Origin of the sequence: Mucilaginibacter aquaedulcis, from assembly GCF_030409325.1 — a bacterium.
Lineage (GTDB): Bacteria > Bacteroidota > Bacteroidia > Sphingobacteriales > Sphingobacteriaceae > Mucilaginibacter > Mucilaginibacter aquaedulcis.
Genome location: NZ_JAUFPR010000002.1, coordinates 576,717 through 1,499,462, shown reverse-complemented (window position 1 = coordinate 1,499,462; position 922,746 = coordinate 576,717). Strand labels below are relative to the sequence as shown.

Here is a 922,746-nt window from a genome sequence, read left to right as displayed (position 1 = left end):
GCGCTGGGTGGTTTGTCCATAAGCCTGTACTACCACCTCGTCAAGCGCACTGGTGGCCTCCTCCAGGCGTATGTTCAGAAATAAAGGTTTTGTTATCGGAATGACCTGTGTTTTGTAACCGATAAAACTGACGATCACCGTATCGCCAACGTCGACATCCTTCAATGAAAAAATGCCGCGCACATCAGTAGTGGTACCGGTTTTTTCATGTTTTTTGATGATCGTTGCGCCGAAAAGCGGTTCGTTATGTATATTGATCACCGCCCCGTTGAGTTCGTTATTCTGATCTGGCGCAGTGCTATGCCTTTGCTTAACACGTTCGGACTGTATTTTTTCACTGATCACTACGGTGCGGTCTTCGATCGTATACGTTAAAGGTTGGTCTTTGAATACTTGTTCCAGTACTTCTTTTAGTTCAGCTCCCTTTACATTGATATCTACCGGTTTGGCGCTTTGAAGTAATTCCTGCGTGTATAGAAAATCATAGCCGCTTTGCTTGCGCAATGAGGTGATAATATTCTTTAGAGGTGCTTTTTTTTGATTCAGCGTGATCTTTTGAGCAAAGGCTGCAGCGCTGACCTGCATTATGGCTGCTGTTAGGATGAAAATAGTGATCTTCATGATCAGTAAGGCATTAGGGATGTGCCGTAGTGGCGCGCAAAGTTTCTTAGTATAATTTTTATACATTTGTTAGTCTGGTTTAGGATTGATATAACCGCAAGTTGGATTAATATGATCCCAGGCATTGGCCAGTAGTGTTGGTAGCACTTCTGGCTTTTTTGTACGGGATCCATAAGGGGAGTTGTAATTATCTGCTTACAATGACCCTCCTTTCTTTTATCCTGAAGTGTACTTTCTGAGTTAACGCGAGCTTATTAAGTACCTGGGAGACACTGGCAAAGCGATTAACGGTTCCACCAAACCTGTCGGTCGGGACAGGACCTTCATAAACTACTTCAACATCGTACCAGCGGCTGATCTTGCGCATGGCTGATGTGATCGTTTCGTCGAACATAAAATAGCCGTTCTTCCAGGCCAGGGCTTCTTCCGTGTCCACAGTGGAAATATTCAGGGATTTTTTGGTCAGTACCGCCTGTTCGCCCGGTTTTAGAATACCGCCCTTGTTGTTTAAGATATCATTTATCCGCACACTCCCTTCGATCAGGGTTGTTTTTACTGCCGGTTCATCAGCATAACTGTTGATGTTAAAATGAGTCCCCAATACCCGTACCGTCTGGGTAGCCGTTTGTACGATAAAAGGATGGGCCTTGTCTTTGGCTACTTCAAAATAAGCTTCCCCGGTCAGTTCAACCTTTCTCAGCGCTCCAGCAAAGTTTACCGGGTATCTTAACGAGGAGGCTGCATTCAGTAGTACCCTGGTTCCATCGGCCAGGCCTACCCAGTACTGGCCGCCTTTAGGCGTGGTGATCGTATTGAATTTTGGGCTTTGGTTGTCTGTGCCGTTTTGCTCATACACCAACCGTCCGTTATCGCTTTTGGTGATAGCCATGTGCGCTTCCCGGGCAACAAGCCCTTGGCTCGCATCCGTCAGGCTGATCTGTTTCCCATTAGCCAGCGTGAGTATAGCCTTATTGCTGCCGGGAACGATGCGGGCAACGGACCTTTCCACGTTTTCTTTACGATTCAGTGCCAGCCATCCACCAACGCCAATAGTCAGTAAGATGATAGCTGCCGCGGCCACCCTTGCCCAGGTAAAGATGCGTATAGGTATTCCTTGCGGGATATTTTCGCGTTCAACGATATTCCGGTACATCCGGTCGCTTAAATCCAGGGGGGAACCTGTCCCCGTGGTTTTTAATTCTGTATCGTCAAAACTATTGTACCATTGGTCAAACTCCCCTTTTTCTTCGGCAGTGATATAACCCTCACGCCATTTCCTGGCAAGTTCTTCGTAACGTTCCTGGTTAATATGCTCGGACATTTTAGGTGCTTTTTATAGAATAGCCAAAGCAGGGTCGAAAAACCCTTAGTCTAATTGGATTTTTTTTTGATTTTGTTAAAATGAAGTTGATTTAGTTAAGAAAGGTATGTTCGGTTGAAGACAAATAGTGAAATGAGCCATAAATTACGGCTGGGTGGTATCCTTTTTTAAGGTAGAATTTAAAAAAGTTAGAAATGTCTATAATAAAAGGCCTAAAAAGTTACCGAAGGTGGCTTTTAATATCTTTTTTGCTTTTGATAAGTGAGCCTCTACCGTTTTTAGAGAAATATCAACTCTTCAGCGATCTGTAAATGGGAATATCCCTGGTCATGCCGTAATTTAAAGACGATGCGGCACTTTTCCGGGAGTTGGCTAACGGTCAGATCGAATTGGCGCTGAAGTTCCAAATAGTCCAGTAGTTCAATCGTACTATCATCGATCTCGGATAATGCTTTGGCCGCTTCTTTCTGATAACTGTCCGCGACCGCCCTTTTGGCCAGCCGGTTGATTACTTCAAATTTTACAGCGATTGAGAAGTAATTGTCAAAACCTTTGACCAATACTAATCGTTCCCGCTTGCGCCAGAGATTGCAAAAAATATCCTGCACTACCTCTTCAGCCTCGGTATCATCATTTAGCCGTTTCCTTGCGATCACGTACAGTTTGTCCCAATGGCGCTCATAAATTAAACGAAATGCAGCTTCGCCACTGGTCCTGAGCAGGTCCGCGAGTTCAATATCTGTCATGTTATCGTATCGGCTCAAAGCTAAATTATTACGAAAGTAACAATAATTTAATACAAGATCGTTATGCGAAATCGATAAAGGTACAATGCCCTGGTATTGATAAAAATATCAAATTATAATACTGATAAACGGCCCCCCTTTAAGAACCGGACCGTTCGCCTTTGGCGGACCGCTGACCCAGCGATATAATCAAGGTATTAACCTTTCCCCCGCCTTATATACTTTTGCCGCTACCTTCATCTTAAGCAATAGTGTACCGAATGAAACCGTTGCAAAAGTGACTCTGTTACTAACGAAATTCGCTGCCGGTATACAGGAATCTGAATTGAAAGGCGAGGGGGGCGGAGCCGGTTAAACAGGCCCTTCGCGCCTAGTAGGTGCATGGGGGCTTTTTGTGCTTTTTGTTATCTGTATACCGATTATAAACTACTTCAATCGCCGCCTGCACAAGAAATTCGATCGCATGTTTATGGTTGAGGATCATCTGCGCTTCTTTGGCTGATTTCGTTTCGTTCGCTGTACCCTGGTTAATTAAGCATACGGAATCCAGGACCCCTGTAGGTATTAGCCACTAAGCGGCACAATTATCAGTGGAAAGACGCTGAATTAGATGAGATCTTTCTGGTATTCAAATTCGTTTTCAATTTTCTCCGCATCACCTTAGGTCGGGTAGACGAAAGCGTCGAAAAAATCGCTGCGGCCGTCAGGTCGCACAGATAAGAGGTGCTTATAGGCACTTCTCCGCCGGCTACCCTTTCCTCACCGAACACGCACAATAATATTATTAACCGTCTTTCTAATTGCTGACATCTGTCAATATTTCTGTCGCCAGCAGTCCGCTTCGGCCATTGATGAGTGAAGCTCCCTTTTTAGAAAGCTTATAATCCTGTCAATAACTTGAGGAAGCATTTATTTTGTTGTCACCGGATATTATTGCTTTGCTATTTGACTGAACTGCAAGCATCATTTCTGGTAATCCAGGCCAGAACAGCTTTTGCTGTATCTTCATAGAACACCCGGTAGGTATCTTCCGTAACGTACCCGATATGTGGTGTGGCCAGTACATTATCCAGCGTTCTGAGCGGGTGATCAGGCGGGAGTGGTTCCTGGTCGAATACATCGAGGGCGGCTCTTATGTAAAAAGCCGGTTGTAGTAATAATTTCAATTTGCCGATGCCGCTTCGTCGTTTAACCCATCAAGCATTGCTTGCCACCAGGTCGTAGGCCTGTTTTTTATAATTTGTTTAATTCTTTCCCGCAGTTCGCCTGATTCCGACAGTAAATTACTTATTTTTCTTCCAATGACCCTTGAACAAACAAGTTGTAAATAATCGCTTTGATTGGTTTCATACATGTTCATAATGTCAAAGTGTTCCTCGTAAATATCTCCCGAATAAAGGTCGAAATAAACACGGATGATATGTTCAATATCCGTAATATCTTTCGTTCTTTGAGGTCTGTCATTTTTGGATATCAGTTTAAGCAGAATAATTCCCTCCATCGTGTAAACCTTGATGCTCATCCTATCAGTAATCTTTATATCGTCAACGAAGGGATAGATTTCCAGGAAGCCGGGCATATTCAGGACAAACGATGGATTTGTGAGTTTTACATGACGGTTGGGTTCTTCAATATCCCCAAAAGGTAAAAGATATACTTCGATTGAATTATGGTAAAGCAATTTGATTGTTTCGTGAGAATGCGCAGTAAAATTTCCTGTCGAAATCAATGCAGCCTTTAATTGATTGAACTGGCCTTCACTATTGATCAGGATCGCGAGATCTACATCTTTTGTTTTGCGGATCGCTGCTGCACCCAGGTCAGCTGATAAGTGGATGTCACGGCTACTGCGCCTACCAGGTAGTAATCGATTCCGAATATGCTAAACACTGGTTCCATTTCTAGCAGCATTTCGATAATGCCCGGATGTAAGATCAGTTCAGTCAAGGTATTTCATTTTGATGCGCTCCGCGGTTTCCTGATTGCGGCTGTCGAAGCTTGTGATTAATTCAGCGTAGGCCAACAAGGCAGGCACGGTAGGTATGTGAATGCCTGGCCCGTTATCTTTCCAGAATTGTTCCAATATCTCGATATTTCCGTTAAGGTCGGGTATCAGGTGTAATTTTTTCATCAGAACGGCCTTAGGCTCCCTAGTGTAAATGGTGAATTTTTCAGGTCGCAGAAAATCGGTTAACAGTGCACCGGCATTTTCACCGCCCCACTTAAACTGGTTCGTCTCGAGTTGATCCCAGTGATTGACCTGATCTTTGACGATAAACCGGAAATTGCCTGCCAATAATTTGGGCCTCAGGGTTGCCATGTATGCTTCAGCCCACCGGTTGATCAGCCTTTCTTTATACCCGATGAAAAGCCCCTTATTTTTACCACCATCCAGTACGTAACCTTCTTTTTTTAGCTCTTCCAGCAAACCGCCAACATTTCCTAGAGCAATATCGGCTTCCTCAGCGATCTGCCGGTATGAATGATTCAGGAGTTCTGGTTGTATCAATATCGCAAACAGGAATTTCAAGCCTGCAGTCTTCCATAACTTACCCTCCACCGGCACACGGGTCCCGGTCACCTGCTGATCATTAATGTATATAAATAATTCCGGGGTCTGTATGAAACAGTTTCCTGCAGCATCGAGATAGTTATAGTTGATGCTTTTCAATTCCTGTTTGAGCGGCTTTGGTATGTACTGTGCAACCAGCAGATTTGCTATTCCCTTTTGGCGTTTAGCTGGCAGATATTTTTTATTTCGCAGCTCGTTTTTAATCTCTACAACAAAGTGCACTTTGTTTTTGGCGCTACGGATTTCTATTTCTGCATCACATCTGTCATCCAGGGTCGCTGTGCCGGATTTCAGGGTTTTAATCGTGACCCCTGTCAGCAGCGCCAGTTTTTCAGTTGCCTGATCAAGTATTTCCTGTTCTTTGGTGTTCATTAAATTTGGTTGTTCATGAAGTATGAACAATCGAATTTAATGAACAAATTATTAAAAAACAAATGTTGGATAGGATTTGTTCAATTAAAAACAATGTTCATGCCTCATGAACAAATTATTAAAAACAAATCCTATATTGTAAATCATCGGATTTTGCAACCATTGCCTTGTTAAACGCGAACAGTGTAGTGGTAATGGTTGCATTCATACTTTCCAGCATACGTCTCGCTTGTTTATCATTGAAGGGCGACTTTTCTTTTTCAAGTAACTTACCTATCAGCGATTCTGGGGTCGTGGACAGCTCATTACCTGGACTGCTTAAAGTTTGTTCATAAACTCTGACCCGGTATTTATTTTCTTTACAGTCTACCTGAAAAGATAATTTGTCATTATAAATGACATTGCTGCCAAGAGCACCCCTGAAAGCAACAAATAAAATGCCTTTTCCAACAATCTTACCATCTTCCTTATCTTCATTTTGAATAACATACTTTGAGCTTTTGAAATAATCAACAAACCATTGTTTGGCGTTTTTGTAGAGATCGGCTTTAGATTTACCGGGAGCATCCATAATTCTTTCATATACCACGGCGCCATCTTTTACCGGTATATTGAGGCCCGTGGTGTCTTTTTGTACGAATGCTGCAGTGGTGCAAATAAGAGCTGCGATGCTTAGTATTGTTTTTTTCATGTGATATGGTTTATGGGGCATGGACATAATAACTTGTTCTGACAAATCCAATCTGAAACATAAACTTATACTGAATAGGGTTCGTTTGCTGCAGATGCTTCCTTAAAAAGTTAAGAGATAAACAAGATAAGAAGCCCGCCAGTCCATGTAGAACGATATCAATTCCGCTGAAAGCTTCTCTGCAGTTCTTGTTTCACCCCGCTCATATCCCTGCTCAATAACTCATAAATGGCTTCGTACTGTGCGCACAGATCAAATATGCTTTGGTTATACCGACCGTAGAGTTCTTCTTCATTTTCTTCCGTGGAGTTCAGCAGTTGGTCTGCAAGGTCAAGGTTTTGAAGGAAGATCAAATGAGTCCTGGTATTGGCAGTAATGATTTCTTTATACGAAAGACGCACATCAAAATAAAGGCTGATCAGGTTATGCTTCCAGTTTTCTTCATTCAGTTTTTGCAAATTCGCATCCACTTTCTTAATCTCTTCGCTCAGAAATTTCAGGCTGGATTCACTTCGGGCATTATTGCGGTTCCTTCGATAGTTGATATTCTTCCTCAGGATGGCCATGGTTTCACCAGTTACGAAGTAGTAGCTTTCTGCGATCTCGATTTTCTTCGTCCGGTACTGGTTTTCGATATCATTGCGATGTTTGCGCCTATCATTGATGAAGGAAAACAGACCGCTTAAAGCTTGTGTAAGCAGGGCACCTGCCAGACCGGAGAAGGCGCTTACAGCTATAAGAGTGTTGTTGTTAGGCATAACGTGAAACTTTTTCGAATTTAAACATTAAAATCGTTATTTGCTAATTTAATTAGCAAATCGGTATGGGTTTGATCACGATAGATAGAAACTGCAAATCAGCCAAGATGTCTGCAAATATTGGCTTTATCAAAGACCGGTTTTACCTTTTCTTTCCCCCAGATTTTCTGGCCAGCCCGTTTGGGGTATCGAAGGAAATGCTGGTTTCGGCGATTAAAATACCGGTCAATCGCCGCGGTGCATTCGTCCACGGACTGGTAATCGCTATTATGGATGACCGATTTTGCAAGGCCGCTAAATACCGATTCGATCACATTCAGATGCGGCGTTCTGGACGGTAGGGGAACCAGCTCTATTCTTGGCGTTTTTAACTTCTCTCTATACTCCGGTTCATTGATTTCTGCAAGGTAATCCCGTAACTGTTGCGAGTCGTGCCAGCTTGCCGCGTCCCACGATAAGTATAGCCGTTCCTGATTTTGGTATTGCAAAGTTAGCACATCGATGAGCCTGATCATTTCCGAGGTGTCTTTTTTAAGGGAATAGAACCAAGTGAGCTGGTTAGTGGACAATTCCAGCGCGCAGGTACAGATGAACCAGCCCTTGCTTTTGTCTACTTTGTAATAAACTGGCAGTTCGCCTTTTCTGACCAACTGGCGCCCGCCTTTCGGCCGGACAGACTTCGGGCCGTATTCATCTATGGAGAAAAATTTTTCATTTCTGCCCAGCCCGGCGAGTATGTGACGAATGTGGTCGTACTTTTCCAGGAACCGCGGATCGTGGCTGACAATAACTTCGCGGGAGCGTTTGAACCTGATTCCCCTTTTTCTCAAATAGCATCCTACTGTGCTGAAGCTGATATCCTTTCCGGATACTTTGCTATAGGCGTAGGCCAGGTCAGTGATTGTCCAGGATATTTTATCGAAACCGTATAATTTCGGGCTTTGTCGTACTAGGTGCACGACCTCGTCCATACGTTTTTCAATGGCCTCGCGCCGCTCCCTGCATATGGGTTTTTTGTTACCCGGGCGACTCAACGCCGCCAGGCCTTCGCGCTGATAGGTTCTCAACCAAATGAGCATGGTAGCATAAGCGCACTCGATACGATATCCTAGTTTACTCATTGAATTGTATGTATAGGTGGTCATCAGCAATACGGAAACCTGCCATAGCCGGTGATCGTTTCCTTTTCGCCAACGCCGCAGGATTGCCAGTTCATCTGAGGTAAATTTACTTTTGAGTTTCGCTGCACAGAGTTCATTTTCATTTGCTTCGAACCATCTCTTAAATACATGATAAAAACGAGGCTTACTGAATTCTTCCGGGAACAGGCTATGATATTTTTGGTAAAGATCTTCTGCAATCAGCACCGGTCCTGGCTCGGCAAGTACCAGTCCTGGCATGACGGAGAGGAAATTCAGGTACCATGGTGACGACTTGAAGATTTTTTCCTTGCCGATGTAAAAGTCGTAATCTTGTAATTTGTCTGGATGTTGCTGATCCAATATCCTAAAATCATTTAAATAACTGCGTACAGTGGCCTGCCGGAGTTCAAGCTTCTCAGCTATGTGCTGAACGTTTACCTCTCCAGTTATGTAATGGCGCCGGATAATATCCTTTTTTGCCTTGGTAATGGCTGGCATATCCCTTTGATATGAGTTAGTTAAATATAACGGATTTCTGGCGTTGTTCCTGTGATATCATCAATAATATATTTACCGATCAGGTCAAATGGAGAAACTTACGGTTAATAGATAAGAGTATACCAACCCTGCTTATTCTTTCAAAGGAGCAGAAAAAGCTGTTTAGTGTGGATAATTTAGCAGGCATGCTAGTTGATCTTCGATATTTGCTACGGTAAACTGAATCGGGTATGGAACAACTACATATTGGTGAGAGATTACAAATCCGAGAAAAATCAGCTTTACTGACCTATGCGCTTTATTGCTGTTACAAACAAAAAATGACCCGATGTCAGCAGTTTTACCAGATTGGCAAATTGCTCGTAGCGCTTCTTCAGAATTCAACGAGATTAAATTGAAATGGCCGCAAAAAGGGTATTGAACTTATCATCCTTAAATTGTGAAATGTCGATTTAAGCTTTCGAATAATAGGTCCGATGGAGCAACGTAACTTATCTGCGTTGCGTGTAGAAGAACAGGTTAGAAGGTATCGGGAGTAAGAGCTATATCTTATCGATCCGAAGAGTCCGGTGTCAGTTAATGTTCGCATTCGCGCGGTTGTGTTCGCTCGCGTTACAATATTATGATCTCTTTGGTTCTTAATTATTTGATTAATAATGATTTATTGAATTGGAATATGAATTGTTGTGATATGTTGTTTGAATGCGGCTATGTTCGATATAGGTTTTATAAAACTGCTGTTCCTTGGGGTAGTCTTTATTGGCTGCACCCTGGCTTTGCTTTTATGGTTTTCAAAAAAAGCAAACGGTGCTGCAAATAGATATTTAAGTTTAGCCCTGGTTGTTAATGTGCTGCAGATCAGCGGTGTATGGTTTTCTGTATGGTTGGCTATAGGGCCACTCATGTACTTCTATGTGTTAAAGCTGTTACAACCAGACCGGCGGTTCGGCCGAAAAGATTTGCTGCTTTTTTGCCCTTTGATATTGGTTCCCGTAATTCCAAACTGGCTGACACTGCTTGTAATGGCCGGATACTTTGTATTATCTTTTCAAGCGTTACAACGCTGTAATCAACAACGACAGCCGGTGTTGATGGACAGACCACGCTATACTTTTGGCAGACTTGACGTCGTGCTGAAGCTGCTGATCGTATTCACCGCCCTAAGCCTCGTCAACGGGCCATTTGTTGTTGGTCTGTCCGTGGTGTTGATAGCTACGGCGGTCAGCGCTATTCTGAAAACAGAAAAAGACACCTTGGTGGACCCCTTGTTATTTACGCCGGATGAATTGCGTGAGAAAGGCAGGCGGCTGAAAAGAATGGTTATAACAGAGCGGCTTTATGAGGATGCCGAACTTACCCTGGCCTCGCTGGCGCAACAATTGGCATTGCATCCCCACGAGGTGTCGCGTATCATCAATATGGTGTTTAAAAAGAACCTTAATGATTTTATTAATGAATTCCGTGTGAGGGCAGTGATCAGGAAAATGCATGACCCTGCTTATAACCGGTACAACCTGATCGGTATCGCTTACGAGTCGGGGTTTAATTCCAAGACAAGCTTTAACCGCGTTTTTAAAGAAATAACCGGTCAGCGCCCTGCTTCGTTCAGGGAAAGTACAAAAAAAGAAGTGCCAAATGATAAGTTGGTACTTCAGGATCCGGTAAAGCCGGTAATCTTGCGTAAGAAAAGCCTGCCGGAATGGGCTGCCGAAATTTCTAAACGCCATATGATGATCAAAAACTATCTAAAATCCGCTTACCGGAGCCTGCTTAAAAATAAAGCTTTTACCCTGCTGAATATGTTTGGCCTGTCGGTAGGTTTGGCTACATGCCTGCTTATCCTATTCTATGTGATCAACGAACTGGGATATGATAAATACAACGAACATGCGGACCGGATATACCGGATAGGGCTTGATGTGAAGCTGAATGGCAACACTAACCGGTACGCTACTTCAGAAGAACCGCTACCTGCAGCCATGAAGGGTATTTTTCCGGAGGTGGAACAAATGACCCGCATGATCGATGTACAGGGGCTGTTTCTTTCGCCCTTAAAATTCTATATCAGGAAAGGGGAGGAGAAAATACAGGAAAAAAGGGTGGTTTTTACCGAATCCTCACTTTTTAAGGTATTTACCTTACCCATGATCGATGGCAGCCCCGCTAACGCGTTAGATGCTCCGCATCGTGCCGTGATCACAGAAAGCACAGCGAAGAAATACTTTAACCGCGTCAATGTTGTCGGACAAACGTTGACCGTCAATGATACCAGCAAGTATCAGATCACCGGTGTCATCAGGGATATACCGGAACAATCGCATTTTCATTATGATTTTTTCCTGTCCTACAGTTCGCGTCCGGAAAGTGCTCAACATGGCTGGGGGTATGGCGGCATGCATAATTATTTGTTGTTAAAGCCCGGTGCTGACGTGCAGCGGCTGGAAAAAGAAATCGCTGCGATAGAGATCAAAAATTCGTTCAACCCAGATGCCTGGACAAGCGGCGATAATTACCTGAGATCAGTATTAACGCCGGTGACTGATATCCACCTTCGCGATCATGCCAAATACCAGCTTGAAGCCGGCAGCAATATGCAGTATGTTTATATATTTTTAATAATTGCGGCATTTATACTGCTCATTGCCTGTATTAATTTCATGAACCTGAGTACAGCCCGCTCTGCCAACCGCGCCAAAGAAGTGGGTGTCAGAAAGGTATTGGGTTCTGCACGTAAATTCCTGATCGCACAATTCCTCGCCGAATCCATATTGGTTACGCTTTGCTCCGCGGTAATCGCGGCTGTGATTGCCTGGCTGCTATTGCCCATGTTCAATCACCTGGCGGCAAAACAATTAGCGATCGGTTGGGCACAAGTAATGTGGCTGCTGCCGGCCTTGCTTTTAATTGCTTTAGTGGTTGGTATTTTGGCGGGCAGCTATCCGGCTTTTTTCCTTTCGGCCTTTCAGCCCATTGATGTACTCAAGGGTAAAATAGCCAAAGGTTTCAGGAACAGCTTTCTGAGGAGTTTTTTAGTGGTATTTCAGTTTTCCATATCCATTTTTTTGATCATCAGCACGCTGGTGATCTTTAACCAGCTCACCTTTATTCGTAACAAAAGCCTTGGCTTTGATCGCAGCCAGGTACTGGTTATTAAAAATACCGATGTGCTGGGTAAGCATGCGGCTTTGCTGAAAAACGAACTGAAGCAAATGAACGGCGTGGTGAATGTAAGTATGTCCGCCTTCCAGCCTACAGGCGATCTGCGGCTGAGAACGGGGCTTTTTCCAGGGCTGCCCATTGACATTAAACAGGTGCTGCTTACCGAGTTCTGGCCTGTAGATGAAGACTATATACGAACGATGGGACTGAAACTCTTAGCGGGGCGCAACTTTTTAAAAGATATGGCGAGCGACAGCGCAGGCATGATTGTAAATGAAGCATTTGTGCGAAAATATGGCGCGGATCAACCGCTGAATAAGACTTTGTATCGTGATTCCTACGGTATTCAGCCTTACCATATCATCGGCGTAGTGAAGGACTTTCACTTCGCAACGCTTCATGAGGAGGTCATGCCACTCGCTTTATATTATGCGCCGGATAACGGCGCGATAAATGTTCGGCTGCATGTGCGGGACATGTCCAAGGCAATCGCCATGATGGGCAAAAAATGGAAACAGTTTTCGCCAAACCAGCAATTCAGTTATTCCTTTATGGATGCTGATTTTGATGCGGGTTATCGTGCCGAACAGCGCACCGGAACAATTTTCCTGTGTTTCAGTTCGCTAGCTATATTGATAGCCTGTCTCGGACTTTTCGGCCTTGCAGCCTACGCTGCCGAACAGCGCACCAAAGAAATTGGTATTCGCAAAGTGCTTGGCGCAAGCATTTCTAATATCACGGCCATGCTCTCTGTTGATTTTATCAAACTGGTACTGATCTCGATATTGATCGGAAGCCCGCTCGCCTGGCTGGCCATGCAAAAATGGCTTCAGGATTTTGCTTATCGCACCACAATCAAGTGGTACATACCGGTAGCAGCTGCAGGAGTGGCAATTGCTATTGCAATAATTACTGTAAGTTTTCAGTCCATTAAAGCAGCTTTTGCTAATCCGGTTGAGAGTCTCCGAAATGAATGATAAGCCATTAGATACAAGAACAACATGCCTGGAACTCGAAAATTATTAAAAAAGTGATAGCGAACAGATCAATTCTAAACTGTTGACATAAACGTGAAATTAATCAGGGCAATAACCGAATTTCAACTTTAGCATTAATCAACGAATATGTTCAGTAGTCAAGATAACTTATGATCCATGAAACCTGTAGTTTGCATCAGGATCTACCTATTCGCTAAATAATGAAACAGCTCAAAACTTCGCTGAATTTATCATGTCGGATTCTAAGCTGCTTCAGTCGCATGATATATCCCCGAAATGGAGATTCATGCTCATCATCCTGGCAAATATCCTGCAAGAATGTCCGGATCATGGCAGGTTAATCTTGTTAACGGTATGAACATAGTTTACACCTGGAAAATTAGGCAAGCTGGTAGGCGGATAAATTCGTATTTCATAAAGGTCAGATATCGCATGATAATTATTGTTTTTTAAATAATCCATACCTTGAGGCCGTTTGAGCCATGTATCTGCCTTTGCTCCAATTAAGGCCTAAACTTCAGAATTGTATTGTGCCCAAATTTGTACCCGGTTTCTGCAAAGTGCAGAAACTCGGGCAGATCATCCATGGTGATCAGCTCAGATAACTGGGGATAGTATCTGGGTGTTCTGGGGCAGTACTTGACATAGGTGTTAATTTTTTATAGGTAATTTTTCTCGCTGATAAATGCGAGCCACTCTTGAAGTAATTCTTTCAAATTTGTCATAGATATAAGGAAAACATCGTTGATGCTTACTTTCGGGTACTCATAGTTTACAGTCATGTCTTCGAACGAGTCAGATATAAAGTACCCGTCTATATTGATAGATTTGGCTATACATTTGGCAATGTCGTTGATTAATCCTTCGCCATCAAATTTGTCAATCCGTTTAAGGAAATTGACAACAGAAGACTCTTCATTGGAAAATGATTGGCGAAAATTGTATTGTTCTCCATCTATTATTTTTGAATGGAAAGTAAGATGACATTTGTCTTTTTGTGACATAGGTATCATGATTGACTATTTAATCTTCTTTTGTTTTGGTATCCAGTAATTTCAAAACAGTAGGAACTCTGTAATCCCCCTTCATTTCTTTTATTAAATCTGTCGCTTTATTTAGCATAACCAATTAATGAAATGTATAAGGGGTTTTTACTCTCGCCCCGGTATAATGCAGTGACAGTTTCTTTGTTTTTATAGAACGATGTTTTAGCTACTCCGATAACAGGGATTTTTTCCTCTAAAGCTTCCCATAGAAAGGCACCTAATCCAAATGCTTTATTGTTATCTACATACGCATAGCCGTCAATTATAATGGCTTCAATGTCATTCAAATTTATTTGTTCAATGAAAGTTGTTATCGTTTCATCACTTCGGTCGAATAACAAACCAACTGCTTTTGCGCTATCTTCTTTATAATGTACATCTACGGATAGAATCATTTCACATTCCTTGAGGTTCTGGTCCCAAATCAGACTGTTTTATCAGGTTTCCATTCTCATCCCATTGCTTATAAAGGCCGTATTCGAGGTTATATTTAAAGTAATATTCTTCCATCATCCGACCATTTGGATAGTATTCTCTCCAAACACCTTCAGGATATCCATTTACGCAAGTGACTTCCGTTTGTAAATTTCCATTAGGGTATGAATATTGTAATACTCCTGTAAATGGAGTACCTCGGTAATTATATACCTCACCTCCACCGATATCAATATCAGCTAATGTTAAATTTGGGTCGTTCCAATTTATTGTTTGCATATCCTTTAGTTAATACTCATGAAAGTAATCAAGTCCGTAAAGTAATAACAATGTATACAGGTGTATTTAATCTGGTTAAGGCCTGTTGTTTTATCAGGTTTGATTTGTCTTACATATCCTAATACATTATTTTTTAGCCAATCGTCAAAGACCTGGGGTGAAACAGCACCATTTTTAAATGTTAGTGTTGCTAGGCTATTTAAACTTCGAAATTCAGCATGACAAGCTACTGGACCAGCTCTAATAATATCAAAGTGATTACTAAAATGCGATTTGCTGTGACTTTTCGTTTTGGCTATTTATTAAATTCTGCCCAAAGAAGGTCTATATCTTCTTGTTTTGGAATATTTTGAGGCCCGTAGATTTTAATAGGATATTGCTTATCAATTAGGCGTAAAAAATCATCATTTAAAGAGGGTAATAAAAACTTGTTTTGTCCCTTTTTTAAATAAATAATATTGTCGATGTGAAAATGTCCTTCAGATAAACTGATAAAGTGGTTGTCTTCGATAATTTTGAATGCTGATTCATAGGGATTTCCAAATTGTGAAATTTCTTTTATTTCCTTTTTGTCTTTAAAAACCTCCCAAGTAATAAATAGATAGATAAATAAACTGTTAAATAAAGTTCTACTTAAATTGTATTGACTGGATTCTTGTTTTAAGATTGATTCAAAAAAGGTATCCATTGAAGGCATTTCATCTTTCCAGCTCGGATTTATATCTAAAAATAAATTATGAAACTCTTCGTAATTAGAATAAAATTCCTTTATTCCCAATAATAGTTTTAAGTGCTTTAAACGACTGAGATAATCACGAAATAATAAAATGCTCGAAACTGTTGCTGAATTATTAAAATTCATTTTTGGGTTTTTAAGCATTAGTTTTCTGAATTCGCTTGTATACAAAGATTTATCGGTCATGTTTTTTTATTAATTTAGTTTTAAAAAAAATGCTATCCACTTTACAATTTCATCCAAATTGTCCCAAGTTGTTAAATGCGGGTTCGGAGCAGAATTCAGAGCTCCTAAATCTGCGTAGCCTGAGAAGCCCGTACGTGGCGCAACTTCATGTGCGCCAAAATCATATACTGTTAATTCGAAGCTCACTAAACTACGAAAGTTCATGCCGTAGTCGTCAATTAAGCGTCCTTCGACGTATTCATGGGCTATTAAGCGTTTGAATTCTTCAAGCGTCTCTCCATTTCTTGGCTAAATTTTCCCATTGTAAAATATCTCCTTTAGTTTTAGTGAATCTACCTACTTGAAATGCCCTAATCTTATTTGAATCATCTATTTCAATTTCATTATACAAAAAACGTTCTTTAATCCAAAAATTTTGTTTAGCAAGCTGAATTATATTTTCAGGTATTCCGGTATTGGCTGCAATTAATGGAATGTCATCCGTACGGATGGCAATTTGAGCTGCATCTTCAAAAATACTTATTGGAATAGAATTGTCGGTAACATAGTTTACACCAGGAAAATTAGGTAAAGTAGTAGGTGGGTGAATTGGTATAGTATAAAGGTCAGATATTGCCTGATAATTATTGTTTTTTAAATAGTTCATAGCTTGAGGCAGCTTCAGCCAAATATCTGCCTTTGCGCCGATTATGGATTGAGCTTCAGAGTTGTATTGTGCCCAAATTTGTACTCTGTTACTATTACTATAAGTGTTGAATACTTGAAGCGTTGCATCATTTATTTGTTTAAACGCTGTGAAGAACCGCACCTTTATTGGATAGCTTAACGATTGAAATTGAGCCTTTAACAAAGGATAAATACTGAATTTTAGAATAGTGTCAACCAAATTTTGATTCGTAATAAAATCAAGTTTACTTGCCTCTGCAATTCCATTATTGTAAAGCTTTAACCAGTTATTAACCCCGGCGCCGTTATTCAGATATTGCCAGCTACGGGGCGAAAGTCTGCCGAAACTGGTCCAGAATGCCAGCTTCTGTGCATCGGTAAACCGGTTAAATATGGTACAAATATTATTGGCTGCAACTCCCAATGGCAGTGTTTCTACAACTGCTTCGATGCCTGATAAGGTTTGTAATGTGTTCCCGATCACGTAATCAACGGATTGTTCTATTGCAGTCGGGAAGCCGGCGGGAGGTGGGTCAGGGATTTGGGGTTTAATGATATTCGCTTGGTTGGCAATTCTGACACTGGTAAGTTTTGCTCCGGAAATAGCTGCTGCGCCCCCGCTCAAAATCATGGCCAGTAACATCAATTGCTGGTACTGTAACAGGCGATCCCTTTCATTTTGATCGTTAGTGACAGTGGCCAGATACTTGTTGGTACTGGCCAGTTCACCTATAGTGGTTGTCAGCCCCGCGGCGCCCTGTTGTATACCCGCCCATATCTTAATCTCCTCTACAGAACTTACAGAACCCTGAAGTGCAGCCCCAATATCCGTGAACTCCTGAAGATAGGCTAATTCTGCTAAAACACTTGTTCCTCCAGGAAAAAAGGCGCCTAAAACAACCACGGTTAAATCTGATAGGATCTTATACTTAAACCGCAGCACATAGCCAAGGCCTCAGATAGTATTACCAGGCAGGCATCTGCGCTGTATCGGGGTGGGTTTTCATAAAATGATTATTTCACTACTGCCTTTAATCAGGCTTTTGATTACCACCTACAGAAACACTTACAAGCCGTAACTGCTTGATGATACTTCAAAACGATTCGTTTTGCTATTGAAATTTCCGTACGACATGGTCCGCGCCGAATCGCCCGGAGCATCATCACATTAGTTTTTACTGATGTCGATAAACTGAGGGAGCATTCCACTCGTATCCATGAAAGTGTCGTTGGAAAGACCTCTCATGGAATTGGTTATATATAAAAGCGACTGCAATGTTTTTCGATGATAATAAGGTCTAACATTGAAGCTAATTTCCCATAGCAAATTGGTCAACCCCTTATGGTCTAATGTAAACTTCAAACTCTCAAATGAGAACAGTTCCAAAAGTAACCGGATAATCACCTACAAACCTGTCAAGTTATTTTAGCTGTGCCTTCCTTTAACTGAATCCATATTCACTGATTGATAAGCAAATTTTATGCGCTTAAAATAAAACTCGATTTTTGCCCTGGTATTTATCAATACGGCTTTCCTTAACGTCGGCTTCACTTGAGGTTTACAAAATGGAATGATAAATCACGATATATTATTCATGATGCTTACTCTAAGGTTATTACAGGAATTTAATAGGGATAGTTAAGTTACATTTTTGCAATAACAAACGGCGTGTTGTAAATCTACTGTCGAATTTTAGCAAGCTTGGCAGTTTGACAAGTTTTGTAGAAATACCATCGCAAAAATTGACAAGGTTGATATGCGTCAGCAAGTTCGCTAAAGTTTTAGGCTGTGCTTTCCTGATTCTGCTCATTATAATGAAAACGATCTGCCATCCTGTTTGACTTTCGGGTATCCATTCCTCCGTGCAGGGATCGAACTATTGATATTAGTTTGCAAGGATGTCAGCTATTGTAATAATCGGACTTTTAATCTTAGATCATAGCTGCTGTAATGTACTTAATATTTTATTAGTTATTATTTAATATTAAATTAATATTAAATCGGCATTATTTATATTTCTTTGCGCTAATGAGTAATATGTCTCAGAATTAATATATATGTTTCAAATCGACATCATACCCTTACGTGTAGTCTTTATTGGGGTAGTCATATCAGTAGTTCTATTAATGCGTTGCAAAAATACACCGATAATTAACTCGGCTGATGTCTCAGTTGAAGTAAATAAAAGATTTGCCGCGCGACGAAACTGTTCTTGCGCGGCTTATGCACTTGCAGATGGAGACAAGTATGATGCTTATATTATCGAGAAAAAAAATAATGTAAAAAAATCAAGGAAAATCAAATTTTCAGACGAAAAGAATTATCTGCCCCAATCTGTCTCGCATGATTGCAGGTATCTTTCGATTGCTGCCTCTAAGACAAATTCTGAAAGAACTGATCTAGTTATTTATGATATTAGCAATAACAGCAAAAATATACTGACAACATCTGAGTCTCATCCTTCTAATTTTTCTACATTTTCTCCTGTTGATAATAAACTCGCTTACATATCAAATGGCGAGATACATATTTATGATCTTTCAACAAAACAAACAAAAAAAATAGCATCTCCGGAAAATAAGTCTTTTAAATACTTGACCTGGTCCTCAAAGGGTAAATTTATCTTTGCGGAGGACAAGGAAACCGACATTTGGGAGTACAGGACACAAAATGGTTCGTTTCGATTAATTTGGAAAGCGCCGAAACTTATGCAGGGCTACCGTTTTATCACCCCTTCGGAAAACGATGATGATTTGTTTTATTTTATTTCGGATCATGAATCTCAATTTAAACAAATATATAAATATCAGCAGGGCGAAGTAAGGCAGATATTCAATTCCAATTTTGACAAACTATTATTACAAAGGCCCGTGATAAATGGTTATCTATATTACAGGAGCAATGAATATGGGAATTATAAATTGAAAAGGCTCAAAGATAGTATCGAAGAGACAATTCTGGATCATGGTGTAATTTATGATTATGCGGCTGATTTTGGAGGAAGTGGAATCGCTACCTATACGAATCAATATATAGCCCCCTCTTTATTTGAGATAAAAAAAGATTATGCGAAAAATCTTTTGGAGATTAATAAACCGGATTCCTTGCCTTTGCCTCAAGTATTTATCAATAAAGATAAGGCCTGTAGTTTTATATATCAGCCTAAGATTAGCCCTAAAGGGTGGGCGATTTGGCTTCATGGTGGCCCTAAAGAGCAGTTTTCGAACAGATACTTCATTTGGGTAATCGCTATGGTCAAAGCTGGTTACGGCGTGATAGCCCTCAACTACCCGGGCTCTATTGGATTTGGACATGACTATGAAGCGGTGTCATTATCACCATCCGAACTTTTAAAAAAAGAGGTATCGGGAATGCGTGAAGATATTGTTGAAATTAAAGAAAAATATCATATAGCATCCTACGCTATTGTCGGTTTGAGTTATGGTACTTTTCTGGGACGAGCATATGTCAGCAAATATGAAAAAGAAGTTTCTAAATTTATTGAAATAGCTGGTCTCAATATTACCCCCAATTATAATCCTAAAATACCGATTTTGTACGTATATGGTGAACAGGACTTCGCCATGAAAAACGAACAAAGGTTGGAAATGATGAATAAGACGAGGCTTGCAGGGAACTCCAAAGAATTGCAAATAAAAGGGGAGGGCCATGTAATATTAAAGCGTGAAAATATAGCAGTAGCGCTGAATGCCATAAACAAATTTTTAGACCGTTAAGCATTCTGAAACGGTAATAAGAAAATTAGCTCAATTATTCATGATCATGTTTTTGTCAACCTTATGAGAGATAAGTTAAATTATTCTGATATTATTAATGACCTGCTTTTCTGCTTTTCATTGTTGATATTATCAACCGTTGTATTTTCAAATTCCCGTGTGAATGATAATTTCCTCAATGGTTCAAAAATTACCGCTCTTATAACCGGTACAGGTTTTTTTTGCTTCGCTAAATCTATCCAACTCTTAGTTGATCCCTCCAAAAGAATCAGCTACAAAATTGCCTTTAACCATGTAGACATTATTCTTTTTTTTTGGGGGAGCTTTATTAATGTTCAATCACTTGTTCATGTAGGTTATTTGTCACAAGCGGCCATGATTTTCGATTTAGGGCTGATTCTTTACTTACTTACGAAAGGAAGTATTACTACTCGTAATTATCATAGGTCTGAATCGCTCATTGGTTATGGTATTATCATGATATCTACAATCGAAGCACTCATTGGGTTATTTCAGTATGAAGGTTTTTCTATGCCATTTAGTGAATCATTCAGGTTGACAGGTACTTTTAAAAATCCCGCTCCTTTCGCATTATTTTTAGCAGCCTGTTATCCTGTTCCGTTGGTGTTGGTTTTGTTTGCAAAAAAGACGGGTATTCAAAAGTTAGTCTTTCTGATCAATATCACGTTGACGCTTGTGGTCCTTTTGCTTAGCCAAAACCGTGCATCGTGGGTCAGCATTACATTGGTGACCATCCTGGCGTTATGTTTCAAATACAAAGTGTTCTATAAATTTTTTGGTGACAAATCGTACAGTAAGTGGAAAATTGCGTCCATATTGGCCGGGGTGGTTATTTTAATGGGAGCGGCGATTTGTCTGTATAAATTCAAGCCAAAGTCAGCAGATAGTAGGTTATTCATTTGGGAAGTTTCACTGGCTAAGGGAACAGAAAAGTCAGTTTTAGGTTTTGGTTATGGTTCTTTCCGAAGCGACTATAATAAATGGCAAAGTGAGTTTCTGGTAAGGCACCCTGATAAATTATCTGATAAAATGGTAGGTGAAAATACTGTTGGAGAATTTGCGGGTCAGGTCAAAATGGCGTACAATGAGTATATAGAAATATTTGTTGAGGAAGGATTAATTGGCTTAGGACTTTTTTTGACTTTGATTGTTTTGATGTTACGGAACTGTCTAAAGGCTTTTAGTATTGAATCTCACATAATCCCGATAGGAATATTATTGGGTTGGATAAGTGTGCTAATTCAAGGTTTTTTTTCATATCCACTTTATTCGGTTCCTACTTTTATTTTATTTTTTATTTATCTGGCAATTCTAAGCAAATATTATCCGGCGTTAGTAGATCTGCCTATTGTTTTACCAATTCGTATCGCAGGAGCAGTTTTGTTACTGATGTTTTCTGCTGTCGTTGTTCTTAAAGCGAGAAGTCGATTGGCTTGCTATGATGAATATCAAGATGCCTATATCCTATTCAAGAAGAATGATTTGAGAGGCGCTGAACTCAAATATGAGCAGATAAGTTCGTACATGATGCATGACCCCGCATTTCTATTAGACTACGGCATTTGCTTAATTGCCAATAAGAAAAATGAAAGAGCTTTGAGGTACCTCATGTTGGCTGAAAATAAAGACAGCGATCCTAGAATAGATATGTTAATCGGTAACATATATAAAATGGAAGGGAATTTCGATAAGGCCGAGGAATATTACACAAAAGCCAGTTTTATAATTCCGTCAAGAATTTTTCCAAAATATCTCCTGGTCATGTTGTATAAGGAATACCATTATTGTGGTAAAGCAAAATCACTAAGTAAAAGTATACTACAACACTATCGTGGAGTCGAGAGTTCTCTCTCTGATCAAATTCTTAACGAACTTCAGGCCATACAGAATTTTGATTGTTCGGCGCTCAATAAATTGCGGCCAACGAAAAAATGAGTCATCGCTGTCATATTTTGAAAAGGCAAAGAAAAATGACTTATAGTCATCAATAGTCCTTTCGATCGATCGCAATAAATGACACCGCACGATTAGACCGTTAACAGAAAAAAAATCTGTAAAAGATACAACCGCGCAGATACAGCCTGCGTCTAATAAAAAAAATAAAAATATGAATTTCGTAGCATTAATTTGGTTTCTATTGGCTCTAGCCGTTTTAGTTTTGGTATTTGGCATTCGATACCTGAGAAATAAAGAAAATATGGCTTTGATTGAGCGAAACATTGACATTAGTCAAACACCTAAATCATCAAGGTTTTTATTGACCTTCGGTATCATTTCTATCAGTATTGCACTGGGTTTTTTATTCGGAATGATTTTATCGCGTTTCGTGGATAGGGAAAATTTTAAAATATTGACTTTTTTAATATCAATATTATTCTGTGGCGGAGCAGGGTTAATCATTTGTTCGTACGTAGGTACGAAAAAATCAAACAACTAATATTTTAATCTAATCTTCCTACCTAGCCTTTTAAAAATATAGTGAAATTTTTTTTAGTGATTTTTATGCTCTTTTCCTTAAATATTATGACGATAAAGGGACAGGACCGCCAAATCAAAGGTCGTGTTCTGGATGGGGTAACACATCAGCCGATCGAAAATCTATCAGTTTGCATTTTGAAGGGTAAAGACTCCATTTTGTATAAGCAAAGCCGTACGATAACTGGTGGTTATTTTTCTTTTCAGCATGTTGAAAAGGACGAGTACATTCTTTTATTGTCGTTTCCTGAATATCCTGATTATGTTGACAAGTTTTCATTGAAATTGGATACAACAATGAATTTCGGGGACATTGTGTTAACTGCAAAAGTTAGATTCCTCAGAGAGGTTGTAGTTAAAGGACAGAAAATTGCCGCAGTTACAATTAAGGGGGATACAACAGAGTTTCTTGCCGACAGTTTTCAAGTGCGGCCAAATGCAAGAGTAGAGGATTTACTGAAGCGGCTTCCCAATATACAAGTGGATAAAAACGGAGCGATTACTGCAGATGGACAAAATGTGCAAAAGGTGCTTTTAGATGGAGAGGAATTTTTCGGTGATGACCCAAGTTTGATTACAAAAAATATAAGAGCTGATATGGTTGACAAGGTGCAATTATATGATCAGTCATCTAAGCAAGCTACTTTCACCGGCGTAAATGACAGTAAAAAAGTAAAAACGTTAAACATTCAGCTGAAGGCAAATAATAACTCCGGGTTATTTGGAAAAGTTAAAACAGGAGTAGGGGCACCCGGAATATATGAAACACAGGCGATGATCAATAAGTTTAATGATCGTGAGAAGTTCGCTGCTTATGCCGTTGCCAGTAATAATGCTGTCATTGGTTTAAATGGTATGGATCAGACAAGTTTCAACAGCATTAAAATCGGTGGAAATAATGGATTGGACAGCTGGAACGGTACTTACGATGGACAGGGAATCCCCGTCGCAGAAACAGGAGGAACTCATTACGAGAACAAATGGAATCAGGGTAAGTACCGAATGAGTGGAAATTACAGGATCGGCAATTTGACGATCAATGGTAATAATAGCGCTATCAGTCAAAATGTATTGTCGCAGTCAGTGCAGGTTACCAATACAGCAGGGGACTTTACCAGGCACAACCTCAGTAATAAAGCAGACTTGAACTTGAATGTGCGAATTGACGAAAAATCCGATATCAACGTTTCGCTATCGGGTGCAAATCATCATATTCATTCTAACGATAATTATACGCAGCGTACGAAAAATGAATTTGACAGCCCGCTCAATGAAGGTTCGCGAACATTGACGACGACCATGGATAGGCAAGATTTCAACAGCAGTGTTCTATGGAATACAAAATTCCAAAAAAAAGGGAGAGCACTATCCATCAACATCGGTCAAGCGGTTATTATAAACAACTCACGTGGGACGTTAAATTCTAAATCCGTTTTTAAAACCCCGGAATACTATACTGATAGTATTTTAAAGGTTGATCAATACAAAGATAATAATAACGACCTATACAGCTTTGACTTCAAAGCTATCTATAATGAACCTTTATCGCCGGTATCGTTTTTATCAACTAATATTTATCTTTTTTTTCAGAAAAACAAATCCTTCTTAGACTCCTATAATCGGACCGGTGAAAGCTATACCTTACTCGATAGTCTGAATAGCAGTCATTACCAATTGAAGCAAAATACAGACAGAGTCGGCGAATCTTACAACCTGAACACAAAAAAAATAAACTTTATAATCTCAACCGATTTTGGACTAACTGATTTTATACAGGATAATGAATACAGAAATCAAACCATAAGCAAAAAATTTGTTGACTGGTTTCCTCAGGCAACTTTCCGCTATTATTTCAAGCCACAAAAAAGGCTGACCTTATCCTATAACGGTCAAACCCTTCATCCGGAACTTAATCAGCTTCAGCCTGTGGCTAGTAATGACGATCCCCTGAATATATATGTCGGTAATCCCAAGTTAGGTACCTCTTATCAAAGTGATATTAATCTGATCTATCGAGATTACGCGCCGCAGACTAACAGAACGTTTCTGATCAACAGTACTTACACCTTTACGATGAGTCCGATCGTTACGAACGTGATCACAGACGAATCAGGTAGAAATAGTGTGGGTTATATCAATGCCAACGATGCAACGACAACTCTAGTAAATACTTACGTCATCTATAGTAAAATGCTGAAAGAATACGACATGTTTATCAGCAACAGCGTCGGGATAAAGTATTCCAAGTATGTTAATTACATTAATGACAATTTGAATATCAATCATTCTAGTGCATACAATGCCGGGGTTGTATTGTCTAAGAGGCATCCTGAAAAATATGAGTTGTCACTAGCTATTACAGGAGCTTACAACACCAACATTTCGTCTTTACAATCAGCGTTCCGCGTTAAATATTGGATTTACAGCGTTTCACCGGATTTTAGTTTTTTTCTACCTGCTAATTTCGTCTTACACTCTGATCTCAACTATAAATATCAACAACAAACGATTGCCTTCAATCGGCCATTCAAGCAAACTATTTGGGATTTTTATGCTGAAAAAAGTTTTTTTAAAAATGCGGATGTGACTTTAAGAGTAGCCGTCAATGACATTCTTGACCAGAATAAAGGATTTAGTAGGCTAGCTTACAATAACCTTAATGTACAAAACAGCTATCTCACCATCAGCAGAAATCTCTTAATTTCTCTGGTATGGGATATTAATAAAATGAGTCGAAAATAATAAAAATCGAGACAGATATGAAGAAAATTGCTCGAATGGCCGTGCTGATTTTGTTAACAGCCGCAAACTATTCCTTTGGACAAACATCTGAAATAATTGATCATGGTTTGATCGAATATGAAAAGCAGGTTAATAACTTTCCGCAACTAAAAAACATCTTGCTGAACAATGGTGATTTTGATCAATATGTGAGACGAAATCCCCAATTCGAAATCTTCACGTTTAACCTTCATTTTTCCGGTGATCGGTCGCTTTATATATCAGGAAGGGAAAAGGAAACAGAAAATATCATCAGCAAACTAACTGCTAACAATTCATTTTATATGGATCTCAGACAGAGATCCTACACCGGATACAAGGAGGTATTTGAGCAATCATTCATTGTGAAAGATACAATCAGGCCGATTAAATGGAAAATAACAAACGAAAAACGTGATATTTTAGGTTTTGAATGTAGGCGAGCAAACGCAGTTATCCTTGATTCAGTTTTTGTCGTAGCATTTTATACAACCCAGATATCCACATGTGGAGGACCCGAATCCTTCAACGGACTGCCGGGAATGATATTGCAAGTATCACTGCCCCATGAACACATCAGTTGGGTGGCTAGAAGGGTGTCGCAAACCGTAGATAAGAATCTAATACAGGCACCGCATAAGGGCATGATTGTCAACTATGACTTATACAAGAAAAAGTTGTCCGATGTACTGCAGCCTATGGGCAGACCCGGACAGCTTATATTAAAGGACTTACTGTTATGATTTCAGCAATTAAAATGCAATTTAAGACTCATATTTTCGATGCCGGAATATAATAACGACGAGATACTTATTTGTGCTGTACTTTCCGGGAGCAGAGGAGCTTTTGCACAACTGATTGATAATTATCAGGGCTTTGCTTTTAATTTGGCGATGAAATTTACGGGAAATAATCGTGAGCTCTCGGAGGAAATCACACAGGATGTTTTTATAAAGGTGCTAAATAACCTAAAAAGTTATAGAAACAAATCTCGTTTTTCTACTTGGATGTATAGAATTATTTTCAATACTGCTATGACCGAATTAAGAAAAACGAATAAACTTGTGTTCTTCGAAAAATTAGAAGATGAATTTGATATACCTGCAGAAGAAGATTATTGTAAACTATCTGGTAGTGACAAACAATTAATGAAAATTCAAATCGCCAATGCAATAAAAAACCTATCCCACGTCGATGGGTTAATTATTGAACTGTATTATTTTCAGGATCAAACTATTGATGAAATCTGTTTAATTTTAGAGTTGCGTAAAGAAAATATTAAATCGAGATTGTTTCGGGCCCGTCAAAAACTCCGGGAACAATTATCTGGAGTTTATAAATCTATGTAATATGAAATTCATCACCGATCAGCAGCTGTGGGACTATATTGAGGGGGCTTTGCCCACTTCAGAAAGAGAAGAAATTCGTTTTTGCATTGAACAAGATGAAGCACTTTTTCAACGGGTGGAGGCCATTTTAAATATTCATAAGCTTTTACAAGAGCAAATGAGTTCGTATCCGAATCCACCTGACACGGTAAAGGAAAATTTACTAATGCAGTTCGATTTACATCATCGCAGCAAATCAAAATGGATACTTCCTGGAAAATTGGATATAGTGATTTTTGCTATTTTTAGTTATGTTGTCATTGTCATCGTAGCACTCTTAGTTTTCCTGAAGAAAATATTGGGTACTAACGAAGTCTCTCCATATGGAAATGTGGGTTTTCTCGCATTAATCGCAATTTTTGTGGTACTCTTGTATTCGTTTATACGCAGTTTTTTGGATTACAATAAAAAGGCAACGTTAAATTATAATTAAGGGATATTAAATTAATATTAATAAGTAAAATAATTTATTATTTTACTTATTAAATGCTGTAATATTTGCATTTTGCTGAATAAATCAATATTATTGTTGTTAATATTTATCTTTTAATCATATATTATGAAATCAAAAAAAACATTAAAAGTTTTTCTTCCAGCTCTTTTCCTCGGACTGACTGTTGCCAATTTTTCTTACGGATTTTCTTTATCAAAAATCTACTCGCCAAAAATTGCACTGGGTTCTGAATCTGTTATCTGTGATTGCGCTTTATTAGGTGGCAATAATAACTGTGCAGCAAACAACTATGGTGCCGATTGCGCACCGACTTCTGATTCTATGTGTGCTGATTATAACACTAATTGCGAAGGGTAATCTTAGCCGAAATAAATAATCTTTACAACAATAAAGGTCTCTTGATTTCGATAATTTGACTTCGGCATAGGAGACTTTAATATTAATATTGCTGTTATCGTTATTATTTAGTAAAGTAGAAACCTACGCATTTGTGGATACGACAACGGCTGATTCAGTCGCCGTTCGTACTTATTGTTAACCTAAAATTTTATCATTCATGATCTTCAAAAAAAACTTTAGAAAATCAGCAGCTCTTTTCGTTACGGCTTCGGCTGTTTTTACCCTCACCTCTGCATTCACATTGCCCAAAATGTTCTCATCGAAAATCGCTTTAGGCGCTGAGGCTACTATTTGTGATTGTGCGCTTTTAGGGGGGAACAATAACTGTGCAGCAAATAATTACGGCGCGAGCTGTGCCGGAGTAGTTTTGTATTGCTCGGATTACAATAGCAACTGCGAAGGGTAACCGATAAACAAATCCGATATTGCTTTTTGGGAACTATAACGTCAATATCCTTTGACGTTATAGTTGACCAGCCAGTTTGTAAATATTTAATTGCAGCTGACAATATGTTTAATTTACACGGCATTCCAATGTTCCCTTTTGCCGCTTTACTAGAGCCGCTATACACTTGTTTACTTGAAATTTACCTTAAAGGCCTATAGCCGTTCAACCATCCAAAATCAAAACTCCGTCCCAATTATACGATAGCTTTACACACTATTAGCCGACCCCGGCTACATGATTGAGTTATCATGGACGATTTCTTTCAACAGTAATTATCTTCATCTATTTCATATGAAATCAATACCTTATTTTCTTTTTAGCATAGTGGTTTGCGTAGTGTTTGGCTGCAAAGGTCCTTCAGTCTCCTATAATGAATCCTTGGTTGTGAATAAAACCAACCTTCAATACACAAAACTAAAACTGGATTCACTTATGCTGGATTCCGTCAACAGTTCTTATGTAGGTGATATTGCTTTATTTAACGATAATATATTTTTCATCGATAAGAAGTTTTCATATTTATATAAATTTTCGTCAACGGGTAAATTCTTAAACAGATATCTTGGACAAGGAAACGGGAAGGACGAATTGCCAATCAAAACGGTGGCTTACTTTTCATTTTTGCCTAATGGGCGCTCTATTGTGATAGGCCCTGGGTGGGACTGTTACATATTCGATAATAATTTTAAAAGAGTCGATGGTTATCAGGCTAACTGGCATTTAGATGTGCCTAAAGACGTGATGTTAAAAGAACCAGATCCCGAAAGGTCGCAAATGTATTCATTTATATACGATGGAAACATAAAGGCAAGCAACGATAAAATTTTGTTTCCCATTCTGTCGCAGCATCCAAAGTTTAACCCAACACGTAAGGAATATGCATCTAAAGCATTGGCCTTGGGTGAAATGAGTTTAGATAATGGATCTGTTCGGACGTTTGGCAAATTTTGTCCAAGTTACAACCATGACTTTAACTCGATGGTGTTTTGTTATTCCTACCCCGACTGGTATGAAAACAATAATATGGTTTTGACCTTTGCAGCGGATCCTAAATTATATATAGCGGATGAAAAATTTAACATCATAGAAACATTTGGTCAAGCTGGCAGAGGGATGGATACGAAATATACCAATACGACTAAACTCCAGGATTTCAAAAAGAATTGGTTTCATCAGGACGCTGCCAAAGGACATTATACTTTTCTGAAATATTTGAAAGATCAACATCTTCTTTTTAGAGGCTATCACAAAAGTATTAATGAAAAAACTGACGGTCTGCAAATTTATAAAAATGATGTACTCATTGGAGATGTGGATGTACCCTTAGGATTCAAAGTCGCCGGATATATTAAGCCTTACTATTACTCGTCTCCATATATCAACGAAGATAAAGGAGAGATTAAAATATATAAAATGACCTTATGATATCTTTTACAATGAAAAAAAACTACTATTTAAACATTATGGGAACAGTTATGCTAGGCATGATTATAGTTTCTTGTCAAACCAAGTCTAAAGGTCAGCAGGTCGCTGACAGCTTATTCCGTGATCCTAAAAAGACAAAAGCGGTGCTGACATTTGACAAAACCAAAGTGGATTTCGGAAATGTTTCTGAAGATACTTTATTAACAGGCAAATTTACTATTCGAAATTCCGGAACCGAGATGCTTATCATAAATAATGTTCAGCCTGATTGTTCTTGCACGTCCTATCACTTGACTAAAAGAAAAATTCTTCCAAATGATACAGCAAGTCTTTCATTAAGCGTCATGACAAAACATAAAAGTGGGAAAATTATGCTTTATTCTACGGTGAGTGCTAATACCGAAAATCGTCTCTATAGTTTAAGGATTTTAGCTAACGTGAATTAATCAATGAGTAAATTCTCAAAGATATTTTTGGTTTTTAGTCTCATCACAGGGGGCGTTGTATTTGGAACCTTAGATTTTTATAAGGTTCCAACTGGTTCAATGCAACCTAGTATAAAACCGGGGGATTATATAATAATTGATAATTTGCCCAATTATTTCCGCAGTAGTGCACTACATGCCTTTTTTCTTGGGAAAATAAAAAAGGACGATATCTATGTTTTTTACCAGCCTCGTTGGGATAGTGTAGGTCAACAATCAGGGCACTCCTTTTTGGGCGACGTCATGGTAAAGAGATGTACAGGGTTACCTGGTGATACAGTAATTATCGACAAACCGAGCGTTAGTTCGATAAGCGGGTATCCCTCGAGAGTCAAGAACCAAAGCTTTGATTTAAGCATATATCCTCACGATTCCACTTTTAACTGGACTTACAATAAGATTGGCCCCTTATTAATCCCCAAAAAAGGGAGTAGGATAAAACTTAGTCTGAAAATGATTAAACTGTATGGTCGTATCATGAATTATGAGGGGGTTACCGTCTTGAACAATAATGACTGCTTTTATTTGAATGGGAAGAAACAAGAATATTATACCTTTTTAAATGATTACTACTTTATGCTCGGCGACAATTTCTACGGTTCCAAAGATTCGCGACTTTGGGGTCTAGTTCCTCAAAACAATCTAATTGGGCAAGTAGTGATGATTTTTTAACATTGACGCAGAGGTAGATAAGTGGCGATTATCCAAGACTGCGTAGGGAAATCAGAAAATAGATCTTGATTTATGACGGTAATCTATAATTAAAAATAACTTGCTTTAGTGATGAAGTCGCCGCAGTGGTTCCCTTCATCGCATAAGGAAGAATCTAATACGTATCGGTACTGCGGACACTTCAATTAAGTACGAGCCAAACTCGTACTTAATTGAAATATTCATATATTATATATTATATAAGGTGTATATTTTCAATGTTTCACAATTTATTAAGAACAAATATGGTTCGCTAAAGTATCTGGGCAGTATCTGTTTGGATCCCGGTTTTAAGAAGGTACATTGATTTTCTATAGTAATATTATTTGTTGTCGATAATGTTCAGCGAAAAATATAAAACTTTGTGATAACTGTTCTTTAGTTAACTAACAATCACGAAAGGATCCAAAAAAGTTTAGTTTTTGGCTTTAAAATATTTCAAAACTCCTTGCAATAAACTCTCATAACCTGCAATGTTGAACACTAAGAACTCTTCGTACTCATGAGATGATCGATTATCTAAAAATAATCATTAATGTCTTGAAATCAATCACGTGCAATTAACTGCCCTGGTTGTATAAACACAACCTTAACCTATTTTTCTCCGCAGCCTTGGGGTGGACAGCATTAGCCTATCTTTTGATTCGATTGTTAATATTCCTCCGAATGTCTGCCTTTATCTCATCGGACTCGTCTATTGACAGTTTATAGTCCGTCAATGTCACTTCATAAGAATTATACCATGCATTGATTAGGTCGGCCTCTCTTTGGCTGGAAGTTCCTTTTAAATAATTTTCAAGAAGACTGATAAATGTAACTGTATTCATGTTTTTATGTTTAGGATAAAAGGACGCTGAAATTAACGATTTGAAGCGCAATTAACCTGATGTTTACTATAATAACCAAGAGGGCTTAGTTAATTTATGGAAAAAGGGTTTAATAATTTAGGTTTTAAGCTGCTACTGTTGTCCTGTTCCTGTGAATCTTCTTACTCATCAAAAATGCGCGCCCGTATCATTAGCGCATCGATGCTTTTTCTATAATAATATCACGTATCACGGAAAAAAGAACTTACGGATATGGTATGGCAGATTTAGTAATTTATCGCCACTACCGCCATAAACCATTGTCGTAACATTTCCATCGTTGTACATGTATAATGTTTGCTTTGAGGGACGATAGACAGCGGGGTGAGTTTTTCCGTCTCCGAAATAATCTCCTGGTGCCGGTATATCGCCAGATGCTGGTGTTAAAACAGTTACGTTGTTAATACCTGTGTTGGCACTATCCAGATGCCATATGCCTGTGGCGGGATCAAAAATAGCAACATCCGTTTTGCCATCGCCGTTATAGTCGCCTGGTACAGGTATGTACCCTGTATCTCCGTAATGTTTGTTTATGATTAATCCCTTCACATTCCACATTCCAGTTGATATTTTATAGTAAGCGGCATCTACCTTACCATCACCATCATAATCACCCGGCACAGGTATTACGCCTTCTTCCCCGTAATCATAACCTGTTTGGCCTTTTATATACCAGTGGTAGGGGCTGGTTGGTCTGAACATAGCAATATCAGCTTTTCCGTCGCCATCATAGTCGGCGGGCACAGGTATATCGCCAGGTTCACCATATGTTGCCGTCAACTCTGTAGGCAATTTAATATACCAGGTGAGGTTGTTGGGGCGCCATACAGCAAGATCGGTTTTACCATCGCCGTCATAATCCATTGATACAGGTAGATCGCCCTGGGTTGCGCTGCCATAAGTCACGTTCGCCATGCCCTGAACCTTCCAAATACCTAAGTTAAAGAAGGATAGATTGGAGAAGCCATTACGGTCAAAGTCGGAGGTACGGGCTGCAGTTTCCGAATGAAAAAAAGGTGTGCTAAACTGACTGTCACTATCTGTTTCAAATTCAGAAATATAAGGCGAATACGTTTTCACACTGATTAGGTCTTTCGCCGGCGAAAATTTCATTAACCGCATATAGCCATTGCCACCCAACGTCCTAAACTGATAGTCGGAAACAAACGTTTTTATGGTTTTACCGTTATAAGTGTCTTGCCGGAAGCCTTCACCATTTACGTGTCCGCCTAAAAACATAAAGACATTAGGGCATGATTTTATCTTGCTGTAAATTTCCTGGGTTTGCGCAGAATAGGTAGATGGCGTAGCTGGGCTGCCCGCATAATGAGTAACAATAATAGCTTTACGGTTGACATAAGGCCCGGTTAAAAGTCCCTTTGCCCAGTTGTTCATATTATCCCGTTCCGTTACTGAAGCCGCGTCGGTACGGTCATCATATTCAATATAAATGGCTATAAAATCATGACCACCTGCGCTGAAAAGGTCATAATGATTGTCGTTATTTACCCCGTAATGACCTCCATAAAAGGTCATACCGCTAAAGCGTGGTGTAGAGAAACCAAAATATTGATTATAATAAGTTGTTGTACTGAAACAACTTCCCCTGTCGTTATTGTTAACACCGCCACCTACTGGGTCATGATTGCCCTGATCATGGTTACCAACTGCCATACCGTATGGCACATGGGCTGCATCGAGCTTGGCCATAGCGGTATCTGCGCGTCGCCATTGTACAGGGCTGCGGGTGGGGTCGTCGCCATTTTCGGAAATGTCGCCCAGGTGAACAACATAGACAATATTTGAATCTATGCGGTGAGTTACGATCCAGTTGGTTTGAGCATAAAACATGCCGATAACAGAATGATAAGTTGTGCTTTGCCCCGTATAAGTCTGCGTGTCAGGAATAACGGCAATCATAAAATCGGCTCCTGACGTGGCATTGATAGCAAGTGCCGACGATGAGCGGGCGGCATTAGCTTCAGCAAGAGCTCCTGGAGAGGTTAAAGCCATCTTTTGACAACCGGAAAGAATGACGTATGGGATAAGCATTAGCGCTAAAACCCTCTGCACAGAGGTGTACATATCGATACGTACCTTGTTTTTCCTTTTCTTAATAACATTACTTGAATGCTTAAGTCGTGAAGTAAATTTCATGATAATTGTTAATTGGTTTAGGTGTATTAATATACCCTACTTTGTAACTTGAAAAACACCAGACCTGAAAAGGATAGTGTTGTGTTTATATTTATTAGAAATAACCAGGATTTTGAGTTAATTGAGGGTTTATCTCTCTTTCTGATTGCGGTATAGGAAACAATAATCTGTTGATGTTAATGCTGAAGGCGTTTGATGGCAGATCTTTATAGGTTCTTTTTGCCATAATAGCATAAGTAGTCATCACCTTGATCGCATTGCCGGTGCGAACCAAATCATTCCAGCGATGGTTTTCAAAGGCCAGTTCTACCCTTCGTTCATGCATAATTACGTCCCGCAGTTTTGCCTGGCTACTTTCTGTACATACCGCTAGGCCGGCCCTGACACGCACAACATTCAGGTTAGTTAGAGCCTGACCGGCATTGCCCTGTTCGTTCTCAGATTCTGCCAATAATAATAGCGCGTCTGAGTAGCGGTATATTGGCCAGTTATCATCTGTGTTATTAACTATCGAATGTGGATGCAGGTATTTTTTTATATATGGAACGCCTAGCTGTCCGGCTGCCGGAGTATAATTTATTATACTTTTGTTTGCAGTTACAGCAAACAGGTCGCTGGTATTATAGGTACCTTCGGCAATTCCTATGGAGGCATCCAGGCGTTTATCGTTCGGCTCATAGGCGCTTATCAAATCCGGCGACGGGGTATTCCAACCTCCCGTACCTGAATTATCGGTAGCGATAACGGTTGCCCCAAAAGTGGTGATTATACCTGTGTTTTTAGTTCTGGGTAAAAACTGATAAATAAAAGTACTTGGCTGTGAACCACCGTCGGTTCCTTGCAGGTATTGAATTTCAAAAATAGATTCTTTGCTGTTTTTATTCGTAGTTAAAAATGCGTCGGCATAATTGGCATTTAGCGCGTAACCCATTGTGGTCAAGGAATTAAGCAGTTGCTCGGCGTCGATATATTTCTTTTGCGTCATATATACCTCTGCCAGTAACATAGTAGCTGAGCCTTTCGTGGCCTGACCACTTTGAGGGAATTTTGGAACAGTTAGCTCTATAATGGCGTCCTTTGCATCGGTAATAATCTGGGTATAGACCTGATCAACAGTTGCACGGGCCAGAAACGCATCATCAGCCTTTGAAACTTCTTTTAGATATAAAGGAACGGCTCCAAAAAGCCGCACCAGTTTAAAATAATTCCAGGCCCGTAAGAATTTCGCCTGGCCTTCAATGTCATTCTTTGCAGCCGGGCTTAAGGTGGCATTATCAATGTGATCTAAAACAATATTTGACCTGGATATACCATTATAGCAATGAAAATATACTGCGTTGGTGTAAGCATTGGTTGGATCGTCTAGCCAATCGGATATGCTTTCCCGTTGTACATAAGCTGTACCTACGTTTGACGGGTAAGGCTGATAATGGGTATTATCAGACCGCATTTCGGAAGTAAAGTAATCATTTACGGCCAGGTCATGCAGAGGTGCGTAAGCTGCTGCAAGAGCTTGTCTCATTTGCGACTCATTTTTGAAAAATGTATTGGGCGAAAGTGAATCTTGAGGATCGAGGTCAATAAAACTTTTTTTGCAGGATACCGACACCAGGGTAAGCATCATTGCGGATAAGATATATATCTTTTTCATGTTTCGTTATAAATTGAAGTAATCTTATTTAAAGGCGGTTTGTATGCCAATTGAAAATGTTCTTGGCACCGGATAAGCGTTTTCGTCCACCCCAATACCTTGCGTAGCATCCAGGCCCGACAGGCTGATTTCAGGATTCATACCTGAATAGCCGGTTATAATAAAAGCCTGCTGAACAGAACCATATACCCTCAGGCTTTTTAACAACAGCTTACTTTTTTTCAATTTAAAGGTGTATCCCAAGACAATGTTTTTCACGGTAAGATAAGTTCCGTTTTCAACCCACTGCGTATTTACTTCACGACCAATAGCAGTGGTATTGGTTTCCGTACGCGGATAAATACCAGAACCCGGAGCTTCTGCCGATCTCCAATGATCCAGGGCGGCAGCAAGAGGCAGCCTTGAACCATCCATATTGGTTTGATAAGCCCATTTAGCGGCATTCAGTATTTTACCACCGATTTGGCCTGTCATCGTAATGTTCAGATCAAAGTTTTTGTAGGTAAAGTTGTTGGTAAAACCAAAAGTAAAATCAGGTGTCGGATTACCAATGAAGGTACGGTCATTCACATCATCGATCTTACCGTCGCCGTTAATGTCCTTCATTTTCAGAGTGCCGATATCCGAAAACTGTGCGCCTGAGTTGTATTTGGGTGAGTTGGCTAAATCCGCCGCGTCTTTATACAATCCCTCATGAACAAAACCATAAAATTCGCCTAAGTGATGCCCAACCTGATTACGGAAATAATCGGAAGTAACGGTATTATTTCTGCGGATGAATCCTGGAGAAACCATTGATTTAATGATATTTCTATCAACAGATACATTCAGGTTTGAACTCCATTTTATTTTGCCAGTTGTATTCACCGTATTTAAGGTAAACTCATGTCCCCAGAATGCAAAAGCTCCAACATTGTAGTTGATCGTGGTAAAGCCAGACGCCCTTGGAAGAGGCCTGGCCTGTATCATGCCATCAGTTATTTTATGGTAATAATCATAAATAAAGCCGATGCGACCACGCAATAAACTCACGTCCACAGCTAGATCAAGCTGTTTGTTACGTTCCCAGGCGAGATTGGGGTTGCCTAATGTTCCAATGGTTTGGCCAGGAGCCGAAACCCCATTAAACACGTAATTATAATTACCTAACTGTGATATGGCAGTGTAGTTACCAATGTCATTATTACCGGTTATACCATAGCTGGCTCGTACTTTTAACAAGTCTATACTTTTGAGCTTTTCCATAAATGGCTCATCACTGATGATCCAACCTGCGGATACCGAGGGAAAATACCCATACTTACGATCTTCCCCAAACCTTGATGAGCCGTCACGGCGTATGGCGCCCTGTAACAGGTACTTTCCTTCGTAGTTATAATTTAAACGGCCGATAGCTGAAAGTAGTGAATACGCTGTTGTGAAGCTTCCTGTTGCGGTGGCTCCCGAACCGGCTGGATAACTTGTTGCCGCGCTTAAGTAGGTTATATTATCATCCGGAAAACCTGTCCCATTGAGCAAGGTGCTGACTTGATTGAACCTTTGAGCGGAATAACCTACCAACGCTTCAATGTTATGATCTTTAACAATCGTTTTATGATACTGCAGATTGGTTTCAGCTGTCCAGGAATAGTTATCTACCGAACTGGCTATACCAGTAGCTTGTGTTGTAATGATAGCAGACGGAGTAAACTGGTTGCGAGTTTCGGCACCTTTATCAACACCAGCATTCGTTTTGAAACTCAGCCCCGGTAAAAGCTCATAGTTAAAAAAGGCATTACCCAATATTCGGGTAGTAATATAGTCGTCCTTGTTTAACATCAACTGGGCGAGCGGGTTGATGTAAGAGACCATACCGTTAGAATAGGCATTTTTATAATAGCTACCATCCGGGTTATAAATGGGACGCAAAGGGCTCGCCTCAAAAAAACGCTCAAATAAACCGCCAACACCATCGGTGGCTAACCTGTTGTTATGATCTAAGCGGTAACTTGGCGCCAAATTAAAGCCGATCTTTAACTTACCATCAGTTAACGTCAGGTCTTGATTAATACGCAACGAAAATAATTTAGTACCAGAATTAACAATTACTCCATCTTGGGCTTGGTAGCCGGCTATTACGCTTGAAGTTGATCTTTCGTGCGCAGTTAGAATGGTCAAGTCATAGCGCTGTATAGGAGCCTCGCGGGTAAGCGCCTGAAACCAGTTGGTACCTGCACCATACTTGCTCGGATTGGCGTAGGTTGTATCTATAGGAGTTTTAACACCTTCATATCTTACCTGGTCCTGATACCTTTCGTTCATGAATGTTGCAAACTGATTTGCATTCATCATTTTAGGAACTTTGTTCATTGGGATGGCTTGTATGCCAAAATTACTGTTAAGGGTAATTTTTGAATCACCCGGTTTGGCATGTTTAGTAGTGATCAAAACTACACCGTTTGCCGCACGTGAACCATATAGGGCTGTCGATGCGGCGTCTTTCAATACAGTGAATGATTCAATCTCATCAGGATTGATATTGTTAATACTGCCTGTAATTGGTAAACCATCAATTACAAATAGAGGCTGATAACCTGAAGCAAGAGAGGCTGCCCCGCGTATACGGAAAGCCATACCCCGACCGGGTTGACCACTGGTTTGAGAAACCTGGACACCCGCTACTTTTCCCTGTAATTGTTGGGCAAACTGCCCGACAGGCATATCCTGCAGAGGCTCGGCGTTAATTTGTGTAATTGCTCCGGTAATCTCGCGGCTGCGTTGTTTACCGTAACTAACGTTAACTTCCTGAAGACCGGTTATAGTCATTTTTAGGTTAACGTCGACGATCTGGCGATCTCCGACAACTTCTTCTTTTGTTTTATAGCCCAATAGTCCGAATATCAAAATAGAAGGAGCATCTGCGTTGATAAAATATTCGCCATTAACATTCGTTGTGGCACCTATGCGGGTACCTTTAACTAATATAGCTACGCCTGGGAGGGGGGCATTGCTATCATCAACTACTCTTCCTCTAATTTTTCTCGCGCTCTGGCCTAATGCAACGTTTGTGGATAGGAGGGCAAAAATTAATAAATAGAATGATTTTTTTCTTAAAATAGCGTCGTTGCTTGTTTTGCACATGGTGTAAAGTTGTAAACAGATAATTCCGTCTGTCTAATCGATTGAGAATTGATAATTTAGGTTGAAAGGAGGAGCAGCTGCGTGACCTGACTAAGTTTGAAGGAAAGGTTATAGGGTGTTATGTTTTAGCATTATTAATATTATATTAAACAGATAAATAACTAAAAATGCAATATTAAATTTGCTATGTTAAAATAAACTTAGTTTGATGTTATTATTAAAAGTGATAACTGATATTATTATATGGATATTATAATGTTATTAAAGCTTGATTATACAGAGATAGGTGTCTATATTCATGTTATAACCTTCTCCTGCTATTCCCCTTTAGCTGTTGTTTGAATAAGCCCATTCTTCAAGTTAAGATACAGCTCACTCAAAAATTCGTCACATGTATTTCATTTACCCTGGTGTTGCTTCAGCTATAAATCCTTTATTTTTTAAAGTTTTATACGTAAGATAATTGCCGGATACCGCTCCGTGAAGAAGGCCATTCATCGCATTAATAGAGGCCCTACAGAGCGACTTTGCAGGCACAGCGAAGCTCCCGGTCAACTCATTCATCTGGCAGCTGAATTTGGTATTCAACCAGATAACTATTGTTTAAAACATAACTGCAAAAAAAGGTGTCAATTTCATCCGGAATACTCTGTTCACATTGAATCTGGAACTTAAATCGGAACCAAGTGATCAGTTTAAGTCAAATCTCCAGTTAACTTATTCTTTAAAGTTATTTGATATCCATTTTTAAATTGCCGTTTGAGAAAAGTGAGTTTAATTAATGACTAAGTTTAGACCTCTCTGAGTTTCTTTAATCAACTTATGATCAAAACGGATTAATACCTCTTTGGAGATAACTAATTCTGGCATTGACGAATGATGACAGACTGGCCTGTAAGTTTTTTAGCCAGGAGTATCCTGAAGGAAGATTTTTGTCTAAATTAGCTTCATATACAATGGGGTCGTTTATCCCTTCATCTGTATACACAAAGAGAAATATATCGCTTCCCCTATGTACGTCAATCACAAAAAACGGGCGTGTTATACTAAACCCATAATCCACTAACCACTCGCGGGCATCATTCTGCATTTCTTCCTGTGTGTCAGTTAGTCCGTAGTCTAAAACGTAGCAATCCTGGCCGGCAAGAAATAATAGTTCCCTTAAAGAAGTTGGGAATTGATTGCTATTGTTATAGGTAGTCTCTAAGTGGACAATCTCATCAATTGTTAACGGTTTAAGAGTGAAAAAACTAATTAGACCATTAGCCATCTCAACTGTTGACTTAATTACAGGATTATTGTTAAGAACGGTTTGATATTTTATTTCCATGAATTATAGTGAACTTTTTAAAAAGCAATTTTTTGAATTTGATCATCAATGAAACAAGTTATTTGAATTGCGTCTGATAAATCATCGTCAAAATGGATTTCTCCCTTCTTGAAGTCGTGCAGTTCTGGCATTGACAAATGATGACAAACTTGCCTTTAAATTTGTTAACCAGGAATATCCTGAAGGAAGATTTTTGTCTAAGTCAGCCTGCCATACTACGGGGTCATTTGTCCCCTCATCTAAATAGACAAAGAGAAAAATATCACTTCCCCTATGTACGTCAATCACAAAAAATGGTCGTGTGATACTAAAACCATAATCTACTAACCAGTCACGGGCATCGCTCTGCATTTCTTCCTGTGTGTCGGTTAATCCATAATCTAAGACATAGCAATTTTGGCCGGCAAGAAACAACAGTTCTCTTAAAGAAGGTGGGAATTGATTTCCATTGTTGTATATAGCCTCTAAGTTGACAATCTGATCAATTGTTAACGGTTTAAGAACGAAAGCACGAATTAAGCTATTAATCATCTGACCAGTTGGCTTAATAACAGGATTAGTTCTAAGTGCAGTTTGATATTTTATTTCCATAATTAATTTAGTTCAAGTAGGTTTCTAGCATCTACCATTTTATCAATAGCAGGATCCGCAATAAAGTTAATTTTAAGAATTTTTCCATCAAGCATTGCTTGATTTTGAAGGGCTTGCAAATAAAGTTTGCAGTTGTCACAAGCGTAAAGAATAGATTTTAAAGTGATTGTAAATTGATCTCCCCGGTTATAATGTTTTTCAAGAAAATTAAATATATATTTCATTTCCGTATCATTCTTGGCAGTCGTTCCTTCTTTGAAATTGGTTTTTAATGAGAAACTCTCAAATTTGACCCAACTTGATGGCTCCGTAATAATATGGGACATTTCGTCACTTGCCCCGCTAATAATAGTATTAAACTTAGCTTGGTTTCCCGAAATAAATATTTCCGATACTGAATCGACAATATCTTCATTAAGGCATATTTCTGTAACAGCAAATAATCTGTTACTTGCCAAGAATTCTTTTAATCCTTTTTTGCCCCCAGTCGTCGTTATGTCAAAGTAATTCTGAAGCTCATTGTATATCTCGGTAAGTCCATCGAGATCAATGTCTGAGGTATTAATATTCTCTGCAAATCGCGAAACGGTGTCCTCCCAGGGTAACTTTTTTGCTTCCACAAGAACCCTAAATGATCTTCGCTCAGATCGGCACTGAGGATTTTTTGAATATCCTCAGTAGTGAAAACATTGAAGCCGGTGGTTAAAGGGTTTTGTGCGTTTATGAGTAATTGAATACCTTCTGCCTTTGTATCAAGACTTATCGATGAACCGTAGGTATCCAAAAATAATAGTCTTGAATTATAAGACAATGCTTGTAAAATAGCTTTTATTTGAGGTGCATCGTAATAATAAGTGATGGCGTCTACCCTTCGCTGATTCGTAATAACATCAACTTTACTTGCCTTTGCAATTCCATTATTGTACAGCTTTAACCAGTTATTAACCCCGGCACCGTTATTCAGATATTGCCAGCCACGGGGTGAAAGATTGCCGAAACTGGTCCAGAATGCCAGTTTCTGTGCATCGGTAAACCGGTTAAATATGGTATAAATATTATTGGCTGCACCTCCTCCGTCCTTGATCTGTGCGGTAAGTCTGTTAAGGATGACCCGGCTCAACTGCGGAAGGGGGCGGTGGAGGATTTTTGCCGGTTCCCGGGTATTGGGATGGCGAAGGCGGCCACGCTCATAGCGGCACTGGAACTGGGCCGCAGGGCTTTCCCTCCCCAGGGCATGAAGTGTTTTTGTCAGCAAAAATAGCGCGGGCACAACCTGCCGTCAAGGGTTGATAAACCACGGCTCCGCCGCGGCCCCTGACAGCAGTCCGTGCCGCGCTGCAGGGCCTTAAAAACTTAATGCTTGTGTTATGGAAAAGTTTGAATTATCCCTGCGGTCCCAACCCATTATCGATGCCTATATGGCGGAGCACCATCTGATGCCTTATGAGCAGGCTATTTTTACAGAGATTGCGGAAGCAATTGCCGCCGGTGATACCGATAAATTAGGATGGTTTTCCGGCTTCGGCGATTGCTTCCGTGCGGTGACAATGAATTTAAATCAACACCGCCGGGCGCTGGAGTTTGGCTTTACGGAAATCGCTTTTACAAAATATGGTTGGTTCGCCTCCCCTGAATTCCTGGACCGGGAAACTATTAAACTGGAACAAAGTGAAATCCGGATAGGTCGCGGTCCAAACGGTATCTGGGCGTATGCCCTGAGCTGTAGCTATGGCACGGCAGGTAGCAGCGGACCCTTAGGTGTTTTCTGCACAAAATATCCCCACCGTGATGCAGCCTTATCCGCTGCGCTGGCGGATATGAAAACACAGATGACCAAGTATCTGGGTAATTCAGATACCATGAATTACAAACAGGATGTATTACTTAAAACGTTGAAAGCGATTGCTGCGCTGCAGGTTGCTCAGGTGCAATTCAGCCTGTTTTAAAAGGATGGCGGGTATGCACCCGCTTTCCTTTTACTTGCCGGTCAGCTGCTTCATTTTGTCGCTCAGTTCTTTTAGTCCTGCCTTGCTCAGGCATTCATCGGCGAACTCTTTGAGCTTTGTTACACTGTCAGCCGGTACCAGGTTTAGTAGTTGCTGGCTTTCGGCGTTCGGATGGGTGCCCGCTTCGATCACACTGTTCAATAGCAATATGGCCTTTCGATCCATTTTGACCTCAATCTTCACCACTTCATTCATTCCCGGGCTGCATAATAAAGTTTCGTAGACCGTCCCTAACACATTTGTCGTTGCCATAAGCATTTGTTTTTATTGTTAACTGATAGTTCAAAGATCGGTTATTGCATGGGAACGATCCTCATTAAGATATGGGGAGGATCGTTGATTGTCGTTTACCCGCTTTACATTTGATTTCAGAATGGAAAGCGATGAGTGAGATGAAATTGAAGGATGACGAATTTTCCCTGTCAAAGATCAGGGGGATGGATCTGGCCGGCTTTATAGAGCAGTTGGGTTTTCCGGTAGCTGCGCGGAAGAAAAATGATACCGACTATTGGTACCGTTCGCCATTGCGGGAGGAGCGCACGGCGAGTTTTCATGTGAACAGGGTAAGCAACGAATGGTTCGATTTCGGGCTGATGGCCGGCGGAAATCCGGTGGACTTTTGCCTGCGGTTCTTCGATTGCGGCATCGGTGAGCTGCTGGCTAAATTTGATGCTTCTTTTTCCCCTCACCGGCTGCCGGTTTTCGACCGTAAACTGCAGGAGGGGCAGGCCGGGTTGGATAGCAAGTTAACGGTGAAAGAAGTGCGTTCGCTGTATGCTTACCCGCTCAAAAATTACCTGCACGAACGGTCGATACCGGTGATCGTTGCGGACCATTTTTGCAAAGAGATTTCCTATGAAATTAACGGACGTTCTTACTACGGTATCGGCTTTCAGAATGACGCGGGCGGCTGGGAGATCCGCAACAGAAATTTTAAGCAAAGCAGTGCGCCGAAGGACATTACCTGCCTGGGTTCCGGCGCCGCTTCGGTGCATGTTTTCGAGGGTTTTATGGATTTTCTTTCTTACCGGGCTTTGCACCCTTATGAAGACCAGTGTACGGTGGATTTTGTCGTGCTCAATGGTGCAGGTTTCTTCGACAGGGCGCTGCCATTTTTAGAGGCACATTCCAGTGTTCACCTTTGGCTGGACCGGGACGTGACGGGACTGGCGTATACTAAATATGCCTTGTCCTTAGGTAGCCGGTTTGTCGATGAAAGCGGGCTTTATGAGAAATTTAAAGATTTGAATGATTGGCTGCGGCAGAAGGGCGAAGTCAAAAAGCCGGGTTTGAGGCTGGGCGGAGGCTTGAGGAGCACAGGCTAGGTTTGGCCTGTTTTGGTTGTTGTCTTGGCTGTCGAGAGACGGCCGGGAGATTGCCAGTTTGCAATCGGCAAGATGTACAATTGTTTAACAACAATTGCATCTTGCCGCCCCTCTCCGAAGTCGGGGGCGGTTGGGACTGCTGGTTTTGGTTAGCGTTGGATGTATGTTTGATGATGGTTTTTGATAGTTTGAGTTTGGTGCGGAGAATAGTGATGGAGAAAAAAGACAAAGGCAGGAAGCGGATTGTCGGCCTGAGGCTGACGGCCGGTGAATACGGCGAGCTGGAGAAAAACTGGAAACGTTCGACCATACGGAAATTGAGCGAGTATGTGCGCCGGTTGCTGTTTGGTCAATCATTTACCGTGTTTACGCGCGACCAGTCGAAGGATGAGCTGCTTGCAGAAATGGCTCTGCTGCGCCGTGAACTGAATGCGATCGGTGTGAATTTTAACCAGGCGGTTCACCGTTTAAATATGCTTGATCATTCCCCGCAGATGCGGGAATGGGTACGCCGTTTTGAACATGATAAAGAGCGGTATTTTGTGGCGGTGGAAAGTATTCAGGCACGCTTAAAAATGATGAGTTCGGCATGGTTGCGGTGATCCATCAGTCGACCAGCCTGCGCAATATTCTGAACTACAATGAGCAGAAAGTTAAAGCAGGTTTAGCTGTTTGTTTAGAGGCTGGCTTTTACCCGGTGGATGCGGCTGATCTGAACTTTAACCAGAAGCTTCGGCGGTTGGAAATGTTGACGGAATTGAACCAGCGGACGAAGTATAACAGTGTTCATATTTCGCTTAATTTCGACCCCTCTGAAAAGCTGCCTGATGATGTGTTAAGGGAGATCGCAGAGGTGTATCTGGACAAGCTCGGCTTTGTCGGTCAGCCTTATTTATTATATCGTCATGAGGACGCAGGGCACCCGCATTTACATATGGTCACCACAAATATCCAGCCGGACGGCAAGGCGATACACCTGCATAATCTGGGCAAAAGAAAATCGGAACCGGCCCGTAAGGAACTTGAAATCAGGTATGGTTTAATGAAAGCGGAAGAAAGCAAATTACAACGGACAGAAAAATTAAAGCCCGTCAACGCTGCACGGGTACTTTATGGTAAATCAGAGACCAAACGGGCAATATATAACGTATTGCAAACCGTATTGCCGCTTTATAAATATGCCTCACTGGCTGAGTTGAATGCGCTGCTACGGCAATATAACATTGTCGCTGACCGGGGTGAAAAAAACTCACGGATCTTCAGGCATAGCGGTTTGGTATACCGGGTGCTCGATGAACAGGGTAATAAGGTAGGGGTGCCCATTAAGGCAAGCTTATTTTTCAAAGACACGACGCTGAAATTTTTGGAGGGGAAGTTTGAAGAAAACAAAGTAGCCAAAGAGGATCCGAAAGCAAAGCTGCGGTTAAAAAATGCGATCGACCTTTACTTCCTGGGCCGTAATAAAAGCCTGGAAGGTTTGGTGGGGGCTTTGAAAAGGCAGGGCGTGGATACGATTATACGACGAAATGAAGAAGGTTTAATATATGGGATTACCTATGTTGATCACCAGAGCAAATGCGTTTTTAATGGCAGCAATTTAGGAAAAGCTTACAGCGCCAATGCCATTAGGGAACGCTGTCTGAACATAGCGGCAAGTGAGGGAAAAAAACAAAACGGCGAAGTGGAAAATGCGGCGCGTGACGGCCACGCGATTGGGGTAAAAGAGCGTGATTTTTCTGAAAACTGGAGTAGTCATGAGCAGCATACTAGCTTAGATATGCCTGGATTGGCTGAAGTACTTTTGGAAGCGGACGGAAGGCAGCGAGCCATGGATTGGGAATTCAAGCGCAAACGAAAGAAAAGAAAGCGCATGCGGCTGTCAACGGGTTAATCTTTCAGAGAATTTTTAAGGTTTTTGTTGTCCATTTTCTCCGCGTGGAGCGGATGGTTGGCCATCGCTGTGCCCAAATTTTCAGGTTGGGTGCGGCTGATTTTGTGTAAGGGTTTGAGTGTGGATGATTAGATAAAGTTCCGAGGCATATCGGGATTGGGAGGGATGTAATGCAAACTGGGGAAAACGATCAGGCGATGCGCAAGATCCTGGATATGACCAGACTGATGAGCATAGCGGTATTGCTGTTGCATTTTTATGAGGTGTGTTACGGGGCGTTCGCCGGCTGGCATTGGGTATCGGCGCTGACCGACCGTTTGCTGGCCAATATCGTCCGGACGGGTCTGTTCAGCAGCTTTTTAAAACCGAAGCTGATCGCGCTGGCATTTCTCGCCATCGCGCTGATCGGTGTGCAGGGGAAGAAGGATGAAAAGCAGACCGCGAAATCTGCTTTCATATACTTACTTACCGGTCTCTTTTTTTTCCTCATCAGTTACCTATTTTTATGGCTGCCGCTGAAAATGGGAAGCGTCGCGATTCTGTATATGGGCGTGACCGGTCTGGGGTATCTGCTGATGCTCAGTGGGGGCACGATGATCTCCCGCATCATCCGGGACAAACTATCAGGTGACATTTTTAACCGGGATCAGGAGACCTTCCCGCAGGAAGAACGCTTGCTGGAAAACGAATTCTCCGTGAACCTGCCGGTGAAGTATATTTTGAAGGGTAAAGAACGTCACGGCTGGATTAACTTTATTAATTTGTTCCGGGCACTGCTGGTGCTGGGCAGCCCGGGATCTGGTAAGAGCTACTTCATCATCAGGCACGTGATTACCCAGCATATCCGCAAGGGTTTCGCCATGTTCGTCTACGATTTCAAGATGCCGGACCTGGCGGTGATCGCCTATAATACCTGGCTGAAGTATAAGGATAGCTATGAAGTCGCACCTCAATTCTTCTCGATCAATTTCGATGACCTTTCGCGCAGCAGCCGCTGTAATCCGCTGGATCCATCGGCTATGCTTGACCTTACGGATGCGGTAGAGTCGGCACGGACGATCCTGCTGGGCCTTAACCGGGAGTGGATCAAAAAGCAGGGTGATTTCTTCGTGGAATCCCCGATCAACTTTTTAACAGCGATCATCTGGTACCTGCGGAAGTATAAAGGTGGCGAGTTCTGTACGCTGCCGCATGTGATCGAGCTGATGCAGGCAGACTATGACAGCCTGTTCACGCTATTGAGTACACAGAAGGAGATCGATGTGCTGATCAATCCATTTATCAGCGCCTATAAGCGGGATGCGGTGGAGCAATTGGAGGGGCAAATCGCTTCGGCCAAAATCACGATGGCGCGCATTGCCTCGCCGCAATTATATTATGTGCTGTCAGGCAATGAGTTTACACTGGACATCAATGATCCGGCAGCGCCGAAGATCATTTGCATGGGGAACAACCCGCAAAAGATACAGATTTATGGCGCGGTATTGTCGCTGTTTACTAACCGGCTTTTGAAGATCATCAACCAGAAAAATAAGTTAAAATGCAGCCTCATATTTGACGAATTTCCAACGCTGACAACGGACATTATCCCCACGATCTCAACCGGTAGGTCCAATTTAATTTCAACCTGCCTGGGCATCCAGGATGCCAGCCAGCTGCGCAAGGACTATGGCCGTGAGCAGGCAGATGTGATCATGAACATTACAGGCAACATGGCAGTCGGCCAGGTATCGGGGGATACCGCTAAATCGGTATCCGAAAAGATAGGCCGGATCATGCAGGACAGGGAAAGTCTTTCCATCAACCGCAGCGACACATCGATCAGCCGTTCCAAACAATTGGAGGCCGCCGTGCCACCGTCGCGCATCTCAGCGCTAAGTTCAGGTGAATTTGTCGGAATGGTAGCCGATAATCCGGACTGCAAAATCGAGCTGAAAGCTTTTCACTGCGAGATCATCAACGACCATGCAGCGTTGAAAAAAGAGATCGATGCTTACGTACCGCTGCCTGAGCTTAGGAAGATAAATAATGCCATTGTGGAGCGAAATTATTTACAGATCAGGCAGGATATCCGGGATATTATCAATTTGGAAATGGAACGGCTACTTAGCGATCCGGCGTTAATGCATTTGGTGATCAAAAAGAGTTAAGGAGATAAGAACATTTTAAAAAAATAGCGATAATAATTGGTGAAATTAAACACTTGTTGACCTGGCACGGTCTATAAAAGATCATGCTGATACTTAACTTATTTATTCAAATTTAAGTGATATCCTATTCCCTGTATATAAATGTTAATGTCGGTTTGAATCAGTGATGAGGATCACGAGTTGATCCGGAAAACTTTCGGTTTGGCCCTTGACAAGACTTGTAAATCTTGGGTTATGAAGATTTAAACTTTGGGATTTGAAGCAGCTCAATTGATTTTAATACCCGGGCTTTCAGTAATTAATGCTATTCATTACTATTCGCACTTGCAACAATGCGCTGATCCGCTACCGGGTTTAATCCGATCTGAACCCTTCTAAAGTTCAAACTGTCGGAGTTTTCCACCGGCAGTCGCAGGCTGTTCTTTCCTAACAGCGTTCCAAAAATTTGAAATCCCTGATCTTTAAGCGCAATCTTATCTGACAATGCCGCAAAGGTATGTCTATCTATTACTTTATTTTTGAAAGTTAATGGTCAAAGACAGGAGAGGGCCGACCATTCGTTTTCAACTGTTGTTATGGCCGGTTAACGGATGCTGACTTTAACACCCCATCATATAATCAATATGTAGAAAAGCGGTTTTTGACTAAGCGTGTAATGGAATATTACTGGAACAGTTATATCCTTAACCCGGCTGACCGGAAAAATAAGTATGCGTCGCCATTGCAAGCCACACATGCTGAACTTTCGGGGCTTCCCCGGCTTTCGCGCGAATACGCCGATACCGGTTATAGGGCATTCGCGCGCAATTTGACTTATTTTAAATGATTTTAATTTCACCATTCTTGGCGTTTCTGCTGATAAATTACCGGCAAAAAAAGATTGGTTAAAAGCTATCCATGATGATCATTTGCCTTGGGCTCAAGTAGCGGATTTGACCAAGGGTTTCAAAAATGATGCAATGATCTTATACGATATTAAAAATATTTCGCAAAATGTTTTAATATCACCTCAGGGAAAAATTATCAAAAAGAATCTTCGTGCCGCAAATTTCATCAATGAACTTAAAAGACTGTTAAATTAGATTTTAACGGATAGACGGTCGTAGTATCATGTTTCATTATACCTGGTCGCAGATGAATACTTTGGTATGCTATTAAATTCAATTATCCCCGCACCAAGTTAATTACTGGTACGGGGATAAGTAGGATCCAAAATCTAATTAGTCACGAATGTATTTATATTAGATACCTTCCCATCCAGGCCGTTGTGCGCGTGGTAGGTAACTTTTACGTACGCATCTTCATATGACTGTTCAAAAGTATCCAGCTCGTATAGATCAAAACTGTGGATATCCTGCTTAATGAGTATCTCCACCCAATCATCGCTTTTGCTACCATCCGGACTATCATAAAGCTGAATAGTACGACCTGCCGTCACTCCCTGCAAAGCCATTGACCTGGCTTCGTCATTCGGGCCTTCCATCAAAATAAATTTCACGGCGATTTTAGTAAAGATGCTGCTGCCATAAGAATTTGCGTCTTTATAATTAATATTAAAAGCCATGTTGTCCGCATTCAGTTCGTGTCTTAACACCTCATCCTGCGTACAATTATTGCCTTCATACATAATGATTGCGTTGCCCGTATGATCTCCGCCGTTCGGGATAAAGTGCCCATAGGCAGTCGGCCCACCACCGCCAGGAGGGCTGCACGGGTCACATGGTTGAAGATTCATCGTCTGAACTTGGGCATGTGAAGAGAGACTCAGAAACATTGCGCAGATTGAAATGAATAAAAATGATATGGATTTCATTTTAATTTAGATAAATGGTTATTGTAAGATTGTTTATTCAGGTTCTGGATTATATTTAACGTCACAGTTCACCTCAAACATTTTTTGAGAAATGAAGACGGGACTTAGGAAAAGCCGGACTAATTAAGCCGAGAAAATCAATGTTTTTACGGTGCGGATTATATTGTTTCAGGCAAACTAGTTAGTCATATATGTTCTCAGATAAGAAACCTTTCCGTCTAAACCGTTATGATAGTGACTGGTGACCTTAACATAGTCATCTTCATACGATTGTTCAAATGTATCAAGCCGATAAACGTCAGTTGCGGGTATCGGCTTTTTGATAAGTATTTCAACCCAATCGTCGTCTGTTTCCGCCGATGGACTGTCGAAAAAAATTAATGAACGGCCAGCAAGCATTCCGTTGAATTCCAATGAACGGGCTTGATCATTTTGTGGCAGATTATCAGCTGCTGTAAGCTGATCGCTATCATTGTAAAAAAAGTCATGGATGAATTTGTCAAAAAAGCTAGAATCGAATCTGTGATCCCAACCTGCAGTAATCGCACCGGAAATTCTTCCACCGGAAATCACATCCTGGGAACCATTGTTCCCTTGAAATAATAAGATCTGGAAACCCGAATAAGTGTTACCGGGCTTGGCATTCGCAAAAAAAATGCCCGTAAGCTATGGAACCGCCACCACCCGGAGGGCTGCATGGGTCACATGGTTGAAGATTCATCGTTTGCACCTGAGCTTGAAGCGTTTGTCCAAAAAGCAAGCCACCGGCTAGAAGTAATAAGGATAAGAGTGATTTCATAGTAGTAAGATTTAAGTTGTAATGTATAAAAAGGATATATTTATAATATATATTCCACATAGCATAAGTAACAATACATATTATTCGTCTGATTGAATACTATGTATGTAAAGTGATTTGATATTTTTATTCGATATTCATAAGAACAGATTATTGCATCAGCTGTAAAAAAGACATTCACGCTTGATCAATTTTGTAGATCCCGCAATACTCCGGACAACAGACCTCCTTTCATGAATAATTTTCGACAATTAATATAATTATTTGTAAATCAGATTATTAAAATAAGGTGTCTTTAATTGCTATATATGCTATGTGGCGATATTCTGCTATCTAATAGCCGATCTGCTGAATAAAAATTAACAATCAAAGCTGAAGTGATTTGGGTGAACGGTTCTGGTAAGGCTATTACGGAGCCAAAAAATAAGTGTTTCAATTGTGATATGATTTCGTTGGTGTCGCGAAGATAATATTTGGTATTGGAACTTACTAATAAATATTAAAATATTCTTTCGGCAAATAAACATACCTCGTCTTTTATTGACATTTAGTAAAAAACAGATAACGAAAGGAAACTTATGGGGCTTGATTTTTTGGACCGATCCGAGGCAGCATGGCTCCCGAAAAGACAAAAAACGATTATGCTTATTAAGCATCCGAATGAATTACGGTGTTCTTACGTTAATTAAAAGTAACATAAATACGAGTCGCATGAAGTCAAGTAACTGAAAGATTTTTTAAGGAGAGCTAATGTTGAAATTAAATAAAGTCTGGCAGTTTATTTATGACGGGCGAACTTACTAAACTTATAATTCATGCCCAAAGTGAAAAACCTGGTTATATAGGTTGTCTTATTGTTAACTATACTATTACCAATCATCGTTTGGCTTATTCTATTAGCTTGATTCAAAATATCGGTAGCCTGCAGGCGCAGGGAAAGTTGTTGTTGTTCTAAGAATTGTTGGTTAATAGATGCGTTAATTATCAAGGGATTGTTGGCTTCGATATTGGTATAGCCACGAATTAGGCTTTTGTTAACTTCTGTAATTAAAAAGTTATGGGGGAATAATGTCAGATTTTCGTTCAGAGAAAAGCTCCAGCTTTGCACAATACTTAAAAGACCCTGGCCAATTTGATATTTATTAAGGGAACGGGAATAGGTAACCCTAATGTCAGTATTTGTACGACCAAGTTTGCCAACTGTCTTTATTGTCTGCGAAAAATTATGTCCGTAGTTGAAAGCTTTGGTATTATCCGTGTAAATAACTTGCCTGGTCGCATCCAAACTACCGGAAATACTGGTTGATAAACTTAGCTTACTGAATTTCATAGGAATCGAATATCCATAATTCCCCCCCAACCGGTATGAACCGTTCGCATTCACAAAGCTTGTCAATTGTTTTGGTACATTTAAAGTGTCCATAACAATTAAGGTATTGTTAACAATCTTGTTTTGCATTACCGAAGCTGATAAGCCGGCATTTAAATATTGGTGCGACTTTTCACCGAAATATCGAAAATTTATGTTAAGGATATGATTGAACTCCGGTTTTAAATTAGGATTTCCAATTACCAGATTTTGCAGATTTCTGATATCCTGTACTGGTCGTAATTCATCGACTGAGGGGGCACGGCTACTTCCGGAATAGGTAAAATTCAAACCAAAAGACGAGGTAGGGTTAAAGTTTAGGCTTGATGTTGGTGAAAAATTATAATTCCGTTGGCTAATCTTGTCAACACGTGATCCATAGATCCCTGAAAGTGAATTTTCTTGTAAACTCAAGCCATTACTGAGACTAAATTTTTTGGCCCTGAAATTATAACTGGCATCGATTCTTTGAGTGGTAAAAAGATTGTCAGAGCTTTGACTGAGAGAATCAATCCTTAGCAATTTTCGCTGAGGTAAATTTACCTCCGTTAAAATTCCAGTATTTTGATTGACTGATGAAAATTCATAACTTAAGTTCAAGGTACTTTTCTCTGATAGCGGTTCACTGTAATTTAAAGTCAGGTTTGTTGAAAACGACTTTGACCTGTTGGTTATGAAATTATTCAAGATCGAATCCGTCAAAAAGTTTCCGAGAGTGTCATTATAAATGATATTCCTGTACAACTGCTGAGTGTTATTGACCTGGTTGCTTCTCCCCTGAAAACTCATGGTGATTACCCTTCCTGATTTCCCGAGCCGCCTACCTAAGGTTACATCAATATTCTGTGTAAAGGCCCGGTTGTTACTCAAGTCGCTCGAGATCAGACTCTGATTAATAAGCCCGCTTTGGACTGAATGAGATGCAGAGCTGCCTTTGGAAATATTTCTGTCCAGAACGAAATTTATTTTTAAATAAGTTGCCTTATCAGGATCGTATCTCAAGCTGAAATTAAGATTATTTGTGCCATTGTTCCCCGTGGACGAATTTTGGATATCATTTCTGATTACGCCCATTGAATTTACGGTTTCCGAAAAACTATTATTTTGCGCACCTGATTTGGCATCTGTAAATCCGTAACCGCCCGCGATTTTCAAATGAGGCCCGGCCTGATCAGCATAATATAAATTAGCCCTAATCGTAACATTAGTACCGACAGTGCTGGATGATGTTTTTAGATCAGCGGTAGCAGAAAGTTGTTTGGGGCCCTTCCAATAATTGGCACTTACACCTGCGCCAAATTGCTCGTTTGTACCTGCATCAGCTGTAACACTTCCAAAAATCCCCTTGTTCATTCCGGGTTTTGTCACCAGGTTAAGTTGCTTGGATGCTGTACCTTTTTTGATTCCGGAAAAGGCTGCCTCTTCCCCGTAATCATTGACAATTTGAACTTTGGAAAAAATGCCGGCGGGTAATTGCCTGACAAACTCACGAACGTCCCCCGTAAAAAAATCCTGGCCGTCTATGCGAAGTTTCTGAACCGGTTTTCCTTCTGCGGTCAAATTTCCATCCTTGTCCAGCTCCAAACCAGGTAGTTTCTTTAATAGCTCCTGAACAACATCACTATCGTCAACGCTAAAAGACGAGACATTGTACTCCGTGGTATCTATCTTATAAACTACAGGTTTAACCTTATACCGAATCAGGACCTCTTTAAGTTCCTTTGCGAAAATATTTAGCTTAATGGGTTCAAGAATGATGTCTCCGCTTTGTTCAGAAATACTGATAAGTCTGCTAAATTCTTTAAGTCCAACATAACTGACGTTTAATCGGATTTCTGCTGAGAATTTAAAGGAAAAACTGAAAGCTCCATCAACACCACTCCGTGTTTTTAGCGTATCACTTTTGTTTAATAGCACCACGTTAGCGCCATTTATTGGAACATATGCACTATCCACTACAGTACCGGTAAGCTTAATGAAGTTTTGTGCGAATACCTGAAAGGAAGATGTCAACAAGCAAACAGATACCACCAACAAAAATTTATAGTACATATATAGGTCAAAGGTTTAGGTAGAAGGATGGCTTAATAGTGACTCGATGATAATTTTATCAACCGGCTACTGGATGGTAAAAACCCGAAATGATCCTGAAGTTTTTAATATAGAAGTGACACTTACATTAAACAATTACCATATTCAAGATCGAAAGACATTCAACAATTATTTTATCGATTACACTTATTTTCATTAATCTGATGACTTTATCTGCTTAGAATATGAAATGGGGGTTCTACTCGTTTCATATAAACGCACTGGATATCGCTGTTAACAATTTTGGCAAAAATAATATAGAATTTCGAAAAAAGAATTATTTAATACAAGGAGTTATGTTTTTTATTACATAGCTTATTAGAATTCCATCAAAAAGATAAAGTCACAGCGATAAATATCAATTACTTGAATCTTAAAATTAACTAATAGTTATTTTTTCGTTATAAAACTTTTTAGCATCTGTTGTTATATTTGACAGCCCGATAGTCATACTGTCTCTAATCAGAAGACCAATAGCCTCCAAATCAGGTAAGTAAATACATTTCGCCAGTAATTTATAATATGTGGAAATTTGCATGGCTTCGTAAAAAAACACGTTTTCAGAGTACATGGCATATAATTGTGCTTCTTTTTTACGAAATTTATTGTGGACTCAGCTCAAATTTAGGATCCTTGGTCATTTCCATTACCAGGTTAGGTTCAATTAGAAATGAGAGATGATTTATCAAAGATGATTATAAAATTATCTTAAACACGAAAAATACGTGTGAAACAGAATTTTATTTATTAACTTTGTGTTAATATTGTATTTGAATTAATCTAAACTATTATAAGGTCTAAATATCAGTATATCGTTATAAATTATAATTATGATATACACTAAGCTAACTTATCAGTATCTATGTTTTTCACTTTATATTTCACAAATCGAATAAAATCATCTGTATTATTATATACTTTAAGGATGGGGTTTTTGGATAACGCTTTCTCCTGATTTAACTAATTCCTCTTTTCCAGCTTGCTATAAAATCACATTAACTTATCTTAATACTAAAACACTGAATGAAATCTACATTAAAATTACTATCTGCAGCGGTTATTTTTATTTTATCTATGACTTGTTTGAACGTAAAGGTTAACGCCCAAACTATCTCAAAAGGAGTATTTCGTATGGGAATCGGCGCTGATGGCTTAGTGCCTGTGGGAGATTTGAAGAATGCTGTTAATTTCGGTTTGGGGGTAACTCCAAGGTTGCAATATGGCTTAACAAAAGATCTGGCTTTGACTTTTACTACAGGTTATTATCATTTTTTTACAAAAGACATATATATCCAGGACGGATTGGGTGCCGGTCTGCCGATCGAAAATTCACTGGAAATCATTCCTGTAAAAGCAGGACTAAAAGCCTTTGTAATACCAAATTTTTACATTGCCGGTGAAATCGGCCTTGGGTTAGAAGTTCAGGACGGTGGAGGCCCGGCAGATCTACTCTTATCTCCAGGATTCGGTTATGCTTCGAAGCATTGGGATTTTGGAGCGCGATATGAAAATTTATCCGAACAAGGGCATTCTGTTGGAATGTTCGGATTGAGAGTGGCTTACGGATTTGGTTTATAAACAACCGCCCGGTTTACAATGGTGAAGAAAGAGTTTTCTTTCAAGTCCTAAGCATCGATTTATCTTACTTTGTTTAACCAATAGCAAAGCTGGATATTCCGGAAACGTTGATCAATGCGTTCCGCGAAACAGTTGATGGAGTTCCGTTACGCTTGGATCATCCCGGCGGATGCCAAGTCAAAATGGAGTAAAAACCCGTAAATTATATAGATTTGCGGGTTTTTTTTGTTTTTATTCCCACCAAAAAACACCAATCAGTATCAAGGAAGATGTGAGCAATTGCATGAGTAAATTCAATGTTTTACATTTATTTATAGAGATAGATTTAACTAAGTATAAATCGATTAATTAAGTCATTTATTTTGATTGCTTTTGATGGGTTTTAACCCCTCTTTTTTTGCATAAAATTCATGACCTGCGTCAATGATTATCAAGTAAAATTAAAATGGATCGATATGAGGAGCAGTAATACATTTGGTATTCAGTTTGTAATCAGGCAGTCCAAGCTAATATGGGCTTATCTGATCTTTGACACCAGGTCTACGGCGGAAATCGGACCGTCATTCAAGTGTTGGCTTCATTAAATTGCCGGATCGTATTTACTGAATACCAGTTGTAAGGATAAATGCTTGAATAAGATAGTTTTTCTAATCGGATAAGAGAATCCCATAGTTCATTGAAGTCATCCACCCTGCTTACCAGTCTATTGATGATCGCCGGGTTTAAAAGTTGAATGCCTGAGCAATATTGTTGAGAAATGTTCGTCCGGCCTAAGGAGGCGACAATATTATTTCCCCCAGTGATGTAATCCCCGTCAATACCTTTTACCGGTTTTACCGGAATAACCATACAAGGAGGCGAATTGAGCCTTAAGTATTCTGTTAAAATAAAATCTAGATCTAACCTGACTATATTGTCACAGGTAAGCACTAAGACTGGTTCATCCAAATGTTTCATTAACGTGTTAAATAGCCACCAGCAATTGCCCTGTCCGTCCGTATTAAAGACCAAGGATGCTCCTTCTTCAATGACATGCTTTGCCAGGGCTGCACCCTGGTATCCAACCGTTATCCCTATTGTCGGAATACGCGTCTTTAATTGAATCAGGGATTTGCTGATTAGCGTTTCACCTTCGATCTCAATCATCGGTTTGGGTATTGATGTGGTCATTGGCATCATGCGCAGACCTCTTCCACCTGCCATTATTAATGCGTAATTTATCATAATATGCCTTTGGCTTCATGCAGAATTATCTTTTCAATCTCGTCCCTGGTCAGCCTTTCTGCGGTATTGGTATCGACTTGATCTTTGATGCAACTAGTTGACTTTTGGTTATAATTAATTAGGTAATAGTGGTTATCGTTGATCGTTTCCTCGGATGTATAGTCCACCTCGGGAGCCCCTATCATAATTTCATCGACTTTTTCGCCTGTTCGTGCGCCTGTTTTTGTGAAGACGGCATCATGATTCAAGGCTGCGAATACTTCTAAAACATCCAGCATATAGGCATATTTCATCTTTTTTGCCAATATCCGGCCATGCAATATCCCAGCGTTGTCGATCGCGTCAATGACCATCTGACATGCCTCATCGATCGTGAACATAAATCTTCTCATATGGGAGCCGGTGCTTTCTATTACGCCTTTTTCGTCGAGCATTTGACGCCAAATAGGAAATACCGATCCGGTTGACCAGGCGATGTTGCCAAAGCGTAGACAAAAGAAGTTGGTCGCGCCCTTGCCATCCATTAATAAAAACAATTTCTCCATGATCGATTTTGATTTGGCGTACATCCCCGTAGATGGTGGACTTGCTTTGTCTGTAGATATGCCAATAACCAGTTTGATCTGCTTATCAATTGCTGCCCGGACGACATTTTGCGAACCCCGGATATTGATATCGATACATTCATTCGGAAACAGTTCCGAAAGGTCTACATATTTTGTAGCCGCCGCATGGATCACGATATCTGGTTTATAGAGTTCAAAGACCTCCCTTATCGCATCGATATGGGTGATATCCATCGGTACGACTTCGCAACCGGTCATTAACTTAGCTGCGTTATTTAAAAGATTGTTCCTTCCGGTTAGAATGATGCGATAGCCGTCCTTTAACTTTAAAGCAAGGCTTCTTCCCAAAAATCCGGTTCCACCGGTAAGTAAAATAGTTTTCATATATATATATTAGGCGGGGAGTGCTAAAGCATAATTATTATTGCCAATATATAACATACTGTCATATGCTGTGAAGTAGTAGTTATTATTTAATATAATAATAAATTAAACTTAATATTATCCCTGTTTAATGATATATGATTATTGGCTAGCTTCGGCGCTTGAACAGATAACGTATCAGCGTTGCATCTAATCTCTATATTAAATAATAAATGTATGATATAGAAATTATAGACTTTTGCTGGTCTTATTAATATTAATATTCTTCATGCAAATTTATATCATCAAAACCGGGCAGTTTAATGAAGCGTATCCATTGGCAAATGGTAAAGATCAAAGTTCGATGATTGAAATATCAACAGCTGATATGCGTCTTGATTCGCATTTGATCGATTACGATTACATGAAAAAAAGGTATAACATCAATATCTCCAATGAGGAAATACTGATATTTTTAAGCAATCGCCAGGCATGGCTTAAATTTCTCGAATCAAACGCTGAGCATTGTTTAGTTATGGAAGACAATGTTAAACTGTTGGGAGACCTGTTTGAAATCAGTAATTCAATATCATCCTTTGCAGAAGACTGGGATATTAGTTTTCCTTTTAATAAGCTTGAAGAAAAAGATATAAAAAAAGGGCAACCTTATTTCTTGAACTTCTACTGGGGGAGTAGTGTTTATTTTTTAAGCAGAAGCGGCGCTGAAAAGCTGCTGAGCATAAATGCGATAAAGCAACCCCTGGATGATGAAATCCTTTCCCTGACTCATACCGATACTTTAGAGACCTATTATGAACAAACAGCTTGGTTTCAAATTGAATTCGATAAAGCGTTGGTGCACAAGGGAAGAAATAGGGAAATTAAGGAAACTCTACTTCGGTATAACGCGTGGTCGGAACACAACAAAGAGCTGATTCGTAAGGCGTTAAATATCATTTCCTCGGTGGCATCGGAAGCAGGTGCGCGATTGATCCTGCACGGCGGATCGTTATTGGGATATGTGCGGCATGGACAGATACTTCCCTGGGATGATGATGTTGATTTAGGCATTGATGAAAATGATCTTGAAAAATTCGAGAACGCGATTATTAAAGATGGCAGATTAAAATGGATGGAGGGATTCGAAAACCATACGAATACTGTCTACTATAAACTTTGGCTGGAGGAGGGTGAAGAAATAACAGGTTTCCCTTATAAATTTCCATTTATAGACTTATGGTTATATAGGGGAGAACAAGATGATATCATTTTTCATAATGGAATTATGTTTCCTAATGCATTGAACAGTGGCTTTGAAAAAGTATTGTTCGAAGGCGCCCAATATAATATTCCCGGAAATAGTTTGGAATGTTTGGACAGCTGGTACACCGGTTGGCGAACACAGATCAAAGTCTATCCTTATTGTCACCGTCTGGAAGGATATACCAACAGACCCTTTAAAACGGACATAATTACAGATGAGCATGGCCGATTTGTCGATTATAAAACTTGCTGATATAATTTTCTAAAAAAAATCAACCACCGACGAAACACTCATGATACTATCCGGCATGCAATTACGCGTGTATCATGATGACCTACAGCATATACTTATACAATGAAAAACTACTTCGTTATTTTCTTTCTTTTTATGATTGGTTCCGTATTTGGACAGGCATCTATTCGGGGCAAAGTATTGACACCCTCCAAAGTGTCTTTAAAATACGCGACCGTGCAACTCAAAAAAGATTCTGCGATATTGTTTACAACGAGCACGGATAGTTCGGGAAGATACGAATTAGTTAACGTTAGTCCCGGCAGGTATACCATCAAGGGCTCCTATTTGACTTATGAGCCTGTCTACTTATCATTCAAACTGGTGAAAGACACGGTGATTAATATTGGCTTACAGGACTCATTAAGACAATTAAAAGAAGTGACGATACTCGCGCAACGGCCATCATTTGTGCGTAAAGACGACCGGTTTATTTTCACGCCAACCAATTTATTATCAAAAGGCAGCAATGCCCTGGAGGTGATGGAACATACACCTTTAATTAATTACGACAGAAATGGTGATAGGTTCTCGATCCTGAACAAAAAGGATCCGATTATCTATATCAATAATGTGAAAAGCAGCCTGCCTAAGCAAATGATCGTGGAGATGCTGAAAGCATTGCCTGCCGGAAATATTAAAAGCGTGGAGATCATTACAAATCCAGGGAGTGAATATGATGCCAACAGTACCAATGGCATTATCAATATTAATATCAAAAAGCAGCTGGATGAGGGTTGGCATGAAAACCTGTCCTTAGTGAGCCAGCAGGGGAAATATAACACATCGATCTTGAACGGCTCCGTGGCCTACCATAAAAATAAAATAACGGTACAGCTTATCCCGTTTATAAATGATAGTTATAATTATAATACTAAAGACAATGATTTTAGCTATGTTAATGGGCAAAATGAACAAATAACCAATAGCAATTACCGACGTTACCTGGTATTGGGCGGTGGATTAAATTTCGATTATGCTATCGACGAAAAAGATTTCCTGAGCTACAAAGGTTTCTTCTCTTCTGTAACCGGAAATTCAAATTCAGCTGCGCATGGCGAATATTTTAGTAAAAATACCGGTCCTGCAGACTCCGCGCAAACATCACCAACCAAAGGTCACGACACCTACATATACAATTTTGGTAATATCAATTACCATAGAATGATTGACACACTGGGAAAAAAGTACCTGGATTTCAATATAGATTATAATCAATATCAACAGGTCAATAATTACACTGGCTATTTTGATAAATTTGATAGTGATGGCAATTTTCTGAATGAGTACGGCGCTTACCAAAATCATTTGCCCCAACATTTCTTTAACCTGTCTGAAAAGCTGGAATTCGTCCAGCCCGTCATTAATAAAAGTACAACCTTAAGTACAGGTATACAATACAGCAATACGACAGTTCACAATGATCTTAGCTATAGAAATTTAAACTACGCCACCAGTGCTTATGTGATTAATGATTCATTAACAAACTCATTCAGCTACAAGGAAAATTATTTTGCCGCGTTTGCAAAACTCAGTACCAATTTTAATAAAAGGCTGAGTGCGTCTTTGGGGCTTCGGTTGGAAAGATCACATTACAGCACATCGGAAAATAATAAAGGCCTGTCCCTTGATACGACCTATTCAAACCTGTTTCCAAGTTTTTCCTTAAGCTACTCGCCCGATCAATCTGATCAATTCGGAATAAGTTTTACGCGAAAAATAAACAGGCCCAACATCGCTTTGCTTTTTCCGGGCAGGACATATGTTACCAGCAACTATTTTACTCAAAATAACCCCTTCTTATTACCCATTATATATAACAATGCGGAGTTCACCTATACCTTAAAGAACCAGTATAATTTTATAATAGATTACTCGCATGGTGCCAATAACTATGGCAATTTTACTATTCCTGTCGAAGAGGATGGTACGAACCAGGTGAAAAATACTTACCTCAATTATGGATCATCCGATAGCTACGATTTTACAATAAACCTTAACCAGACCATAATTAAAAAAATATGGGACAGCCATTTAACGCCTTCCGTGGATTATTCATTATACCATAGCAAGACCGCGCTTCTTCCTGAATCAATTACAAACGTTAGCTTTCATCTGACTTTTGACAATTCCTTTTACCTATCCCAGAAACATAACCTTACCGGTTCACTAACATTTAATTACAGCACCCCATATCAGGATATCAGTGTTAAAAGAACCAATCCAAGTTCACATCTTGATTTTGGGTTGAGAAAGGCAATTGGCAAATATAGTTCCATATCCTTATATGTCTATGATATCTATGCCGGTAGCGCTGTTATAAAAGAATTTCAAACACCTAACGCGTTCATCAGTAGCAATTATATTAAGTATAACTCGTACTCACGGTCAATTTCTTTATCATTCCGAAGCAGCTTCGGGAACGCGAAGACAAAATCTACCAAAAGCCGGGGTACCGCGAATAATGAGTTAAGACAAAGGGCAGGTAATTAATCGCCCCTAAAGGCCGGATCCCGAAAAGCCTATATCAAACAGAGTAGGGTAAACTTAATTGACTAAAAATGAAAAAGTTAAAATTAAGCTTTGACAATTTTGAAGTTCTTACAGAAAGCGCCGATGGAAAATTGGTTAGCGGTTTTTCCGACGCGTTTTTTGGAGATGCTTTGATGCAACTGGGGGGCAGCGGAAACAACAATAATGCCCTGGGTTGCACCAACAACTGTAATGGTGGCAATTGTGTTTCTGGATGCGGCGGGTAACTTACAGTTAAAAGCAGAGGCAGTGACCATGAGAAATTATTGTCTCTGCTTTTCTTCATAAATAACATTAATAACCACATAGGGTGGGGTAGGCCGTGCGGATATACCGGTGATCGAACATCTAGTGGTGAAAACAGCGGGTACAGGCATATAGGCGCGCTATCGCTATTACCTCCGGAAGCAGCATTGGAGCCTCGGAATCCAAAGCTGACAAATGCCCGGGCACTGCCCAAGATGAGTTAAGACAAAGGGCAGGTAATGAAATGCCCCTAAAGGCCAGATCCCGAAAAGCCTACATTAAACAGAGTAGGGAAAATATAAGTAACCTAAAATGAAAAAGTTAAAATTAAGCTTTGACAATTTCGAAATTCTTTCAGAAAACTCGGAGGGGAAATTAGTAAGTGGTTTTTCCGACGCTTTTTTTGGAGACGCTTTAATGCAATTCGGCGGGGGCAGCAACAATAACAATGTGAGCTGCACCAACAATTGTGCCGGCGGTAATTGCATTTCGGGATGTGGCGGCTAAATTAAAACGCAGAGCCAGTAACCCTATAGCAGTTACCGGCTCTGTTTTTTAGGTTACCTGAATGATCAAGTGTACACACGCCTGGTTTTTATTACCCTCAGAAGCAGCTTTAGAAACGCGAAGAAAAATCGACCCCAAGCCGACCTGCTGCAAATAAAATTTAAGACCAAGGGCAGGTATGAATTGCCCCTAAAAGGCCAAATCCCGAAAAGCCTATATTCAACAGAGTAGGGGAAACTTAATTAGCTTAAATGAAAAAGTTAAAATTAAGCTTTGACAATTTTGAAGTTCTTTCAGCAGATTCGGAAGGAAAATTAATAAGCGGTTTTTCCGATACTTTTTTTTTGGGGATGCTTTGATGCAATTCGGTGGGGGCAGCGGAAACACGAGCAATTCTGGCTGCACCAACAATTGTGCCGGAGGAAATTGCATCGCTGGCTGCGGTGGCTAAATTTAAGGCAAACAGAGACAGCAACCATCAATTGGTTACTGTCTCTTGGTTACTGTCTCTGTTTGCCTTGGCGCTAAGCTACTCTTATCTATGCGTATGAACGATATTGATTATCCAATCCATATAACAGGACGGATAGCGTAAACATCGGCTATTGATCATGATATCAATGAGCATAGGTCGATACATTCGGTTTTATACGGTTCATGCGCTGCTTTGGGAACTTGAAGACAAGGTCAGCCAGGGCCGGTAGCCATGATGAATGAGCGAAAAAAAAGGACGAATAATGAATCGCCCCTAAAGGCCGGATCCCGAAAAGCCTATATTAAACAGAGTAGGGGGAAGTTAAATTAACTTAAAATGAAAAAGTTAAAATTAAGCTTTGACAATTTTGAAGTACTCTCGGAAGACGCGGAAGGAAAATTAGTAAGTGGTTTTTCGGATGCGTTTTTTGGAGATGCTTTGATGCAGTTTGGTGGGGGTAGCGGCAACACGAGCAATGACAAGTGCACCAACAATTGTGCCGGGGGGAATTGCATTTCCGGATGCGGTAATTAGCTTAATCGCATGGACAGTAACTATCTAGAAGTTACTGTCTGTGTTTCTATGCCGATGAACACGTAGTTCTAAGAAGAAACGAACAAGCGGGAGGTTTGTCAACGGTCCTTTAGCTCCTGTTCCCTTTCTGCAATGACTACTTGAATAACAATATTTCAAGATACAAAAAATTAAAATTATGAAATTTAGTCAATTTAACGCTGTTCTTCCCTACGGGGAGAAATACGCACTATATAACGCCTTTACTCAAAAAGTTATTTTCATGGAAGGTGTTCTTAACGACCTTTTGCAAGCGGCTGTTGTGGAGGGTGTAGATGAATTACACGAAGTGCATCCAACATTTTATCAATATCTGAAAGATCAATCATTTCTTGTCGATAATGATGTTGATGAAGTAGATAAAGTAAAAAAGCTTAGCAAAAGCTATGATGAAAACTTGAATAGTTTTTGGTTAACGGTAAATCCCAGCATGAATTGCAACTTCAAATGCTGGTATTGCTATGAAACGCATGTTAAAAGCTCCCGCCTCAACTCGGAAATGATAGGTAAAATAAACATGTTTATTGAAAAAACAGCCGCTAAACCGGGGATGAGATATTTTCCGCTTTCGTTTTTTGGAGGTGAGCCATTGCTTTACTTTAAGAAGGAAGTGACGCCCATTATTGACGCTTATGTTGACGCTTGCAGGCTACATCAAATAAAACCTAGTGTCTCTTTTACTACAAACGGATATTTAATTGATGAAGAATTCATCAGTTATTTTAAGAATAAAGGTATTTCATGCAGTCTTCAGATCACTTTAGACGGCTATAAAGAACAGCACGATCTAGTAAGGTTTGTGAGTGCCAACAAAGGCTCTTATGACCAGATCATAGCGAATATAAAACTATTGGTTACCAATGGCTTTTTTGTACGCATACGTATCAATTATACGGATAAAAACGTAGTGGGCACTTACCAGATCGCACAGGAATTTGTTGAACTGGGAAGTGAAATTATCGAGAAACATTTGTTGATTGACTACCAGAGGGTATGGCAGAATGACCAGATCGATAATACTTTTCATGTGGTCAACGAAAATGCTGACAAGATCGCTGAAACCGGGATAACAGTAACAACTACTTATTCGCCGGATAATGTTAAGAACTCTTGCTATGCGGACAAGCGGAACAGCGCGGTGATCAATTATAATGGCGACATTTTTAAATGTACTGCCAGGGATTTTACCACGGTAAAAAGAGCAGGATACCTTACCGACAAAGGCACCTTGTTTTGGGAAAATGATTACTTGGAAAGGAGAATGAACGCGAAGTTTAATAACAAGCCATGCCTGACCTGCAAAATCATGCCTCTTTGCAATGGCGGTTGCTCTCAACACGCCATGGAACACATAGAGTCCGGACAGGATTATTGTGTTCATCATGGAGATGAGAATGAAAAAATGCGCATTGTCAAAACCAAAATTGATGAAATTGTCGGGGCATAAAAATAAACTGAAGTTTTTTCATCAATTGGAGGGTTCGGATTGTGGTCCGGCTTGCCTGGCAATGGTTACTTCATATCACCAGAAAAAGTACTCTGTCAAAGATATCAAGCGAGTTTGTTCAGTCACGAGAACGGGCGTGACCGTCCAGGATATTGTAAACGGAGCGCGAAAATTAGGATTTGAGTCAGTCGGTATCAAGGCAACATTGGCTGAATTAGAAGACGTTCCGTTACCGTCGATCTTATTTTGGAAGCAAAATCATTTTGTGGTTTTATACGACGTGGTAAAGTCTAAGGATGATGTTTGTACCTATTACCTAGCGGATCCGGGTTATGGAAAAATCAGGCTGGACAGGGATACCTTGACAAAAGGCTGGCTAGGAACCAATACACAGGGAATCGCCATACTCATCAATCCTCCTGAGCAAGGTTTTACAGCAGACCTCAGGCCGGATCCTGTTGTAAGGTTTTACAAGGAAGAGTTCATTCAATCTATCTTCCGGTTCATCGGCCTGCACAGATGGAAATATATTTTTTCATTTATCCTGACGGTACTGGGATTAATTACCAACTGGGCAATCCCAATCGTCTTTCAACAAACGATAGACAAAGGCATCGGCACCAAATCATTACACATTGTCTGGGTGCTATTGCTCGCCCAGCTGGCATTGTTCCTGGGAAATTTTGTTTCCCAGACTTTCAGTACATTAATCCGTACCAAGGTGAATTTCAAGCTTAGCGTTTCTCTGAAGGAGAATTTTTTAAACAAATTGATGAGGCTGCCTATAACCTACTTTGATACCCGGATGAACGCCGAAACTTTACAACGGTTGGGAGACCAGGGCAAGATCCAAACTTTTGTAACCTGGCGCGGATCAGATATTATCTTGAGCATTATCAATATCATCGCTTTCAGTATTATTCTAGGCAATATCAATAAGTATGTATTTTTGATCTTTTTTTTATTAAGCATAATCTCAGTTGTCTGGGTGAGCTTTTTCTTTAAAATCAGAAAAGCGTTGGAATATTCTCTCTTTTTGCGGCAGTCGGAGAATAGCAACAGCTTATATGAGTTCATCATGAACATGCCCGAAATCAAAATAAATAATGCACAGAACACGATTATTTCTAAACTGACAACCCTTCAGGAAAAATTGAATGAAATAGAACTGCGTTCTCTTTTTCTCAATATGTATCAGAATGCCGGCATTTCATTTCTTTCAAAGTTGAAGGAACTTATCGCCATCGCGTTATGCGCTTTTTTGATTATTAAAGGAGAACTTACCATAGGGGCGTTGTTGAGTATCTCCTATATATTGGGGCAATTAGCCTCCCCGATTACGGGTTTAGTGAGCTATTTAAAAGATGCGCAGGATGCAGATATGGCCCAAAAAAGGATCAACGAGGTTTACTTAGAAAAAGATGAAAATGATGCGAGCAGAATATCCGTGCCCACGGAGATAGAAAAAATTGCGGTTGAAAACGTTACCTTCAAATATCCGGGTTCTTTTAATCCTTTCGTACTCCATGATATTTCCTTTGAGATCCCCAAAAATAAAGTCACTGCGATCGTGGGTGCTAGCGGGAGCGGAAAGACAACTTTATTAAAGCTTTTATTATCTTATTACAACCCCTCAAAAGGCAATATTCGCATTAATGATAGCGCGCTTTCATCCATAAATAGCGAAGCGTGGAGAAAGAGGTGTGGGACAGTGCTACAAGACGGACATATTTTTGCAGGAACTATAGCGGAAAATATTGCCTTAGCTGATTTAACCATAGATTCAGAACGCGTCATGCACGCCGCGAAGGTAGCTTGCATCCACGATTTTATTTACGGTCTGCCCATGAGGTATAATACAAAAGTAGGCTCAGTAGGCATTCATTTAAGCGGTGGTCAAAAGCAAAGAATGTTGGTTGCGCGGGCAGTATATAGAAATCCGGAGTTTATATTTTTTGATGAAGCGACAAGTAGCCTGGATGCCAATAATGAAAAGCAAATCATGGAAAATCTGGAAACCTTTTTTCGGGGAAAGACGGTAATAATCATCGCACACCGGCTGAGCACTGTAAAAAATGCAGATCATATTATTGTTTTACATAAGGGTCAGATCGTAGAGCAAGGAAAGCATGAGTCTCTCGTAGATGCTAAAGGGGATTATTTTGAATTGGTTAGAAATCAATTGGAATTGGAAAAGTTATCTTAAAGTATTTGCGGATTGCAGGCAGTACATCGGGGAAAATTGTTCGTTTTTTGGACATGTTTCGGTAAAAAACCAAAGCATATGATCTGCAACAATGCGATGCAAATTACAATACCATTTGAACTATGAAGAACAAAATTATTGATACCTATATTATAAATCTAAGGAGTAGGATTGAAAGAAAGGAGCATATCTTAAACGAATTTAAAACACGTGAAGAATTTGCTGTAAACATAGTGGAGGCTTGCGAACACAAAATCGGTGCGGTCGGATTATGGAATAGTATAAAAAAGATCATCCGGGAGGCAGAAAGAAAGGAGCTTGAATATGTGTTAATATGCGAAGATGACCATCTGTTTACGAGTGATTACTCAAAAGATATTTTATTTGAGCGCATTGCTTATTCCATAGATAAAAACGCAGATATTTTATCAGGCGGTGTAAGCTGGTTTGAAGACGCATTATATATTGCTGATGGAATATTTTGGGTGAGAAAATTTTCGGGAGCCCAATTTACAATAATTTTTAAAAAATTTTATAGAATCATTTTGGAAGCCACATTTGAAGATACCGACGCTGCTGATTACAAAATGGGTACTTTGACAAATAATAAATTCTTTATTTATCCTTTTATTTCAGTTCAACAAGAATTTGGGTATTCTGATGTAACCGATAAGAATAATGAACCTGGTCACGTAGTAGACTTATTTAAAAGAAGTTCCGCAAGTGCGCTGGTAGTAAAAAGCATAAGAGAACGCTCCAAAAAAAGCATGGTGGATATGCCTTATAATGACACTTTCGAGAATATAACGATACCCACATATATTATTAATCTGCCGGAGAGTAGGGATAGGAGAAGGCACATCGAGCAGCAATTCGAAGGGAGATCAGAATTTGATGTCAAAATTATCGCGGCGGTCAAACATGAAATAGGTGCTGTTGGCTTATGGCTAAGCATTCGTAATGTAATTGAGATGGCCGTTGAGAACGACGATGACGTAATTATCATTTGCGAAGATGATCATGAGTTCACAATGGACTACACTAAGAATGCCTTACTGCAAAACATTATTACTGCCCATAAACAAAGAATAGATTATTTGTCTGGGGGCGCTGGAAATTTTGGACTAGCGATACCGGTTACCACCAATAGCTATTGGGTAAATCCCTGTTTTTCCACACAATTTATTGTCGTCTATAAGAGCCTTTTTCAAAAAATACTGAATCATCCATTTGATGAAAATGTAAGAGCAGATATTTTATTATCCAATATAACTTTCAATAAACTGATATTATATCCCTACATATCGACACAAAAAGATTTTGGTCATTCTTACGTTACGCCCATTCACAATAGCAGTAGGGATTTTGTGAAAAATATGTTTACCAATGCGGCAAACCGGTTAGAAGCAATTAAAACCGCTTATCTGAATTACGATCAATGAACCTGTTTACATCCGGACCAGTGTTAAGAGAATTTTAATCACTGTAGGACAGGTGGTTTGCTTATGATTTGACGAAAAGCATTATTTTATATTTTGTTTCCAACAATTTATTTCCACTCAACATCTTCACTTTTTCTTTTTCACTTGCTACCAAACGCTCATAAAGCTTTTTATTTTTTTCAACCAAATCCAACAGTTTTTCTAAAGGGCTGAAAGTACAAGGATAATTTTGTTCTTGATTAATTCTGTTACCATTAAAGTTATTAAAATATGTAAATCGATAAGCAAATCATACTTTATTGTAAACAATGTACCATATACAACCACGATTTAAATTTTTAAGTCAACTGAATAATTTAGCTTAGAAAAATAAGCTAACTGATTAACAATAGGTTGTATTAATAATAAGGCGAATGTTTAATATCTGCTTGCAAATCCCATTTCTTTAATGCTACTTTGCTAATATTATTAGTAATTCTTGTACGCCTTAATCATGAAACACAAAAATATCCTCACGATTTATATTTCCGGTTGAAAAGCTTTTTTTAAATATAATTAACTTTAAGTTAATTATAAAGTTTTATTATTGTTAAATATTCATTTATTACAAGTTATTGAAATGGTATTTAAAGTATTTCTATAGTGCAATTTTTGCATGTTGAAGTTGCCTTTTAATGAGAATTTTGAAGATCGCTAACAAATAACAGCAAATTGAAACTATAAGAAAACGTTCTTATGGTCTATTATTCATAACATTATAACAGTTATTATAACTGTATTTACCGAACCAAACACAGATCAATAGATGCCAAATAATACGTTCTCTTCAGGGCCAGTATTTTCAATCAGCGGAAGCAAATTCTTCCCAGGCCAACAAGTAAATTTTACTCTGTCATTTGAAAACCAGGACGATTTAAATCATATCAGCGCGACAGAATGGTATTTAAATAACATACCGGTACTCGACAATAATATATCTTCATTCAGCGCCTTGCTGGATTGTGGTGCCTACACTATTGGTGCCAGGGTACTGCGTAACGATGAATGGTCGACAATAAAACATCTGAGTTTTTCCACCTGTAAAGTACCGCTCGATACCAATATTTTTGGGCCAGATTCTGTAAAAGAAGGTGAAACAAGGGTTTACCGGGTATTCACAACTTTTACAGACGGCGGAATGGAAGAAATGACTGATGATTATACCTTCATTGCCGATTTTGGGGATTTTTCAGACAACAATTACACCGCGCCTCAAAACAATACCCTAAATGATAGCCGGCAGGCGACCATTACAGCGACAAAGAACGGTGCGGGCACCATTACCAAGGTAGTTAATATTATTGACTACACAGGAATCAACCTGACTTCCCTTGCAATTCAGGGACCAGACGAAGTCGATGAAGGTCAGACTGTCGATTATGTTATAATCGGAACCTATGCTAATGGGGCTATTACCGATTTCACAGATGATTATGTTTTTAGTTGCCCTGACGGCACGTTTTTAAATGGCAGCTTTCAGGCATCTGCGAATAATACAGTAAACGATTCCCGTCAGAGCACTATTGTAGCGTCCCGAGGAGGGATTCAGCGGCTCCGCAAGCAAATTACGATAAAGGATAAAACCCATTACACCTCGATTGATATTACAGGGCCTAGTATCGTTTACGAAGGCAGCAGCACCGAATATCACATAATCGGAAAACTGGGCGACGGCACTAATGAAGATATTACCGCACAATACTCATTTTCATGTACTAGGGGAACCTTTATAGGTTCAACACTGAGAGTGTCAGAAAATGATACGCCTGGAGATTCCAGGAACGCGGTAATTACCGCAAGCAAGGCAGGCAGTGCACCGCTGAGCAAGTCCATTATTATCAAAGACACCACCTCCGCTGTCGTCCCGGCCATGTGGGTTGAGGATCCCAGTCAGAGTTATTGTGAGGTAGAAATTGTCCAGCAAACAGTTATCAGCAAATTCGCTTCTCCTACTTCCCCAATCGTATCTGCAGATAACGAACTTTTTTACGTCGATCCGACGCTCGACGGCGTTATTTATTTTGACCCGAGGGCTTTAACAGACGGTAGCCTTGCGAACATCATCAGCATGGGTAAAGGGGCAAGACCGACCGGTTCATATTATCATGCACCATCAAACAGGTTATATGTAAACGCCTTTTTCAGCGGCGGCCTGACGGTGATCGATTGCGTCGCCAAAACCAAAGTGACAACGATTTCTTACGGAGAAGATACGGTTTATTCCAGGGGGAATGTCTATTACATTGCTGCATTGGACGAAATATGGGCGGTTGGTAACACCGGCTTCCTGCGGATTAATGCCCATACCGATGAACCCATTGCCAATACCAATTTTACTGCACAGGGCAGCGTGTACGTCACCCAGGTCAACAATAAGATTTATGTCTTTTTTGACAAGAATGGCAATATGGTCAAAGTATATGATACCAACCTGAACCTGCTGAAAACAATTACCGGGATACTGTCTGATATATTCATCGGTGGGGACTATGTATCCAGGGCTTATTATACCGACCTTCCTAATAATAAAATTTATCTGGGCGAAAGTTCAAAGGCCGGAGGAATTATCGTGATCGATACGGTGTCTGATACCCTGTTCAAGCGCATACGACTTGACAAAGAAGGCAAGACTTATGTAAGCCCTACCGTTATCGGTTTTCACCCGCTCCGAAACAGCATTTACATAGGCGGGGCGATACAGGATACCGCCGATGCTCCTTTTGCTCGTCTTTGGGCGCTTGACGCAGCCTCGGAGACCATTACTCAAACCATCAGCCCAACAATTAACAGTGGTATCGATGGGTTAATTTATTACCCGCCAAACAATAGTGTGTATGCATCCAGCTCCGGCAGGGTGCCGGAAAGCAATCCGAATACTAATCAATTAACAGACGGTATCATTTTTAAATTTAATTAATATGGCTACAGTAAATACAGGAAATGTAATAGTGGTAAGACTTAAACGGGTACGGGCTGACATAACGGACACAACCGATCCTCATTACCGGGAAGCCGTTGATGCCAACGGCGTTCCATGCAGAATTTCCGACCAGCTACAGGCTACTAAACCTAACATCCAGGGAGACGCGGACTATATAGCTCCTTATCAGAATTTAAACATGTGCCCTGTTGAACCACAGGGATAAACTTTATAACACGCAAAACAAGATGGCAGCCAGTTCCTCCAATTTTATTTCACTGTTTGCGCCGCAATCGCATTTCTTTACTGATCCGGCGGTCGTTACCCAATCAGCTGTGCAGGCTTTCGGGCCTGCGTCGCCCAACATTTTTCATACAACCAGTAGTTTCAACATAACTGCTGACGCACTGGCTTTTGCCATTTGCTCCGGCGTAGTATCAGTACAACCACAAACCGGAAATAACAACCTTGTCAATTTAATTTTACGCCCTTTTAAACAACCGATTATAGGCATCAATATTAAATATTTTATTTATCGGGGTCTGAAGAAGGTTGATTTTTTCAACGGCGACAAAGTAATACAACCCAGAGCAGGTACATCTGATTTTGTTAACAGGATCAATACCGCATTCGATTCGTACTATGCTGCAAATCCTAAATTGATTAAACCCGATTTTTTAGCCAAATTCATTGGCTTTGATCCGGTTAATCAGCCAGACAATTCGCCGATATCCGATTTGTTTTTCAAACAGTCGGAATATGTCACCAACAATGGTAATTCAACCGAAACAACGCAAACATCATTTGAATTACCGATGATGCCTGCAGGAGCATCTTTAGGCCGTTTTGCTGTGGGAGAGTGCGGACTGGATATTGTTTTGAATTATGGCGATTACCAGTTACCTGCATCAAACGATCAGTTTGTTTTTGACCTGGCCTATGCCCGGGATAATGATTATTCAATCGACCTGACCCAAATAACAGATGCTTTCCAAAGAAAACTGACGAAAGAACAGATTTTTCAGTTTCTGGATGTTGCTGCTTATTTTGGTTTTCACTGCACTGATCAGGGAACGGTTACGGTCAACAACAACGGAACAAAAGTAAAAAAGACAGGACAGGCCATTTACACAGATGTCATTCAAAATTTTCAGACCAGGAACAACCTGTACCTGTATATCCAAAGCGACCGCACCCGTTCCTATAACTTTTATGAAAACTATGGCATGAGCGATACTGACGATCACTCTTTGTTATGGGGATACACTGAAACCTCACTTTCTCCTTCCATTTACAGTAGCAACGGCTGGCCATTAATAATAGACAATGCCGCTCAGTCCCATAATGAAACGAGCAACCGCATTTATTTGCAGCTGGTTACCGACAACAACGTTAACACGATGCTTTATGGGCAGATCGGCCGGATTGAGAATGCGCAGAGCAATAATTTTTGCGGTGCAGATAGTCTTAAATCAACGGGAGGCAGCACCAGTGTATCGCAAAATCTTACCAGGACCATTATTCTGACCAATCCTAACACCGGTTCAGATGGGGCAAAGTTGAATATTGCGTCATTCAATATACTGATATATCAGGGCGTTGTTTATGATTACATTTCTGCGCAGGTAACAGACGCTCAGGCGGTAACAACCAATACATTCGCACAACCCGCTTTATTTGATGATATTTTTGATTTGATCAATGCCAGACCTTTGTTCAAGACAGATCAGGATGCACAGTATTCATCCTTTACTTCGCAAAAATTAAAGCTGATCAATCATTACTATGATAATACCCAATATGGGATTTCAGCGGTTCAAACTTCTATAGTAAACGACACTATCGATACAGGAGATACAACCAACCCTAGAATGAGCAGGGTGACTTACATAACTGACTCTATCGATATTTTGAATAATGTAGTAGCCAATGCTGGGAGAATTACGGCAGATACCAAGTCCTCCCCATCAGTATCAGCGTCTATAACAGGAAGTAAAACATACCAATTACCTAATCCCTTTTATTTTGATATAAAAACTTTTACGGAGAGTTCACAAAACATTGTAGGGATAAAGCTACTATCAACGGAGCGAGTAGTGCCTTCCAAAGTACTTTTGGGAATAACGAAGAATGAAAATGATCAACTGAAAAATTTGATTATTACGGCTGGATTGATTAATTCAAGCTTGTTCTTAATTAATTTATATGAAGACGGCAGTGCGTTAGTTTCTACAGAAAACATTTTGTATCAAAAATATTATGCAGGAGTAGTTGGTGAAACCCTTGCCGGTGAGCTAAAATTAGCAATAACTGACAACAGCATAATTATCTACTCATTAGACAAAACCTGTTACTTTTCTAAAGGCTACTCAGATTTTATCAAAGATACCCCTATAACAACATTATTTTTAGATCTCGAAATTTCTATATAATATGACAGATGCAGCAATTTTTATTGATTTTAAAGTCAGGAAACTAACAAGTGTATCCGAAGTTTTATTTCAAAATAAAACCGGGTTCGTAACAGGGTTTGTTTTCGATAACATCAAATATTCTCATATTTATTCAGGTGATTTTCGACCAGAAGACATTGATAAGAAATATGCTACGGCTGGATTTTACGATCAAGCCAAATTTCTACAGTATTTAGCTAAAAAGATCAAATTAAAAGAATTGCCCGCAGCTAAATTAAGTGAAGATCGTATCCCACTCGCTGTTGACGGGGACACAGTAATTGTTCAAAAGTTAAGGTCTAAGTCGCCTTATACTGATTTTTGTAAAGTAGATAAATATACTTGGGATTTTATTGGAACTGAAAAAATCCTGGATGATGACTTAGGTACTATTTTACTTCCTGCAAGAACAGTTAATGTAGTTCCCCCGATAGATATTCTTTTAAATCCCAATGCTAAAGATTTCTATGCGAATAATATTCATCTTATCACAGATAGTAGTTTTCAAGAAGATAAAGATACAGGAGCTTATTTAATATCTTTAATCGCCTTACAAATACACAGAATAAACAAAGACATCTTTCCAATATTAAATACAGATGCTGATCTAAGTTTATATATAACTAATCAAAATTTTGAATGGACAAATGGTAATCTATTTATCAATGCAACTCTACAATCTTTCCAAGAATATCTCGATGACTTGACGGCATTTTATAATAGTGCTTTTGCCAATCAAGTTATAATTTCAAGTCCTGTTAATGAAAAAATCGAAAATAGGCTGTACTGGTTGGGTTATGTTTTACCAATAAATGGCTTAAAAATTATCCCCGTATACAATAAGATTTTAATATTAAAGCTTATCGCGGCAGGAACAATTTTAGGTGAAATAAGTGGTGTAATCCCCAATATAATAAATGAAGAAGAATATGTTATCAAAATAGTTCAGTCTATTGATTCTACACAAGCCAGCGAATTTTTAGCAGGTTTGACAAATTTCTCTATTATCGATGACACTAAAGACATTTCATTATTTCAAGCCTTATATGACAAAGTTAATGATAGAGGGATTGGAGCTGAAAATTTAAAGATCTTGATTAACGAGTTATATAAGATTTGGCTATTGAGCACCTATAATCCATACAATTTGGATGGAACCGTGAAAGACAACCTAATAAACTCATCAAATTATACATCAAAAGCGGTTAGTCTAAACTACGAGTCTGAAAAAGTTTTTTGGATATTTAACTTAACCAACTATAACTTTTATTTCAATAAAAATAAGATTGATGTAATCTACCCACGAGATGAGCCTGACGGCGAATTATTACAAACCTACGATTACTTTGTAGGAAGTTATGATTTGTATCAAACGCTAACAATAACCAATAGCCATACAGATACTAATGAAAGTAATTTTATATCTGTTTTAATAGATGGTCAATCAAATGCTGCTTTGCCAATTTTTTATCTTAAATACTTGGACGACAAGAAAGAGACAGAAAATTTGGTAACTACAATGAAAATTACATTCGATTTAGTATTACTATTTTCCGGAATTGGTAACCTGGGTAAATTGGCGCATCTAAGGGAACTCAATGCATTGGGAAGAGTTATATTAGGCTTGGATACAATTGTTGAAGGACAGACCTTAATAGCATATGAATTAGCGCAGGGAATTGGTGCCGTAATTCAAATTGGTAGCTCCGTGGCAAGTATCATAGTAGATTATTTCATTAATTATCAATCAAGATATTGCGATGTAAACAGTCCTAAGTTTAGCCGTGCTGATTGTGAATTCTATACAAAATTCCATGATATACTTTTAGTATTGCAACTTTTCTCGGGAGCTTTAGACGTCGCAACATCCGTACAATTACGAAAAGCTTCTCAAAATATGTTAGCAGGTCCAATCCCAAATGATTTTCATCCGGACGCGCTTGCTATTTTGCAAAAATTTGCGGGCGATGTGGCAGAATTGACCGAAATTTTCAGAGTAAAACTTTTTCAAAAGTTTGGTAATAACGACTCGGCCATTTGGCAGAAACTAAATGACATCCCGGGAAGTTCCATAACACCCTTACCAGCAGGAAACAGGGCAGACTTTATTTACGATTTTTCGAACGCAGATAGTCAAACATTTGACGCTTTAAATGCGAATAATGGAGAATTAATCGATTTTTGGAACCAGGTATCACGTAATAAAGCGTCGAGAGTCAATTTTAAATTTCTCTTGAATTTCAAATATGCACTTCAGCCTGTGGTTATCGAAAAATTAAAAGGTATCGTTGAAATAAATGGAGAATGGATGGGAGGTCATTTAGGTTCTGTTTTATTTGACACGACAAAACCTATTTATGGAGAATTAGATCCAGCTGCAAACGTTTTAACCAAGTCATATGGGGGCCAAATTATCTACAAGCAGATAAGAAAAAGCCCATATTTAAAAATGATTTCAGGAAATATCACAAAAACTAAAGCTTCATGGCACACTTGGGCAGACGGCCTGACGGAATCTGAATTTGCTGAAGAAGTAGCTTATGCCATCACAAAGGCTAAGAAAGGGGCAGAAAACCTAAACAAAGCTGGCGCTCGCTTAACTCGATACAAATCTTCATTTAGTGATGGTTGTCCAGTAACGTTAGTTCGTGAAGACCCTTATTTAATTGGAGATGATCCTTATGATAACCATCTTTCGGCAGTATTAATTAATCCAGAGTTTTAATTCGAACAAACAACACCTAACATTATGAATACAAGCATTTTAAACAAATACGACATTGAATTCAGAATCGTCTCTGACTCGGATGGAGATAAAACCTTAGATGTTTCTCAAAAGATACCAACTGATCTTAATTATTTTATCAGTTCTTATTTTCTGGCAATGTCTCCTGAAATATTTCTGGAAGATATCTTACCTGAGATTAACAAAGCTCTCAATGGACAACCATTTAATAAAGAAGGAGGTGGCTTTATGACATTTTTAACCATTGGTACATCGATATCAAGCTTTAAAAGCTCGAATGCATTAGCCGGGACAGCAACAATCCCAACACAGGATATAAGAGATGTTATTCAGGCCTGGTGCGATTGGATTACAGATAACAATTTGGAAAAATATCTTGGGTCATAGAGCTTGCTAATGCAGGTTTTATTCCGGCAAGATTTGCCGATAGGAAATTCTTTGTTTTACCAAAGTATGGTTGATGCCTGTGAACCTTACACTGGATTTAAAACAACAAGTAAAGGACCCAAAATTACCTTTGCTATTTTAAAAAAAGGTGGTAAGTATGATAATTTACCCGAATACAAATTAAAATTCTAAACTATGAGCACTCAGATTAAATATACAAACATCTTCGGAAACCCAATTACTGCCCAGCAGCAGAGTACCCTACTCGATTTCAAAAAAATGACTTTCCTTTCAAATGACATCAAAACTATTGAAATATTTGAACAGGTGGGCGATATTAGTTATAAATCAGTTAAATATTTTATCGATGCAACTGAGAATAAACAAGATATAATCCAGAAATACGTTGATCCTAGTACCAACTCCAATCTCGTGATTTTCTCAAATAGAATACAGGCAAACGGTTTCGATTTATGGGACTGGGAGAGCTATGAAAGATCTTCCGAAATTTACTTTAAAGGAAAAGAGGTATTTGATGGTCAACTACGGACTGTATTTGTTTGCTCATTCAATAAATCCACAAACGCCTTACTACCTGGTAGTCAAAAATATTACCACGGAAATCAATTTGTAAGCCCAACCGAAGATTTGTTGTTAGAATTCATCTATGATGCCAATGGAAATGTTGATTTAGTATTCGATTCAAATGAGAACTATGGATATATCGAGGGTATATCTTTAGCCACGTTCTTAGATGATGCCAATCTCTCGCAAGATGTTTTTCCATGGGACGAACATCCATATTATCACTCCGTGTTACCTTATTTGCCGTTTGGTAATTTATAGGAACCTGGCCAAATAATACAGCATGGGCAATCAGAATCTTCGCTTGACTGCGATAAGACGGGGATTCCGTTGCCAATTTTTAACATCATATAACCGACCACACAAATCTAATCATGGCGACATCAACATCTATAACACAAAGATATTATCCCCAATTGTCCGAATTGATAACCGTGGATGACCTGCCGGAATTCTTACATTTCGCCGAAACCGGGTTGGATGATTTATTAAATAAAATCCATTACAAAAACCTGCAATATTCTAAAAGCCATCGGGGCGACAGCGCTTTTTACAGCATGGACATTGTGACCAATAATATTGGTATTGACCTACCATTAGGGCTTCGTTTTGTACTTAACCCGGATCTTGAGGGTGACAGCACAATATCGTCCTTTCCGATATCGCTGCAATATCAATGGGGAGTGCTGGCCTTTTTAAGATCATTTAACCCGCAAAGCTTTTCATTTGATCCTGAAGGCTTTTTTAACCTCGGCCTGCAAATATTTAAAGTTTCAGACGCACAGGTAATCGCCCATTCGCTGAACTATTTTGTAAATCCTGTAGATACAAATGTTTCGGTATACCAGCAGTTAATTGATGACATCAATGCATTTCGCCCCACTGCCGGCATAATTTTACCGGCAAACCAACTGCCTTCGGTTGAGCTGATAGCCACGCTGATCAACACGAGTCCCAATATCACGGAAAGTATCCCGGCTTTGATTTTCAACCTGTATATTTTCAATGCGGATATCGCTGTTAGCCAGGACCGCCTACAGCAATTTTACAATCTCCTAGTTCCGGGTGGTATTGAAGAGTATATCAGCAGTTTAATCAAACCGAGGGTAAAAGCAACCTTAACGCTTTCAGCCGGACTGGAGTTCCCGACTGAAATTTTACAGCCTGTAAATCCGGATGGTTCGGTCATCGCTGATACCAAAACTATTTTCCGGTTTGCCGAAGCTACTTTTTTCGCTGATTCCGAAACCGGTATTGGCTCAGAACTGGAATTATCCGGATCCCTTTACCCGCAGTTGTCACGCATCGGTAAGACTCCGCTGCTTATCGGCTTTACCAATGCCAAGCTTGATTTAAGTCGCACTACCAATATCCCCGAAGCGGATGCTGCCGGCTACCCTGTTGACTTCATGGGGTTGTATGTGCAACACGCCACCATCGGTTTCAGTAATTTCGGTACAGAAAGTCCGGGTAAACCTGCTCCCGCCATTGTTGCGGATGATCTGCTGATTGGTACGGGAGGGATTAACGGTACCATATCATTGCAGACGGGCGGACAAATAAACCGTGATTTCGGTTTGTTTGCAGCAGAGCTGGACAAGTTCTCCCTTACCTTTAAACATAACCATATCACCAACTGCGATATCAGCGGTAAACTTACGCTGCCCCGCTTCACAACGAATGGGCAACCGTCGGTAGTTGATATCCAGGCTCATATCGGCAATGGCGGCGACTTTGTTATTACGGCCCTGCCGAGCAATAATTTTCCGCCGATAGAATTTCCTGGTGTTTTCACCTTCAATGTCCGCAGCCTGAGCGTAGGGGATAAAAACGGTCGCTTTTTTATGGCCGTTACCGGAAAGCTTGACTTTATAGCAGACATTCCGGGCCTTGGACGGGTGTTGCCCAAAAACATAGAAATAAGAAAACTGGTGATCTGGGACAACGGCGACATTGAATTTGACACCGGTTCCGTGACACTGCCTATCGCTTTCACCCTGAATGCAGGTCCGGTAAACATGGAGGTGAGCAATATCACAATAGGCCCGTATACCAGGTCTGTCAATAATATCAGCCGCCGCTACCTGTTTTTTGGGTTCGAGGGCATGACCAATCTCGGTATTGGCGGCGTTGGCCTAAGTGGAGACGGGATCAAATATTATTTTACCATCGACGACGATGGAATAGACAGGAAATTTGATTCGTTTATCAGTATCGATGGCATCGGTATAGACCTGAGTATCCCGTCCAATGATCCGTCGATCATTATAAAAGGCCACCTCCGGGCTCATAACCCGGATACTGCCGCAACAACCTCGAGCGCAGGTACGGAATACTCGGGTACGGTATCCGTGACCATTCCCAAACTTGACCTTAATGGCAGTGCGGGCATGCGCTTAACACCAAGTATCCCATCTTTTGTGGTAGACATTGGCTTGGAACTGGGCACACCGTTGCCGTTAGGGGCTACTGGGCTGGGCATCTACGGTTTCCGAGGACTAATCGCTGAACATTATCTCCCGGACAAACAGGCAGTCGATCTGCCCGAATCTGCCAGCTGGTGGGATTATTATAAAGTAAAAAGCAAAGATACCAAACAGGAAGGTATCGAGATCGATAAATTCGCCAACAAACCCGGGGTAGCGCTGGGAGCGGGCATCTCTATCGCCACGGAGTTTGATTCAGGCACTGTGTTTTCCAGCAAGTTGTTTGTAATGCTTGGTTTACCGGATGTGTTCCTGCTCCAGGGACAGGCTGCTATCCTCGCTTCCCGGATAGGGTTGAACGACCATGTCGACCCACCGTTCAGCGCCTTTATCGCCATTGATGATAGCTCCTTTCGGGGAAATCTTTCCGTCAATTATAAATTGCCTTCAAGCGGTTCTTTAACAGGGGCAATTTTTAAATTGCAGGGTACGCTGGATATGGCCTTCTTCTTTAACAATGCCTCCGGCTGGTACCTCAATATCGGTAAAGACCAGCCTGAAAGTGCAAGGGTAAGGGCCAGCGTGCTGAATTTATTTGAAGGTTATGCCTACCTGATGATCTCCTCTCAAGGCTTTAAGGCAGGGGCAGGGGTGAGCTACAGCTTCAATAAACATATCGGGCCGGTAAGTGTAAACTTAAACGCATCCCTGGAAATGGGTACCTTTGTTTCCTTTAAGCCCATCCAAACCGGTGGTTTCATCCGCGCAACAGGGGAAGCTTATCTTAAATTTTTCTGGCTGAAACTCGGTGTCGGCATAGGAATTACCCTGGCGGTGGAGGCGCCGCATCCGTTCAATATCAGCGGAAAATTTGAAATCAGACTGCATGTCATTTTCCATACATTTAACCTTTCCCTACCGTTCAGCTGGCACTTTAATGATGATCGGGGCCCGCTGCTGCAGCCTCAGCCAATATTGGAATTACCGGATCCGGCAAAACAATATTCGCCCGCCGTTGCCGTGAACATCCTGTCTAATGAAACATTTCCGCTTAATTATGTTACGCATAATCTCGGTAATGGGGAATCCATACCTGCTCCTGGATCGGGTCAGTGGGCCCACAATTTCAATGACACTGGAGACGCGAAGCAGGTAACTATACCCCTGGACAGTTTTATTGATATTGAATTATTAAAACCAGTTAAACCCGGCACAGTGCTGCTTGGTGGGGCAAACAACCAACTTCCGGCGGGTTACAGCGAACTTATCCCGCCTGTCAAAGGTCTTAGTAATCAAGTAAATCATGAATACACACTGACCGGCCTGGATATTTACGCGTGGAATGACACCGGAAACGGATCCTGGGTTCCTTATCATATTTATGAAGCGGTAACAGCCATTGTCCAGGAAAACACCGGTGAAGGTGCGATAGACTTAAGCAAGCTGGTGCAGGGCTACTGGCAATTTACAGAGCCGAATAAATATAACAAAATCCGTTTATTGTCCCAGCACATGTTCAGCTACGCACACAATTCTGAAACCGTGCTTACCGGCCTCGACGCTAAAAACTTTGTCAGAAAAGATATATTTTGCTATGAATCCATTTTAAAAGAAATTGATACCAACTGGAAATCGGAAGCCCTGGATACTGTATACCCCAAAAACAGTAGTTTAACATTAAATGGTGTTACCTTCAATTTTGTCGACATTCAGGGAGCAGTAAAAACCAATACTGGTTACGGGGATAAAAGCCTGTATATAGAGAGTACTGGCGGTAGCATCCTGATCGGACTTCCTGCGCCGGTAACTGTTTTTACACTTGACTTCGGGCCCAACCAGCACGATATCAGTATTACCCCGTTGACGACAGTCTACACCCCGGGTGATTATGGACAATCCGTAGCTCAGGAAAAACACTTACCTCCGCTGTATTTTACCAGAAACCAGCAAAATCAGAGTATCCAGTACAAAGACATCAATCAGCCGGTGATCGGGATTCTTATTCATATCACATCAACCATTTTGCCAGACTTCGACGGGGACCTTGTTATTGGCGGACATTTACAGTTGCCGTCTGAGTATCTCTCTCAAGGTACACCGCAGATTTATCATGAAGTTGAAGCCAACAAGGCTATGCAATCTGTAACCTTGTTTCAAAAAGCATTTGACGAACAGGAAGTTCAAAGTCGGCAGAATGGAGACCTGCAGGATGCTGTTGGGCATTGGTCAATGGATTCTACCGCCGACACATTAAATCATAATAAAGGCCTGATTGGCGGGAGCCCCGATCTGATTCCCGGTTTTTACAGTGGTGACTCCTCCGGCGTACTGAAACTGCATCCCATTTATGCATTTACGGCTAATAATGATGCCCTTATTGTTCCATTCAATGCGTCACTAAAGGTTGAGACTGCAAATTTCGCTGTAGAACTAACCGCCGTATTTGACCCGTTTTCGGCAGGTGTAAGTACCCTGTTTTATAAAGTGAAAACCGATCCGTTAACCGGCTATAAGAAAGGATTTGCCATTCATTTGTACCGGGAAGCAGCCCCCAAAGGCGTTACCTATACAAATCAGGCATCTGTGCCGGGCTTTGATGTCTGGTTTACCTGTTACGAAGGGATTAGCCATTCTGGCATTAAAGCAAGCGGTAAATATACGGTAGATGCTTCTAGTTCTGCATTAACAACAATGCAGTACAAACAGATTTTAGTATCTGTAGACCGTACCAACGCGACGGTTGATATTTTCATCGACAAAATAAATACGGCAAGTGTGCCCATTATGCAGGAGTTGGCGTTAATTGACTTCTTACCTAAAAAGACCTACCTGAACCAGTTAAGTTATCTGACTCAGAGCCTTCAAAAAAGACAGACAGACAATCCTATCGAACAAGACCAACTGATAACTGATCTGGAAATACTCAACAATAACCTGAATAAAACGATTCAGCCAGTCTGGCGCCCGAATACCACTTTTGCCATAGTTGTTAAATCTACTGATGTGGTTGACCAGAATTCGGCCGGCGCGGTTACCCAGTCCCAGGTATTCGGATTTAAGACCGCGGGCCCCGTTGGACACTTTCAGCAACAGAGCGCGGTTTATGAAGCCTTGGAAAAACAGGATCGTACTGCCGAGTTCAAGCTGGCTGATCTGAAAAGTTATGTTGATTATGAACGCTCTTTCCCCGATGCGCTGGGTAGGTACGAACTAAGTAAACCGGTATTTTATCATAATCCCGAAATCAGCTTGTTTTTTCTTAAACCATACATCAATGCCATGTACGCCAACTGGGACACCTATAATGGTCTGCCAGCCATTCAAAGCAGCCTGGAAGTGCAGTTGCTTGACCTTTCCGGCAAAGTATTGAGCCCGCAACTGGTTTGGACACAATTACCCGATGTTGTTATTGACAAAAACAATTACAAAATCCTTCCGCTTGACCAACAGATACTTTTCCTGATGGGTGAAGCCGCGTCGGAGGATCAATGCAACCCGCGTCCTCTTGATCTTAAAAGAAGAACCAAACAGGGCTTATACCAATTTCCCGACCTTGAACCAAATAAAGTATATACTGCCGTTTTTAATGCAATTTACCAACCGTCGGGCCAAACGCAACAAAAAAACGAGGTACATCGCTTCAGTCTGAAATCTTCTAGGTTTGCCAGTTTTCAGAGCCAGGCATCCAGTTTCATACTTTCGCCGACCGACGGACCGGGCCAATTCGCCTTATATACACATGATGTTTCCCTGGGTACAGATACGATAATCAATGTCCTATTTCCGCTGCTTGATGATGACACATCAAATGACCCGGCTTTAGTCATGAGCTATGCCGTGAAATTCGACAGGTTGGTGTTTGGCGGCTTACAACTGAAAAATCTAAGCGCCGCCGAAAACAGTACGATTACTCTGATCAGAAATATCAATCCTACCGATGCAAACGAGAAAAGGTTACTGGGTATTTTAATCACAAACCCCGAACCTTTTAACGATCCTAAACTACCGGCCGAGCTGCTGGCCGATACGCTTAAGCTAACGTTAAAACGAACGGACGGTACAATCATCAGCTCTGATCAGTTCATTTATGTCCATTCCCGTGATACCTCGTCAGTCTTCATTACGAATAAAGGGATGGACCTGCCATCGGGAGACATTCAGCTCAGCTTCCGGTATAAAATATTCAACGGGAACGACTATCAGACTGATCACGACGATTACAACAGTCCGGAAATCGCCATTACCTCGTATTTATAAAGGACAACCTGTTTACAGTTATCATTTAACTTTTAAAAATCATGACCCAGAATTTGTCAGGAACACCACTATATCCATTTTGTGCTGATTACAGCGCGATTGCAACCTGCCTGTTCGCTATACAAGATGCCGAAGCGGCAGGCACATTAAATAATGACTCCACTGCTCAGGAAATGCTTCGTATTTTTGATCAGGACAGTTTACGAAAATTATACCTGCGCACTTTGCTGATTCTGCGAAACATCAGTGGAGGTACGGCCATTTTACCAGGAGACTTTGACCCGGTTGATTTTTTAGAAAAGGATTTCGATTCGAATGAAAGTGCAGACGGACAGACATCAATTTTTCAGAATGTTCTTGAAAATGATGTATTCTTTCAGCAGGCTTATTTCAGCGCTTTTCTGGATACCAGAAATTCCGGATATAGTTCCCGCTTCCAAACCATACTGAATATATTTGCCGAATTCTGCAGCCGTTCCTCAGAGATCAGCAACGTGGAAAACATGGCATTGTCCAACGCACTGGTACTTGTATTGGAGGCCTTCGACGATATACAGCAATACTTAATTTCGGCTGGCCTTAACCCCTGTAATTCAGTTGACAACTACCTGAATAACTCATCTTCCCTCTATCTTCAAGCCGCCGGTTCAGACGGAGCCGGGGGAATTCCGGAAGGCATACATTTGCGCTGGAGCTTAGCCGGCAACATCGGCTCCAACCACTTATTAAAAGGGGATTATGATAGCGCAAGCGGATTCGGCTACAACCAACCGAATGACTACATACAGGTGTCGAGAACGCCTTACGCTAATGCCGTGCGTACAGTTATTGATTTCGACAAAGATGTTCCGGTAATTGACCAGATGAATAAAACCTGGAACTATATTATCACGCAAGACATCAATGGTCAAACGGTCTACAATCGCATAAGGCTGAGTTTCACAGACGCGGACCTCTACAACCAACTGGCGGCAATAATTGATCCACAGTCCAACGTACTTGGTTTCTTATCGCGATACACCGGCATTATCTTATTGGAAATAAAGAATAAATCCCTGTACATGGCCGGTTTTGATTTCCAAAAGGATGCGGGGTCGGGCATCGCTGTTTTGAAAATTGAAACCGAAAGCGTTATAGAAAATACAAGCGATGCTGCCGGAGGCACTATTTACAGCAGGAAGACAATGTTGCTGGATGACGTTTCAGGCGCTGACGAATCGATCAGTGCGGAAAATATCTGGAAAATACGACTAAAAAAATCCGCCAACGGATATTTGCAGCGATTTTATTTTGAAACTTATCACGATTTCCTGATAACACGCACGGAAACAGCCTGGTCGCCTGTGGGCGATCGTGGCTTTAGTCTGTCATTAATCGATTCGGAAGTATTTGACAGGCTGGAAACTTCGGCATACCCGGTTGATCAGGTATGGCCGCAATTTAATGAGGGTACCACGGTTAAAGTGGCCAATTACAGGGATAAGTGGCTGACCTCAAGACCGGATGAACCATCGATCAAGGAAATTGTAACACGATATCTCGATTTAAGCGATACTGATTCCAGGGCAGAAGATATATTTAAGCAGGAGGATGCCGGTCCTGGTGATCCGGGCTTTATTGTGAGCTATTTGGATGTGCTGCATATGCTGGCGATCGATTATCACATTGCCAGGATGCTGGGCATGGCCCATATCGATGTGTTTAGCGGAGGCGCTGTAACAGACAAGTTTATCTACCGCGTCACTTACAGTAACAGGGTGAGCATGGGCTCCGAACAACGCGCCATCTACACTTATATGAGCCTTCCTACCTCAAAGCTCGATAAACTGATACCCGAGAAACCTGCTATAAACCCGATAAGCTATACTGCACCAGCTGATGACGAGATCGGCAATAATACTTTTGACGGTGATGGGTATGCTAAAACTGATGACCTTCGCTTCATTAACATTAGCAGGGCGCCGTTCAGCGATGAGATACCCGGATACGATTTCTTCGCGGATATCGCGTCTGTAGATAATCATAACGTTTTTATTACGCCCAAGCCAGTGTTCTATGGCATTGAATACCGGCCCGCTAATCAAAGTAAATATGTTAAGCCCGAAATTACGGCTGCACCCGCCAATATGGGTACAGTTTATCATGCCTATGATATTGACTACCCCCAAACCGGCATACCCGAAACAGTACCTGTACCTGACAACGTTACGAGCCTGTATCATCACCTCGAGCGCCAGGAAGGTGTGCATTTTTACGCCATTTACGGAATCAGCTGGTTTGCGCGGGCATCAGCGTTAAGTGAGGAGGCCGCTACAAATGCCACTCATTTTACGCCTAAAAACCGTTTGCTGCCCCCCTCAGACGTGGCTGTCCAGTACATTCAAAAAGAGAACACCTTATTGTTTACTACGGCGACGGAGCAGGCCTGGTACCAGGGACGTTCCCTGGCTTTTCCGGGGCAGGATACCGGCCTGACCAGGGTGACGTTCAACTGGGTAGATATCATAGATATAACGCAATTGCAGGGTAGCTCAGTACAGGAACTTGCAACTGTGGTGAGGCCTGATAAAATCGATGTGTTTTTTGGTTTGCAAATGCCATCGGAAATCACAGGGCTTATCAGGTATATTCAACCTGTCAGCGGCGCTGCTTTGCAACTAAGTTTGTTCACTGCCGGGTACCAGCAAATTGACGGTACCACAATTAGTCCTGTGATAGCCCAGGGTGATTTTTCTAGATTTACAGATAGCCTGCTGACAACACCGGAAGGTAAATTCAGGGTGATCAGGGTCGATCCTGGTACTGACGGACCGATAATTACCATTGAAAAGGCGGCCATCCACCAGAACACAGAAAGCGAGGATGTTGCTAACTACTACGGGCTGCAAACCTCCTACCTTAGCCCGGGAATCAACAGTCGTTTTTCCATGGTCGAGAACCTCAACAATACTGCCAACTGGAAACCTGTTAACGCGGACATTGCTTTGACCAGCCTCACGGATATCAACAATCCCGTGATCGAAACATCTGTTGATACCGCCGGAAATATCAGCAAGTACTGGATCGGTGGAATCAACGCCAACGCCATTATCACACCACTGTTCAGTCAGATCGGTAGCGATGATGATATGCCGGGCTACTATAAGGTAGAATTCGGGACCGGGGTGACATTGGCGACAAACCCGCAGTTCAATCTCCCTTTTGATCCCCAAAACCCCTTGTTGAATCCCCCGGGGCAATTGAACAAAGCCCATGTGGAATGGTATAAAGGGAACATCAGAATCCCTTTTGGTACCGGCGGCGCTGCCAAAAAAACGATTGAGGTGATGCGCATCGAGCAAAGCGACACCTTGATACTCTATGTTTATGATCCTGAGTATCTCGATACGCCGATAATGACTTCTTCAGTATCAACACCAACCGTAGCGGTGAATTTCCACCCGGGTTACAGAGCGTATTTGTTTGCCGAACCGGCATCTGCCTCTGTATTTAACCAATCCAATATTTTACCGACTGGTGCAGACAACAGCAGAAAAACACTGATCGGATTACAGACCGTGGGGACTAAAATTAATGAAAGCTGGTTTCGTTCTGGTGTTTCCATCCCGGCCGTAATGCTCGCCAGAAAAATGGAAACCCCCGTACAGCCAGATGCTCCGATCACTGCCAGATCGGGTGTCTCGTCCCAGCAGCCTAACTTTGCAAAGACCTCTGGTACCTCAATACTAAAAACCAACGCCTTCGCCAGATCATTTGCTACTGTGATGGAAGCGCCGACTATTGTAGGTTTGAAGGTAAGACCAGATGCCACCTCCAAAGCGGCTTTTACTTTTGATATCAGAATTTCGGCAGGAACGGACGGATTACCAAGATCACCTTTTGGCTTCGTGTTCTTCCGGACGAGTCAGGACGACATTTTAAATGCCCTATATAACAGCACAACGATCACCCAGATCAAAGCATCATTGGCAGGGCCCGATACCGACGCATATTACGATCAGCGCTTCTGGGAACTGGCGAGCCTTGTATTTAATCCCGGTAACCCAGGGCAGTTTAATGTTTTAGGCGTGGAACCGCATGTTTACGGATTTCCTGCTCCTGACAAAACCGGGCTGGTCATTGATAGCGACAGTATTCCGGTAAAAACAGCCAAATACCGGGCGGCGATCGAAAGCACATTTTTACCGCTTACGCAGCAGACCCCAATCAATGCATTCATAAAAGAAGGTTTACAGACTGAAAATAAGGAGCCGAAGATCAGGGATATCAATGGTAATATGCTCGATCCGTCCAATCCGGATTTTGATCCGTTCCCGATGATCAGGAAATACAGTACCGAAGCGGAACCCGGTACAACGTTTATACGGTTTACTGACTACAGTCTAAGGGCTTCGTCAGATAAGTTATATTTTTACGCTGGAGCGGAAGTAACCAGCCAGCTGGTGCGTGGCACGTTGAGCGTTTTTACCGAACCGGTTTACACCTTGCAGTCTTTGCCGCCTGAAACACCTTTGATCAGAACATTTACGGTTGGAAATGCTGTGTCTGCAGGAACGCCACCACTTTTCATAGACTTCCAACTGTCCCCGTTTTCCCCAGAAGATCGGATTTCCCTGATCCGGATTTACCGCACGAATGACATGAGCAAAGCGGGGGCCTTGCAAACGATGGACTCGCATGTTGATATTCCTGTCAATGGAATTTCAACTACCGGTTATCAGATAAGGGATACCTTGTCCGATATCGTACCCTTTCCGGCAGGCGAAACGTTTTATTATAGGTTGGCCGCAGTACGGATCATTAACAACGAGTTTGATCTGGCGGAGGAAATAATTTCTGCGGGCTCAGCCATAACAGCGGTAAAAATAATAGACACCGTTAATCCTCCTGCCCCAAATATCATATATCATCCGGAATCCAACAGCCTATCCTGGACGGCGACTACCAATAATGGAATTTATTATTTATACAGGCAAAACAAAAGTGGCAACTGGGAAAAGATCTCTACCATTCAACCTGGTTCCCAGGTAATTGATGTTACCTATCCGTTCAGTGCTCCACTGTCCTTTATCGACACGGATGGTAACGCGATCTATCCCCGTTTCAAAGTTAAGGTAGAAAACGCCTCCGGCCTGCTCAACCTGACCGACAAAGAGTTAACTATTAAACCCGTCAATATCAATTAGCAACTTCTATCGAATTGAAAATTATGACAAATATAACACCGATTAGGATGAACAATAGCTTTAATCACGCTCGTGGCGGGCTTATCAATTGACTTGTTAAAGTTAACACAGCCAGGATTATGGACAAATGTTACCGTGTTGTACGGTTCCTGTATCTATTAAAAACCAATCTTATACTCTATAAAAAATTAAAATATGGCAAATATTCCTCCTATTACAGATGGTTTTATTGATGGAATAATCAAATCCATCGTACCAGACAGTGAAAACAACCCAAAGACGACAGGAAGCGGCTTGCGGCTATTAATCAAATTGTTAAGGGATCGTTTTGAACAGGGTTTGACCCAATATGACTTCAAAGTCATTCAGCCTGACCTTACCGGAAGATTGCTTGTTTCCGGTGGTATTGAAAACGTTGTGGCGACTACAAGCATATTGCTTGACGTAGGAGATAAAACTCCTGGCCGTTACGGGATATTAATTGTTCATAATCAGTCACCCGGACAAAATCAGATTCAACTGGCGGATAAGAACGTGGGGCTTACAGACATGATGAATACCAGCACCGGAACCATCGCTAAACTTGCCTGGTATAATTTGCCCGATCAGACAGTTTGGACTAGTGAAATCATTATGACCACAACCGGCAGCACTACGCCCCCATCAGGTGGTGACAATCCTTCTTTTACCTATATCGTTCCGGATGCCGATGGAAATGCACGGATCGAAGACGGAATATAAATTAAAAAATCTTAAAAGCTCATGTCAAAATTAAATAAAATCAAGTTAACCAAAGATACCACTCTGATTGTAAGTACTCCAACCAAAGGCGAAGTCGGGAAGCTGCTTGTTGTTCAGGACAGCGTTGGCGGACATCAAGTGTTGTTACCGGAAAATAATTTTGGTAAGGTGGTGATCGAGACGGCACCCAATACAACAACGCTTCTGGAATATTATGTAGATGACACAGGTATATTCTGGAGTTCTACAATACTCACTCCGGCTATAGCGTTTCTCAATCCGCAAAAGATTACCGATTTGTCACTTTATATTGTTGATAGCAACGGTGCTAAAATTAAGTGGTCTGCACCGATGGGAAATCCCGCAGACCCTGCTGAACCAGCAACAAGATATGTAGTTTATTATTCTGAAAGCGCAATCGATATTAACTACAGTATTAATGACCTGCCACGGTTCAGGCAAAACATGGTTCCGCAGGCTCCCGGGTCACCAGAACAGATTGTGATAACCGGGCTTCTTCCCAATCATAAATACTATGTAACGGTAGTAGCCGAAACAATAATTAACAGTAAGTTGAAGAGTTCTCTTGCTTCTAACATTATTTCATTCACCACACCAGCTAATGACGTGGTTTCAGCTTCGGCGTCAGCAATTATTCCCTTAAATCCAGATGCGATATTTGGCAATGCATTAGTAATTGATAAAGATCCGGATACCGGACAAAAAATGTACGAATATCATTTAGCCGATCTGACAGGTATTGTTGATAATGCTGGTATACCTGAAGGCAGCCCGCCTACCGTAGGGTTCGGCATTATCAATTTCGGTGTGGGTGATATGCCGCAATATAACCGGCCATCGTGGGACTTACTGATCGATCTCGAGGCGCAATGGGATATTGATTATATCTATGTCTGGCTCGAAGCCAATGGTGAATGTGATATTAACACATCAAACAATGGTGTATTTTGGAATACGGTTACTTCGTTAAGTACTTCAATTGCTCACGGAGTTTGGACAAAGCTATCCGTAAATTCCTTATATTCCTCCAATATCAGGTACGTGCAGCTGGCTTTCAGAACCAAGCAATACTCTATTAAAGGATTGCTATTTTATGGTAAGCGGGCTCAGCGTGGAACAGTTTCCGGAATTAAATATAAGAAAACTGTTCCTGTCCGCACATTCGAACAATACTTGGGTACCAACGGCTTCGTGCAGGAAGATCCGGATATGACACGCCAGGTGTCAGGATTTTTTAGATGTTACGTAGAATCGGATTGGATATTTCGGCAAAACGGGAATTGGCACGCGCAGGGGCAGGGTTACAATAAAACAGCCGATGAGGTCCGTTTTGTGTTTGCGTCCTCTCACGTTTGGAACTGGGATACTGAACTGACTGAATATAAGTCCAGGAATCAGAAAGTGTTATTTACCTTAAATAATTCACCTTTATATTTGAGAGATACCGGTTACGCATCGGCCGGCTTGGCGAAACCGGTAGATCCTGGGCTGAATCCTATGGATTTGAATGTGACGACGTCTCCGTTTAGCTACACCCATTATGCCCGGCTTGCCTATAATGTGGCTGCAAGATATGGTCGTAATAAGGAAGTAGATCTGAACTATGTGCAATATGAAGCCGATGAGCCATTTGCGGTAGGACTTGATTTGCTGGAGTATGTAGAGTTTGGTAATGAAAAAGATGCGTATTGGACCGGAGCAAACGGATATCATTCGGCAACTGAAATGGCCGCTATCATGTCGGCTATTTACGATGGTCATAAAGGACAGATGGGTGCAGGCTATGGGTTCCGCGCCGCTGATCCTACGATGAAAATGGGTAATGCCGGTTTGGCTATTTCTGATAATATAGGTTATATTAAGATCATGATGCTCTGGTGGGACACCAACAGAGGTTATGGGGATTATCCTATTGATTTTATCAGTGTTCACTACTATAACTCAACGGGAGGTTCGCAAGCCGGGGGAACAGGTTCAGGCGATGCACATGGTATCCCGCCGGAGCAGGGAGATTACATGCCTACTATTCAAAAATTCATTGATTTCAGAAACAGGCAATTACAGAAGTGTGAGTTCTTTCTGTCAGAATATGGCTACGATGAACACTACGGTGGAGTTTATTCGCCGAACTACCGCGATTTACCTACACGCCAACGGCACAAAAGCTTTTGGCTGATTCGCTCCTTTATCATTGGCCAATGGATGGAAATTGACGTATTTAATCAGTATTGGTATGCCAACACACAGGTAGTTGTACACATTGATACCGATGGATCTGCCAACTATTACAATACTGCACCGTTCATAACTTCCGGTTATGTTGATGGTATCGATGTCGCCTCTAACCTTACCCGATATCCACTGCCTTCCTTTTATTATGTCACGTCGTTTATCAATGTGACGGATGGATATCAGTTTTCTCACTTAGTTATCAAAAAGGGGGAGAGGTTAGTTAATGAAATTACATTTGTCGAAAGTGATCCGCGGTTATGGGTTGCGGCTTACAAAAAAAGCGATACAGATACTTTATTAATTGCATGGCTGGATTCAACATCTTTTCAAACATTACAAGCTACTTTACGAATAACTCCATCAGAAAATACTATCACGGTTACTCATTTCGAAGATGCTGAATTCCGCAAAGACAGCACTCCGCTCAGCAGTCTTGTTCAGGCTGCATCGGATAGCAACGGAAAATTTGTTAATGTTGAAATAACAGAATGTCCGCGCATTTTTAAAACAATAAATATAGGTGTGCCAAGATTGATAGACCCGCAAAAAGTAGAAGTCGAAGCGATATCCTATAATACCATTAAATTAGCGTGGATTGATAGGAACATTGGAGGTAATCTTACCAAAATTTATCAAAGTAACACTCCTGACGGAGGTTTTGAACAGGTGGTAAGTGAGTATATTGACAACGGCGAATACGTATTGACCAACTTGTCGCAGGGTGAGAACTACTTCTTTAAAATCGGTTTCCAATTAGGGGCTTTTACCTCTGAATTATCAGATACTATCGGCATCACCACACTGAGTACTTTGGCATCTCCGGATAATTTCTCCGCCGCGGAAGTTACCAGCAATGGTATTACGTTGAAGTGGAATTTGTCGGCAGCGGAACAAAGTAAAATAGATAATTTTGAAATATACAGGTCATTAACATCAAATGGAACTTACCAGTATTTAGCAAGCCCGCCTTCCACCTCCAGAAGCTATACTGATTTCGGTTTAACAGCTGATACAACTTATTATTATAAGATAAGGACCAAAAAAGATTTTGGATACTCCGAATTTGCTTTTTCGCCGGGAGAAACAACACAAACAGTTAATCTGGATCCTCCTGTATTACAAAGTGCTAAAACCAACTATTCGGGCGATCGGATTAAGTTGAAATTCAATAATCAAATGGCGAATCCTGCGGGCCAGGTAGCTGGATTCAGTATTATTGAAACTATTACAGCCGGTTCTTCACAATCAAACGGATCTTTTTCCTATAATGTATTGAAGTGCGTAATTGATGAGGTAGACAAAAGTGTAATATATCTGTATTTAGATCATTCTATTCTCTCAGCAACCAGCCCATCATTAACGCTGAGCTATGACGCTACAAAAGCCAGCATCCAGTCTTTTGTAGGCACCAAACTCTTAGACCTGCAAAATTTTTCTGTTATTAACAATAAAAATAACACGACCTTATTGTCCAAGCAAATTCAGATTAATCTGACTGATCAGCTGCATTTAGCGGGCAGCGGATGGAATGACGTTATCATAAATCCGAATGGAAGCAATACCCCTATAGATCAACAGGCGTATACGGTTGCGTTGAAAGACCGAGATAATGTAACTACCAACATTGAATTTTTGATGCCTTATCAGCAAGGGGTTGTGTCTACTAATGGTTATTCGGAATCAAACATGCTGAACGTAAACGATGACTATTTTCCGTCGGTTGTCAATGACATTGGTGTCGGCATCGCTAACCAAACCTATGGTAATTCAACCTCACTGGCTATTTTCCAAAATCTTGATCCGCTTAAAGAGTACAACGTTAGGCTGCTTTTAACGGTTAATGAATATAATACTGGCACGCGGTCGGTTTACTATAAAAACTGGCAGGAAACAAATTATTTTTCTGCGAATTTACCGGGAAATAGCATTTCCCTTACATCTCTTAAAACAGTGACATCCGCTTACATTGCCGGAGACCCGGACTTAGGCTATGCTGTAATTAATAACCAGCAGACACCGAAAGTCGGCGTGAATTTCAGATACAGCGACCAGCCGGTTTGGATTGCCGGTTTAATTTTGGAGGAAGTCTTTCCAGAGTAATCTATAAAATGATTTAACAGTTACAGTCGGTAACTGTTAAATCATTTTATCACTGCATCTATATTTTAATTGAACACCTAAAATACCCGGAGCAATCGGATATTTCAGGTGTTCTCTTTTTTCTTTAACCAGCGCTGTTCACCAACGGTGTCGAATTCCCAAAGCCTGGCTATATCTTCCAGTTTAACTTTTGTAGTTTCCATCTTAAGTTTGCCGACAGCTGTTACAATGAATATTTCAGGAAGTATCTCAGAGAAAGGAAGGCCGCCCTGTTTTTAGCCGAGGTGCCGATATTAAATATTTAACAAGTTATTACTAATAAACGAAAATACTATTTACGCCAGTTTAGAAACAGTTGAGCTGTAATTGCCAAAGCGATTCAAATCATCCATTTGAGAGCTGAGTGTCTCAACTTTCTAAGGCTTTAAAAGTGTTGGTTATCAATACATAAGGAAATTTAAAAACCGTTGCCAGGTTCGTAGAAGCCTTTGCGATAGGTGTTAGTGATGAGGCTGAATTAAAGCAACAAATTCGCAGCATTATCTCGGGGGATATTTTTTTGTTTATTATACTGCCCAAATTAATTATATTGTAAATTCTTAGTGTATCTTCGATGCATTATATGTTCCCCGTTTATGAAAATGATTATTACCGGCGCGGCCGGATTTATCGGTTCAAACCTTACAAAAGAATTATTAAAACTTAATTACGAAATAATTGCCATTGATAATTTTTCTACTGGCTCGGCTGATAATTTAAGCGCTGTTAAAGATCACCCCCAATTAACCACGATAACCTGTTGTGTACAAGATCAAGCATCATGGAGTGATAAGGCGGCAGAAGGCGATATCATATTTCATTTAGCGGCTACTGTAGGCGTAAAAAAAGTTTTCGCCGATTCGCATCATACCTTCACAAACAACTTGGATAGTACGACAGCCGTGTTAGACGTTGCACACAAAAAAAAATGTAAAGTCTTTTTCGCAAGCACATCTGAAGTTTACGGGCAATCCAAGGGCGTTCCTTTTGCGGAAACAGACCCTTTGAGTGCTTACACCACTAACGAAGGGCGCAGCGCCTATGTGATATCAAAGATGGCCAATGAGGTAAGTTGCCTTAATTATAATAATCTGAAAGGTGTCCCGGTAATCATAGCCAGGCTCTTTAACGTCATTGGCCAGGAGCAGCGTAAAGAATTCGGTATGGTGGTACCCACATTTATAGAGGCAGCTCTATCAGGCAACCCATTGACATTGTACGGCGATGGTTTACAAACACGCGGGTTCTGTAACATTAAAGATTTTTTAACCGCGGTAACGGCATTAATTCAGGAACCCAAAGCATGGGGCGATGTATATAACATCGGTCAAAATATAACTACAACTATTAAAGAACTCGCCAGTTATATTATTAAGACAAGCAATAGTAAATCGGAGATATTATATACAAAGTTACCGCCGGAGAGGATTGGCAAAATTGAAATTTACAGTAGGCAGCCCAGTATAGAAAAGATCCGGGCATTAACAGGTTGGTCACCCGTTATCTCATGGCAAACATCTGTAAATGAGATAATAAACGAATTGTATGCAAAAAGTTATCCTGTTTATCAAATATGAAGAATGCTTTTACTATTGATTTAGAGGATTGGTTTTGCTCCCATAACCTAATAAGCGAAATTAAATATGAAGACTGGGATAATCTGGAAGGGCGTGTTACAATGCCTACTCTACGCCTGTTGGAATTATTAAAAAAGTACGATTGCAAAGCAACTTTCTTTGTTTTGGGGTGGGTGGCAGATCGCTACCCGGAACTGATACAGAGAATTGCTGTTGATGGACACGAAATAGCATCTCACGGGTATTCACACAAACTATTAACTGGTATAACTCCCTGTTTTTTTGAAGAAGATTTAGTAAAGTCGGTTAATGCCATAGAGCGCGCCTGCGGCATTAAACCAGCAGGCTATCGTGCCCCTGCATTTACGATTGTAAATTCAACAAAATGGGCCTTTGATATACTTAAAAAACTTGGTTTTGCATATGATTCATCGGTATACCCAACTAACATACATCCTGATTATGGCATCGGCGATGCACCCCTAACCATTTATTCGCCACAAAGCGGGTTAATGGAAGTTCCCCTGTCATGTGCAGTGTTATTTAACAAAAATATACCTTGCAGCGGTGGCGCGTACCTGCGTTTTTTACCTTATTTTTTATATAAGCAATTAGTTAACAATGTAGTAAAATCAGGAAGGGCCTACATTTTTTATATCCACCCCTGGGAGATAGACCCGGAGATGCCACGTGTAAAATTGCCTTTCTTAAAGGCGATCAGACATTATACAAATCTTGCTTCAACCTTCGGTAAAATTGAACGGCTTTTGCAGGACTTTGAGTTTACTTCGTTACAGGCTGTACTTACTGAAGAACAAATCGGTTAAAGGCGATGAACGGTTCACAAAATAAAGTAAACACGGCATACCTCGTTTTTCGCAGAATTATAGAGTTACTTTTAATCTTTTTGTTTTCTCCTTTTTTAATTGTATTGTTCCTGCTTTTATCTATCTGGATCAAATTCGATTCTGCAGGATCCGTGCTTTTTAATCAATTCCGCCCAGGTAAAAACGGCAAACTTTTTAAGATATATAAATTAAGAAGCATGTATATGGATGCGGACTCCTCCTACCTTACCTCAAAGGCAGATGACCGGGTTACCCGTAGCGGCAAATTTATACGGAAGTACCGCTTGGATGAGTTACCACAATTGTATAATGTACTGATGGGCGATATGAGTTTGATTGGCCCACGCCCTGTACCTGTTAATTTTTACGATTACTATTTGCAAAACATCCCCCTTTATAATAATCGGCACCAGATACGGCCTGGCATAACGGGACTTGCTCAGGTTAGGCAGGGATATACTACCACATTGGATGAGGAACGTATGAAATTAAAATACGATTTGTTTTACCTGCGCTCCGTCTCGCTTAAATTAGATTTGGCGATATTACTGCAATCTATAAATGCCGTCAATAAACCTTAATTATTTCGGTGATTCGGATCCAAATTCAATCCCATGTTTAATCAATCATAATGAGTAGAAACCCAATAAAAATTGCAGTTTTGGGTGCAGGGCCCGCTGGGCTGACCGCTGCCCATCAGCTTACAAAAAGCGGCTTTGTTGTTGATGTTTATGATACGGCTAAAGAAGTTGGTGGTTTCGCCAAATCGATCAGATTATGGGATAGGAACGTCGAAATAGGACCTCATTTTTTAGATATCGGTAATAAGGCTAACGTTAAGGAATTGGTATTAACAGCACTTGAAGGCAAATACAGGCCCTATCAGCGCCGAACATTTATTCATAGTTTAAATAAGCTTTTTAGTTACCCTCCGGGCCCGGCAGATCTTATCAAAAAACTTAGCACTAAACAATTATTAGCAGCTACAGCTGGTATGCTAAAACAAGTTTTCTCTGTCCCAACGCCTGACAATGGTACCGCAGGCATATTTGTTAAAAAACATCTGGGCGAATTTCTATACAAAAATTTTTTTGAAAGTTTTTGTATAAAGTTATGGTCACTAAACGGTGACCAGTTATCAGATGTTTTTGCCAAAGCACTTTTAGGATTTAATGATTTTTCATCACCGGTACGTTTAATTGCACGCAAGTTAACTCAGCGGTTTCAACTCAAAAAAGAGCCGGCAAATTACATTTACCCCACTAATGGCTTCTCCGATCTGTGGAAGGCATTAAAATGCCAGGCCGAGTTACAAGGCGGAAAGTTTTATTTAGGCGTGTCCATAAATAAATTGGTATGTAGTGGATCTGGAGACAGCATAACTCAATTGATTTTGGCAGACGGGGGTACCAAGGAATATGACCTTATTATTTGCACTATCCCGGTTCTATCGCTAATTGGCCTATTAAAAACGCAGGAAGGTCTCCCTATTATGCCAAGCGCAGCAATGAACTTCAGAAGTGACATCCTGGTATATTTAAAAGTACAATTTGAAAATGCCGCCAAAGGGCAATGTATTTATATCTATTCAGATCTGATCAAGATCACAAGGGTAACCAATTTCAACGAATTTAGGCCTGACGAGCCGGATATCTTCAACATACTTTTGGTTGAAATATGGTGCGATAAAACTGACCTGATATGGGATTACAGCGATGATGATTTAATGCGTTTTTTGGAGCAGGAAATTAAAAAAACGAATTTGTTCATCAATTTAAGCATAATCGATTATGCCGTAAAGAAGGTTGCAGATGCATTCCAAATTCCCGATTTAAATCTTGAGGATAGCCGGACTAAACTATTTGATCAGATGCTCGGGTTTAGAAACCTTTACATTACAGGTAGGATAGCATCGTTGCATTTTAATTATGGAATGGAAAACGCCATCGAAGACGGCATTATCCTCGCGGATAAGATCACCAAACAGTATCGGCCCGAGCTGCTATAACCGGATTTGAGCCTAATGGGATCAAGCCAAATGGCGGGGGGGAATAAAATAAGTATAGATATTTGCCAATAAAAAAAGGTAAAAATCTATATTTCTTGAATCAGTAGTTTTGGTAGCTTGCGGAGTTGGCTAATGGCGGAGACACAGTTCAAGTTATAGTTAAGACAATATTAAAAGTCAAACTAGGTAATCTGTTATGCTTGATTATGGTGTTCCGTACCCGTTTGACCAATGAGTTTCCGCCAGCAGTTTGGAATTTGTAACTACATTGAATGAAAACGTTACTGCATAGCGGCAGAAATGAATTTGTTTGACAATTAATATCAAAAAACTATATTTACAACCACCTTGGCTTATTACAATGCGTATTAATTTTTTACCAGCGTACAATGGAGATGCAATCTGCATAAATTACGTTCACCAGAATGTCGCTGTCAACATCCTGATCGATGGCGGGACAAAACAGACCTACCAAACTAAAGGAAAAAAGAATACTATCATAAGCGGTTCACTTAAATTACTCGTCGAAGCCATTAGAGAACGCAAAGAAAAGGTCGACCTTTTGATCCTGACTCACATCGACGACGATCATGTAGGAGGTATCCTTAAATGGTTCGAAATTGACCAGGGTGCAACTGGCCTGATCGGCAAAGTTTGGTTTAATAGCGGGAAGATCATCGCCGGCTATCTGAAAGAGCCGGAGATTAAAATTCCAGAATTGTCATTAGTGCCACAGGATACGACGGACACAGGGATAAATCAGGGCGTTACCTTTGAGAAAGTTATCCGCGAAGCCAAAATATGGGACGAAGGCATAATAACACAAGGGCAATGCCTAAACTTCAAGGGCTCAACTTTCAAGATATTATCACCATCCAAAGATGGGCTGAAGGCCTTGCACGACAAATGGTTTAGAGAAGCATCTGATTCGATGACCTCAGTAGCAACTGACTACGACCAAAGTTTAGCATACTACCTCACTGCCTTGGTCTCAGATCCCGACGGAAGCATACATAACGGCAGTTCGATCGCTTTCATTTGGGTGTACGACGAAAAAAACTACATTTTCCTTGCTGATGCCCATGCTGAAACGCTGATCAACGGATTTAAGATATTTGAATATGACCAGGAACACCCAATTCCGGCTGAGGTCGTTAAGCTCAGCCATCATGGTAGTAACCGCAATATCAGCCTGGAGCTTTTGGAAATGATAGATACCGACCAGTTCGTGGTGACCACAAACGGCAATAAACATGGCCATCCGGACAAAAAAGGCCTTGCCAAGATCCTGAAAAGTAAAACGAACCCGCTGATCAGGTTCAACTATCCAAACCGTATCGACGATATCTTTACAGCAGAGGATCGTAAATTTATAGGGTTCAGGACAGACAGCGCCCTGGACGGAATTGTTATTGAAGAAGAATGAAACACGACTATATTGATTTTTCGCTGATCGTCTGTGGGGGAAGTGGTTGCATTTTCAAAGTTTACGGGGGCGACTATATGTATGTACTGACCGCGAAACACTTGGTCGAAGGTCAAAATATAACTGTTAAGAAGCGTTTCATCGATGAACATGGGAACCCAAAGGAATTACCAATAAAAGTACTGGCCGGCCCGTTTCTGAACGACAATATTCACAAAGATGCCGCAATATTAAAGGTGGAGACCTTCCCTCAGATCGAATCTCTTGCGAGGTGGGAAACACCATTGACCATCGAAAAGGAAATGACGCTCGCAGGTTTCCCTAATAGCCGTTCAAAAAAAACTTATGGCTTCAGGATGGATAAATTGACCTCCCGGAACATAAAGGAATACAACTATGTTGAATGCAGGCTTAGCACACCGTCCACATACGGCGAGATCGTTGGGCTTTCAGGAGGTGGTATCTTCCATTCTGCTAACGGACAACACTATCTTGTGGGGATTCAGTCCAAAATGGCCACTGACGATGATGATGAGATGTTGAATAACGTCGACATCATGCCCTTGGCGTTCTTTGACGAGATCATAACAAAGCACGAAAACCTTGTGCCATTGATATCTGAGCACCTTCTTTGTTTTTCAACCTTAAAAAGTTATGCGTTGAAGTTAGAAGGATGCTATGGCGGAGCGCAAATGGATTTTACCCGAGCATTCTTGCAAGATATCACTGAAGAGATTATCGAAAATAAGCTCACTCCGACGGTGATCAGGGACTTTTTTACCGATAAACTGCTGGTGTACGAGGAAGTTGAGACAGTCCTCGGCAGCCGTGGCCTTTGGATCGCATGGCTGGAGTTCCTGGTGATCCTCCGAATTATTAAGGAAGAACAGATCAGCGATCAAAACATCGAAAGTCTTTTTAATGAGTTTCGCCTGATCTATTCGGATACAGATGGTGACTGGACGGACGAATTACCAAAAATATTCCGATCGAACTTTTATGGAATGGCTGCGAACGCAAAGGTGATCGTTGCCACTCAGGCGCCGCCAGTAAAATGGGTGATTGCCAATAAAATGATCCCAAACATCATCAATGCGAACCCGGTGACGAAAAAACAGATGCAGATCGACATCGGCCTCACACACCCACTGCAGAATTTCAAACTGATGCATTTATATGCCTTTCAGCGTATGGGGATCATCGATAAAGAAGACGAATACTTTAATTTCTCTGCGCTGAACGAAGCTGACCTTTTTGAAAAACTTAAAACTGAATTCAATGCTATCTTCGCATAACCATGATATTACGAAATTCTTCCGGGAACGTTATCCAAACGAGTTCGTCACCTTCAAGCTGATCGAATACAAAGGGAATGTCAGCGTTTTTGTCTTTTATTTTGAAGAAGAAAAGCAGCTTGAAAAGACATGGAACAATGTATCCGGAAATGTTGCCGGGCTGTACCAGGCAGAGCTGACTGAAGATTTCGATATGTGGAATATATACATGTTCCACATATGCAGGTCAGAGATTTCACTAGCCCTGAAGTACAAGATCGAGAACGATCGGTTTTCCAGCAGAAAGATCGTATTGGATAACTACGATGAAGAGATCTCAGATATCGGCATCAACGATATCATCAATGAACACATAACGAATGTTGATATTATTTACAAGCCGAAAGAAACAAAAAAGATCACGCTTTCGCTTGATGCCAGTACTGATTCGGCGATCTGGGACCTGATCAAAGATATGGCCCTCAGACCCGGCAAACAGTCTATAACTGAATCAGAACAGATCCTTTCACAGATAGCTCAGAACATTAAAAATGAAGATCAGCAAAGTTGAGATACAGGCCTTCAGGGCCTATGACGAATTAAAAGATTGTACTTTCGACTTTACGTTGCCCGATGGGAAGACGGCCGACTTTGTATCGCTGTACGCGCCGAACGGATTTGGAAAGACATCTTTTTACGATGCCGTCGAATGGGGCGTCACCAATAATATCTACCGTTTCATCAGGCAAAACCGCATCAAAAGTTATGCAAGTGATGAAAAGCACCTCAATTATGAGTTAGCTAACAAAAAGTCTCCGCAATTTATCCTGCGCAATAAAAATAGTCCCGCCGACCGTGAGAGTTTCGTGCGACTTCATTTACTCAATCAACCTCTGCCAAAATTCCGCTCCCTAAAAAAGGGAAGGATAGACAGCTCTGATTATCATTTCGATGAAAAGATAACGGAGGCGATCAAATTTCGTGATGTCATCCTGACGCAGGACAATATCGATGCATTTTTGCGTGAGGATGATCCCGGTGAACGTTACGATAAGTTCATGAAGCTTTTCGGAGACGCTGACCTGAACAGGATCTATACGAATATCCTCTGCCTGATAAAGGTCAATGAGAACGAGATCGAACTGCTTCGTAAAGAAGTAGAAAAGCTTGAGCTCGAACTTCCAAAAGATGTGGACGACCAGGTACTTGAAAAGATCAACCTTCGTATAGCTGAACTAATCAAACAAGGCGAAGTGATAGAGAAAATTACGCCCGAATTCTCCGAGACCGATTTCCTTCAATTTTCAGATACGATCGCAGAAAGGGTAGTAGAGTTGCAAAATCATCTCGCCTCGACCACAACCGATCTTGATCAGATCCGGGAGCAGCAACTCAAAAAGGATGAATACGGTATGCTCCGGAAAAAGAAGAACAGCGATGAGGAAAGGTTAAAGGTACTGAAGGCAGCGCAAGCACGGTTCCAGGAACTTAGCAAAGCAAAGAATCGGCTTGCGCATATCGTGATATTGCTTAACCAGACCGCCGCAGATCATAAAGAAGGAGAAGACATATCAAGACAATTTCCACTTTACCTGAACAGCACCCAAAGGATCAGCGAGCAATCAGTGGAGATGGACAGCCAAAAGCGCAAAGTTTTGGACGCCGAGAACGAACTTACCCGGATCAATACGCTACTGACCAATGCGCAGGCGGAGTTAAAGGCGATCAACGCTACTCTGTTCGATCTTACGCAGCGCCAATCTGACCTCCCAAACATTGAGCGTTCGATCAACGAGTTGACAGTTGAGATCGAACAGATTAACGAACAGCTAAAAACACTCGTTCAGAATATAGATACTAACGATAAGGAGACTCAGGCAAATACTGAACAGCAAAGGAAGAGCTCCACCTTTCTTGACCTGATCTCGAAAAATGATTTCGAGGCCAGGGCCGATCATGCATCTGAGATCGCCCAACGACTTTCGGGGATCAAAACACTTGAGGAAGATCTCAAAAAATTGAATGCTGACCTGAAGCAGATAGAAGAAGAGATCGCCAGTCAGACAGACCTCAATAATGAGCTTAAACAACTTGTTGTCCTTTCCTCAGCATTCGTCAATAAAAGCAACACCAATACTTGCCCAGTCTGTCTGCACCAATACGAAAGTTTTGAAATACTTTTCGAGCGGATATTGAAGAATCCATTACTCAATGATGCTGTACAGGAAAAGATAGTCGCAAAAAACGAATTGAACACTGCTATATCCGCTAAGGTCAACGGCATTAGCGAAGCGAAGAGGGCAATACTGGATATATTGAATAAGGAACTCGCTGCTTTGAAAAACAATGCCACCCGTCTCAATCTTCAGAAAGGCCAGTGGATAGCACAAAGGGAACAAATCAAGGCACGTCTGGCATCATCAGTTGCGAAACAGAAAGACCTGTTTGTAAAGATCAACGGTGCAACGATAACGGATTATTCAGCATTGCTTGAACAGCAGCTCAGCGAGCAACAGAAATCATCCAAATCTAAATTGGATGCTATCGCGGAGTTGCAGAAGAAATTGGATGACCAAAAGACCTTCATAGAATCGTGGCGAAAGACGATCCAGAACCTCGAGAATGGCATGCGGGCCTTCCGCCTTACCGAGGAATTCATTAACGTTGACCAGTTCCTCCGTAAAAGGGGTTATACTGATTATGGCGCTGAAGAGATCGCCTCCTTGCTGGCAGCGCTCAATAAAGATCTGGAGACCGTCATACTTGATGAGAAACAGGTATCTGACGAGATCCGTACACTTTCTGAAGGGTTGAAAGAGTACAACGAGCTAAAGCTTAGCACCGATATAACGACTTTGGAAGAGCAGTTGCGTCAGAGCAGCGAATTTGTGAATGGGTTTGAAACCTTTCTCTCCAGATACCTATCGCCGCAATTTGATCAGGTGACCGGGAACGAAATAGATTTATTGAACCAAGCCGAGAACAACACCACGGAAAGTGCAGAACGCACAAAGGTATTGATCGAAGAACTGGAGAAAATAGAAGGGTTTAAGAACAACGTGATGCCATTACTCCGTTATACTGCCGGTCGGGACAAGATAGAAAAGGTCAACGAGCGACTTTCGTTCTTAACTGAAAAATTGAACGAACGCCTTTACAGCGAGAAGAATCGGTTAGCTGCTATCATTGACGAACAGATCCAATCCTTCTTTTACGAGGACCTCATCAATCAGTTGTACCAAAAGATAGATCCGCATCCAAACTATAAACGAATAAAATTCAAGTGCGATTTTAACGATAATAAGCCGAAATTGAACGTGTTCGTTACCGGATCGGAAGATGAACACATCATTCCCAACTTATATTTCAGTACGGCACAGACAAACATCCTTAGCTTAAGCATCTTTTTGGCGAAAGCACTGAATGCACGCGATGACGATGGGGAACAGATCGATTGTATCTTCATCGACGACCCAATCCAGTCGCTTGATAGTATCAATATTTTGTCGACAATAGATCTCATTCGCAGCCTGGTAGTGAACTTTGGTAAACAAATCATTTTGTCGACCCACGACGAGAACTTCCATAGCCTGTTGCAGAAAAAGATACCGTCAGGCGTATTTAATTCGAAATTTCTGGAACTTGAGACGTTCGGCAAGGTTAAAGGTTGATCATTTCCTTTTATATTTTTGATCAACAGGTACAGGTAGTTATGAGCTAAAAAAAGGCAGGGATAGATCGATTCATTCCCTGCCTTTTGTGTTATCGTCTTGACACGTATTTCCGTAGTCTATTGACCATGACGGCTAGACCATTAGGTGCCATAGCAATTTAGGAAAAGCTTACAGCGCCAATGCTATTAGGGAACGCTTCCTGAACATGGCGGCAAGTGAGGGAAAAAAACAAAACGGTGAAGCGGAAAAAGCGGTGCTTGGCGGTCACGCGAACGGGGTAAAAGAGCGTGGTTTTTCAGAGAACTGGAGTAGTCATGAGCAGTATATCAGCTTAGGAATGCCTGGATTGGCGCAGGTATTTGTTGGAAGCGGACTGGGTGCAGCAAGCCATTGATTGGGAATTGAAAGCGCAAACGAAAGAAAAGAAAGCGGATGCGGCTGTCGACTGGTTAATCTTCTGAGAATTTTTAAGGTTTTTGTTGTCCATTTTCTTCGCGTGAAGAGGACGGTTAGCTATCGCTATGCCCAAATTTTCAGGTTGGGTGCGGCTGATTTTGTGTAAGGGTTTGAGTGTGGATGATTAGAAAGTGCCGAGGATAGCTCTCCAAATTTATAAATATCTACTTAGTGAATCAACATGGATTACCGGCATTTTCTGATTTGAATCAGGAATGCTTGTCGGAATTGTGTCGATTGAACGCGCTGAATCACGTGCTGTTTGAATGTCTTTTACTGTGCCTTTCCTAGAAAATTGATTCTTTATGCTATCATCTGTTCGATTATTCTGTTTATCCGAAGCATGACATGCACTTAATAAAATCAAGATTGATAAGTGGAACATAATTAATAAACGACACCTCATTCTGATTGAAAATTTATTTATCAACATAAAAAAAGCTTTAAAGTTTTCAAGTTCTGTCTCCTAGTTTATTCTCGAATGCGCATTGACTCTATAGGGAAATTATGAACCATGATTATATCAAAACACCAATAATACGCATTATTTCAAATATGATTATATAACTGAGATATAGTATTCTCTATTGTATAAAAATATTATTATTATTTCTTTTTGATGCAAAAAGACTGAGTGTTAATGTTATTTGTAAATATAAGTAAGAATTAAATAGTCCAATTTGGGAAATTTTCAGATTTTTTGTCCCAATTATTTAAATCAGCCTAGTTATTAATTTATTTAATAGTATTAATTGACGCGTTTTTTTGGAAAAATATAAGCTGGTTTTTATGAAAAACAACTATTCACAGCCCTAAACTTAATCAATGAGCAAACGTGTGTTTAAATCAAAAGTCCTGCAATACAGACGGAATTTGAATTCAACACTGCTTTAAGTGCAGCAGAATATGTATGTGGAGCAATTACTGAAAGGTTATCAGATAAAATCAACAATATATCAGACTTTGTCAACTCAGGTAAGATCACTAACCTAAGCTTAGAAACTACTCAAATATTAAATCTGCTATCAATAGAATTGATATCGGTTATTTCACGGGCTTTCACTATAGAAACGCCAGATGAATGGTATGTTGTAAATAAATGGATGGCAAGCTTTGCCGACCATGTGGTTATTAGCTGGTAGGTTATTCGTTGTGAGCGGCGAAGGAATGCTGCTGGCTGGATTTTTACCTTAAGTTTCCGAACCATTAAGGGTGGTATGTATAGCCTTGTTCATAGTTTGCTAAACAAATAGACTCCCACTAATAGGAATTGTTTGTTTCCCAACATGGAGTTGGAGTTGCTTAACCCGGTCTACTTTTGGTTCGTTTACTAAATTTCCGTAACCACTAAAGCTCCTTTGTGCAGCGATATATATCATCAACACGCAGATGGCTGTCGCGATGGAGAACTCTATTTTACTGTATTTCATATCTTGATTAAGATTATGCCTTAAGCATAAGGCAACCAGGATAGCTATAAAATAAATACGATCGCCGTACCGAAAAATGTGACGAAAAAGTCTGGAAACCTAATTTATATATCCAAACTGGATTTTTTTGGAATGTGTCGCTACAAGAGAACTGTTCCTAATTAAAGGCGAATGTTCAACATGAATAGAAAATTTTCTATCTTTATTCAGCGACAGCCGGGACGCTGACGCTCGTTAATTAATTTTATACGGTAGCTGGTGTGTATGAACATTGTTTTACCATAAAAAAAGGAAAGTAGCTACATTGTTGTGTAACTACTTCATTTTCAAGTAGCGGTAAGGAAGATCGAACTGCCGATCTTAGGGTTATGAACCCTGATTTTATTTGCATAATTTATCAGTTCCGTTTTTATTAATATTCTGTCGATCAAAAAACATGTGTGCTAAGTTGAAATTTTAAATTACAGCGCGTTTTACTCTTAAACATCAGTTCGCTTGCGATGCAAACGCATTTTGTCTATCTTTACAATAGACAACGATTTACAGTTATAGGAAGGCTTGAGCTTAAGTAGCCTGGATATTTGATAACTGACGATATAATACTGGGAGCATTGTGCTTATTAAGAGTGGGTTTTAGACTCATGGCAAATACGTGGCAATGGAGAAGTAAATATAACTTAACCTGTTGATTTACAGAATAAAAATCGGTAGGGTTCAAGTGCCTCCCTCACCGCCAAGAGTGATTACAAAAGACAACAAAAGCCTGTAAATGAATAACTTACAGGCTTTTTTTATTTTGGTCATTTACCCAAAAAACACCAGGAATGCACATAAGTTCGTAGCAAAATCGTGGCAAAATAAAATTTTATGAAATTGCCACGAGTTGAATGCAAATCGGCATAATTGCGAATCGGAATCGACAACAAATGTTGTTGATAGTAATTAAAAGAGTTTCCGCGATAAAAGTTAAGAAAGACGAAAAAATGTGCCTGCTCTCCTTAAGCAGACACATCTTAAATATTAACTTTTCATCTTATAACGTAAATGAAGAACGAAGGAGTATTTTTCAAGTGGAGTTTTAAGGAAGGGAATAAATGCAGGCTCGCGAACCATATAAGTCACGACTTTGCATTCGTATAACCACACTTTTTATAAGTAGTATCTTTCCTGTAACCATTTGTATTTGGCTAATCACCGGCAATTAAGTTTTTATGAAAAAAGGGGGGGATTATATTTAATATAATTCCCCCTTTTTTAGCTTTGGGATAATTATCTGGATCCTTTATAGGTCAAAGTTCCTACAACAATTCTTTTGTTATTGTCATCGGCACCCCAATCAAAACCTAAATGGAAGGTTTTGGTTGCCGGGTCATAATAATTATCTACTCCCGGAGTATTTTTAAGAACAGCGTTACCGCTCGCAGTAACGGTTACTTTATTGGTTGCCGGGTCAACAGCTAACTGTAAGCCCGCCACCCCGCCAACACCGCTACCGTCATGCCAGAATATCTGGAAAGTATTAGCATTGGCTGCTATAGTTGCAACTTCCGATTCCTGACCATCAGGGAAATCTCCGCCTAAACTGACATCTGCTACACCATTTGCAAATCTTTTGATGTTACCGGCAAGCGTATAAACACCATCGTATTTATTTTTAACACTATAAAATGCATACAAAGTGTCCTTTGAGGCCGCATGTACCGCTAAGCCATCAGATTTGGTGATTTTGTAAGCCAGGGCATAAGTTTTTGAAAGATCTAACTTACTACCGTCAAGCTTAATTGCAAATTCCTTTTGAAAGTCACCCGGGGCAAAATTAAAGGTAAGGGAGCCGTCAGCTGCCTGAGTTGCATTGGTATTTGCAAGTGTATAAAATGATGGCGGCAAAAGCTCGTATGATGCATCGTTGGCTTCGTTGTAAGCATCAATAGCGCCTGGCAATGCAGTTACTACTACAGACTGGCCTGTTGCCAGATCAGCAGGTTTGGCTGCGTCTTTCTTTACAGAAAATACGCTGATGGTTTTTAAATCAGTAAACGGATCAAAAAACGTAGCGCTTTCCATAGAACCGGTAAAGCCGATGTATGATGTTCCTGCCGTTGGGTTCTCGTTTGACAAGTCGCCTGCAGGCACTTTGCGGCAAGCAGAAAACATCGTCAGAACAGAACAGGCAATCAGCATATGTTTTAGAAATATATTCCTTTTCATGTGTTTTAAATTAATAGTTGCAATTAGTTCTCTACATCCCACCATACGTGAGTATCTTGCGTATCACCACCTGTTCTGGCAACCGAAGCTTTAACATTAACCTCATTTGAGCTGTATTCGCTGGTAGGGTATACAAAGCGGCTTACAATCAATTTTGAAGCATTAACCGCATCCGGCGCCGGATTCAATGCAGGATAACCTTTTGGGTTGGCGGCGGTGGCCGATTTTCTCCAGACGTTCCATGCCTGATGACCATCAGGGTAGCTTGCAATCCACCTTTGAACAGTAATGTTGGCAATAGTTGGAGGCGCATTGGTAATATAAGCGGCGGTTGGCGCTGCTAAACCCCATTGATCATTTGAAGCGGTAATACCTTTAACGTAAAGCGTTGCTACTTCTTCAGAAGTCCATCCTAAAGATGCGGCTTCGGCCCTGGCAAGAAAAACCTCGCCAGCGGTAATGATAGTTACAGCGCCGGTAGTTGTGCGAAAATCGCCACGCATTACGCGGGCCCAATTGGGGTTCGCTTCAATAAATGCAAGTACGTTATTACGTGCCAAACCGTAGGTTACACCAATATCAGATGATTCGACATTGCCAATGACCTCGCTTTTACCTCCATAAACGCTAAGCCGCGGATCGTTTAGCCCTTTAAGCATATCGGTCATGGTTGCAGATTCTGCAAAATCTTTACGACCATCGTAAATGTTATACCATGGGCTTTTAATACCGCCACCGGGGAAGGTAACTTTCATATTTTGGCTGTTGGTTTCGATTACACCGGCTGCTATAGCTTCCTTGGCGGCAGTTGCCGCGTAAGCGCTGGCGCTGGGAACCTTTGAAAGCTGAACAGCAGCTAATAATTTAATGGAGTTTGCAGCACGTTTCCATGATGCAACATCGCCATTGTAAATTACATCTCCCGCCAGGGATGAGCCGTCAAGCTCGGCCTGTGCCGATGTTAACGTAGCGATAATACCCTTGTAAATAGTTTCCTGGGTATCGTATTTGGGTTGAATGGCCTGCAATCCTTTCAGGGCTTCGGTATACGGAAGTTCTCCCCATGAATCTGTCAGTACCCAAAATATGTATTGTTGTAAAATTTTGGCAACTGCAGACGAGGCTTTGCTTTGATTAAGATTAATAATGTTTTGCAGGTCATACAACGGGCCAGAATAATAAGGTGTAAAATCATTCTGGGGTAAAGTATATAATGATGTGCCTGAATACTGCGTTTCCGTAAAAAATTGCGCGTACTGGCCGCCTGCAATGGCAGGAGTACCTGTTGATGACAAACCGGTAGCGCTTACTTCTGCATTGGTAAGTAAACCAGCTATCAGAGGTTGGGTTGTAGCGGTTGGGTTTTGGTTAACATTGCCAAAGTCTTTCAACTTGTTACAGCCCGAACCAATCCAAACAAACGCGGCTGCCAGTGTATAAATATATCTTTTTTTCATTTTCTTTAAATCTAATGGTGTAGTTAGAATGTTACTTTAAGATTAAAACCTAAACCTCTTGTACCTGGTAACTGACCTGTTTCACCTTGTTGTGTGCTGATCTCTGATGGATCGTAATCTTTTGATTTGGCGTACATTAGCCATAAGTTACGGCCGGTTATATCAAAACGGGCCGATTGTATAACTTTACCTAAGCCTAATTTATCAACCGGAATTTTGTATCCGATAGATACCTCACGAAGTTTAACAAAGGTTAGATCGTAGATGTATGAATCGTAAGTTTTGTTGTTGGTTAGTCCCTGGAAATAGGTTTTAGCATCAATGTAATTAGTTACCGCGACTCCTTTCTCGTCAACACCACTAACTTTAACACCGCCACCGTCAGCAACAGGATCACGCACAGGAACACCTTTATCATTAAGTGCAGCGGTTGCAGCGGTTAACCCGCTGAATTGTCCCCAACGGTTTGATAATGAAACAAATTTACCGCCAATCTGATAATCAATATTGGCATTAATTACAAAGCTTTTGAATAGCGTGAATGAGTTTTGGATACCGCCGGTCCATTTTGGAAGCACACTGCCAAAGTATACGTTTGGATCATTGGCATACATACCGTTGGCAGCAATAATCGGAACACCGGCTGCATTACGTTTTATACCGTTGCCATAAATCTGCCCCCACTCTTTACCTTCTTCAAACACCATATAAGGCATATCAGTTCCCCAAACCTTATCGTCGGGGTTTGTATAGCGTGTTACGCCATATTTCTTACTAACCTCTATAACCTTGTTCTGCAACTGGCGGGCGCCATTGATGGTTACATCCCAATTAAAATTATTGATCCTTACAGGCGTGCCGCTTATGGTAAGCTCAATGCCTTTTCTCTTGATTTTTCCAAAGTTTGTCAATATGCTCGAAAAACCGCTGGCTGGGTTAACGGTTACTGATGCAGGGAAATCAACATCGGTACCTACGTAATAGGTAGTTGATAAAGCTAACCTGTCATTAAGAAAACGCAGATCCAAACCAAATTCTGTTTGTTTAAACACGGCACCGTGTAATTGAGGATCAACACTCTGATCTGGAGAGGTCATTAATATGTTGGGGCCAAATTTGTATTGGTTAACACCATAAACAGTATTGTTTCTGTAGCCACCATAATTATCATTTGCTGTTGCAAGAGCCTGCGGGGTTTCACCGTATGATACCCTTACTTTACCGAAACTTAACCAGTTGTTAAATTGCGGTAATAGTTCGCTGAACACAAATGAACCGCCAAATGACTTTGCCAATACGCTGTTATCCTGAGGGAAAAGGGAGGAGTACCAATCATTGCGCACCGTGCCATCCACAAATAAGAAATTTTTGTAACCCAATGTCGCCTTGGCAAATAAAGCCCGGTATTGCTCATTTGTACGATTGTTAAACACTACCGGCGCGCTAACAGAGTTGGTTATGCTGTAAAGATCGGGAATGCTTAAGCCATCCACCGTGTTACCGCCGTTATCTTTGTAGCTTCTGTTGTAAATATCGCTACCCGCGTTCACGTTAATGTTAAAGTCGGCTATCTTTTTGTTATAAGTTGCCAGCAACTCGTAATTTTCCCTATTCTCATAATAATTATAGGTACGATAATAGTTTTTTACACCGGTTTGTGAACCGCTTTGCTGAAGTATAGCCGGTATGAATTCTTCCTGCCACTCGTTTTTTGCGTTTTTGCGGTAAGTTGCTTTTATGTTAAAGTCGTTATTAAGCTTATATTGTAAATATATGCTGCCATATAAACGATCGCGTTGGTTGTCTTTAGTGTTAAGCTCGGCTATTTTGTACATGTTGTACCAATAGTTACCCGCGTAAAAATAACCGGGGTTATCTTCGGTGTAAGATGTTGGATTTTGGTGGTTCCAGCTTACATAAGTACCGTCGGGACTTTTAAGGTCTTGAAGTTCCTTTATAATGCCCATATCCAGGTCGCGGTGCATCCACTGATTAAAGTTACCTGAAGAAGCATTGGCATAACCATCGCTGATATTACCATGCACCTGCTGACTAACAAAATTAACATTTGCACCAGCAGTAAAATGTTTACCTAAATCATAGTTAACGTTCAGGTTAAATACATTTTTCTTTAAATCAGAGTAGGGTACTATACCATTTACATACTGATTATTGTATGACATCCTGATGTTATAATCATCGGCTGACTTTGTAAAGGCAATACCATTATTAAGAGCAGTACCTGTTTCAAAAAAGTCGCGGGCATTGTTTGGTTGCGCTACAAGCTTTGCCGTTTTAAAGGAATATTTAGTTCCCGCGGCCCATGCATACCAGGGAATATATTCTTGTCCTACCATTTTGGGACCCCAGCTGCTGTCATCAGTATAGTCCGGATAAAATTTGCCATCCAGTGCTTTCCAACCTTCCGGGTCTCCGGCTTTGTAGTGGTATTGCATCAGATCTGCAGCGGCACCACCGGCATAAGTGTTCTGGTAGTTAGGCAAAATATAAACCTTATCAAAGTTTACACCTGCGTTTAGCTCAATACCAACCCCTTTAACTTTTCCGCCTTTTTTTGTTGTGATTACAATGGCACCGTTTGCACCGGCTGAACCAAACTGGGCAGACGCGGCAGGACCTTGCAATACCGTGATATTTTCAACATCATCGGGGTTAAGGTCATCGGAGTTAGGTAAAATGGTACCGTCAACAACATAAAGTGCACCTGCACTGTTGCCAAAACCTGTAGCACCGCGCAACCTTACCTGTGTGTTACGACCGAGCGCACCTACAGATTGGCTGCGTACCTGGAGACCTGCAACCTTACCTGCCAAGGCGTTGTTGACATTTGGCTGGCGAATAGTGTTCAGTGCATCAGACTTTACAACCTGGGCAGCGTAAGAAACCGAGCGTGAAGTTTGCTTGGTGTTAAAAGCGCCTGTTACAACAACCTCGGCCAGTTGGTTGTTCACAGGCGCGAGAGCCACGCTCATTGGATTAGTGCTGGCCGCCATTTCCAACGGAGTGTAACCAATAAACTTGAAGGTCAGGATAGCGTTGGCCGGAACGCTTACGGAGAATTTGCCGGCGGCGCTGGTTTGCGTCCCGATTGTCGTACCTTTTACAACTACAGATACGCCAGGCAGGGGTAATCCGTCGTCTTTTGCAGTTACCGTGCCGGTAACGATCGTGTTTTGTGCAAATACGGCGTTAATAAATAACACAATAAAGCAAAAACTTGTGAGTAAGAGTTTTTTCATTGTATAAATCAGTTATAGTTAATTATCAAAATTATATTATTAACAATAAAAGCAAAATAAAATTTAAAATATTTTAAATTTTAATGTTTTTAGTTGATAAATAATAAATTTATGTGGTATTTTTTATGAAAATTTATAATAATTATTGAATTGACTAATTCTTCATCAATAATTCATGTTATTATTATAAATAATGAGTGAATAATTGGTTTTTTTAGGAAAATAGAGGTGGAAATTAAACTGTAACGGAAATATTACTCTTAAAATTGACTAAAATGTCAAAAATTTGGTGTGAAAAAACATGAAACGCGTCTATCTAACATGGATTTTATGTTCATGAGTCGATGGGATTGTTCGAAGAAGAGAGAGTTTTTTCAAAAAAAATGCAGATTTCATGAAAAAAGTGAAATGATAATACCTTTTACCAACAAAATCTGAACAAACAGGGCTCACGTTATAACCCAACAAAAGCTTTAGTTGATGCCTATTTATGTACAGATGGTTTACCAATAGGTAAATCACCTGTATACAAAGAAGATACCTACGAAAATGTATGGGCAAACAGGGATCCCCGCATGCGGATGACAATTCTGGCTCCGGGAGAATCCTGGGGTGAAAAAAAAAGATGGTAACCCTGCCAACACCAATCCATTGATTTTTACGGCACCTAAGTTCGTGTCTGATAAACTGGGTTCTGTTACCATAACCGGGTATAATTTCACAAAATAAGTTGAACTGACCACTGTATCTCAAATGTCAAAAGATCAGAACGATATTTACATATTACGCCTGGCCGAAATCCTGCTAAATTATGCTGAAGCTAAGTTGGAGGAGGGAACGCTTACCCAAACTGATATTGATGTTACTATTAATAAATTAGGAGACAGGGTAGGGATGAAAAGAATGTCAATCACCGAACTTGCTGCTAACGGGCTTGACCTGCGTACTGAAATAAGAAGAAAACGTGGAGTTGAATTAGCACGTGAAGGCCAGAATTGGTTTGATATGATGCGCTGGAAACAAGGTGCATTGCTTGGTGACGATGTAATGGGAGTGAAAAGGTCATTAGTGTTATCTCAAAGCCAGGTAAGTAATGTGGCTGTTGATAATGATGGTTACGTGATTGTTCAAACCGGAAGGCAATTTGGTGATCCTAAACATTATCACTGGCCGGTTCCGTTTATTCAGTTACAAAGAAATCCGGCATTGAGTCAAAACCCGGGTTGGTAAATAAGTTTAACGATGAGTACACAGCAAATGAGAATATTTAAATATGTAGCCTGACTTGTAATCATCTGCCGGTATTAGCATTGATTCAAATATCCGATAAAAGAAATAAAGCGGATTTTGTACTTGTAAATCCAATAACAAAAAAAGCTGCAGATATCATATCTGCAGCTTTTTAGTTAAATAACAATTTTAGGTCGATAATTATATCGAGAAATAATTATCCCTCCAGCACTTTCATTATCAACTTATCGCGGGTGAGAAATTAAATTGGGATAATGTTTGTTCGAAGTGTATTGACTGGGAAGAGGGCATTATATTCAACAAGCATTATTATCCCTTTTAACCCAGCTATAGATGCTCACCATCATAATAATATAAAGGATGATATTAAACAGGGTATGATGATCGATTGCTTGATTAGCTTTTCGGTTCCAGAATAAGGCCAGTATGACAAGTCGTGCTATGTTGAGCAACTGTATAACCAGGATTGCCGGGAGTAAAAATAAAAGTTTTTGGCTTAGTTTTTTGGGATATGCTATTACAAAGGCTGTGATAAAACTCATCAGACCAAAACCCAGGCAATCATAAGCCAAACGAATGGCGTCCCTTCCAACAACCAATAAGTCTATATGATTGTGAATAACTGTAAAACCAAACCAGTTAATGACGAGTGAGGTCGCTGATAATAAAATAGAGCGCAGTCCCTCAATATAGTTCAGGTGTGTTGCTAAAAAAGAGTTGTAATGGTTTCCAGGACTGGTAATACCCAGAAACAATAGATTAAAATAATAGAAAACAAAAAACAGTACTGAAAATTTCAATACGAATTTGAAAGGTGATAATTGATGATTTGAAACCTGATTTGGATTGCTTTTAAGGAGTTCCTCAATTTTAATGTCAACCACAAGCCGGAACCAGAAAGCCTGCAGAAAATGAAATATTATACCAGTGCGCCCTTCAAGTATGCCCAACTGAAATATCATTCGATAGGAAAAATATAAGGCCGGCCTCACATAGCGCGGCAACTGCCACCATAGCCGCTTGAACCACGCCTTACGTTCATCAGGCGTGCCAATCAGATTGGGTTGAAGCGTTTGGCCTCTGATATGCATCAAGCGTTCTACTTCCTCCTGGGCCACCAAATCGCTATATCGATTATGTTTATCTATCCAGAAAGATATGTTGTTTTCCTTTAAGTTTTCTTCTATAAGATAACCCCTTTTCCAGGTTAGTTTTTTACCTGGAACGATGAACCGGTGATCCATATTTTCGTTCAGATCAGAATGTCCTATACCAAACCGGAATATTTTGAGTTGGTAAAAAGGATAATAGCCGCCGTGCCGGATCCAGCGCCCCTTGAAAAAGTTTTTACGATTAACGTATATGCCATTGATCTCCGCTGGATTTTCTTTCTCAAAGCTGTTCAGCATTCCCATCAGCTCAGAGCTGACTACCTGATCTGCATCAAGGCAAATAACCCAAGGCGTGACGATGTCGAAATTTCGTAAGGCGTAATCCCATTGCATAGGGTGATTAACAAACTTATGCATAAGAATAGTAGCCCCTGCCAGTTTTGCAATTTCTAAAGTTGCATCTGTACTGCCCGAATCCAGGATGAACAATGGCGCATTTAAGCCATTAATGGAAGCCAGCAGGCGGGGTAAATGTTGCTCCTCATTATAAGTAAGAATGATAACGGAATAGAAAGGATTCATTGATGATTAGCCGTTATCCCATTGTAAAGAGCAATGTATTGTTTAAGGAGCTTCTCACTATCAAAATCTGCAAGGATTTTGGCAGGAGCTATTTTGCGAATGCGGTCCAATTCATCAGTATCATTAAGAATATGATTCAATTTATTGCTGATATCACCCGGATTAAGCTCACAGTCCCAGCCTAAACCGCCTTTCGTAACATAGTTGGATAAACCCACTTTTTTACTAAGTAATACTGGCGTTCCCTGACTTAGGCTTTCAATTACCACATTGCCGAAGTTTTCATCATGAGAGGTCAGCACCAGCAGATCATGCTCTCGCAGCAGTTCAAACTTTTGCTCATTTTGAAAGCCTATCCAGGAGATGTGGTGGTCCACCTGGTTTTCTTTGGCCAGCATTTTTAACCAGCTGATGTAATTTTTATCCCCGTCACCGGCAACTGTGAGTGTGTATGGGAAAGTTAGCTCAGGTAATGAGCGGATCAATATATCCAAGCCTTTTTTTTCTTCTATACGCGAAAGGAAAATTAATCGGGAAGGGGATGAAATATGCCTGATCAACTTATTTTCCAAAGGAGAGGATTTTACAAAATTAGCTATATTGGTGATGCTCTTTGGGGTGATGATAGCACGAACGGCTTCGTTTTCCCTATCCGAAGTAGTATGGAAATGGCATTTTTTTAACAATGATATGCCAAGCAGGCGATGAATAAGTAATTTGACACCCTTATGTTTATTTTGAAAGGAATAAGGGCTTAAAGTTCCTCTGGCAGATATTAATACAGGTACCCCCCGCCACACTGCTATAACACAGGATAATACGGATACAAGGTTCCACCAGGCGTGGATATGCACTACATTATAATTTTTTACGGTTTTCCACAAAGATTTTAACAGAGCAGGCGAAAAATGGCTATGGTCTTTAGTGATGCGCTTGAAATAGTTCACCTGAACTCCATCAATAAATGCACTGCTCCCGGGTATCACATCAAGCTCATGGTCTCCGTTTGCTGTTGTCGTGAATACATTCACTGGGTGGCCCGCTTTGGAAAGTTGCTCACAAAGCATGGCAACAGACATGATTGGGCCGCCGTAAATAAACGCGGGTTTGTATGAGGCCGATATTTGAAGTATCTTCAAATTTGCTTTGATGTACAAATGTTATGCGATGTTTGCTTTGACATTTATACCTTATCTATGAAGGTTTTTTCAACCCGGTTAAATATAATTGTACCTACCAGCAATATGATGAGTGTAGTTATCAAACTGTAGCCTATAAGCTCCCAGCTGAAAGCTCCGCGCCCTAAAAAACCATACCTGAAAGTTTCAATGATAGCCGTTACCGGATTAAATCTGATCAACCAACTGTAAGCCGGGTATTTTTGTTCAACAACAGATAGGGGAAAGATAACGGTTGTTGTATACATTAAAAGTGGGACGCCAAAAGATACAATGAATGCAAGATCGCGGTATTTGGTGGTTATAGCTGATATAATCATACCTGCACCCAAACCCAGAGCGGCAATCATGGTAATTAGGAACGGAAGTGCTATAATGAAAATATTAGGGCTAATAAGCGAACCTTTCAACCAATAAAAAAGATAAAGCAGAAGAAACAAAATAAACTGGACCCCAAATTTTATCAGGTTTGATAATACAATGCTCAGGGGCATGATTAAACGGGGGAAATAAACCTTTCCAAGCAGACCTGCATTATCCCTAAAAACGGTCGAGGTTTTTGTAAGACATTCTGCAAAGTAACTCCAGATAATAGTTCCGGCAAGGTAAAACAACGGTTTCGGAAGACCATCTACAGGTATAGCCGCCAGGTTGCCGAAAACCAAAGTATAAAAAAGTATAGTGATGACCGGCTGTATGAAAAACCAGATTGGGCCGAGTATCGTTTGTTTGTAAAATGATACAAAATCACGGCGTACGAGCAATATGAGCAAGTCGCGGTATTGCCATACATCTTTAAGTTTTAAGTCTAAAAGCTTGCTGTTCGCAGTAATTTCTATATCCCAGTTTTCGTCGTCAGTTAACGTATTCATTCATGTAAAAGCTCCTGTAGTTGATCAATATATTTTGCTTCGTTGAAATAACCCAAGCATTGTTTTTGTAACTGTTTACGTTTAGCCGGTGTTAATGGCTTATCCAGGTAATCAGCTATGCAGGCATGCAATTCCGTCAAATTATCTGTATTGATAGCTTTGCCTAATTCTCCGTCGCGGATAGCATCAACACTACCATCGGCGTTGCCGCAAATAACCGGCAATCCGCAGGCTAAGGCTTCAATAAATACAATCCCAAACCCTTCTTTTTTACTGGGTAAAACAAATAGATCCGCAAGTAAAAAATGATCAACGAGTTCATGTTCTTCTATAAAACCGGTAAGTATGATATGCTCCGACAAATCATACTGGCTAATAAGGTCATGAATTCTTATATCCTCCAGTGGGTCATATTTACCCGATAATACATACCTGATGTCAGGAAATTGTTTTTTTAAATAACTAATAGCTTCTATTACAAGCTCATATCCTTTATATTTTTCTGTGGCTGCCATACGAGTCAGGGTGAAAATAACCCGGTGCTTATCGTTTAGACCATAACGCTCGAGTAAATAGGCTGCTTTTTCAAAAGTATCAGGTAGTTTCATGAACGGATCGATAGCATTGTTCAAGACCACGCAAGCTTCTTTTGCTACTTGCTGCCTTTGAATCATCTGCTGCCTTGTGTATCTACTTACGCAAATAATTTTGTCACAGCGTTGTAACAGACTTTTTTGGATGAACGAAAGTGGTCGCCAGATTTCTATACCATGGGCTATTGCCCATACTTTACATTTGGGATTGGTGAGTTTAATGAGCAATCCTATGATGGCGAGATTAATGTGGCTTAATATGATAATATCAGGCGGCTTTATCAGCGCCTGCAAAGCGAATTTTACCTTGTTAATGCCAAATCCTCTGAAGTTTTCCCTGGGCACATATTGACTCATCAGATCTGCCGGGTTGTCGTAAGCGGACCATAACTCAGATGTCCAGTTGTTGGCCGAGGCGATCTTTTGGAGCGAATGCCCCAAAGTACGGGTCATTTTTTGAATGCCGCCTGTCGTGCTAAAAGTTTGTAATGTAAAAAGTATTATTTTTTTAGGCATGGCCCTGTATCTGGTAAAGTGCGAAAATCTTAGACCAGTGTATTTCGTTGTTGCTGAATTTGCCAATCAGGTTTTTGGCCATCTTACCCCGGTAATGATCAACGTTAATGATAGCATGGTGCTGCATCATCCACTGTTGGAGGGGGAAGGTAAAACCCATTTTAGGCCTGTTCCATATATCAGTAGGCAACATGTCTTTAAAACTGTCAACAAGTAGTTTTTTGGGCTGCCGGTTATCAAATCTTAGAGCAGGATCAATGCTTGCCACCGCAGCGGTAAAATCTTCATCTAAAAAAGGTACCCTGACTTCGAGGCCATGACTCATGCTCATTACATCGGTGTCACGGAGTAATTGATTCTGCATATACAAATTGGTTTCAAGCCATGAGGCATGAACTTTATCGTAAGTGTTTGCGGGGATTACAGGTACGGCGTTAAAAAGTGTTTCCTTTATCTCATTACTATCTGCATCCAGCAACCTGGCAATTTCATTTGGTGAAAATAGTCCCCTTAGCAAAAGATGGTCAGCCAGTGGGTGTTCGTTTGTCAGAAAAGCCAGTTTTTTATATTTATCCGGCAGAAATACTGAAAAAGCTGAAAATAAAGATGGATTAATTTTTCGCAGATATTTCAGATATTTTATCCGGTTAAAGGATGGGTATCCGCCAAAAAGCTCGTCGGCGCCTATGCCAGACAATACAGCTTTCAATCCGTTTAAACGGGCATACTTGCTAATAAACCAGCTGTTTATGCCATCGGTTGTAGGCATATCCATCGCCTTCATGATATGTGGAAACGCGGCTTCAAAATCCTGCTGGCGTACCAAGTGCGAAAAACTTTCAGCATCCAGCTTATCGATGACTTTGCGTTGATATGACTGCTCATCATATTTTTTTTCGTTGAAAAAAATGGATATCGTTTTGAGCTTTTTTTCTTTTTGCCCATTGGCAATTAACGCGATGAGGCTTGAATCGATACCGCCGCTTAAAAATACGCCAACAGGGGCGTCAGCTATCAATTGCCTGCTTACGCTTTTTGTCAAGGCATTGTACACAATTTGCCGGGCCTCATGAACATCTGTGACCAGATTTTTTGTTTGAGGTTCACCATATGCAGTTATATTATACGATGATGAAGCATTGTCCCAGCGTAAAAAATGTCCCTTGGGTAAGCTGAAAACATCTTTCAGTGTAGTACAAGGTTCCGGGATATGGCCGTAAGCCAGGAACCTTATGCTCCACTTGTGGTCTTTTTCTGTATTGATACCGGCAGCGGAAAATGCCCTGATCTCTGAAGCAAAAACCAAAGCGCCATCCCGGGCTAAGTAATATATGGGTTTTATTCCGGCGGTATCTCTTACAAGATACGTTAGCTGGTTGAGGCGGTCATATAACGCGAAGGCGAACATGCCTCGTAGTCTTGCAAACGCATCAACTCCCCATTGAGAAAAGGCCGCAAGGATAATTTCTGTATCCGTGCCCGATCTGAATACCGCGCCCAGCTTTAATAATTCATTCCGGAGTTCAGGATAGTTGTAAATTTCACCATTAAAAGTAATCCAAAACTGGTGCAAATTATCAGCCATCGGCTGATGTCCCTTGCTGCTTAGGTCAATAATGGAAAGCCTGCGGTGACCCAAACCCAGGTGGCCCCGGTCATCGAGGAAAACACCTTCATCGTCAGGACCGCCATGCTGTAACATTCGGCACATAGTCTGTACCCTTTGATCTATTTCCGAAAGGGGAAGCCGGCTGTCAATTATTCCTGCTATCCTGCACATGCTTTATGATTTTTCATAGCTTCGCCTCATGAGTTACATTTTAATTATGTAATTCATTGATCTTTAATGCTTTTTATATTTATTTATAAAGCAGTGTCTTACGTTATTTCCGGTTAGTGTATAACTGGAAATTTATTACTGATCTGTCTAAAAACGTTCAATAAACGATGCCGCAACATGTACTATAATAGAGCGACCTATACTTTCCAATCTTAAAATAAGTTGTTTTTGAGACCGGCGTGATACCACTTCTCCAATCATTCCTTTTAATGGACCCGCTTTAATGATTATTTTTTCACCAGGCTGAAGATCTTCTTCTACAATTTCAAGCTCAAAAGAGCTTGCCATTAATAGTTTTAATTCGCTGATCTGTCGGTCAGGCATCGAAGCAGGTTTACCCGAAAAATATAAAAAACGGGAAATTCCTTTGGTCATTAATACGGCAGCCTGTTCATGTTCGGCTATGTTTACAAATACATAAGACTTGATCAATGGCTCTTCTACCCATTTGTTACGGTCACTCCATTTTTTGAGCTGACGGTGAAGAGGAAGGTAGGTTTGAATCCCTTTACTGGTTAATGCCTCAAGTGTTTTTTTTTCAGCACGTGGATGTGTATATACAGGATACCATTTTTTTGCCGTTACGCTTGTTCTTAAATTCATATTAAATGATATATATTTATTTTTTAAACCATCGTCCTATTTTCCACCATGGGCTCTTTTCATCGTTCAGATAATAGCCAGAATCTTCGTACCCACTGTAATCGGAATAATAATAATAGTGAGAACCAGCGCCCTCACCGCTAAATTTTGTTGTATAATACCTGGAATGCAGAACTTCTTCTGCATACGCGTTGAGTACAATCACTGTGTTGTTGAGCTGATACTCCTGTGATATACGCTGTGGTATAGAGGCTGCATAAAATTTTGATTTACCTGATCTTATCACAAATACATTAATGTCGCTCATACTAATAAGCGGAATGGCATCAGAGACCAAGCCGATAGGAGCGGTATCTATCATGACGATATCATACTTTAACTTTAACTGGTCAATCAGAACACGCATTCTCTCGCTATGTAATAATTCAGAAGGATTTGGTGGTACCGGACCGGAAGGTATAAAATCAAGATTTTTATGCTCTGAATGGAGAATGATATCTTCCATTTCAATTTGATGAGCCAGGTAATTACTTAATCCCTTATCATTATTAACCCGGAAGGTTTTATGAAGTCGTGAACGCCGTAGATCCGCACCAATAAGGATAACTTTTTTGTCAATAAGAGAAAGCGTGCTTGATAAATTAACAGCAACAAATGATTTCCCTTCTCCGGCAACTTCTGATGTGACACATATAACTTTGTGCTGTTTTTCGGAAGAAAGAAAGTTTAGATTAGTACGTACTGACCTCACCGACTCTGCAAATATAGACCTGGGTTTAATGAGTGCTAAGATTTCACTGTTGTCCTCATCAATAGGGTCCTGGAATTTCCTAATCACACCAAGGATGGGTATAGTGGTAAGGCTCTCGATGGTTTCCTTATCATAAATATAGGGATTGAGCACCCTTACAACGATGATCAACCCGAGACCTATGGCCAGTCCCAAGATAATAGCGGAACGATGTATGTCCCGCTCATTAGGTGATACTGCTGCAAAGTTAGGCTGCGAAAGCTCGATGATCGTGGCACCAGGCAATATACCGGCCCGACTTATCTGGGCTTCAAGTTTCTTTTCTGATAAGAACGAATAGACTTTGTCATTGATCTCAAAATCACGTTGCAGGCTTACCATATCGCGCTGGGCCGCCGGCATGGCCATTAAAGCCTCATTTACTTGGGCAAGCTGACCGTTAAGAAAATCCATGTTTTTTTCAATACCGCTGCGCATATCTTTGATATTATTAAGCGCGGTAACCTTAATTTGTAGCAATTTTTGGTTGATATCAATTATCGGTTTAGAATCAGCGTTATATGTTTTTAGCAGGGCATCTCTTTCCTGAATTAGATTATCAAGTTTAGTTATAGCTAATTCCAGTGTAGGATTAGTTGTACCGATATTAGTAAAGTTAAAGTTTACATTATTTTTTTCTCTTGTGATTTGATCCTTGAGCTGGTCGAGTGCGATGAGTTGTATTTTTAATAGCGCCTGGCTTGATTCTATTTCAGCAGCCTGGGTTGTTGATTTACTGGATGCTGTGGATATATCAACGATCTTTGATTTTTTCTTATACTTTTCAATGGAGTTTTCAGAACCCTTTACTTCGGTTGAGAGGAAAGATAGCTGGCTGTCAATAAAATCTATCATCTGCGAGGCCGACTGCGCCTTTTGATTACGATCGAAAGTAACATATTCGGTCATAATATTATTTAGTATATCGGAGGCAAATTGCGGGTTAGAGTCGGTTACCTGCAGCCCTATGATATTGGAGTTTTTTGCAGTTTCACCCATCTGCAAACCCCCTCTCACACGATTAATATAGTCTTCAGGTATGTTGAATTTGAATAAATAAGTTGTGTTTTTACTCAGAACACCTGGGTATTTTATGGAAAAACTTGTTGGGCCGATGTCTACAGTTGAACCGTAATCATATTTTTTTTGAACTTCTTTACCCGCAATGGCATATGTTAGTTCAAATGAGTTTTGATTTACAGATTTAAAACTGATTTGATCATGATAAAAGTTCAAACTGTCAAACTTAATTAGGTCAATGTCGAGTGGTTTTGCGGGGTATAGTTCAGTCGTTCGAACACGCCCCATGAGATAAAAACTAATCCGATAGTCCAGTTTTTTAATAGCATTTAGTATTAGATTACGGCTCTGTAATACCGTGGTGATACTTTGTATTTTTGAAGGTCCACGGTCTGGAACACTCATTACAGTGATGATGTCCGAAATTTCTGATTTCTTCTCTTCAATTTTTAATGTGCCTGAAGAAGCATACGTTTTGGGTGTATACCATAAATACGTATAGGAAATTATCACAGTTAAACCAACAGATGCAGCTATCCAATACCAGCGGCTCAACAATATTTTGGCGATCTTAAAATAATCGATTTCCTGGGTAAGTAGCTTTCTTTGCGTTTTTGAAATTTCTTCCATTAGCGATGTGAGATCGTGAAACTAATCAAAACAGTATTTAGTGAAAGCAACGCAGGTCGAGTAACAGTCAAAAATTTTCTAAGGCTTTCATTGTGCATAACCTGTTTGTTTTGATTTATACTTCCAATATAGCTGCTCTGAAGGGCAGGATAGAGGTTATCGATAAGCCTGCTATTATTGCGGCTGATTAATTTTATCCGCATATTGAATTGTTCTCCGTACACATGATGCGCACGTTTAAAGTTTGCTTTTGCTGTAAGGCCATCTGCTTCACTTATCATTTCAACCAAAGTAATTCTGTCTGTTGTTAAATTTGTAATTGCATTGCCTTTTTTCAAAAACCGTTAATTTCAAGTTTACGATTTTTAATTGACTATGAGTTTTTTTAATCAATTTTTACGATAAATCATCTTAATTTGTTTAGCTGTTTTAGTATTAAAAGCGCTCTCAAAGTAAATTCTTCACTCAGAAAAGACAAGCAGCTATTTATCTATCTGCATGCGAGACGTTAATTTAAAAAGAAGAGAATGTCGTGCAGACTGGTTCAGGACACCTTGCTTTTGTATTGAATAGAGCAAGCGCTAAACTGTATTCCTGATAATAGTGACTGAGCTGAGGAGGCTCTCTGACTTGATATTTTAGGCAAAGTAAGAATGCTCAAATGGCAAATTATCTAAGTAATGTCTATATACTACTTTTTGACTACCTCTAATGGAATATTACCCATCCACGCTGCTACTTCGGCAAATGAACTCCAATAAGAACCGAGTATTTTCTGAGTTCTTGACAGCGTGAACAAATCCGTAGCAGCATCTTGCATACCTCTTACCGTATTACGGCTCAATTCTTTGGCGTGGGAAACAATATATTCGCCAAAAATGTTAATAACCTGCCTTTCCACGTCTTGGTCATCGGTTGTCAAAAAAAAGGTAACGGATTTGTCCTTGGCAACTTCTTTATGCATTTGGCTAATAAAGAGCTCAATCGGGCTATTAATTATAGACATCTCGTTGTCCGTCCTCCTAATTTGTATGCCAATGGTGTTTGGAGAAAATTTTTGCAATGCGTTATCTATCTTATAGGCAACTTCAACAGCAGGCTTGAACAATTTAAAATTTTCCTGATTATCGTTGAGACATTGGCAGGTTTGGATGTAAATATCTCCATAACCCAAGAGTCTTTCGGTTATGTTGTCCATTGGAAAATCTCGTTCAGTAATGACATAATCTACTCCGGTAAGTCTATTTTTTAGAGCTGCCTTGATTCTGCATTTCAAATCTGGTTGTACAGAACTACAGATGTTTCTATAAACGCGTTTTTTTGATACTATTTTAAACTCGTGAATTGGTTCAAACAACAAATGAAAGGCGCAGTTCAATTCATGATTTTCGTTCCAGACCACAGATAACGGTTGATTCAATTGTTTCTTTAAAGAAATTGCCGTAGCAATTACCCTAATGCGATTAGCTAAACCACCAAGTGGTTCTAATATTATCATTGCAGAATTGTTAAGATTAATATAATAAAATTGAAATATTGAATCAATTTTTCAGGTATTCAGCACTTTCGTCATGACCTACTCAAATCAGTTACTGATTATTGTAAATATATTTAGAACGAGTTCTTCCAAATTAGTACAAAAGCAAAAAAGCATCTTGGATAAGAGCATTTAAAATCTTAAGTTCTCTGATATTTTATATGGATCGTGTAAAAAGCACAGGGATCGACCTTGTGATTATTCGTAGCTGTAGATATTTCTAAGTTAGCTTGATTTTGCCGTACCTCGTTAAAAACGAACAATTTTCATAAATAAGCTCCTATGATTGTTAGCAGGATCACTGCTTTAGTAAATAAGTTAAAAGCCTAAGAAATTTGTATGCTAAGCCTCTTTTTTTATGGTGAACTTGAATATTTCCGCAAAGCTATATTGTCTTTACTGAAACAGCGTACAAAGAACTGCTTTGGAAACGCAATGCTCTTTAGATCAATTAAAGATAGTCCGAGAATAGGGTGAACATCCAGAACTATATAGATCACCAATTACGCATATAGATGGGAATGAGCCGCGATTTTAGAAACCAGACCAGAATAACTGATCTAATTGGGGGATTTTGTGACGGTCTGATGATGGTTGGTGAGAACCAGAATAAGATTAGAAGTTTAATATAGGAGCAGCTGTGTTTATTCACTTCAAACTATCAGCAGATTTCCAAATTGTAACTGAATTTAAATGATATTTCTGACAATTTCTACCAATTGGAAAGACCGTGCTGAATCTAATCACTGATTATGTAAAACTACGACGCTTATCCAAAGTGATTTGTTCGGTTCCGTGTGTTGGTGCTGTAACAAAGATACCAGTTCTTATCTGCACTGACGAATTCCATGATATTAATTGTCTGCAAAAATTAGCTGTTTGGGTTGGTATGCTTCAATTGTGAATCAAGTAGGACAACCGAGAAAGGTCATGAGAAAGTTTCGAAAATTACCCATGTATAGAATTTTAAAAAGCTTCTCAACAGGAAATAAGGCATCTCACCTAAGTTGATAGTCAATACACTGAATTATTCACCTTTGGTTTTTGGTCAGAAGTTCTGCTTTGATAGTTGAAGTCTAATCGACTTCTTTTAGTATGTTTTTGTTGCGTAATATATCGGCAATAAGGATCATGGTGCAATATCCCCAAAACACGTTATTAAAAATGAATTCAAAACTCAAACCCCTCCAGAAGATTTGAAAGAGTCCGGAAAAGATTAGCGCTGTACCTATTTCATAACCGCCAAAGAGGGATTCTGCTCTTAAAGAAATTAATTGAACTATGGCTCCGTAAATAAAGAGACTTAAAAAGACTCCTACCGCCCCTCCCGATAAGTAGGCATCGACAACATAAGCTGGTTTAGCAGAAACAGTCGAGTTCGGATTGATGACACCGGCGGCGTAAACGCGTTGCATCACAAGTTGTTCAGTGTTCGGTTTTGATGACCAAAAGATCCTGGGAACCAAAACAATAAAAGCTTGTTTGATCAGGTCAAAGTTATAATAATGAATTTTTGCAGGTGTAGTTTCGATGAACTGGGTGAACATATCAATTTCACTTAGGCGATAAACCAAAAAATCCCACGTAGTTTCGTCGGCTACAGATTCTTTATTAAGGGCCGCATCCAGTGCTTCCGATTTGGCTTCTTCTGCGTTTTCTGCCCCCGTCCAGGCACTCTGACGGAAGACAGCAGCATACGTCGGCAAAACCAGAAAGAGAAAGAGTATTGCAGGTACAAATGTGATCAGAACCATTCGTTTATAGGTCGGATATAAGAAAATGCCGAGAACTAATACGCTTAATAAGATAGGCTCCTTAAAGCCCGAGGTCAAAGCCGTAAGGAAGTTTGAAATATAAAGGAACAAGCAGATTAGCGTGTTTAAAATTTTTTTTCTAGGAATCGCAAAAGCAAGTGCAACTGTACAACCAATAAAACTGAGCGAGGTAAACTGATTTGAAAACTGAGACAGTCCGGGAATGACTAGAAAGATAATGGACAAAGGAAACGAGATGACCGCTGCCCAAAACAATAAATCTGCAAAATCCAGTTTGGCTAATGCATAATTTTTTTTAAAGCGATAATCGATAAAACACAGCAAGCCGGTCGTAAATGAAGCATGACCAAGGCAGTAGTAGCGTTGACAAGCCGCTGCCAGTGCAAGTTGATTTTCATCCACTACAGCATATATCTTCTGAAAGTTATGATAGCCATAAATGTTCATCACGTAGAAAATTGACGTACAACACATATAACCCGCAAATATGATTTGCACTAGAAAGATTGGCCTCATGATTTGTCTGGAAATTGGGAGATCATCAGGTAATGGCTTCATTGATCCGGAATAACTCATGAAAAAAATAAAGAAGGAGCCAAGCCATGCCACCAGATAGGATACAGTTGACGATCCAGAGATTAATGTAGCAATGATCCATGGCAAAAATAGCGGCAAATATTTAACCGGCGCTTCTTTATTTTTCATGTATTTAATCCTCGATTAGTTTGCGCTCAATTTCAACGGCTATTGCAGTAAAGTTCCAGTCCTGAATAATTTTTTGAGAATTTCTTCCAAGATTACGTAGGAATTCCAGCGATGGGGTCATCATTTTTAATTGTTGGGCTAACGCTTTTCTATTATTACTTGAAAAGATCGCTCCGTTTTTTGAAGAAACCAAATCAGTGGCACAACCGGTCTTGTCGGAAACGAGCACTGCTTTGCCAACAGCCATCGCTTCATTTACTGCCAACCCCCAGCTCTCTTCGGGTCCACCTGATGGGAGGCAGAATAGATCACAGCAATTATAAATAACCGGCATGAAAGACTGTGTTTGAAAAGGCAAAAAATGTATATGAGGGTGTCCGTTTGCCAAATGCCGTAGCTTGCTTTCGAGCTTTCCGGCTCCGCAAAAAAGCAAATGCGTACCTCGAACGGATGATTCTAAGTATGCCTGAAGTAGTAGGATAGGGGATTTTTTCTCTTCGAACTTTCCCGAAAACAGAATTACGATCGCTTCTTCAGGAATGTTTAGTTGTGTACGCAACTGGCGGGCTTCTTCCAACCTCTTAAGGCTAAAGCGTTCGTTATCCACCGCATGAGGGGTAAAACTCAACTGTTCGTCTTTGAATCCGTATTTCTGGAAATAAGCTTTATTTGCTGTACCTACATAAAAAGCATGGTCAACGTGACGATATATTCGACGGAGCAAAAGGTATTTGAGCTTTTCTTTTAAGTTTTTATCTTCATCCAGTAACGTTGAATCACCACGAAAATAGATGGGAAGCTTGCCGCTAAAATGTCTGAGTGTTTGCAAATGACTTTGAAAAGCCCAGCCAATAACTAGCAGTGCGTTTGGTTGCCAAGAAGTGATCTGGGCCGGAAGGCTAGGAGTGATAATTCCTCTGAAATGGTGCGTGCCTGGTTTCGAGGCGTTGTTCTCTGCCCATTCGTATTCATAGCCATCCAGCAAGGGAATATCCCAGCGGATATGCTGTCCAAAACCTGGATCATAGAATTGGTCTCCGTAGTTACCTGCAGAGTAAAAGACACGGATGGAAATGCGCTTCCTTTCTTGTAGGAGTCGGAAAAGCGGTGCATAATATTGAATTGGATGAGTTGTAACGATAGCTAATCTTTTCACCTTTTTATTGTATAACCTGATCAAATAAATTTGATTGGACATTAGTCATTACTTCGGCGGAATATTGGTGTATAACGGCAGCATTATAATCTGGATTTTTGAGTGTTCCACAGCGCAGTTCCTCAAAAAACAAATGAACTTCTCTTAAGCTGATATGTTCATAATTGTAAACATGTGCTGCCCCACATGCTTTTAGAATCTGACCTGCCGAGCTTTCTTTATGCAGAATTGCCAGTAATGGCTTGCGACAGAGCAGATAGGGGTAAATTTTCGACCCTGTGTAAGCAGGATCATCTGATCCCGGAATGAATAGTGCGTTAGCTTTAAGTAGTGTGATAAGCGTATGATAATAGCTGATCCGGTCTGTCTGTTCGATTACGAAAGATTCCAGCCCGAATTGTCTCGCGAGTGGCATAATGGTGGGCCTGCCTTGACCCGATGTCGCGTAACTTGTGCCGATGAAATGGAATCTAAAATCGGCATACTGTTTCGGATGATTTTTAATCGCTGCACTGAATGCTTCAAAAAATGGAGAAATGGCCAAATGAAAATCCTTACCTCCCCGTCCGATATAAACGATATTAATAGTATGTTCAGGTAATAGCGGTTTAAACAAGCCGCGATTGCTAAGAGCAACACCCATATCTGCAGCGAAACCTCCGAAGGTAATTACTGCCGTAGGAATAGACGTAATTTCGGGATAGCGGGTTTGGATTTGCACAATATAAGCTTGAGAGACGCTAATCAATCCATCAGCGTTTTTCAACGCTATTGGTTCCAGGTATTTATTCAGTCGGTAAGAGAACCAATATTTTGGAGGCCGGTCTTTCTTATTCTTGTGCAAATAATAATCAGAGTGCCATGGGTCCTGAAGGTCAATGACATAAGGTATCCCGAATCGTTTTTTCCAATAGGCACCTAAAACACAGACTGGAAATTGTGTGGTCGAGAAATAAATAAGGTCGTAATGTCTAGTTTTCAATAAGTGATTGACCTTTTGCTTGTAATACCAAAAAGAACGTAGCGCAATACTTCCCAGGCCGAGCTTCGAAGTAAACTGCTTGCGCAATGCCTTAACATGGTGAACGATAACGGAGTCTGGTACCGTTTGTAAAAGTAATTCATCCTGGTTAATATCGGTATATTGAGGAGCGACGGCAACCACTTCAACGTCCCAGCCGTTTTCGGCAAAATATGGGAGACTCATCCGTACTCTTTGCATATCGGCCGCATTGACAGGCGGGAAGTATGGGGAAATTATAAGCAGTTTTTTGGACAATTATTTGATTTATTGAGGAATGTATAAAAAAAGTTTCATAAAAAGGTCATAGTCATATGATATTGAAGAAATATATTCTTGCTGATAAGCGAATCAAGGTGTATACCATGTTGATGCTACTCAGCAAAAAGACGCCGCTGGAAGAGTCTATACCTTTAAAAGAATCTCGTCAACCATGTTGTAAAGTATCTCAAGCTGATCCTCGAGTAATTGCTTGGCCAAAGGATAATTTACCGGGGAAAGATTGATCTGTAAACTAGCTGGTTGATTCAATAAATAGTTTTGATGAGCTTAACAAGCTTATTAACCTCAATCTGCCATGAGAATTTGGATCGGTAATGCTCGAGCATTTTTCTTTTTAAGCCAGTCAATTCATTGTTCTGCAATTTAATACCCATAATGTTCAGTATTTCAATCAGCTCATGGGATTGATTCTGTTTGTACAAAAATATTAAACCTGGACATTGCCTAGCTATTTCTAGTTGCCCCATCGTGTGTGAAGCGATGACCGGTAAACCTGCTGCCATGTAATGAAACAGCTTATTTGATATTGTCAGGTATTTATTCGGCGGCTTTTCTAACTCAAGAGCCAAACCTACATCGTATTTTATCATGTCTGCCTGGATTTCATTGTTTTTTAACATTGGCAAAAATTCTATGCTATCTTTTGCCGTGATCAGTTTACTCAGGTTTGCTTGATAAGCTTCAGTTACAATCCCTCTCAAACTCAGCCTGCACCGGGTGGTACTTTCTGCCATGCATTTGATAAAAAACTCTAGCCCTCGACCCTCACCAATGGTTTGGGAAAACCAATATAGTTGTAAAATATCCTGCCGGGGTTGTCTAACAATACTTTCAGTGTAGTTAAATGAATTGTAAATAACCGCAGGTTGTCTCAAGGTTCGATAATAGGATTGCATGGTTTTTGCCATAGCAATAGAAGTGGTGTAACATGCTGCACCTGTTTCAATGGCTGTTTTTTCAGCATTTTTCAAAAGCTTTATAGGCCGGGTCTTGTAAGCTTGGGATAACAAATCTTCGGAATACCAGTCCTCCATATCGAATGCTACACGCTGGTTTTTCACCAGAACGCTTCCGATAACAGTTGCCAACTCCTGGTGCATAATATACAAACCGGCTCTTCGTAGTGCTATCGTTTTTTTTAGACGATAAGCATCATAACCTAAAAGATAAATGCTTTCGATACCTAGTTTTTTCATATACAGTGCCGCTCTTTTAATTAGCCGCGCTTTGAACGAACGGAAATTCCGCTGTCGTAAGTCACTGTAAATCTCGTATCTTATTTTTTGACCGGCAAGTAAAGACAGGTCTTCGCGATAGAGATCATCGCTATAAATAGCTGTTAGAATGGTAATATGGTAACCAACTCCAGCCAACGCCAGCGCTTCTTTCAACACTCTTGGATTTCGACATAAATGACTTTGAGATACAATGATAATATTTTTGCACATGTGCTCGCGGAGGAAATAAAATTTTTATAATTTATCTTTTACTGATTGCGCAATTTCTGCAAACTTAAGCGCTTGTTTCCCCAGTTCAAGGTTTTCCGTAATGTAATCGCGGGGTGCGAAGATTCCATTGTTCAGATTTTTGATAAATGGAAATAATTGTTCTTTAAAAGTATTCAAATCCTTGAATTTCATTCCGCAACGATTGTCCCAGTACGGTACAGAGCTAACCTCTTCAAACTGTATGTAGTGGGGATAAAATGCCGGATCTTTCCACATACCACCTTTGTCCCATGCCAAAATCGGAGTGCCGGTTGATAATATCTGCTGATAGGCGAGGCCTTGGGTTTCATGCTCGCAAAGGAAAATAACAGCCTTGCATTTGGATAGTTTTTCACTCAAAATGTCATGGTCATAATGCCCGTACTTAATAACATCATAGGTGAAATTTTGAGCTTTCAGTTCAACAATTAAAGGCGATATCAATACTTTTTCGTAATGATTGTGTTCCCATCTTATTTTATCATAAATTAGAAAATCGTAAGTCGTTTTTGTTTCTTTTAGTAAGGGATTCCATCTTTCAGTATCAATGCCTACCGGCCAGATAATTAGATTTTCAGCGCCATAATAAGGTAAAAACATCTGATACATCCAATTACATGGCACGATAACTTTTTTGACAGTTGGATAACGTGCGAAAAGGTCAGGGCAATCTAGGGGATGAGAATAAGTTGCCGGACCGAATATGATAGGATTTTTCCAATTTTTGCTTAATAAGACTTGTGGTTTGCCGACAATACAAACAGGCTCGCAGATATGATTGGCAGCGTACTTAAAATTATTAAAACGATATGGGTGTGCAGTTTTATTCAGTCCCTGAAGCAACTGAAGGGCAAACATCATCATTCCGCCAGGTTTGGATTTACCACGGACAATCCGCCTGATCACTTTTCGGGGATATCGGTCATATTTTATCCATCTATCCGGATCGGGTTCTTGATAAAAGATATTTAAAGGAGTCATCATCTTATCTTCTGTGCCAATACAGCATAGCTCATACCACATGAAGAGGGATCCATCCCTTCAATCATCTTTTTTAATGATCTGAACCCGAACTGCAGTGGGAATCTGGCGGGTGATAACGGCTTGGCAAACATCTGTGTGCGTCCATCCAATGTTACGGCCTCAATGGGTTTAAGCCCATTATCGAATAACATCTTTTCTAAGATATGTGGCCACGGCGTAAAAACGTGATGATTTAAGTCCAGATCTTTTTGTGAAAAACAACTTAATACGCCTTTCATCAATAGGTTTATCCTGGAATTGCTCCATGATGGGTTGGGAGTAGTTAGTAAAAGATAGCCACCTGGATTTAAATGTTCTGCCAGATTTTTCATGCCTAGCCATGGGTTTGTCAAATGCTCAACTACTTCGAGCAATGTAACAATATCAGCTTTGGGATCTGTATAAGGAAACGGCTGTTCGATGTTCCATTTCCGACAAGCTTCACCCATTGGTTCAAGATCAAACCCTCGATAGTTGACAGATAGAGGATCGCAGTAATCTTTCAACGCCCCATCTCTACCACCTATATCGGTCAATGAACTTGCCTCAGATCGGTTTTTCGATAGCATTTCAATAATGTTACCAGCCCATATATATCGATTTATTGAAAGATTTTTATCAAATTTCATAAGTCATTAAAATAATATTTATACAGCTTCCGTAATAACTGCATTCTTTTCGCGAACTTCCAACCCATCATTTTTGCTAATATATTTATTGCGACTCCGCCCATATTTTTTTTGAATTTATACATGGGTAGATGTTTTAATTCTGCATCAGCACATTGGAAAACTTGTGGACTGACAAGGTAAGCAATCATAGCGACCTCTATCAACTGGCGATATGCGGCGCGTAAAGCCTTGTCATCTGAACGTAGTTCAAATAAATATTTTTTCTTTAATAATGTTGATTCAAGAAGGCTTTGGAGGCCGTCATTTCCTGCAAAGGATGATAGATTATCGTTTGAAAATTGATATTTCCGGTAATAATTAAAGCCTTCAGTTCGCACAACACGGTCGGCATTGAGGACAACTCTTGCAAAAAACTCACCATCGTCATCTAAAGTGAGACATTCATTCCAGGAGCCCTTGCTATCAATCAGTGATTTTGGCGTAAGCCAAGCATTAGGTTGCACCATTGATCCCTTAAAGTCGTATCCACCCCAAAGTCTTATCATAAAATCTACAGGATCATTTGTACTGTTTAAAAATTGTTCATCATAGGCTGATGGTACACTCCTAGAAGGCAGCGTCCCGTCAAAAAAATTTATGGTACTGCATACAGCCACAGCGTTGTCGTTGCTGGATGATAGGGCAGTTACTTGTTTTTCAATCTTATCGGGACTTAAAAGATCATCTGCATCCATAAATTGGATGTAAATTCCCTTCGCGATGGTTAATGCTACATTCCGTGCTACGGCAGCACCTTTATTGGGTTGATGAATAATTTGTAGCGCCGAGTGAGCATGTAACTTTGCTGCATTGTTTGTCCCGTCAGTTGACCCGTCATCAACCACAATAATCTCGATATTTGGATAAGTCTGATTAATGATGGATTGCAGACATTCTCCAATAGATTTTTCGCAATTAAATGCCGGTATACAAACCGATACTAAGGGATTGTCTTTTGCCATGCCTTTTTATAATAGCCTTCTTTTGAAAGGTCAACATAATGATGTAAAACACTTTGTTGATTTGTGATGTCAGCTTCGCACGGATTAACGATGTAACGGCTTGCATCAAGCACAATTGTATGTCGTTCTCCGATAATCATAGCAGTAAGGGCTTGTTCCAAATAGTAGCTTGTGCCTTGTTTTTCCTCGAGTAACCCAATCCATTGTTCAAGACTATCCCAGTTGATGCATGAACTGTCAAGTCCTATAGCGCCTACATTGATAAGTGGTTTAATTTCTTCACCGCAAAGGTCTTTCATCAAACCTGATGAGTAGCCATATGCTTCGTCGCAATCTATCAAGTGCAATGGGCCAGTAGGCTGTGTTAACCAATCCGTGAGTGCAACCGGATCATTCCAAAAAAGCATATCTGAGTCAAGTACAAGTTTCCAAGGAGTACCCGAGAGCGTATGGATGTCAGTCAGTTTTTTGATATGCGGGTAGATCGCTCTTTTATGATGAAGCTGGGGATATTTATGAAGAGGGATAATATTTTGCAGGTTGTGTAATATCTGGCCCTTGGTAACAATCGTTGCACCGGGTAATTGTTGTTTTATACGATCAATCAGCTGACCATCAAAGCTGCCATCGTCAACTAAAATGAACCTGAAACAGCATTTACTGACTAAATGTAATGAACGAATGCAAAAAAGAGTTTGGTAAAAGTACTTGTGACCTGTTAAAAAATAAATCGGTAACCCATCTTTTGATGAAGATATTGGCGGCAAGTATGTGGAAGCTTGTTCCATTTGCCTTTGTGCACGTATTATTTTTCGATAGTTAGAATAGCCACCGAAACGGTTAATCTGCCTGAACTTTGCCTTAGGATTACGGTACAAAAAATTTATGAGCGACTGCATTGATTTAACTATGAATTTCCTCTGCCAGTCCTTCGAACAAACCGCACGCTCCCCGCCAACGAATGTAAGAAGCATGATTTTTCCACGCTTTATAAGTAAACCATGCTTTGATCTTTCTGGGCAAGATACCGCTCTTCTTTATTGTTTTCCATGGATTGATCCGATGGCTTTGCAATAACTTCGCCCACGACTTGCTGGAGTCATTAGCCAAACGCGCTAGGTAAGTTGGGGTCAGGCGCTCAGCAGGAATTATATGTTTTAGTACCAATTGCGGAAAATAACCAATTTGCCAACCTGACTTCATTATCTCTAATATAATATCATTATCGCCACCCGAAGTTAGTGAGGTAGGTGTTCGATCACTAATTGTATTTGTTCCCAAGCTTATTTTTTTAATGTAGCTATTTAATGCTGTTCTACGGATAGCCATACCTGCTCCGATAGGAGCAGTATCCGGATAGGTATGATCCCAACTGGTCGTAAGTGCCTCGTCTCCAAAGTCTCTGAGTGCTAAAATGCTGTAAAATTCAGAAAGCCAATCTGGAGGGGATATTTCAAAGGAAGGCACTGATTTTCCACCAATTGCGCCAATGTAAGGATAACGGTTGAATATATCATACGCCTGTTCAAGATAATCGCTTTTGAGGACATTATCATCATCAACCATCAAAATGAACTCTGCATTTGATTCACGAAATCCCTTAAGTCTTGCATAAGTTAAGCCTTTTTTATTTTCATTCACGAGACGGGCTGACGGATGCCAATCGAGATTCAGATTTTGCTGAAAGTTATTGGAAGAATTGTTATTAATGATTATTAGTTCCCATAGATCTAATTTCATTGTCTGTCGCTTTAAACCAACTAACGTTCTTGACAAAATGTCCTGATGGGGATTATAAGTGGGAATAATAACAGAAAATTTCATTTATTTATCAGTATATCCGCCTTCATGGGTATTCCGGTGAACTTAAGTTGCGCGGAAATAGCATTTTGAACCACCTGAGTAGAAATGAGCTGCATGCATTTCCTATGGTGAGGGCATGCATTATGGAACCAGCAGGGAGAACATTCAACATGTGAATAAATATTTGTAAAACAGTCATATCCGGACTGGTCCGGCCTTTCGCGACCTCCATAAATGATAACAGCACGGCAGTCTGCTGCCCGAGCTAAATGCATCATAAAACCCACGTGCGAAACCAATAGAGCCGCGTTGCTTAAAATAGCGGCTGATTGGCGAATAGTTGTTTTCCCTCGTAAGTCGATCACATTGCTGAGCGGTGTATCCGTTGACGCGCCTAACTGTATCACTTCATATCTCCCAGTCAGGCTATTAACAACTTGCTGATACTTTTCAACCGACCATTCCTTATTGCCCATCGGGAAAAGAGCCGCAGCTGTTGAGGTAGTGATAATGATTTTGTTTTTTGCCCATTTAGCATCATGCTTCTCTTCTATTGTAAGCTCGAGCACGGGTTTGACCTTGATAGCCCCATACAATTGCACATGATCGGCCATTTTTAGAGCAATGTGTTTATTGGGTATTTCATCCCTGTCCGTGTCTTTATGATAGAACGTATATTTAGGAAATACTATTTTTACTCCAAGTAAGCCAAGGATGGTACTTGACAATAGCGTACCGAATGGCATCACATGCTTAATATTGTTGTTTTGTAAAAATATATTATCGTGATCACTTTTAATCCAGATATTTTTGTATCCATTTTCATAAAGTTCACGTGTTAAGATAGTTAGTATTAGATTGTCTCCCAACGCTTGGCCGAATGCGATTATATGCGAGGGTACTCCATATTTTAAAATTCTGGATAGCGTATTCAAAATTGTTTTAAAATTACTGCTCAGATTAGTTCTTGGTTTATGAATAGATTCCGTCATTTAATTTAACTGCCTTTTATCTGTACTAACGATATTCAATGAAGCTGGAACTCAGACGCTGAATATGTAACTCAACAATATAAGTACGCATTGAAATCGCATGTATGTTAGCAAAATGGGGTTAAAACGCATCAGTATCAAACAATTCAGTTTATAGAATTCCAACGGATTAGTATTTTTAGTCGTAATAATAATCGAGTGCGATAATTGGACTGGCTAAGCGCTCGCTGGAAAGCCTCTTCATTCAAAACAACAAGTTCCCGCAAATATTCAACAAATTTTTCTTGATGATAAACCTGATGAATTTCGTTGGCGGCGATCAACTTGCTGACCCACTGTTTGATTTTGGGCAAGTAATCGTAACTTATGATAATCATAGGATAGAACATTTGATCATGAATCCGTAATTCAAAAGGCAAGGGTGCAATATTCAATAACAATAATTGTTCCTGAATAAACTCCAATTTATTATGCCGTTGTTTTTCATTGTGTTTTCCCGAGACTTGATTTTTGCTGATCCGGTAATGCAGCAACCTTTCAGGAATGTTGGCCAGCTTTAATTCCCTCGATAGCGAGATCCACATTTCATAATCTTCACTTGGTTCATAATCAACTTTATATTGTATTTTATGAGTACGTAAGTGATTCTTCCGCAGTATTACGGTAGGATGGCAAATCGCGCAATCAAATAATAAGTTAATTTTTATCCTGTCGGGATCGGCTTCTGAAACCCAGTTGAAATTCCTTAACTGACCATCCGCTCCAGTAAAATTAAAAAAAGTACCACACACCGTTATATCAGGGTTCTTTTCCATAAAGGCGTACTGGAGTTCAAACCGGGCAGGTAAAGCGATGTCGTCGGCATCCATGCGCGCGATGTATTTTCCGGAAGCTAAAGCCAGTCCTTGGTTCAACCGCCTTGTATAACCCAAATTGATATTGTCATCAAAAAAACGAATACGTTGATCGGTGTACGAAAGCACAATTTCCCGGGAATTATCCGACGAACCATCGTTAAAGATCAAAAATTCAAAATCTCCAAAAGACTGGGCTAAGATACTGTCAATAGCTTCTTTCAGATAGTCTTCCGTATTGTAAACGGGCATAATGACAGATATAGTCGGCATTATGGTGTTAATAAAGTTTTTTATGGTTAACTGCGTTGATCCACTTATCGAAGCCGTCGGGATTCCAGTGAGTATCACTTCGGTAAAACAAATTTTGCTTTGTTTTCTTGAAATCATCAAATACAGAGATGACGGGCAGGGTGGTGGTTTTTTCAAGGCGTTCCAGCAAATGGTTATACTGCATTCGCTTATCTTCATATATTGAAACTGGGTTGGGTATCACCGATAAAAAAATCTTTTTAAATCCTATAGACCGGTAATATTTTGCGGCATTGTTCAGATTTTTATTCAATACAGTCAGTTCCATATTATCAAATTTTCTAAATGATGATAGCTGATTTGTCATGTCAACTGTGGCATTCATCAATAGTCTTCGCTGATCGGTACTTATTACCACTTCTTTCGGTAAACTGCCAATCAGTTTGTAATTAAGCTCAGCTTTCAATTCTTTGGAAGGTGTAAAAATAGTGTTTTCGAAGAGAAGGGTTTCCAGATTGCGGCTGATATCCTTATTGAAAAATATATTACAAAACCGCTGCCAAAACGAAAGTGCTTGAACTGTACCAGAAGGCTTGTGCAACAGATCCAAGTTCTGCCCCGTTTGCAATTCGGGGGGGAGGCATTTTGTTTCCGTCGTCTTATCAAAGTCATATTCGTTTAAGTTGCGCTCAGCAAATTCAAGAACAAGATAGCTTTGCCTCGATCTGTCAAGCACTAAAGGGCCAAAGGGAAAACGGTCATCCAAAAAAATAACCCTGTCAAAGCCTTTGAATGCACCGTCCATTTGTTTATCAGCAAGATAACTGTCACCGATCAGATAAAGATCGCGCCCTGTAACTTTTGTAGTATCGCTTTTGAAGTATTTCTTATACGGTTCGAGTTCAAACCTATATTGAGGAAGATAACAAAGTCCATACAAATCGCCGAAGCGCCAGCGGTCAGATTGCACCATCAATCTATGATAAAGCGAGTTTGTATATTGGAAACTATCGGTTGATAAATGATCAAAATACCTGTCTTGCTTTAGACGGTTGATAAATGAACGATCCATTGCAAGGAACAGTATGGAAACGTTTACGAGTAAAACCGACAGGGAGATTATTTTTCGCACTAAAATTGGAAATAAATGAACTGCGCTTCACTAAACACGCCCAAGAAATAACATCCAATACATAAAGCCACACCAATGATCATTTTTTTAAAATTGGAAAATCCGCTGAGATTACGCAGTGACCATTCCAGCGCGGTCAATCCCCCGATGATAGCACAGCAATAGACTATGCCTTTCAATGGAATAATATTTTCTGCAGTATAGTTAAAGTTATTGACAGTGATAATCCTATGTAAAATGGCCCAACCATCCTTCAGTGTATCGGCGCGAAAAAAAATCCAGGTCAAGCTTATAAGATTAAACGTGATCGCCCAGCGTAGCCATTTAGAGGATATTTTCAACTTAAAGCGGTTAAACAATTGATGCGCGATCAACAGAACACTATGGATCATTCCCCATATAAGATATTTACAGTTTGCCCCGTGCCACAGTCCGCTGACTAAGAAGACAACAACGATGTTTAAACTGGTGCGTAAGTATGTGCCCCTGTTTCCACCTAAGGGGATGTACAGATAGTCTCTAAACCAGGTTGAAAGCGATATGTGCCACCTTTTCCAGAATTCAGCAATGTTTAGAGACAAATACGGCATGTTGAAATTTTGCATTAGCCTGATGCCAAGCATTAAACCAGCTCCAATAGCCATATCGGTATAACCGCTAAAATCACAATAGATTTGAAACGAAAAGAAATAGGTTCCCAAAAGCAGGTCCAAAGCCGAGTGATGGTTCGGGTTGGCAAAAACACCATCAACAAATATCCCAAGCCGGTCGGCGATCACCACCTTTTTAAATAAGCCTAAAATCATCATCATCACCCCCTGAATCAACAGGTCTTTGTTAAAACGTTGCTCGTTATTTAACTGTGGCAACAATTGCTGTGGTCTTTCAATAGGACCAGCAACCATTTGCGGATAAAATAGCACATATAAGCTGTAGCGGCCAAAATGAAGTTCAGGTTTTTGATTATTGCGGTATACTTCTATGGTATAACTCATGGCCTGGAACGTATGAAAGGATAGTCCGATAGGCAAAACTAAGTCAAGCAATGGGATTTGAGGACCGCCCAGATGACGGGATAATGAATTAAAGCTTTCGGTGAGAAAGTTGAAATACTTAAAATAAGTCAATATCCCAATATTAGTTACTAGGCTGATAATCAAAAAGATTTTTCGTTTTATACCAGTGGTCAAACTGATCAGGATAGCAGTCGAATAATCTACGATGATTGTGAAAAAAATAATAAGGATATATGTCGGTTTGAAATACATGTAAAAATAACAACTCGCAATCAGCAGCCAAAACCATCTTATCCGGTGCGGCAGTAAATAATAAAGTGTTGTGACGATAATAAAAAAAAAGAGAAATAGGAGTGAGTTAAATGACATGTAAACGTTTCAAGAGTAAGTGAAATAGTCTGCTGATGATTTGGGGATCAGCCTTCATCGCATAATGGAAAATTTGTCGGTTTTCTTTCCTCCAAAATAGCCTGAACGAAGGATTCCAACTCGTAAATAATTCAGTAAGCTTGTTTTTGTGATTCTTGACATCGGACAACGGATGAATCATTTGACTAAGCGTATAAATAGCTTCATAATGTTCTTTTACATTCAATAATCGTGTATTCGTGTCTGATCGCGTCGTAGCCTGATGGTATCTGAAATAGTTTAGGGGACGATGGCAATAGCAAACATTCGTGTGTTGCAAAATCGAAAACCACATTAGCCAATCCCCCGTGCATTTTAGTTTTTCAATTCTTTTAAGAAAAGGGGATTTCATATAAGCATTGCGTCTAAATAAAACACAGCTTGCGTTGGGGATAATATTGGCTACACGGTTATAGGTACTGTTTAAATGTGGGCCACTGATCACAAAATCTGATGTCCATAGGTTTGGCGATAATTTTTCTTGCCATCGACTCCACCGGCCAGCGATGTTGTCCTGTTCATCAATCTCTAAGGAGTCACAATACGCTAAATCAGACGATGGCGATGTCATAAGTGCATCAAGACAACTGCTTAGCATGTTTTGATCTGCGTAATCGTCGCTTTCTGCAATCCACACATAATCGCCCTGAGCCAGTGCGACACCTTTATTCCATTGTATAAAAGGACTTCCGCTGTTTTGGGCATTGTAAATAATCTTTTTAACGAGTGGATGGATACGGTATTCTTCGATAATAGCTCTACTGTTATCGGTTGAACAGTCATCAAGTATAATCACCTCTAAGTCCTGATAGGTTTGCTCTAAAATAGATGCTAGCCGTTTTCTCAAAAACTTTGCGTGATTATAGTTAGGTATAATTACAGAAATCAAAGGCGGCTGAAAAGTTGTTTAACAGCATGAAAGGGGTTGATGAAGAACCTGCCTATCTGCCATGTTGCCGATGCCTTGAACCGTGCTTCGATTGCGGTCGATAATTTACTATACAATTGGTCAGCAATGAAAATACTGGTTGCTGGCAATTCGTAATAGCCATCAGAAGCCACAACCAAATTGTAAACCGGCGTAAAAAGCATCATGTTCTCGATTTTGTTATAATCACCACAATGAATCTGGGCAGCTTGAAGGCTGTCCTCGGCTATCATAACAGAGCCAGTCAGAAATCGTTGGTTAAGGAAAGTCGTATTCTTGAAATATCGCAGGATCAGTTTGCGGAACTGGTCGGCATATAATTCTTTGACATGAAATGGATTGTTATAACCTGTTTCGTCAGTGTAATATTTTCTATCGGGTGACGACATGATGAGGATACCATCTGGTTTTAAAATACGTTTGATTTCAAGCAGCATTTCGTCATGTCTGTCATGGTGCTCAATGGTCTCAAAACTAATGACCACATCTATAGAGGATGGTTCAAGCGGCACCTTTTCTGTCGATCCGGTAAGAAAAGATAAGTTGTGTCGTTTATATTTGTTCCTAGCCGCCTTGATTGCCACTTCACAGATGTCAACCCCAAAAGCAAATTTTGCAACTTCGCTAAGTAGGTTAGTTCCGTAGCCCTCTCCACAAGCAATATCAAGTACGACTTTGTCGCAGGCATATGGGAGCGACAAGCTATACCGATGTAGATGTTCAACCGTGTTTTCATTAAAAACAAATGTTTCCAGGCGTTCGCCTGACCAGTGTTGCTCCATATATTGAAAATCTAAATTTAAATCAGCCCCAATATTTTGTAGATATTGATTCTGATTCGGTTAAAAAACACAATCTTTTTCCATTCATAAACTCGACCATGAGCATCCTCTGACCAAATTTTGAAGTGATCTTCTTCCCAGTGAGATTTCATTTTCAGGTCAAAAGTTTTCGCACTGTCATGAATATGTGCCACAGAAAGTGATTTTCTGATCATCACCCGACGTTTACCTTTAACAAGCCGTAACCATAACTCGAAATCGAGTGCGCAATGTAATTCCTCCCAGATCGGTTGATGAATGGTTGAAAGCCAAAATGTCGACGGTTGTATAAGAGAAGGTATTTTTATAAAATAATCAGTATGCGGAAGCATCCTAGATAATTCGTATCTTTTGGTGGCAGGTATGAAATTAAGACCATATCCATAAACGAATTCGGCCTTCTTTTTCAAAAAAGTTTTTGCTACCTGTATAAAAGTATCTTTTAGGTAATAGTCATCACTATTGATCCAGCCGTAAATTGCCCCTGAGGCTATGCTAAAGCCCATATTAATGGCCTGTCCTTGTCCTTTGTCCTGTTTAGTTTGCCAGTGACTGATCCACGGTTCATATTTTTTTAGAGTATCAACGGTTGAATCGGTGCTTCCGCCGTCCATAATGATATACTCGAGGTTAGGATAATTTTGTAAAAGAACCGAACGGATTGTTTGTTCGATGAAACGGTCCTGGTTGAAAGATGGAGTAACAATGGTGATTTTCGGCCACGAAATGCTGGGATCATATAACAAAGATGATGTTTCTTCAGTGAATGGCCATCCGGATTGTGCATTTGCGGGAAGTGGTAATCCTGCCATCAGCCCGGTACTGGAATCAGGAATAATGGGAAGGGGTAATTGAACGCCCTCTTTTTCAAACTCTGAACGATATTTGTGAAGATCAGGGAGATTCATAAAACAGGATTTATAAGGTGTGATCTGGCAGCAGATAATACTTGCTGTACGCCGATTTCATTTATGTCATGCTCAGACCAACTATCATAATATTGTTTGTTTGGTTGAAAATCAGGTGGTAAGACCACACGGAGTTGGTCAAATATTTCTTTCGGGTATGGAACGAATCTGCCGTAATGATTACCTTTTGAGATACAAATAGCGGGGGTTTGCACGCTTGCAGCAATATGAACGGCGACGGTATCACCCGTGATTAGAAGTCGTGCACCGGTGATCAGTTCGCAAATCTGAATGAGCGAATATTGACCAGTCTCGTTAGAAAAAAAAGTACAAGGAAGCCCGTCAGTGATTTTTTTGCTTGCAGCTATTTCATCTTTGCCACCGGTTAATATCACGTGGACACCCATTTCTTCGATCAATTGCCTGCAAAGGTTCTGAAACTTGGCAGGGTCCCAACGCCTGGTAAAATTACTGGCACCACAAAATACGACGATATAGTTACTTTGTTTGCTGATTTGAGTTGTCGTTTCTATAGCTGGTCGGCTAAAGTTCGAGACCGGCCCGATAAGATATTCTACTATCTGCTTGTTTCTTTCAAACTCATGAACTACTTCTTTTTTTGTGAAAATGAGCGACGTGTAGTAGGTATCTGTTTTTAGCTTTAACTCGGCAGGTTCATTAACTGTATCGCCATCAACCCCGATTTTGACTAGCGCTTTCACATAGCGAATAAGCCAATCCACAGAAAATTTTCTAGAATAAGAAGGATAGAAGATGGTATTCAGGCGCAGGTGGTTCAACTGAAACAAAAGACTAACCAGTTTCCATTTTAAAAAGAAATCGTCCTCATACCAAAAACACCCGTCAATATATTTTGCATCAAGATTTTGAACAAAATTTCCACAAGCTGGAGTTGTCAACAAATAGATTTTCCAGCCGGAAAACCTTTGTGATTCTCGAATCGCTTTTAAATAATTTCTAAAAAGTATATAGTCACCTATACCATCATTTTTAATGATAAGTAAGCTTTTTCGCTGTATAGGAGCAAAAAAGTAAATTGTGCGGACAAATACCGGAATAATTTTCCTCAAGATCAGAAATTTGAATTTTGAATACCCTCTTTGTAATAACATTTTATTCGCTTTTGTCAAATGCTTTTTGTCTTGCCGTTTCTATATCACCTGCAATAAGACTGGGTAACTTTTTTTTGGACAGACAATAGGGAAGTAACTTACCGGTTATTTTGTCAAAGATCGTATTACGTCTTAATAGTGGATTTTCAGAGAATAATCGAATAGTAAAAAGATGAAGATCTTGACCATTTGAATAAAAGTTCAAATTTAATTGGTCAGCCAATATCTTTAAAGATCTATGAGTATAGAATGCAATATGCTGACCGGTTTCAGGCGCAATGTACCACCAGTCGTTAGGTGATGAAATTTCGTGTTCGGGAACGATAAGCGTGGAGATAAGGACATGAGGTGCAAAACAGCTTAACGTCTTCAGAAGCCGAAAGGGGTCATAGGTATGTTCGAGAACCTCGAAACAAGTTACCAACTCGAAATTTCGGCTGTCGGTCGGGAGATCGGACAGGTCATGGTTTATAGCAAAAATATTTTGGCAATAAATGTCCTGCCGGTAAAAGTCCAAACCCTTATCTCTTAATAATCTCACTAATGTGCCGTATCCGCCGCCATAATCCAGCATACGCCCTTTGGTATCTAAATGTCTTGTTACGAGTTCAAATACCCGCTTGCTGTCACGTATGCATCTACCCAACAAGCCGATGTCTAATGAAGCAATTGCTGTCTGATAAGCTTCATCAAGCCAGTACGGCTCATCTGTTTGAAGCTGACCGCAATTCAAACAATGGAAATAATTTACATTATATCGAAACAACACGATAGCCTTGAACAAGGGTACAGAAGGATGGGCGCAAGCAATACAATTCATTTAGTTTGACATTTTTTTTAATTTAAGATAAGTTTGCTTTACGATAGGTAATTTTTGGCCTATGTGAAATTTTATCTTTTTAAAGCGTGTGTTACCTTGTTGAAATAGATTCTTAAAGGTGTTCCGATCAAACTTTTGATTTATACGAATAATTGCGGGATGAATAATAACTGTCAACTTGCTTGTAGGACGGTTTGCCATTTTAGAATCACTGTAGGTGGTGTGTGTCGCATTTGGGCCGAAACCAATATTCGACACCAGATTGACTACAGGTGTGACGGCAATACCGGAATTTTGGTAAAGGCTGTATGACCATTGAATATCCCATGTGTCTATTTCATGCCTGGCCACTTGTCCGAAGGTGGTTTTCCAGTATGCTCTTTCATCTTTATAAAAGAATGGAAGTTTTAATTTTTGTTCAAAGGTGTCAATAACATTTTCCGGGATATTGAAGCTGTAAAGGCACCAGGCTCTTTTCCAAGTTGCCCAACCCCAGATATGAATATAATTACTAAAATAATAACTATCTTGCCTAACCTGACGTTTTGGTTGGAAATTAGCACCTCCTACATGCATAATTTCTGGATGATCCTTGTACTTTTTCAATAGTTCGGAGCAAAATCCAAAAAAATCAATATTCGGCAGGCAATCGTCTTCAAGAATGATACCTTCTTCAACGTGCTCAAAAAACCAATTTATAGCACTCGAAACAGCCTTTCCACAACCTAAATTTTCGGAACGGAATAATGTCCTTACATCACATTCCCAGTCAATTCCGTCAACAACGACACTTCTGGATTCAAGACAGAGCACTTCTTCGTCCGGTTTTCCGGACCGAGGTCCGTCAGCGGCCACGTAAAGGTATTTTGGTTTAACTGCTCTGATCACCTCAAATACGCTGGAGGTGGTTTCCGGACGATTGAAGATCAGAAATAGTACTGGTGTCGAAAAGCTCATTTGGCTGAATGTAATGTTAAAAACTGCTTTAGTAGTTTGTGATGTTTAATAAGCCGGGATTTATTTTCGACAAGTCCCCTGAACCTTCCGTATAAGCTCATGAACGCAAATTGACTTTTAAGCCATTCATTATTGTTTTGTTTGAGCTTGCGGATGGGCATGAATAAAATCTGTTTAATGAGATCACATGTTAGATTTCTCACCCAACCATTAAGCATTGGTGCGATCGGTCTTGTATCATTTGCTAGCTGGAGATGGTAGTTAATCAGCAATATGTCGCTGTAGCTTAGCCAATATGAAAGTTCTTTAAGATACTTGAGGCGTTGACGCTTATGAGGTACAAAATGATGGAACAACAGATTGTTCGACGCTATAATTTTATATCCAGTAAGATAAAGCATCATGCATATTTCCACATCTTCTCCGCAAATTAAACTTCTTCCTTTTCTACCGGTCGTAATCTGTTGCCAGCCGCCTTCTATTAAGGCAATGAAAGCCGATCTGCGATAAACGGAACCTGCGCCATACACCCAATGTTTGATTTCTGAATCGTTTTGTGGGCCATTAACGTATTGGTTTGATAAATCGGCTATTTCGGGATTTGAGGGCTCTTCAGGCTTAAAAATTCCACACCCGCCTAATGCACCAATGCGGACATCACTGACCATAATTGCATGTGCGCGGGCAATATAATCCTGTGCTAGCCAATTGTCATCGTCACAGGTAAGCACATAATCATGTTGAGCAGCCCGAACAGCTTTTTCAAATGCGAAATTCTTTCCTAACCGAGGCTCTTCCAAAATGCGAAACGTACTATTGGGGATTTCAAAACGTTCCCATAAATACATTGCGGTAGCAGCAGTGCGGTCCGTTGATGCATTGTCTACAAGAATAACCTCCCATTCAACGCTTTTTGGAACTTGCTGGAGGGCAAGGTGATTTAAAGTTTCAGAGAGTCTTTTCTCACTATTATAACAACATATGATAACCGACATTCCCATACTATTCTAACAATAGATCCTGTCCATTTTTTCCTTGAATTGCGGATAGCTAAACAGATTTACATATCGTTTACGAGCGTTTTTACCATAAATTTGGCGAAGAAATTCATTCTCTAAAAGCTGTTCGATGGCCGATACGTGTACTTCTACGTCTATCGGCTTGACAACCTTGCCGTCTATTCCCTCTTGCACTGATTCAGGTAACCCTCCGGTTTCGGCCACGATACAAGGAAGCCCCGCTGACATGGCTTCCACGACGGCAATACCATGTGGTTCGACTACGCTTGGCTGATAATAAATGGTTGTCTCCTCTAGCCAGGCTTGCACGTATTCTACCTTTCCTGCAAAGATAATTCTGTCCAGACTTGCTGTTGAGCACTGATATTCTTCTAATAAAGCTCCATTTCCGAGCCAAATAAATTCGGTTTGAGGGTGATTAACGGTCACCAATTTCGCGACTTTTAACCATGTAGAGGGGTTTTTGCGGTTATCGACATGACCCATTGTCGTAATTCTGAATTTTTTGGATGATGATTTCTTTAGATCTGTATTTGGAAAGAAATCCTTCAAAAGACAATTATAAATAACCGTTATTGACTGTGCTTTAGACTGACGAAGGCGCCATGCTGAACAGATCGCCTGCTTCATCGAGTAAGATACTGTGATAATTTTTTTTCGTCTGCCTAGCCGAAGATTGCATGTGAAACGGGTGAAATGAGACATTAATATCATCGGTTCACTGTGTAATATATAAAATACCTTGGAAAATGGCAGCCAAAACAAGTATAGGTATTTTTCAGGCTCTGCGGCGGAAACGGTGATGGTGGCAAATTGATTAATGATGCTTAGCCATAAAATTTGGATTAGCGAACGGATAATCAGTAGTGATTCTCTAATATTCGTGGTTGGCCGATATGCAAGATGTGCATAGCGATGTAGGTAAGGCATAACATATACTGCCTTGCAATTATTCAGCTCTAAATTCTGCAAAAAATCACGTTGTTGTTGATTTTCTAATATCAGAATCACATTTTCGGCTCCTAAATAGTGAATCAGCGTCTTGAAATGCGTGTTTACTCCTCCCGAATCGAAAAGTTTAACGATTACAATATGCTTTTTCCTACTCATTTTTATGCGGATGCAGTAAAATAGACTTTAAGAATGAACGATCTTTGACCGACAGCAAAAAACGCTTTTTTAATCTGAGATTGTCCTCCAGTAAGTGAGGATCCGTTTGCTCAGGGCTATTATGAATCCTGCTAATGACATTTACCAATTCGTCAACATCCCGGCAAATGGTTGCATTATCAAAGCTGATCGTAGTATGTTTTTTATCAATATTGTAAAAGATAGTTTTATAACCAAGACTAATACTTTCAACTCCAGAATAGCCTGTAAAATCAGCAATGGTGAAATGAATAAAATATCCCTTTTTTACATTTTCAGGCAAATCTGTAATCCGTACAGACTTTCGGGTAAAATGTACATTTTGAGACAGACCGAGCAGTTCTGCCAATCTACAGCAATTGTCCAACACAGCGCGGCTTAAAATATCGCCTACAAATAAAAGCTGAATATCATAAATGTTGTATATCTTCAATTTATGCAATGCAAAAATGATATCAAAAAAGAAATTTTTGTCTTCATTTACCCGACTAACTACTGTGAGCTGTATCATAGTTTACTGTGAAAAGCTTAAACACTTTTAGTTTGGCGCGTATATTTTCAAGACCATATTGTGAATAAATTTCGTCAACTTGATATGGGTTAATACAAATAATTGTGTCACACGGGTTGGCGAACAGGGCATCCGGAAAAGGGTAAATAGAGTCCAAATACTGGGCCGAGTTGGTTACGTGCCAGAAAACACGATCACCATGAATAATCAATTTATATATTTTTTGAACGTTATATAAGCCGATCACCTGTACGCTTGCATAAAGTCTGTTGATTCGATTTTTTAAAATAAAGTTCCAATAAAATGTTCGGATCATATTCGCTGGATTCCGAAGCCCCTTGATAGAACCTATTCTGCTTCTAATCACTTTTACATTCATATCCCGAAAAATGACATCATAATATTCGATAGCATAATTGTTCAAAATGAAAATAACAGGTTCGATATGATTGGCTCGAGCGAAAGAAACCAATTCAAAGATAAGCCTTTCTGCTCCAGCCATTAAAAGATGGTCAGTTACGATGAGTGTTTTTTTCATAAAAGCAATGGACTGATTCAGCGATCTTGTGAATTTGTCCCTCAGTTATTCCTGGGTAGAGTGGTAAACTTAGGGAGGTGATGGCTAGTTCTTCTGCAACTGGAAAATCACCTTTAGCAAATCCCAAGCCTTTATATGCTTTTTGAAGATGGGGCGGTATCGGGTAATGTATTGCTGTCGAAATACCCTCCTCTTCAAGATGTGTTTTTAATGGATTCCGGTGCTTTGTGCGCACAACATACAGGTGGTAAACGTGTTCTGCACCATTCGCCGTTTTAGGTAATGTTAAGTCCTCAATATCCTGCAAAAGATCAAAATATAAAGTCGCTATACGTTTTCTTTCCAATAACCATCCTTTAAGATATTTAAGCTTAACAGACAAAATTGCTGCTTGGATCTCATCCATCCTTGTATTATAGCCGATCACTTCATACTCATATTTTGTTTTTGATCCATAGTTTCGAAGCATTCGCGCAGCATCAGCAAGGTCAGGGTCCTGTGTTGTTAACGCTCCGGCATCACCCAATGCCCCTAGGTTTTTGACCGGGTAAAAGCTTGTTGCGTTGATAGCCCCGAACGTCCCAGTAAGCTTCCCATTAAATGTCGCACCTTGCGCCTGAGCATTGTCTTCAATAACGATCAAATGATGTCTTTGGGCAATTTCCATAATCTGATCCATCTCACACGCCTGGCCGTATAAGTGTACCGGCATGATAGCTTTGGTGCGAGGGGAAATAAGAGCCTGAATGTTAGCCGGCGATATATTATAAGTTAAAGGATCGGGTTCTACGGGAACTATAGTCGCACCCGTATAAGTTATGGCCAGCCAAGAGGCGATAAAGGTGTTCGATGGTACAATAACTTCATCACCTTTTTTAATATCAGCCGCTTTTAAAGCAATATGCAGTGCGTCAAGACCGTTTGATGTACCAATACAATATTTAACGTCGTTAAAGTGCGCATATGCCGATTCAAATTCCTCCAGCGATTTACCAAGAATATACCAGTTATGATCCAAGACAAATTTAAACGCGTTCAAGATTTCTTCCTGAATTAAGCCATGCTGATTATCAAAGGAAAAAAAAGGAATTTTTGACATGGGTTATATCTTAAAAGTAAGTATGGTTGCTGCCCATGAATAACCTACACCAAATCCTGCAAGCAACCAGTTGTCTTCAGAAGATGGTCTTAATTTTTTCATGGCACAATAAAGCGCTATCGGAATGGTCGAGGATACAGTATTGCCAGTGTTGCTCATGTCTGCATAGAATTTCTCTGAGGGAATTCCCAATTTCTTCTGCAGATGAGTCAGCATAAACATATTTGCTTGATGAAAAATATATTGACTGATGAGTTCAGCACCAATACGGTTCTTATTTAATGTTAAGGTGATTAGCGGCGGAATTTCTTTAGAAGTGAAATTGAATATTTCAGTTCCGTTCATAAATAGGTAGTCGCCTGGGCTACCATCTCGCTGAAGGTGCTTCATAGCACCGTTTCTGATGATAAGATTTTCAGCCCCTTTTCCATCCGTTCCAAGTATAAACTCACCGATACGGGCGAAGCCATGATCAGAAATTAATGTTGCAGATGCACCATCGCCGAAAATTGTCCGGTTGCTTTTATCTTCAGCGTAAATAAACTTAGAATAAGTATCGGCAGTAAGCAGCAAGATGTTTTTTGCAATATGGGCGCTTATCAAACCCTTGGCCAGAGCCAGACCGTAAACATAACCAGAGCAGCCCAAATTAAAATCTAAAGCACCTGCACTTACAGGTATTCCCAAACGTTCCTGAAGAATACAAGAGGTGGCTGGCAGAAAATAATCTGGTGATTGGGTACAGTATAATATAAAATCAATTGATGATGGTTGTATCGCATATTCCTTAAATAGGTTTTGTGCGGCAAGGTAAGCTAAATCAGCTGCAGATTCACTTTCACTGGCAATGTTTCGCGTGCTCACTCCGACCTTGGAGGCAATTTTGTCGGGGCTCCATCCCGGAAACATGCCTGAAAGCATCTCGTTTGTCAATTTCCCTTTAGGAAGATAATAAGAGAGGGCATTTATATAAATATCTGACATGTGGATTTAATCTGTTGTAGATTATGATGATCGTTAAGAATGGCTCATTTTTGAGGTAATAGCATCAAAAACATCTTGAATAGTTTTTGCATGTCGAACGTCATCACCAGTAAGTATTACGCCATAGTTTTCATCAGCCATGGCGATGACTGAGAGAGCGGTCATCGAATCCCATGCCTCATTTTCCTTAAACAAAGTTTCAGGCCTAAATACGGTCGATTCGGTTTCATCAAACTGCTCTGCAAATTTTTTTAGAAAGATTTCAATAGCTGTCATATTATACCCAAGATCTTACTTAAAAAATGTTTCTTGTACTGGTAGTGTGCCCAGTCGATTTCAAAATAATAATTTTCGCGATCTTCATGTGTCTGTTTCGCGAATATTCGATGATACCTGACCACCTTTTTATTAGCTTTTCGAGTATCAAATATACACCTCTGCTTGTTGAGGGTTTCAAAACCCAATATCATCGCAAATAGATCTGAACCTGGTGCAGCAAATTCATCAGACCGCGGACGTATCAGCCAGCTTCCGCAAGTAAAGGCATCAGCGGTTATATTATATAGCCTGATTACACCACATGGGTCTGTTTCTTTCGGGCCGAAGATGAAATAGTATTCCACTCTCTTTGCTTCCCTTGTTTTGTAATTGCGGATCCAGGTTCGTTGATTATCTATATGATCACCTATTGGTGATAAATGTCTGGCCAGTTCAGGATTCGTCCGCAAATCCCAAATAAATTCGGCATCGGTTTCTTCAACCATTCTGAACCATAATCCATATATATAAACCGGAAGTTTCAAGATGATAATTTGTACATTTTAAATTCATCATAATTTCTAATGTAATCCTTCTCATCATAAGGTAAAGAAGCCAATACCAGGCAAATAGCACCTGATGAAAAATTCGAAATATCGCGCCAGATCCCTCTTTTGATATGTAGGCCCATATAAGGGCGGTTTAACAATACGGTTTTTTTACTTATACCATCGTCAATGGTCAAATCAAAGCTGCCACTTGCCGCTACGATAAATTGTTCTAATTGTCTGTGGCCATGTGCTGCTCTTGATTCACCTCCTGGAATATCATATAAATAATAGACACGCTGTATATCAAAAGGGATATGAATATTATTCTCCACAGGGGTGATATTGCCTGCACGATTATGAATCCGGTTCAGGTGGATAATATTGCAATCAAAGATTGTGGAAGTCTTACTGATTATGCACATCGTTTGCAAACTCATCAAAATCTCGGATATAGTCCAGTTCGTCATATCCACCATTAGAAAGGATGAGCGCCAGGGAGTTAGTCGAGAAATTCTCGATATCCCGCCACATCATTCTGGGAATATAAAGACCGTAGTAGGAGCGGTTAAGACTAAATTTCATTTCTTTGTGCCCATCATGCAGCACAACGTCAAAACTGCCGCTCAAAGCAACAATAAATTCGTCTAAGTGTCGATATGCATGTCCCCCACGATGTTCACCTCCCGGCACGTCATAAATCCAGTAGGCTCGTTCGATTTTGAATGGGATATGATTTTTTTCTTCAATAAATGACAGGTTACCGCGATTATCTAGAAACTTTGGGAGGTGTATTAGTTGCGGGCTATTCATGACAAATTATGACTGATAATCAATAATAAAATCAAATTTAGGATGAATAACGCCAGGAACTAAAGCACTATTGCTTCCTTTTATTTCGTTTTCAACCTCAAAGCCGATGAAATCATCTGCACTAAACAATAGATAGCGTTGATTTTCACCGAATATCAGTTTGAATTTATAGTTACCTGCGTTCAGCAAATATGGTGGAACATGACATCGTACGGTATAGAGGCCTGTTCTTGAATCACCATTGGTTGATATTAACACGCCATTATGAAATACCTGTATTTCGTCACTGTTTTTCAATTCGAAAGTGGCATCTAGGTTGATATTGGATTTTTGGTTAAAAAAAGTCATTTCAAATTCAAGGCCAGTTGAAATAGTGATGCCATAGTTTCCGCTGGATTTTATAGCGAATTTCAGTATCCGAATATTTTCATTGCCTGGTGCTGAATGCAAATCACCATGGTGTACGAACGCTGACCTGATATTATTATCCTGTTGATAAAAGCTCACTGCTTCCAATTGCGCTCCTTTATAAATGAGTTGTCCATTGGCAAGGACCAACCCTTTACTGCAAAGTGTTTTTACTGCTGCCATATTGTGACTGACAAATAAAACTGTGCGTCCTTCGCCCTTGCTTACCTGCCCGATTTTGCCAAGGCATTTTTTCTGGAATTCTGCGTCGCCCACAGCTAAAACTTCGTCAATAATAAGTATCTCTGACTCAAGATGAGCAGCCACAGCGAAAGCAAGTCGTACGTACATGCCTGAGGAATAGCGTTTTACCGGTGTGTTAATATAGCGTTCAACGCCTGAAAAATCGACAATCTCATCAAAATTTCGTTTAATTTCGGCCCGACGCATACCAAGTACAGCACCATTGAGATAAATATTTTCTTTGCCGGTGAGTTCAGGATGAAAACCAGTACCTACTTCTAACAAGCTTGATATGCGGCCTTTTATTTTTATTTTACCAGCAGTAGGGGAAGTAACTCTGCTCAAAATCTTCAATAACGTACTTTTACCCGCTCCATTACGCCCTATTATACCAATAATATCGCCCTTTTCTACTTCAAAGCTTAAGTCTTTGAGACTCCAAACAATATCGCTTTTATCCTGAAATTTACAGTCATTAAGTTCACGAATGATTGAGAATGGATCGGGTTTGCCGCGCATTTTTGCCCAGTATTGTGCTAAATCGCGGCTGAGGGTCCCGCTTCCGAAATCACCCAGCTGATAAGCTTTAGATAATCCTTCAATACTGATTACTTTTGAGGAAACTGTCAATTAAAAAAATTAGCGATTTGATCTGTACAGAGCTTCGCTTCGTCAGTTACAATACAAGTCTGTAACTGATTGGAGAATAGTCTCTTAAGAAAATTGGTTTACCAATTTATTCTTTGTCGTGAATGTAGTCAAAAAAATGACTTGGAAAACTTTGACCAAGTGAATTTAAAAAGATAAAATCTCGAGGAATATTATATCTAAATATATTTTCCTTTTGATTAAACGGATTTACGCTCTTTAGGTTACAGAAAAAGGATATTGAATATGCATCTTATTGATGATCAACCTGACTTTTTTTTTGATACTCTTGATTGTACAGATAAAATTCAAATTGGTGTAAGCCTTATATTGAAACTGAACTTCAAAGACTTTATGAAAATACTGATATGCCGACTACTGCAGTCTAAGATACGTGATAGTTAGGAATCATATTTCTTAATGGATAGCAAAGGAACAAAACTGATGATGTTTGCGTTGTGAAGATGTTTCTTGGTCAAAACAAATCCGTTTTTAATGAACTTTAGCCTGGATGAAAGTTTTTGAAGCTGATCATATTGATAAAGAAAATTACACAATCATTGAGTATTTAATAGTAGAAGCGGTAAAAAGTTGCAGCGAATTGATCATATCTAATATCCGATAATTTTTATGATAGCAGTATGGATGATTTTTTGCATCACTGTATCTCACTCCTTTAGATAATAAACTGATTGAAGTTTTACTGGAGAATAACAAAGCTTTACGAATCCCTTTTTATAAATGAGTTCGTAAAATAGAAGTTCTATAAAACTTAAAAAAAGGATCACTTACAGTTCAAATATCTTTCCCACATGCTTAACACAAACAACTATTTACAGTTATAGGAAGATCCAAGTTTAGATAATCTAAGTATTTGATAAATGATGGATATGGATTGCGGAAGGTACAGGACTGTATAGAGATCTCGTTTCAAATGCTCATTCCAAATAAGTCGCAATGTAGTGACCAAAAAATTAATTTATTATGTTGATTTACATATTAGAATTATATGGTATCGAATCTCTCTTTCGCTGTAACTTATATTGTTTTAAGATAACAAAATCTGCAAATGAATTGTTTACAGATTTTTTCATTTTTATAATTTTCTATTGTATCGTTTCGTAGACTATGTTGTTCGACCATATAGATCCCCAATTAATGGAATAGTAACAAGTTACTCGCAAAAAATCAGAAAGCTATATTGCATAATATGCAACTAAGTATAAAACTATTTGATATTTAAACGTGTTTTAAAGGCTTCGGGAACGATTGCATAGTTTTTATTACGAGTATTTTTCTTTTGATGTTCAATAGTAAGTAATCTTGTTTTAGGGTTTCAAATGAAGCTTTAAATTCTGTCACATCTGCCAAAAATTACCTTTAGTGAAAAAAATATTTTTGTATTTATTATTCATGAGTATCTCCTGCAGTGCTATGTCGCAGGAGACTATAATCAAATATCTTTCTGGAACGGATAAGGATCATACCATACAATGGGATTTTTATTGTACTGGCGGCAGAAATAGCGGTAAATGGACCAAGATCTCTGTTCCATCAAATTGGGAATTACAGGGTTTTGGCACCTACAATTATGGCCATGATAAAAATAAGGCAAATGAACAGGGATTGTATCGATATTTTTTTCCGACAAATAATTGGAGCGATAAAAAAATCTATATTGTTTTTGAAGGCTCCATGACCGACACAAAAGTGCTGATCAATGGTAAGCAAGCAGGGCCGGTGCACCAAGGTAGTTTTTATCGTTTTAAATATGATATTACCAACCTGATCAAACACAACGCTCAAAATTTATTAGAAGTAACTGTAGATAAAACATCGGCAAACGCTTCTGTTAATGACGCGGAAAGAAGGAATAGTGATTTTTGGGTTTTTGGAGGCATTTTTCGGCCCGTTTATCTTGAAATAGTACCCAATACTTTTATTGAGAGAGTAGCTGTAAACGCAAAGGACGATGGCTCATTTGCCATGGATGTGTACACACAAAACTTAAAAGGAAACGAAACCTTTGAGGCGCAGGTTCAAAAACTGAATGGCGAAAATGTTGGCAAGCCCTTTTCGGTTAAGGCAGATACTTCTAATGAGTATCAGCAGATAAAGGCTAATTTTAATAGACCTTTATTGTGGAGTGCCGAATTTCCTAACCTGTACCAGGTAATAGTTAAAATAAAAGGGAAACAAGGTCTTATCCACCAAATCAAACAAAAGTTCGGTTTCCGCACGGTTGAGTTAAGAGTTAACGATGGACTTTATGTGAACGGGACAAAAATTATCATGAAAGGCTGCAACCGCCACAGTTTTTGGCCCGAGAGCGGCCGTACGCTTAGCCACGGCATTCAGATAATGGATGTTAAGCTCATGAAGGAAATGAATATGAATGCTGTACGCATGTCGCATTACCCTCCAGATCATAATTTTTTAGATGTATGCGATTCTTTGGGTCTGTATGTTTTGGATGAATTGACCGGTTGGCAGGCAAAATATGATACTGTTGTAGGGCGAAAATTAGTTAAGGAATTGGTTGTGCGTGATGTAAACCATCCCGCTATCCTGTTTTGGGACAATGGTAATGAGGGAGGCTTTAATCGCGGACTGGATAATGATTATGCACTATACGATCCTCAAAAACGTACCGTGATCCACCCATGGGAAAAGTTTAACGGTACCGATACCAAGCATTATCCTGATTATAACTACATGGTTAAAGCAACTGAAACAGGGCAGGACGTTTTCTTCCCAACTGAGTTTATGCATGGTTTGTATGATGGTGGGGCTGGAGCGGGACTTGACGATTTTTGGGTTCAAATGATGAAACACCCGCATGGAGGAGGAGGTTTCATATGGGCGCTTTTGGATGAGGCTGTTATCCGCACCGATAAAAACGGGATATATGATTCGGATGGAAACCACGCGCCCGACGGAATTGTTGGCCCACACCGCGAAAAAGAAGGCAGCTTTTACACCATAAAAGAGATCTGGTCACCGGTTTATATCAACCCTAAACCGATTGACGGAAATTTTGATGGAAAAATACCTGTAGAGAACAGATATGCTTTCACTAACCTTAACCAATGCACATTTAAGTGGAAGCTGGTTAAACTCCCCGTCGCATTAGCTAAAAATACAGCTCCTGTTGTAACTGGCAAAGGTATTTACTCGGCACCCGATCTTAAACCGGGCCAAAAAGGATTTCTTAACCTGGCGTTACCTTCTTCATGGAAAAAAAATGACGCATTGTATCTTACAGCTTACGGGCCCGACCAAAAAGAAATATTTACCTGGAGCTGGGCTATAAAATCACCCATAGATATTGTACATCAGTTAGCGCCATCACCAGCTGTTAAGTTGGCAATTAAGACCGAAGAAACAGATCAGTCGCTTATTGTGAAGTGTGATGGTAATACTTATTATTTTGATAAGGCGACAGGGTATATTCAAAAAGTAGTGAAAGCCACAGGCACCATATCATTATCCGGCGGGCCGGTGCAAGCTGGTGTTGATGCCAGTTTAAAATCATTCACACACGGCGTTCACAACGGGCAATATATCATTACTGCCAATTATGATGGAACCGGAGCCTTAGGCGCAAAATGGACCTTTGCTCCGGGACATCCGGTTAAGCTGGAGTATCAATATACGCAGCAGGATGATGCCGATTTTATGGGCATTACATTTAATTATCCTGAAGAAAAAATTACCGGGATGAAATGGCTTGGCCGCGGCCCTTACCGGGTTTGGAAAAACAGGCTCAAAGGTGAGCAATTTGGTGTATGGCATAAGGCTTACAATAATACCATAACCGGTGAAACATGGGGATATCCTGAATTTAAGGGTTACCATGCTGAAGTGAATTGGGTGGTGATTGAAAACATGGAATCGCCATTTACGGTTTATACTGAAGATAAAAATATGTACCTGCAAATGCTGCAACCAGCCAGGGAGCAGGCAGCCCTCGCTAATAACAATGTAGAACCGGCATTTCCACAAGGTAGCATAGGCTTTTTAAATGCTATTAGCCCTATTGGTACTAAGTTTCAATCAGCTTCCGAAATGGGGCCTCAAAGCCAAAAGAACCACGGATACAGCAAACCTGTTAAAGGAACCTTATGGTTTGATTTTACCAGCACCTACCAAAAAAAATAAGCCAATACTAATAATCTATCATGACAAAACATTTTTCTTTATTAAAGCTTTTGGGGGCAGGCATCGCTATATGTGTATTGCCCTCCTATGTTTTACATCAAAGCAAAGCTTACCAAAAAAGTACAGAACCACCGGTTATTACAGTGAATGTGAGTCAGGTTGCAGATAAGCTGCATTCGCCTACGGCCCTTACCTTTCCTGGCAATGGTGATATATGGGTAACAGAGCAATCCGGATTAATACGCGTTATTAAAAACGGAAAATTAGCAGAAGAACCTCTTCTTGATTTGCGAAGCAAAATGCTGAAAGTAAACAAAGGTTATGAGGAACGTGGTTTGTTAGGTATTTGTCTGCACCCGCAATTTAAATCAAATAAAAAGATCTACGTTTTTTACAGTGCTACCACAACCGGCAAATTTGATCATAAAGATGTAATTGCGGAATATAAACTATCTGTAAACGCTGATAAGATTGACCCTAATAGCGGCCGCATTATACTTGCTGTTGATAAGCCTGATGGAAATCATGATGGCGGCTGCATCCAGTTTGGGCCTGATGGTTATTTGTATATTTCATTCGGTGATGGTGGTGGTCAGGGTGATAAACATGGAGATTTTGGCAATGGCCAAAATATAAATACACTGCTTGGCAAAATATTGCGCATTGATGTTAATGCAGGTTCGCCATATAATGTACCTAAAAGTAATCCCTTTGTTGGGAAGCAAGACGCAAGGCCAGAGATTTGGGCTTATGGCTTCCGTAACCCGTACCGCTTCTCGTTTGATAAAACATCTGGTGATTTATTTGCAGGTGATGTAGGCCAGGATCTTTGGGAAGAGGTCGATATTGTTAAAAAAGGCGCTAATTACGGGTGGCGCTTAATGGAAGGCACTCATTGCTACAATCCGGCAACCGGCTGTGATATTAGAGGGATCACCATGCCTATTACCGAATATAGCCATAAAGAAGGGATATCGGTTATAGGCGGATATGTTTATCGGGGAAAACAGCTACCCATATTACAAAGTAAATACGTGTTTGCCGATTGGGTAGGCAAAGTATTTTATCTGCAAAAAACGGGAAGCAACTGGCAACGTGGTAAAATATCATTTCAAAATATCCCCCCTGATTTAAAAATAATAGGATTTGGTGAAGATCAGGCGGGAGAGGTTTATGTACTCACCAATGCAGATACCGGCCCGGAGAATGCAAAGGGTAGTATTTATAAGATTACAAAGAACTAAACTCTACAAGAGAGAATTTATAATTATGAAGATTAGAGAGCGCCCCTTAAGGCGCTTTCCGTCGTTATAATGATGTGTAGAGTGATAGATATAGTTCTTTTTATAAAATCATGTTCGGAAAAAAGTACAAAACAGGGAAGAGTTTCGCGTTGTTATCAGGGAAAAATGAAATGGCATGATATTATAGGGGAGTATGCCTGAACCTATAATTATGTAAACAGTTTTTATCATTTAAGTCTTGGCCGCCGCTAAATATCTCCCGAAACTAATTTTAATCCTTGGTCTGTCTGTTTTGCTTGGCCTGGAAGGTTTTTTCAGCTTTAGGCTGCACGAGTTATCGGCGCAGCAGGAAACCATCAAACTGGATCATTCCACCATCAACAGCATTTCCTACGGGCTTTTATCGGTTGATCAATGGAGAGATGAGGTAGCCGGCATTGTGAACCGGCAGGTGAAACATTTTAAACTTACGCCCAAGCAAAAGCAGGAATTACAGAAAGAAGTGGAATCGGTGCTTTATGCGCTTATCAGTAAGGCCGAAGCCATGGTTGAAAAGAAACCGCAAAGCCTCGCCGGAAAAATCAGGAAACTGGCTGTAAAAACCTTCGTCAAAACTGATAAGATCAAGGCGCAGGTGCCTGATTTCGCCCGTACTATCATTGCTAAGGCCGATAATCCTAACCAAAAAAATAAATTGAGTAATATGGCAATGGGTAAATTTACCCAGTTGCAGCGTAGGGACAGTATAGATAGTACGCTTCGGGCCAATCGCGCCTTGTTTAATGGTATGTACCATAAATACCAGGTCCAGTCAAAAGAACAGTTAAATGCAAAACTCGACAGACTATTACAGGATATCCGTGTGGAGATGTACCGTTATTGCTTTTTAATGCTGGGCTGTATAATAATAGTACTTGGTTTATGGTGGATTTTGCGCAAACGGACAGAACTGCATGGCACACTGTTCATCTTATCTCTGCTGTTTGCCTTTATATTACTGGCGGTGGGTCTTAGCGCTTCCATGATAGAGGTTGATTGCCGTATCAAAGCGCTGGATTTTGTACTATTGAGTGAGCACGTTTCATTTAAGGATCAGGTGCTTTTTTATGAAAGCAAAAGCATTTTGGGTGTAGTTGAGGTTTTGGTTAAACAGCCAGCTGTTGACTCTATAGCTGTAGGTATACTTATCCTTTGTTTTAGTATCCTATTCCCGGTCATGAAGTTGAGCTCTACCGGTATCCATTTATTGAGTAAAAAGAAACTGGCCGAAAACCGGGTGATCAAATACTTCGCTTTTCAATCAGGAAAATGGAGCATGGCCGATGTGATTGTAATTGCCATACTGATGACCTACATTGGCTTGAATGGCTTGTTAGATAAACAACTTGCTATGCTCAACATACGGGCCCAGGACCTTACGCTGATTACCACCAATAACACGGCGTTGCAGCCGGGCTATATCATTTTTATCAGTTTCGTATTATACGGACTCATCTTATCAACCATTCTGAAACATATTACCCCGCATGATGCCCACTAAATGAAGTATACAATTTTAAATATAATCGTGCTTATCGGGCTAAGCTTATTGCTGGCAGGAGCAGTATATTCGGGTTATCGTTTGGCCGGGATCTCTGCCGAGCGGGAACAGGTAAAGGAGGATTACAGCTTATCTAACAGCGTTACCTTTGGTTTATTCTCCATTGATCAGTGGCGCGACCGTATTACTGATGTGCTGAGCAACCAGATACAGGGTTATCATATCACAAAATCCCAGCAGCGGGATATCCTGTTGATGGTAGAAAAGCAAATGCATGAACTGGTTAGTAAAACTGTAGCTGAAATAAACCAGCCGAAAAAAGGGCTGGGCGCCAAACTTAAAAAACTGGCGTTTAATACCCTGGTTGATTCTGCTGAACTACAGGCCCAGGTAAGGCCCTTTGCAAAAACAATAGTAGCTAAAATAAGCAGCCCAGAAAGTGAAGCCCGGTTGAAAAATATTGCAGGTAGTAAAGTTAATCAGCTAACCAGGCAAATTTACGATAGTGTGAGTGTAGCTAACTACGCGGTTACTAAATACGTTTATAAAAAATATAAGGTGGCTGACCCTGTTACCTTTAATAAACGCATAGATGAAAGGCTTTCCGAATTGAAAGTACAGCTTATACAATATGTATGCATCATGCTGGGTTGCGTATTAGTAGCCTTGTTGCTTTGGCTCAGCTTGCGCAAACAGGTGCATCTGCAAACGCCGCTTTTTGTATTCGCTTTGATGTTTGCATTGGTTATGCTGATCACGGGTAGTTTTTTACCGGTAATAGAAGTAGACGCCCGTATCCAATCGCTGGAGTTGGAGCTGCTCAACGGGAAGGTTGAATTTAAGAATCAGGTGCTTTTTTATCAAAGCAAAAGTATTTTAGGGATTGTTGAAACATTAATAGCTCAACCTAAACCCGACGCTATAGTAGTTGGCGTACTGATCCTGTTGTTTATACTGATCCTGCCGCTGTTACGCCTGATTGCCAAAGGGATTTACGTACTGAGCTCAAAGAAGATGGGGCAGAATGGCATAGTTCGTTACCTTACATTTGAACTTGGAAAATGGGATATGTCTGATGTAATGATTGTTGGTATGCTGATGACCTACATCGGGTTGAACGGTATTCTGAAAAGCCAGTTATCTGGTCTTAACATGCACACCGAATCACTAAACGTAATTACAGCCAATGGTACCTCGTTACAGCCCGGTTACTTTATTTTCGCTGGTTATGTGTTGTTCGCTATACTGCTTTCCTACATTTTGAAAAGGGTATCACCTCATGATGAATTATGATCGCTACTTCCACATTTGGTCTGATTACAACTGCCTGTTAATTATATAATTTGTGTATCATTCCACCGCTTTTTTGATAAATAAGATATTTTAATTAAACCCTTCCTTGTTTCTTTTGATTATAGCTTCTTCCGTTTTTGGGATAAGTATGTCAAGGCCAAATTCAACTACCTCTTGCTGTACCTGATCAATAAAGGGGCGAAAATCTGCATTATATGCCTGAAAAGCCTGTGTAAAATCGCCATTGCGCTTTTCAAAAGCATCGGCCAGTGCAGCTGCGCCGTCAATAGCCAATGATCCGCCGCGGCCTGCAGCAGGCGAAGCGCAGTAGCCCGCATCGCCCACCAGCGCTACACGCCTCTTTGTCCATGATGGCATCTTCATCTGGCATAGTTTATCAAAATAAAAAGTATCGGATTCCCGCACCTCGTTCAGCAATTCAGGGCTTCGCCAACCGGCTTCTTTAAACTGCTCTGTGATCATGTTCCGCATTTGCTCTTCATTCCGATAATCATACGAAACCTCATTTTCAGAAAAATAGGCAAAGCAAATATCCGTTTTGCCATTATAGGCATTCAGCATAATAGTTTTGCCAACCTCGCTATACATCTGAGTGGTGTTTTCAGGGATCAGGAGCTTATCAACAATAGTGATGGAGAAATAGGTTTGCAGAAAATGTGAAAAATCGTTTTCGGTGCCAAACCAAAGTTTCCTGACTACAGAATGAATGCCATCGCACCCGAAAACGAGGTTGAACGATTGTTGTGCGCTGTTTTTAAAAGATACCAGCATCCCGGCTTCATGTTCGGTTAAATCTGTAATGCTTTCCTTGAAAATAAATTCAACGTCGTCTTTAATCAGTCCGTACAGCATATCCAGCAATACATCCCGCTCAATCTCATATTCTTCCGTTTCGCGGTGCTGGTGATAGTCAAGTCGTTCGGTGGTATCGTTGGCATTTTTAAACTCTATTCTTTCCATGCTGAGCCTGTTGGCGTATATCTGGTCGAATAGGTCCATGCGTTTTACAATGTCGATGGTGTTTTCAAGAATATTTACAGGGGTACCGCCTTTTTTCAAACACGGAGCAATTTCCACGATAGTTACCTTATAGCCCAGCCTGTTCATCCAGTAGGCGGTTGATAGTCCGGCAAAGCTTGCGCCGGATATGAGTGCTTTTTTATGATTGGTAGTTTCCATTTCAAGTGCATTTTTTATTGATGCAAATGAACAGCGAATAGAACAGCTTGTATAGGCTTAAACAATGAAAGTGTTGGACTAATCGAGGTTTTTCCGACGGAACACCACAGGAGATACACCTGTAACTTTGGTAAATAGCCTTGAAAAATATGGATAATCATCATAGCCCAAAGACGCCGCAACCTCCTTGAGTGATTGGTTGGAATGATAAAGCAATCGTTTAGCTTCTAAAATAACGCGCTGCTGAATATGGTAGGATATCGGCTGCCCGGTTGTGTTTTTGATACATTCGTTGAGGTAGGGGGTAGAAATATGCAAGGCTTTCGCATAATCGGCTGGACGTTTTATATGGGAAAAATGAATCCCCAACAAGTTACGAAATGCTTTGGTGAGCTGTTCCTGCCTGGATAAATGATCGGGAGGGGCAGTGTTTTCGAGAAACAGCGATATTACCAGACCAACAAGTGCATTCCCATAGTCTTTGAGCAGCGAATGAAAAAGAGGTGCATTTTTTCTTAGCCAGAAAGTAAGGCATAATGAAACAGCCTCAGAGATCAAACTGAACTGATTTTCATTTAGGAGCATAGGAGCTGATGGCGTAATATCATCAAGCAACTTTAGGTAATCAGGGTTAAGCTGCTCGTTGTTCATTGCCCAGGCGCATACTGTTACATCTTTAAAATCAATAATGCGGTGCACCTGATCAGGATGCATATAAATTAGTGATGGAGATTGAATAGCATATTTTTGAAAATCAATTTCCATGTTCACACATCCCTTTTCTAATAAAAAGAATGTGTGACGGTCATGTCGTTCAGGTTGTTCCCATTCGCCTAAAGGGGGTAAAGCCTCAAAAGAAACCCGATCGATAGTAAATCCTTCATCTGCCTCACTGCCAAATGTGTTCACAGGAATTGAACCGGTTTTTTTGCCCATTGTTGATCTTTCCCGCAAAGATATATGATTCAGAGGACAGAAAAAGATTTGTCATCGGGATGGAAGAAACGTTGATATATATATGTTTCCGAATCGCTCTTGGGCCAACAATTTTTCAGGATCAATGATCAGATATAATCACCTTTTGTGGTTTCTTATCTGCCGAACGTTTCTTGATGGTAAAAATCACTAATGGTATACAGCAAGCGTTCATTAAGGCTAAAAGAAAAAAGGCATCCATGTAACTTAATAAATAAGTTTGCTTAACCACTGTATTTTCAAGCGCGCCGATGGCCTGTTGGGCGGCCCTAAGATAATTTGCACCATGGGTCATCAGGTTTCCGATTACGCCCTGTAACCTTTGATGGGTAACCGGATCGCTATCTGTTACATGGGTTATTAATGCTGTTCTGTTGGCTGCCGCGCGCTGCGCGATGTAAGTATTGATCAATGCGATACCGAATGACCCACCCATTTGCCGCATCATGTTGTTGAGGGCTGCCCCCTGTGGAATATCCTGCGGTTTCAACTCTGAAACGGCAAGCGCGGTAAGTGGAACAATCAGTAATGCGGCTCCTAAACCCCGAAAGATAAGGGGAATAAAGAACCATGCATCGCCCGTTTCCAAATTAGATTTCGACATGAAAAATCCGAAGATGGCTGAAAACAGGAAGCCTGTAATAATGAGGTATTGGGGTCGCAATCCGCTTTGCAGCATTCGGCCCAAGAAAGGCGAAACCATAGCGGCCATTAGTGTACCCGGCAATAACATGGTGCCTGTTTGGAAGGCTGAATAGCCGATAATCCGCTGGGCATATAAAGGGAATACGAATACAGCACTAAATAAGCCAAATCCTAGTACAAAGGTCATTACTGCGGAGATAGATAAGGTGGTGCTTTTTAAAACCCGGAAATTAATCACGGGATGTTTTACTTTCAACTCCCACCAAACCAGGACGCTCAGAGAAATTACAGAGATGATGCTTAACACCGTAATGTAAGTGGCCGAAAACCAGTCATCTGTTTCGCCGCGTTCCAATACTACCTGTAATGAACCTATGCCAACTGCAAGCAAGCCTATGCCCAACCAATCGATCTTCCTGTCATCCTTTGAGCCTTGAGATGGTCTTAGATATATAAACGATAGCATTGCGGCCATCAGGCCGATAGGGATATTTACGTAAAATATCCATTGCCAGCTCAAATTATCAACGATATAACCACCCAGCACAGGCCCGATAGATGGACCGATAATAATACCTAAACTAAAAATCCCACTCGCCAACCCGCGTTCTTTAGGCGGAAATGTTTCAAATAAAATGGCTTGCGATGTGGATAGTAAAGCACCACCGCCTACACCCTGTAAAAAACGGAATGCCACTAACTCCCACAAACTTGTTGAAAAGCCACAGAGCGCGGACGACAGGGTAAACAACAATATGGATCCGATATAATATTGTTTTCGTCCGATCTTCTCGGCAAGAAAACTTGTCATCGGAATCACGATAACGTTCGCTATTGCGTAAGAAGTGATCACCCAGGCGGTATCTTCAAGTGATGCCCCGAGGTTGCCGCTCATTGTATTTATTGATACGTTAACAATAGTAGTGTCAATCAGTTCAATAATGGTCGATGTGATAATCGTAATAACGATGATCCATTTTCTGAATCCTGTTTCCATACCGCAAAATTATGGCTCAGGTTATTTTAACCACTTATAGTATTCAATCAGGAATTTATAACATTCAAACATTTATAGGTTTTATTATCATGTTTTTGTCATATTGAGTTATAATAATCAAACATTGTATTTCAATAAGACTTAACTTTGCATTATGGAACCAATAGAAACACTGGCTGATTTTTATCTTCGCCATCCGGTAAATAACCAATCGGCATTTGCTGAAAATAATACAGGACAGGGACACTTCAATGTTTTTAAGCGACAACTTTGTGTGCAGCGTTCGCCATTTGGGCGTAGGGATTTCTATAAGGTTACCTTGATAATAGGTCAAGGTAAAATGATTTATGCAGATCGGGAAGTGCAGATAGACCGGCCTGCACTGGTATTTTCCAGCCCGTCGGTTCCATCGGCTTGGGAGTCAGGACCCGGCCCTCAAACAGGCTGTTTCTGCCTTTTTACACAGACTTTCATTGAATCCGGTGAATATAAAGGCAGACTGCCTGATTTTCCTTTATTTCAGCCGGGTGCATCTCATGTTATTTTTTTAGATGATGACCAATTGAGCTTGATATCCGGGTTGCTGGAGCGCATGCAGAAAGTGATGGCTTCAGATTACCGGGCTAAATATGATATGTTGCGCAGTTACCTGCGCGTTTTGATGCATGAAGCTTTAACACTATCACCAGTAAATACTATTGAAACGCATGCAGGCTCGGCCGCTCGTATTACGGCACAGTTCCTGACATTGCTTGAACGGCAGTTTCCAATTGATTCCCCGGAACAATCTGTGCGACTAAAGGCTCCGAAAGATTTTGCCGTTTCCCTGGCGGTTCATACCAATCACCTGAATAGATCGGTAAAGGCGGTAACTGGTCGTACAACCAGCCGACTTATAGCTGATCGTATTCTTCAGGAGGCGCAGGCACTTCTCAAACATACAGACTGGAGTGTTACCCAAATTGCCGGAGGGCTCGGTTTTGATGAACCCGCGTACTTTACCAACTTCTTTAAAAAATATACCGGAGCATCACCCGGACATACACGTACAGTAATATAAATTTTGCTGATTGTATTGGGTTACAATTAATACTTTGACTCAAATTATGTATAAACAGTTGGAGTGTTTTGGTATCGGGTTGTAATAAATGGGATCGTTGTTTTTAAAATCAATTCTGCTGGCACGGTGTTTTTTACTAACTTGATTTAAAATGATAGGGTTACATTTTGAATGATAGCTTTTACTAATTGTTGTACTATATGAAAAAAACCGTGTTGCATTTCTCCGATGAGGAGTTAATTGATACGTTAAAGGATGAACAGGTAAGCAATTCGGTGATCAGCTTTTTGTATCGGAGTAATTATGCCGTATTAAGCAACTATGTGAGGCAAAACCAGGGTTCAGAACAGGATGCGCAGGATATTTTTCAGGAAGTAATAGTGACGTTTATCGAGATTGTGAAAAAAGGAAAATTCCGTGGAGAATCGAGCATTAAAACGTTTTTGTTCACGCTTAATAAATATGCATGGCTTAACGAATTAAAAAAGAGAAACAGAACCGTGCTCAGAGAAGAACGATATGGTCATGAGATGGAGGTAGATGAAAAAGATGTTAGTCATTTTTTAGTTGAACGGGATGCCCGCAAATTGGTGCAGTCACTGATGGAAAAACTTGGAGATGCATGCCGCAAAATTTTAACAGCCTATTATTATGATAATTTGCCTATGAAGGAAATATTGGCCTTGGTAAATTATGAAAATGAACAGGTACTCAGAAATAAGAAATATAAATGTTTAAAAAGCCTTGAGCAAATGCTTAATGCCGATAAGGCCCTGGCACAACGATTTAAAAGCGCATTAACATATGGACAATAATGCACAAGCAGACGAAAGACTGATTCAGTACCTGGATGGAGAATTAACGGGTGAGGAGCTGACTGCTTTTGAACAAACATTGGCAAACAGCCCTGAATTACAAGTCCGGCTGGAGAACCTTGAGCTGGCAAAAATGGCTGCCATGCATTATGGTTTAAGGCAGCAGGTAGCCTCAGTTCACCATCACATGATGGATGAGCTTAGGGGCAAACAGGGTAATCAGAATAGCGGAAGGATTTATTCGCTTTTACGCTTTACTATGAAAATAGCTGCAGGGCTAATTGTTTTTATGTTTTTATTTGGAGCCTATGAGTGGGTGAATGTATCATCGGCAGAGTTGGCTCAAAATAATTATCAGCCGTATGAACTAAGTGTAGACCGTGGGGTAGAAGGGTCTTCGGTTATTGAAAAAGCCTATGCAAACCACAACTTCAAAACAGTTATAGCAGAACTAAGCAAAAGCCCAGGTCCTGGAGAAAAGGACCGTTTTTTGGGTGGTCAGGCATATTTGTCAATGCATGAACCGGCTAACGCCATCCGTGAATTTAATGAAGTGCTTCTCGACCCGGCAAGTCATTATCGGGATGATGCTGAATACTACTTAGCCTTAAGTTATTTACAGTACAATGAGCCGCTGAAAGCTCAAAAATTAATTGATCAGATATATAACGATAAAGATCATTTGTATCATGACAGGGTGAGTTATTGGACTGTAATTAAACTAAAATTGCTGATCCTGAAAAAAAGAGGCGAGTAATTAAAAAAACTTAAATAAACGGTTACATAATCGCTGTTGGCGACCACCAATAACAAAAACACGATTATGAAAAGTTTAAAGACTAAAACCCGCCTTATCCTTACACTGCTATTTGTAGTAATTATAGGTTTAATAAGCTGTAAAAAAGAAAGTACAACAAATCCGGCCGCGGGTTCTGCTGCTATTTTGTTCGGTGTAAAAGCAGACCAGGTATCTTCATCTCTGGTGTCTGCTTCTGTTTCGGCTGTTAATGCAACAACTGCCATGGTGAACTGGACTGAAGGTATAGCAAACGTGAGTAAGTTTGAATTTGAAGCCAGGAAAAATGGAATAAAAAAAGAAATAGAAGTAAAGGGCTTAACAAATGTTGATCTGTTTGCCTTAGCCCCTTCATTTGCAAACGCCCCGATTGATACAGGTGTTTACAATGAGATTGAGGTAAAAGTGGTACTCGCAAAGTCCAATGCCGCTATTCCACTAACATTGAAAGGAAACCTGACCAAAACGGACGGAACGGTTATCCCGGTTGAACTTTACTTTAATGAAGATCTGGAAATTAAGGCAGAAGCAAAGAACGTGACAATTGAAAAAGCATCCGACCTGAAGACCACCATCATGCTTCATTTGAATGGAATATTCCAGCAAATAAGCATTGCCGATCTGCAGCAGGCCACCCTTACCGATGGTAAAATTATCATTAGCTCAACTTCAAATAATGTTATTTATAACAAGGTGAAAGTTAATATACAACAAATTGCCGAAACCGAATTTGAACATAGGCACCATGATGGTAGTGATGATAATGGTGGTGATGACAACCATGGCGGAACGGAAGGACACGGATAATTGATATTTACCCCTGATTATAAGTCCGGTTCCGTTTTATACGGTTCCGGCTTATTATTATCATGGCGATCAGGAAAATAGCAGCGATTAATAGCATATAAATAATAAACCTATGATGATCATGTTGCTTCTCAAAGCCACCTATCAGCCTCATGTGAGTCCAATAGGCGGGCAATTTTTGTGTTGATGGTATATGATCATCATTAAGGTAGTCGAGTTTTGCTTGTTGAAGGGCCCGGGTAATTGTAAAACCCTTTTTCAGGTAAGTATGGAATTTTTTAGCAATGTAAGCTGTAGCATTATCATCGGCTTTCCACATTGATGCTACGATATTATTACAGCCTGCGTAAGAAAATGCCCTGGATAAACTCATCAGGCCTTCGCCATTAACCAGTTCACCCGTTCCGCTTTCACAGGCGCTGAGCATTACAAGCCTCGTTTTATCCAGTTTTAAATTATAAATTTCCGGCTGGAATAACTTATAATTTATGTCTGTGTTGTTTGATGAGGGATAAAAAACAATGAATGATTGATCTGGATTTTTATCATTAGCATAGGCATGAGTAGCTAAATGAATGGTGCCAAATTGATGGGCCGCATCTACAAATGCTTGTTTTGTGGCTTTTGGGCCGAATAGTAAATAGCCTCCCATTGCCTCTATTTCTTGTTTTGAGGCAGGTAAAGAAGCCCATTCAGAGCCTGCGATCTTTTCATCAAAGGGGGCCATGCCCAGGCTGCCAGGGTGTTTAGCCTGGGCAGCATTATTCCCCAGTAGTATAGTGCATGAATAGTTATAGGTGATGGTGAATTGTTTTAAAAGTGATTTAGCTTTATTATTGATCAATAATTCAAATGGGAGATAATTCAACTCATCATCAGGAATTATCATCAGATCTTTTTTGTCTTTAATGAATGGCTCTGCCTGCTTAATAAGCTTTGAATACAATGATTGGCCAATGGCACGCATTTGTTTGTTATTGTTTCCGGTCTTGTTTTGAGCCAGCAGATAAGTGCTTTTAACAGATGCTTGAAAATCTGCAGGTGTAGTACTCGTGAAAAAATTGAAAGTATTTTTAGTGATCACAAAGCACAACACATACTGCTTACTCAGGTGATAAGAAAGGATAGCACCTTGCTCAGGTATGATCTTTTGAATGGATATTAGGCTAACGTTATCGCTATGAGAATTAAACTGGCTAAAACCTGTTTGTTGGTTTACCTGCTGCTGAACCGAAACCAGTTTAATAACTTCATCATTTACTGTTCTCTTTAACTTAAGCAGGGCCAAACTATCTGTTTGCCCCGATGCCTGCAGGGTTAGGCGGGTTATATTTGCTTTCAGGTCGATTTCCTGTTTCAGCAGCATCGGAGATATGCCGCTTTTAACTTTTAGTTTTGATTGTTCCAGATAAAGGGCCAGCGTACTGGCTTTATTTTCCTCATCAAGGCGGTAAGCCTCCTCTATGTAATTTTTATTGTGAGTTAGGCGATATAATTGCAAGCATAAATCAATCGGCTGCTGATGCAAGGCATATTTTCGATTACTAATGAGGTATCGTGCTTCATCATTTTCGTAAAACCGTTCCACATGATCTGCCAGTTTGTAAAAGGACAAATAGGTTTTTAATGCCGCGTCCAGGTCTTTAATACGGTGGTTTTGTGTATACAATGACTCTAAAGCGGCGGCTTTTGATGATAACACATCCAATAATTCGGCACTATTAAAAACGGTGTTAAAATTATCAGGGTTGGCATAAATGTCATTACTTTGGAAATCTAAAAGCAGGTTATTGATTGACTGCTGATAATAAATCAGACCTTGTTCCATTTGCTTTTGAGCAACCAATACATCGCCCAAATATTTCAGTGTGATGCCATGATCGCTGTTTTTATGATCATGATTTTTTTGCGTATTTATGGATTCGGCTTGCTTTAAATAGCTTAATGCGCCATTGAAATCATGCAACTGCAAGCTGGCTTTTCCAAGGTCATTCAGTTTTTTTTGATCCTGATAGTTTACTTGTTTTAAATAAGATATGGCCAGCCTGCTTTCGCCCATAGCCAAGTATACCGAACCAATATTGTGTAATAATTTATCAGTTTGTTCATGAAGCTGTAAGGCCTGTTGATATAGTTTCAGCGCGTCGTTATATCTTTTCAGTTTGCGGTAGGCCGAGGCAAGGTTGCTTTTATAGCTCACCATAAGCGAATTTTCGATGTTGCCGCGGCTTTCAAGTGTACTGATTGCACGCTCATAATAAGGAATGCTTTTAGTATAATTACCTCCCGAATAGGCAATAACACCCAGGGTATTGTACAACCTTTCTACCTCATTTATTTGGGGGTATTTTTCGGCGATGACCTTTGCGCGGTTATAAAAGATCTCGGCTGAGTCGAGCTTGTCCTGCTGATAGTAGCTGTTCCCGCAATAAATGAGTGGCCTGAAAATGGCTGAGTCAGGAATAGATAAAGTTATATTTTTAACCTCAAACGCTTTTGTAAAGTAGGTAATGGCTTCTTTCGGGCGATTTAGCACCTGTAAAAAGGCGCCTGTATTTATGCAGGCTTTTAACAAAAAGGGTGCGTCGGTTCCGGTCTTCGATAAAATGCTAATAACCTGTTGATATAAAATGAGAGCCTGCTGATCTGTTTGATCAGTTGGCTTATCGGCAGTGGCAAATTTTTCTGCCCTGGCAAATAATATTTTATATTCGGGTTGCTGAACAGGAGCAGCAAGAGCTATAGATTTAGCCGCCAAGCAGCTTAAAAAAAAATATACAATTAGCCAGGCCCGGTACATGAATTAAATATATGTAAAAAGCCGTTAGCAAAAGTTACCTGCTTACAACTATAATGCATGGCGGCCTTGCACGGGTTGCTAAACGCTGCACCGATAAACCGGCTAAAACGAGCGAACCTGAAATTCCCGATGATTGTATTAAATTTTGACTGAAAATAGTTGTTTTGCGTTCTTCCAGTAAATCGGTGAGATATTGTGGGATTTCTTTTGCCGTACGGTAAAAATATATTTTAACGTTTAGTCCATTGAGGGCTCGATTACTGCCATCATTTAAGCGATAGGCCAGTTTAACTTCTGCCGTGGCGCCGGTGTCAATTCCCTGGTTACGTACAGATTTTGCCAGGTTTATGCGCGCATCATCACCATTTATACTGATGCCCACTTTTTTACAGCTGCCATCTTCGTCAAAAATATTGTTTTTGCCGGTGCCGGGGAGCACCAGTTTGGTATTGGCATTATAAATTGGGGTTGCGATACTGTCGCCTGCCGATAGGTTATAGATCTTATCCTGATAGTTTATGCCTGATATAATTACGTATGATGTAAGCGTATTTCCACCAACTTTGGCCGGAGTAAATGTAACTTTATACATAAGCCCTGTTTCGCTTTTGTTTACATTAATCTCTCCCGTAGCGTCTTCAATTTTAAGTCCTTCAGGCGTACTACTGTAGGTGCCGGCCTCGGCGCTAAGAGGTTTAATGATATTTGCCGCCTCCTGAACAAAAAATAGAGAATCGGCATAAATATGATTGTTTGTTCCTCCTTGTCCGGGAGAAACAGGCGTTTCTGGTGGGGTACCTACCGGGCTATCGGTAAATGGTGACTTATCCTTAGAGCATGATAAAAACAAGCACATTACACAGGCAAGCAGCACAAAAAACAACCTCTTGATCATAGTCTGGTTTAATTTTCAGGATATTTTATTTAATAAAAATAAACAAAAATCGGGTTTACAAAAAGTACGCCGTAGTTTGGATTAGTATAATAACCCTTTATTTGCTAAAACCTGTTGAATTATAGGTTTTAGCAAATAAAGGAGAAAGATATTTATGAGGCTCTTTGCGATTTTATAAGTGTTCCGTTAGCTTTGAATGAAGCCTCGTACGCCACACCGCTTTTTGTAAAGTGAGCCTTATACAAACCATCGCTGGTAAGTTTCCATTCTCGTACTGCAACACCCGGAAATGCTTTGTTAAAAGCTGCTAATACCTTTGCCGGAACAGTAATATTTTTATCATCATTACCACTGTGTTTGGGCTGGTTATCGTCATTAACATCATGTTTTACATTGTCATCAGCGCCATCATGTTTGGCGGCTGTAGTACTAATTTCAGCAGCTGGACTAACCGGTGAAACCCCAGCTGTTTTGCTGCAAGATGCAAATGCCAGTGCAGCTGCCGCAAGAATTAAAGTTGACTTTTTCATAATAATTTGATTTAAATTTTAATGTTAGTAAACGCTGTTTGGGATGATGTAACCTCAAATTGAATTTTTTTTGAAAAAGGTTAAGCAAATTGATGCAAATGAACCAATGGGCATGGAATCACATTGATGTGTGTGTGCGTTTTTTCATCATACCAACCTCTTTAGAAACGTTGGGTAGGGGGTATCAAAGAGTCCTGTTGGTTGACTCCATTCATCAATTACATCAGATAAAAGGTATCTGGTGAAACTGATTGAACAGGCTTGGGAAGATTGGCCATCTCCATCAAATTTCGCTCAATTGTTTTTGAAAGAGCCGTCATTGGGGTATCAGTAGGTTTGTTTTGAAAAGGATCCTGCATCAATATCGCGGTGCGTTCAATAGCTATAAACAATACAGGAATGATAGTAGCAAGAAAAATTACAATTACCCAATGATGGTCGTCAAGCCCAAAAGGGAAGATGGTGGTCAAAACATATATCAAAAAATGTATTAAAACGCTGTAAGCACGAGGGAAAACTGTGTTTTTAATACGTTCGCATCTTCCCATGGAGTCTGTTAATCGCTGAATGGTACTGTCCAGCTGTACCTGTTTGTTTGCATTTAGTTGGTAGTGTTCGCTTATGGCCGCTAACTCTTCCGCATGTTTGGATAGTAACATATTAGGTCTGTTGTCACTATCCGCACCAAGTTCATTTATGTATTGGGTGACTTTTTCAGACGAGGGGCATTTTCTCAAACTTTCTGCCAGAGTATAACACCATATAGACTGTCTTATGGCCATTTTTTCTATATATCCGGCCTTATTTTCGTCATTAGGCAAAAACTGAACCAATTGCCTGATTAGGGTACGACTATCGTTAACAATAGCTCCCCATACTGTTCTTGCTTCCCACCATCGCTCATATGATTGAGATGTTCTGAAGGCAAGTAGCAGAGATAGTAATGTGCCTACCATTGCCGATACACCGAGAGGAATGGTAAGATCTTTAAAGAAAGTGAAATAATCCAAAGCTCCCACAATGCAGGCATACAGAAAAATAGCGATCACATCCCATTTAATAAGCCGCAGGAAATAGGTTATGGAAATTGGTTTAGATAGTAACATAAGTTTTCATTAATCATTTGATGTTCAAAACGTTTCTGAACACTTAAGATGCTTTACGGTTGTTTTAAAAGTTTTTTAACAGTAGAAATAAGCTTGTATATATCAAAGGGTTTTGGCAGATAAGCATCATAGTTCAAGTTGGCCAATGATACGGCCATTTTGTGATAGGCGGTCATTAATATAACCGGTATATGTTTTGTTTCCTTTGTGTTTTTAATAACCTTGCAAATTTGCCCTCCCGACATACCTGGTAGCATATAATCAGTTAACACTAAATCAGGTTTGAAATTTTTTATGGATAATAATATATCCTCAGTTCGTTCAATTCCTTGCACCTCGTATTCTTCCGAAAGAATCATCGTAGTGACACTTAATATTTCAGGGTCATCTTCAATTATCAGTATTCGTTTATTCATACGTTAGATTAAAAGTAATAAGTTAGGCAATGGCCATGATAGATTTTAACCGATGTTCATCAACCGGTTTTGATAAATAGCCTTTTACATGCGGATAAAGGATACATTTTTCCCGGTCACGTTTATTAAGCGATGAAGTAAGTACGTAAATTTTACTGATTTTAAAAAGGGCAGAGCTTAATTGGTCGAATTCTTTTAAAAAAGCCCAGCCATCCATTACCGGCATGCTTATATCCAAAAATATGTAGTCGGGAAGCTCAGAAGGATCACTTAATAATAATTCCTTTAACTTATCTATTGCCAGCTGTCCATTTGTACAAGATTCGATCACGTAGTCTGATGATACACGATATAAAAATGCTTTCAATATCACATTGTCAAGTTCAGCATCATCTATTAATAATATCTTTGGTGGCATTGAGCTAAGGTTGGTTAAAAAATTAATACTTTATTATCGTCAATGCTTCAAATGTTGCCATTTGAGCCTTTAGATTAGTTTATAATGTTGGCTACAATTTAAATCAAAGTTCAGTTGTTGTATTTAGGTTTGGTTTAACTAATTGCTTTAACATTTTAATCCGAGGTTTGTTCCGGATTTTTATTCGCTGATGCTAATTTAATCAATTCGGCAACAAACACTACGGTTATCAGAAGAATCTTCCTCCAATTCTGAATCTACGCACGAACATATTTAAACCGATTGTTTTCAGTGCTTCTTTCTCTTTTAAGGCGATTTTCCTTAACAAGTTTTAATAATATGCCAGAGAGTTCCGTAGTTTTTATATCTGCATTAAAGTGTTCGTTGCAGTATTCAACTATTTCTGATATGGAACGATACTCATTAAAGAAATCAGTTTGAAGTAACTGATGCAGGATTTTAGTTGCACCATTTTTTTTAGGTTCGGTTGCTGCCGTACTTTCATCATTGCTATGGCTATTTTTCGTGCCGAATTCATATTCATGCTTGTTAGTCGATTCTGTTAGCAGATCAAGCAATCGGTCAAGGATTCGAACCTGTACAGCTTCAGATTTAAAGGAATTTACAATTGCTGCCAATTCAATAAGTTCCTTTTTTAGTTTTTCTATGTGTTTGCTCATGGCTCAGCGTAAAAAATATGTTATCTTATTGGATTTTTTCGCGTATAATTTAGTGTTATTGCTATAATCAAATTTGTATTAAGTATTGTAACTGATTAATTACTAATGACTTGTATTTATGTTTCTGGTTTTTTATGTTTCTGTTGGTAGAGTTTGATTTAATAATAAGTAGTGGAATAGCAATTTTGGATTGAAAGTCGGTTTGGTTTATTTGTAAACTCTTGACTATTATAGCACTATGTTTTTAATTTTATGGAAATTGCGAAGGAGATAATCGCATATTGATATTATTGTGTGAATTTCTGTAAATATGGTTAATACTATTTTTCTGTATTTACTACATAAATAATATTCTATCCATTCGGGTATGAACCAATACACATTAATTCTTAAATTGACGAGAAAGTTATTAGTACGCAGTCAATATTGAGGATTCATAGAATTTGCAGGGAGAACCCGATTACAATACAATATTTAAGCCCGCTGTTTTGCTTTTGTTATATCGTTAAATATTTTATTGAATGCTCTGATACATTCCTTTCGGATATTTTGGGGAAGGGTAGAGTTATGAAGAAAGCCGAATATGATATGCTCATCTTTAAGCGCTATAAAACAATGATTTGTAAGCTGATCTTTAACCCGTTGAGACCGGTTTATGGTTCCTTTTCTGAACCAAGTAGTGTATTTTTTTTGTATGCCTGCAAATTCGGTTTTAAATTGTTCAATTTTGGCAGGAAGATCTGTACTTAAATTACCTTTTATTAGTGTCATCAATGGCTAATAACACATCTTATGCTACTTGGCTTTTGAGTTTGATTGTTTGGGAGTTTTACGGGAAAAATTGTATAGGTAGTGATGAGTTGTAGAAATATATTATTGTAAAAACGGCATATCAAACGGTAAAAGTGGCTGGGTTTCATCAATGCTAACCCAGCCATTCTAATTTTCATAACTGTTACTTAGTATAAATGCCATTCTCAATATCGGCAAGTAGTGTTGAGTTCATCGGATGCCAGCTTAAACGTTCCTGGGTTAGTTCACTTGATGCCGGACAATCTATTGCAGCAAAGTGCGAAAACCAGCCGAAATGTTCAGCCGCGGCTTCAGGCGCTACCGACACTACCGGGATATTCATTTGATTGCCTATAGCTTCGGCAATGCTTTTGAAAGTGATGGCCTCTTCTGCAGAGCCGTGAAAACGGGCTCCCGGTGCAACGTTTTCCAAAGCCAGTCGGTATAAATGTGCGGCATCCAGCCTATGTACGGCATTCCAGCGGTTTTGGCCATCGCCAATATAGGCAGAAACACCTTTCTCCCGGGCTATGTTAACCAGTATTGGTACAAAGCCATGTTTATCATCCTGCCCGTGAACTGAGGGTGACAGGCGTATTACTCCCGCGCGAACACCTAAAGCTGCTACGGCATCAGCTGTATGCTCGGAAGCTCTTGGGAAATGTGGGTTAAACGGTGGAATAATTTCTTCTGTGGCCAGTTTTCCGGGACTAACCAGCGCGGTACCCGAGGTAACAATAAATGGACGATTTGATCCGGCCAATACTTTGCCGATGGTTTCGATAGCCGTTTTATCTACCTGACATACCTCCTGAAACCGGGTGAAGTCATGTATAAAGCCCGCATGGATTACGCCATCGGAACTTGTAGCTCCGCTGCGAAGGCTGTCAAGATCTTCCAGATCACCTCTATGAACTTCTGCTCCAGCCTTGATTAGTTTATTAGCTGATTCTTCAGAACGGGCTAAACCTAATACCTGGTGACCAGCCTTTATTAATTCCTGCACAATGGCAGTACCTATGAAGCCTGTGGCCCCTGTAACAAATACACGCATAACTGATTCTTTTATTTAATACAAAGATGCTGTGTATTGGTGTGGATGATTTATCCAAATCTGCGTTTGATTTAGCCAAAATCATGAAAAGCTTTTTACAGCATTACTTGTACCTGTTCAAATCATTGTTGGTCAAGTATTGTAATGGCTTGGTGTAATTTCTTTAGGTTCCTGCAAGCAATTAGCTTTTTTTAAACCATAATTCTTTGGACGGTAAAAAAACGAGTTCTGTCTGAGAGTTATACAAAAATTAAACTAATGGTTCAGATATGAAAACACAATTAATGATGAAGCCAGCACTAATGGCTGTAGCAACTGCCTTAACAATTTTTTCCTGTAAAAAAGGAAACGTAACCACAATGCCGCCGACGACACAATATAACGTTAGTCAAACCAATTTAATAGCCGACGCGGCAGGATTTAATGCAGCCAAAATTGATCCTGATTTGGTTAATGCCTGGGGGCTGGCCGCCAATCAGATCGGGATAGTATGGGTAGCTTCAAACCACAAGGCACTAAGTACTATATATGATACCACGGGGCAAACCCTTCGGTTGCCGGTAAGAATTCCGTCAAATGGTAATCAAACAGGTAAACCTACCGGCATGGTGTTTAACAACTCATCTGATTTTGGTAATAACAAATTTATTTTCGCGGATGAAAACGGAACTATCTCCGCATGGATCAGTAACGACGATGCGGCAATAGTAGCAAACGGAGGGCCGGGGGCGGTGTACAAAGGCCTTGCAATGGCTACCAATGCTGGCGCTAATTTTCTGTATGCCGCCAATTTTAAAGCAGGGAAAATAGATGTGTTTGACAAGGAATTCAAACATGTAGACACTAATGGATTTACCGACACTACCATCCCTGCCGGGTTTGCACCGTTTAATGTTCAGAACATTGGCGGGATGCTATACGTTACTTATGCTAAATTGGCCGGCCCTGATAATGTAAATGACAGCCCTGGCCCTGGCAATGGCTATGTTAATATTTTTAAACCAGATGGCACGCTGGTTAAACGCTTTGCTTCACAAGGCTCACTCAGTTCTCCCTGGGGGGTTACGCACGCACCGGCTGGTTTCGCCGCCCAAACGGAAACTATTCTGGTAGGTAATTTTGGCGATGGCAGAGTTAATGTTTTTGATACTGATGGAAATTATAAAGGACAATTGCAGGCCAATGGCCAACCTTTAACCATTGAAGGTTTATGGGCACTTGACTTTGTTAAACCAGACCCGGCGGCCAGTAGCAGCCTGTATTTTACCGCAGGACCTGGCGGAGAAGCGCACGGACTTTTTGGATTTCTTAAAACTTCAGTTGCCACTAACAATCCTAATAATGGGAACAACACCAATATGGGTCTTCAGGATATTGATGTTTAATAATTAATTTTTTAGTGTAAAGTTGGGTGTAATCAGAGGGTGTTAGTTTCATTACTGGCGCCCTCGCTTTTTAAAAAAACGGTATAATTTTCAATAATTAAAAAACCTGAACTCAAAGCTTTAAATCTTATCATTTGTTCGGTTGGCGGCCATAATAACCTTAGCACGTTGATAAAAACTTTGCAGCTCCATTTGCTGTTCCACCTCTTCAAGGGCTTTCATCAGGTTGTTTTTTGTCTCGGTTAATTGAGCAGTGGCAGTGATCATTATCTGCCAAACAGGTTTCATCTGGTTAATAAGTTCCTGACCTTTTTCTGTTAACTGAATTAAGCGTTTTCGTTCATCGGCTTTATCTTTTTTTGATTTAACAAGCTTTTGTTTTTCCAGTTCCTTTAACAAACTGATGGTTGAGGGATGTGAGTATCCAATTTCTGCAGATAGCTCAACTATACTTAAAACATGTTTAACATGCAAAGTATACATAACAGGAAACCACTTAGGCTCAAAATCAATACCATGAGCTTTATAAATCAGCAAACCATCTTTACGCATTTGCTCGGCAAGGCGCTGTAAGCGCGTGGCAATGGCCAGAAGGCCTAAATCGTTTATAACATTCATCGATGCATTTATTGAGTTAAATGTAGCTGATAAAACATATTATCTGTTTTCATGAGCGGGAAATATGAAGGCAGATCATTAATATCAATGGAAGAAAAACCATTGCGCTCGTAAAACCTATGCGCCGCTTTTAATTGGTGAACGGTGCCTAAATAGATATGTACTATCTCGTTGTCGCGGCAAAATTGCAATAGTACATCAAGCAGCCGCTGGGCTGTGCCAAACTCCCGGCCACGATATTCCTTTTTAACAAACATTTTGCGGATGCAGCCTGTATTGTTTCCACAATTGATCAGCGCGATAGTGCCAACCAGCTCATCGCCCAAAAACGCGCCCCAAAATTTACCGCCTCCCTGGTGGTAGTTAGCTTCAATATCTCGAAGATCAGGCTGCTGATCGATAGTGATAGGCAGGCTAAACTCAACCTGCTGAATAGTTAAGATAATATCTATAACCTGATTACAATAGTCGTTATAAATAGGCCGGATAGCCAGTGAATGTTCCATGTCAAATTATTTGTATACAAATATACGTAGTTAACTACATATATTTGTACTTTTTTCTATTTAATTGAAAAAATGCCCAGCTGTAATGCAATCCTGAATGCGTTGAAAAATGAAGAATAGAGGAGGAATTTACAATATCGTGTAGCTTAAAATCTTTGCAAATTATTTATTGCAAAGATTTTAAGTTGGGTTTTAATAAATATCAAAAGAGATATTCAAATCAGGGCAGATTGATTTTGTTAACCGTATGGTGAAGGGAACTTGTAAAAAAGAGAACCTTTTCACTATTAGATAATGCCAGCCCTGTGGCATCTACATGAGCAGCTAAAACGGTAAGTAAAGTTGGGCATGTGGCACAACGGGTAATTACTTTGATATCACCTTTATCAGCCAAATACAATTTTGTTCCATCTTTATTAACAGCGATATCGGTGAGGCCGTCAAACGTTGTTGGAGATAAAATATTAAGTACGGAGCCGGAGTGGGTAACCTCAAACACACCATGAGGGAGCGTTACAAACTTATTGTCATTACTTGTAGTGCTTACTGCTGTTGCATATACAATAGCACCATCAGCGCCATCAGTGCTGGCTATGGCGCCACCAGCACCGGCTCCAGGAGTGCCGTCAGGTTTAATGCTTTCTAAATAAACTACCGATTCACCATCATATAAATTGTTTGGGTACCAAAAAAATGTACCGTCGGCGCTTTTACTTAACCCGCCTGTGGAACAATGTTGGCAACCCAGAAAGCTGATATAATTTAATGGCCCGTTTTTATATAGCACTGTTGTTCCCTGATCATTCATTGCTATGGTTCCGTCGTTTGTGCGTGCCAGGTTGGAAATACCCACAAGACCGGTGTTTTTAACTACAGTTGATACAACGCTGTTGCTAATTTTCCTGACAGCGCCGTTACGCTGATCGGCCACTAACAATGTTCCATCAGGGTTTACAAAAATCCCGTAAGGTTGATTAAATCGAGCGCTGCCACCAGTGGCATTTACATATCCTGCATGATCCTTTGATCCGGCTACCACCGTCGGGACAGCGGCAACTGCCTGGACAGCAGCTATTGAACTAACTGAAGTTGTTTCGGATGAATTTGTTGGTGATGAAGGTGGTGTTATCTCATCTCCACGCTTGCAGGCAAACAAGCCGATCATAAATACGGCAAACAAAAAAAGGCTGATCTTTTTCATGGCTAAAAATTTAATGAGGTTAATGTTTTATATACTATTAAGAAATTATTTTTAACAGGAATAAAATGGCTGATATTGCTAAAGAACTATTCTTCGCTTATTAGTCGGATTAAAAAGAAAGAAGGAAACAACTGTACTATATTCCTGACTCTTCAGGATATAAGAGCCGCGGATCAAGTCTGGTTTCAAAACCGCATTCCCTATATCATTGTAATGAAAATGTTGCACTTGCCGAACTTTTGTGTAGATTCGGTTTTAAAAAAACCAATTGCCCTCTTTAACAGCTTTAACGGATCTTGAATTGCTCGACCTGATGCGGTCTGGCAATCAGCGTGCTTTTACGATTATTTATAATCGTTATTGGCGGCTCCTTTACGGTCATATCTATAAAATGTTAAGAGATGAGGAAGATGCAAAGGATATCCTTCAGGATGTTTTCAGCAGCTTATGGCTATCTCCTGAAAAAATACCCGATCTGTCAAACTTTGCCGGCTATCTGTATACTATGGCCCGGCATAAGGTATTAAATGCCATCAGGAAGAATAAATATAAAAATGATTATCTGGAATCGCTGGCGGTTTTTGTAACAGAGTCAAGCGAAGATACCCTGCAATATATAGATACCCGCGACCTGATGGCCGCGATTGAAAAAGAAATTGCCGCTTTGCCTCCACGAATGCGGCAGGTGTTTGAGATGAGCCGCAAAGAAAACCTTTCGCACAAGGAGATCGGGAAATTGCTGGGTACTTCTGATGAAACCGTGAAAAAGCAGATCAGTAAATCTCTTAAAGTAATACGCTACAACTTAAAAGAATCTGGCGGTGCCGCGCTGCTATTGCTTGCCTTATGGCGTTAATGCAATTATTAAAAAATTTATTTTTAATAACGATACCCCCTTGGTGATTCCCGTGTGTCTTACTCTTAAACCGACCAAGTAAGACCTAATTTCATGAACCAGCAGCAAGCAGATCAACTTATTGAAAAATATTTAAATGGCACCGCTACGCCTCATGAACAGCAACTTGTTGAAAACTGGTACGCCTCACAAAGTGAAAAAAGATTTTTATCTGATGCTGATGATTTTGAACATCTGCGTGCAGAGCTTTTTGAAAAAACGCTGATGAGGGCAAATATTAAATCACCGAAAAGGATAATGCGGTTGTGGCCAATGATTGCCGCGGCAGCTTCTGTTATTTTGGTGATCGCTGTTACAATTCATTTTTATAAAAAAAACCAACCGGTTTTAACTGCGGGTGTGCTGCACCATAAAACTCCTGCCCGGGAAGTGTTACCCGGTGGCAATAAAGCTATACTTACGCTGGCAAACGGACAGCAGATCATGCTTACCGGAGCAAAGAACGGACGTTTAGCAAATGATAACGATGTAGCGATTGATAAAACAGCCGATGGGCAGTTGAGGTATCAACGAGGTAATGCCAATTCGGAAAAGGTAAATTATAATACTATGACCACACCGCGGGGAGGGCAATATAATGTAACCCTCGCTGATGGTACAAAGGTTTATTTAAATGCTGAATCGTCCATTACTTATCCAACAGATTTTAAGGGGAATGACCGCACCGTACGTCTTGATGGTGAGGCTTATTTCGAGGTGGCGCATAACGCGTTAAAACCTTTCAGGGTTGTGAGCAATGGCCAAACAATAGAAGTATTAGGAACCCATTTCAATGTACACAGCTATCGTGATGAGCAGCTTGTAAAGACAACCCTGTTGGAGGGAAGTGTGAAAATTATTTCAGGATCAAATACAGCAATGCTTAAACCAGGCCAGCAGGCTCGGTTAGATCCATCTGCAAAGCAAACGCGGATAAATATCAGCGAGGTAAATACAGAAGAGACAGTAGCCTGGAAAAATGGCTTGTTTGAGTTTAACGATTCTTCTATTAAAGAAGTAATGCAAAGCGCAGCCCGTTGGTATGACCTTGATGTTAGCTATGCAGATCATCCGTCAGATATTAAAATTACGGGCAGCATGTCCAGAAATGTTAATCTGTCAGGCCTCATTAATCTATTGGAGTTTGAGGGAGCAAAATTCCGCATCGACGGAAAAAGTATTAAAGTGCTTAATTAAGCGGGGCGGCACATGAGAAGGCCGGGGTCCCGATTTTACAATAAAACCATTTATTAACCTAAAAAAAGTATTATGACAAAAGAGATACAACACTCCTCCTAAAAGAATTGGGGCTCTGTCGGTACAATCAATATTGATCCTGTACAAGCGACATAAAAAAGCCGGAATGTGTTGCACCACGTTCCGGCAAATGGTCTGGGCCCCAAATCATCAGTATTGACGAATTGAACTTAAGCGTTTAACCCAAACTTTACTAAAGTATGAAAATTAAATTAAAGCCCGGGGCTATATGGCCCGGTATGTCCAAACTATTGCTGGTTATGAAACTTATCGCTATTATATTGTTTGTAGCATTTACACAAGTACACGCCGGAAGCTTTGCACAAAACATTACGATACACGAGAGCAATGTACCTGTTGAGCGGATATTGCAGCAGATAAAAAAACAAAGCAACTATCATTTTATTTATGACAGCAAGCTTAATCTGTTGAAAACTCAGATGGTATCGGTGCAGGCCGATGGTGCTACTATAAACCAGGTTCTGGATCAATGTCTTAAAGATTTGCCGGTGAGTTATACCATTATTCAGCAAACCATTGCTATAAAGGGTAACGCTGAAAAAAATCAGATAAAAGCTGCCGAAAAAGTACCGGTTACTATTACAGGTAAGGTAACAGATGCCAAGAATCAACCCTTACCGGGTGTTAATATTGTGCTGAAAGGCAGCACTCAGGGAACTGTAAGCGCATCCGACGGTAGTTATCAGTTGAAATTGGCTGATAACAAAGGGATTCTTGTCTTCAGTTTTATCGGATTTTTAACTACAGAAGTAGCTTTAACTGCCGACAAAACCGTAATAAATGTACAGCTGAGGGATGAGCCTCGAAACCTTAACGAAATTGTTGTGGTAGGTTACGGAACCCAGCGCCGTGGCGATATTACCAGTGCTATAGCCAGTGTTAAGTCTGAGAGTTTTGTTAAAGGTTCGGTAACCGACGCGGCACAGCTTATTCGGGGTAAAGTAGCAGGTTTATCGGTTGTAACTACTGACGGTAACCCAACCGCTACCTCTCAGATTAATTTACGTGGTATAACAACACTCTTGTCTGGCACAGCTCCCTTAGTTTTAATTGATGGTGTACCAGGAACCTTAACAACTGTTGCTCCTGAAGACATCGAATCAATCGACGTTTTGAAAGATGGTTCAGCCGCGGCAATTTATGGTACAAGAGGAACAAATGGCGTAATCCTTATCACTACCAAAAAAGCTAAAGCTAATACCGCACCTTCAATCGAACTCAACACTTATTTTTCAACCCAGCGAATTACAAAAAAGCTCGATTTTATGAATGCTGATGAATATCGTCAGCTGGTTGCAGAGAAAAAACCCGGAGCCACAGATTATGGTTACAATACAAACTGGCTTGATCAGGTTACCAGAACTCCATTTTCGCAGGTTTACAATATTAGTTTAAAAGGTGCTACTCAAAACACCAATTATGTAGTTAACCTCAATTATCGCAGACTTGAGGGAATAATGAAACAATCGGACAATAACATTTTATACCCCCGAATTGAGGTAAACCATAGCATGTTTGACGGTAAGTTAAAACTAAATGCCAACCTGAGCGGCTTTGAACAAAATTATTACGTAGGCACCTCCGGTGATCTTAATAATGCCAGCGGTATTTCGGATGCCGGTTTTAATACTGCTGTATACAGAAATGCACTAACTTATAATCCTACAGATCGTATTAAAGACGATAGCGGAAAATTTATTGAACATCCTGATAAAACGGATTATCAAAACCCGGTGTCGCTGCTACAAAATACTATCGGGTTAAATAAGAGCAGCAATTTACGCACAATTGGAACAATAACTTACCTGCCAATAGATGACCTGAATATTAAATTGTTAGGATCAAGAAATCTAAATAACTATAATGTTGGTTACTACGAAACAAAAGATCAATATTCAACGGTTCACGACGGCAAAAATGGGTACGCTGCTGTAACTAATCTTCGCAATCAGGAAGACTTGATTGAATTGACCGCAAATTACAATAAACGATTTAATGACCATCAGATCAATGTATTGGGTGGTTATAGCTGGCGGCAATTAAATGCTCAGTTTTCAAGCATGTCAAATTTTGATTTTCCGACAGATGAGTTTACCTATAACAACATCCGTGCTGGTTTGGCATTATCACGTGGTCAGGCAACATTGTCTTCTAATCAGTCTGAAAATAAGTTAATCAGCTATTTTTCAAGGGTAAACTACAGTTATAAAGATAAATATTTACTTACCGCGAGTATACGTCGTGAAGGTTCATCAAAGTTTGGTGCAAATCATAAATATGGAAACTTTCCTGCTGTTTCCGGCGGGTGGAATTTAATGAAGGAATCCTTTCTTGGAAATAGTAAAACATTAAGTAATCTGAAATTAAGAGCGGGATATGGTATAACAGGAACAGAACCCGCATCAGCTTATCAATCACTGGATAAATTGAATTTTAATACTTATAGCTATTTTAACGGTCAGTTTATTCAGGTTGTGAACCCATCAAGTAACTCAAACCCTGATCTTCGTTGGGAGAAAAAGGCGGAGATCAACATCGGTCTTGATTTTGGCTTCCTGAACAACAGGTTAAGCGGAACTATTGATGCTTATAGACGCAAAACTACCGACCTGTTATTCAACTATCCGGTAGCTTCGCCGCCATACTTATATAGCAATATAATTGCCAACGCGGCTTCTATGCGAAACGAGGGCATTGAGGTGCAGATTAATGCCATTCCGATTACCACTACCAATTTTCAATGGAATACCTCTGTTAATTATTCAACCAACAAGAATAAACTACTCTCGCTGTCTGATAAAAACTTCCAGCTGGCCAGTGGCTTTTTTGACGTAGGCTACACTGGCGAGCCAATTCAGCAACAAACCGGTCGTGTACAGATAGGACAGCCGCTTGGTAACTTTTATGGCTTCAAGAGTGTAGATATAGATGAAACCGGCCACTGGATCATACAGGGTGCGGATGGTAAGCCCAAACCAATAGCCAATCAGCAGGCAAGTGACAAAACTATTCTGGGTAACGGCTTGCCTAAACACTACCTGAGCTGGAATAACTCCTTCAACTACAAGCGTTTTGATCTTAATATCACCATGCGTGGTGCTTTTGGTTTTCAGATCTACAATTCGGCGCAATTGTTTTATAGCGCGCCGGTTATGTTAACCAGGGGTAATTTGCTGAAGGGAGCGTATGATAAAATTTATAATAAGGTTCCTCTCGCAGATGATCAGTCGCTGCAATATGTTAGCTATTATATAGAAAACGGTAGTTTCTGGAAAATAGACAATGTTACGCTAGGGTACAATTTGCCTGTTAAAACTAAGGCCATAAAAGGTATCAGGATATATGCATCGGCTTCTAATTTGAAAACCTTTACTGGTTACAAGGGGATAGATCCGGAAGTTTCTATTCTAACGTCTGACAACAGCTCTAACCTGCTGGCTCCGGGAGTTGACGATAAGAACAGGTATCCTGCAACATCTACATATACATTAGGCGCATTTTTTACCTTTTAATCAGACATTTTTATGAAAACTATAAAAAACACCATGGTTGCAGTATTACTGTCGTTAACGGTACTCACAGCCTGTAAAAATAATCTCAACGAAACCCTTTATTCTGATGTCACCTCATCCACCTATAAATATGATAATCCTTATGCGGCAATAGGCATTGTTTACGCCAACATGCGCAACCTGTTTAGCCATACTAATTATTACATGCTACAGGAAACTACCAGCGACGAGTTGGTGATGCCGGCAAATGCTTCCGGATGGGATGACGGTGGTATATATAAACACATGCACCTGCATACTTATAATTCACTTGATCCGCAGGTGAACAACATGTTCAATACTTTTTATAACGGTATAATTAATGCTAACCGCATTATTGTCCAAATTCAAACTGATGTTATTAAACCACCCGCAGGCGTAACTAAAGAATCATTTCTGGCTGAGGTTCAGGTTGCACGTGCTTTTTACTACTGGCTGGTTTGCGATAATTTCGGAAACGGTCCGCTGGTGACCAATACAGATAAAACTTTGCCCTCCATGACCAGCCGCAAAGACATCTATAATTTTATAGTTACCGAAATCACCGCGGCCTTACCTAATTTAAGCGAAGCGCAGGATAAAGTAATGTATGGCCGCTTCAACAAATGGGCAGCCAAGGCTCTGCTGGCCAATGTTTACCTGAATGCAGAGGTTTATAGCGGTGAGGCCAAATGGACAGAATGTTTGCAGCAATGTAATGACATTATTGGTAAATACTCACTGGAAAACAACTACTCCGATATCTTTAAAACACAAAATGAAAGCTCGCCAGAAATAATATTCGCTATTCCTTTTGATCAAACGCTGGCACAGGGGTTTTTCCCGGAGATGTTTTCATGGCATGGTGCGCTTAAAGGCAAAAAAAATATGCAGGCTACACCATGGGGTTCAGGCTCGGCAATGGGCGTTTCGCAATTTATTGATACCTACAGTGCCAATGATGAACGCCTGGCTGATACATGGCTCATTGGGCCGCAGCTTGGTACAGATGGCAAACCTTTACTGGGTTCTTATGACCAGGCGGGTAAGCCACTTAACTTTACCAAAGATATTCCAAACAGTTTGTTTACCGGCGAATCTGAAGGCTATCGCATGAACAAATTTGAAGTGCAGTTAGGTGCCATGTCAAACCTGAGTAACGACTTTCCATTTTTCAGATACGGACAGGTGCTGATGATGAAAGCAGAATGCCTTTTACGCACCGGCGATGCCGCGCAGGCAGCCACTTTGGTAACCAACGTTAGGAACCGGGCCTTTAAAACAGCACCCGCGGAAGCAATCGTTACAGCAGCCGACCTGGTTAAAAACTCCGTTTATAAATATGGGTACGTTGAGAATTATAAAATAACCGACGCAGGCGATCAATCGACTATTCAGTATGGCAAGTTTCTGGATGAGCTTGGTTATGAGTTTGCGTGGGAGGCCTTCAGGAGGAGGGATGATATACGCTTTGGTGTGTACACCAAGAAAAGCTGGCTTTCTCATAAGCCACAGGGCGATACCAAGATTATTTTTCCATTGCCTGAGCCTGCTTTAAACTCTAATCCAAATCTTAAACAAAACCCTGGTTATTAAAAAATATACGGCACCGCTCATTCATTGGCGGTGCCGTAATAAACATTACCATATGAATATTCTTAAAAGAAAACTTGTTTTACTTGCTCTTCCGACATTGATGCCTTGTGTAACCAACGCACAGCAGAGCATAGTAAAAATGACTCCGGTTAATTTTTCACAAGTGCAGATCAATGATAACTTTTGGTCGCCACGAATAAATACAGTTACGAATGTTACCATTCCCGTTTGTATTCAGCAAACCGAGGTGGTAACTCCCCGTATTCGGAATTTTGAAAAAGTAGCGCGCAAGCAGGGCGAAAAACATGAAGGCATATATTTTGATGACTCAGATGTTTACAAAGCACTGGAGGCCATCGCATACTCCCTTAAAAACCATCCCGACGCTAAACTGGAAGCAAAGGCCGATGAATGGATAGATAAAATAGCTGCCGCACAGCAACCCGATGGCTACCTGAACACCTACTACACACTTTCGGGATTGGAAAACAGATGGTCGGACATGGAAAAGCATGAAGATTACAATGCCGGCCACCTGATTGAAGCTGCGGTAGCGTATTATAACACTACAGGAAAAAGAAAATTGCTTGATGTGGCGAGTCGTGTTGTTGATAATATTGACAGTACTTTTAAACAACAAAACCGTCATTGGGTTTCGGGCCACGAAGAAATAGAACTTGCACTTGTTAAATTATATAAAGCAACAGGCAAAGAAAAATACCTTGACCTGGCCGATTGGTATTTGCAGCAGCGCGGGCATGGTTATGGCCGGGGCGCTATCTGGACTAACAGGCACATGGGCGAAAAATATTGCCAGGATGATGTGCCTGTAAAGGATCAGTCACAAATTGAAGGTCATGCGGTAAGGGCCATGTATTTGTATACCGGTGCAGCCGATGTTGGCGCAGCCCGTAATGATCCGGGATATTTGAAAGCCATGAATAATGTTTGGGAAGATGTAGTATACCGCAATATGTATATTACCGGAGGCATTGGCTCATCAGGAAGCAATGAGGGTTTTACAGTTGATTATGATCTGCCAAACAAAAGTGCCTATTGTGAAACCTGTGCTTCGGTGGGTATGGTGCTTTGGAACGAACGCATGAATTTACTCACTGGCAACGCCAAGTTTGTTGATGTGCTGGAGCGCAGTCTTTATAACGGAGCGTTGGATGGTTTGTCATTAAGCGGCGATCATTTCTTTTACGGCAATCCGCTGGCTTCGGATAATAACTATCAACGGAGTGAGTGGTTCGGTACCGCTTGCTGTCCTTCCAATATCGCCAGGTTGGTTGAATCATTGGGTAATTATATTTATGCATCCAGTGATGATGCCATTTGGGTAAACCTTTTTGTTGGCAGCAGTACTGATATTGCGCTAAAAAAAGGAAAGGTACAATTGCAACAGCAAAGTAATTACCCGTGGAACGGAAATATCAAGCTGACTGTAAATCCGGTTTCCAAAACTAACTTTCCATTGCATATACGTATCCCGGGTTGGGCCGTAAATCAACCGGTGCCGGGCGAAACATATCAGTTCACCGATAAAACCGACAGTACATTTACCATTGCCTTAAACGGTAAACCTGTAAAATATAGCATGCAAAACGGTTATGCGGTAATTGCCCGTGACTGGAAAAAAGGCGACTTGCTGACTCTGAATTTACCAATGCCTGTTCGTAAGATCAAAGCGATTGATAGCGTAAAGGTAAACGTGAATAAAATAGCACTGCAAAGGGGGCCGCTTATGTATTGCGTTGAACAGGTTAACACCGATCAAAATAAACAGAGTTACATAGTTCCGGAAAATACCGCCTTTAACACTGTTTACGATCAAAACATGCTGAATGGTATAGTGATGATCAAAGCACAGGTTCCGGTTTTAACGCCTACGGCAGACGGAAGCGGTATAAAAACCGAACAAGGTACTCTTACTGCTATACCTTATTACTCCTGGGCAAATCGCGGTAAATCGGAAATGCAGGTTTGGTTGCCAACGCGTGTAAGCAGCGTAAATATCAAGGCTAATAGTAACGACCAATAAGACTTTAACCGGTGACAGTAATAAAAAATAATGAGGCTAAGGCAATAAAACAGGTCAGCAAAAAAAAGATACTCTTTTTTAAGCTGACAGCTATTGCTATGCCTTTTTTATTGCTGGTTTTGCTTGAAGGTTTGTTAAGGCTTTCAGGCTATGGGCATAACCTTTCATTATTTGTAGCTGATAAAAATTGTCAGGATTGCCTGGTTATGAATAAATACGTTTCTGAGCGTTATTTTACCAATAATGCAAACGCCACTGTAGGCAATTTTGAACCCTTTAAAGCAAAAAAGCAGAAAGGCACTATCCGCCTTTTTGTTTTAGGCGAGTCTACAACCATAGGTTATCCATACATGCACAATGGTGCTTTTCATCGCTGGTTAAAATACAGGTTGCTGCAAATGTACCCTGATGCCGAGTTTGAGATCATTAATCTTTCACTTACCGCTGTAAACTCTTACACCGTACTTGATATGGCGAAAGAGTTAGATAAGTATGAACCAGATGCGGTGCTCATTTATAGCGGCCATAACGAATACTATGGTGCCCTTGGTGTTGGTTCAACAAGCAGGTTGGGTAGTAAACAGTGGATGATACAATCACTTATATCCCTCAAAAAATTGAGGGTGATTCAGCTTGCATTCAATACAGTATCGGCATTAGGAAATATCGTTCGGAAAAATGAGATCAATGTAAACCAAAGCCTGATGGAAAGGATGACGGCCGATCAGCATATTGGTTATGAGTCGGTTAAATTTAAAACCGGAGTTACGCAATTTGCCAGGAATATTGATGCAGCATGCGGCTTACTCTCGGCTAAAAAAGTTCCGGTTTTTATAAGTAACCTGGTAAGTAACGAAAAAGACCTGCCACCGTTTGTAAGCAATCGTGATCCGGATAATTCTGCCGCCATAACTTATCAAAAAGGAATGGCAGCCTATCAACAAAAAGATAGTCTTAAAGCCAAACAATTATTCATCAAGGCGAAAGATCAGGACCTGCTGCGATTCAGGGCGCCTGAGCAGATGGATAGCGTTATTTCAGCAGTGGCTAAAAAGTACTCGGGTGTTTATTTGGTTGATACAAAAAAAGCATTTGAAAGCAGATCTCCCTTTGGAATACTGGATAAAAGCACACTGCTTGAGCACGTGCACCCCAATTTGTTGGGTTATTCGCTCATGTCTGAAGCATTTTTTCAATCACTTATTGCTCATCGCATCATTACGGCTAAGCCGGTAAATGGCATCTCTGTTGAACAGTTGCAACAACAGATGCCAATAACCAAAGTCGATTCTCTTTTTGGCAATTATAGTGTTGTGTTTTTAAAAAGGGGATGGCCATTTAACGATTTGAAAATTGCCGATCCTGCTCCCAGTACACCTGAAGGACTTATTGCTATGCGTATGCTCAAAAATGGTTTGCCCTGGAATGATGCTATGGATCAGCTCATGAACTATTATCAGCAAAAGAATGATAAGCAGGCCATGTTAAAAGTAGCTGAAGCCGTAATGCTTGAATATCCTTACGACCCTACATTTTACCTTTTTGCCGGGCAGCTCGGTGCCGAAACAAATGATAGCTTCAAAGCAATTAACTATTTGCACCGGGCTTTTATATTAAAGCCCTCGATAACACTGGCGCAAAAGCTTTTTGCATTAGAAATAAAGAACAATCGTCCCGAAAGGGCAATTGCCTACATCGACTATGCAATGAAAGATAACCCCAGCAACAGCATGTTAACGGATGTTAGAAAGAAGCTTATCAACATTATAAGCATTAAAAATGCACTTAGAAAAGACACGGCCAATATTCTGCTAAAAGAACGGTTGACAAAAAACTATACCAGCCTGGAAAACAGGAGCAATTAATGTTACTGAGTATGATAAATGATGCACAATCAAACAATAAGAACAACCGTAAATTCGGATTGGTGCTTGGTGCTGTTTTGGCCGTAATGGCTTTATACCAGTACATTAAAGCCCAACCTGCCTGGCCTTACTTTGCCTGTTGTTCGCTGGTTCTGCTTGCTTTGGGGAGCATTAAGCCGTCATGGCTTTCGGTACCCCGTATGCTTTGGGAAAAACTATCGCATTATCTGGGGTACATAAATACTCACATATGGCTTACCCTGATCTACATACTCGTGTTTGTGCCCATAAATTTGATTTTTAAAATGATAGGCCGGGATCCGCTGAACAGAAAATACCTGAACCGGCATAATTCATATTGGCTTACCGAAGATAAGCCGACAGTTTCCTCTTCATTAAAAAAACAGTTTTAAAAATATGGAACTACTGGTAGAATTTTGGGAGTTTTTAAAACACCGGCGTAAATTCTGGCTTTGGCCTTTATTTATTTTGCTTTTGGTTTTGGGAGTATTGGTAGTATTGGCACAGGGTTCTGTTTTGGCCCCGTTTATTTATTCCTTATTCTAAGCTCATGTATATATTAGGCATATCTGCTTATTATCATGACAGTGCGGCCTGTCTGCTTTACAACGGTGACATCGTAGCAGCTGTTCAGGAAGAACGCTTTACACGGATAAAGAATGATGCCTGCTTCCCGGGTTATTCTATAAAATATTGTCTTGAAGAGTCTGGTATTTCACTGCATCAGGTTGACTTTGTAGTGTTTTACGAAAAGCCGTTTATCAAGTTTGAACGATTGATTGAAACTTATCTGGCTACGGCACCAACTGGTTTACCATCTTTTTTAAAGGCAATGCCATTGTGGATAAAGGATAAGATATTCATGAAGAAGCATATCATTAAAGAACTTAGTCAGATAGATAAAAGGTGGGTTTATAAAGACGATAACTTGCTTTTTACCGACCATCATCAGGCTCATGCGGCTTCGGCATTTTTCCCGTCACCATTTAAAAACGCATTAGTGCTGACTGCCGATGGTGTAGGCGAATGGGCTACCACCACTGTTTGGAGAGGCAGCGATAACAAGCTCCAATTACTCAGAGAGATCAGGTTTCCGCATTCTTTGGGCTTGTTTTATTCTGCATTTACCTATTACCTCGGCTTTAAGGTTAATAGCGATGAGTATAAGGTAATGGGTTTGGCCCCTTATGGCAAGCCTGTATTTGTACCCTTGATTCTTGAAAAGCTTATTGATTTAAAGTCCGACGGATCATTTCGGCTTAATATGAAGTATTTTAATTACTGCGCAGGTTTAACGATGACCAACAAAGGCTTTAACAAGCTTTTTGCCAATGCCCCTCGTAAAGCGAATGAACCGCCTGATCAATTTCATATGGATATCGCCTGTTCTGTACAAAAAGTAGTAGAAAAGGTGATGCTGAATATCGTTGCTGAACTGGAGCAATCCTATCCAGAAAAAGATTTGTGCATGGCTGGTGGCGTGGCTTTAAATTGTGTAATTAACGGGAAGATACAAGCACAAACCGGGTTTAAAAACATATGGATACAACCTGCTGCCGGAGATGCAGGTGGTGCCTTAGGCGCGGCCTATTTTGTATATTATCAGTATTTAAATAATCAGCGTAAGGCAGAACAAGACCTGATGAAAAATGCATTGCTTGGGCCTGCATTTACAAAAGAATACATTGCTGAAATGCTTGCAGACAGGAATCTGCACTATGAGATTCAAGATGAAACCGAGTTCAACAAAACCATAGCCCGCTATCTTGATGAAGGTAAAGTGGTGGGCTATTTTAAAGGCCGTATGGAGTTTGGCCCACGGGCTTTGGGTTCTCGTAGTATTCTTGGTGATCCTCGAAAAGCAGATATGCAGTCGGTCATCAATCAAAAGATCAAGTTTCGGGAATCTTTTAGGCCATTTGCTCCGGCAATACTGGAGGAATATGCCCAGCAATACTACAATTTATCCTGCCCAAGCCCTTATATGCTTTTAGTAAGCTCTATTAAAGACAGGTATCGCCTGCCGGAAAGTGATGCAGTAAATAAAGCAGGGCTGGAGTTGCTAAAGGTTAAACGTTCAGTATTGCCTGCGGTAACTCATGTTGATTATTCTGCGCGGCTTCAAACGGTTAACAAACAATTGCACCCCGAATTTTACAACGTAATAAAAGCGTTTTTTGACTTAACCGGTTGCCCTGCAGTAATTAATACTTCGTTTAATGTAAAGGACGAACCGATTGTGTGCACGCCGCAAGATGCCCTGCAATGTTTCATGAAAAGCGATATGGATGTACTGGCCATAGAGCAAATAATTATTACCAAAAAACATATGGTTAAGAGTTTGAAACAAGAATTAACCTTAAAACAAATTTTATAAATCAGCATACCTAAGTGCTTAAAGTATTTTATTTAAAACGGCTAACTATGAACATAAAAATTAACCTCCTCATTGTTTTTCTGGTGTTATCCACCTTTGTATATGGACAAACCAGCTCCAAAAATCAACCTGTGACTTATTTAAATAACAGGGCGCCTTTAAGGCAAAACCCTTATATAGAGTTGCCTTTGGGTGCCATTAAACCCCAGGGATGGTTAAAGGAAATGCTGATCAGGCAAAAAGATGGTGCCACAGGTAACCTGGATAAACTATATCCGTTGGTGATGAATAAGCGCAATGGCTGGTTAGGTGGCGACGGCGACCAGTGGGAACGCGGTCCTTATTGGATAGATGGCCTTTTACCATTGGCCTATATATTGAATGATAAGGACTTGATAGCCAAAACAAAGCCATGGGTAGAATGGGCCATCAAGAGCCAACAGCCCGACGGTTATTTCGGCCCCGCCAAAGACTATGGCCCTGAACCTGGCTTACAACGGGATAATAGCCGTGATTGGTGGCCAAAAATAGTCATGCTTAAAATATTAAAGCAATATTATTCTGCCACCGGCGATAAACGGGTTATTGGTTTGATGACCAATTATTTCAAATACCAGCTAAAAGAATTGCCTGAGTACCCTCTTGATCATTGGTCTTTCTGGGCACGTTACCGTGCCGGCGATAACCTGATGGTGGTTTACTGGCTCTACAATATTACCGGTGATAAATTTCTGCTTGATCTGGGCGATTTGTTGCACAAACAAACTTTTGATTTTGCAAATGCCTTTTTAAATACGCCTTTGCTTTCTCAAGCAGGCAGTATTCACGGTGTAAACTTAGCTCAAGGTATGAAAGAACCTATTATTTACTATCAGCAGCACCCTGAACAAAAATATTGGGATGCCACCGAAAAAGGATATGCCGATCTGCATAAGTATGATGAAATGGCTCATGGACTTTTTGGTGGAGATGAGGCCTTGCATGGGAATGACCCTACCCAGGGCTCGGAGCTGTGCACTGCCGTAGAGATGATGTTTACCCTGGAAAGCACGCTGGAGATTACAGGAGATGTGGGTTATGCCGACAGATTGGAAAAGATAGCCTTTAACGCTTTACCTGCGCAGGTAGCTGAAAATTTAACTGACCGCCAGTATTTTCAACAAGCCAATCAGGTAATGCTTACCCGCCATACCCGTAATTTTGACGTAAACCATAGTGGGACTGATGTTTGTTACGGTTTACTCACAGGTTATCCTTGCTGTACATCAAATATGCACCAGGGTTGGCCAAAATTCACACAAAATCTTTGGTATGCAACGGCCGATAAAGGGCTGGCTGCCTTAGTTTATTCGCCCAGTGAGGTAACTGCTTATGTAGGTGAGGGTAGCCAGGTATCATTTAAGGAAGAAACTAATTACCCGTTTGATGAAGGTATTAAATTCACATTAACAACGCCTAAAAAGAATAAAACAGTATCATTTCCGCTGCATCTGAGGGTGCCTCATTGGTGTACGCAAGCCTCTGTTAAGTTAAATGGGAAAGTATTACAGGAAGCTGCCGGAGGGCAAATAATTAAAATACAACGTAACTGGAAAACAGGCGACGTAGTAGAATTGGATCTTCCGATGCATATTTCAAATAATACCTGGCACGAAAATTCGGTTTCGGTTGAGCGTGGCCCCATTACTTATGCCCTTAAAATTGGCGAAGCGGTAACACATGTGAAAAATGATAAAGATTCCATTGATTATGGCAGTGCCTATGATGAGATAAGACCCACCACGCCATGGAATTATGCCTTAATTAAAACAGAAATCAATAAGTTAAATGAAAGTTATCAGATAGAAAAAACAGGAAAAGTTAGTGATTACCCCTGGACGATGGGCAATGCGCCAATTACCATCAGGACAAAGGCCAAACGGATACCATCATGGCAACTATATAATGAAATGACCGGCCCTATACCTTACAGCACAACCTATGGGCAGGAAACAGAAAAGGAAGAAGAGATCACATTAATTCCGTACGGCTGTACGAAACTGCGAATTTCCCAGTTTCCTGTAGCAGGGCATTGAACCGTTTTTATCAATGATTAGCATGTATAAAAAAATAATACTCCTGTGCATTTTATCCGCGACCTTTTTTAAGCTCGGAGCCCAGAGTCATTTTGTTCTGCACAGCGATAACTATAAAGGATATATTGATCAGTTCAATAAAGACGACGTGGAATTGTATAAGGGATATTTTCCCAATGATTCTGCCTGGGCATTTATGAAATCGAATGTTCCACTTTTAGATTGCCCGGATAAAGACCTTGAGTTAACTTATTATTTCCGCTGGTGGACATTTCGTAAGCATATTAAGCAAACGCCAGATGGATTTATCTTCACCGAATTTCTTCCGGATGTTCATTGGGCCGGGAAATACAATGCCATTAGTTGTGCTGCCGCACAGCATATATATGAAGGCCGGTGGTTAAAGGATAACAGGTATGTAAAGGACTATGCCACTTTTTGGCTCAAAAAGGGTGGAGCAATAAGAAGTTATAGTTTCTGGATTGCCGATGCCTTATGGGCTAATAACCTGGTAAAGCTCGATGATAAATTTATTACTGATCTTTTACCTGACTTGGTTAATAATTATGCGGCATGGGAAAAAGGTTGGCTTTATCAGGGAAACTTCTTTGTAGGTAAAAATCCTGATGGCCTTTTTAGCCAGGCTGATAATCGGGACGGCATGGAAGTTTCAATAGGGGGGAATGGCAAGCGCCCTACTATAAATTCATATATGTACGGTGATGCAGTAGCCATTGCTCATATCTCGGGCTTGAAAGGGAATAAGAACACCGCTGAGCTATTTTTAAGAAAGGCTGATACGATTAAAAGAGTCACTTTAAGTAAATTATGGGATAGCGAATCAGCTTTTTTTAAGACACTACCTTTAGGTAAAACACAACTGGTAGATGTTAGAGAACTTCATGGTTATACACCCTGGTATTTTAATTTGCCGCCCGCAGGTAAGGGATATGAAAAAGCCTGGCAATTCGTCAAATCTGACAGTGGATTTTATGCCCCCTACGGCTTAACTACCGCGGAGCAAAGTCATCCCGGTTTTGAGATCTCTTACGTTGGTCATGAATGCAAATGGAATGGGCCAAGCTGGCCATTTGCCACCTCGGTAACACTTACCGCAATGGCCAACGTTTTAAATAATTATCAGCAGTCTGTAATTACCCAAACGGATTACTTTAAGCAAATGCTGATATACGCTCATGCGCAACGCAGAGCCAATGAGCATGGAGCTATTTTACCATGGATTGACGAAGTAATTAACCCTTATACCGGCGATTGGATTTCCAGAACCATACTGAAAGAAAGAGGCTGGCAAAAAAATAATGGAGGCGAGGAGCGGGGTAAAGATTATAATCATTCCTCGTTTTGTGATCTGGTAATTACGGGATTAATTGGTTTAAGGCCGCAAGATGATAATACAGTGATTATAAATCCGCTTATCCCAGCAAAGGCATGGGATTGGTTTTGCCTGGATAATATTGCCTATCATGGAAAGACACTTACAATTATGTATGACAAATTTGGATCAAGGTACGGGAAGGGTAAGGGCCTTATGTGTTTTGTGAATGGTGAACTACGTGAAAAGGCGGAGAACCTTCAACAGATCAGCTTTAAAATGTAGATGGGGTATTTGGATCAAACGGTCAATAAAATAATATATTTGTTAGCATAACTGTCATCCAATCAACAGCCAATATTGATAACATCAGTTTTGGCTGTTGATCTGAACACAAACTATCGAAGAAAACTAATACTCAATGACAACTTTAGCTGAATTTAAAGCATCATTAAATTTAGAACAACCCAGTGACCAGCTTTCTGTTTATTTAAAAAGCCTTTGGTATGATGGTAAGGGCGATTGGCATCAGGCACATGCGCAAGTTGATCATTTGAAAGATCCGGCATCGGCATGGGTACATGCCTATCTTCACCGGAAAGAAGGCGATACCTGGAACGCCGACTATTGGTATGGTAAGGCTCATAAAACCAGGCCAAGTCTATCTTTAGAGGAGGAATGGGAGCAATTGGTTCTACAATTTCTTTAATGAAAAAGGTTTTAACATTCAGCGTTTAACGGTGATGCCTGCAGGTGAACATTCTGCCGGCTCAGAATATCAGAAGGTTTTTCCCCTATCAATTAATAAAGAAGCTTTTTGCTACAGTTTTATAATCCCAGGTGGTATAGGGTACTGTCCATTTTATAAAGCCGTAATGTCCTTCTGCTCCGGTTCTGAATGGTTCATCAAACATTTCATAAAATAATCCAGCTTTTACCTGGCTGTTCGCTTTCATTTTTTTATTGAAGGCGTTAATAAAGTCACTTTGAATTTGATCAATGTTGCTCACATTAGTCCACCGTTGCCCAACTTCGGTAAACCAAATAGGCTTGGTAAACAAACTGGAAAGTTTTTTGGTAATATCAGGGGAAGAAGAAGATGCTATAGCATTTTCCATATCAGAATACCAATGCCAGGCCACAATATCATAAGTTACCCCGTAGGTTTGCATATATTGTAAAAAGTAAAAGTGTTTCCAACTGGCATTGATCATGGTTTTAGCACCCGGTTGTTTCAGTTTTATGCCATCATTCATGCCTTTTAAATATGCGGCTGAAGCTTTTAGTTTCTGAGTATTATAATCGGTAGCGAGATCTCCGTTACCACTGACGATAGCTTTATTATCAAGTTCGTTACCTAATTCATAGTAGGTGAAATAACTTGAGTTTTTTGTGGCAACGTTGGTGCCAAAAAGTTTCCCTGCAGCATAATTCTGACTTTCAGAGCTATTATAATTAAGTGTGGTGATGTTGATCATAGCCAAAATGGTTATGCCATTAGTATTTGCTGCAGTTATCAACTGGTTTAATGTAGCAGGGCCCGATACCGAACCATCACTGTTGATATTAAAATTTTGGCGAACAACTTTCATCCCCATCTTTTTCATAATGCTCATTTGGGTAGTCATGCTTACCGGTGAATATGCTTCATTGCCCATGGAGTGAGCATTAATACCTAACAACAGGCTTGATGAGGTGGCTGTATCTGCCGAACCTGATGTTGTTGATGCCTTAACTGCAACAATATACTGACATTGAACACCCTTTGCAGGAGAAGCCATATTGGCGCCTAAGGTCACTGTACCGGCTGCATAGGTTTTGCTATAAACGTTAAATGATGCAATCTGGGTATCGGTAACTCCAATTTTATAGCTGGTTTTAGTCCATGTGCTTAACCATGATGGCAAAGCTGTTGCACGCGGATCATAAGCTACATACACCGTAGCCGGGGCTGAAAGTGTGAAAGTGATGTTTGCAGAAGTATTTGGCTTATCATCGCAAGCCGTTTTTATGAGCGAGGCACCTGAGAGAACTGACGGAACAGAGGTGATCTTATAAGTCCTGTCAGTGTAGTAGGTAATGTTTGTGGTTATGGTTGTTTGGGTGTAAGCATGGCTGGTGCCCGATTTTAAGTTGGTAATCAATGCGGTGGATGCTACCGTGCTTGTTGCCGCAGTAGCATCCATGGTCGCGACTACGGTAGGGTTAGCAGCAGGCTCAACATAATTGTCCTTTTTACACGAAAAAAATACTAAAAATAGTAAGCTTAAAAGGGTTATTATTTTACAAAGTTTCATAGATAAATAAGTTAGGGACTTCTTTAAAATCAACGATAACTAAAGTGAAGGTAATTAAACGAGGTTATAAATGAAAATATTGTATCCAAAAAGGCTATCTATTGATAAAATAGCAATTTAAAATTTGGTAAATCATTGGATAAAATTGCTTTTGGAGTCTAATTATTCTTATTAGGTGTAGGTTTTTGATTGGGTTGATAGATCGTAATTAAATAAAATCTGGTAAAAATGACTTTTCAGCGTTTTCATTTTCGCTTCCGGTTCAAAAAATCATGATGTATTGAGGGCGAGAATACAAGTTTTCATTTGCTTATTATTTGTTACGCGTTTGACGTTATATATTAAAATATGTAAAAAAATTATCGCTTCATAACGAAAGTTTAAAGAACGAGTAAGCTTTTGATCACGCTGAATAGTTATTGAAAATAAAGTAACTGCGCTTAAAGTCATTAAATACCGGTTAAGTACATTTGAGATAGCAGTCCCGCACTAAGCACTCCCGGAAGTTTAAGGGTTGATATAGAACTATTACGCTTTACCTTGCCGGTATTGTTTCCTTTAATTGGATATCAATCACATCAGCAAATAGGAGGTATGGTTCTTAAATAAATCAAAGCAGCATAATTGAAGCTTTATGGAGTAAATGAAACAAGATCAGAAAGACGTAGGCCTGAAAAGCAAGTGATAATAAGCAGGCAGAAAAATTTTGCTAAGCAATTGTTTTCCAATAAAAGGAAAGCAGATGTCTTGGTAAACTATCAGACTTTGAAGGCTGATTTTATTTGGTGACTTATATTAATAATATCATAATAGGTATAGGTGTCTGATAATATCTGTAATGGCAAATCACGGCAGTATTTTGGCGTTAGTAGAACGCAGGAAAATCAGATGTAGATTAATTAAAACTGTACAAATTACATTTTATGACGTTTTTTAACTGAGTATTACTTTATTTTAACCAGCTGTTGTTTTGTTTTAATCAATTATTGTCCAATTAAACCCTTGGTATAATTAAGAGTTTTTTAAAATGAGTTAAAAAAAAGCTTCTTTTTATATCAATTTGTTAATAATGATCGATTGTTATTCATTAAAATAATAAAAATGTATTATTTTTTTATTATTACTTGCTTAAATATATTTGATAATTATATTTGTTAAAACCAATTATTAAAATATACTGCTGCTCAATATTTTAGTCTACCTGACGGGCTTTCTTTTTGAGATTATGTACTTGTTAATTTAACCAATATCACTAACATGAAAAACCTGATTTACCTGAACTACACTTTTCGAAAATCCGCGAACCCGAAAATTCGGAGATACCTATCCTGCTGATTTTTAGGCATCAAATATTTATTAATTAACCTGTTTCACTGAGAAGTAAAAAGAGCACTCAGATTGCATCGTTTTGATGGCAAACCTGAGGGTGCATAACTATGCACTGTTATCAAAAATATTCCTGCAGATTGTTTTTGATAACATCGCTTTTTTACTTCAATATCACACCACTATGAAAAACAATTACTACCACTTCATCTGAAGGCATTTACCCTTGCATAAATCAAATGCAGGAAAAAGGGCATGACCCTTTAAATCATAAATTTTTATTTCACCAATCTAAAAGATCCATTAATTATGCGATACTTATGGCTGTGCCTTGTTGTTTTTTCAGCAATAACCACCTGTGCACTTACTGGCTTAGCGAAGGGAAATGAGCGTAAAATAAGCAAAGCTAAATATATAGTTATTCATAACAGAGCTCATGTTCACCGTGATACGGTAGCTAAAGATTCATTGTTGAATGACAGTATTTATGTTGTTAAACAACGTTCCATTTACAATAAACTGGCCGAAAATGTTATCAAATCACCGTATGAATTAGCCAAATTTCCTGCTGTTTCCTTGCAACAACTATTAAAAGGACAATTTGCCGGTTTGTACATACAGGAGCCTTCTGGAGAACCTGGTACGGTGCAGAATATGTTTATTAGAGGTGTTCCCATGCCACTGCTTTCTCCGCGTGATGTTTATCAATCACAGCCTTTAGTTGTGCTTGATGGTATTCCGCTTGTAACAGAGCACCCATTTGCATATGACATGCAGCTATATAACTATAATAGAATGGGCACGGCTACCAATCCTTTTGCTGATATCGATATGAATAATATTGCATCGGTTGAAGTGTTGAAGGATCTTGCTGCCACAGCAGTTTATGGCCCAAGGGCAGTTAATGGCGTTATTGTTTTAACATCTAAAACACCTGTTGCTGCCAAATCCATCACTTTTGATTCCTATATAGGTTTGGCGCAACGATCGCATGTAACCACTATAAACGGAAAATATGAAAATGCATTCAGGCAGCGGTTTTATGACCTCTATACTACCAACGGCAGATATTCTGACGATGAGAATTACCCGATATACCTGAGCGATTCATTAAACAATGTTTATAGCGGAAAATCAGACTGGAGCGATCTTTACTATCGTAATGCGGTAGTTTATGGAGTTAACTTTGGTATATCAGGAGGTACCGATCGTGCTAACTTTCGCTTCTCTTTGGGTGATCTGAAAAATGATGGTGTTGCTGACGGAACAGGGCTAAACCGATATAGCGCGATGTTTAATATCAATATGAAACCCATAAAATGGCTTCTTTTTTCGGCTATGGTAAATGCCAACCGGGTTGAACGCCAACGAAATAAGTACCTGCGTGACCGCTTTGCCCAAATCAATTACTTTCCTGATTTGAGTGCCCCATTGCCTCCCAATAAAGATTTTTATGCCGATTATCTTAATCAGTATAAGAAAGGCTTTGATAACAATAAGATCAATATTATTGATGGTTACGCGAAAATAGGGGTTGACTTAGGAAAGTTCAGGTTCATGACCACCTTTAATGTTGATTACAATGAAGGGTACCGTGATATATTTTATGCGCGCACCCTTTTGCAGGGCAATAGCTATGCCTCAAACTATTTTGGTTTTAGCCAAAGAATAATGGCTGATAACAAGGCTACCTATGATTTAACTGTAAACAAGATAAATGATTTTCATTTTGAGCTGGGGCAATCAACTCAATGGGATATTTATAAGTATAGCAATGCCTACGCTTACAAAGGAGTAAACGATTATATAAAAATTAACCTGTTAGATTCAAATCCCAAAAATCCGGATGGTTCTGATAACGTCAATTACCTGAATCCTACCGCTTTTCCACGCGAGTTAACCTATCGGTCGCTGGATAAGATCAAAGATAATTTGGTTTCTTTTTATGCTAAAACGAATTATGCATTTAAGGATAAATACTTTTTTTCGGCAATGCTGCGCACCGATGGTTCATCAAATGCGCAACCAACTAACCGCTGGTTTTATTCGCCGGTAATATCAGCAGCCTGGAATATTAAGAAGGATGTATTTAAAAGCAGTACAAGTATAAATGATATTATTTTGCGAGCCAGCGCTGGCAGGTTAGGCCGCCTTAATGCATTTGATAATTACGCTCAGGGTCCTCAATATACCGCATCAGTAGGTTATACGGGCAATATAACAGTACCGGGTTATAATGCCTTTGGCGTGCTAACAAGACCATACTCCACCGGTTGGATAGGATATGGGATCCCATGGTCATACTCCAATCAGTTAAACCTCGGTGCCGATGCAACGCTGCTTGACAACCGTTTGAACCTTTCGGTTGATTGGTACCTGAAACAAGAGAAAAACCTACTGATAGGGGTGCCTGCATTTGCTGAATATGGTTACAAACAGTCAATTGAAAGCGGTATGGCCGTGAATAATAGCGGTTTTGACGTAGCCATATCTGCCAACATTATCAAAAATACAAGATTGGGATGGTCATCATCCATAAACCTCAATCATAACAATAACAAGTTAAAAGCACTGCCGAGAGGGTTAAATCAAATTATTATTGATAATAAACTATTAAAGGTTGGAAGCCCGGTTGATCAATACTGGTTATTGACTAACGATGGTATCTATAAATCGGAGAGTGAGATACCTGTTGTAAATGGCCAGCCGCTAAAATACAACGGAATCCCTTTACATGCCGGAGACCCTAAATGGCGGGATATAAACGGGGATAATGTTATTGATAATAACGATAAGGTATTAAAAGGGCATTCATTCCCTAAAATATCTGGCGGATACGATAATAATTTTACCTGGGGTAATTGGAATTTAAACATAAATCTTTATTTCAATCTGGGCCGCGACCTCATACACCAGGAAATGGCCAACCGATTTGATTTTATTAATCGTGAAGGCAACAGTGATGTTAACTCTGTTAAAGAGATCACATTTTGGGAAAAACGCGGCGATTATAGTAAATACCCATTATATAACCCATGGAGCACGGTTATCCCGTATCGTGTTGATCAGGATCTTTTCCTGGAAAATGCATCCTTTCTTAAGCTAAGAACAGTTTCTGTGGGGTACGACCTCGCCAAAGTTATTCGCTTAAAAAGGATCAAACTCAGCAAATTTTATGTGTACGCAACGGCAAACAATGTATTCACGATAACACCATACACTGGTCAGGACCCTGAGTTGGTGAATTATGATGGTTACGATACAGGTTACGGCCTGCCCATACCAAGAACCTACACATTAGGTGTAAAAATGGAATTATGATATGAAAAACCATCGCAAAAAACATATAATAAAAATGAAAAGGATGTTATGTATTGCATTACTGCTGTTGGTGACAGCAATGATGGGTTGTAATAAAACATTGGATATTGATTCAACAAGAGCGGTTGGCGAAAAAAATATGTGGAATAAGCTTGAAGACGCACGCGCAGGCTTATTTGGGGTGTATGCACTTACCCGGGCTGCTTTGGTTGACAATGATGGGCATTGGCTTTATGGCGATGTCAGGACCGGCGAGTTTGTTAGTCCTAACCGGCAGGATTTAAAAGCATTGGCAAGCAACCAGCTAAATGCTTCGTATCCAACTATTGATGCTTTATCTGACTGGACAAGATTTTACGCGATAATCAATGCGGCAAATATTTTTCTGGAACGCATAGGAGATGTAAAGGCTGCCGATAAACGCTATACTGAAAACTACCTGACCGTTGATGTTGCCCAGGTACGCTTTTTACGGGCCTTCGCATATTTTTATATGGTGAGGATATGGGGCGATGTACCGTTTATCACCGCCTCACATGATGGCCAGTTTGAAAACCAACCACGCGAGAGTGGTAATAAAATATTGGTGTGGGCCCAGCAGGAAATGCTTAAAGCAGGGGCTGATCTGCCTTTTGTTTATAGTGGTAATGATGTACAGCAGCCTGGTAATTATTATAATGAAGATGCCGGCAGGTGGGGAGGAGCATTAGCTACGAAAAATTCAGCCTATGCTGTTTTAGCCCATTTGGCCGCATGGCAGGGTAACTATACGGATGTTGCCACTTATGCCAAATTTGTTGAGGATAATTACAGCAAAAGCGGAATCAATTATCAAAGTACAGATGATCTTACCAAAGCAAACGGATTCTTTTTTAATAAGAATAACAGCCAGATGTTTGGCTTTAATTCTGACTGGGGGCATATAGACGGATCTGTAACCGGCCACCTCGAGGAACTGACCCTTGCCGAGCCTGTGGTTAATAAAAAAGTACCGGATATTTATATTCCTAAAGATTCTATTCTGCGGATATTTGATCAGCCTAAAGATGAGCGATTTAATATAGATACGTTGGGTCAGCCGCGATCAGAAAGGTACTTCACTAATATCAACGGGAAATATCCCATTTTCAGCAAGATCAAAGTAATTCAGGGCGGTGTTTCTGACCCTACCTTCCGGTACTTTACCAGTGCTTTAATTTTTACCAGGATAGAAGACATCGTATTGCTCAGAGCCGAAGCTTTGGCTGTGTTAGGTGATGTGAATGGGGCTTTAAATGAAGTAATTACGATAATGGGCCGCAGAGGGATCACCAATATAGATGCCTCGCAGGATATTATTGATCTGGTATTTGCGGAACGCCATCGTGAGTTATTAGGCGAAGGTCACAGATGGTATGATTTGATACGCTATAACAAGATCAAGCAAAATAACCCTGCATTTCTCAAACTCATCAATTCGCAGGGCATATACTGGCCCATATCGCGCAAGCTTATCTCACAAAATAGTCTGTTAACTCAAAACCCATTTTGGAAGTAACCACTCGATATATGAAAAAAGTAATAAAATATATAAGCGCTTTAAAGCCGATGTTGGTTGTAATGCTTTTGCTGAGCGCCTGTACCAAGGATGGCGGTTATCATGATGTTAAAGACAGCAACTCTAAATTTTCGGGTAATACTTATGAATATTTAAAAAGTAAACCTGGAGTATATGATTCATTGCTGGCTGTAATTGATCGTGTGGGCCTGAAACAAACCCTGATGGATAGCAATGTTACCTTATTCGCTGTTCCCAACCCGAGTTTTCAGCTTGCTATCAAAAACTTGAACACACTGAGAAGGCAAAGCGATAAGGATCCTTTGTTTTTGGCTAATGTGGATGGTGTGCAACTGGATACCATGGTGTCATACTACATTATCAGAGGTAAACGGACAACCGACTCCCTGCTTCTGCAAGATGGGCTCGACCTTTATAGCGTACGTTTCGGCTATCCGATGCATGCAAAGGTGTCAAAGATCCCGGCATCAGGGCTTACAGGTGGCGGTCCTGATATTATTGAATATAGCAATACCAAACGGAGCAAGTTTGTCAGAAACTGGTCAACCACCACAACCGGATCAAATAACATCAATACGAGCAACGGTGTGGTTCATGTGGTGAGCCCTGATCATATTTTTGGTTTCGATGAATTTGTATCCCGCTTAACATTTGTTTTACCGCCACCAAACCTGATGACCCTGATTGGGGGTAAGCTTACTGTTTTAAGGGATAATGACGGAGGGCCAGACAATGGTGAGGGTTCTAAAAAAGTAATTGATGGCGATGATCACACCAAATTCCTGGCCGATCTTCAGGGTCGTCTTTGGATGCAGTTTGAGTTGAATGAGCCTGCTGTTTCCGGGGTTTATACACTTACCTCTGCCAACGATGCCCAGGAACGCGACCCTAAAGCCTGGACTTATGAAGGTTCAAATGATGGTAAGAACTGGACTGAGCTCGACCGCAGAAGCAACTTCTTTTTTGAAGAACGATACCAGACCAAAGTTTTCAGGTGTGCTAATACCCAAGCCTATAAATTTTACCGCGTAGATATTACCGAATTGCGTGATGGTGGCCTGTTCCAACTGGCCGAATGGACAATAAACAAGGCGAAGTAACCCTATGAAAGATCAAAATATCAGTACAATTAAATATAAGCAGATGAAAATATTTGTAAATAAAGGATTTATCGTGCTCTTGTTTGCCGTAGCTATTTTCAGCAGCTGTAAAAAGATATACGGTATTCCTGATGAAAAGGATTACCTGAGCCCCAACATCAACTTCAGCAATAAAATTTTTGAACCAATTTTAGGGCGAACTACCTTAATGGGAGGGTTTAATGGAGATAATTCAACCCAGCCACTCCATTTTGAGATTGTTAACGCTCGTTTTGGCGACGGTAAGCCTGTAACCGATCTTTTTCAGAAAAAACAGACCTACGTATGGATAGCGCCTTACAATGGCCTTGAAAAAAGTCTTGCCGAAATAGAGGCCAAAAGGAAACTGGAGGAACATTCGCTGTTTGAGGTGCGGTCATCAGGAGAATTTATCATGTGGGCCTCATCTACCAATGATCTGATCAAACCAAGGCCGGCAGATAGCACCAATTTTCCGCAGGATACACGGTATTTTGATTTGAAGATCAGTAATACCGGGGGAAGCACCGTTATCCGCGATTTGCAGGTGCGTCCGTTTCGTGAGCGCCCCTATGAGCCATCTGATGATTTTAATATATACTCCGGAGCACCTGCCACGCATCCTAAAACACCCAATAATCCATCGAGCAGAAATTATATAAGGCCATTTTTAAATGGAGTTATTGGTGCGGCCTCTGAAATACCGCTTCAAAGTAACGATGATAAAAAGGATGTGGTGGTTTATATACGGCCTTTTAGTGGCGGTAATGGAAATTCGCTGCGCTTCAAGTTTCTGAATAAAGATTCTGTTGAAATGAATCCTGCCTTATTTAATGAAACTGCCTGGGATAAAATAGTACACGGGTTTAACATGCAAAAAACGCCAACCTATGTACAGTATGACGTTGCATATCCTATTCCCCTGGTTGAAATACCAACCGCTTATGCTCCCGGCGGAACAAGGGATCATGCTGAGTTTAAATATTCAAGAATAGGATTTGGTGGTGGTAGAGTGGTAGCAAGTTTTGGGATCGATTTCGCCATTTATAAAAAAGGCGACTGGGAGGTGGTGTTCCACTTTTTGAAAGAGAATCCAAAGTTTGAAGACGAATAACCGAATTTAAAACTTATCACAATGAGAAAACGCATACTGTATTATATAGTGCTGGTTATTTACGCAATTTTTTGCACAAACGTTCATGCGCAAACGCAAAGTATTACTGTTACCGGTACAGTGGTTGAAAAATCAACCAATAAGCCATTACCGGGAGTAAACGTATACATGGGTAACAAAGGCCTAACCCAAACCGACGTAAAAGGGAAATTTACCATTGTAGTGCCCGAAAATTCTACACTGATGTTTACGTTTATTGGTTTTGTTTCGGAAAAAGTAAAGTTAGAATCTGGCAAAAAAAATATAACCGTAGCATTAAGTGAGGATAAAAAAGGGCTGAATGAGGTAATTATTGTAGCCTATCAAAACAGGAACAAGGAAACAACTCCCGGGGCTTCTGTAACTATTCCAGCCAAGGAAATCCAGGATATCCCGGTTTCAAACGTCGAAAACTTATTGCAAGGAAAGGTAGCCGGGTTAAACGTTCAAAATAACACGGGTGCTCCGGGTTTCAGAGGCTCAGTTCAGGTACGTGGTTTATCAACATTGAGTGTAACGGGCAGTGGCAGCGAGTCATTTCTGCAGCCTACATCTCCCTTATATATTATTGATGGGGTGCCTTTGGATGCCGATAAGGCATCAGAGTTTGGTTTCCAAACCCAGGGGCCTGGGGTAAGCCCATTATCATTAATACCTGTAGAGGATATCCAAAGTATCCAGATCATGAAAGATGCGCAGGCAACCTCCATGTATGGTTCACGAGGCGCCTACGGTGTAATTATCATTACTACCAAACGCGGAAATTCAAAAGTGCCAAGGGTACGGTATACAGGCAACTTCTTTGTAAACGCCACACCACAACTACGGGCAACGCTGGGTGGTAATGCAGAGCGGCAGGCCAAAATTCAGCAAATATTATCAAATGCAACATTAGTCAGTGAGTTAAGAGCACTCGGTATGACCGGTTTCCTGGCTGATAGCTTAAACGCATACTGGAATAACTCTACCGACTGGCAATCTATTTTTTACGCCACGACACATAACCAGAGCCATAACGTAGCACTTGACGGCGGTAATGAACGCTTTAACTACAAAGTGAATATGGGTTATTATTCAGAAAAAGGGGTGATCAAAAACACCGGTTTCGACAGGTATAACCTCAACATGAACATGGAGTTTAAGCCAAACGATAAATTCAGGTTCTTCGGCTCATTATTCGGCTCATTAGGCAGCCAGGCCAAAGGTGATGGTGTGGGTTTATTACAAAAAGGTGTTGCCGAAAACGGTCAGGCATCCACATTGTTGCCGCCGCCTTCATTTTACCTTTCACCTGATGGGGTAACATCTGCCCTGCAAACTCAAAACAGTAATAGTACAAGAAACATACGTACCAATGTTGATGGCCGTTACGAGTTTATTCCAGGCCTTGCCTTATCATCAAGCATCAGTTATGATTATACCTCAGATGCCGAATCAACATTTACACCGGCCGCAGCAAATGCTCAGTTTGCTCAGTTGTATGATTTTGAAGGCCGTAATTTTACATTGTATAACCGAAATGCTATCACCTATGCCAAAACATTTGGTGCCGATCATACTATATTCATTAACACCTTTAATGAAATATATAAGCAGGGCGGTCAAAGCGGTATTATAAAACAAACCCGGATCCCTAATGATCAGCTGCAGGGGCCGATAGGGTACGACTCCTACAATTCGAGAGGTGGGGGCGTGCTGTCAAATTACAAGAATGCAACCATCGCGTCATTTGCCGGATCGTTCAATTATGATTTTAAGAAGAAATATGTGCTGGAGCTATCCTATCGTTTGGATGGTACATCATCAAATGGCCTGGAAAATCCATATTCTAAAAATCCAGCCGCAGGTTTAAGGTGGAATTACTATAAGGAAAGTTGGTTTAAAAATTGGGACTGGCTCACCTCCGGAGGTTTAAGACTAACCTGGGGCCAAAACATTGTACCAACAGGAAGTTTATCAAGTATTTATGGCTTATATAACCTGAACGGTAATTTTAATAATAACCCAACCATCGGCGTTAACTATGAATTTATACCCAACCCTGCATTAAAGCCGACTACCACAACGCAGTACAATCTGGGTTTTGATATGACGCTCTTACAAGGTAAGGTTGATCTGAATTTTGACACCTACTATAAAAAGGTAGATAATTTGTTGTTTGACAGGTTTTTACCAAATAGTACCGGTTTTCAGAAAAAAACCAGCAATGATGTATCCATTGCCGATTATGGCTATGAACTGATGTTAACCGTAAGGCCGGTAACGGGTAAGGATTTTAACTGGTCAATATCAGTTAACGGAGCCATAAACCGCGACTATTTGCTGAGGTTGCCTGCTGAGTATGCCGGTCAGTACATCAAATTTGATTATAATAACCTTCAACATATTGTTTTCAGAGTTGGTAAAAACACACTGTCGAACTATTTGCTGATCAACCAGGGAGTTTATTCAACCGATGGAAACGTGCCGGTTGATCCTGTAACCGGTAAAAAATACCAGACTAATGGACTTGCCTTTAAAGGCGGAGATCCAATTTTTAAAGATGTTAACGGCGATTATATATTGGATAGCCGCGATTATGAAATAACAGGTAATTCGCAGCCATTAATTACAGGGGGGCTATCAACAAATATCAATTACAAAAATTTCGGGTTAAATATTTACGCCAGTTACACAGCCAAAAGAACAATTTTAAATAATGCGCTTTCTGATAGGCTATCCATTATGCGTGATCCCTATAAGTTGCTGGCCGTAGTACCCTTAGACGGGCTTAATATTTGGCGCAACCCCGGTGATCATGCGGTTTATCCAAATCCATATTCATTTTCAAGGTTTGCTCAGATAAACCCGCTTCGTGCCGACCAAACTTTGTGGCAGGAGGATGGCTCTTATTTAAAGATAAACACGGTAACATTCTCCTACATGTTTAACCGGCATTTTGTTAGGCAAATGGGGTTCAACAATGTAAGGGTTTATTTCTCAACCAATAACCTGGTCACATTTTCAGGCTATAAAGGCCCCAACCCCGAGAACGTAACCTCACTTGGCCGGGATATCTCCAGCGGCTACCCTGTACCTCGCACCTACAACTTAGGATTAAATATTGAACTCAATACAAGTAAATAAAACTCATGATCATGAAAAAAAGTGTTATATACATTTTAGCAGCGGCAGTAAGTTTATGTTTACCTTCCTGTAAGAAATTTTTAAATGTTCAACCCATAGATAAGTTGACCGGCAACAACTTTTACCAGTCAAAAGATGATGTTGTGGCCAATATCTATGACATGTCAAGAACCTTCTTCGGGAAAATTAACGAAACGCACTTTATTGGCGCAACCGGCGAATATCGCTCTGGCGAAGTAATGCACGAGGCCCAGTCTGATCTTGGGCCGGCCCGCGCGTTTGTTGAAGTACTTGGCCACAATGATCTGATTACTTTGATCAACGGAAACCCACCCTGGAATTTCTACAATTTTGCCTTAATTACCGATTGGACGGGTTATTACCAGGTGATACAAAGCGCCAATATCCTGATCTCAAAACTGGAAACAGGTGTACCCGGTGTAACAGAAACGGAGAAAAGGCAATTTGAAGGGGAAGCAGCTTTCATACGTTCATTGGCATACTTCTACATGGTTAGGCTTTATGGAGATGTGCCTTATTATACAGATGCATTTCACTCTACAGCTTTACCACGCGAAAACATGGTGTCGGTTTTAAATAAATGCATTACCGATCTTAAGAAATACAAAGATGGCTTACCCTGGAATTATACCGACCCCGCGTTAAAAGGTGTAAGGGCAACCAAAGGCAGCCTCATCGCGCTCATCATGAACATGAACATGTGGAATGCCGGCTTTGATAAACCCAATGCAACTAAATATTACCAGGAAACAGCTGATCTGGGGCAGGAATTAGTGAAGAGTAATGCCTACAGATTATTACCGCTAACTGAGTGGGCAACGGTAATAAAAGGACGATCGGACGAAAGCCTTTTTGAGTTTTATCGCAGTATTAACTATGGCGATCAGAACGCCAACATTGCACCAATAGGCGATATGTTTTTGCACTATCCTTACAAAAGACCCGAGTATACTCACCGGATAAGCTTTGCCTATTATAGGGGCGAGTACATGCAAAAACTTTATCCTGGTACTGCCGATAAACGGGTTTCCATTTGGTTTAACCAGGATATTTATGCCGATAACGGAAAGTTCATGATGCTCAAGTTTGCGCAAAATGCCTTTGCAACAGGTGAAGAAGACGCAAATCCTGACAATACGTTCATGATATTCAGGTATGCCGGCGAAATATTACTATGCGCCGAGGCCATGGCAGAACTTGGGCAGGACGATGCCGCCATTGCCATGGTTAACAAAGTTAGGGACAGGGCCGAGGCTACCCGTTACACAGGCGGAGGAGGGCAGGACCTTAAAGACTTTATCTTCCTGGAAAGATCGCGCGAGTTGATGGGAGAGGGGCACCACTATTTTGACCTTGTACGTACCCGCAGGATCATGAACAGCGAATGGTCATACAACGTACTCACTTTAGATAAGTTTAACCGTGGCGCCTGGACATGGCCGCTCAATGGCAACGCGCTTGCCAATAACCCGTTCATGACCTTGAATATGTATTGGGTAAACGGCGGTAATTAACCTATTCCGAAAAATTAATAATAAAACACATGAAATATATAATTATAGTTTTTGCCGGTTTATTGCTGGTATTAAACAGCTGTAAACGGGATGAGTATTATAAAGATGGAGGTAAGGCCAATGCTGATTATCCGGGCGATATGCTGCAGTATTTGCAGGATAAAGCCGTACCATTTGATACCATTGCTCAAATAGTAAAGCTGGCCGGGATGGAAGAAACATTTCGCAAAAGTGACTTTACCTTTTTTGCTCCTGATGATGATGTAATTAAAAGAACCATCGGTAACAATAAAACCGTCGGCTCATTAAATAAGTTTTTGTTTGATGTCGGGCGCGATACGGTAAAAAAGCTGTCAGACATTGATTCAACCATATGGAAAAAATATTTGCAGCGGTACATGTTCAAGGGCGTCAACCGGCTCAAAGATTATCCGCAGATAGACCTCACACTGCAAAACCAGTATCCCGGTGCTCTATATTATTCTTACAGCAATGATGTAATGAACATTGGGGTAATATATGGAGACGCCAATAATGTGAAATACATTGGCCCGCGTACACTGGTTATTGGTTTTATATATGATATCAATAATGCAGAAAACGCTGTTTTCCGCAACCTGATATCATCTTCAGACATCAAGCCTAAAAATGGAATAGTGCACACGCTGCAATATAACGCTGCATACTTTGGCTTTAATGAAAGTGATTTTTATGAAGAGATCTATTTCGCTGGCCTCCATCAATCCAATTAAACTATGAGAAGAATTATTTACAGCATATTGTTTGCCTTTGCATTATTATCAATGGAGGCATGTAAAAAGGATAAAACAGTGTTTTCTGATCCCTACGGAGATGGAAAACCGCCCTTAGGTATTACTCTTAGTAAAGATGCGTTGCCTACTCCATCAACAGGAGCAGTTGGTACCGAAGTGACTTTTAAGGCTACCGGGTTAATGCCTTTTAAGGATAAAATAAAGTTTATGTTCAATGGTGAGGCAGGGCAGGTTACCGAAGTAACAGAATCAACCATTAAAGTTAAAGTGCCGCCTTTTGGCAGCACAGGCATCACCTCTATTGCCATTGACGATCAGTTAGTGATTGGCCCGGTATTTAAGGTAGATGGCCTAATCAAGATTGACCCTTCTTTCAGAGCCACAGCAGGTGCCAATAACTCTGTGAACCAAGTATATTCACTTGCCGATGGCCGCAACCTGGTACTTGGCTGGTTTACCAATTATGATAATAAAGGAATAATAGCTCCCCTTAACAGGATTGTCAGAACATCGGCTGATGGCGAACTTGACCGCACATTCAGAACAGGTAAAGCTGCAAATGGAGGATTATCAAGGGTTATAGAACTTGGTGGAAAGTATATTATAGCAGGAGGCTTTAGCGGCTATAATCAACGCACCGAAAATATTAGCAATATTACCAGTTTAGGCGTTGATGGAAGCGTTGATACAGTTGGTATAAAAACGTACAGAAGGCCATCACAAACCGATACTACCAAGTATTTTCCAAAGTTTAATGGGGGAACCAATGATTTTATAAGTAAGATTTATAAACAACAGAACAAGATTCTGGCCACTGGGAACTTCAGATATTATGTGAGCCGGGTTTATACCGGGCATAATCATGATTTTAGCCGTGATACAGTGATACTTGACAGTACAGAGGCAAGACAGATAATTCGTTTAAACCAGGATGGATCACTTGATAAAACCTATCGGTTTAATGTTGCAACAAACAAAGGGCAACCATCTGCAAACGGACCCATTGACTCATACATGCATACAGATGCCGATCAGTTTGAAAAATTAGTGGTGTTCGGGAATTTTACCACTTTTGATCAAAAAGCTGCCGGTCGGCTTATTCGCTTAAACCCGGATGGTACAATTGATGAATCGTTTAAGACAGGTGTGGGTACTGACAATGGCATCTCCTCTTTAACATACAATACGGTAACCAAAAAATATCTCCTAACGGGGATATTCAGAACATATGACGGAAAGCAGGCCATAAGTATGGCTTTGTTGAATACAGATGGGAGCCTTGACCAATCTTTTACAGCCAATGTATTTGAAGGAGGTTATCCCGGTTTTGCCCGCCAGCTTGATGATGGCCTCATAGTAGTTACCGGAAGCTTTAAGAAGTATAATCAGGTTACCCGTAATGGTTTTATGGTGCTCAACACCAAAGGTGAGCTCGCGGGGAATTACAATACAACGGGCCCATTTTCAGGAGTTTTATCAGATATTATAGAAACCAGATCTGCCGATGGGAAACGGGCATTATTGCTGATAGGTGGAATTTATCAGTTTGATAATACGCCGGTCAATAATATCATACGTGTAACTATCGAATAAATTTAAGAAACCCATAACCTAAAAAAGAGATGTGGAATAGATATAAAGGAATAATTTTTTCTGTCATTTTTGCTTTGGCCGCAGCGGCAATATCATGTAATAAGGATTTTGTGCGCACCCTGCCCAATAAAGATTATACAGACACTGCCAAAGCGCAGTTTGGTGACCGCAAGGTGCTATACCTGATTGTTGACGGTGCAAGGGGCGCATCAGTCAACAGTGCCAATATACCCAATATTAAAGCCCTGTTGCCCAATTCAATTTATAGCTGGGTGGCACTGAGCGATCCGGATTCAACTCGAGATGTGAGCAATTGGGCCAACATGCTTACAGGTGTTAAAAAAGATAAACACAAGGTATTATCTGATGATTTTGCGGGCAACAACCTGGAAACCTATCCTGTATTTTTTCAGCGTATTAAAGAGGAGAAACCGAACGCTAAGATCGTATCTTTTTCATCCTCGGCTATTTTTAAAGATAAGCTAACGCAAAGCGCTGCTATAAACCAATCGTTTGATACAGATGAACAGATCAAAGCTGCGCTTGTAAACAATTTAAATACAGATACGGCGCAATTGATCCTGGGGCATTTTAATGATATTGACGAAGCCGGTGCCAGGTATGGCTATGATAATTCCCGCGCTCAGTATAAAGCTTCGATTGAAAAATTTGACGGCTACGTAGGTGAAATTATTGACGCGCTGAAAAAAAGGAAAAATTTTGACAAGGAAGACTGGTTGGTTGTAATAGCCTCAAGCGGTGGAGGTAAGTTTGATATTCCTGCTAATCAAAATGACAATACGGTTTTCAGTAATACTTCTGCAAATACGTTTACCATTTATTATAACCCCAAATACAGGCAACGAATATTAGCCAAGCCATTTACCGGTAACAGATACCTGGGGCGTACAATACGTTTTAAAGATTCAAGTGTAAGAGCACAGATAGATACTGCTGATATTTTTAACCTGGATGACACCACTAAATTCACCATTGAGTTAAAAGTTAAAAAAAACGAAGACAAGTTTTTTTGGCCAAGCATTTTGGGTAAAAGAAAAGAATGGTCAAGTGGTCACCCTGGCGTAGGTTGGGTAATTTATTTGGAAGATTCTTACTGGTATTTTGAAATGAGGGGAACCAATGATAACGACTTCAGGCAATGCCGCGGCGGCGACCTGCAAAAAGGCCGGTGGCAAACCCTAACCGCCAAATGTGAGATACGTGCGGGCAAGCGATACATCAGAACCTATACTGATGGGATTTTTAACAACGAACTGGAAGTAACTACATCAGGCAGCTTCAGTAACAATAGTCCGCTTAAATTGGGGTACTTAAATGGTACCGGGCATGGTACGCCCGATGTGTATGTAAGCGATATCAGGTTTTTTAAAGTTGACGTACCCGATGCCGTGATCGGTAATTATGCCTGCGAAACTTCTATAACCGAGGGGCATCCTTATTACTCTTTCCTGGCCGCATATTGGCCCGGTACCGATGGACAGGGTGATAAAATCAGGGATATTGGACCCCAGGCCCGTGACTTTCAGTTAAAAGGAAATTTTAACTGGGAAGATTTTAATGACCTGATCTGCCCACCGCCAACAGAGGCACTTGCCACATTTGTACCCCAAACTGCAGATATTCCGGCACAAATAATAAACTGGTTCAGAATACCCAACAGGCAATCCTGGGGCCTTGATGGCCGTGTTTGGCTTGATCAATAAAAATTAACCATTATAAACTAATTTATATGATGATGAAAAAATACAGGTACGGTTTAATTATCGGGCTATTCATTTTGATAGCAGGAGCCTGCAGGCAAAATAACCTTGATGATCTGAGCTTAATTAAAAACACAGATAGGGACATATCCGGTGCGGGGGCTAATACCGGGGGGATAACCGCCAACAATGAAACTATTAAAGTTCCATTTAAAATATCATTATCCGGCCCAGCAACAAAAGCTTTTCAGGTAGGGATAACACTTAATAATGATACTGTAAATAAGCTCATTAATAACGGAACATTAAAAAATACGGTAATATTACCTGCAAGTGCAATTGATTATACAAGTGTTATCAATGTTTTATATGGGGCCGATACTGCAACATCTGTGGCTGCTGTAAGATTATCGACCATTGAGGCTAACTACGGTAAAAACATAGCTTTTGCATTTAAACTTACAGATCCCGGCAAGGGTAATCAGATAAAGGGAGCACAGTCAAATATCCTGGTAGTGCTTGATACCAAGGCTCTGGTAAAGGAAAGTGATATTCATTATATATCGCTCTTGAACGGTGGTGGGATACTTAATGTAGATTATCAAAAAAATTATACTACAAACCCGGCCGGTGTTACCATTCCATTAACCATAAATCTGGCAGGTGTACCCGCAGGCGCATTTAATGTTAAAGTGAAATTAAATATGGATACTGTTGCAACTCTTGTAAACAGTAAAGTATTGCCCGATAATGTTATTGCACTTAAGCCTGATCAGTTTACTATGGATACATTGATCAGGGTAAATTCAAATACGAGTACCGCGCAAATACGTTTATCTATAGGCTGGCCCGTTTTTGATGCAAACATCACTGCTAATAAACGCTTTGGCTTTGCAGTAAGTTTGGTTAGTACCACAAAGCATATCCTGCATCCTACAAATAGTAAATTGATTGTTTTGGTGCAGCCTGAGGTAAACCTCGATAATAACTCATACATAACCGGTAACGGCACAGGCCTAAAAGCAGAATATTTTTCAAACAATCAGCAATTGGATTTTGATGGCAGAAAGCCTGATCTGGTACAAATAGAGCCTACTATTGATTGGCCAAATGATGGGGTTTGGCAAGCCGCGATACCTAAGATAAGCCATGATAATTTTTCAACCCGCTGGACAGGCGAGTTTCTTGCACCTGTGCGGGGCGAATACGTGTTCTGGCAAAATGAATGGGACGATGGTTCAAGATTGTATATAGATGGGAAAGCTATTATTAATGATTTTACTACCGAATGGGATAAAGACAGCCGTACAGCCAAAATTTTCCTTGAACGAGGGAAACGTTACAAAATAGAGGCTGATCATCGGGAAAATGTTGGCGGGCAACGGGCAAGGTTAACCTTTGAGGTACCATCAGCCAATATTAATGGGCGGCGTATAATACCGCAAAGTCAGTTATTCCCTGCCCCATAAATCAATTTGCTTACCGTTAAATGAAAACTAAATACATGAGAAATAAATTAGTCATTATAGCCGTATTTGCAACAGTTGCCATACTATTTGCAGGCTGTAAAAAAGATAAACCGGTAACTCAGGTTGAACCGGATGTGCCAAAACCAACCGCGGGATTCACAGCTGTGCGTACAGATAGTGTAGATTTTTTAAGTTATCAATTTACCAGCACCTCAACCAACTACCAGGATATACTATGGCAATTTGGCGATGATAGTACTTCTGCAGAAAAAGCGCCAAAACACAGGTACGCTTTTGACGGCATGTATCATGTAACATTAACAGCCAGAAATTCGCAAGGTTATTCAGCGGCGCGCGAAATAATTTTAAACGTAGCCGATCCGCATTTCGACAGAACCAAGGTTGGCGAAAGCTATTTCGCTACTATAGGCGGCACTTTCACCGTTTCGCGCGATAATGGTGGTGGCCCTACAGCAAATGAGGGCTCATTAAAGGTAGTTGATGGCGATTCCAATACTAAGTTTTTTCAGTCGGGTTTTTCAGGTGATCTGGTTATGAAATTTGAGCTTAAATCGGCGGTAGTGGCAGGTGCCTACACAATGACATCGGCAAATGATTCACCAGACCGCGATCCCAAAAGCTGGGTATTGCAAGGATCAGAAGACGGGATACGATGGATAGATTTGCACAGTAAAAACAATGAAACTTTTGCAAATCGTTTTCAACGAATTATATATCATTTTAACAATAATGTGGCTTATAAATTTTACAGGATAAGCATAAAGGCAAATAACGGCAGCCGGGATTTTCAGATGGCAGAATGGACAGTTAATAAGAAACAACCATGAAATTTAGTTTGAGAAATTAGGCAAAATGATCTGCTTTTAAATAAAGCAAATAGCACGGCGCGAAAACTGTGCCTGTAAAGGTTGCTCATCTACAACAGATGGGCAACCTTTTCTTTATCCACTAAGTTGCCGTATCGTGCTATTAGTTCCCGTAATTTAGGATTAACTATGTTTTCACAAAAAGGCTTTTCAGGATCTTTAAAGTAATAGTTCAGGTAATTTTGTGAATTGATCCTGAAATCTCCAAACATAACTACTTCGGTAATTATTGGGGCTTTAAAGTCATGTTGATACTCTTGAATGGCATTTAAAACCGGGAGTTCTTGTGCATTATCCATCAGGTATACAGCCGACCGATATTTCGATCTCATGCTGTGTGTAGAAGTGCAACTGTGGGTATGCAGATGAATACCTACAAGTGCATTTAATGAAACAATGCGCGAATCGAACTCAACTATTACTGCCTCAGAAAACGCCTCCTCATTTTTGGGAGATATCCAACCCTGATCAACACTCAAAACGCCTTTGATCGACAAAAAAATAGCTTCGGTGCACCAATGGCAACTACCCCCAAAACCGATCTTTTGTAATGTATTCAATTTTAACCCGCTTTAATAAGCAAAATAACAAATAAGCCATACAAATGTGTTATTAAATGAACCATGAGTAAAGCATAACTGCTAAATCAATTGGAATTTGTTTTTTCAACAACATACCTTAATATTGTGAAGCTCTTTATTAGTAAAAAGTTCAATGAACAGAAAAACGGTAAATATATTGGTATTCGGCATAGGAATGTGTATGTTCTTGCTGCGTCCATATTTAGTTTACCGGCTTACAGGGTATTCAAGCACAGATAAAAATCCCGTTAAATCTGCACTGCTACAACGGTTGGTAAAGAAAAAAGATGATCATTATGAATCTTTTGAGCACACGGCAACAGAGGCCCGTTCTTCTAAATTCAGCTTTCAGTTATTAGTAAAGCAAATCTCCTTTTTTCATTTCCAGAGCTTGTTATCGGCTATAGCTTATTGTTTAACAACATTTGCCATGGCAATAAATACAATGCTCTTATGGCGAAGCAATCATCGATACAGCCTTTTATCCTGTTTCCGTATCTGATACATCATCAATCAGCAAATACCTGGTCATAAACTGCACCAAGCCTGTTTTAACAGGCTAAATAACAACCTGTATTTATAATGCAGTGAATTTCTTTTATTGTTCATAATTCATCTAAGGTTCATTAGCGACTTGTAAATTATCTGGCGATACAGCAGAACGATATATTGGTCACTATTTTAACAAGCAATGGATTATGTAACAAACTCATCCCTTTAAAAGCACAAAAGATTTAACTTTATACACATCAATAACCAGTAATGAAAAAAAGATTTTTAAACAGCAGATCATTATTAATCCCGGCGGCAATTTTGGGCGTTGTAACGTGCCTGGGTATTTCAGCATATCGATTTCCCGATGCGCCAGCTATAAACCAGGTTCAGCACGTTGTGGTCATTTATATGGAAAACCATAGCTTTGACAACCTTTACGGCCAGTTTAAAGGCGCCGATGGCCTTAATGATGCTAAACCGGAAAACATTATCCAGGTTGATACAGAGGGTAAACCTTACACTACTCTCCCGCCAATACCACGCAGCAGCGCTTTCCCTACCAATTTATCCAACAACTATTTCAATATTGATCAATATGTAGCTGCCGATCAGGTGAGCCCAGACGTTACCCATGCTTTTTACCAGGAGCAGTTACAGATCAACGGTGGAAAGATGAATAAATTCGCGTTATATAATTTCACTAAGGGGCTTACTATGGGTTATTATAATACCGCAGAATTGCCTTTGTATGAGCTCGCTAAAAAATATACACTTTGCGACCATTTCTTCCATAGCGCCTTTGGCGGATCGTTCCTTAACCATCAATGGCTCATTGCGGCGGCATCTCCTGTATTTCCTGATGCGCCTTCCACTATCAAAGCCCAGGTAGATGTATCGGGTAAACTGATCAAAGATGGTGCAGTAACACCTGATGGTTATGCAGTTAATACTTCAAACTCGGTAAATCTTCATCCTAAAGGTTCAATTTGGGCAAATCTGGTGCCTAACCAAAACGCACCTAACATTGGCGACCGCTTATCTGATAAAGGCATATCCTGGGCATGGTATTCAGGAGGGTGGAATGACGCTATAGCCGGCAAACCTGATCCTACATTTACCTACCATCACCAGCCATTTGCTTATTTTAAAAGATATGCAGAAGGTACTGCTGAAAGAAAAAAACACCTGAGAGATGAAACAGAATTTTTGGCGGCAGCAAAAAAGGGAACTTTACCTTCTGTATCATTTGTTAAGCCAATAGGTTTGGAGAATGAGCATCCTGGTGAATCAACTGTTAAAGGCGGTGAAAGTCACGCTGTTGAGTTAATTAATGCAGTTTTAAATGGCCCTAATGGCAAAAATACGGTTATCATTTTAACTTATGATGAAAACGGAGGTTTCTGGGATCATGTTGCCCCTCCTGTTATTGATAAATGGGGGCCAGGTTCACGTATCCCTGCATTGATCATTTCTCCATTCGCTAAAAAAGGATATGTGGATCATACCAATTATGAAACGGTGAGTATCCTGGCATTTATTGAAAAAAGATGGGGGCTGAAGCCGCTTACCAGTCGTGACCAGCACGCTGATCCTTTAAGCCATGCGTTTAACTTTTAAAATAATTACAGCAGGCCTGTTGGTCATTACCGGCCTTGGCCTGCTGAGTTTTCATAGGCAGCCAGAAACGGTATCTGAAAATATTCGCGAAAGGCTGGTTTTACAGGCTGATACATTCTTAACAACTGTTCGCCGATTACAGGCTACACCTGTAAATAATACCACTATTTTAAAAAACAGGTTCAGAGAAATGCGCTTGGCTTACAAGCGGATGGAATGGGCAGCTGAGTATTTTGATCCGCTAACTACCCGACGGGTAAATGGCCCTCCTGTACCAGAAACTGAACTGAACGGGCAGGTTATTCAGCCCGAAGGCTTGCAGGTTGTGGAAGAATTGATTTTTGCTCCCATTACTGTTTCTGCCAGGAAACAGCTCAGTACTTCATTGAGCAAACTCGCAGTTAATGCAACAGAATACAGGGACTATTTTAAACACGCCGACTTGAAAGACTGGCAGATCATGGATGCCGTGAAACTGGAGGTGTTCAGGATAGAAATATTGGGGCTGAATGATTTTGACGATCCGCTTGCAAAACAATGTTTTAAAGAATCGGCCGTTGCCCTAAGTAGCGTTGGGGATGTTACTGCGTATTATCAAAAGAATAGGGATAATAATTTAAAGGAAAATTTTCATCAAGGGATAGCGTATCTTTCCAAAGCGGTGACCTTTAATAGTTTTGATAGAGCCGACTTTATTATAACTCACGCCAATCCTATCACGCAGGGGATAACACATTTGCATAAAGAGTTGAACCTGCCAGATATTCGCTACAATCGTTTACTTAATCAGGAAGCGGAAAGCCTGTTTGATAAAAATGCCTTCAACAGGAATGCTTATATTGATGCTCTTGAAGATTCTGCTACAGCACAAAAGATTCAATTAGGGAAAAAACTCTTTTTTGATACCAGGCTTTCCGGAACTATGACCCGTAGCTGCGCTTCCTGTCATCAGCCTGGCAAAGCTTTTACAGATGGGCTGATCAAAAATCTTGACATTACTGGCAAGAAAACAATCTTCAGAAATACGCCAACGCTGATCAATGCGGCACTGCAGCCTGCACAATTCTATGATCTTCGTGCCTCGTCACTGGAAGACCAGGTTCATGATGTGGTGGGTAATAAAGATGAAATGTACGGCGATATCAAACTTTCAACAAGAACATTTTGGGATGATAAGACTTACCGCCAATTGTTCGCTGATGCTTTTCCAGGCAAAAGCCGGGCTGCTATTGATACTTCAGAAATTATGAATGCGCTTGCCAGCTATATTAGAAGCTTCACCGCGTTGAATAGTCGTTTTGATGAATATATGCGTGGCAACAAGGCAATGCTCAATCAGGCGGAGATCAGAGGTTTTAACCTTTTCATGGGAAAGGCCCGCTGTTCAACTTGTCATTATATGCCGCTGTTCAACAGTGTATTACCGCCCCGGTATGTACAGATGGATGCTGAGGTTATTGGCGTGCCTAAGAAAAAAAACAGTAAGATAATTGATCCTGATCCCGGATTGTTTGCAATTCAACCAATGGAATTTAACCGGCATGCTTTTAAGGTAACTACGGTTCGCAACAGCGCTAAAACTGCACCATATATGCATAATGGAATTTACACATCTTTAGAAGAGGTGATTGATTTTTATGAAAAGGGTGGAGGGAGGGGCATGGGATTAAAAGTCCCAAACCAAACATTAAGTAGTGAACAGCTAAAGCTTTCATACCAGGAAAAAGAAGCATTGATCGCATTTATAAAATCCCTTGATAGTCATTAAATAGTACTAAATCAATGCACCCCTTGTTTTGCTCATCGTATATTTATTGACTATAAAATCTACAGAAGTAATAGTTTTTATTTTAAAATTATACTTTTGCCGGGAATCATTATTATTTGGATCATTTAATTCGCAGCTCATAATATCTTGATTAGTGTAACCATATTACCAAAAGCGTTTTTTGGTGTTACTGAGCACGAATCCTTTATAAGAAGAATGAAGAATCCTTACATTAAATGATTTACATTTTATAGTAAATGTTATATTCGTGTTAATAAATATGTCTGTTACAAAGCTTGATGATAATGAACTAATTGAACTGTTAAGAAATGACAGCCATGCTGCATATGCTGAACTTTATCAACGTTATTATCGCTTGCTGTTTATACACGCTTATAAACGCTCTAATGATCAGGAACAGGCTAAAGATATTGTGCAGGAGTTTTTTATTTCTTTATGGGATAAGCGAAGGTCAATTTCCTTACAATCAAATTTGGCAGGATATTTCTTTACGGCTATCAACAATCGTATAGTTGATCACTTTTTACATCGGGAAGTGCAGGATAAATATATTGCTTCGTTTGCAGGTTTTTTAGGCACAGAACAAGTTAAAACAGATCATTTGGTTAGGGAAAAACAATTAATGGAATTAATTGAAAGGGAAATTCAACAATTACCTCCCAAAATGCGTGAAGTTTTTGAATTAAGCCGAAAGGGAAATCTTAGTCACAAAGAAATTTCTGAAAAATTATCAATTTCTGAAAAAACTGTAGATAGGCAGATATCAAATGCTCTTTTTAGATTAAAAACGAGGTTTGGTATATTCACTTTTCTTCTTTTTCTCCTGAATTCCTGATTTTTTTATTTGTTTAACATAAGTAACATAAAAAAATATATTTTTTTTTATGTTTTGTCTACATGTTAGGCATGGGGTTCCTCGTCATAGCTTTAAATAATGTAAATATTAAAGCTGCTTGATGCTATGTCATACCAAAAAGCTAAAGAACTATTAGAAAAATACAGGTCAGGAAACTGTACAGATGCCGAAAAGGCATTGGTGGAGCAATGGTTGTTTCAGTATCAGCCTAATAAATTTGACCTTTCTGAAGAGAGGATTGAGGAAATAGGCCAAGAAATTTGGAGCAATTTACCCAAGCCTGCTGCTAAAGTTATTAAAAGTAATTTATGGCTTAAAGTTGCCGCGGCTGCAATTGTCCTCATATTTTTATCTGTTGGCTCCTATCTCTTATTCTTTGGAAAAGAGATTACCAATTATTCGGTGGTTTATAAACACGATGTGGCTCCCGGTAGTAATAAGGCTATATTAACATTAGCTAATGGAAAAAATATTGTTTTAGAAAATGCCCCGAGCGGCAGAGTGACGAATGAGGGCCAGGCTCTTATCAATAAAGCCGATGACGGTAAACTGGTGTATCATAACAATGATAGCACCTCTAAAACACCAGCCTATAACACTTTGACCACTCCTCGTGGCGGGCAGTACCTTTTAGTATTGGCCGATGGTACCAGGGCTTGGCTCAATGCAGCCTCATCAATCAAATATCCCGCGTTTTTTGCAGGCAACGAACGTAAGGTTGAAATTACAGGTGAAGTTTATTTTGAAGTAGCACACAATGCTGCTAAACCATTCAAGGTGATTGTTAATCAGCAAACTATTGAGGTTTTAGGTACACATTTTAACGTGAATGCCTATACCGATGAGCCAGCTACGAAAACCAGCTTACTTGAAGGCAAGGTAAAGGTAACACATCTTGATAAAACTGCCTTGCTGGTTCCAGGAGAGCAGGCACAGGTAAACAATAGCATGGCCAGTGCGAATATCAACGTAGTTGAGCAAGTAGATATGGACGAAGTTTTAGCCTGGAAAAGCGGTTTATTTCAATTTAATAAGGCAAGTATTGAATCTATTTTGCGCCAGGTGGGCCGGTGGTACAATGTAGAGATAAGCTACAGTAACAATCAAAAGCCACTTAAAACATTCACCGGTAGTATTTCCCGAAGCAGCAGCCTTGCCCAGTTGCTCCAAATACTGAGCTATACCGGAAATAGCTTTGAAATAGATGGCAAAAAAATAATTGTAAAATCAGAATAACTATTACAACTAAATATTAACCCCCTTAACATTCAAAAGATGATTAGATATTTACGATCCCAGCTTTAACCTCACCCTAAAAGGAACTCATAAAAAAAGCCGAAAAGTGGTGGTACACTTCCCGGCATATGTTTGAGCTAAACCCTTTTCCTGCCTTAAGTTTCAGCACAAAGCAGGAGTTTAAACTATTTGAATCACAGATTAACGAACATTAACCCAAACGTTTACAAAAGTAATGAAATTAAACGCTATCTCTATAGCCATGCCCAAAGTATGGCTTCCCCCTAAAATATTGCTGGTTATGAAAATAACTACATTGCTATTGATAATAGGCTTTACCCAGGTAAGTGCGCGCGCATTTAGCCAGCGGGTTACTTTAAATGAAAAAAACGCGTCGCTTGAGAAGGTATTAAAGATCATTAAAAAACAAATCGGTTATCGCATGTTTTATAACGATCAGGATCTGCGGAGTGCTAACACCGTAGATGTTAATTTTAAAGACGCTGCACTTGAGGATGTTTTAAACAGTTGCTTTGCTAATCAACCCTTAAATTATTCTATCATCGATAAAACTATAGTGGTGCAAAAAAAGAATGCTTCACTTTTTGACGCGCTGAAAAAGAGTTTACAGATTTCGTTAGGTATCAGGGGTAATGTAAGTAATGAAAAAGGAGAACCACTGGCAGGGGTTATTGTGAGGGTTACTAAAGGTGGTAAAAATGTGAATAAGGCAACATCAACTAATTCTGATGGAAGTTATTACGTTGAGGCAAATCAAAATGATGTGCTGATATTCAGCTACCTCGGTTATAAAAACAAAGAAGTTACCGTTTATTCGCAAACAGCAATAAATGTGAGTCTTGATCCGGTAGTTTCGGGGCTGGAACAGGTTGTTGTAGTTGGGTATGGAACCACAAAAAGGAAGGATCTTACCGGTTCTGTATCATCTGTTGATGTTAAGGAGATCAGGGATGTGCCTTATGCCACGCTTGATCAGGCTTTGGCAGGTAAAGCTGCCGGTGTGCAGGTTGTACAATCAGACGGTTCACCGGGTGGGGTGGCTAAAATCCGTATCCGTGGCGGTACCTCTATTCTTGGCGGTAATGATCCGCTGTATATTATAGATGGGGTTCAGGTAACTATTCAAAACAAATACATTCAAAATTCAGCCGAGGTGGTGAATCCCATTGCCGGTCGTGATATAGCAGGCGGAGCCGTTAGCGATGCATTTGTACGTGGTTTAAATAGCCTTGGTGGACTCAATATCAATGATATTGAATCAATAGATATTTTAAAGGACGCCTCTGCCACTGCTATTTACGGTTCAAAAGCAGCTAACGGTGTAATTATTATCAATACCAAAAAAGGTAAATATGATCAGAAGCCAATTTTAGAGGGTAACTACAGCGTTGGTTTCTCTGACCCTAAAAAGCTTGATCTTTTAAATGCCGATCAGTACCGAATGGTGATGAAGGAAGCTGCTCAAAACTTGCTTACCGAGCAAAAAAGGGTAGGCCGGCCTGCAGAACAGATAGCTACAGGTATAGTAAATAACCCTAACTTTTTGGGCAACGCCAATACCGATTGGCTTGGCTTGGTATTACGTACGAGTGTTACACAAAATGCAGATCTTTCAGTACGCGGTGGAGGGCAAAATTCCAGGTATTATACTTCGCTTTCCTATTCTAAAATGACGGGCACAATACGCGGAACCGACTTTCAGCGCATATCCGGCAAAATTAATTTAGATAACAATATTACTACCAAGTTACGCACCATTACCAACATTGATTACGGTTTTACAACGCAAAACCTTACCAATGGAGCCTACAAACAAGCGCTTTTGGCACCACCAACATATGCACCTTACAATCCCGACGGGTCCGTTAATACTTTCACTAATGAATCTACAGGTGCGGCATTATCAAGTGGGATAAGGAACCCGCTGGCGTTGTTAAATGGCATCAATCGCGGACAAATAGCTTCTTTATTAGGATCTCTTGCACTTGAGTATGACATTTTGAAGAATTTAAAATTCCGAAGCGTGGCATCTGTTAATTACAATCAGTATCATCAAAGAAATTACGCGCCGGGTAACGCGCTCAGCAATGATGGTGACGATGGCTATTCAAACGGAGGCATAGCAGCACAGGGACAAACAGAAACAGTATCACAGCTATTTGAGAACACGCTGACTTACAACAAGGAGTTTAATGAAGATAATCGCATTGATGTGGTAGCCGGTACTTCATGGCAAAAAGATACCAATCACTCGTTTTTAGCTCAGGGACAATATTTTCCTGATGATTTTGTACTTAATGATCTTTCGTCGGCAGCGGTAACCTTACCTTCAACATCTTCGGCAGGGCAAAACTCGCTGTTAAGCTTTTATGCTCGTGCTAATTATGCTTTTAAAGACAGGTACCTGTTTACATTTACCGGTCGTTCAGATGCCTCATCAAAATTTCCGAAAACCAACAGAACTGCTATATTTCCATCAGGTGGTGTAGCATGGCGCTTATCGCAGGAAAAATTCATGTCAAAAGCTTCATGGATTGATGATATTAAACTGCGTGCAAGTATTGGTTATACAGGTACGCAGAATATTGGCGATCACCTGTTCCGTACTTTATACTCTCCGGGCACTTATGGAGGTACTAATGCCTTGTTCCCATCGCAGTTGGGTAATAACTCCATCAAGTGGGAATCAACCTTACAAAAGGATGCGGGTATTACATTTTCATTTCTTAAATCGCGCTTATTGGGCGAGGTTGGTGTATACGAAAAAAGAACCAAAGGCTTGTTGTTCGGCGAAAGTCTTGCACCGAGCTCTGCTTATGGCAGCGTAGTATCTAACCTGGCCAGTATAAGAAATCGTGGCCTGGAGATAGACCTTAGGGGCGATATGCTGAAAAGCAGGAATTTTACCTGGAATGGTGCTGTCAATTTCTCCTTTAACCGAAGCCTGGTAACTAACATCAATAAAGATTTTTCAGACCCTAACCAATCATCTCAATATATAGGTAACACCATCATCCGCGAAGGGCAACCTATTGGTTTGTTTTATGGTTCACGCTACCTCGGCATTATTCAAACACCCGAGCAGTTAGCGGCTTACAAAGCCAAATTTACTTTAGCTCAATTTATATCTCCATACCTGAACATTGGCGATCCGATGTATGAGATAAACCCGCTTGGTGGTTTCCCTACAAGTGAACTGGTAATCGGTAACGCAGCCCCTAAGTTTACAGGGGGGTATACCAATACATTTACTTATAAAAACATATCGTTGATCTCCTTATTTACCTTTTCATCCGGTGGGAAGATATTTTACCTGTCTGATTTCAACAACCAGGTTATTAACGATCTGAGCAACAAGCAAACCACAGTTTTAGGAAGCTGGACGCCGCAAAACACCAATACCAACAGGCCAAGGTTAATTTATCAGGGTAACACGGTTGCTTCTTTATCAAGCAACAATATATATGATGCCTCTTACATCAAACTAAAGTCAGTTGTGCTGTCATATCAACTACCTAAAAAACTGATGGATAAATTTAAAATACAGGCAGCATCAATTTATGTATCGGCGCTTAACGTATTCACAATAACTCACTATCCCGGTAATGATCCGGAAGTTAGTAACGATCCTTATAGCTTAATAAGCGGTTACAGCGATAATAGTGGTTATCCTACTACCAAAACTTATACTATAGGTGTGCGGGTTGGCTTTTAACAATTTGATTATTCAAAAGATGAAAAAAATATTTTTATACGCTTTAGTAGCATTCGGAGTGTTGATTAATACTTCGTGTAACAAACAATTGGATGCATTACCACAAAATGCCAGGGTTGAAGGCAATGCCATAACCGATCAGCCCTCGGCAAACGTGGCACTTAATGGTGTTTATTATGTTTTTGCCAATGGCGATAACTCACAAACTAACTGGAAGGCTAACAAAGTTTTTGGTTCAATGGCAGCAGGCTATATAGCCTATGGCTCCGGTAGTATCAATGAAGAGGTAGATAATTTCAACAATACTACTTTTGGTGGTGAGTGGGACCGGAATTATCGCCTGGTTAATGCCGCGAATGGTGTTATCTCAGGCGTGCAAACAGTTGCTGATAGCAAGTTTGTAGGCGTCCGCAAAGTGCAGATACTTGCCGAAGCACGCTTTTTGAGAGCCTATGCTAATTTTAAATTATTAACCTTTTTTGGCCAATGGTTTGATATCACCAGTAAATACGGAATAATCCTGGAAGATCAGTTTAATAACTTAACCAACATTAATAAACCGCGCTCATCTGTTAAGGATAGTTACGATTTCATTATTGCCGATCTGGATTATGCTATAGCTAATGGTGCTGCAACAAGCAAAGTCATTTATGCTAATAAATGGACAGCTATGGCCCTTAAAATGCGCGTATTGCTAAGCAGGGGCAACGGGAATGATTATGCCGATGCCGTTACGCTTGGCAATACCATTACCGGCAGCAGCCCGTATGTACTGGAAGATAACCAAAAGGATATTTTTTACACCAAAGGCCAGGAAAGCAGTGAGGTAATGCTCGCCGTACAGCCGCAGCCTAACCAGGAGTTTATGAATAATAATACCAGCCAGGACTTTGCCTTCACCAACTCATCAAGCCCTTATCAGGCAACCCAAGCATTGAAAGACCTGTATCCGGCAACTGACCCGCGTGGGGCATGGGTTGTTGGCCCGGCGGTTAAAAGCAACAAGAACTATTATTTTATTAAGTATGTACAACCTGTTTTACAACCTACCTCGCTATCTGAGGTTGCCTATGCCTTCAGGCTGTCTGAAGTTTATTTGATGCTTGCCGAAGCTACTGTTCGCTCTGGCAGCAGCAATATTGCTGCAGCAAAAATTTTATTGAAAACAATAATGGGCAAAGCGGGTATAACAGATTTTACCGCTATTGATAATGTAACAACAGCCGATGCCTTGCTGGTACAGCTTTATTATGAATATGCCAGAGGCTTTGTTGGTGAAGATGCCATAGAGTGGCTTGCATTATTACGATTACCTTTTAATACTGTAAAAACACTGAGGCCAACCATTACCAACCAAATACAGTACATTTTACCCATCCCGCATTCTGAAATTGTAAATAATATAAATTTCGGAGATCAAAACCCTGGTTATCAGAGATAATAAATTAATGTAAATATAATAGCAGCCTTGTAAGCTGCTATTATTTAATATCAATTATATGCAATCAAAAACAATCAGGCTGTTAGCTGTAGCTGCATTAATTTTTGCTTTCAGCGGCTTTAAAATAAATAGTTGCAAAGCGCAGGCCATCGGTAAGCCAGGTTCACAGGCCGCCGGTTTTACTACTGTTGACATCAACGGCAAAACAATAAAGCTAAGCGATTTTAAAGGAAAATATCTATTACTTGATTTTTGGGCCAGCTGGTGTATACCATGCCGGCAAAGCAATCCGCATTTATTGGCCTTGTACCATAAATATAATGCGAAGGGCTTTGACATTATTGGTGTATCTGATGATGATACGCGCCTGCAGCAATGGCATAATGCAGTAAAAGCAGATAGCACAGGTATATTTCACCAGGTACTCAGAGGGGCCGGAAAAACCACAGCAAATAAAAAAAGTTTGGCCAATACCAAAGACCTGCATCAGCTGTACAAAATTCAATCGCTGCCAACCAAAATTTTGGTTGATCCATCCGGTAAAATCATTGGCCGTTATGGCGATAATGATACTACAGACGATGATCTGGATAGGGCACTTGCCTCCGCATTTAAATATTAAAAGACCATTTATCACATTAAAAACAAAATAGATGAAAAAAATCATGTTGCTCCTGCTGGTTTTTGCTTTGTGCGGAAACCTCGTTCATGCATCAGAAGGAAATAAAATACCCTTAAAGGTGCTGTATGTAGGCTACGATCCGGAGAAACCCATGCCGGCTAAGCTTGTTTGGTATATGCCAAGCGAAAGCCGGTACAAAGAATTTTATAAAACCCGGATGCCGGCCTTTAAAAGCTTTCTGGAGAAAAACTTCACCGTTGTAAAAACGGTAGACTGGAGAGATTACAACTCCAAAATGTCTGATGATGTTGATGTAACCATTATTGATGCCTACCCGGTTAATTTACCTGTCAATTTTAACCGCCCGGCTATTTTGATAGCGGCCGTAGCTCCGGATATTGGTATCCCCATCGGCCTTAAATTTGATTGGTATTGCCAATGTCTTGAAAATGACGCGCTCAACATTAAAACCCAGCATGAAATATTTAATACACCTAATAAGGTTAATTTAACCATGGTAACGCGCCCTACACCCGGTGGTTTCTTTAATGGTTTTCAAGGAGCCACTACTCCTAAAACTATGCCCATGTGGCGGGTAGTGACCGAAGGATTTGACCGTAAGAAGCCTTATTTAATTGGTATGGTTGCCCATGGAGAAGGTTTTGCCGATTCGCCGGATGCAGAGGTGATATCTGGCGGGGTATGCCTTAAAAATGCTGAAGCCGTTGCCTTGGGTAGGCATGGTAATTATTTTATGTGGGGCTTTGCAGCTTCTCCGGAATATATGACTGACGAGGCAAACAAGGTTTTTGTAAACACCATTTGCTACATCAATAAGTTCGACAAAAAGATACCCATTGTAAAAAAAGTACAGCAAGCTACCCGTGAAGAAATTGACGAGAAAATTTACCGTGCCGATGAGGATCTGTATAAAAGATCGTTAATAGCCCGCAAAGAGGGTAACGAGCGCTTAAAACGAATGCAGGATTCCATACGGGCATTAAAGGCATCCGGTGTAGATATTGGCCGAGGAAACGAAATGTTTTTAAAGATGACCTTAACAAACGACGTACAAAGCTTTGAAGATTATTTGAAAGACTGGCAAGGAGCAGACCTGGTTAAGCAATTTGGTACCGATACTAAATTATATGTAAAATATTATCGGGATAACTACGAGTATTTTTATCCGGGCGGTTTTCAGAGTGTGCAGTTAGACGAGGACGCGCAAAAACTGGGCATCTCAAACAGAAGCTTGCAAATGCTTGAAAAATGCATCAGCCTGTTAGAAAAAGATGAGCATGATGCATTGGCACATCGCCTTTTAGATCGTTATACCAATGAAAAATTTACAACGGCTAAAGAATGGCGCAATTGGTATGAGAAAAATAAAAGTAAATTATTCTATACCGAAAGCGGCGGCTTTAAGTTCATGGTGAACACTTATGAAAATCCGGTAATAAAAGCTAATCCATCGGCGGCTGTTTCCAAATCAAAGGAAACCGCCGGCCCTACACAGATCGATCCGGTAAGCGTTACCGCCAGTTTACAATATGCCGAAGATAAAAAGCATGCAGACATTATTGTGGAAGCAGATATTTTAAAGGGATGGCATATCTATGCTTATCTGCCCGCAAATAGTCCGTATATCCAAACCGAAACATTGCTTGAATTACCAAAAGGGGCCAAAAGCAGTAAAAGCGGGTGGGATAGCACCTCGGGTATTCCTTATCCGGGTTTTGCCGATGTGTTTGTTTACGAGGGACGGGTTACCTTTAAACTAAATTTGGATATGACCAATGTTAAAAAAGGATCTCCTATAAAATGCGGGCTGTATTACCAAACCTGTAATGATAAAAAATGCATGCAGCCACAGCGTAAGGTCATCGTACTTAAAGCGTAACGGTGTAAATAATTAAAGATCATACTGACTATAGCAACCCTGAATTTAAATGGTTAAGCTATAGTTATGCCCAGTTTTTACTAAAAAGAAATAGATACTGTAAATAAAATAGATGAAAAGAAATATTGGAAAAGCCATTTGGACAATGGCTTTAAGCACCACCTTATCGGGTGTTTTAGCGCAGCAGCAGCAACCTGCAAAACTAATTGAGAAAGTGGTAAAAAAGGGAGATGAAACTGTGATCCCTTACCAGAAATATGTACTGCAAAATGGCCTTACACTAATCCTTACTGAAGATCATTCAGATCCTATTGCTCATGTTGATGTAACCTATCACGTAGGTTCGGCGCGTGAGGAAATAGGCAAATCGGGCTTCGCGCATTTTTTTGAACACATGATGTTCGAGGGGTCAGACCATGTGAAAAGCGGTGATCATTTTAAAACTGTAAATTCTGTAGGAGGAACATTGAACGGTTCAACTACTTTAGACAGGACTAACTATTATGAAACCGTACCCAGCAATCAGCTTGAAAAAATGCTGTGGCTGGAATCTGACCGTATGGGATTTTTACTGGATGCAGTTACGCGCCCAAAATTTGAAATTCAGCGCTCAACCGTAAAAAACGAACGCGGCCAAAATTATGATAACAGGCCATATGGACTGGCCTCTGAAGCACTATCTAAAGCGTTGTACCCTTATGGCCATCCTTACTCATGGCTAACTATTGGTTATATCGAGGATTTGAATAAGGTTGATGTCAATGATCTGAAACGTTTCTTTATGCGCTGGTATGGGCCAAATAACGCAACCTTAACCATTGGTGGTGATATAGATGTTAAACAAACCCTGGCTTGGGTTGAAAAATACTTTGGCTCTATTCCGCGCGGCCCAGAGGTGAAAAATGTAACGTTGCCGGCACCTGTATTAGCAAGTAACAGGTATGTATCATTCACTGATAATTATGCCAAATTGCCCTTGTTGCTGATTGATTACCCCGGTGTTAAAATGTATGATAAAGATCAGTCGGCCCTTGATGCGCTTTCGTTAATTATTGGTCAGGGTAAAAACTCCATACTGTACAAAAATTTCATCAAGAGCCGTAAAGCAACGGATGCACAGATGTTTTCAACCAATTCGGAGCTTGCCGGTGATATTGCCATAGAAATGATGCCTTTCCTTGGGCAAACAATGGCCGATATGAAAAAATTACTTGATGATTCTTTTACAGAGTTTGAAAAAAGAGGAGTAACCGACGAAGACCTGGAACGTTTTAAAGGCAGCGCCGAAGCTAACTTTATCAATGGGGTGGCAAGTGTTTCTGGTAAGGTAAGTGAACTTGCCGCATCGCAAACATTTACAGGCAACCCTAATCAGATAGGCCGCGAGCTTAATGATATCCGTAAGGTAACCAAAGAAGATGTAATGCGTGTTTATAACCAGTACATAAAAGGTAAAGCAGCCGTTATGCTAAGCGTTTTACCTAAAGGTAGTACATTGCAACCGCTTGCTAAAGATAACTATACATCTGATAGCAAAGGTTATAAAGCTCCTGATTACGGGTATGATAAACTTACCTATCACAAAGCTGTTGATAATTTCGACCGCAATATTCAGCCTCCAACCGGACCTAATCCAGTAGTGAAAGTACCACCGTTTTGGACTGCAAAAACAAGTAACGGTATTAAAATGATAGGTACTTACAACAATGAAATACCTGCTGTTTCTTTATCTATAAAAATTAAGGGCGGCGGCTTGCTGGCGGCTAAAGACCCATTGAAGGCCGGTTTACCAGTAATGGTTGGGCAAATGCTGAACGAGGAAACGGAGAAATATACTGCCGAGCAAATTAACGCGATGCTTGAAAAAATTGGCAGCCACGTTTTCATATATACCTCAGGTGAGGAAACCGTATTTTATGTGTCGTCATTAACCAAATATCTTGATCAGACACTGGCTGTGGTGCAAGAGCGATTATTGCACCCTAAATTTACCCAGGACGTGTTTGATCGTATTAAAAAGCAAGATATTCAGAGTTTGCAGATAGCCAAAACGCAACCTGCCGGTGTTGCCAGCAGTGTATACAATAAAATTTTGTATGGTAAAGATAACGTACGTACCTATGGATTATCGGGCACCGAACAAACTGTAACAAACATTACCCTGGCCGATATACAGGCATATTACGATAATTATTTCTCTCCGGAGTTGACATCAATAGTTGTAGTTGGCGATGCTAATGAAACAGCCATTAAAGCCAAACTTGCATTTTTAAATAATTGGAAGGGCAAACAAGTTGATGTTCCTGCAGCAACGGCCAATGGCCCTGCAGCTAATGGAGATAAAATTTATTTGGTGGATATTCCGCATGCTGCTCAATCTGAAATCAGGGTGGGATATTTAACTGGGTTAAACTTTGATGCCACCGGCACTTATTATCGTTTAGGATTAACCAACTATATTCTTGGCGGCAGTTTTGACAGCCATTTAAATATGGACCTGCGCGAAGAAAAAGGCTGGACGTATGGCGCCAGCTCAGGCTTTGCATCTGGTAACTACGGCGGCAGTTTTACAGCATCGGCTGGCGTACGTGCATCTGCTACGGATAGTGCTGTAGTGGCATTTGTGAAGGATATAAAAACTTACGCAGAAAAGGGGATCACGACATCTGAACTGGCTTTTACCAAAAGTTCCATAGGGCAAAGCGATGCAAGGAAATATGAAACTAATGACCAAAAAGCCGCTTTTTTAGGCCGTATACAACAGTATGACCTTAAAGCTGATTACGTTGATGAGCAAAACAAAATATTGGCGAATATTACACAAAATGAAGTTAATGATCTGGCAAAAAAATATCTGGATGTTAACCACATGGCCATTTTAGTAGTAGGTGATAAAGAAAAAGTTATGCCCGGATTACAAAAATTAGGTTATCAGATAGTGGAGCTTGATGCCGATGGAAATACTAAATAAAGTTCGGGTCCAATCTAAACCTGTTTTATATTCATTTTTCACTGAAAAAGAAAAAAATATTAATAAACACCCTGTAAGTCGTCTTACTTACAGGGTGTTATTTTTTGGGGGATTATGCTTTATTAGTGCATGCAGCACTTTACATTATTAACCATTGTAGGCCTCTTGTAAGGCAGTAACATCAACTTTTGTCATTGTCATAAAAGCCTGCGTAACACGTGCAACCTGTTCTGGGCTTCCGTTTTTCAAGGCTTCAAACATAACTGTTGAAGCTACCTGCCATGATACGCCAAATTTATCCTTCAACCAGCCGCATTGGTCAGGTGTGCCGCCTTCTGTGAGCGCAGACCAGTAGTAGTCGACTTCTTCCTGGGTTTCGCAAGGAATCAGCAGTGATACAGCCTCGCTAAAACCAAAACCATGTGCATGGGCACTGTCCATAGCTGCCAACCAGGTTTGGTCAACATGATAATCAGCAAACATGAGTGTGCCCGCTTTATCAGGCCCCATATCTTCAGGACGTGGGGCAGTGGTGCCGCGCTTCCCATCTTTAAATACTGAACAGTAAAAGTCAATAGCTTCATTGGCCTTGCCTGCTACCGGCTCGGTGAACAGAAGAGAAGGTACAATCACCGGCCTTTCCTCGCCGGCTGGGTTGGTCAGGATCAGCTGCCAGGATACACCGTATTTATCACTCACCCAGCCATAGCGTTCGCTGAATGGATAACGATCCAGAGCCATCAATACCTTTCCGCCTTCTGATAGCTTTGCCCAAACTTCGTCGATACGCTTTGCAGCGTCAGGATCGCGTGATAGGTCAAAATTGATCATGAAAGAAATAGAGGGATTAATGTTGCGCCCGTGCCCAGCGCTGATGCCGAAAAAAGGCTGACCGGCAAAGGTAAATTCTACTACTTCGCATTCTCCGCCACCCATTGTGAAATGGTTAGCATAACTTACAGCTGAATCAGGCATTAAGGTTGCATAAAATTCGGCAGCCTCTTTGGCTTTATCCTGGTCGAACCAGATGTGTGGTTTGATAGGTAACATAGTAATGGATTTTAGTGTATTATAATTAATAATGGTACAGGTTAATTGTTTTGATAGATTGCACTTCCGTCTAATACTTCACGGTCATATGCGGTATCAATATATGAACTCATCGTTTTGATCAGGTCATCTTCAAAATAATAAATATCACAAAAATATTGTCGGTAAGCCTTCCCTTTTAAAGTTTCGGCTTCAATGATACCTTCGGCAGCGGCTTTAGCACCATCTACTAAAAGGGTATTTATAGTTATTTTAACTGAATTATTCTTCAGAGGTGCTTCACTGCAGCATTTCAAAAAGTCATCTTTACCATGAATTGGTTTACTTCCAATAATCTGCCAGGTAACATCATTATGGAGATGTGTAGCCAAAAGTTCAAGATCATTTTTTTCAAATGCTTTGTTAATTGCTGTAACGAGCTGATAATAATTCATTTTCATGATTAGCTTATTTGGTTAACTCAAAAATAGGAGGTTCTTCACCATACAAAAAGGGGGGATCATGACATTTTAAGGGCAAATTGCGACAGCATTCAAAGATCATTCGCGAGAGACAATAAGGTTATCATCTAAATGATGTGCCGGCTTTATGAATTTAACTATTCTGCTTATCTAATTGGTTAAATAGTATCAAGACTATAAAGAATATTGTGTTAATGCGTAATATATTATGAACTTATGTGCCACACATTGCAAAGTCTTCTTAATTTCACAGGCAAAGTGCAATTTTGAAACTAAATAAATAATACAACCCCCAACTTCTACCGGCATTCATGACCAATTCAATTAATAAGATACCTGAGATCCAGCTCAGAGCTTTCCGGGCAATAAATGAACCCCGAACCTGTGAACAATTTGTAAAAGGGCACACCGATGTTTTAGCGAGTATAGGCGTTACCAAGGTTACGTCATCTAAAAATGAATGGACCGAAGACCCAGCCGTTTTCGTGATCGTAGTAGAATCTTTGGATAGTCAGGAAGTTTATGGCGGCGCCCGCGTACATGTTTCTTCCGGAAAAAATCTGCTGCCTATTGAATCGGCAACCAAAGATATGGACCCCTATGTATTGCAATTAGTTGCCGATCACGCCCGCAAGGGTACCGGTGAGGTGTGCGGCCTGTGGAATTCTCCATATTTAGCCGGCTACGGAATAGGTTCACCTTTGCTTATCCGGGCAGGTGTAGCCATATCGACTCAAATTGGGATAGAGTCACTTTTTGCGCTCTGTGCCCCCTATACGGTAAAGGCGGTTGTTAACTGCGGTATGGTTTTAGAAGAAAGTATAGGCAATAAAGGTACCTTTTATTATCCAAAGCTTGATTTAGTAGCAACGGCAATGGTTTTAAAAAATGTTGCTGATCTGCATCTGGCGTTGGATGAAGATAAAGAAGCAATACAGCACATGAGAAATGATCCTAACGATTTTCAACTGTTTGAATTGAAGCAAAAAGAGATCATGATAGATTTTAAACTTAGTATACCGGGCCTTGACCAATGGCAATTACCTACACCAGGGAATTCATAAGCGGTTTGGCCTAAAATTACTTTAACACGAACTATTTTTTCAATATTTAAATTTACTCTAACTTATTTCTGCTTTTCCCGTATAGCAGATGATAATAATTTCTGTGATGAAACAATTATTAACCGAACGAGCTAAACTAACAACGTCAAAAGATATTCATAAACCTGTTTTTTTTAGGTTAACAAATGCAGAGGACAAGGCAAAACTGCAACGGTTGCTTGAAGAAAACAAGTATATAACCGTATGTGACGAAATAGAGGGGCAATTGCGCGAACTCATCAAAAGCCTTAATCCTGCTATTAAGATCAAGACCGAAGAATATCCTCCGCTTATTGAAAAGCATATTTCTACAACAGCTATGGAGGATTATGGAGTATGGGTTTATTACCCCTGGAGCCAGCGGTTGGTGCATCTTTTAGATGAAGAAGAATTTGTAGCGGTACGTACCAACAGAAACCAGTATAAAATAACCAAAGCCGAATCGGCGATACTAACTACCAAGAAGATTGGTATCATCGGGCTTTCGGTAGGACAATCAATTGCACTTACCTTAGCCATGGAACGTGGTTTTGGCGAACTCCGGCTGGCTGATTTTGATGAACTGGAGTTGAGTAACCTGAATCGGATACGTACAGGAGTACAAAACCTGGGTTTGCCCAAAGTAGTGATCACAGCCCGCGAAATTGCCGAAATTGATCCTTTCCTGAATGTAACCTGCTTTTTTGAAGGATTGAACACAGACAATATGGATGATTTTTTCACGGGTAACGGAAAACTCGATGTGCTGGTTGATGAGTGCGATGGGTTGGACATGAAGATCATATCACGTTTTAAGGCCCGGGAATTGAAAATTCCGGTAGTGATGGATACCAGCGACCGCGGAATGCTTGATGTTGAACGTTTTGATCTTGAGCCGGAACGCCCGGTTTTGCATGGCCTTGTTGAAAATGTGAATACCGAAACCATTAAAGACCTTACTAACGAGGAAAAAGTTCCGATAGTGCTGCAGATGCTGGGTATTGAAAATGTTTCACTACGCATAAAAGCATCAATGATCGAAGTTGAACAAACGATCAATACCTGGCCTCAGTTGGCCAGTTCAGTTGTGTTGGGCGGAGCTGTAGGTGCCGATACCTGCAGGCGCATATTATTGAACCAGTTTCATGATTCGGGCAGGTATTATGTTGACCTTGACGAGATCATTGCGGATAAAGCACCTAAGATTCAACCGATAGAAGTACCGGTTAATCCTTTTTTACCCCTTGCAGAAGAGGAAATGGATCTGCTGGCCAGCCGTTATCAGCCACAAAACGATCCTGAGACCATTGTGCCCGACCTTGCATTGATAAAAGAATTTGTTACAGCCGCCTGCGCAGCGCCTTCTACTGGAAATGATCAACCGTGGAAATGGCGGTATCAATCGGGCGTGTTATTTCTTTTTCATGACCAGTTCAGGTCGTTTTCTTTTGGAGACTTCCATAAAAATGCCTCTTTTATATCATTTGGCGCAGCCTTTGAAAACCTTTACATTCATGCGCAAAATAAGGGAATTGAGGCTTTCTATGAATTTATGCCCGACAAAGAATCGGAGGAATTAGTAGCGGCTATTCGTTTCAAAACCAGTGTGAAAACACCAGAGCCTGAGATTATCAGCCTGGACAGCGTTATTTTTAAAAGGCATACTAACCGCAATCCTGCACCAAAAACACCCGTTACGGATAATGTTCTGGAGCGCCTTGCCGCCATCACAGAAACTATTCCGGGTGCGCGTTTTCAATATTTTACAGATGAAAATGAGTTAAAGGAGCTTGGAGATATTATTGGTGCTTGCGATAGGGCAAGACTTTTAAACCCAGGCGGGCATCATGATTTTATTCATCATGAAATGAGATGGACCCCGGAAGAAGCGTTGGACAAAAAAGATGGTATCGATGTACAAACACTTGGTTTTAGCAACGGACAGCTTGCAGCCTTAAGTATGATCAGAAATGAGAGAGTGATTCAAACCATAAATCAACTGGAGGGTGGCTACGGCTTTGATTCGCTGGCGAAAAAAATTGTAAAAACCGCATCTGCCTTGTGTATGATAACCCTTCCGAAATATAACTGGCTGAATTTTTTTGAAGGCGGGCGCGCCATGGAACGTTTTTGGCTGGAGGCTACCAGGCTTAACCTGGCCGTTCATCCGGTGATTTCTCCATTTTATCTGTTTTCAAGAATACTTCATGGCAACGGAGAAGGGCTTAGTCCAAGGGTTAAACAGGAACTTACCACATTAAGAAAACGTTTTGATGAATTGGCTCATTTAGGAGATCAGCGTGCTGAAGTGTTTTTTACCAAAATAGCTATCGCGGAAGAACCTGCTATTAAATCATACAGGTTACCATTGGAACAAGTATTAACAGCAAATAAATTTTAATAAGGATGTTCCGCTATAATTCACCTTATCCTGATCGGATTATTTTTTGAACATGAAGAAACACCTGTTTTTGTATATCTTATTTCAGTTTATCGCTATATGCAATTGCATGGGCCAGAAAATCATTCATTTCAATGGAGAGAATAAGATTATCGGGCAATACGTTTCAATCCTTGAAGATTCTACAAATCGTAAGGATCTTCAGTCGGTGATCAAATCGCCTCATTTTACAATGTCGCATACGCAGGTGCCCAATTTGAAATTAAGTACCTCTGATTTCTGGCTGCGTTTTACAATTAAAAATGAAAGCCAGAGCGAGTTACTACTATTAAACCTGGAATATCCAACGCTTGAGCTCTGTTCGTTCTATTACCCTGTTAATGGTGTTTATTATTCCAAAACGTTGAGTGATACCCTGATGTTTAACGACCGCAAATACAAACACCAGGATTTTATTTTTGATGCTCAAATTCCGAAGGATAGTACGGTTACCTTCTACCTGAGGGTTAGAAGCAATGAACAGATGGTACTTCCGCTGGTAATTGGTACACCGCAAAAGATAGCTGAACTAAAATTATCACATGATATGTTTTGGGGCGGACTGGTGGGGTTATTGCTTGTTATGACTCTTTATAACGCCTTCGTATTTCTTTCTACAAGAGATATTAGTTACTTGTATTATGTGTGTTATACGGTGTTGATCTGTTTAACTCAAACATCGCTATCTGGCTACACCTATCGTTTTTTATTTGCTGATTCACCAGAAGTTTTTAATGCAGGTATTATTTTGTTTCCAGCACTGGCGGGTATTGCGCTGTTGCTTTTTACAGAATCTTTTCTGGGTGTAAGTGAAAAAATACCATTGATGGGTAAAGTGTTTAAATTCATCATGCTGTTTTATGTAGTGGCCATGGCAGGGCGCTTGCTTGGCTTTAAGCACACCAGCTACCGGATGATTGATATATGCGCGCTGTTATTAACGGTTTGTGTTTATATAGTGGTTGTTAGGCTTGCCATTAAAGGTTTTAGACCCGCCCGACTTTTTTTACTGGCATGGACAATGTTTTTGGTGGGGGTCATTTTATTTGTTTTAAGAAATTTAGGAGTATTGCCCTATAATAACCTAACCAATTACACCATGCAGACCGGCACGGCATTAGAAGTAACCTTACTATCTCTTGCACTTGCCGACAGGATAAACATCTTTAAAGCCGATAAGGAAAAATCGCAGGCAGAAACGGTAAGCGCATTGCAGGAAAATGAGCGGATAATCCGGGAGCAGAATGCTATGTTGGAGCACAAAGTACAAGAGCGTACAGGCGAGCTGATTGCCTCCAATGGTGAATTGAACCGGGCCCTTGATGATCTTAAGCAAACACAATCACAGCTGGTTGAAGCTGAAAAGATGGCCTCATTAGGTCAGCTTACTGCAGGAATTGCGCATGAAATTAATAACCCGATAAATTTTGTAAGCTCCAATATAAAGCCCCTGAAAAGAGATATAGATATGGTTTTAGATGCCATAACCGAGATTGAAAATATCGGTTTGTCTGCTATTCCTGCAGAGGAAAAGAAAAAACAATTGAAGGCATATAAGGATGAGAATGATTTTGATTATGTATTGGCCGAAATAAAGCATTTATTGAAAGGGATCAATGAAGGAGCCAGCCGTACCACCGAAATTGTAAAAGGGTTGAAAATATTCTCGAGGTTGGACGAGGATAATCTTAAATCTGCCGATTTGAATGAAGGAATGGAATCTACTATTCTGATTGCCAACAATATGCTTCATGGTATTGAGGTTATTAAAAGTTATTCTGAACTTCCGAAAGTTGAGTGCTTTGCCGGTAAACTTAACCAGGTGTTTTTAAATATTATCTCTAACGCGGCATATGCCGTCCGGAAAAAGTATGGAGAAGCGCCTGGAGCCGAAATTGAGATTACAAGTACCTCGGATGATCAATATGCCATCTTCAGCATTAAAGATAATGGTATAGGCATGAGCGAAACTACCAAAAACAAAATATTTGAACCTTTTTTTACAACGAAAGAAGTAGGGGAAGGTACCGGGCTTGGAATGTCTATTGCCTATAACACCATTAAAAAGCACCATGGGAAAATACTGGTGGATAGTTATTTAGATGAAGGGACAGAGTTTACCATATATATACCGTTAGTAGCCGACTGGAGTATTGTGGAATGAAAAATTTGATCAAATAATTGTAAATTATATATTGAAATATTTTGTAGATTTAGATTAACCTATGCCCACAAAAATTAACATATTATATATCGATGATGAACCAGAAAACCTGGTAGGGTTCAAAGCCACCTTACGGATGGACTATCAGGTATTTACTGCATCGAATATACCAGATGCGCTTGCTCATCTGGAAAACAACCCTGATATACGCGTAGTTTTCTGCGATCAGCGGATGCCGGGAATAACCGGAGTAGAATTTTTTGAACAAATATGTACCAGCTACCCATTGCCGGTACGAATTCTTCTAACTGCTTATAATGATATTGGTTCCATGATTGATGCTATCAATAAGGGCAATATCTTCAGGTACGTAACAAAACCATGGAATGAAGCTGAAGTGGTATCGGCCATAGAGGAAGCCAATAAATTTTATTTGGCTAACTCGATGCTACTGGTTAAGAACGATGAATTGCAAAAAGCCTATAATGAGCTTAATAAGTTTGCTTACAGCGTAAGTCATGATATCAGGGGCCCCATATCAGGTATCCTGGGAGCAATTGATGTAGCTCGTGGTATTGACGATTTGCAAGAGGTAAAAGAAATGTTGTACCTCATGGAAAAGTCATTGAAAAAACTTGATGCCTATGTGATCAGCATGCATGATTATTATAATTTGCAACGGGGCGAACTTCATATTGATAGCATTGATTTTAACAAGATCATTGAAGAAATGAAGGCCATATACAACGTTGTATCTATGGTAAAAGGTGTCAATTTTACAGCGGTTGTAAAGCAGAATGAGGTATTTAGAGGGGATGAAGTGCCTATTAAACTGATCTTGAATAACCTGCTCTCAAACGCCTTTAAGTATCAGGACAAAAACAGTAAAAATAAATCTGTTGATGTTTGTATAGAAGTGGAGAACAACATGGTTACCATACATGTGAAAGACACGGGTATCGGTATCTTAGGTACTCATGTGGGAGAGATTTTTAACCTTTTTTACCGGGCTAATTCGCAGGAGTCTGGTTCCGGTTTTGGGTTATATAATGTAAAAAGCGCATTGCTTAAACTTAATGGTCAAATAGAAGTGAGCTCTGTAATGCATAAAGGTACTACGTTTAAAGTAAATATCCCCTCAGTTTAAATTAAATGAAACTTTCGTACATGCTCATCGATGAAAATGACCTTGACCGCTTTGTGGTACGAAAGGTTATTGAACAAACGGATGATCGCTTCGGTAATATAAAAACGATGAATAACGCAAGGGATGCCTTGAAGGATATCGAAACCAAATCCGAAGAAACAAACGATATTACGCTGATTTTTCTGGATTTGTATATGCCTTTAATCAATGGATTTCAATTTGTACAGGAATTTGAGAAGCTGCCATCTTTTGTTCGTGAAAAATATCTGATTTATGCATTGACCGCATCCATTGATCATAATGATCATTCCCGCATGATGCGATTTGATTCGGTTCGGGATATAGTTGAAAAGCCTTTAACCAAAAGCAAATTGACAGGTATTTTACAGGAATTGGATACAGTTACAAAATGATTCAGGAAAGGAGTCTTTGCCTCAGCATAAATTCCAACTGATCGTTTGATACCGCAAGCTTATCATTTGTTTCTTTTAAAAGTTTATTTTCCAGGTATTTTTGGTATGCTGCATTAATTACCGAGATCACCTCATCCTCGTTCCAGGGTTTGGTTAAATAATGAAATATTTTCCCTTTATTAATGGCTTCAACTATGGCTACCATATCTGCATATCCTGTAAGTAGTATTCTCATAGGGTCGGGATATTTTTCCAATATTTGTCCCAAAAAGTCCACTCCGGTCATACCCGGCATCCGCTGATCGGTAATAATAATCACAATGGGATGTTCTTCCAATATTTTTAAGGCGTCTGTTCCGCTGATAGCGGTAAATACCTTATACTTGATCCTAAAGGCAGCCTTGAAGGAAACGAGGTTGTTTTCCTCATCGTCGACATATAATACACTAATCTTTTCTGAAGTCATGACTGTTCCTGCTAATGTAAGGATTCCCAAAAGTACTCATAAGTCAAAAATCGTGCAAATCTGATCAATTGGGGAAATAATATTAGGTTGAATTTGGCGATTTGTTTTAAGATACACTTTTTCATCATGCAGTTTTTGTTGTTGGGTGTAAAAAAATTCTCCAAATCGGCGTGAAGCATCATTTTCGGATAAGAAAATTAGTTGGCAATTATTATGATGCAAAATTTACTTCGATCAACCTTGATTGTTTTTGTAACTGTACTCATTGGCTCATGCCGCAAAACCGAAATTAAGCCAGGGACTGCAACAAGTATACCTGTAACTAAAGGGCTATATATATTGAATGTGGGGCAAATTGGTGAAAGCTCGCTCTCCTTATATGATTTGGATACAAAACAATATATGCCTGATCAGTATCTAACCATTAATGGCAAACCTTTAGGACTCACAGCAAATGACATGGAGATATACGGTTCAAAAATGTATATCGCGGTCACCAATTCAAATGTTGTGGATGTTGTAAACCCTAAAACCGGAAAGCTGATCAAACAGGATAGTTTGCTTAATGCCACAATTGAATCTCCCTGGTTTAATTATAATAAACAGCCCAGAAGCATGGCCTTTTATAAAAGTAACGTTTATATAAGCTGTTATGATGGCACAGTTGCGGTCATGGACACTACAACCTTATCAGTAAGCACCAAAATTACTTTGCCGGGATTTTTTTACCAGGAAGGACTTGTTGTGCAGAATAATAAGTTATATGTGGCAGATTCAGGCTTCGGGGTTACCAATACGGTATCTGTGGTTGACCTGGCAACCAATAAGGAGATAAAAAGGATAGGCGTAATCCCTTATCCCGTAAGTTTAGCAGCAGATGCTTACGGTAATGTTTATGTGTTTTCAAGTTACACCGATGATTTTCAGAACTATATTGTAAGCCCTGGTGGGGTAACCATTATCGACAGTAATACCGATAGCGTAAAGCCAGCCATAATAACTGGCAAAGGGACTGTAGAGAAAAGCAGTATTCCGATTAGCATAAACGGCGATTTAATTTATTACGCTACGGGGGATAATAAAATAGCTGTATATAACGCCAAAACCCAGACTCGGGTAACTGATAGTTTTGTTACCGATGGCACAGCTATTCAATACCCTTATTCTATATGTGCAAATCCTGTAAGCGGTGAGGTTTATGTGGGAGATGCTAAAGACGGTTTATCGAATGGGTTAGTTGATATTTTTGACCGAACAGGTAAGTTAGAATATTCATTTGCTACAGGTACTTATCCGGTAAAGATCAAATTACAGGATTAAGAATGCCTGGCTCCAATATTCTGACCGATCCAATAAAGCAAAGAGGTGGCAGTTGGACTGTGTTTTATATTATTGTTTTACTAACAGTTCTTCAATTATTTGTAGGCTTGTTCACTAATGGATTTGCTCTGTCGCAGGAGGAGGCTATGTGGCATTACATTGGCCGCAACTGGTTTAGATATGGTCTTGTGCCATATAGTGGGGGTGCTGATAATAAATCACCCCTATTTTATGTGATATTTGGCTTATCAGATTGGCTTTTCGGTGTAAATTATTGGTTTCCACGAGTACTTGGAACCATTGTACAGTCGGTTGGCTTATTCTATATTTATAAAATCGCTGTTAGGATTTCCGGAAAACGAGCAGGGGTGTTTACTCTTTCGTTATTTGGGCTTTCTGTATTATGGCATGGCGCCGATGGGAGGTATGTTTCTTTCACAGAAACGTATGAGGTAGTTTGCAATATCCTGTCATTTTATTTCTTGATATGCTCGAAAAATAATGACAAGGCTTTTTTAAGCGGCTTTATTGCCGCAATTGGATTAGGTTTTCGATTATCGGCCATTTTCGTTATCTGTACCTTACTGATTACTGCGCTTTATAAAGGCCGGAAGGCTACTTTACGATTTTGTAGTGGCATTTTAGTTGGTATAGGAACTTTGGTTCTTTTTGTGCATTTCACGGGGATAAATTTCAAGGATATCGCGTTTTACATGTTTGAGGATAATTTTGGGCCCGGTAGCATAAATAATAGTGATTTAGTTACCAGAATGGTTCAATTCCATAATATGTTCTTTTACTCAGAGATCATATTGTTTTATCCCCTCATACTGGTTTATATTTTTATCAAAAAAAAGATTGACTGGCTGTTGCTATGGATAATTTTTGTTTTTATAGGTATAAACGTTGTTGGTAATTATGCCCGTGTCGATCTGAAAGAACTGATACCAGCTGTATCGCTTGCCGGAGGTCTGTCGCTTGCTCACTTGATCAATGCCTTTAAAATCTCCATGCGAAATGTAATGCTGATCATATGGATCTGTTTTTCGCCCAAAACGGTTGAACCCATCGTTAACGTGGGGAGGTTGTTCAGTGGTGAATTTCAATTCGCCAGGAACTTTTGCCATGAACCATATATTGAGCCTGATGAAAGCGCGAGCAGGCAATTAGGCTTATGGGTAAAAGCCAATACCAACCAATATGATAAAGTATATGTAGCTGGGTTTGGTTCGCAGGTACAGGCATATTCGGAAAGGATATCTCCAAGTATCTATTTTAATGTTACGCAAACCAAGGTAGCCAAACAGCGACTATTTCAGGATCTGAGAAGAAGTAAAGCAGAGATGATACTTGTACCGTTATTTCCTGAATATAAGCAGTGGGTTGATCAGGATCTGAGACTTTTTATTGATAGCCTTACCAACAAGAATTACGTATCGGTTCAATGTATGTTTAACTACAACGTCTTCAGGCTCAAAGCTGGTGAAGGAAACTAAATGCGATTATTGAGAGTTCGGGAATGTATCTGTTGTTTGTTGGCCTTCTGAACAAAGTTAAATAAGCCTTTTAAACAAAGCATAGGGTTTAAAACAGGCTTAGTTTTGTGCTGTTAATTAATAATCAAATTAAAACAGCATTATGTCATTACAATCATTCAGAATATTAGGTAAATCCGGACTGAGAGTAAGTCCACTTTGTTTAGGTGCTATGACCTTTGGCGAAGACTGGGGGTGGGGAGCAAGCGTAGTAGAAAGCACCAAACTCATTAATAACTATGTAGAAAAAGGTGGCAACTTTATTGATACAGCCAATATCTATACTAACAATCATTCGGAAAAAATCATAGGTGATGTTATTGGTAAAAACTCATCATTACGTACGCAAACAGTTATAGCTACAAAGTTTGCTAATAACGTTTTTCCCGGTAACCCCAACACTTGTGGCACAGGAAACAGGGCATTGATGACCAATCTTGAAGCATCATTACGCAGGTTGCAAACAGATTATATTGATCTGTACTGGATACATTCCTGGGATTTTTTAACACCGATGGAGGAAACTATGCGCTCGCTCGATAATGCGGTAAAAAGTGGAAAAATACGTTACATAGGTATCAGCGATGCTCCGGCCTGGAAAATTGCACAAGCACAAACAGCTGCCTGGTTTAAAGACTGGACCCCATTTATAGGTTTGCAGATAGAGTATTCACTAATGCAACGTACGGTAGAAGATGAGTTGGTGCCAATGGCGCTGGAGTTGGGTTTAGGTATCACACCCTGGTCGCCATTAAAGGGCGGATTACTATCAGGGAAATATAACCGGAAAAATATGGGAAAGGCTGAAGGCCGCTTTGCCACTCGTAATGGTGGTGCAGAACTGACCGAGAAACAGTTGAGTATTATTGATGAACTGGAGCGTTTAGCTGAAGTACACAGCACTACGCCTGCAGCTATTGCACTTTCATGGGTAAATAATAAGCCAGGTGTTACCTCAACTATTATAGGTGTACGTACTGCGGAACAATTGGAAGCAAATATTGCTGCCACAGATATACATTTATCTGCCGAGGAGGTTGCATCGCTCAACCAACTTTCTACACCGCCCGCTACTTTTCTTTCTGAGTATAAAGACATGATACCTATGATGCAGCATGGTGGTGTGGAGATAAATGGGTTTAAACCGGCGCCTGTTCCGTTGATAGCAAATATGCAACCTGGTAAATATTGATTTTATCATAAATTTGCATGATGATCAGCCATACTATTCAGGCCGTTTCAAAGGCCAATATTTTTTTGACTTGTACAGAGGGGAAATACCACAGTAATCAACTTGTTGTTCAAAAGAATACGCTGATCAGGATGCTGTCGGGCGAGATGAGGATCATCTTACCCGACAGCACACTTATTGTAGGAGCCGGCGATACCATCTTTTTTCCGCGATTGGAGCTGGCTAAAATAATGAAATTACCTAAAGATGGTCAGCCTTATAAATCTGCGGCAATCTATTTTACACCCGAATCCGTGCAGCATTATTTTGCTAAATATCACCTTAAACCAGAAACCGGCGACCATAAACTAGGTATAAGTTTATTGAATCCACATCCGCTGCTTGAGAGCTTGTTCAATTCCTTACTGCCTTACTTTGACCTCAAGAACGAATTACCCGAAAATATTGCCGAGGGAAAGATAGATGAAGCAATATCTATTCTGAAAGAAATGGATGTGCGCTTATTTAATACTTTGAGCCACTTTGGAGAACCCGGAAAGATTAACCTGACTGAGTTTATGGAAAAGAACTACATGTTCAATATGCCGATGGATCAATTCGGCTACCTTACCGGCCGAAGCCTGACAACGTTTAAACGCGATTTCAAGAAAGCATTTTACACTACTCCGCAAAAATGGCTCACACAAAAACGCTTAGAACTGGCCCATTATCAACTCACTGAAAAGAAACGAAAAGCCGCAGATATTTATATGGAAGTAGGTTTTGAAAACCTGTCGCATTTTTCATACGCCTTCAAAAAACAGTTTGGCTACTCTCCGTCAATGCTTTCTGCTTAATATTATTGGTCAATTATTTTGTCACGTTATGTGATTAATTAGGAGGTGAGTTCAAGTTTATTCCATGAAGCAATTATAATGGGGGGAGAAAGTGTTGCGTGAGTATCAATATTAAAAAATAAAAAAGCCCCGCAGAGATACGGGGCATAAATTTTCGGTTTGACGAACTGAAAATTTATTGATAGTTAATGGAACAATGAAATGATCTACAAAGTCAACAGTATCAAGCTGGATGAGTTTTATTCATTTCATTCAAATGTTTGCTTATTTCATAACCTCAAGCGTCACCGGCCCCGTTAATCCGGAAGCCTGAAGCTTGCTTGATGGTTTGTAGGGATCATAGTTTAACCATGTTTTACGTTCTTCAACCGGAAGCTTACTATCGCCAATAAGCCGGTTAACCCAGGTGTTCACTACTTTAACCTGAATATTATTAACACCGTTTTTCAATGCCTTGGTAATGTCTATTTTATAAGGAGCCGTCCATACACCACCCACATCAGCGCCGTTGATTGTTACTTTGGCTATGGCCTTCACCATACCGAGGTTTAAATAAACTGTTTCGCCGGTTTTTAACTTGCTCATATTTATTTTATTACTATAAACAGCCGATCCGGAGTAATAACGAATACTGTCATTCGAGTTTACAGACCAATCAGTTAATTCATTAAATATAACAGGCTTTGCAGGGCCGCGTTGCTTAGCATCAAAACTAACCAGCCAGGGTGTTTTTATCGGTACTGTTTTAACAGGTAAAAGGTAATTTGTTTGCCCGTTAACTGGTGCTACATCATCCTTTTTGCGAAAGATAACAAATGTGCTTTCTGCAGGCGATAAGGATAAAGTTATCGAAGTGCCTTCCTCTGTTTGTGTAAATTGAGGCAGATCGCGAATACTACCGTTTACAGGGTTCCAAAGCTGAGGAACATAGCCTGTTGTGCGGAATGTTGCAGTAAAATTTACATTTTTATCTTCCTGATTGGCAATAAAGTAAATTTCACCCTCTGGCAATGTACGGTGCGTATACAGAATGTTACTCCCGGCCACCGTTGGTGTAATCTTACAATCTGGTACCACTTTAATCAACTTTAAAGCTTCCTGCATATCAATGCCGCTGATCACCATTCCCTTGCCAAACTTGTTAACTTTTATGGTTTTACCATCAATAGAGCCCCAAAGCTCATTTGCTAATTGTTTAATTTGTTGATCGGCATTAGGATAGTTCTGTAAACTTGGAGAGGTTTCTGGCTTAGGTCCCCAAACTATAGCACCATCGTTTACCAGATCTTTTATCTTTGTTAATACCTCGGGCCTTATGGTGGTTAGGTTAGGTAAAACAAGTATACTGTAACTCATGCCATCGGGCAATACCAATTTGCTATTTTTTACAGAAAGCCTGGTCATGATAACCTCTCCGTTTATGTAATCAAAAGTGTGACCCTGTGGTAATTCCGGGTTTTGCACACCAGTCATTTTAGGGGCATCTTCTCCAATAAAATACGCGGCATCTGCCACATATTTGCCTTGCTGCAACATCATATTGGTTCTTTTAATATATTTTAAAAAGATGTCCATATCATAAAACCAGGTGTTTTTACGGTTAAACTCGGTGCCGAAATTGGTATTGATACCCGGAGTTTTATTTTCATAGGGTTGTTCTATATAAACATGAAGCAAGGTGTTGTTGATTCCTTCGGTAAAAAATCTATCGCCTCTCTTTTTCAATAAAGCAGGATACCTGACATAAGCTTGTGCACCTGCAGTGAATGATTCGGCCGAAACCTTGGTTTTTCCGTAAATGTGCGCGGCTGAAGAAGCCGCTTTGTTTTCAATATTGCCCAGGTTGCCTTCGGCCCAAAACTCACCTCCAATTTCATCTGACTGGCCGCCATACTGCAAAAATTCTCCTGGAAATCCCCAGTGCCCATAATTCTCCAACCATGTATGTAAGCCATACTTATGGCTGATATCCCGAAGACCACCAACATATTTATAAGCAACATTATCGGCAATTAAACGTCTCAGATCCCATAAAAAGCGATCCGATATATCCTGACTGCCAACTACCTTTCCGTGAAGTACAGGAATGTATGGTGTAGGATCATAACCGTAAGTTTCTTTAAATTGCCTGTCAAAATCATCGGTCCAATTCTCACCTCCGGTTTCATAACTATCCTGTACAGCAACTTTCCATGTTTTACGGTCCTCTGCGGGTATGCGTTTTAGGAGCTCGCCTAAATAAGCATTAAAATGCGCTGCAACATTTTCTTTGCTCATTTTGTCTACTTCTAAACCGGTGCCCTCTGGCGATGCGGGCCCGTTTTTTACCTGGGTAGGAGTCATGCCGCTTCTTTCTATTACCCAGTTCCCGGCGGGGATGTTCCATTTTAAGGTACCATCAGACTGCATATATTTTGAAATATCTACAACTTTAGCCGGATCAATTACATATTTATTATCGTTAACAACAGGCTGGGTTTTCCATAAATAGGCGCCCCAAAGCGGAAAAGGATCCTGCCACATTTTGGCCAATGATTTTTCAGCAAATTGCTCTACATAAGGAGTTGATGATAACTTGATCTCAGCTATTTCCCCGTTTGATGTATTTGAAAATACAATGCGAAAGTTTTGAGACGTTGTTTCAGGCAAAGAGATCACACCTGGCGCCTTCGGGTTAAAACCCACATTCAGGGCATCATTGCTCCGGTTTATTGAAAATTGTCTGATAGTTTTATACTGTCCGTATACCTCTGCCTGGATATCGCCATTAACGTTCAGTGAACTTGACTTAGGCACTATGGTAAAACTGCGTACCGTATAGCTTGTTTTTGATTTTATAGATAACGCAAAAGATTTGTCTTCTTTTAATTTTACACTGGTTTGTTCATTATTATCAAACGCGTATTTGATATTTTCAATAGCAGGTACAGCGGATATCGCTGGATTTAACGATGTAATATTATTAAAGTAATCTGGTGCCACTGGATAAGCAATAACTTTTACATCCTGGAAATCAGGATTAGGTTTCGCCAGTACTTTAACCAACTTGCCGGGGCCTTTTACCATTATTTCGCTTGAAGTAAGGTAACGCATGGCTTGCTCAGGCTTAACCCAAGGGCCGCCAGATTGGCTCCAGCCTGGGCTATTGAATATGCCTACCTCAATATTGAGTTCCGATGCTTTCTTTAGGGCAGTGTGCAGGATAGTCCACCATTCGTCAGAAAATATTTTAACTTTTCCCGGTTTAACATCATCCTGCCAAATGTTACCGATAAACACCCGGTTGATACCAACCTTTTTCATGGCCTCTAAATCCTTCACCACTCCATCAACCGACATATTATCAGACATCCAATACCAATAAACACTTGTTTGTACGGAATCAGGTATGGCGCTGAAATGTTTCTGCAGATTAGTTAATGAATCGGCTTTCAAAACCGTTTGCTTTTCAATCTGCTTTTTAACTGTACATGCAGTCACAAAAAAAACAGCAAAAAATATCATACCATATCTCTTTTTGATATTTAGGAATTTCATTGGCGATGAATTAGTATTTGAATAATGTTACCGGCTTAGAACAACAAATTGAAACTGAATAGTGCTGATCCAGAACTACGGCTCCTAAATATAGGTTTAACTTTGATAAAACAATGAAATTGAACAAATGCTTATTCGCTCGCTTTAATAATAGCATTTATTGTCAACAAAAAGGCCTTCCAAACAAGCACCAAAATTTATGATATGAATCATTTGGATCAGATACTTCAATCGGCTTAATGAAATTTAATTTCAATAAATACAACTTTTAGTTGTAAGGGTACGTTAAATGAATCAATATGGACTAATGTAAAAATCTAATGGAGAAGCAGTTATTTATGTGCCAAACGCAGATTTGCCAAACGTATCATATTTCGGCGAAGCGCTTGAAGAAGATTTTAATGTTAAATTACGTACCTGTAGTCACCCACATTATCAAACACAGGGACCGGTATTCGGTATACGTTGATCGATACCTGGTTAGCGATATTGAAAATCTGTTCAACAGGCTAACCTCTAAAGCCGAAAACCGGATCAGGCATTAATCCGAATTGATCGATCTTCTCAATCTGAAGCGTATTGTCAGCCTTTTACGCTATACCGGGATAGTTCCCTTTCAATCAGATCTCTAATTGCTCCACTCCTTAAAATCAGACCCTCCTGGGCTAAATTTTCTGAATAATCGAATATTAATCGATAGTTAAGTATAAAATACCGGATGGCTTTGCATTTTTTCTATTTAGCTTTAAAGTTATCTGCCATTCATCTAGTAGATTGTTAAAATAAGCGCAATATTATTCAGGTTCTCTGTATCAATTTCATTAGTCTCTTTTTGTAATGTCTTTATTTACAAAATGGCAATAAATTATTTTATTTATGGCTCTAGATTTTATAAAATTTAATTTTTTAGACGTTTAAAAGTATTTAATGCCATTATTTTTTAACTTTTTATCAAAATTTTTAATTTTTTAAATAAAATATCTGACAAAACTTTTGCTAATTACATAAAACACTTAAAATAAAAAATAAAAACTCGTAAAAAATAGATGTTAAAACATTATTCATTTGAAAAAATTTTAAAAAGAATCATTTTTTTAAATTTAACACTATATAATGAAAATTTATTAACAAAAACACATATAATTGTTACACGCCGTAAGCGTTTTGGCAATTTGTGGTGATTTTTTCGATGCTTCTTCTGAATTTATTCCCAATTACTCTCTTTGAAGGCCGATAAACGTGATAAAGTGTGCCTCAGGATAAAAACTGTATAAATAAAATCCTTAATAACACGAAACAGACACTCGAGCTACTATTAACTGAACTATTAACTAATTCAAAATTCAAATTCATCTGTATGATAAAAAAATTATCTATCACGTATTTATTTATTTTCTTAGGCATAAGTGCTTTTGCAAATAAAAATACCCGTGTACTCGGGAAGAATAAATATAATGCCGGGAGCCGTGGGGCTTTTGGTTATACTAATTTAAAACAAGCTGGGCCGATAACCGGAACGGTAAAAGATAGCACAGGCCTGGCTTTGGTTGGCGTAAACATTAGTATTAAGGGTACTAAAACGGGCACGCAGTCAAATGCAGATGGTAAATTCAGTTTACAGGCCAATCCTGGTGATATTTTGGTTTTTACATACATAGGCTATGCCACTAAAGAATTAACTGTGGTTAATGCTGCGGCTCTCAACGTAGTACTGAGCTCGTCGGCGAAGGGGTTGAATGAGGTAGTGGTAACTGCGCTTGGTATTAAAAGATCAGAAAAATCACTTACCTATGCTACCCAATCAGTTGGTGGGCCGGAACTAACGGCTGTTAAAAGTGATAACTTAATAAACTCGGTTAACGGTAAGGTTGCGGGTGTTACCATTACCCCAAGTGCATCTGGCGTAGGTGGCTCTTCAAAGGTTCTATTACGCGGTAACAGATCGGCTACGGGTGATAACCAGCCACTTTACGTGATTGATGGTGTGCCGATGAGCAACAGTGCAAATGCTAACGGCCAGCCTAACAGCACCTACGGCGGTACCCCTGATGGTGGTGATGGTATATCTAACTTAAACCCTGAAGATATTGAAAGCCTAACCGTTTTAAAGGGTGCTTCGGCAGCCGCATTATATGGCAGCCAGGCTGCTAACGGTGTTATTGTTATAACTACCAAAAAAGGTAAGTCCGGCAAAACTACCATAAACTTTTCATCAGCGGCATCAATAAGCAAAAATGCTTATGAGCCTGAATTTCAGAACAACTACGGCGCTACTACAGCGGGCTCTACAACAAGTTTTGGTCCTAAATTGGCTACGCCTGCAAAAAATTACCTTTCAGACTTTTATCAAACCGGTAATAATTTTACAAATGCACTGAGTTTATCTGGTGGTAATGAAATAGCTCAAACCTATTTCTCTTATGCCAATACAGATGCAAGAGGTGTTGAGCCCGGCAACAAGCTCACCAGAAATAACATTAACTTGCATGAAACTGCTAAGTTTTTAGATAGTAAGCTAACAGTTGATGCAAACGCTAATTATATAACCCAGCAGATCAACAATAGCCCAACCATAGGTTTTTATACCAACCCTTTAACCGGCTTGTACCTGTTTCCGCGTGGCCAGGACATATTACCTTACAAAAATAGCTATGAAGGCCCTTTAGGAAGTAATGGCGTGCCTACCCAAAGCTGGCCTTTCCAGGAAGATCTGCAGCAAAACCCATGGTGGATCATCAATAGGAATACAAATATCTCCAAGCGTAACCGTATCATTATGAATGCCAGCGTAAAGTATGATTTTACAAGCTGGTTATATATTCAGGCTCGCGGAACGGTTGACCGTACTGATGATGCCTATGATCAGCGCTATTATGCCGGTACGCTTGCTCCGCTTGCAACCAGCAATAATAATGGTAGTTATTCAGGCTCAGATCAGGTTTATAATCATAAATATGGCGATGTTATCGTGAACTTTACTTTGCCCGGTAAATCTGATTTCAAATTAGATGGTTTAGTGGGAACAAGCATCACCGACAACTTTACCTCTGGAATTAACTGGGGTACAGGAACTGGCGGGTACGGACTTATTACACCTAACTTGTTTACCATTCAAAATATTCAAGTATCAAATAAAGCGCAAGGCGTAAATTCAGGAAGCAATGTTAATACACTGGCCAATAACCATAATCAAATACAGGCCATATTTGCCAATGCCAACCTTTCCTATAAAAATTGGGTTTATTTAACGCTTACCGCACGTAACGATTGGTCATCAAACCTCGCATTTACACCAACAGATCATTATTTTTATCCATCAGCAGGTTTATCATTCATTGTAAGCCAAATGGTTAAACTGCCAGAAGCTATTACTTATGCCAAGGTAAGAGGTTCGTACGCACAGGTTGGTAATACCGTGCAGCAATACGCATCTAATCCCGTTAATAACGCGGCAGACCCCAATAATCCTCCAAGCTCAAACGGTGTAACCCTGGCTAACAGGCCACCTTATCCAACCCTTAAGCCAGAAAAAACCAAAGCGTTGGAGTTAGGTACTGATTTAAGATTTTTGAATGATAAATTGAACTTTAGCTTTACTTATTACAAATCAAATACATACAATCAATCCATTCCTATTACTCCTGATCCTACTACAGGGTTTGGTGCTGGATATGTAAATGCAGGTAATATTCAAAATACAGGCCTCGAGTTTACTTTGGGTTATAATTTTGTTTCAGGCTCTGATTTCAACTGGACCTCAACATTAAATGGTTCACGAAATGTAAACAAGATCATTGATCTGGATTCAAAAGATGGCATTAACATCTATCAGCTCAGTAATACAAACAGCTATCGTGCTTACCTCACAAAAGGCGGCTCATATGGAGATATTTACGGCCAAACGCTACAGACAGATGCGCAGGGGCGTATCCTTATCACAGCAACCGGATCGCCTTTGTTGAGCACCGATTTTAATAAAATAGCTAATCCTGCTCCTAAATTTCAGTTGGGTTGGAATAACAGCTTCAACTACAAAAATGTATCATTGAATTTTTTGGTTGACGGCAAATTTGGAGGACAAGTTGTATCAGTAATGCAATCATTGCTTGATGCTTACGGCGTATCAAAAGTTAGCGGTGATGCACGCGATGCCGGTGGTGTGAAAATTAACGGTGTTGATCCTGATGGTAAAGCTGTTTCAACATTAGATGCTCAAAAATGGTATACATCCATAGGTGGCCGTAACGCGGCGTTGGGTCAGTATGTTTACAGCGCTACCGTAGTAAGATTACGTGAGGTAGCTGTAGGTTATACATTTGCTTTACCAAAAACCGCCGCTATCCGGGCAGTGAAACTATCACTAACCGGTCGCAACCTGATCTATTTCTATAAAAAGGCACCGTATGATCCGGAGGTTACTTCTTCAACAGCTAACGGACTTGGCGGGGTTGACGTATTTAATCAGCCAGTCACTCGTAACTACGGTTTGAATTTAAATGTTACTTTTTAATTGTACACCCTTAATTGAAAGCAATGAAAACAAATTTTAAGATATATACCTTCATTAACCGCCACTGTTACTTAGTTGCACTGTGCTTGTTAGTCACACTGGGATTAAGTAGTTGTACAAAAAACTTTGAAAAATTTAATACAGATCAAACAGGTATTCCAGATAAGGACTTAAAAGTACCTACACTGTTTATCCCTATAGAGCAGCAAATTTTTCAAAACTACCAAATAGCTCAAAATCTGAATGCCGATGCATATGCTGGCTATTCCTGCCCACCGCAAACTTTTGGCAGGGCTTTGTATAACATGAACTATGTGTTTGTTGATGGCTGGAATAATTCAGCTTTTAATCAGATATACACTAAAATTCTTGGCCCTATAAAAAACAAACTTGCCCCTTTAGGCATCAAAACTACTTTACCCGATTTTTGGGCAATCGCATTATTGCTGGAGGTTGAGGCAATGGATAGGGTAACCGACAAGTTTGGCCCGGCACCTTATAGCAAAGTTGGTACTTCGCTGGTTTCTACACCGTATGATAGCCAGCAAAGTATTTACCAGCAAATGTTTTTGCAACTTGATACAGCCGCTACTAATCTGCAAAGCTATATAGCGGCCAATCCTGGTAAAGCACCTTTTGCAAACTCAGATGTTGTTTTCGGTGGCGACTATACCAAATGGTTAAAATTTGCTAACTCGCTAAGATTGCGTTTGGCTATGCATATTGTAAAGGTTGATCCCGCAACTGCCAAAATAGAAGCCGAAAAAGCCTTAAGTGCGCAAGGGGGCTTATTAGCAACTGTAGCTGATGATGCTGCTATAGCCGGCAGTGGTCAGAATGATTATTATGTAATCACAGCCAGTTATACAGATAACTCTATGAATGCATCCATACAATCATATATGGTTGGTTACAAAGATCCCCGGATATCTCAATATTTTACACCCATAGATGAAAAATTTGCTCAGCCGGGAGCTAAATATGCCGGGCAATATATCGGTATTCGCATAGGTTCTGATGTGGGCGCCAAACCAGCTTATTCTGGTTATTCAGTATATAACTATACTAATACCTTTACTTCTACAGCTCCTCAATTGATCATGACAGCGGCCGAAGTATGGTTTTTAAAGGCCGAAGCAGCAATACGTGGCTGGGCAGGGGCAGGCAATGCACAAACAGATTATGAAACAGGTATACAAACCTCAATGACCCAATATGGGGTAGCCAACGGTGCTGCCGCTTATATTGCTGATGCAAGCAGTTCGCCTATTGCGTATGTTGATCCTCAGAATGCTACCAACAATTCTCCTGCGCTTTCAAACATTACCATTAAATGGGATGAAGCCGCGGCTAATGAGGTTAAGCTGGAGCGCATCATTACACAAAAATGGCTGGCCATGTTCCCGGAAGGACAAGAAGCCTGGACTGAGTTCCGTCGTACAGGTTATCCTAAACTTTTCCCTGTAGTTAATAATAACAGCAACGGAACAATAGATACCAAAATACAGGTTCGTCGGTTACCTTATCCTATTGACCAGTACAAAACAAATGCTACAGCTATTAAAGATGGACTTACGCTTTTAGGTGGCCCAGATAATGGAGGTACCAGATTATGGTGGGATGTAGACAAAGGAAATTTCTAAGTAAATAAAAGCCTTCGGTTAAACCGAAAATACCCCTATCAATGTTAAAAATGCGTTCCGGTATCGGAACGCATTTTTTTTAGAATCATTTTACGAGGTGAGAATATTTGTATTTGATATTGAACTGTTGTTATGCAGGTTTGGCAACACGTATAAATACAATTACTGTTAGGACACCAGAGTTTGAGGCTACGTTGTTAACTCGTTGTTGAATAGAATGAATAAAGTTAGTATAGCTATATGTTGTAAATTAGCAGAAACATTTATGTTTTCCACTACTTCAAAATTTTCTGTTCGTCAAACTGAAATTTATGCCTCGCTGTCAGCGGGGCTTTTTTATTAATGCACACTAATCAGCTTTGCCCGATTTCTTATCTTTTAATTTTTTCTTGTATTCTTTATCCTCTTTTTCTTTATTCTTCTTCGCTTTTTTTAAAGCCTTCGCCTGTTCCTTTTTTTCTTTTTCTGTTAAAGGTTGCTTCGGATTCTTTTCATCGGCCTTGCCAACACCTGCACCGCCTTTAAGGCCATTAAGTAAGGTTAACCATATAGTTTTAAAAAAAGGAAAACTCTTAGGGCGGATAAAAACCACGTCGGCTACCCTTGGCAGGCTTTTGCCATCGTCAGGGTTATTCTTTTTCAATACCACGGTATTCGCCAGCAGGGAGATCAATCCGCGCTTGGCATATCCCTTATTATCGTCTTTCTTCAATACATCTACCTTAAGGTCCCGGTACAGGAATGTCACTTTCCCTTTTGAAATCCTTTGTGTGCCATTTATGTTGAAGTCTAAACTTTGTATGTTACCAGAAACAATTTTTACCAGACCTAAAGGCATTACTGCCGGATTGGCAACTGACATTTCCATAGGTGCTAAATGACCTTTATAACCGTAACTATAGTCCTTATCCGCAAGATTAAATGTGAAATTAAGATCAAGTTTTCCCTTGCCCATAAACAAGGTGGATAGCCCGATCCGTGCAATAGGGTTTTTCAATAACAACTTCTTGTCATTAGTGAGGTTTAGGAACCGACCAGAAGTTTTTTCAAATCGTACAGTTCCGGTTTTACCCGAGCTTGTTTTAAACTCACTATAATTAACATCAAGCGAATGGATATCTAATGTGTCTATCCGTAAATTTATTTTTAGCTGCCTGATGGCCCAGTTAGGAAAAGTAACCAGCCTGTCTGTTGTTGGCAATTTACCATCAGGGTTGGCAAATACCTGAAAGACTCCTTTGTTTAATTGTACACGGTTAATAGTGATCCCAGCGTTTTCATGGTACATAAGGTAATCGAAATGTGAAAGGCTAACTGCATCCAAATGAAGCGTAAATCGATCGCTTTTACTTTTCTTGAAAAAGTTTTTGGCATCTATCGGGCTTACATTCAAATCGCTGATATCTACTTTTGAGGTTTGTGTAGATAATTTAATTGAGCCTATCTTATACCGGTACAACTTGTCGGCCGAAACTCCGGAATATTGTTTGAGTGTGGCATCAATATCCTTGCAATACAGAGTGCGCGAGGTATCACTTTGGCTTGTGGCATCTAATAAAAAGTCGGAGGCTTGTACCTCCATGTGCTTTAACACAGAAACCGCTTGCTTAGGCTTTGATTTATCACGATAAGTTAGTGTAATTCCGCTTAGATTGATGTTATTTACCTGTACAAACTCAAAGGTTTTGGAAATTTTTTGATAAAGGGTTTGGTGAGCATGCTTAGGTTTTTCGGCGTTTGATCCATATTTGGCAACATATATTTCAGGGTCTTTAACAGAAATGAGCCCGACTTCAAGCTTTTTATGCAACCAAACTTTTAAAAGATGGGCACCGGATACTTCTAACCGTTTTACACGAAATTCATACAACGAACCCGGTGCATCGCCCAGCTTCTTTAATTGCTGGTAAACATTAGTGTCGGGAGTGAAAGAGATATCGTAAAGTACAGCAGCGCCTTTGAAGATATGCAATTCGGCCTTGCTGAAATCAAGTTTATATAAACTGTCGGTACCTTTGGTTACAGCATATTTTAACTTGCCCGACAGATTAGCAGTAAGGAAACTATTTAAAAAGAATACGGCTACCAGTACTATAATGGTAATGGCACCCAAAGTGATAAGAAGAAATTTTAGCCAACGGCTTTTGAAATTAAAAACAGCCATTTAGTATGCTTTTTAAAAAGCGACCAATTGGCTGCTTCACTAACGATAACATTAAACGGGCTATTTTGTTAAGATAATTTATCCAATGATAAAATAATTAAATAAGCTTGTTCTGAATCATTATAAGAGGCCTAATTCGTTCTATACTTTCATTTAAATATAAATTGTAACGTAAAAAACATGTTGCATTTAAACTTATGGGTGTTAACATTGTATCTTACTTAGCATTAACCTAAAATAAAAAGAATGTTTTTAAAAGCTAATAAACCGCTCATCCTAAGTGTTTTCCTGTTATCATTAACCACGGCCGGTATTGCGCAAACCGGCGAACCTGTAGAAAAAAATAAGCCTAACAGCAATTACAAACCGGCATTTACCGGGCAAACACGCATCGGTAGCGTGAAAACTAAAACCCCATATACGGTTAACGTGATCAATACCGAACTGAAAAGTCCCTGGGGGATGCATGTTTTACCCGACGGTCGTTTGCTTATAAGCAGTAAGCCGGGAACTATGCAAATATTAACAACCGACGGTAAAGTTGCCAAAACCATTACCGGTTTCCCCGAGGTTCAGTACGCGGGGCAGGGGGGCTTGCTTGATGTGAATATCGACCCTGATTTTACTAAAAATCGTATGGTATATTGGACTTACGCACAGCCCGGCAAAGGTTCAACACTGGCAGTGGCTAAAGGCAAATTATCGGCCGATGAAACCAAACTGGAAAATGTGAAAGTTATATGGGAGGCTTACCCACGTTATCAGGGTGCTGGTCAGTTTGGTTCGCGATTGGTTTTTGATAAGCAAGGTAATATTTTCGTAAGCTCTGGCGACAGGCAGGCCGACGATATCCGCGTAAAAGCACAAGATCTTAACGCAACCACCGGTAAGATCATTCATATCACTAAAGAAGGAAAACCAGTTGCGAATAATCCTTTTATTGGCAAAGCTGATGCTAAACCGGAAATATATGCTTATGGTTTCCGTAATCAGGACGGCCTTTCCATTAACCCCGTTACAGGAGCGCTTTGGGAAGTTGAATTTGGTCCTCGTGGCGGCGATGAAGTTAACCTGATAAAACCGGGTAGCAACTACGGCTGGCCATATGTAACTTACGGTATAGAGTACAGTGGAGAGAAGGTTTATGAAGGAATACAACAAAAGGCAGGTACTGTTCAGCCAGTTTACTATTGGGATCCGGTGATTTCACCAGGATGCATGATGTTTTACACCGGTAACATTGAAGAGTGGAAAAACAACATGTTTATAGGCGCATTAAGCGGGCAACACATCATTCGTTTAGTTATCAAAAACAACAAAGTGGTGGGTGAAGAACGTTTGCTGGCTGATAAAAACGAACGCTGGCGCTGCATAGCTACCGGTAAAGACGGTGCCATTTATGCTGCTACCGATGGTGGTAAACTATATAAAATAGCTAAGCAATAATATTAAAATCCAGAAAGGCCTGTTTGCTGGTACCATCTACCAGTTAACAGGCCTTTCTTTATACCTTTATATTGAGGTCTATACGCTACTTAAATAGCTTTTTTTAAGGCTTTTTATTAAGCCAAATCCTATTCAATAGCAGTTTTTGATTTTCTTTTGCATCTGCCGTTAAGGTAATGTTATAATATCCTTCTTTGGGGAAGTTTAACTCACCTAATCGGTTGTTTACAAATTCATCGGTGTAACTGTCATGAGGTTCAACTACAACTTTTCCTGTTGGCTTCAGTAATTGTGAAAGGTTTTGACTCCCAGTACTGATTTTTACAGATGTGCCTGTTTTTGAACTATTATGGAATGACACATCTGCATTATAAGTTCCGGGTGTTGATATGTAAACCCGCCAGGTTAACAAACCAGCTTTATCAATAACCAGGTGAGATGGACGTAATCCATCAAACGGTACACTTTTATAAAGCTTTTCTGAAGCATTAGCTCCCGTTAAAGCCAATCCTCCGAAAGTAGATTCAGCAGCCGCTTTTTCATCAAGTTCTACCGGTTGAGGGTACTCTAAAGCTATGACAGATACAAAATGGTCACCGGCAACATCAGGTAATTGAATATGAGTATATGGGCCTGCCTGAGTAAAGTTTAATGCTACTTTGCCCGCATCTGTGATCAATTCAGCCTTTTCAGGCTTTGATAAAATCCCTGTTAAGCGCAGTACTTTATCTAATGGCCAGTTATATACCTGAAGATATACGATCTGTTTGTTGTTCAGTTTTTTGGTAGTGATCCGTCCCCAATCGTGCTGATCAGGGCGTAATTTGAGGCCGGTGCACCCGTAAACGGATTCGCCGTTTTTGGCCAGCCAGGTACCCATTTCATTCAACCTTGTTTGGTCTTCATAGGGAACGGCACCATCTGCCCGCGGGCCAATATTTAAAGTAAATCCACCATTTAGGCTAACGTTGCTAATAAGTGATTGTAACAGCTGGCTGGTTGACTTATACTCATTTTCAAGCGCATTATATCCCCATGAATTAGCAATAGTTCCGGATGTTTCCCATGGGTGATCTGTGTAAACAGCTCCCAGTTGGTTATCGCCCATTGTTTCAAAATCAATACCCGGGTAGTTTGCCGGAAAACCCAATCTTGAATTGATTAAGCAAGCTGGTTGTAGCTTGTGTATGAGGCTAATTACCTGGTCAAGTTGTTCCTTTTTTACGATAGTTGATTTGTAATCTACCCACATATCAAACCATATCATGGCAATATCGCCGTAGTTGGTTAGCAGCTCACGCAGTTGGGGCAAAACTTTGCTTTGCCAGTATTTATTATATTGCTCATCAGTAATACGGCCTGTAATTTCCTGGTTATGATCCCAGCCATCAGGATGTTCCCAATCAAGCCAATGTGAATAGTAAAAACCAAGCTTCATGTCATGTTTTTTACAGGCCGCTGCCAGCTCTTTTAATACATCACGGTTTGTACCACTCAATTTACTCAGGTTGTTATCACTTACTTTAGAGTTCCAAATGGCTGTGCCATCATGGTGTTTAGCAGTTATGAGAATGTATTTCATGCCTGCCTTTTTAGCCAGTAATACCCATTGTTCAGGGTTTATTTTGGCCCAATCGAATCGTTTGGCCAAGCCTGTATATTCTGCTTCGGGTATGCGATTGCGATAGCGGATCCATTCTGCATAATTGTTACTGTTTCTCAGTCGTTCGCCTTCCCATATCCCTTCGGCAGCACTGTATAACCCCCAGTGAATAAACATACCAAAGCGGGCATCGGTAAACCATTTTACCTTTTCACGTTCATCTGCTGTGGATTGTGCATGAGCAGCAAATATGGTTAGGCATAACATTAAAGAAAGCATTGTGCGTTTCATCATTTTTGATGTATAGGTGTTTTAAAATTGAGGAATATTTATAATGGTCAGTAAAAGTACGAATCGCTTGCAGCTTAAAATTTCTCAAAATTATCATTTGATTCAGGGAGATTGGCAGGGGAGAGATATTGACATTATTTTATTAGTATAAGCCATGATGATAAATTACTTATCATCTGTTCAATAAGTAACCATTTTTTCACGATTTAACAATGTATTTTGAAAATATATAAAAATATTTTACTTTAGTAATACTCCACTACGCGTTTTACCTATAACAATTTTTGTTTTGATTGATAATCCAAATATCCTGCCTCAAAGGAGATTTGCTTCTCTATCTGACACCAAAAATGAGCACCTGCATTTTTTGGAAAACTACTTTGAATCAAAAAAAAATATTCCATCATTCCCATTCGTGATCTTTTGTGACCATGCCCCCGGAAGACAGGAGTTAGAAGATGTTTTGAATCACTGGGATATCTACGAAAAGAAGGTGAAGCCTTATGTGCTCATTTTGAATAAAAGGCTTATCAACGATCTCGCCAATCACCTGGATCTGTTAGCCATGGGGATAGACGATATAATTGAATGGACAGATGAAAAGGAAATTATCTGTTACCTCGAAGCAAAATACACGCGTGATAATATTATTAAGGAAGCCCTGGAATCGCCCGAAGTAAAGGATAACCTGATTGGTGACAGCCCGGTTTGGAAAAGTTTTTTATATGAAATAGTAGAAACAACATTGTTTTCAAACGCATCGATCCTGCTTATCGGCGAATCGGGCACCGGTAAGGAATTAATATCACGATTAATCCATACACTTGATAAACGCATTGATAAGCGAAAATTTGTTGTGGTAGACTGTACTACGATTGTGCCTGGGCTTTCGGGCAGTGAGTTGTTTGGGCATGAGCGCGGTTCATACACCAATGCCATACAATCACGTGAGGGTGCTGTTGCCTTAGCTAACGGCGGAACGCTTTTTTTAGATGAAATAGGGGAGTTACCCGTCAGCCTTCAACCCGAACTGTTGCGTGTATTACAGGAAGGTACATATAAAAAGGTTGGCAGCAACAGCTGGCAAAAAACCAGTTTCAGATTGGTATGTGCCACTAACAGAAATTTACAATCATTGGTTGATGAGGGTAAATTTCGTCAGGATTTGTTTTTTCGTATTTCAGATTGCCAGTTTCACGTTCCCTCGCTGGATGAAAGGCGGGATGATATACCTTTGTTAGTAAAATACTTTTTATCAAAGTTTTTTAACCAGGGTGATTGTCCTGACCCGGACAGACCGGTTTTAGAATATCTTGTTAATAGAAAATATCCGGGTAATGTACGTCAGTTAAAACAACTTGTACAACGTTTATCCCTGAAACACATAGCACACAAAAAGATAACCATTGGGGAGGTGCCACCTGATGACCGGAGTGCCCTATGCCGCAATATTCACCCGGCAGAAAAAAGCGATATCGATAGCTTTATCCGAAAGGCATTACTCACCGGCGAAAACTGGTGGAACCTTAAAAATAAAATATCTGAAACGGCTATACAGGTAGCATTAGAGCTGGAAAACAATAACAAACAAAAAGCCGCAGAGCGGCTTGGTGTAGATGTACGAACAGTGCAACAGTATGTAAAGAAGAAAACAATGACAACTTAAGCCGGCATAATATTTTTATGCAAAGTTTTATTGATCAGTAGCCGCAGGAATATATACTGTTTTTGTCTTTTGCCCTTTGTGAAACCCATTTAAGGGTATTAAGAATGGTTTGGTTTGTGGCAGCATTGCCTAAAAATGGAATACCCGCATCATAGTCTTTTATGCGACTCAATTGTGCGATACCTTCATTTATCTGGTTGTCGATATTTACCAGCTGTTTTAATATGTCGGTATCACTAAGCTTCACCCCAAAAAATGATGAATTGGTAAAATGGAACCGGAGGCGCGGCCATTCATTTTCTTTCGGAAATGGCGACATTTTAAGCTGTTGAACATAAGAACCGATGATGTAACGATCGTCGGTATTTGTATTCTGCATTTTAGTTAAAACGCAAAGGATTCTTGACCTGGTTTCTTTTTCCAGAGAGGTGTTTCTTTTTATTATTGAGGTAGAACGCTTTATTACATCATCTAAATCCAATGGTTCAGGTATGGGTGTATTGATAAATTTAAGTGTTATTTCAACCCGTCTGTTTAGAGCATAATTTACTGGTGGCTTTATTGAAATTGGTCTCGATTCGCCAAAACTTATGATGTTGTATTTGAGCTTTATTTTACTTTCATCCCATCCGTTTGCCTTCGCTATTTTACTAATTTTGGCTTTGAGAGCTGCTGCTGCGGTTGTGGCGCGCTTTTTACCAAGTTCCACATTATAGGCCTCGGTACCACGACTATCTGTATGCCCGGCAAAAGTTACTTCGGTATATCGTATAGAAGAGGAGGGTAACCAACTCTCCAAAATGTCAAAGGCGAGCGTTTCAATAAGCTTATCCTGATATGGGAGAACATCTGATTTGTTAAAATCGAATTTATCAACATTTGTCCACTGAACCCGCCTGAAGTGGGTTTTAATATCATCAGGAAATGTGGCATAAACATGCCAGTACAAGCTATGATACATATCCGGGGCGCCCGCCGAGCCGGTAAGTTTACCCACCGAAGTGTTCGCCATTTTTTCAATCGCATTTTTTGCCGAAACGGGGGCGAAGATGGAAACTGTGTATTTGTTACCTTTATTTTCAAGGTATTTTTTTAATGGTAATAAAACTGACCTTTGATTGCCTGCCGGAACAGTGATAAATCTCCATAACTCAATGGTTAGTTTTACTTTAGGATATAAGCTCTTTAATAGTGTATTCGGATCAACGTTTAAAAGCTTTATCCACACCGGTCCCGGATTGGCCTGAAATGTTTTTTCAAACAGGTATGCGGTATTTGCTCCGGGTACTATGGTGTTTATACATCCAATCAGTTTTGGATCAAGGTGTTTCGGAATAATATTTACACCAGCTGTTTGGCAATTGGTTGAAGTGTTAACTCCTCCGGATGAAGTTCCTGGCATGTTTTTGCCTGGTAATCCGGAGGTTTCATATTCATTTATCCTATTGTTATATCTATAAGGAATGAAACGTTTTTTCCGATCATGATTACCACGTGTATTCAATATCACTTCCAACTCCGGAAGTAATTCAAATTCATTGTTGTTGCAATTGCACATAAGTCAGTTTTTTAGAGAATACATTAACAATCAGCTTTAAAAAATTCTTATAAAGTATTTTATCTTCCTCTTCCTTAATTAAATGAAGGGCGAATATCTTGGTTAATTCCACACCGGGATGAATCCATGGGCCATCACTGCCAAACAAAATTTTATCCGGGCCGGCTCTTTGCAAAGCCTCCTGCAGCACATCAAACCGCCTTACAGCCGAGGTATCTGTATATACGTTTTTATACCTTTCTAAAATACTGATGAATGCGATCTGCGATTTCCAGTCGTCGGCAAAGCTGCTTAAATGCGGGATGATAAAATTTACATCAGGGTATTCTTGAGCAATTAATTCAACCGGCCCCAATTCTCCCATTGGATCATACAAAACCGGGACTTTAAACCTTTTGGCTGCCTCGGCTATTTCCCGAGAAATTCTGGCATCGTAGCGATGTACCTTTATACCACAAAATCCATAATTTAAAACTGCAGTTTTTACCATCTCATAAACCTTACCGGCATCGCGCAGGGCGTGTATAAAAGCAAACCCGTAGAAACGACCTGGGTTTTGGCCAACGATTTTTGAAACCTCATAATTTGCCTTTGAATAATTGGTATGAAATGCCGCGAAAAGATTAGTCCTGGTAATTCCATATTCATCAGCCCATCTTAAGTAGCTTTTTAATGGTGCATTGGTATCCCAGGGCCCGGTTAAACCGTCTCCTTTTCCGGCATGACAATGGCAATCTATGATCATAACAGTATCAAAAAATCAAGCATCGAAACTCATTAATACTTTCTTAGAAATTGTTTTTGCCTCATGCGTTTTTGCTGTATAAGCATGCCTGGCAACAGATACCTTTCTTCTGAATTGATATGCACACTTTGTGCAGAAAGATCAATACCGGTTACAGTATAATAACTATGGATATACCGTTGAATAGCATCCCTGAACGCATCTGCCCAGTTGGTGGCATGATCCCGGCGGGTTATGTTTGTCCAATCGCCATAGCGGATTCCGAGTATGATCTTTTCTCCATAAACCGCAAGATCTCTGTAAAAACTTATATTGGTATTATCCCAGCCTTGCAATGTTTTCATGCTGTCTACTCTATCCATCCAGGGCTCTTCGTAAGGTACCATTACCCTGCCGCCTAAAAATTCACGGATCTCAGGGCGTGAAAGTATCCATTGTTCCATCAATGTTTCTATCCTGGCCACTGTTGGCAAATCACCAAACTGGTTGTGGGCACCTTCGGCCAAAACACGGTGCGTATCCCTGAGCGCGTTCAACAGTTTAAAGCCATCCGGACGTATAGTGGTATTATCAGCCTGTACAAAATATTCTGTAGCTTCATATATTAATTGGTGAAATGACTGCAAGAAGTTAGAACTCCGGTCGGCCGGGTTAAAGCCTGTTTTCATGTTGCTCAATACACACAGATTGTATTCACTTGCATATTCGTAATTTTTTCGGGTAGGAGTTAAACGATGTTGAGCGTCCTGGATATAACCCCACAAGATGTTATTTAATGGGCGCAGAGGATCTAACGCGAAATTGAGCAGAGGGTCTTTGAACCCGTTTTTTATGTTTTGGAACCGTCTGGCTATAGCCGCCATAGATTGATTAACCCTTCCTTCCTCGTACCAATAATTCCAGATCAATTCAATAAGCGTGGCATCGGCGTGAGCTTGAAGAAAACCGGTTTCATGGGCGTTGGGATCGGTAACAAAATACTCTTTGATCTTTGATTTGATCAGGTCATAATAAGGTATGATTTTATCCCGGCCGAGGTAATCTCCAAGGTCAGGTTTTTCAAGATCATGATCAAATAAGTGATTCTTTATTTTGTACACCTTTTCAACATACCGTTCTGTTGCAAACTTTAATAAGCTATAAGCCTCTGTACGGTTAAATGGTAACCGCCGGGCATCAGCCTTTCGTTCAGCACCGGGATATTCCTGTGGTTGTCCTTTGCTTTTAGCGTTGTTCTGCGGTTCAAAACTGAGCACATCATCAATAAAATTACGATAGTGGTTAAAGTCAAACTGATAACTATTGATCAAGTCCCAAAAGGCTTGGTCTTTAGTCGCAACTCCTGTTGATGGTGTTAATTTGATTTGGATAGGTTCAGCCAAATTAAGCGACTTAACATGAACACCAACTTCGTTCTCAATAATATTTGAGGTAACTTCAGAACCATCTCCTTTTGCTCCCTGAAGGTATAGCTTGATTTCCGGAACCAATTTTTTTACTGTATAAGTAGTATGATCGGTATCGGCAGGGCTGTCATTCAGTAGTTGAGTAAGCCCCTTATAAGTTACACCAATGATATCGTTTACCCACAGATCCGCATCAACCCTAAAGTCGTTTCCTAACGGGAGTCTTTTATAAAATTTATAGCTGTCGTCATCATTTCTTCTGGCTACAGAAATTTCAAAATCGGCGGGGCTATAGATTTTGTCTTTTTGCGGTATAATAACTACTCTTGTCATGTGTTTTGTTTTTAGTATTTGTTTAATTTCTTGTAAAGGCCCAATGGCGCAATTGATGCGTTAGTACCTGGCTTTCCATGCCGGCGTTTATTTTAAGTTGTGCCTTAGCCTGACCCAATACGGCAAATACAAGTGTAGGAGGCATGGTATGCAGGCTTATTTTTTTTGTTTTCCATAATTGATACAGTTGTAATAATTTATCTGGTTGTCTTTCTGTTACAGCAAAGAGCTGCATCAGTGTTTGGCCCTGCATTTCCTTTGTTGAATGAGCCATTACAATTTCAATAAAGGGCTCAAGCTCATGCTCTATAGCATCCAGTATTTGCTGCGATTCGGCGTCTAAACCATCCCTTGGGTAAAAAGCATTCCACATGTGCCATAACCTGTCCCATTGCGAATGCGGGTATAACCTTTTGCCAAACCAACAGCTGATCTGCACCCTTAAGTAGGGGGCAGGGTGCGGGTCATTCATATCCAGCCTGAACTGGAAATATCTGGGTAGCGTTACCACACCCATCAAACCCATGGTTGCCGATACCCCAAGGTGGCCCAGTGCCCATACATCGCTGATGATTTCTGATATACAGCGATTAAAGTATTGCCAAGCTTTAACATTCCGGCCTTCTTCTATTTTTCTGGCCAGTACGGCTGAGATAGATGGTACCAGATTAAGCAATGATGCCACCTGGTGCCCCACCTCATGAATAAGTGAGGATGCGATACCGCTGCCTACCAATCTTTCACGCGGAACCTGTATGATGGCAACCGGATTTTCATCGCCTCCGGGTAACCGGGTTCTTGCTCGTCTGATGGCGGCACCATGGCCACGGTCAAGGTAAACCATTAACTCAGGTATGTCAGTAAATGGCTTTACGGCTTGCAACCCATCTTCGGCCAATACATCAAGTCCGGCAAGCCAGATACCGGTATCGTTCTCTGCTCTTTGTGATAACACATCGGCAAAAATGTCGAGCTGATCCAGTATATCATTAAAGCGAAGCTTTAGTATGGTAAACGTGGCTTGCAATGGCTTTTCATCGGCCCCAAGGTTCTGGAATTTTTTTATCCTGTCAATGAACTTGTAAATGTTTTTTCGGAGCGCGGCCTTTTCATTCTCCAACAGATCAACAATTTCTTTAAATGCGCGGACAGATACCGAAGCTCCCTTAACCATGGGCATAGTCATGGAAAAGGGCTGTACCTGGTTTAGCCTCGTTAATAAAGAATCTGCCTCATTTTTAAGGTATTCAAATGAATATTGCATAACAGCCTCACCCACTTTTTAATAAGCATTTTCTATAATGATCTTATTATCTCTTCTGTGCCAATGGCCATGCGAACCTGCAACTCCATGATGATGGTGGTGATGTTTTTTTACCAATAAACCCGGTGCGTTGTGCATTGCAGATTGTATCAGGGCATTTTTAGCATCCTGATGAGGGTCGCCTGTGCTTGGGCTTTCAGTCAATTCTTTAGCGGCATCCATACCGAGCCTTATAATTGCCCTGGCAACTTCAAATTCCTGGTCTTCATTGCTCAGGCCTTCTAACTCCAATTCAAACATGCCCGAAGCAGCACTGCCAATTTTCTGTCCAACCATTCCACCTAAGGGGCCGCCAAAAAATGAACCGGCGGCAGCGCCTGCAACCGGTAGGGCCGCCTTAACTACACCTTTAAGCAGCTTTGAAAGCCCACCTCCAGCACCTCCTAACAGGCCGCCCAGAAAATGGTCTAACTCCATTTCATTATTGGTTTCCAATAGTTGTGAGGCAAGTTCCATCTCGTTCAGTTCATTACCGCCGTTATAATTCATCATTTCGTCTTCCATCTCATACTCGAAATTCTCCATTTCATAGTTTTCCATTTCATTACCTCCAGAAGGTTGCTGACCAACTGCACCACTGCTATCCATAGGTGCACCGCTTATCGGACTGCCTGCCGGCGGCTGCGGGCCGCCGCTTTGAGGCGAGTTGCCGGCAAATGTTTGTTGTAGCGCCTGAACATTAGCATTAGTGGCGGCCACTTGTTGCGACAGGTTTTTTATGGTATCAAAAATATAGGAGGGAACATCACCGCCTGAACTTGCCTGCGGCGCATAACCCGAAGTAGTGCTTTGACCGATTGATTGATCTACACTGCTCATTGCCGGATTATTATATCCTATACCCCAATAGCTCCCAGGCGCTTGCCTGTACCTGTTATACCATGGGTAATTTCTGTAACCACTATAGTAATTTCGGTAAACCGGCGAACGGCGATATGCGGACGGCCGATAAAAAGAACCTGAATATGCCGACCGTACCGGGGTACTAAAGCTCCGGTACGATCTTGGCGCATTGTAAGCCCGGGCCGGGGCCTGATTATATCCCGTTCTGTGATCACGAACTACAGATCTGTTTTGCCGGGGAAACTCATCTTCAAATTCATTTGAGTATTCATAGTTTTGCTCCATTTCTAATTCCGGATTTAACTCATACTCATTATTGAATTCATATTCAGAATTTTCAAATTCAAATTCTTCTTCCTGTTGTGGGTTGAATTCATAATTTGATTCATAACCTGGCCGCGAATATTCATCATGATTATACATAAGCTTTTATTTTAATGGTTGGATATGATACATCATATTCCAAAGTAGTGCCATTATTTAAAAGTCTGAATATCAATATTTTGCAATATTTTATAATGAAAAATATTTCGTTATTGAACTTAAATAAATAAGTGAGCGAAAAAAAAATCGTGAGTGATTGTCAGAAGATGTGTATAATATTATCCACCAAGAGTGGATAATATCCTATTTATAATTCGGGAAAAATAATTAATTTAGCTTTAATATGTTGAAAGGCCCTTTTCGGAATGTTTTCTGTATTGATGACAATGAAACAGATCGTTTCATTGCCGAAACGTATGTGAAAAATCTTTTCGTAAACCCGGAGGTTACATTATTTGCAAATGCTAAAGAAGCGATAGATAAGTTAATAAGTCTAAAACCTTCAAACGATAGTCCCGATTATATTCTATTAGATTTGAATATGCCTCATATGGATGGATGGGACTTTTTAGATGAAATTTACAGGAGACGGATAGACGTATGGTGCTCATCAAGCATATACATCTTAAGCTCATCTGTTTGTTATGATGATGTGATCAAATCCAGATCATATCCTATTGTGAAAGGTTTTATCACTAAACCTCTTAATCAACATAAATTCAGAGAATCTTTACTAAGCGTGTACAGGTTATCGGCACCTGATTAATTTACTCCAAATATCCAATCATACGCCAGATGGCATTCCGCTCTGATGTTCATCGGTAATTCAGAATTTTCCGGTATTTTGAATATCACAGTTGTTTCGCCATCCGTGTAATGCAAGGCAATATGATTGATGATCAAATCATGCTCCTGGGTTTGGTTTATGCCATGGCGCGAATTAAACCAATACCAGTGCTCTTCTTCTATCTCCTGCAGCATGGCAAAAAAGATATTCAATTGAGAGATGAAATAATTGTCGTTGGGTTTCATTTTTCGACTTATAACGTATTGACTATCAGTAGTCAACAATCAGGCCAGTAGATGGAACTTAAAAACTTTGTGTAATTAGCGTGAAATATTGACGCTGCCTTGTAAAAATAATATGGCATCAACCCTGTTTATGGTATAACAGAGGTACAATATGGTCAATATTAATATACAACCGGGCAGAAAAGTGTTCAGCGCAATAAGTTCTCGCACAAACCATAAAAAGTATGCTCCATAAGATCTTATCGATAAGTTATATTTGATAAGCTATTAAAAATGTCAGCTCAAAAAATCATAAAAAGAGAATTAGAGGTTGCATTCTCCAGGAAAGCGCAGCCCATTTGGATGCGGATCTTAAAATATGTTTTGCTGGGTGCTGTGGTGTATTTTTTTTGGGAAAGCAGTTTACTCTGGATCATTTTAACAGTATTGTTTATTGGCGCCTTGGCCACTCATTTTTGGGTCAGATATAAAACCCGCGGCTGGACACAAAGCTATGGCTTATGGAATTACGATAAACATAAGCCTGATACAGATAATAATCTTGAGGAAGAGAAATAATTGCTCCGTAAATATGTCGTTAAGCCTTCCCGGTTAAACTATAGCGATTCAATGTCAGTGAAATTTGATCAAAAACTGCATAAAAAATATCAAATTCTCTATTTCGCCCCATAATAAATCAGGATACATTTGATTACTCACCTAAGGTGAATACCAATTATTTTAATAAGTATTAAACCGAACCTGATTTATGAGAAGAAAATTTTCCATCATTATTGTAGTGGGGGTACTGAGTATTTGCGTTTGCAAGGCGCAAAATCCAACATTATCAGTTAACTGGAATGAAACGGTAATGGTTTCCAAATCAACCCCAACTTTGCAGGTGGTAGGCAATCCAATGCTGCGACGGAAAGCTGCTATGCATGATAATTCTTTCAATGCGCTGCGCAACCTCAATGCTGATTATGTACGGTACGTTCCGTGGTTTCCTTATCCTAAACTGGCGGTTGCCGAACTCAAGCAACCGGATGGTAAGAAGACTTACTGGGATTTTAGTTTAATAGATCCGATGACCATCGATTTTTTGGAAGCTACCAATGGGCATTCTATTATTATGAATTTTAGTACTATACCACAGTGGATGTTTAAAACTGATAAACCGGTTAACTATCCTGACGATGCAAATGAAGTAAGCTGGGGTTATGGCGGAGGTACCCAACTACGCGACTCAACTTTGAAGGAACTAACTGATTATTATGTAAGATTGATCAGCTGGTATACTAAGGGAGGTTTTATAGATGAACTGGGGAAATATCATCAGTCAGGCTATCATTATAATATACCTTACTGGGAAATATTGAATGAGCCAGATCTGGAGCATAACATGTCGCCGCAAACCTATACTAAAATTTATGATGCCATGGTTGGCGCAATAAGAACTGTGCTGCCTCAGGCCAAGTTTGTTGGGCTTGCACTGGCCTATGAAAAACCGGAGTGGTTTGAGTACTTCCTGAATCCATCAAATCATAAGCCGGGTATACCAATTGATATGATATCATACCATTGCTATGCAAATGCCAACACTAACCAAAAGTTTGATGCTTATGAATATACTGTGTTTGATAAGGCAGAGAATTTTGTAAATACGGTTAGTTATATAGAAAATATCCGTAAAAGGTTATCTCCTCATACCCAAACAGATATTAATGAGCTTGGTACTTTTGTGAGCGATGAAATGCGCAAGCAATCCATAGCCCCGGCTTATTGGAACCTTTCGGCAAGTGTATACGCTTACTTCTTTATAGAACTGACCCGGGCTGGGATCGAGGTGATCGGCGAATCGCAATTGGTAGGTTTCCCAACTCAATTTCCTGATGTAAGTATGGTGAATTATGAAAATAATAAACCTAATGCACGCTTTTGGGTATTAAAACTTATAAAGGATAATATAAAAGCAGGCAGTACATTAGTTAAATCAACTGTTGATGAAAATAACGGCGGCGATATTGTTGCCCAGGGATTTACAGACCAAAGCAGCCAGAAAGTTTTGATATTAAACAAGCGCAACAAAGCAATATCAATAAAGTTACCCATAGAATTTAAAGGTGCAAAAGTAAATACCATCGATGAAACTTCAGGCGATGCCGCTGCAATTGAATCGGAACTAAGCGGTGAAACTGTTGAAATGAAACCGTTTGCAGTTAAATTGATAGTATTGTCTAAATAATTAAAGATAACTGGGGTAGCCTCATCATGTATAAATTTTTTATATCCATTCTTTTGATCTGTTGCGGTTTTGGCGAAGTCCGGGCTCAGGTAAGTGAGCTTAAGGCTGGCTTTCTTCATCCGCCCAGTAGTGCCAGGCCGGGTGTTTACTGGTATTTTATGGATGGAAATATGTCTGCCCGGTCTATCACTGCAGATCTGGAAGCAATGAAAAAGGCCGGTATAGGAAATGTTATATTTTTAGAAGTAAATGTAGGCATTCCCCGGGGAGCTGTTGATTTTTTAAGCCCTGAATGGCAGGATATGTTTGTTCATGCCGTTAAGGAGGCCAGGCGTTTGGGTATTGAAATAACATTAGGTATAGGCCCCGGTTGGACAGGTAGCGGAGGCCCATGGGTACCTGTATCGCAATCAATGCAACACCTGGTTAGTAGTAGTATAAATGTAACCGGAGGTACAAAACAAGTGATTACACTGCCTGTACCAACTCCAAAAACTCCTTATTTTGGCGAAGGCGCGTTTACTCCTGAGTTGAAAAAACAGTGGAATGATTTTTATGAAGATGTGGCCGTATTAGCTTACCCTGAACCATCAGTAACCTCGTCCAAAATCGCAGATATTGATGAAAAGGCATTGTATTACCGTGCGCCTTATTCATCAGTACCGGGAGTAAAGCAGTATTTGCCTAATTTGACTAACTACACCGAACCGGTGAAAAAAGCGGTAATTGAAAAGTGCTCCATTATTGACCTAACCGGTAAACTACAGGCCAATGGGACACTCAGTTGGAAAGTGCCAAAAGGCAACTGGACAATTATGCGTTTTGGTAAACGCAATAATGGGGCAATCACCCGCCCGGCACCTGTGCCCGGTTTAGGTTTTGAAGCAGATAAACTTGATACCACTGCTATAAGTGCTCACCTTGATAATTATGTAGGGAAGCTTTTGCTCAAAACAGGTAAGCCCAGTAATACTGATACAGGAGGCTTAAAATACTTGCATATGGATAGCTGGGAAATGGGCTCACAGAATTGGACATCGCGCTTTCGTGAAGAGTTTACCAAACGCCGGGGGTATGATCCATTACCATATTACCCTGTATATGCAGGAAACATAGTAGAAAGCAACGAAATAAGCGAACGTTTTTTATGGGATTTGCGGCAAACAGCTCAGGAACTGGTACTTGAAAATCATGCAGAGTTTGTAAAGCAATACGCCCATAAATTGGGTTTGCAACTTTCAATTGAGCCCTATGATATGAATCCCACAGCCGATCTGGAATTAGGTTCGGTAGCCGATGTACCCATGGCTGAGTTCTGGAGTAAAGGGCTGGGTTTTAATTCATCCTTCAGCGTGGTAGAATCCACATCAATTGGGCATGTAAATGGTAAGTCGTTGATACCTGCCGAAGCTTTTACATCACAAAATAATGAGGGTTGGAAACAATACCCGGGCTCTATGAAAAACCAGGGCGATTGGGCTTTTGCAAGCGGCATAAATCGTTTTGTTTATCACACGTTTCAAAATCAATTCCTGGCCGACTCCTTAAGGCCCGGCGCAACTATGGGTCCCTATGGCGTACATTGGGACAGAAATCAAACCTGGTGGCCGATGGTTAACGGGTATCATGATTATATTTCGCGCTGCCAGTATATTTTGCAACAGGGCCGTTCAGTAGCAGATGTTTTGTACTTAACGCCCGAAGGATCTCCGCATGTTTTCAGACCGCCATCATCTGCAATGGATGGTGATGTGGTATTGCCCGATAGAAAAGGTTATAATTTTGATGGCTGCTCGCCCGGACAGTTATACAAAGCCAGTGTAAAGGATGGCATGATCGTATTTCCCGGAGGCGCTAATTACAAGCTATTGGTACTGCCTGCTGTAAAAACGATGACTCCCGCATTACTTCAAAAGATAGTTTCACTGGTAAGTGATGGGGCTGTTGTTGTGGGCTCGCCGCCGCTAAAATCGCCGTCATTGTCAGGTTATCCTTTTTGTGATGCCCAATTGGACGAATTAGCTATAACATTATGGGGTACTCTTGAAATACCCGATCAACAAACGGAGCATGGTTACGGGAAAGGTAAAGTGATATGGGGAGGAGATTTGGATAAAAAGATCAATGATCTATATCCCGAGTATGAACTTACTGCTCAAAATACTGGATTCTATGCATATAGCACAGGATTTTTCAGCAAATGGTCAGTTAAGATATACTCATCGGGTTACCAACGATGCAGACATTTATTTTGTCTCCAATAAAACCGATCAAACTGTAACAACGGATGCTTTATTCAGAACTACAAATGGAGCACCGCAATTATGGGATGCTATTAACGGACAAATAAGACAATTACCCGAATATGCGGTAAAAGGACAGCTTACCTCGGTTCCCTTAAAGCTGGAGGCTTATCAAAGTTATTTCATAGTTTTTACCAAAACTGATACAACTGCTTTGGCAAGCGTTAGCAACTTCGTAACAGATAATACATTAAAAACACTTACAGGAACATGGCAGGTTAATTTCGATCCGAAGTGGGGTGGGCCCAAAAGTATCAGGTTTAATACACTTGCCGATTGGACCTTGAGCCAGGTAGAAGGTGTAAAGTATTATTCGGGTACAGCGGTTTATCATAAAAAGTTTGACCTGCCTAAAGGTGTTGTATCTCAAAAAACAAAAAAACTATTCCTTAATCTGGGCGAGGTTAACAATATGGCCAGGGTAAAATTAAATGGGAAGGATCTCGGTGTAATATGGACAGGCCCATGGCGGGTAGAAATAACAGGCTCAGTTTTGCGACATAATAAGCTTGAAGTAGAGGTGGTTAATTTATGGCCAAACCGATTGATAGGTGATGAAAAGTTCCTTGATGATGGCATAAAAAATGGTGAATGGCCAGAGTGGATAAAGAACGGTTTACCCCGAACAAATGGCAGATATACATTTTCAACCTACAAGTTCTATTCAAAGGATTCACCTTTGTTAAAATCAGGATTGCTGGGGCCGGTTATCATACAGCAAAGCAGTTTTTAATGTGCAAGATTAGTATATCACCTGTAGCATGTGAATTTACTATTCATGTGTAACAAAGCTGTTATTGTTGTTAGTAAGAGATACTTTGGGTTTTGGTGATTCCTGCTGAAGTAAAGGGAATTCTACGAAAAAGCTCATTCCGGTATTGGCGTGACAGTTAAACCAAATTCTGCCTCCCAGGGCCTCGGTAAATTGCTTACATAATACCAGCCCTAAGCCAACTCCTTTTTCGTTTCCGGTACCTATTGTAGATTCTGCGTTTAAATTGAAAATTTGATCTGATAGTTTAGCGGGTAGTCCGTTCCCGCTGTCTTTAACCGTTATTAAACAACTATTGCCTAATGTGCTTGAGGTGACTGTTATTTTTCCGCCGTGCGCCGTGAATTTGATAGCATTATTGACCAGGTTCCTGATGATCAGTTGAACCATGTCTCCATTGGAGTAAATTTTTGACAAAGGATCTATTTCCACTTGAAGTGTGATCCTTTTACGTTGGGCTATAGGTTGAAAGATAAGTAAGTGCGAAGAGAGTAGTTCAGATACATCAACAATTTTTCTGTTAAATTTTATTCCATCCATCTGGTTCTTTGACCATGAAAGTACGTTATTCAGCAAGTCTAATGTTCCTCTTGTAGAAAGCAATAACTGATCCTCTATCTCCGCTCTCTCAGCAGTGTTTAAATCAATTTGCGAAAGCAGTTCAAGGTAATTCTGGATATTTGAAAGAGGAGCCCTCAGATCATGGGAGATGATTGACAATAATTTATTGTTTTCATCATTAAGCACCTTCATTTCTGCAGTCTTTTCTTCGGTCAGTTTTTTTTCTATTTCGTAATTCCTTCTGATCACATAAAAGGTGAATAAAATAACAGCTACAACAGTAATATAGGCCGAGCTAAAATCAATATAACGATCAAGCTTCCTGATATACGTAAATGAAACCCATAACCCATGCTGGTATTGAATATAGTGCAGTGTTAAAAGGATCAGGATATTGCAGGTTACGGCTATCCAATACCGTTTAACAGGTACAACTGCAACCATGATAACCATCACCAGAACAAAGAAAAGATCGGTTGGGCCATCAATCCCGGAATTTAAAAAATAGTTTGCCGTAAATAAAAGAAGGCTCGTCGAACAAAAAATAAAAACTGCCGGGCCTGTGTAACCCTTAATTCTGGAAGCAAGATAAACTGCTGTAACCAATAATAACGATCCTGCACTTATAATGGCAACTATAGGTAGTCCTACAAAAAAATTTAACGGAATATTATAAACAAGGGCAATAATGCATATTAAACAAATAGAGTGAAATATGCGGGTAGTGAGCGGTAAATACTGCTCACTACCAACCAGGCGGCACCATACGTTCGTGATCTTATTAAAAATTGTCAATGCCTGATTATATAATTTTAGATCAATAAGTAGTCACTATCAAGAATCTAAGACCGTACTTTCAGGATATAGGACTTGGTAGATTTGGAATTTATACGAAATTACAACTATTATGTTTAATGTAAGTTGAAAAGAAATTATAGTTTTAAAAGAACACCTGATATAAAATGCTCCTGACGTAGGGGTAAATCGGATCAATGCTGTATTCAGATAAATATTCAATCAATAAACACAGATGAAAAGGATTTTATTAATAACAGTTATTATTTTAATGATCGCGAGGAGTAAATCGGGTGCTCAAACCAACCAGCCTTGCAATTTCCCGAATGAGCAAAGTGCTTTTAGTAAAAGAGATACGCTGGAAAAGCTATCAAAGCAATACACCCAAATGGGTATTCCCGGATTAGTTTTAGCCGTTTATTCACCCGGTTATGGTTACTGGGGTACCGCAAGCGGGTTTTCTGAAACAGAAACACATACACCTATGCAACTTTGCATGTTACAATATCTGCAAAGTGTATCCAAAACCTATCTGGCCACCGTTATTTTGAAATTGTACGAAGAAGGTAAGATTGATCTTGATGCGGCTATTACTAAATACCTTCCTCAGCAATATAGCAGCTATATTGATAAGGCATCTACCATGACCGTAAGAAATTTGCTCAATCATACATCGGGTATGCCTGATTACCTTGAAAACCCAAAGTATGTATCCTATGCACTGGCACATCCGGATCATATTTTTACCAGCGATGAATTTTTAAGTTACATTAAAGGCGAACCCCAACAGTTTAAACCCGGAAGCAAGTTTCAATATTCAAATACCAACTACCATGTTTTGGCACTCATAGTAGATGTTATAGCTGGCAGTCATGATCAATTGATAAGGCAGAAAATATTAATGCCCCTGGGGTTAAGCCACACTTTTTACCGTGATATTAAAGGAAGAGCAGACTTGGTGAAAAACTATATTGACCTATCGGGTACAGGTGTTGTTCAAAATGTAACACAGTTACAGCAATCAAGTATTATGAGTGCAAAAGGTGATGATGGTATTGTTGCCACTCCGTTAGATGCTATTAATTTTTTAAGGGGATTAATGGAAGGCAAGCTTTTATCAAAAGCATCTTTAAATGAAATGACCAAATGGGTAAATGATGACACGGGTAAACCGGTATATGGCATGGGGCTGTATCATGTTACTTACAGTAATGTTGATGGCGTTGGTCATGGAGGCGCCGGTGCAGGTGCCGGTTGTGCTTTATATTATTTTCCATCTAAAAATGTATATGTGTTTTTGGCTACCAATATTGGCAAATTGGTAGAAGGGCCTATTGTACGTAAGGTAAACGAGTTGAAAATTAAAGTGCTCGAAATCATATTAAAAGATTGATTACAGAGGAGAAATTAAATTAATGTCAACTAACGGAAAGGGCTTTCGAGAAATTTCAATAGTCCTATGAGCAGGAGTTTTAAATCCTGCTCGTGAATTTTTTTTCGAAAAATAACTTCAATCATGTAACGGTCTTAATAAAATTGGTGTCTTATCACCATGAAATTACTTTACCTGTTTTTTTTAACCTTATTTACACTATCAACATTCAACCTTGCTCAGGCGCAAACAAAAAACGGAAAAATTTCAGGAACTGTTGTGGATGATGCCAGGAAACCGCTCGATGGAGCAACCGTAATTCTGCTTACCGCAAAAGATTCGGTAGTTGTGGGTACCAAATTGGCTAACCCTGACGGCAGTTTTGCCTTTCAAAATTTAAAGGATAATACTTATATCATTAAAGCTACTTTTATAGGCTATAAAAACTTCCGAAGCGAACCTATAGTTATGAGCCAGGAAAAGTCAATTAGCATACCGGCATTTATTTTATCACTGGCAGGCAAAAAGCTAAATGAAGTAGCGGTGACTGCCAAGAAAAGTTATGTACAGCAAAAAATTGATCGTACGGTAGTTAATGTTGGCGCGCTGATTTCCAATACCGGCGCCAACGCTTTAGAGGTACTGTCAAAAACTCCGGGTGTTCAGATAGATGCTGATGGTAATATCACCTTTAAGGGAAAAAGCGGAGTGTTGGTAATGATAGATGATAAACCAACCTATCTTTCGGCTTCAAACCTGGTAAGTTACCTGCGTTCATTACCATCATCGTCGTTAGATCAGATAGAACTTATGGATAATCCTCCGGCCAAATATGATGCTGCCGGCAATGCGGGAGTGATCAATATCAAAACCAAAAAGAATACGACTAAGGGTTTTAATGCAGTGATATCGGCAAACCTGGCCCAGGGTTTTTATGGGCGTACAGATGAAAGCATCAACTTTAATTACCGGGTAGATAAGGTTAACTTTTTTGCAAATGTTGCTTATAACAAACAGAAAACTTTCAGAAGGCTTGAAATTGACCGGAACTATTTTGATACAGAAGGCGAGCCTACATCATCTTTAAAAGATATATCTTATTTCAGGCCATCAAGTAACAATACCAACATTAAGGCAGGTCTGGATTATTTTGTATCTCCAAAAACAACTTGGGGCGTAGTGTTTACCGGGACAATCTCACATGATCATGATAGCAGTCCGGTATACAGTTTGTTATTTGGCAAAGGCGGTGAAATGGATTCAACTATAAATACACTGAATACATCAACAAATAAGTTTGACAGCAAGGGCGTTAACATAAATTATACTCACAAGTTTGACAGTACAGGCAGAACATTTACGTTTGATTTGGATTACATCCGTGATGTGGCAGGCAGTAATCAGCTGTTTGTAAACAATACCTTTTTGCCCGATGGTACCTTAACAAATTCATCAACGCTCACTGATAATTTGCCATCCTATATTAATATTTACTCGGCCAAAGCAGATTATACCCATCCGCTTAAAGGTAAGGCAAAGTTTGAGGCAGGTGTTAAAAGCAGTTACGTAAATACAGATAACGCCGCTAATTATTTTAACGTGATTGATAATGTAAGCACAGTTGATTATAACAATACTAACCGGTTTTTATATAAGGAGAATATAAATGCCGCATATGTTAATTATAATAAAAACTTCGGCCGGTTTTCTTTACAAACAGGTTTAAGGTTAGAGAATACAAATGGTTCAGGGCATCAGCTCGGCAATGCTCAAAAGGCCGATTCATCTTTTGTAAAACACTATACCAATCTCTTCCCAACAGCTTATTTTTCTTATAATCTGGACACAGCAGGGCATAACGTGTTGGTACTTTCTTATGGCCGCAGAATTGGACGACCAAACTACGGGAGTTTAAATCCCTTTACATTTTTTGTAGATAAGTTCACTTATTTTTCGGGTAACCCATTCCTAAAGCCTCAGTTTACAGATAACTATAAGCTGGCCTACAACTATAAAAGTCTGTTCACTTTAGCGCTTGCTTGTAATTACACTGCCGATGTTCAGACCGAAACCATTCATAAGGATGGTAATGTATTTGTAAGCACCACCGGTAATATAGGGCAACAAAAAACATGGGATTTTTCAGTGAATACCAATTTGCAACCTGCCAAATGGTGGACAGTTAATTTATATGCCGAGGTTTATAATAATACTTATGAGGGCGAATTCTATACCGGCTACCTGCATCAATCAAAATATACATTCAGTACCAACGGTAACAATCAGTTCACTTTATCAAAAACATGGAGCGCTGAGCTAAGCGGTTTTTATAATACCAGCGGTACTTACGGTCAGTTTGTTTCCATACCTACGGGTATGCTTAATGCTGCTGTTCAGAAAAAGATATTGAACAACAAGGCATCGATCAAATTCAATGTGAGGGATGTTTTTAAATCTTTCAGTCCAAGTGGTACTATAACCAATATTGTGGGCGCTACAGCAACCTATCATAACTTTGTAGATACTCAAGTAGCAACCCTCACTTTTACCTATAGTTTTGGAAAGCTAACCAATGTGCCATCTAAACGTGATACAGGCGGAGCCGACAGCGAGCAGGGTAGGGCGCATTAATTAAAACTATGTTATTACTGTTACCCATAGATACTGAGTAAGGGCCTTTACACAATAGATGTTCAACTAAGCCATTTCGACTAATATCAAGGCAGTTTAGCCTACTTCAGGGTTTGATTAGGCACTAAATTCGTCTAATAAATCAACAGATGAAATGTTGCTGATTTAAATGAGTTGTACAGGCTTTGATCAAAGTTAATTTAAAAACTATCTTTCTTCGGGAGCATAAATAAACAACTCGCTATGTAGATGTTTTTTTATGAAAAGTACGAAATCTATTATCCCGTTGACTGATGTTGTGTTGATTGGTGCAGGTGTAATGAGTGCCACTTTAGGCACAATGCTCAAAATTCTGGAACCTGGTTTTAAGATAGAGATTTTTGAACGGCTTGGTGAGGTAGGTGCGGAAAGCTCAGTCGCCATGAATAATGCGGGCACTGGGCATTCAGGCTTTTGTGAACTTAACTACACGCCTCAACAAACAGATGGCTCCGTAGAAATTAAAAAAGCGCTTAAAATTGCCGAACAGTTTGAGGTTTCAAAACAATTCTGGTCGTTCCTGGTGGAAAGTAAATTGATTCAAGGTCCCGGGGAATTTATAAGGAAGGTTCCGCATATGAGTTTTGTTTGGGGAGCAAACAATGTAAACTTCCTGAAGGCTCGTTATAATGCATTAAGTAAGCATCACTTTTTTAGTGAAATGCAATACTCGGAAGACCATACTATTTTGCAGCAATGGATACCACTGATCATGAATGGCAGTGGTAAACACGATCAGGTTGCCGCTACCAGGATGGATTTGGGAACAGATATCAATTTCGGGGCGCTTACCAATAGTTTGATCAAGTATTTAACCAGCCAAAAAGAGGTTAAGTTAAGTTTGAATACCGAGGTAATAAAAATTGAAAGGCTTGATGCCAATTGGCTCATTACTATTAAAAATATCAGGACCGGAGCTAAAAGATCAGTTTTAAGCAAGTTTGTTTTTATAGGGGCAGGCGGTGGCTCTTTGCCGTTGTTGCAAAAGTCGGGCATCCCAGAAAGCAAGGGGTTTGGAGGTTTTCCGGTAAGTGGAGAATGGTTGGTTTGCAATAATCCGGAAGTGATAGCGCAGCATACGGTTAAGGTATACGGAAAGGCCGAAATAGGATCGCCACCAATGTCTGTGCCTCATCTGGATAGCCGGCTTATTGATGGTCAGCGACAATTGTTATTTGGGCCGTATGCAGGTTTCTCCACTAAATTTTTGAAAAAGGGCTCATTTATGGATTTATTTAAATCGATAAAATGGAGCAATATATATCCATTGATCAGGGTAGGGCTGGATAATATTCCTCTTACAAAATACCTTATTGATCAGGTCAGGCAATCTCCAGACGATCGTCTTGCTGCTTTGAAAAAATATTATCCCGAGGCGAAACTAAGCGATTGGAAACGTGAAGTTGCTGGTCAGCGTGTTCAGGTGATTAAAAAGCATCCTGAACATGGTGGTGTTTTGGAATTTGGTACGGAAGTAGTCGTCTCCCACGATGGCAGTATTGCAGCCTTGTTAGGTGCTTCCCCAGGTGCATCAACCTCTGTTTCAATTATGCTTGAACTTATTGAAAGATGTTTTGGTGCTCAGGTTCAAAGTGATGAATGGCAAACGAAACTGAGACATATGATACAATCATATGGGAAAAATCTCGATCAGGACGCGGAATTAGCCAGTCACATAAGAACCTATACTACCATCATGTTAGGAATAGGTTAGCGCAAAAATCCAGTGTAACGTGATAAGGATAGGTAAGCCATTGAAAAAATGATAAATAATACCACAGAAAACATGATTAAAACAATAGCCGATTAAGCTTTTATATCTTATTTGCCAGGAGCGATTTTCTGCAAAATCAAAAATCAGGTACAAGGCAGAAAACGATACTCCTGGCAAATCATCATTCTAATGCCCAGGTATAATTATGCCGCCGCTATGTGTTGAAAATAAAAATTAGATAAAATGACAACTAAAATCATAACAAAATTTACCATAGGAACTGAACAGGGTATCAGTACCTTGTTGTTCCTCACCGGTGCAGTAGCAAGAGAAAAATTTGCAGGGAAGGTTTCTGACCAGGAACTGGAAGATTATATCACCGCAAACTTCAATAAAGAAGCTTTAACGGTCGAGATCAACAGTATGTCTAATCAATTCTTGATCGTTTACGCTGATGATGAACCTGTTGGTTATGCCAGAGTAACATCTAAAGGCCCCCGCCCGGAAATTTTTGATGGTAAAACCTTAGCAAAAATTGCCGACTTTGGTATTTTAGCTCAATACAATGATCCTTTGATCTGTAAATCATTATTTGAAAAATGCCTTTCCATATCAACCATGCAGCAAGTAATCTGGATAGGTGAGTTTGAAGGCAATCCTTATATAGATTTTTTTGAGAGCTACGGATTTAGACAAAATACCGATGTCGTGGCATCACACGAATTATCACTTCCGCCTGTTTTTCTGGTTAAAGAGAAAAGCTGAGTTGAGGCAACCTTTGTGATTTTACGCCTCGTGATATCCTCACATTAAGCGTATAAATATTTCCTTTAAACGATCTGTGTTTATATGGATAACGTGTTGATTTATATGATTATTGCGCTATAAAAAATATAGTTCAAAAACGATCCGTCGAATGGTTTTACCTTATATTTTTGGTTTTGTACATCTTAAAAAAAGCCAAAATATGATACCTGAAAACAAGCTAAACTCAGTAGTTAATAATGTGTATGCCGTTGATTTTTACAGTATTGATAAACCACTGCTGGCGGCTGTGGGGGGTAAAGCAGCTAATTTGACAGAATTGTCCCGAATAAATGAGATACAGGTGCCTGAAGGCTTTTGCGTTACTACCGAGGTATATAAAAAAATTACTGAACATAACCAGGAGTTGCATGATTTGCTGGATAAATTAGCAGGATTAAAGGCGGAAGATCGGACTGAAATTAGTAAAATAAGTGCGAGGATCCGGACAATCATAGAAAACACCCCGATTGCTGAAGATATAGCAGAAGTAATTAGGGAACATCTCACAAACTTTGGCGAGAAGGATGCTTTCGCTGTACGTTCAAGTGCTACAGCAGAAGACCTGCCGACCGCATCTTTTGCAGGGCAACAGGATACATATTTAAACATTATAGGCAGCGAAGCTGTTCTGAAACATATCAGTAAATGCTGGGCTTCATTATTTACTGACAGGGCAGTAATTTATCGCCTTCAAAATGGTTTTGATCATCGGAAAGTACACCTGGCTGTAATTGTGCAGAAAATGATCTTCTCTCAGGTATCTGGGATTTTATTCACTGCCGATCCGCTAACATCAAACAGAAAAGTTTTAACTATTGATGCTGGCTACGGCCTTGGTGAGGCTATGGTTTCAGGTTTAGTAAATGCTGATAATTATAAGGTTAGCAAAGGAGCGATTATCGATAAAACTATCTCCACCAAAGAAATGGGCATTTATAGCCTGAACGATGGCGGTACAAAGGAAGAGAAGATCGGGATTGAATTACAGAACAGGCAAGTACTTACAGATGAACAGATTTTACAGCTTGAACGCATCGGCAGAAAGATCGAAGAACATTTTGGCAAGCCTCAGGACATAGAGTGGTGCTTTGCAGATGATGCGTTCTATATTGTACAGAGCAGACCCATTACCACCTTGTTCCCTGTACCTGAAGCTAATGACAAGGAAAATCATGTTTATATATCTGTTGGTCATCAGCAAATGATGACTGACCCGATGAAGCCATTAGGGTTGTCTTTGTGGCAGTTAAGGGCCGGTAGACCTATGTTTAAGGCTGCCGGACGATTATTTGTTGATGTGGCGGATAGCTTGGCTACAACCTCCGGTACGGAAAATTTAATAGATGCCATGGGCCAGCATGATCCGCTTATAAAAGACGCGCTTTTGACCATTGTTAAACGGGGAGATTTTATCAGGTCATTACCAAATGATGGAAAAGCTCCCGTGATCGTTAAAAGTAGTAAGGGTATGTCATCTGCGGATATTTTGGCGCAAATAGGGAACGACCCGAAAATTGTTTTCGATCTCATCAAAAATGATGAAATATCGATACAAACATTAAAACAAAACATCCAATCGAAAACAGGGCTTGAGCTGTTCGATTTTATTCTGGAAGATATCCAACAATCAAAGAAGATGATCTTTCATACACAGCACATGGGTGTAATTGTGGCAGCAATGAACGCCGCATCGTGGCTCAATGAAAAGATGAATAAATGGTTAGGTGAAAAAAACGTTTCTGATGTGCTTTCACAATCTGTGTCAAACAATATCACTTCAGAGATGGGTTTGGCATTATTAGATGTTGCAGATGTAATTCGTCCACATGCATCTATTATAAAATATTTGCAGGAGGTAAAATCGGATAACTTTTTGGAGGAAATTGTAATGCTGAATGGTGGACAGGAAGTCCGGGATGCTATAAATGCCTTTCTCAATAAATATGGTATGCGCTGTGCCGGGGAAATAGATATTACCAAAACACGCTGGCGCGAAAATCCTCAAATACTTTTCCCCATCATATTAAATAACATCAAAAACTTTGAACCCGGGGCAGCTAAGCGGCTTTTTGAACAAGGATTGCAAGAAGCTATGAAGAAAGAACGAAGCTTATTAGATCAATTAGAGCAATTGCCTGATGGTGAACAAAGGGCCAAGGAAACAAAAACAATGATTGATTTGATCCGGAGTTTTGTGGGTTATCGTGAATACCCGAAATATGGAATAGTTAACCGCTTTTTTATTTATAAGCAGGCTTTGTTGAAAGAAGTTGAAAAACTTTTGCAGGCCAACATTATTCATGAAAAGGAAGACGCTTACTATCTTACTTTTCAAGAACTTCAGGAAACAGTACTCACTGGCAAGTTAGATTATCAACTCATTGCTCAACGAAAAGATGAACACAGATTAAATAAAAAACTGAACCCGCCACGTGTTATCACATCTGATGGCGAAATCATTACAGGCAAGTACAAAAGAGAGAATCTTCCGGTTGATGCTATCGTTGGGTTGCCTGTTTCCTCAGGAATAATTGAGGGACGTGCGCGTGTTATTTTAAATATGGAGGAGGCCGACCTGGAAGATGGGGATATATTAGTAACCTCCTTTACCGACCCGAGCTGGACTCCATTATTTGTATCCATAAAAGGCCTGATCACCGAAGTTGGAGGCCTCATGACACACGGCGCAGTCATAGCACGCGAATACGGCTTACCGGCAATTGTAGGAGTAGAACAAGCCACCCGGCTCATTAAAGATGGGCAAAGGATCAGGCTTAATGGAACAGATGGATTTGTAGTAATACTATAGAATCATATGTTAAGCGGGAAATAAAGGTTAAATAGCGGGTTGAAAAGCAACTTCTGTTTTTTTGAAATCTGAAAAATTAATACCCGTGGTATTTTTGAAAAATTTGCTGAAATGAGCCATATCGCAAAAACCTAAATCATAAGCTATTTTTTTCATGCAGTTATCTGGATGGGCCGCCTGGTGTTTGGCCTCCATAGCCACCCGTTGCCTGATGTGGTTACCTGCCGATTGGCCGGTTATTTTTTTAACAACCTCATTTAAATAATTAGGTGTAACGGCCAGTTGATCTGCATAGTCGGCTACCATTTTGTGCGATCGGAAGTTTTTATTCAGCAGTGTTAAAAAGCTTTGAACTATTTCCTGATTGCGCGAGGGTTTGCTTACCTGAGCGGCTACGTTAAACTGGCGTGATAGATAAATAAGGAAGATTTTAAAAAAACGCTTTAATACCTCAGCACGATGCATATTATGATTTTTGTACTCCTTAAACATAATTTCGGTAATATCTAACAGGTCTTGCTCAGTTTCCGGGTCAATGTTTATCTCTTTTAAACAACTAAAAATCTGTGGCAAAAAGCGATAGCCTGATCCCGGATCATAATCTTTTCCTAAAAATGAATCGGTAAAGCATATGATATATCCCTGCATGTTTCCACCAAATCTTAACTCGTTAAGTGAATCTGGCTTTACAGAAAGGAGGGTAGTATCTTTAAAGTACTGTTTTTGATTATTAACAAGGTAGTAACCATTGCCACGTGTTATCCAAAACAAAGCATACTGATTAGCATGCAACGACATAGTTGTTTCAAAACAACTACCTTCAAACATTTCTACTTTACGAATATTAAAGAGTGTATCGGTATTCAGGTTGCCAAAATTTGATGCCTGATTGTTTTCAATTTTTTTCATATAGCTACTTTGTTTAGGGGCTCCAATGCGGCTAATGTTAAACTAATTTCGTGCCTTGTTTGTAATTGATTGATTTACAGATAATTGATTGTTTTTGATGTTTATGAATTAACGATATATCAGGATTTTATATTGCGGAGTGCGAAATATCGTACCTTTATTCGGCTACTTAATTTAATAGCTGAAATGAACCTGATCGCTAAAGTCAATAAGATAATGCCATGCAAAATCAAGTAGATAAGGATAGCTTTTTACAAGATATTACAAATATCATGGTATCTGCCAAAAGTAAGGAAGATCTGGTAAGTGTTTTCATAGCGCAAATTGAAAAGCTATATGAGTCAACCTGTTGGCAGGAAAAGGAAAATGCTTTCCTGTTAGCATTCAGTAATGATATAGCCAGGGTACGGGGCCGTGCCGATTTGATGAAAGCGATCAATACCCGGTTAAAAAGCGTGCTGTACTGTACTCATTGCGGAATAGCGATCACCGAGGCAAGTACCGGAAATATAAGTATGTTTTTGATTGATCCCGATTCAAAAGCTGCAAAGGATGATGATTTTATAGCATCTTTTAAAAATTTCAGCTTCAAAAAACACGAAAAAAATATAATAAGAACGGCTTTAGAATCTGATGCCCCATTAGTATTTGACCTTGAAGCTGAGGATACGGAGAACCAGCTACCCGTATTTCTGAAAAAGAATTTATTGCTGGGTATTAAAGAAATGCTGTCTATTACACTTAACATCGGCGACGACTTCACGGGGCTGTTTTGTTTATTTTCGGATATTAAGGGAAGTTTAAACGCCCCCGCTTTAGATATTGTTAAAGGTGTGGGCAGCCAAATATCCATTGCCGTAGCTAACATTTTGGCTAATGAGCAGATGCTGGAAAGCGAGAATGGAAAATCATTTCTGCTTTCGGTAAGTAATGATATCACTTCTTGCCGCAATAAGAACGAGTTTCTTGATATTGTGCATAATAAGCTGGGCAAGTTGTTTGCCTACAGGGAAATTGTTATTTCATTTATAAATGATGACAAAAAAACGCACAGCGCGTATCTCCATAATTTATCTGATAAAACTAAAAATCATGAGGATTACGAAAAACGAACAACAGAAAAATATCCAATAGAGGATGGTATTTATGAACAGGTATTAAGTTCTAAAGTACCATTAATTATGGATCTGGATGAGTTAATGAAAAGGGAGTTTGTACCTCCTTACATCACTTTCTTTTACGAAAATGGAGCCCGTGAAATGCTTGCTATCGCTTTGCGTGAAAAAAATGATGCTATTGGTGCAGTATTCATCTGGCTTCCCGAAAAAAATACCTTTAATAATTTTCAGCTTAATATGGCTTTAGGTGTTTGTTCGCAAATTTCAATTGGAGTATCAAACATAAGGGCTTATGAAAAGATACAAAATCAGCTTGAGGAAATAGATCATTATAAATCAAGGCTTGAAGAAGAGAAACGTTACCTGCAGCAGCAGATTGAAACAAGCTATAATGGCCAGATCATTGGCGCAGAAGAAGGTCTTGGAGAGGTGCTTTATATGGTATCAAAGGTAGCTGTTACCGATAGTACCGTTTTAATTTTAGGCGAAACGGGTACAGGTAAAGAGTTAATTGCCAGGCAGGTTCATAATTTATCGCCACGGCGGGAAAAATTAATGATCAAAGTAAATTGTGCGGCCCTGCCTGCAAATTTAATTGAAAGCGAACTGTTTGGACATGAAAAGGGGAGCTTTACAGGTGCCACAGAACGCCGCCTGGGTAAATTTGAACTTGCTAATAAAGGGACTCTCTTTTTGGATGAATTGGGTGAACTACCCCTTGAACTGCAGGTGAAATTGTTACGAGCCATTCAGGAAAAAGAAATAGAACGTGTAGGGGGAAAGGAAGTAATTAAAGTTGATGTTAGGATAATTGCGGCCACCAACCGCAACCTGGAAAAAGAAGTTGATCAAGGTCAGTTTCGCAGTGATCTGTATTACAGGCTTAATGTTTTCCCGATCATATTACCGGCTTTACGGGATCGTCCAAATGACATAGTTATCCTTGCCAATTACTTTGCTGATAAATTTTCACGCAAGTTTGGTAAAAGGATAAACCGTATTGATGACCAGGTTATCCAGACCATGAGAAGCTATCATTGGCCGGGTAATGTTCGTGAACTGGAACATGTAATGGAAAGAAGTGTGCTGATGTCATCAACAGAAACATTAAAGGACATTTTTATTCCTAAAAGCGCTGCTCAGCATCAGTCGACTGTTACCACAACGGCCCAAATAAAATCACTCATGGAAAGTGAACGCGACTACATTATTGCAGTACTAAAAAAGACAGGTGGTCGTATAAAAGGACAAGGCGGGGCAGCAGAAATTCTGGGTATACCAGCAACCACATTAAATTCGAGGATGAAAAAGATGGGCATAAAAAAATAAGTTAATTTTTTATATAAGCCTGTTTTAAATATGAAAATACCTGATCAATATATATAATTTGTACAACAAAATCCTTAAACAATACATAGTATAGCATTTATTTGTAAAGTAATTTTATTGAGTAATTAGATATAATATGTTAAGGGTTGTATTATAATATATTGAATGTATTTAATAAATTAACTGTATCGACTTAAGGAACTTAACTCGTGAAAATGATAAGCATGTTTTTTAAAAGGGTGTTTGCTCTGGCATTAAGCTTGCCCATTGTTAAAACTCAAACAACATTACTTTTAGTTGTTATTAAATAAAAATGGACAGAAGAATACTGATAGTTGAAGATGAATCGTTAGTGGCGTATGATCTTAAACTGATCCTGACAAGAGCCGGTTATAAGGTTTGTGGCATTGCCGATTCGGTTGAGGAGGCCTTGGAAATCATTGAGGCTAAAAAGCCTGAAATGGTGTTGCTTGATATTTTTTTAAAAGGCCCGCTGAACGGTATAGATCTTGCTAAACAGCTAACCGTTAAAAATATAGCTTTTGTGTATCTGTCGGCAAATTTTCAGGAAAGTATTCTGGAGAAAGCTAAAACCACGCAGCCTTATGGCTTTCTGGTAAAGCCATTTCGTGAAAAGGAATTGCTTATTACGCTGGATGTAGCTTATTATAGGCACCAGAACAGTATTGAATCAAAACTGAGGCAAGAACAAACATTAGAAGAGATATTTAAAAATATTACGGCAAATGCACTTCCCTGGCGACAAAAACTATTGGAAATAGCCAGAAGTATACAACCGTATGTACCGTTTGATTATCTGGGTATTGGTGTAAAGCAAACTCCAGAGGGTTCATATGGAGGTATTTCTTTTTTACGTATTGGCTTTGATGAATACCAGGTGATTGGAATTGATGAATTTATGAACATCAGCCGTAAAAACCTGGCCGATATCAAGAAGATGAAGCAGGAGACAAATCTTGGTACTCAAGCTCAAATTTTTAACAACGAAGATTTTATAAAAATAGGTCAACGATTCCCTATAAAGAAAGTAGTGGCAGATATATTTCAAATGCGGTCATTTTTGCATTTACCCTTGTTATTTGCTAAAGATGATACATTAACGTTGTCGTTTTATAATCATAAAGCCGATGGTTACACAAATGATCATTTGCAGTTGCTAAGGCGTTTACAACAGTCATTACTTACGGTTATGGATTCTATATTTCCGGCTGTTGCAGATATTACAGAACCGGAAATAACAAGCATTCATTTAAATGATGATGTAGTTAGTAGCAAGCATAAAGAGATAAACTTTAATAACATTGTTGGCAACAGTAAACAATTATTAGCAGTACTTGATCACATAGCCATAGTTGCACCGCTTACTACGTCGGTTTTAATACTTGGTGAAAGCGGAACGGGGAAGGAGAGGATAGCAAAATGTATCCATAATTTGTCTGCACGTAAAAACAAGCCGCTTGTGGTGGTCAACTGCGCCTCGTTGCCGGCAAATCTTATCGAATCTGAACTGTTTGGGCACGAGAAGGGAGCTTTTACCGGTGCCATTGAACGGAGGATAGGTAAGTTTGAACAGGCCAATAACGGTACGATTTTTTTGGATGAGATAGGCGAAATGCCACCCGAGCTACAGGTAAAGTTATTACGCGTTTTGCAGGAACAGGAAATTGAACGTTTGGGTGGGCGCGAACCGTTTAAAATTGATGTGCGAATCATTGCAGCTACCAATCGTAATCTTGAAAAGGAAGTGGAAGAGGGACGTTTCAGACTCGACTTATATTATAGATTGTTTGTTTTTCCGATAATTATTCCACCCTTACGTGATCGTAAGGATGATATTGAAGCCTTGGTATCTTACTTTATTGAATTGTATTCACAAAAAAACGGCAAACTGGTTACAGGTGTATCTGATGAGGTTTTGGATCAGTTATTTGAATATCATTGGCCTGGTAATGTGCGTGAACTTGAACATTTTATTGAAAGAAACATATTACTGTGTGATGGGCAGGTTATCAAAAGAGTAAGTTTACCACAATCCAAAAACATAACCAGAGATAACGGTCAAGCCGCATTTAAGCTGCAAACCATAGACGAACATGCCCGCGAACATATTTTAGCAGTCATAAAAAAATGCAATGGCAAAATAAGCGGCAAAGACGGAGCTGCCGAAAAATTGGGTTTACCAGCTTCAACACTTCACTCAAAAATGCAAAAACTTGGTATAAAACTCAGGTAGTTTAAATACATACACTTTTTAAAGAGCCACGTTATTTAAGTATAAAACTTATTAACGTGGTTTTTTTGTTTATATGTAATTTATACTACTCAAACCTTAATTGATACATTGATTAAGGGCCTTATCTGTCTGATCTTTACAACATCAAGTTGTAGTATTTGATTTTGTTTAACCCGTAAAATTAAGGTTATGAAAAACGTTACAAGTTTCCTGGTTGCTATGCTGGCAAGTGTATTCATATACATATCTGTAAACCTGTTTAACCTGATCAACTCGGCTTTTGAGCCTGCCGGTTTGTTCATGAACGTTTTTCAAATTATCATCATTGTAAAATGCATAGCACTGGTGATCTTTTTCACACCTGCAAAAATTGATCTGAAGCAGGTTGCTTACGGATATCTTTTAGCCAATACGTTTATCGTTGGCTATCACATTATAACTTATAGCGTGATAGCCTTTCCCATATATATAGTCATTTTCCAAGCAGTGCAGGTAATAGGTTATTTGATTTTGCAAGGCAGGGTTAAGGTTTCAGAAAGCAGCAAACTGCGTATTCCTGAAAAAGCAAAATTAATAACGGAGCGAATTTAAAGGTTAACGGTATGCATAGTGATTATGAATTAGTTGATGTAATTATCGCTCTCCAGGAGAGGGGCTTCAATCACGACTTTGTCATCGAAAACGAGCACATCAGGTGTTTGCAATACAATGAGCTTATTGCACCCGATGACTTTGAAATAATGGAAACACACCATTGCGAATGTTGTAAAAAATACAAAAATGGCAGCTTGCTTTATGCCATCAGGCTAATGAATTATGATGTGAAAGGCATATTGATGAGCAATTATCAATCATATCTCAAGGGCATGTCAATGCAGTTGTGGGCCAAGTTTGATCATGAACTACGGAACGGGCAGCGCGAAATGATAGGTAAAGATTTAATGAAAATTACAAAAGGGCAAGATGAAAAAGGGATTTAAAAACGATATGGATAGATCGGGCAGTATTTCTGCATACACTATTGGAGAACCCTATTCAGGCAGTTGGAAAATAATGTTCCATAATAACCAATTATCTTACTGCCCCGCTACCCGCAAAATTTTGGGTTTAACAAAAGTTGATGAAGGTAAAAACGGCTCTGTTTTTGGTTTGATACAACCATCGTATCTGCGAAAACTCTTGTATCATTTTAAAATAGCCTGTGCTGGTAAGAATACCTTAAATGCATCAATCAAAATAATAACACCGCAAGGGCGGGAAAAATGGCTCCAGATAAGCGGGATGGTTTATAGCAGGCGCTGGGGTAAAGGCGAACAAATGATTGGCACGGTTGAAGATATTACCCAGCAGGTTAAAGAGGAATGTATGTGCAGGGCCATCGTTAACCACGAAATGTGTACTCCTCTAACCATTATAAAATTAAACACCCAATTTCTGATTGATCAGTTATCACAAAGCTTTAATAAAAAGCCATTGAAGCTATTGCAGGTAGTTGATCAACATGTTAACGGAATTAGCAGGCTTCTTGATGAATACTTGTCATCTGCTATTGATGAGGAACGTATGTTTCAGCTTAATCCAACTTTAATTGATTTGGCCGCTTTGATAGAAAGTGTTTTGGGCGAAATGAAGATCCTTTATCCTGGTCATCGCTTTTATAGGAATGGCCCCGATACTATTTGGATTTTAGCCGATAAGTTTAAAATCATGCAGGTATTGATCAATTATTTAACCAATGCCGTTAAGTTTTCACCGCCATGTTCGCCCATTGTGGTACATGTTGACGTAACCGATAAATATGCGGAGGTGGCTGTTTGCGATCAGGGCGTGGGCATTAGTGCGGAATGTGGTGAGCAACTATTTCAGGAGTTTTATCAAAATACAAGTACCAAAAGAAGTAAAAACAGCAGGGGGCTTGGGTTATATATCGTAAAACAAATCATTAAAAAGCATGGGGGAGAAGTAAGGGCAGAAAATGGACAAAACGGTGGTGCCATATTTTACTTCAGCTTGCCAATACGTGAAGCGGCAGCGGTTACAGGTGTAGGGAAAAGCACAATTGAATTGGTAGCCTAAAATTAAAAGAGTAATCATCTTCAACAAATTTGTCATGAACCTTAACCGTTATAAAACAGGCTGGCTTACAATAAGTTTATTGGTTTTAAACTATGGTGCAACTGTTTATGGAGCCGATAGTGCCATAACTCCGACACCTGTATTTAGTGTAGGGGCCTGTATACTTATAGCTCTGGTTATTTTTTTACTGTTATTACTATTGCTTTGGTTAATAAGGCTGGCCAAAAGTTTGAGGCAGGATACGGCCGAAACTGATTATTCATCAACACATTGGTTACAGAATGAGGTTAACAATCTGGATGCAGAAGAACTTGATCTGTTAATTAACCGACGTAAAAAAATTAAAGGGAACAACGGAAGCCGGCACAAATCACCGGGAAAGGGTGCGGTACTTACCATTTTTTTTCTTGTTTTTTCTGTTTTGGCAGCCCATGCTCAGGATGCTGATAACGGCGGTGATGTAATGAAAAGCCCTGGTATGTTCATCATGCTTGCGCTGGTATTGATTCCGCTGGTTGTTACGGTTTATTTAATTGGCCTACGACTTAGCAATATAACACGCAGAACCCGTTACAGTAAAATTAAAAAGGATACGCTCGCGCTTACTGGCGCGGTAGACGAGCAGTCTGTTTCTGTAGATGATCTGATCAACCGCAAACAGGCACTTAATTTTAAACTAACAGATGATGAACTGGCAGGTACATTATTACCTGATGATAAAAGGGCCTTGCTACGTAATATTACCGAGGTTGAATCGCCAAGATTTTTTGCTTCAAAACGTAAGGCAGCCAATAAGCACCAGATTGATCCAGAAATAGTAAGGCTTATTATGTGGTATTTAGGTACAGCCACTTTTTGGTTGGTTATCGGCACATCTATAGGCGAATATCTGGGTATAAAATTCGTATCGCCCGACACCGATCACATCAGTTGGTTAAGTTTTGGCCGTTTGAGACCGGTGCATACCAATATGGTATTTTGGGGATGGTCATCGCTTGCTATGATAGGGCTGGGTTATTATGTGGTATCAACAGTGAGCAATACAGTTGTATATAGCGTAAAAAGAGCCTATCAATCTTTAATTTTAATAAACGCAGCAATAATTACGGGTAGTTTATGCCTTATGGCAGGCATTAATAACGCAGGAGGCGAATATCGCGAATACACCTGGCCCGTGATGGGGGTTTTTGCTCTCGGTATTGTACTTACGCTCATCAATTATATACAAACCATAGCACAGCGTAAAACCAAAGAGATTTATATATCTAACTGGTATATTGTTTCGGCATTGATGTTTTTAACGGTTATTGCCATAGTGGGTTATATCCCCTGGTGGCAAAATGGCCTGGGCGAAACCATTGTTCAGGGATATTACATGCATCAGGCTGTTGGTATGTGGTTCATGCTGTTTAACCTTGGGCTGGTTTACTATTTTTTACCACAACAGCTTAATACCCCAATATATTCCTACAGCCTTGGAATACTTGCTTTTTGGTCGCAGATATTGTTTTATACACTTATAGGTACGCATCATTTTATATTCAGCTCAATACCCTGGTGGTTGCAAACAGTAGCTATTGTAGGTAGTATGGGTATGCTGATACCTGTGTTTTCGGGCACAACCAACTTTTTAATGACATTCAGGGGCAGTTACCATAAAATAGGACGCAGCTATACATTGCCATTTTACATTGTAGGGATACTATTTTATTTTACAGGTTCAACCCAAGGTACGGCCGAAGCCTTCAGGTCAACAAACCTGGTATGGCATTTTACCGATTTTACCGTGGCTCACTCGCACCTTACCATGTATGGTATCATAGCGTTTCTGCTTTGGGGCTGCGTTTATACGCTTATTCCGCGATTAACAGGCCGTGAACCCAAACAAGGTTTGGTAGGTGCTCACTTTTGGATGGCACTGATTGGTGTCTTACTGTATACGATTCCGCTAATGGTAGGCGGAACATTAAAAGGTATAGCCTGGCAGGCAGGAAAGCCATTTATTGATGGAGTAGTGCTCATGGCACCTTATTGGTTGTGGCGGGCTATAGGAGGTTCATTGATGTGGGCATCACATATCATATTTGCCTGGAACCTATATTCTATGGCCACCGGTGGTGTGGAGGCAGATATTAAAAAGAAAATTTTTGAGCAACTAAACCCATCTGTTCAACCCGAAACTGAAATCACCAATGGAACTCTATAATAATCATAAAGGGCTTTTCCTTGCGGCAGCTGGTTTGTTTATTCTGCTTACGTGTTTTGTAGCTATAGGGCCAGCTTTAACCAGCCAGAACAATAATGCGCCGCTGCCAAACAGTAAAGCGCTCACAGCCCTTGAAAATGAAGGTAAGGCGGTATACGTAGCCGAAGGGTGTATAGCATGCCATACCCAACAGGTACGTAATGTTGATATGGATAAGGTTTGGGGTGAGCGGCCAAGTGTAGCGGCCGATTATGCCCGTAATACGCGCATGGATACCTGGCGCAGTACAGCATTGCTCATGGGATCTGAACGTACCGGCCCCGACCTTACAAATATTGGCAAAAGACAGCCCGTAAGTGATTGGCACCTGCTTCACCTTTTTAATCCACGAACTGTTGTAAAGGAATCGGTAATGCCATCATATGAGTGGTTGTTTGAAGTAAAGGATTATCCATTTGTGGAGGATGTAACGGTAAACGTTCCTGACGAATTTAAGAAAGGTATAAGCGGAAAAATTGTAGCCACACACAAGGCCCTTGCGCTGGTTGCCTACCTCAAATCATTAAAACAAACAAAATTGCCCGATGGAAAGCCTGTCCCCATTTTTCTTTACGGACAAAGTAAAACGGATTTAAATACCGGGACTAAAGGTACAGGGAGCGCTGCCAAACCTGAATTTGATGGAGCTGCTTTATATGCGGCCAATTGCCAAAGCTGCCATCAAAGCAATGGGGAAGGTTTGGTTGGCGCATTCCCGCCTTTAAAGGGTAGCAAGGTGGTACTTGATGATAATCCTGAGGTACAGGTAACCATTATTATGGAGGGATATAATGGCCGCGTTAGTGAAGGATACGGAGTGATGCCTGCAGTGGGTACCAACAATAATTTAAAACCTGAAGAGGTAACCGCCATTGTAAATCATGAGCGCGAAAACTGGGGTAATAATTCTAAAAAGGCAACACTTGCGCAAGTGAAAAAAATTATTGAATCATTAAAAAGGCCTGCCGCACCGGTTATTGCCAAGAAGTAAAAGCATTGACTTTATACCATATGAGAAAATACAGCATACTTATTTTATTTTTTTTTATAAAACTAAGTGCTTTTGCCTGCCCGGCTTGCGGTAAGCAGCAGCCTAAGGTATTGGAAGGTATCACACACGGCGCTGGCCCCGATAGTAACTGGGATTATTTAATTGTGGGTATTATGGTGGTGGTAACCCTGTATGTTTTATACGCTACTATAAAGTGCCTTATAAAGCCGGCCGAGAAAAATGAAAATCACATTAAAAGAATGGTGCTTAACGATTTTGACCAATGAGAGAGCAAAGTTTTATAACCTTATTTATGGACGATGATCCCCAGCCAATTGGTGAATTTCCGGCACCGGTTTCATTTGATCTGGATACCCGGAAGCTTACCGATGGCAGCCACATTCTCAAAGTGGTGAGTAAAGACCACCTCGGTAAGGAGGGTATTAAATTTATTCCATTTGTGGTTCGTAACGGTCCGGCTATTGCTATTGAGGGGCTCAAAAAAGATGAAATTGTTGACGGTGTGCTGCCGCTCATGATCAATGCTTATGGGAAAGGAGATCAGAAAAGTTTTATGCTGGTAGGTAGTGAAACTCCTCAAAGTATTCCGTGGTGGCTAATGGTGGGTATTATTTTATTTGTTGCCTGGACCGGCTATTTCATCATCACCTCCCTTTCCATAAAACTATAGCGATGGTGTAATTAAGAGATTGACAATGGAAAATAAACCTTTAAAAAGAAGCGTGTATATGATGGCCCTATCAAGGGAACATCATGAAGGTTTATTGTTTAGCTGGAAAATAAAAGAAGGTATTAAAAAAGGAATACCCTTTTGGCGATTGAATAAATATGCTGACTTTTTTTGGTCGCATCATTTACAAAGACATTTCAAACAGGAAGAAGAATTGCTATTTAGCCTTATAAATAACGCGCTTACTAAAAGGGGATTGGATGAGCATAAATTATTAAAGGAGGGCTTTTGGCGTATTCAAAACAATCTTCTGCGAACAAACGAAGAATATCTGGTTTTCGCGGAACTGCTCATAAACCATATCCGCTTTGAAGAGAGAGAACTATTTCCGTATCTGGAAAAAGAATTGCCGGCCGTAACGCTCATGAAAGTAGGTGAAATATTAGCCGGTAATCATGAACCTTTTGAGGATGATTATAGTGATGAGTTCTGGATAAACGAAGTAACAAACTAAGCGGTAAAACATGACCTTTAATCAGCAGCCGATCAATAACCTATTATCTGGGCAAATCAGCAAAAATAAACAGCTGGTTAGCCATCATCAGATGAAAGATATAGCTACATACTCTATTAGTCGGCTGCAAAGAGCTTTTGAGCTGCCTTGCCAAAGAAACAATTACCTGTATGTTGCTAATGGTAGAGAACCGCTGTATAACGAAGAACCATTCCGTACCGAAACCTATTCTATTTTGTTGCTCAAAAGCGGCGAAATGCATTTTAAAACCAACTTAACCAGTTACAATATTAGCGGGCCGGCAATTATTACTATCGGGCCAACCGTTATTCGAAGTTTTTACCGTACAGATAGCACGCCAAATATGGAAATCCTGTTTTTTAAGGATTCATTTTTATTGGAAACAAGGGCCAATATCTTTTATCTCAACAGGTATCATTTTTTTGAAGACGATGATTTGCATGTGCTGAGTTTACATGAACCTGAACAGAACAGGCTGGCTGCTGTATTTGATTTGATCAATGATAGTTATGATAAAGATCTCCCTCATGAGCCTTTACTTATGCGCAGTTATGCCTATCTCTTAATTCATGAAATAGCGGCGCTTCACTGTAAATATAATATTCGGGCAGACCGGTGTGATAATAGCTCCATATTTATAAAATTCCGTGGTTTGTTGGTTAAAGAATTTTGGCGGCACCGATCGGTTGGGTTTTATGCCGATAGATTAAATGTTTCGCCTAAGTATTTTTCAGAAGCCATTAAAAAACAAACAGGTAAAACCGCAAGCGAGTGGATTGATGATGCTGTTTTGCTTGAAGCCAAGGTGTTGTTGCAGGATATAGATTTAAGTATAGCTCAGATCAGTAACAGGCTTAATTTCTCTGACCAATCGGTTTTTGGCAAATTTTTTAAGACTCATACATGTTTATCCCCTATAGAATATCGCAAAGCATTATAAAAAAACAGGATGCCAACCGATGCTGAAGCCCCAATAAACCTTTTTAAAAAAATATAGCAGGAAAATTTGTGCCATAAAATAAGAAGCTATAAAGTAATAACTGCTAAGTGCTTTGTTAAAATATTATTGATGAATTGATTAAGGAAATAGTGCAGTTTAATATTAATATCATGACGCATCCAACAGCAAATTACACTAAAAAAAGGATTGTTATTATAGGCGGAGGTTTCGCTGGATTGAACCTGGCCCAGCGGCTTTATAAGAATAAAAATTACGAGGTTATATTGGTTGATAAAAACAACTATAATTATTTTACACCCCTGCTTTATCAGGTTGCCACTGGTTTTTTAGAGCCGTCAAGCATTAGTTACCCTTTCAGAAAGCTTTTCAGAAATAAACAAATAAGTTTCAGAATGGCCGAATTACTAAGGGTTGACCCGGAAGCGCAAATTGTTTATTTGAATGATGGTGAATTATCATACGATCATCTGGTATTTGCGGCCGGGGCCAGAACTAACTTTTATGGTATTGAGAGTGTTGAACAAAATGCTATATCGTTGAAAGGAATTGACGATGGCTTACGTATGCGTAATGCTTTGGTGAAAACTTTAGAAAAAGCCGCAGTTGCTACGAGTACAGAAATGCGCGAAAAACTATTAACTATAGTAATTGCCGGAGGGGGGCCAACAGGTGTAGAAGTGGCAGGTATGCTGGCCGAAATGAAAAAATATATTTTAGCTAAGGATTATCCTGAACTTTCCAGCAAACCCGGAAAACTTTACATAGTTGATGGCGGCCCGGATTTGCTGGCTCCTATGAGTGATAAAACACACAGTGAAACACGCAAAGCTTTACAGGATTTGGGTGTTCAGGTTATATTAAATACGCACGTTAAAGGGTTTATTAATGGGAGGGTTGAGTTTTCAAACGGTGAAATTATTGAAGCAAAAACGCTGATTTGGGCAGCCGGTATTATTGCCAATACTTTTGATGGTATCCCTGCTACCAGCCTGGGCATGGGTAAACGTATGATAACAGATGACTTTAACCGGGTAAAGGATTTAAGTAACATATGGGCCATTGGCGATATCAGCGTGCAGGAAACGGATTCAGTTTATCCTAAAGGTCATCCGCAGTTAGCACAGGTGGCTATACAAATGGGCCGTAATTTGGCTAAAAACTTTGACGCGCTGGCCAGGGGCAAAGGTTTTAAACCCTTTAAATATTTTGACAGGGGAGATATGGCAATTGTAGGCCGACATAATGCAGTAGTTGACCTATTTAAGCATAAGGTTCATTTAAGTGGCTTTGCTGCTTTATTTGTTTGGCTGTTTATACATCTGATATCTTTGGTTAATTATAATAACAAGATAAAAACCTTATATAACTGGGCAGTTGCTTTTATGACAAGGGATCAGGCATTAAGGATGGTATTTAAAGGATGAACAAGTGTAGGAATCGCTTAACATCTAAGCTTTTTTAAATTGGCAGATATACATGATTATGTTTAAATTTAAAAAAAGACAGATGTATATTAGCTCGAAACCAAATATCAGCCGGGCTGACATGATACGAAAGTGTAAACTGCTTCTACCTTGTCTCTTTTTGATCATTTCAGTAAACGCGCAAGAGATCACCAGGCGCCATGTTGATTCTTTGCTGTTACAAAACAACTTAACGGGTACCAATCATATTAATAGCTTGCTGGAGTTGGCAGAGTTTTATACGCATTTACGCCATCCTTTAACATCACAATTAGATAGTGCCGCTTACTTCATTATTCAATCAGAGCAATTAAACGGGCGTTCGCCCAAGCCCAATATCAGCAATCATATTGCGTTGATGCGCGCGGCACTTTACAAAGCAAAGGGCGAACTAAAAATGGGCCAGTCATTACTTGAAAGAACTATTGTAAATATTCGTGAATCTAGAGACAAACCTTTGCTTGGCAAGGCTTACTTCGAGTTGTCAGAATATTACAGTCAGGATTTTTTGCAGCAGTCTATGATTTCCCGTATCTATTACCTGAACAAGGCTGTAAATGCTTTGGAAGGAACTAATCACCTGGTTGAACTGGCACGGTGTTACAGATTATTGGCCGATCTGCATCAAATGAAAAATGATTATACCCAATCATTTGCAGAGGCAAAAAAGGCATTGGCCAATTACAGGCTGGCAAGATATACGGAAACTCAGGGTATTTACGCGTTGATGGGCAGGCTTTACTACACCCAAGGCGATTATAAAAAAGCTATTGATTATGAGCTGATGGCACTGAAAATGGCTACCGAAAGCAGCGCAGATAATGTGCGGCTCCTGTGTCAGATCAACAATAATTTAGGATACGACTTTGTAAAGCTGGGCGATAGCCAAAAGGCACTGATGTATTTTTCACGCGCGCTGGATATTGCCAAATCTGAGAAAGACAATATAACCATATACCTGCTTGCCGGTAATATAGTTGACGTTTATCTTCGATCGGGGCAAGCTCAAAAGGCTAAAGCGTTTTTGACAGGTATAACCCAGAAATTTGTTTATCCAAAGAAACGATTGTATGAAGGAGGCGATGGGGTTAGTCAAACCTATCTGAAAATATATCTTGCCCTAAAACAATATGATATTGCCCGGCAGTACTGTGATGAATTGATCATACAAACAAAAAACCCCAACCTTAATTTATATTCGCGCAGTGGTTACTATGAACTGATCATTAAATTTTACATAGGAATCGGCAGGTTTTCAGAGGCTTTAAAATATCTCAAAATGAACCAGGACCTGCTTCAAAAAGTAGGTAATGAGAATGATATGGGAACCAATGATGTACTTTGGTTTTCTCTGGATACAGCTCAACGCAATTATCAGTCGGCTATTAATCACCTTACTAAAGCCAATGCAATTAAGGATTCTGTGTTCAACCTCACCAAAAGTAAACAAATAGAACAATTACAAATTGAATTTGAAACGCAGCAGAAAGAGGCGCAAATTACACTATTGAATCAAAAAAGCAGGTTGGAGCGGGCTAATTTACAGCAGGCCAATGTAGTTAAGAACTTTACTATTGGGGGAATATTCTTATTGCTGGTTATTGCAATGTTGCTATATCGTCAAAATTTGCATAAGCAAAAGAGTAATGAGATTATCACTTCTAAAAACACACTGCTGGAAGATCTGCTAAAACAAAAAGAATGGCTATTAAAAGAGGTACATCATCGGGTAAAAAACAACTTGCAAATAGTGATGAGCATTTTAAATACGCAGTCGGCGTATTTGCAGAATGATATAGCAATTGAAGCCATCAAGGGCAGCCAGCACCGGGTAAATGCTATAGCCCTTTTACATCAGAAATTATATAGCGGCGGTAACATAGCGCTTGTATCAATGCCCTCTTATATTTCCGAGCTTATCAACTACTTAAGTGATTCTTTTGATACCGGTTTCAGGCATATCAAAATAATACAGGCATCAGACCCCCTGAATCTTGACCCGGCCCAGGCTGTACCCATTGGGTTAATATTAAATGAGGCCATAACCAATGCCATAAAATACGCCTTTGACCGGCGTGGCGGAGAAATTTTAGTAAGCTTGGCTATGCATGAGAGTGGAAATGCTGTTTTAAAAGTTTCGGATACAGGCAAAGGGTTGCCCCCTGATTTTGATTTCAGCGAAACCAGTTCGTTGGGAATGGAAATGATGAAAGCGTTGGGTAAACAGTTGAAAGGGAAATTTACCGTTGAAAACGATTCAGGAGTTACACTAACTATAATTTTCCCGATTGAACAAAGCCGTGCTGAGGTGTTTGCAGAAAAGGGTTACATTGATTAAATCTCTTTTTATTTATATGGTCGGTTAGCATTTGGCTTATTGGCGTAAACAAAAGGTGGTTATTTTTATTTTATAAAGTAACCAGAAACCAGGATCCGAATTTCTCAACCATTAATTATTCAGTATGAGCAAATCAGTTGATAAGTATTTTTCTGCAACAGTTAATTGCTTTAAAATAAGTTGTTTATTCATTGTAGGTATGGTGTTGTTGCTTGTATGGTTTTGGCCCATGAACAGCGAGGCTCAGTCAAAACCAAGGCAATACCTGCTTGCCTTATCAAAAGCAGAACACACGCTGACAATTGTAGATGCCGCCACTTTTAAAGTTATTGCAAAAGTTCCTGTTGGCCCTGATCCGCACGAGGTTGTTGCATCTTCCGATGGTAAAACAGCTTACGTTTCCAGCTATGGTGGAGGAAGGTTTCATGAACTTGATGTAATTGATATCATTAACCAGAAACTTTTAACCAAAGTAGATACAGATCCGCTTAAAGGTTTGCATGGTTTAATGTTTGCAAATGGCAAAGTTTGGTTTACAGCCGAAGGTTCAGGATCAGTAGGAAGTTATGATCCGCATACAGGCAAAGTAGATTGGAGTATGACCACCGGGCAGGATAGAACGCACATGATATACGTAACTGCCGATGGCAAAAAAGTTTATACAACTAATGTTAACTCGGGAACGGTAAGTATTTTAACAGATACGTTTCCTGGTAAGTGGGTAGCAAAGGTTGTCCACGTATCAAAAGGTGCAGAAGGGTTTGATGTTTCGCCCAATGGCGGTGAACTGTGGACGGCCGCCGCTACGGATGGGGCCATATCCATTATTGATCTCGGCAGCAATAAGGTTTCAGAGAAAATTGATGCAAAAATATTTGGAGCCAACAGGCTTAAATTTACACCTGATGGTAGGCGCATTTTAGTTTCGAGTTTGAGTAATGGCGATCTGTTTATTTATGATGCTCAATCGCGTAAAGAATTAAAACGCGTTAATATTGGTTCAGGTGCGGCTGGCATTTTAATTGAACCCAATGGATCTCGGGCCTTTATAGGTTGTACAGCGGATAATTACGTTGCTGTTGTAGATCTTAAAACTTTTCAGGTAATCAATCATATTGACGTAGGTAATGGGCCCGATGGTTTAGCATGGGCTGCTCAAAAATAGTATGACCTAATGCTGGTTGGCAAAAAACATTGCGATTTATCTTAATGATGTAAACAGAAAAACTTTTCAATATATCGGTTCGTAGCGCGGCCTAAATTTGAATACATCAACAATAATTCGAGCAACATAGTTTTTTAACTAACAAACCAACACAATCATTTTATGAAAGAAAGATTTAATTTGCTTCAGGTATTGCCCGGAGCCTACAAGCCATTTATTGAATTAGATAAAATGCTGGCAGATACACCGCTTGATAAAATTCAGCGCGAAATGATCAAGGTGCGTACATCGCAAATTAATGGCTGTGCATATTGCTTAAATATGCACACTAAGGATGCTATCAAATACGGGGAACAACCACAACGCCTTTATGTAATGAGTGCCTGGCGCGAAGCTCTCAATTGGTTCAGCGAGCAAGACCAGGTAATACTTGAACTTACCGAGCAGGTTACTAACATTTCGGAGCATGGGGTAAGCGATGAGTTGTTTGAAAAGGCAGTTGCTCTTTTTGGCGAGGCTACTACCGCGAAAATTATACTAGCAATTGTTTCTATGAACTCTTGGAACCGGTTAGGGATAGCCTTTCATAAACATCCTGAATAAAAAACACTGAAAATATAAAACCTATGGAAAAGGATCGGTAACCAACGTTGCAGGTCCTTTTTTTGTTTAACGAATGTTCTATCTGCCCTGTCTTTTCTATAAATCTCAAAACAGGAATTTCGACGAAAAATACAGTAATCCAAACCTTTTTCGGGGTGTTTTAGAGAAGATATTTGTATTGTACAAACGAGGTGTGAAGACTTAAATCTTAAAGTTGTTAACAAAACAGATATGAGGTACATCGCAGAGCAAAACAGGAAATTTACAGATATGGGAGGTGTAAAAATATCGCACGCCATTTATCCTGTGGTATATCCGCCAGTAGCAACAGGCTGGGGTACTGTAATAAGGTTTGACAATAAAGTAATGAAGGCCGGACGGCAGGAAATTCAAAACTTTACTGGTAGCCCTATGCAAATCATCAGAATAGTGATCAGCGGATCAGCTGCTTATTATGATTCTACAGGTTACTCTACTGTTTTAAACCAGGATGATGTATTGGTGGTTAACCCCGGCAATGGAGCCCTGCAATCGGTTCTGTACAATTCGGACGACGGCCTTGAAAACGAATTGTTAGAAATATGGCTTAAATCTAACAGTAATGGCCTTAACCACATTTTACATACTTTAAATTCAGATAACAGCGGCTTAGGCAGAATAAAATTTAAAGCAGGCACAAGTTATGATATAACCGGTAGCAAAAAAACGCATAGTATCATTCTTTCAATTTTGTGCGGCGCAGTACTGGCCAACGGCAAGTACCTCAATTATGGCGATGTGGCCATCTTTTCTTTAGAAAATCCGATACACCTTGAATTTGAAAGATCAGCAGATGTTTTTCAGATAGAAGTTGAAAATTAACGAGAAGTGAATAAGCGCTATAGCATGGATAAACAGCAGCTGCTCATATTAATAATAACGTCATGAAAATCGTCATTAATAAGCCTATTATAAAGTTAGCAGGAATTGCCTTTACCTTGCTTTTTGCTTTGCAGTTTGTCGCCAATGCCCAGATAGCTGCCGATTTGGGTAAAGTTTACACGCTTTCATTGCAACAGGCCATTAATCTTTCAAAAAGCAGTAATAACTTGGTTAAGGCCGCCAAAAGTGAAGAAAGCGCCAGTACTGCTGATTTTAAAGATGCCCGGAATAACGCGCTCCCATCAATTTTTGCCGGCGCAAATTATCAGCGTTTTACAGAACTTACATTATATCAGGGACTTAAATCTGTTAAATCAATGTCCAGGTATCCAACGCCTAACGGAGCGGATGCAGGAGTATCCGCTAATTTTAATCTTTATGCAGGCGGCCGCCAAAAGGCGTATGAGGCTGAGCAAAGCGGTAAAAAAGATCTCGCAACTGTAAGCACACAGGAGCAAACTGGAAATGTTGGTTTGCAGGTAGTATCTCAATATCTTAATATGGTTCAGTTGAATGATCAAAGAAAGTTTATTAAAGAACAGGTGCTGCGGGCCGAAACCCGTTTAAAAAATATCACTGCGTTATATAATAATCAGAAGGTAACCCGAAGTGATGTATTAAGGGCTGATTTAGCATTGTCGGCTGCAAAGCTTAACCTTGAACAAGCTGAAAATGATATAGAGATAGCCAATCAAAAATTAAATGTATTGCTTGACTTGTCCGACTCAACTAAAGTTGCACCTTCTGATTCGGCCGCTATGCCCAGACCAGCTGTTGAAAGTCTGACACCTATGTTATTTGGAGCCGCGAAAGACGCTTATGCCATACGCAAGGCCGCTGAGGATATTAAAATCCAGGATGCCAGGATAAAGGGAGTTAAAAGCGGATTTTCGCCAACCATATCATTGTATTCTGCTTATGGTATTAATTATCCGAATTACCTTTTTTATCCCCCGGTAAATCAGGCCTACTCCATTGGTTTTATTGGGGTAAGGGTTCAGTATAATATTTCATCAGCATATCAAAATAAGCATAAAACTTCGGCCAGTCGCATCAGGTTGCAGGAACTGCAATATGTACAGCAAAACATCAGTGATAATGTTCGGGAGGAAGCCGGAAGTTTGCTGATCAAATATAAGGAAGCGCTCCACCGCATAACCGTTACCGAAAAATCAATAGAGCAGGCAAGGGTTAATTACAAAATAATAAGTGCTAAATATTTTAACCAGCTGGCACTGCTTACCGATTTGCTTGATGCCGATAATTTGTACCTGGAAACGAGGTATGATCTGGTTCGGGCACAAACCAGTGCACAGTTTATCTATTACCGGTTGCTATATACTTCAGGAAACTTATAAAGCCAAATAATTCCAACACCTTATATATCATGGAAGCTACACCAAACAAAAAAAGCCAGCTCGGAAATTTGATCTTATCTATAGTGGCATTAATAGTTGTAATAGGGGCTGTTATATACTTTATAAATTATTTTTTAACCGGAAGCAGATATCAGGAAACTAATGATGCGCAGGTTGAGGCATACATTAACCCGGTATCGGCAAGGGTAGGGGGCTTTATTAAAACAGTTCGCTTTGATGAGCACCAACTGGTAAAAGCCGGTGATACACTCGTGGTACTTGATGATCGGGAATACCGCCAGCGCGTAACCGAAGCCGAAGCTGCTGTAGATGATACTCATGCCCAACTTGGAGTGTTGATAGCAAGTATAGCATCGGCACAAGCCAATACGCTGGTTAATAAAGATCAGATTGCAGGTGCAAAGGCTCGCCTGATCCTACAGCAAAAGGATATAAAACGGTATAAAAATCTGATCAAAGAAGAAGCTATTACGGGATCAGATCTGGAGTCTGTTCAGGCTCGTTACGATGTTTCTGTTAGTGATTACGATGCGAGCCAAAATAGCCTCAAAACAAGCTATGCTAAAATTGCCGAATTGCAATCGCACAAAGCTCTGTTAACTGCCGATCTGAAAAGGAAAACCGCTCAATTAGAGCTTGCCCGTATTAATTTGGCTTATACCATTGTAACCGCACCATACGCAGGCCGTTTAGGTCGCAAAACCATATTGGAGGGCCAGCAGATACAACCCGGACAGCCACTGGTATCTATAGTGAACGAAAAAGATAAATGGGTAACTGCCAACTTTAAAGAAACGCAAATAAATGACATGCATGTTGGCCAACCGGTTGAGATAAGGGTAGACGCTATTGACGATAAGGTTTACAAAGGAGAAATTGAAGCAATATCTGCATCAACCGGGGCCAAGTTCTCTTTACTGCCGCCTGATAATGCTACCGGTAACTTTGTTAAAATTATTCAGCGTATACCTGTTAAAATTAGGTTTATTGATACGGATATAACAGCAGTAAAAGCAGGAATGAACGTTTTGGTATCTGTTAAAAAGAAAGCCATATGAATGCGCCAGTTTACTTTAAACCATGGTTGATCAAGCACAACCTCAGCGGTATCATTGTGCTGTTTATCATCCTGCTTTCAGGTGTAGCGCAATTTGCCGCATTAGGGTTTAGTCAAAACTACGTGATCTCATATCTGGGTGCCCAGCCAGAGGATATTACTTTTGCCATACAATTAACTTATATTGGTATCATAGTAACCTTGCCGATTCAATTTAGGTTTTTGCGACGGTTTGAGGTGAGGGATTATCTTACCATAAATATTTTTATTGGAATATTGCTCAGCATAGCTTGCATGTATACTTCAGATATAAGGCTATTCTTTATTATTCGCTTTCTTCAGGGCGTAATGATCTGTATCCTTTCTGGCAGTATACTTATATTAATCCCCAGCTTTCTAAAACCGGAATATCGTCAGGCAATAGGTACGTCTGTTTTTTATGGAACGGTATTAAGTGCCAGTGTATTAGTTGGTATTGTAGCCGCTAACATAACTCTAAATGCCGATTTTAAAATCATATACAACTACCTTATCATATATCAGGTAGTTGTGCTTTTTTTGATAAGAACTACTTTAAATGCAAAGTCAGGCATCAGGCCTTACCCTCTTTATCAAATAGATTGGATTGGTGCTGTATTTTTCATATTTGGAGGCGTGGCTTTTGCCTACACTATTATTTATGGCTCAAAATACTATTGGTTTACAGATCCGCGAATTAAGCTTTCTATTGTTATTGCTGTAATAGGCTTTGCCACATATTTGTTACGGCAATCAATGTTAAAAAGACCTCACATTGATATTACCGTTTTTAAATACAGAAATTTTTGGGTGGGGCTGATACTCCTGGCTATATATTATGGCTCAAAGGAAACTATAAACATCATTTTTGGTTACACTGCATCTGTATTGCAATGGAGCCCAACCGAAGTAGTATTATTGGGCTTAAGTAACATATCAGGATTAATAACATTTATGATTATTTCAGCAATTGTGCTGATCCGAACTAAAAATACCATTATATATTTTTTTATATCAGGTTTCAGCATGTTGCTTTTATATCAGCTGTGGATGTATTTTATTTTTACACCCGACCTATCATTTTTAGACCTCCTATTACCGCTGTTTTTTCAGGGAGCAGCTTCAGGTTTGCTGTTTGTGCCCATCATGGTATTTACTTTAGGCTCAATACCCCCTGCTGCCAATGTAACAGGGCTTGCTGTTGCCGCTTTTACCCGTTTTACCTCCTTACTTAACGCTGGTGCAGGTTTTTATAACATTCAACTTTATTACAACCAATTGTACAAAGAAAGCTTTCTGAATCACTTAACCGGGGTTGATCAGCAGGTATCTGAAAGGGTGGGGGCCTTTAATCAAATATTCTTATCAAAAGGATTTAGTACAGATCAGGCAGCCGCAGCTGCAAATCTGTCCTTAGCCAAAGCGTTAACCATCCAAAGTCAGCTATTAACTAACCGGGCATCATTTATGTTTATAGCAGTAATTGTTGCAATAGTATTAGTATTGGTGCTACTGGTGTTCAGTTATCAAACTTATATTAAATACAAACAGTTAAACTTAACCGTTTAAAGATCTTATTAAGTACTAATCCCTTAAGGACGAAAAAACAAGCCTAAAATCGCTTTTTTGGCTTAAATCACCATCATAATTTTAAAGAACACAAAATTTTAAAATAAATAATATAAATTCTATAGAATTAGTAGTAATTAATCAAATCTTTATATATATTTGTTTTATAAATTAAAACAACAACTATTAATCCTGTTTAAAAGCAACCACCATGCAACCCGAACTTTTACCTAAATACGGCTTTGCTGACCATCAATCACCTGGTATTGCTTTTTCTTGTTGTTGTACTCCTTGTTGTTGCTGTTAATAAATAGCACCATAAGGATTTTTCCTTCCTGACAGGCCGTTGCATATTACACGGTCCTTCTGAATTTTTCCAGGTTCAATTTTTAACTAACAGGTACCCATGCCGGTATTACAACTGCTGTGCGGTATCTACACTATAATCACTTAATAAGCTTTTTATGACCATTAACGACGTTTCTCTGCTTGGGAAAAAGATATTGGTGGGTATTATTGTAACCCTCATACCTTTTATCATCATTTTCGGCGGGCTGTGGCTCGGCCGTAAGCTATTGGAGCAAGGTTCTAAACCCAAGCAAGCCTTAATTATTAAACCTCAAATTTACCGCTTATGAAATTAGAAGAAGCTAAAAGGACAAGGATAATCAAAAACGCCTTCCTGAGTCTATTATTATACGCGCTGCCTATTGTGCTCATGTTTGCAACGTTTTACATCACCGGCCAGCGCCCGTGGGAAAAACAGGAAACACAACATAAATGGCACTCAGCCACAAAAAACAAAAATGTAAACACTCAACCTCAAAGCAATGATTGAAAAGATAAATCAAATAATAGAAAACCTTAACGGTTATGGTTTTTCAGTATTAGTGCTGGTACTCGGTGTGCTCGAGTTTTCCTTCGGCCTTTATAAAAAACGGTGGAATAAAAACGAAAAATGGGTTGATATTGCCTGCTTTACCATTCCAAAGCTGGTAGTAAGACCCCTGGTAGCTTACTACGGTTTAAAAGTATTACCTGCCATACTTCCGGGTTTAAAGGATACGTTTAGCTGGGTGCCTTTTTTCTGGGGCTTTATCATTATAGCCGTGGCTGATGATCTTACCCAGTATTGGTATCATCGTTTACATCATGAAGTACCGTGGTTATGGCGTTTTCACCGTACGCACCATTCGGCATCATACATGGGTATGGCTATGGCCAGCAGGCAAAATATTATTTATACCATATTTTTTTCACAAACCTATTTAACAACCGCATTGGTTTACCTGGGCTTGGGTATCCCGGCAGTTATAGTTAAAGGTATTAAAGGAACCATCACTACACTGGCACATTCGAGCATTCCATGGGATAAGCCATTTTATCAATATAAAGTATTGCATCCGCTGGCGTGGGTATTAGAACGTACCATCTCAACTCCGGCCACTCACCATGCACACCATGCCGCTACAACCGATGATGGGGTAGGATACTACAAGGGTAACTTTGGTAACATGTTCTTTTTGTGGGATATTATTTTTGGTACGGCACATATTTCCCGCCAGTATCCTAAAGCCTATGGTATATCACATTATGAGGGCGATCAATGGTACGCGCAGCTGGCCTGGCCTATATTTAAATCAAAAGTACCCGGAAGCGAACTCGCTGCCGATGGCCCTATGGTTAAGGAAGATGTTCCGTTGCAATCTCATCAATTGTATCGCCCTGACAAGGTTGAAGAACCTGTTGATGAGCAGGTAGATGCGTCATTTCAATTACAACCTGTTAAAGCGTAATGAACAAAATTGTACTTATACTTTTTAGTGTGATGTGGCTTGCCTCCTGCAAACAGCCTGAAAAACAGGTGGAGGTTATTGCGGTGGCCCAGGCTCACAGCCCTAAAAAGAAAGTTTGCTGCGAATCAAATATTCCTAACAGGTTTAAACCGGTAGGGCTAAGTAATGCGGTACTTGCCCTGCCCGATGAAAATGAAACCCATACCAACCATGCGGGGATGGTATGGGTACCTGCAGGATCATTCAGAATGGGTGCGGATAACCAGCAGGCCGAACCTGATGAATATCCCAAACATAATGTAACAGTCAACGGCTTTTGGATAGATAAAACGGAAGTAACCAACGCGCAGTTTGAAAAGTTTGTTAAAGCCACTGGCTACATAACTACAGCGGAGCGCAAGCCCGACTGGAACGAGCTTAAAAAACAAATGCCTCCCGGTACCGAAAAACCTGCCGATAGTTTACTGGTGGCAGCATCACTGGTGTTTGTACCGGCCAGTCATGAGGTTAACCTGAATGATTACAGTCAGTGGTGGGCCTGGAAGGCTGGTGCAAACTGGAAACACCCTCATGGCCCCGGCAGTAATATCAAGGGAAAGGAAAATTATCCCGTGGTGCAGGTTTCGTGGTTTGATGCTGTTGCTTATAGCAAGTGGGCTGGCAAGCGCCTGCCAACAGAAGCCGAATGGGAACGTGCCGCAAGGGGAGGGCTTGAGGATAAAATTTATCCCTGGGGTAATCAAAAAGTAAGCGAAGGTTTACCCAAGGCAAATACCTGGGAGGGAAGCTTTCCATATAAAAATATCCAACGTGATCATTACTATTATTTAGCCCCCGTTAGTTCATTTGCCCCTAATGGCTACGGTTTATATGATATGGCCGGTAATGTTTGGGAGTGGTGTGCCGATTTGTATAACAACAACTACTATAAAACAATAAGCAACCCTGCCGGGATTAAAAACCCTCAGGGGCCAGGTAAATCATATGACCCCGACGAACCTTATGCCATAAAACGCGTGGTACGTGGTGGTTCATTTCTGTGTAACGACAGCTATTGTTCCGGTTACCGGGTTTCGCGCCGTATGAAAACAACTGAGGATAGCGGCATGGAGCATCTGGGTTTCCGATGTGTTAGCAATTAAATATAATACCCCTTAATAAATAATTAACCTGCCCCATGTTAAACGGGCAACAACAGAAAGGAAAATGAAAAAATAACAATTACATACTGCAAATAAGGGAAAAGCTTAGCTTTTCCCTCCTTCATTAAAACAACGAAACAGGGATCGATTGGCGTTGAGCCTGTTTCAATGGTGTCATTTTAACTATTCAAATCTATGCAAAATATTGCAAAAGCAAGGATTGGCTATGCGTTGCCTTTTCCGCTGCAGGCAGCCGTTTTTACGCTGCAAATAATTGAGGATGCCTTTCATCCTCAGCAATTATACGGGCCGTTCAATGCGGCTCTTGATAAGTCGTCCGGTTTTACATCTCTTAAAAGCCTGTCGACATGAAAAAACTTTTATTAATCCCACTATTGCTGCTTATTGCTTTTCCGCTGTATACAATAGCCCAGCAAACACAGCCTATTATCAATTCAAGATTAGTTGGTAGGGTTATCGATGGTACAACTAAAGAACCGCTTCCCGGCGCAGTGGTATGTATTGAAGGTACCACACATGTAGTATCAACAGATATTGAAGGAAAATTCAGTTTTGTTACCGGCCAAAAATTCCCTTACAAATTAATAATAACCTTTACAGGCTACGAAAAACAGGAATTTATTGCCGATGGTAGCCCGGTTGAAATTAAGCTTAAGGATGCTCAAACCCAATTAAACCAGGTGGTTGTGGTAGGTTATGGTTCACAAAAGCGTAAAGATATCACCGGTTCGGTATCATCTGTTCCGGCATTGGCTTTAAAACAGCCTGTACCATCGCTTGACAGGGCTTTGCAGGGTGCTGTTTCTGGTATCCAGGTTACACAGGCCACAGGCCAGCCGGGTGCCGGCGTAACCGTACAGATTCGCGGTGTAAACTCTATCAATGCTGTTGCCGAACCATTATACATTATAGATGGGTTCCCTACCTCAAACAGTAACTCCCTTACCGATGCGGGTGTAACCAACGGCCCCAAGATCAATCCGCTGGCATCTATCAATACTTCGGATATCGAAAGTATCGAAGTTTTAAAGGACGCTTCGGCTACTGCCATTTACGGTACCCGCGGTGCCAACGGTGTTATCATCATCACTACAAAAAAAGGCAAGGCGGGTGTATCATCTATCAATTATGATGGCAGCTATGGTAAGCAAGAGGTGATCAAAACGCTACCATTATTAAATACTACCCAATGGGAAGCCTTACGTAATGATGCCCTGGTAAACAGCGGTAAAACTCCCCAAACCGAAGCGCAGTTAAATCCCTACAATACCAATACCGATTGGCAGGATGCTGCCTTTAGGAAAGGGACTTCTCAAAATCATAGTCTTTCTATATTATCAGGTACCGAACGTACCCGCATTGCATTTTCAGGTAACTATTTTAAACAGGATGGTATCCTGCAGAATACCAATTTTGAACGTTACTCAGGCCGTGTAAATGTTGAGCATGACTATAACGACAAACTGAAGATTTCCTCCTTCATCACCGGGAGCCGTATTACAGCGCAGATAGCTCCATCGGGAGTGGTGCCAGCAATTTTACTGATGACCCCAACCACACCTATTTATAATGCCGATGGTAGTTTCTTTAGTAAAAATATATTTGAAGGCACCTACGGTAACCCAATCAATACGCTTTATAATCAAACCAATACCACTACCACAAGCCGTGTACTGGGAAATATCTCTGCCGATTATAAAATTACCGATGATTTAACTGCAAGGGTGCTGGCCGGTGTCGATATTATTGATAACAAACAAAACAGGTATCTCCCTGCCTCGGTATATGAAGGTTCGGGTTATTCAGGCCTTGGCGAGGTTGGTACGCTAAACTCCTTCAACTGGCTTAATGAAAACACGGTTACCTACAATAAAAAATTTGGTAAACACACTCTTAACGTACTGGGTGGTTTTACCCAGCAGCAATTTAAGGCCGAGGGTGCAATTACCGGCTCATCGGGCTTTGTAAGTGATTACGATACTTTTAATAACCTGGGCTCGGGCAGTATCACATCTATATCAGGCAGCGGCTTTGCTATCGCGCCTGCCACATCATTAAATGTCTGGGCATTAAAGTCATTTCTTGGTCGTGTTAATTATGGGTTTGACAGCAAATACCTGTTAACCTTAACCTTGCGTGCCGATGGCTCATCAAAATTTGCTCCGGGACATCAATGGGCTTCGTTCCCTTCCGCGGCTATAGCGTGGAATGCTTCAAGTGAGGATTTTCTGAAAAACGTAACCGCTGTAAGTCAGTTAAAATTCAGGTTGAGCGCTGGGCAAACAGGTAATAGCGATATTCCGGCATATCAATCCTACTCGCAGTTAGGTTATTACCGTTACAATTTTGGCGGCGCCACGGTAGCCGGTTTTGCACCTAACAGTTTATACAACCCAAACCTTACCTGGGAAAAAACTACCCAGTATGATTTTGGCTTTGATTTGGGATTATTTAAAGACAGGGTAACTTTAGTAGCCGATATCTACTACAAAAAAACTACCAACCTGTTGCTTTACCTGCCATTACCGGCAACAAGCGGCCTAACCATTATTACGAATACTGCTATCACTAATCCACAGCAGTATGAAAACGTGGGTTCGGTACAAAATAAGGGATTTGAAATTGGTATTAACTCACGCAATCTTACAGGTAGCTTTGTTTGGAATACCAACCTGGTTTTTGCTGTAAACAGGAATAAGGTGTTAAGCCTTGGCGGTAATGGCGTTAACCAATTCATTCCGGATTCATCCCTGCCATCAATTATTAAAGTTGGCGAACCCATAGGTTCATTTATTGGCTACAAAACCAATGGTCTTATCCAGGCAGGTGGGCCGGTGCTTACTCCGGCAGCCAATACATCGCCGGGTGGCCAGAATTACCAGGATATTAATGGTGATGGTAAAATTACACAGGCTGGCGATAGGGTGATCCTCGGTAACTCGCAGCCTAAGTTTACCGGTGGTATCACTAACACTTTTGCATACAAAGGCATTGACCTAAGTGTGTTTTTACAGGGATCATATGGAAACAAGATCTATAATCAACAACGCAACACGCTTGAATTAGGAACCGGGTACACCAATGCAACCACAACCTTACTTAACAGGTGGACACCTACCAATATCAATACTGATGTGCACAGCGCGTTCCAGGACCCGGCACCAACCATATCAGACAGATTTGTGGAAAATGGTTCATACCTGCGGCTTAAAAGTCTTGGTTTAGGTTATACTTTCCCTCAATCGGTATTGTCCCGCTCGCCTATTAAAAAGATCAGGATATACGTGAATGCACAAAACCTGGCAACCTGGACTAAATATACCGGATACGACCCTGAGGTGAGCAGCAATGAGCAATCGGCTATTACTTCGGGAGTTGATAACGGTGCTTACCCAAATAATAAATCTTTAATAGTTGGCGTGGGGATCACCCTGTAATGGCTACACCTTGATTTTTTAAGATATGAAAACAAAAAATATTAAATACCTCATTATACTGGTTGCCCTTGCCGGTGCATCATGCGCCAAGCTTAATGAAGACCCGCGGTCGTTTATTCCGGCAAGCCAGTTCTATAAAACACAGGCCGATGCGGTAGCATCGGTTACCGCAGCCTATTCGTTACTTAACGGCGGTGCAAATTCTATTCAAACACCTTATAATACGCTCTTTAACACCGGAATGGATTTTATGGCCGATGATGAAGGCCCTGGCCCTGGTGCTACCAATGCCGATGTGCGTTCGCAGGCGGTATTAGGTCATTCGGCATCAGGGTTGCGGATCTTGCAGATCTGGCAGCAGCATTATGCGGCTATCAAAAAGGCTAATATCGCCATTGATACAATCCCCGACATCAAATTTGACGCCACGCTAAACAAAAGGTTAGTTGCCGAAGCTAAATTTTTAAGGGCCTTGTACTACTTTAATTTAGTGCGTTTATATGGCGATGTGCCATTGGTACTGCATGATCAAACCTCTATAAATCTGGCCGATCTGCAAATTGCTCGTACACCTGCTGCCACAGTTTATACTCAGATAGAAGCCGACCTTACTGCAGCCGCTACCGATTTACCAAATAATTATACCGGTGCAGATGTTGGCAGGGCTACTGCAGGCGCGGCCAATTCACTTTTAGCCAAGGTTTACCTTACCGAACGTAAATGGGACAAAGCCGTAACACAGGCTGAAGCTGTTATTAACGGCCCTTACGGATACGATCTGTTCACCAATTATGCCGATGTGTTTTTACCAGCAAGTGAGAACGGCAGGGAGCACATTTTTTCGGCTCAATTTAAAGCAAACTCACAGGGGCAGGGCAACAATCAGGCACCACGGTCGGTGTTAAATGGCATCCCCGGTATGGTGGGTAGTTACGCAGATCAGGTGGTATTTTATTCGGTGCCCGATGCTACAAAACCCGGCGGTGTAGATAAATTTTTCAGTATTTATAAGCTGTATTCTGCTAATGATAAACGCAAGCGTGTAAGTTTTGTAACCCGCTTTCAAAGCCCTACAACCAACTTGTATTATGGTAAGCTTAATGATGCTACCATAGCTAACGACTCAATTCCATTTTTTAATAAGTACTTCGATCCAAGCGTTGTGGCCAATGAAGCCGAATCTGGGGCAAACGTGCCCATTATACGTTTTTCAGATGTATTACTCATACATGCCGAGGCCGAGAATGAACTAAATGGCCCTACCGCAAAAGCATATGCCTCCATTAACCGGGTAAGGAAACGTTCGGGTTTGGATGATCTTGCTGGTCTTGATCAAGCCTCGTTCCGTGATGCAGTGTACCTGGAACGCCGGTTGGAGTTTGTATTTGAATACCAGCGTTGGTTTGATCTTATTCGTGAACGGGATGTCTCTGGCAAGGGAATACTGGAGGCAAGCTTACTCAAAGTAGGCAAAACTAATGTCACCAAAGGCGCGGCAGGCAAGTTTTATCTATTCCCGATACCACAACAGGAAATAGATAACAGTAATGGTAAGCTTACCCAAAACCCTGGCTGGCAGTAACAAGCAAAACAAAAGGTCATGAAAAAGATAATTGCGATTTTTTTATTGTCGGCAGGCTTTTTAAGCCCGGCATTGGCCCAAACATCATCAACCGAAAACGGCTCACACAGTATTGATCCGCGGATCAGTGCTGCCGTTTTTCAGGTGTTAGATGAATACCTGGCCACTTTTAATGCTAAAGATCTGAAAGGCTGGGAGGCTACCTATCAGTTTCCGCATTACCGGTTGGCTGGCGGCAAAATGTCGGTATTGGAGCGGGCTGGCCTGCGCGATTCGGCCCAGGTATTCGGGCCATTGCAAAAAGCCGGATGGGATCATAGCGTTTGGGATCATCATAACATTGTGCAGGCATCGGCCGATAAGGTGCATATAGATACCCGCTTTTCCCGGTACCGTGCCGATGGCAGCCTTATAGGGCATTATGAATCATTATACATTTTAACCAAAGAGAATGGCCGCTGGGGTGTAAAATTTCGCTCCAGTTATGCCGAATAAAACCTGAATACACATGAAAACAAAAACTTTAGTAACGTTACTATCGCTTGGTTTGCTTGGCTCAACAGCCGTTAAAGCTCAAAATAACCAGGCACCGGCATTTGGAGGCGTGGTGGGTAAAACGCTTGATGATTCAAAGGAGTGGTGGCCCGAGCCTCATAAAGCACCCACCGGCGCCCCAAACGTATTGTGGATAATTTTAGATGATGTGGGCTTTGGAGCCACAAGCACCTTTGGCGGCATCATCAAAACTCCCAATTTTGATACCCTGGCCAACAATGGCCTCCGGTATACCAATTTCCATACGGCGGGTATTTGCGCGCCCACCCGTTCGGCTTTATTAACGGGGCGCAATCATCATTATGTACATGAGGGAGGTTTTTCGCACGTAAGCATGTCGGCCGGTTTCCCGGGTTATGATGGCAGGATCCCGGCAGATAAGGGAACCATTGCCGAAATACTTCGTGAAAATGGTTACAATACCTTTGCGGTTGGTAAATATGGCCTTACACCAGATGAGGACGCGACTGATGCAGGCCCGTTTGACCGTTGGCCTACAGGTAAGGGTTTTGATCATTTCTTCGGATTTTTAGGTTCGGCTACAGATCAGTACAAGCCTGATCTGGTAGAGGATAATGCTCATGTAACACCTGATGGCAGGCACCTTACTGATCAAATAACTGATAAGGCCATATTTTACCTAACACGCCAGCATAAGGTAGCGCCCGACAAACCTTTCTTTTTATACTATGCCCCCGGCGCAACTCATTCGCCGCACCAGGTAGCCAAAGAATGGAGCGACCTGTACAAGGGCCAGTTTGATTCCGGCTGGGATGATTTCAGGGAGAAGGTTATAGCCAGGCAAAAAAAATTGGGCATTATTCCTGCTTATGCCAAACTACCTAAGCGTAACACCCGCATCCCCGCGTGGAAATCATTACCAGATGCGGAGAAAAAACTGTACGCCCGTTTCATGGAAGTTTATGCCGGTTATTTAACCTATACCGATCATGAGGTTGGCAGGCTTATCAATCACCTGAAACAAAGTGATCAGCTGGATAATACGCTGGTATTTGTGATCATTGGCGATAACGGAGCCAGTAAGGAAGGAACCGTTCATGGTGTTATCAACCCCAAAAAGAATTCGGCCAAGCTGGTTGCGGAAGATGCTTATCTGAAAACCAATATCGAGGATATTACCGATATCGGTACGCCGCAGGCCAGTACCAACTATCCTTTGGGTTGGGCGCAGGCAGCCAATACGCCATTTAAATACTGGAAACAAGATGCCAACTCTGAGGGTGGCACACGCAACCCGCTTATTGTTTATTATCCAAAAGGCATTAAGGATAAGGGTACTACCCGCACCCAGTATGGGCATGTTATTGATGTATTGCCTACTACACTTGAATTTACAGGCATTAAACTACCCGAATACATCAGAGGTGTTAAACAGGATACATTGCAGGGTACATCTTTGGTATACTCATTTGATCATCCCGAAGCTGCATCGCACCATGTTTTGCAGCACTATTACATTTTTGGCTCACGATCAATTTATAGCGATGGCTGGAAAGCCGAAGCCGCGCACCATCCGGATAACGTAGAGCTGGGCGATTTTAAAGTTGGTCAAAATGTTCCTGATAAAAGCTTTGATGAAGATGTATGGGAGCTTTATAACCTTAATCAGGATTTCAATGAACGTATTGATCTGGCTAAAAAATACCCTGAAAAGTTGAACGAACTGAAAGCGGTTTTTGAAGCACAAGCTCAAAAGAATAACCTGTATCCATTTATTGACTGGTACGATGTTTACCACCAGCGCATTCATAAAAATTATAAAAAGTAAATTTTAAATCGATACGATCATGAAATACGCTTATCAACGAATACTTAACTTATCGGTAGTGGCTGTTCTATTCAGCGCGCCGGCTTTTGCACAGTTACCACAAGTAAAGGTAACGCCGCAAAATATTCCACCTATTGATCCCGCCGCTTACAAAGGGGTAGAGGGTAAAACACTTGGCGAATCAAAAGAGTGGTGGAATAAACCACTCAAAGCACCCAAAGGGGCACCAAACATTGTATGGATCTTGTTGGATGATGTTGGCTTTGGCGCATCGGGTACATTTGGCGGACTCATCAGCACGCCTAACTTTGATACGCTCGCCAATAATGGTTTGCGGTATACAAACTTTCATACAGCAGGCATCTGCGCGCCAACGCGCTCATCATTGCTAACCGGGCGCAATCATCATTACGTACACATGGGTAATTTTGCTCATGCTTCTACGGCAGCCGGTTTTCCCGGATATGATGGCCGTATTCCGCCTGATAAAGGCACCATTGCCGAAGCATTACGCGCCAACGGTTACAGCACTTTTGCTGTAGGTAAATGGGGGGTAACACCTGATGAGGATACCACCGCCGTTGGCCCTTTTGATCGCTGGCCCACTGGCAAAGGCTTTGACCATCATTTTGGATTTTTAGAATCAGCTACTGACCAATATAATCCGCCGCATTTGGTAGAAGATAATTTCCACATTAAACCAGATGGCCGTAATCTTAACGAGCAAATTACCGATAAGGCCATTGCTTATATTGATGCTGCACACAAGGCGTCGCCAGATCAGCCTTTCTTTTTATACTATGCCCCAGGGGCTACGCACGCCCCGCACCAGGTAAGCAAGGAGTGGAGCGATCTATACAAGGGTAAGTTTGATGAAGGATGGGATGTTTACCGTCAAAAGGTTTTTGAAAACCAGAAAAAGGCCGGTTATATCCCGGCGTATGCCAAACTGCCCGAACGTAATGAGCGCATAAAGGCCTGGAATAGCTTGCCTGCCGATCAAAAGAAACTATATGCCCGTTTTATGGAGGTTTATGCAGGTTATCTGACCTATATCGACAATCAAGTGGGCCGGGTTATCAGCCACCTGAAAGCCTCGGGGCAGTTTGATAATACCCTGGTTTTTGTAATGATAGGTGATAACGGAGCCAGCAAAGAAGGAACCGTGCATGGTGTTATCGATCCGAAAAACTCAGCCTTAACCTCACTGGAGGCAGATTATATTAAAAAGAACGAAAGTGATTATGAAACCATCGGCACACCTGAAGCCTCAACCAATTACCCCTTGGGCTGGGCTCAGGCTGCCAACACACCTTTCAAATACTGGAAATCTGATGCTGATGCTGAAGGTGGTACCCATAACCCGCTTATTGTTTATTATCCAAAACTAATCACCGAAAGGGGTGGTATCCGTACCCAATATGGTCATGTGTCAGATATATTCCCAACAACCATTGAAGCAGCCGGTTTAAAACTGCCTGAATACATTAAAGGCATAAAGCAAGATACCTTGCAGGGTAAATCGCTGTTCAGTTCATTTAATAACGCGCAGGTAAAATCATTACATACTCAGCAGTATTACTACATATTTACCTCAAGGTCTATCTATAAAGATGGCTGGAAGGCCGAAGCGGCACACCGTCCGGATAATGTTGATCTGCTCAATTTTCCGAAAGAAAAGACCATACCTGAGCGTAATTACGATAAAGATGTATGGAAGCTTTATAACCTGAACGAGGATTTTAATGAACGGAATGACCTGGCTAAAAAATATCCTGAAAAGCTCAAAGAGCTAAAGGATCTGTTTGATGCCGAAGCTAAAAAGAACCATATCTATCCGTTTATTGACCGGGACGATATCAACAATAAAAGGATCCATAAACTTGAAAACAATAATTAAAGCCATGAAAAACTTAAAAATTGTATTGCTGGCCCTGCTCATTGTTTTTACCGGCGAAGTAAAAGCGCAATCGCCAGCTTTATTATCGCTCGAAGCTTTTGCGACCAAACTAAAACAGGCAAAAGAACCCCAGATACTGGATGCCCGTTCGGCCGAGGAGTTTGCACAGAATCATATTAAGGGTGCTATAAATATAGATGCAAAGGCTACCGATTATCAGCAAAAACTGGATAGCCTGGATAAGAACAAAGCAACCTTTGTATACTCCATAGCTAACGGCCGCAGTACGGTGCTTTCGCGCGAGTTACGAAGCAATGGGTTTAAAGATGTGGAGGAGTTACCCGGTGGTTTAGCCAACTGGATAGGTTCGGGTTATCCCATTATTTCGACAACAAAAAAAGGAGTTTCCTTATCAAAGGCTCAGTTCAGTGAATTAACAGCTTCATCTCAATTGGTTTTGGTTGATTTTGGATCGAGGTATTGTGGTGCCTGCAAAAAACTGGTTCCTGTGCTTGATTCTCTAAAAGCAAATAGCGCTTATACACCTAAGGTAATCAGCATTGAAGTTTATGATAATACTAATTTAGCCAAAGAGCTAAAGGTAAATGTGCTCCCAACGCTCGTACTTTATAAAAACGGTGTGGAAGTTTGGAAAAAGCAAGGATTTTCATCTACCGAACAAATTACGACGGCGACGCTGGCCGCAAAAAGCAAATAAAAACAACAAAGGGGCTTGTAAAAGCCCCTTTGTTGTTTAATATCATGATGTTCCCTCAAGTATGGAACGATAGAGGATAAAACTGTACTGCTTCTTAATTGATCAATTTCCCTTGAAGTGCAACCTTGTTTTTACCATAAGTAAAACTGTATTCCACATCTGCAGTTAATTGCTGGTTGTTGAAGTGGCAGGTTATTGTTTCGGTATGAGGGCTTTCAATATAACGAAGTTTTAATTGCAGCGTTTGGCTATCATTCCAGGCATAACTGCCTTCTACTTTATAAGGTACCAATAAAGAAAAGTCTTCCCTTGCTGCCGAAACCAGGCCCGGCCCTTGCATATCTGTTTTGCCAGGCAACCATTTGCCTGTTTCAAAATCAAGCTTATAGCTCGCAGTGTCTTTTTTTAAGGTTACATGGCAAATATTATTAGCCACGTTCAAAGTGATAGAGCTGATATGCAGATCGTTTGGCTCAATTGAAAATGTTTTGTTGAATGTGCCATTTGTATTATTTGTACTATTGGCAGCGGGTGGCAGGCTTAAGGCAGCCAGGTGTTTTTCCAATTTATCATCATTCATCTTTGCTGCAGGTAAAGCCTTTTGATGTATTGCTGGCAGCAGATATTTCCACACCAGGTTAAGTTCCTCCTGCATATTGCTTGTTTCTGAGGTAATTGCAATTACTGCATCCTGATCGGGCATAACAACAATATATTGGCCAAAAGCACCATCAGCCCGGAAAGCGTTATTACGGCAGCGCCAAAATTGATAGCAATAACCCTGCATCCAGTCGCTTGAATCCCTTTTACTTTGCGCTACGCCGGGTGCCTGGTCTATTTTGAAAGTGGTGGCTTCTTCAACCCATTCTTTTGGCAATAGCTGTTTACCATTCCAAGCACCTTTTTGCAGGTAAAGCTGGCCGAGCTTGGCCATATCTTCTGTTTTTACACGTAAACCCCAGCCGCCTGTATTAATGCCCTGTTTGTTAATTTCCCAGTCGATACCCTTTATACCCAGCGGGTCAAAAAGGCGCGGTTTTAGATAATCAACCACTTTTTGGCCCGTTACCTTTTGTACAATGGCCGATAGCATGAATGTTGCCATAGAATTATACAAAAACACACTACCCGGTTTATTCGCTATAGATAATGCAAGGAAAGACTTAACCCAATCATCCTGTTTTGATGCAATGGCAAAAGTGGGGTCAGCAGCCTGACCTACAGACATGGTTAAGAGATCTTTAACCGTAAGTCCGGCAAGGTACGGTTTTATGGTATCGGGCAAACTGCCGGGGAAAAAGGAAACCACCTTGTCGTTTACCGAAAGCCGTTTTTCACTTACAGCAAAGCCAATGGCTGTGGAAGTAAAGCTCTTACTGCAACTGTACAGGCTATGCCTTAAATCTGGTTTATAAGGATTCCACCAGCCCTGGGCAATCACCTTGCCGTGGCGCAAAAACATAAAACTATGAAACTCATGATTGCTTTTTGATGCAGCAGTTAAAAAGCTATCTATCCCTGCGGCAGATACACCTTCGGCCTCAGGTGTACTGGTAGAGAAGGCGTTTGATTTTTGAGCATACAGCGTATTGTTAAAAAGTAACAGGCACAGCCCCACCACAAATAATTGTTTTTTGCAGCGTTTGAAGCACAATGTTCTTATAGATTGCACGGGAGGTACATAATTGGTAGGCATTCTGATAATTTTAAGGGTTTATGATCAACGTGAAAATAAAGTTTTTTTACGTGATTTACGCGCTCAAATTATTTAACTTGTTTTTGAGTTGGTCTAAGTTACACTTCCTGCCTGATCATAAATTTATCCAGATAGGTGCTGATGGCTGTTTCATCTGTACCATTTGCAATCAGGCCGATATAGCCATCGGGCCGGATAACATACACATTGGCCAAACTGCCGAATGATGCAGCTGCTTCATTATCCAGAGTAAAAGTTTTTACCTGATCGCCATAGCGTTCACTCAACCTTTCAATTGATACGTTAGCCGGAGCAAATTTTAATATGGTGAAATGCGTACCACGGTACAGATCAAATAGCCTGCGCCCATCAGGTAATTGCCCATCTGGTGCGCGGTCGCCGGCCTGCAACCCGTCAGGTTGTTCATTATTTTGTTTGCTTAATGAGCTGTAACGATAATTGAGATTGAGTTGGGTTGTATCTTTTGTACCAATGGTATGTAAGCCGCCATCGCCGGTTTTTAATGAGTCGGTCATTATTTTTTGACGTTCCGAGCTGATGTTCAGTGTCCAGGCAGCAATTGGCAGGCGTTCTTCCTCATAAGTATCCAGCAGGCTTTCATTTGCCTGCTCTGTTAACACCGCCGCAAGTTTCCACCCCAGGTTATAAGCATCCTGGATGCCGGTATTCATACCTAAGCCACCAGCTATGGAGTGAGCATGGGCGGCATCACCAGCTATGAAAACCATCCCGGAACGGTAACGATCGGCCATGCGTACGTTAACCCGGTAAAGAGAGGCCCAGGTAGCGTTTTTCAGTGTTACGCCTTCCATACCGGTACGTTCGGCAAACAGGCGCCTGAACGTTTCCAGGCCGGGCTCTGCTAATTTGCCATCGGCATCGGGCAGGGCGATGGTTTGTACCTGCCAGCTATCGGTGCATTTAAAGGGACATAAGGCAAAGCCGAAACCTACTTCCGGATGCAGCCATATATGCCAGGCATCTGGTGTTAATCCATCTACCTGCACATCCCCAACAAAAGCACGTTCATCTTCATGGGTTTCGCCCTCAAAATTGATACCTAATGCTTTTCGCACAGTACTTTTGCCTCCATCGCAACCGATCATATAAGCACACTGCACTGTTTCTTCGCCTTGCGTTGTTTTTAATACAGCGCTTACCTGATTATCTGTTTGTGAAAAGTTTATAAGCTCGGTTCCGAGTTCTACTTTAATACCGAGTGTTTGCAATTTGGCGCGCAAAACTTCTTCTACCTTCCACTGCGGTATTATTACTCCCTGAACATACCTGGTATCGGTTCGTTGAAAAACTTCACGTTTTACATCACCCAGCAGTGTATTGCCATTATAACGTCTGAAAATAAGATCAGTGCTTCCGGCTGCAAGCAGTTCATCGGCAATGCCAAGGTCGTCCATAACTTCCAGGCTGCGTGGTTGCAGTCCCTTGGCTCTTGAACCATTTGGGTATTCTGCTGAACGTTCTATAATTCTGACCTGGATGTTTCTTCGGGCTAATTCACACGCAAGAGTAAGGCCGGTAGGGCCGGCGCCAATAATAAGTACAGGTAAATGTTTCATTGCAACTACTGCTGTTATAATGTTTCTAAATTTTAAGACGCACAGCAATTTGGTTTGTTACGATTTTTATGGCATTCACAATAAGCTTGCTGTGCAATTGAAGAAACCTGAAGCAGGTAGGGTTTCCGAAGTAAATTTAATTAAATTCAAATGTTAGGCATAGCTTTTTGGCCTGATGGTATTAGCCGCTTTAGTGGGCATTTCAATCATCATGTTTTTCCAGGGGGTATGCGGTAATATCTTCCAGATCTGCTGACTCATCCACAGTTTAAATTTGGTTTGGGGAACAAACCACTCGACACCTTCAGCAAGTTTTTGGCAGGCTGTTACGAGTGGCCGCATTTGCGTTTCGTAACTGCTGAATGCTGTTCTATGATCGCCGTTTGCTGTTTTTAATTCACCAGCTAAAATATAGGCACCTATAACAGCCATACTGGTACCCATGCCTGACATGGGCGAGGCACAATATCCGGCGTCTCCAAGGAGCACTACCCGCCCTTTAAACCAACGATCCATCCTGATCTGGCTAACCGAGTCAAAATAAAAGTCGGTAGCACTATCCATTAGTTCCAATAACTGTGGTACCTGCCAGCTTTCGGTTTTAAAGTGCTCGCGTATGATCTCTTTTTGCTGGCTGATATCCCTGTAATTGTAATTAAGTTGTGGGGATGCAAAATAGAAACTTGCCCTTGCCTCCGTATCTTCCCGGGCACTAAAAAAGCCAACACGTTTGCCCAGGCTGCCATAATACAAACCTGCCATATGCTGCAGGTTCATAAAATTGGGCGTACTGAAAATAGCGAAGTAAATGCCGAGATGATGCATAAACAACGATTCGGAACCAAATGTTAAAGCTCGTACATTAGAGTGCAAACCATCGGCACCAACAACCAAATCAAAGTGCCTTGTGCGGCCGCTGCTAAAGCTAACGGTTACGCCGTTGCTATCTTCCTGCAGGGCTGCTATACTATCATCAAACAGGTATTCTGTATTATTTTTTGTGGCCTCATAAAAAACGTTTGCCAAATCGCCCCGCAGTATTTCTAATTCGCCGCTGGTAAAGCCATCAGGCATGCTGGCCAGCTTTTGATTGTTCTTATCTACAATGGTGATTTTACCCGCACGGGTTTCAAACTTTTTGATCTCATCAATAATATCCATCTGTTCCAGAACCTGCATCGCAGGGCCGCGGAAATCAATAGCATATCCGCCCTCGCGAATACCCGGAGCTCGCTCCACAAGGGTTACCTCAAAACCGTAGCGATTTAGCCATAATGCCAATGCCGGCCCGGCAACACTGGCCCCTGAAATGAGTATCTTTTTATTTTGCATACAGCCAATCTAAGCCGGTTCGGTTAGTATGACAATCAAAAATGGGTTAAGCAGTGGGCTAAGTCGGTAAAGTGCCGATTTTTAGCGGTAAACCGTCAGCGCTATGCGGAGCATAATTAAAACCCGGTCCCGTTCATTTAAGCCATTCCCTGCTTTTTAAAAATTCAATCAAAACTGAATCTTTTGCGGACATTACCGGAAGCCAGAGGTCTGTTTTTTCGCGATTCCATTTAGCACCCTGCGGATTGCCGGGTTTGGCGAAGTTATAACGATACCGGACTGCCCGGATATAAAGAGGAGGCTTGTTTGGAAACGGATTTCCGGCAAATAAACCTACAGCATCCGGGTCATTATGAAGGAGTTTCCATGCAAGGTTATACGTCCATGGGTATTGGTCGGCCGATGACATGGCTGCAAACCACATTTGCCAGTCGAGCCGTAGCTGATAGGGCGCTACCTGAGGTGATTTTCCGTTTAGTGTGGTGGGTAAGCCTTTATAAATGTAGGGCTTCCAGTTTGCCTTATCGTCCGGATTTTCATCGGCTGTACCTTCAAATACAACATTTAAACGTTCCTGACCAACCGAACCGAAAGCCCCGTAGGTGTTCACCAGATCAAGCGGATCAAAAGAGCTGTTCATTACCTGCCCGGGCGATAGCATATTTATTGCCGGTTGAATACTTAAAATACAAACTAATGTAGTAACCACCCAGGAAGTGATGTTCATCGGTTTTGATTCATCTGCATTAATAGCAGCGGCTTCAGCCTTTCGAACAAGATATTGAGGCAGCAATCGTGCCCAGAAACTATCATCAAAACAAGCTAGGGCAGGAATAATAGTTAACCAGTTTAAAAAGGAAAGATTTCCGCTTAATATGATTGCAAATTGAAACACTACTATTATTATACCGGCTATGTGCCGGGCCAATCGGGGGCCAAATACAAACCAAGGGGCAATCAACTCCGCCAGCCAGTTAAACCATACACCAATTTTTAACATGGTATGCGGTAAAAAATGGAACCACCTTGATAAAGGGCCAGGTATAGGCTGCGTTTCAAAATAATAGTAAAGCGCGGTGCCATTACGCCATACCTCATCGCCGCGATATTTGATGAGCCCGGCACCCAGCATAATACGGCATATAAGCCAGCGAAAAAGTATTATGATGAGTATTGGTGGAGGTCGCTTAGGGAACGGCTGCACACTCAGCATAGGGCAAAGAAAAATAGCCAAAAATCCGGTTTCGGTTAGCTGAATTTCCCAGCCGTAACCGTACCATTCCTGGCCTGCATGTACAAATGAGATGTATAACATCCAAAGCAAAGTCAATATAGGTGCATTCACGTATCCAGCCATTACAATGCATGACAGTATAAACCCAACCCATGCAGTGGTTAAAAGGGTGGTATCTGAATGCCAAAACCAAAACAAAGAGGGCAGGCGTACAAAGCCTGCACCGGTTGATCCTAATGCGTTGCCTACCTGTTTAAAATATATATCTAACGGGAGCAATCCATTACTGCCTATCAGCGGAATGATCTGATTAATGGCAACCAAAAATGCTACCGCGTATACCAGGCCCAGCAAGCGAAGTATAACATAACGGGTAAGCCAATAACTTGGTGGATTGCCCCGAATATTAAACACGCTTGGTGAGCCGCTATTCATAAATGTTTTTTATAAATATAGTACACCGGTAAGCGGCAGATGGTTTTTCTGGTTATTTATAAATGAGCGTAAACAGCGCAATTCATGCTGTTAAAGTAGAGGCTGTTAACTGCCAAACAGAAAACAGCCACTAATTAATTTAGTTTACTTCATCACCTTCTTTCATATCATCATTGGCCCGGGTTATAACCTTGTCTTCGGGTTTCAGGTCACCAAAAACTTCAGTCATGTCCTTATTGGTCAAGCCTTCTTTAACGTCAATAAGGAAGGCTTTTTTGTTCCGCACGGCAATAATATATTCACGCTCGGTTGATCTTACAATTGCGCTGTTGGGTACTAATAATGATTTCGCACCTGAAAGCATCGGTATCTCTACTTCGGCATACATGCCCGGTTTCAGATCATTGTTTTTGTTCATCACATCAATCTCAATAGCTTCTGAGCGCATACTACCTAAAGCATTTGCCGAGCGACTTATTTGGGCTTTTTGCTGCATGCCGGGCATGGCGTTAAACGTAAAAGTTACAGGTTGTTTAAGATCAACTTTATCCACGTAGTTTTCAGGAATTGCTACTTCTAAACGCATTTTTTTGGTGTCCTGTAGTACCAGCATGGGCTGGTCGGTAACTTTACCCGGAGATACTAATGCCCCTGGCGATACATTACGCTGAACAATAACTCCATCAAACGGAGCGTAGATACGCAGGTAACCCTGCATCGTTTTAACTGACTCTACGTTTGATCTTTCGGCCTGTGTAATAGCTTCGTCAGCTTTCATCCTTGAAATGGCATTGTCCAGGTCAAGGGGTGAAACAGAACCTGGCTCGGCTGCGGCTTCTTTTAAGCGCTGATATTTTTCTTTACTGGCATTTGCCGATTCCTGTACCTGCAGATAGCGGGAATTGGCTGCCTGCAACTGCGATTCCATTTCAGGCGCTTCAAGGGTAAGCAGTAATTGTCCTTTTTTTACCTCGGTGCCACGGTCAACATAAATATCCTTAACAAATCCGTTCACTCTCGGGAAAATGTTTACAGAATTAAACGGATTCAACTGCCCTGGCAAGCGAACGGATGAAGACAATGCTTTTTCTATCACATTGCTGGTTGCATCGCGGGGCGAAATGCTTGATTTGTGGGTTTCGGATGCTGTAAGATCAACCGGTTTTTGGTTGCCCGAACAGGCATATAATGAACAGCATATGGCTGCTAATAATAGTGCTTTATATTTCATGATGATGTTATGCATTAATGGTTTCAGGTTCAGATTCGTTTACAGGCATAAGGGTAGGCGATTGATAGGTGGTTTTATTTTGCACCCATGCAAACACCTGGGGCAGAATGAATAAAGCTGCCAATGTTGAAGCTATCAGACCAACAATAACAGCCCTGCCAAGCGGTGCCGATTGCTCACCAGCCTCGCCCATGCCTGATGCCATGGGTATCATGCCGGCAATCATGGCCATACTGGTCATGAGTATGGGCCTTAGCCGTACCGATGCGCTGGTTATAGCCGCACGGGTGGCGTTCCGGTATTCGATCCGCAGGTTTTCGGCATTGGTTACGATCAGGATGGCGTTGGCCACGGATACACCTACCGACATGATCATACCCATGTATGATTGCAGGTTAAGTGTTGATCCTGTAATGAGCAGCATCAGTAATGACCCAAATACAACTGCCGGCACTGTGCTCAATACCGTTAACGATACTTTGAACGATTGGTAATTGGCGGCCAGCAATAAAAAGATAACCAATATGGCAAATAGTAATCCGTTCTGGAGGCTCGCAAGCGTATCAACCAACAAGCCCGACATGCCGCCTATAGTGGCTACCAAGCCCTTTGGCGGTGCACCAACTGCATTTATGGCCTTTTGAACATCATTAGTAGCTTTGGCCATGTCTGTTTTATAAATATTGGCACTTACGGTAACAAAGCGCCTCGGGCCGCTGCGGTCATATTCGCCGGGTACATAACTGGTTTTAAAGGTGGCAATGTCATTAAGTACTGGGCTACTTTGTCCCTTTACCAGTGGAATTTCCTTTAGCTGATCCATCGTGTTCATCACATACTCTGGTACCTGTACCTGTACCTGGTAGGTGTAAGCTCCTTTTTCATCAAGCCATAAATTCTTTTCGGTAAATCGGCTTGATGAGGTGCTTGCTGTTACTGAACGGGCTATATCCTTAATGTTCAAGCCAAGTTGCGCGGCCTTGAGCCTATCAAGCGTAATTCCTATTACCGGAAAACGTAAAGGTTGAACTATCTGCACATCGCGCAGGTAATTGATCTGCTTAAGTTTGCTCACTACCTTGTTGGCATAACCCTCAATTTGCTGCATATCTTTCCCCGCTATCTGAACTTCAACAGGGGTAGATGCACCCTGGCTCATGATCTTTTCGGTCATGTCAATGGGTTCAAAGGTTATCTTAAGTTCGGGCAATGCGTAAGCTATGTTTTTGCGCAACGCGTCCTTCAGTTCATCAAGATTTACTTTGTATTTTTCATCAAGGTTAACCTGTAAAACGGCTTCGTGCGTGCCGGTATTAAAAATATAGAGGTTGCTGCTACCGTAACTGCTGGGTACCAGGCCAATGTATCCTGATGATATCTCCACATGATTATTCACCGTTTTATTGATGATCTGCAATACCTGCTTAAATTTATCTTCGGTGCGTTCCAGGCGGGTGCCTTCAGGTTCTTTTATACGCATCTGAAACTGGCCGTTATTGAGTTTAGGCATCATGTCTTTACCAATTATCACGAAGCATATACCTGCCAGCACGATTACGATAATGAGGTATGCGGGTACAATGATCTTTTTACGCGGCATCCAGCCCGACAAGATTTTCGTGAAGCGGGTCTTTATTCGCTCAAAAAAATCATTTTTTTCGGGCTCATGCTGTTCATGATGCTGATGACGGTTTATCTGGATGATCTCATCGTCGTCAAGGCCTTCTCCTGCATGGGCGTGTATTTCATCGTGATGATAGTGTTGGTACTGTTCGGCTTTAATTAGCCAGTTGCTTAAAATAGGTACCACTGTTTGAGCCAGTACGTATGATACGATCATGGTCAACCCGATGGATAATGACAATGGCAAAAACATAGCTTTCGGCACCCCGCTCATCATGAATGATGGCGCAAATACAGCCAAAATACAAAGCAAAATAAGCAGTAGCGGAAAGGCAATCTCCTCGCAGGCATCATAAATAGCCCGGCGTTTATCTTTACCCATTTCCAGGTGCTGGTGTATGTTTTCAATGGTTACCGTGGCCTGGTCAACAAGGATGCCGATAGCCAGCGCCAAGCCGCTCAGGGTCATGATATTGATGGTTTGACCGAACAAACTGAGTAACAATACCCCGATCAGGATAGATACCGGGATGGTGATCACCACGATCAAGCTGCTTCGCCAGTCGCGTAGAAATAGCAGTACCATTAGCCCGGTAAGTAATGCACCTAAGCCGCCCTCGGTCATGAGGCTTTTTACTGCATTCACCACAAATACCGATTGATCAAATGCATAAGAGATCTTGACATCATCGGGAAGCAGCGATTGCATTTCCGGCAGTTTAGCCTTTAGGTTTTGCACCACTGTCCAGGTAGAGGCATCAGCAGTTTTTACCACCGGAATATACACCGAGCGTTTACCGTTAATGAGGGCATAATCTACCGTAACGTCTGCGGCATCGGCCACACGGGCCACGTCTTTCACAAAAATGGGCACACCGTTTTTTGTTTTTACAGGGATGCTGCCAAAGTTGTCGGCGTTTTTAATGAGCGAGTTCATGGTAGTGAGGTAGATGGTATTATCCAATCTCAAATTACCCGAAGGCGACATCACGTTGAATTTGGATAAGGCATCAACCACCTCATCGGGTGTTAAGTTATAGCTGCGCAGCTTATCAGGGTCAACGTTGATAGTAATGGAGCGGGCATTAGCTCCAAAAGGTGGCGGTGCCGATAAACCGGGAATAGTTGCAAACATGGGCCTGATACGGGTTGCCGCCAGATCATAAATATCTTTAAGGCTGCGCGACGGACTTGAGAAAACCAATTGGCCAACGGGTAGCGACGAAGCATCAAACCTGATAACCTGCGGCGGTAATGCACCCGGTGGAAAAAAGCTTGTAGCCCTGTTTACCTGCAAGGCAACCTGGGCCGAAGCTTCGGCCATGTTGGTGCTTTCGTAAAACTCCAGTTTAATAAGTGTTAGCCCCTGTATGTTTTTACTGGTGATATTTTTTATACCATTGATATACAGAAACTGGTTTTGCAAACCAGTAGAGAAGAAACCCTCCATTTGCTGCGGCGACATACCACCGTACGACTCAATAACGTATATGGTTGGCAGGTTTAACTGCGGAAAAATGTCTATCGGGATTTTTATAGCGCTAAGCACGGCAAATATCAACAGGCTAAGTGTAATTACTATAGCTGTTACTGGCCTTTTAAGCGCTGATGTTACCATTGACATAGCTTAATTATTTAAAAGATTTAATATTGAACTGACTTGATTAGTTGTAACCGCTTTTTGAAAAAAGGCGCTGGAATAAGCATATTTGGCTTGTGCGTAATCAGTCTCGGCCCTATAAAGGATATTGAGGGCTGCGTTGAGCTCGATAATATCGGTAAGACCGCTTTTGTAAAGCGATAGTTTTTGCCTGTACCCAGCAGTAGCTGCCCTAAGCTGGTCAGGTATTTCTATAAGCCGCTGTTTGGCGGTGTTCAATTCTTCATCGGCCTGGTTAATGCTTACGCTGAGGAGTTTTTTTTGCTCGTCCAGCTTCTTTTGGGCATAGTAAGTCTCCGCTTTTTGGGTACGAACTTTCAGTTGCCTGCGTCGGATATCAAAAAGGTTATAAGATATACCTATACCAACCAGGTAGTTGCTTCGGTCAAAGCCCCAACCGTTTGAAAGGCTGTTGAAACGATCATTGGCATCTATGCTTGAACCACGGCCCCAGGCAGCGGCTTCAACCAATATTTTAGGATTGTATTGTTTTTTGACAAGCTCTTCCTTTTGAAGATTATTTTGCAAAACCGATCTGTAATAACTGATAACCGGATGATTTGCTGTATCAGGACTGATAGCTGAGGCCGCTAATACAGGCATGGCTAAGTTTTTTTCGGCATTGGTATCTGGCACTATGGATTGATAGGGCAGGCCGCTTACGGCAGATAACTGTAATTGTACCTGCTTGTACTGGTTGTTCAATTCAATATAGTTTAAGCGTGCTTTGGAGAGTTCGGCCTCGGCAATGCTGGTATCAACACCCGGCCTTACACCGCTTTTTGCTAATGATTGTATAGAACGCCTGATTTGCTGGTTGCGGGCAATATTGCGTACCTGGATGGCTAAATAGTTTTGCAGCCTGAGTAGTTGCAGGTAATATCCAATAGTATAAGCCTGCAGTTGGTATTTTAATTGCGCGAATTTGTTTTGCTCAACGCTGATATTTGATGAAGCTACCTTGTTTTGAGCGGCATAAGCGCCAAAATTGTAAACTTCCCAATCAAGCGAGGCAATACCCAGGTTGGTGAGCGATGCGCTGGTGTTACTTTCTGTACGTACCCCGCGCGAGTTGGATGGGATTATACCAAAGCCAAAATAAGGACCTGCTGTGTTGTTATTAGTGCCCACATCGGCCTGGTAATTTAAATGCAGGTTAGGTAGCCAGCTGCTGCGGGTTTCGGCTGCTTCATTTTGGCGGATGCCTATAGCAGCCGAATCGGTTATTAATGTAGGGGCGTTTTCATCTACCCGGTTCAGCAACTCTTTTAAAGTAACCGCGGTAGGTGATTGCTGAGCCTTGGCGCATATGGCATAAAATAGCAATATGGCAATGCCCACGCATCGTTTAAGATCGAGCATCTTAGTATAATGTTTAAGGAATTTGATAATGAAAAATGAAACTCATCTATCGTTTTCAGATGGATGTTAAGTCATGCTGAAGATATCAGCAACAGGGAAGAGGAAATTATCAAATATTAAGTTTGCGCACCAATAGGTATCGATGCAAGGGAAGGCTCTGGCTTCGTCTGATGTCAGTTAAAAAACCAATGGTTAGATATGGCGCCGATTGTAAAACCGCGTTGAAAAACTTATCTAAGAAGAAAGTAAATAATAGCAGTAACGCCATTACAGGATTGGAGAGGCGTTGTTGTACGGCAGTAACATCGTACTCGCTGTCCTCAACGTATTCCTGTTTGCGTTTGGTAAAGGCTTTCGCAAAAATATTGGTATCGGTTTCGGTTTCATTTTGCAAACGGCCGCAAAAGCTAAAACCAATAAATGGTTTTGCCGCAAGTGCCAAAACAGCCAAAAATAAAAAATACCTGATCACTGACGATTGCATAGTACTTCTAAAAACCTTTATCAAAGGTGAAAAGAAAAATAATAAAGAATGGTTCCGTAACTAAAAAGTTGCAATGGTAAACCGTTTTTTGTGGTTTACATACTGGCGTTTACTTCTTTGATGCCGATAGTAATCATAAATATTACAACCCAATTAAAATAAGCACTATGGTGATTAAAGCAGGCAGAGCCTGTATGTAAAATATTTTTCTGGTAACAGTAATTGAACCATATAACCCTGCAATGGTAACACAAGCCAAAAAGAACAGTGCTACATTATTATGCCATTGTGCATCGCTAATAAAAAACGTCCAGAACAGGCCCGCAGCCAAAAAACCATTATAAAGGCCCTGGTTGGCGGCCAGCGTTTTGCTGTTTTGGAGTTCGGCTACCGGTTTATTGAATGCTTTGGGGCCGCGGGTTGTCCAGGCGAACATTTCCAGCCACAATATATAGCCATGTATAACAGCGATAAGGCCAATCAGGATACTGATGATGAGGTTCATGGGCTTTTGGTTATAGTATATAAATGTAGCAAATTTAAATGCAAGGTATAACTACATCTATTGTATTTGATCTGGGTAATTCAATTGGTTTCGATTTGTTTCATATTTCCTATTCTGTTTGTCTTTTTGGCACGATAATGATGGCTTTAGAAGCTTTTAATGTTGTTATTTATAAAAGTTGACTTGTATGGTGTTTTGTTTTGTTTCTAATTGTTATTGTTTTAATTTTGATTAGGAAATCGAAACTGATTGCCGCATAAGTAATAATACCATGGGCATAACTGCAACCGACAGAAACAGCATAGTAAAAACCTTAGCCGATAATCCGGACAAAATTTGGGATGTAGTTATAGTAGGCGGCGGGGCTACGGGTTTGGGTGCCGCGCTTGATGCGGCATCAAGGGGGTATACAACTCTGTTGCTGGAGCAAGCCGATTTTGCAAAAGGTACTTCGAGCAGAAGTACCAAATTGGTTCATGGTGGTGTGCGTTATCTGGCTCAGGGAGATATTGGTTTGGTGCGCGAGGCTTTACATGAGCGGGGTTTGTTGCTCAAAAACGCGCCTCACCTGGTAAAAAATGAATCATTTATCATTCCTAATTATGAATGGTGGGGTGGTGCTTTTTATACCATTGGCTTAACACTTTACGATTTGCTGGCTGGCAAACTTGGCTTTGGCAGGGCAAAACATATCTCCAAAAAAGAAGTGATTGAAAAGCTGCCAACCATTAATCCAAAGGGATTATATGGTGGCGTAGTATATCACGACGGGCAGTTTGATGATTCGCGGCTGGCGGTTAACCTGGCCCAAACCTCTTTAGAACAGGGTGCAACCATACTTAATTATTTTAAGGTGGTTAGCTTGATTAAAGATAACGAACAGAAAATAGCCGGCGTAGTAACTGTTGACCAGGAAACCGACCAAACTTATCATGTTAAAGCAAAAACTGTAATTAATGCTACCGGAGTATTTGTTGATGATCTGCTGCAGATGGATAAACCTGGCAAAAAGCCGCTGGTTAGGCCAAGTCAGGGCGTACACCTCGTACTTGACAGGTCATTTATGCCTGGCGAAGATGCGCTCATGATCCCAAAAACAGAAGATGGGCGGGTACTTTTTGCTGTTCCCTGGCATGATAAACTGGTGGTTGGCACAACCGACACGCCAATTGATGACCATGATCTGGAGCCGCGGGCATTGGATGAAGAGGTGAGTTTTATCATTCGTACAGCCGAAAAATACCTGGTAAAAACGCCAACACGCAAAGAAGTACTCAGCGTGTTTGCAGGTCTGCGTCCCTTGGCTGCTCCCCAAGGAGACTCGGCCAAAACAAAGGAAATTTCGCGCAGCCATAAATTACTTGTTTCAGAATCGGGACTCATCACCATGACCGGGGGCAAATGGACAACTTACCGTCGCATGGGCGAAGATACCATTGATAAAGCCATCGAAATTGGTAAATTAACACCGAAGCCAAGCGTGACCAAAAATCTGCCTATACATGGCAGTAAAACCAATGTAAACCGTAATGATCATTTGTATGTTTACGGTAGCGACGAAGATGCTTTGCTAAACCTGCTCAAAGAAAATAGGGAGTGGGGGCAAAAGCTTCATCCGGATATGCCTTACATACAAGCCGAGGTAGTATGGGGCGTAAGGCATGAAATGGCCCGCAACGTGGAAGATATTTTGGCGCGCAGGGTAAGAGCGCTTTTCCTGAACGCACGCGCAGCTATTGATATGGCTCCGCAAGTGGCCAGCCTCATAGCTGTAGAATTGGATAAGGACGCTGTATGGCAGAAAGAGCAGGTTGAAAGCTTTACAGCTTTGGCAAACGGCTACCTGCTTGAACCGTACAAGAAATAATAGTTGAATCACCCGGATTGATCAGTCTTTCTGCTCATTGGGTAAAGAGGATAAATAAATTTGTCATTGCGAGCGTCGCGTGACAACCGCGAACTTTGCAGAGAAGACACATAGGGTTCGCGATTGCTTCGTTTCTCGCAATGACAATCTTTTTCTTTATCCTTCTGTCCGCCACAGCAAAGAGAGGAGTGACAAGCGCAGCGATGTCAAGGTAAGTCAAAAATTAAAAATAATATAAACCAATTTATTCCCCTAACCAGGGAAAATATACATTATGGAAGACTACATTTTAGCTTTAGACCAGGGCACAACCAGTTCCCGTGCTATAGTATTTGATCGCAAAGGGCAAATCAGATCTGTTGCCCAAAAAGAGTTTAAGCAAATATTTCCGCAATCGGGCTGGGTTGAGCATGACCCGAATGAGATTTGGGCATCACAGGCAAGTGTAGCCGCTGAGGCAACCGTAAAGATGGGCATAAACGGCACTAACTTGAAAGCAATAGGTATTACTAACCAACGCGAAACAACCATAGTATGGGACAGAGTAAGCGGCGAACCAATTTATAATGCCATAGTATGGCAGGATAGACGCACAGCTGCCTTTTGTGATGAACTGAAAAAACAAGGGCATGAACAGTTGATCCGCTCAAAAGCGGGATTGGTGATTGATGCATATTTCTCGGGTTCAAAGATCAGATGGATACTGGATAATGTGGAAGGTGCTCGTGCGAAAGCCGATAAAGGCGAGTTGGCTTTCGGTACTGTTGACAGCTGGCTGGTATGGAAGTTTACCCGTGGCAGGGTTCATATTACCGATGTTACTAATGCGGGCCGTACCATGCTGTTCAATATTCAAACTCAGCAATGGGATGATGAACTGATCTCTATTTTTGACATCCCCAAAAGCATGTTACCTGAGGTAAAACAATCGAGCGAGATCTACGGCGAAACTGCTACTACTATCTTTGCCTCAAAAGTTCCTATTGCGGGTATTGCCGGCGACCAGCATGCTGCCTTGTTTGGCCAGATGTGCATTGATAAGGCCATGGTTAAAAATACTTATGGCACAGGTTGTTTCATGCTGATGAACATTGGTGATGAATTTATCGAATCGAAAAATAACCTGTTAACTACCATAGCCTGGAAAATCAATGGTAAAATACAGTATGCTTTTGAGGGAAGTATATTTATAGGCGGAGCTGTGGTGCAGTGGCTGCGCGATGGTTTGGGTATAATCAAAACATCGGCAGATGTTGAGAAACTGGCCCTGACGGTTGATGATACCCAGGGAGTATATTTTGTGCCCGCATTTGCCGGTTTGGGCGCACCTTACTGGAAGCCCGATGTACGGGGAACTATTGTAGGCTTAAGTCGTGGTAGCACTTCATCGCACATTGCCCGGGCAGCGCTGGAATCCATAGCCTATCAAACCATGGATGTGTTGAAAGCAATGGAGGCTGATAGCGGTATGCAAATAGAAGAATTGAGGGTTGATGGGGGAGCTGCCAAAAACGATCTGTTGATGCAGTTTCAATCAAACCTGTTAAATTGTAAGGTGATACGGCCAAACGTGGTAGAAACCACCGCTTTGGGTGCAGCCTATCTTGCTGGCCTTGCCGTGGGGTATTGGGAGAGCGTAGAGGAGATACAACAGTTATGGCAATCTGAAAAGGAATTTACGCCGGATGCTGATCGTTCCGGGATGAATAAAGCTATACGTGGCTGGCGAAAGGCTATCCACGCAGCGCAGGACTGGACAGATGACTTGCCGGATTCTGAATGAGAATAACTATTTTTAGCTCACTAATTATATTATACCAATAAAATAAACCATATATGTCACCATTCATGGCCGAATTTATAGGCACCATGCTGCTTATACTTTTAGGTGATGGCGTAGTTGCCAACGTTGTTTTAAATGATACCAAGGGAAATAATAGTGGCTGGATGGTAATAACCACCGCCTGGGGATTGGCGGTTTTTGTGGGTGTTGTGGTCGCCGGGCCTTACAGTGGAGCACATCTTAACCCAGCGGTTACCATTGGGTTGGCCATAGCAGGCAAATTTGCATGGGCAAGCGTAATGCCATATATCGCAGCCCAGATATTAGGTGCAGCCGCCGGTGCTTTCCTGGTTTGGCTCATGTATTTTGATCACTTTCAGCGCACTAATAATCCTGACTCTATTTTAGCTGTTTATTGCACCGGACCTGCCGTGCGCAATTATGTATCCAACATCGCCAGCGAGATCATCGGTACATTTGTATTGATATTCACCATATTTTATATTTCAGGAGCCGAGATCACCCCAAGTAAAACACCAATAGGTATGGGTTCATTGGGCGCCATTCCGGTAGCTTTACTGGTTTGGGTAATTGGTTTGGCGCTTGGCGGTACCACAGGCTATGCCATTAACCCGGCCCGCGATTTGGGCCCGCGTATTATGCACGCCATTTTGCCCATGAAAAGTAAGGGAACCAGCGATTGGGCTTATGCCTGGATCCCAATTTTAGGGCCGGTGATCGGCACTTCCATCGCGGCATTTTTATACATGTACATGCATTAGTAATTATCAATCTTGACAGACCCGCAATCCCTCACGCGTATTTTAGTTTGTTTGGTAGCAGGCATTGCAGCTATTGTGCTACTTACTGCCCGGTTCAGGGTGCATGCCTTTTTCGCGCTCATCATTGCCTGTGTAATGGTTGGGGTAGGTATTGGCTTGCCGCTTAATGCTGTACTTACCATTGTAAAAGATGGCTTTGGTAATATCCTGAAGTCGTTGGGTTTATTGATAGTGTTAGGCACTACGCTTGGGGTAATACTGGAGCATACAGGATGTACCCGGGTAATGGCCAAAACTATCCTGAAAATTGTTGGTGAAAAGTACGCGCCCCTGGCCATGAGCCTGACGGGTTTTATTGTGGGCCTACCAATTTTTTGTGACTCTGGTTATATCGTATTAAGCGGGCTGAATAGATCTCTGGCAAAAACAACAGGTTTATCTTTGGCGGTGATGAGCACTTCGCTGGCTACGGGTTTATATGCGGTACATTGTATGATACCGCCGCACCCCGGCGCTGCTGCGGCTGCCGGTATTATAGGCGTTGATACCGGGAAATTGATGGTTACAGGTATATTGGTTGCCATTCCCGTTATGATCATTGGTTACCTTTGGGCAAATTATGCAGGCAGGAATGCTCAGGAAAAGGTTTTGGAAGAGGTTGACGTGATTGATCAATATCAAAAGTTGCCCTCTGTTGCACAGGCGTTTATGCCAGTGGTGATCCCTATTTTATTGATAGCCCTCAAATCATTCTTTGTAATTGAGCCAGGAACTTCCGGTAGATGGATGAATCTGCTGCTTTCTACCGGCGATCCTGTAATAGCATTAGCAATTGGCGTGTTGCTGGCCTGCATTGCGCTGCCTTCATTTAAAAAAGATGTTTTGGCGCCCTTGTTACAGGAAGGAGCCGAAAAAGCCGGCGGCATTTTAGTGATCATTGGTGCGGGAGGTGCCTTCGGCGCTGTTTTGGCAGCTGCTAAAATCGGTACACACTTAAGCAGTGCCTTGCAATTAGCAAGCATGGGAATATTGTTCCCGTTTTTATTAACCTTTATACTTAAAACAGCGCAGGGTTCCTCTACAGTAGCCATTATTACTGCCGCTTCTATTGTGTTGCCTTTGCTGCATACGCTTGGGTTAGATACTGATAAAGGACATTTACTTTGTGTTTTATCAATGGGTGCGGGGTCAATGATGATATCACACGCCAATGATGCGTACTTTTGGGTGATAGCCAAATTCTCGGGCCTCGAAATGAAAACCATGCTAAAGGTATATTCGCTGGCAACGGTATGGATGGGTTTAACAGCGCTGGCTATGGTTTACTTACTTTCTTATTTGCTTTAATTTTATGCACATTCTCATAGCTCCCAATGCTTTTAAAAACAGCCTTACCGCCGCTACGGCAGCTCAAGCTATTGAAAAGGGACTACAATCAAGTCCGCTGGAATGCACCACGCAATGTTTTCCGATTGCTGACGGCGGCGATGGAACAGCGAGCCTGATCATTCAGCAACTTCAGGGTGCGGTGGTTCAAACACGAGTACATGATCCTCTTGGGAGATTAATCACTGCTTCATTTGGTTTAATTGAAAACGACGGTACAGCCGTTATTGAAATGGCTGATGCATCAGGTTTGCGATTACTAAAGCAAGACGAATTAAATCCACTCCGGGCTACTTCATTTGGCACTGGTGAGCTGATTAAGGCTGCTCTTGACAAAGGTGTTAATCAGATATTGATTGCCATGGGTGGTTCGGCAACGGTTGATGGAGGCACCGGCATTTTAAAAGCGCTCGGGACAAGGTTCCTGGATGTTGAGGGATATGAACTGATCAACTTACCTGAAAATCTTGTTGATCTTCATGAAGTAGATATTAGCCAAATGGATACTCGCTTATCCAACTGCGAGATCGTGGTATTATGCGATGTGGATAATAAACTTTTAGGAGAAAAGGGTGCAGCAGCGGTGTTCGGCCCTCAAAAAGGTGCGGACGCTGATGGTGTTAAGAAGTTGGATGCCGCATTGACAAGATTGGCCGAAGTTACCCTGAAAATAACGGGTAAAGATATGACGGCTGTGAAATATGGAGGAGCCGCCGGTGGAGCATCTTCAGGTGTTTACGCCTATTTAAATGCCCGGCTTGTAAACGGAATAGAACATTTTTTAACACTTACCAGCTTCGATGTGGCCCTCGAACAAAGTGGTCTGGTTATTACCGGCGAAGGCAGTATCGACGAACAAACATTACAGGGCAAAGGCCCTTTTGGGGTTGCAAGCCGGGCAAAGCTGAAAAATTTGCCTGTAATAGCGCTCGCCGGTAAAGTGCCCCAGCAGGAAAATGAACAACTAAGCAAATATTTTGATGTGTTAATTGCTATAGGCAATGAACCTACTGATATTAAATCTGCAATAAAAAATACCGAACAAAACCTGGTACGTACTGCCCGGGAAATCGCAAAACTTCTTAAGCTGGGTTAATCAATCTTACTATGATAGGTAAATAATTTTTGAAGTGTCTTTTTATAAGTCGCTCTGAATTGTATATTTAGCTATCTGCCTGATTAACCGAAAAGCATGACCAACATTAAAAGAAGATCATTTATAAAAAATACCCTGCTGGCCGGCGCCGGATCTGTTTTGGCCCCACAGGTGCTGCATGCAGCTGAAGAATTAAATGCCAAACATGCGCCTGTTGAGCCAATAGTTATGCCGAATGGTAAAAAAGTAATAGTTGCGGGGGCGGGAATCACAGGCTTATGCTGTGCTTATGAACTGATGAAAAGCGGTCACGATGTTGTGGTGCTGGAAGCCAGTGGCAGGTATGGAGGCCATGTGTTTACCGGCCGTGATGGCCTGAGCGATGGTCTGTATGCCGATTACGGTGCCGATCATATCACTAAGCCAGGCTACGAACGCTTTTTTGAGTATGCCGATGAGTTTAAACTTAAAGTGATCCCGTATCCTCATGCCGAAGGATCGGAAGCTGCACCTGAAAATCATACACTAAAAATGATTGGCGGTAAGTTTTACACACCCGAAATGATGAAAGATCCGGCTGTGCTTGCCAAATTTGGTTTCAATGATAAGGAGGTTAAGTTTTTATCGCAAAATCCGCTTTATGAATTAAGCCAGTATTTTCTAAAACCCTACCTCTCTAAATTTACCGATCCCTATCAGCCGTTTGGTGTTGGTTATGATGATTACGACAAAATAGCTATCGCCGAAATTTATAAAAAGGAAGGAGCCTCACCGGCAGCACTCCGCTTTTTGGGTGGCAGTACCACTAATGCGCTTTATGCATTGTGGCGAACCGCTATCATGAATTTTAGGGGCATCCCGGCGTCTGAAGGAGATACTTTTCATCTTAAAGATGGTAACGAACAGTTGCCCATTGCTTTTGCCAAACGTTTGGGCAAACGCGTAAAATTGAACCATCCGGTTACGACCATAAAGCATAGCAGCACAGGTGTAACTGTTTCCTATAAACCATATGGTTTGGATAAGGTGCAGGATATGCAGGCTGATGTACTGGTTAATTGTATTACCCTACCCATATTTAAAAGCATCCCGGTTAGTCCGCCGTTGTCTCCAGAAAAAAAATATGTGGTTGACAGGATGGGATACTCTTCGCACCCTTTTTATGTATTTGAAGCCAGCTCTCGTTTTTGGCTCGATGATGGTTTTAAAACCATTAATATGGAATTTGAGCACCCGGATATATCATCCATATGGGAAGAAACCAACGAGGTGGATACCACCCGGGTTGTTTTAAAGGCTTTTGGCCCGGGCGGCCTTACACCCGAACGAGTTTTAGCCGCCTTCAGGAGTGTTTATCCCGGAAAGCACGATACCATAGAACAGGCTCTTACCTTTGACTGGACGAAAGACCGCTTTGCACCCGCCTGCGAAATGCAGCCTTTTCCGATAGGTACCATGCACAAGTTTTGGCCGCAGGTAATGCAGCCTGAAGGCAGGATATATTTTGCCGGAACCTATGCCGATAATATGAGCAGGGGTATGGAGTCGTGTATTCGTTCGGCACAACGTGTGGCACAGGAAATAAGTAAGCTTTAGCGTACATTTTTTTCGATAACAGCGTTATACCTGAACCAAGTATTTATGCCTGTGGATAATTGCATGGTTATGTTGAAACCGGTTAAGATCAGTCGTCATTTTTCTGTTTCGGCAGAGCGGGTTTTTGATGCCTGGCTCAACCCGGCGGTAATTAAGCTGTGGATGTTCAAAAGCGCCGTAAACGAAATTGTAAACGTAAAGATACAGCGCTGGGTAGGTGGCAGATTCTCTATTCTGGAACAGAGCGAAGATGGTGAGATAGATCATTTTGGTGAGTACAAAGAGATAACCGGCCCGCGCAGGCTGGGCTTTTCGTTGGAGGTGCCTCATCATTTTCCGGGTGTTACTGTGGTAGATATTCAGATTGATCCTGATATTAATGGCTGTAATCTTACCCTGACCCAGACAGGTGTTCCCGCTAAAATAACTGAAGGCTCCTGGACAGAAATGCTTCATAATTTAGAGTTACTGTTAAGTAAAAAGAGCCAGTGATTCTGCAGTTAACAATTACTTAAATATTTCTTATTGTGCTTTAGGCTGTGGCTTTAATATCTTAGGCGCCGCAAACCGGTAATTAATGCCCGGTACCAGCCCAATATATGAAACGCAGAGATTTTGTTAAAAACGCAACGCTTACCGCACTCGGAGCATCATTAATTGGCCCATTAGAGGCTTTTGCTGAAGATAAAGTTACCCACTTGGAAAGCGATGACGTATCGCCCCGGGCGGCATTTGCCGATGATTTTAAGTTACATTTCCTGGCAATAGGTGATTGGGGAAGAAACGGCGAATATGACCAGGGCGAGGTTGCCAAACAAATGGGGCAGTGGGCCACTACTCATCCAAATGATTTTGTGATTTCTGTTGGTGATAATTTTTACCCAAAAGGCATCATCAGCGAGATGGATCCGCAGATACATTATTCTTTTGAAAATATTTATACTGCTCATTCCCTGCAGTGCGACTGGTGGGTTGTTTTAGGTAACCACGATTACCTGACCGATCCAGATGCGCAGATCCGCTACAGCAAAGTAAGCCGCCGGTGGAATATGCCTGCTCGCTACTATTCCAAAGAGGTTTCTTTGGGTAAAGACAAAGGGAAAGCACTTTTTGTAATGATAGATACCGACCCGATGCTGCACGAAGGTTTAAAGGATTACGTAGCAACACAAATGAAATGGCTAAACAACACCCTGAAACAGGCATCGGCTGATGTTAAATGGAAAATAGTGGTTGGCCATCACCCGTATTATACGGTGGGTCCGCGTATCACCAATTATGATACGCTTACCGTTCGGAAAATATTACCTCAAATTTTTGAAGAACACAAGGTTGATGTGTATCTCTCGGGGCATGATCATTCGTTACAACATCTTAAACCTGAGGGCTTCACGCATCAGTTTATTTCAGGAGCAGGCTCCGAGCTTACTCCGGTGTCAACAGGTATTCCTTACAGCCGTTTTCAGGCATCGGAACATGGCTTTATGTACTTTTCTGTAAATGCTGATAAGCTTAACGTAAAGGCTATAAACCAGGTTGGTAAGGTGATATATGAAACGGAGTTGAGCAAATAGCTATATTCTGATTAAAAAGATTTCTCTTAATCATTCTAAAATGGTTAAGAGAAATCTTTTGTGTTTTATTCTAAAAGAGTCTTAAAGTCCTACAAATCCAGTAGTCTCACAAGTCAGTCAGGGCACCTGGTTGATGTGCGATACTGAAAACTTAAGACCCATGATTCCTATCATGATCAGGGAGATGAAGAATGCCTCAGCCCATGAAATGCTTTTGTTAAAAAATGCCATCTCTGCCACTTTTATCAACACCAATGTGGCAGCTGTCCATATAGCGTAGGCTGTTGCTGTAGAGAGCTCTTTGATAGCCAGTGAAAAGAAGTATACATTACATACTCCGAATAGGATATAACCCAGCAACGGGGCCATTAGTGGGAAACTGATATTAACCCGGTAAAAGTTATGCCAGGTAAGCAATTTGAGATCGCTTAATTTAAAGTACTTAACCGAAAACGTCCATGCGGTTTCAAATACTGCTGCTATAATGATGTATATCCAGGCCAATGTTTATGGATTATTGCAAAATTTCTTCTTGCTGTTGATGTGTTAATATTGTTTTTGATATCCCGGGCTGATGGATAGCATCTGGTTTTAGATCATCCTTTTTCCATAACTTAAAAAATACCGAAAGCAGGGCGGGTCTTAAATTATAATAACGGTCAAACCATTTATATTTCAATAGTTTGTTTTCATCAAAACGCTTTACCGAAAAAGCGTGCTGCAAAAAGTAATCTCTCGGATATTCATATCCCAGGCCCCAGTTTTCCCGTTCGTTACCGGGAGCATGACCCGGGTTGTAAGCTGTACCCAATAGATGATCCCAGATGGCAAATTTAGTAGCGAAGTTGGCGTGAAAAACCTCAATGTAGTTGGCATGGTGCCATAAATGCAATTCGGGCGTGTTGATGATATATTTTAGCTTGCCAAGATTCACTCTGATATTACCGTGAATGAACATGCCAAACATGGCATCCAGCAAAGCTTTAATAGGTATCACAGCCGGATCGGCGCCAAGCAGTATAATAGGCGCGAACTCTATGGTTTGGTTGATAATGATCTCGACAATATGCGACCGCGAACCTGATAAAAAATCAACTTCCTTACCTGAATGGTGCGCCTCGTGGGTGCGCCAAAGTAACTTGCTGCGGTGTTGAAGCCGATGGAAAAGATATATGTACAGATCATGTGTAACAAGGAAAAATAATACCTGCACGGCAACTGGCCAGTTTTTCACAAACTGAATAGCCGACCAGTTAAAATGATGCTGAACCGGCGCTATGAGATAATCAAAGATAAAGATCTTTAAAAAATAACTTTGTATGAGCGTGTACCATACCAGATCTATCCAGAAACCCTCCCTGAAAAATTTTAGCCCTTTACGGTAGGGTATTATCCGTTCCAGGGTAATGATCATAATTACCCATAAAACCAGTATGGTGGTGGTAATGGTGAGCAGTTTTTCCTGTGGCATAGTTTAAATAGTATCAAGTAGTTAGTATCAGGTATGAAGTAATTAGTATTAGGTAATAATAAGATATTCAAATATAAGACATACAAAGTCTTGATACCTGATACTAACTACTTGATACCATTTCTATATTGCTGTCCATCCGCCATCAACCACGAGGTTGGCTCCGGTCATGTAAGCAGATGCTTCGCTTGCTAAAAATATAAGAGCGCCCTGGTAATCAGTTGATTTGGCCATGCGTCCCAACAATGTTTTTGCTGAGTAATTCTCAACAAAAAATTCGTTCTGGTTGTTCTCCACACCTCCCGGCGACAGGGTATTCACCCGTACCCCTTTATTGCCCCAGTAAGCGGCCAAAAAGCGGGTAAAGTTGATAACCGCCCCCTTGGTAACCGGATAAGCGGCTGATTTATAAAAATCCTGCTCGCCTTGCTGATTCCTGTATATTGACTGATCTGGCCCTACCATGCCGTAGGTTGACGCCACATTAATGATACTGCCCGAGCCCTGCTGAGCCATCACCGTACCAAATACCTGCGAGCATAGGAAAACCCCGGTTATATTAACATTAAGTGATTGTTGAAAGGCTTGCAGCGGATAGTTTTCAAATGCTGATAGCTCTTTTGCCAAAGCCGGGTTTTCAAACATATCATTAATGGCTGCATTATTTACCAATATATCAATACTGCCATATCGGGTTAGTATTTGATCTCGCGCCAGCTCTAATGAGTGCTTATTAGTAACATCAATCCGGAGACCGCCGTGTTGCTCGCCTAATCCTGCGGCAAAGGCTTCTACCTTTTTCTCGTCAATATCTGCAGCTACTACATTGGCTCCGGCTAAGGCAAGTGCTTCACAATGCTTTTGCCCTATGAGGCCCAAAGCTCCGGTCACTATTGCTGTTTTGCCTTGTAATGAAAATAGTTCCATAGTTACAGCGCAGCAGTTTTGGGCTTTATGTTGTAATTGCTCACCTTACGGAAAACGGCTTCCAGCACTTCACCTTTTAAATAACTTTTTACATCGCCGCTTAAAATAGCTTCTTTAACTACCGCCAATACATCACGATATGCCAGAAGGGTGTAATCAATATCTTCAGAAGTATGGCTGAAACACATGTTGTGGAAACCGGCCCAAAGTATACCGCGTTTTATCATTTCCTGCTGCATCAGCGTTTTTAATTCTAACGCGTTACCAGCTTCAGGGGTAAAAGTTACCATGCTGCGGCAATTGTAACCAATGCAGCGGGTATACTGATCCATACCCATTGATATGGCAATTTGGTTATAACCATCTTTTAATAATGCACCATTCTGATCAAGGTATTGAGCTACATTTTTATCGCGCAACTCATTAATAGTGGCAACACAGGCTGCCAGCGATAAAGCTTCGCCGCCAAAGGTGGTATAGCTAAATACTTCCGAATTAAACAATTCCATTACATCGGCACGACCGGTGAGCAAGGCTATCGGCATGCCATTGGCACAGGCTTTGGAGAAAACAGCCAGATCGGCCTTAACGCCAAAATATTCCTGTGCACCACCCAACGCGATACGGAACCCTGTCCACATTTCATCAAAGATGAGCAGCGTTCCATTTTCACGACAGGCCTCGGCAAGCTGCTGCAAAAAGCCAGGTTTGGGTGCCTCAAAAATAAAAGGCTCCAGTATCAGGGCAGCTACGGTTCCGTCAAGCGCTGCTTTTATTGATTCAATATCATTATACTCAAAAGTGTAGGTAAGTTCCTGTATAGCCTCCGGGATGCCCGCGTTGCGGCTGGTAATGCCGATATACCAATCATGCCAGCCATGGTAACCGCAGCAAAACACTTTGTCGCGGCCAGTAAAGGCACGAGCCACACGTATGGCTGCCGAACAAACATCGGCACCTGTTTTGGCAATTTTAACGGCCTCGGCGTTGGGTATCACTTGCTGTACCAGCTCGGAAAGTTCAACTTCAAGCGGGTGCATCAGCGAAAAGGTGATGCCATCATTCAATTGTGTGCGTATAGCCTCGTCAACAGCAGGGTAGGCGTAACCTAAGGAGATGGGGCCAATGGCCGAATTGTAATCAATGTATTCATTACCATCCACATCCCAAACATGTGCCCCTTTACCTTTAACCAAATATTTAGGTGCCACGCCTTTACTAAACTGACCCGGACCTTTGGCCAGCGTTTGCGTAACCGGTTTTTGAACCTTTAAAGCACGCTCATATAATTTATCCGACTCGCTGATATTTGGGTAATTGTTGCTTAACTGTATCTTATTTGCCATGATGGTAATATTTATTCTGAAAATTCCTGTGTGGTGATAAATGGTTGGCTATGCCCTGTTTGATAACCCAATATCCTTTCGGCTATTTGTTTACCAGTAAACCCTTCGTTTTGTAATACATCCTGCAATAATGCCGGTCTGAACCAGTTTTCTTTCAGGGCAATAGGCATCACTTTGGCCGTGGTTTGATATTGCAGCAGTACTTCGGCTACAATGGTGTACAGGCCGCCTGTTAAAAAATGATCTTCAAGAGTAACTATCAGATTACTGCTGGCAGCAACCTGTAATATGATGGCTTCATCAACCGGTTTAAGGCTGCGCATATTCACCAAACCAACAGAAAGGCCTTCGTTTTGCAATATGTCAACAGCAATCAACGCCTGCTCAAACATCAGCCCGTAGGTTAAAATGGTTACATCGCTGCCGGTGGCTACAACTTCGGCTTTGCCTAATTCAAATGGCTCATGCTCATAGGTAGTTTTACGGGTATTGATGCGCGTGTAAGCCGGGTTAGGGGAATTCCAGATCTGCGGCAGCATTTTTATCAGATCGTCCTCATCTGCGGGAGCAAATACGGTTACATTGGGAATACCCCGCATAATGGAAATGTCTTCAATAGCCTGGTGCGTAGGGCCGTTAGCGTCAGATAAAAAGCCGGGTATAAAACCGCTCAGTTTGGCAGGTAAATTAGCAATACCCAGATCGGTACGTACAAACTCAAACGCGCGCATAGTTAAAAATGCGGCCAGTGCATGTACTACCGGGATGCGCCTGCGTAATGCTAAACCGGCTGCTGCGCCTATCATGGTTTGCTCGGTGATACCGGTATCAATAAAACGTTTGCCCAAAACAGCGGGCAGGTTACGTACCAGCGCGCGATTTTCGGCCGTCATCACTATAATCTGTTCGTTGTTTAAGGCTGTTTCCGTTAATAATTCTTCATAGCTCATGGCTTATCTTACAATTAGGGTTTCTGATGTTAGGTCGCTTATATGCTGGCCATGGAGTTCCTGTAAAAGCTGCTCAATCTCATTTGCAGAAAAATTGCAGAACCAGCGGTCGGCACGTTCCTGAATACTTGGCAGGCCTTTACCTCTGATGGTATCGGCAATCACCACGTTAAGCTTTCCGGTTTTGAAAGGATACGCGCTGAAAGCCTCGTGCAACTCGGTATAGCTATGACCGTTTACACGCTTAACTGCAGCGCCAAATGATTCAAATTTTTCAATGAGCGGTTCAAGCGGTATCAGGTCTTCGGTACGCATATTGGCCTGGAAATGATTACGGTCGATCACGAAAATGAGGTTGTCTAAAGCATAGGCATTGGCTACCAGAACGGCCTCCCAGCAGGTGCCTTCGTTTAATTCACCATCACCCATAATGCAGATCACTTTATTATCACTGCCACTTATCTTCAGATCCATAGCCACACCTAAGGCCACAGAGGGGAGGTGTCCTAATGAGCCCGAATGAAATTCAACACCGGGGATATGCCTGTTAGGGTGCCAGTAAATATGATCATCTAACGAAAGGTGTTTTTGCAACCTCTCTTTTTCTATAAAACCTAATTCGGCCAATGTGCCGTAAAGTGCCGGTACATCGTGCCCTTTGGAGAGGAAAAGGTAATCGCGGTTAGGATCATTTAAATTGAAGGGTGTGATGTCTAAAAAATCGGTATAGAGGTATACAATAAGATCTACAGCCGAAAGTGATGCTCCGGTAAAACAGCCGCCGTCTGTTGACATGCGAACAATGTGCTCTCTAACTTTCAGGGCAATGGCCTCTGTATCCTGGTATTGATTTGTGTTGTTTTTCACTGGTTATGATGTTTTGGGGTATTTAGTGTTCAGTACCTATCCGGCTGTTTGCCTGGTTTGCTCCGGATTGATGGTTTTTAATTCGTTTAAATGATGACGATACCAGTTAACACCTGCATATTGGGCATTGATCTGGTAAATTTCAGGATCGCGGTTAAGCAGGTCGAGAATGTCATTACATGTAAAACTTTTATTTATAGGGTAAAGCTCCTCAAATACACGTTTAATAAACAGGTAATCTTCCTGGTAATCAATCGTGAAACGGTGCGACATGGAATAATCCAGGCCGGTTTCCCAGCTTACGTTACCCATATTAAACTGTTGTGGATTTTCCCATATATATGGGGTGGTATGCTCAAGCTCTAATGGTTTAGCTGCATTTTCCCAAGCTCGTTTTAAGCAAGACATGGTCATGATCTCTACGTCATTGCCATCGGGATACGTTGCCGGGTGCAGGTTGCTTACGTAATCAAATTCGGTTTCGTGTTCAAGAAAGTACGTGAGCACACGGTCAATAATATGCGGATCAATCAGTGGACAGTCTGAAGGAATTTTTAATACAACATCAGCATCATGAAGCAAGGCCGTACGGTAATGACGCTCGAGCAGGTTGTTCTGGCTACCTCTGTAACAAGGGATGTTTAATAGGTTTGCTTCCTGTTCAATAATATCATCTTCGGCATTAACCGAAGTTGCAATTACTATTGTGGCCTGGTGTTTTATCATCTGCAGGCGCTCGATCATGAGGGCCAAAATGCTTTTGCCCAGCACCTGTAACATTACTTTACCTGGTAGGCGGCTTGATGCCATACGCGCCTGTACTATGATCACTATCTTAGCTGCCATGGTATAAATATTAGTAATTGGCCACAAGCTGCTCCGCATATACCGGGCGAGCTTTCTTATTCACTATTCTCTGCAGATCGAAATTATCCGATTTGCCATTGTGCCTGATATAGGCTTTACATATCTGCGCTATCTTGCTTGCCGAAACGCCACCGTTCTGGTTGGGCGCGAGTTTCATTAATTCATCCACATTAAACCAGGAATGCACTTTTTTGCCCAGCGCTATGCCGGTATACACCACGGTTGAATACTGGGTAATCAACTCGCAGCAATTAGCTATCATGTGGTTGGTATTGCCTGTTTTATAGATCAGGGTATCTGCCGGTGCAAACCTGCGGATCTCGCGCTCGGCACGTTCTGCATCCTCGTTGGGGTGCAGTTTAAATAGTAATGGTCTGCCAGCGGCAATTTTCACAGCACTTTTTATAAAGGCGCGCCGGTTTTCAAAACGATAAGTTTCGCGCATATCGGTGGTAGCCACCATTACATAGTTATGGTGCGGAAAGTCATTATCTAAAAATTGCTGCAGGTTATCATAATTGGGCATGCCGGTAACGGCTATCTTATGATTTTCGGTTCCGGTTTTTACAAAGTATTGTTTATAGCCTTCAGATGCCGTGCAGTAAATATCGCATACGTTTGATGAGCCGTTTAACGAAGTATTACCGCACAGGAAAGGAGGAAGCTTTAAGGCTTTCACCAGCTTGCTCATCAGCGTATATTTATCAACCATACCTTCCTGCACCCATATGGTTTTGGTAGCGCGCATGCGCATGGGTACCAATAAATCTGAACAAAAAACAACCAGATCATACTGGTTTAATTTTGCGCCATAATCAATTTGCAAGCCGTGCTGATGCAGGTATTTTTCAGAATTGGTACGATAATAGTTTGATAATACCGTGCCATTGAGCAAGGTGGTATTGTTGATCAGGAAGTTCAGGATACTATTGTCTGTAAATAATTGGCTAAACCAGCAATCGAACTCGGAGAGTTCTGCTGCTATCTGGTGCATTTGTAATGTTTGGTTTACAGAGCCGGTAATAAACAGTATTTTCTGCATTTATAGTTTGATCACTAATTGTTGAACAAGGCAAATATTTTTGGCGTTACATACTGTGCTAACAGGGATATGAGTTGCTATTATCATATTCTTATTAATAATAAGTTATCACAATAAATTAAAAGTAAGGATGCTGCTTTTAAATAACGCTAAGTTTAGGTTATGATATAATTAAGTATGCATTAAGGCAGTTTGAAGTTAATGTTTAAACAAAAAACATTATTGTTATTTATTTTACATTTGCCGAGAAGGCAATACGTTTGGTCAGAAAGTCTTTTAACTCAGGAAGTTTATCAGTATTGATCAGATCCACACCACATTCCAATAGCTCGTTCCAAACAACCGGGTTTTCGGGCGACGCCCATAGCCTTACCTTTTTACCATACCGGTGTGCCATACTTACATATTTGCACAGGCGTTGCTTTTGTAAAACCGGAAACGAACCGGTACCGCTCCAGTTTACAATTTTTGAATATTTACAGCTGGCGGTTTGATAAACATTTGCAGACGAGGTATCCTTCTGTACACTCATTAGGTCTTCATCAATAAATGCCAACCGGTTTTGTTGCTTTTTAAGAGTTTCAAATGGTTTGTGTCCGGTTATTACAACGGTTAACTGACGCTTTACAAATACGCCGTTTTCATAACCCGATAAAATGTCTTTGTAGTTTTCAAGCAGGGCCGAAAGGGCCTGGTAAGTTTTATCGGCATCTGATTTAATGTCGATCATCAGCATGAGGGGAGAAACTATGCGTGGCGCCAAACCATTTGAACTGTTAATGCAGGCTGCTAACGGATCAAGGTAAAGGCGCTCCAACGTTCGGTGCCTTTTAAAAAGGGGGAGCAAATGGGCCACAATCAGTTTCCCGTGCCGCAGGTATATATCAGCCTCAATATGTGTATACCCATTATCCAAAGCGTCATACAAGGGGCGCTTGTGCCAATAATCATTATGGGCAAAGGCATTAACCAACGGAATATTTTGAGGGTAGCAATGAAGGGCAGATAATACCAGAAGAGCGGATAAAAATAATTTCAGGTGCTTTAGGCAAAAGCTTGCTGCTTGCATCGATAATTGTTTTTGTTGGTATAAAATTACTTTTTAAGTGTGTTTTGAGTGTTAGCCCATCGTTAATAAATTGATTATCGATATTAATTTTCTGTAAATAAAAAAAGGGGCTGCCTATTAAGCAGCCCCTTTCTATACTGTATTACCCTATTAATAACCAGGGTTTTGAACCAGGTTCGGATTGGTTTTTAACTCTGTTGACGGAATAGGATATAACCTTCTGGTTGGATCTGTATTCATTTTCAGATCATCAGCTTTTCCACCAGCTACCGGTAAAAGGTACTCTTTTTCAAACTGACCATAGCGGATCAGGTCATTACGGCGCCAAGCTTCCCATGAAAGCTCACGTGCACGCTCATCTAATAATACATCAAGATCAACAGTGGTGGCAGCCTCTGCATGGGCACGTGTACGCAGTTTGTTTACCAGGGTTAATGGAGTTTGTGTTTCGCCGTTTATAGCGGTTGCTGTTGCTCCACGTAATAAAGCCTCAGCTTTCATCAGGTAAATATCGGCTAAACGGAATACCGGAACGTCATTACTGTTTAAACGTGTGGCCTGGATAATATTAACATCCGGGTAGTATTTGATTGATCTTACACCCTCTGATTGTGAAGTAAGCACATCATTACCCAGGTCCATTGGTTTTAAACCGGTAAGTGTTAGCGTAGGAATTAGATTGATCTGGGTGGTGGCATACGGCGCCGGATAGTAAACAGGTTGGTTAGTAAAACCGCCATTGCCATCAGGATAATATTGCGGACCGGCCAGCCATGTTTTAGTACGGTCGTCACCAGGGATGTTAAAGCGGTTGTAAAACTCAGGCGTGGTGCTCATGGCAATACTTAAACCTACGTTAAAACCATAGGCTTGTACCAGGTAATAAAAGAAACCGAAACGGGTAAACTGGTTACCTGGTATCTGCTGGTCATAAGGAACGGCAAATATGGTTTCGTTGATCTGCGGGCCATTAGTTGGTAAAAATATATCCCTGTATTTTGCATCCAGGTAATAGTTGGTATTTGCCTGTACGCTATCGCACATAGTTACTGTTTCCTGGTAACGGTTTGTGCCGGTATATACACCTGAGTTCAGATACATTTTTGCAAGTAAGGCAAATACCATACCCTTGGTAGGGCGGCCATACTGTGATACGTTTATTGTGGCATTGCTGCTTTTGGCCGGTAATAAAGGTAAAACAGCTTTTAATTCGCTTTCAATAAAGGCATATACTTTAGCACGCGGTTGTGTTGCGGGTTGGCCAACTACCGGGAAATCAGTAATGATTGGTACGTTGCCGTACAGATCCATCATGAAATACATGTAAAGGGCGCGCATTGCTCTAACCTCGGCAATTGAACTTGCCTTTTTAGCAGCCGATGATGATGATGAGTTAATTACGCTCATGATGCGGTTACATGAATTTATACCGCCAAAACCCCATTGCCATACACCAATTACGTTAGGGTGGTCAAAGGTCCAGGTGTGGTAGTGTAATTGTCTGTACTGACCACCATCATCAAAGTTACCATCACGGGCCGGTAAAATTGCCTCATCGGTTGACATGTCCTGCATACGCCAGTAAGGTACTGCGTAGCTTGATGACAGGTTAGAATAAATGGTACCCAATAAAGCGGTATAATCTGCATCGGTTACCGGGAAGTTTGATTTTACGTATTGCGACTCAACGGGTACATCCAGTTTCGTACAAGAGGATAATGTGCCCATGATCACAACTACGGCGGCACATATTGAGAATATCTTTTTCATTTTTATTTGTTTAACTGTTATTAAAATGATGCGTTTAAACCTAAGCTGAAAGTGCGTGTTTTAGGATAAAAATTCCTGTTATCAATTCCAGGGGTTAAGCCTCCCATATCAATTTCCGGATCAACACCGCGGTATTTGGTGATGATGAAAATGTTATTGCCTGAAGCATAAAAACGTAAGCTCTTAATAGCCTGTATGTGTGGTTTAATGGTATATCCTATAGTGGCGTTATCCAGACGCAGGTATGAACCGCTTTCCAGGAAACGATCAGAGATCAGGTAAGCATTGATATCTTTAAATGATTCGCCTAAGGTATATCTTGGTATGTTTTGCAGTTTTGAATCGGCAGGGTTGTTTAATGAAGCTAATGTAGCGTTCAGGATTTTGTTGCCATATACACCACGCACCAGGAAGTTCAGATCAAAGTTTTTGTAAAAGAAGCTGTTGCTCCAGCCATAAATAAGCTTAGGTTGAGCATCATATTTAATAAATTGATCTGTAGTAAGTGGCTGTGCAGCAGTTGTTGATCCGTCGGCTTTTTCATAAGTACTTACACCGTTGCCATTTTTACCTAAATAGTGCCACAGATCAAAAGTACCAAGGGCATAACCTGGCTGTATGATCTGGCTATAATTACCAGACTGGCCTTTACCGCCTAATTGAGCAGTTTGAATGTATGGAAGAGCCAGGCCGCCTTGTGATAAACTTTGCACCATGTTTTTATTATGTGAAAAGTTTAAAGAGGTGCGCCAGGTAAAATCGCCCGTTTTTACAGGTATAGCATTTAATATTACCTCAACACCACTGTTTTTCATTTTACCAACGTTAGCAGTTAAATACTGGTAAAAATATTGGGTGGTTGATACCTGAAGGGTAGTGATCAGATCGGAGGTTTTCTTGATGTAGTAATCAACCGAGCCGGTAATACGGTTGTTGAAGATACCAAAATCTAAACCGATGTTTGTTGTAGCAGTACTTTCCCATTTCAAGTCCGGATTATCATTACGTACTGGTCCTATAGGGTTAATCACGTTGCCATTACTTAAAAATTTACCGCCACCTGGAGGAACACCGTAAATAAGCTGAGCGGTAAAGGCATCAAATCCTAAGCTGTTACCTGATACACCATAACCAGCTCTTAATTTTAAATCACTGATCACCGGTACAGATTTCATGAAATCTTCGCTGATGATCTTCCAACCCGCAGAAGCAGCCGGGAAGTAACCATGGCGATTGTTAAGACCAAATGCTGATGAACCGTCTTCCCTGATAGAAGCCTGTAATAAATATTTATCGGCAAACTGGTATTGGGCACGTGTGTAAAAAGATATTAACCTCAAGGTTGAGATATAGGTAGCCGGGGTGGTACCGTTTATGTTATAAGCCGGATTAAAAATAATTTGTGAAAGCTGGGTAGGGTTGGAGAATGCTAAGTAATTATAAGTTAAAGCATCGTTTGAAAATCCTTGTGTTTGTACACCAAAGCCATCACCGTTACGATCCTGCTGATAAGAATAACCACCTAATAATTTCAGGGAGTGCTGACCAAAAACACGATCATAGTTAAAATAACCTTCCACTACGTTACTGGTATTGGTGTAAGCACTGCGCACAGCTACACCACCCGCGTTAACAAATATGCCTGATTGGCTGGTTGAATAGGTATTAACGTTATTTTGTTCCTTTTGGGTTGATCCTGTGATGGTGAACTTTAAACCTTTTAAGATGTCAACAGAGGCAAAGCCATTGATCAGTGTTTTGTTGTTCTCTGTTTTAGTAAAGTTGTTGTCAATCAATGATAACGGATTCAAAGGACCGCTACCGGTACGGGTATAATTTTCTTTATAAGTACCATCAGCGTTAAATGGACTTACTGTTGGTAAGTAGAATAAGATACCTGACAATACCTGGCTTTGGAATATATCATTGTTTTTAGTAACACTGTTGGTAAGTGTAATGCCCAGTTTTAAACGGTCATTAAAAAAACGCTGGTTAATAAAGCCTTTGTAAATGGTACGTTCTAAACTTGTATTTTTTAATATACCATTGTTTTTTAAATAATTTACGCTTGCACCATATTCTGAATTGGTACCTGCACCTGCATAAGAAAGGTTATGGTTTTGCGAATAACCGGTTCTTTCAGCAAGCTTTTGCCAGTTGGTATTTGAACCATCGTCGTCTGCTGCACTCAGTTTAGGTACGCCATTGTCAGTTAAGTATTTACGCAGTTCGTCGCCGGTAAGTACATCAATATTTTTTGATACGTTTTCAACAGCTCCGTAGGCGCTGTAATTTAACCTTGTTTGCCCTGGTTTGGCTTTGCGGGTTGTAACGATGATTACACCGTTTGCAGCGCGTGAACCATAAATTGCGGTTGAGGAGGCATCTTTTAATACATCGATACTCTCAATATCAGCCGGAGCCAACAGGTCAATCGATGCTCCTGGTACACCATCAATTACATAAAATGGCTGTTGAGCCTTAGGATCATCACGCAGGGTAGATGGACCCCTTAAAATAGTTGATGGTTGTTTGTTAGGGTCGCCACTTTTGGTGATGTTTAAACCGGCCACTTTACCTTGTAATAACTCGGCAGGGGTGGTTAATACACCAGCGTTAAAATCTTCAGCTTTTACTGAGGTGATAGCACCGGTTACATCTTTACGGCTTGCTGTACCGTAACCAATTACTACAACATCTTTTAGCTGTTTAGTATCAGTTACCAGGGTAACATTAATTAATGGCTTGCCATCAACAACAACTTCTTTAGGTACTGAACCTAAGAATGTGAATTTCAAAACATCATTTGGCCCATTTACGGTAACTGTATAACTACCGTTACCATTGGTAGTGGCTGCCCTGCCAGAACTTTTAACAGTTACCACTACACCAGGCAAAGGAGCGTTGGTTTCGTCGGTAACAGTTCCTTTTATGGTTCTGGTTTGTGCGAAGGCCGATAGGGCTGACAATAACAGAACAAATGCTATCAGCAAACTGTGTCTGTAAAATTGAGGGAGATTCTTTGAAAAAGAAGGGTAAACTTTTTTCATGAAGAGATTAAATAAATGTTGACATAATAGAACTATGGAAATCAATTATTTCCGGCTGCAAAGGAATGATGCTTATGTTAGCAAATCATCAATTGAACATTAGCTTTTTTGGCATAATAAATACTTTTACTGTTTCATAGCTGGATGTGATTTTGGATTTAAATTATTGGTTTATAGTTATTTAATATATGTGTGTACATAAGTTAAATAGCGTTAATTACTCTGATTTAATTGGTGGTTAATGTATATTTAACACTAAGGGGCGTTTTAACCCGTAATTAAACTTTCGGACCATGAATCTGAATTGGGAGGCTGGAACTTTTCCATAAAAAATTGCATAGGTATAGTTTTTCATATTTTTTAAATAGGATCAGGTTAGCTGTAATTGAAAAAATACTACGTTGGTTTACAGTTTGTTGCTGGTTTATTTTTTATCAGATGAATAACTGATAAAAAATGAACTAACTGTAAACGGGATTAATAATTGGTTTTATTGGTAAACAGTTATATAGGTATAACTAATTAGTTTATGATAAATTTAATGTTAATTAATTGTTAAAAATAACATTAAGTTAATCTTAAACGTTTTCGTGAAAAAGTAATTTTGAGGATGGTGTTTTGAATTGAACTTACCAGGAAATTTGATGTTAAGCTTTTGGCAGCGAGAGAGTACGCTATTTCGTTTTAACAAAAAAGATGGGGTGCAATTGATTTGAAAATTATTCTGAAAGCTCACGATTGGTGAAGATCTCTGGGCCAAGACCACATTCGCGCAGGAGTTTAGCATTGTTGTAGGCCAGTTGTTTATACAGTTCCGGATCATGAGCCACAGCACCTGAATGGTTTATTAAGTGATAGATGGTGAATATTTTTGAAAATTTATTGCCTGATTTTTCTGATGCCTGATTTAGATATTTTATATAACCCGGAATTGCACTGTACTCCTGGTTTAATATAGCCTTTTTAATTTTCAAACCATAAAACGCTTGCTTCATGTATGGTGTAAACGAGTTTTCTTTGGTTTTAAACAATTCGGAAATGTTATCATGAATGGCTTTGAGCTCCTTTGTTTTTCCTAATAAAAAGAAGGAGTGAGCAATCAGCATCTTTGAAAAAAAGTTAAAACTGCTGGCTTCGCCTGTGTTTTTAGGATGTATCTGTTGCAACGAATGAAGGTATCTGAGCGTTTTACGTGGCTTTTGGCAAATTATTAATGTGTAACCCGCTAATAAATAAACAAGGTCATCTCCGGAGTTGTAGTTTTCGCTGGCTTGTTTAGGCGGATTAAAGTAAAAGCGAGTAACAGCGGCAAAGAAGTCGCGTTTAATTATACCGTACTTAAAAAAGTAATATATAGTAGTAAGGCAATCGGCCGGGCTTAAAACAAACTCCTGGTAATCTTCATGAGTAAAACCGTTGAGCTTGATCGAATAGCTTTCAAGTGATGCCATATCTAACTGAAACGCAGCTATAATGCCCAACGAGGTGTAGATAAGGATTTTTTTACGGTTTGAAAGATTGAACTTCAATAAGGATAACAACGTTTTTTTGTAATCCACGTTGATGTATTCAAGACCCAGGAAATAATAAAAGAGCCCATCGCTGCAATCATAGCTAAAATAATCACTTAATGATCCGGAAATGATTTGATTTGATGGGGGCGGGGTTTTATTAAACAGGTCGCCTAAAAACACAAGCAGCTCAGATTTTTCTTTCGGATTGAGATCAGCCTTAGGTAATAAGTTTAAATTTTGTTGCTGGCCATTTCTTATAGCATGCATAATGGCCCATTTAAGTATAGGCACCTTTAAATCATTATTTAAAAACTGCTGGTTAATTGCCTTCATTAACTGTGCATCAAAAGCATTGTTATTATCCTGTAACAATTTATTAGCTATGGCAAGCTCTAAAAAGTTATTATTGCCAAATTGAACATAGGTATTAAAGTTTGAATTGCTGCTATTATTAGTTTCTTTTAAAAAGCCTATACCCAATAGTTCTTTATAGGCCTGATTGTACTGGCCGAATAAGTAATTAACTTTTAGCTTATCTACATCATACTCCCGCTTTTTAAATTCCATGTTTTCAATAAGGCCTTTAATAAGCAGGGTTTTGTCTGCAGCGTAATGTCCCTGGTAAATTTTGTTGAATATGAAATTTGAAATAAGATCGTATATCGATGTATGATCAATGTTGCTCAGCGAAAAATTATCTTTATTCTGTTTGTAGTAAAACTGAAAATAAAGAGGGTGGTTAAAGTTATGGGCCACATCTGCAGGTATAGGTATCTGCATTTCGGGGTTTATCTTCAAACAAAGATCTTTTATCTCCTGTAAGTTAAACAGCGGCACGTTACTGTAAACAGATGGATCGGTAATGGTGCCGGTAAACCATTTCGGATGTTCATAGTCGAGGATGTGACGGTTGTTGATCCAGTTTGCCGAGCGCATGGTTACAATTAATTTGAACCATTTGTATGACTGATAAAATGAGAATATATCCATCAATTGGTCAAGCAAAAGCTGGAACCAGTTGTTTTTGAACATATGATCGTCAAGGCCGTCAATAATCAGGTAAAAAACACCCTCCTTACGTTTGTCATTATTTAACAGCGCTATAATATCCTCTTCCAGCGTATAACCTAATAATGCCAGCAGCCAGTCATTAAAATCCTTACCGCTGATAAGCACATTCATTAAGGCGTTGCTGCTGAAAAATAGAATAATATCATTGTTTCCAGAAGTAGCATTTAGAGTAAGCTTTTCGTCAACCCAATGGCATAGGGCCATGGTTTTGCCATAAGCCGGCGGAGCCATTAACACAGTGGCCGAATAGTCGCCTTTTAAAAACTCATCAAAGTGTTTATCCAGGAAGTTTCTTCGTATACTTTGATTAAATGGTATACCCGCTTTGTTTTTAAGAGCCTGCAAGGTGAAGTTGGTGATTTTTGCAGCCTTATGCGCCAGCGAATCCCAATCCATAGTTTCCTGATCGGTTTTCTGATATTGCTTATCCTGCTTTTCGCAAAAATCTATCCAGCCCTTGTAGCCGCAATAGTTTGATAGCACATCTATAGTAAACAGCGATGGCTTAAACTTACTGATGGCGAAGCCATATATGCGCTTCAAAGTTGTTTCGCTTACAGTTTGATTGGTTTTGGTTTTGATAAGCACTGAAAGCACTTTACAATCGCTGGCTTGTATACGGGTAAGTTGTGAGTTAGCTAAAACAGACGATTTTAATAATTCAAATAACTGGGATGAAAAGGCTGTCATTTTATTAAAAGTATCAGTATGCTTTAGATAGGATTTATTAGGTTTTAACAATGATATTCCTATCAGGCATTATAAGTTTTAGTTGATCTGCAAGTGTAATAATTATGAATGTATGTAATTTTATAGCTGAATATTTATTTAGTTTATTAATGAATAAAATGAATATGTGTTGTTTTGCTGTAATTAATTGATTAATAGTATTGTGTAAAGTATTTAGCTTTAAATTATAATATTAATTTTGAAATTATATGGTTATAAATAAATTGTATACTTAATTGTATACATATGCTTGCTTAGTAGTAGTTGGATAACCAAGTCCTCGTTTTGAAATGAAAAGCTTATTTTTTTTGCTCATTTTACTAAAAACCAGCTTAGCTGTATCATTTTAAGGCCTTCAGTATTGTTAAATATTCCTTATAGTTTTAGGTTGGTTCAATTTCCAAAAAACCAGCAAAATGCACATTTCATATTTGCTATAATAAATCACCTCTGTTTATTTTGTTCACAATTATAAATTCGTTCACATTGTTCATTCTCGCTGTTTCACCTTTGAATGGCCGCTTTTCACTTAACTTTCCGATAGCTTAAATCGTATTACTTGCCAGTTTGGTACATATAATCTGTATCAATAATTCATTTATAATAAGTAATTGATAACTATAGCTCATTGCATTTACATTTAGAAAACAGATGGATAACACAGACATTTTGGCCGAAAAACTTGATTTTACCTACAAGAAGGAAGAAGGGCCCAGCGACGTCAGAGGGCTCATCGCTTTATGCCTCAATTATTGGTATATTTTTGCTTTAAGCATTGCCGTATGCCTGGTTGCTTCATTCGTTTACATCCAGTATTATCCTAATCAATGGAGCATTGTTAGTAAGGTTATTGTTGAAGATGATCACAACGCCCCCGAAAAGGCACTCACCAATGGCATGAACTCAGATCTGGCTTCGCTTTTTGATATGAAAAGTAATGCCGATAACGAGGTCAAGATTCTGAAATCAACAAGTTTGCTTAACCGGGTGGTAGCCAAGCTTAATTTAAACGTACATGTGTTTGATAATAATGGCCTGCATGGTTTTCAAAGTAAGGAGATGTTTGAAAAAACACCTTTTAATGCTACAGTAACCTTTAACAAAAAAGAAATTAAACCCATCGGTTACAAGGTTAAAATACTGGACAACGAAAAGTTTCAGCTGATTAACAGTAAGGAAGATCTGGATATAACAGGAACATTCGGTAGCCCTGTTCAGTTAAATCAGTATACAGTTGCATTGAATAAAACGGAATACTTTAAACCATCGGGCAACTATAAATTAATGATCCAATCTGTAAAACAGGCCCAAAATGACCTGGCTTCCAACTTAAACGTTGGTTTGGATGATAAACAAGCTACCGTAATCAACCTGCAATTAGGTTACCAAAATCCAGACCGGGGCGAGTTGATATTACAAACGCTGATGGAGTTATACCTGCAAAGCAACCTGGCCAATAAAATACGCAAAGCCGATAGTACCATGAAGTTTATTGACACCCGGCTTGTTGTTGTTGGTGCCGAACTTAACAAGGTAGAGAAAAACCTGGAGCAGTATAAGGTTCAAAATAAAATCTCCGATATCAGCGCCCAGTCAAAGGCGCTTGTTGAAGGTGCAAATCAGTATCAAAATAAATTGAACGACAATTCGGTACAGCTGGCAGTTGTGAATGATCTGTACCGCTATGTTAATGATGCCAATAACCCTCAGGTGGTTCCAAGCTCGCTTATCACTAAAGATGTTGCATTTGGCTCGGCCATTAATGGTTACAATGAAATGCTGTTGCGCCGCGAACAATTAAAGCTAAACCTTACCGATAATAATAGTATTATCCAAAACCTTAACCAGCAAATTGAACTGGCCCGCAAATCTCTTATGGGCAGTATCAAAAACTACCGTAACAGTTTGGAGGTTTCGCAGGCAGCATTTGCCAAACAAAACTCATCCATTCAGAGCAAAATTTCAGATGCACCGGTTAAGGAGCGTATATATTTAGATTACTCAAGGCAGCAAAGCCTTAAACAGGACCTGTATTTATTCCTGCTTCAAAAAAGGGAAGAAACCGCAATTTCACAAACCGCAACCCTTTCAAGCGTGCGCATATTAGATAGTGCCGAAAGTGATGAAAGACCCTTTGCTCCAAAACAATCATTGATTTACCTGATAGGTTTGCTTGCCGGTATATTTTTACCGGTAACTGGCTTAAGTATTAAGGAAATGCTGAATATCCGTATCAACAGCAAAGCTGATATAGAAAAACACACCAGCGTGCCTTTACTCGGCGAGATAAGCAGAAATGTGAACAAAAACAAACAATTGATATATAATGATTTTCGTTCTATCATATCTGAAGAAATCAGGGCGGTGCGTACCAATCTGAAATACGTAACCGAAAAAGGAAAATCAAACGTAATCCTGTTTACCTCAAGCATGAGCGGCGAGGGTAAATCATTCATATCACTTAACTTGGGCAACTCTATTGCCATGTCGGGCAAAAAGGTGGTGTTGCTTGAGCTCGATTTGCGCAAGCCACGCCTGTTAAAAAATATCGGGGTTGATAATGATTATGGTTTTACCAATTATGTGATCTCAAATGAGGAAGATAGCATAGATAACCTGATCAAACCTTCAACCTTTAACGAGAATTTCTTTTTTATCTCTTCGGGTCCCATCCCTCCAAACCCTACTGAGCTGCTGATGAATGACAGGTTAAAAACCCTGATAGATGATCTGCGCACCAGGTTTGACTATGTAATTATTGACACCGCCCCGGTAGGCCTGGTATCTGATGCCCTCATCATTGAGGAGTTTGTAGATATTACCTGCTATGTGATTAGGCAAAACTATACCTACAAATCGCAACTGGGTATTGTAAACGATTTGCACAAGACCAAAAAGGCCAAACACCTTTATTTGATAGTGAATGATATTGAGCTTAAAAAGAACAGCATAACCGGCTACGGCCATGGTTATGGCCACTATGGTTATGAAGCCATTGAAGAAAAGCCGAATGCTATTGCATCCCTTTTTAGCAAAACCGAAAAAGTGACCGAATAATCAGTTGATATGTTACAAGCTATTCAAAGTAATATTCAAAGTTTTTTTTCAAAGGGACACGAGCGTTCTATAAAAGCTAAGAAAAATGTATTCCAATCGGTCATATTGAAAGTAGGCAGTGTGGCAATTTCATTATTGCTTATACCACTTACTATTAAATTTATTAATCCTACTCAATATGGTATTTGGTTAACGTTGAGCTCAATTATTACCTGGGCAGGCTTGTTTGATATGGGATTGGGTAACGGACTTAGGAATAAACTGGCCACCATGATCTCTCTTGGGGATGTTTCATCGGGCAAAAGCTATGTGAGCTCGGCTTACGCGCTATTGTTTATTATCTCAACGCTGATGTTTGTCATTTTTTACTTTGTAAATCCCTACATAAAATGGCAGCAAATACTTAATGCGCCTAATACGCCGGCAAGCTATCTGAGTACGGTGGTGCTGCTTGTTTTCGCGTTTTTTTGCTTTCAGTTTGTGATACAGCTAATTAATAATGTATTAACCGCCAACCAGGCCCCGGCCAAAACCGCAATCCTTAACTTACTCGGGCAAATAGCTTCGCTTTTGGCTCTATTATTTTTAATGCGGGTAAAACAAGGTCAATTGCTTGATGTGGTTATCATAATTGCAGGTCTGCCTTTGGTGGTATTGCTGGGCGGCAGCATATGGTATTACAGGGGAAACTACAGATCACTAACGCCGGGTTTTGCCCATATAAACTTTAAGCATGCCAAAGAGCTCTTAGGCGTAGGCGGTGGATTTTTCATTATTCAGATCAATGCCCTGGTTCTTTATGAAACAGATAATATTGTAATTACTCAATTATTTGGTCCTAAAGAAGTAACCACATTTAATGTAGTATACAAACTCTTTTCAATAGTACTTATACTTTTTGTAATGGTAATAACTCCTTTTTGGAGCGCATTTACAGAGGCGTACATAAAGGATGATTACACATGGATAAAAAACGCGATCGACAAAATAATCAAGCTCTGGATAGGGATGAGTTTTTGCTGCGTGTTGCTGCTTACTATATCGCCATGGCTTTATAATTTATGGTTGGGCAAAAGTATCTCTGTGCCTTTAAACCTGTCAATAGCCATGTGCTTATTTACCATAATTAATATATGGCAGGCAATATATGTTCAGCTTTTAAATGGGGTAGGTAAAATAAAGTTGCAACTATATCTCAGTACGGTTGGTGCGGCCATAAATATTCCATTGTCGGTTATGCTGTGCCGTTCATTTGGTATAGCTGGAGTAACGTGGGCAAACGTGATCATTTTTATCATTATGGGAATCGCTTTTTACGTTCAGGCAGATAAAATAATTAATAAAACAGCCACAGGAATTTTTAACGCCTAAAGGTTTAAAACGCAACATGAAACAATATATAGACAAATCGTTCATGACAAACCCGTTGGGTGAGTATTTGAAGTGGCTTACATGTAAAACAAATTATCAGTTGAAAAACTGGGGTAAGCATTTAAGAATAGGTTATTTAAGTGTAGTAAGTAATTGCAGTTTCGGTCATAATAATATTCTGGGAAGCCATTGCATGGTAATAAACAGTGTTATGGGCGATTTTTCGTACATCAACAGCTTTAGTTATGTACAACATACTACTATGGGAAAGTACTGTTCTATCGGGCCAAATGTAAAGATAGCTCCTGGTAAACACCCAACATCGGTTTTTGTAAGCACTCATCCGGTTACGTTCGGTAATCAGAAAAATCTAAAAAACTATACCAAAGAGCAAAAATTCAGCAATTATAAAAGGGTAACCATAGGTAATGATGTGTGGATATGTGCTAATGCAATCATTATTGACGGAATAACTATAGGTGACGGGGCAATTATAACTGCTAACTCTGTGGTGGTTAAAGATGTAGGAGCTTATGAGATTGTTGGTGGTAACCCGGCAAAATTACTCAAGAAACGCTTTGATGATAAGCAGATAGAATATTTACAGGATACCAAATGGTGGAACAATGATGAAATGTGGATGCGAAGCAATATTTCAAAGTTTTGGGATATTGAAAATTTTGTGGAATACTCTAACGTGGTTTAACTAATGCAGTTGATAAGAAAGTTTTATAGGTTGTTACGTGTTATTTATTACAAAATGGCACGCCTTTATTCATGGCCTGTAACCTGGTTTAAATTTCATTTAAACGGCGTGAAGTTCCATTCAGATTTCATCGGTTTTGGTATTCCAATATTGGATGTAAACTTGAAAGGAAGTTTTACTATTGGTAAAAAATTCCTGTTCAACAGCGGTAAATATCATGCCATGGGCGGGCGTCAGCAACAATGCTATTTTGTGGTGGCCAAAGGCGGGCAGTTAATTATTGGTAACAATGTGAGAGTTACATCGGTAGCCCTTATATGCCACAATAAAATAAGTGTAGGCAATAATGTGATGATCGGTATCAACACGGTTATTTATGATACTGATTTTCATTCCTTAAATCCACAAATGCGCAACAGTATTCCGGAGAGGGTAGTAGGCGTAAAATCAAAACCGGTAATTATTCATGACGGCGCATTTATAGGCGGTCATACCACTATTTTAAAAGGGGTCACGATTGGCAAAAACTCAATTGTTGGAGCCGGATCGGTAGTGTTTCATGATATCCCGGCCGAACAGGTATGGGCCGGTAACCCTGCACAGTATGTACGGGATACCTATAGTTATAACCATGTAACGGCTTGAAAACATGAATTTAAAAAATAAATTATATCCGTTTTTATTGCTAATGCTTATACTGGCATCTTTCTTCCACGTGCAGGCTGCCATATTTGCTATACCACTACTCATTATAGCAATGCCAATGGAGCATAAGTTAATGGTGCTAAAAACAGCTGGTCGGTTCGCTATTTTATGGGTACCCGCTATGTTAGGACTGATAGTAGGATATAAAAATAACACATACCTTATCTTGAAGGATCTCTATTACTTTTCTATACCTATATTATTTATTACCACAGGTGTTGTATTGGCTTATAGGCTAAGTATCGAAAGTTTTCTTAAAACACTTGTTTATGCAGGCGTATTAACATCTATACTGGTAACGGCTGTATCGGTATCATACATGGGCTTCAGTGCCTTATTTGACCCGTATTCTGCACATTATGCAATTGGAATTGTAGGTACACCTGTGCCCCCGATAGCATTAGCCTGTTTATTATTCAGTAAAAAATTTAATGTAAAGTTATTCAGCAGGTTTAGGTTTACTGTTTTTGTGGCAGCCAATGCATTTGGGGTATACATGTTTGCTTCCCGCACCTACACGGTAATGATGGCATTTTTTGTGTTGCTGCTGGTGGTTGATAAGATTAAACGGATTTGGATCATGCCTACAATATTTATGTTGGTAATGTTATTTACACTTTTGCCAACAGATCTGTTTAAAACAAAAACATCGGAAACCTTTATGGGGAAGATGCTGGGCTCATTCAATGAACTTAAAATGGGCGATTACAATACCGAGCAGGATATCAACATCAAATACCGGGGTTACGAATCATTTATGGCCGTTAAAAGTTACGCCGAAGGTGGTGCCGCCAATTGGATATTTGGCGGCCTGGGGAAACTGATTGATCTTAAAACTTTTGTGAGGCTGGGAGAGGATACAGATTTTCAATTTATACCTGTTTTGCATAACGGCTGGCTTTATATCCTGGTCAAAACAGGGATTATGGGCGTACTAACCTATATTCTTACATTTTTTGGCCTCATAACATCTACCTGGAAACGATATGCCGACGCCCGCGAAAGACCGGCGATCAGGTTGTTTGGCGCTTTGATAATTGGCTGTGTAATGAGCCTCATGTTCACTAATTATATAGTTACCTCTTTTTTCAATACAGAAATGAGCATAATAATGATAACGCTGGGGTATAGCTATGTTAATTTCAAATCATTGGTAAACAGGCTGCAACAACGTGAACAGGCCGCAATTCAGAAATACAAACAGGCAACAGCCTTAAAATTTGAACAAGCTTATTGATACTATACTATGGAGAATTTTACTGATATCCCTAAAGTAACCATAATTACGGTTGTTTATAATGCACAGGCTACTATTGAAGATACCATATTAAGTGTCATCAACCAAACTTATGCTAACCTCGAGTACATTATTGTAGATGGAGGATCAACTGATGGTACTTTAAAAATTATTGAAAAGTACCAAACCAAAATAGCACGTTTTATAAGCGAACCAGACAAAGGAATAGCAGATGGATTTAACAAAGGCATAGCTATGGCCACCGGTACCTGGATAGGCATGATCAACGCCGACGACTGGTATGCCCAAAATGCTGTTGAACTGATGATGAACAATGGCACGGCTGATGATGACGTGCGCTGCGGTAACATTATGCTTATTGGCGATAACGGCTTTGAACGCATCAAAAAAAGTAAAGTAAGCTGGCTCAATTTCGGCATGTACATTATGCACCCAACGTGTTTTATAAAAAGGGAGGTTTATCAGCAGGTAGGTAAATATGATATCCGCTTAAAGATAGCTATGGATTTTGATATGTTTTTGAGGATAAAAAGGAATGGGTTTAAAATCAGCTATATAGATGAATTAATAGCCCATATGCGTACAGCGGGTGTAAGCAGCGATGTGGTAAAAATGCATAAAGAAGAGTTAGCAGTGATGCACCGCAATTTAGCCGGACCGGCATACCTGGCATCATGGGCTTTTAATTACATGAACAGGCTGCGCTGGCGTTTTTTTTATAAAGATCCGTTCAGAACACAGGTATAATTAAATATTGAGCTTTGAAAAAAAAGTTACTCATATCGGCTTATGCTATATCTCCTTTCCGCGGATCAGAGTATGCCTCGGCGTGGAATACGGTAGTTCGTTTAGCTCAGGAACACGAGCTTTGGGTGATCTACGGTATGTCTGATGATTTCATGGGTGATACCCAAACCTTGCGTCAATATATCAAGGATAACCCAATGCCCAATGTGCAGTTTATAGAAGTGCAGCCGGGAGCAATTGCCAGGACAATAACCTTATTGGATAAAGCTGGTTTTGGCTGGTTCTTTTACTTTGCTTACTATCTGTGGCAAAAACAAGTGTACCAAACAGCACTTAAGGTTTTAGAAACCGTTGATATTAATGTATTGCACCAATTAGGTCCTATTGGCTTCAGAGAACCTGGTTTTTTGTGGCGCATTGATAAACCGATGGTTTGGGGACCTATTGGCGGCATGAATGTGATCGACCCTAAATTATTGGAAAGTAAACCCTTTTCAACAAGATTTAAGTATTCAGTTAAACACCTTATTAACATTATTCAGCTTAACTCTCCAAGAATTAAAAAGGCATTTGGGCAATCTGGAGTTTTAATAGCTGCAACTAAAAACGGGCAGCGTACCATAGCGCAAAGGTTTGGCCGCGAGAGCTATTATTTACCCGATACTTCGGTTTTAAATGAGCCATCGCTTGATCAGGAAAAATTTAAAACCATCCATGAGCGCGTGCAATTGGTATGGTCTGGAAGCCACATCGCCCGTAAAAATCTGGAGATGTGCCTTGATGCGCTGGCTGCTACAAAACAAAATAATTGGGTTTTAAATGTATTAGGTACCGGACCTCTTACAGCTTCTCTGCAAAAAAAGGCTGTCGACCTTAATATAGCCGATCGGGTGATATGGCATGGGCATTTAAAAAGAGATATTGCTGTACAGGTGATGGCGGCAGCTCACCTGCATATTATCACCAGTATTGCAGAAGATAATCCTGCTGTAGTTTTTGAGGCAATGAGTTATGGAGTACCCACCCTAACACTTGATCACTGCGGTATGGGAGATGTGATTAACAGCCAAAACGGCATCAAAATAAAGCTGGATACCAATAGCAATATGGTTAACAATATGAGCGCGGCCCTTAATGACATTTTGGAGCATCCGTACAAACTGGTTGAGCTTGCACAAACCACGTTGCTATGCGCTGCAGATCATGCCTGGGACAAACGCCTTGCGAAGCTCAACAGTATTTATGATCATGCTATAGCGCTGCGTACCAAACGTTATAATTCATCATTTGAACCAACTATAATAACCGCCTGATATGCTTACCGATAACAGTCAAAAAAAGATAAAGTTAGGTATTGATGCCAAGTGGTTCTTCAAGGGGCCTCCAAGCGGTACTATGGTAGTAAAAAACCTGGTTAATCAAATGGTGAGCCAGCACGATGAACAGTTTGAGCTTTATCTGCTCATCACCCGCGATTGCAAGAAGGAGGCACTTGCACATTTCCCATCGTGGGTTAAGCTTATTTTTTTGCCGGTTATCCCCAACATGATCTCAAACACTGTGCTTTTACCCCTAATTGCCCGCCTTTATGGTTTAGAAGCTATGCTGTTTCAAAACTTCAACAGTTTATGGCCCAATAAGCTGCGCAAAATAGTTTATATACATGATGTTTTGTTTTTGGATTACCCCGAATACTTTTCCGATTCGGAACTAATGTATTTCAAAAGAATGAAACGCCTTGCCGCCGCAGCCGATATGATCATTACCATATCCAATTCGGAAAAGGAACGACTGGTAAAAAATAATGTAGCTAGCGATAACCGGATAGCGGTGGTTTACCACGGCATTAACCCTGATTTTAAAACAAAGGCCAGTTACCCTGGCGAGATGTTAAGCGCTCTTTCATTAAAATACAATTTACCTAAAAGATACTTGCTTTATGTGGGCCGCATCAACATTCGTAAAAATATTGCCCGCCTGGTGAGTGCCATGAATCTACTTAAGGATAAAAACATTAAGCTGGTGATTGTTGGCGGGCTTGGGGCTGATACCACATTGCTAAGGAGTCAGATAGCTACCGAAGGACTTTCAGACAGGGTGATATTTACAGGGCATGTTCCCGAAAACGACCTTTACCTGATATATGCCAATGCCACAGTGTTTTGTTTCCCTTCGTATGCAGAAGGCTTTGGGCTGCCGCCACTGGAAGCCATGAAATGTGGTGTACCGGTAATTGTATCAAAACGAACCGCCATGCCCGAGGTTTGCGGAGATGCGGCTATCTACATCGATCCGGACAATACGGCGGATATAGCCGAAAAAATAGACTTTTTGTTAACCGATCAAAACCTGTATAAAGAAAAGGTTGAGCAGGGAATTAACCATGCGGGTAAATTCTCATGGCAAATATCAGCAAATGGAATACTAAAATTAATTGGTGATGCATACAATAATTGAAAAGGTAATACGCAAACTCAAAAACAATCCCGATTATAAATTCGAGAACGATTATAGTTTCAGGGAGCTGTCGGTTATTTTATGGGCGAGGGGCACTCAATTATCTCGCGGTGCCTTTAAACGGATATGGTTTAAACAATCAAGCGGTTTGGTTTTTATAGGCTCGCATGTGAGTATAAATCACCGATACCTTATATCGGCAGGCAAAAACCTCATCATTGAAGATAATGTGTATATCAACGCCTTATCATCTGAAGGGATAATCATCAAAAACAACGTTTCGATAGCCCGCAACTGTACGCTTATCTGTACCGGGGTAATAGCGCAAAAGGGTAAAGGGATCATCATTGGTAACAACAGCGGTATTAATGCCGGTACCTATCTGGGCGGCCAGGGTGGTATTGAAATTGGGGATAACGTGATCATTGGCCCCGGTGTTAAGATATTTTCTGAAAATCATAATTTCTCTGATTTTAGTCTCAACATTAAAGATCAGGGCGTAACCCGTAACGGCGTTTTTATTGACGATAACTGCTGGATAGGCGCCGGAGTAACCATACTGGCAGGGGTAACCATTGGCCGCGGCTGTGTAATTGCCGCAGGCAGCATTGTAACCAAATCTGTAATGCCGCATTCTATAATTGCCGGGGTACCTGGCCGGGTGCTAAAAAAACGTGGTGAGTTTTATGCTGAAGAAGTAACGATATAAGCCTATGACAATAAAACACTTTATAAACTATTATAATGATCAGAAATAGCATCATGAAACTCAGGGGCTCAATTATTTATTTAGTTTGCGGTGTTATTGGCTGGTTGCCTTTTCATACGCTGAGGATCTTGTTACTGCGTGCCTTAAAGGCAAAAATAAGTTGGAAGGTTGGCCTGTACCGTGGTTTTGAGGTACGGAGCCCCTGGAAACTGAAAATAGACAAGGGTGCCATAGTTGGGCATAATGCCCTGCTTGATGCGCGCATGGGCCTCACCATAGGCCGTAACGTGAACATCAGCAATGAGGTAATGATCTGGACACTGCACCACGATTATAACAGTGCCGAATTTGCTCAAATAGGGCAGCCCGTAGTTATTGAAGATTATGCCTGGTTATGCTCACGCTCGGTGATCTTGCCGGGAGTTACCATAGGTAAGGGTGCCGTGGTTGCGGCTGGTGCGGTTGTTACTCGTGATGTGCAGCCGTATACTGTAGTAGGTGGGGTGCCTGCCAAATTAATAGCCTTTAGGAACGAAAACCTGACCTATGATTTAAGCGACGCGGTTTTGCCTGTTATTTAATTCCACCATTTGATGTTTGATTTTAATACCCGCATCGGGCTTCCGCCAAATATGGAATTTTCGCCTGTTAATTTTTTGGTAACCATTGAGTTTGCGGCTACCACGCTGCCTTGAGGTATTACCGATCCCTTTAAAATTGTGCATTTGCAACCTACCCAAACACTATCGCCAATAATAATTTCCTTAGGATGATTGAATACCTGACCGGTTTCATCTGCAATATGATGAAAATCGGTATCCATTATTAATGATTCCCATGAAATGATGCTGTGGTTGCCTATCTCAATTTTTTTAGCAGCAACAATGGCGCATTCAGTGCTCATGTAAAAATCATCACCAAAAATGAGTTCAGCGTTTTGGGCCACACTTATTTTACACCCATGCGCGATAAAGGCCCGGCCATTAAAAATAATATCACCATGAACCTCCCACACTGCCCTTGATCTTTTAAAATCGGTAATACCGATAGCACCGTAGCCAATTTGTATCAACGCGGTTTTAATGGGGGCGTTAATGATCACCCTGCCTTTGGTTTTATGTAAAAAAACATTGTTTGAAATTAAAACCGGGAATTTAATAGCGGTTTTAAAAGGGAAATACCTGAAATTGAAAATAACAGACTTTATATTAATTCGCTTGAGGAATTTTAATGCTTTAGTCATTGCAGTTAATTTTTGGGGGTTTTAAAACATATAGGTATGCCAAATTTTTCCTCAAAATATACAATGCCCGGGGTTAATTCCTCTACTTATCGGTTTGTTTTATTCACGCTTAAAATTTTTGTTCACTTTGTTCACATAGGCCTAAAATGAAGCTTTTAAACCTGCTTGTACGTATAATTATGCATGGTATAATTCACAGATGTTAATTATAACCCCGGTTTTTTTAAAAATTGATAAACAATTAATCAAATACTAAATATATGAAATTATGCGTGTAGCAATCATTGGAACCAGGGGAATTCCGAATTATTACGGAGCCTCTGAACAATGTGCCGCGCATTTAGCGGCTGGTTTGGTAAAAAAAGGTTATGAAGTAGTTGTTTACAGCGCGCATGATCGTCCTTATCAGGCAAAAAGCCGGAGATCGGTATTTGTAAACCATCAACATAATGCGGGAGGTAAGCTCGGGATAGCCGGTAGGTTCATATATCAATTTAATTGCATTAAAGAATTAAGAAAAAAGAAATTTGATATTGTTTTGCACCTTGGATATACCACCAATTCATTGTTGGGATGGTTTTTGCCAAAAAATACGATTGTTACAACAAATATCAGTGAAGTTGCAGGAGCAAGGTTTAAACATGCCAAAGCCGTTTGGCCATTATTAAAGCTTGCCGAAAAGATGGCTGTAAAGTACAGCGATTTTTTAATAGCCAACTCAGCAGAAACACAAAAGTATATTGAAAGCACATATCGTAAAAAGGTAAGTTTTATAAACTATGGTGTAAAAATATTTGACCGGCCCGATTTATCGATACTTGATAAATTTAAAGTTAAGATGCACCAGTATGATCTGTTGGTAGCTCCGATACAAGTTAAAAACAATATTGAAACCATTTTAGATGGCGTAGTTAAGACCTACACCGGGCGCGGCTTTTTAGTAGTAGGGAATACCGATAATAATTATGGCATTTATTTGAGGGCTAAGTTTCAGCATAATAAAAATATCATGTTTTGCGAAGCGGTAGATAACATTGGTGAGCTCGATAGTTTGCGGTACTATTCAAATCTTTATTTTCATGAACATACGGCAGGCTATAACAAGCCGGTTTTGTTAGAAGCCATGGCATCAAACAGTGTTATTTGCTCGGCCGATAATGAGTTTAACCGCGCTGTTCTTGGAAAGGATGCCTTCTATTTTTCAAATGCCCTTGATGTAGCCGCCCACCTGCTTCATGTGAATAAAACAGATACGCGGTGCAGGGATATGCTGAAAAACAATGAACAAAAGATAAAAGCCTTTTACTCGTGCGATGCCAGTGTAAACGCTCACGCGGCTCATTTTGAATCAATTTTAGCAAAACAACCAGAAGTTTATCAACCCGAAATGGTTGTTGATCAGGAAGTATCATTCTCTTAGAAAAATTTATAATATCCAAATGCGTATAACCAAACTACTTACCTATTTGCCTGTAATTTACACGCTTAGTGCCCTTGTTGTGTTATTAAGCTCATGTTCAACCAAACAGAACCAGGCCTATTTTGAAAGAAATTCCGGAGCACCGCAAACGCCTGCTAAAACAGAAGATTATCAGCCGATAGAGTATAAGATAAAATCGGGCGATCTACTGCAGATCAGAAACCTTCAGAGCATCAAACTCATTACAGATGAGGCTACTTCAACAAGCATGCCGGAGGTTGGGGCTTCGGCTGGTACCGGTTCGCAAGCACTCAGTTACCAGGTTGAAACCGATGGTACCATAGCTTTACCTGTAATTGGCCGTGTACCGGTTGCGGGTTTATCAAGGCTGGAAACCTCCAAAAAAATAGATGAGCTTTATCGTCAAAATGTACTTAAAAACCCCATTATTGAGGTTAAGGTGGTAAACCTGAAAGCTACATTGATGGGCGAGATAAAGAAACCCGGTAATTATCCTTTACTGAAAGACGAAACTACCTTGATGGAAATATTGGGTGAGGCTGGCGGACTTACCGAAAAAGGGAATGAGAAAAAAGTTAAAATATTAAGGGGAGGGGGGCTGCAAAGCAAACAGATAATTGAGGTTGATTTGGATGATGTTGCCACTTTATCAAACCCGTCAACAATTATTCAAAACCAGGACATTATTTATGTAGAACAAAACAAGCGTACAATACGTAATGAAAAATGGCAAACCCTGACAACCATTGCACAGCCCGCGTTGCTGTTGCTGAACACTGCCCTGATCATATTAACGCTCAGAAAATAATTTAACCTAAGCCTATACCTAATCACTATAGAATTCTGCTAAGAAAATCCCCGGGTACTGCTGTCCGGGGATTTCTTATTTAAGTACGGCTGATGTATTTAGAAAAGAAAAAGTTGTTACCATTTCACATGCTTGCCGTAGCAAGTGTGGATGTTTATATTTGATAAAACACCTGTAGCATGAATACTTTTAAAACCGTTATAAAAAGGCAACCAAACGCTGGCTGGCGAATGTTACTTGTTGCCCTGGGAATACTTTCGCTTTCATTTAATAACAAAGCAATGGCACAGCAGAAAAAACAAATGGTGAGGCTGGCAAAAATTGAGGTTGATCCCGCCCAGCTGGAAAAATACAATACTGCTTTAAAAGAGCAAATGAGCGCCGCCATTAACGTTGAACCGGGAGTGTTAACCTATTATGCTGTTGCCGATAAAAACGCACCATCGCATATCACCATACTTGAAATATATGCCGATACTGCCGCGTACAAATTACATATAACAACACCTCATTTTAAAAAGTACAAGGAAACTGTTCAAAATATGGTTAAATCACTGGAGCTGGTTGATGTTGACCTAATTGCAGCAGCCAAGAAACCTGATAGGTAATGCTTATGCTTGCAGTAGCGATGGCCTGTCATCCTGAGCTTGTTGAAGGGTAGGCGCAGAGGCCCGCCCACCATGTTTCGACAAACTACCCATGACACCGCCTGGTGTTAACAAGTTTTGGTTATGCACCTGCCGCTTTCTTCTTTTTTACTTCTATGTTGGGTAAAAATGCTGTTAATATCCCGATAAGCGGTAAAAACGCGCATACATGGAAAACATAGTTTATGCTGGTGCTATCGGCCAGTTTACCCAATATGGCCGAGCCTAAGCCACCCATGCCAAAGGCGAATCCGAAAAACAAACCGGCTATTGTACCCACTTTCCCTGGCATCAGCTCTTGTGCATAAACCAGTATGGCCGAAAATGCTGAGGATATAATAAGTCCGATAAATACGGAAAGAATAGTTGTCCAGAACAGGTTGGCATAAGGCAGTAGCATGGTAAAGGGAGCTACGCCAAGTATAGATATCCAAATGATGTATTTACGGCCAAACCTATCGCCCAGCGGCCCTCCAGCCATAGTTCCCGCAGCAACTGCACCCAGGAAAATGAATAGCTGTATCTGCGAAGCCTGAACACTCAAATGAAATTTATCTATCAGGAAAAAAGTATAGTAGCTGGTAATGCTGGCCAGGTAAAAATATTTGGAAAAAATAAGTACGATAAGAATACCCAATGAAACCGATACCCGTGTTGGCGACAGGCTGTGGTGTTTTTCGGTAGGCAATTTAACTGCCTTGGTTTTGGTTACAGAAACACCTTTGTACCAGTGGCCAATGTAAAAAAGTATAACAATGGCAAGCAGGGCTACCAATGAAAACCACATTACGCTGCCCTGGCCAAACGGAACCACGATAAGCGCCGCCAATAACGGACCTAAGGCACTGCCCGCGTTACCGCCCAGCTGGAAAATAGATTGTGCCAGCCCGCGCTTACCACCCGATGCCATGTGTGCCACCCTTGAAGATTCGGGATGAAAAATTGACGACCCGATGCCGATGAGCATTACCGATAACAATATCCAGTAAAAACCCGATGCCAGGGCCAGGCAAACCAATCCCATTAAGGTAAAGCCCATGCCTACCGATAGCGAGTAGGGCTTAGGTTTTTTATCGGTATACATACCCACAAAAGGTTGCAGCAGCGAGGCCGAAAGCTGATAGGTTAACGTTACCAGGCCAATATCGCTGAAACTCAAATGATAGTTGGTTTTAATAAGCGGATAAATAGAAGGGATTACCGATTGCAGCATATCATTGAGCAGGTGCGACAGGCTGATAGTAAACAATATGGAATAAACCGTTTTTTCGGCTACGGTTTTGGTTTGTTCTAAAGGTTCGGATAGTGAATTATTCGTCATATCATCTGATGAATTAAGGTAAAAAATTATCGTATTATAATTTGGGCTATACAGTCCCATGCTTTTTTCTCGTCACGGTCTTTTATGCTTTCGTAAAGTTCTTCATGAAGCGTATCCTGAAATATGCTCACATCAGGGTATGCACTCATAAACCAGCTTTTTAACTGTATACAAAACGATTGGTACAGATCGGTAAGTATTGGGTTACCGGCAGCTTCGGCAATGCTCATGTGAAAATCAATATCTGCCTGCACACAATCTTCCAATGATCCGGCGCCATGAGCCATAGCGGTACGTTTATCAAGTGCTGCTTTTATCTTTTTCAGATCCTCGTTTGTGCGGTTGGCTGCTGCTTTTTCGGCTATCTTCATTTCAAGCAACCGGCGTACCTCGTCAAGATCGGGTGCTTCGGCGCGTTTTAAACGCTGATGAAATGGCTCGGTAATGCCTGCAGGAGCTTCAATAAAAGTACCAACACCCTGTTGTACTCTGAGCAAGCCCGAGTTGGCCAAAATACGGATGGCTTCGCGCACGGATGAGCGGCCCACGCCAAACTGCTTCATGAGTTCGGGTTCGGTGGGTAATTGTTCATCTGCTTTGTAAGTGCCTTTGGTTATGGCAGTTCGCAACTGGTCGGCAACTTCTTCGGCAAGGGATCTTTTATTTATTAGCGACATCATCATATCATCTGATGATTAAAGGTAGAGATTTATCCATTAAAGCCAAATTTTTATTTAAAATGGCCAAAAAAATTGCATTTCCTTAACCGAATTTGGTGATAGTTTTGCCTTTAGGTTTGTGCGGCATTATACTAACTTTGCGTCCGGCATTTTTGCAGCCACGTACAATTTAGTTTCCTACATACCTTAAATAATTTAAACAAAAAATGAAAAAAGTAATTCTGGTAACCGGAGCATCATCTGGTTTGGGTTTAGCTACAGCCAATGCACTTTCTGCTCAGGGACATACAGTTTATGGCACCAGCCGCGATTTAAAGCGCATCAAAAATGTGTCGTTCACTCCGCTTGAAATGGATGTAACTGACGATGCATCGGTGAACGCAGCTGTTGCAAAGATCATTAAAGCCAAAGGCCATATAGATGTACTGGTAAACAATGCAGGTAACGGTATTACCGGCCCATTGTATGCCATGCCAGTAGATTCGGCAAAGAAACAATTTGAGGTAAACTTTTTTGGTGTTGTACGTGTAAGCAGCGCCGTTTTGCCAGGCATGATTGAAAGAAAACAAGGTTTGGTTATTAATATTGGTTCATTGGCTGGCTTATTTGGTTTGCCATACCAAGGTTTATACAGTGCTTCAAAATTTGCTATTGAGGGCTACTCACAAAGCTTGCGTATGGAATTGCAAAATACTGGTGTAAAAGTTTCTGTAATTAACCCTGGTGATTTTAAAACCGACTTTACCGGCAGCCGCGAAAAATTACCATTCACCATTGCAAACGAGCAGTTGAAAAAAGAATTTGAAGCCGCCGTAGCCAGCATGGAAAAAGATGAAAGCATTGGTGGCGATGCCAGCAAAGTGGCCAATCAGGTTTGTAAAATAGTTGCAAAATCAAAGCCTGCACATAATTACCTGGTGGGCGCGTTTGGCCAAACCATTGTACCTACGCTGAAAGCCATATTGCCAGGATCTATCTTTGTTAAATTGATGAATGATCACTACGGTATAAAATAAGGCTTGATTGCTGATACATCATTAATGGAAGCAACTAAAAATAACAAGAAAACCATATGGGCCTGGGCGATGTTTGATTGGGCCAACCAATCATACAATATGGTGATCACTTCTACCATATTTCCGGCGTATTATGTAGGTATTACGCAGGATAAGAACCCGGGTGGGCTGGTTACATTTTTCGGGCATAAGTATGTAAATACGGTATTGTCAAACTATGTGCTGGGCGCGTCATACCTGCTTATTGTTTTGCTACTGCCTATACTTACCTCCATTGCCGATTATAAAGGACAAAAAAAACTTTACCTGCAAATGTTTACCTGGCTGGGGAGTTTAGCTTGTTTCGGGTTGTTCTTTTTTCAGATGAAAACCTTTGAGTTTGGGATGATCTGTTTTGGGCTGGCCTCTGTAGGATATTGCGGCGGGTTTGTATTTTATAATTCTTATCTACCCCAGATAGCCACTGTTGATCAGCAGGATGCCGTAAGCGCGAAAGGGTTCATTTACGGTTTTGCAGGCAGTATCGTAGTACAGGTGCTTTGCTTTGTATTTGTACTCGGTCATAAATGGTTGGGTATTACCGAAGATTTTTCGGCACAGTTATCATTTCTTATCGTTGCGTTATGGTGGATAGGCTTTTCGCTCATTCCATTTTATCTGCTGCCAAAAGGTGTACCCAACGCGGGCTCGCACCAATACAATGTGCTTACCGGCGGGTTTAAGGAACTGGCTAAGGTTTGGAAAAAGGTTGGTCAGCTGCCATTGTTAAAACGCTTTTTACCTGCGTTCTTCTTCTACTCGGTAGGGGTGCAAACCATTATGCTGGTAGCAGCCAATTTTGCCGCCAAAGAACTAAAAATGCCCGACGATGATCTGATCACCATTATACTGATCATACAGGTAGTAGCCATTGTAGGTGCAGCTATTACGGCAAAGGCTTCCGAAAAATTTGGTAATGTAAAGACGCTTTCTACCATAGTAGCTATTTGGTGCCTGATATGTGCCGGGGTGTATTTTATAGCCAATGCACACCAGTTTTATGTAGCCGCGGTTTTTGTTGGCCTGGTGATGGGCGGCGTTCAGTCGTTATCGCGTTCAACTTTTTCAAAATTTATTCCACCAAATATTCCCGATACCGCATCATATTTCAGTTTTTATGATGTTACCGAAAAATTATCAATAGTAGTAGGTCTGTTCACTTTTGGCTTTGTAGAGTCAACCACCGGCGAAATGCGCGATTCGGCCCTGGTGCTGGATGCCTTTTTCGTGATCGGTTTTCTGCTGCTGCTTTCATTGCTGTTTTTTCAAAAGAAGATCACGGCTGAAGACGCTGTGGCGGTATAGGATGTCGAGTTTGCTTGAATATTGAAGATTTTGAATTATTTGTCATTGCGAGGAGGAACGACGAAGCAATCGCTAACTGTGCATGTTTTCGCTGTAAAGTTCGCGATTGCCACGTTGCGCTCGCAATGACAAAATTTATCTGTTAATCCCTGAATCCGTTTAATCGTAGTTCAGATAAATTTACACATTCAAAAGACACACCATCAACCAAAACTAAGTACCTTTGCGGCTTGTTAAGTTAAAATAATGGCTAAAGTTTCTATTAACCTGGCAACGGGTTCTATACAAAAGGAAGATATAATTGTAGGCATCGATCTGGGTACTACCAATTCGCTGGTGGCTTTCATCAATCCTGATAAAGATCCGCTGGTAATTAATGATGCCGGTAAAGGTGTTTTGGTGCCCTCTGTAGTGCATTTCGGCCCCACAGGTGAGGTTTTGGTAGGCAATGAAGCCAAAGAATTTTTAATAACCGACCCGCAGAATACCGTTTTCTCGGTAAAGCGTTTGCTTGGCCGCAGTTATCATGATATTGAAAACTATAAGGATTTTTTCTCCTATAAGGTTATTGATGATGACACCGAAAGTTTGGTAAAGATCAAGGTAGGCGATAAGTTTTATACACCAATAGAACTATCGGCCCTGATACTAAAAGAGCTGAAGGCCCGTGCCGAACATGCGCTTAAAACCCCGGTAAACCGTGCCGTGATCACTGTGCCTGCTTATTTTAATGATTCGCAGCGCCAGGCTACACGCGATGCCGGTAAATTGGCCGGTTTAGATGTTTTACGCATTGTGAACGAACCAACGGCCGCCAGTTTGGCTTATGGCATTGGCTTAAATCCCGACGAAACTAAAACCATCGCCGTATATGATTTGGGCGGAGGTACCTTTGATGTATCTATACTGCAAATTCAGAACGGTATTTTTGAGGTGCTGGCCACTAACGGCGATACTTTTTTAGGCGGTGATGATTTTGACCGCATTATTGTTGATTACTGGATAGAGAAAAATCAACTAAACAAAGCTGATGTTATTGCTAATAATGAGCTGGCACAGCAGCTGCGTTTGAAAGCCGAAGAGGCCAAAAAATCATTCAGCCACCAAAGCTTGTTCAATGAAAAAATAGGTGATATATGGTGTACGCTTGATCGTGCCGATTTTGAACAACTGATATTGCCAAAAGTACAGCAAACCATTACTTGCTGCCAAAACGCGTTGAAGGATGCTAAGCTAACCACTGCCGATATTGATGAGGTGATCATGGTGGGTGGTTCTACCCGTACGGCGCTGGTTAAAAAAATGGTATCCGAATTTTTTGCACGCCCTGTTCATGACGATGTTAACCCAGATGAAGTAGTGGCTTTAGGTGCTGCTATACAGGCCGATATTTTAGCCGGTAACCGTAAGGATATTTTACTGCTGGATGTTACCCCGCTTTCATTAGGTATTGAAACCATGGGCGGCTTAATGGATGTAATTATCCCCCGTAACTCCAAAGTGCCAACCAAAGGCGGCAGGCAATACACTACCTCCATTGACGGACAGGTGAATATGAAAATTGCCGTTTACCAGGGCGAACGCGATCTCATTAAAGAAAACCGTAAGCTGGCAGAGTTTAACTTGAAAGGCATACCATCTATGCCGGCGGGTTTCCCTAAGGTTGATATTAACTTTTTGCTGAATGCTGATGGTATATTAACTATACAAGCTATTGAGCTGCGCTCGGGTGTTAAGCAGGAGGTTGAGGTAAAACCAACCTACGGTATTACCGACGAGCAGGTTGAGCAAATGCTGATGGATAGCATTACTCACGCTAAAGACGATATAAGCCAACGTATGATCATTGAGGCACGTACCGAAGGTGAACAAACTATATATACGGTAGAAAACTTTTTGCGCAAGCACGGCAGCCATATTACAGCCGAAGAAACTGAGAAAACCAATGAACATCTGGTTGTTTTAAAAGAGGCTATAGCCTCGGGCGACAAAGACCAGATACTGAAACGTATTGACGAAATAAATGAGTTTACCCGCCCGTTTGCCGAACGCCTGATGGATGAGGCTATTGCTACTGCAATGCGTGGTAAAAGCATTGAATAATATACACCAATAACTAAACTTTATAACTTGAAGAGAATTTCAGCAGTATTAGCCTTGTTAACAGTCGCGACTGTTTGTTTAACCGGTAGTTTTAACAGGGTTAATGCCCGTCCGTTTTTTGGAGGTAGGGATACTACAGCTAAAGGCACGGCAGCTTCTACATTAGATACCCTACAGTACGATTCGCTGATGAAACGGCTTGCCAATGGCGATAAAACTGGCCGGTGGCCGGTTAAAACTCAGGCTTATCCGCTGCCAGGTGCTATTTTGCCATTTAACCGTATTGTTGCCTATTATGGTAATATGTATTCCAAAAACATGGGTGTATTGGGCCAATATGAACCCAAAGAAATGCTGGCTAAGCTGAATGGAGAGGTTAAAGTTTGGGAAGCTGCAGATACGCTTACACCGGTGATTCCAGCTTTGCATTACATTTGTGTAACCGCGCAAGCTGATGCCGGCCGTAATGGTTTGCATAACCTGCGGATGCCCTTTAGCCAGATAGATAAGGTGCTTGATATGGCCAAGCAAATCAACGCCCTCGTTTTTTTAGATATACAGGTTGGTTTCAGCACGGTACAAACCGAACTGCCGTTGTTGGAAAAATATCTGCGCATGCCTAATGTACATTTTGGTATCGACCCGGAGTTTTCGATGAAAGAGGGGAGTGTACCCGGCAAACGCATAGGCACTTTTGATGCTGAGGATATTAATTATGTAACGGGTTATTTAAGCAACCTGGTTAAAAAATATAATCTGCCCCCAAAAGTTTTTGTTATCCACCGCTTTACCAAGCGCATGGTAACCAACTATAGGGATATTAAACTGCGCAATGAAGTGCAGGTTGTGATGGACATGGATGGATGGGGTGGCCCCGACCTGAAAAAAGGCACCTATCAATATTTTATATCACAGGAGCCTGTGCAATTCACCGGGTTTAAACTGTTTTATAAAAATGATATCAAGAACGTGCCTCACCGAATGCTTACCCCTAAGGAGGTCTTGAATTTGAAGCCAAGCCCGATTTATATTCAGTATCAGTAAATTTTAAAGGGAAGCCATGATCTGTCGGCCTGAGCTTGTCGAAGACTGCGCTCCGCAAGCGTTCCGCTTGTGTGTATCCCATGGTTAACAAGTGCTTTTTAAAATGCCACAAGCGGCACGCTTGCGGTAGCGGAGATTGAAAATTTGAACTATATTGTCATTGCGTGCGTAGCGTGGCAATCGCAAACTATGAATGGTAATCATAAATAGCTCGCGATTGCTTCGTCGTTCCTCCTCGCAATGACAAATTATATCTTTCCTGATCATATTGAGAATGATATTACTGTATTCAACAAAAAAAAGCTCCCCGAATTCCGGGGAGCTTTTTTTATAGGGAGCATTGTAATTTAGCCTTTCAATGCTTCCTGCTCTTTCAGTGCCTGAATGTTGTTGTTGTCGCTAAAGCTATCGGTTTGTTTAGCAAAATCTTCAAGGATGCTGGTAATGTTGTCTAAATTGTCAGATACGCGCTGGTGCATGTCGGGGAGGTCCCTTTCCAGTCTCTTATCGCCCAGTTCTATATTGTCTACTTCAATTTTAGCCAGTTTGGTAATAATAGCCTGCTGACTGTTTCTCAGATCTTCCAATTCATGGACAATTTTCTCCATCAGTCCAAACTTCTTTAACTTATCCATATTGTTGTGTTTTTTAATTTAAAGTATATCTCATTAACCTCAAAAAATAAAAATTGTTTAGAATTTGGATAATATCTAAATAACTAATACTTTAGTTGTAACTAAAGTATTAGTTCAAATGAAAGAATTTACAGTATATCTTTTACTTGTTTTTTGCGCATCTGCAGGAGTAAGGGCGCAGCAATCACCGGCGGTAAACGATTCACTATTGTTGGATTATTATCAAAACCAACGATTTGCAGAAGCTGCCGATTATCTCAGAAAATCATATCCTGAACCCATAACCAACAACAGGGTACTATCCAAATTGGCTTACACATCGCAAATGGCAAGCCGCCTTACCGATGCAGAGGGATATTATCAGCGCTTGTACAATGTGGATTCAACTAATACTTCGGTTTTGTTCAGTTTGGGGGGCATCAATTTGCGGAGGGGTAACAATCAGAAAGCTGAAACCTATTATAAAATGATAGCCAAACAGGATAGCACTAACTTTTTGGTTTACAAACAGCTGGGTAAAATAGCGCAGGACAAGGCCGACATAGCCGCTATGCTGGGTTATCTGCAAAAGGCCAACAAGATAAACCCTGCCGACCCCGATGTGGCATCAGACCTAAGCGATCTGTACGTGAACTTAAAACAATACCCGGTGGCCGAAAGGGTGCTGAATGGGGCTATTTCCAAAGACCCCAAAAATGTGATACTGCTGCAAAGCATGCTCAAGCTGACATCAGCGCAGGATAAGTTTATGGCTACACGGGATATTTGCCTTAAACTCATTGATTTGGGTGTACGGTCGGGCTATGTTTTAACCAAGCTTGGAGTGGCTTACTACAATATTAAAAACTATACCTGCAGCATTGAAACCTTTGCCGATATACCTGGGCTTGAACAGTCGGAAACCAGTTTTTACGTCGCCTCACTCGCTTATAAAGCACTTAAAGATCAGCCTATGGCTATTATTAACCTGAATAATGCCATTACAGAGGGTATATCCGGTAACATCAGTGACTACTATGCCGAAATGGCCGACAGCTACGAGGTGAGCAAAAAATACAAGAAAGCCGTGATGGCCTATCAAAAGAGTTTACAGTTTGCTGAGAAACCCATCGTTTATTACTTGCTGGCTTCCCTTTATGATACCGACCTGAAAAACAAACAGCTTGCTTTAAAATACTATAAGAAATATATGCAAAGCAAGCCGCCGGTAAAGGAGCAAAAGTATATGGCTTATTCTAAATCGAGATTAAGCGAACTGACCCGTTAGCGCTGCATTAAGCGGGCTACGTATTTGCCAATAATATCAAATTCAAGGTTTACAACCGAGCCCTCACGCACGTTGTGCAGGTTGGTATGTTCAAAAGTATAGGGGATAATAGCTACCGAAAAGCTGTTTGTCCTGGAGTTTACCACGGTAAGGCTGATGCCATTAACACAGATAGAACCTTTTTCTACAGTTACATTACCTGTGGAAGTGTCGTACTCAAAGGTATATTCCCAACTGCCGTCATGTTCTTTAAACGCGGTACAAACGGCTGTTTGGTCAACATGGCCCTGCACAATATGCCCATCCAGGCGTGCATTCATTTGCATGCAGCGTTCCAGGTTTACCGGTTCGCCAACCTGCAGGTGACCCAGGCTGGTTTTGTTCAATGTTTCTTCAATAGCCGTAACTACGTGCATCCCATCGGCCACCGCTATCACGGTTAAACAAACGCCGTTATGCGCAATAGATTGATCTATTTTTAATTCATGTGAAATTGCCGATTGAACGGTGATGTGTAAATTACCCTGATCTTGCTGCAGATCGGTTATTTTACCTAATGTTTCTATAATTCCTGTAAACATATGCCCCCCAACCCCCTAAAGGGGGAGTTTTAAGTGAATCCAAAGCTAAATATATTGTGGGTGTTATTTGTCAGCAAAGGATGAAATTTTATGGCTATTCAAGTTGCCTTCTTTAAGGATAGGAATGAGCGTCGACCCAGCCTTAAAGAATAAATATGTGCCGAAATTTCGGTATATTTGTAGTACACCAAAGCCCGGTTCCCTTTTATAAGGAAACCGGGCTTTGTGATTGAATGGGGAAACTACTGAAAATTGATTGTGCGGATTAAAATTACTGATAATCAATTGTTTGTAACTTTTTAAAGTTATAAAAGCATATCAAAATCGACTTAAAAAGTGTTAAAAGTTATTTTAAATCAATTTTGAGTTTTTTAACCATTTTTTGAGCTATTTATGAGCGAAAAAGTGTTAAAATAAATTTTTAAAAAGTTAATTATAGTGAAGGCTATTTAAAACTGGTAAATAGATCAAGCCTTTTGTTCCGTAGGTCTTTTCCGCCTTCTATTACTGATTTCAGATTGGCTAAATAAAACGTCCACCCAATCTGGCATTGAACGTATAGATTTTTGGTTGGGTCTTCTTCCAAAGGGATGTTTTCCTGGGTAAGCTCAACAATGGTAAGGCCGTATTTATTTTGAATATCAACAGTAACAATACTATTGCCCGAGAAAGTGAATTTGATCAGGTCGGCGCCGTTATTTTCCAATACCTGGCCATCCTCTACGGTATTATCATCGTAACCGTGCCAGTACCAGGAGTAGGTATCTTCCTTACTGATAAATTCATGGGGCTCGCGCTGCCGCTTCACAATCGAAAAAAACTCGGCCCGGCGTAAAAACCAGCTTTCGAGCCCGGCAGGAGTGGCCCATGCCTCATATATACTGCGAACATCGGTATCAAAACTCGCAGTTAGTTTAAATGTTGTCCATCGGTTGTCGGTCATGATATTTGCTGTTAAAAAGTGTAGGTATATAAAAATAACAATAATCCATTGCTCTTTTATTAACTTGGTTTTAAATTTTACTTTATGGGTAAGCAAAGTGCCGGAATACTTTTATTCAGGAAAACTACAGGGGTTCTGCAGGTTTTCCTTGTGCATCCGGGCGGTCCGTTTTTTAAAAATAAGGACGATGGTAGCTGGTCGGTACCCAAAGGCGAATTTTTGGAAGATGAAGACCCGCTTAATGCTGCCAAACGTGAATTTGAAGAAGAAACCGGTCAGGCTATAAATGGCGAATTTATCCCCTTAACACCCATTAAACAAAAAGGCGGCAAAACCGTGCAGGCATGGGCGGTAGCTGGAGATATTGACCACCTGAACATTAAAAGCAATAGTTTTGACATAGAATGGCCCCCGCGCTCGGGCAGGCAGCAATCCTTCCCGGAGATTGACCGGGCCAACTGGTTTGATATGGAAACTGCCAAAGTGAAGATTAATCCGGCGCAGGCGGCTTTATTAGCCGAATTGGTTGAGCTTGGTATATAATGGGCTATTGGGGTAGCCATCACCAAATGCGGGGATATGGTCAAACTAATTTCACCTTTTACAGTTGTGTTGTTACCTTTAGGGGCATTTATATAATTTAGTACAATGAAGTTTTTTAAATATTTACCTGTAGCATTTCTGCTTATTTCTATTGTATCGTGCAAGCCTAAAACCAAATCAACTACTATACCTGTGGTAGGTTTTGTTGACGCCTTTGAGGACGTAACTATTGCACAGGCCCGTACCGGTTTTACCGACGCGCTAAAAAAAGAAGGTTTTAGCGAAGACAAAAAAACGGTACAGATAGAATACCGCAATGCTCAGGGCAATATCCCAACACTTACGCAAATAGTAAATTACTTTATATCTGAAAAAGTTGATCTGCTGGCTACCAGTACCACTTTATCAACCGTAACGGCATTACAAAATACTAAAACCATTCCTGTATTTGCCATGGTATCACCGGTTCCGGAGCGTATGAAAGTTGTTGACGCTAACGGAAAAGCACCTGCTAACCTTTTTGGAGCATTGGAGGATCTGAACTATATTGATACCTCTTTTTCTATCATCCCTAAACTACTTAAACCCAAAGGTGCAAAACTGGTTATCGGCATGATCTATAATCAATCAGAGCCACAATCGGCTGATGCACTTAACCGGATCAAGGCATTGGCCGAAAAACAAAACATAACGATTGAGGCCCTGCCGCTAAACTCATCAGCCGATGCGCAGCTGGTTACTCAGTCACTGCTAAACAAAAATATCGATGCATTTTTTGCCAATCCGGATAATACTGTTTTTGCCTCCTTTGAAACTATTTTGAAAAGCTGCAACCAGAAAAATGTGCCCATATTCACCAGTGAAGCCGGTTTGGTACAGCGTGGAGCAGTAGCCGCCTTTGGTGCTGATATTTACCAATGGGGTTATCAGGCGGGTGAACAAGCAGCATACTATCTTAAAAATCATAAAACTGATGGCATCAAACCAGAAATGGTAAAGATCAGGAAACGTGTTTATAACCCGGCTGTAGCTAAAAAATATAACATTACCATTCCTTCAGATTTCGAGGCTGTTAAATAATGGATTTTTATCTCTCCGCTTTAATACAGGGACTTTGCTTTTCGGCACTGGCATTGGGTATTTATATCTCCATAAAGATATTTAACATCCCAGATATCACTACCGATGGCAGTTACACCCTGGGTGGCGTAGTTACAGGTGTACTGCTTACGCATCATCAGTCGCCATATATTATTTTACCTGCGGTAATTATTGCGGGAGGTATTGCAGGGGCGTTAACCGGGCTTATCCATACCAAGCTTAAAATAAACGCATTGCTGGCGGGTATATTGGTTACATATTCATTGTACTCCGTTAACCTTACCATTATGGGGCGTTCAAATTTACCGCTGATCAGTGTACCATCGTTATTCTCGCTATTGAATTTAGTTGCCGATCCTAATCAAAATACCTTTTGGATATTGTCGGTATTTGTGATCATCATTACTTTTTTAATCGGCTATCTCCTTAAAACAGATTTTGGTATAGCGATGAGGGCAACCGGCAACAGTGAATCAATGATCAGAGCCCTGGGAGTAAATACCGACCGGATGAAAATTACCGGTTTAGCATTAGCCAACGCGCTGACAGCACTCAGCGGGTATCTTATAGTACAGTTTCAGGGTTTTGCCGATATCAGCATGGGCATAGGAATTGTGATAGTAGGCTTGGGTTCTGTGATTGTGGCGGAGTCGCTTATTAATTGGTTTCGTATTACCAGCGTATGGGTGATTTTGGCATTAGTATTAGGCGGGGCTGTTATATTTCAGTTTGTTTTAGCCTTTACATTGGCTTTAGGTGTCGACGCCAACTTGCTTAAAATGGTTACTGCTGCTTTTGTATTGCTAATAGTTAGTTTACCCCGTTTGTCATCTCTCAAAGCGTCATGATAGCCATTAACGATGTTCATAAGGGTTTTAATAAGGGTAAGGCTAACCAGGTAAACGCGGTTAACGGCATAACTCTTAGTATTCCTGAAAGCGAATTCCTGGTAATTGTGGGCTCAAATGGTTCGGGTAAAACCACGCTGCTTAATTTGGTAGCAGGCAGTGTATTTCCTGATGCTGGTAGCATTAGTATTGATAATAATGATGTTAGCAAGCTGGCTGATTATAAACGAAGCCAGTGGATAGCCCGCGTTTTTCAAAACCCAATGAGCGGTACCGCTTCTGACTTGAATATTTTAGATAATTTCAGACTGGCATCTATACGTACAAAAACCAAAGGACTATCTATCGGTATTAATGATAAATTTAAGCAGCAGGTACGTGAAAAGATAGAAACGTTGGGTATGGGGCTTGAAAATAAGATAGAACAGCCCATGGGTACACTATCAGGCGGACAGCGCCAGGCTTTAACACTACTAATGAGCGTGATGGATAGCTGTAAAGTATTGCTGTTGGATGAGCCTACCGCAGCTCTTGATCCGCGATCGGCAGAAGTAGTGATGCGTACCGCCGATAAGCTGATAACTGATTTTAAACTGACTGCAATATTGATCACTCACAATCTGAAGGATGCATACAATTATGGCACAAGAATAATACAAATGAGCGAAGGATTGGTATTGCGCGATCTGAACAACAAACAAAAGTCAGATTTAAAGCAAAATGACCTTTTCGATTGGTTCAGCTAAAAAATGGCAAAGTAATTGTATAGGGATAATCCTATGAAAAACAATAATTTTGAAACCATATTCGACGCTTATCAGTTAGTAAGCGGCGCCAAGATAAAAGGAAAACAACAAGACGAAATTTTTGAACTGGGCACATACGATGCTTTAAAAAGAGGATACACCCTGTACCCCTTAGAGCATGGAATAAAGTATGATGATTTCAGTGTGATTGTATCTGAAAAAGAATTAAAAAACAACTTTTTAATAGAAGCCGCTAAGGCAAATGCAATAGCTGCGTAATTTTTAAGGGTAGGTAAGCGGAATTTTCTGCATGGTTTTTCTGTATAAAAGGGCCTGTTTGCCTGCTTTTTAGGTTAAAGGGCATCATTTAATCGGATGGCACTATACCCTTAGTTTACATCACATATTTTGCAATCTATCGTAATAAGCGTAAATTTGTAAAAATAAATGATGCTGTTTAATAATTCATTCTGCCAAAAACACATATTACGGTTCATGGTCAACCGGCAGGAGAGTAGCGCATCAACAATACTTTTCTCAGGTCCGTTTTAGCGAAATCATTATCCGGGCAAATTATTATTTCATCATTATTTATTGAATTGAAGTTTGCATTAAGCAGGCTTGTCACACTTTTTAAAATTTATGGACGCTTATTATACTATAGAAGAAAAATATCTGCGAGCAGTGGATAAGCTATCGTATGGCAAAACCACCAAAGGACTTAAATTGCTTAACGAAATTATAAGCAATGATCCTTTATATGCACGCGCGCACCACCAGTTGGGCATGATATACTATTACGAAATGAAAGATTACCAAACCGCAGGCTATCATTTTAAAACCTGTATGGAACTTGAACCTTCATTTCCGGATAACTATACAGATTACCTTGATCTGCTGGTGTTTTTAAATATGGAAAAAACGGTACACACGGTATCAGTTAAAGCGCTGAATACACCCGGTGCAGATACTGCTGGTGTTTATGACCTGTTGGGTTTGTTTTATGAAAAGAACAAACAATGGACAAAAGCTTTGGATGCTTATCAGAAAGCATTTATGGAAGTTACCGACAATACCGAAAAAACTGATATTGAATTGAGCTTGAAACGGGTACAATCTAAAATGAAACAGACACAGGCTTACAATTATCATGTAACTGAGTAAGCAATTACGAATATTACATAAACAAGAAAAGCGGGTTTTTATGCCCGCTTTTCTTGTTTATGGTTTTATCTGTTTATTTTTTATTGGTTGCCCTTACTGTTTTAACCTGCGCCATAGTTACAGCCGACGCTTTATTGCCAAAGCTGTTGCGTACAAAAGTTAGCACATCGGCAATTTCCTGATCCTTTAAAAAATCATGAGATGGCATGCTATTGGAGTAGGTTTCGCCATTGATTTCTACGTCTTCATTAAAACCATTCAGTACTATTTTTATCAGTTTGGTTTTATCACCTAAAACATAGGTGGTTTTAACCAACGGAGGGTTCATGTGTGGCACGCCCAGGGCATCAGCCTGGTGGCATGATACACAGTATTGCGAAAACACCTTTTGCCCGGCATTCATTGAGGTTTTTAACCCAATAGCAGCACCTTTTTTAATTGTTTTATGTTTGGTTTGCGCCTGTAAAGCAGCAGTTGATAATACAAGTGCCAATAATAGTAAGGCATATTTTTTTAAATGCATTGTTATTTTTTGTAAGTTATTTTATAAATAGTTCCCTGGCTATCGTCCGTTACATAAAGAGACCCGTCAGGGCCCTGGGCCAGCCCGCAAGGGCGGTGTTCGGCACGGCCAGAAGCTGTGTTGGCAGCCGATCCTGAAAAGCCATCAGCAAATATTTCCCACTCACCGGCAGGTTTGCCATCTTTAAAAGGCTGAAATACCACAAAGTAACCAGCCTGTGGCTCAGGTGCGCGGTTCCATGAGCCGTGGAAGGCTATGAATGCTCCGTTCTTATATTTTTCAGGAAATTGATCACCTGTGTAAAATAGCAATCCGTTTGGTGCAAGGTGCCCCGGGAAAGCGGCAACGGGGTCAATAGCATCCTGTCCGCCTTCTTTTTTGCCGTCGCCGCCATACTCAGGTGCTAATATTTTTTTGTGCTGCTCCTGGTCATAATACATATAAGGCCAGCCTGCATTATCTCCTTTTTTCAGGGCATACATACATTCGGCAGGTAAAATAGCCGATTGCTGTACGGTATATAAATCTGGATAAAGGTCATGCAGCTGATCGCGGCCATGCTGCATCACAAAAAGCTGATTGTTTTGCTGATTCCAATCCATACCTACTACATTGCGCAGCCCGGTTGCATACCGTACGCCATCGCCGTAGTGCTGGTTAAGTTTATCGGCTTTAAATTGCCATATACCACCGGCCGAATCTAAAATGGGACAACCTTTACGGCCCGGAGAACCTTTTTTACGGTCATCAACCTGGCAAGAGTTTGAGTAAGCACCAATGTTAACATACAGGTTTCCATCGTTATCAAGGGTAATAGCTTTGGGCTCATGCTCCCTGCGGCTAATTAAGCCGGTAACAATTTTTTCGGGCTGATCGGGGTTAATCACCTCGTTTTTATCATTCAGCTTAAAGCGGAAAACCTCCTCATCTGATGAAGCATACAAGTAACCGTTTTTAACAAAAACACCGGTGCCGCCAAAGGTGCCAAAACTATTTTTTACAGTTGCTTTATCGCCTTCCTGCTGTAAAAATAATATGCCTTTGCCATTTTTTGCACGGCTTAGTTTTACATATATATTGCCTTGTTGAGTTACGGCAATTTCGCGGGTACCGCCAAGCTTTTCGGCAATAACAGCTGCACTAAAGCCCGAAGGGAGTTTTAAACCGGCACCACCACCTGCAATTGGGGTTGTTGCGGTTGGCGTTTCTTTATTAGTAGTGGGGCCACCGTCTTTACAAGCATTAAAAAGTATAAAACTGGTTATCGCTGCCACAGGCAACAATAAGGAGAGTAGTTTTCTGTTTTTCATGGCAATTGATTTATGGTTACCAAATTAAATAAATATACAGTGAATACGAAAATCTGTTTTGTAGTAATGGTATGACAACAAACTCTTTAAAGGCAATTGCTGCTTTACAATCAGACTGCTTCTTAATGTATAGTGATATAAACTATGATAAACAGGATTTAATTCTATCAGGTCAATCTCAATTAAAATTAAATTCTGATTTACAATTGTTTTTAAATATGATTACAAGACTAATTAAACCATTGCATTGCTGCATCGTCATAACTGTATAAATTTTACTATTATGAAAAAGTTAGTCTTATTATCAGCAATAGCATCAGGCATCCTGTTTTCTGCCAATGCAGCACAAGCTCAAATATCTATACAACTTGGTGTAAACATACCTGTGCATCGTGTTTATACCCCTCGTCCGGTGATAGTTGAAGAAGCACCAGTTTATGACGATGACAACATACCTGCTGATTATAGTGATGACTACTACTATTTGCCCGAAGTAGAGGCTTACTACAGTGTACCTAATCATTGTTATTATTATAATAACGGCAGTGCGTGGGTAAGCGCGTATTACTTGCCAGGCGCATACCGCGACTATAACTGGCGTACTGCGGTAAGATATGAAGTTCGTTCACCGCGCCCTTACCTGCACCATGATGTTTACAGGTCAAGATGGGGTGGTTATGCCGGAGACCGCAGTAACTGGGGACATCGTTTTGATAGAAGATATTCAGGAGGTTACGCTTACAGCAGTCGCGACAACCGTGGCTGGGGCAACGATAATCGCAACAGGGGTAACTGGGGCAGGGGATATGACAATCATGACCGTGGTAACTGGGGCAGAGGTAACGACAACCGCAACCATGGCAACTGGGAAAGAGGTAATGATCGCAACCAGGGTAACTGGGGCGGCAGATCAAACCAAAACGATAACCATGACCGCGGTAATTGGGGCAGAGGAAACCAAAATGATAATCATGACCGCGGCAACAACAACGGCGACCGCTTTGCCCAAAACAGGGTAGGTTACGGAACCCGCCAATAAGATATTGATTTAATAAGATATGTATTAATTCAATTCCCTATATATACAAAAAAGGCCGCCCGTTATGGGCGGTCTTTTTTTATGAAGTTTACATCGTTATCGCCTCATTTTTAATGATCAATTGATGTATCGGGCTTTTTATTGAAATTTATAGCTAACTTATAGTATAAAGGCTCTTTTCTGTTAGTATATATATCATATATTTGGATAAATAACATTAAGCATTTGAAGAAGAAATTATCTATTGTTGATATAGCCAATAGCCTGAACATATCTAAAACAACTGTTTCGTTTATTTTAAATGGACGGGCCCGCGAAAAAAGAATAAGTGAGGAATTGGTTGACCGTGTTTTAAAATATGTAAAAGAAGTTGGTTACAAGCCTAACTCCCTCGCCAAAAGTTTACGTACCGGTAAGTCAAATATTATTGGGTTACTGGTAGAGGATATATCCAATACATTTTTTGCCAGTATAGCAAGGCAAATTGAAGAACGAGCCTACAAAAACGGCTATAAGATTATTTATAGCAGTACCGATAACGATACTCAAAAAACTCAGGAGCTGATTGCTATGTTTCGCGACAGGCATGTTGACGGTTATATTATTGTGCCACCTCAGGGCATAGAAGAGGATATAAGCGGTTTGATCAGGGATGGTTTACCAGTTGTGCTTTTTGACAGACATTTACCCGAAGTAGAAACCGATTACGTACTGGTTGATAACCTGTTCAGTACCTATAATGCTACCCGTTACCTTGTTGATAAGGGGTATAAAAATGTAGCTTTTATCAGCATTGATGCGCACCAGAGCCAAATGATTGACAGGCTTGATGGCTATAAAAAAGCTATGAATGAAAGCAAGCTGAATATGAGTGTTCTGGAGGTTGACTTTTTTCAGGATAAAAAGCTGATGATAAATCAGATTGCTGATTTTTTAAATGAACATCCGGACACTGACTCCATTTTGTTCGGAAACAACCGTTTAGCTACCTGCGGACTTAAAGCTCTCCGCAATTTAAATAAAAGAGTACCTGAAGATATTGCGCTGATATCTTTTGATGATTACGAGGTTTTTGAACTGAGTAATCCGCCGGTTACAGCTATAGCCCAGCCTATTGACAATATTGCCGATCAGGTGATCACCATATTATTAAACAGGCTTAATACATCTGTGGTTAACAATAACAAACAACATGTTATATTACCAACAGACCTGAAAGTAAGAAAATCAACTTAATTATATTTTACAGGGAAGTATTTTACAATACTCCCTGTAAAACCTTCCACACGTTTTCCGCAACTATTTTAGCTCCTTTGGCTGTAGGGTGTATACCATCGCCCTGGTTAAGTTCGGGTACTCCGCCAACTCCCTGTAACAGGAAAGGCACAAGAGATATATTGTTTTTAGCCGCAAGGGTAGGGAATACCGCTTTGAATTTGTTGGTATAATCTGGCCCCATATTAGGCGGAACCTGCATACCAAGCAATACTATTTTAGCCTGCGGATATTTAGTTTTTACCTTATCAATAATACTTTGCAAATTCTTAATGGTTTCTGTGACCGGTATGCCGCGCAGGCCATCGTTTGCCCCAAGTTCCAGTATAAAAACGTCAATCTTTTGTTTCAGCAACCAATCAATACGGCCGTTACCACCTGCTGTTGTTTCACCGCTGAGGCCCGCATTAATTACCTTGTAAGGCAGTTTTAACGAATCTATTTTATTCTTAATCACCCCGGGAAATGCTTCTGACGGATCATCCAATCCATAACCGGCAGTAATGCTATCGCCAAAAAACAAAGCTGTTTTTGAGGCTGATGAATCGGTTTTGGTTTCTGTTGAGGGACTTTGTGAAGCTTCCTCAGCAGCAGGTTTTTTGTTTTCGCCACAGGCTGCAAGTGTAACTACCGCGAATAATATAATGGCTAACCGGATTTTGTGCATATAATTAAGCGTTGGTTCTTAATATTTCGAGCGGTGGTTTATTTAAAATGCCCCTGCTATTTAACAAGCCAATGATAACTGTTAGTATGGATATTATAAAAAATAAAATAACTGCAGGCAAATAGCTTACTGTGTAAGGTACTTCAAAACTATATTTAGCCAAAAGCCAGCTGCCGCCAAAAGCTATGGCTATGCCGGTAAGGGCAGATAAACTTCCTAAAAACAAATATTCCAAAGCGGTAATTACAAATATTTGCTTTCGGCTGGCACCCAGGGTTCGCAATAAAACACTTTCCTGAATGCGTTGGTATTTACTGATACGCAAAGAGGCTATAAGTACCACAATACCCGTTAAAATGCTGAACGCGCTCATAAAACGGATTACGTAGCTTATTTTGCTGAGTAACTCGTCAAGAACACTCAGAATTAGCCCCAGATCAATGATAGAAACATTTGGAAAACTGCGTACTACCGCGCGTTGAAAAGCTGCTGATGCCTTGTTTGAAGGCACATGGGTTAGCAATACCTGAAACTGAGGAGCATCTTCCAGCACCCCGGTTGGGAAAACCACCTGGAAGTTAGTTTGTACCTTACCCCAGTTTACTTTGCGTATGCTGCTTACGTAGGCCGGCATTTGCACACCTTGTACGTTAAATATGATCTTATCACCAATTTTCAGACTTGCACGCTTGGCCAGGTTTTCTTCAATAGATACGGGCACATCTTTACCTGGCTGCGCTTTGCCAACCCAAGTGCCATCTGTTAGTTTTTCCGATTCAGAAAGCGAATCGCGGAAGGTTACACGGTATTCGTAAGCGAAAACACCATGTGAAATTTTAATAGTCGAATCTTTTTGGAGGTCAGCAGCGGTTTTACCGTTGATTTGTTCAATCCGAAGGGTTACAATAGGTACCTGCTGCAATATAGGAAGACCTTGTTTACGGGTTAAATCGGCAACCGAATCTTTCTGGTTGTTCTGTATATCAAACAATATCATGTTCGACTGATTGCCACTCGCCGATAAACTAACCTGCCCGATCAGGATGCTTTGAATAAAAAACAGGATGCATATAAACATGGTACTAAGTCCTATAGAAACCATAAGGATGAGGGTTTGGTTATTGGGGCGGTATAAGTTGGCAAAGCCTTGCCGCCACAAATAACTCCAGGAGTCATTAATAAGCAGTTTCATTACACGCATTAATAACCATGCTACAGCAGCCAGAATTGTAAAGGCGGCCAGTATACCCAAAGTAAAGAAAATGCTGCCCATCCAACTACCTAACTGTAAAAAGGTGAAGCAAATAATAAACAGCATGATCAATAAATACACCAGCCAACGCAAGGGATCGCGTGAGGGATTTACTGTGTCGAAAGACATGCGCAGGGTATTGAGCGGCGATATATTGCGGATGGATATCAGCGGAAGCAGGGCAAATAGGATAGATATGATAACCCCAAGCAAAATGCCCTGCCCAATGGCCATCCATGATATTTGTACCGATATGCTGAACGGTAAAAAATCCTTAAATAGCAATGGTAATAAGTGTTGTATGGCTGTGCCCAAAGCTGCCCCGGTAACCGAGCCAATTAATCCGATGCCTACAATTTGTATCAGGTATATTAAAAATGCTTCAGATGATTTAACACCCAAACACCTCATAATAGCTATAGATGCAATTTTTTCACGAACGTAAATATGTACCGCACTGGCTACACCTACACAACCCAGCAATAAGGCAACAAAACCAACAAGGGATAAAAACTTGCTCAGATCGCCAAAGTTACGGCCGGTGTTTTCTTTGCGCCCTTCAATGGTTTCATAACGCATCCCGGCTTTGTCAAGGGTAGGGTCTATCTTTTTGGTAAGCCTGTCCATATTTACAGGCTTGTTGTATTTATAATAAAAGCTGTAATTAACGCGGCTGCCAATTTTTAAAAGCCCGGTTTGCTCCAAGTATTGCATAGGGATGTAAACCACCGGCGCAATGCCTGCTACAACACCGCTTTGGCCGGGCGCCCGGTTTAAAATGCCGGTGATTAAAAATAAGCTGTTGCCAATTTTTATGGAGTCGCCAGGGTGGGCGTTAAATTGCAGCATCAGGGTTTTATCAACCAGTGCCATTTTTCCTTTTTTGAAGGATGTGCCAGCTTCTGCAGGTGTTGTTTCGATGGAGCCGTAGTAAGGAAATCCTCCCTGTAGCGCGCGTACCTGCACCAGCCGGGTATCCTTGCTTTTTGGGAAATAGGCCATCGAAGCAAAGCTGCGTTCCTGTGATCGTTCATCGCCTAAAGAATCAAGCAGTTGTTTTAATGATGCACTAACGGGTTTGTTGCCTGATATAGATAGATCGGCACCAATAAGGGTGGCTGCTTGCCCGTTAACATCATTTTGTACATTGTACTTGAACGAATAAATGGCCACTAAAGCGGCTATGCCAAATACAATAGCCGATATAAAAAGGAATAGCCTGGAATGATTTTTACGGCTATCGCGCCAGGCCATGTTGAGCAGCCAGCGTAAGTTTATTTTTCGGTGGTAATTAACAGCGTTGGTTTCCATAAAAGCCCTATCCGTTAATAGTTTTCTCGTCTGCTATGAGTTTGCCGCCTTTGATCCTGATGATGCGCTGAGTTTTGGCAGCCAGTTCAAGGTCATGCGTTACCAGTACCAATGTAGTGCCCGCTTCTTTGTTAAGGTCGAATATCAGCTTCACCACCTTTTCGCTGGTTTCGGCATCAAGGTTACCGGTAGGTTCATCGGCAAACAAAATTTTAGGGGCGTTTGAAAAAGCCCGTGCCAATGATACCCGTTGCTGTTCGCCGCCTGATAACTGGGAAGGGTAGTGATGACCACGTTCGGCCAGCCCAACTTTATCCAGCAGATCAAGCGCCTTTGCCCTGATGTTTTTCTCATTACGCAGCTCCAACGGAACCATTACGTTTTCAAGGGCTGTAAGGGTAGGGAGCAGCTGGAAATTCTGAAATATAAACCCAATATGCTGATTACGAACCTGGGCACGCTGGTCTTCAGTTAAGCTACTCAGATTGATATTGTTTAGCTGTACAGAACCTGAACTTGAGCGGTCAAGCCCGGCGCACAATCCCAGCAGGGTTGTTTTGCCACTGCCTGATGGGCCAACAATGGCATTGGTTGAGCCTGCTGCTATGATAAAGTTTATATCGCTGAGTACTGTAAGCGTGCGACCGGCACTTTGATACGTTTTACTCAGGTCGGTAATATGAAGTATTGTTTCCAAACGGGTATAATTTTATGATATAGATGCTTCGAGAATAAATTTGTTACCACTAAGGTTTGTGTAAATACCCATCAATTATGCCGTTCACTGCATATTTGGAATTTAATGACTTTTAAAATACAATTACAGTTTAGCCTTTAATGCTACTTTTATTTCCTCTTCCCACTCTGGCTGTAAAATACTAAGCACAATAGAATCACGGCGACCGCCCTCCCTGAGCGGCATGTGACTTCTGAGAATACCTTCTACCGTACATCCAATGCTTTTCATGGCGGCAATGCTGAGGGCGTTTCGTGCATCGGCCCTAAACTCAACCCGTTTCATACCCAGGTTTTCAAAGGCAAATTGCAGCAATAAATATTTACAGTGTTTGTTGAGGCCGGTGCCCCTGAATTTTTCGCCATACCAGGTATAACCCAATTGTAACGAATCATTGGCAATTTGTATATCGTAAAACCGGGTGCAGCCCGCATAGGCTTTACTTATTTTATCATAAACTATAAAGGGGTATTCTTTACCTTCGGCGCGTGCCTTTAGGGCTGCATCAATGTAAGTACGCATGCCATCATTGCCTTTAGGGCTGGTTTGTGAATATTTCCAGGTATCGGGTTCGTTAATGGCAAAGGGTAATAGGTTTTCAAAATCGTCGCTTTGTAGGGGTTTGAGCAATACCCGGTCGTCCTCCAAAATATAGGCAGCTTCGGGATCGAATGGTGAGATCATAATAAACTATTTGAAGCTAATTTATTATTATTTCCTGGCAGGAAGGTTCTTTGTTTTAAAAATCAGGCTTTTTCACCCATTAAACTAATCATGCTTAAATATTTCATCTGCATTTATTATTAAGTAAAATATATTTGCAGATATATTTCGAGTTAACCGTATTTTGATACCTGCTTCAAATATTTTGCTTAAAGCAGAAAATGTTTCAATCGCTTAATCGTCATCATAATAAAGTGTAATTTGGTAATGCGATTTATCGAATCAATAACCCGAGCCTGGTAAAATATTTTGAAACATCAGGTTCAGGTTTTATCTAACAGACAAACATGCAAACAACAGATCCCCAAAAAACAAATAAAAAACCACCAAGTGTATTTAGCCTGCTAAAACCTTATATGGGTTTGGTGACTTTACTTTTATTATTTGCCCTGTTAAGCAATGGAGTAAACTTGTGGCTGCCCAAAGTTATTGCCAGTGGCATTGACGATTATGCGCAGAAACATTTTGTTTTGAATGATATTATTAAAAAGTTTTCACTGGCGGTAGTAATCGTTTTTATTTTCAGCTACCTGCAAACAATCATTCAAACTTATGCCTCTGAACGGGTAGCCCGCGATTTGAGATCAAGGCTTTCTGATAAAATTTCAAGACAAAGCCATGCCTTTATTGAGCAGGCTAATCCGGCAAAATTGTTAACCAACCTTACTGCCGATGTTGATTCGATAAAACTATTCGTATCACAGGCTTTGGTATCTATTGTATCATCGCTGTTTATTATTATCGGCGCAAGTATATTACTGTTCACCATTAACTGGAGGCTGGCTTTGGCTGTAATAGCCATTATTCCTATCATAGGTGGTACGTTTTTTTACGTATTAAAAAATGTAAGGGCATTGTTTATCAAAAGCCGGGGTGTTATTGATCAGTTAAATAAGGTAATTAACGAAAGTATTTTAGGAGCAGCACTTATCCGCGTTATTAACTCGCAGCAACTGGAATATAATAAGTTTCTGCTGGCCAATACGGAAGCAAAGGAATACGGCTTACGCATATTAGGCTTTTTTGCAGGGCTCATACCAATCGTAACTTTTACAGCCAACATGGCCGGGCTTACCATCCTGGTAATGGGCGGTCACTTTGTGATCAATGGCAGCATGACATTGGGTAGCTTCGCGGCTTTTAACAGTTATCTTTCCCTGCTCATTTTTCCCATATTTATATTAGGGTTTATGAGTAACCTGATAGCACAGGCCTCGGCATCATTTACACGAATCAGCACAGTTTTGGATGCTCCTGACGTGGCCCAAACCGGGACAATAACCGAAACTCTGCGCGGTGATGTAGAGCTTAAGGATGTATCACTTTTTTACGGACAAAAACCAGCACTTAAAAATGTATCATTAAAAGTACCTGCTGGTGCAAAAATTGCCGTGATAGGGCCAACAGCCGCTGGTAAAACACAGCTACTTTATTTGTTAACCAACCTCATTAATCCAAGTTCGGGAGAAGTGCTTTACGATGGTCATAATATTGGAGCCTACGACAGCGAATCGTTTCATAGCCAAGTTGGTTTTGTTTTTCAGGATAGCATTATTTTTAACATGAGCATCCGCGAAAACATCGCGTTTAGCGATACCGTTACAGACGAATCATTAGAAAAAGCCATTGATACCGCAGAACTGCGGGATTTTATTGTCAGTTTGCCCGATCATTTAAATACTGTTGTGTCTGAACGTGGCTCAAGCCTTTCAGGTGGACAAAAACAGCGGATCATGCTGGCCCGGGCATTAGCTGTAAATCCTAAGGTTTTATTACTTGACGATTTTACCGCAAGGGTTGATACCAATACCGAAAAGAAGATACTGACTAACATTCAAAAAAACTACCCAGGATTAACGCTGATATCGGTTACCCAAAAAATAGCCTCTGTTGAGCACTATGACCAGATCATTCTGCTGATGCAGGGCGAAGTTGTGGCCCGGGGTGTACATGATGAGCTAATGCATACCAGCACCGATTATGTACAGATATTTAATTCGCAGCAAAGCACCAGTAATTATGAACAGGGCATTGCTCACTAAAAAATAAGCATCAATGAATTACGATCTGAATAAACTTAGCCAGGAACAGCAAAAAACATCAACCTTTGCCGGCCTCCGGAAGTTGTTGCAACTAATAGCACATGAAAAGCGAACGCTCATCATCGCGTTATTTGCCATACTGGTTAACTCAACCTTAAACCTGCTTGGCCCACTTATAATAGGGCACACTATTGATAAATACGTGCAGCATAAAGATTTTACCGGTGTGCTGCATAATGCGGCAATTTTGCTTTGCATGTTTCTGGCAGCATTGTTTACCAGTAACAAGCAAACTAAGCTGATGGGCGGGGTAGGGCAACGCATGCTGTTTACCCTGCGTAACTCTATATTTAATAAGTTACAACAGCTGCCGGTAGGCTTTTTTAACCAAAATAAAGCAGGCGACCTCATATCAAGGGTGAACAATGATACGGATAAGCTTAACCAGTTTTTTTCGCAATCGTTAATGCAGTTTATCGGCAATATATCAACCATGGTGGGTGCAGGGGTGTTTTTAATACTCATTAATATTGAGCTGGGCGCTGCAACACTATCGCCAGCGGTTGTTATCTTGGTACTTACCCTCGTTTTATCGCCTTGGATCAAGAGGAAAAATGCCTTGAACCTGAAAAGCGTTGGGGGAATGAGTGCCGAGATACAGGAAAGTCTGAATAATTTTAAAGTGATCATTGCCTTTAACCGCCGTGATTATTTCAGAAAACGGTTTGATATAGCTAATCAGGAAAATTATAGAACATCCATAGGCTCGGGCCTGGCCAATAACGTTTTTGTGCCGGTTTATGGTTTTTTTGCCAGTATAGCGCAATTGATAGTACTCACCTTTGGTATCTATCTAATTAGCACAGGTAGGTTTTCATTAGGTTTACTGGTGAGTTATCTATCGTACTCTACCTTGTTTTATAACCCATTGCGCCAGCTGGCAGCACTGTGGACTAACTTTCAGCTGGCAATGGCTGGTTGGGATCGAATATCCCAAATACTATCTCTTGAAACAGATCTGCCGCAACTGCAGGAAGGGATAACGGAGCAGAATTCGGCGCTTTTGGAATTCAGACACGTACATTTTGGTTATACCGAAGAACGGGAGATATTACACAACATTTGCTTTACCTTGGAGCAGGGCAAAACGTATGCTTTGGTTGGCCCAACAGGCGGGGGTAAAACAACTACAGCTTCATTAATTGCCCGCTTGTATGATCCATCGAAAGGTTTGGTGATGCTTGATGGTAAAGATATCAGAACTTACAGCGCCGAGGAACGCAGCAAAAAGATAGGCTTCATTTTGCAGGAGCCGTTTTTGTTTACCGGAACTGTTAAAGACAATATTTTGTACGGTAATGACCTTTATGTAAACCACACCAATGAACAGTTGGAGAAGGTGATTGTAGATGCTAATTTGGGTAGCCTGCTGGCTATTTTTGAAGCCGGGCTTGATACGGAAGTGCTTTCAAGCGGTGATAGCATCAGCCTGGGACAAAAGCAGTTGATTGCCTTTATGAGGGCCGTATTGCGCAATCCGCAAATATTGATACTTGATGAAGCCACAGCTAATATTGATACTATTACTGAAAAACTGCTGAGCGATATTTTAAACAAGCTCCCCGCCACCACTACAAGAGTTATTATAGCGCATCGCCTTAATACTATCGAAAACGCCGATGAGATATTTTTTGTTAATTCGGGAGAGGTAATTCGTGCAGGTTCACTTAATGATGCCATGGATATGCTGTTGCAGGGAAAAAGGGTTAGTTAGGTGCATTTACAAAAATCTGTTTGAAAAATAGTTGTCTGTATAACACTAAATAATTGCATAATTATTTTTACACTTGTAAATAAACTTAACCATAATTATGCAGAAGTATAGCGGCGAAACGCGCATTTTAGTGGCAACTGATTGTATCATTTTTGGCTTTGACGGCTTTAAGATAAAGCTGTTGGTTGTACAGCGTGGCCTTGAACCTGAAAAGAACAAATGGAGCCTGATGGGCGGCTTTATACAACCGTCAGAATCGCCTGATGATGCTGCAAACCGTATATTGGAACTACGTACCGGGCTTAAAAATGTTTATATGGAGCAGTTTCATGTATTTGGCCGCCCGGATCGTGACCCGGTAGAAAGGACACTTTCCATAGCATACTTTGCCCTTATTGATATTCATAAATACGAAAAGCAATTAAGCGAGGAATATCATCCCGAGTGGTTTTTGCTCAACGAAATGCCTGAGCTGATATTTGACCACGCCGAAATGGTAAAGCTTGCCCTGCGCCAGCTACGTTACAAGGCTGCCCTGCATCCGTTGTTGTTTCAGTTATTGCCCGAAAAATTCACCATACCACAACTACAGGCCCTGTATGAGGGTGTTTATCAAACCAAATTTGATGATCGTAACTTCAGCCGTAAATTGTTGTCAACCGGGCTGTTGGTGAAACTTTCGGAAAAGGATAAGTTGTCATCAAAAAAAGGCGCGTTTTATTATCAGCTCGACCAATCCCATTATGAGGAGAACTTTGAATCGTTCCTGAACCTGGTGCCAAACCCTGAAAAGTTCTTTTAAATAAGGAATAATAATCAGCCTAAATTTTTAGGAAGCTTAACCAAAAAGCTGGCGCCATTGCCAACAGAAGATGTGACTTCAATGTTGCCGCGATGTTTTTCGATGATTCCAAACACGATTGAAAGACCCAATCCGGTACCTTCGCCAATACCCTTGGTTGTAAAAAAAGGCTCAAATATACGCTGCTTGGTTTCTTCGGTCATGCCGGTTCCGGTATCTGTAATTTCTATGGAAATATAATCCGGATGATCCTTAGTGATGATCATAATGCTTTCAGAACTATGGGTTTCTTTTGCAGTAATGGCATATATACTATTGTTGATCAGATTGATGATCAGCTGGCTTATTTTACCCGGATAGCAATTTAATGGCTGCAACTTATCAAATATTGGTTTTATTTCAATATAATAGGGGATGGTACCTCTTAAAATGAGTAGATTGTTTAATATTGATTTATTGATATCCTCCGTTTTTAAGATTTGTTCGTCGGTACTGCTAAAGGTTCGCAGGCTATTTACAATTTCGGCAGTACGGTTGGCGCCTTCTTCAATCCCGTTAAGTAAAATATTTATTTCCTCTTTAATAAATTCAGGATCTATCTGCTTTTTATAATCTTCAAGCTCCCTGAGCAAATCGGGCTGGTTAGGGTTGTTAATCACGGCGTTGTACTTGTTAAGCAGATTGATCAACTCGTTAAAATCAAGCCTGAGGGGGCTTATATTTGAGCTCACAAAGTTAATAGGGTTATTGATCTCATGTGCCACACCCGCGGTTAACTGACCAAGGGAGGCCATTTTTTCATTATCAACCAATTGTTTTTGGGTAGCTGTTAAATGATCAATTGATACCGATAGATCTTTGTTAGTGTTTATCAATTCGTTGGTGCGTTCCCTAACCTTGTTCTCAAGTATTATATTCTGTTGGGTTATCAGGCGTTCATTTTCCTGGGCAACGCTAAGTGCAAAGTTTTGCGACTCGTTTTTTAGCTGTCTGTAAAAGTTGATTTTTTCGGCCAGGGCTGCCGAAAATAATATGAGCTCAAAAAAAGAACAGAAGACCACAATATCGGCAGTAAAATAACTATAGTGTACATATCCTTTATTAAGCGCTACCGACACCAGTATACCAATCAAAAATAATCCCCAGCCCAGCATGAAAAATTTGGCTGGTTTAAAGCCTTTGAAATATAAGTAAGCTCCTGTAAAAAGCAGGCTTACGGAAGAAAAAGATAAACTCAGCGTGATCAGCGCATAGGCAATAGCCGGTTTACCTAATAAAATAGCTGCCAACGCAAAAAAATAGGGGATGTACAACAGCAAATAATATTTATGCAATTGTTTTAAGTTTTGCCTCACCTGCAAAAACTCGCTTATAAAAAGAAGTATAGAAAGCCCTACCGAAGCCCTGATCATTGGAATAACATAGTTGTTTAAAACAGTAATATCTGTATTAAACAGGTTGCTACCATAGCCTCGTTTTAAAATCTGTGCTAATCCAAAAAAAACAATATAGCAAACGTAGTACAGGTAACTGTAATCGCCAACAATGAAAAACAGCAGGAGATTATATAAGGCCATAACAACAAAAACCCCTGCTATAACCCCGATGATCATATTTTCAGTGTTGCGATATTTTAAAAACGCAGGTGTACTGTAAACCTTAATGGGTACTATGGTTGATGCATTACTTTTAACACGTAAGTAAAATGTGTTGGAAGCACCTGGTGCAATGGGGATACTTATAAGTGATGCATTTTGAGTAATAGGATAACCCGATGAAAAATCAGGTGTTTTATGCCTGAAGCCACCTAATCTCTGATCTGAATAGTAAAGGTCAAGATTATTAATGATTGCAGAGCCAGTATTGAGAACAAGCGATGAGTCGATACTGTTATTTTTTAAGGTAAACCGCAACCAGGTTGTCGTTTTTGAATATTGTAAAACAGGTAGCTGATGCTTAGTTGCTTGAAATTTATTGTTGTTAAAAACTTGTTGTATGGATAAACTGCCTTGGGAATCCTCCAGCTCCGTGAAATATTGATTTATTAATAAGCGTGATTGGTTTGCATTTATAACAAGCGTATCTGTGCTATATGCAAAGGCAACAACGCTTTTCCATATTAAACAGGCTGTTATAAATAAATATTTCATGGTAGAATTGTAGTAGCGATATGATGGTTTAATGATAATAAAAATGTGTAGTAAATTAAACTTTGTATAAATTTACTTTTGACAGCAGTTTTTATAACTATTAACCGTTTACTAAAGCCATTGTGTATGCCTGTAGGAGTGTTGTATGTTGATGACGAAATAAATAATCTGAATAGTTTTAAAGCGGCATTCAGGCGCGATTTTAATATATATACCGCCAGCAGCGCTGCCGAAGGAAGAAAAGTTTTAGATAGTCATGAAGTTGGCGTAATTATAACAGATCAGCGGATGCCGGTAACTACAGGCATTGAATTCCTGGAATCGATTTTGAACGTTTATCCTGATACCATCAGGATTTTGCTGACCGGATTTTCTGACATCAACGCGGTTATTGATGCCATAAACCGGGGACAGGTTTACAGGTATCTTGTAAAGCCATGGCAAAATGATGAATTGAGGATCCACATTCAAAATGCTATAGAAATTTATACGCTTCGTAAAGAAAATAAAGAACTTACCTATAAATTACAGATCGCAAATATGGAGCTGGAAACCCTGGCTAAGGCTTTCAAATAAAAATATGTAACGTTTAGCCCTCCGCCCCGCTAAAGGGGGGAGGTTTAGATGGGCAGATGTGTGAATATGCAAATGTGCCAAATGACGAAAACTAAGAAGCCCTGTTTAATAAAAACAGGGCTTCTTAGTTTTCTAATATCTGTACATTTAAAATTCGCACATCTGCATATCTGCACATTTGCTCTGGCTACAGCTCCCTTCTTAACCTTGCTACCGGGATGTTCATTTGTTCGCGGTATTTGGCGACGGTGCGGCGGGCAATGTTATAGCCAGCGTCTTTTAAAATATCGGTCAGTTTTTCGTCGGCCAACGGATGACGTTTGTCTTCCTTGCCTATATGTTCTTCCAGTATTTTTTTAACCTCTTTGTTTGATACCTCTTCGCCGCTTTCGGTCTGGATAGCCTCAGAGAAGAATGATTTTAGCAGGAAAGTGCCAAATTCAGTCTGTACGTATTTTGAGTTAGCAACCCGTGATACTGTGGAAATATCCATGTTAATCCTATCAGCAATATCTTTTAATATCATGGGTTTCAGGTTCTTGTCGTCGCCTGTTAAAAAGAACTCATACTGATACTGCATAATGGCGTTCATGGTTTTTAGCAAAGTTTGCTGACGCTGTTTAATGGCATCAATAAACCACTTAGCCGAATCGAGCTTTTGCTTTACAAACTGTACCGCTTCCTTTAACTTTTTGTCTCTTTGTGCAGCCTTATCATAGTGCTGGAACATTTCCTGGTATGAGCGGCTTACCCTTAGTTCGGGTGCGTTTTTAGAGTTTAACGTTAGTATCAGAACGCCATCATTATTGGTGATATGAAAATCAGGTATCACCTGCATTTGTTTGGTATTCAGTTCATTGGAATCGCCTGGTTTCGGGTTAAGCTTTAAAATCTCATTAATAACTGCCCGCAACTCATTTGAGCCCATGTTTAATGATTTTTCGAGCTTGTCATAATGCTTACGGGTAAACTCATCAAGATATTGTTCAACCACAATAATGGCTTTAGCAATGATGGGGTCATTACTGTCTTTTTTACGAAGCTGAATCAGCAAGCATTCTTGAAGGCTGCGCGCACCAACTCCGGCGGGATCAAAGCTTTGGATCACTTTCAGCATGTCCTCAACCTCTTCATCCTCGGCCATTACGTTTTGCGAAAAAGCCAGATCATCAGTTAATGACATGATCGGACGGCGCAAATAGCCGTCATCATCCAAACTGCCAATTATTTGTTGCCCTATTTTGAAATCCTTATCGCTTAAAGGCAACAGGTCAAGCTGCAGTTGCAGGCTTTCAAAAAATGAGCTCTGTACAGCAATGGGTATTTCTTTGCGCTCATCCTCATCGTCACCGTTTTGGTCGTAGCGCGATCCGTAGTCATTTACGTTATCTTCCTGCAGGTAATCATCAATATTAAACTCATCCATTTCACCTTTTTCTTCGTCGCCATTGTAGGAGTCTTCATCAGGATCACGGTCAGGATATTGTTCTTCAGGTTCGCTTAAATTAGTAAGGCTCAGATCTTCAAGTGCGGGATTTTCTTCAAGTTCCTCTTTTATACGTGTATCAAGAGAAACCGTAGGCACCTGCAGCAATTTTATAAATTGTATTTGCTGTGGTGAAAGCTTTTGTAGTAGTTTTTGTTGAAGATTCTGTTTAAGCATAATTAAGATGTGTTCAAAAATACATCAATTACCAATAACTTTAAAATATCTTATGGTATATGAGCAATGCTTTAATATTAAAAAAATTAATTTGTTTGAAAGCATTTCAAATTTATCAGTTACTTTTTTACAACCTTCGGCTTTATTAGCTATATTAGGTAAACCAAAATCCTTTTAATCCGTTACCCTCAATAATCAAAAATCTATCATTATGGCAATAATCAAAGAATTTAAAGAATTCGCCATGCGTGGCAACGTTGTTGATCTCGCAGTGGGTGTTATCATTGGAGCTGCTTTCGGTAAAATTGTTACCTCGTTGGTGAATGATGTAATTATGCCGCCAATTGGCTATTTAACCGGGGGTATCGATTTTAAGAATCTTAAAATAGTGATAAAACCTGGCGACCCAGCCAACAAGGTGGCAGAAGTTGCTATCACATACGGAAACTTTATTAATACAGTAATAGAGTTCCTGATTATTGCCTTCTGTATTTTTATGGTTGTTAAAGCAATAAATTCGCTTAAAAAACCAGAGGAAGCTGCTCCTGCTGCAGAACCTGCACCGACTAAAGAAGAAGTTTTACTCACAGAGATTCGCGATCTGTTAGCTAAAAAAGCATAACCTGGTGCGTGGAGCGGATTTTGAGAGGTTCGGTAAAACTGACCAGGAACCCCGCTCCACGCCACCGGTAACCAATAATTATTGATCTTCTGTTTTGGTATCGGTTAAGATAATATAATCGGCCATTTGCCTGAATTTATTCCAGTCAGGATTTTCAAAGTTATCATCGGCATAAGATGCTATAGTAAGTACCCGTGCCTTTGGAGCATACTTTTTTAGTTGTGCAACTGCTCCCAGTTTTTCTTCGCTATGGAAACCGCCATTTAGCTGTAATATCTTGAATTGGGGATGATCTTTTAAAAATTTGGCGATTGACCATGCCATGGTAGCATCCCAAAGGTTTTGCGATTGATAGATCTGCATACCGGCCATGGCTTCATGCCCTCCCATTATTTTTACAAATTTATCATAATAAGCGCCTGTAGCAGTATCAATAGGTAAGGGGGCAAGATAACTTTTGGCTTGTGCAGTTAATTGCTGCAAGCTTGCAAGGCCGTTGCGGGTAACCATATTAGTATAGCGCGAAGGAGCATTAGCAGCAATAACCGGTAAATGGTTAAGTTTTGCAAGTTCAACCATCGGTCGGTAATCCGTGTAGTTTGGCCATGCGCGGGCATCGCTGATCATATTTTTTTCGCGGATGGCATCGCTTAAATATTCGTTTAAAACCAACTGGCAATCTGTTTGAAACATTTCCATTGAGAGTGCTGTGCGTCCGGCATATTTTTCCGTCAGCCCCTTAAATAAGGCATATTCCAGGTTATGGCCGGTTGAATCGTTATGCTCTTCGCCAAAAAATAATACATCAGCCTGGCTACTATTGTCAATAATTTCGGTGATTGTGGCTGTTTTTTGGGTGGAGGTATTATATATTTTATAGTGTGCGGTGGATATAACCTGTCCGAAAACAATTGATGGTAAGCATATTATAAGCAGGATAGCTAATGATTTCATAATGCCGATTTAAAACGCTTAATTTACTTAAGAAACATGGATGAGCAAATATGAAATTAGTATTTGAAATGTTTTAAAATATTACTACATTTGCGCTCTTGTTTTTAAAACGATCGAATAGAATAAATATATAGTCATGAAAAGAACTTTCCAGCCTTCTCAAAGAAAAAGAAGAAACAAACACGGATTCCGTGAACGCATGTCAACTGCTAACGGTAGAAGAATTTTAGCAGCCAGAAGAGCTAAAGGCAGAAAAAGATTAACAGTTTCTGACGAGGGTCGTCATAAGGCATAATTCAGGTTGCTTGGTCCTTTCATAAGGGACATGGACCGTTTATAGCTTAATGTCCGGTTCAATAATGGCAACTATGTATACTTTTAAAAAAGAAGAACGGTTATGTAATAAAAGGCTTATTGATAAGCTTTTTCATAACGGCTCTTCTTTTTTGTGTTATCCCTTTAAGGCTTCGTGGTTATATAATTCTGAACCACAGCTATTTCCTGTACAGGTTTTATTTTCTGTGCCCAAAAGGCGTTATAAACATGCTGTTGACCGTAATTTAATAAAGCGGTGCATGCGCGAGTCGTACAGGCTTCATAAGCAGCAAGGCTTATACAATCTATTACAATCAGCCGATAAAACAATTGTACTATCCATAGGATATATAGGTAAAGAAATTGAGCCTTACAGTGTAATTGAAAAAAAAATGCTGAAGCTGCTTGGTCAGCTTGCAGGGCAATTGGCTGCTACAGATAATATCCCCGTTAAATAGTATGAACGCTGTTATCAGGATATTGAAAGCGCTTGTTGGAAGCATTTTTATATTGCTGATAAAGATATATCAGTATTTTATCTCTCCGCTTACAGGCGCTTCGTGCCGGTATACACCAACCTGTTCCCAGTACGGTGTTGAAGCTATAAAAAAACATGGGGCTTTTAAAGGCGGATGGTTAACTTTGAAACGCATTGCCAGCTGCCATCCGTGGGGCGGTCATGGCCATGATCCGGTTCCATAATTTAAAGTTTAAGTTTTGAGTTAGGAGTGCTGAGTGGTAAATTAGAAATTACCTGATTCCAGTATTCATAACTCAATAAGCACAACTCAATACTAAAAAAGATGAGTGTTATTTTACAAATAGAAACTGCAACTACATCCTGCTCAGTAGCGCTGGCTATTGATGGTAATGTTTCGGCTTTTAAACAGATCAACGAGCGTAATATACACGCCGAAGTTATTACGCTTTTTATAGAAGAACTGGTAACAGCTGCCGGCTTAATTTACGATGATCTTGATGCCATTGCTGTTAGCAGCGGCCCTGGATCATACACTGGGCTGCGTATAGGTATATCAACTGCTAAGGGCTTATGCTTTGCGCTTAATAAGCCACTTATCGCCATTGAAACTCTGGAGGCGATGGCTTATGGTGTTTTAAACAACGAAGAGATAGTAGTAGATAAAAATACGCTTTTATGCCCCATGATTGATGCGCGACGTATGGAAGTTTATTGTGCGTTGTTTAAAAATGAAGGAGTAAAGGTTAGACCAACCGCTGCCGATATTATTGACGAGCATAGTTTTGCTGAGTTTTTAAGCTCGCACAAAATTTTATTTTTTGGCGATGGTGCTGATAAATGTGAAGCTATATTAGGAACCAACCCAAATGCTCAGTTTATAACTGGATTTGTTAATTCGGCAACTTATCTTACTCAAAAGGCGGCAGAAAAATATAGTAAACAGGAATTTGAGGATGTAGCTTATTTTGAGCCTTATTATCTTAAAGACTTTATTGCCGGGAAAAAGGCATTATAACCTATCTGTCGGTTTTAAACAACCGGCCAAATAATCTACCAAAAAAGCCCTTTTCGCCCATCGGGATAAAGCTTGCATTCATGGGGTGTTCAATTAAATGTCCAAATTTAAGTGCAAATCCCAGGTACAAATCACCACCGGTATAATTATCCACATTACTTATCTGACCTGCACTTCCTAATGAGGCAAGTGCAAGCTTTCCGGTATTGACCAGCCTGTCGCTGCCAATAAAAAACTCAACATTGGACGATTTTACCATAAACTGCGTACCGACGTTGAAAAATTTCATATCGTCATAACTGGTAGTAAGCGTAGCTGTAAAGTTTCTGTACTGAAAATGATTAACCAATGCACCAGTAAAGCCGGCGAAAAACAATTCTTTTGAAGCTATAAGTGTAGGTGAGTATTTAAATTGGTTATTATCATCAAGCCAGTAGCTTTTGGTGGCGCTTATTTCAGCACGCCCATTTATCGGGGTTGTAAATGATTGTATGATACCATTATTCTTCAATAATTTGTGAGTTCGGTTATAAATGGTATCCTCACGGTGTATAGATACTAAATCCCGCAAAGAATCAGCATTGTTAAAATTATAAATATTTGATCTTTTGCTCCAGTGAATAAAACCAAGGTCTTTTACATTGGCCTGGATAGTTATACGGTCGTCGGTTTTATATGATGCCCCTAATGTAATAGCTGCTCCAGGATTTCTGAAAGTTGGTAAATAGTCATGAGCAGTTGTAAGGCCGGGAATGTAGCTATCGTAATAACGTCCCTGAAGATAAAGGAGGGCTTTTGGGTTATTGAAGTCGCTTCTGTCAAAACTGATGGCTGATTGATTAATATCAATTTTTTGATATTGTATACCCAGCAATGCGCTTAATTTAAATCCGATAGCGATTTTCTTATTGATGCGTTCGCGATAGGAGAAACCTAACTGGTGATATGCCTGATAGGAGTAATGGTCATTAAATATATTATCATAAGCGTTAAGGGGGAACTTCTGAACACCGTTAAAAATAGCAAGTGACTCATCTGAAAAATAACCCCGGCTTTCTGCCTTGGTTTGCATCGAAAAACCCATCTCCACATCTCCATTCAAACTGGTGAAAATTTTGAACATGATGGAGTATGCATTAGCATTTGCATTAAAATGGTTGTACTTCCCTTGCCCAACTTTTAGCCGTCCGGTATCATAAAAAGCATTATCGGCAAATAAACGGCTCTTTATTCCCGGTTGCATGTTCCCGGTCAGGTAAGTGTTGATATCAAAATTAGGAATCAGGAAGTTAAATGCCAGTTGCCGGCTTGAATCGGGTATAAATGATCTTTGTGAAGGGTTTTCAAAAGAATCAAAAAGGGTATTGGTATTATATTGTGAAAACTGCTGGGCAGAAACCGATAAGGAGAAGCATAGTAAGCAAAAAATGATTAAAACTTTATTCATAAGGTAGTTTAACAAGCTCAATCCATTGTTTGTAATTGCTTTAAAGATAGGTTTCCAAATTGGTTATCAATAAAAATATTACAAATTACGGTACTTGTTTAAACGTATTTGGCTGCTTATAGTTGTGTATTACTTCATTTAGCTTCACTTTTAACGGTAGTGCTATCTACAGTATTCAGGCGCATGCAAAAATTAGTATAAAAATTTTTATCGGAAGCTGTAAACTGATATGCGGCACCGTAATAGCTTTTCCAGCTGGGTACCTGGTTTTCAAAGGCATCATAAAAAGCATCTTTAAGATCTCTTTTTAATATAGGCTGGGAGTTTTTGAAGTTGATGAAAAAAGCAACGTTGCTTCTTTCGGCCAGCAGATCATCAAACTGATTATACTGATCTATTTTACTTATAAACTTACGGTTGTAGTAAGTATCCGAGTAGCTTTTTAATTCCGATGCTGTGGTGGCCAATACAAGGTAATTATCAACGATCATAAAATAAGGCTTCCTGAAAATGCTGAAGGCATCGCCCAATAAGTAGAACGGAAGTTTATCATAATTAAATTGCCCTATATTATCATTGGTCATGGTGCTGATGTTCATCATGAGCGGTAATAATTTTGATCCATCTTTAACCGAAATAATTGCGTATTTTTCCTGGTAACGAGTGGTAACTACAGCAAATTCGTTGCCAAGCAGGTGCTCAAACTCAGGTTTTAAAAACAGCCCGGCTTCTGCCTTTATTTTGCTGAATAACTGGTTTTTCTCATTCCCGATACCAGCCCTGATATGCCATTGTGAAAGATCAGCCGAAAATCTTTGCGGATCGGAAACTGAAAAATTTATACTGTAAGCAGTTGTTGCCGGAAAAATATCTTTTAAGTGATTAGCAACAGGCTGCTGTGCAGCAAACAGATTCAGATAACCTGTGGTATGGTTATGTTGTATGGTGGTAAAACCATTAAACATCAAAGCATCATTTTTGTAATTTAAACTTAAGGCCGCTATGGCTGGTAACAGCTTAAAGCTTTTGAAAATATCAGTGTTCTTGTTCTTAAATAACTGATCAAATAAAGGCTGTAGCTGGGCATAATTAATATATAAATTGGCCAGTGAATTAGCATTTTGCTGATCGGGCAGGGGAACAAAAACATTCCGGTTTTTATCATCGCGGTATAATATACTTTGATCAATCAGCTCTTTTGAAAAGCTCCCGGCAAAAATATTGTAGTCTTTTTTGATGATGTAAAAATGTTTGTTGATGCTTTTAATCAGAACATCATATTCGGCCCCAACAGTGTTTTGTATAGGGGTAATGGTTAAACCACTGTTTGGCTGTGTATTTAGTTTGATGAAATCCTCTATCTTAAAATCGTTTGTTGCGGTGGTGGTGATCAGTAAATTAATATCATTACCGTTTGAGGGGTGGATGGATATGAAAATGTTTTGCCCGTTAAAAAAATGATCGAGCTGTGGTGCCGATAATAATAACCTGCGAGCACTATCTAACGCAGCAAGTTTATCTTTTCCAGCAACGGCACCCAAGAGGGTACTACCCTTGAAAATTTCATAAAAGCCTTTCTCATTATTGAATTCAAATACCGCGGCAGCATTATCGGGAATGGAACGCATTACCTGGCTGGTACGTACTCCCGGCGGATTTAAATTTTTAAAATAAACAACCGTTATTGTTATAGCTGCGGCAAGCAAAATTAAGGTAGTAACTATCAGTCGTTTCATGGCAGGTTGCTGTACAAAGATAGAATTTTACCTTGCGGCATTAAAGTAATACTTTCAATTGGTTAACTTAGCTTTTTATATCTGCATGAACAAACAAATAATTATTACAGCATCGGTTTTTGGGATGCTGGCCGTTATAACCGGCGCGTTTGGTGCGCATGGTTTAAAAGCCTTATTACCAGCAAGTCAGCTCGAAGTATGGCACACTGCTGTTCAATACAACTTTTACCACGTATTTGCCTTACTGTTTCTATCAACCTTTGCCAGGTTTAAAAATAAGCTCATTGCAGCCTCTTATTACTTTTTTACTTTCGGCATAATATGTTTTTCGGGTTCATTATACCTGTTATCATGCCGCAGTATTTTAGGTTGGGATTGGCTTATAGCCCTGGGGCCAATTACACCGCTGGGAGGCCTGCTGTTTATTTTAGGTTGGTTAACACTGGCACTGGCTGCCTTCCGGAATAAGTAATTTTGATTTGAGACTTCGGATTTTCGATTTTGGATTTTTGAAGTTTGAGATTCAGCTTTTAGAGTTTTCCTTTTAGAATTTCCCTTTAGGGTTTAGAATTTAGTTTTTAAGAGTTTAAGATGTTAGAATTTGCTGAAATTGAACACACCGATCGTAAAACGCTTTTTGCTGAAGTGATTTTACCGCTCGCAATTTCAAAAAACTATACCTACAGGGTTCCATACGAGCAAAATGATGCTATAGCTGTTGGAAAACGGGTTGTGGTGCAATTTGGCAAAAGCAAGCTTTATACAGCTATAGTTAAGGAGATCAGTTCGCTGGCTCCTGAAAAGTATGAGGCCAAATATATCATTGAAATTCTCGACGATAGGCCTGTAGTAACTGCTCATCAATTACATTTTTGGCAATGGCTGGCCGATTACTACATGTGCAACATTGGTGAGGTGATGAATGCCGCCCTGCCTGCCGCATTAAAACTGGCCAGTGAAACCCGCATTGTTCTCAATAAGGATTATGATATTGACCGCTCAACCCTCCACGATAAAGAATTTTTAATTGTAGAGGCACTGGATATCCAGCCCGAACTAACCATAAGTGACATTGCCAAGTTACTTGGACAAAAAACGGTGATGCCTATCCTGAAGCTGATGTTTGAAAAAAACATCATTCATATATCAGAGGAGGTGAGTGAGCGTTATAAACCCCGCAAGCGTACATTCATTTCGCTTAATCCGGTTTATAATAACCCCGAAAACCTAAGGGAACTTTTCCCTATTTTGGAAAAGCGCGCACCCAAGCAGGCCGATGCATTGCTTGCTTATATTAAACTGGCCCGCCATCAAAAGGCTATTACCAAAAATGAGCTGATTGAAGAAAGCGGTGCGGGTGAATCAAGCATAAAGTCGCTTATAGAAAAAGAAATCCTTTTTGCTGAAGAAAAAAATGTGAGCCGCCTGCATTTCGAGGCAGAAGATGATTTTGATAACAATTTTGAGCTAAGCGACCAGCAAACCGGAGTGCTGCAAAGTATACGTCAGCAATTTCTGGAAAAAGATGTGGTACTGTTGCATGGTGTAACTTCATCAGGCAAAACACAGCTTTATATCAGGCTCATTGAAGAAATGATGCGTAATGATAGGCAGGTACTTTACCTGCTGCCCGAGATTGCCCTCACAACCCATATTATAGAGAGGCTGCGCTTGTATTTCGGTTCGGATATTGGTGTTTACCATTCGCGTTTTAATGATAACGAAAGGGTTGAGGTTTGGCAAAAGGTGCTGAATAATGATTACAAGCTAATATTGGGTGCCCGTTCATCAGTGTTTTTGCCTTTTAATGACTTGGGGCTTATAGTTATTGATGAAGAGCATGAAACTTCATACAAGCAATTTGACCCGGCGCCAAGGTATAATGCCCGCGATGCGGCCATTTTCTTAGCTAATGCACACCAGGGTAAAGTATTGCTGGGCTCGGCCACGCCATCATTTGAAAGCTATTATAATGCCCGTAATGGTAAATACGGTTTTGCAGAGCTTACAGAGCGCTATGGCGGTGTACAGCTACCCGAAGTACAGGTAGTGAGTATAAGTCATGAAACTAAACAGAAAACCATACAGTCGCACTTTACAAGTGTATTGATGGAGGGTATTAATCAGGCGTTGACCAATAAAGAGCAGGTGATCCTGTTTCAAAACCGCAGAGGGTACGCGCCTGTACTGATGTGTAAAATATGTGCTTACACACCTAAATGTATTAATTGCGATGTAAGCCTAACCTATCATAAAAGCAGCGGTAAACTGCATTGCCATTATTGCGGATATAAGGAAGATTCGCCTTCTATTTGCCCGGCCTGTGGATCAACTCATTTAGAGTATAAGGGCTTTGGAACGGAGAAAATTGAAGATGAATTGAGTCTGCTGCTTCCGGAAGCCCGCATCGCCCGCATGGATCTGGATACTACGCGTGCCCGGAACTCGCTGCAAACCATATTGAATGACCTCGAAGAAAAGAAGATCGATATATTAGTAGGCACACAAATGGTAGCCAAAGGGCTTGATTTTGCTGATGTTACCTTGATTGGTATTATTAACGCCGATAGTATGCTTAAATTCCCGGATTATCGTGCCAATGAACGCAGTTTTCAGATGCTGGCACAAGTGAGCGGGAGGGCTGGCCGCCGGGGTAAGCAAGGGAATGTAGTGATACAAACCTATGACCCTAATCACCGGGTAATTAAGCAAGTGATTGGAAATGACTACAATGATCTGTATGTGACCGAAATGGAAGAGCGGAAAAGTTTTAAGTATCCTCCGTTTTACCGCATTATTAATCTTGATATTAAACATAAAGATCCTGAGGTATTGTATAACCAGGCCAACTACCTGGGTAACGAACTGCGCCGGCATTTTGGCGAGCGGGTAATTGGCCCTGAGTCACCGTTAATCAGCCGTATTCGTAATTATTACATCAAATCGATCATGCTTAAGTTTGAGAAGGATGGCATCTCCATTGTTAAGGCTAAAGCAATCCTGCGCGATGTGATTGTTCAGTTTCAAACTACTAAATTAAGCAAGGGTAGTATCATTCAGCCTGACGTTGATCCTTATTAAACAGGATTAAAGGATTTAAGATGATTTACAGGATTTGGATTTAGTTTGGTTTAAGATTTATTAGTTAGTCTGTTAACTAATTTTTTGTTATACATGCGTTTAAACTCTAAACTTAATCCTCCAAAGTTTATTAATAAGCCGTCTGATAAATTATAAGCTTCTAAGTAATTAATAGCTTGAGCTTTATGTAAATCGTTTATTGTTTCAACAGCCTTTAATTCCAGCATAACACATTCTTCAACAAAGAAGTCAACTCTGCGATTACCCATTAATTCGTTTCGATAAAATATGGGTATTTCTTTTTCCCTCTCAAATTTTAGCCCTGCCAATTTCATCTCTAACGCCAATGATCTTTGATAAATAATTTCCTGGAACCCACTTCCTAATGTATTGTGAACTTGCATGGCACAGCCTATAATTTTGTGTGTTATTGCATTAATATCATTTTGGAGATTTAAAGTTATAAGTTAGATGCGAAAGTTTTAGGTTGATGAAATAATTCAAACATATTAAAATTAGAGATATTTCTCAGAACAACTGAAAATATAATTAACCGGATAAAATCCTTTAAATCCTTCCCTAATCCTTAAATCATGTAAACTTTTTATCGGTTAACACATAATGAATTAGCCTTTGTTACGTTTGCGGCATCACTTTAATGCTGAAATTCCTGCTAACTTTGCCTTGTAAATGGCTTATAAGTATATTGATAATTATCGCGAGAAAGGTGCCCGAAAACGGTTGGTTGACATCCTGCACAAAAAAGGTATTCAGGATGAAGAAGTTTTATTGGCCATTGGCAAAGTACCGCGCCACTATTTTTTCGACGAAACTTTCTGGAACCAGGCTTACAACGACATCGCTTTTCCGATAGGTGAAGGACAAACCATTTCGCAGCCTTATACCGTAGCCTACCAAACCGAACTGCTGCACATTCGTAAAGGCGATAAGGTTTTGGAAATAGGTACCGGTTCGGGCTATCAAACCTGTATATTACTTGAACTTGGCGCCACCGTTTATACTATTGAGCGGCAGGAAAAACTTTATGAGCGTACCAGATTTATTTTGCCTGAAAAGATGGGTTACAAGCCCCAATTTTTTTGCGGCGACGGTTCTATAGGTAAAGCAGAATATGCCCCTTATGATAAGATCATTGTAACCGCGGGAGCTCCAACCGTGCCAGATGTGCTTTTAAAACAATTGAAAATAGGAGGGATCCTTGTAATCCCGGTGGGAGATGAAGAAACACAGAAAATGGTTACCGTACTAAAAGTTGGTGAGCATGATTATGAAAAAATAGTACTTGATACCTTCAGGTTTGTGCCGCTGGTAGGGGATAAGGCCTGGTAAGGGATTTCGGAATTAGGATGTTCGATTTCGGAACTATTACTTTTGATTAGAGATAGAAATCGAACATCCGGGCTTCTAAATTATTTCAGTTGTGCACCTATCTGTGTAAGAATACCCAAAACATCTGAACTACCCCAGCGTTCAACTATTTTACCGTCTTTGAACTTGCTTATTTGTACTCCCCGTGCTTTAAAAGGTTTGTTTGTAGGTGGTATGCCTTGAAAATCGCCCTGGTGAGTTCCGGTTAATTCATATGCAAAAGCAAGGTTATCTTCATCAGCTACCAGATGAACCACTTCTACTTTAAGATCGGGAAAAGCGGTGCGAAACTGTTTAAAAAAAGCGATATATCCTTCTGGGCCCTGCACTTGCCCTTCTCCAGGGTCGTGATCAATGGAATCAGTTGCCACAACTTCCCTTATTAAGTCCCAATTTTCGGTATTTACAGCTTCGCCAAATTTAGTTTGCGCTTGTATGTTAATTTCTTTGCTCATGGTTAGTAATTGATGGTTTAATGATCTGTTTATATTGAATCATATAACCTACTAAACAAACAAAGGTTTCTTAAAAGAAACCTTTGTTTGTAAAATGTGAATATTTTGACGATGACAGGTATTATCTCTTCATTGCTCTGTCCATTTCAACCTTGGTATCACGCTCTTTCAGTGTTTCCCGTTTATCAAAAGTCTTTTTACCCTGAGCCAGGCCTATCTCCAGTTTGGCAAAACCACGTTCGCTAATAAATAAAGCAAGAGGTACAATGGTTAAACCTTTATCTTCGCCCCGGGTGAGTAATTTTTTAAGTTCTTTCTTATTGAGCAGCAACACCCGGTCGCGCTTTGCCTCATGGTTATAAAATGAGCCGAATGAGTATTCTGATATATGCAGGTTGCGTACATATAACTGGTTACTAATAAAAGTGCAAAAGGCATCGTTAATATTAGCCTTTCCTTCCCTAATAGATTTAATTTCGGTGCCCAGCAGCTTAATACCAGCTACGTATTTATCCAGTATATGGTATTCAAAATAAGCTTTCTTGTTTTTTATATATATTTTATCCTCAGACATTTTTCTTCCTGTTCCTTTGTTGCAAACTTACATAAATTTTAGCCTTGTTATTCTGTGCCAGCCGTAAAGCGGCTGTGCTAAGTTTTAAATAAGTAATGCATTATTATTGTTATTGCGGTTTCACTACCAGTACAGGCACATTAACCATGTGCCTCACGGAGTTTACCGTGGTGCCAAAAATAAGATCTTTAAGCGCTTTATGGCCATGCGAGCCCATTACTATAAAATCTATATTTTCTTCATTCACAATTTTTGCAATTGACCTGGCCGGGCTACCATAGCCAATTTGTGCTTGTGCTTTGTATCCCAGCTTTTCCATAGCGTTAACGTATTTATCAAGGTTGTCCACATCGCTTTGAGTTTCGTTATCCAAAACTTGCTTACCATAATAACGAGCGCCTGCGGTTTCTACTACGTGTATCAAAGTATAATCGGCTCGTTTTCCACCCTGCATTATGGCATGACGAAGGCAATCATTATCATTTTTTGAAAAATCTATAGTGATGGCAATATGTTTATACGTTATGGCATCAAGTTCGGTAATTGCACTTGCTATGCCATGTGGAAGGTAGGCGGGTTTATCAGCATGTTTAAATAACATTGGCCTTATAAATACATAAATCAATAGTAATGCAATACCAATTACAATAGGTATCACCAGAGCATAGATCCATATATCTGCAGCTGGGTTTCCTTTTATCCAATCAGCCAATTGTTCGTAAACCAACTTAACGTTTAAACCCACGATGCCTATTGCGCTGGCCCATGCCAGTATTTTTACTTTTAGGCTGATAGCAAAGTTTCCCATCCGCTTTTTATCAGAGGTAAAGTGAATGAGCGGAATAACCGCGAAACCAAGCTGTAAACTCAGTACTACCTGACTTAATACAAGGAGGTTGCCTAAAGCATCTTCACCAAAATAAATTATGGTTAACATGGCGGGCAAAATAGCCAATAACCGTGTAAGCAAACGACGCAGCCAGGGCTCAATTCGCAGGTTAATATGACCCTCCATTATGATTTGCCCGGCAAGGGTACCTGTTATGGTTGAGCTTTGTCCCGAAGCTATTAACGCGATGGCAAATAGTGCCGGGGCGATGCTACCAAAAATATGTTCGAGCAGTTTGTAAGCATCCTGTATCTCTGCAACTTTAAAATAACCGTTCTTGAAAAATGCTGTTGCTGCCAATATTAGAATGGCCGCATTTACAAAAAAAGCCAGGTTAAGCGCGATAACGGTATCAAATAAATTAAATTTAATAGCCGATTTAATGCCTTCATCCGTGCGGGTTATCTGCCTGGTTTGCACCAGCGACGAATGCAGGTAAAGATTATGCGGCATCACGGTAGCACCAATAATACCTATGGCAATGTATAAGGCCTCGCCGCTTAGGTTAGTTGGTGCAAAACCCTTGGCAATTTCTATCACATCTGGACGCACAATAAACATCTCTATTAAAAATGATAGCCCGACTATAAATATCATGGATATTATAAAGCCCTCCAGCTTGCGCATGCCTTTGTTCATCAGGTAAAGCATAAGCACGGTATCAGTAATGGTGAGCGATACGCCCCAGATCAGCGGAAGGTGAAACAATAGCTTCAGTCCTATGGCCATACCAATGATCTCGGCCAAATCGCAGGCAATAATGGCTATTTGGGCAAGTATGTATAGGCAGAAGTTTACAAAGCGAGGATAGGCGTTTTTGGAAGCCTGTGCCAGATCGAGCCCGCGCACGATGCCCAGCCTGGCGCTTAATGATTGTAAAAGAAGCGCTATAAGGTTGGATACAAACAACACCCATATTAATTTATAGCCAAAAGCACTGCCGCCTGCAATATCGGTTGCCCAGTTACCCGGATCCATATAGCCAACGCTTACCAGGTAAGCAGGGCCAAGAAATGCCATTATCTTACGCCAGCCTGTTTTATTTTCGGTGTTTACCGAACCATGTACGTTACCTAATGATTGGTTGTTGTTGCTGCTCATAGGGCTACCAGTAAATTATTTGCCGCTTCGCGACTAATGTGTACTTCTTTTTTGTTTTCAATTTGTAAAACCACAGAATGATCAAAGGCTATGATCTCCATTACTTTTATACTTTTGCCAATGGTAAGCTCTTGCTTTTCGAGATATTGTAAAAACGATGAGGTTTGATCCCGAACCCCGGATATTACACCGCTGTTATTCAGTTCAAGTGCTGATACGGGCTTAAGCTCCGATGATTTAAAGTTGCCGTTGCAGTCAGGTATAGGCTCACCATGTGGATCATGCTGCGGGTAATCCATAAATTTATCCAGCCTGTCAATCAATTCTTCTGATGAGATGTGTTCCATTTCTTCGGCCATATCATGTACCTGATCCCACCTGAAGTTGAGTTTCTCTACCAGGAAGTATTCCCATAAACGGTGTTTGCGGATAATACTCACAGCTATTTTTTGGCCGGACGGGGTAAGGCTTACGCCCTGATAGCGGGTATAATTAATTAGCGCTTTATCGGCCAGTTTTTTTAACATGTCTGTTACCGATGATGCTTTAGTATTTAATGCCGCGGCAATTTGATTGGTGCTCACATTTTCATCGCCCATAGATAGGTGATAAATAGATTTTAAATAGTTTTCCTCGGCTAATGTGTTCATTTATACAAATCTAATAAAAAATTTAGACTTATCTAAATTGTGAAGGTTAAGGAAATATATTTCTGTTCAAGTACTTTTGTGTGAAATATAATTTGGTGAAGTGTGGAAAACTGTATATTTGCATACATTATTGTAACCTAATGGCTGCTGAATTAGACAAAATAGATCTTCAAATACTTAAGATATTACAGGAAAACGGAAGGATAACCAACCTCCAATTGTCAAACGAGATAGGGCTTTCACCAGCACCAACCTTAGAGCGTGTTCGTAAACTGGAGAACGCTGAATATATTAAAAGTTATCACGCCCTTGTTGATGAGGAGAAACTGGGCTTAGGGATAAAAACATTTATCCAGATATCACTCGATTTTCATCAGAAAAATACCATCCAAACATTTCTGGATGAAATTAAGCACATTAAAGAAGTTACCGAGTGTCATCACGTAACCGGGCAGTGCGATTTTTTACTGAAGGTTTACGTGCGCGACATAAAATCATATGAACAACTGATCATGGAAAAGATCAGCCGTATTACGGTTGTAAAAACTTTTCAAACCATGATGATCATGTCGACAAGTAAAAAGGAGCCAATAGTTCCGTTGGAGTATTAGAGGATTGATGTGCAGATTTCAGATGTGCAAATAAGCTTCAAGAGCTGATTTGCACATTTTTTTTATCAAAAATTTAAGTTGTTTTTCATTTGCATATCTACACATCTTAAATCTACACATTTACCTAATGTATCTGCCAATCAATAGGTTGCTTACCCTCTTTTTGTAATATTGCATTTGTTTTTGAGAATGGTTTGCTGCCGAAAAAACCTCGTTCGGCGGAGAAGGGCGAAGGGTGAGCCGATTTAATGATAAAATGTTTCTTTTCATCAATTAATGCTGCCTTTGATTGTGCAAAGGCTCCCCAAAGTATAAATATAATACCTTCCTTTTTGTCGGATATGGTTTTGATCACCTGGTCGGTAAATTCTTCCCAACCCTTTTTTTGGTGCGAACCCGCATTGCCTGCACGTACGGTTAATGTAGCATTGAGTAACAATACACCTTGCTGGGCCCATTCTTCCAGGTTGCCATGCGCAGGGGGCTGGAAACCGAGTATATCAGTTTTTAACTCCTTATAGATGTTGATCAGCGAGCGGGGGATAGCGATGCCCTTTTGTACTGAAAATGAAAGCCCATGTGCCTGATGAGCTCCGTGGTAAGGGTCCTGGCCTAATATCACCACTTTAACATTGTCAAAATGGGTGGTGTTAAATGCATTAAATATATCGCTGTTTTTGGGGTATACTACCTGGCCGGCAGCCTTTTCTTGCTGCAGGAAATCTTTCAGGTTTATCATGTAATCTTTACCAAATTCGTCTTTCAAAACCTCAAGCCAGGAGGGGTCTAATGCATTTGCCATAAATATTGATATAATGTTGATTAAGCGTACAAATTAACGGATATTTGCACTCAATATATAGTATCACAAATTATGTCAAATATTGTTCGGCTAATTATAGCCTGTGTGTTATTCGGTGCGGCGGTTGCGCTTTGTGCTTTCGGATTTTGGGGCTGGGGTATTTTAGTGTTGTTTTTTGGTGGTGTAACGCTGCTAAGCTTTTTCTTTAACGAGAATATGATCATATCGCAGTTTTACCTGCGTAAAGAAAATTCAGAAAAAGCAGAAGCCTGGTTGATGAAAATCACCGACTACGAAAAACAATTGCATAAAAACCAGCATGGCTACTACAATCTATTGATCGGCTTGATCGAGTCGCGCAAGGCTCCTATGAAATCAGAAAAGTATTTTAAGAAAGCGCTTACCCTGGGTATGAAAATGTCGCACAATACGGCTTTAGCTAAATTGAGCCTCGCAGGTATCTCCATGGCCAAACGTAACAAACGCGAAGCTCAAATGTATTTATCAGAAGCAACAAAAGATGATAAAAACAAATTATTGGCCGAGCAAATCAAGATGATGAAAGGTCAGCTTGCTCAGATGGATAAACAACAGGTAATAAGGGGCGGATATCGCCAGTTTTAATAGTACAGGAAGCTTTTAGAATTAAAGCCGAAAGGAAAAATAGAAATAACATAAAAAATAAAAGGGACGCGAAATGCGTCCCTTTTATTTTTCGTCAATGGCGCTAAAATAGTCGGCAGTGGCAGAATGATTTTGATAGGGCGATACTACGCGGTCGCTATAAGAATGATCGCTTTCTTCGCTTGGGTTTGCTACTTCAACCATCTTCAGCAAGCTTCTGATAAATGATAAATTGAAGTTATTCCTGTTTAATTTTATCAGGTATTCGTTCTCGGTAATCTCCAGAATTGAATTAGTCATAACTTTTATGATAGTTGTTTATTGCAAGTATAATCAACATAGTTAAACCTAAAGTACGCTTTATTTTAAGCTTTTATTAATAAATTGTTATTAAATTACTGATATAGAGTAGGCTATCAGATTTTTGGAGTTGTAAGCAGGAGCAGTTTTGAATTTTACAGCAATTATAATAAATAATTAGTTATGGTAATAAAAAAAGAGAGATGTGTTTTATGCATCTCTCTCTTTTCTAATTATAGTAAAGTTTTGATTATTCAAACCAGGCCATTACCACCTCTTTTGCAGGCATAGTAATATCCAGTTTTAATTTTTTACGCATTCCACCAAGATCATTAAATACCTTGTTTGGGTTACCGGCTTTTAACTCTTCTACGGTATTAAACCCCATTTTATTTAATACAGGCACCCATTCGGCAGGCACACCTGCATTAATAAAATCATCTGCGCTTGCAACTTTAGCTTTCTTCTCCGGGCGCATCTGCGGGAAAAATAATACTTCCTGTATGGTGCTCTGGTTGGTCATCAGCATCACCAGGCGGTCAATACCTACACCAAGGCCAGATGTTGGCGGCATACCATACTCCAGTGCGCGCAAAAAGTCGTCGTCCATCGCCATTGCCTCATCATCACCACGGCCAGCCAGTATCAACTGCTCCTCTAAACGCTCACGCTGGTCAATAGGGTCATTTAATTCAGAGTAAGCATTAGCTATCTCCTTGCCGTTTACAAATAGCTCAAAACGCTCCACAAGGCCGTCTTTGGTACGGTGTTTTTTGGCCAATGGGGTCATCTCGATAGGGTAGTCGGTAATATAAGTAGGTTGTATCAGGTTATGCTCAACCTTGGCACTAAATATCTCGTCAATCAGTTTGCCTTTACCCATGGTAGGGTTAACCTCAATGTTGAGCTCTTTGCAGGTTTCGCGCAAACCAGCCTCATCCATAGCCGATACATCAATACCTGTATATTTCAGGATGGAATCATACATGGATAGTTTTTCATATGGGCCGGCAAAGTTTATTTCGTTATTACCAACCTGTACCACAGGGATACCATGTACAGCTTTGGCAACAGTTTCTAAGCATTCTTCAACCATAGCCATCATCCATATATAGTCCTTATAAGCTACATATATTTCCATGGCAGTATATTCCGGATTGTGCGTACGATCCATCCCTTCATTACGGAACATTTTACCAAACTCATACACACCGTCAAAGCCGGCTACGATAAGGCGTTTCAGGTACAGTTCGTTGGCAATGCGTAAAAACAGCGGCATATCCAACGTATTGTGGTGTGTAGCAAACGGACGCGCTGCTGCACCGCCATGTACAGGCTGTAGTATAGGGGTTTCCACTTCCATCCAGCCTTGCGCGTTAAAATAGTTACGCATGCTGCTGATCACCTTGGAGCGGTTAATGAAAATCTGTTTGTAATTCGGGTTAACTGTTAAATCAACATAACGTTGGCGGTAACGCAGTTCCGGATCGGTAAAACCATCGTGAATGGTTCCATCTTCCTCACGTTTAACCACAGGTAGTGGTTTAAGTGATTTGGAAAGCACGATCAGTTCACGAACATGAACAGAAATTTCGCCGGTTTGGGTTAAAAATACATAGCCTTTAACGCCAATATAATCGCCAATGTCAAGCAGTTTCTTAAATACGGTATTGTACAGCGTTTTATCCTCACCGGGGCAAATATCATCGCGCTTTAAGTAGATCTGTACACGGCCTGTAGAGTCCTGCAGTTCGGCAAATGACGCGCTGCCCATAATGCGGCGGGTCATGATTCTGCCTGCAATAACTACATTTTGGTAGGCCTCGGGTTTATTATTGAAGTTATCGGTAATGTCCTGTGCCCAGGCATTAACATCAAAAGCTTCGGCAGGGTATGGGTTAATGCCCAGTGCCCTTAATTGTTGTAAAGATTCGCGGCGTATAATTTCCTGTTCGGATAGTGCAATACTCATACTATAAACGGTATTTTAATAATTTGCAAAAATAGCGTTTTTAATGAGTTTGAAGAAGGTGTTTTTTTATGGATGATGCACAGCTGATATTTTGAAACAATGAGGTAAAGAAACTAAAAAACTTACAACATTATTTTTACACCTAAAAACTTCCTCCTTTACAAAAACATACTACATTAGCAAACCACTAAAATCAAAACCAGATGATAAAAAGGCTGCCAGTATTGTTTTTACTGTTAATTATATCATGTAAATCATTTGCCCAGGATGCACCTGGGTTATATGAGCCGGGTACAAAACCGCAATTGGTAGCCAAACAATTTTCCTTTACAGAAGGACCCGTGGCAGATAAGCGGGGTAATGTTTTTTTTACCGACCAGCCCAATAACAAAATTTGGAAGTACCATACTAATGGTAAGCTCTCTGTTTTTTTAGATAGCGCCGGCCGCTCAAACGGGATGGATTTTGATAAGAAAGGTAACCTGATCAGCTGTGCTGATGCTAAAGATGAGCTATGGTCAATAAGCCCGAAAGGAAAAGTGACCGTTTTATTAAAAGACTACGAGGGACATTTGTTTAACGGCCCCAACGATGTTTGGGTGAGGCCAGACGGCGGCATTTACATCACCGATCCATACTATCAACGTGATTACTGGACACGCAAAAAGCCCGATCTGGATGGTCAAAAATTATATTACCTACCAAAGGGAAAACACATAGCCGTTATTGTTGATGATAAATTTGTACGCCCTAATGGTATTGTAGGTACCCCTGATGGAAAATTATTATATGTGGCCGATATAGGTGACAATAAAACTTATAGGTATGATATTAATAAAGATGGCTCCTTAAGCAATCGTACGTTATTTATAGCCCAGGGAAGCGATGGTATGACCATTGACGAGCAAGGGAATATTTACTTAACAGGTAAAGGAATAACTATTGTTAACCCGAAAGGTGAAAAAATAGGACACATAGATATTGACGAACCTTGGTCGGCCAATATTTGCTTTGGCGGTAAAAACAGGGATGTTTTATTTATTACTGCTTCTAAAGCAATTTACATTATGAAAATGAAGGTTAAAGGAAGCTGATCAATATCTGTCAATGATAAAATTGGCGACCTGTTTTTGTTCATCAGCATTAAGCAGATCACCGGTATATTTCCATTGCAGGCGCATGGGTTCAATCTCTAAAGTACCCAGGTAATCAGGATTAGCTTCGTCAGGCAAGGCTGGCCGGCCTTCATCTATTTCCAGCTCTTCTGTAAACAAAGCTGATTCATTGTCTATGGATGTTTTGTAGATCTTGTAGATCCCCTTTTCGCTCAAATCAGAGAGCAATAAGGGTTCAATAATAATATTTCTCAAACTGCCATCTGCATGCTTTAAAATAAAGGTGACGGGGTTTTTCATGATTCTGATATTTTACCTGATTAATATAACAGTTTTTATACTTTGTTTGAAAGCTAATTTACTTTAAAAATGTATAGAAACAAGAAGCGCCCCTGATGGGCAGGGGCGCGTTCTAACCAATTATAAACCTAAATTATGAGAAGAGTTGCAAGGGAGGAGTCGAACCATCTGTTGCTGCCGTTCAGCGCCTTACAAATAACTATGGTACAAATATACGCAAGAAGTTTTGTTTTGCAATAGTTTTAAAAAAAATCTTTATATGTTAAGAGTATGTTAAGCATGTGGCCTGAAAAATATGATATTAGTAATACAATTGATTGTGTGTTTGAACACTAATGTCTGTATATCAGGTGGATTTATCATGTAAATGAAATTAAAAAAATAGGTGTAGAAATTAAAAATCTATAAATTTTGCAATGGTTTAATTGCAAAATTTATAGATCAACATCGTTTTAATTAATTTTTAAGAGACATTATTCGGCAAGTTTATTGGCAGTACGAGCACTTTTGCTAAGGCGCAATGCCGCTAGCAGATAATAAAATGCGCCAAATGCAGAGTAACCTGCAAGGTTTACTATACCCATAGTAGGGTTATGCGCCATTGCAATAAATGTGATACCTGCAAGTGTAGACTGTCCACCGCTTAATATCATGGGCCATTGGCCACCGAGTTCGCGTTTTCTGCGTAAACCTAATACCAATTGAATAATACCGGTTAGGCTTGCCCATATTCCAAATACAATAATGGCAGTAGGTACGCTTATAGTTAAGGCAAAACCAACAGCAAAGGTTACGGCAATGCTTATTGCAAGGTTAATATACTGTGGCTTTAATGAATCGCCACTGTTTTTATTAGCCCGGATGTCAAGCAAAGTACCTACCACATCCCATGCTGGGTAAATCACCAGTAAAATGGCTGCTATTTGAGGGGAGGTTTTTGCATATATGGCTATTAGTGTAACCCAAATTACAGAAAATGCTGTACGGGTAAAATAAAGCGTTTGTAAAGCTTTTGCTGTACTTGCTGTTGTAGTTGTGCTGGTTGTTATGTTATTGGCTTTCATGTTATTGTTCTTTTTGATTTTTGATAACACAAAATTGAACACAATAACAGAAACAAATTTTCACCTGGGTGAAAATCGGACGGAATATTTAAAAATTTTTTATTCCTGTTGCTTTAATAATCTTTTCTTGATTCGGGTTAACGACGGGTTTTTAATACCCAGATATGATGAGATATGGTAAGCTGGTACGCGGTTAATAATATTGGGATGCTCTCCCAGCATTTTAAGATAACGTTCCTCGGCGGTATTGAATAGAAATTCTTCTGCCCGACTTTGTGAATAATTGAAAAATAGCTCGGCCAGTAAGCGGCCAAATCTTTCCCAACCTGTAGGGGTGGTGTAAAGATGTTGCAGATCTTTATAGCTTACAGATATGATTTCGGCAGGTTCCATAGCCTGAATGTAATAATAGCAAGGATATTGATTAATAAAGCTTCGGAAAGAAACAAGAAACTGTTTTTCAGAAAAAAAGTAAACATTTTTTTCTTCGGATGTTTCGGGGTGTACAAAATAAACCCTGAAGATACCTTGAGTGATTAAAGCCAGATCAGTGCACACAAAGCTTTGCATATTAAAAAAATCGCCCTTTGAAATTTTACGTGTGCGCCACAAGGGTAGGCCTGCAGCTATGTCGTTGTCGGTTAGTCCGGCAAAGTTTTTTAATACATCGGTTAATATTTCGTGCTTTTCAGTCATCAGTGTAAATATAATAAGCTCAGTTAAATTAAAAAGCTGCCGGAATCCAATTAAAAAGCCGTTCCTAAACAGAAACGGCTTTTTTACATGTATATGTTAATTAGGGCTTGGCATCAGCTGCTGCAGCTGCTTTTTTCTTGTCGTGTTTTTCTTTCTTTGCTTCTTTCAGTGCCGCATAAGCTTTCTTCTGGTCGGCGGTTAAAATTGAATTTAATTTTTTATCAGTTTGCTCCTCAATGGCTTTATGTGTTCCCTTGCTGGCTTTTTTATCAGCTTTGTGCGCCTTTAAGCTATCCATTCGGGTTGCTTCTGTTGTAAAAAGAGCATTAACCTGTTTGGTTTGAGCAGCAGTAAGCTTTAATTTTTTTTGCAGCTTTTGTGTTTTATGAGCAGCCTTTTGAGCCGGTGTTTTATCGGCTTTTTCCTGGGCATTTACCAATGCAGTTACGCCGGTAACAAATGCTATTATTAAAATTAACTTTTTCATTTATTGTTCTGTTTATGATCTATGCTATTTATGACAAACTTTTAGCTGTTTGGTTTATTGAATTAAGTAATAAAAACTTAATGTAAATTGTGATAAGCTATATTAAACCAATATGCATATTTGAAGTCATAATATTATAATAAATTATAAATCCTATGCCATCAGCCTTTGTAAAAAACAATAAGAAATACTTTTTTAGTGCTGTGCTACTCGTGGCAGGAGCTGTAGCACTGTCTTCCTTTTTTGAAGATAATCAAAATATCAGGCAGGCTAAATTTCCTTATAAACAGCAAGGATTAACCGAAAAACAGGCTGCAGCTCATCTGTTAAGCCGGTTTACCTATGGAGCTACTCCCGGCGAAATTGACGCGGTGGTAAAAACAGGATTGGAAAACTGGTTTAACCAGCAACTGGATGCCAAACTTCCTGATGATTCCCTGAATCTGCTACTCGCAAATTTCGATGCGCTTAAGCTAAGCAATACACAAATAGTTAATCAATACCCCAAAAACGCACAGGTATTGCGTATGGCTATAAGTGCAGGCGTGGTAAATAAAGATTCGGTTAAAACAGACCGTAAGGCATACCGCGACTTGTTATTGGGCTACATGCAGCAAAATGGCATGAAGCCCGAACAAGAGCTTTATCGCCAGTTTATCAGTCAAAAAATATTGAGGGCGGCTTATACCAATAACCAACTGCAGGAGGTAATGACGAGTTTTTGGTTCAATCACTTTAATGTGTCTATCACTAAGAATGATTGTGCGCAATTTATTCCAGACTATGAGCGCGATGTGATAAGGCCTAATGCTTTAGGTAAATTCAGCGATATATTATTGGCCACTGCAAAATCTCCGGCTATGTTATATTACCTGGATAATTTTACCAGTTCGGCCGCTAATGATGATAACGGAGCAAACAAAAATGCTTTAAGGCGTAGGCTGATGCAAAATATGGCGGCTCAAAATGCCGACACCGGGCGGGCAGCCATACTTATGAATAAAGTGCAGAAAGCAAAAAAAGCTCAGGGCCTAAATGAAAACTATGCACGCGAGGTAATGGAACTTCACACCCTTGGGGTTGATGGCGGCTACACACAGCAGGATGTAACCCAGGCGGCTAAGGTGCTAACCGGATGGACAATATATCCTATGGGCCAATATGGTAAAGCCGTGAAAAGTATTGCTGATAAAATTGGTAATGATGGTTTGCAAAGTAGAGGCTTTGTACGCGATAGTGATTTCTTGTTTAATCCGAATCGTCATGATAAAACTGAAAAGGTTGTTTTAGGTAAACATTTCGGGCCCGATGGGGGATATGAGGAGGGTGTGCAGCTATTATCAATGCTGGCCCATAACCAGGCTACCGCAAAATTCATAACCCGTAAAATAGCTGTACGCTTTGTGAATGATAACCCGCCACAAAGCCTGCTTGATAAAATGGTTAAAACATTTATAATAAAAGACGGTGATATTAAACAGGTGCTGTATACCATGGTAAGTTCGCCCGAATTTTGGAGCGCATCTGCTGTGAGAGAAAAAACCAAATCGCCATTTGAGCTGGCCATTGGTTCGGTTCGTAGCTTAAATGCTAATGTAACTCAGCCATATCAGCTATTTAATTGGATAAATAAAATGGGCGAGAAGATATATTATTACCAGGCGCCAACGGGTTTCCCGGATAAGGGACAATACTGGATCAATACTGGGGCACTACTTAATCGCATGAATTTTGGGCTTGCTTTAACCACCGGTCGCATCCCAGGCGTAAAGGTTGATCTGGCAGCGCTCAATAATCATCACGAGCCTGAAAGTGCTCAGGCAGCCCTTCCTGTTTACAGCAAACTCATTATGCCCGAGCGTAAACTGGACGAAACCACCAAACGTTTAACGCCATTACTTACTGATCCTAACCTGGTACAAAAAGTTGATGAGGCAAGCTCTGATAAATTGTACGCACGCGTGAATGAACCCGCCTCAATGAGCATGACATCAGCCGACAAGGCAATAGCTGATAGTAAGCTTGATTCAAAGCAAAACAAAAAGAATAATGTAACGGCGATGCAAACTACCAGTGGCAGTAACTCTATGTTGGGCCAGGTGGTGGGAGTGATCATCGGTTCGCCGGAATATCAAAGAAGGTAACTTGTAAACATATAAATCATGGTATCAAGAAGAGGGTTTTTAAGATCGGGCGGTTTAGCCTTGTTAGGAGTTGGCTTAATGGGCGGCATCCCGGGTTTTTTAGCGGAAGCCGCTGCTAATGAACAGATCATTTCGCCATATAAAAAACGTAAGACGCTAATCTGCATATTTCAGCGTGGTGCTATGGATGGTTTGATGGCAGTTACCCCATTTACTGATGACTATCTGAAGGCGGCACGACCAACCTTGTTCATGTCAGCAGCAAAAACGAATAATGCTTCGCCGCTGATAGACCTTGACGGACGATTTGGACTTCATCCCTCTATGAAAGCATTTGAACCCATGTTTCGGGAAAAACGGTTAGGGATTGTGCATGGTATAGGTTCACCAAACAATACACGCTCACATTTTGATGCGCAGGATTACATGGAATCGGGTACACCATTTAACAAAGGCACTTCCAGTGGTTGGCTTAACCGGGCAGTTGGTTTGCTGGGGCACGATACGCTTACACCATTTACCGCGGTTAGCATGACATCGGCCATGCCAAGATCTTTTTATGGCGATAATCCATCAGTATCTATCAGCAACCTGCAGGATTTTGCTATTCAGATGCGTGGAAACCCCATGGGAGCAAATATGGCGGCTAAAAGCTTTGAGGATCTGTACGATAAAACATCTTCAACCCTGTTAAAACAAACCGGTAAGGAAAGTTTTGAAGCCATGAAAATGCTGCAAAAAACAAACATTAAAAACTATACTCCGGCAAACAACGCAGTGTATCCTAATTCTGCTTTGGGTAACTCTTTAAAACAAATAGCACAGCTGGTTAAAATGGATGTTGGGCTGGAGGTGGCTTTCGCAGAATCAAACGGATGGGATACTCACTTTAACCAGGGAACCGAGAATGGTATTTTTGCCCGTAACGTTGCCGACCTGAGCAACAGCATCATGGCTTTGTGGACAGATCTGGATGCTTATCAAGACGATATGACCGTAATGACCATGACCGAATTTGGCCGTACCGTACACCAGAACGGAACCGGTGGCACCGATCATGGCCGGGCTTCGTGCAATTTTATTTTAGGTAATAGTATTAACGGAGGGATTGTACACGGCAATATGAAACCGCTGGCCATTGAGAACCTGGAAGATGGCCGTGACCTTGCCGTAAGTACCGACTTTAGAAGTGTATTCAGTGAGGTAGCTGATAAGCATCTGGGTATTAATAATGACAGGATATTATTTCCTGATTGGAAAGGTGAAAGGATAGGAGTGATGCGGGTATAGAAGCCTCCGGCATAGTTCTTGCGCACTTCCTGGTAGTGTACACTTAAATTTATAGATCATGAAAAACCAACAGGATTTTAAAAACAGTGGAAATATGCAGGGTGGTTCTACATCAGACAGGGCATTTTTTGATCAGAAAGCAGCCCGCAAGCAAGCCGGTATCAGTAACGGCGGCGGTCAGCGGTCAGATCAAACTTCCAATAGGGATAATACTCGAAAACATGAAAATAAAAAGGGCTAATTGATTTAATAAAGCAAACGTCCCCCGGCAGAAAAAACTGGGGACGTTTCTTTTTAATTTACTTATAAATTTAATGCCTCAATCTTATCTGCAATAAGATGCAATACCTCTTCATCAATATTGCCTGGGTTTTTGCAAATATGTAAAAACTGATGACTGTCAGGTTCAAAACCGGCTACCATCTGTCCTGAGCGATAAACTTCAAATTTGCATTGCTCGCCCTCGTGGTGAATGAAATCAGCCACCTCAAATTCAAAGGTTTCTTCATCTTTACTGACAGCTATTTTAAATAATTCCATAAAATCGGGTTGAATATTCATTATAAAACCATAACCGTTTAAAGATGTTTTTTATAAATGAAACCAATTAATATCGTTATTGAAACGCCCAAGGGAAGTACCTGTAAATATAATTATGATGCCGACCAGAAATGTTTTAGACTGAAGAAAATATTACCGGCGGGTATGACATTCCCTTTTGATTTTGGCTTTATTCCGGATACAAAGGGTGGCGATGGCGACCCGTTGGATGTTATGGTTATCTCCGAACTCAGTACTTTTCCGGGATGTTGTATTGATTGCCGCATTATAGGTGTATTTAAGGTTGAACAAACCGGCCCCGACGGCAAAACCATACGTAATGATCGCTTTTTTGCCATACCTGAGGTTTCGCAATTATTTAAAGATGTAAAAGATATTGAAGATTTGCCTGGCACCATCATCGATCAATTAGAAAGCTTTTTTAAGAACTATATACGGCAGGAAGGTAAACAACTGGAAGTGGTAGAAAGGTTGGGAGCCACTGCAGCCAGGCGCATGATATATTGAGGATTAAGGTTTTAAAAACTTTATTTCACCGCAAAATGTTAGGTTAATAGTTTATATGTAAAAGCTAATATATCTGTTTTATGAGCCTGGAAAAATATGCAGAAAAGCGCGACTTCACCAAAACTGCTGAACCCCGGTCGGGAAAAAGCAAAGATAAGGATAAGCTGACTTTTGTTATCCAAAAGCATGACGCTACTCGCCTGCATTATGATTTCAGGCTGGAGATGGATGGCGTATTGAAAAGCTGGGCAGTGCCAAAAGGCCCCTCAACTAATCCTAAGGATAAAAGGCTGGCTATGATGGTAGAAGATCATCCTTATGATTATAAAAGTTTTGAAGGGATTATTCCCGAAGGCGAATACGGCGGCGGCACTGTGATTGTGTGGGACGAGGGAACTTATGAACCTATTGAGGAAGTAAAAGGAAAAAAAGCGCAGGAAAAGTTGCTTTTAAGACAATTGAAATCAGGCTCGCTAAAAATTAAATTGCATGGCAAGAAATTGCAAGGCGAATTTGCGCTGGTTAAAACCCATGGCATGGGCGAAAATTCATGGCTGCTGATTAAACATAATGATGATTTTGCCTCGAAGAAAGATGTCACCAAAGAAGATAAATCTGTGCTATCTGGCAAAACCATTGAGATTATAGAGAAAACCAGTGATAAGGTTTGGCACAGCGGGCATGAGGAAACGATAAAAAAGACAGAGAAAAAAACAACAAGTAAAAAAAAAGTTCCCGAACCAGTTGAACCCGATGAAAGCGTAATTGAAACTAACGATATTGACACTGCAGCCTTGTTAAAAAAAGCGCCTAAAGCTAAAATGCCGGCAGGAATTAAGCCCATGCTGGCAACACTGGTAGATGAGCCATTTGACGACCCTGATTGGCTTTACGAAGTGAAATGGGATGGTTACCGTGCACTGGGTTTTATAAACAAAGGCGAGGTTGAGCTGATGTCGCGAAATAAAAAAACATTTAATGATAAATTTTACCCCATATATAAGCTATTGCAAGGTTGGAAAATTGATGCCGTTGTTGATGGGGAAATATTGGTTCTGAATGATAAAGGTATCTCCAACTTCGGCAACCTGCAAAACTGGCGCAGCGAGGCTGATGGCGAGCTGGTTTATTACGTGTTTGATTTGTTATGGTTTAATGGTAAAAACCTCATGAACTTGCCGCTTTTACAAAGGCAGGCTATCCTTAAGGAAGTTTTACCTGCAGATGATGACCGTATTCGCCTGAGTAAGGTATTTGATGCCAGTGGTACCGATTTTTTTGCAGCTGCGCAGAGAATGGGTTTGGAAGGTATTATAGCCAAAAAGGCTGACAGCATATACTCACCTGACCTGCGCTCAAAGGAATGGTTGAAGATTAAGGTACATAAACGCCAGGAAGTGATCATAGCCGGATTTACTAAAAATGCAAATACTTCCAAACAGTTCAGTTCGTTGCTGTTGGGTGTTTATGAAAACAAAGTATTGCAATACGTTGGCAAGGTAGGTACAGGCTTTTCAGACAAAGTACAAAAGGAAATGATTGCTCAATTTAAGCCCTTGATCATTGATAAAAGCCCGTTTGATGAAATTCCGGATGTAAATAAGCCATCGCGTTTTAGGCCAAATCCGCCTAAAGCTAAAGCTACCTGGCTAAAGCCACAACTGGTATGCGAGGTTGCATTTAGTGAGGTAACCAGCGATGGCGTTTTTCGCCATCCATCTTTTCAGGGTATGCGCGAGGATAAGAAAGCCAAAGATGTGACACGTGAAATTGCCACACCAACCGATGATGCTGTAGATGCCACCGAAGAAAAACAGGAAAATAAACATGCCGCTGCAATTAAGCCACCCAAACAGAAAGGAAGGAAAACTTTGCTAAACCCAACAGACGAAACTCAGGTGCGAAAAATTAACGGACACGAACTCAAGTTTACGCACCTCAGTAAAATTTACTGGCCCGAAGATAAAGTGACCAAGCGCGACATGTTTAATTACTACTACCAGGTGGCAGAATATATTTTACCTTATCTGAAAGATAGACCCATGTCGCTCAATCGTTTCCCTGGCGGTATACATGGGCCAAGTTTTTACCAGAAAGACGTAAAGGATAAAGCGCCCGACTGGGCCAAAACATTCCCGCATACTACCAGTGAAGGTGAACACAAAGAATACCTGGTAGGTAATGATGAAGCCAGCTTACTGTGGATGGCCTCATTGGGTTGTATTGAAATGAACCCTTGGTTTAGTCGTATACAATCACCGGATAATCCGGATTATTGCGTAATAGATCTCGACCCGGATAAAAATACATTTGATCAGGTTATTGAAGCGGCGCAGGAGGTGCGCAAGGTATTGGATGCTATTGATGTACCCTCGTTTTGTAAAACATCGGGCTCAACCGGTATGCACATTTACATACCCATAGGAGCAAAATATGATTATGATCAATCGCAAATGTTTGCCCGTATTGTGGTTGATATTGTGCACAAACAACTGCCTGATTATACCACCCTTGAACGTATGGTAGCCAACCGGAAAGGTAAAATGTATCTTGATTTTTTACAAAACCGGCCCGGTGCAACCATAGCAGGCCCTTATTCATTGCGTCCCAAAGTAGGGGCAACGGTATCTGCACCCTTGCATTGGGATGAGGTAAAACCCGGCCTCACCATGAAACACTTTACTATTTTCAACGCCATTGACAGGTTCAAAACCGAAGGTGATCTCTTTAAAGGCGTTTTAGGAAAAGGTATCGATCTGGAAAAAACTATAAAAAAAGCAAAAAGCGTGTTTGGTTAATGAGTTTTAAGTTTTGAGTGATGAGTTTCATACAAATGAAACTCATCACTCAAAACTGATTACCCACTACTAAGAAGCAGGGAGTTTAATAGTGAAAACTGTACCGCGACCCACTGTGCTTTCTACTTCAATTACACCGTTGTGCTTTTCAATGATCTGATGTACGATACTCAAGCCCAACCCGGTTGATTGCTCACCCCTTAAACCGGTTCTGCGCGCTTTTGAAAAGCGGGTAAAAATGTGGGGTAACATATCGGGTGGTGTACCAAGCCCATAATCCTGAACCTCAATTAACAGTTCATCATACTTTTTGGTAAGCCTGACATCAACACGGCTGTTATCTTTTGAAAATTTAATAGCATTGCTGATCAGGTTATCAAGGGCCCTGTGTAGTTTTTCCTTATTTACAAATGCATAAGCGGGGTTAATGCTGCTGGTGAACAAAACATCGGCTTTATGATCGTGCTGTATCTTCCAGTCGCTAACAATGTTTTTTAACAGTAGATTGAGTTCGGTTTGTTCAACCTCAAAAAAGTTGCTGTTATCGTTATGTGCAGCTTCCAGCAAATCATCAATAATGGTTCGGGCTTTTATACATGATGCCTTCATCATATTCAGGTTATCTTGAATATCAGAGCTTACATCGTCAAGTTCAATGATCATGGCTAACGACTCAACAGCGGCAATAGGATTGCGCAGATCATGTGCAACCATACCCAGTACCTGATTCTTAAACTCGCCGGCTTTTTCAATTTCAATATTTTTTTCTCTGATCTCAATTACCTGTTGATAATAGTTAACTTTATATGAGAAAAAGTACCTGGAGGTAAGGTAAAAGGCTGATAGCAAAATGGCAGATATCAGCTGGTTGTACAACATTTGGGTGGCACTTGTTTGGCTATAAAATAAAAGACCGGTAAATAATATCTCGACGGCTATTATTAATATTATTGTTTCATAGTATTCAAATACGCAAATGGCACTTATGAGGCTTAAAGCAATCAGATATAAGGTTAAGGCATTGCTTGGGTTAGATGTAGCAATAAAGCTTGAGTACATTCCGCAAGCAATAATATATATTGAAAACAGAAATACCAGCAATGCCATTGATGCTGACGCCTTTTTTGAGTTTTTGAATTTTACTATCAGTAAATTGCTTGAAATCAGAAAGAAAGGGGTAATAATGATAAATGCCCAATTGCTAAAGTTAAACTCAGGAAAGTTTTGTGCTTTGGTAAGGCTTACCGGAAAAACAAAATATAATATCCTTATAATGATATTGAGTATTAGAAATATCATACTTCCTGCCCTTATGGCAAGTAGGTTTTGATGTGTGTAATAATCTCTGTATAACGCCTTATATTTAGCCGGCAGGCTGTTAAAAAAGAAGTGGTTATTCAAGGTATCTATATATAAGGTTGCGGCGTAAAAATATTAAAAATTGACAATTATTTACTTAAATAATAATAAGTCAAAATGTCGTTTGAATTTGTTATTACCTGACTTTATTTCATTATAGGCTAAATGGCAAGCGTTTTGATTAATACCGAAATATGAACTTTAACAACTTTACAATAAAAGCCCAGGAAGCTGTACAAAAAGCTTCGGAAATTGCCACTGGTAATCAACAGCAGGCAATCGAACCCGCACACCTGTTAAAAGGCTTGTTGCTGGTTGATGAAAACGTTATAACCTATTTATTAAAAAAACTTAATGTAAACCTTAACAGGCTAAACGCAACACTTGATGCGCAGATCAGCTCGTATCCTAAGGTAAGCGGAAGTAATATTTATTTGTCATCTGACACCAACGCGGCCCTGCAAAAGGCACAAGGATATTTAAAAGAATTTAAGGACGAATTTGTTTCGGTTGAGCATATCCTGTTAGGTATACTGGCAGGCGGTGGTACAGTAAGCTCCCTTCTAAAAGATTTAGGAGTGAACGAAAAAGACCTTAAAAAAGCTATTGTAAGTTTACGTGGCGATAGCAAGGTAACTGATCAAAACGCCGAAGCTACCTATAATGCGCTGAATAAATATGCCCGTAACCTTAATGAGTACGCAGGCACAGGAAAGTTAGATCCGGTTATTGGCCGCGATGAGGAAATTCGCCGGGTGATACAGATATTATCCCGCCGTACAAAAAATAACCCTATTTTGGTTGGTGAACCCGGAGTTGGTAAAACCGCTATTGCTGAAGGCATCGCTTTCAGAATCATTAAGGGTGATGTACCAGAGAGCCTGAAAACAAAGGTGGTATTCTCGTTGGATATGGGAGCTCTTATTGCCGGTGCCAAATACAAAGGAGAATTTGAAGAACGTTTGAAAGCCGTAGTGAAGGAGGTAACTCAAAGCGATGGCGAGATCATTTTGTTCATCGATGAGATACACACCCTGGTAGGAGCCGGTGGTGGTGAAGGTGCCATGGATGCTGCCAACATATTGAAACCGGCTTTGGCCCGTGGCGAACTCAGATCTATTGGTGCTACTACGCTTAATGAATACCAAAAATATTTAGAAAAGGATAAGGCCCTCGAACGCCGTTTCCAGAAGGTAATGGTCGAAGAACCTGATGCAGCCGATGCCATATCTATTTTACGTGGTTTGAAAGAACGTTACGAAACACACCACAAAGTACGTATTAAGGATGAGGCCATCATTGCAGCGGTGGAAATGTCGCAGCGCTATATATCTGACCGTTTTTTACCGGATAAGGCTATTGACTTGATGGATGAAGCTGCTTCTAAACTGCGTTTGGAAATGGATTCGGTACCTGAAGTAGTTGATGAATTGGAGCGCCGCATCATGCAATTGGAGATTGAGCGCGAAGCTATCAAACGTGAAAAGGATGATCGTAAGGTAGCTGAATTGAGCGAGGAGATCGCCAATCTGTCATCACAACGCGACTCATATCGTGCCAAATGGAAAGGTGAAAAAGACCTTGTTGATGGCATCAACCAAAAGGTTGAACTGATTGAAAACTATAAATTGGAAGCTGAACAAGCAGAGCGTGCCGGCGACTATGGCAAGGTAGCAGAGTTACGCTACGGAACCATTGTGGAAGCACAGGCCGAAGTTGAAAAACTCAAAGCCGCCTTGCTCGAAAACCAAAGCGACAGCCGCATGCTGAAAGAGGAGGTTACCGCCGACGATATTGCCGGTGTAGTTTCTCGTTGGACAGGCATCCCGGTTTCAAAAATGATCCAGAGTGAGCGTGAAAAACTACTTCACCTGGAAGAGGAACTGCACAAACGTGTAGCAGGACAAGAAGAAGCAATTGAAGCTATAAGTGATGCTATACGCCGCAGTCGTGCCGGTTTGCAGGATAAACGCAGGCCAATTGGGTCGTTTATATTTTTAGGTACAACAGGTGTAGGTAAAACGGAGCTTGCAAAAGCCCTTGCCGAGTATCTGTTTAACGATGAAGGTGCGTTAGTGCGCATTGACATGAGCGAATACCAGGAACGTCATGCTGTTTCAAGGCTTATAGGAGCGCCTCCGGGTTATGTGGGTTATGATGAAGGCGGTCAGCTTACAGAAGCGGTACGCCGTAAACCTTACAGTGTGGTATTGTTAGATGAGATAGAGAAGGCCCATCCCGATGTGTTTAATATACTGTTACAGGTACTTGATGATGGACGCTTAACTGATAATAAAGGCCGTGTAGTGAACTTTAAAAACACGATCATCATCATGACCTCAAACATTGGTTCAAACATCATACAGGAAAACTTCCAGGCTTTGGAAGATACCAATCGTGATGAACTGATAGCCAAAACAAAGAATGAACTGTTTACTTTGTTGAGAGCCACGATCCGTCCGGAGTTCTTGAACCGGATAGATGAGATCATCATGTTTACTCCGCTAAGCCGCGAAGAGATACATGGTATAGTGAAATTGCAGTTTAACCAGGTAAAACAAACCCTTGCTGAAATGGGTGTTTCGATAGAAGCATCTGATGAGGCCCTTGATTGGCTGGCCCAGTTAGGTTACGATCCGCAGTTTGGTGCACGTCCGCTTAAACGCGTTATCCAGAAGAAGATCCTGAACGAGTTATCGAAACAGATACTGGCTGGTACCGTTGATAAAGACAGTACTATCAAGGTTGATATGTTTGATAACAACTTTGTATTCCTGAACACTCCAAAAAATGTTGAAGGCGAAGTAGCCAAATAATATTATCGATTTTATTACATAGTAAATAGCCAACTCTATTGGGTTGGCTATTTGCGTTTAAAGACTTTTATATTTCCTCTCAGAACAATGCTTCATTGCTTTGTGCCCCAATGAGCTGTGTAGGCTAAGGTTTTTCTTCCTCATCTTTCTTTTTGTCAACCATTTCAATTGATGGCTCATCATCAATAATTATTCTACGGTTTTTAGCCTGTGTTGGTGCTGCGCCTGTAATGGCAATGCCAGTTACAGCCAATAATAATAGTAAAGCAAGCCAACATACGCGAGCCAACTTTTTAAGTTTTCTCATGCAAATGGAGTTAATATTTAGTGTGCTTTAACAAGCAACTAAATCAGTTCATAAATTTTTACCAGGAATTGTATGGGATGTGATTAGCAGATTCAGCCTATGAGGGAATGATCTTGAGGGGTAGAATAAGATTGTTGCTTTAACAGATAAGCAGTATTGCTTTTGATTGATGAGAAAAGCCACTTTAAATATGCGTACCTGCTCGTTATTCGATTAAGATAGTTAAAGTTGTTTTGATTGAAGTGCTTTGTCGTTTGCAGGTAAGATGGCCGCGACTTATATAAAGCTAAAACGGCCCTTTCATAACTGATGCCATTCTTTAAGAAGATTGATCTGTTAGTTAGAACCGTTGTTTCCGGTGCCTGTTTGCCGTTTGCTAAATGACTGTCAACATAGCCCGAAACCGCAAAAAAACTCAGCACAAAGGTCAATACCAATACTTGTTTTTTAAGCCAGATTTTACCATATGTATGCACAATGCTCATTGACATACGTAAATATAATGAATTGATATTAGAGCTTATGGATATTAGAATAATCTGTTTAAAATCAGTTAATTCTGATTGGGTAATGTGCTAATCAATGTTGGTTGATATTTAATATTAACGTAATACAATCACAATATGTAGTTATCAACTTTTGGTGAAGTTTATCGTATAATTAAAAATATCAACTTATAAAAACTCATCAAAATCGTTATGCTTAAATTTACAAACTTAAGGTTATTATTTGTGGCTTTAGCCCTCTCGGGTATGCTACTTATGGGTTGCCAGAAAAGTGCCAGCCCATCTGCTCAAAATACCGATGTTAAAACCGAATCGGCTTCAAAACTTAAAACAGATGCAGTATCATTAACACAAGGTTTTGAGGTTGGTTCAACCAGCCCAAAAACAGCTTATGATGTTGCGCCTGCAGGTACAAGCGGCGGTGATAATGTAACGCTTTCAGGCAGTTCATGGAATTTGTTTGATGCGCTTATAGGGAATCTGGCTGCCGATCAAAGAGCCGGTTCATGGAGTGCACGTGTACGTAACACAGGTAAAATAACCATGCTGTTTGATGTAACAGGCGGTATTAGCACAGTAACTGTTAAATCAGCTACATACAATGGTGATACTCCGAGCCAGTGGGGGTTATTTTATTCAACCAACGGTGGCACAAGTTGGGCACAATCCGGTTCAAATATTACAACTACTGCATCTTTAGCTACGCAAACTTTTACCATTAATGCAACAGGTAACGCCCGCTTAGAGATCCGTAAACTTACAGGAGGCAGTAATCGCATTAATATTGATGACATTACCATTAATGATAACGGTGGTGGTACAACCCCTCCGGGTGGTGGTACGGTTATTACCGGCAAAAAATTCCTGTTTGATGCAAGTCATTTAGAAAACGCTGGTAGCGCCGATTGGCAAATAGACGCAGACGGTACGGAAAGTGTTCCAATTTATACAGGTGGCAGCACAACTGAAACCAAAGCACAACGAATTCCAACGCCATCATATACAGGTATTACTGCAAGTACTCTGGAAACCTACTGGAAAGGTGGTATATCATCATGGGCGGTATCACTTGTTAAACTGGGTGAATTGGTTGAAACCCTTCCGGTTGGTACAGCTATTACTTACGGTAATTCATCAAACCCACAGGATTTAAGTAATTATAATGTATTTGTAGTGGTTGAGCCTAATCGTTTATTTACTGCTGCTGAAAAAATAGCTCTGATGAATTTTGTATCAAATGGCGGAGGCTTAATGATGATAGCCGACCACACGGCGGCAACCACTGCTGGTACTGATGCTAACGGCTATAATCCGTCTGATAGGGATGGCGATGGCTTTGATTCTCCCCGTGTTTGGAACGATCTGATGACTAATAATGGCATCAATAATAATAATCCTTTCGGCTTCAATATTAATTATGTGGACATTAGCGAAGGGCCGTCAACAAATGTTTACACCGGAACTAACGCTAATGCACAAAAGGTACTAAACGGCGCGGCAGGCACAGCATCCAAACTGGCTTTCTATGATGGCTCTACAGCAACTTTGTTTCCTGCAAATAATTCAAGTGTGCAGGGTTTATTCTGGCGTAATTCAGCTACCAATGGAGGTACAGGCAATGTAATGGCATTACTGGCCACCTATGGAACCGGCAGGATAGTGTGGATAGGTGATAGCTCACCGGCAGATGATGGCACAGGCGATACTGCCGATAATTTATTTAATGGCTGGTCTGGCGATGCGCCATCTGGTTTTACCTCACATCCTGCTCTACATCTTAATGCTTCATTGTGGCTGGCTAAAGCGCAATAAGAGTTTCATTATTTAAAAATAAGCAATCTTAAAACTTACGGATTTTAAAACCTCCGTAAGTTTTTCTTTTATTAACGGGATGTTATTCAAACAACAGTACCTGTTTCCCGTTTACCATATACAAATAGCATAAATGCAGTATCCTGTTACTTAAACAAAATATCACCCAACATGAAAAATTACGACACTTTAGTGGATGCCACTAACGACCTTTTAAAAAGAGGATATACAGCCAATCTAAGTCTTGATGGCGAAACTATAGACGATAAAGAGCAAGGTATTCAAATGGGTGCCGAAGATTTTGAAATTGACGAATTTTATCGTTTTGAGGGTGCCAGCAATCCTGATGATATGTCTATTGTATACGCGGTATCATCAGAAAAGTATAAGCTTAAAGGTGTTTTGGTAAATGCTTACGGAACGTATGCGGATGATAGCTCATCGGCTATAGCTGCTAAGTTGCACCATCAGCAGGTGAGTGATAACCTGCACGGAGATGACAGGCCTTCGGCGTAGACCGGATATATTGATGTGAGGATTTTAGATTTCAGCGGATCATGATAAAATGATTTGCACATCTAAAATCCGCATATCTAACTTATTTCTTCATTTCCTTTAAAATTTTTTTACTGCCCGCTTGTATGCCCGCGCTTCCGTCGCGCATTAGAAACTCCAATTGCCCGGCAAGTTCTTCCTGAACCCATGGGAAAGCATCTTTCAGGTTAAACAAAGCGTATCCGGCAAACATCTTTACCGCAACTTTAACCTTAGGGTTTATCATCCAATCAAAAAGTTGCTCAACAACAGGTTCAAAGTCAATATCCTTAAGCTTTAATTTTAATGATGTTGAGTTACCTGCATCGGTAACATGCATTATTATTTTGGCATAATGCCTATTGCAGCTTTGGTTTTTGTTTTCTTTAAATCGCGATATCAGGTATTTTAGATCGTCGAGATAAGCTTCCGAGTCAGTCAAAAATATATTTTCCAGCAACCATACGGCTCTAAAACCAACTGCTTTATCCGGATGAAATGTAATTTCGATAATATCATGTAATGGAAACTTTTGCTCCTTTAAAAGGCGGCTCAGTTTCAGTATTCCCGGTTTGTCAATCGTGTTACTGAGTTGTTCGGTAAGTTGCTGCTGACTAAGCATATGTTGTTAACAAATGTAAGTTTTTAGGTATTAAAAGATTGAGTTATTGGTCTGAAAATTGCAGGTTTAAGCCCAATCTTAACCACAAAATCAATTGCCCATGAAACCTTACCTGTTAATACTTGCAGGTGTACTTTTTCCTGTATTGCTTTTAGCTCAAACCGATATAAAACCCATTCCTAATTGGAAGATGGAATTGAATAGTGGTGTATATAAATTTACACCTCCTGGTTTAACAGGCCAAACAAATTTTGAGTATGATATTATGCCGCTGCAAAAAAATGATGGTATCAACCTGGCCGACTGGTTGAAGACCGCTGCGGCAAATGATTTATCAAAACTTGGTTATTCCGGTATTAAACAAGGTACAGTTCAGCAGGTTAAAAATTCGCAATCGTTGCTAACGTATACTCTTGAAGCTAATAACCAGTCGGGTACCAGGATAGCCGTTATTTATTTTGCTTTTCAGAAACCAGATCACATCGTAAGGTTCGGAAAGATCATCAGGCTTCCACAGTATAAGGGTAATTATATTAATGTGGCCGCAACGCATTTTGTTACGTTGATTATGCAGGAGAAAACCCCGGCTACTGAAAATGCTGCAAGCCCGGAAAACTCAGCCGCAAATGATCAAAAATCTACAACTACCGGGCAAAAAACAACGTCGGTAAAAAACACGGGGAAAGGCATAACGGCTGCTGAAATAAAAGGCGTCTTACTGCACAGCGAAACCCGCCTGGGTGTAGGTGGTATGTTAATATTTGTATATTTTCCTTACCTGCTGCTCAAAAACAGTAGCATGTATGAACATCTCGGAGTAAGCCCGGCTGATATTAATGAAGCAGAGTCAAGACAAAGTGAACCTACCAAATGGGGTACATGGCAGCTTGACGGCAAAGCCCTGATTGTTACTCACCGCAATAAAGATGGTTCAATGACCCAGCCCAACCGCTGGACTGGCTGGAGTTGGGCCTCGCCTGCAAAACCTAATGAAAAACTGACAGGTACTTATGGTTCTATCTCTGGCGGCGGCAATACAGCTGTGGGCGGCGGTTCTATGGTGGTATCATCAAAATATATCACTTTTAATAACCAGGGTCAGTTTACCTATGAAAGTATTGGTGGTGGAAGCTACAATGGTAGCACAGGAAGTGTTACTGCTTATTCATCAAAAGATAGGGCAGGTACTTACACTTTAGATGGTTATTCCATCGAATTACGTTTTAACAACGGACAGGTTAGCAGGCAAAGTTTTTATTTTTATGATGATAAGGATCATGCAGTTATAGGCATAGGCAATAGCCCTTATACATCGTCAAAATAGGGATAGGATTTACATCTATATCTAAACTTTTTGTAATTTATACTTAGTAATTACAGTGACACAATCTAAAAATTATACCTTTACCCGTTTTTTAAATTAAAATTACTAAATGGTAAAATTTAATAAATTTACGTTGGATAATGGCCTGAGGGTTATTGTTCACGAAGATAATACTACACCAATGGCTGTGCTGAACATTCTATATGATGTTGGCGCACGCGACGAAGATCCTGACCAAACCGGTTTTGCTCATTTATTTGAACACCTGATGTTTGGCGGCTCTGTAAATATTCCAAGCTATGATGAGCCACTACAAAGAGTAGGTGGCGAAAATAATGCTTTTACCAGTAACGATATTACTAACTATTATATCACCCTGCCATCGGCCAATATTGAAACCGCTTTTTGGCTGGAGAGCGACCGTATGCTTAGCCTTGCCTTTAGCGAAAAAAGTTTAGAGGTACAGCGCAATGTGGTGATAGAGGAGTTTAAGCAGCGTTACCTTAACCAACCTTATGGCGATGTTTGGCTAAAACTGCGTCCGTTGGTTTATAAACAACATGCTTACAAATGGGCAACCATAGGTAAAAATATCAAACATATTGAAGATGCTCGTATAGAGGATGTAAAAGCATTTTTTAAAAAGCATTATAATCCGCAAAATGCCATTATGGTGGTTGGTGGCGATGTAACCCTTGAGCAGGTTAAAGAACTTGCCGAAAAATGGTTTGCATCAATTCCTGCAGGCGAAAAATATCATCGTAATCTGCCGCAGGAGCCTGAACAAAATGAAGAACGCCGTGAAATAGTTACTGCTAAAGTGCCACTTAATGATGTTTACATTGCATTCCAGATGGGGGCAAGGCTTGATGCTGATTATTATGCTGTTGAATTGTTGTCGGATGTACTTTCGCGTGGAAACTCATCTCGTTTATACCGTAGTTTAGTGCAGGATAAGCAGATATTCAGCGAAGTACATGCTTATATCACAAGCAGCCTGGATAAAGGTATGTTCATACTGGAAGGCAAGCCACTTGAAAATATTAGTATTGAACAGGCTGAAGCCGCTATTTGGGATGAGTTGGAGAAGATCAAGAACGAAGAGATTCCTGCCGATGAATTAACCAAAGTGCAGCACAAAACCGAATCCACCATGGTATTTTCAGAGATGTCATTATTGGATAAGGCTATGAATCTTGCATCTTTTGAATTGCTTGGCGATGCTGATATGCTTAATCACGAAACTGCTAAATATTTGGCGGTAACCACTGAGCAAATAAAAGTAGCAGCCAATAAAATATTCAGGGCTGATAATTCATCAACTCTTGTTTATCTGGCCGAGAAAACGGAATCAGCATTGGCTTAAAATGAAAACTGCCTGAATAAGAATTAACAGGATTTGAAAATTTTCAGAATAATGGGCTTTTCATTAAGTTAATCCTGCAATTCTGTTCATTCTGATTCAGACAAAAAATATAAACGATTATGATCGACAGAAAATTAGCCCCTGAATTTAAGGCTATTGATAATATAAAACTCATTAAACCAGAGCATACCCAACTGGATAACGGCTGTAATATATACTGCTTTAACTCCGGCGATCAGGAACTGGTACGTATTGAGTGGATCTTCAGCAACCTGCGTTTTGATGCGGCTAAACCACTGCTAAACATGGCTGTTAATACCATGCTTACAGAAGGTACTGCTAAGTTAACGGCAGCTCAAATTGCTGATAAAATTGACTTTTACGGTGCTTTTTTACAGGTTGATTACGGGTATGAAAATTCGCAGGTTACACTGTATAGTTTAAATAAGCATTTGCACCATACGCTGCCTGTTATTGCCGATATACTTACCGGTTCGGTATTTCCTGATAAAGAACTGGAAACATTTAAACGCAACCAGCAGCAAAAGTTGCAGGTGAGCTTGCAAAAAAATGATGTGGTAGCTCGTCGCGATTTTAATAAAGCCATTTATGGCGATACGATTTACGGCCTTGGTGCAAGCTTTGATAACTATAAAAGCCTGCAGCGTGATGATCTGTTAGCTCATTACAAACAAATGTACCAGCCGGCAAACTGTACAGTAATCGTAGCTGGTAAAATTGAACCGGATACGTTAGCGCTCATCAAAGATACTTTTGACAAAAACTGGCAGAATGGCCCGGTATCGGCCGATACAACACAGCCTGAATTGCAACCTGCTACTGATCGGTTTTATTTTACGGAAAAACCAGAGGCACTTCAATCGGCCATAAGAATGGGTTTGCCATTTGTAAACCGCACGCACCCTGATTTTCAACCTATGCAAGTGTTGAACACCGTTTTAGGCGGTTATTTTGGTTCAAGACTAATGGCCAATATTCGTGAGGACAAAGGTTATACTTATGGTATTGGCTCAGGCCTGGGTTCTTTTAAACAAGGGGGCTCGTTCTTTATTGCTACCGAAGTTGGTGCTGATGTTTGCAAGGCGACCTTAACTGAAATTGAAAAAGAGATAGATCTTTTAAAAACTGAATTGGTGCCTGAGGAAGAGCTTTCTTTAGTTCGTAATTTTATGCTTGGTTCGTTATTGGGCAGCCTGGAGAATGTTTTTTCGCATGCCGATAAATTCAAGAGCATTCATTTTGCCGGGCTCGACTACGATTATTACGATAAATTCACCTCAACAATAAAAACCATTACGGCCGAAAGATTAAAGGAACTGGCCAATAAATATTGGAACTTTGATCAGTTTTATAAAGTGATTGTAGGGAAGTATTAGGATTTTTAAGAAGTATAATTATAGAAAAAGGCGCCTATGGGGCGTCTTTTTCTATTTAATCGTAGTTCAGATATATTATTCGGCCTGATCGGCAGGCGGTTCCCATAATTCAATGCTGTTGCCTTCAGGGTCAAGTATGTGTACAAATTTTCCATAATCATCGGCAGTGATCTCGTCAAGAATAGTAACGCCCTCTTGTTTGAGTTGAGCTACCAGTTCAACAAGATCGTCTACAATGTAATTCATCATGAAATCCTTTTTTGAAGGATCAAAGTAAGTAGTATTCTCAGGAAAAGGATTCCAGACAGTAACTCCTTCCTGATCGGCATTATCGCTTTTCCGCCACTGAAACATGGCTCCATAGTCTCCGGTATCAAAACCAAGCTTTTGATTATACCATTCTTTCAATTGATTAGGGTTTTTACTTTTAAAGAAAATACCTCCAATACCGGTTACTTTTTTCATGGCGATTTTTAGTTTAATAAGCATAAATATACTTTTTAAATCAAACCCGGCAAAGAATCATACGCTACTTTTAACCGCACTGTCTTATTATTAACTATCGATTATCACAGAAAGGCAATTTTCCGGTCGCTTTTAAATAATTCCGAAAACTCAATTTCTAAATCCGAAATATTTATTACCTTTGCCCGGCAAATAATAACTCCAAAATAATTATTTGCTATGCAGTTAGACCCATCAAAGTTTGTTGCCGAAGGATTAACCTACGACGACGTTTTACTACTCCCGGCTTATTCAGAAGTTTTACCGCGCGAAGTTAACACCAGTACTTTTTTAACTAAAAAGATCAGGTTAAACATTCCCATCATATCTGCCGCTATGGATACCGTTACCGAAGCAGGACTGGCTATTGCCATTGCCCAGGCTGGTGGTATAGGCATGCTGCACAAAAATATGACCATACAGGCTCAGGCCGATGAGGTGCGCAAGGTTAAACGTTCAGAGAGCGGTATGATCCAGGACCCTATAACACTACTGGAAGATGCCCTTCTTGCCGATGCGCAACAGATCATGAAGGAGTACGGCATTGGTGGTATCCCTATTATTGATGCTGAGCACAGGCTTAAAGGTATCATCACCAACCGCGATCTGCGTTTTCAGAAAGATATGAGCGTTCCGGTAAGCGAGGTGATGACCAAAACAGGCTTAGTTACTGCACCTGAGGGTACTAACCTGATAGATGCTGCTGCCATACTGCAAAGCAATAAAATTGAAAAATTACCGGTTGTAAGCAAGGAAGGTAAACTTACCGGCCTTATCACTTACAAAGACATACAAAAAGTAAAAAACTTCCCTAATGCCTGTAAAGATGAGTTTGGTCGCCTGCGTGTAGGCGCTGCCGTTGGGGTTGCTGCCGATAATATTGACCGCGTTACAGCACTTGTTAATGCGGGTGTTGACGTAGTTACGGTTGATACTGCTCATGGCCATTCAAAAGGAGTTATAGATATGGTGAAGGCGGTTAAAAAACTATATCCCGATTTGCAGGTTATTGCCGGAAACATTGCTACAGCTGATGCTGCCATTGCCCTGGCTGATGCCGGTGCAGACGCGGTTAAGGTTGGTATTGGTCCGGGTTCTATCTGTACAACCCGTATCATAGCCGGTGTTGGTGTTCCGCAATTATACGCCGTTTATGAATGTGCTAAAGCATTGGAAGGCCGTGGTATTCCCGTTATTGCTGATGGTGGTATCAAACAAACAGGTGATATTGTTAAGGCTATTGCAGCAGGTGCAAGCTCAATTATGGCAGGTTCGTTATTTGCCGGAGTTGAAGAATCGCCGGGCGAAACCATTATATACGAAGGCCGTAAATTTAAATCATACCGTGGTATGGGTTCGGTAGAAGCTATGGCAAAAGGTTCAAAAGACCGCTACTTCCAGGACGAAACCGATGTTGTTACTAAATTGGTACCGGAAGGTATTGTTGGTCGCGTGCCATTTAAAGGCAACATGGCCGAGGTGATATTCCAGTATATTGGTGGGCTGCGTGCAGGTATGCACTATTGTGGTGCCGCCAATATTGAGGATCTGCAAAGAGCAAAATTTGTACGTATAACTGCAGCCGGTATGCGCGAAAGCCACCCGCATGATATTACCATCACTAAAGAAGCGCCTAATTACACCCGTTAATCTTTTTTGATAAAATATAATAAAACAAAAGGAGCTCATTGGGCTCCTTTTGTCTGAACTACCAAACCCACTCACCCTATGAAAACAATTTTCTTAACATTTGCTTACCGCTCATTGATGGTGGCAGGCATCTTTTTTACAGGTTGCATATCTTTACAGGCGCAAACTGTAAGTAGTGCCGACAGCCACGAAATAGTAACCAAGCTTGCTGATAAGCTGGTTGAAGTTTACCCATTCCCCGAAATTAGCGCACAGTATAAAGACGTACTCCTGAAAAATGATGCGAATGGAAGTTATAATGGTTTAACGGAAGACGAGCTTGCCGCAAAAATTACCGATGACCTGCGTAAAACACACAAAGATGTTCACTTGCGGGTTATGCGTAACGAGGCTACTTATAAAAACCTGACAACTCCTCGTAATGGTCGCAAACGTAATGCTGATGATGATTCTGAAAGAAAGGCTAACTATGGCTTTAAAAAGGTTGAGATTGATGGAATAACATCTACGGCATATATCGATGTTCCTGGCCCGTTTTATGGCTCGCAGGAAGCATTTGAAATGGCTGCTGCAAGTATGAATATGGCGGCTTACAGTAAAAATATAATTATTGATATACGTCATAACCCTGGTGGTACCGGACAAATGGGGCGCTTTCTGGCGTCATATTTTTATGATCCTGGTAACGAGCAGTACTATCTTAACGGTTTTTATAAGGATCGCAAACATGACGAGCAGGAGTGGACTTATGCCTATACGCCTGGCAAACACATGCGAGATGCCAAAGTATATATTTTGGTAGGTAGGGGCACGGGGTCTGCCTCAGAGGGATTTGCTTATGCCATGCAAAAACTGAAACGTGCAACGCTTGTGGGTGATACTACAGCCGGAGCCGGTATTGCAGGAACTTTTGTGGCACTTAAAAGTAATCTTGTTGTATTTACACCATTTAAAATGGTTGTTGGCCCCAATAGTAATGTAGGCTGGGAGGGAACCGGGGTTATACCTGAAATAGAAACAGGGAAAGACGACGCGTTGATTGCAACCCGTAGGCTCATTTTAGAGGATATGCTAAAAAATGATGCCGACTCTGCCCAAAAGGAAATTGCACAATGGTTGGTTGACGATAGCAAAATTGCCGGTAACACAACTGTAAATATGAAAAGTAAATATGGTTCGCTTATAGGTAAGTACACAAATAATATAACAATTACATATACTAAAGGCGATTTGCTCTGGAACCGTGTTGAACCCGGCAAGCCGGTTGAAAGTTATGTAATTAAAGAAGTAAAACCAGATGTGTTAGTAATAACCGGTTTAAACAGTTACGTAGGCCCTAACGTTTCTCGCGTTTATATCAATCGTGATGCAAAGGGCGTAGTAATAGCGCTCACACGTAAATCACTGTCAGGTAGCGGAACCATCACTGTTAGCCCACAGTTAAAGAAAATTTAAAACAAATGGCCCGGGATTATCCCGGGCCATTTGTTTTAATAGGTAAAGTAATACATATTTGTTTCATGAAATCTATCTGCGTGTTCTGCGGCGCCAATTTTAACGGCGATCCTGTGTTAAAGCAAGCTGTTGTACAACTGGCCGAAGTGATGGTAAACCGGAATATCAGCCTGGTTTATGGAGGTGGTAAAGTAGGGGTAATGGGCCTGCTGGCTGATGCTGTTCTGCAAAAAGGCGGTAAAGCCATAGGCGTAATACCGCAGTTTTTAATGGATAAGGAAGTAGGCCACACCGGGCTAACCGAATTGCATATAGTTGAAAATATGCACCAGCGCAAACAATTAATGAGCGATCTGTGTGATGGCATAATCACCTTACCGGGTGGCTTGGGTACTCTTGAAGAGTTTTTTGAGGTATTAACCTGGTTGCAACTCGGTTTGCACGCGCATCCTGTAGGGTTACTGAACGTGAACGGTTTTTATGATTTTTTACTGAAACAACTTGATGTAATGGTTGAGCATCAACTATTGAAACCGGTAAACCGCAACCTCGTTATCACATCCGGAGATCCAATTGAGTTGGTAAATCTGATGGATAACTTCAAGGCCAGCCCTGATGAAGTTTGGTTCAGGGATAAAAATCTGACTTAAACTAAGGATTACGCTTTACCGGCTTTTATTTTCACTGATTAATAATCTGCGGCTTCGCCTGGCGTAAGGATAATGCCGTCATGTGCGTTTTCCACTCCATTGGCAAAACCATTATTGTTCACGAACATCTTTTCATTCTCAATTAAAAAGTGAACGCCGCTTGCTTTAAAATTGCCTTTAATGTGTACTACAGCATCAGGGTGCTGTGCCTCAATTTCGTTTAGAATATGGCTGGAGAGGCCGTGAAATTCATGTTCATTAAGTTGGTAAACATCCAACAAAGGCTCATGGTTACCTTTTTGAAATACCCAAACCCGGTTGGGTTCAGTTTCTATATGAACATTCGCAGGGCCCTCTTCTAATTGATTATTACTTATCCTGATCACTCCGCCTGACAGATCAGTAATGTTGGCATCAATAGTTAACAAATGATCTGTGGAACCTTTTTGGTGGTTGTAAAAGGAAAGCACCCTTAAAAATTCAGTGTTTTTCTCACCATCATTAACAGTCAATGTGTTTCGGTTACTTAAAAATATACTTGTCCCAAAAATGAATGCGTGTTTCATAACGATATAATTATTGGTTTAAATTGTTATGTATAAAAGCATTGACAACTCTAAATGTTTTAGTTGGGTGATATTAAGTTTTGGTTGTTTTGGGGTAAGATGAGTTAACCTCAAAACAAAATCTTCTTTTGTTATTTTCAAATTTTTAGTGCTACATTGTATTAACCTGAAAGCATTATGAGAAGAAAAACATTTATTCAGTTAAGCACCACCTTAATGGCCACTCCTTTATTGTCATCACTTCAAGGCTGGGCTTTGCCCGAACGCCTGAAAAACTGGGCCGGAAACCTTACCTACAGTACAGATAATGTGTTTTACCCTAAATCGGTTGAGGAAGTACAGCAGCTGGTGAAAAAACATAGCAAGCTTAAAGCCCTGGGTACAAGGCATTGTTTTAATAGCATTGCTGATAGCAAAGACAATCTGTTGTCAACCAAGGAACTGAATAAAGTAGTCACTCTTGATAAAAAAGCGCAAACCGTTACCGTAGAAGGGGGCATTAAATACGGTGAGCTTGCGCCTTATTTACATAAGCAGGGCTTCGCGCTTAATAATCTGGCTTCTTTGCCGCATATTTCGGTGGCTGGCTCAATTACCACGGCAACGCATGGCTCGGGTGTAAAGAACGGTAACCTTTCAAGCGCTGTTACCGCATTGGAGATCGTAATTGCTGATGGTAGTATCGTACATCTGTCAAAAGCTGCTAATGCCGAAAAGTTGAACGCTGCCGTGGTGGGTTTAGGGGCTTTGGGTGTAATAACCAAAGTTACACTGAAAGTGGAGCCAACTTTTATGATGCAACAGCGCGTATTTACCAATATGCCAATGGCACAGGTAAAGGAGCATTTTGATAAAATAGTTTCGGCAGGATACAGTGTGAGCTTGTTCACAGACTGGCAGCACGATAGCATTAATGAGGTTTGGATAAAAAGCCGAATCGGTACAGATAAAGAGCAAAACGGTCCGGAATTTTATGGAGCTAAGGCAGCTACTAAAAATCTTCATCCCATTATAGCGCTCTCTGCCGAAAACTGTACAGAACAAATGGGCGTGCCGGGGCCATGGTATGAACGTTTGCCGCACTTTAAAATGGGCTTTACTCCAAGTAGCGGTAAAGAACTGCAATCAGAATACTTTGTGCCGATACACCACGCCGTAGAGGCTATACAAGCCATTGCGCGTTTAGGCAAGCAGATAGGGCCACATTTATTTATTACAGAAATCCGTACCATTGCCGCCGACAATTTATGGATGAGTCCCTGCCATAATCAAACTTCAGTAACTATTCACTTTACCTGGAAACAGGAAACAGAGGCTGTATTGAAGCTATTACCACTTATTGAAAAAGAGCTTTCGCCGTTTAATGCACGACCGCACTGGGGTAAAATATTTACCCTTGCTCCCAAAGTGCTGGAATCGCGCTATGAAAAACTGGGCGACTTTAAAAAGCTTGTAGCCGAGTATGATCCAAAGGGAAAATTCAGGAATGACTTTTTGAGCCATGAAATTTACGCTTAGTATAGCGTAATCAAATTTTATAGTTGACATACTGCTGTCACTCGCCCTGTTCAATTTTGTATTGAAAAACCGGTACAAATGAAATGAACAGGGTTGACAGGCTTTTGGAGACGCTTACTGTTTTACAAACTCAAAAGGTTGTAACGGTTGATCATTTAAAAGAAAAGTTTCATATCAGCACCCGCACTGTATATAACGATATGCAACTGCTTACCCAACTGCGTATACATGTTCAGTATGAAGATGATAAAGGCTGCTTTATTTTGAAAGGTTATTGCGACCCCATAATCGGTAAGAGGTTTACAGGTCAGGTTTCCCAAAGCATTATGCTCATCCCCGACACTGTAAAAAATGATGTGCTGGCGCTGCTTTCAAACAACAATAACCCGAAAGATAAGTAAGGCGTGTTCAAACAATACTATTCTATTAGTTACATAGTGCTTACTAAAACTTTTATGTTTAATTATTTGTACTGTATGTGAACGTAACTATTTCATATGCCAACAAATCGTAAACCCACAGCCGAAAGCGAAACTCCTACAGAAAAAGAACTGACCTATATTCAAAAGGTATGGCACACCGTGGCTATAGTAGCCCTATTGGTTGTTGTAATTTTAATTGCACGCGTTGCTTTTAACGTGTTGCTGATGGTATTGGCCGGCATCTTAATCTCGGTTTATTTTCATGGCTTGGGCGATATGATTGAACGTAAAACAAAATGGAAACGTCGTATCTGTATGATCATTTCGGTTGGTGGTTCGTTCATTATACTGGCATTGCTGTTTTGGTTTATGGGAGCTAAAATATCAAAGCAAATAGCAGTACTTAGCGATTCGTTACCCCAAACGGTAAATACTGCCAAGCATAAATTATCAGAAACAACGTTGGGCAATAAAGTTCTGTCTTACCTTTCTGATGATAATTCTGATCAGATGTTTGCTACAGCCAAACAGTTTTTCAGTACCAGCTTCGGTGTACTGGGCGATCTGTATATTATCCTGTTCCTGGCTATTTTTTTCACCACAAGTCCTAATTTGTACAAGGATGGTATTATAAAGCTGATTCCCGAAGATAAGAAAGAATTGGGGCATTGTGTAATTGATCGTATTAGTTATGCGCTTAAGGGCTGGCTTAAGGGTATGATGCTATCCATGGTGCTGGTATTTATTTTATTAGGCATTGGCTTGGGTATAATGAGTATTCCTGTGGCACTCGTACTGGCGCTGCTTACAGGATTGCTTAAATTGATACCTAACTTTGGTTCGGCCGCTGCCATGGTTCCTGGGGTATTGCTGGCACTTACTATCAGTACCAATACCGCCATTATTGTAGCCCTGATCTATGTGGTTACCCAAACTATTGTAAGCTATATAGTAACTCCGCTTATCCAGAAAAGAATGATAGATCTACCGCCTGCACTAACTATTTTGGCCCAGGTATTAATGGGTACGTTATCAGGAGTATTGGGAGTTATACTTGCAGTTCCGTTACTGGCCATAGTAATGATCCTGGTTGATGAATTATATGTTAAAAAGATCAATAAGCCAGCTTAAAGCTGGTTACATGTTCCGCTTTTTATTGAATTTTGAAATCTGGAAGAAGGTAGGTGTCAACAAAGTGTAATGAAAAATAATTAATTGATATATCGGGAAAAAACGATATAAATTTGTGCTATGAATCATTTAGCCGTTTTTAAGGCATTATCAAACCCAACCAGATTACAGATACTAACCTGGTTAAAAACACCCGAAGCTTACTTTCCTGAACAACAGGAACCTTTTTCTACAGGTGTGTGTGTCGGTCAAATTCAAAAAAAAAGTGGAATGACTCAATCCACTATATCTGAAAATTTATCTGTTATGCAAAGGGCGGGTCTGGTAACTTCTATCCGCAAAGGCCAGTGGACCTATTACAAAAGAAACGAAGCCGCGTTTGAGCAATTGAGTTTGGTGGTTGCGTCAGAAATTTAAAACTGAATGATCGTAATTGATTTTCAATATATCTTATAAATAGATATTAATACAAAATGCAATGAAATACAGATTATTAGGAAATACAGAAGAAAAACTATCTGCAGTAGGATTAGGCTGCATGACCATGAGTTCTGCATACGGAACTCCGGATGATAAAGAATCAATTGCTGCCTTAGAGCTGGCCATTGATTTGGGTATCAATTTTTGGGATACGGCGGATATTTATGGAAATGGTGTAAATGAGGAATTTTTAGCCCCAATGCTAAAAGCTCATCGGGATAAAATATTTATTGCTACTAAGTTTGGCTTTAAATCTAACCCAGGTGAAAAGGGTATTCAATTTGATGCATCACCGGCATATATGAAAATTGCTGTAGAAAAAAGCTTAAAACGTTTAGGCGTTGATGTAATTGACCTGTATTATGCACACCGCGTTGATCCAAACGTACCTATTGAGGAAACTGTAGGTGCAATGGCCCAACTGGTTACAGAGGGTAAAATACGTTATTTAGGTTTGTCAGAAGCTTCGGCAACATCTATCAGAAAGGCACATGCTGTTCATCCAATTAGTGCTTTGCAAAGTGAATATTCTGTTTTAACACGCGATGTGGAAGAAATGATATTGCCACTTACTAAAGAGTTAGGTATTTCCTTTGTACCCTTTAGTCCGTTGGCAAGGGGGCTAATGACCAATACATTAGATGTAAGCACACTGGCCGATAATGATTTCCGTAAGGCATTACCCCGTTACCAGCAAGAATATCAGGATAACAATACCAAGTTGACGCAGGGATTTGCAGAAATTGCTGCGGGTAAAAATGGAACTGCGGCTCAGCTGGCGCTTGCCTGGGTTTTGGCACAGGGCGAGCATATTATACCAATTCCAGGAACCAAAAAAAGAAAATACCTGGAGCAAAATGCAAAAGCTGTTGATATGGAACTAAGTTCATCAGATGCAAAAGCAATAGAGGATCTGTTAGCTAAATATCCTAACACTGGCCCAAGATATAATGAAGATTTGAATAAGTTAGTTGATAAGGATTGATATTCAGGTTTCTAAGTAGACATATACGGTTTTAATGGCTTGCCTTGTAGAGAGCAGGCCATTTTTGTTTTTACGGCAACTTATCATAGTAATGTCATCTCCAATAATAATTTCAAATATTGCTAAGGGTATGTTGGGTTTAGCCTGACCATATGCATAAATAATTTTCATAAGCGAGTAAGGGTAAACCTTTACTAACGTGTTTCAATGGAAATTAACAAGAATAAAAGCTACGACTATGCATTGAGGAGGATCCACTCAGTGTTTGGTTTGGCAACAAACATTAATAAAAAAAACACCACAAAGCACTCATGAAAACAAAAATATTGTCGTTACTCATTGTAATTTTTGGTCTGATTAAACTATCTGCACAGGCACAACAAAATACACCTGTTGAACAAAGCGTATCAGCACCAATAACTCCGGTACCCAATTTAGGATCGTTTGAAACTAATTATACCTATTCGCCATTTAAAATTGGTGGTAAGGATATAAATATACAGCAAGTTAACGGTACACTAACCTTACCCCTATACAGCAAAATGCAAAACGGAAAAGTTGATTTTTTGCTTGCAGGAGTGGGGTATAGCGGCCTGTTTCTTTCAGGCATAGGCTCAGAATTTGGTGGAAATAATTTTCATTCATTTTCTGTACCCATTACCTTTCAAAAAGCATTATCACCTAAATATGCCTTACTGGTTTCGTTTGTGCCTACCCTTTCTTCTGATCTGAAAGATGTTTCGGGTGAGGATATGACTTATTCAGGAGTGGCCATGTTAAGGATTAGATCGTCAGATAAATTTTCTTATTCAGTAGGAGCCGCTTACTCCAAACAATTTTTTGGTTCGGTGCTCATCCCTGTATTTGGTATCGATTGGAATATTAATGATAAGTGGAGCCTTTCGGGTATTATACCGGTTTCTGAAAAACTCAAATATAAATTATCAGAAAAAAGCTCGATGGGTATCAATGCCGATTTTGGTATAGGCGGGGGATCGTACCGGTTATCGAAAAAAATGAATTCAGCGTATTTCCAGGCTCAGCAATTTAGAACCACCCTGTTCTATAACTACATGCTTGCCAAAAACTTTTCAGTAGAGGTTAGTGCAGGTTACAACTTCACTCAAAAATTAGATCTGTATTCCAAAGATCAAAAAGTAAATTGGGTGCCCTTCAATAGTTTGAACGACAGGGTTCCTATGGCCGAATTACAAAAAACAGGTATTGCGGTTTCAACCGGTATCAGCTACCGGTTTTAAATCAACTTAGCTTCTATTTATAAGCAATGTATCACCATATTATAACAAAACAAATGATGATCAAACAAAAATATTCAGCAACAACAATGATCACTAAAATGGTTGAAGTGTTTAAAACCGATGTTATGGAAATTAGCCACGCTGCGCGCATTTATCCGCAAGCTTCGGCAGCATGTACCTAATAGTAATATCAATTTTGACCTGGAAGATTGTGATCGAATTTTACGTGTAGAAGCCGAGGATATTCCGGTACAAAACATTATTAAACTCCTCAATAATAGTGGTTATCAATGCGAAGTGTTGTTGTAAATATAAATTACAGTAAAGCTGCCTGGCTGCGGGCAGCTTTACATTTACAGCTTAACATGGTATCAGTTTATCATTGCTTGTTAACGCAACTGTAAATTGAGAGCCTCTTTTACAGTTGATATGAATTCTGATTTTTATCAGGATAAGTAATTCTTGCTTTAACTCAATAAACTTAACAGATCGTCTTTTGACAATGATGACAAGAAAGAAGTATCTGTTTTGATCAGGCCGTCTGCCAGCAGTTTTTTTGAATCCTGCATTTGCATTATTTTTTCTTCAATAGTGTCTGGGCTTATTAATCTTACAGCTACTACTTTTTTATCCTGCCCAATTCGATGCGAACGGTCAATGGCCTGATTTTCCACAGAAGGGTTCCACCATGGGTCAACAAGGTAAACGTAATCGGCCTCTGTTAAATTCAGTCCGGTGCCGCCTGCCTTCATGCTGATCAGAAACACGCGGATCTCCGGATCGCTTTGAAACTGGTTTACTACGGCTTCCCTGTTTCTGGTACTTCCGGTTAGCCAGCTAAAACTAATATTCCGGGCCATCAACTGCTTTTTGATCAGGTCAAGCATAGAGACAAACTGGGAGAATACCAGTATTTTATGATGCGGCGATTTACCTTCAATCTGCTCTATCAGGGTATCAATCTTGGCCGATTCATCACCGGGTGGTTTTTCACCATTTAGCAATAAAGGTGAATCGCAAATCTGCCTAAGTTTAGTTAACCCTTTCAGCACATTCATCGGGCTTTTTTTCAATATATCACCATCAGTGGCGGATATAAACTCCCTGAATTCCTTTTCATAAGCATCATAAATTTTTCGTTGCTGTTCCTGCATTTCGCAATACAGTACCATTTCTGTTCGCTCGGGTAGTTCGGTTGCTACTTGCTGTTTGGTTCTACGTAAAATGAACGGGCGTATTTTGTTTTGCAACTCATTGGCGCGTTTGTAAACTTTAAATTTATCAATAGGTACCGCATAAATATCTTTAAAATATTGCTTGGTACCCAACAGGCCCGGGCAAGCGAATGAAAGTTGGCCGTAAAGGTCAAAAGTGTTATTTTCTATTGGAGTACCAGTTATGGCTATCTTATTGCGTGATTGGAGCAACCTTACGGCTTTATAACGTTGCGAATCGGGATTTTTAATATACTGTGACTCATCCAGAAAAACGTAGTTAAACTCAAAGGTTTTTAAAAAGCCAATATCGGCAAGCAGGGTGCCGTACGATGTAAGTATTATTTCATACTGATCAAAACCTTCTGTGTTTTTAATGCGGTCGGTCCCGTAGATGGTATGGATCTTTATCGAGGGTGCAAATTTTAATACCTCCTGCTGCCAGTTAAAAATAAGCGATGTAGGTACAATCAGTATATTGGTATTATGCTTTGCCTTACCTCTTTGCGAAAGAATAAAAGCGATGATCTGTATGGTTTTGCCCAAACCCATATCATCAGCAAGACATCCGCCAAAGTTAAAGTCATCTAAAAAATTAAGCCAGTTAAGGCCCTGTTGCTGATAGGGGCGCAACGAGGTCATTAAGCCAGCAGGGACTTTCACTTCTTTTATCTGATCAAAATTGGCCAGTTTTTCCCTGTAGGTTTTTAATTCGAGTTTTACTTCATTTGCAAGTACATCCTGGTCAAATAATTCTTCAACCGTTAAATAATTTGTTTTGGAGATGCGCAGGGTTTCGGCATCTAAAATCTCACCCGAATTAAAATATTTGGTAAACTTTTCAATCCACTCTAAAGGTAAAATACCAAGTGTGCCATCATCTAACTGAACGTATTTGTTTTTATTACGTACCGCTTTATGAACCTGTTTTAAGGTAGCTTTCTTTTTGCCGAAACGTATATTAATATCAGTATTGAACCAGTTTATGCCACTAAGTACCCGAATAGTTATATTAATTTTATCAGGGTTGAGCTTGTTACCTTCTAACTCGTTAAAGCCTAATACTGTAATTCCCTGCTTAGCCCACTCTTCAAATACATTCAAAAACCACTCTTCGTTTAAAAAATGCCTTTTGTGCAGATAAAAATAATGCAGATCATTTTCCAGTTGTTCTGTAAAATAAGGGTGCTGTTTGATAAGCAGAGTGGTAAAATCAAGCTCTGCCTCATCATTACGTTTTACGATGAATTCATTGCCTTTATCATCCACACCAAAAATATTTCTTTTGGTACGCACTGGTATTTCGGCTTCACCGTAACGCATAACGGGGATGATCATAACATGACTGCCAAAATCGGAAAGGTAAATGATCTTTTCGGTTTCAGCATTAAATCCTTGTTGCTTTAATTGAACAGCTGTTGCAGGTTTAATGTGCTGGTAGGCAATGGTTACCTTATCCTCCAATCCTGACAGTAGGTGTGTTTTAAGGTCCTTATATTTAGATTGATGGATGAGTAGATTATCTGGTCTTTTCTTTAAAAGCTCAATAATTCCCAAAGTTTGCAGACTATCAATAAGGTAAAGCGTATCATCAACTAAAATAAAATAGGTGAATTTGATTGCGAGATCTTTTAAAGCATGCGCCTTTCCATCAAGCTTTAATTGGCCTGAGAGTTCATAGAATTGGTTTTGGGTGTTTACCGCCAGTTTAATATCATGAGGCATTGTAGAAACCTTTATGGGCACAAGTGAAGATGCTGTTATCTTTTCTGACGCGTCGCTGTTGTGATAATAAAAATCAAACCCAAAAGGATTTTTAACAATAGCCCGTAAAGCACTTATATCTGTAGCAGATGTTTTACTGTTTAAATGGTTTTGAAATTTGTTTACAGCGGTATAAAACTTTAACTGCTGATGGTCTTCGGTATCCCAGATATAATCTAAGGGATTCACCTGTGTCAGCGGATTCTTAATTTTGCCTTCCTTTGTTTTTTGTGCGCTGTAAAGTTCTATGTACAGGTAATTATAATATTTGTGCTGTTTTAAAACGATACAGGTAAATTGATCAGCATCATCAGCAGGCTTATTACCAATGATCATTTCTGCAGGGAGTGCAAGATGTTTTAAGGCGCCGAGGCTTTCTTTGGTAACCGGTATGAGTGATGGGAGCGCGGGCGTTATATTAATTCTTTTATCCCGGTATTCAACATTGAAAAAACTATCCAGATCAGGCTCATTTTCGAGTCCGTAGTCAAATGCCGCTCTTTTTAGTTTCTCCAATCGCTGCCTTGAATTAAAGAATATATTTAACTCATCCCTTTTTATAATAGCTGTTAATACTTGTACCTGGTGCTCACATAATTTTCCAGGTAAGGCATAGCAATCGCATAATATCAATACTTGTTGCGTGTTTTGGACAACGGTAACATTTGGAAAGTTAAAAGTGTGATGTTGATGAGTAAAAGTACCCTGGTCAATACTTAAAGTTACCGGAGTAATGTCCTGATACGCTCCGTTATCAAATGAAATACCGGGAGCCGTGTATCGGATAAGGAGTGTTTCATTGATGTTTTCAAAAGAAACACCTTCAAAAATAAAGGTATGATTTGCCGGATTTTCTTCCTGATTACTGATCGTGCTGTTTATCAAAACGTTTCTGAAACTGTATATTGTCAAATATCTTAACAATTAAGGATACAATTGATATCTGTTAAAAAAATTAAGATTCACAGCGCTTTATTTGGCACGTATCCTAAGTTTTCAATGCGGATTGATTTAACACACTATACATATATAGGTTATAAAAATTGATAATATTGGCAGCTTATTAATATCATTGAACTGAATGAAAAATATGAAGTATTTACTAACACTGCTTATTAGTGGCAGTAGCCTGTTAAGCCTTAGGGCGCAGGAATTTGATACAGAAGGCCATCGTGGTGGCAGGGCTCTTATGCCCGAGAACAGTGTGCCTTCCATGCTCAATGGCGTGAAAGTAGGCGTACGTACGCTGGAGCTTGATTGTAATATAACAGCCGATGGAAAAGTAGTTGTTTCTCATGATCAAACCATGTCGTCGGTTATCATGCTTAAACCTGATGGAAGTGAAATTACCAAGGCAGAGGAAAAAAACTACATTTTATACAAAATGCCTTATGATAGCATCCGAGCCTTTCAGGAAGGGGTAAAGCCACACCCAGAGTTTCCTGAACAAAAGCAGGTAAAAACTTATAAGCCGCTACTATCAGAACTTATTGATAGTGTTGAGCATTATGTTAAAGTAAATCACCTTAAACCGGTATACTATAATATAGAAACAAAAAGCCGTCCGGCAGGGGATAATATTTCTAACCCGGTACCTGATGTATTTGTGAAGTTATTGATGGAGGTTATCAAAGAAAAGAAAATAGAAAAGCGGGTTATTATACAGTCATTTGATCCGCGAACACTACAAGTATTACATCAAAAATGGCCTAAAATAACAACTGCTTATTTAACATCAACAGGGAGTTATGATGTTAATATTCAAAAATTAGGTTTTACACCAACTATTATAAGCCCTGAATATAGAAGCGTTGATGAAGCAATGGTAAAAACCGCACACGAAAATCATGTTAAAGTATTGCCGTGGACAGTAAATAACGAGGCTGATATGAAAGCCATGGCAGCTTTGAAAGTTGATGGTATCATATCTGACTATCCTGACAGATTAGTAAAGTTATTTGGTAGCTACCAGAAAAAATAGTATGATCATCCTGTAGCATCAGGTTTGAATTTTTAAAGTATAAAAAGGTCTGAGGTTTTCATAAGCTTCGGGCCTTTTTGGTTAGCGGGAAGAGAGGTAACATTATCGCTAAAAATTTGCCGGTAAGTGGCTTAGTTAATAACTTGCGAGCTATTGTTTGTTATCTATTAATAGTAATAATATAAGTAATGGTTAAAATTAGCAGGCTTTTATTCTTCGCTTCCACAGTTTTGTTTGTGAATAATGTATCTGCACAGCAAATAAAATTAAGTGCAGATGTTGAAAAGGCTTTAGCTCAGGTTAAGTCAGAACAAATAAAGGCCGATATTACCTACCTGGCGGATGATAAGCTAAAAGGGCGTGCGCCGGGAACTGAAGGCTATCAAATGGCGGTAGATTACGTTGTAGGTCGTTTAAAGTCGCTTAATGTTAAACCAGCCGGTGAAAATGATACGTGGCTGCAGCCTGTAAAATTTCGCAAGGCATTTACCCAAAATGCGGTGCTGTCGCTAAGCAGCGGACAGGTAAATAACCTTACTTTGCGTGATGATAGCTATGTTATTTATCCCAATCCGTCAGTATCTCAAGTTAAAATATCCGGAGGGCTGGTGTTTGCCGGCTTTGGCATCAGCGAACCAGCACTGGGTTATGATGATTATGCAGGCTTAGATGTTAGAGGCAAAATTGTACTGATCACTCGTGGTGCTCCTGAAAAATTCTCATCATCTGTTGCTGCTCATACCATGAATACAGGCCAAATTTTAAAGGTTGCTGCCGAACATGGAGCGGTAGGGGTAATTATGGGTTCTGCAGATTCTAAAGCACATTTAAATAATATCAGTAAAGGTGTTTACAGCGTGCTTGACAATCAGGGCAAAATTGCGGTGTCACGTACCTATTATTCTGATCAGCTGAGTGTGTTTGCATCTATCAATTATAAAATATTTAATCTATTACTTATCGGCACCAATAAACCATTACAATCAATTATTGACAAACTTAAGGCCGGACAGACAAACTCATTTCCTTTAAAAGTTGGAGTTAATATTTCATACTCATCCACCTATCAGGATATCACAAGTTACAATGTAATTGGTAAAATACCGGGTACCGACAAGGAACTGAAAAATGAGTACGTAGTGCATAGCGCCCATTTAGATCATTTGGGAGTTGGCACACCTTTAGAAGGTGATTCTATCTATAACGGTGCACACGATAACGCTTCTGGTGTGGCCAGCTTATTGGCTATTGCCAATGTATATAAAAATATTAAGGTAAAACCTAAACGTTCGGTGTTGCTTGTGCTGGTAACCGGAGAAGAACTTGGTGACCTGGGATCAAGCTATTTTGCCAAGTATCCGACGGTACCCGTTAAAAGTATGGTAGCCGATGTAAATACAGATATGCCAACCATTATTGCACCGCTGCTGTCAATTACGGCTTTAGGTGCCGAGCATTCATCGCTGGCCAATCAGGTAGGGCAGGCTGCCGAACATCTGAATTTAGGAGTGGAGCCCGATCCTGAACCTAAGCAAGCACGTTTTACCCGCAGTGATCAGTATAGTTTTGTTTTGCAGGGAATACCGGCGCTGCACATTAAATATGGCAGTAAAACAGCTGATGGAAAAAATAACCTGAATGAAATTGTAGCACCCTGGAGAGCCAAATACTATCATAAACCACAGGACGATATTAATGGTATATTTGATTTTGAAGCAGGGAAAAAATATGCCCAACTCAATTTCTTGATCGGTTACCTGGTAGCGCAGCAAGCTGACCGCCCAATGTGGAACGCCGGGGATATTTTTGCAGAAAAGCAGGATTAAGAGTTAGAGGGAACGGATTAGCATTAAAACATAACGATCAGTGATTAATAATATTGAATTGACAGAGATGTCGTTGTTAGTAAATTTAAAATGCCCGGAGTGCGGCACAATACATAATGCCAGGGTGATCAACACGGTTTGCATAAATGAAAATTGCAGATCAACCCTGTTTGCCCAATATAATTTAACGGGAGGTGTTAGCAAATCTGTTTTACAGAACAGACCTGCAACCATGTGGAGGTACAAAGAGTTTTTGCCGGTTATTGACGAAAAATACATTGTTACTTTAGGCGAGGGGTTTACTCCGATAATTCCTGTTGGAAATCTGAAGCAGTTTACCCTCGGTAACGAGGTGTTTTGGAAAGATGAATCAGGAAACCCAACCGGATCATTCAAAGCGCGGGGCATAAGTGCTGCGGTTTCAAAAGCAAAAGAACTGGGGATACAAACCATTGCTACGCCAACGGCAGGAAACGCAGGTGGGGCATTGGCCGCATATGCCGCCCGTGGTGGTATGAAAGCTATTGTGTATATGCCTAAACAAACTCCGAAAGTATTTAAGGATGAGTGCCGTTTATATGGTGCCGAACTTGTAGAAGTTGATGGTAATATCAGCGATTGCGGCAAACTGATCAACGAGCATGCTTTGTTGAATAACTGGTTTCAGGTATCAACCCTGAAGGAGCCTTATAGGCTTGAGGGTAAAAAAACCATGGGTTATGAAATAGCCGAACAATTTAACTGGCAACTGCCCGATGTGATATTTTACCCAACCGGTGGTGGTACCGGACTTATAGGTATCTGGAAGGCTTTTGATGAGATGGAGCAGTTAGAATGGATAGATTCAAAAAGGCCGCGAATGGTAGCCGTTCAATCGCAAAGCTGCGATGGTATTGTTAAGGCATTTCATGCAGGGCAATATGTATCAGAATTTGCTGACGGCGGTTTTACCATAGCAAATGGCCTGCGGGTACCTAAACCTTATGCCGATAAGGTTATACTAAAAGTATTACGCGAAAGTAAAGGAACGGCCATCACCATCAGCGATGAAGAAATGAGTGTGGCTTTGAAAGAAATAGCCCGTAATGAAGGCATGCTGATAGCTCCAGAGGGTGCGTCATTGTGGCAGGCTTATAAAAAGTTAAAAGCATCTCAATGGGTAAAACCCGGAGAAAAAGTATTACTCATTAATACCGGTAGCGGGTATAAATATCTTGAAAATATTATTGTACAATAGAAAGAGGATCTAAAGCAATTATTTGCTTTTAGCAAACATGGAAAGTATAATAAGAAACAGGTAAACAATATCTGACCGTGAAAACTGTGTTCTTAAATTTTTGAGGGCGGCAATCAGGTGGTTTTTTACTGTGTTTTTTGATATTTGCAGTCTATCAGCAATTTCATCATAAGATAATCCTTCTTCCCGGCTAAGCCTGAAAACAAGTTGTTGTTGCTTGGGGAGATTTCGGTAGGCAGTTTCTGCAAAGTCCTGTAAATTATTTAGCAGTATAGTTTCCTCAGTATCATTGTGCAGATATGTAATCGATTGCCAAAGTTTTTCTAAACTTGCTTTAGAGGTTGTAAATTGGCGCAAAGCATTTAAAGTTAATCTTCTGCCCATAGTAAACAGCAATGGCCCTACCGGGTATGCCTCATTGAGTTTAGCCCTGTTTACCCACAGATTTAAAAAGGTTTCCTGAACAACCTCCTCGCTTAGTTCTTTATTTTTAAGAAAACTGTAAACAAAGTTGTATAGCCTTTTACTGTAGATACAATAAATCTCATGAAACGCGCCCTGATCGTCGTTTTTCAGACGGGCAGCATATCTTTCACTTTGATCTTCCAATAACTTCACTAATACAAGGGGTTAAATGACTTCGAGTTACCAAATCTAAAAAAGATTTGATAATAAAAAGATAATGTTGTGATAAAATATCATGCCTGAAATTAACAATGTTGTACGTTTAATTGGCCTTTCTGCAAAATTATCTGCGCATTCTAAGTCATTTCTTAATATTCTGTATGGATTTAAATTAATATATCACTTTTTAAAAATATTTTAAAAGCGGGTAGTCCTAAACCTGTTCAGATGTGTATTACCTTTATTATCGGCATCGATTGTAATTTAAAATAAACCAGGTGAATAAGGAGCGTATAAGTTTTCTTTTAAAAAGATATACCAGCAATAACATCAGTCGTGAAGATTATGATGAATTGATGGCCTGCATTTCAAGGTCGGTCAATGATCAGGAATTACATGAGCTTATGGAACAAGAGTGGGATGGTCTTAATGCAGAACATTCTTTCGATGATATACAAAGAGAATATTTATATCAAAAAATCACAGCTGATCCGAGATTTTCATTAAGTACAGAACCACCTGATAAACCAGTTTTTCATTTTAGGCGATGGATGTCTGTTGCAGCCGGAATATTCATTGTATTAGGTATTGTGTTTTTTGTTGCATACAGGGCTAAGTTTACACCACAACAACAGGCTGTTGTTTATTTTGAAAAAACAGTTCCATACGGTAAAAAGATACAAATTGGATTGCCAGATGGTACACAGGTTTGGGTTAACTCAGGAAGTAAGTTAAAATATCCTTCAAGCTTTACTGGAAGTAAAAGAGAATTGTACTTAGAAGGAGAAGCTTATTTTGATGTAGCTCATGACGAAAAAAGACCATTTATTATACACACGGGCAAAGTATTTACACAGGTATTGGGTACTGCTTTTAATGTTAAAGCATATGGTTCAAATAAAGTGAGTGTAACCGTAGCTCGCGGTAAAGTGAGTGTGGCTCTTAAAAGTAAAGTGTTGAGTGTATTAACACCTAATGAGTGTTTAAGTTACAATCAGGTAAGTGGCGACTCTAAAAAATATACCGTAAATGCTTCAAGGCTACGCTGGATGAACGGCGACCTTATTTTTGATAACATAACCCTCGGCGAAGCAGCCCAGGTGCTTGAGCGTTGGTATAATGTTAAAATAGCTTTTACCGATCCTAAAACAAAAGATAATCATTTTACCGCTTCATTTTTAAAGCATGAGAATATAGACCAGGTGTTGAATGTGATCAGTGAGCTTTCGAGGTTTAAATACGAGCGCAATGCCAGCGACATTACTATCAAATAAAATATAAGATACTAATTAATTAAACTTAAAAAAAACACGCATGAGGAAAAAATAACAAAACCAAGGCCATCAAATGATGGCAGACCTTTATTGAAAAAACCGCTGCGGCGCCAACCGCAACGGCTTTTAGCTGGATAACAGAAGTATCAGTTCTGTTTTCCGATCGAGTTTAAACCAGTTTCCTAAAACCGCTTAAATCAAAGTAAAATTATGAAATTTTTACTACTTAAATTTTTTTCTGTTCCAAAAAAGAGCGCTGTACATTTAACCATACTTCTCCGTATTATGAGGTATACCACCATTACCTTTACAGTTTTACTTACTTGTTGTAATATGCTGTTTGCTCGTGTAACTAATGGCCAAACCATCAGGGACATAAGCGTAGCTATGAGCGTTACAAACCAAAGCCTAAAGTATGCTATCAAGCAAATTGAAAAGCAAACCGACTTTAGGTTTGCCTACAAAAACGATGAGCTTAAAGCATACAATAATGTTACCTTGCCTGCAGGCAATCGTACAGTTGAAGAAACGCTAAAATTGTTATTAGGCCAAACCGACCTGATGTACAAACAACGTAACAATTACATTCTTTTAGTGCCAAAACCCGTTGCCCCTGTGCAAGCTGAAACTAAAACAGAGGTGATAATCCCGGCTGCGGATATTACCATAAAGGGTAAGGTTACCGATAAATCAACCGGCGAAGCCTTAATAGGGGTTTCAGTACGTGTTAAAGGCGGTACTAATGGTGTTGCTACTGATTTAAATGGAGCGTTTTCCATTACTGCCCCTGACAATGCAGTTTTGGTAGTTTCTTATCTGGGTTATGTAACCGCAGAGGTATCTGTTGACAAGAGAACAGCTATTAATATCGCTTTAGATGCCTCATCAAAAGGTTTAAGTGAAGTTGTTGTTGTTGGTTACGGTACTCAGAAAAAGGTAAATCTTACAGGTTCTATAGCTACTGTAAACAGCGATAAATTAGAGAACCGCCCAATGGTAAACCTTGGTGACGGATTACAGGGACTTATCCCTAACTTAAACGTAAGTTTAGGTGGCGGTCAGCCAGGAACGGCGGCTACATTTAACGTACGTGGTGGTACCACACTTAGTTTGGCAAATGGTGCCGCAGCTACTACTCCATTAGTATTAATTGATGGTGTTGCACGTGACCCCAACCTGATTGACCCTAATGATGTAGCCAGTATAACTGTGTTAAAAGATGCGGCTTCAGCTGCTATATATGGCGGTAGGGCTGCCAATGGCGTTATTCTAATCACCACAAAAAGCGGAAAGATCGGCCCTACACGTGTAAATTATTCTGGTTCTTATACCATTTCAAGGCCAACACGCTTGGTTGAACAGGTAAACTCGCTTGATTATATCAAGATGTTTAACGAGGCTAACCGCACAGGTTTAAAAAGTGGTGGTTATTCAACCACACCTTTTACTGCGCTTGATTCTACTATGGCGACGGCTTATTTTAATGATCCTGCAAATAACCCAACAGGTTACCCCGACCCATCCAACCCCAAAAGGTACCGCTATGTAGGTAATACCGACTGGACAAAGGTTTTATATCCGGGTTGGGCCCCTCAACAACAACACAATATTTCTGTTTCGGGTGGCGAAGGTAAAACCACTTTCTTAACCAGTTTAGGCTATTACAGGCAGGATGGTCTGGAAAAATCTGCCAATCAGGTTTACCAGCGTTATACACCAACCTTAAAGGTTAACTCTGATGTGGCTAAGTGGTTAACACTTGGCTTAAACATGAGTATGACCCATACTGATAATAATCAACCAGCATCCACCCGTATCAATCAGGGAGGTGCATGGTTGTATTCCAACATTCCGCCGGTAATGCCGGTTTATAATCCTGATGGTAATTTTGCAGGACAGGGTAATTACACCAACCCACTGGCGGTTAACGCATTATCAGGGCGTGATATTGATTCGCAAAATGATTTTTGGACAACTGGTCGTGTAATCATCAAACCAGTTGATCATGTATCAATAAACGTTGACTACACCTGGAACGCATTAAATGATAACCGTAAAGCCAGTTTGATACCGTTTAATGAGTACGGTGTTGATGGTACGTTCCTTGATATTTACCCATGGACAAACCCATCGCAAGTAATTGAAAACAAAACAAACAATAATTACAATGCTTTAAACGCCTTCGCAACTTATGAAAACAGGTTTGGCAAGCATTACTTAAAGGCATTGGTTGGTTATAACCAGGAGTATCAGCATTATCAATTAGGAAGTACTTTAGTTAAAAACTTGATTGATCCAAACCTGCCGGCATCTGGCATCAACAATGATCCTAAACCACAGGTTGGCAGTGTTGAAACAGAATATGCTCTTGTTGGTACCTTCTCAAGGTTGAATTACATTTATGATAATAAATACCTGGTAGAGATTAATGCCCGTTACGATGGTACTTCACGCTTTCAGCCAAACAGCCGTTATTCATTCTCTCCATCTGCATCGGTAGGCTGGAACGTTGCCGAAGAATCATTTATGGAAGGTATAAAAGGCACACTTAATCAACTGAAATTAAGAGCTTCATATGGCCAATTGCCTAACCAACTGGTACCGGGAACAGGCTCAACTGGCCAAATGCTTAATATGCTGGCAACCTCTTTAGCTTCATCGGCATTCCAGTATCCATATATCGCGGTACAAAAAACCGGCTTGGTTAATTACTTATTAAATGGTCAGCAAGGTATATTGGTAGGTGCCCCTGGCCTTGTAAGTTCATCCTTTACCTGGGAAAAGGTACAAACCAAAAACTTTGGTTTAGATTATGCATTATTTAATAGTAAGCTGAACGGTTCATTTGATTACTTCATCACCAATATTAAAGATATCCTTGCTCCGGGAGCACAAACACCATCTACATTGGGTGCTCCTGTTCCGCCGAGTAACTCTGCCGCGGTTACTTCTCATGGCTGGGAGTTTAGTTTGAATTATGCTGATAAGATCAACGAGTTAAATTACAGCATTACTTTAGGGTTATCCAACACATCAAACACCCGTGTTACCAAATATGCAGGTAACCCAACTCAGAATATCAGCGATCCTAACAACTTTGTACAAGGTCAGGATCTGGGAAATATATATGGCTACATTAATCAAGGCTTCTACAAAACAGATGCCGAGGCTGCCGCTGTTGATAATTCAGCATTGGCTGGTTACCAATGGCTTGCCGGTGATATAAAATATAAAGATCTGAACGGCGATGGCAAGATCAATTATGGTAACAACACCCTGGGTAATATGGGTGATAAAACCTTAATAGGTAATACTACAGCTCATTATAAATTCGGTTTCAACTTAAATCTGTCATACAAGAACTTTGACTTTGCTACCTTTATTCAGGGTGTTTTAAAGCAGGATTTTTATCCTAACGAGTACGTGTTCTACGCATTCAGAGATGATGAGTACAGTATCCCATCGCAAATGACAACTAACTACTGGACACCAACCAACACTAACGCCTATTACCCGCGTATCAGGTTTAGCGGTGGTGGAAATGAGCAGGCGCAGGATAAATATATTTTAAATGCTGCTTATGCCCGTATTAAACAATTAACATTTGGATATACTTTGCCTTCGGCAATTGTTAAGAGTATCAAATTGCAAAAACTTCGGTTTTATGTTACCGGTGCCAACTTATTTACGTTCACATCGCTTAACAAAAGCTATGACCCGGAAACTGCCACAAACTTTAATACATACCCGCTTAATAAGTCATTATCATTTGGGGTACAAGCCACATTTTAATCAAAGTATATCCATTAAACTGGTTTAACAGATGTTAAAAAATATAACAATGAAAAATAAATATATCCTATATATAGCCTGTGCAACACTAACCGTAGTTGCATCTTGTAAGCGGGAAAGTTTCCTTAACAGGGCACCCCTCAGTGATATTATTCCGGCTAACTTTTTTAAAAATGAAACCGATCTGCAATTGTATTGTAATCAGTATTATTCTGCATTAACCATACAGAACTTTTTAAGAGCTGATGATAATTCTGATGATAAGGCAAATGCTACTTTAAATCCAATTTTGGCAGGTACTTATACTATCCCGAGCGCGGCTACGCATAATTATTCTGGCAGTACAACTTTAGATTTTAATTCAAATACCTCAGGTACGGTAATCAATAGCAATACGGTAAATGTTAACCAGTCAGGTACCGATTGGGATTTTGCACTCATCAGGGCTTGTAATTTTTTTCTGGCCAATTATCAAAAGGCTAATATTCCTGATGCTACCAAAAATATTTATGTAGGCGAAACACTGTTTTTTAGAGCCAATGATTTTTGGAAAAAGGTGAAAGCTTTTGGAGATGTGCCTTACGTAAACCACTACATTGTTGATACTTCAAAATCTGTTTTATATGGGCCAAGAATGCCGCACAAGCAAGTGATGGATTCCGTATTAAAGGATATCAATTTTGCAATAGCCAACTTGCCGGCAGCTCCGGCCAACGGACGCTTGGGTAAATACGCCGCTCTTGCTCTAAAAGCACGTGTTTGCCTGTGGGAAGGAACTTACAGAAAGTATGCCGGAGCAGGTGATGAAACTACTTACTTACAGGCAGCATCTGATGCGGCCGAACAGATCATGAATTCAGGTTTGTATAAACTATATAGTACAGGTAACCCAACATCTGATTATTATAATCTGTTTATTCAAGACGAGTTACAGGGAAATCCAGAGGCTATATTGCCTATGCGTTACTTACAAAGTATCTTGATGAATGGTATTGACCGCTCATTAGGTGAAGCTGCTGATGGTTACAGCAAAGATTTTGTTAACTCTATTTTATGCTCAGATGGTTTGCCAACTTCATTAAGCCCGCTTTATAAGGGTGATGATACTCCTGAAGATGAATCAACGAACCGTGATCCGCGTTATAAGCAACAGATTGCGACAAGAGGTTTCGATTTTCTGGCTGGCGACATTATTACGCTTCCACGAATCGGTACTACCGTCACTTCAACCGGCTATCAGCCTATTAAAGGTCGTTCAAGCCTTTTGGCCGCATGGAATGCCAATGCCTCTACTTATGATTTCTTCATTTTCCGTTATGCAGAAACACTGTTGATTGAAGCAGAAGCAAAAGCCGAATTGGGCCAGGCCACACAAACCACTATTGACAACACAATCAATAAGTTGCGCGACAGGGTAGGCATGCCGCACATGATCATTGCCAATCTGGTAAAAGATCCTAAATCTAATTTCCCTACGCTGCCAGTTTTGATTGATGAGATCCGCAGGGAGCGCCGTATTGAACTGGGTTCTGAAGGTTTCCGCTTTGATGATATTAAAAGATGGCGTGCAGGTACATTGATCAACAATCCTAATACCATATTGGGTATGAAGCTTACACCGGCTTTACGCGCTCAATATACAGCCGCTAAACTGGATGTAAGCAGTGTAGTTGTTGATGCCAATAATTATATACGTCAATATCCAAGTATTACCAATCGTACCTGGAACGATAAAATGTATCTGCTGCCTATACCAACAGACGAGCTAACTTTAAATCCAAATATTAAACAAAACCCCGGATGGTAAGCAGTAAGCAAAGGATATAATACCGATGCGCAATTTCAGTCCTGTTTGATTAACTTTAGGATGTATCAAACAGGACTGAGTTGTTTTAAAACCATCCTAAATACATAAGTTTACCTATCTGAAATCCATTTTAAACAGAATGAAAAAGTTAACAATTGTTGCCTTATTGCTGGTAAATGCATTAACTATATTTGCACAATCAGCTCCCAAACCTTATGGCGTTCTGCCATCACAATTACAGCTACGTTGGCAGGAAACAGAAATGTATTGCATAGTGCATTTCAGTATGGCTACCTACACGGATAAGGAATGGGGATTTGGCGATGAAAGTCCAAATATTTTTAACCCTTCAAACTTTAGTGCCCTGCAAATAGTAGGGGCTGCTAAGGCTGGCGGCTTTAAAGGTATAGTGGTAGTGGCCAAGCATCATGATGGCTTTTGCCTTTGGCCAACTAAAACAACCGATCATAACATTAGCAAAAGTAGTTGGAAAAACGGCAAAGGCGATGTGGTGAAAGAATACCAGGAAGCCTGTAAACAACTGGGTATGAAAATGGGCATATACTGCTCACCCTGGGACAGGAACAATGCATCGTACGGCAAACCGGCATATGTAACAGAAGTTTACCGCAAACAGTTGGAAGAGCTTTACGCTAATTATGGCCCCTTGTTTATGTCATGGCATGATGGCGCCAATGGTGGCGATGGCTATTATGGCGGCGCACGAGAGCAACGTAAAATTGACCGATCTACCTATTATGGCTGGGACACTACATGGGCCATTACCCGTAAAATGCAGCCCGGCGCGGCTATCTTTGGCGATGCCGGCCCGGATGTGCGTTGGGTAGGTAATGAAGAAGGTCATGCCGGTGAAACTTACTGGGCAACTTTTACTCCTGAAGCTGCGGATGGTAAAATACCATCAAATGGTAACGTAAAATATGAAACAAGCCCGGAAGGTACCCATAACGGAAAATTCTGGATCCCGGCAGAGTGTGATGTGCCGTCAAGACCAGGATGGTTTTACCATAAAACGCAGGACGGGCAAACCAAATCGGCCTATACCTTACTTGATCTTTACTATAAAAGTGTAGGCCGCGGTGCCTGCCTTGATCTTGGTTTATCACCAGATAAAGACGGTGTGCTGACCGATGAAGACGTACAGATACTTAAACAATTTGGTACAGTTATTAAACAAACCTTTGCAGTTAACGAGTTAAAGGGGGCGACTTTAAAAGCAAGCAATGTGAGAGGGAGCAATGCCGCAAAATTTGGGACAGCCTTTTTGCTTGATAATGACCGCTACACCTACTGGGCTACTGATGATGCGGTAACAACACCTTCGTTAACTGCAGATATGCATACCCCTAAAACATTTAATGTGATCCGTTTACGTGAAAACATAAAGCTTGGCCAGCGTATTGAAGGTGCCGCTGTTGATGTTTGGCAAAATAATGCCTGGAAAGAAATTGCTACTGTTCCTACTATTGGTGCAAACCGTTTAATCCGTTTATCGCAAAATATAACTACCAGCAAAGTAAGGCTGCGTATTACAGGTTCCCCTGCAGCAATTGCACTAAGTGATTTCGGATTATTTAAAGAACCGGTACACTTGTCTGCACCGGCAATATCGCGCAGTATAAAAGGTGAGATAAGCATCAGTACAGATGCTCCTGTAAGTAGTATTCATTATACCACTGATGGTACCGAACCTACATCAAATTCGCCGGTTTACAAGCAACTATTTGACTATAGCAATGGTGGTGTTGTAAAAGCAATAAGCTTTGACGGTACTACTGCACACAGTGAAATTAAAACCCGGGTTTTCGGCGTAACTAAAGCCGGGTGGATTGCATCTGCTCCGCAGGCAGGCGGCAACAGAATGCGCCATGTAGCTAATGCTATTGATGAAGACCCAAAGACCATGTATAACACCTGCACCAAAAATGATTCTATTGTTTTTAAACCGCAGGAAATAACGATTGATCTGGGCAAATCGCAAAACATAAAGGCCTTTACTTATTTACCACGTCAGGATAAAAATCCGGAGGCCGAGGGTATTGTTGATAGTTATAGTTTTCAAGTAAGTATCGATGGGCAAAATTGGACACAGGCTGCGGAGGGCGAATTTTCAAACATTGCTTCAAACCCTATCGAGCAAACTATTAAATTAAGTACAGCGGTAAATGCCCGTTACTTTAAGTTTATTGCCCGTCATGTGATCAAGGGAAATGGTTTTACTGTTGCCGAAATTGGGATACTGTAGCCTCATGGTCAAACTATATTTTATATAAGAACAATAAATTCTATGAAGAAGCTTTTTCTATTGCTTTTGATTTTTTCTGCCAGTTTGGTAAATGCGCAGCAAAAGCATGTATTCTCGCTTAGTAAAAATGATTTTTTGTTGGATGGAAAACCATTCCAGATCATTAGTGGCGAGATGCATCCTGCACGTATCCCTAAAATTTACTGGCGTCAGCGCATTCAGATGGCAAAGGCCATGGGCTGTAACACTATAGCCGCTTATGTTTTTTGGAACTATTTGGAGCAGGAGCCCGGTGTATTTGATTTTACTTCAGAAAACAGGAATATAGCCGAGTTTATCAAAATTTGTAAAGAAGAGGGAATGTGGGTACTATTACGCCCGGGGCCATATGTGTGTGCCGAATGGGATTTTGGTGGCTTGCCGCCTTATCTTTTAAAAATACCGGATATTAAGATTCGCTGTATGGATCCAAGATATATGGCAGCTGTTACCCGTTATGTAAACGTACTCTCCAAACAAGTTAAACCGTTGCTTTGCACCAGCGGAGGGCCAATAATCATGGTTCAGGTAGAGAACGAATATGGCAGTTATTCAAACGATCGTGAGTATATCAAAACCCTGAAAAACTTATGGGTAAATAATGGCATCAATGTACCCTTTTACACTGCCGATGGCCCAACAGCCTTTATGCTGGAAGCCGGGAGCGTTGACGGCGCAGCAATTGGTTTAGACAGTGGTACAAGCGATGCTGATTTTGAACAGGCCAGTAAACAAAACCCTAATGTGCCCGCCATTAGCAGCGAAACATATCCGGGCTGGCTAACTCACTGGAAAGAGAAATGGCAAAAGCCAGATAAGGCTGATATACTAAAACAGGTAACATACTTGCTTGAACATAAGCGATCATTTAATTTGTATGTGATACATGGTGGCACCAACTTTGGTTATAGTGCGGGTGCCAATGCGTTTAATCCAACACAATTTCAGCCCGATGTTACCAGTTATGATTATGACGCACCTGTAAACGAGCAGGGCGCACCTACCGAAAAATACTTTGCACTGCGTGATTTGATTGCTAAGTATGTAAAGTATAAGATTCCTGAGGTACCTAAGGCTATTCCAACAACCGAGGTTCCAGCCTTCCAGATGCAGCCTTTTAGCACTGTGTGGAAAGAGTTACCTGCAGCCATAAAATCGCCAGAGGTAAAACCTATGGAAAGTTTGGGTCAGTATAGTGGTTTTATTTTATACCGTACCAAGCTTATTGGTCATAAAAGCGGCAGTTTAACCATTACTGAACCCCATGACTATGCCCTGGTTTTATTGAATGGTAAACTGGTTGATTCTATTTATCGTGATGGCGGTAAATGGACTATCAAACTACCTAAAACCGATGTTAAAGATCCTGTGCTGGATATTTTAGTAGAAAACATGGGGCATATCAACTTTGCCCAATACATGATTGACCGTAAGGGTATTACCGATCGTGTTACATTAGAAGGCATGACCCTTACTAACTGGGAAATATATAAGTTACCTATTGACGAAAAGTTTGTGAGTTCGCTTAAACCTAAGTATCCCGAAGGTTTTCATGATGGTGTGTTCTTTAACGGAAGCTTTGATTTAAATAATGTTGCCGACACTTATCTTGATCTGAGTAATTTCAAAAAAGGAGTAATCTGGGTAAACGGACATAATTTGGGTCGTTACTGGAATGTTGGCCCTCAGTTTCATTTGTATTGCCCGGCAAACTGGATGCATAAAGGAAAAAATACAGTCACCGTTTTTGACCTTCACCAGGAAAAAGCCGCAAGTATCAGCGGTGTGAAAACGTTAGAATAATTTTTCGTTTTTTCAATTTTAGAAAGCCTCGTATCAAAAAGATATGAGGCTTTCTCTTTAAAATAACCTCTGTGAAGATGACCTGATGATGAGTTCAGTTTCAACCTGTTCAGTAATAAAATCCTCAATAGGCCATTTACTTTCAATTGTTTTTATCAATATCTCCGTTGCCATTTGGCCTATTTGAAATGCGGGCTGGCGTACCACGGTTAAAGGAGGATCAAATAATTCGGCTACATCCGAATTGGTAAAGCCCGCAATACCAATATCCTGCGGTATTTTTAAGCCCAGCTTTTTAAGTATATGCATACAACTGATGGTAAGGCGGTCGCTGGCTACAAAAATAGCATCAGGACGTTCATCCATATTGAGTAGTTCCTTAACAGCTAACTCTACTTCATCCTGTATCATGCCACCGTGGTTACAGTGTTTTAAATATCCCGGTTTAAAATCAAGCTGGTGCTTATCAAGAGCGGCTTTAAAACCATCAAACCTTTCCCGGCTAATGAGCAGGTTATTAGAGTTAGTTAGGTGTGCTATTTTGGTGAAACCTGCATTTATTAAAAGTTCAGTAGCATCAAATGATCCTTTAAAATTATTGGCGATGATCTTGTGGGTATTTACATCGGCTGCCACACGGTCAAAAAATACAATAGGGAATCCTTTATCGTGCAGGTATTTATATTGCGAAGTATCTGATGTTTCGGCAGATAGGGATACCAGTAAACCGTCTACATGCCTTGATAGCAAGTGCTTTACGTTGGTGCTTTCCCTGTCAAAAGATTCATGCGTTTGGGTAATGATAACATGGTACCCCCGGTTATAGGCAATAGATTCAATACCATTAATAGCCTGCGAAAAATAATCGTTAGCAACCTCACATACCACAACACCAATTGAATGGCTTTTTTGCTCCTTCAGGCTCAGGGCAATAGGGTTGGGACGGTAATTTACTTTCTCGGCATATTCTAGTACAAGCTTTTTGGTTTCGGCACCTATTTCATAACTTCCGTTTAGCGCTCTCGACACGGTTGAGGTTGATAATCCCAGCGCCTTGGCTATGTCTTTAATGGTATAAGCTTCAAACATAATTTAACTCTCAGATCCTGTAAACAATTGGTGAAGATCAAGCGGTTTATAATAATAAGGAATTATTTATTATCGGGCCAATTTACAGTAAAAATTAAGATTTTACGGCTTTGTTCAATTGCAGTTAATGTGCAAACGTTCCCGGAAACGATTGCACAGATTTAGTTGGGTATATCTTTTTTTTATTAGCAAAGAGTAATTAATCTTGTTTGGGGATTTGCATTTTTTAGGTGCTTACCACAGTAAAACAGTATCAGCCTTCAACCAATTATAAGCGTTATAAACATGTTCATCGTTAAAAGATCAATAGGTATTGCAGCTTTGCTTGTTACAGGTTTGTTAACAGCGTCGGCACAGGTTACACCGTATTCGTGGCAGCATTTACCAAAGGTAAGCAGCCCTGTATTTAAAAAGGATACGGTTAATATTGTGAACTATGGAGCCAAAGCAGATGGCATTACCTTGAACACCAGTAGTATTAATAAAGCTATTACAGCCTGCAGTGCAAAGGGAGGTGGGGTCGTACTTATTCCGCAAGGATTGTGGCTTAGCGGACCTATCGTAATGAAAAGCAACGTGAACCTGCACGTAAGCCGGGCAGCTCTTTTGCAGTTTACGGATGATAAAAGCCAGTATAAATTGATAGAGGGTAATTATGAAGGACACGCGGCCGTACGTAACGAATCGCCGATATCTGGTACCAATCTTGAAAATATCGCCATAACCGGTGATGGCATCATTGATGGTCATGGAGAGGTTTGGCGTGCCATCGGTAAAGACCGGCTCACTGAAGCTGAATGGAAAAAACTGGCGGCCTCTGGTGGAGTGGTAAGCGAAAATGGTAAAACATGGTATCCGTCTGAAAGCTTTATGACCGGTGCTAAAACACCTGGAGCGGGGTTGCTTGGTGCAGGTAAAACCATTCAAGATAATGAGGCATTAAAAGATTTTTTTAGGCCCAATATGTTAGTGCTTACCAATTGCAAAAAGGTATTGCTGCAAAATGTAACCCTGCAAAATTCACCGGCTTGGGATATCCATACTTTATTGTGCGAAGACCTTACCGTGCAAAATGTACGTGTACGTAATGCATGGAATGCGCAGAACGGAGATGGTATCGATGTGGAATCATGCAAAAATGTGTTGATTGAAAGGAGCACCTTTGATGCGGGTGATGATGGTATCTGTATTAAATCGGGTCGTGATGAAGAGGGGCGCAAACGCGGCAAGCCCACCGAAAATGTGATCGTACGTAACAATGTGGTTTACCGGGCTCATGGTGGGTTTGTGATAGGCAGCGAAATGTCTGGCGGAGCCAGGAATATTTTTGTATCTGATTGTACTTTCATCGGTACTGATATTGGCTTACGTTTTAAAACTACCAGAGGCCGTGGTGGTGTGGTAGAGAATATATTTATAAAGAATATCAGTATGCGCGATATCTTGCATGAAGCCATACTGTTTGATATGTATTACGGAGGTAAATCTCCGGGTGAAGATGGTGAAGTAAAAGATGAAGCTGTGATCCCGGTAACAGAAGCGACTCCAGCCTTTCGCGATTTTTATGTGGATAACGTTGTATGCAATGGTGCCGAAAAAGCTCTCATGATCCGTGGCCTTCCAGAGATGAGTATTAAAGGCATCCATATCGAAAACAGTACCTTCCAAACAGGCAAAGGCGTTGATATTATCGAGGCACAAAACATTAGTCTTAAAAATGTGCGATTAAACAGCAAAGACACCAGCCCGCTTATCAATATTAAAAACGGGAAAAGTATTGTGTTTGACCAGATCGCATATGATCATGCACAGTTGTTGTTTAAAATCGGCGGTAAAAAATCGGCTCAGATCCAGGTTTTGAATACAAACGAATCAAAAGCTAAAGCAAAAGTAGAGTTTGAGAAAGGTATAAATAGTACTGTACTCACAGCCAAATAGGAGATATGTTTAAAATGAAGAAATTACTTTTATTCTTATTCTCTTTTTTTACACCAGCTTTATTGTTGGCGCAGGTTGCCGCATTTCCTGCTAAGTTCACAGTAGCCCAGGATGGCAGCGGTGATTTTAAAACCATTCAGGAGGCTGTAAACGCTGTACGTGATCTTTCGCAGCAACGGGTATCCGTTTATATAAAAAAGGGCACATACCACGAAAAATTGGTTATCCCCTCATGGAAAACCAAAATTTCATTGATAGGCGAGGACAAGGAAAATACCATTATCACTAATAGCGACTTTTCAGGTAAGCCAAATCCACAAGGTAAGGATGCTTTTGGTAAGGAGAAGTTTACCACCTACACCTCATGCACCGTGTTAGTACAGGGTAAAGATTTTATTGCCAAAAACCTCAGTATTATCAATGCTTCGGGGCCGGTGGGTCAGGCCGTTGCTCTGCACGTTGAAGGCGATAGGTGTGCCATTATCAACTGCCGTTTGCTTGGTAATCAGGATACATTGTATGCAGCCACAGAAAACAGTCGTCAGTTTTATAAAGACTGCTATATTGAGGGTACAACAGATTTTATTTTCGGCGAAGCTACTGCTGTGTTTCAGCATTGTGAGATCAAAAATCTTAAAAACTCTTTCATCTCAGCTCCGGCAACTACGGCTCGTCAGCAATTTGGCTTTGTATTTTTTGATTGTGAGCTTACGGCTGTTGATAGCGTAAAGAAAGTTTTCCTGGGTAGGCCATGGCGTCCGGATGCTAAGGCTGTATTTATTAACACCGGTATGGGGGGCCATATTGTTGCGGCAGGCTGGGATAACTGGCGTAACCCACAAAATGAAAAATCCGCCTTTTTTGCCGAGTATAAAAGCACAGGCAAAGGTGCTGATGCAAGCGGGAGAGCAACGTGGTCGCACCAGCTTACTGCGGCTGAAGCAAAAATGTATACTATAAAAAACATTCTTGGTGGTCAGGATCATTGGGACGCATCATCTATAAAATAAGTTATATGCACAGGAAATTATTGATATTGTTTGCTATCCTTTTTTCGGGCTTGTCACTTCATGCACAAACAGAAAAGCCATGGTCGCAGCGCATGGCCGCCACGGCAATGAGTTTGTGGAAAGATTCATTACCCAGTCGTGCATGGTCATACGATCAGGGCATAGTTTTGCAGGGGTTGCAAAGTGTTTGGTTGCAAACTGCTGACAGCAGCTATTTTAATTACATACAACGCGCTATGGACAGGTATGTAGGCACTGATGGTTCCATACGCACCTATAAGGCAGAGGATTATACACTGGATAATATTTTATCGGGCCGTAGCCTGATGATGCTTTATCAGGTTTTAAATTCGGAAAAGTACTTCAAAGCAGTCACGCTACTACGTAAACAGCTTAGCCAACATCCACGTGTACCCGAAGGTGGCTTTTGGCACAAAAAAAGATACACTAACCAAATGTGGTTAGATGGACTATATATGGCGAGTCCGTTTTATGCTGAATATGCGGCTGTCTTTCACGAAGATACTGATTTTGATGATATAGCCACGCAGTTTATCCTGATGGAAAAACAGGCCCGCGATCCCAAAACTGGCTTGTTGTATCATGGCTGGGATGAAAGTAAAAAAGAAAAATGGGCCGATCCTAAAACCGGTCTTTCTGCAACACTCTGGGGGCGTGCCGATGGCTGGTATGCGATGGGCCTGGTTGATGTGTTGGATCAGTTTCCGGCCAATCACCCCCAAAGGCAGGCTTTATTAGCTATTTTAAACCGGTTAGCTGCGGCTATTACTACCTATCAGGATAAAAATACTGGTGTATGGTACCAGGTATTGGACAAAGCCGGTGAAAAGGGTAACTATCTGGAATCATCCGCCTCATGCATGTTTGTTTATATGCTGGCCAAGGGTGTAAGAGAAGGTTACCTTCCCGCAAAATACCAGGAAGTAGCCCAAAAAGGATATGATGGTATCATTAAGCAATTTATAGAAACTGACGCAAGCGGACAGGTAAGCATCAAAGGTGTTTGCGGTGCGGTTGGGCTGGGGGGGAACCCGTACCGTGATGGAAGCTACCAATACTATACCAGTGAAAGACCTGTGGTAAATGAAACTAAAGGTGTAGGCACATTTATGCTGGCCAGCACCGAGATGGAACGCCTGGTAAAGATAAAGGCAGGTAAAGGCAAAATAGCTTTATTGGATAGCTATTTTAACGATGAACATCGTCAGGATAATATTACCGGTAAAAGTATCTCTTTTCATTACAAATGGGAGGAATGGGATAATAACGGGTTTTCTTTATTGGGCCATATTTTTAATACCAATGGCCTGCATACCGAAACACTATACCAGGCTCCTGACGCGCAAAATCTTAAAAAAGCAGCGGTTTATATCATCACCGATCCCGATATCCCCAAAGAAAATTCGCAGGCAAAATACATAGAGCAACCTCATATTAAAGCCATAAGCGAGTGGGTTAAAAACGGAGGTGTTTTACTGGTGCTAAACAACGATACAGGTAACGCTGAGTTTAAACACCTTAACCAATTAATGACGAAGTTTGGTATTCGTTTCAAAGAGAATAGTGTTAACCACGTAGTTGGTCGTCAGTTTGAGCAAGGAGCTATTGACATAGCTGCCGATAATACACTGTTTAAAACAGCGCGTAAAATTTACATGAAAGAATTGAGCACCCTTGAACTTACTGCGTCGGCAAAGGCGGTGCTGACCAATAAAAACGATGTCATTGTAGCTACTGCGAAGTATGGCAAGGGCGCAGTGTTTGCTGTAGGCGACCCATGGTTTTACAATGAATATACCGACGGACGTAAGTTACCCGCCGATTATGACAACTTTAAAGCTGCTAACGATCTGGTGAACTGGGTGATAAAGCAGATAACAACCAATTAAAAGATAATAAATACCCTATCAAATTAGCATATGATCTTATCAAAATATAACCTCAAAAAAATAAGTGTGCCATCATTGGAATTGCCCGGTGAGCAAATATTTGACCTGCCCGAAAAAGTGCTTCAGTTTGGTACGGGTGTGCTTTTGCGTGGACTTCCCGATTATTTTATTGACAAAGCCAACCGTGTCGGAATTTTTAACGGTCGGGTGGTAGTGGTAAAATCAACCGACACAGGTTCGGTAAGTGATTTTGACAAACAGGATAATTTATACACCATTTATTCCAAAGGCATTGAGAATGGTGAGGAGGTGAGCGAACAGGTAATTTGCTCGGCCATTAGCCGGGTGCTATCGGCGGCAAATGATTGGGATGCTATTTTAGAGGTGGCCCGAAACCCGGATCTGAAAGTGGTGATCTCTAATACTACAGAGGTGGGTATTAAATTGCTGAAAGAAGATGTGAGCAAACATCCTCCGGTTTCGTATCCTGGTAAATTGCTGGCCATTTTATATGAACGCTATAAAGCTTTTAATGGTAGCGCCGATAGCGGCCTGGTTATCATCCCTACGGAACTCATAGTTGATAATGGGAAAAAGTTAGAGTCGATTGTGCTGGAACTGGCTCATCTTAATAAACTGGAGCATGCTTTTATGGATTGGTTGGAGAATAGCAATAGCTTCTGCAATTCGCTGGTTGACAGGATTGTTCCCGGCAGGCCAGAGCAATCGCTTAGTACCGAATTCGAAACCAAAAACGGGTATACAGATAACCTGAGCATCATGGCCGAAACCTATAGTTTATGGGCGATTGAGGGTGATGAAAAAATAGCCTCAGTGCTTTCATTTAGTAAGGCCGATAAAGGAGTAGTGATCACCCCAGATATAGAATTGTTCCGGGAACTGAAACTACGGCTGCTCAACGGTACACATACACTGAGCTGTGCTGTGGCTTATCTTTCAGGTTTTAAAACGGTTAAGGAAGCCATGGATGATGAAGCTTTTACAAAATTTATCACCCAGCTGATGTTTAACGAGATAATGCCTGCAATCCCTTATCAAATTAAGCACGAGGTAGCAGCCGATTTTGGCAGTAAGGTTCTTGATAGATTTCGCAACCCTAATATCAGGCACGAGTGGTTAAGTATATCTATGCAGTACTCAACTAAAATTAAAATGAGGGTGATTCCTTTGTTATTAAATCATTATAAGCAAAGCATTACGCCACCTGAATCCATGGCGCTTGGTTTTGCCGCATTTATCAGATTTATGAGGGTAACGGTAAATGCCGAAGGTCAATATACAGGCGAGGTGAATGGTCAGGAATATAAAGTTAACGATAACCAGGCTGAATATTTTGGCAAGGTTTGGGAAACCGGGGATACAGAAGCGGTGATACAAAACGTATTAAAAAATAAAGATCTGTGGGATGCTGACTTAAGTCTGTTACCTGGGTTTAAAAATGCAGTATTAGAACAGTTTAACCGCATTAATGCAAACGGAGCATTGGCATTGGATGCTATTTAACAGTAAATGCAATGAAACAAAGAATTATAAAAGTACACCCTGCTGATAATGTGTTGGTAGCACTTACCGATTTACAAGCAGGTGAAGAGGTTATTTACCTGGATAATAAGTATATATTAGTTGAAGCAATACCTGCCAAGCATAAATTTGCCATCAAGGATATTCCCAAAGACGGCGAAATTATTATGTACGGTGTTTTGGTGGGCAAGGCCCAAAGCTATATCCCAATAGGTGGTTTATTATCAACTGCCAATGTGATTCACGCCGCTAACAGTTTTTTAACCGGGAGCAGCCATACCGATTGGCATAAGCCTGATGTTAGTAAGTGGCAAGGTCAAACTTTTAACGGTTACCACAGAGAGGATGGCAGTGTAGGTACGGCAAATTACTGGTTAGTGATCCCAATGGTGTTTTGCGAAAACCGTAACATTGAAGTTTTGCAGGAAGCACTGGTAAAGCCATTGGGCTATGGCCGCAAAAAAACATACGAATTAAAAGCTCAGCAACTGATCAGCAAAATCAAAGCGGGTGGAGCCATCGACGAAGTTTTATATACCGAAATTGAAGGTGAAACTGCCCGAAGCAGCAGCGATAAATTATTCCCAAATGTTGACGGTATTAAATTTTTAACCCACACAGGTGGTTGTGGCGGTACACGTCAGGATTCTACCACTTTATGTGGTTTGCTTGCAGGTTATATTACGCATCCAAACGTAGCTGGAGCAACAGTGTTAAGCTTGGGCTGCCAGAATGCTGAGGTTAAAACCTTGCAGGAAGAGATCAGCAAACGTTCGCCGAATTTCAGTAAACCTTTATATATCCTTGATCAGCAAAAAACAGGTAAAGAGTCTGATTTATTGGAGCAGGCCATTCGCCAAACGCTGGCGGGGTTAATGCAGGCAAATAATTATACTCGGAAACCAGCGCCCTTAAGTAAATTGGTTATAGGTTTGGAATGCGGAGGCTCGGATGGCTTTTCGGGCATTTCGGCCAATCCTGCAATCGGCTATACATCTGATTTGCTGGTTACGCTTGGTGGCTCGGTTATTCTGGCTGAGTTCCCTGAGTTATGCGGCGTTGAACAAAATTTAATTGATCGTTGCCTGGATAAAAACAATGCCGAGCGTTTTGCCGGTCTGGTAAGTAGTTACAGCCAGCGTGCAGAAGAAGCGGGTTCGGGTTTTTACATGAACCCATCGCCCGGAAATATTAAGGACGGATTGATTACTGATGCCATTAAATCGGCAGGTGCGGCTAAAAAAGGAGGGACTTCGCCGGTGACGGATGTATTGGATTACCCGGAAAAAGTAACCAGGCCAGGTTTGAACTTGTTGTGCACTCCCGGTAATGATGTGGAATCAACCACGGCCGAAGTTGGTTCAGGAGCAAACATTGTGCTGTTCACCACTGGTTTAGGAACGCCAACAGGAAATCCGATTGCACCTGTTGTAAAGATCGCGACAAACACTACCTTGTATAACCGGATGAGTGATATCATTGACATTAATACCGGTACCATTGTGGAAGGCGACGAAACCATTGAACAAGCTGGTGAAAGGATATTAGATTATGTGGTAAAAGTGGCCAGCGGCGAAATTGAAGTAAGTGCCGTACGCCATGGCCAGGATGATTTTATCCCCTGGAAAAGAGGGGTTTCTTTATAAGGATTTGATTATGAAATAATGAAAGTACTTACCTGTATAACTCCCGGCCAGCTGGAATATGGTACAGCTGCACAACCTCAGCTTAAGCCTGGTCATTCGCTGCTCAAAATTAAACGCATAGGTATTTGCGGAACCGATTTGCATGCATTTGAAGGTACACAACCGTTTTTTAGTTATCCGCGTGTACTTGGTCATGAACTTGCCGCCGAATTGATTGATGCCGGTGATGCCAAAGATTTTGAAAAGGGCGAGGCTGTAACTTTTATTCCTTATTTCAATTGTGGTAAATGTATTGCCTGCCGTTCTGGTAAACCTAACTGTTGTGTAAACATTCAGGTTTGCGGTGTACATGCTGATGGTGGTATGGCCGAATATCTGCAGGTGCCTTCTCATCTATTAGTACACGGCGAAGGACTAAGTTTTGACGAATTGGCCTTGGTTGAACCCTTGGCCATAGGTGCGCATGGTGTGCGCCGGGCACAGGTACAGTCAGGCGAGTTTGTGTTGGTGATAGGTGCGGGCCCCATTGGTTTAGGCATTATGGAGTTTGCCCGCATTGCCGGTGGAACAGTTATAGCAGCTGATGTGAACGCCCAGCGTTTGGCTTTTTGTAAGGATAATTTAAAAGTGCCTCATACTATTAATGTAAAAGATGAGGATGTTATGGCACGGTTGGCAGCTATTACCAATGGCGACATGCCTACCGTAGTTATTGATGCCACAGGTAATCAAAAAGCTATTAATGGTGCATTCCAATATATGGCTCATGGCGCGAGATATGTGCTGGTTGGCTTACAGCGAGATGAGATAGTGGTTAGTCACCCGGAATTTCATAAGCGAGAAGCTACGCTCATGAGCAGCCGTAATGCTACCCGGCAGGATTTTGTGCACGTGATTCGATCTATGAAAAGTGATCTTGTTGATCCACAAACATATATTACTCACCGTGTGAAATTTGATCAGGTTAAAGATCAGTTTGAAAGCTGGCTGAACCCAGCCAACGGAGTAATTAAAGCTATGGTTGAGCTATAAATTTAATGATGAAGAGCGTCGCTATATTGGGTTTGGTGCTAAGTATGCTTTGCCTTGGGTTAAACAGTACCAATGCGCAGCAAAAGCGTATTCTGAGCTATGACAAGCTCAAAACTTACGTGAACTATTTTAATTCTATTGATACCGAAACGGTAAAGAACTACGTAACTAATGATCATGCTTACGAATGGCTGGTCAAAAACATACCATTGTTTGAATGTCCGGATTCGGCTATTCAAAAGATATATTATTACCGATGGTGGACGTTCCGCAAACATCTTAAGCAAACACCCGATGGCTTTATATTTACCGAATTTATTACGCCTGTAAGCTTTACTGGCGTTTACAACAGTTCGAGCAGCGCTTTAGGACACCAGGTTTATGAAGGGCGTTGGTTACATGATCCACAGTATATCAATCAATACATTAACTTTTGGCTCTATGCTGATCCCAAGCAAAAAAAGCCCCATGGTCACGCCTTCAGCAGCTGGATAGATGACGCTGTTTATAATTATTATCTGGTAAATCTCAATAAAAGCTTTGTTCAGCAAAATATTCAGGCACTAAATCTTGATTATAATCAGTGGGAGTCTGAAAAACAGCTGCCCTCTAAATTATTCTGGCAGTTTGATGTGCGCGATGCAATGGAGGAGTCGATAAGCGGGGGCCGCAAAGTGAAAAACATTCGTCCAACTATCAACAGTTACATGTATGGTAATGCAATTGCGCTTTCAAAAATGGCCGCGCTTGCCGGTATCGATTCTTTGCAAACCAAATACGCTCAAAAAGCTGGTGAGCTAAAAAAACTTGTTCAGGATAGTTTGTGGAATGACGCTGCCTCATTTTTTGAGGTACGTAAACCCGATGGTCATTTTGCCGATGCAAGGGAGGAACTTGGCTTTATTCCCTGGTATTTTAACTTGCCAGATGATGCACCAACCTATGCTAAACAATGGAACGAATTAACTGATGCTAAAGGTTTCAATGCACCATGGGGCATAACTACTGCCGAGCGCAGGCACCCATTATTTCGTACCCATGGCACCGGGCATGGTTGTGAGTGGGATGGTGCTGTATGGCCTTTTGCCACTACTCAAACGCTTAAAGGATTGGCTAGTTTGCTCACCAATTACCAAAATAGAGGTAATATGACAGCTGCTGTTTTTTATGTTAATATCCATAGATATGCATTGTCACACATTAAGCGAGGTGTGCCTTATTTAGGTGAATACCAGGACGAGAAAACGGGTTATTGGCTCAAAGGCGATAACCCCCGAAGCAGTTACTACAACCATTCCGGCTTTTGCGACCTCGTGATCAGTGACCTGGTTGGCTTAAAACCACGTGCTGATAATATACTGGAAGTTTATCCGCTTATTCCCGAAAATCAATGGCAATGGTTTGCGCTGGATAATGTGTTATATCACGGGCATACGATCAGCATAGTTTGGGATAAAACAGGCACCAAATATCACAAGGGTAAAGGCCTGATGATCTTTTCCGATGGTAAAATGATATCAAGAGACACGCAGCTCAGGCACACACTTATAAAGCTTTCGGTTTAGCTAATTTCGCAAGGTGAGATATATGGTAATATCGTATAGTACATGGCAAAAATATAAGATGAATTTACCACAGCATACCGATATTTTTGAATGTCATACAACCAATTAAGTATAACCCTAATACCATCTTAACATACTGCTTCGTCAAAACCAGGCATTTATCAATGCTGTTTTGGAGCAATAATGCTGAAAAATGAAAGTATACATAAACCGTAATTACCTGACATTTTTAGTGCTGTTTTTGAGCTGTCTTTATTCGTCGTTAAAAGCTAATAATCTTCCTCAGCAAATAACTATAGTACTGCCTGTAAAGCACCATATCCGCTTAGATTACGGTGCTCAAAAGTTAAAACAGGCTTTACAAGATGCAGGTTACGCTGTTGATGTCCAACAAGGCGCAAAGGCTGTAACCGGAAACATTGTTTATGTAGGATTATTGCAGGATGCAAGCATCAAAACTGTATTGGTAAAGTTATCACCTGCCTTAAAAAAAACTCCAGGCAAAGAGGGTTTTACGATCCGCAGTTTTGGTAAAATAACAGTTATAGCGGGTATAGATAACTCAGGTGCTTTATATGGCTGTTTAGAACTGGCTGATCGTGTTAAGAAAACTAAAAAGTTGCCTTCAAATTTATCAATTACCGATGAGCCTGAAATGGTTTTGCGAGGTACCTGCATCGGTGTACAGAAACCAGCATTACTCCCCGGTCGTGGTACTTATGAATATCCGTACACTCCCGAAAACTTTCCATGGTTTTATGATAAGGCATTATGGTTGCGTTACTTGGATTCGCTCGCCGAAAACCGAATGAACTCTTTGTATTTGTGGAACGGGCATCCATTTGCATCTTTAGTTAAGGTAAAAGAATATCCGTATGCCGTGGAGGTAGATGATGCCACTTTCAAAAAGAACGAAGAAATTTACCGCTTTTTGGCAAGTGAGGCTGATAAACGCGGTATTTGGCTGATACAAGGCTTTTACAATATCATTGTATCAAAACCTTTTGCTGAAAAAAACAATCTGAAAACGCAGGATCGCAATCGGCACATCATCCCGGTCATTGCCGATTATACTCGTAAATCAATTTCGGCATTCGTTCAAAAATATCCTAATGTCGGTCTGCTCATTACTCTTGGCGAAGCTATGGAGGGAGTAGGGCAGGACGATATTGATTGGTTTACTAAAACCATTATTCCCGGTGTTAAGGATGGTTTAAAAGCATTAGGCCGTACAGATGAACCTCCAATTGTACTGCGGGCACATGATACGGATGCGCCGGAAGTGATGAAGTATGCCAAACCGCTTTACAAAAATTTATATACCGAAGCGAAATACAATGGCGAAGCCCTCACCACCTATGAGCCTCATGGCCCCTGGGCCGATCTGCACCGCACTTTAAGCAGTATAGGTACCGTACAGATTGAGAATGTACACATCATGGCCAACCTTGAACCCTTCCGTTATGGCTCGGCCGATTTTATACAGAAGTGCGTGCAGGCCATGCACCAGGTTTATGGAGCCAACGGTTTGCATCTGTATCCGCAGGCATCATACTGGGATTGGCCCTATACTGCCGATAAAACGGATGGGCCAAGGTTATTGCAGATGGATCGTGACTGGATCTGGTATAAGGCATGGTCGCGGTATGCCTGGAATAGTAAACGGGATAGGAAAGATGAAATAAATTATTGGTCGGGTTTACTCGCGAAAAAATATGGCAGCGATGAAGAGCATGGGCGGGATATTTTGGCGGCCTATGAGCAATCGGGTAACATTGCCCCCGAGCTTTTACGCCGTTTTGGAATTACAGATGGTAACCGCCAAACCATGACACTGGGTATGTTGATGAGCCAGTTGGTAAATCCCGATAAATACGGTTTGTTCAGCCTGCTTTATAACTCTGAGGGGCCTGTAGGCGAAATGATGAGCGAGTATGCTGAAAAAGAATGGAAACATCAACCTCACACCGGCGAGACTCCGGTTAAGGTGATTGATAGTGTGATTATACAAGGCCATAAAGCTGTTGAAGCAGCCGATAAAGCGACGGCTGGTATAACGCAAAACAAAACCGAGTTTTTGAGACTGCGAAACGATATGTATTGCTATAATGCATTGGCTAATAGCTATGCTTATAAAGCCAGGGCCGCGTTGTGGGTGCTGCGTTATAAATACTCTAATGATGTTGCTGATCTGGAAAAGGCACTTCCTGAGTTACAAACAAGTTTAAAGTATTATGAAGATCTCGTAAAACTGACTAAACATACTTACCTGTATGCCAATAGTATGCAGACCAAACAACGCAAAATTCCGGTAGGAGGTAACGATGCCAAAATGAAAACCTGGGCCGAGCTGCTGCCGGTTTATCAAAAAGAGTTTGACAATTTTAAACATAATATAGATTCACTAAAATCTCCGCAAGCTGCTGCAAAAAAGGCCGAAAAGATTGTTTTAACGGATGCCATGATCACTGTTAAATCTGCGGATCGCTATAAACTGGTTGCAGGACAGCAGGTATTTACCGACACTCCGATTGTTGTAAAAAACGTAGCTAAAGAGCTGGAAGGTTTGCAAGGAATGAAGTTTTCAAAAGTGGTCCAACTTAAAAATGGTACGGAATTCAGCTTTACAAATACTAAAGCGGTAAAGGTATTGGTTGGCTTTTTTAGCAGTAAGGAACCAGGCTACTTACCAGAACCGCAATTGGAAACGGATGCAAGTGCTAACGACTATGGGCAAGCTGATGTTAAAATAGCTAATGCAGTGCAAATTGAGGGTATGCCGCCTGTTAACGTGCATACTTACAGTTTTAAGACAGGTAATAACACGCTTACTTTAGGCAAAGGTGTCTGTTTAGTTTTAGGGGTTGTTGATGATGGTTCTTATATACCAGTTTATGATGCAGGTTTAAGTAATGCCGGAAATATTAAGGATTTACGCTGGTTGTTTAATTAAATTAGGGCTATGAAAAACAATCTGTCATCTATCACTAAAATCATCTGCCTGGCAGCATCGCTGTCCGTTGCAGCCATCAATGTTAGGGCTCAAACCGATTTGAAACTTTGGTATAAACAACCCGCTCAAAAATGGACGGATGCTTTACCCATAGGCAACGGTCGTTTAGGGGCCATGGTATTTGGAGGAGTAGCAGAAGATCGTATCCAATTCGATGAACAAACCTTGTGGACAGGCGGCCCACGCCATTACGAGCGTAAGGGAGCTGCAAAATATCTTCAACCCATTCGTCAGTTATTGTTTGATGGCAAGCAAGCCGAGGCTGAGGCAATGGCAGAAGAACATTTCATGGGCACAAAAAGCAATGAAAATAATTATTCTGCAGATTCTGTCGCCTGGGTCAAAAAGGTAAGCGCGTACACTGTACCCGCCGCTGCAGGCTTTAATGATAATAATTGGAAAACCATTACCATGCCCAATGCCAATGGTTGGGAAACTATATCCGGCTTTGAAGGCTTAGATGGCGCAGTTTGGTTGCGTACTACGTTTGAACTGCCTGCAAATATGGTTGGTAAAAATATGGTGCTAATCATTGGTCGGGTACGCGATATGGATTTTACTTATGTTAACGGAAAGCTCATTGGCTCGACCGCAAATACGGCCAATCGTAAATATAGTATACCTGCAGGTTTGCTTCACCCCGGTAAAAATACTATTGCAGTTCAGGTAATTAATTTTTTTGACAAGGGGGGACTAACCACTGTAAAAGAAAAATTTGCTGTATATCCCGAAGGCGATAAACCTGAAAATGGCATTCTCCTAAATCCCGAATGGAAATATTGGGTCCAGGATAATAACCCCCCTGAGTATCCACGTTACAATGCCGATTATCAGCCTTTTGCTGATTTGTACCTTCAATTTTCTAAACAGGCGGTAAGCGATTATAAGCGCGATCTGGATATCAGCAATGCAACAGCTTACGTAACTTACAAGGCTAACAATGTTACTTATACACGTGAATATTTAAGCAGCGCCCCTGATCAGGCAATCGCCATTCACCTGATTGCAAGTAAGCCTGGAAGCATTTCTTTCAAAGCACTATTGAAAAGTTTGCATCAAAATTATACAACCCGTAAGGTAGATGATCATACACTGGCTCTCACTTTAAAGATTCACGATGGAGTTTTAAAAGGCGCAAGCTACCTGCATGTACAAAACAATGGTGGCAAAGTATCGGTAAGTTCAAATAATATTTCCATTACAGGAGCTAATGAGGTTAATCTTTACTTAATTGCTGCTACCAGTTTTAAAAATTATCATGACGTATCGGGCAACCCGGATGCTATTTGTAAAAAACAAACGGAGGCCATTGGGTCTAAGAGCTATTCATCAATTAAAGCAGCACATATCAACGATTACCAAAAATATTTCAATACATTTTCAATTGATTTGGGTAGAAGCATTAATGCTGATCTGCCAACGGATGAACGTATCCTGAAATTTGCATCTACTCCTGACCCTTCTTTTGTAAGTTTATATACACAATACGGGCGTTATCTGCTCATCTCATCATCAAGGCCTGGCGGTGCTCCGGCAAATCTTCAGGGTATCTGGAATGATCTGCTTACCCCTCCATGGGGCAGCAAGTATACTACCAATATCAACCTGCAGATGAATTACTGGCCGGTAGAGGTTTTGAACCTTTCGGCATGCAGCGAGCCTTTTTTTAGTATTGTTGATGATTTGGCCATAACCGGTAAAGCCACTGCCAAAGAACATTACAACGCACTGGGATGGGTTTTACACCACAATACCGATCAGTGGCGTGGTACAGCTCCCGTAAACGCTTCCAACCATGGTATTTGGGTAACAGGCGGTGCGTGGCTTTGCCATCAATTATGGGAACATTATTTATATAGTCAGGATAAAAACTTTTTACAAAACCGTGCTTACCCTGAAATGAAAGGAGCAGCCGAATTTTTTGTACACTTTTTAGTGAAAGACCCTAAAACCGGAAACCTTATCAGTGCCCCATCCAATTCGCCCGAACATGGCGGATTGGTGGCCGGGCCAACAATGGATCACCAGATTATCCGCGAATTATTTAAGGATTGCATTGCCGCGGCAGAAATTTTAGGTACGGATAAGGTATTTGCCGATACACTTAGAGAGAAATTCAAACAGATAGCACCTAACAAAATAGGTAAATATGGCCAGTTGCAGGAGTGGATGGAAGATAAAGATGATACGGCTGATACTCATCGCCATGTATCGCACATGTGGGGCGTATTTCCGGGTACTGATATTACTTTCAAAACACCCAAACTGATGAAAGCAGCTGAACAATCCATGCGCTATCGTGGCGATGAAGGTACGGGTTGGAGCATTGCCTGGAAGGTTAATATATGGGCACGGATGCGCCAGGGCGATCATGCTTATATGATGTTTACAAAGTTGCTTTCGCCTGCCGATGTAAACTCGGGTAAGGAAAAAGGTGGAGTATATCATAACCTGTTTGACGCACATCCACCGTTTCAGATAGATGGAAACTTTGGAGGCGCGGCTGGTTTGTCAGAAATGCTATTGCAAAGCCAGGGCGATGATATTGAATTGTTACCTGCACTGCCATCAGCATTGCCACAGGGTAATATAAAAGGTATTTGCGCCCGTGGCGGTTTTGAGTTAAATTTTAATTGGGAAAAGGGTGCATTACAAGGCGTACAAGTGCTATCAAAAACAGGTGGTGTTTGCCGCTTGCGTTATCATGATAAAACCATCAGCATTAATACTCAAAAAGGGAAAACCTACCAATTTAACAGCGAGTTGAAGCAGATATGAAGTTGAATATCTGCAATACCAAAAAATCAGGATTTAGGTTTAAACACAAGCCTCGAGCTATTTTTTTTATTGCATTTATATTATTTGCAGGTAATTCCATAGATGCTCAAACCCGACAAAATATATTACTGAATAGTAACTGGCATACTATAGCCGACGAGAATGATAAAGCCTATCAGGGTTTTGAGAAGGCCTCTTTCAACGATAAAAAATGGAAAACCGTAGATATACCTAATAATTGGGATACCTATGAAGGTTATCGTCGTTTACCACACGGTAACAAACATGGTTATGCATGGTATCGTAAGGCTTTCTCTTTATCGATAAAACAGCCAGGCAAAAGATATTTTTTGTGGTTTGAGGGAGTGGGATCATATGCTACTGTTTGGCTCAATGGCAAGCAGGTGGGTTACCATGCAGGCGGCCGCACTTCCTTTACCTTAGATGTTACAGATGTCATAAAAGCAGGCAAACAAAACCTGCTTTGTGTAAGGGCCGATCATCCGGCATTTATTAAGGATTTGCCCTGGGTATGTGGTGCTTGTTCTGATGATCCCGGATTTTCGGAAGGGTCACAGCCAATGGGTATATTCAGGCCTGTACATCTGATTGTAACAAATGAAGCCAGGGTTGAGCCTTTTGGTGTACATATTTGGAACGATACAACAGTATCAGAAAAATCGGCAACGCTCAATATAGAAACCGAGATCAAAAACTATGGGCTACAATCAAAGCGTTTAAAAATTAGAAGCAAATTAATTGATCAAAACGGAAAGTTAATCGAGGAATTGAGTAGTGAAAATGAAATCAAGTCTGGTGAAACAAAAGTAATTTCACAGGTGCTCAAAAACCTCAAAAATGTACATCTATGGTCGTTAGTGAACCCTTATTTATACAATTTAGTTACCCAGATAAAGCAGGATAATAGGGTAATTGATCAAATTATAACTCCTTATGGCATCCGCTGGATTAGCTGGCCCATCGGCCGCAACAATGACGACGGCCGGTTTTATCTTAATGGAAAGCCTGTATTTATAAATGGTATTGCTGAATATGAACACCTCATGGGTAAAAGCCATGCTTTTAGTAATGCTGAAATTAAAGCGCGGGTAATGCAGGTAAAAGCAGCGGGTTTTAATGCTTTCAGGGATGCTCACCAACCTCATAACCTGGAATATAATAGTTATTGGGATAGTCTGGGATTATTGTGGTGGCCTCAATATTCGGCACATATATGGTATGATACACAAGAGTTCAGAACAAACTACAAGGCCTTATTAATTGATTGGATAAAGGAACGCCGTAATAGCCCGTCGGTTATTTTGTGGGGCTTACAGAATGAGAGTAAGCTGCCAACCGATTTTGCAAGCGAATGTAGCGATCTGATCCGAAAATTAGACCCAACAGTCTCATCGCAACGCAAAATCACCACTTGTAATGGTGGCTCAGGCACCGATTGGGATGTACCTCAAAACTGGACTGGTACCTACGGCGGTAACCCCTTAACCTACGACGATGATCTTAAAAAACAGATTCTTGTAGGTGAATATGGGGCTTGGCGTAGTCTCGGACTGCATACAGAAGGCCTATTTAATGCCAATGGCCCCTTAAGCGAAGACAGACTTAACCAATTGATGGAAACCAAAGTACGATTGGCCGAATCGGTAAGAGACAAGGTGGCAGGACATTTTCAATGGCTGCTTTACTCTCATGAAAACCCAGGCCGTACACAGGGAGGCGAAGGTGAACGGGAATTGGATAGGGTAGGCCCAATAAATTATAAAGGACTATTCACTGCCTGGGGGCAGCCTACAGATGCTTTTTACATGTACCGGGCCAATTACGCGCCAAAAGATAAGGAGCCTATGGTTTATATCGTATCGCATACCTGGCCGAATCGCTGGCTTAATCCAGGCAAAAAGGATAGCATAACTATGTATTCCAATTGTGATGAGGTGGAGCTATTTAACGATCTTCAGCACGAATCATTAGGGAAGAAGAAACGGAATGGTATCGGAACTCATTTTCAATGGGATAATGCAGCTATAAAATATAATGTGTTATACGCTATAGGTTATGTAAACGGAAAAGCCGTAGCGCATGATAAGATAGTGCTCAACCATTTGTCGGTGGCACCACATTTGGCAAAGGAAACTGACAATCAAATACTAAAACCTGCTTCACGTTACAATTATCTGTACAGACTAAATTGCGGCGGCCCTGATTATAAAGATGGTTTTGGCAATCTCTGGATGGCTGATAGGCATCAGGACGATCCTAAACAGGCAGGCTCATTATCATGGACTGATGACTACCCCGGCTTACCCGCCTTTTTTGCGAGTCAGCAACGCACTTTTGACCGGATAATGGGTACTGCTGACAGTAAATTGTTTCAAACTTTTAGATACGGTATGGATAGGCTGCGCTTTAATTTCCCTGTATCTGATGGTGATTATCGAGTGGAGCTTTACTTTTCTGAGCCATGGTATGGCGTAGGTGGCGGCATGGATTGTACAGGCTGGCGTTTATTTGATGTAGCCGTTAATGGTGAAACTAAAATTAAAAATTTGGATATATGGAAAGAAGCCGGTTGTAATAAGGCGTTAAGGAAAGTTATTAACGCGCATGCAAAGGGAGGCATGTTAAGTATTTCATTTCCTGATGCTGAAGCAGGAGAAGCGATTATTTCGGCCATTGCTATCAGTTCGTTGAATAAAGAGGTGCATCCTTCGCGAAATAATAACGGTATCATTCAAAATTTTAAGGCCGCTAAAGGCTGGTCAGTACAAAGCTGGCTTGACATAGGCGAAAAGGTATATTCAGATGCAGAAATTAAATTCAGTAATCTCCCGCCCGTGCTGTTTGGTGCAGATTGGGTAAAGACAAGCCATGAGCAATCTGAAAAAGAAACCTCTTTCATAGTTAAGGCAGATGCTGATGTTTTTATGGCAATTGATATAAATTCTTCGCAAAAACCTCAATGGTTAGTCAATTACGAAGCTACCGGTCAGTATATTGAAACAGATTCAGATAGTAGTAATAAATTACCGGTTTATCGCAAAAGATTCAAACATGGCAGTGTAGTAAAATTTAGCAATGGCCTTGAAAAATATCTTCACACAGTTGCCGTGCTACCTGTTACCATGCTGCAGCCCGCCACTGATCTGCGTAAAACGATCAGTTATAAGGCAGAAACCGCGGAGCTAAAAGGTGGAGTTGTAAACGATACTTTGAACGGTAGAAAGGTGATCCGTTTTGAAAAAGATGATGGAAAAGTATGGTTTCCGGTTAGTCCAGGCGTAAGTGCGTTGTATACTCTACGTATTAAATACTATAATCCAACAGCCGAAACTTTTACAGGCAAAATGCAGTTGCTGGCTGCCGATGGTACCGAGATGAACCAGGAGCCAATCAGTTTTAAACCGGTGGGTAAAAATAAATCGGGCACGGTGGTTACTACCAGCGGAACAGGCATTAATGCGGGTAATTATAAACTGGTTATAACAGGTATAAAGTCGGCAGGTTTGTATATTTCAGGTATTGAAATGCAATAAAACATTGAACATGAAAATGATGATCAGAAAAATTTATGTATTGCTGTTATTATTACCCATCGGGGCTTTTGCACAGAATTTAAAGGTAACAGAACTTCAATGCGAACATAAACAGAACCCGCTCGGCATAGAGTCCGCAATGCCTAAGCTAAGTTGGCAATTACTCAGTAATCAGCATAATACAATGCAAACTGCTTACAGGATATTAGTTGCAGATGAAATATCAAAACTGAAAAATAATGAAGGTAATGTCTGGGATTCTAAAAAGGTTATATCACCGGCATCATTACAGATAGTTTACAGAGGTAAACCAATGCAAGCTGCTAAAACCTATTATTGGAAGGTAATGATTTGGGACAATCACAAGAATGTTTCGGACTGGAGCAGTATAGCCAGTTGGCAAATGGGATTGCTGGCAAAAACAGATTGGGCAGGTGCCAAATGGATTGCTTACAATAAACTTCCGGATAGCTCTGCCATAGTTCCGTTTTACCATGGCAAGGGGCCTAAAAAGTTGGGTATGGCTAATGATGTGTTACCGCTGATGCGTAAATCATTCACGGTGCATGATCAGTTGAAAAAGGCTACTTTGTACATCTGCGGATTAGGTCATTTTGAATTGAGTCTAAATGGCAAAAAAACAAGTGATCATTTTCTTGATCCGGGGTGGACTAAATATGATAAGCAGGCTTTGTATGTTCCTTTTGATGTTACCAATGAATTGCAATCTGGCAAAAACACCATAGGCGTAATGCTGGGTAACGGCTTTTATTTCATCCCTCGAGATAAACGTTACCGTAAACTTACTGGTGCATTTGGTTATCCGAAAATGATCTGTCGCCTGGTTATGGAATATCAGGATGGGCACATTGAAAATATTTTAAGTGATAATTCCTGGAAAACTGCACCAGGCCCTATCACTTTTACCAGTATTTACGCGGGTGAAGATTACGATGCTAATCTTGAACAAACTGGTTGGAATACCAACAACTTTGATGATAATAAATGGCATAATGTGATAACCGTTGACGGCACGCCAATGCTGAACGCGCAAATGGCCGATCCTTTAAAAATAATGGAAGAGTTTGCCCCTCAGCACAAAAATAAAATTAGTACAGGCGCCTGGGTTTATGATCTGGGGCAAAATTTTTCGGGCATTCCGCAGCTCATCGTTCAGGGCAAAAAAGGAGATACAATAAAGATAATTCCCTCCGAGCTGATCAATGCCGATGGCAGTGCCAATCAAAAAGCTTCGGGTGGCCCACATTACTACAAATATGTTTTAAAAGGCGGCGGCACGGAAACCTGGCATCCTCAGTTTTCCTATTATGGTTTTAAATATTTACAGGTAGAGGGAGCTGTTCCGCAAAATGAAACAAACGCTAATCAGCTTCCGGTTATAGTTGATATTAAAGGATTACATACTCGTAATGCAGCTGCTACAATTGGCAAATTTACTTGCTCAAATGAATTGTTTAACCGCACATTTAAGCTGATTGACTGGGCCATGAAAAGCAACATGGCAAGTGTGTTTACTGATTGTCCGCACCGGGAAAAGCTGGGCTGGATAGAAGAAGCTCATTTGGTAGGTAGTTCATTGCGTTATAATTATGATATAGCCGGGTTAGCGCGTAAGTGCATTAACGATATGCGCATATCGCAAACCGAAGACGGTTTGATACCTGAAATTGCCCCCGAATATGTAAAGTTTGACGAACCTTTTCGTGATTCACCAGAATGGGGTAGTAACGCTGTAATATTGCCCTGGTATGTATACCAATGGTACGGAGATAGAGAGGTGCTTACCGAAAATTATGATATGATAAAGCGGTACCTCGCTTATCTCGATAAAAAGACTGATGGCCACTTGTTGTATCAGGGTTTGGGCGATTGGTTTGATCTGGGCCCTAAACCGCCTGGTGTTTCACAATTAACGCCAAAAGGTATCACAGCGTCATCTATATATTATTATGATTTGAATATAGCTGTTAAAATAGCTCAGTTGTTAGGTAAGCAAGCCGATGCTGCATCATATAAAAAGTTATCGGCAGAAGTAAAACAAGCATATAATAATAAATTCTTTAATGCTCAAACTAAGGAGTATGGCACAGGAAGCCAGGCAGCTAATGCCATGTCTGTTTACGCCGGTTTGGTTGATCCGCAATATAAAACAGCCGTAGTGAACAACATAGTAAAGGATATTCGCGACAGGGGCAACAGCCTTACTGCCGGAGATATTGGTTACCGTTATCTGTTACGGGTTTTAGATGACGAAGGTCGGTCGGATGTTATTTATGATATGAATAGCAGGAGTGATAAACCTGGTTATGGATATCAATTGGCTCATGGAGCAACTGCACTTACTGAATCCTGGGCTGCTTTACCGGAAGTATCCAATAATCATTTTATGCTGGGACATTTAATGGAGTGGTTTTACAGTGGCTTGGCCGGTATCCGCCCGGCCGAAGGTTCCATCGCATTTAATCGTATTGAAATCAGGCCCGAAGTTGTGGGGGATGTAACATCAGCAAGCGCGAGTTATCAATCACCTTATGGCAAGATATCAAGCAGTTGGAAAAAGGATACCCGTGGATTTGAATTAAGTGTAGGCATCCCGCCGAATACTACATCTATTGTTTATCTGCCTGTTAATAAATCAACTGCGATAAAGATAAATGGTCAAAATATCAGTAATGAAAAAGATGTGAAATTAATAGGCTATCAGGATGGCAAAACCATGTTAAAGATCGGTTCCGGGAATTATACATTCAACACTAAATAAATGATGATTGATATTTATAAACGTTTGTTAGGTTTAGCTTGCCTGTTAATCGCGGTCAACGTGTGTGCGCAATCTCCAATAAAACCGGTACCTGAAAAGGTTATGCAGGATATTTACGAACAGGTGAAAACTCCCTATAAATATGGTATGGTTATGGTGCCCGATAGCAACTCAAAAAAGATTGATTGCCCCAGTGTGTTCCGTAAAGGGAATAACTGGTACATGACCTACCTTGTATTTAATGGCCGTGGTTACGAAACCTGGCTGGCAGATAGTAAAGATTTGCTGCATTGGAAAACCCGTGGTCGAATCCTATCATTTTCCGATACCACCAATTGGGATAATAACCAAAAAGCAGGTTACATAGCCTTGCAGGATAATAAGTGGGGAGGCTCATACCAATTACAAAAGTATCAGGATAAATACTGGCTATCGTATTTCGGCGGGCAGAGTCGTGGATATGAAAAAGGTTTATTATCGATTGGGATAGCAAACACAGATCAAGACCCCGCTGTGGCGCATGAGTGGAAACGATTGGATCATCCGGTACTATCAAGTATAGATAAAGATGTAAGCTGGTGGGATAATCATACCCAGTATAAAGAAACAGTGATCTGGGATAAAAGCAGGTTAACCGGATATCCTTTTTTGATGTATTACAATGCCAACGGCGACAGCGTAAATAAAAAACGGGGTGCCGAACGCATTGGCATGGCAGTATCTGACGATATGCTGCACTGGAAACGATTTGGAAAAGATCCTGTACTTAATCATGGCGATGGAATTACCGGCGATCCTTACATTCAAAAAATAGGCGATGTATATGTGATGTTTTACTTCGGTGCCTTCTGGAAAACAGGTACATCAGGTGTGTTTAATCGTTTTGCAGCATCATATGACCTGATTCATTGGACAGACTGGACTGGCAATAAGCTCATTGAGTCATCCGAGTCTTACGATAATATGTTTGCCCATAAATCATTCGTGGTAAAATACAAAGGTGTTGTATATCATTTTTATTGTGCTGTTAATAAGGCCGATCAGCGCGGAATTGCAATAGCTACATCAAAAGATATGGGTAAAAGCGAATTGAGTTTTGTTGAGCCGCCTGTTAAAAAGAAGAAACAATAACGAATATGAATTATCGCTATTGTTTATTGCTGATCTGGCTCGGTTATGCAGTTACGACCCAGGCTCAAAACGTGCGCCAAACCGAAAACTTTGATGCGGGATGGAAATTCTTCCCCGGTGATAAACCCGAAGCAAAAGACCCGTCATTTAACGATACGCAATGGCGAAACCTTGACCTGCCGCATGATTGGAGTATTGAAGGAAAGTTTGATGCTCAGAACCCTACAACGCAAGCTGAGGGTGGATTACCCGCAGGTATTGGCTGGTATCGCAAAACGTTTACCTTGCCACCAGCAAAAAAAAATAAAAATGTTTTTATAGATTTTGACGGAGTATATCATAACAGTGAGGTTTGGATAAATGGGCATTATCTGGGTAAACGGCCTAATGGCTATATTTCTTTCAGATATGACCTTAGTCCGTTCCTGAAATTTGGAGAAGGAAAAAATGTTATCGCAGTCCGGGTCGATAATGCTGATCAACCAAATTCGCGCTGGTATACTGGTTCCGGTATTTATCGTAATGTATGGTTGGTTACAACTGCTAAAGCTTATATTACCAATTGGGGTACTTATATCACTACGCCAAAGGCTGATGAACAATCGGCCAAAATTGCTATAAGAGTTCAACTTCATCGCGCGGTGGAAAGTAAGGAACTATCCATACAAACTCGTATCATAGATTCATTGGGGAAGGTAGTAACTCAAAAAACATCACCTGTAAATGATGCAGATAGTATTGCGGAGCAAGTTCTGCAAGTAAATGAGCCCAAACTATGGTCGGTAAGCAGACCATATCTTTACAGGGTTGTGGTAAATGTACTTGAAAATGGCAGGCCGATAGATAGTTATACAACCCGAACAGGTATCCGCTACTTTAATTTTGACGTAAATAAGGGCTTTAGCTTAAATGGCAAAAGCATGAAGATATTGGGTGTTTGTATGCACCATGATCTGGGCGCTTTGGGGGCGGCAGTGAATGTGCGGGCTATTGAGCGGCAGTTACAAATACTGAAAGCTATGGGCTGCAATGCCATCCGGACATCACACAATCCACCGGCACCTGAACTGCTTGATTTGTGTGATCGGATGGGTTTTTTGGTGATGGATGAGGCTTTTGATATGTGGAAGAAAAAGAAAAGTAAATTTGATTATCACCAGGATTGGGATAAGTGGCATGTAAGGGATATTCAAGATCAGATATTACGCGATCGCAACCATCCATCTATATTTGCCTGGAGTATAGGTAATGAGATCAGGGAGCAATTTGATAGTACCGGAATTAGTATAGGTAAGGAATTGGTTGCCATAGTAAAACAACTTGATAAAACCCGGCTCGTAACATCTGCATTGAGCGATCCTGATCCGAAAAAGAATTATATATATCAATCCGGAGCACTTGATCTTATAGGCTTGAATTATCATCAGGAAGTATACGCTGATTTTCAAAAGAATTATCCGGGTCAGAAATTTATCGGGACAGAAAACATGTCGGCATTGGAAACCCGGGGGAATTACGATATGCCTTCAGATAGTATCCGTCGCTGGCCTAAAGATGGTAAAACACCTTTGAAGGAAGGTAATCCTGATCATACGGTTTCGGCTTACGATAATGTATCAGCATATTGGGGATCAACCCACGAAGAAACTTGGAAGATCATCAAAAAACACGATTTTCTGTCGGGCCTTTTTGTGTGGACGGGCTTTGATTACATAGGCGAGCCTACACCATACTTATGGCCAGCCCGCAGTTCATATTTCGGCATTGTTGACTTAGCTGGCTTCCCGAAAGATGTTTACTATATGTACCAAAGTGAATGGACAACCAAGCCAGTATTGCATCTGTTACCTCACTGGAACTGGAAACCTGGTCAAACCATTGATGTATGGGCCTATTATAACAATGCCGATGAGGTTGAGGCTTATCTTAATGGCAAATCATTAGGCATCAGAAAAAAAGCCGGTGATGATTTGCATGTAATGTGGCGCGTAAAATATGAACCCGGAACACTAAAAGCAATATCACGCAAAAATGGAAAGGTGCTTTTAGCTACTCAGATCACCACAGCTGGTAAGCCTTACAAAATAAAACTGGAAGCCGATAGAGATCATATAAAAGCCGATGGTAAAGACCTTTCATTCGTAACTGTGTCGGTACTGGATAAGGATAATAATATAATACCTGATGCTAATGATATGATTAAATTCAGAGTGAAAGGGCAGGGGACATTAAAGGCATTGGACAATGGTTCACAAACAGATCTTGATCCATTTGTTGGTAATCAACACCGTGTTTTTAATGGATTGGGTTTAGCTATAATTCAGTCAAAAGCCCAGCAGGGTAAAATTATGATCAGCGCCACTGCCGATGGTTTGCAACCTGCAACCCTCACTGTTGAAAGTAAATGATCGTATAATGTTAAATGCTAATATCATATAATAGCAAGCCAAAATATTACATGAAACTATAATGCACCTGCGTTAAATTTGTTCATACAATTATCAAACCACTGTATATAAACTTAATGAAAACTCAGTTTAACGCATGAAGGTGTTACCTGTGCTTGATTTTACCATTATAGGTATTTACCTGATTGGGATGGTGTTGGTAGGATTTTATTTTTCGCGCAAAAATAAAAATGCCGAACAGTTTACCATGGCCTCGGGTTTAATACCAGGTTGGGCCATCGGTTTATCTATATATGCCACATTTTTAAGTAGTAACACTTTTTTAGGAGTGCCGGGTAAAGCCTATGGTGGTAACTGGAATGCTTTTGTATTTAGCTTGTCTATGCCGTTTGCAGCTTGGGTAGCGGTAAAATATTTTGTACCATTTTACCGTAAAACCGGCGAGGTATCAGCTTATACTCACTTTGAAAAACGCTTTGGCCCCTGGGCCCGAACCTATGCTGTTATTTGCTTTTTACTAACTCAGCTTGCTCGAATGGGTTCAGTGTTTTTTGGTATAGCCCTTAGTTTACAAGCACTTACCGGGTTATCAATGAAAATCATCATGCTGATTATGGGTATCTCCATTATATTGTACACAGTATCTGGTGGTATAAAGGCAGTTATATGGACTGAAGTTGTTCAGGGGATCATTAAAACCTTAGGTGCAATACTAATTATTTACCTGGTAGTAAATAGTATTCCTGGTGGATTTACAAAAATAATGGAAATAGGTAAGGCCGATAATAAATTCAGTCTGGGCAGTTTGTCGCTCAATTTTACTGCGCCAACCTTTTGGGTGATATTATTTTATGGCTTTTTTATCAACCTCAATAACTTTGGGATGGATCAAAATTATATACAACGGTACCATGCAGCGAAATCAACCAGACAAGCGGCTAAATCGGTATGGTTATGTGTGTTGATCTATGTACCTGCCTCATTTCTGTTTTTTGTTATAGGTTCTTGCTTGTATGCTTATTATAGTCAACACCCGGAACTTATTATGAGCATTAAACACCAGGCGGCAGTTGAGCGCTTACCATTAACTGCTACTCCTGATCAAATTAACAGCCTGATGGCTAAACTTTCTCCGGCAGATTATGGTGATAAAATAATGCCGCACTTTATGGTAACCAGGATACCGGCAGGTTTGGTAGGCATCATTGTAGCAGCCATACTATCTGCAGCCATGAGTACCATAAGTTCCGGCATGAATGCCTCAGCTACAGTTTTTACCGTTGATATTTATAAGCGATATTTTAAGCCAAACCTTAACGAAAAGCAAACACTTAATTCATTGCACCTAGGCACCATAGTTTTCGGATTAGCAGGTATGGGAGCAGGCATAGCTATGATTGGTGTAAAAAGTATTCTTGATATCTGGTGGCAACTTTCAGGAATATTTGCTGCAGGTATGCTTGGCCTATTTTTGCTGGGTATCATTAGCCAGCAAACCCGCAACCACGAAGCTAAAATTGCGACATTGATAGGTTTGGTGGTTATTTTATGGCTTACCTTCCCAACACTTATTCCAGATGAGTATGCATCGCTCAGAAGCACTTTAAATACCAATATGATTATTGTGGCAGGCACATTAACTATTTTCCTGACGGGAGTATTTTTAACAAAAACAAGGCAGATCTCGGTATAAAACATAAAAAAGCAACAAAATGGAACAAAAGACGAAAGGTTTTATACCGGTAATGTTAACACCTTTTAAAAATAATGGTGATATAGATTTTGATGTACTCACACAGCTAACCGAAATGTATTTGCAAGCCGGTGCCTCGGGTTTGTTTGCCAATTGTCTTTCCAGTGAGATGTTTGAACTAAAGGATGAGGAACGTTTACAGGTAATAAAACATGTTATAAAAGTAGTAAATGGTGCTGTGCCAGTAGTAGCTACGGGTACCTTTGGGGGGACTATTTACGATCAGGCAAGTTTTGTTAAAAAAGTTCATGATACAGGTACTGCCGCAGTGATTGCCATAACCAGTTTACTGGCCGATCAAAATGAAAATAACGACGTGTTTAACGACCGTGTTTTTGAACTGATAAACCAAACTGAAAACATTCCTCTTGGATTTTATGAATGCCCGGTTCCGTACAAAAGATTGCTTTCTGCACAGCAATTAGCTGATTTTGTAGCTACCGGCCGGGTGATCTATCATAAAGACACCTGTTTGGATATTGATCAGGTAAGGCAAAAACTTGAAGCAGGGAAAAATAATAACTCCTTTGGCCTATATGATGCTTACATGGTTCATGCTGTTGAATCACTTAAAGCGGGTTCGGCAGGACTTTCCTGCATTCAGGGGAATTTTTTTCCGGAGATGGTAGTCTGGCTTTGTAATAATTATGCAGATGTATCTTTGCAGCAGGAAGTCGCAACAGTTCAGCAGTTTTTAATTGATAATATGGAAGTGATGCATAATGTATACCCGGTTGTGGCCAAATATTATTTAAGCAAGCGAGGTTTGAAAATATCAACAATTACCAGGCGCAACGTAGGCGATTTTTCGCAAGCTACTAAAGGTCAAATAGAACACTTATATAATGATTATACCAGGCTGCAACATAGTGTTGGTATAAAAATGGTTTAATACTCAGGTAGTTGGCTGCCCTTTAAGGAATTTTCTTTTATATTCTAATGGGGTCATTTTGGTAACCCGTTTAAAGTGACGGTAAAAGTTTGATATATTGTTATAACCACACTCAAAACACAAAACCTCAGTAGGTAATTTATCTTCAATTAAAAAACGGCAGGCATGACTGATCCTAATCTCCGTTAAAAAATCGAAATATGTTTTTTTGGTCATTAGTTTAAAGTACCGGCAAAATGAGGTAACGCTAAGGTTGCCGATTGCAGCAATTTTTTCTAAACTGATTTCGGTTTTATAGTTAGCCAGTGTATAAGAGCAAACCTTGTTAAGTCTTATAGTATCTGATTCATTTGATTGGTGGAATTCATTTGGCGACAAGATGATTTGTTCAAAGTCTTCATTCTCAGATAATATCTTTAGGATAGATAACAGAATGATCACCCGATCGAGATTAGTTGCGTTTACGGCTTGCCTCATTAATCTGGCAAGTTGGTCTTTTGCCGGGCCGCCAATAACCATCCCGCTTTTGGCCTTTTCAAATAGTTTAGGAAGAAGGTAGGCCTCTGGCAAATTCAACAGATATTTACCAAGGCAATCAGGTAAAAAGTGAATAACAATAACCTCCACATTTAAACCAGAATCTGGTTGAAAGTACTCGTCTTTACATCGCCAGCAATGCGGAAGTGTTTCGCCAAGTAATGTTATTTCGCCCGGCGAAAAATTGCTGATATTATCACCAATAAAACGCACGCCTTCCCCCTTAATAACATAGTGCAGTTCAAGCTCCGGATGATAATGCCATATACCTCTGAAGGTTGGTAAAATATCATGCCTTATGCTAAATGAATTTTGCGGTTTTACAGCAACCTTAAGAAAATGGGGCTTCATTTTTAAAAAATCACTAAAAGTTTGTCAGGCAAACAGGTTTTAACTGGTCTGCTAATTGGTTTATAATTTTTAAAAATATGAATTTAAAAGCAAACAAAGCCGATAAAAAAGTAACATTCTTTTGACGTTGTGAGTATAAGCTCTAAAAACCGCCTTATGCTAATATTGTACAATAAATTGATAAATACAGGGAGAAATAACACTAACTAATATTTGATATTTGTTAAAGCATCCTGTTTTGCAACAGCAGCTACCCAACCCATAAACCAATAGTTAAGCGTAACATTTTATAAGTATTGATAAGTTATATGTATTTGATTAATTGTTATAAACACAATTAAATTATAGCTGAAATGATAGTGATATAAGTCTGATTTATTGATTTGTACACTCTGTTTTCAATCAATAGTAAATTAAAATAAGGCTACAGTAACTGTATAATTAAGATCAATAATGAAGATGAGAATGAAAAGATCTATAATAATGTTCACCATCCTTTTTTGGGGAGGTGTAACATTTGCCCAATCGTCAACCGGGGCTTCTGATAAAGATAAATATGTACAAATAGTTACAGAACGGTCAAACAAAATTGTTGCGTCGCTTAACCTTACCGATTCTGTAAAATTTAAAAAAGTGCGCGACATCGTTGCTGCTCAATATATCAGCTTAAACGATATATATGATGCCCGTAACGCCAGCCGCAAACAGATAAAGGACCAAGCCGGAGAGGATAAAGCTGTAGTAACAGCGAAAATTGCAGAGGTTGACAGTAATGTCAATAAACAATTGAAAGCTCAGCACGCCATTTATCTTTCAAAACTAAGTAAGGAACTCAACGCCTCTCAGGTAGACCAAATTAAGGATGGTATGACCTACAGAGTTTATCCGCTTACTTATGCTGCTTATCAGGATGAGTTACCAAATCTTACAGATGTCCAAAAAGGTAAGATCAAAGCCTGGCTTATAGAAGCAAGGGAAAATGCTATAGATGCAGAATCATCTGAAAAGAAACATGCCTGGTTTGGCAAATTTAAAGGACGAATTAATAATTACCTATCGGCCGAAGGTTATGATATGAAAAAGGAAGGGGAGGAATGGCAGAAGAGAATAAAAGAAAGGAATATGAAAAACTGATAGTCCTGCAACAAATTATGGCTTAACCGGCAGTGTGAGAAGTGCTTGTTATGGTGTAATAATAAAAAGAGAACCAATTAATTAACCTATTTATATGAAACCTAATTCAAGTTTTTATGAGAAGAATTTTCCTCTTGCTTTCTGTACTGCTTTTAATAAGTAGTACGCTAATGGCACAAAACCGTACCATTACGGGCAGGGTAGTAAGCAGCGATAAAAATGAACCACTTATTGGGGTTGCTGTACAAATAAAAGGTAGTAACGGAGGTACTACAACAGATACAAGCGGTCGATTTTCACTAAAGGCCACCAATTTACAAAGCGTAGTTGTTGGAGTACGATATATCGGCTACAATTACCAGGAAAAAACATTGAGAATAGGCGAAATGAATGCCGATTTTAAACTGGTAGCCTCTTCAAATAGTTTGGAGGAGGTTGTGGTTGTTGGTTATGGAACACAGAAAAAGATTCACTTAACCGGTGCTGTAGCTACTATAAATACTAAAGCTATTCAGGATATTCCTACAACCAATTTATCTGAAGCTATAAAAGGTCAGTTACCCAATGTATCTGTTGATGGAGGGGATACCCGACCGGGCGCAGCTGGTGCTATAACAATTAGAAACCCTAAGTTTGGAAATAACCTTAGTTCTGCAACAACAACCCCACTGTATATTATAGATGATGCCTTCAGAACTCCCGCAGATTTTAATCTGCTTGATCAAAGTGAGGTTGAAAGCATTTCTATATTGAAGGATGGAGCTGCTGCAATTTATGGTGTGCAGGGCGCAAATGGGGTTATCATAGTTAAAACCAAACGTGGTAAAGCAGGTGCTGCAAAAGTGGAATACGCAGGATCATATGGTTTGTCTGATGCTGCCATGCTGCCTAAAATGATGACAGGCCTACAGCACGCGACGTTTCTTAATGATATGGCTCAAACACAAAACAACTATAATCTTAATGATCTTGGCTTTAATACAGTAACTAATGCAAAGGTTGCAGGATATTATACTCCGGATGAGCTTAGTTATTTTGCAAATCCGGCAAATGAAACTTATTGGCTGCCTGTAGCATGGAAAACCGCAACAGTTGAACGCCACGCCTTAAACGTGAGTGGTGGTACTGATAAAGCTACTTTTTTTGCAGGTGGCAGCTATGTAAAACAAGGTTCAAATTTTGATGGAGTTAATACCAATAAATGGACTTATCGCGCCAGTGCTGATGCAAGGGTTGCTAAAGGCCTTAAAGTGGGGCTGTCTGTTAGCGGAGATATTTATCAATCAAAAAGCTTTTGGTTTAAAACATCAGGCGAGAGTTTAGATGATGATGTTGCAACACTGGCAAAAGTTCCGCAATGGACTAAATTCTATATCGATGGTAATCCGGTATTGCTTACTCCAAGCGGTAACGCATCTAAAGACAATATTAACTTTTTTGAGATTCAAAAATCAGGCGATTATACATTGCAAAACAACTATATCCTTAACGTTGCTGCTAATGGAAGATATGATGTGCCTTTTATTCCGGGTTTAAGTGCTACTATAACTTATAATAAGAATATTAACAACTTTTTCGGTAAGCAGTATGGTTCAACGCATCAGTTTTATCAATATTCTGGTACCGGTACAAATGGACATATACCTGGTGGTGACATAGTTGGAACGCCTCCTCCAATTAAAAATGGAGATCGTGTAAGGTTAAACCCGAGCCTCACCACTACTTACCAATTAAATGATATCATCAATTACCAGCGGAAATTTGGTAAGCACGACATCTCGTTCCTTGCACTTTATGAGCAATCGGAAAACTACATGGAGGGAGTTGCTGCCAGTGTAGAAGGTACATTTGATGGAGGTAAGGATAATCAAAACTTTACTTATGGCACGCAGTCATCTAACCAGGTTGGGCTGGTAAAGGAATATGGCAGAAAGGCATATGCTACTCGTTTAGATTATAATTATGATAGTAAATATATTTTACAACTTGCCTTCAGGGCCGATGCAAACACCAATTTTGCACCCGGTCATCAATGGGGGTATTTCCCATCTGGGTCTGCCGGTTGGGTAATGTCTGATGAAAATTTCTTTAAGGATAACCTTAAATTCGTTAATTTCTTCAAAGTAAGAGGTTCTGTGGGCTTGTTAGGGAATGACAATACGGCACCCTGGCAATTTGTGAACAGTTATAAATTTGCTACAGGACACGCGGCGGTTTTTGGCAATGGCGGCGGCGGATCAAATACCACTCTGGATAGGGGTACAACTGTTGAACCAAATATCCTGCTAGCAAACCCGGATGTAACCTGGGATAGTAACTTAAAAGTGGATGTAGGGTTCGATGCGGAATTTCTCTCACATCGTTTATCAATAACCGCTGATTACTATCATGACCATCGGTACAACATGCTAACAAAGTTATCAGCTTCCGTTCCGTTTTTAATTGGAGCAACTCTTCCTGCTGAAAATAAACTTTCCATAAACAGCTTTGGTTATGAAATATCTGTTGGTTGGAAAGACCATATCGGAAAAGATTTTACATATAACTTCAACCCTTATTTTGCCTGGTCAGATGCCAGGAATATAATAATCGATCAACCAGCCGGAAACATCGGTACTTATCTTGATGTAGCTGGTAAATCAGATGACCCTGGTTTCTTAGGATACCGTTATCTTGGGATTTTCAAAAATCAGGCACAGGTTGATACATGGCTTGCCTCACATCCGGGCTATACTATATTCGGTGAGGTCCCTCAGCCAGGTATGCCATATTATCAGGATGTAAGAGGACCCAAGGATGCAAATAATAAATATACCGCTCCCGATGGTAAAATAAATACCGAGGATTTAGATTATATCGCTAAGAAATCAAGTAATCATTATAATGTGGGATTAAATTTTGGCGGATCGTATAAATCAATAACCCTTGGTGTTACTATGGGTATATCATACGGTGGCTATGGTCAAATTGAGGGTGATGCGACGAGCCCGGCAACTGCTTTGGAAAACCGGCCGGCATTTTGGTCAGATCATTGGACTCCAACTAATCAAGACGCTAAATATCCCGCTCCTTACTTTTCTAAGCAGTACAACGTTCCATCGTCATTATGGTACAGAAGCTCAACAACATTTAAAGTTACAAACATGAACTTGAGCTATACTTTGCCTAAAAAATTCGCCGATGCGTTAAATATTGCAAGTATAAGAGTGTATGCGGTAGCAACTAATCCATTTAACTTTTATAATCCATATAGCGATTACAGGGACAATGGAAGTACTTATGATACTTACCCGGCTCTTAAAACATATTCATTTGGTTTAAATGTTGGATTCTAAAAGATTATTACGATGAAAAAATTATATCCTATAATTTTAGCAGCACTTGTTTATACATTGCTATCAACAAGCTGCAAAAAAGTATTAAACAAAGAGGATCTTACGAGCGCCTCTCCTCAATTAATATTCGGTGATTCGGTTTTAGTAAAGCAAAATGTTGACTTTATATACGGTCAGAATTTACCTAACTGGTATGGTAACACAGGTGGTTCGGTATCAAGTACTCTCAATGGTATTTGTGACGAAGCTTATAACGATAATAAGTTTGTTCAAGGTACACTTACCAATAATGATGTTACTGATATCGGCAGCAGTAACACAGCTGGCCCCTACAACAAAATCAGAATTATTAATACCTTTTTGCGCGATTTGGCAGCCGGTAAACTTACACCAGATGTAAAAAAGAGGTTTGCTGCACAAGTTTTATTTTGGAGAGCATACCGCTATTTTGACCTGGTTAGATTATATGGTGGTGTTCCGTTGGTATTAACTCCTTTAGATGCAGTAGGCGATGCAAATAAACAGGCTGCTTTGTTGCCGCGAACCAAAACATTAGATTGTATTAAACAAATTGTTGCCGATTTGGATTCCGCAATTAAAAGTTTGCCGCAAAGATGGCCAGATTCTAAAGATGATTATGGCCGAATTACATCTCAGGCCGCCGCCGCTTTTAAAGGTAGAGTTTTATTAACCTGGGCAAGTCCGGAGTTTAATCCAACAAATGATCGTACCAGGTGGCAGCAAGCCTATGATGCTAATGTACAGGCAATGAATATTTGTAACACAGCAGGTAATAAACTAATGCCTGATTATGCTGGTTTATGGTTTGTTGAAGGGTATTCAAATACTGAAGCTGTAATGGTAACAGCTTATAATTCCGCTACTGGCGATCAGCAAAAGGATAATAACGGTTATGATCTTTCAACCCGGCCGGCTTATACTGGTACTGGTAGTCCCTCAGTATCAAATCAGCCTATATGGGAAATGGTGCAATCATACCCTATGCTTGATGGTTTAACACCTAATGCATCAAGCAAATATCCGTATTCGCTGCAAACCTTTTATAAAAACCGCGACCCCCGGTTTGACAAAACCATTGGTTTTAATGGTTGTACCTGGCCTTTAAACAGCAACAATGCATTCAGGCTATGGACTTATTACTACACCGATCCATCATCAAAAAAAATTGTGACGACTGAACCAATTACGGCATCTGCAACAACAACCGGTTTTTATTTGCGTAAAGCTATTGACCCAACTTTGGCTGCTGCTAATGTAATGTATTCAGGGAATGATTGGATTGAGATACGTTATGCCGAAGTATTGTTAAACTTAGGTGAATGTGCTGCCGAAATTGGCAATCTGAATCAGGGGCAAGAAGCTTACAATGCATTAATTGCTTTACGTAAACGTGCCGGTGTTGAACCCGGAAGTGATGGTTTGTATGGTTTAGCTTCAACAATGAACCATGACGCAATGATTAATGCTATTATGCTGGAGAGAAAAATTGAGCTGGCTTATGAAGGCAAAAGATTCTGGGACCTAAGAAGGAGAAATTTATTGCAAGCTACACTTAACGGAATAAGGAGGTCTGGAATTAGAATCACGCTAAATGCAAATGCTCCGGCCAGCTTGCTTCCGCCATATTCTGGTCGTGATCAACTAACCTCCGACAATGCTTATACCTATTTTACTATAGCGCCAGTGACACTGGATAGTAAATATGCATTAAACGTACAAACATCTGTTGATTTCTTTGGCATACCTACAGCTACAATGAGCAGCGATCCTAATATTTTACAAAATAAAGGCTGGGGAGGTTCTTTCGACCCTCAGCAATAATATTAAAAGAGCGGTTAGTCATTTCCTGCTCTTTTTTAAAATTTATAATGAAAACTAAACATGAAAAAACACACAGCTTTATTTATAGTAGCAGCAGCATTGGGTTTTACTAAGCCGGCTTTTGCGCAATATCCCGAAGTGCCGCAGAATGTAAAAGATGAGAGTGAGGTTATGATGAAAGAGGCTGAACGCCGATCAGATTCGGCATGGCAAGTGGCGCTGCCTATCATCAAGGCTGATCAAAGAAAAGGGAAAGTGTATGTGCCTTGGGCTGCACGGCCAACAGATTTGCCGCAGGCAAAAATACCCGCCTTTCCCGGTGCTGAAGGTGGTGGTAAGTTTACCTTTGGTGGTCGCGGAGGTAAGGTATATGTGGTAACAAGCCTGGCCGATAATGGCCCTGGAACCTTGCGCGATGCTTGTGAAAAGGGTGGTGCACGTATTATTGTATTCAATGTAGCGGGTATTATTCGGATCAAAACACCAATCATAGTGAGGGCTCCATACGTAACTATTGAAGGCCAAACTGCTCCTGGGGATGGTATTTGCGTGGCTGGCGAATCATTCTGGGTAAATACGCATGATGTGATCATCCGTTATATGCGTTTCCGTCGCGGCGAAACTAATGTTGGCCGTAGGGACGATGCTTTGGGAGGTAACCCGGTAGGAAACATCATTGCTGATCACGTGTCCGCAAGCTGGGGACTTGATGAGAATTTTTCGATGTACAGGCATATGTTTGATCCTGGAGATGGCTCAAAAGAAGAAAAACTGGGTACCGTAAATATTACCATACAAAACTGCATCTATTCAGAATCTCTTGATTACTGGAACCATGCTTTCGGTAGCACTACTGGCGGCGAAAACAGTACTATGTTGCGCAACCTATGGGCCGATAATACCGGCCGTAACCCTTCAGTAGGCTGGAACGGTGTTTACAATTTCGTAAACAATGTGGTATTTAACTGGCACCACCGCTCAATGGATGGTGGCGATTATACAACCAACTATAATATTATCAATAACTATTTTAAACCGGGTCCGGTTACTCCTAAAGATGAGCCTGTTGGTCATCGTATACTTAAGCCTGAATCGGGCAGAAGCAAACTCAAAGAAAAGATATTTGGCAGGGTTTACGCCGTAGGTAACGTTATGGAAGGATATCCTGAAGTAACAAAAGATCCCTGGAATGGTGGCATACAGGTAGAAGGGCCAGGCGGTAAAGAACTGCCTGATGCTGGAGAATATAAGGATTACATGAAATCTGACGTGCCTTTCGCCATGACTCCGGTAAACGTGTTGTCGGCCAATGACGCGCTTAAATTTGTTATAGCTAATGCAGGTGCAACTTTACCTAAACGTGATGCAGTTGATCATCGCATTATCGAGCAGGTACGTACAGGTAAGATCACCTACAAGGAAATGAAAACAGATACCGCTTATCAGTTTAAGGTGCGTAAATTACCTAAGGATTCCTATAAACTTGGAATCATCACAGCGCCTTGGCAAGTTGGCGGATATCCTGAATATAAAGGAACTCCATACAAAGACAGCGACTCTGACGGAATACCTGATGATTGGGAAGTAAAACATGGTTTGAACCCGAAAAATGCTGATGACTCTGCATTGCCTGCAAAAGATGGCAGCGGTTATACCAATATTGAGGTTTACCTGAACACCGTAGCTATGCAGGGCGAAAAGAAATTGGCTAATATAAAATAAGTATATACAAACGGGCGATGTTAGGATTTCGATTTAAGAAAGATCTTTATGTTCTGAGTTGGTTAGTGATAGGGTGCATGCTCTTGCATGCACCCTTGTTTGCTCAAAATAAAAAGAAAGTAATTAAGCCGCAACCGCCCGTTGCTGCCGATAAAAGCGGCAAGCTCATATATGCCCTCGCCCCCAATGGAGATCGTATTCCTGACTATTCCTATTGTGGATATATGGCTTCCGAAAAACCAATTCCCGAAGTTCCTGTGCGTATAGTTGTGCCTTTAAAAGTCGGTGATGCCACACTGCGTATACAGGCTGCCTTAGATTATATGGCTGACTTGCCGGCTAACTCTGATGGCGTACGCGGCGCTGTGCTGCTTACAAAAGGTGTATATCAGGTAAATGGAAGCTTAAAAATAAAATCGTCTGGCGTTGTTTTGCGAGGGAGCGGTATTGGGGCAAATGGAACCATATTGTTAGCCGCTGGTAAAGGCAGGGAAACTTTAATCCATATCATCGGAAAAAACGACAAGCAAACCGGAAAAGAGATTAAAATTGCAGATGCTTATGTACCTGTAAATGCAAACACATTCCATGTAGATGCCGGAACCAATATTAAGGTCGGTGAAATGGTGATGGTTCACAGGCCAAGCACACAAACCTGGATCAATACACTAAAAACAGATCATTTTGGAGGAGATTTAACCGCCCTGGCCTGGAAACCCGGAGAGCGTGATATTTATTGGGATCGAAAAGTTACAGCCGTTGAAGATAATAACATTACCCTGGATGCTCCGCTTACAACTGCTCTGGATACTGCTTTTGGCGGAGGATTGATAAGCACATATCAATGGTCAGGCCGTATAGTACAGGCAGGTATTGAAAACTTAACCCTGAGATCAGCTTATGATTCAACTAATCCTAAAGATGAGGCTCATCGCTGGATGGCCATCACCATGGAAAATGTTAGTGACAGTTGGGTACGTCAGGTTACTTTTGAGCATTTTGCCGGATCAGCAGTATTTATTGGCACAACCGGAAATCGTATCACGGTAGAAGATTGCAGATCAATTGACCCTGTTTCAGAAATAGGAGGACAGCGCCGAAACACCTTTTTAACTATGGGCGGGCAAACCCTTTTTCAGCGTTTATACTCCGAAGGGGGTTTTCATGATTTTGCCACAGGGTATTGTGCTCCTGGGCCAAATGCTTTCGTTCAATGTATGTCAGTGCAATCAAACAGCTTTAGCGGAAGCATTGACAGTTGGGCATCAGGTGTTTTGTTTGATGTTGTAAGTATTGATGGCCAGGCTCTGAGTTATATGAATCGCGGTCAAGATGGTCAGGGAGCTGGATGGAATGCTGCCAATAGCCTTTTTTGGAATTGCACAGCTGCCCATGTAGATTGTTATCAGCCACCAACCGCTCAGAACTGGGCATTTGGCACATGGGCGCAATTCGCTGGTGATGGTTATTGGGAGTCATCAAACAGTACCATCAATCCGCGTAGTTTTTATTATGCGCAATTAGCCAGCCGTTTAAATAAAGATGTAAGCAAACAGGCAGGTATGCTTTATCCTACTACTGAACCATCAAGCAGCCCAACGGTTGAGCAAGCGGCCGAACTAATGGCGGCTGCCAGAAAGCCGGCCGTAACAATAAATGACTGGATAGGGAAAGCCGCGGAAAGGAATCCTATAAATACATCATCAACAGGTATTAAAACTATTGATGAAATTGGCTACGGGCAAAAAGCTACGCCAGCAATGGCTCCGAAAATGAGCGTGGAAAATGGCTGGTTGGTGCGCGGCAATACTGTATTGGCTGGTAAACATTTTGAAACTCCGTGGTGGAATGGTACCGTTCATCCAGATTATACCGAAACTACTGCAAAACCTGCTATCACGCGTTGGGTTCCCGGTCAAACAGGTACCGGTTTAACTGATGACCTTGACGAGGTAAGCAACTGGATGCTCAAAGACAATATTGTAGCTTTTGAACATAATTATGGCCTTTGGTATGATCGCCGTCGTGATGATCATGAGCGTATCCGCCGTATGGATGGCGATGTATGGGCACCTTTTTATGAGCTGCCTTTTGCCCGCAGCGGTAAGGGACTGGCTTATGATGGTTTAAGCAAATATGATCTGACCAAATATAACACCTGGTACTGGAGCAGGCTGAAACAATTTGCAGATCTGGCAGATCAGAAAGGGTTAGTGCTGGTGCATCAAAACTACTTTCAGCATAACATTATTGAAGCCGGAGCACATTACACCGATTTTCCATGGCGAACAGCCAACAATATTAACAGCAGTGGTTTCCCGGAGCCTGTGCCTTATGCAGGCGACAAACGCCAGTTTATGGCCGAGCAATTTTATGATGAAACAAATCCTGCAAGGCGTGCGCTTCATCAAGCATACATTTATAAATGCCTGGATAATTTTGCGGCTAACAATGGAATAATACAACAAATTGGCGCGGAGTTTACCGGTCCGCTGCATTTTATGCAGTTTTGGGTTGAAACCATTAAACAATGGGAAACTACCCACAAAAAGAAAGAAATAATTAGCCTGAGTGCTACCAAAGACGTACAGGATGCAATCCTTGCTGATGCCTCAAAGGCATCAGTTATCAATGTTATTGATATCAGGTATTGGTATTACCAGGCTAACGGAACGGTCTATGCTCCAATTGGCGGCCAAAGCCTGGCGCCACGACAACAAGCACGCATATTTAAACCAAAAGCTTCTTCATTTGAGCAGGTGTATCGTGCCGTGCATGAGTATCGCACTAAATATCCGGATAAGGCGGTATTGTTTTCTGCCGATGGCTATGACCATTTTGGCTGGGCGGTATTCATAGCCGGTGGTTCATTACCCGTGTTACCTGCTGGTACGGATGCCCAGTTTTTGACAGCGGCAAGCAATATGAAACCCGCCGATCTGCCAGGTAATCCAAAAGAGCAATGGGCATTAAGTTCTTCGAAAGGTTATGTCGTTTACAATAATGGCGATAATCCCATCCGGATAGATCTACCATCTAATAACACTTATAACGTCCGGTGGATCGATCCTCAAACAGGGCAGCTATTGGCTGGTACTGAACAAATAAAAGGTGGTAATGGTACAGAAATAAAAAGCCCAAAGCCTGGTACTGCTATTTTATGGCTAACGCGTAACTAAATAACCATGTTAAAGAAACTTATTTTGTTAGGTATAGCCTGCTGTCTGCTTTTCTCATTTAAAAGCGGTGAGCCGGTTACACCATCTTTAAAAATATCACACAATCACCGCTACTTTACAGCAGGTAATAAACCTTTCTTTTGGTTGGGTGATACCGGCTGGTTGCTGTTTTCAAAAATGAAACGTGAAGAAGCTGAACAATATCTGGATATCCGCAGCAAACAAGGCTTTAATGTGATACAAGTAATGGTGGTACATAGCGTAAGTGAAGTGAATGCCTATGGCGATTCGGCGCTGAACAATAAAAATATAGCTGTACCCAAGGTTACCCCTGGGAATACTTTTGGTAAGGCAAATGAGTATGATTATTGGGATCATATAGATTGGATAATTGATAAAGCAGCCGAAAAGGGGCTGTATGTAGCCTTGGTACCTATATGGGGTTCTGTAGTTAAAGGAAACCATATTGGAGTTGAAAAGGCAAAAATATATACTGAGTTTTTAGCAAAAAGATACCGCGAAAAAAATAATGTAATCTGGATGAATGGCGGTGATATCCCCGGAACAGATTCTTTAAAAACATGGAATACCATTGGCAATACCCTGCACGCATTAGATACTACGCACCTCATAACCTTTCATCCACGGGGGCGTACACAATCATCCACTTGGTTTCATGATCAGGCCTGGTTAAGTTTTAATTGTTTCCAGTCTGGCCATCGCACTTATGCGCAGGATACTTCCAAAAAGGATCTGAACTATGGCGAAGATAACTGGAAATATGTGCTGGCAGATTACAATAAAATCCCGGCTAAACCGACACTGGATGCCGAGCCATCTTATGAAAAAATACCTCATGGGCTGCATGATATCAAACTTCCCCGCTGGACTGCTGCCGACGTTCGGCGATATGGGTACTGGTCGGTTTTTGCAGGAGCTTCCGGTTACACTTATGGTAATAACGATGTAATGCAAATGCATAAGCCAGGTGAAAAAAAGACTGCCTATGGATCAAAGGGCTATTGGTTTAATTCCATTAATGACCCTGGTGCAAGGCAAATGATCTATCTCAAAAAGCTGATGTTATCCCGCCCGTATATGGAGCGGGTACCCGATCAGTCGATAATCGCTGGCGATGCGGGAAAAAGATATGACCATCTTATAGCCACGCGAGGCAAAAGCTATGCTTTTGTATATACATACACAGGTAGGGAAATCAGTATCAATGCTCAAAAATTAATTGGTACAAAAATCAAGGCATCATGGTATGACCCACGTAACGGACAAATTACACCCATTGGTACAGTTGCCAAAGCCAATGTGCTTAAATTTAAACCTCCAGGTCAGAAAGTAAACGGCAATGATTGGGTACTGGTTGTTGACGCTATATAAACCTAAAATAAAGTACACATGAGTAAATCGGTTAAATATATACTGTTTGGGTTTGTCCTTGTTTTCATGACTTCGTGCAAAACGAATAAAAGCGTGTATATGTTTACTTCGTTTCATGAGCCTGCTAATGGGGGACTTCGTTTGCTGTATAGTTATGATGCTTGTCATTGGACAGACATTAATCACATATTTATAAAACCCGAAGTTGGCAATGCTAAAATTATGCGTGACCCATCCATAGCCCAGGGCCCGGATGGCGTGTACCATTTAGTATGGACAACGAACTGGAAAAACGACCAGGGAATAGGTTATGCCAGTTCAAAAGACCTAATACATTGGTCGGCTCAGCAGCATATTAATGTAATGGGTTATGAACCAACCTCCATTAATGCCTGGGCACCTGAGCTGTTTTATGATGATGAATCGGCACAGTTTATCATTGTTTGGGCCTCAACAATACCCAACCGCTTTCCGAAGGGGCAGGAAGATGAGAATAATAACCATCGTTTGTATTATACCACCACTAAGGACTTTAAAACCTTTACACCAACCCAATTATTTCTTGATCCGGGTTTCAGCGTGATAGATGCCGAAATCGTAAAACGGGGCAAGGGAGATTACGTGCTGGTTATGAAAGACAATACAAGACCAAATCGAAATATTCTGGTTGCCTTTGCAGGCAACCCTCTTGGTCCTTATCATGACTACACACCACGGTTTACCGAAATGTATAGCGAAGGGCCATCCATGACAAAAGCAGGGAGCAACTGGCTTATTTACTATGATTCGTACCGGTTAAAAAGATATGGTGCTATGCGCACAACTGATTTTAAAACATTTACAGACATCAGCGATAGCGTAAAGGTTCCGGAAGGCCATAAACACGGCACCATATTTAAAGTGACCAAAAAGCAGCTGGACTTTTTGCTAAAAGAAGTGCAGTTAAACACAGATAAGAGCTAACATGAATAAAATCATTGTATATATATTATTTTTCACTTTAACTATCTGTGTGGCACAAGCACAGGATACGGTTCGCTATACCGGAAACACGGTGGTCAATGTCGACTATCATCATGGGCAGCTAAGTCCGGCGATAGGTGTACATAGCCAGCAAATATTCAGAGCCAACCGTGAGCATCCGGAACTGGCTGATGGCTTCGGGTTTACTTATAACCATGCACCTATGCTTGCTTACTGGAATAATACTTTTTATGTGGAGTATTTGAGCGACAAGGTAGGAGAGAGTGTACCACCGGGTCAAACTTTATTAATTACCTCAAAAGATGGGCAGATATGGTCAAAGCCAACCGTCGTTTTTCCTCAATATAAAATACCTGACGGCACCACCAAGGAAGGACATCCAGGAGTAGCGAAAAATCTCTATTCAGTAATGCACCAGCGTATGGGTTTTTTTACCAGTAAATCAAAAAGGTTACTGATATTAGGTTTCTATGGTATTTGTTTAGATGGGCATGACGATCCTAATGATGGCCTGGGCATTGGCCGTGTAGTACGAGAAGTATTACCAGATGGTAAATATGGTCCCATTTATTTTATACACTATAACCCTAAATGGAACGAAAAAAACTCCACTTTTCCTTTTTATAAAACAAGCAAAGATAAAGGATTTATAAAGGCCTGTGATGAGCTGATGGCTAACCCTTTAATGATGATGCAGTGGGCCGAGGAAACAGACCGTAAAGATCCGTTAATCCCTTTACATAAAGAATATAAAGCTTTTAACTTCTATCACCTGCCAGATGGTAGAGTGGTTGGCTTATGGAAAAACGCATTAACATCTATCAGTACCGATAATGGTAAAACCTGGCCGGCTAATGCTTCTCGCGCTCCTCGTTTTGTAAATAGTAATGCTAAGATATGGGGCCAGCGTACGTCAGATGGTAAATATGCTACGGTGTATAATCCTTCGGAGTTCAGATGGCCGCTGGCTATTTCTGTTAGTGCAGACGGTTTAAATTATAATAATCTTTTACTGGTTAATGGCGAGATCACCTCGCTGCGTTATGGCGGGGCTTATAAATCATACGGCCCGCAATATGTAAGAGGAATTGAGGAAGGTAACGGGATTCCACCAGGAGGTAAGCTATGGGTTACCTATAGCATGAATAAGGAAGATATATGGGTGTCATCGATTCCTGTACCTGTAAGCGAGGTTGCAGATGCTCATGCGAATGAAGTATTTAATGACATGCCTGCAGGTAAAGAATTGGAAAAATGGAATACTTACAGCCCGCAATGGGCACCTGTTGGTATTGATAAATCTCCCGATGGCGAGCGCAGTTTAACGCTGAAAGACAGCGACCCCTTTGATTATGCCAAAGCTGAGCGGGTAGTACCAGCCTCTAAAAAGCTATTGGCCGATTTCACTATCGTATCCGGCCAAAATAACACTGGTAAGCTGGATATTGAATTTCAAAACGAAAAAGGAGATGCAGCAATCAGGCTTACGCTTGATTCTACAGGCAGATTTTATACAAAGGCTGGTTATCGGGATAAAAACCTGATCAAATATGAGGCGGATAAAAGCTATCATGTTATCCTGAAACTAAATACAGATTCCCGGTTTTACACGATCAATATCAACGGAAAAGATATGTCGCCCTCCCTGTTTTTTGCTCCGGTGCTAAAAGTAAGTCGTGTGGTTTTCAGGACCGGAGATGTAATACGTTTTCCTAATGCAGATACACCTACAGATCAGGATTATGACTTACCAAAAGCCGGTGAGGCTGCTAAAACTGCCGTGTTTTATATCAAATCGTTCAAAACAAGTAATTATTAAAGGATGAGGGTTAGAGAAATATTTGTTTTGTTGATCATGATGGTTTGTTGCTTAACAAGCAGTAAGGCACAGGTTATATTACCTAAAATATTGGGTAATGGAATGGTGCTGCAACGCAATCAGTCAATACCTATCTGGGGAACAGCCAAGCCTGGCGAAAAGGTTAGCGTTAAATTTAAAACTCAAAGCAAATCTACAATAACCGACCAGGCAGGTAAGTGGATAGTGATGTTAGATGCGATGCAGGCGTCGGCAAAACCAGCTACTTTAACCATAAAAGGATCAAATAGAATTGAATTGCATAATATTTTGGTAGGTGAGGTTTGGTTATGCTCGGGCCAATCAAATATGCAGTATGAGATGCGCAAGAATAGCAAGGTAAAAAAGCCTGATACCAGTACAGTTAATTCCCCGGTTGATGAATTGGAACGCACTCATAACTCCCACATCAGGATATTTCTTGTAACCCAAAAAAATCTTCAAAAGCCTGATTCTACCCATTCAGGCTGGAGTATAGCCGAAGACTCTGCTTTGAGGGCATTTTCTGCGGCAGGTTATTTCTTTGCTAAAAATTTAAATCATGATCTCAACGTGCCTGTTGGCATTATTTCCTCGGCAGTAAGCGGCAGCAGAATTGAACCTTGGGTGTCAAGTGATGCTTTTGATGCCATCCCATACTTCAAAGCTAATAATGTTAAAATAGATGGTGATCCGGGGAAGTTCTACAATAAAATGATTGAGCCGCTGGCTCCCTTTGCACTTAAAGGTTTTTTATGGTACCAGGGTGAAAGCAATTGCTTTTTAGGTGAAACCATTACCTATACCTACAAAATGGAAGCGCTCATCAATAGCTGGCGTAGGCTTTGGAGCAACAGCAATCTCCCATTTTATTACGTGCAGATAGCGCCCTACTATTATTCGCAAGGAAAAGGGCCTGTTTCCTACACAGAGTATACAGAGCCCGAACTGCGAGAGGCCCAAACTATGGCCCTGAAAATACCACACACGGCCATGATTGTAACTACGGATTTGAACGATGATCTGAAAAATATTCATCCGCCCTTTAAATGGGAAATAGGCCGACGGTTAGAATTACAGGCCCTGGCTGACACTTATAATCAGAAGCAGCTTGTAAGCTCAGGACCCATGTACAAAAGCATGAAGACCAGCGCCAACAAGATCATTATTGAATTTAACAGCGTTGGCAATGGCCTGGTTAGTCATAACGGAAAACCACTAAGCGACTTTACAATTGCCGGTACCGACGGCAAATTTGTACCCGCTGATGCAACCATAATAGGCAATACCATTGAAGTTTCAGCACCATCTGTAACTGTGCCGGTGGCTGCCCGGTTTGCCTGGTCAGAATCTGCCCAACCTAATTTTTATAACCGAAACGGATTACCGGCTGTGCCTTTCCGTACCGATAACCCTTTAAAGTTTACCTTAAACGCTAACTGAAACTATGAGATCCACCTGCCTTAAAATATATTTTGTTGTCTTGTTTATACTTAGCGGGTTAATTATCCACGCACAGGAAACGCAAAAAATGTTTCTTTCAGGTACAGGTAGTGATCACACCGTTAACTGGCAGTTTTTCTGTACCGAAGGCAGGAACTCAGGCAAATGGACAACTATTCCGGTACCCTCTAATTGGGAGTTTCAAGGATTTGGTAAATATAACTATGGGCTATCTAAAGATAGTTTACGAGGCAAAGAGAAAGGGCTGTATAAATATGAATTTGCCATACCGGCATCGTGGCAGGGTAAAGCTATTAATATCGTTTTTGATGGTTCAATGACCGATACTGAAGTTAAACTTAATGGGCAATCTGCCGGGCCCATACATCAGGGCTCGTTCTACCGCTTTAAGTACGATGTGAGCAAAATGCTTAACTACGGAAAATCCAACTTGTTGGAGGTAACTGTCTCCAAACATTCGGCCAATGCTTCGGTGAACGCGGCGGAAAGAAAAGGCGATTTCTGGATATTTGGCGGCATTTTCAGACCAGTGTTTTTGGAGGTATCTCCACAAAGTCATATTAATTACTACGCCATTGATGCAAAAGCAAATGGCAACCTGAAAGCTACCTTAAGACTATCATCAGCCAAAACAGGTATAATAACCGGACAGATTTATACACTGAATGGTCAAAAAGAAGGTGCTGCATTTACAGCTAAGGTTAATACGGGAGATACATTGGTCAATATCAGTACCCATATTTCATCTCCCAAATTATGGACGCCCGAATCGCCAAACCTGTATAACGTAGTTTTTACTCTCACGCAAAATGGCAAAACTATACATGCTGTAAAGCAAAGAATTGGTTTCCGCACAGTGGAACTGCGTGAACATGACGGTATTTATGTTAACAATGTTAAGATCAAGTTCAAAGGGGTAAATCGGCATTCGTTTTGGCCAACAACAGGCAGGGCTTTAAATAAAAAGATAAGCATTGAAGATGTGCAGCTGATGAAAGATATGAACATGAATGCGGTCCGCATGTCGCATTACCCGCCTGATGATCATTTTCTGGATGTATGTGATTCATTGGGTTTGTTTGTATTGGATGAGTTAACCGGCTGGCACCACAGTTACGATACACAGGTTGGTTCCAAATTAACCAGGGAACTGATAGAAAAAGATATAAACCATCCATCCATAGTAGTTTGGGACAATGGCAATGAGGGAGGGTTTAACTTTGATCTTGATCATTGGTTTGATGAACTTGACATACAAAAGCGCCCGCTTATACATCCCTGGGGAATTTTCAGAGGCACCAATACACAGCACTATATCAACTATGATTATGGCATTAACACAGGGATCAATGGGCATGACGTATTTTTCCCGACAGAGTTTTTACACGGGCTTTATGATGGCGGGGCAGGTGCCGGTCTGGAAGATTTTTGGAACCAAATGTGGCATACACCAATTTCGGCAGGTGGATTTATATGGGATTTTGCAGATGAGGCAGTAGAACATGCAGACAAGAATGGTGAACTGGATACAGACGGCGATCATGGCCCTGATGGTATAGTTGGCCCATACCACGAAAAGGAAGGCAGCTATTATACTATTAAAGAAGTTTGGAGCCCGGTATATCTTGAACCACGAGAAATTACCCCGGCTTTTAACGGAACCCTGCGCCTGCAGAATCGCTATTTTTATACAAACCTTAAGCAATGCAGTTTTAGTTACAAATTGGTTAAGCTGGATAATCCCTATCAAAAAGCAAGTATTGCGGCCAAATCAGGTGTAATAACATCTCCTGATGTGTTGCCGGGGCAATATGGCAATTTGCAGGTACAATTACCTGTCGGCTGGCGGGGTTTTGATGTATTGTACATCACTGCTTATGATGTTACAAAGCATGAGCTATTTACCTGGAGTTTTCCGATCAGCAGTCATGATAAACTAACGGCCGGCATGATTAGCAAAACAGGCGAGAGCAAAGCTCAGCTAACTGAAACTGATTCGTTATTTAAGGTTAAAGCCAGTAACGGCATCGAGCTGGACTTTAACCGCAACTCAGGTATACTGGTAAAAGTAAAAAATGCTAAAGGGAATATTCAATTTAATAACGGCCCTATATTGATTGAAGGACAGGGACAAGCCGGTTTCCAAAAACTCATACATCGCTACGAAGGAGATAATTTAATAGTAGAAGGTGTATTCCCACCAAAGCTAACTGAGCCAGTGCTGCGGTGGACTATTTACCCATCAGGGTGGGTGCAATTAGATGTAAAATACTGGCCTATTGGTGAAGAAGCAACACTATTAGGGGTAAATTTCTCTTTTCCGGAAAAGGAAATAAAAGGAGTGAGTTATTTAGGTGATGGCCCATACCGTGTTTGGAAGAACCGGATGAAAGGCACACGTCTGGGTGTTTGGGACAAGATATATAACAATACTATTACCGGCCAGGGCAAAGTAGTTTACCCGGAATTTAAAGGCTATTACTCCAACCTGTACTGGATGAAGTTAGAAACCACTGGCCAACCTATAACTATTGTATGCAATAGCCGCGATGTGTTTATGCGTTTGTTTACCCCGGCAAATCCGCAAAAGGTATACAATGTGGCCCCGGCTTTCCCTTCCGGCGATATATCATTTATGCATGGCATTACGCCAATAGGTACTAAATCGCAAAAGCCGGAAAATTTAGGGCCGGCCGGCAAAAAGAACCAATATTTTAATTATGACAAAAATATAGAGGATGCGCTGTCGCTCAACCTGTATTTTGATTTTTCGGGTAAGTAATGCAAAAATTACACATATATATATCCCTGGTTTTAATCCTTGTTGTAAACATGGGTTTAAATACTTATGGAAATATAAGTCTGCAAAATCTGAAGTGCGAAATGTTACATAATCCGCTTGGGATTGGTACAACCCATCCGCGTTTAAGCTGGCAGATTGTAAGTGATACCCGAGGTGTTGAACAACAGGCTTATCAGATCATGGTATCATCAACAGCTGAAAAGCTTGAGCGTGGTGAAGCTGATCTGTGGGATTCGCATAAGGTTAATTCTGATCAATCTGTTATGGTTAGTTATGCTGGCAAGCCATTATTAAGCCGCACAAATTGTTATTGGAAAGTTAGGGTTTGGACAAACAAAGGTGCAAGCTCCTGGAGCAAGCCTGCTATGTGGACAGAAGGATTACTAAACCAGGCTGATTGGAAAGCCCAATGGATAGGGTGCGATAAAGGTTTCTCCTGGGATAGCGTATCTAAATTTTCACGCCTTTCGGCCAGATATTATCGTAAGCAGTTTGATGTTAAAGCAGGTATCAAAAAGGCAACGGTTTATATAGCTGGTCTTGGGCATTATGAACTTTACGTAAATGGCAAACACATTGGCGATCAGGTACTGGCTGAGCCACCTACTGATTATACCCAATCTGTAAAATACAATACGTTTGATGTTACCGATAATATTAAGCAGGGCGAAAATGCGATAGCTTCCATATTGGGTAACGGACGTTTCTTTACCATGCGGCCTAAGTACAAACCAAAAAAGATCAAGGAGTTTGGTTTCCCGAAGATGTTGCTGCAATTAGAAATTGAATATACAAATGGTACCCGGCAAATTATAAGCAGTGACAATAGCTGGAAATTTACAGCAGATGGCCCCATCCGTACCAACAATGAATATGATGGAGAGGAGTATGATGCCACCAAAGAATTTGTTGGCTGGAACAACATTGGTTTTAACGATAAGGCATGGTTAAATGCTGAATCGGTACAAGCACCGGGAGGCAGGATTGAAGCGCAAATGAACGAACCCATTAAAATAATGGATACTATAAAGCCTGTTGCTATAAACCAGGTGAAACCCGGGATATGGATCATAGATATGGGGCAAAATATGGCAGGTTGGGTACAAATGAAAGTAAAAGGAAATAGAGGCGATAAAATAACTCTTCGTTATGCTGAAACTTTGCAACCTAATGGTGAACTGTATGTTGCCAACTTGCGCGATGCTAAAGTGACAGATGTTTACACCCTTAAGGGTAGTGATCTGGAAACCTGGCACCCGGTATTTGTATACCATGGTTTCAGGTATCTGGAGATCAGCGGATATCCAGGTAAACCGGAGCTGACAGACCTTGAAGGGCATGTAGTATACGATGCCATAGCCAACACAGGTGGCTTTGAAACATCAAACGAGCTTATTAACCAAATTTACAAGAATGCTTACTGGGGAATACTGAGCAATTACAAGGGGATGCCTGTTGACTGCCCGCAGCGTAATGAGCGTATGCCATGGCTTGGCGACCGTGCTGTTGGCTCCCTGGGAGAAAGTTTTGTTTTTGCCAACGGAAACCTGTATGCCAAATGGTTGGATGACATAGGCGAGTCGCAAAAGCCGGATGGTGCTATACCTGATGTTGCCCCGGCCTATTGGAACTATTACAGCGATAATATGACCTGGCCGGGTACTTATATCCTGGTAGCCGATATGCTGTATCGTCAGTTTGCTGATGAGGCTCCTATTCAAAAGCATTATGCATCTATGAAAAAATGGATGGATTACATGAAGCGGAAATACATGAAGGATAACCTGATCACCAAAGACAAATATGGCGATTGGTGCGTTCCGCCCGAATCACCCGAACTCATCCACTCCAAAGATCCTGCCCGCAACACCGAAGGGCAATTAATAGCATCGGCCTACTATTTTCATTTATTAGGGTTGATGCAAAAGTTTGCTGTACTGCTTCATAAACCGGTTGATGCAAAAAACTTTAGCGCCCAGCAGGCAAATACAGCTAAAGCTTTCAACCAAAAATATCTGGATAAAAAGAAGTTTCAATATGATAATAATACCGTTACGGCTAATTTATTGCCGCTCTATTTTGGCATAACACCACCTGAAGCTCGTCAGGAAGTATTTAAAAATATTGTCAATAAAATTCAAGATGAAGCAAAGGGCCACATCAGCACAGGAGTTATCGGTACGCAATGGCTCATGCGAGGCTTATCCGAATATGGGCGACCGGATTTGGCTTACCGTATAGCCAGTAACAACGATTATCCAAGTTGGGGTTATATGGTAAAACATGGCGCAACTACCATTTGGGAACTTTGGAACGGGGATACTGCCAACCCAGCCATGAATTCACATAATCATATTATGCTCCTCGGCGATCTGATAGCCTGGTTTTATCAGGATCTGGCAGGTATTAAAACAGTAGATGCGGGTTTTAAGCAAATTGTAATGAACCCTGCTGCTATTCATGATTTGAATAGTGTAAAGGCTTCTTACCAAACTCCTTATGGGTTAGTGAAAAGCAGTTGGACTAAAAATGAAAGCGATTTCAAATGGCATATAACAATACCACCAAATAGCAATGCATTGGTTTATCTGCCTGCTTCAATAACGTCAGTTATCACCGAGAGCGGAAAAGCAATTACAGCGATAAAAGATATTAAACTGATGAAGATGGAAAATGGAAAGGCCGTTTTCCGGGTAGGTTCAGGCAATTATGATTTTGAAGTTAAAAATTAATCTATATAAACTTTATTGATGATGAAGAAATTAAACATAATAGGTACGGCATTCATAGCAATGTTGTTTTTAACCATTACAAGCTATGCACAGGAACTGACAGCTTCGAAGCCAGTATCTGCAACACCCGAAGCACAAGTAAAAGCAGACGCTGAGGTTGATAAAAAAGCCACTGATTGGGTAAACTCCTTAAGCCTTAATGATAAAGAAAAAGAGGGACGTGTAAAAGAGGTGATAGCCGCCCATCTTAAAGCAATACGCGACTGGAACAATAGCCATAGTTATGAATCTGTACCGGCTGGTATTAACCCTGAAAGTGGTAAGCCATTGAGTACTATGGACAGGCAGATCATAGTTAACTCATCATTGCCAAAATCTGTACATGAAAACCTGATGACTGGTTTACGAAAAGATTTGAGCGAAGAACAGGTACAAGCCATACTTGATAAATATACAATCGGTAAGGTGGCTTTTACACTGGCTGGCTACAAAGCCATAGTACCCGATCTTACCCCTACAGAAGAGACAGCTATACTTACTAACCTGAAGCAGGCTCGTGAGCAAGCGGTTGATTTTAAGAATATTAAACAGATATCGGCCATATTTGAAATATACAAAACCAAAAATGAACAGTATTTGAATAATAATGGCCGTAACTGGCACCAGTTATTTAAAGCTTATGTAGAAGCTACAAAGGCTAAAAAAGCGGCCGACGCTGCTGCCAAAAAATCAGCACAATAACTTAAAAAGCTATGTATAAAAAAGCAATTATAATATTAGTAACCTGTTTCATCACCATAAACAGCTTTGCCCAAACCAAACCATGGCACAAAGGTATTTTGACCGATGAGTTTATATACGAAAAAGCACCTTACCCGGAATGCCATGCATCTACCATTGCAGAAACTTCAAAAAAAGGATTAATAGCAGCCTGGTTTGGAGGAACCAAGGAGCGAAACCCGGATGTATGTATTTGGGTAAGCAGATTGGTTAACGGCAAGTGGACAGAAGCGGTTAATGTAGCTAATGGTATTCAAAATGATACTTTACGCTATCCATGCTGGAACCCGGTATTGTTTCAAGTGCCTGGAGGGGAGTTACTATTATTTTATAAAATAGGCCCAAGTCCTGCAAAATGGAAGGGGTATATGAAAACTTCGGCTGATGGTGGCATTACTTGGTCAGCGCAAAAAGCTTTGCCTGAAGGCATTTTAGGGCCGATTAAAAATAAACCGGTCTGGCTGAAGGATGGTACTATATTAAGTCCTTCAAGTACTGAGGGTAATGGCTGGCAAGTGCATTTTGAAGCCAGTAAAGATCAGGGAAAAACCTGGACGTTAATAGGCCCAATAAACGACGGCAAGGAGTTGAATGCTATTCAGCCAAGCGTTCTGTTTCATCAAGATGGTAGCCTGCAAGCATTGTGCCGTAGCCAAAACAGGTCTATATTAACTACATGGTCAAAGGATAACGGCCAAACCTGGTCACCGCTTGAAAAAACAAGTCTGCCCAATAATAATTCCGGCACCGATGCCGTAACTCTGAAAGATGGCCGGCAACTGTTGGTATATAATCATGTATTGCCCCCGGGAAAACAAACCAAAGGAGCCCGTACACCTTTAAATGTATCTGTTTCAAAGGATGGAATTAACTGGTATGCTGCAGCTATTTTGGAAGATTCACCAATCAGTCAATATTCTTATCCATCGGTTATTCAAACCTCTGATGGTTTGGTTCATATCGTTTATACCTGGCGCAGGCAGCGCATTAAACATGTGGTTATAGATCCTAAAAAGCTTGATCTGAAAGAGATCAAAAATGGTGAATGGCCAAAAGTAGCGGGGTACACGTTACCGGAAATAAAAGGAGAGGTTGACGTACTTAAATAATATGATCATGAAACAGCACAAAGTATACGTTTTATTGATATGCCTGCTACTGAATGCGGTAGGTTTACATGCGCAGCAAACTACCGATGGGCAGTATAAAAAAACGTTGAAGGAGGTGCTGGATGAGATACAAACCAAATATCATGTAACTATTAAGTACTCGCCGGCTATGGTTAGCGGCAAATGGGTAAACTATGCAGAATGGCGCTTTCGGCCTGACGTTGATACCACGCTGGCTAATGTATTAACCCCGCTCGATTTAAAGGTAAACAAAGAGGGGCTGGGTAAGTATAAATTAAAAGAGTATGAGTACTATCGATGGGCTGTAATCGATGGTTGGAAAGAACTCGATCGTATAGCATCACAATATCATGATAAGGCGAGTTGGGAAATGCGCAAAGCAGAATTAAAGCCTGAATTATATAAAGCATTGGAATTATCTCCGTTACCTGCCAAACCCGTGTCAAAACCTATCATTACTCCAAAACGGGTGTTTGATGGCTATACGGTGGAGAATATTGCCATTGAGATATTACCAGGACTATATATCAATGGGTCGTTGTATAAACCATTGAAAATAAATGGAAAGATCCCGGTTATATTAAGTCCTGATGGGCATTGGGAACATCAGCGTTACCGGGCTGATTGTCAATTGCGCTGTGCCACGCTGGCCCGCATGGGGGCTATGGCATATAGCTATGATCTTTTTGCCTGGGGCGAATCTCTGCTGCAGTTCAAAGAAGAGGATCACCGCCGTAGCCTGGCTCAAACTATTCAAACTCTGGGTGCTATCCGCATATTGGATTATATGTTATCGCTCAAGGAAACTGATCCGGCAAGGGTAGGTATCAGTGGTGGATCAGGCGGCGGAAGCCACACTGTACTTATGACTGCTTTGGATGATCGTATAAAACTCAGCGCACCAGTAGTATGCGTATCCTCCTATTTTTATGGCGGTTGCCCTTGCGAAAGCGGGATGCCTATTCACCAATGCGATGGCGGAACAGATAATGTAGAACTGGCAGCCATGGCAGCCCCACGTCCTCAATTGTTGATATCTGACGGGCAGGACTGGACGGCTCAAATGCCTGAGCATGACTTTCCGTACCTGAAAAAGATGTACAGATACTATAATGCTCAAAACCTTGTGGAGAATGTGCACATACCTACAGAAGGTCATGACTTTGGCCCGTCTAAAAGATTCCCTTTATATGAGTTTATAGCTAAAAATTTTCATCTGAATATTAATGCGATAAAAGATAAGAATGGGAAAATAGATGAATCAGAAGTAGCCATCGAAAAAGAACCGGATATGTATGTATTTGGCAATCACGGTGAAAAATTACCAGCTGGCGCTATAAAAGGATTTGATCAGTTACAAAAAGTTTTCACAGCATCTATAAAACAATAGAAAACATGAAAGACAAATTGATATTGATTTCAGTAACAACCTTTTTAATGCATTTGCCATTAAAGCAGTTACATGCGCAAACTGCCACAACAAAGCAACGGTATAAAGTTGCGGTGGTTGATTTAATGATATTAAAAAGGCAAAAACTTAGTGCATTTCAGCTCGCGAAAGATATTGGTGCCGATGGGGTTGAAATAGATATGGGAGGTTTAGGCGATAGGGAAACTTTTGATAATAAACTTGCTATTGATTCTGTACGCAAACAGTTTTTAACTCAAGCCAAAGAGCTTAATCTCCAGATACCATCCATGGGTATGACTGGCTTTTTCGCCCAATCATTTGCAGAACGCCCAACTGCTGTAAAAGCGGTGGAAGATTGCATCAATACCATGAAACAAATGAATATAAAGGTTGGCTTTTTGCCATTGGGTATTAAGGGTGATCTGGTAAAATATCCAAACCTGCGGCCAGCCATTGTATCCCGATTAAAGGAAGTTGGAAAAATTGCTGAGAAAGCTGGCGTTGTAATAGGTATAGAAACTTCGTTAGACGCCAAAACCGAACTTCAATTATTAAAGGATATTGGTTCTCCGGCTATAAAGAGCTATTTCAATTTTGAAAATGCCCTTCAAAACGGTCGAGATCTGCATAAGGAATTACAAACATTAGGCAAAAACAACATAGTTCAGATACACTGTACCAACAGTGATGGCCAGTGGCTACAGAATGATTCAAAAATTAATCTGGAAAAGGTAAAAGAAACATTAGATAAAATGGGATGGAGTGGTTGGCTTGTCATTGAACGCTCAAGGGATGCCAAAGATCCCCGTAATGTTAAATGGAATTTTAGTGCCAATACAACATATGTGAAATCGGTATTTCAAGGTCCTAACGAATAAGCTGTAATGAATATAATCCGCATATATTTTGTGTTTGTTCTGTTAACTGTGCTATTGACAGGTAGCAGTTTGGCGGCTGAAATTTGGGTTGCACCAAATGGCTCTGATAACAATAGTGGCGAAGAGCAACAACCACTGGCTACCATTGCTATGGCTCTCCGGAAAGCCCGGGAACTGCGGAGATTAAATGATCCATCGGTAAAAGGGGGGATTCATATCAGGGTTAAAAAGGGAGTTTATCAACTAAGTGAATCATTATTTATCCGCCCCGAAGATTCCGGCACTGCAGATAGCCCTACAATTATTGAAGGTTTGGACGCCGAACAAACTGTAATTAGCGGAGGTATAAACATCAGTGGCTGGCAAAAGGTAGCTGATAATATCCCCGGTTTACCAGCTGAAGCCAGGGGGGAGGTTTGGGCAGCCGATGTATCCTCAATTGGCAACACACCCATGCAATTCAGACAGCTTTGGATAAATGATCAAAAAGCCACCCGTGCAAGAGATTTAGATGCGCCGCTAATGAGCCGTATTTTATCCTGGGATCATCAAACACAAACCTGTTGGATACCTAAACCACAAGCATTAGACTTAAGTCACGTCAACGGCATGGAGATGTTTATTCATCAGTGGTGGGCCATTGCTATTTTGCGAATAAAATCTGTTGAAGTAAGGGGAGATAGCGCCAGACTGGCTTTTTACCAGCCTGAAAGCCGTATCCAGTCCGAACATCCGTGGCCCGCACCTTGGCTTTCTAAAAAAACAGGTAACTCGGCTTTTTATTTAAGCAACGCTATTCAGTTTTTAAACCGACCTGGCGAATGGTATCTGGACATACCGCATCAGAGAGTTTACTATATACCCCGTGAAGGTGAGGATATGAAAACGGCATTCGTAACAGCTCCTTACCTGGAAAATCTATTACGTGTTGAGGGCTCTATAGATCATCCGGTAAACTATATATCCTTTAAAAATATTTCATTTCAGCACACAGGTTGGCTATTGCCTTCAAAATCAGGTTTGGTGCCTCATCAGGCCGGTATGTATATGCTTGATGCATACAAACTCAAAATCCCGGGAACACGAGATAAAAAAGGCTTGGAAAACCAGGCCTGGGTTGGTAGGCCACAAGCTGCGGTTGACGTGGCTTATGCCTCGAATATTAATTTCGAGGGTTGTCATTTTGAGCATATGGCTGCTACTGCTTTAGACTATCGCCGCGGTACGCATGATGATCTGATAAGTGGCAACCTGTTTAAAGATATTGGAGGATCGGCCATCATGGATGGCGTTTTTTCTGATGAAGCACAGGAAGTTCATCTGCCTTATAACCCAAGTGATAAAAGAGAAATATGTACCAACGACCATATTGAAAATAACCTCATAACTGATGCAACTAACGAAGATTGGGGCTGTGTAGGTATAGGTGCCGGTTATGTTAAGGGGATCAGCATTGCACATAATGAGATTGGCGGGGTTAATTACACTGGCATCAGCGTTGGTTGGGGGTGGACAAAAACTACCAACGCCATGAGTGATAATCATATTACAGCTAATAAAATACATCATTACGCCCGTAATATGTATGATGTTGCAGGTATCTACACGCTATCGGCACAGCCCGGTTCAGTGATCAGCAATAACATGATCGATAGTATTTATAAAGCTCCGTACGCGCACGATCCTAATCATTGGTTTTACTTATACACCGACGAGGGTTCATCTTATATCACGCTCAAAAATAACTGGTGCCCGGCTGAAAAATTCCTGCAAAATGCCAATGGACCCGGGAATATATGGGAGAACAACGGCCCTCAAGTAGCTATCGAAATTAAAAACAAGGCAGGGCTGGAGAAGCCTTATCAATACCTGCTGAAATACAAATCTCATACTCTGGAGAATCAACCCATTAATCATAAAACGGAATGAGGTATCTGATTAAATATATACGAAAAGGCTTGGTTTTAATGATTGTTTTATTAGTGCTTTTGGGTAAGGTCAAAGCTTATGCATTAACGAGTCCTTTCTCAGTTGTTGAAGTTATTTTGGCAAAAGGCAAGATTATTAATAGCGCGGCTATCACCAGAATAGCAAAGAGTGAAGGTTTACCTGCATCGTCAGTTTATCAGTGGAATAACCATTTAGTTGTTTATAGCAAAAATTTAAATGTTACCACATTGCAGAAGGCTGTAAAACTGGCATATCCAACATGTACTGTTAAGGTATATACTAAACCATTTTATGATTTTGACAGGAAACAGCAGTGCGGTAATATGCTGCTTGCGGATGAATGGGACAACATTATACTTACGGCCAATCTGGTTAATGACTCCAAACTACAACAGGAATATCTGAACTATCATGCTACCCAATTTAAGAAGTGGCCGGAAGTAGCTAAAGGTTTTTGCAACGCTAACTTCCAACAATTACTGGTTTTTAGAAACGGCAGGCAACTAATGTTGGTGATCAGCATACCAAAAGGGGAAAGCCTTGATAAATTGAATCCAAAAACAAGTGAAAATAATCCCCGCGTTAATGAATGGAATAAACTTATGAAAAAATATCAGGAAGGTATCCCTGGTTCCAAACCCGGTGAAGTGTGGGCATTTTTTAAAAATAAAAATCAATAATATAAAACTAATGAACATTGGAATATTAGGATTGGGCGAGGGCCGTAGCACCATGTCGGCCGTACTGCAAAGCAACAAATTGCAATTGAAAATGGTATGCGATATGAATATAGAAATGTGTAAGCGCCGGGCCGAAGAATTTAACTTCCATCACTACACAACCAATTATCAGGACATGCTTGATGATGTCGGAATTGATATTGTCGCTATCTACACACCTGATCATTTGCATGCGGAACATGTAAAACAAGCCTTGCTGCATGGCAAACATGTGGTGTGTACCAAACCATTTATTGATGATTTAAGTAAGGCTGCCGAATTATTGGAGTTGGTAGAAAAAAGCAGCAAGCGTGTATTTATTGGCCAAAGCTCCCGCTTTTTTGAACCGATGAAACGCCAACGGAAAGATTATAAAGAGGGTTTAATAGGTGAATTAATTACTATAGAAGCTTACTACCACGCCGATCATCGCTGGTTTTTGGAAAAGCCTTGGTCATTGCAACAGGCTTTTAAATGGTTATATGGTGGTTTAAGTCATCCTACAGATTTTATACGTTGGTATTTACCTAATATAGATGAGGTAATGGGTTACGGCATGCTGAGTTCAAACGGGGCGAAGGGAGGTTTGAAAAACCCGGACACCATGCATTTTATTTTTAAAGCTAAGGATGGCCGTATTGCAAGAGTAAGCGGTTGTTATACTGGCCCGGTACAACCTGCTACGCGTGATAGTGAAATGAGCTGTATTTTAAGAGGAACTGAAGGCTGCAGCCAGGGCGATTACATGGATCTGCGTTATGCCGTTACCGATAAAACAGGGGAGGAGCGTATCATTACCTGGGAGCACAAGCTGAAACATTATTTCCGTTTTGAAGGCAAAAGTCATCATGCGGGGGAGTACCAAAACTACCTGGAATATTTTGCTGATAGCATTACCGAGGGCTATATCGCTTATCCGGATATTAAGGAAGGTATAGGCACAATCGCTTTACTACAAGCAATGGATCGGTCGTTACAAACCGGTAAGCCGGTAAAAGTTGATGATATTTTAGCTGAATTTAATTTATTATCCCAGCAGTTAAGCGCATGATTATCTGCATGAGCAATATCGTTTCGCGATTAACTGTGCTGGATTACTCGGTAGTGGTTGTTTACCTAATCATTCTGATGGTGATTGGTTATCGCGCCAGCTTCAGCAATAAAAAACAACCAGATGAAACCTTGTTCCTGGCCAATAAATCATTGGGCTGGGCAAGTATTGGTTTTAACATGTGGGGAACCAATGTAGGGCCTTCTATGTTGTTGGCCTTCGCAAGTATTGGTTATAGCACGGGCATCGTGGCTGTAAATTTTGATTGGTATGCTTTTGTTTTCCTAATGCTGCTGGCTTTGGTTTTCGCACCCAAATATATTGCGGCTAAAGTATCTACTATGCCGGAGTTTATGGGTAATCGTTACGGAAAATCAACGCGGAATATTTTGGCTTGGTATGCACTTATTAAAATGCTCATCTCCTGGCTTTCATTAGGGCTGTTTGCTGGTGGTTTTTTGGTAAGGCAGATCCTCGGTATCCCCATGTGGCAATCGGTTATTGTATTGGTTTCATTTGCCGGTTTATTTGCATTCACAGGTGGTTTAAAAGCTATTGCCAGAGTAAATGTATTTCAAATGCTTTTGCTTATTGGCGTATCGCTCACGTTAACCATTTTGGGAGTTACCAAAGCAGGTGGACTTTCCGCTGTATATCATCATGTACCTGCTAATTACTGGAACCTGATTCATCCGGCAAGCGATGTTAAATATCCATGGTATGCTATTTTATTGGGTTATCCGGTATCTGCAATTGCCTTTTTCTGTACAGATCAGGCTATGGTTCAATCAGTGCTGGGTGCTAAAAGCTTGGAACAGGGACAATTGGGTGTAAACTTTATAGGATGGCTCAAGATATTGTCATTACCCTTATTTATCCTAACGGGAATTTTATGTTTTATCCTGTATCCACATCTTGACGATCCGGCACTGGCTTATATGACTATGGTTACAAACCTTTTTCCACCCGGTATGAATGGACTTGTGATTGTGGTGTTGATAGCTGTTTTGGTAGGCACAATTGGGTCTTCCTTAAACTCGTTAAGTACGGTATTTACAATGGACCTTTATGCGGAAAAGATCAACCCGCATGCTACCAATAAAGACCTGATCCGTGTTGGCCGTATGACGGTTATCGCTGGTTGCATATTCGCTGTTGGTATGGCGCTGGCTATAGATAGTATTAAGGGTCTTAATTTGTTTGATGTATTTCAATCGGTACTGGGCTTTATTGCGCCGCCGCTTGCCGTAGTTTTCCTGTTAACGGTTTACTGGAAACGCACAACACGCAAAGCTGTAAATATAATTCTTTCGGCGGGGTCAGCTTTTAGTTTGGGCACGGGCGTAATGTATTTATGGGTATTGCCCTCTGCACAGTATCACTTTTGGCCGCATTACCTGCTCCTGTCGTTTTACATTTTTGTTTTCCTTACTGCCACCGCCATTGTAGTTTCATTACTCGATAGTTCCCCCGAAATATATCAACCCAATGAGCAGGAGATCAGCAATATTGCAAAACCTGCCAAACGCGTAAAATTAGCCTGGGCATTACTCACTGTAGTGATGATCGTTTTATACCTCATTTTTAACGGACATTAAAATATGAATAGATATAATACCAATAAATTGAAAAAATGGCTTGTGATTATCCAGTGCTTAAGCTTCATTTTTATCAGCGATATAGTCAAAGCGCAGCAAGCTACCTGGATATGGTATCCAGGCGATTATGAAGTTTGGTTGAGCAATAAAATGCAAAACCGGCGTACAGAACGTGGCGCTTTTTTACCACCGTTTTGGAAGTTGGATAGCCACTACTCACTTATTGAGTTTCATAAAGATTTTACCTTTTCTGCCCCCGAAAAAGTAGAGCTTTTTGTAGAAGGACAATATAATGTAAAACTTGATGGTAAGGCATTTTCCGGTTATCCGAAGTCTATTACTATACCTGGAGGTAAGCATCGTTTAAGTCTGAAAGTTTATAACCAGGCAAGTGTGCCGGCAATTTATGTAAAGAGCGAACATCTGGCATCCGATACATCATGGCTGGTGACTTTTGAGGATAAGGAGTGGATAGATCAATCAGGCAAAACTTCTGATGTATCGGCTACAAAATATGTATCTGCCGGTGCCTGGAATTTTAACTCGGCAGATAAAACTCCATCTAATTTTCGACTACCTACGGAAGAGCATCGCCCTGAAAAATTAGAAAAGAAAGAACATTCCATTTTGGTTGATTTTGGCAAGGAAACCTTCGGCTACGCTAAACTAAATGGCTTAAAAGGAAAGGGAAATGTGAAGTTATGTTACGGAGAATCAAAGGAAGAAGCTTTATCTGCCGCTACCTGCGAATTATTAGATAGCATGCATTTTGATCAACAGCAAAAAATAGATTACACGATGGAGGACTCACGTGCATTCCGCTATATTAATGTGTTGTTTGATGGTGATATAAGTGCCGATGATATATCGATGTTGTACGAATATTCACCGGTGCAGCAACGCGGGAGTTTTCGTTGCTCTGATGAAGAGATAAATAAAATATGGGATGTATCTGCTTATACGCTGCACCTGAATACGCGTGAGTTTTTCATTGATGGTATCAAACGTGATCGCTGGGTGTGGTCGGGTGATGCTTATCAAAGTTATCTCATGAACTATTACCTGTATTTTGATTCGCCTACGGTTACCCGTACACTGTATGCTTTAAGAGGCAAGGATCCGGTAACCAGTCACATCAATACCATTATGGATTATACCTTTTATTGGTTCATGGGTATTTATGATTACTACCAATATACCGGTGATAAAAGTTTCATCAAACAAATGTACCCGCGAATGCAAAGCATGATGAACTTTTGTCTTAGCCGAAAGGATAAGGATGGCCTGATGAAAGGTTTACCCGGCGACTGGGTATTTATTGACTGGGCTGATAAACTCAGTAAGCAAGGTGAGGTGAGTTTTGAGCAGTTGTTACTTTGCCGCAGTATGGAAACTATGGCCCTGTGTGCCAATATTATGCAGGATAAGCCAGCAGCAAACCAATATGATAAGCTTTCAAAGGAGCTCAGATCAAAAATACTTACTTACTACTGGAATAACCAGAAACATGCACTGGTACACAGTCGTGTTGATGGCAAGCAAACCGATAATGTAACGAGGTATGCCAATATGTTCTCTATCTTTTTCAATTACCTCACCGAAGCGCAAAAGAAGGATGTAAAGAAATATGTGCTGCTGAATAATCAGGTGCAAAAGATCACAACACCATACATGCGCTTTTATGAACTGGAAGCCCTTTGTGCCATGGGTGAGCAAAAGCATGTACTTCAGGAAATAAAAGATTATTGGGGAGGAATGCTCAAACTGGGCGCAACCACCTTTTGGGAGGAGTATGATCCCAGTAAATCAGGGGCCGAACACTATGCTATGTATGGCCGCGAATTTGGTAAGAGCCTATGCCATGCCTGGGGAGCAAGCCCGATATACCTGTTGGGTAAATATTATTTAGGAGTTAAACCAACGGCTCCGGCTTATAAGCAGTATCTGATTGAACCTAAGTTAGGTGGTTTGCAATGGATGGAGGGCAGCGTACCTACACCGCATGGTGATATTAAATTGTATTGCAGCACAAAACAGATCAGGGTAAGTGCAGATAACGGCGTTGGGATATTGCGCTTTGCCAGCGCATCCGTACCAGTTTGCAAGGATGGTAAGGTAGTAACCAAGGGCAAAAATGTATATGAGTTGAGCATTGCAAAGGGAAAGAAATATACTGTTGATTATAGTGCCTTGTAAGAATAATGAAGAAATTAATTTGCATATTATTTATCATAGGGCTATCATTAGGTAAGCTTTACGCTCAATTGGTTGATAAAACCCCTGCGCCAATACCCAATGTACCGGTCATATATGATGCCGAGCCTTGGGAAAACCCACAGGTTGATGGTATTAACCGCGACCCGGCCCGGGCTACTGCTTATTCGTACGCAAGTATACAGGATGCTCTAAAAGGTGATCGTGACCAATCGGGTCGTATGCTGTCATTAAACGGCTATTGGGACTTTAGCTATGCAAGCAAACCTGCCGATGCCCCAAAAGATTTTTACAAGAATAGGGTAAGCGGTTGGAAAAAGATCATCGTACCATCCAGCATCGAAATGCAGGGTTACGATAAACCCATTTACAAAAGCGCGGTTTATCCCTTTAGGCCGGTTAACCCGCCACATGTACCGCAGGACTATAATGGCGTAGGCAGTTATCAGCGCACATTTACTTTACCCGCTAATTGGAAAGATATGAACATTACCCTGCATTTTGGTGGTGTAAGTTCAGGGTTTAAGGTTTGGCTCAATGGTAAGTTTTTAGGTTATGGGGAGGATAGTTTCTTACCATCGGAATTTAATATCACGCCATATCTGCAGGCGGGCGAAAATGTGGTCTCGGTACAGGTAATTCGCTGGAGCGATGGTTATTTTCTGGAAGACCAGGATCAGTGGCGCATGAGTGGCATCCACCGCGAAGTATTGCTATTGGCCGAACCTAAATTACGCATAGCCGATTTTCAGTGGCAGGCCAAATTGGATAAACAGTATAAGGATGCGATATTCAGTATCCGTCCGCGGGTGGAGAACCTGACAGGTAAGGCTGTTCTCGGTTATAAAATACAGGCACGTTTATTTGATAAGAATAATAAAGAGGTTTTGCAGAAACCTTTGGAACGTAGTGTGGAAAGTATCATCAATGAAATATATCCAAGGCTGGATAATGTAAAGTTCGGCTTGCTCGAAACCACAATAAAAGATCCTGAGAAATGGAGCGATGAACAGCCTAATCTTTACACGCTCGCACTTTCATTAGTTGATAGCCTTGGCCATACGCTCGAAGTTAAAAGCTGTAAGGTAGGCATCTGGAGTATTGAATTTGGTAAAGATAACGGCAAGCTGCTTATTAATGGAAAAGTGACTTACCTGTACGGTGTGAACCGGCCAGACCATGATCCAATTAAAGGCAAGGCGTTATCCCGGGAGGATATTTTGAACGATGTGCGGACTATTAAACGCTTTAACTTTAACTGTATCCGCACCAGTCATTATCCTATGGACCCATATTTATATGATCTGTGCGATCAGTACGGCATTCTCGTTATTGATGAAGCAAACCTTGAAACCCATGGTCTGGGCTCTAAACTAAGCAACGACCCTATGTGGACCGGCGTTTACCTTGACCGGGCCACCCGCATGGTAATGCGCGATAAAAACCACCCAAGCATTATTATCTGGAGCCTGGGAAACGAGGCGGGGAGAGGCCCTAACCATGCTGCCATGGCTGGCTGGATACATGATTTTGATATTACCAGACCCGTTCACTATGAGCCTGCACAGGGAACGCCGCAAGCCGAAGGATATATTGATCCAACAGATTCGCATTATCCTAAAACAAATGATCACTCGCACCGCTTGCAAAATCCTATCGATCAACCTTATGTGGATATTGTGAGCCGCATGTATCCTGGGTTATATACAGCGTCGTTATTGGCTAATCAGCAAAACGGAGATAACCGGCCCATATTTTTTGTGGAATACTCACATGCCATGGGCAACTCTAACGGTAACCTGAAGGAGTTTTGGGATCAGTGGCGCTCAACCAAACGTGTAATCGGCGGTGCTATCTGGGAATTTAAAGATCAAGGTTTGCTGAAACATGATTCAACAGGCACACCATACTATGCCTATGGAGGCGATTATGGCGAGCGATACTTTGATAATTTCACCATTAAAGGTATTGTGGCATCAGACGGAAGGCCAAAACCTGCTATTTATGAATGTAAGCATGTGTTTCAACCCGCAGTTTGCGAATTAAAGAACGCTGCCCAGGCGCTTATCCATATTAAAAACTGGAGCAGTTTGAATAATTTAAATAGCTACAACGTTTATCTGCAGGTTAGGGAAGATGGAGATATAATTCAAAAGAAAATATTACCCTGTATTAATCTTGATGCAGCTCACGATACAGTTATCAGCCTGAAACCATATCTACCGGAGTTTAAATCTGGTCACGAATACCTGGCCGATATTCACTTTACGCTTGCAGAAGATAAACCCTGGGCGCAACAAGGATATGAGATAGCTGAGGATCAGTTTGCTTTAACTCGCTTGCAGGAGGCTAAAAATATATCTCCAAATTATCCAAATGTTACAGTTACTGATAATGCTTCAGCATATAACATTAATGGCAATGGCTTTGAAATACAAATTGATAAGTCGACTGGGGCCTTAAGTTCCTACATCCTAAAAGGACAGCAACAGCTATTTGCGCCTTTACTACCTCATTTTACCCGCCCAGTTACAGATAACGACCATCGCGGCTGGAAGGCAGAAAAGAAACTTAAACCGTGGTTTACAAATGCGCCTAAGCTAACAAATGTCAATTTTGATAAATCATTGAAAGGGATAGTTAAAATTAGCAGTATATACAGTCTTATCAACGATAGCGCATCAGTAAAAGTAACCTACACTATTAATGGAAATGGAATCATTAAAGTAGATTATGATTTAAAGACTGACCCTCATCTCCCTAACCTGCCCAAGATAGGTATGCAAATGGGTATTCTGCGGGCTGATAGTAATATCAGCTACTATGGCCGAGGCCCCTATGAAAACTACATCGACAGGCGCACAGGTTCAGAGGCAGGTATATATCATCAAGCTATTCATCAATTTATGGAAACTTATGTAGTGCCACAGGAAAATGGTAATCGAACAGATGTACGCTGGATGCTGCTGCATCAAAAAAATGGAGGTTTATTAATTGCTGCCGATAGCTTGCTAAGCATGAGCGCCTGGCCGTATACAGAAGATAATATTGTACATGCTAAACACACCAATAAGCTAATGGACGCAGGTTTTATAACCTTGAATATTGATCTGATACAAATGGGCGTGGGGGGCAATGATAGTTGGAGCGAAGTAGCTGAACCACTTGAACAATATCGCATACCTGCAAAAAATTACCATTATAGTTTTTACCTCTCTCCTTATACAGGTAACAGCGAGAAAGCGGGTGAAGCAGCATCTAAAATCAAATTTAAATAGCATTATGAAAAGGTGTGGATTGATAATGCTGATTTATATGTGCTGCCTGATATCGGGAGTATTGGCCCAGGTAAAGAAAGTGCCTGCCGGTAACAGTTTGGAGCAGGTGTTCCGGCACCCGCCAGAGGCTGCCAAACCTTGGGTGTTCTGGTACTGGATGCAGGGCGCGGTAACCCGTGAAGGTATCACCACCGATCTGCAAGCCATGAAACAGGCAGGTATAGGTGGCGCTTATCTGATGCCTATTAAAGGACCTGCTAATCCGCCATATATCAATCCGCCGGTTCAACAATTAAGCCCAGAATGGTGGGCTATGGTAAAATACACCATGCAGGAAGCCGACCGCATAGGCGTTAAACTGGCTATGCACGATAGTGATGGCTTTGCCCTGGCAGGCGGCCCTTGGATAACACCTGAGTTATCCATGCAAAAAGTAGTATGGTCAAAAAAGTTGGTTACAGGCGACAAAAAGTATCAAGATACTTTACCAACCCCTTCTCATTACAAAAATTATTATCAGGATATCCAAATACTGGCGTATTCCTCCTTACCAGGCGAAGAAATAAGTAGTTATGATGCGCATCCGAAGTTAACAACCAGTTTAACCGGTACTGATGTACAATATCTTGGTGAACGGGGTAATAAAAAAAACTTCGCCAACAGCGAGCCTTGCTGGATGCAATTACAATTTGAAAAGCCATTTACTTGTCGTTCGCTCATTATCCACACAACATCAAGCAATTATCAATCAGAAAGATTGTTGGTTGAGGTTAGTGACGATGGTGAAAAATTCAAATCGTTGGGTAGGCTGCAAGCCCCTCGTCATGGCTGGCAGGATGGTGATGCAGAGATCACTAATAGCATTGAGCCAACTACAGCAAAATATTTCCGTTTTATATACGATAAAACCGGTTCAGAGCCAGGTGCAGAAGATTTGGATTTTGCTAAGTGGAAGCCATCATTGAAATTATCAGGTATCGAACTTTCTTCCGAACCACGCATTCACCAATATCAAAGTAAAACCGGCGAAGTTTGGAGGGTAAGTAAGCTCACAACTATAGCTCAAATTTCAAATGACTTGTGCATCTCCCCAAACAATATTATTAATCTAACAGATAAAATTGATACACAGGGTAAATTGCATTGGGATGTACCTCCAGGGCGGTGGACTATCCTGCGCATCGGCCATACTTCCACCGGGCATACCAATGCAACGGGTGGCGCTGGGAGTGGCTTGGAATGTGATAAATTTAACCCGGAAGCTGCCAGAATACAGTTTGATCATTGGTTTGGTGAAGCAGTTCGCCAGGTTGGTCCTGAATTGGCAAGACGTGTATTAAAGATTTTTCATATAGATAGCTGGGAATGTGGTAGCCAAAACTGGTCGCCTGTGTTTGCTACCGAATTTAAGAAACGTAGGGGATATGATCTTTTAGCTTATTTACCGGTAATGGCAGGTATACCTGTAGAAAGTGCCGAAACTTCAGAAAAGGTATTAAGCGATGTAAGACAAACTATTGCCGAGCTACTCGTAGGTAACTTTTATGGTACTATGGTTAAGCTGGCCCATGCTCAAGGCTGTACTTTTACAGCCGAAAGTGTTGCCCCAACCATGATGGGCGACGGTATGTTGCATTATCAGCAGGCTGATATACCCATGGGCGAATTTTGGTTTCGGAGTCCTACGCACGATAAACCCAATGATATGCTGGATGCTATTTCCGGCGGTCATATATATGGCAAAAATATTATTCAGGCGGAGGCATTCACCGAACTGCGTTTACTCTGGGATGAGCACCCTGCTATGCTCAAAACTATGGCCGATCGTAATTTTGCCCTTGGTATTAATCGCTACGTTTTCCATGTCAACGTGCATAATCCATGGCTCAACCGTAAACCGGGTATGACGCTTGATGGTATTGGTATGTACTTTCAACGCGATCAAACCTGGTGGAAACCCGGAAAGGCCTGGTTTGAATATATTCAACGTTGCCAGGCCTTGCTTCAAAAAGGACACCCGGTGACAGATATAGCAGTTTTTACCGGTGAGGAAACTCCACGAAGAGCTATACTACCTGATAGATTGGTTAGTACCTTACCCGGTTTATTTGGTGCAGAAAAAGTAAGGCAGGAGACCGAAAGACTTGCAAATAAAGGTGAGCCAATGGCAAACGGTATCAGCGACGCCAGCCACTCTGCGAATATGGCTTTACCTGAAAATTGGATAGATCCCCTGCATGGTTATGCCTATGATTCATTTAATAAAGACGCATTGTTGCGCCTCGCTACTGTAAAAAATGGCCGAATAATCTTACCTGGTGGTGCAAGTTATGCTATATTGGTAGTTCCCGGAGTACATCCAATGTTTCCGGATTCAGGCTTAATGTCTGCCGAAGTAGTGAAGCGTTTGCAGCAATTAGTTAATGACGGGGCTACTATCCTGATCAATAATCGCCCCATGAAAGCGACAGGTATGGGTAATAATGCCGATGTTGAAAAGGCAGGTGACAGACTCTATGCAAATAGTAACCAAAAGGGTAAATTGATTATTAGCTCATACCAAAAAGATAATTTTGATGAGCTGGGGATTACTCGTGATTTGATTGCCCGGGAAAATGGTGGTTTCGCAACCAGTATCGCCTGGACGCATCGGCGGGCATCAGATTTTGAATTGTATTTTATATCAAATCAGGAGAATAAAGAACGTACAGTCAATCTATCATTAAGAACAAGCGGCTACATACCTGAACTTTGGGATGCACTTACCGGAGAGATGCATATTGCAGAAAAGTGGCACATGATTGCTGGTCGTACGGAATTGCAGGTAACACTGCCATCTAATGGTTCAGTATTCGTTATCCTACGGAAATCGACATCAGCATTAGTTTCAAAAAATAGTAAAACAATAAAGCCAAATGATGTGCAAACTATAACAGGAGCCTGGAAGATTCAGTTTGATCCTCAGTCGGGAGGGCCAAGATCACCCATTAGCTTTAATAAATTGAATGATTGGTCCACTCTAACTGAGGCTGGCATCAAGTATTATTCAGGTACCGCTGTATACAACCAATCGTTTACCTGGAGTGGTAAAGTGAATGATCAGGTTTGGTTAAATCTTGGACGAGTAGAGAATCTTGCACAGGTTTATGTAAACGGAGTTGATTGTGGTGTAGCCTGGACTTACCCATACCAGGTCAATATCTCCAAAGCGCTCAAAAGAGGAAATAATCAATTAAAAATTGAAGTGACCAACACCTGGGCCAATCGCTTAATAGGTGATCATGCATTGCCTGAAAAAGAACAGACAACCTGGACAAATGCACCTTACCGACTTGAAGGGAGGCAATTATTGCCAGCGGGTTTATTAGGGCCAGTTAAATTGATAAAGCTTAAACAGCAATAAATTGAAAAATATGAGGTGGAGTAAAATGATCAGACTATTAGCCATTTGTTTAATATTGGTAGTTGGCGATGCAAGCGCACAGCAAAAAGCTTTGGTAAATACCGGTAAAAGCAAGTATGCCAAATTAAGCAGTGTGGATATGGGCGATGTAACCTGGACAAATGGTTTCTGGGCCGATAGGTTTAAGGTTTGTCGCGATACCATGATCCCCAATTTATGGCGAATATATACCGATGCAAAGGTCAGTCATGCTTACCGTAATTTTGAGATAGCAGCAGGACTCGATACTGGCTCACATCAAGGTCCGCCTTTTCATGACGGCGACTTTTATAAACTGTTTGAGGCTGTAGCCAGCATGTATGCTTCAACGCATGACCCTAAATTTGATGCATTGATGGATAAAACCATAGCAGTAATTGCTAAAGCTCAGCGTGCAGACGGTTATATTCATACACCAACCATTATTGAGGAGCGTAAAAATTCCGGAAAAGAAAAGGCGTTTAATGATCGTCTTAATTTTGAAACTTATAATCTTGGCCATTTGATGACAGCAGCCTGTATCCATTACAGGGCAACGGGTAAAACCAATATGCTGAAACTGGCCATTAAGGCAACAGACTATTTGTATAACTTTTATAAAACGGCTTCGCCCGAGTTGGCGCGTAATGCTATTTGCCCATCGCATTATATGGGTGTGGTTGAGATGTATCGTACTACGCATGATCCTAAATATCTGGAACTGGCCAAAAACCTGATCAACATTCGTGGACTGATGGACAACGGCACCGATGATAACCAGGATCGTATCCCTTTAAGACAACAAACCCAGGCTATGGGCCACGCTGTACGAGCAAATTACCTGTTTGCGGGCGCTGCTGATGTTTATGCAGAAACAGGTGATACTACTTTAATACATACCCTTAACCTGATGTGGAATGATGTGGTGAACAGGAAAATGTATATAACAGGTGGCTGTGGCGCGCTTTATGACGGGGTTTCGCCAGATGGTACATCTTATAATCCCAATGATGTTCAAAAAGTGCACCAGGCTTATGGCCGCGATTATCAATTACCCAATTTTACCGCTCATAATGAAACCTGTGCCAATATTGGCAACGTATTATGGAACTGGCGCATGCTGCAGGTTACCGGCGAAGCCAAATATGCTGACGTAATGGAGTTGGCTTTATACAATAGTGTATTATCAGGTATCAGCCTAAGTGGTAGGAGTTTTTTGTATACCAATCCACTTAGTTATTCGGATGAATTACCGTTTAATCAACGGTGGTCAAAGGATAGGGTGGGGTATATCAAGCTATCTAATTGTTGTCCGCCAAACGTAGTACGCACTATTGCCGAGATTAACGATTATGCCTACAGTGTATCGGACAAAGGTTTGTGGTTTAATTTATATGGAGGGAATACACTGACTACCAAGCTAAAAAATGATGCTGAAATAAAACTCAGCCAGATAACCAGCTACCCGTGGGATGGCAAAATTAGCATAAGTATTGATCAGGCTCCAGATAAGGCAACCTCTATGTTTTTTCGCATTCCCGGGTGGAGCAAAGATGCTATTATAAAAATTAACGGGACTGCTGTTAATCAGGTTCTTTCGCCGGGTAGCTATGCCGAGATCATTCGTAATTGGAAGACAGGTGATAAGATAGAACTTAATCTACCAATGCCGGTAACCATGATGGAGGCCAACCCTTTAGTAGAAGAAACCCGTAACCAGGTAGCAGTTAAACGTGGCCCTGTGGTATATTGTTTAGAATCAGCTGATCTGGAAAAAGGGCAAAAGGTGTTTGATATTGCATTATCAGCTCAAAATGAATTAAAGCCCGAGATGATAACTATAGATAATAGTCCGATCATGAGCCTTACCGGCAAGGCAGATGTACGGGAAGAAAACAGTTGGAAAAATCAGCTTTATAAACCAGTAACCTCACCTAAACAGAACGCGGCTAACATTAGATTAATACCGTATTATGCATGGGGCAATCGTGGCCATGCGGATATGGAAACCTGGATACCTTTGGATAGATAAAGGATTTCGGGGCAAAAGACATAGGATTTGTGAATAAAAGATGGGTATTATGATTGCTTATTTTTCAAGCATCATCACTACATCTTTACTTCGTTCTGCCGGGAGTACTTTTAAATTCTCAACTTTTCCATTTTTGAGAGTTGCTTCAACGGTGGTATTATTAGGCGCGTAAAGCTTAAAATGTACATCCCAGTTTTTAGGCCAGGCTGGGAATAGGTAGATCTTTTTATCATCAACCTGAAGAAGCATTTCCTGCAGACCAATCATGCCTGAACCACCCCAGTTATGGTCAGGTGTCCAGTCGAATCCCGGGCCCCAAAAAGTCGGGAAACGCTGTTGGGAATTTTTGAGTTTGAATGAGGTTAAGGCTGCAGCTTCTTTGGTTAAGCCAAGACGGGCGGCAAATATATTATCCTGTTTCCAACCCATGCCGCTTCTAAATTTGATGGCAAGCGTATCCAGTTTCCAACTATTAAGGGCAATATCCAATCCGGGTTTACCGATACCATAAATACCCCAGGGAAATATAGGGTAAAATTGAGGACTTTCCACGTTGTTTACCCGTTCCCATGATTTTGCTGGGGTAAATATCTTTTGCCCATTAATTTCACCAAAACTTATTGGAGGTATCCGTTTAAGCAATGCCTCCAGCTTCAACCGATCTTCTTTATCTATATATCCATGTGGTAGTGCCAGCATACGCTGGGTAATAGTTTGCAGCGCAGCAATGGTTGAGTTGGAATTATAAGCCATTTTAAAAGTTTCGGCAGCAGAACCCGGGTATAAAACCAAATGACCATTGCCATCAAGCGCTTTACTGCTTCTTAAGCGCGACAAGTATTGATAATGTTCATCAAAAAAAGTGAGGCAACTTTTTATAAGCGGGATGTATTGATGAATATCTTTACCCGCATAGCGTTCTGTTTCCAGTATCATGAGGCAAAACTCAAAAACTGTGTCCCAGGTATATTCAAGCCATGCGTTATACTCAACACCTTTGTCAAAACCAGGAGGACGTTTCCACGTATACTCTGCGCTGTTAGGCAGACCAAAGTTTTCAAGCTGTTCGGTAAAACATGCCCCGGCGTGCCTCCAATAAACCTGACTGCGCAACTCTACATTATGCAGCGCACGCAGGTAAAAATCAAACTGCGGTTTCATGAGATCGAAATCACCGCTTTTGAGCATAGGGAAATATACCAGGCGTTGGTTTTGCGCCGTCATTAAGCCGCCTCCCCAGTTTCGGAAATCAGGCGTATACGGCATCTTCTCGTTTACAAATACCGGATCGTAAGTAAACAAGCCCCCGTTAAACTTGGTGGGATATTCACCATAAGCATTACACCCAAGCATATACCGAAATAATTGGTAATTTTTGCCGGTTTGCCAGGCAATGGTATCAGCATTTAGGTTGTTTGGGTTTATATTGATAAAACTCTTGCCCCAATACTTACTCCACCAAGCGGCCGTTTTTTGCCAGGCCGTTTTTTGATTTACTTCTGCATTTTTGACAACGTTATTTAGCCCATTTTGCCATTTTGGAACGTCGGTTTGATCTGTGTTAAGATATATTTCTACATCCTGATCATGTGTTGGTTTGGTACTTTGTAATTTCCAGCCATCAAAATCAGTGTTTTGGTAAGTTCCGGTGTAAGTGCCATTTGGTTTCAGATTTTTACCCTTAACTATTCCCCCAAACGTAAGGCCTTTAAGTGGATTGAATAGCTGGCTTTTCACAGATTCCATCCCTTGTTGTTTTACAGTGGCATCAAATATGGTAGAGTCTGAATTGTGGTGATAAAACAATATGGCATTGTTTTGAAATGAGATGCTATCCTTATGGGTTAAAACCGCGCTTTGTGGTGCAAACTTCCATGAACCCTGGTTATTTTCTGTGCCTTTTACGGCTCTGTCTTTATAACGCCAACTTTCAAAAGCAACTGTCGTTTTTAATCTCGTATTGTTTTTAATGTTCAGATGAATTACAGGGCTGTAAACATCAACCCAAATCCTGATCCTTGTTTCAACCTTTCCATTCTTTCCGGAAATAAGCACCGATCCGTTTTGAAGTATTAGCTGCTGCTTGAAAACATTACCCTCAAATGGGTTGGGTGTGAGTTTTACTCTCATCCGGCCTAATTTTAACATCGCATTATTCTCATCAAACGTGCCGCTGCGTGCAATGTAAAAAAGCAGGTCGCCATGTTCAACCCAAACATTGAGGCCAATGTCGCCCCCCCCGCAGGGCATAGATCCGCTTGAATTTTGGCTTTGGCTTGTCCAGGTAACATTGTATTTTTCAATGCTGCTTTGCCCCAGCACTGTGGTACAGTAAAATAACAATATCAGGAGCAGTGCTTTTTTCATATTACCAATCGTCAGTCCGGAAAGAGGAGGCGGGTAACCCATTTGTTCCAAACAAATCGCCTACTACAAAATCTTTAAAGGCATATCGCACAGCAACCGGCTCCTTTACCACAGGGGATGATACAATGATCACACTGCCTGATATAACTGCCTGTGCGGGATAAAACATTTTATCCTTGCCCGCAATTTCAAACTCCTGCAAAGGTTTGTTCCAAGATGTCAGGCCGTTTTCGGCATGGTCAAAACGGATGGTTGCACGACTGCCTTCAATTGTTATGCTCTTATAAAGCGGACTTGCATAATCAAAACCTTTTATGCCATAGGTTTGAGCAAGAGCCAGGTATGCCAAACGTGTTCCTACTTGTTCTTTTTGCGGCGGATGTATCGTAGCCTGCTCGCCTACATCAAGTAAAACAGCCATACCGCTATTGGGTATTATGTTTACAGATTTTCGCTGTGCATCACGTAGATAGGCAGAATTATATTTTTTTCCTGCGTTATATGGGGGAAGTTGAGCGTAATCATAAGGAGCTATTTGTACATAATAGAAAGGGAAATCGCCTTGAGCCCATAGTTGCCGCCAGCGTTTTACCATAGCCGGGAAAAGTTTTTCGTATTGATCTGGTCGCTCGTAGTTCGATTCGCCCTGGTAATAAATGCAGCCCTTAATGTTATAACCAATAACAGGGTTTAACATACCATTGAAAAGCGTGGTAGGAGTGCGGGATACATCCTTAATAGAGTCCGTTTTAGCCGGAATCTTAATTTCAGAAAAGTCTTTTAAACCATCAGGATCCATCCAGGCCTCCGAGCTTGATCCTCCGTAACAGTCACTGATTAGACCAATGGGTACATGCAGCATCTCATTCAATAATCGGCCGAAATAATAACCTGTAGCGCTAAAATTAGCCACAAACTCAGGCGACGCCACATGCCATTGCGAGGGTTTGCTATTTTCCTGTACTTCGGTTACTGATGAATGAGGAACCGTATAAATATGAATATTGTTATTAGCGGATTTCAATATAGCGTCAACGGAGCCAGCAATGGGTTGGCTTTTATAACCCTTCATAGGTATCTCCATATTTGATTGCCCTGTACAAAGCCAAACTTCTCCTATCAGTACATCATTGAGTATAATGGTTGAGTCGGCTTTTATATTAATGCTGTATGGGCCACCATAAACGGGTGTGCTTACTTTTACCAGCCATTTACCGTTGCTGTTTGCCTTTGTTTGATAGCTTTTTTTATTCCAGGAAGTGGTTACCGTAATATTTTTGCCTGCCTTTGCCCAGCCCCAAATTGGCGTATGGCTTTGCTGCTGCAATACCATATTGCTGGTAAATACAGAGGCTAATTTCTGTGCTTTAATCGTGAAGTTAAGAAATACACTATAAATCAGTAATAGAAGTAATTTGGTTCTCATTCGTATTATTTATTCGTTTATGCGCACGTTTAGCTTCGAGCCATCCGCTAAATAGTAGGTTTTTATTCAGTATAGGTTTTGGAAAAAATAAGCTGGCTCCGTAACCTACCACAATTACAACCAGGTGACTATAAACGCCCAACATATATTTGTGCTGATTGAAATTGTATTTACCTAAATCAAGCAATATATGTTTATCGCTACCCAAGCCAATTTTTGTAGATGTTAAAAAAGCGTAAGCTGTGAATATGATGCAGACTGTAATGCCAATATTTAGGCCTTGCCAGTTGGCCCGGCTACTGAATAGGCCTAACAGGAAAATACCTGCAATACCACCAGAAAATATAGCATACAAGGTAAACACTATACCAAGCGCACCTTCATCGCCGGCAAGTAAGTATAATGTTGCTATTAAAATAGCGCCAAGGCCTGCTAATACTACAATCCAGCGCCCGGCCTTTAAATATTCCTCATCAGTTTTATGCGGACGAAACTTTTTATAATAATCCTCTATACCAATAGCCGAAAGGCAGTTAAGGTCAGCACCCAGACTGGATATGGCTGCCGATATTAATGCTGCTAATATTAAACCTACTAAGCCAGTTGGCAGTCTGGTCATGATAAAATAAGGAAAAACGGCATCGGCTTTGATTCCTTCAGGTAATGGGTTTTGCTGGTAAAACGCAAATAGTGCAGTGCCAATAAACATAAATAACGCCCACAACGGAACGGTTAAGGCCACACCCATGATAGAGGCCCGGATGGCGGCCTTATCTGTTTTGGCAGTAAGGTAACGCTGAACCATGGTTTGGTCGGTTCCATATTTTTGTATTGCATAAAATACACCGTTAATGGCCATTACAATAAAGGTGAGTTTTTTGAAATCCCAGGTGTAAGGGCCAAAGTTATTTTTATGATTAATGCTGGCAATGTGCCAAAGCTCAGGAAAACCGCCTTTGATAGAATAGATCAGGATAATGAACGATACGATTCCTCCGCCAATAAGCAAAAAGCCCTGTACAACATCGGCCCATATTACAGCCTCAATGCCACCGATGAGGGTAATTACGATAATCACCAAACCAATTATCCATATTATAGCATAAGTATTGGTGTTAGTCATATTAGCCAAAGCGAGTGCGAGCAGAAAAAAAACAGTGCCCATTTTTGAAAAATGGGTGAGCACAAAACTTATAGAACTATAAAAGCGGGCAAATGTGCCAAATCGTTTTTCAAAATATTCATAGGTGCTTACTCCGATTACTTCTCTATAAAGCGGTACAATAAACCACACCATCAGAAGCAGTATAACAGGTACCATAAGTCCCTGTACCAGGAGTATCCAGTTGGAGGAAAAGCCTTCGCCGGGATAAGCCAGGAAAGTTACACTACTGATTAGCGTTGCCATGAGTGACATGCCAATGGCCCAGGCTGGTATAGATCCCCTGGATACAAAATATTTTTTGGTAGAATTTTGGCCCTTTGAAAATCTTAAACCAATGGTTAATGAAACAGCCAATGCCACTGCTATAATAATATAATCTGCCAGGTGCAGGGTTTCATGTTTCATAAATGGTTAACGGTTAATAGGTTCCCAAACAGGAGCTGGCCACTCATAACTGCCGGGTTTTAAAGTTACACATAATTGGTTATTACCAGCTATTCCCATGCGTATTACGCCGGGACTTATTTGCTGTAACGGATATAATTTTGAGATTTGGAGGTGTTGCAATATGGCCCATCCAGTGGCACCACCTTCTATTAATAATTCCTTTAAATATATCTGATGGTTAATGTATTTTACTATAATTCCCATTTTATGGGCAAGCATTGCAGGATCTATATCAAGCCCTTCAGTTGTATCAGGGTGGACAGCCATAATAGCGCTTTGATGGGCCTTTATGTTCTGTACCACTTCATTGGCATATGATTCGTAAAAGTGTTCTTTGGGGTTCTGATTTCTGATGATCCATGAAGGGATGTAGATAACAGGTATGTTATTAATAAAGCCATCCTTTACATCAATTTTTCCCTGGTAAAATGTGCTGCCAAATACAAAAAGCCTGTAATTTAATAAGGAAACAGTAACTTTTGTAGTCGATTGTTTATACCCTAAATGATAGAGTAATTGTGTAAATGAACCAGATGCTCCGGCTATTAGTATGTCATTATCCGCTGCTTGTTTAACCCAGTATTTAAGGTCATCCTCTTCTGCAGCTTCGCATACCAACATTCCTTCTCCCGATAATTTTTCATGTGGTTTTGCAGATATAATATTATTTACCCTAAGCATTTCGCACACTTTTGATGAGATTACCGGGAAAGCCGGATCGATAGCATAGTTGCTTAGGTGTACCGGTTGATTATTATAGTAATATATACTATCCTTTACCCATTTATTATGATGCGGATTTCCCGGAATTATAAATGCCTGTTTTGTCCCCGATACCTCCAATTGAGTGCTTAATTCTGTAATAACATGCCCTCGTAATACCGAATCGATCTTTTTAAAGATCACACGCGGTTTAAAGGCAATGAGTTTAAGGGTTATTTCATGAATTATACGTTTCGCATCTGTTTCTGATAATGAACGGGTATCTGTTGCAATGATGACTAAATCAGTTTCTTGGGCGTACTGCATATTGGTTAAAACCTCTGTTTTTAGCCCATAATTGAGGCCAATGCCGGCAAGTTCGGCTGCCCCGGTTAAATCATCTGCTATTACCGCTATCATGCATTTTGCTTTAACCTTGTTTTGCTAAGCCTTACCGCCGATTCGATAGCCAATATCATGGCATCACTACTGGCTACACCTTTTCCGGCTATTTCAAAAGCAGTACCATGATCAACCGATGTGCGGATGATAGGTAGCCCCATGGTAATATTTACACCTTTAACACTATCCATCTGCTGCTTTTGCGCATTCCATTTAAAGCCTGTAAGTTTAAATGGAATATGTCCCTGATCATGATACATAGCCACTATGCCGCCATAATGCCCGGTTGATGCTTTCGAGAAAAGCGTATCGGCGGGTATAGGGCCCTCCACATCGTAACCAGCCAATCGGGCCTCTTGTACGGCGGGTAATATTTCCTGATCATCCTCAGTTCCAAATAAACCGGAGTCGCCGGCATGGGGATTTAGTCCGGCAACACCAATCTTTAAATTCGGCTCACCTAATTGTATTAAACCATCGTGCAGCAACTCAATTACCTGTATTATTCTGTCTTTTTTTACCAGGTCACAAGCTTGCCTTAAAGAAACATGTGTTGATACGTGTATCACCTTCATATTCTCTTCAACCAAAAGCATAGCATACTTTTTAGTATTGGTGAAATGAGCATATATTTCGGTGTGTCCGGCAAAATAGTGCCCTGCTTCGTTAACCGATTTTTTATTGATGGGCCCTGTTACTGTTGCATCAACTTCATCGGCAAGCGCAAGTTCGATCACCTTTTTTACAGCCTCAAACGAAGCATTGCCCGCCATAGCCGATATCTCGCCAAATTGTAATTGACTCATATCAACATTTTCAAGATCATATACATCAGGTTCGCCATAAACAAAGCGGGCATCTTTTATATTTTTTATAGAATTGATACGGGCATTTAACCCCAGCTTTTTAATGATATGTTTAAAAACAGCAGCATCGCCAATAATTACGGGATTGCATATCTCCAACAAGTGTTTGTTAAGTAAAGCTTTTATAGCTATCTCCGGGCCAATGCTGGCCGGATCGCCCATGGTAATCCCTATAACTGGTTTTTTAATTATCATTGGTATATAGGTAAATTAAGATTTTCGCGGGTGATGATATTTTGCAATCCTTGCTGTAAATCGGCAGCATCGGCAGGTGATACCTGCTGCAAAGGCGGCATCATATAAGAATGGCACAAGCCGGCACTTTCCATCAGTGATTTTAACGCCGCTAATGATCCTCCTAATAAGCGTTTGTTTTGATAAATATCGCCAAGCAAGTTAGAATGTCTTTGTAAAAGCAAAGCGGCCTGTTCATCATCATTATCAGCAGCTACCAGCATTTTATAATAAATATCCGGAAATAGGTTGCCTGTACTTGGTACTAAGCCGTCGCTTCCTGCAAATAATGCATGAACAGATTGGGCACCCCAACCCAGAAAATGACTAAAATCAGAACGGTTAGCCCACAATACAAGCGATTGCTTTAAACGATCAAGGTTACGTTCTGAATCTTTCGTGCCTACGATATTTTCATGAACGCTTAACTCATTTAGTAAATTTAGATGTATTGAGGTATGCGTGGTTGCAGGTATATTATAAATAATGAGCGGGAGGGGGCACTTATCAGCAAGGCTTTCAAAGTATTCTTTTATTTCGGCATCTGTTAATGAAAAGTATGCGGGCAGGTGGGCAACAGCAACATCTACCCCCTCATCGGCACATTGGTTAGCTATAGCCACAGAATCTGCCACGCAATTTGATGATATGCCGGCATAAAGTAATTTGTTTGGCTGCTTAAGGTTAGCTGCCAACTTAATAAAGTCAAGTTTCACATCATTGGGCAAAGATGGTGCTTCGCCGGTTGTACCCAGTATAAAAGGTACACCACCGTAGTTAAATATATTATCAAAAATCCGCTCAACAGCTTCATGATCAAGTTTGTAATTTTCGGTTAATGGAGTTATTGTAGGCACCACCAAGCCATTATATTTCTTTTTTACTTTCATTTTATTTCAATAAGCTGCTTCGTAAATATGGATAGCGTCGTTAAGATTTATCTGTCGTGGATTATTTTTGAGTAGTCGTGTAATTTTCATAGCGTCTGCCGCCATAATTGGTATAGCATCCTTTTGGATGCCTATATCACCCAGTTTTGAAGGTAAACCGCATTGTTTTATCAGTTCTCGAATTTTTTGAACACCTGCATTGGCGGTATCAATCTCAGTTCTTTCACTGTTACAACCCAAAGCGCGTGCAACCTGTGCATATCGTTCAGATGCAGCAGGTATATTAAATTCCATTACAAACGGCAATAGCAATGCATTTGATAAGCCATGAGCTATATGAAACATGCTGCCAAGGGGATATGATAGTGCATGTACGCCAGCTGTATTAACGGGACCCAAACAAAAACCACCTAATAAACTTCCTATGGCAAGCTGGGTACGTGCATTTTGATCTGAACCATTTTGTACAGCTTTAACTAAATTGTTAGAAATAAGCCTCATTCCTTCATAAGCATACATGTCTATAAATGGATGGGCAAATAAATTGGTATAAGCTTCAAGGCAATGGGTAAGGGCATCAAGCCCGGTGGCTGCAGTGATTTCAGGAGGTAAATTATAGGTAAGCTCAGGATCAACGATTACAGAGTCAGGAACAAGATACGGGCTGATGATCCCTTTTTTCTGATGATCCTCATCTACAAGTATGGCATTAGGTGATACTTCGCTGCCGGTGCCGGCAGTAGTAGGAATGCATATTAACTTGATGCTACGTTTTTTTAGCAGGCCAATACCCGTAATATCATTTAAAGTCTGCGTGTTATTAAGTTGTGCAGCAAGTAATTTGACTACATCAAGCACGCTGCCTCCGCCAATGCCTATCACTACATTTGCCGATATGTTTTTAAAGGAAGCAAGCAAGGTATCAAAATCTTGAAAAGATGGTTCCTGAATAATGGAAGTATTTACATGTACTTTGATCCCCTTATCTTGAAGTTGTTGTATTATTGGGTTGAGTTTTGTTAAAAGTACATTTATGGTAATAATCAACACATTTGAATAGCCTGCTTCAGTTACCTCATCAACTAATTTCATCACTGAGTTTTTTCCTATAATGATCTGCGACGGAAACCTTACCGTGATATCTCTGAAGGAATTATCTGTTTGTATCATATATATTTATATGCAATCTTTAATGAAATAGATCCCATTTTACGTTGAAATAATGCAGGGTTGAGTAATTGGTTGATATGAACAAAGATGTGTAAAGGCGCTTCGGTTTTTTATCTATCTGTTATCAAGTTATTGTACGATATTATCAAAAGCGGTAGTAATTGACCAATGACATTTAAAAACCGTTTGAATGAAATTTTCGGTGAAAAAGCACACTGCTGTGATGAATGATCTTTTATGTATGGAGCATTGATAAAAGCTGTACTTCATGTTAATTTACTATAGGAAGCCATTGTTTTACCTATAAAATAGCGTTTTTATCAATGTTATAAATGTTTTTTAAACGTTTATAACATTGATGTTTAAACTCAACTTATACCTAAGATGTTGATTAAATTAGTGCAGTTAATCATTGATAATAAGCTATTGTTTTCATGTAGATAAGATTTTAAAAAAACATCTGACATCTTTTTTTTATGAAAAATTAAGTGTTATTTTGACAATCAATTATAAATTTTATGAGCAGTGACCAATTAGTTATTGGAATCGATTATGGATCAGATTCTGTACGATCCGTTATTGTTAATGCCTTAAATGGCGAAGAAATTGCCTCTTCGGTATATGAGTATCCCCGTTGGCGCGATGGCTTGTTTTGCGACCCGGGTTTAAACCAATTCAGGCAGCATCCGCAGGATTATATAGATGGCCTTGAAACCACTATTAAGGATTGCATTGCAAAAGCAGGAGGGGAGTTAATCTCAAAATCAATTAAAGGAATATCTGTTGATACTACTGGTTCAACCCCTGTTGCGGTTAATGAAAAAGGCATTCCGTTAGCATTAACACATGGTTTTGAGAATAATCCAAACGCTATGTTCGTGTTGTGGAAAGACCACACAGCAATCAAAGAGGCCGCTCAGATGAATGCGCATGCCGCGTTGTTTGATGTGAATTATCTTCAATATGTTGGTGGTATATATTCTTCCGAATGGTTTTGGGCTAAGCTGTTACATGTTTTAAGAGTTGATGAAAATGTGCGGAATGCTGCAGCATCTTGGGTAGAACATTGCGATTGGATACCCTTTCTGCTTACAAGCGGCAATGATATTACAAAAATGAAGCGGGGCCGATGCTCTGCAGGACATAAAGCTTTATGGGCCGAAGAGTTTGGCGGATTACCTCCAGATGATTTTTTTGCCTCACTTGATCCTTTGTTAAAGGGTTTTACAGATAAACTATATCAAGAAACCTATACCGCCGATGTGGCAGCCGGAACATTAAGTGCTGAATGGGCACTGCGATTGGGCTTACACACAGGTGTGATGGTTGGTACCGGTGCCTTTGACGCGCACATGGGAGCTGTTGGCGGTCAAATTGAACCTTATCATTTGAGCAAGGTAATGGGTACATCAACCTGCGATATTCTGGTGGCACCCGCTGTTGGTATGCAAGATAAGCTTGTTCGTGGTATTTGCGGGCAGGTAAATGGATCCGTAATTCCGGGAATGATAGGTTTAGAGGCCGGGCAATCTGCATTTGGCGATACCTACGCATGGTTTAAAAATATAGTGTCATGGCCTTTAAATAATTTATTTTCACAATCAAAAGTAATTGATGCTGCAACAGCAAAGGCGTTGAAGGCAGAGATGGCTGAACTGATAATCCCCGAGTTAAGCCGTCAGGCTGCACTGATCCCTGTTAACGAGGTGAATGAGTTGGCAGTAGATTGGTTCAACGGTCGCCGTACACCGGATGCCAACCAGGAGCTAAAAGGAGCTATCACAGGTCTTAATTTAGGCAGCGATGCACCACGTGTTTTCAGAGCCCTGGCCGAGGCTACCTGTTTTGGTGCTAAAAGCATTGTAGATCGTTTTATCAGTGAAGGGATACCGGTAAAAGGTATTATTGGGATAGGGGGAGTGGCCAAAAAATCGCCGTTCGTGATGCAAATGATGGCTGATGTATTGGGTATGCCTATCCGTATTCACCAGTTTAAACATACTTGTGCTTTGGGTGCGGCCATGTTTGCTGCAGTTGTAGCGGGAATTTATCCAACCGTTGAAGATGCTATGGCAGCCATGGGCCGTGGGTTTGACGAAGAATATCACCCCAATAAAGATCTGAAAGATATTTACCAAAAACGTTATCTGCAGTATAAAAACCTGGGTGAATATGTTGCGGCGCAGGTGACAAAGAGTACGACAACAGAACTTCAAAACGCATAGTAAAATGAGCAAGTATCAACATATCAAACAAACTGCATATGAAGCTAATATGCAGTTGCCCAAATTAGGACTTGTGTTATTCACCTTTGGTAACGTGAGTGCTGCCGACAGAGACTTGGGAGTATTTGCTATTAAACCCAGTGGTGTACCTTATGATGTTCTTTCTCCGGAAAAAATGGTGGTGGTGGATTTTAATGGTAATATTATTGAGGGAGAGCTTCGTCCATCGTCAGATACGTTGACTCACGCAGTACTGTATAAAAATTGGCAACATATTAATGGAATAGTACATACACATTCTATGTATGCTACTGCCTGGGCCCAGTCGCTTCGTTGTATACCAATTTTTGGTACCACACATGCCGATCATTTAACTGCTGATATTCCCTGCGCACCTCCGATGGACGACAAATCAATATCGGGCGATTATGAATATCAAACTGGCTTCCAGATCATAAATTGTTTTAAAGAAAAAGGGATTGATTACCGGGAGGTTGAAATGGTGCTGGTAGGTAATCATGCACCTTTTACCTGGGGTAAAACTGCCGAAAAAGCTGTTTACAATAGCGCCGTTTTAGAAGCTGTAGCCCAAATGGCCTGCCTTACAGAACAAATTAATAATAACGCTCCCCGGTTAAAAGATTCACTGATCAAAAAGCATTATGAGCGTAAGCATGGGCCCGATTCTTACTATGGACAATAGTTGCTGGTATGAAGAAATCAATAATACACTAATTCAATAAATCAATAATTATTATACATGATAGATTTAAAAACATTTGAGGTTTGGTTCATTACAGGCAGTCAAGATCTGTATGGCGAAGAAACATTAAAAAAAGTAGCCGAGCATTCACAGCAGATTTCATCGGGTTTAGGTAATGCGGCGCAGATTCCTGTGCGTATTATTTATAAACCTGTTGTTAAAAGTACTGAAGAAATTTATAATACGCTGCAACAGGCCAATATTGCGGAAAACTGCATAGGTATTATTACATGGATGCATACCTTTTCGCCTGCTAAAATGTGGATCCGAGGGTTAAGCATCCTGAAAAAACCTATACTGCATCTGCATACCCAATATAATCGTGATATACCTTGGAGTTCTATTGATATGGATTTCATGAACCTTAACCAAAGCGCCCATGGCGACAGGGAGTTTGGTTTTATGGTTTCCCGTATGCGTATTAATCGTAAAGTAGTGGTTGGCCATTGGCAAGACCCAGAGGTGTTAAACCAGATAGAAACCTGGACCCGGGCTGCTGCGGGCTGGTACGATTGGCAGGGCGCTAAATTTGCCCGTTTTGGTGACAATATGCGTTTTGTTGCCGTTACCGACGGAGATAAGGTAGAGGCAGAGTTAAAATTCGGTTTCTCTGTAAATTCTTACGGAATAGGCGACCTGGTGGCTGTCATCAACGCGATAAGCGATACTGAAGTTAATACCTTGATTGATGAATATGAGGCCACTTACACTATGGCTGCGGATTTGAAAAAGGGAGGTGCAAGGCATTCGTCAGTTTTTGAAGCTGCCAAAATTGAGTTGGGTATGCGTAAGTTTTTAAAGGATGGCGGTTTTAAGGGTTTTTCAGACACATTTGAAGACTTGCACGGTATGACACAGCTGCCGGGAATTGCTTCGCAACGATTGATGGCTGAGGGATACGGATTTGCAGGTGAGGGTGATTGGAAAACGGCAGCGCTGGTACGTGCATTCAAAGTAATGGGCGCAGGCTTAAAAGGAGGCAATGCCTTTATGGAAGATTATACCTATCATTTTGACCCCAATAACGCATTGGTCCTGGGCTCGCATATGCTTGAAGTAGATGCCTCGCTTGCCGATGGTAAAGCATCTTTAGAGGTGCATCCTTTAGGTATAGGCGGCAAGTCAGATCCGGCACGTTTGGTATTTAATGTTGCCAGTGGCCCGGCTCTTAATGGTGCTATTGTAGATATGGGCAACCGTTTTAGGTTTATTGTTAATGAGGTTGAAGCTGTTGAAACTGTTAATGATCTGCCTAAGTTGCCAGTTGCCAGGGTGTTATGGAAACCTTATCCCGATATGAAAACAGGTTGTGCAGCCTGGATATATGCAGGCGGGGCGCATCATACAGCCTACAGCCAAAACCTTACTGCTGAGCATTTGCAGGATTTTGCTGATATGGCAGGGATAGAATTATTGAGAATTGGGAAAGATACCCGTATTGATCAATTCCGCAACGAGATTAGGTGGAATGATGCCGCTTATAAATAAGCCTGATACAATAAAGCGATAGCTTTAAAATATTATAAACATCGCCAGGTTACACTTAAATTGTAAACCTGGCGATGTTTTCTAATGATCGGTTATTCCTTAGTCAATTGGCGAGTTTAAGTATGCTGCTAATGCATTTATTCGTCCGGCAACTACCAATATTTGCGCCTGAGCTTCGGTCCAATTACGTTGCTCAATAGCTTCACGGATACCTGGAAGTGTTTTTACACCATAACCGGTATAAAAGCCGGGAGCATAAATGGTGTGCTTGTACCATCCACGACGCGGCAATCCATCTGTAGAAAGTAGTTGTTGTTCGGCCTGGTAGAACAATTTGTTTAATTTATCATGCTTGCCATCTTTAAGCATGTCGGCAGATTGCTTATCAGCTAATTTATCAGCACTTTTCTTTAAAGAATCAAGCGCGCTGGTTAATGGTTTAAAATCAATTTCGGGTACATCTGTTTTAACTTCAGGAACAATAAATTTCTTTGTTGGGTCTGCTGCTAAGGTATAATCATTGGCTTTTATTAACTGATTTTCAATCGTTGTATTTTCACGGGTGGTTTTTACCAATTCAATAAGTTCAGTTGTGTATCTTCCGATTGTTGCCTGTAACGTACGGAAATCAAACGGAAGTATTTCTGCATCAGCCATACGCAAAACGGCATGCCCTGCAGTTTTCGATAGGGCTACTCCATATTTAAAATCAGGGTCTTTAAAGCGTTTGTAATCATCAAAAGAGTCGTAGATGGAATGGTATTCACCGCCAGCATCTTCGCCACCAAAACCGAAATCAAGGGTAGGTATCCCTAAATGTTGTAAAAATGATGAAAAGTCAGATCCTGAACCCAGTGCTTCCAGGCGCTCGCCCTTACGCTCTATGATCTCTTTTTTATCTTTTGTTGATTTCGCGTTTATCAATGAAAAGGCCCTTTTACGATCAAAAACACTCACATTAGTTTGCGGATCAATTACGTTTTGGGTTATTTCATCAGTAAAGCCTTCCAATGCTTGCGAACCACCTGCTCCTAAAAAACCGCGTCCGTTACCATCAGAATTAATATAAACAACCGCTTTTTGCTGTAGTTCTTTCTCATGCTCTTCCGCAAATTCTGTAGAACCTAACAAACCGGGTTCTTCGCCATCCCATGAACAATATACAATAGAACGTTTGGGTTTCCAGCCTGATTTAAGTAATTGACCCAGTGCTTTTGCTTCCTCAAGCATAGCAGCCTGGCCGCTTATAGGATCGCCGGCACCATTTACCCATGCATCATGGTGGTTACCCCTTAAAACCCATTCGTCAGGATAAGTGGATCCTTTGATCTTTGCTATTACATCATAAGCGGTTACTATATCCCAGTTAAAGGCCAGCTTAAGGTGAACCGTTGCCTTACCAGGCCCGGTATGATAAGTTAAGGGCAATGAACCAGCCCAACCCTTAGGTACAACAGGGCCGCTTAATGCCGCCAATAAAGGCTTAGCATCATGATAGCTAATTGGCAATACAGGTATTTTCAATATAGTTGGAGCATCATTCCTATCCAGTCTTTTAGCATTTTTTGTAGCTCCTGCGCCCGGAGTAAGCGGATCGCCCGGATATATTACCATATCCATTACTGAACCGCGCTGCACACCAAACTCGCCCTTGAAAGCTCCTTGCGGATATACATCTCCCGCAGTGTATCCGTCATCGGCCGGGTCCGAATAAATGATACAGCCAATGGCGCCATGTTCGTAGGCTACTTTTGGCTTAATACCACGCCAGGAATGGCCGTATTTAGCAATAACTATTTTCCCTTTAACATCAATGCCCATTGTGGCCAATTTTTCATAATCGTCCGGTAAGCCATAGTTAACAAACACCAATTCGCCGGTTACATCGCCATCCGCGCTCCATGCATTGTACGTTGGTAATTGATTAGCCTGGCTCGATGTTGCGTCTTCTTTTAAGGCAGGTTCTTTTAATAATGCAGTATATTTTGAGGAGCCGGTTAATTCAAGTAATCGTGTTTTGGGTGTGGGGAAAAGTACCTGGTAAGTTTCCAGATAAGCATCAAGGCCATAGCTTTTATATTTAGCCAGAATTTTTTCAGCAACAGCTTTACTACCAGGCGATCCGATATTGTGAGGAAATGCTGATAGTTCTTTTATGGTTTCGCCTATGCGTTGCGCGCTTAATGAAGCATCAAACGACTGTTCTGTTTTTAACTGTCCTGCTGCTGCAGTCGGGGAGTAACCACTAATTGTTTTTTGCTGAGCAAAAGTAAAAGATGAAAATGCAAGTAAACTTAAGGTAAGGGTTTTCTTCATAATAGTTAATTATCTGATGGCCTTTAAGATAGTAAAATCATGTAGTGTTTATTCGCCAGTCATGAAATTTTTGCATAATAAAATGTTTTTATAGGTTAAAATGATGATTTTCTGTTTAAATGCTGAGGATATATAGGAAAAATTGAATTATTTCACTGTATCTCGTTGATGTTTGCAGTTTATTTATAAAACTTTATACCTAAGCCATAAAATATCATTGTCAAGTTGTTTTACTTCTATTAGTTTGAGATGGCTGGCAGTTTTTTTCTTTAGATTTTTGCTTACTTCAAATAAAGTAGGAGTGCCCATAGTTCCGTCGGCTACAGGTACATGCAAAAAGCTGAGTTCATCAATTAAACCTTCATTAAGCAAAGAACCATTCAAATGACCACCACCTTCCAATAATAGTTTTTTAATCGGGAATAATGCAGCCAATTTTTCTAATGCAAGCTTAAAGTCGATTTCAGATTTTCCGGCAAAAATGTAGGAGATGCCAATTTCGCGAAGGTAGGCCAGATATTTCTGCGGCACGGTTTCAGTTAAAACCAAAATAAGATGATCCTGATCTATGACCGGTTTTTCCCAATGAAGTTTTCCATCTTTATCTATCGCAATAGCGAAAGATGATGCATCTTCATCAGCTACATAATCGGTTTTATCAATAGTGTAATCTATTTCTTTTAGGTTCAGCGGCTTATTACTGGCGAAATCAGTTTCCATAGTTACGCGACCGCACATCCATGCATCAGCTTTATGTGTGCTGCCGGTTTCTTCATAACTGCTTATCCCTTTTACTCGTCCCCATTGGTTGGTAAGTATCCGGCCATCTACGGAACTCATCATGTGGCATATAACGTATGGTTTACTCATGATAATTAAAAGTATATGTTATGTTTTTGTAATTGATAACTATGGCTAAGTGCTTATGGTTTTATTTTAATAATAAATATAGCTTAGGCAGATAACTAAATTTGGCTTACACATGACACTACAGGATGGTTATTTGAAAAACTAAGCTTAATTTATGGGATTGTTTAAGATAAATGAGTTTGAAACTAACCGCATATTAACCAATTACCTCAGTATTATTTATTTCCTTATGGATCGTGTAGCCTTTAAGATGAAGTTATTTCCTGGCTTTGAGCAGGAATATAAAAAGCGCCATGACGAGATATGGCCTGAATTAATAGCTCTACTCAAAAATAACGGAATAAGCGATTATTCTATATTTTTAGATGAGGGGACAAATGATCTTATCGGCTTTTTAACTATCACTGATAAAGCTATACTTGATAAATTACCAACTAATGCAATTATGCAAAGGTGGTGGGCTTATATGGCCAGTGTAATGGAAAGCAATTCAGATAATTCGCCGGTAAGTGTGCAGCTGAAGGAAGTTTTTTACTTGCCATAATTAACTGTAGAAGGTATTGCCAGGGTTTAATTTATATACCTACTGTAATTTCATCAGCTTAGCGCTTTTTAAACTGCTTTGTTTATTACTTATTTTTCTGGCTCATCTGCATCCGTATTTTTTTTATTAATGGGCTTTACTGTCCGTACCGGTGTCATGTTTTTTGCATTGATGTTTTCGGGCAATTTGGCACCCAGATAGGATACTGAACTGAAACCAGCCAGAAATAAAAGGGTATCTGAAAACAAGGGCATTGTTTTATGTACTATGGTGTACACTATAAAATATAAACCCAAAACCAAGTTCCATGCAAAGGTCTGTATGCGTGGAATACTGTAGGAGTTACCATCGCTAAGGATATCATAAAAAAATGATACACTACGCTTATCGGTAGGAGGTTTTTTCTGATTAAATGCGGTATCAATAGCCGAAGCGCTTCCGGTTGTACCTATACTGATCCCCAGTATAAGTAAAATTGAAGTGTTTAAACTATTAGTAACATCGGTAAGTACCATCGTATAAATAAAGCCGCCAATAATAAGCCCTGTCCAAAATAACAATTGAGTATATGATAAACTATATGGGCCATCCGGACGCTCCTTCAGAGCATCTGATTTACGGGCGATCTGTAAAAAGAATATTAAAATTATAGCATATAATCCAAGCCAGCCCCAAAATATCCATTGCTGGTAATATACAATGCGGATGGCGCGTAATGAAGAATCACGTTCAAGGGCACTCATACCTTCCCAGCCTATAGAGGCATCTATATCCGCATAATTAGACCAAAAATGCCTGCCACCGCTATAAAAGAAATTCCATGCAGCCTGAGTAGTATCGTTTCGCGATAATGTAATATCAATTGATGCTGTGGAGCCCAATGCAGGTAGCTGGCCATTGTTGATATCTACCCGTGTTAAGTTCCTGTACCAACTATTACATATGCCATTAAGTTCAACCCCATTAGCATAAATCACAACCCGGGCCCTATCTGTAGGTTTGGCTCTCAAAAAGGCATCAGGATTTGAAATAGTAAAGCGTAACGTATTACCCGGAAATGCGGTTGTTCGTCTGTACATTTTTTCATTCTGTTGTTCTTCCTCGCTCGCATATACCGTTTGTATTTTGATTACATGCGGGATTTTGGCAACTACCGGTGTAAGAGCAACTATAACGGGCTGATTGTTAGTCGCGGGCTTAACGGAAGTATCCTGAGTTTTTTGGGCAATACTAAAAAGTGGAATAAATAAAGATGCCAGCCAGATTAAAGTAAAAGCCAAATACTGAATATGCTTTTTCATGCGGTTTGTATAAAGTTTAAAGCTAATTAGCTCAAAAAATATTCATTTGTAAACGCTTAAGTTTTGATGATCAGTTGGTTGGCTAATGTTAGTGAATATTTTTAAACCCGGCAATGCAGTTTTAGCTTATTTTTAAATTGTTTCAATACCATCTTCTAATCGTTCTTCCTCCAGATCAAGCCGTCTTTCCATAAGACGGATAATATCATCATCAAAATCTGGCTGGTGCCTAAAAAGTCGCAGTTGTTTTCGTTCGTGTTCAGTTACCAACATCATTATCCTTTTGAAACTTTTGATTATAGCTAAGGCATCTTCTCGTTTTTTCTTATCATCACCAAGACTCTTGTAAATTTCAACTTTAAAAGTTAATAGTTCCATTCTGTTTTTGAGTATGCCGTTTTCTTTCAACTCGGTGGCGTATTTTAAATTAAGTTCGGTAATTGCTGCTGATAACAAGTGATGATCTATTTCTATCCACTGTTGGCTATCTTCTTTAGATCCGAGGATAGTTTCAGGTTTGAAAATTCTGATAACCCAAGGCAAGGCAAGGCCCTGGCCCACAAGAGTTACAATGATAACTACATAAGTAATAAATAAGATAAGGTCGCGATAGGGAAAAGGTCGCCCACCCGGAAGTAGAAGCGGAATTGCAAGTGCTGAGGCCAGGGAAACAACACCGCGCATACCTGTCCAGCTGATGATCAAAGGATTTCTCCAGCCAGGATGGCTAACAGCTACCGTAATATAACGGCTGATAAAGGAGGTGAAAATGGATGATATATAACCAGAGAGCAATCTTACCGCAATAATAATAAAAGAGATAATTAATGCAATTTGGAGTGCATGTGAAATTGGCAGGCTTTTTATTCCAGCCATAATATCAGGAAGTTGCAGCCCGATCAGAAAAAATATAACGGCATTCAGAATAAAGGTTATGGCTGGCCAAACTGCGTTGGCTTTGAGGCGACTGCTATGTGAGAAGATAAAATGATTTTGATAGGAAATAAATACGCCACCACTAACTATTGCCAATACACCAGATGAATGAACAGCTTCGGCGCTTAAATAGATGAGATAAGGCAATACAAATGAAAGGGCTATATCCAGATTTGCCGTAGTGGGTAACCACTTGTAAAAAGCATAAAATAACAAGCCAAAAAATAGGCCGATAATAATTCCCGAAACGCAAACAAGTATGAAGTTACCTACTGCATTGTACCACACAAAATTATTGGTAATAATCGCTGCAAGCGCAAACCTGAAAACGGTAAGGCTTGTAGCATCATTAAGCAGGCTTTCGCCCTCAAGTATGGATACAAGCCCTTTAGGCAGCCTGATGCGTTGCAGAACAGATGTAGCAGCGGCTGCATCAGGTGGAGATATGATAGCACCTAACAAAAAGCCTTGCGGGAGCGTAAATCCCGGTATAAGCCAGCAAGAAACAAAGGCAACAACAGTTGCCGTAAGCAGCACATAGCCTAATGCCATTACACTAATGATGCGCCGCCATTTCCATAGAGCCTTACACGATGTATTTTGGGCAGCGTCAAATAAAACTGGTGGAAGTATGATTAAGAAAACGAGGTTGGGATCTATGTGTACACTTGGGATTTTCGGAATAAAACCAAAGGCAAGCCCTGCAATAACCAGAAATATGGGATACGGAATTGACAACTTTCGGGCAATAAGAACCAGGAACGAAACGCTCAGGATCAAGCCTAAACAAAGCAGTAGGTTTTCGTGCATACACGGTTATCATTTAACTTGTTACAAGATAAGATTTTCTTAATTATTTGTGACTGGTATTGTTAAAGTAATCATGTGTTGAACTCCAAAGATAAATGAGCGACTGCGGCCATGATATGGAACTACTCTTATGATGACATATAAGATGAGGTTAATGCTCAGATCAATAATTTACCGTGTAAAACACTAACAATAACTTCAAGCTATTTATAAGTCAGATAAAAAGAATGTTACAAATGTTAATTTATAAACAACATTCGTGTTACCATAGCGGGGTGTTTATTTGTTAATGATGAATTTGTAAATATTTGTAATGTAGTTATTTATAAAGCTATTGCTTTGATTGATAACATCAGCATTTTAGGATCTGCAAACCAAATTGATTCTCATTGTGTTTTTTATGAATTAGGCGGGTAATCGGAAAAATACTATTTTGGGTTTGTAATAAATCTATCTACCTATTATAACTACACTATGGATAACTACACTTATGATGCAATAGTTGTTGGCTCTGGAATTTCGGGTGGTTGGGCCGCGAAAGAATTAACTGAAAAAGGTCTCAAAGTATTGATGTTAGAAAGAGGCGAAAACATTGAACATATTACCGGTTATAAAACAGCAACCAAGGCTCCATGGGAATTTCCACATCGTGATGCTGTTATTCAGGCTAAGATTAAAGATTACCCTGTATTATATAAAGCTGGTGGTTTAAATGAATCAAATATAGATTTCTGGGTTAATGAAACTGAAAACCCTTACACACAAGTTCAACCTTACAACTGGCGCAGGGGTTATCATGTAGGAGGGCGTTCATTAATGTGGGGACGACAAAGTTATCGCTGGAGTGATTATGATTTTGAAGCTAACGCTAAAGAGGGTATAGCGATTGATTGGCCGGTACGTTATAAAGAAATTGCACCTTGGTATGACCACGCCGAGAAGTTTGCTGGTATCAGTGGTTCATTGGAGGGACTACCCCAACTTCCTGATGGACAGTTTCAACCACCTATGGAAATGAATTGCGTAGAAAAAGATGTAGCCGCCCGTATCAAAAAGCAATTTGGCGGTAAACGGGCCATGATCATTGGCCGTACTGCCAATATAACTGTTCCTATGCATGGCCGCACAAACTGCCAGTATCGTAACAAGTGTATTCTTGGCTGCCCGTTTGGAGGGTATTTCAGTACACAATCATCAACATTGCCGGCTGCAATGGCTACAAAAAATTTAACAGTTAGGCCGTGGTCAATAGTTACCAGAGTGTTATATAATAAGGATACTAAAAAAGCGACCGGCGTTGAAGTGCTTGATGCAGAAAATAATAAAACATACACCTATAACGCAAAGATCATTTTCTTAAACGCCAGCACCTTTAACAGCGCATGGATCCTGATGCATTCTGCCACTGACATCTGGCCGGAGGGCTTAGGCAGCAGCAGCGGACAGTTGGGGTACAATATTATGGATCATCACGTAGGTGGTGGAGCTTCCGGTATTATGGAGGGTTATGAAGATAAATACACATTCGGCCGTAGAGCAAATGGCATATATATCCCTCGTTACAGAAACATATTTGGTGACCGGCGCGATTATTTACGCGGATTTGGTTATCAGGGAGGAGCGGGCCGGGAAACCTGGAGCAGGGAAATACCTGAAATTAGTATTGGTGCTGATCTGAAAGATGCACTTACAGAGCCTGGGAACTGGTCAATGTCAATAGTAAGTTTCGGTGAAGTATTGCCTTATCGCGAAAACAGGATAAGCATCAACAAACAGGTTAAAGATAAGTGGGGGCTAAATACGCTTAATGTTGATATTGGCTTAAAAGAGAATGAACGCAAAATGGAGATTGACATGGAGGCCGATGCTAAAGAGATGCTGGAAAGATCCGGAATGAAACATATAAAAAGCTTTGAGCAGCGTAAAAATATAGGAGCCATACACGAAATGGGCTCTGCCAGAATGGGACATGATCCTAAAACATCAGTGCTCAATAAGTGGAACCAGGTTTGGGACGCTCCAAATGTTTTCATAACCGATGGATCATTCATGGTTTCCGCATCTTGTGTAAATCCTTCATTAACTTATATGGCCTTTACTGCAAGGGCGGCCGATCATGCTGTAAGTGAATTGAAAAAAATGAACATATAAAGTATTCGGGACTTAAAGTTGACGTATTAACCGGGTTTACTATTTTTGTAAAATGACAGAACAGGAGTTGATCGCGTATTTTGAAACGGCAAATTTGCCTGAAAAGCTTCGTATAGACAGAGCTACCACTCAATATGAAGTTAAAGAGGCTGTAAAAAGAAACTTAGAAATGATCAGAGTAGACCCCAGGAACGAGAATGCTCAACACCGGTTGCTGCAGATCATACATGCGCTTGAACATCCTTACAGCGGCCCTGAAATACCCAAGATGTAGAAGGGATCCAAAAATACTTAAGGAAATAGTTATAAGATTATAATTGGAACCAGCTTTTTTGTTTATAAGCATTTGGTTTTTAGTATTAAAATTATAATTTTATGACAACCTTAAGTAAACCCATATTTGAAAAAAATATCTGCGATAGCAATGCTATTGGTGCTCGTGTTTAACATGGGGGGCTACATGCTATTGTTTCAATATTTTATTAAGCAATCAGATAGCATTGCTAATGAACAAATAAGCAAAGGCTTATATAAATCATCAGAGCTTGTTGAGTTGAAAATACCTGTACGTATGCCTTATGTAGAGGAACAGTTGGAATACCAAAACATATGCGGACACATTGAAGTTAGTGGTAACAGTTACAACTACGTAGCTATGAAAATGACCCGCGATACGATGTATGTAAAGTGTATCGCTAATCATGAAAAAACAAGACTCGTAAGTGAAAAGGTGATAATGGGCAAAGAAATCAGTGACCAGCCACTTAATAAAAAGAATCATGTGCCGGTAATGAAGAAATCTGAAATAGCCCCAGATTATAATTATTCTTCATTTGACTATAAAATAAGCGTTCCTGAAATACCTTTTAATACTGTATTTTGTAAAACCACTCCTCAAATACTCCATACTTACCTTTCAAAACCTATTCAACCTCCCGATCATCAAGGCAACATCGTTTAACTAACAGAAGCTGCTTACTCATTATTATTTCATGTTGATTTAATTTTCAAGCTCCGGATTGATTTGTTCGGTAGCACGAGAAGTGCTTCATTATTAATCATTTCATGATATTTTATTTATGCCTTTTATTACACTTGAAGATCATTTGCCTGGTATTACCGGGTTGTTAGAATATAGTAAAAACACTGCAGAACCCATACGCCATCTTACCCAATTATTACTGCGGGGGCCATCATCATTAACAGAAGCCGAGCGCGAGCTGATAGCCACTGTTGTATCATCAGGGAACGAGTGTACTTTTTGCACCACTGCCCACACCGCCGCTGCAAATGTATTAGCCGGAGAAAGTGAAACGGCCGAAATGGTTAAAAAGAACATTGAAACCGCACCTGTAAGCGAAAAAATGAAAGCGCTGTTAACTATAGCTTCATTAACTCGCGAAAGTGGTAAAAGCGTTACACCTGATACTATTGATCGTGCCAAACAAGCTGGAGCAACCGATTTAGAGATACATGATACGGTTTTAATTGCCGGATTATTTTGCCTTTACAATCGTTATGTGGATGGGCTTGGTACAGCATTGCCCGCTCAGGCAGGATATTATGATGTACTGGCAGAAAGATTGGTTAATCACGGTTATACCCGTCTGCCACAGGGCTATGATCATTTGAAGAAAACTGTTTAATTATTACAAACCTAAAACTACCATACCGGTACGGTTAAGCAACTGCTTATTTATAAAATGAGCAATGCCTATGCCATGCCTTTGTGATTCCCCCAATTATATTCACAATGAGGAAAATACTACTTATCATATTACTATTATCATGTGTGCGCTTATTTGCGCAGGAAAAAATAAAAATATCCGGAACGGTCAAGTCAAATAATGAACCAGTGGGTGGGGCAAGTGTAAATGTTAAAGATAAATTGACAGGTACAACTACAAATTCAAGTGGTGAATTTACGCTGTCGTTAACTAAAATCAAGTTGCCTTTTATATTAGTTGTAACAGGTGTTGGGTACGACAAACAGGAAGTGGCTGTAAACAATGCAAATCAAACTGTTAACGTTTCATTACAAGCTACAACCACGCAGCTTAATGAGGTTGTTTCGGCAGCAACAAGAGTTAATCAAAGCATACTGCAATCGCCGGTGAGTATTGAGAAATTAACCTTGAAGCAGATCAAGGAAAATCCATCATTTACCTTTTATGATGGTTTACAGAGTTTAAAAGGGGTGGAGGCCGTAACCAGCAGTATAACTTACAAACAAATAAACACCCGCGGTTTTAACTCAACAGGTAACTCAAGGTTTCTACAACTGGTGGATGGCGTTGATAATCAAACACCCGGATTGAATTTTTCTGTAGGTAACCTGTTTGGAGCATCTGACCTTGATATTGAATCGGCAGAGGTAATTCCAGGTGCGGCATCTGCGCTATATGGCCCGGTTGCGTTTAATGGGTTATTGTACCTGCACACAAAAGATCCATTTAAATATCAGGGTTTATCGGTTCAGGTTAAAACCGGGATTAATCATTTAGGTGAAAGCTTTGCTGATCCTAAACCTTTGTACGATTTTGCTCTGCGATATGCCAAAGCTTTTAATGATCGGTTGGCCTTAAAAATAAATGCATCATACCTGCGTGGTACAGACTGGTACGCCAATGATTATACAGATGTAAGTACATCGGTACCGGCTTCTCAACATGGCCTAAACAACCCTGCTCGTGATGCACTTAATATTTATGGTGATGAAGTATCTCGGAATCTTCCTGGCATTGGCGTGGTATCACGTACAGGCTACGAGGAGAAGGATCTGATGAATTACGGTGTGTACAGCCTTAAATTAAATGGAGCGTTACATTATCGTTTTACCAACAATTTAGAAGGTATATACCAATATAATTATGGTCGTGGTACAGCAAGCTATACGGGTAGCAGCCGTTTTGACCTCAATAATTTTGTTTTACAAACTCACCGGATTGAATTAAAGGGTAGTAATTTCTTCGTACGTGGATATACTGTTGGTGAAAACTCTCATGATTCATACAATACCCGTTCCCTTGCTCAATTCATCAATCGTGATTGGGTAAAGGATTTGAGTGGCAATACAGTTTCGCCAGCCCAGGCAGATGATACTTGGTTTACCCGATATGCTGCCGCATTTAATGGTACCATAAGCGGTGTAACGGGAGGCAACAATACAACTGCCAGATCATTTGCCGACGAGGGGCGCTTTCTACCCGGTACCACCGCTTTTGATCAGGCTAAGGATGCATCAATCCATAACTATGGTTTAAGCGGGGCAGGGGTTTACAGTAACAGTAAATTTTATCATGCAGATGGTCAGTATGATTTTTCAACCCTGACAAAAGTATTTGAATTACTGGCGGGCGGCAGCTTTCGCAGATACAGCATGTTTACCAATGGTAGTTTGTTTGATGATAAAGACAAACGAATAACTATTAATGAATACGGCAGCTTTGTACAAGCCGCTAAAAAGTTGTTTGATGATAAACTGAAATTAACTGCATCCCTCAGGTACGATAAGAATGAGAATTTTAAAGGCAGTTTTACTCCACGTTTTTCGGGAGTGTATACTGTAAACGGAGTGCATAATTTTAGGGCATCATATCAAACCGGTTTCCGTAACCCAACACCTGTTGATCAGTTTATTCACCTTAATGTAGGGCCAATCACCATATTAGGAGGAGCACCAAATAACAGCGCGGGTTTAAACGTGTATGAAAATTCGTTTACGGCCGCCTCAGTTAATGCATTTGGGCCGGCTGTTGGAGCTGCAATTGCTGCTGGCTCAACACCACAGCAGGCAGTACTTGCAAATAAGGATCTGCTTGTAAAAGCAAAGGTTGCGTATATTAAGCCAGAACAACAAAAGGCGTTTGAGGTAGGCTATAAAGGCCTTATCAATGATAAAATATTGGTTGATGTAAACTATTACTATAGCAAGTACACTGATTTTATTTTAAACACCGTAGTGTTGAGGCCTACAAACCCGGTTTTAGGCGCCGATGGTAAGGTAAACCCAGTGGCAGCTGCCGAAGTTGCTAATCGTACCGTTAGCGCCTTTCAGCTGTACACAAATGCAAGTGATAAAGTATCGGCACAGGGAGCAAGCGCGGGTTTAACATTTTTGCTTAGTCGTGGCTATGTGTTAGGTGGCAATGCTACATTGTCGCTATTTAATCTTGGTACAGCCGATATCAATAATATAGCACAGTTCAATACTCCTAAATGGGGTACCAATACAACCTTCGGAAATCCTAATGTGGTTAATGATTTTGGTTTTAATGTAGCCTGGCATTGGCAAAATGCTTTTGATTGGTATGGAACATTTAATGGTGTAAGACCGGGACGCATCCAGGCATATTCAATGGTTGATGCGCAGATAAACAAAAAGCTTCCTCGTGCCAATACAACTATTAAAATTGGTGGGAGCAATATTTTTAACAAACATATATCACAGGCTTATGGCTCACCAGCTGTAGGCGCAATTTATTATGTAGCCTTAGTATTTGACAGCCCTTTAAAATAATTGAGATATGAGCAGTATAACAATTCAACAGCCGATGGAAACATCAATTTCAAAAACAAGCACAGCCGATCTGGCTATGCTTTTTATCATATGCTTTATAAGCAGTGTTTTGGGTGGTGCAGTATCTACACTGATGTCGGTGTATTTGCCTGTAGTGATAAAGGAGCTTCAGGGAGAGCTGCCACCCGAACAAGTAAACGCCATAAGCGGTTACATCAACGCCATATTCATTTTTGGATGGGCGGCAGGTGGATTTATCTGGGGAGTTGTCAGCGATAAAATCGGACGTAAAAAAGCCTTTGTTTACGCAGTGGCTTGTTATGGGGTATTTACCATATTAACCGGTATGATGCCACAATGGACAGGTGTTGTGTTATGCCGGTTCATGAGCGGGTTTGGGGTAGGGGGTGAGTTAGTTATTTCTTTTACTCTTATCAGTGAGGTATGGCCCAATAAAAGTAAAGCAGTATTTACGGGAATCTTATCCATTGCTTTTCCGGTGGGTATATTTTCTGCGGGTGCTATTAATTACATCATGTCGTCATGGCGCGAAGGTTTTTTAATTGGCATTATCCCTATAACGTTTGCCATACTTGGGGCAATCATTATCAGTGAATCGGAAGTATGGAAAAATCATAAAAAACAGAAGAGCATCGACAGTTCAAGCAATTCATTATTCTCACCGGCAAACCGTAGGGAATTAATTGTTGGTTCAATAATGTTCGGTACTATGCTTATCGGCTTATGGGCCATATTTTCGTGGTTGCCAACCTGGATACAAAGCCTTTTTACGGTGGATGCACCTAAACAACGTGGCTTAAGTATGATGTTTTTAGGCATGGGAGGGTTAACAGGTGGCTTTTTCTCCGGCTGGCTTGTTAAACTATTAGGTTTAAGGCGTTCAATGCTGCTTTGCTTTGCTGTTTGTGCCGGGTTATCGTTTATTCTTTTTAAAACAAACAGTTCTTTTTCGCCGGTTATTTATGTAGAGATAGCTATTATAGCTCTGTTTTTTGGAGCCAGCCAGGGGGTGCTGTCGGCATATATTCCGCAATTGTTTGGTACTGGTATCAGGGCTACCGCAACTGGCTTTTGTTTTAACGTTGGGCGATTATTCACTGCATCTGCAGTTTTGTTTATAGGGGTATTGGTTACCACCTTAGGAGGATATGGCAATGCCATATTCATTTTTTCGCTGGTGTTTGTTATTGGTTTTATTGTGTTGTTGTTTATAAAAGACAAAACCACGATCGAACCTCTTAACGAAGCTGGAATTTTATCAGATAATCATTAAAATAAAAACTATTATATGGCACACATCAATGTACCTGAAGGCGTACCTGGAATAAGGTCGCTGGTAATGTTCAGACCCGAAACAGGAAAATATCTTTATGATCTGGCAGAAGTTTTATTACGAGGGGATTCGCCCCTTTCACAGGCGAACCGGGAATTAATAGCGGCTTACGTGTCAAACAGGAACGATTGTTTTTTTTGTACAAATAGTCATGCAGCCGCTGCAAGGTGCTTGTTTCCGGAGAATGATACTGTTGTTGACGATGTATTAAATGATATGGAACATGCCAATATCAGCGATAAAATGAAGGCTTTGCTGAATATAGCAGGCAAAGTACAAATATTGGGTAAGCACGTAAAAGAAGCAGATGTTATAGCGGCCAAAGAACTTGGTGCTACAGACAAAGAAATACATGATACTGTACTAATAGCGGCGGCATTTTGTATGTTCAATCGTTATGTAGATGGTTTGGCAAGCTTTACCCCAACAGATCCCGAAGCGTATAAAGATATGGGGAAGCGCATGATACAAGGATATTCATTACCGGTAAACCCAGTTAATGCATAAATTATGGCACATATTAATTTAAATAACGATTTGCCAGGTATACGCGGGCCAATGGCTTACCGGCCTGAAACAGAAAAACCCTTAAATGCCCTGGCCGAGGTTTTATTACGTGATGATAATAATACTTTAACCCGCGGTGAACGTGAGCTGATAGCTACTTATACATCCTATTTAAACGATTGTTTTTTTTGCCAAAATGTTCATGGTGCCATAGCGGGGTACTATCTGGGGTGTGATATAAACCAAATAGATGCTATTAAAAATGATCCATCGGTTTCGGCTGATGTTTCGCCAAAGATGAAAGCATTGTTGACTATAGCCAGGAGTGTACAAAAAGGTGGTAAATCGGTAACAGCAGATCAGATAGAAAAGGCAAAGAATGAAGGGGCTTCTGAAGTTGAGATTCATGATACCGTTTTAATAGCAGCTGCATTTTGTATGTTTAACCGGTACGTGGATGGTTTGGCAACCTGGGCACCCCAGGACAGGCAAATATATATTGACCGTGCTCCGCAACGTGCAGTTGAAGGTTACCAGGGCAGTATATTTAAATGATCATACTTTCAACCCAAAGTCTTTAAAACCACCTTAAAGGCTTTGGGTATATTAAATTAGTAAGTATAATTTAAAAATAGCTTTCCGTTGAAGACACCAGCGATAGTAATTCTAAATTTGGCTCAACCTCCAAATTGCTTGCCCATAGCTCCTCAGCAAACTTTTTAAATGATGCAAGTTGCTGTAATACCTGGTGTGCATCCTCGCTTTCCAATTGATCAAAATGCATAAAGGTTTTACCATCGGGCAGCAACCAGGCAGTATACTTAATTCCAGGGTGGTTAAGTATTTTAAGCTCAGCTACTATGGCTGCAATATTTTGCTGATTAATGGGAGCAAACTCCGGGCGGGTGGTATATTGAACACGTACAACTTTCATATATCAAATTTAGCATTTGGTGTATAGAAGTATGGTATGCAAACGCGTCAATAATAGGGTGCTGTTGCGACAAACATGAAATAAATGCAAAAGCCCGGCTAAATTTTAGCAGGGCTTTCCTTTAATGAGCTTTAATCGCTTTTGATTATGCGTTCTTTTTCTCGGTAACCTCTTTACGGATATCTGTAGCTAATACTTTTAATTGTTGCATAGCGTTACGCAGACGAGTTCCGGCTGCTTTGTTGCCTTTTTCATAAAAGCTTGCTGCGTCAACCTCAGCAGCTGCAATCACTTCTTTTAATTTTTGAAAATTTTCCATAGTTGTTTTTTAAAGGGGGCAAATGTAGGATTTTGGTTCAAATTCCTGATATATCCAACAGCCGTTTTATTACAGCTGAGTTTAAGTTCCTGAAATAGAGTTGTTCTAATCGGTTAAATGTTGCCATATAATATCAAAAATATCAACCGGGGCAATATTCTTTTGTGCAACCGGAGCTTTTGTTATTATTACAGGCTTATATTTTTCGGCAACACCAACCCGTCCGTGCGAGCCTTTAATTAAGGTAGCATCCAGCGGAATCACATCCATAACATACCTGAGTCCGGCTTTTTTTCGGAGTAATTTATAACCTGCACGCGCCTTTGAGGTCATAAACATTTCTACAGGGTCATACCCTGGTTTTTTATGTATATCAACTACACGGGCATAATCAGGAGCCTTGGCGTCATCCAACCAAAAATAATAGGTAAACCAGCTGTTTTCATCGGCCATCAAAACCAAGTCGCCAGCCCGCTCATGGTCAATATGATAGGCCGCTTGATCATTACGGTCAAGCACCAGTTCAACGCCAGGTACTGTTTTTAACAGCGCTTTTACCTGTTCGGTTACAGTGACATCATTAATATAAACATGGGCTATCTGGTGATCCGCGACAACAAAAGCCTTGGATGCGCCCGGATCAAGGAGTTCCAATCCGCGTTCAACACGTATTTGTAACAAGTTATGCTGGCGAAACAAACGATTTAAATGTATAGGATTGTTTACCGGCGCAATGCCATACTCAGACAGCAGTATAACGCGAGCATTTTTCTTTTCATAAAAAGCTACCAGCTCTTCAGCCAACGTGTCAATTTCTTTAAGCTCGTTAGCTATTTTTGATTCATCTGGCCCAAACTTTTGAAGGCAGTAATCTAAATGCGGAAGATAGATCAGCGTAAGGGTAGGGTCATGAAGATCATCCGTGTACATGGATGCATCAGCTATCCATTTACTTGATTTGATATTTGCACCAGGTCCCCAAAATTGAAAAAGTGGGAATTGTCCTAATTTCTCCTGAAGCATATCACGCAATGCGGCAGGGTGGGAGTAGCAATCAGGCATTTTCCTGCCATCAGCCAAATAGTTTGGTCGTGGTGTTACAGAATAATCTGCAGTTGAGTACATATTGTACCACCAAAACATCATTGATGAGGTAAAAGAAGGATCTGCCTTTTTTGCCTTATCCCATATTTTTTCTCCGCTTATCAGCTTGTTCGATTGTTTCCAGAACTTAACCTCACTATCTACGCGGTCATACCAACCATTTCCGACAATCCCATTTGCCGATGGGTATTTCCCGGTAAGATAGGCCGATTGAACAGATGTGGTGACGGCTGGTAAGAGAGGCTCAATAGTAGTAAGTTTATTACTGGAGATATACTTTTTTAAAAACGGTGTATGCTCACCAATTAAAGAAGCTGATAACCCTACAATATCAATAACAACGGTTTTATGCATCATCGTGGTTAGTTTATTAATTTATTTTTAACCCATTCCATTTCCCGTATAATGGATTGGGTAAGCGGAATTTTCAGAGCATCGGGCAACACTCCCCATGTATAGGTTTCTACTTCGAGATGGTTGGTAAAAAGTGTTTGAGCCTGTAGTGCCAATACTTTAACAATATCGGTTTGGGTTGATTGCAGCAGACCAAAGTTTTCTAAAAAAACAGGTACATGAAAATGTGCCCTCCACTCTGCCGAATCATCGGTAGCAGCTAATGCATCCGGGAGATCAGCATATCGTAATAACTTTCCATCTTTAAATCTTGCGATAACCTGATGCAGATAGGTGGGTTCATTAAACTTTTTAAATTCTGCCAATATCAACTGTTTATCATTTGCCAAATTATCGAAAGTAGCTTTTAATGCCGCGCTTATCTGTATTTTGCCCACTTTTATGCCTTTCTGAGCAAGCTCGTTTATAATAAGTTCATGCGGTTCGTATCCTATGGCAAAATGGCAAACATCATAACATAAATTTATATGATCTTTAATAATTTGCCGGGCTACATCAATTGGTAACTGAAATTTATTATTAAAAAAGTTGATTCCCAAAGGCAATAAAATTTCTTCAAACCAATTGATAAATTCTTCGCCAGTTTCAAGTATTCCATCAGGTTCGGGTTCTATATCCAAATGTAAAGTAATACCTGTTTGAGCTTTAATCCTATACAATTCTGCTGCTACTTTTAGTATGTGTTTGGTGGCTTCAGTTTTGGCAGCTTCAAGCTCTGTTGCTGTCTTGAACCAATATTTATAGCTTAAAGGAGAGGTTGAGATACCGCCTGCCATACCTTCAGGTAATAACTGAGCCAAGATATTGAAAAGCCTGATGGTGTAATCTGTGCGATCGGTAGTTGTCCAATCAGGAGCATGAACCTGATCTTTTACTATCGAGTTATGAAAACTGCCGTAAGGGAAGCCATTCATGGTGAATACATAGCCATCGTTAAGCTGTAGCCAATGTTTAAACTTTACCAGATTATCGCCCTGTAATATCTCTAAACTTGCTTTGTTAGATAGGCGAAGCCCGATACCCATTGGGGCATTTGGTGATAATTGTTTTTTTATATCCGGAAAGCTTTGTTGAAGCGCATCAAAATGTTCGGCCCAGGATTCGCCGGCATATATATTGGTACAATAGGTTAAATGCCCTGCTGTAAGTTTCATATGATATTAATTATTGCAGTTTAAGCCGGTGTATTTCTTCAAGTTTTTTAGCGGCCTGTTTTAATATTTCTGTATCAATTTCATGCACTTCTTCACCTTCACCAATACCGTTTAGCAACATGATGGTTAACTGGCCTCCCAAATGCTCACGAAACTCTTCAATACCTGCCAGGATGGGGCTGTTGTTGCCATCAACCTGAAGCAAATGATGTGAAACCTCAAAACCAAGATTCTGCAAGGTTTGAATTACCCTATCGCTTTCCTGCTCAGATATACGACCCGATAGATTGGAATAAATTGTATCGAGTGCTATGCCCATAGCTACCGCCTCGCCATGACGCACTTCAAAATTACTCAGATACTCCAGTTTATGCGCGCTCCAGTGTCCAAAATCAAGAGGGCGGGAGGAGCCACTTTCAAAAGGGTCTGCGCCTGCTATATGCTCCATATGGAGCTGGGCACATTTCCATATCAAATGGTTCATGGTATTCATATCCCGCTTAACCAGGGCTGTGGTGTTCTGCTCTATCCACGTAAAAAAGTCGGCATCTTTTAACAAAGCAACCTTTACGGCTTCAGATATCCCGGAACGCCAATCACGATCAGTTAGGGTTTCCAAAAACTGTTCGTCGTTAAACACTACTGTTGGCGGAACAAAAGTTCCCAGGAAGTTTTTCTTAGAGAAAAAATTGATCCCGTTTTTGACACCTATTCCAGAATCATTTTGAGACAACACCGTTGTTGGGATACGTATGTGTTTAATGCCGCGGTGCGAAACAGCTGCAGCGTAGCCTACCATATCAAGCACAGCCCCGCCACCAATGGCAGCTATGTAGGAGTGTCTGTCGATGCCATAAGCATTAACAGCTTCAACAACCTGGTTAAAATAAAGTAGATCATTTTTGGCAGTTTCGCCGCCTGGTACAACCAAAATGTCCTGTACAAGTTGAACTTTATTATAAAGCGAAAAATAATCCTGAATGTTCTGTATCAGGTTAGGGTGTGCATCAGTAACACCTTTATCTACAACGAAGAATATTTTACGGGTTGATAACGATGTAGCAGAGTTGAGTAAAAAATCATTAAAAAGCGTATTGGTCTTGTTGAAAATACCGGCAGTAAAATAAATCTGGTATTCAAACTTGACAGAAAATGATTGTGATAAATGCTTCATGTAATATAAAGAACGTATTGAATTAAATAATTAAGTAACGGCAAACGCCTTGGCCAGTAAAAGGGATATAGGCAATAAGCAAGCAATAATTATAGCTGTATAAATGTTGCTGAATGTTGCGGCCCATGTGGCATCCATCAATATTAATGAAATAACACCAGCTTTAACTGCCCCGCCTATATTTTTACCTATAGGGTTTTGAATTGCCTTGAACAAGGGCCTGAATATCATCCATAAGAATGGGATGAGTATAATTGCTGATAAAAGCAGTTTGTTGTTGAGGTAAGAAAAGCAAAGCAGAAAGCTTGTTACAATACAATATAATATGGCTGCAATGTATAAATTAATTCTGCTGCCACCATGTACTTCGCCACGGCTGATCATAGTGATTGAAAAAATATAGATAATAGGCACTATAGCCAGAAAATACCACTGTGATAAAGCCATTGTGATGATGCTGACTCCTAAAAGCAAATTCAAACCCCGGCAGCAACCCATATTGAGTGGCCCCCAAAAGTAGTGGTGTTTAGCTATTTTATTGTATAGTAAAGCAAAAAAAGCAATTGCAAAAGCTAATAAACCAGATACGGGGCTGACTAATGCCGCAATTATAGTTCCGGTAAGTAAAAGAACAGAGCCAAATATGGAAGCTTGCTTAATGCTTACCCTTCCGCTTGGAATGGCGCGTTCCGGACGTTCAATTTTATCCAAATCGGCATCAAAAACATCATTGAATACAATACCGCCCCCATATAAGCAGGCGGTTGAAACGCAAAGCATTATTATTTCCAGTATGTGACCACTAAAAGCTTCTGCCGAAAAAAAGCCCGCTATAGCAGCACCGGCCAAAACATCAGCAACCGAGGTCACAACATTAGCAGGCCTCGTCATTCGCAAATAAACCAGTATCTTATCCAAAATAGTTAACTGATAATGATGGAAGATTTATCAATACGGGGTTGTTGACCGCCTCGTAAAATACTGTTTCCCTCAAACCTTGCACTTTGATCAATAGCGGTAACAAAATCAGCTTCGTTAATTTGGCCGCTTTGGGCAAAAGCCGTAATAGCATTGCGATAAGTAACCAGTTCTATATCTTTAAGGCTTATACCATTTAGTTTCATTAAAGCCGCTGTTTTAGGTACTGCCATAGGGTCACTGATACCCCAGTCCGCAGCCGAATTAACCATTATCCGTTCCGGGCCATATTGTTTGGTAATCTCTACCATACGCTGATTTCCCATTTTTGTAAATGGATAAATAGTAAAGGCAGCCCAAAAGCCCCTGTCCAATACTTCTTTTACAGTTTCTTCATTGTTATGATCAACAATTACCATGTGAGGTTCAAGCCCGTGCTCAATAGCAATATCCATACTACGCTGCGTGCCGCGTTTTTTATCGCGGTGGGGGGTATGGATCTGTACCGGCAAGCCTGATTCCTTTGCCAGATCAAGCTGCAAACGGTAATATTTTTCTTCCGCAGCGGTTTGATCGTCAAATCCTATTTCGCCAATTCCTACAACCCCGTCTTTGTAGATAAATAATGGCAGCATTTCCATTACCTGCTCTGCCAAAGGTTCATTATTTGCTTCTCTTGAATTAAGCCCGATAGTACAATAGTGTTTAATCCCAAATTGTGATGAGCGAAATCTTTCCCAACCTACAAGGCTGCTGTAATAATCTTTAAAACTACCTGGGCCCGTGCGTGGCTGGCCGAGCCAAAAGGAGGGCTCTATAAGTGCAACTATTCCGGCATCAGCCATAGCCTGGTAGTCATCAGTAGTACGCGAGGTCATATGAACATGCGGGTCGAAAAATTTCATCCCCTTGATCAAATCCATATCAAACTTCTCTGTTGATTGCGTTGCCGGAACGCTTCTTTCTTCTATATTATGACTGCAACACATCTCTAATATTTTTTTAAGTAAAAGATCATTGTTTAAAAATGACCTTGTTTCATGTTGTTCAATTGCTGCTCGGTAACAAATTTTTCAACGAGATACCAAAGCATGCTATTTATATCTCTCCCGGCAGCATGGCGCTCCCTTGCATAATCAATCAATATTCGTGCAAGTTCTGAATTTGCCCGATCATCTAAACCGTATATTTTATTTACTTGCTTATCAGTAAAAAAAGCTTTCAAAACCATTTGATTCCATGCCGGTTCTGGTAAGTTTTCAGCAGGGTAGGGATTGTGATACATGATGGCTTCTAACACAATACCTATATTACTTCTGATTCCTTCCGCGCAGCGTTTTACCCACAACTGAGGATATGAAAGAAAGGGCAGGGTAGAATATAAGGCCACCTGTTCATTCATTTCGGCTGCCGAAAAAAGGTTTTCGATGGTACGAAAATACTTGTCTTGATCTTCCTCCCGGTATTGCGTCAATAGCCAAACACGGCTCAAGCGGTCTGCAGTCCAATTGTTGTATGTTAAATCAAGTTTTGAAGCATTTATCAGTCCCTGTTGTCCACTGCTTACTTGTATCTGCGCTTTACCTGTTTTTCTGGGTAGGAGGCCAAACGTTGTGCTAATGCCAGAATTATTGATGCCGTTGGTTTGTGTTTGAAGCCAGTCCCATGCCTCCACGGTAATGTTTTCCTTGATAATATCAGAAAGTATAAGTGTTAATTCTGATGCATTGTAAACGGCCATAACAAAGTGAATTATTGAGCGGCAAAGTAATTAATTAATAGGGCCCCCGTAATGATGAGCAAACCAAAAAATTCCCTTGTTTTTTCTATATAGGGTTTAGTAGCCTGCATGCTTTCAACCAAACTGGGTTTGTTGTATTTAACTAACCAATCGCGTACACCATCTTTTTGAAAAAAAAGCAATGCCGCGTAAATCAGGTAAAATGCTATCAACAGAATATAAGCAAGAGAGTAAAACTTACCAAATGCTGCCATCCCACAACATATTGCTGCGCTTAAATATATGGGTACCCATAAATACCAATCAATATCATTCAAATTGAGGTAGGCAAAAACCAGGAAAGAGAGCAAGAAAAGTATATTTAAAGCAATAAGCATATATTTTTATTAATGAATTAGCAGCAATATGATTAATTATAATGGTGAACCAATTTAAAAATAAATCTTTGTTTACCTATTTTTTGGTGCAATTAATTATAACCTTCTCAACTCTCTCTCCTTAAAATTATCAAAACAGTTTCAGCCTGTTAATCTATGCCATGTAAAGCATTTTCACGTTGAGCATAAGCTAATAACAGCTTGTTGTAATTTTCCAATAATGATATATACCTGTCTTTCCATATATGGCTGCCTGGTATTTCTTCGGCAACAGGATCTGCAATATCAAGATCATTACCTGTATTACGCTCTTTCATGAAATCTTTTTTTGAAAACAGATCCGGAAATTCGACAGAAAAATCGTGTTTGAGAACCACGCCTAAGCGATAAATGATTTCTGGTTTAAGATATTTTTGGTTAAACCAATTATAAACTGATCTGCGGTTAACATGAGTCAGGCGTGCAATTTCAGATATGTTCAATCCCTTTTTGCGGATCGTTAGTTCTATGATCCGTCCATGGTGGCTTTCCATAATTTCTACTTGTTTTAAAAAGTGGGTGACAAAGGTTTATAACAATAAGTTTTAAAATTAAACAGCGCTTAACACTGTTTTTTCGGTATCAATCACCAATGCGCAGTTAAGTTCTTTCATTAGCATCACTACCGATTTACCGTTTATTTTAAGCACTTCGCCCTGCCAGTCTAACAGCAGTCCGTTTTCAACTTTTAACTGATCTCCAACTTTGATGCGAGGCATACTCACAGCTTCGATGTTTTCATGGCTGTCAATAAGCTTTTTTATCCGTTCAATTTCTGAATCGGTAATGGTGGCCGGTTTGCCACAGTGATTAACAAAGTTTACTACACCCATGGTTTGCCTAACCATCAATTGTTCTTTTGGGTCGGCATTTACAAATAGATAGGAAGTGAATAGTGGCAGATCAACCACTTTTGTACGATCAACCCAACGGTGTTTGGTTTTGATTGTGGGACAAAACGAATTAATTTTTTGGGTTTGGAGAAGTTTGTCAACTTTCTTTTCCCATCGCGATCGGGTGTAAACAACCATCCATTTGGAGGCTTTGCTTTTTTCTGTTACTGTGAAGTTTGTCATAAATAATACTGTGAGAGTTATGTAAAAAATTAATGTTCATGGCAACAACGTAATTACATTGTACTAAAATCAGTAGCATAAATAACAAGTGAAACAGGATAACTATGGCTGGGGCTAGCACATAACCTGCTACAATTGTGAGAATTAGGGTGTTGCTAAGGTAAATTTTTCACACTATATGCGAAGGCTGCGTAGGCTCACTTTTTGGCTGTTAAGGCTCAACCATCATTTTTATTATTATAATCAACCTTTTAAAAAAAAAGTTAAATTCATATTAAATTATTAATCTATATAATTCCATTACGTGATTTGGGGTGTGTTTATTGGGGTATTTGGGGAATAGTGTGGATATTTTTCCCCGTTAATTATGGTGTGTAAATCTTGGATAAATATGAAGCCTAATTACAACCAATAGGAGTGATGGGTATAAAACGAATAATGCGGGCACAAAAAAAAGAGGTTGGTACCCCTACCAACCTCTCTAAACTATGATTTTTTAACTTTGTAATTATTTGATAACTATATTACAAGTATTGAGCCAAATTGAAATTTGTATCTAATGTTTTATTCTGCGTTTAAACAAACAATCCAACTTTGGTTATTTCTATTGAAACAGTTTTAATTATTTTTAAAGCCATCATTTTTTAATTTAAGCTTTGCGTTACCGGCAAGCAGAATATCCTGCAGGCGATAATAATCATAACTGATTCTAAGCAGAAGTTGGTTTTCCTGATTTTTTGCATTCAATTCATCAATCTTAGTATTGAGATAATTTAATCTTTCTCTGATTGTGAAAAAATGGATATCAAGATCTTTGTTGTCGCATATATCAGATAATATACTTTGGTATTCTGCGGTTAATTCATCATCATCTTCCATAACAAGTTAATAAATTAGGGTATGTTAAAGTTAGATTAACTGAAAATGGATGTCAAGTTAACATACGGTTAGATTGCTGGATGAGTAGCTTTTAGTGAGAATTGGATGATAAATATGCGTAATTATTATAATTATAATATTGATAATAAGAAAAGCGCTCAAAAATAGCGCCTTTCTTATTATTTATTGATTTATCTTTTGATCAAAAATTAGCCGAAATGGTTTCCAGATATTCCTCAATCGGTACAGAATTACGAAGCGATACCAGGTAATTACCAGAATTACCAATTACAGTACGGAACTTTTTGCTTTGGCCTATAGCCAGTTCATCTATAGCATTCACGATATCTTGCGGGTCGTCTTTATGACTGTCATCTGCTGTAGCGAAAAGATGTTTTAGTTTAACCGTTAATTCATCATATGCGGTAATGTTAGGGTCTGTACTCCAAACAATATTATTAATGAAATTATTGTCGTGTGATCCGCCTTGTTCAATAAGCCGTAACTCAATATTCAGTGGCTTTAATTCGTAATAAAGTCCTTCTGTTAATCCCTCCAATGCAAATTTCGACATATTATATAATGAACCTAATGGTGCTGCTGTGGTAACACCCATAAATGAGCTGATATTAATAAACATACCGCCTTTATTGGCCCTGAAATGTGGCAGAAATGCCCGGATGATATTGATAGGCCCACGAGTGTTTACCGCAAACTGCCAGTCAATATCATTTTCCTTAGTTAATTCTAATGCTCCATAAGTACCCAGGCCGGCATTATTAATAACCACATCAATTTTACCAAAAGCCGCGATAGCATCTGCTGTAGCTGTTTTTACCTGCTCAAGATCTGTTACATCCAGTTTAAATACTTTGATGTTTGGGTACTGTGTAAGTTCGGTTTCTTTTTCTGGCGTGCGCATGGTGGCTGCTACATTCCAGCCCTTCTGAGCAAAGTGTTTCGCTGTTAATCTACCTAAGCCGGTGCTGGTACCGGTTATAAAAATTGTTTTCATGATGTTTCTATTTTTTACTGATACAAAGGTATTTGATATATGATATACTTTTGTAATCGGTATCATAGAGTATACCAGTAAAAACTATCATATCTTAAAACAGAAAAACCTCAATCTTTTTGATCGAGGCTTTCATTTACAAGCAATATTTTGTTTAAGCTAAATTTTCTTTAAAGAAATCGATAGTCCGTTTCCAGGCAAGTTCAGCTGCAGCCTTATCATAACGGGGAGTGGTATCATTATGAAAACCATGGTTCACATTCTCATAAATATAAGCCTGATATTTTTTATTGTTTGCCTTCAGGGCGGCTTCATAAGCCGGCCAGCCTTCTGTGATCCTGGTATCCAACGATGCATAATGAAGCAGGAGCGGGGCCTTAATTTTAGGCACATCGCTTGCAGCAGGTTGGCTTCCATAAAATGGTACAGCAGCAGCCAAATCCGGCACACGAACGGCCATCATGTTAGCAATGCCTCCACCAAAACAAAAACCTACAACGCCTACCTTGCCATTACAATCCGGATGATTTTTTAAGTAATTGAATGCATCAATAAAATCTTCCTCCATTTCGCCTTTATCTCTTTTGCTTTGTAGTGCGCGTCCATCGTCATCATTACCAGGGTAACCTCCCAAAGGAGTGAGTGCATCTGGTGCAAGTGAAATAAAACCTGCCAGCGCTGCTCTTCTGCCTACATCTTCAATATATGGATTTAAGCCTCGGTTTTCATGAACTACGATGATACCCCCCAGTTTTTTCTGAGCATCTATAGGTTTTGATAATAACCCTTTTATGTTACCACCACCTTTTGGTGATGGATAAGTAATGTATCCTGATTTTAAACGCGGATCATCTGCCTTTATCTGAACATTTCCTTTGTAATCGGGCATCAGGAAGGCCATTAATGCCGGTACGGTTAAACCGCCAACAGCAAAAAGAGATAATTTTTCTACAAATGAGCGCCGATTTATCCGGCTATGCGCGTAATCGTCATAAAGGTCAAATACTTCCTGGCTTATGTCTTCTTTGTTAATCTGGCTCATAATTATAGGTTTTTTCAAATGTAATAATTCGTGACAAGGCCTTGATAACCAAATTTCAACAATTTTGATACATATAAAGTTTTTAGTGCAAAAACTATTCAGAAGGGAATGTTTTTTCGTTGGATGGTCACAGATGAGGTAATAATTTATCTACTAACTCAAATTGCTTTAAACGCAGTGAGGCGTTACACCGAGAGAGTGTAATTATAATTAGATGAACGGCAATAAAAGTCCGAAAGAAAACATCATATGGTAATGGGATTGTTTAAGTATACAGTACCAAATAATAGTGTTACCGAATGCACATACTAAGCCTTTTAAGTTAATCAAAGCTGAATATCCAATCGTAAGCCTGCATACATTGTTCCCGAATATGCTGAGGCATCTCAGAGTTATCCTTGAACTTAAAAAACATGATCTTGGAATCCACATAATTAAGTTGAATGTGATTAATGATAAGGTCATGATCCTGCACTCTGTTAACCCCGTGCCTTGAATTAAACCAATACCAGTGTTCTTCCTGAATTTCTTCAAGAACCTGGTAAAATATATTCAGTTGGGATTGAAAAAAAGTCTCTCTCTGTTTCATACTGAAATCGTGTATAGAGTTATTGGTGACAGTATTTCAACTTTTATGCCACCACCCTGCAAGGGTAATTATTGAATTAATGCATAGCATATTGGGGAAAATTTTGCAGATATGATGACTTTTGTATCAGTTTTGTTACCCGGAGTGTGTTAAAGGATTGCCCACTATTAATAAAAATAAGGGCCTTAGATCTGAATCTAAGGCCCTTATTTTTATTAACAATTCATATTAAGCTTATTCTTTAGCATCAGCTAAAGGATAAACATAATTAGCAGGGTAAATGCTTCTGAACATGAGGTAGGTTACAGTTACCATAATGAAAGCAATTATAGCGTCGATAGTTCCGGCGGGGCCAACAATGGTTAGTTTGGAGGAAAAGGCAAAGATGATATCAAAAAATACTCCTGCAAATACCCACTCTTTTAACCTTAACAGTTTGTTGGGAACTAACAAAACAATAATTCCGGAAAGTTTAGCAACGCCAAGTACATAAATAAAGTAAGCTGGGTAACCCAATTTTAAGGTAATATCCCAAACAACCGGGTTTTTAGTTAGTTCAAAAAAGCCGCTTGCGCCAAACCATAATGATGTTAATACAGCGCCTGTCCAATAAATTCTTTTTGCATTTTTAAGTGTCATGATTTTGATGATTAAGTGTTTGTGATGACCAAATTTGAGTTTTACACCTTGAAATCGGGAGCTGTTTCTGTGCGAACCGGACAAATTAGGAGCCCGGAAAGACATTTCTGAACCTAAGAATGTATCAGCTTATAAGAGTATGTTCTCCGTTAAGGGAGAATTCCTCCAATATATTTTATTGATATAAAATTTGGATAAGAAATAAAATTCTTTAACTTTGAAATACAAAGTACTTTATATGGAAGAAAAAGATATTTATTCCGAAATCAACTCCATCCGAACGTTAATGGAGCGGTCAACAAAATTTATTTCACTCAGTGGTTTAGCTGGAGTAATGGCTGGCGTTTATGCGTTAGCCGGGGCCGGCATAGCGTACAAATTACTTTACATGAATAGCGCACATTTCCATTCGGATAATAACACTGTTCAAACACAACTATTTATTTTGGCTATAGTTGTATTAGTGCTTTCAATAGCAACTTGCATTTGGTTAACAACACGCAAAGCTAAACGCAAAGGCAAAAGCGTATGGAACCAAAGTAGCAATTTACTACTGAAGAGCGGAGGATTACCATTGTTAACAGGCGGTTGTTTTGTTTTAGTTTTGTTTATTCAAGGGCACTTTAGTATTATCGCACCTGGTTGCCTGTTGTTTTATGGCCTTTCATTAGTGGCTGCAGCTCAGTACACCTATAGTGATGTAAAGTGGCTTGGTTTGTGCCAAATAGGATTGGGGCTACTGGCAATCCTGATACCGGTTTACGGTCTTCTCTTTTGGGCATTAGGTTTTGGTGTACTGCATATTTTATATGGTAGTATAATGTACTTTAAATACGATCGTGAAAATAGCGCTAACTAATTTTGACAAAGCTTTTGAAAACCGGGTGCGCTTACAAATCATGAGTGTACTGGTGGCCAACGAAAGTTACGATTTTAACTCGTTGAAAGATTTGCTGGAGGTAACAGACGGCAACCTGGCATCGCATTTAAAAGCTTTGGAAAAAGACGAATATATAACTGTAACTAAATCTTTTTTAGGTCGCAAGCCAAATACAAGATACCATGCCTCTGACCAAGGCATCATTGCTTTTAAAAAACACCTTGAAGCACTCGAGAATTTAATAAAGCAGCAGAAAAAGTAGGTTTTTCAAATTAATATCATTCCTGATATCCCGATAAGCTCATGAAGTACTTTGTTGAGGAGGGTTCGGTTGTACGCAAAATCTGGGGCAAGGCCGATACCGTTTTATTTATTTTTGCTGGTGCAGCTGCAGAATTTGCTCTTAATAAGGCTGTCGACTGGCTTTACTTTACCGGTAAACTACCTGCAGATCCATTGGGCAGGCTTTTTTCTACGGTAACGTATGGGCAGCGGATCATTTTTTCAACTAATGACGAGGCTTTTATAGCTATTGATCAGATCTCAACTATACATAAACATGTTGAAACGGAACGGGGCAGTCAGATACCTGATTGGGCTTACCGGGATGTGCTATTTATGCTGATCGACTATTCTATCCGCGCATACGAATTGCTGGAGTGTGGTTTGACACTGGCAGAAAAAGAAGAAGTATTTATTGTTTTTTATAAAGTTGGCTTACGGATGGGTATTGAAGGCTTGCCAACCAATTATAATAGCTGGCAAATTATGCGCGAAAATCACTTGAATCAGGATCTGCAGTTAAGTGATTTTACACGTGATTTGTTTAAGCGTTATCGGCAACATTTAGGTGTAACAAGGTATGTTTTGTTGCGCCTGGTGCAGGCTTTGATGGCTCCCGAACAGGTAAAAACTTTGCTGGCTTTAGATGAAATAGAGCTTTTAAAACCTTTACTTTATCTGTATAAATTAAGTAGTTATATTAATTTACAAATACACATCAGAAATGCTTTGTTACCCGTAAAGTATAGATTGCAAATTCAGGATATGGAGCGGTTTTATAGTAAAAAACATCAACCATATCCTGAAGTTCAAAATGGGTAAAATCTTATTATTGAGTGTTTATTACCAATTGTTTACCCTCTTTTAATGCAGCATCGGTAATAAAGTATCCATTAAGTTTTTTACCTCCATATGTTATCGACGTGATTTTTTTGCCGGTATTCTTTTTTATGATGGTAAAACTTTTTCCTGTTTCCCCAAGCTTGAAGTTTACTTTATCAAACAGAGGTACAGAAACTATGTATTGAGGATCTGCCGGAGAAAAGGTGTAAAATCCCATAGCATTAAATACATACCATGACGACATTTCACCTGCATCATCCATACCGGCATAAGCCAGCTTATCTTTACCCATGCCGTAAAAACGGTTCATGATACTATCCAGAATAACCTGTGATTTCTCTTGCTTACCAACAAAGTAATACATGAATGGAGTACTGTGATCCGGTTGATTACCCTGGCAATACTGACCTATAAAACCTGAGATATTCTCGGCTTCGTAGCCCTTCCAGGGAATAGTGAAAAGTGAATCTAACTTTTGCTCAAAAGCATTTTTGCTTTTATAAAGGGCTACTAATCCCTGAGGATCATGCGGCGCAAAGAAGGTAGACTGCCAGGCGTTGGCTTCACGGTACATATATTCAAAGTATGGATAATCAGGTTTGAAGTTTTTTACCCAGGTACCATCGGCCAGGCGGCCACGCATAAAGCCGGTTGACGGATCAAACACATTTTTATAATTACCGGTTTTACTCATCAATATTCTATAGTTAGCGGTATCTTTTAATTCTTTTGCCAATAAAGCTACCGCGTAATCATCGTAAGCGTACTCTAATGTTTTAGTAACTGCCGCTTTAGTAACAGTGGTAGTTACCGGATTTTGCACATCGAGCTCAGCAATGTATCCTTTGGTATTAAACTCAGTGATGTATGGCCTTGTACCACCTTCAACCGTGGCATTTCTTAGTAGTAGATCATAAGCCTTTTTTACATCATAATCACGTAATCCCCTCAAGTAAGATCCCGCAATAAATGCCGATGCATGGTCGCCATGAAAAAAAGTTGGCATAAACCCTTTTTTCTCCCCTTTATCTATTAATGATTTAATTACATTGTTAGTTACTTTTGGTGATAGCAACCCTAATAATACCAGTTTATTACGATAATCGTCCCATAAAGAAGGTTCTGTATAATAATCAAATCCTTTATTTACAACCTGTCCACTTATGTCGGTAAATTCGCCATTGATATCACTACGTAAAGCAGGCCATAAAAATGACCGGTACAGGCAGGAATAAAACAATCCTTTTTGCCGTTCGGTTCCGCCTGTTACAGTGATTTTTGAAAGCAACTGGTTCCATGTATCTGTAGCCTCTTTACGTACCTGGTCAAAGCTTTTATTCAACATTTCCTTTTCCAGGTTCTCTTTTGCATTTTTTATGCTTACAAATGAAAATCCAATCCTGATCTCCAGTGGTTTATCTGCGTCTGCAAAATGCACTACCGGTACTATTTTGTTGTCATTTTTTACAGAGTCGATATTTTTGATGGAATGGTTAGTAACTGCGTAGAAGTACATCTTTTCTCCTGCCTGCTGAAAGCCAGTAAAAGCATTTAGCCCTTCCTGAGAAATATTCCAGCTCTTCACCCTTTCGTTTGACATGGATAGGTCGGCTATCAGTTTTTTACTTTCACCGGGCTTAAAAGTATATTTATGGAAAGCGCAACGCAGGGTGGAGGTTAGCTCGGCATTAACGCCATATCGCTCTAAATACACCTGGTAATATCCGGGATGAGCAGATTCATTTTTATGATCAAATGCAGATTTATAATCATTTGCATCTATTGTACCTGTTGCAGGCAATAAAGGGATATAACATAAATTCCAATGGCCCTTACTGGTATGACTGAATCCATAAATCACTTTGTCCTCATATTGATAACCCGAACCGCTATGGAATTGGGTAACAGGGGTTAATTGGACCATTGCATTAGGTACAGATGAACCCGGGAATACTTCTGCGCCCCAAACCCTTCGGGTGGGTGTGTAGCCGGCATCTTTAGCATCCGTTAAGGTTGCGGTACCTAATAATGGATTAACATAATTAGTTGGTACTTGTTGAGCCTGCAATTGACAATTCGCAAGCAAAAACGTTAAAACAAATAGAATAATTGCCTTCATAGTGATGTGGTTTTATTATTGGTGTTCTTGAATAGATCATCAAATTTATAAATTTTCAGATCTCAAGCTGAGTTTGATAAGATTGATTAAAAAGAATAGTCTGAAAAGCACAACGTAATTTATGATTGAATGAGCGCCGCGTATATTTCAGCGCGTTTATATATGGAAGACTGGCTGCCCAGTTTATTAATTCTGTTATAACCAAGTTCTGTGAACAGGGTTGTTATACTTTGAAAAGAAAACGGGTAGGGTACCCATGGATTGGCTACATCGGTATCATATTCAACAATCAGAAAATTCCTGTCATTTACAAAATAACTTTCGAGTTTGTGTATGAGTTTTTTCTTGTCTTTTATATAATGTAACGAGTTGGCCATCAATATGCCATCAAGCGGCGGTAGTACCAGGTTATCCGTTTCAAAATTCGCCTGGATAAAATTTACCGGGATACCCAGATGTTGTATTTCTTGATCAACCGCTTCAATTGAGCTTCCTTTTGGTAAAAGGTGAAAAAGTGCTTCTGTAAAAGTACCGTTGCCGCAGCCAAGATCGGCCCAATGTTGTTGCCTGTCTACATCAATTCCATTTTTAATGAGTGCCATCGCATCAATTTGTTTCATAGTAATACAATACTAATTAAAATAATACAGGAGGCACTGCATTTATTCTGTAAGAGCAAGAAATCGCTTGAAGTAGGAATATGATCTTGTGTAATACAGATATAAATAGTCGTTAAAAAGCCTGTAAATTGTTATTTACGGGCTTTTAATTAAAGAGTGATTGCCTAATTGAAAATCCATCAAAAACATTATCAATTTATTTTTATTTTGTTACTGGTTTGTTTAACCGTTTTAAGCTATAGTATGAACATATCTACCATTGTATTTTCCAAATCTCTGAAAAAAACAATTTTGTTAATAAGCATTTGGCTCACAGTTTCAATACAGTTGGCACAGGCACAATCCCGGGATATGTGGATGCTTACATATTTTCGTCAGCGTTACCCTACGCGTATTGAGATAGATAAACAAGGGAAAACGGTAGAGGTGCCTTTACCCAATCCCATGTTGGTGGCGCAACTACATATCGCGTTGTCTGCAGATGGGCGCCATTGGACACCTTTAAACAATAACAAGCCTATATGGGATCAGCACATGCGTGATCAATTTATTCATAAAGGACCTGATGGACTTTGGAGGTTAGTAGCAACAGGAGGAGGAGAGGGCGCGCCGGATAAAAAAGTGTTTGGCCCAAGCTGCATTTACGCTACCTCAAAAGACCTTATTCACTGGCAATTTGAGCAGTACCTGCCTTTAATGAAAGATGTACATGACGAATCAGGTGCGTTGGTAAAAAACATTTGGGCACCCGAATATTTTTATGATGAAGCTACTAAAGAGTATACGTTAATCTGGTCGTCAACTTTCAAAAGTGAGGGTTGGCAGGAAAGCAGGTTATGGTACTGCCAAACAAGCGACTGGAAAACGTTTACACCTGCAAAAGTACTTTTTGCACCCCCATATTCTGTAATAGATGGTACATTAATAAAACATAACGGAACTTATTACTTATTTCATAAAGAAGAAGAATTTGGTGCCAAAACCGGCGAACGTAGAGGGATTCGTGTTGCCGTATCTTCAAAATTGGACGGTCCTTATACTGTTTATGAAGGCCCGTTGAATAAAGGGCAAATTGCACCAACAATTACTGAAGGCCCAAGCGTTATGGCCGATCCTGTAAATCCCGGTGCTTGGTTGTTGTATTATGATTACCCTATGGCCGATCAGTATGGTATTTCATCATCACCAGATCTGCTCCATTGGACTATTGAGAAAGATATAACCTTGCCGCCCGATGCAAGGCATGGTAGCTTATCAAGGCTTACAGCTGCAGAAGCCAAAGCATTACAACAGTCTTTTCCAAATAGTAAATAGCTGACTGTAGAAAAATGGAAGAAATTATGTGGATAATTGAACGAAGTGACCATCAGATTATGCACTTGACAAAACAATCATAATAAGTTATTACTAACTTTGTAATAATGACAGACTTGAATGAATATGAATGCGAGATGCTCGATACCCTACTGGAAGCATTTGGAATTCCTGATAGCCTGACGCGATTACAATTGCTTGAACTTTTTGACCAGGACGAGGCTGCTGCATTTGCTATGGTTCAGGCGCTAACAAGAGAAGGCTTTGTTGGGAAATCTGGCAAACATGGTGATTATGAGTTGCCTGAAAAGCTTATTCTAAAACCCAAAGGCGAGAAATTTCTTAAAGAAGGTGGGTTTATGCGCAGATACAGGCAGGAACAACAAAAACCACTTGAAGTGGGCGGAACGCTTGCCAAGCTGCAGCAGCAAAATATGAAATTGCAAAATATCAAACTGGCTCATGAATCTGAGATCAGTAATCTTCAAAAAACTGTCGGTATCCTCAAAACAAAGCAGTATATATGGTGGGCGTTGTGTTTTGCTGCACTGATCATTGGCTACATAATCGGGCATGTATATAAAGGTTAGTTATCATTTTAAATTGACCATTACCACTCATTAATTTGAAAGCGTAACTATCAATTGCCTTACCCAAATTCCTGACATATTAACCTGATTCAATTTATATAATTGACATTTTATCAGACTTTTTCGCCTTGCACTTGGTTTTGGTATTGCAAATCCATTAGGGAATAAGTTTTGTGATCCTTGATTTTGAAAGGATTTATATGGATAGCTATTCAGCTACGATAATAGATGCTGTTGGTAAAGTGAAAACAGCAGTCGTAAAAATTGAAATTTATAATACAAAGGAAAATAAGAGCCAGTTAGCCGGAACGGGGTCGGGTTTTCTATTTTCTTCGGATGGTTATCTGTTCACCAACAGTCATGTCATACACAACGCTAAAAGTATAAAAGTAAAAATGCATGACGGTGCAGAGCATGTGGCAGAGTTAATTGGCGAAGATGCAGATACTGATCTGGCTATTCTTAAAATTAACGGCGCAGAGTTTACACCGGTAAAATTGGGTGATGCGGAATCTTTGCAGATAGGGCAGCTGGTTATAGCAATTGGAAACCCGCTTGGCTTTCAACACACTGTTACAGCAGGCGTTATCAGTGCACTTGGCAGGTCGTTGGAAAGCCAGAACAGCCGGATGATGGACAACATGATACAAACCGATGCGGCGTTGAATCCCGGAAATTCTGGCGGTCCGTTAATTAATGCAGAAGGTGAGGTTGTGGGTGTAAATACTGCAACAATAAGAGGCGCTCAAGGCCTTTGTTTCGCCATTAGTATCAACACTGCAAAAGATGTGGCCAATCAGCTCATCCGTTTCGGAAAAGTAAAAAGGGCATATTTAGGCGTTGTGATGCAACAGATAGATCTTGTACCAAAACTTAGAGCAATGCATGAGTTACCTAACCGGCAGGCTTTATTTATCTCAGAAGTAGCGGCAGGTAGCCCGGCTGAGAAGGCAGGCATTTTAAGCGGGGATATCATACACTCCTTTAACAACCGTGCCGTTGAAACTTCAGACAGCTTGTTCAAACAATTAACCGAAGATAAAATTGGCCAATTTCAGTACATCGGAATTTTGAGGAATAATTTAAAAACTGAGTTCAGGATTACACCGGTACAAAGAAATTAGGTTTATTAAAAGAGAGGCCCTATTTAATAAGGCCTCTCTTTTAATATTCATCCAAATATGAAAATGTGGATTTAATTAATTCTCTTCCGAAAGCTGTTGTTGAAATGGCCATTCTTTTTTCAATTTTGATTTGATGAGGTAAACTATTGTTCCAATTAAAATAACAGTTAGCCCTCCAAGTACTAATGATTTACCGGTGGATATTAATATTCCGAACCACATCAGGATAGCCAGGTAAACCGGCCAGGGGAAAAAAGGCATTTTATAAGGAAAATCTGTTTTTGCCCGTACCTTTCTGAGCATAATTAACCCGACTGCCTGCCCAATGAATTGAACCAATATACGCATAGCCAAAATGGCGCTGATCACCTCGCCCAGTTTAAACATCAGGCTAAATGCAAAGGCAATTCCGCCAAGAATCAATAAAGACATATATGGAAAGTTTCCTTTAGGGTGAAGCTTTGCGAAAACCTTAAAGAACGCACCATCTGCAGCTGCTGCATAGGGTATGCGGCTATACCCTAACGTGGCCGAAAAAACCGAAGCAAATGCTACTATTAAAACCAGGCACGTAACTACCTGCGCGGCTACCGGCCCCGAAAGGTATTCCATGAATTCACTGATGATGAATTTGCTCTCTTTTGCTTGTTGCCATGGAATAACACTAACCACACTGATATTCATGCATAAATATAAAATTGCGATCCCTACAATAGAAAGAAACATGCTGCGCGGAATGTTTTTTGATGGGTTTATAATATCCCCGCCCAAATGGCACACATTGTAATATCCCAGATAGCTGTATACACTTTTAACACTGGCAAAGCCAATTGCCGTAGTAAATGCAAAATTTAAACTGAGGCCATCATTCATATGTTTTATTGGGTGCAGGAAATTTCCATGGGCAATGCCTCCGCCTATAATCCAAAACATGGTAACAAGTACAGTTAACCATAACACGATGCTTATTTTACCTATAGATTCAATTTTTCTGTATAACAACAATATAACAGCTATAACTACTCCGCCACTTACCATTTTTGATTCAAAGTTTGATAAGGGCAGGAGATAAGATAAATAAGCGGCAAACCCAATGGCAGCAGAAGCAATAACCAGAGGGGCCTGTATCATGGTTTGCCATACAAACAGGAAACTCATCAACTTTCCCCACTTTTTATTTCCGTAGGTTTCTTTCAGAAAATTATATGACCCGCCTGCCATCGGAAATGCGGCTCCGAGCTCGCTCCATACCATAGCATCAATCATAGATAGGAACGCTCCGGCAATCCAGGCATATAAAAAGTAAGGGCCATTCATCAGGCTGATAACCAGTGGCAAGGTAATAAAAGGGCCTATGCCTACCATATCCGTCATGTTGATGGATGTTGCCTGCAAAAGGGTGAGATGCCTTTCCTGATTTTTTTCAGTCATAAGGAATAAGATATTTTTGGCAAGTGTACAAAATATGCGCTGTTTTTGTCACTCACATGCAGGGGCCAGAGAAATTATGACATTAACCAGTTTCAAGGCCCTGGAACTAAATGTAAACAAAAAGCCTTACATCATTACCCCAATGCTTCTAATATTTAATATCCATTCCTTATATTTAAGGCATACCATACCTAAAACGAAAAAACGCCTTAAATGAAAAAAGTATTTCTGCTGCTATTGGCCATTTTTAGCCTGAATGTTTGCTCTGCACAAAAGTTTGAATCTAACTGGGCATCTTTAAACAAACGGAAAATGCCCGAATGGTTTCATCAGGATAAGTTTGGGATATTTATTCATTGGGGGCTGTATTCTGTTCCTGCATATGCTCCTGTAATTGAAAACAGCGGTTTAAGTTATGCCGAATGGTACTGGAACCGGATAGAACCTAAGCAACCCAATGAATTTACTGCTTTTCATAACAAGAACTATGGTGCTGATTTTTTGTATCCACAGTTTGAACCTATGTTTAGGGCCGAATTGTTTGACCCGCAGCAATGGGCACAGGTATTAAGAAATTCAGGTGCAAGGTATGTTGTTCTTACTTCAAAACATCATGAGGGCTATTGTTTATGGAATAGCCCTGAAGCAGATAGGGATTGGGGCCGCCCCTGGAATGCTGTTAGTGGCACTCCGAAGCGTGATCTGTTAGGCGATCTTACCAATGCAGTAAGAATGCAAGGTTTAAAAATGGGCTATTATTATTCCTTATATGAATGGTATAACCCGCTATGGCTAAAAGATAAAAACAGGTTTGTAACAGAACATATGATTCCACAGTTTAAAGACCTGGTGACTAAATACAAACCTTCCATCATCTTTGCTGACGGTGAATGGGACCTCCCCGATACGGCCTGGCATAGTCCCGAACTGCTGGCCTGGTTATTTAATGATTCGCCGGTAGCCAAAGAGGTGGTTGTTGATGATAGATGGGGAGGTAATACACGCGAAAAAAATACAGGTGCCACTTATACAACCTCCGAATATGGCGGCGGCAAGGATGCCAATATAATCTGGGAGGAGAGCCAGGGGATAGGGCACTCTTATGGCTATAATCGAAATGAAAAACTGGAGGATTATAAAACATCACATGATCTTATCTTAATGCTGGTTGATATCGTATCGCGCGGAGGGAATTTATTGCTCGATATTGGCCCAACGGCTGATGGGCGAATACCGGTTATTATGCAGCAGCGCCTTGCAGATATTGGTAGCTGGCTAAAAGTAAATGGTGATGCTATTTATGAAACGGAAGCCTACAAACAATCGTACCAGTGGAGTGGAGGCATAAAGCGTCAGAAAAGCGGGAAAAATTATATGGCTGGTTACAGCGTTAGTCAGATGATCAAACCGCAAACAGACACTGCTTATGTAGAGGCATTTTTTACCAGGAAAGGAAACGATCTGTTTTGTATTTTACCTGCATATACACCAAAATTTAAGCTAAGAGATATGCATCTGAAGACTAATGTAACTGCAACTGTTTTAGGAAGTAGTAAAACGCTTAAATGGGTTAAGCAGAAAAATGATGATATTATTGATCTTTCAGCCTTAAAACCCAGTGATGCTTCATCAGAGTTATTAGTGATCAAACTTAAAAATGCCTTGTAAATAAGGTTATTTTATAAATTTAAATCCCCCTGTTACTTCTACTTGATGGCAGAATTTATGTTTTGCTATTGTTGGAGGTGCTTTTATTATAAAAGTATTCTGATTTTTTATTTTGTAATTTATTGATTGCCTGTGTTATTGATTTTTTTTTAATAATTGTTTTTCTTAAAAATATCTTAGTGTAATAATTACACTAAGATGAAAAATAATATCGCAATAAATCCCACCTTTGTAGTGTAAAATTGGACGTCAATAATGAGCCATAAACCAGTCCGGCCCGGGTTATATGACCCCGATTTTTGATCGTATTAAAAGATATAAAATACGGCCATTGGACAATCACTATAAAAAATAAAAAAAATGAAAACCACAATTTTATCCTTTTTCGCCGTTGTTATGATGGTAATAGGATTAACAAAAACAACCTCAGCCAGTACATTTAAAGATGATAATGCTACCGTTCTGAATGACATCAGCGCGATCAATAAAGTTGAAGTTTACGGAAATGTAGAACTATATGTATCAGATGCTACCACCGACCGCGTAAAAGTATATAACAGGTATTATTCAGAAAGCGCATTGGTTCAAAGCAAAAACGGCGTTTTAAGGATATCTAATTACAAAGCAGAAAAGCTGGTAGTTTGGGTAAGTGCAAATGACCTGCGTTCTATCTCTGTATTTGATAACTCATCTGTAAGTTCATTCGGCAAACTTTCTAAAATAACATTAAATGTTGACCTGCATGATCAGGCAGCGGCTAATCTTGATTTAGATACTTACGCTATTAATTTATCGGTGAAAGATCATGCCAAAGTCGAAGTTAAAGGTATAGCTGAAGAATTAAACCTTAATAGGGATATTCAGTCGAACGTTAAAAATGATCAATTTGCCGTAGCACATTTGAACGAAAATAAGGCAGTTATGTCGGCTGCTATTAATGACGAACTGATCGGCATGTAATACTGACTTTTGCAAAAGTCCATCATATATTATGGAAGCTACCTGTATAAACGGGTAGCTTTTTTTATAATATATAAAGTTGTAACATTTTAACACTGAGGCTATCAGCTTTCTGAACTCTACTTTTGAAGGAATATCAAATCCATATTTAGGCTCATCCATAATAAGTTAGTTGGTATTGGTTGCGAGGCCTAAGGCGATCATGGCTTTTTTTGCTGACCCAAAGATTGCTTATCCATCACTGCATTCTCGTCAACATCCGGTGTCTATAGGTAAGTACAAAAATTAGATGTGCTGAATTTGGATAAAATCCGGCGGTACTGTTCGCATACTGTGAAGGAGTGAGTGTAGGCACATAGCAAAGAGATAGAGCTGCTTCAGAAGTGAAACAGGCCTTCCCAAAACATTAACGTTATTTAGTAAACAGGCACCGTTTTGGGGATAAGCGAGCCCTGCCATGTTTTTCAATAAGGTAGATTTGCCAGCTCCTTTTTTTTCATTAAACCATATACATGACTTTCATTGAAAGACTCAGGTTTTTAAACAACCCAGGCTGCTTTTGGTACGCAAAGCTCAAATTATTAACTTCAATCATAGTATTGCTGTAGTGTATTAGTCATCTAATACACTACAGATAGAAAACTAATTTTGACGATTCCTGATAAATTATTAGATATTCGCGCGGCGAGATTAAACGCAGATGTATTTATTATTCTGGCTATTTATTTGGTGAAAAGATATTGTTGGCTTCAAATAGGCTTGCCGGATCAACGTCTTTGTTCGTATTTTTAGAGTCAAATTATGGCTAATCCGTAAAATCTGATCGGTCAATAAATTAGGTAGCTTATCTTAGCTGTAACTAAATATGAATACATTAGTTCACCTGGTACAAACTCATGGACTCTGGCTGGTTTTCTTTATCACTCTTTTACAAAGTGTGGGGTTACCTTTGCCAGCGTTTGCAGTGCTTATAGTAACTACAGCTATTACTCCTCCAACTGAATCCAACATTATAACTCTAATTTTGATAGGATCGTTAGGGACGTTAATCGGCGATCTCATCCTATACTTTGCAGGGAAGAGATATGGAACAGGGATTCTTGGGAAATTATGTAAAATTTCTATTTCGCCGGATTCATGTGTACGCAATACCGGCGATATTTTCGACCGTTATGGCGCACCTGCTTTAACTGTTGTAAAATTTATTCCGGGGTTGTCAACGCTTGCACCGGTTGTTGCCGGAGTTTATGTAATGGGGCTTACCTTATTTATATTTTTTTCATCCATTGCCGGGCTTATCTATATTGGTGCGGCAGCTACTTTGGGTGCAGTTTTCCGGCACCAGGTTGACGGTTTGATTGCTGCCCTAAGTCATTATGGTATGATGGGCGGTTTATTTATCACTTTATTATTTGGCTTATACCTTTTGTTTAAGTGGCTGCGTCGCTATCGCCTTATCAGGCAGTTTGAAACAGATAGAGTAACTGTTAATGATCTGATAGAATTGATCAATGGGAAATATGATCCTGTGATACTTGATGCTCGTCCCGTTGAACAGCGCACCAGAAATGGATTTATACCGGGCTCAGTACCTATTGATGAAAATAGTCTTAACGATATCGCAGGCAGATATGCAGCACACCAGGAAATTATTATTTATTGCTCTTGCCCAAATGAGATTACCGCTGCAAGATATGCGGAGAAATTGCGTAAAGTTGGTTTGAAAAGAATTCGTCCATTGGTGGGGGGGATTGATGCCTGGGCCGAATCAGGTCAACAGGTTGCATTTGTTTAAATATGAATATGGTCAGGCTGAAATTCCGACCCTATTCACCATGCCATAAGGGAATACCCGATTTTATATCAAATGATGCTGGATTTAAATTATAATACAATTTGATACGAGGCAGGAAGCTAAAAACAAGCACCCATTTTTATTTATTTAAAAATGGGTGCTTTGCTTTTAATGTCATACTTGACTATCAATGCTGATTTCCTGTGCCATTCAGTTGATAACAGCCAAGATCGGTACCCATAGGTGTTGCCTCAGCCAAACCATATATCTTATCCATGGGTACTGTTATAAGCGGTTTAATACTTGTATTGCCTTTGCCAATCAAAGGAGAATTAGGTTGCAAATTGAAGTTGAAGTTTCCGACCGCTGAATAATCTACCAGCGTATGACCTGTAGTTGGCAAAGGGAAATTAAGAACAGCGGATTTGTTGTAGCCAAAACGATAAGTGTGATTAATCGAATTACTTAATCCTTACCTTTTTGGCTCCCGGGAAATTGCCGGGATGCATTAATCTGTATAACCTGAAACAGCCTAAAATTCCCGCAAATTAACTAAGGCGGAGATTTTAGGCTTATTTCAAACAATTCAAAAAATGTTATAATCACCAGTTTGGCGATTATCAATCCAAAAAGATGTCCGGATTATGGCAGGTTGATCTTATTAACAGTGTGGTGTTTGGAGCTGGTAAAAAACAGCACCTTCTCGCTGTTTGACAAGGCCAGTCCGCTGGCATCGACATGGCTGGCGACCACAGTTAGTTTGGTAGGACAGCTGGCGCAGCGGGTGATCAATTTAATATCTCCCTGGTCGGCGACATATAACTTGGTGCCATCCTTATTTGCCGCAATGTCAGTGAGGTTGCCAAAGGTGGTAGGCGATAAAATGTTGACGACTGCGCCAGCGTGAGTTACTTCGTATACGCCGTTCGTTAATGTTATAAACTTATTGTCGTTAAGTGTTGTGCTCACCGCCGTTGCTGCTACAATATTTTCGTCATCAGATTCAGCTATCGCACCACCTGCGCCGGCTCCAAAAGTACCATCAGGTCTGATACTTTCTAAATAAACGACTGAACTAAAATCGTACAAATTATCAGCATACCAAAAAAAGCTGCTGTCAGCGCTTTTGCTTACTCCGCCGGTGTTGCAATGGGGGCAGCCTATTTTGTGAATAGGGTTTAGAATGCCGTTCTTATACAGCACGGTTGTACCTCCATTGTTGACCGCAATTGCCCCATCGCTGGTTCGGGCGAGGTTTGACATATGAACCAAGTTGCTGTTTTTCACTACGGTTGATACAACGCCGCTGGTGATCTTCCTGACTGCACCGTTACGTTGATCAGCAACCAATAACGTTCCGTCCGGGTTCACAAAAATTCCGTAGGGTTGATTAAACCGTGCGCTGGCACCGCTGGCATTGACATAACCTGCGTGGTCCTTTGTTCCGGCCACCACAGACGGGATCGCCGCCCCTAAAGCTGCGGTGACCTGCATTGTGCTCGTCGGACTGAGCGAAGTTGAATCTGGTATAGCTTCATGAGATGAAGCCGGTGTTACGTCGTCACTGCGTTTGCAGGCAAACAAAAGGGTTGCTGACACGGCGAACAAAAAAATACTGATCTTTTTCATGACTAAATGATTTAATGATGTGAAACAAATATTTCTAAATAGCAAGTTGATGATGATGGTAGAAGCTTACACCAAGATTTGAATGTTCCTTGTTTAATGAGTCTCCGGAAGTTGGGCTATCACCCTGCACTTCAGATAACGCCTAAACTGATTAGGCGTCGGCAGGTCTACGTTGTGTGGATAATCCGGTTTGACTGGATTGGCATGAGCTATCATATGGATAGGTGACGACCTCAAAAAAATGCAACTGCTACCCAATAAATCATATTTTTTTGTGATCCGTCTAACCGGTGCGAAAAAAAAACAGTGTGCAAAGACAGGTGATTCCTTATCCTGAGAAGGAGATTTCTTAACGGTTGTGGCAGCCTTTATTGCTTCAGTTACGTTTGTTTTGCCCAATTGCCTGATTGCTGAGATCGTCATAATTTAAAGTTTTAGTAGCATTTAATGGTTAACGGATGGAATGAAGCCGGAAGAATTGAATGTTGCCCATAGAAACTGCCCGCTACCCATTAGTCGGAATAAAAAGCAGATAGGAAACAATTACTCCGGTTTTTTCCAACGCTGCAACGGTTGGCCTGGAAGGGTTTACATGAGTATAGGATCCGGAATATCTATTTTGATGGCTATGCCGTCATTTTTACGGTTCGTGCCTATCTCAATACGTGGCATCCGGTAAGCCACGAAGCGGACTTCTAAACCGCTGTGGAACTCTTATTCTATTTCAAACACCATATGAAAGCGATTCATATATTTTTAAATCAAATATTAGTATTCATTCTATAAAGATTAAATAAATAATAACACCATGTAGGGGTAGAGGCCATAGTTGTTGTCACATACTCAAAAACAACAACAATTATGGAAAGAGTTCGTGAAACAGCGCTTGCTGTACTGATGCTATTTTTGCTGACAGGTTCCTTGTTTATTATTTACAGCCTGCTGATGTGGCAAGTATTACCCAAGGCCCTGGGCATGTCGATGCTTTTTGCTTTGGTATTGCTAAAAAGTACGATCACCAGCCTCCGCAATTATCAGGCACCGCAGGAGTTAAACGCTACCGATGCACGGCTTATTAAATGTGTTATATTGACCATCCTCAGCGTTTTCTTTATTATACTCTTTATCTCTTATCTGCTCAAAAGCCAGCAGCAACCTGCGTATATGGCATTTGGGATCAGCGTGTTCACCATAAAAAAGGCACTCGATTTTTTACCTGCCGATTAATCTCTATACAACATATTATTTATAAATCAACTACACTTTATGAAACATCTATTTTCGTTATTTTTTATGCTCACTGTACTAAGTATAACCACAACGTTTGCCCAAAACAACAGTAGCTGGCGCATAGGTTTTGGTGTTGATGCCGGGGTATCTACCACCGATGCCTTTAAATATACCTTAGGTGGCGACATACGCGTACAGAAAGATTTTAACCAACACTGGTCAGCAACGTTTACAACCGGCTTTAGCCATTTTTTTGAGAAGGGCCATTTTGCAGGTTATAGTCAGTACGGCAGCCCATACAACGTAATTCCGGTTAAGCTGGGTGTTAAGTATTTTGTTGCTGATAACCTTTACTTGGGCGGCGAAGCAGGTGCAGGTTTTGCCTTTGAACAATGGGGTACCTCTTTTGTATACTCGCCGGCTGTTGGCCTGACCTTTAAAAATGGTATCGACCTAAGTGTTAAGTATGAAGACTATACCAAAAACAAGGCCACCAAAAACATCGCTCTGCGGCTGGCTTATGGCTTTGGGGCTCGCAGGCTTAACTCACACAAAACGGCACACAAGAGCAATGATCTGGAGTTGGGCGTAAGTATTAACCCCGGCGTAAGTGTTGAATCTTCTGACGATCATATTCTGGGTGGCGATGTTACTCTATATAAACCATTATCCGGTAATATTGAGGCTACCTTTTCTGTTGGTTATACACACATGTTCAGATCGTATTACTCCACCTACGGCATTCAGGATGATGCAGGCAATGTTTATTACAACACCAATCATAACGTACAGAACGTGATCCCGGTTAAGGCGGGCTTACGTTTATACCTGGCCGACACATTCTACTTAGGCGGCGAAGCAGGGGTGGCTTTTGCTTCTAAGGGAAACTCATCATTTGTATATACCCCATCATTAGGTATCAAGCTTAAAAACGGAATAGATATTGGCGCCAAATATGACAACTACAGCCACCGCCTTATCCAGGATGCACTATCGCTCAAATTAGGTTATCACTTTAAATTGAAATAAGCTTTAGGAATCAATGTTATAGCTATTAAAGACGGATTTTCCTATTATTTGATCTGCGCGAGGGCGATATCATAATTTGCAAAACCCAGTCTGTAGATAAAAAATCAATAGGCCTGTGGTTGAGTGGATGATAAAAGGAAGGAAGCGGCTTGCTGTAATGCGAAGCCGTTTTTTTTGTATATGCAAATCTGTTTTTCATTCTACTTTTTCATCCTGTAATAAAATTTCACATTGGCATAGGGGTTTATGCATGGTTTGTTGTCTGCTGGGTAATAAAAGTTAAAATGTTACTTTTAAGCCCAAACTTTGCAAACAGACAATACCTATAACACATCTTTCATGCTGCACCTGAATGCAGAAGATCAGGGTTTTGATCAGATATATCTTGATCATTACCCTGCGTTGCACCATTACGCCCTCACCCTGCTTAATGACAGCGCCCTGGCCGATGAAATGGTGCAGGATGTATTTTTAAAGCTGCTGGAGAGGCAAGGACCTGTTGCCATCCATACATCACTTAAAGCCTACCTATATCGCTCGGTACATAACGAATGCATGAATTATTTTAAACATCATAAGGTAAAACAGAAATATCAAACCCACACCTATTACAAGATGGATCAGGAAAAAACACAACATCCGCTTGATAAGCTGCAATACCGAGAATTTGAAAAACGATTGTATAAAGCAATTAATGATTTGCCCGAACAATGTCGCGCCATTTTCCAGATGAGCCGTTTTGAGGAGTTAAAATATGCAGAAATAGCGGCGCAACTGGGTATCTCCATAAAAACGGTAGATAACCAGATGGGCAAAGCCCTGAAAAGGCTCCGGGTACAATTAGCAGATTACCTGCCGTTGATGATATGGCTATTAATTAAACTATTGGCATGAAGAAACATTTACATATAAATGATGAGTTATTGATCAGTTACCTGCTCAAAGAGGTTTCAGTTGTACAAGCACATCAAGTAGAAAAATGGCGGGCAGCCAATACAGCCAATGAGCACCGCTTTGAGCAACTTAGGCAGATATGGGACAGTAGCAAAAACTTTACCGCCGACCCTAATATTAATGCCTGGGCTTCCTTGCAAAAGGTAAAGCAAAGGGCAGCTATGCAGCGTGCCAAAGTTGTACCATTGCAAAACAGGTATAATTGGTTAAAAGTTGCAGCCGCAATTTTAGTGATAGCAGGGTGTGCCTGGCTGTTTATAAAACAGAATAACCGGCAGGTAGAGTTTGCCTCACAGGAAACGGTAAAAAGCGATACCCTGTCTGATGGGTCGGTTGTTACACTCAACAAAAACGCACTGTTGAGTTATCCACATATGTTTAGCGGTGCGCAACGCAATGTTGACCTGCTAAAAGGCGAAGCTTTTTTTAGTGTTACACCCAACAAAGCCAAACCTTTCATTATTAACACTGGCAATACCAGCATTAGGGTGGTTGGTACTTCCTTTAATGTTAAGAACAAGAACGGCGTTGTAGAAGTAATTGTTGAAACCGGAATAGTACAGGTAAGCCAGGGGCAATATTCAGTTTCACTTAAACCAGGAGAGATGATTCTTATTCAACCCAAGGCAAGCAAACCAACTAAAGCGAACAATCCGGACCATTTGTACAACTATTACCGCAGCAAGGAATTTGTGGCCGATAATGTACCATTATACCGTATGGTTGAAGTATTGAATGAAGCCTACAACGCGCATGTTATCATTGAGCGAAAAGAATTAAATAAACTCCCATTGAATACTACTTTTAAAACCGATGATTCGCTGGATGATATCCTGAAAGTGATCAGTCATACTTTTAAAATTACGGTTGAACAACAACATGACCGCATTATACTTAAGTAAGCCTACAGCTTAAATGACTAAAACCTCTAATACCATATCACAAATACGCAAACTACTGCCTGTAGTTTTACTGATGATGCTCTGCATTGGTAAAACACAGGCCCAGGGTTTGCTTAGTAAACGCATAAGCATCAATTTTAACCGTATCCGAGTGGCCGATGCCCTGTACCAAATAGGCAGGCAAGGCAACTTTTACTTTGCCTACAATGGAAGGCTGCTGCCACAGGATAGTTTGGTTACCCTAACTGCAAACAACCAAACCGTATCGGGCATTATGTTTATGCTGTTTCATGGCAAGTACGAATTTAAGGAGCTGAATGATCATATCATCATCGACCTTAACCGGCCTAACCTGGCCCTGCAAAATACCGATATCACTAACGATAACAACACCTACTCCATTAGCGGCCTGGTGGTTGATGAACGTACCGGCGAACGCCTGATGAATGCCAGTGTTTATGTTAAACAACAACTGATTTCAGTTTTAACCGACGAGCACGGCTATTTTAAACTAAAGTTCAGGGCAGATAATCCGGGACAGATCAGTTTAACAGCCAGTAAACTGGCTTACAAGGATACCTCTATCAATTTTTTACAAAGCGTATCCATCAGCAGCCGCTCACAAACGGATGCTTACAATAACGCCACCAATAAAAGTAACCGGGTTGAGCGCACTGCTATCGGGCATCTGTTTTCATCAACAAAACAACGCATCCAAAGCCTTAACATTCCTGACTTTTTTGCCAGGCGGCCTTTTCAGGTTTCACTCACGCCGGGCTTAAGTTCTCACGGCATGTTCAGTCCGCAGGTAGTTAATAAATTTTCACTCAACCTCATAGGTGGTTATACCGCGGGCGTTAACGGATTGGAGTTCGGGGGCCTTTTCAATATCAATAAGATGGACTCCAAATACCTGCAGCTGGCAGGGGTGTTTAACCTGGTAGGCGGTACAGTTACCGGTATACAGGCAGCAGGTGCACATAACCGGGCCTTGGATACCGTGAGGGGCATACAGGTTGCAGGATTTATCAACAAAGCCGAAAGTGAAGTCGAAGGTATGCAATTATCAGTCCTGCACAATGAAGCTGGTAAGCTAAAAGGCTTGCAAATAGGCTTAGTGAACCGGGTAGATACTTCTGAGGGCGCCAGTATTGGTTTAATAAATATTATAGGTAATGGCTTTTACAAAATTACTTTATCAGGCAATGATATTGTAAATACCAACCTGAGTTTAAAAACAGGCACTCATGATTTTTATAGTTCGGTATACTTAGGGTCAAACATCTCGCCAAATAATAAACTACATTATTTTGGCTTGGGTATTGGTCACGATTTTATGCTGAGTCAACAGGTATATTTTTCGGCTGAGGCGGCTTATCAGTTTGCCCATACCGGTTCTTCATTTGACGACCGGTGGGAACAGGGCAAACTGTTATTAAATGTTCAGCTTTCAAAAAACATCAGCCTGATGGCCGGCCCAACATTTAACCGTTATAACCATAGTGGTTCGGTTCATGTTAATGGATTTAAAAATATTACCAACATTCCTAACTATGATGAATATCACTACAGCTATGTAGATAATGATCATCAGGTTAGAAAATGGATTGGCTGGGAGGCAGGTATTGCCTTTAATTCTGTTTTTAGTAAGGCCTTTGGCTCCGCTCATAAAGTACATGATAATTCAAGCGAGTGGTATATAGGCGCCGCCGCTACTGCAGGTATTCCCTGGGACGATAATGGAATTGTTTCAGGTGCCGAATTGTTTACTCATCGTGAACTTGGCGAGCATATAATGGGTACGTTTTCTGTAGGCTATACCTATTTTTTATACCATAACTATTATTATTCTTACCCGGATGAAAACAATCATCAATCTAAAATACCATTGGATAACACCTCGGCCAAATTCATACCTGTTAAAGCGGGCATCAGGCTGTACACCGGCAAAACTTTCTTTATAGGAGGTGAGGTGGGTGAGGCATTTGGCTTGTTTAATGAAGCTGATTATGGCAGCTACCCTCATTACAATACATCAGTCACCTACAAACCTTACCGTTCGTTGATGTATGGCGTATCTGCCGGGTTTATTTTCCAGAATGGGCTCGAAACCAGTTTCAAGTTTGAGGATTATGGCCTGCATTCTTATTACAAACAATTTGCCCTGCGTCTGGGCTATAGGTTTAAACTGAGTAAATAATTGTTCTGCTCATATCCATCTCCCTGTTAACCATATTCACTTTTCTAACATGATAAAACAAATGAAAGCTAAACTAAAATTACTATCAACATTTATTATTGCATCATTTATCTTTTTAAGCCTAAACGCTAATGCACAAACTGTGTCAAAAGGAGCATTACGTATAGCAATTGGAGCAGATGGCCTACTGCCCGTAGGTAATTTAAAAAACACGGTCAATTTTAGATTGGGTATAACTCCAGATTTACAGTATGGCCTTACCGAACATTTAGCTTTAACTTTTACAACAGGTTTTTATCAATTCTCCACAAAAAAGCTTTATATAAACGATGGGCTTGGTGCTGGCCTCACTATGGAAAATTCGTTAGAAATTATACCCGTAAAGATTGGATTGAAAGCCTTTGTGTTGCCTAACTTTTATGTTTCCGGCGAAGTTGGCCTTGGTTTAGAGGTTGAAGAAGGTGGCGGCCCTACTAATTTAATCCTCGCTCCGGGCGTTGGCTATGCTTCAAAACATTGGGATTTCGGAGTACGCTATGAAAGCTTTTCAAAACAAGATTATTCTGCCGGCTTGCTGGGATTGCGGGTTACTTATGGATTTGGCCGGTAATATTTGAAAGTTGATGACACTGGAAGAGTTTTAATTCAGGCGGCCATATCTTTAGGTTGTATATCGCGAAGGCGGTGAACAACCTAAAGATTAAATATACTCTCAGATTGCGGTAGTAAAAACAGCCTATTAATTTACATCTGAACAGCCGTGTTCTGGTAACTTTAATCAGTAAATTTGGTGTTTCTATTACTTAATTCGATAGACAAACCTACCACCTGTAAGTGATTGTAACGTGATTGCAGCAGCGCTCGTACTTGAAATTTTTTCAAGACTTTCATTCTAATAATACCGAGTTATCACATTAGCCAATAAGCTTTCACTGATTAAGTGATTGATTAATATCCAACCCTTATCTAAAAAGCCAAAGTAATGTATGAAACCTGAAACGTAGGCGATGCTGGCAACCAAGACGTACTGAGGTTAATTTATGAGGGCTGGCGACGGATAGCTAAAAAGCTTCACATTTCAACTAAATAATTTTATCCGTCTTTTTTGAACTAAATTGAAGGAAAGAAAACTTATTTGACGATCATATTTCCATTATTTAGCTTTTGTAAATTATAAAAACTGTTTCTGGGCAGATACATTTACCGTTAATAATTACGTGCTAACCGATGATTTTTTTTCGTTTTCTGAAGTGAAGATTACGAGGAAGATTTTTCATCTTAAGATACAGGTGAAATATTAATGAGCTCCTAATAATATAAGGCAATGCCTTAGATAAGCTACTGTGATTGTATTTATAAATTAATCGATCCATATAGTGATTTGCCTGCTGTGAGGAATAAAAAGTGGTAGGCATCATTTTAACTTTATAAATCGACCTGCAATCCTCGCGGAGAGTTGGTATTGTATCTCCATTTTGAAAACCAAGCCATTTTTCATAATAATAACGGTCTTGATTATGATGCGGTTCTGGACAGTTTGATAAATATTTTCCAGTTGCATACCAAAAATTAAACCAGATGAAGCCACCCTCTTTACCCAAATTTCCAGATGGGTTTTCATCTCCAAAGCCAGGAAACATTCCAATTTTTTCTACGCCATTCTTACCCAAGTGTTGGATGTGCTTTCTCCACTTTGAAAATGTCGTTGTCATCAAAGTGATATCTACAAGCGATCTTGAGAAAAGGCCATGTGACATCCCTTTTGAGTGAAAGTATATATATTTACGATCCGGACGTAACTTTGCCAGACTGTGAACTAACTTAATTCCCCCGTACTCAAATTTATTTTCAGTAGAGATGCTTATTGTTGCAGTAGGAATGATGCTTTTTATCAGTTTTACAGCTTCGTCAGACAGCTTATGACTGTCTGTAATATGAACGAATACATCTGCTTCTGAAACTATACCGAAGCTTTTCAATTGTAAAAGTTGCCCAGCAATAATTCCCCGCCAATTAGCAAGGGGATCAATGAAAACGTTGTAGATAATTGAAATTTCTGATTCCGATGAAGACAAATCAATTACAATATTGTCTGAATACTTATCTTCCGTAATATTATAAATCCGGTTTTTGTGGGCAATTTGCAAAAATTTGCGAGAACCTTTTAGAGGATAACGCTTGTTAAAATCATAACTTTTTGGAATTACAATGGTATCATTTTCAACCATTTCAATAATATCTGTTGTTATATCTACAGTACTGCAAGAAGACATATCATTATTGAAAGTTCCGTAAAGAGCGGTAAGATTAAGACGACAGTTTAATTGTAAATTTGCATTGATACTCTCGGATATCATGAATGGTGTATTAAATATTAAAATCTCTTATTGAAAAATATTATCAATTATATCGCTGTTCAAAAGTAGAGGTTTTGTTTGGATTATCGTACTAGACACAAGTATTTAGAATAAAATCTCATATTTCAAATCGTGTATGGAATATGAGATATATAAACTAATTAGCGATACTAATGAAGCCATGCTAAAAAATAAGGCGGCTAATCGAAATATAATATATTAGGGTTTATTTTAAGAAGCATATTCTTTATTAATCCCAATATTGATACAGTAAAACGAAGGATTGAATTCAATTCCAATGATATTTTTTGGTTTATATCATAAAAAACGAAGTAATTTCCCGGAATTTAAGTAACGAGAGTTTAAATAAAATAAACATACTTCTTGTAGACAGGAATTGGGTTTATCTGATAGAACACTCGCAGGAAGCGCTGGCCGGGTTTCAGCGCGAGTTTGTAAAACTGCCCGAAGTGTTGGGGTGTTATCACATGACAGGTGTATTTGATTTTCTGCTACTCATCGCGATCAGCGATATGGATGACTATAACGTATTGCTGATGACCAAGTTGTCTAAGCTTCCCGATGTTGGTAATATGCAGAGTTTTTTTGTGTTGTCCGTAGCTAAAGAAGGGACGGCATTCCCATTGATCCTTTAATTCGCGGCAAGAGCGGTTTCTCGAGGAGCGACCAAGCTTCACTGAACGTTAATACCAGTCTGATCACCGGAATCATGTACGGCTTTAGATAGAGTTCGTCGAAAATCCTTTAACGCAGAAAGTTCGTTATCTCGATAAACTGGTTGATGAATTGGCTAAAGGCAAAGAATGACGCAGGGACTGCGAGGCTAAACAGCATTAAACAGAATAATAATAATGACATTAATCTGAAACAAGTGTTTCAGATTAATGTACCTTTGCTCCGTAATGGGCAGAAACGTAGAATTTGACGAAGCAGCAGCGATCCAAAAAGCGATGGAAGTTTTTTGGAAAAAAGGCTATAATGGTGCTTCCCTGCGCGACCTTACCGATGCTATGCAGATCAACAGCAGTAGTTTGTACAATACCATCGGTGACAAGCAGGAACTCTTCGTGCGCTGTGTACAGCATTACACCGATCTGCGCAGACAGGACTGGGACAAGCGCCTTAACAGTAATAAGTCACCATTTGAAACCTTAGTGGAATACATTCATGAAGCTGTTGGTGTGATCATTAATGGCGAAGACAGTTGTATGGCAGTTAAAAGTGCTTTTGAAGTAGCTACAAACGATCAGCGTGTCAAAGACATTTTGATTGCGGATAATGACCGCGCATACCAGTTTCTTCATGACCTGATCAGAAACGCAATAAAAATGGGAGAGATCAAAACAGATGAAGACCCGGCACTTTTAGCCGATTACTTTAACAGCACCTGGACCGGCTGGTACGAATCTTATATTCTGCACAAAGATCCAATTAAGATCAAACGCATGGCAGATTATTTTATCAAGCAATTAACAAAATAATTTTTTTTAGTCAATTCTGAAACATTTGTTTCAAAAAAAAACAAAACAAAAACATGAAAACAACAGATCTTAGAGGTAAAAGAGCCTTAATTACCGGCGGCACCAAAGGTATCGGCAAAGCGATCGCGGACGAATTAGCTGAAGCCGGCGCCACAGTTATAGTTAGTGCAAGAATACAGCCCGAAACAGCTTCGCATTATTTTATAGCCGCCGATTTGACCATCCCGGCTGATGTGGCCCGACTGACAAACGAAATCAAGGAGCAATTTAACGGTATTGATATACTGATTAATAATGTTGGAGGCCTCACCACGCCAGGTGGAGGCTTTAATACGTTGACCGATGATCATTGGGAACAAGAACTACAGCTTAACCTTCTATCGGCGATTCGTCTGGATAAAGCATTGCTGCCGCAAATGATTGAACAAGGCAGCGGAGTGATCATTCATATATCTTCAGTGGCGGGTAAACAGGCCTTGTGGAACCTGAACTTAGCTTATGCAGTTTCTAAAGCTGCATTAAATGCCTACAGCAAAGCCTTAGCAACCGAACTGGCCGGCAAGGGTGTTCGTGTACTGACTGTAGCACCGGGTGCAACCAAGACCGCGCCGATGCTTGGTTTTATTGAAAGTTATGCGAGTTCCGTTAATATTTCTGTTGATGAAGCCATGAAACAACTGATGGCACAAACCGGAGGTATTCCGATGGGACGTATGGCCGAACCAGAAGAAGTGGCATCGTTGGTACATTTCCTGGTTTCCCCGTCAGCAGCTTACTTGACCGGGAGTATTTACGCCATTGACGGCGGCTCGCTGCCTGTCGTGAGTTAGATTCCTGACCGGGAAATTCATGAGGTTTCCCGTTTTTCTGGACTTCGCAATAAAGTAATTCTGGACTTCCTGCTAAACCTGTCGCTTGAAAAAGCGTTGAAATTTGTATTATGGAAAATTCAGCAAAAGTATTGGTTACCGGTGGGTCCGGTTTTGTAGCTATGCGAGTCATCCTGCAACTATTGCAGCAGGGTTATAAGGTGTGCAACACTATACGTAACAGTAGCAGCAAGGAAAAAATAATAGCTGTACTGCGTGCTAACGGGGTCAGTAATTTGGAGCGGCTTACTTTTATTGAAGCGGAACTAACCAGGGATGACAACTGGGCCGTGGCCATGCAGGGTTGTAAGTACATACTTAGCGTGGCCTCTCCGGTTTTTTTTGAGGGGCCTAAAGATGAAAAGGAAGCAATCCGCCCGGCGGTCGAGGGTATCCTGCGGGTGCTTAAGTTTGCCAGGCAGTGCGGTGTAAAACGTGTGGTGATGACCTCTAATTTTGGTGCCGTAGGATTCAGCCAAACAAACAAAAAACGGGAAACAACTGAGGATGATTGGACAGATGTAAATTTGAAGGGATTGTCTTTGTACGAAAAGTCGAAGACTTTAGCCGAAAAGGCTGCCTGGGACTTTATAAAAAAAGAGGGAGGGAATCTTGAATTTGCGACAATCAATGCCGTGGCGATCTATGGGCCTTCATTAGGTGGCCATATCTCCGGCAGTTTTCACCTGCTTACCAACTTGTTGAACGGTTCAATGAAACTGGTACCCAATATTCCTTTGAATGTGGTCGACGTGCGCGATGTGGCCGATCTGCATATCCGGGCTATGATCCATCCTGACGCGGGTGGCCAGCGTTTTATTGCATCTGCCGACGGACAGATCACCTTACCTGAAATAGCCGCGCTTTTGAAAAACAGGATGCCGCAAGTAGCTGAAAAGGTATCTTTAAAAAAAATGCCTGATTTTATAATTAAAATAGGAGCTTTAATAAATACCCGCGCCCGCCAGGGAGTTGTATTTTTGAATATGAACCGTAAAGTAAGTAATGCGAAAGCTAAAAGAGTTTTGAACTGGAGGCCTGTTGCCAGCCAGGAGGAAACCATATTGGCTGCCGTGGAAAGTATCGTTAAATACGGACTTATCAAATGAGAGCGATAGCGGATAACCTTTCGGCAAGTGTTTTAAAGGAACAGTTTATTCCTGATAACGTGTTTTTATATGTGGTAAAGGGAGAGATCAACTTTTACGATGGCGACAAACGCCACACGCTGGGTTCAGGTGAATGCGGAGTGGCACGGAAAAACCATTTGGCTAAATTCAGGGTGACTAAACTTGAGGGAGGCTTTGAACCCATATTATTTTGTTTTGATGAACCCTTTTTGCGTGCTTTTCAGCAAAAGCATCATGTTATGTTCACCTCTGCCCAAACCAAGACCGCTTTGGTGAAGCTTACCAATAAGGTGATGATCCATGAATTCATTAACTCTATAAAACCATACTATAAGGGAGTGATGGAACTTGACGAAGCCTTTGAGGACTTGAAATACGAAGAACTACTCATTATCTTACTTAGAAATCAACCAGAACTCGCCGGTTTGTTCTTTGATTTTGCTGCACCCGGCAAAATAAACCTGGAAGACTTCATGAACCGAAATTACAAATTCAACGTCAGTCTAATCGTTTCGCCTTTCTCACGGGGCGTAGTTTATCCGCTTTCAAAAGAGATTTCAAAACGATATTCTATGATTCTCCAGGCCATTGGCTGCTTAGGAAACGCTTGCAGGAAGCTTATTTCCTGCTCAGTCGGGAAGGTCAAAAGCCTGCTGACATCTACCTTGACCTCGGCTTTGAAAGCTTATCACACTTTTCTGTAGCCTTCAAAAAAATGTTTGGGTGTTCACCGACAGCAGTAGCTAACAGAAACGATCTACAATGATGGAACTTGCTGCGACTGTAAGGTGATATTTACTTAGATCGGGTATTTTTTAAAGATTCGTTGAGCTAAACAGGAAAGTTATTTGAGCCGTGTACGAAACCATGATGAGCCTAAAATGTTGAACTTTGTATTATGGAAAACATCACAAAAATACAATTAGGCAATAATGGCCCACTGGTGTCAAAGCTGGGTTTGGGCTGTATGCGCATGTCCTCAATATGGGGAGGGCCAACACCCGATGAAACAGAAAGTATTGCAACGATTCAGGAGGCGCTTGACAACGGGATTAATTTTTTGAATACCGGTGATTTTTATGGTGCCGGGCATAATGAAATGCTTGTAGGGAGAGCTATCAAGGGTCGCAGGGCGGATGCCTTTATCAGCGTGAAATTTGGCGCTATCTTTCACAACGGTCAATGGCTGGGGCTCGACCTGCGTCCCTTAGCGATTAAAAATTTCATTAATTATTCGCTGACGCGTCTGGGTATTGAAACTATTGATCTGTATCAACCCTGCCGCATGGATGGCAGTGTTTCTATAGAAGATATTATCGGTACAGTGGCAGATCTGATCAAGGAAGGCAAAGTGAAGCATATCGGTGTATCAGAAGTTACGGCCGACCAATTACGCCAGGCTAATAAGGTTTACCCGATCAGCGCACTTGAAATAGGATATTCCTTAGCCGACCGCCAGATAGAAAGCGAACTGCTGCCTGCCGCTAAAGAATTGGGTGTTTCTGTAGTGGCCTTTGCCAATACAGCCGAAGGTTTACTTACGGGGGATATGAAGGCACCATTACCTCAAAATGATTATCATACCCACTTCTCCCGCTTTCAGGGCGAAAACCTGGTTGAAAATTTAAAAAAGGTAGAAGTATTGAAAAAACTGGCTGCTGATAAGGGTGCAACGCCAACCCAACTTGCTATTGCCTGGGTGAATGCACAAGGTGCCCATATCATGCCTTTGGTGAGTATGAGTAAACGTGTGCGCTTGCCTGAAAATACAGCGGCTATGAACATCAGCTTCAGTGTTGAAGAAATGAATTTATTAAATGATACTTTTGCCATAGGCGCTATCTTAGGCGGAACCTATTTACAACGTTAATGACCAACCCAGCAGAAATACTTCCCGGTGTGATCTTTTATGCTTACCTCTCTGCGGAGCGGAAAGAGAAGGTATGTTTCTGGAACCATAGTACGCTGGTGATGCAGGTTTCCGGACAATTTACTCTGGAAACAACCGGCCAAACCATATCCATGTCAACCGGTGAGATGCTACTGATCGGGAAAAATCAATTGGGAACAATCACAAAGACGCCGCTGGCTGGCGGTAATTATGAAACTATCATTATATCCCTGCAGGAAGATCTCCTGCGCAAGATCGCCCTGGAAGAGAAGATTGAAGGAGTTCAAAAATACGTTGGGCCGCCTAATATATTGATCCCAACAGACGAATTTCTGCAGGGATATTTTCAGTCTATAGTTCCTTATGCCCGCCGTACTTCAGCCGTACTTACCGAGGAAATGGGTATCCTGAAAATAAAGGAAGGTGTTAAGCTATTGATCAATGCCTTACCTGCGTTGCGTAATTTCCTTTTCGATTTTTCTGAACCGCACAAGATCGATCTGGAAAGGTTTATGCTCAGCAATTACCAATTCAATGTTCCCGTCGAGAAATTTGCTCAGTTAACAGGGCGAAGTCTGGCAGGCTTTAAACGCGATTTTCAGAAAACCTTCGGTGTACCGCCTCGGCAATGGTTGCAGGATAAGCGCCTGAACGAGGCTCGCCACCTGATTGAGCAAAAACATCAAAAGCCTTCAGCGATTTATCTTGACCTCGGTTTTGAAACGCTGTCGCATTTCTCCAGTTCTTTCAAAAAAAAATTTGGTAGGGCGCCTACTGCGTTTTAGTCGGGATGCTTTTAAACTAAGGTCAACCTGCGGGCGGTAAACTGCAAAATTATTGTGAGGAATATCTTTGTGATAATTACATCATCGGATCATTAATTCAAAAGAGCACCCTCATCTTGCTGAAGGAGAACAAATCATAGCTGAGGCTTTTAAAACGGTGTCATGACGTATGATTTAAAGCTTCAGCCGCCTTCACTGTTTTTGGACAGTTTTGGGTTGCGCAAACTGATAATCCTTATTTGCCATGATAAGCGAAAAAGCTTTTTCATTCAACCGCTGTTACTGAAACGAAAATTGCGCGAACTTTTGCGGGCATTATACTCATTGGCACGATAAGCGATCAGTTCCGAACGGGTAAAACTCATAATCAGTTTATTAATGCCGGTTATCACGATGTAGACAAAATCACTCTGATCAAAGTAAAAGAAATATAGCACAAAGTTTTTTAACTCTCGTTAAAATTAAGCCTGATATTAATACCGCTGATCATCAGATCATTTAGTTCTATACTCCTAAAGGCAACGCGCCTCGGTGAATGCTGGATCGATCTAAGAAAAGCATAATGAGTGATGTATGATAACCGGCATGCCTTGCCTGATCGATGAGATCTTTAAATAACCTACTGAATCCCATTACGTAAGCTGTATATAGTGAAGTACTTTTTTCACCTTCGTTCCACAGTAATATGAAGCCGTTCGCAGTGTTGATAAACAGAATAAGAAACATCAAGTTTGGATTTTGATATAAAGCTAATTTTCGTTTAAGCTCAATCATATCTTCACTTACTTTTTTATCCAAAATATTGGCATAATGCTGGGTAGTGCGAATATTCTTATGTCTTAACATTTTTGATACACTTTCTATTGATACACCGTTAGAAAATGTTACGGTAGTAGCGAAAGTATGTATAGCGATATGGTAAGTCAGTTCCTTATTTATACCACAAATGTCAGCCACTTCTTTTAAATAGCTATTCATTTTTTGATTGCTAAGCACAGGTAGGATTAGACCGTCATGTATACACTTCAGATCATTTATGTATTTTTTTATCAATGTAAGTGCGGCCGGAAGTAAAGGAATTTTGGAATCCGTATCGGTCTTCTGTCTACTTGTGTGAACCCATTGTTTGTCATCCAAACCCATGACAATTTCAGACCGCTTGAGCTTTTTGACATCAGCGTATGCTAAACCATGTAACAGCTAAACAAAAATATATCTCTTACTAAAGATATCCTGTTATTTACCAGTGTTTTAGTCGCCAGAACTTGAAGCTCTTCTGTGTTTAAATAATCTCGCTGTACTTCTTTAACTTTCATTTTGTGCTTTGCAAACAGATCTTTATCTATCCACCTATTAGCTATACAACTTAAAATGATTTTCTTAAAGTTCTTAAGATACTTTACCCTCAAATTGTTGTTACAGTTTCTTTCCGAACGCAGGTAAAGGTCATAAGATGCAACAAAGTCATGATCTATTTGCTTAATATCAATATCGCTGAAACCGTATTTCCACAATAGAAAATCTTGCTTATGCTTCAGGCTGGTCGTATATCTGTCGTAAGTACCTTTAGTAAATTCTTTTCCTATCAAAGCCTTGACCCGATTATTATGGTCTCTGAAGATTGGGATCTGCATTTTAATATTTGTCTTTTTTTCACCGAAAAGCAGATGTTCTTTAAGGTTGGCCGCTGTTAGTTGCAACTGGTTTTCAATCATTCTTTTGTGAACGTTGTAGACCTGATGCTCCAAAGTCTTTAAGTACTCGTTAAGAGATTTATGCATGCGGTCGAACGAATGCCTTTTGGGCATCCGAACTCCATTTATGTGGCTCGATGTAGCGTTTAGTAGATATTTCAACCCGTCCTCCGTCAATCATTACGTACAGGTAAATAGGGGTAGTTCAGGCATGTGTTTGTTTTGCCTTTTTAACGTAAATAGAAATCCAAAAATTTGTTCATCAAATATCGCTTTAAGTAAATAAAAATAAGTAGTTAACTGGCTGAAGTCAATATGTTGATTTTACGAACATATTGTTATTCAGTTACTTATAAGCGTTCTGGTGACCTTTCTAATGTCATTTTATCAGGTCACCGATTAGGTCACCAGAAGTTTGCGATTATTTGGCTTGTTTTGGTTATTCCTCTAAAGCAAAAAGGCCGTAAAACTTAGTTTTACGGCCTTTTTGCTTTTTATTTAATAAAGTGCGGAGAGCTAGGGATTCGAACCCCAGGAACCTTTCACAGTTCAACAGTTTTCAAGACTGCCGCAATCGACCACTCTGCCAGCTCTCCGGCGACAAAAGTACAAATCCGAACTGAATTACCAAATTTGAATATGCTTTTTTTTTATTTAGTTTATGTTAAGAAATAAACATTTGACTATCAGTGGCTTAATTTTTGCTATGGTCTGTTTTTTTACTCCGAAAGCTGTTAAAACGAGGTTTTACGATCCTGATATTTCGTTTGGAAAGCTCAATACTGGCGTTTAATTCAAAACCGATGAGCAAAATTAATGAGTTTAGGTACATCCAGATCATCACCACAATCAGTGTTCCGATGGAGCCATATACTTTATTGTAGGAAGAGAAATTATTGATATAATATGAAAACCCTAACGAAGTTAGCACGGCCAATGCAGTTGCTAAAATTGATCCGGGATTAATAAACTTCCACCTTTTTTTATGCGCCGGGCCATAGCGGTATAAAACAGATACGGTGACAAAAAATATAATTACAATAACCAACCAGCTCACCACCCAGCGTAAAAAAAGTATGGAATAAAACCAGAAAGTATTTTTACTGGCAAAGTGAAGCTTGATGAAGCTAATGATAGCTTGTCCGCCTACCAAAATACCTATGGCTATGATCAAGGCAAAGCTAATGGCTACAGTAAGTGATAGAGCAACGCCCCGTCTCTTTAACCAGCTACGCTTATCAGTAATCAATGATGACTTATTAAATGCCTTCATGAGATTAGTTACGCCATTTGTAGCAAAGTAAAGGGTTGTTAAAAAGCCAAAGGATAATAATTTGCCATTTTGATTCTTGATGATATCTACAATGGTGTCTTTAAAGGCTAAATACGCATTTGTAGGCATTATGTTGGCCAGTATGCGTAATAACTCCTTCTGAAAATTATCTATAGGTATATAGGGGATAAGTGTGCACAGAAAGATGGTGGCCGGAAATATAGCCAGCATAAAACTATAGGCCAGTGAAGACGCCCGGTTAACCAACGAACTGTTAGTGATCTCTTTGATGAAAAAATCAATAACAGTATATAGCGGTAGGGGGCGAAAGCCGGGAAGTATTATGTATTTTGTCCAGTCAATTAAGTATCTGTAAAACCTAAATTGAAGCAAAAAATGATGTAACCATTTCATTTATACCAAATTTACTCAAAAAATGGTACCAATTTATCTATGAAATCCTGGGGAGGAAGACAAGGACGGTTTGTGGTCATATTAATAAATACCAATAAGGTTTCTCCTTGGTTAATGAGTTCTCCCTTTTCATTACTCAACTCATAGCGGAAATGTATTCGTATGCCCGGCATCTTATCCATGATTACTTTAACACTTATTTCCTCGTCATAAAGCGCAGGTTTTAAGTATTTACATTTTAGTTCCAGCACGGGCATCATAATACCTGATTGTTCCATGCCGCTGTAAGTTAAGCCCAGGCTCCTGAGCATCTCAACTCGGCCAACTTCATAAAATTCGGCATAGTTACCATAATACATGTAGCCCATCTGGTCGGTTTCACCATACCTTACCCTTATCTTAGTTGTATGCTCAAACATTATCGCTTAATGTTTCTATCGTTAAGTGCCTGCTGAAATTTATGAGCGTTCACTAAGTGATCAGCAACATTGGTAGCAAAAGCGTGGTAGCCAGAGAAATCGGCTTTGGCGCACATGTATAAATAATCGTTTTTTTGGTAGTTAAGTACCGCCTTTACAGCATTAACTGACGGCATCATGATAGGACCCGGAGGTAAACCGGTATGCAGGTAAGTATTATAGGGCGAATTGTATGAAAGGTAACGGTTTAATACGCGCTTGATGGTAAAATCATTCAACGCGAAGATCACGGTAGGGTCGGCGTCCAGTTTAATGCCTTTTTTAAGCCTGTTCAGGTATAAACCGGCAACTATAGGCATTTCTTCATCATGTAACGCTTCGGCATCAACAATGGAGGCTAAAATTGAAACCTGGGGAAGTGTAAGATTGATTGCTGCAGCTTGTTGTTTACGCTCGGGTGTCCAAAACTTTTCATAATTGGCATATATCCGTTTAAAAAATTTATCAGCGGATGTATTCCAGTAAAGCTGGTAGGAATTAGGCATAAACATGGTGTACACATTATCTGTAGTAAAACCGTATTGGGTAACATAACTTGCAGAATCAAGCAGGCGAATGATTGAAACCGAATCCGCCTCAATTTTTTTCGATACAAAACCGGCAAACTGTTCTTTTTGCCTTAATCCATGAAATTCAAGCTGAACAGGCTCTTGGGTACCCGAAGCCAGCATATTAATAAATTTACGGTTACCCATACCCGGGTGCAAACGATACCTACCCGGCTTTACTCTTTTTACGTAATTCATATTAACCGCTGCCCAGTTAAATGAGGCAGTATCTTTAACCATTTCCTGTTGTTGAATGGTTTTCAATACCTCATCATAGGTTGCACCTGTATGAATATATAGGTATTCCTGCTTGTCGGTAACGTTGGGCCCAAAGTATTTAAAGTAGTAATTTGCTGCTGTAAAGCCCAGTAATACAATTATAACGAGCACCAGGGCTATGATGAATTTTTTTAATATACCCTTTGATGGTGCTTTTTGTTCAGTCATGATAAATAGAATGTTTGGTAATTATTTTATTTTTTGGATGGCAACTAAACCGGCTGCTAAATTTTTAACATTTTGATAACCATTTTGCTCCAATATAGTTTGTGCGGTTTTACTCCTTAACCCAACTTTGCAGATAACGATGATCTCGTCTGTTTTGTTATAATTTAATTCATCTATACCTTGCTCTAATTTTGGCAAAGGAATATTAGTTCCACCTATGTTATAGGTGTGAAACTCAATTGGGCCTCTCACATCTATCAATTTTAATTGCTCTCCGTTGTTTAATCGGGTAAGCAATTCGGTGGCATTAATTTGCTGGGGCATCAGGTGTTTTTGTTCCTTGTGTAACAGTAAGGTTTATCCGGGTACCAATGCTTGTTTTACTTAACGAGTCAGTTTTCATTGGGAATTGTGAAACTACAACTACATTGGTAGAATCTGTAATGGAACCCTGGTAGGTAATGGTTCCTATGGTTAATCCGGAGCCTTTTATAGCAAATCTTGCCGCATCAAGATCAAGGTTAATCAGCTCTGGTATCTCCACTTCGCTTGCACCTTCACCATCGCCTAAAACCAGGTCTATACGTGATCCTTTAGGTATCTTGGTGCCGGCTTTGATCACCTTACCTGCAAAATGAACTTCCAGAATACGATCCCGGGCAATGTCAGATTTATAGGTTGTATCACCAACTTTTAAACCATAATTTGATAAGGTTGCGATAGCTTCGCGATAACTGCTTTGTTCCAAATCTGGAAGGGAAATGTTAGGAGCCAAAAGGGTAACCATGGTAAGGTAAATGACCCTGCCTTCTTTTACATTTGTGCCCGCATCAGGGTCCTGCTCAACAACGGTTCCCGGTGCTATATCCTGTACATAAACAGAGTCAATTTTATAATCAAAGCCTTGTTGCTTTAACAAATTTGTAGCCTGCTCGATGGATTGCCCCTTTAACTTAGGTACCGGTATTCCTGTGCCATGATTGGTGTAATACCCCAGGCTATAAAAGGCTATTAAAACTACGACTATTACAGTGATAATAGCCATTATAATATTATTGCGAAATGATTTTGTTTTTAAGTAAGCCCCAAATTTGCTCATTGAAGTATATAAGGATATTAACAGTCAAAATAAGTATCAAACATAAGGATTATTTTGGATTTGGACAGGGGGAAGTCTGAAAGTTAGAAAATCCCTGGGTAGTTAAAAGTTGATGGCCTTTAGTCAATTGGAGTAAAGAATCAGCTGTTTATAAAATTTATCTTACCTATTATTTAATTATTAAGTTTAAAGATTTTACTTTCGGGGTTTACTCATTTTAGCTACTTCCGAACACAAATAAGTATATGACAACTAAAAATATAGCCCTTTTAGCCGGTGGTTTTACTGGCGAATACGAGGTATCTGTAAACAGTGCCAAAAACATAGCCGCCAGTTTATCAAAAGAAAAATACAAGGTTTACACCATATACATAAACCGCGACCGGTGGTTTCACGAATCAGAGAATGGGTTGATAGATGTAGATAAGAACGATTTTACGATCACGTTGCAGGGTGAAAAAATCAAATTTGATTTTGCCTTTATCACCATTCATGGTACTCCTGGAGAGGATGGTAAATTACAAGGGTACTTTGATATGCTGGGTATCCCTTATAATACCTGCGATGCCACCACATCGGGCATTACCATGAACAAGGCCTACACCAAAACTTTGGTGAACGGTATACATGGTTTGCATACGGCACATTCCATGCGTTTGTTTGAAAAAGATATGCATGACGTGGCTATAATAGCTGCCACGTTAAAATTTCCGCTTTTTATAAAACCTAATAATGGTGGCAGCAGCGTAGGCATGAGTAAGGTGTATAATGTAGCAACCTTACCCGAGGCGTTGAAGAAAGCATTTCATGAAGATGAACAGATCCTGGTTGAAGAGTTTATTAAGGGCCGTGAATTTAGTATAGGTATTGCCCGTTTGCATGGTAAAATAACCGTTTTACCTGCTACTGAGATCATCACCTCCAAAGATTTTTTTGACTATGAGGCAAAATATACATCTGGCATAACTGAAGAAGTAACCCCAGCCGATTTAACTAACGAGCAGAATGAGCGCATTGCCCGCATCGTTACCGAGGTTTATAGTCGCCTCAATTGTAAAGGTATGGTTCGTATTGATTTCATCTTGTTAGAAGGTACTAATGATTTTTATTTTATCGAAGTAAATACCACTCCGGGGCAATCGGTCAATAGTCTTATACCTCAACAGGTACGGGCTGCCGGGATGGATGTGGGCGAGTTTTATAGCTTACTGATTGAAGGAGCGATTTAATTCGGATATGGGATGCTCAATTCAGAATTTATAGATTTTTAATTAATTATAGAGACGCATATCGCGTCTTTTTTGTTTGTAACATAGCCTGCCTTTTATTATCAAATTATCCATGCTGCAGTTTGTAAACTTTAAAAAATTATATGGAGGTTTTCCTGCATTAACAGTTGATAAATTGACTATTAATCCTGGCATATACTGGATAAAGGGAGTTAATGGATCAGGTAAAAGCACTTTGCTTAAATCGATAGCGGGTATACTGGCATTTGAAGGCGATATTTTGCTTAACAATAGCATCAGCATTAAAAAACAACCGGTAGCCTATCGTAAACTGGTAAACTTTGCCGAAGCCGAACCTGTATTTCCGGAGTTTTTAACCGGTAAGGAATTGATAGCGCTGTTTGCTCAGGCCAAAGATGCGCCAATAGGACAGGAGCAGCATTATATCAATACTATGCAAATGCAGAGCTATGTTGATAGGCCAGTTGGTACCTATTCAAGCGGGATGCTTAAAAAACTATCATTGGTGTTGGCGTTTATGGGCAAGCCCAGATTGATTTTGCTGGATGAACCCCTGATTACCATTGATGTGGCATCATTAAAGATACTGAATGGCTGGATAGCCGAACGTTATAACCAAGAGGGTACAAGCTTTCTGTTATCATCGCACCAGGCCCTTGAACATGCTGAGCTGCCAATAGCTCAAGAACTTTTGGTTGAGGAGCAAACACTAAAGTTTATATGCTAATGCAGCAGCCACTTACCAAAATATTGATCAAAGTATTTGCAGGTAGTTTTTATCAGGTACACGCAGGTATTTTATTTTTCGTATTTTTTATAATGGTAGGTTGTGTACCCGGTAATATGCTGCTTACGTATCATCAATCATTAATGCTGGGGATGACGAGCAGTACCGTTATGTTAGGTCTTGTTATGGTGGTGTGGTTAATGTATATCTTTAAAAGCTGGCATTATGTTACCGCGCAATTTTTTACAGCCGATAAACAGTTTTTATTTTACAGCAGCACTGCCTTAAGCAGGACTAAGCAACTTACATCCTGGAGTTATGCGCAGGCTGTTATTATGATGCCCGTTATTATTTATGCCTTGCTGTCTATTGCTGTAGGGGTAAGCCATCATTATTATATCCTCCCGGTTGTCATTATCATGTTTTTGATAAGTACTATTTGGTGCAGTGCCTTATTATATGTACGTGTCTTGAATCGCCTGGTTGATGGCAGCAACCAATCCTGGCTTTTGAGGTTAAGCGGCAATTGGCGTAAACCTTATTTTAGTTTGTACATCTATCATATCTTCGATAATAAAAAGGTGCCTTATTTTATTACTAAAGGCTTATCATGGTTAATAATTACTGGTGTGTTTTATCTGTTTGATGATGTTAAAACCGATTTACGCGTGGCTGGTATAGCTATGTTAGCCGTGGTTACGGCCCATATTGTTTTGGTATTTGAGGAGCGGCGTTTTGAGGAAACCTTTCTTGGCTTTTCGCGGAATTTGCCCTACCGCAGGCTCCAATTATTCTTAAATTTTACAGGCGTTTACTTTTTATTGTTGCTCCCCGAGAGTGTTTGGCTTTTCAGCAGATTTAGCCCCCTGATAGCTTTAGAATTATTATTGACAGGTTTAAGTATAATCATGCTATTTCATTGTTTATTATACTGGTTTGGCCTCAATATGGATAGGTATCTGCAATGGATCATGGGATTGTTCATAGTGCTATTCTGGGTAATCATGTTTCACCTGTTGTGGATTCTGATACCGCTAAATTTTACAATCGCTTTTCTATTCTTTTATTACAACTATTACAGATGCGAAGGAGTGATGAGTAAGAAATAGACTATAATTTGCCTGAATCAGAATTTGAGAATTTATAGAGTTAATGTTTATTCCGTAAATTCTGATTCAGACAAAAGTCATTATTATACCAAATAATGTTCAATAATATCTTCCGGAATTTTAGCACCGCGACCAGTTGCCATATCTATCATTACATAATCAAAATAGCCATCGCAGCAAACCTTGCCAGTTGCTTTATTGCTTAAACTGAATTTTACCCTGCATCCTTTTTCGTTGATGGTTTCAATACCTGTTTTTACAATAAAATAATCGCCCATGCCCAATGCGCGTTTGTAATCAACATGGGCTACACGTACTACCCAACCAAAGCCGCGCTCCATGAATTTTTCCATCGCCATACCATAGCAGCGTTCCATCTGATCATACCGGGCAGCCAGTACATAATCAAAATATTTGCTGTTATGCACGTGCTGAAACATATCAATATCATCAGGGCGTACACGAAATTCGGTTTCAAAGGTGCTATAAACAGGGATATCCATGGAGGCAAATATAAGGAGTTGTTAATTAGGTTGCCCGGATAATGGTTGATTACGTCGGTTGTTATTTTTATGGCTGATAAACTGTACATCTACAGGTTTTTCATATATTGGAAACATAACTGATCACTCATATGAAAATACTTTTTAAGGTATCCTTATTGGCCTTACTGTTAACACATCTTAATTTACTTGCTCAGCAAAAAAGTGTGAATATGCAATACTCCGTTACAATGGAAAAAGCGGCTGAGCACATGTATCATGTAGAATTAACCAGCAAGGTACCCGGGAAAATACTCGACTTTAAAATGTGTGCCTGGACGCCTGGGTATTACCAAATAATTGATTTTGCGGGTGCGGTTCAAAACTTCAGTGTAACCGGTGATAATGGCGCTGCCGTAAAATGGGAAAAATCTTCAAAAAACACCTGGCGTGTTTACAGCAATAATTCAGGTGCTGTTAAAGTATCCTATGACGTAAAGGCAACCGTTGCTTTTGTAGGTAATGTGTATCTTGATGAAACAAGGGGATACATCACTCCGGGTGGATTATTCATGTATCTTGACCAGGAGTTACAACACCCGGTAACTGTACAAATGAAGCCCTATAGCAAATGGACAGATCTTGTGGCGACCGGGTTAGATACCATACCCGGTAAATATCATGTGTATAAAGCGGATAGTTTTGATATACTATATGATAGTCCTTTTTTGATGGGTAACCTGGAAGTACTGCCTCCATTTTCCGTAAATAATAAGCCTCATAACTTTATTGGTTATAAATTGCCGGCATTTGACCGCCAGGGCTTTATGGATGATTTGAAAAGAATAGTAGAAACAGGAAGTAATATCATTGGTGAGATACCGTATACGCATTATACCTTTTTATCTATAGGTGCAGGCGGCGGCGGAATAGAGCATTTAAACTCATCGTCGCTTAGTTTTAGCGGTGGGGAGGGCTTTAATTCACCGGAGGCCCGTAAAAAGCTATATAATTTTATTGCACACGAGTATTTTCACCATTATAATGTAAAACGTATAAGGCCTGTTGAACTTGGGCCATTTGATTACTCGAAAGAAAACCACACTAATATGCTTTGGGTGTCTGAAGGTCTTACGGTTTATTATGAATATCTGATAGTTAGGCGAGCTGGTTTAATGACAGATGAAGATATGCTGAAAGATTTTCAGGGTAATATTCAAAATTATGAAAACAAACCCGGGCATTTTTATCAATCAGCTACACAAGCCAGTTACAATACCTGGAACGATGGGCCTAACGGGCGCGTGAATGACGAGGTTAACAAAACTATTTCTTACTATGATAAGGGGCCTGTGCTTGGGTTAATGCTTGATTTTAGCATTCGCCATTATACACAAAATAAAAAAACGCTTGATGATGTAATGCGTTTGCTTTATTATAAATATTATAAACAGCTAAAACGAGGCTTTACGGAGCAGGAGTTTAGGAATGAGTGCGAAAAAATGGCTGGCAGGCCTCTGCCCGAATTGTTTGAATATGCATCAACCGTAAAACCTCCAGATTATCCAAAATATTTTGCATACGGCGGACTTAAAATTGATACTACTGAAACAACTGTGTTTAATGCCTGGGCCGGTCTTAATTTAAAGTCAAAACATGATACCCTCATCATAACTTCAGTAGAACAGCAATCACCTGCTTCAAATAAAAATATAAAGAGCGGTACCCAGGTATTGGCTATTAATGGAGCAAAGGCATCACCTGAGTTGCTTAATCAAACGCTGGCTTCAAAAAAAGAGGGAGATGAACTTTTACTAACCTTGCAAAAAGGAGTTTATAAGCAGGATGTTACTATAATTTTAGGAAAGAAAACTGAGAAAACTTTTCGCATAACACCTATAGCAAACCCTGATGCTTTGCAAGCCGCTATTTATAAAAGTTGGGTTGGTAATTAGGTAAATACGGTATGCGGTAACTTCCTTAAAACTGTTTGCATATATCAAACACTAACGCTATCTTTGCACCTCAATTAATTAATCATTCACGCTTTAATATTATTCAAGTAATGTATTTAGGTAAAGAAGCAAAGGCAGAGATCTTTGCAAAACACGGTAAATCAGCTACAGACACAGGTTCTGCAGAAGGACAAGTAGCTTTATTTACAACCCGTATCGCACATTTAACTGGTCACCTGAAAAAAAACAAACATGATTTTTCAACCCAGTTATCGCTTCAAAAATTAGTAGGTAAACGCCGTGCGTTATTGGCTTACTTATACAAAAAAGACATTGAAAGATACCGTGCTATCATCAAAGCGTTACAGCTAAGGGATATCATTAAGTAAATCTCACTTTTTTTATTTAAAAGCCATCCTGTAAGCGGATGGCTTTTTTACTTTTGAAACAATATTCACACACATAAAACCGATGCGCTCCGAAAGATGAAAAGTGCATCACAAACAAAAAAAGATGAGTTTAAACGTAATTAAAAAGGTTATCGATTTAGGTGACGGCCGCACCATTGAGATTGAAACCGGTAAATTGGCCAAACAAGCTGATGGTTCTGTAGTAATAAAAATGGGTGATACCATGTTATTGGCTACAGTTGTATCATCACCGGAAGCAAAAGAAGGAGTTGATTTTTTACCTCTTTCTGTTGATTACCAGGAAAAATACGCTGCCACTGGTCGTATACCAGGTGGTTTTTTACGCCGTGAGGCACGTTTATCAGACTATGAGGTTTTGATCTCCCGTTTGGTTGACCGCGCTTTGCGTCCAATGTTCCCTGAGGATTATCATGCTGATACCCAGGTAATGATCTCCTTAATATCTGCAGATAAAGATATTATGCCTGATTGCCTTGCTGGTTTAGCGGCATCAGCAGCTTTAGCTGTTTCTGACATTCCTTTTAATGGTCCGATCTCTGAAGTTCGTGTTGCCAAAATTGATGGTCAGTTAGTAATTAACCCAACTTTAAGCCAGCTTGAAAAAGCAACTTTAGAGTTTATTGTTGCCGGTAGCGAGCATGACATTAACATGGTTGAAGGCGAATCAAAAGAGATTCAGGAAGCCGAACTTGTTGAGGCCATTAAATTTGCACACACCGCTATAAAATTACAGTGTTTAGTTCAAAAGGAATTAGCTGCTGAGGTTGGTAAAACTGAAAAACGTGTTTACAGCCATGAAAACAGCAACGAAGATCTTAAAAAAGCTATCTACGCTGCTACTTATGATCAGGTTTATGCCATTGCTTCTTCTGCATCTGCAAAAGACGAACGTGCTGCTAAATTCAAAGAAGTTCGTGATACATACATCGCTACTTTAGGTGAGATTGATGATGTTACTAAATTCCTTGCAAAAAAATACTACCACGATGTGGAGTATGATGCTATCCGTAACCTTGTATTAGATGAAGGTAAACGTTTAGACGGCCGTAGCACTACTCAAATTCGCCCTATCTGGAGCGAGGTTGGTTATTTGCCATCTGCTCACGGTTCTGCAGTATTTACCCGTGGTGAAACTCAATCATTAACTACCGTTACTTTAGGTGCTAAAGATGATGAGCAAATGATTGACGGCGCATTTATCAACGGATACCAAAAATTCTTGTTACACTACAATTTCCCTGGTTTTTCAACCGGAGAGGTTCGTCCTAACAGGGGTGCTGGTCGTCGTGAAATTGGCCATGGTAACCTGGCTATGCGTTCATTGAAACAAGTATTGCCGTCAGAGGATGAAAATCCATACACTATCCGTATCGTATCTGATATCCTGGAGTCAAACGGTTCATCATCAATGGCTACAGTTTGTGCAGGTACATTGGCGTTGATGGATGCAGGTGTTAAAATCAAATCACCGGTATCAGGTATCGCGATGGGATTGATCACCAACGAGATGGGTACTAAATATGCTATCCTTTCTGATATCCTTGGCGACGAGGATCATTTAGGCGATATGGACTTTAAAGTAACCGGTACAGCTAACGGTATTGTTGCTGTTCAGATGGATTTGAAGATCAATGGTTTATCATATGAAGTGCTAACCAACGCTTTAAACCAGGCTAAAGATGGTCGTTTACATATTTTAGGTGAAATGGCTAAAACCATTACACAAGCACGCGAGGATTACAAACCTCATGCTCCGCGTATTGTTACCATTAAAATTGATAAAGAATTTATTGGTGCAGTTATCGGGCCCGGTGGTAAAATTATCCAGGAAATGCAACGTGAAACTGGTGCTACCATCTCTATTGAAGAGAAAGACAATCAGGGTATCGTTCAGATCTTCGCTGATAATAAAGCATCTATCGACCAGGCTTTATCACGTATCCGCGCCATTGCTTCAAAACCTGAAGTAGGCGAAATATATGAAGGTAAAGTAAAATCAATTATGCCGTTTGGTGCATTTGTTGAAATTATGCCTGGTAAAGATGGATTATTGCATATTTCAGAAATTGATCACCGTCGTATTGAAAAAATGGACGGTATATTTGAAGTTGGTGATGAGGTAAGAGTTAAATTGCTTGATGTTGATAAACAAGGTAAATTAAAACTTTCCAGAAAAGCGTTACTACCTAAGCCGGAGTCTCCAAAGGCTGAAAATTAATTTTGATAAATTATAATAACAAAACCCTCATACCGAGGGTTTTGTTATTATAATCTTTTTTGCTTTAAGTTTTTTTCATATAAAGTAAAACAAAACAGCCTTAATTGAACTTTATTGTAGTTAACAGATAGTTGATAAAACCATAAAGTCCGATCCTGCTTGAAAATAAAATGACTCCTTCTACTAATGATCCTTTAGATTTTCTCAACAGCAATCCGCATGGGATACAATCGGGCTCGCAAACCGATCTGGTGCAGCTGTTGCTATATGAAATTATAAGAGTAAAAGAGTTAATTATATACTATGACTCCATCCCGAACGGAGGAGGTCAGCTTGGCTCATCTATATTAAATGAATTGGTTTCAGAGGCTTATAGCTCTCTTGTGAACTATGATACTGTACTGATGAAAAAGTACTACGATCTCTTGCTTAACTGCGATTAGTTCTTTCTTCTCTCAAAAAGGTTACCGTTTCTCCTTATGATATTCAGGAGCTTTGTATATCAGGAAAATATCTAAAGGCCCTGCTCATACACGACAATCCCAAAAGTTTACATTAAATTTATTAACTCTCATCTCAAGCAGACGGTAGGTTTTATATATTTGCGTATGAACCACTTAATAGCCCCATCAATTTTAGCTGCAGATTTTGCTAACCTTCAACGTGATCTGGAAATGCTTGATAAAAGCGAAGCCGATTGGATCCATGTTGATATTATGGATGGCATGTTTGTACCTAATATATCCTTTGGTTTCCCGGTAATGAGCGCTGCGAGAAAATATACCAGCAAACCGTTTGATGTGCATTTAATGATTGTTGAACCAGACCGCTATCTGAAAGCCTTTAAGGATGCCGGTGCTGATCGCATTACTGTTCATTACGAGGCTTGTCCGCATTTGCACAGAACGGTACAGGCCATTAAGGAGTTAGGTTGTAAGGCAGGAGTAGCGCTTAATCCGCACACACCGGTAACGTTGTTACAGGATATCATTGCCGATCTTGACCTGGTACTCATTATGTCGGTAAATCCTGGTTTTGGCGGACAAAAATTTATTGAGAATACTTACAAAAAACTCAATGACATTAAAGAGCTGAGCCTGCAGAAAAATCCCAACCTGATGATTGAAGTTGATGGTGGGGTAGATCAGCACAACATCACTAAATTGGTTGATGCTGGTGCAAATGTGTTTGTTGCAGGCAGTGCAGTGTTCTCGTCGGCCAACCCGCCGGCCACTATTTCCAATCTAAAATATCCTGAAAAGTTATTACAATCGTAATTAACACTATCAACTAAGTAGTATTAATTTAAAATTTGCAATCAAAAGGCTTTTTGTTGATTAATTGTATATTTTTTCAAAAAATGCAAATAATCTCTATATATTTTGTCAAATTAACTAACTTCGGCCCAACTAAATACGAAGTTCCTAATCGTAATCAGAACCTACAATTTGTTAACTATATGAAACATAATTTTGGTGCCGGACCGGGCATTTTACCTCACGAAGTTTTAAAACAAGCGGCTGAGGCGGTAATTGATTTTAATGGTACAGGATTGTCATTGTTGGAAATCTCGCATCGTTCAAAAGAATTTGAGGCAGTTTTAGATGAAGCTGTGAAGTTGGTAAAGGAATTATTTAATGTTCCTGAAGGTTACTCGGTATTGTTTTTACAAGGTGGTGCCAGCACGCAATTTGCTATGGCTCCTTATAACTTATTACCATCTACAGGTAAAGCGGCTTACCTGGAAACAGGCGTATGGGCCAATAAAGCTTTAAAAGAAGCTAAGTACTTTGGCGAAGTGGAAATTGTTGCAACATCAAAAGAGAGCAACTTTACATATATTCCTAAAGACTACACTATTCCTGCTGATGCTGCATATTTCCATATCACGTCAAACAATACCATTTATGGTACCCAATTACAGGAATTGCCTACTTCGTCACCAATACCGGTTGTTTGCGATATGTCTTCAGATATATTTAGCCGTAAAGTTAACGTTGCCGATTTTGGTTTAATCTACGCAGGCGCTCAAAAAAATATGGGCCCCGCAGGTGTAACCCTTGTAATTGTTAAGGATGATATTTTAGGCAAAGTTGATCGTAAGATCCCTGCTATGTTTAACTATCAAACGCAAATTGAAGGTGGTTCCATGTACAATACGCCTCCTTGTTTTGCAATATATGTATCTATGCTTACCCTGCGCTGGTTAAAAGCTAAAGGTGGCGTTGAAGCAATTGAGCAGGAAAACGTTACTAAAGCAAGAGTTTTATATGATGAAATTGACCGCAACCCATTCTTCAAAGGTGTTTGTGTTCCTGAAGACCGTTCACATATGAATGTTTGCTTTGTAGCTGAAAATCCTGAGCATGAAAAAGCTTTCCTTAAACTATGTGATGAAAGAGGAATAGTAGGCGTAAAAGGCCACAGAAGTGTTGGTGGTTTCAGAGCATCAATTTATAACGCATTGCCAATAACCAGCGTTTATGTGCTGATTGATGTTATGCAGGAGTTTGCTGAAAAAAATAAGTAGCCCCTTACCCCCAAAAGGGGAACTAAAAAAATTAATAACCTCCGGTACCTTTAGAGGTAAGTTTTAAAACTCCCCCTTTAGGGGGCCGGGGGGCTAAACTATAAATAGAATGATCAAAATATTAGCTAACGATGGTATAGATCCAATTGGAAAGAAACTTTTGGAAGATGCCGGTTTTTTTGTTGATACTAACAATATTCCGCAGGATGAATTGCCTGCTAAATTACAAAACTACGATGCTATTACCGTTCGTAGCGCTACTAAGGTTCGCAAAGCATTAATTGATGCTTGTCCTAACTTAAAAGTGATAGGCCGTGGTGGTGTTGGCATGGATAATATTGATGTTGAATATGCCAGGGAAAAAGGTTTAAGCGTTTATAACACACCAGCCTCTTCTTCATTATCAGTTGCTGAGTTGGTATTTGCAAGCTTATTTGGCGCTGTAAGATTTTTACCTGACAGCAATCGTAAAATGCCGGTTGAGGGTGGCACAAAATTCAACGACCTGAAAAAAGCTTATGCAAAAGGTATTGAATTGCGTGGCAAAACTTTAGGTATTGTAGGCTTTGGCCGTATTGGCCGTGAGGTAGCTAAAATTGCTATCGGCGTAGGTATGGATGTTTTAGCTTATGATCTTTTTGATTTTAACCCAGAGCTTGATATTGTTTTAGGCGGTGGTACAACTGTAAAAGTGTCTGTTAAAACTTCAACGTTAGACGAAATCATTAAAACTGCTGATTTTATTACTTTACATACACCATTTAGTGACAAAGCTCTTTTAGGTGCTGAGGAATTAGCTCAAACTAAAAAAGGTGTTGGCCTGGTAAATATTTCACGCGGAGGTTTGATTGACGAGTTGGCCTTGGTTGATGCCTTAAACAGTGGACAGGTTTCATTTGCTGCTCTTGATGTTTTCGATAACGAGCCAACTCCTCGTGAGGAAATATTGAAACACCCTAAAATTTCCCTTACCCCACATATTGGCGCTGCCACTAATGAAGCTCAGGAACGTATAGGAGTGGAGCTTGCTAATTTGATCATTGATCATTTTAAGAAATAAGCAAACATTTTATTGTATAACAAAACGGCCCGGATCAATCGATTCGGGCCGTTTTGTTTTGAGTTTAATATCTATAAGATATAAGCTACACCTTTTTCGGGTATGGTAACTGGGTAGCCATTCTGTTCCAGATCGGCGGCAAGTAATTGCATGGAAGTATCTTCACCATGCACCAGGAACACATTTTTTAATATTGATTTATCCTGTTGTTTTACGTTCTCCATCAGATCGGCGTGATCTCCATGGGCACTTAGTACATCTGTTTGTTTAATGGTGGCATAAACAGCCAGTTCACGATCTTTAATATGTACAATAGAATCGCCCCTTAATAAACGATGGCCAAGGGTTCCTTTAGCGCAATAGCCTATAAAGAGGATTGTACAGTAATAATTTTGAATGTTATAAAAGAGATGATCCTGTATCCGGCCGCCTTCCAGCATCCCTGCGGAAGAGATAATGATGCAGGGCTCATAGTAATTAGAGATCTGTCGGCTGTCTTTCAGGTTTTCTACATAAGTTAGGTTATCAAACTCAAATTCGTCGCCTTTATCTTTATAAAAATCCTGAGCGTCCTGATTTACCAGGCTGTGGTACTTTCTGAAAATACCCGTAGCCATGGTAGCCATAGGGCTATCTACAAAAACTTTTACTGGCGGCAACAAGCCTTCGCTAAATATTTTATTAAGTGAATAAACCAACGATTGGGTACGGCCTATGCTGAATGCTGGAATAATTAAACGTCCTTGTTCTCTTACACAAGCCTTATCAATAACCTCAATGAGGGTTTGTTCAACAGATTTATCCTTAGTATGATAACGGCCTCCGTAGGTTGATTCAGAAACAAGATAATTAACCGGTGGCAAAGCCTGTGGGTCATTTAAAACCGGATAATTTTTACGACCAATGTCTCCAGTAAACGCGATGGATTTTTCTTCACCATTTTCGGTTATTTTTAATACAGCAGCGGCTGCACCAAGCAAATGACCCACTGGGATAAATGTGAGCTCGATATTCCCATTAATGCGAAATGGACGGTTAAAGCCAATGGTAACAAAACGATCAACAGCGTCCATTACATGTTTTTGCAGATATAATGGCTGCGCTCCGCCTCCCGAATTGAATTTGCCCTTACCACGCCTTCTGTTGCCTTTATTTGCCTTGTTCATGAGTATACTAACCGAATCAAGCAATAATACCTCAGTAAGGTCGGCAGTGGGTGGGGTGCACAGTATCTGGCCGTTAAAGCCAAGTCTGATCAATGTAGGTAAGTTACCTGAGTGATCAATATGAGCATGGGTAAGTATCACCACATCAATATCCTCAGGCCTGAACGGGAAATTCTCATTATCCTGAATACTGCGATCTTTCTCATAATCTAACCCGCAATCCACTAAAATCTTATATCGGTCAACCTCCAGCAAATGCATGCTCCCGGTTACCTGGCGGGCTGCCCCGTGTATAGTTAATTTCATCCCTTACGTTGTACGCTCCTTAAGTTGTACGTGTTACGTATTACGTTGTACGTTAATTTAAACTTCAAATTATGCCTTGTTATTGCAGCACTTTACGATTGTAATATACTGATTTGGATGATGCGAATTTGCGAAATACACGATCACAAAATATATTTAACTTCCAAACCAGTTATTACATAATGACTAACCGTTTTGCGCGTCAAACTGCAATTGGTTCAAATAGCGATAAAGCCCCTGCTCATTGCTGATAAGCTCCACATGGCTGCCACTTTCAATGATCTCGCCTTTTTCAAGCACAATGATCTTATCAGCTTCACGAATGGTCGACAATCGATGCGCGATAATGATAGAGGTACGATCTTTCATCAGTTCTTCCAGTGCTTCCTGAACTAATCTTTCCGATTCTGAATCAAGTGAAGAGGTAGCCTCGTCCAATATTAATATAGAAGGGTTTTTCAATAAGGCTCTTGCAATGGCTATGCGCTGGCGCTGACCACCTGATAGTTTAACACCGCGTTCACCAACAACAGTTTCATAACCTTCAGGGAAAGAATCGATGAACTGATGTGCATTAGCTCTCTTGGCGGCTTGTATAATATCTTCTTTTGATGCGTTTAATCTTCCGTAGGCAATGTTTTCTAATATGGTTCCGCCAAAAAGCATTACATCTTGTGGTACTATGGCTACCTGGTTACGAATGTCGGTAATAGAAAAATCAACTGCAGGCTTACCATCAAATTTGATGATACCATTTTGCGGGTGATAAAATTGTAATATGAGCGATGCCATGGTTGATTTGCCCGAACCGCTTGGCCCCACAATGGCCACACGCTGCCCTGCTGCCGCATTAAAGGAGATGCCTTTTAAAATAGTCAATTCCGAACGAGAAGGATAGGCAAATACTACATTTTCAAAGGCGAGGTCGCCTTTAATTTGTTGTTCTATCTTGTTATTAGTATCCACCATAGAAATATCCTCGCCATTTTCGGCCAGTATTTCTAACACCCTTTCACTGGCACCAACTGCTTTTTGCAAATTGGCATACAGGTCGGGAAAGGTACCCATGGCTGCACCAACAAATATGGAGTACATGATAAAGGTGGTTAAATCACCAACCAAAATTTCATGATTGCTCACCAATACTGAGCCATACCATATTACGCCCACAAAAGTTCCGAACAGGCAAAACACGATGAACGACGCAAATACACCGCGGAATTTGGCACCCTTAACAGCAATATTTACTACCGCACGTAAAATTTTATCGTAACGGGTAGCTTCATAAGCTTCGTTAACAAAAGCTTTCACGTTGGCTATGCCCTGGAGGGTTTCTTCAATAATGGTGTTTGATTCGGCCAGTTTATCCTGGGCCTCACGTGAAAGTTTACGTATAAACCTTCCGAAAAATACAGCAAAAGCTACTAAAAACGGCAATATGGCCAATAAGGCAAGTGTTAACTTAATAGATACCACCGCTAACAAAATAACACTGCCCACCATGATCACTAACTGCCTGATGATTTCAGCAAATGTAGTGGTTAAGGTATCTTGTATCTGCGATAAGTCAGCAGATATGCGGCTATTCAATTCACCAACACGGCGGTTGGCAAAAAAGTTCATGGGCAAGGTGATCAGCTTGAAGTAGGTATCGCGCCTGATATCGGCAAGCGACTTTTCGGCTACCTGCACAAACCAAACTACCCTGAAAAATGAAACAAATGCCTGCCCAAACAACAATAAAAAACCAGCAAGGGCTATAGCATTTAGGCTATGAGGTAAATAGTTATTAGGATATTTACCCTGAGCAGCATCAATAAGAGCTCCTAATATTTTAGGAAATGCAAGACCAACTAAACTTGATATAAACAAAAATATCAAACCGGCTATAAATTTGCCTCTGTAAGGTTTTATGTAATTGAGCAGTTTACGAATGTTTTGTAAACTCTGCCTGTTTATTTTTGCTTTTGGTAATTCTGCTTCAGCTTTAGCGCCACTATTCAGTCGTCCTCTTGCCATTTATACGTTTATAGTTAAGGGCGCAAAATTACACCTTAACTTTACTTTTTCTGCTAATTAGAAATAAAATTGACGCAAACATGAAAACGATCACCAAAATAAAAATACGCCTGTTGCTTTGGTTTTCTTCGGCGGTCTTTTTCGCCTCGGCTTTTAACAGGTCGTTTTGATGCCTTAGTTTATTGATAACGCTCATATAACCAAGGTTTATGCTCTCGGCCTCTTTAGAATGGCTTTGAATTTGCCTTTGCTGAAAAGCCCTGTATTCAAGTAATATTTTGAGTTCTTTATAAATTTTATCATCGGTTTTAACAATATCCATCAAAATATCGTTTGACCGGCGTATATCATTTTTGGTTTGCAGGCCAAATATACCTGTATGATCATTTAAACTTTGTTCATACTGGCCAAACCTTAGTTTGCGTGTATCCAGCATGCTGTTTATTTTTTTTCGCTGCAGTTGGTAGGCAATAGAATCGGCACTTACCTGTGCGTTTGTTTGGGCGTGCAGTAAATCAGTACTTAAAAAACAGATTATAGTAAGGAATAAAACTTTTTTCATCATAATTATTGAAACTCAATGATCACCTTATCGTTAAGATTGAGGCCTAATAAACCGCTCGCGTTTCCTTTGTTTATAGCTATTTCAAGGTGATCACTTATGCCGAATAAACAAAGCTTTTCGCCCACAGGCACTTCGTTGTAATGCCAGCTCAAGTGGTTGATTGTTTCGTTCCGTTTAAAGTTTAATACAAAACGCCTGCCTTGCTGTACGCTGTTGAAAAACTCCTTAGTAATATTTGTAATCACGTTTTGAAACGAATCTATGTAAATTACCACTCCTTTGATCAGGTTTTTCTCAATAACCGGCTGTAAATTCATTTTGTTTTCGATGTCATGCACTGGCAGGCCAATCTCGCTTAGTTTACCTCCCTGTGCGAGATGGCAGGCAGCTTTAACAAAAATATCGGCCAATGGAAAATGCAGAAACTTGAGATCCTGCATAATATTGATCTCTACAATTTCTTCCGGCTCAGTATCAAACATTAATGAAAAAATTCCATTATCGGCACCAACAAAATAATGTTTTTTGTATCTTACAGCAAGGTACTTCGTATGGTCGTTATAAACGGTATCAATACCTATAAGGTGTACAGTATCCTCGGGGAAGTAATAAAAACTGTTCTTTAATATAAATGCTGCCTGCTGCACATTAAATGCGGCAACGCTGTTGGTAATATCAACAATATTCACTGTAGGCAACAATTTATAAATGCTGCCTTTTAATGCAGCCTGGTAAATGTCTTTATCGCCCAAATCAGTAGTTAATGTTATTATTGCCATTAATTTTATAATATTTATTGCTAATCTTGTAGTAGCATTTGAAGCTACAAATATTCAATTTTTAATTCATAAAAATCTGTAACTAAAAAATCAAATTAGTATTGAACGAACTAAAGTTATCAATTGAAAACGTAAATCCGGCAGTATTGTGGGGGCCAAATAATGATCATTTTGAGATCATTAAGAAACAATATCCTAAGCTTAAAATAGTTGCACGTGGCAGCGAAGTTAAAATTCTGGGTGATGATCACGAACTGAATATTTTTCAGGAAAAATTCGATCATTTGCTGCAACATGTAGAGAAATACGAAAACCTGAATATTACCGACCTTGAACGAATACTTGGGTCAAAGGCAAACGCTGCGCCATCGGCAGATCAAACGACAACTGATAAATTTGCCAGTGGTGAGGTTATTGTTTTCGGGCCAAATGGCGTAATGGTCAAGGCGCGTACGGCCAATCAGCGTAAAATGGTTGATAGTATAAACAAGAGCGATATACTTTTTGCCATTGGGCCTGCCGGTACGGGTAAAACTTATACAGCCGTAGCTTTAGCTGTTCGTGCTTTAAAAAATAAGGAAATCAAACGCATCATCTTAACAAGGCCTGCGGTGGAAGCAGGGGAGAACCTTGGATTTTTGCCTGGTGACCTGAAAGAGAAAATTGATCCATACCTAAGGCCGTTGTATGACGCGCTTGATGATATGATTCCGGCCGAAAAGCTGAAGTTTTACCTGGAGAACCGTACTATTGAAATTGCTCCGCTTGCATTTATGCGTGGCCGTACACTCGATAACTGTTTTGTGATTTTGGATGAGGCACAGAATGCTACGGATATGCAATTGAAAATGTTCCTGACCCGTATGGGCCCATCGGCTAAGTTTATTGTTACAGGTGACGTAACGCAGATTGACTTGCCCAAAAAACAACAGTCGGGTCTGCATACAGCCCTGCGCATACTAACAGATATAAAAGGAATAGAAATAGTTTACCTGAGCGGTGAAGACGTAGTTAGGCACAAACTGGTACGTAAAATACTGGAAGCCTACGGAGATATACAATAGGTTTTTAGTATCAGGTAGTAAGTATCAAGTATCAAGACTCTTGATGCTATTAATTTTCGAAAAGGGGATACTTACTACTTGATGCTAATTACTTGATACTAATAAAGAATGAACGCAATAAAAGAAACACATTTTAATTTACCTGGTCAAACGAATTATTATAAAGGCAAGGTACGTGACGTATACACTATTGATAATAAATACCTGGCCATGGTGGTTACAGACCGGATATCGGCCTTTGACGTAGTATTGCCAGAACCAATTCCTTACAAAGGGCAGGTGCTGAATCAAATTGCAGCCCGTTTTTTAGAAGCTACGGCTGATATTGTACCTAACTGGGTAATATCGGTTCCGGATCCAAGCGTTACAATTGGTCGGATTTGTGAGCCCTTCAAGGTTGAAATGGTAATTCGTGGTTATTTGGCCGGCCATGCATGGCGAGAATATAGTGCTGGAAAGAGACAAGTTTGCGGTGAAAGCCTGCCAGAAGGTTTAAAAGAGAATGATATACTGCCTGAGCCTATTATAACACCTACTACCAAAGCATCTGTTGGGCACGACGAAGACATATCAAAGGCTGAAATACTGAAACAGAATATTGTTTCTGCAGATGACTATGCAAAATTGGAAGTCTATACTAAAGCTTTGTTTAAACGCGGCACTGAAATAGCAGCCAAGCAAGGCTTGATACTGGTAGATACCAAATATGAGTTTGGCAAGGTAGGCGATGTGATTTATCTGATTGATGAAATTCATACACCCGATTCATCAAGGTACTTCTACAAGGGAGGTTATGAGGAACGCCAGCAAAAAGGTGAGGCTCAAAAACAGCTTTCAAAAGAGTTTGTGCGGAAATGGCTTATCGAGAATGGATTCCAGGGTAAAGACGGTCAAGTAGTACCTGTTATGACTGCCGATATTGTAAAATCAATATCAGAACGTTATATTGAATTATACGAACAGATAATCGGAGAAAAATTTGAGAAGCCTGATAATGAAAACGTTCTGAACAGAGTCGAGTCTGGAATTAAACTGGCACTAAGTAGTTTGTAATTTTTAATTACAAGTAAAATAATCTTATCTTAGCTTTCTAATAATCAATAAGAAGAATGAAATTCACTGTCGATAAGCACGAGAAGTATATTTTAGTGAAGCTTAATGAGTCGAAACTGAACTCATTAGTTACGCCTCAACTAAAATCGGAGTTGATATTGATCAATACTGAGGGTCAGCGAAATATAATTCTTGATCTTTCACAGGTAAAATTTGCCGACTCCTCAGGGTTAAGCAGCTTGCTGGTTGGTCACCGTTTATGTAAAAATGCCACAGGTTTATTTATCCTGGCAGGCTTAAATGATGCGGTAGCCCGTTTGGTAACTATTTCGCAATTGGATAATGTGCTGAACATTGTACCAACTGCCGAAGAAGGTATCGATCTTATTTTCATGGAGGAGATTGAAAAAGAGCTGAAAAAAGAAGCAAGATAACACCTATGATTGTTTACCCTGTATGAAATTTGAGGTAACAATACTGGGGAGCAGTTCTGCAACACCCATTTTTAACAGAAACCCTACTTCACAGGCGCTCAATATTAATGAGCGCCTATACTTAATTGATTGCGGTGAAGGTACCCAGCAGCAAATGCTGCGTTTTGATGTTAAAGCAAGCCGTATCGATCATATATTTATAAGCCATCTTCATGGCGACCATTATCTCGGGTTGGTAGGTTTACTATCATCCATGCATCTTAACGGACGTAAAAAGGCACTTTATCTTTTTGGCCCGCCTCATTTAAAAGAGATCATTGATCTGCAATTAAAATATTCCGAAACAACACTACAGTTTCCATTAGAATTTACTCCCACTGATGCTCAAAAGGCAGAGGTAATTGTAAGCAATAATGATATTACGGTAGAAACTATACCGCTTGATCACCGTATTGCTTGTACTGGTTTTCTTTTCAGGGAAAAGAAACGCTTGCGTAAGCTGAAAAAGGAAAAGCTGGAAGAGTTAAAGATCCCGGTTGAATATTATACTGCACTTAAAAAAGGGAATGATTATACATCTGCAAGCGGTGTGATATACAAGAATGATACTTTAACTATTGATTCTGATGAGCCTAAGGTTTATGCGTATTGTTCAGATACATTGTATAATGAACAATATTTTAAACAAATAGATAAAGTTACATTGCTTTACCACGAGGCCACTTTTTTAAATGATATGTTGGATAGGGCAAAGGAAACTCACCATACCACAGCTTTGCAAGCAGGAGAAATTGCCCTGAAAACACATGCACGAAAGCTGCTGATCGGTCATTTTTCGGCCAGATATAAAACTTTGAATGAATTGCTTGATGAAGCCCGTTCTGTATTTCCGGCAACCGAACTGGCCATTGAAGGAAAAACATTTGTTATAGATTAGATAAAACTAAGGGTAAGGATAAAAGATTAGTAGACAACAGACATGGAACTATAAAATAAGTAAGGCCAGCGATTATCGCTGGCCTTACTTATTTTATGTCCTTATTCTCGGAGTCTTTGCTCCTTAAATCAATCTTTTTTGCCACCAAAAACGGAGAAGCTTACATAGCGTTTTGGATGAGCCTTTAAGTCAATAAACAGATTATTCAGATTATTTGAGGCATCTGTTAGGTTTTTATACATTTTATCATCGTTCATCAATAAGCCTAATGAACCCTGGCCATTATTGATTTTAGCTATGGTAGCCTGCAGGTCGGTCATTGCTTTATTAGCATTATCAAGCGTTTGCTTGATGTTGGCGTTGGCAATATCGTTGCTTACTTTTTCAAAGTTTGCAGTCATACCATTTAAATGTGTGGTACTTGATTTTAAGCTGCCAGAAACAACTTCTGCATTGGTCAATATACCATTGATATGGCCCGATTGAGAAGCAACTAAATTGTCAATTTTTTTTGTTGTGCCTTCAAGCGTTTGCAATGAATTGGCAATACTCATAAAGCTGCGGTCCACATTTTTTTGAAAGTCAGGATTTAAAATTTTGTTTATAGCCGCTAAAGATGAATCCATTTTTGATATCAGCATTTCTGCTTTTTTCTGAATTGGCTGCAGGCTTTCCGCAAGGCTGCCTTGTATATCGGCCTTTAAAGTATCTTTATCCTCTGCAGGTACTTTGCTGTTACCCAGCTCAAATACAATAGCCTTACTACCTAAAAGGTCGGTACTTGACAATTTAGCGAGTGTATTATTAGGTACAACATAATCTGGATCAATCTTAAACTCAACAATAGTATGTCCATCGGGTTGGAGTTTCATGCTTGACACCCTGCCAATTTGAAAACCGTTAACTAATACCGGTTTAGCTAAGGCCAGGCCCTCCACACTTCTGTAAACGGCATAGTATTTATTTGAACTCGAAAAAACATCATTTCCGCGCAAAAAGCTATAACCTAATATGAGTATAGTGATCGCTATGGCCGTGAGTGCGCCTATTTTTGTTTCGTTTGAGATTTTCATTAAGTAGTGTGGTTATAGTTTTAATGTTGTTCAGTTAGGTAGTTTGTGTATTTTAACTTTTTATTCGGGCTTTTGTTTTAGTAGCAAATCTAATCTATATTACTTTGAAACCAATTCGACTTCGTTTTTATAGTTAGTAAGGGCTCTTACAATTGAATTAACAATCTCATTTTGGCCATCCTCTGAATTTAAATAAGCTTCATCGTCAGGGTTGTTGATATAACCTGTTTCTACTAAAACAGATGGCATTGAGCTGTGACACAGAACATAAATACTTTGCTCCCTGATACCTTCGCTCGGTCTGCCGTCGGTATCTACAAATTCTTTATTAATAAGTGTCGCCAGGTTTATGCTTTGCTGTCTGAACTTCCTTTTATACTCATTTGTTAAAATAATAGTTACCGGGTCGTTCGGGTCTAAGGCACCACCGTCAAGTTCGGATTCACCTTCTATCTGATTTTTTTTGATCTCGTTTTCGGCTTCCCTTGTACGCTTTAATCCATAAACTAATAGTAAAACACCCTTGCCTGATCTGTCCGGAACGCTCATGGTTTTATATACCGGTTTATGGCGTTTAGTCCCCACTTTTTTGGTGATATGTCTGTCAGAAAGCGAGTTGCAATGGATAGATACAAAAATGTTTCCTTTATTTTCATTAGCTATCTCTGCACGTCTTTCAAAAGAAACGTCATCTTCAGTGGTTCGGGTCATTACTGCCTTCACGCCGGTCATTTCTTTTTCTATTGCAGCTTGCAATTTTCGGCCAATTGCAAGCGTTACATTTCTTTCACTGGAAAATGAACCAGATGCTCCATGTGAAAAGTGACCGGTTGTACTTGAAGGAGCACCACCATGCCCCGGATCAATAATAATAGTTTTGATTTTAAAACCGGTGTTGGCCGGAACTGTATCTTTTTTTGAGTCGTTTAAAACTGTATCTTTTTTTATGAAGCCATAAGATGTAACCGGGAAAAATGAAAGGAGCGTCACCAATACCGATAAACTATAAATCAATCTTTTCAATGCCTTATTTTTCATTATTTTTGAGCGCTGTTAACTTTATCTGCAAAAATACTATTCACAATCAATTTTGAAATTTACAACCCTTTTTTTTTCGCTTGCAATTATTTTAACGGTAAGTGTACTTGTTGCCGAAAGCAAAGGTACACATAAGGGTTATAGCAGCAAACCTGTTGCTGATACTATTATAAAACTCGATTCTGTACGAGACAAAAAACTGCTTAAAATTAAGAAAACAAAGTCAAATACATCAGGTGTAGCTGTAACAGATCCCGAAAATACTGGTTTAAATAAGAATTATAACTTGATCCCGGCGACGGATACTGTTATAAAACGAGATACAACTAAGAAGGGAAATCTGATTAAGGGCAAAAAGAATGGAGCAATCCCTGTAGGTAAAAATCCTGCTGCTGCAAATGATACTTCCAAAAACGGTGGTATTCAGTCGGAAGTTAAGGCAGTAGCTGAAGACTCAACCCATGTTGATAATGTTAAGGATATTTTATATCTGTATGGCCGAGCTCGGGTAACTTATGAAGATTTTGAACTTGATGCTGATTACATCAGGGTTGATCAAAAGAACCACGTTATATTTGCCAGCGGAAGTGTTGACCCTCGCACAAAACGATACATAGGCCGACCTATATCAAAGCAAAAAAATGATAAACCAGTGTCTTCAGATTCTTTATTGTTTAACTATGAAACAAAAAAGGGAAAGCTGTATAACCCGGCATCTGAACAGGACGGTAACTTTATTTCAGGCGGACAGGCAAAAAAGTTAAACGAAACTGAGGTTGCTTACCGTAACGTGATATTCAGTACCTGCGATCTGCCTTACCCGGATACTCACTTTGGTATTGTTATAACCCGGGGAATTGGTGAAAAGAACAGGATCATTTCAGGACCGGCATACCTGGAAATAGAGGGCATCCCTTTACCCTTGGCCATTCCATTTGGCTTTTTTCCGAAACCTAACCAGCGAACGTCTGGAGTAATTCTGCCTACGTTTGGTGAAGATCAGCAGCTTGGGTTTAAACTATCAAACTTTGGATATTACCTTGGCTTTAACGATTATATTGACCTTACCACTACTGCTACCGTATATTCAAAGGGATCATATGAGTTAAACAGTGTAATGCGTTATTTAAAAAGGTACAAATACACTGGTAACCTTGCCCTGAGCTTTGGTTCGCATAACTATGGCCTTCCCGGAGACCCTGCAGTTAAGGACGTGCATATTGACTGGACACACTCGCAGGATCCTAACGCTAACCCTGGTTCTACTTTCAGCGCATCGGTAAACGCCGGCACCTCAGGCTTTTTCAGGAACACGAGAGGAACAGTTAATGTGGGTGAGATAGCTCAAAGTAGCTTGCGTTCAAGTATATCATATGGCAAAACGTGGGCCGGTACGCCTTTTAACTTAACTGTTGGATTATCACACAGCCAGGATATAGCCCGTAAAACAATAACATTAGAGTTACCTACCGTTGCCTTTGGTATGTCGTCAATAAATCCATTTGATTCAAAGGATAGAGTAGGCGAACAAAAATGGTATCAGAAAATTACCCTTAGTTATAACATGACCGCTACCAATAAAGTGAATGATGTTCCTGAGTCTGAACTTTTTAAAAGCGAAACGTTGTCAAAACGTTTACAAAATGGTTTTCAGCATCAGATACCAGTCAGTTTAGGTTTAAATGTGCTTAAATACTTTCAGTTTAACAGTAGTGTGAATTACACCGAGCGCTGGTATTTTCAAAGTATAACTAAAAGATTTGAGCGTGGCAGTATAGGTACCGGCGATCAGTTGATCACCGATACTATTCCAGGCTTTAAGCGTGCAGGTGAATATAGTTTAAGTACTGGCTTATCAACAAAATTGTATGGGCAAATAAACTTTAAAAAAGGAAATTTAAAGGCCATAAGGCACGTAGCAACTCCATCAATCAGCTTTGGTTACCGCCCGGATTTTTCTGATCCAGGCTATGGCTATTATAGAACAGCGGTGAGTCAGGCTTCCATTCCTTATCCTTATACTTCGCAAAAGTATTCCATTTTTGACGGAGCTGTTTATGGCGGGCCTTCACCGGGCAAACAAGCAGGACTTAACTTTAGTTTAGATAATACAATTGAAGCAAAAGTGAAGGCTAAAAGTACAGATACATCTGGGATTGACAGGAAAGTGACTATCTTACAAGGTCTATCTTTTTCAACCTTCTACAATTTTGCGGCCGATTCAATGAAATTGTCGCCCATTACTTTTTCGGGTCACACTGCAGTTTTTAATCAAAAACTTAATATCAGTTTCCAGGGAAGTTTTAATCCTTATGTCACTGTGATCCGCGACTCTATTCAAAACAATACCATTGTAAAATACGCCACCCAAATAAACAGGTATACCTGGCAGGATGGCAAGTTTCCGCAATTGAGCAACCTAAGTATATCAATGAGTGGCAGCTTAAATTCAACTAAGGCGCATGCCCCCGCAACACCTGGTGTAAATACCCTGCAAAATATGAATGCTTCGCAAGCTCAAAGGCTTGCCCTTGTAAACAGCGACCCGAATGCTTACGTTGATTTTAATGTTCCATGGAATATATCTTTTAATTACAGTTACAGTTATAGTAATTTTAATAATGTTACTTCAACAAGCAATACAGTTCAAATTTCCGGTGATGTTAATCTTACGCAAAAGTGGAAGATTCAATACTCCACTAACTATGATATTAAGGCAGCTAAGCTTGGTAGTGCTACCTCGTTTTCCATTTACCGTGATCTGCACTGCTGGGATTTGTCTGTTCAATGGATTCCTTTTGGTTATTTAAAATCATATAATGTTACTTTGAAAGTAAAATCAACTATTTTGCAGGATCTGAAATTGAGCAAGAGAAACGATTACACAAATAACGGAAGCTTTTATTAATACAATGCTGGCAGAAATCATAACCATTGGCGACGAGATACTCATAGGTCAAATTGTTGACACCAATTCGGCCTGGATGGCCACCGAACTTAATAAAATAGGTATTCGGGTTAAGCAGATATCTTCGATATCTGATGATCGTGAACACATTTTAAAGGCTTTAAAAGAAGCATCGGAACGTGCCAGTATCATTTTTATCACTGGAGGCCTTGGCCCAACTAAAGATGATATTACCAAAAAAACATTGGCCGAATATTTTGAAGTTGACCTTGTTGAGAACCAGGAAGCGCTTGATAATGTAAAAAACATTTTTGCCAAATATAACCGCCCGTTACTGGAGGTAAACAGGCTACAGGCGTATGTTCCGGCCAATTGCGAAGTTGTACCAAATCATAACGGTACAGCTCCGGGTATGTGGTTCAATCAGGAAGGTGTTATTTACGTTTCTATGCCGGGGGTACCATTTGAAATGATGTATATGATGGAAGAAACCGTATTGCCCAAAATAAAGGCTACATTGAAACTTCCGGCAATTATTCATAAAACCATACTAACGGTAGGTGAGGGCGAATCATTTTTAGCCGAGCGCATTGCTGATATTGAAAATGATCTTCCGACCTATATTAAACTGGCGTATTTACCCAAATTAGGGCAAGTGCGTTTACGGTTGAGCGCGTTTGGCGAGGATGAGTTATTACTACAACAAAAGATAGATGAGTTTGCGCAAAGAATAATTGAGCGCGTGGGCAGCTTTTTTGTAATTGATCAGGATGTTGCTCTTGAAAAAGCTATTCTTGATAAAATGGCAACTAAAGAACTTACATTATCCGTTGCTGAAAGCTGTACGGGAGGTTATCTATCGCATCTGTTTACGCAGCACCCCGGTTCATCCAAGGTGTTTTTTGGTGGTGGCGTTACTTACTCAAATGAATTGAAAGAAAGTATTTTGGGTGTAAATCCTGAAACATTATACCAATACGGAGCAGTAAGTGAACAAACTGCAAAAGAGATGGTTCAGGGGGCTTTGCTTAACTTCAAATCGGATTTTGCTGTAGCAGTAACCGGCATAGCCGGGCCAGACGGTGGTACCGAGGATAAACCTGTTGGAACAGTGTGGATTGCAGTTGCCGGCAAGGATAAAATGTTAATAAAGAAATACACATTTGGTAATAAACGCCGGCAAAATATTGAACGAAGCGCGATAGCGGCTTTGTCAATGTTAAATACTTTACTAACATAAATTGCAAAGTACAGATCGAAATCTTTAATTTTGAAATGAAACTATAATCTTAACATGGCCAAATACCAACTATTATTGCCAAAAATGGGTGAAAGCGTTGCTGAAGCAACTATAATTAAATGGACAAAAAATCCAGGAGATCATATAGATGCCGACGAAGCAGTAATGGAAATAGCAACCGATAAGGTTGATTCAGATGTTCCATCGCCTGTAACTGGTAAATTAGTAGAGCAGCTTTATAAAGAAAATGATGTGGTTCAGGTAGGCTCCGTAATAGCAATTATTGAAACCAATGAAGTTGCTGTAAATGAACCTGAACCTGTTGCTACACCACAACCAGCAGAAGAAACTCCGAAAGTTGAAAATACAGCTCTGCAAGCAGAGCAACATTTTACCGCGCCTGTTACAGTACCAGGTATTGATCAATTAGAAAAGCATAACTCAGTTTCGGCACCTGAAACATTTAAAAGCGAAGGACGTTTTTACTCGCCATTGGTGCGAAATATAGCTATACAGGAAGGTATTAAAACTGATGAGCTTGATCGGATACCCGGAAGTGGATCTGACGGAAGATTGACCAAGGATGATCTGTTAAGCTACCTTCAGAACAGACAAGCGCCTGAAAATGGACAAAAAATCGATAAACCTATTCAGGCTCCGGTTTCATTTAATTCGTCTGCGCGGGCACCTGTAACCGAGCCGGTTAAACAACCTGTAGCTGAACCAGCTGCTGTTGCGCAATCAGTTAAAACGGAGGATGCACCAAGAACTGTTTCTTCTGTATCAGGATCGGATGAAATTATTGAAATGGATAGGATGCGCCGCTTGATTGCCGATCATATGGTAATGAGTAAGCAAACCTCGCCGCATGTTACTTCATTTGTTGAGGCAGACGTAACCAATTTGGTGCTGTGGCGCGAAAAGGTTAAGAATAGCTTTGAAAAGCGCGAGGGTGAAAAAATTACTTTCACACCTATCTTTATCGAAGCAGTTGTAAAAGCCATTAAAGATTTTCCAATGATCAATATTACCGTAAACGGTACTCAGATCATTAAGAAAGCAGCTATAAATATCAGTATGGCAACCGCGTTGCCAAGTGGGAATCTTATAGTTCCAGTAATTAAAAAAGCCGATGAGTTAAACCTGTTGGGGTTAACCAAGTCAGTAAACGATCTTGCAAACAGGGCTCGTTTAGGTAAATTATTACCCGATGATGTAAAGGATGGTACATTTACCATAACTAACGTTGGCTCTTTTGGTAATGTGATGGGGACACCTATTATTAATCAACCACAAGTTGCCATATTGGCTGTAGGTGCTATTAAAAAGAAACCTGCCGTAATTGAAACTAAGGAAGGCGATATGATTGCCATACGACACATGATGTTCCTGTCATTGTCTTATGATCACCGTGTGGTTGACGGGGCATTGGGCGGTTCATTTGTACGCCGTGTTGCGGATTACCTGGAAAAGTGGGACACAAATAGAGAATTATAAAACTAAAAAGGCCGGTATTACCGGCCTTTTTAGTTTTATAGATAGTGGTTACTTTACTAATTCAAATCCCCAGTCTTTACCTTTATCAACTGCCGGTACACCCTTGGCCATCCAAACAGGCAGGGGAGCCCCCTTCAAAAAATGATCGAAAAATTGCTGTTCACGTATGGTAATATCTTTACGATTTTGCCTGAGCACCAGGTTATGTGCCTCGCCATTATATTGCAGTAACCATACGGGTTTGTTTAAGCGGCGTAAAGCTGTGAACATTTCAATACCCTGATACCATGGCACGGCTCCATCAGCATCATTACTCATGATCATAACCGGAGTTTGTACTTTAGGAAGTTGAAACAACGGAGAATTTTCAATGTATAACTCGGGTTTTTCCCATAAAGTAGCGCCAATACGGCTTTGTGTTCTTTCGTATTGAAATTGCCTGTTCACGCCTGTTTCCCACCTAATACCACCATAGGCAGAGGTCATATTGGCCACTGGAGCACCCGCCCATGCCGCTGCATACATATTTGTTTGTGTAATGAGGTAGGCAACCTGATAGCCACCCCAGCTTTGACCCTGAATGCCTATGTGCACGGCATCAACCCATGCATTTTTCTTTAATGACTCTACACCCGAATTAATATACTCTACAGCTGAAGCGCCTGGATGGCCAGTTTGATAACTAATATCAGGCGCAAAAACCAAATAGCCATTACTTACAAAAAACGATATAGGTAAGCGGGAAGGAGTAGGGGCTGGAGTTATATAATTATATAATCCATCAGAAAGCTTTTCGTAAAAATATACGATCATTGGGTACTTCTTGGTGGGATCAAAGTCTTCAGGCTTATATAAAATACCCTGAGATTGATGACCTTTAGTTGTTGTCCAGCTTACTAATGATGCCGTGCCCCAGTTATATTCAGCCTGTTGTTTGTTTATATCACTAAGTTTGACCTCTTTTTTAAGATCGGTTGATATGTACAAATCAGGCGATGATTCATAGCTGGCCTTGGTATAAATATAAGTATCTTCATTTTTAGCTTTTAACAGGTCGCCGTAACTCATCGGAATCATAGATACCTTTTGCGGAGCAGTGTTACTTTCCGGGAATTTTGTATAAAATCCCCATTGTTTATTCACCTCGTTTTGTGTTTGTAACCACATGCGTTTATTTGCCGGTATAAATTTTTGTTCCGGATCTGTCATGGCATACCTTATGATCAGTTTATTTTTACGGCCAATACCTTTAGTAAAATTAGTTGCTGTATTGGTTGCCGGATCAATACTCCAAATATCATAACGATCATACAACAATACCGCTTTATCACCCTGTACCCATCCGGCCAATCCATAATCAGAGGCATAGTCGGGTACATCATTTAACTCGTCGCCCATTTTGGTGCCTATGTTGGCGGTAAGATTGTTTTTCTGGCCGGTAGCAATGGTATAACAATACCAGTTCTGTTTTTCAAGGTCGAACCAGATCACATATCTACCATCCGGAGATATATGGTATCTGGCTTTGGTGCTCGCATTGATGACCCTTTTGTTACCGCTTTTAGTATCAATTAAAATGGCTTGCTGCCTGGTTCCTCCTTCCCATTGGGCTTGTACACGGGCACCTGTATCCGTAACGCCTAAAACGTAGCGAGCATCTTTGTTATCCGCTACCTGAATTTCCTGAATAGCCATACTGCCCAATTGTAAAGGAAGGGGTTGTAGTTCATTTGGCTTTATAACTGCAAGATAACTGCGTTTGAGTTCAGACTGTAAATTTTTTAGTTGTTGAGGTTGCAGATAATCATCTTTATAATTCCATATATCCAACTTAGCTACTTCAAAATCCACAATGGTAGTGTCTGCAGGTTTCGGGATAAGTGCTGTTCCAAAAAATAAATTACTCCCGCTTTTGCTAAAATATACTTTACCTTCACCGCTAACAGCCCATTGTTGTGGCAAGCCCTTTGTGCCGGCAGCCGCGATAATTTCTGCGCTATCGCGGTTGTTAGTATAATAATAAAGTTTGAAAGGTTTAACCAATGCTTTTTCCGGATTTTTCTCAGCCGTAAAGGCTATTTGACGGCCGGCATCGTCAATAACGATATTGCGATAATTGCCACGTCCAGTACTAACCTTTTTTATGTCGCTTTTCTCAATGTCATAAACATACAAGCCTGATTGCAACTCCTTTTGTTTTTGGGGAGCAGTTACAGCAAAAACAAGTAGTTTCCCGTTTTTACTTAGTTGATAATCGGTTATATATTTAAATGTGCGGATTGTTTTATCATGTAATTTACCCACAGTTAAATCACTTCCTTCGTGGGTTGCTGGCGCTATGGTTGCACTAACTGCTTTTTTGGAGGTATCATTGGGTGAAGTTTTTTTAGCAGTATCAGCAGATGCCAAATAAGCTACCACAGGAGCGTTAACAGATAGTTTGAACGATCGTATTGCCGGTATCTTACTTATTGTTGTGGAACCGAGCTTAATTATCCCAAGGGTATCTTTCGGAAAGTCGGATTGCTTCTTCTTTTTGATTTTGGCTTCACGAATAGCTTTATAGAATGGCCTGATCAGAAACGTGACAAATTTAGAATCGTTACTAAAGCAGGCAGTATCTGCACGTGGTATCCTGATTTTATTGTTGTTTTTAGCGTCGGCTATCACCAATTCATCATCACCCTGCTGTTTTTTAATTACATATAAAACCCATTTACCATCATTACTTATATATTGATTGTTAATGCTCTGCCAGCCGTCAAAAACAGAATGATCTAATGGCTTTTTGGCGGGTTTTTGAGCAAAAACAGTTAGAGAAAAAAGAGTGGTAAATAAAAGGAGTAAAGTTTTACGCATATGAAACTTAAGTGAAAGTTAAATATGCGTAAAAGGGCTCAGTTATAAAAGTTACCTAACGGGAAAGTTACAAAAGAGTTGGCTATAAGTAGCCTGCTTCTTTAAGGCTTATATCATAGCCTTATTCAGTGCCTTGATTGCCTCTTTAAAATCTTCACGGGCAACCAAAAACTGAATATTCACTTTGCGCAGGGCCAAGCCGCAGCTTTTAATATTAATACCGCTTTGAGCCAGGGCGGTTGTTGATCTGGCTAATAATCCCGGTTGATCCATGTTAGAGCCGATCAAACAAACCATGGCCATTTTTTCTACAGTTACCTTTTCAAAGTCGCTTTCCAGCTCCTGTATCAGTTTTTTGTTGAAGTCTTTTTCCCAGATAACAATAGAGATACTATTGGCACTTGTAGCCTTAAAAGAATAGCTTACACCAAATTTGTGAAAGAGCTGCATGATGTGAAAATCGGAACCCACATTACCAACCATAGAAGGATCATAGACATCAATCATGGTAACCTTTTCGGTGCCAGTAATCACCTCAACACGCTTTGTATCACATATGTATTCGCGGGTTATTAAAGTGCCGGGGTGCTCGGGTTCAAAGGTATTTTTAATGCGAAGGTTTATGCCGTTTATCTCTAATGGTTTTGAAGCTTTTGGATGAATCGCCTCCATACCTACATCTGCAAGCTGATCTGCCACATCATAATTGGTATTACCGACAGGGAAACAGTTATCAACTCCAACCAATTCAGGGTCGGCCGTACATAAATGGTATTCTTTATGAATAATAGCCTCCTGAGGTTTAACCGCAACGGCAATTTTGCTGAAAGTAACCTCTGAGTAGCCTCTGTCAAATTCACGCATAATACCTTCAGTTCCTTTTGTATAGCCGGTTACTATGGTTATGGTATTTTCAAAATCAATCTGTTGCAGATCTTTTTTTATACGCTGATCAATGGTGAGCGAACGATGATCATGAAAGCCGCTCAGATCAACAAAAGTTGCATTGATATCCATATTTTGCAGGATATTGGTAAAGTTAAAAGCTGAATGACTTTCGCCTATAGATGCGAGGATTTCACGTGCGGCCTGTAAAATACCATCCTTACTCACATAACCCGAAGCCAAAATATTTGCCAGGTTTTCGAGGTAGGTTTGGGCATCAATAATACGTTGTTCTATAAACTTATCAGCTTTTTCAATATCCAAACCAAGACTCTCGTAGTTTTTATTGATCTGTTTAAGCTTTACTATTAAAGCTTTTAAAGGCTTGTGAAAATCTTTATAGTTAGCCAGGCGATGATAAACACCAGGAGCACCGGTCTTTTTGTTTTCGAGCAATAGATTTGTTACTCCTGAAAAAGCCGATACCACAAAAATGCGATTGTATAATTGTTGTCCGGTACGTTCAAATAAGATGATGTTTTTGATAACATCATTTAGGGCGGTCATAGAGGTTCCGCCAATTTTTTCAACTGTTAGCATTTTTAAAAATAAACGCTTAATGCGTAAGTGCTATCGCAGGAGAGCATCTTTTAGTGTTTGATATTATATTTCTTTCTGTATGTTTATTTCCTAATCCTTAAAGGGGAAATGCTTATTCGGCCTTTTTATAAAGATCCCCAGCTTTTTCGGCCGAAAGTCTGATACCCTTTATCATAGCCGAGCTAAAGCCGTGGTGCTCCATTTCATTTAAACCGGCAATTGTACAGCCGCTTGGTGAAGTAACTTTATCAATTTCCTGCTCCGGATGCGATGAAAGCTGCAATAGCAGATCGGCAGCGCCTTTAGCAGTCTGTGCGGCCATTTTTAAGGCATCATGAGCATGAAAGCCAATCTCTGTGCCACCCTGTGATGCTGCACGTATAGAACGCAGGAAAAAGGCGATGCCGCAGGCGCAAAGAGCCGTAGCCGATGTCATGAGCTCCTCATTGATCTGGATGCTTACACCCACCGTATCAAAAAGTGATTTAACTAAATTGATATTTTTATTAGTGCCGCTGTCAGTAGCAATACATGTCATGGATTGACCTATAGCAATAGCCGTATTAGGCATAGCACGTATTACCTGAACATTCATATCCAGATGTTGGCGAATATCATTACAGCTTACTCCCGATATTACAGAAATAAGTAGTTGTTTATCCTGTTTTATTACGGGTCTTATTTCGTCAAGAAGTTTGTTAAGCTGCTGTGGAAGCACTGCCAAAACAATAATATCGGCTTTTCTTACAGCTTTAATGTTATTGTCTGTAGTGTTATAACCTTCCTGTGAATAATCTGCCAGTGCAGCTACGTTTCTGCGTGTGAGCGTAATTTGCTGCGGCTTGCAAATATTTGCTTTTACTAAGCCTTTGGCTAATGACAGCCCGATGTTGCCAGAACCTAATATTGATAAATGCTGTGATGAATTCATGCGCTCTTGCTTAAACGTGTTCCAAATGGTTTATTCTCTTTTAACTGGCCTAAATCATCAGACTTGCCAATAATAACAGCTTTTACCCCGCATGAAATAGCCGTAAAGGCATTGTCAAGCTTAGGCAGCATACCGCTGTGTATAATTTTCTGTGTTTTTAATTCTTCATAATGCGCTGGATTAATTTCCCGGATCAATGAATCCTCATCATCAATATCTATTAATACACCTTTTTTCTCGAAACAATAAATAAGGGTAGTTTCATATAATGATGATAGTGATACTGCCAGTGCCGAGGCAATAGTATCCGCATTGGTATTAAGCAACTGACCTTCACCATCGTGTGTTAAGGCGCAAAAAACAAGGGTAAAGCCCGATTCTATTAAGCTGCTAATATTTGCTGCATTTATGGAACTTTCATCAAGATCACCTACAAAACCATAGTCGATAGTTTTTACAGGACGTTTCTTGGCCTTTATTAAATTACCATCGGCTCCGGTAAGGCCTATCGCATTATTGCCAAAGCGTTGTAATTGGGCCACTATGTTTTTATTTATGAGGCCTCCATAAACCATAGTAACCACTCTTAGTGTTTCAATATCCGTGATACGACGGCCATCAATAAGCTTTGCTTCAATACCAAGCTCCTCGGCTATTTGGGTTGCAACCTTGCCGCCGCCATGCACCAATATTTTATGCCCATCCAATCCTTTAAAATCTTTCAGGAAATGATGTAAGTTTTCGGAGTTATCAATAACGTTTCCACCTATTTTTATTACGTATAGCCTCTTATTTTTAGGTAATGAGTTAGAAATTGATGAAACTTGATTGATTTTAGTCATTCTTAACAATTATATAACCCCTAAGGGTGCAAAATTTTCATTAAATTAAACAGAATGTGCTAAAAGTATGAAATTATAGTGTATTTTGTTTAAAATGTGTTAAAAAATGATAAAATAATTATCTACCCAATTTTACAATTTGATTATGAAATAATTAATACAATTAGGGCTTTAAGGCATTATACTTGCTATAAAATTTCTCTATGGATCAAAAAAAGAGTGCAAAACCACGAATAGTAATTGTAGGGGGAGGATTTGGGGGGCTTGAATTGGCTAAAAACCTTAAAAACGCATCGGTTGATGTGCTCTTGCTTGATAAGCATAACTATCATACTTTTCAACCATTACTTTACCAGGTGGCTGCGGGCAGTATAGCTGCTGATTCTATAGCTTTTCCTATCCGGAGAATATTTACCAAACAAGACAATTTCAGGTTTGCACTAGCAGAAGTTGAGCGCATTAATCCTGAAAACAATACAATTGATACCAACATTGGTACTATTTACTTTGATTACCTAATTATTGCCACCGGATCAAACACCAATTTTTTCGGAAATAAAGAGATTGAGCATTTTGCCATGCCCATGAAAAATATCCCTGAAGCATTAAACCTGCGAAGTCTGATACTTCAAAACCTGGAAATGTCATTGATAGCGAAAGACCCGGAAGAGAAAGCAGCCCTAATGACTTTTGTTGTGGTAGGAGGCGGGCCAACAGGCGTAGAACTTTCCGGTGCACTGGCCGAAATGAGGCAACTGATATTAATGAAAGATTATCATGGCCTGCGCAAGCATAACATGAAAGTATACCTTATTGAAGGAAAAGCCGAATTATTGGCTTCGTTTTCACCAGGGGCTTCCGCTAAGGCGAATAAATTTTTATTGGATATGGATGTCACTATATTCAACAGTGTGCATGTTCAAAGCTATAATGGTGTTGAACTTAAAATTGATGACGGTACAACTATTTTAACCCGCAATGTGTTATGGGCAGCAGGCGTAAAGGGTGAAGTACCTGATGGAGTGCCTCAAACCAGTATCACTAAAGGCAATCGTATCCAAACCGATGAAATTAATAGGGTAAATGGTTATCCCAATATTTTTGCCATAGGTGATGTAGCTGCTGTTATAACTGCCGATGCCCCTAATGGATATCCGGGAGTTGCTCAAACTGCCATACAGCAAGGGCGGCACCTGGCTAAAAACATAGTACATATTATTAACGGCGAACCTACGACACCGTTCAAGTACAATGATAAGGGATCATTAGCTACAATTGGGCGCAATAAGGCAGTTGCTGATATTGGTAAAATACATATGCAGGGCTTTATAGCCTGGGTTATTTGGGGCGTTGTACATATTATGTCATTAGCCGGTTTTACCAATAAAGGGACAATATTTTTTAGCTGGGCCATATCTTACTTTACCAAAAACAGCGATAACCGTTTGATCATACGTTATTTCAATATTGAAACCCGGATGACAGATCCGGAATCAAAGTAAAAAGCAGGGTTAACCAAACAATTGATCTATTTATTTTCTTACTAAGTGAGATAAATAAATATGGATCTGTTTGTTATCATTGCTTTATTGGTTATTGTTAGTGCTGTTTTTTCATTTATCAACGCGCGTTTTACAAAGCTTCCAGGTACTATTGGGATTGTATTGCTTGCCACTATTTCATCGGTGATCATATTGATCATTAACCAGCTTAACCCGGCATCTGCTAAATATCTTACTTCACTTGCGAAAAATATCAATTTTTCAAAGGCCTTGCTCAATATAATGCTGGGTTTTTTGCTGTTTTCAAGTTCATTTAATTTAGATAGCAGAAAATTAAAAAAAGCCATGCGGCCGGTATTTATATTGAGCACATTCGGGGTTATACTTTCAACGGCCATTTTTGGATTGCTGCTCTTTTATCTGGCTCCGTTTTTTCATATACACATGCCGTTGATTTATTGCCTGCTTTTTGGAGCGTTGGTATCGCCTACGGATCCTGTCGCTGTATCAGCCATTGTAAAAAACTCCAAATTACCGTCTCACCTTGAAACTATTATTTCCGGCGAATCATTATTTAATGATGGGGTAGGCTTGATTCTGTTTGTCATTATTCTTGAAATAACCAGAGTAGGAGAAGAAAACATCGAGCTGTCAAAAGTAATTATACTCATTATCAGGGAGGTGATTGGTGGTATGGTAGCAGGGGCTTTTTTAGGTTATTTAGCACAGCGTTTAATGAAATCGGTAACCGATTTTCAAACAATTGTTTTGATATCATTAGCACTGGTAATGGGACTATCTGTGCTGGCCACTATGCTTCATTTCTCAATACCACTTGCTGTTGTAACGGCAGGTTTATTTGCCGGCAGCAACTCCATTAACATTGATAACAAAGAGAGATCGCACGAGGCGCTCGAAAAATTCTGGCAGTTGGTTGACGATATGCTGAATACCATTTTATTTGTGATGATTGGCCTACAATTGATTAATCTGCCTTTTGTGAATAGTTATTGGGTAACAGGTAGCATATCAATTGTAATGATATTGATTGCCCGCTGGCTGAGCATTATGCTGCCACTTACCTTTTTACGCCGTTCTTTAAACGTAAACTATAGCAATATCAATGTGATGACCTGGGCCGGACTTCGGGGTGGTATTTCAATAGCCCTTGCATTATCGCTACCTGATACTCCATACAGGCACTTAATACTTTCCGGGAGCTATTTTATTGTGATATTTTCTGTAATAGTGCAGGGGCTGACACTTAATAGTATGATCAATCGCTCAGCCAAATCTATAAAGTAGGCTTCATAGCTTTCATATATTCAGCTATTTCCTTTTCAGTAGTATCGGTGCTTTTACTTAAGGTATTTATAATATTTTCTCTTTCCAGTTCAGAACGATTTTGGCTTAGTTTCTTTTTAGCTTGCAGATCATTTACGGTGATTTCAAAGGCCACTATGCCCTTCATCATTTTATGCTTGTATTCTTCTGGTAACTTTTCATACTGGTGAATATAAGCAGGCTCATAAGTATTAATGGTATGCGCTAAGAGGTTTGCCTTCTGCTCAACATCTTCAAGTAATTCGGCTTTACCATAGGCATGAACTGCCAGGTAATTCCAGGTAGGTACATTAGTTTTCTTTTCGTAATTGGAAGGGGAGATGTAGGCGTGCGGTTCCGTAAATATAACTAACACGCGTTTGTCTAATATTTGTACGGCCTGTGGATTGGCTTTAGCAAAGTGCGATGATAAGATGATCTTATCATCGCGCTGTTGCACTAAAAAGGGGAGATGGGTAGCATAAGGTACATCATCAACTGATGTAATTATAGTTGCAAAGCTATACCGCTGCATAAAGCTGATCGCTTCCTGCTCATTGTCGAATTTATTGAATGATGGTATATACATATATAACTATTCAAAACCACAAGAAGTGAATACGAAAAATATATCTTATAAACTCTCCAGCATCTGTTTTAATACAGCTTGAGCTGCCCAAACACGGTTACCCGCTTCATGTATCACGATAGAGTTAGGTCCGTCCAATATCTCATCAGAAAGTTCCAGGTTACGACGTACAGGCAAGCAATGCATCACCTTGGCATTATTGGTTGCTTTCAATTTTTCATTGGTCAACATCCATTCTTCGTTTTTACCCAGGATATTGCCATAAGGCTCATAAGCCGACCAGTTTTTTACGTAAATGAAATCAGCACCAGCTAAAGCTTCATCCTGATCATAGCTGATTTTGGCACCCTGTGTAAAATCGGCGCAAAGCTCATAGCCCTTTGGCTGAACAATAGTAAAGTCAACATCGGCCTTACACATCCATTCAGCAAAAGAGTTGGGTACGGCCTGTGGCAAAGGTTTAATGTGCGGAGCCCAGGTTAACACTACTTTTGGGCGAGCCGAAGTTTTTAATTCTTCAATAGTTATCAGATCGGCCAGGCTTTGCAGTGGGTGACGGGTAGCAGATTCCAGGCTAACTACTGGTACTTTACAAAACTCAACAAACTTGTTGAATATCATCTCGCTATAATCTTCTTCACGGTTCCTTAAACCAGGGAATGAACGTACGCCTATAATATCAGCATACTGCCCCATAACCCCCGCAGCTTCACGAATGTGCTCAACAGTGCTTCCGTCCATAATTACACCATCTCGCAGCTCTAATGCCCATCCTTCTTTATCAATATTAAGCACCATTACATTCATGCCTAAATTAATTGCTGCTTTTTGCGTACTCATACGGGTACGCAAACTTGGATTTAAAAATATTAAAGCCAGGGTTTTATTTTTACCCAAGTGCTGGTTAGCATATGGGTCTTTTTTATGCTGCAACGCTTCTTTTACAAGAGCGTTAATATCAGTAACATCATTTACGGAAGAGAATAGTTTCATTGTGGCCCGGTATTTATAGCGAATTATTGGTTTAAAACATTTACAAAAGCTTCTAAAAATCTGTCGGCATGGGCTTTTGTTAAACTCAATGCAGGCAACAACCTTACTACGTTTGGTTTGGCTTCACCTGTGAAAATATGATGCTTGAATAAAAGCTCCTTGCGTACGTTTGAAAGTTCTTCCGGCAATTCAATACCGATCATTAAGCCTCTTCCGCGCACTTCTTTAACCTGTTCCAGTTTTTTAAGCTCTTTAATAAGGTACTCGCCAATGGTGGCTGCATTTTGCATCAGGTTATCCTGCTCCATGACCTCTAAAACAGCTAAGCCGGCAGCGCAAGCCAAATGATTGCCACCAAAAGTGGTACCCAGCATACCATAGGCAGGCTGTATTTTAGGCGAAATGATGATGCCGCCAACCGGAAAACCATTACCCATTCCTTTAGCCATGCTGTAAATATCAGCATTAACATCTGCAAAATCCTGTGAGAAAAATTTACCGGTACGTCCGTAACCACATTGTACTGAATCGGCTATGAAAACGGCATTGTATTGATCACAAAGAGAGCGTATTTTTTGCAGGAAACTTGAAGGTGCAACCTGTATGCCACCAACGCCCTGTATGCCTTCAATAATTACTGATGATATTTCATTGTTAGCAAATGCCTGCTCCAGCGCTGTTTCATCTGCCCATGGTAAAAATATCACATTATCGGTTTCATTAACAGGAGCAACAATCTTTGGGTTATCAGTCACTGCAACTGCTAAAGAGGTACGGCCATGGAATGCTTTGGTAAATGCAATTACTTTTTTCTTACCATTATAAAACGAGGCCAGTTTTAAGGCATTCTCGTTTGCTTCGGCACCGGAATTACATAAAAATAACTGATAATCTTCCTTACCTGAAACTTTACCTAATTTTTGGGCCAACTCTTTTTGAATAGGTATCTCGATAGAGTTAGAATAAAAGCCTAACTGGTGCAATTGGTTTTCAAGGCGCTTTACGTAATGCGGATGGGTATGCCCAATAGATATAACGGCGTGACCGCCATACATATCCAAGTATTCTGTATCATGATTGTCAAAAACCAGGCTTCCCTGGCCTCTAACTATATTAATGGGGTTAACTGGATATACGTCGAATAAATTCATTTTGTAGTGTAAAATCTTTAAAATTAGACAATTAAATATTACTCACCTTAAAGGAGGTAAAGCTTAGAAAGCAGCAGCCTTTAAACGCAGCCCGGCTCGTTCATCCAGGCCAAACAGCAGGTTCATATTTTGAACAGCCTGGCCTGATGCACCTTTAAGTAAATTATCTAATATGCTTATTATTAAAAGCTTGCCATCGTGCTTCCTTACTTGAAGAAAACACTTATTTGTATTTACTATTTGTTTCAGATCAATGTTACGGCTGGTTACATGGGTAAACGGATCATTCTCGTAGTATTCATGGTACAGCTTTAACGCAGCTTCTTCGCTTAAATCACTATCTGTATATATGGAGGCGATAATACCTCGGGTAAAATCGCCACGGTAGGGTATAAAGTTGATAGCCTGGTTAAAACCGGTTTGCAATTGACCTAATGACTGACCGATTTCGTTTAAGTGTTGATGGTTAAATGCTTTATATACAGATAAGTTATCATTTCTCCATGTGAAATGAGATGTAGGCGCCAAACTCTGACCCGCACCGGTTGAACCGGTAGTAGCCGCTACATGAACTTCATTTTTTAGCAAACCTTTAGAGGCAAGCGGTAAAAGGCCAAGCTGTAAACAGGTAGCAAAACAACCAGGGTTGGCAATGTTTTGAGCTATTTTAATAGCTTCTTTGTTCAACTCAGGCAAGCCGTAAACAAAGTTTTTATTTTTGATCTTTGAATTTTGCCCTAAACGGAAATCCTGGCTCAGATCAATGATCTTAATACTGTCGGGGATGTCGTTAGCTTCCAAAAACTTTTTAGCATCACCATGACCAACACACAAGAAAAGTACATCAATAGCAAAAGATAACTCTCCCGAAAATCGAAGATTGGTATCGCCGAACAAATCGGTATGTACCTCATAAACATGATTACCTGTATTGCTATTGCTGTGTACAAAAACAATTTCCACATTGGGATGATTGATCAGAATACGCAGCATTTCACCGCCTGTATAGCCAGCGCCGCCAATTATACCGGCACGTACTTTATTTGATGTTGATCCTGTCATTGTTGGTTGATGGATATGAATATAAAATAAACTCCAGATCGCTCCGGTCGTTATTGCTGATAAAATGTTTTTGGCCCGGCAGAATTTCAATTCCCTGTTCCGGTTTAAGCTCAGTAACCTTACCGTCAATAGAGAAAGTAGCCCTGCCTTTTAAAATGAAAAATAGCTGTGTAGCTTTTTCGTGGTAATGTAACTGCTCGGCAGTATCCGGTGGCATTAACTCCTGCTTTACGGATAATGCTTCAGTATCAATAAAGGTCCAGCCGTGGCAATCATCGCCCCAGTTGTAGTGCTTTATACATTCACCTTTTGAAAAAACTTTATTAATCATTTTGAGATTGGTTGTTAACCTTGTGATAGATCATTACCTGGTTGCCAAATATTTTTGAGAAACCTTTTACGTCTTCACCGCTCCATGCATTATTCATTTCACCATAGCTTCCAAATTTGTTCGACATCAGGTCATGATCAGACTCGATACCTACTACTTGGAAACGGTACGGATGCAATTGTACAAATACCTTGCCGCTAACGTTTAGTTGAGTATCGGTTAAGAATGCCTCAATATTACGCATAATAGGATCATGGAACTGACCTTCATGCAACCAGTTACCGTAAAAGGCAGATAACTGATCTTTCCATGAAAGCTGCCATTTAGTTAATACGTGTTTCTCTAAAGTATGGTGGGCTTTGATGATCACCATTGGTGCCGCGGCTTCAAAACCTACACGGCCTTTAATCCCTATAATAGTATCGCCAACGTGAATATCACGGCCAATACCATAAGGTTGAGCAATAGCTTGTAAAGCCTGTATCGCCTTGGTTGGATGATCGTATCTTTCGTTATCTATTCCTACCAATTCACCTTTTTCAAAAACAAGTTCAAGATTTTTTACTCCAGATTCGGTAACCTGGGTTGGCCAGGCTTCTTCGGGTAAACCTAAGTTTGAGGTAAGTGTTTCCTTACCACCTACAGAAGTACCCCAAATACCTTTATTGATTGAATACTTCGCTTTTTCAAAGTTCATATCAACACCATGTTTTTTCAGGTATTCAATTTCCTCTTCGCGGCTAAGTTTAAGATCACGAATAGGAGTGATGATCTGTACCTCAGGTACCAGAATATTAAAGATCATATCAAAACGCACCTGGTCATTACCGGCACCGGTGCTACCATGGGCCACAAATTCGGCACCTATTTCTTTAGCATAGTTTGCAATAGCAGTAGCCTGGCTTACACGTTCGGCACTTACCGAAAGGGGATAGGTGTTGTTTTTTAAAACATTACCATAAATTAAAAAGCGAACACAGGTGTTATAAAAGTTTTTGGTTTCATCAACCACATGGTGTGATGTTACACCCATTTTGTAGGCACGTTCTTCAACGCCTTTTAACTCTTCGTCGCTAAAACCGCCTGTGTTTACAATAACGGAGTGAACTTCGTAACCTAAATCCTGTGTTAAATAAATACAGCAGAATGAGGTATCTAAACCCCCGCTATATGCTAATACAACTTTTTTCTTCATCTTTTTTTGAGCTTAAAGCTAAAAGCGGAAGGCTTAAAGCTTTGTCTTTTCAATTTATGTACTTGTTTCTTAAAATATTATAGTCCAGTTTGCCTTTGAGCCATTAATGATCTTGCCCAATACGCTTTTTAATGGCATTTTCTATACGCTCTAATAGTGTAGCTTTATGCGTAATTCTTTTCATTTTTTCCGCGTCTTGTTTAGCCTTTTCTTCGGGATCAAACAACATGGCTGTGCACATGCAGTTTTTACGCTCCTTGCTGGTTAATATATCATAGTTAACGCAGCTTTTACAGCCAGCCCAAAAGTTCTCGTCCTGAGTAAGTTCAGAGTAGGTAACAGGCTCGTATCCAAGCTCAGAATTTATTTTCATTACAGCCAATCCGGTGGTTAATCCAAAGATCTTGGCATTGGGATATTTTGATCTGGAAAGTTCAAATATTCTATGTTTTATTGCCTTTGCCAGGCCTGCTTTACGAAACTGGGGATTAACAATAAGGCCTGAATTAGCAACAAAATCGCCATGGCTCCATGTTTCTATATAACAGAAACCGGCCCAGGTGCCATCTTTGTGTAGTGCAATTACGGCTTTGCCTTCGAGCATTTTATTAGCCACATATTCGGGTGAACGCTGTGCGATACCAGTACCACGAGCCTTAGCCGATTCGGCCATTTCAACACATATTTGGGGGGCATAATCTACATGTTGGGCTGTAGCAACCTTAATATCAAAATCTTGTATGGTCATTGAAATAGATATTACCGTTAAATTAATTGGCTTAACAGCCTGAATAATTAGATGGTTTTTTTTAAAAGAAGTTTAAAAACTTTCTTTTTAAGAGTTTAGTGCGGGAAAATTGATTCAAACCCTTGGCATATAGGGCCTTCGTCGGGAAGGGCAGCTTAAAAAAACAGTTGAAATCAAAGCAGCGGCAGCTGGAGCAAATGTTGCTCTTATTGCGGGCTTATTTAAGCTTTGTAAATTCATTTTTTTGAGATATTACTGTGTTTTTAATTTTGTGCAAAGTATCGCATTAATTTTTATTTATGCAAGAAAAAAATGATTTAATGATGTTCAGTTTATATTAAGTAAAAATACAAGCATAGCGATTTACATTGTATTGTAAATCACCATGCTTGTATTATTATAACAGCTTATGTTTCTGCTATTTTTTTTCTTCAAATTTATCAAGCGGCAGCCGTAGCTTCCTGTCGGGCATTTGTACACTTTCTGCGAGCAGCGTAATTTTTCCGTCTTTGCCTTCAATAGTGAGTGTATATTCCTTTTCGCCGTCGCCGTTTTCATTACTAAGTGTGGTATTAATGACGGTCTTTCCTTCTTTGAATGGAGTTTTCCAATCACAAACATTTGATTTTATTACTCCGGTTAAGGTTTGTTTTCCATCCTCAATTAATACAGAAATGTTTGATTTGGTTATCTCAATAACTGTTTGCTCATCTGCCGTTCTTTCCAGGTTATTACTTGAATCCAAATGTTCCGTCTTTGAAGCTGTTAAGCGTAAGTTTTTGTCGCATTGAGCAAAGCATGCAGTACTGCCGACTGCCAGCAGAAACAGGATAAAAAGGGTTGATTTCATGATCTTTAATTTTATGGTTTGAAATTTTAATAAAGATACATGTTTTAAATAGTATTATGTATTACATAGTTCTATAAAAATAAAAAAGCGTCAATTGGTTTTAATTGACGCTTTGGATGTGAAATATATTTAGCGTTTACCTATGATGTCGTTAATAATTATGTCAGCATGTATACGTGAATTTTCAATAAACCATAGGTGGGTATCCAGGCCTCCGCAAACTACACCGGCCAGGTATAATCCCGGCAGGTTGGTTTCCATGGTTTCATGATTGTATTGGGGGATAAATTTTTCGTCGGATAGGATTATTCCCAATTTTTTCAGGAAATTGAAATTGGGTTTGTAGCCAGTCATCGCCATAACAAAATCATTAGAGATGGTGATAGGCCCTTCTGGTGTCTGAATATCAACCTCGTGCTCACGAATAGCTTCCAGGTTAGAATTAAAGTAAGCTTTGATGCTTCCTTCCTTAATACGGTTAATAATATCAGGCCTTACCCAATATTTTACCCGATGGCTGATTTCGCTATCGCGCACCACCAGGGTTACCTCGGCTCCTTTACGATACGTTTCGAGCGCTACATCAATAGCGGAGTTGCTTGAACCCACCACAACCACTTTTTGTAAGGTATAATAATGAGGGTCCTGGTAGTAGTGCTTTACCTTAGGCAAATTTTCACCGGGTATATCCAGATTAACTGCTATATCGTAAAAACCGGTTGAAAGTATCACCCTTTTAGCTTCGTAAGTTGTTTTGCTGGTTGTAATAGAATAGAAGTCGCCCTGTTTTGTAACATTAGTAACTTCTTCAAACAGGTTAATGGGTAAATGATTTGACAATGCTACTCTGCGATAATACTCCAGCGCATCGGCACGGGTAGGTTTGTTATGAACGGTAACGAATGGCACTCCTCCAATTTCCAGCTTCTCAGAGGTAGAGAAAAAGGTCATGGTTGAGGGATAATTGTACAGTGAGTTTACCAGGCAGCCTTTTTCAACAATAACAAAACTTAAACCTGCCTTTTGAGCAGCGAGGCCACAAGTTAAACCTATTGGGCCACCACCTATAATCAGTATATCGAGCATTTAATTAAAATTAAGACTTTGAGAACTAATAAACCTGCAGAGCGGTTTAAGCCTGTTTGCCGTGCCGGCAAAAATAAGGAAAATAAAAAAAGGGTAAGCTACTTTTATCGCGCCGCTCAACTCTCTACCCTTGCTGTGTTCCCACCCTGGGGGAGTTCAAGAGGAGCTGGCCGTAAAAGACTTACCCCGGGGCAAATATAGAAAAAGGTTTGTTTATGGTTAATAAATTGTTAAAAAAGTTAACGAGCTATGCTTTAGAATGTTAACAGTTATTTGGCTTGGATTTAGGAAAATCCCAACTAAAATCAGATCGTTTTTTTGGCGAATGGAAGCTTTTTATACTCTTTATAACGGTCAAAAGGGTTACCGCTTTCTTTTTCTAATACCAGTAATGAGTCTGCTTCAAAAGAGTCTTTATACTCTGTATTTTGAAAATATGGCCATAAAGTATTGAAAAAATCTGTCGGGATCTTTCTCGTCACAGTTATATGGGGTTTAAGTCTTTTATTTATTCTTAAGGCTTGTTTAATTATCTCAAACCAGTGTTCAGTTTTTACATCCATCTCCAATGATGCGTAGATGGTTCTGAAATTTGGGCCGTGGCAAAAAAAATCAAATCCGTTTATTTTAAGTTCATGAACGGGTATTGTCCTGATCTTAAAGTCGATCAGTTCATAAAATGTTTTTAATATCAATGGCTTTTTGCTTTGCTGATCGATACTGTCCCTGATAAAATCAACAGATATATGCGCTTTTGCATACATGCTTGGATACTTACCTATTTTATTACCACATGCTCGTTTGAACAAGTTGATCTTATTATCCACACGCTCTGGAGGTGAAATAATGGTCAAATAATCTTTGTAATCCATCGTAATCAGTTTTAAAAAAGATTAATTTGATTTTCGGCAGCTGCCTGCCGGTTGATAATACTTTCGGCACTATTAGCCATATCTTTTAGGTTTTTAAACTCAAAAACCTTGAAAGGTAACCATTGGGGTGATGGGGCAAATGATTCGCGCTTCAGCATTTTTAACTCATTTACCCAAAATGGCTCTACCAGTTTTTTGTGTTTGAAATGTGGCCATAACAAATTAAAATCCTTCTCCGGAATATCCCTGACGATGGTTATATGAGGGATAATGGTCTTTTTTATATGAAGCTTTTTCTTTAATAAGGTAAACCAATCGTCAACAGCTGGGGTGATCCTGATATGAGCGTAAATGGTCATTTTACTGTGTAGATGAGTAAAATATTTAAACCCATCAACATGCAGTAAAATCGGAGGAAGCTCATTTAAACTATTTTCCAATTTTGAAACATTGGTTTCGGCCATAAATGGTTTTTGGCGCTCCAGGTGTTGTACGGAAATATGGGCAGGCGAATCCATGCTTTTATAATTGCCAATTAATTTAGCCGATGCCTTTTTATATCGAGCAATTTCATGCTTTACAGCCTCGGGAGGCGAGAGCAGCCTTAAATAATCTTCGTACATATACATGGCAATGGTTTTTAGATAACAAAAATACTAATATTTTTAGCAAAATATAAAATTTATTTTCATATTTGTACATGGATGTTAAGCGGCATATTGTACATATTGACCTCGACTCATTCTTTGTATCGGTTGAACGGAAATTTAACCCTGAACTAATCGGAAAAGCAGTTATTATCGGAGGTTCAGCCGAAAGGGGAGTTGTTGCCTCGTGTAGTTACGAGGCACGTAAATATGGTGTGCACTCTGCTATGCCTACCAGGCAAGCACTAAAGCTTTGTCCGCATGCCATTTTAATACATGGAACTCATGGCAGGTATTCAGAAGCCTCTCGTGAAGTAACTAAGATCATACATGATTCGGTGCCTTTGTATCAAAAAACGTCGGTAGATGAATTTTACATAGACCTAACAGGGATGGAGCGTTTTTATGATTGTTATCAAATAGCTTCAGATCTGCGTCAAAAAGTTATCCGGGAAACCGGGTTGCCAATTTCTTTTGGTATGGCATCAGGCAAAACAGTGGCTAAAATGGCCACTAACCAGGCAAAACCCAACGGGCAATTATATATAAAGCATGGAGAAGAACAGCAGTTTTTAGCTCCGCTGAATATCGGTAAGATCCCTGGCTTGGGTGAAAGTACTTGTCAGAAGCTATATCAATACGGTATTGAAAAAATTGGTGATCTTCAAAAGACTAATATTCGTTTTCTGGAAGCCGTTTTTGGCAAAGCAGGTAAATATTTATGGGAGAAAGCTCATGGCATTGATCATAGCGAGATCGTTCCATATTCTGATCGTAAATCCATATCAACAGAGCATACGTTTACTAATAACGTGAATGACAAGCGTACACTTGAAACCATCCTTGTATCAATGACAGAAGAACTCTCCGGTAAATTACGGCGGGAAAATAAGTTATCATCGTGCATGGCTATTAAAATACGTTATGCCAATTTTGAAACTCATACACAGCAACAAAAAATACCCCTTACAGCTGCCGAGCATATATTGATCCCCGGTATTAAAAATCTGCTAAAAAAAACCTGGAACCAACATCGCCCAATCCGACTAATTGGTATCAGGTTAAGTGACCTGTGCAGCGGTAGTTACCAGATCAATTTATTTGAAGACAACGAAGAGCGCATACGCCTATATCAGGCTATGGATAACATTAACTTCAAATATGGTGACAAAACCGTATGCCGGGCAGTCGGTATGGAAATAGGTACGCGTAATTTTAACCCGTTTTTGAAAGATTGATTTTGTTTTGGTCAGGATTTTTTGTCTGAACCGCGATTTTTGGGATTAACAGATTATAGGATTTTTTAGCTTGATGCTGTTATAAAAAAAAATATAAAATAAGAGATGACGACATTTTTCAAATCAAAGTAATCCTTAAATCTTTTTAATGGTGGTTCAGACAATCTCTTTTTTCATCAGCAAATCAGTTTGCTTATCCTCACCTAACATAAACGGATGACTGCTGAATATTTTAAAATCATGTTTTTTATAAAAACTGATAGCTTTATGATTATGTTCCCAAACCCCTAACCATACATAATGAAATCCTTTAGCAATTGCCGTTTGTATGGCGAAGTTGAGCAACTGATGCCCAATTTGTTTACCGTGATGCTCTGCTAAAACATAAATGCGTTCAACTTCAAGCGAGTGGTTATCCTGAAATTCAGTTTGTGCCGAACCAAAATTTAGTTTAATGTAACCGGCCAGCTGATCACCCAGCTGAGCGAAGTAAAAACGAGAATCGGGGTTATTAAGTTCTGATTGTATTTTTTGGGAGGTAAAAGCAATAGATGCATAACTATCCATATTGGACTTATCATTTAATAGCCCAAAAAAGTGATAGAACGTTTCTTTACTTAATAAACGTAATGTTTCCGCATCAGCAATAGTAGCCTGCTTTATGGTAATGCTTTGTTCAGCCATAGATAGATCAATAACAACTAATCAAATTGTTCCTGTAAACGAACCAACCTGTCAATCATCAGATTTAATTTTTCCTCTTCGTTTTTAAACATGCGGGGCTTTAAATAAAAGGTAGTAAATAAAAACCAGATGATGGTTGAGCCGTAGGTTACGAGTTTGAATGGGAGGGAAGCGGTTTCCAGGAGTTCTATCAGGTACATCGCGAGCCCGGCGCTGATGAGTAGGGTGTATATGTAATAGAACCAGCCAATTACCTTGGTTCTGTTTTTTTGGTAGGCCTTGAGGCTGTCAAGATATTCAGAGGGATTAAGGGTTGCATCGCGCTTGCTTAAAATGTGGTAGTGCCTTACAATGAGTGAAAGATACATGAGCATGGTTATCAGTACAATTAAAATGCCCACTGTGGTGACCCATGATTTAAAGGCCAGGAAAAACGTAATGATGAATGCAAATATGGTTATCACTACCATGGCCACTATGCTCCAGTATAACTTAGTAGTTATGCTGCGAATCCCCTTCTTTACCTGCTTCAGCACCTCATCCACCGAAAGCTGATCTGGTTTTGGCTGTCCCTGCCAAACCGACATCAAATGATCAAAGTCTTTCATACTGGTTATATAATTCTGTTAATTTTTGTTTAATACGATAAATTTTCACCCTCAGGTTCCCTTCTGATATGCCCGAAATATCAGCTATTTCGGGGTAGGGAACTTCATCAAGTACCATGGTTATAATAATTCTTTCTGACTCTTCAAGCTTTGAAATACACTTGTACAGCAAAGCTACCTTCTCGTTTTTATCCGATAGTTCTTCTCTTTTGGTTTCGGCTAATTGAGGAGTTAGCTCATCTTTAGCCTGTCGTTTTTCTGATCGTAAGTAGGTTAAGCAAGTGTTAACAGCAATGCGGTATATCCAGGTTGATATCATAGCCTGGTTTCGGAATTTTTCTAAATTTTGCCAAACTTTTAAAAAGGTTTCCTGCAGAAGGTCATTAGCGGCATCGTCATCGCCGGTATAACCATAGCACAAATGGAATATCTTTTTAGAATTAGCTTCATATATTTGCTTGAATGCTGCTTCTTTGTTGGCCACAGTTTAATAGTTTTTTCTGTTTAGATGCTTTGTTAAGCTATATGTTACAACAGGTAATCATTCTTTTTAAACCAGCCCAGTTTTTTTTCGGCATCAGTTATTAAGGTATTATAATCTTCCAGGTAATCAAATTGAATATCCTCATGCAGTTTACCAATCAAACCTTTTATCTTTTCAACCTGTCTTATTAAAATTAACCTTATAGGTTTATAATTGGTACGCCTGTCTGCATATTCAACATAGTTCACGCAAAAATTAATCAACAATTCAATTTCTGCTTCTTTTGTACCTATAAATTTAACGTATTTACTTAATAACCTTAAAATTTTTCGCATGCTCTTAGCAGCAGTGTAGCTAAGGGCTGGTAGCTGACTAAACATAAAGCCGGCTTCAGCTTTCACTTTTTCTATAAAAGCAACCTGATCATGGGCCTCAAACAACAGGTAGGCTAATAATTCCTTATTTTCTTTTTTGTATCGTGCCAAACGGAGCAGTAATTCACCCAGTTGTTCATGAGGCAGGTGCTGAATTTCTTTTTTTATATGCTGTAATCCGTAGGTTGTAATACTCATGTGTATTTAAAAATTTTAGCAAAATATTAATTAGTTGTAGTTTAGCGCCCTGCAATCAGCTGTATGCAAAAAAAAAGTAATCTCACACTTTATATTTTTATCGCGCTAATATTGGGCGTAATTGTAGGATATATCTACAATGTTAGCGTGATTAATGCTATCAATATCAATATCAACAATGCTGATGTTCATATAAAAGATATAAACACCAAATTGGTTTTATCGCACGATACTACAACTTCCCAATATATTGCCCTAAAGGCTGAAAAAATACAACAATTAAAGATCAGTAAAGATAATAATTCTATCCGTGAGGATAAATTAGAGGGTTTTACCATACTAAGCGATATATTTTTAAGGCTGATAAAAATGATTGTAGCACCTCTGGTATTTACCACCTTGGTGGTTGGCGTGGCTAAGGTTGGAGACATTAAGGCGGTTGGCCGTATTGGCGGCAAAACCATGCTATGGTTTTTAAGCGCAACCTTGGTATCATTATTATTGGGGATGTTATTTGTAAACTTGTTTGAACCAGGCAGAACAATGCATTTACCATTGCCTGATAGTCATTTAAGTACCGGTATCAAGAAAACCGCGTTATCCTTAACAGACTTTATCGGTCACGTTTTCCCGAAAAGCTTTATCGAAGCTATGGCCAACAACGAGATATTGCAAATAGTGGTATTTTCTTTGTTTTTTGGCGTGGCAACCGCGGCTATAGGTGAGCAGGGAAAAATTGTAATAAAGGCTATGGATGCCATAGCTCATGTTATATTAAAAATAACAGGTTATGTAATGAAGGTGGCCCCATTGGCGGTTTTTGGTGCTATCACTGCTGTTATTGCCAAACAAGGGCTCGGTGTATTATCTACTTATGGTATTTTTATCAGTGAGTTTTATTTTGCGCTCATTATGCTTTGGCTGGTTATCATCTTAGCAGGATTTATTATTTTGCGCAAATCAGTGTTCAAGCTGGTAAGTAGTATAAAGGACGCAATGCTTATCGCTTTTAGTACCTCAACAAGTGAAGCCGCCTACCCGCGTGTGCTTATAGAATTGGAGCGCTTTGGGTGCAGCAATAAAATTGTGAGTTTCGTGCTGCCATTAGGTTATTCCTTTAATCTTGATGGCTCTATGATGTATATGACCTTTGCCTCGTTGTTCTTGGCTCAATCGTACGATATTCATTTATCGTTCGGTCATCAACTATCAATGTTGCTCGTGCTTATGCTAACCAGTAAGGGAGTTGCAGGAGTTCCGAGAGCATCACTTGTGGTTATCGCCGCTACATTATCAATGTTCAGTATTCCTGAAGCGGGTTTGTTTTTACTGATAGGCATTGATCCTCTGCTGGATATGGGGCGTTCCGCTACCAATGTATTGGGAAATGCCATGGCAACCGCGGTAGTAAGTAAATGGGAGGGAGAACTTGATAAAGATGCTTCTACCGAAATTGATTCAATGATATAACAGCAATTTAAATTCAATAATCCAATAATTATATATGTCTGATCGTACCAAAAAAATATTTTTCGCACTTACTGTCATAGTGCCTTTTTTGCTTTACTGCTTTTATTATTATGGCATGATGATCAAAAATGCCCCTTACAGATTCTCTGATTTTCAGTCAATGTCTTTAGAATACGGCCCGGTTGATAGCCTGGTGAATAAATATAATTCTAAAACAGGCGATTATCAATATATAGACAGGAGGGATTCATTAGTGAAAATGCATCTTCGCCTTACAAGTGATGACCTGCTTTATCTGCACCGTAAGGCCGCCGACCTGGGTTTCTGGGATTTTCCAATTAAGGAGTTAGCCGATACCACTAAAGGAGCTAAAAACAAATCAATACGTTACGTAATTGAGTTTAAATACAAACAAAAAAGTAAAAAGGTTGTGTTTGATAGCGAGTATAGAGGCGATGTTAGATTGATTGATGCGAACAAGACCCTGATCAAAGAAATTAAGCAAAGTTTAATTGCTGCCGAAGAAAGATTGAAAAAATAAAACATATAGGGATTGTTTATTTAATAACCAATCCCTATATTTGCACCTCGAATTTTAAAACAATAATTAACAAACATGTACGCAATAGTAAGTATAGCAGGACAGCAATTTAAAGTTGCAAAAGACCAGCAGATCTTTGTACACAGATTACAAGGCGATGAAGGCGCTAGTATTGAATTTGACAGTGTATTGTTAGCAGAAAACGAAGGTAAATTCAAATTAGGTTCTGATTTGAAAGGTGCTAAAGTATCAGCTAAGATCGTGTCTCATTTAAAAGGTGATAAAGTGATCATCTTCAAAAAGAAAAGAAGAAAAGGTTACAAAAAGAAAAACGGTCACCGTCAGCAATTTACCAAGATCGAGATCACCGGTATTACATTATAATTAAAGTTTAAACCGGAGTTGTTCTTCAATTCCATAAAAAATATTAAGAAATGGCACACAAAAAAGGGGCCGGTAGTTCCAGAAACGGCCGTGAGTCGCATAGCAAACGTTTAGGTATCAAAATTTTCGGTGGTCAGCCAGCAATCGCAGGTAACATCATCGTTCGTCAGCGTGGTACTAAACACAATCCCGGCGTTAACGTAGGTATTGGTAAAGATCATACATTATTTGCATTAGCTGATGGACATGTAGTTTTCAGAAAGAAAGCAGACAATCGTTCATACGTTTCTGTAGTTCCGTTTGAAGCAGCACCAGTTGCGGAAGATGCAGCGCCTGCACCTAAAGTAAAAGCAGAAAAAAAAGTAGTTGAAGCAGCTCCAGTTACTGAAGTTGCAGCAGCAGAAGCTCCAAAAGCAAAAAAAGCAGCAGCTCCAAAAGCAAAGAAAGAAGCAGCTGACGCAGAAGAAGCTACTCCAGCTGAGTAATTAACTCCAGCTTTACATAACATAATACAAAAAATCCCCGTACAAATTGTACGGGGATTTTTTGTATTATTAATTTTTTTCTATTAATATTCCCTAACCAGTAAACTATCAGCAAATAACCTCAGGTATTGGATACGTTCATCAGGAAGGTTAACATGATCAAGGGCATTAAATGCCTTATCGGCATAGGTTTGCATGGCTTCTTCCGAATAGTTTCTGATCTGTAGTTGGTTGTAAATATCAGTTACGGCTGCCACCTTTTCCTGAGTATCAAACTGCGGAGCATTTATCCACTGATTGAGTTCTACCGCTTGCGTATCCTTTGCCAATTCAAGAGCCTTGATAAGCAGGTATGTTTTTTTGTTGGATATGATATCGCCGCCCACCTGTTTGCCAAACTTGTCAGGATCGCCATACACGTCTAATATATCATCCTGTAGCTGGAAAGCAATTCCCAGGTTAACTCCAAAATCATATAACAATTGAGCATCGGCCGGTGTTGCGCCTCCGATAATAGCACCTATTTTTAAAGTTCCTCCTAATAATACCGCTGTTTTAAGGCGTATCATATTAATATATTCCTCAATGCTTACGTTATCGAGGTGCTCAAAATTCATATCAATTTGCTGACCTTCACAAACGCCGGTTGCAGTTTCGTTAAAAACGTCCATCACCCGTCGTAAAATGGCATCCGGCACTTTCATCATCAGCTTATTTGACTCTACCATCATGGCATCGCCCGAAAGTATAGCTACATTGGAGTTCCATTTTTGGTGTACGGTAACTTGTCCGCGGCGCAGTGGGGCATTATCCATGATGTCGTCATGCATAAGGGTGAAGTTATGGAATACCTCTATGGCGAGTGCAGGTTCTACAGCGCTTTCTACGTCGCCACCAAAAAGATCACAGGCCATAAGCAGCAAAGCAGGGCGCAGGCGTTTACCACCAAGCGACAATATATAACTTATAGGGTCGTATAATTCGGCGGGATGTTTCGGGAAATTTAATTTATCAACGGCTTTATTGATCAGAGCCTGCAAATCTGTAAGTTGCTTCATTTTTTGTATTCAATAGTTAATTGCGGGATTGTTAATCACTTATCCAATCAACTAATATTTTATTCCTGTATTAACGAAAAATCAATTTGTTTTTTGGTGAGGTCGACATTTTTTACCTTGATCTGAACTTCATCGCCTAATTGATATATCTTCTTTTTGCGCTGGCCAATGATGGCATAGTTCTTTTCGTCTAAAGTATAAAAATCATCAGTTATATCGCGCAGGCGTATCATGCCTTCGCATTTGTTTTCAATGATCTCTACGTACATGCCCCATTCTGTAACACCCGAAATAATACCTGTAAAGATGTTACCAACCTGATCTTTCAGATATTCTGCCTGTTTGTATTTGATGGATGCGCGCTCGGCATCGGCTGCTTTTTTCTCCATTTGTGAGCTGTGCGAACACAGTTTCTCGTAATAGTCCGCATTGGCCGATTGTCCGCCATTTAAATAATGGAATAAAAGCCTGTGCACCATTACATCTGGATAACGGCGAATAGGAGATGTAAAGTGTGTATAATGGTCAAATGCCAAGCCATAGTGACTGGTTGCCTTGGTGGTATAAATAGCTTTGGCCATTGAGCGTATAGCTAATTGCGTAAGCACATTCTGCTCTTTTTTGCCTTCAACATCTTCCATCAAAAAGTTGAGAGATTTGGCAGTTTCCTTGTCTGATTTAGTATTTACTTTATAACCAAACCTGGCAGCAAATTGGGCAAAGTTGGCCAGGGCATCTGGCTTGGGCGAATCGTGGGTGCGATATACAAATGTATATCTGTGCTTTCCTTTGCCCATCTTACTTACATGTTCAGCTACTTTGCGGTTGGCCAAAAGCATGAAGTCTTCAATTAGCTTATGTGCATCCTTGCGCTCTTTTACATAAACGCCAGTTGGTTTACCGTGTTCATCAAGCTTAAATTTAATTTCTGTAGCCTCAAAGCTTATAGCGCCATTTTTAAATTTGCGTTCGCGAAGTTTATAGGCCAGTTCATTGAGCTTTAATATCTCATTTACAAAATCGCCTGCTTTATTTTCAATTACTTCCTGTACGTCCTCATAGGTAAAGCGCCTGTCTGAATAAATAATGGTTTTACCGTACCATTCGTTTATGATGTAGGCATTTTCATCTAATTCAAATACGGCCGAGAAACAAAGCTTTTCTTCTTTAGGCCTAAGCGAGCAAAGCCCGTTCGAAAGCCGTTCTGGCAACATGGGTATTACCCTGTCTACCAAATAAACTGAAGTGGCCCGCTCCAGTGCTTCTTTATCAAGGGCTGAATCTGGCTCTATGTAGTGCGATACATCAGCAATATGAATACCAACTTCATAGTTTCCGTTTTCTAATTGTTTAAAGGAAAGGGCATCATCAAAATCCTTGGCGTCAAAAGGATCGATTGTGAACGTTGTAATATTCCGAAAATCGCGTCTTCTGGCTATTTCTTCCTGGGTTATAACATCTGAAATAGCTTCAGATTCATGTTCAACCTCAGCCGGAAATGATAGCGGGAAGCCATACTCTGCAAGAATAGCATTCATTTCGGTATCATTCTCACCCTGGGCACCTAAAACGTACTTAATACGGCCAATAGGGTTTTTAGCCTCTGTAGGCCAGTCGGTAATTTCAGCAACTGCTTTTATTCCGTTTTTAGCCCCGTTTAATTCGCTGATAGGGATAAAAATATCATGCATCATTTTGCGATCATCCGGGATAAAAAATGCAAAGCGTTCCGATAGTTTAACAATACCGGTAAACTCCATTTTGGCCCGCTGAAGAATTTCTATAACCTCGCCTTCTTTACGTTTACCTTTGCTTTTGGCGTATACGTATACTTTAACACGGTCGCCGTTAAGGGCATTACGTAATTTACGGGGAGCTATAAATATGTCGCTTTCAAACTCATCGTCCGTTACAATAAATGCTGAACCATCATTAGTTAAATCAACCTTACCTTCAATAAAGGTTTTTAACTCAAGCAATTGGAATTTTCCTGGCGAAAGTTCTTTAAGGACTGATTTTTTGGCTTCGTCTTTAAGGATATCAAATATAATATCGCGAGATTCAGGGTCGCGAACATTTAATTTAGCAGATACCTGTTTATAATTGAGTGGTGTATTACCGTTTTGTTCAAATATGTCAAGTACCATTTGGGTGAGCACCTGAACTATAGAAGAATTGTTTTTCTTTTTAGACATAGAAAAATATTTGTATCAAAGATACGGAATTTGCTCGTTAGCAAATTGACAGAAAGAGGCGGGGTAGAGGTAAAAGATACCAACAGCTTATGCTCTTGGTATTGACGCTATTAATCTTTTTGTATATTCCTCTTTAGGGCGATAATAAATATCATCCGGATAACCGGTTTCAACTATTTCGCCTTTGTTCATTACCATCATACGGTCGGATATGTGTTTGATAACCGCCAGATCATGAGATATAAAGATATAGGTCAATTTAAATTCTTGCTGCAGCTCACGAATCAGGTTCAAAACCTGTGCTTGTACTGAAACATCAAGTGCTGAAACGGACTCATCACAAATAATAAATTTAGGTTGCAGTGCCAAAGCCCTGGCAATAACAATGCGCTGCCTTTGGCCGCCTGAAAACTCGTGCGGATAACGGTTAAAATGCTCGGGCAGCAGGTTGACTTTTTGAAGCAGTTCTAAAACCTTTTGCTTACGCTGGGTATTGTTACTGTAAAGCTGGTGAACCTGTAGCGGCTCCATGATTGACTGCCCAACAGTTAAACGAGGGTTTAATGATGAGTACGGATCTTGAAAAATGATTTGAATATCCCGCCTGATATTCCTGAGATCGTTTTTTTTGAGTTTACTTAAATCTGTACCTTCAAAACTTACCTCGCCCGACGTGGGTTCAATCAAGCGTAAAATAGTTCGCCCCAAAGTGGTTTTACCGCAACCTGATTCTCCAACCAATCCAAGTGTTTCACCAGGATAAACCTCAAAACTTACATTGTTTACGGCCTTAACCACTTGTCGAGATGAACCAAACAAACCCGAATGAATCGGGAACCAGGTTGAAAGTTTATTAATCTTTAACAAAGGCTGTTGCTGGTATAACTGTTTTTTTCTTTCTGTTATCTCAGTGATAGGATAATTATATAAAGTACGGATACTTTCAATAGTCGCAGATTGTTTATCAGTTATGTTGTTTACATCAAAAAAATCGGCAATAACCGGAAGCTTTTTTAAATGCTGATCCGGGGATGGCCTGCAAGCCAGCAAACCTTTGGTGTAAGGGTGCTTTGGGTTGTTAAACAGATCGGTTACGGTTGCTTCTTCAACTATATCGCCTTTGTACATCACCAAAACCCGGTCTGCAATTTCTTTGATCACCCCAAGATCATGCGATATAAATATTAAGCTTCGGCTACTTGTTGTTTTTAGATTTATCAAAAGCTCAATAATCGCCTTTTGTACGGTAACATCTAATGCAGTGGTCGGTTCATCGGCTATTAAAATCTCGGGATTGCACGAGAGGGCCATAGCTATCATTACCCTTTGTTTTTGCCCCCCTGAAATTTGGTGTGGGTAGCTATCAAATATCGCTTCGGGGCGCGGAAGCTGAACTTCGTTAAAAAGTTCTATGGTTTTCTTTTTAGCATCGGCTTTGCTCAAGCCCAAATGGAGCTGAATAGCTTCGGTAAGTTGAAAGCCACAGGTAAGTACAGGGTTGAGCGAGGTCATAGGCTCTTGGAATATCATCGCTATGCGATTACCACGTATGTGGCGCATCTCCTGCTCGGCCAAATCAAAAAGGCTGGTTTCATTCAACATTACCTGCCCATCTATGTCTGTTTGATGTGTATTAAGCAAACGCATCAGCGCAAGCGAAGTAACTGATTTACCAGAACCGGATTCGCCAACGATACCAATGGTTTCTCCCTTTTTCAGGTTGAAAGAAATACCTTTTACCGCTTTGAATAAGCCATCTCTTGTTTTAAAATTAACTGACAGGTTTTTTACGTGCAGCATTATTGCCCTATTATGGTAATAAACTCATCCTTAATTAATTCCTCGCCACGGTATCTCCTAAGTAGTTGTGCGGTTGCAATCACATCTTTTTGGCAATAGGTACATATGCGATCTAACTGATTTTCGTTCCAGTAAACATGGCCTACCATGCTGCCGTCAATATCATCCTTTGGTGTTGGGATATCAAAAATGGCCGTGAGCAGGTTTAGTGATGTGTAATTTTTAAAATCACCGAATTTCCATAGCTCCATAGTATCTAAATGGATTATTTCCCACGGCTTTTTTCCAGCTAATTGGAGCTGTGGCGGAAATGGCAATCCGTTTATCAATAAACGGCGGCAGATATAGGGAAAGTCAAATTCTTTACCATTGTGAGCACACAATACCAGATTTGGAGGCTGACTAAATAACAATGCCGAGAATTTAGTTAAAAGTTCTTTTTCATCGTGCCCGGCAAAAGATTTTATCCTCAATCCGGTTTCTTTGCCGCAGGTGAATATCCCTGCGGATATGCAAACAATTTTGCCGAACTCGGCCCAGATACCGGCACTTTTATAAAACTCTTCAGGCGAATCATCCTTGCGCATGTTTTGGGTTTTACGTTCCCATAATTTTTGCAGATGTTCAGGTACCTGATCATGTGTACTGTACTGCGGCACAGTTTCAATGTCAATTACCAATAAATTATGCAGATCGTACTGCTCAAGCATGTAAATAATATTAAGATGCCAATATAATTATAGTTTTCAGTTTTGGGTGATGTGATTTATTGAAATTAAGCCATAGAAACCTTTCGATCATTTACTCAATATTTCAAAGCCAATGTTGATCGTGTTTCCTATGCCATCAACCAATGTAAGTATATGCTTGCCGGGTGGCGGATTTAACGCCATTTGATGAAAATCCTGCGTTGTGCCAACATATTGATCATCAAGATGCCAGAATATTTTCATTCCCGGTACCCGGTGTGCTGCATTACAGATCATTCTGCCCCGGCTACCATCGGCTTCTAACGGAACATAGATCTTAGCTCCATCTTTAGGATATATCACTTCCATGGCATTGCTGTTTTCTGCCTGCCCGCAATCTGCGCGGAACGGCGGCAAAACATGATACTGATAGTTGCGGGCTTTATAGTAATATTCCATTGATGGCGGCAAAACAAACCACGTTTTGTTAACCATATTATCCGGAGATTCGCAGTTGCCATTTACCTGGTACTTACCATCGGCCGATAGGTGGATGAGTTGATGATAAGGACAAACAGGCGCTTTTAAGCCTGCTTTTGGAACCCATGTTTCTTCGGTATCATTGCAATATTGCCCGGCACGATAACCGCTTTGGTGGCATACTTTTATTTTGACCATCTCGCCGGTTGGCATTTCAAACCAAGAGCGTGAAACGGGTAACAATCTGAATATCTCGAACAAGGCAGGGGCAGCTGTATTGATACCGGTAAGGCCTGGCCTACCTTCACCATCGGTGTTACCAACCCAAACCCCAACCACATATTTAGGAGTGATGCCTATAGCCCAACCATCGCGAAAACCAAAACTTGTACCTGTTTTCCAGGCCACCCGCTGGGTAGAGCTGAATTGCTGCCAAAGCATTTCTTCGCCAGGCCGCATTACTTCTTCCATAGCCTGAAAGGTGTAATATATGGATGCAGCATCTAACAATCCAGAACGTTCAAGATCTGGTTTAACTGTGTTTGGGGAAATGCTGTAAACGGGATTATGATAATCGGCAGGATTATAACAGCCTTTGTATTTATTGTAATGATTAAGAACGCGCGCCATATCGGCATAGGCACCGCTCAATTCCCATAATGTATTTTCACCACCACCCAAAATGAGCGATAAGCCGTAATGATCGGCTGGTTTGGTAAGGGTAGTTACACCCGCTTTTTGCAAAAAATCATAGAACTTTTCGTATTTGAATTGCTGCAGCATTTTAACTGCAGGTACATTTAATGAGCGTGACAAAGCTCTTGATGCCGGTACGGCGCCATCATAACCCAAATCAAAATTCTCGGGATGGTAACCAGCTATTATTGTGGGTACATCAGGAAGCAGGCTATTAGGTAATATTAAGCCATTGTGCAGCATAGATGCATATAATAAAGGCTTTAATGTACTTCCCGGGCTCCTTGGGGCATTAATAACGTCAACGTCGCTCTCCATTTGAGGATCTTCCCGGTGCGACACATTACCTGCATAAGCCAGCGTTGCCCCGGTTTCTACATCTAATACAATAGCCGCAATATTATTGATATCATTAGCCTTTAAAACCTGGTGGTGTTGTTCAATTATATCATTTACTTGTTGTTGTAAGATAGCATTAATGCTTGTGCGAATACGTGTATCGCCAATAGGATGAGCCTGATGATCATTTTTAAAACGTTGCAGCAGGTGAGGAGCCAGTTGGGGCAATGCCACTGGCCTATCTGGTACGCGTTCCAGACTGGCCAAAGCAGCGGTCGCACTATCAATAACACCCCGCTGCTGTAAACGATAAAGTAATAAGTTGCGCTTTTTTAATAATATATTTCTATTTCGCCCCGGATGTACTAATGAAGGGGAGTTAGGCAGTACCGCCATCGCTGCCATTTCTCCCCATGATAACTTATCAGGACTGCGCCCAAAATATCTCCATGAAGCCGCATCAAGGCCAATTACATTGGTGCCAAAGGGCGCATTGCTGGCATAAAAAGCCAATATTTCATTCTTACTATAGGTAAGCTCTAAACGAAGGGCCATTACTATCTCGAGTAATTTATTCCAGATAGTTCGCTTATGCCTGGTTGCAAGGCGTATAACCTGCATTGTAATTGTACTACCGCCACTGGTTACTTTTTTTGATAGCATGTTTTGCCTGATGGCCCGGCTAAAGGCCAGTATATCAAAACCAGGGTGGTGTTCAAAGCGTTTATCCTCAAACGTAACAATACATTGTTTAAACTTCTCAGGTACAGTATCATTATAAGGGAAACGCCACTGACCATCTTTGGCTATGGCTGCTCCTAATAATTGCCCGCTTTCATCGTCAATAACATAAGAGGTTGGGCTTTTAAATAAGGGTTTAGGCAAACAAAACCAAAACAACAGGGTTAAAACAAGCAGGAATGTGAGAATAAGTATTACTTTTGGTTTGATCAAGTAACTTTTCCCACGTTTTGTTAAGGTTTGCATTAATATATTTCCAATAAAGATATAATAAACTCCATATAGTATTAATATGCAAAAGCTGTATGGTTTTATAAGAATCAATAAATGACAATAAAAAAATTATCTATCATTATCCCTGCTTATAACGAAGGTAACACCATACATTTAATTTTAGATAAAATTAAATACGTAAACCTTACAAATGATATTCAAAAAGAGATCATCATTGTAAATGATTGCTCAAAAGATAATACAGAGTTTGCTATTACAGCTTATCAGCATGCCAATCCCGAACTTAATATACAGTATTTTAAACACGAAGTAAATAAAGGTAAAGGAGCAGCATTGCATACAGGTATATCAAAGGCTACCGGAGAATACCTCATTATTCAGGATGCCGACCTGGAATATGACCCGGCAGAATATAATGACCTATTAAAACCGGTAATTACAGGTTTTGCCGATGTAGTATACGGTTCAAGATTTATGGGGAGCAACCCGCACCGTATTTTGTTTTTCTGGCATACTATAGGTAATCGCTGGTTAACGTTTGCATCAAATATGTTTTCCAATCTGAACCTTACTGATATGGAAACTTGTTATAAATTATTCAATACCAAAATTATTCAGGGTATAAAACTTACCGAGAGGCGTTTTGGCTTTGAGCCGGAAGTCACTATAAAAATTTCCAGGATACCAAGGATCAGGATATATGAAGTTGGTATTTCTTATTACGGCCGTACCTATGAAGAGGGTAAAAAGATAGGGTGGAAGGATGGCGTACGAGCTATATTTTGTATCCTTAAATATGGATTATTTAAGGCAAGATAAAAGATCTTGAAAGTTGATATCCCAATATTTGATTACTCTCGCTGTCGCCTCGGTTGCCACGCTGGCTATATTTTGATCATCAACGTTAAAGCTGTTCACTAACCAATTGCTTAAGGATGTAAGTACATTTTGATTGGTTAGGTGTTCGCCATTTAAGCAGGGGATATATTTCAGTTTATCATCCAGGCCCTGGCCGGTTCCTTTTATTAAAGCCTCTTTACGCGTCCAAAGCAAAAAAAAGCTGTTCACAGAATCTTCGTGGGCAATATAGTCTATCTCGTTTTTGTTAAAATTATCACCAAGTATTTCTTTATATCTAAACATCGGATCAACTTCCTCAGTATCAATTCCAATTTCATTAGTTGATATAGCGATTAATATCCAATCGCCTGAGTGTGATACATTATATTTGATGTTTTGTTGAAATATAGCGGGCTTCTTATTTTTACTTATCACAAACTTAACATCGCAAGGGGATTGATCGGTGTATTTGCCTAATATCCATCGTAGTGCACCCCGGCTTATCACAAATCTGTTGGCATCCTTTTTTTGAACATAGCCACGCGCCCTTATCATTTCATCAGGCTTTAGCAACTTGAAAAACTGATCAAGGGATGAAAGGTTGGGGCTGATTTTAATTCTCCAGATATCAATACGTTGATCATTAAGGTTGAAATCGCATTCGGCTTCATTCTGCCAGTTAATAGCATCCTGAAACCGAATGTTAACTTCGATTGAACCTGTATGATCAACTATTTGATAACTTTCAAGCATGTTTTACCTGTAAATATTTTCCTGGATTTTTATCGTCCTGAATAAACCAGCCGGGGTTCCCGTCTTTGTCTCTACCTAATTTAGCTCCCGCAACCGGAGGGTTAATGTTTAAGCCAGCTTCAGGCACATTAACGTTAACAACCGGTTCCTTTTTTTCAGATGGCATGAAACCCGATTTTATCAGTTCAACAACGCTTTCTTCAAATTTACTGATGATTTGATCTACCTCTTCATCGGTATGTGCTGCCGTTAAGAAACAAGGGAACAGATCCCATATATGAATACCTTTTAAACGCATTAGCGTAAATAGTAACTCACCATAGGCCAGTTCATACTTGAATTTTATTTTCCATAATGAACCGAATGAAGGGACGTATAAAGGTAATCCATACTGTTCGCAAATAGCATTGAGCGAATCAGCAAGACGTTGAGTGCGTGCATTTAAGCCTTCCTGCAGAGCTGGCCCTTTCTCTTTCATATATAATAAGGATGCTTTACCAGCAGCAAGTGCTAATGGATGGCGCACAAATGTTCCAGCAAAGTATGTAACACCTGCTTCGGGCGAAGAATCATCACCAAACTGCCAGTTACCACCATCCAGGGCATCCATATATTTGCTGATACCTGCAATAGCGCCAATAGGCATGCCTCCGCCAATTACTTTTCCATAAGTGCCCAAATCAGCCTTGATACCGAATAATGCCTGTGCGCCGCCCGGATGCATGCGGAAACCAGAAATAACTTCGTCAAATATGAGCACTGTTTCTGATTTTTGAGTTATCTCACGTACCTTTTTCAGGAATGCAACTGGTTGAAATTCAGGTCGACGGCTTTGAACCGGCTCAACCAACACTGCTGCCAGCTCATGTGCTCTTTCTGCAATTATTTGAAGTGATTCTTCGGTACCATAATCCAGTATCAGCATGTTCTGAACTACTTCTGGCATAATACCAGGTGCAGCAGGTACGGTTTTTAACTTTTTGGTACCACGAACAATAACCTCATCATTAATGCCGTGATATGAACCGCTGAATGCCACAATAAGTGAGCGTCCTGTAACCGTACGAGCTATCCGCATAGCTCCTAAAACAGCTTCTGATCCTGTATTACAAAGTGCCGCCCTATCAAAATTGGTGAACTCCGTAATTAACTTGCAAACCTCGCCGGCTAATTCATGTTGCGGGCCAATTTCGTAGCCTTTTTCTACCTGTTCCAAAACAGCTTTTTTTAGGTAATCTGTTTGATATCCCAAAAAATTTGAGCCGAAACCATTCAAGGCGTCAATATATTCGTTGCCGTCAATATCCCATACATGGCTGCCTTTTGAACGGTTAACTACAAGCGGGTATACTACTTCTTTAGTTAAAGGCCTGAATCCACTAACCACCCTCGGATCGGCCATATACGAACGATCTTTTTGGGTTTGCGCTTTACTACCCTTGGTTTTTTCGTTATATCTGCGGGTTAAATCGTTTAAAAAATCCGATTGCTTTTTATCAAGCTCCAGCGTTTGTTTTTCAATACGGGCTGTTGCTCCAAAAGGCTTTTTGATCTCAATTGCTTCTTCCGAAGTGAGTTCAAATTCTATTTTCTTTGGTTTTTCAGTCGTTGCTACTGCATTAGGGATAATGTTATTTTGAATTGTAGCTGCAGGCAAGCTATTCCCATTTTGTATAAGCGCAAGCTGGCTGCTTAATAATTGTAATTGTTGTGATATTAACCCTATAACAAGATCGTTATTGCTATTATTAGCATTATTGCCAATAACCGGAACCTGAACGGTAAATGCTGGTTGCTGTGCGGCTGCAACAGGTGCCGGAGCAATAACCTTAGGTTTAAATTCGTCAGCAGGCAGGCTGGCATCAAGATAAGCGGCCAATAATTGCAAGCTATTGTATTCTTCAAATAACTTTCTGAAGGTTATGGGTATATTAAATGTTTTTTTAAGGTTGGTAGCTATTTGGGTTAGTGACAATGAGTCAAAGCCGATTTCGATAAAATTCAGGCCGGTGTGGGCAGCATCAATTTCAATGCCGGCAGCATCTTCAAATATTTCTTTTAGTTTATTTATTAAAATATCTTTTCTCATCTGTATAGTTTGCGGTATTGTTGTTTCGTGTTGTTGTATATAAGCATCTGAGGCGGTCTCAGTAATATTAATTTTTATTGCTGGCTTCAACCAGTAACTTTTATGATCAAAAGCATACGCAGGCAGATCTATCCTTTGCCTGTTTTGATTATCATAAATTATTTTCCAGTTTGGTTCGGCGCCATTTAGCCATAATTGCCCTAACGCTTTTAGTACGGAATAGTCTTCGTTAAAGGTTGCATTTTTTTCAAATCCCGGTATTATAGCAACAGATTTACCAGCGTAATGTTGCCTGGCCAATGTGGCTAATGTAGTACCAGGTCCTGTTTCCAGGAAAATTCGGTCTGTGTCTTCTATTAAAGTGTCGAGCGCATTGGCAAAACGTACGGTTTTTCTCAAATGGTGCGACCAATAAGCTGGGTCAGTGGCTTCATTCGCGCTCATCCAATTTCCTGTTACTGTTGATACAATAGGCTTTACCGGAGGATTGAGTTTAACAGATCTTATTACCGACTCAAACACTGGAACGATATCATCCATCATAGATGAATGGAAGGCATGGCTTGTTGCTAATAAGCGACCAGGAATACCCCTTTCAGACAATATATCGGAAAATTGCTCAATTAATTCGGTAGGGCCAGCAACAACGCATAGCTTTTTACTGTTAACAGCGGCGATAGATAAACCATCGATCAAAATCTCCTGTAGCTGATCTTCCTCTAACCTTACTGATAGCATTTTCCCGGGAGTGGTGCTATTAACTAATCTTGCTCTTTCTGATATGATGGTTAACACATCTTGCAAGCTGAATATTCCGGCTAAATGTGCGGCTACAAATTCGCCTACACTGTGCCCGGTCAAGATCTCAGGTTCAATGCCTTTACTAATCCATAATTTGGCCATCGCGTACTCCACAATAAATATGGCAGGCTGGGCATTTATGGTTTGTTTAATATTTTCAGCGGCTTGCTCATCAGGTGTAGCCGGATACATTACATCAAGAAGATCTTTATGTATAGTTCCTTTTAATAAGCTTACACATTCATTTACAGCGTTGGCGAATACCGGCTCGGTTTGATAAAGGTTTCTGCCCATTTCAGGATATTGTGAACCCTGCCCTGGAAATATAAATATGACACCATTGGCCTTTGCGTTAATGTTTTTTGATGTCGATGCATCATTATCTGCTGAATTTAGCTTAGCTAATAAGTCGTCACTATCCTTTGCTATGATGAATTTGCGGAAGTTAAAATCAGCCCGTGTGTTTTGTAAAGTATAAGCAACATCATTCAAATTGATGTTGGGGTGCTGTGTTATATAATCTGAAAGCTTTTTAGCATAATTATTCAAGCTGCTTTCTGTTTTTGCAGACCAGCTGATCAATTTTAGCGGCTTATCAAGGCTTTCAGCTACAGGTGCAGATTCAAATTCTTCCACAACTACATGTACATTGGTACCCCCAACGCCAAAAGAGCTTATCCCTGCACGTCTTTTAGTTTCACTATCCCATTCCTTTAATTGTGCATTTACATAAAATGGGCTATCCGTAATGTTTATGTTAGGATTGATCTCTTTGTAAAATAACGAAGGCGGAATCTGTTTGTAGCGTAGTGCAAGAAGCGTTTTAATAAGCCCGGCCACGCCAGAGGCCGCAGTAAGATGCCCCATATTACTTTTTACTGAACCAATGGCACAAAACTGTTTTTGTTTCTGTTCGCCAAAAGCAAGATTTAAGCCCTCTATTTCTATTGGATCACCAATAGGAGTGGCAGTGCCGTGTGCCTCTACATAGCTTATGCTTGACGATTCTATACCAGCATCATTTATAGCCATCGCTATAGCACCAGCCTGGCCAATAGCGCTCGGTCCGCCAAAACTGCTTTTACCTGCGCCATCGTTATTTACCCCAATGCCTTTTATTATACCATAGATAATATCGTTATCGCGTTTAGCATCATCCAGATTTTTTAATAAAACTACACCTGCACCATCACTAAACACAGTGCCGGTTGCTGATGAATCAAATGGACGGCAATGCCCGTCGCTGCTCATGATTGAGCCTTCTTCATACAAGTGCCCGCTATTTACAGGCGATGTGATTGAAGCTGCTCCGGCAATGGCTACAGTGCATTGGCCATCGCGAATACTGCTTACTGCCTGCGCTACAGCCAAAAGTGATGTTGAACAGGCAGCGTAAACTGCTACTGCCGGTCCCTCAAGGTTTAATTGATAAGCTGTGCGCGTAGCTATATAATCTTTTTCGTTAAGTAACCGAACCTGGAAATGTCCGGTGCGTTCAACAAGCTCAGGGTTAGTTAAAACATTGTTATTATAATAGGTATTATAACCGCATCCGGCAAAAACACCTACAAGTCCGCTGTAGTGCTGAGGCAGATGACCTGTTTTTTCCAATACTTCCCAAGCCAACTCTAAGAAAATACGCTGCTGCGGATCCATGAGCTCGGCAGCTCTTGGATTAAAACCAAAGAACTCAGCATCAAATTCATCTGCCTTATCAATAATACCCCTTGCTTTTACATATGCAGGGTCATTTTTTATACTGTCAGGAATGTTTTCATCTATTTCTTCATCGCTGAAAAAGCTGGTAGTTTCACGCCCTTCGCTTAATAATTGCCAAAATTCATCAATTGTATTGGCACCGGGAAAACGCCCTGCCATACCTATAATAGCTACATCGCGGTTAGTGTTATGGTCATTCTTTTTCCGGACAGATGGCTTTAGACTAACTTTTTGATCATTGCTCAGAAAAGAAGCCATACCACTTACAGTAGGGTATTGATAAAGTTTAGTAACCGGCAATTGGTAATTATATTTTTGCTTTAGCTCCGCAACAGTTTTTAAGGCAAGGAGCGAATTACCACCAAGCTTAAAAAAATCATCATCAATACCTATTTTATCTATCTGTAAAAGTTCGTTTAATACATTAGTGATGTTAACCTGAACCGGGTTTGATGGCGCTTTGTACAATACATCAAAATCCGGACGCTGAAGGCTTGGTTGGGGGAGCGCCTTGCGGTCAACTTTACCACTTGTGGTTTTGGGTAATTCCATAAGCCATACATATGCTGATGGCAGCATAAAGTCGGGGAGGTGTTGCTCTAGATGCAGGCGAACCTTATCCGTATTTTGCTGATTACCGTTAGCAACAAGATAAGCTAATAATCTCTTTTGCCCAGAAGCATCTTCGCGGGCAATAACTACAGCTTGCTGAATGTTTTCAAGCTGATTTAGTAGCACCTCAATTTCGCCAAGTTCTACCCGGTTGCCACGGATTTTTACTTGTGTATCCCTCCGGCCTAAATATTCAATATTACCATTGGGCAGGTAACGAGCCAAATCGCCTGTACGGTAGATACGTTCCACTTTGCTTGTTGCATCCTGACGGTAGTTGGTGAATTTTTCGGAGGTAAGATCAGGTTTATTCAAATAGCCCTCAGCAAGGCTTATTCCTGCTACACAAAGCTCACCGATTTCCCCAAGGGGTAACTTATTGAGGTTCTCGTCAAGAATCAGAATCTCTGTATCGTAAACAGGTATACCTATTGAAGGTAGTGAAGGCCATTGTAATGCATCGCCATCTAATTTTAGCTGTGTTACAACATGCGTTTCAGTAGGGCCATACTGGTTATATAAAACGGAACCAGGCAGAGCCTTAAAAAAGGAACTGATCTGTGGCGTTACTTTCAACTGTTCTCCGGCTGTCATTACCTCTTGCAGGCAAGCTGGAATATAATTGTTCGCGTTTGCAGCCTCAGTTAAATATTGAAGTACCACAAACGGTAAAAATATTCTGTTTATAGCATGTTCGTCGATATACTGCAATAGTTTAAGCGGGTCTATCCTTAAGTCTTCATGGATGAGCACTAAAGTTCCGCCGGTAGTTAACGTAGCAAAGATCTCCTGAAAAGATACATCAAAAGTAAGTGGAGCAAATTGTAAGGTGCTAATTCCTGTTGTGGAAATGGAATTTGCTTGTTGCCATAACAACAGGTTTACTAAAGCAGCATGCCCCATGAGTACGCCTTTAGGTGTGCCGGTTGAGCCAGATGTATATAAAACGTAGGCACCTGCAGGCTTTTCTATATTAGAAGGAGCAAAGCTATCGGGATATTCCTGATCACTTAATAAAACATTAACAGGCAATTCTTCAAAAAAGGTAGCCTGTTCTCCAGTAGTCAAGCAAAGGTCGATACCCGAATCTGTTATGATCTGTTCGAGTCTTTCTTTTGGATATTCAGGGTCGAGCGGTAAATATGCCTTTCCCGCTTTAAGTATGGCTAATACACTAATTATAGTTTCAACGCAGCGATATGTGTTTACGCCTACAATAGCTGATTTGGGCGATTGCTTCAGAATCTGAGCAGCTATAGCATTTGCTTTTTGATTAAGCTGGCTATAGGTTAATTGTATATTACCGTATTTAACAGCAAGTGTATCTGGTGTTTTGTTCGCTTGCAGCTCAAATAATTGATGTACCGAAACGGGGCGCTCAATATATTCAGAAGCTACGTTGCTATTATTGTTGTTCATTGGTTTTTGACAAGATTTATTATCTGTAGCCAGCCCCTGTTTTCAGGACTTTTTAAAGTTGATGCAGGAACTTTAAAGTAACTCAGGATAATGTTAATGTAACAAATAAATTAATTCAATATATGAGCATAGATCAATAAAAAATAAATAACAATGATATATCAAAAAAGTAAAAAAATAATTTCAATTATTTTTTACGCTCAACTTTTTCCCATACTGCACTTTGTTTAGTAGAAAAATACCTGATTATGCCAGCTAATACCGCATAATTCATTACACAGAAATAGTATGGAATAAACAGTATTTTAACACGTAATTGCCTGCTCTCCATAATAAAACCTAATATGGCTAATATATAAAACAATACTTGTGCTACAAGCAATAATTGATAACCGGTTGATGCAGGTTGTAAAGCCAGAACGATGTTCAGAATAAAAGAAAGAATCAGTAAAAAGGGTGTGATGGTCCACCGTAAAACTCGATGGCTAATGTATTGAAAAGAAAGAACAGGATAAGCGAACGGGTTAAATAAGCTTTTTAGGCGTAAAATTGATTGTATTCCACCAGCTGCGATCCTGATTTTTCTTTTTAACTCTTCAGTTACATTTTCCGATGCAGTTTCTGTAGCATAAGCCTCCGGCTCATATACAATACGATATCCCTTTTTTGCAATAAGCATAGAGATCATAAAATCATCAAGCACGGTATCTGATGCAACAGGTTGATATAAAGATCGCCTGACACTGAATAATTCACCTGCGGCGCCAACAACCGAATAAAGCTCCGAATCCCATTTTTTAAGTGTTGATTCGTATTTCCAGTAAAAGCCTTCACCGGCAGCGCTTGCATCTGCAGTTTCATCAAAATGCACCCGTTTTTCGCCGGCAACCGCGCCAACTGTGTTGTCGGCATAATGCCGGCATATTTTTATCAGCGCATTTTGATTAAGGAAAGTATTGGCATCGGTAAAAACAATAACATCTGTATTAACATATTCCATAGCCCTATGAATGGCGGCTATTTTGCCCGCCCGCTGAGGCTGATGCAATAATTTAATTTGCGGATATTTCTCTATAATAGCAGGAGTGCTATCAGATGAGCCATCTGTTATAAAAAGAATACTTAATTTTTCGGCCGGATAATTCAGTTTTAACGTATTGCTTATTTTCTCAGTTATAAACAATTCTTCATTATAGGCGGCCACAACTAGTGTGCAGGTTGGTAATGTATTTGTATTTTCTTCGGGTATTGATTTCCGGCCCTTAAAAACCCTCTTTAACTTAATTAAAAAATAGAGAAACAAACCGTAACCGGCGTAGGTGTAAAAAACAATAAAAAGGCTAAGCCATAAAATTAGTTTCATTCAGTAGATTTGATTAAGTGCTATAGGTATTATAAAATTCATAGACTTACGTTTGCGATTATTGATAAGTGTTCAATATGCAAAGGTTATTTATCGTGTAAATAGTGATTAATTAGCCTAATACTTTTACGTCAGATAGGTGGTAAATGTTGAATAATAACATTAAAATTTAGTTATTTTCCTGAATTACTGATTTGCCTTAATTTGTTTAAACCATTTGTAAGCCAATTTATCTAACCCGTGCTCGGTGAAGTGAAGGTCGTTATATCTGTAATAACATAAATTTAAAGAATCGGTATTTGGTCCTTGCTTAATATTATTACCCTCTTTAATAACTTCCAATTGTGCCTGGGTAATGTCGGTATCTATGCCGAGAATGTTTTTCTCTTCACCATAAGGGAAATAACTGGTAATAGAAACAAAGAATGGGGCTGATGGCTGTGTTTGCCTTACAATACTTATTACATTTTTCAGATCCTTTTTATACTGAGTTTTAGTGGTATTGTTGGCATTATCGGTTTCGCCTTGTTCCCATAATATATGGGTTAGTTTTAAATTATCTTTTTTTAAATAGTCAAGTGTTTTTTCCAGCACCTTTTTGCTGCTTCCCTCTGCCCAACTGTTGACAGGTGTGGAACCAATTCCACACCCCACAATAATTACCTTTTTGTAAATACCGCTGTCAATTAACATGTCTGCAACCCTTGTCCATACGCTACTTCCTGGTCCTTCGGGGCCTAATAGGGGTTCCTGCGCTTTGTATAATTCTCCTTTGTAGTAATTGTAGACCTCATTTTTGCATACATAGTTTCCCATGCCATAATTAGCTGAATTAGACTGGCCAAAGGCCAATAGGAACATCACTTTGTCTGAATTTATTATTTTATTCTTATCATCAACAGGCTTTCTGAAATGCCAGTGGTTTCTGATGAATTGTGCATTAATAAGGTATTCCCGATTACGATTTGCAACTATACCTATTGTTATGCCTATGACGAGAAAGAATAAATATTTAAATGTTTTCATTCATTTTTTAGTGATGCAGTGGTATATTGGCAATAATAACGCCATAATTGGTAAAAATAGATTATATTTTTAAATGGCATATTGCTTAAATCAGATTTGTTATTTTTTTATATTCGACCACACATTTTTGCAACTAAGGAGAGTTTGAAAAAAACGTTTTGCAGATAAGTTTTCTTATTTATAAAAAGCTAATCTGCAATAATTAATAAAGGTTTAAATGGATATAATAACCGTTCAAGAAAATAAAGCACAATCGATAAAAAAAATTGAACTAATAGATTTTTTAAAGGGATTTTCAATTTTTACGATTGTGTGGATGCATTATCTTATGAATGTTTCACTTCCACGTGTTATAGCAAAGCTTATAGCTTTTGGCGGTACAGGTATTCATGTGTTTCTTTTTGTATCTGGCTTTGGCCTTTACCTGGCAAATAGCAAAAAGGCATTGCCTTACTGGCAATTCGTAAAAAAGCGGTTTTTGAAGATTTATATCCCGGTAACGTTAACTGTGTTATTGATATTTATTATCTCCATATTTATACCTATTTATCCGCTTTCATTGTACGCTTTAATGGGGCATATCCTGCTTTATAAAATGTTTGATGAATCTATAATTGGCAGTTATGGCTATCAATTTTGGTTTGTTTCAACCATAATACAGCTCTATTTAGTGTTCCCGTTAATTATAAGACTTGAACGGAAGATCAATATAAAAAAACTTGCATTTATTGCCTTTGCAATAAGTATTAGCTGGAGTACAACGGTTTTGCTGTTAGGTAAAGCCGACTTAAGGGTTTGGAATAGCTTTTTTCTGCAATTTTTATGGGAGTTTGTGCTGGGAATGTTTGTTGCCAATCAGTACATCTATCGCGGCTTCAGATTTGAAAATATAAGCTGGGGAGTACTTTCAGGCTTAACTATATTGGGTTTGATATTGTTTTTTACTTTGGCAACTCAGTTAGGAGTAGTTGGTAAAATGCTTGACGATCTGCCCGCTTTAGTGGGTTATCTGGGTTTGGCGGTTGTTATTTACAGGGTCAATATCAAATTTGTAAATCAGTTCTTCTTAAAAATTGGCGATCTCTCATTTCAGTTCTACCTTTTACATTTTTGTTTCATGAGCATTGCTATTTTGGGCTGTAAAAAGTTTGGATATGATTTTAATATAATCAGCTGTGTGATTTTATTCTGCTTTACTTATCTCATATCACTGGTTACCCAAAAACTCATTAACAAATTATATAAAGTATTGCCACTTTGATATATGTAGATTTTCTCTTCTAAAAAAGCGAATGATTTAAGCTTATATGTGTGTCTGATACATGATTTACACGGGTATGATCATACACCGGCTCAATTAATAGAAGAGGTATAATTATATAGCGATGCCGGGCAATTTCTGGATAGTCTCTTCGTTATTTGCTTCTGATATAGCCAGTTCTGGCTTTTTATTTCGTTTTGCTATCTCTTTATCCAGTTTAGGGCTTAAATAAATAAATACCCAGGATATATATACCACATAAGAGGAGGGAGCTGTGTTAATTACCTCATTGGCATAACTACAAAATAGAATACCTGCATAACCGGCGGTTAATGCAATAACTTTAACCTGAAGTCCTTTATCTTGTAATTGCCATGCTATACCACAACACTTTCCGAGTATATACATCATGATGCCAAACCAAATAACAAAGCCTACAATACCATACATAGCCCAAACCTTAACCCAATAGCTATCGGGCTGTATGGCCGCAAGAAATTTATCTTTATTATAAATTTCGCCCCATACACCTATAACACCTAAACCACCTCCGAGTGGGCGGGTACTTAAATAATCGCGTAAAATTTTCTGGCTGGTTAAGCGTACATTCAATGAAGGATCCTTACTATCAACTGCAGATCGCAGTCTTAATATCTGATAGTTGTTGTTACCAATAGTGGTGAATTTTAAAAAACCTAAAAATGCGCACATAACTATGCCGCCAATAATAACAACTTTAAACTTTTTACTTAAAAGTATAGCCAGAAAGCCTCCAATTACAAGCGCGAATAATGCTCCGCGTGTTCCTGAAATCATCATTCCGTAAATCATAAAAAGAGCGGCTACTCCTAATAATAATCTTTTCCAGAGTTTGTAAGGTCCAAAGGCTAAGATTAGTGCTACTAAGCCTAAATGTGCCTGAGAGGCACCAAACTGCCCTGCATCGCTGTAAATAGAAAACACTCTTAGCTTTCCCCATATCATGTGGGTAGGATTTGTAGCCAAAAAAGCTCTTTCGCCAGGCGTCAACCCACCGTAAAGCTGCCTTAAACCATTGATGGAAGCAAATAAAGACAAAGCAAGTATTAGGAAAATAAAAGTATTCATATCCTTACCACGCCTGAATAAAAGTATGGAAAGCGGTACTAAAAGAAAAGGGTATACCGCTGCAGCTCGTATTTCCTGCATCCACCCCATAGGGCTGGCTCCTGCGGGGTTGGCAACTTCCAGGAAACTTATAATAAACCAAAAGGTTAGCAGATATACCAGGTCGTTTTTAAGCAGTTTCCAATCATAATCCTTTGCTTTAAATAAAACGGTTAACCAGCCAAGTAATAAAATACCCTCCTGTAAAGTTCCGTAAGGTATTCCTCCAATTTCACGATCCAGAACTATAAAGGTGAAACAATAAAAAACCATTAACCATACGGCTATTTTGGGATTTTTGATCACGGCGATCTGCACGGCAATATACCCGGTTAAGGCTATAATAATGATTGGTAAAAAAATACCTAATTGCTTTACAAACAGAGCTATACCTAAGCAGATAAGTATAGTTATTAATATAATAACCGATTTTAAGGAATAACTTTTTTTTAACACTTCAGAATATATTAGATGTTAAATACTTATAACTGCTACAGCTCATTTATTAAAATGTAATGATTGAACAGTTATAAGTAAGTGCAAACTTAAGATCGTAAAATTACAAAATTAAACTTATGGTTGTTTTATGACTTAGGTATAAATACCTGGTTAATATTTTTTCAGTGCAAAGACCTTATGCCATAAATCAATTGTTATTGCTGTATTTTTAAGCTTTCAACATCGGCAATACCTGCAGCCTGTGAGGTAGCAAAATATGTATTATTGGTAAGTACCGGTGGTGCTTCGGCTGATTGAATACTAACAATTTTGCTGGTAGTATATGGTGCCGGGAAATTAAAGCCTATATTGTTATATACCTGACACTTACCACCCAATAGTGCATATACATCTACAACAACACCAACAAATTCTTTACCCAGATCCAGGTTTCCGCAGATGTTGTTATAAACCTGAGCGTTGGCATAAGTTGTTTTTCCACTCGCTATTTTGCTGGCAAATGCTTGCACCTCAAATGCCGAATATTTTCTTGAGTTTACTACAGTGTTATTATAAATGAGTACAGTTTTTGGTGTGGTGCCCAAGCTTCGTGTCCAGGCCCTGATTGAATTTCCTTGAAAATCCCTAACCAGGTTGTGGTGAAACGACCCGCTACCCTGCATAGCAAAAACACCATTATGGTTATTGTTGGTTTGATTAATATTGGTAACTGTATTATGATGGATGTTATAATCGTCAGCATCGCCCACATTTACTACAGAGCCGCAATTTGAATAACTGAAATTGAGGTATGCAACCTCAAGGTTTTTTATCAAGCCAGTAATCTGTCCGTTAACAACATCACCCGGTGCCTCGATAAATGACTGCGTATTTGAACAGTCAATATTCAAAAACTTCAAATTATCACTATATGAGGTTGTGCTGCCATTGTAAACGGTACTTCCGTTGTTTATATAAACCACATAATCGCCAATATTAGAGAAAGAGAAGTTTTGAAAGGTTAAGTCATGAACAGAACCATTAATGGTAATTGACCTGTGCTGAGTGTTATTGGTAGATACAAATCCTTTGGCAATGCTGGCGGTACCTGTACCGGTAATGGTAAGGTTACTTACATTTTTAATCTGCATATGATCCTGACTACCTTGCATAGTAACCAAACCATCGTTTTGGATAACGATAGGGCAGCCAGCGTTAATATTCTGGATGTTGATACTTGAGTAAGTACCACCCTTAACTTTAATCACATCGTTACATTTTAAACCCAGGGTTGCGCCATCAATCAATAAATTACCGTTGCCCGTGCCCACGTTCAAGCCTGATGTTGGTGGAGGTGTGGATACCGGTGGAGTTATTGGGCCGGTAGGTGATGTAGTTGTAGTTTGTATTTTTAAATTGTTGACATCAGCTATACCAGCCGCCTGTGCAGTAGCAAAATAGGTATTGTTGGTAACTGTCGGAAGTGCTTCGGACGACTGGATGCTCACAAATTTACTGGTAGGAAATGGAGCCGGGAAGTTGAAAGCTGTATTGCTGTATACTTGAGACTTACCGCCTAATAATGCGTACACATCTACCACAACACCAACAATTTCTTTGTTAAGGCTTAAATTTCCACAAATGTTACCATAAACTTGTGCGTTGGCATAAGTTGTTTTTCCGCTGGCTATCTTGCTGGCAAAGGCCTGCACTTCAAATGCCGAGTATTTTCTGGAGTTTACTACAGTGTTATTGTAAATAAGCACCGATTTAGGTGTGGTACCCAAGGTGCGTGTCCAGGCTCTTAAGGAGTTACCCTGGAATTCCCTAACAAGATTATGGTGAAATGCACCACTTCCCTGCATGGCAAAAACACCATTATGATTATTATTAGTTTGATTAATATTGGTAACTGTATTGTGGTGAATGTTATAATCGTCAGCATCGCCTACATTTACTACCGAACCGCAGTTTGAATACATGAAGGTAAGGTATGCAACCTCGAGATTTTTTATTAAGCCGGTTATTTGTCCGTTAACAACATCGCCCGGTGCCTGGATGAATGATTGTGTATTGGAACAGTCGATGTTCAAAAATTTCAAATTATCACTATATGAAGATGCGCTGCCATTGTAAACGGTACTTCCGTTGTTTATGTAAACTACATAATCGCCAATATTGGAGAAGGAGAAGTTTTGAATAGTTAAATCATGAACGGAACCATTAATGATAATTGACCTGTGCTGAGCGTTATTGGTAGACACAAACCCTTTGGCAATGCCGGTGGTACCTGTACCTGTAATGGTAAGGTTACTTACATTTTTAATCTGCATGTGATCCTGACTGCCCTGCATGGTAACCAAACCATCGTTTTGGATAGTGATGGGGCAGCCCGCATTAATATTCTGAATATTGATACTTGAGTAGGTACCTCCCTTAACCTTAATTACATCATTACATTTCAAGCCGAGTGTAGCTCCATCAATTAATAAACTACCAGTGCCCTTGCCTACGGGTATTGGTGCGGCTGTTGCAGCTGAAGTTGAATTGGCGCCCGACGATGGAGAATTTGTAGAATCTGTGCCAGGTGTGGCATTAACGTTTGCTTCTTTTTTGCATGAACTTAGGAGCACTGCAAAAAAGAAAGCACTAATTAGGGTTAGTGATAATTTCATAGGGGTTATTACAAAGTAAATTGCTATACGTGTTATAACTTACTTATGTTGCAAATAAAATGATTATTTATAAATTTTAACTATTTTATTGCTATTTAAGTAGTAAAGTGTCAATAAATCACGTAGTTTGTTGCTTTTTTTTGCAAGTGAAAACGGGCTAAGCGAAAAGTTATTATAACAAAACACAATTAAATATTATCATTGACCTGTTTTTGTGTATAAATGTGACAGGTAAATGCCTTTTATAGTTTTTCCTTAATCGGGCTTTATTATTAATTTGAATAAGATGATTAGAATTTCTTCATTGGTTGTCTTGTATTTTTATTTACTTTGATAATTCAGCTTTGCATTTGCAAAGGTGTATTTTGAATATTACTCATAAATAAATAACTTCTTCATTTAATGGACCTTATTTCAATTATCAGCGTTAACTACAACCAGCCTGAGGTTACCGTGCAGTTCCTTAAGTCGATAAAAAGCAATGCTAATTATGACAATGTAGAAGTTATATTAGTTGATAATGGCAGTAAGGAAGATCATAAACTTAAATTTATAGAAGAGTATCCGGGTCTGATTTATATTCGATCTGAAGAAAATCTGGGCTTTGCCGGAGGGAATAATTTAGGTATTAAACAAGCTAAAGGCGATTTTTTACTTTTTTTGAATAACGACACAGAAATAAGTGATAACCTGCTGCACGAACTGAGTAATGAGTTGAAATTGAATAATAATATCGGAATGATCTCGCCTTTGATATTATATTATGAGCAGCCAGACATTATTCAATATGCAGGGTTTACAAAAATGAATTACATCACTTGCCGCAACAGTGGTGTTGGAAGTATGGATAAAAATGTTGGTCAGTACGATAATGTAAGCCAGCCTACTTATTATTTTCATGGGGCTGCAATGATGTGCAGAAAATCAGACCTTGATACGGTTGGTACGATGGAAGAGAACTACTTTTTATATTACGAAGAATACGATTGGTGTGAAAAGTTTAAGCGTGCAGGTAAAATAGCCTGGTTTACAGGTAAAACCAAGATATATCATAAAGAATCAATAAGTGTAGGTAAGGTAAGTAAAATCAAAACTTATTTCATGACACGAAATAGAATGTTGTTCATAAGGAGGAATACATCATTTGCTAATAATGCACTGTTCACACTTTACTATCTTTTGTTTGCCGTTCCAAAACAGGTTCTTAAGTATATAAAATCGGGCCGAAAAGATCTGATCATCTGGGTATACAAGGGAATTGCCTGGAACTTTAAAAATTCACGTGTTAGTTCAAATTTAGGAATCGATTTTTGATTTAATTACGCAATCCTGATAAATTGATTATATATTCGTTAAATTATTATTTTTGAGTTGTACTAATAATTGACATCAAACTATGTATTAATATCTGCTTTTTATCAAATTAAGAGTGAAATTGAGTTATCATTTACCATATTTTATTCACTCATCCGGAAAGATAACTTATTGCAAAATTAAACGTATCAATGGTTAACAAAGTTATCCGTTATTACTAAACATAATCATAATAATTTGAGCCGCAATCTGGAAAACCTTATAACACCAATTGATTTTAATCCGTTTAACGGTCCTGAAATATCGTTAATCGCTCCTGTTACCGAACCTCAGGCTGAAATATGGTCTTCCTGTGTAATTGGTGGCAATGATGCAAATCGTGCATATAACGATTCAGTATCATTGTTATTGACGGGGGATTTAAATTTAAACGCCATGCTGGATTCATTGCAACAGCTGGTTAATTTACATGACGCACTTCGTTCTACATTTAGTCCTGATGGTAAAAGTATTTGTATCACTGAATTCTTAAATGCAAATGTTAATTATCAGGATATTTCTGGCCAGAATACTCAGGGTCAGCAACATTATATTGATCAGTATTGCGAAAGTGTTGCCTTAGCCCCATTTGATTTAATTGCGGGGCCGTTATTTAAATTATCGTTATTTAAGTTAAGCGATTACAAACATTACCTAACCATAACTGCTCACCACATTATTTGCGATGGATGGTCAATAGGGGTTTTAATTCAGGATTTAAGCTTTTTATATAATCGGAATATTGGGAAAGGCAACCATTCCAACATCCCCGGATCACTATTTAGTAAATATGCTGCCACACAGTTTACAACATCCAAGATAATTGAAAGTAACCTGGCAGAGCAGTATTGGATAAAGCAATTTGTAGGGAGCGATTTTTTGATGAACCTGCCAACTGGTTATGTTAGGCCGGCTCTGCGTACATATAAAAGCAAAAGAGAGGATTTTGTACTAAAAGGTGAACTTGAGGGGCCGTTAAGAAACCTTAGCAAAAAAACAGGTTGCAGTTTTGTAACCATTTTATTTGCAACTTTTGAGGTTTATATGCAGCAGGTAACCGGTCAGGATGAAATCATTATAGGCTTGCCAGCTGCCGGTCAGTTGGTTGATGATAATTATAATCTGGTAGGGCATTGCGTTAACCTGCTTCCCTTAAGAAGTTATCCCAAAGGCGAAAGTTCATTTGTTAGTTACCTTAAAACCCGGCAAACAGCTATGCTTGATGCTTATGAGCATCAGATGTGTACGTTTGGAAGTTTATTAAAAAAACTTGATCTGCCGAGAGATTCTTCACGGGTACCTTTGGTTCCCGTTGTATTGAATATTGACAGCGGTATGGGTACTGGAGTTAATTTTGAAGACCTTGATTTTAAAATTGTTACCAGCCCTCGTGAATACGAAACCTTCGAGATTTTTCTGAATATAACTGATACCATCGGGGCAATAAAGTTTGAGTGGTCATATAATACCCAACTTTTCAGTTCGGCAACAATTAAAAAAATGATGGCCGAATTTGAATATTTGTTATCTCAGGTAACAAGTACCCCTGAAATTTTAATTGGGAAGATTCAGTTCAGGAACAATGAAGAAATTCACCGGCAGATAGCAGCCTGGAACAATACGCAAAGTAATTATCCAAAGCAGAGGTCACTGCATGAAATTATAAGTAATAAGGCAAATGAAGTTGCGGATAAAACGGCTTTAAAGTTTGGCGATGAGGAAATTAGCTATGCTGTAATGAACAAAAAGTCTGATCAGCTGGCGGGTTTACTAATTAAAAAAGGTTTAAAAAAAGGCGATAAGGTGGCGCTTGCCGTAAACCGGTCTGCCAATATGGTTATAGCATTGTTAGGTATTATAAAGGCAGGAGGGGTATACGTTCCTGTCGATCCTAACTATCCGCTTAATCGTGTTACCTACATGATCTCTGATTCTCAATCAGTTTTCCTGATAACCTCCGAGCAATATAAAGGATATTTTCAGGCAGAAAGTGAGGAGTTGATCCTGGAAGAGATATTAGCTGGTCTTGAAACAGACTCTGAACCTATAAATTTAGCAAAGGTAAATCCTACTGATTTAGTTTACATCATCTATACTTCGGGCTCAACAGGCTTACCAAAAGGAGTGCAAATAGCTCATTATAATTTGGTAAACTTTTTATACAGTATGCTTGAAAAGCCAGGTTTAAGTGCTGATGATAAATTGCTGGCAGTTACCACTATAAGTTTTGATATTGCCGGGCTGGAGCTTTTTTTACCACTTATAACCGGCGCTACGGTAGTAATTGCTGATGCCGAAACTGCAAAGGATGGCAGGGCATTATTGAGTTTAATAAAAGAGCAGCAAATAACCGTAATGCAAGCCACGCCTTTTACCTGGCGAATGATGATTGAAACGGGCTGGAGGGATAAATTGAACCTGAAGGTGATTTGCGGTGGTGAGTCCTTACCACTTGACTTGTCAAAAAAAATCATTGAACGCACAACTTCTCTTTGGAATGTTTATGGGCCAACTGAAACAACTGTGTGGTCAACCTTGAGCCAGATTACCGGAGAAGAAAAAAATATCAGCATTGGGCGTCCTATCGCAAATACTTCAATATATATAGTTGATAAATATTTGAGGCTGTGTGCACCGGGTAAAGTGGGAGAGATATGTATTGGTGGAGATGGTGTTTCTGCTGGTTATTATAACAAGCCCGAATTAACTGACGAAAAGTTTGTAACCGATCCGTTCAGTATTGATGGCAAGGGTAAAATGTACCGCACCGGAGATTTGGGTAAGTTTGACTATGATGGTGAATTGCAGTATGAAGGTCGTATAGACTCACAAATTAAAATTCGTGGGTTCCGGATCGAGACTGCGGAAATAGAACATCATATCACCGAATTTAATGGTGTTAAACAGTCGGTTGTTATAGCCAGGAAAGATCAGTCGCAATCAGATCAATTGGTTGGATATATCGTGATTGAAAAAAATACTGATCATTTTGATGAGTCGAAATGGTTAGATTCCTTACGCTATTCCTTAACGCTTGTATTGCCAGACCATATGATCCCGGTTGAATTTGCAATTGTTGATGATATACCACTTACACCCAATGGTAAGATAGACAAAAAAGGTTTAGCTAAAGTATCAACAAAATCGGCATTAGCACCCAAAGCTTACATTCCGCCGAGAACAGATATCGAAAAATTAGTAGCAGATATTTGGTCGGAATTTTTAGGCATTGAAAAGATCAGCATAAACGACAATTTTTTCAAGTTGGGAGGGCATTCATTAATTGCCATTCAAATCATGACCAAGATAGAAAAGGCAACAGGAAAAATATTACCGCTTGCTGCTCTTTTTGAAAACTCAACCATAGAAAAACTGGCATTGACACTGGGAATGGATGGGCATTCGATACTTTGGGACTCTTTAGTGCCTATTAAACCCAACGGATCAAAAATACCGTTGTATATAGTACATGGCGCAGGACTGCACGTGTTGTTGTTTAACGCCCTTGCTATAAATATTGATAATGAACAGCCCATATACGGTTTGCAGGCAAAAGGCCTTAATGGTATAGATACCCCACTTGACAAAATTGAGGATATTGCGGCCCATTATATTGCCAATATCATGGAACAAAATCCCCACGGACCCTACGCTCTTGCAGGTTATTCATTTGGCGGGATTATTGCTTTCGAGATGGCGCGCCAGTTAAGAGCCGTGAATAAAGAGGTTACCATGTTAGCAATGTTTGATACTTATGCCTACCAATCTGATAAATATTACCCCTGGTTTATTAAAATTCCTGGAAGAATATTATTGTTGTTGAAACAAGTGATTTATATAACAATACAACTTTTTGTTAAGTTCAAACAAACCCGTGAACACTTAAGCACCCTATTTAAAAGATCAATGACTAACCTTTCCTGGTTCTTTAAATCGAAGGATGGGGCAGAGCAACCCGGATTTTATGGTTATCCTAATAAAATAGATCAGTTGAATAACAAAGCATGGGAAGATTATAAGATTAAGCCACTTGATATAGAGATAGATCTGTTCAGGGCTGAGGAAAGGACATTTTACCTTGGCGATTTTAAATACTTAGGATGGAAGCCTTATGCTGAAAAAGGTGTAAATATTCATAATATACCCGGAGATCATGGTTCTATATTTTTGCCGGAAAACGCGGTGAAATTTGCAAGTATTTTACAAGAAGTACTTAATGAAACCGGAAAAAAGTAATCAAAAAAGATGTGCCCTTCGCAAAGCATAATAATGTTTGTTTCATTTAATCAATTAACAATAAGCGGTAACAAAATCATGTATTTATAAGTATAAAGAATGGATTTTGCCATGTTCTGATTACCTATCAAAATAAAATGTTTTAACCCGGATGCCATATTTAAGCACCAAAATAATCTCAAAATACATCTAACATAAACTTTATGAAAGTTCTTACTTTTCTTTTTTTTATAACGTTTTCCCTTATTGGTTTTCAAATTCATGCACAAGAAACAGTTATTGATCAAGTGAATTATGATTTGCTCGATAAATATATACGCGCCGCAAAAGATTATTACCCGCGCAAAAAAATATTAGAAGCTAAGGTTGAAAGTGCTAAAACGGCTATCCCATTAAGTGTGGTGTCTTACTTTGATATTTTTAACGCCACCTATTTTTACAGACCCGATAACAATACTGTTATTTCAACACCTGGTACAGGAAATATAAATCCTTATTCTGTTAACGGATTTCAATTTGGTGTCAACTTTAATATTGGCACATTTTTACAAAAGCCATTTGCTAACAGAAAGGCTAAAGCCGAATACAAAGTTGCTCAGTTAGAATCTGAAGAATATGATCATACATTGGAGCTTGAGGTTAAAAGGCGCTATTATAATTACATACAACAGTTAACTCAGCTAAAAATAAACACACAAAGTGTTCAGGATAATAAGAATGTTGCTGATAACCTTCTGCACAAGTTTGAAAAAGGTGAAATATCATTAGATATATATAACCAATCGAGAATAAACCTGGTTACGGCCAACACCGCCAAAATTCAATCAGAAGTGAATTTTCTTTCGGCTAAAGACGCTTTAGAAGATATAATCGGCAAACATTTATCAGAAATAAAATAAGATATTAATACACAAGTTGAATGGATTTAAAAGACTATCTCAAAAAATATAAGTGGCTAATTATCATTGTTCCATTAGTTACATTAATAGCTACATTTTTTAAAGTTAAGGACTTAGCACGGCAGTACAGCTCAGAGGCTTTAATATCAACAGGTTTAGTTGATCAATCAAAACAGATTGCAACTGAGCAGAATATGGATTATTTTAAAATAAGCCAGCAGTTTTCAAATATCATCGAGAAGATCAAATTAAAGAAAGTTTCAAGTATGCTTTCTTACAGCCTGATCATCCATGATCTTGAAAATCCTGAAAAACCATTTAAAAAGTATTCTAAAAAGATGGATTCTTTGTCTACAACACAAAGAACCCAAGCCATAGCGCAATTTAAGGAGAAGCTGCTAAACAGGGAGATATTAGCACTTTCAGATACTGGTAGTAATAATTTATATGATCTGGTAGCCTCAATGGGCTATGATCAAACTTCAATCAATAAGGAACTTAGTATTGAGCGCCAGGATAACAGCGATTTTATAAGTGTGGGCTATACCTCCGAAAATTCTGCTTTGTCTGTGTTTGTAGTGAATACCTTAACTACCGACTTTATTGATAATTATACACGTGATGTTCAATCTAATCAAGGTACTTCAATTTCCTTACTTGATTCGCTGTTAAGGAAAAAACAGGCTGTGATGAACGAGAAAAATGCCGCGTTAAAACAATTTAAATCTTCAAACGGAGTAATCAATTTAGATAAACAATCTGAAATTGCGTTTACGCAAATATCAGCTGCTGAAGATAGAAAAGCTCAAGCTTTAAGAGAAATTCAGGCAAATCAGGCCGCCATAACTTCAATAGATCAAAAGTTGAATGGAAAAGATCCTTATCTGAGTGGAAATACTGTTTCTGAAAACCGGGAGATCATTGATTTGAATCGCCAACTAACCACCGCTAATAACAGATATGTTGATGGGAATTTTAAAGCCGCAGACAAAAGGCGTGTAGATTCGTTATCAAGCCTCTTAAATATAAAAACTTCCAGGATATCGGACAATAATTCAGTTGACCCTCGTGCTAACAAGCAAAGCTTAATAACACAACGAACAACCTTACAGATAGCGTTGGATCAGGCCAAAGGAAGTATCAACTCAATTAATAAGGAACTGGCACAATTAAGAGCACAGTATAACAGCATGGTTCCGTTTGATGCAGGTATCCAAAATTACGAAAGGGATGCAGAATCGGCCACTAAGGATTATATGGGTGCTTTAGATCAGTATAATCAAACCAAAACGACGCAATATATAGGCCCTAAATTAAATATTTCACAGCTTGGACTTATTGGCAAGCCTGAGCCATCAAAAAAGTTCATTTACCTGGGTTTATCGGGTTTTGCCAGCTTTTTCTTATGCTTTATGGCCGTTGTGGTTTTATTTTTTCTTGATAACAGCATAAACAATACAGATCAATTAGTTAAGGCAACTAATTATCCGGTGCTGGGTAGTATTGATCTTATTCCATTTAACGGTAAAACGATTAAAAGCATTTGGAATGAAGCGGGTATTGATAACGCCTCATTTAAAAATTCGCTCCGTTCTTTAAGGCTCGAAATCTCAAATATTATTGAACATGACGACGCTAAGATCGTCGGTATAACCAGCATAGTACCGGGAGAGGGGAAATCATTTGTTTCATCAAGCCTGGCGTATGCTTTTGCCATGACCGGAAAAAGAGTTTTACTTGTTGGTGGCGAGAACGAACTTATTGAAAACAATAACGTAAAAGAACTAATGGTCAAAAACAACTTCGTGACTTTTCTTGAAAAGAGGGAGTTTCAGGTTGATGATCTGATAACAGTAGTTAGCAAAACCGATAGTAATACTTCATTATTGGAGATTCAGACATCGGAGAATCTTCGGGCAGGTTTTAAAATGCTTAAGAAAGAGTTTGATATTATTATTGTTGATATAAATTCCTTGCAGGAAGCAAATGTTGCCAAGGAGTGGCTGCAGTTTACTGAAAAGAACATTGCTGTATTTGAAGCAGGAAAAACTATAACAGATAAGGAGAAAAATCTCTTAAATTATTTGAAGGAGCACCAGGGATTTGCGGGTTGGGTTATTAATAAAGTTGTACCTGTTTAATTATAAAAAGTTAATAAGATGCCGTTTGAAATTTTTGCTATTCCGGCTTTAGTTTGTTTTGTTTTGGGATTTGTGAATGGTTTAAGGAAAAATAAACTATAGTTAATATTCTGGCTATGTCGATTGTTTCACGTATAAAGTCTAATCCTGCATTAAAAAAAATAGCGCACGGATTGTTAGTGCCCAAATATGAACACCGGCCCAGGTTTTGGATCAGGGCTTTTGTTAACCCATTTTTTCATAAGAAAGGAAAAAATACAATTGTCAGAAGGAGTGCCAGAATGGATGTATTTCCTTATAATAAATTTGAAATGGGAGAACAATCTGTAATCGAATCTTTTGCTACCGTAAATAATGGTGTGGGTGATGTAACTATTGGTAAACAAAGCATCGTGGGGATGGGGAATGTGATCATTGGGCCAGTAAGTATCGGAAACGAAGTTATGTTGGCTCAAAATATAGTTATATCTGGATTAAATCATGGTTATCAGGATGTTACAATCTCTCCAAGACAGCAAAAGGAAGTTTGTAAGCAAATAATTATAGGCGATGATGTTTGGATAGGGGCAAACGCCGTAATTACTGCAGGAGTAACTATAGGTAAACACAGTGTTATAGGTGCAGGAAGCGTTGTGACAAAAGATATACCTGAGTTTTCGGTAGCGATTGGCAACCCGGCTAAGGTTGTAAAAAAATACAACTCCGTTACTGAACTGTGGGAAAAATGCAACTAATAGCTTAAATCCCTGCGTTAATCACGGAGAAAAGCTAAAATCAAATTAATACTATTGATCCTTATATGGCGGATAAAAAAATTCAGTTCAACAATGACATTGTAATAATAGGTCAGCAACCCTGGGATACTGAAATTGGAAGTAATTGTAAAAACATTGCTCTGGAATACAGCAAAACCAACAGAGTATTATACATCAATTCGCCTTTGGATAGAATAACACATGTAAAAAGTAACGACGATCCTAAAACTCAGAAACGTTTAAATATCATCCGGAAAAAAGAGGATGGACTGATCAAGATAAAAGATAATTTATGGACCTATTATCCTGATTGCATGGTAGAATCAATCAACTGGATCAATAATGATTTCATATTTAATCTGATCAATAAGATTAACAATTACAGATTATCCAAATCAATAAAACGAGCATTTGGGAGGTTGAACATCAAAAGCTTTGTTCTTTTTAATGATAGTGAAATTTATAAAGGGTTCTTTTTAAAAGAATTTTTAAAACCGAAACTAAGTGTTTACTATTCAAGAGATTACATTATAGCCGTAGAATACTGGAAAAAACACGGTGAAAAGTTTGAACCACTATTGATCAAAAAGGCTGATTTATGTTTCAGCAACTCTGCTTATTTAGAAGATTATTGCCGTAAATATAATTCAAACGCTTTTGATGTTGGTCAGGGTTGCGATTTTGACCTGTTTGAGAATGTGAGCGATGAGCTTCCTGATGATGTTAAATCAATAAAAGGTCCAAGGATTGGCTATGTAGGAGCATTGAACAGCCAGCGTTTATCAATTGACATTATAGCTGATATTGCTTTAGCATTACCAGACCATAACATCGTGTTAATAGGTCCTGAAGATGATAATTTTAAAGCAAGTAAGCTTCATCAAATAAGTAATGTGATTTTCCTGGGCCAAAAACCGTTGGAAATGCTTGCCCAATACATAAACAGTTTTGATGTGTGTATCAATCCCCAGGTTATCAATGAACTTACTATAGGTAACTATCCACGAAAAATTGATGAATACCTGGCTTTAGGAAAACCTGTAGTAGCTTCAAACACTAAGGCCATGAGCATTTTTAAGGATTACGTTTACCTGGCGGATGATAGTAAAGCATATATTATGCATATTAAGAAAGCTTTAAATGAAAACAATGAAGCAGTGATTAATGAAAGGAAAAAATTTGCTTTTCAGCATACCTGGGAGAACTCAGTGAAATTAATGTCGGACAAAATCATTCTTGAACTTAACAAAACCAGGGCTAATTAATTTAACTCATCAATTAAAAATATTTATATGTCGTTTTTGCTGATAGTTGTATACATCCTTGAATTATACATCCTGATACATTTATTAATGCCATTCTTTTTGTTTCTGATCGGTAAGTTCAATAATAAAAAGAACGATGCTTATGCTCCGCAATTACGTGAAGCTGATTTTGGGATTATTGTTACCGCTTACGAGCAAATTGATCTGCTACGCGGTGTAGTAAACTCTATCCTGCACTTAAATTACAGGAACTATCTTATTTATATTGTGGCCGATAATTGTGATATATCTAATTTGAAGTTTTTTGATGACAGAGTTATAGTGTTACGGCCCGAAACAGTGCTTGCGAGCAATACTAAATCGCATTTTTATGCAATTGAACGCTTCAAAAGACCTCATGAAATTCTTACTATTATTGATAGCGATAACTTAGTTCATCAGGATTATCTGACGGAGCTCAACAGAATGTTTTTTCAAGGTTACCAGGCTGTTCAGGGTGTACGTGAAGCCAAGAATCTCAATTCAAATTATGCTTGTCTTGATGCAGCTGGTGATATTTATTACAGATATATAGACAGGGAATTGTTATTCAACGCCGGATCATCAGCTTCCTTAGCAGGATCGGGTATGGCATTTGATGTAAAGCTATATCGTGACTGTATGGAAAGCATGCAATTTTCCGGTGCCGGTTTTGATAAAATTTTACAGTACGAATTGCTTAAAAGAAAGCTTACAATAGCTTTTTCACAAAAAGCCATTGTATATGATGAAAAAACTGCTAAATCAGAGCAATTAGTTAAACAACGTGCACGCTGGATAAACACCTGGTTTAAATTTTTTGGTTTAGGTTTAGGGCTGTTCGCAAAAAGCATTATTAATTTTAACTGGAACCAGTTTCTTTTTAGCCTTATGTTAATGCGGCCGCCGCTTTTCATCATGATCATATTATCTGCTTTGGCCTTTGTTTTCAACCTGATCTTTAGTCCCCTGCTTTCGATAGCCTGGGTCGTAGCCGGAATATGTTTTATCTATATATTTTATCATTCGCTGTCTTATTTTAAGGCAGACCAGCGTATCATGAAATCACTTAAAAGCATCCCTAAGTTCTTTTTCTATCAAGTACTTGCTTTAACCAAGGTTTTCAAGGCAAATAAACTTTCAGTGGCTACCAAACATGACCAGGATTTGTCTATAGACGAGTTTAAGGAACAAAAATAACCATCAACCTATTGTCAGGACCGAAATATGTCGTCAAAAAAAATAAAGATATTACAAACAATTCGTCAGGGAAAAATTGGTGGTGGAGAAACGCATGTACTCGATCTGGTGGGTACATTAAACGATGATCGTTTTGAATCAGTAGTGCTTTCGTTTACAGATGGCCCCATGGTTGATAGGATGAAGAGCCTCGGTATTAAAACATATGTAATTCATACTGAAAAAGCTTTTGATTCAAGTAAGAATGCCGAGGTGAAAAAAATTATGGAGGCTGAAAAAATAGATATAGTTCATGCCCATGGAACCCGTGCCAATTCAAATACTTATAAAAGCGCAAAAGAGCTATCAATACCTATAGCATATACTGTACACGGCTGGTCGTTTCATAAGGATCAAAACGTGATCGTTAGAAATTTAAGAATCTTGGGTGAAAGATTTTTAGTTAAAAATTCTTCCATGACAATTTGTGTTTCTGACAGCAATTTGCGCGAGGGCAAAAGTCATTTCCCTATTAAAAAAGCACAGGTCATAAAAAATGCGGTTAACCAAGATAGGTTTAATGTTAGTGCTAAATACGACGATTTAAGAGGGGAGTTGGGAGTAAAAGATGATGAGGTATTAGTTGGATATATTGCCAGGATAACCAAGCAAAAAGATCCGTTTACACTTATCAATGCAATAGCGCTGTTAAAAGATCAAAAGAAAATTAAATTCCTGATCGTGGGCGATGGTGATCTTGGAGAAGAAGCCAGGGGTTTAGCTGAAAAATTAGGATTATCGGATCAAATTATATTTTTAAACTTCAGGCAGGACATCCCCAATATTTTAAACGCTATTGATATCTATTGCTTACCCTCATTATGGGAAGGACTACCAATAGGTATACTGGAGGCAATGGCCATGCATAAAGCTATTATTGCTACAGATATTGATGCAAACAAAGAGTTAGTGCAGGACGGAGTGACTGGTTTATTGGTGCCTATAAAATCGCCGGAATTATTAGCAAATGCATTTAAGTCATTGGCGGCGGATAAAACACTTAGAGAAAAATTAGGTCAGAATGCAGGCATCGCTATAAACCGGGATTTTAATTTATTGAAAATGACACAGGAAGTTGAAAAGGTTTATACAACCCTGAGCAAATAAGTATTCCCTGTTTGGTTAATTACTATATAGTAATCATTGTTGAATTATATGAGAAAGTAATGAATAGAAGGAGATTTACTAAAAATATTTTAATTGCCGGTGCACTTGGGCTTACTTCATATCCTATTTTTAAATGGGTATCCATCAATAAAAATGTAAGTCCCGATGCTTTTAGGCCTTATGCTAATTTAATTGATGAGCTTGCAGAAACCATTATTCCCAGAACCGATACTCCGGGAGCGAAGGACGCAAAGGTAGGCAGCTTTATTACCAAAATGCTGGTATCATGTACAGACAACAGAACACAGAATATTTTTTTACAAGGGCTTAACGATTTGGAAGAGTATGCTCATGATAAATATAATCACTCGTTTTTAGAATGTAGCAAAACTGAGCGATTGGCCACGCTTGAGCATTTTGAGCAAAAATCAACATATCGTTTTAATGTGTTAAACAAGATCGAAAATAAGTTTATAGGGCTTCCTTTCATCTTAAACTTAAAAAGACTCACAGTTCAAGGGTATTGTACTTCGCAAGTTGGTGTCACCAAGGGCATGGCTTATGAACTTATTCCGGTACATTTTCAAGCCTGTATTCCTTTAACACCCGGTCAAAAATCCTGGGCAACTAAATAGCTATATGAATATAATAGGTAACGCCAAAAAAGAGGTCAGCTATGACGCCATTGTAGTTGGATCGGGAATCAGCGGTGGCTGGGCGGCTATGGAGCTTTGTAAAAAAGGATTGAAAACATTGGTACTTGAACGAGGCCGAAATGTTGAGCACATTAAAGATTATCCCACGGCAATGTTAAGCCCATGGGAATTTGAGTTTGGGTTGAGTCTCACCACAAAAGAAATACAACAAAGCCCCATTCAATCGCAACTTACAAACGCTGGTAATCAACACTTTTTTGTTAATGATACCGAGCACCCTTATATTCAGGATAAACCCTTTAACTGGCTCAGAGGCTACCAGGTTGGTGGTCGTTCATTAACATGGGGAAGGCAATGTTACAGGTGGAGCGATCTTGATTTTGAAGCTAACTTAAAAGATGGAACTGCTATAGACTGGCCCATTCGCTATAAAGACATTGAGCCATGGTACAGTTATGTAGAGAAATTTATCGGTGTAAGCGGAAGCCATGAAGGGTTAGCACAATTGCCTGATGGTTCTTTTTTGCCCCCAATGGAATTAAATTGTATTGAAAATCATTTGGCCGATTCGCTGCGGAAAACACCGGATCGTTTGCTGACCATTGCACGTGTGGCTAACCTTTCGCAAGTTTGGGATTCACGCGGGCCTTGTCAAAACCGTAACCTGTGTACCAGGGGATGCCCGTTTGGAGGGTATTTCAGTAGTAACAGTTCAACTATACCGGCTGCTTTTAAAACTGGAAACCTAACTTTAAGACCATTTTCTATAGTCTCTGAAGTTATATATGATGAGCATACACAAAAAGCTAAAGGGGTGCGTGTAATTGATCAGCAAACCAAAGAAACGTTTGAATATTTTGCTAAAATAGTTTTTATTAATGCCTCAACCATCAATACAGCTGGCTTACTGCTAAATTCAAAGTCGAACCGTTTTCCTAATGGTTTGGGAAATGATAGTGGTGAACTGGGGCATAATTTAATGGATCATCATTCCTCTGCCGGTGCATGGGGCGCTCATCCGGGTTTTCAAGATATGTATTATAAGGGCAGAAGACCCTGTGGATTCCTGATACCCAGATTCAGAAACCTGCATCAGGATAAAAATTCAGGGTTTTCGAGAGGGTATAATCTTCAGGGACATGGCGAAAGAGCAGAATGGCCTGATAGGATTGACAGCAAAGGTTTTGGAAATGATTTTAAAACCAAGATCACTACTCCGGGGCCATGGACAGTATGGATGGCCGGCTGGGGTGAGTGCTTGCCATATCATGAAAACAAGATAACACTGCATTCAGATAAAAAAGATAGCTGGGGATTGCCTGTCATAGCTGTTGATTTTTCATTTAAAGAAAATGAGAACAAAATGATGGAAGATATCAAAAAAACATCCGGCGAAATGCTCGAAGCTGCCGGTTTTAAGGATATCAATATTTTTAACTATTCGCACCCGGGTGGTACAACTGTTCATGAAATGGGAACAGCCCGGATGGGCAGAGATCCTAAAACGTCGGTACTTAATGGTAATAATCAAATTCATGACGTAAAAAATGTCTTTGTTACCGATGGTAGTTGCATGACATCGTCAGCTTGTCAAAATCCATCACTTACATATATGGCACTTACTGCAAGGGCTTGCGATTATGCAGTAAGTGAATTGAAAAAAAATAATATCTAAATACCGCGGATTAACTGATATTAATATAGCGGTTCTAATAATTATAATAAAACATACATGCCTTCGATAAAAAAGTTATTAGCTCCCTTCAAAAATATCCACTTCCAATCGTTGATGGGAAATGGTGTAATGGCAGTGTTTGGGCTTTTAACCATCACGGTATTGTATCGCACTTTATCCGTAAAAGATATAGGTGTATACGTTTTCTTTATAACCATAGTCACGTTGATTGATACGTTTAAAACAGGCTTTTTGAATAATTCATTCATTAAATTTTACACCGGCACAACGCGGGAAGAGGGTAAGGTGATAATAGGTTCGGCATGGTGTCTGGCCATTGCAATTACCAGTGGTTTACTTATTGTAAATGCCTTAGCTTTTTTCTGGTATTCGTTTAAGAACGACCAGGAGATGCTGATGTTCTTGAAATACTTTTTCATTATAACTATAGCCACGCTTCCATCTTACATGTCAAACCTGATAGTTCAGGGCGATAAACGTTTTGACAGGTTGCTATGGCTTAAGCTTATTAATCAGGTTTTATTCACCGGGGCTGTAATTGTACTTGCAGTGCTGCACAAGGCAACTTTAACATCTGTTATTTACTGTTACATTGCTGGTAACATTGCCGCTGGCCTAACAGCTATTTTATTTAACTGGACAAGGATTGAAACCATCAAAAGTGCCTCAAAAAATTACATATTAGAAATTTACCATTTTGGTAAATATAGTATGGGCACCACGGTTAGTTCCAATTTTTTCAAAGTAACAGATGTTTTTTTTATCAATTTTTTTCTCGGGCCTGCTGCACTTGCTGTTTATAATTTGGGAGGGCGCCTGTTACAGATCATCGAAATTCCGATTGCCAGTTTTGTAGCATCGGGTTTGCCGGGCTTTTCGGGCTACTACAACAACAAACTCTATGATGACATGATATACATGATGAAAAAGATGATCGGAATGTTGTCTGTTGCCATATTTGCTATAACGCTTGTATGTGTAATATTTGCCGAACCTATAATAGGATTAATAGGTGGCGCGAAATACTATCATACGGAAGCCCCGAATTTATTCAGAATTTTCATGACCATAGCAATACTTTATCCCGCCGATCGATTTTTTGCAGTGGTATTGGATGTGATACATCAACCCAAGATCAATTTTTATAAAATTCTGGTTATGCTGACCGTGAATTTATTGGGTGATTATATTGGGTTAACATTATATAAATCAATTTACATTGTAGTAGTAGTGAATGTTTTTCCTGTTTTGGCAGCTATAATAATATCTTATTTTCCTTTGAATAAATTTTACAAGTTTAATTTCTGGGATATATATATTGTTGGTTATAAGGAAATTATATTGGTATTAACACGCGTTAGAGGTATGTTATCAGCAAAAATGGCAAAAGAGTAATTGTTTATATGAACAAGGAAATTTTAATATTGATCTCAGTTCTCTATTTAATGGTCGTTGGGAACAAAAGTGTTCAGGCGTATAATGAGAACAACCCAAGCCATTCGGTAAAAGGTCAGGATAAACTTGAAATTAAAGAACAGCGCGTTAAAGAGATCAGTATAGACGATCTGCATAGCATATTTAATGCAGAGGATACTTATTATAAAATTAGTCCCGGCATTATCACTTCACGAGTAACTATCAACGGTGCCAAGAATTGTACATTTGATTTTCAAAACGGAGTAACATTCAAAACCGCGGATATTGGTATTTCTTTGAAGGGAAAGATCAAAGGTTTGGTATTAAAAAACTTTAGCACGGAAGGCTGTAAACAATATCAAATTTCTGTTGAGGGGTGGTCTAATGTACATTTTAGTCCTCATGACCCCGATACTTATATTGATGATCTGCAATTGATCAATATACACTCAGATCACGCAGCAGATCATGCTTATCTTTTTAATGCTCCCGGTGGTTTTGATAAACAAGGTTTACGGGGAGTGATCAGAGGGTTTGTGATGAAAAACTGTTCATTCAAAAACTCACCTTCGGGTTCAACAGTTTGTTATTTGGGCTCGGGTGAAAATTATCTTATCCAGGCAAATGAGATTGATAATATAAATAGTGCCAATAACAATCACAATGGTATTTTCTGGTTATGTGGTAATGGTTCTTTTATTGGTAATAAGGTAACAAACAGCCAGGGACAAATGGCTCGTTTTTGGCTGTATTCGCACAGCAGACGACAATCAGTTACCGTACGTGATAACATAGATTATAACATCATAAAGTATTCTGCTTTTGAATTGCAGGCAAACAATGGTCTTTTAGGATGTGATAGTTTTTTACCGGCTGATGCTTATGTTTATAATAACACAGCAATAAGTTTGGGTACACATGTAACTGCACCCATTATAGATGCTCAAATGCTTGATTTGTATGCCACAGGAGGAAATCTGACTTACTACAATAATTTGGGTGCTAATCTTTATAAGGCAAATGGTTATCCGATAACTGATATGATAAATTACGAAGGGGGAGGGAATGTATTGAAAAACGTTAAAAACGTTTATAAGCCAAAAGCAACTATGATTGTTACCGATCTGGTTAAATTTAAATCTAAAATTCTCGGGGTAGGAGCTGACCGAAATAAATTAACCCGTTAATCAAAAATTTTTGATTAACGGGTTAACAGCATATTAAACTTTTTCTTTTTGAAATAAGGCTGGTACAGTTCCTATGATAATTCTAAGATCTAACCATATTGAATAATTTTGAGCGTAAAAATTATCTAATTTCTTTCTTTCACGCTCAGACATATCTTCTTTTCCTCTTTTACTTACTTGCCACAAACCGGTTAATCCAGCAGGGCCCAGGAAACGCATTGACCATTCGTTTGAGGTTAGCATTTCAGCCTCATAAACAGGTAACGGACGATTGCCAACTACAGACATATCACCTACTAATATGTTGAATAATTGAGGTAATTCGTCAAGGCTGGAGTTACGTAGAAAATTACCCAGCTTTGTAATACGCGGATCATTCTTGATCTTCACAAATGCAGCTTTATTTGCTCCGCCTTCTGCAGCGTATTGATTGTTTTCGGTTGATAATTTAGCTAACAACTGATCAGCATCCGTGCGCATTGATCTGAACTTGTAAAAGTTAAATATTTTGTATCCGGTACCAACCCGCTTGCTCTTATAAAAAACAGGGCCTTTTGAATCTAATCTGATCGCAATTGCTACAAGCAAAAGTAACGGCGACAAGGTGATTAGCATACAACTTGAGATCAATACATCTATAATGCGTTTTCCCAACGGCATTTTATATGTTGTATCAACTTCTTTTGAAAGCTCAAGCAATTTTGGTTTAATTAGTTTAAAGGTAACCAAAAAGTTAAGCCGCTCACGTAAATCATCCAGGGAAAATGGAAGACTGTAAATATCATGCACTTTTAATTCAACAGCCTTACTCCTTAGGGTTTTGTCATTTTTAGATGAAAGTAAAACGATGATCAACCCGTTTAGCAGGAAGCTTTTCTTTACTTCCTGTACAAATGATATATATTTTCCTTCGGTGTCAACTTCAACCAGGATAATATCAGGTAGGGTTAAAATAGATTGATTACCAAGATATTCACTTAATTCTGCAATAGAATTATTATAAACTATATTGAATCCACTATTTAAACCGGTGGAAACCATATTCTTTAATTCCTGACCTGCGTAGGCTACCCTGATGTTTGCACCCAGGTTTTCATTCCAACCTACAGTTTGATTATTCATAGTCATGTTATAATAATTGGTTAATGGCGGTTTTTAAATCATTGGGCTTAAATGGCTTTTGCATGTAAGCATCAATTTTAATAGGCATCTTGCTGATCTGTTCAGGAAGGTCATGTGCTGCCGATAGTAACATTACAGGAATATCACGATAGAAGCCACTGATTTTAACGTTTTTAACAAATGATTGACCATCAAAATAAGGCATTTGCAAATCGGCAATTATAACTTCCGGCATATTGCCTTCATCAAGCCATTTGAATGCGTCTATACCATTATTTTTAACCACCACCTCATAATCTTTTTCTAATATAAAGTTGAGTAACTTTAATATGCCTAAATCGTCATCAACAATCAGTAAGGTTTTTTTCATCTGTGTTTGGTTATTACCTAATTAATAAAGTGAATTAAAAGCGTAAAAATGATTAAAAAGTTTGATTAGTTTCTTTCGTTGATCAGTTTAAATCTTAACCTTTTACGTTAAAGTTGTATCACATGTTTGCTTTTGAAACCAGAATACTTCAACTTTAAACTCATTTGAATAATGATATTCAATTATTATACCGAAAGTAAATTGATATTGCTTTTTAAGATATTTTTGAGGTTTTCACCTTATAAGCAACTCTGTGGGGCAAAAAAGGGATATATAAAAGCTATTATATACCCATATGTGTGTAATTAATGGTTATTGTGATATGTATATGTGAGGAATTTATTCCCACTTGGGGAATAAATTAGCAACACAAAGGTTAAATAATAGGCAATTCAGTATTTGCCCCAAAAGAAACTTTATTCATCATGTTGCTCAATAATTGAAAGAATATTGCCCGCCGGGTCATTAAACCAGGCTATGGTGGGGTCGTCATCACCACTCTTTAATATGCCTCTTTCATCTGTTTTAAATTCCGGCTGGTTGTAAACAATAAATTTCACACCACGCTGAGTTAATTCGTCTACAGTTTGTTCTACACTATTTACCGGGAAATTTAGGATTGTAAAAGTAGCTGGAACATGATTAGGCTTTGGATAAATTAAAATAATGTTATCCTTAGTGATTTCAAGGTTAAGTAATTGAGGCATATGTTTATCCTCGTAAATATTGAGCCCCAATATTTCACCATAAAACTCTTTGGCTTTTTGCAGATCATTAACCGAAAAGCCACTAAATGCTTTGTTACTTTCTATCATAATACAAAGTGTTATTAATTGAAAATTAATAAGAGTGATTTTTGTTTCATGGTTTTTGTGTTAATCAGGCAGAACTTCTGCATAGCATATTCTGATTGTTTGGAGTTATAAATGCTCATACTATGCTAAAACACAATATGAGCACTCTTTTATATTCACAGGTGATAAATTATTTTACAGCAAACAGACTTATATAATTTTTACGATACGCATAGGCCAAAAACAAGACACCTAAAAGCAAGGCTATCACCGTTGGAAGGCTTTCTGGACCTAAAAAGGCATGGAAGAAAACAATGTTCACCATAATGGGGAATAATACTACCAGCGCAAGTGCTACAAATCTGCCGGTAATAAGTGCTATGGCACATACCAGTTCTGTTATTTTTATCAGCGGTATAAGGTAAATTGATGCGTTTACGCCATCCATAAATACTTTAATATTTCCTTTTAGTTGGGGTTGGGGCACCAATTTAAAAAGCACCACTACTGACGAAAACAGGAACAGCAGACCAACAAGAATTCGAACAACAATTACAGCAATTTTCATGATTTATAATATTTGAAATTTATTATTTAATGGTTTTTTAGCTGCTCATACCTTTTCCAGAAATAGTAGGTTATAAACATAATAACCAGCATGACCAGCGGGGGGATCAATAAACCGAAACCATCTCCTGCAAATGCTCTTGAGGCAACAGCTCCAATAAAATTGAACGCAAAGCCTGCATACGCCCATTCTTTTATAGTGTTGAATTTAGTTTGTAATATGGCTAATGCACCCAATAGTTTGGCAACTCCAAAAATAATGAGCGCGTACATGGGGTAACCCAGATGCAGCAATACATCTTTCCCTGCCTGCTGTTGGGTTATACCGCCGTAGCTATCAGCCAGCATGGCTAAAGCAAATAAAATGGTTAATATCCAGTAAGTGATGCTGATGGTTTTCGGTTTCATATTTATTGAAGGTTTATATTAATTATTGTTCAATAGGGCAATCCATCATCCACTGAACGCCAAACTGATCACTAAGCATTCCAAAATAGCTTCCCCATGATGATTTATCAAATGGTACGAGGACTTTTCCACCCTGTGAAAGAGCTTTAAATAAATTGCCAGATTCTTCCACAGTCCCACCATTTATAGAGATGGAATCGCTGTTGCCGCGAGTCAGGGTTTTAGCCATTTCGCCTATCATATCTGTAGCCATTAACATATTACCCTGGCCAATAGGAAGGGCTATATGCATTATCTTATTTTCATCTGTTGGTGTCGAGTCGCAGGTTTCGCCCATGTCTTTATAGCGTATTACCAATGTAAATTCGCCACCAAAAACTGATTTATAAAAGTTAAAGGCCTCTTCGGTGTTCCCTGCAAAATTCAAATAAGGGTTAATTGTTATCATTTTCTTTAAATTTAAGTTTATAATTGATTTACTGTTAGTTGTGGATGCACTAAGCTATCCATTTATTTGTTAATCAAATTTACACGGATTGAGTAGCATCGAAAAGGGGGGAATACGACACATTTAGGGGCCAATTATGACATTCTATTCGTCAGTGTCCTAAATCATACCAATATTATTTTTTGCCTCCGTTCTTTTTAATATGTTAGTGAAATGATAGAGACATTTGCCAGCAAAATAATTGCATTTAATCAGCAGCTTGATTTTAAGGGCGTTTTACCAAATGGGATAAGTATCATGAATCCTTATAAAGATGGCGGACCTGCATTATCAGTTTCTACACAATTTTACAATAAGTATTTTAATGATCGGCATCCCCGGCATTTAATATTAGGTATCAACCCTGGTAGGTTTGGCTCAGGCTCAACCGGTGTTGCCTTTACCGATCCTAAGCGATTGGTAAGCGAGTGTGGTATACCTTTCAATGGCCCTGTAACCCATGAACCATCATCTGCTTTTGTTTATGAAATGATACATGCGTTTGGAGGCGTAAAAGAGTTTTATGAGCGATTTTATATCCATTCCGTTTGTCCCTTAGGTTTTACCATAACCGGTAATAAGGGTAAAGAGGTGAATTATAATTATTATGACATGCCCGAATTGCAGAAAGCGGTATATCCCTTTATCATCGAGAATATTCAAAAACAGTTAGATAATGGTTTTGAAACCGATATTTGTTATTGTTTCGGTACCGGTAAAAACGAAGCGTTTTTACGTAAACTAAACGCCGAAAAGAAATTCTTCAAACAAATTATAGCACTTGAACATCCTCGCTATATTATGCAGTACAAAGCCAAAACCAAACAGGATTATATTGCAAAATACATGTTGGAATTAAGCAAGGCCATGATATAATACTATTTGGTGCTGATATCCCGTTTGTGATCATCGGGCTCTTTACCTGTGGCATGATAGTTACGGATAAAATCAGCCAACTGCTTTAGCTCAAAGTCAGTAAGTTCAGTTCCACCCGAATAGTGATAGCTATCATCTTTGCTATCAAGGAAAATAGCACCAAGATAACCTTTATCAAAGGTTTTAGGACTATCAATATCCCGGTACAGTTTATAGGTGCCTGCATTGTTGGCACCTGTTTCAGTTCTATTAACATCCGCCGGGTCAATGGCTATATTAATATGAGAGCCGTCCTGTTTTTTTACTCCGAATGTAACGCCGCTGGTGATCATCGCAACTTATTTTTATATAAAGTAGACAATGATCAGGTTTAATTGTTTTTGCCCCATTAGTAATTGGGCAAACGTTTTAATTATTACATAAATTAGCTATATGATTAGTACTTATGATATGCTTTTGCGGCTGTTTTTAGCGGCTTTGTTAGGCAGTATAATAGGATGGGAGCGCGAACGCAGGCATTGGACCGCAGGCTTGAGAACACATATGCTGGTAAGCCTTGGGTCGGCATTGATCATGTTGGTTTCGGCTTATGGTTTCCAGGATGTAGTAGGTAAGCCTGGGATATCACTTGATCCTTCAAGAGTGGCCGCGCAGGTTGTGAGTGGAATTGGTTTTTTAGGCGCGGGAACTATATTTTTTCTGCGGAACGAAGTTGTAAAAGGGCTTACTACCGCAGCCGGCTTGTGGACGGTTGCTGGTATCGGTTTAGCCGTGGGAGGCGGTTTGTATATTGAAGCTATTAGTGCAACCGCTATAGCCCTGATCATTTTAGCCGTATTTAAACCGTTTGAAGATAGAATTTTCAAAAAGAACAAGTATCGGAATATCAGGATGGTGCTTGATCAGCACAAAGCTGATTTTGTAGCAATAGAAAATGTTTTAATTAACCATAATATTCCCTTTAAAGAAATTGGCCTTACCGCCGCTAATGAGGGTAGCGATGAGATCAGGATCACTATTCAAAAACAATTTACGGAGCAGGAACGTGTAATGACCGTAATTGCTGAATTGAAAAAGATAAATGGAGTAAATAGTGTTGACTTTTTAAGCTGATCATTTGCCTCAAAAACAAAAATGGCCGGTATAAACTACCGGCCATTTTTTTACTTCAAAAGTTTATAAATGATTACTTCGCCACGGTAAAATTAACGCTGGCTTTTTCATCGGCGGAGCTGCTGCCCATCACCAATTTATACTTGCCAGGGTAAAGTTTCCATTTATGAGTAACCAAGTCCCATTTTTGCAGATCCTGAACCGGGATTTTAATGGTAACAGTTGAATCCTGATCCTTTGCTACGCTAACGTGTTTAAAACCTTTTAACTCTTTAATCGGCATTCTGTCAACCTTCGGATATTCGATATAGGCCTGTACAACTTCATCTCCATTCATTTTGCCGGTATTTTTTACATTAACCGCAACAGTTAACGTGTCGGTTTTTTTGTATGATGCTTTCGGCTTGCTGTTCAATGTGTAAGCAAATGAGGTATAACTTAAACCAAAACCGAACGGATACTGTACCGGGCCATCAAAATAACGATAGGTACGGCCCTTCATCGCATAATTCTGGTAATCGGGCAGGTTGCTCATATCCTTATAAAACGTAAGCGGTAAGTGACCCGATGGAGAAACATCTCCGAATACCACATCAGCAAGGGCGTTACCGCCCTGTTCACCAGGGTACCAAGCATATATAATAGCATCAACATAAGGTTCTATACTTGATACATCAACATCAGAGCCAGCTGTAATTACTGCAATGATAGGTTTAGTTTTAATGCCTTTACGTAAGGCTTTTATAAATGCGATCTCGCTGGCTGGCAGGCTCAGGTTTTTCCTGTCGCCGCCACTTTCTGATAAAAAGGCATCACCTGCTTCACCTTCCAGTACCGGCGATAAACCAATCACCACAATAGTTACATCGGCAGAGCCGGCTGCCCAGATACCGCCAAAGTGGGTAGTATCCTTATAATCACAACCCAGGTCATACTCCACACGGGTAGATTTACTTACAGCTCCGGTAATACCTTCAACAAAATTTACCACTTTGCTGCTGGTACCGTGGTAATTAGCCACCATAGCATCTAAAGATGCTGCATTAGGGCCAACCACCATAATGCTTGATACATTCGCTTTGTTCAAAGGTAAAATGTCTTTATCGTTTTTAAGCAGCACCATGCTTTGCTGGGCTACTTTTCGGGCCAATGCAAGGTGCTGAACATTATGAACACTATCCGCTCCATAGCCATGATAAGGGTTCTGTGCCGGATCATCATAAAAGCCAAGTTTAAACTCCGTGCGTAAAATAGCAATCAAAGAGAAGTCAATATCTTTTTCTGTCAATAGCTTTTGTTCGATGGCTTTTAAACCATCTTTTTGCAGCACGGTTGAGCAATCTAAATTAACACCTGCTTTTAAGGCCGCCGCGGCAGTTTCAACAGCTGTAGGTAAGGTTTTATGACGAAGAAAAACATCGTCAAGCGCACCGCAATCAGTTACTACATGGCCCTTAAATCCCCACTCTTTTCTTAAAATATCAGTAAGCAATACTTTATTAATAGAGTTTGGTACACCATTTACCCTGTTATAAGCGCTCATTACCGATTCAACGCCGGAGCTTACCAATTCATGAAAGGCATAAAGGTAAGTTTCGCGCAGATCTTTTTCATCTACAATTGCATCAAAATGATCGCGCTCTGCTTCAGGGCCGCTGTGTACGGCAAAGTGTTTAGCAGTTGCCGAGGCTTTCAGATACTTAGGATCATTTCCCTGTAGACCCTTTACAAAGGCCGACCCCATACGTCCGGTTAAAAATGGATCCTCACCGTAAGTTTCTTGTCCACGGCCCCAGCGAGGGTCGCGGAAAATATTGATGTTAGGTGTCCAGAAGGTAAGGCCCATATATTGCAAGTGCCTGTCTTGCCCTATGGCCAGATTATACTTGGCACGGGCTTCTGTTGAAATAACGGTGGAAACCTGTTTTAAAAGATCGTCATTAAAGGTCGCCGACATACCAATGGCTTGCGGGAATATAGTGGCTTCGCCTGCACGGGCTACGCCATGCAAAGCCTCATTCCACCAGTTATAAGCCGGGATACCTAAACGTGGAATAGCCTTGCTTTGGTAGCCCAGTAGTGAGATTTTTTCTTCGAGGGTTAGTTTTGATAAAAGATCATTAACTCTTGTTTCAATCGATTGCGAAGCATCTTTGTAAAAAGGAGTTTGTTGTGCTTGTGAAGTACCGCCAGTAAACAGGAGGGCAATAACAGCTACCGATAGCCGCGTGACTTTTGTAATGGTTGAAGTCATAGTTTTATTGTTTCTTTTAAATTGATGCAAATGTAATCCGTATTAACTTTATAGCGTAATTATTTGAAAAGGAATTTTACTGATCAATCAGGTTTGTTGTAACAATAATAAAATATTAATTTCGGATTTGAAATTTTTTCAATTAAGTTTCGATATTTATTAAAATATTTTAAAAAGTTTATTAACGCTATACTTTAAATAATTGTTCATCATATAAATTCAGATACTCAATGAAAAAAATCTTTACGTTATTCATCTTAAGCGCTTGCAGTATTGCTTCCATGGCGCAAAAACACAACGTTTCCAAGCAATATATGCAACCCAACGATCCATTGGTTGAAAAAAAGCTAACCGACTGGCAGGATCTGAAGTTTGGCCTGTTTATGCATTGGGGAACATATAGCCAGTGGGGTGTTGTGGAAAGCTGGAGTATTTGCCCTGAGGATGAAGGGTGGACACAACGTAAAGGCCCGTACGGTGCTACTTATAATGGTTACAAAGCAGCCTACGAAAACCTGCAAACTACTTTTAATCCTGTAAAGTTCAATCCCGAAAAATGGGTGAAGGCGGCAAAAGATGCCGGTATGAAATACGTGATATTTACAACAAAGCACCACGATGGTTTTTGCATGTTTGATACCAAGGAAACTGATTACAAGATTACCAGCACAAAAACACCGTTTTCAAGTAACCCAAGGAGCAACGTAACAAAGGAGATATTCAATGCTTTCCGGAAAGATAATTTTATGATTGGGGCCTACTTCTCAAAGCCCGACTGGCATTCAGAAAATTACTGGTGGCCTTATTTTCCACCTAAAGATCGAAACGTTAATTATGATCCTAAAAAATATCCTGAACGCTGGCAAAAGTTCAAGGATTTTACATATAACCAGATTGGCGAATTAATGACCGATTATGGCAAAGTCGATATTTTGTGGCTCGATGGTGGCTGGGTACGCCCCAAAAGCAGTGTTGATACCACAATCGATTGGCAGCGCGGTATTAAATTTGACCAGGATATTGATATGCCTAAAATTGCCGCTATGGGTCGCCACAAACAACCCGGTCTGATTGTGGTTGATCGTACCGTATCCGGTCAGTTTGAAAACTATACTACACCCGAGCAGGAGGTACCTGAAGTTCCGCTTGATCATCCCTGGGAAAGCTGTATAACAATGGGTAATTCATGGAGTTACGTTCCCGGTGATCATTACAAATCCGTACAACAAATTGTACAGTTACTTGTAAAAATAGTTTCACGCGGAGGTAACCTGCTCATGAACATTGGCCCAGGCCCTGATGGCGATTGGGATCCCGTTGCTTATCAACGTTTACAAGGCATAGGTGAATGGATAAAAATCAATGGTGAGGGTATCTATGGTTCTAAGTCGGTAGCACCTTACTCAACCGGGAATGTATTTTATACGCAGGCAAAAAATAACAAAGCAATTTACGCCTTTGTACTCAGCGAGCAGGAAAAAGTAATGTTGCCATCAACCATTACAGTTAAAGCAGCCAAGCCTAAAAAAATAACTTTATTAGGTAGCAAACAAAGCCTTAAATGGAAACAGCAAAATGATGAAGTGGTTATAAAAATACCTACAGACTTGCAGCAAAAAAGTGGTTTAAATGAGGTGGCCTGTTTTAAGCTGGAATATTAACGACGGATAAAATACCACATAAAATAGTTAAATAAGCATAGCGCCAAACTTGTTTCAATATTTAATTTTGAAATCCTCATCTTCATAAATAATGATAAAAATGTCCCCTGCAGGTAAGCCTGTTTTTAAAATTTCAACAACCTTTGCATCGTTGTGTGTTCTTGTTTTTCAAAGCGTTACTGCAAGCGCGCAAACAAGTTATGAACTAAACAACGGATGGAAGTGTGCACCCATCGCTACTGTTAAGGATAAAGGTGCAAAGATTTCACGTACCGATTATAGTACAAGTGCATGGATGCCTGCCGTTGTTCCGGGAACGGTTTTAACCAGCTTAATAGCTGATAAAAAAATGCCTGATCCATTCTATGGAATGAATAATGAGCAGATCCCGGATATATACAAAACGGGTCGAGATTATTATACCTACTGGTTTGTCAAGGATTTTAAGGAAACTTTACCAGCAAGTGGGAACCAGGTTTACCTTAACTTTAGGGGAGTAAATTATAGCTGCGATATTTATTTAAATGGCCATAAACTGAATGAAAAACTACATTCAGGTATGTTTTTACGCCAATCATATAACATTACTAAATGGATGGCTAAGGATGGTAATAATAGGGTAGCCGTTATTGTTTATCCACCAAATTCAGTAGGTAATCCAAACGGTGGTCAGGGTGGCGATGGTACCATTGCCAAAAACGTAGGTATTCAATACACTGCCGGTTGGGACTGGATTCAGCCTATCAAAGATCGTAACACTGGTATCTGGGATAAGGTAACTATCGAAAAAACGGGAGCCATAAGAATAAAAGATCCACATGTGGTAACCCTGGTATCAAGCGTAAGACAACCTGACGGTCCGCAGCAACCGGCAGTTATACAGGTATCTGCTGAATTGGAAAATGCCACAGGTGTTTCTGTCACAGGCGAACTGAAATATACACTTGATGGCAACTTGATTTCAAAAAAGGTAACCATTAAACCGAACTCGACAGAACCTATTCAACTGAATGATCTTTCCCTCAAAAATCCTAAACTTTGGTGGCCTAACGGTTACGGAGCGCAGCATCTATACTCCATGAACCTGCAATTTGTAACAAGTGCGAATAAAGTTTCGGATCAAAATACCATAAAAGTAGGAGTAAGGCAGATTACTACGGAATGGAATGCACGTACCGAAAGCAGGCAGATTAACATTAACGGTCAAAAAATATTTATTAAAGGGAGTAACTGGATCATATCTGACGAGCTGTTGCGCTTTTCAGATGCCCGCTATGATGCCGAAGTTCGTTTCCATCACGATATGAACCTGAACCTGATCAGGGTTTGGGGTGGCGCGCTGATTGAACGCCCGGAGTTTTATGAGGCTTGCGACAAATATGGTATGCTGGTATTTCAGGATATGTGGGGCTCAGGTGATTGTAACGGTCGCTGGACTGACCCGATGAAATTGGAGGATCAGTGGACCCGCCGCAAATACCCTGATGACCATGATCTTTATGTTAAATCAATTGAAGACCAGGTTAAATTGATACGTAATTACCCATCATTGGCTATCTGGTGCGGAGGTAACGAGATTACCCCGCCTGAGGATATTCTGAAAACCCTGCGTGATACTGTAATGCCTAAGCTAGATAACACGCGCTGGTTTATTCCATACTCAAACTCTGAGGAAATGTCGCGCAATGAAATGGGAGGTAATGGCGACGGACCTTATGGGATACAACCGTTATCAACCTTTTGGGCACATAAAACATACCCTTTTAACTCAGAAGTTGGTTCTGTTGGGGTAAGCGATTATGAATCGTTAAAAAGATTTATACCTGCTAAAAACATGGTATTGCCAGAATATGATGCAGCCACCGGGAAAACCAAAACTGATTCTGTTTGGGATTACCATAAATATATTGACTATGATGGTTTTATTGACAAGTATGGCAAGGCTAAAGATGTAGAAGATTTTGCTAACAAGGCCCAGTTGGTAAATTATGATCAATATCGTGGCTTGATGGAAGGTTTCAGCTCGCACATGTGGGATTGGTATACCGGCACAATCATCTGGAAAACACAAAACCCGTGGACGGCAATGCGGGGGCAAATGTATGATTACTATCTTGATCCAAACGCGTGTCTCTACGGTTTACACAGCGGAAGCGAGCCTTTGCATATCATGTATGACCCAACAACAGGTATGGTGATGGTTGCCAATAATACCTTTAAAAGCCATACTAACATGATGCTGGTAGCAAAAGCTTATGATATGGATGGCAAAGAAACCGTGCTTACCCAAGTGTTTTCAGATGTTACACCAACCACAACCAAACGCTATTTATCGCTGAAAAGGGAGATGGATAAACTGGCGAAAGAAAAAGGAGCATTCCTTTGTCTGCAACTACTGGATAAGGATAAAAAGACACTAAGCGAAAATATTTATTGGATAGCCGATGAAAACGGTAATTATTCGGGTTTGGAAAAAATGCCAAAAGGAAATTTGAATGCTACTGCGAAACCTCTGGATAACGGTAAGGTTGAGGTTACTTTGGCAAACACGGGTAACGGTCCGCTGGCGTTTTTTAACAGGCTATCCTTAGTTGATGTCGATACCAAACAGCGAGTATTGCCAGCATTTTACAGTGATAACTATGTTACCGTGTTACCAGGTCAGGAGAAAAAGGTAATTATTGAATATAAAGATGCCATGAAAAAGAACCTTGCGGTAACCCTGAACGGCTGGAATACCGGCGATAAATTGATACAGATAAACAAATAAATACCTATGATGGCTTTTGCTAAAAAATATTACGTTATAAAACTGGCTCTTTTGCTAACGTGTGCCGCAACGGCAAACACCTATGCGCAGGATACCGCAAAATTTCCATTGATACCTTACCCGAGCCAGTTGGCTGAGGGTAAGGGTAGCTTCGTGATAACCCCGAAAACAACCATCGTTGCTGCCAGTGAGTTTAGTGCTGAAGCTGCTGAATTAAATAACCTTTTGCTAAAAGGTTTAGGCAAACGTTTGGTGGTAACCAAAGCGGCAAAGCCTCATGTCATTAAACTGGTATACGACGCAAGTATTAGCGCGCCTGAGGCTTATAAATTAAATATCAGCACACAGCAGCTTACAATAACTGCTAAAGATGCTGCTGGGGTATTTCACGCAATCGAAACCGTAAGGCAATTACTGCCTGTTTCGGTTGAAAAAGGTATAGCAAACAGCACTCTTACATTGCCTGCCGTAATTATTGAAGACCAACCTGCCTACGCCTGGCGTGGTATGCATCTTGATGTTTCGCGGCATTTTTTTTCGATAAGTTATCTGAAAAAGTTTATCGACAGGATGGCGCTATATAAAATGAACAAACTTCATTTGCATCTAACGGATGATCAAGGTTGGCGCATCGAAATAAAAAAATACCCTAAACTAACAGAAGAAGGAGCATGGCGCACTTTCAATAATCAGGATTCGGCTTGTATGAAAAAGGCTAAGGATAATCCCGATTTTATAATTGATAAAGAGCATATCATTAAGCGTAATGGTAAAACCTTGTATGGCGGCTTTTATACCCAGCAGGAAATGAAGGGCATTGTAGCTTATGCCGCTGCCCGGCACATTGATATTATCCCTGAAATTGATATGCCTGGCCACATGATGGCCGCTATTAACTCGTATCCGTTTTTAACCTGTAACGGCGAAAATTCATGGGGTAAATTATTCACCAAGCCCATTTGTCCGGGATTGGAAACCACTTATGAGTTTGCTCAAAATGTTTATAGCGAGATCATGGATATCTTTCCATCCAAATATATCCACATTGGCGGTGATGAAGTTGACCGTACCGATTGGGGAAAATCTGCCGATTGCAAGGCTTTGATGGCACGCGAGGGAATTAAAGATTTGGCAGGCCTGCATAGCTATTTTATTAACCGTATGGAGAAATTCTTTAACTCCAAAGGTCGTAAACTGATTGGCTGGGACGAGATAATTGAAGGAGGTATTAGCCCTACAGCTATTGTGATGTATTGGCGCGGATGGGTACCCGACGCACCGGTAAAAGCGGTTAAAAACGGCAACACCGTGATCATGACGCCCGGCGAACCATTATATTTTGATTACCAGCCTGATCAATACTCTATTGACAGGGTATATCACTTTAATCCCGTTCCCAAGGCTTTAAATACGGAAGAGGCAAAATCTATCATTGGTGCGCAAGCGAATATTTGGACAGAAATGATCCCTTCTGAAAAACGTGCAGATTATATGTATATGCCGAGGATGACTGCCCTTGCAGAAAATCTGTGGACAAATCAGCCTGCACAGTATGATTCATACCAGAAACGCTTGATTCAGCAATACAAACGCATGGAAGCCCTGCAGATTAATTACCGCCTGCCTGACCTGCCCAATTTATTAAATGAGTATGTATTTGTTGACGAAGGCAGGCTAAGCATCACTAATCCACTGCCCAGCTTAACTATCCGTTATACTACTGACGGCTCGTTGCCGGATGCTAAATCGTCGGAATTGCCATCACCTTTGGTGATCAGTAAATCGGAACTGGTTAGGGTTGCTGCATTCACTGCTGCAGGTACTCGCGGCGATGTATATAATTTGAACTATACTAAACAGAATATGCTTGGAACGGTAAAAATCGCTCCGCCAAAACCGGGCTTGGTTTGCAATTATTACAAAGCTGCCTTTAAACAAGTTGCTTTAATGAAAGATGCTAAGGTGGATAGTACCTTTACCACTAATGCTATTGCCGTACCTGAAACGGTGAAAGCGCCATCGTTCGGCATCACCTACAAAGGGTATATCGATGTACCTGCCGATGGTATTTACAGCTTTTATTTAACCTGTGATGATGGTGGCGTACTGAAGATTGGCCCATCGATTACAGTAAATAATGATGGAAATCACTCAGCCCAGGAAAGGAGCGGACAGGTGGCTTTGAAGGCAGGGGTACATCCGTTTAACCTTGATTTTATTGAAGGCGGCGGCGGTTATAAGCTGAAACTGAAATATAGCCTGAATGGTTCGATTCCGGCAGAGATTCCAGCTGAATGGTTTAAGAATTAAATCATATGCTGTGAATTGAACGTTTATTAATAACAATTAAGTACTGATGTGTATGTTTGAAAAGAAATTGTAAACCTCAGTACTGTATTCTATAAAACAATAAATGAAAAAGCAACTTTGTTTAGCCGGTTTACTGGCACTCGTTAATTTAAATTCGTTTGGTCAGTCGCATAAACCTGCTGCAACTACCAAAGTGGGCAGCCTTACCCAATATGTCGACCCCTATATTGGTACAGGCTTTCATGGTCACGTTTTTGTGGGTGCCAGCGTACCGTTTGGTGCGGTACAGTTAGGGCCAACCAATATATCGCAAGGCTGGGATTGGTGCTCGGGGTATCATATATCTGATTCAACCATTGTGGGTTTTCAGCATACGCATTTAAGCGGTACAGGTATCGGCGATTTAGGCGATATTTCATTTTTGCCAACCACCGGGCCGGTAAAAGTAACAAAAGGTACTATTAAAGATCTGCAAAGTGGTTATACCTCAATATTTAGTCATAAAGATGAGGTGGTAAGGCCTGGTTATTATAAAGTAAAGTTAAAGCGTTATGATATTGGTGTAGAGCTTACCTCAAGCACCAGGGTAGGTATGCACAAATACATCTTCCCGGCATCAAATGATGCGCATATCGTGATCGACTTACAAGAAGGTATAGGTTGGGACAGGCCGATGGAAACCTACATAACCCAGGTTGATAAAAACACCGTGAGCGGTTACCGGTTTTCAAAAGGCTGGGCAGTTGATCAGCGTATTTACTTTACCGCTGTATTTTCAAAACCTATCAAAACCTTTGCAGTGTATGATAGTACTGCCACTGCTTCGGGCACTGAGTTAAAAGGCCGTAAGGTAAAAGGTGTTATCAGCTTTAGTACTACTAAGGGCGAAGTTGTTTATGCTAAAGTAGGTATATCACCGGTAAGCTCGGCCAATGCCATGCTGAATATCAAAAGCGAAATACCGGGATGGGATTTTAATAAGATAGTTGCAGATGCGGATAAAGCATGGAATAACCAGCTTCAAAAGATCACCATTAAGGCTGATTCATTGTCACAAATGAAAAAGTTTTACACTGCTTTTTATCATACCATGATAGCACCGTCGGTATTTAATGATGTTAACGGCGAATACTGGGGAACCGATAAAAAAGTTCATAAAAATCAAGGCTTCAATAACGTAACTACGTTCTCGTTGTGGGATACTTACAGGGCGAATAACCCGCTTTCAACTATTGTTCATCCGGAACATACCAATGATATGATCAACTCCATGCTGGCCATTTACCAGCAGCAGGGAAGCCTTCCGGTTTGGCATTTAATGGCTAATGAAACCAATTGTATGGTAGGCTACAGTGCGGTACCGGTAGTTGCCGATGCTTTGTTAAAAGGCTACAAAGGTTTTGATGCCAATTTAGCTTACGAGGCCATGAAAACCACTGCAATGGAAGATGCACGCGGTATTAAGTATGTAAAGAAATTAGGATACATCCCAGCTGATAGCAGCAGGGAATCAGTTTCAATGGGTATGGAATATGCCATTGACGACTGGTGCATTGCCCAGGTTGCCAAAAAATTAGGTAAGGCAGATGATTATGCTTACTTCAGTAAACGCGGCCAGTATTATAAAAACTATTACGACCCAAAAGCGGGTTTTGTGCGTGGTCGTTTATCAGAAACTACATGGCGCACACCTTACAGCCCTTTTATTTCAATACATGAGCATGGTGATTTTACAGAAGGTAACGGATGGCAATATACCTTCCTGGTACCTCAGGATGTAGAGGGCCTGATCAACATGTTGGGCGGCAAAGACAAATTCAACATCAAGCTTGATTCATTATTCATTGCTCAGGGTGATATGGGGAAATTCAAATCGCCCGATGTTTCTGGCTTAATTGGTCAGTATGCACATGGTAACGAACCAAGCCACCCGATGAGTTACTTTTATGCTTACTCGGGCCAACCATGGAAAACGGCCGAGAAAGTGAGATACATTTTAGATGACTTTTATACCGATAAACCAGATGGTATTATAGGTAATGAAGACGTAGGCCAGATGTCGGCATGGTACGTGTTATCAGCCCTTGGCTTTTATTCGGTTAACCCGGCAAATGGCATGTATGTGTTCGGCAGTCCGGTTATTAATGAAGCTACACTGAAATTACAAGGAAATAAAACTTTTCACATTGTAGTGAAAAACAATGGCCCTCAAAATAAATACATTAATGCCATGCAGTTAAATGGTAAAACCTATAACAAAACCTGGTTTACCCATCAGGACATCACCAATGGTGGCGAACTGGTGATTACTATGGGCAGCAAACCTGGCACTGTTTGGGGTGTAGGTGAGGCTAATAAAGCCATTTCTGTGCAGAACTAATTCGAGCACAAGCATGTGATTAAAAAGCGTGTCAGGATAACCCTGATGCGCTTTTTAATTTTAAGCCGCTATGTCTTAACAAGAAATGACAAATGTTTTTTAATAACTTCCTTTTCCCGAAAGTATCATGGATGCCAGCTGACCATCGCGGTTATAAATATCCTTACGGAAATTGAGTTTATTGGAGCGATCTGTAAATGCGGTAAAGTAGGCTATAAAAACAGGTACTTTTTGTTTGAGCGTTATCTGCTGTTCTTTACCCAGGTGCATGGCCTTACTGATCTTAGCTGCTGTCCAGGTGGTATCGTATTTCAATAGGAAGGAGGCGAGCTTTGCAGGTTCGCCTACGCGTATACACCCATGACTAAAGGCTCGTGACGATTCGCCAAACAATGATTTTGATGGCGTATCATGCAAATAAATGCTGTAACTATTAGGGAAAAGGAACTTTACCAGCCCTAATGAGTTGGCAGGACCGGGCTTTTGCTTAATTACCGGTAAACCATTTTCTTTCCCCGTAATAATCATATTATGCTCATTTACATAATTGGGATTTCTTCTCATAGCAGGCAATACTTCAGCACTTATGATGCTTTCGGGCAGGTTCCAATAGGGGCTAAAAACCACGTGTTGCATTTCGCCATAAAAAATCACGGTTTGATGCACCTTTTGGCCTACTACCACATTACAACTCCATAATAAACTATCGGCATGGTAAACATGCAGCTTAAACTCCGGGATATTCACCGCCAGGTAATCGGTGTTAAGGCTTACGGGCAGCCACCGGCAGCGTTCCATGTTCACCATAATCTGTTGTATACGGCTTTTCAGGGGCACATTTAATTCGGCCATTGTGCCTGCGTCGGCTATTCCATCCGCCGTAAGACCATGTCTTAACTGAAACTGTTTAAATGCTTCTTTTAGATCGTAATCATAGATGGCGTTTAATGTATCACCCTTAAAATCATCCAGTTTGTAAAGCCGTTTTTTTATTGTCGTTATCACTGTAGCCGAATCACCGGGTTGTAGTTTTTGAGTAAGAACAATAGGTTCCCATTTTTCAGTGGATTCCAGCTGGCGATACTTGGCCAAAAATTTCTTTAACAGATCATACTGCCGGTAAACTGGTTCAGATAACGCGATAGCACCTCCTTTACCCGGTTTTTTCAATAGGCTATCCAGGTAATCATTATACGATATCTTTTTACGGGGCAGGTACCAGTTTATGGCACGCGTAACAGAATCGTTCATGCCTTGAAAAGCCAGTTTTGAAAAAACAAAGTACTGGGCAGTAAGCATCAGCTCGGCTGTGATATTGCTTTTGGCTTCTTTAGCTTTAGGATGATTATCAAATACCAGCGAATCTAAAGATTTTGGATAGGGGATGGCTTTATATATACCCTCGTTTTGCAGGTGGTTAAGTCTGTCTGTCAGGTTTCCGGCCTGCTCAATCAAAACATTCTTATCGTACCAAGCATAGGCAAATTTACGTTTACTGTAAAACAGATTGATGTCATTTGCATAAGCGTTAAAGTTGGGATATTTTTTCAGGAAGATGGCTATCTGTGCACTGTCAAAAACAGATTCTGTCTGGTTGCTGAAGCTCCCAGGGATGGTTTTATTCCAATCTTTTACTATTTTCTTTTTTACGGAATCAACCTTTGAAAGGGTTTGCTTTACATTTGGCCGGCAACCAAATAGGGTAATTAGCAGGCTGATTATAAGTAATTTGTAACGCAGGTTTGGCTTATTCAGCATATGATATTTTTTATTGGAAAGATAGGAAACAAAACCAATTAAAAATATTTTGAAATAATGTATACTAAGTTTATAGATTTTATAGTATATTTGAACTTCACAACATTCAAACACATGCAAGGCAGCAAGTTTACATACAAAATGAACCACCTTTTAAATCATAACGATGTTAAAAAGGCTATGGTCATGTGTTGCTGTTGTTAAGCTATCGTATTAGCATTCTCCTGAGTAGTCTCCAATTTTTACTGAACTCATTATTTATTATATTTTTTATGAATACTTATCTGGTTAATTTACTGAGCATGCCTGCCGCAGGTAGGTTGTTACCTGATTACCATATAGCTTACGGGTTGTGCAGTTGTTGCTATTGATTTTAAAAAGTCACCGCGTCAATAAATACAATCCGTTAAATCTTCATTCAAATAAAATGCTAATTACAAATAATAATAAATATCCGTTTTTTGATCTGTCAGAAATTGTTGTTGATCATGATCTTCCGTTTAAACCCTATCAGCCTTTAAAACCTGTTAAGGCAGGTAATTACGTTCCTGGTTTTAAACTATATAATGATTATAGCTATTGGCAGCAGTTTTTTAATGGCGCCGAAACACATGGCCCCATTTCATTAAGGCACCTGTTAAATAAGCCTTTAGTTGTAGCTTTTTATTCGCATCATTGGCGCGAAAAGGGGAACACCTTGTTAAAGCAGTTAAATAACCTTCAACATGAAATAAAAGCCAGTGGCGGCAATCTGCTCATTATCAGCGATGAACGTACAGAAGAGTTGGAGGCTAAGGCTTGGGAAAATAGCTTCACGCTTAACTTTTATCATGATGAACAAAAAGACATAGCTCGTGCGTTCCGCGTGTTTTCTGATGATGCACCTATCTGGGACAGGTTTTCGGGTATTGATGTAAACGTGCCATTGCTGGCTACTTATGTGATCGATCCATCAAAACAGGTTATTTACAGTCATGTTGACCTTGATTTTTTAGGTACGTTTTCAGGGAAAGACATTGTTTCAACAGTATATGAGTCGGCTCTGATTGCTAACAGTAGGAAGTCGGCGTAATATAGTTATCTGAAATTCAGAAGTTATGTCAAACGTAATTGATCCTTTACAGAAAATAAAGTCAAAGGTTCACCAACAGGTACTTTTGGCTAACCAGGAATATGTAAAACATTTTGGTGATAAAAGCGAACTAACCATCCCGCCAGCACGTCAGTTCGCTATTTTAACATGCATGGATGCCCGGCTTGATCCGGCTAAATACGCGGGTTTAGCTGAGGGCGACGCACATGTGATTCGTAACGCAGGTGGTCGTGCCAGTGATGATGCCATCAGATCGTTGGTTATATCGCACAAATTATTGGGTACTAAAGAGTGGTTTGTAATCCATCATACCGATTGTGGTATGGCATTGTTTACCGATGATATTATTCGCGGCCTATTATCCAAAAGTCTTAAAACGGCCGCTATTGATGAAAATGGCTGGCACAATACTGAAGAAAGTGGAGGTTCTGACGAGGCCAACCAAATAGCCTTTTTGACCTTTAAAAATCTGGAAGCAAGTGTTACCGAAGATGTAAAACGGATAAGACAGCATCCGTTAGTGGCTAAAAATATTCCCATTTATGGCTATGTTTATGATGTTGCCTCAGGTAAATTGATTGAGGTTGCTGATGCTACACATGCCGGCGAGGTTTTAAATTAATTATTAACAAGTATAAATTTGTTTTTAGATACCTTAGGGGACTTGAAAACTTCCTCCAGGATAAATGAAGCTTGAAAAACGCGATTACGATGCAATAATAGTTGGTTCGGGCCCAAATGGCCTGGCTGCAGCTATCTTGATGCAGCAAAACGGACTATCAGTATTACTACTGGAAGCAAAAAGCGAAATAGGTGGAGGACTACGCTCGGCCGAACTTACTTTGCCTGGTTATCTGCATGATATATGTTCGGCTATACATCCACTGGCGGCAGCTTCACCGTTTTTTGAAACACTGCCGCTGGCACAGCATGGGCTCCAGTACTTATATCCTGAAATAGCAGCTGCGCATCCGTTTGATGATGGTACGGCTGCTATTTTAATTCACTCGGTTGAACAAACCGCGCAACAGTTTGGTATTGATGAACAGGCCTATCGTAAACTGATGAAGCCTGTAGTTAAAAATTGGCCGTTGATTGCCACAGATGCTTTGGGCCCGTTGAGTTTTCCCAAACACCCCCTGGCCATGGCCCAGTTTGGGTTAGATGCGCTTACTCCAGCATCTTTTTTACAGAAACGATTTAAGGATAAGGCGGCTAAGGGTTTATTGGGCGGAATGGCTGCTCACGGCATACAACCTTTAACTAATATAGCAACATCGGCTATAGCATTAGTGCTTATGGCACAGGGACATTTAAAAGGCTGGCCGGTACCGCAAGGCGGATCAAATCAGATAGCGGCTGCCCTTGCATCTTACTTTATATCTATAGGTGGTAAAATGGAGACTGATTTTTATGTGGAATCGTTAAGTCAGCTACCCTCGGCTCATGCGGTATTGTTTGATATTACTCCAAAACAATTGTTGAAAATAGCCGGGCATAAATTTTCGTCGGTATATAAATGGCAGTTGGAACGTTACCGTTATGGTATGGGCGTATTTAAAATTGATTGGGCACTTGATGCCCCAATTCCATTTAAAAACAAAAATGTTAAACACGCTGGTACGGTACACATCGGAAATACCTTTGAAGAAATAGCCAACGGTGAGCAGCAGATATGGGATGGCAAACATCCTGATAATCCTTTTGTGCTGTTGGCACAACAAAGCCAGATTGACCCATCACGAGCACCAGCCGATAAGCATACAGCATGGGCATATTGCCACGTGCCCAATGGCTCTGAAAAAGATATGACTGCTATTATAGAGCAGCAGGTTGAACGTTTTGCACCCGGTTTCAGGGATACCATACTTGCCAAACATACTTTTAATACTGCCCAGTTAGAAGAGCATAATCCCAATTATATTGGCGGGGATATTAACGGGGGGGTTATCGATATAGGCCAATTATTTACAAGGCCAGTGTTGCGTTTATCGCCCTATAAAACATCAGCCAAGGGGCTTTACATTTGTTCATCATCTACACCGCCGGGTGGCGGTGTACATGGCATGTGCGGTTATCATGCTGCTAAAAAAGCCTTGAACGATATTTTTAATATCAAGATAAAGCCATTATAAAAAAGCCGCCAAGCTGTTTAAGCTTAACGGCTTTGATGTATTTTTTTGAATAGTTTTAGCTTAAAATAGAGTTCCTGTTTCTCAGCCAATGATCGGCTAAAACAAGAGCTGCCATTGCCTCCACAATTGGTACTGCTCGTGGCACCACGCAAGGATCGTGTCGGCCCTTACCTGATATTTCAGCACTGTTACCTTCACTATCTATAGTTGCCTGATTTTTCATTATAGTTGCTACCGGTTTAAAGGCTACCTTGAATTCAATAGGCATACCATTGCTGATACCTCCCTGGATTCCACCTGAAAAGTTGGTAATCGTACTTATTTCGCCCAAATGAGATTTTACAAAAATATCATTGTGTTCCGATCCACGCATTTCGCTTCCTGAAAAACCTGACCCAAATTCAAAACCATGAACTGCATTAATACTGAGCATAGCCTTGCCTAAATCTGCATGCAGCTTATCAAATACAGGTTCACCTAAGCCAACCGGACAATTTTTGATATGACAGCTTATTTTTCCACCTACTGTATCACCATCTTTACGAACGCTGTCAATAAAAGCGATCATTTCCTCGGCTGTTGCCGGATCGGCGCAGCGTACAATGTTTTTTTCACGTTCATCAATAAAATCCTGAACGCTTTCAATACTCACATTAGGCGAATTGATAGTACCGACACTGCTTACATGAGCTGCTATCTCAATGCCTTGCGTTTTAAGCAATAGTTTAGCCAATGCACCAGCGGCAACACGAGCAGCTGTTTCGCGGGCAGATGAACGGCCTCCTCCGCGATGATCGCGGATACCATATTTGGTTTGGTAGGTATAATCTGCGTGTGAAGGGCGAAATACATCTACATTATGGCTATAATCCTTTGACCGCTGATCTTCATTAGGGATCAGCATGGCAATAGGAGTACCAGTAGTTTTGCCTTCAAATACACCAGATAATATTTTTACAGTATCACTTTCCTTACGTTGGGTGGTTATTTTTGACTGACCAGGTTTGCGTTTGTCCAGCTCTCCCTGTATATAATCCAGATCAACAGTTAATTGCGCCGGACAACCGTCAATAATTACGCCTATAGCTTCACCATGCGATTCGCCGAAGGTGGTTATTCTGAATATTTGCCCGAATGAGTTGCCTGCCATGTTATTAATGTAGCGTTTAAATTATTTTATGCTTCTATTTGCTTTACTTCAAAACCAATCTTCTCCAGATCTGTCCAAAAGGCAGGGTACGATTTATCAACTACCGGTCCGTTCTCAAACTCCAGTTCAGGACTAATCAAAGCGAGTGGTGCAAATGCCATAGCCATACGATGATCATGATAGGTATTGATAAACATTCGCTCAGGGATAAACTTTTCACTGCAGTCTAATTGATAAACCTCGTCATTTTCAATCAGTTTTACACCCATTTTTGCCAACTCGGTTTGCAGTGCTAAAATCCGGTCTGTTTCCTTTATTTTTAAAGTTTCCAGGCCCGTAAAAGTGGCTTCATGATTTAAAGCGGCGCACACCACGATAATGGTTTGTGCCAGATCAGGACATTCTTTAAGGTCAAATGCTTTTCGTGTAATTGGCTTTGCCTCCTTTATCAATTGTACACCACCATCCTTAAACTGAGAAGTAATACCAAAGTTTGCCATGATCTCCGTGATCACACTGTCGCCCTGAAGGCTGTAAGGTGTTAAACCGGTTAAAAATATTTCCGCCTTATCCGCTAATGCAGCAATTGAATACCAATACGATGCGGCACTCCAATCAGGTTCAACATGTAATTCTGTCGTAGCAAACTCCTGATTTGATATTGTAATGACGTTGTCTTGCCAGGTGTGCTGTATATTTGCGGTCTTCAGCATTGCAAGTGTCATTTCAACATAGGGGCGTGAAGTTAATTCACCTTCAATATGTAATTCCAAACCAAAAGGCAGTCGGGCAGCGATGAGTAACAAAGCGGTAATATACTGACTGCTAATGTTACCTTTAATACTGATCTTACTAGTTTGCTGCTCGAAACTGCCTTTTAGTTTAATAGGAGGGAATCCCTCTTTTTCTTCATAGTCAATATGGGCACCCAACTCTCTCAGCGCATCAACCAATATGCCTATTGGTCTTTCTTTCATCCTCTGACTACCGGTTAATATTACTTCATTATCCTGTATAGCAAAATAAGCGGTTAAAAAGCGCATTGCAGTACCGGCAGGGCCTATATCAACAGTGGTGAGCGGTGAATAGTGAGTGGTGAGTGGTTCCCTACCAGCAAGAACTTGTTGATTCTTGATTCCTGACTCCTGATTATGCCTTAATATACCAGCCAGTAAAACAGCATCGGCCGCATCAGAAATATTTTCCACTTTCACTTTGCCGCCGCTTAAGGCCTCAATAACCAATGCGCGGTTACATTCACTTTTTGAGCCGGTAAGATTTACCGTGCCGTTTACTTGCTTATTACCTTTTTTCAGGATGATGTTTTGCATCACTATATAAATTATACGTGTGTTAGTTTTTCTGCTGCTTGTCCGGCTTCACTGTTATTCATGATCTCAGTTTGTCTGCGGATAGATTCGCTGTGTAATAATTCAAGCAATTTTTCGGTAAACTCCGGGCTTAATTTTAACGCTTTAGCGTAGTTTGTACGTTTTTGCACAATCTCATCCCAACGGCCAACTTGTAAAATGGTAATGTTGTTATCTTTTTTATGAGTACCGATCTTCTCTGCTATTTGCATACGCTCAGCAATTTTTTGAATAACCAGATCATCTATCTTATCAATTTGATTACGTAGCTCAGCAAGTTTATCATTAAGTTCTGCGTTACGGATTTCTGGTTTTCTTAAAGCCAGGTGGTCGATGATATCAACCAGGGCAGCAGGGGTAACCTGTTGTTTGGCATCTGTCCAGGCAACACTTGGATCAATGTGCGATTCGATCATTAATCCTTGCATGTCAAGGTCTAAAGCTTTTTGAGATATGTAACCAATCAGATCACGATTACCGGTAATGTGGCTTGGATCGTTAATGATAGGTAATTCAGGAGCCAATGTTTTTAAGTTGATGGCGATATCCCACATTGGTTCGTTACGGAAAGCTGATTTTTCGTAAGATGAGAAGCCGCGGTGTATAGCTGCCAGTTTGGTGATACCTGCATTGTTAATACGCTCCAATGCACCAACCCATAAAGAAAGATCAGGGTTTACAGGGTTTTTAATCATTACGGGTACATCAACACCTTTTAATGCGTCGGCAATTTCCTGTACGGTAAAAGGATTAGCTGTTGAACGAGCACCTACCCATAATATATCAACACCTGCTTTTAAAGCTTCTTCTACGTGTTTAGCGGTAGCAACTTCTACAGCAGTTGGTAAACCGGTTTCTTCTTTGGCACGTTTTAACCATTCCAAGCCAATACTGCCAATGCCCTCAAATTCACCCGGACGGGTACGTGGTTTCCAGATACCTGCACGTAAGGCAGATATACGGCCGGTTTGTGCTAATAAGTGAGCTGTGGCTACTAATTGATCTTCAGTTTCGGCACTGCAAGGGCCTGCAATTACTAAAGGTTCTTTTCCAGTCTTGATCCAGGTGTGGAGCGGCTGTATGTTTAAATTCAGTTTCATTGTTTTAATTATTAATCCGGAATAGGCCGGTATGATTGATATATTTTTATGTTAATTGTTGAGTTTAAATAGTTGAAAATGAGCTTTAAATGTTTCTTCGTATGTTGATGTATTTCCTAACTCTTTCGTTTTTCTGTGGCCTTGATGTAGTTGGTTCGTCATCATGGCGTTCATATTCGCCAAGTATGTTGAAATTGTGCGTGTACTTTAGTATTTGGCGTATGGAAGCATCGTATTGTTTCTGTTCATCCCATTCAACGTCTACGTAAAAATTGTATTCATTACGTTTTCCCAAAATAGGCATCGACTGTATTTTACTCATATTTATGCCTTCTTCAGCAAAGATGTTCAGCACTTTGGCCAATGATCCAACTTTATTACTTACCTGAAAGCATAAAGAGGCTTTATTAGCATTCTTTTTCTCAACATTGTCATGGTTAGTGATGATCAGGAAACGGGTAAAATTCTTTTTATTTGATTCTATCCGGCGCTCCAATACATCAAGCCCGTAAAGTTTTGCCGCTAAGGCATTTGCGATAGCAACAGTATCGGTCAGTTGTTCATCGCGGATGCGTTTAGCACAGGCTGCTGTATCCACGCTTTCTACAATTTTTAAATTAGGATACTCGTCAAAAAAATCAACACACTGACGTAAAGCAATAGGGTGCGAGGTCACATACTTAACATCTTCAAATTTTACACCTGGCAATGCCATTAAGTGTAATTGAATAGGCAAGTAAATTTCACCAACAACAGGAAAACCATAGTCAAGCAATAATGTATAGTTAGGTAATATGCTTCCGGCAATGCTGTTTTCGATTGCCATTACCACATAATCGGCCTCTTTGTTTTTTAATGCCTCAAATGTTTGCTTGAAAGAGTTGCATTCAATGGTTTGCGCATTTTCTCCAAAATATCTCAAAGCTGCTTCTTCGTGAAAAGAAGCACGGATACCTTGTATTGCAACTCTTGGTTTTTCTATTTTCATTAGTGTAATTTGTTCTTTAAAAGTGATAAAGCTATCCAGTGCATTTATTAATTGTTTTGACTACTCATCATGGTTTCATAAACCCCGTTAAAGCAAAAAGTCCCGGCATTTTGTGCCGGGACTTTTTAAGTTCTTTATGTGTGTTTTAAGTACATATTAGTCCCGGCTCTCACTGTTAAAGTAAAAGTAGTAACCAAAGTAATATGCGCTTGTAAATTTCATTTGCTTTTTATTATGTTGTAAATGTACGGTAAAAAATGTTTTTGTCAATAGAAAATTTTATTTTTTGTAAAATAATCTTGGCTAACCAAATTTTATTTGCCAAACGGCTGTTTTTCGTATTCACGTTGTAAAATTCGTGCTGTTTGCGAACTACCATCATGGCTCCAGCCAGGTGGATTTAACATATACCTGATCTTATTTTTAATACCGGGTGCATTTTTAACATCACTTATGAGAGCCTTCCACTCATGAAACAGGATATTAACGGGCCCCATATCATCAGGTTGTTTAGTTAAACCATACTTAACCGGTTCTTCCAGATCCTCGTCTCTGAATGTACCGAACACCCTGTCCCAAATGATAAGTACCATGCCCATGTTTTTATCCAGATATGGAATATTTGAGGCATGATGAACCCTATGATGAGAGGGTGTTACAAATAACCATCCGTACCATTTAGGCAATGGTATTTTGTATTGCGTATGCACCAGATTGCCGTAAAGCTGTGTGATTAAATAAGCATATAATATATCTAATGCTGTAAATCCCATTAATGCCAAGGGCATATAAAATACAACACGGTAAAATGGTTCAAATACTGTTGAGCGAAACCCGGTTGTGAAATTGAACAACTCTGATGAGTGGTGAGTTACATGCATTGCCCAAAAAAACCTGCAATAGTGGCCCGTGTAATGTAAAACCCAGTACAAAAAATCCTGCGCAACAACCAGCACAAACCAGTAAAAGTATGCGTTGTGTATTTGGAATAATCTGTATTGATAAGTAAAGCTAAGTACTACAAACGTGCTCACTTTAACCATTAAATTGGTTACTACAGCGAGCGATGTAAGGTATATATTATTAAGCGTATCGCGTGTTTGGTAATATTTGCGATTTTCCCAATAGCTTAAACCCATTTCAACAAGGGTTAGTACTACCAATAAAGCCATTAACACCAATGCGGCTTTGTTCCGGGGATCCAAATCAGACATCTTACAAATTAATGTAATACAATAAACTTTCACGAAGTTCGGGTTCTGTGCAGATATTATCAATATTGCATTGCCCTATGCGTGTCAGTAATGTGCAATTTATTTTACCATCTTGATTCTTCTTATCTTTTTGCATAATGGCAAACAAAGTATCAAAACTCGACTCGGATATTGTATATCTTGGATAAAGATCACTGAATACCTGGGTGATCTCATTTAAATCCTCTGTACTTAGCCCTGTCTTTTTATATGCCAGATATGATTCACAGATCATGCCGATCGCTATCGCTTCACCATGTGATAAAGGATCCTGATCGTTTATTAGTGAATTAGTTTCAATAGCATGACCAATGGTGTGGCCAAAATTCAACGCTTTTCTGATACCTTTTTCTGTGGGATCTTCAATAGTAATTACATTTTTTATTTCCACAGAACGATGAATCAGTTCAGCTGACGGATTTTTAAGATCACTTGCTTTAAGTTGGTTCCAGTAAGCTGCATCAGTTATTAAACCATGTTTCAGCATTTCTGCTACGCCCGAGAGTATTTGCCTTGCAGGCAGTGTTTTTAAGAAATCGTATTCAATAAATACAGCCTTTGGTTGAGTAAATGTACCAATGATGTTTTTAATACTATCAATATCGATACCGGTTTTACCGCCCACCGATGCATCAACTTGTGACAAAAGGGTAGTGGGTACGTGTACAAAATCTATTCCCCTTTTAAAGGTAGATGCCGCGAAGCCACCTAAGTCGGTAATAACACCACCACCAAGGTTTATCAATAAGCTTTTACGATCGGCACCAAAATCAATCAGCATTTTCCATACGCCTATGCAGAAGTCAATATCTTTGCTTTCTTCGCCAGCGTTTACCTCGATAAGGTCATAATCTCCCAAGCCCTCTATCTTGCTTTTCACAATAGGCAAACAATGAACCCCGGTGTGCTCATCGGTTAAAACAAAAAAGCGTGAGTAGTTACCTTTTTTTATAAAGTTAACCAGTTCATCAATGCTATTATTAAAATAAATAGGGTAATTATCGCTTTGAATAGTATCCATAATATTAAATGACCATGATTTTAGTTCCTCTGAATTCAACCACGTCACCGCGTTTAACTTTGAGTCGTTTGCGATAATCTACCTCGCCATTATATGTTACTTCGCCCTCACTTACAACTATTTGCGCCTCTCCGCCTGTTGATACCAGGTTAGCAGCTTTCAATAGTTGAATCATGGGTATATAGTCGCCTGTTAATTTGAATTCTATCATGGGAGTGGCAAAAATAAACTATTCATGGAATAATGAGATATCATTTTATAATTTTGCGGATGCTTTCTAACGAAACGAACAATAACTACAAGAACGCTAAGCTCTCTTTTGAAAATACAGAAATCGCTTTTCGTCATTCATCGAACACTGATCTTAACCGGGCTTACTGGTTGTTCAGGATAATTAACGTTAACTTTTTGGTAAAGATCGGTCCTCCGGTCACTAACTTCGCTATTAAAATAGGTTTACCTATAAAAAGCTTGATTAAAGCTACGATATTTAAACATTTTTGCGGCGGCGAAACCATCAATGAATGTAATAACACCATAAAAAATCTTCAAAGTGGCGGGGTAGGTACCATATTAGATTACTCTATAGAAGGGGAAGACGACGAAGCTGTTTTTGACAATACCCGCGACGAGATTATCCGTACCATTTTACGTGCTGCTACAGATAAAGCGGTGCCAATTACCGTTTTTAAAGTAACAGGAGTTGGTCGTTTTGCCTTATTAGAAAAACTTGATGCACGCCAACCTCTTACTGATGAGGAAGAACAAGAATGGCAAAAGGTGCAAAACCGTGTATTGGCCATCTGCGATAAAGCTTACGCCAACAATGTACCAATAATGATTGATGCGGAGGAAAGCTGGATACAGGACACGATTGATTTACTGGCTTTAACAATGATGACCCGCTTTAATACCCAAAAGGCCATTGTTTACAATACCTATCAAATGTACAGGCATGATAAATTGGCCTCGTTATTAAATGATCACGAAATAGCCAACAGCGAGGGCTTTATACTGGGAGCTAAAATTGTGCGTGGTGCATATATGGAAAAAGAACGTAAGCGTGCAGAAGAAATGGGTTATCCTTCACCGATACAGCCAGATAAAAAATCTGCGGATCTTGATTATGACTCAGCGCTTGATTATTGCACAAGTCATATTGATAAGATTGCTTTTATAGCTGGTACACACAATGAAGAAAGCTGCAGGTTACTTGCTGAGCTTTTAGATACCAAAGGGATAGATCATAAACACCCTCATGTATATTTTTCTCAATTGCTGGGTATGAGCGATAACCTGAGCTTTAACCTGGCAGATTCAAAGTATAATGTGGCTAAATATGTTCCTTACGGTCCTATCAAAGCTGTATTGCCATATTTATTCAGACGTGCTCAGGAAAACACTGCTATTGCTGGGCAAATGAGTCGCGAGTTAAGTTTGATCGTAAAAGAGCGCAAAAGAAGAGGGTAGTTATTACGGTTTTGGTTATAGAGGAAAGAGATTCCTGTGCAAATTGTCATTGATACATCACATTGTTTCATAAATGCTGCTTTTGAAGGTTCTGAGCAGTAATAAATAAATACAAGCATGTGTTTTTTACGTTAGTTCATGAAACTAAAGTTTTAGGCTTTTTAAATTTATAATATGACCAGGATAATTTGTTTTTTAACCTTCTTAATTTTTACATCACACAGCGTATTCGCCAATTCTGATAATAGCTTTGCAATTGCAAAGCCAAAAGGAAAAAGTGTTGATACAGCAACTTTCGCTACTGGGTGCTTTTGGTGTACCGAAGCTAAATTTCAGCAGCTGAAAGGAGTGAAAAAAGTAATCTCCGGATTTAGCGGAGGCAATGTAGCTAACCCAACCTATGAACAGGTTTGCACTGGAAAAACGGGCCATGCTGAAACTTGCAATATTATTTATGATCCCGCAGTAATTTCTTACGATGAATTGCTGGAAGCATTTTTTGTAGCACACGATCCAACTCAGCTGAACAGACAAGGTAATGATGTAGGTACGCAGTATCGCTCTGCTATTTTTTATCATAATAGCACGCAAAAACAAAAGGCAACCTATTATATTGACAGGCTTAATGCAGAAAAGGCTTATAAAAGCAAAATTGTAACACAGGTTGTGCCCTATACCAATTTCTATAAGGCTGAAGATTATCATCAGAATTATTACAGCTTAAACGGCGATCAGCCGTACTGTAAATATGTTATACAACCCGAATTAGAAAAATTTAAAAAGGTGTTTAAAGAAAAACTAAAGAAATGAGATCGATATTAATTTTATTCGCCCTGTTCTTAGGTTCAACTTTATGTTTAAACGCGCAACACCTGAAAACAAAAAACGGACACGAAAATAATCCTTATTATTCCAATACGGATACTAAGGCACTAAATGTTAGCAATGCAGAGTGGAAAAAAATCCTTTCGGCAGATTTGTATGCCGTTGCAAGAGAACAATCTACCGAGCGCCCTTTTACCGGGAAGTATTGGGATAGCAATGCTAAAGGCACTTATTACTGTGCTGTTTGTGGAAATGTATTATTCAAATCAACCGCCAAATTTGCGAGCGATTGCGGATGGCCAAGTTTTTTTGAACCCATCAGGAAAAATAGTGTGATCTATAAAACTGATAATTCTTATAACATGCACAGAACCGAAGTTATTTGTGCACGCTGTGGCTCACACTTAGGGCACATATTTGATGATGGCCCACCACCAACATATAAAAGATTTTGCATGAACTCAGTGTCGCTTGACTTTGAACCTGACTCATTTAAATAATCTATAAATATTAATAATTGAAACTTATAACGAAGAAGGTCGCCGGTAGTACCGGCGACCTTCTTCGTTATTTACAAAAGATATAAAGTATTGTTATATCTGTACATTTATCCAGACGGGCCCATGATCACTTGATTTCTCCCAGCCACGAACATGCCGATCAACTCCGGCACTAATTAAGAGTGGTTCAAGTTTAGGATTCAATAAAAAATGATCAATTCTTAAACCTGCATTACGGTCATATGCTTTTCTAAAGTAATCCCAAAATGTATAGATAATTTCAGTTGGATAAAGCTTTCGGATGGCATCTGTCCAGCCTTGGTCTATAAGGTTCTTGAAGGCTGATCGTGTTTCTGGCCTGAACAGGGCATCTTCAACCCAGCGTTCCGGTTTATAAGCGTCCAATTCTGTTGGTATCACATTATAATCACCGCACAGTACTACTGGCAAATCATTTTGAATAAGCCCGGCGGCGTGAGTAGTGAAACGCTCAAACCATTTAAGTTTATAATCAAACTTAGGTCCCGGTGCGGGGTTGCCATTTGGGAGATAAAGGCACCCTATCACCACACCATTCACAAGGGCTTCAATATATCGGCTATGACTGTCGTCTGGATCTCCCGGTAGCCCGCGGCGTAGCTCTTTGATCTCACTGTTTCGGGATAAAATAGCTACACCGTTCCAGCTTTTTTGACCATGCCATATGGCATGGTACCCAGCATCAAGTATAGCTTGCTCCGGAAATTTCTCATCTGGTGCTTTTAATTCCTGCAGACAAGCTACATCTGGTTTTGTTTCATCAAGCCATCTGAGTAATACCGGCAGTCGCCCGTTTATCCCATTAACGTTATAGGTTGCTATTTTCATTCAGAATAACAGTAAGGGTAAAACAAAATTTGGTGATCATATCATTTAAGGTATTCAAATGATAGGATCACCAAATATAGATTTTATTAGATTTAAATCAAGATTTAAGTATCTGTCCTGTTTCTGTTATCAGTGCTTGCATTAATTCTGCTGCTTTTGTATGTTTTAATTTGATTCCGTTTTGGCCCGACCAGAAGTTAATCATATCTGTTTTCCCCTGAGCAATGGCTGCTTCCCTCAGAGGTCTGATTAAAAGCGTTTGCAAAGGAAAAGGCAGTACTTCGGTTTCGTATTTAACTTCTTCCGAAATACGGTTGTTGATTAACCTGCCCATTCGTCCGGTTAATGATTTGGAAAGCACCGTGTGTTTATGATCATCAGATAGAAGCGCCGCCTTGTGAAGAGGGGCTGCGTTTGATTCATCGGTAATTATAAATGCTGTTCCTAACTGTACAGCATCGGCGCCTAAAGTTAACGCAGCAGCAATACCCTTTCCATCAGCAATGCCGCCAGCTGCTATAACCGGAGTTTTTACTTTTGCCTTAAGCTGCTGTACAAGGGTGAAAGTGCCCGTTAAAGAATCATGTGCTGGTCTTAAAAATGATGGACGATGACCACCTGCTTCAAATCCTGCTGCAACAATGGCATCAACTTTTGCTTCTTCCAAAGCTAAAGCTTCATCAAACGTGGTAGCAGCGCCTACGGTTTTAATACCCAGCCTGCGTGCCTCGTTTAATACCTCAATAGGCGGAAGACCAAATATGAAACTGAATACAGCAGGTTTTATTTTAAATAAAGTTTCAACCTGTTCCTGGAATTTAGAAGGAATATTGATGTCCAGATCCGGCAAAGGAATACTCAGTTCATCGAAATATGGCTTAAAGTGTTTCTTTACTTTTTCAAGGCTTTCGGCGGAATAATTGGTAAGGTGTTTGTCGACATCTGAAACCCACAGATTAATATTATATGGCTTATCAGTTAATGATTTTATGGTATCAGCAGCCTCGAGTAATTGTTGAGGAGTAAGAGTGTAAGCACCAAGGCTTCCTAAACCACCTGCATTTGATACTGCGGCCAAAAGCTGAGGTGTTGAAAATCCACCACCCATAGGCCCCAGTAAAATTGGGTATTTGATGCCAAAAAGTTCGGTTATTTTAGTTTGATTCCACATGGCTTAAATACTTACATTGGTTAATAATTTATTGACAATGCGACTGCTACAGCCGAGGCATTATCTGTATAATTATTCATGGTTCTTAATAATAAAGGTATGCAAAGGAATAAAATGTTCCGATGCATACCTATTATTTATTACGTATTATCCAATGTGATGACCGGCTACGTGACCGCCATCTAAGTTGATAATTTCGCCTGTTACAAAATTACTTTTAGCTAAATAGAGAGCCAGTTCTGCAACATCCTCAGTTTCACCAACGCGGTTTAACAAGTGAAGACCAGCAAGGCTATCTGCATTGTCTACTCCGGTTTTAGCTTGAAGAGGGGTTCTGATAATACCCGGTGCTATTGCATTAACACGAATGTTATTTTTACCAAATTCGGTAGCTAATTGTTTCGTTAAAGCATGGATACCACCTTTGCTTGAAATAGGTGCTGTAGCCGGGAAACCACCAATGGCATGATCAACCAATACTGTACCTATGTTAATGATAGATCCTTCACCTTGTTTAAGCATTTGTTTAATTGCTGCTTGGCTGGTGAAATAAGTACCTTTTAAATTAATATTTAAAAAGCCGTCAAGATGGGCTTCATCAACTTCCAAAAAAGGTTTTGGTGCAAATATACCAGCATTGTTTACCAATACATCAACAGAGCCGAAGCGAGATACGGCTAAATCTACTAATTGCTGACCTACAGTTGCTTTGCTGATATCACCTGCAATCATAGCTAACCTATCATGGTTGCCCAATTCGTTAAATGTTGCTTTTAAGTTATCTTCGTTGGCTGAGTTGATAACTACATTATATCCTTGTTGTAAAAACAAACCGGCAATGCCCTTGCCAATACCTGTAGAGGCACCGGTTACTATAATAGTTTGTGCTTTCATGATCTTATTTTAAAATTGTTTATCAAAAATTAAAGGGCAGCTGCGGCTGTAATATTTACATCAAGATCAAATTCATTGTAAATAAGGGTATCGCCCAAATTGGTAAAGAAATTACCTGAACGGAATTTCATATCATACCTTGTACGGTCAATAGTGATTTTGCCAGATGCGGTAACGGTATTATCAGCAGTGGTAACATCAGCAGTAAAGCTTACTGGATGAGTAATACCTTTAATAGTCAGGTTACCTGCGATCAGGTATTTTTCTGAGCTAAGCGCATCAGCGCTTGTAACTGTGAATACAGCTTCTGGGTATCTTTCTGTTGCAAAAAAGTCTTCTGAAAATAGGTGACCGGCAAATTGAGCGTTAGTGTCCAGGTCTGTAATGTCCAATATTTTAATAGAGGTGGTATCTATTACAAAACTTCCGGCAGTAAGTTGACCATCGGTTAATGTCAACTCGCCTGATTTAATTGAGATGCTACCATTATGTGCGCCTGTTACTTTTCTACCAGTCCAATCGATATTGCTTTTTGCAGTTAAAATTTCAAATTTTTTAGTTTCCATTTCTTTATATTATCAATCCTTAATGATTTGACAATACAAAGTACGGTATGAAATTTCGGGTAGCTACGTGATGTAAATCACATTCTAAAGGTGGCTATTTATGAGCATTATATAACCTGCTTAAGGTTTCTCTTGATACGCCAAGATATGCTGCAATCAGGTGCTTAGGAACAAGGTTATAGAGCTGGGGATATAGCTTTAGTAACTCTTCATAACGGGCCTTTGTATCATTATTCATAAATGATAACAGTCTTTTCTGCGAGGCCAGGTAACCTCTGTTTGTGCGCCAGCGAAAAAAGTGTTCGGCCTGATGTAACTCGTCGCAAATTTTTTCACGATCTTGATTAGAAATGTAAAGCACCTCCGCATCGGTTATACAATCTATATTGATACTTGCCCGGGTTTGGTTATACAATGCGGCATAATCAGATGTCCACCAAGTTGGCATGGCAAACTGAAGGATATACATTTTGATCTCATCATTTATAAAAAAGGCCTTGAGGCAACCGGATAGCACAAAATACTCATGGTCAACCTTATCACCCTCTCTGATAACAACCTGTCCTTTTTTATAAGTCTGGAGCTTGAAATGTGAAAACAAGTAGTCAAACTGATCCTCTGTTAAAGATGTTGTTTTTGCAATATGTTCTTTTAATATTTGCCTGGCGTCCATTATTCAAGTTGCGAATAAAAGATACAAATCTAATAAACGGCCCTCATTAAGATGAATCTTTATTAAAAGCCTTTTTGATTTTTTTTCTTGTAAAGGTCATAAACACGATAGTCTTTATTTATTTGCACTAATAAAACGCAAAGAACATTTACTATCAGTGCGCAGCACACTCTGCTGCTTAAATCTTTTTAAGTATTGTTGCGTAATGCTATCTAACGCTGCATCCCTTTGTTTACTGGTTTTACCGAAAAAGGTGACCACTTTGGTAGGCTCCGTAATTGTTTTTTTGGTTTGGGTATCTTTCCATCGCCCCTCGGCATTCCATTCAGTATAGCCTTCCGGAAAGTAATGGCTGATAACACTATCACTGAAGTTTTTCCATTGCTGATCACTTACCTGTCCGCCATCGGGAATATCCCTGCCAAAATAAAGGTCGCTTCGCTGGTAAGTGGCACAAGAGCTAATTATAAGGCAAAAGAATAATGCCCACATTTGTTGGTTTGCTTGTTTCATCATCATTATTGGCTTAGGTATAAGTGATTATTATAGGTACATATCCTTGGCTTCAAGATCATCAAAATGAATCAGGAATTGAAATTTCATTGTTTTCATTTTAGAGTGATAATGGCTAAATATATAACTCTATAGATAGATTCTACATCCTGGAATTATTACGCTTAAATATACCAGTTTTTAAAGCTGTGAATTTATTAATTGATTCTTTATAATGATTTAATAACCAATGTATTAATTGTAATTTTAATCAGCTATTTTTAAAGCCCTAAAGTGGTAAGTTATTTCAGTTACTAAGAGAACCTATTTCAAGAATAAAAAGGAAATATAATTATTTGATGATTTAAAAAATCACAATTAACATCATAGTTATGGAAGATCAAAGCAAGAATAATACGTTTCATGCAGGAATTTGCATGGCGGGAGCGGTATCCGCAGGTGCTTACACCGCAGGTGTTATGGATTATTTATTTGAGGCCCTTGAGCATTGGGACAAGGCTAAAAAATTACAGGAAGCCGGTAAACTTGTAGGAGTACCTAAACACAATTTTATTATTGAAGCAATAGGGGGGGCATCTGCCGGGGGCATGACCGCCGCTATTACGGCCGCCGCTTTACAAAGCGATTTTAAACCGGTAACGCAGGCCGATGCACAAAATGACCTTGTCACCAAAAAAAATCCATTATACAATTCCTGGGTAAACCTTACGGAGGATGATCAGAATGATATGATGAGCTATATGCTTGATACCAGCGATATAGAAAACGATGCTGTAACGAATCAAAATAAAGAAGTAAGGGCAGGTTTAAATTCTTCATTTATTAAACAAGTAGCAAGTTCGGTACTTGATGTTAAGGTTGATGAAATTTATGACCGGCCTTATTTAGCGGATGATCTTGACTTTTTTACTACGATAACTAATTTGAGAGGCTTTAGCTATAAAATTTCTTTTGATACCAGCAGCGGGATAAGGGAATACTATATGAGAATGCATCGTGATTATGCTTTTTTTAAATTAAGTGAAAAGCCGTATGGAAATGATGGTCGTATACCCATTAGCTTTAAAGCAACTACCGGAACCACATCCAATGATGAAAATGTTGAAATACTTAAAGCCGCCGCAATGTCAACAGGTGCGTTTCCGGTGGGTTTAGAAAGCCGGACATTGACCAGGCACCGTGAATATATTGAAGATAGCAAGTATTTGAATCTGAAACTTTCAGGCCAGGCAGATGATCGGGTTACTTACCACTTTTTACCTGAAGGGAATTTTGTTTCACTGAATGTTGATGGTGGGGTAATTAATAATGAACCATTTGAGGTTACTCAACAATTGCTCGACGACAGGAGGAGAAATACTATGACTGGCGACGCAGCAAAAAACTATGTTCCTAAAGCTTCGGCATCAGAGTTTGATAGCCTTGTGCTTATGATTGATCCTTTTCCGAGCGAAGAAGAAAAAGAACCTACAGTTTTTGTACCACAACAAGCCTGGAAAAACGTGGTTCCTGCTGTATTGTCGGCCATGCTCGGTCAGCTTAGGCTGAAAGATGAGCAGGTGAAACGTGCTTATCTTGAGGATGACTATACCCGTTTTCTTATTATGCCCACCCGTACAGCTAACGGTGTAAATCAGCCTTACACAATTGCTTGTGGATCCTTAGGTGGTTTTGGTGGTTTTTTCACGAAAGCGTTTCGTAAACATGATTTTTACCTGGGACGTAGAAATTGCCAGCGTTTTTTACAAGTTTATCTATCTGTTCCTGAAGATGCTAATAACCCCATTTTACAGTTTGGTTATAACGGCATAACCAATTTTAAATATGTTGATGAGGATAAGAATAAAAACAAAACCACTACTTATCTTCCGTTAATCCCGGATCTGCGTGTTGAAGAAGATACTGTTTCCGGAACATTTAAATTTACCGCCCCGCCAGAGGAAAAAGAATATCCATATCCGAATATTAGCCTGACTTACATTTTGGGTTTAAAAGATAAGATGGAAAAACGTATTCAATGCATATTGGATAATGTTCAGAATGCCACAGCAATTACAGATAACAGCCCTAAATGGCAGAGCACCATTATTCCACGGATCAGGAAAAAATCATGGTTGGGAAAAGTATTTACTAATGTAGTAACCGATAACTTTGCGAAAGGTTATTTGAGCCTTGGAAAACAGTTTGGCAGAAGTGCCTTAGCAGACATGTGCATCAATAGCGTAATTGAGGATATGGAACAACGCGGTTTAATAAATGACGATTATAAATAGGGGATACGAGTTATTTAGGAGGTACCCTGTAATTTAATGCTGCTGTTGTGCCACTTGTCACGTCAATGGTTACGCCTGTTATTTTGGCGGCCATTTCTGATGATAAGAACACAGCAACATTGGCTATATCTGCCATTTGCGGGAGTTTTTTAAGCATGGTATCATTTTCAATCATCCCCAAAACAACTTTCATAACTTCGGGGTTAGGAGCAAGTGCTTCCTGAAATATGCGTGAATCGGGAGAACCGCCAGATCGGATATTAACTACACGTATTCCATAAATACCTAATTCTGAAGCCAAATTACGGGAAAAGCTTTCCAATGCGCAACATGCTGCTGAAAAGCCTCCTGTATAGGGATAACCAATTCCTCCGGGTGTGGCTGTCAATGTTAAAATTACTCCTGATTTTTGATTTATCATTATTCGCCCGGCGGCAGTAGCTGTTAAAAATTGCGTTAGCATGGTATCTGTAATGGGGCGCACAAAATCTATTGCCGCCAAATCAACCAATGGAATATTTTGAACAACGTTGATCCCAACAGCGTTAAATGATATATCTATTTTACCAGCTTGTTTAACGACTTTATTTAAGTGTTCACTGATCGCTTTTTCATCAAATGCATCTACCTGATCAACATCCGCATTGCCATTCAAATCAATTATCTCATCTGCTATTTTTTGAACTGAACTACGATTACGTCCTGTTAAAAATACCCGAGCTCCGGCGCTGGCAAGTGCTTTCGCAACTGCACCACCTATTGAGCCGCCGGCGCCATAAATTACCGCATTTTTATTTTTGAGCATCATAGTTATTTGTGAAAATAAATTTACAAGAAATTTAAATTGTAAAACCCCAAGTATTTCAATATCTTATGAAAGATAATTAACCAAATGTGTGTTTTTAGTTAATGTTTTATTTTAATGGCCAATAACACTTCTCAGCATATTTTGGGTCCATCTACAAGCTTATTGGGCTTTTGTCTTGTAGTTGTAACATCGTTTCATTTAACAAACAAATCAGACACAAGTATCATAGATGAATTTACTTCCGGAATAGCTATGATGCTTATCCTTTCCTGCATTTTTTCTTTTATGGCTATCCGTGCGAAAGATCAAAAGAAAACTATAAAGCTGGAAGCTGTTGCTGAATATATTTTTCTGATTGCTTTGATTGGTATTATGCTGATAATTATGCTATTGGTATTTAAATTTATAAGATAATGGTTCTCCCTTAATTATATCACTCCATTTTTAACAGCAAACATAACCAGGCCAGCAGTATTACGCACACCAACCTTTTCAATAATGCGTTGCCTGATACCCTCAACCGACCGTGGACTTAAAAAGAGTGCAGAAGCTATCTCTGAAGCCGTTTTTTCATTACAGATCATTTTTAATACATCAAGTTCACGTTCTGAAAATTCAATATTTTGATTGAATGATGGTTTGATATTATTTTTTACAATAAGTTTTTTTAACAAGGCCTTATTCACAATATCATTAAAATAGTAGCCGCACTCGTGAGCCGAGTAAATAGCTTTCCTGATCTCTCCCGGGTCGGCATTTTTTAACAAATAACCGTTTGCTCCGGTTTCCATCAAGTGTATGATAAATTTGGTTTCATCATACATGGTAACAATCAGTATTTTAATATCTTCAAAACGCTTTTTTATTATTTTAGTAGCTTCCATGCCATCCATAACTGGCATTTTCAGATCCATTAAAATAACATCCGGACGTATAGTTTCAATTTGTTTTATTAAATCTTCACCATTTTCAGCTTCAAGCACTACTTCAAGATTTTCGTCCTTGTTAAGCCCCACCTTTAAACCATCTCTAAATATTGAATAATCATCGGCTATGGCTACCTTTATTTTTTGCATTATTATTTAGGTTGAAGCCCTAAAAATAATTAAACTTTAGTTAAGAATAAATATCTGTATGCGAGAAATAGAATGCTAATCAAGTAAAGACCTGAAAATATGGAAAGTGTATATGTTAGGTTTCTATAATATTTATTAAACAGTAGTGAGTAAGTACAATTAATAATATAAAAACAATTATTCAACAGGTATGGATATAGTGATCAGAAAATTTCCACTTTGTTGTGAAAAGCCAAGTTGAGCGTTTAATAATATAACTCTGTTTTGAATATTTTTTAACCCCAGCCCGTCCTTTTTAAAACGTAACTCTTCAAAATGGTTTTGGGTAAGTCCGTTACCGTTATGAGTAATATTAATATCTAAATGTTTGTTCACACAGGTTGAATTAATTATAATTTCACTTGCTTTGGCATGCTTAGTTATATTATTAATAAACTCCTGTATAATACGGTAAATGCTAATATCATTTTGTGAGGCACGGGTAGAATACCTGTTGTCAAGATTCGCCGTAATTTTGAGCAGACTTTCATTTCCCAACTTGCTACAGAAATGAGTTATAGCCTCGTTTAAGCCGAATTCCTGCAGGATACTTGAGTGCAGGTTATGGGAAATACTGCGTATTTTGCTAATTCCATCATCAAGAAGTACTCTACCTTTTTGATATAACATTTGGCTTTGGTCATCACAATCTTCCATAACAACATTATAAAAGTGTAAACTTGCTGTCCCCAAAATGGCACCTATTTCGTCATGTAGTTCTTCGGCTATTCTATGCCGTTCAATTTCTTCGCTTCTTATGGCAGCCTCAATTAGCTGATTTTTTTGAATGTCATGCAGGTTTTGAACCTGATTTTGATATTGAAGCTTTTTACGCTGTGTAAATATGAATATGAGTAACAGGCTTATAAAAAGCATCAGCATGGCAGCAATGCCAACAACCAGCAAAAAACGGATATCGTTAGTTTCTTGATTCATAAAAACCTTTAGCTATAAATACATTAAATATAATGTATGATATGTTATGGACATTCCACAGCGTAACCGCAAAATTTTCCAGACGCACTGTTAGTTCATTATATAAAAGAAAAATGAAAAAGTTAAACGTAACGAATATTCCGAGGCCGGTTACAATCCAGAAATCAGCACTGAAGATGTTGGTGTCTGCATGATCATTGATCTTGAAAAGATAATATTGTAACGTGTAAAATAAGAGTAATACAGCTTCAACAGCCAACAAGCGACTGCTTAGCTTCCAATAGTCAAAAAAGTTTTCAAAAAAACAAAAGTTGATAACTACAAAAGCTGCAAAGCAAAATGGGGCAATTTTTTTTATGGTTGATAAAAAAGGCTGACGAAGGCTTATAAAAAATATACTAAATAAAAAAAAACGTATTACAGAGTGCAGATTATAGAGGTAGTTATTTGAATTATAAGCAGTAGGTAGGATGTTTCTAAATTTCCAAGTAAGATCAATAGCTAAATTAATAAACAGGGCTGCCCAAACATAAAAAACAACCGGCCTTATTACGGCCGGCTGCTTATTGTGAATAAGGATAGGTATAGGTATCAGTAGTGCCCAAACTTCCGACCAGTCAATTACGATCTGAAATACTTTAATCATTCGGAAATATTGAACTTATGTTTTAATAGTAGCAGGTGGTGATGGGTTTGTATTTATGGGTTCAGTGTTTAAATGTTCCATTTCCACATCACCTGTATCAATTCTTTTGTATCGTTTAACATCATAGTAAATGTGCTTTCCTTCGCTAATGTTAGGGGTAAAGATCAGGTAGTCTGGTTTGTCTCCAGCCATATCCGGCGTATTGATCAATAATAACATATCAGCAACAGAAATAATATTATTGCTCATAATAAGAGGGCCACTTAACTCAACTGAATTGTTCTTATAAGATGTTAGTATATCGAAACGAATGCTATATTGATTTTGAGGGACCATGTAACCATAAGAAACCAGTTGAATAGGTTTGCTTTCATCAGTAGTATCAGGTAAATAATAGGTAAAAACGAAACTTTCAATACCAGGGGAATTATTGATTAAGGCTTGAATGGCACTTATATCATATTTTAGCCAGTAAAACTTTAGTGTTTGAATATCTTTCATGAGGGTGATTAATTATGAAACAAATATATAATCTGTAGGCTTAAGTATTAAGCGTATAAATACGTATATTTTTTATTCCGTATTTATACCTTTTAATAGTTAGATAAAATTAATTGAGTGGAATTTGGTAACTAAAATGGAAGGGAATTCATCAATGAAGTATAAAAAATAATATTGGCACGAAAATTTATGCTTTAAATCTGATTATATCATAATATTTTCTCACTCCATATCCTTCACGTTATGAATGAATTAGAAAATTGGTTAATTGGATTTTTGAAGGTCAAAAATCACCAGGGAATTAAATGCAGAATTATTCCCTATAAAAGTGGCAAAGTTGTTAAGTATATGTTTCAGGTTAACGAGAACCTTAGAAACATAGAAAATTACCTGACACCCGAAGAATTACTTCATTATAAGACGTTGATCAGAAAAGCAACCTCACCATCAATTTGCTTATCCTTATTTGTTTTTTTTAATCAGTACGCTTTATAACGGGGAATTGATTAGCCATATATCACATTTGAATGAGGCGATATTTCCCCATATGGCACTTTTCCTGATTCGAAAGCTTGTAAGCAATAATGCAATCATATATTGCTTTAATGGAAATATGATTTTTAAATTGGGTTTTGTTGAAACTTTCTATCGAATGTACATTTAAACAATTTTTGTGTTTATGATTCTGTAAATAAGGTTTAACTTAGCCTTTTTATCATAAGTGTTGCACAGAATCTATTGATGATTGAAAGTAATAATACTCCCGAACTATATATTGTGGGTGCCGGCCCTGGAGATGTAGAATTAATAACAGTTAAAGGCTATAAAATTTTGCAGCAGGCAAATGTCGTCTTATACGATAATTTGGCTAACAAAGAGCTTTTGAGTATTACCCGTGATGATTGCGAAAAAATATATGTTGGTAAACAACCTTATGGTAAATACACATCGCAGGATGAAATACATGATCTTATAAAGCATTATGCCTTTACTAAAGGTAAAGTTGTAAGGCTAAAAGGCGGTGACCCTTTTATATTCGGGAGAGGGTATGAAGAAATACTATTTGCCAGACAACATGGTATTGAAACACATTTTGTTCCTGGCATAAGCAGTATGCAGGCGTCAGGTTTTGAAGATATTCCTTTAACACATCGTAATATTAGCGAAAGTATTTGGGTTGTTACAGGAACAAAAAAGGATGGCACCCTATCTGCCGACTTACGCTTAGCCATGCAAAGCAATGCTACCGTGGTCATCTACATGGGCATGAAAAAACTGAATGAAATTGCGGCAACCTATACAGAGGCGGGTAAAGGCTTTACTCCGGCAGCAATTATACAACATGCATCATTGCCTAACCGGAAAATAGCCAAAGGTCAGATCCGGGATTTGCCAAAAATAGCAATTGATGGCCATTTTACTCACCCAGCCATAATCATTATTGGAGCTGTAGCAGGTTTGGGTTCATGAGCAACATCTCGAATGATATACAATCTGTAGAAAATCTTAAACCCATCATGTTTGTAGGTACAGCATCTGATGTTGGCAAAAGTATAATTACAACAGGGTTTTGCCGAATTTTTAAGCAGGACGGTTATCTTCCAGCGCCTTTTAAAGCGCAAAATATGTCTTTAAATAGCTTTGTTACACCTGATGGACTTGAAATTGGCCGGGCACAGGCTGTACAGGCCGAAGCCGCTGGTGTTGAATGCCACACCGATATGAATCCAGTGCTTCTTAAACCCACTACAGATAAAAGTTCACAGGTTGTTTTATTGGGCAAAGCAGTTGGCAATATGTCGGCCAAAGATTATTTTAAACCTGCCGGAAGAGAGCAACTGTTTTCTGAGGTTAAAAATGCATTTCACCGTTTAGCGGGAAAATACAATCCGGTTGTTATGGAAGGTGCAGGAAGTATTTCTGAACTAAACCTGAAAAGTCGTGACATAACCAATATGCGTATGGCTAAAGAAGCCGGCGCTGCTACTTACCTAGTAACCGATATTGAACGGGGTGGAATTTTTGCCAGTCTTTATGGAACCATCGCTTTATTAGATGATGAAGAGCGGCAATTGATCAAAGGAATTATCATCAATAAATTCAGGGGAGATATAAGTCTGTTTGATGAAGGAAAAAAGAAAATTGAAGAGCTCTGCGGAGTTCCTGTAATAGGGATTTTACCTTATTTTAAAGATATTATAATTGAAGAAGAGGATTCAGTTGCGCTGAAACAAAAAATGACCAGCCCGGTAAATGGGAAAGTGAACATTGCTGTTATTCTTTTGAACCGCCTGTCAAATTTTACTGATTTTAACCGGCTGGAGAACGATTCGAGAGTGAATTTATTTTACTCTAACAATGCGGATGAAATTTCCAAAGCAGATATTATAATTCTTCCTGGTACCAAAAACACTATTGAAGATACCATTGCTATCAGAAACAGTGGCGTAGCTGAAGCTATTCAGAATGCTCACCGATTAGGTAAAACTATAATTGGTATTTGCGGGGGATATCAAATGTTAGGGCAGTCCATAGCCGATCCGTATCATATCGAAAGCACCATTTCCAAAACGGCCGGGCTTGGATTGCTGCCGGTAAATACAATTTTACAAGCTGAAAAAACTACCCGACAAAGCTCTTTTAAATTTCAGCATTTGGAAGATGAATGTATAGGATACGAAATACACATGGGCGAAACAGTTGCTGCTGAAGCAAGTCCTCTTAATTTTTTATCAGACGGCCAAACAGATGGCTATTTGCTGAACGAACGATGCTGGGGTACTTATATGCATGGTATTTTAGATAATGAGATTGTAATTAACTACTTACTTACACCTTATACAAACATTCAGCAGGAAATTATAAACTATACAGAGTTTAAAGACCAACAATATGATAAACTTGCAGCTTTATTCAGAGAACATATTGATATGAACTATGTTTACCAATCCTTAAAATATTAATCGTATGCTTTATGGGCATGGTGATGATGGCTACCAGTTTAAAGCCGATATTATTGCAGATTTCAGCACCAATGTTTGGTATGGAGGAGAGCCTGAGGGTTTGAAGGAGCATATTTTTAGTCATTGGAACACGATAAATAAATATCCCGAGGTACTGGCAGAGAGCTTAATACAAAAAATTAGTGACCATCACAGTTTAAAGCCTGGTAACATACTGGTTAACAGTGGTAGCACCGAAAGTATTTATTTAATTGCTCAGGCATTCAGAAAACTTAAAACAAGTATTATAACACCTGCCTTTGCCGAGTACGAAGATGCGGCGCGGCTGTATGAGCACCAGGTAAATTTTATTGACTGGAATACTTTGGCTCCTGATGTTAAAATCGAATCTGATCTTATATTTTTATGTAACCCTAATAACCCAACAGGGGAGATCTTTTTTGAGGTTGAGGATTTAATCAGAAATAATTCACAAACTTTATTTGTTGTAGATGAGGCATTTATTGAATTTACTTTATCTGTAAATTCACTGATTGAATTAGTAAATCAATATCCAAACCTTATTATACTTCGCTCGCTTACAAAAGCTTATGCCATTCCGGGGCTTCGTTTAGGATATATTGTATCTTCTGAACAACTCATCAGTAAATTAAAGCAATTTAAATTTCCATGGTCGGTTAATATTGTTGCTATAGAAACAGGTAAATTTATTTTTGATAATCATGAGGCTATCCAAATACCGATAAAAGATTTATTAACGGAAAAAGAACGTTTTGTTGCTTCCCTGAAAGAAGCACCCATTAATATCTATAATAGCCATACTCATTTTTTTCTTGCCGAGTTATTAAATGGAGAAGCATCTGCTTTGAAGCAATATCTTTTAAGAAATCACGGAATATTGATTAGAGATGCGAGTAATTTTCGTGGACTTGGTGCAGGGCATTTTCGGCTTGCTACGTTAAGTGCGGATAAAAATCAATTGTTGGTTAATGCATTAAAAGAATGGAGAAACCATACCTCATAATTATACCTTTGATAGCAGGCTATCTGCTTGATCTTGCACTTGGCGATCCCGAACAATTTCCGCATCCGGTAAAGTTTTTTGGAAATATTATAGGCTTTTCAGAACGATCATTGAATAAAAATCGCGGTAGGTTTTTAAAAGGTATGCTATTGGTTACCATTCTATGCGGTGTTTGCTTCTTGGTCTTTTATTTTGTTTCCGCCATTCTGATAAACCAGGGCTGGGTAGTTTACACAGCCTATAGCAGTATTTTTGTTTATTTTGGATTGGCTAATAAAGGGCTTATCAATGAGGGAAAAAAGGTTTTTGATGTGCTGAACAAGGAAGGAATTGAAGCGGGGCGAAAACAGCTATCTCGAATTGTAGGCCGCGATACTTCAAATCTTAGTATACAGCAAATTCGCATAGCGGTACTTGAAACTATGTCAGAAAATCTGAGCGACGGTGTTATCGCTCCTTTATTTTATTACGCTGTTGCAGGTATACCCGGCATGATGACTTATAAGTTAATTAATACGTTCGACTCAATGATCGGATATCGAAGCGAAAGGTATGAACAGTTTGGAAAGTTTGCCGCTCGTTTGGATGATGTAACCAATTTTATACCATCAAGGCTTACAGCGGTATTAATGATAGGTGTGTCTTTTAGTAAATCAGCAATTAACTTTGTTTTACTATATGGCAATAAACATAAAAGCCCTAATGCAGGATATCCTGAAGCGGCTCTTGCGGGAATATTAGATACACGTTTTGGAGGCCCTAATACATATCATGGAATTTTATTTGATAAACCTTTTATTGGTAAAAATGATAGGATAGTTGAACATCAGGAAATTAAGAAAGTCATTAATATCAACCACAAAGCTTGTTTATTAATGATTATTCTAATTATAGTACTTACTCTAACCACCTGTTATGTCTAAATTTATAATAACAGGTGGTCCAGGCTCGGGTAAAACAAAATTGCTGGAAGCATTAAAATCATTAAATTATAACTGTTCGGAAGAGGCTTCGCGCCAGTTGATTGTACAGGAGGTTAAATTAAGGTCGAACTGCTTACCATGGATTGATCTGAGTTGCTTTGCAGATAAGGTACTGGATAAAATGGTTTCATCGTACCGAGCAACTGTTAAGAGCGAATTAACGTTTTATGACAGAGGGATTCCTGATATTATCGCTTACCTTAAAGTAGCTGGTTTACCGGTCCCTGATAATTATTACCATATATCGCAACAACATCCTTATCATAAAACGGTATTTATACTCCCGCCATGGCAGGAGATTTATGTAAATGATACTGAACGTTGGCAAACATATCCCGAATCTGAACAATTGTATTGGGGTATAGCAGAAACTTACGAGTCGTTAAGCTATACTTTAGTTGAAGTGCCTAAACTATCTGTAAAAGAGAGGGTAAATTTTATTATAGATCATATTAATACAGCACACGTAAAATAAGATGCCTGATAGGTCACAGTTTTTAATTGCCGCCCCCTCAAGTGATTCCGGTAAAACTACGGTTACACTTGGTTTATTAAGAGCTATTGCTAATCGCGGATTAAAAGTACAACCGTTTAAATGCGGGCCAGACTATATCGATCCAATTTTACATCAAAAAGCCAGCGATAATAATAGTATAAATCTGGATACTTACATGGCAAGCAGCGCTCATGTAAAGGGTTTATATAACAGATACTTACAAAAAAGTGATGTAGCGATAGTTGAAGGAGTAATGGGTCTATTTGATGGGGCTGATAAGATGAAGGGTAGCAGTGCAGAAATTGCCATGTTGTTAGATATTCCCATAATATTAGTGATGAATGCCAAAGCCATGGCATATTCTGCAGCGGCGCTTATTCATGGTTTTAAGAGCTTTCAGCCCATCCTAAAAATTGCAGGTGTTATTTTTAATAATGTAAATACTCCTTCGCACTATAATATCCTAAAAGAAGCCTGTAAAGATGTTGACGTAGAGCCATTAGGATATCTGCCAACCCAACCTGATGTAAAAATTCCTTCACGGCATTTAGGGCTTAGCATTGCTGCTGATATAAACTTTGATACACTGTGCGATAAAATAGCAACATCGCTTAAGGAAACAGTTGATATTCAACGGTTGCTGGAATTAACTACCCGTAGCACTGTCGAAAAAATTAATGAAGAAGAGCCCGCAAATAATAGAAGATATACAATCGCTGTAGCTCATGATGAAGCTTTTCGATTCACTTATCATGAAAACCTGGAGGTATTAAAAGAGTTTGGAAGGGTGGTTTATTTTAGCCCTTTAACAGATAGCAAACTCCCCCCGTGCGATCTTTTATATTTGGCCGGAGGCTATCCAGAGCTATTTGTTGAGCAATTAAGTCAAAATAAGAGCATGCTTAATGCTGTTCATAAATACTGTTTAAACAACGGAAAAACGTATGCTGAATGCGGCGGAATGATGTATTTAGGTGAATATATTATTGATAAACAGGGTAAACAATTTCAGATGGCCGGTTTTTTGCCTTTGACAACATCCATGGAAAACCCCAAACTACACCTGGGGTACCGATCCATTTTTGTTAATGATCTTAATATAAAAGGGCATGAGTTTCATTATTCAACTTGTACAGAATTAAGCGAGGTGGAGAAGTTAGATTGCACTGTTTTTAACGCAAGGCAAGTTGCCCTTACTCCAAATATTTATCGTAAAAACAATACGCTGGCTTCTTATAACCATCTTTATTGGGGCGAGGAAAAAACTTTCATTGATAGATTATTGCAGGGTAAGCTATAAAGTCTGTTAGTAATAGATTTAGAACTCGGTCTGATATTGATGAACTATTGATGGAAATTCTTAATATTTTTGGCAGAAGTCAATCCTCAATATGCAATCAAAATTAAATAATGGCAGAAATTAAACGGCAACGTGTTACAAGGACAGATGGAAAAGCCATTAATCTGGTTCAAAGAAGAGGACATTTGTCTTATTGCTATAATGCTTGTTGCTGTGGTAGAACCGACCGTGGATTTAGCGCAGTACCAGTAGATTTATATAAAAGTGAATGGATGCGCCGCAAAATAAGAAACGTGGTGCATATGACCAAAGGAGGCTGTTTGGGGCCTTGTACATTGGCTAATGTGGTAACATTGCTTTTCGACGGGCATTCTGTTTGGTTCCATTCTATAAATAATGACTGGCAGGTTATTGCCATATTTGATTACATTGAAAGCATGATCTCGGCTGATGGTTTCCTGGTGCCACCTGCCGAACTAAACGAATACGTTTTCCAGTTTTATACATGGAAAGGTGCAGAAGCTCCAACGCTTTCCGACACATTTGTACATAAGGATGGTATGGTTTTTTTAACCCACGCTGATACAGATTTACTAACCCTGCATCATGCCATGCAATTACTTCCTGAAGATTTCCCCAAAACATTGGGAGTAAATTTACAGGCTGTAAAAAGCGAATCGCACATGGCCCAACTGCTTGACAGGGAGATAGCTGATGCCAAGATCATTATTCTCCGGATATTAGGGCGACCAAGCAGTATACCCGGATTTAGTGAGTTGGTTCAAAGAGCTCAAAAGCAAAACCAACAACTTATTATCATAAGCGGAACCGGAGATTTTAACCCGGAATATGCGGCTGTATCGACAGTTTCGCCTGATATTCTGCAAGAAACATTAAACTACTTACAGGCAGGTGGGTCAGCAAATTTGGCCTCGTTGCTTTATTTTCTTTCGGATCGTTTGCTATTATCTGGTTTCGGTTATGATGCACCGGTTATTTTGCCTGAGCATGGTATTTATCATCCGGATCTTCCTGAGAACGCGACGATGGAAGATTGGGAAAAATATAAGGATAGTAATTTAGCAACTATCGGGATCACATTTTACAGGGCCCATTATATCAGTGGTAATACAGGTTTCGTTGATTCATTGATAAGGGCTTTGGAAGACAGGGGATTAAATGTTCTTCCCGTTTTCACTGCTTCATTAAAATCTTTAAACTCTGCTTCGGGTTGGCCTGAAGCATTTCAATTTTTTAGAAATGCAGATCAAACAACAATTGATGTATTGATCAACACAGTTTCATTTGCCATGCAGGATGGCACTGAAAAAGCAGATGAAAATGTATTGAGCAAACTGGATGTTCCTATTCTTCAGGCTATAACCAGCGGTATGAGCCGTGGTTCATGGGAATCATCAAGTAGGGGCCTAAATCCTTTGGATACTGCTATGAATGTAGCTATTCCGGAGTTTGATGGTCGTATAATCACTGTACCCATATCATTTAAAGAAAAAGGGAGAGAGGTTAAAGGTTATGAACCACTTGAAGATCGTGTTGAAAGGGTTGCAGGTATTGCAACACGCTTTGCGCGTTTGCGGCATATACCTAATAAGGCAAAAAAAGTTGCTTTCATATTTACTAACTCCAGCAGTAAGGCATCTCAAATAGGTAATGCTGTTGGTTTGGATGCTCCTGCATCTTTAATGACCATCCTACAAGCGATGCAAGCCGAAGGTTATCAAATTAATGACCTGCCTGATTCTGGAACGCAGCTGATCCATGATCTGATTAACAGATGCTCATATGACGAAACTTATTTAACAACTGAACAGTTGCTTAATGCTGTTGGCCGTGTTTCTGGACATCAATATTCATCCTGGTTTAATGAATTGCCTGAAGCATTGAAAAAATCAATGGAAAAGCAATGGGGAGCCGCCCCGGGCGAAACGTATGTACACGACAACCACATTTCTTTCGCAGGCCTTGAATTTGGTAATATTTTAGTCGCCCTACAGCCCCCACGCGGATACGGTATGGATCCTGATGCCATTTATCACCAGCCTGATTTGCCGCCTACACACCATTATTATGCATTTTATCAATGGCTACGTAACAGTTGGGGCGCAGACGCTATTGTACATGTGGGTAAGCATGGCACTTTGGAGTGGTTGCCTGGTAAAGGCATAGGCTTATCAGAAAATTGTTTTCCGGATGCATTTTTGGCAGATATGCCGCTTTTTTATCCTTTTATCATCAATGATCCGGGCGAAGGTTCGCAGGCAAAACGCCGGGCACACGCTGTAGTGGTTGATCATCTTACTCCGGCAATGACCTCGGCTGATAGTTATGGTGAATTGGCTTTACTCACACAACTGGTTGACGAATATTACCAGGTTGAAACCTTAGATCCATCCAAACTTCCATTGCTGCAACGCCAGATTTGGGATCTGATTAAACAAACCAATTTGGATAAAGACCTTTCGGTAATGTTAAAAAGGGATCATGGCGACCACGTACACGAGTGGGACGATGAAATGACGCCTGAAGGCGTACCGGTGAGCATCAGCGAAATGGATGGGAAAGATATAGCACACTTGATTGAGGATATTGATGGGTATTTATGCGAATTGGGCGCAGCTCAGATCCGTAACGGTCTGCATACTTTAGGTCAGATACCCGAGGATGATGCGCTAACAGATATGTTGCAATCGCTTACCCGTCTTTCCAATATTGGTACTCCAAGCCTGCCCGCAGCAATAGCAGATTTTTTAGGTTTTGACATCAATGAGCTTTTAGATAAAAAGGGCCAACGTCTTTCAGAAATACCACAACATTTTATAACATTAGCCAGTAGACCGGTTGTAACAGCCACAGATTCTTTAGAAGTAATTGATGAATTGGGTAATCATTTAATTCAATCACTTCAGAAAAAAGGGTTCAATACTGATACTGTAAATCAAGTGTTTTATGAAACATTTGATTTATACGCAGATGATGTAAAAAGTGAGGGCATAATTGAAGTATTACAATTTATATGTACCTCATTGATGCATAACTTAACGCAAACTTATGACGAAATAACTAATCTTCTGCACGGCTTATCAGGTGGGTATGTAGCTGCCGGACCGAGTGGGGCACCTACGCGTGGTATGGCTCATATATTACCTACAGGGCGTAATTTTTATAGTGTAGACCCAAGAGCTTTGCCGTCACAGGCGGCATGGCAGGTTGGACAGCAATTGGCTCGTGAAGTATTACAACGACATTTCAAGGAAACCGGTTTTTATCCTGAAAATGTAGCCATCAGTATTTGGGGAACAAGTGCCATGCGTACTCAGGGTGATGATGTTGCCGAAATTTTAGCACTATTAGGGGTAAGACCGATATGGCAGGCCGAAAGCCGGCGTGTGGTAGGTTTGGAACTTATTCCTTTAACAGAGCTTAACAGACCCAGAATTGATGTTACTACTCGCATCAGTGGGTTCTTTCGCGATGCTTTTCCGCACTTGATAGATTTGATTGACGACGCTGTTCAGATGGCAATATCGGCAGATGAGCCAGATGAGCAGAATTTTGTTCGAAAACATTACCTAAAAGATTTAACTGAACTTAAGGCGCAGGACCTATCTATTGAACAGGCGGAAGAGAAAGCATCCTATCGCATTTTTGGTTCGCCACCAGGTAGTTATGGTGCCGGTATTTTACCACTCATCCAGGAACGGAATTGGGAAACAGATGCTGATTTCTCTTCAGTGTATATTAATTGGGGTGGCTACGCTTACGGGAAAAACGTGAGTGGAGTAGATGCCCGTAATGAATTTAAGCAGCGATTGGCTGTTGTTGAGGTGGCCCTGCACAATCAGGATAACCGGGAGCATGATATTTTTGATAGCGATGACTACCTTCAATTCCATGGCGGCATGATAGCCACAATTCGCAATTTAACCGGCAAGCAGCCTAAGGGCTATTTTGGTGATACGCAAAACCCAGACCGGGCAGCTGTAAGGGATTTGAAAGAAGAGGTATTGCGGGTTTTTCGATCGCGGGTGGTGAATCCAAAATGGCTGGAAAGTATTAAAAAACATGGTTATAAAGGTGGTCTGGAACTCACTACCACGGTTGACTATATTTTCGGCTATGATGCCACTGCACAGGTTGTTGATGATTGGATGTATCAGCAAATAGCAGAAACTTATGCCTTGAATACCGATATGCAGGAGTTTTTTGCACAAAATAATCCATGGGCCTTACAGGCCATTACAGAAAGGTTGCTGGAAGCAGCAAAGCGTGATATGTGGTCTGCATCACCGGAAACGTTGCAAGATCTGCAAGCCCTGTACCTGCATGGCGAAACATTATTAGAAGAACGGAACGAAGTTTAATGCGCTTAAGTAGGAATATGCTACTTTTATAAATTAAGGAATGTATTTATGAATTATCCATTTACAGCAATAGTAGGGCAGGAAAAACTTAAAAAGGCATTGCTGTTATGCGCCATTAACCCAGGTATTGGTGGGGTATTGATCCAAGGAGATAAGGGAACTGCGAAAAGTACCGCGGCCAGAGCCCTGGCTGATATAGTCCCTGCAATTACTAAAATAAATAATTGCTCCTTTGGTTGTTTACCAACAGAGCCTTTGGATTTTTGCGATGCATGTCAACAACAGGATAAACAGCTGATTCAGGGACAGGTACCATTTATTAATCTACCTTTGGGAGCAACTGAGGAGCGCGTTTTGGGGAACCTGGACCTGGAACAGGTATTGATTGAAAAGAAGAAAAAACTTCAACCTGGTTTACTTGCTGCTGCACATCAGGGTGTTCTTTATGTAGACGAAGTAAATCTATTAGCTGATCATTTGGTTGATGTATTGTTAGATGTGTCGGTTACAGGTGAAAATGTAATAGAGCGTGAGGGTTTGTCGCTCAGCCACCCCGCCCGGTTTACACTGATTGGTACTATGAACCCAGAAGAAGGGTATTTACGGCCTCAGTTTTTAGACAGGTTTGGGCTAATGGTTGAAGTTGAAGCTCCTGTTGATATAGCTGAAAGAACCGAAGTTGTACGACGTAGAATCGCCTTTGAGCGTGATCAGGCAGCATTTGTTAGACAATGGGAATCAGCACAAAGTGGTTTACAAAATCAACTAATTGAGGCAAAAAAACTGCTGTCGTTGGTTCAATTGAATGATGAGCTGCTAACGCTGATTAGTGAACTTACAACAGAGTTGAATGTAAAAAGCCTACGGGCAGATATTGTCATATACAAAACGGCTGTCACTATTGCCGCATTGAATCAACGTACCGAAGTTTCGGCAGAAGACATAAGAGAAGCTGCGAATCTGGCTTTGGCTCATCGAAGCAAAAAGCATCCATTTAATAACGCGCCTAATAAACAGGATAAGCCAAAAGAACAACCGAATCATTCGCCAGATGAACAGACATCCCAACAAAAACCAACTCAGGCTCCGGTTATGGGTGAAGATTCGTTCAAAAATCCCGCTTCGTCAAATGGGAATCAGGATTTATCAGGTAAAGATAAACAAGAACAACCTATAGCTGAACAAGTTTTTGAGGCATCAGAACCATTATCCCTGCCACAAATTAAAATTAATAATTTACTGCCAAAACAATCCGAACAAAACGGGCGGCGAGGAATAAATACAAAAGCGGTTCGAGGTTTATATACCAATCCTGAGCTCACTAAAAATACAACAGACATTGCAGTTGATGCTACGGTGCTTCATGCTTTGGTACGAAACCCTGATGGTCTGGATATTACTATCGACGATCTGCACAGGAAAAAGCGCAACGGCAAAAGCAACAACTTGATTTTATTTGTGGTAGATGCATCCGGATCAATGGCTGCAAGCAAAAGAATGGAAGCTGTAAAGGGAACTGTTATTGGCTTGTTAACGGATGCATATCAAAAACGAGATACGGTAGGGGTAATTGCTTTTCGTGGTATTGAGGCACAAATTCTTCTTAACCCAACTCAAAGCGTTGAGTTGGCAGAACAAGCCATGAAAACCTTGCCTACAGGTGGCAGAACCCCATTACCTCATGCCCTGCAAACCGCTATACAATTATTGACCAGATTTGATCAAATTAATAACTATAATCCTGTTTTAATTATCCTTACAGATGGAAAAGCCAACGTTTCGTTACCGGGTGGTGGTGATGCCTGGATGCAAACACTTGCGTTAGCCGATCGAATTAGTAAGTTAAATATCCAATCAGTAGTATTAAATACCGACCTGAATTATTTGAATCTGAATAGGGCAAAAGAGTTGGCAACATCTATTGGAGGGCAATATTTATCATTAAGCGATATATCAAAAGAACAACTTACGCCAATAGTAAATCAATTTGTATAGTGTTTTGAAAAAGTTAACAGAGAAGTAAGAAAATGAAAGAAGGGATATTGCTTTGCGGGCATGGCAGCAGAAAAACTGCCGGGGTTGAGGAGTTTAAAAAATTGGTAGAGATATTGAAAGGCCGCTATGCGCACACTTTTGAGGTAGATTATGGCTTTTTAGAATTTAATCACCCTCTTTTTGAAGCGGCTGTTGAACGTTTGTACAGCAAGGGCATCCGTACTATTTACGCCTTGCCAGTTATTCTGTTTGCGGGTGCGCATGCTAAAAATGATATCCCTTATGAGTTAAATACTATTCAATCCTATTATCCGGACCTGAAAATAAAGATGGGGAGCCCGATTGGAGTGAATGCACATGTACTCGATCTGGCGAAAAAAAGAATTGAAGAAACAGAACTTACTTTAAATTATATTGACAGAAAAGAAACCTGCCTTGTAGTTGTAGGGCGGGGAACCACCGATCCTGACGCGAATAGTGACGTGAATAAATTGATGAGTATGTTATGGGAAGGGATGGGCTTTGGTTTCGCTACAACTGCCTACAGTGGTACCGCATATCCTTCGGTTGATCAATCTTTACACCTGGTTGAAAAGCTCGGATTTAAAAGAACAATTGTAATTCCATTCTTCTTTTTTACCGGTGTTTTACTGGACAGGATCTATACTGCTTTAGAAGAAAAAAACAATAGCTCCCTCCAGGAATTTGTATATACAGCCCCCTTTGGAACCGATGAACTGATATTAAAAGCCTTTGATGATCGTTTAAACCAGGTTATTAATGGCGAAGGAAATATGAACTGCCAGCTTTGTAAATATCGTACACAAATTATCGGATTTGAACAGGAGGTGGGTAAAGATCAGATTGGCCACCACCTTAATGTGAAAGGTGTGCTTTTTGAAGAAGATGAAAAAATTGGAGAGAAAAAGAATTCTATTGGCCGTAGTTTTAAAAAGCTATTAGGTATTTAAAAACTAAAAGAATATCCTGTAGATCCAAAGATATCCGATAGCTATGGATGCTAAACCGGCAACGCCGTTCATCCATTTAAATATTACTAAGTTCTTTTCTAAAAAACGGCTCATTGTTGAGATAAGTACATAACTGTAAACACCCATAGCTAAAACAATACCTACAGATTCTATCACTAAAACCATTATAGAACCACCTATAGTGGTAGCACTGATAACCAGGGCTGTAGTCAGCGCGCCTCCAGTTCCGGCTAAGCCATGGAGCATACCAACCCAAAAAGATCGTGTTAATGGGTTTAGTGCAATTTCCTCACCGGTTTTTCCGTGCAGGTGCATCCCATCAGAAAGTAAATGATCATGTGCCTCTATTTTTTTATTATCACTGATCATCGCATTGATCTTGTAATTACTCCTGATGGCTTGCAGGCCTAATAAGATCATGATGGGGCCCACGGCCATCTCGGCCCAAGAAGAGATGTTTTTTACGTAGAGCTGCAATGATTCTTTAAATATCAAAGCAATTATTCCAAAAATCAATAGAGTTACAGAATGCCCCAGCGCCCACTGTGAGGCCCTGAATACAACAGACCAGGATAAACGCTTTCTTTTAACAGCCTGTTCTGATGCTAAAACCGAAACAGCTGTCATATGATCGGGTTCAAAAGAATGTAGAATACCCGCTACCAATGGGCGGCTTATGCTCAGAATGTTCATTAAGCGTATTTAATATAAGTTCCGTCTTTGTTGATCAGGAATAACACCAACTCAACGTTTGGGATGAGTTTAGAACAATTTTCATGGCAGGCTTTTATTAGGGCCATGTAAAATGGTTCATCTTGGGCAAATGTAAACAATTCGGTTAACCGTCCTGCCATATTCAGTGATAAAATCTGGTTCAGAAAATCTCCTTTATAGCCAGAATTAACGGCTAATTGATGAACAAAAGCTTTGTTCCAGGTACTCTTACCACTATGTGTATCTAAAATCCCTTCAGCCAGCTTAACTGACTTGCCTAACATGATACCCATGTTTACTTTTTTGATGTCACTTTTTGCAATCTTTTCCAGCGTTTCGCCTATCCAGTTGCCGTAATGTATAAATGCAAATGCCGGAAGGGAAGGAAATAAAGAAGTCAAATACTTTTCACTCCGGGCCCCGGAATTAATAACTAACTCGGTAGCCCCATTAGCAACAGCAACGTTAATGCCCTGTACGATACTGGCAATATAAGATGATGCAGAAAAGGGAGTTACAATACCTGTTGTACCAAGAATTGATATTCCCCCCATAATTCCCAACCGTGCATTTAAAGTTCGTTTGGCTATAATTTCGCCATCCTGTACAAAAATAGTAACGTCAACTCCTTTACTATCAAGTCCATGATCGGCCAAAAGCTTTTTACAGGCATTGGTGATCATTTGCCGGGGAACAGGATTAATAGCAGGTTCGCCAACGCCTATTTCAAGGCCCGGTAAGGTAACTTTGCCTACTCCTTTGCCCTGCAGAAAATTGATGTCGCCAGAGTTGTTTAACTTAACTGTGGCACCAATAATAGCACCATGTGTTACATCCGGATCATCCCCGGCATCTTTTTGGGTGGTGCATTCCGAAGTAAGATGATCAAAACTACAGGAGATAATTTCAAATTCATGTTGTGAGCCAATTGGTAAGGTAATGGTAACAAGCTCAATCTTTTGCTGGAGAATGAGAGCCAGCAATGCAGCCTTGCTGCACGCAGTTGCACATGCACCTGTGGTGAAACCCGTTTTTAAGGGGCCATCAGGAATTGGCTGAAGTTCATCCATTATCGAATCATGTTTAACAATTCTTTTAAGTTATTAACAACTTTAAATGAAGCCGAAAGTTCTGGTCTTTTAATGATGAATATAGGAATATTACAAGCAATGGCGGCCTGTATTTTTTCATCAAGTTTGCCATTTAAGCCGCTTTCTTTGGTTAGTATAACCTCAGGTTTAAGCTTATTAAAAAGCTGAATTTCCTCCTCCTTATTATGAGGTAAACCAAATATTAAGTTTTCTACAGGAAATTGATGGTGGGCGGCAAAATCAAGGGAATAATTTCTGTTTATTATCCTGAACCAACAATTATGCGATTGCCAATAACTACGGAGGCGGGGTATAGATTGAACGCCTGTTAAGGCCAGCATTGATTGGTAATTATTTTCATTTATGAGCGTCAAAGCCTCGGTGTAATCGCTTACATACTTTACCAGCGGATCAAGAACCCGTTCCGAAAACTCTCTTTCAAACCTGATGAGTGGTAACTGACCAGACAAGGATGCAACAGTAGCATGTAATTCTGTAGCAAATGGATGGCAGGCATCTATGATGCAGGAGATGTGGTGATTTACACAAAAAGTATTCAACCCATCCTTGTCCAGGCTTCCAAAACGATATTGGCCCTTTCCCTCAAATGGTATTTGTGTGCGTGATGAATAGATATAGTTTAATCCAGCTTCATCCAACGAATTTGCCACTTGCTTCGCTTCAGTTGTGCCACCTAATAAAAGAATCATTTGAGTGCTTTTGCTGTTTCTTTTTTTCTGAATATGTGGTACCAGTTATCGCCATACAACCAAGAACGGTTTTTACGGGCACCAACTGCTTCACCAACAATGATCAGTACTGTGCGGCTGAGTTTGTTTTCTTTTATAATCTGGCTCAACTCGTGTAGTTTACCTGTCCATACTTTTTCATCTTTCCAGCTTACCCGGTATAAAACAGCAAGTGGGGTTTCAGGTGAATAATGCTGCAGTAATTGATCCTCAACTTTTTTTACGATGCCTGCGCTAAGAAAAATACACATGGTTGCCCGGAGCTTCGCCATATCTTCTAACTTTTCATGCGGAGGCATGGGGGTATTTCCTTCACCACGAGTTAAAATAATAGTTTGTGCCACCTCAGGTATAGTAAATTCTGATTTCAAGTAAGCGGCTGCAGCCTGGAAGGAGGATATCCCCGGTACAATGAAATAATCATAATTCTTCTCATCGAAGATGGTCATTTGCTCCTGTATTGCTCCGTAAATGGAAGGATCGCCGGAATGTAACCTTACGATGAGTTTACCCTGCTTGTACATTTCATCAATTAATAACATCTGTTCTTCCAGTGTCATTGACGCCGAATTTCTGACCAGCGCTTCAGGTCGCGCGAAATGCGTCAATTCTTCAGGTACTAAGCTGCCGGCATATAATATGCAATCAGCCGTTTCCAACAGTTCTTTTCCTTTTAATGTGATATACTCAGGAGCTCCCGGGCCTGCGCCTACAATAGCTATTTGCCCTCTACGCTCAAATGAATTGATAAGGCAAACGGCATAAGTAAACTTTTTACCGGAGGAGACTTCCGCTTTTGTTTTTTCTATCAGCCATTCCGTAGTATTTGCTGTTAATGCCGCAGAACTTTCAGAAACTCCCTGCACACCTATCTTATCAATCACAACTTCAGAAGGATTAGCTACCTGTATTTGATTCAATTCATCAACAGGATAGGTAATAAACTTCCACTGATGTTTTTGGGAGATAGTAATATAAGCGATTTCCTTTGCTTTTATATCAACAGATGTAAGAGCGGCTACACTATGGTGGGCAATACCATCTTTTGTTAGCAGTTGCAGCAATGTGTCTTCAAATAGTTCGGGTTCTATATCCTTTGAACAACCGCTTCCAAGGGTTAAGCATTTCGCGTAGAAAGAAATTAAAGGGACATCGCTTTCAATAATTTCATATCCAACATAAATCAATAGCTCATATTTATGTTGATCTACATCTTTAATATCGTAATAAACATCTGCAAAAGCTGGTTTTGATTTTTCAAGATAGGCAGTACCGGCATCCTTAACCTTTAAGATCAAAGCCGTTGGTTTGTTATTTACAAATACTGATATGGCCTTGTTCAATGGCACATTAGCATGTGCTGTCCAATTGAATTTAGCTGCCAGTAAATCAAGTGCCCAAATCTCCTGCAAGTCACTTGAAGTAGTAATTACAGCCTGCGCCTGAAATATGTGGCTTATCTTTTTAGTGATTTCATTAGCACCACCAGTATGGCCGCTCAATACCGATTGAACAAATTTACCCTGTTCATCAATATTTATAACTGCAGGGTCAGTGGCTTTATTTTTAATATATGGTGCTATACTACGCACGCAAATACCCAGTGCTCCAACAAAGATCCAAACATCAAAACGATGAAATTTGTCCTGAAGTAATTGATCAATATTTTCAAGCTTGATAACATCTTTTGAAAACGTAGTTTCTCTTGATGTATACAGCTTACTGCGGTAAAATTCTTGTTGTATTGTTTCTCCTATAACTAACCCGCTATCAGTAAAAGTTACAATGCATACTTTATCTTCCTTTAACATATCAACTTTCTTTTATCGCTTTAAGTATGGTGATCTCATTGTGCGAATTTACCTTTAATTTCAAAGGCTCATCCATTTTCCAATTATGTGTTTGTGCTGCAGTTATAAATTCATCTACAGAACCTTGTTGCACAGCGTTCATAACTATAACTGTGCCCGGGGTAGCGTATTGATCAATTTTAAGGATCAGTTCCCTTAAGCGACCGCTATGTCCGCCTATGAAAACAGCATCAGGTTTGCTGTACTGCATGAAATCTAAATCAAAAATATCGGATTCGTAAACTTTGATTCCGACTGCCCCGAACTTGCGCTGGTTATTATCAATGATCTGCATGCATTCGGGCCTCTTTTCAAATGCGTGAATTTCTAAATGGGGGAAGCGGAGTTTTGCCTCAATACTTAAAGAACCGGTACAAAATCCTATATCCCACAAAACGTTTTTTGATTCAAGTTGCAATGCTTGTAAAGAACATAATCTGACAGGCATTTTTGTGATCATATTTGGGCGACCTTCAAGTCCTTCAAATAAATCATCAGGAATACCAAATGGAATACTACGGTGTTCTTTTTTATGTAATATAACACAGTTTAATGGATGAAAAATATGCTTTCGGGCATCGGTTAATTCCATCTGCCTTATTTCTTCAGTATCGCTTTCCAAGTTCTCACCAACACAAATGGTGTAATTATCGTAGCCATAATTCAGCATCCTATCAACAATTGCCGAGGGAGATTTTTCAGTATCGGTCAATATTCCGATTAATGGTGCCTGTTTAATTAAAATTTCATCAAACGCTTGCCATGAACGCCCGTGAACACTTACCGTTTGCAGCTGACTGCTGTTAATATTAGCCCGTTGAGCTAACAATTGAATAGCGTTAAAATAAGGATAAATTTGAATTTGATTGTGATGATATTGGCTGTGGAGCGTATTAGCAATACCGTAGAAAAGAGGATCGCCACTGGCAAACACGACTATAGTTTGATCGGTGTTCTCGTAATTTTTAAACAATGTACTAATACTTGCCTTAATGAAAATCCATTCATGATTGGCAGGAAGTAAATGCTTCACCAATTCATAATGGCGCTTGCCTCCGCTAAAAACCCGATGCTTTTGAATAATATCAAATAGCTGTTTAGCCGGCTCATATCTTTTATTACCAATACCTATGACTTGAAAAATCATCTTATGTTTTAAAAATAGTGAGCACTTTCATCCAGGGTAAATGCCGCGTTCACTATGGCAGCTGCGAAATTGCTTCCACCGCGTTTTTCTTCAATAAGGGCATAAGGAATAGATAGTGTTTTTAACCGTTCCTTTGATTCTATTACATTAATAAAACCAACAGGTGCGCCAATAATTCCTGCTGGATTTATAACGCCTTGTTTTACCTGATCAGCTATTTCAATTAAGGCGGTAGGGGCATTACCTATTACAAACAATGCGTCAGGGTATTGTTTAGCGGCCAGCCTGATTCCTGCCTGCGAACGGGTCAGATTTTCTTTTTCAGATAGCTCTAATGTCTCCTTTGTATTTAAAAGGCAAATTACCTGGTTACTATATTGAGTGGTAAACGCTTTGGTTATTCCTGCTTGTACCATGGTTACATCAGTTACTATGGTGCCGCCGTTTATCAAATAATTATGCCAAACTGAAATAGCATTTTGCGAAGCACTTATATAGTTTATGTAATCCAGATCGCCGGACGTGTGGATGCAACGGATGGCGGCCCAAAGAAAATCCTTAGGGAATTTTGGAACATCTAAATGATCTATTATCTCCTTAAAGCTGGCTTGTTGTATTTCGGTTCCACTCTGAGGTTTTCTGTCCAAATATCCCCTTGGAGTTATCAGGTGAGTTTTATATTTGAAGGTTTGGCTATTGCCTATTACAACCAGGCTAAACATATCCACATCATCAACATTTAATGCCCCTAAGGTGGTTAATGTTATTTTTTCATCGGCGCGACCCAACTGGTAGCATATGGCTACGGCTGTTTCCGGATTACGGTGTGTTAAAAATATAGATTTAAGCTTGGCAAGCTGCCAGTATCTTTTTGCACTTTTGGGGTTATAAATGGAAGTTACAAAGTCGCCCCATGCGGCGGCCTTAATTCTTTTCTGAATAGTTTTCCATGGTGTCATAAGGTCTGAAAGGGAAATGCAGCAAAAATCATGACCTAATACTGCACCTAATTTGCTGCCCGCCGCAACGAATGCAGAAATCCCCGGAATAGTTTCCAGTTCAATATCTTCCCCTGATTGGGCAACTTTTTGATATACAATGGACGCCATAGAATAGATCCCGGCATCACCAGAGCCTATCACTACCACTTTATTTCCCGCTATGGCTTTTTCAATGGCTATTTCTGCCCGCTTTTCTTCTTCGCTTAGTTCCTTACCAATGCATAATGTATCCTCGCGGATAAGATCTGTAATGAACTGAAAATAGTAATGATAGCCAACAATAACATCGGCTTCCTGTATAGCTTTTTGGGCAATGGGCAGGATATAATCTTTATTTCCCGGACCGAGACCAACTACTTTGATCATTTTTTTATAATTAATAAAGAAAAATAGGGAATTTCTCGCTGAGATAATTCTTCAATGTTTGATGTTATATACTCACTGAATGTACCTAAACGCTCGCAATAATAAAACTCCCAGTTTTTTGTGCGCAAGTGTTGTAATAAAGCCGATAGCCCCGTCCTGATTTTCATTAGAATCAGCGTGTCGAAATCCTCAAGTGCTTGTTCAATTTTTTCAATGCTTTGTTCCAGAGGAAGAAAAGCTAACTTTTCATTTTGCTGACAAAGAGGCACCTGGTGTTTTGCAGCTCCTAATGAAAAAGAATTTATACCCGGAATAAGTTCCACCGGAATGTTTTGTTGTTGAAGCCGCTGTAATAAGTAGGAAAATGACGCGTAAAAACTCAGGTCACCTTCGCAAGCTATGCTTATTTTTTTACCCTGTTTCCATGCATCGATCAGAAGAATTGAGGTTTCATCGTAAGTTTCTTCAGCTGATGATCTGTCAAATCCCATTTTAAGGAAAAAGCCTTGTAATTTGCTTTTATCTGTTACATACTGTTCCAGCATAGGTCGTACATAACTTTCCTTTTTTCCATCAGTAAAGAGAGAACCTGGATAAAAGATCAGATCTGATTCCTGTAAAATTTTAAGTCCCTTTACCGTAATAAGATCAGGATCACCGGGGCCCAATGAAACACCATAGATTTTATTCACTTTTTTCAACCGGTTGTTTCTTCCTTTTATACAAAAACATCTGCCATTTTTCTTCGGCAACGCCGGCCTTATCCATTTCGGCCCGGGCCATCGTGAAAAACAGATCAGACATACGGTTAACGTAAGCCATAATATAATCTTCTACACAGGCCGGATCTTCTTTCATCAGGGTAACCAATCTTCTTTCGCCACGGCGTATTTGCGTACGGCAAACGTGGCATAAAGCCGAGATCTCATTACCTCCGGGAAGCAAAAAATAGTCAGAAGGAGAACTTATACCAGCCTCCAGTTCATCAAGCCATTGCTCGCAAAACTCAGCACCATCAATAGGTTTTGGATTAGGATTTACTTTGGTTGAGTCAGAAGGGCGAGCCAGATGCGACATCATATCCATCAAATCTTTTTGTATCCGATGTAAATTGGGTTGCCATTCGTGTTCTGCACCTAATTTTGTTCTTAGCAAACCAATGGTTGAATTAGCTTCATCTAAAACGCCATTACATTCTATCCGTGCCGAATCCTTGTATTCCCTTTTGCCACCAAAAACGCCGGTAGTTCCTTTATCTCCTTTACGTGTATATATCTTCATGCGAGTATGTTAAGGTAAATTTTAAAAAGCAATCCAGGCATTTTAATCCCAAATTGCAGGCGAGTACAAATATGGTAAAACAATTATCAATTGTGAGCTCATGTTAAAATGATCATTTGATCAACCTAAAACGCCAAAATCAACCCAACTGATGTGGTTAATCAGCCCCTTTAGCCAAGCTCATATCAACTAAAGATTTTTTTATCTTTGACCACCAGGTACCGTAAAAGTAACTGCATTTATCCTATACAATAAACATGATAATTTACATAAGTGGTGGTGTACGAAGCGGGAAAAGCAGGTATGCTCAGGATATGGCTTTGAAACTAAGTTCGGCACCGGTTTATATTGCCACTGCTAAAATATGGGATGAAGATTTTGAAAAACGCGTTGACCGGCATAAAAATGAAAGGGGTGAACAATGGACAACCTACGAAACTTATCAGAATCTGCACCGACTGCCTATTCAAAATCAAACGGTTGTAATTGATTGCATTACCCTTTGGCTTACTAATATTTTTATGGATGATGAGCAGGATATCACCAAAACACTCCAAGTATTTAAAAGCGAAATAGATCATTTGGCTACTCTTGACGGAACATTTATAGTTGTATCAAACGAACTGGGAATGGGCCTTCATGCAGAAACAGCATTAGGTCGTAAGTTTACTGACCTCCAAGGGATGGCTAATCAATACGTTGCAAGCAAAGCAGATGAAGCCATATTTATGGTATCGGGGCTTCCTCTGTATCTTAAAAAACAATAGTGCAATGTTGAATTTAGAGGAGTTGTTAAGATCAAGACGGGATACAAGGCATTTTAAAACGGATGCTGTACCTGATGAGGTTATTGAGAAAGCACTTGCTGCTGGGCATATGGCACCCTCTGTTGGGTTAACAGATGCCACAAGGTACTATATCATCCGTGATGAAAGCGTAAAACACGCAATAAGGGATATTTTTGATGAATACAACAACAAGGCCCTTAACCTGATTGAATTGTCAAAGCAAAAAACTTTATACAATACATTAAAGCTTGAGGGTATTGTAGACGCTCCGGTTGGTTTGTTAGTTTGTTATGACCGAAGCGTACTTAATAATTTTACTATAGGCACCATTGCGAGTAATGATACCATAAAATTCAGTGCTGTATGCGCTGTACAAAATATATGGCTTTCCCTAACTGATCAAGGTTATTCCATGGGGTGGGTGTCTATTTTAAATTATCACAGATTCAAAAAATTATTGGATCTGCCGGAGGAAATTGAACCTCTCGGATACTTTTGCGTTGGCAAGCCGGCAACTGATTACGAGCAACAACCCATGTTGCAGCAATTAGGTTGGAAAAATAAAGCGCCGAAGCCTCATGTTACCGAAATATCATCAATAAAACAACAAACATCATTTACTTCCGGGGTAAATGATCCGGGTTTTGAAACATTGGATTTATCTGCCATACTTCAAAAACAAATTGATGAAAAAACAAAACCTGTAGGTTCCTTAGGTTTATTGGAGAAGTTGGCTAAGCAAATAGGTATGGTGTTTGAAACTACCAAACCTCAGATTACTAATCCTCATATTGTAGTTTTTGCAGCAGATCATGGCATTGCGCAACATGGTGTAAGCAATTACCCGGCTGAGGTTACCCGCCAAATGGTGAATAATTTTTTAGAGGGTGGCGCTGCTATAAGTGTATTTTGTAAACAGCATAATATCGCGCTTAAAATAGTTGATGCTGGAGTTAATTATGATTTCCCTTCTAATCAAAATATAATTAATAATAAAATTGCAAAAGGTACATCCTCATTCCTGAACGGGCCAGCCATGAGCAGTTACGAATTGCATTTATGTTTTGAAAAAGGAGCGGAAGTAGTTAACTCAATTTATCAAGAGGGTTGTAATACCATAGGCTTTGGTGAAATGGGCATTGGGAATACTTCGAGCGCATCTGTATTGATGAGCGTATTATGTAATATTCCATTGATTGATTGCATTGGTATAGGCACAGGTGTTGAAAATGAAAAATTAAATCATAAAATATCGGTTTTACAACAAGCGGTAGCAAATTTCACTGGCCAGTCTGATATACGGAGTTATATGGCTTATTTTGGAGGCTTTGAAATTATGCAAATCGCCGGGGCTATTTTAGAGGCCAGGAATAAAAAAATGCTCATTTTGATTGACGGCTTTATTGTTACCGTAGCCTTTCTTTGTGCTTTTTTAATAAATCCATCAGTTAAGGAAAATGCTGTGTTTTGCCATGAATCTGGTGAAAAAGGACATCGGCTTTTACTTGAAAGGCTCAATGCTGAAGCTTTATTACATCTGAGAATGAGGTTGGGAGAGGGTAGTGGGTGTGCGGTAGCTTTTCCATTAATTAATAGCGCAGTTGGTTTTTTAAATGACATGGCCAGTTTTGAAAGTGCTGATGTAAGTAACAAAGCGTAATGAAAAAAGAACTGCAAATATTCTTTACGGCTGTTTCTTACTATACCCGTATTCCTGTTCCAGCTTTGTTACCTTATAGTGCGGATTTTTTAAATTCGTCAAATCGTTATATCACTTTAATAGGTTGGGTTGTTGGCGCTTTTTCCTTTAGTATATTTTACCTCACAAACTATATTTGGGGTATTTCAATAGCCCTTATTCTATCCATAGCAGCATCTATATTGTTTACCGGTGCTTTACACGAAGATGGTTTTGCCGATGTGTGCGATGGTTTCGGTGGAGGTTTTACAAAAGACCGTATTCTGGAGATCATGAAAGATAGCAGCCTGGGTACATATGGTACTATTGGGATTGTATTCATTATAGCCCTGAAATTTCTTGCTCTTCAGCAAATTTTAAATATTGCCGGAAATGAATTTTGGATTCTGCTTTTGATTTTTATTGTCTCTAATGCTATCAGCAGGTTTATTGCTATTAGTTTAATTTATTCATATCCATACGTCGGTAAGGAAGGGGTAAGCAAAGCTAAACCCGCCACAGAAAATCCCGACATTCATAACCTATGGATTGCTTTATCATTTATCCTTATACCGTTAACCGCTTTAATTGTGCTGAGTCATAAACCGTGGCTGTTATTGATGATTGTTCCCCTTTTAATTCAAAGGCAAGCAATGGGTAAGTATTTTAAACGCAAAATTGGTGGTTATACCGGTGATTGTTTAGGTGCAGTACAGCAGGTGGCCGAATTGATAATCTATATGTCAATCATAGCAATATGGAAATTTATTTGATCAGGCATACTACACCAGATATTTACAAAGGGCTTATATATGGTCGTCTTGATGTTCCCCTTTCAGAAAGTTTTGGTGCAGAAAAAGAATCGGTCATTGTAAAACTTCCTGAGCATATTGATCTTGTAATTTCAAGTCCTTCTTCGAGATGTATCTTACTTGCGCGTGAAATAGCTGAGTTCTATGTAAAAGATAACCGTTTGATGGAGCTTGATTTTGGTTTATGGGAGGGTAAAACATGGGATACTATTGATCGTAAAGAAAGCGAAATGTGGATGAGCAATTTTATCAATACCGCTCCACCCCAGGGTGAATCTTTGGGTAAAATGAATGAAAGGGTAGTGGATTTTTGGAATCAGCTTCTTAAATTACCTTATAAAAAGATAGCAATTGTTACACATGCGGGTGTGATCAGGTTGATATTGGCTGCCGTTAATTCTATACCTCTTCAATCTGTTTTTGATATCAAAGTTCAGTATGGTGAGGTGATAACATTAAATTTTCCGTCCCATATTTAACGCTATTGTTAAAGCAGAATTAAATTTCCGGGAAAGAAGTTTAAAGACTCATTTTTACGCCCGCCATTAATTAATTTAATTAGATTTGTTGAGTTATTTGGTTTTTACTGCACGTCAGTGCAGATAAAATTAAAAGGGAATCCGGTGTAAATCCAGAACAGTTCCCGCTGCTGTAAGTTCAAAAACAGGCTTTAACAATACTTTGCCACTGTCCGGTATTTATATGGATGGGAAGGCGTTAAAGCTGAACAAGTCAGAAGACCTGCCAAAAAACATATCCAAATTGCTTTCGGGAGAAAGGCTTAAGGACGCAGCGGTTGTATTTATCCCGTTTCATCTTGATATGCATTTCTGTTTGGTTGGGGTTTGGAATTAACTAAACTTAAGTTTAAATAATTGCAAATGGGTTTATTACAACAAAATTTATCTGGTTTTATCATTTTATTAGTGCTGGGTTTACGGCACGGACTTGATCCCGATCATATCACAATCATTGACGGTTACACGTACCGACTGCATGAAAAGAAAAGCGTTTGGTCGCGTTGGGTAGGATCGTTATTTGCGCTTGGCCATGGCGCCATGGTTATTGTGATCGCGCTTTCCTTAAGTATCTTAAAAAATAGCTTCAAAATGCCCGGGTGGCTGGATATTATTGTTGAATGGCTGCCTTTAAGTATGTTGTTAATGATCGGTATTTCAAATATCATCTCATTAACTCAGAAAAAACAGATTACACCAAGTTTCCGCAAAAGGTTGTTGCCTAAATACTTTAACACACATCTTAACCCGTTTACTGTAATATTAACTGGTATTATTTTCGGATTTATCTTTGATACATCTTCTCAGATAGCAGCTTTTGGTTATGCCGTTTCCGCTTCAAACCAAGTGATTTATGCAGTATTTGGTGGAGTAGTTTTTGCTATCGGATTGATCATGACAGGCACGTGTGATTCTTTTTTGTTAAACAAGCTTTTAAAAACTTTTGATCAGAAGAAAATACAAACACACCGCTTTAAACTGAATGTGCTGATAACCATTATGTGCTTTGTTTTACCTGTTTATAAAATAGCGAGCTATTTCAATCCTAAGTTAGAACTTAGTCCCTTGCAGGATAATATTGTAGGTTTAGGTTTCATTACTATCATCATATCGCTTTATCTGGATTTGTACATCCGTTATAAACGAAAGAGTAAAGAGGCAGGTAGTATAGCAGGTCATTTACGATAATTGATTTTTGAAGAATAACAAATTGCAATAAAGCCAATTGGTACAAAAAAATGATCCAGGTAGTTAAATTACCTGGATCATTTTTTTTGAACAAGGAAAAATTATTGAACGTGGATTACTTTACCGGAACCGGTTACTTTTTGTGTTACAGTAGGATTGCCACTATAGTATATGTCACCAGCACCCGAAATTTTTGCATTTAGGGTTTGTGTCACATTTATCTTTATGGTACCTGTTCCTGATATTTTTGCTGTAGCTTGTTCTGATGTAACAGCTGGCAAAAGCATCTTACCCAATCCGCTTATATTTAAATCCTGTGAGGAAACAGAGCCGGCATTTATGCTAAGATTACCACTACCACTGGTTTGTGCTTCTAAACTCTGACCTGTAAAACTGGCCAGGCTTATATTTCCAGAGCCACTTTGTTGCAAATTCAGATCATTAGCTTGAATAGCCTGGGCAGAATTAAAATTACCCGAACCAAACAGGGAGATTCCACTTAATTCAGGTGATGAAATGGTGATACTTACAGGTAAATGGGGAGGGGCTTGGCTTACATAACTGATGATCAACTGGGAGTTAGTTACTTGCACGTTAAGGATGTCAAGTATAAACTGCTGGGCCGATACAACAATACTATAAGAGTTTTCTTGCGTGAAAGTAATATTGCCATCAATTTTATTGGCAATAGATGTAAATCCTGTTTCAGGATAGGTTTTTGAAATAACTGGCTCCGTAGCAGAAGCTGTTGTTGTTTGTGTCATTGTAATATTGGTTTTAGGTTATTTATTATTATAAAGGTATAGCTATTTGCTATAATTGTCAATAGTAAATTATCAATAATAATATAAAAATATCATTATATAGTTAATCAATAGGAAATTTCAATAGATAGATTAATCTAAAGTAATTTTAGTGGCTTATTGTGTTTTATTTATTAATATATAGTTAATGATAGAGTGTAGTTGCGTTTATGGATTGTTATTAAAATTCATAAATATTAAAATTATTATTATAAATTATATAGAATTCGCATGGTTAATTCCTGCAATTAGTTCGGAAAAGAGGTAAACGCCATGTTCAATGGTAGTGAATTTTACCTGCACTGTTCGTGAATTTTAAGCAATTCGTCCACTGATATACCGTTTATAATCATCCCCGAGACATTACAATCGTCTATTTTGATGTTACTTAAGTTGCAATTGATTATGGTGCTTCCCTGCAGATCGCAATTCTCAAACTTCAATGACCGTTGTTTGGCACTCGGGTCATAAGCCGGATGGCCTTCGGGAGGCATACCAATATTGTGAATATAAGCTCCACCAAGCTGAGCTCCTTCAATTTCAAGGTCACTCAGGTTAGCATCAGTAATACTGAGATTGGTAATACAAACATCCTTAAACCGGGCATTATTCATCATCATTTGTTCAAAGGTAGAGCCGTCAAGTATAGCCCGTTTAACATCAAGTAATTTTTTGCTTTCGGTAATGGCAATTGTATCTGGTGGGTTTGTTGCTGAATTTGTCATGATATTTTAATTGTGTATCAAATATCTTGAATATCTGTTGCAAAGTATGGTGATGCATGCGACAAATAGAGGGGGGAGTTGCGACGTTTTGAATGGGCTAAAATATGATAAAATGACTAAGCCAAAAAATGAACAGCCACTGCTGCAAATGCAACAGCGACTGTCATATCACTCATCAATCAAAAAAAATTATAACAATATATTATTGGGCAGTAATCGGAGTATTAAGTTGAGCGATTAATTTTTGCGCAACTAATGTAGACGAAGCAGGGTTTTGACCTGTGATCATTAAGCCATCCTGAACAGCAAATGGCTGCCAATCCGCACCTTTTTTATAATCGGCACCTTTTGATTTTAACATGTCTTCCAATGAAAAGGGAACCACGCTTGTTAATTGTACTGCAGCCTCTTCACTATTAGTAAATGCAGATACTTGTTTTCCGTTAATGTAAGGTTTCCCATTATCGCCTTTCACATTTTTCAATGCAGCTGGAGCATGACAAACCAATGCAATTGGCTTCCTGTTTTTAATAAACGACTCTAAAAGCTTTGCAGAGTTTTTATCCTCAGATAGATCCCACATTGGGCCGTGACCGCCTGGGTAATAAACGGCATCATAATCTTTCTGATTAACTTTTGACAATACAACAGTGTGCGCCAATTTTTCCTGTGTTGCGGGGTCAGCAAAGTATTTTTTGGTAGCTTCAGTTTGAGATGAAGGTTCATTGCTTTTTGGATCAATTGGGGCTTGGCCACCTTTCGGAGAAGCAATAGTGATCTTGGCTCCCTGACTGATCAAATAATAATATGGCGCTGCAAATTCTTCTATCCAGATACCGGTTTTTTTACCTGTATTACCTAATTGGTCATGTGAAGTAACTACAATAAGGATTTTTTTCGGTGAATTTGTTGTCTGTTGGTTTTCCTGAGCAAAACTTGTTAAAGTTGCTATTGAAAGTAATGCTAACAATATTGATCTTCCTGTGAATTTCATTTCTATATTTTTGTTTAGGTCAAAGTTCCAACGAATACAGAAAACCTCACAGGATGTATGTCACAAAATATATGTGATCTATATCAAATTATTTTGCAGGTGTATACAATCTACTCAATGTTTCTCTTGTAACACCCAAGTAGGAAGCCAGCAGTTGCTTAGGTACAGTTTTGAATAATGCAGGATATTGTTTTAACAATTGTTCGTAACGGTCTTTTGCATTGCTATTCAATAAACTTAATATCCGTTGTTGAAGTGCCACATAACCCCAGTTTGTTTTCTTTCTGAAAAAATGTTCAACTTTATGCATCTCGGCGCATAATTTGTCCTTATTCTCCATTGTAATGCTTAATATTTCTGCTCCATCAACTGAATCTAAATATAAAGTACTCGGGGAGCCATTGTTTAAAGCCTGATAATCAGAAACCCACCAATCGGGCAGTGCAAATTGCAGAATGTGAGCTTTATCATCACTATCAATCATGTACGATTTAAGACAACCTTTTACCACAAAATACTCATTATGAACACGGTCGCCTTGTTGAATCAGAAACTGGTGTTTTATTATTTTCTTGAATACAAAATGATCATAAATGTAATCAAACTCACTGTCTGTTAATGCTATGATTTTTTCAAAATGTTCCCTAAGTAGTTTTTTCATTTAGATTATTACCAACAACAAAATTGCTAATAATCTAAATAAATACTTTGATCACATCGGCGTAATTTGCGAATAAACTAAAGACGCATAAAATTTCGAACGTAGTGACCTCAATGTTTTTTGAAATTCACAGCAACCAATTCAATGCGTAAAACTACGCGTGATTTTGCGTAAGGGTACGGTTTGTTTATTGTCTTATTTAAATCATTTTTGATCAGGTTAATCAATTGAAAAGATGTGTCTGTTTGAGTTAATAATTGTTAACTTATTGTATAATAATAATCAGAAAATAAATTATAATTTTATTCAGATTCTTATCTAATACAAACCTGAATTATATCATCCGTTGCCAGCATGAGCTTTTCGGCGAGCTGTGTTTTGGGGGATGTTTGCCGAAGAGTTATACGTCCTTTATTCGTCTTATTCTATAAGTTTTCTTTAGCTATAAATGATAAAATTATGGATGATCAGCAATTGTTGTTAAAACTCTACCAGCTTTCTTCCGGCCTTAAAGTCAGCGAAAAAACGCCAGCCGAAGAATTAAAAAGATTTCGGAGCGATCTTACTACCGCCCTGATTCAAAATCCCGAATTGCAAATTACTGGTAATCGTCTTCATCATCTGGATGCAGGAGAAGCATCAAGTGATGATATTTCAGACAGGTTAAAGCACTTCAGTGATTTCCTGAATGTAAAGCCACAGGTTGATACATCAGAACCTGCCCCGCTGATCTTTAAACGTGAGGTTTCGGTACGCAGTAACTTGCTTGGTAATTCCGTTCCTGCCTGGGGAACGGGGATGAAACCAAGTCAAAGCTATGGACCTTTTACCGATGAGCATGGTTTAGATCAATGGTATGATTTCTTCTGGCCAATAAAAACGATAAAAGTATTTCTGCAAGGGGATACAAATCCGGCATTGCTGATCCCAGTTTCCGGGTTGCTCACCCAACGCAACAGTTATCAAATTGAAGCAGGAAGTGTCTGGATATCCTCATTTCTGATCGCGAATAACTCTGCCCTAAAAACGTTTTATACGGGTTTAAAGATTACCGGGGGAACGCTGAATTGTAATGCTCCTGCCACCATCACATCCGGTAATATAATTATTTTGCCGGGCAATTCAGCAACGCTTAATATCAACTTAGATCAGCATGTTCCGGCAACTCCTTCATCAAATGCCGGATTTGATGCTACTTCAACAGTAATCTCGTTGCCTAAGGCTTTGCAATTGAATTTTAATAGTACAGGCAGTGCTTTTACAACAGTTGATGCGTCTTGTACTGTATTTGGAAACGAAACAGCTTTTAAATATCAGGGCACAACGCCTTTATGGATAGATTTTTTAAGCCAGTTGCTGATTCCCTATCAAACATCTACTGTAGGTAATACACCCGATACTTTTCAAATAAATTCATCACAGTCAAAGCTTTGTAACTTAGCTGGTCAGGCAGTTATTGACGTTAACAGCGGCTGGCTTTTACCAGTTACTCAAACAACCTGGCAACAGCTTGGTGAAGCTGCTGGGATTGGGGCTTTAACAATTGGTCTAAAAAAAGGTATCACTGCCACCTGGAAAGGTTTAAAAGGTGGCCTAACCTTATTTACGCATCCGGGAATTATTATAGAACCGGGAATAGTAAGCATAATTGATTTTTTTGCTTCAAATACCAGGGCAAGTCAAAAACTTAATCTATGGAATAATAAGGGTTCAAAATTTAAATCAGCCATTACCCTTGGGTTTGGTAAGGCCTTTCCTTTTGCTTATATCAGTGATACTACCGGCCATGAAATTGTAAGTTATTTTTGTAATCATAAGGCTGAACTTGACCGACCTGTTGATGCAAATGGACTACCGTTTAAACTGCAATCATCCATTGCTCTTGGCTGGATATCTCAGGAAGAAACTGTATTTAAAACTAATGTGCTTGACAATGACCTATTGTTTGATAGAAATGCCAACAACCCAACAGCTTATCTGCAATATGCCATCGCCTTGCGTAATGCAATATTTAAGGTAACCGCACCCTACAGCCTGTTTGTTTCGGGAGAATTAGACGGAGACAATCAACTTAAGAATGGCAGTTTAGTATTGATGTTTGGTGTGCATCAATATTTGCCAACCTTGCCCGATCCTTATGTATCAAGTTACACAGCTATACAAAGAGATCCGGCTTCGTTGGATATCAGCAACCTGGGCTTGGCACTTGCTGCATTCGTTAAATGGTCGGCTGATAAAGTAGTCACACCGATACCTGAAAACGAAGGCTATTTATACTTTAGGTTTGCAGCTTTTGACTGGTCGTTGATTACAGCAAATTTACCAAAGGCGACAAATGATAACGTGGATAAGCCATTGGTTCCTGCAAACTTTCAGTTTGGTGTAGGCACCTTCAATAAAAATATACAAACAAGGCTTCGTCCGGATATTAAGCCTGGACCTATCATTAAACCGATAGTTAGCCCAGTAGTTAAGGATGTAACCACTGACATCGGCCCTGCAATAAATATCAGAGATCAGTTTATCAGGAATATAAACACTGATGAAATGAAAATCGCAACTGCTAAGATCGATACTAATTCGGTGCTGAACCAGGTTATAGACAGAGCTTTACCAGTTGATAAGGTATTCAACACAGTAATAAACTCACCTAATTTCCAACTGCCTGACCAACCTGCTGAGGTAAGCAGCTATAGTCAGTTTTCGCGCGGAGACCGATGGTTGCTACCAAAGGATACTTTTATGTTATTAGATGTCTCCAGCAATGCCGACCAGATGGGAGTTAGTTTTGGTACTGATATCCGAGTGAACCGGAATGCGGATGGAGTTACCAACTTTAGCCGCATTGATGCCCAGCCTGCAGCTATAGGTCCTGTAAACCTGCCACTTCAGATATTGAATATGGATGTTGTAACCAGCGGACAGTACGTACGTGCGGTTACATTACCTCAAATTTCATGGGAACCGATACTGAATATACCATTGGCAGTGGAAGGAGGCCCGGACATGACTGACCTGGTAACCACCACACCCGGTTTAATGGTTTATGATAATGATGGTATTCCAACGCATATTTTTTCAGAAAGCCCTTATCTTATTCCTATAGCACCGGTTTCTGTCGTAAAACATTTTATTCAGGAGTTTAACGACAAAAAGATACCACGCGAAATGGTATCAACATTTACACTTCCTTTTGCTATGGTAGCGCAGGCGCAATTTAACCGCTCGCTTTACAATAAAGAGGCTGATAATGCCAGCATACATTTTAATACGCCGCTTTTTAAGGGTTTCAAAGGTGGGTTACAGATCAAGGCAAAAGCTCCTAATCCGGTATCGCCATACCAGCGTAACGCTTTTAAGGGCAGGACTATACAAATTGACAGTAACTTGAAATGGCTGCTTTTTGGTTTGCCAATGACAGGAGGTACGCTCGGAAAAACAGTGTCAGGTATATTTAACAATGTGTTCGCGGGCACATCGGCTTCCTCAAATCCAAAGGTGCCAGTCGAAAAAATGGAAATTTCTGGTTACGGTGCCAGTATTTTCAGTAATTGGTTAAATGATGCTGCCGCAGTTGCCGATGTAAGCCAGGTAAAGTTTGACGTATTAATGGGCCGCACTGCGCATGAGGTAGTTCAGGTACGCAGTGTAATGTACACCTGCGCCGGTATTGTTCACGTGGTTAGGACTGTAACATTCATGCGTTCGCCAAGTGGTTATGTTTTCAGATCTGATTCTGGCTGGAAAGCTGAGAGTGACGCGTTTTTTGATTGTGATTATAAGATAGATTTCAGTGCTGATATCAACACACCTGATCTTGTGGATGTAAACAATACCTATGTATTTCATCCCGGAGCTATAAAAGGGATATCCGCAGTGCGGGAGATCAAAGACTTTCCAGATGGGGGAACATTCCCTTCATCTTTTAGCCTGAATGATACCGGGCTGCCTGGTAAGATAGGAAAACCCGCACTTGCCGATTGGAAAATTGTATATCCAAACCTAACCTCACTTGATGAAAAATTTAATGTTGAATTAGAATGCGTGGTTTTTGATTGCGATGTGCACCTGGACAATATCATTAGTGGGGGCATACCCAATCCAAATCCCGACCCTGTTGAGGGTAGATACAACGTGCAATCACGAAAAATGATTGGTTTCGTACAACTTGCACCTACAGGCGTATTAATACCACCTTCGGTATATGCCGATCTTATCAATTTTCAGAATGGCTCTATAGGAGGGCCAATCAATTGTATTATCAATATTTCTGGCTCCAACCAGCAAATGCGTTTGTCCCGGGCCGATTTAAGTCCGGCATTAGATGCAGGAGGGCAGCGAATATTTGCCGCAAGTGCCAGAGGTTCGTTAATATTACCGCCTGATGGTTCATGGTCTGTTGTAAAGTTGAAAACAGATGCAGGTGATGTTTTCCCAGTAGAAGAAGGCCAGAGCGTACCGCTGATCAGAGCGAATGGCAGTACGAATTTTAAAATAGCTAACCCGGTTGATGTGGTGCAGGAAACGGCTTCAAAGCTGAATTACGCCGTGCTTCAATCCACAGGGACTCAAAAGTTACTTTTTGATATTCCGCAATTTACTGATGGAGTGAAGAAACTTTTTAGTAACCAAACCTATTATGCGGATGCATATAAGCTGCTCAATTCAAAAGGTCCATTCCCCAATATAGCTAACGCGCTACAGCTAACAAACGCTGAAAAAGAGATAGAGATCATTGGCGAAGGCTTAATGAAAATGGCAGACCGTGATATTGATCTGGGCGCGTTGTTACCTGATGATTATGAATACGCTTTTATAGATGAACCAAAGATCCTGAAAATATATGCGCAATATAAATCGACAAGTGGAGATAAAGGTAAACTCAAATTGGGGATAGATTCAACCGCTGCTGATATAGCGGATAAATGGAAATCGCTAATGTCTGATATACGGATAATTGTTGACTTAGGGCCGTTTACTGAGGTGATGTGGGTTGATGGTAATTTTGATGCACAAAGCAGTATTAAACCTCAGTATAATAAGCCTAATCTGCAGTTTGGATCTCTGCTGCAACCGATAGTTGATATTTTGCAGGTATTGCAAACACTTTCCGGTGGTGATTTTGATAAGGGAATGGATGTGGGTATGTCAAATGCTCCGGATAACTGGGAATATAAATTTAATTGCTCCAAAGAGATTCCGGTTATTAAATTTCCATCACCGGAACAACTAACTATCAACCCAAATCCACCTTTAAAACTCGAAGCCGGCCTGAAGGTAGGATTTTATTTCAATGAGGTGATCTCCATACAGAGCGACCTGAAACAATTGGTTCCGGCCTGTGGTGCTTATATTGGTTTTTATGGTCGTTTGCAGGTACAGTGTTTTACATTGGGTGTTGCCAGTATATATGCTGTAGGTCAGGTTAATCTGGGCATACAGGCCGATACTAAGGCTGCTCTGTATTTTACCATGAAGGTAGGTTTTGGCGTTGAGCTGGTTGTTGGGCTTCCGGTAGTTGCCAACGTTGCAGTGCTGTACATGGTTGAGATCAATATAGGAATTGGCACTACAGCGCTTGATGTAGGAGCATTTATGATGTTCAGAGGTTCTGCGGAGATATGTGGTGGCTTGGTGAGCATTTGTATCCAGATAGAAGCAGGCGGCTCCATCCATCGTGATTTTGTGACTGAACAAACCAGTTGCATTGCCCAGGTAACATTCTCTGTAGATGTATGTGTACTATGGGTTATTGATATTAATGTAACCGAAACCTGGCAGGAAAGCCGTCAGATTGCTTAAGGTCAATTATTAACTTTAATTGTAAAACATTATGCCACTATTACCAGAAAAACTCAGAATACTAACCTTTCCGCAACGTATTACAGGAAGGGAATTGGATTTGAATATATTGATCCTACCTACCCAGGCATTATTAAATGATCTTAAGCCCTTTGATAGTTTACTTACGCCAGGTACTCAGGTAAGTCTTCCGTCGTTTATAGGAGGTGATCCTAAATTTCAGATCAATGTGATTAAAGGACTTTCCAGTTACCCTTTTTCAGATGCCAATGTCTTAAAAGACGAAGGTGTAACATCAGAGTCTTTTCCAACAAACATAGCTTTTCCTGCAAATATGGTAGCACTTTATGAGGGCTTGAGTAAATCTTTTCCATTAAAAAATGGAGATGGAAGCGATAGCTTAGGAGCAGGTGATGCGATGCCGGATACAGATGGTGCAAAAAAATATCTTCCTCAATCATATCGGTCGGCCTTTAATTACAGTACACCAAGAACGCCATTTGCCAAAACCGATGATAGCTATCATTGTGCTATCAAACGTACAGGTCCGTATGATCCAACATTCAAGCAATCTGGAGACGAGGTATCCTGGGGACGAATTATCGCTATTTGCCTTCGGCAACCTTTGCTAAGTAAAAGTATTGGCCTGCTTCATAATGTAAAACTTACATTGCCAACTGATAATTATTTTCAAAATGGCGGATGGGTAAATTTTGAGCTTCTTGACCCGGCCGGTACATTTGGCCTTGCCGCAACGGAACTTAAACAATATGCTGCACGTATTCCTGTTATAACTGAAGACCGCCAGCTATTTGCGGCTCTGCTGTTTCCGGTGGTACCGGGTCCGGCGCAACCTGTTGGCGGATTTGATGAGTTGATGATAGAAACAGCCGATTACGATGATGGCTTTGCAAAGATAGTACACGCCATACAGCCCAAAAGTGCCAATACATTAAGTGAAGAACCTGATGGCATGCATGTGCAGAAAGATGCAGGCATTCGTTTAGGGTGGGATGATGAGCAGTTACTAATTTGGTTAAACAGGCAGTTACTGGCCGATCCGCTTACGCCAACTAAAAGAATTGATGCCCCATTGGGTGTTTTTAGTTATCGTGTTGATGTTAAAGAATCTGATAAAGACGATTGGAATTCCTTGGTGAATACTATTTCTAATCAATCACTTATGCTGGCTTCTGAGCAAATTGCTCCGGCCGGTCAATCTGTTGAAACTGGTGTTCAGGTATTTCCGTCTAAAGTTAACCCAACATCTTCCTTATGGCTGCCCAGTTATTTTACACAGTGGTATGGTGCTTCACTGGTACTCCCTGATAAGAGGGTGCAACAATTAGACGCTTCTGGTGCCTTAGCAGAGCCCGGCAAATACAGCGACAGTAATATTAAAGCCCAGCCAAACCAAACCGGAGGTTTATATGATCCTGTACTTCCGCAAAATTGTGAACTTAAATATGGTAAAGCTTATGATTTTCGGGTGCGGCTGGCTGATTTAAGTGGAGGTGGACCTGTGCTAAGCGATCCGGAACGAAATGATTCCCCATCGCCTCATTCTTCTATTGTTTTCCAGCGATATGTAGCGCCAAAACAAGTTGTTATCAAACCGCAATCCGCGCAGCCCGATCCTAATGCCTCGGCTACGACTTTCCTCACCGGCGATGACTTTGATATTTTTCGTCCGCGTTTAGGTTATCCGGCATTATTGTTCACGCAGATGGATACAGAACAGGCATTTCAAAAACTTATCGACGATAAAAACCTGCTGCATACTGACAAAGCACCCGGAGAGCATATTAAAGATCAGCGCGAAGTAAGCTACTTTGACCCTGACGTTGATAGTGTTTTTATCCTGGTAGAACTTAAAACGCTTACCATGGATAACGCTGCTTCAATTAGTAAAAGCGAAGCTTTTATTCCGCTTTATACTACTGTCAGGAAATTTCCTACAGAAACAGATCAGGCATTTAACCTGCAATTGGAGTACCGGGATGCCAATGTTATCGATTTTGGAAACGAGATAGATTTAGGTGACTTACAGCTATCCAAGGTGCAGATTGATGAAGGAAACACCCTAGTTGTTCCAACTTCAAGAGATATCAGGATCACAATTTTTCCTAATTGTACAGATAAAGAGGATTCGCCTGAATATTTTAGTTTTGATAAAACCTTATTTGCCGGTGAGTTAAAACGGGTGGGGGAATCCATTCAGTTTTTTGTCAGAAAAGATGCTGTTGCCGAAAAAGATCTCTTTTTACCTACTTTGGTATCAAAACAACTACAGGGGCTTTATTTGCAGCCAGATCCTGTGCCGGTCAATAATTCTGAAACACTGGTTAGCGATGTAGTGGCTGGCGTGGAAGGCAAGCAAAGTACTATAATGCAAAGGCTTGCATCACAATTAGAGTTAAACTTTAAAGGCATGTCATTACTTGGTAAACCAGGCGAAAGGGTGCAGTTTGCCTGTAGCAACCGTATCAGGCATACATTGGCACCCGATAATTCATCTATCTCATTTGCCACTACAGGAGAGCTATTTGACCATTGGTTATGCGTAAGTACTTTTAACTTGCAAAGAGACTGGACATGGGATGGTTTACAATACAACAGCTTTGAAATAGTAAGGGAAAAGCAGTTCACAGATGAAGCGGCAACCTCTGAATCTGAAACGGTAGGATATGTAGAAACTAAAAGAACTGCCAGCAGAGAGGCTATCAACAATCCCGAACGGAGCTATACGCGTATTGTTTTTATTGATGCAGTTGAACCTAAAAAAGATCAAACCAAACCCACAACTATTGCAGCGCCCTTTCCAAACAGTATTGAAGTTCAATATACAATAAAGCCTTCTTTTATCCCTGCTGTTGCCGGAGATTCAGTTGCTAATAATACTGTGGTTAATGTTTTGAGCTTGCCTTGTACGGTAATACCTGTGCAGGTGCCTAAAGTTGTCGCCGCGGGGATCGCGTTGTCGCCTTATCACCATAATGATAATTATTCGGAAACTGCAGTACGCCAACGTTGTTTATGGTTAGAATTTGAAGAAGCTATTGCTGATCCTAACGATACTTATTTTGCCCGTATATTGACTTATGCCCCTGATCCATTACTGAGTTTCCCTAATCCCGACGCTTCACTCACAAAACAGGAAGACCCTCCACTGGCCATCGATCCCGAACTGATCAGGGTGATAACGAAAGATCATGGAAATGATAACGCTGGTATTGATGCCATGCAGCCAATGATCATGGAAATACCTGATTCAGGTGCACCATTGATCAAAGTATCTCCCGTTCACTACATCCTCCCACTACCCGAAGGATTGCATTATGAATCTCCGGAACTATTTGGTTTTTTCACGTATGAGTTGCGGGTAGGGCATACCAATAAAATTTGGAGTACAGCAAACGGTCGCTTTGGTCATCCTGCACGAATAAACGGAGTACAACATGCAGCACCGTCATTGAAATGCCTGGTGGAGCGTAATCAGGGAGGTATCGTGGTTACTGCACAGTATGCAACAGCAGTTTTTAACGGTAAAAATGTAACAGCTAAACCGCCAAGAACAGAAATATGGGCCATGCTATATGCGCAGGTTAAACAGGCTGATAATAAAGAAAATAGGAATATTCTATTGGCCGAATCACGAATGATCTATCAGGCACCACAAGAACAAATACCTTTAAATGTATTTTTAGCCAACAGAAATTTCTTAGCTATAAAGGATGCCAATAACCGGAAAACCAATGATGATGCCCCGCTTATTGCAACCACCTTGTGGAGCGCCGCCGAAATAGATTTTTATTTAAAGCAATTCAATTTAAGGGGAGATGTTGGGCTAAGTGTGCTGACAGTAGAGATGATGCCGCGTTATGAGCAATTCATTTACAAAAATGTTTATGGAGGTAAATCATTGGCTGACGATTCGATAAATCCGCTATCGGCTCAACTTGGGCAGTATAGGATATTAAGAACTTCAAGGCTTGTAGCAGCTCCTGAAATTTGTTGTGAAAATTGTGATTGAATTTTTAAAGTTATAATTTCCATATTTGATTAAAGCCGAATCATCTAATTAGAATGGCGTTGATGATATACAAATAATGGATATGCCCACAGAGGGAATGCAATTAAAAACTGTAAAACCGGTTGCTGAACTTTCCGATTTTGTTGAAAGTTTCTGGATGATCAGTAATAGCTCAACCGATAGCAGGGAAATAATAATTTTACCCGATGGTAGGTTTGATATTATGTTTTCGTATGCTAAGAAAGAAGCCTTTCATGCTACATTAAAGGGTTTAGATACTAAGCCCGAACAAGCCGTGATCCCTTCGCAAATGATCATGTATGCTGTCAGTTTTAAATTGTTGGCCATTGAATACTTGCTTGATATTAAAATGGCTTCGTTATTAAATCAGGGTCAACGTTTACCGGCTGGCTTTTTAGATATCAGCAAAGATGAACTTACTGACTTTGACATTTTCTGTAAAAAGGTTTCTACAATCCTTTTTACCCTAATCAAGACTGGAATTGACAGTAGGAAGAAAAAGCTGTTTGATCTTATCTATTCTTCCAATGGCTCTTTACCAGTTCACGAACTGGCCGACCAGGTAGCCTGGAGCAGCAGGCAGATCAATCGCTATTTTAATGACCAATTTGGTATTTCTTTAAAAGCATATTGTAATATTTTAAGATTCAGAGCTTCGCTTCCGCAAATTAAGGCCGGCCGGTTATTTCCTGAACAAAACTTTACCGATCAAACACATTTCATTAAAGAAATTAAAAAGTTTTCTGGGGTAGTTCCTAAAACTTTATCTCAAAATCAAAACGACCGATTTATACTATTATCCGTCTTGCCTGAACAATAATTTTGCAGGCATGAACATTAAGAACAAAAAGATCGCCATCATCGGCGGCGGACCTGGCGGCTTAACACTGGCCCGTCTTTTACAACTCAAAGGGGTTGATGTTGCTGTTTATGAAAGAGATATTGATAGAAACGCACGAATACAAGGTGGTGCGCTTGATCTGCATACTGAATCTGGCCTCGCAGCGTTAGCCAAAGCCGGATTAATGGATGAATTTAAAAAGAATTACCGCCCGGGTGCAGAATTGGTTAGAGTAGTAGATGGTCACGTAAAAATTTATTCAGATGAACATTTAAATGTTGATAAAGAAAAGTTTGATAGAAAGATCAACAGACCTGAAATAGATCGTGGACCGCTAAGAGATATTTTGATAGATTCCCTGAAACCAGAGACAGTAGTATGGAATAGCCACATTGTTAGCATTGAGCCGCTGCAAGATAGATGGAAACTGATTTTTCGAGATGGTAATTGTGTAATTGCTGATTTAATAATTGGAGCAGATGGTGCAAATTCGAAAATCAGACCATTGGTAACTGATATTAAACCTTATTGGACGGGAATTACCATGCTGGAAGGTTCAATAAAAGATGCAGCTAAAACGGCTCCTCTTATACATAAACTTTTAAAGGGGGGCAAAATATTTGCTTTCGAAAATGGAAAAACTTTAATTGTAAGCTCAAAGGGTGATGGTAGTTTCGGATTTGCTGTCAGTTTTAAATCTGAAGAGTTTTGGATGAGGGAAAGTGGAATCGATTTTAAAGATCATAATCAGGTGCTCAATTGGTTTAAGGAGAAATTTAAAGAATGGAGCCCGGTTTGGTGGGAGCTTTTTGAAGATCAGGATACGGTTTTCATTCCCCGGCCACAATATTGCATGCCTCTAAATCAAAAATGGGAGGGGAAATCTAATATCACTCTATTAGGAGATGCAGCTCATTGGATGCCACCTTTTGCTGGGGAGGGGGTTAACATGGCTATGCTTGATGCATTGCAATTAAGTGAAGCACTTACTAATCTGAAATTTACTGATTCAAGATTAGCCATTGCGCATTATGAAAAGCAAATGTTCAATAGGTTTTCAAAAATCGGCCAGGCAACCTTATTCAATACCGAATGGATGCATGAATCGGATGCTTTGAAAAACATGCTTGCCATGTTTGGGGAAAATAAGTTTAATCAAGCATTATTTATAGCCAATTATATTATTAAAGTAAATCTCATTCCAGTAATCCGTAAAATATTCGGAATAGCGCCTGTCCAGAAGTCATTTCAATAACGTATATTGTTTACAAGTTGCTTATCCAATTATGCAAAGGGTATTTTAAATATTGAGATTAATGAATATCATGTAAAGAAAAAGTCTGTAAATATTCAATTTACAGACTTCTAAAATGATTTTAAAACACATTCTATAAAGGCATGGGCGCAGCAGATGGGGGTGGAGAGCTTACTCCCCAGGTTTTATTGGCAATCGGTCCCATCACCAGTTCCAGGGTTCCACCGTTAGCTATGTCGCTATGACTAAACCATGGCTTGTCCCATACTTTTCCATTTAATCTGGCAGATTGAATGTATTTGTTATTGAATGAAGCATTAAGCGCTTTTATTTCAAAAAACTTACCATTACCTAAATTTATTTTCACGTATGAAAAGCACGGACTGCCGATGTTATAGGTAGGAGAGCCCGGGGTAACCGGGTAAAAGCCCATCTGGCTAAATACTACGAAAGCAGTCATGCCGCCGCCGTCTTCATCACCAGGAACACCCATTAAATCATTGCGGTACCACTCATCCAGTAACGAACGAATGCGTTTTTGAGTACGCCAGGGTGCACCAGCATAGTTGTATAAATACGGAATATGGAAGCTGGGCTCGTTGGCCATTGAAAACATCCCTACGTTACCGGTATGATCAGGCAAAATATTGTAAAAGCTCCACCTTGCCATAGGATAAGGCTCATTAAACATATTCTCCAATGCGTCAACAAATTTTTGATTACCGCCAACCAGCGAAACCAAGTCGCCTATATTATGCTGCACGTCCCAGCGGTAAATGTAGCCGTTGTTCTCATCATAATATTCACGAGCTCCGGGTCCTCCGGAAGTCCGGTAATCCAATGGTTCAATAAAATTACCGTCTTTATCCTTGGGATGAAAAAAACCTGTTTGTGGATTAAAAACGTGGCGGTAGTTGTAAGAAGCGCGAAGGTAATGATCCGCATCTTTTGTATTTCCTAAACCGAGTGCTATTTGCGAAAGGCACCATTCATCAAAAGAGGTTCCGAGAGTAACGGCAATAGGTTGTCGTTTCTCCCAGCTATTTACGTTTGCAACAGTTTCTTTTTCACCGGGTTTCAGGGCAGGGAAATAGCCGTTTTTTTTATAAAAGTCATCCAGCTCACCCGCCGGCACCGCATGTGACCATGGCAACAATGACTTATCTTCAATAGCACCTTTACAAACTTCGTAGGCCTTTGCCAGGTCAAAACCTCTCAAACCTTTATTCCATGCATCAGCTATGGTAGCAACGCCGTGGTTGCAATTCATGCCGCGATCATCGCCATCAACGCCCGGAAACGTAGGCATCCAGTTTTCACCGGTTTGTTGTGCCATGAGGATGTACGAACGCAAAATATCATTTTCGGCAGTTTTATTGATCAAGATACGTAATGGATGAGCGGCACGATAGGTATCCCAAAGCCAATCATCGGTATAGAAGAGGTGCCCTTCGTCATGATGCACTTTTCCGTCTGATGCACTAAAATATTGACCATCTTCACTGATGCATACTGGCCGCTCATAGGTGCGGTATAACGATGTGTAAAATACGGTAGTTTCTTTATCCGAAGCACCTGAAACAGCTATTTTTCCCAACGCTTTGTTCCAAATGTTGCGGCCTGCTAATGCTATGGCATTTACATCATAGCCTTTAATCTCCCGCTCAAGATTTTTCCTGGCCTGATCTACACTTATAAAAGATACCCCGTAACGGATGCCTATTTTTTTTGTTCCATCAGGATATAATAATGCCACGGAAGCTGCGGGTTCAGCGTTCCAGTTTATCTGGCCTTTCGCAGGCACACCCACTTTGGCGGGGGGGATGTCTGTTTCGGCATAAATGTAAACTGCTGTTTTGTTGTCCAGATCCTGGTGACCGCTGATTACCTTTCCGCTGGCTTTTATTTGTCCGCGTTTGCAATTAAATACAAGGTAAGGTGCACCCTTTTTATCAAACGATATTTGATACACGGCACTCTGATGAGAGGGGGCAAAATCAATACCAATGTTTAATTCGTCAAGGTATACCTGATAACGATAAGGGGTAACCTTTTCCTGATCGTAACTTAAATTAACATTTGGTGATATACCGCTTTCGTCGCCCTGGTAAGGGTAGAAGTTAAAATCTGACCTGGACCGGTGATGGGTAACTATTAATGGTAAGCCACCCAAATGGTTACTGGTGTAATCATTGCGTACCGGGAAAACGCGCATCATGCTGTTGGGCAAGTGTGTGGTTGGGTAGGTGGGCACCAGCATATGACTTATGTTACCTATATAAGGATTAACATAATCCACAGGCTCTTTGGCAGTAGTTTTTGGAGGTTTGGGTACATTGGCTGCTGTTATTGTAAAAGTTCCAATAAACCCGATAAGAGCTAATAAGGATTTGGCTTTGATCATGAGTAGCTATTTTACAGGATAAATAATAACGCTAAAGTTAGCAGGGTTTAATGAATCTTGATGATAAATTACTGAATTGAAAAAACATTCTATAAAAACGAAATGAAAAGCAACATTAGCAAAGGTCCAATTACTCTTGCTTTCGTGAATTACATTGGCAGCCGTGTTACATTTCAGGATACCGCATCTGTTGCAATGACACTCCAATCATCGTTGCCATGTCCTTTGGAGATCCAGGAATCCATTAATTCAATGATCACAGGTATTAAAGTTAGCTTCACATCTGATTGTTCAGCAGCAGATTGCATGAGACCGGCATCTTTGCGGGCCATATTAAGCTCCCATGAAGGTTGTTTAAAATCTCCGGCAGCAATCTTTTTTAGCCGGGCGGGCATGCCCGCACCCGGATTCCAGGATTCAAATAAGGTGGAAACATCGTTGGAGGAAATACCTATAGCTTTTGCAAATGCTAAAGTATCGGTTATTCCGGCGGTTAGCGTAATTAAAAACAGATTGCCTGTTAGTTTCATTCCGGCAGCTTTGCCTTCTTGCGGCCCGAAGTTGATCACTTTTCCTGTCATTTTTTCCAGTTCGGGTTGCACCTTTCCAATTATATCCTGATCTCCCGAAACCAACATATATCCTGTGCTTTCCAGCGCGTTAGGCGGCCCCATGAATACTGGCGCATGAAGATATGTAAATCCTTGACCCTTCCAATATGCTGTTCGTTCAATCGCTCCCTTAACAGAAGTGGTGGTATGATCAATAATGGTGGTACCATTCGCAAAGCCCTTGCTGGCTAATTTCAGAACCTCATCTACAGAGGCGTCATCTTTTAAGGTTAAGTGGATGGTAGTTGCACCTTTTACTGCTTGTGCTACGTCAGCAAAGGCTTTTGCTCCATAGGTTTGCAGTGCTTCCGCCCTGGATGGGTTCCGGTTCCAAACTTGTACTTGATCGCCCTTTTTAATCATCGCTTTTACAAAATTTGAGCCCAGTAGGCCCATGCCAAGAAATGCTTTCATCTGTTATTTTTTTAAGGTTTATATTGAAGAACTAAAATAATATCAGAATGGTTTTATTCAAAAATAAGAGAACCGTTACAGTTGGCCGGATGAAATAATTTTTCCATTGGCTGCAGTGAGCTGAAAGCATAAAATTTCAATAAATTTAACTGATCGCTTTGTAAACCATCAGTCATTTCTTGTTGCAAAGCAACTATGCCTTTTTTTATGCTTTATATTTGACTTGTATAATAATAAATCTATGCAAATTGGAATAGAAACTTTGCCGGAATTTTATCAGCGTACTAATCAACAAATGCCTGCCGATTTGCTTGCTAAAGCAAATGTGAGCCACTTTAATGTAAAGGAACGTATGTGTGTGACTAAACAAACACCGTATCATCGCAGGGATTATTATAAAATATGCTTGATCATTGGGGATGGGGTTCACACTGCAGCAGGTAAAGATACAATGATCAACAACAGGAGTATTATATTTTATAATCCATCAGTTCCATCATCTCACAGGCTTATCTCTGAATCACAATCTGGCTTCTACTGCTTATTTAATGATACTTTTCTGTTGAACACTATTAGGCAGGATATCAGGTATCGCAGCGCTTTATTTAACCCGGCTATACCTGCAGTTATTCCTTTAACTACCGAACAGAGTGATCGGTTTGTAAATTTGTACCGGGAAATGGAAGCGCTGCTTGCCAGCCAGTATGTTTATAAATATGATATGATCAGAAACCTGTTGCAAATGATGATATTGGAAGGTATCCGTTTACAAGGGCCGGTTGAGCAGGACAACTCCAATGACCGTTTGATAGCCAGGTTTTTTAATATACTTAATCAGCAGTTTCCGGTTGATTCGCCTGAAAATCCACTGCGACTACTTACCCCGGCCTCCTACGCAGATCAGCTGCATATTCATGTTAACTCCCTTAACAACGTGGTTAAAAAGGCAACCGGTAAAACAACCCGGGAGATTATTCACGAACGGATTGTAGAGGAGGCAAAAACATTGCTCATCAATACTGATTGGGATGCTGCGCAGATAGCCTATACGCTTGGCTTTGAATATCCTTCTCATTTTAATAAATATTTTAAACAAAATACACACACCACTCCATTGCTTTTCAGGGAGCAACTAAGAGAAGTTGGTTAATATTTGATTTGTATAAGTATTGCTTTGATTCATTTTACCTATTGGTAAGCCACCGGATGTACTTTTGTATAATTAAAGCAACACATGAAAAAGATCAAAGAATCAAATAAAGGCATTAGTACCATATTGGCATTTTGCCTTATACCTATTACTGGTTTCGCGCTGGATATTTATATCCCATCATTACCAAATATGAGCGCAAAACTAAATGCAAGTCCTGCAGCTATACAATTATCCATCTCAATATTTTTAGCGACTTACGGAATAGGACAGTTATTAGTTGGAGGCCTGCTTGACAGCTATGGCCGATACAGGCCAAATATCATAGCACTGGCTGGGTTCAGTGTGGCAAGCTTTGTGATTGCCAATACCGGGAACCTACAGGTGATCTATTATATGCGTGCCATACAAGGGCTTATGTCGGCTGCTATTGTGGTTAGTAAAAGATCTTTTTTCTTCGATTTATTTTCGGGGGAAAAACTTAAACATTATACCAGTCTTTTCTCAATCATTTGGTCGGCAGCTCCTATTCTTGCACCATTTGCCGGGGGATTTTTACAAACTCATTTTGGCTGGCAATCAAACTTCTATTTTCTCGGTTGTTTCGGTCTTGTATTCCTGTTATTGGAACTCATATTCAGTGGCGAAACGATCTCTAAGAAAGTCCCATTCCGTTTGGAAACTATCGGTAAAGCCTATCGCCTGATGATCAGTACTTGGGACTTTACTGCTGGGCTTTTTATTTTGGGACTATCTTATGGCGTTTTAATGATCTACAATATGTCGAGCCCTTTTTTGATTGAAAAAGTAATGCATTATCCGGCAACTGTAACAGGTAATTGCTCCATGATTTCTGGTTTAGCCATGCTTGGCGGAAGTTTGATTTCCAAAGCTGTTCTTTCCAGGCCGTTCTTTAAGAGAATGTTTGCAGGTGCTGTTGTGCAATTGGTGCTTTCCGGCTGTTTGATCCTGTTAACTTTGCAGATACATAATCTGTATACTTTAATGGCTTACGTAATCCTTCTTCATTCGGCAGCCGGTTTTATTTTTAATGGTATGCTGGCGTATTGTTTAACCCGGTTTTCACAATATGGCGGCATGGCCAGCGGATTAACCGGTGGCGGATATATCATTTCAACTTCTGCCTTTAGCTTCATCGTAGTTAAAGTTATTAATATTAATAGTCAGGCATGGTTAGGTGTGGGTTACTCTATATTGATTCTGGGAATATTGCTACTTGTTTTAAAAGTTAAATGGATTGACCGGAATGCCAGCCCTAAGCAGACAGGTGATGTAGAAGAGCAAGAAGTTGGCTTAATGATGGAGTAAACCGGGAATATAGTGTTGCTCATTTAAGCCTGAAGAAGTATTTCAACTGTCATTTAAGAGATGCTAATTTAGTAAAGATGATATTTGTATCATGTTTATTACAATGTCCAAATGCTTACATCTTAATTTTTAAATGGTTTTTGTAGAAAATTGGGGAAATGATAGATTTTGGTGTGGATTTTTTTCCTCGATATTGATAAAAAAGAAAGCCCTTGATTATTAAATCAAGGGCTACAATATATAGAAGTGAGAGTTGCTTGCTATAGTATAAAAAAGGTTGGTACCCCTACCAACCTTTTCAAACTTTGATGTTTTTAACTTTGTAATTATTAACATTCATAAGGCAATTACTGCGCCAGTAATCAAAGAAAATCTTTGAATAACTTTAAATATTTCTCTGTTCACTATTAATGTGGAACAGAGGATGATATTGAAACGAATGAAATTCATTCGTCAGCACAAGAAGTCTTGAAATGAGTTAGTTTTATAATTATATATTTAGTGGAGTTTTTTGATGATATTCCTTTTCTATGGATGTACCTCATTTTCCCGTTCTGGATATCAACGAATTTCGGCAGGGTGACCATTCCGAAACAGATTTTCTTTACCATGAAATAATAGGAAGGAGATTTATTGAAAAACCGCATAAGCATGATTTTTTTCTCATTATGCTGTTTGAGTTTGGAGGTGGTACTCATACTATAGATTTTGTAGATCATCAGGTTGCCGATTTTCAATTACATATGCTGTTTCCAGAGCAAGTTCATAAGTGGGACTTGTCTGAAAAAACGCATGCTCATCAAATCATGATCAGCAGAAGTGAATTTGAAGCAATGGCCGATTCTTTACGATTTTCGTTAATTCTTTACCAAAATTTTCCTGTGATCAATTTAGGGCCCAAAGCGTTTAAGAAAATTTTGTATGAATTTGAATTGATCAAATCGGAGCTTGCAACACCTGCACCTGTACCAGAAATTATAAGTACAAGGATCAGGTTAATTGCGCTAATGGTTAGCCGTGAAGCTGAGAACATATTTAATGACTTAACTGTTTACAAAACCAAACCCTTACTTTTCAGGTATAGGTCACTTATTGGTATCCATTACAAAAAGGAAAAATTGGTTGCATTTTATGCCGATCAATTAAACATTTCACCAAACTATCTGAACATTCTTTGTAAAAGACATTTTCATATTTCAGCAACCGCCCTGATTCATGAGCGGTTGATTCTGGAATCAAAACGCTTATTGCTGACAACGGAAACACCTTTAAAAATTATTGCTTTTGAGCTTGGATTTTACGATGTTGCTTATTTTTCTAAATTTTTTAAAAAATATACAAAGATTACACCTCATCAGTTCAGGAAACAATCATGAATCATACTAAAAGTTGTGCAGAAAAATGCATCCAGAATTGGTAAATAAGTAAATTGTTATAAATTATACTATTTCTGGAATAGATGTTACGATAAAAAGGTGTTAGTGCAAACTATTTTTGTATGTATAAAATCCTGATATCATGACTCCGCAAGCTATTACCAGAAAAAACTTTATTAAAAGCACATCCGTTTTACTCGGAACCTGTATGCTTCCGCAAGGCTATGTGGATGCTTCCCCAAACACATCAGAGCATTTTTCTGGAAAAACCTTCATACTAAAAAATGTCAGACTTGAAACCGGGTTTGTTTATGACCAGGATGAGGTAATTGAAACAGAAACAGGGCTTTTTACAATTGAAATAGCAGATGGAAGAATTAAAAATGTACTTCCGAACAATTCCTTGGCCAAAGGTATAGATGCCAAAGGATGGTTGATGTTACCCGCGTTCAGGGATATGCATATTCATCTGGATAAAACCTATTATGGTCTTCCATGGCAGGCGCACCTTAAAAAAAATAAGTCTGTTAAGGATATGATCGCTTTTGAACAACAGGTGATCCCGGAGCTTTTAAAAACCTCAATACCCCGTACGGAAAAACTTATCGGCTTGCTGCAGTCATACGGAACCAGTTATGCCAGGTCTCACGTTAATATTGAGCCTACATCAGGCCTGAATTCATTGAAGCATCTGGAAACCGCACTGGCGAATAAGAAATCATCTTTTCAGGCCCAATTGGTAGCTTTTCCACAGCATGGTATATATTATACCAAATCTGAGGAGTTGATGAAAGAAGCTGCCAAAATGGGTGTCGACTTCATCGGTGGGTTAGATCCTACCTCCATAGACGGAAGTATCGAGAAACCAATGGATTTTGTTGTGCAACTGGCTCTTGACAATGGAAAGGGAATTGATATTCACTTGCACGAATCAGGTGAATCAGGATTAAAAACAATCGAATACCTTATTGATAAAGTAAATGAAAACCCTGTATTAAAGGGCAAAACATATATAAGCCACAGCTTTGCACTGAGATATCTTGATCAGAAGAAAACAGAAGAGATAGCGGAAAAACTTGGTGCAGCGAAAATAGGGATAGCCTCAACTATTCCTATTTCGGGTAATCCGATGCCTATCCCTGCATTATATAAATATGGAGTAGAGGTGATTGCAGGCAACGATTGTATTGTTGACCATTGGAGTACATTTGGAACCGGAAGCATCCTGCAAAAAGCCAATATTGCCGCGCAAATTTATGGTTACCGAACAGAATTTGAACTTTCAAGAATTTTAAAGCTTGCAACTGGTAATATACTTCCGTTAGATGATAAGGGAAAAAGACAATGGCCCGCCCCGGGTGATGAGGCAAACCTTGTGCTGGTTGATGCCAGTTGCTCTGCAGAAGCTGTTTCAAGGGTGTCGCCTATAAAATCGCTTATCCATAATGGAAATATGGTGTTCTGATTGTCTCTCTTTAATTAAAGCCAAGTACTTATAACTTGCACGATATATAGCCTTGAGCTTACAAAATATAAGCCATCAAAAAACTGTGAAGCTGCCAGAGGATTACAACCTTTTAGGCGGCTTTTTAATTTTAGTTTCCTCATGAATCGGAATTATTGCTTGGGTAACACGAAATTGAACCTGAAAAGTTAGGAAAAGGTATTTATGAAAAAATACTTAAATCTCAGATTTAAAAATTTTTTAGTTGTGGAAGGCTTCCACTTTGTGCGCCCACCTGAGCTCGAACTTGTTTTTGTAAATTATTGTATTTTAATTAATTAAATACAATAATTTACTTTGGTTACCGAATAGGTATTCCAATTAATTTAACACTTAAATATAGCATTTTAATTGTGTGACTTATCAAAGCGATCTTCCTGATGTATAAAATTTGCAAGTTCGTGGGTGATGTCTCTAACAATGCCCGAAAAGCAGCGTTCTCCGGCATCATCAGTAGTAATTTTACCAGTACCTCTTAACCAGATTATTCTGCCATCATTGAATTTTTTATGTCGGTAAGTAAAATCATAATCGCCACCATCGGCGATAGCGCTTTCAACAACATCTCTGAGCGTTTCTCTAAATTCTTCTGTTACCTGGCCTATAGCTTGTTCATAGGTCAGCGTTTCCTCGCTATCCCATCCTAATATTTTTGCAAATATAGAGTTGTGAATGAGCACTTGTGTTTTAGGGTGATAAGACCATATTCCAATTTTAGCCGCTGTAATGGCAAGGCGCAGCATAGATTCTGACTCTTCCAGTTTCTTTTTGGCTATAACATTTTCGGTGATATCTATGGCAACAATATAGATGCTGTCAGTTATGCCCGGCGAATGCTGTATAGGCTGATAGATCATGTCATAATACCTCGCCTGAAAAATGCCATCGTAAACAATGAAAGCACGTAATTCGGGATTAATATATGGTATGCCTGTTTCACGGACATTATCTAAAATTTCGATAAAAGGCTGTCCTTCCAATTCGGGTAAAGCTGCGGCAAGGCTTTTTCCTATAACGTTATTATCTTTTGCCCAATACTCAAGGATCTTTTTGTTTGCTATTTCGATAATATGTTCAGCACCTTTTAAAATAGCTATAGCCACCGGTGCGCTGTTTATCAATTCGCGCTGTTTGGATTCATTCTCAAAAAGTCTTTTAGTTCTTTCTAAAACACGTTCCTCCAGATGAGCATTTAGCTCTTCCAATTTATTTTTAGTATCTGTAAGCTCATTATGATTTTCTGCCAGATTTTCAATGGCTTTATTGAGCTTCACATTTGTGGTAGCCAAGTCTTCGGCCATGGTAAGCTCCATCATTATGGCTGTCTCAATAGCATCCTGGTGCAATACCTTATGAGTAATGTTGTACGTATTAAGCAATAAATATTTAACAAAACCTTCATATATAACGGGTACAATCTTTACGTTCCACCAGCTGAGTTCATTAATATTTCGCACTGCCGATGGTACATTATAATGCAAAGGCGGCATTTGAACAGTTTGTTTTGAAGATAAAGCCTCATAAATTGCTTCCAGCAATAGAGTAGGCCCGGTACCTCCGGCTTTTCCAGGGTCAAATGCATCCCATAATGCCAATCCTCTTATATTTCTTTTTTTGATAAAAGTTGCATCCTCATAGGCGGTGTTATAGGTAACTATGGTAAAGTCAGGTGCATTAGCCTTCAGTATCGCGGTGGGTATGGATGTGTCAAGCAATGTTAAAACCAAAGGGTTATCAAATATATCAGCAGGCAAAATATCACTAACCGGGAGGCTCTTAGGCTGTATTCTGCTGAATGAATCCCAGCCGTCAAATTCGCAATAAACAGCGAGTGTGTTTAAAGTGTAATATGATGGGTTAAACTTGCTTATTGCAAAGCCATAAAGGCGTTTGAGAGTTGTTTCGCTAACACCAAGTTTAGTTTTTGTCATAATTAAAAAAGACAGTAACCTGCAATCAGCCGGTGTAACGTTCTTGATACCAGCTGCAGCCAAAGTAAGTGCTTTGATAATCTCGAGTTGATGAGGGTCTATTTCGGTATTCATGGCGTTTGCATCTGAAACAATATTAAAAATAACAAATTGGCGATCAATTCAGATCTGTGGGCTTGCAGGAGAAAGGCTAAGCAACATCATGTTTATATTAAAAATGAACAATAATCAATCTGTTATGTTTTAAACCTAAAGTTTAAAGTATTGTTGGATATGTACATTTAGTTTGGCATTAGTTTTGTTTAATGCATAAAAATCATACAGAACGAAATTCAGTTAAACTTTAAATAACTATTTTTCTTACGTTTGACCACTCCCTAAGTTACTTAGGGTAACAATATCTCAATGAAAGAAAAAGCCGGAAAGAAAGATTTTTTATATTTCCTTAACCGGAACTATTACGTTGCTTCGCATCTTGTTGAACGGCTTGATGAACTGAAAGACTTACCCTTGTTCAGCACCCATAGCGACGCTGTAAAAACTGCTATTAAGTTGTTAGAGGCAAATCTGGATCAAAACGAGAGTATCTTTACTTCGCTGGGCGAAGACAATTCTTTTGAAGAATGCCTTCCAATGATCGGTTTTCTTGAAAATACTTTTTCTATCATATTAGACCTGAACAACAAAACACCATATTTATCTTTATTGGATTATGTATCTATCGCTGATGCATTGCTGAAAGAAAACTCCAGAATGGCCGAACTATCCTTGCTTCATTTGCCAAAGTTTAACAACCAGCAATACCTGATAAATAAAATCAATCCACTTGAATCATTGATAGTATTGTTGGAAGAGGCTTTTTCCATAGCTTAAACGCCATCCATTTAAACATATAAGCTTACCATTATAAACTTTGCCAATTCAATATCTTTTTCAGATTTAAACGGTTTAACCTTTTCAAGCTGTACACCATTCAGTGTTACAGTAAGTATAGAGGTTTCATAACAGGTAAGGTATACTTTTACAATTCGCCAATGTTTTAATAACTCTTCAACTGATTTAAAACTAAATAATTTATTAACCATGACTACCCCATCATAAAATCCGGGGCAGTTCAATTTGTCTTCTATTTCTTCCCGGCTATAATCTTTCATTTTAATAGTCGTCCTCCTTCGTCATACATGCAATAAAATAGCCTACTACAGAACTTCCCAATAACCCCATCAATAAAACAATCATAATTTTAGTTTACCCTTTTTTAATAAAAAGCCCCTATCATTTACTGATAGAGGCCCAACTTACTCTCTCAATTTCAACTATTTAACAGTCATTCAATCATTACTTTTTAAAATATATTATTGAGTTTTAATATATTATTTAATTTCTAATTAATTTTAAAAGTAAAATATTGTCCATGATTTTGAAATTTTGCTACAAGAATGTTACACAATGCAACCGTTAGGAGATTTTATCTGTTTTTAGTTATTAGTTTGTTTATAATGCCTATCTAATAAATACTGTGTTCAATATTGAAAATTATTCCTGTATACCGAACATGTTTAATTATGTACTCCTTTTAGTTTTAATTAGAAAGTAAAATATTATCATTTAAGTGAAACATAGCTTGTTTCCGCTGGTTCTGATTGTATATCAAAACATAACCATGATAAACATTAAAGCAAAGGGCAATAGGGCATCGGGCTCGTTCTTCAGCAGTTTGAAACCTATAACCTTAAAGCGGAAACTGCCTTTCGATCAAATGCTGGATAACAAGGTTCGTTACCGCTTTGTGATCGATATGCAATCCCTTAAAGACGAATCTATAGAAGAATACATATGAAAGCATTATTTATCAACTGTACGCTAAAGCGTAATCCTCAATTCTCTAACACAGGTGCGTTAGCAGAAAAAGCCGCCGGGCAATTACAGGAACTCGGATTTGAAACAGAGATCATCAGGCTTAATGATTATAATATATTGACAGGCAACAGCTCCGACGAAGGGGAGGGAGACGAGTGGCCTCAGGTATTAGAAAAGATCAAAGCCTGTCATATTTTTATTATTGCCACGCCTATCTGGATGGGACATCTGGCGTCTACCTCGCAAAAGGTTATCGAGCGTTTAGACGCGATATTCAGGGATGAAGACCTGAGTGATCCTGAATCGGGGCAGTACATGCCTTATGGAAAAGTTGGCGGGTGCCTGGTAACAGGCAATGAGGATGGCGCGCATAGCTGCGCAGCGCAGGTGCTTTGGTCATTACAGGAGGTTGGTTTCACTATCCCGCCTAATGTTAACGCCTATTGGGTTGGCAAGGCTGGCGGTGAAAAGGATTATGTAGAAGTAGGCGGTGAACGTTATCTCTATACCAATAAAAGCCTGCGTTACATGACGGCTAATATGGCTTTTATGGCTAAGCTGCTTGCTGCTAATCCATATACCACAAATCTTTTGGAGCAAGGTAAAAAAGCAGAGGCTGAAAGTGATCAGGAAGAAGCATAATACGCTATGAAAAAAGAAACTATTAAAAATGGCGCACGCATCCTGTTGGGCGGTGCGCTGATCTTCGCCGGGGTTGGCCATCTGAGTTTTGCACGCAAGGAATTTCAGGCACAGGTACCCAATTGGGTGCCGCTTAAAAAAGATGATACCGTAATTTATTCCGGTTTGGCCGAGATTGCACTTGGTGCGGCACTGATTATCGCTCCAAAAAAACATCGTGAAACGGTTGGGCAGGTTGCCGCAGGTTTTTTCACAGCGGTATTCCCGGGAAATATGGCGCAGTACAAACATCATCGGGATGCGTTTGGACTCAATAGCGGTAACAGCAGGCTGCTGCGCCTCGCTTTTCAACCCATCCTGATCATTTGGGCCCTAAAAAGTACACAAAGGAATCATTAACACTATCACTACCTACCATGAAAAACAAACCTTATTACCATTGGCTGCCAGCGGCTTATTGCTTTTTGGCGCATGCCAAAGCAAGCCGGGCGGTTCTTCTGCCGACAGTACTTCAACTAAAGCTGATTCTGTAAAAATCGACAGCGGTTCGACGAAAATCAAACCTAATGGCGCTGTCCCGACCTAAGCGTAGGATATTAAACCGGAAGTGCAGGCACTGATTGAAAAGATTGCCAACTATGGCGATAAACCTATAGAAACGCTGACGGCTGCTCAGGCTCTTAAGAACCATACGCCGATTGACGCGGTGATGGACCTGACGATGGAAAATAACATCCCAAAACCAATAGATTCAAAAGCTTCATCAGCGCACCTATGAATGGTTTTAGGAATGGGTAACTTTTAAAAAGAACTATTATCTCGATGCTGTTAAAATGGAGCTGTAAAATATTAACCTACGGGAGGGAAGTCACGCTTGGGTATTGGTGTTTGCATCACACTCGTGCCGGCATAAAAAGTATCCGCGTTCATTCCGCTTATTTACCGGTAATTATTTTAAGTAATTCTTAACGGCATTAACGGAATTGCCAACCGCTTTAACCGCAGATTTTAACCTTTCAGGTGTTACACCGAATTTTTTTGACCAGTATTCTACTTCGTAATTTTCACTGGTGTTGATCAGGAAGTTGTCCGTGTTTCCCGTCTTGCTTCTATCGTCCATGATTTATTGATAATTGGTTACTTAAGTAACAACGGGGCTAACAGATAGTTTGAGCTTATGGCCCATTATGGAAGCAATAATTGTATTAGTTTTTTTCTGAAATTTCATATACGTGTTCAAATTCAAAGTTTAAATAATTTGGTAGTTCATCAAGATTTATTGAAATAATCATGGCCCCAATTTTTCAGTGTGGAGAAAGTCATGTGTACCGCCGTTTTAAATTCATGATAAATATCTTCCTGAAGTTCTTTTTCCATGGTAAATATTTTATTATTAAAGAGATAAGAGAAAAAAAGTTTGATGTTTTTTTCAGATCTAAAAGATAAGTAGTAGTTGAAAAGAATTAATCAATTTTTATTTGTCGATAGGCGGGTTTTTATGATCACTACAGAAAATTATCCCAACTCAAACATTTTAAAGAATAAAAGACTTATAATATAAACGTATTATAATCCCCGGTTGTATTTACCCTTAACCAGTATTTTTTAATTATAGCAAATTATAGCAGCTCGTTCAAGAAACTCTTTAGTATTCGCTCATCCTTTATCGTTAAGCTGTAAACCGGTCAAATTTATTACACGATAATAAACATTTGATGATAAGATCATGGATGAATATTTAAAGGAGTTAACAGAAATAAAACACGAAATCACCCATTTACAGGAATTCGGTAAGAGTAGCGTGATTGCGCTGAATAATATTTTGGCGCGATATGATGGGGTTATTGAACAGTTATTTTATATCAATCAACCTGGCTATCAAAGGTCAATAAAAACCATTCAAATTATTGAAAAGAAAATGCTTGTTGTTAAATCACAAGGAATGCCGATAGCAATTAAGAGAACACAATATATCAAAGTAAAACAAATGCTGCTACGTTCAATCGGGCGCGATCTGGTAAATGAGACATAAGATAGAATATTTTTTAAACCATATCCGCTATGGATCTGGTAGCCATGTAATAGTTCGCTATTTTCATGTACTTATGCTTTATCCAGCTGTCTTGACCATAAAAAAAGCCGCCCAAACCAGGCAGCTTTTGTAAGTGTAAAATGCGATTACTGTTTGGCAGCATCGCGTAAGGCTTTGATCTCGTCATGAGCCTCATTAATTTCCCTCGCCTGGCTGTTTATAGTTTCCAATGTGTTTACTGGAAGTTCACCACCTGCTAAGGCTTCCTGATAGGCTTTCTTGATCGCATCTTCACCACGCTCGGCTTCAGACAAAATACTTGCACGGTCGCTACCGCCAAATAATGATTTCACATCAATCCATGCGCGATGTAGAGTGCCGCTTACGCTGTTGCCAGTTTCTATTTCGTCAGCATTTCCAACCAAAGCTGCCAGTTCCTGGCCATTTTTGCGGCTTTGTTCAGCATACCCCTGGAAGAGTCCTCGCAGGTCAATGTTTTCGTCTTTAATATCGGCGATTGCTTTTTCAAAACCGGCTACCCGGTCATTGTTAATTTCAATAAGGTCATTAATTACGCCTGTTGCATTTTCTGTAGTTGCCATAATGTTTTTCTTTTGATAGGTTTAATGGTTTACCAATATCGTGCCATGGCCGCTCTTTACCTATGTTTTAATTTGCGTTGCGCTTAGATATTGATACACTGTCTGTTATTAAAGACCTTATTTAACATTTATTGTAATAAAGTATTTGAAAAGGACGATAGCTCAATAATCTTGATTTCATATTCTTTAATTATTCCACCATATACTTTGAACCGATTTATCGTTTAGTAATTTCAGATTTTTGCACCATTAATTTAAAATTATAGGAAATTGCAAAATAATTACAGCCGATTAGTCAATAAAACGTCAGCAAACAGTTAAAGAAAACATTAAAAATTGCTGAAATAAAATTTGATTAATTATAAGTTGTGGATAGATTGTAGTGCCATAATGCGGCATTAAGCAAATCATGTGCGTCAAATTCCAGGACATCTGCAATCTGGAAAAACTGTTCAACCGTCAAAGGGGCTTCTCCTGATTCCAACTTCGTATAATCATTCTTTGTTAAACGGAGTTCATCGCAAGCTGCTGCTCTGAATATCCCATTGCATTGCGTGTGTAACGCAAATAAGATATCACCAGTTCTGTTTTTTCTTTAGAGGACTCCATCTTCAACCTTCACATTAGGAGGACTGTTTTATGAATCGTTAGCTGAATCGAGTATAGCTCTTTGTTTTTACGAAAGAATGTAATAATTTGATCTTAAATCATCTGATAACAGTACCGATCCCAGTATGTCTTAAATAGCCTGCTGGCAAAAGGTGTTGAACCATTACCTATTAATGGGGTTGGTGAAAATTCGCCAAACACGGCTCCTCCCGCAGTGGCATAAAAATCGATACGCGTAAATATTTCATAGGTTCTGCTCAACTTTTTGGCGTCCGATATCATTTCGGCCAGGCATGCTGGTGCAGTTTCAAAGGTTCCCTGCGGATAACTGACAACCAAAGGCGCGATCGGTTCCCAATTTTCAGTATAGCAGCTTTGGAAACCCGTTTTAGGACTTAATCTGTCGATCATCAATATGGCCGCTATGTGCCCCCGGAAGGTAAAAATCTTATAATCTTTTAAAATTTCTTTCTCACCTTCTTCATTGGTCAGGAACTCTTCAATTAAAAATTCAAGACGGTGATTTTCAGCCAGCCGCCTTCTTAAAAACTCTCTTAAATCTTTCGGTGAATATCTATTATGATCAAACAGGTTAATACCTTTTTTCATGATGAAAACAGACTGACAGGAATGCCCAATAGTAGGCCTGATTACATAATTCTCTGGCAGACTATCAAAATCAATAGTTGCGATATTCCTGCCCCGCCAAAACAATGCAGGTACCTTACAGTCATGCATTTTGGCAAATTCACGAGAATTGAATTTATTACTTAGTTTTCTTTGCCAGTTTTCGCCCTCTCTCCATACACATAAAGGATCATGAGCCGACAATGCAGTATTCCTGATATGCTCAGCCTGAGGGTCCTGCCAAAATTTGGCATGCCGGTATTTGATGCGCCGGGCATAATCGCTTTCTAAACTGATCTTGCTGATTAATGTGTTTAACAATAGCATATCAAGGTAGTTGTGTTAATATTTATTTAAAGTTGATGAAGCTTGATGTCCCGCCAGTATTTGAACATGGCCCAGGATATCGCCCCTAAATAAGTGACTGATTTATCAGGGGATATTTTGATCAGATAGGCGCCGGTCCAGTTAAATGGTGAAACGTCTGGGAAGCTGGGATAACCCGTGGCAGCCCGAAGTTCATTGATAGGATGGTGTGCAATGATGAGCGTGATCTGGTTATCTACTGGCTGTTCTTGCATAATTGCTATCATGCCTTTGTATAAACCATATGGATAAACTGTATAGCTTAAGTGGTTTATCCGGCCATCTATAATCGGCAATGCACTCGTGTTCATTAGCTTAGCCGTTTCCCTTGACCGGTTAAACTCACTGGTTACTACGCGCTTAATAGGGTAACCGAGGTCTTTAAAAACCTGGCCCAGTATCGTAGCCCTTTGTATTCCCTGATTGTTTAACTGCCTGGCCAGGGTTGAGTCTGCGGATTTCCACCAGTTAGCCGGGCCCATGTAGGAATGATTAACGGAGAAGTCAACGCCGTTGCTGGCATCCGCGTGCCGGAGTACGATTGCATAGGTTTCGTCTTTAGCCGGAAAGGTTTGTAGCGTTTTCCATCCCTGTTGATACGCAGCCAAAGCATTGGTAGCCAGGGCTCCCTGATAATGTTTGTAAGGCAAATCCTGGTTAATATCAGTTGCGCCGAGCGCGTAAATGGTTGTTTTCGGATTAGCGGTGTTCTTCCAGGTAATGTCAATGGGTGCTATCTCGGCCGAGGTCAACCGTTTAATCAGGCCCGATGACGTGATCTGGATGTGAGTATCCGAAGATGAAAAAGTAGCAGAATCACTGGTTAATATCTGATAATTATTTTTATCTACAAATAAAAGCTGATCGGTATATTCCGGGGAGGTGATTTTCGGAACATCATTTTCTTTTACAGGAACGGAGGTATTACCGGTCTTTTCTTTTGAACAGCCGGCCAGCAATATTATGCCGACAAACAGGATTTTCAAAGTTTTCATCATCTACTGAACTTAGTAAAGGGTATTAGATGCCCATAATTATGCTTTTTGGAAAAAAGGAAGCCGGCATCACAAAACCGACTTCCTCACAAAAACAAGCCAAACGAACTCTAAAAATTAATGTACAATGAAAGATCCTACCAGTAAGGCAAGTACATCGGCCATACTCAGCGGTTCATCAAAAGCTGCGGTAGCATTTTTGACCGATATGGTGTCTCCCGGTTTGGAGCCTGGTAGCTTGGTAACATCCACACCGCCCTGCATGACGTTGTTTTCTCCTTTATAATTACCATCTACCAGGCTGATGCCGGTGTCATTTCCTTTGGTTGAGGTACTATTGATCCATGGATCAATAGTGGCATAACCTCTGTGGCAGCGCAGATAGCGGATGGCTGATGCATGGCGGGCCTCTACCGCATGTATGGACAAAGCAGCGGTAAGCACTACCTGGTTGCCCAATAGATTTGGTGCCTGCCCTTTATAAGCCCTTACTCCCGTATCTTCAAACGCCTGGGCCACCGCCAAAAAGGTTTTGTAATTGGTCAGCACATCAGCAAAAGGCCCTTTTCCAGAACCATTACCGGCAGTAAGATCAAATTTAGGTGCAGTTACCGGTGTGCCGCCCAGTTGTTTGATAACCGTTTGCAAAAAGATAACATGTTTGTTCTCATCGTCGGTTACATCAGCGATGTAGCTGGCATCACGATCAGGAATTAATCCTTTGGCGGCCGTGCCCTGGTTATAAAAGTATGATTCCAGGTACTCTAAGGTAAGGGCATAGTTCAATACATCAACTACAGACACTGCCGGATCGGCAGCATAAGCTTTTTTAAACATCGTTCCTAATGCAAAAGGCATAGCAGCCAAAGCCACTTTAGAGCCGAAGCTGGTGATGTTTTTAATGACCTGTCGGCGAGGGTTGATACGGTCGGTAAATTCAGGATCAATTTTTTCAATTTCCTCTATAATGTTAAATAAATTCATGGCGATGATTTTTAAGCTACATAATTGTAATGGGACGCACTCACTTTGGTCTTCAGGAAACTATTAGCAATGGCCAGTACCTCGGCTATTGTTTTCGTATTGTTCAGACCATTCATATCAATAACATCGGCACCGGCATAATCACCCAGCTGAATCAGGTTCCTGATGTAAGCCGCGTGCCTGGCCTCAACAGATACGATCTTGCCGGCAATGGTTAAATAATCTGGGTTTTGAATAAGATAACCCACGCCATCGTAGGCCGCCACACCTGTATCTTCAAATGCCTTGGCATAAGTAAGCACAGAGGTGCGGTTAGTGAAATCGATCTTGCTGAAATCGGGTGTAAGGTCAGGAATGGCACCGGCACCTAAGGCAGCCTTGAAAAATTCCCTGTGAATAACCTCATGTTCGCAAATTTCGGTGAATAAAAGCGCTTCGTGATCGGTGATCCCGGCGTAAGGGGTTTTAACCACCTCAATGTAAAATGCCGCCTCTAACTGTTCCAGCGCATAGGCGTAATTTAATATGGCTGGATCGCCCATGCCAATATCGATACCATTAGCTGTTTGGGTGGTGTTAACCGCAGCGCTTTCCTTCCGGCAGCCAGCAGCGAACAATCCTGCCGCTGCTGCTCCTGCACCGGCATACTGTAAAAATGTCCGGCGATGCAATGGTGCACCCCCTGAATCTCTTGTAGTTTCAGTTTTCATAATTAAATAATTGGTTAAATATTAGTTAAGGAGTGACCAGGAAAGGATGATACAATGTAGGGTTAGTTATTGCTGAAAACAACATCAATTTTGTAACAACCTTACTCTAAATTGCTATATATCAACAACTTACAAGAATATAGTTGCTGTTTTGAACACTGCGGTTCTGATTCAGAATGATTCGGGTAATTTTAATGAATAAGTAAAAGGAAGGCCCTGATTATTGTTAATCAGAGGCCATATTTAGAGTGAGAGTTGATTACTTGGTATATCTTTAATTGAAGCTGGTGTGATAGCCTATCTTTTTCAAACTACGAAAATTTTAAGCTTATGGTTTTAATATAATTATTATAAAGCAAACAATCGAAATGTTTAGTGAGTGAAGGGTGCATTTGATGTACTGTATTTTTTAATTTGATGGATATAATTAAGATACAGTGGAGTATTATTAGAAGAGTATAGGTCACTGATTGGAATTTATCTTTTTTCCGAAAGTGTTTTAGTAATATAATCTCCTCCATGATGGGAACTTTGATGGTCATACCATCCGTTACCTTCATTTCTTTCACAACTCTGGATACATTAATATAGCAAACTGGGAGTTGAGGCCAGCAGTTTTTCATATTTCCCTTCAACCGGCAACCGTGTTTTGGTTATTTGCAGATCATTATTTATTTCGGGTTTAAAAGTTGATTGTGCTTAATTGAAACTAAATGAGTTGTGATTTGTAGTATTTAATATACGCCCCCAAATTGAATTAATAATCTAACGGAAATGATTACAATCAAATTGGCCAAACACTATCAGGATGATATTGCCACCTATGAGTTACCTCTCCCTAAAGAAGTTGAATCTGACGGATATTTTATTTTGAAATTCAAAACACCTAAGGACTTTCTTCTGTATTCAATGAAACTCGTTGACATCAGAGACAGGCTGGAGTTTGAGATCATTATGAGAAGTAAAGTAGAAAAATATAGAAAATTGGTTTTCTGCAAAAAACTAATCCAGTTTATAGAAGCCCATAAATCCAATCTTAATTAAAAATTTGCCGACTTATATAGTATTTTATATTTTATATCTCCAAAGCGTTAGTTGATTGTATAATTAAGGATTATTTTACTTAGATATAATTGTAGTTGAATTGAATTTTGATCTGGATGGTGTGCTGTCGGAAATTATATTCTTATATCAATCAGGCAACGCTTTAAGAAATGAAGGTTTTGTAATGCGGCACCTGAAGTATTATTAAAATAACAATACACAGTTTTCCCCTCATCCTGCCACTCGCGAATAATTGTTGCGTATTCTGCAAGAAAATCGTCATCGTAACTACCCCTATAATTGCCAGCCGGGCCATGAAAACGGAGATACATCAGATCTTCGGCCGTAATTTCCAATGGTGTTGCAGATTTGGGCATATCCTGGATTACCATGGCAATTTTATTGCAGCTCAACAAATCATACACCGGATCAGCATACCAGGAAGCGTGACGAAATTCTACTGCGATACGCCAGCCATAGTCGGCGAGTAATTTTATTAATTCAGTTAATTGAGGTAAAGCGCTCACTTGTAAAGCGGGTGGAAATTGCACGAGTAAGCAGCCTCTGCCGGAGGTAGGCAGGTCAATGACCTGCATAAAGTTGCGCAGGTGCTCAGCATTGAACAGGAGATTCTTTTGATGGGTGATCTCTTTCCATAATTTAAATGTAAAGCGAAAATTTTCCGGAACTTCAGAAACCCAGCGCTGAATGGTTGAACGTTTTGGGAGTTTATAAAAAGAGCTGTTAATCTCGATGCTGTTCTCCTGAAACCCATAAAACCCCAGGCGTGAAAGCCCTGAAAATTCTTTCGGAAAATCCCTTTTCGGAATTGAGATCACCAGGCCACTCATACCTCCAAAAAAATCATCTGTTTTCATTAAGCCTGTTTTAATTTGGCTTCCATGCTCATGGTTGTATGCGGTACGGCACGCAATCGCTCTGCCGGAATAAGTTTGCCCGTGCTACGGCAAACACCATAAGTCTTATTCTGAATTCGGATCAACGCAGCCTCCAGTTGTTCTATGAATTTCTTTTGCCTGGCCGCTAATTGATTGGTTTGTTCTTTTTCGTAAGTAGCCGACCCATCCTCCAGCGTTTTACCCGCAATTAACGCTTCATCACCATTAGTGTTAGATGCGCTGAGGGTACCTGCCAGCTCGTTTAATTCTTCGCGGGCTATGCTGATCTTTTGTTCAATCAGTGTTCTGAATTCCTTTAGTTCGCCGTCGTTGTATTTTGTTTTTATGATATCGTTTTGCATGATGGGTTAAACAGCAAAACAACCGTGCTGTTTTATTCGTTCTCAAATAAATAGGGAATAATCTCTTCTGTTATTTTCAATGATACTTCTGGTGGTTTTAAATTCAACGTGTGTTTTTTAAATTTATAAGAAAGCAACAATTGTGTTCAGTAGGCTGTATGCTATTTACGGTCGCCGGAAAGAAACTGAGGTTATTGAGGAGTATGCTGCGATGAAAAAAAACTGGAAATATGCAAGGGATTAAAAAGCAAAACCTGCCGCAAAAAATCTGCGCCACTTGTGGTAAGCCATTTACCTGGCGAAAGAAATGGGAAAAGGTATGGGAAGAAGTTAAATATTGCTCGGAGAGATGCAGCAGGAACAAATGACTTTAATATTGACTTCGAGACTGGATACAGTAAGTCAGGCATTTTTTAATGCTTTGAGGCTGACTCATTTTCCGCCTGAGCGGAATTTTTTAAAGGCACACCTCACTTTGTTCCACCAGTTGCCAGATACGTTGGCAACTCGTCAATATCTGTCGGCATTTAAATTCGGTATTTTTGATATGAGCGTAAGCGGTTTGCGCTATTTAGGTGCCGGAGTTGCCTATCGTATTGAATCTGTGGAACTACAGACGCTTCATTTAGAGATGAGCCGGCATTTTCAGGATGTATTGATACCACAGGATCGCCAACGTTTTCAGCCGCATATTACGATACAAAACAAGGTAACACCGGAAGCGTCAAGGATCTTGCTTGAAGAATTGACAGGAACATTTGAGTCATTTACAGTGCAAGCTACAGGCCTGGACTTGTGGGAATACCACGGCGGCCCCTGGCGGCATAGTTTTGGCTATGATTTTGCAAAATAAATAATAACGATGAGTTGGACCTGCCCGAATTGTGACCGCGAATTACCCTGGAAAGATTATCGTCATTATTGCGCACGGGTAGATCTGGACAGTTTATTTAAGGGCCGGTCACCGGAACTGCTGCTGACCTTTGATAAAATACTGGCGGAAGTGGCTGACTGGCCAAAAGTTTTAATCGGTGTTACACCAAATTGTATCGTATTTACACGCCGGGTGGGTTTCCTGATTATCCGGCCAATGAAAAAAGAACTTGACCTCAAGTTTTATTCCGCAGTGGCGCATGCAGAAAAACCGGTGATCAAAAGTATCCCTTCCGGTAAGCAATTTGAGAATCATATCCGGATAGCATCGGTCGATGATATCCGCCCGGGTTTATTTGTATATATCCGGGAATCTTATGATTTGAAGTGAAGTGCTACCAAAAATGAAATAGCTGTTGAATGTTGTGTCATGATTAATTGTAGAAATATTAGAAAAAGGCATGAATCCAACCTTGATAATTTGAAAAATATTTTGAGTCTTTAACATCATTAATGACGGCACCCTATGTTGGTTTTCTTTTAAAAGCTAACAGGTAGGGTAAACCAAAAAGTACTGCCGATTCCCGGTTGGGAGTCTACACCAATATCGCCACCATGCTGCTTTACTATCTCTGCTGAAATATACAAGCCCAGGCCTAATCCGGTCTGAATACCGCTTGGATCGGAACGGTAATAACGGCGAAAAATGTGTGGCAATTTTTGCGGCTCAATGCCTGGACCGCGATCTGTCACATTTATTTTCGCAAATCCTGGTAGTTTTTGAGTATGAATGGTAATCGTTGATCCTGGCGCATATTTAATCGCATTTTGGACGAGATTAATTATAACGCGCTCGATCTTGACTTCATCCGCAATGATTTTAAAATTGCTTTCGCCTTCAATTTGTAATTCTATTTTACTGACCAACCGGATATGATCCAGGCAATTGACGATTAGTGTAGACAAAGAAAAAGAAGTGCGGTTTAGGTTGAACGTTTTTTCTTTCAGGCGGATAGCATCAAACATGTCGTTAACCATATTTGAAAGTTTTTGAACACTTCTGTTTACATGTGCAACAAGGATGGAGTCTTCCGGATGTTTTTTATCTAAGATCTGTGCTGCGGCTTTCAGCGCAGTCAGCGGGGTACGCATCTCATGACTGGCTACTTCAATAAATTGATCACGTTGTTGCAGGAGGTTGATATTGTCATTACGTAGCTCTGTTTGCTCCATTACAACTCGGGCCAGGTGTTGTAACAATTCCTGTTCTTTGTCGCTCAGCCCGCGTGGCGTTTGATCTATAAGACATAACGTGCCAATAATAAATCCATCTGGTGTAATTACCGGTGCAGCGGCGTAAAACCGTATCATGAGGTTTCCGGTCACATAAGGATGGCTTGCTAAAACAGCGTGTCTGCTCGCATCTTCAATCAGCATGACCTCTGGTTGCAGAATGGCTAACGCACAGAAGCCCTCTGCTCGGCCAACCCGTTCAATACCTTGTAGTCCGACTTCAGCTTTGATGTATTCAGTGTCAGCGTCCAGGAAAGAAATATGGCTGAATGGTACGGAAAATAATTCGCAGGCAAGACGGCATATACTATCAAATGCCGTTTCCCGCTGCGAGCCGATGATCTGGTAACGTTCGAGTGCTGCTACCCGTTCAGCATCATTTTCAGGAATAAAATTTGCACCTCTGATTGTATCCATTTATAAACGCTAAGCTACAATTATTCGAACGAACATTTGCGAAGCTTGCGTTCTAATTAAATTCTTTACGAAAAATACTTACCTTCGTCAGTACTGTTGTTTTTCCAGATGAATAAAAATACGCTGCTGACCAGCAACGACTTACTTAGTATATTTTCAGCTTCACCGACTGCAATAGCTGTTTATACTACCGAAACTTTGATCATTGAAGCGGTGTCAGACACGATGCTGGGCTTTTGGGGCAGAGATCGTTCGGTCATAGGCTTACCCCTGGAAACAGCTATTCCGGAGTTGGCCGGACAACGGTTTTTGGATGAGCTGCGTTCGGTAATTCATTCTGGTGTCACTGTAATAGGAAAGGGCATACCAGCCGAACTTCAACTGGAAGGAAAGCTTCAGACCCGATATTATGACTACGAGTACCGAGCCTTACGAAATGCGGAAGGTCAGATCTATTGCCTATTGCATACCACCACTGAAGTAACTGATAGTGTTTTAGGAAAAGTAGCTATCCAAAAGTTGGAGCAGGAACAATCTTTGAATGAAGAATTAGCTGCCGCAAATGAAGAGCTGATCGCTACCAATGAAGAGCTGAATCAAAGCCGGCAATCATTATATCAATTAAAGGAAGAGTTAGAGTGGCGCGTGAAGGAGCGAACTGATGCAGCCGAAACAGCCGCTCACCGCTTAGAAGCGATGGTGATGAATACACCAATAGCCATGACTATTTTGAGAGGGCATGACCTGATCGTTGAAGTGGCCAACCAGCCCATGCTGGAAGTTTGGCGGCGTACCCTTAACCAGGTAATCGGTCGTGGTTTGGTAGAAATTTTCCCGGAACTGGAAGGCCAACCCAACCCCGGTCGTATGCGCGGCGTTATGCAAAGTGGCTGTCGCTTTACCTTACCTGAAACTGAAGTGATACTTGGGACAGTTGATGGCGTGTTAAAGAAGCATTATGCACGCTTTTCTTATGATCCAATTATTGAGCGGGACGGCGCCATTGAATCTATCCTTGTTACCGTTATCAATATAACCGATGAGGTGACCAATCGGCAGCAATTGGAAAAAAGTCGAAAGGAGTTACTGGCTGCGACGCATAACCTGGCTGAAGCAAATATGCGCTTAAATATGGCTATGGAAGCCAGTTCCCTGGGCATGGCCGAGGCAGTGTTTTCTACCGGGCAAATGATTTCCAATGAACAGTTTAAAAAGAATTTTGGGCGATCCGGGGATGAAGAGCTTACCTACCCGCAATTATTTGAGGCTATGTTACCGGAATACCGGGACGAAATCAAGCGAAAAGTAGACACAGCGGTTAAAAACCATACCATTTATGAAGCGGAATATGAGATCGAATGGCCTAACGGCTCACGACACTGGATCAGTGCTCACGGTATTCCCCGTTATGAGAATGGCGTTGCTGACAGGATCGTTGGCGTTTCACGGGTGATTACCCAGCAAAAAACCGTTGAACAGCAAAAAGATGATTTTCTGAGTGTAGCCAGCCACGAATTAAAAACGCCTATTACCGCGCTTAAAGCTAATCTGCAACTATTAAAGCGACTCAAAGAAACCCCGGCGAATCCTGTAATTCCGAAATTGATTGATTCTGCGAATAAAGGCATAGAAAAGATCACGATATTGGTTGATGACCTGCTCAATATCAATCGCTTTAGTCAAAGCAAATTGGAATTGGAACTCAATTCATTTAATGTGAAACAAATGTTACAAAATTCCAGTACTGCACTTTTGGCCGAAAATAAATATCAAATCGTAATCGAAGGCGATCCGGAATTAACGATGGTGGCGGATGAGCACCGGATTGAACAAGTAGTAATCAATTTTATCAATAACGCGGTTAAATACGCGCCGAAATCCAACATAATTCTTCTGCGGTTTGAAAAAAACGAGAACAAGGTCGGGATCGCAGTCATAGATCGTGGACCTGGAATTCCAGCTAATCAACTTCCACATTTGTTTGATCGCTACTGGCGGGCTGATCATAGTGGTAAAAAATACTCCGGACTGGGTCTTGGCCTGTTTATTTGTGCCGAAATTATTGAGCGGCATGGGGGCACTATAGGCGCAGAAAGCATATTAGGGGAGGGGAGTACTTTTTGGTTTAAAATACCAGTGGGTTAAATAACCAGGTGATGGGGACTTTTTCATGAATCTATTGACCATTTAAAGACTGAATTTATTCAAATTTGAGAAGAAAGCATCAACCCTCCCGTATTTGGAGAACTGCATTATGATCTGTATTTTTAATTGAATTTTAAACCAATGCTGGATATTCTAATCAAAAAAATCAGGTGTTTCTACAGTCGTTCCGAAAGCGAGACCGATTTTTGTCAGCCAGTTGGAGCTATCTGAAATTGCCAACGGCTTGCAAGTATTAGGGGGGTTACAGGCATGTTGCCACTTGGAGCTTAGTGAATCGTGCCTGGTAATGTAATCTCATTAGCGACACAACCGGACGCTAACGGGGACGAGGACATTTCAAATAATTGCTATAAGCAATGTATTTATCCTTTTGTCTATATTGTAGAGGTGTTTACGATTTTCATCGTTCACTTCCTCCTTCTTTTTAATAAAATTTGTTTCAATTAGGTAATGAAACCCTTATTTTTAGGTATCAAAAGGGTGTAAAAAAGACCTTTTTTATACCCTTTTGAGATTTATAATTAACTGACATGTAATTAATTAAGTAACTTTTCAATACCTGGGATATGAAAATTGAAAACAGGTTACGTAATATGTATCGTAAACCTTAAGAAAGTTTGATGTGATTTGATTTGGCTGAAAATATAAAAGCCTGTAAATTTATTAATTTACAGGCTTTTGTTGCCATTGAAAGGCTGTTGGTGCGCCCACCTGGGCTCGAACCAGGGACCAAAAGATTATGAGTCTTCTACTCTAACCAACTGAGCTATAGGCGCAGATATTTTGTTTGTTTAACGGGTGCAATTTTACATATTTGCCTTCAATTTACAAAACGCTTTTATGAAAAACATTAAAAATATCATCTTTGACTACGGTAACGTCATATTTAGTTTAGACTTTTTAAAGACCCAACAATCATGGAATGAGTTGGGTATCAATAATTCGGCTGAGTTTTTTGGCCACAAGCAACAAGATGAAATTTTTGATAAATTTGATCGGGGAGAGGTAACCGCAGATGAATTTAGAGCCTATATAAGGCAAAAAACGGGCAATCCAGCTTTAACAAATGATCAAATTAATGCTGCCTGGAACAGTATGCTGCTCGGAATTGAAGATGGTAACAATGAATTGTTGTTAAATTTGAAGGGTAAATACCGCACCTTTTTGCTGAGCAATATCAACGCTATACACTATGATCATATTATGGCTTACCTGAAATCTGAATTTGGCTTTGATGGGAATGATCATCTTTTTGAAAAAACATACTACTCGCACTTAACAGGTAAACGTAAACCTGAACCCGCAATATTTGAACAGGTTTTAAATGAGAATAATCTTGACCCAGCAGAAACCTTATTTATTGATGACAGTCCGCAACACTTAGCCGCCGCACAGAAATTAGGAATACAAACTTTTTTAATGACAGCTCCCGATACTTTACAACAATTTATAAAAAGGGAAAATTTTTAGGTTTAATAGATTAATGCTGTTTCAGGAACAAATTTTAATTAAGATTGCCTTAATAAAGTGATCCATCACTACGCTTGGGTTGGTGCTGAATTTATTTGTTGACCGGTTGGCTAATATAACATTAAACGATAACGCATGATGACCAAGGACAGAGGCCAGTCCGTATATACCTGCTGTTTCCATTTCCAAATTGGTCAACACTTTTTCTTGTGAGCTTTTAAACTTCATAAAGACGGAAAGCAGATCAGGTGTGTTTGATACAGCCCTTACTTGCCGGCCCTGAGGTGAATAAAAGCCAGGCGCAGTTAATGTTAAACCTGAATTGGTCATGCCATCAAACCGGTCAAGTAGTTTTGTACTGGCTGTGGCCAAATATGGTTTAATTTGATAGTCGGTAGGTATTATTGAGCAAAATTCCTCTAAAAGTTTATGTTCATTATCTGAATTTGAATGTTTGTAATAGTGCATGAGTGCATCTAAACCGAATGCTGCTGAGGAAATAAGTAAACTATCAATCGGTATTTCAGGTTGCAAAGCGCCTGAAGTACCAATTCTGATAATGTCAATACTACGAAGCTTGGGTTGAGGAAGCCTTGTTTCCAAATCTATATTCACTAACGCATCCAATTCATTTAATACAATATCAATATTATCCGTACCAATACCTGTAGAGATAACTGTAAGTCTTTTATTTTCGATATAACCTGTATGGGTAATAAATTCTCGCTTTCCCTTTTTTATTTCGATACGATCAAAAAATTTACTAACCTGGGGAACTCTGTCAGGATCGCCAACAAGTATAATTGTATCACTAATGTCTTCGGGCAATAAATTTAAATGATAGATACTTCCATCATTATTTAATATAAGATCGGTTTCTGAAATTCTTTCCAAGTGATTTATAATTTAATAATATAAATATAAGCTTAATCTTATTGGGATGATGACCTATTGAAATTAGCAAAAGTTATATACTTATCTTAATATTTAATTTTTGGTAATTCAGAAGTCAATTATTATGCAACCGAAAAGTTACTTAGGATTCTTACTTTTAATATTTAATTAATGTAAATTAAACATAGTAGATTCAATTTTGAATCGATTTCTGATAGGCATCAAACGGCAGTAAAGGTTGTGTCCATTTTTGCGCTGAACAGTTTGTTATTAACTCTGTTTATTGTAATAACGCATTCAACCAACGTGCAGAACATTGTTTTTTAACTTTAGTTTAGATATTCCACATAACACCATAAATATGAAAATCCTTTTAAGTATATTTTTAGTACTGATCTTGTCTGTATATAAATGGACGGAGAATTATGATGACCTGCCTATAAATAAAATACAGGTAATAGGTTCACACAATAGTTATAAAGAAGCTATAGAACCGGCTTTATTTAAAGCTTTCCAAATGCAGAACCCCGAAGCTGCAGAGAAAATTGATTACGAACATATTGCTTTAACAGATCAGCTTAATATGGGATTGTTGAACTTGGAAATTGACGTTTATGCTGATTCAAAAGGAGGTAAATATGCACACCCTAAAGGTTTGGATTGGGTAAAAGATCAACCTCCATTTGATCCTAATGGTGAAATGAAACAACCAGGTTTTAAGGTGTTTCATATAGTTGATCTGGATTTTCGCAGTCATTGCTTAACTTTTAAAGATGGGTTAAAACAATTAAAAACATGGTCAGATGCACACCCTGATCATAACCCCATTTTTATTACTTTGGAGCCTAAAGATGGTAAATCAAAAGATCCTAAACTCACTGTTCCTGAAAAATTCACTGAACAAACTCTTGATGAATTGGATCAGGATATTCGCCAAGGCTTAGGCGCCAGTCTGATAACTCCTGATATGGTCAGAGGGAAATATCTTACACTGGAAAGCGCCGTGTTGCATGGTAACTGGCCAACTCTGAAAAAGGCCCGTGGCAAGTTTGTATTTATTATGGATAATACAAAGGAAGACAGAACTCTTTATATTCAAGGACATCCTTCGTTAAAAGGAAGAGTATTATTTACTAATTCGGACCCTGGTACACCAGAAGCAGCTATGATGATCTTAAACAACCCTAAAACACCTGAAATAAAAGATCTGGTTAAAAAGGGGTATATTATCAGAACACGTGCCGATTCAGACACCGAACAAGCACGAGCCAATGATAAATCTGATTTTGTAGCCGCTTGTAACTCTGGTGCCCAAATTATTACAACTGATTATTATTTAAAAAGCACCCATTTTAAATCAGACTATGTAGTAAATTTTGAAACAGGAAATAAGTATTTCCGTTTAAATCCGGTTAACAATAGTAATGGAGTAAACAACGCAACAGGAAATTAAAAGGAGATATTTCTTTTCTTAATAAGAATTATGCATTAATATGAATAACAAACTGATCGTATAAAGTTGTTGAAACGTCAATATGATCGGTTTGTTGTTTTTTGGTTATTGAGTAATAGCTGCCGGTGATGATTAAACCATTGGCGTTTTTTTCTACCGAGATATTTAAAAATCCATGTTTGTTGTCACAATATTTCATGAGTTTAACGTCGTTAAATAGTTGATCATCATCAGTAAAATGCTCGTCATTTGGTTGAACCACGGCGTGAAGCTCATCGAAACCACCGGCGCCGGCGACTACATAAGTTAAACTTTTATTGTCATAATCTTTATTAAAACGCTGATAATTATGAACGTGGCCGCTTAATACAAGATCAGGAATAATGCCTGTTTCCTTAAAAGCTCCCTCCAGAAATTCAATCATTGGTAAACTTGAGCCATGATTAATATCTGCAGAATATGGCGAGTGGTGGAGGCAAACAATTAAGGCTTTTTCCGGGCGCTCGTTGTTGTTTGTTTTTAATTCTTCAACAAACCAGGCCCGTTGTTCTGGAGTAATAATTCCAAATTTAGGAACGTTACTATGCAGGCCTATCATATTGAATAATGGAGTTTTTAGTGTCCAGTAAATGTTAGGCTGGATCATACTCATTTTATCCGTACCGCCACCCAGATTAACAGGGCGCAAAACGGTATCACAGAAAACTTTACTAAAAGCATCAAGACTTTTGTAAGGAGTTGGATTTGCAGGATTGATGTCACTGTCGTGATTGCCGGCGATGGCGAAAATAGGAGCGGGATATGATTTATATGGAACGAAAAACTGTTGTTCATAGCGCTCAGCTTCGCCGTGGTTATAAACAACATCGCCAAGGTGGTATAAAAACTGTGGTTGGTCTGCACTATCACAGTTGTAATGTTTAATCATTTCATTAACCACTATGCCTATGGTATCAGGGTCTCGCACGCTGCCTGTATCACCAAGTGTATGAAAGCTTATTTTTTGATTGCCAACATCAGGAAGTATTTTTTCAATATACAGGTGATAGGGATATTTACCTGAAGGAGCGGGTAAAGGTTGGAATTTATAAGAATCATCAGGCTGGCCAAGCTTAAAAACTGGTTTTAACTGTACGGAGTTTAACGTTATCATATTTGCCGCTAAAATACCAAACAGGTATTAAGTTTTGATTAAATAATATTACACAGACTTAATTCTTAAACGTTAGTGACACAACTCTATATAATTCGGGTAGATAAGTTTACCGTAATTTTTTACATTTAGCAATTATTATAAATAGTGTATGTATTGGTACGAAGAAGAGGTTAAAGGACTTGAAAAAGAAAGATTAAAATCGATTGATCAGCCGTCAACGTTGTTTTATGGCAGCTCATCAATTAGGTTGTGGAATACGTTATATGAAGATTTTAAACTCTTTAAACCAGTTAATCTTGGCTTTGGTGGATCAACCCTTGCTGCCTGCTGCTGGTTTTTTAATCGAATAATTGCCCCTTATGATGCCAAATCAATTGTAATTTATGCTGGTGATAATGATTTAGGCGATGGAAGACATCCGGAAGAAATATTTATATTTTTTGAACGTTTAGCCCAATTGATCGCCGCGCGTTATGGTGCTATCCCATGTTATTACGTTTCTATTAAGCCAAGCATCGCCCGATGGGATCTGATCAATTCGCTTAAATACACTAATAATATCATCGAAAATGAAATTATAAAATGGGACAATAACTGGAAGTTCATTAATATATTTAGCAAAATGCTTAACAAAGATGGATATCCTGATAAAGATTATTTTCAATCAGACGGACTTCATTTAAGTACAAAAGGGTATGCGCTTTGGAAACAGGTTATATATGCTAAACTTTCGGAAAACTTTCACGCAGAATTAATATAAACATCATAAAATAGCCTCATATTGCATAGCATAGTATGAATAGAGAGTACATTCGGTGGTATAGCCCGATTCTTCAAAAAAACATGGAGATGTTGATATTTGGTTATGCTGGTGCTTCTGTTTTATTTTTTCCTGCCAGAATGGGGCGCTTTTATGATTATGAGAACTGGAGAGTAATTGAGGCCCTGCGTGATAAAATAGAAAAAGGATATATTCAGGTTTACTGTGTTGACAGTGTTGATTGCGAAAGCTTTTACAGCACAGGCTTCCACCCATCGGTAAAAATTCAGCGCCATATTCAGTATGAGCAGTATATTTTAAATGAGGTTATCCCATTCATAAACAAGAAAAACCCAGGTTCATTTAAAATAGTTGCCGGTTGCAGTTTAGGAGCTTATCATGCCGTAAATATAGCCTTACGGCACCCTGCCGAATTTAACAAAGTAGTTGGTATGAGCGGCCGTTATGATCTTGCAATTAAAATAGGGCACTATGAAGATTTATTGGAAGGCTATTGGGATGAGAATATATATTTTAATATGCCTTTACAGTATATTCCAAATCTGGAAGATGAAGATAAATTGCTTGCTATAAGAAAAATCGATATTGTTTTAGCAATCGGGCAAGAAGATGTGTTATTTGAAAACAATCAGGCTTTAGCCAGCTCCCTGACCTTAAAAGGAATAAATTCATCGGTATATATTTGGGATAAAGAGGCGCATCAGGCCCGGGCTTGGAGGTTAATGGTAGTAAATTATCTCTGATCTATATAATTCACTTCCTACATTATAGGTATTTAATCAACTTCTGGTTTTAAACATTGGGCATCTAATACTGCATAAGAATACCATATGTAGTAATAATTTTACATTTTTGCTTATTGAGAACTATTTCAATTAATTTAAACAGGTAAAAATGCCCTCCATTGTGAGTACACAAGATTGTATACGTCGTATTCAGGTTAACGGGGACGAGGCTGCATTTGAAGAGTTATACAGCATGCATGAAGCTAAGCTGTATTCATTTGCCTGTTCATTCCTCGGTGACAAGGAAGTGGCACAGGAAATTGTAAACGATGCCTTCTTAAAGATCTGGTTAGGGCGTGGCAGTCTTGATACTATAAAAAACCTGCAGGTTTACCTGTATGTGCTTGTGAAAAATGCCTCCCTTAATCATTTACGCAGTGTATCATCAAAAAAGATCAAAGAACTTCAACTTACTGAGTCTTATTATTTTCATTTATCTGTTGACCCATCCCAGTTGCTTATCAGTAAGGAACTGCAAAGAAAAGTTTTAAAAGCGATCAACGAACTACCACCCAGGTGTAAACTGATTTACAAAATGGTAAAAGAAGATGATCTGTCTTGTAATGAGGTGGCCGCTATCCTTGGTCTTTCGAATAAAACAGTTTTCGCGCAGTTGGCTATTGCTATTAAAAAACTTGATGATTCTCTTGGTAACAAGTAAATCGGTGCCTGTCTCTTTTTTAATCAATTTTTTTTTCAATTTCTTTTAGGAAAAATCGCATAGTGTGGTGTCCTTACAATAGTATATAATTATTATGGGCAAATCCAGGTTTATGGAGTTAATGGCTAAAAGTATGGGCAAAACTGCTACTACTGAAGAATTAGCAGAACTCGAAACATTTCTTGAGCAATCTCCGGAGTACAAAAAACTGCATCAGGTAAATGATGCTTTAAAAGGTAATAGTGAAATAACAGAAACAGGCAAAGAAAAAGACATCAGTTTCAGGCTTGAAGATCTTTGGAATAAAATAAAAAATGCGGATGAATTACCAGTTGCAGATGAGGTTATTGTAAAGCCGTTGTTCAATTGGAGATGGGTGGCTGCAGCAATTTTAATATTAGGTTTATGTGGGGGAGCGTTTTATACATTAAGATACCGAACATCTGATCAGGCTTCGGCCACAGTGATGCATGAAGTTCATGTGCCTTACGGGACTACTCAAAAGCTAATCATGGCTGATGGTACTACAGTGAGGCTTAATGCGGGAAGTACCTTTATTTATCCCGAACAGTTTTCAAAAAGCACAAGGGATGTCACATTAACAGGTGAAGGCTTTTTTGAAGTAACTAAAAACCCCAAAAAGCCTTTTCTTGTGCACACCAATAAACTTATTGTTAAAGTGCTTGGAACTGTGTTTAATGTTAAGGCTTATAATGATGATAAAACCATTGAAACCACATTGCTTAAAGGGAAGGTTCAGGTTCAATTAAATAACAATCCGGAGAAAATAATAGTTCTATTACCGAATGAAAAGTTGATGGTAACTAATAACGAATTACAGACGAGGTTTAAATCTAAAGATAACATACCTAAGGTTGAGTATCAGGTAACTTCTTTACCTCAGGTTAAACCAGATGAGATTAAAGAAACCGCGTGGATTGATAATAAGATATTATTTACCAATGAGTTGTTTGAGGATGTAGCTAAACAAATTGAGCGTAAATACAATGTACAGGTGATATTTGAAGATCCTGCGCTTAAAACCGAACAGATAAGTGGTTTACTGGATAAGGAACCATTGCAAGAGGCTATGCAAATTATTGAACTAACAACTCCTTTCAAGTTCAGAATGGAAGGAAAAAATATTTACCTGGCAAAAAAAGACAAGCAAAACTAATTTAATTAACCCCTAAAACTAAATGCGTATGACATTGAAACATTACTTATCAGATTCCTGAATATCCAATGTAAACAAGGGAAGAGCTGGCACTCCTCCCTGTAAAAACAAATAGGATTTATTAATAAGAGTAAGGCGTTGCAATACAGTACTTACTCTATCCATTAATTTTCAAAACAAATGTAATGAAAAAAACAAGAAGGGTTTTTCCGCTTCAGGGTGCCCCCGTATGTCTAAAAGTTATTTTGCTGATGAAAGCAGTTTTTTTACTAATTCTGGTTACATGCATGCAAGTTTCGGCAAAAGTATACTCACAACAGAAATTTACACTGAGTGTAAAACAAGCCGAGGTAAGCAGCATATTAACTAAAATTCAAAAACAAAGTGATTACCGGTTCTTTTACAATTATTCTTCTATTAAAAAACTGGGTAAGGTTGATCTTGATGTAAAAGATGCAACCATAGATCAAATACTCAATACTCTTATTGATGATAAGCTGGCTTATAAAATGGCCGATGATAATGTTGTGATCATCTCAAACCAGGATGATGCCAACAGGCAGGTAATCATCAAAGGCAAGGTAATTGACAAAACAGGAGAACCACTTATAGGAGTGAGTGTTAAGCTGCAGGGTACCAATGTGGGTATTACTACAGATATTAACGGTAGCTTTAGCATCAACGCGCCAGATAATGGCGTGCTGGAACTAACCTACATTGGTTACGCCAAAAAGATAGTTCCTATTGCAGGTAATAAAAGCTTAACCATTACCATGGAGGCTTTGCCTTCGGCTTTGAATGAAGTGGTTGTCGTGGGGTACGGTACCAGTAAAAAAGTAGATTTGACGGGCTCTGTAGCCAGCGTTAAAGGTGCTGACTTGCAAAATCAACCAGTGAGTAGTGCGGCTCAGGCTCTTACCGGCCGGGCGAGTGGTGTGAACATTGTACGTAATGATGGTTCTCCGGGAACGGCCCCAAGCATCCGCATCAGGGGAACAGGTACTTTAAACGACGCTAATCCGCTTGTGGTTATTGATGGTGTACCTACAAGTAACCCAGACGCGCTAAGTGACATTAACCCTAATGATATTGCATCGGTTGATATTTTGAAAGATGCTTCTGCAAGTGCAATCTATGGTACAAGGGCTGCAAATGGTGTGGTTTTAGTAACAACCAAAAAGGGAACATATAATCAAAAACTGGGTACCACGGTTAACTTTTACAATGGCTTTTCAAATTCAACCAAATATATCAAACTATTGACAGCACCTCAATTGTATGATTTAAAGAGAGAACGCTATGCTAATGATGGCGCTGATATAGGGGAGCCCTGGAATGATAATTATTATGCTACCCAAAGAACCGACTGGCAGCGTGCCATATTAGGAACCGGCCATGTAACCAATGGCGATGTTAATATACAAGGCGGTAACGATGTATCTAACTATTATTTCTCAACTTCAATTTATAACGAAAAAGGCATAATTGATAAGAGCGACTTTAAACGTTACAGTTTAAGGATCAATTCAGAGCACAAAGTGAAGTCATGGTTTAAATTGGGCGAAAACGTGCAGCTAACTTATGCCGATAATAACGGTTTTGATACACAAAGTTCGCAAACTGGTCTTGTTTTTTCTGCATTGCGTTTTAACCCGGCTATACCTTTGGTTAACCCTGATGGTACGTTTGGTACTTCAAAAGCATTTGCAAATCAGCTTGGAGATATTAACAGTCCTTACGCCACTATTCAGGAAACTGATCGTTATGCTAAAAAATACAGAGCATTAATTAACGCCTTTGCAGAGATATCTTTCTTAAAAGAATTGAAGCTTAGGGTTAACTATGCGTTTGACGGTACTATTAACCGAGGTTATAACTTTGGTATAGCCGATGTAAATCAGGCGCGTCAAAATCCAACATCTACTTTAACTCAAAGTGAAGGTGAATTATCATCACAATTACTTGAGTCGTTTTTAACATATGATAAAACCTTTGGTAAGCACCATTTAACATTAACAGGTGGTTTCTCTTATCAAAATTTCAAAGAATATGGTTTTAACGCTTCAAGATCAGGATATGACGATACTGATATAGATCAACGTTTCCTTAACAACGGAACACAGCAATTTAACTCTAATGTGATACCTGACCTCTATTCACTTGAATCAGGCTTCGGACGTGCTTTTTACGACTATGACGGACGATTCCTGGCTACGGTAACTTTCCGTGCAGATGGTTCGTCGAAATTTGCTGATGGAAAGAAATGGGGTTATTTCCCTGCTTTCTCATTAGGCTGGCGATTATCGAACGAGGAATTTATCAAAAATATCAGTTGGATCAGCAACCTGAAACTATCAGGAGGTTGGGGCGAGTTAGGAAACCAGAATGTTGATCCTTTTCAATACGTTAACATTATACAGATAAATAACACTTATGGTAATGGTGGCTATGCATTTGGCGGTAATGGGGTAAGTGGTTCAGCAATTACAAGGATTGCCAATCCGAACATTACCTGGGAACGGGCATCAATGGCTAATGTTAGTTTAGAGGCAGGTTTCTTGAATAATCAATTGAATACTACAGTAACTTACTTTAATAAAAACACCAAAGATATGTTAATACCACCACCAGTAGTGGGTACAACCGGTTTGGTTACAATTCCTGATCAGAATATAGGCACCATGAACAATAAAGGTGTTGAAGCTGAAATAAACTACCAGGGAGGGGATAAGGTGAAGTTTTCGGTTGGTGCAAACGCTTCATTTATCAAAAATAAAGTTACTCAGCTTAACGGGCCAGGCACATTTATTGGTTCCGTAGTTTACGGTCGTTCGAGCCAGGAGATATCCAGAACGTATCAAGGACAACCTATCGCATCATTCTATGGATGGAAAACCAATGGTTTATACCAAACTCAGGCAGATATTGATAATGATCCGGCTCTGAAAAACGACCCTCGCAAAGGAAATATCAAGCCTGGCGATGTGCGTTTCCTTGATTTGGACGGCAACGGCTTAATTGATGGTAATGACCGTACTAATCTCGGTAATCCTAACCCGAATGTAACAGCAGGCTTACAAGGTAGTGTTTCTTATAAAGGTTTTGACCTTTCTGCAAACTTTACCGGTGTATTTGGTGTGAGCCTCTATAACGCAGACAGGATGCAGGGCATCGACCCAACTTATCCATTTAACTTGTATGCCGAAACATTGGGCCGCTGGACCGGACCCGGTACCAGCAATACTATTCCGAGGATGACCCTCGATCGTGCAAATGATAACTACCGTACTTCAGATCTGTTTGTTGAAAGTGGCAATTATTTCAGCCTTCGCAATGTGACACTTGGTTATACATTGCCTTCAAACTGGGTTAAAAAAGCAGCGTTAAGCAGTGTAAGGATATATGCATCTGGTCAAAATGTGTTTTTTATAACCAATTACAAAGGCTACACACCTGAGTTGGGTTATACAGATGGCAACAGACAAAGAGGTGTGGATGTAGCCCAGTATCCTTCTGTACGTACAATAACTTTTGGTATAACAGCAAAATTATAACGCCATGAAATCAAAAAAACTACTATATATAGCAGCCATAGCATTAATATCAGCTACAGGCTGCAAGAAAGCGCTTGATCTGCAGCAAAAAGGTGTTTACAATACCGATAACTATTTTAGGAATCAAGCAGACGCTGTAAATGCCATAACCGGTATTTACAGTTTACTGGAGGGAGAGGATTACATCGCTCACGCCGAAACCACTTTTGATGTGGCATCTGATGATTACTGGCGCTCTGGTGACCATAGTGAGGACGAAGCTATTGAAAACTTAACTTATGATGCATCAAATGCTCAGGTTAACTATAGCTGGAAATGGAAATATGAAACAGTTAACCGTTCTACCAACTGCATTTTAAATATACCAAAAATTACAGCCATAGATGCGGCTATAAAAAATCGTAGCATAGGTGAGGCTTACTTTTTCAGAGCTTTTGGTTACTGGCGTTTAATGGTCATTTATGGTGATGTACCTATCATTACCGAAGACGATTATTCTAAACAAAACTTTAATGTGCCAAAATCTTCAATTGAAGATGTACGTAAACAAATTGAATCAGATTTAAAACAAGCTATTGATCTACTTCCTGAAAGCTATGGCCCTGCAGATCGTGGTCGTGTAAGTAAGGGTACGGCATTAGGATTATTAACTAAGCTATATATGTACTGGGAAAAATTTCCAGAAGCAATAGCTACAGGACAACAGGTAATATCAAATGCTAACTACGCCCTGGCACCTAATTACCAGGACAACTTTACCCGTGCAAATGAAAACAGTACCGAGTTATTGCTATCTATACAGGCAATACAAAACGTAATCCAAAACGACTTTACTGTTTATTACATTCCACGTCCGTGGGGTGGGTATGGTTTTAGTCAACCATTACAAGGCTTATCTGATGAGTTTGAAGCTAATGATCCCAGAAAACAAGCCACACTTTTAAGCGTTGGAGATAAGATTGATATTGGTGATGGAAATGGCTTAACAACTTTTACGTCAGACCTTTCTGCAACAGGTTTCGCTTTCCGCAAATATGCTGTATTTAACCCTGCAAATTCAGGTGGTGGTGTTGATCATACCTTTGCAGTACCATTAATGCGTTCGGCAGATATTTACCTATTGGTTGCTGAAGCCTTGATCCGTACACAAGGAGCAGGAGCAGGCGACGCATTGATCAATCAAATCAGGCACCGCGCTTCAGCTTCATTACCTCCGGTTTCGGGTGCTGGTATGAAGGAGTTGATTCATGAACGCCGTGTAGAGCTGGCAGGTGAGGGTGAGCGCCATCAGGATCTGATGCGCTGGGATAAGGATAAAATAGTTGATATTGCAGCTATTTATAACTCCCCGGTATCAAAAGCTCCGATCGATAAAAATAAGAATGTTGTTTTCGTTCGCCCTAAGCATTACTACTACCCAATCCCTCAGGTAGAAATTGATAAAAGTAAAGGTGTTTTAAAGCAGAATCCAAACTTTTAATTGATGATAAAATAACTGCCGGCAATCAGGATCTGAAATTTCCTTTGGAAAATGTATTTTTCTGATTGTCGGCGGTTTGTATTTTTCGTTAATCTTCATTATACATCTTAATCCATCGTTATATAAATGAAAAATTGCTTGCTTGTACTTATTGTTTTGTTAACCGGGTTCAAGGCCGGTGCCCAGGTAGATCAGAAGGCTTCTGCAGATTTTATTGAAAGGGTTATACCCGGTAAAGGCAATTTGTTTATAGTAGAAGCAATTCCGCAGCAAAATGGTAAAGATGTTTTTGAGCTCGATAATAAGGATGGTAAAATTGTTCTTCGGGGCAATAATGGCCTTTCTATAGCATCCGCATTAAATTACTATTTAAAAAATTATTGCTTTTGCGATATCGGCTGGAATGGTACAAATCTTAAATTACCGGCTACAATGCCAATAGTTAAAGGTTTGATCCACAAAGTTACACCATATCAGTATCGTTATTATTTAAACTACTGTACCTATAACTATTCCATGGCCTGGTGGGATTGGGATCGCTGGCAAAAAGAAATTGACTGGATGGCCCTGAATGGTATTAACCTGCCTTTGGCTATTACAGGCGAAGAAGCCGTGTGGCAAAATGTTTACAAAAGCATGGGCTTTACCGATAAGCAACTTGATGAGTTTTTTAGCGGCCCTGCTTACTTTGCATGGTTTTGGATGGGGAATATTGATGCCTGGGGCGGCCCGTTGCCACAGCATTGGATGGATTCGCATAAAGAACTTCAAAAGAAAATATTAGAGCGTGAACGCTTATTTGGCATGAAACCCGTATTGTCTTCATTTACAGGGCATGTGCCACCTTCATTTAAAGATAAATTCCCCGGTGCAAAGGTTAAAAAAACCAACTGGGATGCCGGGTTTCCCGATGTATATATCCTTGATCCTGATGATCCGATGTTTGAAACCATCGGTAAAAAATATATAGAAGCTCAAACTAAAGAGTTTGGTACAGATCACCTGTATTCCGCCGATACCTTTAACGAGAATGTTCCTCCAACTAATGATTCTACCTATCTGGATGGCATGAGTAAAAAGGTATTTAATTCTATGGCGGCTGCCGACCCCAAAGCCGTATGGGTAATGCAAGGGTGGATGTTTCATTACAACAACAAATTTTGGCAGCCACAGCAAATAAAAGCCTTGTTAAACGCTGTACCTAATGAGCAAATGATTGTTTTAGATTTGTATAGCGACGCACACCCGGTTTGGAATCGTACTGAGGCTTACTACGGCAAACCATGGATTTGGAGTATGCTGCAAAACTTTGGTGGTAATATCAGTTTGTTCGGTCGCATGCGTCATGTGGCTGCTGATCCGGCTATTGCCCTGCACGATCCGGAATCAAAAAATATGCGTGGTATAGGTGTTACTCCCGAAGGTATTGAACAGAACCCGGCACTGTTTGCCTTAATGCTCGAAAACGTATGGACTGATACCCCGATTGATGCCGACAAATGGCTCGTCAACTATGCACAAAGACGCTACGGTCGAAGCAACGATCAGATAAATGACGCCTGGCATATTCTCCTGAATACTGTTTATTCCGGTGGTTTAACTGAAGGGGGGCAGGAGTCTATCATTGTGGCCCGGCCTACCCTGAAAAAAAGCATTGATAGGGTATTAACCAAACTTGATTATGATCCTGCGCAATTGGCCAAGGCTTGGGAGTTATTTATTCAGGCATCAGACAGTCTGAAACAAAGTGACGGTTTTCAATATGATCTGGTTGATGTTACCAGGCAGGTATTGGCAAATTATGCAAATCCGCTGCAACAAAAAATGGCATCAGCTTATTTAAGTAAAGATAAAGCGGGCTTTAAACAATACAGCGAACAGTTTTTACAGCTGATGGATGATATGGATGCCTTGCTAAGCACCCGGAAAGACTTTTTATTGGGTAAGTGGATCAGTGAGGCTCGTGCTAATGGTGTTACTGAAAAAGAAAAGAATTTATATGAATTTAACGCCCGTGATCTGGTTACTCTTTGGGGGGATAAGGAAAGTGGCTTGCGCGAGTATTCTAACCGTCAATGGGCTGGTTTAATAAAAGGTTATTATAAACCGCGCTGGGCTATGTATTTTGCTCAATTGGATAAATCTCTTTCTTCGGGAAGCGAATTTGATGATCAGGAGTTTGATAAACATGTAAAAGACTGGGAATGGCAATGGGTTAATAAACATGACAATGCATATCCTAATACTGTTAATGGTAATCCGGTAGATAAGGCCAGGCAGCTGTTTGAGAAATATCATAGTGTAATTGAACAAACCTATAGCCAACAATAATGAGCAGGCGCATTTTCTTCGTAGTATTATCGCTTGTAATTCGTTTTAACAATTGTTATAGTCAGGCTATTAATGATTATATTTTTCCAGCTCATGAAGTAGCAAAAACCTATATAGATTTTGATAAAAAAGGCTTTTTAATTAATGGTAAGCGCACCTTTCTAGCATCTGCTGGGTTGGAGTATGCAAGGATACCACGCCAGCTTTGGTACGATAGACTTTTGCGCTTAAAACGTGCAGGATTCAATTGTGTGGAAGTATATACCTTCTGGAATATTCACGAACCACAGGAAGGAAAGTTTGATTTTGCCGGTGATCACGATCTGAATGTATTTTTAAACACGGTGAAAGAATTGGGCATGTATGCCATTGTTCGAGTTGGCCCATATTATTGTGCTGAATGGGATTTAGGCGGCTACCCTTTATGGCTTAAATTTAAACCCGGTGTACGTGTAAGGGAAGATAATGCTGAATTTGAAAAATATGTAGATCGCTTTTTTGATAAACTTCTGCCTGTGGTTTTTAATCAGCAGATAAACAAAGGTGGCCCGGTAATTTTGATTCAGCTTGAAAACGAGCATAATAATGGTTGGGGAACTGTAATGCCCGATAATTATTTTAAACGCCTTCAAAGTAAAGCGCTGGATTTAGGAATGCAGGTGCCATACTTTTTTAGTGGACTTCACCATGCTACAGACCCCGCTGGCAATGATTCTCTGGATGACCCAAAGCGACCAAATCCTTGGTTTTCCACTGAGTTTTGGAGTGTTTGGTATTCGCAGTATGGCGCAAAGCCGACGGATTCTGCGGTTTATGCAAGACGCACCTGGAAAATAATTGCGCATGGCGGTGGCGGTTATAATTATTATATGGCGCATGGCGGATCAAACTTCGGGTATACTAACAATGACGAAGACGCAGCATCGTATGATTACGGTGCGGCTGTGGGGCAAGCCGGTGATTTGCGGCCAATCTATTTTGGTTTTAAGCGTGCTGCTATATTTGCCCGCAGTTTTCAGGATATATTAGAAAACAGTACTGATGCTACCGCCTCATATAAAAAAATAGCTGCCGCTGATAGTAATTTGAAAATAACAGCCCGTTCAGCCATAGCTGGTGACCTGATATTTTTGGATAACTCTGGTAAAAGTAATCATATATCAACTATTAATGTGGCTAGCGGGATACCTGCTTTCAATATCACTTTAGCACCAGGGGAAATATATCCGCTGGTTCATAACTATGTTATAAACAATTTAATAACTATTAACTGGTCGCTAAGTCGTATATATGGTTTGGTAAAACAGGGCAATACTACAACTATTTTGGTAGAGGCATCAAAAGGTAAACAAACAACCCTTTACTTTCAAATAAAAGGAAAGCCAACCCTAACTAAAGGTAATACTGCATTTAAATTATCTGATGGGAATCTGAGTTTCAAAACCGTATCGAAACAATGTATGAAACCTGATGAATATACCTTTCAGGTATCTGGTCAGCGCGTACGTATTTTAGTTATGGATGCGCAACACATGGATAAAACCTGGCTTACAGAGCAACCGGATTTAAACGCCATTGTTACAGGCCCTTCATATTTGGGCAAAATTCAGGTACATGATAAACAGTTACTTCTAAAAGCAGAATATCCTTTAAAGTCAGGAAATGATGGTCAGTGCTGGTTGTATACAGAAAATAGATCTTTGTTATTAAATGCTGTCAATCAATCAGATACAAGTAAAGACTCAACTGTTGATTTATCGCCTTGGCAGCGTAAAAACGCTTCTGTATATGCTAACCCACGTTATAATGACCAAGACTGGTATACCTCAACCAATCCACAGCAAATGGGTATTGATGGTAATCTCACATCCGATGCCTGGTATCGTACTAAATTAAACATTTCCTCATCAGGAAAATATACCATGCAGGTTGATGGAGGTGATCGTGCGACAGCCTTCATTGATGGAAAAAAAGTTATTAATTGGAAAGTACGTGATGGAGAAGTAACTTTTGAGCTTGAAAAAGGGCCACATACAATGGCGGTATTTACCGCTCATGATGGTCGGGACAAACTGGCTGCCTACATGGGCCCAATTACCGATGTGGATAAAAAGGGATTATCGGGACAGGTTTTGCTCAAGAAAGGCGGCCCTTTTATATCCGAAACCAGTAATTGGTATTTTATCAAGGCCAATAAAATCACGGATAAAGAGAACGCCATTCCAGTGTTTGATACCACACATCGGCAAAAATATAAGATAGGCGATGATGTATTTAACAAACAGGAAGGCTTCGGCTGGTTTCAAACGGTTATTCCAGTTCAGGATGGCAAACCATCTAAACTGATTATTAATTTCAGGAGCGTAGATGAAGATGCTACTGTATTTATTAATGGAAAGCGGGCAGCAATGCACAGAGGCTGGAATTCACCATTTACCGTTGAGGTTACGGACTTGGTCGATCTTCAAAAGCCAATAACATTAACCCTGTTTGTCGAAAATTATTCGAACGAAGGCGGAATTGATCAGCCGGTAAAAATTAACAGTATAGGTGATGCGATGATATTGAATGGTTGGAAAATGTTTGGCGGTCCCGGTGATCCATTTAAAAATGATGGCTGGAATAAACTTTTACCGGGCGAAAATTTTGATGGGCCTCAGTTTTATCGTTCGCAATTTACTGCACCTCAAATAAAAGGCAAGCACTTAATCTGGCGCGTACATACCAGTGGTTTAGGCCATGGATCGGTATGGGTAAACGGTCATAATCTTGGTCGCTATCCTGAAAAAATTGGTAATATAGGCATGTATATACCCGAATGCTGGTTAAAAGCAGGAATAAATGAACTGATTGTTTATGACGAAGATGGTAGCAGACCTGATCATGCACGTATACAATTAGAAAAAGAAGCAAGTAGAATAAATTATACACTGCAAGGAAAACTATAAAATATATTATAACAAATGGCTTTATCAAAAGACAGATTTATAACACTTGATATTTTCAGAGGTATGACCATATGCTTCATGATCATTGTAAATGCTCCTGGTTCGGGTGCTGTGCAATGGGCACCGCTTGATCATGCTGCCTGGTTTGGTTTTACTCCAACTGATCTTGTTTTTCCATCGTTTCTTTTTGCAGTAGGAAATGCCTTGAGCTTTTCTAAGAACAAATTTGAAAGTGATAGTTCTTTTTTGCGTAAAATAGGTAAGCGTACGTTCATTATATTTTTATTAGGATACCTGATGTACTGGTTCCCGTTTTTTCATCGCGAAGCCGGAAGCTGGGCTTTTAATCCTTTAAGTAATACCCGTATCATGGGTGTATTACAGCGCATAGCACTTTGCTATTTTTTTGGATCGCTCATTGTGCATTACTGCTCGAAAAAAACGGCGGTTATTATTTCGGTAGTACTTTTAATCGGTTACTGGCTGTTTTTGTTACTATTTGGGGAGGCTGGAAAGGCATTTACCATGCTTGGTAATGCCGGAACCCGTTTGGATATTTTAATTATGGGGAATGCGCATCTGTATCATGACAAAGGTGGCCCTATAGCATTTGACCCGGAAGGTTTGCTGAGTACCTTGCCGGCCATCGTTAACGTTGTAGCCGGTTATTTAGCGGGTGCCTACATACAACGTAAAGGACGCAATTACGAATCTGTTGCCAAATTATTAATCTCGGGTGCTTGCTTAATATTTATCGCATTATTCTGGGGACAGTTTTTTCCCATCGCTAAAAAATTATGGACAAGTACTTTTACTTTGCTTACAATAGGTATCGATCTCGTGATCATTGGTATATTAATATATGCTTTTGAAATAAAGAGTATTAAGCGAGGGACCGATTTTTTCCTGGTATTTGGCCGTAATTCGTTGGCTATTTATTTATTATCTGAGCTACTGTTTACTGTAATTTCAACCATCTGGGTAAAAACAGGTTTGAGTTTTTACGACTGGATAAACCAGGTGTTTTACCAGCAACTTTTCCCTGGTGCGTTTGGTACATTGGTTTTTGCATTGTGCTATATGATGCTTTGCTGGTTTGTTGGCTATGTAATGGATAAGAGGAAGATTTACATTAAGATATAAGTTTGGTTATGTTGAAACGTGCTTTCTTGACGAGATGGTTTGTCTTGCTTTTGTTTCTGATGGCTGATATTAAAGCTCAAGGACAGCGTAGATCAAATATTTCATATGTAAATCCCTTCATAGGCACAACTAAAAGCGGTGTGTTAACACACTGGGGAGGGGATGGTGGAACTTACCCAGGAGCCGTGGCGCCATCGGGATTTATACAGATTAGTCCTGAAACCCGCGTTACAGGAACTAAAGGTTATAATTATATCGATTCTTCAATTTATTATTTCAGCTGTTTTGATCATCACAGCGGTTTCCCGGAAGGCTCTGCCGGCCGTTTGTATATTATGCCTGTTACGGGTGGGCAAGCATTTGAACCCGGCCATTATCATAGTAGCTTTGTTCATAGCGATGAGGTGGCTCATCCGGGCTACTATAAAGTAAAGTTTAAAAACAACAATATTACAGCTGAAGTCAGTGCTGGAGCACGAACAGGCATACTACGTTTTACATTTCCAGCAAAAGCAAAGGCTCAGGTTTTTATCAGGAATGCAGGAAATATGGAGATTGTTTCGGGGCAAACTATACATGGCTCGGCATTAAATACGGTGTTTAATTTTAATGAAGCTTATACTGTTAGGCAAAAAGTACAAGATGGTTACCTGTTTACTTTTAAGAGTGCTGCAATCGATAAAAAAATTATTGAAATTAAATTTAGCACATCTACTATTAGTTATAGCGGAGCTCAAAACAATATAAATAAGGAAGTTGATAAAATAAGTTTAGAGACGCTTGCTAAAAGAACAGCTAATGAATGGAGCAAACAATTATCAACTATTGATATAACAGATACCAGCGAAACCAATAAAGCCGTTTTTTATACTGCATTATATCATTCGCTTTTAATTCCCTGGGTAATTTCTGATGCTGATGGTAATTATAGAGGTGAGGATGGTAATATTCATCATGCCTCGGGTAAAGTTCAGTATGGAGGTTTTTCTCCATGGGACACATTCAGATCCTTACATCCATTATTGAGTTTAGTATATCCTGAAAAGCAAAATGATGTAATTTTATCTATGCTTGATATTTACAAGCAAAGTGGTCACCTGCCTACCGAAACCATGACCGGTAATCATGCAATACCAATTATTGTTGATGCTTATTTAAAAGGGGTTACAGGCTTTGATAAAACTTTGGCCTACAAAGCCATGAAAAGCAATATTGTTGATTCCCCATTTGTTCAAAAGGATATGGAGATATATCATCGAATGGGGTATGTGCCATATACAAGTTCCGAATCAGTTACACGTACGGCAGAATATGCCTATAATGATTGGGCATTGGCTCAATATGCCAAACAGATTATGCATAATGAAGCCGACTACCAGCTTTTACAGCAGCGTGGCTTCAACTATAGGAATCTTTTTTATTCAGGGTCTTTATTCATGCTGCCAAAATCAGGAAATAATTTTAAGATAGATCCGGGAATGTCTGGATACAAAGAGGGTGACAAGTGGGTGTATTCCTATTTTGTCCCGCATAATCCGAAAGATCTGGTAAACCTCATGGGAGGCAATAAGGAATTTAACGCCCGATTAGATTCTGCATTAAGTAATAACGTTGTACTGTTTGATAATGAAACTGTTGTACATATTCCATATTTATTTAGTTCTGCCGGAAGGCCTGACCTGACACAGAAGTGGTGCCGGGATATTATGTTATCACGATACAAAAATAGCCCGGATGGATTGCCTGGTAATGACGACCTCGGTGCCATGTCAAGTGCTTATATATTTAATGCCTTAGGAATTTTCCCTACAAGCCCTGGCAGACCAGAATATGCAATCGGAGCTCCCTTATTTCAATCTGCAAGCCTGCATTTACCCAATAATAAAACATGGCTCATTCAAGGGGTAAATCAATCAGCTGCAAATAAATACGTAAAATGGTTAAGTGTTAATGGAAAATCTTATCAGCAATTATCTATAGCACATTCGATAATAGTTAATGGTGGAACAATGAAGTTTGGGTTGAACCACAGCCCCAATAATAGTTGGCCAAAAGATAAGGACCCCATTAATTTATCTGAAACTAAGACCCCGGCAGATATCAAAATACTGAGATACAGCATCCGGAAAACAAAAGTTGAACCTAACGAAACCTTATGGCTCATATATACAGCGCAAAACAATGGTTCAACCGGTACAAAAAATATTAAATTAAATGTTAACGGGCAGTTATTAGTAAATAAGAATGTGTTTGTGCAGCAAGGAGCAACGATTACCGATTCACTTAGTTGTAAATTATATCGGCTCGGAAAAGTTCAGATAATTTTAGATAGCCTTAAGGAAAGCCAGGTTGAAATTGTTGAACCAATAAAACTGATAACACATCCCTTTGAAATAACCGCATTGGCATCAAAAGCTTTGATAAAGAAGGGACAAGAGCAACAAATTAGCTACATCATTAAGAACCTGACCGGAAAAGACAGATTGTTCAACATACCCGTAACGCTTAATGACTCAGTTTTATATACTGATCAGGTACAACTTAGCCCAGGAGAACAAAAAGAGATAAAGCATCATTTTATTGGTTTAAATATCGGTGTTAATGTTTTGAAAATAAATGAATTAAAAAATATATATAAAGTATTTGAAGATGATTATGAATCATTATTGCTTGATCTTTCATTTACAGAGAATACGAATAATAGATATATAACTGATCGTTCCGGCTTTGAGAATAATGCTCATATTATTCAAACAGACTCAAGTAAAGCAGAGGCCATTCAAAGGATATTATTAGGCGAGAATTGTTTTGCCGAAGTACAAAATGCTCCAAGTCTTGATAATATGGAGCAAACCATCACCATGATGTCTTGGGTATATCCAAATGGCCAAGAAAGAGGCCTGGTTGACATGCTAACTAAAGGCGATACTCATGTACTGCAAATGAACGATAATAAAACACTCACCTTTTTTGCCGGTGGCTGGGGACGCGGCGATTGCACCGTAAAACTTCCGGTTAACTGGAAACAACATTGGCATCATATAGCAGGTGTTTGTAACGGCAATATATTATCTGTTTATATTGATGGTAAACTAAGCGGCACATCCGTAGTAGAAGGGCCGGTAAATTTGTCTGTAGCTAATAAATGGCAAATTGGGCGTAATGAGGAGTTTCCGTCTGAAAGGGTATTTCATGGCTATATGGATAAAATAAAGATTTATGCTCTGCCACTTTCGACAACAGAGATCGCAGAAATATACAATAAGGAAAAAGTGGATTTCTAAAAGGATTATTGACCAGTTTAGGTCAACGTGTTATATGTATCTCTACTGATTTGAGGATGTGTTTTTTTAGCTTTTTAATTGGTAAATACGTGAAAACTACGGAAAGGAGTGCAGCAAGTAATCCGTCAAGAATTGCCATCAAGCTTGCATCAAACCTATAATGTGTAGGTAAACTTAGTTGCACACCCAGCATCACGATCAAAATAAGCAAAAATGTGCCTAAGCCATTCATAATACTCATTTGCAGCATAAATTTGTTTTTAATCAGGCTTTCATCAAGTGATAATTCAAGTTTGCCTTGTTCAGTGGCTTGTATTGTTTTTTTGATGATATCAAGCGTAATGATAAAAGGTAAGAATAAGGCCATAGGAAGCGTAAGCCGGGCAATACTTTGCTCTCCTTCAAATAGGTAGGTATAACCTAATTTGCTAAAGCTTGCGTAAGCGATCAGGGTATTGAAAAAAATGTTAGGAATGATATAAAATATCAGCCGTTTGATTATGAACTGCTTTAGCGTAGTTTTATTATTTGTTTTAACTATATCAGGCATGTGACAACTGCTGTAAATGCGCCAATAATATTTCCATCGCCATAGTCTTGATTTGTAAAGCTTCATTCTTATTCATAAAACTATCATTTGACATAAATGTAAAATCCATTTGGTTTTTAAATGTAGTTGTGATTAGCGTATTTGCGTTTCGCCAGGGAAATGCTACCGTTGGGCTGTAAACCGTTTCTAATTTAAATGTGTGATAAGTTTCAGGAATATTTAGCTTCCCCATATTTGAAAAAGTAATATCGTGGCTACCGTCGCTTGCTTTTAAAACTTTAATCATCTTATTTACAGTTGAATGCATATATTCTCCAATCCACAGCATTTCGTAAACATTCATTTCTTTGATCTTAGCAGTAAGGTCGGTTTTTATTTTGCGGGCCAGATTCCAAAAATCAGAGTTGCTGCTTTTTTTATCCAGCGTTAATTCAACAATAGGGGCAAAAGCAAACATATTATCCTCTTTTATTTCAGGAATGAAACGACGGATATTTGCCGGGCTAATTATCTTACCTTTAGCTTTAACCCCATGTAATTTTTGGAAAGCCTGAAGTAATGCCACACACACAGCTGCATGTACCGTAGTACCTGCACTTTTACAGTCATCGGTTACAGCCAGAGTTTTATCTTCATCAAGTTTCCAGTGTAATACATAATCACTTGTTTTAATATGGTTATTCTTAACACTCTTAAACACAAAAAATAGCTTACCTAAAAAAGAAAAAAAGGTGCCTTTACGTGAGTTTTTAGTCATATTAAAATCATAGGGCATCAATTCCTTTACCGAGTTGAAGGTTGTGTAGGGTTTAAGTTCTTGTTCCGGATTGTCTGTTAAACTTAATATCTCAGTCATTAATGCTACGCAAGTGGCACCGTCACAAACACAATGAGGCATTATTAATAAGAGTTCAGATACTAATGCTGATCTTACCCAAACCACCCGGGCCAAAGGCATATTCTTTCCGTCAAAAAGTTTAAACCATTCCGTTTCAGATTCTATTAGCCAATCATCGTCAGTTCGCCGTTCTGTAATGCGAACAGGAATCGGCTTGATCTGTTGATTAGTAATAAAATATGGACCGTTCTTTTGCTCATCGTCAATACTAACACGCAGAAGAGGATGCTTCTGTTGTATTTTAGCAAGTGCGATGTTCAAATTTTCCGGATCTATTTTACCAATTACTTTGGCTGTGAACACGCAGTTGATGGGTGTAGCTGCATCAACATACATAATTCTCTCAACCATCATCAATCTTCTCTTCATACTGCAACTTTTGATTCGTGACTTATCTGTCTTTTAATAATGGCTATTATCTCATTTTTAATAGCCATTGCATCGTTGTAAGGAATGAAACCTTCGCTTGCTATAAATGAAAAATCCATTTGACCTCGGTAGGTTGATGTTACAAGTGTTGTTGTATTACCAAGAGGGCCAATTACTCCGGGACTAAATATGGTTTCCAATTCAAATGAGCCGTATTTATGCGGAATATCTATTTTACCCAAATTGGAAAACATGCAATCATTAGTGGATTTGCCATTTTTCAATAGATTGGTAAAATTATCCAAGGCGGGGTGTGCCGATTCCATCATCATCATGGTACCATAGGGATCAAGCTTGGCTGATTTTTGATCAACATCCTTTTGCATCGCTTTGATATTATCTAAAAAGCTCAAACCATCATGTGCTGAAACTACCAGCATCAGGCCAAATGCAAATAGTTGATCTTTCTTAATTTCGGGAGCGAATCTTCTGATATCTACCGGACATGATACTTTGTTATGAGCCAAATCTTTCCTAACCTCTTTAAAAGCACTTAATAAAACAGCACATAACATGGTGTTCACTGTTATGCCTGCTGATTTACAGTAAACAATGATATCCTTACTTAATTCTTCATCAAATTTCCAATGAATCATGTAATCTTTTCCCCGGTCATTAGGCTTTTTCTTTACCAGAATTAGCTTCAAAGCCACGGCAGCCAGGCTACCAATTAGTTTAGCTTTTATTTGTTTGGTTTTGTTATTAAGAATAGTCGGAGGAATAATATCTTCAATACCTTTTATTGGAGCTTCTGTGCCGATGTTTGCATTAGGATCATCTAAAATCTGAAGCAATTCGGCTAATATGCTCATAGCTGAACCACCATCGCATAAACAATGGTGGATGGTGATGATCATGTCAGATACGTTATGATCTTTCATCCATACCAAACGCAAAAGTGGACCGCTTGCGGTATCAAAAGGGGTGAGTAACTCCCTGTGAACCTCTGTTTGCCAATCACTATCATCGGTCCGGTTCACTATTCGTAAAGGTATTCTGATTGGTTTTGCTTCATTAATAATAAACCAGGGCATTAATTTATCATCATTTTGTACAAAAGCATTAAGCCAGGGATGTTTTTGCTGTATGCGCAATAACGCATATTGAATATTAACCTCCTCAAACACGCCGCGTAACCTGAAGGGAATAACGCCGTTGAAGGGTAGGGATCCATCTCCATGAAGCACTCTTTCACCAAATAGCAGTTTTCTTTTCATTACGCTATACTAAGTTCTTTGGTTGCGGCCAATCTTGTTATGGTATTTATCATTTTATCTTTAATAGCTTTAGCATCTTCAAAGGATAAACTATTTTCATTGCTTATGAAAGAAAAATCTATTTCACCCATATGAGTTGAAGTAGTAAAGGCAGTTGCATGACCTTCTGGTACCATAACCGACGGACTGAATATGTTTTCAAGTTCAAACGATTGATATTGATGTGGAATGTCAATTTTACCAAGGTTTGAAAACATACAATCATTTCCCGGTTTCTGATGCCTTAAAAAATCTACAATTTTATGCAGCGATCCGTGTGCTGCCTCGAAAAGCATGATGATTTTATATGGATTGAGCTTGGCCATCCGCTTATCTATATCTTTTTGAATAGCCCTGGCATTACTGAAAAAATCACTTTCTGGATAAGCTGAAACCAATATCATTAATGCGAAAGCGAAAATGTTGTTTTTCTTTATTTGCGGATTGAAGCTGCGTATATCAACCGGACATAAGATCTTGTTTTTCGCTTTCTTCCGTTGAACCTGCTTAAATGCATCCAGGATTATAGCACAAATAACGCTGTGTGCTCTGACGTTTTCATTTTTACATCGGGCAAGGAAGGCAGTAGTAGTTTCCTTATCAAACCTCCAGTGAATTAGATAATCGTTTTTTCTTACTTTGGGTCGGTTTTTAGATGGTATAAGGGATAAGGTTAAAGAGGCAGCACCTATGGCTAATTTTGCTACAATATTATAAAACCTATTATTCAGCATTGATTGCGGAACCACGTCACTGATGTTTGATATAGGTAATTCGGGAGTAATAGCTACGTCAGGATCATCTAATAATTGGAGGAACTCCTCCAGAATCATTAATGCGGAACGGCCATCAAAAAGGCAGTGATGCATTACAAATATTAATTCGGAAATCAATTCACCTTTGATCCAAACCAGGCGCATCAATGGAGTTTTGTAACCATCAAAAGCTTTTGACCACTCTTTTACCGACTCTGTTTGCCAATCGTCTTCATCATTTCGCATCAAGGTACGAATTGGAATTTTAACCGGATTTGCTTCGTCAACAACAAACCAGGGATATCCTTTTTCATCGTCTTTAACTATAGCATTAAGTAAAGCATGATTTTTTTGTAATCCTTCCAATGCCTGCCGTATTTCAGCTTCCCTAAAAGTACCCCTTATTCTTGTGGGCAAAAGCGCGTTGAATGCATAGTTTCCATCACCATGAAGCATTCGTTCAATAAACAGTAATTTTCTTCTCATTCCATCAATTAATTCAATGGCTCTAAAATTTTTTCAGCTTCAGCAAAATCTTCCAGCAATTGTACTGCTTTATCATTTCCGCCAGCTGCTATAAATGTTTCCTTTATTTTCATTGCAGCATTCCGATACTGAGGGTTTTGCAATAACTCAAAAACTGTGTTTTGCAGATCGGATATTCTTAATCGTTTGTAACGTATACTAATCCCGGCTCCGGAGTTCTCAATAAGCTTTGCCGTATGGAAATGATCATAAGCGATAGGGGTGATCAGCATCGGTAAGCCATTCGTGAAAGTGTCATTCACAGTATTGAAACCGCCATGGCATATTACTGCATCCATATAAGGCATTAGTTCTGTTTGCGGTACAAATCCATTTACGATGAAATTCTCAGGCCATTCCTCAAAAATATCAGGATTAGTAGCTGCGATAATAGTTACAGGCTGATTGGCAAAGGCGGTGATCAATTTTTGAAAAAACTCTTTACGTATATCCACAAGCAAGGTACCCAAGGATACAAAAACCCTTGGTGTGGTGGTTTTTGATAACCGCTCCCAATCAAAGGAGGCATTATTCGGTCTGCCTTTTACAGGGCCAACAAATTTCATGTGCTGAGGTACTTCATTAAAACCGGCAAAAGCCTGCGAAGTAAATATCATATTGAGTTTGTGCGAATGGATAAGGATCTCATCTCCATATACTCCAAACTCTTGCTGTAAGTTTTTTATCAGATTTTGCTGCCACTCAAATATTTTGGGAGCGCTATTTGCTGTGTCGCCCAATACATCGGGTGGTACAGGTGTAGTAGTTACACAGGGAATGCCTTTTATATGAGCACATAATGCACCTGCAAAAGTTATGCAGTCGTTAATGATCACGTCCGGTTTCCAGGTGTCAACAAAGTTGCTTAGGCCTGGCATCATTATTCTGGCGAATGGTACGTAGGTTTCTTCCAACGCGAGTTTCATTACTTCTGGGCCGGAACATGTAGGGCCATCATCCTGGCGTTTTAATATCAGCGCTATTTCATCCTGATATTCTTCAAGTTCAGTTTCTGGTAGTATATATTCTCCACCCGCCGGAACATGTTTTTCTGCAAGAGGAGTAAGGCCAAGCCATTTTACTTCATGACCACGGTTAATTAAGCTTGCACCAATACTTAATGTAGGGCTTATGTGACCAAAAAATGGTGGAACAACAAATAAAAATTTTGCCATGATAGCGCTTTAGTTTTTTAAAACTTCCAAAGATTGTTTATGGGTTATTTGTTCAAGCATATCCACCGCCGTTTCTGTGCCACCGGCTTCTATAAATGACTTTTTCAGTTGTTCGGCAGCTTCTTTATAAGTTGGGTTACCCAATACTTCCCAAACGGTTTCTTTGAGGTGTGTAGCTTTAAACCGGTTAAAGTTTAAACGCTGCCCAGCGCCTGTACGCACTACACGTCCGGCAACGTGTGATTGATCATATGCTATAGGTATAACTACCATAGGTAAACCATTCCATAATGTTTCGCAAACCGTATTATGACCACCGTGACACACTACAGCATCAAGGTGTGGAAGTAGTTCTAACTGTGGTACTTGTTTTTTTACAATGAAATTTTCTGGCCATGCATCAAACAAAGCAGGGTCTGAAACTAACACAACGGTAAGTTCTTCATTACCTAAGGCCTCAATAACTTTGGCGAAAAATGCTTTTTTATGTTCGTGATCAAAGGTAGTACCGATGCTCACAAATATTTTCGGTTTAGAACTTGCCTGAAGTCTGTACCAATCAAATTTGATGACTGATGATCGCCGATTGATAACAGGACCTGTAAAACGATAGTAAGATGGTAATTCCATGTCACCAAAAAAGGCTTGAGATGTAAGCACCATGGTAAGGAGATTTGAACATGCTACTGAGGTTGCACCGTTAACACCAAATTCTCGCTGCAGCGCTACAATTTGATTTATCTCCCATTCATGAACTTTTGGAAGCTCATCCATTACTTTGACAGCTGCAGGTGCTGTTACTGTTGTAGCGTACGGCAGATTTTTATTAACGGCAGCAATGGCACCCGCAAACATTTGGTGATCTGTAATTACGAGGTCAGGTTCAAATTGATCAAGCAAATTAACAATACCTTCATAACTGTGACGATTAAGGGGGATCAGTACTTCCTCGTACAAAAACTTAATACTATCAATTCCATACACTATTTTTTTAGTGATGATATCCAGGTATTGTCCGCTTTCTTGCTTTTGCCGGTCATTTTCATTGTAGCTAATATGCAATAGTTCACCGCCCTTCGGCAATTTTAAAGCTAATGACTCATCAAGCGTAATCCAACCAACACGGTGACCACGCTGAAGTAAAACAGCACCCATACTTAAGGTTGGGTTGACATGCCCGGTTAAAGGAGGAACAACAAATACAAACTTTGCCATTAGGTAGATGTTTTAAGTGTAGTATTCAATTCTTAAAAAATGTATCCATCATTATACCAAGCGTTATGGGTTCTTGTATCGGAATATTATGATCGCCGGGTACAGATATCAATTCAGATCGCTTAATTTTTTGATTCAGCCATTGTCCGGTTTCCAGGCAATTTGAATCGACGCCATAAAGCAGGAGTGTAGGCTTATCTAAAACAGAAATACTGGCATCATTCAAAAAATCCTTTTCAGCTATCATATCAGCTTTGATACTGGTTTGATAAAAAAGGTATTCATACATCCGGTGATTTCGATCCATTTGGCGTTTACCCATTTTTACCTTGGTAGTGTCGGTAAAGTTCTCCACATAATGCTCTAAAAACGCCCGGCTGTAATCATCAATAATGCCACGGGCCTTTTCATCTTTAGGATCAGGTGCCTCTATAACGGCCAGTTTGTTTATTTTTTCTGGGAAACGTGAAGCCATTTTAAGTGCAATAAGGCCGCCAAAACTATAACCAGCCAGGTGTATGTTGTCAAGATTTAAAGCTTCCATAAGCGCACATAAATCATCAGTCATACTTTTCAGATCATATCCGTTCTGTGTACGTTCGCTCATTCCATGGCTTTTCAGGTCATACATTACCACATGAAAATTCTCAGCAAGTATGGGCGCTATGTTAAAATAATAAACAGAAAGATTGCTGAACATACCATGAATCAGTAACACAGTTTCTGCCGCACCCTTGTTAAGTTCCTGTATATGTACATTCCTGTTGTTTATTTTTATTATTGGCATTCGTGAATGTAATTGATGATCATACCTAAATTTAAATTGATAAGCTGATCAAGATCCATGGATGATAACCAACCTGTAAAATCAATCTCATTGCCGAAGTGAGCCTTTATCTTTTCAGAGAAGGATACAATTTCGATACTATCCATTTCGAGATCTTTAGTGAATGAACTTTCGGGTGTGATATCCATCTCTTCAACAAATTCTTCGCCTATAACTTCGGTTATAAATTGTTTCATCAGATCAAAGATCTCGTCGCTGTTCATTTTTGTTGTTGATACTATTGTGTCCATCCGATTATATAATTTTTATGTTTTAAGGTTTTGATGTAAATGTCATTTATGCGTAGTTCATCGCCTTTAATTTCTTGAACTGTGTATGCTTTAGGGTTTCCTTGTAAGCCTTTACCTAAGTATTTGCCATAAGCTTCTTTAGCTACCCAAAAGCGGGTTGCCCATTCAGCCTTATCTTTATATTCCAGTAAGCTGATTTCAGCATCTGAGAAAACCATGTTAAAAAAGCCCTCACCGCGGTCCTCAATTGTTTCTATATCGATACCAACTGGTTTGTCAAATCGGGCAATCCCTACCGCATCGGTGCCTTTATGGGCTATTGAGATATGAATGCCATCGGTGATGCCGCCACTTACATAGGGTTTACCCAAATCGTCACTTTTTACTTCAAAAGTGATGGGGTAATATGCTTGTTTTTTTGCTTTGTTGAGAAGACTTCTGACCGCATCTTTTACAGCAACACGGCTTATCATCCATATTTTTCTTTTGTTAGGTAGGATGGTATTATGGTATTTTTTCTCGTCCTGATTAAAGTAACGTTTGAGAATAAAATCCCAGGAAACCACACGCGAATAAGCCTGATGGAACATGAAAATTCCTGGTGCTATTTCTTCAGATAAACGATTATGCAATGGCGACATAGACACGTTCCACAAAGGCTCATCAATCTCCAAACGCCTGTTTTGCCAGCCCGAAATTATAGCCCATATTTTTCCTTCACGTTTCATTACAAAATCGGCCGTAGCAAATTCATCATTCAACTCAGTGAGCACACAGGTACATTCAAATCGCCCCTGCTGATCTTCCATCTCCTCAAAAAACTCTATTTCATTTATCTTTACCGGGAATGCAATCCGATCCTTTGTTAAGGTTAATTGCAACCACAGACCAAATAGCTGACCAGCATTGTCTAACAAAGAACCTTTACCTGCTGCTCCCTCAATAATTCCGGTTATGCCTTTAGTTCCTATAGCCTTTAATGATTTGATACCTTGATAACCTGGGCCATGAAACATATGAGCGTCATAGATTTGTTCTGGTGTGCGCTGAATATTAAGTAGCTCGCCAATGTCAAAGACTCTGTCTGGGGCAATATTAAGTTGTTGGGTCAACTGAACTTCAGCATTAGCAAAACGATCAAGGTCAAGATAAACCCTTTGCTGATCCTTCCACTCACCCATAACTGTTTCGCGGAATGGTTTTACCACATTCATCCATTGAAACACTTTGATATTCATGATTTTTTGAACCTGTTCACCTGGAGATTGCTCTGCTGCTATTTCACCAAACATTTCAAATATCATGGTCATTGGTATCACCGGATCCATATCTTCAACACAATGCCAGTCTTTGGGTTGTCTTAATAGAGAGTGATCTATCAGATAAGGGCAATTATCAAGTGAAACGTCAAGTTGTTTGGAGAATGGAACACGTTTTTGGGGTTGTGATTTAACGACTGACTGTATGGCAACAGTTTGTAAAGTTCTGGTTACCGGTTGCGAAGCCCTGTTTTGGAACATTTGAAGCATTTCGCTTTGAATGTCCATTATCTCGGCCATGTTGTTATTAAATGCACGCAGTATAGGATCAGCTACATCAACCAATAATGCATCCGATTTTACCGGATGCTGTTGTTTGACAGTAATGTTTTTAAGGCTATTCAAATCATGCACAATTGGTGATCCTAACTGTAGTTTAATGCCGGTTGTGTTTTTAAATGGTGTGGCCTTTTTGATACCCATAAACTCTAACCCAACTTCTTTACCTTCTACAAATAATGCAGCCAGTACACGTTGTAATTGTGTTAATCCAGACCGAACAGGAACACTTGATGCTATTGTGCTGAAGTTTTTCCCCTTCAAAGTATCATCAATAAAGCCAACCAAGCCGCCTGAACCAACCTGTATAAATACACGGGCACCTTGATTATATAATTTTTCGGTAAGTTCCCGAAAGCGTACGGGCTTAATCAGATGCTCTGCGCTCAATTGTCTGATAGCCTCAAAACCTTCGGGGTATAGATCCAAAGTAGTAGCCGACCATAATGGTGTTGTTGTTTTACGGAATTGCATGTTGCGCATACCGTCAAGGATCAGATCAAGTTTATCAGCCACGAAAGGAGAGTGGAAGCCCGATTGAAATGGTAATATTTGATGAAATATTTGTTTTTGTTTTAGTAGAGGCACCAACTCATCCAATGCTGATTTATTTCCGCAGAGTATTATTTGTTGCGGGCAATTATCGTTGGATAGATAGAGATTGTTGATACCAGCTATAACAGGTTCCAATTGATCAACGCCGCATCCTACAGCTATAAAACGGGAGTCTTTAAGATCAAAAGTTTCTGGATTTAAAACATCAAGTAACTCTAAAACAGAGCATTCTTCAGCCAGTTCCGATGAGCGTGCTGCAAGCCATTCTCCGAGACTGTGGCCAGCATTCATATCTGACCTTACACCCAATAGCTTTAGTGCTGTGTCTAATATGCTGCTTTTATTGAGTATGCCTAAGGCTTCGCTTAACAATCCTTCGGATTTTGTTTGATTGTCGGGCGTTATGTTGAAATAATCAGCAATGGTTGCTACTTCACCGCCTGCCAGGCCATCTAAACCAGGAAACACAAAGGCAATTTTACCACCGTTGCTAAGTAGTGGTGTATTGGTGTACCAAATATCCTGTTTATTGCGCCATGGTATATTCTTAGCAGCAATTTTGGTAGCTTTCTGTATTCTTTCGGGTGTTGGATTGAATACGGCTACACGGTAATTGCCGCTTCCTGCGGTATAGTCATTGGTTTCTAATGCAGTGATCAAAGCCGAGTGACTTCCGCGGGCAAGCATCAGGACCTCATCTTTTTTAGGAGAGACAAAACCCTCAAGCACCACATGAGCATTGATGCCACCAAAACCAAACGCATTTACCCCCGCTAATTTTGGCAGACCAGATGCACTCCAGTTTTTCGGCTCCTGCACAGCTGAAAAACGAGTATTCGACATTTGCGCCAAAGGGGTTTCGCAATGTAACGTAGGAGGAAGGGTATCATGGTAAAGCGCCAGGCATGTTTTTATAAAACCGGCGATCCCCGCGGCAGGCATGGCATGACCTATATTAGATTTTACCGACCCGATACCGGCATTTGGTAATTCAGGATGAAAGCCAAAAAATTGGGAGAGGGTTTCAAGTTCAGTTTTATCACCAAGTGGTGTGCCTGTGCCGTGTGCTTCAAGATAACCTATCTGTTTTGCTGGTAAGCCCGCTATTTTCCAGGCTTGTTCAATTGCTTTAAGCTGACCTTTAGCAGCAGGGCTCATTACACTGGTTCCGCTGCCATCGCTGCTAACACCTACGCCTTTAACAATCGCATAAATTTTATCTTTATCTTTTATGGCATCTTCCAGACGCTTTAAAACAACAAATCCACACCCTTCACCTATGATCAAGCCATCGGCATTGGTATCAAAGGGTTTAATTTTTTCCTGGCGTGATAGAGCACCTAATTGTGAAAAAATACTCCAAAAAGCAGCGTTTTGCCCAATATGTACGCCTCCTGCGATTACCATATTACAGCGACCACTTGTTAGTTCCTGAACAGCATGATCTACAGCTATAAGCGAACTGGCACAAGCTGCATCAAGCGTAAAAGCCACGCCGCCAAGGTTTAAGCGGTTGGCTACCAGTGACGCTACAAGGTTAGGAATGAGCCCCATAGCGGTATCAGCGCTAAAACGGCCCTTTCGTAATTGATATTCGTTTTTTATCTTTTCTATATTAGGTTGACTTAAATCAGGCAATATCTCTCTGAGCAGAGATGCTATTTGCTCGCCTGTACGTACAATTTCGATAGCTCTGGTTGCACCCGGTCCCGCATAGTTACCTTTGCCTATAATGATACCTGTTTTTTCCAGAGATAACCCTTTTTTAAACACTCCGGCATCTTCCAGGGCACTATAAGCTAAATCAAGCGTAAGCAGATGATCTGGTTCAGTACCTTCAATAGCTACTGGCAGAATACCAAACCGACGCGGATCAAATTTATAATCAGGGATAAAACCGCCACGGTTACAATAAAACCGGTCAACTCCTGATGTTTTTTTATCAAAATGTACTGGATCTATACGATCAGGCGGTACTATTTGTGTGGAATCTACCTTGTTGAGTATGTTTTGCCAGAAAGTTTCTACATTACCCGCGCCCGGGAAAATGCATGACATTCCTATTACTGCTACATCAGTTTTCTTCATAAGTGATAAGTAGGCTGATAAAAACTACCAGTTGTTGCCGGCCATGATTAATACCTGGCTTTCTTTTCCGTATTTCAATTCATTCAGAAATATCTCACGACCATGCTGCAATGGAATGAGTGATATACCACGACGTTCATATTCTTTTTCAAGGGTTGGCGATACCATTCCTGCACCTTTCCATGGCCCCCAGTTAATGGACATAACCTTGCCATTAATACGCTTATTTAAAGCCCATGCATATTTGTCCAATACGCTGTTTGCAGCAGCATAATCAGTTTGCCCACGATTGCCATAAACAGAGGCAATACTTGAGAAGAGAATCACAAACTGGGTTTCAGGACGAAGTTGTTCGGCCAGTATACGTAAAGGTTTTACTTTAGTATCAAAGACACGTCCAAACGATTCTGAAGTTTTATTATGAAATAACTTATCTTCCAGTAAACCAGCTCCATGAACAACACCATCTATACGGCCATATATTTCATAAACGTCATCAATAAAGCTTGTTAAGCTTAGTTCATCGCATAAATCAAGGGATTTATAAACCACAGATGATCCTGTAGCCTGTATCATGGTGATGGTACGCAAGATTTGATTGTTTTTATGGATACGGGCTGCTTCTTTTTCTATTTCTGCCGGTTTGTTAATGCTACCCTGCTTAATCAAGTAATTACGGATCTCATCTTTGGATTGCAGGGAATCGGTAGCTGATGGTTCGACATCTCTCGGATCGGCAGAGCGACCTACAAGAATATAATTACAAGGATAATCTTTAGCAAAATGGATCATCAACTCTGAGGTAATTCCCTGAGCACCCCCTAATACTAAAACGACAGCACTTTTATCCAGCTTTATGTGTGATTCTTCTAAACCTGTAATCAGTTGTGAAGGCACAAGTTCCATAATATGCCTTTTACTATCCTGGTAAATAACCTCCGACGGGATATCAGGTGTAAGTATCTCTTTTAAAGTAATATCTGCAATGTCATCTGAAGACATTGGAGTGCCGAGGCTTATTACCCTGCATTTAGTTTCCTCGTACTCACGGTCAAGACTTTTGAAAAAACCTGCGTAGCCCTGGTATCTTCTTAAAAGGCTTATGTCGCTAAGTTCGTTTAGGTGTTGTTTGGTGTCGGATATTAAGTACACCCATTTTACAGCGGCAAAATCTAATTTTTTGATCAACGCGAAATGATCAATAATACCAACCCGTTTTTGCGCGGCAAACATGTTTAGTATAACAAGTCCCTGATAGCCTTGTAAATCACTATTAGGATAAACAATATTAGCTATAGCTCCATGGCGCTCCAATAGATCTTTAATTTTGATGGCTTGTATGCCACCATCGTCCGTAATAGCAAATCGTTTACCTTTTATTATTGCAGCTTCAGCGCTTGATAATGTTGTTGGAGTCAGTTCAAAACGAAGACGCGATAACGTTCCATTAACTGAGGTTTTTACCTCGCTATCCTGAATGATTTTTTTTGCTTCGGTCACCAAACCCGCGCTTTCCAATTCTATTTCAGATATCCAGTTTGCCAAGCCATTAAGCGTTTTTATAGCAGCAAGTTTTTCCATGATATCGTCGGCTTGTTCGCCGGCTTTACCAAAGCCAATCTTAAGTTTCAGGTCACCGATGATCTCCATTCTTTTGATTGAGTCAATGCTCAGGTCGGCTTCCAGATCAAGATCCATTCCGAGCATTTCCTGGGGATATCCGGTTTTTTCGCTTACCACAGCCAGTATGGCCGATTTTAATTCTTCTAAAGAAAATTTAGGTTGACCATTTTGAACATTAACCTCAACATTTACAGATGTATGTACCGCGGTCGTAGCTTGTGCTGCATTTTCTGTGATCCAATTAACAAGCCCGTTCAGCGTTTTAATTCCAGCAAGCTGCTCCATTACTGTATCTTCATTTTTACCTCCCCGGTCAAATCCCCCTAACTCTGTGCGCAGGGTGCCGATTATCTCCACACGTTTTATGGAATCAATACTCAAATCGGCTTCCAAGTCCATCTCCATGCCCAGCATATCCTGTGGGTAACCGGTTTTGTCACTAACCACCTGAAGTAAAACCTGTTTAATGTCTTTTTGTACGGCAGGTGCAGCAGCAGCGATTGGCTGTTGCGTGGCATAAGGCGTATTTTGTTTAATTGCTGTTTGCTGTATCGCGGAGGGTAAAGGCTGAGGTATTGCCTGAGGCTGATATTGAGGTGCTTGCTGATAATATAAAGAACTATTTATAGTCGGATTTTGTCCTAAAAAGGACATCATTACATCCCGTTGTGCCTGTATCAGCATTTTCATGCTGTTCAGGTATTCCTGCATCATTAATTCAGCTCCAGAACTTACAATGCTTGGTGCTTCAGTTTGTACTTCGTTATTTTTCATTTTGATAGGTTCAGTGATAGGTAGGGCACCGTTTGGGGGCAATTTTCCGTTAGCCGGAATAGCATGCTGACCATTTACATACCAAACAGCAGCATTTTTTTTATAAAGCGTAGGTTCGTTAATATTTATAAGCTTAGCATCGCGGCCTTCAAATAGTTTTTCGACATGGATATTGCGGCCAGTGCCCATATAATCAGCCAGCATACATAACAAGTGAGTTAATTTATTACGGCTATTGTCTTCAGCGTATAATAATATTTCGTCTTTGCCAATGCAAGCCTTTGCTAAACCGGTTAAAACCTTACCCGGGCCAACTTCTATGAATATTCGGGCGCCGGAAGCATACATTTGCTGTATTTCATCAACAAATTTTACAGGTTTTATTAAATGGTCTGTTAAACGTTCTTTGATCTCTTCGGCGTTTTCCGGATACTCAGATGCCGTAGTATTTGACCATACAGGTAAATTCAAGTTATTGAACTCAACCGACGAAAGCACTTCTTGATAAAGTTCTTTAGATTTTGCCACCAGCGGACTATGGAAAGCGCAGGCTACTTCTAATTTTCTGAAAGAAATTTTAGCTGTTTTAAGTAACTCCATTAAATGTTGTATAGCTGGGGTAGAGCCTGCAATTACACATTGGGTAGGTGAATTATAATTTACAGGATATACATCCTTTAGGTCAGTAATTACCTTCAATAATTCTTCTTGGCTTGAATTTACAGCTACCATTACACCCGGATCGCCATCTTCAACCGCATCCAAAATAGATTGCGCACGTTTAGAGCTTAGTTTCACCAATTCTTTTTCGGCAAAAGCTCCGGCAAAACATAGTGCGGGCAATTCTCCATAGCTGTGGCCGGCAACCATATCTGGCTCGATACCTAAAGTCCGGAGGAAATTTGCTAATGCCAGATCAACAATACCTAACAGCGGTTGAGCCATCCGGGTATCTTTAATAGCTTCTTTTTGTTCTTTGATCAGGTCTGCATCAAAGGCCGCGTTAGGAAACAATACTTTTTCATATTCAGGGTGCTGTTTCAGTAAACTGCGCATGGCAGGGAATACCACAAAGAGGTCACGAGCCATGTTAATACGCTGACTTCCCTGTCCGGGGAACATAAAGGCTACCTTTCCATCTTGTTTTTTAACGATGTAGGTGTCCTTACTTTCAATGCCAGAAAGAGCAAGTTCAACTTTCATCATCAGATCATCTGCATTGTCGGCAACTATACTAAGTTGTACTGGCTTTGTATTGACTACTGCCAAACTATAAGCAATATCTTTTAGATTGATACTGCCGTTGATCTCCAATAATGATTTAACTGAATTTAAGTTGATTTTTGCTTCATTGTAATCATCACCCCTGAAAACAAACAGTTCAGATGGCCATGATTTTATAGACGGATCTTGTTCAGATACCGGATTTGTATTCTCAATTACAGCATGAAAATTCGTACCCCCGAAACCGAATGCACTGATACCGGCATAGCGCTTCTCATTCATCCATAAGCCAGCTTCAGTATGAAAAGCAAAAGGACTGGTTCCCGGATCATAATAAGCATTTGGGCTTTTCAAATTTATAGTTGGTGGTTTTATACCATGATAAACTGATAGTGAAGCCTTTATAAGCCCTGCTAAGCCCGCAGCGCATTTGGTATGCCCGATCTGCGTTTTTACAGAACCGAGGTGTGTTTGCCCTGCAATAGCACCAGATTGATTAAGCATATCGGTTAAGGCGCTTAGTTCTGTTTTGTCACCAACTACAGTCCCGGTTCCATGAGCCTCCACCAAACCTAATAACGATGGTGTGATGCCCGCCTGGTCATAAGCACGTTCCAAAGCTCTAACCTGCCCAATTTTACGTGGAGCGGTTAAACCCAATGCTTTGCCATCGCTTGAGCCACCAACTCCTTTAATAACGGCATATACCCGGTTGCCATCACGCAAGGCATCTTCATGTCTTTTCAACACGATCATGGCAATGCCTTCACCTAAAGCAATACCATCTGCTTCCGTATCAAATGTGGCGCATCTGCCTTTGCGTGAAAGCGCATGAGTGCTCGAGAACATCAGATAATCGTTTATACCATTGTGCAAATCGGCTCCTCCTGCAAGTACCATGTCTGATTTTTCAAGAAACAGTTCCTGGCAGGCCAAGTCAACAGCTGCGAGGGATGAGGCACAGGCTGCATCAACCGTAAAGTTGCGACCCCCGAAATCCATCCTGTTAGTTATACGACCTGATATTACGTTAGCCAATATGCCAGGGAAAGAATCCTCGGTGGTTTTTGGAAGCATTTCATCAACTTCTGTAGGTAGCTCGCCAAATACCTGTTTAAAATAGCCTCTGAAGCTGTAGTTATTAGCCAGGTCATTGCCGCCTTCGGCACCAATAATTACTGATACATTATCCTGATCAAAATTACCGTTGGCATAGCCGGCATTTTCCATAGCCTGTTTTGCCACAAGAAGGGTAAGTAATTGAGTAGGTTCGATGGCTGCGAGTGACTGCGGTGGTATGCCAAATTCAAGCGGGTCGAAGTCTATTTTAGGGATGAAACCTCCCCATTTGGAGTGCGACATATCATCGGCAGTTGAGGAAGGATCAAAGTACAGTTCTTTATTCCAGCGTTCGTCGGGCACTTCGGTAACGCAATCTTTTCCTAATAAGATATTGCGCCAGTATTCCTCCAGATTTTTTGCTTCTGGGAATATACAGGCCATGCCTACAATGGCCACATCAAGCGATTTTTCTGTTGACTTAGGTATTTCTGATGGTGTTGCGTTCAGGATATGCTGGTAATTATTAACAGCCACATCCTGATGTAATTCAAGTAATGAAATAACTTTATTATGCATTACAGCAACCTGGCCAATCATATACATGCCGAGATTAAGCTGATCGGGGCCATTTATGGTTATCAGATCGTTTCCTCTGCGCTCGATGCCCTTGGCTGCAATACGCAACCTGCCTACATTCAGTGTTTCCAATTGCTCCCATATTTCCTTTTTATCTACGCCAGCTTGCTGTAATTTTAATTTTTCTGCATTAAAAAAATCAGCGAATGGAGAGTTGAGGCATCTTGTTTCGTGTCCCGGTGCGGTTTCAAGAAGCACCGTATCGGTAGCTTGTAATGCTTGTTCCTGAAATTTATCTTGTATGGCTCCTGTTAAAACAGCTTCTTTAGTGTACAGATAGGCTGTACCCATCAATACGCCAATTTTTACTCCCTTTGCAGCAAGCGGAGCAGCCATTACAGCTATAATAGCTGTTGAAAAAGAATCATGAATGCCACCGGCAAAAAATACGCTGAGTTGCTTAGGTTGATCCTCCTTTAATAAACGTTCAATCTGCTTTTCCCAAAGTACCATGCTTGAAAGCGGGCCAACGTGCCCACCGCATTCACGTCCTTCAAAAACAAATCGTTTAGCGCCTTCCTTTAAAAACATATCCAATAGCGATACGGAAGGAACGTGCAGGAATGTTTTTATTCCTGCTTTTTCAAGCGGTTTTGCTTGCGAGGGCCGGCCTCCCGCTATTAACACAACCGGTGGTTTGGCTTCCAGTATATATTGCATCTGCTCATCGCGTAATTCCTGTGGTGCAAAACCAAGAATGCCAACACCCCATGTTTTTTTACCGGCAAGTTTTTTTGTATCGGTAATCAATTCTTTTGCACGTTCTCCTTTTAATAACGATAATGCTATAAAGGATAATGCACCGGCTTCTGATACCTCGTTGGCGAATGGGGCCACATCGCTTACCCGCGTCATAGGGCCTTGTGCTATAGGATAAGTTATATTAAGATCTTTTGCCAGCGCATTGCCTGGCTTTATAATATTTAATGATTTAGCCTGGTTCAGATGGCCATATATAGCCTCCTTGATACCAAAAATAAGTTTGTTTAGTTTTTTGTAACGATTAACCAAGTCAGTAGCTATAGAAATATCCTGACCCATTGGGATATAGCTTTTTTCCGGATCAAGATCTATAAAATAAGGTTTGAGATCATTGTATGTGGCGTTTTCTGGCAGGGCAGGAGAGTTGGGACGAACAAGTACACGACAATTATCTATTAGTTTGGTTTCCGTTCCACTTAACTTGGTACAAAGTTCTTTAAAAATTTTTGGTGCAGAACATTCGGGGAACAATACAAGCTGACTATCAAGCACAACACCTTCTGCTCCTTGTGCGGAGATGGCCGCAGCTGTATGTATTCCTATCCCTCCCTGTACCCAAACAGGAATATCCTTAATTTCTTGAATTACACGTTGAAATAGTACAAACGAAGATTCATAACCAACACTTCCGGCAGCCTCATTGCCTTTTAAAATGATACCATCGGCAGCTTCATCCTTTGCCAGCCTTGCCGATTTCAGATCATTTACCTGATAAATCAGCTTGACCTCGTTTTTTCGTTTGATTGTTACTCCATAAGGTGCAATAATGGTGCTTACCTGCCGCGGAAGTTTTATTGATATGAAATCGCTTGAATTAAAACATACACCGAAATCATCCAAACCAATTTTTATTAATTTCTCTATTGCTTGTTCGGCGATGATTTTATTATGCCCAAGGTTTAATACGGGAAAAGCTCCTGATTTATGCAATTCAAGTGCAAGTGACACATCAGGCTTTTCAAATGGAGTAATTCCAATTATTGCACGTTTTTTCATGATATAGGGATAGATGAGATGTTTAAACTTTCACGGTTATCTGAAAACCTACCACTAAATCCCAGATGTTGGATATGTAAGAACAATTAAATATTATGGCAGATTAAATAATAATTTGATCGGATGCTTTAATTAAAAGTAACATTTTGATAATAAAGTAAACCTTGTCTTATTAATTAAACAATAATAAGACTATATTTTTATATTTATATACAGTGAATACAATGAACAGAAAAAGAACAAAACGCATAAAGGGAGTTTTCTGAGTCTTATTTGGCTATTTTTAGTCGGGCAAATAATTGTAATATAATTAATAATATTATAATTGTAAATTAACGAGTGATTAAACTGAGATTATTTGTATTGGTTTTGTGTTTTTTTATGCTTTAAATTACTATTAGTGTAAATAATTTTCATTTTAATTGAAAATAAGATAAATAATTGTATATTTATTTTTTTAATTATAGTAATTATTTTTTTATGAATTTAAAAATTAAAATATTTATTATGAAAAATAGATTAAAAGTATTTTCTTGAAAATTAACATTTAAGAAAAATTTACTTAAAAATAATTTCTCTATGGTATATATTTTCATTTAAAGAAATACATGTGAAATATTTGCATAATACTGACGTGTTATTATCTGCAGGCTTTTATGGAATCATATTGGTAATCAATCAAGTAGTTTGTATAGTGTCAAATTAGCTACTCTCATGTATCGTTTTTGCCAGTCTTAATTAGGAGTTTCAAATACATATACTTGTAACATATTGGAAATATTTATGGGTTAAATTGTACAATATTCATTTTCATACTGCAAACACAAAAGGGCCGCTAATAGCGGCCCTTTTGTGTTTGCAGAGAGTTTTATCCTTTTAATTTACATCAAACCAAAGTTTGGTTGTTAGCACATCTGCACCCTGATGAGAAACAGCAGATGTGTAATTTGTACCATTAAGCGATTGTTCTTTTCCGGGATAAATAAGACGAACAGGCATTTTGCCGTTTAATGCTCCCGCAACTGCTGGTTGCAATTGAGGATAATCAAGTCTGCGCCATTCGGCAAATGCCTCCAGGCCCTGACCAAAAAGAGCTATCCATTTTTGGTTTCCAATTGATTTCCGGAAATCTGATGCGTCATATTTCACCGCTGCAGAAGCAGTATAAGTAGCCACATCAGCATCGGCAACACCATATTGTTTTAATGATGCCTGTACCGCCTGATTATACAGGTCGGCCGCATTTTCCGCTGTAAAACCCCTTGCTGCGGCCTCTGCACGGTCAAATAATACTTCTGCATAACTAATGATCACAGCCGGGGCGTGTGGTACAAGGAAATAAGTTCCCGGTTTTGAAGTTTTGCTAAAACCGAGGTTGCTGGCATCACCAACTAATAAACCATTTGGTATACCTACATAAGTTTGTGGAGTAGCATCTTTTGTAGGGCTCGCATAAATAGGAAGGCGAGGGTCTTTTAATTCAAATAATTTATCAACTATAGTTTTGCTGATCCTGTAGTCATCACGAGTGTCAAATAAATTACTGATCGGATTTTGGTTTGGCGAATCGAGATACACCAATTGTGCTATCTCGCTATTTGAACTGATATATCCGCTTCCTTCAGCCTGAATATCGGCTAATACCTGTTTAGCTTTTTCAGGTTCGCGATCGGCAATGCGAAGCGCAATTCGTAATCTTAATGAATTAGCAAATTTTTTCCAAAGCCCAATATTGTTGCTGTAAATAACATCGCCTAAGATTGCCTTACCAGCCGGATCAAGAGACGCCTGTGCTGCTTTCAGATCATCAAGCAGTGCAAAATAAATGTCTCTTTGCGCATCATAAGCAGGCGTCAAGAATTGTTCAATATTGGATGCTTGTTTATAAGGCACATCCCCATACTGGTCGGTAAGCAATGCAAATGTCCATGAGCGTAGTACCAGTGCCACACCCTTATAATTGGGGTTTGATTGAGCATCGGCTATGGAAATGATCTTATTCAGGTTAACTATACTTTTAGAATAGGCAACAGTCCACAATTCCTGAAATGAGGTATTGGTATAAATATACCTGTCGGGATCTGTATATTGAATTTTGGCCCAATACTGTACAAAAAGCAAGCTGGCATCCATATTATTGGCAATTCCCCAATAGGTATCCGCTGTATTTTTTATAGCTGCAGTTAACAGGTAATCTGGCTGCGGATTTTGTGTTGCGTTAGGATTTTTATTAAGATCTGATAATTCTTTTTTGCATGATGTAGCTACAGATAATAATAATGTACCCGATAGCAATATAGATATGTATTTCAGTTTCATGATGATTAAAATTTAAGGTTAACATTAAAACCAATGTTACGTACAGTTGGCAGGGTAAGATCTTCTAATCCCTGACCATTACCTGTATTAAAAGCAGTTTCAGGATCAATATTCGGTACATTTTTGTGGATAAGTAGCAAATTGCGGCCTACCACAGCGAAGCTGGCACCCTGGAAACCGATGCTTTTTGCCCATTTTTGAGGTACAGTATAGCCCAGTTTTATTTCCCTTAATTTAACATAGGATGCGCTGTAAACAAATGGTTCATCGGCATTGGTAAGTGCTTTGTAATAAGATTGTGCAGAGATGATAGTTGTATTTTTACTGCCGTCAGCCTTTACACCATTATAAATAATACCATCATGATTAACTGTTTCGCCATTAGGGCCTACTGCCCCAGTTGCCGGAATAGCGGTTGATCCGGAATTATAATAACTTAAACCACCATTAGCAGTACCACGGCCTGGTAAAGTTGATGCCAGTATACCTGTATAGGTACCGGTAGAATTTGTTCCTGAATATACAGAGCCACCAATGTGCGCATCAATCAATACACTTAAGTTAATGCCTTTATAGGTAAAGCTGTTATTGATGCTGCCTAACCAATTTGGAGTGTATTTGCCCAGGTATTGTATAGTAGGATTAACAGCTGGTGTGCCATCTTCATTAACAATGACCTGACCGCTTGCATTTCGCTGGAAAGTCGTACCATAAATAGAACCATATGGCTTACCTAATGCCGCTAATACCTGAACAGTACCGTCAGAACCTAACAAATAGCTTTGTAATCTGCCATCACCATCCAGAGAAACAACTTTACTCTTGTTACGTGAATAATTTACATTAATATCCCAGGTGAAATCTTTAATTTTTACTGGAGTTAAGCCTAATTGCACCTCCAATCCTTTGTTATTAATTGTGCCGCCATTGATCAGCTTTTGACTAAATCCTGTACTTTGACTTACGTCGACACTTATGATCTGGTTAACGCTGTTGGTATTGTAAACACTTGCATCCAAATGTACCCTGTCGTTAAAAAAGCCAACTTCAAAGCCTGCTTCAGCTGAGGTAGTGGTTTCGGGTTTTAAATTGGGATTAAGATCAATGCTGTTAGCACTTTGTTGCGGATTTGTACCGAAAGGAGCAGTAAAGGCATATGTGTTTAATAGCATATAAGGGTCGGTATCTTTACCTACTTTAGACCAACCACCGCGCAGCTTTAGATAGCTCAATATATCGCTTTTGATATCCAGCGCTTCTGATAATACTAAACTTCCGTTAACTGAAGGGTAGAAGTAAGATAGACTTGCTCTTGGTAGTGTAGACGACCAATCGTTACGGGCCGTAAGATTTAAAAATGCATAATTTCTGAACCCGATCTGTCCAGAGGCAAAATAGCTGTACCTTTTAGATTTTGCGTAATTGCTTGATGATAAAAGTGGATCGCGCGAATTGCTTAAAGTATACAAACCCCTTACTGCTAATTTAGGTGCTTTCTGGTCATGATCTTCTAATACGTTCACCCTTATATTTCCGCCTAATAACGCATCGATAGAGAAATCATCATTTAACTTTTTGGTGTATTGCAAACGGCCTTCGGTGTTTGTTTCTGTAACATCGTAAGCATCTTCCTCATAAGAACCAAACGGGGTGCCATTAGTACCGTAGGCTATTTTGATCTTACGACGGTCGTTATAATAATCTGTACCTGTGCGGAAATTTGCCGATAATCCATCGATGATCTTATAATTTAATTCCGCGCTTCCTATAAAACGGTTTTTTGTTTGACCAACCGTATTTTCATAAGCCATAAAGTACGGGTTACTATAATAGCTGTTGTTCCAGTTAAAGGTATTGCCATTGGCATCCAAATATTTTTTTAACTGGCTTACATCCACCTGACGACCAAACCACGTAAACTGAAGCATAGTACTGGTAGCCCTTTTACCACCTGAACCAGGCAAATTCGCTGCATCGTCTTTAATATAATTAGCAATGGTGGTTAAGGTTAACTTAGGGGTAAGCTTATAAGTAGCATTCAATATAAATGAGTTACGGCCTTGTTCTGAGTTTGGAATAACTCCGGTTTGGTGCAGATTATTATAGCCAAATCTGAAGTCATATTTATCACCCGAGCTTGCCAATGAAACTCCATTGTTTAGCGTAACTCCTGTTCCAAAAAAGCTTTTTACATTATCAGGATGGGCAATAAATGGCACAGCTTTACCACCTGAATTAAATTGAGGGATAAGTGCGCCGTCCAAAGCAGGGCCCCAGCTTTCGTCAACACCATCATTTATACCGCCGCCTTTACCATCAACGTAGCTGAATTTACCATTTGAACCCTGGCCATATTCATTTTGATATTTAGGTAAACCTAAAAGATTAGAAAATGAGGTATTGGAGTTAACCGTAATGCCTAATCCTTTAGAACCTTTTCCGCTTTTAGTTTTAATTAAGATAACACCATTTGCTGCGCGTGAGCCGTATAAAGCGGCGGCATTAGGCCCCTTAAGTACAGTAAGAGATTCAATATCTTCAGAATTAAGATCAGAGATAGCATTGGCGAAGTCTCTTGAACCACCAGTTCCTAAAAACTGGCTGTTATCAACCGGTAAGCCATCAACCACAAATAATGGCTGGTTATTTCCTGCAAGAGATGTTTCACCGCGAATAATGATGCGGGATGATCCCATATCGCCCTGGCTACTGGTAATATTTACACCTGCAATTTTTCCCGTTATAGCATTTACCAGATTAGTTTCCTTTGCCTCAGATATATCTTTTGATTTTAATCCTTGTACAGCATAGCCCAATGATTTTTTATCTTTAGATATATTTAAGGCTGTAATTACAACCTCATTTAAAGAATTTGAAGCCCCTTCAAGTACTATTTTAAGCGCCTGTTCATTTTTAGTGACGGGAATTTCGAGGGTGGTAAAACCAATATAAGAGATTCTTAATATGTCGTTTACTTTGGCACTAATGGAAAAATTCCCATTGATATCGGATTGTACACCTGTTGTAGTACCTTTAATAGCAATGGTTACACCCGGTAGTGACAGCCCGTCGGACTTGGCGGTTACCACACCGCTTATTTTAACAGATTGCGCCGCAACTGTTTGAATGAAAATAAATGGCAACAGAATTGCCAATAACAATTTGTAATTTTTAAACATGGTAATAGATCGTTAAATGATTATTGATAACCAAATACAGGATTTAAAAGACGATCAGTTAATAGTGGCTGGTGATTACAAATACATCCGGCTGTATTCAATGTCTTATAAATGTTGTAAAGGCTTTTGATTGTTGAATTTGTTGTGTTAGAAACTGTAGAAAGCACAGTTACACACAACCTATCTATCAGCAACAATACATGCCTTGCATACAGGCAACCGGAGAGTTAAATGTAATAAAGATTGTAGACGAATAAGAGGTAGAAGAATTTGTGTTAAAGTTTGTACTTTTTGTTTTCATGTACTGATTATATTAATATTAGCTAAGTGTTCAGGCATTTATGTATCAGTAAATAAGATACGGTGAATAGGATGAACACTAATTATAAACGCTTAATTAATCAGAATAGAGAGGAGGGGATTGCAATAATTACAATTGGAGAATATGTGGTATCATCATTATCTTTTCTGCCCAACAGCAGATAGGAATTAGCACCTTTATAACATTGTACAGGTTGCTAAGACATCACAGGGCCTTTCCCTCAGTCTTTCTGGATAATTAAGTAAAATAAAGAACGATTTCTGCTGCAAACATAATAATAATTCTATCAATTCTATAGACATTATATTAATTTAATTATTAAAACGATTAAGTAAATAATTGAGCTATTTTTTCAATAAATCAGCCTAAAAATTAGAGATTTGTTGTTGGTCTGTTTTTTTAGATCATTAACCAATTATTTTCTGCTTATTATGCAATTTAAACGGAGCTTTTATCTGTTAGGATTACTAACTCTTTTTTACGGAAATGCTAATGCCCAAAATGCTGCCTCCAAAAAACAACTTGAGGAAGTTGATTATGTAAACCCGATTATAGGTACTGCTGTTAAAGGCTTTAGCGAGGGTTTGTTGGAAGGTAATGGTGGTGGTGGCACCATGCCTTGTGTTAATGTACCATTTGCCATGACCAATTTTGTTGCGCAAACCCGTGAAAACAAAATGAGCTATATGGTTTATCAATATGAAGATAATTCGGTTATTGGATTCACGGCCAGCCATCAGCCTACAGTGTGGATGGGCGACTATGGCTATGTTTCTGTTATGCCCCAGGTGGGCAAGTTGCGAGTTTTGCCTAAAGAAAGATTATTGACCTTTAACCATGCAGATGAAGTTGCTAAGCCGTACTATTACTCTGTAAAGTTAAAAACGACTGAGGCCACTAAGATAAAGGCCGAGATTGCCGGGGCGAATACTTGCGGCATGTTCAGGTTTACATTCCCTAAGGCAGATCAGGCTCACATTATTATTCAGGGAATTAATCTTAATCCTGCACTTACCGATTGGGCTAATGATTATACAGTAAGATTGAAAAAGTTAAAGGGGTATGTGCATGTAGATACCGTAAATAATGAAATAACTGGCTATAATCCCGACAGGCAATCGGCACAGCTTGGCCCGGAGTTAAAGAACTTCAAAGGCTATTTTGTAATCAAATTCAACAAACAGATAAAAAAATTCGGAACCTGGGATAAGCAGGTGATCAATAAAGGCAGCCGTGAACAATACGGAACCCGTATGGGAGCATTTATCTCTTTCCGCACCAAAGCTAACGATGAGGTTAGGGTTGTAGTAGCTACATCTTTTATAAGCATTGACCAGGCAAGGGAAAATCTTAGAAAGGAAATACCTGATTGGGATTTTGACAAGGTAGTTCAAAACACTCGCGCTAAATGGCAACAAGCTTTACAATCTATCCAGGTAAGTGGAGTTACTAAAGAGCAAAAAACTATATTCTACACGGCCCTGTTTCATACCATGTTATTTCCAAGGCAGTTTTCAGAGTACGGAAAATATTATAGCGCCTTTGATGATAAGGTACACAAAGGTGAATCATACAATGATTATTCGCTTTGGGATACCTTTAGAGCATTGCATCCTCTGCTAACATTGACCCAGCCTCAGCGGGTTGATGGTATGGTGCAATCTTTATTACAAATGTACCAGGAGGGAGGATGGATGCCCATGTGGCCAAATCCAACTTATACTAATATTATGATAGGCACACATGGTGATGCTGTTGTTGCCGACGCTTTTGTAAAAGGATTTCATGGTTTTGATACTAAATTAGCTTACGAGGCACTGCACAAGGATTCATACGATGCTCCGGACGGTGATACTCATAAGAAATGGGGCGATCGTGATTTATGGACAAGCTTTGAAGCTCGCGGCGGACTTACCAATTATCATAAATTAGGTTATATACCGGTTGATAAAACCCGTGAATCGGTATCACGTACCATTGAATATTCTTTGGATGATTATTGTGTTGCTCAGGTAGCCAAAGGTTTAGGGAAAGAAGATGATTATAAACAGCTGATGGCCTGGAGTAAAAATTATGAGAACGTTTATAACAAAGCAACAGGATTTATGGCTCCCCGTAATGCTGATGGTCACTTCTCAGCCAAACCAGATTCCGGTTTTACTGAAGGTACCAAGTGGACCTATACATTCGGTGCCATGCATGACGTGCCAGGAATGATCAAACTCATGGGTGGCGAAAAAGCATTTGCCGCTAAACTAAATCAAAATTTTACCGGTGGGCATTACCATGCTGATAATGAACCAGGGCACCATTATTTGTATCTGTTCAATTATTGCGGGATGCCATGGAAAACACAGGAGCTTGTTCGTGAACATACATCATCTCAAAATTTCAGAAATGCTGCGGTTGGTATCAATGGTAATGATGATTGTGGCCAAACGTCGGCGTGGTACATTTTTAACGTTATGGGCTTTTATCCGGTATCGCCTGCATCAGGTGTATACAGCATAGGTGCACCACAATTTCCTAACATGGTACTGAATTTGCCTCATGGTAAAAAGCTTATTATAAAAGCAACAGATCTTTCAGCCAAAAACAAATATGTAAAAGAAGTAACATTTAATGGCAAGTCAATAAAGAACTTTGAGATCTCTCATCAGGAAATTATTGAAGGCGGAACACTTGCATTCACCATGACAAGTACCCCTCAAAAATAATTGAAAATTTAAAATCAGTCAGGGATTCGTGTTGAATTCCTGACTATCAATTTTGAAGGTAAAATAATGTTTTCTTTCTCAAGTTGGATAGGTTTGCCTGTTAAATGACCAAACAATAGCTCCGCGGCTTTTCGGCCCATTTCGTAGGCAGGCTGCAGGATGGTTGTAAGCGAAGGGTTAAGAATTGATGCAGTGATCTGATTTGTAAAGCAAACTACTTTAATATCATTGGGGATATTTAATTTTAACTCTTCACAAGCCAAATAGGTAGTTGTGGCCAGATGCTCAACTGTAGCTATAATACCATCAGGCTTTACTTTTTGAATATGCTCTTTTAAAACCTCAATATTTTCATTAGTATACTTGTTTGAGCAACTGATACTATTAGCGTCATTTGCTTCAATATCTCTCTCGGCCAAAGCTTTTTTATAACCCTCTTCCCGTGCCTGTAAAATAGAAGGATAACCTTCAATGGTAACCAATGATATATTTTTACACCCCTGATCAAGCAGATGGCTTGTAGCCATGTAGGCGCTGTTAAAATCGTCAGTTTTTATCTTAGCGGTAGGTATATCTTCGCATACTCTGTCAAAAAATACAATGGGAACACCGGCCTGTTGCAGGTCTTGGATATGGCTTATGTCTTCGGTGTTACTGGCTACAGACATTAAAATACCATCAACCCGACCACTGGTTAAATCATTAAACATTTGTTTTTCACGCTCATAGCTGTCGTGAGTTAAATATATTAATGCATGATATTTCTCAAGATCAACTATCGTTTCAATCCCGTTAATAGCCTGGCTAAAAAAGCTGTCCGCAATTTCCGGAATCACGATAGCAATAGTATTGCTTGACCTTTTGCGCAAACTGCTGGCATAAGGATTTGGCACATAATGCAATAACCTGGCGGTTTCAATAACACGTTGTTTGGTATCATCGCCAATATCATGGCTATCCCTAAGTGCTTTTGAGATGGTTGCAATAGATACATTTAACACTTTTGCAAGTGTTTTCATGTTAACTTTATTACTTTTTGATCCGTCGGTCATTGATTATGAAGTTTTTCAATTACAGCTTTATGCATTTGTTTTAAAGCGTTGGTTTTGCATTGGTTTATGGCCACAAAAGTTTAGCAATATAGCAAAAAATAGAGTTTTGAAAGTTCCTGAAAAGCCTTAGCTAATTATGCGAATTTAGGTAAACGTTTAAGCAAATAAATCCATTCATTTTGATGAATTTAATTATAAAAATGGACAAATTTGTATAGTACAGCTATAAAAGCTGGCTATAAAGGAATGTTTACCAATTATATCCTTTTAAATTAAACATCATGAGCAAGACTATAGGAACACCAGAACAGGGCCCTTTAAATTCCATAGAAGAATGGGAAGATGATCTATTGGTTAGATACCCGGATGCGGATTCAATAGCCGCCGGACGCGATACCGAAGCTTACCGAAATTACGAAGCTACTACAAAAGATAGTGTGCGTGAGTTTTACCGCTTGCAGCACATTAATCAAACTTATGATTTTGTATTGGAGAAAAAACAGCAATACTTATCATTCGATAAAAAGGAAATGTCTGTATGGGACGCTTTTGATTTTCTTAATCAACTGGTTGATGATTCAGACCCTGATACCGACCTTGACCAGCTACAGCACCTGCTGCAAACTTCGGAAGCGATTCGTGCCGATGGGCGGCCAGACTGGATGGTGCTCACCGGATTATTCCATGATCTTGGCAAAGTGTTATGTCTTTTCGGCGAACCGCAATGGGCTGTTGTAGGAGATAGCTATCCTGTAGGATGTGCTTTTTCTGACAAAATTGTTTACTCCGAATATTTTAAGGACAATAAGGATCATCATGACCCACGCTATAACACTAAATACGGTGCTTATGAGCCTAACTGTGGTTTAGAGAACGTACATATGACCTGGGGGCATGATGAGTATATTTATCACATGATGAAGCCTTACTTGCCAGAACAGGCATTGTATATGCTTCGTTACCACTCGTTTTATCCTCAACACAGGGAAAAGGCCTACAGTCATTTAATGACACCGCATGATCATGAGTTGTTTAAAGCTGTTGATCTGTTTAATCCTTATGACTTGTACTCCAAGAGCCCTGTACCACCAGATTGGAAAAAACTTCGCCCTTATTATGAGGATCTTGTTGCTAAGTACCTGCCTTCAACATTGAAGTTTTAAGCAAGATTTTTTAATACCCTGATATACATTGCCGCACGAGCATAAATTTTCGTGCGGCATTGCCAATTCATTTTATTTCATAGATTTGAAAAATTGAACCGGCCCTGAAAATTATTGGCCTAAATTTCCTATTGCAAAAAAATACACATGCTGAAACACATTTCCCTGGCCGATCTCCTGGTCTTTTTTTTCTATTTTATTGTAGTTGCGTGTTACGGATATTACATCTACCGTCGTAAAAAAAATGAAACAAATAGCAGTTCGCATAGCTTTTTCCTGGCCGAAGGATCACTTACCTGGTGGGCTATAGGTGCATCCATCATCGCATCCAACATTTCTGCAGAACAATTTATAGGCATGAGCGGCGATGGCTTTTTTGCCGGTATTGCCGTAGCTGTATATGAATGGGTAGGGGCAGCGGCATTGATTATTGTAGCTGTGTTTTTTATGCCTGTTTATATTAAAAATAAAATATTTACCATGCCGCAGTTTCTGCAAGACAGGTATAATAGTGGTGTAGCGTTGGTAATGTCTATTTTTTGGTTGTTTTTATATGTGTTTATTAATCTTACCGCTATATTATATCTTGGCGCATTAGCTATTAATGGTTTGCTCGGTGGAGCATATTTTCATGAAATAATGATAGGCCTTGCCGTATTCGGGGTAATTATTGCCTTGGGTGGTATGCAGGTAGTAGGTTACACCGATGTTATACAGGTTGGGGTATTAATTGTTGGTGGTTTAGCTATCACATATCTTTCACTTACCATAGTAAGCGAAAAATTTGGTTTCGGAACTAATGTGCTAACTGGGTTTAATCTACTGCTGAAAGATGCACCTGATCATTTCCACCTGATATTTAAAAAACCAAGTCCCGGAGCACCAACAGAAACCATAAGTAAATATCTGATCTTACCAGGCTTTGCTATGTATGTGTCCGGACAGTGGATCAGTAATTTAAATTATTGGGGATGTAATCAATACATTACCCAGCGTGCGTTAGGAGCCAATATTACCACGGCCCGTACCGGTATTTTATTTGCCAGTTTGCTAAAGATACTTATGCCGGTTATTGTTATGCTGCCAGGAATTGTAGCCTTTGTATTACATAAACATGGCCATTTACCGCAATTGGGTAGTGCTGGTAAAGATGGAGCTTATTCAGCCATATTATCATTTTTACCTTCAGGGCTAAAGGGGCTGTCGCTTGCTGTTTTAACCGCAGCCATAGTTGCCTCTATTGCCGGGAAGGTTAATAGCATAGCAACTATTTTTACTTTAGATATTTATAAAAAATACGTTAACAGGGATGCTGGTGAGCGTAAAATGGTTTGGACAGGCAGGCTTGCAATTATCGCCAGCTTACTAATAGCTGTTGCTTTTACCTGGCATGATGTTTTAGGTATAGGAAGTGCAGGTGGATATACATTTGTACAAAAGTATTCAAGTTTTGTAAGCCCAGGAGTGATAGCTACTTTCTTATTAGGTATGTTCTGGAAACGTACCACAGCAGAGGCCGCTATAATCGGGATATTAACCGGCTTTGCTTCATCTGTATTTTTTAATCAATTTGCTGTACCTGTTTTCGGCCCCGAAACATGGTTGTATTCTGCTTTTCGCAACCCGGCCGGTGTATATGAAATACCATTCTTTATCTCATTAAGCTGGTCGTTCCTGATCACATTCATTGTAATGATCCTGATAAGTTTAAGAGGAACTGTAATAAATGCTAAAGCTATAGTAATTGAAGGTTCTATGTTTAAACTGAAGCCATCATCTGTTATATTAATAGCTGTAATTCTGATATTTCTATCAGCTATCTATATCCGGTTCTGGTAACTTGAAAATTAGTTTTATCAGCAAATATAAGAGCCTGTAAATAAAATTACAGGCTCTTTTTGGTTTGGTGAATTTTGTGTTGTGAGAGCGAACAATAATATCGATCACTGTTTATTATTGCATTGATTATAAGTTATTTGGATAATATATATCAGAATATCGCATTTATTACACAATTAACTTAAATCTTATTTGCAGGGTTAGGATTTACGGATAAACTATGCTTAAATTTATCATATATAACCACCAAATCATAAACTTATATTTTACCTAACCCTCTTATTTAATTGCAGATCACATGGAAACAAACACCTTCTCCAAATTTACAGCCGAACTCTTTGGTACACTCGTATTAGTTTTAATGGGCTGCGGTAGTGCAGTAATCGCAGGGCCTAATGGCACATCGGGCGTGGGCTTTTTAGGCATATCTTTCGCTTTTGGTTTATCTGTTGTGGCAATGGCCTATGCTATAGGGCATATATCGGGTTGCCATATTAACCCTGCTATTTCAATAGGCATGGTGTTAGCCGGTCGTATGAAGACAAGCGAAGCCGTAATTTACATTATTGCCCAGGTATTGGGTGCAATTGCAGGGGCAGGCATATTATTGCTTATTGCTTCCGGAAAGGATGGTTACAGCGTTGCTGCCAATGGTTTAGGGCAAAACGGTTATGACGCCCTTTCTCCGGCTCATTATAACCTGTTAGCAGGTTTTGTGGCCGAAACTGTTTTTACGTTCATATTTCTGTTTGTGATTTTTGGTTCTACATCAACTAAAAACATACACGGCGGCTTTGCTGGTTTATCAATTGGGTTAAGTCTTGTGCTGATTCACATTGTAGGTATTCCTGTAACAGGAGTGTCTGTTAATCCTGCCAGAAGTATCGGCCCAGCATTACTGGTTGGTGGTGCAGCTGTTAGCCAATTATGGTTATTTATTGCAGCACCCATATTGGGTTCTGTTTTGAGTGCTGTAGTTTGGCGTTATGCATTGGAACGAAAATAAAAGTATGTATAAAAAAAGGGTGTTTATTATATAAACGCCCTTTTTTTTATGATGATAAGTTTTATTATGCCAATTAAAAATCATGATAGAAGTTTCGGAATGAACTTCTTAACCCGAAGGTGATTAGTGCGGTTTTATAATCACCATTGGCATTTTTTTCTTGTCTGTATAAGCCACTTAATTCTAATCGTAAATTATATTTTGGATTGATCAGGTAAGAAATAGTCCCTTCCGTATAATAAAGTTGAGTAGCTAAACCTTGTCCTATGTATGGAGATGTACCCGGCATAGGCGGATAAGTTTTGTAAATAGCCTTTCCATTGTTATCGGATCCAACAGCATCAAGGCCATATTTACCATAGTCAAACTGACCCTGAAAATCAAACCTGCCAAGCGAATAGTTGAGGATAGCCAAGTACTCTCTGAAGTTTGCACCAAACGGATGCGCGAGCGGATCGCCAAAAAAAGTGTACGCATTAAGCGGTTCAGTACTTGCATAAGTATATGGCTTAACAGCATTATACTCTATGAGATAGTTGAGCCGTTTAACCTTAAATATATCAGCTCCACGAATACCTACTTGAACACCATTTGTATTGTCCAGATTATTACCAGAAAAGAAATTGCTCGCTTTGAACCTATCGAGCATTAACTGCGCGTAAATAGCTGTTTTATCAAATATTTTGTATTTACCGGTAAAACCTACAAACACGTTATCCTTTGGTGAGGCTGATGGACCTAAAGAACTGGAGAATACGATAGGATTAATAAAGTTTATATCAAAACCGCGCCTGTTTCCTTGCGCATCTGCCTCTGGAGCTATGAATGCATTGAAGAAACCGAACGATAGTCGGTTATTTACATTCCAATCTAAATAATGGAACATGGCCCATTTACGACGGTAACTACCAAAGGTGTCAAATTTAGGTACCTGTTTGTCTTCCAAATAGGCCCAGCTCATCATGTATTGTAGTTTGCCAAAATTAGCTGTTAATCGCAATAGTGGCATGTTAGCTGCGTAATCAGACAAGAGCAATGACCGATAACCGTCGCCTACAAACATTTTGTCCTGACCTAAGGTAATGTTAAGTTGCTTGATGGGGGTGTAAGAAACTATTGCAGTAACGTACGACCAATCCTGGGTATTTTGAGCTAAACCATTATAATGACGAGCGTAAGCCTGTCCGGGTATAAAACCATTTGTGTTTACTACATTATTATAATAATCAGGAAATTTGGCCTGATCTTCAAAACCACTGGTGTAGAATGAAAACTTAGTACCAACCGTTCCGCCAAACTGAAAGCCACGTGCATTCAAATAAGTTGATCGCTTTGTACTAAAGTCCCTTCCTGCCTGTACGTCGGCTATGATATCACCATAAAAGGTGTAATCTTTAGTTTGCACATCAAACAAATGCTCATTAAATAATTTTCGGCTTAACCAGCTTTTACGTTCATCGCTTACACCAATGTTCATGACAGAATCATAGGTGTGTTTGATCAGCGTGTCGATAAGAAATGGACGCAGCGAAGTATGAAACGAGCTACTGGTACTATATATATCAGCATTAAATTTTTGATATAACTGATATGAGTTAGGTAGGTAAACAGATTGTGCTTTACTTAATTGAGCTGAAAGCATGATGATTACAGCTAAAGAGAATGCCTTTCTGAAACGAAAAAGGTAAATTTTTTGCATTTGAGCAAAGTAAGTATTATTTATGTTAAGATGAAAATTTCGTTATTAACAGGTTTTAATAATGGTTTAAATGCTTTAGCATTCATATTAAAGTGCGAAGATATTAAATCATTGCAAAAGTTAATTAATGTTAAATTCGTTTATATAAAACTGTTTTTTTTTAATAAGCTATAAAAATCCTGATATTTGCCCGCGCGTTAAATCCATACTTATATTAAATGCAATACAAAAAAATCAATAACCTTTTAGGCTGGCTTTGCTTTGTTATAGCTTCTGTTACCTACATTTTAACTTTAGAGCCATCCGTAAGTTTTTGGGATTGCGGTGAATTTATTTCATGTGCTTACCGTTTGCAGGTGGCCCATCAGCCCGGCTATCCGGTATTTGCTATGCTGGGCAAATTGTTTTCGTTGTTATCATTTGGCGATAATACCAAAGTGCCATATTTTACTAATTTAGGCTCAGCTGTTGCCAGTGGAGCTACTATCATGTTCCTTTTCTGGACAATAACAGCGCTGGCAAAAAAAATGCTGCTTAATAAACGCGATGATGTTGTAGAGCAATCAAACCTGATATTGATTATGGGGGCAGGCCTTGTTGGCGCGCTTGCATTTACTTATACCGATACCTTTTGGTTTTCAGCCGTAGAAACTATCGTATTCGCTTTATCTTCATTATGTACCGCAATTGTATTTTGGGCCATATTAAAATGGGATGCTCATGCCGATGAGCAGGGTGCCGATAAATGGCTGGTTTTTATAGCGTACGTTATAGGTTTATCAATCGGTATCCACCTGCTGAACCTATTAACCATCCCGGCAATTGCCATGGTTTACTTTTTCCGAAGGAGCAAAAATATTACTGTTAAAAATGGTGTCCTGGCATTTTTGGCAGGTATTGTAATACTCGGCTTAGTGCAATACGGCATCAGGGGATACACTATTAAGTTTGCTGCCTATTTTGACCTTTTCTTCGTAAACTCACTTGGAATGGGCTTCGGTGTTGGGGCTTTCTTCTTTTTATTAGTGATCATTGCCGCATTGGTATTTGGCATATTGTACAGTATCCGCGCTAAGAAGCCTATACTTAACCTTGCTTTACTATGTGTAGCATTTATCTATTTTGGTTACGGATCTTTTGCTTATATCCCAATCAGGGCTACTGCAAATACCAATCTTAACAACTCGCACCCTGATAATGCTTTTACGCTTTACGGATATCTAAACCGTATTCAATATGGTGAAACACCTTTATTGAGCGGGCCATATTATGATGCTACTGTAACTGATCAAAAAGAAGGCAGTATCATTTACCGTAAGGGAAAAACTAAGTATGAAAATGCAGGCCGTAAAATTGAAACCGAATATAGCCACACTACATTTTTGCCACGTATGTACAGTACAGAAGGGCAGGATGTGCAGTTTTACAAAGACTGGTTACGCATACCTGACGGGCAAGCCCCAACCTTTGTAGACAACATGAAATGGATGTTTAGCTGGCAAATGTACCAGATGTACTGGCGTTATTTTTTCTGGAATTTTGTAGGTCGTTACAGTGATGCTGACGGGCAAACAAGTACAGAAAATATAGATGGTAACTGGACTACCGGTATTTTTGATGGAAGCAGGCATTTACCTAAATCCGTTACCAATGCCACAACCTACACACCTTTATATGCTCTACCCTTAATAATAGGTTTAATTGGCGGTTTTTATCATCTTAACCGCAAAAAGAAGGATGCATTAATAGTTTTGCTACTATTCTTTTTTACAGGTTTAGCAATCGTATTATATGTAAATCAGCCTTCGGTACAACCAAGGGAGCGGGATTATTCTTATGTTGGTTCATTTTATGCTTTTGCTATATGGATTGGTATTGGCGTTATAGCAATAGCCGAATTTGCCCGTAAATATATTAATGCTAACACCGCCGCCATTGGTTCAACTGTTATTTGTTTATTGCTTGCCCCTGTATTGCTGGCAAGTAAAGAGTGGAAAGATCATGACCGCTCTACCAAATGGACAGCACATGATATGGCATATAACTATTTGATTTCATGCCCGCCAAATGCTATTTTATTTACGTATGGCGATAATGATACCTATTCATTATGGTATGATCAGGAGGTTGAAGGTATAAGGCCGGATGTACGTATTGTGAATTTGAGCCTTTTCACCGGCGATTGGTATATCCGCCAAATGCAAGGAAAAATGAATCAATCGGCTCCGCTGCCTATTACGATGCCTTATGACAAGTATAAGGAAGGGGTGAGGGATGTAATATATTATAACGATCAGAAAATAGCCGGACCTGTTGAGGTGAAGGAAGTATTTGATTTTATATCATCAGATGATAAAGCCACCCAGGTACAATACCAAAGCGGTGATTATGGCAATTATCTGCCAACTAAAAACTTTAAGATCACTATAAACCCTGAAGAAGTAATAAAGAACAAAGTGATCACTCCTGATCAGGCAGGCAAGCTTACCAAGGCTATGGAGTGGAAATATACTTCAAACTATGTTACCAAGGATAACCTGGCTATGCTTGATATATTGGCTCATAACCATTGGGAGCGTCCAATTTGTTTTACAACAACTATCGGTAATGATAATTTAATCGGTTTGCAACCATATCTGTACAAAGAAGGATTTACTTACCGTTTAATTCCGTTTGAAAAGGATACTACCAAACGCGATCAGTTGGGTAAAGCCAACACTATGGTGATGTATGATAACGTGATGAACAAATTTAAGTTCGGTAATTTTAAAAATGCCCGTTATCTTGATCATGAATCAACATCAATGTTTTACCCGGTAATGACCTCTACTTTTATTGACCTGGCTCAAAACCTGATGCAGGATGGTCATAACGACCTTGCATTAAAAGTTTTGCATAAATATGATCAGGAAATGCCTGATATTACTCCATACATCGATGTGGCTGGCCGTAAACTGTTTTTAGCTCAACTGGCATTTCAATTAAATGATGTGGTAATGGGCAAAAAGCTGGTGAAAAGCATTGATGATTATGTTATTGATCAACTGGATTATAACTATCATTTGCTAAGTTCAGGTGCAAGCAATGTAAACATGCGCGATGTACAGATCAGTATGCAATTACTAAATGGAATATCTGATTTTAGTAAAGAAAGCAAACAAACAGCTATCACTAATCAGGTAGACGCACAATTGAAAGACTACATGAAAAAATTCGCTCCAGTGTTGGGAGGCGGGCAATAATAACTAATATTGTTCCGTAATAAACAAAGCCACTTCAGTAAACGAGGTGGCTTTGTTGTAAATTGGATTTCTTTAAACGTTTAAATAATAGTTATAGGTTTACCTAACCGTGTAGCTATAATTCAAAATTTTTAAAATAAATTTGACTACTTTAACCCTAAAAAGCCATCATGAAATTTCAACAGTTATTAGAGGAGGTGAAACTGTATGTTACTGCATATTTTGAAACCCATCATGACTCAGAATTAATATATCATAATCTTAAGCACACCAAAGATGTAGTTGCCGCTGCCACGCAGATAGCTAACCATTACCAATTATCTGACGAAGACTTTTTTATAGTGATAGCAGCAGCCTGGTTTCACGATACCGGCTACTTTGCTGATAAAATGCATCACGAAGCAAAAAGCGTTGAAGTGGCAACTCATGAATTAAAGCAACTACAAGTAGATGCTGCTGTGATTGATAAGGTTAACGGCTGCATCATGGCTACCCGTATGCCTCAGGAACCAGCTAATTTGTTAGAACAGATTTTGTGTGATGCCGACCTGTTTCACTTAGGTACAGATGATTTTCGTGATAAAAGTAAGCTCATGCGTAAAGAGATGGAGGCATGCAAGCATCAGGAAATTGATAAGGATTCGTGGCGGAAGGGCAATATTGAGTTTTTAGAAAGCCATCAATACTATACTGATTATGTGCGTTTATTGCTCAATGATCAAAAGACGAAAAACCTCGAAAGGTTAAAAGACAAAGATTCTGAAGTAAAAGAAAAAACTGAAGAAATGAATACGATTGAAGTTGCTAAACCTTATCATGAAGAAACTGACCCAGCTAAGGAAGATCATGATCATCATGACAAAAAGCATAAAAACGATAAGCCGGAAAGAGGTATTGAAACCATGTTTCGTATAAGTTCCTCTAACCATCAGCGGTTGAGCGATATGGCCGATAACAAGGCTCATATCATGATCACGGTAAACTCCATTATTTTATCAGCAATAATCAGTTTGGTTTTACGCAAGCTGGATGAGCATTCCAATCTATTGATACCCACATTTTTGCTGTTGGCTGTTAGTTTAACAACCATGATATTTTCAATTCTATCAACTCGGCCGTCTATCCCATCAGGACAGTTTACGCATGATGATATTGAGAAGAGAACGGTGAATCTGCTCTTTTTCGGTAATTTTTATCGCATGTCGCTTAATGACTACAGCGAAGGCATGTTAAAAATGATGGATGATAAGGATTTTTTATACGGCAGCCTTATTCGTGACAACTATTCACAAGGTGTTGTTTTGGGCAAAAAATATAGACTTCTCAGAATTTCATATAACGTATTTATGTTCGGGCTTATCATTTCAGTGTTAGCATTTATTATTTCATCATTACTGTAAACACATCTAAGCCCATTTTCTAAATAAAATATCTGTTTTATGGATCATTACTCATTTTTTGACAGGGACCTAAGCTGGCTGCTATTCAATGAACGTATTTTAATGGAAGCTGAAAGGGAGGATGTACCTGTGATGGAAAGGGTGAATTTTCTATCGATATACTCTTCTAACCTTGATGAGTTTTATCGGGTACGTATGCCGGTTATATTAGCCCTTAATAAATTGGCTAAAGGCGGAAAACAAGAAAAGGAAGACGTTTTATTAGAAGCCCAGTCGCTTATTGAAAAACAGCAGCAAAAATTCGGGCAAATATTTACAAGCAAGCTTATTCCGTTGTTAAAGGAAAATAAAGTTACTTTACTGTTTAATGAACAGCCTCCAAATGAGATCCAAAGCAAAATAACCGATTATTTTTTTAGCCAGGTTATGGCGTTTTTACAGCCAATTGATCTGTCTGAAACCGGGAAGAATTTTTTTCCTGAAAATAACAGGCTATATTTTTTGGTAAGTTTAACGCTGAAGGATAATAGCAAAAAAACAATACTCCTCAATATCCCGTCAAATCAGTTACCGCGTTTTTACAGCGTATCAAGTGATGATCAGCAATTCATATTATTCCTTGATGATATTATAAGGCATAACCTGCACAGATTATTTATCAATGAAAAAGTGACTGGTTGTTATAGCTTTAAGATAACACGAGATGCCGAACTTGATCTAAAAGATGAATATCATGGCGATTTATCTGAACAAATAGAAAAACAGCTTTTAAAACGTGATATGGGCATGGCAACCCGGTTTTTACACCAGCCCAACATACCGTTGCACACACTACATTTCATTACAGAAAAATTGAGTTTGCAAGGTTCAAGTGTTGTTGAAGGAGGTATGTACCACAACCTGAAGGATTTGATGGGTTTACCGGTTAGCTTACCTGGTTTACGCTACAGCAGGTGGCAACCTCTTACGAACGATCAATTAATTGATGCTCCATCATTGTTTGAATATATTGCTCAGAAAGACTGTATTTTTCATACTCCTTACCAATCGTATAATAGCATACTACGTTTTTTTAATGAGGCAGCCATTGATGCCAATGTTCAGGAGATATCAGTTACTTTATATCGTGTAGCAAGTGATTCACGTATTGTGAATGCCTTGATCGGAGCGGCACTTAGTGGTAAAAAGGTAAAGGTAATGGTTGAGCTGAAGGCCCGTTTTGATGAAGCTAATAACATTAAGTGGGCTAAAAAAATGAAGGCTGCCGGAGTAGAGATCATATATAGTGATAAAGCATTAAAGGTACACGCTAAAGTAGCGTTGGTTAAAAGGCTGGTTGACGGCCGGATAAAATACGCCGGATTACTGGCTACTGGGAATTTTAATGAGAGTACCGCAGCTTTTTATACAGATCATATATTAATGACCGCCAACCCATTTCTCGTTAGGGAAATGGAACTGTTATTTGTATTTCTTGCCAAGAAGGCAAAAACATCTGCAGGTTACCCTATCGAGTTTAAACATTTGCTGGTTGCCCAGTTTAATCTTAAGGATCGATTTTTAGAATTGATAGATCGTGAAATTGAAAATGTTAAAAAAGGTCTATCTGCAGGTATCACCATTAAGCTTAACAACCTTGAAGAGCGTGTGTTAATATCTAAATTGTACGAAGCATCGCAGGCAGGTGTTAAAATATTACTTATTGTACGCAGCATATGTTGTATTATTCCTGGTGTAAAGGGAATGAGTGAAAACATTACCATACATCGCATTGTTGATCGTTATCTGGAACATGGACGTATATTTATTTTTAATAATAATGATACTCCTGAAGTTTTTCTGGGTTCGGCAGATTGGATGAACCGTAATATTTACCGTCGTATTGAAGTTTGTTTTCCGATCTATGATCAGCATATTAAAACTGAAATACTAAAAATCATTGATCTACAGCTAAACGACAATGTACAGGCGGTGGGTTTAAATGAAAATCTGCAAAACGTTATTTTGGAGAAACACGAACCGCTGATACAATCCCAACAGGAGATATATCATTTTTTGAAACAGGAGATATATGACCGGGTTTAAAATTAATAAAGTTATGCGTAAAATCATTTCACCAATAATTGTGATGCTTGTTGTGGTAGGGGTGCTTTTAGGTATATCATGTAAAAATAATTCTGAGGTTATTGATAGCCCTAAGGGGTACGACCTGAGTAAACCCGTAAAGTATAACATGCATATTAATTTAACCGAAATTTCGGGAATTGCGTTTCGTCATGGCAAAAATGATTCATTATATGCCGAAGAAGATGAAGATGGAAAAGTATATTATTTAAAGTTAGGGGATAAAAAGGTAAGTGAAAGCAGGTTTGCAAAATCTGGTGATTATGAAGATATAGCCATTTGTAATGACTATGTTATTATGCTAAAAAGCGACGGAACTTTATTTACCTTTCTATATAACAAATTGCGCAATAAAGATATTCCCGGAGTGAATAAAATAAAAAATGTTTTACCCACAGGGGAATACGAGGGGATGTATGCCGATGAAAAGACCAACCGGATTTATGTACTGTGCAAACAATGTGATGATGATAAAAAAAAACGGGTAAGTGGGTATATATTACAATTGCAAGCAAATGGCACAGTAAAGCAGGCGGGGGGCTTTGGTATTGATGTAAAAGCCATTGAACAACAGGCAGGCAAAAAGATAGGGCCTTTCCGTCCGTCGGCACTTGCCAAAAATACAAATACCAATGAGTGGTATATTCTTTCATCGGTAAATAAACTATTGGTGATTACCGATGCAAATTGGATTGTTAAAACCACATACCCATTAAAACCATCATTGTTTTTACAGCCGGAAGGCATTGCTTTTGATAATCAGCATAATCTTTATATATCAAACGAAGGCGATTTAGTTAGTGCAGGTAATGTATTAAAGTTTAATTATATCAAATAACAGGATGGTTAAAGGCAAATATATTTTCCTGCTATTTTCAATACTTTTTATCCTGCTCTGTTCTCATAGCAGTTTTGCCCAAAATCTCGATGTTAAAATTTTAAAAGCTATTAACCCAAGGCACCCAACATCATTGTATTGGCGCAATACCAGCAATTCTGCTTACTATGCCATTGGTGCGGCATCTTTTGGTACATTAATTTATGGGGTTATCAGCAATGATAAAATTGCCCAGCATAATGCAACAGAAACCTTTATCTCGGTAGGTGCAAGCGTATTGGTAACGCACCTGATAAAAACAGGAATAAACCGCACCCGTCCTGCAGACAGGTATCCTGATGAAATTTTTGTGAATGACCCTACTCATAATTTGTCATTCCCATCAGGCCATACGAGTTTGGCATTTGCAACGGCAACAACATTATCTATGCAGTATAAAAAATGGTACGTTACTGTACCGGCTTATGTGTGGGCATCTTCAGTAGGTTACTCGCGGATGTATTTAGGAAAACATTACCCTACTGATGTATTGGCAGGTGCCGCAGTTGGTATTGGCACAGCTTATGCTGGGCGCTGGTTTAACCGCCAATTGTTTAAGCAACATTATCAAAAGATGAAAAAATATGATTAGAAAACTACCTGGTTAGTTTAAATAATATAAACCTAATTTTAGTGCTATGGTTTTGATAATAAGGGCGATATCTTTTTAATTACAAATCCATTACTTACAAATGCAGATGATAGTTATAACTTTGAAAAGTGAAATTATTTGCAGAAAAATTATAGGTAAATGAACCTTTTCATAGTAACCTTATTGGGCAGAAATCTACATTTAACCACGCTGAAGAAGGATTGTATCCTGATCTTTCAATAGTTTTCAGATTTAAAAAAGGATATTTTTTACAAGAGAAATGCATACAGAAGTTATAAATATAAATAAAGATGATTGTTTTTTGTGTCAGGTAGATACATGCTTGTCTTTCAATCCATTTGTGGAGCATTTGAAGGAGCGGGTGCAAACTGAAAAAACACTTAAAACAGAATTTTATAAGTATGTATTAGACAAATTTGAAAAGGATACTTGTATCGATCTGAGTTTACTTCCCGAAAATGCAGAGAAATACCGGGAAATGCTTGAGCTGATATACAGTATACTTACACCGCCAATCTTAAATGAAAAAGAGTTCTTTTGGGCATTAAGCACACCGGTACCTGAGAAAATATTTTTCAGTACAGAGGCGTTTTTTAATTTTCATTCCAGCCACCATTCTGGTTTGCACGCTGTAAATGTGAGCCAGGGCGAATTGTTTAGTCAGAGGCAAAAAAGGTTTATTTACAATTTAATTTTAGAGCGTCTTTATGGTTTTTCAACCGTTTTGAAAAACGAGTTGCTATTTTCATACGTTGATCCTGAAACAAGCCTTTCACGTTTTTATAGTATTCAAACTAATGCGCAATTCATTAACATCAAGTTAAAGGGTGACCTGCCGGCATTAAACTTTGAAACAATAGAGCCGTATCTGAATGATTATGAAGGTATTGATAAATTGGAAGAAGTGTTGCCGCTTTCAAATTTTAAGTTTGAAGGTTTTTCTGTTATAACATTAACTGATATAACGCTTCCCCACGCTCTTGAAAATATCCGTAACGAATTAGTTAATCATTCCAATAATGAAAAAGCTCAATATCGTTTAATAATTGAATCGCTCAAAACACTGTCGGAAAATCCGGCCATAGAATTTGGTTTACTGCCTTTTTTAACTATAAACAATAAACTGATATTTGATACTGATGAGTGTTCACAAAGTGTGTTAATCACATCAGCCAAGGAGTTTAGTTTAGCTGAGGAAACCTTTTATGCTATAACTGATGATTATCAGCTAAACCCTAAACCTGTTTTCTTCAGGTCTCTTACTGACGAAAAAGTATCAAAACACCCATTTCTGAATATATTAAGACAAGCAGGGATAAAATCATACGGAATATTCCCGGTATACTTTAATAAAAAGATGGCCGGTATCATGGAAGTTTACTCTTATGAAGAGATCTTGTTTTATGAAAAATTGCTGTCAAAGCTCCAGGTAGCTATTCCATTAATAGCCCAGTTGTTACAAAACAGTATAGATCAGTTTGCCTCGCGTATTGAAAAAGTGATCAAAAACAAGTTTACTTCTTTACAGCCATCTGTACAGTGGAAATTTAATGAGGTAGCCTGGAATTACTTAAAGAAAGGGAACAGAAAACAAAAAAACCGGGAAATAGAAACCGTAGTTTTTGATGATGTGTATCCACTTTTTGGGGCTATTGATATACGAAATTCTACTATTGAGCGTAACTCGGCTTTGCAGGAAGACTTGAAATCTCTGCTCACCATTATTATGGAAACTTTAACCATATTAAAAAAGCATATCCATCTTACGCTTACAGACCGACTGATATACAAATGTGAGGAGTGGCTCGAAAAGGTTAACGGTTTCATCACCACCAATGACGAGCTGATGCTGGAGAGTTTCTTGCAGGAAGAGGTTAACCCATTTCTTAATCATTTCAGGCAAAACTATCCCGATGATAAGGAAACCATCGACAGGTATTTTGATTCATTAGGGGAAGAGAGCGGGTTGTCGTACGTAAATCGTCGTAACCTTGAAAACTCCATGCAGCTGATCAATAACTCTATAAATCATTATCTGGAACAGGCACAGGAAGAGGTTCAAAATTCATTTCCGTGTTACTTTGAAAAATTCAGGACAGATGGTGTTGAGTATGATATTTACATTGGGCAGTCCATCTCTCCCGAAAAGGTATTTGATGTTTTGTATCTGAAAAATATCCGCTTGTGGCAGGTTAAATCAATGGCCGAGATTGCAAGGCTAACCAATAGCTTAACCGGCCAGCTTTCCCGGCCATTGCAAACCACCCAGCTTATATTTATACACTCGAATGCTATTGATATCAGCTTCAGGAATGATGAACGACGTTTTGATGTGGAAGGAGCTTACAACATCAGGTACGAAGTTGTAAAAAAACGTATTGATAAAGTTTTGATTGCAGGCACCGTTGAGCGCTTAACACAACCAGGTAAAATAGCTATGGTATACTTTAATCAAACGGAAGCCGCCGAATACCAGGAATACATTAAATACTTGCAGGAAGAAAAAATACTGAACGATGACCTTGAAGTTCTTGAATTGGAAGAATTGCAGGGAGTTACCGGTTTAAAAGCTTTAAGAGTTGGTGTTAATTACGAAATAGCTTTATAAAAATCAAACTATTTTTGTAATATGCGTTATACAACCACTGTATAACTAAAACCTTAAAATGGCCCCTGCTAAAAAACGGCTTAAGTTAGTATTTTTGCTTTTAGTGAGTATTCTGCTATCGAGCTCATTAAAATTAAATGCCCAGGTTTTAGGGGATAGCAATAAACTGGCTATAGAGCCCGGTTATAATAATGCAAGTAAAACACACCGCTTTTTTCTTGGCGAAAATTATCGTAAATTATGGGCTACTCCCATAAAATTAAAAGTATTTCATATTTCCACAGAAAAGGGCGGACTGAAAATTTTGCAAAGGGGTGGAGGTAAACAAACCAAATCATTGCGTTTGCAAGATTCCACAGGGCAGCAATGGGTATTAAGAACAATCCAAAAATACCCCGAGAATGGTTTGCCTGCCGATCTGCGGCCAACAGTAGCTAAAGATATTTTGCAGGATCAGGTTTCTGCTGCCCATCCATTTTCGGCTTTAACTGTACCTCCATTAGCTCAGGCATTAGGTATTCCACACTCCAACCCTCAAATAGTTTATATACCAGATGATGCTGCTTTGGGCAATTTCAGGAAAGATTTTGCCAATCAGGTATTTCTATTTGAGGAACGAGAGCCTTTAGATGTCGATAAAACTGATAATACAGAAAAAGTGCAGCGAAAACTACAGGATGATAATGATAATCGTGTTGATGAAAAAACGGTTTTGAGAGCTCGCCTGTTGGATATGCTTCTGGGAGATTGGGACAGACATGAAGATCAATGGCGTTGGGAAAAGATAGATGGCAAGCACGAAACCATTTATGAACCTGTACCGCGCGATCGCGATCAGGTGTATTATAAAACATCTGGCGTACTGCCATGGATAGTAGCTCACCAATGGCTGAAATCAAAATTTCAAGGCTATAGTAATGAGATAAGGGATATAAATGGCTGGAATTTTAATGCCCGGTATTTTGACCGCTATTTTTTAAATCAGTTAAGTGAGGATGACTGGAAAGAACAGATAGCTTACGTAAAATCTAAACTAACTGATCAGTTGATCATTCAGGCGGTGAAGCAGATGCCTGATACCATCTTTAAACTCTCCGGTAAAGAAATCATTAATAAAATGATAGCTCGCAGAAATATACTCTCAAAGCAAGCTTTAGAATATTATCGTTTCATATCGCGCGAGGTAGAGATACCGGCAAGTGATAAAACCGATAAGTTTACCATTAGTAATGAAGCAGGTGGTGATTTATCGGTAACTGTTAATAAGATCAAGAAAGATGGCAGCATAGATAAAGTGACTTATCAACGAACTTTTAAACCTGATGTTACTAAAGAAGTAAGATTATACGGTTTTGCGGGAGAAGATGTGTTTTCAGTTACAGGTGATGAATCCTCACCCATAAAAGTACGAATGGTAGGCGGAGACGGCATAGATAGTTTTTATGTAGATAGCAAACTGCATAATAAACGCAACTTATATGTGTATGACCGGTCTGATCAGCAAAATAAATTACCTCTTTCATCTCAGGCTAAAATTAAAACATCAACAGATACTACTGTTAATGATTACAATAAAACCAGTTACAAATTTGACAGATTTGAGCCAATTGTGCTGGCTAATTACAGCAATGACATCGGTATACTACTTATTGGCGGGTTCTCCTATGAGAAACATGGCTTCCGTAAAGAGCCATATGCCTTTCGGCAGGAATTTTTGACCAACTACTCTCTCGAGCGAAAATCATTGCTGTTTACATATGTAGCCGAATGGAAAAAGCTGATCGGTAATAACGACTTTGGGATCAATATTTTGTCAAGAGGGCCTAATAACCTGAGCAATTTTTTTGGTATAGGCAATAATACTGTTTTTGAGAACCAGAATGATCATAAAATATCGTACTACCGTAACCGCTACGATTATGTTACAGGCGATGTTTCTTTACACCATACCTACGGCAACTGGCGCATAAGCGGAGGATTAGCAGGTCAGTTTTATAATAGCCAGGCAACAAACAATACCAAACGCTTTTTGAATGACTACAATCAGATAAATCCTGATGAAAGTGTTTTTGGCACTAAAACTTACATAGGTGTACTTACCAGTGCCAAGTACGATACGCGTAATAAGGGCACACTGCCAACAAAAGGCGTTTATTGGAACACAAGTATCAGCGGTTATACTGGCGGAGGCTCGGGCACACACAATACGTACGGACAAATACTATCGGAGTTTAGCTTTTATGTGAATCCCGACAGAGATTCAGTATTGATAATTGCCAATCGAACCGGGGTAGGCACTACTGTTGGTGATGCTGCTT

At 40.0% G+C, this 922,746-nt stretch carries 706 protein-coding genes, 2 tRNA genes, 1 other RNA gene, 3 pseudogenes and 2 riboswitches (2 of these 714 running past the window's edge); of the genes and pseudogenes, 404 read left to right on the top strand and 308 right to left on the bottom strand.

The genetic code is table 11. The features are described 5' to 3' along the window. The 9 genes from QWZ01_RS10625 to QWZ01_RS10585 form a co-directional block, all read right to left on the bottom strand. Positions 1-687 carry the start of a SusC/RagA family TonB-linked outer membrane protein gene (locus QWZ01_RS10625; protein WP_290323296.1) on the bottom strand. Its footprint begins 2,721 nt before the window's first position, so the window shows 687 of its 3,408 coding nt (coding positions 1-687); it begins with the start codon at positions 685-687; the stop codon falls past the left edge of the window. A 121-nt stretch (positions 688-808) separates the two neighbouring features. Next, positions 809-1,942: a FecR family protein gene (locus tag QWZ01_RS10620; protein WP_290323295.1), complete on the bottom strand. Its 1,134-nt coding sequence runs from the start codon at positions 1,940-1,942 to the stop codon at positions 809-811. A gap of 278 nt (positions 1,943-2,220) precedes the next feature. Further along, the gene (locus tag QWZ01_RS10615) at positions 2,221-2,688 is read right to left on the bottom strand and encodes a sigma-70 family RNA polymerase sigma factor (protein ID WP_290323294.1); all 468 of its coding nucleotides are present in this window, start codon (positions 2,686-2,688) and stop codon (positions 2,221-2,223) included. 941 nt (positions 2,689-3,629) lie between these two features. Next, positions 3,630-3,854 carry an NAD(P)-dependent oxidoreductase gene (locus tag QWZ01_RS10610; RefSeq protein WP_290323293.1) on the bottom strand — a complete coding sequence of 75 codons (225 nt, stop codon included), beginning with the start codon at positions 3,852-3,854 and terminating at the stop codon, positions 3,630-3,632. Beyond that, a complete protein-coding gene (locus QWZ01_RS10605; protein ID WP_290324604.1) occupies positions 3,851-4,492 on the bottom strand; it encodes a nucleotidyl transferase AbiEii/AbiGii toxin family protein in 642 nt (213 codons plus the stop codon). Before QWZ01_RS10605 ends, QWZ01_RS10610 begins: the two co-directional genes overlap by 4 nt. Positions 4,493-4,627: 135 nt before the next feature. Beyond that, positions 4,628-5,632 (bottom strand): type IV toxin-antitoxin system AbiEi family antitoxin, encoded by a 1,005-nt coding sequence (locus tag QWZ01_RS10600; protein WP_290323292.1) that lies wholly within the window; start codon positions 5,630-5,632, stop codon positions 4,628-4,630. 118 nt (positions 5,633-5,750) lie between these two features. Then, positions 5,751-6,323, bottom strand: a complete 573-nt coding sequence (locus QWZ01_RS10595; RefSeq protein WP_290323291.1) for a DUF4468 domain-containing protein — start codon at positions 6,321-6,323, stop codon at positions 5,751-5,753. A 158-nt stretch (positions 6,324-6,481) separates the two neighbouring features. Next, positions 6,482-7,081 carry a hypothetical protein gene (locus tag QWZ01_RS10590; protein WP_290323290.1) on the bottom strand — a complete coding sequence of 200 codons (600 nt, stop codon included), beginning with the start codon at positions 7,079-7,081 and terminating at the stop codon, positions 6,482-6,484. Positions 7,082-7,179: 98 nt separating this feature from the next. Then, a complete protein-coding gene (locus QWZ01_RS10585) occupies positions 7,180-8,721 on the bottom strand; it encodes an IS630 family transposase (RefSeq protein ID WP_290323289.1) in 1,542 nt (513 codons plus the stop codon). 710 nt (positions 8,722-9,431) lie between these two features. On the opposite strand from QWZ01_RS10585, the gene QWZ01_RS10580 reads away from it, so the two are divergent. Continuing rightward, on the top strand, positions 9,432-12,857 hold the full coding sequence (locus QWZ01_RS10580; RefSeq protein ID WP_290323287.1) for an ABC transporter permease: 3,426 nt from the start codon (positions 9,432-9,434) through the stop codon (positions 12,855-12,857). Between the two features lie 680 nt (positions 12,858-13,537). On the opposite strand, the gene QWZ01_RS10575 is transcribed toward QWZ01_RS10580, so the two are convergent. The 5 genes from QWZ01_RS10575 to QWZ01_RS10555 form a co-directional block, all read right to left on the bottom strand. Continuing rightward, positions 13,538-13,891 (bottom strand): hypothetical protein, encoded by a 354-nt coding sequence (locus QWZ01_RS10575; RefSeq protein WP_290323286.1) that lies wholly within the window; start codon positions 13,889-13,891, stop codon positions 13,538-13,540. A gap of 98 nt (positions 13,892-13,989) precedes the next feature. Beyond that, entirely contained in the window at positions 13,990-14,319 is a 330-nt protein-coding gene (locus tag QWZ01_RS10570; protein WP_290323285.1) for a hypothetical protein, read from the bottom strand. A gap of 1 nt (position 14,320) precedes the next feature. Continuing rightward, positions 14,321-14,638, bottom strand: a complete 318-nt coding sequence (locus tag QWZ01_RS10565; protein ID WP_290323284.1) for a toxin-antitoxin system YwqK family antitoxin — start codon at positions 14,636-14,638, stop codon at positions 14,321-14,323. 295 nt (positions 14,639-14,933) lie between these two features. After that, entirely contained in the window at positions 14,934-15,560 is a 627-nt protein-coding gene (locus QWZ01_RS10560; protein ID WP_290323283.1) for a hypothetical protein, read from the bottom strand. Between the two features lie 265 nt (positions 15,561-15,825). After that, positions 15,826-17,130 (bottom strand): hypothetical protein, encoded by a 1,305-nt coding sequence (locus QWZ01_RS10555; RefSeq protein ID WP_290323282.1) that lies wholly within the window; start codon positions 17,128-17,130, stop codon positions 15,826-15,828. Positions 17,131-18,284: 1,154 nt separating this feature from the next. Between QWZ01_RS10555 and QWZ01_RS10550 the strand changes: the two genes are divergently transcribed. From QWZ01_RS10550 to lepB, 12 genes are all read left to right on the top strand, one after another. After that, entirely contained in the window at positions 18,285-19,964 is a 1,680-nt protein-coding gene (locus QWZ01_RS10550; RefSeq protein ID WP_290323281.1) for an alpha/beta hydrolase family protein, read from the top strand. Positions 19,965-20,027: 63 nt separating this feature from the next. Continuing rightward, on the top strand, positions 20,028-21,920 hold the full coding sequence (locus QWZ01_RS10545; protein WP_290323280.1) for an O-antigen ligase family protein: 1,893 nt from the start codon (positions 20,028-20,030) through the stop codon (positions 21,918-21,920). Positions 21,921-22,092: 172 nt separating this feature from the next. After that, entirely contained in the window at positions 22,093-22,422 is a 330-nt protein-coding gene (locus QWZ01_RS10540; protein ID WP_290323279.1) for a DUF6249 domain-containing protein, read from the top strand. Positions 22,423-22,508: 86 nt separating this feature from the next. Next, complete coding sequence (locus QWZ01_RS10535) at positions 22,509-25,202, top strand: outer membrane beta-barrel protein (protein ID WP_290323278.1); 2,694 nt, start codon at positions 22,509-22,511, stop codon at positions 25,200-25,202. Between the two features lie 17 nt (positions 25,203-25,219). Continuing rightward, positions 25,220-25,963, top strand: a complete 744-nt coding sequence (locus tag QWZ01_RS10530; protein ID WP_290323277.1) for a GLPGLI family protein — start codon at positions 25,220-25,222, stop codon at positions 25,961-25,963. Between the two features lie 39 nt (positions 25,964-26,002). Next, positions 26,003-26,569, top strand: a complete 567-nt coding sequence (locus QWZ01_RS10525; RefSeq protein WP_290323276.1) for an RNA polymerase sigma factor — start codon at positions 26,003-26,005, stop codon at positions 26,567-26,569. Between the two features lies 1 nt (position 26,570). After that, positions 26,571-27,041 (top strand): anti-sigma factor family protein, encoded by a 471-nt coding sequence (locus QWZ01_RS10520; RefSeq protein WP_290323275.1) that lies wholly within the window; start codon positions 26,571-26,573, stop codon positions 27,039-27,041. A 126-nt stretch (positions 27,042-27,167) separates the two neighbouring features. Beyond that, positions 27,168-27,419: a hypothetical protein gene (locus tag QWZ01_RS10515; RefSeq protein WP_290323274.1), complete on the top strand. Its 252-nt coding sequence runs from the start codon at positions 27,168-27,170 to the stop codon at positions 27,417-27,419. 199 nt (positions 27,420-27,618) lie between these two features. Next, positions 27,619-27,867: a hypothetical protein gene (locus QWZ01_RS10510; RefSeq protein WP_290323273.1), complete on the top strand. Its 249-nt coding sequence runs from the start codon at positions 27,619-27,621 to the stop codon at positions 27,865-27,867. Between the two features lie 333 nt (positions 27,868-28,200). Further along, positions 28,201-29,334 carry a hypothetical protein gene (locus tag QWZ01_RS10505; RefSeq protein WP_290323272.1) on the top strand — a complete coding sequence of 378 codons (1,134 nt, stop codon included), beginning with the start codon at positions 28,201-28,203 and terminating at the stop codon, positions 29,332-29,334. Positions 29,335-29,345: 11 nt separating this feature from the next. After that, on the top strand, positions 29,346-29,780 hold the full coding sequence (locus QWZ01_RS10500) for a DUF1573 domain-containing protein (RefSeq protein WP_290323271.1): 435 nt from the start codon (positions 29,346-29,348) through the stop codon (positions 29,778-29,780). Positions 29,781-29,783: 3 nt separating this feature from the next. Beyond that, a complete protein-coding gene (gene lepB, locus QWZ01_RS10495; RefSeq protein WP_290323270.1) occupies positions 29,784-30,491 on the top strand; it encodes a signal peptidase I in 708 nt (235 codons plus the stop codon). 1,094 nt (positions 30,492-31,585) lie between these two features. Here the strand turns inward: lepB and QWZ01_RS10490 are convergent. The 7 genes from QWZ01_RS10490 to QWZ01_RS10460 all read right to left on the bottom strand — a co-directional run bounded on the left by QWZ01_RS10490 (position 31,586) and on the right by QWZ01_RS10460 (position 41,515). Further along, positions 31,586-33,553 carry an FG-GAP-like repeat-containing protein gene (locus QWZ01_RS10490; RefSeq protein ID WP_290323269.1) on the bottom strand — a complete coding sequence of 656 codons (1,968 nt, stop codon included), beginning with the start codon at positions 33,551-33,553 and terminating at the stop codon, positions 31,586-31,588. A gap of 94 nt (positions 33,554-33,647) precedes the next feature. Beyond that, the gene (locus QWZ01_RS10485; protein ID WP_290323268.1) at positions 33,648-35,204 is read right to left on the bottom strand and encodes a RagB/SusD family nutrient uptake outer membrane protein; all 1,557 of its coding nucleotides are present in this window, start codon (positions 35,202-35,204) and stop codon (positions 33,648-33,650) included. A gap of 24 nt (positions 35,205-35,228) precedes the next feature. Next, positions 35,229-38,324, bottom strand: coding sequence for a SusC/RagA family TonB-linked outer membrane protein (locus tag QWZ01_RS10480; protein ID WP_290323267.1), 3,096 nt, complete (start codon positions 38,322-38,324; stop codon positions 35,229-35,231). 826 nt (positions 38,325-39,150) lie between these two features. Further along, the gene (locus tag QWZ01_RS10475; RefSeq protein WP_290323266.1) at positions 39,151-39,654 is read right to left on the bottom strand and encodes a hypothetical protein; all 504 of its coding nucleotides are present in this window, start codon (positions 39,652-39,654) and stop codon (positions 39,151-39,153) included. Positions 39,655-39,741: 87 nt separating this feature from the next. Next, complete coding sequence (locus QWZ01_RS10470; RefSeq protein ID WP_290323265.1) at positions 39,742-40,245, bottom strand: SMI1/KNR4 family protein; 504 nt, start codon at positions 40,243-40,245, stop codon at positions 39,742-39,744. Positions 40,246-40,247: 2 nt separating this feature from the next. Continuing rightward, positions 40,248-40,703 carry a hypothetical protein gene (locus QWZ01_RS10465; RefSeq protein ID WP_290323263.1) on the bottom strand — a complete coding sequence of 152 codons (456 nt, stop codon included), beginning with the start codon at positions 40,701-40,703 and terminating at the stop codon, positions 40,248-40,250. A 35-nt stretch (positions 40,704-40,738) separates the two neighbouring features. Beyond that, a complete protein-coding gene (locus QWZ01_RS10460) occupies positions 40,739-41,515 on the bottom strand; it encodes a hypothetical protein (protein WP_290323262.1) in 777 nt (258 codons plus the stop codon). Between the two features lie 97 nt (positions 41,516-41,612). Between QWZ01_RS10460 and QWZ01_RS10455 the strand changes: the two genes are divergently transcribed. Continuing rightward, complete coding sequence (locus tag QWZ01_RS10455) at positions 41,613-42,191, top strand: hypothetical protein (protein ID WP_290323261.1); 579 nt, start codon at positions 41,613-41,615, stop codon at positions 42,189-42,191. 30 nt (positions 42,192-42,221) lie between these two features. Here the strand turns inward: QWZ01_RS10455 and QWZ01_RS10450 are convergent, their stop codons facing one another. Then, on the bottom strand, positions 42,222-42,503 hold the full coding sequence (locus QWZ01_RS10450; protein ID WP_290323260.1) for a hypothetical protein: 282 nt from the start codon (positions 42,501-42,503) through the stop codon (positions 42,222-42,224). Between the two features lie 71 nt (positions 42,504-42,574). On the opposite strand from QWZ01_RS10450, the gene QWZ01_RS10445 reads away from it, so the two are divergent. The 5 genes and pseudogenes from QWZ01_RS10445 to QWZ01_RS10425 form a co-directional block, all read left to right on the top strand. Then, positions 42,575-43,576, top strand: a complete 1,002-nt coding sequence (locus tag QWZ01_RS10445; RefSeq protein WP_290323259.1) for a DUF8464 domain-containing protein — start codon at positions 42,575-42,577, stop codon at positions 43,574-43,576. A 212-nt stretch (positions 43,577-43,788) separates the two neighbouring features. Continuing rightward, positions 43,789-44,178, top strand: coding sequence for a plasmid mobilization protein (locus QWZ01_RS10440; protein WP_290323258.1), 390 nt, complete (start codon positions 43,789-43,791; stop codon positions 44,176-44,178). Continuing rightward, entirely contained in the window at positions 44,166-45,467 is a 1,302-nt protein-coding gene (locus QWZ01_RS10435) for a relaxase/mobilization nuclease domain-containing protein (protein WP_290323257.1), read from the top strand. Before QWZ01_RS10440 ends, QWZ01_RS10435 begins: the two co-directional genes overlap by 13 nt. A 170-nt stretch (positions 45,468-45,637) precedes the next feature. Continuing rightward, on the top strand, positions 45,638-47,617 hold the full coding sequence (mobC, locus tag QWZ01_RS10430; protein WP_290323256.1) for a conjugal transfer protein MobC: 1,980 nt from the start codon (positions 45,638-45,640) through the stop codon (positions 47,615-47,617). 595 nt (positions 47,618-48,212) lie between these two features. Next, a pseudogene (locus QWZ01_RS10425) lies at positions 48,213-48,443 on the top strand (alpha/beta hydrolase fold domain-containing protein); the annotation flags it as partial. Between the two features lie 390 nt (positions 48,444-48,833). Here QWZ01_RS10425 and QWZ01_RS10420 read toward each other — a convergent pair. From QWZ01_RS10420 to QWZ01_RS10410, 3 genes are all read right to left on the bottom strand, one after another. Next, positions 48,834-49,352, bottom strand: coding sequence for a hypothetical protein (locus QWZ01_RS10420; RefSeq protein WP_290323255.1), 519 nt, complete (start codon positions 49,350-49,352; stop codon positions 48,834-48,836). 255 nt (positions 49,353-49,607) lie between these two features. Continuing rightward, positions 49,608-50,003 (bottom strand): hypothetical protein, encoded by a 396-nt coding sequence (locus tag QWZ01_RS10415; protein WP_290323254.1) that lies wholly within the window; start codon positions 50,001-50,003, stop codon positions 49,608-49,610. 1,004 nt (positions 50,004-51,007) lie between these two features. Next, a complete protein-coding gene (locus QWZ01_RS10410) occupies positions 51,008-53,650 on the bottom strand; it encodes a TonB-dependent receptor (RefSeq protein ID WP_290323253.1) in 2,643 nt (880 codons plus the stop codon). Positions 53,651-54,712: 1,062 nt separating this feature from the next. On the opposite strand from QWZ01_RS10410, the gene QWZ01_RS10405 reads away from it, so the two are divergent. Beyond that, positions 54,713-55,267 (top strand): hypothetical protein, encoded by a 555-nt coding sequence (locus QWZ01_RS10405; protein WP_290323252.1) that lies wholly within the window; start codon positions 54,713-54,715, stop codon positions 55,265-55,267. Between the two features lie 564 nt (positions 55,268-55,831). Here QWZ01_RS10405 and QWZ01_RS10400 read toward each other — a convergent pair. Next, on the bottom strand, positions 55,832-56,470 hold the full coding sequence (locus QWZ01_RS10400) for a nucleotidyltransferase family protein (RefSeq protein ID WP_290323251.1): 639 nt from the start codon (positions 56,468-56,470) through the stop codon (positions 55,832-55,834). A gap of 17 nt (positions 56,471-56,487) precedes the next feature. Beyond that, the gene (locus QWZ01_RS10395; RefSeq protein WP_290323250.1) at positions 56,488-57,441 is read right to left on the bottom strand and encodes a polysaccharide biosynthesis protein; all 954 of its coding nucleotides are present in this window, start codon (positions 57,439-57,441) and stop codon (positions 56,488-56,490) included. A 268-nt stretch (positions 57,442-57,709) separates the two neighbouring features. On the opposite strand from QWZ01_RS10395, the gene QWZ01_RS10390 reads away from it, so the two are divergent. The 27 genes from QWZ01_RS10390 (at position 57,710) to QWZ01_RS10260 (ending at position 105,736) form a co-directional block, all read left to right on the top strand. Continuing rightward, positions 57,710-58,936, top strand: coding sequence for a LicD family protein (locus QWZ01_RS10390; protein ID WP_290323249.1), 1,227 nt, complete (start codon positions 57,710-57,712; stop codon positions 58,934-58,936). Positions 58,937-59,038: 102 nt separating this feature from the next. Beyond that, complete coding sequence (locus tag QWZ01_RS10385) at positions 59,039-61,468, top strand: outer membrane beta-barrel family protein (RefSeq protein ID WP_290323248.1); 2,430 nt, start codon at positions 59,039-59,041, stop codon at positions 61,466-61,468. Positions 61,469-61,536: 68 nt separating this feature from the next. Further along, the gene (locus QWZ01_RS10380; protein ID WP_290323247.1) at positions 61,537-61,734 is read left to right on the top strand and encodes a hypothetical protein; all 198 of its coding nucleotides are present in this window, start codon (positions 61,537-61,539) and stop codon (positions 61,732-61,734) included. A gap of 331 nt (positions 61,735-62,065) precedes the next feature. After that, on the top strand, positions 62,066-62,260 hold the full coding sequence (locus tag QWZ01_RS10375; RefSeq protein ID WP_290323246.1) for a hypothetical protein: 195 nt from the start codon (positions 62,066-62,068) through the stop codon (positions 62,258-62,260). Positions 62,261-63,071: 811 nt separating this feature from the next. Then, positions 63,072-63,269 carry a hypothetical protein gene (locus QWZ01_RS10370; protein ID WP_290323245.1) on the top strand — a complete coding sequence of 66 codons (198 nt, stop codon included), beginning with the start codon at positions 63,072-63,074 and terminating at the stop codon, positions 63,267-63,269. Between the two features lie 178 nt (positions 63,270-63,447). After that, positions 63,448-64,755: a radical SAM/SPASM domain-containing protein gene (locus QWZ01_RS10365; protein ID WP_290323244.1), complete on the top strand. Its 1,308-nt coding sequence runs from the start codon at positions 63,448-63,450 to the stop codon at positions 64,753-64,755. Further along, positions 64,691-66,961: a peptidase domain-containing ABC transporter gene (locus QWZ01_RS10360; protein WP_290323243.1), complete on the top strand. Its 2,271-nt coding sequence runs from the start codon at positions 64,691-64,693 to the stop codon at positions 66,959-66,961. The genes QWZ01_RS10365 and QWZ01_RS10360 overlap by 65 nt, the downstream gene beginning before the upstream one ends. Positions 66,962-67,083: 122 nt before the next feature. Further along, positions 67,084-68,403 (top strand): glycosyltransferase family 25 protein, encoded by a 1,320-nt coding sequence (locus QWZ01_RS10355; RefSeq protein ID WP_290323242.1) that lies wholly within the window; start codon positions 67,084-67,086, stop codon positions 68,401-68,403. 805 nt (positions 68,404-69,208) lie between these two features. After that, positions 69,209-71,359, top strand: coding sequence for an NHL repeat-containing protein (locus QWZ01_RS10350; RefSeq protein WP_290323241.1), 2,151 nt, complete (start codon positions 69,209-69,211; stop codon positions 71,357-71,359). Position 71,360: 1 nt separating this feature from the next. Further along, entirely contained in the window at positions 71,361-71,588 is a 228-nt protein-coding gene (locus QWZ01_RS10345; RefSeq protein WP_290323240.1) for a hypothetical protein, read from the top strand. A 22-nt stretch (positions 71,589-71,610) separates the two neighbouring features. Next, positions 71,611-73,794, top strand: a complete 2,184-nt coding sequence (locus QWZ01_RS10340; RefSeq protein ID WP_290323239.1) for a hypothetical protein — start codon at positions 71,611-71,613, stop codon at positions 73,792-73,794. 1 nt (position 73,795) lies between these two features. Further along, positions 73,796-76,540 carry a hypothetical protein gene (locus QWZ01_RS10335; RefSeq protein ID WP_290323238.1) on the top strand — a complete coding sequence of 915 codons (2,745 nt, stop codon included), beginning with the start codon at positions 73,796-73,798 and terminating at the stop codon, positions 76,538-76,540. A 24-nt stretch (positions 76,541-76,564) separates the two neighbouring features. Then, positions 76,565-76,948, top strand: coding sequence for a hypothetical protein (locus QWZ01_RS10330; protein WP_290323237.1), 384 nt, complete (start codon positions 76,565-76,567; stop codon positions 76,946-76,948). Positions 76,949-77,143: 195 nt separating this feature from the next. Next, positions 77,144-77,794, top strand: coding sequence for a hypothetical protein (locus QWZ01_RS10325; RefSeq protein WP_290323236.1), 651 nt, complete (start codon positions 77,144-77,146; stop codon positions 77,792-77,794). 113 nt (positions 77,795-77,907) lie between these two features. Then, positions 77,908-84,216: a hypothetical protein gene (locus QWZ01_RS10320; RefSeq protein ID WP_290323235.1), complete on the top strand. Its 6,309-nt coding sequence runs from the start codon at positions 77,908-77,910 to the stop codon at positions 84,214-84,216. 41 nt (positions 84,217-84,257) lie between these two features. Continuing rightward, positions 84,258-89,402 carry a hypothetical protein gene (locus tag QWZ01_RS10315; RefSeq protein WP_290323234.1) on the top strand — a complete coding sequence of 1,715 codons (5,145 nt, stop codon included), beginning with the start codon at positions 84,258-84,260 and terminating at the stop codon, positions 89,400-89,402. A 195-nt stretch (positions 89,403-89,597) separates the two neighbouring features. Continuing rightward, positions 89,598-90,143 (top strand): hypothetical protein, encoded by a 546-nt coding sequence (locus QWZ01_RS10310; RefSeq protein ID WP_290323233.1) that lies wholly within the window; start codon positions 89,598-89,600, stop codon positions 90,141-90,143. 21 nt (positions 90,144-90,164) lie between these two features. Further along, a complete protein-coding gene (locus QWZ01_RS10305) occupies positions 90,165-94,496 on the top strand; it encodes a fibronectin type III domain-containing protein (RefSeq protein ID WP_290323232.1) in 4,332 nt (1,443 codons plus the stop codon). 635 nt (positions 94,497-95,131) lie between these two features. Beyond that, positions 95,132-96,112 (top strand): NAD-dependent epimerase/dehydratase family protein, encoded by a 981-nt coding sequence (locus QWZ01_RS10300; RefSeq protein ID WP_290323231.1) that lies wholly within the window; start codon positions 95,132-95,134, stop codon positions 96,110-96,112. Further along, entirely contained in the window at positions 96,109-96,939 is an 831-nt protein-coding gene (locus QWZ01_RS10295) for an XrtA system polysaccharide deacetylase (protein ID WP_290323230.1), read from the top strand. Before QWZ01_RS10300 ends, QWZ01_RS10295 begins: the two co-directional genes overlap by 4 nt. A gap of 5 nt (positions 96,940-96,944) precedes the next feature. After that, positions 96,945-97,541 carry a sugar transferase gene (locus QWZ01_RS10290; RefSeq protein ID WP_290323229.1) on the top strand — a complete coding sequence of 199 codons (597 nt, stop codon included), beginning with the start codon at positions 96,945-96,947 and terminating at the stop codon, positions 97,539-97,541. A gap of 50 nt (positions 97,542-97,591) precedes the next feature. Beyond that, positions 97,592-98,968: a protoporphyrinogen/coproporphyrinogen oxidase gene (locus QWZ01_RS10285; RefSeq protein WP_290323228.1), complete on the top strand. Its 1,377-nt coding sequence runs from the start codon at positions 97,592-97,594 to the stop codon at positions 98,966-98,968. 361 nt (positions 98,969-99,329) lie between these two features. Then, positions 99,330-100,394 carry a ComEC/Rec2 family competence protein gene (locus QWZ01_RS10280; RefSeq protein ID WP_290323227.1) on the top strand — a complete coding sequence of 355 codons (1,065 nt, stop codon included), beginning with the start codon at positions 99,330-99,332 and terminating at the stop codon, positions 100,392-100,394. Further along, complete coding sequence (locus QWZ01_RS10275) at positions 100,391-101,689, top strand: ABC-three component system protein (RefSeq protein WP_290323226.1); 1,299 nt, start codon at positions 100,391-100,393, stop codon at positions 101,687-101,689. The genes QWZ01_RS10280 and QWZ01_RS10275 overlap by 4 nt, the downstream gene beginning before the upstream one ends. Next, positions 101,673-102,239: an ABC-three component system middle component 1 gene (locus QWZ01_RS10270; protein ID WP_290323225.1), complete on the top strand. Its 567-nt coding sequence runs from the start codon at positions 101,673-101,675 to the stop codon at positions 102,237-102,239. The genes QWZ01_RS10275 and QWZ01_RS10270 overlap by 17 nt, the downstream gene beginning before the upstream one ends. Next, entirely contained in the window at positions 102,220-105,339 is a 3,120-nt protein-coding gene (locus QWZ01_RS10265; protein WP_290323224.1) for a hypothetical protein, read from the top strand. Before QWZ01_RS10270 ends, QWZ01_RS10265 begins: the two co-directional genes overlap by 20 nt. Positions 105,340-105,547: 208 nt before the next feature. Next, on the top strand, positions 105,548-105,736 hold the full coding sequence (locus QWZ01_RS10260) for a hypothetical protein (RefSeq protein ID WP_290323223.1): 189 nt from the start codon (positions 105,548-105,550) through the stop codon (positions 105,734-105,736). Positions 105,737-108,497: 2,761 nt separating this feature from the next. On the opposite strand, the gene QWZ01_RS10255 is transcribed toward QWZ01_RS10260, so the two are convergent. From QWZ01_RS10255 to QWZ01_RS10245, 3 genes are read right to left on the bottom strand one after another with little or no spacing between them, the layout of a single operon-like run. Next, the gene (locus tag QWZ01_RS10255) at positions 108,498-109,436 is read right to left on the bottom strand and encodes a DUF1735 domain-containing protein (protein ID WP_290323222.1); all 939 of its coding nucleotides are present in this window, start codon (positions 109,434-109,436) and stop codon (positions 108,498-108,500) included. Positions 109,437-109,459: 23 nt separating this feature from the next. Beyond that, positions 109,460-110,893 (bottom strand): SusD/RagB family nutrient-binding outer membrane lipoprotein, encoded by a 1,434-nt coding sequence (locus QWZ01_RS10250; RefSeq protein WP_290323221.1) that lies wholly within the window; start codon positions 110,891-110,893, stop codon positions 109,460-109,462. 23 nt (positions 110,894-110,916) lie between these two features. Further along, a complete protein-coding gene (locus QWZ01_RS10245) occupies positions 110,917-114,153 on the bottom strand; it encodes a SusC/RagA family TonB-linked outer membrane protein (RefSeq protein WP_290323220.1) in 3,237 nt (1,078 codons plus the stop codon). Positions 114,154-114,587: 434 nt separating this feature from the next. Here QWZ01_RS10245 and QWZ01_RS10240 point away from each other — a divergent pair, with 434 nt between their 5' ends. Together QWZ01_RS10240 and QWZ01_RS10235 are read left to right on the top strand one after the other, a co-directional pair. Continuing rightward, positions 114,588-114,785, top strand: a complete 198-nt coding sequence (locus QWZ01_RS10240) for a RagB/SusD family nutrient uptake outer membrane protein (protein WP_353959406.1) — start codon at positions 114,588-114,590, stop codon at positions 114,783-114,785. Between the two features lie 121 nt (positions 114,786-114,906). Next, positions 114,907-115,383, top strand: a complete 477-nt coding sequence (locus QWZ01_RS10235; RefSeq protein ID WP_290323219.1) for a RagB/SusD family nutrient uptake outer membrane protein — start codon at positions 114,907-114,909, stop codon at positions 115,381-115,383. Between the two features lie 317 nt (positions 115,384-115,700). Here QWZ01_RS10235 and xrtY read toward each other — a convergent pair whose 3' ends face one another. The 39 genes from xrtY to QWZ01_RS10040 form a co-directional block, all read right to left on the bottom strand. Next, positions 115,701-117,098, bottom strand: coding sequence for an exosortase Y (gene xrtY / locus QWZ01_RS10230; protein WP_290323218.1), 1,398 nt, complete (start codon positions 117,096-117,098; stop codon positions 115,701-115,703). Further along, entirely contained in the window at positions 117,095-118,237 is a 1,143-nt protein-coding gene (locus QWZ01_RS10225; protein WP_290323217.1) for an XrtY-associated glycosyltransferase XYAG1, read from the bottom strand. The genes xrtY and QWZ01_RS10225 overlap by 4 nt, the downstream gene beginning before the upstream one ends. 44 nt (positions 118,238-118,281) lie before the next feature. Then, the gene (locus QWZ01_RS10220; RefSeq protein ID WP_290323216.1) at positions 118,282-119,148 is read right to left on the bottom strand and encodes an ABC transporter permease; all 867 of its coding nucleotides are present in this window, start codon (positions 119,146-119,148) and stop codon (positions 118,282-118,284) included. After that, positions 119,145-120,257 carry a glycosyltransferase family 4 protein gene (locus QWZ01_RS10215; RefSeq protein ID WP_290323215.1) on the bottom strand — a complete coding sequence of 371 codons (1,113 nt, stop codon included), beginning with the start codon at positions 120,255-120,257 and terminating at the stop codon, positions 119,145-119,147. Before QWZ01_RS10215 ends, QWZ01_RS10220 begins: the two co-directional genes overlap by 4 nt. Next, positions 120,250-122,037, bottom strand: a complete 1,788-nt coding sequence (gene asnB / locus QWZ01_RS10210) for an asparagine synthase (glutamine-hydrolyzing) (protein WP_290323214.1) — start codon at positions 122,035-122,037, stop codon at positions 120,250-120,252. Before asnB ends, QWZ01_RS10215 begins: the two co-directional genes overlap by 8 nt. Before the next feature lie 147 nt (positions 122,038-122,184). Then, on the bottom strand, positions 122,185-122,700 hold the full coding sequence (locus QWZ01_RS10205; protein WP_290323213.1) for a UpxY family transcription antiterminator: 516 nt from the start codon (positions 122,698-122,700) through the stop codon (positions 122,185-122,187). Positions 122,701-122,716: 16 nt separating this feature from the next. Next, positions 122,717-125,140: a GumC family protein gene (locus QWZ01_RS10200; RefSeq protein WP_290323212.1), complete on the bottom strand. Its 2,424-nt coding sequence runs from the start codon at positions 125,138-125,140 to the stop codon at positions 122,717-122,719. Next, positions 125,140-125,478, bottom strand: a complete 339-nt coding sequence (locus QWZ01_RS10195) for a hypothetical protein (protein ID WP_290323211.1) — start codon at positions 125,476-125,478, stop codon at positions 125,140-125,142. The genes QWZ01_RS10200 and QWZ01_RS10195 overlap by 1 nt, the downstream gene beginning before the upstream one ends. 353 nt (positions 125,479-125,831) lie before the next feature. After that, positions 125,832-126,638, bottom strand: a complete 807-nt coding sequence (locus QWZ01_RS10190; RefSeq protein WP_290323210.1) for an O-fucosyltransferase family protein — start codon at positions 126,636-126,638, stop codon at positions 125,832-125,834. Between the two features lie 1,115 nt (positions 126,639-127,753). Next, entirely contained in the window at positions 127,754-129,157 is a 1,404-nt protein-coding gene (locus QWZ01_RS10185; protein ID WP_290323209.1) for an exosortase Y-associated Wzy-like protein, read from the bottom strand. A 4-nt stretch (positions 129,158-129,161) separates the two neighbouring features. Then, positions 129,162-130,313: a glycosyltransferase family 4 protein gene (locus QWZ01_RS10180; protein WP_290323208.1), complete on the bottom strand. Its 1,152-nt coding sequence runs from the start codon at positions 130,311-130,313 to the stop codon at positions 129,162-129,164. 4 nt (positions 130,314-130,317) lie between these two features. After that, positions 130,318-131,592: a glycosyltransferase gene (locus QWZ01_RS10175; RefSeq protein WP_290323207.1), complete on the bottom strand. Its 1,275-nt coding sequence runs from the start codon at positions 131,590-131,592 to the stop codon at positions 130,318-130,320. Between the two features lie 269 nt (positions 131,593-131,861). Beyond that, complete coding sequence (locus QWZ01_RS10170) at positions 131,862-133,007, bottom strand: glycosyltransferase family protein (RefSeq protein WP_290323206.1); 1,146 nt, start codon at positions 133,005-133,007, stop codon at positions 131,862-131,864. Between the two features lie 81 nt (positions 133,008-133,088). After that, entirely contained in the window at positions 133,089-134,126 is a 1,038-nt protein-coding gene (locus tag QWZ01_RS10165) for a hypothetical protein (protein WP_290323205.1), read from the bottom strand. Next, on the bottom strand, positions 134,084-134,755 hold the full coding sequence (locus QWZ01_RS10160) for a class I SAM-dependent methyltransferase (RefSeq protein WP_290323204.1): 672 nt from the start codon (positions 134,753-134,755) through the stop codon (positions 134,084-134,086). Before QWZ01_RS10160 ends, QWZ01_RS10165 begins: the two co-directional genes overlap by 43 nt. Next, positions 134,752-135,759: a glycosyltransferase family 2 protein gene (locus QWZ01_RS10155; protein ID WP_290323203.1), complete on the bottom strand. Its 1,008-nt coding sequence runs from the start codon at positions 135,757-135,759 to the stop codon at positions 134,752-134,754. Before QWZ01_RS10155 ends, QWZ01_RS10160 begins: the two co-directional genes overlap by 4 nt. Next, positions 135,738-136,547, bottom strand: a complete 810-nt coding sequence (locus tag QWZ01_RS10150) for a hypothetical protein (protein ID WP_290323202.1) — start codon at positions 136,545-136,547, stop codon at positions 135,738-135,740. The genes QWZ01_RS10155 and QWZ01_RS10150 overlap by 22 nt, the downstream gene beginning before the upstream one ends. Positions 136,548-136,662: 115 nt before the next feature. Further along, entirely contained in the window at positions 136,663-137,583 is a 921-nt protein-coding gene (locus tag QWZ01_RS10145; protein ID WP_290323201.1) for a glycosyltransferase, read from the bottom strand. After that, on the bottom strand, positions 137,580-138,554 hold the full coding sequence (locus QWZ01_RS10140; protein ID WP_290323200.1) for a glycosyltransferase family 9 protein: 975 nt from the start codon (positions 138,552-138,554) through the stop codon (positions 137,580-137,582). The genes QWZ01_RS10145 and QWZ01_RS10140 overlap by 4 nt, the downstream gene beginning before the upstream one ends. A gap of 146 nt (positions 138,555-138,700) precedes the next feature. After that, on the bottom strand, positions 138,701-139,681 hold the full coding sequence (locus tag QWZ01_RS10135) for a glycosyltransferase family 2 protein (RefSeq protein ID WP_290323199.1): 981 nt from the start codon (positions 139,679-139,681) through the stop codon (positions 138,701-138,703). Positions 139,682-139,688: 7 nt separating this feature from the next. Then, positions 139,689-140,732, bottom strand: coding sequence for a hypothetical protein (locus QWZ01_RS10130; RefSeq protein WP_290323198.1), 1,044 nt, complete (start codon positions 140,730-140,732; stop codon positions 139,689-139,691). A 59-nt stretch (positions 140,733-140,791) separates the two neighbouring features. Continuing rightward, a complete protein-coding gene (locus QWZ01_RS10125) occupies positions 140,792-142,060 on the bottom strand; it encodes an MBOAT family O-acyltransferase (protein WP_290323197.1) in 1,269 nt (422 codons plus the stop codon). Positions 142,061-142,166: 106 nt separating this feature from the next. Further along, entirely contained in the window at positions 142,167-143,105 is a 939-nt protein-coding gene (locus QWZ01_RS10120) for a glycosyltransferase family 2 protein (protein WP_290323196.1), read from the bottom strand. Further along, positions 143,102-143,926: a class I SAM-dependent methyltransferase gene (locus tag QWZ01_RS10115; protein ID WP_290323195.1), complete on the bottom strand. Its 825-nt coding sequence runs from the start codon at positions 143,924-143,926 to the stop codon at positions 143,102-143,104. The genes QWZ01_RS10120 and QWZ01_RS10115 overlap by 4 nt, the downstream gene beginning before the upstream one ends. Positions 143,927-143,943: 17 nt before the next feature. Beyond that, positions 143,944-144,873 (bottom strand): glycosyltransferase family 2 protein, encoded by a 930-nt coding sequence (locus tag QWZ01_RS10110; RefSeq protein WP_290323194.1) that lies wholly within the window; start codon positions 144,871-144,873, stop codon positions 143,944-143,946. Continuing rightward, the gene (locus QWZ01_RS10105) at positions 144,870-145,964 is read right to left on the bottom strand and encodes a glycosyltransferase family 9 protein (protein WP_290323193.1); all 1,095 of its coding nucleotides are present in this window, start codon (positions 145,962-145,964) and stop codon (positions 144,870-144,872) included. Before QWZ01_RS10105 ends, QWZ01_RS10110 begins: the two co-directional genes overlap by 4 nt. Before the next feature lie 43 nt (positions 145,965-146,007). Then, positions 146,008-146,826 carry a class I SAM-dependent methyltransferase gene (locus tag QWZ01_RS10100; protein ID WP_290323192.1) on the bottom strand — a complete coding sequence of 273 codons (819 nt, stop codon included), beginning with the start codon at positions 146,824-146,826 and terminating at the stop codon, positions 146,008-146,010. Further along, positions 146,827-147,783 (bottom strand): nucleotide-diphospho-sugar transferase, encoded by a 957-nt coding sequence (locus tag QWZ01_RS10095; protein ID WP_290323191.1) that lies wholly within the window; start codon positions 147,781-147,783, stop codon positions 146,827-146,829. It lies immediately after the preceding gene. After that, the gene (locus tag QWZ01_RS10090) at positions 147,780-148,778 is read right to left on the bottom strand and encodes a glycosyltransferase family 2 protein (protein WP_290323190.1); all 999 of its coding nucleotides are present in this window, start codon (positions 148,776-148,778) and stop codon (positions 147,780-147,782) included. Before QWZ01_RS10090 ends, QWZ01_RS10095 begins: the two co-directional genes overlap by 4 nt. 12 nt (positions 148,779-148,790) lie before the next feature. Then, entirely contained in the window at positions 148,791-149,912 is a 1,122-nt protein-coding gene (locus QWZ01_RS10085; protein WP_290323189.1) for a glycosyltransferase family 4 protein, read from the bottom strand. Continuing rightward, positions 149,905-150,462, bottom strand: coding sequence for a hypothetical protein (locus QWZ01_RS10080; RefSeq protein ID WP_290323188.1), 558 nt, complete (start codon positions 150,460-150,462; stop codon positions 149,905-149,907). Before QWZ01_RS10080 ends, QWZ01_RS10085 begins: the two co-directional genes overlap by 8 nt. Continuing rightward, positions 150,440-151,000, bottom strand: coding sequence for a hypothetical protein (locus QWZ01_RS10075; RefSeq protein ID WP_290323187.1), 561 nt, complete (start codon positions 150,998-151,000; stop codon positions 150,440-150,442). Before QWZ01_RS10075 ends, QWZ01_RS10080 begins: the two co-directional genes overlap by 23 nt. Then, positions 150,975-152,099, bottom strand: a complete 1,125-nt coding sequence (locus QWZ01_RS10070) for a DegT/DnrJ/EryC1/StrS family aminotransferase (protein ID WP_290323186.1) — start codon at positions 152,097-152,099, stop codon at positions 150,975-150,977. The genes QWZ01_RS10075 and QWZ01_RS10070 overlap by 26 nt, the downstream gene beginning before the upstream one ends. 3 nt (positions 152,100-152,102) lie before the next feature. Further along, positions 152,103-153,083, bottom strand: a complete 981-nt coding sequence (locus QWZ01_RS10065) for a ketoacyl-ACP synthase III (protein WP_290323185.1) — start codon at positions 153,081-153,083, stop codon at positions 152,103-152,105. Between the two features lie 33 nt (positions 153,084-153,116). Next, complete coding sequence (locus tag QWZ01_RS10060; protein ID WP_290323184.1) at positions 153,117-153,359, bottom strand: acyl carrier protein; 243 nt, start codon at positions 153,357-153,359, stop codon at positions 153,117-153,119. Next, positions 153,356-153,886, bottom strand: coding sequence for a GNAT family N-acetyltransferase (locus QWZ01_RS10055; RefSeq protein WP_290323183.1), 531 nt, complete (start codon positions 153,884-153,886; stop codon positions 153,356-153,358). Before QWZ01_RS10055 ends, QWZ01_RS10060 begins: the two co-directional genes overlap by 4 nt. Further along, positions 153,883-154,314, bottom strand: coding sequence for a sugar 3,4-ketoisomerase (locus QWZ01_RS10050; RefSeq protein ID WP_290324602.1), 432 nt, complete (start codon positions 154,312-154,314; stop codon positions 153,883-153,885). The genes QWZ01_RS10055 and QWZ01_RS10050 overlap by 4 nt, the downstream gene beginning before the upstream one ends. Further along, the gene (locus QWZ01_RS10045; RefSeq protein WP_290323182.1) at positions 154,298-154,702 is read right to left on the bottom strand and encodes a sugar 3,4-ketoisomerase; all 405 of its coding nucleotides are present in this window, start codon (positions 154,700-154,702) and stop codon (positions 154,298-154,300) included. Before QWZ01_RS10045 ends, QWZ01_RS10050 begins: the two co-directional genes overlap by 17 nt. 6 nt (positions 154,703-154,708) lie before the next feature. Then, a complete protein-coding gene (locus tag QWZ01_RS10040) occupies positions 154,709-155,983 on the bottom strand; it encodes an ABC transporter ATP-binding protein (protein ID WP_290323181.1) in 1,275 nt (424 codons plus the stop codon). 1,401 nt (positions 155,984-157,384) lie between these two features. Here QWZ01_RS10040 and QWZ01_RS10035 point away from each other — a divergent pair. The 4 genes from QWZ01_RS10035 to QWZ01_RS10020 all read left to right on the top strand — a co-directional run bounded on the left by QWZ01_RS10035 (position 157,385) and on the right by QWZ01_RS10020 (position 164,239). Continuing rightward, entirely contained in the window at positions 157,385-160,162 is a 2,778-nt protein-coding gene (locus tag QWZ01_RS10035; RefSeq protein WP_290323180.1) for a glycoside hydrolase family 2 protein, read from the top strand. Between the two features lie 20 nt (positions 160,163-160,182). Then, complete coding sequence (locus QWZ01_RS10030) at positions 160,183-161,406, top strand: PQQ-dependent sugar dehydrogenase (RefSeq protein ID WP_290323179.1); 1,224 nt, start codon at positions 160,183-160,185, stop codon at positions 161,404-161,406. 238 nt (positions 161,407-161,644) lie between these two features. Next, entirely contained in the window at positions 161,645-162,946 is a 1,302-nt protein-coding gene (locus QWZ01_RS10025; protein ID WP_290323178.1) for a paraquat-inducible protein A, read from the top strand. Further along, positions 162,947-164,239 (top strand): paraquat-inducible protein A, encoded by a 1,293-nt coding sequence (locus QWZ01_RS10020; protein ID WP_290323177.1) that lies wholly within the window; start codon positions 162,947-162,949, stop codon positions 164,237-164,239. Positions 164,240-164,329: 90 nt separating this feature from the next. Here the strand turns inward: QWZ01_RS10020 and QWZ01_RS10015 are convergent, their stop codons facing one another. From QWZ01_RS10015 to QWZ01_RS10005, 3 genes are all read right to left on the bottom strand, one after another. Beyond that, on the bottom strand, positions 164,330-165,439 hold the full coding sequence (locus tag QWZ01_RS10015) for an FAD-dependent monooxygenase (RefSeq protein ID WP_290323176.1): 1,110 nt from the start codon (positions 165,437-165,439) through the stop codon (positions 164,330-164,332). A gap of 78 nt (positions 165,440-165,517) precedes the next feature. Further along, positions 165,518-166,375: a helix-turn-helix domain-containing protein gene (locus tag QWZ01_RS10010; RefSeq protein WP_290323175.1), complete on the bottom strand. Its 858-nt coding sequence runs from the start codon at positions 166,373-166,375 to the stop codon at positions 165,518-165,520. 121 nt (positions 166,376-166,496) lie between these two features. Further along, positions 166,497-168,056, bottom strand: coding sequence for a DHA2 family efflux MFS transporter permease subunit (locus QWZ01_RS10005; RefSeq protein ID WP_290323174.1), 1,560 nt, complete (start codon positions 168,054-168,056; stop codon positions 166,497-166,499). Between the two features lie 154 nt (positions 168,057-168,210). Between QWZ01_RS10005 and QWZ01_RS10000 the strand changes: the two genes are divergently transcribed. The 4 genes from QWZ01_RS10000 to QWZ01_RS09985 all read left to right on the top strand — a co-directional run bounded on the left by QWZ01_RS10000 (position 168,211) and on the right by QWZ01_RS09985 (position 171,534). Further along, positions 168,211-169,116, top strand: coding sequence for a helix-turn-helix domain-containing protein (locus tag QWZ01_RS10000; protein ID WP_290323173.1), 906 nt, complete (start codon positions 168,211-168,213; stop codon positions 169,114-169,116). A 200-nt stretch (positions 169,117-169,316) separates the two neighbouring features. Further along, positions 169,317-169,931, top strand: a complete 615-nt coding sequence (locus tag QWZ01_RS09995) for an RNA polymerase sigma factor (RefSeq protein ID WP_290323172.1) — start codon at positions 169,317-169,319, stop codon at positions 169,929-169,931. Continuing rightward, on the top strand, positions 169,921-170,688 hold the full coding sequence (locus tag QWZ01_RS09990) for a hypothetical protein (protein ID WP_290323171.1): 768 nt from the start codon (positions 169,921-169,923) through the stop codon (positions 170,686-170,688). Before QWZ01_RS09995 ends, QWZ01_RS09990 begins: the two co-directional genes overlap by 11 nt. A gap of 66 nt (positions 170,689-170,754) precedes the next feature. Then, complete coding sequence (locus tag QWZ01_RS09985) at positions 170,755-171,534, top strand: hypothetical protein (protein ID WP_290323170.1); 780 nt, start codon at positions 170,755-170,757, stop codon at positions 171,532-171,534. Between the two features lie 7 nt (positions 171,535-171,541). Here the strand turns inward: QWZ01_RS09985 and QWZ01_RS09980 are convergent, their stop codons facing one another. From QWZ01_RS09980 to QWZ01_RS09940, 9 genes are all read right to left on the bottom strand, one after another. Beyond that, a complete protein-coding gene (locus QWZ01_RS09980) occupies positions 171,542-174,292 on the bottom strand; it encodes a CHAT domain-containing protein (protein WP_290323169.1) in 2,751 nt (916 codons plus the stop codon). A gap of 76 nt (positions 174,293-174,368) precedes the next feature. Further along, positions 174,369-175,229 carry a hypothetical protein gene (locus QWZ01_RS09975; protein WP_290323168.1) on the bottom strand — a complete coding sequence of 287 codons (861 nt, stop codon included), beginning with the start codon at positions 175,227-175,229 and terminating at the stop codon, positions 174,369-174,371. A gap of 152 nt (positions 175,230-175,381) precedes the next feature. Continuing rightward, positions 175,382-175,759 (bottom strand): hypothetical protein, encoded by a 378-nt coding sequence (locus QWZ01_RS09970; RefSeq protein WP_290323167.1) that lies wholly within the window; start codon positions 175,757-175,759, stop codon positions 175,382-175,384. A 218-nt stretch (positions 175,760-175,977) separates the two neighbouring features. Then, positions 175,978-176,865 (bottom strand): bestrophin family protein, encoded by an 888-nt coding sequence (locus tag QWZ01_RS09965; protein WP_290323166.1) that lies wholly within the window; start codon positions 176,863-176,865, stop codon positions 175,978-175,980. A 53-nt stretch (positions 176,866-176,918) separates the two neighbouring features. Beyond that, entirely contained in the window at positions 176,919-177,281 is a 363-nt protein-coding gene (locus tag QWZ01_RS09960; protein ID WP_290323165.1) for a response regulator, read from the bottom strand. 22 nt (positions 177,282-177,303) lie between these two features. Beyond that, positions 177,304-177,699, bottom strand: a complete 396-nt coding sequence (locus QWZ01_RS09955) for a response regulator (protein ID WP_290323164.1) — start codon at positions 177,697-177,699, stop codon at positions 177,304-177,306. A gap of 257 nt (positions 177,700-177,956) precedes the next feature. Continuing rightward, the gene (locus tag QWZ01_RS09950) at positions 177,957-178,379 is read right to left on the bottom strand and encodes a hypothetical protein (protein WP_290323163.1); all 423 of its coding nucleotides are present in this window, start codon (positions 178,377-178,379) and stop codon (positions 177,957-177,959) included. A gap of 474 nt (positions 178,380-178,853) precedes the next feature. Further along, positions 178,854-179,150, bottom strand: coding sequence for a hypothetical protein (locus tag QWZ01_RS09945; RefSeq protein WP_290323162.1), 297 nt, complete (start codon positions 179,148-179,150; stop codon positions 178,854-178,856). Between the two features lie 184 nt (positions 179,151-179,334). Next, positions 179,335-180,225 (bottom strand): SDR family oxidoreductase, encoded by an 891-nt coding sequence (locus tag QWZ01_RS09940; RefSeq protein WP_290323161.1) that lies wholly within the window; start codon positions 180,223-180,225, stop codon positions 179,335-179,337. Between the two features lie 269 nt (positions 180,226-180,494). Between QWZ01_RS09940 and QWZ01_RS09935 the strand changes: the two genes are divergently transcribed. Further along, positions 180,495-181,610, top strand: a complete 1,116-nt coding sequence (locus tag QWZ01_RS09935; RefSeq protein WP_290323160.1) for a TIGR03118 family protein — start codon at positions 180,495-180,497, stop codon at positions 181,608-181,610. Positions 181,611-181,730: 120 nt separating this feature from the next. Here QWZ01_RS09935 and QWZ01_RS09930 read toward each other — a convergent pair whose 3' ends face one another. The 3 genes from QWZ01_RS09930 to QWZ01_RS09920 all read right to left on the bottom strand — a co-directional run bounded on the left by QWZ01_RS09930 (position 181,731) and on the right by QWZ01_RS09920 (position 183,935). Then, positions 181,731-182,228 (bottom strand): MarR family winged helix-turn-helix transcriptional regulator, encoded by a 498-nt coding sequence (locus QWZ01_RS09930; RefSeq protein WP_290323159.1) that lies wholly within the window; start codon positions 182,226-182,228, stop codon positions 181,731-181,733. 8 nt (positions 182,229-182,236) lie between these two features. Further along, positions 182,237-182,734, bottom strand: coding sequence for a GNAT family N-acetyltransferase (locus QWZ01_RS09925; RefSeq protein ID WP_290323158.1), 498 nt, complete (start codon positions 182,732-182,734; stop codon positions 182,237-182,239). A gap of 220 nt (positions 182,735-182,954) precedes the next feature. Next, positions 182,955-183,935 carry an NHL repeat-containing protein gene (locus QWZ01_RS09920; RefSeq protein WP_290323157.1) on the bottom strand — a complete coding sequence of 327 codons (981 nt, stop codon included), beginning with the start codon at positions 183,933-183,935 and terminating at the stop codon, positions 182,955-182,957. A gap of 268 nt (positions 183,936-184,203) precedes the next feature. On the opposite strand from QWZ01_RS09920, the gene QWZ01_RS09915 reads away from it, so the two are divergent. From QWZ01_RS09915 to QWZ01_RS09860, 12 genes are all read left to right on the top strand, one after another. After that, positions 184,204-184,791, top strand: coding sequence for an RNA polymerase sigma factor (locus QWZ01_RS09915; RefSeq protein WP_290323156.1), 588 nt, complete (start codon positions 184,204-184,206; stop codon positions 184,789-184,791). A 93-nt stretch (positions 184,792-184,884) separates the two neighbouring features. Further along, positions 184,885-186,027 (top strand): FecR domain-containing protein, encoded by a 1,143-nt coding sequence (locus QWZ01_RS09910; protein WP_290323155.1) that lies wholly within the window; start codon positions 184,885-184,887, stop codon positions 186,025-186,027. Positions 186,028-186,287: 260 nt separating this feature from the next. Continuing rightward, positions 186,288-189,620: a SusC/RagA family TonB-linked outer membrane protein gene (locus QWZ01_RS09905; protein WP_290323154.1), complete on the top strand. Its 3,333-nt coding sequence runs from the start codon at positions 186,288-186,290 to the stop codon at positions 189,618-189,620. Positions 189,621-189,632: 12 nt separating this feature from the next. Then, complete coding sequence (locus QWZ01_RS09900) at positions 189,633-191,234, top strand: RagB/SusD family nutrient uptake outer membrane protein (RefSeq protein ID WP_290323153.1); 1,602 nt, start codon at positions 189,633-189,635, stop codon at positions 191,232-191,234. Positions 191,235-191,286: 52 nt separating this feature from the next. After that, positions 191,287-193,278, top strand: coding sequence for a glycoside hydrolase family 127 protein (locus tag QWZ01_RS09895; protein ID WP_290323152.1), 1,992 nt, complete (start codon positions 191,287-191,289; stop codon positions 193,276-193,278). A gap of 11 nt (positions 193,279-193,289) precedes the next feature. Beyond that, complete coding sequence (locus QWZ01_RS09890; protein WP_290323151.1) at positions 193,290-195,143, top strand: SGNH/GDSL hydrolase family protein; 1,854 nt, start codon at positions 193,290-193,292, stop codon at positions 195,141-195,143. Positions 195,144-195,154: 11 nt separating this feature from the next. Beyond that, complete coding sequence (locus QWZ01_RS09885; RefSeq protein ID WP_290323150.1) at positions 195,155-195,556, top strand: SxtJ family membrane protein; 402 nt, start codon at positions 195,155-195,157, stop codon at positions 195,554-195,556. Between the two features lie 4 nt (positions 195,557-195,560). Then, positions 195,561-195,710, top strand: a complete 150-nt coding sequence (locus tag QWZ01_RS09880) for a DUF5989 family protein (RefSeq protein WP_290323149.1) — start codon at positions 195,561-195,563, stop codon at positions 195,708-195,710. 4 nt (positions 195,711-195,714) lie between these two features. Next, positions 195,715-197,541 (top strand): carbamoyltransferase family protein, encoded by a 1,827-nt coding sequence (locus QWZ01_RS09875; protein ID WP_290323148.1) that lies wholly within the window; start codon positions 195,715-195,717, stop codon positions 197,539-197,541. 47 nt (positions 197,542-197,588) lie between these two features. Continuing rightward, a complete protein-coding gene (locus tag QWZ01_RS09870; RefSeq protein ID WP_290323147.1) occupies positions 197,589-199,616 on the top strand; it encodes a beta-L-arabinofuranosidase domain-containing protein in 2,028 nt (675 codons plus the stop codon). 22 nt (positions 199,617-199,638) lie between these two features. Then, a complete protein-coding gene (locus QWZ01_RS09865) occupies positions 199,639-201,234 on the top strand; it encodes an MGH1-like glycoside hydrolase domain-containing protein (protein WP_290323146.1) in 1,596 nt (531 codons plus the stop codon). A 136-nt stretch (positions 201,235-201,370) separates the two neighbouring features. Next, complete coding sequence (locus QWZ01_RS09860) at positions 201,371-201,658, top strand: hypothetical protein (protein ID WP_290323145.1); 288 nt, start codon at positions 201,371-201,373, stop codon at positions 201,656-201,658. Positions 201,659-201,746: 88 nt separating this feature from the next. Here the strand turns inward: QWZ01_RS09860 and QWZ01_RS09855 are convergent, their stop codons facing one another. Continuing rightward, entirely contained in the window at positions 201,747-203,246 is a 1,500-nt protein-coding gene (locus QWZ01_RS09855) for a glycosyl hydrolase (protein WP_290323144.1), read from the bottom strand. 1,635 nt (positions 203,247-204,881) lie between these two features. Here QWZ01_RS09855 and QWZ01_RS09850 point away from each other — a divergent pair. The 11 genes from QWZ01_RS09850 to QWZ01_RS09800 are packed head-to-tail and all read left to right on the top strand — an operon-like array spanning position 204,882 to position 222,787. Beyond that, positions 204,882-207,893: a SusC/RagA family TonB-linked outer membrane protein gene (locus QWZ01_RS09850; RefSeq protein WP_290323143.1), complete on the top strand. Its 3,012-nt coding sequence runs from the start codon at positions 204,882-204,884 to the stop codon at positions 207,891-207,893. A 34-nt stretch (positions 207,894-207,927) separates the two neighbouring features. Continuing rightward, the gene (locus QWZ01_RS09845; RefSeq protein ID WP_290323142.1) at positions 207,928-209,430 is read left to right on the top strand and encodes a RagB/SusD family nutrient uptake outer membrane protein; all 1,503 of its coding nucleotides are present in this window, start codon (positions 207,928-207,930) and stop codon (positions 209,428-209,430) included. Positions 209,431-209,441: 11 nt separating this feature from the next. Continuing rightward, positions 209,442-210,551 carry a discoidin domain-containing protein gene (locus QWZ01_RS09840; protein ID WP_290323141.1) on the top strand — a complete coding sequence of 370 codons (1,110 nt, stop codon included), beginning with the start codon at positions 209,442-209,444 and terminating at the stop codon, positions 210,549-210,551. A 43-nt stretch (positions 210,552-210,594) separates the two neighbouring features. Further along, a complete protein-coding gene (locus tag QWZ01_RS09835) occupies positions 210,595-211,683 on the top strand; it encodes a DUF5007 domain-containing protein (protein WP_290323140.1) in 1,089 nt (362 codons plus the stop codon). 21 nt (positions 211,684-211,704) lie between these two features. Next, a complete protein-coding gene (locus tag QWZ01_RS09830) occupies positions 211,705-214,848 on the top strand; it encodes a SusC/RagA family TonB-linked outer membrane protein (protein ID WP_290323139.1) in 3,144 nt (1,047 codons plus the stop codon). Between the two features lie 11 nt (positions 214,849-214,859). Next, positions 214,860-216,383 (top strand): RagB/SusD family nutrient uptake outer membrane protein, encoded by a 1,524-nt coding sequence (locus QWZ01_RS09825; RefSeq protein ID WP_290323138.1) that lies wholly within the window; start codon positions 214,860-214,862, stop codon positions 216,381-216,383. A gap of 29 nt (positions 216,384-216,412) precedes the next feature. Next, entirely contained in the window at positions 216,413-217,135 is a 723-nt protein-coding gene (locus QWZ01_RS09820) for a hypothetical protein (protein ID WP_290323137.1), read from the top strand. Positions 217,136-217,138: 3 nt separating this feature from the next. Beyond that, positions 217,139-218,749, top strand: coding sequence for a DUF5008 domain-containing protein (locus tag QWZ01_RS09815; RefSeq protein ID WP_290323136.1), 1,611 nt, complete (start codon positions 217,139-217,141; stop codon positions 218,747-218,749). A gap of 29 nt (positions 218,750-218,778) precedes the next feature. Next, positions 218,779-220,473, top strand: coding sequence for an alkaline phosphatase family protein (locus QWZ01_RS09810; protein WP_290323135.1), 1,695 nt, complete (start codon positions 218,779-218,781; stop codon positions 220,471-220,473). Positions 220,474-220,499: 26 nt separating this feature from the next. Next, positions 220,500-221,939 carry a PA14 domain-containing protein gene (locus tag QWZ01_RS09805; protein WP_290323134.1) on the top strand — a complete coding sequence of 480 codons (1,440 nt, stop codon included), beginning with the start codon at positions 220,500-220,502 and terminating at the stop codon, positions 221,937-221,939. A gap of 35 nt (positions 221,940-221,974) precedes the next feature. Beyond that, positions 221,975-222,787, top strand: a complete 813-nt coding sequence (locus QWZ01_RS09800; RefSeq protein ID WP_290323133.1) for a PKD domain-containing protein — start codon at positions 221,975-221,977, stop codon at positions 222,785-222,787. A gap of 89 nt (positions 222,788-222,876) precedes the next feature. Here the strand turns inward: QWZ01_RS09800 and QWZ01_RS09795 are convergent, their stop codons facing one another. Then, positions 222,877-223,386 carry a peptide-methionine (S)-S-oxide reductase gene (locus QWZ01_RS09795; RefSeq protein ID WP_290323132.1) on the bottom strand — a complete coding sequence of 170 codons (510 nt, stop codon included), beginning with the start codon at positions 223,384-223,386 and terminating at the stop codon, positions 222,877-222,879. Between the two features lie 783 nt (positions 223,387-224,169). Between QWZ01_RS09795 and QWZ01_RS09790 the strand changes: the two genes are divergently transcribed. The 9 genes from QWZ01_RS09790 (at position 224,170) to QWZ01_RS09750 (ending at position 240,070) form a co-directional block, all read left to right on the top strand. Then, a complete protein-coding gene (locus tag QWZ01_RS09790; RefSeq protein ID WP_290323131.1) occupies positions 224,170-225,519 on the top strand; it encodes an alkaline phosphatase family protein in 1,350 nt (449 codons plus the stop codon). Continuing rightward, positions 225,503-227,287, top strand: coding sequence for a cytochrome-c peroxidase (locus QWZ01_RS09785; protein WP_290323130.1), 1,785 nt, complete (start codon positions 225,503-225,505; stop codon positions 227,285-227,287). Before QWZ01_RS09790 ends, QWZ01_RS09785 begins: the two co-directional genes overlap by 17 nt. A gap of 280 nt (positions 227,288-227,567) precedes the next feature. After that, positions 227,568-228,143, top strand: a complete 576-nt coding sequence (locus tag QWZ01_RS09780) for an RNA polymerase sigma factor (protein WP_290323129.1) — start codon at positions 227,568-227,570, stop codon at positions 228,141-228,143. Between the two features lie 126 nt (positions 228,144-228,269). Next, complete coding sequence (locus QWZ01_RS09775; RefSeq protein ID WP_290323128.1) at positions 228,270-229,400, top strand: FecR family protein; 1,131 nt, start codon at positions 228,270-228,272, stop codon at positions 229,398-229,400. A gap of 235 nt (positions 229,401-229,635) precedes the next feature. Then, a complete protein-coding gene (locus QWZ01_RS09770) occupies positions 229,636-233,136 on the top strand; it encodes a TonB-dependent receptor (RefSeq protein ID WP_290323127.1) in 3,501 nt (1,166 codons plus the stop codon). Positions 233,137-233,155: 19 nt separating this feature from the next. Next, a complete protein-coding gene (locus QWZ01_RS09765; protein WP_290323126.1) occupies positions 233,156-234,577 on the top strand; it encodes a RagB/SusD family nutrient uptake outer membrane protein in 1,422 nt (473 codons plus the stop codon). Positions 234,578-234,635: 58 nt separating this feature from the next. After that, complete coding sequence (locus QWZ01_RS09760) at positions 234,636-235,199, top strand: TlpA disulfide reductase family protein (protein WP_290323125.1); 564 nt, start codon at positions 234,636-234,638, stop codon at positions 235,197-235,199. Between the two features lie 31 nt (positions 235,200-235,230). Further along, on the top strand, positions 235,231-237,099 hold the full coding sequence (locus tag QWZ01_RS09755) for a protein-disulfide reductase DsbD domain-containing protein (protein WP_290323124.1): 1,869 nt from the start codon (positions 235,231-235,233) through the stop codon (positions 237,097-237,099). A gap of 112 nt (positions 237,100-237,211) precedes the next feature. Continuing rightward, complete coding sequence (locus tag QWZ01_RS09750) at positions 237,212-240,070, top strand: M16 family metallopeptidase (protein ID WP_290323123.1); 2,859 nt, start codon at positions 237,212-237,214, stop codon at positions 240,068-240,070. 147 nt (positions 240,071-240,217) lie between these two features. Here QWZ01_RS09750 and QWZ01_RS09745 read toward each other — a convergent pair whose 3' ends face one another. Both QWZ01_RS09745 and QWZ01_RS09740 read right to left on the bottom strand, forming a co-directional pair. Beyond that, positions 240,218-241,120, bottom strand: coding sequence for a VOC family protein (locus tag QWZ01_RS09745; RefSeq protein ID WP_290323122.1), 903 nt, complete (start codon positions 241,118-241,120; stop codon positions 240,218-240,220). A 41-nt stretch (positions 241,121-241,161) separates the two neighbouring features. Continuing rightward, complete coding sequence (locus QWZ01_RS09740; protein WP_290323121.1) at positions 241,162-241,560, bottom strand: nuclear transport factor 2 family protein; 399 nt, start codon at positions 241,558-241,560, stop codon at positions 241,162-241,164. A 332-nt stretch (positions 241,561-241,892) separates the two neighbouring features. Between QWZ01_RS09740 and QWZ01_RS09735 the strand changes: the two genes are divergently transcribed. The 5 genes from QWZ01_RS09735 to QWZ01_RS09715 all read left to right on the top strand — a co-directional run bounded on the left by QWZ01_RS09735 (position 241,893) and on the right by QWZ01_RS09715 (position 248,827). Then, positions 241,893-242,645, top strand: a complete 753-nt coding sequence (locus tag QWZ01_RS09735; RefSeq protein ID WP_290323120.1) for a hypothetical protein — start codon at positions 241,893-241,895, stop codon at positions 242,643-242,645. 106 nt (positions 242,646-242,751) lie between these two features. After that, positions 242,752-245,064 carry an Rv1355c family protein gene (locus QWZ01_RS09730; RefSeq protein WP_290323119.1) on the top strand — a complete coding sequence of 771 codons (2,313 nt, stop codon included), beginning with the start codon at positions 242,752-242,754 and terminating at the stop codon, positions 245,062-245,064. Positions 245,065-245,173: 109 nt separating this feature from the next. Continuing rightward, positions 245,174-247,267, top strand: coding sequence for a sensor histidine kinase (locus QWZ01_RS09725; protein WP_290323118.1), 2,094 nt, complete (start codon positions 245,174-245,176; stop codon positions 247,265-247,267). Positions 247,268-247,328: 61 nt separating this feature from the next. Next, a complete protein-coding gene (locus QWZ01_RS09720; RefSeq protein ID WP_290323117.1) occupies positions 247,329-248,414 on the top strand; it encodes a hybrid sensor histidine kinase/response regulator in 1,086 nt (361 codons plus the stop codon). A gap of 5 nt (positions 248,415-248,419) precedes the next feature. Continuing rightward, positions 248,420-248,827 carry a response regulator gene (locus QWZ01_RS09715; protein ID WP_290323116.1) on the top strand — a complete coding sequence of 136 codons (408 nt, stop codon included), beginning with the start codon at positions 248,420-248,422 and terminating at the stop codon, positions 248,825-248,827. A gap of 1 nt (position 248,828) precedes the next feature. Here QWZ01_RS09715 and QWZ01_RS09710 read toward each other — a convergent pair whose 3' ends face one another. Further along, entirely contained in the window at positions 248,829-249,293 is a 465-nt protein-coding gene (locus QWZ01_RS09710) for a response regulator (protein ID WP_290323115.1), read from the bottom strand. A 213-nt stretch (positions 249,294-249,506) separates the two neighbouring features. Between QWZ01_RS09710 and QWZ01_RS09705 the strand changes: the two genes are divergently transcribed. The 4 genes from QWZ01_RS09705 (at position 249,507) to QWZ01_RS09690 (ending at position 254,176) form a co-directional block, all read left to right on the top strand. After that, positions 249,507-250,613 carry a YncE family protein gene (locus QWZ01_RS09705; RefSeq protein ID WP_290323114.1) on the top strand — a complete coding sequence of 369 codons (1,107 nt, stop codon included), beginning with the start codon at positions 249,507-249,509 and terminating at the stop codon, positions 250,611-250,613. A gap of 2 nt (positions 250,614-250,615) precedes the next feature. Further along, the gene (locus QWZ01_RS09700) at positions 250,616-252,109 is read left to right on the top strand and encodes an ArnT family glycosyltransferase (protein WP_290323113.1); all 1,494 of its coding nucleotides are present in this window, start codon (positions 250,616-250,618) and stop codon (positions 252,107-252,109) included. Between the two features lie 142 nt (positions 252,110-252,251). Then, positions 252,252-253,340: an aldo/keto reductase gene (locus tag QWZ01_RS09695; protein WP_290323112.1), complete on the top strand. Its 1,089-nt coding sequence runs from the start codon at positions 252,252-252,254 to the stop codon at positions 253,338-253,340. A gap of 17 nt (positions 253,341-253,357) precedes the next feature. Next, entirely contained in the window at positions 253,358-254,176 is an 819-nt protein-coding gene (locus QWZ01_RS09690; RefSeq protein WP_290323111.1) for an AraC family transcriptional regulator, read from the top strand. Between the two features lie 264 nt (positions 254,177-254,440). On the opposite strand, the gene QWZ01_RS09685 is transcribed toward QWZ01_RS09690, so the two are convergent. After that, the gene (locus QWZ01_RS09685) at positions 254,441-257,713 is read right to left on the bottom strand and encodes a glycosyl hydrolase (protein WP_290323110.1); all 3,273 of its coding nucleotides are present in this window, start codon (positions 257,711-257,713) and stop codon (positions 254,441-254,443) included. A gap of 401 nt (positions 257,714-258,114) precedes the next feature. Between QWZ01_RS09685 and QWZ01_RS09680 the strand changes: the two genes are divergently transcribed. From QWZ01_RS09680 to QWZ01_RS09670, 3 genes are all read left to right on the top strand, one after another. Beyond that, complete coding sequence (locus QWZ01_RS09680) at positions 258,115-258,258, top strand: hypothetical protein (RefSeq protein WP_290323109.1); 144 nt, start codon at positions 258,115-258,117, stop codon at positions 258,256-258,258. Positions 258,259-259,070: 812 nt separating this feature from the next. Further along, positions 259,071-262,223 carry a SusC/RagA family TonB-linked outer membrane protein gene (locus tag QWZ01_RS09675; protein WP_290323108.1) on the top strand — a complete coding sequence of 1,051 codons (3,153 nt, stop codon included), beginning with the start codon at positions 259,071-259,073 and terminating at the stop codon, positions 262,221-262,223. 23 nt (positions 262,224-262,246) lie between these two features. Continuing rightward, a complete protein-coding gene (locus QWZ01_RS09670; RefSeq protein ID WP_290323107.1) occupies positions 262,247-263,866 on the top strand; it encodes a SusD/RagB family nutrient-binding outer membrane lipoprotein in 1,620 nt (539 codons plus the stop codon). A 349-nt stretch (positions 263,867-264,215) separates the two neighbouring features. Here the strand turns inward: QWZ01_RS09670 and QWZ01_RS09665 are convergent, their stop codons facing one another. Further along, positions 264,216-266,030 carry an AsmA family protein gene (locus QWZ01_RS09665; RefSeq protein ID WP_290323106.1) on the bottom strand — a complete coding sequence of 605 codons (1,815 nt, stop codon included), beginning with the start codon at positions 266,028-266,030 and terminating at the stop codon, positions 264,216-264,218. Positions 266,031-266,276: 246 nt separating this feature from the next. On the opposite strand from QWZ01_RS09665, the gene QWZ01_RS09660 reads away from it, so the two are divergent. Continuing rightward, entirely contained in the window at positions 266,277-267,476 is a 1,200-nt protein-coding gene (locus tag QWZ01_RS09660; protein WP_290323105.1) for a PQQ-dependent sugar dehydrogenase, read from the top strand. Between the two features lie 103 nt (positions 267,477-267,579). On the opposite strand, the gene QWZ01_RS09655 is transcribed toward QWZ01_RS09660, so the two are convergent. After that, positions 267,580-269,373 carry an alpha-L-fucosidase gene (locus tag QWZ01_RS09655; RefSeq protein ID WP_290323104.1) on the bottom strand — a complete coding sequence of 598 codons (1,794 nt, stop codon included), beginning with the start codon at positions 269,371-269,373 and terminating at the stop codon, positions 267,580-267,582. 286 nt (positions 269,374-269,659) lie between these two features. Here QWZ01_RS09655 and QWZ01_RS09650 point away from each other — a divergent pair, with 286 nt between their 5' ends. Continuing rightward, positions 269,660-271,036, top strand: a complete 1,377-nt coding sequence (locus QWZ01_RS09650; protein ID WP_290323103.1) for a sigma-54-dependent transcriptional regulator — start codon at positions 269,660-269,662, stop codon at positions 271,034-271,036. Between the two features lie 34 nt (positions 271,037-271,070). Here the strand turns inward: QWZ01_RS09650 and QWZ01_RS09645 are convergent, their stop codons facing one another. The 5 genes from QWZ01_RS09645 to QWZ01_RS09625 are packed head-to-tail and all read right to left on the bottom strand — an operon-like array spanning position 271,071 to position 277,668. Then, positions 271,071-272,594, bottom strand: coding sequence for an OmpA family protein (locus QWZ01_RS09645; protein WP_290323102.1), 1,524 nt, complete (start codon positions 272,592-272,594; stop codon positions 271,071-271,073). Next, on the bottom strand, positions 272,572-273,339 hold the full coding sequence (locus QWZ01_RS09640) for an amidohydrolase family protein (RefSeq protein ID WP_290323101.1): 768 nt from the start codon (positions 273,337-273,339) through the stop codon (positions 272,572-272,574). Before QWZ01_RS09640 ends, QWZ01_RS09645 begins: the two co-directional genes overlap by 23 nt. Positions 273,340-273,371: 32 nt before the next feature. Then, positions 273,372-275,078 carry a hypothetical protein gene (locus QWZ01_RS09635; protein WP_290323100.1) on the bottom strand — a complete coding sequence of 569 codons (1,707 nt, stop codon included), beginning with the start codon at positions 275,076-275,078 and terminating at the stop codon, positions 273,372-273,374. Between the two features lie 22 nt (positions 275,079-275,100). After that, positions 275,101-276,342, bottom strand: a complete 1,242-nt coding sequence (locus QWZ01_RS09630) for a hypothetical protein (protein ID WP_290323099.1) — start codon at positions 276,340-276,342, stop codon at positions 275,101-275,103. Positions 276,343-276,360: 18 nt separating this feature from the next. Continuing rightward, positions 276,361-277,668: a hypothetical protein gene (locus QWZ01_RS09625; RefSeq protein ID WP_290323098.1), complete on the bottom strand. Its 1,308-nt coding sequence runs from the start codon at positions 277,666-277,668 to the stop codon at positions 276,361-276,363. A gap of 244 nt (positions 277,669-277,912) precedes the next feature. On the opposite strand from QWZ01_RS09625, the gene QWZ01_RS09620 reads away from it, so the two are divergent. Continuing rightward, positions 277,913-278,335, top strand: coding sequence for a response regulator (locus tag QWZ01_RS09620; protein ID WP_290323097.1), 423 nt, complete (start codon positions 277,913-277,915; stop codon positions 278,333-278,335). Here the strand turns inward: QWZ01_RS09620 and QWZ01_RS09615 are convergent. Then, positions 278,332-278,601 (bottom strand): hypothetical protein, encoded by a 270-nt coding sequence (locus tag QWZ01_RS09615; protein ID WP_290323096.1) that lies wholly within the window; start codon positions 278,599-278,601, stop codon positions 278,332-278,334. The genes QWZ01_RS09620 and QWZ01_RS09615 overlap by 4 nt on opposite strands. A 273-nt stretch (positions 278,602-278,874) precedes the next feature. Between QWZ01_RS09615 and QWZ01_RS09610 the strand changes: the two genes are divergently transcribed. From QWZ01_RS09610 to QWZ01_RS09595, 4 genes are all read left to right on the top strand, one after another. Further along, positions 278,875-279,159 (top strand): hypothetical protein, encoded by a 285-nt coding sequence (locus QWZ01_RS09610; protein WP_290323095.1) that lies wholly within the window; start codon positions 278,875-278,877, stop codon positions 279,157-279,159. Between the two features lie 190 nt (positions 279,160-279,349). Then, the gene (locus tag QWZ01_RS09605) at positions 279,350-280,825 is read left to right on the top strand and encodes a GH39 family glycosyl hydrolase (RefSeq protein ID WP_290323094.1); all 1,476 of its coding nucleotides are present in this window, start codon (positions 279,350-279,352) and stop codon (positions 280,823-280,825) included. Between the two features lie 26 nt (positions 280,826-280,851). Next, the gene (locus tag QWZ01_RS09600; protein WP_290323093.1) at positions 280,852-283,089 is read left to right on the top strand and encodes a glycosyl hydrolase; all 2,238 of its coding nucleotides are present in this window, start codon (positions 280,852-280,854) and stop codon (positions 283,087-283,089) included. Beyond that, the gene (locus QWZ01_RS09595; protein ID WP_290323092.1) at positions 282,998-283,861 is read left to right on the top strand and encodes a glycosylhydrolase-like jelly roll fold domain-containing protein; all 864 of its coding nucleotides are present in this window, start codon (positions 282,998-283,000) and stop codon (positions 283,859-283,861) included. The genes QWZ01_RS09600 and QWZ01_RS09595 overlap by 92 nt, the downstream gene beginning before the upstream one ends. A 39-nt stretch (positions 283,862-283,900) precedes the next feature. Here QWZ01_RS09595 and QWZ01_RS09590 read toward each other — a convergent pair whose 3' ends face one another. Further along, on the bottom strand, positions 283,901-285,256 hold the full coding sequence (locus QWZ01_RS09590; protein ID WP_290323091.1) for a sensor histidine kinase: 1,356 nt from the start codon (positions 285,254-285,256) through the stop codon (positions 283,901-283,903). Between the two features lie 235 nt (positions 285,257-285,491). Here QWZ01_RS09590 and QWZ01_RS09585 point away from each other — a divergent pair, with 235 nt between their 5' ends. The 5 genes from QWZ01_RS09585 to ppsA all read left to right on the top strand — a co-directional run bounded on the left by QWZ01_RS09585 (position 285,492) and on the right by ppsA (position 294,628). Then, positions 285,492-286,649 (top strand): serine hydrolase domain-containing protein, encoded by a 1,158-nt coding sequence (locus QWZ01_RS09585; RefSeq protein ID WP_290323090.1) that lies wholly within the window; start codon positions 285,492-285,494, stop codon positions 286,647-286,649. Between the two features lie 159 nt (positions 286,650-286,808). Beyond that, on the top strand, positions 286,809-289,259 hold the full coding sequence (locus QWZ01_RS09580) for a TonB-dependent receptor (protein WP_290323089.1): 2,451 nt from the start codon (positions 286,809-286,811) through the stop codon (positions 289,257-289,259). 259 nt (positions 289,260-289,518) lie between these two features. Continuing rightward, positions 289,519-291,012, top strand: a complete 1,494-nt coding sequence (mqo, locus tag QWZ01_RS09575; protein WP_290323088.1) for a malate dehydrogenase (quinone) — start codon at positions 289,519-289,521, stop codon at positions 291,010-291,012. A 243-nt stretch (positions 291,013-291,255) separates the two neighbouring features. Beyond that, the gene (locus QWZ01_RS09570; RefSeq protein ID WP_290323087.1) at positions 291,256-291,777 is read left to right on the top strand and encodes a GNAT family protein; all 522 of its coding nucleotides are present in this window, start codon (positions 291,256-291,258) and stop codon (positions 291,775-291,777) included. Between the two features lie 202 nt (positions 291,778-291,979). Next, a complete protein-coding gene (ppsA, locus tag QWZ01_RS09565; RefSeq protein WP_290323086.1) occupies positions 291,980-294,628 on the top strand; it encodes a phosphoenolpyruvate synthase in 2,649 nt (882 codons plus the stop codon). A gap of 27 nt (positions 294,629-294,655) precedes the next feature. Here the strand turns inward: ppsA and QWZ01_RS09560 are convergent, their stop codons facing one another. After that, positions 294,656-295,537: a helix-turn-helix domain-containing protein gene (locus QWZ01_RS09560; protein WP_290323085.1), complete on the bottom strand. Its 882-nt coding sequence runs from the start codon at positions 295,535-295,537 to the stop codon at positions 294,656-294,658. 221 nt (positions 295,538-295,758) lie between these two features. On the opposite strand from QWZ01_RS09560, the gene QWZ01_RS09555 reads away from it, so the two are divergent. From QWZ01_RS09555 to QWZ01_RS09410, 30 genes are all read left to right on the top strand, one after another. After that, the gene (locus QWZ01_RS09555) at positions 295,759-297,984 is read left to right on the top strand and encodes a sigma 54-interacting transcriptional regulator (protein ID WP_290323084.1); all 2,226 of its coding nucleotides are present in this window, start codon (positions 295,759-295,761) and stop codon (positions 297,982-297,984) included. 313 nt (positions 297,985-298,297) lie between these two features. Continuing rightward, positions 298,298-300,238, top strand: coding sequence for a sigma 54-interacting transcriptional regulator (locus QWZ01_RS09550; protein ID WP_290323083.1), 1,941 nt, complete (start codon positions 298,298-298,300; stop codon positions 300,236-300,238). Positions 300,239-300,427: 189 nt separating this feature from the next. Next, positions 300,428-300,829 carry a hypothetical protein gene (locus QWZ01_RS09545; RefSeq protein ID WP_290323082.1) on the top strand — a complete coding sequence of 134 codons (402 nt, stop codon included), beginning with the start codon at positions 300,428-300,430 and terminating at the stop codon, positions 300,827-300,829. A gap of 11 nt (positions 300,830-300,840) precedes the next feature. Further along, the gene (locus QWZ01_RS09540; protein WP_290323081.1) at positions 300,841-301,218 is read left to right on the top strand and encodes a hypothetical protein; all 378 of its coding nucleotides are present in this window, start codon (positions 300,841-300,843) and stop codon (positions 301,216-301,218) included. Continuing rightward, positions 301,202-302,314: a PAS domain-containing sensor histidine kinase gene (locus tag QWZ01_RS09535; RefSeq protein ID WP_290323080.1), complete on the top strand. Its 1,113-nt coding sequence runs from the start codon at positions 301,202-301,204 to the stop codon at positions 302,312-302,314. The genes QWZ01_RS09540 and QWZ01_RS09535 overlap by 17 nt, the downstream gene beginning before the upstream one ends. Before the next feature lie 34 nt (positions 302,315-302,348). Next, positions 302,349-304,520, top strand: a complete 2,172-nt coding sequence (locus QWZ01_RS09530) for a cbb3-type cytochrome c oxidase subunit I (RefSeq protein WP_290323079.1) — start codon at positions 302,349-302,351, stop codon at positions 304,518-304,520. Beyond that, a complete protein-coding gene (locus tag QWZ01_RS09525; protein ID WP_290323078.1) occupies positions 304,507-305,550 on the top strand; it encodes a cbb3-type cytochrome c oxidase subunit II in 1,044 nt (347 codons plus the stop codon). The genes QWZ01_RS09530 and QWZ01_RS09525 overlap by 14 nt, the downstream gene beginning before the upstream one ends. Positions 305,551-305,570: 20 nt before the next feature. Continuing rightward, positions 305,571-305,837 carry a hypothetical protein gene (locus QWZ01_RS09520; protein WP_290323077.1) on the top strand — a complete coding sequence of 89 codons (267 nt, stop codon included), beginning with the start codon at positions 305,571-305,573 and terminating at the stop codon, positions 305,835-305,837. Then, positions 305,834-306,241 carry a cytochrome C gene (locus QWZ01_RS09515; RefSeq protein ID WP_290323076.1) on the top strand — a complete coding sequence of 136 codons (408 nt, stop codon included), beginning with the start codon at positions 305,834-305,836 and terminating at the stop codon, positions 306,239-306,241. Before QWZ01_RS09520 ends, QWZ01_RS09515 begins: the two co-directional genes overlap by 4 nt. 25 nt (positions 306,242-306,266) lie before the next feature. Then, positions 306,267-306,755: a hemerythrin domain-containing protein gene (locus QWZ01_RS09510; protein ID WP_290323075.1), complete on the top strand. Its 489-nt coding sequence runs from the start codon at positions 306,267-306,269 to the stop codon at positions 306,753-306,755. 10 nt (positions 306,756-306,765) lie between these two features. After that, the gene (locus QWZ01_RS09505; protein WP_290323074.1) at positions 306,766-307,716 is read left to right on the top strand and encodes a helix-turn-helix domain-containing protein; all 951 of its coding nucleotides are present in this window, start codon (positions 306,766-306,768) and stop codon (positions 307,714-307,716) included. A gap of 170 nt (positions 307,717-307,886) precedes the next feature. Beyond that, entirely contained in the window at positions 307,887-309,161 is a 1,275-nt protein-coding gene (locus tag QWZ01_RS09500) for an NAD(P)/FAD-dependent oxidoreductase (RefSeq protein WP_290323073.1), read from the top strand. Between the two features lie 160 nt (positions 309,162-309,321). Next, the gene (locus tag QWZ01_RS09495) at positions 309,322-311,538 is read left to right on the top strand and encodes a tetratricopeptide repeat-containing sensor histidine kinase (RefSeq protein WP_290323072.1); all 2,217 of its coding nucleotides are present in this window, start codon (positions 309,322-309,324) and stop codon (positions 311,536-311,538) included. 124 nt (positions 311,539-311,662) lie between these two features. Then, positions 311,663-312,703, top strand: coding sequence for a YncE family protein (locus QWZ01_RS09490; protein ID WP_290323071.1), 1,041 nt, complete (start codon positions 311,663-311,665; stop codon positions 312,701-312,703). 162 nt (positions 312,704-312,865) lie between these two features. After that, positions 312,866-313,306 carry a carboxymuconolactone decarboxylase family protein gene (locus QWZ01_RS09485; RefSeq protein WP_290323070.1) on the top strand — a complete coding sequence of 147 codons (441 nt, stop codon included), beginning with the start codon at positions 312,866-312,868 and terminating at the stop codon, positions 313,304-313,306. Positions 313,307-313,537: 231 nt separating this feature from the next. Then, a complete protein-coding gene (locus tag QWZ01_RS09480; RefSeq protein ID WP_290323069.1) occupies positions 313,538-314,167 on the top strand; it encodes a pirin family protein in 630 nt (209 codons plus the stop codon). A 62-nt stretch (positions 314,168-314,229) separates the two neighbouring features. Further along, the gene (locus tag QWZ01_RS09475; protein ID WP_290323068.1) at positions 314,230-315,585 is read left to right on the top strand and encodes a TolC family protein; all 1,356 of its coding nucleotides are present in this window, start codon (positions 314,230-314,232) and stop codon (positions 315,583-315,585) included. Between the two features lie 29 nt (positions 315,586-315,614). Next, entirely contained in the window at positions 315,615-316,664 is a 1,050-nt protein-coding gene (locus QWZ01_RS09470) for an HlyD family secretion protein (RefSeq protein WP_290323067.1), read from the top strand. Further along, positions 316,661-318,250: an efflux MFS transporter permease gene (locus QWZ01_RS09465; RefSeq protein WP_290323066.1), complete on the top strand. Its 1,590-nt coding sequence runs from the start codon at positions 316,661-316,663 to the stop codon at positions 318,248-318,250. Before QWZ01_RS09470 ends, QWZ01_RS09465 begins: the two co-directional genes overlap by 4 nt. A 464-nt stretch (positions 318,251-318,714) precedes the next feature. Then, entirely contained in the window at positions 318,715-318,888 is a 174-nt protein-coding gene (locus QWZ01_RS09460; RefSeq protein ID WP_290323065.1) for a hypothetical protein, read from the top strand. After that, positions 318,885-319,088 (top strand): hypothetical protein, encoded by a 204-nt coding sequence (locus QWZ01_RS09455; RefSeq protein ID WP_290323064.1) that lies wholly within the window; start codon positions 318,885-318,887, stop codon positions 319,086-319,088. The genes QWZ01_RS09460 and QWZ01_RS09455 overlap by 4 nt, the downstream gene beginning before the upstream one ends. Then, positions 319,081-320,046, top strand: coding sequence for a sterol desaturase family protein (locus tag QWZ01_RS09450; protein ID WP_290323063.1), 966 nt, complete (start codon positions 319,081-319,083; stop codon positions 320,044-320,046). The genes QWZ01_RS09455 and QWZ01_RS09450 overlap by 8 nt, the downstream gene beginning before the upstream one ends. Further along, positions 320,046-321,188: a formylglycine-generating enzyme family protein gene (locus QWZ01_RS09445; protein WP_290323062.1), complete on the top strand. Its 1,143-nt coding sequence runs from the start codon at positions 320,046-320,048 to the stop codon at positions 321,186-321,188. Before QWZ01_RS09450 ends, QWZ01_RS09445 begins: the two co-directional genes overlap by 1 nt. A gap of 195 nt (positions 321,189-321,383) precedes the next feature. After that, positions 321,384-321,560: a hypothetical protein gene (locus QWZ01_RS09440; protein ID WP_290323061.1), complete on the top strand. Its 177-nt coding sequence runs from the start codon at positions 321,384-321,386 to the stop codon at positions 321,558-321,560. Continuing rightward, positions 321,557-324,646, top strand: coding sequence for a SusC/RagA family TonB-linked outer membrane protein (locus tag QWZ01_RS09435; protein WP_290323060.1), 3,090 nt, complete (start codon positions 321,557-321,559; stop codon positions 324,644-324,646). Before QWZ01_RS09440 ends, QWZ01_RS09435 begins: the two co-directional genes overlap by 4 nt. Positions 324,647-324,671: 25 nt before the next feature. Continuing rightward, complete coding sequence (locus tag QWZ01_RS09430; RefSeq protein WP_290323059.1) at positions 324,672-326,228, top strand: RagB/SusD family nutrient uptake outer membrane protein; 1,557 nt, start codon at positions 324,672-324,674, stop codon at positions 326,226-326,228. 18 nt (positions 326,229-326,246) lie between these two features. Further along, positions 326,247-326,723, top strand: a complete 477-nt coding sequence (locus tag QWZ01_RS09425; RefSeq protein ID WP_290323058.1) for a DUF6841 family protein — start codon at positions 326,247-326,249, stop codon at positions 326,721-326,723. 13 nt (positions 326,724-326,736) lie between these two features. Continuing rightward, positions 326,737-328,572: an arylsulfatase gene (locus tag QWZ01_RS09420; protein ID WP_290323057.1), complete on the top strand. Its 1,836-nt coding sequence runs from the start codon at positions 326,737-326,739 to the stop codon at positions 328,570-328,572. A 19-nt stretch (positions 328,573-328,591) separates the two neighbouring features. Continuing rightward, positions 328,592-330,472, top strand: a complete 1,881-nt coding sequence (locus QWZ01_RS09415; RefSeq protein ID WP_290323056.1) for an arylsulfatase — start codon at positions 328,592-328,594, stop codon at positions 330,470-330,472. A gap of 4 nt (positions 330,473-330,476) precedes the next feature. Next, the gene (locus QWZ01_RS09410; RefSeq protein WP_290323055.1) at positions 330,477-331,190 is read left to right on the top strand and encodes a thioredoxin domain-containing protein; all 714 of its coding nucleotides are present in this window, start codon (positions 330,477-330,479) and stop codon (positions 331,188-331,190) included. 94 nt (positions 331,191-331,284) lie between these two features. Here the strand turns inward: QWZ01_RS09410 and QWZ01_RS09405 are convergent, their stop codons facing one another. The 9 genes from QWZ01_RS09405 to QWZ01_RS09365 form a co-directional block, all read right to left on the bottom strand. Further along, a complete protein-coding gene (locus tag QWZ01_RS09405; RefSeq protein WP_290323054.1) occupies positions 331,285-332,886 on the bottom strand; it encodes a serine hydrolase domain-containing protein in 1,602 nt (533 codons plus the stop codon). Positions 332,887-332,984: 98 nt separating this feature from the next. After that, complete coding sequence (locus tag QWZ01_RS09400; RefSeq protein ID WP_290323053.1) at positions 332,985-334,484, bottom strand: FAD-dependent monooxygenase; 1,500 nt, start codon at positions 334,482-334,484, stop codon at positions 332,985-332,987. Positions 334,485-334,637: 153 nt separating this feature from the next. Further along, positions 334,638-335,816 (bottom strand): FAD-dependent monooxygenase, encoded by a 1,179-nt coding sequence (locus QWZ01_RS09395; RefSeq protein WP_290323052.1) that lies wholly within the window; start codon positions 335,814-335,816, stop codon positions 334,638-334,640. A 133-nt stretch (positions 335,817-335,949) separates the two neighbouring features. Continuing rightward, on the bottom strand, positions 335,950-337,485 hold the full coding sequence (locus QWZ01_RS09390; protein ID WP_290323051.1) for a lipase maturation factor family protein: 1,536 nt from the start codon (positions 337,483-337,485) through the stop codon (positions 335,950-335,952). Positions 337,486-337,624: 139 nt separating this feature from the next. Beyond that, positions 337,625-338,716 (bottom strand): efflux RND transporter periplasmic adaptor subunit, encoded by a 1,092-nt coding sequence (locus QWZ01_RS09385; RefSeq protein ID WP_290323050.1) that lies wholly within the window; start codon positions 338,714-338,716, stop codon positions 337,625-337,627. A gap of 7 nt (positions 338,717-338,723) precedes the next feature. After that, positions 338,724-341,963, bottom strand: coding sequence for an efflux RND transporter permease subunit (locus tag QWZ01_RS09380; RefSeq protein ID WP_290323049.1), 3,240 nt, complete (start codon positions 341,961-341,963; stop codon positions 338,724-338,726). 3 nt (positions 341,964-341,966) lie between these two features. Beyond that, positions 341,967-343,361 (bottom strand): TolC family protein, encoded by a 1,395-nt coding sequence (locus QWZ01_RS09375; RefSeq protein ID WP_290323048.1) that lies wholly within the window; start codon positions 343,359-343,361, stop codon positions 341,967-341,969. Between the two features lie 109 nt (positions 343,362-343,470). Further along, complete coding sequence (locus tag QWZ01_RS09370; RefSeq protein ID WP_290323047.1) at positions 343,471-343,845, bottom strand: hypothetical protein; 375 nt, start codon at positions 343,843-343,845, stop codon at positions 343,471-343,473. A 142-nt stretch (positions 343,846-343,987) separates the two neighbouring features. Next, entirely contained in the window at positions 343,988-344,350 is a 363-nt protein-coding gene (locus QWZ01_RS09365) for a DUF1304 domain-containing protein (protein ID WP_290323046.1), read from the bottom strand. A 271-nt stretch (positions 344,351-344,621) separates the two neighbouring features. Between QWZ01_RS09365 and QWZ01_RS09360 the strand changes: the two genes are divergently transcribed. From QWZ01_RS09360 to QWZ01_RS09325, 8 genes are all read left to right on the top strand, one after another. Next, complete coding sequence (locus tag QWZ01_RS09360) at positions 344,622-346,217, top strand: glycerol-3-phosphate dehydrogenase/oxidase (protein ID WP_290323045.1); 1,596 nt, start codon at positions 344,622-344,624, stop codon at positions 346,215-346,217. Positions 346,218-346,491: 274 nt separating this feature from the next. After that, entirely contained in the window at positions 346,492-348,000 is a 1,509-nt protein-coding gene (gene glpK / locus QWZ01_RS09355; protein WP_290323044.1) for a glycerol kinase GlpK, read from the top strand. 53 nt (positions 348,001-348,053) lie between these two features. Beyond that, positions 348,054-348,782 carry an MIP/aquaporin family protein gene (locus tag QWZ01_RS09350; RefSeq protein WP_290323043.1) on the top strand — a complete coding sequence of 243 codons (729 nt, stop codon included), beginning with the start codon at positions 348,054-348,056 and terminating at the stop codon, positions 348,780-348,782. 12 nt (positions 348,783-348,794) lie between these two features. Next, the gene (locus tag QWZ01_RS09345; protein ID WP_290323042.1) at positions 348,795-350,129 is read left to right on the top strand and encodes a GntP family permease; all 1,335 of its coding nucleotides are present in this window, start codon (positions 348,795-348,797) and stop codon (positions 350,127-350,129) included. Positions 350,130-350,133: 4 nt separating this feature from the next. Further along, positions 350,134-351,264 carry a glycerate kinase family protein gene (locus QWZ01_RS09340; protein ID WP_290323041.1) on the top strand — a complete coding sequence of 377 codons (1,131 nt, stop codon included), beginning with the start codon at positions 350,134-350,136 and terminating at the stop codon, positions 351,262-351,264. Positions 351,265-351,360: 96 nt separating this feature from the next. Continuing rightward, positions 351,361-352,860: a flavin monoamine oxidase family protein gene (locus QWZ01_RS09335; RefSeq protein ID WP_290323040.1), complete on the top strand. Its 1,500-nt coding sequence runs from the start codon at positions 351,361-351,363 to the stop codon at positions 352,858-352,860. A 45-nt stretch (positions 352,861-352,905) separates the two neighbouring features. After that, positions 352,906-353,352, top strand: coding sequence for an SRPBCC family protein (locus tag QWZ01_RS09330; protein WP_290323039.1), 447 nt, complete (start codon positions 352,906-352,908; stop codon positions 353,350-353,352). A gap of 107 nt (positions 353,353-353,459) precedes the next feature. Further along, positions 353,460-354,434: a purple acid phosphatase family protein gene (locus QWZ01_RS09325; protein ID WP_290323038.1), complete on the top strand. Its 975-nt coding sequence runs from the start codon at positions 353,460-353,462 to the stop codon at positions 354,432-354,434. 117 nt (positions 354,435-354,551) lie between these two features. Here QWZ01_RS09325 and QWZ01_RS09320 read toward each other — a convergent pair whose 3' ends face one another. The 12 genes from QWZ01_RS09320 to QWZ01_RS09265 form a co-directional block, all read right to left on the bottom strand. Beyond that, positions 354,552-354,938, bottom strand: coding sequence for a DMT family transporter (locus tag QWZ01_RS09320; protein WP_290323037.1), 387 nt, complete (start codon positions 354,936-354,938; stop codon positions 354,552-354,554). A gap of 10 nt (positions 354,939-354,948) precedes the next feature. Then, the gene (locus tag QWZ01_RS09315; RefSeq protein ID WP_290323036.1) at positions 354,949-355,905 is read right to left on the bottom strand and encodes a sterol desaturase family protein; all 957 of its coding nucleotides are present in this window, start codon (positions 355,903-355,905) and stop codon (positions 354,949-354,951) included. A gap of 123 nt (positions 355,906-356,028) precedes the next feature. Further along, a complete protein-coding gene (locus QWZ01_RS09310) occupies positions 356,029-356,832 on the bottom strand; it encodes an SDR family oxidoreductase (protein ID WP_290323035.1) in 804 nt (267 codons plus the stop codon). 2 nt (positions 356,833-356,834) lie between these two features. Beyond that, positions 356,835-358,178 (bottom strand): aminotransferase class III-fold pyridoxal phosphate-dependent enzyme, encoded by a 1,344-nt coding sequence (locus tag QWZ01_RS09305; protein ID WP_290323034.1) that lies wholly within the window; start codon positions 358,176-358,178, stop codon positions 356,835-356,837. Positions 358,179-358,189: 11 nt separating this feature from the next. After that, the gene (locus QWZ01_RS09300; RefSeq protein ID WP_290323033.1) at positions 358,190-359,128 is read right to left on the bottom strand and encodes a transketolase family protein; all 939 of its coding nucleotides are present in this window, start codon (positions 359,126-359,128) and stop codon (positions 358,190-358,192) included. A gap of 3 nt (positions 359,129-359,131) precedes the next feature. After that, positions 359,132-359,995: a transketolase gene (locus QWZ01_RS09295; protein ID WP_290323032.1), complete on the bottom strand. Its 864-nt coding sequence runs from the start codon at positions 359,993-359,995 to the stop codon at positions 359,132-359,134. Between the two features lie 36 nt (positions 359,996-360,031). Beyond that, positions 360,032-360,841, bottom strand: coding sequence for a cytidylyltransferase domain-containing protein (locus QWZ01_RS09290; RefSeq protein ID WP_290323031.1), 810 nt, complete (start codon positions 360,839-360,841; stop codon positions 360,032-360,034). A gap of 10 nt (positions 360,842-360,851) precedes the next feature. Beyond that, positions 360,852-361,904, bottom strand: a complete 1,053-nt coding sequence (locus QWZ01_RS09285) for a glycosyltransferase family protein (RefSeq protein ID WP_290323030.1) — start codon at positions 361,902-361,904, stop codon at positions 360,852-360,854. A gap of 229 nt (positions 361,905-362,133) precedes the next feature. Next, entirely contained in the window at positions 362,134-362,973 is an 840-nt protein-coding gene (locus QWZ01_RS09280; RefSeq protein WP_290323029.1) for a phosphatidylinositol-specific phospholipase C/glycerophosphodiester phosphodiesterase family protein, read from the bottom strand. A 150-nt stretch (positions 362,974-363,123) separates the two neighbouring features. Further along, complete coding sequence (locus QWZ01_RS09275) at positions 363,124-364,743, bottom strand: RagB/SusD family nutrient uptake outer membrane protein (RefSeq protein ID WP_290323028.1); 1,620 nt, start codon at positions 364,741-364,743, stop codon at positions 363,124-363,126. A 20-nt stretch (positions 364,744-364,763) separates the two neighbouring features. Next, on the bottom strand, positions 364,764-367,793 hold the full coding sequence (locus QWZ01_RS09270; protein WP_290323027.1) for a SusC/RagA family TonB-linked outer membrane protein: 3,030 nt from the start codon (positions 367,791-367,793) through the stop codon (positions 364,764-364,766). Positions 367,794-368,512: 719 nt separating this feature from the next. Further along, the gene (locus tag QWZ01_RS09265; RefSeq protein ID WP_290323026.1) at positions 368,513-371,068 is read right to left on the bottom strand and encodes a hypothetical protein; all 2,556 of its coding nucleotides are present in this window, start codon (positions 371,066-371,068) and stop codon (positions 368,513-368,515) included. Positions 371,069-371,758: 690 nt separating this feature from the next. Between QWZ01_RS09265 and QWZ01_RS09260 the strand changes: the two genes are divergently transcribed. The 10 genes and pseudogenes from QWZ01_RS09260 to QWZ01_RS26000 all read left to right on the top strand — a co-directional run. Then, positions 371,759-374,164 (top strand): GumC family protein, encoded by a 2,406-nt coding sequence (locus QWZ01_RS09260; protein WP_290323025.1) that lies wholly within the window; start codon positions 371,759-371,761, stop codon positions 374,162-374,164. Positions 374,165-374,173: 9 nt separating this feature from the next. Next, entirely contained in the window at positions 374,174-375,535 is a 1,362-nt protein-coding gene (locus QWZ01_RS09255) for a lipopolysaccharide biosynthesis protein (protein ID WP_290323024.1), read from the top strand. Positions 375,536-375,551: 16 nt separating this feature from the next. Then, the gene (locus QWZ01_RS09250; RefSeq protein WP_290323023.1) at positions 375,552-376,241 is read left to right on the top strand and encodes a CatB-related O-acetyltransferase; all 690 of its coding nucleotides are present in this window, start codon (positions 375,552-375,554) and stop codon (positions 376,239-376,241) included. Positions 376,242-376,295: 54 nt separating this feature from the next. Then, positions 376,296-376,886: an acyltransferase gene (locus QWZ01_RS09245; protein ID WP_290323022.1), complete on the top strand. Its 591-nt coding sequence runs from the start codon at positions 376,296-376,298 to the stop codon at positions 376,884-376,886. A gap of 4 nt (positions 376,887-376,890) precedes the next feature. Further along, positions 376,891-378,183, top strand: a complete 1,293-nt coding sequence (locus tag QWZ01_RS09240) for a hypothetical protein (RefSeq protein ID WP_290323021.1) — start codon at positions 376,891-376,893, stop codon at positions 378,181-378,183. A 9-nt stretch (positions 378,184-378,192) separates the two neighbouring features. Then, the gene (locus QWZ01_RS09235; RefSeq protein ID WP_290323020.1) at positions 378,193-378,951 is read left to right on the top strand and encodes a glycosyltransferase family 2 protein; all 759 of its coding nucleotides are present in this window, start codon (positions 378,193-378,195) and stop codon (positions 378,949-378,951) included. Positions 378,952-378,965: 14 nt separating this feature from the next. After that, the gene (locus QWZ01_RS09230) at positions 378,966-380,264 is read left to right on the top strand and encodes a glycosyltransferase family 4 protein (RefSeq protein WP_290323019.1); all 1,299 of its coding nucleotides are present in this window, start codon (positions 378,966-378,968) and stop codon (positions 380,262-380,264) included. 1 nt (position 380,265) lies between these two features. After that, positions 380,266-381,408 (top strand): glycosyltransferase family 4 protein, encoded by a 1,143-nt coding sequence (locus QWZ01_RS09225; protein WP_290323018.1) that lies wholly within the window; start codon positions 380,266-380,268, stop codon positions 381,406-381,408. Continuing rightward, positions 381,392-382,117, top strand: a complete 726-nt coding sequence (locus QWZ01_RS09220) for an acyltransferase (protein WP_290323017.1) — start codon at positions 381,392-381,394, stop codon at positions 382,115-382,117. The genes QWZ01_RS09225 and QWZ01_RS09220 overlap by 17 nt, the downstream gene beginning before the upstream one ends. A 374-nt stretch (positions 382,118-382,491) precedes the next feature. Beyond that, positions 382,492-382,698: pseudogene (locus QWZ01_RS26000) on the top strand (acyltransferase); the annotation flags it as partial. On the opposite strand, the gene QWZ01_RS09210 reads toward QWZ01_RS26000, so the two are convergent. Then, entirely contained in the window at positions 382,695-383,360 is a 666-nt protein-coding gene (locus QWZ01_RS09210) for an acyltransferase (protein WP_290323015.1), read from the bottom strand. The pseudogene QWZ01_RS26000 and the gene QWZ01_RS09210 sit on opposite strands and share 4 nt — an antisense overlap. A gap of 268 nt (positions 383,361-383,628) precedes the next feature. Between QWZ01_RS09210 and QWZ01_RS09205 the strand changes: the two genes are divergently transcribed. From QWZ01_RS09205 to QWZ01_RS09195, 3 genes are all read left to right on the top strand, one after another. After that, complete coding sequence (locus QWZ01_RS09205) at positions 383,629-384,780, top strand: glycosyltransferase (RefSeq protein WP_290323014.1); 1,152 nt, start codon at positions 383,629-383,631, stop codon at positions 384,778-384,780. Between the two features lie 19 nt (positions 384,781-384,799). After that, entirely contained in the window at positions 384,800-385,609 is an 810-nt protein-coding gene (locus QWZ01_RS09200) for a polysaccharide biosynthesis/export family protein (RefSeq protein ID WP_290323013.1), read from the top strand. Between the two features lie 179 nt (positions 385,610-385,788). After that, positions 385,789-386,217, top strand: coding sequence for a putative quinol monooxygenase (locus QWZ01_RS09195; protein ID WP_290323012.1), 429 nt, complete (start codon positions 385,789-385,791; stop codon positions 386,215-386,217). 121 nt (positions 386,218-386,338) lie between these two features. Here QWZ01_RS09195 and QWZ01_RS09190 read toward each other — a convergent pair whose 3' ends face one another. Both QWZ01_RS09190 and QWZ01_RS09185 read right to left on the bottom strand, forming a co-directional pair. Beyond that, complete coding sequence (locus QWZ01_RS09190) at positions 386,339-387,577, bottom strand: MFS transporter (RefSeq protein WP_290323011.1); 1,239 nt, start codon at positions 387,575-387,577, stop codon at positions 386,339-386,341. Positions 387,578-387,603: 26 nt separating this feature from the next. Further along, the gene (locus QWZ01_RS09185) at positions 387,604-388,260 is read right to left on the bottom strand and encodes a FadR/GntR family transcriptional regulator (protein ID WP_290323010.1); all 657 of its coding nucleotides are present in this window, start codon (positions 388,258-388,260) and stop codon (positions 387,604-387,606) included. 203 nt (positions 388,261-388,463) lie between these two features. Between QWZ01_RS09185 and QWZ01_RS09180 the strand changes: the two genes are divergently transcribed. From QWZ01_RS09180 to QWZ01_RS09165, 4 genes are all read left to right on the top strand, one after another. Next, the gene (locus tag QWZ01_RS09180; protein ID WP_290323009.1) at positions 388,464-389,273 is read left to right on the top strand and encodes an SDR family oxidoreductase; all 810 of its coding nucleotides are present in this window, start codon (positions 388,464-388,466) and stop codon (positions 389,271-389,273) included. Positions 389,274-389,297: 24 nt separating this feature from the next. Continuing rightward, complete coding sequence (locus QWZ01_RS09175; RefSeq protein WP_290323008.1) at positions 389,298-390,617, top strand: MFS transporter; 1,320 nt, start codon at positions 389,298-389,300, stop codon at positions 390,615-390,617. 246 nt (positions 390,618-390,863) lie between these two features. Then, entirely contained in the window at positions 390,864-392,720 is a 1,857-nt protein-coding gene (gene hscA, locus QWZ01_RS09170; protein WP_290323007.1) for a Fe-S protein assembly chaperone HscA, read from the top strand. A 27-nt stretch (positions 392,721-392,747) separates the two neighbouring features. Continuing rightward, positions 392,748-393,764 (top strand): hypothetical protein, encoded by a 1,017-nt coding sequence (locus tag QWZ01_RS09165; protein ID WP_290323006.1) that lies wholly within the window; start codon positions 392,748-392,750, stop codon positions 393,762-393,764. 347 nt (positions 393,765-394,111) lie between these two features. Here QWZ01_RS09165 and QWZ01_RS09160 read toward each other — a convergent pair whose 3' ends face one another. Then, entirely contained in the window at positions 394,112-394,399 is a 288-nt protein-coding gene (locus QWZ01_RS09160; protein ID WP_290323005.1) for a hypothetical protein, read from the bottom strand. 118 nt (positions 394,400-394,517) lie between these two features. On the opposite strand from QWZ01_RS09160, the gene QWZ01_RS09155 reads away from it, so the two are divergent. Next, positions 394,518-395,666, top strand: a complete 1,149-nt coding sequence (locus QWZ01_RS09155) for a tetratricopeptide repeat protein (protein WP_290323004.1) — start codon at positions 394,518-394,520, stop codon at positions 395,664-395,666. On the opposite strand, the gene QWZ01_RS09150 is transcribed toward QWZ01_RS09155, so the two are convergent. Both QWZ01_RS09150 and QWZ01_RS09145 read right to left on the bottom strand, forming a co-directional pair. Next, positions 395,663-396,247: a riboflavin synthase gene (locus QWZ01_RS09150; RefSeq protein WP_290323003.1), complete on the bottom strand. Its 585-nt coding sequence runs from the start codon at positions 396,245-396,247 to the stop codon at positions 395,663-395,665. The genes QWZ01_RS09155 and QWZ01_RS09150 overlap by 4 nt on opposite strands. A 445-nt stretch (positions 396,248-396,692) precedes the next feature. Continuing rightward, positions 396,693-397,190 carry an SRPBCC family protein gene (locus QWZ01_RS09145; RefSeq protein WP_290323002.1) on the bottom strand — a complete coding sequence of 166 codons (498 nt, stop codon included), beginning with the start codon at positions 397,188-397,190 and terminating at the stop codon, positions 396,693-396,695. An 84-nt stretch (positions 397,191-397,274) separates the two neighbouring features. Between QWZ01_RS09145 and QWZ01_RS09140 the strand changes: the two genes are divergently transcribed. From QWZ01_RS09140 to QWZ01_RS09115, 6 genes are all read left to right on the top strand, one after another. Continuing rightward, on the top strand, positions 397,275-397,733 hold the full coding sequence (locus tag QWZ01_RS09140; protein WP_290323001.1) for an NUDIX hydrolase: 459 nt from the start codon (positions 397,275-397,277) through the stop codon (positions 397,731-397,733). Positions 397,734-397,838: 105 nt separating this feature from the next. Continuing rightward, positions 397,839-398,813 carry an ABC transporter substrate-binding protein gene (locus QWZ01_RS09135; protein WP_290323000.1) on the top strand — a complete coding sequence of 325 codons (975 nt, stop codon included), beginning with the start codon at positions 397,839-397,841 and terminating at the stop codon, positions 398,811-398,813. After that, on the top strand, positions 398,813-399,682 hold the full coding sequence (locus tag QWZ01_RS09130) for an ABC transporter permease (protein WP_290322999.1): 870 nt from the start codon (positions 398,813-398,815) through the stop codon (positions 399,680-399,682). The genes QWZ01_RS09135 and QWZ01_RS09130 overlap by 1 nt, the downstream gene beginning before the upstream one ends. Continuing rightward, entirely contained in the window at positions 399,679-400,428 is a 750-nt protein-coding gene (locus tag QWZ01_RS09125) for an ABC transporter ATP-binding protein (RefSeq protein ID WP_290322998.1), read from the top strand. Before QWZ01_RS09130 ends, QWZ01_RS09125 begins: the two co-directional genes overlap by 4 nt. 33 nt (positions 400,429-400,461) lie before the next feature. Further along, on the top strand, positions 400,462-400,707 hold the full coding sequence (locus tag QWZ01_RS09120; protein ID WP_290322997.1) for a hypothetical protein: 246 nt from the start codon (positions 400,462-400,464) through the stop codon (positions 400,705-400,707). Between the two features lie 363 nt (positions 400,708-401,070). Next, complete coding sequence (locus tag QWZ01_RS09115; protein ID WP_290322996.1) at positions 401,071-401,592, top strand: tetratricopeptide repeat protein; 522 nt, start codon at positions 401,071-401,073, stop codon at positions 401,590-401,592. 73 nt (positions 401,593-401,665) lie between these two features. Here QWZ01_RS09115 and QWZ01_RS09110 read toward each other — a convergent pair whose 3' ends face one another. Together QWZ01_RS09110 and QWZ01_RS09105 are read right to left on the bottom strand one after the other, a co-directional pair. Continuing rightward, positions 401,666-402,115, bottom strand: coding sequence for a c-type cytochrome (locus QWZ01_RS09110; RefSeq protein WP_290322995.1), 450 nt, complete (start codon positions 402,113-402,115; stop codon positions 401,666-401,668). A gap of 2 nt (positions 402,116-402,117) precedes the next feature. Continuing rightward, entirely contained in the window at positions 402,118-403,425 is a 1,308-nt protein-coding gene (locus tag QWZ01_RS09105; RefSeq protein ID WP_290322994.1) for a PQQ-dependent sugar dehydrogenase, read from the bottom strand. A gap of 283 nt (positions 403,426-403,708) precedes the next feature. On the opposite strand from QWZ01_RS09105, the gene QWZ01_RS09100 reads away from it, so the two are divergent. Beyond that, positions 403,709-404,464: a hypothetical protein gene (locus QWZ01_RS09100; protein WP_290322993.1), complete on the top strand. Its 756-nt coding sequence runs from the start codon at positions 403,709-403,711 to the stop codon at positions 404,462-404,464. Between the two features lie 225 nt (positions 404,465-404,689). Then, positions 404,690-405,700 (top strand): LacI family DNA-binding transcriptional regulator, encoded by a 1,011-nt coding sequence (locus tag QWZ01_RS09095; protein WP_290322992.1) that lies wholly within the window; start codon positions 404,690-404,692, stop codon positions 405,698-405,700. A gap of 22 nt (positions 405,701-405,722) precedes the next feature. On the opposite strand, the gene QWZ01_RS09090 is transcribed toward QWZ01_RS09095, so the two are convergent. The 4 genes from QWZ01_RS09090 to QWZ01_RS09075 all read right to left on the bottom strand — a co-directional run bounded on the left by QWZ01_RS09090 (position 405,723) and on the right by QWZ01_RS09075 (position 410,389). Then, entirely contained in the window at positions 405,723-406,406 is a 684-nt protein-coding gene (locus QWZ01_RS09090) for an arylesterase (protein WP_290322991.1), read from the bottom strand. Positions 406,407-406,410: 4 nt separating this feature from the next. Next, positions 406,411-408,969 (bottom strand): ABC transporter permease, encoded by a 2,559-nt coding sequence (locus QWZ01_RS09085; protein ID WP_290322990.1) that lies wholly within the window; start codon positions 408,967-408,969, stop codon positions 406,411-406,413. Between the two features lie 7 nt (positions 408,970-408,976). Beyond that, positions 408,977-409,666, bottom strand: a complete 690-nt coding sequence (locus QWZ01_RS09080) for an ABC transporter ATP-binding protein (protein ID WP_290322989.1) — start codon at positions 409,664-409,666, stop codon at positions 408,977-408,979. 123 nt (positions 409,667-409,789) lie between these two features. After that, entirely contained in the window at positions 409,790-410,389 is a 600-nt protein-coding gene (locus QWZ01_RS09075; protein ID WP_290322988.1) for a GNAT family N-acetyltransferase, read from the bottom strand. Positions 410,390-410,715: 326 nt separating this feature from the next. Between QWZ01_RS09075 and QWZ01_RS09070 the strand changes: the two genes are divergently transcribed. The 3 genes from QWZ01_RS09070 to QWZ01_RS09060 all read left to right on the top strand — a co-directional run bounded on the left by QWZ01_RS09070 (position 410,716) and on the right by QWZ01_RS09060 (position 415,046). Then, the gene (locus QWZ01_RS09070) at positions 410,716-412,470 is read left to right on the top strand and encodes an ABC transporter ATP-binding protein (RefSeq protein WP_290322987.1); all 1,755 of its coding nucleotides are present in this window, start codon (positions 410,716-410,718) and stop codon (positions 412,468-412,470) included. Positions 412,471-412,483: 13 nt separating this feature from the next. Continuing rightward, the gene (locus tag QWZ01_RS09065; protein ID WP_290322986.1) at positions 412,484-414,244 is read left to right on the top strand and encodes an ABC transporter ATP-binding protein; all 1,761 of its coding nucleotides are present in this window, start codon (positions 412,484-412,486) and stop codon (positions 414,242-414,244) included. 97 nt (positions 414,245-414,341) lie between these two features. Next, positions 414,342-415,046, top strand: a complete 705-nt coding sequence (locus QWZ01_RS09060) for an NUDIX hydrolase (RefSeq protein ID WP_290322985.1) — start codon at positions 414,342-414,344, stop codon at positions 415,044-415,046. A 14-nt stretch (positions 415,047-415,060) separates the two neighbouring features. Here the strand turns inward: QWZ01_RS09060 and QWZ01_RS09055 are convergent, their stop codons facing one another. Further along, on the bottom strand, positions 415,061-417,196 hold the full coding sequence (locus QWZ01_RS09055; RefSeq protein ID WP_290322984.1) for a sensor histidine kinase: 2,136 nt from the start codon (positions 417,194-417,196) through the stop codon (positions 415,061-415,063). 126 nt (positions 417,197-417,322) lie between these two features. Between QWZ01_RS09055 and QWZ01_RS09050 the strand changes: the two genes are divergently transcribed. Then, complete coding sequence (locus QWZ01_RS09050; protein WP_290322983.1) at positions 417,323-417,772, top strand: response regulator; 450 nt, start codon at positions 417,323-417,325, stop codon at positions 417,770-417,772. Positions 417,773-417,959: 187 nt separating this feature from the next. On the opposite strand, the gene rpoN is transcribed toward QWZ01_RS09050, so the two are convergent. Continuing rightward, complete coding sequence (gene rpoN, locus QWZ01_RS09045) at positions 417,960-419,435, bottom strand: RNA polymerase factor sigma-54 (RefSeq protein WP_290322982.1); 1,476 nt, start codon at positions 419,433-419,435, stop codon at positions 417,960-417,962. Between the two features lie 211 nt (positions 419,436-419,646). Between rpoN and mscL the strand changes: the two genes are divergently transcribed. Further along, positions 419,647-420,057 carry a large-conductance mechanosensitive channel protein MscL gene (gene mscL, locus QWZ01_RS09040; RefSeq protein WP_290322981.1) on the top strand — a complete coding sequence of 137 codons (411 nt, stop codon included), beginning with the start codon at positions 419,647-419,649 and terminating at the stop codon, positions 420,055-420,057. Between the two features lie 78 nt (positions 420,058-420,135). Here the strand turns inward: mscL and QWZ01_RS09035 are convergent, their stop codons facing one another. Continuing rightward, positions 420,136-421,011, bottom strand: a complete 876-nt coding sequence (locus tag QWZ01_RS09035) for a ChaN family lipoprotein (protein WP_290322980.1) — start codon at positions 421,009-421,011, stop codon at positions 420,136-420,138. A 136-nt stretch (positions 421,012-421,147) separates the two neighbouring features. Between QWZ01_RS09035 and rpmH the strand changes: the two genes are divergently transcribed. The 4 genes from rpmH (at position 421,148) to tsaB (ending at position 422,822) form a co-directional block, all read left to right on the top strand. Further along, positions 421,148-421,306 (top strand): 50S ribosomal protein L34, encoded by a 159-nt coding sequence (gene rpmH, locus QWZ01_RS09030; RefSeq protein ID WP_110583460.1) that lies wholly within the window; start codon positions 421,148-421,150, stop codon positions 421,304-421,306. Between the two features lie 49 nt (positions 421,307-421,355). Then, the gene (locus tag QWZ01_RS09025) at positions 421,356-421,784 is read left to right on the top strand and encodes a ribonuclease P protein component (protein ID WP_353959393.1); all 429 of its coding nucleotides are present in this window, start codon (positions 421,356-421,358) and stop codon (positions 421,782-421,784) included. 1 nt (position 421,785) lies between these two features. Then, complete coding sequence (yidD, locus tag QWZ01_RS09020; RefSeq protein ID WP_290322978.1) at positions 421,786-422,028, top strand: membrane protein insertion efficiency factor YidD; 243 nt, start codon at positions 421,786-421,788, stop codon at positions 422,026-422,028. A gap of 101 nt (positions 422,029-422,129) precedes the next feature. Next, the gene (tsaB, locus tag QWZ01_RS09015) at positions 422,130-422,822 is read left to right on the top strand and encodes a tRNA (adenosine(37)-N6)-threonylcarbamoyltransferase complex dimerization subunit type 1 TsaB (protein ID WP_290322977.1); all 693 of its coding nucleotides are present in this window, start codon (positions 422,130-422,132) and stop codon (positions 422,820-422,822) included. Position 422,823: 1 nt separating this feature from the next. On the opposite strand, the gene QWZ01_RS09010 is transcribed toward tsaB, so the two are convergent. Both QWZ01_RS09010 and QWZ01_RS09005 read right to left on the bottom strand, forming a co-directional pair. Beyond that, a complete protein-coding gene (locus tag QWZ01_RS09010; protein WP_290322976.1) occupies positions 422,824-424,269 on the bottom strand; it encodes a DUF5723 family protein in 1,446 nt (481 codons plus the stop codon). Between the two features lie 134 nt (positions 424,270-424,403). Next, complete coding sequence (locus QWZ01_RS09005) at positions 424,404-426,005, bottom strand: hypothetical protein (protein ID WP_290322975.1); 1,602 nt, start codon at positions 426,003-426,005, stop codon at positions 424,404-424,406. 85 nt (positions 426,006-426,090) lie between these two features. Between QWZ01_RS09005 and QWZ01_RS09000 the strand changes: the two genes are divergently transcribed. Continuing rightward, positions 426,091-426,477, top strand: coding sequence for a DUF423 domain-containing protein (locus QWZ01_RS09000; protein WP_290322974.1), 387 nt, complete (start codon positions 426,091-426,093; stop codon positions 426,475-426,477). Between the two features lie 119 nt (positions 426,478-426,596). Next, a complete protein-coding gene (priA, locus tag QWZ01_RS08995) occupies positions 426,597-429,086 on the top strand; it encodes a replication restart helicase PriA (protein ID WP_290322972.1) in 2,490 nt (829 codons plus the stop codon). A gap of 50 nt (positions 429,087-429,136) precedes the next feature. On the opposite strand, the gene QWZ01_RS08990 is transcribed toward priA, so the two are convergent. After that, a complete protein-coding gene (locus QWZ01_RS08990) occupies positions 429,137-429,517 on the bottom strand; it encodes a GxxExxY protein (protein WP_290324600.1) in 381 nt (126 codons plus the stop codon). 259 nt (positions 429,518-429,776) lie between these two features. Here QWZ01_RS08990 and QWZ01_RS08985 point away from each other — a divergent pair, with 259 nt between their 5' ends. Next, complete coding sequence (locus QWZ01_RS08985; protein ID WP_290322971.1) at positions 429,777-430,436, top strand: protein-L-isoaspartate(D-aspartate) O-methyltransferase; 660 nt, start codon at positions 429,777-429,779, stop codon at positions 430,434-430,436. Between the two features lie 80 nt (positions 430,437-430,516). Here the strand turns inward: QWZ01_RS08985 and QWZ01_RS08980 are convergent, their stop codons facing one another. From QWZ01_RS08980 to QWZ01_RS08965, 4 genes are all read right to left on the bottom strand, one after another. Continuing rightward, positions 430,517-430,930: an ester cyclase gene (locus tag QWZ01_RS08980; RefSeq protein ID WP_290322970.1), complete on the bottom strand. Its 414-nt coding sequence runs from the start codon at positions 430,928-430,930 to the stop codon at positions 430,517-430,519. A gap of 121 nt (positions 430,931-431,051) precedes the next feature. Further along, positions 431,052-431,504 (bottom strand): SsrA-binding protein SmpB, encoded by a 453-nt coding sequence (gene smpB, locus QWZ01_RS08975; RefSeq protein ID WP_290322969.1) that lies wholly within the window; start codon positions 431,502-431,504, stop codon positions 431,052-431,054. 109 nt (positions 431,505-431,613) lie between these two features. Beyond that, positions 431,614-433,494 carry an Nramp family divalent metal transporter gene (locus QWZ01_RS08970; RefSeq protein WP_290322968.1) on the bottom strand — a complete coding sequence of 627 codons (1,881 nt, stop codon included), beginning with the start codon at positions 433,492-433,494 and terminating at the stop codon, positions 431,614-431,616. Beyond that, positions 433,491-434,144 (bottom strand): metal-dependent transcriptional regulator, encoded by a 654-nt coding sequence (locus QWZ01_RS08965; RefSeq protein ID WP_290322967.1) that lies wholly within the window; start codon positions 434,142-434,144, stop codon positions 433,491-433,493. Before QWZ01_RS08965 ends, QWZ01_RS08970 begins: the two co-directional genes overlap by 4 nt. 140 nt (positions 434,145-434,284) lie before the next feature. Here QWZ01_RS08965 and QWZ01_RS08960 point away from each other — a divergent pair, with 140 nt between their 5' ends. Further along, complete coding sequence (locus QWZ01_RS08960; protein WP_090465496.1) at positions 434,285-434,755, top strand: Lrp/AsnC family transcriptional regulator; 471 nt, start codon at positions 434,285-434,287, stop codon at positions 434,753-434,755. Positions 434,756-434,879: 124 nt separating this feature from the next. Here QWZ01_RS08960 and ung read toward each other — a convergent pair whose 3' ends face one another. Continuing rightward, positions 434,880-435,557 (bottom strand): uracil-DNA glycosylase, encoded by a 678-nt coding sequence (gene ung / locus QWZ01_RS08955; RefSeq protein ID WP_290322966.1) that lies wholly within the window; start codon positions 435,555-435,557, stop codon positions 434,880-434,882. 72 nt (positions 435,558-435,629) lie between these two features. Here ung and QWZ01_RS08950 point away from each other — a divergent pair, with 72 nt between their 5' ends. Beyond that, positions 435,630-436,181 carry a DUF2892 domain-containing protein gene (locus QWZ01_RS08950; RefSeq protein ID WP_290322965.1) on the top strand — a complete coding sequence of 184 codons (552 nt, stop codon included), beginning with the start codon at positions 435,630-435,632 and terminating at the stop codon, positions 436,179-436,181. Between the two features lie 84 nt (positions 436,182-436,265). Here the strand turns inward: QWZ01_RS08950 and QWZ01_RS08945 are convergent, their stop codons facing one another. Then, the gene (locus tag QWZ01_RS08945) at positions 436,266-436,481 is read right to left on the bottom strand and encodes a hypothetical protein (RefSeq protein ID WP_290322964.1); all 216 of its coding nucleotides are present in this window, start codon (positions 436,479-436,481) and stop codon (positions 436,266-436,268) included. 250 nt (positions 436,482-436,731) lie between these two features. Further along, positions 436,732-438,453 carry a lysine--tRNA ligase gene (gene lysS, locus QWZ01_RS08940; RefSeq protein WP_290322963.1) on the bottom strand — a complete coding sequence of 574 codons (1,722 nt, stop codon included), beginning with the start codon at positions 438,451-438,453 and terminating at the stop codon, positions 436,732-436,734. A gap of 203 nt (positions 438,454-438,656) precedes the next feature. On the opposite strand from lysS, the gene QWZ01_RS08935 reads away from it, so the two are divergent. After that, a complete protein-coding gene (locus tag QWZ01_RS08935; protein ID WP_290322962.1) occupies positions 438,657-439,547 on the top strand; it encodes an SMP-30/gluconolactonase/LRE family protein in 891 nt (296 codons plus the stop codon). On the opposite strand, the gene QWZ01_RS08930 is transcribed toward QWZ01_RS08935, so the two are convergent. The 4 genes from QWZ01_RS08930 to QWZ01_RS08915 form a co-directional block, all read right to left on the bottom strand. Beyond that, entirely contained in the window at positions 439,548-439,868 is a 321-nt protein-coding gene (locus QWZ01_RS08930; RefSeq protein ID WP_290322961.1) for a hypothetical protein, read from the bottom strand. It lies immediately after the preceding gene. A gap of 473 nt (positions 439,869-440,341) precedes the next feature. Beyond that, a complete protein-coding gene (locus QWZ01_RS08925; protein WP_290322960.1) occupies positions 440,342-440,932 on the bottom strand; it encodes a DUF308 domain-containing protein in 591 nt (196 codons plus the stop codon). 99 nt (positions 440,933-441,031) lie between these two features. Continuing rightward, a complete protein-coding gene (locus QWZ01_RS08920) occupies positions 441,032-441,628 on the bottom strand; it encodes a Crp/Fnr family transcriptional regulator (protein ID WP_290322959.1) in 597 nt (198 codons plus the stop codon). A gap of 100 nt (positions 441,629-441,728) precedes the next feature. After that, complete coding sequence (locus QWZ01_RS08915) at positions 441,729-442,115, bottom strand: DUF4890 domain-containing protein (RefSeq protein WP_290322958.1); 387 nt, start codon at positions 442,113-442,115, stop codon at positions 441,729-441,731. Positions 442,116-442,270: 155 nt separating this feature from the next. On the opposite strand from QWZ01_RS08915, the gene QWZ01_RS08910 reads away from it, so the two are divergent. Genes QWZ01_RS08910 through QWZ01_RS08900 form a run of 3 tightly spaced genes read left to right on the top strand, consistent with a single transcriptional unit; the run spans position 442,271 to position 445,790 of the window. Continuing rightward, positions 442,271-444,259: a DUF1800 domain-containing protein gene (locus tag QWZ01_RS08910; protein WP_290322957.1), complete on the top strand. Its 1,989-nt coding sequence runs from the start codon at positions 442,271-442,273 to the stop codon at positions 444,257-444,259. 18 nt (positions 444,260-444,277) lie between these two features. Beyond that, a complete protein-coding gene (locus tag QWZ01_RS08905; protein ID WP_290322956.1) occupies positions 444,278-445,549 on the top strand; it encodes a DUF1501 domain-containing protein in 1,272 nt (423 codons plus the stop codon). Between the two features lie 58 nt (positions 445,550-445,607). Next, positions 445,608-445,790 (top strand): hypothetical protein, encoded by a 183-nt coding sequence (locus tag QWZ01_RS08900; protein WP_290322955.1) that lies wholly within the window; start codon positions 445,608-445,610, stop codon positions 445,788-445,790. Between the two features lie 62 nt (positions 445,791-445,852). On the opposite strand, the gene QWZ01_RS08895 is transcribed toward QWZ01_RS08900, so the two are convergent. Next, complete coding sequence (locus QWZ01_RS08895; protein ID WP_290322954.1) at positions 445,853-446,089, bottom strand: hypothetical protein; 237 nt, start codon at positions 446,087-446,089, stop codon at positions 445,853-445,855. Positions 446,090-446,146: 57 nt separating this feature from the next. On the opposite strand from QWZ01_RS08895, the gene QWZ01_RS08890 reads away from it, so the two are divergent. Together QWZ01_RS08890 and ligD are read left to right on the top strand one after the other, a co-directional pair. Further along, complete coding sequence (locus QWZ01_RS08890) at positions 446,147-446,617, top strand: inorganic diphosphatase (RefSeq protein ID WP_290322953.1); 471 nt, start codon at positions 446,147-446,149, stop codon at positions 446,615-446,617. Positions 446,618-446,697: 80 nt separating this feature from the next. Further along, positions 446,698-449,415 (top strand): DNA ligase D, encoded by a 2,718-nt coding sequence (ligD, locus tag QWZ01_RS08885; protein WP_290322952.1) that lies wholly within the window; start codon positions 446,698-446,700, stop codon positions 449,413-449,415. Between the two features lie 69 nt (positions 449,416-449,484). Here ligD and QWZ01_RS08880 read toward each other — a convergent pair whose 3' ends face one another. Continuing rightward, positions 449,485-450,714: a sensor histidine kinase gene (locus tag QWZ01_RS08880; RefSeq protein WP_290322951.1), complete on the bottom strand. Its 1,230-nt coding sequence runs from the start codon at positions 450,712-450,714 to the stop codon at positions 449,485-449,487. 254 nt (positions 450,715-450,968) lie between these two features. Here QWZ01_RS08880 and clpB point away from each other — a divergent pair, with 254 nt between their 5' ends. Next, positions 450,969-453,590 carry an ATP-dependent chaperone ClpB gene (gene clpB / locus QWZ01_RS08875; RefSeq protein ID WP_290322950.1) on the top strand — a complete coding sequence of 874 codons (2,622 nt, stop codon included), beginning with the start codon at positions 450,969-450,971 and terminating at the stop codon, positions 453,588-453,590. A 124-nt stretch (positions 453,591-453,714) separates the two neighbouring features. On the opposite strand, the gene QWZ01_RS08870 is transcribed toward clpB, so the two are convergent. Beyond that, positions 453,715-453,897 carry a hypothetical protein gene (locus QWZ01_RS08870; protein WP_290322949.1) on the bottom strand — a complete coding sequence of 61 codons (183 nt, stop codon included), beginning with the start codon at positions 453,895-453,897 and terminating at the stop codon, positions 453,715-453,717. Between the two features lie 698 nt (positions 453,898-454,595). On the opposite strand from QWZ01_RS08870, the gene QWZ01_RS08865 reads away from it, so the two are divergent. Next, positions 454,596-456,215, top strand: coding sequence for a hypothetical protein (locus tag QWZ01_RS08865; protein WP_290322948.1), 1,620 nt, complete (start codon positions 454,596-454,598; stop codon positions 456,213-456,215). Between the two features lie 171 nt (positions 456,216-456,386). Next, a complete protein-coding gene (locus QWZ01_RS08860) occupies positions 456,387-456,731 on the top strand; it encodes a phosphoribosylpyrophosphate synthetase (RefSeq protein ID WP_290322947.1) in 345 nt (114 codons plus the stop codon). Between the two features lie 82 nt (positions 456,732-456,813). On the opposite strand, the gene QWZ01_RS08855 is transcribed toward QWZ01_RS08860, so the two are convergent. Further along, a complete protein-coding gene (locus QWZ01_RS08855; RefSeq protein ID WP_290322946.1) occupies positions 456,814-457,371 on the bottom strand; it encodes a HEAT-like fold family protein in 558 nt (185 codons plus the stop codon). A gap of 100 nt (positions 457,372-457,471) precedes the next feature. Between QWZ01_RS08855 and QWZ01_RS08850 the strand changes: the two genes are divergently transcribed. The 3 genes from QWZ01_RS08850 (at position 457,472) to QWZ01_RS08840 (ending at position 461,458) form a co-directional block, all read left to right on the top strand. After that, a complete protein-coding gene (locus QWZ01_RS08850) occupies positions 457,472-458,695 on the top strand; it encodes a hypothetical protein (RefSeq protein ID WP_290322945.1) in 1,224 nt (407 codons plus the stop codon). Between the two features lie 109 nt (positions 458,696-458,804). Continuing rightward, positions 458,805-460,061, top strand: coding sequence for a M16 family metallopeptidase (locus tag QWZ01_RS08845; RefSeq protein WP_290322944.1), 1,257 nt, complete (start codon positions 458,805-458,807; stop codon positions 460,059-460,061). A 119-nt stretch (positions 460,062-460,180) separates the two neighbouring features. Next, on the top strand, positions 460,181-461,458 hold the full coding sequence (locus QWZ01_RS08840) for a M16 family metallopeptidase (protein WP_290322943.1): 1,278 nt from the start codon (positions 460,181-460,183) through the stop codon (positions 461,456-461,458). 75 nt (positions 461,459-461,533) lie between these two features. Here QWZ01_RS08840 and QWZ01_RS08835 read toward each other — a convergent pair whose 3' ends face one another. Then, the gene (locus tag QWZ01_RS08835) at positions 461,534-461,923 is read right to left on the bottom strand and encodes a VOC family protein (RefSeq protein ID WP_290322942.1); all 390 of its coding nucleotides are present in this window, start codon (positions 461,921-461,923) and stop codon (positions 461,534-461,536) included. A gap of 219 nt (positions 461,924-462,142) precedes the next feature. On the opposite strand from QWZ01_RS08835, the gene guaB reads away from it, so the two are divergent. The 3 genes from guaB (at position 462,143) to QWZ01_RS08820 (ending at position 465,717) form a co-directional block, all read left to right on the top strand. Beyond that, positions 462,143-463,612, top strand: a complete 1,470-nt coding sequence (gene guaB / locus QWZ01_RS08830) for an IMP dehydrogenase (protein WP_290322941.1) — start codon at positions 462,143-462,145, stop codon at positions 463,610-463,612. Positions 463,613-463,690: 78 nt separating this feature from the next. Then, positions 463,691-465,067, top strand: coding sequence for a S41 family peptidase (locus QWZ01_RS08825; RefSeq protein ID WP_290322940.1), 1,377 nt, complete (start codon positions 463,691-463,693; stop codon positions 465,065-465,067). 65 nt (positions 465,068-465,132) lie between these two features. Beyond that, positions 465,133-465,717: an LOG family protein gene (locus QWZ01_RS08820; protein ID WP_290322939.1), complete on the top strand. Its 585-nt coding sequence runs from the start codon at positions 465,133-465,135 to the stop codon at positions 465,715-465,717. 38 nt (positions 465,718-465,755) lie between these two features. On the opposite strand, the gene QWZ01_RS08815 is transcribed toward QWZ01_RS08820, so the two are convergent. Continuing rightward, entirely contained in the window at positions 465,756-466,283 is a 528-nt protein-coding gene (locus QWZ01_RS08815) for a hypothetical protein (RefSeq protein ID WP_290322938.1), read from the bottom strand. A gap of 177 nt (positions 466,284-466,460) precedes the next feature. Between QWZ01_RS08815 and QWZ01_RS08810 the strand changes: the two genes are divergently transcribed. The 7 genes from QWZ01_RS08810 (at position 466,461) to QWZ01_RS08780 (ending at position 472,387) form a co-directional block, all read left to right on the top strand. After that, positions 466,461-467,801, top strand: coding sequence for an FAD-binding protein (locus QWZ01_RS08810; protein WP_290322937.1), 1,341 nt, complete (start codon positions 466,461-466,463; stop codon positions 467,799-467,801). Between the two features lie 83 nt (positions 467,802-467,884). Next, the gene (locus QWZ01_RS08805) at positions 467,885-468,202 is read left to right on the top strand and encodes an HTH domain-containing protein (RefSeq protein WP_290322936.1); all 318 of its coding nucleotides are present in this window, start codon (positions 467,885-467,887) and stop codon (positions 468,200-468,202) included. Between the two features lie 96 nt (positions 468,203-468,298). Continuing rightward, positions 468,299-469,354 carry an AI-2E family transporter gene (locus tag QWZ01_RS08800; protein ID WP_290322935.1) on the top strand — a complete coding sequence of 352 codons (1,056 nt, stop codon included), beginning with the start codon at positions 468,299-468,301 and terminating at the stop codon, positions 469,352-469,354. 120 nt (positions 469,355-469,474) lie between these two features. After that, complete coding sequence (locus tag QWZ01_RS08795; RefSeq protein WP_290322934.1) at positions 469,475-469,771, top strand: ArsR/SmtB family transcription factor; 297 nt, start codon at positions 469,475-469,477, stop codon at positions 469,769-469,771. A 61-nt stretch (positions 469,772-469,832) separates the two neighbouring features. Next, the gene (locus QWZ01_RS08790; protein WP_290322933.1) at positions 469,833-470,819 is read left to right on the top strand and encodes an aldo/keto reductase; all 987 of its coding nucleotides are present in this window, start codon (positions 469,833-469,835) and stop codon (positions 470,817-470,819) included. Positions 470,820-471,130: 311 nt separating this feature from the next. After that, positions 471,131-472,078, top strand: coding sequence for a DUF6268 family outer membrane beta-barrel protein (locus tag QWZ01_RS08785; protein ID WP_290322932.1), 948 nt, complete (start codon positions 471,131-471,133; stop codon positions 472,076-472,078). A gap of 120 nt (positions 472,079-472,198) precedes the next feature. Beyond that, complete coding sequence (locus QWZ01_RS08780) at positions 472,199-472,387, top strand: hypothetical protein (protein ID WP_290322930.1); 189 nt, start codon at positions 472,199-472,201, stop codon at positions 472,385-472,387. 158 nt (positions 472,388-472,545) lie between these two features. Here the strand turns inward: QWZ01_RS08780 and QWZ01_RS08775 are convergent, their stop codons facing one another. Continuing rightward, a complete protein-coding gene (locus QWZ01_RS08775; protein WP_290322929.1) occupies positions 472,546-475,968 on the bottom strand; it encodes a DEAD/DEAH box helicase in 3,423 nt (1,140 codons plus the stop codon). 178 nt (positions 475,969-476,146) lie between these two features. Here QWZ01_RS08775 and QWZ01_RS08770 point away from each other — a divergent pair, with 178 nt between their 5' ends. The 3 genes from QWZ01_RS08770 (at position 476,147) to QWZ01_RS08760 (ending at position 480,100) form a co-directional block, all read left to right on the top strand. Continuing rightward, on the top strand, positions 476,147-477,037 hold the full coding sequence (locus QWZ01_RS08770; protein WP_290322928.1) for a glycerophosphodiester phosphodiesterase family protein: 891 nt from the start codon (positions 476,147-476,149) through the stop codon (positions 477,035-477,037). Between the two features lie 188 nt (positions 477,038-477,225). Beyond that, positions 477,226-478,863, top strand: coding sequence for a M28 family peptidase (locus QWZ01_RS08765; RefSeq protein ID WP_290322927.1), 1,638 nt, complete (start codon positions 477,226-477,228; stop codon positions 478,861-478,863). A gap of 67 nt (positions 478,864-478,930) precedes the next feature. Continuing rightward, a complete protein-coding gene (locus QWZ01_RS08760) occupies positions 478,931-480,100 on the top strand; it encodes a threonine synthase (protein ID WP_290322926.1) in 1,170 nt (389 codons plus the stop codon). 18 nt (positions 480,101-480,118) lie between these two features. Here the strand turns inward: QWZ01_RS08760 and QWZ01_RS08755 are convergent, their stop codons facing one another. Further along, positions 480,119-480,718 (bottom strand): RNA polymerase sigma factor, encoded by a 600-nt coding sequence (locus tag QWZ01_RS08755; protein WP_290322925.1) that lies wholly within the window; start codon positions 480,716-480,718, stop codon positions 480,119-480,121. 284 nt (positions 480,719-481,002) lie between these two features. Between QWZ01_RS08755 and QWZ01_RS08750 the strand changes: the two genes are divergently transcribed. The 5 genes from QWZ01_RS08750 (at position 481,003) to QWZ01_RS08730 (ending at position 491,705) form a co-directional block, all read left to right on the top strand. Next, a complete protein-coding gene (locus QWZ01_RS08750; RefSeq protein ID WP_290322924.1) occupies positions 481,003-481,998 on the top strand; it encodes a FecR family protein in 996 nt (331 codons plus the stop codon). A gap of 210 nt (positions 481,999-482,208) precedes the next feature. Continuing rightward, the gene (locus QWZ01_RS08745) at positions 482,209-485,790 is read left to right on the top strand and encodes a TonB-dependent receptor (protein ID WP_290322923.1); all 3,582 of its coding nucleotides are present in this window, start codon (positions 482,209-482,211) and stop codon (positions 485,788-485,790) included. A 49-nt stretch (positions 485,791-485,839) separates the two neighbouring features. After that, positions 485,840-487,597 (top strand): RagB/SusD family nutrient uptake outer membrane protein, encoded by a 1,758-nt coding sequence (locus tag QWZ01_RS08740; protein WP_290322922.1) that lies wholly within the window; start codon positions 485,840-485,842, stop codon positions 487,595-487,597. 139 nt (positions 487,598-487,736) lie between these two features. After that, the gene (locus QWZ01_RS08735; RefSeq protein WP_290322921.1) at positions 487,737-489,863 is read left to right on the top strand and encodes an alpha-L-fucosidase; all 2,127 of its coding nucleotides are present in this window, start codon (positions 487,737-487,739) and stop codon (positions 489,861-489,863) included. Positions 489,864-489,905: 42 nt separating this feature from the next. Further along, entirely contained in the window at positions 489,906-491,705 is a 1,800-nt protein-coding gene (locus QWZ01_RS08730) for a glycoside hydrolase family 35 protein (protein WP_290322920.1), read from the top strand. Positions 491,706-491,762: 57 nt separating this feature from the next. Here the strand turns inward: QWZ01_RS08730 and QWZ01_RS08725 are convergent, their stop codons facing one another. Then, positions 491,763-492,794, bottom strand: a complete 1,032-nt coding sequence (locus QWZ01_RS08725) for a LacI family DNA-binding transcriptional regulator (RefSeq protein ID WP_290322919.1) — start codon at positions 492,792-492,794, stop codon at positions 491,763-491,765. A gap of 285 nt (positions 492,795-493,079) precedes the next feature. Between QWZ01_RS08725 and QWZ01_RS08720 the strand changes: the two genes are divergently transcribed. The 15 genes from QWZ01_RS08720 to QWZ01_RS08650 all read left to right on the top strand — a co-directional run bounded on the left by QWZ01_RS08720 (position 493,080) and on the right by QWZ01_RS08650 (position 521,748). Continuing rightward, the gene (locus QWZ01_RS08720) at positions 493,080-494,732 is read left to right on the top strand and encodes a glycoside hydrolase family 28 protein (RefSeq protein ID WP_290322918.1); all 1,653 of its coding nucleotides are present in this window, start codon (positions 493,080-493,082) and stop codon (positions 494,730-494,732) included. 14 nt (positions 494,733-494,746) lie between these two features. Beyond that, positions 494,747-495,742, top strand: coding sequence for a pectinesterase family protein (locus tag QWZ01_RS08715; protein WP_290322917.1), 996 nt, complete (start codon positions 494,747-494,749; stop codon positions 495,740-495,742). Between the two features lie 5 nt (positions 495,743-495,747). After that, the gene (locus QWZ01_RS08710; protein WP_290322916.1) at positions 495,748-497,652 is read left to right on the top strand and encodes a glycoside hydrolase family 88 protein; all 1,905 of its coding nucleotides are present in this window, start codon (positions 495,748-495,750) and stop codon (positions 497,650-497,652) included. 30 nt (positions 497,653-497,682) lie between these two features. Continuing rightward, the gene (locus QWZ01_RS08705) at positions 497,683-499,176 is read left to right on the top strand and encodes a tagaturonate reductase (RefSeq protein WP_290322915.1); all 1,494 of its coding nucleotides are present in this window, start codon (positions 497,683-497,685) and stop codon (positions 499,174-499,176) included. An 11-nt stretch (positions 499,177-499,187) separates the two neighbouring features. Further along, positions 499,188-500,840 (top strand): UxaA family hydrolase, encoded by a 1,653-nt coding sequence (locus tag QWZ01_RS08700; RefSeq protein ID WP_290322914.1) that lies wholly within the window; start codon positions 499,188-499,190, stop codon positions 500,838-500,840. Positions 500,841-500,858: 18 nt separating this feature from the next. Next, positions 500,859-501,872: a zinc-binding alcohol dehydrogenase family protein gene (locus QWZ01_RS08695; protein WP_290322913.1), complete on the top strand. Its 1,014-nt coding sequence runs from the start codon at positions 500,859-500,861 to the stop codon at positions 501,870-501,872. A 5-nt stretch (positions 501,873-501,877) separates the two neighbouring features. Then, positions 501,878-503,437 (top strand): MGH1-like glycoside hydrolase domain-containing protein, encoded by a 1,560-nt coding sequence (locus QWZ01_RS08690; protein WP_290322912.1) that lies wholly within the window; start codon positions 501,878-501,880, stop codon positions 503,435-503,437. Positions 503,438-503,630: 193 nt separating this feature from the next. Then, on the top strand, positions 503,631-506,390 hold the full coding sequence (locus tag QWZ01_RS08685; protein WP_290322911.1) for an alpha-d-galacturonidase: 2,760 nt from the start codon (positions 503,631-503,633) through the stop codon (positions 506,388-506,390). Between the two features lie 9 nt (positions 506,391-506,399). Next, entirely contained in the window at positions 506,400-509,228 is a 2,829-nt protein-coding gene (locus QWZ01_RS08680) for a glycoside hydrolase family 95 protein (RefSeq protein WP_290322910.1), read from the top strand. Then, positions 509,225-512,782, top strand: coding sequence for a malectin domain-containing carbohydrate-binding protein (locus tag QWZ01_RS08675; RefSeq protein ID WP_290322909.1), 3,558 nt, complete (start codon positions 509,225-509,227; stop codon positions 512,780-512,782). The genes QWZ01_RS08680 and QWZ01_RS08675 overlap by 4 nt, the downstream gene beginning before the upstream one ends. A gap of 16 nt (positions 512,783-512,798) precedes the next feature. Continuing rightward, positions 512,799-515,564, top strand: coding sequence for a family 78 glycoside hydrolase catalytic domain (locus QWZ01_RS08670; RefSeq protein WP_290322908.1), 2,766 nt, complete (start codon positions 512,799-512,801; stop codon positions 515,562-515,564). Continuing rightward, positions 515,565-516,695, top strand: coding sequence for a glycoside hydrolase family protein (locus tag QWZ01_RS08665; protein WP_290322907.1), 1,131 nt, complete (start codon positions 515,565-515,567; stop codon positions 516,693-516,695). It abuts the gene before it with no gap. Positions 516,696-516,700: 5 nt separating this feature from the next. Then, a complete protein-coding gene (gene galB, locus QWZ01_RS08660; RefSeq protein WP_290322906.1) occupies positions 516,701-519,103 on the top strand; it encodes a beta-galactosidase GalB in 2,403 nt (800 codons plus the stop codon). 136 nt (positions 519,104-519,239) lie between these two features. Next, positions 519,240-520,796, top strand: a complete 1,557-nt coding sequence (locus QWZ01_RS08655; protein ID WP_290322905.1) for a sodium:solute symporter family protein — start codon at positions 519,240-519,242, stop codon at positions 520,794-520,796. A 19-nt stretch (positions 520,797-520,815) separates the two neighbouring features. After that, positions 520,816-521,748, top strand: a complete 933-nt coding sequence (locus tag QWZ01_RS08650; protein ID WP_290322904.1) for a dihydrodipicolinate synthase family protein — start codon at positions 520,816-520,818, stop codon at positions 521,746-521,748. A 3-nt stretch (positions 521,749-521,751) separates the two neighbouring features. Here the strand turns inward: QWZ01_RS08650 and QWZ01_RS08645 are convergent, their stop codons facing one another. Beyond that, positions 521,752-522,636 carry an AraC family transcriptional regulator gene (locus QWZ01_RS08645; protein WP_290322903.1) on the bottom strand — a complete coding sequence of 295 codons (885 nt, stop codon included), beginning with the start codon at positions 522,634-522,636 and terminating at the stop codon, positions 521,752-521,754. Between the two features lie 465 nt (positions 522,637-523,101). Here QWZ01_RS08645 and QWZ01_RS08640 point away from each other — a divergent pair, with 465 nt between their 5' ends. The 23 genes from QWZ01_RS08640 (at position 523,102) to QWZ01_RS08530 (ending at position 565,522) form a co-directional block, all read left to right on the top strand. Continuing rightward, a complete protein-coding gene (locus tag QWZ01_RS08640; RefSeq protein WP_290322902.1) occupies positions 523,102-523,770 on the top strand; it encodes a DUF3826 domain-containing protein in 669 nt (222 codons plus the stop codon). Positions 523,771-523,940: 170 nt separating this feature from the next. Beyond that, positions 523,941-527,105, top strand: coding sequence for a SusC/RagA family TonB-linked outer membrane protein (locus QWZ01_RS08635; protein ID WP_290322900.1), 3,165 nt, complete (start codon positions 523,941-523,943; stop codon positions 527,103-527,105). A 12-nt stretch (positions 527,106-527,117) separates the two neighbouring features. Further along, a complete protein-coding gene (locus QWZ01_RS08630; RefSeq protein ID WP_290322899.1) occupies positions 527,118-528,947 on the top strand; it encodes a RagB/SusD family nutrient uptake outer membrane protein in 1,830 nt (609 codons plus the stop codon). Positions 528,948-529,007: 60 nt separating this feature from the next. After that, positions 529,008-530,669, top strand: a complete 1,662-nt coding sequence (locus tag QWZ01_RS08625; RefSeq protein ID WP_290322898.1) for a polysaccharide lyase domain-containing protein — start codon at positions 529,008-529,010, stop codon at positions 530,667-530,669. Between the two features lie 77 nt (positions 530,670-530,746). Further along, positions 530,747-533,848, top strand: a complete 3,102-nt coding sequence (locus QWZ01_RS08620) for a DUF6298 domain-containing protein (protein WP_290322897.1) — start codon at positions 530,747-530,749, stop codon at positions 533,846-533,848. Between the two features lie 6 nt (positions 533,849-533,854). Then, positions 533,855-535,240 carry a glycoside hydrolase family 140 protein gene (locus tag QWZ01_RS08615; RefSeq protein WP_290322896.1) on the top strand — a complete coding sequence of 462 codons (1,386 nt, stop codon included), beginning with the start codon at positions 533,855-533,857 and terminating at the stop codon, positions 535,238-535,240. 99 nt (positions 535,241-535,339) lie between these two features. Further along, complete coding sequence (locus QWZ01_RS08610) at positions 535,340-536,203, top strand: glycoside hydrolase family 43 protein (protein ID WP_353959392.1); 864 nt, start codon at positions 535,340-535,342, stop codon at positions 536,201-536,203. Position 536,204: 1 nt separating this feature from the next. Next, on the top strand, positions 536,205-538,043 hold the full coding sequence (locus tag QWZ01_RS08605) for a sialidase/neuraminidase family protein (RefSeq protein ID WP_290322894.1): 1,839 nt from the start codon (positions 536,205-536,207) through the stop codon (positions 538,041-538,043). Between the two features lie 3 nt (positions 538,044-538,046). After that, entirely contained in the window at positions 538,047-539,504 is a 1,458-nt protein-coding gene (locus QWZ01_RS08600; RefSeq protein ID WP_290322893.1) for a sialate O-acetylesterase, read from the top strand. 4 nt (positions 539,505-539,508) lie between these two features. Further along, the gene (locus QWZ01_RS08595; protein ID WP_290322892.1) at positions 539,509-542,307 is read left to right on the top strand and encodes a glycoside hydrolase family 2 protein; all 2,799 of its coding nucleotides are present in this window, start codon (positions 539,509-539,511) and stop codon (positions 542,305-542,307) included. A 50-nt stretch (positions 542,308-542,357) separates the two neighbouring features. Then, complete coding sequence (locus tag QWZ01_RS08590) at positions 542,358-545,060, top strand: glycoside hydrolase family 78 protein (protein WP_290322891.1); 2,703 nt, start codon at positions 542,358-542,360, stop codon at positions 545,058-545,060. Between the two features lie 18 nt (positions 545,061-545,078). Next, positions 545,079-545,801, top strand: a complete 723-nt coding sequence (locus QWZ01_RS08585) for a DUF3826 domain-containing protein (RefSeq protein WP_290322890.1) — start codon at positions 545,079-545,081, stop codon at positions 545,799-545,801. An 11-nt stretch (positions 545,802-545,812) separates the two neighbouring features. Further along, entirely contained in the window at positions 545,813-546,949 is a 1,137-nt protein-coding gene (locus tag QWZ01_RS08580; protein ID WP_290322889.1) for a sialidase family protein, read from the top strand. A gap of 7 nt (positions 546,950-546,956) precedes the next feature. Next, positions 546,957-548,360: an acetylxylan esterase gene (locus QWZ01_RS08575; RefSeq protein ID WP_290322888.1), complete on the top strand. Its 1,404-nt coding sequence runs from the start codon at positions 546,957-546,959 to the stop codon at positions 548,358-548,360. Between the two features lie 5 nt (positions 548,361-548,365). Next, the gene (locus QWZ01_RS08570) at positions 548,366-549,259 is read left to right on the top strand and encodes a sugar phosphate isomerase/epimerase family protein (RefSeq protein ID WP_290322887.1); all 894 of its coding nucleotides are present in this window, start codon (positions 548,366-548,368) and stop codon (positions 549,257-549,259) included. Between the two features lie 6 nt (positions 549,260-549,265). Then, a complete protein-coding gene (locus tag QWZ01_RS08565; protein ID WP_290322886.1) occupies positions 549,266-551,188 on the top strand; it encodes a hypothetical protein in 1,923 nt (640 codons plus the stop codon). Beyond that, positions 551,185-551,889 (top strand): L-rhamnose mutarotase, encoded by a 705-nt coding sequence (locus QWZ01_RS08560; RefSeq protein WP_290322885.1) that lies wholly within the window; start codon positions 551,185-551,187, stop codon positions 551,887-551,889. Before QWZ01_RS08565 ends, QWZ01_RS08560 begins: the two co-directional genes overlap by 4 nt. A gap of 10 nt (positions 551,890-551,899) precedes the next feature. Then, positions 551,900-552,979, top strand: coding sequence for a Gfo/Idh/MocA family protein (locus tag QWZ01_RS08555; RefSeq protein ID WP_290322884.1), 1,080 nt, complete (start codon positions 551,900-551,902; stop codon positions 552,977-552,979). Between the two features lie 8 nt (positions 552,980-552,987). Further along, positions 552,988-554,577, top strand: coding sequence for a sodium:solute symporter family transporter (locus QWZ01_RS08550; RefSeq protein ID WP_290322883.1), 1,590 nt, complete (start codon positions 552,988-552,990; stop codon positions 554,575-554,577). A 3-nt stretch (positions 554,578-554,580) separates the two neighbouring features. Further along, the gene (locus QWZ01_RS08545; protein WP_290322882.1) at positions 554,581-556,773 is read left to right on the top strand and encodes an alpha-L-rhamnosidase-related protein; all 2,193 of its coding nucleotides are present in this window, start codon (positions 554,581-554,583) and stop codon (positions 556,771-556,773) included. A 5-nt stretch (positions 556,774-556,778) separates the two neighbouring features. Beyond that, entirely contained in the window at positions 556,779-560,069 is a 3,291-nt protein-coding gene (locus QWZ01_RS08540; RefSeq protein WP_290322881.1) for a glycoside hydrolase family 2 TIM barrel-domain containing protein, read from the top strand. 4 nt (positions 560,070-560,073) lie between these two features. Further along, on the top strand, positions 560,074-563,472 hold the full coding sequence (locus tag QWZ01_RS08535; protein ID WP_290322880.1) for a glycosyl hydrolase: 3,399 nt from the start codon (positions 560,074-560,076) through the stop codon (positions 563,470-563,472). Positions 563,473-563,497: 25 nt separating this feature from the next. Then, positions 563,498-565,522 carry an aceric acid hydrolase gene (locus QWZ01_RS08530; protein ID WP_290322879.1) on the top strand — a complete coding sequence of 675 codons (2,025 nt, stop codon included), beginning with the start codon at positions 563,498-563,500 and terminating at the stop codon, positions 565,520-565,522. 57 nt (positions 565,523-565,579) lie between these two features. On the opposite strand, the gene QWZ01_RS08525 is transcribed toward QWZ01_RS08530, so the two are convergent. From QWZ01_RS08525 to QWZ01_RS08495, 7 genes are read right to left on the bottom strand one after another with little or no spacing between them, the layout of a single operon-like run. Then, positions 565,580-567,889: a DUF5703 domain-containing protein gene (locus QWZ01_RS08525; protein ID WP_290322878.1), complete on the bottom strand. Its 2,310-nt coding sequence runs from the start codon at positions 567,887-567,889 to the stop codon at positions 565,580-565,582. Position 567,890: 1 nt separating this feature from the next. Next, entirely contained in the window at positions 567,891-569,315 is a 1,425-nt protein-coding gene (locus QWZ01_RS08520; RefSeq protein WP_290322877.1) for a sialate O-acetylesterase, read from the bottom strand. Further along, the gene (locus QWZ01_RS08515) at positions 569,281-570,885 is read right to left on the bottom strand and encodes a sodium:solute symporter family protein (protein WP_290322876.1); all 1,605 of its coding nucleotides are present in this window, start codon (positions 570,883-570,885) and stop codon (positions 569,281-569,283) included. Before QWZ01_RS08515 ends, QWZ01_RS08520 begins: the two co-directional genes overlap by 35 nt. 6 nt (positions 570,886-570,891) lie before the next feature. Further along, positions 570,892-572,049 carry a four-carbon acid sugar kinase family protein gene (locus QWZ01_RS08510; protein ID WP_290322875.1) on the bottom strand — a complete coding sequence of 386 codons (1,158 nt, stop codon included), beginning with the start codon at positions 572,047-572,049 and terminating at the stop codon, positions 570,892-570,894. After that, the gene (gene pdxA / locus QWZ01_RS08505; RefSeq protein ID WP_290322874.1) at positions 572,046-573,092 is read right to left on the bottom strand and encodes a 4-hydroxythreonine-4-phosphate dehydrogenase PdxA; all 1,047 of its coding nucleotides are present in this window, start codon (positions 573,090-573,092) and stop codon (positions 572,046-572,048) included. The genes QWZ01_RS08510 and pdxA overlap by 4 nt, the downstream gene beginning before the upstream one ends. Further along, positions 573,089-574,021 (bottom strand): dihydrodipicolinate synthase family protein, encoded by a 933-nt coding sequence (locus QWZ01_RS08500; protein ID WP_290322873.1) that lies wholly within the window; start codon positions 574,019-574,021, stop codon positions 573,089-573,091. The genes pdxA and QWZ01_RS08500 overlap by 4 nt, the downstream gene beginning before the upstream one ends. A 6-nt stretch (positions 574,022-574,027) precedes the next feature. Continuing rightward, complete coding sequence (locus tag QWZ01_RS08495) at positions 574,028-575,191, bottom strand: iron-containing alcohol dehydrogenase (protein ID WP_290322872.1); 1,164 nt, start codon at positions 575,189-575,191, stop codon at positions 574,028-574,030. Between the two features lie 518 nt (positions 575,192-575,709). Between QWZ01_RS08495 and QWZ01_RS08490 the strand changes: the two genes are divergently transcribed. Genes QWZ01_RS08490 through araA form a run of 3 tightly spaced genes read left to right on the top strand, consistent with a single transcriptional unit; the run spans position 575,710 to position 579,667 of the window. Further along, the gene (locus QWZ01_RS08490) at positions 575,710-577,416 is read left to right on the top strand and encodes a ribulokinase (RefSeq protein ID WP_290322871.1); all 1,707 of its coding nucleotides are present in this window, start codon (positions 575,710-575,712) and stop codon (positions 577,414-577,416) included. A gap of 4 nt (positions 577,417-577,420) precedes the next feature. Next, on the top strand, positions 577,421-578,119 hold the full coding sequence (locus QWZ01_RS08485; protein WP_290322870.1) for an L-ribulose-5-phosphate 4-epimerase: 699 nt from the start codon (positions 577,421-577,423) through the stop codon (positions 578,117-578,119). A gap of 57 nt (positions 578,120-578,176) precedes the next feature. After that, on the top strand, positions 578,177-579,667 hold the full coding sequence (gene araA, locus QWZ01_RS08480; RefSeq protein ID WP_290322869.1) for an L-arabinose isomerase: 1,491 nt from the start codon (positions 578,177-578,179) through the stop codon (positions 579,665-579,667). 99 nt (positions 579,668-579,766) lie between these two features. On the opposite strand, the gene QWZ01_RS08475 is transcribed toward araA, so the two are convergent. Then, entirely contained in the window at positions 579,767-581,983 is a 2,217-nt protein-coding gene (locus QWZ01_RS08475; protein ID WP_290322868.1) for a M28 family metallopeptidase, read from the bottom strand. 183 nt (positions 581,984-582,166) lie between these two features. Then, positions 582,167-582,853: a RibD family protein gene (locus QWZ01_RS08470; RefSeq protein WP_290322867.1), complete on the bottom strand. Its 687-nt coding sequence runs from the start codon at positions 582,851-582,853 to the stop codon at positions 582,167-582,169. Between the two features lie 154 nt (positions 582,854-583,007). Between QWZ01_RS08470 and rhaM the strand changes: the two genes are divergently transcribed. Beyond that, positions 583,008-583,397: an L-rhamnose mutarotase gene (gene rhaM, locus QWZ01_RS08465; RefSeq protein ID WP_290322866.1), complete on the top strand. Its 390-nt coding sequence runs from the start codon at positions 583,008-583,010 to the stop codon at positions 583,395-583,397. 89 nt (positions 583,398-583,486) lie between these two features. On the opposite strand, the gene QWZ01_RS08460 is transcribed toward rhaM, so the two are convergent. Both QWZ01_RS08460 and QWZ01_RS08455 read right to left on the bottom strand, forming a co-directional pair. Next, positions 583,487-584,698 carry a hypothetical protein gene (locus QWZ01_RS08460; RefSeq protein WP_290322865.1) on the bottom strand — a complete coding sequence of 404 codons (1,212 nt, stop codon included), beginning with the start codon at positions 584,696-584,698 and terminating at the stop codon, positions 583,487-583,489. 132 nt (positions 584,699-584,830) lie between these two features. Next, positions 584,831-586,444 carry a Na+/H+ antiporter gene (locus QWZ01_RS08455; RefSeq protein WP_290322864.1) on the bottom strand — a complete coding sequence of 538 codons (1,614 nt, stop codon included), beginning with the start codon at positions 586,442-586,444 and terminating at the stop codon, positions 584,831-584,833. A 474-nt stretch (positions 586,445-586,918) separates the two neighbouring features. Here QWZ01_RS08455 and QWZ01_RS08450 point away from each other — a divergent pair, with 474 nt between their 5' ends. From QWZ01_RS08450 to QWZ01_RS08415, 8 genes are all read left to right on the top strand, one after another. Further along, the gene (locus tag QWZ01_RS08450; protein ID WP_290322863.1) at positions 586,919-588,595 is read left to right on the top strand and encodes a GMC oxidoreductase; all 1,677 of its coding nucleotides are present in this window, start codon (positions 586,919-586,921) and stop codon (positions 588,593-588,595) included. 52 nt (positions 588,596-588,647) lie between these two features. Further along, positions 588,648-588,869 carry a DUF6965 family protein gene (locus tag QWZ01_RS08445; protein WP_290322862.1) on the top strand — a complete coding sequence of 74 codons (222 nt, stop codon included), beginning with the start codon at positions 588,648-588,650 and terminating at the stop codon, positions 588,867-588,869. A 126-nt stretch (positions 588,870-588,995) separates the two neighbouring features. Further along, entirely contained in the window at positions 588,996-589,556 is a 561-nt protein-coding gene (locus tag QWZ01_RS08440) for a hypothetical protein (RefSeq protein WP_290322861.1), read from the top strand. Between the two features lie 118 nt (positions 589,557-589,674). Beyond that, positions 589,675-590,241: a carboxymuconolactone decarboxylase family protein gene (locus QWZ01_RS08435; RefSeq protein WP_290322860.1), complete on the top strand. Its 567-nt coding sequence runs from the start codon at positions 589,675-589,677 to the stop codon at positions 590,239-590,241. Between the two features lie 107 nt (positions 590,242-590,348). Next, entirely contained in the window at positions 590,349-593,114 is a 2,766-nt protein-coding gene (locus QWZ01_RS08430; RefSeq protein WP_290322859.1) for a TonB-dependent receptor, read from the top strand. Between the two features lie 7 nt (positions 593,115-593,121). Beyond that, a complete protein-coding gene (locus tag QWZ01_RS08425) occupies positions 593,122-594,408 on the top strand; it encodes an MFS transporter (protein ID WP_290322858.1) in 1,287 nt (428 codons plus the stop codon). Positions 594,409-594,423: 15 nt separating this feature from the next. After that, a complete protein-coding gene (locus tag QWZ01_RS08420) occupies positions 594,424-594,975 on the top strand; it encodes a carboxymuconolactone decarboxylase family protein (protein ID WP_290322857.1) in 552 nt (183 codons plus the stop codon). 3 nt (positions 594,976-594,978) lie between these two features. Beyond that, a complete protein-coding gene (locus tag QWZ01_RS08415) occupies positions 594,979-595,530 on the top strand; it encodes a carboxymuconolactone decarboxylase family protein (protein WP_290322856.1) in 552 nt (183 codons plus the stop codon). A gap of 70 nt (positions 595,531-595,600) precedes the next feature. On the opposite strand, the gene QWZ01_RS08410 is transcribed toward QWZ01_RS08415, so the two are convergent. The 16 genes from QWZ01_RS08410 to QWZ01_RS08335 form a co-directional block, all read right to left on the bottom strand. Beyond that, positions 595,601-595,909 carry a hypothetical protein gene (locus QWZ01_RS08410; RefSeq protein ID WP_290322855.1) on the bottom strand — a complete coding sequence of 103 codons (309 nt, stop codon included), beginning with the start codon at positions 595,907-595,909 and terminating at the stop codon, positions 595,601-595,603. 145 nt (positions 595,910-596,054) lie between these two features. Further along, a complete protein-coding gene (locus tag QWZ01_RS08405) occupies positions 596,055-596,228 on the bottom strand; it encodes a BF3379 family histone-like protein (protein ID WP_290322854.1) in 174 nt (57 codons plus the stop codon). 105 nt (positions 596,229-596,333) lie between these two features. After that, positions 596,334-597,689: an alkaline phosphatase family protein gene (locus QWZ01_RS08400; protein ID WP_290322853.1), complete on the bottom strand. Its 1,356-nt coding sequence runs from the start codon at positions 597,687-597,689 to the stop codon at positions 596,334-596,336. Positions 597,690-597,694: 5 nt separating this feature from the next. Further along, on the bottom strand, positions 597,695-598,900 hold the full coding sequence (eboE, locus tag QWZ01_RS08395; protein WP_290322852.1) for a metabolite traffic protein EboE: 1,206 nt from the start codon (positions 598,898-598,900) through the stop codon (positions 597,695-597,697). Positions 598,901-598,910: 10 nt separating this feature from the next. After that, positions 598,911-600,092: a 3-dehydroquinate synthase gene (locus QWZ01_RS08390; RefSeq protein ID WP_290324597.1), complete on the bottom strand. Its 1,182-nt coding sequence runs from the start codon at positions 600,090-600,092 to the stop codon at positions 598,911-598,913. A 12-nt stretch (positions 600,093-600,104) separates the two neighbouring features. Next, positions 600,105-600,992, bottom strand: a complete 888-nt coding sequence (eboC, locus tag QWZ01_RS08385; RefSeq protein WP_290322851.1) for a UbiA-like protein EboC — start codon at positions 600,990-600,992, stop codon at positions 600,105-600,107. A 5-nt stretch (positions 600,993-600,997) separates the two neighbouring features. After that, a complete protein-coding gene (locus tag QWZ01_RS08380; RefSeq protein ID WP_290322850.1) occupies positions 600,998-601,915 on the bottom strand; it encodes a TatD family hydrolase in 918 nt (305 codons plus the stop codon). 98 nt (positions 601,916-602,013) lie between these two features. Beyond that, positions 602,014-602,733, bottom strand: coding sequence for an EboA domain-containing protein (locus QWZ01_RS08375; RefSeq protein ID WP_290322849.1), 720 nt, complete (start codon positions 602,731-602,733; stop codon positions 602,014-602,016). An 11-nt stretch (positions 602,734-602,744) separates the two neighbouring features. Next, entirely contained in the window at positions 602,745-603,110 is a 366-nt protein-coding gene (locus QWZ01_RS08370; protein ID WP_290322848.1) for a transmembrane 220 family protein, read from the bottom strand. Positions 603,111-603,259: 149 nt separating this feature from the next. Continuing rightward, positions 603,260-603,643: a helix-turn-helix domain-containing protein gene (locus tag QWZ01_RS08365; protein WP_290322847.1), complete on the bottom strand. Its 384-nt coding sequence runs from the start codon at positions 603,641-603,643 to the stop codon at positions 603,260-603,262. Positions 603,644-603,700: 57 nt separating this feature from the next. Continuing rightward, positions 603,701-604,225, bottom strand: coding sequence for a UpxY family transcription antiterminator (locus QWZ01_RS08360; RefSeq protein ID WP_290322846.1), 525 nt, complete (start codon positions 604,223-604,225; stop codon positions 603,701-603,703). 618 nt (positions 604,226-604,843) lie between these two features. Further along, positions 604,844-605,104, bottom strand: coding sequence for a hypothetical protein (locus QWZ01_RS08355; RefSeq protein WP_290322845.1), 261 nt, complete (start codon positions 605,102-605,104; stop codon positions 604,844-604,846). A gap of 202 nt (positions 605,105-605,306) precedes the next feature. Continuing rightward, entirely contained in the window at positions 605,307-606,119 is an 813-nt protein-coding gene (locus QWZ01_RS08350; RefSeq protein WP_290322844.1) for an SDR family oxidoreductase, read from the bottom strand. Between the two features lie 154 nt (positions 606,120-606,273). Further along, a complete protein-coding gene (locus QWZ01_RS08345) occupies positions 606,274-607,161 on the bottom strand; it encodes a dienelactone hydrolase family protein (protein ID WP_290322843.1) in 888 nt (295 codons plus the stop codon). A 322-nt stretch (positions 607,162-607,483) separates the two neighbouring features. Further along, positions 607,484-607,750, bottom strand: a complete 267-nt coding sequence (locus QWZ01_RS08340; RefSeq protein ID WP_290322842.1) for a hypothetical protein — start codon at positions 607,748-607,750, stop codon at positions 607,484-607,486. A 234-nt stretch (positions 607,751-607,984) separates the two neighbouring features. After that, positions 607,985-608,389, bottom strand: coding sequence for a DoxX family protein (locus QWZ01_RS08335; RefSeq protein WP_290322841.1), 405 nt, complete (start codon positions 608,387-608,389; stop codon positions 607,985-607,987). A 238-nt stretch (positions 608,390-608,627) separates the two neighbouring features. On the opposite strand from QWZ01_RS08335, the gene QWZ01_RS08330 reads away from it, so the two are divergent. The 3 genes from QWZ01_RS08330 to QWZ01_RS08320 are packed head-to-tail and all read left to right on the top strand — an operon-like array spanning position 608,628 to position 610,373. Beyond that, the gene (locus QWZ01_RS08330; protein WP_290322840.1) at positions 608,628-609,248 is read left to right on the top strand and encodes a hypothetical protein; all 621 of its coding nucleotides are present in this window, start codon (positions 608,628-608,630) and stop codon (positions 609,246-609,248) included. After that, positions 609,229-609,531 (top strand): winged helix-turn-helix domain-containing protein, encoded by a 303-nt coding sequence (locus tag QWZ01_RS08325; protein ID WP_290322839.1) that lies wholly within the window; start codon positions 609,229-609,231, stop codon positions 609,529-609,531. Before QWZ01_RS08330 ends, QWZ01_RS08325 begins: the two co-directional genes overlap by 20 nt. 41 nt (positions 609,532-609,572) lie before the next feature. Then, complete coding sequence (locus tag QWZ01_RS08320; RefSeq protein ID WP_290322838.1) at positions 609,573-610,373, top strand: oxygenase MpaB family protein; 801 nt, start codon at positions 609,573-609,575, stop codon at positions 610,371-610,373. Positions 610,374-610,380: 7 nt separating this feature from the next. On the opposite strand, the gene QWZ01_RS08315 is transcribed toward QWZ01_RS08320, so the two are convergent. Together QWZ01_RS08315 and QWZ01_RS08310 are read right to left on the bottom strand one after the other, a co-directional pair. Continuing rightward, complete coding sequence (locus QWZ01_RS08315) at positions 610,381-612,513, bottom strand: GH92 family glycosyl hydrolase (RefSeq protein ID WP_290322837.1); 2,133 nt, start codon at positions 612,511-612,513, stop codon at positions 610,381-610,383. Between the two features lie 119 nt (positions 612,514-612,632). After that, positions 612,633-613,133, bottom strand: coding sequence for a class I SAM-dependent methyltransferase (locus QWZ01_RS08310; RefSeq protein ID WP_290322836.1), 501 nt, complete (start codon positions 613,131-613,133; stop codon positions 612,633-612,635). Positions 613,134-613,376: 243 nt separating this feature from the next. On the opposite strand from QWZ01_RS08310, the gene QWZ01_RS08305 reads away from it, so the two are divergent. The 3 genes from QWZ01_RS08305 to QWZ01_RS08295 all read left to right on the top strand — a co-directional run bounded on the left by QWZ01_RS08305 (position 613,377) and on the right by QWZ01_RS08295 (position 616,161). Continuing rightward, entirely contained in the window at positions 613,377-614,447 is a 1,071-nt protein-coding gene (locus QWZ01_RS08305; RefSeq protein ID WP_290322835.1) for a glycoside hydrolase family 43 protein, read from the top strand. Between the two features lie 107 nt (positions 614,448-614,554). Continuing rightward, the gene (locus QWZ01_RS08300) at positions 614,555-615,037 is read left to right on the top strand and encodes a hypothetical protein (RefSeq protein ID WP_290322834.1); all 483 of its coding nucleotides are present in this window, start codon (positions 614,555-614,557) and stop codon (positions 615,035-615,037) included. A 200-nt stretch (positions 615,038-615,237) separates the two neighbouring features. Next, positions 615,238-616,161, top strand: a complete 924-nt coding sequence (locus QWZ01_RS08295; RefSeq protein WP_290322833.1) for a S1C family serine protease — start codon at positions 615,238-615,240, stop codon at positions 616,159-616,161. A 75-nt stretch (positions 616,162-616,236) separates the two neighbouring features. Here the strand turns inward: QWZ01_RS08295 and QWZ01_RS08290 are convergent, their stop codons facing one another. Then, entirely contained in the window at positions 616,237-617,592 is a 1,356-nt protein-coding gene (locus tag QWZ01_RS08290) for an APC family permease (RefSeq protein WP_290322832.1), read from the bottom strand. A gap of 213 nt (positions 617,593-617,805) precedes the next feature. Between QWZ01_RS08290 and QWZ01_RS08285 the strand changes: the two genes are divergently transcribed. The 3 genes from QWZ01_RS08285 (at position 617,806) to QWZ01_RS08275 (ending at position 622,015) form a co-directional block, all read left to right on the top strand. Further along, positions 617,806-619,260 carry an alpha-L-fucosidase gene (locus tag QWZ01_RS08285; protein ID WP_290322831.1) on the top strand — a complete coding sequence of 485 codons (1,455 nt, stop codon included), beginning with the start codon at positions 617,806-617,808 and terminating at the stop codon, positions 619,258-619,260. 360 nt (positions 619,261-619,620) lie between these two features. Continuing rightward, entirely contained in the window at positions 619,621-620,220 is a 600-nt protein-coding gene (locus QWZ01_RS08280; protein WP_290322830.1) for a GIN domain-containing protein, read from the top strand. Between the two features lie 865 nt (positions 620,221-621,085). Next, positions 621,086-622,015 carry a DedA family protein/thiosulfate sulfurtransferase GlpE gene (locus tag QWZ01_RS08275; RefSeq protein WP_290322829.1) on the top strand — a complete coding sequence of 310 codons (930 nt, stop codon included), beginning with the start codon at positions 621,086-621,088 and terminating at the stop codon, positions 622,013-622,015. A gap of 642 nt (positions 622,016-622,657) precedes the next feature. Here the strand turns inward: QWZ01_RS08275 and QWZ01_RS08270 are convergent. Continuing rightward, positions 622,658-623,509, bottom strand: coding sequence for a hypothetical protein (locus tag QWZ01_RS08270; RefSeq protein ID WP_290322828.1), 852 nt, complete (start codon positions 623,507-623,509; stop codon positions 622,658-622,660). Positions 623,510-624,505: 996 nt separating this feature from the next. Between QWZ01_RS08270 and QWZ01_RS08265 the strand changes: the two genes are divergently transcribed. From QWZ01_RS08265 to QWZ01_RS08240, 6 genes are all read left to right on the top strand, one after another. Beyond that, on the top strand, positions 624,506-624,871 hold the full coding sequence (locus QWZ01_RS08265; RefSeq protein WP_290322827.1) for a hypothetical protein: 366 nt from the start codon (positions 624,506-624,508) through the stop codon (positions 624,869-624,871). A gap of 39 nt (positions 624,872-624,910) precedes the next feature. Beyond that, positions 624,911-625,903 carry a hypothetical protein gene (locus QWZ01_RS08260; RefSeq protein WP_290322826.1) on the top strand — a complete coding sequence of 331 codons (993 nt, stop codon included), beginning with the start codon at positions 624,911-624,913 and terminating at the stop codon, positions 625,901-625,903. 306 nt (positions 625,904-626,209) lie between these two features. Beyond that, positions 626,210-626,797, top strand: a complete 588-nt coding sequence (locus QWZ01_RS08255) for an RNA polymerase sigma-70 factor (protein ID WP_290322825.1) — start codon at positions 626,210-626,212, stop codon at positions 626,795-626,797. Further along, positions 626,794-627,759, top strand: a complete 966-nt coding sequence (locus QWZ01_RS08250) for a FecR domain-containing protein (protein ID WP_290322824.1) — start codon at positions 626,794-626,796, stop codon at positions 627,757-627,759. Before QWZ01_RS08255 ends, QWZ01_RS08250 begins: the two co-directional genes overlap by 4 nt. 13 nt (positions 627,760-627,772) lie before the next feature. Then, positions 627,773-629,959: a carboxypeptidase-like regulatory domain-containing protein gene (locus QWZ01_RS08245; protein ID WP_290322823.1), complete on the top strand. Its 2,187-nt coding sequence runs from the start codon at positions 627,773-627,775 to the stop codon at positions 629,957-629,959. Between the two features lie 61 nt (positions 629,960-630,020). Then, the gene (locus QWZ01_RS08240; protein WP_290322822.1) at positions 630,021-630,569 is read left to right on the top strand and encodes a hypothetical protein; all 549 of its coding nucleotides are present in this window, start codon (positions 630,021-630,023) and stop codon (positions 630,567-630,569) included. 610 nt (positions 630,570-631,179) lie between these two features. On the opposite strand, the gene QWZ01_RS08235 is transcribed toward QWZ01_RS08240, so the two are convergent. After that, positions 631,180-632,316: a hypothetical protein gene (locus QWZ01_RS08235; RefSeq protein WP_290322821.1), complete on the bottom strand. Its 1,137-nt coding sequence runs from the start codon at positions 632,314-632,316 to the stop codon at positions 631,180-631,182. A gap of 308 nt (positions 632,317-632,624) precedes the next feature. Between QWZ01_RS08235 and QWZ01_RS08230 the strand changes: the two genes are divergently transcribed. The 9 genes and pseudogenes from QWZ01_RS08230 (at position 632,625) to QWZ01_RS08200 (ending at position 638,493) form a co-directional block, all read left to right on the top strand. Then, positions 632,625-632,972: an Lrp/AsnC ligand binding domain-containing protein gene (locus QWZ01_RS08230; protein ID WP_290322820.1), complete on the top strand. Its 348-nt coding sequence runs from the start codon at positions 632,625-632,627 to the stop codon at positions 632,970-632,972. Positions 632,973-633,060: 88 nt separating this feature from the next. Next, a complete protein-coding gene (locus QWZ01_RS25995) occupies positions 633,061-633,144 on the top strand; it encodes a DUF2200 family protein (RefSeq protein WP_353959405.1) in 84 nt (27 codons plus the stop codon). 95 nt (positions 633,145-633,239) lie between these two features. After that, positions 633,240-633,818, top strand: coding sequence for a TetR/AcrR family transcriptional regulator (locus QWZ01_RS08225; RefSeq protein WP_290322819.1), 579 nt, complete (start codon positions 633,240-633,242; stop codon positions 633,816-633,818). A gap of 53 nt (positions 633,819-633,871) precedes the next feature. After that, the gene (locus QWZ01_RS08220) at positions 633,872-634,648 is read left to right on the top strand and encodes an SDR family oxidoreductase (RefSeq protein WP_290322818.1); all 777 of its coding nucleotides are present in this window, start codon (positions 633,872-633,874) and stop codon (positions 634,646-634,648) included. 110 nt (positions 634,649-634,758) lie between these two features. Beyond that, positions 634,759-635,796 (top strand): SDR family oxidoreductase, encoded by a 1,038-nt coding sequence (locus QWZ01_RS08215; RefSeq protein WP_290322817.1) that lies wholly within the window; start codon positions 634,759-634,761, stop codon positions 635,794-635,796. Next, positions 635,793-636,221: pseudogene (locus QWZ01_RS26085) on the top strand (AraC family transcriptional regulator); the annotation flags it as partial. The gene QWZ01_RS08215 and the pseudogene QWZ01_RS26085, both read left to right, overlap by 4 nt. An 86-nt stretch (positions 636,222-636,307) precedes the next feature. Then, entirely contained in the window at positions 636,308-636,583 is a 276-nt protein-coding gene (locus QWZ01_RS25990; protein ID WP_353959404.1) for a helix-turn-helix domain-containing protein, read from the top strand. A 132-nt stretch (positions 636,584-636,715) separates the two neighbouring features. Continuing rightward, positions 636,716-637,687 carry an aldo/keto reductase gene (locus tag QWZ01_RS08205; protein WP_290322815.1) on the top strand — a complete coding sequence of 324 codons (972 nt, stop codon included), beginning with the start codon at positions 636,716-636,718 and terminating at the stop codon, positions 637,685-637,687. Beyond that, positions 637,687-638,493, top strand: a complete 807-nt coding sequence (locus QWZ01_RS08200; RefSeq protein WP_290322814.1) for a helix-turn-helix domain-containing protein — start codon at positions 637,687-637,689, stop codon at positions 638,491-638,493. The genes QWZ01_RS08205 and QWZ01_RS08200 overlap by 1 nt, the downstream gene beginning before the upstream one ends. A 504-nt stretch (positions 638,494-638,997) precedes the next feature. Here QWZ01_RS08200 and QWZ01_RS08195 read toward each other — a convergent pair. The 9 genes from QWZ01_RS08195 to QWZ01_RS08155 all read right to left on the bottom strand — a co-directional run bounded on the left by QWZ01_RS08195 (position 638,998) and on the right by QWZ01_RS08155 (position 644,393). Next, complete coding sequence (locus tag QWZ01_RS08195; RefSeq protein WP_353959391.1) at positions 638,998-639,636, bottom strand: site-specific integrase; 639 nt, start codon at positions 639,634-639,636, stop codon at positions 638,998-639,000. Between the two features lie 41 nt (positions 639,637-639,677). After that, on the bottom strand, positions 639,678-640,208 hold the full coding sequence (locus QWZ01_RS08190) for a phage integrase SAM-like domain-containing protein (RefSeq protein WP_290322813.1): 531 nt from the start codon (positions 640,206-640,208) through the stop codon (positions 639,678-639,680). Positions 640,209-640,266: 58 nt separating this feature from the next. After that, complete coding sequence (locus QWZ01_RS08185) at positions 640,267-640,377, bottom strand: hypothetical protein (protein ID WP_290324592.1); 111 nt, start codon at positions 640,375-640,377, stop codon at positions 640,267-640,269. A gap of 319 nt (positions 640,378-640,696) precedes the next feature. Continuing rightward, positions 640,697-640,783 (bottom strand) — tRNA-Ser (locus tag QWZ01_RS08180). A gap of 98 nt (positions 640,784-640,881) precedes the next feature. Then, positions 640,882-641,874, bottom strand: coding sequence for a YihY/virulence factor BrkB family protein (locus QWZ01_RS08175; RefSeq protein WP_290322812.1), 993 nt, complete (start codon positions 641,872-641,874; stop codon positions 640,882-640,884). A gap of 11 nt (positions 641,875-641,885) precedes the next feature. Further along, a complete protein-coding gene (locus QWZ01_RS08170; protein ID WP_290322811.1) occupies positions 641,886-642,293 on the bottom strand; it encodes an acyl-CoA thioesterase in 408 nt (135 codons plus the stop codon). Continuing rightward, the gene (gene mltG, locus QWZ01_RS08165; RefSeq protein ID WP_290322810.1) at positions 642,293-643,348 is read right to left on the bottom strand and encodes an endolytic transglycosylase MltG; all 1,056 of its coding nucleotides are present in this window, start codon (positions 643,346-643,348) and stop codon (positions 642,293-642,295) included. Before mltG ends, QWZ01_RS08170 begins: the two co-directional genes overlap by 1 nt. 21 nt (positions 643,349-643,369) lie before the next feature. After that, positions 643,370-643,672, bottom strand: a complete 303-nt coding sequence (locus tag QWZ01_RS08160) for a rhodanese-like domain-containing protein (protein WP_290322809.1) — start codon at positions 643,670-643,672, stop codon at positions 643,370-643,372. Beyond that, complete coding sequence (locus QWZ01_RS08155) at positions 643,656-644,393, bottom strand: PASTA domain-containing protein (RefSeq protein WP_290322808.1); 738 nt, start codon at positions 644,391-644,393, stop codon at positions 643,656-643,658. Before QWZ01_RS08155 ends, QWZ01_RS08160 begins: the two co-directional genes overlap by 17 nt. 299 nt (positions 644,394-644,692) lie before the next feature. Between QWZ01_RS08155 and QWZ01_RS08150 the strand changes: the two genes are divergently transcribed. From QWZ01_RS08150 to QWZ01_RS08140, 3 genes are all read left to right on the top strand, one after another. Further along, a complete protein-coding gene (locus tag QWZ01_RS08150; RefSeq protein ID WP_290322807.1) occupies positions 644,693-645,676 on the top strand; it encodes a D-alanine--D-alanine ligase in 984 nt (327 codons plus the stop codon). Between the two features lie 112 nt (positions 645,677-645,788). Beyond that, positions 645,789-646,424 carry an ABC transporter ATP-binding protein gene (locus tag QWZ01_RS08145; protein ID WP_290322806.1) on the top strand — a complete coding sequence of 212 codons (636 nt, stop codon included), beginning with the start codon at positions 645,789-645,791 and terminating at the stop codon, positions 646,422-646,424. Next, entirely contained in the window at positions 646,424-647,533 is a 1,110-nt protein-coding gene (locus tag QWZ01_RS08140) for a hypothetical protein (RefSeq protein WP_290322805.1), read from the top strand. The genes QWZ01_RS08145 and QWZ01_RS08140 overlap by 1 nt, the downstream gene beginning before the upstream one ends. An 83-nt stretch (positions 647,534-647,616) precedes the next feature. Here the strand turns inward: QWZ01_RS08140 and QWZ01_RS08135 are convergent, their stop codons facing one another. Then, the gene (locus tag QWZ01_RS08135) at positions 647,617-648,036 is read right to left on the bottom strand and encodes an acyl-CoA thioesterase (RefSeq protein ID WP_290322804.1); all 420 of its coding nucleotides are present in this window, start codon (positions 648,034-648,036) and stop codon (positions 647,617-647,619) included. Positions 648,037-648,167: 131 nt separating this feature from the next. Between QWZ01_RS08135 and QWZ01_RS08130 the strand changes: the two genes are divergently transcribed. The 7 genes from QWZ01_RS08130 to QWZ01_RS08100 all read left to right on the top strand — a co-directional run bounded on the left by QWZ01_RS08130 (position 648,168) and on the right by QWZ01_RS08100 (position 656,209). Further along, entirely contained in the window at positions 648,168-649,970 is a 1,803-nt protein-coding gene (locus tag QWZ01_RS08130; protein ID WP_290322803.1) for a M61 family metallopeptidase, read from the top strand. A gap of 110 nt (positions 649,971-650,080) precedes the next feature. Continuing rightward, positions 650,081-650,359 carry a 30S ribosomal protein S15 gene (rpsO, locus tag QWZ01_RS08125; RefSeq protein WP_112571906.1) on the top strand — a complete coding sequence of 93 codons (279 nt, stop codon included), beginning with the start codon at positions 650,081-650,083 and terminating at the stop codon, positions 650,357-650,359. Positions 650,360-650,483: 124 nt separating this feature from the next. After that, the gene (gene pnp / locus QWZ01_RS08120) at positions 650,484-652,619 is read left to right on the top strand and encodes a polyribonucleotide nucleotidyltransferase (RefSeq protein ID WP_290322802.1); all 2,136 of its coding nucleotides are present in this window, start codon (positions 650,484-650,486) and stop codon (positions 652,617-652,619) included. A 170-nt stretch (positions 652,620-652,789) separates the two neighbouring features. After that, positions 652,790-653,062, top strand: a complete 273-nt coding sequence (locus tag QWZ01_RS08115; protein ID WP_290322801.1) for a hypothetical protein — start codon at positions 652,790-652,792, stop codon at positions 653,060-653,062. 165 nt (positions 653,063-653,227) lie between these two features. After that, positions 653,228-653,896 (top strand): ribulose-phosphate 3-epimerase, encoded by a 669-nt coding sequence (gene rpe, locus QWZ01_RS08110; protein ID WP_290322800.1) that lies wholly within the window; start codon positions 653,228-653,230, stop codon positions 653,894-653,896. Between the two features lie 182 nt (positions 653,897-654,078). Then, the gene (gene serC, locus QWZ01_RS08105) at positions 654,079-655,149 is read left to right on the top strand and encodes a 3-phosphoserine/phosphohydroxythreonine transaminase (protein ID WP_290322799.1); all 1,071 of its coding nucleotides are present in this window, start codon (positions 654,079-654,081) and stop codon (positions 655,147-655,149) included. A 109-nt stretch (positions 655,150-655,258) separates the two neighbouring features. Beyond that, entirely contained in the window at positions 655,259-656,209 is a 951-nt protein-coding gene (locus tag QWZ01_RS08100; protein ID WP_290322798.1) for a D-2-hydroxyacid dehydrogenase, read from the top strand. A 71-nt stretch (positions 656,210-656,280) separates the two neighbouring features. Here QWZ01_RS08100 and QWZ01_RS08095 read toward each other — a convergent pair whose 3' ends face one another. From QWZ01_RS08095 to QWZ01_RS08080, 4 genes are all read right to left on the bottom strand, one after another. Then, a complete protein-coding gene (locus tag QWZ01_RS08095; RefSeq protein ID WP_290322797.1) occupies positions 656,281-657,681 on the bottom strand; it encodes an MBL fold metallo-hydrolase in 1,401 nt (466 codons plus the stop codon). Positions 657,682-657,867: 186 nt separating this feature from the next. Next, complete coding sequence (locus tag QWZ01_RS08090) at positions 657,868-659,700, bottom strand: ABC transporter ATP-binding protein (RefSeq protein ID WP_290322796.1); 1,833 nt, start codon at positions 659,698-659,700, stop codon at positions 657,868-657,870. A 28-nt stretch (positions 659,701-659,728) separates the two neighbouring features. Continuing rightward, complete coding sequence (locus tag QWZ01_RS08085) at positions 659,729-660,265, bottom strand: hypothetical protein (protein ID WP_290322795.1); 537 nt, start codon at positions 660,263-660,265, stop codon at positions 659,729-659,731. Between the two features lie 2 nt (positions 660,266-660,267). Further along, positions 660,268-661,044: an SAM hydrolase/SAM-dependent halogenase family protein gene (locus QWZ01_RS08080; protein WP_290322794.1), complete on the bottom strand. Its 777-nt coding sequence runs from the start codon at positions 661,042-661,044 to the stop codon at positions 660,268-660,270. Between the two features lie 101 nt (positions 661,045-661,145). Here QWZ01_RS08080 and QWZ01_RS08075 point away from each other — a divergent pair, with 101 nt between their 5' ends. The 4 genes from QWZ01_RS08075 to QWZ01_RS08060 all read left to right on the top strand — a co-directional run bounded on the left by QWZ01_RS08075 (position 661,146) and on the right by QWZ01_RS08060 (position 664,532). Continuing rightward, positions 661,146-662,108, top strand: a complete 963-nt coding sequence (locus QWZ01_RS08075; protein ID WP_290322793.1) for a PhoH family protein — start codon at positions 661,146-661,148, stop codon at positions 662,106-662,108. A 108-nt stretch (positions 662,109-662,216) separates the two neighbouring features. Then, positions 662,217-663,161, top strand: a complete 945-nt coding sequence (locus tag QWZ01_RS08070) for a phosphoribosylaminoimidazolesuccinocarboxamide synthase (protein ID WP_290322792.1) — start codon at positions 662,217-662,219, stop codon at positions 663,159-663,161. A gap of 56 nt (positions 663,162-663,217) precedes the next feature. Continuing rightward, entirely contained in the window at positions 663,218-663,595 is a 378-nt protein-coding gene (locus QWZ01_RS08065) for an STAS domain-containing protein (RefSeq protein WP_076378832.1), read from the top strand. A gap of 22 nt (positions 663,596-663,617) precedes the next feature. Further along, positions 663,618-664,532: a ribonuclease Z gene (locus QWZ01_RS08060; protein WP_290322791.1), complete on the top strand. Its 915-nt coding sequence runs from the start codon at positions 663,618-663,620 to the stop codon at positions 664,530-664,532. 128 nt (positions 664,533-664,660) lie between these two features. On the opposite strand, the gene QWZ01_RS08055 is transcribed toward QWZ01_RS08060, so the two are convergent. Both QWZ01_RS08055 and QWZ01_RS08050 read right to left on the bottom strand, forming a co-directional pair. After that, positions 664,661-665,605, bottom strand: a complete 945-nt coding sequence (locus QWZ01_RS08055) for an MlaD family protein (protein ID WP_290322790.1) — start codon at positions 665,603-665,605, stop codon at positions 664,661-664,663. A 99-nt stretch (positions 665,606-665,704) separates the two neighbouring features. Next, positions 665,705-666,643 (bottom strand): N-acetylmuramoyl-L-alanine amidase family protein, encoded by a 939-nt coding sequence (locus QWZ01_RS08050; RefSeq protein ID WP_290322789.1) that lies wholly within the window; start codon positions 666,641-666,643, stop codon positions 665,705-665,707. 52 nt (positions 666,644-666,695) lie between these two features. Here QWZ01_RS08050 and QWZ01_RS08045 point away from each other — a divergent pair, with 52 nt between their 5' ends. Genes QWZ01_RS08045 through QWZ01_RS08035 form a run of 3 tightly spaced genes read left to right on the top strand, consistent with a single transcriptional unit; the run spans position 666,696 to position 672,288 of the window. Continuing rightward, positions 666,696-669,551: a putative LPS assembly protein LptD gene (locus QWZ01_RS08045; RefSeq protein ID WP_290322788.1), complete on the top strand. Its 2,856-nt coding sequence runs from the start codon at positions 666,696-666,698 to the stop codon at positions 669,549-669,551. A gap of 4 nt (positions 669,552-669,555) precedes the next feature. Continuing rightward, complete coding sequence (locus QWZ01_RS08040) at positions 669,556-670,791, top strand: competence/damage-inducible protein A (RefSeq protein ID WP_290322787.1); 1,236 nt, start codon at positions 669,556-669,558, stop codon at positions 670,789-670,791. Between the two features lie 54 nt (positions 670,792-670,845). Continuing rightward, the gene (locus QWZ01_RS08035; protein WP_290322786.1) at positions 670,846-672,288 is read left to right on the top strand and encodes a dihydrolipoamide acetyltransferase family protein; all 1,443 of its coding nucleotides are present in this window, start codon (positions 670,846-670,848) and stop codon (positions 672,286-672,288) included. Between the two features lie 48 nt (positions 672,289-672,336). Here QWZ01_RS08035 and QWZ01_RS08030 read toward each other — a convergent pair whose 3' ends face one another. The 4 genes from QWZ01_RS08030 to argB all read right to left on the bottom strand — a co-directional run bounded on the left by QWZ01_RS08030 (position 672,337) and on the right by argB (position 678,405). Further along, the gene (locus QWZ01_RS08030) at positions 672,337-675,147 is read right to left on the bottom strand and encodes a S9 family peptidase (protein ID WP_290322785.1); all 2,811 of its coding nucleotides are present in this window, start codon (positions 675,145-675,147) and stop codon (positions 672,337-672,339) included. A gap of 108 nt (positions 675,148-675,255) precedes the next feature. Next, entirely contained in the window at positions 675,256-676,632 is a 1,377-nt protein-coding gene (locus tag QWZ01_RS08025; RefSeq protein ID WP_290322784.1) for an aspartate kinase, read from the bottom strand. 112 nt (positions 676,633-676,744) lie between these two features. Next, positions 676,745-677,563, bottom strand: coding sequence for a pyrroline-5-carboxylate reductase (gene proC, locus QWZ01_RS08020; protein WP_290322783.1), 819 nt, complete (start codon positions 677,561-677,563; stop codon positions 676,745-676,747). Then, positions 677,560-678,405 carry an acetylglutamate kinase gene (argB, locus tag QWZ01_RS08015; protein WP_290322782.1) on the bottom strand — a complete coding sequence of 282 codons (846 nt, stop codon included), beginning with the start codon at positions 678,403-678,405 and terminating at the stop codon, positions 677,560-677,562. The genes proC and argB overlap by 4 nt, the downstream gene beginning before the upstream one ends. A gap of 203 nt (positions 678,406-678,608) precedes the next feature. On the opposite strand from argB, the gene QWZ01_RS08010 reads away from it, so the two are divergent. Together QWZ01_RS08010 and QWZ01_RS08005 are read left to right on the top strand one after the other, a co-directional pair. Continuing rightward, complete coding sequence (locus tag QWZ01_RS08010) at positions 678,609-679,907, top strand: NAD(P)/FAD-dependent oxidoreductase (RefSeq protein WP_290322781.1); 1,299 nt, start codon at positions 678,609-678,611, stop codon at positions 679,905-679,907. Between the two features lie 60 nt (positions 679,908-679,967). After that, positions 679,968-681,212 (top strand): cation:proton antiporter, encoded by a 1,245-nt coding sequence (locus tag QWZ01_RS08005; protein WP_290322780.1) that lies wholly within the window; start codon positions 679,968-679,970, stop codon positions 681,210-681,212. Here the strand turns inward: QWZ01_RS08005 and QWZ01_RS08000 are convergent. The 12 genes from QWZ01_RS08000 to QWZ01_RS07945 all read right to left on the bottom strand — a co-directional run bounded on the left by QWZ01_RS08000 (position 681,202) and on the right by QWZ01_RS07945 (position 690,736). Then, positions 681,202-681,819, bottom strand: coding sequence for an FMN-binding negative transcriptional regulator (locus QWZ01_RS08000; RefSeq protein ID WP_290322779.1), 618 nt, complete (start codon positions 681,817-681,819; stop codon positions 681,202-681,204). The genes QWZ01_RS08005 and QWZ01_RS08000 overlap by 11 nt on opposite strands. 45 nt (positions 681,820-681,864) lie before the next feature. Then, on the bottom strand, positions 681,865-682,812 hold the full coding sequence (locus tag QWZ01_RS07995; protein WP_290322778.1) for an N-acetylornithine carbamoyltransferase: 948 nt from the start codon (positions 682,810-682,812) through the stop codon (positions 681,865-681,867). Between the two features lie 23 nt (positions 682,813-682,835). Beyond that, complete coding sequence (locus QWZ01_RS07990; RefSeq protein ID WP_290322777.1) at positions 682,836-683,963, bottom strand: aspartate aminotransferase family protein; 1,128 nt, start codon at positions 683,961-683,963, stop codon at positions 682,836-682,838. Positions 683,964-684,026: 63 nt separating this feature from the next. Next, entirely contained in the window at positions 684,027-685,025 is a 999-nt protein-coding gene (gene argC, locus QWZ01_RS07985) for an N-acetyl-gamma-glutamyl-phosphate reductase (RefSeq protein WP_290322776.1), read from the bottom strand. Further along, the gene (locus tag QWZ01_RS07980; RefSeq protein WP_290322775.1) at positions 685,003-685,356 is read right to left on the bottom strand and encodes a cupin domain-containing protein; all 354 of its coding nucleotides are present in this window, start codon (positions 685,354-685,356) and stop codon (positions 685,003-685,005) included. Before QWZ01_RS07980 ends, argC begins: the two co-directional genes overlap by 23 nt. Beyond that, complete coding sequence (gene argG / locus QWZ01_RS07975; protein WP_290322774.1) at positions 685,349-686,551, bottom strand: argininosuccinate synthase; 1,203 nt, start codon at positions 686,549-686,551, stop codon at positions 685,349-685,351. The genes QWZ01_RS07980 and argG overlap by 8 nt, the downstream gene beginning before the upstream one ends. Before the next feature lie 103 nt (positions 686,552-686,654). After that, positions 686,655-687,299 carry a GNAT family N-acetyltransferase gene (locus tag QWZ01_RS07970; RefSeq protein WP_290322773.1) on the bottom strand — a complete coding sequence of 215 codons (645 nt, stop codon included), beginning with the start codon at positions 687,297-687,299 and terminating at the stop codon, positions 686,655-686,657. A gap of 418 nt (positions 687,300-687,717) precedes the next feature. Continuing rightward, positions 687,718-688,149, bottom strand: a complete 432-nt coding sequence (locus QWZ01_RS07965; RefSeq protein ID WP_290322772.1) for a hypothetical protein — start codon at positions 688,147-688,149, stop codon at positions 687,718-687,720. Between the two features lie 129 nt (positions 688,150-688,278). Further along, a complete protein-coding gene (locus QWZ01_RS07960) occupies positions 688,279-689,235 on the bottom strand; it encodes a YpdA family putative bacillithiol disulfide reductase (protein ID WP_290322771.1) in 957 nt (318 codons plus the stop codon). An 88-nt stretch (positions 689,236-689,323) separates the two neighbouring features. Then, positions 689,324-689,422: signal recognition particle sRNA small type (gene ffs, locus QWZ01_RS07955), an RNA gene on the bottom strand. Positions 689,423-689,540: 118 nt separating this feature from the next. After that, complete coding sequence (locus QWZ01_RS07950; protein WP_290322770.1) at positions 689,541-690,107, bottom strand: 2'-5' RNA ligase family protein; 567 nt, start codon at positions 690,105-690,107, stop codon at positions 689,541-689,543. 11 nt (positions 690,108-690,118) lie between these two features. After that, complete coding sequence (locus QWZ01_RS07945; protein ID WP_290322769.1) at positions 690,119-690,736, bottom strand: 2'-5' RNA ligase family protein; 618 nt, start codon at positions 690,734-690,736, stop codon at positions 690,119-690,121. A 71-nt stretch (positions 690,737-690,807) separates the two neighbouring features. On the opposite strand from QWZ01_RS07945, the gene dinB reads away from it, so the two are divergent. After that, positions 690,808-691,992, top strand: a complete 1,185-nt coding sequence (gene dinB / locus QWZ01_RS07940) for a DNA polymerase IV (protein ID WP_290322768.1) — start codon at positions 690,808-690,810, stop codon at positions 691,990-691,992. A gap of 156 nt (positions 691,993-692,148) precedes the next feature. On the opposite strand, the gene QWZ01_RS07935 is transcribed toward dinB, so the two are convergent. Genes QWZ01_RS07935 through QWZ01_RS07920 form a run of 4 tightly spaced genes read right to left on the bottom strand, consistent with a single transcriptional unit; the run spans position 692,149 to position 694,340 of the window. Next, the gene (locus QWZ01_RS07935) at positions 692,149-692,676 is read right to left on the bottom strand and encodes a GNAT family N-acetyltransferase (protein ID WP_290322767.1); all 528 of its coding nucleotides are present in this window, start codon (positions 692,674-692,676) and stop codon (positions 692,149-692,151) included. Positions 692,677-692,693: 17 nt separating this feature from the next. Then, the gene (locus QWZ01_RS07930; protein WP_290322766.1) at positions 692,694-693,284 is read right to left on the bottom strand and encodes a hypothetical protein; all 591 of its coding nucleotides are present in this window, start codon (positions 693,282-693,284) and stop codon (positions 692,694-692,696) included. Further along, a complete protein-coding gene (locus QWZ01_RS07925) occupies positions 693,271-693,768 on the bottom strand; it encodes an RNA polymerase sigma factor (protein ID WP_290322765.1) in 498 nt (165 codons plus the stop codon). The genes QWZ01_RS07930 and QWZ01_RS07925 overlap by 14 nt, the downstream gene beginning before the upstream one ends. A 44-nt stretch (positions 693,769-693,812) precedes the next feature. Continuing rightward, positions 693,813-694,340, bottom strand: a complete 528-nt coding sequence (locus QWZ01_RS07920) for a hypothetical protein (RefSeq protein WP_290322764.1) — start codon at positions 694,338-694,340, stop codon at positions 693,813-693,815. 63 nt (positions 694,341-694,403) lie between these two features. On the opposite strand from QWZ01_RS07920, the gene QWZ01_RS07915 reads away from it, so the two are divergent. From QWZ01_RS07915 to rpmA, 4 genes are all read left to right on the top strand, one after another. Then, the gene (locus tag QWZ01_RS07915; RefSeq protein WP_290322763.1) at positions 694,404-695,810 is read left to right on the top strand and encodes a dicarboxylate/amino acid:cation symporter; all 1,407 of its coding nucleotides are present in this window, start codon (positions 694,404-694,406) and stop codon (positions 695,808-695,810) included. 115 nt (positions 695,811-695,925) lie between these two features. Next, on the top strand, positions 695,926-696,351 hold the full coding sequence (locus tag QWZ01_RS07910) for a hypothetical protein (RefSeq protein WP_290322762.1): 426 nt from the start codon (positions 695,926-695,928) through the stop codon (positions 696,349-696,351). A 75-nt stretch (positions 696,352-696,426) separates the two neighbouring features. Then, positions 696,427-696,735 carry a 50S ribosomal protein L21 gene (gene rplU / locus QWZ01_RS07905; RefSeq protein ID WP_090467954.1) on the top strand — a complete coding sequence of 103 codons (309 nt, stop codon included), beginning with the start codon at positions 696,427-696,429 and terminating at the stop codon, positions 696,733-696,735. Positions 696,736-696,785: 50 nt separating this feature from the next. After that, entirely contained in the window at positions 696,786-697,220 is a 435-nt protein-coding gene (gene rpmA / locus QWZ01_RS07900; RefSeq protein WP_290322761.1) for a 50S ribosomal protein L27, read from the top strand. A gap of 83 nt (positions 697,221-697,303) precedes the next feature. On the opposite strand, the gene QWZ01_RS07895 is transcribed toward rpmA, so the two are convergent. From QWZ01_RS07895 to pbpC, 5 genes are all read right to left on the bottom strand, one after another. Next, entirely contained in the window at positions 697,304-698,278 is a 975-nt protein-coding gene (locus QWZ01_RS07895) for a polyprenyl synthetase family protein (RefSeq protein ID WP_290322760.1), read from the bottom strand. A gap of 59 nt (positions 698,279-698,337) precedes the next feature. Further along, positions 698,338-700,473 carry a ribonuclease R gene (gene rnr, locus QWZ01_RS07890; protein WP_290322759.1) on the bottom strand — a complete coding sequence of 712 codons (2,136 nt, stop codon included), beginning with the start codon at positions 700,471-700,473 and terminating at the stop codon, positions 698,338-698,340. A gap of 87 nt (positions 700,474-700,560) precedes the next feature. Then, positions 700,561-702,273: an ABC transporter ATP-binding protein gene (locus QWZ01_RS07885; RefSeq protein ID WP_290322758.1), complete on the bottom strand. Its 1,713-nt coding sequence runs from the start codon at positions 702,271-702,273 to the stop codon at positions 700,561-700,563. Continuing rightward, positions 702,273-702,983 (bottom strand): 3'-5' exonuclease, encoded by a 711-nt coding sequence (locus tag QWZ01_RS07880; protein WP_290322757.1) that lies wholly within the window; start codon positions 702,981-702,983, stop codon positions 702,273-702,275. Before QWZ01_RS07880 ends, QWZ01_RS07885 begins: the two co-directional genes overlap by 1 nt. 87 nt (positions 702,984-703,070) lie before the next feature. Continuing rightward, positions 703,071-705,431, bottom strand: a complete 2,361-nt coding sequence (gene pbpC, locus QWZ01_RS07875; protein WP_290322756.1) for a penicillin-binding protein 1C — start codon at positions 705,429-705,431, stop codon at positions 703,071-703,073. 114 nt (positions 705,432-705,545) lie between these two features. Here pbpC and QWZ01_RS07870 point away from each other — a divergent pair, with 114 nt between their 5' ends. Then, positions 705,546-706,271 carry a glycosyltransferase family 2 protein gene (locus tag QWZ01_RS07870; RefSeq protein ID WP_290322755.1) on the top strand — a complete coding sequence of 242 codons (726 nt, stop codon included), beginning with the start codon at positions 705,546-705,548 and terminating at the stop codon, positions 706,269-706,271. Here QWZ01_RS07870 and QWZ01_RS07865 read toward each other — a convergent pair. The 4 genes from QWZ01_RS07865 to QWZ01_RS07850 form a co-directional block, all read right to left on the bottom strand. Then, positions 706,254-707,045 carry a 4'-phosphopantetheinyl transferase family protein gene (locus tag QWZ01_RS07865; protein ID WP_290322754.1) on the bottom strand — a complete coding sequence of 264 codons (792 nt, stop codon included), beginning with the start codon at positions 707,043-707,045 and terminating at the stop codon, positions 706,254-706,256. The two genes, QWZ01_RS07870 and QWZ01_RS07865, sit on opposite strands and share 18 nt — an antisense overlap. Further along, the gene (locus QWZ01_RS07860) at positions 707,038-713,685 is read right to left on the bottom strand and encodes a polyketide synthase (RefSeq protein WP_290322753.1); all 6,648 of its coding nucleotides are present in this window, start codon (positions 713,683-713,685) and stop codon (positions 707,038-707,040) included. The genes QWZ01_RS07865 and QWZ01_RS07860 overlap by 8 nt, the downstream gene beginning before the upstream one ends. Before the next feature lie 187 nt (positions 713,686-713,872). After that, positions 713,873-715,048: a glycosyltransferase family 2 protein gene (locus QWZ01_RS07855; protein WP_290322752.1), complete on the bottom strand. Its 1,176-nt coding sequence runs from the start codon at positions 715,046-715,048 to the stop codon at positions 713,873-713,875. 186 nt (positions 715,049-715,234) lie between these two features. Further along, on the bottom strand, positions 715,235-716,074 hold the full coding sequence (locus tag QWZ01_RS07850; RefSeq protein ID WP_290322751.1) for a sialate O-acetylesterase: 840 nt from the start codon (positions 716,072-716,074) through the stop codon (positions 715,235-715,237). A gap of 217 nt (positions 716,075-716,291) precedes the next feature. Here QWZ01_RS07850 and QWZ01_RS07845 point away from each other — a divergent pair, with 217 nt between their 5' ends. After that, positions 716,292-717,335, top strand: a complete 1,044-nt coding sequence (locus QWZ01_RS07845; RefSeq protein WP_290322750.1) for an acyltransferase family protein — start codon at positions 716,292-716,294, stop codon at positions 717,333-717,335. A 114-nt stretch (positions 717,336-717,449) separates the two neighbouring features. Here QWZ01_RS07845 and QWZ01_RS07840 read toward each other — a convergent pair whose 3' ends face one another. Both QWZ01_RS07840 and QWZ01_RS07835 read right to left on the bottom strand, forming a co-directional pair. Continuing rightward, positions 717,450-718,937 carry an O-antigen ligase family protein gene (locus QWZ01_RS07840; RefSeq protein ID WP_290322749.1) on the bottom strand — a complete coding sequence of 496 codons (1,488 nt, stop codon included), beginning with the start codon at positions 718,935-718,937 and terminating at the stop codon, positions 717,450-717,452. 197 nt (positions 718,938-719,134) lie between these two features. Continuing rightward, complete coding sequence (locus tag QWZ01_RS07835; RefSeq protein ID WP_290322748.1) at positions 719,135-721,594, bottom strand: hypothetical protein; 2,460 nt, start codon at positions 721,592-721,594, stop codon at positions 719,135-719,137. A gap of 402 nt (positions 721,595-721,996) precedes the next feature. On the opposite strand from QWZ01_RS07835, the gene QWZ01_RS07830 reads away from it, so the two are divergent. The 12 genes from QWZ01_RS07830 to QWZ01_RS07775 all read left to right on the top strand — a co-directional run bounded on the left by QWZ01_RS07830 (position 721,997) and on the right by QWZ01_RS07775 (position 739,562). Then, positions 721,997-722,908: a glycosyltransferase family 2 protein gene (locus QWZ01_RS07830; protein ID WP_290322747.1), complete on the top strand. Its 912-nt coding sequence runs from the start codon at positions 721,997-721,999 to the stop codon at positions 722,906-722,908. Positions 722,909-723,145: 237 nt separating this feature from the next. Then, positions 723,146-727,183, top strand: a complete 4,038-nt coding sequence (locus QWZ01_RS07825) for a non-ribosomal peptide synthetase (protein ID WP_290322746.1) — start codon at positions 723,146-723,148, stop codon at positions 727,181-727,183. A gap of 203 nt (positions 727,184-727,386) precedes the next feature. Then, positions 727,387-728,082: a TolC family protein gene (locus QWZ01_RS07820; protein WP_290322745.1), complete on the top strand. Its 696-nt coding sequence runs from the start codon at positions 727,387-727,389 to the stop codon at positions 728,080-728,082. A 20-nt stretch (positions 728,083-728,102) separates the two neighbouring features. Further along, positions 728,103-730,223 (top strand): exopolysaccharide transport family protein, encoded by a 2,121-nt coding sequence (locus QWZ01_RS07815; protein ID WP_290322744.1) that lies wholly within the window; start codon positions 728,103-728,105, stop codon positions 730,221-730,223. Between the two features lie 311 nt (positions 730,224-730,534). Continuing rightward, a complete protein-coding gene (locus QWZ01_RS07810) occupies positions 730,535-730,957 on the top strand; it encodes an acyltransferase (RefSeq protein ID WP_290322743.1) in 423 nt (140 codons plus the stop codon). Between the two features lie 65 nt (positions 730,958-731,022). Beyond that, complete coding sequence (locus tag QWZ01_RS07805; RefSeq protein ID WP_290322742.1) at positions 731,023-732,243, top strand: glycosyltransferase; 1,221 nt, start codon at positions 731,023-731,025, stop codon at positions 732,241-732,243. A gap of 27 nt (positions 732,244-732,270) precedes the next feature. Further along, entirely contained in the window at positions 732,271-733,461 is a 1,191-nt protein-coding gene (locus tag QWZ01_RS07800) for a glycosyltransferase (protein ID WP_290322741.1), read from the top strand. Positions 733,462-733,488: 27 nt separating this feature from the next. Next, positions 733,489-734,607, top strand: a complete 1,119-nt coding sequence (locus tag QWZ01_RS07795) for a glycosyltransferase family 4 protein (protein WP_290322740.1) — start codon at positions 733,489-733,491, stop codon at positions 734,605-734,607. A 59-nt stretch (positions 734,608-734,666) separates the two neighbouring features. Next, the gene (locus QWZ01_RS07790) at positions 734,667-735,242 is read left to right on the top strand and encodes a gluconate 2-dehydrogenase subunit 3 family protein (RefSeq protein WP_290322739.1); all 576 of its coding nucleotides are present in this window, start codon (positions 734,667-734,669) and stop codon (positions 735,240-735,242) included. A gap of 4 nt (positions 735,243-735,246) precedes the next feature. Next, positions 735,247-736,938, top strand: coding sequence for a GMC oxidoreductase (locus tag QWZ01_RS07785; protein ID WP_290322738.1), 1,692 nt, complete (start codon positions 735,247-735,249; stop codon positions 736,936-736,938). 57 nt (positions 736,939-736,995) lie between these two features. Then, the gene (locus QWZ01_RS07780) at positions 736,996-738,354 is read left to right on the top strand and encodes a lipopolysaccharide biosynthesis protein (protein WP_290322737.1); all 1,359 of its coding nucleotides are present in this window, start codon (positions 736,996-736,998) and stop codon (positions 738,352-738,354) included. A gap of 8 nt (positions 738,355-738,362) precedes the next feature. Continuing rightward, positions 738,363-739,562, top strand: a complete 1,200-nt coding sequence (locus QWZ01_RS07775) for a hypothetical protein (RefSeq protein WP_290322736.1) — start codon at positions 738,363-738,365, stop codon at positions 739,560-739,562. Positions 739,563-739,595: 33 nt separating this feature from the next. Here QWZ01_RS07775 and QWZ01_RS07770 read toward each other — a convergent pair whose 3' ends face one another. The 6 genes from QWZ01_RS07770 to QWZ01_RS07745 all read right to left on the bottom strand — a co-directional run bounded on the left by QWZ01_RS07770 (position 739,596) and on the right by QWZ01_RS07745 (position 743,271). Beyond that, positions 739,596-740,684, bottom strand: coding sequence for a sugar transferase (locus QWZ01_RS07770; protein WP_290322735.1), 1,089 nt, complete (start codon positions 740,682-740,684; stop codon positions 739,596-739,598). A 7-nt stretch (positions 740,685-740,691) separates the two neighbouring features. Further along, a complete protein-coding gene (locus tag QWZ01_RS07765) occupies positions 740,692-741,054 on the bottom strand; it encodes a response regulator (protein WP_290322734.1) in 363 nt (120 codons plus the stop codon). A 416-nt stretch (positions 741,055-741,470) separates the two neighbouring features. After that, positions 741,471-741,869, bottom strand: a complete 399-nt coding sequence (locus QWZ01_RS07760; protein ID WP_290322733.1) for a VOC family protein — start codon at positions 741,867-741,869, stop codon at positions 741,471-741,473. Positions 741,870-742,038: 169 nt separating this feature from the next. Then, positions 742,039-742,416, bottom strand: a complete 378-nt coding sequence (locus QWZ01_RS07755; protein ID WP_290322732.1) for a DoxX family protein — start codon at positions 742,414-742,416, stop codon at positions 742,039-742,041. A 26-nt stretch (positions 742,417-742,442) separates the two neighbouring features. Further along, on the bottom strand, positions 742,443-742,823 hold the full coding sequence (locus QWZ01_RS07750; protein ID WP_290322731.1) for a DoxX family protein: 381 nt from the start codon (positions 742,821-742,823) through the stop codon (positions 742,443-742,445). A 22-nt stretch (positions 742,824-742,845) separates the two neighbouring features. After that, positions 742,846-743,271, bottom strand: a complete 426-nt coding sequence (locus QWZ01_RS07745; RefSeq protein ID WP_290322730.1) for a VOC family protein — start codon at positions 743,269-743,271, stop codon at positions 742,846-742,848. A 213-nt stretch (positions 743,272-743,484) separates the two neighbouring features. Between QWZ01_RS07745 and QWZ01_RS07740 the strand changes: the two genes are divergently transcribed. Continuing rightward, entirely contained in the window at positions 743,485-744,186 is a 702-nt protein-coding gene (locus tag QWZ01_RS07740) for a uracil-DNA glycosylase family protein (RefSeq protein WP_290322729.1), read from the top strand. 2 nt (positions 744,187-744,188) lie between these two features. Here QWZ01_RS07740 and QWZ01_RS07735 read toward each other — a convergent pair whose 3' ends face one another. Continuing rightward, positions 744,189-744,518 (bottom strand): hypothetical protein, encoded by a 330-nt coding sequence (locus tag QWZ01_RS07735; protein ID WP_290322728.1) that lies wholly within the window; start codon positions 744,516-744,518, stop codon positions 744,189-744,191. A gap of 100 nt (positions 744,519-744,618) precedes the next feature. On the opposite strand from QWZ01_RS07735, the gene QWZ01_RS07730 reads away from it, so the two are divergent. After that, positions 744,619-745,299 carry an MgtC/SapB family protein gene (locus tag QWZ01_RS07730; protein WP_290322727.1) on the top strand — a complete coding sequence of 227 codons (681 nt, stop codon included), beginning with the start codon at positions 744,619-744,621 and terminating at the stop codon, positions 745,297-745,299. 73 nt (positions 745,300-745,372) lie between these two features. Here the strand turns inward: QWZ01_RS07730 and QWZ01_RS07725 are convergent, their stop codons facing one another. Continuing rightward, a complete protein-coding gene (locus QWZ01_RS07725; RefSeq protein ID WP_290322726.1) occupies positions 745,373-747,553 on the bottom strand; it encodes a glycoside hydrolase family 3 N-terminal domain-containing protein in 2,181 nt (726 codons plus the stop codon). Between the two features lie 230 nt (positions 747,554-747,783). Between QWZ01_RS07725 and QWZ01_RS07720 the strand changes: the two genes are divergently transcribed. From QWZ01_RS07720 to QWZ01_RS07705, 4 genes are all read left to right on the top strand, one after another. Beyond that, positions 747,784-749,214, top strand: a complete 1,431-nt coding sequence (locus tag QWZ01_RS07720; protein ID WP_290322725.1) for an alpha-L-fucosidase — start codon at positions 747,784-747,786, stop codon at positions 749,212-749,214. A 91-nt stretch (positions 749,215-749,305) separates the two neighbouring features. Then, the gene (locus tag QWZ01_RS07715) at positions 749,306-751,984 is read left to right on the top strand and encodes a glycoside hydrolase family 2 protein (RefSeq protein ID WP_290322724.1); all 2,679 of its coding nucleotides are present in this window, start codon (positions 749,306-749,308) and stop codon (positions 751,982-751,984) included. 6 nt (positions 751,985-751,990) lie between these two features. After that, on the top strand, positions 751,991-754,294 hold the full coding sequence (locus QWZ01_RS07710) for a family 20 glycosylhydrolase (protein ID WP_290322723.1): 2,304 nt from the start codon (positions 751,991-751,993) through the stop codon (positions 754,292-754,294). A 103-nt stretch (positions 754,295-754,397) separates the two neighbouring features. Beyond that, a complete protein-coding gene (locus QWZ01_RS07705) occupies positions 754,398-756,674 on the top strand; it encodes a GH92 family glycosyl hydrolase (protein ID WP_290322722.1) in 2,277 nt (758 codons plus the stop codon). Positions 756,675-756,773: 99 nt separating this feature from the next. Here the strand turns inward: QWZ01_RS07705 and QWZ01_RS07700 are convergent, their stop codons facing one another. Next, on the bottom strand, positions 756,774-758,432 hold the full coding sequence (locus tag QWZ01_RS07700) for a L,D-transpeptidase family protein (RefSeq protein WP_290322721.1): 1,659 nt from the start codon (positions 758,430-758,432) through the stop codon (positions 756,774-756,776). A gap of 427 nt (positions 758,433-758,859) precedes the next feature. Between QWZ01_RS07700 and QWZ01_RS07695 the strand changes: the two genes are divergently transcribed. The 3 genes from QWZ01_RS07695 to QWZ01_RS07685 all read left to right on the top strand — a co-directional run bounded on the left by QWZ01_RS07695 (position 758,860) and on the right by QWZ01_RS07685 (position 761,660). Continuing rightward, a complete protein-coding gene (locus QWZ01_RS07695; protein WP_290322720.1) occupies positions 758,860-759,504 on the top strand; it encodes a redoxin domain-containing protein in 645 nt (214 codons plus the stop codon). 25 nt (positions 759,505-759,529) lie between these two features. Then, the gene (locus QWZ01_RS07690; RefSeq protein WP_290322719.1) at positions 759,530-760,147 is read left to right on the top strand and encodes a beta-class carbonic anhydrase; all 618 of its coding nucleotides are present in this window, start codon (positions 759,530-759,532) and stop codon (positions 760,145-760,147) included. A 64-nt stretch (positions 760,148-760,211) separates the two neighbouring features. Beyond that, positions 760,212-761,660 carry a phytoene desaturase family protein gene (locus tag QWZ01_RS07685; RefSeq protein WP_290322718.1) on the top strand — a complete coding sequence of 483 codons (1,449 nt, stop codon included), beginning with the start codon at positions 760,212-760,214 and terminating at the stop codon, positions 761,658-761,660. 55 nt (positions 761,661-761,715) lie between these two features. On the opposite strand, the gene aroC is transcribed toward QWZ01_RS07685, so the two are convergent. The 7 genes from aroC to QWZ01_RS07650 all read right to left on the bottom strand — a co-directional run bounded on the left by aroC (position 761,716) and on the right by QWZ01_RS07650 (position 768,753). Beyond that, positions 761,716-762,810 carry a chorismate synthase gene (gene aroC / locus QWZ01_RS07680; protein ID WP_290322717.1) on the bottom strand — a complete coding sequence of 365 codons (1,095 nt, stop codon included), beginning with the start codon at positions 762,808-762,810 and terminating at the stop codon, positions 761,716-761,718. Between the two features lie 26 nt (positions 762,811-762,836). After that, the gene (gene aroA, locus QWZ01_RS07675; protein ID WP_290322716.1) at positions 762,837-764,144 is read right to left on the bottom strand and encodes a 3-phosphoshikimate 1-carboxyvinyltransferase; all 1,308 of its coding nucleotides are present in this window, start codon (positions 764,142-764,144) and stop codon (positions 762,837-762,839) included. A gap of 8 nt (positions 764,145-764,152) precedes the next feature. Then, positions 764,153-765,280 (bottom strand): chorismate mutase, encoded by a 1,128-nt coding sequence (locus QWZ01_RS07670; RefSeq protein ID WP_290322715.1) that lies wholly within the window; start codon positions 765,278-765,280, stop codon positions 764,153-764,155. Positions 765,281-765,365: 85 nt separating this feature from the next. Next, complete coding sequence (locus QWZ01_RS07665; protein ID WP_290322714.1) at positions 765,366-766,268, bottom strand: prephenate dehydratase; 903 nt, start codon at positions 766,266-766,268, stop codon at positions 765,366-765,368. A gap of 314 nt (positions 766,269-766,582) precedes the next feature. Next, positions 766,583-767,482 (bottom strand): sterol desaturase family protein, encoded by a 900-nt coding sequence (locus QWZ01_RS07660; RefSeq protein ID WP_290322713.1) that lies wholly within the window; start codon positions 767,480-767,482, stop codon positions 766,583-766,585. Between the two features lies 1 nt (position 767,483). Then, positions 767,484-768,542 carry a 3-dehydroquinate synthase gene (gene aroB, locus QWZ01_RS07655; RefSeq protein WP_290322712.1) on the bottom strand — a complete coding sequence of 353 codons (1,059 nt, stop codon included), beginning with the start codon at positions 768,540-768,542 and terminating at the stop codon, positions 767,484-767,486. 4 nt (positions 768,543-768,546) lie between these two features. Beyond that, the gene (locus QWZ01_RS07650; RefSeq protein WP_290322711.1) at positions 768,547-768,753 is read right to left on the bottom strand and encodes an RNA-binding S4 domain-containing protein; all 207 of its coding nucleotides are present in this window, start codon (positions 768,751-768,753) and stop codon (positions 768,547-768,549) included. Between the two features lie 59 nt (positions 768,754-768,812). Here QWZ01_RS07650 and QWZ01_RS07645 point away from each other — a divergent pair, with 59 nt between their 5' ends. The 3 genes from QWZ01_RS07645 (at position 768,813) to msrB (ending at position 771,337) form a co-directional block, all read left to right on the top strand. Beyond that, positions 768,813-770,012, top strand: a complete 1,200-nt coding sequence (locus QWZ01_RS07645) for a proline dehydrogenase family protein (RefSeq protein WP_290322710.1) — start codon at positions 768,813-768,815, stop codon at positions 770,010-770,012. Between the two features lie 174 nt (positions 770,013-770,186). Beyond that, positions 770,187-770,822 carry a peptide-methionine (S)-S-oxide reductase MsrA gene (gene msrA / locus QWZ01_RS07640; protein WP_290322709.1) on the top strand — a complete coding sequence of 212 codons (636 nt, stop codon included), beginning with the start codon at positions 770,187-770,189 and terminating at the stop codon, positions 770,820-770,822. Further along, on the top strand, positions 770,819-771,337 hold the full coding sequence (msrB, locus tag QWZ01_RS07635) for a peptide-methionine (R)-S-oxide reductase MsrB (protein ID WP_290322708.1): 519 nt from the start codon (positions 770,819-770,821) through the stop codon (positions 771,335-771,337). Before msrA ends, msrB begins: the two co-directional genes overlap by 4 nt. Before the next feature lie 93 nt (positions 771,338-771,430). On the opposite strand, the gene xth is transcribed toward msrB, so the two are convergent. From xth to QWZ01_RS07605, 6 genes are all read right to left on the bottom strand, one after another. After that, positions 771,431-772,204 carry an exodeoxyribonuclease III gene (gene xth / locus QWZ01_RS07630; protein ID WP_290322707.1) on the bottom strand — a complete coding sequence of 258 codons (774 nt, stop codon included), beginning with the start codon at positions 772,202-772,204 and terminating at the stop codon, positions 771,431-771,433. A gap of 97 nt (positions 772,205-772,301) precedes the next feature. Beyond that, positions 772,302-773,375 carry an NAD(P)H-dependent flavin oxidoreductase gene (locus tag QWZ01_RS07625; RefSeq protein ID WP_290322706.1) on the bottom strand — a complete coding sequence of 358 codons (1,074 nt, stop codon included), beginning with the start codon at positions 773,373-773,375 and terminating at the stop codon, positions 772,302-772,304. Between the two features lie 147 nt (positions 773,376-773,522). Next, positions 773,523-774,269: an SDR family NAD(P)-dependent oxidoreductase gene (locus tag QWZ01_RS07620; protein WP_290322705.1), complete on the bottom strand. Its 747-nt coding sequence runs from the start codon at positions 774,267-774,269 to the stop codon at positions 773,523-773,525. A gap of 29 nt (positions 774,270-774,298) precedes the next feature. Then, positions 774,299-774,835: a YceI family protein gene (locus QWZ01_RS07615; protein ID WP_290322704.1), complete on the bottom strand. Its 537-nt coding sequence runs from the start codon at positions 774,833-774,835 to the stop codon at positions 774,299-774,301. A gap of 94 nt (positions 774,836-774,929) precedes the next feature. Beyond that, positions 774,930-775,508 (bottom strand): Crp/Fnr family transcriptional regulator, encoded by a 579-nt coding sequence (locus QWZ01_RS07610; protein WP_290322703.1) that lies wholly within the window; start codon positions 775,506-775,508, stop codon positions 774,930-774,932. Between the two features lie 114 nt (positions 775,509-775,622). Then, a complete protein-coding gene (locus QWZ01_RS07605) occupies positions 775,623-776,027 on the bottom strand; it encodes a DUF3574 domain-containing protein (protein WP_290322702.1) in 405 nt (134 codons plus the stop codon). Positions 776,028-776,392: 365 nt separating this feature from the next. On the opposite strand from QWZ01_RS07605, the gene QWZ01_RS07600 reads away from it, so the two are divergent. Beyond that, complete coding sequence (locus QWZ01_RS07600; RefSeq protein WP_290322701.1) at positions 776,393-778,294, top strand: patatin-like phospholipase family protein; 1,902 nt, start codon at positions 776,393-776,395, stop codon at positions 778,292-778,294. Positions 778,295-778,304: 10 nt separating this feature from the next. Here the strand turns inward: QWZ01_RS07600 and QWZ01_RS07595 are convergent, their stop codons facing one another. After that, positions 778,305-779,102 carry an SDR family NAD(P)-dependent oxidoreductase gene (locus QWZ01_RS07595; protein ID WP_290322700.1) on the bottom strand — a complete coding sequence of 266 codons (798 nt, stop codon included), beginning with the start codon at positions 779,100-779,102 and terminating at the stop codon, positions 778,305-778,307. A gap of 114 nt (positions 779,103-779,216) precedes the next feature. Between QWZ01_RS07595 and QWZ01_RS07590 the strand changes: the two genes are divergently transcribed. Then, positions 779,217-779,516, top strand: coding sequence for a hypothetical protein (locus QWZ01_RS07590; RefSeq protein WP_290322699.1), 300 nt, complete (start codon positions 779,217-779,219; stop codon positions 779,514-779,516). Positions 779,517-779,530: 14 nt separating this feature from the next. Here the strand turns inward: QWZ01_RS07590 and QWZ01_RS07585 are convergent, their stop codons facing one another. The 4 genes from QWZ01_RS07585 to QWZ01_RS07570 all read right to left on the bottom strand — a co-directional run bounded on the left by QWZ01_RS07585 (position 779,531) and on the right by QWZ01_RS07570 (position 782,300). Then, a complete protein-coding gene (locus QWZ01_RS07585; RefSeq protein ID WP_290322698.1) occupies positions 779,531-780,178 on the bottom strand; it encodes a response regulator transcription factor in 648 nt (215 codons plus the stop codon). Between the two features lie 177 nt (positions 780,179-780,355). Then, entirely contained in the window at positions 780,356-781,153 is a 798-nt protein-coding gene (locus QWZ01_RS07580) for a sensor histidine kinase (protein ID WP_290322697.1), read from the bottom strand. Then, on the bottom strand, positions 781,137-781,799 hold the full coding sequence (locus tag QWZ01_RS07575; RefSeq protein WP_290322696.1) for a hypothetical protein: 663 nt from the start codon (positions 781,797-781,799) through the stop codon (positions 781,137-781,139). Before QWZ01_RS07575 ends, QWZ01_RS07580 begins: the two co-directional genes overlap by 17 nt. 15 nt (positions 781,800-781,814) lie before the next feature. After that, a complete protein-coding gene (locus tag QWZ01_RS07570; protein ID WP_290322695.1) occupies positions 781,815-782,300 on the bottom strand; it encodes a hypothetical protein in 486 nt (161 codons plus the stop codon). Between the two features lie 741 nt (positions 782,301-783,041). Between QWZ01_RS07570 and cobA the strand changes: the two genes are divergently transcribed. From cobA to QWZ01_RS07525, 9 genes are all read left to right on the top strand, one after another. After that, positions 783,042-783,770 (top strand): uroporphyrinogen-III C-methyltransferase, encoded by a 729-nt coding sequence (gene cobA, locus QWZ01_RS07565; protein WP_290322694.1) that lies wholly within the window; start codon positions 783,042-783,044, stop codon positions 783,768-783,770. Further along, a complete protein-coding gene (locus QWZ01_RS07560) occupies positions 783,767-785,263 on the top strand; it encodes a cobyric acid synthase (RefSeq protein WP_290322693.1) in 1,497 nt (498 codons plus the stop codon). The genes cobA and QWZ01_RS07560 overlap by 4 nt, the downstream gene beginning before the upstream one ends. A 4-nt stretch (positions 785,264-785,267) precedes the next feature. Then, positions 785,268-786,287 carry a pyridoxal phosphate-dependent aminotransferase gene (locus QWZ01_RS07555; protein ID WP_290322692.1) on the top strand — a complete coding sequence of 340 codons (1,020 nt, stop codon included), beginning with the start codon at positions 785,268-785,270 and terminating at the stop codon, positions 786,285-786,287. An 8-nt stretch (positions 786,288-786,295) separates the two neighbouring features. Further along, positions 786,296-787,210, top strand: a complete 915-nt coding sequence (gene cbiB, locus QWZ01_RS07550; protein WP_290322691.1) for an adenosylcobinamide-phosphate synthase CbiB — start codon at positions 786,296-786,298, stop codon at positions 787,208-787,210. Next, positions 787,203-787,745 (top strand): AAA family ATPase, encoded by a 543-nt coding sequence (locus QWZ01_RS07545; protein WP_290322690.1) that lies wholly within the window; start codon positions 787,203-787,205, stop codon positions 787,743-787,745. Before cbiB ends, QWZ01_RS07545 begins: the two co-directional genes overlap by 8 nt. A gap of 1 nt (position 787,746) precedes the next feature. Further along, entirely contained in the window at positions 787,747-789,066 is a 1,320-nt protein-coding gene (locus tag QWZ01_RS07540; protein ID WP_290322689.1) for a cobyrinic acid a,c-diamide synthase CobB, read from the top strand. Between the two features lie 272 nt (positions 789,067-789,338). Continuing rightward, on the top strand, positions 789,339-793,448 hold the full coding sequence (gene bchH, locus QWZ01_RS07535; RefSeq protein ID WP_290322688.1) for a magnesium chelatase subunit H: 4,110 nt from the start codon (positions 789,339-789,341) through the stop codon (positions 793,446-793,448). 48 nt (positions 793,449-793,496) lie between these two features. Beyond that, a complete protein-coding gene (locus tag QWZ01_RS07530; RefSeq protein ID WP_290322687.1) occupies positions 793,497-795,443 on the top strand; it encodes a magnesium chelatase subunit D family protein in 1,947 nt (648 codons plus the stop codon). Between the two features lie 32 nt (positions 795,444-795,475). Further along, entirely contained in the window at positions 795,476-796,414 is a 939-nt protein-coding gene (locus QWZ01_RS07525) for a sirohydrochlorin chelatase (protein WP_290322686.1), read from the top strand. A 3-nt stretch (positions 796,415-796,417) separates the two neighbouring features. On the opposite strand, the gene QWZ01_RS07520 is transcribed toward QWZ01_RS07525, so the two are convergent. The 8 genes from QWZ01_RS07520 to QWZ01_RS07485 are packed head-to-tail and all read right to left on the bottom strand — an operon-like array spanning position 796,418 to position 804,634. Continuing rightward, positions 796,418-797,128, bottom strand: coding sequence for a hypothetical protein (locus tag QWZ01_RS07520; protein WP_290322685.1), 711 nt, complete (start codon positions 797,126-797,128; stop codon positions 796,418-796,420). Continuing rightward, positions 797,128-798,219: a cobalt-precorrin-5B (C(1))-methyltransferase gene (locus QWZ01_RS07515; protein ID WP_290322684.1), complete on the bottom strand. Its 1,092-nt coding sequence runs from the start codon at positions 798,217-798,219 to the stop codon at positions 797,128-797,130. The genes QWZ01_RS07520 and QWZ01_RS07515 overlap by 1 nt, the downstream gene beginning before the upstream one ends. Further along, positions 798,219-798,950, bottom strand: coding sequence for a precorrin-6A/cobalt-precorrin-6A reductase (locus QWZ01_RS07510; RefSeq protein ID WP_290322683.1), 732 nt, complete (start codon positions 798,948-798,950; stop codon positions 798,219-798,221). Before QWZ01_RS07510 ends, QWZ01_RS07515 begins: the two co-directional genes overlap by 1 nt. After that, positions 798,947-800,800, bottom strand: coding sequence for a precorrin-4 C(11)-methyltransferase (gene cobM, locus QWZ01_RS07505; protein ID WP_290322682.1), 1,854 nt, complete (start codon positions 800,798-800,800; stop codon positions 798,947-798,949). The genes QWZ01_RS07510 and cobM overlap by 4 nt, the downstream gene beginning before the upstream one ends. Before the next feature lies 1 nt (position 800,801). Beyond that, positions 800,802-801,986 carry a precorrin-6y C5,15-methyltransferase (decarboxylating) subunit CbiE gene (cbiE, locus tag QWZ01_RS07500; protein ID WP_290322681.1) on the bottom strand — a complete coding sequence of 395 codons (1,185 nt, stop codon included), beginning with the start codon at positions 801,984-801,986 and terminating at the stop codon, positions 800,802-800,804. 8 nt (positions 801,987-801,994) lie between these two features. Then, positions 801,995-803,353 carry a precorrin-3B C(17)-methyltransferase gene (gene cobJ, locus QWZ01_RS07495; RefSeq protein WP_290322680.1) on the bottom strand — a complete coding sequence of 453 codons (1,359 nt, stop codon included), beginning with the start codon at positions 803,351-803,353 and terminating at the stop codon, positions 801,995-801,997. Then, positions 803,350-804,045, bottom strand: a complete 696-nt coding sequence (gene cobI, locus QWZ01_RS07490) for a precorrin-2 C(20)-methyltransferase (protein WP_290322679.1) — start codon at positions 804,043-804,045, stop codon at positions 803,350-803,352. The genes cobJ and cobI overlap by 4 nt, the downstream gene beginning before the upstream one ends. Beyond that, on the bottom strand, positions 804,038-804,634 hold the full coding sequence (locus tag QWZ01_RS07485) for a cob(I)yrinic acid a,c-diamide adenosyltransferase (protein WP_290322678.1): 597 nt from the start codon (positions 804,632-804,634) through the stop codon (positions 804,038-804,040). The genes cobI and QWZ01_RS07485 overlap by 8 nt, the downstream gene beginning before the upstream one ends. 257 nt (positions 804,635-804,891) lie before the next feature. Here QWZ01_RS07485 and cobU point away from each other — a divergent pair, with 257 nt between their 5' ends. The 5 genes from cobU (at position 804,892) to QWZ01_RS07460 (ending at position 809,618) form a co-directional block, all read left to right on the top strand. Next, positions 804,892-805,401, top strand: a complete 510-nt coding sequence (gene cobU / locus QWZ01_RS07480; RefSeq protein ID WP_290322677.1) for a bifunctional adenosylcobinamide kinase/adenosylcobinamide-phosphate guanylyltransferase — start codon at positions 804,892-804,894, stop codon at positions 805,399-805,401. A gap of 4 nt (positions 805,402-805,405) precedes the next feature. Next, a complete protein-coding gene (gene cobT, locus QWZ01_RS07475; RefSeq protein ID WP_290322676.1) occupies positions 805,406-807,082 on the top strand; it encodes a nicotinate-nucleotide--dimethylbenzimidazole phosphoribosyltransferase in 1,677 nt (558 codons plus the stop codon). Further along, complete coding sequence (locus QWZ01_RS07470; RefSeq protein ID WP_290322675.1) at positions 807,082-807,873, top strand: adenosylcobinamide-GDP ribazoletransferase; 792 nt, start codon at positions 807,082-807,084, stop codon at positions 807,871-807,873. Before cobT ends, QWZ01_RS07470 begins: the two co-directional genes overlap by 1 nt. Further along, the gene (gene cobC, locus QWZ01_RS07465; protein WP_290322674.1) at positions 807,858-808,391 is read left to right on the top strand and encodes an alpha-ribazole phosphatase; all 534 of its coding nucleotides are present in this window, start codon (positions 807,858-807,860) and stop codon (positions 808,389-808,391) included. The genes QWZ01_RS07470 and cobC overlap by 16 nt, the downstream gene beginning before the upstream one ends. Before the next feature lie 81 nt (positions 808,392-808,472). Then, positions 808,473-808,675: riboswitch (cobalamin riboswitch) on the top strand. A 118-nt stretch (positions 808,676-808,793) separates the two neighbouring features. Beyond that, positions 808,794-809,618, top strand: a complete 825-nt coding sequence (locus QWZ01_RS07460; protein ID WP_290322673.1) for a hypothetical protein — start codon at positions 808,794-808,796, stop codon at positions 809,616-809,618. Between the two features lie 101 nt (positions 809,619-809,719). Here the strand turns inward: QWZ01_RS07460 and QWZ01_RS07455 are convergent, their stop codons facing one another. The 4 genes from QWZ01_RS07455 to QWZ01_RS07440 all read right to left on the bottom strand — a co-directional run bounded on the left by QWZ01_RS07455 (position 809,720) and on the right by QWZ01_RS07440 (position 812,801). After that, positions 809,720-810,382, bottom strand: a complete 663-nt coding sequence (locus QWZ01_RS07455; protein WP_290322672.1) for a head GIN domain-containing protein — start codon at positions 810,380-810,382, stop codon at positions 809,720-809,722. 332 nt (positions 810,383-810,714) lie between these two features. Continuing rightward, positions 810,715-811,146 (bottom strand): pentapeptide repeat-containing protein, encoded by a 432-nt coding sequence (locus QWZ01_RS07450; protein ID WP_290322671.1) that lies wholly within the window; start codon positions 811,144-811,146, stop codon positions 810,715-810,717. 202 nt (positions 811,147-811,348) lie between these two features. After that, positions 811,349-812,140, bottom strand: a complete 792-nt coding sequence (locus QWZ01_RS07445; protein WP_290322670.1) for a type 1 glutamine amidotransferase domain-containing protein — start codon at positions 812,138-812,140, stop codon at positions 811,349-811,351. Positions 812,141-812,228: 88 nt separating this feature from the next. Next, positions 812,229-812,801: a Crp/Fnr family transcriptional regulator gene (locus QWZ01_RS07440; protein ID WP_290322669.1), complete on the bottom strand. Its 573-nt coding sequence runs from the start codon at positions 812,799-812,801 to the stop codon at positions 812,229-812,231. A gap of 459 nt (positions 812,802-813,260) precedes the next feature. Here QWZ01_RS07440 and QWZ01_RS07435 point away from each other — a divergent pair, with 459 nt between their 5' ends. The 4 genes from QWZ01_RS07435 to QWZ01_RS07420 all read left to right on the top strand — a co-directional run bounded on the left by QWZ01_RS07435 (position 813,261) and on the right by QWZ01_RS07420 (position 824,753). Then, positions 813,261-818,603, top strand: a complete 5,343-nt coding sequence (locus tag QWZ01_RS07435; RefSeq protein ID WP_290322668.1) for a hypothetical protein — start codon at positions 813,261-813,263, stop codon at positions 818,601-818,603. Positions 818,604-818,634: 31 nt separating this feature from the next. Continuing rightward, entirely contained in the window at positions 818,635-822,636 is a 4,002-nt protein-coding gene (locus QWZ01_RS07430) for a hypothetical protein (RefSeq protein ID WP_290322667.1), read from the top strand. A gap of 76 nt (positions 822,637-822,712) precedes the next feature. Continuing rightward, the gene (locus QWZ01_RS07425) at positions 822,713-823,477 is read left to right on the top strand and encodes a helix-turn-helix domain-containing protein (RefSeq protein ID WP_290322666.1); all 765 of its coding nucleotides are present in this window, start codon (positions 822,713-822,715) and stop codon (positions 823,475-823,477) included. Positions 823,478-823,487: 10 nt separating this feature from the next. Next, complete coding sequence (locus QWZ01_RS07420) at positions 823,488-824,753, top strand: FAD-dependent oxidoreductase (RefSeq protein WP_290322665.1); 1,266 nt, start codon at positions 823,488-823,490, stop codon at positions 824,751-824,753. Between the two features lie 133 nt (positions 824,754-824,886). Here the strand turns inward: QWZ01_RS07420 and QWZ01_RS07415 are convergent, their stop codons facing one another. Continuing rightward, positions 824,887-827,157 (bottom strand): GH92 family glycosyl hydrolase, encoded by a 2,271-nt coding sequence (locus tag QWZ01_RS07415; protein WP_290322664.1) that lies wholly within the window; start codon positions 827,155-827,157, stop codon positions 824,887-824,889. A 173-nt stretch (positions 827,158-827,330) separates the two neighbouring features. Beyond that, a complete protein-coding gene (locus tag QWZ01_RS07410) occupies positions 827,331-828,182 on the bottom strand; it encodes an NAD(P)-dependent oxidoreductase (protein WP_290322663.1) in 852 nt (283 codons plus the stop codon). Between the two features lie 241 nt (positions 828,183-828,423). Here QWZ01_RS07410 and QWZ01_RS07405 point away from each other — a divergent pair, with 241 nt between their 5' ends. From QWZ01_RS07405 to QWZ01_RS07390, 4 genes are all read left to right on the top strand, one after another. Beyond that, positions 828,424-829,332, top strand: a complete 909-nt coding sequence (locus QWZ01_RS07405; protein ID WP_290322662.1) for a helix-turn-helix domain-containing protein — start codon at positions 828,424-828,426, stop codon at positions 829,330-829,332. A gap of 84 nt (positions 829,333-829,416) precedes the next feature. Beyond that, positions 829,417-830,661: an MFS transporter gene (locus QWZ01_RS07400; protein WP_290322661.1), complete on the top strand. Its 1,245-nt coding sequence runs from the start codon at positions 829,417-829,419 to the stop codon at positions 830,659-830,661. Positions 830,662-831,191: 530 nt separating this feature from the next. Further along, entirely contained in the window at positions 831,192-832,037 is an 846-nt protein-coding gene (locus QWZ01_RS07395; RefSeq protein ID WP_290322660.1) for an AraC family transcriptional regulator, read from the top strand. 142 nt (positions 832,038-832,179) lie between these two features. Beyond that, complete coding sequence (locus tag QWZ01_RS07390; protein WP_290322659.1) at positions 832,180-833,502, top strand: amidohydrolase; 1,323 nt, start codon at positions 832,180-832,182, stop codon at positions 833,500-833,502. Positions 833,503-833,888: 386 nt separating this feature from the next. Here QWZ01_RS07390 and QWZ01_RS07385 read toward each other — a convergent pair whose 3' ends face one another. Continuing rightward, positions 833,889-835,586, bottom strand: a complete 1,698-nt coding sequence (locus QWZ01_RS07385) for a PAS domain-containing protein (protein WP_290322658.1) — start codon at positions 835,584-835,586, stop codon at positions 833,889-833,891. A 291-nt stretch (positions 835,587-835,877) separates the two neighbouring features. Here QWZ01_RS07385 and QWZ01_RS07380 point away from each other — a divergent pair, with 291 nt between their 5' ends. Continuing rightward, positions 835,878-836,345: a hypothetical protein gene (locus QWZ01_RS07380; protein ID WP_290322657.1), complete on the top strand. Its 468-nt coding sequence runs from the start codon at positions 835,878-835,880 to the stop codon at positions 836,343-836,345. Positions 836,346-836,356: 11 nt separating this feature from the next. Here QWZ01_RS07380 and QWZ01_RS07375 read toward each other — a convergent pair whose 3' ends face one another. Continuing rightward, positions 836,357-836,626 carry a hypothetical protein gene (locus QWZ01_RS07375; protein WP_290322656.1) on the bottom strand — a complete coding sequence of 90 codons (270 nt, stop codon included), beginning with the start codon at positions 836,624-836,626 and terminating at the stop codon, positions 836,357-836,359. 509 nt (positions 836,627-837,135) lie between these two features. On the opposite strand from QWZ01_RS07375, the gene QWZ01_RS07370 reads away from it, so the two are divergent. The 4 genes from QWZ01_RS07370 to QWZ01_RS07355 all read left to right on the top strand — a co-directional run bounded on the left by QWZ01_RS07370 (position 837,136) and on the right by QWZ01_RS07355 (position 838,752). Next, positions 837,136-837,312 (top strand): hypothetical protein, encoded by a 177-nt coding sequence (locus QWZ01_RS07370; RefSeq protein ID WP_290322655.1) that lies wholly within the window; start codon positions 837,136-837,138, stop codon positions 837,310-837,312. Further along, on the top strand, positions 837,309-837,974 hold the full coding sequence (locus QWZ01_RS07365) for a flavodoxin family protein (protein WP_290322654.1): 666 nt from the start codon (positions 837,309-837,311) through the stop codon (positions 837,972-837,974). The genes QWZ01_RS07370 and QWZ01_RS07365 overlap by 4 nt, the downstream gene beginning before the upstream one ends. A gap of 6 nt (positions 837,975-837,980) precedes the next feature. Then, positions 837,981-838,373: a DoxX family protein gene (locus tag QWZ01_RS07360; protein WP_290322653.1), complete on the top strand. Its 393-nt coding sequence runs from the start codon at positions 837,981-837,983 to the stop codon at positions 838,371-838,373. 208 nt (positions 838,374-838,581) lie between these two features. Continuing rightward, positions 838,582-838,752, top strand: a complete 171-nt coding sequence (locus QWZ01_RS07355) for a hypothetical protein (protein WP_290322652.1) — start codon at positions 838,582-838,584, stop codon at positions 838,750-838,752. 171 nt (positions 838,753-838,923) lie between these two features. Here QWZ01_RS07355 and QWZ01_RS07350 read toward each other — a convergent pair whose 3' ends face one another. Beyond that, complete coding sequence (locus QWZ01_RS07350; RefSeq protein ID WP_290322651.1) at positions 838,924-839,094, bottom strand: DUF3606 domain-containing protein; 171 nt, start codon at positions 839,092-839,094, stop codon at positions 838,924-838,926. 606 nt (positions 839,095-839,700) lie between these two features. Here QWZ01_RS07350 and QWZ01_RS07345 point away from each other — a divergent pair. Further along, positions 839,701-840,006, top strand: a complete 306-nt coding sequence (locus QWZ01_RS07345) for a hypothetical protein (protein ID WP_290322650.1) — start codon at positions 839,701-839,703, stop codon at positions 840,004-840,006. Positions 840,007-840,152: 146 nt separating this feature from the next. On the opposite strand, the gene QWZ01_RS07340 is transcribed toward QWZ01_RS07345, so the two are convergent. The 5 genes from QWZ01_RS07340 to QWZ01_RS07320 form a co-directional block, all read right to left on the bottom strand. Further along, positions 840,153-840,608, bottom strand: coding sequence for a ferritin-like domain-containing protein (locus tag QWZ01_RS07340; protein ID WP_290322649.1), 456 nt, complete (start codon positions 840,606-840,608; stop codon positions 840,153-840,155). Positions 840,609-841,310: 702 nt separating this feature from the next. Then, positions 841,311-842,171: an ATP-grasp fold amidoligase family protein gene (locus QWZ01_RS07335; protein WP_290322648.1), complete on the bottom strand. Its 861-nt coding sequence runs from the start codon at positions 842,169-842,171 to the stop codon at positions 841,311-841,313. 26 nt (positions 842,172-842,197) lie between these two features. Beyond that, a complete protein-coding gene (locus tag QWZ01_RS07330; protein ID WP_290322647.1) occupies positions 842,198-843,208 on the bottom strand; it encodes a histidine phosphatase family protein in 1,011 nt (336 codons plus the stop codon). Positions 843,209-843,322: 114 nt separating this feature from the next. Beyond that, a complete protein-coding gene (locus tag QWZ01_RS07325; RefSeq protein WP_290322646.1) occupies positions 843,323-844,189 on the bottom strand; it encodes a ferritin-like domain-containing protein in 867 nt (288 codons plus the stop codon). Between the two features lie 11 nt (positions 844,190-844,200). Continuing rightward, entirely contained in the window at positions 844,201-844,899 is a 699-nt protein-coding gene (locus QWZ01_RS07320; RefSeq protein WP_290322645.1) for a ferritin-like domain-containing protein, read from the bottom strand. Positions 844,900-845,673: 774 nt separating this feature from the next. On the opposite strand from QWZ01_RS07320, the gene QWZ01_RS07315 reads away from it, so the two are divergent. After that, complete coding sequence (locus QWZ01_RS07315) at positions 845,674-845,943, top strand: hypothetical protein (protein WP_290322644.1); 270 nt, start codon at positions 845,674-845,676, stop codon at positions 845,941-845,943. 134 nt (positions 845,944-846,077) lie between these two features. Here QWZ01_RS07315 and QWZ01_RS07310 read toward each other — a convergent pair whose 3' ends face one another. Together QWZ01_RS07310 and QWZ01_RS07305 are read right to left on the bottom strand one after the other, a co-directional pair. Further along, positions 846,078-846,821, bottom strand: a complete 744-nt coding sequence (locus QWZ01_RS07310; RefSeq protein ID WP_290322643.1) for a DUF72 domain-containing protein — start codon at positions 846,819-846,821, stop codon at positions 846,078-846,080. Then, positions 846,821-847,204, bottom strand: a complete 384-nt coding sequence (locus QWZ01_RS07305) for a TraR/DksA family transcriptional regulator (protein WP_290322642.1) — start codon at positions 847,202-847,204, stop codon at positions 846,821-846,823. The genes QWZ01_RS07310 and QWZ01_RS07305 overlap by 1 nt, the downstream gene beginning before the upstream one ends. Before the next feature lie 230 nt (positions 847,205-847,434). On the opposite strand from QWZ01_RS07305, the gene QWZ01_RS07300 reads away from it, so the two are divergent. The 3 genes from QWZ01_RS07300 to QWZ01_RS07290 are packed head-to-tail and all read left to right on the top strand — an operon-like array spanning position 847,435 to position 848,468. After that, the gene (locus tag QWZ01_RS07300) at positions 847,435-847,572 is read left to right on the top strand and encodes a DUF2256 domain-containing protein (protein WP_290322641.1); all 138 of its coding nucleotides are present in this window, start codon (positions 847,435-847,437) and stop codon (positions 847,570-847,572) included. After that, positions 847,554-848,057 carry a 2'-5' RNA ligase family protein gene (locus tag QWZ01_RS07295; protein ID WP_290322640.1) on the top strand — a complete coding sequence of 168 codons (504 nt, stop codon included), beginning with the start codon at positions 847,554-847,556 and terminating at the stop codon, positions 848,055-848,057. The genes QWZ01_RS07300 and QWZ01_RS07295 overlap by 19 nt, the downstream gene beginning before the upstream one ends. A 9-nt stretch (positions 848,058-848,066) precedes the next feature. After that, on the top strand, positions 848,067-848,468 hold the full coding sequence (locus QWZ01_RS07290; protein ID WP_290322639.1) for a DUF5655 domain-containing protein: 402 nt from the start codon (positions 848,067-848,069) through the stop codon (positions 848,466-848,468). A 149-nt stretch (positions 848,469-848,617) separates the two neighbouring features. Here QWZ01_RS07290 and QWZ01_RS07285 read toward each other — a convergent pair whose 3' ends face one another. After that, positions 848,618-849,787 (bottom strand): GAF domain-containing sensor histidine kinase, encoded by a 1,170-nt coding sequence (locus QWZ01_RS07285; protein WP_290322638.1) that lies wholly within the window; start codon positions 849,785-849,787, stop codon positions 848,618-848,620. A gap of 213 nt (positions 849,788-850,000) precedes the next feature. Between QWZ01_RS07285 and QWZ01_RS07280 the strand changes: the two genes are divergently transcribed. After that, positions 850,001-851,932 (top strand): PAS domain-containing sensor histidine kinase, encoded by a 1,932-nt coding sequence (locus QWZ01_RS07280; RefSeq protein ID WP_290322637.1) that lies wholly within the window; start codon positions 850,001-850,003, stop codon positions 851,930-851,932. A gap of 720 nt (positions 851,933-852,652) precedes the next feature. On the opposite strand, the gene QWZ01_RS07275 is transcribed toward QWZ01_RS07280, so the two are convergent. Next, positions 852,653-852,729, bottom strand: a tRNA-Ile gene (locus tag QWZ01_RS07275). A 64-nt stretch (positions 852,730-852,793) separates the two neighbouring features. On the opposite strand from QWZ01_RS07275, the gene QWZ01_RS07270 reads away from it, so the two are divergent. Next, positions 852,794-853,423 (top strand): HAD family hydrolase, encoded by a 630-nt coding sequence (locus QWZ01_RS07270; RefSeq protein WP_290322636.1) that lies wholly within the window; start codon positions 852,794-852,796, stop codon positions 853,421-853,423. Between the two features lie 21 nt (positions 853,424-853,444). Here the strand turns inward: QWZ01_RS07270 and QWZ01_RS07265 are convergent, their stop codons facing one another. Then, on the bottom strand, positions 853,445-854,317 hold the full coding sequence (locus QWZ01_RS07265; protein WP_290322635.1) for a nucleoside phosphorylase: 873 nt from the start codon (positions 854,315-854,317) through the stop codon (positions 853,445-853,447). A 361-nt stretch (positions 854,318-854,678) separates the two neighbouring features. On the opposite strand from QWZ01_RS07265, the gene QWZ01_RS07260 reads away from it, so the two are divergent. Next, a complete protein-coding gene (locus QWZ01_RS07260; protein WP_290322634.1) occupies positions 854,679-855,770 on the top strand; it encodes a phosphatidylinositol-specific phospholipase C1-like protein in 1,092 nt (363 codons plus the stop codon). 28 nt (positions 855,771-855,798) lie between these two features. On the opposite strand, the gene QWZ01_RS07255 is transcribed toward QWZ01_RS07260, so the two are convergent. Then, positions 855,799-856,923, bottom strand: a complete 1,125-nt coding sequence (locus QWZ01_RS07255) for a metallophosphoesterase family protein (RefSeq protein ID WP_290322633.1) — start codon at positions 856,921-856,923, stop codon at positions 855,799-855,801. A 151-nt stretch (positions 856,924-857,074) separates the two neighbouring features. Between QWZ01_RS07255 and QWZ01_RS07250 the strand changes: the two genes are divergently transcribed. The 10 genes from QWZ01_RS07250 to QWZ01_RS07205 all read left to right on the top strand — a co-directional run bounded on the left by QWZ01_RS07250 (position 857,075) and on the right by QWZ01_RS07205 (position 875,070). Continuing rightward, the gene (locus tag QWZ01_RS07250) at positions 857,075-857,686 is read left to right on the top strand and encodes a GDSL-type esterase/lipase family protein (RefSeq protein ID WP_290322632.1); all 612 of its coding nucleotides are present in this window, start codon (positions 857,075-857,077) and stop codon (positions 857,684-857,686) included. 83 nt (positions 857,687-857,769) lie between these two features. Beyond that, on the top strand, positions 857,770-858,450 hold the full coding sequence (locus QWZ01_RS07245; protein ID WP_290322631.1) for an esterase family protein: 681 nt from the start codon (positions 857,770-857,772) through the stop codon (positions 858,448-858,450). 163 nt (positions 858,451-858,613) lie between these two features. Next, entirely contained in the window at positions 858,614-859,153 is a 540-nt protein-coding gene (locus QWZ01_RS07240; protein WP_290322630.1) for an RNA polymerase sigma-70 factor, read from the top strand. A 94-nt stretch (positions 859,154-859,247) separates the two neighbouring features. Continuing rightward, entirely contained in the window at positions 859,248-860,330 is a 1,083-nt protein-coding gene (locus QWZ01_RS07235; RefSeq protein ID WP_290322629.1) for a FecR family protein, read from the top strand. Positions 860,331-860,581: 251 nt separating this feature from the next. Further along, complete coding sequence (locus QWZ01_RS07230; RefSeq protein WP_290322628.1) at positions 860,582-863,884, top strand: TonB-dependent receptor; 3,303 nt, start codon at positions 860,582-860,584, stop codon at positions 863,882-863,884. 4 nt (positions 863,885-863,888) lie between these two features. Continuing rightward, positions 863,889-865,364 carry a RagB/SusD family nutrient uptake outer membrane protein gene (locus tag QWZ01_RS07225; protein WP_290322627.1) on the top strand — a complete coding sequence of 492 codons (1,476 nt, stop codon included), beginning with the start codon at positions 863,889-863,891 and terminating at the stop codon, positions 865,362-865,364. A 126-nt stretch (positions 865,365-865,490) separates the two neighbouring features. Beyond that, entirely contained in the window at positions 865,491-867,695 is a 2,205-nt protein-coding gene (locus QWZ01_RS07220) for an alpha-N-acetylglucosaminidase (RefSeq protein ID WP_290322626.1), read from the top strand. Then, positions 867,695-870,643, top strand: a complete 2,949-nt coding sequence (locus QWZ01_RS07215) for a beta-galactosidase (protein WP_290322625.1) — start codon at positions 867,695-867,697, stop codon at positions 870,641-870,643. Before QWZ01_RS07220 ends, QWZ01_RS07215 begins: the two co-directional genes overlap by 1 nt. A gap of 15 nt (positions 870,644-870,658) precedes the next feature. Beyond that, a complete protein-coding gene (locus tag QWZ01_RS07210; RefSeq protein WP_290322624.1) occupies positions 870,659-871,786 on the top strand; it encodes an acyltransferase family protein in 1,128 nt (375 codons plus the stop codon). 59 nt (positions 871,787-871,845) lie between these two features. Then, entirely contained in the window at positions 871,846-875,070 is a 3,225-nt protein-coding gene (locus tag QWZ01_RS07205) for a GH92 family glycosyl hydrolase (protein WP_290322623.1), read from the top strand. A gap of 22 nt (positions 875,071-875,092) precedes the next feature. Here the strand turns inward: QWZ01_RS07205 and QWZ01_RS07200 are convergent, their stop codons facing one another. The 12 genes from QWZ01_RS07200 to QWZ01_RS07145 all read right to left on the bottom strand — a co-directional run bounded on the left by QWZ01_RS07200 (position 875,093) and on the right by QWZ01_RS07145 (position 899,766). Then, positions 875,093-875,620, bottom strand: coding sequence for a hypothetical protein (locus tag QWZ01_RS07200; RefSeq protein WP_290322622.1), 528 nt, complete (start codon positions 875,618-875,620; stop codon positions 875,093-875,095). Continuing rightward, the gene (locus QWZ01_RS07195; protein ID WP_290322621.1) at positions 875,613-876,887 is read right to left on the bottom strand and encodes a condensation domain-containing protein; all 1,275 of its coding nucleotides are present in this window, start codon (positions 876,885-876,887) and stop codon (positions 875,613-875,615) included. The genes QWZ01_RS07200 and QWZ01_RS07195 overlap by 8 nt, the downstream gene beginning before the upstream one ends. Next, a complete protein-coding gene (locus tag QWZ01_RS07190) occupies positions 876,884-878,164 on the bottom strand; it encodes a condensation domain-containing protein (RefSeq protein ID WP_290322620.1) in 1,281 nt (426 codons plus the stop codon). Before QWZ01_RS07190 ends, QWZ01_RS07195 begins: the two co-directional genes overlap by 4 nt. Further along, on the bottom strand, positions 878,164-879,444 hold the full coding sequence (locus tag QWZ01_RS07185) for a condensation domain-containing protein (RefSeq protein ID WP_290322619.1): 1,281 nt from the start codon (positions 879,442-879,444) through the stop codon (positions 878,164-878,166). The genes QWZ01_RS07190 and QWZ01_RS07185 overlap by 1 nt, the downstream gene beginning before the upstream one ends. Before the next feature lie 8 nt (positions 879,445-879,452). Beyond that, positions 879,453-880,658, bottom strand: coding sequence for a glycosyltransferase (locus QWZ01_RS07180; RefSeq protein ID WP_290322618.1), 1,206 nt, complete (start codon positions 880,656-880,658; stop codon positions 879,453-879,455). Between the two features lie 9 nt (positions 880,659-880,667). Further along, positions 880,668-881,873, bottom strand: coding sequence for a glycosyltransferase (locus tag QWZ01_RS07175; RefSeq protein WP_290322617.1), 1,206 nt, complete (start codon positions 881,871-881,873; stop codon positions 880,668-880,670). A gap of 25 nt (positions 881,874-881,898) precedes the next feature. Beyond that, positions 881,899-882,660 carry an alpha/beta fold hydrolase gene (locus QWZ01_RS07170; protein ID WP_290322616.1) on the bottom strand — a complete coding sequence of 254 codons (762 nt, stop codon included), beginning with the start codon at positions 882,658-882,660 and terminating at the stop codon, positions 881,899-881,901. Then, the gene (locus QWZ01_RS07165) at positions 882,651-882,950 is read right to left on the bottom strand and encodes an acyl carrier protein (protein ID WP_290322615.1); all 300 of its coding nucleotides are present in this window, start codon (positions 882,948-882,950) and stop codon (positions 882,651-882,653) included. Before QWZ01_RS07165 ends, QWZ01_RS07170 begins: the two co-directional genes overlap by 10 nt. Further along, positions 882,938-887,191: a beta-ketoacyl synthase N-terminal-like domain-containing protein gene (locus QWZ01_RS07160; RefSeq protein ID WP_290322614.1), complete on the bottom strand. Its 4,254-nt coding sequence runs from the start codon at positions 887,189-887,191 to the stop codon at positions 882,938-882,940. The genes QWZ01_RS07165 and QWZ01_RS07160 overlap by 13 nt, the downstream gene beginning before the upstream one ends. Before the next feature lie 24 nt (positions 887,192-887,215). Further along, the gene (locus QWZ01_RS07155) at positions 887,216-894,268 is read right to left on the bottom strand and encodes a type I polyketide synthase (RefSeq protein WP_290322613.1); all 7,053 of its coding nucleotides are present in this window, start codon (positions 894,266-894,268) and stop codon (positions 887,216-887,218) included. 876 nt (positions 894,269-895,144) lie between these two features. After that, positions 895,145-896,587, bottom strand: coding sequence for a SusD/RagB family nutrient-binding outer membrane lipoprotein (locus tag QWZ01_RS07150; protein WP_290322612.1), 1,443 nt, complete (start codon positions 896,585-896,587; stop codon positions 895,145-895,147). A 5-nt stretch (positions 896,588-896,592) separates the two neighbouring features. Then, complete coding sequence (locus tag QWZ01_RS07145) at positions 896,593-899,766, bottom strand: SusC/RagA family TonB-linked outer membrane protein (protein WP_290322611.1); 3,174 nt, start codon at positions 899,764-899,766, stop codon at positions 896,593-896,595. A 456-nt stretch (positions 899,767-900,222) separates the two neighbouring features. Further along, positions 900,223-900,328: riboswitch (SAM riboswitch) on the bottom strand. A gap of 191 nt (positions 900,329-900,519) precedes the next feature. Here QWZ01_RS07145 and QWZ01_RS07140 point away from each other — a divergent pair. Then, the gene (locus tag QWZ01_RS07140; RefSeq protein WP_290322610.1) at positions 900,520-902,805 is read left to right on the top strand and encodes a GH92 family glycosyl hydrolase; all 2,286 of its coding nucleotides are present in this window, start codon (positions 900,520-900,522) and stop codon (positions 902,803-902,805) included. Positions 902,806-902,819: 14 nt separating this feature from the next. On the opposite strand, the gene QWZ01_RS07135 is transcribed toward QWZ01_RS07140, so the two are convergent. Then, positions 902,820-903,824, bottom strand: coding sequence for a LacI family DNA-binding transcriptional regulator (locus tag QWZ01_RS07135; protein ID WP_290322609.1), 1,005 nt, complete (start codon positions 903,822-903,824; stop codon positions 902,820-902,822). Between the two features lie 314 nt (positions 903,825-904,138). Between QWZ01_RS07135 and QWZ01_RS07130 the strand changes: the two genes are divergently transcribed. From QWZ01_RS07130 to aqpZ, 3 genes are all read left to right on the top strand, one after another. Beyond that, positions 904,139-905,020, top strand: coding sequence for an inositol oxygenase family protein (locus QWZ01_RS07130; RefSeq protein ID WP_290322608.1), 882 nt, complete (start codon positions 904,139-904,141; stop codon positions 905,018-905,020). Between the two features lie 147 nt (positions 905,021-905,167). Beyond that, complete coding sequence (locus QWZ01_RS07125; RefSeq protein WP_290322607.1) at positions 905,168-906,859, top strand: sodium:solute symporter family transporter; 1,692 nt, start codon at positions 905,168-905,170, stop codon at positions 906,857-906,859. 298 nt (positions 906,860-907,157) lie between these two features. Then, positions 907,158-907,865 carry an aquaporin Z gene (gene aqpZ, locus QWZ01_RS07120; RefSeq protein ID WP_290322606.1) on the top strand — a complete coding sequence of 236 codons (708 nt, stop codon included), beginning with the start codon at positions 907,158-907,160 and terminating at the stop codon, positions 907,863-907,865. Between the two features lie 73 nt (positions 907,866-907,938). Here the strand turns inward: aqpZ and QWZ01_RS07115 are convergent, their stop codons facing one another. After that, positions 907,939-909,564, bottom strand: a complete 1,626-nt coding sequence (locus tag QWZ01_RS07115) for a gliding motility protein RemB (RefSeq protein WP_290322605.1) — start codon at positions 909,562-909,564, stop codon at positions 907,939-907,941. 218 nt (positions 909,565-909,782) lie between these two features. Between QWZ01_RS07115 and QWZ01_RS07110 the strand changes: the two genes are divergently transcribed. From QWZ01_RS07110 to QWZ01_RS07080, 7 genes are all read left to right on the top strand, one after another. Further along, positions 909,783-912,806 carry a DUF2723 domain-containing protein gene (locus QWZ01_RS07110; RefSeq protein ID WP_290322604.1) on the top strand — a complete coding sequence of 1,008 codons (3,024 nt, stop codon included), beginning with the start codon at positions 909,783-909,785 and terminating at the stop codon, positions 912,804-912,806. Positions 912,807-912,976: 170 nt separating this feature from the next. Beyond that, positions 912,977-914,206: a Pycsar system effector family protein gene (locus QWZ01_RS07105; RefSeq protein WP_290322603.1), complete on the top strand. Its 1,230-nt coding sequence runs from the start codon at positions 912,977-912,979 to the stop codon at positions 914,204-914,206. Between the two features lie 39 nt (positions 914,207-914,245). Then, positions 914,246-916,291 carry a polyphosphate kinase 1 gene (gene ppk1 / locus QWZ01_RS07100; protein WP_290322602.1) on the top strand — a complete coding sequence of 682 codons (2,046 nt, stop codon included), beginning with the start codon at positions 914,246-914,248 and terminating at the stop codon, positions 916,289-916,291. Between the two features lie 13 nt (positions 916,292-916,304). Continuing rightward, complete coding sequence (locus QWZ01_RS07095; protein ID WP_290322601.1) at positions 916,305-917,168, top strand: SdiA-regulated domain-containing protein; 864 nt, start codon at positions 916,305-916,307, stop codon at positions 917,166-917,168. Positions 917,169-917,172: 4 nt separating this feature from the next. Further along, positions 917,173-917,799 carry a phosphatase PAP2 family protein gene (locus QWZ01_RS07090; RefSeq protein WP_290322600.1) on the top strand — a complete coding sequence of 209 codons (627 nt, stop codon included), beginning with the start codon at positions 917,173-917,175 and terminating at the stop codon, positions 917,797-917,799. Positions 917,800-918,142: 343 nt separating this feature from the next. Then, the gene (locus tag QWZ01_RS07085; RefSeq protein WP_290322599.1) at positions 918,143-920,428 is read left to right on the top strand and encodes a GAF domain-containing protein; all 2,286 of its coding nucleotides are present in this window, start codon (positions 918,143-918,145) and stop codon (positions 920,426-920,428) included. A gap of 58 nt (positions 920,429-920,486) precedes the next feature. Continuing rightward, positions 920,487-922,746: the 5' portion of a BamA/TamA family outer membrane protein gene (locus tag QWZ01_RS07080; RefSeq protein WP_290322598.1), read on the top strand. It continues 329 nt past the right edge of the window; the window shows 2,260 of its 2,589 coding nt (coding positions 1-2,260); its start codon is at positions 920,487-920,489; its stop codon lies beyond the right edge, outside the window.

Coding starts and splice junctions, on each gene's coding strand:
- QWZ01_RS10620 (WP_290323295.1), bottom strand. CDS start 1,942: ATGTCCGAGCATATTAACCAGGAACGTTACGAAGAACTTGCCAGGAAA.
- QWZ01_RS10615 (WP_290323294.1), bottom strand. CDS start 2,688: ATGACAGATATTGAACTCGCGGACCTGCTCAGGACCAGTGGCGAAGCT.
- QWZ01_RS10600 (WP_290323292.1), bottom strand. CDS start 5,632: ATGAACACCAAAGAACAGGAAATACTTGATCAGGCAACTGAAAAACTG.
- QWZ01_RS10595 (WP_290323291.1), bottom strand. CDS start 6,323: ATGAAAAAAACAATACTAAGCATCGCAGCTCTTATTTGCACCACTGCA.
- QWZ01_RS10590 (WP_290323290.1), bottom strand. CDS start 7,081: ATGCCTAACAACAACACTCTTATAGCTGTAAGCGCCTTCTCCGGTCTG.
- QWZ01_RS10585 (WP_290323289.1), bottom strand. CDS start 8,721: ATGCCAGCCATTACCAAGGCAAAAAAGGATATTATCCGGCGCCATTAC.
- QWZ01_RS10580 (WP_290323287.1), top strand. CDS start 9,432: ATGTTCGATATAGGTTTTATAAAACTGCTGTTCCTTGGGGTAGTCTTT.
- QWZ01_RS10575 (WP_290323286.1), bottom strand. CDS start 13,891: ATGATACCTATGTCACAAAAAGACAAATGTCATCTTACTTTCCATTCA.
- QWZ01_RS10570 (WP_290323285.1), bottom strand. CDS start 14,319: ATGATTCTATCCGTAGATGTACATTATAAAGAAGATAGCGCAAAAGCA.
- QWZ01_RS10565 (WP_290323284.1), bottom strand. CDS start 14,638: ATGCAAACAATAAATTGGAACGACCCAAATTTAACATTAGCTGATATT.
- QWZ01_RS10560 (WP_290323283.1), bottom strand. CDS start 15,560: ATGACCGATAAATCTTTGTATACAAGCGAATTCAGAAAACTAATGCTT.
- QWZ01_RS10550 (WP_290323281.1), top strand. CDS start 18,285: ATGTTTCAAATCGACATCATACCCTTACGTGTAGTCTTTATTGGGGTA.
- QWZ01_RS10545 (WP_290323280.1), top strand. CDS start 20,028: ATGAGAGATAAGTTAAATTATTCTGATATTATTAATGACCTGCTTTTC.
- QWZ01_RS10540 (WP_290323279.1), top strand. CDS start 22,093: ATGAATTTCGTAGCATTAATTTGGTTTCTATTGGCTCTAGCCGTTTTA.
- QWZ01_RS10535 (WP_290323278.1), top strand. CDS start 22,509: ATGACGATAAAGGGACAGGACCGCCAAATCAAAGGTCGTGTTCTGGAT.
- QWZ01_RS10530 (WP_290323277.1), top strand. CDS start 25,220: ATGAAGAAAATTGCTCGAATGGCCGTGCTGATTTTGTTAACAGCCGCA.
- QWZ01_RS10525 (WP_290323276.1), top strand. CDS start 26,003: ATGCCGGAATATAATAACGACGAGATACTTATTTGTGCTGTACTTTCC.
- QWZ01_RS10520 (WP_290323275.1), top strand. CDS start 26,571: ATGAAATTCATCACCGATCAGCAGCTGTGGGACTATATTGAGGGGGCT.
- QWZ01_RS10515 (WP_290323274.1), top strand. CDS start 27,168: ATGAAATCAAAAAAAACATTAAAAGTTTTTCTTCCAGCTCTTTTCCTC.
- QWZ01_RS10510 (WP_290323273.1), top strand. CDS start 27,619: ATGATCTTCAAAAAAAACTTTAGAAAATCAGCAGCTCTTTTCGTTACG.
- QWZ01_RS10505 (WP_290323272.1), top strand. CDS start 28,201: ATGAAATCAATACCTTATTTTCTTTTTAGCATAGTGGTTTGCGTAGTG.
- QWZ01_RS10500 (WP_290323271.1), top strand. CDS start 29,346: ATGAAAAAAAACTACTATTTAAACATTATGGGAACAGTTATGCTAGGC.
- lepB (WP_290323270.1), top strand. CDS start 29,784: ATGAGTAAATTCTCAAAGATATTTTTGGTTTTTAGTCTCATCACAGGG.
- QWZ01_RS10490 (WP_290323269.1), bottom strand. CDS start 33,553: ATGAAATTTACTTCACGACTTAAGCATTCAAGTAATGTTATTAAGAAA.
- QWZ01_RS10485 (WP_290323268.1), bottom strand. CDS start 35,204: ATGAAAAAGATATATATCTTATCCGCAATGATGCTTACCCTGGTGTCG.
- QWZ01_RS10480 (WP_290323267.1), bottom strand. CDS start 38,324: ATGTGCAAAACAAGCAACGACGCTATTTTAAGAAAAAAATCATTCTAT.
- QWZ01_RS10475 (WP_290323266.1), bottom strand. CDS start 39,654: ATGGAAATAAAATATCAAACCGTTCTTAACAATAATCCTGTAATTAAG.
- QWZ01_RS10470 (WP_290323265.1), bottom strand. CDS start 40,245: ATGGAAATAAAATATCAAACTGCACTTAGAACTAATCCTGTTATTAAG.
- QWZ01_RS10455 (WP_290323261.1), top strand. CDS start 41,613: ATGGAAAAGTTTGAATTATCCCTGCGGTCCCAACCCATTATCGATGCC.
- QWZ01_RS10450 (WP_290323260.1), bottom strand. CDS start 42,503: ATGGCAACGACAAATGTGTTAGGGACGGTCTACGAAACTTTATTATGC.
- QWZ01_RS10445 (WP_290323259.1), top strand. CDS start 42,575: ATGGGGAGGATCGTTGATTGTCGTTTACCCGCTTTACATTTGATTTCA.
- QWZ01_RS10440 (WP_290323258.1), top strand. CDS start 43,789: ATGGAGAAAAAAGACAAAGGCAGGAAGCGGATTGTCGGCCTGAGGCTG.
- QWZ01_RS10435 (WP_290323257.1), top strand. CDS start 44,166: ATGGTTGCGGTGATCCATCAGTCGACCAGCCTGCGCAATATTCTGAAC.
- mobC (WP_290323256.1), top strand. CDS start 45,638: ATGCAAACTGGGGAAAACGATCAGGCGATGCGCAAGATCCTGGATATG.
- QWZ01_RS10420 (WP_290323255.1), bottom strand. CDS start 49,352: ATGAATCTTCAACCATGTGACCCGTGCAGCCCTCCTGGCGGTGGTGGG.
- QWZ01_RS10410 (WP_290323253.1), bottom strand. CDS start 53,650: ATGTACTATAAATTTTTGTTGGTGGTATCTGTTTGCTTGTTGACATCT.
- QWZ01_RS10405 (WP_290323252.1), top strand. CDS start 54,713: ATGAAATCTACATTAAAATTACTATCTGCAGCGGTTATTTTTATTTTA.
- QWZ01_RS10400 (WP_290323251.1), bottom strand. CDS start 56,470: ATGGCAGGTGGAAGAGGTCTGCGCATGATGCCAATGACCACATCAATA.
- QWZ01_RS10395 (WP_290323250.1), bottom strand. CDS start 57,441: ATGAAAACTATTTTACTTACCGGTGGAACCGGATTTTTGGGAAGAAGC.
- QWZ01_RS10390 (WP_290323249.1), top strand. CDS start 57,710: ATGCAAATTTATATCATCAAAACCGGGCAGTTTAATGAAGCGTATCCA.
- QWZ01_RS10385 (WP_290323248.1), top strand. CDS start 59,039: ATGAAAAACTACTTCGTTATTTTCTTTCTTTTTATGATTGGTTCCGTA.
- QWZ01_RS10380 (WP_290323247.1), top strand. CDS start 61,537: ATGAAAAAGTTAAAATTAAGCTTTGACAATTTTGAAGTTCTTACAGAA.
- QWZ01_RS10375 (WP_290323246.1), top strand. CDS start 62,066: ATGAAAAAGTTAAAATTAAGCTTTGACAATTTCGAAATTCTTTCAGAA.
- QWZ01_RS10370 (WP_290323245.1), top strand. CDS start 63,072: ATGAAAAAGTTAAAATTAAGCTTTGACAATTTTGAAGTACTCTCGGAA.
- QWZ01_RS10365 (WP_290323244.1), top strand. CDS start 63,448: ATGAAATTTAGTCAATTTAACGCTGTTCTTCCCTACGGGGAGAAATAC.
- QWZ01_RS10360 (WP_290323243.1), top strand. CDS start 64,691: ATGGAGATGAGAATGAAAAAATGCGCATTGTCAAAACCAAAATTGATG.
- QWZ01_RS10355 (WP_290323242.1), top strand. CDS start 67,084: ATGAAGAACAAAATTATTGATACCTATATTATAAATCTAAGGAGTAGG.
- QWZ01_RS10350 (WP_290323241.1), top strand. CDS start 69,209: ATGCCAAATAATACGTTCTCTTCAGGGCCAGTATTTTCAATCAGCGGA.
- QWZ01_RS10345 (WP_290323240.1), top strand. CDS start 71,361: ATGGCTACAGTAAATACAGGAAATGTAATAGTGGTAAGACTTAAACGG.
- QWZ01_RS10340 (WP_290323239.1), top strand. CDS start 71,611: ATGGCAGCCAGTTCCTCCAATTTTATTTCACTGTTTGCGCCGCAATCG.
- QWZ01_RS10335 (WP_290323238.1), top strand. CDS start 73,796: ATGACAGATGCAGCAATTTTTATTGATTTTAAAGTCAGGAAACTAACA.
- QWZ01_RS10330 (WP_290323237.1), top strand. CDS start 76,565: ATGAATACAAGCATTTTAAACAAATACGACATTGAATTCAGAATCGTC.
- QWZ01_RS10325 (WP_290323236.1), top strand. CDS start 77,144: ATGAGCACTCAGATTAAATATACAAACATCTTCGGAAACCCAATTACT.
- QWZ01_RS10320 (WP_290323235.1), top strand. CDS start 77,908: ATGGCGACATCAACATCTATAACACAAAGATATTATCCCCAATTGTCC.
- QWZ01_RS10315 (WP_290323234.1), top strand. CDS start 84,258: ATGACCCAGAATTTGTCAGGAACACCACTATATCCATTTTGTGCTGAT.
- QWZ01_RS10310 (WP_290323233.1), top strand. CDS start 89,598: ATGGCAAATATTCCTCCTATTACAGATGGTTTTATTGATGGAATAATC.
- QWZ01_RS10305 (WP_290323232.1), top strand. CDS start 90,165: ATGTCAAAATTAAATAAAATCAAGTTAACCAAAGATACCACTCTGATT.
- QWZ01_RS10300 (WP_290323231.1), top strand. CDS start 95,132: ATGAAAATGATTATTACCGGCGCGGCCGGATTTATCGGTTCAAACCTT.
- QWZ01_RS10295 (WP_290323230.1), top strand. CDS start 96,109: ATGAAGAATGCTTTTACTATTGATTTAGAGGATTGGTTTTGCTCCCAT.
- QWZ01_RS10290 (WP_290323229.1), top strand. CDS start 96,945: ATGAACGGTTCACAAAATAAAGTAAACACGGCATACCTCGTTTTTCGC.
- QWZ01_RS10285 (WP_290323228.1), top strand. CDS start 97,592: ATGAGTAGAAACCCAATAAAAATTGCAGTTTTGGGTGCAGGGCCCGCT.
- QWZ01_RS10280 (WP_290323227.1), top strand. CDS start 99,330: ATGCGTATTAATTTTTTACCAGCGTACAATGGAGATGCAATCTGCATA.
- QWZ01_RS10275 (WP_290323226.1), top strand. CDS start 100,391: ATGAAACACGACTATATTGATTTTTCGCTGATCGTCTGTGGGGGAAGT.
- QWZ01_RS10270 (WP_290323225.1), top strand. CDS start 101,673: ATGCTATCTTCGCATAACCATGATATTACGAAATTCTTCCGGGAACGT.
- QWZ01_RS10265 (WP_290323224.1), top strand. CDS start 102,220: ATGAAGATCAGCAAAGTTGAGATACAGGCCTTCAGGGCCTATGACGAA.
- QWZ01_RS10260 (WP_290323223.1), top strand. CDS start 105,548: ATGGCGGCAAGTGAGGGAAAAAAACAAAACGGTGAAGCGGAAAAAGCG.
- QWZ01_RS10255 (WP_290323222.1), bottom strand. CDS start 109,436: ATGAAAAGGAATATATTTCTAAAACATATGCTGATTGCCTGTTCTGTT.
- QWZ01_RS10250 (WP_290323221.1), bottom strand. CDS start 110,893: ATGAAAAAAAGATATATTTATACACTGGCAGCCGCGTTTGTTTGGATT.
- QWZ01_RS10245 (WP_290323220.1), bottom strand. CDS start 114,153: ATGAAAAAACTCTTACTCACAAGTTTTTGCTTTATTGTGTTATTTATT.
- QWZ01_RS10235 (WP_290323219.1), top strand. CDS start 114,907: ATGTCAAAAGATCAGAACGATATTTACATATTACGCCTGGCCGAAATC.
- xrtY (WP_290323218.1), bottom strand. CDS start 117,098: ATGAATCCTTTCTATTCCGTTATCATTCTTACTTATAATGAGGAGCAA.
- QWZ01_RS10220 (WP_290323216.1), bottom strand. CDS start 119,148: ATGAATACGTTAACTGACGACGAAAACTGGGATATAGAAATTACTGCG.
- QWZ01_RS10215 (WP_290323215.1), bottom strand. CDS start 120,257: ATGCCTAAAAAAATAATACTTTTTACATTACAAACTTTTAGCACGACA.
- asnB (WP_290323214.1), bottom strand. CDS start 122,037: ATGTGCAGGATAGCAGGAATAATTGACAGCCGGCTTCCCCTTTCGGAA.
- QWZ01_RS10205 (WP_290323213.1), bottom strand. CDS start 122,700: ATGAATTTAAGAACAAGCGTAACGGCAAAAAAATGGTATCCTGTATAT.
- QWZ01_RS10200 (WP_290323212.1), bottom strand. CDS start 125,140: ATGGAAGAAATTTCAAAAACGCAAAGAAAGCTACTTACCCAGGAAATC.
- QWZ01_RS10190 (WP_290323210.1), bottom strand. CDS start 126,638: ATGATAATATTAGAACCACTTGGTGGTTTAGCTAATCGCATTAGGGTA.
- QWZ01_RS10185 (WP_290323209.1), bottom strand. CDS start 129,157: ATGAAAAATAAAGAAGCGCCGGTTAAATATTTGCCGCTATTTTTGCCA.
- QWZ01_RS10165 (WP_290323205.1), bottom strand. CDS start 134,126: ATGTGGTATGAGCTATGCTGTATTGGCACAGAAGATAAGATGATGACT.
- QWZ01_RS10160 (WP_290323204.1), bottom strand. CDS start 134,755: ATGAAATTTGATAAAAATCTTTCAATAAATCGATATATATGGGCTGGT.
- QWZ01_RS10155 (WP_290323203.1), bottom strand. CDS start 135,759: ATGGCAAAAGACAATCCCTTAGTATCGGTTTGTATACCGGCATTTAAT.
- QWZ01_RS10150 (WP_290323202.1), bottom strand. CDS start 136,547: ATGGAACAAGCTTCCACATACTTGCCGCCAATATCTTCATCAAAAGAT.
- QWZ01_RS10145 (WP_290323201.1), bottom strand. CDS start 137,583: ATGAAATTTTCTGTTATTATTCCCACTTATAATCCCCATCAGGACATT.
- QWZ01_RS10140 (WP_290323200.1), bottom strand. CDS start 138,554: ATGACGGAATCTATTCATAAACCAAGAACTAATCTGAGCAGTAATTTT.
- QWZ01_RS10135 (WP_290323199.1), bottom strand. CDS start 139,681: ATGCCGACTATATCTGTCATTATGCCCGTTTACAATACGGAAGACTAT.
- QWZ01_RS10130 (WP_290323198.1), bottom strand. CDS start 140,732: ATGGATCGTTCATTTATCAACCGTCTAAAGCAAGACAGGTATTTTGAT.
- QWZ01_RS10125 (WP_290323197.1), bottom strand. CDS start 142,060: ATGTATTTCAAACCGACATATATCCTTATTATTTTTTTCACAATCATC.
- QWZ01_RS10115 (WP_290323195.1), bottom strand. CDS start 143,926: ATGGAGCAACACTGGTCAGGCGAACGCCTGGAAACATTTGTTTTTAAT.
- QWZ01_RS10110 (WP_290323194.1), bottom strand. CDS start 144,873: ATGAATCTCCCTGATCTTCACAAATATCGTTCAGAGTTTGAAAAAGAG.
- QWZ01_RS10100 (WP_290323192.1), bottom strand. CDS start 146,826: ATGAATTGTATTGCTTGCGCCCATCCTTCTGTACCCTTGTTCAAGGCT.
- QWZ01_RS10095 (WP_290323191.1), bottom strand. CDS start 147,783: ATGAGCTTTTCGACACCAGTACTATTTCTGATCTTCAATCGTCCGGAA.
- QWZ01_RS10090 (WP_290323190.1), bottom strand. CDS start 148,778: ATGTCGGTTATCATATGTTGTTATAATAGTGAGAAAAGACTCTCTGAA.
- QWZ01_RS10085 (WP_290323189.1), bottom strand. CDS start 149,912: ATGAGTAGGAAAAAGCATATTGTAATCGTTAAACTTTTCGATTCGGGA.
- QWZ01_RS10080 (WP_290323188.1), bottom strand. CDS start 150,462: ATGATACAGCTCACAGTAGTTAGTCGGGTAAATGAAGACAAAAATTTC.
- QWZ01_RS10075 (WP_290323187.1), bottom strand. CDS start 151,000: ATGAAAAAAACACTCATCGTAACTGACCATCTTTTAATGGCTGGAGCA.
- QWZ01_RS10070 (WP_290323186.1), bottom strand. CDS start 152,099: ATGTCAAAAATTCCTTTTTTTTCCTTTGATAATCAGCATGGCTTAATT.
- QWZ01_RS10065 (WP_290323185.1), bottom strand. CDS start 153,083: ATGTCAGATATTTATATAAATGCCCTCTCTTATTATCTTCCTAAAGGG.
- QWZ01_RS10060 (WP_290323184.1), bottom strand. CDS start 153,359: ATGACAGCTATTGAAATCTTTCTAAAAAAATTTGCAGAGCAGTTTGAT.
- QWZ01_RS10050 (WP_290324602.1), bottom strand. CDS start 154,314: ATGTGCATAATCAGTAAGACTTCCACAATCTTTGATTGCAATATTATC.
- QWZ01_RS10045 (WP_290323182.1), bottom strand. CDS start 154,702: ATGAATAGCCCGCAACTAATACACCTCCCAAAGTTTCTAGATAATCGC.
- QWZ01_RS10030 (WP_290323179.1), top strand. CDS start 160,183: ATGACAAAACATTTTTCTTTATTAAAGCTTTTGGGGGCAGGCATCGCT.
- QWZ01_RS10020 (WP_290323177.1), top strand. CDS start 162,947: ATGAAGTATACAATTTTAAATATAATCGTGCTTATCGGGCTAAGCTTA.
- QWZ01_RS10015 (WP_290323176.1), bottom strand. CDS start 165,439: ATGGAAACTACCAATCATAAAAAAGCACTCATATCCGGCGCAAGCTTT.
- QWZ01_RS10010 (WP_290323175.1), bottom strand. CDS start 166,375: ATGGGCAAAAAAACCGGTTCAATTCCTGTGAACACATTTGGCAGTGAG.
- QWZ01_RS10005 (WP_290323174.1), bottom strand. CDS start 168,056: ATGGAAACAGGATTCAGAAAATGGATCATCGTTATTACGATTATCACA.
- QWZ01_RS10000 (WP_290323173.1), top strand. CDS start 168,211: ATGGAACCAATAGAAACACTGGCTGATTTTTATCTTCGCCATCCGGTA.
- QWZ01_RS09995 (WP_290323172.1), top strand. CDS start 169,317: ATGAAAAAAACCGTGTTGCATTTCTCCGATGAGGAGTTAATTGATACG.
- QWZ01_RS09990 (WP_290323171.1), top strand. CDS start 169,921: ATGGACAATAATGCACAAGCAGACGAAAGACTGATTCAGTACCTGGAT.
- QWZ01_RS09985 (WP_290323170.1), top strand. CDS start 170,755: ATGAAAAGTTTAAAGACTAAAACCCGCCTTATCCTTACACTGCTATTT.
- QWZ01_RS09975 (WP_290323168.1), bottom strand. CDS start 175,229: ATGATCAAGAGGTTGTTTTTTGTGCTGCTTGCCTGTGTAATGTGCTTG.
- QWZ01_RS09970 (WP_290323167.1), bottom strand. CDS start 175,759: ATGAAAAAGTCAACTTTAATTCTTGCGGCAGCTGCACTGGCATTTGCA.
- QWZ01_RS09965 (WP_290323166.1), bottom strand. CDS start 176,865: ATGTTACTATCTAAACCAATTTCCATAACCTATTTCCTGCGGCTTATT.
- QWZ01_RS09960 (WP_290323165.1), bottom strand. CDS start 177,281: ATGAATAAACGAATACTGATAATTGAAGATGACCCTGAAATATTAAGT.
- QWZ01_RS09955 (WP_290323164.1), bottom strand. CDS start 177,699: ATGCCACCAAAGATATTATTAATAGATGATGCTGAACTTGACAATGTG.
- QWZ01_RS09950 (WP_290323163.1), bottom strand. CDS start 178,379: ATGAGCAAACACATAGAAAAACTAAAAAAGGAACTTATTGAATTGGCA.
- QWZ01_RS09945 (WP_290323162.1), bottom strand. CDS start 179,150: ATGACACTAATAAAAGGTAATTTAAGTACAGATCTTCCTGCCAAAATT.
- QWZ01_RS09940 (WP_290323161.1), bottom strand. CDS start 180,225: ATGCGTGTATTTGTTACAGGGGCCACAGGCTTCATAGGTACTGCCATT.
- QWZ01_RS09935 (WP_290323160.1), top strand. CDS start 180,495: ATGAAAACACAATTAATGATGAAGCCAGCACTAATGGCTGTAGCAACT.
- QWZ01_RS09930 (WP_290323159.1), bottom strand. CDS start 182,228: ATGAATGTTATAAACGATTTAGGCCTTCTGGCCATTGCCACGCGCTTA.
- QWZ01_RS09925 (WP_290323158.1), bottom strand. CDS start 182,734: ATGGAACATTCACTGGCTATCCGGCCTATTTATAACGACTATTGTAAT.
- QWZ01_RS09920 (WP_290323157.1), bottom strand. CDS start 183,935: ATGAAAAAGATCAGCCTTTTTTTGTTTGCCGTATTTATGATCGGCTTG.
- QWZ01_RS09910 (WP_290323155.1), top strand. CDS start 184,885: ATGAACCAGCAGCAAGCAGATCAACTTATTGAAAAATATTTAAATGGC.
- QWZ01_RS09905 (WP_290323154.1), top strand. CDS start 186,288: ATGAAAATTAAATTAAAGCCCGGGGCTATATGGCCCGGTATGTCCAAA.
- QWZ01_RS09900 (WP_290323153.1), top strand. CDS start 189,633: ATGAAAACTATAAAAAACACCATGGTTGCAGTATTACTGTCGTTAACG.
- QWZ01_RS09895 (WP_290323152.1), top strand. CDS start 191,287: ATGAATATTCTTAAAAGAAAACTTGTTTTACTTGCTCTTCCGACATTG.
- QWZ01_RS09885 (WP_290323150.1), top strand. CDS start 195,155: ATGATAAATGATGCACAATCAAACAATAAGAACAACCGTAAATTCGGA.
- QWZ01_RS09880 (WP_290323149.1), top strand. CDS start 195,561: ATGGAACTACTGGTAGAATTTTGGGAGTTTTTAAAACACCGGCGTAAA.
- QWZ01_RS09875 (WP_290323148.1), top strand. CDS start 195,715: ATGTATATATTAGGCATATCTGCTTATTATCATGACAGTGCGGCCTGT.
- QWZ01_RS09870 (WP_290323147.1), top strand. CDS start 197,589: ATGAACATAAAAATTAACCTCCTCATTGTTTTTCTGGTGTTATCCACC.
- QWZ01_RS09865 (WP_290323146.1), top strand. CDS start 199,639: ATGTATAAAAAAATAATACTCCTGTGCATTTTATCCGCGACCTTTTTT.
- QWZ01_RS09860 (WP_290323145.1), top strand. CDS start 201,371: ATGACAACTTTAGCTGAATTTAAAGCATCATTAAATTTAGAACAACCC.
- QWZ01_RS09855 (WP_290323144.1), bottom strand. CDS start 203,246: ATGAAACTTTGTAAAATAATAACCCTTTTAAGCTTACTATTTTTAGTA.
- QWZ01_RS09850 (WP_290323143.1), top strand. CDS start 204,882: ATGCGATACTTATGGCTGTGCCTTGTTGTTTTTTCAGCAATAACCACC.
- QWZ01_RS09845 (WP_290323142.1), top strand. CDS start 207,928: ATGAAAAGGATGTTATGTATTGCATTACTGCTGTTGGTGACAGCAATG.
- QWZ01_RS09840 (WP_290323141.1), top strand. CDS start 209,442: ATGAAAAAAGTAATAAAATATATAAGCGCTTTAAAGCCGATGTTGGTT.
- QWZ01_RS09835 (WP_290323140.1), top strand. CDS start 210,595: ATGAAAATATTTGTAAATAAAGGATTTATCGTGCTCTTGTTTGCCGTA.
- QWZ01_RS09830 (WP_290323139.1), top strand. CDS start 211,705: ATGAGAAAACGCATACTGTATTATATAGTGCTGGTTATTTACGCAATT.
- QWZ01_RS09825 (WP_290323138.1), top strand. CDS start 214,860: ATGAAAAAAAGTGTTATATACATTTTAGCAGCGGCAGTAAGTTTATGT.
- QWZ01_RS09820 (WP_290323137.1), top strand. CDS start 216,413: ATGAAATATATAATTATAGTTTTTGCCGGTTTATTGCTGGTATTAAAC.
- QWZ01_RS09815 (WP_290323136.1), top strand. CDS start 217,139: ATGAGAAGAATTATTTACAGCATATTGTTTGCCTTTGCATTATTATCA.
- QWZ01_RS09810 (WP_290323135.1), top strand. CDS start 218,779: ATGTGGAATAGATATAAAGGAATAATTTTTTCTGTCATTTTTGCTTTG.
- QWZ01_RS09805 (WP_290323134.1), top strand. CDS start 220,500: ATGATGATGAAAAAATACAGGTACGGTTTAATTATCGGGCTATTCATT.
- QWZ01_RS09800 (WP_290323133.1), top strand. CDS start 221,975: ATGAGAAATAAATTAGTCATTATAGCCGTATTTGCAACAGTTGCCATA.
- QWZ01_RS09790 (WP_290323131.1), top strand. CDS start 224,170: ATGAAAAAAAGATTTTTAAACAGCAGATCATTATTAATCCCGGCGGCA.
- QWZ01_RS09785 (WP_290323130.1), top strand. CDS start 225,503: ATGCGTTTAACTTTTAAAATAATTACAGCAGGCCTGTTGGTCATTACC.
- QWZ01_RS09780 (WP_290323129.1), top strand. CDS start 227,568: ATGTCTGTTACAAAGCTTGATGATAATGAACTAATTGAACTGTTAAGA.
- QWZ01_RS09775 (WP_290323128.1), top strand. CDS start 228,270: ATGTCATACCAAAAAGCTAAAGAACTATTAGAAAAATACAGGTCAGGA.
- QWZ01_RS09770 (WP_290323127.1), top strand. CDS start 229,636: ATGAAATTAAACGCTATCTCTATAGCCATGCCCAAAGTATGGCTTCCC.
- QWZ01_RS09765 (WP_290323126.1), top strand. CDS start 233,156: ATGAAAAAAATATTTTTATACGCTTTAGTAGCATTCGGAGTGTTGATT.
- QWZ01_RS09760 (WP_290323125.1), top strand. CDS start 234,636: ATGCAATCAAAAACAATCAGGCTGTTAGCTGTAGCTGCATTAATTTTT.
- QWZ01_RS09755 (WP_290323124.1), top strand. CDS start 235,231: ATGAAAAAAATCATGTTGCTCCTGCTGGTTTTTGCTTTGTGCGGAAAC.
- QWZ01_RS09750 (WP_290323123.1), top strand. CDS start 237,212: ATGAAAAGAAATATTGGAAAAGCCATTTGGACAATGGCTTTAAGCACC.
- QWZ01_RS09745 (WP_290323122.1), bottom strand. CDS start 241,120: ATGTTACCTATCAAACCACACATCTGGTTCGACCAGGATAAAGCCAAA.
- QWZ01_RS09740 (WP_290323121.1), bottom strand. CDS start 241,560: ATGAAAATGAATTATTATCAGCTCGTTACAGCAATTAACAAAGCATTT.
- QWZ01_RS09735 (WP_290323120.1), top strand. CDS start 241,893: ATGACCAATTCAATTAATAAGATACCTGAGATCCAGCTCAGAGCTTTC.
- QWZ01_RS09730 (WP_290323119.1), top strand. CDS start 242,752: ATGAAACAATTATTAACCGAACGAGCTAAACTAACAACGTCAAAAGAT.
- QWZ01_RS09725 (WP_290323118.1), top strand. CDS start 245,174: ATGGGCCAGAAAATCATTCATTTCAATGGAGAGAATAAGATTATCGGG.
- QWZ01_RS09720 (WP_290323117.1), top strand. CDS start 247,329: ATGCCCACAAAAATTAACATATTATATATCGATGATGAACCAGAAAAC.
- QWZ01_RS09715 (WP_290323116.1), top strand. CDS start 248,420: ATGAAACTTTCGTACATGCTCATCGATGAAAATGACCTTGACCGCTTT.
- QWZ01_RS09710 (WP_290323115.1), bottom strand. CDS start 249,293: ATGACTTCAGAAAAGATTAGTGTATTATATGTCGACGATGAGGAAAAC.
- QWZ01_RS09705 (WP_290323114.1), top strand. CDS start 249,507: ATGATGCAAAATTTACTTCGATCAACCTTGATTGTTTTTGTAACTGTA.
- QWZ01_RS09700 (WP_290323113.1), top strand. CDS start 250,616: ATGCCTGGCTCCAATATTCTGACCGATCCAATAAAGCAAAGAGGTGGC.
- QWZ01_RS09695 (WP_290323112.1), top strand. CDS start 252,252: ATGTCATTACAATCATTCAGAATATTAGGTAAATCCGGACTGAGAGTA.
- QWZ01_RS09690 (WP_290323111.1), top strand. CDS start 253,358: ATGATGATCAGCCATACTATTCAGGCCGTTTCAAAGGCCAATATTTTT.
- QWZ01_RS09685 (WP_290323110.1), bottom strand. CDS start 257,713: ATGAAATTCCTAAATATCAAAAAGAGATATGGTATGATATTTTTTGCT.
- QWZ01_RS09680 (WP_290323109.1), top strand. CDS start 258,115: ATGTTAAATTACGTACCTGTAGTCACCCACATTATCAAACACAGGGAC.
- QWZ01_RS09675 (WP_290323108.1), top strand. CDS start 259,071: ATGATAAAAAAATTATCTATCACGTATTTATTTATTTTCTTAGGCATA.
- QWZ01_RS09670 (WP_290323107.1), top strand. CDS start 262,247: ATGAAAACAAATTTTAAGATATATACCTTCATTAACCGCCACTGTTAC.
- QWZ01_RS09665 (WP_290323106.1), bottom strand. CDS start 266,030: ATGGCTGTTTTTAATTTCAAAAGCCGTTGGCTAAAATTTCTTCTTATC.
- QWZ01_RS09660 (WP_290323105.1), top strand. CDS start 266,277: ATGTTTTTAAAAGCTAATAAACCGCTCATCCTAAGTGTTTTCCTGTTA.
- QWZ01_RS09655 (WP_290323104.1), bottom strand. CDS start 269,373: ATGATGAAACGCACAATGCTTTCTTTAATGTTATGCCTAACCATATTT.
- QWZ01_RS09645 (WP_290323102.1), bottom strand. CDS start 272,594: ATGTGCAATTGCAACAACAATGAATTTGAATTACTTCCGGAGTTGGAA.
- QWZ01_RS09640 (WP_290323101.1), bottom strand. CDS start 273,339: ATGATCATAGATTGCCATTGTCATGCCGGAAAAGGAGACGGTTTAACC.
- QWZ01_RS09635 (WP_290323100.1), bottom strand. CDS start 275,078: ATGACAAGAGTAGTTATTATACCGCAAAAAGACAAAATCTATAGCCCC.
- QWZ01_RS09630 (WP_290323099.1), bottom strand. CDS start 276,342: ATGCAATATTCATTTGAATACCTTAAAAATGAGGCAGATTCTTTATTA.
- QWZ01_RS09625 (WP_290323098.1), bottom strand. CDS start 277,668: ATGTATAATCATGATGAATATTCGCGGCCAGGTTATGAATCAAATTAT.
- QWZ01_RS09620 (WP_290323097.1), top strand. CDS start 277,913: ATGTTGAAAGGCCCTTTTCGGAATGTTTTCTGTATTGATGACAATGAA.
- QWZ01_RS09615 (WP_290323096.1), bottom strand. CDS start 278,601: ATGAAACCCAACGACAATTATTTCATCTCTCAATTGAATATCTTTTTT.
- QWZ01_RS09610 (WP_290323095.1), top strand. CDS start 278,875: ATGTCAGCTCAAAAAATCATAAAAAGAGAATTAGAGGTTGCATTCTCC.
- QWZ01_RS09605 (WP_290323094.1), top strand. CDS start 279,350: ATGAGAAGAAAATTTTCCATCATTATTGTAGTGGGGGTACTGAGTATT.
- QWZ01_RS09600 (WP_290323093.1), top strand. CDS start 280,852: ATGTATAAATTTTTTATATCCATTCTTTTGATCTGTTGCGGTTTTGGC.
- QWZ01_RS09595 (WP_290323092.1), top strand. CDS start 282,998: ATGCATATAGCACAGGATTTTTCAGCAAATGGTCAGTTAAGATATACT.
- QWZ01_RS09585 (WP_290323090.1), top strand. CDS start 285,492: ATGAAAAGGATTTTATTAATAACAGTTATTATTTTAATGATCGCGAGG.
- QWZ01_RS09580 (WP_290323089.1), top strand. CDS start 286,809: ATGAAATTACTTTACCTGTTTTTTTTAACCTTATTTACACTATCAACA.
- mqo (WP_290323088.1), top strand. CDS start 289,519: ATGAAAAGTACGAAATCTATTATCCCGTTGACTGATGTTGTGTTGATT.
- QWZ01_RS09570 (WP_290323087.1), top strand. CDS start 291,256: ATGACAACTAAAATCATAACAAAATTTACCATAGGAACTGAACAGGGT.
- ppsA (WP_290323086.1), top strand. CDS start 291,980: ATGATACCTGAAAACAAGCTAAACTCAGTAGTTAATAATGTGTATGCC.
- QWZ01_RS09560 (WP_290323085.1), bottom strand. CDS start 295,537: ATGAAAAAAATTGAAAACAATCAGGCATCAAATTTTGGCAACCTGAAT.
- QWZ01_RS09555 (WP_290323084.1), top strand. CDS start 295,759: ATGCAAAATCAAGTAGATAAGGATAGCTTTTTACAAGATATTACAAAT.
- QWZ01_RS09550 (WP_290323083.1), top strand. CDS start 298,298: ATGGACAGAAGAATACTGATAGTTGAAGATGAATCGTTAGTGGCGTAT.
- QWZ01_RS09545 (WP_290323082.1), top strand. CDS start 300,428: ATGAAAAACGTTACAAGTTTCCTGGTTGCTATGCTGGCAAGTGTATTC.
- QWZ01_RS09540 (WP_290323081.1), top strand. CDS start 300,841: ATGCATAGTGATTATGAATTAGTTGATGTAATTATCGCTCTCCAGGAG.
- QWZ01_RS09535 (WP_290323080.1), top strand. CDS start 301,202: ATGAAAAAGGGATTTAAAAACGATATGGATAGATCGGGCAGTATTTCT.
- QWZ01_RS09530 (WP_290323079.1), top strand. CDS start 302,349: ATGAACCTTAACCGTTATAAAACAGGCTGGCTTACAATAAGTTTATTG.
- QWZ01_RS09525 (WP_290323078.1), top strand. CDS start 304,507: ATGGAACTCTATAATAATCATAAAGGGCTTTTCCTTGCGGCAGCTGGT.
- QWZ01_RS09520 (WP_290323077.1), top strand. CDS start 305,571: ATGAGAAAATACAGCATACTTATTTTATTTTTTTTTATAAAACTAAGT.
- QWZ01_RS09515 (WP_290323076.1), top strand. CDS start 305,834: ATGAGAGAGCAAAGTTTTATAACCTTATTTATGGACGATGATCCCCAG.
- QWZ01_RS09510 (WP_290323075.1), top strand. CDS start 306,267: ATGGAAAATAAACCTTTAAAAAGAAGCGTGTATATGATGGCCCTATCA.
- QWZ01_RS09505 (WP_290323074.1), top strand. CDS start 306,766: ATGACCTTTAATCAGCAGCCGATCAATAACCTATTATCTGGGCAAATC.
- QWZ01_RS09500 (WP_290323073.1), top strand. CDS start 307,887: ATGACGCATCCAACAGCAAATTACACTAAAAAAAGGATTGTTATTATA.
- QWZ01_RS09490 (WP_290323071.1), top strand. CDS start 311,663: ATGAGCAAATCAGTTGATAAGTATTTTTCTGCAACAGTTAATTGCTTT.
- QWZ01_RS09485 (WP_290323070.1), top strand. CDS start 312,866: ATGAAAGAAAGATTTAATTTGCTTCAGGTATTGCCCGGAGCCTACAAG.
- QWZ01_RS09480 (WP_290323069.1), top strand. CDS start 313,538: ATGAGGTACATCGCAGAGCAAAACAGGAAATTTACAGATATGGGAGGT.
- QWZ01_RS09475 (WP_290323068.1), top strand. CDS start 314,230: ATGAAAATCGTCATTAATAAGCCTATTATAAAGTTAGCAGGAATTGCC.
- QWZ01_RS09470 (WP_290323067.1), top strand. CDS start 315,615: ATGGAAGCTACACCAAACAAAAAAAGCCAGCTCGGAAATTTGATCTTA.
- QWZ01_RS09465 (WP_290323066.1), top strand. CDS start 316,661: ATGAATGCGCCAGTTTACTTTAAACCATGGTTGATCAAGCACAACCTC.
- QWZ01_RS09460 (WP_290323065.1), top strand. CDS start 318,715: ATGACCATTAACGACGTTTCTCTGCTTGGGAAAAAGATATTGGTGGGT.
- QWZ01_RS09455 (WP_290323064.1), top strand. CDS start 318,885: ATGAAATTAGAAGAAGCTAAAAGGACAAGGATAATCAAAAACGCCTTC.
- QWZ01_RS09450 (WP_290323063.1), top strand. CDS start 319,081: ATGATTGAAAAGATAAATCAAATAATAGAAAACCTTAACGGTTATGGT.
- QWZ01_RS09445 (WP_290323062.1), top strand. CDS start 320,046: ATGAACAAAATTGTACTTATACTTTTTAGTGTGATGTGGCTTGCCTCC.
- QWZ01_RS09440 (WP_290323061.1), top strand. CDS start 321,384: ATGCAAAATATTGCAAAAGCAAGGATTGGCTATGCGTTGCCTTTTCCG.
- QWZ01_RS09435 (WP_290323060.1), top strand. CDS start 321,557: ATGAAAAAACTTTTATTAATCCCACTATTGCTGCTTATTGCTTTTCCG.
- QWZ01_RS09430 (WP_290323059.1), top strand. CDS start 324,672: ATGAAAACAAAAAATATTAAATACCTCATTATACTGGTTGCCCTTGCC.
- QWZ01_RS09425 (WP_290323058.1), top strand. CDS start 326,247: ATGAAAAAGATAATTGCGATTTTTTTATTGTCGGCAGGCTTTTTAAGC.
- QWZ01_RS09420 (WP_290323057.1), top strand. CDS start 326,737: ATGAAAACAAAAACTTTAGTAACGTTACTATCGCTTGGTTTGCTTGGC.
- QWZ01_RS09415 (WP_290323056.1), top strand. CDS start 328,592: ATGAAATACGCTTATCAACGAATACTTAACTTATCGGTAGTGGCTGTT.
- QWZ01_RS09410 (WP_290323055.1), top strand. CDS start 330,477: ATGAAAAACTTAAAAATTGTATTGCTGGCCCTGCTCATTGTTTTTACC.
- QWZ01_RS09405 (WP_290323054.1), bottom strand. CDS start 332,886: ATGCCTACCAATTATGTACCTCCCGTGCAATCTATAAGAACATTGTGC.
- QWZ01_RS09400 (WP_290323053.1), bottom strand. CDS start 334,484: ATGAAACATTTACCTGTACTTATTATTGGCGCCGGCCCTACCGGCCTT.
- QWZ01_RS09395 (WP_290323052.1), bottom strand. CDS start 335,816: ATGCAAAATAAAAAGATACTCATTTCAGGGGCCAGTGTTGCCGGGCCG.
- QWZ01_RS09390 (WP_290323051.1), bottom strand. CDS start 337,485: ATGAATAGCGGCTCACCAAGCGTGTTTAATATTCGGGGCAATCCACCA.
- QWZ01_RS09385 (WP_290323050.1), bottom strand. CDS start 338,716: ATGAAATATAAAGCACTATTATTAGCAGCCATATGCTGTTCATTATAT.
- QWZ01_RS09380 (WP_290323049.1), bottom strand. CDS start 341,963: ATGTCAATGGTAACATCAGCGCTTAAAAGGCCAGTAACAGCTATAGTA.
- QWZ01_RS09375 (WP_290323048.1), bottom strand. CDS start 343,361: ATGCTCGATCTTAAACGATGCGTGGGCATTGCCATATTGCTATTTTAT.
- QWZ01_RS09370 (WP_290323047.1), bottom strand. CDS start 343,845: ATGCAATCGTCAGTGATCAGGTATTTTTTATTTTTGGCTGTTTTGGCA.
- QWZ01_RS09365 (WP_290323046.1), bottom strand. CDS start 344,350: ATGAACCTCATCATCAGTATCCTGATTGGCCTTATCGCTGTTATACAT.
- QWZ01_RS09360 (WP_290323045.1), top strand. CDS start 344,622: ATGGGCATAACTGCAACCGACAGAAACAGCATAGTAAAAACCTTAGCC.
- glpK (WP_290323044.1), top strand. CDS start 346,492: ATGGAAGACTACATTTTAGCTTTAGACCAGGGCACAACCAGTTCCCGT.
- QWZ01_RS09350 (WP_290323043.1), top strand. CDS start 348,054: ATGTCACCATTCATGGCCGAATTTATAGGCACCATGCTGCTTATACTT.
- QWZ01_RS09340 (WP_290323041.1), top strand. CDS start 350,134: ATGCACATTCTCATAGCTCCCAATGCTTTTAAAAACAGCCTTACCGCC.
- QWZ01_RS09335 (WP_290323040.1), top strand. CDS start 351,361: ATGACCAACATTAAAAGAAGATCATTTATAAAAAATACCCTGCTGGCC.
- QWZ01_RS09330 (WP_290323039.1), top strand. CDS start 352,906: ATGCCTGTGGATAATTGCATGGTTATGTTGAAACCGGTTAAGATCAGT.
- QWZ01_RS09325 (WP_290323038.1), top strand. CDS start 353,460: ATGAAACGCAGAGATTTTGTTAAAAACGCAACGCTTACCGCACTCGGA.
- QWZ01_RS09315 (WP_290323036.1), bottom strand. CDS start 355,905: ATGCCACAGGAAAAACTGCTCACCATTACCACCACCATACTGGTTTTA.
- QWZ01_RS09310 (WP_290323035.1), bottom strand. CDS start 356,832: ATGGAACTATTTTCATTACAAGGCAAAACAGCAATAGTGACCGGAGCT.
- QWZ01_RS09305 (WP_290323034.1), bottom strand. CDS start 358,178: ATGGCAAATAAGATACAGTTAAGCAACAATTACCCAAATATCAGCGAG.
- QWZ01_RS09300 (WP_290323033.1), bottom strand. CDS start 359,128: ATGAGCTATGAAGAATTATTAACGGAAACAGCCTTAAACAACGAACAG.
- QWZ01_RS09290 (WP_290323031.1), bottom strand. CDS start 360,841: ATGGCAGCTAAGATAGTGATCATAGTACAGGCGCGTATGGCATCAAGC.
- QWZ01_RS09285 (WP_290323030.1), bottom strand. CDS start 361,904: ATGCAGAAAATACTGTTTATTACCGGCTCTGTAAACCAAACATTACAA.
- QWZ01_RS09280 (WP_290323029.1), bottom strand. CDS start 362,973: ATGCAAGCAGCAAGCTTTTGCCTAAAGCACCTGAAATTATTTTTATCC.
- QWZ01_RS09275 (WP_290323028.1), bottom strand. CDS start 364,743: ATGAAAAAGATATTCTCAATATGTGCCGCCGTAGTTGTGATCATGGGC.
- QWZ01_RS09270 (WP_290323027.1), bottom strand. CDS start 367,793: ATGAAAAAAGTTTACCCTTCTTTTTCAAAGAATCTCCCTCAATTTTAC.
- QWZ01_RS09265 (WP_290323026.1), bottom strand. CDS start 371,068: ATGACAGCCTTTTCATCCCAGTTATTTGAATTATTAAAATCGTCTGTT.
- QWZ01_RS09260 (WP_290323025.1), top strand. CDS start 371,759: ATGGATAACACAGACATTTTGGCCGAAAAACTTGATTTTACCTACAAG.
- QWZ01_RS09255 (WP_290323024.1), top strand. CDS start 374,174: ATGTTACAAGCTATTCAAAGTAATATTCAAAGTTTTTTTTCAAAGGGA.
- QWZ01_RS09250 (WP_290323023.1), top strand. CDS start 375,552: ATGAAACAATATATAGACAAATCGTTCATGACAAACCCGTTGGGTGAG.
- QWZ01_RS09245 (WP_290323022.1), top strand. CDS start 376,296: ATGGCACGCCTTTATTCATGGCCTGTAACCTGGTTTAAATTTCATTTA.
- QWZ01_RS09240 (WP_290323021.1), top strand. CDS start 376,891: ATGAATTTAAAAAATAAATTATATCCGTTTTTATTGCTAATGCTTATA.
- QWZ01_RS09235 (WP_290323020.1), top strand. CDS start 378,193: ATGGAGAATTTTACTGATATCCCTAAAGTAACCATAATTACGGTTGTT.
- QWZ01_RS09225 (WP_290323018.1), top strand. CDS start 380,266: ATGCTTACCGATAACAGTCAAAAAAAGATAAAGTTAGGTATTGATGCC.
- QWZ01_RS09220 (WP_290323017.1), top strand. CDS start 381,392: ATGCATACAATAATTGAAAAGGTAATACGCAAACTCAAAAACAATCCC.
- QWZ01_RS09210 (WP_290323015.1), bottom strand. CDS start 383,360: ATGACTAAAGCATTAAAATTCCTCAAGCGAATTAATATAAAGTCTGTT.
- QWZ01_RS09205 (WP_290323014.1), top strand. CDS start 383,629: ATGCGTGTAGCAATCATTGGAACCAGGGGAATTCCGAATTATTACGGA.
- QWZ01_RS09200 (WP_290323013.1), top strand. CDS start 384,800: ATGCGTATAACCAAACTACTTACCTATTTGCCTGTAATTTACACGCTT.
- QWZ01_RS09195 (WP_290323012.1), top strand. CDS start 385,789: ATGAATACTTTTAAAACCGTTATAAAAAGGCAACCAAACGCTGGCTGG.
- QWZ01_RS09190 (WP_290323011.1), bottom strand. CDS start 387,577: ATGACGAATAATTCACTATCCGAACCTTTAGAACAAACCAAAACCGTA.
- QWZ01_RS09185 (WP_290323010.1), bottom strand. CDS start 388,260: ATGATGATGTCGCTAATAAATAAAAGATCCCTTGCCGAAGAAGTTGCC.
- QWZ01_RS09180 (WP_290323009.1), top strand. CDS start 388,464: ATGAAAAAAGTAATTCTGGTAACCGGAGCATCATCTGGTTTGGGTTTA.
- QWZ01_RS09175 (WP_290323008.1), top strand. CDS start 389,298: ATGGAAGCAACTAAAAATAACAAGAAAACCATATGGGCCTGGGCGATG.
- hscA (WP_290323007.1), top strand. CDS start 390,864: ATGGCTAAAGTTTCTATTAACCTGGCAACGGGTTCTATACAAAAGGAA.
- QWZ01_RS09160 (WP_290323005.1), bottom strand. CDS start 394,399: ATGGATAAGTTAAAGAAGTTTGGACTGATGGAGAAAATTGTCCATGAA.
- QWZ01_RS09155 (WP_290323004.1), top strand. CDS start 394,518: ATGAAAGAATTTACAGTATATCTTTTACTTGTTTTTTGCGCATCTGCA.
- QWZ01_RS09150 (WP_290323003.1), bottom strand. CDS start 396,247: ATGTTTACAGGAATTATAGAAACATTAGGTAAAATAACCGATCTGCAG.
- QWZ01_RS09145 (WP_290323002.1), bottom strand. CDS start 397,190: ATGACCGACAACCGATGGACAACATTTAAACTAACTGCGAGTTTTGAT.
- QWZ01_RS09140 (WP_290323001.1), top strand. CDS start 397,275: ATGGGTAAGCAAAGTGCCGGAATACTTTTATTCAGGAAAACTACAGGG.
- QWZ01_RS09135 (WP_290323000.1), top strand. CDS start 397,839: ATGAAGTTTTTTAAATATTTACCTGTAGCATTTCTGCTTATTTCTATT.
- QWZ01_RS09130 (WP_290322999.1), top strand. CDS start 398,813: ATGGATTTTTATCTCTCCGCTTTAATACAGGGACTTTGCTTTTCGGCA.
- QWZ01_RS09125 (WP_290322998.1), top strand. CDS start 399,679: ATGATAGCCATTAACGATGTTCATAAGGGTTTTAATAAGGGTAAGGCT.
- QWZ01_RS09120 (WP_290322997.1), top strand. CDS start 400,462: ATGAAAAACAATAATTTTGAAACCATATTCGACGCTTATCAGTTAGTA.
- QWZ01_RS09115 (WP_290322996.1), top strand. CDS start 401,071: ATGGACGCTTATTATACTATAGAAGAAAAATATCTGCGAGCAGTGGAT.
- QWZ01_RS09110 (WP_290322995.1), bottom strand. CDS start 402,115: ATGCATTTAAAAAAATATGCCTTACTATTATTGGCACTTGTATTATCA.
- QWZ01_RS09105 (WP_290322994.1), bottom strand. CDS start 403,425: ATGAAAAACAGAAAACTACTCTCCTTATTGTTGCCTGTGGCAGCGATA.
- QWZ01_RS09100 (WP_290322993.1), top strand. CDS start 403,709: ATGAAAAAGTTAGTCTTATTATCAGCAATAGCATCAGGCATCCTGTTT.
- QWZ01_RS09090 (WP_290322991.1), bottom strand. CDS start 406,406: ATGCACAAAATCCGGTTAGCCATTATATTATTCGCGGTAGTTACACTT.
- QWZ01_RS09085 (WP_290322990.1), bottom strand. CDS start 408,969: ATGGAAACCAACGCTGTTAATTACCACCGAAAAATAAACTTACGCTGG.
- QWZ01_RS09075 (WP_290322988.1), bottom strand. CDS start 410,389: ATGATCTCACCATTCGATCCCGAAGCTGCCTATATTTTGGAGGACGAC.
- QWZ01_RS09070 (WP_290322987.1), top strand. CDS start 410,716: ATGCAAACAACAGATCCCCAAAAAACAAATAAAAAACCACCAAGTGTA.
- QWZ01_RS09065 (WP_290322986.1), top strand. CDS start 412,484: ATGAATTACGATCTGAATAAACTTAGCCAGGAACAGCAAAAAACATCA.
- QWZ01_RS09060 (WP_290322985.1), top strand. CDS start 414,342: ATGCAGAAGTATAGCGGCGAAACGCGCATTTTAGTGGCAACTGATTGT.
- QWZ01_RS09055 (WP_290322984.1), bottom strand. CDS start 417,196: ATGAAATATTTATTTATAACAGCCTGTTTAATATGGAAAAGCGTTGTT.
- QWZ01_RS09050 (WP_290322983.1), top strand. CDS start 417,323: ATGCCTGTAGGAGTGTTGTATGTTGATGACGAAATAAATAATCTGAAT.
- rpoN (WP_290322982.1), bottom strand. CDS start 419,435: ATGCTTAAACAGAATCTTCAACAAAAACTACTACAAAAGCTTTCACCA.
- mscL (WP_290322981.1), top strand. CDS start 419,647: ATGGCAATAATCAAAGAATTTAAAGAATTCGCCATGCGTGGCAACGTT.
- QWZ01_RS09035 (WP_290322980.1), bottom strand. CDS start 421,011: ATGAAATCATTAGCTATCCTGCTTATAATATGCTTACCATCAATTGTT.
- rpmH (WP_110583460.1), top strand. CDS start 421,148: ATGAAAAGAACTTTCCAGCCTTCTCAAAGAAAAAGAAGAAACAAACAC.
- QWZ01_RS09025 (WP_353959393.1), top strand. CDS start 421,356: ATGTCCGGTTCAATAATGGCAACTATGTATACTTTTAAAAAAGAAGAA.
- yidD (WP_290322978.1), top strand. CDS start 421,786: ATGAACGCTGTTATCAGGATATTGAAAGCGCTTGTTGGAAGCATTTTT.
- tsaB (WP_290322977.1), top strand. CDS start 422,130: ATGAGTGTTATTTTACAAATAGAAACTGCAACTACATCCTGCTCAGTA.
- QWZ01_RS09010 (WP_290322976.1), bottom strand. CDS start 424,269: ATGAATAAAGTTTTAATCATTTTTTGCTTACTATGCTTCTCCTTATCG.
- QWZ01_RS09005 (WP_290322975.1), bottom strand. CDS start 426,005: ATGAAACGACTGATAGTTACTACCTTAATTTTGCTTGCCGCAGCTATA.
- QWZ01_RS09000 (WP_290322974.1), top strand. CDS start 426,091: ATGAACAAACAAATAATTATTACAGCATCGGTTTTTGGGATGCTGGCC.
- priA (WP_290322972.1), top strand. CDS start 426,597: ATGTTAGAATTTGCTGAAATTGAACACACCGATCGTAAAACGCTTTTT.
- QWZ01_RS08985 (WP_290322971.1), top strand. CDS start 429,777: ATGGCTTATAAGTATATTGATAATTATCGCGAGAAAGGTGCCCGAAAA.
- QWZ01_RS08980 (WP_290322970.1), bottom strand. CDS start 430,930: ATGAGCAAAGAAATTAACATACAAGCGCAAACTAAATTTGGCGAAGCT.
- smpB (WP_290322969.1), bottom strand. CDS start 431,504: ATGTCTGAGGATAAAATATATATAAAAAACAAGAAAGCTTATTTTGAA.
- QWZ01_RS08970 (WP_290322968.1), bottom strand. CDS start 433,494: ATGAGCAGCAACAACAACCAATCATTAGGTAACGTACATGGTTCGGTA.
- QWZ01_RS08965 (WP_290322967.1), bottom strand. CDS start 434,144: ATGAACACATTAGCCGAGGAAAACTATTTAAAATCTATTTATCACCTA.
- QWZ01_RS08960 (WP_090465496.1), top strand. CDS start 434,285: ATGGCTGCTGAATTAGACAAAATAGATCTTCAAATACTTAAGATATTA.
- ung (WP_290322966.1), bottom strand. CDS start 435,557: ATGGCAAATGCATTAGACCCCTCCTGGCTTGAGGTTTTGAAAGACGAA.
- QWZ01_RS08950 (WP_290322965.1), top strand. CDS start 435,630: ATGTCAAATATTGTTCGGCTAATTATAGCCTGTGTGTTATTCGGTGCG.
- QWZ01_RS08945 (WP_290322964.1), bottom strand. CDS start 436,481: ATGACTAATTCAATTCTGGAGATTACCGAGAACGAATACCTGATAAAA.
- lysS (WP_290322963.1), bottom strand. CDS start 438,453: ATGAGTATTGCACTATCCGAACAGGAAATTATACGCCGCGAATCTTTA.
- QWZ01_RS08935 (WP_290322962.1), top strand. CDS start 438,657: ATGATAAAAAGGCTGCCAGTATTGTTTTTACTGTTAATTATATCATGT.
- QWZ01_RS08930 (WP_290322961.1), bottom strand. CDS start 439,868: ATGAAAAACCCCGTCACCTTTATTTTAAAGCATGCAGATGGCAGTTTG.
- QWZ01_RS08925 (WP_290322960.1), bottom strand. CDS start 440,932: ATGAAAGCCAATAACATAACAACCAGCACAACTACAACAGCAAGTACA.
- QWZ01_RS08920 (WP_290322959.1), bottom strand. CDS start 441,628: ATGACTGAAAAGCACGAAATATTAACCGATGTATTAAAAAACTTTGCC.
- QWZ01_RS08915 (WP_290322958.1), bottom strand. CDS start 442,115: ATGAAAAAGTTAATTTTAATAATAGCATTTGTTACCGGCGTAACTGCA.
- QWZ01_RS08910 (WP_290322957.1), top strand. CDS start 442,271: ATGCCATCAGCCTTTGTAAAAAACAATAAGAAATACTTTTTTAGTGCT.
- QWZ01_RS08905 (WP_290322956.1), top strand. CDS start 444,278: ATGGTATCAAGAAGAGGGTTTTTAAGATCGGGCGGTTTAGCCTTGTTA.
- QWZ01_RS08900 (WP_290322955.1), top strand. CDS start 445,608: ATGAAAAACCAACAGGATTTTAAAAACAGTGGAAATATGCAGGGTGGT.
- QWZ01_RS08895 (WP_290322954.1), bottom strand. CDS start 446,089: ATGGAATTATTTAAAATAGCTGTCAGTAAAGATGAAGAAACCTTTGAA.
- QWZ01_RS08890 (WP_290322953.1), top strand. CDS start 446,147: ATGAAACCAATTAATATCGTTATTGAAACGCCCAAGGGAAGTACCTGT.
- ligD (WP_290322952.1), top strand. CDS start 446,698: ATGAGCCTGGAAAAATATGCAGAAAAGCGCGACTTCACCAAAACTGCT.
- QWZ01_RS08880 (WP_290322951.1), bottom strand. CDS start 450,714: ATGATATTTCTAATACTCAATATCATTATAAGGATATTATATTTTGTT.
- clpB (WP_290322950.1), top strand. CDS start 450,969: ATGAACTTTAACAACTTTACAATAAAAGCCCAGGAAGCTGTACAAAAA.
- QWZ01_RS08870 (WP_290322949.1), bottom strand. CDS start 453,897: ATGAGAAAACTTAAAAAGTTGGCTCGCGTATGTTGGCTTGCTTTACTA.
- QWZ01_RS08865 (WP_290322948.1), top strand. CDS start 454,596: ATGCTTAAATTTACAAACTTAAGGTTATTATTTGTGGCTTTAGCCCTC.
- QWZ01_RS08860 (WP_290322947.1), top strand. CDS start 456,387: ATGAAAAATTACGACACTTTAGTGGATGCCACTAACGACCTTTTAAAA.
- QWZ01_RS08855 (WP_290322946.1), bottom strand. CDS start 457,371: ATGCTTAGTCAGCAGCAACTTACCGAACAACTCAGTAACACGATTGAC.
- QWZ01_RS08850 (WP_290322945.1), top strand. CDS start 457,472: ATGAAACCTTACCTGTTAATACTTGCAGGTGTACTTTTTCCTGTATTG.
- QWZ01_RS08845 (WP_290322944.1), top strand. CDS start 458,805: ATGGTAAAATTTAATAAATTTACGTTGGATAATGGCCTGAGGGTTATT.
- QWZ01_RS08840 (WP_290322943.1), top strand. CDS start 460,181: ATGATCGACAGAAAATTAGCCCCTGAATTTAAGGCTATTGATAATATA.
- QWZ01_RS08835 (WP_290322942.1), bottom strand. CDS start 461,923: ATGAAAAAAGTAACCGGTATTGGAGGTATTTTCTTTAAAAGTAAAAAC.
- guaB (WP_290322941.1), top strand. CDS start 462,143: ATGCAGTTAGACCCATCAAAGTTTGTTGCCGAAGGATTAACCTACGAC.
- QWZ01_RS08825 (WP_290322940.1), top strand. CDS start 463,691: ATGAAAACAATTTTCTTAACATTTGCTTACCGCTCATTGATGGTGGCA.
- QWZ01_RS08820 (WP_290322939.1), top strand. CDS start 465,133: ATGAAATCTATCTGCGTGTTCTGCGGCGCCAATTTTAACGGCGATCCT.
- QWZ01_RS08815 (WP_290322938.1), bottom strand. CDS start 466,283: ATGAAACACGCATTCATTTTTGGGACAAGTATATTTTTAAGTAACCGA.
- QWZ01_RS08810 (WP_290322937.1), top strand. CDS start 466,461: ATGAGAAGAAAAACATTTATTCAGTTAAGCACCACCTTAATGGCCACT.
- QWZ01_RS08805 (WP_290322936.1), top strand. CDS start 467,885: ATGAACAGGGTTGACAGGCTTTTGGAGACGCTTACTGTTTTACAAACT.
- QWZ01_RS08800 (WP_290322935.1), top strand. CDS start 468,299: ATGCCAACAAATCGTAAACCCACAGCCGAAAGCGAAACTCCTACAGAA.
- QWZ01_RS08795 (WP_290322934.1), top strand. CDS start 469,475: ATGAATCATTTAGCCGTTTTTAAGGCATTATCAAACCCAACCAGATTA.
- QWZ01_RS08790 (WP_290322933.1), top strand. CDS start 469,833: ATGAAATACAGATTATTAGGAAATACAGAAGAAAAACTATCTGCAGTA.
- QWZ01_RS08785 (WP_290322932.1), top strand. CDS start 471,131: ATGAAAACAAAAATATTGTCGTTACTCATTGTAATTTTTGGTCTGATT.
- QWZ01_RS08780 (WP_290322930.1), top strand. CDS start 472,199: ATGTTATGGAAATTAGCCACGCTGCGCGCATTTATCCGCAAGCTTCGG.
- QWZ01_RS08770 (WP_290322928.1), top strand. CDS start 476,147: ATGAAGTATTTACTAACACTGCTTATTAGTGGCAGTAGCCTGTTAAGC.
- QWZ01_RS08765 (WP_290322927.1), top strand. CDS start 477,226: ATGGTTAAAATTAGCAGGCTTTTATTCTTCGCTTCCACAGTTTTGTTT.
- QWZ01_RS08760 (WP_290322926.1), top strand. CDS start 478,931: ATGTCGTTGTTAGTAAATTTAAAATGCCCGGAGTGCGGCACAATACAT.
- QWZ01_RS08745 (WP_290322923.1), top strand. CDS start 482,209: ATGAAATTTTTACTACTTAAATTTTTTTCTGTTCCAAAAAAGAGCGCT.
- QWZ01_RS08740 (WP_290322922.1), top strand. CDS start 485,840: ATGAAAAATAAATATATCCTATATATAGCCTGTGCAACACTAACCGTA.
- QWZ01_RS08735 (WP_290322921.1), top strand. CDS start 487,737: ATGAAAAAGTTAACAATTGTTGCCTTATTGCTGGTAAATGCATTAACT.
- QWZ01_RS08730 (WP_290322920.1), top strand. CDS start 489,906: ATGAAGAAGCTTTTTCTATTGCTTTTGATTTTTTCTGCCAGTTTGGTA.
- QWZ01_RS08725 (WP_290322919.1), bottom strand. CDS start 492,794: ATGTTTGAAGCTTATACCATTAAAGACATAGCCAAGGCGCTGGGATTA.
- QWZ01_RS08720 (WP_290322918.1), top strand. CDS start 493,080: ATGTTCATCGTTAAAAGATCAATAGGTATTGCAGCTTTGCTTGTTACA.
- QWZ01_RS08715 (WP_290322917.1), top strand. CDS start 494,747: ATGAAGAAATTACTTTTATTCTTATTCTCTTTTTTTACACCAGCTTTA.
- QWZ01_RS08710 (WP_290322916.1), top strand. CDS start 495,748: ATGCACAGGAAATTATTGATATTGTTTGCTATCCTTTTTTCGGGCTTG.
- QWZ01_RS08705 (WP_290322915.1), top strand. CDS start 497,683: ATGATCTTATCAAAATATAACCTCAAAAAAATAAGTGTGCCATCATTG.
- QWZ01_RS08700 (WP_290322914.1), top strand. CDS start 499,188: ATGAAACAAAGAATTATAAAAGTACACCCTGCTGATAATGTGTTGGTA.
- QWZ01_RS08695 (WP_290322913.1), top strand. CDS start 500,859: ATGAAAGTACTTACCTGTATAACTCCCGGCCAGCTGGAATATGGTACA.
- QWZ01_RS08690 (WP_290322912.1), top strand. CDS start 501,878: ATGATGAAGAGCGTCGCTATATTGGGTTTGGTGCTAAGTATGCTTTGC.
- QWZ01_RS08685 (WP_290322911.1), top strand. CDS start 503,631: ATGAAAGTATACATAAACCGTAATTACCTGACATTTTTAGTGCTGTTT.
- QWZ01_RS08680 (WP_290322910.1), top strand. CDS start 506,400: ATGAAAAACAATCTGTCATCTATCACTAAAATCATCTGCCTGGCAGCA.
- QWZ01_RS08675 (WP_290322909.1), top strand. CDS start 509,225: ATGAAGTTGAATATCTGCAATACCAAAAAATCAGGATTTAGGTTTAAA.
- QWZ01_RS08670 (WP_290322908.1), top strand. CDS start 512,799: ATGATGATCAGAAAAATTTATGTATTGCTGTTATTATTACCCATCGGG.
- QWZ01_RS08665 (WP_290322907.1), top strand. CDS start 515,565: ATGATGATTGATATTTATAAACGTTTGTTAGGTTTAGCTTGCCTGTTA.
- galB (WP_290322906.1), top strand. CDS start 516,701: ATGAATTATCGCTATTGTTTATTGCTGATCTGGCTCGGTTATGCAGTT.
- QWZ01_RS08655 (WP_290322905.1), top strand. CDS start 519,240: ATGAAGGTGTTACCTGTGCTTGATTTTACCATTATAGGTATTTACCTG.
- QWZ01_RS08650 (WP_290322904.1), top strand. CDS start 520,816: ATGGAACAAAAGACGAAAGGTTTTATACCGGTAATGTTAACACCTTTT.
- QWZ01_RS08645 (WP_290322903.1), bottom strand. CDS start 522,636: ATGAAGCCCCATTTTCTTAAGGTTGCTGTAAAACCGCAAAATTCATTT.
- QWZ01_RS08640 (WP_290322902.1), top strand. CDS start 523,102: ATGAAAAGATCTATAATAATGTTCACCATCCTTTTTTGGGGAGGTGTA.
- QWZ01_RS08635 (WP_290322900.1), top strand. CDS start 523,941: ATGGCACAAAACCGTACCATTACGGGCAGGGTAGTAAGCAGCGATAAA.
- QWZ01_RS08630 (WP_290322899.1), top strand. CDS start 527,118: ATGAAAAAATTATATCCTATAATTTTAGCAGCACTTGTTTATACATTG.
- QWZ01_RS08625 (WP_290322898.1), top strand. CDS start 529,008: ATGAAAAAACACACAGCTTTATTTATAGTAGCAGCAGCATTGGGTTTT.
- QWZ01_RS08620 (WP_290322897.1), top strand. CDS start 530,747: ATGCTCTTGCATGCACCCTTGTTTGCTCAAAATAAAAAGAAAGTAATT.
- QWZ01_RS08615 (WP_290322896.1), top strand. CDS start 533,855: ATGTTAAAGAAACTTATTTTGTTAGGTATAGCCTGCTGTCTGCTTTTC.
- QWZ01_RS08610 (WP_353959392.1), top strand. CDS start 535,340: ATGTTTACTTCGTTTCATGAGCCTGCTAATGGGGGACTTCGTTTGCTG.
- QWZ01_RS08605 (WP_290322894.1), top strand. CDS start 536,205: ATGAATAAAATCATTGTATATATATTATTTTTCACTTTAACTATCTGT.
- QWZ01_RS08600 (WP_290322893.1), top strand. CDS start 538,047: ATGAGGGTTAGAGAAATATTTGTTTTGTTGATCATGATGGTTTGTTGC.
- QWZ01_RS08595 (WP_290322892.1), top strand. CDS start 539,509: ATGAGATCCACCTGCCTTAAAATATATTTTGTTGTCTTGTTTATACTT.
- QWZ01_RS08590 (WP_290322891.1), top strand. CDS start 542,358: ATGGGTTTAAATACTTATGGAAATATAAGTCTGCAAAATCTGAAGTGC.
- QWZ01_RS08585 (WP_290322890.1), top strand. CDS start 545,079: ATGATGAAGAAATTAAACATAATAGGTACGGCATTCATAGCAATGTTG.
- QWZ01_RS08580 (WP_290322889.1), top strand. CDS start 545,813: ATGTATAAAAAAGCAATTATAATATTAGTAACCTGTTTCATCACCATA.
- QWZ01_RS08575 (WP_290322888.1), top strand. CDS start 546,957: ATGAAACAGCACAAAGTATACGTTTTATTGATATGCCTGCTACTGAAT.
- QWZ01_RS08570 (WP_290322887.1), top strand. CDS start 548,366: ATGAAAGACAAATTGATATTGATTTCAGTAACAACCTTTTTAATGCAT.
- QWZ01_RS08565 (WP_290322886.1), top strand. CDS start 549,266: ATGAATATAATCCGCATATATTTTGTGTTTGTTCTGTTAACTGTGCTA.
- QWZ01_RS08560 (WP_290322885.1), top strand. CDS start 551,185: ATGAGGTATCTGATTAAATATATACGAAAAGGCTTGGTTTTAATGATT.
- QWZ01_RS08555 (WP_290322884.1), top strand. CDS start 551,900: ATGAACATTGGAATATTAGGATTGGGCGAGGGCCGTAGCACCATGTCG.
- QWZ01_RS08550 (WP_290322883.1), top strand. CDS start 552,988: ATGAGCAATATCGTTTCGCGATTAACTGTGCTGGATTACTCGGTAGTG.
- QWZ01_RS08545 (WP_290322882.1), top strand. CDS start 554,581: ATGAATAGATATAATACCAATAAATTGAAAAAATGGCTTGTGATTATC.
- QWZ01_RS08540 (WP_290322881.1), top strand. CDS start 556,779: ATGAAGAAATTAATTTGCATATTATTTATCATAGGGCTATCATTAGGT.
- QWZ01_RS08535 (WP_290322880.1), top strand. CDS start 560,074: ATGAAAAGGTGTGGATTGATAATGCTGATTTATATGTGCTGCCTGATA.
- QWZ01_RS08530 (WP_290322879.1), top strand. CDS start 563,498: ATGATCAGACTATTAGCCATTTGTTTAATATTGGTAGTTGGCGATGCA.
- QWZ01_RS08525 (WP_290322878.1), bottom strand. CDS start 567,889: ATGAAAAAAGCACTGCTCCTGATATTGTTATTTTACTGTACCACAGTG.
- QWZ01_RS08520 (WP_290322877.1), bottom strand. CDS start 569,315: ATGAGAACCAAATTACTTCTATTACTGATTTATAGTGTATTTCTTAAC.
- QWZ01_RS08515 (WP_290322876.1), bottom strand. CDS start 570,885: ATGAAACATGAAACCCTGCACCTGGCAGATTATATTATTATAGCAGTG.
- QWZ01_RS08510 (WP_290322875.1), bottom strand. CDS start 572,049: ATGATAGCGGTAATAGCAGATGATTTAACCGGGGCAGCCGAACTTGCC.
- pdxA (WP_290322874.1), bottom strand. CDS start 573,092: ATGATAATTAAAAAACCAGTTATAGGGATTACCATGGGCGATCCGGCC.
- QWZ01_RS08500 (WP_290322873.1), bottom strand. CDS start 574,021: ATGAAAGTAAAAAAGAAATATAATGGCTTGGTGGTGCCTACAATAACT.
- QWZ01_RS08495 (WP_290322872.1), bottom strand. CDS start 575,191: ATGATACAAACAGATAATTCCTTCAGAGATATCACGGTAAGGTTTCCG.
- QWZ01_RS08490 (WP_290322871.1), top strand. CDS start 575,710: ATGAGCAGTGACCAATTAGTTATTGGAATCGATTATGGATCAGATTCT.
- QWZ01_RS08485 (WP_290322870.1), top strand. CDS start 577,421: ATGAGCAAGTATCAACATATCAAACAAACTGCATATGAAGCTAATATG.
- araA (WP_290322869.1), top strand. CDS start 578,177: ATGATAGATTTAAAAACATTTGAGGTTTGGTTCATTACAGGCAGTCAA.
- QWZ01_RS08475 (WP_290322868.1), bottom strand. CDS start 581,983: ATGAAGAAAACCCTTACCTTAAGTTTACTTGCATTTTCATCTTTTACT.
- QWZ01_RS08470 (WP_290322867.1), bottom strand. CDS start 582,853: ATGAGTAAACCATACGTTATATGCCACATGATGAGTTCCGTAGATGGC.
- rhaM (WP_290322866.1), top strand. CDS start 583,008: ATGGGATTGTTTAAGATAAATGAGTTTGAAACTAACCGCATATTAACC.
- QWZ01_RS08460 (WP_290322865.1), bottom strand. CDS start 584,698: ATGAAAAAGCATATTCAGTATTTGGCTTTTACTTTAATCTGGCTGGCA.
- QWZ01_RS08455 (WP_290322864.1), bottom strand. CDS start 586,444: ATGCACGAAAACCTACTGCTTTGTTTAGGCTTGATCCTGAGCGTTTCG.
- QWZ01_RS08450 (WP_290322863.1), top strand. CDS start 586,919: ATGGATAACTACACTTATGATGCAATAGTTGTTGGCTCTGGAATTTCG.
- QWZ01_RS08445 (WP_290322862.1), top strand. CDS start 588,648: ATGACAGAACAGGAGTTGATCGCGTATTTTGAAACGGCAAATTTGCCT.
- QWZ01_RS08435 (WP_290322860.1), top strand. CDS start 589,675: ATGCCTTTTATTACACTTGAAGATCATTTGCCTGGTATTACCGGGTTG.
- QWZ01_RS08430 (WP_290322859.1), top strand. CDS start 590,349: ATGAGGAAAATACTACTTATCATATTACTATTATCATGTGTGCGCTTA.
- QWZ01_RS08425 (WP_290322858.1), top strand. CDS start 593,122: ATGAGCAGTATAACAATTCAACAGCCGATGGAAACATCAATTTCAAAA.
- QWZ01_RS08420 (WP_290322857.1), top strand. CDS start 594,424: ATGGCACACATCAATGTACCTGAAGGCGTACCTGGAATAAGGTCGCTG.
- QWZ01_RS08415 (WP_290322856.1), top strand. CDS start 594,979: ATGGCACATATTAATTTAAATAACGATTTGCCAGGTATACGCGGGCCA.
- QWZ01_RS08410 (WP_290322855.1), bottom strand. CDS start 595,909: ATGAAAGTTGTACGTGTTCAATATACCACCCGCCCGGAGTTTGCTCCC.
- QWZ01_RS08405 (WP_290322854.1), bottom strand. CDS start 596,228: ATGGAAAATTTTCAAAAATTAAAAGAAGTGATTGCAGCTGCTGAGGTT.
- QWZ01_RS08400 (WP_290322853.1), bottom strand. CDS start 597,689: ATGATGCATAAAACCGTTGTTATTGATATTGTAGGGTTATCAGCTTCT.
- eboE (WP_290322852.1), bottom strand. CDS start 598,900: ATGAAACTTACAGCAGGGCATTTAACCTATTGTACCAATATATATGCC.
- QWZ01_RS08380 (WP_290322850.1), bottom strand. CDS start 601,915: ATGGATTTGATCAAGGGGATGAAATTTTTCGACCCGCATGTTCATATG.
- QWZ01_RS08375 (WP_290322849.1), bottom strand. CDS start 602,733: ATGGCCGTTTACAATGCATCAGAATTAACACTTATACTTTCTGATATT.
- QWZ01_RS08370 (WP_290322848.1), bottom strand. CDS start 603,110: ATGCTTATTGCTTTAAATATACTTTTCTTGCTCTCTTTCCTGGTTTTT.
- QWZ01_RS08365 (WP_290322847.1), bottom strand. CDS start 603,643: ATGGAAAGCCACCATGGACGGATCATAGAACTAACGATCCGCAAAAAG.
- QWZ01_RS08360 (WP_290322846.1), bottom strand. CDS start 604,225: ATGACAAACTTCACAGTAACAGAAAAAAGCAAAGCCTCCAAATGGATG.
- QWZ01_RS08355 (WP_290322845.1), bottom strand. CDS start 605,104: ATGGAAGATGATGATGAATTAACCGCAGAATACCAAAGTATATTATCT.
- QWZ01_RS08350 (WP_290322844.1), bottom strand. CDS start 606,119: ATGAAAACAATTTTTATAACCGGTACCAGCACCGGCTTAGGTAGATTA.
- QWZ01_RS08345 (WP_290322843.1), bottom strand. CDS start 607,161: ATGAGCCAGATTAACAAAGAAGACATAAGCCAGGAAGTATTTGACCTT.
- QWZ01_RS08340 (WP_290322842.1), bottom strand. CDS start 607,750: ATGAAACAGAGAGAGACTTTTTTTCAATCCCAACTGAATATATTTTAC.
- QWZ01_RS08335 (WP_290322841.1), bottom strand. CDS start 608,389: ATGACACTTAAAAATGCAAAAAGAATTTATTGGACAGGCGCTGTATTA.
- QWZ01_RS08330 (WP_290322840.1), top strand. CDS start 608,628: ATGGAAGAAAAAGATATTTATTCCGAAATCAACTCCATCCGAACGTTA.
- QWZ01_RS08320 (WP_290322838.1), top strand. CDS start 609,573: ATGAAGTACTTTGTTGAGGAGGGTTCGGTTGTACGCAAAATCTGGGGC.
- QWZ01_RS08315 (WP_290322837.1), bottom strand. CDS start 612,513: ATGAAGGCAATTATTCTATTTGTTTTAACGTTTTTGCTTGCGAATTGT.
- QWZ01_RS08310 (WP_290322836.1), bottom strand. CDS start 613,133: ATGAAACAAATTGATGCGATGGCACTCATTAAAAATGGAATTGATGTA.
- QWZ01_RS08305 (WP_290322835.1), top strand. CDS start 613,377: ATGAACATATCTACCATTGTATTTTCCAAATCTCTGAAAAAAACAATT.
- QWZ01_RS08300 (WP_290322834.1), top strand. CDS start 614,555: ATGACAGACTTGAATGAATATGAATGCGAGATGCTCGATACCCTACTG.
- QWZ01_RS08295 (WP_290322833.1), top strand. CDS start 615,238: ATGGATAGCTATTCAGCTACGATAATAGATGCTGTTGGTAAAGTGAAA.
- QWZ01_RS08290 (WP_290322832.1), bottom strand. CDS start 617,592: ATGACTGAAAAAAATCAGGAAAGGCATCTCACCCTTTTGCAGGCAACA.
- QWZ01_RS08285 (WP_290322831.1), top strand. CDS start 617,806: ATGAAAAAAGTATTTCTGCTGCTATTGGCCATTTTTAGCCTGAATGTT.
- QWZ01_RS08280 (WP_290322830.1), top strand. CDS start 619,621: ATGAAAACCACAATTTTATCCTTTTTCGCCGTTGTTATGATGGTAATA.
- QWZ01_RS08275 (WP_290322829.1), top strand. CDS start 621,086: ATGAATACATTAGTTCACCTGGTACAAACTCATGGACTCTGGCTGGTT.
- QWZ01_RS08270 (WP_290322828.1), bottom strand. CDS start 623,509: ATGCAGGTCACCGCAGCTTTAGGGGCGGCGATCCCGTCTGTGGTGGCC.
- QWZ01_RS08265 (WP_290322827.1), top strand. CDS start 624,506: ATGGAAAGAGTTCGTGAAACAGCGCTTGCTGTACTGATGCTATTTTTG.
- QWZ01_RS08260 (WP_290322826.1), top strand. CDS start 624,911: ATGAAACATCTATTTTCGTTATTTTTTATGCTCACTGTACTAAGTATA.
- QWZ01_RS08250 (WP_290322824.1), top strand. CDS start 626,794: ATGAAGAAACATTTACATATAAATGATGAGTTATTGATCAGTTACCTG.
- QWZ01_RS08245 (WP_290322823.1), top strand. CDS start 627,773: ATGACTAAAACCTCTAATACCATATCACAAATACGCAAACTACTGCCT.
- QWZ01_RS08240 (WP_290322822.1), top strand. CDS start 630,021: ATGAAAGCTAAACTAAAATTACTATCAACATTTATTATTGCATCATTT.
- QWZ01_RS08235 (WP_290322821.1), bottom strand. CDS start 632,316: ATGATATCCGAGAGTATCAATGCAAATTTACAATTAAACTGTCGTCTT.
- QWZ01_RS08225 (WP_290322819.1), top strand. CDS start 633,240: ATGGGCAGAAACGTAGAATTTGACGAAGCAGCAGCGATCCAAAAAGCG.
- QWZ01_RS08220 (WP_290322818.1), top strand. CDS start 633,872: ATGAAAACAACAGATCTTAGAGGTAAAAGAGCCTTAATTACCGGCGGC.
- QWZ01_RS08215 (WP_290322817.1), top strand. CDS start 634,759: ATGGAAAATTCAGCAAAAGTATTGGTTACCGGTGGGTCCGGTTTTGTA.
- QWZ01_RS08205 (WP_290322815.1), top strand. CDS start 636,716: ATGGAAAACATCACAAAAATACAATTAGGCAATAATGGCCCACTGGTG.
- QWZ01_RS08200 (WP_290322814.1), top strand. CDS start 637,687: ATGACCAACCCAGCAGAAATACTTCCCGGTGTGATCTTTTATGCTTAC.
- QWZ01_RS08195 (WP_353959391.1), bottom strand. CDS start 639,636: ATGGGTTTGGATGACAAACAATGGGTTCACACAAGTAGACAGAAGACC.
- QWZ01_RS08190 (WP_290322813.1), bottom strand. CDS start 640,208: ATGATTGAAAACCAGTTGCAACTAACAGCGGCCAACCTTAAAGAACAT.
- QWZ01_RS08175 (WP_290322812.1), bottom strand. CDS start 641,874: ATGAAATGGTTACATCATTTTTTGCTTCAATTTAGGTTTTACAGATAC.
- QWZ01_RS08170 (WP_290322811.1), bottom strand. CDS start 642,293: ATGTTTGAGCATACAACTAAGATAAGGGTAAGGTATGGTGAAACCGAC.
- mltG (WP_290322810.1), bottom strand. CDS start 643,348: ATGACTGAACAAAAAGCACCATCAAAGGGTATATTAAAAAAATTCATC.
- QWZ01_RS08160 (WP_290322809.1), bottom strand. CDS start 643,672: ATGCCCCAGCAAATTAATGCCACCGAATTGCTTACCCGATTAAACAAC.
- QWZ01_RS08155 (WP_290322808.1), bottom strand. CDS start 644,393: ATGGCTATTATCACTGTAATAGTCGTAGTTTTAATAGCCTTTTATAGC.
- QWZ01_RS08150 (WP_290322807.1), top strand. CDS start 644,693: ATGACAACTAAAAATATAGCCCTTTTAGCCGGTGGTTTTACTGGCGAA.
- QWZ01_RS08145 (WP_290322806.1), top strand. CDS start 645,789: ATGCTGCAGTTTGTAAACTTTAAAAAATTATATGGAGGTTTTCCTGCA.
- QWZ01_RS08140 (WP_290322805.1), top strand. CDS start 646,424: ATGCAGCAGCCACTTACCAAAATATTGATCAAAGTATTTGCAGGTAGT.
- QWZ01_RS08135 (WP_290322804.1), bottom strand. CDS start 648,036: ATGGATATCCCTGTTTATAGCACCTTTGAAACCGAATTTCGTGTACGC.
- QWZ01_RS08130 (WP_290322803.1), top strand. CDS start 648,168: ATGAAAATACTTTTTAAGGTATCCTTATTGGCCTTACTGTTAACACAT.
- rpsO (WP_112571906.1), top strand. CDS start 650,081: ATGTATTTAGGTAAAGAAGCAAAGGCAGAGATCTTTGCAAAACACGGT.
- pnp (WP_290322802.1), top strand. CDS start 650,484: ATGAGTTTAAACGTAATTAAAAAGGTTATCGATTTAGGTGACGGCCGC.
- QWZ01_RS08115 (WP_290322801.1), top strand. CDS start 652,790: ATGACTCCTTCTACTAATGATCCTTTAGATTTTCTCAACAGCAATCCG.
- rpe (WP_290322800.1), top strand. CDS start 653,228: ATGAACCACTTAATAGCCCCATCAATTTTAGCTGCAGATTTTGCTAAC.
- serC (WP_290322799.1), top strand. CDS start 654,079: ATGAAACATAATTTTGGTGCCGGACCGGGCATTTTACCTCACGAAGTT.
- QWZ01_RS08100 (WP_290322798.1), top strand. CDS start 655,259: ATGATCAAAATATTAGCTAACGATGGTATAGATCCAATTGGAAAGAAA.
- QWZ01_RS08095 (WP_290322797.1), bottom strand. CDS start 657,681: ATGAAATTAACTATACACGGGGCAGCCCGCCAGGTAACCGGGAGCATG.
- QWZ01_RS08090 (WP_290322796.1), bottom strand. CDS start 659,700: ATGGCAAGAGGACGACTGAATAGTGGCGCTAAAGCTGAAGCAGAATTA.
- QWZ01_RS08085 (WP_290322795.1), bottom strand. CDS start 660,265: ATGATGAAAAAAGTTTTATTCCTTACTATAATCTGTTTTTTAAGTACT.
- QWZ01_RS08080 (WP_290322794.1), bottom strand. CDS start 661,044: ATGGCAATAATAACATTAACTACTGATTTGGGCGATAAAGACATTTAC.
- QWZ01_RS08070 (WP_290322792.1), top strand. CDS start 662,217: ATGAACGCAATAAAAGAAACACATTTTAATTTACCTGGTCAAACGAAT.
- QWZ01_RS08065 (WP_076378832.1), top strand. CDS start 663,218: ATGAAATTCACTGTCGATAAGCACGAGAAGTATATTTTAGTGAAGCTT.
- QWZ01_RS08060 (WP_290322791.1), top strand. CDS start 663,618: ATGAAATTTGAGGTAACAATACTGGGGAGCAGTTCTGCAACACCCATT.
- QWZ01_RS08055 (WP_290322790.1), bottom strand. CDS start 665,605: ATGAAAATCTCAAACGAAACAAAAATAGGCGCACTCACGGCCATAGCG.
- QWZ01_RS08050 (WP_290322789.1), bottom strand. CDS start 666,643: ATGAAAAATAAGGCATTGAAAAGATTGATTTATAGTTTATCGGTATTG.
- QWZ01_RS08040 (WP_290322787.1), top strand. CDS start 669,556: ATGCTGGCAGAAATCATAACCATTGGCGACGAGATACTCATAGGTCAA.
- QWZ01_RS08035 (WP_290322786.1), top strand. CDS start 670,846: ATGGCCAAATACCAACTATTATTGCCAAAAATGGGTGAAAGCGTTGCT.
- QWZ01_RS08030 (WP_290322785.1), bottom strand. CDS start 675,147: ATGCGTAAAACTTTACTCCTTTTATTTACCACTCTTTTTTCTCTAACT.
- QWZ01_RS08025 (WP_290322784.1), bottom strand. CDS start 676,632: ATGCTAACAGTTGAAAAAATTGGCGGAACCTCTATGACCGCCCTAAAT.
- proC (WP_290322783.1), bottom strand. CDS start 677,563: ATGAATTCATCACAGCATTTATCAATATTAGGTTCTGGCAACATCGGG.
- argB (WP_290322782.1), bottom strand. CDS start 678,405: ATGACTAAAATCAATCAAGTTTCATCAATTTCTAACTCATTACCTAAA.
- QWZ01_RS08010 (WP_290322781.1), top strand. CDS start 678,609: ATGGATCAAAAAAAGAGTGCAAAACCACGAATAGTAATTGTAGGGGGA.
- QWZ01_RS08005 (WP_290322780.1), top strand. CDS start 679,968: ATGGATCTGTTTGTTATCATTGCTTTATTGGTTATTGTTAGTGCTGTT.
- QWZ01_RS08000 (WP_290322779.1), bottom strand. CDS start 681,819: ATGTATATACCATCATTCAATAAATTCGACAATGAGCAGGAAGCGATC.
- QWZ01_RS07995 (WP_290322778.1), bottom strand. CDS start 682,812: ATGAAACTATTCTCTTCCGTAAATGATGTTACTGATATTAACGCTCTT.
- QWZ01_RS07990 (WP_290322777.1), bottom strand. CDS start 683,963: ATGAATTTATTCGACGTATATCCAGTTAACCCCATTAATATAGTTAGA.
- argC (WP_290322776.1), bottom strand. CDS start 685,025: ATGACAGGATCAACATCAAATAAAGTACGTGCCGGTATAATTGGCGGC.
- QWZ01_RS07980 (WP_290322775.1), bottom strand. CDS start 685,356: ATGATTAATAAAGTTTTTTCAAAAGGTGAATGTATAAAGCACTACAAC.
- argG (WP_290322774.1), bottom strand. CDS start 686,551: ATGAAGAAAAAAGTTGTATTAGCATATAGCGGGGGTTTAGATACCTCA.
- QWZ01_RS07970 (WP_290322773.1), bottom strand. CDS start 687,299: ATGACCATACAAGATTTTGATATTAAGGTTGCTACAGCCCAACATGTA.
- QWZ01_RS07965 (WP_290322772.1), bottom strand. CDS start 688,149: ATGAAATCAACCCTTTTTATCCTGTTTCTGCTGGCAGTCGGCAGTACT.
- QWZ01_RS07960 (WP_290322771.1), bottom strand. CDS start 689,235: ATGCTCGATATACTGATTATAGGTGGTGGCCCAATAGGTTTAACTTGT.
- QWZ01_RS07950 (WP_290322770.1), bottom strand. CDS start 690,107: ATGGATTACAAAGATTATTTGACCATTATTTCACCTCCAGAGCGTGTG.
- QWZ01_RS07945 (WP_290322769.1), bottom strand. CDS start 690,736: ATGTATATGTACGAAGATTATTTAAGGCTGCTCTCGCCTCCCGAGGCT.
- dinB (WP_290322768.1), top strand. CDS start 690,808: ATGGATGTTAAGCGGCATATTGTACATATTGACCTCGACTCATTCTTT.
- QWZ01_RS07935 (WP_290322767.1), bottom strand. CDS start 692,676: ATGGCTGAACAAAGCATTACCATAAAGCAGGCTACTATTGCTGATGCG.
- QWZ01_RS07930 (WP_290322766.1), bottom strand. CDS start 693,284: ATGAAAGACTTTGATCATTTGATGTCGGTTTGGCAGGGACAGCCAAAA.
- QWZ01_RS07920 (WP_290322764.1), bottom strand. CDS start 694,340: ATGAGTATTACAACCTACGGATTACAGCATATAAAAAAAGAAATTCAG.
- QWZ01_RS07915 (WP_290322763.1), top strand. CDS start 694,404: ATGCAAAAAAAAAGTAATCTCACACTTTATATTTTTATCGCGCTAATA.
- QWZ01_RS07910 (WP_290322762.1), top strand. CDS start 695,926: ATGATGATCAAAAATGCCCCTTACAGATTCTCTGATTTTCAGTCAATG.
- rplU (WP_090467954.1), top strand. CDS start 696,427: ATGTACGCAATAGTAAGTATAGCAGGACAGCAATTTAAAGTTGCAAAA.
- rpmA (WP_290322761.1), top strand. CDS start 696,786: ATGGCACACAAAAAAGGGGCCGGTAGTTCCAGAAACGGCCGTGAGTCG.
- QWZ01_RS07895 (WP_290322760.1), bottom strand. CDS start 698,278: ATGAAGCAACTTACAGATTTGCAGGCTCTGATCAATAAAGCCGTTGAT.
- rnr (WP_290322759.1), bottom strand. CDS start 700,473: ATGTCTAAAAAGAAAAACAATTCTTCTATAGTTCAGGTGCTCACCCAA.
- QWZ01_RS07885 (WP_290322758.1), bottom strand. CDS start 702,273: ATGCTGCACGTAAAAAACCTGTCAGTTAATTTTAAAACAAGAGATGGC.
- QWZ01_RS07880 (WP_290322757.1), bottom strand. CDS start 702,983: ATGCTTGAGCAGTACGATCTGCATAATTTATTGGTAATTGACATTGAA.
- QWZ01_RS07870 (WP_290322755.1), top strand. CDS start 705,546: ATGACAATAAAAAAATTATCTATCATTATCCCTGCTTATAACGAAGGT.
- QWZ01_RS07865 (WP_290322754.1), bottom strand. CDS start 707,045: ATGCTTGAAAGTTATCAAATAGTTGATCATACAGGTTCAATCGAAGTT.
- QWZ01_RS07860 (WP_290322753.1), bottom strand. CDS start 713,685: ATGAACAACAATAATAGCAACGTAGCTTCTGAATATATTGAGCGCCCC.
- QWZ01_RS07855 (WP_290322752.1), bottom strand. CDS start 715,048: ATGAAACTAATTTTATGGCTTAGCCTTTTTATTGTTTTTTACACCTAC.
- QWZ01_RS07850 (WP_290322751.1), bottom strand. CDS start 716,074: ATGAAAACATTTAAATATTTATTCTTTCTCGTCATAGGCATAACAATA.
- QWZ01_RS07845 (WP_290322750.1), top strand. CDS start 716,292: ATGGATATAATAACCGTTCAAGAAAATAAAGCACAATCGATAAAAAAA.
- QWZ01_RS07835 (WP_290322748.1), bottom strand. CDS start 721,594: ATGAAATTATCACTAACCCTAATTAGTGCTTTCTTTTTTGCAGTGCTC.
- QWZ01_RS07830 (WP_290322747.1), top strand. CDS start 721,997: ATGGACCTTATTTCAATTATCAGCGTTAACTACAACCAGCCTGAGGTT.
- QWZ01_RS07820 (WP_290322745.1), top strand. CDS start 727,387: ATGAAAGTTCTTACTTTTCTTTTTTTTATAACGTTTTCCCTTATTGGT.
- QWZ01_RS07815 (WP_290322744.1), top strand. CDS start 728,103: ATGGATTTAAAAGACTATCTCAAAAAATATAAGTGGCTAATTATCATT.
- QWZ01_RS07810 (WP_290322743.1), top strand. CDS start 730,535: ATGGGAGAACAATCTGTAATCGAATCTTTTGCTACCGTAAATAATGGT.
- QWZ01_RS07805 (WP_290322742.1), top strand. CDS start 731,023: ATGGCGGATAAAAAAATTCAGTTCAACAATGACATTGTAATAATAGGT.
- QWZ01_RS07800 (WP_290322741.1), top strand. CDS start 732,271: ATGTCGTTTTTGCTGATAGTTGTATACATCCTTGAATTATACATCCTG.
- QWZ01_RS07795 (WP_290322740.1), top strand. CDS start 733,489: ATGTCGTCAAAAAAAATAAAGATATTACAAACAATTCGTCAGGGAAAA.
- QWZ01_RS07790 (WP_290322739.1), top strand. CDS start 734,667: ATGAATAGAAGGAGATTTACTAAAAATATTTTAATTGCCGGTGCACTT.
- QWZ01_RS07785 (WP_290322738.1), top strand. CDS start 735,247: ATGAATATAATAGGTAACGCCAAAAAAGAGGTCAGCTATGACGCCATT.
- QWZ01_RS07780 (WP_290322737.1), top strand. CDS start 736,996: ATGCCTTCGATAAAAAAGTTATTAGCTCCCTTCAAAAATATCCACTTC.
- QWZ01_RS07775 (WP_290322736.1), top strand. CDS start 738,363: ATGAACAAGGAAATTTTAATATTGATCTCAGTTCTCTATTTAATGGTC.
- QWZ01_RS07770 (WP_290322735.1), bottom strand. CDS start 740,684: ATGAATAATCAAACTGTAGGTTGGAATGAAAACCTGGGTGCAAACATC.
- QWZ01_RS07765 (WP_290322734.1), bottom strand. CDS start 741,054: ATGAAAAAAACCTTACTGATTGTTGATGACGATTTAGGCATATTAAAG.
- QWZ01_RS07760 (WP_290322733.1), bottom strand. CDS start 741,869: ATGATAGAAAGTAACAAAGCATTTAGTGGCTTTTCGGTTAATGATCTG.
- QWZ01_RS07755 (WP_290322732.1), bottom strand. CDS start 742,416: ATGAAAATTGCTGTAATTGTTGTTCGAATTCTTGTTGGTCTGCTGTTC.
- QWZ01_RS07750 (WP_290322731.1), bottom strand. CDS start 742,823: ATGAAACCGAAAACCATCAGCATCACTTACTGGATATTAACCATTTTA.
- QWZ01_RS07745 (WP_290322730.1), bottom strand. CDS start 743,271: ATGATAACAATTAACCCTTATTTGAATTTTGCAGGGAACACCGAAGAG.
- QWZ01_RS07740 (WP_290322729.1), top strand. CDS start 743,485: ATGATAGAGACATTTGCCAGCAAAATAATTGCATTTAATCAGCAGCTT.
- QWZ01_RS07735 (WP_290322728.1), bottom strand. CDS start 744,518: ATGATCACCAGCGGCGTTACATTCGGAGTAAAAAAACAGGACGGCTCT.
- QWZ01_RS07730 (WP_290322727.1), top strand. CDS start 744,619: ATGATTAGTACTTATGATATGCTTTTGCGGCTGTTTTTAGCGGCTTTG.
- QWZ01_RS07725 (WP_290322726.1), bottom strand. CDS start 747,553: ATGACTTCAACCATTACAAAAGTCACGCGGCTATCGGTAGCTGTTATT.
- QWZ01_RS07720 (WP_290322725.1), top strand. CDS start 747,784: ATGAAAAAAATCTTTACGTTATTCATCTTAAGCGCTTGCAGTATTGCT.
- QWZ01_RS07715 (WP_290322724.1), top strand. CDS start 749,306: ATGATAAAAATGTCCCCTGCAGGTAAGCCTGTTTTTAAAATTTCAACA.
- QWZ01_RS07710 (WP_290322723.1), top strand. CDS start 751,991: ATGATGGCTTTTGCTAAAAAATATTACGTTATAAAACTGGCTCTTTTG.
- QWZ01_RS07705 (WP_290322722.1), top strand. CDS start 754,398: ATGAAAAAGCAACTTTGTTTAGCCGGTTTACTGGCACTCGTTAATTTA.
- QWZ01_RS07700 (WP_290322721.1), bottom strand. CDS start 758,432: ATGCTGAATAAGCCAAACCTGCGTTACAAATTACTTATAATCAGCCTG.
- QWZ01_RS07695 (WP_290322720.1), top strand. CDS start 758,860: ATGCTAATTACAAATAATAATAAATATCCGTTTTTTGATCTGTCAGAA.
- QWZ01_RS07690 (WP_290322719.1), top strand. CDS start 759,530: ATGTCAAACGTAATTGATCCTTTACAGAAAATAAAGTCAAAGGTTCAC.
- QWZ01_RS07685 (WP_290322718.1), top strand. CDS start 760,212: ATGAAGCTTGAAAAACGCGATTACGATGCAATAATAGTTGGTTCGGGC.
- aroC (WP_290322717.1), bottom strand. CDS start 762,810: ATGGCAGGCAACTCATTCGGGCAAATATTCAGAATAACCACCTTCGGC.
- QWZ01_RS07670 (WP_290322715.1), bottom strand. CDS start 765,280: ATGAAACTGAATTTAAACATACAGCCGCTCCACACCTGGATCAAGACT.
- QWZ01_RS07665 (WP_290322714.1), bottom strand. CDS start 766,268: ATGAAAATAGAAAAACCAAGAGTTGCAATACAAGGTATCCGTGCTTCT.
- QWZ01_RS07660 (WP_290322713.1), bottom strand. CDS start 767,482: ATGTCTGATTTGGATCCCCGGAACAAAGCCGCATTGGTGTTAATGGCT.
- aroB (WP_290322712.1), bottom strand. CDS start 768,542: ATGGATACTATTCAAAGCGATAATTACCCTATTTATTTTAATAATAGC.
- QWZ01_RS07650 (WP_290322711.1), bottom strand. CDS start 768,753: ATGATAGAATTCAAATTAACAGGCGACTATATACCCATGATTCAACTA.
- QWZ01_RS07645 (WP_290322710.1), top strand. CDS start 768,813: ATGCTTTCTAACGAAACGAACAATAACTACAAGAACGCTAAGCTCTCT.
- msrA (WP_290322709.1), top strand. CDS start 770,187: ATGACCAGGATAATTTGTTTTTTAACCTTCTTAATTTTTACATCACAC.
- msrB (WP_290322708.1), top strand. CDS start 770,819: ATGAGATCGATATTAATTTTATTCGCCCTGTTCTTAGGTTCAACTTTA.
- xth (WP_290322707.1), bottom strand. CDS start 772,204: ATGAAAATAGCAACCTATAACGTTAATGGGATAAACGGGCGACTGCCG.
- QWZ01_RS07625 (WP_290322706.1), bottom strand. CDS start 773,375: ATGTGGAATCAAACTAAAATAACCGAACTTTTTGGCATCAAATACCCA.
- QWZ01_RS07620 (WP_290322705.1), bottom strand. CDS start 774,269: ATGAAAGCACAAACTATTATAGTAACCGGTGCCTCTACAGGTATTGGC.
- QWZ01_RS07615 (WP_290322704.1), bottom strand. CDS start 774,835: ATGGAAACTAAAAAATTTGAAATTTTAACTGCAAAAAGCAATATCGAT.
- QWZ01_RS07610 (WP_290322703.1), bottom strand. CDS start 775,508: ATGGACGCCAGGCAAATATTAAAAGAACATATTGCAAAAACAACATCT.
- QWZ01_RS07605 (WP_290322702.1), bottom strand. CDS start 776,027: ATGATGATGAAACAAGCAAACCAACAAATGTGGGCATTATTCTTTTGC.
- QWZ01_RS07600 (WP_290322701.1), top strand. CDS start 776,393: ATGGAAGATCAAAGCAAGAATAATACGTTTCATGCAGGAATTTGCATG.
- QWZ01_RS07595 (WP_290322700.1), bottom strand. CDS start 779,102: ATGATGCTCAAAAATAAAAATGCGGTAATTTATGGCGCCGGCGGCTCA.
- QWZ01_RS07590 (WP_290322699.1), top strand. CDS start 779,217: ATGGCCAATAACACTTCTCAGCATATTTTGGGTCCATCTACAAGCTTA.
- QWZ01_RS07585 (WP_290322698.1), bottom strand. CDS start 780,178: ATGCAAAAAATAAAGGTAGCCATAGCCGATGATTATTCAATATTTAGA.
- QWZ01_RS07580 (WP_290322697.1), bottom strand. CDS start 781,153: ATGAATCAAGAAACTAACGATATCCGTTTTTTGCTGGTTGTTGGCATT.
- QWZ01_RS07575 (WP_290322696.1), bottom strand. CDS start 781,799: ATGATTAAAGTATTTCAGATCGTAATTGACTGGTCGGAAGTTTGGGCA.
- QWZ01_RS07570 (WP_290322695.1), bottom strand. CDS start 782,300: ATGAAAGATATTCAAACACTAAAGTTTTACTGGCTAAAATATGATATA.
- cobA (WP_290322694.1), top strand. CDS start 783,042: ATGATTGAAAGTAATAATACTCCCGAACTATATATTGTGGGTGCCGGC.
- QWZ01_RS07560 (WP_290322693.1), top strand. CDS start 783,767: ATGAGCAACATCTCGAATGATATACAATCTGTAGAAAATCTTAAACCC.
- QWZ01_RS07555 (WP_290322692.1), top strand. CDS start 785,268: ATGCTTTATGGGCATGGTGATGATGGCTACCAGTTTAAAGCCGATATT.
- QWZ01_RS07545 (WP_290322690.1), top strand. CDS start 787,203: ATGTCTAAATTTATAATAACAGGTGGTCCAGGCTCGGGTAAAACAAAA.
- QWZ01_RS07540 (WP_290322689.1), top strand. CDS start 787,747: ATGCCTGATAGGTCACAGTTTTTAATTGCCGCCCCCTCAAGTGATTCC.
- bchH (WP_290322688.1), top strand. CDS start 789,339: ATGCGCCGCAAAATAAGAAACGTGGTGCATATGACCAAAGGAGGCTGT.
- QWZ01_RS07530 (WP_290322687.1), top strand. CDS start 793,497: ATGAATTATCCATTTACAGCAATAGTAGGGCAGGAAAAACTTAAAAAG.
- QWZ01_RS07525 (WP_290322686.1), top strand. CDS start 795,476: ATGAAAGAAGGGATATTGCTTTGCGGGCATGGCAGCAGAAAAACTGCC.
- QWZ01_RS07520 (WP_290322685.1), bottom strand. CDS start 797,128: ATGAACATTCTGAGCATAAGCCGCCCATTGGTAGCGGGTATTCTACAT.
- QWZ01_RS07515 (WP_290322684.1), bottom strand. CDS start 798,219: ATGGATGAACTTCAGCCAATTCCTGATGGCCCCTTAAAAACGGGTTTC.
- QWZ01_RS07510 (WP_290322683.1), bottom strand. CDS start 798,950: ATGATTCTTTTATTAGGTGGCACAACTGAAGCGAAGCAAGTGGCAAAT.
- cobM (WP_290322682.1), bottom strand. CDS start 800,800: ATGTTAAAGGAAGATAAAGTATGCATTGTAACTTTTACTGATAGCGGG.
- cbiE (WP_290322681.1), bottom strand. CDS start 801,986: ATGATTTTTCAAGTCATAGGTATTGGTAATAAAAGATATGAGCCGGCT.
- cobJ (WP_290322680.1), bottom strand. CDS start 803,353: ATGATCAAAGTAGTTGGTCTCGGTCCGGGAAATAAAGATTATATCCTG.
- QWZ01_RS07485 (WP_290322678.1), bottom strand. CDS start 804,634: ATGAAGATATATACACGTAAAGGAGATAAAGGAACTACCGGCGTTTTT.
- cobU (WP_290322677.1), top strand. CDS start 804,892: ATGATAATTTACATAAGTGGTGGTGTACGAAGCGGGAAAAGCAGGTAT.
- cobT (WP_290322676.1), top strand. CDS start 805,406: ATGTTGAATTTAGAGGAGTTGTTAAGATCAAGACGGGATACAAGGCAT.
- QWZ01_RS07470 (WP_290322675.1), top strand. CDS start 807,082: ATGAAAAAAGAACTGCAAATATTCTTTACGGCTGTTTCTTACTATACC.
- cobC (WP_290322674.1), top strand. CDS start 807,858: ATGGAAATTTATTTGATCAGGCATACTACACCAGATATTTACAAAGGG.
- QWZ01_RS07460 (WP_290322673.1), top strand. CDS start 808,794: ATGGGTTTATTACAACAAAATTTATCTGGTTTTATCATTTTATTAGTG.
- QWZ01_RS07455 (WP_290322672.1), bottom strand. CDS start 810,382: ATGACACAAACAACAACAGCTTCTGCTACGGAGCCAGTTATTTCAAAA.
- QWZ01_RS07450 (WP_290322671.1), bottom strand. CDS start 811,146: ATGACAAATTCAGCAACAAACCCACCAGATACAATTGCCATTACCGAA.
- QWZ01_RS07445 (WP_290322670.1), bottom strand. CDS start 812,140: ATGAAATTCACAGGAAGATCAATATTGTTAGCATTACTTTCAATAGCA.
- QWZ01_RS07440 (WP_290322669.1), bottom strand. CDS start 812,801: ATGAAAAAACTACTTAGGGAACATTTTGAAAAAATCATAGCATTAACA.
- QWZ01_RS07435 (WP_290322668.1), top strand. CDS start 813,261: ATGGATGATCAGCAATTGTTGTTAAAACTCTACCAGCTTTCTTCCGGC.
- QWZ01_RS07430 (WP_290322667.1), top strand. CDS start 818,635: ATGCCACTATTACCAGAAAAACTCAGAATACTAACCTTTCCGCAACGT.
- QWZ01_RS07425 (WP_290322666.1), top strand. CDS start 822,713: ATGGATATGCCCACAGAGGGAATGCAATTAAAAACTGTAAAACCGGTT.
- QWZ01_RS07420 (WP_290322665.1), top strand. CDS start 823,488: ATGAACATTAAGAACAAAAAGATCGCCATCATCGGCGGCGGACCTGGC.
- QWZ01_RS07415 (WP_290322664.1), bottom strand. CDS start 827,157: ATGATCAAAGCCAAATCCTTATTAGCTCTTATCGGGTTTATTGGAACT.
- QWZ01_RS07410 (WP_290322663.1), bottom strand. CDS start 828,182: ATGAAAGCATTTCTTGGCATGGGCCTACTGGGCTCAAATTTTGTAAAA.
- QWZ01_RS07405 (WP_290322662.1), top strand. CDS start 828,424: ATGCAAATTGGAATAGAAACTTTGCCGGAATTTTATCAGCGTACTAAT.
- QWZ01_RS07400 (WP_290322661.1), top strand. CDS start 829,417: ATGAAAAAGATCAAAGAATCAAATAAAGGCATTAGTACCATATTGGCA.
- QWZ01_RS07395 (WP_290322660.1), top strand. CDS start 831,192: ATGGATGTACCTCATTTTCCCGTTCTGGATATCAACGAATTTCGGCAG.
- QWZ01_RS07390 (WP_290322659.1), top strand. CDS start 832,180: ATGACTCCGCAAGCTATTACCAGAAAAAACTTTATTAAAAGCACATCC.
- QWZ01_RS07385 (WP_290322658.1), bottom strand. CDS start 835,586: ATGAATACCGAAATAGACCCTCATCAACTCGAGATTATCAAAGCACTT.
- QWZ01_RS07380 (WP_290322657.1), top strand. CDS start 835,878: ATGAAAGAAAAAGCCGGAAAGAAAGATTTTTTATATTTCCTTAACCGG.
- QWZ01_RS07375 (WP_290322656.1), bottom strand. CDS start 836,626: ATGAAAGATTATAGCCGGGAAGAAATAGAAGACAAATTGAACTGCCCC.
- QWZ01_RS07370 (WP_290322655.1), top strand. CDS start 837,136: ATGATAAACATTAAAGCAAAGGGCAATAGGGCATCGGGCTCGTTCTTC.
- QWZ01_RS07365 (WP_290322654.1), top strand. CDS start 837,309: ATGAAAGCATTATTTATCAACTGTACGCTAAAGCGTAATCCTCAATTC.
- QWZ01_RS07360 (WP_290322653.1), top strand. CDS start 837,981: ATGAAAAAAGAAACTATTAAAAATGGCGCACGCATCCTGTTGGGCGGT.
- QWZ01_RS07350 (WP_290322651.1), bottom strand. CDS start 839,094: ATGGACGATAGAAGCAAGACGGGAAACACGGACAACTTCCTGATCAAC.
- QWZ01_RS07345 (WP_290322650.1), top strand. CDS start 839,701: ATGGATGAATATTTAAAGGAGTTAACAGAAATAAAACACGAAATCACC.
- QWZ01_RS07340 (WP_290322649.1), bottom strand. CDS start 840,608: ATGGCAACTACAGAAAATGCAACAGGCGTAATTAATGACCTTATTGAA.
- QWZ01_RS07335 (WP_290322648.1), bottom strand. CDS start 842,171: ATGCTATTGTTAAACACATTAATCAGCAAGATCAGTTTAGAAAGCGAT.
- QWZ01_RS07330 (WP_290322647.1), bottom strand. CDS start 843,208: ATGATGAAAACTTTGAAAATCCTGTTTGTCGGCATAATATTGCTGGCC.
- QWZ01_RS07325 (WP_290322646.1), bottom strand. CDS start 844,189: ATGAATTTATTTAACATTATAGAGGAAATTGAAAAAATTGATCCTGAA.
- QWZ01_RS07320 (WP_290322645.1), bottom strand. CDS start 844,899: ATGAAAACTGAAACTACAAGAGATTCAGGGGGTGCACCATTGCATCGC.
- QWZ01_RS07315 (WP_290322644.1), top strand. CDS start 845,674: ATGATTACAATCAAATTGGCCAAACACTATCAGGATGATATTGCCACC.
- QWZ01_RS07310 (WP_290322643.1), bottom strand. CDS start 846,821: ATGAAAACAGATGATTTTTTTGGAGGTATGAGTGGCCTGGTGATCTCA.
- QWZ01_RS07305 (WP_290322642.1), bottom strand. CDS start 847,204: ATGCAAAACGATATCATAAAAACAAAATACAACGACGGCGAACTAAAG.
- QWZ01_RS07300 (WP_290322641.1), top strand. CDS start 847,435: ATGCAAGGGATTAAAAAGCAAAACCTGCCGCAAAAAATCTGCGCCACT.
- QWZ01_RS07295 (WP_290322640.1), top strand. CDS start 847,554: ATGCAGCAGGAACAAATGACTTTAATATTGACTTCGAGACTGGATACA.
- QWZ01_RS07290 (WP_290322639.1), top strand. CDS start 848,067: ATGAGTTGGACCTGCCCGAATTGTGACCGCGAATTACCCTGGAAAGAT.
- QWZ01_RS07285 (WP_290322638.1), bottom strand. CDS start 849,787: ATGGATACAATCAGAGGTGCAAATTTTATTCCTGAAAATGATGCTGAA.
- QWZ01_RS07270 (WP_290322636.1), top strand. CDS start 852,794: ATGAAAAACATTAAAAATATCATCTTTGACTACGGTAACGTCATATTT.
- QWZ01_RS07260 (WP_290322634.1), top strand. CDS start 854,679: ATGAAAATCCTTTTAAGTATATTTTTAGTACTGATCTTGTCTGTATAT.
- QWZ01_RS07255 (WP_290322633.1), bottom strand. CDS start 856,923: ATGATAACGTTAAACTCCGTACAGTTAAAACCAGTTTTTAAGCTTGGC.
- QWZ01_RS07250 (WP_290322632.1), top strand. CDS start 857,075: ATGTATTGGTACGAAGAAGAGGTTAAAGGACTTGAAAAAGAAAGATTA.
- QWZ01_RS07245 (WP_290322631.1), top strand. CDS start 857,770: ATGGAGATGTTGATATTTGGTTATGCTGGTGCTTCTGTTTTATTTTTT.
- QWZ01_RS07235 (WP_290322629.1), top strand. CDS start 859,248: ATGGGCAAATCCAGGTTTATGGAGTTAATGGCTAAAAGTATGGGCAAA.
- QWZ01_RS07230 (WP_290322628.1), top strand. CDS start 860,582: ATGAAAGCAGTTTTTTTACTAATTCTGGTTACATGCATGCAAGTTTCG.
- QWZ01_RS07225 (WP_290322627.1), top strand. CDS start 863,889: ATGAAATCAAAAAAACTACTATATATAGCAGCCATAGCATTAATATCA.
- QWZ01_RS07220 (WP_290322626.1), top strand. CDS start 865,491: ATGAAAAATTGCTTGCTTGTACTTATTGTTTTGTTAACCGGGTTCAAG.
- QWZ01_RS07215 (WP_290322625.1), top strand. CDS start 867,695: ATGAGCAGGCGCATTTTCTTCGTAGTATTATCGCTTGTAATTCGTTTT.
- QWZ01_RS07210 (WP_290322624.1), top strand. CDS start 870,659: ATGGCTTTATCAAAAGACAGATTTATAACACTTGATATTTTCAGAGGT.
- QWZ01_RS07205 (WP_290322623.1), top strand. CDS start 871,846: ATGGCTGATATTAAAGCTCAAGGACAGCGTAGATCAAATATTTCATAT.
- QWZ01_RS07200 (WP_290322622.1), bottom strand. CDS start 875,620: ATGCCTGATATAGTTAAAACAAATAATAAAACTACGCTAAAGCAGTTC.
- QWZ01_RS07195 (WP_290322621.1), bottom strand. CDS start 876,887: ATGAAGAGAAGATTGATGATGGTTGAGAGAATTATGTATGTTGATGCA.
- QWZ01_RS07190 (WP_290322620.1), bottom strand. CDS start 878,164: ATGAAAAGAAAACTGCTATTTGGTGAAAGAGTGCTTCATGGAGATGGA.
- QWZ01_RS07185 (WP_290322619.1), bottom strand. CDS start 879,444: ATGAGAAGAAAATTACTGTTTATTGAACGAATGCTTCATGGTGATGGA.
- QWZ01_RS07180 (WP_290322618.1), bottom strand. CDS start 880,658: ATGGCAAAATTTTTATTTGTTGTTCCACCATTTTTTGGTCACATAAGC.
- QWZ01_RS07175 (WP_290322617.1), bottom strand. CDS start 881,873: ATGGCAAAGTTTGTATTTGTTGTTCCTCCTTTAACCGGGCATGTCAAC.
- QWZ01_RS07170 (WP_290322616.1), bottom strand. CDS start 882,660: ATGCCAATAATAAAAATAAACAACAGGAATGTACATATACAGGAACTT.
- QWZ01_RS07165 (WP_290322615.1), bottom strand. CDS start 882,950: ATGGACACAATAGTATCAACAACAAAAATGAACAGCGACGAGATCTTT.
- QWZ01_RS07160 (WP_290322614.1), bottom strand. CDS start 887,191: ATGAAGAAAACTGATGTAGCAGTAATAGGAATGTCATGCATTTTCCCG.
- QWZ01_RS07155 (WP_290322613.1), bottom strand. CDS start 894,268: ATGAAAAAACGTGCAATAATTGGAATTACTCCATTTGAAAAGCCTGAT.
- QWZ01_RS07150 (WP_290322612.1), bottom strand. CDS start 896,587: ATGAAACTGAAATACATATCTATATTGCTATCGGGTACATTATTATTA.
- QWZ01_RS07145 (WP_290322611.1), bottom strand. CDS start 899,766: ATGTTTAAAAATTACAAATTGTTATTGGCAATTCTGTTGCCATTTATT.
- QWZ01_RS07140 (WP_290322610.1), top strand. CDS start 900,520: ATGCAATTTAAACGGAGCTTTTATCTGTTAGGATTACTAACTCTTTTT.
- QWZ01_RS07135 (WP_290322609.1), bottom strand. CDS start 903,824: ATGAAAACACTTGCAAAAGTGTTAAATGTATCTATTGCAACCATCTCA.
- QWZ01_RS07130 (WP_290322608.1), top strand. CDS start 904,139: ATGAGCAAGACTATAGGAACACCAGAACAGGGCCCTTTAAATTCCATA.
- QWZ01_RS07125 (WP_290322607.1), top strand. CDS start 905,168: ATGCTGAAACACATTTCCCTGGCCGATCTCCTGGTCTTTTTTTTCTAT.
- aqpZ (WP_290322606.1), top strand. CDS start 907,158: ATGGAAACAAACACCTTCTCCAAATTTACAGCCGAACTCTTTGGTACA.
- QWZ01_RS07115 (WP_290322605.1), bottom strand. CDS start 909,564: ATGCAAAAAATTTACCTTTTTCGTTTCAGAAAGGCATTCTCTTTAGCT.
- QWZ01_RS07110 (WP_290322604.1), top strand. CDS start 909,783: ATGCAATACAAAAAAATCAATAACCTTTTAGGCTGGCTTTGCTTTGTT.
- QWZ01_RS07105 (WP_290322603.1), top strand. CDS start 912,977: ATGAAATTTCAACAGTTATTAGAGGAGGTGAAACTGTATGTTACTGCA.
- ppk1 (WP_290322602.1), top strand. CDS start 914,246: ATGGATCATTACTCATTTTTTGACAGGGACCTAAGCTGGCTGCTATTC.
- QWZ01_RS07095 (WP_290322601.1), top strand. CDS start 916,305: ATGCGTAAAATCATTTCACCAATAATTGTGATGCTTGTTGTGGTAGGG.
- QWZ01_RS07090 (WP_290322600.1), top strand. CDS start 917,173: ATGGTTAAAGGCAAATATATTTTCCTGCTATTTTCAATACTTTTTATC.